The 909,751-nt window shown below is 73.2% G+C and carries 811 protein-coding genes, 20 tRNA genes, 1 other RNA gene, 9 pseudogenes and 2 riboswitches (1 of these 843 cut by a window edge); of the genes and pseudogenes, 491 read left to right on the top strand and 350 right to left on the bottom strand.

The genetic code is table 11. From position 1 onward, the window contains the following. Positions 1-183: 183 nt before the first annotated feature. Together ACIF6L_RS04715 and ACIF6L_RS04710 are read right to left on the bottom strand one after the other, a co-directional pair. Entirely contained in the window at positions 184-567 is a 384-nt protein-coding gene (locus ACIF6L_RS04715) for a VOC family protein (RefSeq protein WP_359839312.1), read from the bottom strand. Between the two features lie 215 nt (positions 568-782). Beyond that, positions 783-1,679 (bottom strand): oxidoreductase, encoded by an 897-nt coding sequence (locus ACIF6L_RS04710; protein WP_396486132.1) that lies wholly within the window; start codon positions 1,677-1,679, stop codon positions 783-785. Between the two features lie 57 nt (positions 1,680-1,736). Here ACIF6L_RS04710 and ACIF6L_RS04705 point away from each other — a divergent pair, with 57 nt between their 5' ends. Beyond that, positions 1,737-2,414, top strand: coding sequence for a helix-turn-helix transcriptional regulator (locus ACIF6L_RS04705; protein ID WP_359808294.1), 678 nt, complete (start codon positions 1,737-1,739; stop codon positions 2,412-2,414). Here the strand turns inward: ACIF6L_RS04705 and ACIF6L_RS04700 are convergent. The 7 genes from ACIF6L_RS04700 to ACIF6L_RS04670 form a co-directional block, all read right to left on the bottom strand. Then, positions 2,392-3,003, bottom strand: a complete 612-nt coding sequence (locus tag ACIF6L_RS04700) for a Uma2 family endonuclease (RefSeq protein ID WP_396486131.1) — start codon at positions 3,001-3,003, stop codon at positions 2,392-2,394. The genes ACIF6L_RS04705 and ACIF6L_RS04700 overlap by 23 nt on opposite strands. 124 nt (positions 3,004-3,127) lie before the next feature. Further along, positions 3,128-4,621 carry a HAMP domain-containing sensor histidine kinase gene (locus ACIF6L_RS04695; protein WP_329488898.1) on the bottom strand — a complete coding sequence of 498 codons (1,494 nt, stop codon included), beginning with the start codon at positions 4,619-4,621 and terminating at the stop codon, positions 3,128-3,130. Between the two features lie 9 nt (positions 4,622-4,630). Then, a complete protein-coding gene (locus ACIF6L_RS04690; protein WP_329488897.1) occupies positions 4,631-5,407 on the bottom strand; it encodes a response regulator transcription factor in 777 nt (258 codons plus the stop codon). 472 nt (positions 5,408-5,879) lie between these two features. Further along, the gene (locus tag ACIF6L_RS04685; protein WP_396486130.1) at positions 5,880-6,542 is read right to left on the bottom strand and encodes a hypothetical protein; all 663 of its coding nucleotides are present in this window, start codon (positions 6,540-6,542) and stop codon (positions 5,880-5,882) included. Positions 6,543-6,559: 17 nt separating this feature from the next. Then, complete coding sequence (locus tag ACIF6L_RS04680) at positions 6,560-7,771, bottom strand: ABC transporter permease (protein WP_329488895.1); 1,212 nt, start codon at positions 7,769-7,771, stop codon at positions 6,560-6,562. Next, positions 7,768-8,586 carry an ABC transporter ATP-binding protein gene (locus tag ACIF6L_RS04675; RefSeq protein WP_396486129.1) on the bottom strand — a complete coding sequence of 273 codons (819 nt, stop codon included), beginning with the start codon at positions 8,584-8,586 and terminating at the stop codon, positions 7,768-7,770. Before ACIF6L_RS04675 ends, ACIF6L_RS04680 begins: the two co-directional genes overlap by 4 nt. Further along, positions 8,586-10,013, bottom strand: a complete 1,428-nt coding sequence (locus ACIF6L_RS04670) for an efflux RND transporter periplasmic adaptor subunit (protein WP_396486128.1) — start codon at positions 10,011-10,013, stop codon at positions 8,586-8,588. The genes ACIF6L_RS04675 and ACIF6L_RS04670 overlap by 1 nt, the downstream gene beginning before the upstream one ends. Before the next feature lie 547 nt (positions 10,014-10,560). Here ACIF6L_RS04670 and ACIF6L_RS04665 point away from each other — a divergent pair. From ACIF6L_RS04665 to ACIF6L_RS04635, 7 genes and pseudogenes are all read left to right on the top strand, one after another. Then, entirely contained in the window at positions 10,561-11,022 is a 462-nt protein-coding gene (locus ACIF6L_RS04665; RefSeq protein WP_396486127.1) for a glycine-rich domain-containing protein, read from the top strand. 156 nt (positions 11,023-11,178) lie between these two features. Continuing rightward, positions 11,179-11,859, top strand: coding sequence for a class I SAM-dependent methyltransferase (locus ACIF6L_RS04660; protein WP_396486126.1), 681 nt, complete (start codon positions 11,179-11,181; stop codon positions 11,857-11,859). Positions 11,860-11,977: 118 nt separating this feature from the next. Further along, positions 11,978-12,376 carry a helix-turn-helix domain-containing protein gene (locus ACIF6L_RS04655; protein WP_396486125.1) on the top strand — a complete coding sequence of 133 codons (399 nt, stop codon included), beginning with the start codon at positions 11,978-11,980 and terminating at the stop codon, positions 12,374-12,376. A 234-nt stretch (positions 12,377-12,610) separates the two neighbouring features. Beyond that, positions 12,611-13,321: a hypothetical protein gene (locus ACIF6L_RS04650; RefSeq protein ID WP_396486124.1), complete on the top strand. Its 711-nt coding sequence runs from the start codon at positions 12,611-12,613 to the stop codon at positions 13,319-13,321. 191 nt (positions 13,322-13,512) lie between these two features. Beyond that, a complete protein-coding gene (locus ACIF6L_RS04645; protein WP_396486123.1) occupies positions 13,513-14,241 on the top strand; it encodes a dienelactone hydrolase family protein in 729 nt (242 codons plus the stop codon). Positions 14,242-14,314: 73 nt separating this feature from the next. After that, positions 14,315-14,896, top strand: a pseudogene (locus tag ACIF6L_RS04640) (transposase); the annotation flags it as partial. A 213-nt stretch (positions 14,897-15,109) separates the two neighbouring features. Continuing rightward, positions 15,110-15,534, top strand: a pseudogene (locus ACIF6L_RS04635) (DUF6879 family protein). Between the two features lie 119 nt (positions 15,535-15,653). Here ACIF6L_RS04635 and ACIF6L_RS04630 read toward each other — a convergent pair. Beyond that, positions 15,654-15,848, bottom strand: coding sequence for a DUF397 domain-containing protein (locus ACIF6L_RS04630; protein ID WP_396486122.1), 195 nt, complete (start codon positions 15,846-15,848; stop codon positions 15,654-15,656). Further along, positions 15,841-16,665 carry a helix-turn-helix domain-containing protein gene (locus ACIF6L_RS04625; RefSeq protein ID WP_396486121.1) on the bottom strand — a complete coding sequence of 275 codons (825 nt, stop codon included), beginning with the start codon at positions 16,663-16,665 and terminating at the stop codon, positions 15,841-15,843. The genes ACIF6L_RS04630 and ACIF6L_RS04625 overlap by 8 nt, the downstream gene beginning before the upstream one ends. Before the next feature lie 344 nt (positions 16,666-17,009). Here ACIF6L_RS04625 and ACIF6L_RS04620 point away from each other — a divergent pair, with 344 nt between their 5' ends. From ACIF6L_RS04620 to ACIF6L_RS04595, 6 genes are all read left to right on the top strand, one after another. Next, positions 17,010-17,384, top strand: coding sequence for an ATP-binding protein (locus tag ACIF6L_RS04620; protein WP_396486120.1), 375 nt, complete (start codon positions 17,010-17,012; stop codon positions 17,382-17,384). Next, on the top strand, positions 17,381-17,641 hold the full coding sequence (locus ACIF6L_RS04615; RefSeq protein ID WP_396486119.1) for a hypothetical protein: 261 nt from the start codon (positions 17,381-17,383) through the stop codon (positions 17,639-17,641). Before ACIF6L_RS04620 ends, ACIF6L_RS04615 begins: the two co-directional genes overlap by 4 nt. Then, positions 17,629-17,868, top strand: coding sequence for a hypothetical protein (locus tag ACIF6L_RS04610; protein ID WP_396486118.1), 240 nt, complete (start codon positions 17,629-17,631; stop codon positions 17,866-17,868). Before ACIF6L_RS04615 ends, ACIF6L_RS04610 begins: the two co-directional genes overlap by 13 nt. Next, the gene (locus tag ACIF6L_RS04605; protein WP_396486191.1) at positions 17,865-18,146 is read left to right on the top strand and encodes a hypothetical protein; all 282 of its coding nucleotides are present in this window, start codon (positions 17,865-17,867) and stop codon (positions 18,144-18,146) included. Before ACIF6L_RS04610 ends, ACIF6L_RS04605 begins: the two co-directional genes overlap by 4 nt. 102 nt (positions 18,147-18,248) lie before the next feature. Then, entirely contained in the window at positions 18,249-19,043 is a 795-nt protein-coding gene (locus ACIF6L_RS04600; protein ID WP_396486117.1) for a DUF2785 domain-containing protein, read from the top strand. A gap of 369 nt (positions 19,044-19,412) precedes the next feature. Continuing rightward, entirely contained in the window at positions 19,413-20,369 is a 957-nt protein-coding gene (locus ACIF6L_RS04595) for a hypothetical protein (protein WP_396486116.1), read from the top strand. An 85-nt stretch (positions 20,370-20,454) separates the two neighbouring features. Here ACIF6L_RS04595 and ACIF6L_RS04590 read toward each other — a convergent pair whose 3' ends face one another. Then, positions 20,455-21,378 carry a helix-turn-helix transcriptional regulator gene (locus ACIF6L_RS04590; RefSeq protein WP_396486115.1) on the bottom strand — a complete coding sequence of 308 codons (924 nt, stop codon included), beginning with the start codon at positions 21,376-21,378 and terminating at the stop codon, positions 20,455-20,457. A 246-nt stretch (positions 21,379-21,624) separates the two neighbouring features. Between ACIF6L_RS04590 and ACIF6L_RS04585 the strand changes: the two genes are divergently transcribed. Then, entirely contained in the window at positions 21,625-23,031 is a 1,407-nt protein-coding gene (locus tag ACIF6L_RS04585) for an MFS transporter (protein ID WP_396486114.1), read from the top strand. 128 nt (positions 23,032-23,159) lie between these two features. On the opposite strand, the gene hisC is transcribed toward ACIF6L_RS04585, so the two are convergent. Beyond that, complete coding sequence (gene hisC / locus ACIF6L_RS04580; protein ID WP_352295028.1) at positions 23,160-24,242, bottom strand: histidinol-phosphate transaminase; 1,083 nt, start codon at positions 24,240-24,242, stop codon at positions 23,160-23,162. Between the two features lie 359 nt (positions 24,243-24,601). On the opposite strand from hisC, the gene ACIF6L_RS04575 reads away from it, so the two are divergent. The 3 genes from ACIF6L_RS04575 to ACIF6L_RS04565 all read left to right on the top strand — a co-directional run bounded on the left by ACIF6L_RS04575 (position 24,602) and on the right by ACIF6L_RS04565 (position 28,418). Beyond that, complete coding sequence (locus ACIF6L_RS04575; RefSeq protein ID WP_078879728.1) at positions 24,602-25,759, top strand: LacI family DNA-binding transcriptional regulator; 1,158 nt, start codon at positions 24,602-24,604, stop codon at positions 25,757-25,759. A 312-nt stretch (positions 25,760-26,071) separates the two neighbouring features. Then, positions 26,072-27,277 carry a metallophosphoesterase gene (locus ACIF6L_RS04570; protein WP_329488875.1) on the top strand — a complete coding sequence of 402 codons (1,206 nt, stop codon included), beginning with the start codon at positions 26,072-26,074 and terminating at the stop codon, positions 27,275-27,277. A 214-nt stretch (positions 27,278-27,491) separates the two neighbouring features. Next, on the top strand, positions 27,492-28,418 hold the full coding sequence (locus ACIF6L_RS04565) for a hypothetical protein (RefSeq protein WP_396486113.1): 927 nt from the start codon (positions 27,492-27,494) through the stop codon (positions 28,416-28,418). A gap of 69 nt (positions 28,419-28,487) precedes the next feature. On the opposite strand, the gene ACIF6L_RS04560 is transcribed toward ACIF6L_RS04565, so the two are convergent. Next, a complete protein-coding gene (locus ACIF6L_RS04560) occupies positions 28,488-29,465 on the bottom strand; it encodes a LysR family transcriptional regulator (RefSeq protein ID WP_396486112.1) in 978 nt (325 codons plus the stop codon). A gap of 123 nt (positions 29,466-29,588) precedes the next feature. On the opposite strand from ACIF6L_RS04560, the gene ACIF6L_RS04555 reads away from it, so the two are divergent. Beyond that, positions 29,589-29,981, top strand: coding sequence for a VOC family protein (locus tag ACIF6L_RS04555; RefSeq protein WP_352295022.1), 393 nt, complete (start codon positions 29,589-29,591; stop codon positions 29,979-29,981). Positions 29,982-30,095: 114 nt separating this feature from the next. Here the strand turns inward: ACIF6L_RS04555 and ACIF6L_RS04550 are convergent, their stop codons facing one another. Both ACIF6L_RS04550 and ACIF6L_RS04545 read right to left on the bottom strand, forming a co-directional pair. After that, positions 30,096-32,474, bottom strand: coding sequence for a PKD domain-containing protein (locus ACIF6L_RS04550; protein WP_396486111.1), 2,379 nt, complete (start codon positions 32,472-32,474; stop codon positions 30,096-30,098). Between the two features lie 178 nt (positions 32,475-32,652). Further along, positions 32,653-32,925: pseudogene (locus ACIF6L_RS04545) on the bottom strand (phosphomethylpyrimidine synthase ThiC); the annotation flags it as partial. A gap of 149 nt (positions 32,926-33,074) precedes the next feature. Here ACIF6L_RS04545 and ACIF6L_RS04540 point away from each other — a divergent pair. Continuing rightward, complete coding sequence (locus ACIF6L_RS04540) at positions 33,075-33,497, top strand: CBS domain-containing protein (RefSeq protein ID WP_396486110.1); 423 nt, start codon at positions 33,075-33,077, stop codon at positions 33,495-33,497. Between the two features lie 87 nt (positions 33,498-33,584). Here ACIF6L_RS04540 and ACIF6L_RS04535 read toward each other — a convergent pair whose 3' ends face one another. Next, on the bottom strand, positions 33,585-34,004 hold the full coding sequence (locus ACIF6L_RS04535) for a hypothetical protein (protein WP_396486109.1): 420 nt from the start codon (positions 34,002-34,004) through the stop codon (positions 33,585-33,587). Positions 34,005-34,540: 536 nt separating this feature from the next. Here ACIF6L_RS04535 and ACIF6L_RS04530 point away from each other — a divergent pair. Continuing rightward, the gene (locus ACIF6L_RS04530) at positions 34,541-36,292 is read left to right on the top strand and encodes an ice-binding family protein (protein ID WP_396486108.1); all 1,752 of its coding nucleotides are present in this window, start codon (positions 34,541-34,543) and stop codon (positions 36,290-36,292) included. A 164-nt stretch (positions 36,293-36,456) separates the two neighbouring features. On the opposite strand, the gene thiC is transcribed toward ACIF6L_RS04530, so the two are convergent. After that, positions 36,457-38,274, bottom strand: coding sequence for a phosphomethylpyrimidine synthase ThiC (gene thiC, locus ACIF6L_RS04525; RefSeq protein WP_396486107.1), 1,818 nt, complete (start codon positions 38,272-38,274; stop codon positions 36,457-36,459). Then, positions 38,270-38,404, bottom strand: a riboswitch (TPP riboswitch). It overlaps the preceding gene by 5 nt. Before the next feature lie 155 nt (positions 38,405-38,559). On the opposite strand from thiC, the gene ACIF6L_RS04520 reads away from it, so the two are divergent. The 7 genes from ACIF6L_RS04520 (at position 38,560) to ACIF6L_RS04490 (ending at position 45,976) form a co-directional block, all read left to right on the top strand. Continuing rightward, positions 38,560-38,766, top strand: coding sequence for a hypothetical protein (locus ACIF6L_RS04520; RefSeq protein ID WP_329488866.1), 207 nt, complete (start codon positions 38,560-38,562; stop codon positions 38,764-38,766). Between the two features lie 103 nt (positions 38,767-38,869). After that, a complete protein-coding gene (locus tag ACIF6L_RS04515; RefSeq protein ID WP_359805816.1) occupies positions 38,870-40,387 on the top strand; it encodes an SPFH domain-containing protein in 1,518 nt (505 codons plus the stop codon). Between the two features lie 89 nt (positions 40,388-40,476). Continuing rightward, positions 40,477-41,490: a 3-oxoacyl-ACP synthase III family protein gene (locus ACIF6L_RS04510; RefSeq protein ID WP_396486106.1), complete on the top strand. Its 1,014-nt coding sequence runs from the start codon at positions 40,477-40,479 to the stop codon at positions 41,488-41,490. Then, positions 41,487-42,236, top strand: coding sequence for a glycosyltransferase family 2 protein (locus ACIF6L_RS04505; RefSeq protein WP_359805822.1), 750 nt, complete (start codon positions 41,487-41,489; stop codon positions 42,234-42,236). Before ACIF6L_RS04510 ends, ACIF6L_RS04505 begins: the two co-directional genes overlap by 4 nt. Positions 42,237-42,351: 115 nt before the next feature. Further along, entirely contained in the window at positions 42,352-43,830 is a 1,479-nt protein-coding gene (locus ACIF6L_RS04500) for a class I adenylate-forming enzyme family protein (protein ID WP_396486105.1), read from the top strand. Further along, positions 43,827-45,053 (top strand): cytochrome P450, encoded by a 1,227-nt coding sequence (locus tag ACIF6L_RS04495; RefSeq protein WP_396486104.1) that lies wholly within the window; start codon positions 43,827-43,829, stop codon positions 45,051-45,053. The genes ACIF6L_RS04500 and ACIF6L_RS04495 overlap by 4 nt, the downstream gene beginning before the upstream one ends. Next, complete coding sequence (locus ACIF6L_RS04490; RefSeq protein ID WP_396486103.1) at positions 45,044-45,976, top strand: NAD-dependent epimerase/dehydratase family protein; 933 nt, start codon at positions 45,044-45,046, stop codon at positions 45,974-45,976. Before ACIF6L_RS04495 ends, ACIF6L_RS04490 begins: the two co-directional genes overlap by 10 nt. 43 nt (positions 45,977-46,019) lie before the next feature. Here ACIF6L_RS04490 and ACIF6L_RS04485 read toward each other — a convergent pair whose 3' ends face one another. From ACIF6L_RS04485 to ACIF6L_RS04475, 3 genes are all read right to left on the bottom strand, one after another. Beyond that, positions 46,020-46,220: a DUF5326 family protein gene (locus ACIF6L_RS04485; RefSeq protein ID WP_329488858.1), complete on the bottom strand. Its 201-nt coding sequence runs from the start codon at positions 46,218-46,220 to the stop codon at positions 46,020-46,022. 237 nt (positions 46,221-46,457) lie between these two features. After that, on the bottom strand, positions 46,458-47,126 hold the full coding sequence (gene tenA / locus ACIF6L_RS04480) for a thiaminase II (RefSeq protein WP_352295008.1): 669 nt from the start codon (positions 47,124-47,126) through the stop codon (positions 46,458-46,460). Between the two features lie 37 nt (positions 47,127-47,163). Continuing rightward, complete coding sequence (locus ACIF6L_RS04475; RefSeq protein WP_329488856.1) at positions 47,164-47,481, bottom strand: cupin domain-containing protein; 318 nt, start codon at positions 47,479-47,481, stop codon at positions 47,164-47,166. Between the two features lie 106 nt (positions 47,482-47,587). Between ACIF6L_RS04475 and ACIF6L_RS04470 the strand changes: the two genes are divergently transcribed. After that, positions 47,588-47,965 (top strand): phage holin family protein, encoded by a 378-nt coding sequence (locus ACIF6L_RS04470; protein ID WP_329488855.1) that lies wholly within the window; start codon positions 47,588-47,590, stop codon positions 47,963-47,965. Between the two features lie 103 nt (positions 47,966-48,068). On the opposite strand, the gene ACIF6L_RS04465 is transcribed toward ACIF6L_RS04470, so the two are convergent. Further along, the gene (locus tag ACIF6L_RS04465) at positions 48,069-48,488 is read right to left on the bottom strand and encodes an SsgA family sporulation/cell division regulator (protein ID WP_396486102.1); all 420 of its coding nucleotides are present in this window, start codon (positions 48,486-48,488) and stop codon (positions 48,069-48,071) included. Positions 48,489-48,780: 292 nt separating this feature from the next. On the opposite strand from ACIF6L_RS04465, the gene ACIF6L_RS04460 reads away from it, so the two are divergent. After that, on the top strand, positions 48,781-49,308 hold the full coding sequence (locus ACIF6L_RS04460; protein WP_329488853.1) for an NUDIX hydrolase: 528 nt from the start codon (positions 48,781-48,783) through the stop codon (positions 49,306-49,308). 56 nt (positions 49,309-49,364) lie between these two features. On the opposite strand, the gene ACIF6L_RS04455 is transcribed toward ACIF6L_RS04460, so the two are convergent. From ACIF6L_RS04455 to pdhA (ACIF6L_RS04440), 4 genes are all read right to left on the bottom strand, one after another. Further along, complete coding sequence (locus ACIF6L_RS04455; RefSeq protein WP_396486101.1) at positions 49,365-51,002, bottom strand: globin domain-containing protein; 1,638 nt, start codon at positions 51,000-51,002, stop codon at positions 49,365-49,367. 223 nt (positions 51,003-51,225) lie between these two features. Continuing rightward, on the bottom strand, positions 51,226-52,566 hold the full coding sequence (locus ACIF6L_RS04450; protein WP_396486187.1) for a dihydrolipoamide acetyltransferase family protein: 1,341 nt from the start codon (positions 52,564-52,566) through the stop codon (positions 51,226-51,228). A gap of 5 nt (positions 52,567-52,571) precedes the next feature. After that, positions 52,572-53,534 (bottom strand): alpha-ketoacid dehydrogenase subunit beta, encoded by a 963-nt coding sequence (locus ACIF6L_RS04445; protein WP_329492182.1) that lies wholly within the window; start codon positions 53,532-53,534, stop codon positions 52,572-52,574. Between the two features lie 83 nt (positions 53,535-53,617). After that, the gene (gene pdhA, locus ACIF6L_RS04440) at positions 53,618-54,760 is read right to left on the bottom strand and encodes a pyruvate dehydrogenase (acetyl-transferring) E1 component subunit alpha (protein WP_359805842.1); all 1,143 of its coding nucleotides are present in this window, start codon (positions 54,758-54,760) and stop codon (positions 53,618-53,620) included. A 148-nt stretch (positions 54,761-54,908) separates the two neighbouring features. Here pdhA (ACIF6L_RS04440) and ACIF6L_RS04435 point away from each other — a divergent pair, with 148 nt between their 5' ends. Continuing rightward, the gene (locus tag ACIF6L_RS04435; RefSeq protein ID WP_329488850.1) at positions 54,909-55,370 is read left to right on the top strand and encodes an Lrp/AsnC family transcriptional regulator; all 462 of its coding nucleotides are present in this window, start codon (positions 54,909-54,911) and stop codon (positions 55,368-55,370) included. Between the two features lie 182 nt (positions 55,371-55,552). On the opposite strand, the gene ACIF6L_RS04430 is transcribed toward ACIF6L_RS04435, so the two are convergent. After that, positions 55,553-56,137: a TetR/AcrR family transcriptional regulator gene (locus ACIF6L_RS04430; protein WP_329488849.1), complete on the bottom strand. Its 585-nt coding sequence runs from the start codon at positions 56,135-56,137 to the stop codon at positions 55,553-55,555. A 126-nt stretch (positions 56,138-56,263) separates the two neighbouring features. On the opposite strand from ACIF6L_RS04430, the gene ACIF6L_RS04425 reads away from it, so the two are divergent. The 3 genes from ACIF6L_RS04425 (at position 56,264) to ACIF6L_RS04415 (ending at position 61,061) form a co-directional block, all read left to right on the top strand. Further along, positions 56,264-57,532: a hypothetical protein gene (locus tag ACIF6L_RS04425; RefSeq protein ID WP_329488848.1), complete on the top strand. Its 1,269-nt coding sequence runs from the start codon at positions 56,264-56,266 to the stop codon at positions 57,530-57,532. A 148-nt stretch (positions 57,533-57,680) separates the two neighbouring features. After that, a complete protein-coding gene (gene paaN, locus ACIF6L_RS04420) occupies positions 57,681-59,381 on the top strand; it encodes a phenylacetic acid degradation protein PaaN (RefSeq protein WP_396486100.1) in 1,701 nt (566 codons plus the stop codon). A 150-nt stretch (positions 59,382-59,531) separates the two neighbouring features. After that, complete coding sequence (locus tag ACIF6L_RS04415) at positions 59,532-61,061, top strand: FAD-dependent monooxygenase (RefSeq protein ID WP_396486099.1); 1,530 nt, start codon at positions 59,532-59,534, stop codon at positions 61,059-61,061. 41 nt (positions 61,062-61,102) lie between these two features. On the opposite strand, the gene ACIF6L_RS04410 is transcribed toward ACIF6L_RS04415, so the two are convergent. Beyond that, on the bottom strand, positions 61,103-61,669 hold the full coding sequence (locus tag ACIF6L_RS04410; protein WP_396486098.1) for a CGNR zinc finger domain-containing protein: 567 nt from the start codon (positions 61,667-61,669) through the stop codon (positions 61,103-61,105). A 262-nt stretch (positions 61,670-61,931) separates the two neighbouring features. Between ACIF6L_RS04410 and ACIF6L_RS04405 the strand changes: the two genes are divergently transcribed. Both ACIF6L_RS04405 and ACIF6L_RS04400 read left to right on the top strand, forming a co-directional pair. Continuing rightward, a complete protein-coding gene (locus ACIF6L_RS04405; RefSeq protein ID WP_359805851.1) occupies positions 61,932-64,091 on the top strand; it encodes a protease pro-enzyme activation domain-containing protein in 2,160 nt (719 codons plus the stop codon). A gap of 243 nt (positions 64,092-64,334) precedes the next feature. Beyond that, a complete protein-coding gene (locus ACIF6L_RS04400; RefSeq protein WP_396486097.1) occupies positions 64,335-65,381 on the top strand; it encodes a hypothetical protein in 1,047 nt (348 codons plus the stop codon). A 49-nt stretch (positions 65,382-65,430) separates the two neighbouring features. On the opposite strand, the gene ACIF6L_RS04395 is transcribed toward ACIF6L_RS04400, so the two are convergent. Together ACIF6L_RS04395 and ACIF6L_RS04390 are read right to left on the bottom strand one after the other, a co-directional pair. Continuing rightward, positions 65,431-65,838: a multidrug efflux SMR transporter gene (locus ACIF6L_RS04395; RefSeq protein WP_329488842.1), complete on the bottom strand. Its 408-nt coding sequence runs from the start codon at positions 65,836-65,838 to the stop codon at positions 65,431-65,433. Further along, positions 65,792-66,322: a TetR/AcrR family transcriptional regulator gene (locus ACIF6L_RS04390; RefSeq protein WP_396486096.1), complete on the bottom strand. Its 531-nt coding sequence runs from the start codon at positions 66,320-66,322 to the stop codon at positions 65,792-65,794. The genes ACIF6L_RS04395 and ACIF6L_RS04390 overlap by 47 nt, the downstream gene beginning before the upstream one ends. A 604-nt stretch (positions 66,323-66,926) precedes the next feature. Between ACIF6L_RS04390 and ACIF6L_RS04385 the strand changes: the two genes are divergently transcribed. The 9 genes from ACIF6L_RS04385 to ACIF6L_RS04345 all read left to right on the top strand — a co-directional run bounded on the left by ACIF6L_RS04385 (position 66,927) and on the right by ACIF6L_RS04345 (position 77,184). After that, positions 66,927-68,165, top strand: coding sequence for an aminotransferase class I/II-fold pyridoxal phosphate-dependent enzyme (locus ACIF6L_RS04385; RefSeq protein ID WP_352294988.1), 1,239 nt, complete (start codon positions 66,927-66,929; stop codon positions 68,163-68,165). Further along, positions 68,162-68,773: a hypothetical protein gene (locus ACIF6L_RS04380; protein ID WP_396486095.1), complete on the top strand. Its 612-nt coding sequence runs from the start codon at positions 68,162-68,164 to the stop codon at positions 68,771-68,773. The genes ACIF6L_RS04385 and ACIF6L_RS04380 overlap by 4 nt, the downstream gene beginning before the upstream one ends. Continuing rightward, positions 68,770-69,708 (top strand): class I SAM-dependent methyltransferase, encoded by a 939-nt coding sequence (locus ACIF6L_RS04375; RefSeq protein WP_359805858.1) that lies wholly within the window; start codon positions 68,770-68,772, stop codon positions 69,706-69,708. The genes ACIF6L_RS04380 and ACIF6L_RS04375 overlap by 4 nt, the downstream gene beginning before the upstream one ends. Beyond that, positions 69,705-72,254: an MMPL family transporter gene (locus ACIF6L_RS04370; protein ID WP_396486094.1), complete on the top strand. Its 2,550-nt coding sequence runs from the start codon at positions 69,705-69,707 to the stop codon at positions 72,252-72,254. The genes ACIF6L_RS04375 and ACIF6L_RS04370 overlap by 4 nt, the downstream gene beginning before the upstream one ends. Further along, positions 72,251-73,000, top strand: a complete 750-nt coding sequence (locus ACIF6L_RS04365; RefSeq protein WP_396486093.1) for a lysostaphin resistance A-like protein — start codon at positions 72,251-72,253, stop codon at positions 72,998-73,000. Before ACIF6L_RS04370 ends, ACIF6L_RS04365 begins: the two co-directional genes overlap by 4 nt. Positions 73,001-73,119: 119 nt before the next feature. Further along, positions 73,120-74,073, top strand: coding sequence for a PfkB family carbohydrate kinase (locus ACIF6L_RS04360; RefSeq protein ID WP_396486092.1), 954 nt, complete (start codon positions 73,120-73,122; stop codon positions 74,071-74,073). A gap of 86 nt (positions 74,074-74,159) precedes the next feature. Continuing rightward, positions 74,160-74,627: a VOC family protein gene (locus tag ACIF6L_RS04355; protein ID WP_329488834.1), complete on the top strand. Its 468-nt coding sequence runs from the start codon at positions 74,160-74,162 to the stop codon at positions 74,625-74,627. Positions 74,628-74,658: 31 nt separating this feature from the next. Further along, on the top strand, positions 74,659-75,582 hold the full coding sequence (locus ACIF6L_RS04350; protein WP_396486091.1) for a pyridoxamine 5'-phosphate oxidase family protein: 924 nt from the start codon (positions 74,659-74,661) through the stop codon (positions 75,580-75,582). A 252-nt stretch (positions 75,583-75,834) separates the two neighbouring features. Further along, positions 75,835-77,184, top strand: coding sequence for a peptidoglycan-binding protein (locus ACIF6L_RS04345; RefSeq protein ID WP_396486090.1), 1,350 nt, complete (start codon positions 75,835-75,837; stop codon positions 77,182-77,184). A 17-nt stretch (positions 77,185-77,201) separates the two neighbouring features. Here the strand turns inward: ACIF6L_RS04345 and ACIF6L_RS04340 are convergent, their stop codons facing one another. From ACIF6L_RS04340 to ACIF6L_RS04320, 5 genes are all read right to left on the bottom strand, one after another. Then, complete coding sequence (locus ACIF6L_RS04340; protein WP_396486089.1) at positions 77,202-77,966, bottom strand: TrmH family RNA methyltransferase; 765 nt, start codon at positions 77,964-77,966, stop codon at positions 77,202-77,204. A 166-nt stretch (positions 77,967-78,132) separates the two neighbouring features. Next, positions 78,133-80,277, bottom strand: coding sequence for an FUSC family protein (locus tag ACIF6L_RS04335; protein ID WP_359837455.1), 2,145 nt, complete (start codon positions 80,275-80,277; stop codon positions 78,133-78,135). A 10-nt stretch (positions 80,278-80,287) separates the two neighbouring features. Beyond that, the gene (locus tag ACIF6L_RS04330; RefSeq protein WP_359805879.1) at positions 80,288-81,565 is read right to left on the bottom strand and encodes an HTTM domain-containing protein; all 1,278 of its coding nucleotides are present in this window, start codon (positions 81,563-81,565) and stop codon (positions 80,288-80,290) included. Then, the gene (locus ACIF6L_RS04325; protein ID WP_396486088.1) at positions 81,562-82,227 is read right to left on the bottom strand and encodes a DUF5819 family protein; all 666 of its coding nucleotides are present in this window, start codon (positions 82,225-82,227) and stop codon (positions 81,562-81,564) included. The genes ACIF6L_RS04330 and ACIF6L_RS04325 overlap by 4 nt, the downstream gene beginning before the upstream one ends. Before the next feature lie 162 nt (positions 82,228-82,389). Continuing rightward, on the bottom strand, positions 82,390-83,553 hold the full coding sequence (locus tag ACIF6L_RS04320; RefSeq protein ID WP_329488827.1) for a rhodanese-like domain-containing protein: 1,164 nt from the start codon (positions 83,551-83,553) through the stop codon (positions 82,390-82,392). A 305-nt stretch (positions 83,554-83,858) separates the two neighbouring features. Here ACIF6L_RS04320 and ACIF6L_RS04315 point away from each other — a divergent pair, with 305 nt between their 5' ends. Continuing rightward, positions 83,859-86,651 carry a SpoIIE family protein phosphatase gene (locus ACIF6L_RS04315; protein WP_396486087.1) on the top strand — a complete coding sequence of 931 codons (2,793 nt, stop codon included), beginning with the start codon at positions 83,859-83,861 and terminating at the stop codon, positions 86,649-86,651. 86 nt (positions 86,652-86,737) lie between these two features. On the opposite strand, the gene ACIF6L_RS04310 is transcribed toward ACIF6L_RS04315, so the two are convergent. Beyond that, entirely contained in the window at positions 86,738-87,514 is a 777-nt protein-coding gene (locus ACIF6L_RS04310; protein ID WP_396486086.1) for a hypothetical protein, read from the bottom strand. 205 nt (positions 87,515-87,719) lie between these two features. Continuing rightward, on the bottom strand, positions 87,720-89,549 hold the full coding sequence (locus ACIF6L_RS04305) for a phosphatidylglycerol lysyltransferase domain-containing protein (RefSeq protein WP_396486085.1): 1,830 nt from the start codon (positions 89,547-89,549) through the stop codon (positions 87,720-87,722). A gap of 253 nt (positions 89,550-89,802) precedes the next feature. On the opposite strand from ACIF6L_RS04305, the gene ACIF6L_RS04300 reads away from it, so the two are divergent. Next, the gene (locus ACIF6L_RS04300) at positions 89,803-90,537 is read left to right on the top strand and encodes a response regulator (RefSeq protein ID WP_380391954.1); all 735 of its coding nucleotides are present in this window, start codon (positions 89,803-89,805) and stop codon (positions 90,535-90,537) included. Continuing rightward, on the top strand, positions 90,534-91,679 hold the full coding sequence (locus ACIF6L_RS04295; RefSeq protein WP_396486084.1) for a sensor histidine kinase: 1,146 nt from the start codon (positions 90,534-90,536) through the stop codon (positions 91,677-91,679). The genes ACIF6L_RS04300 and ACIF6L_RS04295 overlap by 4 nt, the downstream gene beginning before the upstream one ends. A gap of 85 nt (positions 91,680-91,764) precedes the next feature. Here the strand turns inward: ACIF6L_RS04295 and ACIF6L_RS04290 are convergent. Continuing rightward, positions 91,765-91,848 (bottom strand) — tRNA-Leu (locus ACIF6L_RS04290). Between the two features lie 417 nt (positions 91,849-92,265). Here ACIF6L_RS04290 and ACIF6L_RS04285 point away from each other — a divergent pair. From ACIF6L_RS04285 to pknB, 6 genes are all read left to right on the top strand, one after another. Continuing rightward, positions 92,266-93,132 carry a DUF3662 and FHA domain-containing protein gene (locus ACIF6L_RS04285; RefSeq protein ID WP_329488822.1) on the top strand — a complete coding sequence of 289 codons (867 nt, stop codon included), beginning with the start codon at positions 92,266-92,268 and terminating at the stop codon, positions 93,130-93,132. A gap of 46 nt (positions 93,133-93,178) precedes the next feature. After that, entirely contained in the window at positions 93,179-93,730 is a 552-nt protein-coding gene (locus ACIF6L_RS04280) for an FHA domain-containing protein (protein WP_396486083.1), read from the top strand. A gap of 53 nt (positions 93,731-93,783) precedes the next feature. Continuing rightward, positions 93,784-95,424 carry a PP2C family protein-serine/threonine phosphatase gene (locus tag ACIF6L_RS04275; protein ID WP_396486082.1) on the top strand — a complete coding sequence of 547 codons (1,641 nt, stop codon included), beginning with the start codon at positions 93,784-93,786 and terminating at the stop codon, positions 95,422-95,424. 172 nt (positions 95,425-95,596) lie between these two features. Next, positions 95,597-96,973 carry an FtsW/RodA/SpoVE family cell cycle protein gene (locus ACIF6L_RS04270; protein WP_329492179.1) on the top strand — a complete coding sequence of 459 codons (1,377 nt, stop codon included), beginning with the start codon at positions 95,597-95,599 and terminating at the stop codon, positions 96,971-96,973. Next, positions 96,970-98,427, top strand: coding sequence for a penicillin-binding protein 2 (locus ACIF6L_RS04265; protein WP_329488819.1), 1,458 nt, complete (start codon positions 96,970-96,972; stop codon positions 98,425-98,427). Before ACIF6L_RS04270 ends, ACIF6L_RS04265 begins: the two co-directional genes overlap by 4 nt. A 261-nt stretch (positions 98,428-98,688) precedes the next feature. Next, entirely contained in the window at positions 98,689-100,827 is a 2,139-nt protein-coding gene (pknB, locus tag ACIF6L_RS04260; protein ID WP_396486081.1) for a Stk1 family PASTA domain-containing Ser/Thr kinase, read from the top strand. 107 nt (positions 100,828-100,934) lie between these two features. On the opposite strand, the gene ACIF6L_RS04255 is transcribed toward pknB, so the two are convergent. The 5 genes from ACIF6L_RS04255 to ACIF6L_RS04235 all read right to left on the bottom strand — a co-directional run bounded on the left by ACIF6L_RS04255 (position 100,935) and on the right by ACIF6L_RS04235 (position 104,812). Next, entirely contained in the window at positions 100,935-101,759 is an 825-nt protein-coding gene (locus ACIF6L_RS04255) for a class E sortase (RefSeq protein ID WP_396486080.1), read from the bottom strand. Between the two features lie 50 nt (positions 101,760-101,809). After that, on the bottom strand, positions 101,810-102,967 hold the full coding sequence (locus ACIF6L_RS04250) for a class E sortase (protein WP_396486079.1): 1,158 nt from the start codon (positions 102,965-102,967) through the stop codon (positions 101,810-101,812). Positions 102,968-102,972: 5 nt separating this feature from the next. After that, entirely contained in the window at positions 102,973-103,635 is a 663-nt protein-coding gene (locus ACIF6L_RS04245) for an aminodeoxychorismate/anthranilate synthase component II (RefSeq protein WP_329488815.1), read from the bottom strand. Between the two features lie 56 nt (positions 103,636-103,691). Further along, positions 103,692-103,868 carry a hypothetical protein gene (locus ACIF6L_RS04240; protein ID WP_329488814.1) on the bottom strand — a complete coding sequence of 59 codons (177 nt, stop codon included), beginning with the start codon at positions 103,866-103,868 and terminating at the stop codon, positions 103,692-103,694. 182 nt (positions 103,869-104,050) lie between these two features. Continuing rightward, the gene (locus ACIF6L_RS04235) at positions 104,051-104,812 is read right to left on the bottom strand and encodes a DUF881 domain-containing protein (RefSeq protein WP_329488813.1); all 762 of its coding nucleotides are present in this window, start codon (positions 104,810-104,812) and stop codon (positions 104,051-104,053) included. Between the two features lie 172 nt (positions 104,813-104,984). Here ACIF6L_RS04235 and crgA point away from each other — a divergent pair, with 172 nt between their 5' ends. Next, positions 104,985-105,233 carry a cell division protein CrgA gene (gene crgA / locus ACIF6L_RS04230; protein ID WP_329488811.1) on the top strand — a complete coding sequence of 83 codons (249 nt, stop codon included), beginning with the start codon at positions 104,985-104,987 and terminating at the stop codon, positions 105,231-105,233. A gap of 311 nt (positions 105,234-105,544) precedes the next feature. Here the strand turns inward: crgA and ACIF6L_RS04225 are convergent, their stop codons facing one another. Beyond that, entirely contained in the window at positions 105,545-106,450 is a 906-nt protein-coding gene (locus ACIF6L_RS04225) for a rhomboid family intramembrane serine protease (RefSeq protein ID WP_396486078.1), read from the bottom strand. Positions 106,451-106,710: 260 nt separating this feature from the next. Here ACIF6L_RS04225 and ACIF6L_RS04220 point away from each other — a divergent pair, with 260 nt between their 5' ends. Continuing rightward, positions 106,711-107,598 (top strand): DUF5324 family protein, encoded by an 888-nt coding sequence (locus tag ACIF6L_RS04220; RefSeq protein ID WP_396486077.1) that lies wholly within the window; start codon positions 106,711-106,713, stop codon positions 107,596-107,598. A 76-nt stretch (positions 107,599-107,674) separates the two neighbouring features. Here ACIF6L_RS04220 and ACIF6L_RS04215 read toward each other — a convergent pair. The 13 genes from ACIF6L_RS04215 to dnaA all read right to left on the bottom strand — a co-directional run bounded on the left by ACIF6L_RS04215 (position 107,675) and on the right by dnaA (position 123,374). Next, a tRNA-Ala gene (locus tag ACIF6L_RS04215) sits at positions 107,675-107,747 on the bottom strand. Positions 107,748-107,938: 191 nt separating this feature from the next. After that, entirely contained in the window at positions 107,939-108,067 is a 129-nt protein-coding gene (locus tag ACIF6L_RS04210; protein ID WP_014137031.1) for a DLW-39 family protein, read from the bottom strand. Between the two features lie 276 nt (positions 108,068-108,343). Continuing rightward, entirely contained in the window at positions 108,344-108,658 is a 315-nt protein-coding gene (locus ACIF6L_RS04205) for a DUF6191 domain-containing protein (RefSeq protein ID WP_329488808.1), read from the bottom strand. A 121-nt stretch (positions 108,659-108,779) separates the two neighbouring features. Next, positions 108,780-108,856 (bottom strand) — tRNA-Ile (locus ACIF6L_RS04200). Between the two features lie 16 nt (positions 108,857-108,872). Beyond that, positions 108,873-110,258 carry a cyclopropane-fatty-acyl-phospholipid synthase family protein gene (locus tag ACIF6L_RS04195; RefSeq protein WP_329488807.1) on the bottom strand — a complete coding sequence of 462 codons (1,386 nt, stop codon included), beginning with the start codon at positions 110,256-110,258 and terminating at the stop codon, positions 108,873-108,875. A gap of 270 nt (positions 110,259-110,528) precedes the next feature. Beyond that, positions 110,529-111,275 carry a DUF3566 domain-containing protein gene (locus ACIF6L_RS04190; RefSeq protein ID WP_329488806.1) on the bottom strand — a complete coding sequence of 249 codons (747 nt, stop codon included), beginning with the start codon at positions 111,273-111,275 and terminating at the stop codon, positions 110,529-110,531. Positions 111,276-111,425: 150 nt separating this feature from the next. Continuing rightward, positions 111,426-114,032: a DNA gyrase subunit A gene (gyrA, locus tag ACIF6L_RS04185; RefSeq protein WP_380387630.1), complete on the bottom strand. Its 2,607-nt coding sequence runs from the start codon at positions 114,030-114,032 to the stop codon at positions 111,426-111,428. A 56-nt stretch (positions 114,033-114,088) separates the two neighbouring features. Continuing rightward, entirely contained in the window at positions 114,089-116,113 is a 2,025-nt protein-coding gene (gene gyrB, locus ACIF6L_RS04180; protein WP_359805915.1) for a DNA topoisomerase (ATP-hydrolyzing) subunit B, read from the bottom strand. Between the two features lie 256 nt (positions 116,114-116,369). Then, positions 116,370-116,984, bottom strand: a complete 615-nt coding sequence (locus ACIF6L_RS04175) for a DUF721 domain-containing protein (RefSeq protein WP_396486076.1) — start codon at positions 116,982-116,984, stop codon at positions 116,370-116,372. 163 nt (positions 116,985-117,147) lie between these two features. Then, on the bottom strand, positions 117,148-118,281 hold the full coding sequence (recF, locus tag ACIF6L_RS04170; RefSeq protein ID WP_329488803.1) for a DNA replication/repair protein RecF: 1,134 nt from the start codon (positions 118,279-118,281) through the stop codon (positions 117,148-117,150). A 47-nt stretch (positions 118,282-118,328) separates the two neighbouring features. Beyond that, positions 118,329-119,204, bottom strand: coding sequence for a phosphogluconate dehydrogenase (NAD(+)-dependent, decarboxylating) (gnd, locus tag ACIF6L_RS04165; RefSeq protein WP_329488802.1), 876 nt, complete (start codon positions 119,202-119,204; stop codon positions 118,329-118,331). Positions 119,205-119,410: 206 nt separating this feature from the next. Then, positions 119,411-120,541, bottom strand: coding sequence for a DNA polymerase III subunit beta (gene dnaN, locus ACIF6L_RS04160; protein ID WP_329488801.1), 1,131 nt, complete (start codon positions 120,539-120,541; stop codon positions 119,411-119,413). Positions 120,542-121,487: 946 nt separating this feature from the next. Next, complete coding sequence (gene dnaA / locus ACIF6L_RS04155; protein WP_396486075.1) at positions 121,488-123,374, bottom strand: chromosomal replication initiator protein DnaA; 1,887 nt, start codon at positions 123,372-123,374, stop codon at positions 121,488-121,490. Between the two features lie 442 nt (positions 123,375-123,816). On the opposite strand from dnaA, the gene rpmH reads away from it, so the two are divergent. The 9 genes from rpmH to ACIF6L_RS04110 all read left to right on the top strand — a co-directional run bounded on the left by rpmH (position 123,817) and on the right by ACIF6L_RS04110 (position 130,683). Further along, the gene (rpmH, locus tag ACIF6L_RS04150) at positions 123,817-123,954 is read left to right on the top strand and encodes a 50S ribosomal protein L34 (RefSeq protein ID WP_148643823.1); all 138 of its coding nucleotides are present in this window, start codon (positions 123,817-123,819) and stop codon (positions 123,952-123,954) included. Positions 123,955-123,972: 18 nt separating this feature from the next. Further along, a complete protein-coding gene (gene rnpA / locus ACIF6L_RS04145; RefSeq protein WP_329488799.1) occupies positions 123,973-124,401 on the top strand; it encodes a ribonuclease P protein component in 429 nt (142 codons plus the stop codon). Then, positions 124,398-124,769, top strand: coding sequence for a membrane protein insertion efficiency factor YidD (gene yidD, locus ACIF6L_RS04140; protein ID WP_352288573.1), 372 nt, complete (start codon positions 124,398-124,400; stop codon positions 124,767-124,769). The genes rnpA and yidD overlap by 4 nt, the downstream gene beginning before the upstream one ends. Beyond that, complete coding sequence (gene yidC / locus ACIF6L_RS04135; protein ID WP_396486074.1) at positions 124,766-125,923, top strand: membrane protein insertase YidC; 1,158 nt, start codon at positions 124,766-124,768, stop codon at positions 125,921-125,923. The genes yidD and yidC overlap by 4 nt, the downstream gene beginning before the upstream one ends. Positions 125,924-126,007: 84 nt before the next feature. Then, on the top strand, positions 126,008-126,538 hold the full coding sequence (locus tag ACIF6L_RS04130) for a R3H domain-containing nucleic acid-binding protein (RefSeq protein ID WP_329488796.1): 531 nt from the start codon (positions 126,008-126,010) through the stop codon (positions 126,536-126,538). A gap of 178 nt (positions 126,539-126,716) precedes the next feature. After that, positions 126,717-127,550 (top strand): 16S rRNA (guanine(527)-N(7))-methyltransferase RsmG, encoded by an 834-nt coding sequence (rsmG, locus tag ACIF6L_RS04125; protein ID WP_329488795.1) that lies wholly within the window; start codon positions 126,717-126,719, stop codon positions 127,548-127,550. Between the two features lie 309 nt (positions 127,551-127,859). Next, complete coding sequence (locus ACIF6L_RS04120) at positions 127,860-128,852, top strand: ParA family protein (protein WP_329488793.1); 993 nt, start codon at positions 127,860-127,862, stop codon at positions 128,850-128,852. Beyond that, on the top strand, positions 128,849-129,940 hold the full coding sequence (locus ACIF6L_RS04115) for a ParB/RepB/Spo0J family partition protein (protein ID WP_396486073.1): 1,092 nt from the start codon (positions 128,849-128,851) through the stop codon (positions 129,938-129,940). Before ACIF6L_RS04120 ends, ACIF6L_RS04115 begins: the two co-directional genes overlap by 4 nt. A 125-nt stretch (positions 129,941-130,065) precedes the next feature. Then, on the top strand, positions 130,066-130,683 hold the full coding sequence (locus tag ACIF6L_RS04110) for a GNAT family N-acetyltransferase (protein ID WP_396486072.1): 618 nt from the start codon (positions 130,066-130,068) through the stop codon (positions 130,681-130,683). 117 nt (positions 130,684-130,800) lie between these two features. Here ACIF6L_RS04110 and trxA read toward each other — a convergent pair whose 3' ends face one another. The 7 genes from trxA to ACIF6L_RS04075 form a co-directional block, all read right to left on the bottom strand. After that, entirely contained in the window at positions 130,801-131,127 is a 327-nt protein-coding gene (gene trxA, locus ACIF6L_RS04105) for a thioredoxin (RefSeq protein WP_329488790.1), read from the bottom strand. A gap of 133 nt (positions 131,128-131,260) precedes the next feature. Continuing rightward, positions 131,261-132,226, bottom strand: a complete 966-nt coding sequence (gene trxB, locus ACIF6L_RS04100; RefSeq protein WP_352288563.1) for a thioredoxin-disulfide reductase — start codon at positions 132,224-132,226, stop codon at positions 131,261-131,263. 251 nt (positions 132,227-132,477) lie between these two features. After that, positions 132,478-133,488 (bottom strand): zf-HC2 domain-containing protein, encoded by a 1,011-nt coding sequence (locus ACIF6L_RS04095; RefSeq protein WP_396486071.1) that lies wholly within the window; start codon positions 133,486-133,488, stop codon positions 132,478-132,480. Next, positions 133,485-134,285: an RNA polymerase sigma factor SigM gene (gene sigM, locus ACIF6L_RS04090; RefSeq protein ID WP_396486186.1), complete on the bottom strand. Its 801-nt coding sequence runs from the start codon at positions 134,283-134,285 to the stop codon at positions 133,485-133,487. The genes ACIF6L_RS04095 and sigM overlap by 4 nt, the downstream gene beginning before the upstream one ends. 89 nt (positions 134,286-134,374) lie before the next feature. Continuing rightward, positions 134,375-136,279 carry a protein kinase family protein gene (locus tag ACIF6L_RS04085; RefSeq protein ID WP_396486070.1) on the bottom strand — a complete coding sequence of 635 codons (1,905 nt, stop codon included), beginning with the start codon at positions 136,277-136,279 and terminating at the stop codon, positions 134,375-134,377. Between the two features lie 306 nt (positions 136,280-136,585). After that, positions 136,586-139,078 carry a murein biosynthesis integral membrane protein MurJ gene (gene murJ, locus ACIF6L_RS04080; RefSeq protein WP_396486069.1) on the bottom strand — a complete coding sequence of 831 codons (2,493 nt, stop codon included), beginning with the start codon at positions 139,076-139,078 and terminating at the stop codon, positions 136,586-136,588. A 61-nt stretch (positions 139,079-139,139) separates the two neighbouring features. After that, positions 139,140-141,686 carry a DUF6049 family protein gene (locus ACIF6L_RS04075; protein WP_396486068.1) on the bottom strand — a complete coding sequence of 849 codons (2,547 nt, stop codon included), beginning with the start codon at positions 141,684-141,686 and terminating at the stop codon, positions 139,140-139,142. Positions 141,687-142,043: 357 nt separating this feature from the next. Between ACIF6L_RS04075 and ACIF6L_RS04070 the strand changes: the two genes are divergently transcribed. Further along, complete coding sequence (locus tag ACIF6L_RS04070; protein ID WP_396486185.1) at positions 142,044-143,492, top strand: CCA tRNA nucleotidyltransferase; 1,449 nt, start codon at positions 142,044-142,046, stop codon at positions 143,490-143,492. Between the two features lie 74 nt (positions 143,493-143,566). Here the strand turns inward: ACIF6L_RS04070 and ACIF6L_RS04065 are convergent, their stop codons facing one another. The 5 genes from ACIF6L_RS04065 to ACIF6L_RS04045 all read right to left on the bottom strand — a co-directional run bounded on the left by ACIF6L_RS04065 (position 143,567) and on the right by ACIF6L_RS04045 (position 148,817). Continuing rightward, positions 143,567-144,595, bottom strand: coding sequence for a hypothetical protein (locus ACIF6L_RS04065; protein WP_396486067.1), 1,029 nt, complete (start codon positions 144,593-144,595; stop codon positions 143,567-143,569). A 60-nt stretch (positions 144,596-144,655) separates the two neighbouring features. Continuing rightward, the gene (locus tag ACIF6L_RS04060; RefSeq protein WP_396486066.1) at positions 144,656-145,318 is read right to left on the bottom strand and encodes a hypothetical protein; all 663 of its coding nucleotides are present in this window, start codon (positions 145,316-145,318) and stop codon (positions 144,656-144,658) included. A 95-nt stretch (positions 145,319-145,413) separates the two neighbouring features. After that, the gene (locus tag ACIF6L_RS04055; RefSeq protein WP_380387595.1) at positions 145,414-146,751 is read right to left on the bottom strand and encodes an MFS transporter; all 1,338 of its coding nucleotides are present in this window, start codon (positions 146,749-146,751) and stop codon (positions 145,414-145,416) included. A 155-nt stretch (positions 146,752-146,906) separates the two neighbouring features. After that, a complete protein-coding gene (locus ACIF6L_RS04050) occupies positions 146,907-147,989 on the bottom strand; it encodes an inositol-3-phosphate synthase (RefSeq protein ID WP_329488781.1) in 1,083 nt (360 codons plus the stop codon). Between the two features lie 126 nt (positions 147,990-148,115). Next, positions 148,116-148,817, bottom strand: a complete 702-nt coding sequence (locus ACIF6L_RS04045; protein ID WP_329488780.1) for a helix-turn-helix transcriptional regulator — start codon at positions 148,815-148,817, stop codon at positions 148,116-148,118. Between the two features lie 352 nt (positions 148,818-149,169). Between ACIF6L_RS04045 and ACIF6L_RS04040 the strand changes: the two genes are divergently transcribed. Further along, positions 149,170-151,827: a transglycosylase domain-containing protein gene (locus tag ACIF6L_RS04040; protein ID WP_396486065.1), complete on the top strand. Its 2,658-nt coding sequence runs from the start codon at positions 149,170-149,172 to the stop codon at positions 151,825-151,827. A gap of 317 nt (positions 151,828-152,144) precedes the next feature. Next, positions 152,145-153,749 (top strand): glycosyltransferase 87 family protein, encoded by a 1,605-nt coding sequence (locus tag ACIF6L_RS04035; protein WP_359805957.1) that lies wholly within the window; start codon positions 152,145-152,147, stop codon positions 153,747-153,749. Positions 153,750-153,796: 47 nt separating this feature from the next. Here the strand turns inward: ACIF6L_RS04035 and ACIF6L_RS04030 are convergent, their stop codons facing one another. The 3 genes from ACIF6L_RS04030 to ACIF6L_RS04020 form a co-directional block, all read right to left on the bottom strand. Next, entirely contained in the window at positions 153,797-154,831 is a 1,035-nt protein-coding gene (locus ACIF6L_RS04030) for an alanine racemase (protein ID WP_352288536.1), read from the bottom strand. A 43-nt stretch (positions 154,832-154,874) separates the two neighbouring features. Further along, complete coding sequence (locus ACIF6L_RS04025; protein WP_329488776.1) at positions 154,875-155,993, bottom strand: peptidoglycan bridge formation glycyltransferase FemA/FemB family protein; 1,119 nt, start codon at positions 155,991-155,993, stop codon at positions 154,875-154,877. A gap of 258 nt (positions 155,994-156,251) precedes the next feature. After that, complete coding sequence (locus ACIF6L_RS04020; protein ID WP_396486064.1) at positions 156,252-156,551, bottom strand: hypothetical protein; 300 nt, start codon at positions 156,549-156,551, stop codon at positions 156,252-156,254. A gap of 302 nt (positions 156,552-156,853) precedes the next feature. Here ACIF6L_RS04020 and rpsF point away from each other — a divergent pair, with 302 nt between their 5' ends. The 4 genes from rpsF (at position 156,854) to rplI (ending at position 158,631) form a co-directional block, all read left to right on the top strand. Beyond that, positions 156,854-157,144 carry a 30S ribosomal protein S6 gene (rpsF, locus tag ACIF6L_RS04015; protein ID WP_329488774.1) on the top strand — a complete coding sequence of 97 codons (291 nt, stop codon included), beginning with the start codon at positions 156,854-156,856 and terminating at the stop codon, positions 157,142-157,144. A 96-nt stretch (positions 157,145-157,240) separates the two neighbouring features. After that, the gene (locus ACIF6L_RS04010) at positions 157,241-157,852 is read left to right on the top strand and encodes a single-stranded DNA-binding protein (RefSeq protein WP_329488773.1); all 612 of its coding nucleotides are present in this window, start codon (positions 157,241-157,243) and stop codon (positions 157,850-157,852) included. A 78-nt stretch (positions 157,853-157,930) separates the two neighbouring features. Beyond that, entirely contained in the window at positions 157,931-158,167 is a 237-nt protein-coding gene (rpsR, locus tag ACIF6L_RS04005) for a 30S ribosomal protein S18 (protein WP_030304537.1), read from the top strand. 17 nt (positions 158,168-158,184) lie between these two features. Further along, complete coding sequence (gene rplI, locus ACIF6L_RS04000) at positions 158,185-158,631, top strand: 50S ribosomal protein L9 (RefSeq protein ID WP_329488772.1); 447 nt, start codon at positions 158,185-158,187, stop codon at positions 158,629-158,631. A 119-nt stretch (positions 158,632-158,750) separates the two neighbouring features. On the opposite strand, the gene ACIF6L_RS03995 is transcribed toward rplI, so the two are convergent. Further along, positions 158,751-160,079 (bottom strand): MATE family efflux transporter, encoded by a 1,329-nt coding sequence (locus ACIF6L_RS03995; RefSeq protein ID WP_359805962.1) that lies wholly within the window; start codon positions 160,077-160,079, stop codon positions 158,751-158,753. Positions 160,080-160,660: 581 nt separating this feature from the next. On the opposite strand from ACIF6L_RS03995, the gene dnaB reads away from it, so the two are divergent. Beyond that, positions 160,661-163,360, top strand: coding sequence for a replicative DNA helicase (gene dnaB, locus ACIF6L_RS03990; RefSeq protein WP_396486184.1), 2,700 nt, complete (start codon positions 160,661-160,663; stop codon positions 163,358-163,360). A 94-nt stretch (positions 163,361-163,454) separates the two neighbouring features. Here dnaB and manA read toward each other — a convergent pair whose 3' ends face one another. Further along, the gene (gene manA, locus ACIF6L_RS03985) at positions 163,455-164,654 is read right to left on the bottom strand and encodes a mannose-6-phosphate isomerase, class I (RefSeq protein WP_396486063.1); all 1,200 of its coding nucleotides are present in this window, start codon (positions 164,652-164,654) and stop codon (positions 163,455-163,457) included. A 308-nt stretch (positions 164,655-164,962) separates the two neighbouring features. On the opposite strand from manA, the gene ACIF6L_RS03980 reads away from it, so the two are divergent. Further along, positions 164,963-165,727, top strand: coding sequence for a polyprenol monophosphomannose synthase (locus ACIF6L_RS03980; protein WP_329488769.1), 765 nt, complete (start codon positions 164,963-164,965; stop codon positions 165,725-165,727). A gap of 140 nt (positions 165,728-165,867) precedes the next feature. Here ACIF6L_RS03980 and ACIF6L_RS03975 read toward each other — a convergent pair whose 3' ends face one another. Next, the gene (locus ACIF6L_RS03975) at positions 165,868-166,275 is read right to left on the bottom strand and encodes a helix-turn-helix domain-containing protein (RefSeq protein ID WP_329488768.1); all 408 of its coding nucleotides are present in this window, start codon (positions 166,273-166,275) and stop codon (positions 165,868-165,870) included. A 107-nt stretch (positions 166,276-166,382) separates the two neighbouring features. On the opposite strand from ACIF6L_RS03975, the gene ACIF6L_RS03970 reads away from it, so the two are divergent. The 11 genes and pseudogenes from ACIF6L_RS03970 to ACIF6L_RS03920 all read left to right on the top strand — a co-directional run bounded on the left by ACIF6L_RS03970 (position 166,383) and on the right by ACIF6L_RS03920 (position 178,585). Further along, the gene (locus ACIF6L_RS03970; RefSeq protein ID WP_396486062.1) at positions 166,383-167,018 is read left to right on the top strand and encodes an FMN-dependent NADH-azoreductase; all 636 of its coding nucleotides are present in this window, start codon (positions 166,383-166,385) and stop codon (positions 167,016-167,018) included. Positions 167,019-167,138: 120 nt separating this feature from the next. Then, on the top strand, positions 167,139-168,116 hold the full coding sequence (locus ACIF6L_RS03965) for an MBL fold metallo-hydrolase (RefSeq protein ID WP_352288524.1): 978 nt from the start codon (positions 167,139-167,141) through the stop codon (positions 168,114-168,116). Positions 168,117-168,156: 40 nt separating this feature from the next. Further along, positions 168,157-169,138: pseudogene (locus tag ACIF6L_RS03960) on the top strand (NTP transferase domain-containing protein). After that, positions 169,135-170,343, top strand: coding sequence for a molybdopterin molybdotransferase MoeA (locus tag ACIF6L_RS03955; protein ID WP_396486061.1), 1,209 nt, complete (start codon positions 169,135-169,137; stop codon positions 170,341-170,343). The pseudogene ACIF6L_RS03960 and the gene ACIF6L_RS03955 overlap by 4 nt, the downstream one beginning before the upstream one ends. Next, positions 170,340-171,392, top strand: a complete 1,053-nt coding sequence (locus ACIF6L_RS03950; protein WP_329488763.1) for an NAD-binding protein — start codon at positions 170,340-170,342, stop codon at positions 171,390-171,392. The genes ACIF6L_RS03955 and ACIF6L_RS03950 overlap by 4 nt, the downstream gene beginning before the upstream one ends. 25 nt (positions 171,393-171,417) lie before the next feature. Further along, on the top strand, positions 171,418-171,981 hold the full coding sequence (locus tag ACIF6L_RS03945) for a YbaK/EbsC family protein (protein WP_352288518.1): 564 nt from the start codon (positions 171,418-171,420) through the stop codon (positions 171,979-171,981). 112 nt (positions 171,982-172,093) lie between these two features. Continuing rightward, positions 172,094-173,071: an NAD(P)H-quinone oxidoreductase gene (locus ACIF6L_RS03940; RefSeq protein WP_329488761.1), complete on the top strand. Its 978-nt coding sequence runs from the start codon at positions 172,094-172,096 to the stop codon at positions 173,069-173,071. A 162-nt stretch (positions 173,072-173,233) separates the two neighbouring features. Next, entirely contained in the window at positions 173,234-174,157 is a 924-nt protein-coding gene (locus tag ACIF6L_RS03935) for a hypothetical protein (protein WP_396486060.1), read from the top strand. Positions 174,158-174,357: 200 nt separating this feature from the next. Further along, on the top strand, positions 174,358-174,963 hold the full coding sequence (locus tag ACIF6L_RS03930) for a bacterial proteasome activator family protein (RefSeq protein WP_396486059.1): 606 nt from the start codon (positions 174,358-174,360) through the stop codon (positions 174,961-174,963). A 322-nt stretch (positions 174,964-175,285) separates the two neighbouring features. Beyond that, positions 175,286-176,659, top strand: coding sequence for a protein kinase (locus ACIF6L_RS03925; RefSeq protein ID WP_359808976.1), 1,374 nt, complete (start codon positions 175,286-175,288; stop codon positions 176,657-176,659). 111 nt (positions 176,660-176,770) lie between these two features. Beyond that, positions 176,771-178,585, top strand: coding sequence for a protein kinase (locus ACIF6L_RS03920; protein WP_396486058.1), 1,815 nt, complete (start codon positions 176,771-176,773; stop codon positions 178,583-178,585). A gap of 23 nt (positions 178,586-178,608) precedes the next feature. On the opposite strand, the gene ACIF6L_RS03915 is transcribed toward ACIF6L_RS03920, so the two are convergent. Continuing rightward, positions 178,609-179,697, bottom strand: a complete 1,089-nt coding sequence (locus ACIF6L_RS03915) for a phosphotransferase (protein ID WP_396486057.1) — start codon at positions 179,695-179,697, stop codon at positions 178,609-178,611. A 67-nt stretch (positions 179,698-179,764) separates the two neighbouring features. Beyond that, entirely contained in the window at positions 179,765-180,424 is a 660-nt protein-coding gene (locus ACIF6L_RS03910) for a response regulator (protein WP_396486056.1), read from the bottom strand. Positions 180,425-180,803: 379 nt separating this feature from the next. On the opposite strand from ACIF6L_RS03910, the gene pdhA (ACIF6L_RS03905) reads away from it, so the two are divergent. The 3 genes from pdhA (ACIF6L_RS03905) to ACIF6L_RS03895 are packed head-to-tail and all read left to right on the top strand — an operon-like array spanning position 180,804 to position 184,377. Continuing rightward, complete coding sequence (pdhA, locus tag ACIF6L_RS03905) at positions 180,804-181,958, top strand: pyruvate dehydrogenase (acetyl-transferring) E1 component subunit alpha (RefSeq protein ID WP_380388867.1); 1,155 nt, start codon at positions 180,804-180,806, stop codon at positions 181,956-181,958. After that, complete coding sequence (locus ACIF6L_RS03900) at positions 181,958-182,932, top strand: alpha-ketoacid dehydrogenase subunit beta (RefSeq protein ID WP_329488754.1); 975 nt, start codon at positions 181,958-181,960, stop codon at positions 182,930-182,932. The genes pdhA (ACIF6L_RS03905) and ACIF6L_RS03900 overlap by 1 nt, the downstream gene beginning before the upstream one ends. Before the next feature lie 14 nt (positions 182,933-182,946). After that, positions 182,947-184,377: a dihydrolipoamide acetyltransferase family protein gene (locus ACIF6L_RS03895; protein WP_396486055.1), complete on the top strand. Its 1,431-nt coding sequence runs from the start codon at positions 182,947-182,949 to the stop codon at positions 184,375-184,377. Positions 184,378-184,472: 95 nt separating this feature from the next. Here the strand turns inward: ACIF6L_RS03895 and ACIF6L_RS03890 are convergent, their stop codons facing one another. Continuing rightward, the gene (locus tag ACIF6L_RS03890) at positions 184,473-184,862 is read right to left on the bottom strand and encodes a hypothetical protein (protein ID WP_359838600.1); all 390 of its coding nucleotides are present in this window, start codon (positions 184,860-184,862) and stop codon (positions 184,473-184,475) included. Positions 184,863-185,077: 215 nt separating this feature from the next. Between ACIF6L_RS03890 and ACIF6L_RS03885 the strand changes: the two genes are divergently transcribed. The 3 genes from ACIF6L_RS03885 (at position 185,078) to ACIF6L_RS03875 (ending at position 189,357) form a co-directional block, all read left to right on the top strand. Beyond that, positions 185,078-186,310 (top strand): benzoate/H(+) symporter BenE family transporter, encoded by a 1,233-nt coding sequence (locus ACIF6L_RS03885; protein WP_396486054.1) that lies wholly within the window; start codon positions 185,078-185,080, stop codon positions 186,308-186,310. A gap of 337 nt (positions 186,311-186,647) precedes the next feature. Continuing rightward, positions 186,648-187,880, top strand: coding sequence for a M64 family metallopeptidase (locus ACIF6L_RS03880; RefSeq protein ID WP_359808963.1), 1,233 nt, complete (start codon positions 186,648-186,650; stop codon positions 187,878-187,880). Between the two features lie 61 nt (positions 187,881-187,941). After that, positions 187,942-189,357, top strand: coding sequence for a nitrate/nitrite transporter (locus ACIF6L_RS03875; protein ID WP_396486053.1), 1,416 nt, complete (start codon positions 187,942-187,944; stop codon positions 189,355-189,357). A 75-nt stretch (positions 189,358-189,432) separates the two neighbouring features. Here ACIF6L_RS03875 and ACIF6L_RS03870 read toward each other — a convergent pair whose 3' ends face one another. After that, complete coding sequence (locus ACIF6L_RS03870) at positions 189,433-190,254, bottom strand: maleylpyruvate isomerase family mycothiol-dependent enzyme (protein WP_359808961.1); 822 nt, start codon at positions 190,252-190,254, stop codon at positions 189,433-189,435. 172 nt (positions 190,255-190,426) lie between these two features. On the opposite strand from ACIF6L_RS03870, the gene ACIF6L_RS03865 reads away from it, so the two are divergent. The 3 genes from ACIF6L_RS03865 (at position 190,427) to ACIF6L_RS03855 (ending at position 193,239) form a co-directional block, all read left to right on the top strand. Then, complete coding sequence (locus ACIF6L_RS03865) at positions 190,427-191,224, top strand: carbon-nitrogen family hydrolase (RefSeq protein ID WP_329488748.1); 798 nt, start codon at positions 190,427-190,429, stop codon at positions 191,222-191,224. Between the two features lie 158 nt (positions 191,225-191,382). Next, positions 191,383-192,477, top strand: a complete 1,095-nt coding sequence (locus tag ACIF6L_RS03860; RefSeq protein ID WP_359808959.1) for a GntR family transcriptional regulator — start codon at positions 191,383-191,385, stop codon at positions 192,475-192,477. A 114-nt stretch (positions 192,478-192,591) separates the two neighbouring features. Beyond that, the gene (locus ACIF6L_RS03855) at positions 192,592-193,239 is read left to right on the top strand and encodes a hypothetical protein (RefSeq protein ID WP_329488746.1); all 648 of its coding nucleotides are present in this window, start codon (positions 192,592-192,594) and stop codon (positions 193,237-193,239) included. A 129-nt stretch (positions 193,240-193,368) separates the two neighbouring features. Here the strand turns inward: ACIF6L_RS03855 and ACIF6L_RS03850 are convergent, their stop codons facing one another. Beyond that, positions 193,369-194,154: an SLATT domain-containing protein gene (locus tag ACIF6L_RS03850; protein WP_380388881.1), complete on the bottom strand. Its 786-nt coding sequence runs from the start codon at positions 194,152-194,154 to the stop codon at positions 193,369-193,371. A gap of 473 nt (positions 194,155-194,627) precedes the next feature. Between ACIF6L_RS03850 and purD the strand changes: the two genes are divergently transcribed. The 4 genes from purD to ACIF6L_RS03830 all read left to right on the top strand — a co-directional run bounded on the left by purD (position 194,628) and on the right by ACIF6L_RS03830 (position 200,770). Beyond that, a complete protein-coding gene (purD, locus tag ACIF6L_RS03845; RefSeq protein WP_329488745.1) occupies positions 194,628-195,875 on the top strand; it encodes a phosphoribosylamine--glycine ligase in 1,248 nt (415 codons plus the stop codon). Positions 195,876-196,418: 543 nt separating this feature from the next. Then, positions 196,419-198,002 carry a hypothetical protein gene (locus tag ACIF6L_RS03840; RefSeq protein WP_396486052.1) on the top strand — a complete coding sequence of 528 codons (1,584 nt, stop codon included), beginning with the start codon at positions 196,419-196,421 and terminating at the stop codon, positions 198,000-198,002. 220 nt (positions 198,003-198,222) lie between these two features. Continuing rightward, positions 198,223-199,764 carry a N,N-dimethylformamidase beta subunit family domain-containing protein gene (locus tag ACIF6L_RS03835; protein WP_396486051.1) on the top strand — a complete coding sequence of 514 codons (1,542 nt, stop codon included), beginning with the start codon at positions 198,223-198,225 and terminating at the stop codon, positions 199,762-199,764. A 106-nt stretch (positions 199,765-199,870) separates the two neighbouring features. Continuing rightward, positions 199,871-200,770, top strand: coding sequence for a phosphoribosylaminoimidazolesuccinocarboxamide synthase (locus ACIF6L_RS03830; protein ID WP_329488742.1), 900 nt, complete (start codon positions 199,871-199,873; stop codon positions 200,768-200,770). Positions 200,771-200,803: 33 nt separating this feature from the next. Here the strand turns inward: ACIF6L_RS03830 and ACIF6L_RS03825 are convergent, their stop codons facing one another. From ACIF6L_RS03825 to ACIF6L_RS03795, 7 genes are all read right to left on the bottom strand, one after another. Then, positions 200,804-201,424 carry a response regulator transcription factor gene (locus ACIF6L_RS03825; RefSeq protein WP_329488741.1) on the bottom strand — a complete coding sequence of 207 codons (621 nt, stop codon included), beginning with the start codon at positions 201,422-201,424 and terminating at the stop codon, positions 200,804-200,806. Further along, positions 201,421-202,698, bottom strand: coding sequence for a sensor histidine kinase (locus tag ACIF6L_RS03820; protein WP_396486050.1), 1,278 nt, complete (start codon positions 202,696-202,698; stop codon positions 201,421-201,423). Before ACIF6L_RS03820 ends, ACIF6L_RS03825 begins: the two co-directional genes overlap by 4 nt. Positions 202,699-202,781: 83 nt before the next feature. After that, positions 202,782-203,612 carry an ABC transporter permease gene (locus tag ACIF6L_RS03815; protein WP_329488738.1) on the bottom strand — a complete coding sequence of 277 codons (831 nt, stop codon included), beginning with the start codon at positions 203,610-203,612 and terminating at the stop codon, positions 202,782-202,784. Next, the gene (locus ACIF6L_RS03810) at positions 203,609-204,613 is read right to left on the bottom strand and encodes an ABC transporter ATP-binding protein (RefSeq protein WP_396486049.1); all 1,005 of its coding nucleotides are present in this window, start codon (positions 204,611-204,613) and stop codon (positions 203,609-203,611) included. Before ACIF6L_RS03810 ends, ACIF6L_RS03815 begins: the two co-directional genes overlap by 4 nt. A gap of 206 nt (positions 204,614-204,819) precedes the next feature. Further along, positions 204,820-204,895 (bottom strand) — tRNA-Gly (locus tag ACIF6L_RS03805). A 39-nt stretch (positions 204,896-204,934) separates the two neighbouring features. Beyond that, positions 204,935-205,007 (bottom strand) — tRNA-Gly (locus ACIF6L_RS03800). A gap of 130 nt (positions 205,008-205,137) precedes the next feature. Then, positions 205,138-205,455, bottom strand: a complete 318-nt coding sequence (locus tag ACIF6L_RS03795; RefSeq protein ID WP_238860361.1) for an Lsr2 family protein — start codon at positions 205,453-205,455, stop codon at positions 205,138-205,140. A gap of 467 nt (positions 205,456-205,922) precedes the next feature. On the opposite strand from ACIF6L_RS03795, the gene purS reads away from it, so the two are divergent. From purS to ACIF6L_RS03775, 4 genes are all read left to right on the top strand, one after another. Then, positions 205,923-206,177 (top strand): phosphoribosylformylglycinamidine synthase subunit PurS, encoded by a 255-nt coding sequence (gene purS, locus ACIF6L_RS03790; protein WP_033250393.1) that lies wholly within the window; start codon positions 205,923-205,925, stop codon positions 206,175-206,177. After that, complete coding sequence (gene purQ, locus ACIF6L_RS03785) at positions 206,174-206,851, top strand: phosphoribosylformylglycinamidine synthase subunit PurQ (RefSeq protein WP_329488736.1); 678 nt, start codon at positions 206,174-206,176, stop codon at positions 206,849-206,851. The genes purS and purQ overlap by 4 nt, the downstream gene beginning before the upstream one ends. Further along, positions 206,851-209,106, top strand: a complete 2,256-nt coding sequence (gene purL / locus ACIF6L_RS03780) for a phosphoribosylformylglycinamidine synthase subunit PurL (RefSeq protein WP_329488735.1) — start codon at positions 206,851-206,853, stop codon at positions 209,104-209,106. Before purQ ends, purL begins: the two co-directional genes overlap by 1 nt. A 65-nt stretch (positions 209,107-209,171) precedes the next feature. Next, positions 209,172-209,999, top strand: coding sequence for a sterol carrier family protein (locus tag ACIF6L_RS03775; RefSeq protein WP_396486048.1), 828 nt, complete (start codon positions 209,172-209,174; stop codon positions 209,997-209,999). A gap of 26 nt (positions 210,000-210,025) precedes the next feature. Here the strand turns inward: ACIF6L_RS03775 and ACIF6L_RS03770 are convergent, their stop codons facing one another. The 4 genes from ACIF6L_RS03770 to fbaA all read right to left on the bottom strand — a co-directional run bounded on the left by ACIF6L_RS03770 (position 210,026) and on the right by fbaA (position 213,582). Further along, the gene (locus ACIF6L_RS03770; RefSeq protein ID WP_396486047.1) at positions 210,026-210,736 is read right to left on the bottom strand and encodes a hypothetical protein; all 711 of its coding nucleotides are present in this window, start codon (positions 210,734-210,736) and stop codon (positions 210,026-210,028) included. A 135-nt stretch (positions 210,737-210,871) separates the two neighbouring features. Then, positions 210,872-211,822, bottom strand: coding sequence for a DUF3152 domain-containing protein (locus tag ACIF6L_RS03765; protein ID WP_396486046.1), 951 nt, complete (start codon positions 211,820-211,822; stop codon positions 210,872-210,874). Positions 211,823-212,036: 214 nt separating this feature from the next. Continuing rightward, positions 212,037-212,450, bottom strand: a complete 414-nt coding sequence (locus tag ACIF6L_RS03760; protein ID WP_352288463.1) for a DUF3151 domain-containing protein — start codon at positions 212,448-212,450, stop codon at positions 212,037-212,039. 109 nt (positions 212,451-212,559) lie between these two features. Continuing rightward, positions 212,560-213,582 (bottom strand): class II fructose-bisphosphate aldolase, encoded by a 1,023-nt coding sequence (gene fbaA, locus ACIF6L_RS03755; protein WP_329488730.1) that lies wholly within the window; start codon positions 213,580-213,582, stop codon positions 212,560-212,562. A 322-nt stretch (positions 213,583-213,904) separates the two neighbouring features. Between fbaA and ACIF6L_RS03750 the strand changes: the two genes are divergently transcribed. Continuing rightward, positions 213,905-214,624, top strand: a complete 720-nt coding sequence (locus tag ACIF6L_RS03750; RefSeq protein WP_329488729.1) for a VTT domain-containing protein — start codon at positions 213,905-213,907, stop codon at positions 214,622-214,624. Between the two features lie 125 nt (positions 214,625-214,749). Here ACIF6L_RS03750 and pyrE read toward each other — a convergent pair whose 3' ends face one another. From pyrE to ACIF6L_RS03710, 8 genes are all read right to left on the bottom strand, one after another. Then, positions 214,750-215,286, bottom strand: a complete 537-nt coding sequence (gene pyrE / locus ACIF6L_RS03745) for an orotate phosphoribosyltransferase (RefSeq protein ID WP_329488728.1) — start codon at positions 215,284-215,286, stop codon at positions 214,750-214,752. 30 nt (positions 215,287-215,316) lie between these two features. After that, complete coding sequence (locus ACIF6L_RS03740; protein ID WP_396486045.1) at positions 215,317-216,543, bottom strand: hypothetical protein; 1,227 nt, start codon at positions 216,541-216,543, stop codon at positions 215,317-215,319. A gap of 197 nt (positions 216,544-216,740) precedes the next feature. After that, a complete protein-coding gene (locus tag ACIF6L_RS03735) occupies positions 216,741-218,375 on the bottom strand; it encodes a polyamine aminopropyltransferase (protein WP_396486044.1) in 1,635 nt (544 codons plus the stop codon). Positions 218,376-218,517: 142 nt separating this feature from the next. After that, complete coding sequence (locus ACIF6L_RS03730) at positions 218,518-219,045, bottom strand: DUF2617 family protein (protein WP_329488726.1); 528 nt, start codon at positions 219,043-219,045, stop codon at positions 218,518-218,520. Positions 219,046-219,508: 463 nt separating this feature from the next. Further along, the gene (locus tag ACIF6L_RS03725; RefSeq protein ID WP_359804037.1) at positions 219,509-220,669 is read right to left on the bottom strand and encodes a pyridoxal phosphate-dependent aminotransferase; all 1,161 of its coding nucleotides are present in this window, start codon (positions 220,667-220,669) and stop codon (positions 219,509-219,511) included. Positions 220,670-220,787: 118 nt separating this feature from the next. Further along, positions 220,788-221,351: a YbjN domain-containing protein gene (locus ACIF6L_RS03720; RefSeq protein WP_329488724.1), complete on the bottom strand. Its 564-nt coding sequence runs from the start codon at positions 221,349-221,351 to the stop codon at positions 220,788-220,790. 227 nt (positions 221,352-221,578) lie between these two features. Next, positions 221,579-224,185 (bottom strand): ATP-dependent chaperone ClpB, encoded by a 2,607-nt coding sequence (gene clpB, locus ACIF6L_RS03715; RefSeq protein WP_359834184.1) that lies wholly within the window; start codon positions 224,183-224,185, stop codon positions 221,579-221,581. Between the two features lie 106 nt (positions 224,186-224,291). Further along, a complete protein-coding gene (locus ACIF6L_RS03710) occupies positions 224,292-225,284 on the bottom strand; it encodes a LysR family transcriptional regulator (RefSeq protein ID WP_359804038.1) in 993 nt (330 codons plus the stop codon). Positions 225,285-225,354: 70 nt separating this feature from the next. Here ACIF6L_RS03710 and ACIF6L_RS03705 point away from each other — a divergent pair, with 70 nt between their 5' ends. From ACIF6L_RS03705 to ACIF6L_RS03695, 3 genes are all read left to right on the top strand, one after another. Beyond that, positions 225,355-226,455 carry a TDT family transporter gene (locus tag ACIF6L_RS03705; protein ID WP_396486043.1) on the top strand — a complete coding sequence of 367 codons (1,101 nt, stop codon included), beginning with the start codon at positions 225,355-225,357 and terminating at the stop codon, positions 226,453-226,455. Between the two features lie 683 nt (positions 226,456-227,138). Continuing rightward, entirely contained in the window at positions 227,139-228,128 is a 990-nt protein-coding gene (locus ACIF6L_RS03700; RefSeq protein ID WP_396486042.1) for a LuxR C-terminal-related transcriptional regulator, read from the top strand. A gap of 7 nt (positions 228,129-228,135) precedes the next feature. Continuing rightward, entirely contained in the window at positions 228,136-229,137 is a 1,002-nt protein-coding gene (locus ACIF6L_RS03695; protein ID WP_396486041.1) for a LuxR family transcriptional regulator, read from the top strand. A 7-nt stretch (positions 229,138-229,144) separates the two neighbouring features. Here the strand turns inward: ACIF6L_RS03695 and ACIF6L_RS03690 are convergent, their stop codons facing one another. After that, positions 229,145-229,771 carry a hypothetical protein gene (locus ACIF6L_RS03690; RefSeq protein WP_329488718.1) on the bottom strand — a complete coding sequence of 209 codons (627 nt, stop codon included), beginning with the start codon at positions 229,769-229,771 and terminating at the stop codon, positions 229,145-229,147. A 357-nt stretch (positions 229,772-230,128) separates the two neighbouring features. Here ACIF6L_RS03690 and ACIF6L_RS03685 point away from each other — a divergent pair, with 357 nt between their 5' ends. Beyond that, positions 230,129-230,287: a hypothetical protein gene (locus ACIF6L_RS03685; RefSeq protein ID WP_352288445.1), complete on the top strand. Its 159-nt coding sequence runs from the start codon at positions 230,129-230,131 to the stop codon at positions 230,285-230,287. Positions 230,288-230,360: 73 nt separating this feature from the next. Here the strand turns inward: ACIF6L_RS03685 and ACIF6L_RS03680 are convergent, their stop codons facing one another. The 5 genes from ACIF6L_RS03680 to dnaK all read right to left on the bottom strand — a co-directional run bounded on the left by ACIF6L_RS03680 (position 230,361) and on the right by dnaK (position 235,846). Then, a complete protein-coding gene (locus tag ACIF6L_RS03680) occupies positions 230,361-231,350 on the bottom strand; it encodes a helix-turn-helix domain-containing protein (protein WP_359804040.1) in 990 nt (329 codons plus the stop codon). 212 nt (positions 231,351-231,562) lie between these two features. After that, positions 231,563-232,069: a heat shock protein transcriptional repressor HspR gene (locus tag ACIF6L_RS03675; RefSeq protein ID WP_329488715.1), complete on the bottom strand. Its 507-nt coding sequence runs from the start codon at positions 232,067-232,069 to the stop codon at positions 231,563-231,565. 7 nt (positions 232,070-232,076) lie between these two features. Beyond that, positions 232,077-233,225 carry a molecular chaperone DnaJ gene (gene dnaJ, locus ACIF6L_RS03670; protein WP_329488714.1) on the bottom strand — a complete coding sequence of 383 codons (1,149 nt, stop codon included), beginning with the start codon at positions 233,223-233,225 and terminating at the stop codon, positions 232,077-232,079. A 165-nt stretch (positions 233,226-233,390) separates the two neighbouring features. Next, entirely contained in the window at positions 233,391-234,011 is a 621-nt protein-coding gene (gene grpE, locus ACIF6L_RS03665) for a nucleotide exchange factor GrpE (protein ID WP_329488713.1), read from the bottom strand. Beyond that, the gene (dnaK, locus tag ACIF6L_RS03660) at positions 234,008-235,846 is read right to left on the bottom strand and encodes a molecular chaperone DnaK (RefSeq protein WP_329488712.1); all 1,839 of its coding nucleotides are present in this window, start codon (positions 235,844-235,846) and stop codon (positions 234,008-234,010) included. The genes grpE and dnaK overlap by 4 nt, the downstream gene beginning before the upstream one ends. A gap of 292 nt (positions 235,847-236,138) precedes the next feature. Between dnaK and ACIF6L_RS03655 the strand changes: the two genes are divergently transcribed. From ACIF6L_RS03655 to ACIF6L_RS03640, 4 genes and pseudogenes are all read left to right on the top strand, one after another. Continuing rightward, complete coding sequence (locus tag ACIF6L_RS03655; RefSeq protein ID WP_396486040.1) at positions 236,139-238,364, top strand: (Fe-S)-binding protein; 2,226 nt, start codon at positions 236,139-236,141, stop codon at positions 238,362-238,364. Between the two features lie 403 nt (positions 238,365-238,767). Next, positions 238,768-239,841 (top strand): annotated as a pseudogene (locus ACIF6L_RS03650) (sugar phosphate nucleotidyltransferase); the annotation flags it as partial. A 196-nt stretch (positions 239,842-240,037) separates the two neighbouring features. After that, positions 240,038-241,063 carry a YIP1 family protein gene (locus tag ACIF6L_RS03645; RefSeq protein ID WP_396486039.1) on the top strand — a complete coding sequence of 342 codons (1,026 nt, stop codon included), beginning with the start codon at positions 240,038-240,040 and terminating at the stop codon, positions 241,061-241,063. A gap of 278 nt (positions 241,064-241,341) precedes the next feature. Next, positions 241,342-242,232 (top strand): metal-dependent hydrolase, encoded by an 891-nt coding sequence (locus tag ACIF6L_RS03640; protein ID WP_396486038.1) that lies wholly within the window; start codon positions 241,342-241,344, stop codon positions 242,230-242,232. Positions 242,233-242,323: 91 nt separating this feature from the next. On the opposite strand, the gene dcd is transcribed toward ACIF6L_RS03640, so the two are convergent. Continuing rightward, positions 242,324-242,899, bottom strand: coding sequence for a dCTP deaminase (dcd, locus tag ACIF6L_RS03635; RefSeq protein WP_329488708.1), 576 nt, complete (start codon positions 242,897-242,899; stop codon positions 242,324-242,326). 71 nt (positions 242,900-242,970) lie between these two features. After that, the gene (locus tag ACIF6L_RS03630; RefSeq protein WP_329488707.1) at positions 242,971-243,192 is read right to left on the bottom strand and encodes a hypothetical protein; all 222 of its coding nucleotides are present in this window, start codon (positions 243,190-243,192) and stop codon (positions 242,971-242,973) included. A gap of 279 nt (positions 243,193-243,471) precedes the next feature. On the opposite strand from ACIF6L_RS03630, the gene ACIF6L_RS03625 reads away from it, so the two are divergent. Further along, positions 243,472-243,542 (top strand) — tRNA-Gly (locus ACIF6L_RS03625). 193 nt (positions 243,543-243,735) lie between these two features. Further along, positions 243,736-245,781 carry a histidine kinase gene (locus tag ACIF6L_RS03620; RefSeq protein WP_396486037.1) on the top strand — a complete coding sequence of 682 codons (2,046 nt, stop codon included), beginning with the start codon at positions 243,736-243,738 and terminating at the stop codon, positions 245,779-245,781. Positions 245,782-245,850: 69 nt separating this feature from the next. On the opposite strand, the gene ACIF6L_RS03615 is transcribed toward ACIF6L_RS03620, so the two are convergent. After that, complete coding sequence (locus ACIF6L_RS03615) at positions 245,851-246,459, bottom strand: response regulator transcription factor (RefSeq protein ID WP_329488698.1); 609 nt, start codon at positions 246,457-246,459, stop codon at positions 245,851-245,853. An 85-nt stretch (positions 246,460-246,544) separates the two neighbouring features. Between ACIF6L_RS03615 and ACIF6L_RS03610 the strand changes: the two genes are divergently transcribed. Together ACIF6L_RS03610 and ACIF6L_RS03605 are read left to right on the top strand one after the other, a co-directional pair. Continuing rightward, positions 246,545-247,279: an ABC transporter ATP-binding protein gene (locus ACIF6L_RS03610; RefSeq protein WP_396486036.1), complete on the top strand. Its 735-nt coding sequence runs from the start codon at positions 246,545-246,547 to the stop codon at positions 247,277-247,279. Continuing rightward, the gene (locus tag ACIF6L_RS03605; protein ID WP_396486035.1) at positions 247,276-249,786 is read left to right on the top strand and encodes an FtsX-like permease family protein; all 2,511 of its coding nucleotides are present in this window, start codon (positions 247,276-247,278) and stop codon (positions 249,784-249,786) included. The genes ACIF6L_RS03610 and ACIF6L_RS03605 overlap by 4 nt, the downstream gene beginning before the upstream one ends. A 127-nt stretch (positions 249,787-249,913) precedes the next feature. Here ACIF6L_RS03605 and ACIF6L_RS03600 read toward each other — a convergent pair whose 3' ends face one another. The 3 genes from ACIF6L_RS03600 to ACIF6L_RS03590 all read right to left on the bottom strand — a co-directional run bounded on the left by ACIF6L_RS03600 (position 249,914) and on the right by ACIF6L_RS03590 (position 252,938). Next, positions 249,914-251,041, bottom strand: a complete 1,128-nt coding sequence (locus ACIF6L_RS03600) for a nucleotide disphospho-sugar-binding domain-containing protein (protein WP_396486034.1) — start codon at positions 251,039-251,041, stop codon at positions 249,914-249,916. A 213-nt stretch (positions 251,042-251,254) separates the two neighbouring features. After that, positions 251,255-252,142 carry an RNA polymerase sigma factor SigJ gene (gene sigJ, locus ACIF6L_RS03595; RefSeq protein WP_396486033.1) on the bottom strand — a complete coding sequence of 296 codons (888 nt, stop codon included), beginning with the start codon at positions 252,140-252,142 and terminating at the stop codon, positions 251,255-251,257. A gap of 103 nt (positions 252,143-252,245) precedes the next feature. Further along, the gene (locus tag ACIF6L_RS03590) at positions 252,246-252,938 is read right to left on the bottom strand and encodes an NAD(P)-binding oxidoreductase (RefSeq protein ID WP_329488692.1); all 693 of its coding nucleotides are present in this window, start codon (positions 252,936-252,938) and stop codon (positions 252,246-252,248) included. 359 nt (positions 252,939-253,297) lie between these two features. On the opposite strand from ACIF6L_RS03590, the gene ACIF6L_RS03585 reads away from it, so the two are divergent. Continuing rightward, positions 253,298-253,870: a hypothetical protein gene (locus ACIF6L_RS03585; RefSeq protein ID WP_396486032.1), complete on the top strand. Its 573-nt coding sequence runs from the start codon at positions 253,298-253,300 to the stop codon at positions 253,868-253,870. 566 nt (positions 253,871-254,436) lie between these two features. On the opposite strand, the gene ACIF6L_RS03580 is transcribed toward ACIF6L_RS03585, so the two are convergent. Then, positions 254,437-255,081, bottom strand: a complete 645-nt coding sequence (locus ACIF6L_RS03580; protein ID WP_396486031.1) for a response regulator — start codon at positions 255,079-255,081, stop codon at positions 254,437-254,439. Continuing rightward, positions 255,078-256,445, bottom strand: coding sequence for a sensor histidine kinase (locus ACIF6L_RS03575; RefSeq protein ID WP_396486030.1), 1,368 nt, complete (start codon positions 256,443-256,445; stop codon positions 255,078-255,080). Before ACIF6L_RS03575 ends, ACIF6L_RS03580 begins: the two co-directional genes overlap by 4 nt. 291 nt (positions 256,446-256,736) lie before the next feature. Between ACIF6L_RS03575 and ACIF6L_RS03570 the strand changes: the two genes are divergently transcribed. The 7 genes from ACIF6L_RS03570 (at position 256,737) to ACIF6L_RS03540 (ending at position 263,093) form a co-directional block, all read left to right on the top strand. Continuing rightward, positions 256,737-257,297, top strand: coding sequence for a heme-binding protein (locus tag ACIF6L_RS03570; protein ID WP_329488688.1), 561 nt, complete (start codon positions 256,737-256,739; stop codon positions 257,295-257,297). A 220-nt stretch (positions 257,298-257,517) separates the two neighbouring features. After that, positions 257,518-257,934 (top strand): PPOX class F420-dependent oxidoreductase, encoded by a 417-nt coding sequence (locus ACIF6L_RS03565; RefSeq protein ID WP_329492168.1) that lies wholly within the window; start codon positions 257,518-257,520, stop codon positions 257,932-257,934. A 43-nt stretch (positions 257,935-257,977) separates the two neighbouring features. After that, positions 257,978-258,391, top strand: coding sequence for a hypothetical protein (locus ACIF6L_RS03560; RefSeq protein WP_329488687.1), 414 nt, complete (start codon positions 257,978-257,980; stop codon positions 258,389-258,391). A gap of 168 nt (positions 258,392-258,559) precedes the next feature. Continuing rightward, positions 258,560-259,444, top strand: a complete 885-nt coding sequence (locus ACIF6L_RS03555; RefSeq protein ID WP_396486029.1) for an NAD(P)-dependent oxidoreductase — start codon at positions 258,560-258,562, stop codon at positions 259,442-259,444. 69 nt (positions 259,445-259,513) lie between these two features. After that, positions 259,514-260,092, top strand: a complete 579-nt coding sequence (locus ACIF6L_RS03550) for an NAD(P)H-dependent oxidoreductase (protein WP_329488685.1) — start codon at positions 259,514-259,516, stop codon at positions 260,090-260,092. A gap of 386 nt (positions 260,093-260,478) precedes the next feature. Then, a complete protein-coding gene (locus tag ACIF6L_RS03545) occupies positions 260,479-261,687 on the top strand; it encodes an LPXTG cell wall anchor domain-containing protein (RefSeq protein WP_396486028.1) in 1,209 nt (402 codons plus the stop codon). A 185-nt stretch (positions 261,688-261,872) separates the two neighbouring features. Beyond that, positions 261,873-263,093, top strand: a complete 1,221-nt coding sequence (locus ACIF6L_RS03540; RefSeq protein WP_396486027.1) for a hypothetical protein — start codon at positions 261,873-261,875, stop codon at positions 263,091-263,093. A gap of 65 nt (positions 263,094-263,158) precedes the next feature. Here the strand turns inward: ACIF6L_RS03540 and ACIF6L_RS03535 are convergent, their stop codons facing one another. Beyond that, complete coding sequence (locus ACIF6L_RS03535; protein WP_396486026.1) at positions 263,159-263,917, bottom strand: aquaporin; 759 nt, start codon at positions 263,915-263,917, stop codon at positions 263,159-263,161. A gap of 297 nt (positions 263,918-264,214) precedes the next feature. Here ACIF6L_RS03535 and ACIF6L_RS03530 point away from each other — a divergent pair, with 297 nt between their 5' ends. Then, complete coding sequence (locus tag ACIF6L_RS03530; protein WP_352290416.1) at positions 264,215-264,991, top strand: MerR family transcriptional regulator; 777 nt, start codon at positions 264,215-264,217, stop codon at positions 264,989-264,991. Between the two features lie 45 nt (positions 264,992-265,036). On the opposite strand, the gene ACIF6L_RS03525 is transcribed toward ACIF6L_RS03530, so the two are convergent. Further along, the gene (locus tag ACIF6L_RS03525; RefSeq protein ID WP_396486025.1) at positions 265,037-266,074 is read right to left on the bottom strand and encodes a helix-turn-helix domain-containing protein; all 1,038 of its coding nucleotides are present in this window, start codon (positions 266,072-266,074) and stop codon (positions 265,037-265,039) included. Between the two features lie 243 nt (positions 266,075-266,317). On the opposite strand from ACIF6L_RS03525, the gene ACIF6L_RS03520 reads away from it, so the two are divergent. Then, the gene (locus ACIF6L_RS03520) at positions 266,318-267,025 is read left to right on the top strand and encodes an RNA polymerase sigma factor (protein WP_396486024.1); all 708 of its coding nucleotides are present in this window, start codon (positions 266,318-266,320) and stop codon (positions 267,023-267,025) included. Next, positions 267,022-268,473, top strand: coding sequence for a hypothetical protein (locus ACIF6L_RS03515; RefSeq protein WP_396486023.1), 1,452 nt, complete (start codon positions 267,022-267,024; stop codon positions 268,471-268,473). The genes ACIF6L_RS03520 and ACIF6L_RS03515 overlap by 4 nt, the downstream gene beginning before the upstream one ends. A gap of 60 nt (positions 268,474-268,533) precedes the next feature. Here ACIF6L_RS03515 and ACIF6L_RS03510 read toward each other — a convergent pair whose 3' ends face one another. Then, positions 268,534-270,033, bottom strand: coding sequence for an aminopeptidase P family protein (locus ACIF6L_RS03510; protein ID WP_329488678.1), 1,500 nt, complete (start codon positions 270,031-270,033; stop codon positions 268,534-268,536). Between the two features lie 182 nt (positions 270,034-270,215). Then, positions 270,216-271,718 carry a PP2C family protein-serine/threonine phosphatase gene (locus tag ACIF6L_RS03505; RefSeq protein WP_396486022.1) on the bottom strand — a complete coding sequence of 501 codons (1,503 nt, stop codon included), beginning with the start codon at positions 271,716-271,718 and terminating at the stop codon, positions 270,216-270,218. Between the two features lie 590 nt (positions 271,719-272,308). On the opposite strand from ACIF6L_RS03505, the gene ACIF6L_RS03500 reads away from it, so the two are divergent. Beyond that, the gene (locus ACIF6L_RS03500; RefSeq protein ID WP_329488676.1) at positions 272,309-272,947 is read left to right on the top strand and encodes a bifunctional DNA primase/polymerase; all 639 of its coding nucleotides are present in this window, start codon (positions 272,309-272,311) and stop codon (positions 272,945-272,947) included. 314 nt (positions 272,948-273,261) lie between these two features. Here the strand turns inward: ACIF6L_RS03500 and ACIF6L_RS03495 are convergent, their stop codons facing one another. From ACIF6L_RS03495 to ACIF6L_RS03480, 4 genes are all read right to left on the bottom strand, one after another. Then, the gene (locus tag ACIF6L_RS03495) at positions 273,262-274,248 is read right to left on the bottom strand and encodes a DUF5926 family protein (protein WP_329488675.1); all 987 of its coding nucleotides are present in this window, start codon (positions 274,246-274,248) and stop codon (positions 273,262-273,264) included. A 175-nt stretch (positions 274,249-274,423) separates the two neighbouring features. Then, positions 274,424-275,020, bottom strand: a complete 597-nt coding sequence (locus tag ACIF6L_RS03490; protein WP_396486021.1) for an ATP-binding protein — start codon at positions 275,018-275,020, stop codon at positions 274,424-274,426. Between the two features lie 373 nt (positions 275,021-275,393). Further along, entirely contained in the window at positions 275,394-276,218 is an 825-nt protein-coding gene (locus ACIF6L_RS03485; protein ID WP_329488673.1) for a glycerophosphodiester phosphodiesterase family protein, read from the bottom strand. A 132-nt stretch (positions 276,219-276,350) separates the two neighbouring features. Then, the gene (locus ACIF6L_RS03480) at positions 276,351-277,820 is read right to left on the bottom strand and encodes a cytosine permease (RefSeq protein ID WP_329488672.1); all 1,470 of its coding nucleotides are present in this window, start codon (positions 277,818-277,820) and stop codon (positions 276,351-276,353) included. Then, a riboswitch (TPP riboswitch) is annotated at positions 277,813-277,961 on the bottom strand. Its footprint overlaps the gene before it by 8 nt. Before the next feature lie 387 nt (positions 277,962-278,348). Here ACIF6L_RS03480 and ACIF6L_RS03475 point away from each other — a divergent pair. Then, on the top strand, positions 278,349-279,932 hold the full coding sequence (locus ACIF6L_RS03475; protein WP_396486020.1) for a S1C family serine protease: 1,584 nt from the start codon (positions 278,349-278,351) through the stop codon (positions 279,930-279,932). 59 nt (positions 279,933-279,991) lie between these two features. Beyond that, positions 279,992-280,079, top strand: a tRNA-Ser gene (locus tag ACIF6L_RS03470). Positions 280,080-280,217: 138 nt separating this feature from the next. Here the strand turns inward: ACIF6L_RS03470 and ACIF6L_RS03465 are convergent. The 14 genes from ACIF6L_RS03465 to ACIF6L_RS03400 all read right to left on the bottom strand — a co-directional run bounded on the left by ACIF6L_RS03465 (position 280,218) and on the right by ACIF6L_RS03400 (position 294,471). Continuing rightward, a complete protein-coding gene (locus tag ACIF6L_RS03465) occupies positions 280,218-281,597 on the bottom strand; it encodes a tyrosine-type recombinase/integrase (RefSeq protein ID WP_396486019.1) in 1,380 nt (459 codons plus the stop codon). Positions 281,598-281,657: 60 nt separating this feature from the next. After that, a complete protein-coding gene (locus tag ACIF6L_RS03460; protein ID WP_396486018.1) occupies positions 281,658-281,849 on the bottom strand; it encodes a helix-turn-helix transcriptional regulator in 192 nt (63 codons plus the stop codon). A 445-nt stretch (positions 281,850-282,294) separates the two neighbouring features. Beyond that, positions 282,295-283,626 (bottom strand): DUF3987 domain-containing protein, encoded by a 1,332-nt coding sequence (locus tag ACIF6L_RS03455; RefSeq protein WP_396486017.1) that lies wholly within the window; start codon positions 283,624-283,626, stop codon positions 282,295-282,297. Positions 283,627-283,696: 70 nt separating this feature from the next. After that, positions 283,697-284,638, bottom strand: coding sequence for a bifunctional DNA primase/polymerase (locus tag ACIF6L_RS03450; RefSeq protein ID WP_396486016.1), 942 nt, complete (start codon positions 284,636-284,638; stop codon positions 283,697-283,699). A gap of 65 nt (positions 284,639-284,703) precedes the next feature. Beyond that, on the bottom strand, positions 284,704-285,060 hold the full coding sequence (locus ACIF6L_RS03445) for a hypothetical protein (RefSeq protein ID WP_396486015.1): 357 nt from the start codon (positions 285,058-285,060) through the stop codon (positions 284,704-284,706). After that, on the bottom strand, positions 285,057-286,181 hold the full coding sequence (locus tag ACIF6L_RS03440) for a DNA cytosine methyltransferase (protein ID WP_396486014.1): 1,125 nt from the start codon (positions 286,179-286,181) through the stop codon (positions 285,057-285,059). Before ACIF6L_RS03440 ends, ACIF6L_RS03445 begins: the two co-directional genes overlap by 4 nt. A gap of 332 nt (positions 286,182-286,513) precedes the next feature. After that, positions 286,514-288,784, bottom strand: coding sequence for a hypothetical protein (locus ACIF6L_RS03435; RefSeq protein ID WP_396486013.1), 2,271 nt, complete (start codon positions 288,782-288,784; stop codon positions 286,514-286,516). A 5-nt stretch (positions 288,785-288,789) separates the two neighbouring features. Further along, positions 288,790-289,164: a hypothetical protein gene (locus ACIF6L_RS03430; RefSeq protein ID WP_396486012.1), complete on the bottom strand. Its 375-nt coding sequence runs from the start codon at positions 289,162-289,164 to the stop codon at positions 288,790-288,792. A gap of 1 nt (position 289,165) precedes the next feature. Beyond that, a complete protein-coding gene (locus tag ACIF6L_RS03425; RefSeq protein WP_396486011.1) occupies positions 289,166-291,088 on the bottom strand; it encodes a hypothetical protein in 1,923 nt (640 codons plus the stop codon). Positions 291,089-291,377: 289 nt separating this feature from the next. Continuing rightward, positions 291,378-291,932 carry a hypothetical protein gene (locus ACIF6L_RS03420; protein ID WP_396486010.1) on the bottom strand — a complete coding sequence of 185 codons (555 nt, stop codon included), beginning with the start codon at positions 291,930-291,932 and terminating at the stop codon, positions 291,378-291,380. Positions 291,933-291,982: 50 nt separating this feature from the next. After that, positions 291,983-292,222, bottom strand: a complete 240-nt coding sequence (locus ACIF6L_RS03415; RefSeq protein WP_396486009.1) for a hypothetical protein — start codon at positions 292,220-292,222, stop codon at positions 291,983-291,985. Between the two features lie 16 nt (positions 292,223-292,238). Further along, a complete protein-coding gene (locus ACIF6L_RS03410; RefSeq protein ID WP_396486008.1) occupies positions 292,239-293,762 on the bottom strand; it encodes a DUF2637 domain-containing protein in 1,524 nt (507 codons plus the stop codon). Positions 293,763-293,863: 101 nt separating this feature from the next. After that, entirely contained in the window at positions 293,864-294,223 is a 360-nt protein-coding gene (locus tag ACIF6L_RS03405; RefSeq protein WP_396486007.1) for a WhiB family transcriptional regulator, read from the bottom strand. Then, positions 294,223-294,471 (bottom strand): hypothetical protein, encoded by a 249-nt coding sequence (locus tag ACIF6L_RS03400; RefSeq protein WP_396486006.1) that lies wholly within the window; start codon positions 294,469-294,471, stop codon positions 294,223-294,225. Before ACIF6L_RS03400 ends, ACIF6L_RS03405 begins: the two co-directional genes overlap by 1 nt. 561 nt (positions 294,472-295,032) lie before the next feature. Between ACIF6L_RS03400 and ACIF6L_RS03395 the strand changes: the two genes are divergently transcribed. Continuing rightward, a complete protein-coding gene (locus tag ACIF6L_RS03395; RefSeq protein WP_396486005.1) occupies positions 295,033-295,878 on the top strand; it encodes a sigma factor-like helix-turn-helix DNA-binding protein in 846 nt (281 codons plus the stop codon). A gap of 1 nt (position 295,879) precedes the next feature. Beyond that, positions 295,880-296,689: a hypothetical protein gene (locus ACIF6L_RS03390; RefSeq protein ID WP_396486004.1), complete on the top strand. Its 810-nt coding sequence runs from the start codon at positions 295,880-295,882 to the stop codon at positions 296,687-296,689. A gap of 357 nt (positions 296,690-297,046) precedes the next feature. On the opposite strand, the gene ACIF6L_RS03385 is transcribed toward ACIF6L_RS03390, so the two are convergent. Beyond that, positions 297,047-297,925, bottom strand: coding sequence for a TIR domain-containing protein (locus ACIF6L_RS03385; protein ID WP_396486003.1), 879 nt, complete (start codon positions 297,923-297,925; stop codon positions 297,047-297,049). A 388-nt stretch (positions 297,926-298,313) separates the two neighbouring features. On the opposite strand from ACIF6L_RS03385, the gene ACIF6L_RS03380 reads away from it, so the two are divergent. From ACIF6L_RS03380 to ACIF6L_RS03355, 6 genes are all read left to right on the top strand, one after another. Then, the gene (locus ACIF6L_RS03380) at positions 298,314-299,426 is read left to right on the top strand and encodes a peptidoglycan-binding protein (protein WP_359804062.1); all 1,113 of its coding nucleotides are present in this window, start codon (positions 298,314-298,316) and stop codon (positions 299,424-299,426) included. Between the two features lie 110 nt (positions 299,427-299,536). Then, positions 299,537-300,367, top strand: coding sequence for a MerR family transcriptional regulator (locus tag ACIF6L_RS03375; protein WP_352290461.1), 831 nt, complete (start codon positions 299,537-299,539; stop codon positions 300,365-300,367). 120 nt (positions 300,368-300,487) lie between these two features. Continuing rightward, complete coding sequence (locus ACIF6L_RS03370; protein ID WP_396486002.1) at positions 300,488-301,780, top strand: MFS transporter; 1,293 nt, start codon at positions 300,488-300,490, stop codon at positions 301,778-301,780. 225 nt (positions 301,781-302,005) lie between these two features. After that, positions 302,006-303,370 carry an FAD-binding oxidoreductase gene (locus ACIF6L_RS03365; RefSeq protein ID WP_396486001.1) on the top strand — a complete coding sequence of 455 codons (1,365 nt, stop codon included), beginning with the start codon at positions 302,006-302,008 and terminating at the stop codon, positions 303,368-303,370. 449 nt (positions 303,371-303,819) lie between these two features. Then, complete coding sequence (locus ACIF6L_RS03360) at positions 303,820-304,149, top strand: hypothetical protein (protein ID WP_329488666.1); 330 nt, start codon at positions 303,820-303,822, stop codon at positions 304,147-304,149. Positions 304,150-304,657: 508 nt separating this feature from the next. Then, entirely contained in the window at positions 304,658-305,416 is a 759-nt protein-coding gene (locus ACIF6L_RS03355) for a pyridoxal 5'-phosphate synthase (protein ID WP_329488665.1), read from the top strand. 69 nt (positions 305,417-305,485) lie between these two features. Here the strand turns inward: ACIF6L_RS03355 and ACIF6L_RS03350 are convergent, their stop codons facing one another. After that, positions 305,486-306,553: an EamA family transporter gene (locus ACIF6L_RS03350; RefSeq protein ID WP_396486000.1), complete on the bottom strand. Its 1,068-nt coding sequence runs from the start codon at positions 306,551-306,553 to the stop codon at positions 305,486-305,488. A gap of 152 nt (positions 306,554-306,705) precedes the next feature. Between ACIF6L_RS03350 and ACIF6L_RS03345 the strand changes: the two genes are divergently transcribed. After that, positions 306,706-307,584 (top strand): DUF1906 domain-containing protein, encoded by an 879-nt coding sequence (locus ACIF6L_RS03345; RefSeq protein ID WP_396485999.1) that lies wholly within the window; start codon positions 306,706-306,708, stop codon positions 307,582-307,584. 62 nt (positions 307,585-307,646) lie between these two features. After that, positions 307,647-308,894, top strand: coding sequence for a hypothetical protein (locus ACIF6L_RS03340; protein WP_396485998.1), 1,248 nt, complete (start codon positions 307,647-307,649; stop codon positions 308,892-308,894). Positions 308,895-308,992: 98 nt separating this feature from the next. Here the strand turns inward: ACIF6L_RS03340 and ACIF6L_RS03335 are convergent, their stop codons facing one another. Further along, a complete protein-coding gene (locus ACIF6L_RS03335) occupies positions 308,993-309,190 on the bottom strand; it encodes a hypothetical protein (protein ID WP_329488661.1) in 198 nt (65 codons plus the stop codon). 102 nt (positions 309,191-309,292) lie between these two features. On the opposite strand from ACIF6L_RS03335, the gene ACIF6L_RS03330 reads away from it, so the two are divergent. Together ACIF6L_RS03330 and ACIF6L_RS03325 are read left to right on the top strand one after the other, a co-directional pair. After that, positions 309,293-309,682, top strand: coding sequence for a DUF4259 domain-containing protein (locus ACIF6L_RS03330; protein ID WP_396485997.1), 390 nt, complete (start codon positions 309,293-309,295; stop codon positions 309,680-309,682). 228 nt (positions 309,683-309,910) lie between these two features. After that, a complete protein-coding gene (locus ACIF6L_RS03325) occupies positions 309,911-311,572 on the top strand; it encodes a long-chain fatty acid--CoA ligase (RefSeq protein WP_396485996.1) in 1,662 nt (553 codons plus the stop codon). A gap of 65 nt (positions 311,573-311,637) precedes the next feature. Here ACIF6L_RS03325 and ACIF6L_RS03320 read toward each other — a convergent pair whose 3' ends face one another. Then, positions 311,638-315,285 carry a PAS domain-containing protein gene (locus ACIF6L_RS03320; protein WP_396485995.1) on the bottom strand — a complete coding sequence of 1,216 codons (3,648 nt, stop codon included), beginning with the start codon at positions 315,283-315,285 and terminating at the stop codon, positions 311,638-311,640. A 176-nt stretch (positions 315,286-315,461) separates the two neighbouring features. On the opposite strand from ACIF6L_RS03320, the gene ACIF6L_RS03315 reads away from it, so the two are divergent. From ACIF6L_RS03315 to ACIF6L_RS03290, 6 genes are all read left to right on the top strand, one after another. Beyond that, a tRNA-Ser gene (locus tag ACIF6L_RS03315) sits at positions 315,462-315,555 on the top strand. A 217-nt stretch (positions 315,556-315,772) separates the two neighbouring features. After that, positions 315,773-315,848: transfer RNA gene (locus ACIF6L_RS03310), tRNA-Arg, on the top strand. Between the two features lie 33 nt (positions 315,849-315,881). Then, positions 315,882-315,957: transfer RNA gene (locus ACIF6L_RS03305), tRNA-Arg, on the top strand. 630 nt (positions 315,958-316,587) lie between these two features. Continuing rightward, positions 316,588-319,821: an Ig-like domain-containing protein gene (locus tag ACIF6L_RS03300; RefSeq protein ID WP_396485994.1), complete on the top strand. Its 3,234-nt coding sequence runs from the start codon at positions 316,588-316,590 to the stop codon at positions 319,819-319,821. A 184-nt stretch (positions 319,822-320,005) separates the two neighbouring features. After that, positions 320,006-321,262 carry an SPFH domain-containing protein gene (locus tag ACIF6L_RS03295; protein ID WP_396485993.1) on the top strand — a complete coding sequence of 419 codons (1,257 nt, stop codon included), beginning with the start codon at positions 320,006-320,008 and terminating at the stop codon, positions 321,260-321,262. Next, complete coding sequence (locus tag ACIF6L_RS03290; RefSeq protein ID WP_396485992.1) at positions 321,259-322,353, top strand: C40 family peptidase; 1,095 nt, start codon at positions 321,259-321,261, stop codon at positions 322,351-322,353. Before ACIF6L_RS03295 ends, ACIF6L_RS03290 begins: the two co-directional genes overlap by 4 nt. A 64-nt stretch (positions 322,354-322,417) precedes the next feature. Here the strand turns inward: ACIF6L_RS03290 and ACIF6L_RS03285 are convergent, their stop codons facing one another. Continuing rightward, on the bottom strand, positions 322,418-323,383 hold the full coding sequence (locus ACIF6L_RS03285) for an aldo/keto reductase (RefSeq protein ID WP_396485991.1): 966 nt from the start codon (positions 323,381-323,383) through the stop codon (positions 322,418-322,420). Between the two features lie 164 nt (positions 323,384-323,547). Between ACIF6L_RS03285 and ACIF6L_RS03280 the strand changes: the two genes are divergently transcribed. Next, entirely contained in the window at positions 323,548-323,748 is a 201-nt protein-coding gene (locus tag ACIF6L_RS03280; RefSeq protein ID WP_329488653.1) for a hypothetical protein, read from the top strand. A 54-nt stretch (positions 323,749-323,802) separates the two neighbouring features. On the opposite strand, the gene ACIF6L_RS03275 is transcribed toward ACIF6L_RS03280, so the two are convergent. From ACIF6L_RS03275 to ACIF6L_RS03240, 8 genes and pseudogenes are all read right to left on the bottom strand, one after another. Next, complete coding sequence (locus ACIF6L_RS03275) at positions 323,803-324,831, bottom strand: endo alpha-1,4 polygalactosaminidase (RefSeq protein WP_396485990.1); 1,029 nt, start codon at positions 324,829-324,831, stop codon at positions 323,803-323,805. 22 nt (positions 324,832-324,853) lie between these two features. Then, on the bottom strand, positions 324,854-325,549 hold the full coding sequence (locus tag ACIF6L_RS03270) for a spherulation-specific family 4 protein (protein ID WP_396485989.1): 696 nt from the start codon (positions 325,547-325,549) through the stop codon (positions 324,854-324,856). After that, positions 325,546-326,451, bottom strand: coding sequence for an NAD(P)-dependent oxidoreductase (locus ACIF6L_RS03265; protein ID WP_359804075.1), 906 nt, complete (start codon positions 326,449-326,451; stop codon positions 325,546-325,548). The genes ACIF6L_RS03270 and ACIF6L_RS03265 overlap by 4 nt, the downstream gene beginning before the upstream one ends. 134 nt (positions 326,452-326,585) lie before the next feature. After that, positions 326,586-327,293: pseudogene (locus ACIF6L_RS03260) on the bottom strand (NDP-sugar synthase); the annotation flags it as partial. Between the two features lie 73 nt (positions 327,294-327,366). After that, complete coding sequence (locus ACIF6L_RS03255) at positions 327,367-328,359, bottom strand: SDR family NAD(P)-dependent oxidoreductase (protein ID WP_329488650.1); 993 nt, start codon at positions 328,357-328,359, stop codon at positions 327,367-327,369. A 75-nt stretch (positions 328,360-328,434) separates the two neighbouring features. After that, a complete protein-coding gene (locus ACIF6L_RS03250) occupies positions 328,435-329,967 on the bottom strand; it encodes a hypothetical protein (protein WP_396485988.1) in 1,533 nt (510 codons plus the stop codon). Between the two features lie 150 nt (positions 329,968-330,117). Continuing rightward, positions 330,118-331,635: a GT4 family glycosyltransferase PelF gene (pelF, locus tag ACIF6L_RS03245; protein ID WP_329488648.1), complete on the bottom strand. Its 1,518-nt coding sequence runs from the start codon at positions 331,633-331,635 to the stop codon at positions 330,118-330,120. A gap of 106 nt (positions 331,636-331,741) precedes the next feature. Then, a complete protein-coding gene (locus ACIF6L_RS03240; protein WP_396485987.1) occupies positions 331,742-334,099 on the bottom strand; it encodes a hypothetical protein in 2,358 nt (785 codons plus the stop codon). Positions 334,100-334,512: 413 nt separating this feature from the next. Between ACIF6L_RS03240 and ACIF6L_RS03235 the strand changes: the two genes are divergently transcribed. Beyond that, entirely contained in the window at positions 334,513-335,511 is a 999-nt protein-coding gene (locus ACIF6L_RS03235; protein ID WP_396485986.1) for a tyrosine-protein phosphatase, read from the top strand. A gap of 28 nt (positions 335,512-335,539) precedes the next feature. Here the strand turns inward: ACIF6L_RS03235 and ACIF6L_RS03230 are convergent, their stop codons facing one another. The 8 genes from ACIF6L_RS03230 to ACIF6L_RS03195 form a co-directional block, all read right to left on the bottom strand. Beyond that, positions 335,540-336,472 (bottom strand): RNA polymerase sigma factor SigF, encoded by a 933-nt coding sequence (locus tag ACIF6L_RS03230; RefSeq protein ID WP_396485985.1) that lies wholly within the window; start codon positions 336,470-336,472, stop codon positions 335,540-335,542. Positions 336,473-336,662: 190 nt separating this feature from the next. After that, positions 336,663-337,715 carry an RNA polymerase sigma factor SigF gene (locus tag ACIF6L_RS03225; RefSeq protein ID WP_396485984.1) on the bottom strand — a complete coding sequence of 351 codons (1,053 nt, stop codon included), beginning with the start codon at positions 337,713-337,715 and terminating at the stop codon, positions 336,663-336,665. A gap of 271 nt (positions 337,716-337,986) precedes the next feature. After that, positions 337,987-338,280, bottom strand: coding sequence for a Dabb family protein (locus tag ACIF6L_RS03220; RefSeq protein WP_329488644.1), 294 nt, complete (start codon positions 338,278-338,280; stop codon positions 337,987-337,989). An 85-nt stretch (positions 338,281-338,365) separates the two neighbouring features. Further along, positions 338,366-338,530 carry a hypothetical protein gene (locus ACIF6L_RS03215; RefSeq protein ID WP_199926184.1) on the bottom strand — a complete coding sequence of 55 codons (165 nt, stop codon included), beginning with the start codon at positions 338,528-338,530 and terminating at the stop codon, positions 338,366-338,368. 452 nt (positions 338,531-338,982) lie between these two features. Next, positions 338,983-339,072, bottom strand: a tRNA-Ser gene (locus ACIF6L_RS03210). A 69-nt stretch (positions 339,073-339,141) separates the two neighbouring features. Then, entirely contained in the window at positions 339,142-339,657 is a 516-nt protein-coding gene (gene tadA / locus ACIF6L_RS03205; RefSeq protein ID WP_396485983.1) for a tRNA adenosine(34) deaminase TadA, read from the bottom strand. A 40-nt stretch (positions 339,658-339,697) separates the two neighbouring features. After that, complete coding sequence (locus ACIF6L_RS03200; protein WP_396485982.1) at positions 339,698-340,276, bottom strand: tRNA adenosine deaminase-associated protein; 579 nt, start codon at positions 340,274-340,276, stop codon at positions 339,698-339,700. A gap of 232 nt (positions 340,277-340,508) precedes the next feature. Then, entirely contained in the window at positions 340,509-340,745 is a 237-nt protein-coding gene (locus tag ACIF6L_RS03195; protein ID WP_396485981.1) for a hypothetical protein, read from the bottom strand. A 184-nt stretch (positions 340,746-340,929) separates the two neighbouring features. On the opposite strand from ACIF6L_RS03195, the gene upp reads away from it, so the two are divergent. Continuing rightward, positions 340,930-341,565, top strand: coding sequence for a uracil phosphoribosyltransferase (gene upp / locus ACIF6L_RS03190; protein ID WP_396485980.1), 636 nt, complete (start codon positions 340,930-340,932; stop codon positions 341,563-341,565). A gap of 73 nt (positions 341,566-341,638) precedes the next feature. Here upp and ACIF6L_RS03185 read toward each other — a convergent pair whose 3' ends face one another. Together ACIF6L_RS03185 and ACIF6L_RS03180 are read right to left on the bottom strand one after the other, a co-directional pair. Next, positions 341,639-342,301, bottom strand: coding sequence for a LytR C-terminal domain-containing protein (locus ACIF6L_RS03185; RefSeq protein WP_329488639.1), 663 nt, complete (start codon positions 342,299-342,301; stop codon positions 341,639-341,641). 249 nt (positions 342,302-342,550) lie between these two features. Next, positions 342,551-342,847, bottom strand: a complete 297-nt coding sequence (locus tag ACIF6L_RS03180; RefSeq protein ID WP_030061387.1) for a type II toxin-antitoxin system VapB family antitoxin — start codon at positions 342,845-342,847, stop codon at positions 342,551-342,553. A gap of 148 nt (positions 342,848-342,995) precedes the next feature. Here ACIF6L_RS03180 and ACIF6L_RS03175 point away from each other — a divergent pair, with 148 nt between their 5' ends. Further along, positions 342,996-344,648, top strand: a complete 1,653-nt coding sequence (locus ACIF6L_RS03175; RefSeq protein WP_396485979.1) for a helicase HerA-like domain-containing protein — start codon at positions 342,996-342,998, stop codon at positions 344,646-344,648. Between the two features lie 90 nt (positions 344,649-344,738). Here the strand turns inward: ACIF6L_RS03175 and ACIF6L_RS03170 are convergent, their stop codons facing one another. Together ACIF6L_RS03170 and ACIF6L_RS03165 are read right to left on the bottom strand one after the other, a co-directional pair. Then, positions 344,739-345,905: a hypothetical protein gene (locus ACIF6L_RS03170; RefSeq protein ID WP_396485978.1), complete on the bottom strand. Its 1,167-nt coding sequence runs from the start codon at positions 345,903-345,905 to the stop codon at positions 344,739-344,741. Positions 345,906-346,061: 156 nt separating this feature from the next. Then, positions 346,062-346,721 carry a rhomboid family intramembrane serine protease gene (locus tag ACIF6L_RS03165; RefSeq protein WP_329488636.1) on the bottom strand — a complete coding sequence of 220 codons (660 nt, stop codon included), beginning with the start codon at positions 346,719-346,721 and terminating at the stop codon, positions 346,062-346,064. A 105-nt stretch (positions 346,722-346,826) separates the two neighbouring features. Here ACIF6L_RS03165 and ACIF6L_RS03160 point away from each other — a divergent pair, with 105 nt between their 5' ends. Continuing rightward, positions 346,827-347,345 carry a YbhB/YbcL family Raf kinase inhibitor-like protein gene (locus ACIF6L_RS03160; protein WP_329488635.1) on the top strand — a complete coding sequence of 173 codons (519 nt, stop codon included), beginning with the start codon at positions 346,827-346,829 and terminating at the stop codon, positions 347,343-347,345. Positions 347,346-347,357: 12 nt separating this feature from the next. Further along, positions 347,358-348,239, top strand: coding sequence for a hypothetical protein (locus ACIF6L_RS03155; protein ID WP_329488634.1), 882 nt, complete (start codon positions 347,358-347,360; stop codon positions 348,237-348,239). 10 nt (positions 348,240-348,249) lie between these two features. Here ACIF6L_RS03155 and ACIF6L_RS03150 read toward each other — a convergent pair whose 3' ends face one another. After that, positions 348,250-349,287, bottom strand: a complete 1,038-nt coding sequence (locus ACIF6L_RS03150; protein ID WP_359833960.1) for a YafY family protein — start codon at positions 349,285-349,287, stop codon at positions 348,250-348,252. A 93-nt stretch (positions 349,288-349,380) separates the two neighbouring features. Between ACIF6L_RS03150 and ACIF6L_RS03145 the strand changes: the two genes are divergently transcribed. Both ACIF6L_RS03145 and ACIF6L_RS03140 read left to right on the top strand, forming a co-directional pair. Continuing rightward, entirely contained in the window at positions 349,381-350,916 is a 1,536-nt protein-coding gene (locus ACIF6L_RS03145; protein ID WP_396485977.1) for an MFS transporter, read from the top strand. 61 nt (positions 350,917-350,977) lie between these two features. Then, the gene (locus ACIF6L_RS03140; protein ID WP_329488631.1) at positions 350,978-351,190 is read left to right on the top strand and encodes a KTSC domain-containing protein; all 213 of its coding nucleotides are present in this window, start codon (positions 350,978-350,980) and stop codon (positions 351,188-351,190) included. Between the two features lie 26 nt (positions 351,191-351,216). Here the strand turns inward: ACIF6L_RS03140 and ACIF6L_RS03135 are convergent, their stop codons facing one another. Both ACIF6L_RS03135 and ACIF6L_RS03130 read right to left on the bottom strand, forming a co-directional pair. Continuing rightward, positions 351,217-351,495, bottom strand: a complete 279-nt coding sequence (locus ACIF6L_RS03135) for a DUF2087 domain-containing protein (RefSeq protein ID WP_359804088.1) — start codon at positions 351,493-351,495, stop codon at positions 351,217-351,219. 123 nt (positions 351,496-351,618) lie between these two features. Continuing rightward, positions 351,619-352,212: an HhH-GPD-type base excision DNA repair protein gene (locus ACIF6L_RS03130; protein WP_329488629.1), complete on the bottom strand. Its 594-nt coding sequence runs from the start codon at positions 352,210-352,212 to the stop codon at positions 351,619-351,621. Positions 352,213-352,669: 457 nt separating this feature from the next. Here ACIF6L_RS03130 and ACIF6L_RS03125 point away from each other — a divergent pair, with 457 nt between their 5' ends. The 3 genes from ACIF6L_RS03125 to ACIF6L_RS03115 all read left to right on the top strand — a co-directional run bounded on the left by ACIF6L_RS03125 (position 352,670) and on the right by ACIF6L_RS03115 (position 356,704). Beyond that, positions 352,670-355,174 carry a germacradienol/geosmin synthase gene (locus ACIF6L_RS03125; RefSeq protein ID WP_396485976.1) on the top strand — a complete coding sequence of 835 codons (2,505 nt, stop codon included), beginning with the start codon at positions 352,670-352,672 and terminating at the stop codon, positions 355,172-355,174. 226 nt (positions 355,175-355,400) lie between these two features. Then, a complete protein-coding gene (locus ACIF6L_RS03120) occupies positions 355,401-356,198 on the top strand; it encodes a VOC family protein (protein ID WP_396485975.1) in 798 nt (265 codons plus the stop codon). Next, a complete protein-coding gene (locus ACIF6L_RS03115) occupies positions 356,198-356,704 on the top strand; it encodes a DinB family protein (protein WP_396485974.1) in 507 nt (168 codons plus the stop codon). Before ACIF6L_RS03120 ends, ACIF6L_RS03115 begins: the two co-directional genes overlap by 1 nt. A gap of 70 nt (positions 356,705-356,774) precedes the next feature. Here the strand turns inward: ACIF6L_RS03115 and ACIF6L_RS03110 are convergent, their stop codons facing one another. Further along, on the bottom strand, positions 356,775-357,779 hold the full coding sequence (locus ACIF6L_RS03110; protein WP_396486183.1) for a MerR family transcriptional regulator: 1,005 nt from the start codon (positions 357,777-357,779) through the stop codon (positions 356,775-356,777). 98 nt (positions 357,780-357,877) lie between these two features. Between ACIF6L_RS03110 and ACIF6L_RS03105 the strand changes: the two genes are divergently transcribed. Then, positions 357,878-359,446, top strand: coding sequence for an alpha/beta fold hydrolase (locus ACIF6L_RS03105; RefSeq protein WP_396485973.1), 1,569 nt, complete (start codon positions 357,878-357,880; stop codon positions 359,444-359,446). Positions 359,447-359,558: 112 nt separating this feature from the next. Here the strand turns inward: ACIF6L_RS03105 and ACIF6L_RS03100 are convergent, their stop codons facing one another. Further along, positions 359,559-360,098, bottom strand: coding sequence for a carboxymuconolactone decarboxylase family protein (locus ACIF6L_RS03100; protein WP_396485972.1), 540 nt, complete (start codon positions 360,096-360,098; stop codon positions 359,559-359,561). Positions 360,099-360,344: 246 nt separating this feature from the next. Between ACIF6L_RS03100 and ACIF6L_RS03095 the strand changes: the two genes are divergently transcribed. Then, a complete protein-coding gene (locus ACIF6L_RS03095) occupies positions 360,345-361,271 on the top strand; it encodes an NADP-dependent oxidoreductase (RefSeq protein WP_380387525.1) in 927 nt (308 codons plus the stop codon). A 104-nt stretch (positions 361,272-361,375) separates the two neighbouring features. Further along, positions 361,376-362,311: an AraC family transcriptional regulator gene (locus tag ACIF6L_RS03090; RefSeq protein WP_380387522.1), complete on the top strand. Its 936-nt coding sequence runs from the start codon at positions 361,376-361,378 to the stop codon at positions 362,309-362,311. Between the two features lie 72 nt (positions 362,312-362,383). Here ACIF6L_RS03090 and ACIF6L_RS03085 read toward each other — a convergent pair whose 3' ends face one another. From ACIF6L_RS03085 to ACIF6L_RS03060, 6 genes are all read right to left on the bottom strand, one after another. Further along, complete coding sequence (locus tag ACIF6L_RS03085) at positions 362,384-363,511, bottom strand: NADH:flavin oxidoreductase (protein ID WP_359804096.1); 1,128 nt, start codon at positions 363,509-363,511, stop codon at positions 362,384-362,386. Between the two features lie 250 nt (positions 363,512-363,761). Then, the gene (locus ACIF6L_RS03080) at positions 363,762-365,234 is read right to left on the bottom strand and encodes an MFS transporter (RefSeq protein ID WP_396485971.1); all 1,473 of its coding nucleotides are present in this window, start codon (positions 365,232-365,234) and stop codon (positions 363,762-363,764) included. Positions 365,235-365,596: 362 nt separating this feature from the next. Continuing rightward, the gene (locus ACIF6L_RS03075) at positions 365,597-366,439 is read right to left on the bottom strand and encodes a hypothetical protein (RefSeq protein WP_396485970.1); all 843 of its coding nucleotides are present in this window, start codon (positions 366,437-366,439) and stop codon (positions 365,597-365,599) included. A gap of 698 nt (positions 366,440-367,137) precedes the next feature. Further along, a complete protein-coding gene (locus tag ACIF6L_RS03070) occupies positions 367,138-367,494 on the bottom strand; it encodes a hypothetical protein (protein WP_396485969.1) in 357 nt (118 codons plus the stop codon). Next, positions 367,491-367,952, bottom strand: a complete 462-nt coding sequence (locus tag ACIF6L_RS03065) for a prevent-host-death family protein (protein WP_396485968.1) — start codon at positions 367,950-367,952, stop codon at positions 367,491-367,493. The genes ACIF6L_RS03070 and ACIF6L_RS03065 overlap by 4 nt, the downstream gene beginning before the upstream one ends. A 780-nt stretch (positions 367,953-368,732) precedes the next feature. Then, the gene (locus ACIF6L_RS03060) at positions 368,733-369,557 is read right to left on the bottom strand and encodes a hypothetical protein (RefSeq protein ID WP_396485967.1); all 825 of its coding nucleotides are present in this window, start codon (positions 369,555-369,557) and stop codon (positions 368,733-368,735) included. 202 nt (positions 369,558-369,759) lie between these two features. Here ACIF6L_RS03060 and ACIF6L_RS03055 point away from each other — a divergent pair, with 202 nt between their 5' ends. Then, positions 369,760-369,981: a hypothetical protein gene (locus ACIF6L_RS03055; protein ID WP_396485966.1), complete on the top strand. Its 222-nt coding sequence runs from the start codon at positions 369,760-369,762 to the stop codon at positions 369,979-369,981. 348 nt (positions 369,982-370,329) lie between these two features. Here the strand turns inward: ACIF6L_RS03055 and ACIF6L_RS03050 are convergent, their stop codons facing one another. The 6 genes and pseudogenes from ACIF6L_RS03050 to ACIF6L_RS03025 all read right to left on the bottom strand — a co-directional run bounded on the left by ACIF6L_RS03050 (position 370,330) and on the right by ACIF6L_RS03025 (position 375,288). Beyond that, positions 370,330-370,860, bottom strand: a complete 531-nt coding sequence (locus ACIF6L_RS03050; protein WP_396485965.1) for a hypothetical protein — start codon at positions 370,858-370,860, stop codon at positions 370,330-370,332. Between the two features lie 267 nt (positions 370,861-371,127). Continuing rightward, positions 371,128-371,481, bottom strand: coding sequence for a hypothetical protein (locus tag ACIF6L_RS03045; protein ID WP_396485964.1), 354 nt, complete (start codon positions 371,479-371,481; stop codon positions 371,128-371,130). Next, positions 371,478-372,688: pseudogene (locus ACIF6L_RS03040) on the bottom strand (IS256 family transposase). The gene ACIF6L_RS03045 and the pseudogene ACIF6L_RS03040 overlap by 4 nt, the downstream one beginning before the upstream one ends. Before the next feature lie 233 nt (positions 372,689-372,921). Beyond that, the gene (locus ACIF6L_RS03035) at positions 372,922-374,208 is read right to left on the bottom strand and encodes a GNAT family N-acetyltransferase (protein WP_396485963.1); all 1,287 of its coding nucleotides are present in this window, start codon (positions 374,206-374,208) and stop codon (positions 372,922-372,924) included. After that, entirely contained in the window at positions 374,205-375,005 is an 801-nt protein-coding gene (locus ACIF6L_RS03030; protein WP_396485962.1) for an HNH endonuclease, read from the bottom strand. The genes ACIF6L_RS03035 and ACIF6L_RS03030 overlap by 4 nt, the downstream gene beginning before the upstream one ends. A 198-nt stretch (positions 375,006-375,203) precedes the next feature. Next, a tRNA-Ser gene (locus ACIF6L_RS03025) sits at positions 375,204-375,288 on the bottom strand. Between the two features lie 144 nt (positions 375,289-375,432). Here ACIF6L_RS03025 and ffs point away from each other — a divergent pair. The 10 genes from ffs (at position 375,433) to ACIF6L_RS02975 (ending at position 385,915) form a co-directional block, all read left to right on the top strand. Beyond that, an RNA gene (ffs, locus tag ACIF6L_RS03020) (signal recognition particle sRNA small type) lies at positions 375,433-375,523 on the top strand. A 72-nt stretch (positions 375,524-375,595) separates the two neighbouring features. Then, complete coding sequence (locus ACIF6L_RS03015) at positions 375,596-377,794, top strand: DNA polymerase III subunit gamma and tau (protein ID WP_396485961.1); 2,199 nt, start codon at positions 375,596-375,598, stop codon at positions 377,792-377,794. Between the two features lie 217 nt (positions 377,795-378,011). After that, on the top strand, positions 378,012-378,353 hold the full coding sequence (locus ACIF6L_RS03010; RefSeq protein ID WP_329488611.1) for a YbaB/EbfC family nucleoid-associated protein: 342 nt from the start codon (positions 378,012-378,014) through the stop codon (positions 378,351-378,353). A gap of 187 nt (positions 378,354-378,540) precedes the next feature. Continuing rightward, entirely contained in the window at positions 378,541-379,140 is a 600-nt protein-coding gene (recR, locus tag ACIF6L_RS03005; protein ID WP_329488609.1) for a recombination mediator RecR, read from the top strand. Further along, positions 379,133-379,843, top strand: a complete 711-nt coding sequence (locus ACIF6L_RS03000) for a DUF5063 domain-containing protein (protein WP_329488607.1) — start codon at positions 379,133-379,135, stop codon at positions 379,841-379,843. The genes recR and ACIF6L_RS03000 overlap by 8 nt, the downstream gene beginning before the upstream one ends. Before the next feature lie 386 nt (positions 379,844-380,229). After that, entirely contained in the window at positions 380,230-381,510 is a 1,281-nt protein-coding gene (locus tag ACIF6L_RS02995; protein WP_329488605.1) for an aspartate kinase, read from the top strand. Next, positions 381,507-382,559 carry an aspartate-semialdehyde dehydrogenase gene (locus tag ACIF6L_RS02990; protein WP_396485960.1) on the top strand — a complete coding sequence of 351 codons (1,053 nt, stop codon included), beginning with the start codon at positions 381,507-381,509 and terminating at the stop codon, positions 382,557-382,559. Before ACIF6L_RS02995 ends, ACIF6L_RS02990 begins: the two co-directional genes overlap by 4 nt. Positions 382,560-383,043: 484 nt before the next feature. After that, positions 383,044-383,589, top strand: a complete 546-nt coding sequence (locus ACIF6L_RS02985; RefSeq protein ID WP_329492163.1) for a SigE family RNA polymerase sigma factor — start codon at positions 383,044-383,046, stop codon at positions 383,587-383,589. Then, the gene (locus tag ACIF6L_RS02980) at positions 383,582-385,000 is read left to right on the top strand and encodes a hypothetical protein (RefSeq protein WP_396485959.1); all 1,419 of its coding nucleotides are present in this window, start codon (positions 383,582-383,584) and stop codon (positions 384,998-385,000) included. The genes ACIF6L_RS02985 and ACIF6L_RS02980 overlap by 8 nt, the downstream gene beginning before the upstream one ends. Before the next feature lie 123 nt (positions 385,001-385,123). Further along, positions 385,124-385,915: an SURF1 family protein gene (locus ACIF6L_RS02975; RefSeq protein ID WP_359804107.1), complete on the top strand. Its 792-nt coding sequence runs from the start codon at positions 385,124-385,126 to the stop codon at positions 385,913-385,915. Between the two features lie 57 nt (positions 385,916-385,972). On the opposite strand, the gene ACIF6L_RS02970 is transcribed toward ACIF6L_RS02975, so the two are convergent. Continuing rightward, positions 385,973-386,185, bottom strand: a complete 213-nt coding sequence (locus ACIF6L_RS02970; protein WP_396492460.1) for a hypothetical protein — start codon at positions 386,183-386,185, stop codon at positions 385,973-385,975. Between the two features lie 63 nt (positions 386,186-386,248). Here ACIF6L_RS02970 and ACIF6L_RS02965 point away from each other — a divergent pair, with 63 nt between their 5' ends. Continuing rightward, the gene (locus ACIF6L_RS02965; protein ID WP_396485958.1) at positions 386,249-386,587 is read left to right on the top strand and encodes a hypothetical protein; all 339 of its coding nucleotides are present in this window, start codon (positions 386,249-386,251) and stop codon (positions 386,585-386,587) included. 64 nt (positions 386,588-386,651) lie between these two features. Here ACIF6L_RS02965 and ACIF6L_RS02960 read toward each other — a convergent pair whose 3' ends face one another. The 3 genes from ACIF6L_RS02960 to ACIF6L_RS02950 form a co-directional block, all read right to left on the bottom strand. Then, the gene (locus tag ACIF6L_RS02960; RefSeq protein WP_396485957.1) at positions 386,652-388,532 is read right to left on the bottom strand and encodes a S9 family peptidase; all 1,881 of its coding nucleotides are present in this window, start codon (positions 388,530-388,532) and stop codon (positions 386,652-386,654) included. An 82-nt stretch (positions 388,533-388,614) separates the two neighbouring features. After that, positions 388,615-390,087 carry an MFS transporter gene (locus ACIF6L_RS02955; RefSeq protein WP_396485956.1) on the bottom strand — a complete coding sequence of 491 codons (1,473 nt, stop codon included), beginning with the start codon at positions 390,085-390,087 and terminating at the stop codon, positions 388,615-388,617. A 158-nt stretch (positions 390,088-390,245) separates the two neighbouring features. After that, positions 390,246-390,623 carry a nuclear transport factor 2 family protein gene (locus tag ACIF6L_RS02950; RefSeq protein ID WP_396485955.1) on the bottom strand — a complete coding sequence of 126 codons (378 nt, stop codon included), beginning with the start codon at positions 390,621-390,623 and terminating at the stop codon, positions 390,246-390,248. 154 nt (positions 390,624-390,777) lie between these two features. Between ACIF6L_RS02950 and ACIF6L_RS02945 the strand changes: the two genes are divergently transcribed. The 3 genes from ACIF6L_RS02945 to ACIF6L_RS02935 all read left to right on the top strand — a co-directional run bounded on the left by ACIF6L_RS02945 (position 390,778) and on the right by ACIF6L_RS02935 (position 394,348). Then, positions 390,778-393,576: an AAA family ATPase gene (locus ACIF6L_RS02945; RefSeq protein WP_396485954.1), complete on the top strand. Its 2,799-nt coding sequence runs from the start codon at positions 390,778-390,780 to the stop codon at positions 393,574-393,576. A gap of 30 nt (positions 393,577-393,606) precedes the next feature. Further along, entirely contained in the window at positions 393,607-393,747 is a 141-nt protein-coding gene (locus ACIF6L_RS02940) for a hypothetical protein (protein ID WP_359833996.1), read from the top strand. A 235-nt stretch (positions 393,748-393,982) separates the two neighbouring features. Continuing rightward, positions 393,983-394,348 carry a MerR family transcriptional regulator gene (locus ACIF6L_RS02935; protein WP_396485953.1) on the top strand — a complete coding sequence of 122 codons (366 nt, stop codon included), beginning with the start codon at positions 393,983-393,985 and terminating at the stop codon, positions 394,346-394,348. 74 nt (positions 394,349-394,422) lie between these two features. On the opposite strand, the gene ACIF6L_RS02930 is transcribed toward ACIF6L_RS02935, so the two are convergent. The 4 genes from ACIF6L_RS02930 to ACIF6L_RS02915 form a co-directional block, all read right to left on the bottom strand. Then, positions 394,423-395,571: a transposase gene (locus ACIF6L_RS02930; protein ID WP_352290566.1), complete on the bottom strand. Its 1,149-nt coding sequence runs from the start codon at positions 395,569-395,571 to the stop codon at positions 394,423-394,425. 251 nt (positions 395,572-395,822) lie between these two features. Next, positions 395,823-396,695, bottom strand: coding sequence for a TetR family transcriptional regulator (locus ACIF6L_RS02925; protein WP_396485952.1), 873 nt, complete (start codon positions 396,693-396,695; stop codon positions 395,823-395,825). 221 nt (positions 396,696-396,916) lie between these two features. Further along, positions 396,917-397,900 carry an NAD-dependent epimerase/dehydratase family protein gene (locus ACIF6L_RS02920; RefSeq protein ID WP_396485951.1) on the bottom strand — a complete coding sequence of 328 codons (984 nt, stop codon included), beginning with the start codon at positions 397,898-397,900 and terminating at the stop codon, positions 396,917-396,919. Then, positions 397,897-398,523: a ScbR family autoregulator-binding transcription factor gene (locus ACIF6L_RS02915; protein ID WP_329488588.1), complete on the bottom strand. Its 627-nt coding sequence runs from the start codon at positions 398,521-398,523 to the stop codon at positions 397,897-397,899. The genes ACIF6L_RS02920 and ACIF6L_RS02915 overlap by 4 nt, the downstream gene beginning before the upstream one ends. 121 nt (positions 398,524-398,644) lie before the next feature. On the opposite strand from ACIF6L_RS02915, the gene ACIF6L_RS02910 reads away from it, so the two are divergent. Next, positions 398,645-399,592, top strand: coding sequence for a ScbA/BarX family gamma-butyrolactone biosynthesis protein (locus ACIF6L_RS02910; RefSeq protein WP_359834004.1), 948 nt, complete (start codon positions 398,645-398,647; stop codon positions 399,590-399,592). Between the two features lie 254 nt (positions 399,593-399,846). On the opposite strand, the gene ACIF6L_RS02905 is transcribed toward ACIF6L_RS02910, so the two are convergent. The 3 genes from ACIF6L_RS02905 to ACIF6L_RS02895 all read right to left on the bottom strand — a co-directional run bounded on the left by ACIF6L_RS02905 (position 399,847) and on the right by ACIF6L_RS02895 (position 401,727). After that, positions 399,847-399,920, bottom strand: a tRNA-Pro gene (locus tag ACIF6L_RS02905). A 100-nt stretch (positions 399,921-400,020) separates the two neighbouring features. Continuing rightward, positions 400,021-400,962 carry a metallophosphoesterase gene (locus ACIF6L_RS02900; RefSeq protein ID WP_329488537.1) on the bottom strand — a complete coding sequence of 314 codons (942 nt, stop codon included), beginning with the start codon at positions 400,960-400,962 and terminating at the stop codon, positions 400,021-400,023. A 132-nt stretch (positions 400,963-401,094) separates the two neighbouring features. Further along, positions 401,095-401,727: a CGNR zinc finger domain-containing protein gene (locus ACIF6L_RS02895; protein WP_396485950.1), complete on the bottom strand. Its 633-nt coding sequence runs from the start codon at positions 401,725-401,727 to the stop codon at positions 401,095-401,097. A 130-nt stretch (positions 401,728-401,857) separates the two neighbouring features. Between ACIF6L_RS02895 and ACIF6L_RS02890 the strand changes: the two genes are divergently transcribed. Beyond that, positions 401,858-402,313: a GatB/YqeY domain-containing protein gene (locus ACIF6L_RS02890; protein ID WP_396485949.1), complete on the top strand. Its 456-nt coding sequence runs from the start codon at positions 401,858-401,860 to the stop codon at positions 402,311-402,313. A gap of 189 nt (positions 402,314-402,502) precedes the next feature. Here the strand turns inward: ACIF6L_RS02890 and ACIF6L_RS02885 are convergent, their stop codons facing one another. Further along, positions 402,503-404,761: a transglycosylase domain-containing protein gene (locus ACIF6L_RS02885; protein WP_380382436.1), complete on the bottom strand. Its 2,259-nt coding sequence runs from the start codon at positions 404,759-404,761 to the stop codon at positions 402,503-402,505. Positions 404,762-405,283: 522 nt separating this feature from the next. On the opposite strand from ACIF6L_RS02885, the gene ACIF6L_RS02880 reads away from it, so the two are divergent. Next, entirely contained in the window at positions 405,284-405,607 is a 324-nt protein-coding gene (locus tag ACIF6L_RS02880) for a WhiB family transcriptional regulator (protein ID WP_033333275.1), read from the top strand. 238 nt (positions 405,608-405,845) lie between these two features. Here ACIF6L_RS02880 and ACIF6L_RS02875 read toward each other — a convergent pair whose 3' ends face one another. Together ACIF6L_RS02875 and ACIF6L_RS02870 are read right to left on the bottom strand one after the other, a co-directional pair. Then, positions 405,846-406,973 (bottom strand): ArsA family ATPase, encoded by a 1,128-nt coding sequence (locus tag ACIF6L_RS02875; RefSeq protein ID WP_329492159.1) that lies wholly within the window; start codon positions 406,971-406,973, stop codon positions 405,846-405,848. A 155-nt stretch (positions 406,974-407,128) separates the two neighbouring features. Next, a complete protein-coding gene (locus ACIF6L_RS02870; RefSeq protein ID WP_396485948.1) occupies positions 407,129-408,211 on the bottom strand; it encodes an ArsA-related P-loop ATPase in 1,083 nt (360 codons plus the stop codon). A 209-nt stretch (positions 408,212-408,420) separates the two neighbouring features. On the opposite strand from ACIF6L_RS02870, the gene ACIF6L_RS02865 reads away from it, so the two are divergent. The 5 genes from ACIF6L_RS02865 to ACIF6L_RS02845 all read left to right on the top strand — a co-directional run bounded on the left by ACIF6L_RS02865 (position 408,421) and on the right by ACIF6L_RS02845 (position 411,101). Next, positions 408,421-408,579 (top strand): DUF4177 domain-containing protein, encoded by a 159-nt coding sequence (locus ACIF6L_RS02865; RefSeq protein ID WP_094743074.1) that lies wholly within the window; start codon positions 408,421-408,423, stop codon positions 408,577-408,579. Then, positions 408,576-409,040 (top strand): RidA family protein, encoded by a 465-nt coding sequence (locus tag ACIF6L_RS02860; protein ID WP_329488529.1) that lies wholly within the window; start codon positions 408,576-408,578, stop codon positions 409,038-409,040. The genes ACIF6L_RS02865 and ACIF6L_RS02860 overlap by 4 nt, the downstream gene beginning before the upstream one ends. A 63-nt stretch (positions 409,041-409,103) precedes the next feature. Next, on the top strand, positions 409,104-409,970 hold the full coding sequence (locus ACIF6L_RS02855; protein WP_359804120.1) for an NUDIX hydrolase: 867 nt from the start codon (positions 409,104-409,106) through the stop codon (positions 409,968-409,970). Positions 409,971-410,088: 118 nt separating this feature from the next. Then, positions 410,089-410,283 (top strand): hypothetical protein, encoded by a 195-nt coding sequence (locus tag ACIF6L_RS02850; RefSeq protein WP_396485947.1) that lies wholly within the window; start codon positions 410,089-410,091, stop codon positions 410,281-410,283. After that, complete coding sequence (locus tag ACIF6L_RS02845) at positions 410,280-411,101, top strand: MBL fold metallo-hydrolase (RefSeq protein ID WP_329488526.1); 822 nt, start codon at positions 410,280-410,282, stop codon at positions 411,099-411,101. The genes ACIF6L_RS02850 and ACIF6L_RS02845 overlap by 4 nt, the downstream gene beginning before the upstream one ends. A gap of 138 nt (positions 411,102-411,239) precedes the next feature. Here the strand turns inward: ACIF6L_RS02845 and ACIF6L_RS02840 are convergent, their stop codons facing one another. Further along, complete coding sequence (locus tag ACIF6L_RS02840; protein WP_030392646.1) at positions 411,240-411,914, bottom strand: Crp/Fnr family transcriptional regulator; 675 nt, start codon at positions 411,912-411,914, stop codon at positions 411,240-411,242. A 471-nt stretch (positions 411,915-412,385) separates the two neighbouring features. Here ACIF6L_RS02840 and ACIF6L_RS02835 point away from each other — a divergent pair, with 471 nt between their 5' ends. Then, positions 412,386-413,243, top strand: coding sequence for an isocitrate lyase/phosphoenolpyruvate mutase family protein (locus tag ACIF6L_RS02835; RefSeq protein WP_396485946.1), 858 nt, complete (start codon positions 412,386-412,388; stop codon positions 413,241-413,243). A gap of 58 nt (positions 413,244-413,301) precedes the next feature. Here the strand turns inward: ACIF6L_RS02835 and ACIF6L_RS02830 are convergent, their stop codons facing one another. Next, positions 413,302-413,967 carry a TetR/AcrR family transcriptional regulator gene (locus ACIF6L_RS02830; RefSeq protein WP_359804123.1) on the bottom strand — a complete coding sequence of 222 codons (666 nt, stop codon included), beginning with the start codon at positions 413,965-413,967 and terminating at the stop codon, positions 413,302-413,304. An 89-nt stretch (positions 413,968-414,056) separates the two neighbouring features. Between ACIF6L_RS02830 and ACIF6L_RS02825 the strand changes: the two genes are divergently transcribed. From ACIF6L_RS02825 to ACIF6L_RS02800, 6 genes are all read left to right on the top strand, one after another. Beyond that, entirely contained in the window at positions 414,057-414,998 is a 942-nt protein-coding gene (locus ACIF6L_RS02825; RefSeq protein WP_396485945.1) for a beta-ketoacyl-ACP synthase III, read from the top strand. Between the two features lie 76 nt (positions 414,999-415,074). Next, a complete protein-coding gene (locus ACIF6L_RS02820; RefSeq protein WP_396485944.1) occupies positions 415,075-416,349 on the top strand; it encodes an MFS transporter in 1,275 nt (424 codons plus the stop codon). 123 nt (positions 416,350-416,472) lie between these two features. Next, positions 416,473-417,345, top strand: a complete 873-nt coding sequence (nth, locus tag ACIF6L_RS02815) for an endonuclease III (protein WP_329488520.1) — start codon at positions 416,473-416,475, stop codon at positions 417,343-417,345. Further along, positions 417,342-418,112 (top strand): CoA pyrophosphatase, encoded by a 771-nt coding sequence (locus tag ACIF6L_RS02810; protein WP_359804126.1) that lies wholly within the window; start codon positions 417,342-417,344, stop codon positions 418,110-418,112. The genes nth and ACIF6L_RS02810 overlap by 4 nt, the downstream gene beginning before the upstream one ends. A gap of 46 nt (positions 418,113-418,158) precedes the next feature. Further along, positions 418,159-419,343, top strand: a complete 1,185-nt coding sequence (locus ACIF6L_RS02805) for a MarP family serine protease (protein ID WP_329488518.1) — start codon at positions 418,159-418,161, stop codon at positions 419,341-419,343. A 259-nt stretch (positions 419,344-419,602) separates the two neighbouring features. Continuing rightward, positions 419,603-420,304 carry a metal-dependent hydrolase gene (locus ACIF6L_RS02800; protein ID WP_396485943.1) on the top strand — a complete coding sequence of 234 codons (702 nt, stop codon included), beginning with the start codon at positions 419,603-419,605 and terminating at the stop codon, positions 420,302-420,304. 136 nt (positions 420,305-420,440) lie between these two features. On the opposite strand, the gene ACIF6L_RS02795 is transcribed toward ACIF6L_RS02800, so the two are convergent. The 4 genes from ACIF6L_RS02795 to nhaA form a co-directional block, all read right to left on the bottom strand. After that, positions 420,441-420,650, bottom strand: a complete 210-nt coding sequence (locus ACIF6L_RS02795) for a hypothetical protein (RefSeq protein WP_329488515.1) — start codon at positions 420,648-420,650, stop codon at positions 420,441-420,443. Positions 420,651-420,780: 130 nt separating this feature from the next. Beyond that, positions 420,781-421,845 (bottom strand): alpha/beta fold hydrolase, encoded by a 1,065-nt coding sequence (locus ACIF6L_RS02790; RefSeq protein WP_396485942.1) that lies wholly within the window; start codon positions 421,843-421,845, stop codon positions 420,781-420,783. 171 nt (positions 421,846-422,016) lie between these two features. Then, positions 422,017-422,493 (bottom strand): phage holin family protein, encoded by a 477-nt coding sequence (locus ACIF6L_RS02785; RefSeq protein ID WP_329488513.1) that lies wholly within the window; start codon positions 422,491-422,493, stop codon positions 422,017-422,019. Between the two features lie 314 nt (positions 422,494-422,807). Then, positions 422,808-424,208: a Na+/H+ antiporter NhaA gene (gene nhaA, locus ACIF6L_RS02780; RefSeq protein WP_396485941.1), complete on the bottom strand. Its 1,401-nt coding sequence runs from the start codon at positions 424,206-424,208 to the stop codon at positions 422,808-422,810. Positions 424,209-424,595: 387 nt separating this feature from the next. Between nhaA and ACIF6L_RS02775 the strand changes: the two genes are divergently transcribed. After that, the gene (locus ACIF6L_RS02775) at positions 424,596-425,942 is read left to right on the top strand and encodes a serine hydrolase domain-containing protein (protein WP_396485940.1); all 1,347 of its coding nucleotides are present in this window, start codon (positions 424,596-424,598) and stop codon (positions 425,940-425,942) included. Positions 425,943-426,064: 122 nt separating this feature from the next. On the opposite strand, the gene acs is transcribed toward ACIF6L_RS02775, so the two are convergent. From acs to ACIF6L_RS02760, 3 genes are all read right to left on the bottom strand, one after another. Further along, positions 426,065-428,020 (bottom strand): acetate--CoA ligase, encoded by a 1,956-nt coding sequence (gene acs / locus ACIF6L_RS02770; protein WP_396485939.1) that lies wholly within the window; start codon positions 428,018-428,020, stop codon positions 426,065-426,067. A gap of 233 nt (positions 428,021-428,253) precedes the next feature. Then, the gene (locus ACIF6L_RS02765) at positions 428,254-430,659 is read right to left on the bottom strand and encodes a SulP family inorganic anion transporter (protein WP_396485938.1); all 2,406 of its coding nucleotides are present in this window, start codon (positions 430,657-430,659) and stop codon (positions 428,254-428,256) included. A gap of 476 nt (positions 430,660-431,135) precedes the next feature. After that, positions 431,136-432,128 (bottom strand): ATP-binding protein, encoded by a 993-nt coding sequence (locus tag ACIF6L_RS02760; protein ID WP_396485937.1) that lies wholly within the window; start codon positions 432,126-432,128, stop codon positions 431,136-431,138. Positions 432,129-432,395: 267 nt separating this feature from the next. On the opposite strand from ACIF6L_RS02760, the gene ACIF6L_RS02755 reads away from it, so the two are divergent. Further along, a complete protein-coding gene (locus ACIF6L_RS02755) occupies positions 432,396-433,289 on the top strand; it encodes an oxidoreductase (RefSeq protein ID WP_396485936.1) in 894 nt (297 codons plus the stop codon). Positions 433,290-433,826: 537 nt separating this feature from the next. On the opposite strand, the gene ACIF6L_RS02750 is transcribed toward ACIF6L_RS02755, so the two are convergent. Then, the gene (locus tag ACIF6L_RS02750; protein ID WP_396486182.1) at positions 433,827-434,654 is read right to left on the bottom strand and encodes an HAD family hydrolase; all 828 of its coding nucleotides are present in this window, start codon (positions 434,652-434,654) and stop codon (positions 433,827-433,829) included. A gap of 1,089 nt (positions 434,655-435,743) precedes the next feature. Here ACIF6L_RS02750 and ssd point away from each other — a divergent pair. The 7 genes from ssd (at position 435,744) to ACIF6L_RS02715 (ending at position 441,660) form a co-directional block, all read left to right on the top strand. After that, positions 435,744-436,868 (top strand): septum site-determining protein Ssd, encoded by a 1,125-nt coding sequence (gene ssd / locus ACIF6L_RS02745; protein WP_396485935.1) that lies wholly within the window; start codon positions 435,744-435,746, stop codon positions 436,866-436,868. Then, positions 436,868-438,220: a TadA family conjugal transfer-associated ATPase gene (locus ACIF6L_RS02740; protein WP_396485934.1), complete on the top strand. Its 1,353-nt coding sequence runs from the start codon at positions 436,868-436,870 to the stop codon at positions 438,218-438,220. Before ssd ends, ACIF6L_RS02740 begins: the two co-directional genes overlap by 1 nt. Positions 438,221-438,626: 406 nt before the next feature. Next, complete coding sequence (locus ACIF6L_RS02735; protein ID WP_396485933.1) at positions 438,627-439,472, top strand: type II secretion system F family protein; 846 nt, start codon at positions 438,627-438,629, stop codon at positions 439,470-439,472. Positions 439,473-439,738: 266 nt separating this feature from the next. Beyond that, the gene (locus tag ACIF6L_RS02730) at positions 439,739-440,356 is read left to right on the top strand and encodes a type II secretion system F family protein (RefSeq protein ID WP_396485932.1); all 618 of its coding nucleotides are present in this window, start codon (positions 439,739-439,741) and stop codon (positions 440,354-440,356) included. 233 nt (positions 440,357-440,589) lie between these two features. After that, positions 440,590-440,724 carry a DUF4244 domain-containing protein gene (locus tag ACIF6L_RS02725; protein ID WP_396485931.1) on the top strand — a complete coding sequence of 45 codons (135 nt, stop codon included), beginning with the start codon at positions 440,590-440,592 and terminating at the stop codon, positions 440,722-440,724. A 121-nt stretch (positions 440,725-440,845) separates the two neighbouring features. After that, positions 440,846-441,178, top strand: coding sequence for a TadE family type IV pilus minor pilin (locus ACIF6L_RS02720; protein ID WP_396486181.1), 333 nt, complete (start codon positions 440,846-440,848; stop codon positions 441,176-441,178). Beyond that, complete coding sequence (locus ACIF6L_RS02715) at positions 441,166-441,660, top strand: Rv3654c family TadE-like protein (RefSeq protein WP_396485930.1); 495 nt, start codon at positions 441,166-441,168, stop codon at positions 441,658-441,660. The genes ACIF6L_RS02720 and ACIF6L_RS02715 overlap by 13 nt, the downstream gene beginning before the upstream one ends. On the opposite strand, the gene ACIF6L_RS02710 is transcribed toward ACIF6L_RS02715, so the two are convergent. After that, entirely contained in the window at positions 441,655-444,120 is a 2,466-nt protein-coding gene (locus ACIF6L_RS02710; protein ID WP_396485929.1) for a DEAD/DEAH box helicase, read from the bottom strand. The two genes, ACIF6L_RS02715 and ACIF6L_RS02710, sit on opposite strands and share 6 nt — an antisense overlap. 221 nt (positions 444,121-444,341) lie before the next feature. Here ACIF6L_RS02710 and bldG point away from each other — a divergent pair, with 221 nt between their 5' ends. The 19 genes from bldG to ACIF6L_RS02615 all read left to right on the top strand — a co-directional run bounded on the left by bldG (position 444,342) and on the right by ACIF6L_RS02615 (position 478,248). Continuing rightward, positions 444,342-444,683 (top strand): anti-sigma factor antagonist BldG, encoded by a 342-nt coding sequence (gene bldG, locus ACIF6L_RS02705; protein WP_148644090.1) that lies wholly within the window; start codon positions 444,342-444,344, stop codon positions 444,681-444,683. Positions 444,684-444,842: 159 nt separating this feature from the next. Next, entirely contained in the window at positions 444,843-445,259 is a 417-nt protein-coding gene (locus tag ACIF6L_RS02700) for an ATP-binding protein (protein WP_329488498.1), read from the top strand. Between the two features lie 283 nt (positions 445,260-445,542). Next, the gene (locus tag ACIF6L_RS02695) at positions 445,543-445,911 is read left to right on the top strand and encodes a cyclophilin-like fold protein (RefSeq protein WP_352291048.1); all 369 of its coding nucleotides are present in this window, start codon (positions 445,543-445,545) and stop codon (positions 445,909-445,911) included. A gap of 206 nt (positions 445,912-446,117) precedes the next feature. Next, the gene (locus ACIF6L_RS02690) at positions 446,118-446,840 is read left to right on the top strand and encodes a hypothetical protein (RefSeq protein WP_396485928.1); all 723 of its coding nucleotides are present in this window, start codon (positions 446,118-446,120) and stop codon (positions 446,838-446,840) included. Between the two features lie 171 nt (positions 446,841-447,011). Then, positions 447,012-448,544 (top strand): methyltransferase, encoded by a 1,533-nt coding sequence (locus ACIF6L_RS02685; RefSeq protein ID WP_352291047.1) that lies wholly within the window; start codon positions 447,012-447,014, stop codon positions 448,542-448,544. 420 nt (positions 448,545-448,964) lie between these two features. Further along, on the top strand, positions 448,965-449,426 hold the full coding sequence (locus ACIF6L_RS02680; protein ID WP_359804144.1) for a DUF3592 domain-containing protein: 462 nt from the start codon (positions 448,965-448,967) through the stop codon (positions 449,424-449,426). A 334-nt stretch (positions 449,427-449,760) separates the two neighbouring features. Then, entirely contained in the window at positions 449,761-452,622 is a 2,862-nt protein-coding gene (gene topA / locus ACIF6L_RS02675) for a type I DNA topoisomerase (protein ID WP_396485927.1), read from the top strand. Between the two features lie 191 nt (positions 452,623-452,813). Further along, complete coding sequence (gene tmk / locus ACIF6L_RS02670; RefSeq protein ID WP_396485926.1) at positions 452,814-456,254, top strand: dTMP kinase; 3,441 nt, start codon at positions 452,814-452,816, stop codon at positions 456,252-456,254. Between the two features lie 253 nt (positions 456,255-456,507). Continuing rightward, entirely contained in the window at positions 456,508-457,719 is a 1,212-nt protein-coding gene (locus tag ACIF6L_RS02665; RefSeq protein ID WP_329492156.1) for a DNA polymerase III subunit delta', read from the top strand. Between the two features lie 254 nt (positions 457,720-457,973). Continuing rightward, positions 457,974-459,161 (top strand): hypothetical protein, encoded by a 1,188-nt coding sequence (locus ACIF6L_RS02660; protein WP_396485925.1) that lies wholly within the window; start codon positions 457,974-457,976, stop codon positions 459,159-459,161. Between the two features lie 98 nt (positions 459,162-459,259). Then, positions 459,260-460,906: an alpha/beta hydrolase gene (locus ACIF6L_RS02655; RefSeq protein ID WP_396485924.1), complete on the top strand. Its 1,647-nt coding sequence runs from the start codon at positions 459,260-459,262 to the stop codon at positions 460,904-460,906. Positions 460,907-461,006: 100 nt separating this feature from the next. Continuing rightward, positions 461,007-461,666: a leucine efflux protein LeuE gene (leuE, locus tag ACIF6L_RS02650; protein ID WP_396485923.1), complete on the top strand. Its 660-nt coding sequence runs from the start codon at positions 461,007-461,009 to the stop codon at positions 461,664-461,666. A gap of 81 nt (positions 461,667-461,747) precedes the next feature. Then, positions 461,748-461,821: transfer RNA gene (locus ACIF6L_RS02645), tRNA-Thr, on the top strand. A gap of 353 nt (positions 461,822-462,174) precedes the next feature. Next, on the top strand, positions 462,175-462,966 hold the full coding sequence (locus ACIF6L_RS02640) for a thioesterase II family protein (RefSeq protein ID WP_396485922.1): 792 nt from the start codon (positions 462,175-462,177) through the stop codon (positions 462,964-462,966). A 234-nt stretch (positions 462,967-463,200) separates the two neighbouring features. Then, a complete protein-coding gene (locus ACIF6L_RS02635) occupies positions 463,201-464,070 on the top strand; it encodes a sterol desaturase family protein (RefSeq protein ID WP_396485921.1) in 870 nt (289 codons plus the stop codon). A gap of 326 nt (positions 464,071-464,396) precedes the next feature. Beyond that, positions 464,397-474,032, top strand: coding sequence for an amino acid adenylation domain-containing protein (locus ACIF6L_RS02630; protein ID WP_396485920.1), 9,636 nt, complete (start codon positions 464,397-464,399; stop codon positions 474,030-474,032). Between the two features lie 106 nt (positions 474,033-474,138). After that, on the top strand, positions 474,139-475,329 hold the full coding sequence (locus tag ACIF6L_RS02625; RefSeq protein WP_396485919.1) for a cytochrome P450: 1,191 nt from the start codon (positions 474,139-474,141) through the stop codon (positions 475,327-475,329). 154 nt (positions 475,330-475,483) lie between these two features. Continuing rightward, complete coding sequence (locus ACIF6L_RS02620) at positions 475,484-477,193, top strand: NAD(P)/FAD-dependent oxidoreductase (protein WP_329488482.1); 1,710 nt, start codon at positions 475,484-475,486, stop codon at positions 477,191-477,193. After that, on the top strand, positions 477,190-478,248 hold the full coding sequence (locus ACIF6L_RS02615) for an MDR family NADP-dependent oxidoreductase (protein ID WP_380384106.1): 1,059 nt from the start codon (positions 477,190-477,192) through the stop codon (positions 478,246-478,248). Before ACIF6L_RS02620 ends, ACIF6L_RS02615 begins: the two co-directional genes overlap by 4 nt. 79 nt (positions 478,249-478,327) lie before the next feature. On the opposite strand, the gene ACIF6L_RS02610 is transcribed toward ACIF6L_RS02615, so the two are convergent. Together ACIF6L_RS02610 and ACIF6L_RS02605 are read right to left on the bottom strand one after the other, a co-directional pair. After that, entirely contained in the window at positions 478,328-478,903 is a 576-nt protein-coding gene (locus ACIF6L_RS02610; protein ID WP_329488480.1) for a TrmH family RNA methyltransferase, read from the bottom strand. Continuing rightward, the gene (locus ACIF6L_RS02605) at positions 478,900-479,541 is read right to left on the bottom strand and encodes a class I SAM-dependent methyltransferase (RefSeq protein WP_396485918.1); all 642 of its coding nucleotides are present in this window, start codon (positions 479,539-479,541) and stop codon (positions 478,900-478,902) included. The genes ACIF6L_RS02610 and ACIF6L_RS02605 overlap by 4 nt, the downstream gene beginning before the upstream one ends. 269 nt (positions 479,542-479,810) lie before the next feature. Here ACIF6L_RS02605 and ACIF6L_RS02600 point away from each other — a divergent pair, with 269 nt between their 5' ends. Continuing rightward, entirely contained in the window at positions 479,811-480,005 is a 195-nt protein-coding gene (locus ACIF6L_RS02600; protein WP_329488477.1) for a hypothetical protein, read from the top strand. Between the two features lie 104 nt (positions 480,006-480,109). On the opposite strand, the gene ACIF6L_RS02595 is transcribed toward ACIF6L_RS02600, so the two are convergent. Both ACIF6L_RS02595 and ACIF6L_RS02590 read right to left on the bottom strand, forming a co-directional pair. After that, entirely contained in the window at positions 480,110-482,914 is a 2,805-nt protein-coding gene (locus ACIF6L_RS02595) for a lysylphosphatidylglycerol synthase domain-containing protein (RefSeq protein ID WP_396485917.1), read from the bottom strand. A gap of 73 nt (positions 482,915-482,987) precedes the next feature. Continuing rightward, positions 482,988-483,749 (bottom strand): SDR family oxidoreductase, encoded by a 762-nt coding sequence (locus ACIF6L_RS02590; protein ID WP_329488474.1) that lies wholly within the window; start codon positions 483,747-483,749, stop codon positions 482,988-482,990. Between the two features lie 200 nt (positions 483,750-483,949). On the opposite strand from ACIF6L_RS02590, the gene ACIF6L_RS02585 reads away from it, so the two are divergent. The 5 genes from ACIF6L_RS02585 to ACIF6L_RS02565 all read left to right on the top strand — a co-directional run bounded on the left by ACIF6L_RS02585 (position 483,950) and on the right by ACIF6L_RS02565 (position 488,184). Continuing rightward, positions 483,950-484,792, top strand: coding sequence for a helix-turn-helix transcriptional regulator (locus tag ACIF6L_RS02585; protein ID WP_396485916.1), 843 nt, complete (start codon positions 483,950-483,952; stop codon positions 484,790-484,792). Positions 484,793-484,952: 160 nt separating this feature from the next. Beyond that, positions 484,953-485,219: a UBP-type zinc finger domain-containing protein gene (locus ACIF6L_RS02580; RefSeq protein ID WP_329488471.1), complete on the top strand. Its 267-nt coding sequence runs from the start codon at positions 484,953-484,955 to the stop codon at positions 485,217-485,219. A gap of 171 nt (positions 485,220-485,390) precedes the next feature. Then, positions 485,391-485,657 (top strand): hypothetical protein, encoded by a 267-nt coding sequence (locus ACIF6L_RS02575; protein WP_329488470.1) that lies wholly within the window; start codon positions 485,391-485,393, stop codon positions 485,655-485,657. 221 nt (positions 485,658-485,878) lie between these two features. After that, on the top strand, positions 485,879-487,117 hold the full coding sequence (locus ACIF6L_RS02570; protein WP_396485915.1) for a serine hydrolase domain-containing protein: 1,239 nt from the start codon (positions 485,879-485,881) through the stop codon (positions 487,115-487,117). An 83-nt stretch (positions 487,118-487,200) separates the two neighbouring features. Then, positions 487,201-488,184 carry a sigma-70 family RNA polymerase sigma factor gene (locus ACIF6L_RS02565; RefSeq protein WP_396485914.1) on the top strand — a complete coding sequence of 328 codons (984 nt, stop codon included), beginning with the start codon at positions 487,201-487,203 and terminating at the stop codon, positions 488,182-488,184. On the opposite strand, the gene ACIF6L_RS02560 is transcribed toward ACIF6L_RS02565, so the two are convergent. Then, on the bottom strand, positions 488,095-488,424 hold the full coding sequence (locus ACIF6L_RS02560; protein WP_396485913.1) for an STAS domain-containing protein: 330 nt from the start codon (positions 488,422-488,424) through the stop codon (positions 488,095-488,097). The two genes, ACIF6L_RS02565 and ACIF6L_RS02560, sit on opposite strands and share 90 nt — an antisense overlap. A 231-nt stretch (positions 488,425-488,655) precedes the next feature. Here ACIF6L_RS02560 and ACIF6L_RS02555 point away from each other — a divergent pair, with 231 nt between their 5' ends. Next, complete coding sequence (locus ACIF6L_RS02555) at positions 488,656-489,093, top strand: SRPBCC domain-containing protein (RefSeq protein ID WP_329488467.1); 438 nt, start codon at positions 488,656-488,658, stop codon at positions 489,091-489,093. 72 nt (positions 489,094-489,165) lie between these two features. Continuing rightward, positions 489,166-489,657 carry an NUDIX domain-containing protein gene (locus ACIF6L_RS02550; RefSeq protein WP_396492458.1) on the top strand — a complete coding sequence of 164 codons (492 nt, stop codon included), beginning with the start codon at positions 489,166-489,168 and terminating at the stop codon, positions 489,655-489,657. Positions 489,658-489,699: 42 nt separating this feature from the next. Here the strand turns inward: ACIF6L_RS02550 and ACIF6L_RS02545 are convergent, their stop codons facing one another. The 3 genes from ACIF6L_RS02545 to ACIF6L_RS02535 form a co-directional block, all read right to left on the bottom strand. Further along, entirely contained in the window at positions 489,700-490,449 is a 750-nt protein-coding gene (locus ACIF6L_RS02545; protein ID WP_329488464.1) for a Clp protease N-terminal domain-containing protein, read from the bottom strand. Between the two features lie 79 nt (positions 490,450-490,528). Continuing rightward, a complete protein-coding gene (locus ACIF6L_RS02540) occupies positions 490,529-491,236 on the bottom strand; it encodes a class I SAM-dependent methyltransferase (RefSeq protein WP_329488463.1) in 708 nt (235 codons plus the stop codon). 108 nt (positions 491,237-491,344) lie between these two features. Then, the gene (locus ACIF6L_RS02535; RefSeq protein WP_359834061.1) at positions 491,345-491,791 is read right to left on the bottom strand and encodes a GNAT family N-acetyltransferase; all 447 of its coding nucleotides are present in this window, start codon (positions 491,789-491,791) and stop codon (positions 491,345-491,347) included. Positions 491,792-491,838: 47 nt separating this feature from the next. On the opposite strand from ACIF6L_RS02535, the gene ACIF6L_RS02530 reads away from it, so the two are divergent. Beyond that, positions 491,839-492,411, top strand: coding sequence for a GNAT family N-acetyltransferase (locus ACIF6L_RS02530; protein WP_329488461.1), 573 nt, complete (start codon positions 491,839-491,841; stop codon positions 492,409-492,411). A 25-nt stretch (positions 492,412-492,436) separates the two neighbouring features. Here the strand turns inward: ACIF6L_RS02530 and ACIF6L_RS02525 are convergent, their stop codons facing one another. The 3 genes from ACIF6L_RS02525 to ACIF6L_RS02515 form a co-directional block, all read right to left on the bottom strand. Then, positions 492,437-493,192, bottom strand: a complete 756-nt coding sequence (locus tag ACIF6L_RS02525; protein ID WP_359804162.1) for a tyrosine-protein phosphatase — start codon at positions 493,190-493,192, stop codon at positions 492,437-492,439. Positions 493,193-493,378: 186 nt separating this feature from the next. Beyond that, positions 493,379-494,089: a VC0807 family protein gene (locus tag ACIF6L_RS02520; protein ID WP_396485911.1), complete on the bottom strand. Its 711-nt coding sequence runs from the start codon at positions 494,087-494,089 to the stop codon at positions 493,379-493,381. An 80-nt stretch (positions 494,090-494,169) separates the two neighbouring features. Beyond that, positions 494,170-494,802, bottom strand: a complete 633-nt coding sequence (locus ACIF6L_RS02515; protein ID WP_396485910.1) for a hypothetical protein — start codon at positions 494,800-494,802, stop codon at positions 494,170-494,172. 188 nt (positions 494,803-494,990) lie between these two features. Between ACIF6L_RS02515 and ACIF6L_RS02510 the strand changes: the two genes are divergently transcribed. From ACIF6L_RS02510 to ACIF6L_RS02490, 5 genes are all read left to right on the top strand, one after another. Then, positions 494,991-495,788, top strand: a complete 798-nt coding sequence (locus ACIF6L_RS02510; protein ID WP_396485909.1) for an RNA polymerase sigma factor — start codon at positions 494,991-494,993, stop codon at positions 495,786-495,788. Next, on the top strand, positions 495,785-496,828 hold the full coding sequence (locus ACIF6L_RS02505) for a hypothetical protein (protein ID WP_396485908.1): 1,044 nt from the start codon (positions 495,785-495,787) through the stop codon (positions 496,826-496,828). The genes ACIF6L_RS02510 and ACIF6L_RS02505 overlap by 4 nt, the downstream gene beginning before the upstream one ends. A 300-nt stretch (positions 496,829-497,128) precedes the next feature. Then, a complete protein-coding gene (locus ACIF6L_RS02500) occupies positions 497,129-497,497 on the top strand; it encodes a hypothetical protein (protein WP_396492456.1) in 369 nt (122 codons plus the stop codon). A 76-nt stretch (positions 497,498-497,573) separates the two neighbouring features. Next, the gene (locus ACIF6L_RS02495; protein WP_396485907.1) at positions 497,574-499,091 is read left to right on the top strand and encodes a protein kinase; all 1,518 of its coding nucleotides are present in this window, start codon (positions 497,574-497,576) and stop codon (positions 499,089-499,091) included. 129 nt (positions 499,092-499,220) lie between these two features. Then, positions 499,221-500,597 carry an FAD-dependent oxidoreductase gene (locus tag ACIF6L_RS02490; RefSeq protein ID WP_396485906.1) on the top strand — a complete coding sequence of 459 codons (1,377 nt, stop codon included), beginning with the start codon at positions 499,221-499,223 and terminating at the stop codon, positions 500,595-500,597. Here the strand turns inward: ACIF6L_RS02490 and ACIF6L_RS02485 are convergent. The 6 genes from ACIF6L_RS02485 to ACIF6L_RS02460 form a co-directional block, all read right to left on the bottom strand. Beyond that, complete coding sequence (locus ACIF6L_RS02485) at positions 500,480-501,835, bottom strand: methyltransferase domain-containing protein (protein WP_396485905.1); 1,356 nt, start codon at positions 501,833-501,835, stop codon at positions 500,480-500,482. The two genes, ACIF6L_RS02490 and ACIF6L_RS02485, sit on opposite strands and share 118 nt — an antisense overlap. A gap of 3 nt (positions 501,836-501,838) precedes the next feature. Then, on the bottom strand, positions 501,839-502,000 hold the full coding sequence (locus tag ACIF6L_RS02480) for a hypothetical protein (protein WP_329488453.1): 162 nt from the start codon (positions 501,998-502,000) through the stop codon (positions 501,839-501,841). Between the two features lie 211 nt (positions 502,001-502,211). Then, positions 502,212-503,054 carry a helix-turn-helix domain-containing protein gene (locus tag ACIF6L_RS02475; protein ID WP_396485904.1) on the bottom strand — a complete coding sequence of 281 codons (843 nt, stop codon included), beginning with the start codon at positions 503,052-503,054 and terminating at the stop codon, positions 502,212-502,214. Beyond that, entirely contained in the window at positions 503,051-503,734 is a 684-nt protein-coding gene (locus ACIF6L_RS02470; protein WP_396485903.1) for a DUF6879 family protein, read from the bottom strand. Before ACIF6L_RS02470 ends, ACIF6L_RS02475 begins: the two co-directional genes overlap by 4 nt. Before the next feature lie 302 nt (positions 503,735-504,036). After that, on the bottom strand, positions 504,037-504,237 hold the full coding sequence (locus tag ACIF6L_RS02465) for a DUF397 domain-containing protein (RefSeq protein ID WP_396485902.1): 201 nt from the start codon (positions 504,235-504,237) through the stop codon (positions 504,037-504,039). After that, positions 504,230-505,093, bottom strand: a complete 864-nt coding sequence (locus tag ACIF6L_RS02460) for a helix-turn-helix transcriptional regulator (RefSeq protein WP_359804173.1) — start codon at positions 505,091-505,093, stop codon at positions 504,230-504,232. The genes ACIF6L_RS02465 and ACIF6L_RS02460 overlap by 8 nt, the downstream gene beginning before the upstream one ends. A gap of 332 nt (positions 505,094-505,425) precedes the next feature. On the opposite strand from ACIF6L_RS02460, the gene ACIF6L_RS02455 reads away from it, so the two are divergent. The 4 genes from ACIF6L_RS02455 (at position 505,426) to ACIF6L_RS02440 (ending at position 506,853) form a co-directional block, all read left to right on the top strand. Beyond that, positions 505,426-505,800, top strand: coding sequence for an ATP-binding protein (locus tag ACIF6L_RS02455; RefSeq protein WP_396485901.1), 375 nt, complete (start codon positions 505,426-505,428; stop codon positions 505,798-505,800). 58 nt (positions 505,801-505,858) lie between these two features. Next, the gene (locus ACIF6L_RS02450; RefSeq protein ID WP_396485900.1) at positions 505,859-506,098 is read left to right on the top strand and encodes a hypothetical protein; all 240 of its coding nucleotides are present in this window, start codon (positions 505,859-505,861) and stop codon (positions 506,096-506,098) included. Continuing rightward, positions 506,095-506,382: a hypothetical protein gene (locus ACIF6L_RS02445; RefSeq protein ID WP_396486190.1), complete on the top strand. Its 288-nt coding sequence runs from the start codon at positions 506,095-506,097 to the stop codon at positions 506,380-506,382. The genes ACIF6L_RS02450 and ACIF6L_RS02445 overlap by 4 nt, the downstream gene beginning before the upstream one ends. A 102-nt stretch (positions 506,383-506,484) precedes the next feature. Beyond that, positions 506,485-506,853: a VOC family protein gene (locus ACIF6L_RS02440; protein ID WP_396485899.1), complete on the top strand. Its 369-nt coding sequence runs from the start codon at positions 506,485-506,487 to the stop codon at positions 506,851-506,853. Between the two features lie 17 nt (positions 506,854-506,870). Here ACIF6L_RS02440 and ACIF6L_RS02435 read toward each other — a convergent pair whose 3' ends face one another. From ACIF6L_RS02435 to ACIF6L_RS02425, 3 genes are all read right to left on the bottom strand, one after another. Then, positions 506,871-507,485, bottom strand: a complete 615-nt coding sequence (locus ACIF6L_RS02435; RefSeq protein ID WP_359834090.1) for a potassium channel family protein — start codon at positions 507,483-507,485, stop codon at positions 506,871-506,873. Between the two features lie 129 nt (positions 507,486-507,614). Then, on the bottom strand, positions 507,615-507,935 hold the full coding sequence (gene tatA / locus ACIF6L_RS02430) for a Sec-independent protein translocase subunit TatA (protein WP_329488441.1): 321 nt from the start codon (positions 507,933-507,935) through the stop codon (positions 507,615-507,617). Between the two features lie 180 nt (positions 507,936-508,115). Next, positions 508,116-508,541 carry a YidH family protein gene (locus tag ACIF6L_RS02425; protein WP_396485898.1) on the bottom strand — a complete coding sequence of 142 codons (426 nt, stop codon included), beginning with the start codon at positions 508,539-508,541 and terminating at the stop codon, positions 508,116-508,118. Between the two features lie 145 nt (positions 508,542-508,686). On the opposite strand from ACIF6L_RS02425, the gene ACIF6L_RS02420 reads away from it, so the two are divergent. Next, positions 508,687-509,544 (top strand): DUF3626 domain-containing protein, encoded by an 858-nt coding sequence (locus ACIF6L_RS02420; RefSeq protein WP_396485897.1) that lies wholly within the window; start codon positions 508,687-508,689, stop codon positions 509,542-509,544. A 194-nt stretch (positions 509,545-509,738) separates the two neighbouring features. On the opposite strand, the gene ACIF6L_RS02415 is transcribed toward ACIF6L_RS02420, so the two are convergent. Beyond that, a complete protein-coding gene (locus ACIF6L_RS02415) occupies positions 509,739-511,310 on the bottom strand; it encodes an MFS transporter (RefSeq protein WP_396485896.1) in 1,572 nt (523 codons plus the stop codon). A gap of 122 nt (positions 511,311-511,432) precedes the next feature. Between ACIF6L_RS02415 and ACIF6L_RS02410 the strand changes: the two genes are divergently transcribed. Next, entirely contained in the window at positions 511,433-512,023 is a 591-nt protein-coding gene (locus ACIF6L_RS02410; protein WP_396485895.1) for a TetR/AcrR family transcriptional regulator, read from the top strand. A 43-nt stretch (positions 512,024-512,066) separates the two neighbouring features. Here ACIF6L_RS02410 and ACIF6L_RS02405 read toward each other — a convergent pair whose 3' ends face one another. Continuing rightward, on the bottom strand, positions 512,067-512,384 hold the full coding sequence (locus ACIF6L_RS02405) for a cupin (RefSeq protein ID WP_329488429.1): 318 nt from the start codon (positions 512,382-512,384) through the stop codon (positions 512,067-512,069). A gap of 168 nt (positions 512,385-512,552) precedes the next feature. Here ACIF6L_RS02405 and ACIF6L_RS02400 point away from each other — a divergent pair, with 168 nt between their 5' ends. Continuing rightward, positions 512,553-512,831: a hypothetical protein gene (locus tag ACIF6L_RS02400; protein WP_396485894.1), complete on the top strand. Its 279-nt coding sequence runs from the start codon at positions 512,553-512,555 to the stop codon at positions 512,829-512,831. Positions 512,832-513,100: 269 nt separating this feature from the next. Here ACIF6L_RS02400 and ACIF6L_RS02395 read toward each other — a convergent pair whose 3' ends face one another. Next, positions 513,101-514,258, bottom strand: a complete 1,158-nt coding sequence (locus tag ACIF6L_RS02395; RefSeq protein ID WP_329488427.1) for an acyl-CoA dehydrogenase family protein — start codon at positions 514,256-514,258, stop codon at positions 513,101-513,103. Positions 514,259-514,578: 320 nt separating this feature from the next. On the opposite strand from ACIF6L_RS02395, the gene ACIF6L_RS02390 reads away from it, so the two are divergent. Next, a complete protein-coding gene (locus tag ACIF6L_RS02390) occupies positions 514,579-515,751 on the top strand; it encodes a TetR/AcrR family transcriptional regulator (protein ID WP_396485893.1) in 1,173 nt (390 codons plus the stop codon). 152 nt (positions 515,752-515,903) lie between these two features. Here ACIF6L_RS02390 and ACIF6L_RS02385 read toward each other — a convergent pair whose 3' ends face one another. Beyond that, a complete protein-coding gene (locus ACIF6L_RS02385; RefSeq protein ID WP_329488425.1) occupies positions 515,904-516,224 on the bottom strand; it encodes a hypothetical protein in 321 nt (106 codons plus the stop codon). A gap of 451 nt (positions 516,225-516,675) precedes the next feature. On the opposite strand from ACIF6L_RS02385, the gene ACIF6L_RS02380 reads away from it, so the two are divergent. The 6 genes from ACIF6L_RS02380 (at position 516,676) to ACIF6L_RS02355 (ending at position 526,984) form a co-directional block, all read left to right on the top strand. Then, positions 516,676-518,640 carry an ATP-binding protein gene (locus ACIF6L_RS02380; protein WP_396485892.1) on the top strand — a complete coding sequence of 655 codons (1,965 nt, stop codon included), beginning with the start codon at positions 516,676-516,678 and terminating at the stop codon, positions 518,638-518,640. A 257-nt stretch (positions 518,641-518,897) separates the two neighbouring features. Further along, the gene (locus tag ACIF6L_RS02375; RefSeq protein ID WP_396485891.1) at positions 518,898-521,255 is read left to right on the top strand and encodes a hypothetical protein; all 2,358 of its coding nucleotides are present in this window, start codon (positions 518,898-518,900) and stop codon (positions 521,253-521,255) included. Between the two features lie 151 nt (positions 521,256-521,406). Next, positions 521,407-522,060, top strand: coding sequence for a DedA family protein (locus ACIF6L_RS02370; protein ID WP_396485890.1), 654 nt, complete (start codon positions 521,407-521,409; stop codon positions 522,058-522,060). A gap of 127 nt (positions 522,061-522,187) precedes the next feature. Beyond that, a complete protein-coding gene (locus ACIF6L_RS02365) occupies positions 522,188-524,122 on the top strand; it encodes a threonine/serine exporter ThrE family protein (protein WP_396485889.1) in 1,935 nt (644 codons plus the stop codon). Positions 524,123-524,274: 152 nt separating this feature from the next. Continuing rightward, a complete protein-coding gene (locus tag ACIF6L_RS02360; RefSeq protein WP_359805246.1) occupies positions 524,275-525,354 on the top strand; it encodes a hypothetical protein in 1,080 nt (359 codons plus the stop codon). Between the two features lie 412 nt (positions 525,355-525,766). Beyond that, positions 525,767-526,984 carry a C40 family peptidase gene (locus tag ACIF6L_RS02355; RefSeq protein WP_396485888.1) on the top strand — a complete coding sequence of 406 codons (1,218 nt, stop codon included), beginning with the start codon at positions 525,767-525,769 and terminating at the stop codon, positions 526,982-526,984. A gap of 48 nt (positions 526,985-527,032) precedes the next feature. Here the strand turns inward: ACIF6L_RS02355 and ACIF6L_RS02350 are convergent, their stop codons facing one another. After that, positions 527,033-527,329, bottom strand: a complete 297-nt coding sequence (locus tag ACIF6L_RS02350) for a DUF4190 domain-containing protein (RefSeq protein WP_396485887.1) — start codon at positions 527,327-527,329, stop codon at positions 527,033-527,035. A 275-nt stretch (positions 527,330-527,604) separates the two neighbouring features. On the opposite strand from ACIF6L_RS02350, the gene ACIF6L_RS02345 reads away from it, so the two are divergent. From ACIF6L_RS02345 to ACIF6L_RS02335, 3 genes are all read left to right on the top strand, one after another. Continuing rightward, complete coding sequence (locus ACIF6L_RS02345) at positions 527,605-528,942, top strand: sensor histidine kinase (protein WP_396485886.1); 1,338 nt, start codon at positions 527,605-527,607, stop codon at positions 528,940-528,942. Beyond that, positions 528,939-529,724 carry a response regulator transcription factor gene (locus tag ACIF6L_RS02340; RefSeq protein ID WP_359805239.1) on the top strand — a complete coding sequence of 262 codons (786 nt, stop codon included), beginning with the start codon at positions 528,939-528,941 and terminating at the stop codon, positions 529,722-529,724. The genes ACIF6L_RS02345 and ACIF6L_RS02340 overlap by 4 nt, the downstream gene beginning before the upstream one ends. Positions 529,725-529,846: 122 nt before the next feature. Beyond that, entirely contained in the window at positions 529,847-531,151 is a 1,305-nt protein-coding gene (locus ACIF6L_RS02335; RefSeq protein WP_396485885.1) for a GNAT family N-acetyltransferase, read from the top strand. Between the two features lie 113 nt (positions 531,152-531,264). On the opposite strand, the gene ACIF6L_RS02330 is transcribed toward ACIF6L_RS02335, so the two are convergent. Beyond that, complete coding sequence (locus tag ACIF6L_RS02330) at positions 531,265-532,092, bottom strand: TetR family transcriptional regulator (RefSeq protein WP_352286069.1); 828 nt, start codon at positions 532,090-532,092, stop codon at positions 531,265-531,267. Positions 532,093-532,275: 183 nt separating this feature from the next. Here ACIF6L_RS02330 and ACIF6L_RS02325 point away from each other — a divergent pair, with 183 nt between their 5' ends. Continuing rightward, positions 532,276-532,818: a GNAT family N-acetyltransferase gene (locus ACIF6L_RS02325; protein ID WP_396485884.1), complete on the top strand. Its 543-nt coding sequence runs from the start codon at positions 532,276-532,278 to the stop codon at positions 532,816-532,818. 18 nt (positions 532,819-532,836) lie between these two features. Here the strand turns inward: ACIF6L_RS02325 and ACIF6L_RS02320 are convergent, their stop codons facing one another. Together ACIF6L_RS02320 and ACIF6L_RS02315 are read right to left on the bottom strand one after the other, a co-directional pair. Continuing rightward, entirely contained in the window at positions 532,837-533,322 is a 486-nt protein-coding gene (locus tag ACIF6L_RS02320) for an Appr-1-p processing protein (RefSeq protein WP_396485883.1), read from the bottom strand. A gap of 10 nt (positions 533,323-533,332) precedes the next feature. Further along, positions 533,333-534,637: an MFS transporter gene (locus tag ACIF6L_RS02315; RefSeq protein ID WP_396485882.1), complete on the bottom strand. Its 1,305-nt coding sequence runs from the start codon at positions 534,635-534,637 to the stop codon at positions 533,333-533,335. Positions 534,638-534,747: 110 nt separating this feature from the next. Here ACIF6L_RS02315 and ACIF6L_RS02310 point away from each other — a divergent pair, with 110 nt between their 5' ends. Continuing rightward, the gene (locus ACIF6L_RS02310) at positions 534,748-535,713 is read left to right on the top strand and encodes a LysR family transcriptional regulator (RefSeq protein ID WP_396485881.1); all 966 of its coding nucleotides are present in this window, start codon (positions 534,748-534,750) and stop codon (positions 535,711-535,713) included. A gap of 134 nt (positions 535,714-535,847) precedes the next feature. Here ACIF6L_RS02310 and ACIF6L_RS02305 read toward each other — a convergent pair whose 3' ends face one another. Further along, the gene (locus tag ACIF6L_RS02305) at positions 535,848-536,459 is read right to left on the bottom strand and encodes a YceI family protein (RefSeq protein ID WP_396485880.1); all 612 of its coding nucleotides are present in this window, start codon (positions 536,457-536,459) and stop codon (positions 535,848-535,850) included. A gap of 248 nt (positions 536,460-536,707) precedes the next feature. Here ACIF6L_RS02305 and ACIF6L_RS02300 point away from each other — a divergent pair, with 248 nt between their 5' ends. From ACIF6L_RS02300 to ACIF6L_RS02280, 5 genes are all read left to right on the top strand, one after another. Next, complete coding sequence (locus ACIF6L_RS02300; RefSeq protein ID WP_396485879.1) at positions 536,708-537,832, top strand: MerR family transcriptional regulator; 1,125 nt, start codon at positions 536,708-536,710, stop codon at positions 537,830-537,832. Positions 537,833-538,227: 395 nt separating this feature from the next. Further along, on the top strand, positions 538,228-538,419 hold the full coding sequence (locus ACIF6L_RS02295; protein ID WP_396485878.1) for a hypothetical protein: 192 nt from the start codon (positions 538,228-538,230) through the stop codon (positions 538,417-538,419). A 127-nt stretch (positions 538,420-538,546) separates the two neighbouring features. Continuing rightward, positions 538,547-538,963: a helix-turn-helix transcriptional regulator gene (locus tag ACIF6L_RS02290; RefSeq protein ID WP_329488401.1), complete on the top strand. Its 417-nt coding sequence runs from the start codon at positions 538,547-538,549 to the stop codon at positions 538,961-538,963. 17 nt (positions 538,964-538,980) lie between these two features. Continuing rightward, positions 538,981-539,508, top strand: coding sequence for a hypothetical protein (locus ACIF6L_RS02285; RefSeq protein ID WP_396485877.1), 528 nt, complete (start codon positions 538,981-538,983; stop codon positions 539,506-539,508). A 146-nt stretch (positions 539,509-539,654) separates the two neighbouring features. Further along, positions 539,655-540,008 (top strand): DUF2516 family protein, encoded by a 354-nt coding sequence (locus ACIF6L_RS02280; protein ID WP_359805215.1) that lies wholly within the window; start codon positions 539,655-539,657, stop codon positions 540,006-540,008. Positions 540,009-540,146: 138 nt separating this feature from the next. On the opposite strand, the gene ACIF6L_RS02275 is transcribed toward ACIF6L_RS02280, so the two are convergent. Next, entirely contained in the window at positions 540,147-541,631 is a 1,485-nt protein-coding gene (locus ACIF6L_RS02275; protein WP_396485876.1) for a PP2C family protein-serine/threonine phosphatase, read from the bottom strand. 243 nt (positions 541,632-541,874) lie between these two features. Between ACIF6L_RS02275 and ACIF6L_RS02270 the strand changes: the two genes are divergently transcribed. After that, entirely contained in the window at positions 541,875-542,510 is a 636-nt protein-coding gene (locus ACIF6L_RS02270) for an O-acetyl-ADP-ribose deacetylase (RefSeq protein ID WP_396485875.1), read from the top strand. 245 nt (positions 542,511-542,755) lie between these two features. Here ACIF6L_RS02270 and ACIF6L_RS02265 read toward each other — a convergent pair whose 3' ends face one another. Beyond that, positions 542,756-543,586 (bottom strand): class I SAM-dependent methyltransferase, encoded by an 831-nt coding sequence (locus ACIF6L_RS02265; RefSeq protein ID WP_329488396.1) that lies wholly within the window; start codon positions 543,584-543,586, stop codon positions 542,756-542,758. A gap of 455 nt (positions 543,587-544,041) precedes the next feature. Between ACIF6L_RS02265 and mshA the strand changes: the two genes are divergently transcribed. Beyond that, entirely contained in the window at positions 544,042-545,418 is a 1,377-nt protein-coding gene (mshA, locus tag ACIF6L_RS02260; protein WP_396485874.1) for a D-inositol-3-phosphate glycosyltransferase, read from the top strand. A gap of 147 nt (positions 545,419-545,565) precedes the next feature. Further along, complete coding sequence (locus ACIF6L_RS02255; RefSeq protein WP_329488395.1) at positions 545,566-546,081, top strand: YbjN domain-containing protein; 516 nt, start codon at positions 545,566-545,568, stop codon at positions 546,079-546,081. Between the two features lie 35 nt (positions 546,082-546,116). Here ACIF6L_RS02255 and ACIF6L_RS02250 read toward each other — a convergent pair whose 3' ends face one another. Further along, positions 546,117-547,505 carry an MDR family MFS transporter gene (locus ACIF6L_RS02250; RefSeq protein ID WP_396485873.1) on the bottom strand — a complete coding sequence of 463 codons (1,389 nt, stop codon included), beginning with the start codon at positions 547,503-547,505 and terminating at the stop codon, positions 546,117-546,119. A 147-nt stretch (positions 547,506-547,652) separates the two neighbouring features. Between ACIF6L_RS02250 and ACIF6L_RS02245 the strand changes: the two genes are divergently transcribed. Continuing rightward, positions 547,653-548,411 carry a phosphoglyceromutase gene (locus ACIF6L_RS02245; protein ID WP_329488392.1) on the top strand — a complete coding sequence of 253 codons (759 nt, stop codon included), beginning with the start codon at positions 547,653-547,655 and terminating at the stop codon, positions 548,409-548,411. A 263-nt stretch (positions 548,412-548,674) separates the two neighbouring features. Beyond that, positions 548,675-549,262: a lytic polysaccharide monooxygenase gene (locus ACIF6L_RS02240; protein ID WP_396485872.1), complete on the top strand. Its 588-nt coding sequence runs from the start codon at positions 548,675-548,677 to the stop codon at positions 549,260-549,262. 145 nt (positions 549,263-549,407) lie between these two features. Here ACIF6L_RS02240 and ACIF6L_RS02235 read toward each other — a convergent pair whose 3' ends face one another. Together ACIF6L_RS02235 and phoU are read right to left on the bottom strand one after the other, a co-directional pair. Beyond that, a complete protein-coding gene (locus ACIF6L_RS02235) occupies positions 549,408-549,584 on the bottom strand; it encodes a hypothetical protein (protein ID WP_329488390.1) in 177 nt (58 codons plus the stop codon). 355 nt (positions 549,585-549,939) lie between these two features. Further along, entirely contained in the window at positions 549,940-550,617 is a 678-nt protein-coding gene (gene phoU, locus ACIF6L_RS02230; RefSeq protein WP_359805202.1) for a phosphate signaling complex protein PhoU, read from the bottom strand. 307 nt (positions 550,618-550,924) lie between these two features. Here phoU and ACIF6L_RS02225 point away from each other — a divergent pair, with 307 nt between their 5' ends. Together ACIF6L_RS02225 and ACIF6L_RS02220 are read left to right on the top strand one after the other, a co-directional pair. After that, complete coding sequence (locus ACIF6L_RS02225) at positions 550,925-552,211, top strand: ATP-binding protein (protein ID WP_329488388.1); 1,287 nt, start codon at positions 550,925-550,927, stop codon at positions 552,209-552,211. Between the two features lie 2 nt (positions 552,212-552,213). Next, positions 552,214-552,906: a response regulator transcription factor gene (locus tag ACIF6L_RS02220; protein WP_238863613.1), complete on the top strand. Its 693-nt coding sequence runs from the start codon at positions 552,214-552,216 to the stop codon at positions 552,904-552,906. A 219-nt stretch (positions 552,907-553,125) separates the two neighbouring features. Here the strand turns inward: ACIF6L_RS02220 and ACIF6L_RS02215 are convergent, their stop codons facing one another. Continuing rightward, positions 553,126-553,797: a DUF461 domain-containing protein gene (locus ACIF6L_RS02215; RefSeq protein WP_359805199.1), complete on the bottom strand. Its 672-nt coding sequence runs from the start codon at positions 553,795-553,797 to the stop codon at positions 553,126-553,128. Between the two features lie 547 nt (positions 553,798-554,344). On the opposite strand from ACIF6L_RS02215, the gene ACIF6L_RS02210 reads away from it, so the two are divergent. The 7 genes from ACIF6L_RS02210 to ACIF6L_RS02180 all read left to right on the top strand — a co-directional run bounded on the left by ACIF6L_RS02210 (position 554,345) and on the right by ACIF6L_RS02180 (position 561,706). After that, positions 554,345-554,827: a CarD family transcriptional regulator gene (locus ACIF6L_RS02210; protein WP_030244332.1), complete on the top strand. Its 483-nt coding sequence runs from the start codon at positions 554,345-554,347 to the stop codon at positions 554,825-554,827. Between the two features lie 271 nt (positions 554,828-555,098). After that, positions 555,099-555,857 carry a 2-C-methyl-D-erythritol 4-phosphate cytidylyltransferase gene (ispD, locus tag ACIF6L_RS02205; RefSeq protein ID WP_329492152.1) on the top strand — a complete coding sequence of 253 codons (759 nt, stop codon included), beginning with the start codon at positions 555,099-555,101 and terminating at the stop codon, positions 555,855-555,857. Between the two features lie 85 nt (positions 555,858-555,942). Beyond that, on the top strand, positions 555,943-556,419 hold the full coding sequence (gene ispF / locus ACIF6L_RS02200) for a 2-C-methyl-D-erythritol 2,4-cyclodiphosphate synthase (RefSeq protein ID WP_396486180.1): 477 nt from the start codon (positions 555,943-555,945) through the stop codon (positions 556,417-556,419). A 232-nt stretch (positions 556,420-556,651) separates the two neighbouring features. Continuing rightward, positions 556,652-557,047 (top strand): PPOX class F420-dependent oxidoreductase, encoded by a 396-nt coding sequence (locus tag ACIF6L_RS02195; protein WP_329488383.1) that lies wholly within the window; start codon positions 556,652-556,654, stop codon positions 557,045-557,047. A gap of 116 nt (positions 557,048-557,163) precedes the next feature. Continuing rightward, a complete protein-coding gene (gene cysS / locus ACIF6L_RS02190) occupies positions 557,164-558,558 on the top strand; it encodes a cysteine--tRNA ligase (protein WP_359834125.1) in 1,395 nt (464 codons plus the stop codon). A 134-nt stretch (positions 558,559-558,692) separates the two neighbouring features. Continuing rightward, positions 558,693-559,688: a 23S rRNA (guanosine(2251)-2'-O)-methyltransferase RlmB gene (gene rlmB, locus ACIF6L_RS02185; protein WP_352286100.1), complete on the top strand. Its 996-nt coding sequence runs from the start codon at positions 558,693-558,695 to the stop codon at positions 559,686-559,688. A 380-nt stretch (positions 559,689-560,068) separates the two neighbouring features. Beyond that, positions 560,069-561,706 carry a DoxX family membrane protein gene (locus ACIF6L_RS02180; protein ID WP_396485871.1) on the top strand — a complete coding sequence of 546 codons (1,638 nt, stop codon included), beginning with the start codon at positions 560,069-560,071 and terminating at the stop codon, positions 561,704-561,706. Between the two features lie 128 nt (positions 561,707-561,834). Here ACIF6L_RS02180 and ACIF6L_RS02175 read toward each other — a convergent pair whose 3' ends face one another. The 3 genes from ACIF6L_RS02175 to ACIF6L_RS02165 all read right to left on the bottom strand — a co-directional run bounded on the left by ACIF6L_RS02175 (position 561,835) and on the right by ACIF6L_RS02165 (position 564,416). After that, positions 561,835-562,662: an NDP-sugar synthase gene (locus ACIF6L_RS02175; protein WP_396485870.1), complete on the bottom strand. Its 828-nt coding sequence runs from the start codon at positions 562,660-562,662 to the stop codon at positions 561,835-561,837. Between the two features lie 37 nt (positions 562,663-562,699). Then, positions 562,700-563,140, bottom strand: a complete 441-nt coding sequence (locus ACIF6L_RS02170) for a hypothetical protein (protein WP_329488377.1) — start codon at positions 563,138-563,140, stop codon at positions 562,700-562,702. Positions 563,141-563,324: 184 nt separating this feature from the next. Further along, on the bottom strand, positions 563,325-564,416 hold the full coding sequence (locus ACIF6L_RS02165; RefSeq protein WP_329488376.1) for a sn-glycerol-3-phosphate ABC transporter ATP-binding protein UgpC: 1,092 nt from the start codon (positions 564,414-564,416) through the stop codon (positions 563,325-563,327). Between the two features lie 278 nt (positions 564,417-564,694). Here ACIF6L_RS02165 and ACIF6L_RS02160 point away from each other — a divergent pair. Next, positions 564,695-564,768, top strand: a tRNA-Thr gene (locus tag ACIF6L_RS02160). Between the two features lie 75 nt (positions 564,769-564,843). On the opposite strand, the gene ACIF6L_RS02155 is transcribed toward ACIF6L_RS02160, so the two are convergent. The 14 genes from ACIF6L_RS02155 to ACIF6L_RS02090 form a co-directional block, all read right to left on the bottom strand. Then, entirely contained in the window at positions 564,844-566,013 is a 1,170-nt protein-coding gene (locus ACIF6L_RS02155) for a tyrosine-type recombinase/integrase (protein WP_396485869.1), read from the bottom strand. Next, positions 566,013-566,237, bottom strand: coding sequence for an excisionase family DNA-binding protein (locus ACIF6L_RS02150; RefSeq protein ID WP_396485868.1), 225 nt, complete (start codon positions 566,235-566,237; stop codon positions 566,013-566,015). Before ACIF6L_RS02150 ends, ACIF6L_RS02155 begins: the two co-directional genes overlap by 1 nt. After that, on the bottom strand, positions 566,230-567,570 hold the full coding sequence (locus tag ACIF6L_RS02145; RefSeq protein WP_396485867.1) for a replication initiator: 1,341 nt from the start codon (positions 567,568-567,570) through the stop codon (positions 566,230-566,232). The genes ACIF6L_RS02150 and ACIF6L_RS02145 overlap by 8 nt, the downstream gene beginning before the upstream one ends. Beyond that, positions 567,570-568,547, bottom strand: a complete 978-nt coding sequence (locus ACIF6L_RS02140) for a DNA cytosine methyltransferase (protein WP_396485865.1) — start codon at positions 568,545-568,547, stop codon at positions 567,570-567,572. Before ACIF6L_RS02140 ends, ACIF6L_RS02145 begins: the two co-directional genes overlap by 1 nt. Before the next feature lie 138 nt (positions 568,548-568,685). Next, a complete protein-coding gene (locus tag ACIF6L_RS02135) occupies positions 568,686-568,964 on the bottom strand; it encodes a hypothetical protein (protein ID WP_396485863.1) in 279 nt (92 codons plus the stop codon). Between the two features lie 27 nt (positions 568,965-568,991). Next, entirely contained in the window at positions 568,992-569,159 is a 168-nt protein-coding gene (locus ACIF6L_RS02130) for a hypothetical protein (RefSeq protein WP_396485861.1), read from the bottom strand. Between the two features lie 3 nt (positions 569,160-569,162). After that, positions 569,163-569,348 carry a hypothetical protein gene (locus ACIF6L_RS02125; RefSeq protein WP_396485859.1) on the bottom strand — a complete coding sequence of 62 codons (186 nt, stop codon included), beginning with the start codon at positions 569,346-569,348 and terminating at the stop codon, positions 569,163-569,165. A gap of 101 nt (positions 569,349-569,449) precedes the next feature. Continuing rightward, the gene (locus ACIF6L_RS02120) at positions 569,450-569,998 is read right to left on the bottom strand and encodes a GGDEF domain-containing protein (RefSeq protein WP_396485857.1); all 549 of its coding nucleotides are present in this window, start codon (positions 569,996-569,998) and stop codon (positions 569,450-569,452) included. Between the two features lie 85 nt (positions 569,999-570,083). Next, on the bottom strand, positions 570,084-570,617 hold the full coding sequence (locus ACIF6L_RS02115) for a hypothetical protein (RefSeq protein WP_396485855.1): 534 nt from the start codon (positions 570,615-570,617) through the stop codon (positions 570,084-570,086). A gap of 23 nt (positions 570,618-570,640) precedes the next feature. Next, positions 570,641-570,838, bottom strand: a complete 198-nt coding sequence (locus ACIF6L_RS02110; protein WP_396485853.1) for a hypothetical protein — start codon at positions 570,836-570,838, stop codon at positions 570,641-570,643. 12 nt (positions 570,839-570,850) lie between these two features. Continuing rightward, complete coding sequence (locus tag ACIF6L_RS02105; RefSeq protein ID WP_396485851.1) at positions 570,851-571,555, bottom strand: DUF2637 domain-containing protein; 705 nt, start codon at positions 571,553-571,555, stop codon at positions 570,851-570,853. A gap of 265 nt (positions 571,556-571,820) precedes the next feature. Continuing rightward, positions 571,821-572,033: a hypothetical protein gene (locus tag ACIF6L_RS02100; RefSeq protein ID WP_396485849.1), complete on the bottom strand. Its 213-nt coding sequence runs from the start codon at positions 572,031-572,033 to the stop codon at positions 571,821-571,823. Between the two features lie 77 nt (positions 572,034-572,110). Continuing rightward, positions 572,111-573,517: an FtsK/SpoIIIE domain-containing protein gene (locus ACIF6L_RS02095; RefSeq protein WP_396485847.1), complete on the bottom strand. Its 1,407-nt coding sequence runs from the start codon at positions 573,515-573,517 to the stop codon at positions 572,111-572,113. Between the two features lie 5 nt (positions 573,518-573,522). Beyond that, on the bottom strand, positions 573,523-573,879 hold the full coding sequence (locus ACIF6L_RS02090; RefSeq protein WP_396485845.1) for a hypothetical protein: 357 nt from the start codon (positions 573,877-573,879) through the stop codon (positions 573,523-573,525). Between the two features lie 220 nt (positions 573,880-574,099). Between ACIF6L_RS02090 and ACIF6L_RS02085 the strand changes: the two genes are divergently transcribed. Both ACIF6L_RS02085 and ACIF6L_RS02080 read left to right on the top strand, forming a co-directional pair. Continuing rightward, the gene (locus ACIF6L_RS02085; protein WP_396485843.1) at positions 574,100-574,888 is read left to right on the top strand and encodes a GntR family transcriptional regulator; all 789 of its coding nucleotides are present in this window, start codon (positions 574,100-574,102) and stop codon (positions 574,886-574,888) included. 2 nt (positions 574,889-574,890) lie between these two features. Next, complete coding sequence (locus tag ACIF6L_RS02080; RefSeq protein WP_396485842.1) at positions 574,891-575,649, top strand: glycosyltransferase; 759 nt, start codon at positions 574,891-574,893, stop codon at positions 575,647-575,649. Between the two features lie 57 nt (positions 575,650-575,706). On the opposite strand, the gene ACIF6L_RS02075 is transcribed toward ACIF6L_RS02080, so the two are convergent. The 5 genes and pseudogenes from ACIF6L_RS02075 to ACIF6L_RS02055 form a co-directional block, all read right to left on the bottom strand. Then, on the bottom strand, positions 575,707-576,279 hold the full coding sequence (locus ACIF6L_RS02075) for a hypothetical protein (protein ID WP_396485840.1): 573 nt from the start codon (positions 576,277-576,279) through the stop codon (positions 575,707-575,709). A 489-nt stretch (positions 576,280-576,768) separates the two neighbouring features. Next, the gene (locus ACIF6L_RS02070) at positions 576,769-577,920 is read right to left on the bottom strand and encodes a hypothetical protein (protein ID WP_396485838.1); all 1,152 of its coding nucleotides are present in this window, start codon (positions 577,918-577,920) and stop codon (positions 576,769-576,771) included. Beyond that, the gene (locus tag ACIF6L_RS02065; protein WP_396485836.1) at positions 577,913-578,431 is read right to left on the bottom strand and encodes a DUF4365 domain-containing protein; all 519 of its coding nucleotides are present in this window, start codon (positions 578,429-578,431) and stop codon (positions 577,913-577,915) included. Before ACIF6L_RS02065 ends, ACIF6L_RS02070 begins: the two co-directional genes overlap by 8 nt. A gap of 593 nt (positions 578,432-579,024) precedes the next feature. Continuing rightward, positions 579,025-580,177 (bottom strand): annotated as a pseudogene (gene xerC, locus ACIF6L_RS02060) (tyrosine recombinase XerC). A gap of 440 nt (positions 580,178-580,617) precedes the next feature. Then, positions 580,618-581,880 carry a YfjI family protein gene (locus tag ACIF6L_RS02055; RefSeq protein ID WP_396485834.1) on the bottom strand — a complete coding sequence of 421 codons (1,263 nt, stop codon included), beginning with the start codon at positions 581,878-581,880 and terminating at the stop codon, positions 580,618-580,620. Between ACIF6L_RS02055 and ACIF6L_RS02050 the strand changes: the two genes are divergently transcribed. Continuing rightward, positions 581,861-582,640, top strand: coding sequence for a glycosyltransferase (locus ACIF6L_RS02050; RefSeq protein ID WP_396485832.1), 780 nt, complete (start codon positions 581,861-581,863; stop codon positions 582,638-582,640). The genes ACIF6L_RS02055 and ACIF6L_RS02050 overlap by 20 nt on opposite strands. A gap of 71 nt (positions 582,641-582,711) precedes the next feature. On the opposite strand, the gene ACIF6L_RS02045 is transcribed toward ACIF6L_RS02050, so the two are convergent. Continuing rightward, positions 582,712-583,563, bottom strand: coding sequence for a hypothetical protein (locus ACIF6L_RS02045; RefSeq protein WP_396485830.1), 852 nt, complete (start codon positions 583,561-583,563; stop codon positions 582,712-582,714). A gap of 696 nt (positions 583,564-584,259) precedes the next feature. Here ACIF6L_RS02045 and ACIF6L_RS02040 point away from each other — a divergent pair. Then, positions 584,260-584,493 carry a hypothetical protein gene (locus ACIF6L_RS02040; protein ID WP_329488375.1) on the top strand — a complete coding sequence of 78 codons (234 nt, stop codon included), beginning with the start codon at positions 584,260-584,262 and terminating at the stop codon, positions 584,491-584,493. A gap of 137 nt (positions 584,494-584,630) precedes the next feature. Further along, a complete protein-coding gene (locus tag ACIF6L_RS02035) occupies positions 584,631-585,176 on the top strand; it encodes a methylated-DNA--[protein]-cysteine S-methyltransferase (RefSeq protein WP_329488373.1) in 546 nt (181 codons plus the stop codon). Between the two features lie 88 nt (positions 585,177-585,264). Here ACIF6L_RS02035 and ACIF6L_RS02030 read toward each other — a convergent pair whose 3' ends face one another. Continuing rightward, the gene (locus ACIF6L_RS02030; RefSeq protein WP_396485828.1) at positions 585,265-586,329 is read right to left on the bottom strand and encodes an ATP-grasp domain-containing protein; all 1,065 of its coding nucleotides are present in this window, start codon (positions 586,327-586,329) and stop codon (positions 585,265-585,267) included. A gap of 392 nt (positions 586,330-586,721) precedes the next feature. On the opposite strand from ACIF6L_RS02030, the gene ACIF6L_RS02025 reads away from it, so the two are divergent. After that, positions 586,722-588,149, top strand: coding sequence for a family 2B encapsulin nanocompartment shell protein (locus ACIF6L_RS02025; protein ID WP_396485826.1), 1,428 nt, complete (start codon positions 586,722-586,724; stop codon positions 588,147-588,149). A gap of 87 nt (positions 588,150-588,236) precedes the next feature. Beyond that, on the top strand, positions 588,237-589,286 hold the full coding sequence (locus tag ACIF6L_RS02020) for a family 2 encapsulin nanocompartment cargo protein polyprenyl transferase (RefSeq protein ID WP_396485824.1): 1,050 nt from the start codon (positions 588,237-588,239) through the stop codon (positions 589,284-589,286). Positions 589,287-589,501: 215 nt separating this feature from the next. Here ACIF6L_RS02020 and ACIF6L_RS02015 read toward each other — a convergent pair whose 3' ends face one another. Continuing rightward, the gene (locus ACIF6L_RS02015; RefSeq protein ID WP_396485822.1) at positions 589,502-590,569 is read right to left on the bottom strand and encodes an NAD-dependent epimerase/dehydratase family protein; all 1,068 of its coding nucleotides are present in this window, start codon (positions 590,567-590,569) and stop codon (positions 589,502-589,504) included. Between the two features lie 248 nt (positions 590,570-590,817). Between ACIF6L_RS02015 and ACIF6L_RS02010 the strand changes: the two genes are divergently transcribed. The 3 genes from ACIF6L_RS02010 (at position 590,818) to ACIF6L_RS02000 (ending at position 594,395) form a co-directional block, all read left to right on the top strand. Beyond that, entirely contained in the window at positions 590,818-592,179 is a 1,362-nt protein-coding gene (locus ACIF6L_RS02010) for a DUF1254 domain-containing protein (RefSeq protein ID WP_396485820.1), read from the top strand. 171 nt (positions 592,180-592,350) lie between these two features. Beyond that, on the top strand, positions 592,351-593,685 hold the full coding sequence (locus ACIF6L_RS02005; RefSeq protein ID WP_359805182.1) for a DUF1254 domain-containing protein: 1,335 nt from the start codon (positions 592,351-592,353) through the stop codon (positions 593,683-593,685). A 38-nt stretch (positions 593,686-593,723) separates the two neighbouring features. Continuing rightward, positions 593,724-594,395, top strand: coding sequence for a GAP family protein (locus ACIF6L_RS02000; protein ID WP_396485818.1), 672 nt, complete (start codon positions 593,724-593,726; stop codon positions 594,393-594,395). Positions 594,396-594,510: 115 nt separating this feature from the next. On the opposite strand, the gene ACIF6L_RS01995 is transcribed toward ACIF6L_RS02000, so the two are convergent. After that, a complete protein-coding gene (locus tag ACIF6L_RS01995; protein ID WP_396485816.1) occupies positions 594,511-596,589 on the bottom strand; it encodes a sigma-70 family RNA polymerase sigma factor in 2,079 nt (692 codons plus the stop codon). 169 nt (positions 596,590-596,758) lie between these two features. Between ACIF6L_RS01995 and radA the strand changes: the two genes are divergently transcribed. After that, entirely contained in the window at positions 596,759-598,270 is a 1,512-nt protein-coding gene (radA, locus tag ACIF6L_RS01990; protein WP_352286122.1) for a DNA repair protein RadA, read from the top strand. Positions 598,271-598,410: 140 nt separating this feature from the next. Then, positions 598,411-599,517, top strand: coding sequence for a DNA integrity scanning diadenylate cyclase DisA (disA, locus tag ACIF6L_RS01985; RefSeq protein ID WP_329488361.1), 1,107 nt, complete (start codon positions 598,411-598,413; stop codon positions 599,515-599,517). 185 nt (positions 599,518-599,702) lie between these two features. Here the strand turns inward: disA and ACIF6L_RS01980 are convergent, their stop codons facing one another. After that, positions 599,703-600,605 carry a hypothetical protein gene (locus ACIF6L_RS01980; protein WP_396485815.1) on the bottom strand — a complete coding sequence of 301 codons (903 nt, stop codon included), beginning with the start codon at positions 600,603-600,605 and terminating at the stop codon, positions 599,703-599,705. 259 nt (positions 600,606-600,864) lie between these two features. Between ACIF6L_RS01980 and ACIF6L_RS01975 the strand changes: the two genes are divergently transcribed. After that, positions 600,865-601,812, top strand: coding sequence for an A/G-specific adenine glycosylase (locus ACIF6L_RS01975; RefSeq protein ID WP_396485813.1), 948 nt, complete (start codon positions 600,865-600,867; stop codon positions 601,810-601,812). A 114-nt stretch (positions 601,813-601,926) separates the two neighbouring features. Here the strand turns inward: ACIF6L_RS01975 and ACIF6L_RS01970 are convergent, their stop codons facing one another. Beyond that, positions 601,927-603,534 carry an MDR family MFS transporter gene (locus ACIF6L_RS01970; RefSeq protein WP_359805174.1) on the bottom strand — a complete coding sequence of 536 codons (1,608 nt, stop codon included), beginning with the start codon at positions 603,532-603,534 and terminating at the stop codon, positions 601,927-601,929. A 237-nt stretch (positions 603,535-603,771) separates the two neighbouring features. Between ACIF6L_RS01970 and ACIF6L_RS01965 the strand changes: the two genes are divergently transcribed. Further along, positions 603,772-604,398: a helix-turn-helix domain-containing protein gene (locus ACIF6L_RS01965; protein WP_352286128.1), complete on the top strand. Its 627-nt coding sequence runs from the start codon at positions 603,772-603,774 to the stop codon at positions 604,396-604,398. 81 nt (positions 604,399-604,479) lie between these two features. Here ACIF6L_RS01965 and ACIF6L_RS01960 read toward each other — a convergent pair whose 3' ends face one another. After that, positions 604,480-605,424: a M23 family metallopeptidase gene (locus tag ACIF6L_RS01960; protein ID WP_396492453.1), complete on the bottom strand. Its 945-nt coding sequence runs from the start codon at positions 605,422-605,424 to the stop codon at positions 604,480-604,482. A 375-nt stretch (positions 605,425-605,799) separates the two neighbouring features. Between ACIF6L_RS01960 and ACIF6L_RS01955 the strand changes: the two genes are divergently transcribed. After that, the gene (locus tag ACIF6L_RS01955) at positions 605,800-606,963 is read left to right on the top strand and encodes a threonine aldolase family protein (protein ID WP_396485808.1); all 1,164 of its coding nucleotides are present in this window, start codon (positions 605,800-605,802) and stop codon (positions 606,961-606,963) included. A 162-nt stretch (positions 606,964-607,125) separates the two neighbouring features. On the opposite strand, the gene ACIF6L_RS01950 is transcribed toward ACIF6L_RS01955, so the two are convergent. The 19 genes from ACIF6L_RS01950 to ACIF6L_RS01860 all read right to left on the bottom strand — a co-directional run bounded on the left by ACIF6L_RS01950 (position 607,126) and on the right by ACIF6L_RS01860 (position 629,092). Further along, positions 607,126-609,480, bottom strand: coding sequence for an immune inhibitor A domain-containing protein (locus ACIF6L_RS01950; RefSeq protein ID WP_329488354.1), 2,355 nt, complete (start codon positions 609,478-609,480; stop codon positions 607,126-607,128). A 351-nt stretch (positions 609,481-609,831) separates the two neighbouring features. Beyond that, positions 609,832-612,351 carry an ATP-dependent Clp protease ATP-binding subunit gene (locus tag ACIF6L_RS01945; RefSeq protein ID WP_329488353.1) on the bottom strand — a complete coding sequence of 840 codons (2,520 nt, stop codon included), beginning with the start codon at positions 612,349-612,351 and terminating at the stop codon, positions 609,832-609,834. Between the two features lie 709 nt (positions 612,352-613,060). Then, positions 613,061-613,411: an Lsr2 family protein gene (locus ACIF6L_RS01940; RefSeq protein WP_396485807.1), complete on the bottom strand. Its 351-nt coding sequence runs from the start codon at positions 613,409-613,411 to the stop codon at positions 613,061-613,063. A 92-nt stretch (positions 613,412-613,503) separates the two neighbouring features. After that, a complete protein-coding gene (locus tag ACIF6L_RS01935) occupies positions 613,504-614,040 on the bottom strand; it encodes an amino-acid N-acetyltransferase (RefSeq protein ID WP_329488351.1) in 537 nt (178 codons plus the stop codon). A gap of 9 nt (positions 614,041-614,049) precedes the next feature. Then, positions 614,050-614,487 (bottom strand): BlaI/MecI/CopY family transcriptional regulator, encoded by a 438-nt coding sequence (locus ACIF6L_RS01930; protein ID WP_329488350.1) that lies wholly within the window; start codon positions 614,485-614,487, stop codon positions 614,050-614,052. Positions 614,488-614,603: 116 nt separating this feature from the next. After that, positions 614,604-614,726, bottom strand: a complete 123-nt coding sequence (locus tag ACIF6L_RS01925; RefSeq protein ID WP_329488349.1) for a hypothetical protein — start codon at positions 614,724-614,726, stop codon at positions 614,604-614,606. 4 nt (positions 614,727-614,730) lie between these two features. Continuing rightward, entirely contained in the window at positions 614,731-616,293 is a 1,563-nt protein-coding gene (lysX, locus tag ACIF6L_RS01920) for a bifunctional lysylphosphatidylglycerol synthetase/lysine--tRNA ligase LysX (RefSeq protein ID WP_329488347.1), read from the bottom strand. 123 nt (positions 616,294-616,416) lie between these two features. Beyond that, positions 616,417-617,145 (bottom strand): hypothetical protein, encoded by a 729-nt coding sequence (locus ACIF6L_RS01915; protein WP_396485804.1) that lies wholly within the window; start codon positions 617,143-617,145, stop codon positions 616,417-616,419. Positions 617,146-617,244: 99 nt separating this feature from the next. Continuing rightward, entirely contained in the window at positions 617,245-618,480 is a 1,236-nt protein-coding gene (locus ACIF6L_RS01910; RefSeq protein WP_396485802.1) for an ABC transporter permease, read from the bottom strand. Then, positions 618,477-619,172, bottom strand: coding sequence for an ABC transporter ATP-binding protein (locus tag ACIF6L_RS01905; RefSeq protein WP_359805163.1), 696 nt, complete (start codon positions 619,170-619,172; stop codon positions 618,477-618,479). Before ACIF6L_RS01905 ends, ACIF6L_RS01910 begins: the two co-directional genes overlap by 4 nt. Then, entirely contained in the window at positions 619,169-620,746 is a 1,578-nt protein-coding gene (locus tag ACIF6L_RS01900) for a peptidoglycan-binding protein (protein WP_396485800.1), read from the bottom strand. Before ACIF6L_RS01900 ends, ACIF6L_RS01905 begins: the two co-directional genes overlap by 4 nt. A 323-nt stretch (positions 620,747-621,069) precedes the next feature. Next, complete coding sequence (locus tag ACIF6L_RS01895) at positions 621,070-621,855, bottom strand: type III pantothenate kinase (RefSeq protein ID WP_352286146.1); 786 nt, start codon at positions 621,853-621,855, stop codon at positions 621,070-621,072. A gap of 35 nt (positions 621,856-621,890) precedes the next feature. Further along, on the bottom strand, positions 621,891-622,853 hold the full coding sequence (gene nadC / locus ACIF6L_RS01890; RefSeq protein ID WP_329488339.1) for a carboxylating nicotinate-nucleotide diphosphorylase: 963 nt from the start codon (positions 622,851-622,853) through the stop codon (positions 621,891-621,893). Between the two features lie 4 nt (positions 622,854-622,857). Beyond that, entirely contained in the window at positions 622,858-624,531 is a 1,674-nt protein-coding gene (locus tag ACIF6L_RS01885; RefSeq protein WP_396485797.1) for an L-aspartate oxidase, read from the bottom strand. Between the two features lie 17 nt (positions 624,532-624,548). Then, complete coding sequence (gene panD, locus ACIF6L_RS01880; RefSeq protein WP_329488337.1) at positions 624,549-624,998, bottom strand: aspartate 1-decarboxylase; 450 nt, start codon at positions 624,996-624,998, stop codon at positions 624,549-624,551. 100 nt (positions 624,999-625,098) lie between these two features. Then, the gene (panC, locus tag ACIF6L_RS01875) at positions 625,099-626,007 is read right to left on the bottom strand and encodes a pantoate--beta-alanine ligase (RefSeq protein WP_396485795.1); all 909 of its coding nucleotides are present in this window, start codon (positions 626,005-626,007) and stop codon (positions 625,099-625,101) included. Next, positions 626,007-626,951, bottom strand: a complete 945-nt coding sequence (locus tag ACIF6L_RS01870) for a DUF2520 domain-containing protein (protein ID WP_352286152.1) — start codon at positions 626,949-626,951, stop codon at positions 626,007-626,009. The genes panC and ACIF6L_RS01870 overlap by 1 nt, the downstream gene beginning before the upstream one ends. Positions 626,952-627,144: 193 nt before the next feature. Continuing rightward, positions 627,145-627,834: a response regulator transcription factor gene (locus ACIF6L_RS01865; protein ID WP_329488334.1), complete on the bottom strand. Its 690-nt coding sequence runs from the start codon at positions 627,832-627,834 to the stop codon at positions 627,145-627,147. Between the two features lie 31 nt (positions 627,835-627,865). Beyond that, positions 627,866-629,092, bottom strand: a complete 1,227-nt coding sequence (locus ACIF6L_RS01860; protein WP_329488333.1) for a sensor histidine kinase — start codon at positions 629,090-629,092, stop codon at positions 627,866-627,868. A gap of 128 nt (positions 629,093-629,220) precedes the next feature. On the opposite strand from ACIF6L_RS01860, the gene ACIF6L_RS01855 reads away from it, so the two are divergent. Beyond that, on the top strand, positions 629,221-630,240 hold the full coding sequence (locus ACIF6L_RS01855; RefSeq protein ID WP_396485792.1) for an SAM-dependent methyltransferase: 1,020 nt from the start codon (positions 629,221-629,223) through the stop codon (positions 630,238-630,240). Next, on the top strand, positions 630,237-631,406 hold the full coding sequence (locus ACIF6L_RS01850; RefSeq protein WP_329488331.1) for an NADH-quinone oxidoreductase subunit D: 1,170 nt from the start codon (positions 630,237-630,239) through the stop codon (positions 631,404-631,406). The genes ACIF6L_RS01855 and ACIF6L_RS01850 overlap by 4 nt, the downstream gene beginning before the upstream one ends. Before the next feature lie 63 nt (positions 631,407-631,469). On the opposite strand, the gene ACIF6L_RS01845 is transcribed toward ACIF6L_RS01850, so the two are convergent. After that, on the bottom strand, positions 631,470-632,306 hold the full coding sequence (locus tag ACIF6L_RS01845) for a hypothetical protein (RefSeq protein ID WP_396486179.1): 837 nt from the start codon (positions 632,304-632,306) through the stop codon (positions 631,470-631,472). 257 nt (positions 632,307-632,563) lie between these two features. Here ACIF6L_RS01845 and ACIF6L_RS01840 point away from each other — a divergent pair, with 257 nt between their 5' ends. The 9 genes from ACIF6L_RS01840 (at position 632,564) to ACIF6L_RS01800 (ending at position 644,523) form a co-directional block, all read left to right on the top strand. Beyond that, on the top strand, positions 632,564-632,980 hold the full coding sequence (locus ACIF6L_RS01840; RefSeq protein WP_329488330.1) for a hypothetical protein: 417 nt from the start codon (positions 632,564-632,566) through the stop codon (positions 632,978-632,980). A 181-nt stretch (positions 632,981-633,161) separates the two neighbouring features. Next, a complete protein-coding gene (locus tag ACIF6L_RS01835; protein WP_396485790.1) occupies positions 633,162-636,062 on the top strand; it encodes a toxin glutamine deamidase domain-containing protein in 2,901 nt (966 codons plus the stop codon). Positions 636,063-636,224: 162 nt separating this feature from the next. Then, positions 636,225-637,529, top strand: a complete 1,305-nt coding sequence (locus ACIF6L_RS01830) for an SUKH-4 family immunity protein (protein ID WP_396485788.1) — start codon at positions 636,225-636,227, stop codon at positions 637,527-637,529. Between the two features lie 211 nt (positions 637,530-637,740). Beyond that, a complete protein-coding gene (locus ACIF6L_RS01825) occupies positions 637,741-638,601 on the top strand; it encodes a glycerophosphodiester phosphodiesterase (protein WP_396485787.1) in 861 nt (286 codons plus the stop codon). A 108-nt stretch (positions 638,602-638,709) separates the two neighbouring features. Beyond that, positions 638,710-639,672 (top strand): Ppx/GppA phosphatase family protein, encoded by a 963-nt coding sequence (locus ACIF6L_RS01820; protein WP_329488325.1) that lies wholly within the window; start codon positions 638,710-638,712, stop codon positions 639,670-639,672. Between the two features lie 636 nt (positions 639,673-640,308). Next, positions 640,309-641,112 carry a sugar phosphate isomerase/epimerase gene (locus ACIF6L_RS01815; RefSeq protein ID WP_352286385.1) on the top strand — a complete coding sequence of 268 codons (804 nt, stop codon included), beginning with the start codon at positions 640,309-640,311 and terminating at the stop codon, positions 641,110-641,112. A 28-nt stretch (positions 641,113-641,140) separates the two neighbouring features. Further along, positions 641,141-641,920, top strand: a complete 780-nt coding sequence (locus ACIF6L_RS01810) for a class I SAM-dependent methyltransferase (RefSeq protein ID WP_396485785.1) — start codon at positions 641,141-641,143, stop codon at positions 641,918-641,920. 118 nt (positions 641,921-642,038) lie between these two features. Then, a complete protein-coding gene (gene ilvD, locus ACIF6L_RS01805; protein WP_329488323.1) occupies positions 642,039-643,883 on the top strand; it encodes a dihydroxy-acid dehydratase in 1,845 nt (614 codons plus the stop codon). A gap of 106 nt (positions 643,884-643,989) precedes the next feature. Beyond that, positions 643,990-644,523, top strand: coding sequence for a hypothetical protein (locus ACIF6L_RS01800; RefSeq protein WP_329488322.1), 534 nt, complete (start codon positions 643,990-643,992; stop codon positions 644,521-644,523). 4 nt (positions 644,524-644,527) lie between these two features. Here the strand turns inward: ACIF6L_RS01800 and ACIF6L_RS01795 are convergent, their stop codons facing one another. After that, positions 644,528-645,877 (bottom strand): hypothetical protein, encoded by a 1,350-nt coding sequence (locus ACIF6L_RS01795; RefSeq protein WP_396485783.1) that lies wholly within the window; start codon positions 645,875-645,877, stop codon positions 644,528-644,530. A 114-nt stretch (positions 645,878-645,991) separates the two neighbouring features. Continuing rightward, positions 645,992-646,441 (bottom strand): hypothetical protein, encoded by a 450-nt coding sequence (locus ACIF6L_RS01790; RefSeq protein ID WP_359805142.1) that lies wholly within the window; start codon positions 646,439-646,441, stop codon positions 645,992-645,994. A 187-nt stretch (positions 646,442-646,628) separates the two neighbouring features. Here ACIF6L_RS01790 and proC point away from each other — a divergent pair, with 187 nt between their 5' ends. The 3 genes from proC (at position 646,629) to ACIF6L_RS01775 (ending at position 649,438) form a co-directional block, all read left to right on the top strand. Beyond that, positions 646,629-647,456, top strand: coding sequence for a pyrroline-5-carboxylate reductase (gene proC, locus ACIF6L_RS01785; RefSeq protein WP_329488318.1), 828 nt, complete (start codon positions 646,629-646,631; stop codon positions 647,454-647,456). A gap of 22 nt (positions 647,457-647,478) precedes the next feature. Further along, positions 647,479-648,132, top strand: a complete 654-nt coding sequence (locus ACIF6L_RS01780) for an HAD family hydrolase (protein ID WP_329488317.1) — start codon at positions 647,479-647,481, stop codon at positions 648,130-648,132. A gap of 100 nt (positions 648,133-648,232) precedes the next feature. Then, positions 648,233-649,438, top strand: a complete 1,206-nt coding sequence (locus ACIF6L_RS01775) for an MFS transporter (protein ID WP_329488316.1) — start codon at positions 648,233-648,235, stop codon at positions 649,436-649,438. Positions 649,439-649,462: 24 nt separating this feature from the next. Here the strand turns inward: ACIF6L_RS01775 and ACIF6L_RS01770 are convergent, their stop codons facing one another. Beyond that, the gene (locus tag ACIF6L_RS01770) at positions 649,463-649,942 is read right to left on the bottom strand and encodes a MarR family transcriptional regulator (RefSeq protein ID WP_396485780.1); all 480 of its coding nucleotides are present in this window, start codon (positions 649,940-649,942) and stop codon (positions 649,463-649,465) included. 129 nt (positions 649,943-650,071) lie between these two features. Between ACIF6L_RS01770 and ACIF6L_RS01765 the strand changes: the two genes are divergently transcribed. From ACIF6L_RS01765 to ACIF6L_RS01740, 6 genes are all read left to right on the top strand, one after another. Next, positions 650,072-650,449: an HGxxPAAW family protein gene (locus ACIF6L_RS01765; RefSeq protein ID WP_396485778.1), complete on the top strand. Its 378-nt coding sequence runs from the start codon at positions 650,072-650,074 to the stop codon at positions 650,447-650,449. An 87-nt stretch (positions 650,450-650,536) separates the two neighbouring features. Continuing rightward, positions 650,537-651,733 (top strand): acetoin utilization protein AcuC, encoded by a 1,197-nt coding sequence (locus ACIF6L_RS01760; RefSeq protein WP_396485776.1) that lies wholly within the window; start codon positions 650,537-650,539, stop codon positions 651,731-651,733. Between the two features lie 226 nt (positions 651,734-651,959). After that, a complete protein-coding gene (locus tag ACIF6L_RS01755) occupies positions 651,960-652,169 on the top strand; it encodes a helix-turn-helix domain-containing protein (RefSeq protein WP_148644250.1) in 210 nt (69 codons plus the stop codon). A gap of 190 nt (positions 652,170-652,359) precedes the next feature. Continuing rightward, the gene (locus ACIF6L_RS01750; protein WP_003948845.1) at positions 652,360-652,458 is read left to right on the top strand and encodes a 30S ribosomal protein bS22; all 99 of its coding nucleotides are present in this window, start codon (positions 652,360-652,362) and stop codon (positions 652,456-652,458) included. A gap of 147 nt (positions 652,459-652,605) precedes the next feature. Next, entirely contained in the window at positions 652,606-653,700 is a 1,095-nt protein-coding gene (locus ACIF6L_RS01745) for an NAD-dependent epimerase/dehydratase family protein (RefSeq protein WP_396486178.1), read from the top strand. Between the two features lie 7 nt (positions 653,701-653,707). Continuing rightward, positions 653,708-654,718 carry a lysophospholipid acyltransferase family protein gene (locus ACIF6L_RS01740; RefSeq protein ID WP_352286180.1) on the top strand — a complete coding sequence of 337 codons (1,011 nt, stop codon included), beginning with the start codon at positions 653,708-653,710 and terminating at the stop codon, positions 654,716-654,718. A 201-nt stretch (positions 654,719-654,919) separates the two neighbouring features. On the opposite strand, the gene ACIF6L_RS01735 is transcribed toward ACIF6L_RS01740, so the two are convergent. The 3 genes from ACIF6L_RS01735 to ACIF6L_RS01725 all read right to left on the bottom strand — a co-directional run bounded on the left by ACIF6L_RS01735 (position 654,920) and on the right by ACIF6L_RS01725 (position 658,904). Beyond that, positions 654,920-656,218 carry a DUF5667 domain-containing protein gene (locus ACIF6L_RS01735; protein ID WP_396485774.1) on the bottom strand — a complete coding sequence of 433 codons (1,299 nt, stop codon included), beginning with the start codon at positions 656,216-656,218 and terminating at the stop codon, positions 654,920-654,922. Positions 656,219-656,498: 280 nt separating this feature from the next. Next, positions 656,499-657,383, bottom strand: coding sequence for an ECF subfamily RNA polymerase sigma factor, BldN family (locus ACIF6L_RS01730; RefSeq protein WP_396485772.1), 885 nt, complete (start codon positions 657,381-657,383; stop codon positions 656,499-656,501). Between the two features lie 504 nt (positions 657,384-657,887). Then, positions 657,888-658,904, bottom strand: coding sequence for an HAD family hydrolase (locus tag ACIF6L_RS01725; protein WP_396485770.1), 1,017 nt, complete (start codon positions 658,902-658,904; stop codon positions 657,888-657,890). A gap of 152 nt (positions 658,905-659,056) precedes the next feature. Between ACIF6L_RS01725 and ACIF6L_RS01720 the strand changes: the two genes are divergently transcribed. From ACIF6L_RS01720 to hemB, 7 genes are all read left to right on the top strand, one after another. Next, entirely contained in the window at positions 659,057-659,341 is a 285-nt protein-coding gene (locus ACIF6L_RS01720; RefSeq protein WP_329488307.1) for a glutaredoxin family protein, read from the top strand. 180 nt (positions 659,342-659,521) lie between these two features. Then, complete coding sequence (locus ACIF6L_RS01715) at positions 659,522-660,235, top strand: exonuclease domain-containing protein (protein WP_396485768.1); 714 nt, start codon at positions 659,522-659,524, stop codon at positions 660,233-660,235. A 101-nt stretch (positions 660,236-660,336) separates the two neighbouring features. After that, complete coding sequence (locus tag ACIF6L_RS01710; RefSeq protein ID WP_329488305.1) at positions 660,337-661,236, top strand: redox-sensing transcriptional repressor Rex; 900 nt, start codon at positions 660,337-660,339, stop codon at positions 661,234-661,236. 100 nt (positions 661,237-661,336) lie between these two features. After that, entirely contained in the window at positions 661,337-662,671 is a 1,335-nt protein-coding gene (locus ACIF6L_RS01705; protein WP_352286190.1) for a glutamyl-tRNA reductase, read from the top strand. Positions 662,672-662,712: 41 nt separating this feature from the next. Continuing rightward, positions 662,713-663,726 carry a hydroxymethylbilane synthase gene (hemC, locus tag ACIF6L_RS01700; RefSeq protein WP_329488303.1) on the top strand — a complete coding sequence of 338 codons (1,014 nt, stop codon included), beginning with the start codon at positions 662,713-662,715 and terminating at the stop codon, positions 663,724-663,726. Further along, the gene (locus ACIF6L_RS01695; RefSeq protein ID WP_329488302.1) at positions 663,723-665,390 is read left to right on the top strand and encodes a uroporphyrinogen-III synthase; all 1,668 of its coding nucleotides are present in this window, start codon (positions 663,723-663,725) and stop codon (positions 665,388-665,390) included. Before hemC ends, ACIF6L_RS01695 begins: the two co-directional genes overlap by 4 nt. Positions 665,391-665,469: 79 nt before the next feature. Continuing rightward, the gene (gene hemB, locus ACIF6L_RS01690; protein ID WP_396485765.1) at positions 665,470-666,450 is read left to right on the top strand and encodes a porphobilinogen synthase; all 981 of its coding nucleotides are present in this window, start codon (positions 665,470-665,472) and stop codon (positions 666,448-666,450) included. A gap of 68 nt (positions 666,451-666,518) precedes the next feature. Here the strand turns inward: hemB and ACIF6L_RS01685 are convergent, their stop codons facing one another. The 3 genes from ACIF6L_RS01685 to ACIF6L_RS01675 all read right to left on the bottom strand — a co-directional run bounded on the left by ACIF6L_RS01685 (position 666,519) and on the right by ACIF6L_RS01675 (position 667,762). Then, positions 666,519-666,776 (bottom strand): hypothetical protein, encoded by a 258-nt coding sequence (locus ACIF6L_RS01685; RefSeq protein ID WP_329488300.1) that lies wholly within the window; start codon positions 666,774-666,776, stop codon positions 666,519-666,521. Positions 666,777-666,997: 221 nt separating this feature from the next. Continuing rightward, on the bottom strand, positions 666,998-667,342 hold the full coding sequence (locus ACIF6L_RS01680; protein ID WP_329488298.1) for a rodlet layer protein: 345 nt from the start codon (positions 667,340-667,342) through the stop codon (positions 666,998-667,000). A 75-nt stretch (positions 667,343-667,417) separates the two neighbouring features. Continuing rightward, positions 667,418-667,762 (bottom strand): rodlet layer protein, encoded by a 345-nt coding sequence (locus tag ACIF6L_RS01675; RefSeq protein ID WP_313764319.1) that lies wholly within the window; start codon positions 667,760-667,762, stop codon positions 667,418-667,420. A 301-nt stretch (positions 667,763-668,063) separates the two neighbouring features. Here ACIF6L_RS01675 and ACIF6L_RS01670 point away from each other — a divergent pair, with 301 nt between their 5' ends. Continuing rightward, positions 668,064-668,720: a hypothetical protein gene (locus tag ACIF6L_RS01670; RefSeq protein WP_359834881.1), complete on the top strand. Its 657-nt coding sequence runs from the start codon at positions 668,064-668,066 to the stop codon at positions 668,718-668,720. 90 nt (positions 668,721-668,810) lie between these two features. Here ACIF6L_RS01670 and ACIF6L_RS01665 read toward each other — a convergent pair whose 3' ends face one another. The 4 genes from ACIF6L_RS01665 to ACIF6L_RS01650 all read right to left on the bottom strand — a co-directional run bounded on the left by ACIF6L_RS01665 (position 668,811) and on the right by ACIF6L_RS01650 (position 670,502). Further along, the gene (locus ACIF6L_RS01665) at positions 668,811-669,197 is read right to left on the bottom strand and encodes a hypothetical protein (RefSeq protein WP_396485762.1); all 387 of its coding nucleotides are present in this window, start codon (positions 669,195-669,197) and stop codon (positions 668,811-668,813) included. Positions 669,198-669,316: 119 nt separating this feature from the next. Continuing rightward, positions 669,317-669,586: a chaplin gene (locus ACIF6L_RS01660; protein WP_329488294.1), complete on the bottom strand. Its 270-nt coding sequence runs from the start codon at positions 669,584-669,586 to the stop codon at positions 669,317-669,319. Between the two features lie 110 nt (positions 669,587-669,696). Beyond that, the gene (locus ACIF6L_RS01655) at positions 669,697-669,939 is read right to left on the bottom strand and encodes a chaplin (RefSeq protein WP_329488293.1); all 243 of its coding nucleotides are present in this window, start codon (positions 669,937-669,939) and stop codon (positions 669,697-669,699) included. A gap of 311 nt (positions 669,940-670,250) precedes the next feature. Then, on the bottom strand, positions 670,251-670,502 hold the full coding sequence (locus tag ACIF6L_RS01650) for a chaplin (RefSeq protein ID WP_329488292.1): 252 nt from the start codon (positions 670,500-670,502) through the stop codon (positions 670,251-670,253). A 231-nt stretch (positions 670,503-670,733) separates the two neighbouring features. Here ACIF6L_RS01650 and ACIF6L_RS01645 point away from each other — a divergent pair, with 231 nt between their 5' ends. The 5 genes from ACIF6L_RS01645 (at position 670,734) to ACIF6L_RS01625 (ending at position 676,612) form a co-directional block, all read left to right on the top strand. Next, the gene (locus tag ACIF6L_RS01645) at positions 670,734-670,973 is read left to right on the top strand and encodes a chaplin (RefSeq protein WP_329488290.1); all 240 of its coding nucleotides are present in this window, start codon (positions 670,734-670,736) and stop codon (positions 670,971-670,973) included. A 249-nt stretch (positions 670,974-671,222) separates the two neighbouring features. Continuing rightward, the gene (locus ACIF6L_RS01640) at positions 671,223-672,908 is read left to right on the top strand and encodes an RICIN domain-containing protein (RefSeq protein ID WP_396485759.1); all 1,686 of its coding nucleotides are present in this window, start codon (positions 671,223-671,225) and stop codon (positions 672,906-672,908) included. A gap of 215 nt (positions 672,909-673,123) precedes the next feature. Next, positions 673,124-674,395: a hypothetical protein gene (locus ACIF6L_RS01635; protein WP_396485757.1), complete on the top strand. Its 1,272-nt coding sequence runs from the start codon at positions 673,124-673,126 to the stop codon at positions 674,393-674,395. A 117-nt stretch (positions 674,396-674,512) separates the two neighbouring features. Next, positions 674,513-675,001: a MarR family transcriptional regulator gene (locus tag ACIF6L_RS01630; protein ID WP_359834876.1), complete on the top strand. Its 489-nt coding sequence runs from the start codon at positions 674,513-674,515 to the stop codon at positions 674,999-675,001. A gap of 93 nt (positions 675,002-675,094) precedes the next feature. Beyond that, positions 675,095-676,612: a DHA2 family efflux MFS transporter permease subunit gene (locus ACIF6L_RS01625; RefSeq protein ID WP_396485755.1), complete on the top strand. Its 1,518-nt coding sequence runs from the start codon at positions 675,095-675,097 to the stop codon at positions 676,610-676,612. 629 nt (positions 676,613-677,241) lie between these two features. Here ACIF6L_RS01625 and ACIF6L_RS01620 read toward each other — a convergent pair. Both ACIF6L_RS01620 and ACIF6L_RS01615 read right to left on the bottom strand, forming a co-directional pair. After that, the gene (locus ACIF6L_RS01620; protein WP_352286205.1) at positions 677,242-678,486 is read right to left on the bottom strand and encodes a helix-turn-helix domain-containing protein; all 1,245 of its coding nucleotides are present in this window, start codon (positions 678,484-678,486) and stop codon (positions 677,242-677,244) included. Between the two features lie 111 nt (positions 678,487-678,597). Further along, the gene (locus ACIF6L_RS01615; RefSeq protein WP_329488283.1) at positions 678,598-678,771 is read right to left on the bottom strand and encodes a hypothetical protein; all 174 of its coding nucleotides are present in this window, start codon (positions 678,769-678,771) and stop codon (positions 678,598-678,600) included. 193 nt (positions 678,772-678,964) lie between these two features. Between ACIF6L_RS01615 and ACIF6L_RS01610 the strand changes: the two genes are divergently transcribed. From ACIF6L_RS01610 to ACIF6L_RS01595, 4 genes are all read left to right on the top strand, one after another. Continuing rightward, positions 678,965-679,942 (top strand): ParB N-terminal domain-containing protein, encoded by a 978-nt coding sequence (locus tag ACIF6L_RS01610; protein WP_329488282.1) that lies wholly within the window; start codon positions 678,965-678,967, stop codon positions 679,940-679,942. Positions 679,943-680,152: 210 nt separating this feature from the next. Continuing rightward, a complete protein-coding gene (locus tag ACIF6L_RS01605) occupies positions 680,153-681,148 on the top strand; it encodes an NAD(P)/FAD-dependent oxidoreductase (RefSeq protein ID WP_329488281.1) in 996 nt (331 codons plus the stop codon). Positions 681,149-681,209: 61 nt separating this feature from the next. Beyond that, on the top strand, positions 681,210-681,530 hold the full coding sequence (locus ACIF6L_RS01600) for a hypothetical protein (protein WP_329488280.1): 321 nt from the start codon (positions 681,210-681,212) through the stop codon (positions 681,528-681,530). Continuing rightward, positions 681,527-682,963 (top strand): PLP-dependent aminotransferase family protein, encoded by a 1,437-nt coding sequence (locus ACIF6L_RS01595; protein WP_359805105.1) that lies wholly within the window; start codon positions 681,527-681,529, stop codon positions 682,961-682,963. The genes ACIF6L_RS01600 and ACIF6L_RS01595 overlap by 4 nt, the downstream gene beginning before the upstream one ends. A gap of 16 nt (positions 682,964-682,979) precedes the next feature. Here the strand turns inward: ACIF6L_RS01595 and ACIF6L_RS01590 are convergent, their stop codons facing one another. Beyond that, positions 682,980-684,257 carry an MFS transporter gene (locus tag ACIF6L_RS01590; protein WP_359805103.1) on the bottom strand — a complete coding sequence of 426 codons (1,278 nt, stop codon included), beginning with the start codon at positions 684,255-684,257 and terminating at the stop codon, positions 682,980-682,982. 87 nt (positions 684,258-684,344) lie between these two features. On the opposite strand from ACIF6L_RS01590, the gene ACIF6L_RS01585 reads away from it, so the two are divergent. The 9 genes from ACIF6L_RS01585 (at position 684,345) to ACIF6L_RS01545 (ending at position 694,947) form a co-directional block, all read left to right on the top strand. Further along, entirely contained in the window at positions 684,345-685,322 is a 978-nt protein-coding gene (locus tag ACIF6L_RS01585) for an ArsR family transcriptional regulator (RefSeq protein WP_352286215.1), read from the top strand. Between the two features lie 53 nt (positions 685,323-685,375). Beyond that, a complete protein-coding gene (locus tag ACIF6L_RS01580; protein WP_352286217.1) occupies positions 685,376-686,662 on the top strand; it encodes an MFS transporter in 1,287 nt (428 codons plus the stop codon). Positions 686,663-687,019: 357 nt separating this feature from the next. After that, positions 687,020-687,721: a hypothetical protein gene (locus ACIF6L_RS01575; RefSeq protein ID WP_352286218.1), complete on the top strand. Its 702-nt coding sequence runs from the start codon at positions 687,020-687,022 to the stop codon at positions 687,719-687,721. An 89-nt stretch (positions 687,722-687,810) separates the two neighbouring features. After that, the gene (locus ACIF6L_RS01570) at positions 687,811-689,067 is read left to right on the top strand and encodes an ATP-grasp domain-containing protein (protein ID WP_359834866.1); all 1,257 of its coding nucleotides are present in this window, start codon (positions 687,811-687,813) and stop codon (positions 689,065-689,067) included. Then, positions 689,060-690,301, top strand: coding sequence for an acetyl-CoA carboxylase biotin carboxylase subunit family protein (locus ACIF6L_RS01565; RefSeq protein ID WP_396485749.1), 1,242 nt, complete (start codon positions 689,060-689,062; stop codon positions 690,299-690,301). Before ACIF6L_RS01570 ends, ACIF6L_RS01565 begins: the two co-directional genes overlap by 8 nt. After that, positions 690,298-691,038, top strand: coding sequence for a GNAT family N-acetyltransferase (locus ACIF6L_RS01560; RefSeq protein WP_359805098.1), 741 nt, complete (start codon positions 690,298-690,300; stop codon positions 691,036-691,038). Before ACIF6L_RS01565 ends, ACIF6L_RS01560 begins: the two co-directional genes overlap by 4 nt. 143 nt (positions 691,039-691,181) lie before the next feature. Then, complete coding sequence (locus ACIF6L_RS01555) at positions 691,182-692,522, top strand: hypothetical protein (RefSeq protein ID WP_329488269.1); 1,341 nt, start codon at positions 691,182-691,184, stop codon at positions 692,520-692,522. A 66-nt stretch (positions 692,523-692,588) separates the two neighbouring features. Further along, complete coding sequence (locus ACIF6L_RS01550; RefSeq protein ID WP_396485746.1) at positions 692,589-693,809, top strand: acetyl-CoA carboxylase biotin carboxylase subunit family protein; 1,221 nt, start codon at positions 692,589-692,591, stop codon at positions 693,807-693,809. Between the two features lie 190 nt (positions 693,810-693,999). Further along, positions 694,000-694,947, top strand: coding sequence for an EamA family transporter (locus tag ACIF6L_RS01545; protein WP_359805092.1), 948 nt, complete (start codon positions 694,000-694,002; stop codon positions 694,945-694,947). Positions 694,948-695,020: 73 nt separating this feature from the next. Here ACIF6L_RS01545 and ACIF6L_RS01540 read toward each other — a convergent pair whose 3' ends face one another. After that, the gene (locus tag ACIF6L_RS01540; RefSeq protein WP_380383597.1) at positions 695,021-695,650 is read right to left on the bottom strand and encodes a hypothetical protein; all 630 of its coding nucleotides are present in this window, start codon (positions 695,648-695,650) and stop codon (positions 695,021-695,023) included. 291 nt (positions 695,651-695,941) lie between these two features. On the opposite strand from ACIF6L_RS01540, the gene hemL reads away from it, so the two are divergent. From hemL to ACIF6L_RS01505, 7 genes are all read left to right on the top strand, one after another. Next, a complete protein-coding gene (gene hemL, locus ACIF6L_RS01535) occupies positions 695,942-697,273 on the top strand; it encodes a glutamate-1-semialdehyde 2,1-aminomutase (protein ID WP_352286241.1) in 1,332 nt (443 codons plus the stop codon). 62 nt (positions 697,274-697,335) lie between these two features. After that, positions 697,336-697,983, top strand: a complete 648-nt coding sequence (locus tag ACIF6L_RS01530; protein WP_329492147.1) for a histidine phosphatase family protein — start codon at positions 697,336-697,338, stop codon at positions 697,981-697,983. 110 nt (positions 697,984-698,093) lie between these two features. Further along, entirely contained in the window at positions 698,094-698,702 is a 609-nt protein-coding gene (locus ACIF6L_RS01525; protein WP_329488257.1) for a TlpA disulfide reductase family protein, read from the top strand. Beyond that, positions 698,699-699,472 (top strand): cytochrome c biogenesis protein CcdA, encoded by a 774-nt coding sequence (locus ACIF6L_RS01520; protein ID WP_329488256.1) that lies wholly within the window; start codon positions 698,699-698,701, stop codon positions 699,470-699,472. Before ACIF6L_RS01525 ends, ACIF6L_RS01520 begins: the two co-directional genes overlap by 4 nt. Positions 699,473-699,474: 2 nt before the next feature. Next, positions 699,475-701,301 (top strand): cytochrome c biogenesis protein ResB, encoded by a 1,827-nt coding sequence (locus ACIF6L_RS01515; protein ID WP_396485743.1) that lies wholly within the window; start codon positions 699,475-699,477, stop codon positions 701,299-701,301. A 3-nt stretch (positions 701,302-701,304) separates the two neighbouring features. Beyond that, entirely contained in the window at positions 701,305-702,438 is a 1,134-nt protein-coding gene (gene ccsB, locus ACIF6L_RS01510; protein WP_329488254.1) for a c-type cytochrome biogenesis protein CcsB, read from the top strand. Positions 702,439-702,561: 123 nt separating this feature from the next. Next, on the top strand, positions 702,562-702,966 hold the full coding sequence (locus tag ACIF6L_RS01505; RefSeq protein ID WP_329488253.1) for a hypothetical protein: 405 nt from the start codon (positions 702,562-702,564) through the stop codon (positions 702,964-702,966). Positions 702,967-703,021: 55 nt separating this feature from the next. Here the strand turns inward: ACIF6L_RS01505 and ACIF6L_RS01500 are convergent, their stop codons facing one another. After that, entirely contained in the window at positions 703,022-704,074 is a 1,053-nt protein-coding gene (locus tag ACIF6L_RS01500; protein ID WP_359834857.1) for a ScbA/BarX family gamma-butyrolactone biosynthesis protein, read from the bottom strand. Between the two features lie 350 nt (positions 704,075-704,424). On the opposite strand from ACIF6L_RS01500, the gene ACIF6L_RS01495 reads away from it, so the two are divergent. Beyond that, positions 704,425-705,030, top strand: coding sequence for a ScbR family autoregulator-binding transcription factor (locus ACIF6L_RS01495; protein ID WP_396485740.1), 606 nt, complete (start codon positions 704,425-704,427; stop codon positions 705,028-705,030). A gap of 33 nt (positions 705,031-705,063) precedes the next feature. Here ACIF6L_RS01495 and ACIF6L_RS01490 read toward each other — a convergent pair whose 3' ends face one another. The 4 genes from ACIF6L_RS01490 to ACIF6L_RS01475 all read right to left on the bottom strand — a co-directional run bounded on the left by ACIF6L_RS01490 (position 705,064) and on the right by ACIF6L_RS01475 (position 708,636). After that, the gene (locus tag ACIF6L_RS01490; RefSeq protein ID WP_329488249.1) at positions 705,064-705,687 is read right to left on the bottom strand and encodes a ScbR family autoregulator-binding transcription factor; all 624 of its coding nucleotides are present in this window, start codon (positions 705,685-705,687) and stop codon (positions 705,064-705,066) included. 237 nt (positions 705,688-705,924) lie between these two features. Further along, positions 705,925-706,137 carry an acyl-CoA carboxylase epsilon subunit gene (locus tag ACIF6L_RS01485; protein ID WP_329488248.1) on the bottom strand — a complete coding sequence of 71 codons (213 nt, stop codon included), beginning with the start codon at positions 706,135-706,137 and terminating at the stop codon, positions 705,925-705,927. A gap of 60 nt (positions 706,138-706,197) precedes the next feature. Next, positions 706,198-707,799 (bottom strand): acyl-CoA carboxylase subunit beta, encoded by a 1,602-nt coding sequence (locus tag ACIF6L_RS01480; protein ID WP_329488246.1) that lies wholly within the window; start codon positions 707,797-707,799, stop codon positions 706,198-706,200. Between the two features lie 441 nt (positions 707,800-708,240). Continuing rightward, on the bottom strand, positions 708,241-708,636 hold the full coding sequence (locus ACIF6L_RS01475; RefSeq protein ID WP_359803335.1) for a PLD nuclease N-terminal domain-containing protein: 396 nt from the start codon (positions 708,634-708,636) through the stop codon (positions 708,241-708,243). A gap of 113 nt (positions 708,637-708,749) precedes the next feature. Here ACIF6L_RS01475 and ACIF6L_RS01470 point away from each other — a divergent pair, with 113 nt between their 5' ends. Next, a complete protein-coding gene (locus ACIF6L_RS01470; protein ID WP_329488243.1) occupies positions 708,750-710,201 on the top strand; it encodes a menaquinone biosynthesis decarboxylase in 1,452 nt (483 codons plus the stop codon). Next, complete coding sequence (mqnP, locus tag ACIF6L_RS01465; protein WP_329492146.1) at positions 710,198-711,106, top strand: menaquinone biosynthesis prenyltransferase MqnP; 909 nt, start codon at positions 710,198-710,200, stop codon at positions 711,104-711,106. Before ACIF6L_RS01470 ends, mqnP begins: the two co-directional genes overlap by 4 nt. 58 nt (positions 711,107-711,164) lie before the next feature. Here the strand turns inward: mqnP and ACIF6L_RS01460 are convergent, their stop codons facing one another. Further along, complete coding sequence (locus tag ACIF6L_RS01460; protein WP_396485737.1) at positions 711,165-711,377, bottom strand: DUF4287 domain-containing protein; 213 nt, start codon at positions 711,375-711,377, stop codon at positions 711,165-711,167. Between the two features lie 285 nt (positions 711,378-711,662). Here ACIF6L_RS01460 and ACIF6L_RS01455 point away from each other — a divergent pair, with 285 nt between their 5' ends. After that, positions 711,663-712,283, top strand: coding sequence for a DJ-1/PfpI family protein (locus ACIF6L_RS01455; RefSeq protein ID WP_396485735.1), 621 nt, complete (start codon positions 711,663-711,665; stop codon positions 712,281-712,283). A 10-nt stretch (positions 712,284-712,293) separates the two neighbouring features. Here ACIF6L_RS01455 and ACIF6L_RS01450 read toward each other — a convergent pair whose 3' ends face one another. Continuing rightward, on the bottom strand, positions 712,294-712,788 hold the full coding sequence (locus ACIF6L_RS01450) for a GNAT family N-acetyltransferase (protein ID WP_329488239.1): 495 nt from the start codon (positions 712,786-712,788) through the stop codon (positions 712,294-712,296). Between the two features lie 115 nt (positions 712,789-712,903). On the opposite strand from ACIF6L_RS01450, the gene ACIF6L_RS01445 reads away from it, so the two are divergent. After that, positions 712,904-713,791 carry a RimK family alpha-L-glutamate ligase gene (locus ACIF6L_RS01445; protein WP_396485733.1) on the top strand — a complete coding sequence of 296 codons (888 nt, stop codon included), beginning with the start codon at positions 712,904-712,906 and terminating at the stop codon, positions 713,789-713,791. Between the two features lie 130 nt (positions 713,792-713,921). Here the strand turns inward: ACIF6L_RS01445 and gcvH are convergent. Continuing rightward, positions 713,922-714,221, bottom strand: a pseudogene (gene gcvH, locus ACIF6L_RS01440) (glycine cleavage system protein GcvH); the annotation flags it as partial. Positions 714,222-714,411: 190 nt separating this feature from the next. Between gcvH and ACIF6L_RS01435 the strand changes: the two are divergent. Next, positions 714,412-714,804: a VOC family protein gene (locus ACIF6L_RS01435; RefSeq protein WP_396485731.1), complete on the top strand. Its 393-nt coding sequence runs from the start codon at positions 714,412-714,414 to the stop codon at positions 714,802-714,804. 15 nt (positions 714,805-714,819) lie between these two features. On the opposite strand, the gene ACIF6L_RS01430 is transcribed toward ACIF6L_RS01435, so the two are convergent. Both ACIF6L_RS01430 and ACIF6L_RS01425 read right to left on the bottom strand, forming a co-directional pair. Next, the gene (locus tag ACIF6L_RS01430) at positions 714,820-715,530 is read right to left on the bottom strand and encodes an MOSC domain-containing protein (protein ID WP_396485729.1); all 711 of its coding nucleotides are present in this window, start codon (positions 715,528-715,530) and stop codon (positions 714,820-714,822) included. Between the two features lie 57 nt (positions 715,531-715,587). Continuing rightward, positions 715,588-716,331, bottom strand: a complete 744-nt coding sequence (locus ACIF6L_RS01425) for a cyclase family protein (protein WP_352286262.1) — start codon at positions 716,329-716,331, stop codon at positions 715,588-715,590. 67 nt (positions 716,332-716,398) lie between these two features. On the opposite strand from ACIF6L_RS01425, the gene ACIF6L_RS01420 reads away from it, so the two are divergent. The 6 genes from ACIF6L_RS01420 to ACIF6L_RS01395 all read left to right on the top strand — a co-directional run bounded on the left by ACIF6L_RS01420 (position 716,399) and on the right by ACIF6L_RS01395 (position 722,357). Continuing rightward, positions 716,399-717,052: a UbiX family flavin prenyltransferase gene (locus tag ACIF6L_RS01420; protein WP_352286264.1), complete on the top strand. Its 654-nt coding sequence runs from the start codon at positions 716,399-716,401 to the stop codon at positions 717,050-717,052. A 141-nt stretch (positions 717,053-717,193) separates the two neighbouring features. Continuing rightward, positions 717,194-717,655, top strand: coding sequence for an Lrp/AsnC family transcriptional regulator (locus ACIF6L_RS01415; protein WP_329488232.1), 462 nt, complete (start codon positions 717,194-717,196; stop codon positions 717,653-717,655). Positions 717,656-717,659: 4 nt separating this feature from the next. Next, positions 717,660-718,622 (top strand): threonine/serine dehydratase, encoded by a 963-nt coding sequence (locus ACIF6L_RS01410; protein WP_329488231.1) that lies wholly within the window; start codon positions 717,660-717,662, stop codon positions 718,620-718,622. 62 nt (positions 718,623-718,684) lie between these two features. Next, positions 718,685-719,848, top strand: coding sequence for an aminofutalosine synthase MqnE (mqnE, locus tag ACIF6L_RS01405; protein WP_329488230.1), 1,164 nt, complete (start codon positions 718,685-718,687; stop codon positions 719,846-719,848). 125 nt (positions 719,849-719,973) lie between these two features. Further along, positions 719,974-721,281 (top strand): L,D-transpeptidase family protein, encoded by a 1,308-nt coding sequence (locus ACIF6L_RS01400; RefSeq protein ID WP_396485726.1) that lies wholly within the window; start codon positions 719,974-719,976, stop codon positions 721,279-721,281. A gap of 131 nt (positions 721,282-721,412) precedes the next feature. Continuing rightward, complete coding sequence (locus tag ACIF6L_RS01395; protein WP_359803348.1) at positions 721,413-722,357, top strand: beta-ketoacyl-ACP synthase III; 945 nt, start codon at positions 721,413-721,415, stop codon at positions 722,355-722,357. Between the two features lie 320 nt (positions 722,358-722,677). On the opposite strand, the gene ACIF6L_RS01390 is transcribed toward ACIF6L_RS01395, so the two are convergent. Continuing rightward, on the bottom strand, positions 722,678-723,325 hold the full coding sequence (locus ACIF6L_RS01390) for a TetR family transcriptional regulator (protein WP_329488227.1): 648 nt from the start codon (positions 723,323-723,325) through the stop codon (positions 722,678-722,680). A gap of 426 nt (positions 723,326-723,751) precedes the next feature. Here ACIF6L_RS01390 and ACIF6L_RS01385 point away from each other — a divergent pair, with 426 nt between their 5' ends. Next, positions 723,752-726,118 carry a PQQ-binding-like beta-propeller repeat protein gene (locus ACIF6L_RS01385; RefSeq protein ID WP_396485724.1) on the top strand — a complete coding sequence of 789 codons (2,367 nt, stop codon included), beginning with the start codon at positions 723,752-723,754 and terminating at the stop codon, positions 726,116-726,118. Between the two features lie 45 nt (positions 726,119-726,163). Here the strand turns inward: ACIF6L_RS01385 and galE are convergent, their stop codons facing one another. Next, complete coding sequence (galE, locus tag ACIF6L_RS01380; RefSeq protein ID WP_396485722.1) at positions 726,164-727,150, bottom strand: UDP-glucose 4-epimerase GalE; 987 nt, start codon at positions 727,148-727,150, stop codon at positions 726,164-726,166. 173 nt (positions 727,151-727,323) lie between these two features. Here galE and ACIF6L_RS01375 point away from each other — a divergent pair, with 173 nt between their 5' ends. Further along, positions 727,324-728,466: a S1C family serine protease gene (locus ACIF6L_RS01375; protein ID WP_396485720.1), complete on the top strand. Its 1,143-nt coding sequence runs from the start codon at positions 727,324-727,326 to the stop codon at positions 728,464-728,466. A gap of 164 nt (positions 728,467-728,630) precedes the next feature. Here the strand turns inward: ACIF6L_RS01375 and ACIF6L_RS01370 are convergent, their stop codons facing one another. Further along, the gene (locus ACIF6L_RS01370; RefSeq protein WP_396485718.1) at positions 728,631-729,854 is read right to left on the bottom strand and encodes a sensor histidine kinase; all 1,224 of its coding nucleotides are present in this window, start codon (positions 729,852-729,854) and stop codon (positions 728,631-728,633) included. 300 nt (positions 729,855-730,154) lie between these two features. Between ACIF6L_RS01370 and ACIF6L_RS01365 the strand changes: the two genes are divergently transcribed. From ACIF6L_RS01365 to htpX, 11 genes are all read left to right on the top strand, one after another. Then, the gene (locus ACIF6L_RS01365) at positions 730,155-730,571 is read left to right on the top strand and encodes an NADH-quinone oxidoreductase subunit A (RefSeq protein ID WP_329488224.1); all 417 of its coding nucleotides are present in this window, start codon (positions 730,155-730,157) and stop codon (positions 730,569-730,571) included. Next, positions 730,562-731,215 carry an NADH-quinone oxidoreductase subunit B family protein gene (locus tag ACIF6L_RS01360; protein WP_359803354.1) on the top strand — a complete coding sequence of 218 codons (654 nt, stop codon included), beginning with the start codon at positions 730,562-730,564 and terminating at the stop codon, positions 731,213-731,215. Before ACIF6L_RS01365 ends, ACIF6L_RS01360 begins: the two co-directional genes overlap by 10 nt. Further along, on the top strand, positions 731,212-732,381 hold the full coding sequence (locus ACIF6L_RS01355) for an NADH-quinone oxidoreductase subunit C (protein WP_396485715.1): 1,170 nt from the start codon (positions 731,212-731,214) through the stop codon (positions 732,379-732,381). Before ACIF6L_RS01360 ends, ACIF6L_RS01355 begins: the two co-directional genes overlap by 4 nt. Before the next feature lie 2 nt (positions 732,382-732,383). After that, on the top strand, positions 732,384-733,337 hold the full coding sequence (gene nuoH / locus ACIF6L_RS01350) for an NADH-quinone oxidoreductase subunit NuoH (RefSeq protein ID WP_359803663.1): 954 nt from the start codon (positions 732,384-732,386) through the stop codon (positions 733,335-733,337). Positions 733,338-733,410: 73 nt separating this feature from the next. After that, entirely contained in the window at positions 733,411-733,965 is a 555-nt protein-coding gene (locus tag ACIF6L_RS01345) for an NADH-quinone oxidoreductase subunit I (RefSeq protein WP_329488219.1), read from the top strand. Continuing rightward, positions 733,962-734,660, top strand: a complete 699-nt coding sequence (locus ACIF6L_RS01340; protein ID WP_396485713.1) for an NADH-quinone oxidoreductase subunit J — start codon at positions 733,962-733,964, stop codon at positions 734,658-734,660. Before ACIF6L_RS01345 ends, ACIF6L_RS01340 begins: the two co-directional genes overlap by 4 nt. Beyond that, positions 734,660-735,028, top strand: coding sequence for an NADH-quinone oxidoreductase subunit NuoK (nuoK, locus tag ACIF6L_RS01335; RefSeq protein WP_352286278.1), 369 nt, complete (start codon positions 734,660-734,662; stop codon positions 735,026-735,028). Before ACIF6L_RS01340 ends, nuoK begins: the two co-directional genes overlap by 1 nt. Further along, a complete protein-coding gene (locus ACIF6L_RS01330) occupies positions 735,025-737,067 on the top strand; it encodes an NADH-quinone oxidoreductase subunit L (protein WP_396485711.1) in 2,043 nt (680 codons plus the stop codon). Before nuoK ends, ACIF6L_RS01330 begins: the two co-directional genes overlap by 4 nt. A 66-nt stretch (positions 737,068-737,133) precedes the next feature. Continuing rightward, complete coding sequence (locus tag ACIF6L_RS01325; RefSeq protein ID WP_396485709.1) at positions 737,134-738,690, top strand: NuoM family protein; 1,557 nt, start codon at positions 737,134-737,136, stop codon at positions 738,688-738,690. A 1-nt stretch (position 738,691) separates the two neighbouring features. Next, positions 738,692-740,293: an NADH-quinone oxidoreductase subunit N gene (locus ACIF6L_RS01320; RefSeq protein ID WP_396485707.1), complete on the top strand. Its 1,602-nt coding sequence runs from the start codon at positions 738,692-738,694 to the stop codon at positions 740,291-740,293. A 140-nt stretch (positions 740,294-740,433) separates the two neighbouring features. Next, entirely contained in the window at positions 740,434-741,297 is an 864-nt protein-coding gene (htpX, locus tag ACIF6L_RS01315) for a zinc metalloprotease HtpX (RefSeq protein WP_329488213.1), read from the top strand. A 57-nt stretch (positions 741,298-741,354) separates the two neighbouring features. Here htpX and ACIF6L_RS01310 read toward each other — a convergent pair whose 3' ends face one another. Continuing rightward, entirely contained in the window at positions 741,355-742,824 is a 1,470-nt protein-coding gene (locus ACIF6L_RS01310) for a PLP-dependent aminotransferase family protein (protein ID WP_396485705.1), read from the bottom strand. Here ACIF6L_RS01310 and ACIF6L_RS01305 point away from each other — a divergent pair. Beyond that, positions 742,823-743,776: a DMT family transporter gene (locus tag ACIF6L_RS01305; RefSeq protein ID WP_396485703.1), complete on the top strand. Its 954-nt coding sequence runs from the start codon at positions 742,823-742,825 to the stop codon at positions 743,774-743,776. The two genes, ACIF6L_RS01310 and ACIF6L_RS01305, sit on opposite strands and share 2 nt — an antisense overlap. A 59-nt stretch (positions 743,777-743,835) precedes the next feature. Here the strand turns inward: ACIF6L_RS01305 and ACIF6L_RS01300 are convergent, their stop codons facing one another. Beyond that, positions 743,836-744,306 carry a hypothetical protein gene (locus ACIF6L_RS01300; protein ID WP_352286288.1) on the bottom strand — a complete coding sequence of 157 codons (471 nt, stop codon included), beginning with the start codon at positions 744,304-744,306 and terminating at the stop codon, positions 743,836-743,838. Between the two features lie 327 nt (positions 744,307-744,633). On the opposite strand from ACIF6L_RS01300, the gene ctaD reads away from it, so the two are divergent. From ctaD to ACIF6L_RS01280, 4 genes are all read left to right on the top strand, one after another. Then, positions 744,634-746,292 carry a cytochrome c oxidase subunit I gene (ctaD, locus tag ACIF6L_RS01295; protein WP_359803665.1) on the top strand — a complete coding sequence of 553 codons (1,659 nt, stop codon included), beginning with the start codon at positions 744,634-744,636 and terminating at the stop codon, positions 746,290-746,292. A 96-nt stretch (positions 746,293-746,388) separates the two neighbouring features. Then, positions 746,389-746,814 (top strand): BlaI/MecI/CopY family transcriptional regulator, encoded by a 426-nt coding sequence (locus tag ACIF6L_RS01290; protein ID WP_329488209.1) that lies wholly within the window; start codon positions 746,389-746,391, stop codon positions 746,812-746,814. 3 nt (positions 746,815-746,817) lie between these two features. Continuing rightward, a complete protein-coding gene (locus ACIF6L_RS01285) occupies positions 746,818-747,828 on the top strand; it encodes a M56 family metallopeptidase (RefSeq protein ID WP_396485701.1) in 1,011 nt (336 codons plus the stop codon). 185 nt (positions 747,829-748,013) lie between these two features. Beyond that, positions 748,014-748,415, top strand: coding sequence for a YccF domain-containing protein (locus ACIF6L_RS01280; protein WP_329488206.1), 402 nt, complete (start codon positions 748,014-748,016; stop codon positions 748,413-748,415). Positions 748,416-748,463: 48 nt separating this feature from the next. Here the strand turns inward: ACIF6L_RS01280 and mug are convergent, their stop codons facing one another. The 6 genes from mug to ACIF6L_RS01250 all read right to left on the bottom strand — a co-directional run bounded on the left by mug (position 748,464) and on the right by ACIF6L_RS01250 (position 754,980). Further along, positions 748,464-749,018 carry a G/U mismatch-specific DNA glycosylase gene (mug, locus tag ACIF6L_RS01275; RefSeq protein ID WP_396485699.1) on the bottom strand — a complete coding sequence of 185 codons (555 nt, stop codon included), beginning with the start codon at positions 749,016-749,018 and terminating at the stop codon, positions 748,464-748,466. Between the two features lie 74 nt (positions 749,019-749,092). Further along, positions 749,093-750,097 carry a phosphatase PAP2 family protein gene (locus ACIF6L_RS01270; RefSeq protein ID WP_396485697.1) on the bottom strand — a complete coding sequence of 335 codons (1,005 nt, stop codon included), beginning with the start codon at positions 750,095-750,097 and terminating at the stop codon, positions 749,093-749,095. Between the two features lie 196 nt (positions 750,098-750,293). Next, entirely contained in the window at positions 750,294-751,412 is a 1,119-nt protein-coding gene (locus ACIF6L_RS01265) for an aminopeptidase P family protein (protein WP_329488203.1), read from the bottom strand. A gap of 205 nt (positions 751,413-751,617) precedes the next feature. After that, positions 751,618-752,970, bottom strand: coding sequence for a dipeptidase (locus ACIF6L_RS01260; protein WP_359834830.1), 1,353 nt, complete (start codon positions 752,968-752,970; stop codon positions 751,618-751,620). 43 nt (positions 752,971-753,013) lie between these two features. Beyond that, complete coding sequence (locus ACIF6L_RS01255; RefSeq protein WP_396485694.1) at positions 753,014-753,451, bottom strand: hypothetical protein; 438 nt, start codon at positions 753,449-753,451, stop codon at positions 753,014-753,016. Then, complete coding sequence (locus tag ACIF6L_RS01250; RefSeq protein ID WP_380382346.1) at positions 753,448-754,980, bottom strand: APC family permease; 1,533 nt, start codon at positions 754,978-754,980, stop codon at positions 753,448-753,450. The genes ACIF6L_RS01255 and ACIF6L_RS01250 overlap by 4 nt, the downstream gene beginning before the upstream one ends. A 506-nt stretch (positions 754,981-755,486) precedes the next feature. On the opposite strand from ACIF6L_RS01250, the gene ACIF6L_RS01245 reads away from it, so the two are divergent. After that, positions 755,487-755,987, top strand: coding sequence for a hypothetical protein (locus ACIF6L_RS01245; RefSeq protein ID WP_359803380.1), 501 nt, complete (start codon positions 755,487-755,489; stop codon positions 755,985-755,987). 95 nt (positions 755,988-756,082) lie between these two features. Beyond that, the gene (locus ACIF6L_RS01240; protein ID WP_396485693.1) at positions 756,083-756,766 is read left to right on the top strand and encodes a hypothetical protein; all 684 of its coding nucleotides are present in this window, start codon (positions 756,083-756,085) and stop codon (positions 756,764-756,766) included. A gap of 75 nt (positions 756,767-756,841) precedes the next feature. Here the strand turns inward: ACIF6L_RS01240 and ACIF6L_RS01235 are convergent, their stop codons facing one another. Then, on the bottom strand, positions 756,842-757,330 hold the full coding sequence (locus tag ACIF6L_RS01235; RefSeq protein ID WP_329488198.1) for a YajQ family cyclic di-GMP-binding protein: 489 nt from the start codon (positions 757,328-757,330) through the stop codon (positions 756,842-756,844). Between the two features lie 216 nt (positions 757,331-757,546). Here ACIF6L_RS01235 and ACIF6L_RS01230 point away from each other — a divergent pair. Then, positions 757,547-757,627 (top strand) — tRNA-Tyr (locus ACIF6L_RS01230). A gap of 164 nt (positions 757,628-757,791) precedes the next feature. Here ACIF6L_RS01230 and ACIF6L_RS01225 read toward each other — a convergent pair. Together ACIF6L_RS01225 and ACIF6L_RS01220 are read right to left on the bottom strand one after the other, a co-directional pair. Further along, positions 757,792-757,959, bottom strand: coding sequence for a hypothetical protein (locus ACIF6L_RS01225; RefSeq protein WP_396485691.1), 168 nt, complete (start codon positions 757,957-757,959; stop codon positions 757,792-757,794). Positions 757,960-758,008: 49 nt separating this feature from the next. Continuing rightward, positions 758,009-758,683 (bottom strand): HAD family hydrolase, encoded by a 675-nt coding sequence (locus tag ACIF6L_RS01220; protein WP_396485689.1) that lies wholly within the window; start codon positions 758,681-758,683, stop codon positions 758,009-758,011. A 529-nt stretch (positions 758,684-759,212) separates the two neighbouring features. Here ACIF6L_RS01220 and ACIF6L_RS01215 point away from each other — a divergent pair. The 7 genes from ACIF6L_RS01215 (at position 759,213) to ACIF6L_RS01185 (ending at position 769,612) form a co-directional block, all read left to right on the top strand. Next, the gene (locus ACIF6L_RS01215) at positions 759,213-761,291 is read left to right on the top strand and encodes an APC family permease (protein WP_359803425.1); all 2,079 of its coding nucleotides are present in this window, start codon (positions 759,213-759,215) and stop codon (positions 761,289-761,291) included. A 405-nt stretch (positions 761,292-761,696) separates the two neighbouring features. Further along, entirely contained in the window at positions 761,697-761,786 is a 90-nt protein-coding gene (gene kdpF, locus ACIF6L_RS01210) for a K(+)-transporting ATPase subunit F (RefSeq protein ID WP_238863773.1), read from the top strand. Position 761,787: 1 nt separating this feature from the next. Next, entirely contained in the window at positions 761,788-763,449 is a 1,662-nt protein-coding gene (gene kdpA, locus ACIF6L_RS01205) for a potassium-transporting ATPase subunit KdpA (RefSeq protein ID WP_396485687.1), read from the top strand. Then, positions 763,449-765,566, top strand: a complete 2,118-nt coding sequence (kdpB, locus tag ACIF6L_RS01200) for a potassium-transporting ATPase subunit KdpB (protein ID WP_359803429.1) — start codon at positions 763,449-763,451, stop codon at positions 765,564-765,566. Before kdpA ends, kdpB begins: the two co-directional genes overlap by 1 nt. 15 nt (positions 765,567-765,581) lie before the next feature. Then, complete coding sequence (kdpC, locus tag ACIF6L_RS01195; protein ID WP_396485684.1) at positions 765,582-766,211, top strand: potassium-transporting ATPase subunit KdpC; 630 nt, start codon at positions 765,582-765,584, stop codon at positions 766,209-766,211. Positions 766,212-766,391: 180 nt separating this feature from the next. Then, positions 766,392-768,941, top strand: a complete 2,550-nt coding sequence (locus ACIF6L_RS01190) for an ATP-binding protein (protein WP_396485682.1) — start codon at positions 766,392-766,394, stop codon at positions 768,939-768,941. After that, the gene (locus ACIF6L_RS01185) at positions 768,938-769,612 is read left to right on the top strand and encodes a response regulator (RefSeq protein WP_396485680.1); all 675 of its coding nucleotides are present in this window, start codon (positions 768,938-768,940) and stop codon (positions 769,610-769,612) included. Before ACIF6L_RS01190 ends, ACIF6L_RS01185 begins: the two co-directional genes overlap by 4 nt. A 303-nt stretch (positions 769,613-769,915) precedes the next feature. Here the strand turns inward: ACIF6L_RS01185 and ACIF6L_RS01180 are convergent, their stop codons facing one another. Continuing rightward, positions 769,916-771,187: a hydrolase gene (locus tag ACIF6L_RS01180; RefSeq protein ID WP_359803437.1), complete on the bottom strand. Its 1,272-nt coding sequence runs from the start codon at positions 771,185-771,187 to the stop codon at positions 769,916-769,918. 254 nt (positions 771,188-771,441) lie between these two features. Between ACIF6L_RS01180 and ACIF6L_RS01175 the strand changes: the two genes are divergently transcribed. The 6 genes from ACIF6L_RS01175 (at position 771,442) to ACIF6L_RS01150 (ending at position 774,007) form a co-directional block, all read left to right on the top strand. Then, positions 771,442-771,514: transfer RNA gene (locus ACIF6L_RS01175), tRNA-Thr, on the top strand. A 43-nt stretch (positions 771,515-771,557) separates the two neighbouring features. Next, positions 771,558-771,630, top strand: a tRNA-Met gene (locus tag ACIF6L_RS01170). 83 nt (positions 771,631-771,713) lie between these two features. Then, on the top strand, positions 771,714-771,878 hold the full coding sequence (gene rpmG, locus ACIF6L_RS01165; protein ID WP_006604855.1) for a 50S ribosomal protein L33: 165 nt from the start codon (positions 771,714-771,716) through the stop codon (positions 771,876-771,878). 115 nt (positions 771,879-771,993) lie between these two features. Then, positions 771,994-772,452 (top strand): MaoC family dehydratase N-terminal domain-containing protein, encoded by a 459-nt coding sequence (locus ACIF6L_RS01160; protein WP_329488179.1) that lies wholly within the window; start codon positions 771,994-771,996, stop codon positions 772,450-772,452. A 4-nt stretch (positions 772,453-772,456) separates the two neighbouring features. Further along, entirely contained in the window at positions 772,457-772,879 is a 423-nt protein-coding gene (locus tag ACIF6L_RS01155) for a MaoC family dehydratase (protein WP_329488178.1), read from the top strand. A 78-nt stretch (positions 772,880-772,957) separates the two neighbouring features. Continuing rightward, positions 772,958-774,007 carry a UDP-N-acetylmuramate dehydrogenase gene (locus tag ACIF6L_RS01150; protein WP_396485677.1) on the top strand — a complete coding sequence of 350 codons (1,050 nt, stop codon included), beginning with the start codon at positions 772,958-772,960 and terminating at the stop codon, positions 774,005-774,007. Here ACIF6L_RS01150 and ACIF6L_RS01145 read toward each other — a convergent pair. Together ACIF6L_RS01145 and ACIF6L_RS01140 are read right to left on the bottom strand one after the other, a co-directional pair. After that, complete coding sequence (locus tag ACIF6L_RS01145) at positions 774,004-775,101, bottom strand: adenosine deaminase (RefSeq protein WP_396485675.1); 1,098 nt, start codon at positions 775,099-775,101, stop codon at positions 774,004-774,006. The two genes, ACIF6L_RS01150 and ACIF6L_RS01145, sit on opposite strands and share 4 nt — an antisense overlap. Before the next feature lie 106 nt (positions 775,102-775,207). Further along, positions 775,208-776,455 (bottom strand): pyridoxal phosphate-dependent aminotransferase, encoded by a 1,248-nt coding sequence (locus ACIF6L_RS01140; RefSeq protein ID WP_396485674.1) that lies wholly within the window; start codon positions 776,453-776,455, stop codon positions 775,208-775,210. 274 nt (positions 776,456-776,729) lie between these two features. Here ACIF6L_RS01140 and ACIF6L_RS01135 point away from each other — a divergent pair. From ACIF6L_RS01135 to ACIF6L_RS01035, 21 genes are all read left to right on the top strand, one after another. Then, positions 776,730-776,802: transfer RNA gene (locus ACIF6L_RS01135), tRNA-Trp, on the top strand. A 149-nt stretch (positions 776,803-776,951) separates the two neighbouring features. Beyond that, a complete protein-coding gene (gene secE / locus ACIF6L_RS01130) occupies positions 776,952-777,308 on the top strand; it encodes a preprotein translocase subunit SecE (RefSeq protein WP_329488174.1) in 357 nt (118 codons plus the stop codon). A 212-nt stretch (positions 777,309-777,520) separates the two neighbouring features. Next, on the top strand, positions 777,521-778,444 hold the full coding sequence (gene nusG, locus ACIF6L_RS01125; RefSeq protein WP_396485672.1) for a transcription termination/antitermination protein NusG: 924 nt from the start codon (positions 777,521-777,523) through the stop codon (positions 778,442-778,444). A 180-nt stretch (positions 778,445-778,624) separates the two neighbouring features. Next, the gene (rplK, locus tag ACIF6L_RS01120) at positions 778,625-779,059 is read left to right on the top strand and encodes a 50S ribosomal protein L11 (RefSeq protein WP_148644356.1); all 435 of its coding nucleotides are present in this window, start codon (positions 778,625-778,627) and stop codon (positions 779,057-779,059) included. Between the two features lie 76 nt (positions 779,060-779,135). Next, a complete protein-coding gene (gene rplA / locus ACIF6L_RS01115) occupies positions 779,136-779,858 on the top strand; it encodes a 50S ribosomal protein L1 (RefSeq protein WP_359803441.1) in 723 nt (240 codons plus the stop codon). Positions 779,859-780,030: 172 nt separating this feature from the next. Then, entirely contained in the window at positions 780,031-780,855 is an 825-nt protein-coding gene (locus ACIF6L_RS01110) for a hypothetical protein (protein WP_396492449.1), read from the top strand. Between the two features lie 93 nt (positions 780,856-780,948). Next, positions 780,949-781,773, top strand: a complete 825-nt coding sequence (locus ACIF6L_RS01105) for a hypothetical protein (RefSeq protein ID WP_352286324.1) — start codon at positions 780,949-780,951, stop codon at positions 781,771-781,773. 169 nt (positions 781,774-781,942) lie between these two features. Next, positions 781,943-782,803 (top strand): hypothetical protein, encoded by an 861-nt coding sequence (locus tag ACIF6L_RS01100; protein ID WP_329488168.1) that lies wholly within the window; start codon positions 781,943-781,945, stop codon positions 782,801-782,803. A 339-nt stretch (positions 782,804-783,142) separates the two neighbouring features. Next, positions 783,143-783,706 (top strand): 50S ribosomal protein L10, encoded by a 564-nt coding sequence (rplJ, locus tag ACIF6L_RS01095; protein WP_359803449.1) that lies wholly within the window; start codon positions 783,143-783,145, stop codon positions 783,704-783,706. Positions 783,707-783,796: 90 nt separating this feature from the next. Beyond that, on the top strand, positions 783,797-784,177 hold the full coding sequence (rplL, locus tag ACIF6L_RS01090) for a 50S ribosomal protein L7/L12 (RefSeq protein ID WP_329488166.1): 381 nt from the start codon (positions 783,797-783,799) through the stop codon (positions 784,175-784,177). 825 nt (positions 784,178-785,002) lie between these two features. Further along, positions 785,003-788,479 (top strand): DNA-directed RNA polymerase subunit beta, encoded by a 3,477-nt coding sequence (rpoB, locus tag ACIF6L_RS01085; RefSeq protein ID WP_329488165.1) that lies wholly within the window; start codon positions 785,003-785,005, stop codon positions 788,477-788,479. Positions 788,480-788,582: 103 nt separating this feature from the next. Continuing rightward, on the top strand, positions 788,583-792,473 hold the full coding sequence (locus tag ACIF6L_RS01080) for a DNA-directed RNA polymerase subunit beta' (protein WP_329488164.1): 3,891 nt from the start codon (positions 788,583-788,585) through the stop codon (positions 792,471-792,473). 213 nt (positions 792,474-792,686) lie between these two features. Continuing rightward, a tRNA-Met gene (locus ACIF6L_RS01075) sits at positions 792,687-792,760 on the top strand. A 172-nt stretch (positions 792,761-792,932) separates the two neighbouring features. Further along, a complete protein-coding gene (locus tag ACIF6L_RS01070) occupies positions 792,933-793,601 on the top strand; it encodes a DUF4097 family beta strand repeat-containing protein (RefSeq protein ID WP_396485665.1) in 669 nt (222 codons plus the stop codon). Positions 793,602-793,677: 76 nt separating this feature from the next. Continuing rightward, the gene (locus tag ACIF6L_RS01065) at positions 793,678-794,883 is read left to right on the top strand and encodes a sensor histidine kinase (RefSeq protein WP_396485663.1); all 1,206 of its coding nucleotides are present in this window, start codon (positions 793,678-793,680) and stop codon (positions 794,881-794,883) included. Continuing rightward, positions 794,880-795,569, top strand: a complete 690-nt coding sequence (locus tag ACIF6L_RS01060) for a response regulator transcription factor (protein ID WP_329488160.1) — start codon at positions 794,880-794,882, stop codon at positions 795,567-795,569. The genes ACIF6L_RS01065 and ACIF6L_RS01060 overlap by 4 nt, the downstream gene beginning before the upstream one ends. 132 nt (positions 795,570-795,701) lie before the next feature. After that, complete coding sequence (locus ACIF6L_RS01055) at positions 795,702-796,310, top strand: hypothetical protein (RefSeq protein ID WP_396485661.1); 609 nt, start codon at positions 795,702-795,704, stop codon at positions 796,308-796,310. A gap of 97 nt (positions 796,311-796,407) precedes the next feature. After that, a complete protein-coding gene (locus tag ACIF6L_RS01050; protein WP_329488158.1) occupies positions 796,408-797,148 on the top strand; it encodes a Sir2 family NAD-dependent protein deacetylase in 741 nt (246 codons plus the stop codon). A 69-nt stretch (positions 797,149-797,217) separates the two neighbouring features. After that, a complete protein-coding gene (locus ACIF6L_RS01045; RefSeq protein ID WP_329488156.1) occupies positions 797,218-798,432 on the top strand; it encodes a cytochrome P450 in 1,215 nt (404 codons plus the stop codon). A gap of 66 nt (positions 798,433-798,498) precedes the next feature. Next, on the top strand, positions 798,499-799,437 hold the full coding sequence (locus ACIF6L_RS01040; RefSeq protein ID WP_396486177.1) for an ADP-ribosylglycohydrolase family protein: 939 nt from the start codon (positions 798,499-798,501) through the stop codon (positions 799,435-799,437). Between the two features lie 70 nt (positions 799,438-799,507). Next, entirely contained in the window at positions 799,508-800,851 is a 1,344-nt protein-coding gene (locus ACIF6L_RS01035) for a serpin family protein (protein ID WP_396485658.1), read from the top strand. Between the two features lie 48 nt (positions 800,852-800,899). Here the strand turns inward: ACIF6L_RS01035 and ACIF6L_RS01030 are convergent, their stop codons facing one another. The 4 genes from ACIF6L_RS01030 to ACIF6L_RS01015 all read right to left on the bottom strand — a co-directional run bounded on the left by ACIF6L_RS01030 (position 800,900) and on the right by ACIF6L_RS01015 (position 805,987). After that, a complete protein-coding gene (locus tag ACIF6L_RS01030; RefSeq protein WP_359803462.1) occupies positions 800,900-802,006 on the bottom strand; it encodes an ADP-ribosylglycohydrolase family protein in 1,107 nt (368 codons plus the stop codon). A gap of 99 nt (positions 802,007-802,105) precedes the next feature. Then, entirely contained in the window at positions 802,106-803,419 is a 1,314-nt protein-coding gene (locus ACIF6L_RS01025) for a DUF2786 domain-containing protein (protein WP_396485656.1), read from the bottom strand. A gap of 121 nt (positions 803,420-803,540) precedes the next feature. Next, the gene (locus ACIF6L_RS01020; RefSeq protein ID WP_396485654.1) at positions 803,541-805,187 is read right to left on the bottom strand and encodes a transporter; all 1,647 of its coding nucleotides are present in this window, start codon (positions 805,185-805,187) and stop codon (positions 803,541-803,543) included. Continuing rightward, positions 805,184-805,987 (bottom strand): ABC transporter ATP-binding protein, encoded by an 804-nt coding sequence (locus ACIF6L_RS01015; protein ID WP_329488150.1) that lies wholly within the window; start codon positions 805,985-805,987, stop codon positions 805,184-805,186. The genes ACIF6L_RS01020 and ACIF6L_RS01015 overlap by 4 nt, the downstream gene beginning before the upstream one ends. 239 nt (positions 805,988-806,226) lie before the next feature. On the opposite strand from ACIF6L_RS01015, the gene ACIF6L_RS01010 reads away from it, so the two are divergent. The 9 genes from ACIF6L_RS01010 to ACIF6L_RS00970 all read left to right on the top strand — a co-directional run bounded on the left by ACIF6L_RS01010 (position 806,227) and on the right by ACIF6L_RS00970 (position 817,376). Beyond that, on the top strand, positions 806,227-806,823 hold the full coding sequence (locus tag ACIF6L_RS01010) for a DUF1707 and DUF4190 domain-containing protein (RefSeq protein ID WP_396485652.1): 597 nt from the start codon (positions 806,227-806,229) through the stop codon (positions 806,821-806,823). A 521-nt stretch (positions 806,824-807,344) separates the two neighbouring features. Next, on the top strand, positions 807,345-807,716 hold the full coding sequence (gene rpsL, locus ACIF6L_RS01005; protein ID WP_014144289.1) for a 30S ribosomal protein S12: 372 nt from the start codon (positions 807,345-807,347) through the stop codon (positions 807,714-807,716). A 2-nt stretch (positions 807,717-807,718) separates the two neighbouring features. After that, complete coding sequence (rpsG, locus tag ACIF6L_RS01000; RefSeq protein ID WP_148644378.1) at positions 807,719-808,189, top strand: 30S ribosomal protein S7; 471 nt, start codon at positions 807,719-807,721, stop codon at positions 808,187-808,189. A gap of 39 nt (positions 808,190-808,228) precedes the next feature. Continuing rightward, positions 808,229-810,334 carry an elongation factor G gene (gene fusA / locus ACIF6L_RS00995; RefSeq protein ID WP_329488147.1) on the top strand — a complete coding sequence of 702 codons (2,106 nt, stop codon included), beginning with the start codon at positions 808,229-808,231 and terminating at the stop codon, positions 810,332-810,334. Positions 810,335-810,570: 236 nt separating this feature from the next. Next, entirely contained in the window at positions 810,571-811,764 is a 1,194-nt protein-coding gene (gene tuf, locus ACIF6L_RS00990; RefSeq protein WP_329488145.1) for an elongation factor Tu, read from the top strand. A 209-nt stretch (positions 811,765-811,973) separates the two neighbouring features. Next, positions 811,974-813,167: an acyltransferase gene (locus ACIF6L_RS00985; RefSeq protein ID WP_359803471.1), complete on the top strand. Its 1,194-nt coding sequence runs from the start codon at positions 811,974-811,976 to the stop codon at positions 813,165-813,167. 204 nt (positions 813,168-813,371) lie between these two features. Continuing rightward, positions 813,372-814,379 (top strand): glycosyltransferase family 2 protein, encoded by a 1,008-nt coding sequence (locus ACIF6L_RS00980; RefSeq protein ID WP_329488142.1) that lies wholly within the window; start codon positions 813,372-813,374, stop codon positions 814,377-814,379. A gap of 94 nt (positions 814,380-814,473) precedes the next feature. Continuing rightward, positions 814,474-816,879 carry a hypothetical protein gene (locus ACIF6L_RS00975; RefSeq protein ID WP_396485649.1) on the top strand — a complete coding sequence of 802 codons (2,406 nt, stop codon included), beginning with the start codon at positions 814,474-814,476 and terminating at the stop codon, positions 816,877-816,879. Positions 816,880-816,908: 29 nt separating this feature from the next. Next, positions 816,909-817,376 carry a GtrA family protein gene (locus ACIF6L_RS00970; RefSeq protein WP_396485647.1) on the top strand — a complete coding sequence of 156 codons (468 nt, stop codon included), beginning with the start codon at positions 816,909-816,911 and terminating at the stop codon, positions 817,374-817,376. Here the strand turns inward: ACIF6L_RS00970 and ACIF6L_RS00965 are convergent. From ACIF6L_RS00965 to rfbA, 5 genes are all read right to left on the bottom strand, one after another. Further along, on the bottom strand, positions 817,363-818,595 hold the full coding sequence (locus ACIF6L_RS00965) for an acyltransferase family protein (RefSeq protein ID WP_396485645.1): 1,233 nt from the start codon (positions 818,593-818,595) through the stop codon (positions 817,363-817,365). The genes ACIF6L_RS00970 and ACIF6L_RS00965 overlap by 14 nt on opposite strands. 110 nt (positions 818,596-818,705) lie before the next feature. Continuing rightward, the gene (locus tag ACIF6L_RS00960) at positions 818,706-819,662 is read right to left on the bottom strand and encodes an NAD(P)-dependent oxidoreductase (protein ID WP_329488137.1); all 957 of its coding nucleotides are present in this window, start codon (positions 819,660-819,662) and stop codon (positions 818,706-818,708) included. 67 nt (positions 819,663-819,729) lie between these two features. Further along, entirely contained in the window at positions 819,730-820,632 is a 903-nt protein-coding gene (locus ACIF6L_RS00955) for a glycosyltransferase (RefSeq protein ID WP_329488136.1), read from the bottom strand. Between the two features lie 156 nt (positions 820,633-820,788). Continuing rightward, positions 820,789-821,388 carry a dTDP-4-dehydrorhamnose 3,5-epimerase gene (gene rfbC, locus ACIF6L_RS00950; protein WP_329488135.1) on the bottom strand — a complete coding sequence of 200 codons (600 nt, stop codon included), beginning with the start codon at positions 821,386-821,388 and terminating at the stop codon, positions 820,789-820,791. After that, positions 821,385-822,260 (bottom strand): glucose-1-phosphate thymidylyltransferase RfbA, encoded by an 876-nt coding sequence (rfbA, locus tag ACIF6L_RS00945; RefSeq protein ID WP_396485641.1) that lies wholly within the window; start codon positions 822,258-822,260, stop codon positions 821,385-821,387. The genes rfbC and rfbA overlap by 4 nt, the downstream gene beginning before the upstream one ends. Before the next feature lie 81 nt (positions 822,261-822,341). Here rfbA and rfbB point away from each other — a divergent pair, with 81 nt between their 5' ends. From rfbB to glmM, 41 genes are all read left to right on the top strand, one after another. Further along, positions 822,342-823,316, top strand: coding sequence for a dTDP-glucose 4,6-dehydratase (rfbB, locus tag ACIF6L_RS00940; RefSeq protein ID WP_329488132.1), 975 nt, complete (start codon positions 822,342-822,344; stop codon positions 823,314-823,316). Then, positions 823,313-824,629, top strand: coding sequence for a hypothetical protein (locus ACIF6L_RS00935; RefSeq protein WP_329488131.1), 1,317 nt, complete (start codon positions 823,313-823,315; stop codon positions 824,627-824,629). The genes rfbB and ACIF6L_RS00935 overlap by 4 nt, the downstream gene beginning before the upstream one ends. Positions 824,630-824,736: 107 nt before the next feature. Continuing rightward, the gene (locus ACIF6L_RS00930; protein ID WP_329488130.1) at positions 824,737-825,138 is read left to right on the top strand and encodes a DUF2304 domain-containing protein; all 402 of its coding nucleotides are present in this window, start codon (positions 824,737-824,739) and stop codon (positions 825,136-825,138) included. Continuing rightward, positions 825,135-825,914, top strand: a complete 780-nt coding sequence (locus ACIF6L_RS00925; RefSeq protein ID WP_329488129.1) for a glycosyltransferase family 2 protein — start codon at positions 825,135-825,137, stop codon at positions 825,912-825,914. Before ACIF6L_RS00930 ends, ACIF6L_RS00925 begins: the two co-directional genes overlap by 4 nt. 274 nt (positions 825,915-826,188) lie before the next feature. Beyond that, positions 826,189-828,003, top strand: coding sequence for a phospholipid carrier-dependent glycosyltransferase (locus ACIF6L_RS00920; RefSeq protein WP_396485638.1), 1,815 nt, complete (start codon positions 826,189-826,191; stop codon positions 828,001-828,003). A 542-nt stretch (positions 828,004-828,545) separates the two neighbouring features. Continuing rightward, a complete protein-coding gene (gene rpsJ, locus ACIF6L_RS00915) occupies positions 828,546-828,854 on the top strand; it encodes a 30S ribosomal protein S10 (RefSeq protein ID WP_012785157.1) in 309 nt (102 codons plus the stop codon). A gap of 14 nt (positions 828,855-828,868) precedes the next feature. Further along, positions 828,869-829,516, top strand: a complete 648-nt coding sequence (gene rplC / locus ACIF6L_RS00910; protein ID WP_327677876.1) for a 50S ribosomal protein L3 — start codon at positions 828,869-828,871, stop codon at positions 829,514-829,516. 4 nt (positions 829,517-829,520) lie between these two features. Next, a complete protein-coding gene (gene rplD / locus ACIF6L_RS00905; RefSeq protein WP_329488126.1) occupies positions 829,521-830,198 on the top strand; it encodes a 50S ribosomal protein L4 in 678 nt (225 codons plus the stop codon). Further along, on the top strand, positions 830,198-830,518 hold the full coding sequence (gene rplW / locus ACIF6L_RS00900) for a 50S ribosomal protein L23 (protein ID WP_380382396.1): 321 nt from the start codon (positions 830,198-830,200) through the stop codon (positions 830,516-830,518). Before rplD ends, rplW begins: the two co-directional genes overlap by 1 nt. Before the next feature lie 43 nt (positions 830,519-830,561). Continuing rightward, entirely contained in the window at positions 830,562-831,398 is an 837-nt protein-coding gene (gene rplB / locus ACIF6L_RS00895) for a 50S ribosomal protein L2 (protein ID WP_327677872.1), read from the top strand. 11 nt (positions 831,399-831,409) lie between these two features. Continuing rightward, complete coding sequence (gene rpsS / locus ACIF6L_RS00890; protein WP_030055821.1) at positions 831,410-831,691, top strand: 30S ribosomal protein S19; 282 nt, start codon at positions 831,410-831,412, stop codon at positions 831,689-831,691. 50 nt (positions 831,692-831,741) lie between these two features. Continuing rightward, positions 831,742-832,089, top strand: coding sequence for a 50S ribosomal protein L22 (gene rplV / locus ACIF6L_RS00885; protein WP_329488124.1), 348 nt, complete (start codon positions 831,742-831,744; stop codon positions 832,087-832,089). Beyond that, positions 832,089-832,913, top strand: a complete 825-nt coding sequence (rpsC, locus tag ACIF6L_RS00880; RefSeq protein ID WP_327677868.1) for a 30S ribosomal protein S3 — start codon at positions 832,089-832,091, stop codon at positions 832,911-832,913. Before rplV ends, rpsC begins: the two co-directional genes overlap by 1 nt. Before the next feature lie 5 nt (positions 832,914-832,918). Then, positions 832,919-833,338, top strand: coding sequence for a 50S ribosomal protein L16 (gene rplP, locus ACIF6L_RS00875; RefSeq protein WP_030393299.1), 420 nt, complete (start codon positions 832,919-832,921; stop codon positions 833,336-833,338). Beyond that, positions 833,338-833,562 carry a 50S ribosomal protein L29 gene (gene rpmC, locus ACIF6L_RS00870; protein WP_063348970.1) on the top strand — a complete coding sequence of 75 codons (225 nt, stop codon included), beginning with the start codon at positions 833,338-833,340 and terminating at the stop codon, positions 833,560-833,562. Before rplP ends, rpmC begins: the two co-directional genes overlap by 1 nt. Further along, complete coding sequence (rpsQ, locus tag ACIF6L_RS00865) at positions 833,562-833,834, top strand: 30S ribosomal protein S17 (protein ID WP_030055826.1); 273 nt, start codon at positions 833,562-833,564, stop codon at positions 833,832-833,834. Before rpmC ends, rpsQ begins: the two co-directional genes overlap by 1 nt. A gap of 102 nt (positions 833,835-833,936) precedes the next feature. Continuing rightward, a complete protein-coding gene (rplN, locus tag ACIF6L_RS00860) occupies positions 833,937-834,308 on the top strand; it encodes a 50S ribosomal protein L14 (RefSeq protein ID WP_030393301.1) in 372 nt (123 codons plus the stop codon). 15 nt (positions 834,309-834,323) lie between these two features. Continuing rightward, a complete protein-coding gene (gene rplX, locus ACIF6L_RS00855) occupies positions 834,324-834,635 on the top strand; it encodes a 50S ribosomal protein L24 (RefSeq protein WP_030055828.1) in 312 nt (103 codons plus the stop codon). Then, a complete protein-coding gene (gene rplE, locus ACIF6L_RS00850) occupies positions 834,635-835,204 on the top strand; it encodes a 50S ribosomal protein L5 (protein WP_030300393.1) in 570 nt (189 codons plus the stop codon). Before rplX ends, rplE begins: the two co-directional genes overlap by 1 nt. A gap of 4 nt (positions 835,205-835,208) precedes the next feature. After that, positions 835,209-835,394 carry a type Z 30S ribosomal protein S14 gene (locus tag ACIF6L_RS00845; RefSeq protein WP_030393303.1) on the top strand — a complete coding sequence of 62 codons (186 nt, stop codon included), beginning with the start codon at positions 835,209-835,211 and terminating at the stop codon, positions 835,392-835,394. Between the two features lie 274 nt (positions 835,395-835,668). Further along, a complete protein-coding gene (rpsH, locus tag ACIF6L_RS00840) occupies positions 835,669-836,076 on the top strand; it encodes a 30S ribosomal protein S8 (RefSeq protein WP_031063036.1) in 408 nt (135 codons plus the stop codon). Between the two features lie 22 nt (positions 836,077-836,098). After that, a complete protein-coding gene (gene rplF / locus ACIF6L_RS00835) occupies positions 836,099-836,638 on the top strand; it encodes a 50S ribosomal protein L6 (RefSeq protein ID WP_329488120.1) in 540 nt (179 codons plus the stop codon). 3 nt (positions 836,639-836,641) lie between these two features. Further along, a complete protein-coding gene (rplR, locus tag ACIF6L_RS00830) occupies positions 836,642-837,025 on the top strand; it encodes a 50S ribosomal protein L18 (RefSeq protein WP_359803488.1) in 384 nt (127 codons plus the stop codon). A gap of 48 nt (positions 837,026-837,073) precedes the next feature. Continuing rightward, on the top strand, positions 837,074-837,697 hold the full coding sequence (gene rpsE / locus ACIF6L_RS00825) for a 30S ribosomal protein S5 (RefSeq protein WP_030055834.1): 624 nt from the start codon (positions 837,074-837,076) through the stop codon (positions 837,695-837,697). Continuing rightward, on the top strand, positions 837,697-837,879 hold the full coding sequence (gene rpmD, locus ACIF6L_RS00820) for a 50S ribosomal protein L30 (protein WP_030300409.1): 183 nt from the start codon (positions 837,697-837,699) through the stop codon (positions 837,877-837,879). The genes rpsE and rpmD overlap by 1 nt, the downstream gene beginning before the upstream one ends. A 2-nt stretch (positions 837,880-837,881) precedes the next feature. Next, the gene (gene rplO / locus ACIF6L_RS00815; protein ID WP_380382401.1) at positions 837,882-838,334 is read left to right on the top strand and encodes a 50S ribosomal protein L15; all 453 of its coding nucleotides are present in this window, start codon (positions 837,882-837,884) and stop codon (positions 838,332-838,334) included. A gap of 320 nt (positions 838,335-838,654) precedes the next feature. Beyond that, the gene (gene secY, locus ACIF6L_RS00810) at positions 838,655-839,965 is read left to right on the top strand and encodes a preprotein translocase subunit SecY (RefSeq protein WP_329488118.1); all 1,311 of its coding nucleotides are present in this window, start codon (positions 838,655-838,657) and stop codon (positions 839,963-839,965) included. Then, positions 839,965-840,618: an adenylate kinase gene (locus tag ACIF6L_RS00805; RefSeq protein ID WP_329488117.1), complete on the top strand. Its 654-nt coding sequence runs from the start codon at positions 839,965-839,967 to the stop codon at positions 840,616-840,618. The genes secY and ACIF6L_RS00805 overlap by 1 nt, the downstream gene beginning before the upstream one ends. A 131-nt stretch (positions 840,619-840,749) precedes the next feature. Then, positions 840,750-841,589: a type I methionyl aminopeptidase gene (map, locus tag ACIF6L_RS00800; protein ID WP_329488116.1), complete on the top strand. Its 840-nt coding sequence runs from the start codon at positions 840,750-840,752 to the stop codon at positions 841,587-841,589. A gap of 138 nt (positions 841,590-841,727) precedes the next feature. Beyond that, positions 841,728-842,153 (top strand): large conductance mechanosensitive channel protein MscL, encoded by a 426-nt coding sequence (gene mscL / locus ACIF6L_RS00795; RefSeq protein WP_329488115.1) that lies wholly within the window; start codon positions 841,728-841,730, stop codon positions 842,151-842,153. A gap of 196 nt (positions 842,154-842,349) precedes the next feature. Next, positions 842,350-842,571, top strand: coding sequence for a translation initiation factor IF-1 (infA, locus tag ACIF6L_RS00790; protein ID WP_003956442.1), 222 nt, complete (start codon positions 842,350-842,352; stop codon positions 842,569-842,571). 33 nt (positions 842,572-842,604) lie between these two features. Then, positions 842,605-842,718 carry a 50S ribosomal protein L36 gene (gene rpmJ, locus ACIF6L_RS00785; protein WP_003956441.1) on the top strand — a complete coding sequence of 38 codons (114 nt, stop codon included), beginning with the start codon at positions 842,605-842,607 and terminating at the stop codon, positions 842,716-842,718. 179 nt (positions 842,719-842,897) lie between these two features. Beyond that, a complete protein-coding gene (rpsM, locus tag ACIF6L_RS00780) occupies positions 842,898-843,278 on the top strand; it encodes a 30S ribosomal protein S13 (protein ID WP_396485630.1) in 381 nt (126 codons plus the stop codon). Positions 843,279-843,350: 72 nt separating this feature from the next. Next, the gene (gene rpsK / locus ACIF6L_RS00775) at positions 843,351-843,758 is read left to right on the top strand and encodes a 30S ribosomal protein S11 (protein ID WP_030232513.1); all 408 of its coding nucleotides are present in this window, start codon (positions 843,351-843,353) and stop codon (positions 843,756-843,758) included. Between the two features lie 129 nt (positions 843,759-843,887). Beyond that, complete coding sequence (locus ACIF6L_RS00770; protein WP_030232516.1) at positions 843,888-844,910, top strand: DNA-directed RNA polymerase subunit alpha; 1,023 nt, start codon at positions 843,888-843,890, stop codon at positions 844,908-844,910. Positions 844,911-845,036: 126 nt separating this feature from the next. Beyond that, on the top strand, positions 845,037-845,525 hold the full coding sequence (rplQ, locus tag ACIF6L_RS00765) for a 50S ribosomal protein L17 (RefSeq protein WP_329488111.1): 489 nt from the start codon (positions 845,037-845,039) through the stop codon (positions 845,523-845,525). A gap of 77 nt (positions 845,526-845,602) precedes the next feature. Continuing rightward, positions 845,603-846,514 (top strand): tRNA pseudouridine(38-40) synthase TruA, encoded by a 912-nt coding sequence (truA, locus tag ACIF6L_RS00760; RefSeq protein ID WP_329488110.1) that lies wholly within the window; start codon positions 845,603-845,605, stop codon positions 846,512-846,514. 41 nt (positions 846,515-846,555) lie between these two features. Continuing rightward, positions 846,556-848,229: an ABC-F family ATP-binding cassette domain-containing protein gene (locus tag ACIF6L_RS00755; RefSeq protein WP_396485628.1), complete on the top strand. Its 1,674-nt coding sequence runs from the start codon at positions 846,556-846,558 to the stop codon at positions 848,227-848,229. Between the two features lie 287 nt (positions 848,230-848,516). Then, the gene (gene rplM / locus ACIF6L_RS00750) at positions 848,517-848,960 is read left to right on the top strand and encodes a 50S ribosomal protein L13 (protein WP_329488106.1); all 444 of its coding nucleotides are present in this window, start codon (positions 848,517-848,519) and stop codon (positions 848,958-848,960) included. A 46-nt stretch (positions 848,961-849,006) separates the two neighbouring features. Then, entirely contained in the window at positions 849,007-849,510 is a 504-nt protein-coding gene (rpsI, locus tag ACIF6L_RS00745; protein WP_329488104.1) for a 30S ribosomal protein S9, read from the top strand. A gap of 179 nt (positions 849,511-849,689) precedes the next feature. Then, positions 849,690-851,054, top strand: coding sequence for a phosphoglucosamine mutase (gene glmM / locus ACIF6L_RS00740; protein ID WP_396485625.1), 1,365 nt, complete (start codon positions 849,690-849,692; stop codon positions 851,052-851,054). 79 nt (positions 851,055-851,133) lie between these two features. Here the strand turns inward: glmM and coaA are convergent, their stop codons facing one another. Next, positions 851,134-852,129, bottom strand: a complete 996-nt coding sequence (coaA, locus tag ACIF6L_RS00735) for a type I pantothenate kinase (protein WP_352286377.1) — start codon at positions 852,127-852,129, stop codon at positions 851,134-851,136. A gap of 99 nt (positions 852,130-852,228) precedes the next feature. Here coaA and glmS point away from each other — a divergent pair, with 99 nt between their 5' ends. The 6 genes from glmS (at position 852,229) to ACIF6L_RS00705 (ending at position 860,908) form a co-directional block, all read left to right on the top strand. Beyond that, on the top strand, positions 852,229-854,085 hold the full coding sequence (gene glmS, locus ACIF6L_RS00730; protein WP_329488100.1) for a glutamine--fructose-6-phosphate transaminase (isomerizing): 1,857 nt from the start codon (positions 852,229-852,231) through the stop codon (positions 854,083-854,085). Positions 854,086-854,904: 819 nt separating this feature from the next. Continuing rightward, positions 854,905-856,479: an NAD(P)H-hydrate dehydratase gene (locus ACIF6L_RS00725; protein ID WP_396485623.1), complete on the top strand. Its 1,575-nt coding sequence runs from the start codon at positions 854,905-854,907 to the stop codon at positions 856,477-856,479. Positions 856,480-857,200: 721 nt separating this feature from the next. Beyond that, the gene (alr, locus tag ACIF6L_RS00720) at positions 857,201-858,457 is read left to right on the top strand and encodes an alanine racemase (protein ID WP_396485621.1); all 1,257 of its coding nucleotides are present in this window, start codon (positions 857,201-857,203) and stop codon (positions 858,455-858,457) included. Then, a complete protein-coding gene (locus tag ACIF6L_RS00715) occupies positions 858,454-859,938 on the top strand; it encodes an alpha/beta fold hydrolase (RefSeq protein ID WP_396485619.1) in 1,485 nt (494 codons plus the stop codon). Before alr ends, ACIF6L_RS00715 begins: the two co-directional genes overlap by 4 nt. A gap of 103 nt (positions 859,939-860,041) precedes the next feature. Further along, complete coding sequence (gene tsaE, locus ACIF6L_RS00710; protein ID WP_352291294.1) at positions 860,042-860,539, top strand: tRNA (adenosine(37)-N6)-threonylcarbamoyltransferase complex ATPase subunit type 1 TsaE; 498 nt, start codon at positions 860,042-860,044, stop codon at positions 860,537-860,539. Between the two features lie 171 nt (positions 860,540-860,710). Beyond that, positions 860,711-860,908 carry a hypothetical protein gene (locus ACIF6L_RS00705; RefSeq protein ID WP_380382418.1) on the top strand — a complete coding sequence of 66 codons (198 nt, stop codon included), beginning with the start codon at positions 860,711-860,713 and terminating at the stop codon, positions 860,906-860,908. A gap of 94 nt (positions 860,909-861,002) precedes the next feature. Here the strand turns inward: ACIF6L_RS00705 and ACIF6L_RS00700 are convergent, their stop codons facing one another. Then, the gene (locus ACIF6L_RS00700; protein WP_329492136.1) at positions 861,003-861,575 is read right to left on the bottom strand and encodes a hypothetical protein; all 573 of its coding nucleotides are present in this window, start codon (positions 861,573-861,575) and stop codon (positions 861,003-861,005) included. 174 nt (positions 861,576-861,749) lie between these two features. Between ACIF6L_RS00700 and tsaB the strand changes: the two genes are divergently transcribed. From tsaB to ACIF6L_RS00675, 5 genes are read left to right on the top strand one after another with little or no spacing between them, the layout of a single operon-like run. Continuing rightward, entirely contained in the window at positions 861,750-862,406 is a 657-nt protein-coding gene (gene tsaB, locus ACIF6L_RS00695; RefSeq protein WP_329488092.1) for a tRNA (adenosine(37)-N6)-threonylcarbamoyltransferase complex dimerization subunit type 1 TsaB, read from the top strand. Positions 862,407-862,465: 59 nt separating this feature from the next. Continuing rightward, entirely contained in the window at positions 862,466-862,945 is a 480-nt protein-coding gene (gene rimI / locus ACIF6L_RS00690; RefSeq protein ID WP_396486176.1) for a ribosomal protein S18-alanine N-acetyltransferase, read from the top strand. Beyond that, the gene (gene tsaD / locus ACIF6L_RS00685; protein ID WP_329488090.1) at positions 862,938-864,026 is read left to right on the top strand and encodes a tRNA (adenosine(37)-N6)-threonylcarbamoyltransferase complex transferase subunit TsaD; all 1,089 of its coding nucleotides are present in this window, start codon (positions 862,938-862,940) and stop codon (positions 864,024-864,026) included. The genes rimI and tsaD overlap by 8 nt, the downstream gene beginning before the upstream one ends. Then, positions 864,023-864,376, top strand: coding sequence for a hypothetical protein (locus ACIF6L_RS00680; protein WP_396485616.1), 354 nt, complete (start codon positions 864,023-864,025; stop codon positions 864,374-864,376). The genes tsaD and ACIF6L_RS00680 overlap by 4 nt, the downstream gene beginning before the upstream one ends. 60 nt (positions 864,377-864,436) lie before the next feature. Continuing rightward, the gene (locus tag ACIF6L_RS00675) at positions 864,437-865,375 is read left to right on the top strand and encodes a polysaccharide deacetylase family protein (protein WP_396485614.1); all 939 of its coding nucleotides are present in this window, start codon (positions 864,437-864,439) and stop codon (positions 865,373-865,375) included. A gap of 12 nt (positions 865,376-865,387) precedes the next feature. Here the strand turns inward: ACIF6L_RS00675 and ACIF6L_RS00670 are convergent, their stop codons facing one another. Further along, positions 865,388-866,563 (bottom strand): methyltransferase domain-containing protein, encoded by a 1,176-nt coding sequence (locus ACIF6L_RS00670; protein ID WP_396485612.1) that lies wholly within the window; start codon positions 866,561-866,563, stop codon positions 865,388-865,390. 369 nt (positions 866,564-866,932) lie between these two features. On the opposite strand from ACIF6L_RS00670, the gene groES reads away from it, so the two are divergent. The 3 genes from groES (at position 866,933) to ACIF6L_RS00655 (ending at position 870,151) form a co-directional block, all read left to right on the top strand. Continuing rightward, positions 866,933-867,238: a co-chaperone GroES gene (gene groES / locus ACIF6L_RS00665; RefSeq protein WP_014136232.1), complete on the top strand. Its 306-nt coding sequence runs from the start codon at positions 866,933-866,935 to the stop codon at positions 867,236-867,238. 132 nt (positions 867,239-867,370) lie between these two features. Further along, entirely contained in the window at positions 867,371-868,999 is a 1,629-nt protein-coding gene (gene groL, locus ACIF6L_RS00660; protein ID WP_329488086.1) for a chaperonin GroEL, read from the top strand. Between the two features lie 132 nt (positions 869,000-869,131). Beyond that, complete coding sequence (locus ACIF6L_RS00655; RefSeq protein ID WP_359835104.1) at positions 869,132-870,151, top strand: LysR family transcriptional regulator; 1,020 nt, start codon at positions 869,132-869,134, stop codon at positions 870,149-870,151. Positions 870,152-870,230: 79 nt separating this feature from the next. Here ACIF6L_RS00655 and ACIF6L_RS00650 read toward each other — a convergent pair whose 3' ends face one another. Next, the gene (locus ACIF6L_RS00650; RefSeq protein WP_329488083.1) at positions 870,231-870,557 is read right to left on the bottom strand and encodes a WhiB family transcriptional regulator; all 327 of its coding nucleotides are present in this window, start codon (positions 870,555-870,557) and stop codon (positions 870,231-870,233) included. Between the two features lie 559 nt (positions 870,558-871,116). Between ACIF6L_RS00650 and ACIF6L_RS00645 the strand changes: the two genes are divergently transcribed. From ACIF6L_RS00645 to ACIF6L_RS00630, 4 genes are all read left to right on the top strand, one after another. Beyond that, positions 871,117-871,728 (top strand): response regulator transcription factor, encoded by a 612-nt coding sequence (locus ACIF6L_RS00645; RefSeq protein WP_014136228.1) that lies wholly within the window; start codon positions 871,117-871,119, stop codon positions 871,726-871,728. Between the two features lie 488 nt (positions 871,729-872,216). Beyond that, positions 872,217-872,801: an RNA polymerase sigma factor ShbA gene (gene shbA, locus ACIF6L_RS00640; RefSeq protein ID WP_329492134.1), complete on the top strand. Its 585-nt coding sequence runs from the start codon at positions 872,217-872,219 to the stop codon at positions 872,799-872,801. 260 nt (positions 872,802-873,061) lie between these two features. Beyond that, entirely contained in the window at positions 873,062-874,564 is a 1,503-nt protein-coding gene (gene guaB / locus ACIF6L_RS00635) for an IMP dehydrogenase (RefSeq protein ID WP_359803510.1), read from the top strand. Between the two features lie 628 nt (positions 874,565-875,192). Continuing rightward, on the top strand, positions 875,193-876,320 hold the full coding sequence (locus ACIF6L_RS00630) for a GuaB3 family IMP dehydrogenase-related protein (RefSeq protein ID WP_329488079.1): 1,128 nt from the start codon (positions 875,193-875,195) through the stop codon (positions 876,318-876,320). A 58-nt stretch (positions 876,321-876,378) separates the two neighbouring features. Here the strand turns inward: ACIF6L_RS00630 and ACIF6L_RS00625 are convergent, their stop codons facing one another. Next, entirely contained in the window at positions 876,379-876,966 is a 588-nt protein-coding gene (locus tag ACIF6L_RS00625; RefSeq protein ID WP_396485608.1) for a hypothetical protein, read from the bottom strand. Positions 876,967-877,218: 252 nt separating this feature from the next. Here ACIF6L_RS00625 and ACIF6L_RS00620 point away from each other — a divergent pair, with 252 nt between their 5' ends. Next, positions 877,219-879,156, top strand: coding sequence for a serine/threonine-protein kinase (locus tag ACIF6L_RS00620; protein WP_396485606.1), 1,938 nt, complete (start codon positions 877,219-877,221; stop codon positions 879,154-879,156). Positions 879,157-879,201: 45 nt separating this feature from the next. Here the strand turns inward: ACIF6L_RS00620 and ACIF6L_RS00615 are convergent, their stop codons facing one another. After that, a complete protein-coding gene (locus ACIF6L_RS00615) occupies positions 879,202-879,738 on the bottom strand; it encodes an SHOCT domain-containing protein (RefSeq protein WP_396485605.1) in 537 nt (178 codons plus the stop codon). A 111-nt stretch (positions 879,739-879,849) separates the two neighbouring features. Between ACIF6L_RS00615 and ACIF6L_RS00610 the strand changes: the two genes are divergently transcribed. From ACIF6L_RS00610 to ACIF6L_RS00580, 7 genes are all read left to right on the top strand, one after another. Next, positions 879,850-880,950, top strand: coding sequence for a protein kinase (locus ACIF6L_RS00610; protein WP_359803516.1), 1,101 nt, complete (start codon positions 879,850-879,852; stop codon positions 880,948-880,950). A 159-nt stretch (positions 880,951-881,109) separates the two neighbouring features. Beyond that, on the top strand, positions 881,110-882,873 hold the full coding sequence (locus tag ACIF6L_RS00605; RefSeq protein ID WP_396485603.1) for a protein kinase: 1,764 nt from the start codon (positions 881,110-881,112) through the stop codon (positions 882,871-882,873). A 106-nt stretch (positions 882,874-882,979) separates the two neighbouring features. Then, positions 882,980-884,623, top strand: coding sequence for a succinic semialdehyde dehydrogenase (locus ACIF6L_RS00600; RefSeq protein WP_396485601.1), 1,644 nt, complete (start codon positions 882,980-882,982; stop codon positions 884,621-884,623). Between the two features lie 100 nt (positions 884,624-884,723). After that, complete coding sequence (locus tag ACIF6L_RS00595; protein ID WP_396485599.1) at positions 884,724-886,526, top strand: GMC oxidoreductase; 1,803 nt, start codon at positions 884,724-884,726, stop codon at positions 886,524-886,526. A 196-nt stretch (positions 886,527-886,722) separates the two neighbouring features. Continuing rightward, the gene (locus tag ACIF6L_RS00590) at positions 886,723-888,369 is read left to right on the top strand and encodes a hypothetical protein (protein WP_396485597.1); all 1,647 of its coding nucleotides are present in this window, start codon (positions 886,723-886,725) and stop codon (positions 888,367-888,369) included. Between the two features lie 1,167 nt (positions 888,370-889,536). Continuing rightward, positions 889,537-891,132, top strand: coding sequence for a glutamine-hydrolyzing GMP synthase (gene guaA / locus ACIF6L_RS00585; protein ID WP_359835091.1), 1,596 nt, complete (start codon positions 889,537-889,539; stop codon positions 891,130-891,132). 205 nt (positions 891,133-891,337) lie between these two features. Then, complete coding sequence (locus ACIF6L_RS00580) at positions 891,338-892,387, top strand: Rieske 2Fe-2S domain-containing protein (protein ID WP_329488063.1); 1,050 nt, start codon at positions 891,338-891,340, stop codon at positions 892,385-892,387. A gap of 29 nt (positions 892,388-892,416) precedes the next feature. Here ACIF6L_RS00580 and ACIF6L_RS00575 read toward each other — a convergent pair whose 3' ends face one another. Both ACIF6L_RS00575 and ACIF6L_RS00570 read right to left on the bottom strand, forming a co-directional pair. Beyond that, on the bottom strand, positions 892,417-892,638 hold the full coding sequence (locus ACIF6L_RS00575) for a hypothetical protein (RefSeq protein ID WP_329488061.1): 222 nt from the start codon (positions 892,636-892,638) through the stop codon (positions 892,417-892,419). Further along, entirely contained in the window at positions 892,635-894,071 is a 1,437-nt protein-coding gene (locus ACIF6L_RS00570; RefSeq protein WP_396485594.1) for a PspC domain-containing protein, read from the bottom strand. Before ACIF6L_RS00570 ends, ACIF6L_RS00575 begins: the two co-directional genes overlap by 4 nt. Before the next feature lie 262 nt (positions 894,072-894,333). Between ACIF6L_RS00570 and ACIF6L_RS00565 the strand changes: the two genes are divergently transcribed. The 3 genes from ACIF6L_RS00565 to pcrA all read left to right on the top strand — a co-directional run bounded on the left by ACIF6L_RS00565 (position 894,334) and on the right by pcrA (position 899,122). Further along, a complete protein-coding gene (locus ACIF6L_RS00565) occupies positions 894,334-895,680 on the top strand; it encodes a PspC domain-containing protein (RefSeq protein WP_329492133.1) in 1,347 nt (448 codons plus the stop codon). Beyond that, the gene (locus ACIF6L_RS00560) at positions 895,673-896,371 is read left to right on the top strand and encodes a response regulator transcription factor (RefSeq protein WP_329488057.1); all 699 of its coding nucleotides are present in this window, start codon (positions 895,673-895,675) and stop codon (positions 896,369-896,371) included. The genes ACIF6L_RS00565 and ACIF6L_RS00560 overlap by 8 nt, the downstream gene beginning before the upstream one ends. Before the next feature lie 117 nt (positions 896,372-896,488). Next, positions 896,489-899,122 (top strand): DNA helicase PcrA, encoded by a 2,634-nt coding sequence (gene pcrA, locus ACIF6L_RS00555; RefSeq protein ID WP_359803528.1) that lies wholly within the window; start codon positions 896,489-896,491, stop codon positions 899,120-899,122. 109 nt (positions 899,123-899,231) lie between these two features. Here pcrA and ACIF6L_RS00550 read toward each other — a convergent pair whose 3' ends face one another. Continuing rightward, a complete protein-coding gene (locus tag ACIF6L_RS00550) occupies positions 899,232-900,041 on the bottom strand; it encodes a peptidoglycan DD-metalloendopeptidase family protein (RefSeq protein WP_396485591.1) in 810 nt (269 codons plus the stop codon). A gap of 351 nt (positions 900,042-900,392) precedes the next feature. Here ACIF6L_RS00550 and ACIF6L_RS00545 point away from each other — a divergent pair, with 351 nt between their 5' ends. Next, complete coding sequence (locus ACIF6L_RS00545) at positions 900,393-900,800, top strand: cobalamin B12-binding domain-containing protein (RefSeq protein ID WP_329492132.1); 408 nt, start codon at positions 900,393-900,395, stop codon at positions 900,798-900,800. 213 nt (positions 900,801-901,013) lie between these two features. On the opposite strand, the gene ACIF6L_RS00540 is transcribed toward ACIF6L_RS00545, so the two are convergent. Both ACIF6L_RS00540 and ACIF6L_RS00535 read right to left on the bottom strand, forming a co-directional pair. Beyond that, positions 901,014-902,672, bottom strand: coding sequence for a DUF5691 domain-containing protein (locus tag ACIF6L_RS00540; protein ID WP_396485589.1), 1,659 nt, complete (start codon positions 902,670-902,672; stop codon positions 901,014-901,016). 112 nt (positions 902,673-902,784) lie between these two features. Continuing rightward, entirely contained in the window at positions 902,785-904,107 is a 1,323-nt protein-coding gene (locus ACIF6L_RS00535) for an SWIM zinc finger family protein (protein WP_396485587.1), read from the bottom strand. Positions 904,108-904,285: 178 nt separating this feature from the next. Between ACIF6L_RS00535 and ACIF6L_RS00530 the strand changes: the two genes are divergently transcribed. From ACIF6L_RS00530 to sucC, 4 genes are all read left to right on the top strand, one after another. Further along, positions 904,286-905,368, top strand: coding sequence for an AAA family ATPase (locus tag ACIF6L_RS00530; RefSeq protein WP_329488051.1), 1,083 nt, complete (start codon positions 904,286-904,288; stop codon positions 905,366-905,368). A gap of 126 nt (positions 905,369-905,494) precedes the next feature. Continuing rightward, positions 905,495-907,807 carry a DUF5682 family protein gene (locus ACIF6L_RS00525; protein WP_396485585.1) on the top strand — a complete coding sequence of 771 codons (2,313 nt, stop codon included), beginning with the start codon at positions 905,495-905,497 and terminating at the stop codon, positions 907,805-907,807. Positions 907,808-907,908: 101 nt separating this feature from the next. Beyond that, on the top strand, positions 907,909-909,099 hold the full coding sequence (locus tag ACIF6L_RS00520; RefSeq protein WP_359835078.1) for a VWA domain-containing protein: 1,191 nt from the start codon (positions 907,909-907,911) through the stop codon (positions 909,097-909,099). A 337-nt stretch (positions 909,100-909,436) separates the two neighbouring features. After that, positions 909,437-909,751, top strand: the 5' portion of a protein-coding gene (gene sucC / locus ACIF6L_RS00515; protein ID WP_329488047.1) for an ADP-forming succinate--CoA ligase subunit beta. Its footprint extends 858 nt past the window's final position; 315 of the gene's 1,173 nt are visible here — the first part of the coding sequence; it begins with the start codon at positions 909,437-909,439; the stop codon falls past the right edge of the window.

Raw genomic sequence — 909,751 nt, 5'->3', positions numbered from 1 at the left:
GGTGGGATTGACCGGCGATGCCGTGCGCACAGTCTGCGGACCGGCCCTGGCCTGCCACAACGAGCGCCCGGGCGACTCACGGAACGATCTTGGACGATCCGGCGCTTGACATTCGGCCCATCGCCGCGGCACGCGCGACCGTGCCCGGCCGGGTGGTGACCCGGCCGGGCACGGGCCCGGCGCCTAGCGGCTGCCGTAGGGGCGGGTGATGATCTCCATGCCGTGGCCGGCCGGGTCGAAGAAGTACAGCCCCCGGCCGCCGTGGTGGCGGTTGATTTCGCCGGGCAGCTTCAGCTGCGGGTCGGCGTAGTAGGCGATGCCGCCCGCCTCGATCCGGGCGAAGGCGGCGTCGAACTCCTCGTCGGAGACGAGGAAGGCGTAGTGCTGCGGGGCGATCGCCTCCGCCGGGACGGACGCGAAGTCGAGGGTCACCCCGTTGCCCGTGGCGACCGGGACGAACGGACCCCAGGCCGTCCCGACCTCAAGGCCGAGGATGGCCGCCAGGAAGGCGGCGGATTCCCGGTTGTCCCGGGCGTGAACGATGGTGTGATCGAGCTGGACTGTCATGCTTCGAATGCCTCCGTAAGGCACTCACGGGCTACCTCCATGCCTCACCCGGACGGTGACCGACACGCGATGCCGTACCGGGATCCTAGGCCGCGGCGGCACCCGCCGACCAGCCCCCGCCGGACCGGTCGGATCGGTCGGATCGGTCGGACGGGTCGGACGGGTCGGATCGGTCGGATCGGTCCGACCGTCATACCGCTTCGCCCACGCGGGGATCACGGCCGGACCGGCGCCGCCAGTGCCGCCAGTGCCGCCAGCTCCGCCAGGTCCTCGGCGCCCAGCCGCAGCGAGGCGGCCGCGACGTTCTCCTCCAGATGGACCGGCGAGGAGGTGCCCGGGATGGCCAGGATCGAGGGGGAGACCGCCAGCAGCCAGGCCACCATCACCTGTGCCCGGGTGGCGCCGTGCCGCTCGGCCACCCGCTGGAGCGCCGGGTCCTCGGGCACCCCGGAGCCGCCGAGCGGGAAGAACGGCACGAAGGCGATGCCCCGCGCGGTGCAGTCCGCCAGCAGCGCCGCGTCCTCCGCCGAGTGCTCCAGCACGCTGAACCGGTTCTGCACGGCGGTCACCGGTGCGATCGCCTCGGCCTCGGCGAGCTGGGCCGCGTCCACGTTGCTGACCCCGAGGTGCCGGATCAGCCCCTCCTCCCGCAGCTCCGCCAGCGCCGCGAAGGACGTCGCGATCGACCGCAGGCTGGGCATCCGCCGCAGGTAGACCAGGTCGAGCCGGTCCACCCCCAGCTCACGCAGGTTGCGGTGGACGGCCGCGCGCAGCTCCGCCGGACCGGCCGGCTCCAGCCAGCTGCCGTCGGGGTTGCGGCCGGGGCCCACCTTGGTGGCGATCACCAGGCCGTCGCGGTACGGGTGCAGGGCCTCGCGGATCAGGCCGTTCGCCGAGACGTCCTCGTGGAAGTAGAACCAGGCGGTGTCGATGTGGTCGACACCGAGCTCGACCGCCCGGCGCAGCACGGCGAGGCTCCGCACGGGGTCGCAGGCCGGGCCGTCCCAGTCGCGGGCGGGCAGCTTCATCGCGCCGAAGCCCATCCGGGCGATCGGCAGGTCGCCGCCGAGCAGGAGGGAGCCGGCGGCGGAGGCGTGGGAGGTGGTCGTCATGTCGGTAAGCCTCCGCCCGGCTCGCCCGTCGCCCGACCGATCTGGCATGTTGCTGCCATGAGCACCGACCCGATCATCACCCTGCACGGCGAGCGGGAGCTCGTCCAGCGGGCCGGCCACCTCTTCGTCGCCTCGCGTGAGGAGTTCCTGGTCGCCGCCACCGACCTGCTGACCTGGTCGTCGGGCGTCAACGCCGCCTTCGCGGAGGGCAAGCGGCCGCACCTCGTCCCCGGGCTCACCATGCGCAAGCTGTACACCCGGCGCGCCCTGGCCGATCCGGAGTCGCACCGGCGGCTGGTGAGGATCGCCGGCACCGGCATCGAGGTACGGATCAGCGACGGACCGCTCGCGCGCGAGGCGATCATCATCGACCGGCGCACCGCGATCCTGGCCGGCGCCCCCGTGCGCGGCGTGCGGACGTACACCGTGGTGCAGTCGCCGGAGGTCGTCGACGGCGTGCGCTCGCTGTTCCGCGCCGCCTGGGAGACCGCCACCGACCTCGCCGACTGCGCCCGGCCGCCGCACCTCACCGAGCAGGCCCGGCAGATCCTGAGCGCCCTCGCGACCGGCCACACCGACGAGACCGGCGCCCGCCTGCTCGGCCTCTCGCTGCGCACCTACCGCCGCCGGGTCGCCGACCTGATGACGACCCTCGGCGCCACCTCCCGCTTCCAGGCCGGCCTGCTGGCCCGGGAGCTGCTGGAGGACGGCGTCACCCCCGCCGCCCGCCGGTGATCTCCGGCCCGATCACGAACCCCTTCGCCGGCCCCTCCGGCACGAACGCCTCCTCCCCGTACGGCGTCCGGACCGAACGGGCGTAGGCACCGCGCTCGATGTCGGGGCCGGTCAGGACGGTGACGGCGCCGCCGTCGTCGAAGTCGTCGATGATCACGTACACCGGAATGCCGGCGGTCGCGTAGGCGCGGTGCTTGAGGACCACGTCTCGTCGGCGGTTCCTGCTTCCGGGTGACACCGTCTCGACCACCATCGCGAGACCCGAGGCGAGTACGCCCAGCCCTTCAGGGTGCTCGATCTCCTCCAGGTCATCGGGGGCGACGAAGACATCAGGGATCATCACCCTCAAGCCGTGGATGACGTTACCGTCGTTCGCGGGGGCCCAGCCGGTCGCTCGCAACTGGTCGTGCAGCGCCAGCAGCACGCGGCGGTTGATCGTCAGGTGGCGGGTCCCGCCGGTGGGCGACATCTCGATGACTCCCTCGATGATCTCCGCCCTGAAGCCCTCAGGGACGTCCATCTCCTTCCACACCTGCCACAGCGCCTGGTCCAGGTCCACGACGGTCTCCTCGGCTACGAGCGCGGTCATTGAGACACCTCTTCCCGTCCAGTGTGGTCGGCTCGCGCGATCCGCATCAAGCCGCGGCCGTACGGTCGCACACGACCGGAGACCGGGCGGAGAGAACCAGGGCGGTTCACCCGAACGGGCGGTTTCAGCGCTGGTGGGGGATCTCCACGCGGAAGGTGGCGCCGGTGCCGGGGGCGGTGTGGAGGGTGAGGGTGCCGCCGTGGGCGTGGGTGAGCGCGGTGGCGATGGCGAGGCCGAGGCCGGCGCCGCCGCCGTCGTGGCGGCTGCGCGAGGCGTCCACCCGGTAGAAGCGGTGGAACACCCGGACGGCCTGCTCCTCGGTGAGGCCGGGACCGGAGTCGGCGACCTCCAGCAGGCAGAGGCCCTCGGCGGTGCCGACGCCGATCCGCACCGGGGTGCCGGGCGGGGTGTGCTTGACGGCGTTGCCGACCAGGTTGGTGACCACCTGACGCAGCCTCGCCTCGTCGCCGAGCACCGGTGCGGGGCCGGGCGCGCCGGTGCCGGACGGACCGGTGAGGGCGACCGGGCGGGACGGGTCGAGGGCGGTGAGATCGTGCAGGGCGTCCGCGGCGAGGGTGCGCAGGTCCATCGGCGCGAGGTCGAGCGGGCGTTCCTCGTCGAGCCGCGCGAGCACCAGCAGGTCCTCGACCAGGGCGCCCATCCGGACGGCCTCGCTCTCGATCCGGAACATCGTCCGCTTGACGTCCGCCTCGGTGGGCAGCGCCCCCATCCGGTACAGCTCGGCGAAGCCTCGGATGCCGGCCAGCGGGGTCCGCAGCTCGTGCGAGGCGTCGGCGACGAACCGCCGCATCCGTGCCTCGGACTCGGCCCGGGCGGCGAACGCGGCCTCGATCTGGGTGAGCATCGCGTTGAGGGCGGCGGACAGCCGGCCGACCTCGGTGCGGGTGGCGAGCTCGGGCATCCGGTGCGACAGCTCGCCGGAGGCGATCCGCTCGGCGCCCTCCTCGATCCGGCGCAGCGGCCGCATCCCGGCCCGGACGGCGAAGAAGCCGAGGGCCGCGATCAGCACCAGCACCGCGCCGCCGATCGCCAGGAAGGAGGTGCGCAGCCGGGCGACGGTGGCGTCGATGTCCTCCCGGGAGACCGCGACCATCAGGTACGCGGGGGTGGGGGTCGGCACGGCGAAGGCGCTGGGGGGAGCGGGGCCGAGGGCGGGCGGCCGCTGGAGCGGCAGGACGAGCGTGCGCCAGCTGCGCTGGCCGCGCTGGTCGGGCAGGTCGAAGGGGGTGTCCGGGGCGGCGGCCGCCGGGTCGAGACCGGCCAGCTGCGGCGCCGGGTCGTTCTCGGAGACCGGCTGGCGCACCACCTGCTGGACCTTGCCGTCCGCCGAGAGGTACTGGACCAGGTACTGGCTGGGCAGCGCCGCCGCGGGCCGCCTCCCGCCGACCGAGGGCTGCCGGCTCTCCGGCCAGGTCGTCCGGCCGGGGGCGCGGTGCGAGAGCGGTTCGGCGAAGCGCTGCAACTGGTCGTCGAGCCGCTCCACCAGCTGCATCCGGACGGTGCCGAGCACGACGGCGTCACTGACCGCGAGCCCGGTGGTGACCAGGGCGAGGACGAGGACGAGCAGCCGGACGCGCAGCGAGAAGCGGGGGAACACGGGGGGCGGTCAGCTCTGCGGCGGCCGGCGCAGCGCGTAGCCGATACCGCGGACGGTGTGGATCAGCTTGGGGCCGTGCGCGGGGCCGGAGTCGAGCTTGCGGCGCAGGTAGGAGATGTAGGACTCGACGATGGAGAGGTCCCCGCCGAAGTCGTAGGCCCAGACGTGGTCGAGGATCTGCGCCTTGGAGACCACCCGGCCGACGTTGGCCATCAGGTAGTGCAGCAGCTTGAACTCGGTCGGCGAGAGCGCGACCGGGGTGCCGCCGCGGGTGACCTCGTGGGCGATCGGGTCCAGCGTGAGGTCGGCGACGACCAGCCGGCCGTCCTCGGCGGGGCCGCCGGCCCGGCGCAGGATGGCCCGGATCCGGGCGATCAGCTCCTCCAGGCTGAACGGCTTGGTGACGTAGTCGTCCGCGCCGGCGGCCAGGCCCTGGACCTTGTCGCCGACGCCGTCCTTGGCGGTCAGGAAGAGCACCGGCAGGTGGTCGCCGGGGTGGCCGTGGGCGGGCCCGGCTATCTGGCCCCGGGTGGTCTGCTCGCGCAGCCGCTCGACCACGGTGAAGCCGTCCAGGTCGGGCAGCATCACGTCGAGGACGACGAGGTCGGGGCGTTCGACGGCGATCAGTTCGAGCGCCTCGGTACCGCTGGCGGCGGAGGCGACCCGGAAGCCGGAGAAGCGCAGGGAGGCGGAGAGCAGCTCCCGGATGTTGGGTTCGTCGTCGACGACGAGGAGGAACGCCTCGCCCGGGCCGCCCGCCACGGCGGAGCTGCCAGGTGTGGACACAGTGCCTTGCACGGGGGTTCCGCCTCCCGGTCGGACGATGGCGTTCAGCTTGAGGCTAGCCCGGGGAGGCTATGCGCCGTCGATGAATGTTGGATTAACACCTTAGCGGGCGGATATGGGCGAACGAGCCCGCGCGGTCGGGCTGGATGGTGTGCGTACGAGCCGGTGGACAGGGCGGAGGCGCCGCGCGGCCGCGGCGCGGAGCCGCTCCCGGCCGGGGGCCGGGCGGTTCCGGACCGGGGCGGTCGGTTCCCGGCCGGAGGCCGGGCGGTTCCCGGCCGGAGTGAAGACCGCGCGTGACCCAGGGTACGGACACACCTCGCGGTCACGGACACCGCGCGGCCCCTGGCCCGGCACGCCACCCGGTCACGGACAGCGCGCGGCCCGGCCGCCGGAGGAGGTTCGGCCGGGCCGCGCGGGCGCCTGGGGGCTGCGGGGTCAGCCGCCAGGCCCCCTCCCACCCGTGGACGGGCTAGGAGGGAGGCGTCTGGGTCTGGTTCTGGGTCCCCCGGCCACCGGCGCCGCCGCCGAAGCCGCCCGCGCCGAAGCCGGCGGCGCCCTCGACGAGCTGGGTGGCGGCGTACCCGCCGTCGGCGGCCGGGGTGCCGACCACGGTGACGCTCTGACCGGGCTGCAGGTCGGTGACCTTGCCCTCCTTGTTGAGCTGGACCTTGGTGGCGTCGCCGGTGGTCACCTTGACGGTGTTGCCGTTGGCGTCGGTCAGGTAGACGGTGGTGCCGTCGACGGCCTTGACGGTGCCCCGGGTGAAGCCGCCCTGCGCGCCCTGGCCACCGCCCTGACCCGTGCCCTGACCGGCGCCGGCGCCCTGCCCGGTGCCCTGGCCGCCCCGGCGGGTGCCGTTCTGCCCGCCGCCGAAGCCGGAGGCCGCCGCCCGGGGCTGCTGCCCCGCCGCGGCCGACTTGCCGGAGCCGGTGGAGCCGTGGTCCTGCTGGTACCAGACGCCGCCCGCGAAGGCCGCCGTGGCGAGCACGGCGCCGGCCAGGACGAGGGTCGGCCACGGCAGCCGGCGGCGCGGTGGCGCGGCCAGCTCGGCGGTGACGTCCCGGGCGTCCGGCGCGGTGGAGAGCAGGACCACCTGCTCGGCGGGGGTGCGCAGCTCGATCTCGTTGCTCATGGTCTGCGGGTCCTTGGTCACTCGTGGCGGAGGGCGTCGATCGGGCGCAGCGAGGCGGCCCGGTTGGCGGGGTAGCTGCCGAAGAACAGGCCGATGGCGACGGCGATGCCGAACGCGCCGAGCACCGACTCGGGGATCACCACCGGCTTGATGCCGACGACGGAGAAGTGCGATCCGGCGAGACCGGCCAGCACCCCGAGTCCGGCCCCGATCACCGACAGCAGGGTGGACTCGACGAGGAACTGCCCGAGGATCGCCACGCGCGGGGCGCCGAGCGCCTTGCGGATGCCGATCTCCCTGGTCCGCTCGGTGACGGTGACCAGCATGATGTTGGTGATGCCGATCCCGCCGACCAGCAGCGAGATCGCGGCCACCGCGCCGAGCAGCACGGTGAAGGTCTTGGTGGTCGACTCCCGGGCCGTGAGCAGCGAGGCCTGGTTGCCGATCCGGAAGTCCGCCTTGCTCGGGTCGGCGATCGCGTGGGTGCCGAGCAGCACCCGGGTGACCTCGGCCTGGGCGGCCGTGGTGGTCTCGGCGGAGGTGGCCTGCACCAGGATCTGGCTGACCGGGCCGAAGCCGGTGAAGGCGTTCTGCACGGTCGGCAGCGGTGCGATCACCACGTCGTCCGGGTCGGTGAAGCCGGTGCCGCCCTTGGCCTGGAGCACGCCGACCACGGTGAGCGGGGTGCCGCCGACGGTGATCGCCCTGCCGACCGGGTCGGTGGTGGCGAACAGCTGCTTGGCGGTGGTGGCGCCGAGCACCGCGACCTTGCGGGAGCCGAGCACGTCGTCGGCCGTGAAGTACTCGCCCCGGCCGATCTTCAGGTTGGCGGTCTCGAAGTACGCGGGGTAGGTGCCGACGATCGAGCCGGGGCTGTAGGAGATGTCCCCGTACAGCGCGGTGCCGCTGGCGGTGACCACCGGCGCGACGGACTTGATCGAGGTCGCCTCCGGGTCGCTCGCCAGTGCCCTGGCGTCGGCGACCGTGAGCTTCTTGGCGGTGGAGGCGGTGCGCGAGCCGCCGAAGGAGGACCCGGCGGTGACCGTCAGCGAGTTGGTGCCGAGCGAGGTGATCGACTCCTTGACCGCCACCGAGGAGCCGTTGCCGACCGCGAGCAGCAGGATCACCGAGGCCACGCCGATCAGTACGCCCAGCATGGTCAGGGCGGAGCGCACCTTGTTGGCGGCCAGGCCGCCGACGGCGAACCGGAGCATCTGCCAGAGGATCATGCGAGCACCCCCTGGAGGTCGGCCGCGAGCAGGGCGGGCGGCGGGCCCTCCACCGGAGCCTGCCGGACGTCGCTGACGACCGCGCCGTCGACCAGCCGGATCACCCGCTTCGCGTGCCGGGCGACCTCGTCCTCGTGGGTGATCAGCACCACCGTGCGGCCGGTCGCGTTGAGGCCGTCGATCAGGGCCAGCACCTCGTCGGTGGAGCGGCTGTCCAGGTTGCCGGTGGGCTCGTCGGCGAGCAGCATCGCGGGCGCGGTGACCAGCGCCCGGGCCACCGCGACGCGCTGCTGCTGGCCGCCGGAGAGCTCGTTGGGTCGGTGCCCGGAGCGCTCGGCGAGGCCGACCAGGGAGAGCGCGGCCAGCGCCCGGCGCCGGCGCTCGGCGCTGCGCACGCCCGCGTAGGCGAGCGGCAGCTCGACCTGGGCGAGCGCGGTGGTGCGGGGGACGAGGTTGAAGGACTGGAAGATGAAACCGATCTTGCGGTTGCGGACCAGCGAGAGCTGCTGCTCGTCCAGGTGTCCGACGTCGATGCCGTCCAGCAGGTAGCGGCCGGCGGTCGGTACGTCCAGGCAGCCGAGGATGTTCATCAGGGTGGACTTGCCGGAGCCCGAACTGCCCATCACCGCGACGAAGTCGCCCTGCTCGATGTCCAGGTCGACGCCCAGCGGCTCGCCGGTGGCCGGGTCGGACGGGCCGCGCAGCGCGTGCACGGTGGCGTCGCCGTGGCCGTAGGACTTGGTGAGCCGGCGGATCTGGATGACCGGGGGCGCCGCCGCCGTGCTCTGGGGCGCGGGGGCGGTCCTGCGCCCCATCAGCGGTTCCCGCCCCGGCCGGTGCCGCCGCCGGCGGCCGCGCCGACGCCTGCCACGCCGGCCGCGCCGCCGGCTCCCGTGCCGCCGCGGTTGCCCTGACCGCCGGTCAGGCCCGGGAAGGACCCGTTCGGGAAGCCGTTGGTCCCGCTGGTGGTGGCGAGTTCGACCTTGTCGCCCTCCTTCAGCCCGGAGACCACCTGCACGGTGGTGTCGCCCTCGACGCCGACCTCGACAGTGACCCGCTCGCTGGAGCCGTCCGGCTGCACCAGGGTCGCCGTCCGGCTGGTGCCGGTGCCCGCCAGGGCGGCGGTGGGCAGCGAGAGCGCGTTGTCGGCCTCGCCGGTGACCACCGAGACGGTCGCGCTGAGGCCGGTCCGCAGCTTGCTGGTGTCGCCGGTGATCTGCAGCGTCGCCGCGTACTGGACGGCGGCCGCGCCGCCGCTGCCGCCACTGCTCACCGGCAGCGAACTGACGGACAGCACGGTGGCGTTGAGCTTGGTGTCGGACTGCGCGTTCAGCGCGACGGTGGCCGACTCGCCCTTCTTGAGCTTCAGCGAGTCCAGCTCGGAGAAGTTGGCGGTGACCTGCATCCCGGTCGGGTTGGTCAGCACGATGAAGCCGCTCGGGGCGCCGGAGCCGGTGGTGGTCCCGGTGGACTTGGCGGTGCTCCCGGTACCGCCGCTCCCGGTACCGCCGCCCAGCGTGTCGCCGACCTTGTTGGAGACGGACGCGACCGTGCCGTCCACCGAGGCGGTGAGCGTCGTACCGGCCAGCTCCGCCTGGGCGTTGGCCAGGTTGGTCTGCGCGGTGGCGACCTGCTGCCGGGCCTGGGCCACGGCCGCCTCGTCCACCTTGGTGGTGGTGATCGTGGTGGTCTGCGGGACGGGGGTGGTCTGGGGAGCGGGCGCGCTGCTCGCGCCCGCTCCCCGTTCCCCGCCACCGGCGCCGTCACCGGTGGAGTCGTTGGACGAGCCGCCGGAGCCGCTGGCGGACTTGTTCGAGCTGCCGGGGATCTGCTGGGTGGTCGTGGTGGTGACACCGGCCTGCGCCTTGGTCAGGTTGGCGTTGGCCGTGGTCAGCGCCGACTGGGCGGCGTCCACCTGCTGCTGGGCCGCCGTGGTGTCGACGGTGGCCAGCACCTGTCCCTTGGTCACGGTGTCGCCCACCGCGACCTTGACGGCGGTCAGCTTCCCGCCGGTGGTGAAGTCCTGGGCGGCGTCGGTCGGCGAGGCGAGCGTGCCGGTTCCGGACACGGTGGCCAGGACCGTGCCCTTCGCCACGGTCGCGGTTCGGACCTGGGCCTTGCCGGCCGCCTTCTCCGTCCCGCTGTCCAACGTGGTGTACGCCAGGGCCACGGCGCCCACCAGGGCCACGCCCAGTGCGGAGTTCAGGAGGACGGCACCACGCCGTCGCGGAAGCACCTTCATGGCGCACAGCTTCGCCGGACGCTCTTGCGGCACCCTGGGCGCGACCTGGGAGAACCCTGACCGGCCGAATCCGGGCATTCCGCCACGCTCCCCCCGCCCCCAGCCCTCACCTTGCCCACCCCCCGCCCAACCGTTGGCCGAACTCCCAGGAGGTTCCCAGCCATCCCCAGCCATCCGGCAGCACGCCCGGGGCGGCGGCGTAACCCGTCGGATCATCCGATGGCCCGGTTCGCTCCACTGCACAGGCGATCGCCCGACCCCGCTCACGATGGCGGCTGCCAGGACCGGGTTGAGCCGAGCGGACGGAGTGGGAAGTCGGCTGGTCCGACTTCCCACTCCGGAGCCGGTCAAGCTCTCCGACATCCGCGGAACGGGCATCAAGCCGTGCACGCCTGAATTGGCGAACTCGCACACGGCGTGCGGACCCTCGCGCATGCCGTGCGCACCCGTCCGGATTCCTGGAAGCTCTCTTCCTGGGTGGCTAGCGTCACTGGTGCAGGTGCATCGCCACCTACGCACCACTCGACGTCATCGAGAGGAGCACCAAATGACCACCACGTCCATCGAGTCAATCGATCTGGTCGTCCGCGAGCCGCGCAACCCCCGGGACTTCGTCAAGCCCGAGGTGTGGGATCGCGAGGTCGCGCTACTGATGCGCGACCACCCCTACGACGAGGTGATGGCCACCCGCCTGTTCGGCGCGGCCGTCTCCTACCTCATCACGGCGATGGAGAAGTGGGGCCAGGGGCTGGAGATGTGCTGCGGCCGGATCGTGGACATCGCCGTCCACGTCTTCATCCTCGACACCACGAACTACCGGGAGTTCTGTGCTGCGCACTTCGGCGGCCGGTTCCTGGAACACATCCCGGAGATCGCGTTCAAGTACGACGGCTCCGTGGAACGGACGGCCCAGATCATCGCGGACAACGGGTTCGAGGTGGACTGGAAGCTGTGGGAGGCGGACTACGCCAAGTGCGGCCCGTGCAGCCCCGGCTCCAACTGCCACTGACCTGGGGGGCTGAACCCGGGGCCCGGAGGCGATTCACGCCTCCGGGCCCCATCCGACTGAATTGCTTCCTTTCCCCTCTTTCCCGGGAGCACGCGCCGGTAGGTTGTCGCCGGACTCGACACGGCACCGCCCACCTCGTCGCCCCGGAGAGCACCCATGTCCAGCGCGCCCCGAACCGCCCCGGAGTACTGGGACAGGTACCGGCCCCACCGCGGAGACGGAGCTCAGGCCCGTCCCGCGGCGAACCATTTCGACTGGACCGGTGTCCCCGGTCACGGACCCGGCGCGGAGATCCTGCGAAATCCGGGGACAGCACTCGACCTCGGACCCGCCGAGGGCGCGAACGCGGCGTTCCTCGCGAGAGAAGGGGTCGAGGTTGTAGCCGTGGACTTCTCGCTCTTCCAGGTCGAGCGTGCCCGCGCGTTCTGGACCGATCTGTCGGCGCTGGAGTTCGTCCACGCCGAGGCCTGCGCGTTCCTGGACGAGGAGGTGAAGTCGTTCGACGCGATCTACTCGACCTGGGGTGCGGTCTGGTTCACCGATCCCGAGGAATTGCTCCCCCGGATCGCCAAGCGGCTGGCCCCAGGCGGCACCTTCGCGTTCTCCCATCGTGAACCGGCTGCCGGAACATACGGCGCCCAGGTCATGGGAGGGAAGTGGCTGGAGGGCCGCGAGACCGAACTGACGGTCCTGCGCTGGCAGTACACAACCGAACAGTGGACCGATCTGCTCAAGCGCCACGGCTTCACCCACATCAGCGCACTGGTGATTCCGGCCCGGGAGAGCAGCGTCCTGGGGACGCTGCTGCTGACGGCAGAGGCCACGGCTGGGCTCTAGAGGCGATCAATGAATCAGGACAACCGTCGGAAGGACAGGGGGCCTTACCCCGCGGTGCACGCCTTTATGAGCGCCCCCTGACCGTCACTACCGTTCCTGTCGGCCCCGGGGAGGGATCGTGTCTCGCACAGAGACGGTCGTCGACGTACCGGCCATCCTGCGCGCCGCCCGGGCGGTGAAGCGGGTGACCCTTGCGGAAGTAGGCGCGCACGCCGGCTACTCCGCCTCAGCCATGTCCCGGATTCTGCGAGGCCAGATGGCCGTGGCCGACGGCGCCCTGCTCCGCATCGCGGAGTTCCTGGACATCCCGCCGACCCAACTCGGACTCCGCCGCGACCACCCGGCCCGACACACGCGGACTACACCCCCCGGCAGCACGGTTGCTACTAGGGTGACGACAGGCCACCAAAAGTCGGAGGACGAGGTGCGGCGAAGGCGATTCCTCGCGGCGGGAGCCGCAGGCATGGGCGCAGTGGTCATTGGCACCGAGCAGGCCGACGCGGTGACGGCTGCCTGAAAGTCCGGCATCGGCAGGGACCCGCTGGAAGAGGCGCTGTTCGCCCCGGGCCCGGCCACCCCGTTGCCCGGCCTCGCAGTCACCCTCGCCACCGCCCACGCCGACTTCCGCGCAGCACGCTACTCCCGTCTGCGCCACGCCTTGCCCGCATTGATCAGCGGGGCGGAGGCAGCGCGGAACGCTGGTACCGGCCTGGCACGTGAGCGAGCGTGCGCGGCCGTCGCCCGGTCCTACGTGCTTGCGACCGAGCTCGCGGTCAAGGAGAGCGCCGACTACGCCTGGGCCACCGCTGACCGCGCTCTGACCGCAGCCCGCGCCTCCGGCTCACCCGTCGTGGTCGGAGAGGCAGCCCGGGTGCTCGCCATCACCATGCGCCGCTCCGGACGCATCACCTCTGCCGTCCAACTTCTCACCTCGACCGCGACCAACCTGCACGCGCGGGCCGGGCGCGAGGACGACCTACGCGCCGTCCGCACCACACTGCTCCTGACCGCTGCTTATACCGCTGCGACCGGAGGAGACGGCCATACTGCCAACGAACTGATCGACGAGGCGGAGCTGCTGGCCAAGCGGATTCCCTCAGGGCGTACAGGAGAGTTGTTCACTGTCGAGGCGACCCCAGAGCAAGTAACGCTCTACCGGATCGGCATCGCCACAACGCTCAACGACCCGGACTCCGGCGTTTTCCACGCCCGCGCGCTCAACCCTGCCCTCCTTCCGACGCAGGAACGGCGGGCTCGGTTCTACACCGACGCCGCCCGGCTCTGGACCGCTTTGGGGGACGACGGTCGGACCTACGCGGCGTTGCAGGCCATGGAACGCGTGGCGCCCGAAGAACTGCGCCGGCCGTCCGTTCGGGCGATCACGTCCGGCCTCGTGCACTCCTCGGCCCGCCTCCCCGGACTACGCGCCTTCGCCGCCCGAACTGGCGCATTCGACGGCTAGTGCCGTATCAGGCAACGTTCGCCCCGGCGAGGCGCGAGTGATGATGATCTTTGTGATAGTTTCGGCGTCGCCGTGCACCACTGCACATTCGAGGAGGTGAGACCGATCAACACTGTGACAGGTCGGGGCTCCCTCCTTTGCATGGTCTAGGGAGCGCCCGCACAAGGCATCCCGAAAGGCTTGAAACGCTAATGCGCTTCACCTCCCAGACGTCGTCGGACGGCGTCACCGAACAGTTCTTTACCCTTGACGAAATCCCCGGCGTGCTGTGGACGCCGGAAGGCGCCTGCGGTACTCGTCCCCTGATTCTGCTGGGCCACGGCGGCGGGCTGCACAAGACCGCCCCCGGCACCGTGTCCCGTGCGCGTCGCTACGCCGCCGAGGGTTTCGCGGTCGTCGCGATCGACGCGCCCAACCACGGTGGTCGGCCCAAGGACGAGGAGTTCGGTCGGATCGCGGCCGAGATGCGGGCCGGCATGGCCGCCGGTGAGAATCCGGGCGCGCTGGTCGCCAGCATGCACAGCTATCTGGCCCCTCAGGCTGTCGCGGACTGGCAGGCGGTCCTGACTGCGGTCCAGCGCCTCGACCGGGTCGGCGTCGGCCCGGTGGGTTATTGCGGGATGTCGATGGGCTGTGGGCTCGGCATTGCGCTCATCGCCGCGGAGCCCCGGATACGCGCCGCCGTGCTGGGTTTGCTCGGTGTGCACGGGCTGGCCGAGGACGCCGCGCGGATCACCGTGCCGGTCCAGTTTTTGGTCCAGTGGGACGACCAGATGGTTTCGCGGGACCAGAGTCTGGCGTTGTTCGACGCCTTGGCCTCGGCTGAGAAGACACTGCACGCCAACCCCGGCAAGCACGGGGATGTGCCGTCGTTCGAAGTGGACAGCGCGCTGCGGTTCTTCGCGCGGCATCTGAGCTGACACGAGATCGCAGTGCTCGGCGAGCTGGCCGGAACTCGTTTCCGGCCAGCTCGTTCGGTCCAGACTGTTCGGCATGGCCGAGCGGGTGCAGGTGCGCGAGATCGATGACGACGAGGGTGCCCGGCTGTTGCGGATCGTGCGGCGCGGCACCGGGTCGGTGGTGGTCTGGAGGCGTGCGCAGATGGTACTGCTGTCCGCGCAGGGCATGCCCGTGGCGAAGATCGCCGAGGTGACGTCCACCAGTGCGGACCGGGTCCGGGACGTGATCCACAACTTCAACGCCGATGGCTTCGACTTGCTCTACCCGAAGTACAAGGGTGGCAGGCCGAAGACCTTCACCCTCCTGGAACGTCGGGAGATCAAGAAGATCGCCAAGTCGAAGCCAGCCGAACATGGCCTGCCGTTCTCGACCTGGAGCCTGACCAAGCTGGCCGACTTCCTGGTCGCCGAGGGGGTGGTCGACGACATCAGCCACGAGGGCCTGCGCATCCTCCTCCGCGAGGAAGGCGTCTCGTTTCAACGCATAAAGACCTGGAAGACCTCACGCGACCCCGACTACGCGGCCAAGAAAGCCCGAGTCGAGCACCTCTACGCGATCGCCGACGCCGAGGTCATACCCGAGGAAGGCGAGCCCGAAGTCGTCTTATGTCTGGACGCCCCGCCCTCGCCGTGAACAGGCCGTCGAGACTGCTCCGCACCATGCTGGGTGCACCGTATGGGACCCCTTGTGACGGCTTCCTGACCGCGCCGCTCGATTCGTGGCCCCACACGGCAACACCGGCCTGGTCGGAGTGGACAGTTGCTTCCGCCGTCCCTAACTTCGTGCCCGAGGGCAGAATGGCCGGAGCAACCCTTGAGGAGGCTGTCCGTGCTCTTGGATGGTGACCAGTGGCGCCACCACTTCGACGGGACGATCGGCCGGGTCCGGGTGGTGCGAGGGCCGTTGACCGACTACCAGCGGTACCAGTTCGCCTGGGGGATCCCCGGCAACCTCGCGGCCGGGAGGACGTCCGCATCCTCGACGCCACCGAGCAGGACTTCGGGATCCCGGACCAGGACTGGTGGATGCTCGACGAGTCCTCGGTCGTCCACCTCAACATCTGCCCGGACGGGACGCAGATCAACCGCGAACTGGTCGATAAACGAGCCGAATCGTGTCCGGAGTTGAAGCGGCTGGCTCTCGCGAACTCGGTGCCGTTCCTCGAATACTCGGACGGCTACATGTGGCGGCCGATCCCGATCAGCTCGGCTGATCGGGATCGGATCAGGATGCTCAAAACCCTGCCCCTGTGAGCGGGGGGTCGGAGTGGGAAGTCGGAGCCGCCGACTTTTCCCGGGCTGGGACCTGCCGGTGTGAACGAGGTGGATCGGTTGGTGGCGCCCCCTCGCTCGAGCGAGGGGGCGCTGTCGGGTCAGGTCGTGAGGTGGTCGAACTCGCCGGCCTTGATGCCCTGGACGAACTTGGCGAACTTGGGCGGGGTGGTGCGGACGACTATGTCGCCGGCGTCGGACTCGCGGAGTTCGACCGTGCCGTCGACGACGCGGACTTCGACGCACTCGTTCGATGCACCGCTGAAGGTCGACTTCTGCCACTCGGACCTACTCATACCTACCCTTCATTTCATCCCTGATAGATCGAATGAACTTTCGCGAGTCATCATCCGACAGGGCGAGGGAGTCAAGGCGGGTGAACGTTGCGCGGTGGCTGGCCAGGTCTGCTGGGGAGTCGAAGAAGAGGACGCCCTGCGCGGTGTCCATCTGGAGGGTCGCGAGCTCCGGTACCGGTCCCTCGGCAAACATGATGTTCTCGCCCGCGCCAGGAAACGTGTCCATGTCGAACGGCACCACTCGCAACGAGCAGGTTCGCCGCTCTGAGTCCTCGATCAGGCTACCGAGCTGCGCTGCGAGCACGTGAGGGCCGCCGAACTGCATCCGTAGCGCGGCCTCGTGGATGAAGGACACGTACGGCGTGCCACTCGACCGAATGGCGTGCTGGCGCTGGACGCGAAATGCAGTTCTGAGCTCGATGTCGCGAGGTGGTAGCGGCGGTGAGACGCGGGCGAACACCGCAGAGGCGTAAGCCTTGGTCTGCTGTAGGCCAGGCACGTAGGTGGTTGCCCATGTGTAGAGCTTTTGCGCCGTGGACTCCATCTCCGCGACCTCCAGAAAGTCGGTCGACAAGACGCCGCGGTACTCCTCCCACCAGCCCTTTCCGCGCGCTGCGATGAGGTCGGCGAGTGCATCGATCAGAGGCTGGTTGGTGCACTTGCAACCCGCCGCGATCGTCTGGAGACGCTCCGCGCTGACACTGCTCTTCCCGTTCTCCATCTGCGTCACTTGGGCGGCACTGACGCCGAGGACTCGGGAGAGCTGGCTGCCGCCCAAACCCGCTTGCTCGCGCATTCTCCGCAGCTCGGCACCCAAGCGGCGCTGACGAAGAGTTGGGCTCTGGCGACCGGGCATGGCGTCCTCTCTGCGTTTCGTGGCATCAGTCTGCCGCGACGGCAGCCGTCACGGCCATCTGTCCCACGGAAGAGGGAAGCTTTCCAGGATCCACTTAATCTTAAGTGCTTCTGCGCTATGGTCGTCTCACATCGATCCGATGGATCGTCAGTAACGCCTGTTTCCAGGGCAGTAGGCGCCTGCTGCCCGCGCACCGCAGAGCAGCCGTACGCGGCACTCCCAGTCCCGTCCCGGCCTGGCTCACGGCGACGTATCCGCCGGTGACACCACACCCACTCCACTCCGCCTCTCTTCGGAGGTCCCTCATGTGTGCCTTCACCCTGCCCGAACCGCCCGACTGGTCCGCCGCCCGCGAGGAGCTGCGCGAGGCCCTCGACCTCGCCGGCTGGCCCGACGACCTCATCCACGACGCCGAACTCGCCCTCTGCGAGCTCTACATCAACGCCTGGCGCCACGGCGGCAGCTCCGCCCCGCTCGTCGTCGTCCTGCTCCGCGACCACACCCTGCGCGTCTCCGTCGCCGACGACAACCCCCACCTCCCCGAACCCCGCACCCCCGCCGACCCCTACGCCCTCTCCGGCCGGGGCCTGCACCTCGTCCGCTCCCTCACCCACCGCTTCGGCACCGACCCCCGCAAGCACGGCAAACGCGTCTGGTTCGAACTGGACGCCGCCGCGTGAGCGCCGCCCGCCGCACCCCGATCGCGCCCGACGACCCCCGCGTGCGCGACTACACCCACGCCCAGATCACCACCCTCCTCGGCGAACTCCACACCCGAGGCGCCAGGTTCGGCATCCAGTGGGCCTCTGCCACCACCGTGGGCGGCACCGTCGACGGCCGCATCCTCGTCGACTTCGGCAACGCCCCCGTGGCCACCCTCCTCAACCTCCTCCACCTGCTCCGCGACACCGAGAGGAACGAGCCGTGGGAGTCCTGATCCCCCTCGTCACCGAAGCGATCCACACCGAACGCACCACCGTCGCCTACCTCACCGTCGAACACGCCCCCGACGCCACCGTCCAGCTCCGCCTCGCCGTCGACCTCGACATCCACACCGGCCCCGGCGAACACCTCGCCCTCCCCCTCACCCACGACCAGGCCCACGAACTCCTCCACGACCTCGCCGCCCACCTCGGCCACCGCGTCCTGGGAATCCGCCGATGAGAACCGGCACCGCCAACTTCCTCATCGGCGCGGCCCTCCTCACCCTCCTAGCCCTCGCCCTCACCACCGTCACCCTCGGCGTCATCACCGCCCTCAAGGTCAACGGCGACCAGCACACCCTCGCGCCGAAACCCATCACCCGCCACGGGCGCTGGGAACTGCGCCAACTCCCGGACGGCACCACCGAATACGCCTGGATCGCCCGCCAGGCCGGCCACTACGGCCCCGAAATCCGACAGCAACCCCCGACGCCCGGCCGACACCGCATACCCACCTAGCAGCGGCAAAGCGAAGGCCCCCGCCCACCCGGGCAGGGGCCTCGCCGCCACCGCACGGAAATTCCCGGTGTGGCGAGCCGGTTCGGACCTATCCTGCCTGCCGTGACCGACTGGAGCAGGATCGAAGCCGCCGACTGTGCCGTACCCGCCGACCGGCCACTGGAGGAGCTGGTCCGCGAACTCTCCGGCGCCCTGGCGGACCCCGATCCGGACGTCCGGGACGGAGCGCCGTACGCCGTCCTCGCGACCTGGATCGAGCGCGGGGTGATTGACGGGCCCCGGCGGCTGGCGCTGGGGGACGAGATGGCCGCCCGCTTCCTCGACCCGCAGATCCAGGCCCGCACCTTCGCCCCCCTCGTCCTCGACATGCTGGTGGAGAAGGGGGACTTCGAGGCCGGCTGGGTGGACGCGTTCGAGCGGTGGTACCCGGCGGAGACGGACCTGCGCGGCCATGACGAGAAGCTCGGCTGGCTCCACGCCGTCGCGCACGGCGCGGACCTGCTGGACCGGTTCGGCCGCCACCCCGAGGTGGATCCGGTGCGGATGCTTCACCTCGCCGCCGCGCGGCTGACGGCGCCCACCGACCACGTGTTCGACCAGCTGGAGGACGACCGGCTGGCGCGGGCGGTCGCCCGGGTGCTCACCCGGCCCGATCTGAGCGAGTCCGACGCGACCACGTGGCTGGACCCGGTCGCCGCCCGCTTCGGGGCCGACCGCCTCAGTACCCCGGTGCCCGCCCACCTCAGCAACTGCCTGCGCACGCTGCGCCTGCTCTACGTCCTCGCGGACCGCGGCGTGCGGGCACCGAACACCGATGCCGCACCGGAGGCCCTCCCCCACGGGGCGGCGGTCAAGGAACGCCTCGCCGCCGTCCTCGACCGGATCGTCAAGCGGTAGGCGCGGGAGCACACGTCCCGGGCGGTGGCCGGCCCGGCCGCCACGGCCCCGAGATCCGCCATCGAAGCGACCCCACCCCGGCCGGCACCGCGCATCCGCCCGAGCCGGCACGTTGAGGCCCTCGCCCACCGGGCGAGGGCCTCTCCGGTCTTCGACCGCAGTGACCGCCGGTACTCCACGCCCGTCACCGGCCCGCGCGAAGGGTTCCGAAAATAACTCCGACCCCACCTGCAACCACCGGCCGGGATGCGCGTCTATACGGATGAAGGCACGGAGAGCGAGACCGGCGAGGCCGGGGGGCGCTACCGCTGACAGCGGGGCCGGTCGTCTTCACACACCGTCAGCACCATGACCCTGGGGAAACACGTCATGCGCAAGTCCGTTATGCCCTCTTTCGCGAAGAACATCACCGCCACCTCGGGCCGCCGCCGGCTCGCCGCCGTCGCCGCCACCGTCGTCCTCGCCGGCTCCGTCCAGCTGATGACCGCCGAGGCCTCCTGGGCCTGCGGCTCGGGAAACACGGCCGCCGCCGAGGCCAAGCCGGTCACCCCCGCGTCCGCGCACAAGGGCGACCTCACCGCCGGGTTCCACATGACCCCCGATGGCCAGAGCATCACCGCCGGCGGCGCCAAGGCCGAGATCGGCGTGGGAGTCACCAACTTCACCGGTGCCCCGTACGAGAACGTCGGCCCCTCCTTCGCGATCTACAACCCGCAGGGTCCCAACCGGCTGGAGGACTTCACCGTCGAGGCCGCCACCGCCGGCGGCTGGAAGAAGCTCACCCTCCACCACGGCTGCGACCCCGCGATCGTCGCCGACACCAGCTCGCTCAAGGTCAAGCAGCTCACCGACGGCCGCGCCGCCAACTTCGCCTTCCGCGTCTCCGTCTCGGCGAACGCCGCCGCCGACCTGAAGAGCTTCGAGGTCTTCATCGGCGGCAGGGCCGACGGCTACCCCATGGAGCAGGGCGGCAGCCACACCTACACGGTCGTCCGCACCGCCGCCCCGGCCAAGCCGTCGACCACCGCGAAGCCGGCCGCCAAGCCCACGACCACGGCCAAGCCCAGCGCCAAGCCCGCCGCCCCGAAGTCCGCCGCCCCCGTCGCCCCCGTCGAGGACAAGACCCAGACCCCCGCCACCCCCAAGGCCACGCCGACCGCCTCCGCCACCACCGCGCCCGCCACCACCGCCCCGGCGGGCACCCCCGAGCTCGCCCAGACCGGCGCCGGCACCCCCAACGGCTTCCTCGCCGCCGCCTCCGCCGCCTTCGTCGCGCTCGGCGCGGGCGTTCTGATCGCCGTGCGCCGGCTGCGTCCCCAGCGCTGACCGGCCCACGGGCCACCACAGGGGCCCTGCCCCCGCACGGCGGTGCGGAGGCGGGGCCCCTCGTCGTTCCCGGGTGCCGACCGGCTCAGTCCTCGACGGGCTCCCGATCCGCCGACGTCCACCCCGGGGCCCACCCCGAGGCCGCCGCGCTGGCCGCCAGCAGCCGCAGGCCCGCCTCCGACGACGAGCCGGGCACCGCGCTGAAGAGCAGCATCCGGTGCCCGGACGCCTCCGGCAGCGGCAGCGCCTCGAAGTCCAGCGCCAAGTCCCCGACCACCGGGTGGTGGAACTCCTTGGTGCCGAACAGGCAGTCGTGCACCGGGTGGCGCGACCAGAGCGCCGCGAACTCCGCGCTCTTCATCGACAGCTCGCCGATCACCTCGGCCAGCTGCCGGTCCTCCTGGTGCCGCCCGGCGGCCAGCCGTAGGAAGGCGACCTGGGCCCGGGCCTCGGTCTCCCAGCACGGGTAGAGCTCCCGGGTCCGCGCGTCGAGGAAGAGCAGTCGGGAGAGGTTGGGGCGCGCCGACGGCGAGTCCGGCGCCGCCGCGTCCAGGTGCCCGGCCAGCAGTGCATGGCCGAGCGGATTCCAGGCCAGCACCTCGTTGCGCAGGCCGACCACCACCGCCGGGACGTCGGCCATCGCCGCGATCAGCCGGCCCACCGCCGGCCGGACCCGCTCGAAGCGCTCGGCCGGGCGGCCCTTCGCCGGCCGGCCCGGGCGGGCCAGGTTGCGCAGGTGGGCGTGCTCGTCGCCGTCGAGGCGCAGCGCCCGGGCGATGGCGTCCAGCACCTCGTCGGAGACGTTGCGGCTCTGCCCCTGCTCCAGCCGCGTGTAGTAGGTGATGCTGACGCCCGCCAGCTGGGACAGCTCCTCGCGCCGCAGCCCGGGCACCCGGCGCCGGCTGCCGTACGTGGTCAGCCCGACGTCCTCGGGTCGCAGCCGGGCGCGGCGGGTGCGCAGGAACTCGCCCAGCTCGCTGGGCTTCTCCGCCCCCGCCGACGGCGCCAAGGAGGCCGAAGACGCCAAGGAGGCCGACGCCGCCGAGGAGGGGGCCGACGACGGCCTCTCCGCCGACCGGGGCTGCTGCGCTGACGGTGTCTCGGGTGCGGTCATGCCTCCAGTGAACACCGCCGGGCGGCGCCGAGCCTGTCCCTGCCGGTGCCACCCTCCGCGGGGGTCTGGGTACCCCCGGCGCGGCCCAGCAGGCTGCTGCCGTACCCGGAACACCCCGTCGAGTCGAAAGGCAGCGGAGCGATGACCGCCACCCTGTCCGAAGCACCAGCCCTCCCCCGCACACCAGCCGGAATGACCGGCCGGCAGCGACTCGTCCTGGTCGTGCTGCTGGCCGCCCAGTTCATGCTGGCCGTGGACTTCTCGATCCTGAACGTCGCCCTGCCGGTGATCGGCCAGGGCCTCGGCTTCGGGCTCGGCAGCCTGCAGTGGATCGCCACCGCCTTCGCCCTGAGCGCGGCGGGCTTCACCCTGCTGTTCGGACGGGTCGCCGACCTCTTCGGGCGGCGCCGGGTGTTCCTGCTCGGTCTCGCCGTGCTCGGCGTCTCCTCGCTGGTCGGCGGGCTGGCCACCACCCCGGAGCTGCTGCTGGCCGCCCGGGTGGCGCAGGGCCTGGCCACCGCCGCCGTCACGCCGGCCGGGCTGGCGCTGCTCACCACCGCCTTCCCGGAGGGCCCGCTGCGCGAGCGGGCCCTGGGCCTGAACGGCGCGCTGATGTCGGCCGGCTTCACCTCGGGCGCGGTGCTCGGCGGGCTGCTCACCGACCTGCTGAGCTGGCGCTGGGCGTTCTTCGTCAACGTGCCGGTGGCCCTGGCCGTCCTGCTGGTGGCGCCCCGGCTGATCGCGGAGAGCCGGCCGGCCGGGAAGGTCCGGATGGACTTCCCGGGGGCGGTCACCGTCACCGGTGGCCTGCTCGCCCTGGTCCACGGACTGACGGCGGCCGGTGAGCACGGCTGGGGTGACCCGCTCGCGCTCGGCTCGCTGGGACTGGGCGCGGCGTTGCTGGTGGCGTTCTGGTTCGTCGAGCGGACCGCCGCCTCGCCCCTCGTGCCGGTCCGGGTGCTGCGGCGGCGCACGGTGGTCTGGGGCAACGCGGCCGGCCTGCTGGCCTTCGCCACCGAGACCTCGCTGGTCTTCCTGCTGACCCTCTACCTCCAGCGGGTGCTGGGCTTCTCCGCGCTGGCCACCGGCCTGGCCTTCGGGGTCCTGGGTGCCGGCACCGTGCTCGGCGGTGTGGTCGCGCCGCGGCTGATCGGGCGGCTCGGCAGCCGGGGCGCGCTGCTCGCGGGATTCCTGGTGCAGGCCGCCGCGACCGCCGCGCTGCTCCTGCTCGGCGCCGACCGGGCCTGGCTCGGCCTGCTGCTGGCGGCGACCTTCGTCGGCGGGGTCGGCAACATGCTGGCGATCGTCGGCTTCATGGTGACGGCCACCTCGGGCCTGCCGGACGAGGAGCAGGGGCTGGCCACGGGCGTCGCCACCATGACCCAGCAGGTCGGCATCACCCTGGGCACCCCGGTGATGAGCGCGGTCGCCACCGCGGCCGCCGCCGGGACCACCGTGCTGACCGGGGTCACCTGGGCGATCGCCGTGAACACCGCGCTGGTGCTGCTCGCCGCCCTCGCCTCGGCGCTCTTCCTGCGGCGGGGATGAGTGCCCGGACCACGGCGTCACCGGCTCGGGGCAGCACCCGGGCAGGACCGGGGCAGCGCCCGGACAGGACGACGCAGGGGCGCACCGCCGAGCGGTGCGCCCCTGGTGAAGCCGGTGTCCGTACGAGGTCAGCCGTCGATCGTCTTGCGGAACGCCTCGGCCACCGTGAGGAAGATCGAGTTGCCCTCGACCTCGCCGATCGAGATCCGGACGCCCTCCGGGAACGGGCGGACGATCACGCCGGCGTCGGCACAGGCCGCCGCGAACTCCTGGGAGCGCTCGCCGAGCGCCAGCCAGACGAAGTTGGCCTGCGAGTCCGGGATCTCCCAGCCCTGGGCGCGCAGCCCGGCGACCACCCGGGTGCGCTCCTCGACCAGTGCGTCGACCCGGACCATCAGGGCCTCCTCGGCGCGCAGCGAGGCGACGGCCGCGTTCTGCGCGAGCTGGGTGACGCCGAACGGCACCGCCGTCTTGCGCAGCGCGTTCGCCACCGGCTCGTGCGCGATCGCGAAGCCGACCCGCATGCCCGCCAGGCCGTACGCCTTGGAGAAGGTCCGCAGCACGCAGACGTTGGGGCGGTCGCGGTAGAGGTCGATGCCGTTGGGGACGTCGGCGTCGCGGATGAACTCGATGTACGCCTCGTCGACGACCACCAGGATGTCGGCGGGCACCGCGTCCAGGAAGCGCTCCAGCTCGGCGCGGTGGATCACGTTGCCGGTGGGGTTGTTCGGGTTGCAGACGAAGATCAGCCGGGTGCGGTCGGTGACCGCGGCCAGCATCGCGTCCAGGTCGTGGTCGCCGCCCGCGGTGAGCGCCACCGGGACGGGGGTCGCGCCGGCGACCTGGGTGATGATCGGGTAGGCCTCGAAGGAGCGCCAGGCGAAGATCACCTCGTCGCCCGGGCCGGCCGTGGCGAGGATCAGCGACTGGGCGACGCCGACCGAGCCGGTGCCGGTGGCGATGTGCTCGGCCGGGACGTCGAAGCGCCGGGCCAGCTCGGCGGTCAGCTCGGTGACCGCCATGTCCGGGTACCGGTTGAGCGAGCCGGCCGCCGCGACGGCCGCTTCGAGCACGCCGGGCAGCGGCTCGTACGGGTTCTCGTTGGAGGACAGCTTGTAGGCGTCGGCGCCGGCGGGCTTGCCGGGCTTGTAGGTGGGGATGCCGTCCAGGCTCGACCTCAGCCGAGGCCCCTGCGCTGCCGTTCCGCTCACGGTCCTTCTCCTTCTCTCTCCGTCGGGCCCACTGCGTCGGGCCCGCTGGTGCGTCAGCTCCCGCGCCGGACGGGATCGCCGCCGTGCCCCGGGATCTCGCAACGCACCGGACCACCCCGGTCGGGTGCCCTGAACGATACCGACCGCGGCTCACCCGTAGGAGTGAGATGCCCGGTCGGGTTACTGGTGCAGATCAGCCATTCTGCAGGGTTCCTTTGGCACATGTCAGAGGTAAGACGGCTGGTTTCGTGCGGGTATCGAAGGGGCGCACACGGGCTCACTCTTGGAGAAACGTATCTCCAAGGACCCCCGATGCGCCGGTCACAGACCCTTGTCAGGAGCCATACGATCGGTCCGCCATGACAGCAGCAGCCAACCAGAGCGGTCGGCGACCCACCACCTCGCGGCGTCTGGAGCGGGCCGGCATCCGGGATGTGGCAGCAGCCGCAGGAGTGTCGATCACCACCGTCTCCGACGCGCTCAACGGTAAGGGCCGCCTGCCCGACGAGACCAGAAGCCGGGTGCGCGAAGTCGCCGAGCGCCTCGGCTACCGCCCCTCGGCCGCCGCCCGAACCCTGCGCACCGGGCGCTCCGGCCTGATCGGACTGACCGTCACCACCTACGGCGAAGAGCCGTTCACCTTCACCGAGTTCGCCTACTTCGCCGAGATGGCCCGGGCCGCCACCAGCGCCGCGCTCGGCCGCGGCTACGCCCTGGTGGTGCTGCCCGCCTCCTCCCGGCACGACGTCTGGGGCAACATCGCCCTGGACGGCACCGTGGTGATCGACCCGCCCGACCAGGACCCCCTGGTCAGCGAGCTGTACCGGTCCGGCGTCCCGGTGGTCAGCGACGGCAAGCCGGGCAACTGCCCGGTCACCGCCTGGGTCGACAACGACCACGAGGCCGCCGTGCTCGGCATCCTCGACCACCTCTCCGAGGCCGGCGCCCGCCGGATCGGCCTGCTCACCGGCACCAGCACCGACACCTACACCCGGCTCTCCACCGAGGCCTACCTCGGCTGGTGCGCCAAGGTCGGCCAGGAGCCGGTCTACGAGACCTACCCGGCGCACGACCCGGCCGCGGGGGCCGTCGCCGCCGACCGGCTGCTGGCCCGCCCGGACCGGCCCGACGCCGTCTACGGGCTCTTCGACCCGAACGGCACCGACCTGCTCGCCGCCGCCCGGCGGTACGGCCTGCGGGTGCCGGACGACCTGCTGCTGGTCTGCTGCAGCGAGAGCGATGTGTACGCGACCACCGAGCCGCCGATCACCACGCTCTCGCTCAAGCCCCGGCGGATCGGGACGACGGTGGTCAACCTGCTCATCGACGCCATCGAGGGGGTGGACTCCGGGACGGGCGTCGACATCGCCCGGCTCTTCCCGCCCCGCTTCCGCACCGCCGGGACGGGGCCGCCGCCCGGCACGCTGATGCCCACCGAGCTGATCGTCCGCGCGTCCTCCCAACGGCGGAGTCCGCGCACCACCGTCAGCCCGCCGCGCCCGCCGGGTGAGGTGTAGGGGGCCGACGGGCGGTGCGCGGGTCGGCGCTGGCGGTCGGGCAGCCCGTCCGGGCCGGCCGCCCGGCCCGGTGCGTGGGCCGGTGCGTGGGCCGAGCACCGGTGCGGCGACCGGTCCCCGACTTCCAGCTCGGCATGACCCTGTCACGGACCGGCACGCATCGCCACGGACGGCCGCAGGTGATCATCTTGCGGTCTAGACCATACCTAGCCGGGACAAAACGGACCTGACGGACCGCCCGGCTGACGCTCCGGAGGATTGGATACCCACCAGGTGACGACGCCGGGAGAGTGGTCTTCCTATGATGGGCGAATGACACCCGAGGACCGCTTCCCCGGGCCTGAACACCCCGACTCAGGCCCCCGCCACCAGCCGGACCTCGACGTGCTGCCCTTCGGCACCTACTACGAACCCGAGCCGACCGGGTACGCCGAGGCGGCCTACGAGTCGGAGACCTACAGCGGCTACGGCGGCGCCCGCTACCTCGAACAGCACTGGCCGGCCGCCGGGCACCCGCAGAACACCGGTCACCCGCACGACGTCGGGCACCCGCACGCCGCGCAGACCGAGCACGGCGGGTACGAGCCGACCCTGCCGGACCGGCCCTCGCCCGCGCACCAGAACGACGACCCGCCGACCATCGAACTCGGGCCCCCGCTGCCCGAGCCCGGCCTGCCCTACCACCCGTACCCGGCGCCCGCCCCGAACGAGCCGCCCGGCCCGCTCTACGTGGTCGGCGACGTGCACGGCTACCTCGACGAGCTGCTCGCCGAACTGCGCCACCAGGGCCTGATCGACGCCGAGGGCCACTGGGCCGCCGGGCGCTCGCGGATCTGGTTCCTCGGTGACTTCACCGACCGCGGCCCCGACGGCATCGGCGTCATCGACCTGGTCATGCAGCTCGCCGCCGAGGCCGCCGCCGCGGGCGGCTACTGCCGGGCCCTGATGGGCAATCACGAACTGCTCTTCCTGGGCGCCGCCCGGTACGGCGACGAACCCGTCCAGTCCACCGCCGGTACGGCCTCCTTCCTGGCCGCCTGGCGGCTCAACGGCGGCCAGCAGCACGACCTGGACCGCCTGGAGACGCACCACATCAGCTGGCTCTCCCGGCTGCCCGCCATCGCGCTGGAGGAGGGCCACCTGCTGCTGCACTCCGACACCACCGCGTACCTGGAGTACGGCGACTCCATCGCCGAGGTCAACGACGCCGTCCACCACCTGCTCGCGGACGAGGGCGTCGACGAGTGGTGGGACTGCTTCCGCCGGTTCACCAAGCGCTTCGCGTTCCGCGGCGACGGCGGCCCGACGGCCGCCCACGAGCTGCTCGACACCTACGGCGGCGCGCGGATCGTGCACGGCCACAGCCCCATCCCGTACCTGACCGGCGCGGTGCACGCCGACGACGGCGCGCCGCCGCACATCCCGGGCCCGTACGTCTACGCCGACGAGCTCGCCGTCGCCATGGACGGCGGGGTCACCATGGAGGGGCGGCTGCTCGTCGCACGGCTGCCGATCTGACCTCCCGGCCGCCCCACCGACCCCAGGGCGAACACCCGTTCCCGGCGCCCGGGCCGTAGCGCACGCGCGGCCCGGGGCGCGAAATTCCGGAAACTTACTGTCTGCGCGGCCGTGACCACCCCTACCATCGAGGGCACACCACACCCGGCCGCCCGTGTGACGGCCCGTCTCCCTACCCGTCTCCGTGCACCGCGACGGAGCGAACGGGGTTGGCATGAACGGGGTCCCCATGAACAACGCCCCGCACCTGCTCGCCGAGGACCGCCCTGACTACGAGCGCCTCCTCGACGAAGCACTGCGTGACGGCACCGTCCTCACCGCCCTGCGCACGCCCGGCGCACTCACCACCGACCAGTTGCGCATCAAGGCCCTGCGCGCCGCCGACGGCGTCGCGGCCGCGGCGGCCACCGAGTACACGCACTACCTGCGGCTCCGCGACAGCCTGCGGGAGACACCACCGCCCGCCCGGAGCGGCGAGCCCAGCGCGCCCGGCCTGCTCACCCAGCTGCGCTCCGCCAACGGCGGCGCCGGGCTCTTCCCGGTGCTCACCGTGCTCACCCCGATCCTGGCCTGGGCCGCCGCACTCGTCCTGCTGCTGATCGGCTACACGCTGCGGGCCGCCGACCCCGAGCTGCGGCTGGCCCGCTCGCTGCTGACCGCCGGCTGGCTGGCGCTGGCGGCCGGCGTGGTCGCGATGGCGGTGGGCATCGTCGGGCTGATCCTCACCGCCCTGCGGGACGGCGCCGGCACCCCGACGCCCCCCGGCACCGACCCGGACCTCGCCGCCGAGCTCGCCGAGGCCCGGCGCGACTGGCAGCGCGCCCTGCGCGAGCGGGCGTTGCTGCCCTACCTGCACACCGCCCTGCGCGCCGACCCCACCACGGCGCCGGGCATACCGGGACCGGGCGCCGAACCCGACACCGCCCACCCCGACGCCACCCGCCCGGACACCGCCCGCCCGGACTTCAGCAGCCCCGGCTACAGCGGGCCGGGCTACAGCGGGCCTGGCTTCACCAGCCCCGGCGCCGAGGGGCTCACCGACCCGCAGGGCCGGGAGCCGCGCACGGCCTCCTTCAGCACCCCGGACTTCACCGGCCCCGGCTACACCGGGCCGGGCTTCACGGGGCCGGACGAGGTCTGACCCCGAGGGACGGGCGGGTGGGCCGGGGCGGGTGGGCCCGGGTGGGCCGCCGCCCGGACCCACCCGGCGTCAGTTCGCCGCGGCCGCACCCGGATCGGCCACCGAACCCGGATCTGCCCCCGCGACCGGACCTGCCGCCGCGACCGGATCGGCGCCGGGCTCCGGCCCCGCGCCGGCGTCCGTCGCGGCGCGGACGAACGCGCGGACCCGCTCGGTGGTGTTGCTCTCCAACCAGACCAGCCCGCGCTCGATCGGCGGCGCGTCGTGGATCGGCACGTAGGCGACGTCCGGGCGGGGGTAGTACCGCCGGGAGTGCTCGCCCACCGGCAGGACGCCCCGGCCCATCGCCACCAGCGAGAGCATCTCCGAGAAGGTGTTGCCGACCGGCCCCTTGGGCACCGGCCGGCCCGCCGGGGTGCGCTCCGGCGTCCGGTCCCGCTTGAACTCGACCGAGGTGACCGCCGGGTACTGCACCACCGGGTGCTCGGCGAGGACTTCGAGCGAGACCGACTCCGCCCCGGCCAACGGATGCCCGGCGGCCACCGCCAGGACCCGCCGCTCCTCCATCAGCGCCGGCCCGCGGGCCATCCCGTCGAACGGGAAGGCCGCGATGAGGAGGTCGACGGAGCCGTCCAGCAGGCTGGCCCGGGAGTTGAACAGCTGCACCTCCCGGACGTCCACCCGGCAGCCCGGGTGGCGCTCGGTGAACAGCCGCACCGCCCTGAGCAGCACCGGCGCGGTCCACTCGCCGAGGAAGGCGACCCGCAGCTCCCCGGTCACCCCGCGCCCGGCGTCGACGGCGCGGCGCACCGACGCCTCGATCCCGGCGGCCAGCGGCGCCAGGTCCCCGGCCAGCCGCTGCCCGATCGCGGTGAGCCGCACGGTCCGGCTGGTGCGCTCGAACAGCCGGGCGCCGATCCGCCGCTCCAGCTTCCCGATCACCTGGCTGATCCGGCCGGTGCTGACTCCCAGGCGCTCGGCGGTCCGCCCGAAGTGGAGCTCCTCGGCGAGGGTCAGCAGCGCCTCGATCTCGTGGCGCTCCCACACGGCCGGCTCCCATCGTTTACTTCCGGTGAACGATCCTGGACCGATCGAGCGTTGATCCCCCGCCCGGGGCGGTCCGATCATGGAAGCACGTCACCCCGCCCGCACCACCCCCGGGAGTCCCCAGTGAGCGCCGTCCGCGTCAAGGCCTTCGACCACCTCGTCCTCAACGTCCGGGACGTCGAGCGCTCGCTGGACTTCTACGCCGGCCTACTCGGTCTGGCCCCCGTCCGCGTCGACGAGTGGCGGGCCGGCAAGGTCTCGTTCCCCTCCGTGCGGGTCAGCCCGGAGACCATCATCGACCTGACCGCCCGCGAGCGCGGCGGGTCCAACGTCGACCACATCTGCCTCACCGTCGACCCCCTGGACTGGCAGGAGGTCATCGACTCCGGCGTCTTCACCGTCCTCGAAGGCCCCGTCCCCCGCTACGGCGCCCGCGGCAGCGCCACCTCGGTCTACGTGCAGGACCCGGACGGCAACACCGTCGAACTCCGCTGGTACCCCGAGGACGCTTCCTGAGCGCCGGACCCGGCCCACGAACAGGCCGAGGACACGCCGGTACAGGGGTCCGGCGTGCCCTCGGCCGACATCCGGCGGGGATGCCGGGGCCGATGGCGGCCCCGGCCGTACCGCCTACACGTTCGGGTGGACGAAGTCGATGTCGGACTGCCCGGTGTACGCGCGGCTGAGCAGGAAGCGGGCCTCGGACGGCCGGTACACGCCGTAGGTGGTGCGGCCGGTGCCGCTCCAGTCACCCACGATCGGCAGGTCGCCGGGCGCGCCGAAGCCGGCGGTGGAGACGCTGCCGTCGTCGTGCCGCAGCGCGAAGACACCGAGGCCCTTCAGGCCCTCGGCCGGCCGGTAGATCCCCAGCTGGGTGTGGCCGACGCCGTCCCAGTCGCCCACCACGGGCAGGTCGCCGGCGTCGCCGAAGACGGCGCTGCTGAAGCTGCCGTCGTCGTGCCGCACGATGAACGCCCCGGTGCTCGGACGGTAGACGGCCAGCTGCGCGTGCCCGTTGCCGTCCCAGCGGCCCGGCACCGGGACGTCCCCCGGGTCGCCCATCGGCACGGCGGTGACGCTGCCGTCCTGGTGTCGCAGGCCGAAGGTGCTCGAACCCGGCCGGTAGACGCCCGCCTGGTCGTGCCCGGTGCCGTCCCAGTCGCCCGCGACCGGAGTGTCACCGGCCTGGCCGAGGTAGATCCGCTCACCCTGGCCGGTCGGCGCGTTGGTGGTCAGCGGGGTCAGCGCGCCGTTCCGGTAGAACGCCACCCTGGCGGGCTGCCCGGTGGTCCAGCGGCCGGCGATCGGAGTGGCCACCGAGACCGGGTACGTGATCGAGGCCGAGCGGCCGTGGTCGTCCGTCACCGTGTGGGTGACGGTGTACGTGCCGGGCTTCGCGTAGTAGTGGCGCGCGGTGGTGGCGCTCCCCGCCACCGGCGCGGTGCCGTCACCGAAGTCGAAGCTCCGGGTGGCCACCGGCCACGGACTGACCGTCGCGGTGCCGTCGGCCAGCACCTCCTGGCCGCCCGTGTCGTAGGGCGACAGCGCGAGAGCGGGCCGGACCGGGCCGGGAGCGGCGACCGTGACCCGGGTGGACGTGGTCTTCGTCAGGCCCAGGCCGTCGGTCGCCGTCAGCGTGGCGGTGTAGGTCCCCGGGGCGTAGTCGTGCCGCGCCGGGAAGGTGACCGGGCCGACCGGTGCGCTGCCGTCGCCGAAGTCCAGCGTGGCGGTCGCGGGGGACCAGGGCGAATCGACCCGGCCGTTGATCACGGCGGTCAGCGGCTGCCCGGCCGGCGGGGTCGACGAGACGCTCAGCGACACGGCCAGCGGGTCCTGCGCCTCGACCGCGCCCCGGTCGTAGTAGCCGACACCCGTCCCGGTGTTGGCGACCACCGGGTTGTCGGCCCGCGGCCTGCCGCGCCCGTCGGTGGTCAGCGTGCCGGGTGCGGTCGCGTCGGCCGAGTCGACGGCGGGGGAGTCGGGCCGCAACAGGTCCTCACGGGAGGCGGACAGGTCGTGCGCGCCCTGGCCGGAGGCCTGCTGGAACTGCGCGACCGTGGCGTACGTCCGGCCCGCCCAGCTGTACGGCGTCCGCGTCAGCGTGGTGACGAGGTTGTAGTCCGCCGTGGTCCCCGCGGTCGAGCCGACGGACACCGAGAGGTCCTCGTGTCCGGTGGACGCGCAGCCGCCCCAGCTCGGATGGCCGTTCTCGTCCCCGTCCAGCACGTTGTTCTCGACCGTCGCGCCCGTGGACGCCCCGGCCAGCTCGACCAGCGGCCCGCAGGAGGCCTGGACGGTGTTGCCGGTGACCACCGCGTCCGGAGCGTCGGTGATCCGCACCCCGACGCCCGAGTTGGAGCTGAGGTAGTTGGTCGTCAGAACCGCGTGCCGCACTCCGGCGTCGACCTGGACGCCGCCCGCGTGCGAGGCGCTGATGTCGTTGCGGCTCAGTGTGACGTCGCTGCTCGCACCGGTGATCCGCGCGCTCGGGTACCCGGTGTCGACCGTGCTGTCCCAGCCGGAGCTGTAGACGACCAGGTCGTCGATGGTGACCCGGCTGGAGTCGGTGACCAGGACGGCCTCCCGACCGGAGCGCCCGAAGAGGTGCCGGACCACGACGTCGTGGACGCCGGTGAGGGCGACGACGCTGCTGAGGCCCCCGTACTCCCCGAGGACCGTCCCCCGGCCGGCCGGGTCCTCGGTGTAGGGCGTCCCGACGAAGCTGATCGGCGCCGTCGGCGTCCCGGAGCGGGTGAGCGCGATCGGCTCGTTGTAGTCACCGCCCGCGATGTGCACGGTCTGCCCCGGCCGGACGACGTCCGTCGCGGCGGCGATGGTGCAGAAGGGCGTGCCCTGACCCCCCGCGGCGGGCGCGGAGTCGGAGCAGGACGCGGACTTGTTGTCCACGTACAGGTCGGTGGCGTCGGCGCTCGCGGTGGCGACCGAGGTGATCGCCCCGGTGATCGACAGGACCAGAACGACTGCAGCCGGAATACGTGCTCTTCGCACGGTGGTTCCCCCATGATTCACGCGATGGCGCCAGAACGGCGGAGCACACATTCGTGTGATCAACATGCTGCTGTCAAATGCATTCCACCCCCGACGGCGAGCCCGGGCACCGCAATCCCGGCGCGGTCGATCGGACGTGGAAGCGCACCGGTCCGCGACTCCCCCCTTCGGGTCGCGGGAACTCGCGGACCGTCTCCGGGTCGAGGGCCAGGTTGAACTGGTCCTCCCAGCGGAACTCGAAGCGGGCGTCGGAGAGGGCGTCGTCCCAGGCCTGGACGCCGGGGTGGCCCTTGGCCAGGTCGGCGGCACGGACGGCGATCTTGTAGGTGATGACGCCGGTCTTCACGTCGTCCCGGTCGGGCAGGCCCAGGTTGAGTGGCGCCTCCGCCGGTGTGTGGTTCCCCGCGCGGCCGCGCCCCGCGGGTGCGAAGCGTCCTGGACCGTTTCCCGAGACTGCTCCGTACCGCCGGGCCGGGCCCGACCGGAGTAGCCTGGGCTTCATCCAGGGCATTCCGCATCCGGTCCCGTTCCGGCTTCGTTCTGGGTGCAGGACAGCACCGGGCGGCGCAGAACCGCCCGGAGGCGGGTCGGGTCGACGTCATGACCACCCAGTACGCACAGTCCGCGAGCCACGGCCTCACGGTGTCGGACGCGATGGAGCCCTACGAGTACCAGATCGCCGACGACATCACCGTCGACCGGGCCGACGAGATCTTCCGCGGCGCCCACGTCGCCTACCTGCTGGTCCGCGACCACAACGGCCGCTGCGAGGGGCTGGTGACGCGGGCCGGTCTCGCTTCGTTCCTGACCCGCTCCTGGTACGCCGAGCGGACCGCGCTGCGCGACACCGCGCACCAGCGGGGCCCGTTCGCCTGGCCCGGGATGGCCCTCGGCCTGGCGGCGCTGGCGATGAGGATCAAGTCCCTCGCGATCTGGCCGGTCATCGACGACGACGGCTACCTCCTCGGCATCCTCACCGCCGACCGCGTGGCCGGCCTGACGGCCCCCCAGCCCGTCGGCTGACCGTCCGGCCGGGTCAGCGCGGCGCGGTCACCCCGGGCGGGCGAACTCCCCTGCCCCCGCCCCGCCGACCTCCGGGGTGACGGCCGCTCAGAGCCCGAGGATCTCGCGGATGAGGCCGAGCTTGCGCTCCGGGGAGAGGCCCCGGGGGCGGTCGGCGAGCAGACCGTTCAGGACGGTGGGGACGTCGAACCCGTCGGGGGCCTGGATCGCGTCGATGACCTGGCACCGCAGACCGTCGTCCCGCAGAAACACCCACAGCTCGTGCTCCTTGCGCGGTTCGGCGTTCTCCCTCGGCGACAGCCGCCAGGCCGGGAACCAGCCGAGACCCTCCGCCGCGAGGCTCTCGGCCACTTCGTCCAGCACGTACTTGCCGAGTCTGCGGTATCCGAGTTCCTCGCGCAGCTCTCCGAGCGTGACTCGGAGCAGGCCGCCGACGAGACGGCAGCGTTCGGCCACGGTACCGGCGTCGCCCTCGGTCGCCGCGAGCAGCCCGCCCTGCCGATTCATTGGGTCGTTCATATGCAGGCCAACGACTCGATCCCCCGAGCGATACGTCATTTCACCACCATGGACGCGGCCAAGAGGAAAAACGGTACTGCTAAGGCGTGGAAGGCACTCAGGGGAGGATTACGACGGCATTCGGGTCCACCGGTCCCATGCGGGAACGACGTCGGACTCCGTGAGCGTAGCCGGATCCGGAGGAGCTGACCGGAGCTGAGGCCGAGGCTCCGTACGCGGCGTTGAGTACGTAGACAAACGACGCGCCGGGCAGAGGTGAATATACCCCGACCGCGCCATCGCTTCACCCTTTTGCATCTTTATTGTTCTTTCCTTCTCATGTTGTTGTTGCACGGTGTACTGAGTTGGTGACGGTGCATCACCATCCCTGGCGGACTGTCGCTCTGTGGCCCTCCCGGGGTGACGCCCGTGGCGCCCCGGCGCACGTACGAGGGCTTGTGGGCCGACCAGAACTCACCATCAGTGCTCCGAAACACCTCTTTCCGGGTGACGGAGCTCAACAACGACAAGAAGGGTCCCGTTCCATGGCAGTCGATGCCATTCCGCCCGCCCCACCCGACAGCGGGCGCCGACGCTCCCGCCTCACGGGGGCGCTCGTCCTGCTCTCCGGATTCACGTTGCTGGCGACAGCAGGTCTGGTCGCGAGCCCCGCGCACGCCGCCACGGCACCGGTGACGCTGGGGACCGACACCAGCTACGCGATCCTGGCCGCCTCAACCGTCACCAACACCGGCCCCAGCGTGATCAACGGAGACCTGGGCCTCAGCCCGGGCACCAGCGTGACGGGCTTTCCGCCCGGGATCGTGAACGGCGTCCAGCACGTCAACGACGCCCAGGCCGCACAGGCCCAGTCCGACCTGGTCATCGCCTACAACGACGCCGCGGGCCGAGCCCCCACCGCCAGCCTGACCTCTCCGGGCGACATCGGCGGACTGACGCTGACGCCCGGCGTCTACAAGGCCACGTCGTCGCTCAACCTCACCGGGACCGTCACCCTCGACGCCCTGGGCGACCCCAGTGCCGTCTTCATCTTCCAGATCGCCTCCACCCTGATCACGGCACCGTCGAGCGTCGTCAGCCTGGTCAACGGGGCGCAGCCCTGCAACGTGTTCTGGCAGGTGGGCAGCTCCGCCACCATCGACGTCAGCTCCTTCTTCAAGGGCAACATCCTCGCCATGACGTCCATCACCGTGAACCACGCCTCGGTGATCGAAGGCCGTGCCCTGGCCCGCACGGGGGCCGTCACGCTGGACGACAACACCATCACGCGGGCGGCCTGCACCGTCGGCCCGCCCGGACCGAGCGGGCCTGCTGGTCCGAGCGGGCCTGCCGGTCCGAGCGGGCCTGCCGGTCCGAGCGGACCCACCGGTCCGACTGGACCCGCCGGTCCGGCCGGCTCGCCCGGTGCGCCCGGCCCCGACGGCGCTCCCGGCGTACCCGGCGCCCCGGGTGCACCTGGTTCACCCGGCCCCAACGGCGCTCCCGGCGTACCCGGCGCCCCTGGTGCTCCGGGTGCCCCCGGCCCCAACGGCGCCCCAGGAGCCCCCGGTGCACCTGGTTCGCCCGGCCCCAACGGCGCTCCCGGCGTACCCGGCGCCCCTGGTGCTCCGGGTGCCCCCGGCCCCAACGGCGCCCCAGGAGCTCCCGGTGCGCCTGGTGCTCCGGGTGCCAACGGTTCACCCGGTGCCAACGGACTCCCCGGCGCGAACGGCTCACCCGGCGCGAACGGCTCGCCCGGCGCGAACGGCACGCCCGGAGCGAACGGCTCACCCGGCGCGAACGGCACGCCCGGCGCGAACGGCACGCCCGGAGCGAACGGCTCACCCGGAGCCAACGGCTCGCCCGGCGCGAACGGCTCACCCGGAGCCAACGGCTCACCCGGCGCACCCGGCTCGCCCGGCCCCGCAGGACCGGCAGGACCCGCAGGTCCGACAGGCCCGGCAGGCCCGGCAGGACCGGCGGGCCCCGCAGGGCCGTCCCAGTCTCCAAGCGGCCACGGCGGTCACGGCGGGCCGGGGCACGGCGACCAGGGTCACGGTGGTCATGAGCAAGGTCATCACGGGAACGACCACGGCCCTCACGGCAACGCACCGGGCGCTCCCGTGCAGGGCGGTCCCGTGCAGCACCCGGATGAGTCGGGGCCGGCACTCGCCGCCACCGGCTCGGGTGGATCGATCGGCCTCCTGGTCGGCTCGACGGCCGCCCTCACCCTGGGCGGTGCACTCGTCGTCCTGGTGAGGCGAAGCGGACGAGCCGCGGCCCGCCGACGGCACTGACCCCGACGAAACCCGGCAAACCCCGCGGATCTCGCGGCGACGGCGGACGACCCGGCCGGCGCCGATCGTGGCCCCCCGGGACGTCCGACGACATCCGACGACGTGAAAGCGCACCGGCCCGCGACTCCCCCCACGGGACGCGGGCCGGTGCAGTCGGTGGAGAGTCAGTCCGCGATCGGCAGGTAGACCCGGTTGCCGTGCTCGGCGAACTCCTCGGACTTGGCCCGCATGCCCGCCAGGGCCTCGGCGTCGTAGTCCGAGGCGACGGCGGAGGAGCCGTCGCCGTGCTCGGCGCGGATCTGCTGGGAGATCTTCATGGAGCAGAACTTCGGGCCGCACATCGAGCAGAAGTGGGCCGTCTTGGCGGGCTCGGCGGGGAGGGTCTCGTCGTGGAACTCGCGGGCCGTCTCCGGGTCGAGGGCCAGGTTGAACTGGTCCTCCCAGCGGAACTCGAAGCGGGCGTCGGAGAGGGCGTCGTCCCAGGCCTGGGCGCCCGGGTGGCCCTTGGCCAGGTCGGCGGCGTGGGCGGCGATCTTGTAGGTGATGACGCCGGTCTTCACGTCGTCCCGGTTGGGCAGGCCCAGGTGCTCCTTGGGGGTGACGTAGCAGAGCATCGCGGTGCCCCACCAGGCGATCATCGCGGCGCCGATGCCCGAGGTGATGTGGTCGTAACCGGGGGCGACGTCCGTGGTCAGCGGGCCGAGGGTGTAGAACGGCGCCTCGTCGCAGATCTCCTTCTGGAGATCCATGTTCTCCTTGATCTTGTTCATCGGGACGTGGCCCGGGCCCTCGATCATCACCTGGACGTCCCGCTCCCGGGCGATCCGGCCCAGCTCGCCCAGCGTCTGCAGCTCGGCGAACTGCGCCTCGTCGTTGGCGTCGGCGATCGAGCCGGGGCGCAGGCCGTCACCGAGCGAGAAGGTGACGTCGTAGCTCGCGAGGATCTCGCAGAGCTCCTCGAAGTTGGTGTAGAGGAAGTTCTCCCGGTGGTGGGCCAGGCACCAGGCCGCCATGATCGAGCCGCCGCGCGAGACGATGCCGGTCTTGCGACGGGCCGTCAGCGGTACGTACCGCAGCAGCACGCCGGCGTGCACGGTCATGTAGTCGACGCCCTGCTCGCACTGCTCGACGATGGTGTCCCGGTAGACGTCCCAGCTGAGCTCCTCGGCCCGGCCGTCGACCTTCTCCAGCGCCTGGTAGAGCGGCACCGTGCCGATCGGGACGGGGGAGTTGCGCAGGATCCACTCCCGGGTGGTGTGGATGTTGCGGCCGGTGGAGAGGTCCATGACGGTGTCGGCGCCCCAGCGGGTGGCCCAGGTCATCTTCTCCACCTCCTCCTCGATCGAGGAGGTGACGGCGGAGTTGCCGATGTTGGCGTTGATCTTCACCAGGAAGTTGGTGCCGATGATCGACGGCTCCACCTCGGGGTGGTTCACGTTGACCGGGATGACGGCGCGGCCGCGCGCCACCTCGGCGCGGACGTACTCCGGGTCCAGGCCCTCGCGCAGGGCCACGAACTCCATCTCCGGCGTCACCACGCCGCGCCGGGCGTAGGCGAGCTGGGTGACGGAGGCGCCGGACCGGCCGCGCAGCGGGCGGCGCGGGCGGCCGGGGAAGACGGCGTCCAGGTTGCGCAGGTTCCCGCCGCGCGGCGAGGTGTGCTTGATCCCGTCGTCCTCCGGGCGGGCCTCGCGGCCGTCGTACTCCTCGACGTCGCCACGCTGGCGGATCCAGGCGTCCCGCAGCGGCGGCAGGCCGCGCCGCACGTCGGCCTCGTAGGCGGGGTCGGTGTACGAGCCGGAGGTGTCGTAGAGCGGGACGGTCCGGCCGTTGGTCAGGACGACCTCGCGGTACGGGACCCGCAGGTCGGGGCGGGACCCCTGGCGGTAGGCCTTGCGCCAGGCCGGGGTCGGGTAGCCGGTGGCCGCGCTTCCGGCGGCCTGGTTCCGGGCAGACTGCGGCTGTGCGTCGAACGTGGTCATCAGACCCTCTACTCCCTACGCCGGCATTACCCGGTCAGGTTCCTGCGGTCGACGCAGCGGTCGGCACGTCCAGCGACGTTCCGGTCAGCGCCCTCTCAGCCCGGTGCTCCGAGCTCCCGTGTCCGCAGGCGGTGTTGCCTGCGCATGACGTCCAACACCGTAGCGAGCGGATCGCCGCTGGTCCAGAGGGGGTCCCCGGGCGGCGACCCGGACCACGGGGCGCCGCGGCGCTCCGGGGCGGGCAGACTGGCAGTCACGCGGGGCGGGCGGCGAAGGAGGAGCGCAGTGATCGGGAGCACGGGGCGGGTCAGCGGAGCGGTGGGCGCGGGACTGGTCGGCGAGGTGATGGTGCACGTCCCGGAGCGCCGGGGCACGGAGGCGTTCCTCGCCTATCTCGCCGTGCCGGGTGACCGGCTGTCGGTCGGGACGCCCGTGGTGGTGATCGAGTACCACCCGCCCCGGACCGTCTACGTGGCACCGATCCTGCCGTGACAGGGTTGTGACGGACGGTCATGTGCGATCCCTTCTCCTCCGGTTGTCCCGGGCGGACAATCCGAGTCGGCGCATCTCATGCGCCGAAAGGGGGAGTTGAACCATGGTGTTCGTCATCATCGGGACCGCCGCCGGGGTACTGCTGGTGGGTGTCACGCTCTTCAAGCTCATGTGGCGGGTGGCCGAGCCCAACGAGGCCCTGATCATCTCCGGCTCCCGGCACCGGACCGAGGGGGTCGGGGACGGCCTGGGCTTCCGGATCGTCACCGGGCGGGGGACGTTCGTCACGCCGGGGCTGCAGGGCGTCCGCCGGCTCTCGCTGGACCTCAACGAGGCCGAGCTGGACGTCGAATGCGTCACCACGCAGGGCATCCCGGTCCGGGTCAAGGGCGTGGTGATCTTCAAGATCGGCGACGACGACGTCTCCATCGCCAATGCCGCCCGGCGATTCCTGGACCAGCAGAAGCTGATCAGCCAGCGGGTCCACAACGTCTTCGCCGGCCACCTGCGCTCGATCGTCGGCGGGCTCACCGTCGAGGACATGATCCGGGACCGCGAGCGGCTCACCGGGGAGACCAGGGCCGCCTCCGGGCTGGAGATGGAGAAGCTCGGGCTGATCATCGACACCCTGCAGATCCAGGAGATCATCGACCCGACCGGCTACATCAAGAACCTCGCCATCCCGCACGCCGCCGCCGTCCAGCGGGACGCCCGGATCGCCCAGGCCGCGGCCGACCGGATGGCCACCGAGGCGGAGCAGGAGGCCGCCGCCCGCAAGGCCGAGGCGACCCGCAACAGCGCCATCCAGCAGTCCGCCTACCAGGCCGAACGGGACACCGCCAATGCCCGCGCCCAGCAGGCCGGGCCGCTCGCCGAGGCCGCCTCCCGGCAGGAGGTCGTCGTCCAGGAGACGAAGGTCGCCGAACTGGAGTCGCGCCGCAAGGAGCAGCAGCTGCAGATCGAGGTCCGCAAGCCGGCCGACGCCAAGGCGTACGAGACCCGCACCCGGGCGGACGCCGACCGCGACGCGCGGATCTCGGCGGCGCAGGCCCAGGCCCAGGAGACCGAGCTGAAGGCGGCCGCCGAGGCCGGCCAGGTCAGGATCGCGGCCCAGGCCGCGGCGGACGCCACCAGGCTTCGCGCCCTGGCCGAGGCCGAGGCGACGAGGGCCACCGGGCAGGCCGAGGCCGCGGCCACCGAGGCCCGCGGGCTGGCGGACGCGGAGGCCGCCAAGGCGATCGGGCTCGCCAAGGCCGCCGGCATCCAGGCCCGGGCCGCCGCCCTCGCCGAGAACCAGGACGCCGTGGTGGCACAGGAGTTGGCGGAGAAGTGGCCGGACATCGTGCTGGCCGCCGCGCAGTCCTTCGGCAACGTCGAGCACATGGTGCTGCTCAACGGCGCCGACGGGGTGGGCGAGCTGTTCGCCAAGGCGCTCACCATGGGCGGGACCGGCCTCGGCCTGGCCCGCCAACTGCTCACCACCCTGCACGGGCCGGGGCAGCCCGGCCCGGCGCCGGACACCGCGGCGCCGGGCGGAGCCGCCGCACCGGCGGTGGCCGGGACGGCCGCGGGCGGCGCGGCCGTCGTGGTGCCCGTCCAGCAGATCCCGGTCGAGGAGTGACGGCTCCCGGCCCGGTCGAGTAGCCGCCCGCGCCCACCTGAGTACCCGTACTCAGGTGGGCGCGGCGGCGCCGGCCGGAGCATGGGGGCATGCACCCTCCAGCCACCGCGCGGATCGGCATCACCGCCGTCGGAGCCCACCTCCCCGCCCACCGCCTGACCTCCCAGCAGCTCCAGGACGAGGTCACCGCCGGCGGTCGGCTCCGGCTGCCGGAGCGGATGTTCGAGAAGGCGACCGGGATCGTCACCCGGCACTTCGCGGCCGAGGGCGAGTACGCCTCCACGCTGGCGGTCGGCGCCGCCCGGCGCGCCCTGGCGGCCCGCGGACTGGACCCGCTCGACCTCGACCTGCTGCTGTACGCCTCCGCCACCCGGGACGTCTGCGAGCCCGCCACCGCCCACCTCGTCCAGGCCGAACTCGGTTCCCGGGCCCACGCGCTGGACGTCAGCAACGCCTGCAACAGCTTCCTCAACGGCATCGACCTGGCCCGCGCGATGATCCTGGCGGGCCGCGCCCGGCGCGCCCTGGTGGTCACCGGCGAGACGCCGAGCCGGGCGATGCGCCGCGATCCGGCCGGTCAGGAGGACTTCCGGGACGGCTTCGCCGGGTACACCTTCGGCGACGCCGGCGCGGCCGTGGTCGTCGAGGCGGTCGAGCGCGGCGGCATCCTGGACATCGAGACCGAGACGGCCTCCGAGCACTGGGCGGCCGGCGGCATCCCCGGCGGTGGGTCGCGCCACCCGCGCGGCGACGAGTACAGCTACTTCCGGGGCGGCGGAAAGGAGTTGCGCGGGGTCTTCGAGCAGATCGGCGGCGCCATCCTGACCAGGGTCGCGGCCCGTACCGGCCTCGGCTGGGACGACTACGCGCGGGTGCTGGTGCACCAGGTGACCGTCCCCTACCTGGAGCGCTTCGTCGAGCTCACCGGCGTGCCCGCGGAGAAGCTGGTCCTCACCGTGCCGGAGCTGGGCAATGTCGCCAGCGCCGCCCTGGGCATCCAACTCGAACGAATAACCCCGGAGTTGAACCCGGGGGACAAGGTGCTGCTGATCGGCCTCGGTGGCGGCGTCAGCCTGATGACGATGGTCTGGGAGGCGTCATGAGCACCGGGACGGACCTCTGGGTGGTCGTGCCGGCCTACCAGGAGGAGGCCAGGATCGAGCACACCCTGGCCGCCCTGGCCGCGCAGCGCGACCGCGCGTTCACCCTGCTGGTCGCCGACAACGGCTCCAGCGACGCCACCGTGGCGAAGGTCCGGGCCTTCGCCGCCCGGGCGCCGTTCCCGGTCGAGGTGCTGGTCGAGCCGGAGAAGGGCGTCGGCTCGGCGATCGACACCGGCTTCCGGTACGCCATCGCGCACGGCGCCACCCTGTTGGCCCGCACCGATGCCGACTGCCTGCCCGAACCCGGCTGGACGGCGGCCGCCCGGGCCGGGATGCGCGCCTGCGGCGGGCTGGTCTGCGGCCGGGTGACCGCCCGCCGGGACGAGCACGGGCCGGCCGGGCGCGCGGTGTTCCTGGTGCTGGTCGCGCTCGGCGCCCTCTTCGGCCGGATCCGGCCCGCGCACCGCCGCCGGCACGGCTACCTCACGCCCTACCGGATGCATGCCGGCAACAACATGGCGATCACCGCGGAGCTGTACCGGGCCGTCGGCGGGATGCCGCGCCGGCCGTCGCCCACCGACCGGATGTTCATCAACCGGGTGCGCCGCCACACCACCGCGATCGTCCACCGCCGCGACATGGTGGTGCAGAACTCCACCCGGCGGATCCGCGCCTACGGCGTGGTCGGCACCGCCCGCTGGTACCTGGAGCGCGGCGCCGGCCGGCGCTCGGTCGACGTCCGCTGAACCGGCCGCACGCCCGGGGAACCGCGCACCCGCTGACCGCGCACCCCGGAACCGGGCGCCCGGAGAACCGAGCGCCCGGAGAACCGACCACCGCAACCCCGTCGAGGAGGGCCCCGTGCTCGACCGGCTCGCCCACGCCCTGCGCACCGTCCACCCCGACCGGCCCGCCGTCCTGGGCCGCGGCCGCACCGGCGGTACCAGGGTCCTGATCCGCCGCGGCGAACTCGCCGACCTGGCCGACCGCTACGCCGCCGCCCTGCACGCCTGCGGCCTCGGCCCCGGCGCCACCCTCGGCGTCGCCGTCCGCCCCGGCCCCCGGGCGCTCGCCGTCCTGCTCGCCGCCCACCGGCTCGGCCTGCGCGCCGCCGTCCTCGACCCGACCGCCGGGCCGGACGTGCTGGCCGCCCGGCTCGCCCTGGCCCGGCCGGACCTCGTGCTCGCCGACGCCGCCGCCCAGGCGGTGGCGGGCTGGGCCGGACCGCTGGCCCGCCGCGCCGACCTCGCACTGCCCCGGCTGTCGGCGCTCGGCCCGGTCGCCACCCTGGGCCGCCGGCTGCCCGGCTGCGCCCCCCGGCTCGCGGTCACCGGCGGCGCCGCGCCCGTGCCCCGCGACGGCGGCGCGGACACCGACGCGGTGATCGTCTTCACCTCCGGCACCACCGCCCGCCCGCGCGCCGTCGTGCACACCCGCGAGGGCCTGGCGGCCGGTCTGCGCACCGTCACCGACCTGGTCGACCCCCGCCCGGGCAGCACCGTGCTCGGCGGCACCTTCTTCGTCCTGGTGCCCGCGCTGGCGGCCGGCGCCGCCGTCGCCCTGCCGGCCCGGCGCCCGCGGGCGCTGGCCGGCCAACTCGCCCGGCTGGCACCGGCCCAGACCTACCTCACCCCGCCCGCCCTGCGCGCCGCGCTCGGCGCCGGGGCCCGCTTCCACGGCCGGGTCTGGACCGGCTCCGCGCCCGCCGACGCCGCCCTGCTGCGCCGGGTCAAGCAGGCCGGCGCCGACCAGGCCTGGGGCGTGTACGCACTCACCGAGCTGTTCCCGGCCGCCGCCGTCGAAGAGACCGGGAAGAGCGCCCACACCGGGCCCGGGGACCTGGTCGGCGCACCGCTGCCCGGGGTGCGCACCGGCCTCACCCCGGAGGGCGAGCTCCTGCTCACCGGCCCGGGCGCCCGGCACCGCTACCTCGGCGAGGAACCCGACCCCTGGGTCCGCACCGGCGACCGGGCCACCCTCGCCCCGGACGGCCGGATCGTGCTCGCCGGGCGGCTGAAGGACATGGTGCTGCGCCGGGCCGAGAACATCTACCCGGGCCTGTACGAGCCCGCGCTGCACCTGCCGGACGTCGAACTCGCCGTCCTGGTCGGGGTCCCGGCCGCCGGCGCGCCGGGCGACGAACGGCTGGTGGCCCTCGTCCAGCCACGTCCCGGCGCCGATCCGCGGCGGCTGCGCGCCGCCCTGAGGGGCCCGCTCGACCGGATGGGCGGCGCCCGGCCGGACGCCGTGCTGTTCGGGGAGGTCCCGCTGGCCGGGCGCTCCCGCAAGCCCGACCGGGCGGCGGCCGCCGCCCACTGCGCCCGGGAGCTGTCCGCATGACCACCGACCGCGGCACCGGCCGCGCACCCGCCCCCGCGCCCGCCCGCGCACCCACCCCGACGCCCGGCCCCACGCCCACCCACGCACCCGCCGCCCACGCACCCGCCGCCGACCGGGCCGCGCGCCGCCGCGACCGCCGGGTCTACCTGCGCAGCCACCCCGTGCTGTTCGCGCTGCTCTGCCTCACCCGCCGCCGCCCGGTCGTCCGGCTCGGCCGAACCGTCCTGGTCCACGGCACCGAGGCCTACCGCGAGGCGCTCACCCGCGTCCCGCTCGACCGCACCGCGGCCGGTACCACCGGCGGGGCCGCCGCCCGACTCAGCGGCGGGGGGCTGCTGTTCGACCAGGAGGGCGCCCGGCACCGCGCCGCGCGACGGGCGGTGGCGGCCGACCTCGGCACCGGAGCACTCGACCGGATCCGCCCGCACTGGCAGGCCGTGCTCGCCGAACGCGTCCCCGAACTGGCCACCGGGCCACTCGAACTCGTCACCCTGGCAGAGGAGTTGGCCGGAGTGACGGCGGCCGCGCTGACCGGCTCCGGCGCCGACCCGCGCACCCTCGCCCAGGCCTGCGCCGCCGCCGCCGCGGCCACCGCCCGGGACCACCTGCCCGGCCCTCGGCTGCCCGGCCGCCGGAGGGCCGGAGCCACCGCCGCCGCCAGGGCGGCCGACCTCACCGCGCTGCTCCCGGACCCGCTCGACGCGATGCTCACCGTCGCCGCCGTCACCACCTCCGTCGCCGCCCTGCCCCGGGCCGCCGCCTGGTGCGCCGACGCCGGCCTCTGGACCGGGGTGGACGCCGGGACGGCCCCCGGCCTGGCCGCCGAACTCCTCCGGCTGACCGCGCCCTCGCCACTGCTCCCCCGGGTCACCGCCGCCGACGCCACGCTGGCCGGCTGCCCCGTCCGGGCCGGCGACCGCCTGGTCCTGGTCGCCCGGCACGCCGCCGGGGCCCACCGGACCGGACCGGCCCCCGGCCCGGCCGCCACCCAGGCCGTCTTCGGCGCCGGCCCGCACGCCTGCCCGGGCGCCGGCCTCGCCCGGGCCCTGCTCACGGACGTGCTGCTCGCGCTGGCCCCGCACCGCCCGGTGGTCGTCCGGGCCCGGGTCGACCGGCGGTCCGCGCTCCCGGGCTACGCGGAGCTCACCGTCCGGCGCGCACCGGAGCCCGGGGCGGCCCGTCCCACGACACCCGAGCGGCCTGAGGAGTCCCGATGCGGATAGCCGTCACCGGCGCCGGCGGCTTCTGCGGCTCGCACGTCGCCCTCGCCGCCGCCGCGCTGGGCCTCGACGTGCTCTGCTACGGCCGGTCCCCCGGCCCGGTCGGCCGCCACGTCCACTGGGACGCCACCACCGGCGACCCCGACCTGACCGGCGCCGACCTGGTGGTGCACTGCGCCGCGGCCGTCGCCGACCTCCCCCGGGGCTCCGCCGGCGAGGCCGGGCAGTACGCCGTGAACGTCACCGGTACCGCACGGCTGCTGCGCGCCGCCGCCGGCCGTCCGGTGGTCCAGGTGAGCAGCGCCAGCGTCTACGACCCCCGGATCGGCCGCTCCTGGATCATGGAGCACCACCCCACCGAGGGCGGCCACCTCAACGCCTACGGGCGCACCAAGGCGGCCGCCGAACGGCTCGCGCTGGAGGCGGGCGCCGTCGTCCTTCGCCCACGCGCCGTCTACGGGCCGGGCGATCCGCACCTCGCGCCCCAACTGCTGGCACGGGTGCGGCACGGACTGCTGCTGCTCCCCGGCGGCGACGTCCGGATCAGCCTGACCGCCGTGCAGAACCTCGCCGACGCCTGCCTGGCCGCCCTGGGCCTGACCGGCGGCCGCGCCTGGACGCCCGGCGCGTACAACATCGCCGACGACCGGCACTACCGGCGCGACGACGCCGTCCGCCGGGTGCTCGCCGCGCACGGCGTGCGGGCCCGGATCGGCCACGTGCCGGCGCCGCTCGCCCGGCTGGCCGCCCGGACCGGCCGCGTCCCCGGGCTGACCCCGTACGCGGTCGACCAGCTCGCCACCGGCGTCACCCTCGACCTCGGCCGGTCCCGGACCCAGCACTGGCGGCCGCTCTGGGACCTCGACACCGTCCTGCTGCTCGACCGGGCCACCGCCGCCGCCCGGGGCGCGTCCGCCGACGACTGACGCCCGCACCCCCGAGGGGGTACGGGCGTCCGGGACCGGCGGCTCAGCTCCTGGCGGCCTTCTTCACCAGGATCACCACGGCGGCCGCGATGCCCACCACCACCAGCAGCTTGATGACCAGGCTCAGCAGCGCGCCCACCACGCCGAAGACGAATCCGATGATGTTCCAGGCCAGGATCAGCACCAGCACCGGAACGACGATGTTGCGCACCCACGAGGGCAGCGACTTCCAGAACTCAGCCATGTCCGTTCCTTCTCTCCCCTCGGGCCGGCTGCCGTCCGGTGCCGCATCCCGCTTGCTTCGATACTTCGATCGTACGGTGACGCACGGGTCGGAACGAGGGCCGATGGCCCGGAGAGAACCCGGAGATCACCCCTACTCCGGCCCCCGGGGAGACCCGGGGGAGGACGCCCGAAAGGGCACCCGGGAAGGCCCCGGGAAGGCTCGGGGGAACGGCCCGGACGCCGGCCCCGTAGGGTGTCAGACCGGCCAGGTCTCGCCGCGCCAGGCGGCGTCCCAGAACATCCACTCGTACCGCGAGGTGGTGGTGAAGTGCTCCACCACCCGGCGGCGTTCGGCCGGGGAGATCTCCTCGCCGAGCCGGTCGGCCAGCGCGAGGACGCGGCGCACCACGGACTGGAAGGCCTCGTCGCCGTAGGTGGCGATCCACTTGGCGTAGAGCGGGTCGGGGGAGCCCTCGGCCAGCAGCCGGTCGCCGACCCGGGCGTAGATCCAGTAGCAGGGCAGCACGGCGCCGACCGCCTCCGCGAAGGAGCCGCCGTACACCGTGGCCAGCAGGTAGCTGGTGTAGGCCCGGGTGGTGGGCAGCACCGGCTCGGCGGCGGCCTGTTCGGCGTCGGCGCCGAAGGCCGTCATGAACTCCGCGTGCATGCCCTGCTCGGCCGCCAGCGCGCCGACCGCGTCGTCCGCGAAGGCCCGCACGTCCTCCTCGCCGGGCGCCTTGGCGGCGCAGACGGCAAGCGCGCGGGCGTAGTCGCGCAGGTAGTGCGAGTCCTGGACGACGAAGTGGCGGAACGCCTCGCGCGGCAGGGTGCCGTCGGTGAGGCCGCCGATGAAGGGGTGGTCGAGGATCTCGGCGTAGATCGGCTCGATCGCCGCCCAGAGTTCTTCCGTCAGGCTCAGGCTCATGCCCCGACCCTAGCCGGACCGCCGCGGGCCCCGGCCGTCAGTCCTCCGGCGGGGAGAACACCACCAGGACCCGCAACTCCTCGGTGACGTGGTGGAACCGGTGCGGCACTCCCGCCGGGACGTAGACCACGGTGCCGCGGGCCACCGTGGTGGTCTCGTTCCCGACGGTCAACTCGGCCCGGCCGCTGACCACCTGGTAGATCTCGTCCTGGGCGTGCGCGGTCTGCGGGTCGGTGGCGCCGGGGGAGAGCGCGTAGAGCCCGGCGGACATCCGCGGCTCGCGCAGGAAGCGCAGATAGGCACCGTCGTTGGCGGCGCGCTCGGCGTCGAGTTCGTCCAGCCGGAACAGCTTCATCGGGGGTGCCCCCTCCTCGTCCTTGGCCCGGGTCCAGGGGGCATTCAACACCAAACATGCCGGTCGGGCGCTTCCCCCGCCCCGACCGGCCTGGGACGCTGGCCCCATGAAGGGTTTCGTCATCAAGACACTTATCAACGCGGCCGCCATCTGGGTGGCCGCCTGGATCGTCTCCGGGATCACGCTGACCGGCGACGACTGGCAGAGCAAGACCCTGACGGTGATCGCCGTCGCACTGATCTTCGGCGTGGTCAACTGGCTGATCAAGCCCGTGGTCAAGCTGTTCTCGCTGCCGCTGTTCATCCTCACCCTGGGCCTGATCACCTTCGTCATCAACGCCCTGATGCTCTGGCTGACCTCCTGGGCCTCGGACAAGCTCGACCTGGACTTCCACGTCGACGGCTTCTGGGCGGCGCTGTTCGGCGCGCTCATCATCAGCCTGGTCTCCTGGGGCCTCAACCTGGCGCTCGGCGACGACGACTGAGCGACGCGCCGCCGTCCGCGTGCCCGGGCACGCGAAAGGGGCCCGCACCCGGTTCCGCACCGGGGCGGGCCCCTTCGTCCCACCGTCGCCGGCGGGCGACCGGTCACCGCTCGCAGCCTCCGAGGATTTCGGCGAGCTGCGCGTCGATCTCCCCGCCGGTCAGCTCCCGGCCCCTCGGCACCAGCCGGTCGGTCCGCGCGAGGAAGGCGGTCAGCGGCGCCGCGCAGGCGCGCAACCGGGCATGTCCTTCGGGGGAGCGCAGCACGACGCAGACCTCCGAGAGCTCCTCGCCGACCGGGTGGACGTGCACGTCGCCCTCGCCCGTCGGCCGGCCGACCCCGTCGAACAGCAGCTCCCGGGCAAAGACCCAGGTGACCGGGGCGTCGCCGGGCAGGTGGAAGGTGAGGCGGACCGCGAACGGGTCGGCGGGGTCGTACTCCAGCTCGGCCACGAGGCGGAAGGAGAGCTCGGTGGAGACCACGAGGCTCATCACCAGGTGACCCTGGACTGTGCTGTGCTGCATGGCGCCAGTACCTCTCGTTCTGCCCGGCCGGGTGGCTGGTCGCTCATCGCAGCACAGGCCGGGCGCGGCTGCAATCACTCTCCGGCCGTTCGATCGACAAATTCCTTTGGATTGAAGGTAACGGTGGAGATCAGTTCGATATTTTGAAGATCAGGTGAACATTCACCTTGGCTATCCAAGATCCATCGGCGCTGTGAACACGCCCCGAACGGACGCACCCGAGCAGGTCCGAGTTTCGGGCCGGTCGGCGTGCGGGAGACTCCCGCACAACGCTCCAGCCCCGGAGGTGGCCATGCGCACCCCGCCCCGACCCGTCGTCAAACGCACCGCGCGGGCGATCCTGCTGGAGCTGGACCCGGCCGATCCCCATGGACCGGCCTCGATCGTGCTGATCAAACGCACCCGGCCCGGCTCCCCGCACCCGTACTGGATCACCCCCGGCGGCGGGGTCGAGAGCGAGGACCGCACGGTCACCGACGCCCTGCACCGCGAGGTGGACGAGGAGCTCGGCGGCAAGGTCGTGGACCTCGTCCCCGCCTTCGTCGACACCATCAGCCACACCCACCACGACGACGGCACACTGCTCCACCCGCACGGGGTCAAGGTCCAGCACTTCTTCGTCTGCCGGCTCGCCTCGATGGACCTCGACCGCCGGCACGGGCCGGAGGTGGACGAGCCCAACGGCGAGTACGAGGTGGTCCGGGTGCCCTTCACCCGGGAGGGCGTCACCTCGGTCAACGTCGTCCCGCCCAGCCTGCGGGCGTACCTGGCGGCCAACATCGAGGGCGTCCGGGCCCTGCTCGCCCCCGACTTCGACTGACGGGCCCGGGGCCCAGGGCAGGAGCCGGAGCCGGAGCCGGGCGGTCCGGCTCCCGGTCAGCCCGCCGCCAGATCGCCGACCAGGTCGTGCCGGATCCGCTCGGGCGCCACCCCGGCCCGCAGCAGCACCCCGGCGCCGCGCCGCACCATCGCGGCCGGCCCGCCCAGAAAGGCCTCCCGGTCCGCCCACGGTCCGAACCGGCCGACCACCTCGGGCAGTTCACCGGTGAGCATTCCGCCGCCCGGCACCGGACCACCGGCCTGCGGCCCCGGCCCGGACAGCACCGGGTGCACCGACAGCCAGCGGTGGCGCTCGGCCAGCGCGCGCAGCGCCGCCAGCTCGTAGAGTTCGGCGGCCCGCCGGGCCCCGTAGAAGACGTCCACCGCGCGGCCCGCCGCGCCGTACTCGGCCACCTCCTCCACCAGCGCCTTGATCGGGGCGATCCCGGTGCCGCCGCCGAGGCAGAGCAGGTCCGCCCCGGACGTGTGGTCGACGGTCATCGTGCCCGCCGCCGGGCCCAGCCGCAGCACCGAGCCCGGTGCGGCCCGGTGCACCAGCGCGTTGCTCACCCAGCCCGCCTGGACGGCCTTGACGTGGAGGGTCAGCAGACCGTCCGGCCGGGGCGCGGAGGCGAACGAGAAGTACCGCCAGACCCGCGGCCACCAGGGCGTCTCCAGGCTGGTGTACTGCCCGGCCCGGTACGGATAGGCCTGGTCGGGGCGGAGGGTGAGCACCGCGACGTCCGGGGTGCGCAGCTCGTGCCCGACCACCTCGGCCTGCCACCAGGGCGGCGAGGTGCGGGCGTCATCCTCGGCGGCCTCGATCATGATCGAGGAGACCAGCCGGTAGACCCGCCGCCAGGCCAGCTCGGTCTCGGCGTCCCAGCGGCTGCCCGAGTACCGGGCCAGCGCCGCCACCAGGCATTCCCCCACCGGCCCGTAGTGACCCGTCAGGGTGCCGTACCGGCGGTGGCCGCGCCCCAGGGCGCTCAGGTAGCCGCGCAGGCCCTCCGGGTCGCCGGCGCTGCGGGCGGCCATCAGCAGCGCGCGGAAGAGCCGGTCGCGCTGGACGTCCATGGCGGCCGGGAAGAGCGCGCGGACCTCGGGGTGGTGCAGGAAGATCAGCGCGTAGAAGTGCGCGGTGGCCCGGTCGGCGACCGGCTCGACCACGGCCAGGCTGGCCCGGATCAGCTCGATGTCCCGGGCGGTGGGCGGCTGCTGCGCGGCGGCGGACCCGGGGCCGGACACGGCGGGACCGGGGCCGGACACGGCGGCGGGCACCGGCTCGGTTGCGGTCGCCCCGCCGGCCACGGCGGCGACCGGCGGCCGGGCGGGATCGCCGCCCACGGCGGTCCAGTTGAGGCCGGGGGCCCGGGTGAACAGCGGCTCGATCGCGGGCACCGGCGGCCCGGCGGGCGTCGACGGCGCCGGGATCGCGGGCGGCCGGGCCGGCGGCTCGGGGATCGCCACCCGCAGCGCCGCGGCGGGGGCCGGGACGAGCGGAGCCACCGGCACCTGGGCGGCGGAGACCGGCGGGAGGTCCGGCGGGTCCAGCGGCATCGGCGGGACGGCCGCCGCCGCGGTCGGCACGGTGTCCGGGGCCGGCTCCGGGCCGGAGTCCGGCATCCCCGGGACGGCCGCGGCTGCCGCCGAGCCGTGTCCGGTGCGGACCAGGAGAGTTCTGCGTGACTTCACCGCAACGTTTCGAGTACCCAAGAGAATCGTTTCGCCTCCGGCCGGCCTGTGCCACCACCTGGCTTGTTCCTGCTGACGCCTAGGCAGCGTGGCACGCCCGAAGTGCTCATCCGACAAATCGCGCGAAGGCCGGACACCCGCCCCCCGTACGCGCTACTCTCGCTCGATCTGCGGTCGCCCTGGGTGTCCGGGCAGCCACCCAAGGCGACCGCCCGGACGCCGGTCACAACTGCCGCAGCAGCATGCCCGGTTGCTCGACGCAGTCCGCGACGAACCGCAGGAACCCGCCCGCGGTACCGCCGTCGCAGACCCGGTGGTCGAAGGTGAACGACAGCTGGGTCACCTCGCGCACCGCCAACTCTCCCTGGTGAACCCAGGGTTTGGCGACGATCCGGCCCACCCCGAGCATCGCCGCCTCGGGGTGGTTGAGGATCGGGGTGGAGCCGTCCACCCCGAACACCCCGTAGTTGTTCAGGGTGAAGGTCCCACCCGTGAGCTCGGCCGGGGTGAGCGCCCCGGTCCGGGCCGACTCGGTCAACCGCGCCAGTTCGGCGCCGAGTTGCTCGGTGCTCAGCCGCTGGGCGTCGCGCACCACCGGAACGACCAGGCCCCGCTCGCCCTGGGCGGCGAAGCCCAGGTGCGCCGCGGAGTGCCGGAGGATGCCCGAACCGTCCTCGGTGACACTGGAGTTGAGCTCGGGGAAGCGGGCCAGCGCCACCGTGCAGATCCGGGCGAGCAGCGCCAGCACGCTCACCTTCGGCCCGGCGGTGGCATTCAACTGCCTTCGCAGCAACATCAGTTCGGTGGCGTCCGCGTCGACCCAGCAGGTCGCCGCCGGGATCTCCCGGTGGCTGCGGGTGAGCTTCTCGGCCACCGCCCTGCGCAGACCGCGCAGCGGCACCACCTCGGCCCCGGCCGGCGCGCTCGCCCCGTTGGACACCGGCACCGCCGCCGGCGCACCGCCGGGGGCCAGCGCCGCGATCGCCCGTTCGACGTCCGCGCGCATGATCAGACCGTCCGGCCCGCTGCCCGTCAGTGCCGCCAGATCGATCCCGTGCTCCCGGGCCGACCGCCGGACCAGCGGCGAGATCACCGGCACCACCACCGGCGCGACGGCCACGGCCACGGCCGGCGGAGCGGCGGGCGCCACCACGGCCACCGGCGCGGCGACGGCCGTCGGAGCAGCCGCCGGAACAGGCGCCGGAGCGATGGCCGGAGCCCCGACCCGGCGGCGCCGGCCGCCCTTGTCCGGCTCCGCGACCCCGTACCCGACCAGCGGACGCTCCACCTCGGCGGACGGGGACGGCGCGCCCGCGGCGGGCGACACCGCGACCGTCACCAGCGGCGCGCCGACCGCCACCTCCTCGCCCGGCTCGCCGTACCGGGCGGTGACCACCCCGCCGTACGGGCAGGGCACCTCGACCACCGCCTTGGCGGTCTCCACCTCCACCACCGGCTGGTCCACGGCGATCACCTCACCGACCTCGACCATCCAGCGCACCACCTCCGCCCCGGTGAGCCCCTCACCGAGGTCGGGCAGCGTGAACTCGCGTACGACCGGCATCATCCTCAGGCCTCCCACTGCAGCCGGGCGACCGCGTCCAGGATCCGGTCCACCCCGGGGAGGTGGTGGTGCTCCAGCATCGGCGGCGGGTACGGGATGTCGAAGCCGGTGACCCGCAGCACCGGGGCCGCCAGGTGGTGGAAGCAGCGCTCGGTCACCCGGGCGGCGATCTCCGCACCGGTGCCGCCGAAGCCGGTCGCCTCGTGCACCACCACGGCCCGGCCGAGCGAGCGCACCACCCGGCAGACCGTCTCGTCGTCGAACGGGACCAGGGTGCGCAGATCGAGCACCGCGAGGTCCCAGCCCTCGGCCTTGGCCGCCTCGGCCGCCTCCAGGCAGACCGGCAGCGAGGGGCCGTAGGTGATCAGCACCGCCGACGTCCCGGTCCGCCGCAGGACGGCCCGTCCGATCGGCTCGACCGGCGCCGCCGGGTCGAACTCCGCCTTGCCCCAGTAGAGCCGCTTGGGCTCCAGGAAGACCACCGGGTCGTCCGAGGCGATCGAGGCCCGCAGCAGCCCGTAGGCGTCCGCCACCGTCGCCGGGGTGACCACGTGCAGCCCGGGGGTGCTGGTGTAGTAGGCCTCGGAGGCGTCGCTGTGGTGCTCGACCCCGCCGATGCCGCCGCCGTACGGGATGCGCACGGTGATCGGCAGCGGCAGCCGCCCGGCCGTGCGGTTGCGCATCTTGGCGACGTGCGAGAACAGCTGCTCCAGCGCCGGGTACGCGAAGGCGTCGAACTGCATCTCGACCACCGGGCGCAGCCCGTACATCGCCATGCCGATCGCGGTGCCGAGGATGCCGGCCTCGGCCAGCGGGGTGTCCAGGCAGCGGTCGGCGCCGAACTCGGCGGTCAGGCCGTCGGTGATCCGGAAGACGCCGCCGAGCGCGCCGACGTCCTCGCCGAGCACGTGCACGGCCGGGTCCGCGCGCAGGGCGTCCCGCAGCGCGGAGTTGAGCGCCTGCGCCATGGTGGCGGTGCGCGGACCGGCCGGGGCGGGTCGCGCGGCGGGCCGGCCGAGGGTGGCGGCGGGCGATGGTTGGGCGGTGTTGCTCATGGGTGCTGCACCTCGGCCTCGGCGGCCAGCTCGGCGGACAACTGGGCTGCCTGCTCCCGCAGTTGCGGGGTCGGCTCGGCGTACACATGGGCGAACAGCGCCATCGGGTCCAGCTCGGCGTCGGCGTGGAACTCGGCCCGCATCCGGGCCGCCAAGGCCTCCGCCTCGTCCGCCGACTCCTGCACCAGGGCGTCGTCCAGCAGGCCGATCCGGCGCAGGTGCCGCTCCATCAGCAGGACCGGGTCGTGCTCCCGCCAGGCCGCCACCTCGGTGTCGTCCCGGTAGCGGGTGGCGTCGTCGGCGTTGGTGTGCGCCTCGACGCGGTAGGTGAGCGCCTCGACCAGGGTCGGGCCGCCACCGGTCCGGGCCCGCTCGACCGCCTCGGTCAGCACGCTGTGCACGGCGGGCGCGTCGTTGCCGTCCACCAGCCGGCCCGGTATCCCGTAGCCGACCGCCTTGTGGGCGAGCGTCGGCGCGGCGGACTGCGCGGTGAGCGGGACGGAGATCGCGTACCCGTTGTTCTGGACCAGGAAGACCACCGGGGCATTCAGCACCGCGGCGAAGTTCAGCGCCTCGTGGAAGTCGCCCTCGCTGGTGCCGCCGTCGCCGAGCAGCGCCAGCGCGACCACCGGGTCGCCGCCGAGCCGGGCGGCGTGCGCGAGGCCGACGGCGTGCGGGGCCTGGGTGGCCAGCGGGGTGCAGAGCGGCGCCGTCCGGGTGGCCAGCGGGTCGTAGCCGGTGTGGGCGTTGCCGCGCAGCAGGGTCAGCGCCTCCAGCGGGTCGACGCCGCGGGAGACCACCGCGAGGGTGTCGCGGTAGCTCGGGAAGAGCCAGTCCTGCTCGCCGAGCGCCAGCGCGGCGGCGACCTGGCAGGCCTCCTGGCCGGTGGACGCCGGGTAGACGGCCAGCCGGCCCTGCTTGGTGAGGGTGGTGGCCTGCTGGTTGTAGCGGCGGCCGACCACCAGGCGGCGGTACAGCTCGCGCAGCAGCGCGGGGTCGTACTTCTCCAGCTCGGGGGTGCCGAGCACGCGGACCGGTGAGGCGTCCGGAAGCAGCGGGGCCGGGTCGCTGCGCGGGGCGGTCGCCCCGGGCAGCCAACCGGGCACCGCCGTGTGGTGTCTGTGATCGAGAACGGTCATCTCGGGCACCTCCAGGGGTAGCGGGGGCTCCCTACCGATTGTTCGGTCGTCTGTTCATCTTGACCAGAAGCGTGACAAGGTGGTGGACAATCGGCCCGGGTGGCGGTCGACTGGTGGCAGAGCGTCCAATCCGTGGGGGTGGGGGGTCATGTCGGCTGAACAGACGTCCAGACTCGACCGTGTCGACCGGGCGATCCTGCGGCTGCTGCAGCAGGACGGTCGCGCCTCGATCCGCTCGGTGGCCGAGCGGGTGCACGTGTCCCGGGCGAATGCGTACGCCCGGATATCCAGGATGGTCGAGGACGGCGTCATTCGCGGCTTCACCGCCCGCGTGGACCACGAAAAGGCAGGTCAGGGCGCATCCGCCTACGTCACCCTGAAGATCGTGCAGAACTCCTGGCGGACGGTCCGCGAGCAACTGCTGGAGCTGCCCGGCGTCGCGCACATCGCGCTGGTGGGCGGAGACTTCGACGTGCTGCTGCTGGTGCACACCGCCGACAACCACGCGCTGCGCGAACTGGTGCTGGGCAGCATCCAGTCCATCCCCCAGGTGCTCGGCACCCGCACCATGCTGGTCTTCGAGGAGACCGACCAGGTGCCGCCGCTTTGATTGGGCGCCCGCTCGCCTCCGGGGCGCACTGGGGCGGGGCGACCGTTGAGGGCCCGGCGGGCGTCCCCTGGGACCGGGTAGTGCCCGGGCGGGGCGACCGTTGAGGGCCCGAGCCGGGTGCCCTTTCGGGACGGGTGGGTGGCCCTTTGGCGCGGACCTTCCGGCCCCGGCCCCTCCCGGTGCTACCGGGCGCGGAGGCCGTCGAAGGCCAGGTGGACCACCGCGTCCGCGACGCCGTCGGCCGCCTTCACGCCGGGCCGGTACCACTCCACGATCGAGTTGATCATGCCGAAGAGCAGCCGGGTGGCCAGCCGCGGCTCGACGTCCGCCCGCAGCGAGCCGTCCGCGACGGCGGCCCTCAGCAGCTCGGCCACCTGGTGGTCGAAATCCCGGCGGCGCTCCAGCGCCCACTGCTCGGTCACGGTGTTGCCCCGCACCCGCAGCAGCAGGGTGACGTACGGCAGCTCGGTGAGCAGCACCTCCGCGGTGCGCCGCACCACGTGCTCCAGCCGCTCCACCGCGGGGCCCTCGACCGCGCCCGGTTCGGCGAGGATGCCGAAGAGCCCGTCCAGGGCCCGCCCGACGGCCAGCCGGAGCAGCTCCTCCTTGCCGCGGACGTGGTGGTAGATCGAGGACTTGGAGATCCCGGCCGCCCGGGAGAGGTCCTCCATCGAGGTGCCGTCGTAGCCGCGCTCGTTGAAGACGTCGACGGTCACCGCGAGCAGCGACTCCACGGTGTAGGCGGTACGCGTGGTGTGATCGGCCATCCTCCGAGTATCCCCGGCCCCGCTGCGCCCGATGCGCCCGGGTCCATTGGTCCGCACCAGCGGCGCGGCCGACGGCCTAGAATCTGCGGACCAGCGTCCACGGCCAGCAGGGTGGGGTCCAGTCTCATGAGCGCAATACCGGCAGTCGCCTCCGACGTGCCCGAGCAGCGCAGCGAGGAGCCGGGGGACGCGGCGCGGGCCGACTGGCGCGAGCGCGGCCGCGCCCTGGTCCTGCGCTTCGGGCCGGCCGTGTGGTGCTACGCGGTGCTCAAGCTGATCGGCTTCACCGTCTTCATGAAGCTGCTCTCCTTCTCGGGCGACTACGTCAAGAAGCACCCGCGGTTCGGCGGCGGCGCGAACCCCTGGGACGTGCTGGCCAGCTGGGACGGCTGGTGGTACCAGCAGATCGCCCAGTTCGGCTACCACCCCGCGCTGGTCCCCGTCCCGGGCGGCCTCCCCGGCTTCACCGTCGAGCAGAACTCGGCCGCCTTCTTCCCGCTCTACCCGGGGCTGATGCGGCTGGTCTCGGACGGCACCGGGCTCGGCCTGTACGGCGCCGGGATGCTGGTCTCGGTGGTGGCCTCGCTGTTCGCCGCGGCCGGGATCTACGCGGTGGTGGACCAGCTGGCCGGCCCGCGCGCGGGCGTGATCGCGGCCGGGCTCTGGGCGATCGCCCCGGGCTCCGGCGCCGAGTGGGCGCTCTACTCCGACTCGCTGTTCGTCGCGCTGGCGGCCTGGGCCTGCTACTGCGTGATGACCGGGCAGTGGATCGCCGCCGGTGTGATCACGCTGGTCGCCGGCCTCAACCGGCCGACCTCGGCGGCCCTGATCGGCGCCGTCGGCCTGGCCGCGCTGGTCGAGCTGTACCGGCGGGGGAGCGGCGTCGCCCGCCCGGTGGCCGCGATGCTGCTGGCCCCGCTCGGCCTGCTCGGCTACGTCGGCTGGGTGGGCTGGCGGACGGGCGAGTGGGGCGGCTACTTCAAGCTCCAGCACGACGCCTGGCTGCACTACTTCGACTTCGGCCACGGCACCTTCGAGGCGATCCGCGGCGTCCTGCTGGGCCGTTCGGACTACCCGTTCGCCTGGCCGGTGACCGACCTGCTGGCCACCCTGATCGTGCTGACCCTGCCGGTGCTGATCGTGCTGCTGGTCCGGCTGCGTCCGCCGCTGGTGCTGACCGCCTACACGCTGGCCACCATCGTCTCGGTGCTGGGCAGCCTGGGGATCTTCGGCAACACCTCGCGCTACCTGCTCCCGGCCTTCCCGCTGCTGATCGCCCTGGCGGTGGCCATGCGCAAGCTGAGCTGGCCGGTGCTGGCGACGGTGCTCGGCACCGGCGCGATCGCCTCCGGCTGGTACGCCGGGTACGTCATCTTCGAGCTCGGCATCCCGTAGACCGGTACCCCGCTCCGCCCCGGGGGCGCGTCCGCTGCGGACGCGCCCCTGCGCGTTCTCCGGATCCGATCCGCACACCCTCTTGAGCCGACCGATCGTTCGGTTACTCTGTGACGTGTCCCGTCCTCCCCTCTGAGGAGCGCACACCATGTCCGCAGCGGTCATCCACCCCCTCGTCGCCGAGCTGGTCGAACGCCACCAGGCCACCCTGGACGCCGCGCTCGCCGCCGCCGCGTCCCGCGACTACTGGTCGCCCTACCCCGAGTTCCCGAAGGCCTACGGCGAGAGCGGCGCCGCGGACGGCAAGGCCGCCTTCGAGGCGCTGCTGAACCTCCCGTTCGCCCTCGACGGCCACCCGGCCGACGGCGACCTGATCGGCGGCGAGGCGTCCCCGTACGGCGTCGAGATGGGCATCGGCTACCCGCACGCCGACGCGGACACGCTGATCGCCGCGCTGCTCGCGGCCCGGCCCGGCTGGGCCGCCGCGACCCCGCTCGCCCGGGCCGCCGTCTGCCTGGAGATCCTGGCCCGGATCAACGCGCGCTCGCATGAGTTCGCGCACGCGGTGATGCACACCACCGGCCAGGCCTACGGCATGGCCTTCCAGGCCGGCGGCCCGCACGCCCAGGACCGCGGTCTGGAGGCGGTCACCTACGCCTACGCCGAGCAGACCCGGCTGCCCGCCAGCGCCGGCTGGACCAAGCCGCAGGGCAAGCGCGACCCGCTGGTGATGACCAAGGAGTTCACCGTCGTCCCGCGCGGCCTCGCGCTGCTGATCGGCTGCAACACCTTCCCCACCTGGAACGGCTACCCCGGTCTGTTCGCCTCGTTGGCCACCGGCAACCCGGTGCTGGTCAAGCCGCACCCGCGCGCCGTGCTGCCGCTCGCGCTGACCGTGCGGACCGCCCGCGAGGTGCTCGCCGAGGCCGGCTTCGACCCGAACCTGGTCTGCCTGGCCGCCGAGCACGAGGGCGGCACCGTCGCCCAGACGCTCGCCGTCCGCCCCGAGGTCAAGCTGATCGACTACACCGGCTCGACCGCCTTCGGCGACTGGCTGGAGGAGAACGCGCGCCAGGCCGAGGTGTACACCGAGAAGGCCGGCGTGAACACCGTGGTCGTCGACTCCACCGACGACTACCGGGGCATGCTGGGCAACCTGGCCTTCTCGCTCTCGCTCTACAGCGGCCAGATGTGCACCACCCCGCAGAACCTGCTGATCCCGCGCACCGGCATCGACACCGACCAGGGCGCCAAGTCCTACGACGAGGTGGTCACCGACCTCGCCGGCGCGATCGAGGGCCTGCTCTCCGACGACGCCCGCGCCACGGCCGTGCTCGGCGCCGTGGTCAACCCCGGTGTGCTGCAGCGCTCGGTCGCCGCGGCCGGCGGCGAGTACGGCGAACTCGCCCTCGCCCCGCGGGTGGTGACCTCCACGGAGTTCCCCGGCGCGACCGTCCGCACCCCCGCGCTGGTCAAGCTGGACGCCGACAAGCCGGACGACCGCGCGGTCCTGCGCGACGAGTGCTTCGGCCCGGTCTCCTTCGCCGTCGCGGTGGAGTCCACCGCCGCCGCGGTCGAGCTGCTGCGCGACACCGTCCGGACCCAGGGCGCGATGACCGCCTCCGGCTACACCACCTCGCCCGAGGTCGAGGCCGCGCTGGTCGAGGCCGCGCTCGACTCCGGCGTCTCGCTCTCGCTCAACCTCACCGGCGGCGTGTACGCCAACCAGACCGCCGCCTTCTCCGACCTGCACGGCACCGGCGCCAACCCGGCCGCCAACGCCGCCTACTGCGACGGCGCCTTCGTCGCCAACCGGTTCCGCACCGTGGAGATCCGCCGCCACAGCTGAGCCGATCCGGTTGCGGGCCCCGGCGGTGCCACGCCGGGGCCCGGTTCCGTCCCGCGGGAATTCACAGCCCCGCCCGCGCCAGCGATGATGGAGGCCGGGAGGGCGCCCGGACCGGCGTCCAACCTCCGTCCGAGCACCGGGAGCTGACACATGACCGCGAAGCAGACCGTCACCGACGTCCTGATCGTCGGGGCCGGACCGACCGGCCTGCTGCTGGCCGGGGACCTCGCCACCGCCGGGATCCGGGTCACCGTCCTGGAGAAGCGCGACACCGAGTCCAACCTCACCCGGGCCTTCGCGGTGCACGCCCGCAGCCTGGAGCTGCTGGACGCCCGGGGCCTGGCCGACGACCTGATCGCCACCGGCCGCCCGCTCAGCTCGCTGCGGCTCTTCGACCGGCTCCGGGTCGACCTCGCCGCCCTGCCGAGCCGCTTCCCGTTCGTCCTGATCACCCCGCAGTACCACACCGAACGCCTCCTCCAGGAGCGCGCGCTGAAGGCCGGCGCGACCCTCCTGCGCGGCGCCGAGGTGGTCGGGCTGCGGCAGGACGCCGAGGGCGTCACCGTCGAGACCCGCCCCCGCGCCCGCAGCGGGGAGGCGCCCGCGGACGGCACCACCGAGACCCACCGGGCCGCCTACGTGGTCGGCACCGACGGCGTCCACTCCACCGTCCGCGACCTGCTCGGCATCCCCTTCCCCGGCGAGTCGGTGGTCAACTCCGTCGTGCTGGCCGACGTCCGGCTGGACCGCGCGCCCGACGAGTTGCTGACCGTCGGCGCCGGCGAGGGCGGCTTCGCCTTCCTCGCGCCGTTCGGCGACGGCTGGTACCGGGTCATCGCCTGGGACCGCGCCGAGCAGCACGCGGACGGCGCCCCGCCCTCGCTGGAGCGGATCGCCGAGATGACCCGCACCGCCCTCGGCGAGGACTACGGGCTGCACGACGCCCGGTGGAGCTCCACCTTCCACAGCGACGAGCGGCAGGTGCCGAACTACCGCTCCGGCCGGGTCTTCCTGGCCGGCGATGCGGCGCACTGCCACTCCCCGGCCGGCGGCCAGGGCATGAACACCGGCCTCCAGGACGCCGCCAACCTCTCCTGGAAGCTCGTCGCCGCCGTCCGCGGCCACGCCACCGACGCCCTGCTGGACACCTACCAGACCGAGCGGCACCCGGTCGGCAAGTCGGTGCTGCGCACCTCCGGCGCGCTGATCCGGCTCGCCCTCGCCCAGTCCGCTCCCACCCGGGTGCTGCGCGGCGCCCTCACCACGCTGGCCGACCACCTGGACGTGGTCGCCGAGCGCGGCGCCCGGACGGTGTCCGGGATCGGCATCCGCTACGCGGCGCCGAAGGACGCCCACCCGCTGGCCGGCCGGCGCGTGCCGGACCTGCGGCTGACCGCCCTGGAGGAGGCCCGGGAGGACGGGCCGGCCGCGCCCGAGCGGCTCTACGAGGCACTGCGCGCGGGCACGTTCGTGCTGGTCAGCAATGACCAGCTGCCCGCCGCCGAGCCGTGGGCGGGCCGGCTGCAGACCGTCGCGCCGGCCGACCCGCACGGCAAGCTGCGTGACACCGTGCTGCTGGTCCGCCCCGACGGCTACGCCGCCTGGGCCGCCGTCGACCCGGGCCAGGGCGAGGTCCGCGCCGCGCTGGCCCAGTGGCTCGGCGCCCCCGACCAGAGCTGAGGACCGCGTGCGGGGGCGGTTCACCGCCCCCGCCGCCGGCCCTAGGCGCGCGCCTTCTCGTAATGCCGGGCCGCTTTCGCGCGGTTTCCGCACACCGCCATCGAGCACCACCGCCGGCGGCCGTTCTGCGATGTGTCGAAGAAGTGCAGAATGCAGGCCTCGTGGGCACATTTCTTGATCCGGAGGGTGCCCCGGGCGAGCAGGTCGAGGAAGTCCTCGACCGCCAGCCAGGCCGCCAGCCACTGCGGCCCGTCCACCTCGACGTGCGCCGCCGGCCCCGCCGGACCGAGCTCGCGCCGCAGCCGCCCGTGCCGCAGCACCTCGTTCAGACCGGCCGCCGCGGGCGCCGTCACCTCACCCCGGGCGTCCAGGTCCCGGACCGCCGCGGCGAGCGCCTCCCGGGCCTGCCGCAGCGCCACGAGCCCCGCGTCGTCGGCCTCGCAGCGGGCCGCCAGCCCGGCGGAGGAGAGCCAGACCCCGAAGCCGTCCGGCCGGTCCAGCAGGTCGTTCACCGGGCTGCCCGCCCACCGCGTGTTGAGCAGGTCGAGCGCGAGCGGCTCGCCGGTCAGCGGGCGGGGGTCGCGCGGGTCTGCCGTCCGGTCGGTCATCGGATACTCCCTCGGTCTCGCCCGGTACCCGATTCTACGTCGCCCGCGGCCGCCGAATCGGGGCGGTCCGGAGCGTGAATTCCGGCCGTTAACTGTATGAAGACGCCTCCATTCCGTTCTCCACAGTTGACTGTTCTTTAGCAACGAATTGCTTGACCATAAGCCAATTCCCGGAACCGCTCTGTCATGTTCTAGCCAGCGTTTCACCCCAGAGACGCCCTGGCCCCTGCCGGCCCCCACATGCCGGCCAGAGGAGGATTCCGTGCGCCCTCGCTCCCTCGCCCTCGTCGCGGCACTCGCCGTCCTGCCGCTGTCCGCGGTCTCGCTCGGCGTGACCGCCGCGCAGGCCGCCCCGGCCCCCAACGCCGCCGCGCCGCGCGTCTCGCTGCCGAACACCGTCACCCCCGCGGTGGCCCGTTCCGAGAAGAAGGGCGACGTCCCCGCCGAGCAGCAGCTCTCCGTCGCGGTCAGCCTGAAGCTGCGCGACACCGCCGAGCTGGACCGCTTCCTCGCCGCGATCGCCACCCCCGGCGCCCCCGAGTTCGGCACCCACCTGACGCCGCAGCAGTTCACCGACCGGTTCGGCCCGACCCAGGCCGCCGTCGACCAGGTCCGCGGCTACCTGACGGCCCAGGGTCTGACCGTCTCCGCCGTCAGCGACAACCGCCAGGTGGTCGACGCGCACGGCACCGCCGAGCAGATCGCCAAGGCCTTCGGCACCCACGAGAGCGCCTACCTGGACCCGCAGCAGCAGCGCACCTTCTTCGCCAACGACGCGGCGGCCTCCGTGCCGGCCGACCTCGCCGGCGTGGTGCAGGGCATATCCGGCCTGAACAACCACACCGTCCGCACCACCCGCAACGTGAAGCCGTCCACGCCGGCCGCACCGAACGCGGTCACCGCCGCCCCCAGCGGCTTCGGCCCGAGCCAGTACGACGGCGCGTACAACCTGAACAAGACCGGCGCCGACGGCACCGGCGTCAGCGTCGCGCTCTGGGAGTTCGACGGCTACAGCTCCAACAACCTGAAGACCTACGACAGCCAGTACGGGCTCACCGGCCCGGCCGTCTCCACCGTGTCGGTGGACGGCGCCAACTACGACTCCTCCCCCGGCGAGGGCCAGGGCGAGGTCGAGCTGGACAGCGAGATCGTGCGCGGCGTCGCCCCCAAGGCGACCCAGCTGGTCTACGAGGCCCCCAACAGCGACCAGGGCGAGATCGACATGGCCGCCAAGATCGTCGCGGACAACCGGGTCTCGGTCATCTCCATCTCCTGGGGCTCCTGCGAGCCCGACACCACCGCCTCCTCCATGACGGCGGTCGACAACTCCTTCAAGCAGGCCGCCGCCCAGGGCATCTCGATCTTCTCGGCCTCCGGCGACGACGGCTCGCGCGACTGCACCCGCTCCACCAGCGGCTCCTCCGTCAAGGCCGTCGACTTCCCCGCGTCCAGCCCGCACCAGACCGGCGTCGGCGGGACCAACCTCAAGGTCTCCGGCAGCGCCTACTCCTCCGAGAGCGCCTGGAGCACCGCCGGCGGCGGCGTCTCCACCGTCTTCGCCAAGCCGAGCTGGCAGACCGGCACCGGGGTGAGCGGCACCATGCGCACCGTCCCGGACGTCTCCTCCAACGCCGACCCGGCCAGCGGCTTCGCCATCTACACCGCCGGCGGCTGGCAGGTCTACGGCGGCACCAGCGCGGCCGCCCCGCTCTGGTCCGGCTACGCGGCGCAGTTCAACCAGAAGGCCAAGGCGGCCGGGCAGCCCGTCCTCGGTGAGGCCAGCCCGCGGCTGTACGCCGTCGCCAACGGCAGCGGCTACGGCACCACGTTCCACGACGTGACCACCGGCAAGAACCAGGACTTCTCCACCAAGGCCGGCTACGACCAGGTCACCGGCTGGGGCAGCCCGATCGCCGACGCCCTGGACGCGGCGCTGCTCGGCGGCACCACCACGCCGCCCACCGGCGGCTGCACCGCGGCCCAGCTGATCGGCAACGGCGGCTTCGAGACCGGCACCGCCGCGCCGTGGACGGCGTCCACCGGCGTCGTCGACAACGCCTCCGGCGAGGCCGCGCACGCCGGCTCCTGGAAGGCCTGGCTGGACGGCTACGGCAGCGCCCACACCGACACCCTGGCGCAGACCGTGTCGATCCCGGCCGGCTGCAAGGCCACGCTCTCCTTCTGGGTGCACGTCGACACCGCCGAGTCCGGCTCCACCGCGTACGACAAGCTGACCGTCCAGGCCGGCTCGACCACGCTGGCCACCCTGTCCAACGCCAACGCGGCCACCGGCTTCGTCCAGAAGTCCTTCGACCTGTCGGCCTTCGCGGGCCAGACGGTGACGGTCAAGTTCACCGGCACCGAGGACGCCTCGCTCAAGACCAGCTTCGTGATCGACGACGCCGCGCTCAGCGTCTCCTGATCACCTCCGCGACCCCACGCCGTCGGGGCGGTCCGCACCGGGACCGCCCCGACGGCGTGTTTCCGTTCTGTTTCAAGATCGATAACCCTGTGGCCCACCCCTCGTGACCACTGTCATACGCACGACTGATGACGTAGCCTCTCGACCGTGCATAGGGTTCCCCACAGCTCGGTGAAGCCGTTCACGGCGCCCTCCGGCGCCGGACCGACCGCGCCGAACCCGCTTGCTGGGGAAGGTAACCGCATGGGCTCACAACACCCCCAGGACGCCCGGCTCCGGCTGGTCGGACCGCGCCCCGGCGCGCCCGCACCCGCCGCCGTGCCCCCCGCCACGACCGTCACCACCGCCGCGACCGCCACCACACCCGCCGCCGCCCCGGGCACCGGCCGGCCCGCCCCCGCCGGGGGCTTCGCCGACACCCTGCACCTGGCCATCGAGGCCAGCGGCCTGAGCCTCGACCGGATCCGCGCCGCTCTCGCCCAACGCGGGGTCAGGGTCAGCGTGACCACGCTGAGTTACTGGCGGCGCGGCCGCAGCCAGCCCGAGCGGGCCAGTTCGCTGCGCGCCGTCCACCTGCTGGAGGAACTGCTCGGCCTGCCGCACTCCACCCTCTCCGCCCTGCTCGGCCCGCCGCGCCCGCGGGGCCGCTGGGCCGCCGCCGCCAACACCGCGCACCTGCGGCTGGAGGACGTCTGGCCGGGCGAGCAGCAGATCGCCGAGGTCTTCGCCGAGCTGGACGCCCCGCCGGTCGGCGAGCTGGAGCGGCTCTCCATCCACGACTCGTACTACGTCGACGCCGAGCGCCGCGGCAACCTGCTGCGGATGCGCCAGGTGGTCCGCGCCACCGTCGGCGGCGTCGGCCGCTGCCTGGTGGTGCACAAGGCCGACGAGGAGGCCACCGGCTGCCCCGAGATCACCTCGGTCCGGCACGGCCGCCTCGGCCGGGTCCGCCGCAGGCCGAAGGCCGGCCTGGTGGTCGGCGAGCTGATGCTGGACCGCCCGCTCGGCCACGGGGACAGCACGGTCTTCGAGTACGAGGTGGAGATCCCGCCCGGCGGCCCGACCATGGAGTACAGCCGCCGGTTCGCCATCCCGGTGCGCGAGTACGTGCTCCAGGTGCACTTCGACCCGGCGGCCGTGCCCGTCCACTGCGAGCGCTACGACCGCGCTCCGGGCGAGGACGTCGACCGCCGCCGCGAGCAGCTGTGGATCGGTGCCTCGGCCAGCGCCCACGTGCTCGCCCCCGACCAGCAGCCCGGCCACGTCGGCATCCGCTGGGAGTGGGAGTAGCGGGGCGCACCCCGCGGCGGGGCGCCGGGCGGCGCCCCGAATCAGGAGCTCACTCGTGGCTCAGCCCGCCGCCGAGGTACATCACCGCGACCCCGCCGACCACCAGCACGGCCCCGATCAGCGAGGCCGGTTTGACCGGCTCGCCGAACACGACCGCGCCGCCGACCAGCGCCCCGACCGTGCCGAGCCCGGACCAGACGGCGTACACCGGGCCCACGTTCAACGACTTCAGCGCCTGGGCCAGCAGCACGAACGCGGCGACGTAGCCGATCGCGACCACCACGCTGGGCGCGAGCCTGGTCAGTCCGTGCGAGGCCCGCAGGGCCAGTGTCGCCGTCACCTCGGCCGCGATGGCCGCTCCCACCAGCAGGTACGCCGTCATGTCCGTCCCCCGTCTCGTTTCGGATGACCTAGCTTCTGCCGCCGGCGAGGTCGACCAGCAGCTTGCGCAGCTCACGGTGCAGCCCGTCGTGCGGCGGGCTGAGGTCGAGCAGGCGGGCCGACCACCAGCCGTCCACGGCCATCCGCACGAGGGTGGCCACGGCCGGGTCCAGGCCGTCCTCGACGAGCCGCCGCTGCCAGCGCTCGTAGCGGGACCGCAGCACGTCGAGCAGTTCCGGACCGCCGGCCGCGGCGAGCAGCGCCACCGGCACCTGGTCCGCCCCGCTGGTGTCCCCGGCCGGTGACTCCTCCGGGATGCTCACCTCCAACCAGGCGAGCGCGAAGGCGCCGGGAGGCGCCTGCGGCCCGGGCAGTACGGCCTCGAACCGGTCCGCCAGCCGCTCGACGACCCCCTGGACGAGCGCCCGCTTGTTGGGGAAGTGGTGCAGCAGCCCACCCTTGCTGACGCCGGCCTCGACGGCCACCGCGTCCAGCCGCACCGCGTCCAGACCTCCCCGCACCAGCAGCCGCTCGACAGCGTCGAGCAGATGATCACGCACCGTTCCGTCCCTCTCTCCGTGTCACGGACCGTCCAGACGGTCGGCGCCCACCCTAGCAGAACCGATGTGACTCGCCGGTAATTCCAAGTGGCCCGAAAGAGACGGGTGTTGACAGCCCGGAATGGAGCGTGCTTACGTTTCCTCGGCCGAAAACAGGCGAGATCCCGGGGATCGCCGCCCGGCCACCTCAAGATTCATGCGCACGATGATCGAAGAAGCGGCGCCGGGATTTTTCTCCGCGCCAGGGGGAACGCTGTTCGACATCCACGGGGGATCATGCGAGACATACGGATTCGACGATGTCCGCGCAGGCCGGCAGCCCACGAGCGCTAGCTGACAACACGTCAACAAGGCTGAGGCGTCGGCCGTTCGCGCCGCGTCAACACACCGTCGGCTCATCCGCCATGCCCGGTCGTGCTTCGACGACCACGCCCGGGGCCGCTGCGCAACGACGCGCACCGCCCCGGGGCAGGCTTCCGCACGGCCCCGTCCGATGCGGCCGGCCCGGCCATGCCCAAGCGGCGGGTATTCCGTTCAAACCAGGGTCAAAATTCGCGTGAACCGATGCGTCGAATACGCCGATCATCGAATTCGAGGGAATCTGGTGGACATTTTCTCCAAGGTATCCGACTACCGTGCTGCCCGGGACGCCATGGCGGCGGGGATCTATCCCTACTTCCTCCCGCTCACCGGCCACGAAGGCACCACGGTCACCCTGGGTGACCGTGAGCTGGTGATGTGCGGCTCCAACAACTATCTGGGTCTGACCTCCGATCCCCGGGTCAGAAAGGCGGCCGCCGACGCGCTCGACCGGTACGGCCCGTCCTGCACCGGATCCCGCTTCCTCAACGGGAACCTCGACCTGCACGACCAGTTGGAGAGCGAACTAGCCGACTTCTACGGCAAGCCCGCGGCGGCCGTGCTCTCCACGGGCTACCAGGCCAACCTCGGCACGATCAGCGCCCTGGCCGGCCGCGGCGACGTCGTCTTCGCCGACCGCGACGCGCACGCCTCCATCGTCGACGGTTGCCTGCTCAGCGGCGCCAAGCACCGGCGCTTCCGGCACAACGACGCCCGCGCGCTGGACCGCGGCCTGGCCGCCGTCCCGGCCCAGGCCGGCAAGCTGGTCGTGGTCGACGGCGTCTACTCGATGGAGGGCGACCTCTGCGCCCTGCCGGAGATCGTCGAGGTCTGCGAGCGCCACGGGGCCCGGCTGATCGTCGACGACGCGCACGGCCTCGGCGTCCTCGACCAGGGCCGGGGCACCTGCTCCCACTTCGGCCTCACCGACCGGGTCGACCTCATCACGGTCACCTTCAGCAAGTCCCTGGCCTCGCTCGGCGGAGCCGTCGTCGGCGACGACGACGTCATCCACTACATCAAGCACCACGCCCGCAGCCTGATCTTCAGCGCCTCCGCGACCCCGGCCAGCATGGCCGCCGCGCTGACCGCGCTGCGGATCCTGCGCGAGGAGCCCTGGCGCCCCGAGCGGGCCCAGCAGAACGCCGACCACCTGCGGGCCGGCCTGCTCTCCCTCGGCATCAGCCCGGGTGAGAGCAGCACCCCGGTGATCCCGCTGCGCACCCGCGGGGTCGTCGACACCCTGCTGCTCTGGCGCCGGCTCATCGACAAGGGCGTCTACACCAACCCGGTGGTGCCGCCGGCCGCCTCGCCCCGACTGCGGCTCAGCCTGATGGCCACCCACACCACCGAGCACCTGAACCGGGTGCTGGACGCGCTCAGCGACGAGACGGCCATGTTCCTGCGCGACGGCGAGCCGGACGCCACCGACGAGCTGGCCGAGCTCGCGGAGCTCGCCGACTCGTCCGCCGCCCGGCCGTGAACCGGACGCCGGACCCCGCACGGGGCAGCCGGGCGGGCGCACCGGGCGGCCCGCCGGCCGGCCCCGGGGCGCCCCTGGCGCCCGGCCCCCCGACGATCGCCGCGCTGGCCGGCGGCGCGGCCGGTGCCGTCCTCGGCGCCGGCCTGCCCCCGGCCGGCGGCGGCGCGCCCGACTGGCCCTGGTGCGCCGCCGCCGCGATCGGCGCCGCGCTCACCCTGACGGCCGCCCTGCCGCGGCGCCGGACCGCGGCCGCCCTGCTGCCGGGCCCGCCCCACCGGGCCCCGGCGGCCGGGCTGCTGCTGCTCGGCGCCGCCCTGCCCGCCTCGGCCACCACCGCGAGCCCCGTCCTCGCGGCCGTGGTCACCGCCGTCGCCGCACTGACCGTCGCGGTGGCGCTCGGCCCGGACCGCCCCGCCGCCCGGGCGCCCGTGGTGGCCCCTGCGGTGTTCGCCCTGGTCGCGGGCGTCGCCGCCGGGGCCACCGCCCCCTCGGTGTCCGCCGGCGCCCTCGGCACCCTGGCCGGCCTGGCCGGCCTCCTGCTCCTCGCCTGCGCGGCACCCGCCTCGCAGCCCTCGGAATCCGACCACATCAGAAGGAGCCAGCCATGAGTCGCCTCGGACTCGCCGCGCGTGCCCTGCGCCTCACCCTGAGCCGCACCCACGCCGACACCACGCCCGACTACGACGCCGCGAGTTCCAGCTACGACAGCTACTTCAGCCCGGTGATGGGGGTGCACTCGGTCGCCGCGCTGAACGAGGTGGAGATCCGCCCGGGTGATGACGTCATCGAACTCGCCTGTGGCACCGGACACCTGACCCATGAGATCGTCCGCCGGCTGGAGGGCCGCGGCTCGGTGCACGCGGTGGACAAGTCCCCCGGCATGCTGGCCGTGGCGCAGGCCAAGATCCTCCCCGACACCCTGCGCGCGCCGGAGCTCGACGTCTCCCTCCAGGAGGGCGACATGGAGGAGTTCCTGCGCCCCCGCCCGACCGCCTCGGCGGACCTCGTGGTGGTCGGCTGGGCGATCTGCTACAGCAAGCCGGTCAAGCTGCTGGAGCAGATCAGGAGAGTCCTGCGGCCCGGCGGCCGGGTGGTGGTGATCGAGACCCGCGGCGACGCGCTCAAGACCCTGATCACCCAGCTGGAGAAGGTCTTCGCCGCGGACCCGTCGCTGCTCACCGGTCTGGTCCGGGTGAACCTGCCGAAGGACGCCGCCACGGTGGCCCGCTGGTTCACCAAGGCCGGCCTGACCGTCGACGTCCAGCGCGACGGCCACCAGGTACTGCCCGCCGACACCCCGGAGGCGGCCCTGGAGTGGGTCCAGCGCTCCGGCGCGGCGGCCGGCTTCAAGGACGCGGTCGACCACCGCCGCGAGGACCACGCGCTGGAGCTGATCCGCGCCGGCCTGGCCGAACACGTGGCCAGGAACGGCACGCTGGAGCTGCGGCACACCTTCGCGGTGGTCACCGGCACCAGCCCCAGCACCCCCTCGGCCGGCACCGGCCCGGGCGGGCGCCACCGCGAGGGAGTCGGCACCGCATGACCACGACCCTCACCCCCGCACCACCGGAGACCACCCACGGCGCGGTGCAACGCCGCCTGCTGCGCCTCGCCGGGGTGCTCACCGCCCGCCCGAAGACCGTGCTCGCCGTCTGGGCCGTGGTCATCGCGGTCTGCTTCCCGTTCGCCTCGCAGCTGAACGACGTCCTGACCAAACAGGGCGCCTCCAAGGTCGTCCCGGGCACCAGCAGTGCCCGGGCCGACCAGCTCGTCGAGCAGTCCTTCCCCGACCGCTCGCAGCGCGAGTCGATCGTCGCGATCGGCGCCCCGGACGTCAGGGGCGAGCAACTGCGCAAGCTGCTGGCCGAGCTGGACGGCCGGATCGCCGGGAAGGAGCGCACCGGCGAGGTCCGGCAGTCCGTCTCGGCGTACACCCTCTACCGGGACTCCACCACCGAGTACCTGCGCCAACTGCGGACCCAGGTGGACCGCGACCTCACCGCCGCGGGGGCCGGCACCTCCCCGGAGGCCCGCCGGCAGGCGGTGGACGCGGCGGTGGCGGCCGGCCAGGTCCCGGCCGGCCTCGCCGACCTGGCGCAGCGGGGGGTGGCCGCCGACGACGCGGCGCTGCCCGGTCTCGCCGCGGGCTTCGCGGCCGCCACCGACTGGCGCTCCTTCCCGGTGCCGGTGCCCGCCGGCGCCGTGAACCGCCTGCTCGCCGAGGACGGCCGGGCGGCCCTGGTGACGGTCAGCTTCGCCAAACAGGCCGGGCACGATCCGGACGTGGACTGGCTGCGCTCGGCCATCGACGGCTCGCTGCGCGCCGTCGGCGCCGGCCCGGACGTCGACGCCCACGTGACCGGCGAGCTCGCCCTGATCAAGGACACCTACAAGAAGGCCGAGGACGACAACGCCCTGATGGAGACGGTCGCCTACGCGATCATCTTCGTGGTGCTGCTGCTGTTCTTCCGCGCCGTGGTGCCCGCCGTGCTGACCGTGGCCGCGATCGGGCTGGCCATGACGGTCAGCCAGGCGGCGCTGTTCGCGCTCGGCCACGGCGTGACGCTCACCCAGTTCACCATCACGATCATGAACTTCGTGATGCTGGGCGCGGGCGTCGACTACAGCATGCTGCTCTCCTCGCGCTACCGGCAGGAACGGCTGGCCGGCCGCCCGCCGAAGGAGGCGGCGGTGCACGCCACCGCGCACGCGGGCGAGTCCATGCTGCTCGCGGCGGTGGCCGTGGTCCTCGCCTTCGGGGCCACCCTGCTCTCCCCGGTGGACTGGATCCCGCCGCTCGGCTACGGCGGGCTGATCGGCATCCCGATCGTGCTGCTCGCCGCGCTCACCCTGACGCCGGCCCTGCTGGTGCTGCTCGGCGACCGGTTCTTCGCGCTCGGCTGGCGCCCGCTGAGCGATCTGGAGCACGAGAGCGCCCTGGGCCGGCACCTGGCCAGGGCCGCCGACCTGGCGCGTCGCCGCAAGGTGGCGATCGTGCTGGTGTTCGCCGTGATCACGGTGCCGTTCGCGGTGATCACCGCCCAGCACCGCTCGACCGCCGACCCGGTGGCGCTCAGCCCGGCCACCGACTCCAAGGCCGGCTTCGAGCTGGTCGCCGAGAAGTGGGGCGACGCGGCCGTGCTGCCCACCCTGGTGGTCACCCGGCCGGCCGCCGGCGTGGTCGACCCGGCCACCCACCGGCTCACCGCGAGCGGCCTCGGCTCGGTGACGGCGCTCACCGACCGACTGGCCGCCGTCCCCGGCGTCGCCCGGGTCTCCGCGGTGACCAGGCCGTTCGGCAGCCCGCTGCCGGCCGCCCAGGTCGACGCGCTGACCGCGGACGTACGGCGGGACTACCTGGCCGACGACGGCGCGCTGCGGATCGTGGTCGAACTCGCCGACCCGCCCTACTCCGAGGCCGCGGTCGCCACCGTGGACCGGATCCAGGACGTCACCGAGGGCGCGAAGGACGTCGGGGCGCTCCAGGTCGGCGGCGCCACCCAGGTCGACCGCCAGTACGGCAACGCGCTCAACTCCAGCTTCTGGCAGATGATCGGGCTGGTCTCGGTCGGCGTGTTCGTGATGCTGGTGGTGGCCCTGCGCTCGCTGCTGATCCCGGTCCGGCTGATCCTCACGATCATGATGAGCAACGTCTGGGCGATCGGCATCACCGTGCTGATCTTCCACTTCTGGCTCGACCGGGCGATCATCGACGACCTGCCGATCTTCCTCACCGTCCTGATGATGGGGCTCGGCATGGACTACGAGATCTTCCTGGTCACCCGGGTCCGCGACCTGGTGCGCGGCGGGGCCGACCAGGAGAGCGCCACCATCGGCGCGGTGGTCGACACCGGCCGGGTGATCAACGCGGCGGGCCTGGTGATGGCCGGCAGCCTCGGCACGATGGTGCTCTCCTCCACGGTGATGCTCCAGGAGTACGGCGCCGGCCTCGGCCTGGCCGTCCTGCTGGACGCCACCCTGATCCGGATGCTCTTCGTCCCGGCCACGCTGCTGCTGTTCCGCCGCTACAACTGGTGGCTCCCCTCGCTGCGCCGCGCCCCCGCGGTGGCGGAGGTGGGCCCGCGATGACCGCGAACCGTCCGGTGGCGGCGCCCGCGCCCCCCGAGCCCGCCGCCACCGGACGGGCTCGCACCCTGCACCGCCTGCGCGACCGCCACCGCGCCACGCCCGTCGCCTCGGCCGCGCTGCTGTTCGCGGTGCTGGCCTCGGTCCGGATCGCCGGAGCGTTCGCGATCCCGCTGATGGTCCTGTCGGTGGGCCTGAGCGCGCTGGTCCTGACCGTGCTGGACCGGCCGGACCGCGCCGCCGCCGGGCTGCGCCGCTTCCGGTTCGGGCCCGCGGCGGCCGGCACCGCGCTGGTGGTGCTCGCCTACGCCGACACCGTCTTCGCCACCCGCGCCGCCTTCGGGCGGGGCGGGGGCAACTGGACGGCGCTGATCCCGGAGCTGTTCCGGCAGCTGGCACCGGGCGCCCCGGTGGTCGCGGGCCTGGCCATGGTGGTCTGCATGGGCGTCCTGGTGCCGCTGGTCGAGGAGGTCTGCTACCGGGGCGTGCTGTACCACGCGGTGGAGCGCGGCCGGGGTCCGGTGGTGGCGATCGCCGCCACCTCGGCCGCCTGGGCGCTGGTCCACCTCGGCGACTACGGCCTCAACCCGTTCGACACCCGGGTGATCACCGGGGTCCTGCCGTCCGTCTTCACCATGGGCCTCGCACTCGGCGTCTGCCGCGCCTGGACGGGCTCGGCGCTGGCCAGCGCCGTCGCCCAGGGCACCGCCAACCTGCTGCTCCTCGGCTGGGTCCTCTGGGCCCTCTAGGGCTTGCCCGACGAGCGCCGGACCGGCCCGTCCCGCCGCCGTCGCGCACACCCCTCCGCTCCGCTCCGGCCGCTCCGGCCACGTCACTCCGGACCCTCCACGGTGAGGCAGGTACCCCCATGAGAATCGCGGTCACCGGCCCGATCGTCATCGACAACCTGATGACCTTCCCCGGCCGTTTCACCCACCAGTTGCTGCCCGCCCAGCTCAAGCACCTGTCGCTCTCCTTCCTGGTCGACGACCTGGAGGTGCGCTACGGCGGCGTGGCCGCCAACGTCGCCTACGGGCTCGGCCGCCTCGGCCGCCGGCCGCTGCTGCTGGGCGCGGCCGGCCGGGACTTCGGCGACTACCGGGAGCGGCTGACCGAGGCCGGGGTGGACACCTCCCTGGTCCGGGTCTCGACCGAGCTGGCCACCGCCCGCTACACCAGCACCACCGACGCCGACCGCAACCGGATCACCTCCTTCCACCCCGGGGCGCTGGCCGAGGACGTCAGCCCGGGCCCGCCGGGCTGGACGGAGGGCGTCGGGCTGGTCTTCCTCGGCCCCGCCGCGGCGGAGGTGATGGCCGCCCGCGCCGCCGAGTGCCGACGCCTCGGCCTGCCGTACCTGGTGGACGTGGCCGGCCGGACGGAGGAACTGGGCACGGCCGGCGCCGAGGCCGTGCTGGCCGGCGCCGACTGCCTGGTCACCAACCGGCGCGAGCGAGGCCTGCTGCTGGAGCACACCGGGTGGACCGCCGAGGAGGTGCTGCGGCGGGTCGGCAGCTGGGTCACCACCCTCGGCCCGGAGGGCGTCTGGATCGACTACCCGGACGAGCCCTCGCTGGCCGTCCCGGCCGCCCCGGTCTCCCGGCTGCCGGACGGCGCCGGCGCGGGCGGCGCGTTCCGGGCGGGCTTCCTGGCGGGCCGGGCCGACGGCCTGCCGGACGACGCCTCGGCCCGGATCGGCTGCGTGCTGGCGGCGTACGCGCTGGAGTCGGCCGGCAGCCAGGACTACCTGTTCACCGCCGAGGCCTTCCAGGACCGGCTCGCCGAGACCTACCTAACCACTACCGATGCCAGTACTGGTTGACGGGACATCAGGCTAACCACTACCGTCTCTTGTACAGGTTAGGGAGCGGGCGCCTCCGGGCGCCCCGGCCACGGGAGTGATCAGCCATGTCCAGCACCGCCACCAGCACCCTGCAGACCGGCCACATCGGCCTGAACGTCACCGACCTCGACCGCTCGACGGCGTTCTACCGCAGCGTCCTCGGCCTGGAGCTGGTGAAGGAGGGCACCGACCCCGAGCGCCGCTTCGCCTTCCTCGGCCGCGACGGCCGGCTGGTGATCACCCTCTGGCAGCAGAGCGCGGGCGCCTTCGCCACCGCGGCGCCCGGCCTGCACCACCTCTCCTTCCAGGTCGACAGCCTGGACGAGGTCCGCGCGGCCGAGCGGCTGCTGCGCGAGCTGGGCGCCGGGTTCGCCCACGACGGCGTCGTCCCGCACAGCGAGGGCGCGGCCTCCGGCGGGATCTTCTTCACCGACCCGGACGGCATCCGGCTGGAGATCTTCACCCCGCAGGGCGTGGACGCGACCGGCGCCACCGCCCCCACCGGCACGGCCCCCACCTGCGGGTTCTTCTAGGCCCGCCCGACCGGATCGGGAGGCAGCCGCCATGACGGACAGCAGCAGCACGCCGTACCACCCGGGCGAGCGCGCGGTGCAGGCCCGGGCCGGCCGCACCGAGCGGGCCGACCACTCGGGCCGCGCGATCGGCCGCACCATCCCGGCCGTGGCCGCCCGCTTCCTGGCGGAGCGGCGGGTGCTGGTGGTCGGCGCCGCCGACGCCGCCGGCCGGCTCTGGGCGACCCAGCTCACCGGCGGCCCCGGCTTCCTGCGCGCACCCGACGAGCGGACCCTCACGGTGGCGGCCCGGCCCGCCGCCGAGGACCCGCTGGCCGCCGTCCTCGCCGGGCCCGCCGAGGTCGGCACCATCGCCCTGGACCCGGCCGGCCGGCGGCGGATGCGGCTCAACGGCCGCTCCGCGCCGGACGGCCGCGGCGGCCTGGTGATCACCGCCGACCAGGTCTACGCCAACTGCCCCAAGTACATCCAGCGCCGCAGCCCGCTGGAGCAGCCGTCGGCCGGCGTCCCGCACGTGGTGGCCGCCGGCGCGGTGCTCTCCACCGCCCAGCGGCTGGCCGCGGCCACCGCCGACACCTTCTTCATCGCCACCGCCGGTCCGGACGGCCGGGTGGACGCCTCGCACCGGGGCGGCAACCCCGGCTTCCTGCGCGCCGTCGGCCCGGACCGGCTGCGCTGGCCCGAGTACGCCGGCAACAGCATGTTCATGACGCTGGGCAACCTGGAACTCGACCCGCGCGCCGGACTGCTGCTGCCCGACTTCGAGACCGGCGGGGCGCTGCTGATCACCGGTGAGGCCCGGACCGACTGGTCCGACGCGGCGGCGGCCGGTCTGCCGGGGGCCGAGCGGGTGGTCGACCTCACCGTCACCGGTGTCGTCGAACTGGCCGACGCCACCCCGCTGACCTGGACCGGCCCCGAGTACTCCCCGGCCAACCCGCCCGCCGCCGCCTGACCGCCGCCGGGCGGCCCGCACCCGTCCGGCCACCACCGCCGGGAGCTGACCGCCCGTCGGGGCGGCCGCCGTGCCACCGCCAGCCGTTCCCCCGCGCCACGCCTCGACCGCCGACCCTCCGTCACCCGGGCGGCGCACCCCGCCGCGCCGAGCACCCGTCCGGTTTGGGAGTTTGGTCGGACAGCACGCGATACCGGCCTGGGCACGTCCCTCCTGTCGTGCCATCAGGACTGACCGGGAAAGAGGCGGAGAATGACCCCCACCGAGCAATCGGCCCCGTTGCTGGAATTCGACGAGGTCGAACCGGACGAGGACTGCATATGCGGGGGCTGCCGGGCCCGCAGCCGGGCCCGGCGGCACGCCGCGCCGGTGCACGAGGGCGGGCACGCCGCGGCCCGGAGCGTCCGCCGCCGCGCCGCCGTCCTGGTGGCCGCGGTCGGCACCGCCCTGGGCGGCGGGGCGGCCGGGGCCGCGGCGGCCCCCGCGCCGACCCCCGGCGGCGCCAGCGCCGCCCAGCCGCCGACCACCCCGCAGGGCGGGGTGAGCGGCCTCTACGGCGAGGAGCCGGGCGCCCGTTCCCCCGCCGCCCCGCGGGCCACCGCGGAGCCGCTCACCAGGGCCGCGATCGTCGAGCGGGCGCAGAGCTGGCTCGCCCAGAAGGTCCCGTACAGCATGAGCCGCTTCTGGTCCGACGGCTACCGCCAGGACTGCTCCGGCTTCGTCTCGATGGCCTGGGGCCTGGACAGCAGTCAGACCACCTGGACACTGCCCGACTTCGCCGACCGGATCACCAAGGCGGACCTCCAGCCCGGCGACATCCTGATCTACAACAACCCGGCCAACCCCCAGGCCGGCTCGCACGTGACCCTCTTCGGCGGCTGGACGGACTCCTCCCGCACCCGCTACCTGGCGTACGAGCAGACCTCCCCCGGCACCACCCGGCGGGACACCCCGTACGCCTACTGGAGCAACTCCGCCTCGTACCTCCCGTACCGCGCCAAGGCGCTCTCCACCCCCGGCAGCAGCAACGACGGCGCCGCCTCCGCGTCGACCGCCTTCCCGGGCGCCGACAAGTTCGGCCCCGGGGCGAACAACGCCCACGTCACCGAGCTCGGCCGGATGCTGGTCGAGCGCGGTGGCGGCCGGTTCTACACCGAGGGCCCCGGCCCGCGCTGGGGCGAGGCCGACCGGAAGGCCACCGAGGCCTTCCAGCTCGCCCAGGGCTGGCGCGGCAGCGAGGCCGACGGCCTGCCCGGCAAGGACACCTGGAACTACCTGGTCGCCCACAAGGGCCGCGACATCCCCGCCGCCGCCACCCGGCTCCCCCCGCCCCCGGTCGCCCCCGGCGGCGACACCGCGGTGCCCGCCTTCCCGGGCGGCGACCGGTTCGCCCCGGGCGCCGACAACGCGTCCGTGACGCGGCTCGGCGAGCAGCTGGTCCGCAGGGGCTTCGGCCGGTTCTACACCGAGGGCCCCGGCCCGCGCTGGGGCGAGGCCGACCGGCTGGCCGTCCAGGCCTTCCAGCTCGCCCAGGGGTGGAGCGGCGCCGAGGCGGACGGCTACCCCGGGCCGGACACCTGGCACCGGCTGTTCGCGCCGTAGCCCTCTCGGTGCCCGCCCTACCGGGGAAGGCCGGGCGGGCGGCCCGACATCCAGTGGAAGAGACCCATCGCCACGCTGGTCGCCAGGTTGAAGCTGGAGACGCCGGGCTGCATCGGCACCGCGACCAGCCGGTCCGCCCGCGCCTTCAGCTCCGCCGAGACCCCGTGCCGCTCGGTACCGAAGGCCAGCAGCGCGTCGTCCGGCAGGGCCACCGTCCGGATGTCCGAGCCCTCCGGGTCCAGCACGTACAACGGGCCGGCGGGCAGCTCGGGCAGCTCCAGCCGCTCGACGGCGGTGGCGAAGTGCAGGCCGGCGCTGCCCCGCACCACGTTCGGGTGCCAGGGGTCCAGGTCCCCCGTGGTCACCACGCCGGTGGCGCCGAAACCGGCCGCCAGCCGGATCACCGCGCCCACGTTGCCCAGGTTGCGCGGATTCTCCAGCAGCACGACCGGCGCCGTCCGGGGCCGCCGGCCGAGGGCCGCCAGGTTGGCCGCGCTGGTCGGGCGCCCGGCCAGCGCGATCACCCCGGTGGGGTGCGGCCTGGGCACCAGCGCCCGCAGCGCCGCCTCCGGCAGCTCCACGGCCAGGGCGGCCACCGCGGGGGCGACGTCCTCGGCCAGCTCGGCGGCGAGCGCCAGCAGCGCGGCCCGGTCGGCGGTCAGCACCTGCCGGACGTCCCCGCCGAAGCGCAGCGCGTGCTTGAGCGCGTGGAACCCGTCCAACAGCACCGTGTCCGGCGCCGCCGCGCCCGCCCGCCACTCCCGCACCCGCTCGTCGTCCATGACGCCCACTCTGCCACCCCCGCCCCACCGCCCCCGCCGGGGCGGCCGACCGCCGGCCGAGGCCCGCAGGTGCCCGGCCCGCCACGCCGCTCCGACCGGCGGCTCCGCGACGTGCCCGCAGCGTGCCCGCCGGCCCGCCGGACGGCCACCGCCCGACCGCCCGCGGCTACCGCGCCGTGGACTCCTGCGCGCGCTGCGCCGGGGTGGCCGAGGCGCCCCCGCGCAGCGCGCGCTCCAGGTCCTTCAGCGCCTGGAGCAGCAGCCGGCTGCTGGTCCGGACGACATCGCGCTGGACGCTCGCCGGCGCCTGCGCCAGCCGGTCCTCCAGCCCGCGCTGCGCCTCCCGCACGGCGTCGAACTCCACCGGGCGGTCGGTGAGCAGCGCGGCCGCCGCGAGCGCGGTGGCCAGCCGCAGTTCCTCGGCGAACTCGGCGGCGCCCGGCACCGGATCGGCGTCGGCGGTGGGCAGGTGGGCCTCCAGCAGCACGGCGACCCGGCCCAGGTGGCCGACCGCCGCCCGGGCCCGGTCCAGCTGGCGGCGGCTCACCCCGGGCAGCCCGGAGGCGTGCCGGCCGGGCTCGGCGTCGGCCCGCTGCATCGCCTGGAGCAGCTCGGACCGGGCCTCCCGGGAGTCCAGCAGCGCCGAGCGGACCTCCCGCCCGCGCGGGGCGCCCGGGTCCTCGTAGACGGCGAGCACCGCGGCCGCGTAGCGCCCGGCGGCGGCCAGCCACTCGGCCAGCCGCTCGCCGAGCCGGGCGGTCTGCCAGGTGGGGAAGAGCGCGTAGGCGAGCAGCGCGACGGAGCCGCCGAGAAAGGTCAGTCCGACCCGCTCGAAGGCGGTGACCAGCGGGTTCCCCTCCTGGAGGCCGAGCAGGAAGACGACGTACGAGGAGATGCAGACCGTCATCAGCGCGTAGCCGGTGCGAAGTGTGAGGTACGCGCCGCCGATGCAGAGCACCGCGAGCGCGGCCAGCACCCACTCGCCGGGGTGGGCCAGCTGCACCACCAGGGTGGAGACCGCGACGCCGACCATCGTCCCGGCCAGCCGGGCCACGCCCCGGCTGTAGGTCTGCGCGAAGTCGGGCCGCATCACCATGGCGGCGGTCATCGGGGCCCAGTAGCCGTGCTCGAAGCCGAGCAGCCGGGCGAGCAGGTAGGCGAGCACCACGACCGCGGTGATCCGGACGGCGTGCTGGAACACCGCCGAGTGCGGCTGGAGCTGGCGCCGCACCGCTCGCAGGGCGACCGGCAGCATCCGGGAGAGCGGCGGTTTGAGCAGCGCCCCGCCGGCGCCGACCACCGGCGTGCTGATGGTGTCCTCGTCGCCGCGCTCCAGGGCGTCCGCGGCCTTGCGCAGCAGCCCGGCCAGCCGGCGGGCGGCCCGTCGGCTGGCGCCCTGCAGCTCCGGCCCGTCGGCCGGGGCGGCCAGCGTGAGCGCCGGTGCGGAGCGGGGCAGCTGCAGCGGATCACCGGTGCGGACGGCCCGCGCCAGCGCGTCCATCGCCTCGGCGGCGGCGGCCAGCACGGCCCGGGCCCGGTCCCGCTCGGGCCCCTCCTCGGGGGCGCCGACCTTGGGGTCGGCGATCGCGGCCAGGGTCGGGCGGACCCGCTCGGCGATGCCGCGCAGCCCGCGCAGCTCGGGCGGCCGGCGGCGGTCCTGCCAGGGCGTCAGCGCGGCCGCGTGCCGGGCCGTCATGAACGGCGCCGGGTCGACGTGCGCGGTCGGGTCCTGGCGCAGCCGCCGGGCGTAGTCGGCGAGTTCGGCGTAGGTGTCGGCGAGCGCCTCGCGCTGGGCGGTCCAGCTGCCGATCGGCCAGAACGTGATGACGGCCGCCTGGACGACGCCGCCGAGGGCGCAGACCAGCCCGTGGCCGAGCGCGGCGGGCACGCTGACCGGGAGCTGGACCACGACCAGCATGACCGAGAGGGTGTTGGCGGCGACCACCCCGGCGGTCGGCCCGATCGCCCAGGCGAGGCCCGCCCCGAAGGACCAGACCGCGAGCAGCACCGGGAACGCCCCGTACACCCCGGCCGCCAGGTACCCGAGGAAGGTACTGGTGCCGAGACCGATCCCGGCCGCGACGGCGAGCGTGGGCCGGGGGCGGAAGCTGCGCTGGAAGGTGGCCGTCCCGGCGATGAACGCGCCCATCGCGGCCGAGGTGGCGAGCCGGGGCCCGCCCAGGGCCAGGGTCGGGAAGAGCACCAGGGCGACGGCGACGGCCCCGCGGGCCGCGCGTTTGGGGTCGGTGAGCGCCCGGTCCAGGGTCAGTCCGGTCCGCGCGGTGTCTCGGAGTGCGGCAAACCAGGACATAGCGGTCAGCTTAGGGGAGCGGCTCCGTCCGGGAGCGGAGGCTCCCGGCACGCGCCACCAGGCTCCGGGACCGTACCGCCAGGCCGCCGACGCGCGCGGCGGCCCAGCGCAGCACCCCGGTCGGCAGGAAGACCGCGTCCGCCGCGACCATCGCCAGCGAGAACACCGGCAGCCCCAGCAGCACCGCGATCCCCAGGTGTTCGGCCATCATCACCGCCAGCAGCACGTTCTTGATCCGCCGGTCGACCAGCGTGAACGGGAACGCCACCTGGAGCAGCACCGTCCCGTAGGAGACCAGGAAGACCGGCAGCAGGGCCGAGCCGACCAGCCCGGACAGCCCCGGCCAGGGCGTGAAGTAGTCCAGGTGCAAGGGGTAGTAGAGCGCGGTGCCGTCCTGCCAGCGCGAGCCCTGCACCTTGTACCAGCCGGCCGTGGCGTAGATCAGCACCACCTCGGCGGCGATCACCAGCATCGCGCAGTTGTGCACCATGTTCGCCAGCGCGTCCAGCACCGCGCGCGGCTCGCCGTCCGGCCGCAGCCGCCCGAGCAGCCACCAGAGCCCGGCCACCGCCCACAAGCCCCAGAACACCGGCGCCCAGCCGACGTGCGGGAAGGTCGCGGCCGTCCAGGTCAGGCTGTCCCCGGAGAAGTCGCCGAGCTGGCAGACCAGCAGCACCGCCCCCAGCACCGCCCAGAGCAGCACCCCGCTCCGCCCGGGGGCCGGCCGCCGGGCGTCCAGCGACCAGACCCGCGCGCAGCGGGTGAAGACCAGGTAGACGGCCATCAGGTGGACGACGTTGTCGCCGCCGTCGCCGAGGAAGACGTTGCGGTTCTGCAGCGACAGCACGGTGACCAGGAACAGCACGGTGCTCGCCCTGGTCCGCCAGCCCAGCAGGACGGCGAGGGCGGCCAGCACCGCCAGGTGGTAGACCAGCTCGAACCAGAGCCGCCCGCCGAACCACGGCAGCACCGTCAGCGCGCCGTTGTCCGCCAGCAGCCGCTCGGCCAGGTCGAGCGACCACGGCGAGGTGTCGCCGTAGAGCACCCGCCGGTGGGGCCACTCGCGCAGCAGGAAGGCCAGCCAGACCAGGCCGAAGCCGATCCGCACCGCGGCCGCCTGGTGGCGCCCGAGCGCCTGACCGGTGAAGGCCGCGAGGGCCCGCCCGAGGGCGGCGCGGGGGCCCGCACCGGGCCGTCCGGGGGCCGGGAGCGCCGGCGCCTCCGGCCGCGGCTGCCGGGGGATCCCGTCGAGCAGCTCCGGCCCGACCGTCGGGGGCACGTCGCTCACCCGAGCCCCCGGAAGTCCTCGTCGCCCACCGGCCACCACGGCAGCTCGCGGACCTTCGGCGCGGGCGGCGCGGCCTCCCCGCTCCAGTCCGGCGGCGGGACGGTGGCGGCCGTCACCCGGAACTCGATCTGCAGGATCCGCTCGCCGTCGACGCTCCGGCCGATCCGCTGCAGCGCGATCCGCTTCAGGTACTGCTCGGCCAGCTTGCCGCGCGGGTTGGTCAGCGAGTCGTCCTGCGCGCTGTGCGAGCCCTCGTAGAAGTCCCAGGCCCGGCGGAGCAGGTTCTGGTCGGCGTGGCTGGGCGCGGGGTTGCCGCGGATCGCCGCGACGTCCCGGGCGGTCAGCCCGGTCCAGTCGTGGGTCCTGGTCGCACCGCCGTCCGCGACCGTGCGCACCCGGGCGTCCAGACTGACGTTCTGCTGGAGCGGGTTGGGGGCGAACAGCTTCCAGTTCTGCTCGAACTCCGGGTACACCAGGCCGTCGACCTGCTCCCGGTACTCCCGGGAGGCCGAGTTGGCCGGGGCCACGTGCAGGAACACCGCGGCGAGGAAGAGCCCGGTGCCCGCGACCAGCACCGCGCCGGCCACCCCGAGCACGGCCAGGGCCGACCCCGACCAGGGCCGCCCGGCGGGCGGCGCCCCGGTGTCCTCGGTCCCGGCCATGGCATCGTCTCCCCAGCCTCCGGCCGGGAGGGGTCCCACCCTGCCGGACGTACGCCGCCGGTCCCGTCCCGGCTCGGTCGAGCGCCCATCCTGCCCTACCCGGGCGACGGCGGTCCCGGCGGCGGCGGGGGAGGCGGCCGCACCGCGCCCCCGGAGGACGGGCTAGAGGACGAAGGCGTCCCGGCCGTCGCTGCTCACCATCGGCCGCCCGGCCGACTCCCACGCGTACATCCCGCCGTCCACGTTGACCGCGTCCCGGCCGTTCTGCACCAGGTACTGGACGACCTGCGCGGAGCGCCCGCCGACCCGGCAGAGCACGTAGAGCCGCTCGTCCGGCAGCTCGGCGAGACGGGCGATCACCTGGCCCATCGGGATGTGCAGCGCGCCGTCCACGTGGCCGGCGTCCCACTCGTCCTGCTCGCGGACGTCCAGCAGGGCGGCCTCGGCGGGGACGGCGGCGGCTTCGGCGGTGGGGATCTGCGGGAACATCGTCTGACTCTCCTGGGGCTCGGTCCGGTGGGCCCCATTGTCTCCCACCGGCTGTCCGCCGAGCAGCCGTTCCAGCTCGGCCTGCTGGGCCGCGGCCTTGGCCAGCAACTGGTCGGCGAGCTCCTCCAGCAGCCCGTCCGGGTCCTGCGGGGCGAGCGCGAGCAGCTGGCCCATCGCGGTGTTCTCCAGCCTGACCTGCTCGGTGGCGGTCTCGGCGATCTTGGCGGTGAGCCACTCCAGCCGCCGGCGCAGCCAGCCGAGCCGGTCGGGGGCGTCCACCGCGGGCGCCGCCTCGGGGGCGGTGGACCACTCGGCGGCCAGGCCCTCCAGGGCCTCGGTGTCGCCGTACGCGTAGGCCTCGTTGACCCGGGCGATGAAGGCCGCCCGGCGCAGCTGCTCGGCCGGGTCGGTGGTCAGGTCGGGGTGGGCGCGGCGGACGAGTTCGCGGTAGACCCGCTGGGCGTCCCGGCCGGGCCGCACCCGGGCCGGCGCGGCCGGCGGCGCGGTGGCCGCGTCCTGCTCCTGCACGCTGTCGAACAGCGCGTCCAGGTCGGGGAGTTCGTCCACCCGCAGGCGCGCCTCGGCGGCCCGCCGGAGGTCCTCGGGGTGCCCGGTCCGGGTGGCCACCGTCTCGGCGATCAGCGCGTCCAGCTCGTCCAGCCGGGCGTAGAGCGGGCCGAGCAGCTGATGGTGGATCAGCGCGAAGTTGTCGATCTCGACCCGCAGCGTCTGCGTGTCGACGTCCATGGTCAGCCAGGCGAGTTCGGCGGCGGCGACCCGCTCCTCCAGCTCCTGCTGCTCCGGATCCGTCCAACGGGCGGGGCTCTGCGCGGTCACGTCTCGCCTCTGTCTCGTCCTGCCGGCTCGTCCTGCTGCCGTGCCCTCCGCCGTACCGGGAGCGGCACGCCCGCCCCGCGGGGCGGCCCGGCCTGCCACCCTACCTCCGTGCGCGCTGCTCCTCCCGGGTGGACGAGGAGCGCGGCCGGCGGCGCACCCCCGTGCCGCTCAACTGATACTGATGAATCTCCCCGTTTCGCTATCGAGCCCGGCCCGGTCCGTGCTTCGCTGGTACGCACAGCGTGCCTCCTCCAGAGAGACGGCCACCTCCAGGCGTGGCGGCCAGGCGGGAGCAGACCGAATCCATGGTGGACGAGCCCAACTCAACACCGCGTCCGGCGGCCGGCACGGCCGGGTCCGGGGCCTTACCGGGCGACCAGCCCTCAGGGGTGGTCGCGCTGGTCCGGCTCGCCCTCGTCCTGGTCGACCGGACGGGCCGGATCGCGCAGTGGAGCAGGTCCGCCGAGGAGTTGTTCGGGCACCGCGCCGACGTCACCCACGACCGCCCCGCCTCCGGCCTGCTGCCGGCCGTCGAGCCGCGCAGCGTCCCCGGCCCGGCCGCCGCCCCCGCCGTCCGGCACCGACGCGACGCGCTGGACACCCTGGCCGAGCTGACCTCCGGCGGCCGTCCGTGGGCCGGGCAGATGCCGGTCGTCGACCGCGAGGAGCACCTGCGCGACGTGCTCTGGTGGGCCTATCCGCTGGCCGGCCGGACCGGCGGGCTGCTGGCCCTGGCCGCCGACGCCCGCCCGCTGCGCTCCACCGGGCCGCGGCTCGCGCTCGGCGAGCGCCTGCTGCCGTTCGCCGCCACCCCCGCCGCCCGGGGCGGCTTCCACCGGCTCACCGCCGCCCTCACCGCGCCCGGCCGCCCGGTGCCCGAGCCGCTCGCCCGGCTGCTGCCGGCCGGCTCCGGCGACCGCCCGGCCGCACTGCTCGACGCGCTCGCCCGGGCCGGTCTGCCCGCCCTGCGGCTGGACGCCGGCACCGTGCTCCCCGTCCTGCCGGCCGATCCGCAGGCCGGCACCGCGCACGCGGCCGCGGGCATCGGCCGCCGCTACCCGACCGCCCAGCAGCGGGCCGCCCGGCTCGGCCCGCCCCCGCAGCCCGAGCAGCCCGCCCCCGGCCGGCGGCCGGCCGGTCCACTGCCCGTCCAGCGCGAGGCCGCCGACCGGCCCGCCACCCCGGCCGCCCGGCCCGCCGGCGCCGCGGGCGCGGCCTCGGCGGCCGCCCCGGCCGTCCCCGCCCCGCCCCGAGGAGGCGCCACCATCGAGCAGGCCGCCGTCGAGTCGTCCGCCCCCGGGCATCTGGTCCACCGCGGTGACCAGGCCCCGCCCGGCGCCGTCCCCTCCCCCGCCGAGGCACCGTGCGGCACGGGCGCCGCGTCGGGCGCCACCGCGTCGGGCGGCCGGCTCTCCCCGTTCCTGACCAACGGCCAGGCCGGGGAACAACTGGCCCTGCTGGGCGAGGTCGGCGGCAAGGTCGGCACCACCCTGGACCTCGGCTTCACCGCGCGCGAGCTCTGCCAGGTGCTCGTCCCCCGGGTCGCCGACTTCGCCTGCGTCGACCTGGTGGACGGCCTGATCTCCGACTCCGAGCTGCCCGAGGCCCGGCCGGACGACGACACCATGCTGCGCCGGGTCGCCCTGGCCAACAACGACTCGACCGGCCAGTGGGACCACGTCCTCGCCGAGGGCTCGCTGGTCGCGATGCCCCGGCACACCCCGCCCGGGATGGCCCTCCAGCTGAACCAGCCGGTCCTGGTCCCGGTGATCAGCGAGGACGTCGCGGTCGACTACGCCGCCGCGCTGGGCGGTGTCCGGCTCGCCCCGGTGGTCTCCGGCCGCTCGATGCTGGTCGTGCCGCTCTCCGCCCGGGGCACCGTGCTCGGCATCCTCAAGCTGCTCCGGCTGCCCGACCGCGCCCCCTTCGACGAGGGCGACGCCGCCACCCTCAAGGAGCTGGCCGCCCGCGCCGCGCTCTCGCTGGACAACGCCCGGCTGCACCGCGCCGAGTCCAAGGTCGCCACCGTCCTGCAGCGTTCGATGATCCCGACCCGCCCGCCGCAGATCCCCGGCGTGCAGATCGCCCACCGCTACCTGCCGGGCGACTCCAAGGCCGAGGTCGGCGGGGACTGGTTCGACGCGATCCAGCTGCCCGGCAGCCGGGTCGCCCTGGTGGTCGGCGACGTGATGGGCCACGGCCTGCACTCGGCCGCCGCGATGGGCCGCTTCCGCACCGCGATGCAGACCCTCGCCGCCCTGGACCTGCCGCCCGGCCAGCTGCTGCGCCACCTGGACAACCTGGCCCAGAAGCTCGGCGACGACCATCTGGCCACCTGCCTGTACGCGGTCTACGACCCGATCAACCGGACCTGCGAGCTGGCCAGCGCCGGCCACGTCCCGCCGGTGCTGGTGCACCCGGACGGCACCGGCGAGCTGCTGGAGATCCCGGCCGGCGCGCCGATCGGCGTCGGCGGGGTGCCGTTCGTCGCCAAGACCATCGACGTCTCGGACGGCTCGATGCTGGTGCTCTGCACCGACGGCCTGGTCGAGGTCAGGGGCGGCGACATAGGTACCGGGCTGGCCGCGCTCTGCGGCAATCTGATCGACCCGCAGCGCAGCCCCGAGGAGGCCTGCGACGTCGTCCTGGACCGGCTGCACTCGGACGACCGCAAGGACGACGTCGCCCTGCTGGTGGCCCGCTTCGACGGCGTCGCGCCGACCGAGGTGGCCACCTGGGACCTCACCGTGGACCACCGCGAGGTCGGCCGGGCCCGCGCGCTGGTGCGCGAGCAGCTGACCGGCTGGCACCTGGAGGGGCTCCGCGACACCACCGAGCTGCTGGTCAGCGAACTGGTGACGAACGCCGTCCGGGTCGCCCGGGACCGCGTCCAGCTCCAGCTGATCCGGGTGGACAAGCTGCTGGTCGAGGTCAGCGACGACAACCACAACCTGCCGTCGCTGGAGCCCGCCGAACAGCTCGGCGAGACCGGCCGCGGCCTGACGCTGGTCACCAAGCTCGCCGAGCGCTGGGGCACCGCCCGCAAGGCGGTCGGCAAGGTGGTCTGGTTCGAACTGCCGCTACCGCCCACCGGCTGAGCGCCGGGTGCGGGCCCCCGCCCGCGCCCGGCCGACCGGCCCCGCCGGACAGCTCCCTCACGCCCCGCACCGGCCCCCGGCGTCCCCTAGGGGATCGCCGCGCCCGCCGACCGCCGGCGCCGGGCCTCCGTGGCCACCTCGATCGAGGCGGCCGCGGCCACCGAGGCCGCCGCGCCGACCCCGGCCAGCACCCGCGGCCAGAAGTCCCCGAACACCTCCACCGAGACGGCGATCAGCAGCGCGGTGATCACCGCGACGACGTGCTCCAGGCCCGCCAGGTTCGGCAGCACGACCGCCTCACCGACCATCAGCGCGACCACCACACCGGCTGTGAACCAGGCCCGGCAGCGGAACGCGATGCAGATCGCCAGCGCCACCACCGCCGCCGAGGGACCGGTGTCCCGGACGTACGCCACCCACTTCGGGAAGCCGAACATGTGGTCCGGACCGATCGCCACACCGACCCGGGCGAACAGCGTCCCGGCCAGCGTGCAGGCGTAGGCCACCACCAGGGTGAGCCGCCGCCCGAGCACGATCTCGGCGATCCCGAAGACCACGAACACCTGGGCCAGCGCCCCCCAGACCGGCAGGTCCAGCGCCGGCACGTACAGCGAGAGCGGTGTGCGCAGCAGCGAGACGTCCAGCGGCAGCGCCGCCTTCACCACCCCGATCCGGGTGACGAACCGCTCGCCGCCCGGCAGGTGCTGCACGATGCTGAACAGCAGGATCAGCGCGGTCGCCACCGTCGACAGCGGAACGGCGGCGAACTTCTTCGCCACCAGCCGGTCCCGGACCGTCCCGAACAACGTCCCCCACTCGGCGACAGCGGCCGCACCGGCAATAGCCAGCGGCCCCTTTCGCACGCCCCCCGCGTGGGTCCTGTAAATCACAACCGTCTCTCCAAATCCCCGAAGCCGCGAACGCCTTCTCGACCACTCCAACATTAGAAGCCGGTTAATCAATCCACATCGGCATAAAAGTGGAGCGGCCTCATCCTCTGGGGGGAGAGAAACCCCGATGGCTCCCCCCATCCGGACGACCGGCCCCCTCCGCCCCCCGGCGGAGGGGTTACCCCTTCCCGTCCCGCGCGGCCGCCGGCGGGCGGGGCGCCGTGCCGGCGCTCCCCGCGTGCCGGCGACGGAACAGGGCGGGCAGGCTCGGCGCGGTGATGAAGCCCTCGGCGCGCGCGCTGGCGATCCCGATGCGCGGAATCTCGCTGCTCTTCTCGAACAGCAGATAGCGCGGTTCCCAGATCGGCCGGTACTTGGCGTTGGCCCGGTACAGCGATTCGATCTGCCACCAGCGCGAGAAGAAGCCCAGCACCGAGCGCCAGAGCCGGAGCACCGGCCCCGCGCCGAGGCGCGATCCCCGCTCGAAAACGGAACGGAACATTGCGAAGTTCAACGACACCCGGGCCAGCTGGACCTCCTCGGCGCGCTGCAGGAGTTCGATCACCATGAACTCCATCAGGCCGTTCTCGGTGTCCCGGGCCCGGCGCATCAGGTCCAGCGAGAGCCCGTCCGCACCCCACGGCACGAAGCTCAGCAGCGCCTTCAGCTCGCCGTCCCCGTCGTGGCACTCCAGCATCACGCAGCGCCCGTCGCCCGGGTCGCCGAGGCGGCCGAGGGCCATCGAGAAGCCGCGCTCGGTCGCGCCGTCGCGCCACTGGTCGGCCTTGGCCACCAGCTGGGCCATCTCGCACTCGGGGATGGACTCGTGGCGGCGGATCCGCACGGTGTACCCGGCCCGCTTGACCCGGTTGTAGGCCTGGCGGACCACCCGCATCGCCCGGCCGTCCAGCGAGAACTCGTCCAGCTCGACGATCGCCTCGTCACCGAGCTCCAGCGCGTCCAGCCCGTGCCGGGCGTAGATCACCCCGGCCTCCTCGGAGGCGCCCATCACGGCCGGCGCCCAGGCGTGCTCGCGGGCCTCGGCCAGCCAGGCGTCGATCGCGCCGGGCCAGGCCTCCGGGTCCCCGATCGGGTCGCCCGAGGCCAGCGAGACCCCGCCGACCACCCGGTAGGTCACCGCCGCCTTGCCGCTGGGGGAGAAGACCACCGCCTTGTCCCGGCGCAGCGCGAAGTAGCCCAGCGAGTCCCGGTCGCCCTGCTTCTCCAGCAGGCCGCGCAGCCGCTCCTCGTCCTCCGGGGTCAGCAGCTCCTTGTCCTTGGGGCTGCGGAACGCCACGTAGAGCACCAGCAGGAAGAGCACCCCGCCCATCGCGTTGATGACGGCGTTGACCCAGGTGGGCGCGGAGATCACGGAGCGCAGGTGCTCGGAGGGCGTGATGGTGATCATCCGGCCGACCGAGTAGCGGAAGAGGTCCCAGAATCCGGCGCCCTGGGCGCCGTTGTTCGCCCAGACCAGCAGCGCGCCGACCACCCCGCCGAAGGCCAGGCCGCCGACGAAGGTGGCCGCCGCGGTCTTCGGGTTGGAGCTGTCGCCCTTGGAGGTGAACTCCTTCCGCCCGACCAGCAGCGCCAGCACGAACGCACAGGTCAGCACGGTGGAGATGTAGTTGAGCGGGTGCCGGTTGAAGCGCTCGTCGGGCAGCGCCATGGCGGCCAGGTAGAGGAACGCGAACAGCCCCGCCAGCGCGATGTTGAAGATCCACGCGGCCCGCTTGCGCCGACGCATCGCGATCGCCAGGAAGACCGACAGCACCGCGGTGCTCAGCCCGGCCGTCATCAGGTAGGGGGTGAAGTACTCGCCCTCGTTGTGCGTCTCGACCTGGTCCCGGAACGGCACCAGCAGCACCGTCACGAGGTTCAGCAGGGCGATCAGCCGCAGGTACCAGACGGTGGCCGCGGCGGCCCTCGGGCGCCAGCGCTCCAGCAGGCCGGCGGGCCGGGGCCCGGTGGACGCGGCGGACGGCTCCGGCTTCACAGTGGACGACACAGCTCAATTCCAAACGATCAGATGGTGGGGCGCATCCGCACACAGGCCGGCGCCGGGCATCCGTGCGCCCGACGGACTGACCGGCGACCCTGGCCATGACCGGAAACCGGTGAGGGGCAGCCGACTCCATCGTTCCGCACCCCGGGCGAGGATGACGTGAACCCGGTAGCCGATTCCGCCCCCCGCCGAACGGCGGGGGTGCCCACCCAGCGGCGGCGTTCGGCACCCCGCCCCCACTGGCCCTAGTCTCGAAATGCTCAAGCACACCGCAGCGAGCGGACCGGCCGGTCCCGGCCGCCCGAACCGAGGAGGGACCATCACCACCACCCGCGTGCTGATCGTGGACGACGAGATCCTGGTCCGCTCCGGCCTCGGCCTCATCGTCGGCTCCGCCCCCGACCTGGAGGTGGTCGGCGACTGCTCCGGCGGCCGGGCCGAGGACTTCGTCCAGCGCCTGCGCCCGCACGTGGTGCTGCTCGACATCCGGATGCCCGACCTCGACGGCATCTCGGTGCTGCGCCGGCTGCGCGCCCTGCCCGACCCGCCGGCGGTGGCGATGCTCACCACCTTCGACACCGACGAGTACATCGGCACCGCGCTGCGCGCCGGCGCGGCCGGCTTCCTGCTCAAGGACACCGCCCCGGACCAGCTGGTCCACGCCGTCCGGGTGATCGCGGCCGGCGGCAGCATCCTCTCCCCGACCGTCACCCGCACCGTGATCGGCGGCTACGTGGACGGCGGCGGCCCGGACGCCGAGGCCACCTCGCTGGCCCGCACCCTCACCAGCCGCGAGCTCGACGTCCTGGCGCTGCTCGGCGAGGGGCTGTCCAACGCCGAGATCGCCGACCGGCTCTTCCTGGGCACCGGCACGGTGAAGGACCACATCAGCGCGATCCTCGGCAAGCTCGGCGCCGCCAACCGGGTGCAGGCGGCGGTCGTCGCCCACCGGGCCGGCCTGGTCCGGCCGAAACCCGGCGACGGGGCATGACCACGAGCGAGCTGCCCCCCGCCAGACGCCTGCCGGCCTGGCTGACCGCGCCCTGGTTGATGCTGCTGCTGCCGGCCCTCTACTCGCTGATGGACGCCGCCCTGGTGGCCCGCGGCTCGGCCTGGTGGCAGGTGCTGCTCTCGCTGCTCGCCGCCGCGGTGCTGCCCTGGCGCCGGCGCTTCCCGGTCACCGTGCTGCTGCTCACCATGCCGGGCAGCTACCTCGCCGACATCTGGCTCGCCCCGATCACCGCCGTGTACACGGTGGCCGCCGAGCGGCCGGTGCCCCGGGTGGTGGTCCCCTGCGCGACCCTCTTCGCCCTGGTGGAGTTCTTCCACTGGCCGCTCTCCGAGCAGTCCCTCGAACCGAGCCGGGAGACCGCGCTCTACGCCATCCAGTCGGTGATGCTGGCCGCCGGCCCGGCCGCCACCGGTCTGCTCTCGCGCACCCGCCGGGAGCTGGCGGCCCGGCTGGACGAACTGACCCGGGGCCGGGCCCGGGAGAACCGGCTGCTCGCCGAGCGGGTCCTGGTCAGCGAGCGGGCCCGGCTCGCCCGGGAGATGCACGACGTGGTCTCGCACCAGGTCAGCCTGATCAGCATCCAGGCCGGCGCGCTGCAGGTCAGCACCGCGGACCCGGCCGCCGCGGGCACCGCCCGGACGATCCGCGAACTCTCCGTGCGCACCCTGGAGGAGCTGCGGCAGATGGTCGGCGTGCTGCGCGCCGCCGGCTCCCGCCCGGACACCCCGCTCGCCCCGCAGCCGCGGCTGGCCGACCTCCCCCGGCTGATCGAGGAGAGCGGCCTGGCGGCCGTGGCCGAGCTGTCCCCGGGGGACCACCCCTGGCCCGAGGCGGTGGAGCGGGCCGCCTACCGGACGGTCCAGGAGGCGCTCACCAACATCACCAAGTACGCCCCGCAGGCAACCGTCCACGTCTACGTGCGGGCGGCGGGCCGCCGGCTCCGGGTCGAGGTCCGCAACGACGCCCCGCCGGTCCGCCCGGCCGAGACCCTGCCGGGCGGCGGCCACGGCCTGGTCGGGCTGCGGGAGCGGGCCCAGCTGCTCGGCGGCACGCTCACCGCCGGCACCACCCCCGACGGCGGCTTCGCGGTACGGGCCGACCTGCCCGCCGGCCGGGAGTGAACCCGCCCGCGCCGGCTCCGCGGCCCCGGACACGCCCCGAACACGAGAAAGCCCCGCAGATCCGAAGATCTGCGGGGCTTCGCTGTGCGCGAGGGGGGAGTTGAACCCCCACGCCCTTTCGGGCACTGGAACCTGAATCCAGCGCGTCTGCCTATTCCGCCACCCGCGCATGGGTGTTTGTCGTGGTTGCCAGCCGACCAGCCGATCCGCTCGGTACCATGTGGTCTTCGCGGCTCTTCGGTCCGGCTCCCTTGCGGGCGCCCCTTCCGACGTGGAAAACAGTAGCACGACCTGCGGGCCGCCTCCGAATCCGTTTCCCGGGACGGCCGAGCGCATCCGAACGGATGCCCGGACGAACAGCCGAGCGAGGGATGAGGGCACGTTTCGACGGGTAGCCCTGGCATGCTGCCGCCGCCATGCGTCACCCTGTGTGTCCGAGCCCACCCCCGGTCACCACGCGGTCCGGGAACCGTATGGATGGCCCCGGCGTGGATACGATCAGTACGGAAGTACCGCAAGTAGGCGCGACCGGCTCCCCGGGATCCGGTCGCGGGCAGGCGAACGAACCCTGGAAGGGGGTGCCCCAATGGGAGTGCTGAAGAAGTTCGAGCAGCGACTTGAGGGTCTCGTCAACGGCACCTTCGCCAAGGTGTTCAAATCCGAGGTCCAGCCCGTCGAGATCGCCGGTGCGCTGCAGCGCGAGTGCGACAACAACGCGAGCATCTGGAACCGCGACCGGACCGTCGTGCCCAACGACTTCATCGTCGAGCTCAGCCCGCACGACTTCGAGCGGCTCAGCCCCTACTCCGGTCAGCTGGGCACCGAGCTGGCCGGGATGGTCCGCGAGTACGCCGAGGCCCAGCGGTACTCCTTCATGGGCCCGCTCCAGGTGAACCTGGAGAAGGCCGACGACCTGGACACCGGGCTCTACCGGGTGCGCAGCCGCACGCTGGCCGCCGAGGAGCAGCCGCAGCAGCAGGCCCCGGCGCACCCCACCCAGGGGGGCGGCTACGGCCGGCCGCCGGCCGCCCCGGCCCCCGGCGCACCGTGGCAGCAGCAGGGCGCCGCTCCCTACAGCGCGCCCCCGCCGCCGGCCGCACCCCCCGCCATGCCCGCCGGCCCGCCCGCGGGCGGCAACGTCCGCCCGTTCCCCGGTGCCGGCCACGGCACCGCCGTCCGGCGCTGGATCGAGGTCAACGGCTCCCGCCACCAGATCACCGGGAACGCCTGCGTGCTCGGCCGCTCCACCGAGGCCGACGTGCGGATCGACGACCCCGGGGTCTCCCGCAAGCACGCCGAGATCCGGCCCGGCACACCCTCGATGGTGCTCGACCTCGGGTCCACCAACGGCATCGTGGTGGACGGACAGCACACCCAGCGCGCTACGCTCCGCGACGGCTCGCGAATCGTCGTGGGTTCCACCACCATCGTCTACCGACAGGTCGAAGGGTAGTGTCCGATTTGTTCGCTCGCTTCGCTCACTCACGGGCGGGCCGGCCATGTCAGAACTGACCCTGACGGTCATGCGGCTGGGTTTCCTCGCCGTGCTGTGGCTCTTCGTCATCGTCGCGGTCCAGGTGATCCGCAGTGACCTCTTCGGCACGAAGGTGAACCCGCGTTCCTCCCGCCGGGGCGGTGCCGCGACCGCGGCCGCCGCCACGGCGGCCCCCGCCGCGGCCGCGCCCGGGCGGGTCCCGCAGGGCCAGCCCGCCCAGGCCGCCCAGACCCAGGGCGGAGGCGGCGGCCGGCGCCGCGGCGCCCCGACCCAGCTGGTCGTGGTGCAGGGCTCGCTGGCCGGTACGACCGTGGCGCTGCAGGGCCAGACCATCACGCTGGGCCGCGCGCACGACTCGACCATCGTGCTGGACGACGACTACGCGTCCTCCCGGCATGCCAGGATCTATCCGGATCAGACTGGGCAGTGGACGGTCGAGGATCTAGGCTCCACCAACGGCACCTATCTGGACCGGCAGCGCCTGACCGCGCCGACCCCGCTCCAGCCGGGCATGCCGATCCGTATCGGCAGGACCGTCATCGAACTGCGGAAGTAGTAGCGCATGAGGGACAGCATCCCGTCCATGACCCAGAGGGGGGCTCAGGTCGCATGACCCTGGTGCTGCGCTTCGCCGCCGGCTCCCACAAGGGGCTGATCCGGGAGGGGAACGAGGACTCCGGCTATGCCGGGCCGCGGCTGCTCGCCGTGGCCGACGGCATGGGCGGGGCCGCGGCCGGCGAGGTCGCTTCCTCCGAGGTGCTCGGCTCGATCGTCCGGCTGGACGAGGACGTGCCCGGCGCCGACCTGCTGACCCTGCTCGGGGACGCCGTCCAGGGCGCCAACGACCGCCTCCGGCAGATGGTCGAGGAGGACCCGCAGCTGGAAGGCATGGGCTGCACCCTCACCGCGATGCTCTGGACGGGCCAGCGGATGGGTCTGGTGCACGTCGGCGACTCCCGCGCCTACCTGCTGCGTGACGGCGCGCTGGTGCAGATCACCCAGGACCACACCTGGGTGCAGCGCCTGGTCGACGAGGGCCGGATCACGCCCGAGGAGGCCGAGACCCACCCGCAGCGCTCGCTGCTGATGCGGGCGCTGGACGGCCGCGGCCAGGTCGAGCCCGACCTGTCGATCCGCGAGGTCCGGGCCGGCGACCGCTACCTGATCTGCTCCGACGGCCTCTCCGGTCCGGTCAGCCACCAGACCCTCCAGGACACCCTCGGGAGCTTCTACTCCCCCGAGCAGACCGTGCAGGAGCTGATCCAGCTCGCCCTGCGCGGCGGCGGTCCGGACAACATCACCTGCATCGTGGCGGACGTCCTCGATGTCGGTGCCACGGACACCCTGAGCGGTCAGTTCAACGACGTCCCGGTGGTCGTCGGCGCGGTCGCCGAGACCCCGCCGTCCTCGACCGTCGCCGACCAGTCGATCCGGGACACCCCGGCCGGCCGGGCGGCCGGTCTCGGCCGCTCCCCGCAGGGCGCCTTCGGCCCCGCCGAGGGCTACGGCGCCGCCCCGGCCGGCTTCGGCCCGGCCGAGGGCTACGAGGGCTACGCGGCCGGCGAGCCCCCGGTGTACGGCACCGAGGACTTCGACGACGAGGCGCTGCCGAAGCGCAAGGGCAAGGCGCTCAAGCTCTCGCTGGCGGCCCTGGTCGCCCTGGGCGTGCTGGGCGGCGTCGGCTTCTTCGGCTACCAGTGGACCCAGGACCAGTACTACGTCGGCGTCGACGGCGACCACGTCGCGGTCTACCAGGGCGTCAACCAGAGCCTCGCCGGGCTGAGCCTGTCCTCGGTGCACACCACGTACAAGGACATCGAGCTCAAGTACCTGCCGCAGGACCAGCGCACCCACGTCACCAACACCATCTCGGCCAGCAGCCTCGGCGACGCCGACGACAAGGTGAAGAAGCTGGGCGAGCAGGCGACGTTCTGCCACAAGGTCTCCGACGCCCGGGCGGCCGCCGCGGCCAACCCGGCGCTGCCGGGCACCGCGCCGGCCGGTCAGCCGAGCACCACGCCCGCCGTGGCGCACATCGGGTTCCGGACGGCCACCGCGCCCGCGCCGTCGCCCTCCGTGCCCGGCCGGGCGGCTCCGGCCACCCCCACGGCCTCGGCCACCCCGACCCCCACCCCGACCACGGCCGCCCCGAGCCAGAGCGCCGCCGCCCCGGCCACCGGGTCGCAGGGCGACCTGCCCGGTCTGACGGACGAGGAGCGGCAGAAGGCCGACTCCTGCCCGAAGCCGTGACGGCCGCGACCCGACATAGGCCCGCCCCGAGCGGGCCTGCCGGCCGTCAGGGAGCGGTCACCACGTGAGCACCTTCGACCTCAGCAACGGCGCCGACAACCGCTCCGGCGACCGCCGGTCCGGCGGCGTACCGGCCGACCGCGCCTCCTCCCGGCGCCGGGGCAACACCACCATCTCCCCGCAGGGCGCGCCCAACCGACGCAACACCGAGCTGGCCATGCTGGCGTTCGCGGTGCTGCTGCCGGTCCTCGCGTACGCCAACGTGGGCCTCGCGATGGACGACTCGCTACCGGCCGGCATGCTCGGCTACGGCCTCGGCATGGGGGCGCTGGCACTGGTCGCGCACCTGCTGATGCGCCGCTTCGCGCCCTACGCGGACCCGCTGATGCTGCCGATCGCCACCCTGCTCAACGGGCTCGGCGTGGTGATGATCTGGCGGCTCGACAAGGCCGGGAAGCTGCTGCACAACAACTACCCCGCGGCGGCCAACCAGCTGATGTGGTCGGGCCTCGGGGTGGCGTTCTTCATCTTCGTGATGATCTTCCTGAAGGACCACCGGGTCCTCCAGCGCTACACCTACATCTCGATGGCGGCGGCCCTGGTGCTGCTCGCGGCGCCGGCCTTCTTCCCGGCCCGCAAGGAGGACTTCGGCGCCAAGATCTGGATCCGGATGGGCGCCTTCTCGATCCAGCCCGGTGAGTTCGCCAAGATCATCCTGACCGTGTTCTTCGCCGGCTACCTGATGGTCAAGCGGGACGCCCTGGCCCTGGCCAGCCGCCGCTTCATGGGCCTCTACCTGCCGCGCGGCCGCGACCTCGGCCCGATCATCGTGATCTGGCTGCTCAGCCTGTTGATCCTGATCTTCGAGAACGACCTGGGCTCGTCCTTCCTGTACTTCGGCCTCTTCGTGGTGATGCTGTACGTCGCCACCGAGCGCACCAGCTGGATCGTCTTCGGCCTGCTGATGTCCGTCGGCGGCGCCGTCGCGGTCGCCTCCACCGCCAGCCACGTGAAGACCCGGATCGACGCCTGGCTCGACCCGATGGCCGCCTTCACGCCCAAACCGCCCCAGGGCTCGACGGAACAGATCGGCCAGTCGCTGATGGCGCTGGGCTCCGGCGGGGTGACCGGCTCGGGCCTCGGCCAGGGCCGCTCCTGGCTGATCGACTTCGCCGCCAAGAGCGACTTCATCCTCGGCTCGTTCGGCGAGGAACTCGGGCTCACCGGCATCATGGCGATCTTCATGCTCTACGCCCTGCTGGTGCAGCGCGGTCTGCGCACCGCCATCGCGGCCCGGGACCCGTTCGGCAAGCTGTTCGCCGTCGGCCTCTCCTCGGCCATGGCGCTCCAGGTCTTCGTGGTCGCCGGCGGCGTCACCGGCCTGATCCCGCTGACCGGTATGACCATGCCGTTCCTCGCCCAGGGCGGGTCCTCGGTGGTCGCCAACTGGGCCCTGATCGCGATCCTGCTGAAGATCAGCGACAGCGCCCGCCGCCCCGGGGTGGAACCGGCCCCGGCCACCGAGCTCCAGGGGGGAGCAGCCTCGTGAACAAGCCGATCCGCCGGGTCTCGATCTTCTGCCTGGTCCTGATCCTGGCCCTGATGGTGCGCACCAACTGGGTGCAGGGCGTCCAGGCCGAGGCCTGGGCCACCAACAAGAACAACAAGCGGCAGGTGTACGACCGGTACGCCCACCCGCGGGGCAACATCATCGTCGACGGCAAGCCGGTCACCCAGTCCGACTTCGTCAACGGCCTGCGCTACAAGTACAAGCGCTCCTGGGTCGACGGCGCGATGTACGCGCCGGTGACCGGGTACTCCTCGCAGTCCTTCGGCGCCAGCCAGCTGGAGCAGCTGGAGGACGGCATCCTCTCCGGCAGCGACGACCGGCTGTTCTTCCGGAACACCCTGGACATGCTGACCGGGGAGCCGAAGAAGGGCGGGGACGTCGTCACGACGATCAACTCCAAGGCCCAGAAGGCCGCCTTCGACGGCCTCGGTAACAAGAAGGGCGCGGTGGTCGCGCTCGACCCGCGCACCGGCGCGATCCTGGCGCTGGTCTCCACCCCGTCCTACGACCCGGGCGCCTTCGCGGGCAGCGAGTCCGGCGACTCCAAGGCCTGGGTGGACCTCAACGCGGACCCGAACAAGCCGATGCTCAACCGCGCGCTGCGCGAGACGTACCCGCCCGGTTCGACGTTCAAGCTGGTCACCGCGGCGGCGGCGTTCGAGAACGGCGTGTTCCAGAGCGTCGACGACCAGACCCAGACGCCGAAGCCGTACATCCTGCCGGGCACCAAGACCGAGCTGAGGAACGAGAGCGACAACGAGCCCTGCGAGAACGCCACGGTCAAGGTCGCCATGGACTGGTCCTGCAACACCGTCTACGGCAAGATCGGCACCGAGCTCGGCAAGGAGAAGATGCGGGCGCAGGCCGAGAAGTTCGGCTTCAACAGCACCGTGGACACCCCGGTCCGGTCCGAGAAGAGCGTCTTCCCGACCAACTCCACCCCGGACGGCGTGGCGCTGGACTCCATCGGCCAGCACGACACCCGGGCCACCCCGCTCCAGATGGCCATGGTCTCGGCCGCGATCGCCAACAACGGCTCGCTGATGCAGCCGTACCTGGTCGACCAGGAGCGCTCGGCCTCGCTGACCACCATCTCCAAGCACACCGAGAAGCAGTACTCCCAGGCAATGAGCCCGGAGACCGCGCAGAAGCTCCAGGACCTGATGGTCTCGGTGGTCGACAACGGCACCGGCAAGAACGCCAAGATCCCGGGCCTGACGGTCGGCGGCAAGACCGGCACCGCGCAGCACGGCGAGGACAACGCCGGGCTGCCGTTCGCCTGGTTCACCTCCTACGCCAAGACCCCCGACGGCCAGTCCGTCGCGGTCGCGGTGGTGGTCGAGGACGGCTCCAACAACCGTGACGGGATCAGCGGCGGCCGGCTCGCCGCACCCATCGCCAAGGCGGTGATGCAGGCCGCCCTCGGCAAGTAGGGAGCGGCCGTCACGGGTGCGTCGAATGTCACGATCGGCCCCGCCGAACGGATACCGGTCTGGTATCGGCCCACGGCCGACTCCGGTCCGGCGCGGTGCGACCGGTAGCGTATCCGCAGCAGCGGGTGTGCCCGTTGCCGCCCGCGAAGCGTCGAAGGGTCCTGATCGCAGAACCACCCGGGCCCGCGCCGGCGTCACTCGGAGCGTGCGGGGACACCTACGTCACAACCTCACCGGCGGGTGAGGGAGAGGGTCGGAACTATGGAAGAGCCTCGTCGCCTAGGCGGCAGGTACGAGCTCGGCGGCGTCCTCGGACGCGGCGGCATGGCCGAGGTGTACCTCGCCCATGACACCCGGCTCGGCCGTTCCGTCGCTGTGAAGACGCTCCGGGCCGACATGGCCCGTGATCCGTCCTTCCAGGCCCGCTTCCGCCGTGAGGCGCAGTCCGCGGCGTCACTGAACCACCCCGCGATCGTCGCCGTGTACGACACCGGCGAGGACTACATCGACGGCATCTCCATCCCGTACATCGTGATGGAGTACGTCGAGGGGTCCACGCTGCGGGAGCTGCTGCACTCCGGCCGCCGGCTGCTGCCGGAGCGCTCGCTGGAGATGACCATCGGCATCCTCCAGGCCCTGGAGTACTCGCACCGGGCCGGCATCGTGCACCGCGACATCAAGCCCGCCAACGTGATGCTGACGCGGCAGGGCAACGTCAAGGTCATGGACTTCGGCATCGCCCGGGCCATGGGCGACGCCGGGATGACCATGACGCAGACCTCCGCCGTCATCGGGACCGCCCAGTACCTCTCCCCCGAGCAGGCCAAGGGCGAGCAGGTCGACGCCCGCTCGGACCTCTACTCCACCGGCTGCCTGCTGTACGAGCTGCTGACCGTGCGGCCGCCGTTCGTCGGCGACTCGCCGGTCGCGGTGGCCTACCAGCACGTCCGGGAGGAGGCGCAGCCGCCGTCGGTGTTCGATCCCGAGGTGCGCCCCGAGATCGACGCGATCGTGCTGAAGGCGCTCGCCAAGGACCGCGACTACCGGTACCAGAGCGCCGACGAGATGCGCGACGACATCGAGCGCTTCCTCGACGGCCTCCCGGTGGCCGCCGCCCAGCAGGCCGCCGCCTACGGGATGGGCGGCGCGGCCGGGTACGGCTACGACCAGAACGGCTACCCGCAGCAGCACGACCCGTACGGCCAGACCAACGTGCTGCCGCAGCAGCCCGGCGGCGGGCCGACCACGATGCTCCCGCAGGCCGGCTACGGCCAGCAGCCCGGCTACCAGGACGACGGCTACGGGCAGACCTACGCCGGTGCCCCGGGCGGCGGCGGGAACGACGGCTACGACGACGGCTACGGCCGTGGCGGGGGCCGGCGCGGCGAGCAGCCGCCGAAGAAGAGCAACACCTCCTGGATCGTGCTGGCGGTCGCCGCCGTGCTGGTCCTGGTCGGCACCTTCTTCGTCGCCCAGGCGATGTTCGGCAACAAGGGCGGCGACAAGAAGGAGTCCGTCAAGGTCGTCGCGCCGAGCCTGGTGGGCAAGACGCTGGCCGAGGCCAAGACCCTCGCCGCGCAGAGCGGCCCCAAGCTGGTGGTGACCGAGGGCGAGAAGGTGGCCTGCCCGGACACCAACGTCAAGAAGGACCAGGTCTGCACCCAGACCCCGGCGGCCGGCGGCCAGGTCGCGGAGGCCGCCACGATCACGGTGCAGCTCTCCTCCGGTCCGGCCAAGGCGACCGTGCCCAAGGTGATCGGCCTGACGAAGGACCAGGCGGTCAAGGCGCTCAACGACGCCGGCTTCACCAACATCGCGCAGCCCGAGTACAAGGACGACGACACCGCTCCGACGGAGACGGTCATCGCCCAGGACCCGGCGGCCAACGCGGCCGGCGACCCGACCGCGCAGATCAAGCTCACCGTCTCACAGGGCAAGGCCAAGGTCTCCGTCCCCGGTGTGGTCGGCCAGCAGAAGGAGGCCGCGCAGGCCGCCCTGGAGGGCGCGGGCTTCCAGGTCGACGCCTCGAAGACGACGCCGACCAACGACCCGACCAAGGTCAACACCGTCGCGTCGCAGTCGCTCCAGCCGAACACCAAGGCCGCGGCCAACTCGAAGATCGTCCTGACGATCTTCAAGGCGCCGGACAAGGCCACCGTGCCGCCGCTGCAGAACGTCCCGGTCAAGGACGCCATCGCGCAGCTGCAGAAGCAGGGCCTGGGCTACACCCTGCTCGGCTCGCAGGACCCGAACGGCACGGTCATCAACTCGATGCCGGGCGCCGGGACCCAGCTGGACCCGGGACAGTCGGTCACCCTGAACGTGAAGCCGCCCGAGCCGACCAAAGGGGGCGACCCCGCCAACCCGTCACCCTCCAACACCAAAGGGGGCAACCCCTAACCCCTGGTTCCCCTGGCTCTGACGCCGGGAACGCCCGAGGGCCCGTCGCAACGCCTGCGACGGGCCCTCGGGCTTTCCGGTCCGCCCGGCAGGTGGCCGTGCCCGGGTCAGGACCTCAGCTCGGGCGGCGGGGTCCGCGCGGCGTCCATGTCGTCCACCCGCACCAGGCTGCCCCAGACGGCCATCCGGTAGCGCGAGGTGTAGACCGGCGTACAGGTCGTCAGGGTGATGTACCGTCCGGGCGCCTGGTAGCCCGAGCCCTTGGGGACGGGGGCGACGATGCCGGTGTCGTACTTGGAGGTCTCCGCCAGGGTGCTGTCGACCCGGTAGACGTACCACTTGTCCCTGGTCTCGACGACGATCGCGGCGCCCCGGTGGACGGCGTCGAGGTCGTGGAACTTCGCCCCGTGGCCGTCCCGGTGGGCGGCCAGCGCGAAGTTCCCGGTGGCGTCCCAGGGCATCGCGGCCCGGTAGGGCTGCTCGTACACCCCGGCGACGCCCTCGGCCAGGGTGTCGGCGTCGGTGCCCATCCGGATCAGCACCTGGTAGCCCCGGCCCATCGCGGGCACGTGCAGGAAGCCGATCCCGTCGCCCGCCACGAGGGCCGGGCCGGTGCCGGTGCCGGTGCCGGGCGCGGCGGTGGGGCTCGGGGCGCCGGGGGCGGCCGGGGGGGCGTTGGTCGGCCCCGCCGCCCAGGCGCCGCGCAGCCGGTCACCCGCCTGCGCCGCGGCGGCGTCGGCCTCCACGTTGGTCCACCAGAGCGAGTAGGAGACGAAGAGACCGAGCACCAGCCCCAGGGTGATCAGCAGTTCGCCGAGGACGCCGAGTGCGGCCAGCGCCCGGCCCCGTCGCCGACGGGCGGGCGCGGGCGGCGGGCCTGCCTGCGCCGTCTCGTCCTGGGTCACTCGTACTCCCCTTCGCGTGCTGTCCATCCGGTGCGGCGGCCGTCCGCCGCGGCCCGCCGGGGTTTGTCCGGCAGGCCCTAGCCGACCGTGAGGCCGGGCGGCTTGCCCTGGCTCCGCGGCCGCTCCTCGATCATCTTGCCAAAGAGGATCAGACGGGCCTTGGAACTGAACTCCGGCGTGCAGGTGGTCAGGGTGATGTAGCGGCCCGCCTGGGTGTACCCGGAGCCGTTGGGCACCGGCTTGATCACGCTCACGTTGGACGGCGGGGTCTCCGGGATGCCGCCGGTGATCTCGTACGTGTAGTACGCGGTGGCGGTCTCCACCACGATCTTGTCGCCCTTGCCGAGCTGGTTGATGTGCCGGAACGGCTCGCCGTGGGTGTTGCGGTGCGCGGCCAGCGCGAAGTTGCCCGCCTTGTCGGCCGGCATGCCCGTCCCGGCGTAGTGCCCGACCAGGCCCTTGTCGAGCACCGCCGACTTGGACGTGCCCTCGGCGATCGGGAACTTGAGACCCAGCTTGGGCAGGTGGATGATCGCGAAGCCCTTGCCGGGCTCGAAGGTCTCCGGCTTCGCCGGGTCCGGCGCGGGCTGCCCGGCCGCGCCGGGTGCCGGCTGGGCCGCGTCGAACTGCTGCTCCAGCTGGTTGCGGGCACCGTCGGCGGCCGCGTCGGCCTGCACGTTGGTCCACCAGAGCTGGTAGGAGACGAAGAGCAGCATCACCAGGCCGAGCGTGATGCACAGCTCGCCGACGAGGCGGGCGACCACGACGGCGGGCGACTCCTTGGGCCGCGCCCGGCCCGTGGCCGCGCCGTCGGCCGCCCGGCGGCGCCCGCCGCCCGAGCGCACCGAGATCCGGCCCTGCGCGGCACGACGGCGTTCGGCCCGGCCGCCGAGCGGCGGGGGAGTGCCGTCGTCGGCGAGGGCCGGGAGCCGCAGCTGGAGGGTCTGGTCGGCCAGCCAGGGGTACTCGGGCTGCCCCGGGTGGGCCGGGTCGCCCGGAGCGGCCTGCTCGTAGACGCTCCAGCCGTCCTCGGCACCACCGTGCTCCGGGTCGCCCGGTCCGAGCGGCTGCGCACCGTAGGGGTCGTACTGCTGGTACTGGCTCTCCGGCGGGTGCTGGCCCCGGCCGCCGTACTGCGGGGCAGGCTGCCGGTGCCGGCCGCCCGGGCCGGGCGCCCCGGCCCCGTGCGGATCCGCGCCCGCCTGGTATCGCCCCTCCGGACGCACCGCGGTCATGCCGCTCAGCCCCGGCCGATCACCGGGGCGAGCCCGGCCGAACGGCCGACGGCCTGCGGATCGCCGCACTCGGCCAGCCAGTTGGCGAGCATCCGGTGCCCGCCCTCGGTGAGGACCGACTCCGGGTGGAACTGGACGCCCTCGACCAGCAGCTCGCGGTGGCGCAGCCCCATGATCACGCCGCTCTCGGTCCGGGCGGTCACCACCAGCTCGTCCGGCACGGTGGCCGGCTCGACCGCCAGCGAGTGGTAGCGGGTCGCGGTGAGCGGCGAGGGCAGGCCCTCGAAGACGCCGCCGTCCTCGTGCTCCACCAGCGAGGTCTTGCCGTGCAGCAGCTCGGGCGCCCGGCCGACCACCGCGCCGTACGCGACCGCGATCGACTGCAGGCCCAGGCAGACGCCGAAGACCGGCAGCCCGGTCCGCGCGCAGTGGTGGACCATCTCGATACAGACCCCGGCCTCCTCGGGCGCCCCGGGGCCGGGGGAGAGCAGCACCCCGTCGAAGCCCTCCGCGCCCGCGCGGCGCACCGCGTGTTCGACCGTCACCTCGTCGTTGCGCACCACCTCGCAGGTGGCGCCGAGCTGGTAGAGGTACTGGACCAGGTTGAAGACGAAGCTGTCGTAGTTGTCGACGACCAGGATGCGGGGCGAGGTCAGCTGGGGGGTCATTCGCGCGCTATCTCCGTGGGCTGCGGGGACTGGGAGGAGGAGCAGGGCCACCGGGCTCAGCCGGCGGCGCCGCCGTCGCCGTCCACTGTGACGTCGCCGAAGGGGAGCAGCGGTTCCGCCCACGGGAAGACGTAGGTGAACAGGAGGTAGACCACCCCCAGGACGAGGAGCAGCGAGATGAGGGCCCGGACCAGGGGGTGCCCCGGAAGGTGTCGCCAGATCCAGCCGTACATGGTGCTCCCTCGACGCAACAGACTGGGGTCAAGAGTAGACCCGTGATCCGGGCGCGGGAGGCGCCCTTCCCCGGCAGCGCCCGCCCGTTGTGCTCCGGCGGCCCGCCCGGCGGGTCGCGGCGGCGGGCCGGAGCGGCGCCCGGACCGGTGGTCACCGGCCCGGCCGTCACTGTCCCCGGCCGTCACTGTCCCCCGGCCGAACCCAGGTCGACCGTGCCGGAGTAGCCGGGCACGCTGAGCTCGCCGCTCTCCTGCACCTTCCAGCCCAGCCCGTACGCCTGCACGTACTGCAGGTAGTTGCGGATCGTCGGGTCGGCGTCCACCGCGGACCGCAGCGCGTCCGTGCGCCCCACCGCCTTGACCACGTACGGCGGCGAGTAGACCCGGCCCTGGAGCAGCAGGGTGTTGCCCACGCAGCGGACCGCGCTGGTGGCGATCAGCCGCTGGTCCATCACCTGGACGCCCTCGGCGCCGCCCCGCCAGAGCGCGTTGACCACCGCCTGGATGTCCTGCTGGTGGATGACGAGGTCGTTGACGCCGGGCTCGGGCACCCCGGGGATGCGCGCGGTGGCGTTCGGCGGCGCGTCGTTGAGGGTGACGGTCAGTCCGGGCCCCTGCAGCGGTTCCAGGGCGGCGGCCTGCTGGAGGGCGGTCAGCCGGGCGGCGTCCGCGGGGCTGCGCCCCTGCTGGCCGGTGAGCGCCTGGGAACGCGCCTGGAGGTCGGCGAGCTGCTCCTGGGACTGCTGGTTCTGCGAGCTGCGCTGGCGTATCACGTCGCCGAGGCTCAGCAGCGAGTTGTCGGTCCGCAGATCCGTCCCGCGGGCGGTCTGCGCGCTGATGTAGAAGAGCAGGCCGGCGAGCGCGAAGACGGCGCAGGTCAGGGCACGGCCGACAATTCGGATGCCGGCGGCGCGAGAGCGGGCAGGCCGAGGAGGAATCGACAAATTAGGCACCGTACCCTTATCTCCTTCAGACCCGCCGAGCCACTACGCTAACGGACGCCGGTGGCATGTGCGGGACCGGTTCCCCTAACGTTCTCCACAGCCGCCACCCACCAGCCGCCCCACCCGCTGAACCCCTGCGCGGTCTCACAGCGCATCGACAGGAGAGCTCCTCGTGCCGAAGTCTCGACTCCGCAAGAAGTCCGATTACACCCCGCCGACGGTGGCAACGGTGAAAATCAGCTCGGGCCGAAGCTGGGTAGCCCCTCTGATGCTGGCACTGTTCCTGGTCGGTCTGGTCTGGATCGTCACCTATTACGTGACCAGTGGCACCTGGCCGGTCGAGAGCTGGGCCAACTGGAACATCCTGGTGGGCTTCGGCTTCATCGCGGCGGGATTCGGCGTCTCCACCCAGTGGAAGTGACGCCGGGGCCCAGGCCCTGAGCGTCCGCTCCGCCGCCCCGGCAGCGTTGTGCGGGGCGGCGCTGCGGTGTGTCCGGACACCGGACGGCGGTTATCCTGCTTATCGCGCTTATCCACATGGTTATCCACACTGGGGAAAAGTCTCCCCGGCCTGTGGATAACTCGCGTCCGGCGCGCTGTCCACACCCGTGCGCGCGCTCCCCGAATGCCGAATACGCACAGCGGGACACGCGTAGAACAACAGTCCACAGCCCGGCCGGCGCACCGGCTGTGCACAACCCCCCACGCGCTGTGGACAAACGTCCGGGACGGTCACCCGCCGTAGCGGGCCGTCCCGACGAGGACCATCAGCAGCACCAGCCCGGCCACCCCCGCCACCGTCAGTGCCTGGACGACCGTCCGGCGCTCCCGCGGGGCGTACATCAGCCCGATCGCGGTCAGCGTGCCGGCGACCAGCCCGCCGATGTGCGCCCGCCAGTCGATGCCGGACACCGAGAAGGTGACGATCAGGTTGAAGACCAGCAGCGCGATCACCGGTCCCAGCGGCGTCCTGGTCTGCTTGTACATCACCACGGTCGCGCCGAGCAGGCCGAAGATGGCGCCGGACGCCCCCAGCGAGTTCATGAAGCCGCCGGCCAGCAGGAAGGCGAACGCACTGCCGGCCAGGCCGGACAGCAGGTAGACGGCCAGGAAGCGGATCCGGCCGAGCGCCGCCTCCAGCGAGGGACCGATCACCCAGAGCATCACCATGTTGGTGGCGATGTGCCACGGCGCGACGTGCAGGAAGGTCGCGGTCAGCAGCCGGTACCACTGGTCCGGCCCGGCCGCCACGCCGTACGGGAAGCCGGTGATCTGCGGGCCGACGCTGAACAGCGAGAGGTCCTCGGCCAGCCACGGCTCCAGCACGTAGGCGGCCAGCAGGAAGACCGCCAGGTTGAGTCCGAGCAGGACCTTGGTGACCAGCGCGCCGTCGGCGGCCGGCTTGCCGCCGAACCGCGTGGTCGCCTGCCGCACCTGCCGGTTGTCCCCGCTGACGCACTCCGGACAGTGGAAGCCCACCGAGGCGTTCACCATGCATTTCGGGCAGATCGGCCGGCCGCACCGGGAGCAGCCGATACCGGTCTCCTGCTCCGGGTGCCGGTAGCAGCGGGACGCCCCGGACCCGCCGCCCGGCCGCGGGTCCTCGTCCGTCGGCGGCCTGGACTCGTCCGGGAGCATCAGCGGTAACCCCTTCTCGTACGTCGGCGGCGCGGTCCCGCCGGCACCCGCCGTACGGGTGGCACCGGGATCGTCAGCGTACTGCGGCGGGTCGGCGCCGAGCGATCTCCACCGGCCGGATCCGGTCCCCGGACGCCGGGCCGGGCGACCCGCCGCACCCCGCGTACGGCCCACTCCGGAGTGCTCTCAGACAAATCAACATGCATGATCAGCATTGAGGTGGATAAGTGCATATAGGACGCCACCAGGAGGAGAGACTCGTGACCCGTTTGGACTCAGCACGTGAGACGGCCGGCAAGACCCGGGAAACTCTCGCGCCCTACGCCGCCACCGCCAAGGAAACCGCGGTGCACCTCGCGGACGGCGCGAAGCAGCGGCTGGGGCCCGCTGTGGACGCCGTCGGGCCGAAGGCCTCCCAGGCGGCGCACAGCGCCCGTGTCCAGTACGCCAAGCACATCGCCCCGCAGTTCGAGCATGCCTTCGCCAGCCTTCCCCCGGAAGCCCAGAAGAACACCCTCAAGGCCCTCCACCGGGCTCAGGAGACCGCCCTGGCGGCCCGGCTCTCCGCGATCCGCGCCGCCGACCAGGCCCGCTCCACCGTGGTCCCCAAGGTCGCCCACGCGGTCGAGGAGGCCCGCGCCACCGTCACGCCCGTCGCGCTGGAGGCGCAGACCCGCGGCGCCGCCGCGCTGACCGCGCTGCAGGGCCACGTCACCTCGGCCGAGATCAGCGACCTGGCCGCCCGCAACGCCAGGAAGGAGCACCGCAACGGCTGGGCCACCGGCCTCGCCGTGGCGGGCGCCGTCGCCATCGGCAGCGGCATCCTGGTCTGGCAGTGGTGGCGGCACCAGGGCGACCCGGAGTGGCTCGTCGAGCCCACGACCGGGGCTCCCACCCCGGCGCCCGGCCCGGCCGAGGCCGCGGCCGCCCCGCGCCCCGGCGGCTCGCACGCCACGGGCGCCGGCACCGCGGACGGCACCGTCGACGCGGCCACCACCAGCCCGGTGAACGGCTCCACGGCCGAGACCGCGGCCGCGCCGGACGTCCCGACCGGGTCCGGCGCCGCCGAACCAGGCTCGTCCACCCCCGACGGGCCCGACCACGACGAGGACCGGCCCAAGCCGCACGACCCGCGCAAGCCGCACTGACCGGCCCGCACCCCCGCAGAACGCCGATCGGCCGCTGACCCGGATTCAGGTCAGCGGCCGATCGGCTGTTCGTCTGTGGAGCTTAGGAGACTCGAACTCCTGACATCTGCCTTGCAAAGGCAGCGCTCTACCAACTGAGCTAAAGCCCCTCGACGGCACCGCGTGTACCGCCGGGCACTAGCGTACCGGGTCCCGGCGCGAATCCCACGCCCCGTCCCCGCACTGGTGCCCGGCCGGTGCCGGAAGAGCCGGTCGGCCCGGTCGTCCGACCGGACCGACCGACCAGGGAGACGCGCTGCGGCGTCTCCGAAGATCGTCGATCGTCAGATCGTCCGGGCCCTCAGCGACCGGCCGGGACCGGGTCGGTGGCCTCGGTCCACAGGTCCTGCTCGGCGCGGTCCGCCTGGACCTGACGGTAGACAAAGAAGCCGCCGAGGGCGACCAGGGCGACCAGGAGAAGCTTCTTCACCGCGGGACCTCGTCCTTCTTGCGTATCGGACTCAACAGCCGTGCGCCGACCGGATTGGCCGGGCCGACGAGTCCATGGGTTCTTACGAGCACGAACGGGCTGCCGGGTGCCAGACTGCCCTTGCGGCCGATGATACACACCGGTGTCCCAATCGTGACCAGCCACCGCTGCCGCCAACCGACCCGTCCGGCCGGAGGATTGACGCCACACCTCCTGTCGTACGGTCGGCCTGCCGGTGAGCGGCCCCAGGACGCCCTCCGGACCGACCCGGACCGGTCACCGGCGGGGCGGCGTGACCACCACGGCGGTACCGGAGGCGAGGTCCACCCTGGTCCGCGGCGGAGCCCCCTCCCCCTCCTCGTCGCGCAGCATCAGCGTGCTGCGCCGCTCGTCCAGCTCGTGCTGCTTGCCCGCCGCGAACTGGGCGTGCAGCTGCTCGAAGCCGGTCGACGAGATCTGCCCCTCACGGCCCGTCCCCCGCCAGGGGATCCAGCGGGCCCGGCGCGCCCGCAGCGCCAGTTGATCGACGAAGGCCAGCACGACCAGCGCGCAGACCAGTCCGGGAATGCTCATCGCCCAGAACAGCGCCATACCGCCACCATCCCTCCACCCGCCCTCCCCCGGACAACCCCCGGGACGGGCCCGTGGTTCCCCGGTCCGGGCACGAAAACGCCGAAGGGCCCGGAGCGAGATCGCTCCGGGCCCTTCGCGGTGGTGGGCCTAACAGGACTTGAACCTGTGGCCTCTTCCTTATCAGGGAAGCGCTCTAACCGTCTGAGCTATAGGCCCTTGCCGCACTGAAAGATTAGCGGACCGACGGCCGATCTCCCAAATCCTGATCGGCACCGGCCCCGGCGGCAGTCCGCTGGTGGGAAGCGGTGGGGCGGCGGAGCAGCCACTCCTCACGGGTGGCCGGGAGGTGGGCCGCCCCCTCGGGACCGGTGCGCACGGCGAGGATCTGGTTGATCCCGATCCGGTTCTCCTCGAAGGCGAGCGCCGAGGCCGCCATGTACAGCCGCCAGACCCGGGCCCGGCCGCGGCCGACCAGGCGGACCGCCTCCGTCCAGTGCGCCTCCAGGTTGGCCACCCACTCGCGCAGCGTCAGCCCGTAGTGCTCGCGCAGCGACTCCACGTCGCGGACCTCGAAGCCGGCCTCCTCCAGCCGGGCCACGGTGGAACCGACCGGGGAGAGCTCGCCGTCCGGGAAGACGTAGCGGTCGATGAACGGGCTGGGGCGGTGCGGCTCGCCCGGGTGGTCCGGGCGGCGGGCGATCTGGTGGTTGAGCAGCCGGCCACCGGGCACCAGCAGGCCGTACAGGCCGTCGGCGTAGACCCGGTACTGCTCGGAGCCGACGTGCTCGGCCATGCCGACGCTGGAGATGGCGTCGAACGGGCCGTCCGGGATCTCCCGGTAGTCCTGCAGCCGGATCTCGATCCGGTCGGCCAGGCCGGCCTCCTCGACCCGCCGGCGGGCGAGCGCGACCTGCTCCTCGGAGATGGAGACGCCGACCGCGGTGACGCCGTAGTGCCGCGCGGCGTGCAGCACCAGTGAGCCCCAGCCGCAGCCGACGTCCAGCAGGCGCATCCCCGGCCGCAGGCCGAGCTTGCGGCAGATCAGGTCGAGCTTGGCCTCCTGGGCGGCCTCCAGGCTCTTGGCGGCCGGCTCCCAGTAGGCGCAGGAGTACACCATCGAGGAGCCCAGGACGAGCCCGTAGAAGTCGTTGCCGACGTCGTAGTGGTGGCTGATCGCCGCGCGGTCCCGGCTGCGGCTGTGTACCCGGCCCCGGACGGACCCGGCCTCCTCCGGCGGCGGGGCGGGCTGCGGGCCTAGCGCACCCGCCCGGAGCAGCGCCCCCAGCACCCGGCGGCCCCGGGGGCCGACCACGTCGCCGGGGCCCAGCGCCAGCTGCCGGATCTCGGGGCGCTCGGCGAGGTGCGCGACGACCGTCAGCACCTCGTAGAGGTCGGCGCCCGGGGCGAGCTCCAGGTCCCCCGACACGTAGGCCCGGGCCAGGCCCAGCTCACCCGGCTGCCAGAGCAGCCGGCGCAGCGCCCGCCGGTTGCGCAGCACCACCGTGGGCGCCCCCGGCGGCCCGGCGGCACTGCCGTCCCACACCTGCACCCGCAGCGGTACCGGGACCCCCAGCAGCCCTTCCAGGGCCTCGACCAGTTGCCTTGCGAGCTGAGCCATCGCGCGCCTCCGTCCAGCCGTACCTGCACAGCCGTACCCGCCCCGGCCGGTCGGACCGGGGGGCGGGCCTGCGGCACTCGGTGATTCGGCACGAGCGCGCCCAGCTAATCCCACCGCGGCGGACGCCCGACCGGGCGGCACGCCGCGGGGACCGGCTGTCACCCGAAATGCCGACGGGCCCCGAAGGCTGCAACAGCCGTCGGGGCCCGCACATTCCGTCCGCGGACGACGATGTGACCGGGGGTCAGACCCGGTCCGGCGCGGCCGGGGTCAGTCCTCCTCGGCCAGGGTCAGCTCGATGCCACCGGTGAAGCCGGCGGCCGCGTTGTAGATGAACGCCGAGAGCGTGGAGAGCGCGGTCAGCAGCACGACGTCGACCACCGCGATCAGCGAGGTGAAGGTCATCACCTTGCCGAACCCGACGTAGTCCATCAGGTTGATGCCGCTGTTGGGCGCCTCGCCGGCGGTGACCTCCTTGAGGGTCTTGCCGAGCGAGTCGAACACCCCGAGCGAGTCCAGCGTCATCCACAGGACGGCCGCCGCCACGATGATGATGATCCCGACCGCCAGCGACAGCAGGAAGCTCACCTTCATCACCGACCACGGGTCGGCCTTGGTGATCCGCAGCCGGGCCTTGCGGGTCCGGCCGAGGCCGGCGCCCCCGACGGCCGGCGCCGCGCCGGGCCGGCGCGGGGCGCCGCCCGGGACGGGCGTCCCGCCGGGCGGGGTGTTGCCGCCCACCCGGGTGCCCCGGGGCGGCGTCGGCTGCCCCTTGGCGTACGTGGTCGGCTGCGAGAACCCGCTACCGCCCGGCGCCGGCGCTCCCGGCGGCGGAGGGGTCGGCTGCCCGCCGTACGTCGCCCCGCCCTGACCCGCCGCACCGACCGGTGGCATCAGCGAGGTGGACGCGGCGGGGTGCTCGGCCGGCGGCTGCGGCACCCCGTAGCCCCCGCCGCCCTGTGCTGCGCCCGGACGGCCGCCGGTGGCTCCTCCCGCAGCACCCGTGGCTCCACTCACTGGTCCTCCCGCACTTCCCACCAGGGCGGCGGCGCCGCCCTGCGTCGTCACTCGTCATCCAGCGCCCGGCGGGATTGCCCGGAACTGGTCGGCGGCCGGCGCCGCCGCGCCCGTGTTCGGACGCAACGGCACCAGCCTGCGCGGTAGGGGTCAGGCCTGGGCTTCCTCGCCGCCCGCCACCGTCTCCGTACCCTCGGCCACCTCGGTGGACTCGGCGTCGGACGCCTCGTCCTCCAACAGCTCCTCGCCCTCGGCCTCCGCGTTGCGGGCCATGCCCACCACCGCGTCGCGCTTTCCGAGGTTGATCAGTTGGACGCCCATGGTGTCACGTCCGGTTTCACGAACCTCGGAAACCCTCGTGCGGATCACCCCGCCCGACAGGGTGATCGCCATGATCTCGTCGCTGTCGTCCACCACCAGGGCGCCGACCAGCGATCCCCGGCCCTCGACGATCTTCGCCGCCTTGGTGCCGAAACCGCCGCGCCCCTGGACACGGTACTCGTCCACCCCGGTGCGCTTGGCGTAGCCACCGTCGGTGGCGGTGAAGACGTACGTCCCCGGCCGGACCACGTTCATCGACAGCAGTTCGTCGTCCTCGCGGAAGGACATGCCCTTGACGCCGGAGGTGGCGCGGCCGGTGGGCCGCAGCGCGTCGTCGGTCGCGGTGAAGCGGATCGACTGGGCCTTGCGGGAGACCAGCAGCAGGTCGTCCTCGGCGGAGACCAGCTCGGCGCCGATCAGCTCGTCGTCCCGGCCCTCCTCGTCCTGGCGCAGGTTGATCGCGATCAGGCCGCCGGAGCGGGGCGAGTCGTAGTCCTTGAGCGCGGACTTCTTCACCAGACCGGCGCGGGTGGCGAGCACGAGGTACGGCTTGTCCTCGTAGGTGCGCACCGCCATCACCTGGGTGATGTGCTCCTCCGGCTGGAAGGCCAGCAGGTTGGCCACGTGCTGGCCGCGGGCGTCCCGGCCGGCGTCCGGCAGCTCGTAGCCCTTGGCCCGGTAGACCCGGCCCTTGTTGGTGAAGAACAGGATCCAGTTGTGGGTCGTCGTCACGAAGAAGTGGTCGACGATGTCGTCCTGCTTGAGCTGCGCACCGCGCACGCCCTTGCCGCCGCGCTTCTGCGAGCGGTAGAGGTCGGAGCGGGTCCGCTTGACGTAGCCGCCACGGGTGATCGTGACGACGATGTCCTCCTCGGCGATGAGGTCCTCGATGGAGAGGTCGCCGTCGGAGGGGATGAGGGTGGAGCGCCGCTCGTCGCCGTACTTCTCGACGATCGCGGTCAGCTCCTCGGAGATGATCTCGCGCTGACGGCCCGGGGAGGCCAGGATCGCGTTGTACTCGTCGATCTTGCGCTGCAGCTCGTCGTGCTCGTCCATGATCCGCTGGCGCTCCAGGGCGGCCAGGCGGCGCAGCTGCATCTCCAGGATCGCGTTGGCCTGGAGCTCGTCGATGGCGAGCAGCTCCATCAGGCCGCTGCGGGCGGCGTCGGCGCTGGCCGAGGCCCGGATCAGCGCGATGACCTCGTCGATCATGTCCAGGGCGCGCAGCAGGGCGCGCAGGATGTGCGCCCGCTCTTCGGCCTTGCGCAGCCGGAAGGTGGTGCGCCGGACGATGACGTCGACCTGGTGGTTGACCCAGTGCCGGATGAAGGCGTCGAGCGAGAGCGTGCGCGGCACGCCGTCGACCAGCGCCAGCATGTTGGCGCCGAAGTTGGTCTGCAGGTCGGTGTGCTTGTAGAGGTTGTTCAGCACGACCTTGGCGACGGCGTCCCGCTTGAGCACGATGACCAGGCGCTGGCCGGTGCGCGAGGAGGACTCGTCGCGGACGTCGGCGATGCCGGCGACCTTGCCGTCCTTGACCAGGTCGGCGATCTTCAGCGCGAGGTTGTCCGGGTTGACCTGGTAGGGCAGCTCGGTGATCACCAGGCACTGGCGGCCCTGGATCTCCTCGACCTCGACCACCGCGCGCATGGTGATCGAGCCGCGCCCGGTGCGGTACGCCTCCTCGATCCCGCGGCGGCCGACGATCAGCGCGCCGGTCGGGAAGTCCGGGCCCTTGATCCGCTCGATCAGGGCCTCCAGCAGCTCCTCGTTGGAGGCCTCCGGGTGCTCCAGCGCCCAGAGCGCGCCGGAGGCGACCTCGCGCAGGTTGTGCGGCGGGATGTTGGTGGCCATGCCGACCGCGATGCCGGTGGCACCGTTGACCAGCAGGTTGGGGATGCGCGCGGGCAGGACGGTGGGCTCCTGCGAGCGGCCGTCGTAGTTGGCGGCGAAGTCGACGGTCTCCTCGTCGATGTCGCGCATCATCTCCATGGCCAGCGGCATCAGCTTGCACTCGGTGTAGCGCATGGCCGCGGCCGGGTCGTTGCCCGGCGAGCCGAAGTTGCCGTTGCCGTCCACCAGCGGCATCCGCAGCGACCACGGCTGGGCCAGGCGGACCACGGTGTCGTAGATCGAGGTGTCACCGTGCGGGTGGTAGTTGCCCATGACGTCGCCGACGACGCGGGCGCACTTGTAGTAGCCCTTCTCGGGGCGGTACCCGCCGTCGTACATGGCGTAGAGCACGCGCCGGTGCACCGGCTTGAGGCCGTCGCGGACCTCGGGCAGCGCACGGCTGACGATCACGCTCATCGCGTAGTCGAGGTACGAGCGCTGCATCTCGGTCTCGAGCTCGATCGGCTCGACCCGGGACACGAAGGTGTCGGTGGCGGTGCTGGCGTCCGGCTGCTCGCCGTCGGGACGGTTGTCGTCGACCACTGGTGGTCAGTTTCCTTTCACGCGTGACTGGACTGTGCTGGCAGGGGCGGGCCCCGTCACACGTCCAGGAAGCGGACGTCCTTGGCGTTGCGCTGGATGAAGGAGCGGCGGGCCTCGACGTCCTCGCCCATCAGGACGGAGAAGAGGTCGTCGGCGCGGGCCGCGTCCTCCAGGGTGATCTGCTGGAGCAGGCGGTGGGCCTGGTCCATGGTGGTCACCCGCAGTTCCTCGGCGTTCATCTCGCCGAGACCCTTGAAGCGCTGGATCGCGTCGTCCTTGGGCAGCCGGCGACCGGCCGCGACGCCCGCCGCGATGGTGGCGTCGCGCTCGCGGTCGGAGTACACGTAGTCGAAGTCGTCCTTGCTCCACTTGATCTTGTACAGCGGGGGCATGGCGAGGTAGACGTAGCCGGACTCGACCAGCGGCCGCATGAAGCGGAACAGCAGGGTGAGCAGCAGGGTGCGGATGTGCTGCCCGTCGACGTCGGCGTCCGCCATCAGGACGATCTTGTGATAGCGCAGCTTGGACTCGTCGTAGTCCTCCTGGATGCCGCAGCCGAAGGCCGAGATCAGCGCCTGGACCTCGGTGTTCTGCAGCACCTTGTCGATCCGGGCCTTCTCGACGTTCAGGATCTTGCCGCGGATCGGGAGGATCGCCTGGATGCGCGGGTCACGGCCCTGCTTGGCGGAGCCGCCGGCGGAGTCGCCCTCGACGATGAAGATCTCGCACTCGGCCGGGTCCTTGGACTGGCAGTCGCTCAGCTTGCCGGGCAGCGAGGCGGACTCCAGCAGGCCCTTGCGGCGGGTCAGGTCCCGCGCCTTCCGGGCGGCCACGCGCGCGGTGGCGGCCTGGATGGACTTGCGGATGATGTCCGAGGCCTCGTTCGGGTTGCGGTCCAGCCAGTCGTTCAGCTGCTCGTGGACCACCCGCTGGACGAAGGTCTTCGCCTCGGTGTTGCCCAGCTTGTCCTTGGTCTGGCCCTCGAACTGCGGCTCGCCGAGCTTGACCGAGATGATCGCGGTCAGACCCTCGCGGATGTCCTCGCCGGAGAGGTTGTCGTCCTTCTCGCGGAGCAGCTTCTTGTCCCGCGCGTAGCGGTTGACCAGGCCGGTCAGCGCCGCGCGGAAGCCCTCTTCGTGGGTACCGCCGCCGTGGGTGTGGATGGTGTTGGCGAACGAGTAGACCCCCTCGGTGTACGAGGAGTTCCACTGCATCGCGACCTCCACGGAGATCGTCTTCTCCTTGTCCTCCGCCTCGAAGTCGATCACCGAGGGGTGGATCACGTCGCCCTTGCGGGAGTTGAGGTGGGCGACGAAGTCGGCGATGCCGCCGTCGTACCGGTACGTGACGGAGAGCGGGTTGCCCTCCTCGTCCGCGTGCTCCGGCCGCTCGTCGGTCAGCGAGATGGTCAGGCCCTTGTTGAGGAACGCCATCTCCTGGAAGCGCCGGGAGAGCGTCTCGAAGGAGTAGACCGTGGTCTCGAAGATGTCCGGGTCGGCCCAGAACGTGACGGTGGTGCCGGTCCGCTCGGTCGGCTCCCCCTTCACCAGGGCGGCGGTCGGCGCGCCCATCTTGTATTCCTGGGTCCAGAGGTGCCCGTCCCGGTGGATCTCCACCGCGAGGCGGGTGGACAGGGCGTTCACCACCGAGACGCCGACGCCGTGCAGGCCGCCGGAGACGGCGTAGCCGCCGCCGCCGAACTTGCCGCCCGCGTGCAGGACGGTGAGCACGACCTCGACGGCCGGCTTCTCCTGGCCGGGGACGATGTCCACCGGGATGCCTCGGCCGTTGTCGACGACGCGGACCGCGCCGTCGGCGAGGAGCGTGACGTCGATGGTGTCGGCGTACCCGGCCATCGCCTCGTCGACGGAGTTGTCCACGACCTCCTGCACCAGGTGATGCAGGCCACGCTCACCGGTCGAGCCGATGTACATGCCGGGGCGCTTGCGGACGGCGTCGAGGCCCTCCAGCACCTGGATGTTGCTTCCGGTGTAGGTGCTCTCGGCCGCCTGCTCGGTCTGGTCTGGGGTCTGGCTGGGGTTGCCGGAATCGGCCACGAAGCGCCCTCTCTGGCACAGCACGGGCCGCATCCCCGCCCCGTGCGGGCGAGCGTGCGACCACGGCGTTTCGACTCGGTTGCCACTAGCAACAGTGTTTGGCTCTCAGTCTACCGGTAGGACTGACAGAGATGGGCTTTTGGCAGCCCCTGAGGGCAGATACGCCGCCCTGAATCCCCTCTGCACATGTCCCGATACTCGCCCCGGGGGCACAGAGCGCCTGGAAGGGCCGTCAGGGGTTCCGGAAGATTCCGGTCCGCTCGACCGCGGGCGCCTGCGGTCACCCCCAGGTGTCGCCCGGTCCCTTGCTCCCCGGCGCGCGCAGCCGGCCGTAGCCGCGGACCGGCGCGGCCGGCCCCAGCACCTTGATCGTCTTGACCGTGCCGCGGCCCAGCTCGTGATTCAGACGGGCCACCAACTGCCTTGCCAGCCACCGCAGTTGAGTGGCCCAGGCGGTGGAGTCGCACTGCACGGTGAGCACCGCGGCCGCGTCGTCGTAGGAGGTGGGCTCGCAGTGCGCCGAGATGTCGGGGCCGACGATCTGCGCCCAACGGCCCATCACCCCGCCGACCGCCGCCGAGGACTCCCACCCGCGCTCGGTCAGCAGCCGGTTCAGCGCCGCCCCCAGCGGCACCGGGTCACGGCCGTCCGAGCGCGCCCCGCTGCGCAGCCCGTACCGCTTCGCCTCGCGCTTCTCCCGGACCTGCTCGCCCCGCTGGCGGGCCTGCGCCCGGGCCGCCCGCAGCGCCGAGCGGGCCAGGTCGGCGCCGGTCGGTGCCGGGCCGCCCGGCTGCCCGGCCTCCGGCTGGTCGGCGGCCGGTGGGAGGGCGGTGAGCGGGAGGGTGGTCAGTGGGAGGGCACCCGGCTGAGGGGTCTTCCCGGTCGGATCGCTCATGGCGATCTCCTTTCCCCAGCCTGTGGACAACGGTCGCGGCTACGCGCCGGTGAGCCGTCCAGCGTACGGGAGCGGACGGGGACGAAGGCACGCCGGACGGCGGGTCGAAGGGGCGGCAGGTGTGGAGGTGCGGTGGAGGAACGGGGCGCGCGGCCGCCGTCCGTCAGGCGTCGACCCGACGGACCGCGCCGTCGGCCACCGAGTACCGGGCCCCGGCCAGGGCCTTCGGCACGTCCTCCGCGACCGCCGCGGTGACCAGGACCTGCTCGCCGCCGGCGACCAGCTCGGCCAGCCGGTCGCGGCGGGTGGCGTCCAGCTCGGCGAAGACGTCGTCGAGGATCAGCACCGGTTCGCCGCCGTCGGCGCGCAGCAGCTCGTAGGAGGCCAGCCGCAGCGCCAGCGCGAACGACCAGGACTCGCCGTGGCTGGCGTAGCCCTTGGCCGGCAGCGGCCCGAGCCGCAGGCCCAGCTCGTCGCGGTGCGGCCCGACCAGCGTCAGACCGCGCTCGACCTCCTGCTTGCGGGCCGCCCGCAGGGCCTGGAGCAGCTGCTCCTCGGCCTGCTCGCGGCTGGTCGGCAGCTCGCCCTCGAAGGAACTGCGGTACTCCAGCACGGTCTCGCCGCCGGCGGGCGCGAGCTGCCCGTACGCGGCCGTCACCAGCGGTTGCAGGGAGGCGACCAGCTGGATCCGGAAGGCGGTCAGCTCGGCTCCGGCACGTGCCAGGTGGCCGTCCCAGACCTCCAGGGTGGAGAGGTCCGCGCCCTTGCCGCCGCCGGAGCGGCGGGCCATCGCGGCGGTCTTCAGCAGGGCGTTGCGCTGCTTCAGCACCCGCTCGTAGTCCTGCCGGACGCCGGCCAGCCGGGGCGCCCGGGCGGTCAGCAGCTCGTCCAGGAAGCGCCGGCGCTCGCCCGGGTCGCCCTTGACCAGGCTGAGGTCCTCGGGGGCGAACAGCACGGTGCGCAGCAGGCCCAGGACGTCCCTGGGCCGGACGTTGTCGGAGCGGTTGATCCGGGCGCGGTTGGCCTTGCCCGGGGTGATCTCCAGTTCGACCAGGGTGCTGCGGCTCCCGGCCACCACCGAGGTGCGGATCACCGCCCGCTCGGCGCCGAGCCGGATCAGCGGGGCGTCGGTGGCCACCCGGTGACTGCCCAGGGTGGCGATGTAGCCGATCGCCTCGACCAAATTGGTCTTGCCCTGGCCGTTGGGCCCGACGAACGCCGTCACGCCCGGGTCGAGGGGAACCTCGGCCCGGGCGTAGGAACGGAAGTCGGCGAGCGACAGATGCGCGACGTGCATGGCTGTGGACTGCGCTCGCCTTCTGTGGACGTCCCGGGTGGGGCGGACTACTTCGACTCGACCGCGTGGCCGCCGAACTGGTTGCGCAGCGCGGCGATCATCTTCATCTGCGGCGAGTCGTCCTGGCGGGAGGCGAACCGGGCGAAGAGCGAGGCGGTGATCGCGGGCAGCGGCACGGCGTGGTCGATCGCGGCCTCGACCGTCCAGCGGCCCTCGCCGGAGTCGGCGGCCCAGCCCTTGAGCTTGGCCAGGTGCTCGTCGTCGTCCAGCGCGCGAACGGCGAGGTCCAGCAGCCAGGAGCGGATGACCGTGCCCTCCTGCCAGCTGCGGAAGACCTCGCGCACGTCGGTGACCTCGGGGGCCGCCTCCAGCAGCTCCCAGCCCTCGGCGAAGGCCTGCATCATCGCGTACTCGATGCCGTTGTGGACCATCTTGGCGAAGTGGCCGGCGCCGACCGCGCCCGCGTGCACCGAGCCGAAGTCGCCCTCGGGCTTGAGGGCGTCGAAGACCGGCTTCGCCTTGGCGACGTGCTCGGCGTCGCCGCCGTACATCAGCGCGTAGCCGTTCTCCAGGCCCCAGACGCCGCCGGAGACGCCGCAGTCGACGAAGCCGATGCCCTTGGCGGCCAGCGACTCGGCGTGCTTGATGTCGTCCGTCCAGCGGGAGTTCCCGCCGTCCACGACCACGTCGCCGGGGGAGAGCAGCTCGGCGAGCTCGTCCACGGTCGCCTGGGTGGCGGCCCCGGCCGGAACCATGACCCAGACCACGCGCGGGCCCTGGAGCTTGGTCACGAGCTCCTGGAGGCTCTCGACATCGGAGATGTCGGGGTTGCGGTCGTAACCGATGACGGTGTGGCCGGCGCGGCGGATCCGCTCGCGCATGTTGCCGCCCATCTTGCCGAGACCGATGAGGCCGAGCTCCATGACCAAGTCCTTACCTGGGGTGACGTGCCTGCCTGCGGCGCCGTTGCCGCGCTGCCCTGAGCCTACGCGCTGAAGCGCGAGGGCCTCCCCGTGGTCGGGCCGACCGGGGGAGGCCTTCCACAGGCTGGACGCCCGGGCTGTGGACAGCCCGGGCGACGCGCGCTCGTGACACCGGCGGGGCGGCCGGAGCCGCCCCGGGCGGTCGGTCAGCCGGAGAGGCGGACCGGCATGATCAGGTACTGGTAGGCCTCGTCGGCCTCGGTGTCCACCGAGGCCTTGCCGCTGAGCAGCGCCGGCTTGGTCGGCGTGGTGAAGCTCAGCTGGGCGTAGGCGGAGTCGATGGCCTTGAGGCCCTCCTCCAGGTAGCCCGGGTTGAAGGCGATCGAGATGTCGTCGCCCTCCAGGTCCGCGTCGATCCGCTCGGTGGCCTGGGCGTCGTCGCCCGAACCGGCCTCCAGCGTCAGCACGCCCTGCTCGAAGTTGAGCCGGACCGGGGTGTTGCGCTCGGCGACCAGCGAGACGCGCTTGAGCGCCTCCAGGAAGGGCTGGGTCTGGATCGCGGCGACGGCGCTGAACTCCGTCGGGAAGAGGCTGCGAAACTTGGGGAACTCGCCCTCCAGCAGCCGGGTGGTGGTTCGGCGGCCGGCGCCCTCGAAGCCGATCAGGCCCTCGCCCGCGCCGCCCGAGGACAGCGCGATCGAGACGGTGTCGCCGCTGCCCAGGGACTTGGCGATGTCCTGCAGCGTCTTGGCGGGGACCAGCGCGACCGCCGAGATGTCCGGCTGCTCGGGCTTCCACAGCAGCTCGCGGACGGCGAAGCGGTAGCGGTCGGTGGCGGCCAGGGTGATCCGGTCGCCCTCGATCTCGACCCGCACACCGGTGAGCACCGGGAGGGTGTCGTCGCGGCCGGCGGCCACCGCGGCCTGGCTGACCGCCGAGGCGAACACGTCACCGGAGACGGTGCCGGTCGCGGTCGGCATCTGGGGCAGGGCCGGGTACTCGTCCACCGGCAGGGTGGGGAGGGTGAACCGGGAGCTGCCGCAGACCACGCTGACCCGCTGGCCGTCGGTGGAGATCTCCACAGGCCTGTTGGGAAGGTTGCGCGAGATGTCGTTCAGCAGCCGGCCGGAGACCAGCACGGTGCCGGCCTCCTCGACGTCCGCCTCCAGCTCGACCCGGGCCGAGACCTCGTAGTCGAAGCCGGACAGCGCCAGGCTGCCCTCCTGCGCCGTCAGCAGCAGGCCGGCCAGCACCGGCACCGGCGGCCGTGCCGGGAGGCTGCGGGCAGCCCAGGCCACCGCCTCCGCGAGGACGTCACGCTCCACCCGGAACTTCACCGGTAACCGCCTCCTGGATCGAGCGCTCCCGCTCGCAAAGTCTGGTTGGTCTGATCTTGGTCGTCGGTGCGGTGGGCCGCCGAGCTCTGCCACTCCGCATCCAGTCGCAGAGGACAGTCTGACGTACTCCACCGACAGACGGGGCAGACGGGCGGAAGCAGGCCGAACAGATGTCGGGGAGCGGTTGTCCACAGATTTCGGCCCCACCTGCTTTCAAGCCCTTCAACTGGTCTATAGGTGTAGTGGTAGTAGTAGGGCCTGTGGAAACCGTGGATAACCCTGTTCGTGCAGGTCAGGCCCGGTTTTTTGTCCACAGGAGGTGTGGACGGCGGCTGTGGACGAACAGGGCCCGCTGTGGACAGCGGAGCGTTACCCACAGGGCACGTTGGGTATCCACAGGTTATCCCCAGCGCTGTCCCCAGATCCGGGCCCGGTTATCCACGGGGGCCGGTCAACATTTCGTGACGCCTTTCACACCAGGGCATGAACGCAGGCCCACGGTTGTCGAACTGTGGACGCGGCTGTGGACAACCTGGGGATAACCGCCGCCACCCTGGGGACAACCGGTGGACAACTCGAATGGCCCACTGACGGCCCGCCAATTGTCCACAGCCTGTGGATAACTGTTGTGCACAAGTCCACAGGCACCTGACCTGCGCGGAAGAGCGTAGCGGCGCGCGGCCTGTGGAGGAATTCTGGATAACTCGCGGGCCGGTGGCCTGTGGACGGTGGAGAACCGGCTCCGCCTGTGGACAACGGCCCTGCGCGCCCGGGGTGTTCGAATTACCGGTCAGATGTTCGGCGCGGGCGGCGGACTGGCGGAGCGTCCGTCGGGGCATTCCTGCCCAGCCGATCGGCGACGCACACCTCCGGATATGCCGAAAGGGCGTCAGGATCGCTCCTGACGCCCTCGCAGGGGTGTGGACGGCCCGTCCGGCCGGTCCGGCTAGCTCTTGATGCGGTTGGTCAGTTCGGTGACCTGGTTGTAGATCGAGCGCCGCTCGGCCATCAGCGACCGGATCTTGCGGTCGGCGTGCATCACCGTGGTGTGGTCGCGGCCGCCGAACTGCGCGCCGATCTTCGGCAACGAGAGGTCGGTCAGCTCCCGGCAGAGGTACATGGCGATCTGGCGCGCCGTCACCAGCACCCGGCTGCGGGAGGATCCGCAGAGGTCGTCCACGCCCAACCCGAAGTAGGCGGCGGTCTGCTGCATGATGACCTGCGCGGTGATCTCCGGTCCGGCGTCCTCGTCCCCGCCGGGGATGAGGTCCTTGAGGACGATGCCGGCCAACTCCAGGTCCACCGGCGCCCGGTTGAGGTTGGCGAAGGCGGTGACCCGGATCAGGGCGCCCTCCAACTCCCGGATGTTGCGGGTGATCCTGGACGCGATGAACTCCAACACGTCCGCTGGGGCGTTGAGTTGCTCCTGGATCGCCTTCTTGCGCAGGATCGCGATCCGGGTCTCCAGCTCCGGCGGGGTGACGTCGGTGATCAGCCCCCACTCGAAGCGGTTGCGCAGCCGGTCCTCCAGCGTGATCAGCTGTTTGGGCGGCCGGTCGGACGAGAGGACGATCTGCTTGTTCGCGTTGTGCAGGGTGTTGAAGGTGTGGAAGAACTCCTCCTGCGTGGACTCCTTGCTCGCCAGGAACTGCACGTCGTCCACGAGCAGGATGTCCATGTCCCGGTACCGCTTGCGGAACGCGTCCGCCTTGCCGTCCCGGATCGAGTTGATGAACTCGTTGGTGAACTCCTCCGACGACACGTAGCGCACCCGGGTGCCCGGGAAGAGGCTGCGCGAGTAGTGCCCGATGGCGTGCAGCAGGTGGGTCTTGCCCAGCCCGGACTCGCCGTAGATGAAGAGCGGGTTGTACGCCTTGGCCGGGGCCTCGGCGACGGCCACCGCCGCCGCGTGCGCGAAGCGGTTGCTCGCGCCGATGACGAAGGTGTCGAAGAGGTACTTGGGGTTCAGCCGGGCCGCGGGCTCGTCCTTGCGGGAGCCGCCGGCCGGGGGAGCGCCGGGCGGGGCCGGCACGCCGGGGACGGCCGGGCGGTCGGTGGCGCGCTCGGGGCCGGGCTTCTCCGCGGGCCGGCCGGGGGCCGGGCGCCCGCCGGGACCGCGCCGGGCACCGCCGGTCCGCGGGTGCTCGCCGGGGCCGGGGCCGTAGGCGCCGCCGAAGAGGTCGCCCTGGGTGGTCGACGAGGGGCCGTGCGCCGGGCGGGGAGCCGGGCGCTGGGCGGGCGGCTCCTGCTCGGGGTAGCCGGAACCGTGCTCGGGATAGCCCTGGTGGCTCTGGTGACCCTGGTGACCCTGGTGGCTCTGGTGGCTCTCCCAGGGCTGGTTCTGCGGCGGGGCGCCGTAGCCGCCGCCCGGCGGCCGGCCCGAGCCGTACGCCGGGGCCTGGTGCTCCTGGTAGCCGCCGCCGTCGTCGTACCGGTCGTGCTCGTAGCCGGACTCGGAGTCGTAGCGGCGCTCGTAGCCCTGGTGCCCGTAGTCGCCGCCGTCGTCGCGCTGGTACGGCTCGCCGGCCGGCGGCTCGTCCTGCGCGGGCGCGGGGGTGGTGGGGACGGCGTTGGCGTCGACCATCACCGCGATCCGGACCGGGCGGCTGAGTTCGCGGCTGAGCGCCTCGGTCAGCTGGGGCAGCAGTCGCCCCTCCAGCACCTGCTTGGCCCGCTCGTTGGGGGTCGCCAGCAGGGCGGTGTCGTGCATCATCCACATCGGCTGGGTGCGCTGCACCCACTGCTTGTCCATCTCCCCGACGTCCGGGTCGCTGACCAGCCGCTCGACGACTCTCGCCCAGACCGGGACGAGGTCGCTGTTGACATCAGCCACTGGTGCACGCTTTCTCGGTTCCCCGCGGCTCCAGCAGGGGTGGTGGATCAAGAGACTGTGGATCTGTGTCCGTTGACGAAGAACAAAACCAGACAAGTCCTGCAACGGTAGTCAGCGAACAGAGCCGGATCAAGTCGTTGTCCACAGGCTGTGGGCGACGGGGGCCGTGAGCGCGGCCAGGGGCGTCCGTCGTGAAGGGCTGGTTTGACCCTCGCGCCCCGTCCCGCGTACCGTAACCAGGTCGAGTTGTCGATGGCCGCTGCCGCATGTCCGCGGGTCCACCCGCTCCATAAGGCGCGCAGCACGGGCGCCGTGGATTGCCCTGAACCCCAGCCGAACTGGGAGGACGGGTCGGATTTCCGTATCAGGGGAGATCACGCGGACGCACGGTGACGGCCAAGCGACTTCCCGTCATCCTACGATTCACCTCAGGAGCCCCCGAGTGAGCAAGCGCACCTTCCAGCCGAACAACCGTCGCCGCGCGAAGACCCACGGCTTCCGGCTGCGTATGCGTACCCGCGCCGGCCGTGCCATCCTGGCCGCCCGCCGTGGCAAGGGCCGCAGCGCCATCTCCGCCTGATCCGCGCCAGAGTCTGTTGTGCTGCCCTCCGAGAATCGGCTGCGGCGGCGCCAGGACTTCGCGACCGCGGTGAAACGCGGTCGCCGGGCCGGCCGGCCCCTACTGGTCGTCCATCTCAGCAGAGACGGCGACCTCACGGGGCAGGCCGACCGGGCCAGCGACTCCCGCCCGCACGTCGCCGAGGGGACTCCTTCGGCGCGTGCGGGTTTCGTCGTGAGCAAGGCCGTCGGTCCGGCGGTCGTCCGTAACCTGGTCAAGCGCCGACTGCGCCACCTCGTCCGTGATCGTCTCTCCGGGCTGCCCGCCGGTAGCCTGATAGTGGTGCGTGCGCTGCCCCAGGCCGCGTCCGCCTCGTACCAGGACCTGGAACGCGACCTGGACGCGGCGCTCAAGCGGCTGCTGAAGGCGGAGCCCGCCGTGACGGCGCCGACGGGAGCAGGTCGATGAAGTACCTGCTGATGGGTCTGATCAGGGTCTACCAGTGGACCATCAGCCCGCTGCTCGGCCCGGTCTGCCGCTATTACCCCTCCTGCTCGCACTACGGCTTCGAGGCCGTGAAGGTGCACGGGGCGGTCAAGGGCGGCGGCCTGACCGTGTGGCGCATCCTGCGCTGCAATCCGTGGACGCCCGGCGGGGTCGATCATGTTCCGCCGCGCAAGCACCCGGTGTGGCACCGCCGGCTGCGTGACCTGCTGAACCGCGGGTCCGCCGCCGATCAGCCGGTGGCCACGCCCCCCGCCGGTCCGGACCCAGAGGGCCCGGCGACCATTGGTCCCGTGGGGCCGATCCCAATGTCCAAGGAGCCTGACCGGTGACCTTCTCCTTCCTGAACCCCCTGTACACAGCGGTGTCCTGGATCATCGTCCAGTTCCACTCGCTGTACAGCCACGTCTTCGACCCGAACGGTGGCTGGGCCTGGGGTCTTGCCATCGCCTCGATGGTGGTCGTCATCCGGATCTGCCTGATCCCGCTCTTCGTGAAGCAGATCAAGGCGACCCGGGCCATGCAGGCGATCCAGCCGAAGATGAAGGCCATCCAGGAGCGCTACAAGAACGACAAGCAGCGCCAGTCCGAAGAGATGATGAAGCTGTACAAGGAGGCGGGTACCAACCCGTTCTCCAGCTGCCTTCCCATCATCGTGCAGGCGCCGTTCTTCACCGCCCTCTACGGCGTGCTCGCCAAGGTCGCCAAGAGCGAGCCGATCGGCGTCATCCACGGCGACCTGCTGACCAGCGCCGGCCAGGCGCACATCTTCGGCGCCCCGCTGTCGGCGACCTTCCTCGGCAGCAGCGAGGTCAGCGTCAAGATCGTCACCGCGGTGATGATCATCCTGATGTCGCTGTCGCAGTTCATCACGCAGCGCCAGCTGATGACCAAGAACGTCGACCTCACGATCAAGACGCCGTTCATGCAGCAGCAGAAGATGCTGATGTACGTCTTCCCGATCATGTTCGCCGTGATGGGCATCAACTTCCCCGTCGGTGTGCTGGTCTACTGGCTGACCACCAACGTCTGGTCGATGGGCCAGCAGCTGATCGTCATCCGGAACAACCCGACGCCCGGCAGCAAGGCCTGGGACGAGCGCCAGGTCCGGCTGAAGAAGAACGGCCGCCTCAACCCGGACGGCTCGGAGATCAAGGGCGCCCTCTGGGGCATGCTGCCCCCGAAGAAGACGGCCGCGTCCGCCGAGGCCGTCGTCGAGGACGCGGTGCAGGTGCGCCGCCAGCAGCCGCGCAAGCAGACCAAGTCGCAGCGCCAGCACACCGGTGCCACCCCGACGGCCAGCCTCACCAAGGACGCCCCGGCCCCGGCCGAGGAGTCCGAGGCGGCGGTCCCGGCCGAGTCCGCCGGTGCCAAGCCGACCGCGACCAGGCCCTCCGGGGCCAAGTCCGGCCCGGCCCGGCAGGGCGGCCGGCAGCAGCCGAAGCGCGGTGGGCAGGGCGGCCAGCGGCCGAAGAAGAAGTCCTGACCGACCGGCCCCGGACCGTCCCAGCGGCCCTCTGAACCTCGTTCCCGGCCCACTATCCGGGCCCATCCCCGAAGGAGTCCATCAGTGACGGAAGGCACCACCTCCGCCGTCGAGGTCGAGGCCGCTTCCAGCGCCGACGAGAGCCTCGTCTCCCGCCTGGAGCAGGAGGGCGACATCGCGGCGGACTACCTGGAGGGTCTGCTCGACATCGCCGACCTCGATGGGGACATCGACATGGACGTCGAGGGCGACCGCGCCCTGGTGTCCATCGTCGGCGACGGCAATGACCGCGCCCTGCAGCGCCTGGTCGGCCAGGACGGCGAGGTGCTGGAGGCCCTGCAGGAGCTGACCCGGTTGGCTGTCCACCGGGAGACCGGCGAGCGCAGCCGCCTCATGCTGGACATTGCCGGCTTCCGCGCCCGCAAGCGCACCGAGCTGGCCGAGCTCGGGGCCCAGGCCGCGGAGCAGGTCAAGAGCTCGGGGGAGCAGGTCAAGCTGCGGGCCATGACGCCGTTCGAGCGCAAGGTCGTGCACGACGCCGTCGCCGCGGCCGGTCTGCGCAGTGAGTCGGAGGGCGAAGAGCCCCAGCGGTGCGTGGTCGTGTTGCCGGCCTGACACCGGGGAAGTCGATGACCGGCCGCTTCGGCGACCGGTGACCTTCAGAGGACTCGACCCCGTCCGCCTCGTGCGGGCGGGGTCGTCGTCCCTTCGCGGGGCGTGGCCCGGCGAAAGATGTTTCACGTGAAACAGTGCGGAGAGCGGGTCGGTGGATCCGGGGAGCGGAGAGGTCGAGATGGACACGGAGAGCGCGGCAGCCGGGGATCCGGCGGCGGGTGCCGGTAGTTCGGCCGCTGAGGGCCCGGGCGCCGAAGGCGCGGCGGCCGAGGGGCTGGCCGCCGCCCCGGCCGTGGCTCGGGAGGTCTTCGGTGACCGCTACGAGGCGGCGGTCCGCTACACCGAGCTGCTGGCCACCGCGGGAGTCCAGCGCGGGCTGATCGGCCCTCGCGAGGTGCCCCGGCTCTGGGACCGCCACGTGCTGAACTGCGCGGTGCTCGCCGAGCTGCTGCCGCCCGGGTCGACCCTGTGCGACGTCGGCTCCGGGGCCGGGCTGCCCGGCATCCCCGTCGCTCTGGCGCGCCCGGACGTCTCGGTGACGCTGCTGGAGCCGCTGCTGCGCCGCACCACCTTCCTGGAGGAGGTGGTCCGTGAGCTCGGCCTGGAGAACGTCACCGTGCTGCGCGGGCGGGCCGAGGAGATGGTCGGCAAGCTCGCGGTGGACGTGGTGACCGCCCGGGCGGTGGCACCGCTGGACCGGCTCGCCGGCTGGGGCATGCCGCTGCTGCGCCCGCACGGCCAGATGCTGGCGCTCAAGGGGGACAGCGCCGAGCAGGAGCTGGCCGACTCGCGGGCCGGGCTGGCCAAGCTGGGCGCGGTCGAGTGGACGGTCATCTCGGTGGGCGAGGGCACGCTGGAGACCTCGACCCGGGTGATCCAGGTGAAGGCGGGGGAGAGCCCCGGCGGGGTCAAGGCGGCGACCCGGCGGGCCCGGGCGGCCCGGGCCGGGCGCAACGCCGGGGCCCCGCGCACCGGTGAGCGGAGCCGGGGCGGACGGCGCCGCAGCCGCTGAGCGGGCGGGAGCGGGAACGGGCGGGTGGTCTTCGGACCACCCGCCCGTTCGGCGTTCCGGCCGCGCGCGGTCGTCGTCTCCGGCACCCGGGCCCGCGCCGAAGGAGCGGGCGGCGGGCCCGGTGACGCCGGAGCGACCGGCGGGCGGCCGACCGGGTGACTCCCGGCCACCGGAGTGTCGCACCGTCAGAATTCCGACATTGCGGGCATGGTGTTTCACGTGAAACGTCGCTCCCTGCTTTCCGGAATCCTCAGTCGCAGCCGGGCGGCGACTGTTGCCGCTCCGGTTTCACGTGAAACACTGACCCCCATGCAGGACTCGGAGACCATCGACCAGATCGATGACACGCCCATCGCACGGGCTGCCCAGGCTGCGGTACAGGCGATCGGCCGAGCGGGCGAGGGTCTTCCCCGACCTGTCGCGACCCGGGTGATCGTGGTGGCCAACCAGAAGGGCGGGGTGGGCAAGACCACCAGCACCGTCAACATGGCGGCCTCGCTCGCGATGCACGGACTGCGCGTGCTGGTGGTGGACCTCGATCCGCAGGGCAACGCCTCCACGGCGCTCGGCATCGACCACCACGCCGAGGTGCCGTCGATCTACGACGTGCTGGTGGAGGGCAAGCCGCTGGCCGACGTGGTGCAGCCGGTGGTGGACGTCGAGGGGCTCTTCTGCGTCCCCGCCACCATCGACCTGGCCGGCGCGGAGATCGAACTGGTCTCACTGGTCGCCCGGGAGAGCCGGCTGCAGCGCGCCATCGCCGCCTACGAGCAGCCGCTGGACTACATCCTGATCGACTGCCCGCCCTCGCTCGGCCTGCTGACGGTCAACGCGCTGGTGGCCGGCCAGGAGGTGCTGATCCCGATCCAGTGCGAGTACTACGCGCTGGAGGGCCTCGGCCAGCTGCTGCGCAACGTCGAGCTGGTCCGCGCGCACCTCAACCCCACGCTGCACGTCTCCACCATCCTGCTCACCATGTACGACGCCCGGACCAGGTTGGCCGCCCAGGTGGCCGAGGAGGTCCGGACGCACTTCCAGCAGGAGGTGCTGCAGACCGCGATCCCGCGCTCGGTCCGGATCTCCGAGGCGCCCAGTTACGGTCAGACGGTGATCACCTACGACCCGGGTTCGACCGGCGCGCTCTCCTACCTGGAGGCCGCCCGCGAGCTGGCGATGCGGGCGCCGGGCATCGGTACCGGCGGCACGCTGGTCGGTCAGCAGCGGGCGGGTCAGCAGCAGGGCAGCGAGCCGGGGCAGCACGCCCCGATGGCACAGCACGGCACGACGGAGGGCAATCGGTGAGTGGTCGCAGGGGTCTGGGACGAGGGCTCGGAGCGCTGATCGGACCCGCCGCACCGGCGGCCGACGGCGCGGCGACGCAGGCCTCGGCGGCCACGGTGGTGTCCCCCGGGACGGTCTCGCCGGGCGCGGTGCCGCTGCTGCCGACCGGGCGGGGAACGCTGGCGGCCAAGGCGGCCGCCGAGAGCCTGCGGGAGCAGGCCGAGCGGGAGCAGGCGGCCGCCGCACCGGAGCTGGCACAGGTGCCCGGCGCCCGGTTCGCCGAGCTGCCGCTGGACTCGATCACGCCGAACCCGCGTCAGCCGCGCGAGGTCTTCGACGAGGACAAGCTGGCCGAGCTGGTCGCCTCCATCAAGGAGGTGGGCCTGCTCCAGCCGGTGGTGGTGCGCCAGGTCGCGCCCGAGCGCTTCGAGCTCATCATGGGCGAGCGGCGCTGGCGGGCCTCCCGGGAGGCGGGCCTGGAGCAGATCCCGGCGATCGTCCGGGCCACCGAGGACGACAAGCTGCTGCTGGACGCCCTGCTGGAGAACCTCCACCGGGCGGAGCTCAACGCGCTGGAGGAGGCGGCCGCCTACGACCAGCTGCTGCGGGACTTCTCCTGCACGCACGACGAGCTGGCGGACCGGATCGGCCGCTCGCGCTCGCACGTCTCCAACACCCTGCGGCTGCTGAAGCTCTCGCCGGGTGTGCAGCGGCGGGTGGCGGCCGGGACGCTGACCGCCGGGCACGCCCGGGCGGTGCTCGGGGTGCCGGACGCCGAGGGCCAGGAGGAGCTGGCCAAGCGGATCATCGCGGAGGGGCTCTCGGTGCGGACCACCGAGGAGCTCGTCATGCTGATGAGCGGCCAGGAGCCGAAGCCCAAGCGCTCGGTCGGACCGCAGGCGGGCAAGCTGCTCTCGCCGGCCTTCAACGACCTGGCGAGCCGGCTCTCGGACCGCTTCGACACCCGGGTCAAGGTGGAGGTCTCGCAGCGCGGCGGCAAGCTGGGCAAGGGCAAGGTCGTCCTGGAGTTCGGCTCGGTGGAGGACCTCAACCGGATCCTGGACAGCCTGGCGCCGGGTGAGGACGGGCTGCGGCTGTCGCAGGGCTGAGCCGGGGCCGACCACGGATCTCGACGGGTGCATGTTCCACGTGAGCGGCTGTTTCACGTGAAACATGCACCCATCGGCGTTCAGGGGGAATGCTCGACTGTGGAGTGGACGAGGAGGTGCGGGGCATGGGACGCCGGATCGTTCCGCTGACGCTGGACAACCTCAAGGACCTGCCGACGACCTGCCGCTCCTGCGTGTTCTGGGAGCTGGATCCGGTCACCGGCCGGGCGGCCGTCGAATCCGGGAAGTCGGAGGCGGAGAAGGAGGGCTGGATCTCCGCGGTGCTGCTGGAGTGGGGTTCCTGCGGCCGGGTCGTCTACGTGGACGACGACCCCGCCGGTTTCGTGCTCTACGCCCCGCCGGCGTACGTGCCGCGGTCGCAGTCCTTCCCGACCAGTCCCGTCTCGCCGGACGCCGTTCAGCTGATGATCAGCCGCGTGCTCCCGGGCTACCAGCGGCAGGGGCTCGGCCGGGTGCTGGTGCAGACGGTGGCCAAGGACCTGATGGGGCGCGGGGTCCGGGCGATCGAGGCCTTCGGCGCGGTCGGCCGGCAGTCGCCGAGCTGTGTCCTGCCGGCGGATCATCTGCTGGCGGTCGGCTTCAAGACGGTCCGGCCGCACCACCGCTACCCGCGGCTGCGGCTGGAGGCACGCACCACGCTGTCCTGGCGCGGTGATGTCGAGGGCGCGCTGGAGCGGCTGCTGGGCGGAGGCCGGAAGGAGCCCGCGCTGCGACCGTTCTGAGCCGCGCTGTCCGGGGAACCGGGAAGCCGGGAACGACGATGGCGGCGCCCCCGGGGTGGGGGCGCCGCCATCGCGGTGTGTCGGCCGAACCGGGCCCGGGGGCCCTGGGCCGACGGCCTAGAGGAAGTCGGCCAGCTCGCGCAGCAGCGCGGCCTTCGGACGGGCACCGGTGATGGACTTCACCGGCTCGCCGCCCTTGTAGACGATCAGCGTCGGGATCGAGATGACGTTGTACTGGGCAGCCGTCTGCTGGTTGGCATCGACGTCGAGCTTGGCGATGGTCAGCTTGTCGGAGTGCTCAGCCGCGATCTCGTCCAGGATCGGGGCGACCTGGCGGCACGGGCCGCACCAGGTGGCCCAGAAGTCGACCAGGACGGGCTTGTCGCTGTCCAGGACGTCGGCCTTGAACGTCGCATCGGTGACGGTAGTGGTGGCGCCGGCCACGGGAACTCCTCGGGGTGGTGCGGAGGGGGTGCTGCCAGGAGAACAACGGGCGGGCCCGTTCTGTTTCTGCCCGGCGGGGGTGGGGGTGTTTCACGTGGAACACCCCCACCCGGGGTGGGTCGGTGGGGGGTGCTCAGACCGCCACGGTGGCGGCCGCGGCCTCCAGGTCGGCGAGCGAGGCCAGGTAGCGCTCGGCGTCCAGCGCGGCGGAGCAGCCGGTGCCGGAGGCGGTGATGGCCTGGCGGTAGGTGTGGTCGACGACGTCGCCGGCACCGAAGACGCCCGGGATGTTGGTCCGGGTCGAGGGGGCCTCGACCTTCAGGTAGCCCTCGGCGTCCAGCTCCAGCTGACCCTTGAAGAGGTCGGTGCGCGGGTCGTGGCCGATGGCGATGAACAGACCGGTGACGGCCAGCTCGCGGGTCTCGCCGGTGGTGGTGTCCCGCAGGGTGACGCCGCTCAGCTTCGGGTCGCCGTGGATCGCCTCGACCGCGCTGTCCCACTCGAAGCGGATCTTCTCGTCGGCGAAGGCGCGCTCCTGCATCGCCTTGGAGGCGCGCAGGGTGTCCCGGCGGTGGATGATCGTGACGCTGCGGGCGAAGCGGGAGAGGAAGGTGGCCTCCTCCAGGGCGGTGTCACCGCCGCCGACCACGGCGATGTCCTGGTCGCGGAAGAAGAAGCCGTCGCAGGTGGCGCACCACGAGACGCCGCGACCGGAGAGCTTGTCCTCGTTCGGCAGGTCGAGCTTGCGGTGCTGCGAGCCGGTGGTGACGATCACGGCGCGGGCCCGGTGGACGTTGCCCTCGGAGTCCGTCACGGTCTTGATGTCACCCGTGAGGTCGACGGCCACGATGTCGTCCGGGATCAGCTCGGCGCCGAAGCGCTCGGCCTGGGCGCGCATGTTGTCCATCAGCTCGGGGCCCATGATGCCGTCCCGGAAGCCGGGGAAGTTCTCGACCTCGGTGGTGTTCATCAGCGCGCCACCGGCGGTGACGGCGCCCTCGAAGACGAGGGGCTTGAGGGCGGCACGGGCGGTGTAGAGCGCAGCCGTGTAGCCGGCCGGGCCGGAACCGATGATGATCACGTTACGGACGTCGCTCACTGCATCTCCTGGTTCGCATCGCGACCCGCGCTAGGGCGGGGAGGGCGGTCCTGCTCCGCCGCCCGGGACAACGACTGACCAGTCTCTCGCATTCCCAGGCCGATCGGCACCAGGCGCCCGCAGTGTGGGAGTGCCGGGCCGCACCCGGCGTGGATCGCACGGGAACGGTGCGGGCGCGGCGGGCGGCCGGGGCCGGTCTCCCGGCGCGCCTTTTCGGCTGTCCTGCCGCGGGGCGCCGGTCGGCGCGCCGGTCAGGGGGCCGGGACGGCGCGGTGCAGCAGCACCGGGCCGCAGTCCGGCGCGCGGAGGTAGACGTCGACCCGGTCGGCCCTGCCCGCCACCCCGTACACCAGCAGCTCGGCCGGGTCACCGGCGTAGCTGCCGCGCTCGGAGGCCAGCAGCGGTCCGTCGGCGGGGGCCGGGCAGGCCGGGGCGCTGCCGCCCTGGCCGAGGCCCGGTCCGCCGTCGGTGGGTGCCGGCGCGGACGAGGCGGAGGGCTTGCGGGTCGCGCCCGGGCCCAGCCCCGGTCCGCCGTCGGCCGGTGGCGCGGCGGACCCGGACGTCTCGGCCCGGCCGTCGGGGGTCGCGCCGCTACGGGCGAGCAGCTGCTGCACCTGGGCCGCGAGCCGGTCGTCCTGGTACGCGGTGCCGCCGGTCGAGAGCTGCGCCTTGGGGCCGGCCGAGGGAGCCGTCGCGGCGGCCCGGGCGGAGGCGGTGTCCGCCGTCTGCCGCTCGGCCGGCCGCAGCAGCAGCGAGCTGCCGAGGCCGACCGCGAGCAGCGCGGCCGCGGCGCCGAGCAGGATCGCGGCCCGTCGGCGGCGCGGGCGGTGGCGGCCCGGACCGGTGGCGGAGTTCGCCGTGGCCGGCCGTCGGGGTGGCCCGAGGGGGGCTGTGGCAGGGCGCGGGGCGGCGGCCGGGTCCATGGACCGGGAGGGGGCCCCGGTGCCCGTGTGGGGGCCTTCGGGAGCCGTGGCGGGGGGCGTACCGGGGTCGGCCGCGTCGGCGTCGGCCGCCGCGGCCGCGAGGGCCGCGTCCAGCCGCGCCGCGATGTCGGCGGGCATCACCGGGGCCGGTGCCCCGGCCAGCAGGGTGGCGAGCTCGGCGAGCGCCTCGGCGGTCTCGCGGCAGTCGGCGCAGCCGGCCAGGTGCGCCCGCAGCGCCTCGGCGGCCGCGGGCTCGACCAGTTCCTCGGCGAGGTCGGCGAGCTCGTCGACGGAGGGGTGCGCTCCGACGGGGTCGGGGGAGGAGAGGGGGGCCGTCATCGCGTGCTCACGTCTCCTTCCAGAATGGGCCGACCGGTGTCGGGGCCTGTTCCTCTGACGGTCCTGGCCCCGGGCGGGTTCCCCGGGGGCGCGGCGCGGCCGCCCGGGGCGGTTCCCGACGGTCCGGCGCCGTCCGGGGAGGCTGCTCCCGAGGGCCCCGTTTCACGTGAAACATCGGCTGCACGTGAAACACCGGCTGCACGGGAAACCTCGGCGCCGCCGCCCTCGCGCAGGTGCCGCACCAGGGGCAGCAGACGGGCCCGGCCGCGGGCGCAGCGGCTCTTCACCGTGCCGACCGGCACGCCCAGCAGCTCGGCCGCCTCGGCGACCGGGTAGCCCTGCATGTCGACCAGGACCAGCGCGGCCCGCTGCTCGGGCGCCAGCTCGCCGAGCGCCGCCGCCACCTCCCGGTGCAGCTCGGCGCGGACCACCGGGGAGTCGGCCGGTTCGGCAGAGCCGACCATGGCGTCGAGGCGTTGCGGGTCGTCGTCGAGCGGCTTGGTGCGCCGCGCGGCGGTGCGCCGGGCGCGGTCCAGGCAGGCGTTGACGACGATCCGGTGCAGCCAGGTGGTGACGGCCGAGCGGCCCTGGAAGGTGTGGGCGGCGCGGAAGGCGGAGACCAGCGCGTCCTGGAGGGCGTCGGCGGCCTCCTCGCGGTCGCCCAGGGTGCGCAGGGCGACCGCCCAGAGCCGGTCGCGGTGGCGGTCGACCAGCAGGCCGAAGGCGGCCCGGTCGCCGGCGACGTGCCGGGCGAGCAGCGCCGCGTCGTCGTCCGTCCGGTCGGCCCCGTCCGCCACTGCCACCCCTCGCCCGTTCCGTGTCCTGCCGCCCCGCCCCCGTCGGGCGGGGCGCGGCGTCCTGCCGTGCCCGTCCGGTCGGGCTCCGGTCAGCCGGAGACCTTGACCTCGGAGACGTAGGCCTTGTACTTGCCGTCCGTATCCTTCGGCAGGCTGGTCATCCAGAGCAAGAGGTAGCGGGTGGTGACCGGTTTCTCCAGGGCGTAGTCGAGCGTGGTGCCGCTCTGCTTGCCGACCGCCGTGAAGTCGCCCGGCTGTGCCTTGGCCGGGTCGCCGGCCGCCTGCGGGCCGGGGATCCGCAACTCCGCCGTGGTGCTGCCGACGAACTGCGCGCTGACCGAGCTGACGGCCTGCGGGGAACCGAGGTCGAGCAGCAGGCCGATGCCGTCCCGGAGGGCGGGCTTGGGGCCCAGCTGGTCGTTGTACCAGGAGCTGACCCAGGACGTGCCGGGGTCGCCGTCGAAGGCCTTGGCCGGGGAGTACTTGTTCTCGCCCGACGGGCTGAACGCCTGGGCGTCCTTGATCTGGATCGGCACCGGCGGGTGCGGGGCGGTGTGCGCGGTCGGCGACGTCCCGGAGGGCGAGGGGTCGGTGGCGGCCACGGAGGTCCCGGGGTTGCGCAGGTGGTCCACCAGCTGCCAGGAGGCAACGCCGATCGCGCCGAGGGCCACCGTCCAGGCCGTCACCTTGAGCGCCCGGCGCAGCCGGCGGCGGGTGCGCCGGACCGGGGTCTGACGGGCCGGGGCGGGCGCCGGTCCGGCGCCGGGGGCGGCCACCACCCGGGTCGGGTTGGGCGCGGTGGGCAGTGCGTGGGTGGTGTGCCGGGGCGGCGGGGTGAAGGCGGGCAGCTCCGGCTCGGGCGGGCGGATCCGCGGCATCAGCGCGATCGCCCTGGCCAGCTCCTCCGGGGTGGAGATCGGCTCCGCGTGGTGCGGCGGCTGGTCGAACAGGGCGCGCGCGGCCAGCTCGGACAGGCCCTTGTGGACGCCGGCCCGGACCTGGTCCGGCGGGACGTCGCGGAGGTCCTTCGGCAGGCCCTGGAGGTCGTAGCGGTCCTCCGGGAACGGCCAGCGGTGGGTGAGCGCGGCGAACAGCAGGGCGCCGATGGCACGGGTGTCGGTGCGCTCGGCGTCCTCGTCGGCGCCCTCGGCGGGCAGACCGCGCAGGGCGGCGTCGACGGCGATGCCGTTGATCCGGTACTGGCCGCTGTCGGTGCGCAGCACGCAGCGCGGGGTGAGCCGCAGATGCGCCTGGCCGCGCCGGTGGGCGGCGGCCACCGCGTCGGTGACCTGGCGGACCATCTGGTAGGCCTCGTGCGGCTCCATCGGGCCGGTGACGAGCAGCTTGGCGAGGTCGGAGGCGTGCGGCAGCCACTCCCGCACGACGTAGACCAGCTCGCCCTCCTGGACGGCGTCCAGGACCTGGACGAAGCGCGGGTCGCCGAGCAGCGCGGCCGACTTGGCGGCCGCCAGCACCGCCCGGGCGCGCTGGTGACCGGAGGCCATCAGGTGGACGCCGACGGCCCGGCGCAGCTTCTCGTCGACCGCTCGCCAGCTGCTGAAGGTCTCGGTGTGGGAGATGCACTCCTCCAGCCGGTACCGGTGGCCGACCTTGTCGCCGCTGTGCCGCAGCGGGGCGGGCAGAGTCCGCGGGAGGGTGGCGGTGTCACGGGGGTCGTGGGTCGGCTGCGGGTCCTGCGGGGGGCGCCCGGAGGGCCGGCCGGCGGGCGCCGCGGCCGGCTTGGGCCCGGCCTCGCGGGCGGCGAGCTCGGCCCGGATCTCGTCGGCGGAGAGCGGCGCGGTGATCTCCGAGGTCTCCTCGCCGGCGGGGCGCGCGGGCTTCGCCCGGTCCTCGTCGGCGTCCTCGGCGTCCTCGCCGGACGTGGTGGACGGGGCCGTCTCGGCGAGCTCGTCGATCGCCGCGGCCAGTGCGGCTTCGTCCGCCGCCCCGTCAGCTGCTGACGTGTCGACGACCGCCTTGGTGCCATCAGCCACCGTGGTCCTGCCTCCCCTTGTGTCGCCCCGGCCTGAGAGAGTCGCTGGAGCGCTCGGGCCGAGGCCCTGTGCTCCAGGACAATTGTGCCCACTCTTCTCCACCGAGTACGACCGCTGAAAGGTACCCGCGGTTGCGTGCCGGTGGAGAGATGTGGTGCAGATCCGACACTGGGCCGCCGGCTCGGTCCCGGGCGATCCCGGACACCGACGGCGGCCCAGCACCCGCCCGTGGGGGGCGGAGAGTCCGGTCCGTCCGGTTGGCGCCCGGTCAGGGCGCCGTCCGGACGGACCGGTTGGTACGAAGGGTCAGCGACCCAGTCGGCCGCGCACCATGCCCAGCATGGCGTTCAGCTCCTCGATCCGCAGCTTCTTCGCGATCAGCACGAAGACGGCCAGCTGGACGCCGCCGGCCAGGACGATGGTCAGCACACTGCCGGTCCAGCCGTCGATGACCTGCTGGACCGCCAGGCTGACGCCCAGCCCGACCAGGGTGGCCGGCACACAGGCGGTGATCAGCCGGGTGTAGGTCTTGCCGATCCGCTTGGTGTCCAGGCCGCCGATCTTCTTCTTCAGCTTGGGCACCGCCACCGTCACTCCGACGGCGTACGCGAGACCGTACCCGAACGCCATGCCCGTCACGACCCACTCGGACGGCAGGACGATCCAGCAGAGCAGGGAGAACACGGCCTGGCAGGCCGCCACCCAGACGGTGTTGGAGAACGGCGTCCGGGTGTCCTCGTACGCGTAGAAGCCGCGCAGCATCACGTACTGCGCCGAGTACGGGATCAGGCCCAGAGCGAAGGCTGAGAGCATCAGACCGACGTTGGTGGCGTTGTCCAGGGCCACCTCGTTGCCGCCCACGGCGTAGATCGCGCGGCCGATCGCCGGGCCGAGCGAGAGGAACAGGAACGCGGCCGGGACGACCGCCACCGCGGTGCTGCGCAGCCCGTGCGAGAGGTCGTCGCGCACCGCGCCGGCGTCCTCGTCGGCAGCGGCCCGGGAGAGCCGGGGGAGCACTGCGCTCATGATCGAGACGACGATGACGGCCTGCGGCAGCTGCCAGATCAGCAGGGCGTTGGAGAAGGCGACGAGACCCACACCGCCGTGGCCGCCCTTCGCGGCGGAGTCCCCGGCCGAGGTGGCGAGCTGGGTGATGACCAGGTAGCCGGCCTGGTTGGCCAGCACGAAGAAGAAGGTCCACTTGGCCAGCCGGGCGGCCTTGCCCAGGCCGTGGCCGCGCCAGTCGAAGCGCGGCCGGTAGTGGAAGCCGGCCGCCCGCAGGTACGGGACCATCGACAGCGCCTGGACGGCGAGGCCGACCAGGGTGCCGATCCCGAGCAGCCGGACGCCCTCGGGGGAGATCGTCTCCGGGCTGACCTGGGTGGTGCCGGCGCCGCCGTAGACCCAGAGGTAGGCGGAGAAGGTGAAGATCACCACGATGTTGTTCAGGACCGGGGTCCACATCATCGCGCCGAAGCGGCCGCGGGCGTTGAGGATCTGCCCCATCACCACGTGGACGCCCATGAAGAAGATGGTCGGCAGGCAGTAGCGGGCCAGGGCCACCGTGGTGTCGGCGCTGGCGGCGTTGCCCATGAGCGGGTGCGCGATCAGCTGCACCAGCAGCGGAGCGCCCAGCACGGCCACGAAGGTCACCCCGGCCAGGCCCACCATCACCAGGGTGAGCAGCCGGTTCGCGTAGGCCGTGCCGCCGTCCGCGTCGTTCTTCATGCTGCGGACCAGCTGCGGCACGAAGACGGCGTTCAGGGCGCCGCCGCCGATCAGGATGTAGAGCAGGGTGGGCAGGGTGTTCGCCGCGTTGTAGGAGTCACCCATCACGCCCAGGCCGATCGCGGCGGCGATCACCATGGTGCGCAGGAAGCCGGTGCCGCGGGAGACGAGCGTGCCGGCCGCCATGATGGCGCTGGAGTTCAGCAGGCTCGACACCTTGCCGCCGCCGGTGGCGGGGGCCGGTGCGGCGGGCGCCTCGGCGGCCAGCTCCTCCAGCGGCTCCACCGCGGGCGGCAGCTGGACCGCCGCCACCTGCATGGTGGCCTCCTCCTCGGAGAGCGGCGGGTCGAACTCGATCGGCGGCACGAACGGGCGCTGCCCCTCCGGACCGTTGCGGTAGCCCTGCGGACCGGGGTGGCCCGGGTTCCCGTGGTACGCGCCGGCCGGGGGGAACGGCGCGGAGGACGGGAACGGCGCCGGTCCGACCGGCGGCTGGGCCGTCATCGGGGGAGCCGGCGGCTGCTGGGCCGGCGGGCGGGCCGCGGCCTCGGCGGACCGGCCGCCGAACAGGCCGTCCACCCCCACGTACTCGGTGCTCTCGGAGTCCCAGGCCGAATGCGCCGGGCCAGGCTGCCACTGCTGCTGGTGCGGCTGCTCCTGGCCGCCCCACTGGCCGCCGACCGGGGCCGGCTGCTCCCAGTGGGGCGCGCTCTGCTGCCAGGCCGCCACCGGCTGCTCGGCCGCGCCCTGCTGCACCGGGGTGTCCCAGCCGGGCTGCACCGGCGGGACGGGCGGGGCGAACGTCGCCGGGGGGACCGGCGTCGGGTAGCCGCCGTTCTGCGGCGGCAGCTGCGGCGGCACGTCGTACGCGGCGACCGGCGGCTGCGGCTCGGCCGGCCGGGCGGCCCGCAGACCGTACGGGTCCTGGCCGTCCTGGGGACCCTGGTACGCGTCGGCCGCGTACGGGTCCTGGGCGTAGGTGTCGGCCACGTACCAGTCGCCGGACGGCGACTCGGCACCCGGCCGGCCCTCACCGCGGCCCGGCGGCCGCTCCTCGCTGCGCCCGGTCATGTCACCTCTTCGATGTCGTGGGGGAGGCCGCCCCGGAGAAAACGGGCGGGTATCGGCGGTGTCAAGGACCAACCTTCTCATCACTGGTGGTCCGATCCCGGCCATCTGCGGTGCTGCCGCGCGGTGTCTGCGCGGCTCCTCCACGCTCCGGCCCCTGCGGGCCGTCCCCGTCCGCCGCCGCAGGCTCCGCCCGGTCCGCCGCCTCCTCGGGCCGGGCCGGCCGGTCGGCTGCCCCGCCGGCGGCCGCCGGGGCGTCGTCGAGCGGGTGGTCGCCCAGCGGCGCGTCACCGTACGGCTCGTCGCCGTCGTCCTCCGCACGGCGCTTGCGCTGGCGGAAGAACCGCAGGGCCGCCAGCAGGAGCAGCACCAGCCCGCCGCCGAAGACGTACAGCACCCCGTTGGTCACCGAGGTGACCTCCACGGTGAAGACCTGCTCCTTGCCGTACTTCTGCGGGTTCGGCCCGGTGGTCCAGAGCTGGGCGGTCACGGACACCGGCCCGTTGTTCTGGGCCTCGGCCGGGAACCGCAGGGTGACGCTCTGCGAAGCGGGCAGCACCAGCTCCTCGGCGGGCCGGATCTTGAGCCGGTTGGCCTGGCTCGGGAGCAGCACCAGCTTGAGGTTGGTGACCGGCTGGGTGAGGTCGTTGCGCACGCTCACCTGGAGCACCCCGGTGTCACCGGCGAAGGTGATGACGTTCTTCTTCGGGACGTACACCGCCCTGGTCAGCTCGCTGAGGTAGCCCGCCACGCCGGCCCGGTAGACGGAGCCCTCCGGCGCCTGTGCCCGCCACTGGGTCGACATCGAGCGGACCATCGCGGCGCTGAACGGGCCGCGCACCCGCTGGGGCAGGGTGAGCACGCGCATCAGGGTGTCCAGATCGCTCTGGATCCTGATGGTGTCGGTCAGCGCCGAGGACGGCAGCTCCGAGGCCCGGGCCTGCGACGGGTAGTCGGTGGCCGCCGGGACGGCGGTGTTGGCCTTCGGATCGGCCGCGGCCTGGGCGAGCGTGTCCAGCTTGACCGGGTCCACCCACCTGCCGGCCTGCGCCGCCAGCACCGCGGTGGCGAGCGCCTTGGCGGTGCCGGCGGTCAGGTCGCGCGGCGGCATCACCAGCAGACCGCGCGGGTTCTGCGGCTCCTGCCGGGAGATCACGAAGGTCTCGGCGAGGAAGCGCTGGACCGCCAGGGTCTGCTCCTGCGGCGTGTTCAGGTCCCGGTCGAACAGCGCGGAGACGGTCTCGTCGGCCACCACCGCGTTCTGTCCGTTGCCGATCGGGCGCACGGCGGTCGGGGTGTACTTCAACGCGTCCGGCTCCGGCAGGCTCGCGCCGTTCACCAGCACCAGGGAGCTGCCGGTGCGCTGGGCCATCGCCGCGATCTGCTGGTCCAGGTAGCCCTGGTAGGGCCAGGCCACGTCCGAGCGGGTGTCCACCGACAGCCGGCCCTCGACGGTCAGCCGGCCCGCCGTGGCGGCCTTGCCGAGCGCGTCGTCCACCCCCGGGAGCTCGGCGGCGTTGTGCGCGATCGAGGCGAGGTCGGGATCGGCGTACGGCAGCGACACCACCTGGCTGCCCGCCTTCGTCACGGCGGCCCGAAGCTTCTCCAGCCAGGCCGTGGCGGCCGCCGAGCCGCTGCCCGCGACGGTGTTGTCCTCCTTCGCCGCCTTCTTCTCCGTGTCGGGCTTCTGCACCCGGTACTGCTTGGTCATCGCGAACGCGGTGTCCAGCAGGTCCGGGTCGACCACCCAGGTCAGGTTCGGCAGTGTGGCGCCGGTCTCCACCAGCTCGTAGAGCCGGCCGCCCGGCGCGAACTCCGCCGCCAGGCTGTCGTCGCGCAGCACCGGGATGCTCTGGTCGTTGTCGGACATCGTCTGCGCGGCCAGCACCGGGGCGTGGACCAGCGGCCAGACGGTGGTGAGCTTGGAGGGCTGCGCCTCGGCCGTGGACGGGGTGTAGGGCAGGAAGGTGCGGGCGATGCCCAGCGGGCGGTCGTGCTGGTTGTCGCCGGTCGAGCCCCAGACGTCCACGGCGAGCTCGTAGACGCCCTCACCGCCGGACAGCTGGAGGTCGGCCACCGCGACGCTCAGCGTGAACGGCTGGCTCTGGCCCGGGCCCAGCTCGTTCAGCGCGTACTGGGGGCTGTCCAGGTCGACGCCGTCCGCGCCGACCGGGTTGGTCCGCCCGGCGGTCACGGTCAGATCGCTGCGGGTGGTCAGCGGCCGGCCCTGCCAGGGCTTGCGCACCGCGGCGTGGGCCGACTTCAGCACCGATTGACCGGCGTTGGTGACCTGCCCGGTGATCGTCACGGTGCCGTTCTGGACGGCCACCGGCTTGTTCACGCCGTCGATGGTCATCACCACCGGGTACTCGGCGGAGACCGCCGTCCCGGCCGCCGGACGGCCGCCCCCGGCGGGCGACGCCCCGGTCGCTCCGGCCGGCACGGCCGGGAGTAGCGCCAGCGCGGCGCCGAGGACGGCCGCCAGCCGCCGGACGGCACGCGCCGGGCGGCGCCCCGGGCCCCGCCCGTCGGCACCGCCTCCGGTGCGTTCGCAGGCCCGCCCAGGGTGTCCGTCCGCCTCCAGGCCCGAGTGCCGTGCCGGCTCGCCCACGCGCTTCGCCCTCGCCGTTCTCGATTGCTCGCTGCTTGATGCTGTACTGCTGCGGATGTCCCGCCGGCCGGAGAGGACCGGCCGTGGATCGGTGGATCGGTGGATCGGTGGTGAGGAACGCGTCCGCCCGACGGTCCGGTCGGCCGTGCCGGCGCGCGGCACCGCGGCTCCTCGCCGGTGCCCGAGACTCGCTCCACCCGGCATGGTAACGATGCGGCGGGTGGTGCAGTGTTGCGGGCCTTGGGGTGAGCACCGGAAAACGCGCGGGCAGCGGGGCCGCCGGGCCACGTACCCTTGTGAGCCGTGTCCACTGCCAATGAGCCCACCGCCCACGAGTCCGGCGCCCATCATTCCAGCATCGCCACCCAGGCCGTCCCAGGGCTGAGCGAGGCGCAGACCCGGGGGCTGCAGGAACTGCTCCGGGTGTCCCCGGTCGCCGACGAGATCGCCCGCCGCTTCCAGGCCGCCGGGCACCGGCTCGCGCTGGTCGGCGGCTCGGTCCGGGACGCGCTGCTCGGCCGCCTCGGCAACGACCTGGACTTCACCACCGACGCCCGTCCGCACGAGGTCCTGAAGCTGGTGAAGGGCTGGGCGGACGCCGTCTGGGACGTCGGCATCGCCTTCGGCACCGTCGGCGCCCGCAAGGACACCCCGCAGGGCTCCTTCCTGATCGAGATCACCACGTACCGCTCCGAGGCGTACGACCGCACCTCGCGCAAGCCCGAGGTCACCTACGGCGACACCATCGAGCAGGACCTCGTCCGCCGTGACTTCACCGTCAACGCGATGGCCGTCGACCTGCCCGACCGCGGCTTCGTCGACCCGCACCGCGGTCTGGACGACCTGGAGGCCCGGGTGCTGCGTACCCCCGCCACCCCGGAGGAGTCCTTCTCCGACGACCCGCTGCGGATGATGCGGGCCGCCCGCTTCGCCGCCCAGCTGGACTTCGAGCCGGCCCCCGAGGTGGTCGCCGCGATGACCGCGATGGCCGAGCGGATCACCATCGTCTCCGCCGAGCGGGTCCAGGCCGAGCTCAACAAGCTGCTGGTCGCCGCCCACCCGGTGAAGGGCCTGCGGCTGCTCGTCGACACCGGCCTGGCCGACCACGTGCTGCCCGAGCTGCCGGCGCTGAAGCTGGAGCGGGACGAGCACCACCGGCACAAGGACGTCTACGAGCACTCGCTGACCGTCCTGGAGCAGGCCATCGACCTGGAGCAGGACGGCCCCGACCTCACGCTGCGCCTCGCCGCGCTGCTGCACGACATCGGCAAGCCGCGGACCCGGCGCTTCGAGTCCGACGGCCGGGTCTCCTTCCACCACCACGAGGTGGTCGGCGCCAAGATGACCCGCAAGCGGATGCGTGAGCTCAAGTACTCCAAGGAGCTCACCGAGGACGTCTCGCGCCTGGTCGAGCTGCACCTGCGCTTCCACGGCTACGGCGGCGGCGAGTGGACCGACTCGGCGGTGCGCCGCTACGTCACCGACGCAGGGCCGCTGCTGGAGCGCCTGCACAAGCTGACCCGCTCCGACTGCACCACCCGCAACCGGAAGAAGGCGGCGGCGCTCTCCCGGACGTACGACGGGCTGGAGGAGCGGATCACCGAACTGAAGGCCCAGGAGGAGCTGGACGCCGTCCGCCCCGCGCTGGACGGCAACCAGATCATGGAGCTGCTCGACCTCAAGCCGGGTCCGCAGGTCGGCAAGGCGTACAAGCACATGCTCGAACTGCGTCTGGAGCACGGCCCGCTGGAGCACGAGGAGGCGGTCGCCGCCCTCCGTGCCTGGTGGGCGGCCCAGCAGGGCTGAGCAGGGCGCGGCACGCCGGAGGGGTGGCCCGGGGACTCCCCGGACCACCCCTCCCGCGTCCTGGCGGTGGGCCGTCAGCCGTTGATCCCCTGGAGGCAGAGGACGTAGCTCAGCGCCGCGGTGGACGCCTCGCGGGTGTAGCTGCTGTCCGAGTTCGGCACGTTGTCGCACGCCTTGTCGTCGCTGGAGGCGAGGATCTTGCGCAGCACCTTGTACTGGGCCCGCGAGTCGGAGCAGGCGAGCATCGTGATCCGCGGGTTGGGGTCGTGGGTGGCGCCCGTCCCGTTCTCGTTGCGCAGGCAGTCGCCGGCCTTGGCCCGGTCGATGTCGCTGGGCACCGAGGAGGCCCCGGCCGGGGAGGACGGCTTCGCCGCACCCGGCGTGGTGATCTCCGGGATCGGCGGCAGCGAGAAGGTCGGCATCGGGGGCATGGACACCGTGGCCGGCGGCGGCAGCACGATCGGGTGGTACGGCGTGGCGCTGCGGTGGTTCGCCCCGAGCAGCGCGCCGGTGGTGATCAGGATGACGAACGACGTGATCGAGAGGATCGGCAGCAGCAGCATCAGCATGTGCGGCCGCTTGGTCAGCGGGACGCCCGGGTCGAGCTGCGGGCCGTGGGTGCCGGGGGCGGGCGGCGGCAGGTCCTTGATCTTGTTGTGCGCGGCCAGGTTCCGCAGCAGGGTGATCGGCGTGATGATCGAGGACAGGTAGCCCCACCAGCCCTGGACCAGGGTGCGGGCGGACATGTCGCGGACCACCGCGGTGCCGCAGGTGCGGCAGAACGGCCCCGGCTGCTTCAGGAACCGCATGACGATGATGATGCCCTGGTGCCCGCGGACGGTGGTCTCCACCGCGGGGAAGCCGCCGCAGAACCGGCAGACCGGTCCGCCCTGGGGCGCCTGCTGCGCGTACCCGGCCTGCTGCTGCGGGTAGCCGTAGCCGGGCGGTGCGGGCTGTGCGGGCACTCCGTACCCGGGTGCGGCCGGCGGCGGCGCGGCGGGGTAGCCGTAGCCGGGCGGGGCCGCGGGCGGCGGCTGGGCGCCGTACGGATTGCCGGCCGCGTAGGGGTTGGCGTCGGCCGGCGGCGGGGCGCCGTACGGCATCTGGGGAGGTGGAACGGACAAAGGGGTCCCCCGTGGAAGGTGAGCGGTGAGGAGAAGGGGTCAGGACTTCTTGACCGGCGGCACACCGGTGGTCAGCGGACCGAGGCAGAGCACGTAGCGCTTCTTGTTCCAGCGCCGCCCGCTCTTGCCCGAGACGGTGCTGGTCGTTCCGACGGTCTGCCTGCAGCGGCTGGTGTCGGTGCTGTCGAACGTGGCCAGCACCTTGTAATTGGCCTTGCTGTCGGTGCACTTGACGATGTCGACACTGCGCGAGCCACTGGCCTTGACGCAGTCGCCCGCCTTGGCGCTGCTGACGCTCGGGCCGCTGACGAAGTAGCCGACGATCAGCGCGGCGCCGCCGACCACGGCGACGCCGGCCTTCAGCTTGGCCTTGGTCCCGGTCTTGCGCGCCGGCTCGGCGGGCGGTTGCCCGTACGGGGGCTGCTGCCCGTACGGCGGCTGCTGGCCGTACGGGGCCTGGCCGCCGGGCGGCGGACCGTAGGGGGGTTGCCCGTACCCGGGGGCGGCCGGGGCGGGCGGCGGCGCGGCCGGGTAGCCGTAGGCCGGCGGCTGTCCGTAGCCGGCGGGTGCCGGCTGGGGCGGACCGTACTGCGGAGGCGGAGCACCGTACGGCGGTCCGCCCTGGGGCGGAACGCCCGGCCCGGGGGCCTGCGGATAGCCGTACTGGGGCGGCGGTCCGTACGGACCGGGCGGTGTGCTCATCAGGTTCTCCCCCGAGACGGAGTGCTGTCGCTCCGACAGATCTGACGTACCTTAGCGACTCACCCGGACGGGGCAGGTTCCGAGGGTGCGCGGTCTCAGGACACCCGGTCGCCGGGGAGCGGTCCGGTCCGCCGGGCCGCCCGCAGGTAGAACACGGCGGCGAGCGCGTAGACCAGGGAGACTCCCACGACCACCCCGACCGAGCGGCCGGAGAGCGGCAGCACCAGCGCGGTCACCGCGGCGGCGGCCACGAAGGCGACGTTGAACAGCACGTCGTAGATGGCGAAGACGCGGCCGCGGTAGTCGTCCTCGACCGACTCCTGGACGACGGTGTCGGCGCAGATCTTGGTGCCCTGGGTGACCACGCCGAGCAGCAGCGCCGCGATCAGGCACGGCACCAGGGAGAAGCCCAGGCCGAGCGCGGGCACGAAGACCACCGGAGCCGCCAGGCAGAGCGTCATCCAGCCGCCCAGCCCGAGCCGGCGGGTGCACCACGGGCTGATCACCGCGGCGAGGAAGAAGCCGGCGGCGGAGAGGCCGACCGCCTGGCCCAGGGTGACCAGCCCGGCGGCGCTGTCACTCGGGTCGTTGAAGGTGTAGCGCGCGAGCATCACCAGGACGACGATCAGCACGCCGTAGCAGAACCGGGCCGCGGTGACGGCGGCGAGGGCGTGCACCGCGGGCCGGCAGTCCCGGACCAGATGGGTGACGGCCGCGCCCAGGTCGCGGGCGGCCAGCACCAGCGCCCGGCCCAGCGGCGGGCGGTCGGTGCGGTGCTCGGGCCCCAGCAGGTCCCGGTCCATCCGGCGGGCCGCCAGCGCGGCCGACAGGTAGAGCAGCGCGGCGACGGTGACCAGCGCCGCGTCGGCCCTCGGCCCGGGGGTCAGCACCTGGTGCAGCAGGAAGCCCAGGCCTCCGCCGGAGGCCGCGGCGACCGTGCCCAGGGTGGGGGAGAGCGCGTTGGCGGTCACCAGCTGGTCCTGCGGGACGACCCGGGGCAGCGCCGCGGACAGGCCCGCCAGGATGAACCGGTTGAGCGCGGTGACCAGCAGCGCGGAGGCGAAGAACAGCGCGGTCGGGGCCTCGGCCAGGAGTAGGCCGCCGGTGACCAGGCCGAGCCCGAACCGGGCCAGGTTGCCGTAGAACAGCACCTGACGGCGGCGCCAGCGGTCCAGCAGCACGCCGGCGAACGGGCCGATCACGGAGAACGGCAGCAGCATCACGGCCAGCACCGAGGCGATGTCGGCGGGGGAGGACTGCTTCTCCGGGGAGAACACCACGTAGGCGGCGAGCGAGACCTGGAAGACGCCGTCGGAGAGCTGGGAGAGCACCCGGGCGGTCAGCAGTCGGCGGAAATCTCGCCCGCGGAGCAGGCCGAGGAGCGTGGCGCGGTGCGCGGTCTGGTCGGTGCTGCCGTTGTCCGTGATCGCCACCCGCCCAGACTGCCATGGAACCGGTCCGTGTTTCACGTGAAACATTCGCCGGAAAACGGTGAACGGGCCCACGGCGGACCGTGGACCCGTTCAGCGCGTGTCCTGTGCTCAGCGCCCGGAACCCGGACGCCCGACGATCGGGATCGTCATCGAGCTCAGCGCTCGACCTCGCCCTTGATGAACTTCTCGACGTTCTCGCGGGCCTCGTCGTCGAAGTACTGGACCGGCGGGGACTTCATGAAGTACGAGGACGCGGAGAGGATCGGGCCGCCGATGCCGCGGTCCTTGGCGATCTTCGCGGCGCGCACGGCGTCGATGATGACACCGGCGGAGTTCGGGGAGTCCCAGACCTCGAGCTTGTACTCGAGGTTCAGCGGGACGTCGCCGAACGCGCGACCCTCAAGGCGGACGTAGGCCCACTTGCGGTCGTCGAGCCACGCCACGTAGTCGGACGGGCCGATGTGGACGTTGTTGGCGCCCAGCTCACGGTCCCGGATCTGCGAGGTGACGGCCTGCGTCTTCGAGATCTTCTTGGACTCCAGGCGCTCACGCTCGAGCATGTTCTTGAAGTCCATGTTGCCGCCGACGTTCAGCTGCATGGTGCGCTCGAGCACGACACCGCGGTCCTCGAACAGCTTGGCCATCACGCGGTGCGTGATGGTGGCGCCGACCTGGGACTTGATGTCGTCACCGACGATCGGCACGCCGGCCTCGGTGAACTTGTCCGCCCACTCCTTGGTGCCCGCGATGAACACCGGGAGGGCGTTCACGAAGGCGACCTTGGCGTCGATGGCGCACTGGGCGTAGAACTTCGCCGCGTGCTCCGAGCCGACGGGCAGGTAGCAGACGAGAACGTCGACCTGCTGGTCCTTGAGGACCTGGACGACGTCGACCGGGGCCTCGTCGGACTCCTCGATGGTCTCCCGGTAGTACTTACCGAGGCCGTCGAGGGTGTGGCCGCGCTGGACGGTGACACCGGTCGGCGGCACGTCGCAGATCTTGATGGTGTTGTTCTCGCTGCTGCCGATGGCGTCGGCCAGGTCGAAGCCGACCTTCTTGGCGTCGACGTCGAAGGCGGCGACGAACTCCACGTCACGGACGTGGTACTCACCGAACTGGACGTGCATCAGGCCGGGGACCTTGCCGGCCGGGTCGGCGTCCTTGTAGTACTCGACACCCTGCACCAGCGACGCGGCGCAGTTGCCCACGCCCACGATGGCTACGCGAACCGAACCCATTCCGGTTGCTCCCTGTGATCTCATGAGGGCCGCCGGTGCTCGGCGGCGCTCGTCCTGCGTTTTCGATGAATGCCTGACGGGCGCGAGGCGCCCACTCCTACCGCGCGGCACAGGGCGGACGCGGTGTCAGCGCTCCTGGTCGGAGCGCCCCGGGCGGTCGTACGGTGGCCCGGGCGGATCCGGGGATCCGGCCTCCTGGCCACGGCCGTCCGAAGTCTTGTCGGATCCTGCGGTACTCGGCCCGCCGGTGAGCGGTCCGGTCCGGCCACTGCGGTTGGCCCGCTCGGTCTCGATCAGCTCGTTGAGCCACCGGACCTCGCGCTCCACCGACTCCAGGCCGTGCCGCTGCAGCTCGACGGTGTAGTCGTCGAACCGCTCGCGGGCCCGGGCGAGCGAGTTGCGCATCCGTTCGAGGCGCTCCTCCAGCCGGCTGCGGCGACCCTCCAGGACGCGCATCCGCACGGCCCGGTCGGTCTGGCCGAAGAACGCGAAGTGGACGCCGAAGTGCTCGTCCTCCCACGCGTCGGGGCCGGAGTCGGCCAGCAGCTCCTCGAAGCGCTCCTTGCCCTCGGGGGAGAGCCGGTAGACGATCTTGGACCGCTTGCCGTTGAGCGCGGTGGCCGGGACGTACTCGTCGTCCGGGTTGTCCTCGACGAGGAAGCCCTGCGCCACCAGGCTCTTCAGACACGGATAGAGCGTTCCGTAGGAGAACGCGCGCAACGTTCCGAGCAGGACGTTGAGCCGCTTGCGCAGCTCGTACCCGTGCATCGGGGCGTCGTGGAGCAGGCCGAGAACGGCGAACTCCAGCACTCCTGAGCGCCTGCCCAATGCCGTCGTCCTCCTTCCTCCAGGCCGGGTCCTGGCCCGCCGTCTCCGGCGGTATGCCGTGCCGATGTATCGGCTCGATATATCGAGAACAGTAAACCTGGGTCCCCGGTCGAGCAAGGGGGGCACGCGTGAATGTGATCACAAGGCGACGCGCAGGTGTGCTTGGCAACGGGCATGTAATGATCTGCCGCCGTTTTGCGGGCATTGATACCTGATGCCCGATTAGGTGCGGTTCTCGGCTGCGTACGCTGTCGCGTGTGCACGAGGACCACCTCCGGGGTTAGGGCGGTTGCGGGCATCGGACGTGAACCCTGCCTTCAGGCTCGACCGCCTGGCGAGGAGTAGCTGGAACATGAGCGAACGACGGCGGAGGTCTGCCGACGGTGGCGGGCAGCCCCCGGGTGACAACGGCCGCCCGGGCGGCGCGGGACAGGACGGGCCCGGCCCGGACGGTCCCGGCCGCAGGCGTCCGGCGGGTGTCCGGGAGACCGCGCAGCAGCCCCGGATGACCCGGGCCGAGATGCGCAAGGCGGCCCAGAGGGGCGGCAAGCGCACCGGCGGCGCGGCGGCGGCCGGTGCGGATGACCGCGGTGGCAAGCCCGGCAAGCCCGGCAAGAAGCGGTTCATCGACTACCCGCGCTTCGGCAAGCAGGGCGTCCGCCGCTGGCTGCCGTCGTGGAAGCAGTGGCTCACCGGCTTCCTGGTCTTCTTCGCGACCTGCGTGGGCGGGGTCTGGTACGCCTACGCGTCCACCACCGTCCCGCAGATCCACGACCTGGTGAACGACCAGAACAACATCTACTACTGGGCCGACGGCTCGGAGATGGCCCGCAAGGGCGAGACCAACCGGCAGATCGTCGAGCTCGCCGACATCAGCCCCAACGTGCAGAACGCCGTCATCGCCGCGGAGAACGCCACCTTCCGCACCGACAGCGGCATCGACCCCGTGGGCATGATGCGCGCCGTGTACAACATGGCGACCGGCGGCGAGACCCAGGGCGCCTCGACGATCACCCAGCAGTACGTCAAGAACGCCTACCTGAGCCAGGACCAGACGCTCAGCCGCAAGGTGCGCGAGTTCTTCATCACCCTGAAGGTCAATCAGGAGACCGAGAAGAACGACATCCTGCGGGACTACCTGAACGTCAGTTGGTTCGGCCGCGGGGCCACCGGCATCCAGGCGGCCTCCCAGGCGTACTACGGCATCGACGCCAAGGACCTCGACATCTGCCAGAGCGCCATGCTGGCCGGTCTGCTCAAGGGCGCCGCACTGTACGACCCCACCATTGCGGCGAACAAGGACCGCGCCGTGGAGCGCTGGACCTGGATCCTGAACCGGATGGTCACCACCAAGAACGCCACGGCGGAGGAGCGGGCCAAGTGCACCGCGTTCCCCGAGCCGATCCCGCGCAAGCCGCCGACCAACATGAACGGCGAGATCAGCTACCTGGTCGACACCGCGAACAAGTTCATGATGTCCAAGGACCCGACGATCACCCAGCAGTCGATCGACAAGGGCGGCTACAAGATCTACACGACCTTCGAGAAGGACAAGGTCGACGCCCTCAAGAAGGCCGTGGACGACGTCAAGGGCGAGACGCTCAACGTCCAGAAGCGGCCCGAGAAGGACAACTTCGTCCAGTTCGGCGCGGCCAGCGTCCGCCCCGGCGACGGTGCGATCGTCGCCATATACGGCGGCGACGGCGTGGAGAACCAGCACTTCGACAACAACGCGGACGCCAAGGGCGTCCAGGTCGGCTCGACCTTCAAGCCCTTCGTGCTGGCCGCCGCGATGCAGGTCGGGGTGCAGACCGCGAAGGACGACAAGGGCCAGCCGAAGCGGATCAACGCCGACAGCCGCTACCTCTCGGACGACCTGTCCGAGATCCGCAAGCCGGACGGCTCGCTGGTGATCGGTGACGACGGCAAGCCGTACCGGCAGAAGAACGAGGACGCCGGCAAGCGCGGCTACGTCTCGCTGCGGGCGGCCATGCAGAACTCCTTCAACGTCCCGTTCGTCCAGCTCAACCAGGACGTCGGCGGCCAGAACGTGGCCAACATCGCCGAGGCGATGGGCGTGCGCAAGGAGAGCTTCGCCGACCCCAAGACCCCGACCTTCGCGCTCGGCACCTCCACCGTGAGCCCGATCCGGATGGCCGACGCGTACGCGACCCTGGCGGCCAGCGGCAAGCAGGCCGACCCGTACTCGGTGACCAAGGTCGAGGTGAAGGGCACGGCGCGGCCGGGCTTCAGCAAGCCCGAGCTCAAGCAGGCGCTGGAGCCGGCCGTCGCGGACAACGTCACCGACGTGCTGGTGAACGTGGCGAAGAACGGTACCGGCTCCAAGAGCAACGCGCTGGGCCGCCCGGTGGCCGGCAAGACCGGTACCACCGACGAGAACAAGTCGGCCTGGTGGGTCGGCTACACCCCGCAGCTGGCCACCAGCGTCGCGATGTGGCGCGAGGACCCGACCAAGCACGAGCGCCTGTCGCTCAACGGCACCGGCGGCAAGGACTCGGTGCACGGTGGTGACACCCCGACCGACATCTTCACCCGGTACATGAAGGCCGCCTTGGCCAACGAGAAGAAGATGGACTTCCCGACGCCGCAGCCGGTCGGCACCCAGGTGGACTCCTCCGGGGCCCCGAGCACGGCCTCGCCCTCGTCCTCGCCGACGATGACCGAGACCACGGCGCCCACCGCGCCGGACCCGGGCGCGCAGCAGCCGACGCAGCCCACCAACACCCAGCCGGCCTGTGTGCCCGGCGTGGACTGCCCGGGCACGGTGCCGACCCAGGCGCCGACCAAGACCCAGCCGCCGACCGGCGGTGGCGGCAACGGCGGTGGCGGATCCTCGCCCACCTGCCTCATCCCGGGGCTCTGCAACACCCCGCAGCCGACGTCGTCGACCGCGTCGACCGGGCCCGCGCCCAGCAGCACCAAGCCGACCAAGCCGACCATGTCGCCCAGTCCGACGGGTGGTGCCCAGCAGGGCGCGGCGGCGCCCTGACGCCCGGCGCCGAGCGGCGCGAGACGTGCGAACGGCGGTGGCGGACCTCCTCGGAGGTCCGCCACCGCCGTTCCGTCGTTCCCGGCCGGGGGGCGCGGCGCCGCCCTGCCCCGCGCTGGGTGCCCTGCCCCGCGCTGCGCTGCCCTGCCCCGGGCTGCCCTGCCCCGCCCTGCCCCGCCCTGCGCTGCCCCGTCCCGCCGGTCCCCGCCCCGCCGGCACCGGCATTCTCGTCATTTGGCCATGAATCGCCGGATCGGCCCCGGGCCGCTCAGGGGGCCTCCTCGTCCAGCCGGGGGAGGTGCGGCAGGATGTCCGGCATGACGTCGAGCGATCGTGACGAACCCGTCGGCCACATCGGGCCCATCGAGGATTCCGGGCCGGCTCCGGCGGTGCCCGCGAAGGTCGCGCCGCCCGCCACGGTCGCCCCGCCCGCCAACACCGTGGTCGTCCCGGCGGACGAGGACCCGGTGGCCGCGGCCGGCAGCGAGGTGTTCGGCGGCCCGCCCGGCCGCCGCGCGCTGCTGGGCGTCTCCTGGTGGATCCCGGCGCGCTTCCTGGCGCTGGTGGTGATCGTGGTCTCCGTGCTGGGCATGGCGCAGAAGCTGCCCTGCTACGACGCCGCCTGGTTCCAGCCGGGGTCGCCGCAGTACATCCACGCCTGTTACAGCGACATCCCGCACCTGTTCTCCGGGCGCGGCTTCGCGGCCGGCCTGCACCCCTACGTGGACCGGATCCCGGGCACCTCGGGCGATCTGCAGTACCTGGAGTACCCGGTGCTGACCGGGTTCTTCATGCAGATCGCGGCCTGGCTGACGCCCGGCGGCGGCTCGAGCCAGCAGCAGGAGCAGTGGTTCTGGGCGATCAACGCGGGCCTGCTGATGGCCTGCGCGGTGGTCGCCGTGGTCGCGCTCTCCCGCACCCACCGGCGCCGCCCGTGGGACGCGCTGATGTTCGCGCTGGCGCCCTGCCTGCTGCTGAACGCCACCGTCAACTGGGACCTGCTGGCGGTCGCGCTGGCCGCCGTCGCGATGGCCTGGTGGTCCGGTTCGCGGCCGGTCTGGGCCGGTGTCTTCATCGGCCTGGCAACCGCCGCCAAGCTCTACCCGCTGCTGCTGATCGGTCCGCTGCTGCTGCTCTGCTGGCGGGCCGGGCGCTGGCGCGAGTTCCGGGCGATGCTCGGCGGCGCGGTCGGTGCCTGGCTGCTGGTCAACCTGCCGATCATGCTCGCCAACTGGCGGGGCTGGTCGACCTTCTACGTCTTCAGCGAGCACCGCACCGAGGACTACGGCTCGTTCTGGCTGATCCTGATGCAGAGCCGCGGCGTCGGCCTGGCCAACCTCGACCTCTTCATCGGCATCCTGATGGTGCTCGCCTGCCTGGGGATCGCCTGGCTGGCCCTCTCGGCGCCCCGCCGCCCGCGCTTCGCCCAGCTGGCCTTCCTGGTGGTGGCCGCGTTCATCCTGGTCAACAAGGTCTACTCGCCGCAGTACGCGCTCTGGCTGCTGCCGCTGGCGGTGCTGGCCCGGCCGCGCTGGCGGGACTTCCTGATCTGGCAGGCCTGCGAGGTGCTCTACACCCTGGGCATCTGGTCCCACCTGGGCTTCGTCACCGGGCCCAAGCAGCACGGGATCGGCGAGTCCTGGTACCACTTCGCCATCGTGCTGCACCTGCTCGGCACGCTGTACCTGTGCGGCATGGTCATCCGCGACATCCTGCTGCCCGACCGCGACCCGGTGCGCTGGGACGGCACCGACGACCCGTCCGGCGGGGTGCTCGACCACGCCCCGGACGTCTTCGTGGTCGGCACCGCCCGACAGCTGCGGGAGGCGGCGAGCTACGCCGGCTACGCGCCGGCCGGCCCCGAGCTGTGGCTCGACGACGAGCCGCACGCGCCGGAGACCGCCGGCAGCGCCAAGCCGTAGGGCGGGCCGGGAGCCCGTCCGCCCGGACGGGCACCCGGCCGCGTGCTCTAGCGGTCCACCACGCGGTCGAAGTGCGTGGTGGTGTGCCGGACCTGAAGGACGAGTTCGTCGCCGACCACCGGCGGCTTGGTCTCGTTGTCCAGCAGGAGCAGGGAGACCTGCATGTGCGGCGGCTCGGCGAACCAGAGCTGCTTGCCGGCCCAGTTGAACGGCGACTTGGTCTTGTTGACCGTCGCCAGACCGGCCCGGGCGATGCCCTTGGCCCGCGAGGACATGCCCTGGACGTACTTGGGCGCCTCCAGGCCGATGCCGTGCGCGGTGCCGCCGGCGACCACCAGCAGGTGGCCGTCGGCGGGCGCCGGGTGCTGGCGGTAGCCGTAGCGGTCGCCCTTCGCGACCGGGGTGACGTCCAGCACCGTGGCCCGGACCTCCAGCGCGCCGTGGTCGCCGAGCCAGAGCCGGGTGCCGATCCGGGCGCGGAAGACGGTGCCGGGGTAGCGCTGGGCCAGCTTCTCCATGCCGGCCGCGCCGAGGTGGCTGACGAACACGGTGTGCACGGGGATGCCGGCCGCCCGGGCGGTGTCCACCCAGTGGGCGACCTCGTCCACCGGGTCGGAGCCGTCCGGCCGGTCCATCGGCAGGTGCAGCGCCAGGCCCTCGAACGAGACGCCGTCCAGCTCGGCGGCGACCGCCGGCAGGTCGGCCGCGCTCACCCCGTGCCGGCGCATGGTGGTCATGCACTCCACCACCACCCGGGCGCCGTGCAGCGCGCGCAGCCCGTCCAGGCTCGCCACCGTCCGGATCACCCGGGCGTGCGGCAGCGGCAGCACCTCCTCGCCGACCCGGTACGGGGTGAGCACCAGCAGCTCGCCGCCGTACCAGTCGGCCGCGTCGGCCGCCTCGTAGGCGGTGCCGACGGCCATCACGCCGGTGCCGAGCAGGGTCGCCTCCTCGGCGAGCCGGTGGTTGCCCAGGCCGTAGCCGTTGCCCTTCGCCACCGGCACCAGGCCGGGGAACTCGGCCAGGACGGAGCGCTGGTGGGTGCGCCAGCGTTCGGTGTCGAGGTAGAGCGACAGCGTCATCGGGTCATCTCCCAGGGGGTGTTGGGCACGGCGGGCAAGCGGCTCAGCGGCGCGACATGTAGAGGTCGAGCGCCTTGTGCAGCAGCTTGTTGAGCGGGAAGTCCCACTCGCCGAGGTACTCGGCGGCCTGGCCGCCGGTGCCGACCTTGAACTGGATCAGGCCGAACAGGTGGTCGTTCTCGTCCAGCGTGTCGCTGATGCCGCGCAGGTCGTACACCCCGCCGCCGAGCGCGTACGAGTCGCGCATCATCCGCCACTGGATCGCGTTGGACGGCTTGACCTCGCGCTTGTGGTTGGCCGAGGCACCGTAGGAGTACCAGACGTGCTCGCCGACCACGAGCATCGTGGTCGCGGCCAGCGGCTCGCCCTCGTGGTAGGCGATGTAGAGCCGCATGCGGTTCGGGTCCTCGGAGGTGAGGGCCTTCCACATGCGCTGGAAGTAGGCCAGCGGGCGCGGGGTGAAGCGGTCGCGCTCGGCGGTCACCAGGTACAGCTGGTGGAAGATCGGCAGCTCGTCGTAGCCGCCCTGGACCACCTCGACGCCGCTCTTCTCGGCCTTCTTGATGTTGCGGCGCCAGAGCTGGTTGAAGCCCTTCTGGATGTCGTCCAGCGAGCGGTTGGCCAGCGGCACCTGGAAGACGTAGCGCGGCTGGACGTCGCCGAAGCCGGCGCCGCCGTCCTCGCCCTGCAGCCAGCCGGCCTTGCGGAGCCGGTCGGCCACCTCGAAGGCACGCGGCTCGTACCAGTCGGCCTCGATGTCGCGCAGGCGCTTGGCCTGCTTGGCGGCGATGGCCTCCTTGATGGTCGGCGCGTTCCACCGGCGGATCACCACCGGCGGGCCCATCTTCACCGAGAAGGCGCCCTGCGACTTGAGGTGCGCCAGCATCGGGGAGAGCCAGCGCTCGATGTCGCGGTCGAACCAGTCGATCACCGGGCCCTCGGGCAGGTACGCCAGGTAGCGCTTGACCTTCGGCAGCTGGCGGTAGAGCACCAGCCCGGCGCCGACGATCTGGTTGGACTCGTCGATCCAGCCGATCGACTCCGAACGCCACTCCGCCTTCACGTCGCCCCAGGACGGCACCTGCATGTGGCTGGCAGAGGCGCGGCTCCTGATGAAGGCGAGGTGCTCCTCGCGGGTGATCGTCCTCAGGCGCAGGCTCATGCTCGGTGCTCCTCGTCGGTCGGGCTGCGGGCGGCCCCAGGTTCTCGGGCTGACCCTATCGTCCGGGGCACCGGCGCCCACGGCTGCGGGCGTGGCGGCGCCCCCGTCACCTACCTGTCTCACTGATGAGGTACGTGACGGGGGCGCCGAGAGTTCCGGCGGCGCCGGAGGGATCGGGGTGGTCTGGGCCGGTCTGGGCCGGTCCGGGCGGGTCGGGGCAGGTCTGGACGGTCGGGACGGTCGGTGCGGTTCGCGGGCCTAGCCCCAGAGGCCGCCGTGGGCCACGCCCAGGTAGAAGCCGAAGGCCGAGGCGGTGAGGCTGATGACCAGGACGAAGCGCTCGGCCGTGGTGACGGAGACGAACTGCCCCCAGAGGCCGGTGACGATGCCGAGGAGTCCGGTCCACGAGCTCAGCAGATGGAAATTGTGGAAGAACGACGTCGTGAAGGCCAGCACGCCCAACAGCAGGGTGATGCCGACCAGGGTGTTCTCGCGGGGGTGCCGGTTGCCGTCGGTGTTCAGGGTGAGGGCGGGGAACCGGTGGAAGGTCTGGGCCATGTGTCCCACCTCCTGGCGGAGAGACGAACGAGCAGGAAACCCGCTCCGTCCAGATTGCGGTGGTTGGGGCGCGGATCACAACCCCTATGCATTTTGTTCGGCCGTCCGGGTGCGGGTAGGCTGTGCCGTCTGCACTGGTGTAGTTGTGCCCCCTTGCGCCCTCTTCCGGGTGGACGGGGGTCGAGTGTCGGACCGGACCACTACGGTGGGCCGGTGTCGTCACTGACTCCGGTGCCGACGCTGCACAACCCTCCTGCCACGGAGAGACCGTGGCCGCTGAGTCCAAAGGAGGTGGGTTACACATGCGTCACTACGAGCTGATGGTCATCCTCGACCCCTCGGTCGAGGAGCGCGCTGTCTCCCCCCTGATCGAGAACTTCCTCACTGTCGTCCGCAACGGCGGCGGCAAGGTGGAGAAGGTCGACACCTGGGGTCGTCGCCGTCTGGCTTACGAGATCAACAAGCAGTCCGAGGGCATCTACTCGGTCATCGACCTCAAGGCCACGCCTGAGGTCGTCAAGGAGCTCGACCGCCAGCTTGGCCTGAGCGAGTCGGTTCTGCGGACCAAGGTCCTGCGCCCGGACACCCACTGAGCCACCTCTGAGGCCTTCGGGCCTCGGGTAGCTCGCGTCCGCTGTTTCACGTGAAACAGCGGTGAACGGAACTCTTCCGGAGAGGTCATCACCACCATGGCAGGCGAGACCGTCATCACCCTCGTCGGCAATCTCGTCGACGACCCCGAGCTGCGCTTCACCCCGTCGGGTGCGGCGGTCGCGAAGTTCCGCATCGCGTCCACTCCCCGCACCTTCGACCGTCAGACGAACGAGTGGAAGGACGGCGAGAGCCTCTTCCTCACGTGCAACGTCTGGCGGCAGCCGGCGGAGAACGTCGCCGAGTCGCTGCAGCGCGGCATGCGCGTCATCGTGCAGGGCCGACTGCGCCAGCGGTCTTACGAGACCAAGGAAGGCGAGAAGCGGACGGTCTTCGAGGTCGAGGTCGACGAGGTGGGCCCGAGCCTGCGTTCGGCGACCGCGAAGGTCACCCGGGCCAACCGGTCCGGCGCTCCCGGCGGCGGCGGCTTCGGCGGCGGCCAGCAGGGCGGCGGCGGCCAGGGCGGCGGTAACTGGGGCGGCGGTGGCGGCCAGCAGGGCGGCAACTGGGGTGGAAACTCCGGTGGCCAGTCCGGCCCGTCCGACGACCCGTGGGCGTCCAGCGCTCCCTCTGGTGGCAACAGCAACCAGAGTGGCGGCAGCTGGGGCGCTCCGTCCGGTGGCGGCTTCTCGGAAGAGCCCCCGTTCTAAGAGCTGACAGATTTCGTGCGGCCCGGCGTCGGCGTCGTGAGACGCCTGCCGGGCCGTGAACCCCAAATGGAGCACACAATGGCGAAGCCGCCTGCTCGCAAGCCGAAGAAGAAGGTTTGCGTCTTCTGCAAGGACAAGGTCAACTACGTTGACTACAAGGACACGAACCTGCTGCGGAAGTTCATCTCCGACCGCGGCAAGATCCGTGCCCGCCGGGTGACCGGCAACTGCACCCAGCACCAGCGTGACGTCGCCACGGCCGTGAAGAACAGCCGTGAGATGGCGCTGCTGCCCTACACCAGCACCGCGCGCTAAGAGAGGGTGACCAAGTAATGAAGATCATCCTCACGCACGAGGTGCCGGGTCTCGGCTCCGCCGGCGAGGTCGTCGAGGTCAAGGACGGCTACGCCCGCAACTACCTGGTCCCGCGTGGCTTCGCCATCCGCTGGACCAAGGGCGGCCAGAAGGACGTCGACGCCATCCGTCGCGCCCGCAAGATCCACGAGATCCAGACCCTTGAGGCCGCCAACGAGGTCAAGGGCAAGCTCGAAGGCGTCCAGGTCAAGCTGGCCGTTCGCTCGGGCGAGGCCGGCCGTCTGTTCGGTTCGGTGACCCAGGCCGACGTCGTGGAGGCCATCAAGGCCGCCGGCGGCCCGGCCGTGGACAAGCGCGCCGTCGCGATCGCCTCGCCGATCAAGACCGTGGGCACCCACAAGGTCTCGGTCAAGCTGCACTCCGACGTCCAGGCCAACCTCGACGTCGCCGTCGTCGCTGCCTGAGCTCCGTAGCTGTGGCCCGAGGGCCGGTCACCCCTTCCGGGGGGTGGCCGGCCCTCGGTCGTTCCCGGGCCCCGGCGCCGCACCGGGGCCCGGGCTCAGGCCCGCACCGGAGCCCGGGCTCAGGCCCGCACCGCGCCGGTGACCAGCCACTTGCCGCTCAGGGCGCGCCGGGCCAGGAACGCCGCGCGGACCAGCATGAACAGGTTCATCGCCCACCAGAGCCCGGCCAGTCCGGCGCCGAGGGCCGGCACCGCGAGGGCCACCGGGGCGAAGACCGCCAGCGTGGCCAGCATCGCCCAGGCCAGGTACGGGCCGTCGCCGGCGCCCATCAGCACCCCGTCCAGGACGTAGACCAGGCCGGAGACCGGCTGGCAGAGGGCGAGCAGCAGCAGCACGGTGTTCAGCTGGGCCTGCACCGCCGGGTCGGGCGTGAACAGCGGGACGTACAGCGGCCGGGCCGCCACCACCAGCAGGCCGAGCAGCAGTCCGGAGCCGATGCCCCACTCGATCATCCGCCGGGTGGCCGCCCGCGCCCCGGCGACGTCCGCGGCTCCCAGGTGGCGGCCGATGATCGCCTGCCCGGCGATGGCGATGGCGTCCAGGGCGAAGGCGATGAAGAGGAAGACCGTCATGGCGACCTGGTGCGCGGCTATCGCGTCGTCGCCGAGCCCGGCGGCGACCGCGGTGGCGATCATCAGGATGGCGCGCAGGCTCAGCGTGCGGACCATCAGCGGTCCGCCGGCCCGGGCGCAGGCCCGGATACCCGCCGCGTCCGGCCGCAGCGAGGCGCGCTCCCGGCGGGCCCCGCGGACCACCACGACCAGGTAGGCGGCGGCCATCCCGGTCTGGGCCAGCACGGTGCCCCAGGCGGAGCCGGCCACCCCCAGCCCGGCGCCGTACACCAGGCCGACGTTCAGGCCGATGTTGGCGGCGAAGCCCGCGACCGCCACCAGCAGCGGGGTGCGGGTGTCCTGGAGGCCGCGCAGCACGCCCGTGGCGGCCATCACCATCAGCATCGCGGGGATGCCGAGCGCGCTGATCCGCAGATACGTCACGGCGTAGGGCGCGGCGGTGGCCGAGGCGCCCAGCAGGTCGGCCGCCCAGGGCGCCAGCAGCACGGCCAGGGCGACCACGCCGAGCGACAGCGCGAGGGCGAGCCAGATGCCGTCGATGCCCTGCTGGATGGCGGCCCGGCGGTCGCCGGCACCGATCCGGCGGGCGACCGCGGCGGTGGTGGCGTAGGCGAGGAAGACGAAGACCCCGGTGGCGGTGGTGAGCGCGGCCGAGGCGACACCCACACCGGCCAGCTGGGGGGTGCCGAGGTGGCCCACGATGGCCGAGTCGGCCAGCAGGAACAGCGGCTCGGCGACCAGGGCGCCGAAGGCCGGGACGGCCAGGGCGAGGATCTCCCGGTCGTGCCGGCGGCGGTCGGTGGTGGGGGCGGTCATGGGGTCAAGGCTACTCATCCACAGGTAATGACCACCAGCCGGTTTGGAGTATTACTCGAAATCCTGAGCGACGAGTCCGCGGTGCTGTGTGTCCACGGCCACTCGGCTGCGTGTGAAGAATTTCTCATGCACAGCCCTCGAACGAGGTAATCCCAGGTCATCGGGTTGACAGTGGATCGATGGTCCGGTTATCCACAGGGCTTTCCACAGGGGCGTCCACAGGTTTGCGGTACTTCTCCACAGCCTCCGGCCGCTCGTCCACACCCCCTGTGGATAACCGCCTTGGCTGAAGGGCTTCCGGCGCCTTAGCGTGGGCTCTCCGCCCGACACTCCCACCCGCCCCGGCGTCCGATTTGTCAGTGCGGTGGAGGTAGAAAGAGGGGCGCGGCTCCGCTCCACCCAGCCACCGGCAAGGCCCGCTCCAACTCGCACCACTCGCTGATCGGGGAACACGCGTGACCGGCCCCCAGTACGACGACCACGACGCCCCGCCGCCGGAGGAGGACTGGCAGACCGCGGACGACCCGTTCCCGGTCGGTGCCTTCGCCGACGCCCCCTTCCCGGACGGTCCCGGCGACCGGCTGCCGGTCGCGCGCGGGCGCGGCCAGGGCGGCCAGGGTTCGGGCTCCGGTTCCGGCGGCTTCCAGAAGGGCGGCAAGGGCTCGGGCGGCTTCCAGCGCGACGGCGGCAAGCGGCGCCAGGACGACGAGGACGAGCGCTCCGCGGCCGACGGCTTCGAGCGGGTGCCCCCGCAGGACCTCGCCGCCGAGCAGTCCGTCCTCGGCGGCATGCTGCTGTCCAAGGACGCCATCGCCGACGTGGTCGAGGTGCTGAAGCCGGCCGACTACTACCGGCCCGCGCACGAGCTGATCCACGGCGCCATCCTCGACCTCTACGCCCGCGGCGAGCCGGCCGACCCGATCACCGTGGCCGGCGAGCTGACCAAGCGCGGCGAGCTCGTCCGGGTCGGCGGCCCCGGCTACCTGCACACCCTGGTCAACTCCGTCCCGACCGCCGCCAACGCCGAGTACTACGCCGAGATCGTCCACGAGCGGGCGGTGCTGCGCCGGCTGGTCGAGGCCGGCACCCGGATCGCGGGCATGGGCTACGCCGCCGAGGGCGACGTCGACGAGATCGTCAACGCGGCCCAGGCGGAGATCTACGCCGTCACCGAGCAGCGGACCAACGAGGACTACGCGCCGCTCTCCGACATCATGGAGGGCGCCCTCGACGAGATCGAGGCGATCGGCTCCCGCAACGGCCAGATGTCCGGCGTCCCGACCGGCTTCGCCGACTTCGACCAGCTCACCAACGGCCTGCACCCCGGCCAGATGATCGTCATCGCGGCCCGCCCGGCCATGGGTAAGGCTCTGGCGCTGGACACGCCGCTGCCGACCCCGGACGGCTGGACCACCATGGGCGAGGTCCGGACCGGTGACCTCCTCCTCGATGCCGCGGGACTGCCGACGCGGGTGGTGGCCGCCACCGAGGTCATGACCGGCCGCCCGTGCTTCGAAGTGGTGTTCGACGACGGTACTTCCGTGATCGCCGACGCGGACCACCAGTGGCTGACCGAGACCCGGGCCTCGCGCAGGTCGGCACGGGCCGCCGAGGCCCAGGTCAGGACGACCAAGGAGATCGCCGCGACGGTTCGCTGCCTCACGGCGGACCGCCGCGCCAACCACTCCGTCCGCAACACCGCGGCACTGGACCTCCCGGAGCGTGACCTGCCCGTACCGCCGTACACCCTGGGGGCCTGGCTGGGTGACGGCCACAGCGACGCCGCGAGGATCACCTCGGCCGACCCGGAGATCATCCGCCGCATCGAGGAGGAGGGCTTCGAGGCACGGCAGGTGGGCGGCACGTCGCTGACCTACGCGCTGAGGTTCGCGGTGGCGCGGCCGGTCGCCGCCGAGCGGGTCTGCGTCGTCTGCGGCGCCGCCTTCGTGCCCAAGCTCGCCCAGGTGCGTACCTGCGGGAGGTCGTGTGGTGGGCGGGCGCGGCTGGTCTCGGCGCCCGTTCCGGAACCCACCTGCGTGGACTGTGGCCGGTCGTGCGTCTCGGGCGCCGCCGAACCGCGGTGCTCGGGCTGCGCCCGGAGTCACGGCAGCCTGCTCGTGGCGCTGCGGGGCCTCGGGGTCCTGGGTGACAAGCACATCCCCGCGGAGTACCTGCGCGGTTCCATCTCCCAGCGCCGGGCGCTGCTGGCCGGGCTCCTCGACACGGACGGGACGGTCAACCGAACGGGCTCGGTGCAGTTCGCGGTCACCAACCGGGTCCTGGCCGAGAGCTTCCGGGAACTCGTGGTCGGCCTCGGCTACCGCTGCGGGGTGGCCACCAAGCGGGTCAAGGGGCGTTCCGAGGAGTCGTCCACGGCCTACATCGTCACCTTCACGCCGGAGGACGAGGTCTTCGGGCTGGAGAGGAAGCGGATCACGCATTCCGACCGCAGGCGCCCCGGTACGGCGCGGCTGAAGCAGCGCTTCATCGTCGAGGTGCGCGAGACGGACAGCGTCCCCGTCCGGTGCGTCGAGGTCGACAACCCGGACCACCTGTACCTGGCGACCCGGGCCATGGTCCCGACGCACAACTCCACCCTGGCGTTGGATTTCGCGCGGGCCTGCTCGATCCAGCACAAGTTGCCGAGCGTGATCTTCTCGCTCGAAATGGGGCGCAACGAGATCGCCATGCGTCTGCTCTCGGCGGAGGCCCGGGTGGCGCTGCACCACATGCGCTCGGGGAACATGACGGACGACGACTGGACGCGGGTCGCCCGGCGGATGCCGGACGTCAGTGAGGCGCCGCTGTTCATCGACGACTCGCCGAACCTGTCGATGATGGAGATCCGCGCCAAGTGCCGCCGGCTCAAGCAGCGCAACGACATCAAGCTGGTCGTCATCGACTACCTCCAGCTGATGCAGTCCGGCGGCTCCCGCCGGGCCGAGAACCGCCAGCAGGAGGTCTCGGACATGTCGCGAAACCTCAAGCTGCTGGCCAAGGAGCTGGAGGTGCCGGTGATCGCGCTCTCCCAGCTGAACCGTGGTCCCGAACAGCGCACCGACAAGCGGCCGATGGTCTCCGACCTGCGTGAGTCCGGCTCGATCGAGCAGGACGCCGACATGGTCATCCTGCTCCACCGCGAGGACGCCTACGAGAAGGAGTCCCCGCGCGCCGGCGAGGCCGACCTGATCGTCGCCAAGCACCGTAACGGTCCGACCGCCACCATCACGGTGGCCTTCCAGGGCCACTACTCGCGCTTCGTGGACATGACGCGGGACTGACCGCGCCGCTCCGGCCGTGCGAAGGGCCCGTACCCGGTGGGGTACGGGCCCTTCGCGTCGCCGGCTCGCGACGGCGCGCTGGGGTGGTGGGGCGTCAGAGCGTCACGGTGGCGCGGAAGACGGTGGCGTCGTCGCCGTCGAGGCGGGTGGCGGTGCCGGTCGCGGGGAGGAAGACTGACCCGCCGCGGGCGAGGTCCAGCACGGTGCCGTCGGCGGCGGTGAGCCGGGCCCGGCCGGCGGTGCAGAGCAGGATCTGCGGGGCGCGGCCGTCGAGTTCGCGCCCCCGGCCGGTCAGCACGAAGCGGGAGAGCCGGAACTCGTCGATCGGGACGGGGAAGAGCTCCTCCCCGGGGGTGGTGTCGACGGCGGTCGGCAGCAGCAGCTCCGGCGCTCCGGGGGTGAAGTCCACCACCTTCAGCAGCTCCGGCACATCGATGTGCTTGGGCGTCAGCCCGGCCCGCAGGACGTTGTCGGAGTTGGCCTGCAGCTCGACGCAGACGCCGTGCAGATAGGCGTGCGGCACGCCCGCGCCGAGGTAGAGCGCCTGGCCGGGCCGGAGCCGGACGGCGTTGAGCAGCAGGCCGCCGATCAGGCCGCGGTCGCCGGGGAACTCGCGGGTGATCCGGCCGTAGAGCGCGTAGGGGCCGTCGGGGTCGCCGGCGGCGGCCTTGTCCACCGCGTCGGCGGTCTCCCGGACGGTCGCGGCGGCCGTGGCCTCGTCCATGGTGAGGATGGCGGCCAGTGTGGCGCGCAGGGCCTCGGCCTCGTCCTCGGCGCCGAGCAGCGCGATCAGCGGGTCGAGTGCCGGCACCCCCAGCCCGGCCATCAGGGCGGCCGCCCCGGCCGGTGTCCGGAAGCCGCAGAGACCGTCGAACTCGTCGAGCGCGCAGATGAGTTCGGGCTTGTGGTTGGCGTCCCGGTAGCTGCGGTGCGGGGCGTCGAGCGGCACGCCCAGGGCGTTCTCGGCGGCGTACCCGGCGCGGGCCTGGTCCAGGGTGGGGTGCGCCTGGATGGAGAGCGGGATGCCGGCGGCCAGGACCTTGAACAGGAACGGCAGGGCGGGGCCGAACCGGGCCACGGTGGCGGCGCCCAGCTCGCCCTCGGGGTCGGCGGCGATGAGCTCGTCCAGCGGGCGGAGCCCGTCGCCCCGGTCGGCGCGGGAGGGCGCTCCGGGGTGGGCCCCCATCCACAGCTCGGCCTGCGGTTCCCCGGTCGGTTCCTGCCCGAGCAGCTCGGGGAGCGCGGTGTGCGACCCCCAGGCGTACGGGCGGACAGTGTTGACGAGCCTGTCCATGCGCGCGGTCCTGCTCCTCTGCTGCTGTGCCTGGTGTGCCGGATCGCCGGGAGACGGCCCGGCGGGCGTGTGGTCCGGGCAAAGGCTGGGCATCGACCCTAGCCGACCGGTGCCGTCGGAAGGGAAACGGCCGGGGTCGGCCGGGAGTGCCAGAGCCGTACCGGCTGTTCGAGGACGCGGTAGTAGGATGCCAGGACGCAGTAATTTCCACAGTGGTTTCCAGGTCGGCGGGATGCCGACGGGGACTGCGTCTCAGAGTGCGGGCAACGGTGACTGGCACTTCCCGCCACCGGCCGAGAGGTTTGTACGTGACCGTGAACCAGCAGAGTTTTGCTGATCTCGGCAGGGTGCTGGTGATCATCCCGACGTTCAACGAAGCGGAGAACGTCGAGCGGATCGTCGGACGGGTCCGTGCGGCCGTGCCCGAGGCCCATGTCCTGGTCGCCGATGACAACAGCCCTGACGGGACCGGCGAGCTGGCCGACAAGCTGGCCGCCGAGGACCCGAACGTGCAGGTCATGCACCGTCGGGGCAAGGAGGGGCTGGGCGCCGCCTACCTGGCGGGCTTCCGCTGGGGCATCGACAACGGCTACGACGTCCTGGTCGAGATGGACGCGGACGGCTCGCACCAGCCCGAGGAGCTGGACCGGCTGCTGGGCGCGCTGCGCGGCGCCGACCTGGTGCTCGGCTCGCGCTGGGTGCCGGGCGGCCGGGTGGTGAACTGGCCGAAGTCGCGCCTGCTGCTCTCGCGCGGCGGCTCGACGTACTCGCGGCTGATGCTGAACGTGCCGATCCGGGACGTCACCGGCGGCTACCGGGCCTTCCGCAAGGAGACCCTGCTCGGCCTGGGCATGGACGAGGTCGCCTCGGCCGGCTACTGCTTCCAGGTCGACCTGGCCTGGCGCACGGTGAAGGCCGGCTTCAAGGTGGCCGAGGTGCCGATCACCTTCGTGGAGCGCGAGCTGGGTGCCTCCAAGATGAGCCGCCACATCGTGCTGGAGGCGCTCTGGCGCGTCACCTCCTGGGGTGTCGCCGACCGGGTCGCCAAGCTGACCGCCCGCGCGAAGGGCTGACCGGCCGCGCGAAGGGCTGACCGGCGGCCGAAGAGACCGACCGCGCCCGGGTTCGCCTGTGAGAACAGGCGGGCCCGGGCGCTTCGTGCTGTCCGGGGTGGGCCCGTCCGGCGGGGCGGGCGGGGTGCGGCGCGGGCGGGTCAGCAGGAGCCGGGCTGCTTGAGGGCGCTGTCCGGCAGGTAGCGGTCGGCCCAGACGGCCAGCTCGGTCAGGGCCGGGCGCAGCGCGGCGCCCGCCTCGGTGAGCCGGTAGCTGACGCGCAGCGGCGGGCCCTCGTCGACCTGGCGCAGTACGAGCCCGGCCTCGGCCAGTTCGGTGAGGCGGTCGGAGAGCATGCGTTCGCTGATGCCGGGGACGGCCCGGCGCAGTTCGGAGAAGTAGCCGGGCCCGTTGTTGGTGAGCGTGGCCACGATCAGGCCGGTCCAGCGCTTGCCGAGCAGGGTGAACACCCGGGTCAGCGCGATCTCCGTGCCGGTGCAGGCGACCACCGCCGCCCCGTGTTCCCCGGGGGTGGCGTGGACCTGCTCGGTCACCTCTTGCTGGGCCATGGGTACAGCGTACCGGTCTGTCCACTAGTGACTGCAGAAAAGTAAGCTGCTACGGTACTGATAGCTGCGGCGGAAAGAGCAGCTGCTTACTTTGATGGAGGTTCGCCATGCCCACTCTGCTGCACATCGACTCGTCCGCGTTCACCGACGGCTCGGTCTCCCGCGAGGTCTCGGCCGCCTACCGGGCCGCCTGGCAGGCCCAGCACCCCGACGGCACGGTGATCCACCGCGACCTCGCCGCCCTGCCGGTGCCGCACCTGGACGCCCACGGCATCTCCGCGGCCTTCACCCCCGCGGAGGGACGCAGCGCCGAGCAGGCGGCGGCCTTCGCGCTGCGCGAGGAGCTGATCGCGGAGCTGGAGCGGGCCGACGCGATCGTGATCGGCACCCCGATGTACAACTTCACGATCCCGTCCAGCCTCAAGGCCTGGCTGGACCAGGTGATCCTGATGGGCCGCACGGCGGGGGACACCCCCTCGGCGGCCGGGACCCCGGTGACGGTGGTCGCGGCCCGCGGCGGCTCCTACGCGCCCGGCGCCCCGCGCGAGCCCTACGAGTTCGTCACCACCTACCTGGAGAAGGTGCTGACCGGGATGCTCGGGCTGGAGGTCGAGTTCATCGTCCCCGAGTTCACCCTGGCGGCGACGGTGCCGGCGATGGCGGACTTCGTGCAGCACGCCGCCGACTCCAAGGCCCGGGCGCTGGAGGACGCGGCGCGCCTGGCGAAGGCCTCGGCCGCCTGACGGCGCCGTACCCCGCGCGGAAGGCGTGCCCCGCCGGGCGCGCCTTCCGCGCAATCGGCGGGCCGTGCTCCCATGCTGTAGGGCGCAGGGAGTCCGAGCGCCGACCGGAGGGAGCAGCCAGTGACGTCGTCCTCGCCCGAGGGGAGCGCCGCCGCGGAACGCGCGGGCGCCGCGGACGGCGACCGGGCCGGGGCGGACGGGGCGGACGCGGCCGGGACGGCCGGTGTCCGGCCGCTGGAGATCGCCGTGTTCACCGGTCCCGAGTCGGCCTTCTTCGCCACCTCGACCCTGATCCTCGGCGAACGGACCGCGATCCTGGTCGACGCCCAGCTCACCCGCAGCGCCGGCCGCGAGCTGGCCGAGTGGGTGGCCGGCAAGAACCGACGGCTGCTGGCCATCGTGATCACCCACCAGCACCCCGACCACTACTTCGGTGCCGAGGAGGTGCTGAAGCTCTTCCCGGAGGCGCAGCTGCTGGCCGCGCCGCCGGTGGTGGACGGCATCCTGCGCACCGCGGCCGCCAAGGTCGCCCAGTGGAAGCCGGTGTACGGCGACGACATCCCCGACCACCCGCTGGTGCCCGCGCCGCTGCTGCCCCAGCCGCTGATGGTCGACCGCCAGGTGATTCCGGTGCTGCTGTTCGGCCAGGGCGACTGCGAGGGGTCCACGGTGGTCCACGTGCCCAGCATCCGCACCGTGCTCGCCGGTGACTTCGTCTACAACGGCACCCACGTCTGGACGGCCGACACCACCCCGGAACAGCGCACCGCGTGGGTGCGCAACCTCGGCCGGATCGCCGAACTCGGCGCCGACCGCGTGATCGCCGGGCACCGGGCGCCCGAGCAGGACGACGACGCGGGCCGGGTGCTCGCCTTCACCGGTGAGTACCTCCAGGACTTCGACCGGCTGCTGGCCGCACACCCGGACGACGCGGAGGCGCTGGTCGCCGCGGTGGGCGAGCGGTACGGGGAGCTGACCCTGCCGGCCATCCTGGAGCTGAGCGTCGCCGCCAACCTCGCCCGCCCCCGCCCCCGCCCCCTGCCGGACGAGGACGGGATCGTCGACGCCGAACTGGTCGACGAGGACCCCGAGGACTGAGCCGGGGCGGACCGGGCGCCGCGGCGCGGATACTGGCGGCATGACGCCGTACGACGTGATCGTGCCCGCCGGGGGCGCCGCCCGCCGGCTCGGGGGAGCGGACAAACCCGGGCTGACCGTCGGTGGGACGGCCCTGCTCGACCGGGTGCTCGCCGCCGCCGCCGGTGCCCGCACCACCGTGGTGGTCGGCCCGGCCCGGCCCACCGCCCGGACCGGGATCCGCTGGACCCGCGAGCGGCCGCCCGGCGGCGGACCGGTGGCGGCCGTCGCGGCCGGTCTGGCCGAGGTGACGGCCGAGGTGGTGCTGCTGCTCGCCGCCGACCTGCCGTTCCTGGACGCGCGGACCGTCGGCCGGCTGACCGGGGCCCTCGTCGGGGCGGGGCCGGAGACCGGGGCGGTCGTCCTGGTCGACGCCGCCGGCCGCGACCAGCCGCTCGCCGCCGCCTACCGCACCGCCGCCCTGCGCGCCGCGCTGGCCGCCGCCGGGGACCCGGCCGGGCTGCCGCTGCGCCGGCTGACCGGCGGCCTGCGCACCCTGCGGCTGGCCGACACCGACGACGTGAGCCACGACTGCGACACCTGGGAGGAGCTGGAGCTGGCCCGGGAACGGGACCGCTCCCGCTGACGCCCGCCGCCCCCTCTCGTGGGGCCCCGGCCGGCCGGTTCACGGGGGCCGGCGGCCCCCGTGCGGGAGACGACGCGCGGCGCTCATCGGGGAAACATCCCGGGGAAACCGCCGATCAGGCAGCATGGGGCCCATGGAGCGCACGCTGGATGACTGGATGGCCGAGGTCCGGGCCGAGCTGGGGATCGACCTGGACGTCGACGTCCCCGGACTGCTCGACCTCGCCCGGGTGGTCGCGCACGGGGTGGCCCGGCCCGCCGCGCCGCTGACCGCCTTCCTGGTCGGCTACGCGGCCGCGCAGCGCGGCGGCGGCCCGGAGGCCGTCACCGAGGCGTCCCGGCACATCGCCGAACTCGCCGAGCGCTGGACGGCGGCGGCCGGGCCGGAGCACCCGTGAGCACGGTCGAGGAGGCCGCGGTGCCCGGTGGGCGCTCCGCCGCCGGCCCGCTGACCTGGCCGCAGGCCCGGGCGGCCGCCCGCCGGGCCGGTCTGCACCCGCTCCCGCCGCAGCGCCTGGATCTGGCCGAGGCGCTCGGCCGGACCCTGGCCGAGCCGCTCACCGCCCTCACCGACCTGCCGGCCTTCGACACCTCGGCGATGGACGGCTGGGCCGTCGCCGGGCCGGGCCCCTGGCGGGTCGCCGGGCGGATACTGGCCGGGCAGTCGGGCGTGCCGCCGCTGGAGGACGGCGCGGCCGCCGAGATCGCGACCGGCGCCCAGCTGCCGCCCGGTGCCACCGCGGTGCTCCGGCGCGAGCACGGCGAGCGGATCGGCGCCCTGCTGCACGACCGGAGCCCGGGCTCGCTGACCACCGGCCAGGACGTCCGCCCGCGCGGTCAGGAGTGCCGCCGGGGCGAGGCGCTGCTGGCCGCCGGCACCCCGGTCGGCCCGGCCGTGCTGGGCCTCGCGGCGGCCTGCGGCCACGACGGGCTGGCGGTCCGCCGCCGCCCGGTCGTCGAACTCCTCGTCCTCGGTGACGAACTGCTCTGCGCCGGGGTCCCGCGGCCCGGCCTGGTCCGGGACGCGCTCGGCCCGCTGCTGCCGCCCTGGCTCCGGGCGGCCGGTGCCGAGGTGGGTGAGCCGCGGGCCGTCCGGGACGACGTCGGCCTGCTCCGGGACGCCGTCCGGCACTCCACCGCCGACGTGGTGGTCACCACCGGCGGCACGGCCGCCGGTCCGGTCGACTTCCTGCACCGGGCCCTGGCCGAGGCCGGCGCCCGGCTGCTGGTGGACGGCGTCGCCGTCCGCCCCGGCCACCCCATGCTGCTCGCCGAACTCCCGGGCGGTCGCCACCTGGTGGGCCTGCCGGGCAACCCGCTGGCCGCGGTGGCCGGCGCCGTCACCCTCACGCTGCCGCTGCTGCACGCCCGGGGCGGCCGGTCCGCCGGCGAGCCGGCGCTCGCGCTCGCCGCCGTGGACCTCGCCGGCCATCCCGCGGACACCCGGCTGCTGCCGGTGCGCCGCACCGCGCACGGCGTCGTCCCGCTGGCCTTCGACGGCCCGGCGATGCTGCGCGGCCTGGCCCGGGCCGAGGCGCTCGCCGTGGTGCCGCCCGGCGGCGCGGCGCAGGGCGCCACCGTCGAACTCCTGGAGGTCCCGTGAGTGCCCGCCGCCGTGAGTCGCCGCTGCGCCCGGTGACCCCCGGCACCGAGCCGTGGGCGGACGCCGGCATCGTGCTGCCCGCCCGGCGGACCGCGCCCGCCTTCCAGCAGGTCGGTTCACGGCTGCTGGTGGCCCTCGGCGTGCTGGTGGCCACCACCGTGATCGTCTGGCTGGACCGGGCCGGCTACAACGACAACGCCGGCGGCGGGGTGAGCTTCCTCGACGCGGCGTACTACGCCACCGTCACGCTCTCCACCACCGGGTACGGCGACATCACGCCGTTCAGCGACAGCGCCCGGCTCACCAACATCTTCGTGATCACCCCGCTGCGCGTGGTCTTCCTGATCATCCTGGTCGGCACCACGCTCGAAGTGCTCACCGAACGCACCCGTCAGCAGTGGCGGTTGAACCGCTGGAGGTCCACCGTGCGCGAGCACACCGTCGTGATCGGCTACGGCACCAAGGGGCGCAGCGCCGTCGACACCCTGCTCGGCCAGGGGGTGCGCAAGGAGGAGATCGTGGTGGTCGACCCGCAGCGCAAGGTGATCGACCAGGCCGCCCAGCACGGCCTGGTGGGAGTGGTCGGCGACGCCACCCGGACCGACACCCTGCTGCGCGCCGGACTGCCCGCGGCCGCGCGGGTGGTGGTGGCGCCGGAGCGGGACGACACCGCCGTCCTGATCACGCTGACCGCGCGTCAGCTGACCAAGGCGGCCACCGTGGTCGCGGCCGTGCGGGAGGACGAGAACGCCCCGCTGCTGCGGCAGAGCGGCGCCGACGTGGTGGTGACCAGCTCCAGTTCGGCGGGCCGGCTGCTCGGCATGTCGATGCTCAGCCCGCACGCCGGCGCGGTGATGGAGGACCTGCTCACCTACGGCAACGGCCTGGACGTGATCGAGCGCCCGGTGACCCGGGCCGAGGCCGGGCACGGCCCGCGCGAGTGCGAGGACCTCGTGGTGGCGGTGGTCCGCGGCCGCCGGGTGCTCAACTACACCGAGCCGGAGGCCCAGGTGCTCCAGCTCACCGACCGGGTGATCGTCATCAAGTGATCCGCCGGTGACTACAGTTCGTGTCATGAATGATCAACCGCAGCTCCCCTTCGGCACGTTCGAGACGGTCGCGCCGGCCCTGGACGTCCGCGACCTGCTGGCCGGGCCGGTGGCCGACGCCCTCGCGGCCTGGGCGGACCGGGAGGCCGCGCGGTCCGTGCTCTACGTGGACACCGACCCGGAGAAGGCGGACACCGCGGTGTTCTGCGAGACCTACGGGGTGCCGCTGGAGGCCTCGGCGAACTGCGTGGTGGTGGCCGCCAAGCGCGGCGGGGAGACCACGCGGGCCGCCTGCCTGGCGCTCGCCCACACCCGGGTGGACGTCAACCGGGCCGTCCGCAAGCGCCTGGAGGCGCGCAAGGCCTCGTTCGCGCCGATGGACGCGGCGGTCGAGCTGACCGGGATGGAGTACGGCGGCATCACGCCGGTCGGGCTGCCCGCCGACTGGCCGCTGCTGATCGACGAGGCGGTGGCCCGGGCGCCGTACGTCCTGGTGGGCAGCGGGCGGCGGCGGGGCAAGCTGATCCTGCCGGGCCGGGCGCTGGCGGCCCTGCCGGGCGCCGAGGTGCTGGCCGGGCTGGCCGGCTGAACAGGGGCGCTCCCGGCGGGCCGGCCGGGAGCGCGGACCGGGTTCGGTCGGCGCTCCCGCGGACTGCGCGGGGCGCCCCCGCCGCCCCGTCAGGACGCAGTAGCTTCGGGTCATGCATGCGATGACGATTCCCGAACCCGGCGGTCCCGACGCGCTGGTCTGGGCCGAGGTGCCGGACCCGGTGCCCGGTGACGGCGAGGTCCTGGTCGAGGTGGCGGCGACCGCCGTGAACCGGGCCGACCTGCTCCAGCGCCAGGGCTTCTACAACCCGCCCCCCGGCAGCCCGCCCTACCCCGGCCTGGAGTGCTCGGGCCGGATCGTCGCCCTGGGGGCCGGCGTGGCCGGCTGGGCGGTCGGCGACGAGGTCTGCGCGCTGCTGGCGGGCGGCGGCTACGCGCAGCGGGTCGCGGTGCCGGCGGGGCAGCTGCTGCCGGTGCCCAAGGGGCTCGACCTGGAGCAGGCCGCCGCGCTGCCGGAGGTCGCCTCGACGGTGTGGTCCAACGTCTTCCTGGTCGCGCACCTGCGCCCGGGGGAGACGGTGCTGCTGCACGGCGGGGCGAGCGGCATCGGCACGATGGCGATCCAGCTGGCCAAGGCGGTCGGCGCCCGGGTGGCGGTGACGGCGGGCAGCGCGGAGAAGCTGGCCCGGTGCGCCGAGCTCGGCGCCGACATCACGATCAACTACCGCGAGCAGGACTTCGTCGAGGTGCTCAGGGAGGCCACCGGCGGCGCCGGGGCGGACGTGATCCTGGACCTGATGGGCGCCGCGTACCTGCAGCGCAACGTCGACGCGCTGGCGGTCAACGGCCGACTGGTGATCATCGGGCTGCAGGGCGGCGTGCAGGGCGAGATCAACCTGAACACGCTGCTGCGCAAGCGCGGCGCGGTGATCGCGACCAATCTGCGCGGGCGGCCGCTGGCGGAGAAGGCCGCGATCGTGGCGGCGGTGCGCGAGCACGTCTGGCCGCTGGTCGAGCAGGGCCTGGTGCGGCCGGTGATCGACCGGGTGCTGCCGCTGACCGCGGCGGCCGACGGGCACCGGGCGCTGGAGGCCGGCGATCAGGTGGGCAAGGTGGTGCTGCGGGCCTGAGGCGGGGCGGGGCCGACGGGCCCGGGGAGTCGGTGGCCGGGCGGGGCGGTTGGTGCACGGCCGTTCGAAATGCCCGGAATGTCGGATTGTGTGACGCTGGTCCGGAGCTGTCCCGCCGCCGACCCCGCCCGTGCGCGGTCGGCCGTCGGAAGGACCTCGACCGTGGCCGCACCTTCGACCCCCTCGAACGCGCTCCTCGGGCCGCTGCCCGCCGCGCCGCCCCACGGCCGTACCCGCACCCGGGGCCGGGCCGGTACCGGCACCCCCCGTGATCGGGGCGACCACCGGGTGCGGCGGCTGCTGACGATGGCGGTGCTCGGCCTCGCCCTGCCGCTGACCGTCGTGCCCCCGGCGGCGGCCGCCGGTCCGCAGCGGCCGTCCGGCCCGTGGGAGGCGGTCGCCGGGCCCGCCGCGTCGGACCCGCCCACCGTGCCCGCCGAGCCGTCCGAGCCGTCCGAGCCGTCCGAGCCGTCCACCGCCTCCGAGCCCGGCGCTCCGGCGGCGGACGGACCGCAGCCCGGTGGCCCCGGGTGGTCCGGTTCGCCCTCCGCCGACGCCGGCCCGGCATCCCCCGAGGCCTCGCCCCCGCCCTCCGCCGCACCCTCGGCCCAGCCGTCGGCGGCCGCGCCCCCGAGCACGCCGCCGGCCCCGGCCGCCACCCCGCCGCCTCCGGCCGCCCTCTCGGCGGCCGCCGCGCCGCCGTCGCACCAGGGCGGGCACCCGCGGCCCGGCCCGGCGCCCGTCGGCCCCCGGGCCGGTCACCGGCACCGCCCGGCCTCGGCCCCCGAGCGTGCCGAGCGGGTGCCCGACCGGTCGCAGCGGGGGCCGGAGCAGTCCGTCGAGGCCACGCAGGCCGTCCCGGACGCGGACCCCGGCACGCCGGACGGCGTCGCACCGGCCGAGGACGCCGTGCCGGACGGCGCCACGGTGGCGGCCGGAGCGACCCAGCAGGCCGCCGGGGCCGTCCCGGCCGTGCTGCCCGCCCGCTGGCGCGACGCCTCCACGCTCCAGCTGCCGCTGGGCGCCGGCCTCGGCCTGATCGGCTGCGGCCTCGGGCTGATCGGACTGCGCCTGCGCAAGGGCTGAGCCGCCGCCGCCGACGCCGGCGCCGCGCCCCCGCGCGACCTGAGTATCCGTACGGATGCCGGGCCGCCGTGCGGGGGCGTAGCGTCGTCAGCGGAAGCGGGTGCGGTGACCGCGGTGCCGGTGACCGGTGACCGTGGTGCGGGGCGGCGGTGCGGTCGGGGGTTCCACCCGGCCAACCCCAGTGAGGAAGAATGTTGTTCATGACGAATCCGATGAACGAGCGCTCGCCGCAGGATCTGTACCAGGCCATGGGCGGGCAGTCGCAGGACGGCCAGAAGGTGCTGATCGTCGGACCGGACGGGCTGCCCGTGGGCCAGGGGTTCGCCGGCTCGACGCACGACGACGGTGAAGGGCCGCGCGAGCTCCCGGTGACCGAGATGGTGGAGCAGCCGGCCAAGGTCATGCGGATCGGCAGCATGATCAAGCAGCTGCTGGAGGAGGTCCGGGCGGCTCCTCTCGACGAGGCCAGCCGGGTCCGGCTGAAGGACATCCACGCCAGCTCCATCAAGGAGCTGGAGCTCGGCCTGGCGCCCGAGCTGGTCGCGGAGCTGGAGCGGCTCTCGCTGCCGTTCACCGAGGACACCATCCCGACCGAGGCCGAACTGCGGATCGCGCAGGCGCAGCTGGTGGGCTGGCTGGAGGGGCTGTTCCACGGCATCCAGACCGCGCTCTTCGCCCAGCAGATGGCCGCCCGGGCGCAGTTGGAGCAGATGCGGCGGGCGCTGCCGCCGGGTCTGCACGGCGGCGAGCAGGAGGACGACGAGCCCGGCGAGGGCCGCGGCATCCGCTCCGGCCCGTACCTGTAGGCCCCCCACCGGCCCGGCGCAGCCGCCCCGGTCGGCGCCGCGGACCCCGTGGCGACCGCCCGGTATCGGACGTACCGCCACGATCCGGTGCCGAACGCACGACCGACCCACTACCGTCCGGTAGTGGGTCGCGGCTCGGACACAGTGTCGGCCCTGCGCCGATCACTGTCGCCGTGAGCCGATACCCTGAGCCCCTGTCGCAGACCGGGCGAGCGCCGCGACAGGGGTCGGGTGGGCCACCAAACCGGGCCCGACCAGGCACGGACGAGACCGAACGTCACGGTTGCGGCGGCACGACCGCGCCGAGGGGGAGCAGAGGACCATGAGCGAGCACGGCAACGCGGCGGTCGAGGGCCACTCCCTGGGCAACGGCAGGTACGTGCTGCAGCGGGTGCTGGGCGAGGGCGGCATGGCCTCCGTGCACCTCGCCTACGACAACGTGCTCGGCCGCTCGGTCGCGCTGAAGAGCATGCACGCCGAGCTCGGCCGGGACGAGTCCTTCAAGGAGCGGTTCCGGCGCGAGGCGCAGGCCGTGGCCCGGCTGGAACACGCCAATATCGTCACCGTCTACGACAGCGGCGAGGACGTCGCCGCCGACGGCTCCACCACCCCGTACATCGTGATGCAGCTGGTCGACGGCAAGGGCCTGCGCGAGGCGATCAACGACGCGGTCGCGCAGTACGGCGCGATGCCCACCGAGGAGGCGCTGCGGGTCACCGTCGGCGTGCTGAACGCGCTGGAGGCCTCGCACGACCAGGGGCTGGTCCACCGCGACATCAAGCCCGGCAACGTGATGTTCGACCGCAAGGGCAACATCAAGGTGATGGACTTCGGCATCGCCCGCGCGCTGGAGTCCGGGGTCACCTCGATGACCCAGACCGGCATGGTGGTCGGCACCCCGCAGTACCTCTCGCCCGAGCAGGCGCTCGGCAAGCCGGTGGACGCCCGCTCCGACCTCTACTCGGTCGGCGTGATGCTCTTCGAGATGCTCACCGGGCAACTGGTCTTCGACGGCGACTCGGCGTTCTCGATCGCCTACAAGCACGTCCAGGAGGAGCCCTCGGCGCCGTCCACCGTCAACCGGGCGGTCAGCCCGGCGGTGGACGCCTTCGTCGCCCAAGCGCTGCGCAAGGACCCGGCGCACCGCTTCCCGAGCGCGGCGGCGATGCGTGACGAGGCGGAGCGGCTGATCGCGGCGGAGAAGGGCGGCGGCAACGGCAACCAGCTGGCCGCGAGCTCGCCGCTGGTGATCACCGACGGTCCGCGCTCGGTGCACGCCGGGCCGCAGGCCCCGCAGACCCCGCCGCCGTTCCAGCAGCAGTACCGGACGCCGCCGCCGGCCTTCCAGACCCCGCCGCCGCAGCACCCGCAGACGCCGCAGCCCTTCCCGCAGCAGTACCAGACCCCGCCGCCGGCCTTCCAGGCCCCGCAGCACTTCCCGCCGCAGGCGCACACCCCGCCGCCCCAGCCGATGCCGATGCCGACGCAGTTCCAGCCGGCCCCCGCGTCGAACAGCGGCGGCTGCTCCACCGCGCTCGTGATCGTCGGCATCATCATCGGCGTGATCGTCCTCGCGATCATCATCATCGCCATCGTGGTGACCAAGGCGGAGAAGACCAGCACCTCCCGGTCCGTCGAGCGGCCCGCGACCGTTCTGCACCTGGACGACCTGCCCGACCGGAATGGCCTGCTCTGACGCGGTGCGCCCGGATCGGGCGTGCTACGGGGGAAGTCCGGAGGCGGTAGCGTTCGGGGACACGAAGCGACAGGGCACCGCGATCCGAGCGAAGGCCCGGGGCGAGGAGCGATGGCACAGACGCAGCGGCCGGACGACGACGAGGGTGCCCGGGCGGCCGGTTCGACCGGCGGGGCCCGGAGGGTGCCCGAGCCCGGCAGCGACAGCGCCGCCACCTCCGCACTCCCGCCGTACGGCGGCGGCCCGCAGACCCCCGGCCGCGGCACCGCAGCCCCGCTCGGCACGGTGGGTGACGGCCGCTACCGGCTGACCCACCGGCTCGGCCGCGGCGGCATGGCCGAGGTGTTCGCCGCCCAGGACGTCCGGCTCGGCCGGACCGTCGCCGTCAAGCTGCTGCGCCCCGAACTCGCCCAGGACGACATCGCCCGGCTGCGCTTCACCCGCGAGGCGCACGCCGTCGCGGCGCTCAACCACCACTCGATCGTCGCGGTCTACGACACCGGCGAGGAGTACGTCGGCGACGAGTCGACGCCCTACATCGTGATGGAGCTGGTCGAGGGCCGGACCGTCCGCGAGCTGCTGGTGGACGAGGAGGAGCCGCCGGTCGACCAGGCGCTCATCATCATCGCCGGCGTGCTGGAGGCGCTCGCCTACAGCCACCGGCACGGCATCGTGCACCGGGACATCAAGCCCGCCAACGTCATCATCACCACCACCGGCGCGGTCAAGGTGATGGACTTCGGCATCGCCCGCGCGCTGACCGGCACCGCCAGCACCATGACCCAGACCGGCATGGTCATGGGCACCCCGCAGTACCTCTCGCCCGAGCAGGCCCTCGGCAAGCCGGTCGACCACCGCTCCGACCTGTACGCGGCCGGCTGCATGCTCTACGAGCTGCTCACGCTGCGCCCGCCGTTCACCGGCGACACCCCGCTCTCGGTGGTCTACCAGCACGTGCAGGACCCGCCGGTGCCGCCGGCGCAGGTCAACGCGAGGGTCCCGGCGGCGCTCGACCCGCTGGTGCTGCGCTCGCTCGCCAAGAACCCGGACGACCGCTTCCAGGACGCCGACGAGTTCCGCGCCCACCTCCAGCACGCCCTGCGCGAGATGCACGGCGGGGCCTGGGCGACGGGTGCCGCGGCGGCCGGGCTGGCGGCGGCCGGCCAGGGGCACAGCGGTGCCACCCCGATGCCCGGGGCGGACGGCGAGACGGCCGTCACCGCGCCGTTCGGCCTGGGCGGCCCGAGCGATTCGACGACGGTGCTGCCGTACCAGGTGCCCGGCGGCCCGCACACGCCGTCCTCGCCCTACCCCGGGGCCGGCGGCCCGTACGGCGGCGGCTCGTACGACGGTGGCTCGTACGACGGCGGTCACGGCGGCCCGGGCGGCGACGGCGGCGACGGGGACGACGACCGCCGCCGGCGGCGCGGGCCCTGGGCCTGGGTGGCCGGCGCCGCGGCGGTGTTCGTCGCGTCCGGTGTCGGGATCGCGCTCGCGCTCAGCGGTGGCGGTGGCGGCGGGACGAAGGACCCCGGCCAGACGCCCGCCCCGTCCGTCTCGGTGGTCTCCTCCTCCGACGCCGGTACGCCCACCGGTGGGGGGATCTCCCCGACCACGGTGGCGCCCAGCCAGACCAGCCGGAAGCCGAACCAGCCGACCGACACGAACAACAACAACAACCAGAGCCCGCCGGCCACCGTGCCCAAGCACTCGCCGAGCATGACCCCGACGCCCACCGGTACCAAGCCGTCGTCGACGACGACCCCGTCGTCCACCGGCACGCCGACCGGCGGGGGCACCGGGACGCCGACCGGCGGCGCGAGCGGGACGCCGACCAACGGCGCGACGGGCACCCAGCCGCCGCCGACCAAGCCGGCCACCCAGCCGACGGGGGCCCCGACCACCGCGCCCGGGGCCGGCGGCTGACCGGCGGCGCCGACCGGTGACGGTCAGTTGGCGAAGGCGTCCAGGACCTGCTCGTACTCCTGGCACCACCACGCCAGCTGGCCGGCCGAGGCGGGGTAGAGCGGGTCGGCCCGGTGGTCGGCCCGCTGGTAGCGCCACTGGAGCATCCAGAAGTCGTTGAGCCGCTCCCACCAGACCCGGTGGACGGCCGCCGCCAGGTGTTCCGCGGTGGCCGCCCCGGTGGCCCGGTACGCCTGCGAGTAGGTCCGGACCCGGACGAGGTCGAGCGCGCCCGACGTCCGGTCGTTGAAGACCAGGGTGGCCGACCGGACGGCCTCCTCGGCGCGCGGCTGCGGGCCGAGCTTGTCCCAGTCCAGGACGGCCGCGATCCGGTCGCCCGCGTGCAGCAGGTTGAGCCCGTGGAAGTCGCCGTGCGTCCAGCCGGTGGGCGGGGCGGTCTGCGGGACGGGCCGGCGGTGGGCGTACTCGGCGAGCAGGTCGAGCCGTTCGGTGAGGCGCCGCTCGACCAGCGCGTCCAGCGCGCCGTACGGGCGCTGCTCGCGGGCGCTGAGCCGGAGTTCGCGGGCCAGCCGGGCGCTGTCCAGCGGGTCGGCACTGTGGTAGCCGGCGGGTTGGGCGAGGGGGGCGCAGACGTCGTCGAGCGCGCCGTGCAGCCGGCCGAGCAGCGCTCCGAGCGCGCCGCACTGCGTCAGGGAGAGATCGCCCCCGTGCCGGTGCCGGCCATCGACCCAGGGGAAGAGCGCGAACAGCCGGCTGCCGAAGGACGCCACCGTGCCGGAGCGTTCGGCACACGCCAGCGGGGGAGCGACGGGCAGTCCGAGGGTCTCCAGCGCGGCCATCGCGCGGTGGTGCCCGGCGATCGATTCGCGGTGCGCGGTGGCGGCGTCGACGTAGCACTTCAGGAAGTACGTCCCGGCCTCGGTGGTGACCCGGTAGCCCCGGTTCAACAGGCCCTCGGCGACCGGCTCGGCGGTGAGCAGCCGCCCCACCCGGTAGCGGCGCAGGACCTCGGCCAGGACGAGGTGGGGAACGGGCGGGCTGAGGGTCCCTATCGGGGGTGCGGTGAGATCGGGGCGGGCCGGGGCACAGGCGAGGGTCTGGCTGAAAGTCACAGGCTGAGGTTAGGGCCCCCTGGCGGGGGTCCTTGACAAACCGTCAGAACTGTGATTCCCGGTGCTCTCAGTGCTGCTGGTCGGCCTGGTGCCGTGCCACGAAGGCGGCTGCCTGGGTGCGCCGCTCCATGCCCATCTTGGCGAGCAGACTGGAGACGTAGTTCTTGACCGTTTTCTCGGCCAGGTGCAGCTCGTTGCCGATCTGACGGTTGGTCATCCCCTCGCCGATCAGATCGAGGATCCGCCGCTCCTGCTTGGTGAGCTGGGACAGTCGCTCGTCCTCCTTCTCGCCGCCGTCGCGCAGCCGGGCCAGCACCCGGCTGGTGGCCACCGGGTCGAGCAGCGACTTGCCGGCCGCGACGTCCCGGACGGCGGTGATCAGGTCGGTGCCGCGGATCGCCTTCAGGACGTAGCCGGAGGCGCCCGCCATGATCGAGTCGAACAGCGCCTCGTCGTCCGAGAACGAGGTCAGCATCAGGCACTTGATCGCCGGCAGCCGGGAGCGGACCTCCCGGCAGACCTCGACGCCGTTCCCGTCCGGCAGCCGGACGTCGAGGACCGCGACGTCGGGGTGCACGGCGGTGATCCGGGTGATCGCCTCGGCGGCCGTCCCGGCCTCGCCGACCACCTCGATGTCGTCCTCGACCGAGAGGAGATCGTGAACGCCCCGCCGGACCACCTCGTGATCGTCGAGCAGAAATACCCTGATCTGTCCGTTATCAGCCACGTGTAAAGCCTCCCATATCGCCGCAGGAGCGACCTATTGCCCGCACCGCCCCCGGAACGCTATCCGGCCAGATCAGTCGAAAGCGATGCCGGTAACCCCCTTACGAACGGGGCTCCGCCCGGATAACGTGCGCAGGTGTCCTGAAGGCGACCGAATTGAGAGCTGCGCCACACCCGCAGTTGTAGGCCCTGAACAAGTAGGACGTCCTAGCGCAAGCGCGCCAAGGGCTGCCGCTGGGTAACGTTCTCGTGAGGGACGCCGTCGGAACAGGATCACCACCTGCCTTGCAGCCGGTGCGCACACCCACGCGCGCCCCGCGAGGCGGTGACCGGACCGGTCACCGGCGACCCCGGGCGGCCGGACAGACCGAGGAGTGAACGTGACCGTCAAAAGCACGGCGAGGGCCCGCAAGAAGGCGGCCCCCGGCGTCCCTGACACCCTCCGCGCCACGGGTACGGACGCCCAGCCGGAGCTCGTACAGCTGCTCACCCCGGAAGGCGAGCGGATCGAGCACCCGGACTACCCGCTCACCACCACCCCGGACGAGCTGCGCGCCCTCTACCGCGACCTGGTGCTGGTGCGCCGGTTCGACGCCGAGGCCACCGCGCTGCAGCGCCAGGGCGAGCTGGGCCTGTGGGCCTCGCTGCTCGGCCAGGAGGCCGCCCAGGTCGGCTCCGGGCGGGCCATGCGCACCGGTGACTACGCCTTCCCCACCTACCGCGAGCACGGCGTGGCCTGGTGCCGCGACGTGGACCCGCTGAACCTGCTCGGCATGTTCCGCGGCGTGAACCACGGCGGCTGGGACCCGAACGAGAAGAACTTCCACCTGTACACCATCGTGATCGGCGCGCAGACCCTGCACGCCACCGGCTACGCGATGGGCATCACCAAGGACGGCGCGGACGACGCGGTGATCGCCTACTTCGGCGACGGCGCCTCCAGCCAGGGCGACGTCAACGAGGCCTTCACCTTCGCCTCGGTCTACAACGCCCCGGTGGTCTTCTTCTGCCAGAACAACCAGTGGGCGATCTCCGAGCCCACCACCACCCAGACCAAGATCCCGCTGTACCGCCGCGCCTCCGGCTTCGGCTTCCCCGGCGTCCGGGTCGACGGCAACGACGTGCTGGCCTGCCTGGCGGTCACCCGCTGGGCGCTCGACCACGCCCGCAGCGGCAACGGTCCGGTGCTGATCGAGGCGTTCACCTACCGGATGGGCGCGCACACCACCTCCGACGACCCCACCCGCTACCGCCCCTCCGAGGAGACCGAGGCCTGGAAGGCCAAGGACCCGATCACCCGGCTCCGGGCGCTCCTGGAGAAGGAGGGCCTGGCCGAGGAGGAGTTCTTCGCCTCGATCGAGGCCGAGAGCGAGCAGCTGGGGCTGCGGGTGCGCGAGGGCGTGCGCACCATGCCGGACCCGGACCCGACCCTGATCTTCGACCACGTCTACGCCGAGCCGCACACACTGGTCGATGAGGAACGGGCCGAGTACGTCGAGTACGCGGCCTCCTTCGAGGCGGGGGAGAACCTCTGATGGCCGCTCAGCTCAGCATCGCGAAGGCGCTCAACGAGGCGCTGCGCAAGTCGCTGGAGAACGACCCGAAGACGCTCCTGATGGGCGAGGACATCGGCAAGCTCGGTGGCGTCTTCCGGATCACCGACGGCCTGCAGAAGGACTTCGGCGACAGCCGGGTGATCGACTCCCCGCTCGCCGAGTCCGGCATCGTCGGCACCGCGATCGGCCTCGCGCTGCGCGGCTACCGCCCGGTGGTGGAGATCCAGTTCGACGGGTTCGTCTACCCGGCCTTCGACCAGATCGTCTCCCAGCTGGCCAAGATGCACGCCCGCGCGCTCGGGCACGTCAAGATGCCGGTCACCATCCGCATCCCGTACGCGGGCGGCATCGGCGCGGTCGAGCACCACAGCGAGTCGCACGAGGCGTACTTCGCGCACACCGCCGGTCTGCGGGTGGTCTCGCCGTCCAGCGCGCACGACGCGCACTGGATGCTGCGCCAGGCCATCGAGTCGGACGACCCGGTGATCTTCCTGGAGCCCAAGCGCCGCTACTGGGACAAGGGCGAGGTCGGCGACGCCGCCGACCTGGGCCTGTACGACGCCCGGATCGTGCGCCCCGGCACGGACGCGACGCTGATCGCCTACGGCCCGATGGTCAAGGTCTGCCTGGAGGCCGCCGCGGCCGCCGAGGAGGACGGCCGCCGGCTGGAGGTCGTCGACCTGCGCTCGCTCTCCCCGGTGGACTTCGCCGCTCTGGAGGAGTCGGTCAAGCGGACCGGCCGCGGCATCGTGGTGCACGAGGCGCCGGTCTTCCTGGGCATGGGCGCCGAGCTGGCCGCCCGGCTGACGGAGCGGTGCTTCTACCACCTGGAGGCGCCGATCCTGCGGGTCGGCGGCTACCACGCGCCGTACCCGCCGTCCCGGGTCGAGGAAGCCTTCCTGCCGGACCTGGACCGCGTGCTCGACGCCGTCGACCGCGCGCTCGCGTACTGAACCGGGGAGCGAAGATGACCACCGAAGTTCGCTCGCTCCGCGAGTTCAAGATGCCCGACGTGGGCGAGGGCCTCACCGAGGCCGAGATCCTCAGCTGGTCCGTGAAGCCCGGTGACACCGTGACGGACGGCCAGGTCGTCTGCGAGGTGGAGACCGCCAAGGCCGCCGTGGAGCTGCCGATCCCGTTCAACGGGGTGGTGGAGCGGCTGTTCTTCCCCGAGGGCGCGACGGTCGACGTCGGCACCGTGATCATCTCGGTCGCGGTGGCGGGGGAGGCGGGCGCCGCCGCTCCGGCCGCGGCCGCACCGGTCGCCCCGGTGGCCGCTCCCGCCGAGGCCGAGCCGGCCCGGCGCGAGGTGCTGGTCGGCTACGGTCCGCGGACCGGCGGTACCCAGCGCCGGGCCCGCCGGACCACCACGACCACCGTGGTCGCCCCGGCTCCGGCTCCGGCCGCTCCCGCGCCGGCCCCGGTGGCCGCCGCGCCGGTGGCTGCCGCGCCGGTGGTACCGGCCCAGCCCACCGGTGACCGGCCGTTGGCCAAGCCGCCGGTGCGCAAGCTCGCCAAGGACCTCGGCGTCGACCTGCGGGCCGTCACACCGACCGGCCCGGACGGCGTGGTCACCCGCGAGGACGTGCACGCGCACGCCGCCGCGGCGGCCGCCGTCGCGGCGCCCCCGGCCGAGCCGGCCGAGCCGGCCGCGGTGGCACCGGTGGAGCCGGTGGTCGTGGCGACCGCCGGCACCGGGGACGTCCGGGTGCCGATCAAGGGCGTCCGCAAGGCGACCGCGCAGGCGATGGTGGCCTCGGCCTTCACCGCCCCGCACGTCACCGAGTTCGTCCAGGTCGACGTCACCCGCACGATGAAGTTCGTCCGCCGGCTCAAGGAGAGCGGCGAGCTGGGCCGGGACATCCGGGTCAGCCCGCTGCTGCTGGTCGCCAAGGCGCTGCTGACCGCGATCAAGCGGCACCCCGAGATCAACGCCCAGTGGGACGAGGCGGCCCAGGAGATCGTCATCAGGGGCCAGGTGAACCTCGGCATCGCCGCGGCCACCCCGCGCGGCCTGATCGTCCCCAACATCAAGGACGCGGGCGGCCGCACGCTGTCCGGTCTGGCGGCCGCGCTCGGCGAGCTGATCGACACCGCCCGGCTGGGCAAGACCTCGCCGAACGACATGCAGGGCGGCACCGTCACCATCACCAACGTCGGCGTCTTCGGCGTCGACACCGGCACCCCGATCCTCAACCCGGGCGAGGCCGCGATCCTCGCCTTCGGCGCGGTCCGGGAGCTGCCGTGGGTGCACAAGGGCAAGGTGGTGCCGCGCCAGGTCACCACGCTGGCCCTCTCCTTCGACCACCGCCTGGTGGACGGCGAGCTGGGCTCCAGGGTGCTGGCCGACGTCGCCGCGCTGCTGGAGTACCCCAAGCGCCTGATCACCTGGGGCTGACCGGCCGGACCGAGGAGGGCCCTGCTCCGCACGACAGTGCGGAGCAGGGCCCTTCGGCCTTTCCGGACTCCGGACTCCGGACTCCGGACGAGCCCTTAGCGCGTGGCGCGCAGCCGGCGCCCGGCGTACCGGACGCCCAGGCCGAGCACGAGCAGCACGGCGCCGAGACCGGCCGTCAGGATCCCGACGGCGGTGCCGGTCGGGGCCTGCTCCGGCATGCCGGTCGGCCCGCCGGCGGTGGGGCCGAAGGCGGGCGCGCCGACGGCGGCCCCCGGAGCGCCGAGGGTCGCCGCCGGGGCGGGCGGTCCGGACACCTGCCGGACGGCCGACGTGCCGGGGCCGGGCCCGTGGGCCGAGGCGGTGTCGGGGGCGAGCAGGTGCACGGAGCCGGCCAGGACGACGGCGACGGCGACGGTCGCGAGCCGGCGGCGGGTGGAGCGCGGGCGGGCGTTCTTCGCAGAAGTGGAGAAAACAGGCATGCGCACGACGTGACTCCCCGCAGTCATGAAGCCGATGGTGGGTGGAGGTGGCCGGTCCTGCCCCCGTCGGCCGGTAGCGCCCCCCGGCGCTTCCCGGCTCGCTCTCCAGCCCTCCACTTCCAAGGACGCGCGGCCCCGCCGGAGGTTGCGGGTGGATCCGGAAGTCCTCCGGGATTCTTCGAAAGGCCCGCCGCCGGTGCCCGCTCCGCGATACTGCCGCCATGGCAGAGGAGCTGATAACCCGTTCGGCGGACAGTCGGACCGACCCCGAGGAGCGCCGCTCGCTGCGGCGGGACGTCTCCCTCCCCGCCCTCCTGGCCGGGCTGGTGTGCATCGCGGTGTCGTTCTCCGGCCCGCTGGTGGTGGTGCTCGCGGCGGCGTCGGCCGGGCGGCTGGACGAGGCGCACACGGCCTCCTGGATCTGGGCGGTGGCCATCGGCAGCGGGCTGCCCGGTCTGCTGCTCAGCTGGTGGACCAGGACGCCGGTGATCACCGCCTGGTCCACGCCGGGCGCCGCGCTGCTGGTCACCAGCCTCGGCGCGTACCCCTACCGGGAGGCGGTCGGCGCCTTCCTGGTGAGCGGGGTGCTGGTGACCCTGTTCGGTGTCACCGGGCTGTTCGGCCGGCTGATCGCCGCGATCCCGGCCGGGATCGTCAACGCGATGCTGGCGGGCATCCTGTTCTCCTTCGGCGCCGGCATCTTCGGCGCCGTCCACGGCGCGCCCGCCCTGGTGCTCGGCAGCTTCGCGGCCTTCCTGCTGGCGAAGCGGCTGGCGCCGCGGTACGCCGTACCGGTCGCGCTGCTGGCCGGCGGGGTGCTGGCGGCGGTCACCGTCGGGCTGCCGGTGCGCCTCGGGTCCGGCGGGCCGACCGTGCCGGTGTTCACCGTGCCGGCCTTCTCCGGGCCGGCCATGGTGGGGCTGGCGCTGCCGCTCACCATCGTGGCGCTGGCCTCGCAGAACGCCCCCGGGCTGGGCGTGATGCGGGCCTTCGGCTACCAGCCGGACGACCGGCTGCTGATCGGGGCCACCGGCGGGGTCTCCGTCCTGCTGGCGCCGTTCGGCTCGCCCGGGGTGAACCTGGCCGCGATCACCGCGGCGATCTGCGCCGGGCCGGAGAGCCACCCCGATCCGCGGCGCCGCTACGTCGCCGGAATGTCGGCGGGTCTGCTCTACGTGCTGGTGGGCAGTTTCGGTGGGCTGCTGGTGAGCCTGTTCACCGGTCTGCCGAAGGAGCTGATCGCGGTGATCGCCGGGGTCGCCCTGCTGGCCTCGCTCCAGGGGAGCCTGGCCGCGGCCGTCGCCGACGAGGGCGGGCGGGACGCGGCGGTGGTGACCTTCCTGGCCTCGGCCTCCGGGATGAGCCTGCTCGGCATCGGCTCGGCGTTCTGGGGGCTGCTGCTCGGGCTGGGCACCCATCTGGTGCTCCGGGCGGGGCCGAAGCGGCGCGGCTGAGGCGTTGCGCGGCCGGGGCGCCCCAGGCCGGTGGTGTGCTCGGCCGGTGGAGTGCTCGCCCGGTGGAGTGCTCGCCCGGTGGAGTGCTCGGCCGGTGGTGTGCTCGGCCGGGGGCCACGGGGTGGGCCGGCTCCGCCGGAGGCGGCGCTGGTGGGTCACGGGCCATCCGGATCATCCACCTGATCGGACTCATAGGTATGACTGGGGTGATCCGGGTCGTTCGGCCAGGGCGGTGACATTTTCGCCGGACGGTGAGGGTGACACGCCGGTCCGGGTACGTCTTCGCGTCCACCACCCGGGCGACGCCGGGTGACCGGATCCCCGAGGACGCACCCGTATGCCGCCTGGCAACCCTGGCCGGCTCGTCCGGAGTCTGGCCGCGCTCGTGCTGGTGTCCACCGCCGTACTGCCCGCCGCCCTGGAGCTGGCCGGCCCCTCGCCCTTCGGGGTGATCGGGCCGGGTGCCCCCGCCGACCGGGCGGTGCCGCCGCACACCGCCCAGCGGGCCGACCTCCGCGCGGCCGGCGCCGCCCCGACCGTCGACATAAGGCGGACCGGGGACCCGGCGAACCGGATCACGCTGGTGCTGCTCGGCGACGGCTACAGCGCGGACGAGCAGGAGCTCTTCCGCGCCCAGGCCGACCGGGCCTGGCGGGCGCTGATGGAGATCGAGCCGTTCCGCAGCTACCAGGGGTTCTTCAACATAAGGCGGGTCGAGGTCGTCTCGGCGGACTCCGGCATCGCCGAGACCGAGAGCCGGGGCCGAAACCCCGGGACCCCGCTCGGCATGCACTTCTGGTGCGAGGGCACCGCCCGGCTGCTCTGCGCCGACGAGGCCGCCACCGCGCGCTACGCCGGCGAGGGCGACGGCCCGCAGTACCTGATCGCGCTGGCCAACTCCAGCGAGTACGGGGGTGCCGGCGGCACCGGGGTGACCACCCTGGCCGGCGGCAGCCCGGACGCGGGGCGGATCATCCAGCACGAGATAGGGCACACCGTGGGCGACCTCGGTGACGAGTACGACAGCGCGCCGGACGACGCCGACTACCCCAACCTCGCCACCGAGAACGCCGACGACATGCGCCGCAAGCAGACCAAGTGGTGGCGCTGGCTGGGCGCGGAGTCCCCGGACGGCGGCGGCACGATCGGCGCCTACCGCAGCGCCAACGGGATCTACCGGCCCACCCAGGACTCGGTGATGCGCACCCTCGGCGGGGCCTACAACCTGCCCTCGCGGGAGGCGATCATCGAGGAGATCTACCGCCGGATCCGGCCGACCGACACACCCGTGCCCGCCCCGGGCGAGGTGACCGGCCGCCCCCGGCTGGAGGTCCGGCCGCTGCCGCTGGTCGGGACCCGCGCGCTGCAGGTGGACTGGAAGGTGGACGGCGCCGCGGTGGAGCCGCAGGCGCCGGACCGCAGCTGGCTGGACACCGCCGCGCTGAACCTGTCCCCGGGGCAGAGCGCCACCGTCACGGCCACCGTCCGGGACACCACCGACTGGGTCCGGGACGAGGCCTTCCGCGACCGCTACATGACCAGGACGGTCTCCTGGACGGTCACCGGCTGAGCCGGGCCCGCCCCGCCCCGGACCGAGGGTCGAATGATGGGATGACTAATCTGGGGACACTATGTCCGTGGAGCCCGCCAGTTCAGCCCGCCCCCTGTCCGTTCCCGCTCCCCCGGCCGCCGCCGGGCCGACGCCCCCGGCGGCCCCCGTGCCCCCGGCGGCCCTCGTGCCCCCGGCCACCGGGATCCCGGCGCCGCCCGGTGGCCGGGCCGCCTGGCTGGCCTGGTCCATCGGCGTCAGCGTGTACGTCCTCGCGGTGATCCACCGGACCAGTCTCGGGGTGGCCGGGCTGGACGCCGCCGACCGCTTCGCGATCGGCGCCTCCGCGCTCTCCACCTTCTCGATCCTCCAGGTGCTGGTCTACGCGGCGATGCAGATACCGGTCGGCCTGCTGGTCGACCGGTTCGGCCCGCGCCGGGTGCTGCTGCTCGGCGTCCTGCTGCTGAGCGCCGGGCAGCTCGCCTTCGCGTTCTCCTCCTCCTTCGGGCCGGCGCTGGCCTCCCGGGCGGTGCTCGGCTGCGGTGACGCGATGACCTTCATCAGCGTGCTGCGGATCGCCGCGCGCTGGTTCCCGGCCGCGAAGAACCCGTTCGTCGCCCAGCTGACCGGTCTCGCCGGGATGGGCGGGAACCTGGTCACCACCGTCGTCCTCGCCGACGCCCTGCACCGGGAGGGCTGGACCCCGACCTTCACCGCGATCGCGCTGCTCGGAGTGGCGGTGTTCGCGCTGGTCGCGCTCTTCCTGCGGGAGGCTCCGGCGGGCGCGCCGCAGCGGGCCGCGGCCGCCGGGCCGGGGGGCGCGCCGCTCCGGCCGGGCGTGGGCCGGCAGGTCCGGCTGGCGTGGTCGGAGCCCGGCACCAGGCTCGGCCTCTGGGTGCACTTCACCACCCAGTTCCCCGGCAACGCCTTCGGCCTGCTCTGGGGGATGCCCTACCTGGTGGAGGCCCAGGGCATGTCGCGCACCGCGGCGGGCGGGCTGCTGACCCTGCTGGTGCTCGCCAACATGTCCTTCGGCCTCCTCTTCGGCCGGGTGCTCTCGCGCACCGCCCGGGCCCGGATGCCGATCGTGCTCACCGTGATCGCCGCCACCGCGCTCGGCTGGGCGCTGGTGCTGGCCTGGCCGGGCGGGCACCCGCCGCTCTGGCTGCTGGTCGGGATCATCCTGGTGATGGGCAGCAACGGCCCGGCCTCGCTGGTCGGTCTGGACTACGCCCGTGCGCGCAACCCCGTGGAGCGGCTCGGCACCGCCTCCGGGATCGTCAACATGGGCGGCTTCATCGGCACGATGATCACCCTGTTCGGCATCGGCGTCCTCCTGGACGCCCTCACCCCGGCCGGCACCGGCGGCTACTCCGCCGACGCCTTCCGCTGGGCCTTCTGCTGGCTCTACGTGCCGCTCGCGGCGGGCACCCTGATGATCCTGCGGCTGCGGCGCAAGGTCGCCGAGCGGGAGCGGGGCGCGGCGGCGGGCGTCTGACGGCCCGCCTCCGACAGCCGGCCGGCCGTTCGGCACGGCCCGCGCGGCCGGGGCCGTGCGGGCCGCGCCGGGTCGTCAGACCGTGACGGCGAAGTTGGCCAGCACCCGCGAGGCCAGCTCCTGGTCGCCCTCGACGGTGACCGGGCCCGGGCGGCCGCGGCCGCAGGCGAGCCGGGCGTACGTCTCCCAGTCCATCGTGAGCTGTACGTCGGGGGCGAGGCTGATCGACTCGTCGACCGTGCCGCGGCCGGCGGCGTCGACCCGGACGGTGCGCAGGAACTCGACCGGGCCGGTGACGTCCAGCACCAGGGCCGTCCCGGCCGGGGCGCCGGCCCGGTGGGCGACGGCCTTGGGCAGCGACTCCAGCAGCACGTCCCGGGCGAGCAGCGCGGCCGGGGAGGCCAGGTTGCCCGGCACCGCGAGGGCCCGGCGGAGGTCCTGCTCGTGCACCCAGACGTCGAAGGCCCGGTGGCGCAGCAGCTCGTGGTACGGCAGGTCGCGGCTGAGCGGGCCGCCCGGGAAGCGGACCGGCTCGGACGGGGTCTGCCGGGCGTTGCGCAGCGCCCGGGAGCGGCGGATGATCGTGTACTCCAGCTCGCCGGTCATCTCCAGCGCGGTGTGGCAGCGGCGCTTGTCGACCGGCAGCTCGATGTAGCGGGCGAACTCGGTGGTGACGTGGCGCAGGTCGCGGGGGAGCGAGTGGATCGGGCGCGGGTCGCCGAGCAGCTCGGACTCGACGGCGATGACGTGCGAGACGATGTCCCGGACCGACCAGCCGGGGCACTCGGTGGCCCGGTTCCAGGAGCCCTCCGGGAGAGGGGCCACCAGCTCCGATATCGATTCGATGGACTGCGTCCACGCCTCGGTGTAAGCCTGCACGGTCTGGTTGTCCGTCACGGGAATCTCCGGCCCTCCGTCAGCTGCCTTGCCACGCGCGCCCTGTTTTCGGGTCGGACGGGAAAGTCCGGCTTCCGGGCGCACACGCTAACCGCACGTTACGCTGCCGGGTGAGAACAGGGCAGCGCTTTCGAGTGACGATCGTAGGACTCTTGCCGTGGACGGTGGTACTGTGCGCGCTTCATTGATCCAACTCGCGGTCTCCGACGCCGAGCCGCCCGCCGAGCGGCGGGCCCGCGCGGCGGCCCTGGTCCGTGCCCAGCAGGGGGCCGACCTGGTGGTCCTGCCGGAGCTGTGGGCGCTGGGCGGTTTCGCGTACGACCTCTGGTCGGACGGCGCCGAGGCGCTGGACGGGCCCACCTCGGACGCGATGGCCGCCGCCGCGAAGGCGGCCGGGGTCTGGCTGCACGCCGGGTCGATCGTCGAGCGCGACCCGGACGGGCCGATCTACAACACCTCGCTGCTGTTCGCCCCGGACGGCGAGCTGGTGCACACCTACCGCAAGATCCACCGCTTCGGCTTCGACAGCGGCGAGGCGGTGGTGATGGGCGCCGGGCAGGAGATCGTCACCGCCGCCACCGACTTCGCCACGCTCGGCCTGGCGACCTGCTACGACCTGCGGTTCCCCGAGCTGTTCCGGGCGCTGCTGGACGCGGGCGCCCAGCTGATGGTGGTGCCGGCGGCCTGGCCGGCGCGGCGGCGCGAGCACTGGACGCTGCTGAGCCGGGCCCGCGCGGTCGAGGAGCAGGCCTACGTCCTGGCCTGCAACACCGCCGGGACGCACGGCGGGGTCGAGCAGGCCGGCCACAGCATCGTGGTGGACCCGTGGGGCCGGGTGCTGGCCGAGGCGGGCGCCGGCGAGGAGGTGCTGACCGTGGACTTCGACCCCGCGGAGGTGGGCAAGGCCCGCGCCGAGTTCCCGGTCCACCGGGACCGGTTGCTGGGCATCCCGGCCCCCGTCCAGCGGTGACGCCCCCGGCCGGGTGAGCGGGGCTTTCCGGGGCATACGGGAGGCTTGTACGGGGCGGCGGCATTTTTGAGAAGATGAGCCTTCGTCGTGTTACCCGCCGTTCTTCAGCCGGCCTGTCCCGAGGCAGACCGTCGAGCCTGCCCGAGGAGGTCGCGCGCATGTACGGCACCGGCGCAGGCGACACCAGCACCGTGATCCAGCGCAACAGCCTGCGCGAGCAGATCGCCGGCGCGCTGCGCGAGGAGATGATGGCCGGCCGGCTGGCGGCCGGCCGCAACTTCACCGTCAAGGAGATCGCCGAGCTGTACGGCGTCTCCGCGACCCCGGCCCGCGAGGCGCTGGTGGACCTCGGCGCGCAGGGGCTGCTCCGGGCCGAGCACCACCGCGGCTTCACGGTGCCCGAGTTCGGCTGGGCCGACTTCCTGGAGATCTTCGAGTCCCGGGTGCTGCTCACCGACAGCTGCTTCCGCCAGCTCGCGGTCCGCCCGGCGACGCCGGACGCCGCCCGGCTGCCCTCGCTGCGCCGCCGGGCGGACGCGGCGGTCGGTGCGGTCCGGGCGGGCAACCTGGACGTCATGGTGGGCTGCGACCGCCGGTTCTGGCAGGAGGTCGCCGGACTGCTCGGCAACCGCCGGATCGGGGACTACCTGGACTGGCTCCGGGTGCAGTCCTGGATGTTCGCCGCGCCGTACCTGCGGGCGATGCCGACGCTGGGCGGGTTCTGCTGGGACCGCCACGTCGAGCTGGTCGAGGCGATCGAGCGGGAGGACCTCGCGGGCGCGCACCGGATCGTCTGCGAGTACAACCTGTTCACCGTGCGGGCGCTGGCCGGGCTGACCGGGGAGTCGGAGGAGTCGGTGGGGGTGCTGCCGCTGCTGACCGCCGGGCTCGACGCGGCGCCGGTGGCCGCGCCGCCGGCCGCCCGGTCGGGTGGGCCGGGGCCGTCCGGACCCGCTCCCTCACCGGTGCCGGCCGGCAGGTCTTCCGTTCCTTCCGTCCCTTCGGTCCCTTCGCCGGTGTCGGCGGGTCCGGAGGCGGGCCGCAGGCCGGAGCCGCAGCGGGCGGCGGAGGGCGGCCGCGGCCGCGAACGGGAGCTGGGCCGGGAGCTCGGCCGCGAGCTGGGGCTGGGCCTCGGCCTGGTGCCGCAGCCGCGTTCGGTGCCGTACGGGCGCTTCGGCCGCCGGCCGGCCGACCCGTCGGCCGGCCAACTGTCCGAGGGGCGGCCCGGCCCGCACCGCGCGCCGGGCCGGTAGGGTGGGCGGTCGTCGCCCCGGGCGGTCCCCGTACCGACCGTCCGGACCCCGACCCGCCCATCCGTCACCCGCTCGCGCGGGCGACTCCGCCGCCCGGAGAGGAAGAGCCGGCCCATGGCCTGCGACCTCTGGCTCGTCCCGCTCGTGGACGTGCTGAGCCACAGCCCCGACAACCCCTTCCGGGACGATCTCGCGCTGTACAACGCCGTGTTGACCGCGCACGGGCTGCCCGAGGTGCCGGTCTACCAGTTCGTCCCGGGGATAAGCGGGGCGGTCGAGCCGATAGCCGCCTTCGACTACGACTCGCTGCACTTCCTGCGCCGCGCCTACCTGCTGGGCCTGACCGGCCTGGACATCACGCCGGTGGACGCGCTCGGCGGCGACTACGAGCAGCTGCTGGAGATGTTCGAGAGCAGCGCGGAACACTCGCACCTGGTCTGGCACTTCGACCACGCCGGGGCCTACGTGCCGATCGAGTTCGCGGCTCCGCTGGTGGACGACGCGCTGCTCGCCTCCGGCGGTCCGCTGGGCTCCAGCCACGGGCTGCTGCGCGAACTCCAGGCCATCGCCCCGGCGCTGGACATCGACCCGGCCGACCCGCCGGACCCGACCCGGCCGCTCGGCCCGACCGGCCTGGAGCAGCCGTTCGGCCCGCCGCTGGACGACCTGCACCCCTTCGCCCGGGAGCGGCACGCCTGGGCGGGCCTGTACGCGGCGGCCACCCGCAGCCTCACCCAGGGCTCGATGATCGTCTTCGCCTGAGCCGACGGGCCCGCGAGCCACCCGGCTCCGCGGGCCCGTCGGTCTGCGGGCCCGCCGACGTCCGGGCCCGCGAAGAACGTCCGAGTCCGCGAGCGTCCGGGGCTCGGAGGCCTCCGCGCGCCGTCCCCGCTACCGCAGCGGGCCCTCCGGCGGCCGCTGGCGCGGCATGGTGGGCCGGGTGCCCGGCGGGGGCAGGATCCGCACCTGGGCGCCGATTCCCGACTCGCTGCGGCCGCCCCAGCTGCCGGAGGCCTGGGTGGGCAGCTGGGTCATGCCCGCGCGGAACTCCAGCATCCACTCCGAGGTCTCGGTGCGGACCATGTCCGAGACGTCCTCGCAGAACCGCCGCAGCACCCCGAGGCAGCGCTCGGCCGCCTCGCCCGCGGTGCCCTCGGTGGGGCCGAGCACCTCCCGCACGCACTCCGACGCCCAGTCGAACTGGAAGGCCTCCAGGCGGCGTTGCAGCGCCTGCGCGGTGGAGACGTCCCGCATCCAGCCAGAGGTCAGCCCGAACGCCCGGTCGGCGCCGTAGCAGGCCGCGGCGAGCGCCAGGCCGACGTAGCCCCAGCTGGTGGCGTTCGCGACGGTGCCGGTGAGGTCCACCAGCGGCGCGGTGACGCCGCCCACCACGAAGCCGGCCGTGCCGAACCTCAGCAGACGTGCCCAGCGGCGCTTCCAGACCCGGTCCCGGCGGTACCAGTCGATCGCCTCGACCGCCCGCTCCTCGGACCAGCGGTAGAGCTCCTCCAGCCGCTCGGCGGGCTCGCCCCAGTCCCCGAGGGGGAACTGGCGGGCGCTCAGATCGGCCCGGCGACGCGTGTCGGCCCGGGGCGCGACTGCGGCGGGGGGCGGGTCCTCCTCGCCGATCTCCTTGCCCCAGGCACTCTCCTCGGGCTGCATTTCCGGCTGGCTCACCTGTGGGGCTCCCTGTGGCGGGCGGACTGCTGGGTCTGACATCGCGTCCTCCAACGCGTCCTCCTGACAAGTCATCGACCTGATGGGCCGTGAAACGCCGGACGACGGATCGGAACACACGGCGCCCCCGGGCGAGTGTGGGTGCCCCGGGACGGCGTACCGGCCGGTGGCCGGCGGTTGTCCATCAGCACTTCTTACCGCCAAATGGCTGACCGTGGGGGCGCTTCACCAATGATCGTTACCGGATTCGGAGCCCGGATGCCGAGGTGAGGGGGTTGCGGCGGTCGGCGAGATTTCACCCGTCCGAGCGAGCCCCCGGTGACCCGCTGTCCTGACCCGGGCACCCCGGGTGCGCCGGCCACGTCCCGGCTTGGATGATCCTCCGAGGCCGGCGGCGTACGGACGGCTCCGCCTGGAGGTTCCGACGGGACCGGAGGGCGGCGCGAACCGGCCACCGACTACCCTTGCCAACCGTGAAGGTCCTCGTCATCGGCGGCGGCGCCCGCGAACACGCCCTGTGCCGCTCCCTGTCCCAAGATTCCGCCGTCACCGAGCTGCACTGTGCCCCGGGTAACGCCGGGATCGCGCAGGTGGCGACGGTCCACCCCGTCGACCAGCTGGACGGTGCGCAGGTCGCTGCGCTCGCCCGGCGGCTCGACGCCGACCTGGTCGTGGTCGGCCCGGAGGCCCCGCTCGTCGCGGGCGTCGCCGACGCCGTGCGCGCGGCCGGCATCCCGGTCTTCGGTCCGTCCGGCGAGGCCGCCCGGCTGGAGGGCTCCAAGGCGTTCGCCAAGGACGTCATGGCCGCCGCCGGGGTGCCCACCGCCCGCTCCTACCTCTGCACCACCCCCGCCGAGGCCGCCGAGGCACTGGACGCCTTCGGCGCGCCGTACGTGGTCAAGGACGACGGCCTGGCCGCCGGCAAGGGCGTCGTGGTCACCTCCGACCGCGAGGCCGCGCTGGCCCACGCCGCCTCCTGCGAGCGCGTGGTCATCGAGGAGTACCTGGACGGCCCCGAGGTCTCGCTGTTCGCGATCACCGACGGCACCACCGTCCTCCCGCTCCAGCCCGCGCAGGACTTCAAGCGCGCGCTGGACGGCGACGAGGGCCCGAACACCGGCGGCATGGGCGCCTACTCGCCGCTGCCGTGGGCGCCCGAGGGCCTGGTCGAGGAGGTCCTGGAGACCGTCCTGCAGCCCACCGTGGACGAGCTGCGCCGCCGGGGCACCGAGTTCTCCGGCCTGCTCTACGCCGGCCTGGCGCTGACCTCGCGCGGCACCCGGGTGATCGAGTTCAACGCCCGCTTCGGCGACCCGGAGACCCAGGTCGTGCTGGCCCGCCTGCGCACGCCGCTGGCGGCCGTCCTGCACGGCGCGGCCACCGGCGCGCTGGACCAGCTGGAGCCGCTGCGCTGGGACGACGGCGCCGCCGTCACCGTGGTGATCGCCTCCGAGGGCTACCCGGCGGCACCGCGCACCGGCGACGTGATCGAGGGCCTGGCGGAGGCCGAGGCCGCCGACGGCACCGCGTTCGTCCTGCACGCCGGCACCGCGGCGGACGAGGACGGCCGGGTGCTCAGCGCCGGTGGCCGGGTCCTCTCCGTCACCGCCACCGGCGTCGACCTCGCCGAGGCGCGCGGCCGGGCGTACGCGGCGGTCGACCGGATCAGCCTCAAGGGTGGTCAGCACCGCACCGACATCGCGCTCAAGGCCGCCCAGTAGCAGGGCTTTTCGCCGCGTTCCGGGGTGCTGCGTCCGAGGGGAAACAACCCCCATGGACGCAGCGCCCCGCGGCGTTTCCGGGCCGGGTGGCACGGGAGCGGTTCCGGGGCCGCCGCACCGTTCGGCGGCCGGAATCCAGCCCATCGAGTGACAGCGGCCGCATCCGGCTGACGCAACCGGCCGCCCGGCCTTATGGTGCGCTGGTCCGCGGTCCCGGGGGCCGCGTCGTGCGCGGCCGCACCGGGTAGCGGCGGTCGCGCGGGGGGATGCTGGACGGCGTCCGGCCGGACCGGCGCGCCCGGGCCGCATTGCACGGCGCGCGGCGCGGTCGTCCGGAATCCGGGCACCGTCACCGGGACGAGTGGAAACCGGGGCGATCCGGAACACCCACCCGGACAAGGGCGTCAAGAATGTCAGAAGCGCCACGCAGCATGTACTACCGGGATCGGACGCCGCCGATTCCCGGTCGGAACTGATCGTTTCGAGTCGGCTCAGGGCCCCGTCGCCGGGTGCCCGAGGGCTCCGAAGGGGGTGCCGCACCGTATGGCCGCTGTCGACACCGCGCGCGCTCACGCCCAAGCGGTCCTGCGGGTCCGGGGGATCGCCCTGGCCACCGCCGTACTGCCCGCCGCCGCGGCGGTGGTCCTGCTCGCGGGCCGGTTCACCGGCCGGCTCGGTGCGCCAGGCTCCGCCGACGCCGCCGCCTGGGACGCCGTCCGCTGGGTGGTCTGCGCGGTGGCCGCCGCCACCCTGCTGGTCGCGGGCCTGGCCGCCCGCGCCCACCGCAGGGCCGTCCCGCCGCAGACCCCGGTCGTCCCGCTCGACCGGGCCCAGGCCCCCGAGCTGTACCGGCTGATCGACGAGCTGGCCGACCGGCTGGCGGTCCCCGCGCCCTCGGCGATCGCCCTCACCCCGGACTGCGACAGCTGGCTGGAGGACGTCCCGCCGGGCCGTCCGGCCGACACCGGCCGCTCGTCGCGCCACTCGTCGCGCCACGAGCAGGACCCGCCCGCGCCGGTGCTGGTGATCGGCTCGCCGTTCCTCTGGTGGATGCGGGCCGGCGAGCTGCGGGCCCTGCTCGCCCCGGTGGTGGCCGGTACCGGGGCCGCCGCCGACCCGGACATCGCCGCCGCCCGCCGCTTCCTGCGCGGTCTGGACGCCAGCCTGGACGCCGCCCCCGGGCCCGGCGTGGTCGGCGCCCCCGCGCCCGCCGCCCCGCGCGGGCGCCGCGGCCCGGCCGCGCTGACCGACCGGATCACCCGCCGACTGCTCCGCGCCTGCCGGGCGCACTCCGCCGAGCTGGAGCGGGCCGTCGCCGGCTGGGCCTCCGAGCAGGCCCGGGCGGTCGACTACGGCCTGCGGATCGCCGCCCAGGAGCAGGTCGGCCTGGCCTACGCCGGCTGGGACCGGCTGCTCACCCGGGTCGCGCTGCCCGCCTGGCGGCTCGGCCGGCACCCCGCGCACCTCAACGCCGGGGTGGTCGCCGCGCTCACCGAGCTGTCCCGGCGCGACCGGCTGGCCGACGGGTACGGCAGCCGCCTCGGCGACCGCCCCGCCTGCGACCTGCTGGAGGAGCCCGGCACGGTGGACGAGGCGGTCTCGCTGCTCGCCGCCGAGCTGTTCTTCGGCCGCCCCGCCTCCGGCGCCTGGCGCGAGGTCGAGTGGACCGACTACCCGGCCGAGGTGGTGGACGCCGGCTGGCGGGCCCGCGCCACCGCGCTGCAGTCCGCGCTGGACCGGCTGGCCCCGCAGGCCCGCCCCGGCGCCCCGACGGTGACCAGGCTGCTCGGCCGGCTCGCCGAGGGCGGCGGCGAGCAGCTGGCGGCCGCGCTCACCGCCGAGCTGGCCCGGACCACGGCGCCCGCCCCGCTGCTCGAACCCGTCCGCACCGGGCGGGACCTGCTGGTCGACCACGTCACCGCGATGGTCTGCTGCGCCGCCGTCGACACCGCCGGGGCCACCCCGGGCCTGGACTGGCTGGACGGGCCGGTGCTGCTGATCGGCGGGGTGCGCCGCACCGATCTGGCCGGGCCGATCGCCCAGGCCGTCGAGCAGGGCCAGGACGGCCCGCTGCGGGCCTGGCTGGACGCCGCCGACGTCCGGCTGGAGAAGCCGGTCCGACTCTGAGCCCGGAGGGCGCTCGGTACCGGGGCTCGCGCCCCCGGGCCGGTCCCCGGTGGCAGGTCTTCGCAGGCCGGAGCCCCTCCACCGGCGGACCGGAAGATTCCCGGACACCAGTTGCTACCGATGGGTGACGCAGCGCCAGCACTCTGTGGTGTATTTGACCGCACGCACATCCGGGAGGCACATGCCGACCGGCGGAGGGTGCACCTTGTGGGAGGGGCGCGTGGGGACGGAACTCAACCGCCGCTGGGAGTCCGGAACGCACGCGTACAGCGTCTCCGACCCCTTCGGCCAGGGCCCGCTGCCCTGGCTCCGCAGCCCGGACCAGTACCTGGCCGGGGCCGAGGGCGCCGTCCCCTGGTACGTCTCGGTGGACGCACCGGGCCAGCAGCCGCTGGCCGGCGGTGCCAGACCGAAGCCGCCGGTCGGCACCCCGCAGGGGGCCAACGACGTGATGCAGCAGATCAAGGGGTTCGCCTCGGCGGGCGTGGTCCGCCCCGGCGGCTCGGTGGACTTCCGGGTCACCGTCAACCCGCCCCGCGAGTTCACCGTCGACGTCTACCGGATCGGCCACTACAGCGGCGACGGTGCCCACCACATGACGTCCAGCCCGCTGATCGCCGGACTGGCCCAGCCGGCCCCGCTGGTGGCCGGGCGGACGGTCTCCTGCCACCACTGGTGGCACTCCTGGCGGCTGCAGATCCCGACCCACTGGCGCCCCGGCGCCTACGTCGCCGTCCTGACCACCGCGGACATGCTGCACCGCAGCCACATCCCTTTCACCGTGCGGGACTTCGAGGACCAGGCACACGCCGCCGAGCTGCTCCTGGTGATCCCGGACGTGACCTGGCAGGCCTACAACCTCTTCCCCGAGGACGGCCGCAGCGGCGCCAGCCTGTACCACGCCTGGGACGACCGGGGCCGGCTGGTCGGCGAGCGGGACGCGGCCGTCACCGTCTCCTTCGACCGCCCGCACGCCACCGCGGGCCTGCCGCTGCACGTCGGCCACGCCTACGACTTCATCCGCTGGGCCGAGCGCTACGGCTACGACCTCTCCTACGCCACCGCCACCGACCTGCACGCCGGCCTGGTCGACCCGGCCCGGCACCGGGCGCTGGTCTTCCCCGGCCACGACGAGTACTGGTCGGAGCCGATGCGCCGGACGGTCGAGCGGGCCCGCGACGGCGGCACCTCGCTGGTCTTCCTCTCCGCCAACACCATGTACTGGCGGGTCGAGCTGAGCCCCGCGCCGTCCGGCGAGCCCAACCGGCTGCTCAACTGCCGCAAGCGGCAGAAGGTCGAGCCCGGCAGCCCGGCCACCGGGGTGGGCGGCGCCGCCAGCGCGCTCTGGCGGGACGCCGGCGAACCGGAGCAGCACCTGCTCGGTCTGCAGTACTCCGGCCGGGTCGCCTCCCCCGTCCCGCTGGTCGCCCGGCACACCGCGCACTGGCTCTGGGACGGCACCGGCGTCCAGGAGGGCGACGAGCTGCCCGGGCTGGTCGCCGGCGAGGCCGACCGGTACTACCCCAAGGTGGCGCTGCCCCGGCACACCGAGCGGGTGCTGCTCGCGCACTCCCCGTACCGGGACCTCGCCGGCCGCACCCGGTACCAGGAGACCTCGCTGTACCGGGCGCCGAGCGGCGCGTACGTCTTCGCCGCCGGGACGTTCGCGTGGTCGCCCGCGCTGGACCGGCCCGGACTCACCGACGAGCGGATCCAGCGGGCCACCGCCAACCTGCTGGACCGCCTCTGCAAGAACGCCTGAGGGCGCCCGGCCGGGGCCCCGACGGGCGTTCGTGACAGACTCGGGTCCACTGACCTCCCCTTTCGCGCCGCACGCCCGCGAACGACCCCTGAGGACTGAGACAACCTTGAGCGGATTTGTCACCAAGCCCGAGCCGGTCCAGGTGCCCGGCCTGGTCCACCTGCACACCGGCAAGGTGCGCGACCTCTACCGCGCCGAGTCGGGCGACCTCGTGATGGTCGCCAGCGACCGCATGTCGGCGCACGACTGGGTCCTGCCCAACGAGATCCCCGACAAGGGCCGCATCCTCACCCAGCTCTCGCTGTGGTGGTTCGAGCGGATCGCCGACATCGTGCCCAACCACGTGATCTCCACCGAGGTCCCGGCGGGCGCCCCCGCCGACTGGAAGGGCCGCACGCTGGTCTGCCGCAGCCTGGAGATGATCCCGGTCGAGTGCGTGGCCCGCGGCTACCTGGCCGGCTCCGGCCTGACGGAGTACGAGGCCGACCGCACGGTCTGCGGCATCGCGCTGCCCGAGGGCCTGGTGAACAGCTCCGAGCTGCCCGCCCCGATCTACACCCCCGCCCTCAAGGCCGACGTCGGCGAGCACGACGAGAACGTCTCCTACGAGGAGACCGCCCGCCGGATCGGCGCGGAACTCGCCTCCCAGCTGCGCCGCACCACCCTGGACGTCTACGCCCGGGCCCGGGACATCGCCCGGTCGCGCGGCATCATCCTGGCGGACACCAAGTTCGAGTTCGGCCTGGCCGACGGCGAGCTGGTGATCGGCGACGAGGTGCTCACCCCGGACTCCTCCCGCTTCTGGCCCGCCGACGACTGGCAGCCCGGCCGCTCGCAGCCGTCCTTCGACAAGCAGCTCATCCGCGACTGGCTGGTCTCGCCGGCCTCCGGCTGGGACCGCGCCAGTGAGCTGCCGCCGCCGGAGCTCCCGGCCGAGGTCGTCGAGCAGACCAGGGCCAAGTACATCGAGGTCTACGAGCGGCTGACCAGTACCTCCTGGGCCTAGGGGGTACCTGTCCGCGCGGGCACGGCCGGGTCCTCAGATCCAGCCGTGCTCGCGCGCGATCCGCACCGCCGCGTGGCGGTTCTCGGCGCCCAGCTTGCCGGCGGCCGAGGAGAGGTAGTTGCGGACGGTGCCCTGGGAGAGTGCCGCGCGCTCGGCGATCCCGGCGATCGAGGTGCCGTCGGCGGCCAGTTCGAGGACGTCCGTCTCGCGCGGGGTCAGCGGGGTCTCGCCCGCGCTGATCGCGTCCGCCGCCAGCTCCGGGTCCACGTAGCGGCCGCCCGCGCGCACCGTGCGGATGATTCCGGCGAGATCCGCCGCCGAGACGGTCTTCGGCAGGAAGCCGCGCACGCCGACCTCCAGCGCCCGCTTCAGGTAGCCGGGTCGGCCGTGCCCGGTGACGATCATGGAGCGGCAGTCCGGCAGCAGCCGGCGCAGTTCGGTGGCCACCTCGATACCGTCCAGCCCGGGCATCTGGAGGTCCAGCACCGCGATGTCCGGACGGTGCGCCTGCGCCATCGCCACCGCCTCCGGGCCGGAGGCGGCCTGGGCGACCACGGTGATGTCGTCCTCCAGGGAGAGCAGCGCGGCCAGCGCCCCCCGGATCAGGTGCTCGTCGTCCGCGAGCAGCACGCGCACGGGGTCGGTCTCGGTCATCGGGGCCTTCTTCCGGACGGGAGCGGTGCGGTGGCGGACGGGGGCCGGAGCGGGACGCTGGCGAGCACCCGGAACCGGCCCGGCCCGGCCTCCGGGAGGGTCAGCTCGCCGTCGTGGGCGGCGAGGCGCTCGCGCAGCCCGTGCAGGCCCGTCCCGCTGCCCTGGGACGGGATCGGTACGGCCGGCACGCCGTCATTCTCCAGCTCCAGCACCACCCGGCCGCCCTCGCGGCGCAGCCGGATCGAGCAGTGCGCGGCCTCGCTGTGGCGCAGCGTGTTGGTGGTGGCCTCGCGGATCACCCAGCCGAGCACCGACTGCACCGGCAGCGGCAGTTCGTGCGGCTCCTCGCCCAGGTCGATCTCGCAGGCCACGTCGGCGGCGCGCAGCACGGCGCGGGCGCCGATCGCCTCGGCGTGCAGGTCCGCCGTGCGGTAGCCGCGGACGACGTCGCGGACCTCGCGCTGGGACTCCTGGGCGATCCGCTGCACCTCGGCCATCTGGTCGGCGGCCTCCGGCCGGCCGCGGCGGGCCAGTTGGGCGGCGAGTTCGCTCTTCAGCGCGATGGTGGTGAGGTTGCGGCCCATCACGTCGTGCAGGTCCCGGGAGAACCGCAGCCGCTCCTCGGCCACCGCCAGCCTGGACTGGGCCTCGCGGGCGGCGTCCAGCTCCCAGACCACGGACTGCAGCCAGGCGAAGCTGCGGCAGCTGGACCCGATGAAGGTGAACGCGATCAGGTTGCCGACCAGCAGACCGGCCGTGGTCGCGCCGTCGAGCCCGGCGAGCAGGGCCGCGGGGGCGACCAGGAGCTGGGCCGTCACCCCGGTGAGGCAAGCCCAGCGCACCGGCAGGCCGACGCTCACCGGGCAGAAGGCGGCGGCCAGCAGGAGGGAGACGACCACGACGGTGAACGGCGGCGCGCCCGGGCTGTCCGGTCCGCCGTCGGCCGGGCCGAGCAGCAGGACCGCCCAGGAGCCGGCGATCGTCACGACGCCGAGGGTGAGGAGCCGGCGCAGGTGGTCGGTCGGCCGGTTCAGGTAGTGGTCGAGCGAGGTGCGCAGGGCCCGCAGGGTCAGCAGGGTGGTGGCCAGGCCGACGACCACGCAGACCTGGGCGCTGCCGCGGGTGTCCTCCCGGCCGGTGGGGGCGGCGATGGCCAGCACGATCATCGGGAGCAGGATCAGCGGGATGAGGTAGAGCGACCAGCGGAGGTACAGCTCGGTGCGCTGGGGTTTGCTGGACCCCTTCCAGCGCCGTCTCGGCGTCAGGACGCTCATCTCTCCCGCTCCCCCTTCGATCATGATCGTGCTGTGCCCTTCCTATCAGGTGGGGAGCGGGTGCCGGGGCGGGCCGGCTCCAGTCAGCGGCGGGGCTCCCAGCGGAACCAGCGGACGGCGCCCCAGGCGGCCAGGGCGAGCCAGACCATGCCGGTGACCAGGTGCGGGGCGGCGGGGGCCCAGGTGCCGGCGAAGCCGGTGGCGGCGGCGGAGCCGTCGGTGCCGAACCAGCCGAGGCGGATCAGCTGGAAGGCCGGGGTGGTCGGCAGCAGTCGGCAGACGTCGGCCATCCGGTCGGGCATGACCTCCAGCGGGATGAACAGGCCGGAACCGAACTGGGAGACCAGCAGGACCGGCATGGTGGTGATGCCGGCGCTCTCGACCGTCCTGGTGAAGGCGCTGGAGACGGCGGCCAGCGCCATCAGGGTCCCGATCACCAGGACCAGCCCGGCGGCCATCAGCAGCGGGTTGACCGGCGCGCTGAGGTCCAGGGCGACGCCGCCGCCGACGGCGACCACGAGGCACATCAGCAGGGCCAGGGCGACCGAGGGCACCGCGGTGCCGGCCAGGATCTCGACGTCCCGCGCCTCGCCGGTGCGCAGCCGCTTGAGCACCAGCTCGCCGCGGCGGGCCACGTAGGCGCCGGTCAGGTTGTAGTAGACGACGAAGGCGAGCACCATCCCGATCGCTCCGTTGACCAGCAGCGAGTCGACGTCGAGGCCGGGGTGGGTCTCGGCCTGCTGTTCGAGCACGCCCCGCAGGGCGCCGATGAGCATCAGCGGCAGCAGCAGGGCCGTGAACATCGCGGTCCGGTTGCGCAGCAGCAGCGTGGCCTCGGCCCGGCCGAGGGCGAGCAGCCGGCGGACGGCGGTGGTCCGCGGGCCGGCGGCGGGACGGGCGGTGGCGGTGGTCATCGGGAGAGTCCCATCAGGCGGCGGAGGGTGGTGGGGGCGGCCGGGGCGTCGGCCGGGGGCTGGTGCGCGGCCTCGGAGGCGATGGCGAGGAAGGCCTCCTCCAGCGAGGCGCTGCGGGCGTCGAGGGCGCCGAGCGCGATGCCGTGCCGGGCGGCCCAGCCGAGCAGGTCGGTGAGGGTGGCCTGGAGCTGCCCGGTCTGCACGGTGATCCGGCGGCCGTCCGCGACCAGGGTGGCCCCGGTCAGCGGCGGGAGCGAGGCTCCGGTGAACTCCGGGAGCTCGAAGGAGATCCGGGCGGGCCGGCCGGCGATGACCTCGGCGACGGTGCCGGTGGTGACGATCCGGCCGCGGTGCATGATCGCCAGGCGGTCGGCCAGCTCCTCGGCCTCCTCCAGGTAGTGCGTGGTGAGCAGCACGGTGGTGCCCTGGGCGCGCAGGTCGCGGACCAGCCGCCAGACGGCGGCCCGGGCCTCGGGATCGAGGCCGGTGCTCGGCTCGTCCAGGAAGAGCACCTCGGGCCGGCCGAGCAGGGCCATCGCGAGGTCGAGCCGGCGCCGCTCGCCGCCGGAGAGCTGCTTGACCCGCACGCCCCGGCGGTCGGCGAGGCCGACCAGCTCCAGCGCCTCCTCCAGCGGGCGGGCGCCGCTGGTCATCCCGGCCCAGCTGCGGCCGGTCTCGGCGACGGTGAGGTCGCCGGGGAAACCGCCCTCCTGGAGCATGATGCCGATCCGGGGGCGGAGCGCGGCGCGCTCGCGGTAGGGGTCGTGGCCGAGCACCCGGACCGCACCGGCGGTGGGGGCGGCGAGGCCCTCGATCAGCTCCATGGCGGAGGTCTTGCCGGCCCCGTTGGTACCGAGCAGCGCGAAGAGCTCACCGCGGCCGACGGCCAGGGCGACCCCGCGCACCGCGTGGAAGCCGGTGGCGCCGGAGCCGTAGTGGCGGTGGAGGTCGGTGACCTCGATCACAGGGTCGCTCGCGGTGTGCGGCTGGCTCGTTTCCATGGCTCAAGCCTTCCGCCGCCGGGGCGCCCCGGGCAGTGCGGGCTCTCATGAGAAGGCGGTGCGGATCCACGGGTCGGCGGTGACAAATGTCATCGGCGCTCCGGCGGCGGGGCGGGCCGGGAATGCGGGGACGGCTGTTCGGGCGGGGTCCGGCACAACCGCGGGGAATGCCGAAGGGCCCCCTCGATCGAGGGGGCCCTTCGTACTGGAGCGGACGACGAGATTCGAACTCGCGACCCTCACCTTGGCAAGGTGATGCTCTACCAACTGAGCCACGTCCGCAGGTCAAGATATTGAGTTGTGCTGTGCTCGCGCACTGCGAGCGGACGACGAGATTCGAACTCGCGACCCTCACCTTGGCAAGGTGATGCTCTACCAACTGAGCCACGTCCGCACGGTGCCTGGTGGGGCACCGGCCGCCTCTTCGGATCTCTCCGTTGCGGCGACGAGGAATACTCTACCCCATCGGTCGGGGTGGTCGCCCCACCCTTTCGGGGCAGGTGGGACGACCGGGTCCGGCGGGGTCAGTTCGCCTCGGCGAACGCCTCGTACACGTGCTTGGGGATGCGCCCCCGGGCGGGCAGCTCCATGCCGCGCGACTGGGCCCAGGCGCGCACGGCGGCCGGGTCCGGGGTGAGCGCGGTGCGGCGGAAGGACTTACCGGTACGGCTCTGGCGGCGGCCGGCCGCGACGAACGGAGCGAGGGCCTCCCGCAGCTTTTCCGCGTTGTCCAGGGACAGGTCGATCTCGTACGACTTCCCGTCGACGCCGAAGTGGACGGTTTCCGCGGCTGCGCCGCCGTCCAGGTCGTCGGAGAGCGTGACGACTACACGCTGAGCCATGGGTGTCAATCCTCTCGGGCAATTCGGCCGAAGGGCGCGGGGTGCGCTCCCGTGGCCTGATGTGCACCACTCGCGCAAGCGCATACGGGCAGGCCCGATGGCGTGCCGGATACGCAGCACTTGCCGCGACAGGTGGCCCTATTCTGCACCCGAAGCGGGTCGAAATCGAAGAGTCCGGCTTTCTTTTCCGTATATTCACGTGTCTTCGGCGGGTGCCGGATACCCGGTGCACTCGGCTGGCCGATCTGTCCGGAGTGCCGGTATTCGGGTGCTCTTCGGCCGTTCTCGCTCGGGCCGTCGAATCCGGTGAAAAGGGGTGCCCGCCGGGGGGTGTCGGGGAGTCGGAGCCCTTGTGGCGTAAGGGTCGTGGGTCTACGCGCGTCACCCTCCCCGGCCAGCAAAGTCGCCCGAAACCCCCGGTAGTCTGGAGTTCCCCCGCCTTCACGAAGACACCACCGGGAGTGCCAGTGGCACGCGTCGTAGTCGACGTCATGCTCAAGCCGGAGATCCTCGACCCCCAGGGACAGGCGGTGCAACGCGCACTGCCCCGTCTCGGATTCGCCGGGATCGCCGACGTCCGCCAGGGCAAGCGCTTCGAGCTGGAGCTGGAGGGCCCGGTCGACGACGCCGCGCTCGCCCGTATCCGCGAAGCAGCCGAGACCTTTCTCGCCAACACCGTGATCGAGGACTTCACCGTCCGCGTCGAGGAGGAGGGCAAGTGACCACCCGAGTCGGCGTCGTCACTTTCCCTGGTTCCCTCGACGACCGCGACGCCCAGCGCGCGGTCCGCCTGGCCGGCGCGGAGCCGGTCGCCCTCTGGCACCGTGACAAGGATCTCCACCAGGTCGACGCCGTCGTCCTGCCCGGCGGATTCAGTTACGGCGACTATCTGCGCTGCGGCGCCATCTCCCGCTTCTCGCCGGTGATGGACACCATCATCGAGCAGGCGAAGCTGGGAATGCCGGTTCTCGGTATCTGCAACGGCTTCCAGGTGCTGTGCGAATCGCACCTGCTGCCCGGCGCGCTCACCCGCAACGACTCGCTGCACTTCGTCTGCCGCGACCAGAAGCTGCGGATCGAGAACGCCGGCACCGCCTGGACCCGGGATTACTCGGCCGGCCAGGAAATCGTCGTCCCGCTGAAGAACGGCGAGGGCCGGTTCGTCGCCGACGAGCACGTCCTGGACGCGCTGGAGGCCGAGGGCCGGGTGGTCGCCCGCTACGTCGACGTCAACCCGAACGGTTCGTACCGCGACATCGCCGGCATCACCAACGCCGCCGGCAATGTCGTCGGTCTGATGCCGCACCCGGAGCACGCCGTGGAGCCGCTCACCGGTCCGAGCACCGAGGGCCTGGGCTTCTTCACTTCCGTCCTGAAGCAGCTGGTGAACGCCTGATGAGCCTCGACACCGTCAAGAACGCCGAGCAGACCCCGGACTCCGCCCAGCCGTGGTCCGAACTCGGCCTCAAGGAGGACGAGTACGCCCGCATCCGCGAGATCCTCGGCCGCCGCCCGACCGGCGCCGAGCTCGCGATGTACTCGGTCATGTGGTCGGAGCACTGCTCCTACAAGAGCTCCAAGGTGCACCTGAAGCAGTTCGGCGAGAAGGTTCCGCCGAACGACGCGATGCTCGTCGGCATCGGCGAGAACGCCGGTGTGGTCGACGTCGGCCAGGGCTACGCGGTCACCTTCAAGGTCGAGTCGCACAACCACCCCTCGTACATCGAGCCGTACCAGGGCGCGGCCACCGGCATCGGCGGCATCGTGCGCGACATCCTCGCGATGGGCGCCCGCCCGGTCGCCGTGATGGACCCGCTGCGGTTCGGGGCCGCCGACCACCCGGACACCCGGCGCGTGCTGCCCGGGATCGTCGCGGGCATCGGCGGCTACGGCAACTGCCTGGGCCTGCCCAACATCGGCGGCGAGGTCGTCTTCGACTCCTGCTACCAGGGCAACCCGCTGGTCAACGCGCTCTGCGTGGGCGTGATGAAGCACGAGGACATCCACCTCGCGCAGGCCTCCGGCGCCGGCAACAAGGTCATCCTGTACGGAGCCCGCACCGGTGGCGACGGCATCGGCGGCGTCTCGGTGCTCGCCTCGGAGACCTTCGACGCGACCGGGCCCGCCAAGCGCCCGGCCGTCCAGGTCGGCGACCCGTTCCAGGAGAAGCTCCTCATCGAGTGCACCCTGGAGATCTTCTCCGAGAAGCTCGTCAAGGGCATCCAGGACCTCGGCGGCGCCGGTCTCTCCTGCGCCACCTCCGAGCTGGCCTCGGCCGGTTCGGGCGGCATGCGGATCGAGCTCGACACCGTGCCGCTGCGCGACAAGACGCTCTCGCCGGAGGAGATCCTCATGAGCGAGTCGCAGGAGCGCATGTGCGCCATCGTCGAGCCCGGCAAGGTCGACCGCTTCCTGGAGATCTGCGAGAAGTGGGACGTCATCGCCACCGTCATCGGTGAGGTGACGGAGGGCGAGCGGCTGGAGATCTTCTGGCACGGCGAGCTGGTGGTCGACGTGCCGCCGCGCACCGTCGCCCACGAGGGCCCGACCTACCAGCGCCCGTACGCCCGCCCGAGCTGGCAGGACGCGCTGCAGGCCGACGCCCCGAGTGCCGAGCGGCTCGCCCGCCCGACCACCGGCGAGGGTCTGAAGGCCGACCTGCTCAAGGTCGCCGGCAGCCCGAACCAGGCCTCCAAGTCCTGGATCACCGACCAGTACGACCGCTACGTGCTCGGCAACACCGTCCTCTCGGTGCCCGAGGACTCCGGCATGATCCGGATCGACGAGGAGACCAACCTCGGCGTCTCGGTCGCCACCGACGGCAACGGCCGCTACACCAAGCTGGACCCGTACACCGGCGCCCAGCTGGCCCTCGCCGAGGCGTACCGCAACGTCGCCGCCGGCGGTGCCAAGCCGCTCGCGATCTCCGACTGCCTCAACTTCGGCTCCCCCGAGGACCCGGACGTGATGTGGCAGTTCGCCGAGGCCACCCGCGGCCTGGCCGACGCCTGCCTGGCGCTCGGCACCCCGGTCACCGGCGGCAACGTCTCGCTGTACAACCAGACCGGCGAGACCGCCATCCACCCGACCCCCGTGGTCGCGGTGCTCGGCGTGATCGACGACGTCACCCGCCGCACCCCGATCGGCTTCGCCGAGGAGGGCCAGCTGCTCTACCTGCTCGGTGACACCGAGGACGAGCTGGGTGGCTCGGCCTGGACGCAGGTGGTCCACGACCACCTCGGCGGCCTGCCGCCCAAGGTCGACCTGGACCGCGAGAAGCTGCTCGGCGACATCCTGATCGCCGCCTCGCGCGACGGCATGATCGACGCCGCGCACGACCTCTCCGACGGCGGCCTGGGCCAGGCCCTCGTGGAGAGCTGCCTCAAGGGCGGCCACGGCGCCCGGATCATCGTGCCCGAGGGCCAGGACCCGTTCGTGTTCCTGTTCTCCGAGTCGGCCGGCCGCGCGGTCGTCGCGGTGCCGCGCAGCGAGGAGCTCCGGTTCAACGACATGTGCACCGCGCGTGGCCTGCCGGCCACCCGGATCGGTGTGGTCGACGGTGATGTCCTGGACGTCCAAGGCCAGTTCACCGTCTCGCTGGCCGAGCTGAAGGACGCCCACACCGGCGTCATCGAGGCCCTGCTCGCCTGATCCGCGTGCTTCGAGGGGCGGACGGTTCCACGGAACCGTCCGCCCCTCGGCGTATGTTGGGGCGCATGCCCGCCAAGTCCCGTACGTACCAGCCCGCCAAGGTCCAGGCCGCGCTGGTGGAGCAGACCACAGCGCTGCGCGACACCGTCCGGGCGCTCTGCGCCCGCCCGGACGCCGCCGACCTGCTCGCCCGGCCCACCCGGCTGGGCACGTGGACGGTGCGCGAGCTGATCGCCCACCTCGGCGTCCAGGTCGACTGGGTGCCCGCGCACCTGGACGACCCGCTGGAGGGCCGGCCGCCGCTGGACCTGCCGCGGTGGGTGCGGCGGGTCGGCACGCTCGCCCCGCTGCTGGACGAGCAGGCCAGGACGCGGGCGGCGGGGGAGTACGGCGGCGACCCGGCCTCGGTGGCGGAGGCCTTCGGGCGGGCGGCCGACGGGCTGATCGCCGTCCTGGCGGACGCCGGCACGGCCGACCCGGGCCGGCGGTTCGAGATCCGGCTGGGCTCGATGACACTCACCGACATGCTGGTGACCAGGCTGGTGGAGACGGTGGTGCACGCCGACGACCTGGCCGACGCGGTGGGCGCGGCGGCCTTCCCGCACGCCCGGCAGGCGCTGGCCGCCGTCACCCGGCTGCTGGCCGACGCCCTCGCCGACCAGGCGCCCGGCGGCGCGGTCGAGCTGCGGATCCCGCCGTACGCCGTGGTGCAGGCCGTCGAGGGCCCCCGGCACACCCGGGGCACCCCGCCGAACGTGGTCGAGACCGACCCGCTGACCTGGATCCGGCTCGCCACCGGCCGGACGGACTGGGACGCCGCGGTGGAGGCCGGCGCGCTCTCGGCCAGCGGTGAGCGCAGCGACCTGCGGGCCCATCTGCCGGTCCTCGGGTAGGACGCCAAGGACCGGTCGGGCGGGCCCTACGGGCGCAGCTGGGCGGCGAGCCGCTCGGTGGCCTTGCGGAGCGCCTCCCCGGTCAGGGCCTGCTCCGGCCCGGCGTCCGAGGAGCTCTGGGAGAGGGTGAGCGCGATGTCGCCCTTGCCGTTGGCCGCGACCCGGGCGACGCCCACCGACTCCGCGCCCGGGGTCAGCTTGGTCTGGCCGGCCGTCGGCTGCGCTTCGGCGAACCGGGTCAGCTGGTCGATGCCGATGCCTCCGGCCTTCTGGATGTACGGCAGCATCATGTTGATCGCGACCCCGTTCTCCGGGACGGCCAGCAGGTCGATCTGGACCGGGGCCGAGCCGACCGTGTAGGCGCAGGTCACCCAGGCGGTCGGGGGAGTGGCCGGGACCGAGGCCATCGAGGGCGGCGCGGAGAAGCCGGAGGGCCAGGGCTCGGCCGGCCTGCCGTTGCCGAGGTCGGCGGTGACCGCCGGCTCGCCCTTGGCCCCGGGGGTCACCGGGCGGTCGATCCCGGCCTCCTTCAGCGCCGCCGGGAGGTCCAGACCGAACGGGCACGGGCCGGTCCCGGCGAGCCCCTGGGCGGTCGACCGGACGTGGTCGTAGGAGAGGCTGCCGGTGCCGGTGACGCCTCCGGAGGAGGAACAGGCGGCCGTGCCGAGGAGGATCCCGGCGGTGCCGGCCACGCTGAGGAGGCGGCGGCGCCCTGCTGCGGTGCGGTCTGCGGTCATGCGATCAGCCTAGAACGGCCTTGTACCGGTGGGTCGGTGAACGGGTATCGGATCCGTTCCGATGCGGTCGGGCTCCGGTCGGGCTCCGTCGCGCGCGCTCTCCGGGCGCTCGGCCTGCCGCTCAGGACCTGCGGTTCAGAGCACCGACGGGCCGCTGAGGTAGCTGCCGTCGGCCGAGTACGGCCAGGCGTTGGGTTCGCAGCCCTTGAGGCCGTAGATCTGCTGCATCATCGCGGGCGCCGGCTTGCCCTTGCCCGGGCAGGTCTCGTGCCCGTGGCCGATCCGGTGGCCGACCTCGTGGTTGACGATCAGTGCCCGGTACTCGTCGATCGGTCCGCTGAACTGGGGTGAACCGGTGTTCCAGCGCTTGACGTTGACCAGCACCTGGTTGCCGACGTTGCAGTTCACCTCGCCGTGGGTGTCCAGGCCGGCGGCCCCGCAGATCCGGTCCACGGCGGCCGGCGACGCGATCTTCACGGTGAAGTCGTAGGCACCGCTCGACACCAGCTGGAAGCCGTTCCTGCGGTCGTTGGTCCAGCCCCGGGGGTCGGCGAGGATGCTCTGGACCTGGGCGGCGGCCGCGGCCGGGTCGATCCCGATGCCGTCCTCGACCTCGACCCGGTAGCGGCGGACGGTGCCCTTGCCGACCGCCGCGGCCGCGCCCGGGGCGACGGTGAAGGTGCCCGCGCCCTGGGCCGGGCCCGGGTCCGGGGTGCCCGGCGAGGCAGGTCCGGGCGTCGGACCGGGAGCCGGTGGCGGGGTCGGGGTCAGTGTCGGGGTGGGCGCCGGGGCAGCGGGCGCGGCGGCGGGCGGGGTGCTCGCCTCGGGCGGGGCGATCCGGCCCTGCGCGGTCGGCCCGGTGGTCGGTCGCGGGTCGGGGCGGTCGAGCATGAGCAGTGCCCCGCCGAGGACGGCCAGCGCCGCCAGCAGCGCGGTGATCATGCCGGGGCGGATCCGGCGGCGCCTGCGACGGGCACCGGTGGCGCGGGCGCGGGGGCGGCCGGTGCGGGAGCCGCCGGTGCGTTCGCCGGCCGCGCCGGAGCTGCGCGCGGGGGAGCGGCGTCGGTCGGGTCTGGCTGCGGGCACGTCTGGGCTTCCTGTCGGACCTGTGGGGTCGCCAAAGCCGTTCGAACCTCTGTGCGCCCCCCTCGCACGGACCACCCTGACACGGAGACCCGACGGCTGTCCACGCACCGGATACGCGTCCCGGCATGCGGCCGCCCCCGTACGGGCCGGAGGGCGCGTACGGGGGAGGCCGGTCCGGGCGGGTCGGCCCGGGGCGCTACCTGGGGCGGGCGGGTCAGCCCAGCGTGGCGGCGGCGGTCGGCGAGCTGTCCCGGAGGAACTGGGCGCAGCGCTCGGCCTCCTCCTTCTCGTCGATGGCGGCGGCGGCCCGGCCGAGGCCGTGCAGCGCCCGCAGGAAGCCGCGGTTCGGCTCGTGCTCCCACGGCACCGGGCCGTGGCCCTTCCAGCCCGCCCGGCGCAGCGAGTCCAGCCCGCGGTGGTAGCCGGTGCGTGCGTACGCGTAGGACTCGACGGTGCGGCCGGCGGCGAAGGCGTCGTCGGCGAGCTGAGCCCAGGCCAGCGAGGAGGTCGGGTACTTCGCCGCGACCTCGGCCGGGGAGGCGCCGCCGGCCAGCAGCTCCAGTGGAGCGGGCTCGGCGGGGAGGTGCGTCGGGGGCGGACCCCCGAGGAGGTTCTGGTGAATGCTCATGGCCCCCAGTGAACCACTGGGGGCCATGAGCCGGGGACCGGCCCGGGGAAAGCGCCGGGACTCCGGTGGTGCCTCGCGTAGGGCGGGTGCCCTGCTTCGGGCGGGTGCCTTACTTCAGACGGGTGCCGGCCGAGCGCAGCTGCTGGGCGGCCTCCAGCACGCGGGCGGCCATGCCGGCCTCGGCCAGCTTGCCCCAGGTGCGCGGGTCGTAGGTGTTCTTCTTGCCGACCTCGCCGTCGACCTTCAGCACACCGTCGTAGTTGCGGAACATGTGGTCCACGACCGGGCGGGTGAAGGCGTACTGGGTGTCGGTGTCCAGGTTCATCTTCACGACGCCGTTCTCCAGCGCGGTGGCGATCTCCTCGGCGGTGGAGCCCGAGCCGCCGTGGAAGACGAAGTCGAACGGGTCGGTCTTGCCGTACTGCTTGCCGATCGCGTCCTGCAGCTCGCGCAGCAGCTCCGGCTTCAGGACGACGTTGCCCGGCTTGTAGACGCCGTGCACGTTGCCGAACGAGGCGGCCAGCAGGTAGCGGCCCTTCTCGCCCAGGCCCAGCGCCTCGGCGGTGCGGACCGCGTCGTTGACGGTGGTGTACAGCTCGTCGTTGATCTCGTGCGTGACACCGTCCTCCTCGCCGCCGGTCGGGGTGATCTCGACCTCAAGGATGATCTTGGCGGCGACGGCCTGGGCCAGCAGCTCCTCGGCGATGGACAGGTTGTCGTTCAGGGTCTCGGCGGAGCCGTCCCACATGTGCGACTGGAACAGCGGGTTGAGGCCCTTGGCCACGCGCTCGGCGGAGATCGCCAGCAGCGGGCGGACGTAGCCGTCCAGCTTGTCCTTGGGGCAGTGGTCGGTGTGCAGCGCGACGGTGATGTCGTACTTGGCGGCGACCACGTGCGCGAACTCGGCGAGCGCGACGGCGCCGGTCACCATGTCCTTGTTGTGCTGACCCCCCAGGAACTCCGCACCACCGGTCGAGATCTGGATGATGCCGTCGCTCTCGGCCTCGGCGAAGCCGCGCAGCGCGGCGTGCAGGGTCTGGGACGAGGTGACGTTGATGGCCGGGTAGGCGAACTTGCCCGCCTTGGCCCGGTCGAGCATCTCGTTGTAGACCTCGGGAGTTGCGATGGGCATGCGAATCCGCTCCTGTCGGGTTGCGGCGTACGGACGGTGCTGTCCGACGCTGTGTACGCCTGTTACGACTCCGGGGTACCGGGGCCGACGCGCGCCTCTGCGGGGCGGCCACCAGTACCAAGGTTCGAGGCGGCCACCGCGGTACGACAATGAGGGTGTTGCGACCGCGGTCCGGACGCCGGAGCCATCTTCCCATCCCGGGCCCCGGCGCCACCATGTGGCCCGCCTGTCGGGACGGCCGCGCACGTGCGACGAAGGGATGACCACCGTCTCGCCCCCTGGGCGGAAGCCCGCGTCAAGACGGGCCCGCTATCCTGCGCCCGTGGACTACAACCAGCTGGCCGTCAACTTGCTCGACGCCAAATCACTGATCTCGTCCCTCGGCGCCATCGGGCTGATCGCGATCATCTTCGCCGAGACCGGCCTGCTGGTCGGGTTCTTCTTCCCGGGCGACTCACTGCTGATCATCGCCGGGGTCGCCTCCTCGAACGCCGCGTCGTCGGTGCTCGGGGAGGGCACGAAGCTGCCGATCGCGGCCCTGCTGATCGGGGCCCCGCTGGCCGCCGTCGCGGGTGCCCAGCTCGGGCACCTGATCGGGGTGAAGGTCGGACCGAAGATGTTCGACAAGCCGGAGTCGAAGATCTTCCGGCGCGAGTACGTGCTGAAGGCGGAGGAGTACTTCAACAAGTTCGGGCCCGGCAAGGCCGTGGTGCTGGCCCGCTTCATGCCGATCGTCCGGACCTTCCTGAACCCGGTCGCGGGCACCCTGGAGATGCCGGCCCGGACGTTCTTCCTCTGGAACGTGATCGGCGGCGTGCTGTGGACCGAGTCCATGCTGCTGATCGGCTACTTCTTCGGTGACGCGCTCGCCCCGGTGATCGACAAGTACCTGATCCCCGCGGTGCTGCTGATCGTGCTGCTCTCGGTGTCGCCGATCCTCGTCGAGGTGGTGCGCGAGCGCCGGAAGAAGAAGGCCGGCGGTGCCGAGGCCGCCGACGCCGAGACCGCCCAGGCGGGTGCCGGGCGCCACCGCCGCGGCTGAGCGCCCCACGACGAACGGCCGGGGCCGGGTCCTGTTTCACGTGAAACAGGACCCGGCCCCGGCCGTTTCCGCTGTGCTGCCGTTCCGCTGTGCTGCCGTTCCGCCGGGCTACCGGCGCGCGCGGGTCAGAGGCCCAGGTCGGCCAGGTCGTACGCGGTCACGTACGGCAGGCCGGTGGCCTCGACCGCGGCGGCGCCGCCCCGCTCCACGATCACCGCGACGCCGACCACCTCGGCACCCGCCTCGCGCAGCGCCTCGACGGCGGTCAGCACCGACCCGCCGGTGGTGGAGGTGTCCTCGACGGCCAGCACCCGGCGGCCCTTGACCTCGGGGCCCTCGATCCGGCGCTGCAGACCGTGCGCCTTGCCCGCCTTGCGGACCACGAACGCGTCCAGCTCGCGGCCGCGTGCGGCGGCGGCGTGCAGCATCGCGGCGGCCACCGGGTCGGCGCCGAGCGTCAGGCCGCCGACGGCGTCGTACTCCAGGTGCTCGGTCGCGTCCAGCATCACCCGGCCCACCAGCGGGGCGGCCTGGGCGTCCAGCGTGATCCGGCGCAGGTCGACGTAGTAGTCGGCCTCCTTGCCGGAGGAAAGGGTGACCTTGCCGTGCACGACGGCCTTGTCCTTGATCTGTGCCAGCAGGGCGTCGCGGTCGTTGCTCATGAGCGTTCAGTCTAGGGCTTGTCCGGCCTTCTAGCGTCGGCGCAGGGCCCTGGCCAGGACCACGGCGCCGCCGATCAGGGCCACGCCGCCGCCGATCATCCACGGCACCGCGCTGCGGCCGCCCGGTCCCGGCACCACGATGCCGCCGGCCTCGCCGCCCCAGCGGGACGCCGCCCGGGCCCGCGCGCTGCGGGCCGGCAGGGCGGGGGCGTACGGGCCGCGCGGCGGGGCGTGGTCGACCTCCTCGGCGGAGCGGCCGACGATGCTGCGGCGGACCGGGCCGCCGAGCACCGGCTCCTGCTCGTAGCCGAAGGGCAGGTCGGCGGGGAGCTCCGTGCCGGCGCCGTCCCCGGCCTCGGCGGCGGGGCCGTCGACGTCGGCGGCCTCCTCACGGTCGTCCTCCTCGCGGTCGCCGCCGATCGGGAGGCCGAAGCGCTCGGCGTCGGCGTCGGAGAAGGCGATGAGGTCGGAGAGGTCGTCGTCGAGGTCGTCGCCGGGGTTGTCCTGGTGGTCGTCCAGGAAGAGCACGGTGGCGGTGGGCTCCTCGTCGTCCTCCGCCTCGTCCTCGTCCTCGGCCTCGACGTCGGTGTCCGCCTCGTCCTCGTCCTCGGCCTCGACGTCGGTGTCCTCGGCGGTGGCCGCCTCCCCGGCGTCCTCGGCTTCCGCCTCGACGTCCGTCTCGACATCGGCGTCCGCCGCCTCCACGGCGGTTTCCACCTCGGCTTCCGCCTCGACCTCGACGTCCCGCGCCTCGACCTCGACGTCCGCCGCCTCCGCGTCGACGTCAGCCTCCGCCTCCGCCGCCGCCTCCGCGTCGGGGGAGGCGAGGGCGGCGGCGAAGCGGTCGAGCAGGCGGCGGCCGGCGCCGGCGAGGGTCTCGCCGTCGAACTCGGTGAGCCGGCCGGTGGCGCTCAGGTCGCCGACGAAGCGGACCAGCGTGGTCCCGGCCGCGGTGCCGTCGGCGGTGGCGACCCGGAGGGTGGCGGTGGCCTCGCCGCTGCCGCGCACCTCCTCGCCCTCGGCGAACACGGTGAGGACACCCTCGCGGCCCTCGATCAGTGACAGCACGCCCTTGTAGGTGATGGTGGAGGTGCCGATCCGCAGCTTCAGCCGCCCGCCGATCTCCTCGGCGGACCCGCTGCCGACGGCGGCCGGCTCGGTGCTCAGCCCGGGGACGCAACGGGCCAGCAGAGCCGGATCCTGCAGGGCCTGCCGGACCAGCTCGGCCGGCATCGGGACGACAACCTCATGCTCCATGTCACGGAGCCTACCGACCGAACCCGCGGTGGTCCGCGCAGTGGCCCCTACCTGCCGTCGGGACGTCCCCGACCGGCCGCACCCGGCCCTCCGCCGACCGCTCGTGGCCGCCCTCCGCCCGGTTCCGTCCGCTCCGCCCCGCCGATTCCGTCCGCTCCGCCCCGCCCGGTTCCGCCCGCTTCACCCCGGGCGGTCCGTCAGCGCGGCCCCAGCAGGGTCAGCGCGGCCGGCGGGCGGGCCGGGCGGAGGGCGGTCAGGTGGGCGGCGGCGGCCCGCAGGGCGTCCGCGGTGAACGCGCGCGGCGGCGGGGCGTCCGGGGCGAGGGTGAGCGGGGGCTGGGCGGCGGCGGCCAGCAGGAAGGCCTGGCTGTCCGGCGAGCCGGGCCGGCAGCTCGCGGCGGGGCCGCCCCGGACGGCGTACGGGACGGTCCGCAGCCCGGCGGCCCGCAGGCCGGACTCGACCTGCCAGAGGCCGTTCGGCTCGTCGTCCGCCCGGACGGCGAGCCGCCCGCCGGGCGCGAGCAGCCGGGTGGCGAGGCCGTAGAACTCCTGCGAGTGGAACTTCACCGTCCCGCTGTCGGCGGGGCCGGGCAGATCGGCGAGCACCACGTCGAAGGACGCCTCGCCCGGGTGCACGCCGCGCAGCCACTCCAGCGGGTCCGCGGTGGCGGTCCGCACCCGGGGGTCGTCCAGGGAGTGGCCGGAGAGCGCGGCCAGGCCCGGGTCGGTCCTGGCCAGCCGGGCGAGGGCCGGGTCGGCGTCGACCACCAGCACCGAGCGGACGCCGCCGTGCCGCAGCACCTCCCGCGCGGCGAGGCCGTCACCGCCGCCGAGCAGCAGCACCCGGGCGTCCGGCCCGGCCGCCATCGCGGGGTGGACCAGGGCCTCGCTGCCCCGGTACTCGTCCGGCCCGCAGACCGCGAGCCGCCCGTCCAGGTACAGCCGCAGCGGGCCCTCGGCGGGGCCGGTGAGCACGATCTCCTGGTACCGGGTGTGGGCGGCGTACCGGACCTGCCCGCCGTACAGGGCCTGCCGGGCGGCGCGTTCGATCGCGCCGGACCAGACGGCGGCCGCGGCGAGCAGGGCGAGGACGAGGGCGCAGCCGCCCCAGAGCAGCAGCCGGGTGCGGGGCGGGGGCTCCTCGCGGAACAGCCAGAGCACCACCGCGGCCCCGGCGACGGCGTTGACGGCGCCGGTGACCAGGGCGCCGGTGCCGGGGCCGAAGAGCGGCAGGATCAGGAACGGGAAGGCGAGGCCGCCGATCAGCGCGCCCACGTAGTCGGCGGCGAAGAGGTCGGCCGCGGCCCGCCCGGCGTCCTCCCGGCGGATCCGCTGGACGAGCGTCATCAGCAGCGGGATCTCGGCGCCGATCAGGACCCCGATCAGACAGGTCAGGGCGATCATCGCGGCCTGGTACCGGCCGATCCAGGCCCAGCAGGAGTACAGGGCGAGGACGGAGAGCCCGCCGGTGAGCGCGAGCGCGCACTCGACCAGTGCGAAGGCGGTGGCCGGGCGGCGGGTGAACCGTTTGGCGAGCAGCGAGCCCAGCCCCATCGCGAACACCATGACGGAGAGCACGACGGAGGTTTGGGTGACCGAGTCCCCGAGCAGATAGCTGCCGAGCGCGACGAGTTCGAGCTCGTAGACGAGTCCGCAGGCGGCGCAGACGAACGCCGCCAGCAGGACGGTGAGCCGGGAGAGCGCGGGGTGGGCGCGCAGCCGGGCCCTGCGGCGGGCGGGCAGAGGGGTCAGGCTCCGCCCGGGCCGGGGTGGGCTGCCGTTGTCGAGGTCGAGTCCCGGCTGTGCGGGTGGACCGGCCGGATGGTTGATCACGAACAAACGCTAGGCGACGTTCGGTACGGATGGCTGCGTCCATTCGACGGACAGTGCGATACGACAGGTTGACGAATCGTTCCTGCGTACGAATGAAGGCCGATGTGCGGACCTATGACCCCATCGGGATCATCGGCCGTGCTCACCGGGTCGCCACCAGGGAGGACCGCGTACAGACCAGCTGGCCCTCCTGCGGATAGGCGTGCCAGGTGCGCCAGAGCAGCCGGTCCGCGGCGCCCTGGGTGACCAGTGCGGTGAACGCGCTCGGGTCGCCCGGGAAGACGCCGGCCAGGCCGCGGGGGTGGCCCTCGACCAGGGCCAGCAACTCCTGGGCGCGAGCGGCGAAGTCGTGCGGCGGCAGCGCCTCGATCCGGGCCGCGAACTCGTACTCCCAGCCGTCCACCTGTTTGGCCACCCGGGCCGGCAGTGGGGTCCGGCGGCCGGGCAGGCAGGCGACGGTCTCCAGGCATCTGCCGGGCCCGGCGGCGATCACCACCTGGTGCGAGGCGCCCAGCAGCCGCAGCTGGAGGGTGCCGGGCGGCCCGGGGCGCCCGGCGTTGGCGAGTCTCAGGTCGCGGACTGCGAGAGCGGGCAGCGGGTCGCCGCCCAGGCACCAGGCCAGGTCACCGGCGCGGGTGTCCGTGTAGGAGGTCTGCAGTGTGGTGAGCATGCTCGGCTCCGCGTTTCAGCTCCGTGCGCGCCCGCCGTGCAGCAGCGAGTAGGCCTGGGCAAAGGCGAGGCTGTTCGTGGCTGTGCGGTCCAGGGCGCGGCCGACCGTGGAAGGAAGGATTCCGGCTGGAGATTCAGCAGCAGAGAAGCATGAATACGCCGGGTCCGTCGGTGATTTACCCAACTTTGTCAAGCATTCACCGTTTCGAGCACCCCGGCTTCCCCGCTCTGATCGAGCCGGTGTGCGACTTTGCACAGCGCGCGCCCCTTGCCCCGGTTCGCGCGCCGTGCGCGCTGCTCGCACGCCACTCACGACGCGCGCACGCCCCGGTCCCCACCGCGCCCGGCGCACGGGGCACACGAAGGACCGGGGCGGGCCCGGCGAACCTCGGCCGGGGTCAATCTTCGCTCCCGGCGGATCAATTGACTATTCGTCAGGACGTGCGACGCGTCCCATCCGATGGTCAGAGCCGACCGAGTCGACTGACCGCCTCCTCCAGGACCTCGTCCTGCTTGCAGAAGGTGAAGCGGACCAGCGAGCGGCCGGCCTCGGTGTCGTCGTAGAAGACGACGTTGGGGATCGCGACGACGCCGCAGCGCTCGGGCAGGGCACGGCAGAACTCGATGCCGTCCTTCTCGCCCAGCGGGGTGATGTCGGTGGTGATGAAGTAGGTGCCCTCCGGTCGGAACACCCGGAACCCGGCCGCGCTCAGCCCGTCGGCGAGCAGGTCCCGCTTGCGCAGCAGATCGGCGCGGAACCCGTCGAAGTAGTCGTCGGGCAGCCGCAGGGCGTCGGCGACGGCGTACTGGAAGGGACCGGCACTGACGTAGGTCAGGTACTGCTTCGCGGTGCGGACGGCGGCGACCAGGGGCGCCGAGCCGGTGACCCAGCCGACCTTCCAGCCGGTGAAGGAGAAGGTCTTGCCGGCCGAGGAGATCGACACGGTGCGCTCGCGCATGCCCGGGAGCGCGGCGATCGGGTGGTGGGCGCCGCTGAACACCAGGTGCTCGTAGACCTCGTCGGTGACCACCAGCAGGTCGTGCTCGACGGCGAGGGCGGCGATCGCGGCCAGTTCGTCGGTGGAGAGCACCAGGCCGGTGGGGTTGTGCGGGGAGTTGAGCAGCAGCAGCCGGGTGCGCGGGGTGACCAGCGCGCGCAGTCGCTCCAGGTCGGGGCGGAAGTCCGGGGCACGCAGGGTGAGCGGGACGCGGACGGCGCCGGCCATGGCGATGCAGGCGGCGTAGGAGTCGTAGAAGGGTTCGAGGGCGATCACCTCGTCGCCCGGCTCCAGCAGCGCCAGCAGGGCGGCGGCGATCGCCTCGGTGGCCCCGGCGGTGACGAGCACCTCGGTGTCCGGGTCGTAGGCGAGGCCGCGGAAGCGCTGCTGGTGCTCGGCGATCGCGCTCCGCAGCTCGGGGATGCCGGGGCCGGGCGGGTACTGGTTGCCCCGGCCCGCGAGGACGGCGTCGGCGGCGGCCCGGGCGATCTCGGCCGGTCCGTCGGTGTCCGGGAACCCCTGGCCGAGGTTGATGGAGCCGGTGGCGGTGGCGAGGGCGGACATCTCGGCGAAGATCGTCGTGCCCATCCCGGCCAGCCGTCGGTTCAGCAGCGGCCTCGTACCCATTGCGGCTCCTCACGCCTCGTCGTCGGCCCCATCCTGGGGCAGCGGGTGGCCGGGGACAAGAACGGCCCGCCGCCGGGGGTACCGGAGCGGGCCGTGCCGCGAAGCGGTGGCGGGAGGATCAGGCCTCGTTGGTGCCCTCGGGGGCCTCGCCCTCGCCCTCCTCGCCCTCGATCTCCTTCTGCAGGCCGAGGCGCTCGACGATCCACTGCTCGAAGCCGACGGCGGCCTGGGTCCAGTTGGCGGTGGTGGTGACGAAGTAGTCCAGGTTCACGCCGGTGCCGACGATCATCTGGGCCTCGCCGATCAGGCGGACCACGCCGTCCTCGTGCGTGTGGGTGTAGACCTTGGGCCAGAGGGTCTCGCGGTTCCACTCGTCGATGAGGTCGAGGATCTCGGCCTTGTCCTCCAGCGGGTAGGCGCGGTCGTAGAACGCGCGGACCGCGAAGAGCTCCTTCTGCTCGCCGCGGAACATGTAGTAGACGCGGAAGCCCTCCCAGGGGGCGGTGAGGTCGCCCTCCTCGTCCACGACGTGCTTGAGCTGCATCTGGTCCAGCAGCTGGGTCACCAGGGCCTGGTCCGGGACGACGATCGGCGGCGGGCCGGCCGGCCGACCTCCCTGGCCGCCGGGCTGGCCGCCCTGCGGCACGCCGAACGACGGGATGGACGACGGGTCGATGCTCATGGGGGTCCTCTTCCTCAGTGCACGTGGTGGCCGGCGATGAGAGGCCGCCCTTCCACCTCCCATCCTGCCTCATCCCGGGCCTGCCTCACAGGGGCGCCCGGGCGGCGGGCGGGCACCTGTGGATCTTGCCGGGGCCCCCGGTCGGGGCCGTGGCCACCGAGGGTGAGTGCGGCACCGGGCCGCCCCCTCGGGGAGCGGGGGCGGCCCGGTCCGGGGGCTGCGCAGCGCTACTTCTCCAGCGGGCCGCGGGCCCGGACGGCGAGGTGGTCGCCCTCCTCGGCCCGTTCGACCAGGACGGTGTCGCCGTCGTGCACCTGGCCCGACAGGATGGCCCGGGCGAGCTGGTCGCCGATCGCGGACTGCACCAGGCGGCGCAGCGGCCGGGCGCCGTACGCGGGGTCGTAGCCGGTGAGCGCCAGCCAGTCCCGGGCGGCCTCGTCGACGTGGAGGGTGAGCCGGCGCTCGCCCAGCCGGGCGGCCAGCCGGGCGACCTGGAGGTCGACGATCCGGCTCAGCTCGGCGGTGCCCAGCGGCTCGAAGACCACGATGTCGTCGAGGCGGTTGAGGAACTCGGGCTTGAACGCGGCCCGCACCGAGTCCAGCACCAGCCGCTTCTTCATCTCCTCCGGGGTGGCCGGGTCCACGAGGAACTGGCTGCCCAGGTTGGAGGTGAGGATCAGGATCGCGTTGCGGAAGTCGACCGTGCGGCCCTGGCCGTCGGTGAGCCGGCCGTCGTCCAGCACCTGGAGCAGGACGTCGAAGACCTCGGGGTGGGCCTTCTCCACCTCGTCCAGCAGCACCACGCTGTAGGGGCGGCGGCGGACCGCCTCGGTGAGCTGGCCGCCCTCCTCGTAGCCGACGTACCCGGGCGGGGCGCCGACCAGGCGGGAGACGGAGTGCTTCTCGCCGTACTCGCTCATGTCGATCCGGACCATCGCCCGCTCGTCGTCGAAGAGGAAGTCGGCGAGGGCCTTGGCGAGTTCGGTCTTGCCGACGCCGGTGGGGCCGAGGAACAGGAAGGAGCCGGTCGGCCGGTCCGGGTCGGCGATGCCGGAGCGGGTGCGCCGCACCGCGTCCGAGACGGCCTGGACGGCCTCCGCCTGGCCGATCAGGCGTCGGCCCAACTCGTCCTCCATACGCAGGAGTTTGGAGCTCTCGCCCTCCAGCAGCCGGCCGGCCGGGATGCCCGTCCAGGAGGCGACCACATCGGCGATGTCGTCCGGGCCGACCTCCTCCTTGACCATGGAGGAGGTGGCGTCCCGCTCCTCGGCGCCCTCCTGCGCCTCGGTCAACTCCTGCTCGGCGGCCGGGATCTCGGCGTACATCAGCTTGGAGGCGCGCTCGAAGTCGCCGTCCCGCTGGGCCCGGTCGAGGGCGCCGTGCAGGTCGTCGAGCCGCTCCTTCAGCTCGCCGACCCGGTTGAGGCTCTTCTTCTCCTGCTCCCACCGGGCGGTGAGCACGCTCAACTGCTCGTTCTTGTCGGCGAGATCGCGCCGGAGCCGGGTCAGCCGGTCGACCGAGGCCGGGTCGGACTCCTTCTCCAGGGCCAGCTCCTCCATCCGCAGCCGGTCGACGGCGCGCTGGAGCTCGTCGATCTCGACGGGGGAGGAGTCGATCTCCATCCGGAGCCGGGAGGCCGCCTCGTCGACCAGGTCGATCGCCTTGTCGGGCAGGAAGCGCGAGGTGATGTAGCGGTTGGACAGGGTGGCGGCGGCGACCAGGGCGGCGTCCGAGATCTGCACCTTGTGGTGCGCCTCGTACCGGCCCTTGAGGCCGCGCAGGATGGCGATCGAGTCCTCCACGCTGGGCTCGCCGACCAGCACCTGCTGGAACCGGCGCTCCAGGGCCGGGTCCTTCTCGATCCGCTCGCGGTACTCGTCCAGCGTGGTGGCGCCGACCATCCGCAGCTCGCCGCGGGCCAGCATCGGCTTGAGCATGTTGCCCGCGTCCATCGCGGAGTCCCCGCCGGCGCCCGCGCCGACCATGGTGTGCAGCTCGTCGATGAAGGTGACGACCTGGCCGTCGCTCTGCTTGATGTCGTTCAGGACGGCCTTCAGCCGCTCCTCGAACTCGCCGCGGTACTTGGCGCCGGCCACCATCGCGCCGAGGTCCAGCGCGACCAGCCGCTTGCCGCGCAGCGACTCCGGCACGTCACCGGCCACGATGCGCTGGGCCAGGCCCTCGACCACGGCGGTCTTGCCGACACCGGGCTCGCCGATCAGCACCGGGTTGTTCTTGGTGCGCCGGGAGAGCACCTGGACGACCCGGCGGATCTCCTGGTCGCGCCCGATGACCGGGTCGAGCTTGCCGTCCCGGGCGGCCTGGGTGAGGTCGGTGCCGTACTTCTCCAGGGCCTTGTAGGTGCCCTCCGGGTCGGGGGAGGTGACCCGGCCGCTGCCGCGGACGTCCTTGAACGCGGCGAGCAGGGCCTTCGCGGTGGCGCCCCGCTGGGCGAGCAGGTCGGCGACCGCGCCGCCCTCGGCGGCCAGGCCGACCATCAGGTGCTCGGTGGAGACGTACTGGTCGTCCAGGTCCTCGGCGCGCTTGCCGGCCTCGGTGAGCACGGCCAGCGTGTCGCGGGCCAGCTGGGGCGCGGCGACGGTGGAGCCCATCGCGCGGGGCAGTCCGGTCAGCAGCCGGCGGGCCTCGGTGTCGATCCGGGTCGCGTCCGCGCCGACCGCCTTGAGCAGCGGCCCGGCGATGCCCTCGGGCTGCTCCAGCAGGGCGATCAGGATGTGCACCGGCTTGACGTCCGGATTCCCCGCGGCGCCGGCCTGCCGGATCGCGGCGGACAGGGCGTCCTGCGTCTTGGTGGTGAACTTGCTGGCGTCCACTGCTGGGGTGTCCTCCTCGCTGATGGCGAACTGCTTCGTACGGGCGGCGGCCCCCCGGCCACCGGCCCTGCTGAGTACAGCATGCACTAAGTTGAGTCTATTCCGCTCAACCTTCGGATGAACGCTTGGGGTGCCCGGAGACGGTGTACCGGTCGAGCCGCGGCGCGGGCTGCCAGCCGCTGCGGACCGACGGCCCGGTCCGCCGGGTCAGTACCAGCAGCTCCCGGGCCGGCCCGCCCGGCCGGTGGCCGGCCGGCCAGACCGCGCGCAGCGGCCGCCGCAGGTCCAGCCCCTCGGCCAGCGGCACGGCCACCAGCCGCCGGGTCGCCAGCTCCTCCGTCACCGCCAGCTCGCTCAGGCAGACCGGTCCGGCGCCGGTCATCGCCGCCGCCTTCAGCGCGGTCGACGAGGCCAGCTCCAGCCGCGGCTTGGCGGCGCCGCCGAACGGAGCCAGCGCCATCTCCAGGACCTCCCGGGTGCCCGACCCGGGCTCGCGCAGCACCAGCGGGGTGGCGGCCAGCTCGGGGCCGGTCACCGGGGAGCGGCGGCGCGCCCAGGGGTGGCCGGGCGCCACCACGACCACCAGCCGGTCGGCGGCCACCACCGCGCCGGCCAGCCCCGGCGGGGTGGACGGGCCCTCGACGAAGCCGAGGTCGGCCTCGCCGGCCAGCACGTGCCCGGCGACGTCGGAGGAGTTGGCCGTCCGCAGGATCACCGCCGTGCCCGGGCTGCTGTCGTGCAGCGCCAGCAGCCAGCCCGGCATCAGGTACTCGGCGACGGTCAGGCTGGCCACCACCACCAGCCGGGCGTCCCGCCGCTCGCGCAGCGCGTCGATCCCGGCGTCCAGCGCCTGCGCCGCCTCGACCACGTGCCGGGCCCACTCGACCACCAGCAGCCCGGCCTTGGTCGGCCGGGAGCCGCGCGGGGACCGTTCCAGCAGGGGGACGCCGATCTGTCGCTCCATGCCCTTGATCCGGGCGCTCGCCGTCGGCTGGCTCACGCCCAGCTCGGCCGCCGCCCGGCCGACGCTGCCCAGTCGTGCCACCGTGAGGAGCAGTTCCAGGGCGCCGAGCTCGGGGACGTGCGGGGAGAGAGCCATAGACTCAGGCTATGCCCTCATAGGTCGGCGGGCGCTACCGGTGGCCGGAGGCGGACGGCACGGTGGTTCCATGGCCATCCTCACCGGCGTCCGACCGCTCACCCGCACCGCCCGCTTCGACCTCGCCCAGCTCGGCCCCAACTGGTACGCGGTGGTGATGGGCACCGCGATCGTCGGCAACGGCGCGGCCGCGCTGCCCGTCCGGCTGCCGGGGCTGATCGGGTTCGGCGAGCTGATGTGGGCGCTCGGGGCGGTCGCGCTGCTGGTGCTCGTCCCCGCGCGGGTGGTCCACCTCCTCCGGTACCGCGCCGAGGCCCGCGCCCACCTGCTGGACAACCCGGCCACCGCGGTCTTCTACGGGTGCCCGCCGATCGCCATGCTCTCGGTCGGCCTGGGCACCCTCACCCTCGGCTCGCGGGTGATCGGCACCGGCCCGGCCGTCGCGCTGGACGCGGCGCTCTGGGGCATCGGCACGCTCTATGCCCTGGCGGTCGCGGCCGGCGTCCCGTACCTGATGATCACCCGGCACGCCGTCTCCCCGCTGGAGGCCAATCCGACCTGGCTGCTGCCGGTGGTCGCGCCGCTGGTCGCCTCCGCGACCGGCCCCGCCCTCGTCCCGCACCTGCCTGCCGGCACCGCGCAGCAGAGCCTGCTGTACGGCTGCTGCGCGCTGTTCGGGGTCGGGCTGCTGGCCATCCTGGCGCTGCTGCCGGTGGTGCTCACCGGGCTGGTGCACAGCAAGCTGTCCGCCCTGGTGCTCACTCCGTCGCTCTTCCTGGTGCTCGGCCCGCTCGGCCAGTCCACCACGGCCGTCCACCAACTCGCCGATGCCGCACGTCCGGTGGCGCCGCAGCTGGCGCCGGTGGCGCTCGCCCTCGCCGAGCTCTACGGGGTCGCGGTGCTCGGGGTCGCGATGCTCTGGCTGGTCATCGCCACCGCGGCCAACCTGCGGGCCCGCCGGGCCGGGATGCCCTTCGCGATGACCTGGTGGGCCTACACCTTCCCGGTCGGCACCTGCGTCACCGGCGCCTCCGCGCTCGCCCGGCACACCGGTTTCGCCGGGTTCACCGGCCTCGCGGCCGGGCTCTTCGTCCTGCTGGCCGCCGCCTGGGCCGTGGCGGCCGGCGGCACCGCGGCCGGGCTGGCCGGCGGCAGGCTGCTGGCCCGCTAGCAGAGCCGTCACGGTAGCGGCAAGAGCGGTCACGATAAGTGACCGGAGGGCGGAGGGGGATTCTGTGAAGGGATCGTGCAGGATCGGCGAAGGCTGCCCGATCGGGCAGTCCGGATTCGGACCGCCCCGCTCCGCAGCCGACTGAACGGACGGTCGCCGCCCGCCCCGTCATCGCGCTGACCTGGCCTTCCTTCCCCGGCCCCGGTGGGCCGCCCGGGGGCCGCCACGGATTCACGGTGCAGGTTCCTGCAATTGCGAAAACATGCAGTCGGGCGGCACTTGTTCACCGGCCGTCACGCTGTGATGGTGGAGACACGCCAAGCCGTCCGGGCGATCGCAGCCCGATGGTGGTGACTTGCTCTTCGATACTGGATGCGAGAGGTACGTCCGTACCTGCATGTCGGGGGGAAGAGCGCCGGCCGGGACGCCATGTGTGGTGATGGTCCCCGGGACCGGAACCGGCGAGGCGTTGCTGCTCCGCCTCGCCGGGAGCGCCCTGGGATTGGCGTGCTACCGGCGACCCCCGGGAAACCCGTGTGCGACGGCACCCGGTCCCCGGGGGTCCGCCGGTCGGCAGTACCGTGATCGCGTGCGGCGCGCGGTACCGCGACCACGATCGACCCGTGCGGGGGGCACGCGCGGCACAGGCAGATCCGAGACCCATCCGGCAGGGAGCGTTCGAGGTGACGGCGGATCCGACGGCCGCCCCGGGCACCAGCGCGCCGGGCGGTGAGCCCGACGAGGCGGCCCGGCAGCTCTACCTGGCCGTCCTCGCCCGTGGCGGCCGAGTCCCCGCCGCCGACGTCCCCGAGTCCGACCGGGCCGCGCTGCGGCTCCTGCTCGACATCGGCCTGCTGATGCCCAACCCGATGGACGCCTGCTACACCGCCGTCAGCCCGCGCTCGGTCAGCGACCGGCTCGGCGCCGAACTGCGCAGCGAGGCCACCCGGCTGCTGGTCCGCGCCGAGAACCTGCCCGGCGCGCTGGACACCCTCACCCGGGCGTACGACGCGATGCCCCGCCCGCCCGAGCGCTCCGGCGGCGCCGTCTACATCGAGGGCCACGTCCACATCCGCCAGCGCATCTCCCAACTGGTCGCCGACTGCCGGACGGAGGTCCTCACCGCCCAGCCGGGCCACCGCCCGGCCGACGCCCTGAAGATCGCGCTCCTCCAGGACCTCCGGCTGCTGCAGCGCGGCTGCTCGCTGCGCACCGTCTACCAGCCGGTCGCGGTCTCCGACCCGGCCGCGCTCGCCTACGCGGACGAGGTCACCCGGCACGGCTCGCAGATCCGGATCCTGGACGAGCCGTTCCAGCGCCTGTTCGTCTTCGACCGCTCGGTCGCGGTGATCTCCGCCAACGAGGACCACAGCACCGCCGCCTTCATCTCCGACCCGGCCGCGATCGCCTTCCTGGTCGGCGCCTTCGAACGCGACTGGGCCCGGGCCGACCCCACCGACTGGGCCGGCACCCTCGCCCGGGGCGTCGCGCAGGAGGCCCCCGACCGGGTCGGCCGGCTGCTCGCCAAGGGCCTCACCCAGCGCACCGTCGCCACCCGGCTGGGCCTCAGCGAGCGCACCGTGGCCGCGCACATCTCCCGGCTGCGCGAGCGCCACGGCGCGCAGACCCTGTTCCAGCTCGGCTGGCTGATGCGGGGCGGACGCGATGACTGAAACCGCGATGACTGAGGCCGCGATGACCGACGCCGCGATGACCGAGGCCCCGCTGCCGGACGCCGACGCCCGCGAGCTGTACCGGACCATCCTGCGCGAGGGCGGCCGGCTGCCGATCGCCGAGGTGAGCGCCCAGGACGCCCGGTCGGTCCGGCAGCTGACCGACGTCGGGCTGCTCACACCGCGCTACGCGGACGGCGTGTACAGCGTGGTGAACCCGCGTGCCGTCGGCGAGCGGATCGGGGCCGGGCTGCGCGAGGAGGGGGCGCGCCTGCTGGCCCGGGCGGCGCTCGTCCCGGAGCTGATCGACGACCTGACGAAGGCCTACGACGCCGCGCCCGGCCGGGAGGACCGCACCGGCGGCGCCCGGCGGATCACCGGCATGGGGCAGATCCGCCACCTGATCTCACAGCTCGCCGACGAGCACCACCGCGAGGCCTGGGCGGCCCAGCCCGGCGGAGCCCGGCCGGCCGCCCACATGCGGGACGCGCTGGAGCACACCCGCCGCTACCTCGCCCGCGGCGGCACCATGCGCACGATCTACGAGGCGAGCGCCCGCCTCGACGCGCCGACGGTCGAGTACGCGGCGGCGTCGGCCCGGCTCGGCAGCCCGATCCGCACCCTGGCCGCGCCGTTCAGGCGGGTGCTGATCTTCGACCGCAGGGTGGCGCTGATCCCGGCCGCGCCGGACAACACCAGCGCGGCCCTGGTGGAGGACTCCGCGACGGTCGCCTTCCTGGTGGACGTGTTCGAGCAGCAGTGGCGCCAGGCGGAGGGGGTGAACTGGTCGGCGCTGGCCGCCGGCGCCACCGAGCCGGCGGTGCACGACCAGATCGGCCGGCTGCTGTCGCAGGGGCTGACGCAGCGGACGATCGCCGGCCGGCTGGGGCTGAGCGAGCGGACGGTGGCCGGTCACATCTCGCGCCTGCGCGAGCTCTACGACGCGGAGACGCTCTTCCAGCTCGGCTGGCAGATGCGGGGAGCCCGGCCGGGGGAGTCCGATGGGTGAGCCGGGGTCAGCCGGTCGCCGCGCCGGTCGGCCAGTAGCCGGTCGGACCGACCACCGGGGGCTGCTGGCGCGGGATGCTGAACTGGTCGCCGGGGGCGGTCCAGAAACCCTCGCGCAGCGAGAGCGCCATGCCGGCCCAGTCGAGGGCGGTCTCCACGGTGTGGTGGAGGGCCTCCTGCGACCAGGTGTCGTCGAAGACCAGCGGCAGCACCGGGGCGACCTGCTCGATGGTGGCGATCAGCGGGTTGTGCGTGATCGCCTCGTCCACCAGCAGGACGATCGGCTTGCGCAGCGCCGACGCCCAGCCCAGCTCCAGGCTCACACCGGCGGAGAGCGGCGCACCGACGTAGGCGAAGACCAGGTCGGCGGACTGCAGCGCCCGGAAGTCCGACGGCACCCGGGGCTCGGGGGCCCGGCCGGCGATCGTCCAGGCGTCACTGTGGTGGGCGCTGTACACGGCGGCACCGCTGCGCAGGAGCGTGGTGCGAAGTGTCGTCAGCCGCGTCCGGCTGGCCAGGGTCACCACGCTGTCCGCCGGGCCGGTCAACCGCATCAGCGGCGCGGCCAGGAACACACGTGCACGCCGGCCCTCGGGGGCCTGGCTGTCGTGGTGACGCAGGTAGGGCTCGGTCATGTCGACTCCGGGGGAAGGCCGACCGGATTGGGGGACGGTGCCGGCAGGCGTTGAGAGTAGTTGCTGCTTCAGGTGGATCCAGTGCCCTGTGGTGATGAAGAATTGACCGTACAGCAACAGGTTTTTGACCTGGTGCTGGACCATCGGGGGCGAACTGATCGTCTATCAGTGGTCACGCTCGCGTCCAGGTTTCTGCCCTGTCATCTGGCTGCCTGGCAGGGAGATGACGCCGCCGGGGGACAACGGGGAGGTGACACCACAACTCGGCGTGCGGCATCATGTGGACTCCAGTGCTATTAGTTCGGCTAGAGCAACTTTCGGAAAGGGAGTGGGCTGGTGTCCCGTATGTCCAGGCTTGTGCGCAAGGTCGTGCTTCCGATTGCCATCGCGGCCGGAGCTTTGGCCGGTGTCTGCGTCCTGTCAAACGGTACGCAGCCGCAGGTGGACGCAGGTGCCGGGGATTCCCGTGCCAAGGCCGCCGTTTACCTCGTCGCCAATGACATGAACTGGGGCTGACCGCTCCCTGTCATAGCGGACGTTCGAGTGCCGAAAGGCTCCAGGCGCGGGCGCCCGCCGCCGTTCGGGGCCCTCACTCCGGCCGGTGCTGCGCGGCCCGGCCGAGGACGTAGCCCAGCTGGAACAGGGAATCGACGTTGTAGTCCTCCCGCATCTCGGCGATATGTCGCGCCAGTGTGCGCTCGCTGATGCCGAGTCTGCGGGCGATGACCCGATGGTTCGTACCGGAAAGAAGCAGGTCGATGATCGTCTGGCGCAGCCGGGAGACCACCTGCTGCGGGACGGTGGTGTCGCCGTCGAACTCCAGCGCCCGGCCCCAGTTCCGCTCGAATACCTCTTCCACGAGATATTTGATGACCGCCGGATCGTGGATGAAAGCGGCCAGGTCGTCATCGCCCACCGGAATTACCGCGAGCCGCCGGTCGACAATGATGAGGCGGGCATAGGGCTCGTCCAGGGTGCGAAACTGATAACCCTCCTTCGCCAGCCGGGACACGTATTCGCGGGTGGGCTGGTGGTATCGGGTGCTCGCGTTGTAGATCGTGCGCATCGAAGCGCCCTGCTGCAGGCTCTTGAGGTCCCGTTCCATTCCCGCGGCGAGCAGCTCGGGCGGGCGGGGGCCGCCCGGCTGCATGGCGAGGCCCTCGGTCATCCCGGTGGCCATGCATTGCTGGAGGCGCTGATTGATGAGCGCTTTGCCCTGGACGTATTCGATGGGGCCGCCCGACTGGTCGGGGCTGTGAAAGGCGTCGGCCAATTCGCTGAGATCGGCCGGCAGGGCGACCGCGCGGGCCAGCAGGTCGAGGGCCTGGCGCTGCCAGGCGGAGCTCAGGCTGAAGGAGAGCTGGGCCGGGTCGACCGCGATGAGCGAGCCGGGTTCGTCACTGTCCGGAATGAGCAGACCGAGGTCCATGAGCTCGCGGAGCGCGGCGGTCTCGCCCGGGCCGGCGCCGATTGTCAGCCGGCCGTTGCCGTGGACGGTCCTGAGATAGAGCGAGCGGGCGTCGGCAGACAGTATTCGCGATCCGCCACCTGCGGGACCGGGCTGCTCTCGCCCACTCATCTTCGGCTCCCTGTCGTCGACCGGACAAGTAGTCAACGTTCTAAAGTCGGTTGTACCAGGCATCCTAGGTCGCGGTCACGGCCGGTAAGGACTGCCACCGACAGCTCTGCCTGCCAGGGGCACGCTCCGGTCCAGCACTCTCTCACAGACGACCGAGCCGCCGGCACCCCCCGATCAGGAGGGAGCCGGCGGCGGGTGCCGTGGTGGCGGGGTTACCGCTTGGGGCGCCAGACGACCAGTGCGCTGGACTGGCTCGGCGGCTGGTAGGGGACGAGATCCCGCCGGTAGGAGGCGTGGACGGCGGCCTCGCGCTGCTGGAGCGCGGAGGCGGCGCCTTCGAGCGAGTCGACCAGCTCGGTGATCCGCGACTGCAGTGCGGTGACCTGGTTCTCCAGCTCGATGATCCGCTTGATGCCGGCGAGGTTGATGCCCTCGTCCTGGGACAGCCGCTGCACCTCGCGCAGCTGCTGGATGTCGCGGCTGGAGTAGCGGCGGCCGCGGCCCGCGGTGCGGTCGGGACAGACCAGGCCGAGCCGGTCGTACTGGCGCAGGGTCTGCGGGTGCAGGCCGGAGAGCTCGGCGGCGACCGAGATCACGTAGACCGGGGTGTCCTCGGTGAGGACGTAGTGCGGCGGCGGTGCCGCACGGCGGGCACGCGGGGCGCCGCCGGGCAGGCCTTCGCCGATGCCGGGCCCGATCGGGCCGCTGTCGGGGGTCATCTGGTCGTCACGCTCCCTTCGCCGCCTTGAAGAGGGCGGCTCGCGGGTCGTCGGAGGCGGTGGCCTCGCGGTACTGCTCCAGGGCCGTCAGCGCGTCGCCGGTGACGTGCTGTGGCACCACGACCTCCACGGTGACCAGGAGGTCGCCCCGGGTGCCGTCCTTGCGGGTGGCGCCCTTGCCGCGGGCCCGCAGGGTGAGGCCGTTGGCACTGCCCGGGGGCAGCCTGAGCTTCACCGAGGGGCCGTTGAGCGTCGGCACCTCGATGGTGCCGCCCAGAGCGGCTTCGGGGAAGGTCACCGGCACGGTCACCGTCAGGTTGTCGGCCTTGCGCCCGAAGACCGGGTGCGCGTCGACGTGCACGGTGACGTAGAGGTCGCCGGACTGGCCGCCGCGCTCGCCCTGGGCGCCCTTGCCCTTCAGCCGGATGCGCTGGGCGTCCTGGACGCCGGCCGGGATCCGGACCTGCATGGTGCGGGCCGAACTGGCCCGGCCGCTGCCGTGGCAGTCGGCGCACGGGTCGTCGACGATCATGCCGCGGCCGCGGCAGTCCCGGCACGGCTCGGACAGCGCGAAGGCGCCCTGGCCCCGGCTGACGGTGCCGGCGCCGACGCAGGTCGGGCAGACCCGCGGGGTGGTGCCGGCCTTGGCGCCGGTGCCGCTGCAGGTGCGGCAGGCGGCCTGGCTGGTCATCCGCAGCGGGACGGTCGCGCCGTCCACCGCCTCCTCGAAGGAGAGCGTCACCTCGGTCTCGACGTCCGCGCCGCGCCGCGGCTGGGCCTGCCGGCCGCCGCGGTTGAACAGGCCGCCGAAGACGTCGCCGATCCCGCCGCCGCCGGCGCCGCCGCCCTGGCTGCCGCTGAAGAGGTCGCCGAAGTCGAAGCTGTAGCTGCCCCCGCCGGGCCCGCCGGAGCGGAAGCCGCCGTTGGCGAAGAGCGTGCGCGCCTCGTCGTACTCCTTGCGGCGCTTCTCGTCCGACAGGACGTCATAGGCCTCGGAGATGTCCTTGAAGCGCTCTTCGGCCTTGGCGTCGCCCGTGTTCGCATCGGGGTGGAACTCGCGCGCCAGCTTGCGGTACGTCTTCTTGATCTCGGTGGCGGAGGCGTCCTTGGGCAGGCCGAGGACCTTGTAGTAGTCCTTCTCCACTCGTTCGCTCATGGCTGCCGCCACCTCCCGGAGTCAACAGGTAGGGATCCGGCGCGGGTGGGCCCGCCGGCCACGGATCCACCGGACTCCCCGCCGCGGGGAACCGGGTCAACGGATACGGCGCTGCGGAGCCGGCCGCCGTACTGGCCGGCGTACGACTCCGCAGCGCACGGGGTGTCAGCTGTCCGCGCCACCGTCAGCCTTGTCCGACTCCGCGGACTTCGCCGACTCGGCGTCCGGCGCGGAGGTGGTCTGGGTGCCCGGCTGGGGCTCCGCGACCGCCACCATCGCCGGGCGGATGATCCGCTCGCCGATCCGGTAGCCGGGCTGGAGGATCTGGACGCAGGTGTCCTCGGTGACGTCCGAGGAGTAGCTGTGCATCAGCGCCTCGTGCATGGTCGGGTCGAAGGGCTCGCCCTCCTTGCCGAACTGCTGGAGGCCCAGCTTGGCCACGACCGTCTCCAGCGACTCGGCGACGGACTTGAAGCCGCCCGTCACCTCGCCGTGCTCGCGGGCCCGGCCGATGTCGTCCAGCACCGGGATCAGGGACTCCAGGATGTTGGAGACCGCGATCTCGCGGACCGTCAGACGGTCCCGCTCGACCCGCTTGCGGTAGTTCTGGTACTCGGCCTGAAGGCGCTGGAGGTCGGCGGTCCGCTCGGCGAGCTGCTTGGCGGCGGCGTCGCCCGCGGCACCGGTGGTGTCACCGGCTGCCGCGGCCTCCTCGGCGGCCTCGATCACGGCCTCCTCGGCGGCGGAGTCGTCGCCGGGCTCAGCACCCTGCGGCTTCTCCGTCATGCCGCACCGCCCTTGGGCTTCTCGTCGTCCACGATCTCGGCGTCGACGACGTCGTCGTCCTTGGCGCCGGCGGCGTCACCGGCCGGCGCGGCACCGGCGGCGTCGGCGTTGGCGTAGAGCGCCTGGCCGAGCTTCTGGGCGGTGGTGGAGACCTTCTCGGAGGCCTCGCGGATGGCCGCGATGTCCTCGCCCTTCAGGGTCTCCTTGAGCTCGCCGATGGCGGTCTCGACCTCGGTCTTGACGTCGGCCGGGAGCTTCTCCGCGTTGTCCGCGATGAACTTCTCGGTCGAGTAGACGAGCTGCTCGGCCTGGTTGCGGGTCTCGACCGACTCGCGGCGCTTGTGGTCCTCCTCCGCGTACTGCTCGGCCTCGCGCATCATGCGCTCGATGTCGTCCTTCGGCAGCGCGGAGCCGCCGGTGACGGTCATCTTCTGCTCCTTGCCGGTGCCGAGGTCCTTGGCGCCGACGTGCATGATGCCGTTGGCGTCGATGTCGAAGGTGACCTCGATCTGGGGCAGGCCGCGGGGGGCCGGCGGGAGACCGGTCAGCTCGAACATGCCGAGCTTCTTGTTGTACGCGGCGATCTCGCGCTCGCCCTGGTAGACCTGGATCTGCACGGACGGCTGGTTGTCCTCGGCCGTGGTGAAGATCTCCGAGCGCTTGGTCGGGATCGTGGTGTTGCGCTCGATCAGCTTGGTCATGATGCCGCCCTTGGTCTCGATGCCGAGGGACAGCGGGGTGACGTCGAGCAGCAGGACGTCCTTGACCTCGCCCTTGAGGACACCGGCCTGGAGCGCGGCGCCGATCGCGACGACCTCGTCCGGGTTGACGCCCTTGTTGGCGTCCTTGCCGCCGGTCAGCTCGCGGACGAGCTCGGCGACGGCGGGCATCCGGGTCGAGCCGCCGACCAGGACCACGTGGTCGATCTCGGACAGCGCGATGCCGGCGTCCTTGATGACGTTGTGGAACGGGACCTTGCAGCGCTCCAGCAGGTCGGAGGTGAGCTGCTGGAACTGGGCGCGGGTGAGCTTCTCGTCCAGGTGCAGCGGGCCCTCGGCGGAGGCCGTGATGTAGGGCAGGTTGATCGAGGTCTCGGAGGACGAGGACAGCTCGATCTTGGCCTTCTCGGCGGCCTCGCGCAGACGCTGGAGGGCCATCTTGTCCTTGGACAGGTCCACGCCGTGGCCGGCCTGGAAGACCTTGACCAGGTGGTCGACGACCTTCTGGTCCCAGTCGTCACCACCGAGGTGGTTGTCACCGTTGGTGGCCTTCACCTCGACGACCCCGTCGCCGATCTCCAGCAGGGACACGTCGAAGGTGCCGCCGCCGAGGTCGAAGACCAGAATGGTCTGGTCGTCCTTGTCCAGGCCGTAGGCCAGGGCGGCCGCGGTGGGCTCGTTGACGATGCGCAGGACGTTGAGGCCCGCGATCTCACCGGCCTCCTTGGTCGCCTGGCGCTCCGAGTCGGAGAAGTAGGCCGGGACGGTGATGACGGCGTCGGTGACCGTCTCGCCCAGGTAGGCCTCGGCGTCCCGCTTCAGCTTCTGCAGCACGAAGGCGCTGATCTGCTGGGGGTTGAAGTCCTTGCCGTCCAGGTTGATCTTCCACCCGGTGCCCATGTGGCGCTTGACCGAGCGGATGGTCCGGTCGACGTTGGTGACCGCCTGGCGCTTGGCGACCTCGCCGACCAGCACCTCGCCGTTCTTGGCGAAGGCCACGACGGACGGCGTGGTCCGCGCACCCTCGGCGTTCGTGATGACGGTGGGTTCGCCACCCTCAAGGACGCTGACGACCGAGTTCGTCGTACCGAGGTCGATGCCGACCGCGCGTGCCATCGTTGGTACCTCCACGGAAGAGTTGAGCTTTACAGGCTCAAGGATGCACGACTCGGCGGAGGGCGTCAACAGCTATGAGTCCCAACGGCTCAACTTTGCTGAGCCGAAAATCGCGCCGACCCGCCGGAAGGCGTGGTGCGCCGGGCTCGCGTGACTGCCGCCATACCTTGAGCATCTTCTGGAGAAGTGTTGACGGGCGGTAATGTCCGGGCCGTCGGCCCGGCAAGTTACCGACGAGTACACTCGCACGCGTAGAAACTCTCACCAGGAAGCCGCAGGAGACGGAGAGCCGATGCAGCTAGCAGCGATCGTCATCTCGCTGGTCACGTTTGTGATCGGCACCGCGCTCGCCGCCCGTGCGGCGATGTACATCTTCAAGGTGGTGCGGACGGGTCAGTCCGACCCCACCAGATTCGGCGTGCCCGCCCAGCGGGTGAAGACCGTGGCGGTCGAGTTCGTCGGCCACACCAGGATGAACCGCTGGGGCGTCGTCGGCATCGCGCACTGGTTCGTCGCGGTGGGCTTCTTCACCCTCGGCCTCACCCTGCTGACCGCCTTCTTCCAGCTGTTCGACGCCGAGTTCGTGCTGCCGGTGCTCGGCGGCTGGCTGCCGTACGAGCTCTTCACCGAGCTGGTCGGCACGCTGACCACGCTGGGCATCGCGACCCTGATCGTGATCCGGCTGCTCAGCCTGCCGTCGCGGTCCGGCCGCAAGTCCCGGTTCGCCGGCTCGATCGCCTGGCAGGCCTTCTACGTCGAGTACACGATCCTCGGCATCGGCCTCTGCATCATGATCCTGCGCGGCCTGGAGGGCGCGCTGGAGAACGTCGGCTTGTACGAGGCGAAGTACCTGGTCTCCTACCCGCTGGTGCTGGCCTTCAAGGGCCTGGCGCACGGCACGCTGGAGAACCTGATCTACCTCTTCGCGATGCTGAAGATCTGCATCTCCTTCGCGTGGGCGATCACCATCGGCATCAACCCCTCGATGGGCGTGGCCTGGCACCGCTTCCTCGCGTTCTTCAACATCTACTTCAAGCGCGAGGAGGACGGCGGCACCGCGCTCGGCGCCCTGCGGCCGATGACCAGCGGCGGCGCCCCGATCGACTTCGAGGACCCGGCCGACGACGCCGTCTTCGGCGTCTCCCAGGTCGAGCACTTCTCCTGGAAGGGCATCCTCGACTTCTCCACCTGCACCGAGTGCGGCCGCTGCCAGTCGCAGTGCCCCGCCTGGAACACCGGCAAGCCGCTCTCGCCCAAGCTGCTGATCATGAGCCTGCGCGAGCACGCCTTCGCCAAGGCGCCGTACCTGCTCGCCGGCGGCGGCAAGGACATGGAGGGCGAGGAGCGCGCCACCGCCGAGCAGCTGGCCGGTGTGCCCGCCGAGGCGCTCGCCGAGGCCGAGCGCCCGCTGATCGGCACCGCCGAGGAGGGCGGGGTCATCGACCCCGACGTGCTCTGGTCCTGCACCACCTGCGGCGCCTGCGTCGAGCAGTGCCCGGTGGACATCGAGCACATCGACCACATCGTCGACATGCGCCGCTACCAGGTGATGATCGAGAGCTCCTTCCCGACCGAGGCCGGGACGATGCTCAAGAACCTGGAGAACAAGGGCAACCCGTGGGGCATGGCCACCAAGGCCCGCCTGGACTGGGTCAAGGAGCTGAAGAAGGAGACCGGCATCGAGGTGCCGGTGATCGGTGAGGACATCGACCCCGCCGAGGTCGAGTACCTCTACTGGGTCGGCTGCGCCGGCGCCCTGGAGGACCGCGCCAAGAAGACCACCAAGGCCTTCGCGGAGCTGCTGCACACCGCCGGCGTGCAGTTCGCGATCCTCGGCAAGGAGGAGTCCTGCACCGGTGACTCCGCCCGCCGCCTGGGCAACGAGTTCCTCTTCCAGATGCTCGGCGCGCAGAACGTCGAGACCCTGAACGCGGCGCTGGAGGACGCTCCGAAGAAGCGGATCGTCGCCACCTGCCCGCACTGCTTCAACACCATCGCCAACGAGTACCCGCAGCTGGGCGGCCACTTCGAGGTCATCCACCACACCCAGCTGCTGCAGCACCTGATCGACGAGGGCAAGCTCGTCCCGGTGAACCCGGTCGAGGGCCTGATCACCTACCACGACCCCTGCTACCTGGGCCGGCACAACAAGGTCTACAGCCCGCCGCGCGAGATCATGGACAAGGTCCCCGGTCTGCGCCAGCAGGAGATGCACCGCCACAAGGAGCGCGGCTTCTGCTGCGGCGCCGGTGGCGCGCGGATGTGGATGGAGGAGCGCATCGGCAAGCGGATCAACACCGAGCGCGTGGACGAGGCGCTGTCGCTCAACCCCGACATCGTCTCCACCGCCTGCCCGTTCTGCCTGGTGATGCTCTCCGACTCGGTCAACGGGAAGAAGAACGAGGGCGCGGCCAAGGAGCACCTGAAGGTGGTCGACGTCGCCCAGCTGCTGCTCGACTCGGTGAAGGCACTGCCGCCGGCCGAGCCGGCGGAGCCGGCGGAGACCGTCGACGCCTGACCGGTGACGCCTGACCGGTGACGGTCGGCCCGGTGCCTCCGGCCCGAGGGCGGTCGGCCCGGGCCACGACCGCCCGGCTGTTCGACAGTTCTGCTACAACTGCCCGGCCCGGTGGGTGCGACGAGCGCCCGCCGGGTCGGGCTTTTCGCCGGGCTCCGGTGCGGCTCGCACCCGGTCTTCCACCGGACTTGGCGCGGCGTTCTCCGGAGCGCCGCGCGGTGGGCGGGACGCCAACCGCCCGCCCGCCCGACCGGGCCCGGGTCGGAAGGAAATACAGTAGGCGCCGGACCGGCCCTGTGCCGGTCGACCCGTGCCGGCCGTCCGGACGGGTTTCCAGACCACTGACGGAGGTATCGGCCCGCCGGGCCGGGCCGCGGAGACCACAAGGGGAACAGCGCAGACCATGACCGAGGCGATCATGCTGGTCGGTGGTAAGGGCACGCGACTGCGTCCGCTGACCACCCACACCCCCAAGCCCATGCTCCCCGTGGCGGGCGTCCCGTTCATCGCGCACCAGCTGGCCCGCGCGGCCGCGGCCGGGGTGACCCGCGTGGTGCTCGCCACCTCCTACCTGGCCGAGGTCTTCGAGGACCACTTCCAGGACGGGACGCCGTACGGCATCGAGCTGGTCTACCTGACCGAGCGGGAGCCGCTCGGCACCGGTGGCGCGATCCGCAACGCGGCCTCCGGGCTGACCTGCGGCCCCGACGAGCCGGTCCTGATCTTCAACGGGGACATCCTGTCCGGCGTCGACATCGCGGCCCTGCGCGACGGCCACGTGGCCGCCGGGGCCGACGTCACGCTGCACCTCACCCGGGTCGAGGACCCGCGCGCCTTCGGGCTCGTCCCGACCGACGAGGACGGGCGGGTGCTGGAGTTCCTGGAGAAGCCGGAGACGCCCGAGCAGATCGTCACCGACCAGATCAACGCCGGCTGCTACGTCTTCACCCGCTCGGTGATCGACCGGATCCCGGCCGGGCGCGAGGTCTCCGTCGAGCGCGAGACCTTCCCCGAGCTGCTGGCCACCGGCGCGCTGCTGCGCGGTGTGGTCGACACCTCGTACTGGCTGGACCTCGGGACGCCGGCGGCCTTCGTCCGCGGCTCGGCCGACCTGGTCCTCGGCAAGGTCGACTCCCCGGCCGTCCCCGGCCCCACCGGTGACGCCCTGCTGCTGCCCGGTGCCACCGTGCACCCCGGCGCCGTGCTGAGCGGCGGGACCGTGGTCTCCGCGGGCGCGGTGATCGAGGCCGGCGCGATCGTCGAGGGCAGCGTGATCCTGCCCGGCGCGTCCATCGGCCCGGACACCCTGGTCAAGGACTCGATCGTGGGCGCGTACGCGACCGTCGGCGACCGGACGGCGCTGGACGGCGCGGTGATCGGCGACGGCGCGATCGTCGAGTCGGACAACGAGCTGCCGAACGGCATCCGGGTGGCCTGCGGCACGCTGCTGCCGGTCGGCGCCGTCCGCACCTCGGCCGGCCCGGGCGGCTGCCCGGCCGGTGCCTCGGCGGCCGCGGCGGTGCACGCGCCGGCCGTGAGCGCGCAGCGGTAGGACCCGCCCGACACGGCGCCCCGGGCCCCGCCCGGGGCGCCGTCGTCACAGGCTCGCTGCAAACCGGCTCCGGCTCGGTGCCCGACCGACACGGAGTCGGCCGGACGGGTACCTTCGGAGCGTGGCTGGTAATCGATACGACAGCGGTCAGGGCGCCGACCCCCGTGGCGGGTGGTCGGCTCCTCCCCCGTCGGCGGGGGCGCCCGGGGGGTACGGGCAGGCGGACGGTCCGGAGTACTTCACCGCTCCGCACCGGGGAACGGCACCGCGGCCGGGGGCGCCGTCCCCCGGCGGGCACGGCGGTCCCCAGGCCGGCGGGTACGACCCGTACGCGGCCGACCAGCCGGGGCACACCCGGGCCTTCCCGACCGGCGGCGACCCGTACGCGGGCGAGCCGTACCCGCAGCAGGGGTACCCGGCGGAGTACGGGCAGCAGCCGTACCCGCAGGGGTACGAGCAGGGCTACGAGCAGGGTTATGGCCAGGGCTACGACCAAGGGCACGACCAGGGCTACGACCAGGCCTACGGCCACGGCCAGGACGGTCAGCCGGACAACGTCGCGGTGTACCGGGCCGGCGGCCAGGCCGCCCCGCACGCCACCGGCCCGCGCCCGCGCTGGCGCGAGCTGCTGATCGGGATCTTCCGCAACCCGACGGCCACCTTCGACCGCACCCGCGACCACCAGGTCTGGCTGCCCGCGCTCACCGTCTCGCTGCTGTACGGCGCGCTGGCCGTGCTGGGCATCGGCCTGACCCACGACGACGTGGTCAACTCGACCTTCACCAGCGCGCTCACCGCGATGGTCGTCGCCGCGATCGGCTTCACCGTGGCCGGCGCCACGCTCGGCGCGGTCACCTACGCGCTGGCCCGCCAGTTCGGCGGGGACGGCCCGTGGAAGTCGACGGTCGGCCTCGCCGTGCTGATCGGCTGGACGACGGACGCGCCCCGGCTGCTGCTGGCGCTCGTGCTGCCGTCCGACAACCTCGTCGTCCAGGTCGTCGGCTGGGCCACCTGGCTGTTCTGCGCCGTCCTGCTGACCACGATGGTCCGCCGGGTGCACGACCTGCCGTGGGGCAAGGCGGCCGGCGCCGCCGCGCTCCAGCTGCTGGCGCTGCTGGTGCTGATCAAGCTGCCCACCCTGGGCTGATCAGCCTCCTGTCCACCCTGGCTGTCCCCCTGGGCCGGTCGACCTGTCCGCTCCGGGGCTGGCCGGCCTTCCCGTTCCGGGGTCGGTCGGCCGGTCCGTTCCCGGTCGGTCGGTCGGCCTGCCCGTCCCGGGGTCGGTCGGCCGGTCCGTTCCCGGTCGAGGAACCGGCGAAGGCGCGGCGCGGGCCCGGGGGAGAATGGTCGACGGGCCCCGCCTGCGGGGCCCGTTCCGCTTCCACCACCCTCACGTCCACCACCCTCACGCGCACGGAGCCAGGCATGACCCTCCCCACCACCCACGTCAGCTTCCCGGCCGGGGCGGTGACCGGCGAGTCCCCGGTGCTCGCGGTGCACCCGCTGGACGGCGGCCGCCACGCGGTCGTCACCGCGGCGACGCCGTTCCACCCGCTCGACCACACCTGGCCCGACCAGCCGGCCGACCTCGGCACCCTGACCGTGGACGGCACCGAACTGGCCGTCGTCGACTGCCTGACCGGTGCGGTGGGCCCGGACGGCGGCGCGCCGCTGGTCGGCGCCGACATCCCGGTCCGGCGCGGCGACGAGGAGTGGTCCTGGCTGGTCCTGCACGTGGTCGAGGGGGCCCCGGACGGCCTCGTCGGCAAGACCGCGACGCTCGCCGTCGACCCGGGCCGGCGCGCCGCCCTCTGCGCCTCGCACAGCGGCTGCCACCTGCTCGCGCTCGCCCTGAACGCGGCCCTCGCGCCGCGCTGGCGCAAGGACCCGGGCCGCGCCGACGCCTTCGGCAACCCGGACTTCGACAGCCTCGCGATGGCGAGCTCCGTGATGGACACCGAGGCGAGCACCGACACCTACCGGCTCGGCAAGTCGCTGCGCAAGAAGGGCTTCACCGCCGAGGCGACCGACGAGTTCCCGGCCCTCGCCGACGCCCTGCCCGACCTCACCGAGGCGGTCAACCGGCAGCTGGCCGCCTGGGTCGCCGCCGACGCGCCGGTCCGCATCGACGTCCCCGGCCCCGAGCTGACCGCCCGCCGCCAGTGGCACTGCGAGCTGCCCGAGGGCCCCGCGCAGATCTTCTGCGGCGGCACCCACCTGCACCACCTGGGCGAGCTGGCGGCGCTCCGCACCGAGCTGCGGCTCTCCGAGGACGGCAGCGAGCTGGTCGCCGTCACCCGCCCCGAGCGGGTCTGAGCACCACCGGGAACGCCGCGGGCGGCCACCCCTCGACGGAGGGGTGGCCGCCCGCTGTGCGTGCGCTCGGTGTGCTCGGGACCGTCCGGGCTCAGATGTCCGTGCGGTGGAAGTTCAGGTAGGACCGGGACGGCGTCGGGCCGCGCTGGCCCTGGTAGCGCGAGCCGTACCGCGCCGAGCCGTACGGGTGCTCCGACGGCGAGGAGAGGCGGAACAGGCAGAGCTGCCCGATCTTCATCCCCGGGTAGAGCTTGATCGGCAGCGTCGCGACGTTCGACAGCTCCAGCGTGACGTGCCCGCTGAAGCCGGGGTCGATGAAGCCGGCCGTGGAGTGCGTCAGCAGGCCGAGCCGGCCCAGGCTGGACTTGCCCTCCAGCCGCGAGGCCACGTCGTCCGGCAGCGAGATGACCTCGTAGGTCGACGCCAGCACGAACTCGCCGGGGTGCAGGATGAACGCGTCGTCGCCCTCCGGCTCGACCAGCCGGGTCAGGTCCGGCTGCTCCTCGGAGGGGTCGATGTGGGGATACCGGTGGTTCTCGAACACCCGGAAGAAGCGGTCCAGTCGCACATCGATACTGGACGGCTGGATCATCGCGGGGTCGAACGGGTCGATCACGACCCGGCCCTTGTCGATCTCGGCCCGAATGTCCTTGTCAGAGAGCAGCACGCTCCGAGGTTACGTGCACGACGGGGCCCCGGACGAATCGTCCGGGGCCCCGTCCGTCCTGGTACCCGCCCTCAGGCGAGGAACTCCGCGGCCTCCAGCCGCATCGCCCGGGCCAGTTGCGGCGCGGACAGCTCCCGTACGTCGGCCAGCACCGAACTGCGCATCCGCCCGCACTGCGGGCAGCGGATCAGCCGCCCGGGCCCCAGCCGGCCCGGCCCGAGGTTCTGCATCGGGAACGTGGTGGTGCTGAACAGGTGCCCCTCGGCACAACGAACGACGGCGCGCTGCTCCATCGGTCCCCTTCCCATCCTTACCCCGGTACTCACCCGTACTCATCGCACCCCGAACGGCCGAGCCTTCGGGACAGCGTCACATTAGGGGATGTTCCGGACATTCCGCAGGATGGCTCGCCGCCCCGGAACCCACCCGCCGGAGCACTCTCACGCGGCCCACACAGTACGCCTCCACCCCCACCCCGGGCGGCTCCGCCACGACCCCGGGCCACCTGTGCAACGGGCGTCACGGATGGGGTACAGTGGGCGCAGATCGAGCGGTCTCTGACGGCTCATCAGGCGGGCGTAGTTTAATGGTAGAACATGAGCTTCCCAAGCTTATAGCGCGAGTTCGATTCTCGTCGCCCGCTCTTCATGGCGAAACCGCAGGTCTTCGGATCTGCGGTTTCGCTGTTTTTCGGGGCGGATTCGGGGGTGGGGTCCGGGGCGCCGCTTGATCGGGTTCCGCGTAGCATGCGCCGGGTGGCGGGGGTGGATGTGGGGGCGCGGGCGGGGTGGCCGGCGCGGGGGCTGGTGGGGGCGGCGGCTGCCGCGGTGGCTTCGGTGCACCTGTTGAAGGGGCTGGCGCGGGTTCCGGGGGAGCCGGGGGCCGGGGTGGCCGTGGTCGTGGCGTGCGTCGTGCTGGTGGTGGTGCAGCTGCGGCACAGTTCGTCGGCGGTGCGGCGGGTGCTGGGGGTGGTGCCGCCGGGCGTCGGGACGGCGGTGGAGCTGGCCGTCGGGTATGTCGCGGTGCTGGGGTTCGGGGTGTCGGTCGGGTTGCTCTGTCTCCCGGCCGCCTCGTTGCTGCTGGAACGGCGCCGGGTGCTGGTGCCGCTGTTCGGCGCCTCCGCGGCCCTGATCGAGCTGGTGCGGTCGGGCAGTGTGCGGGACGCCGTCGACATGACGCTCATCGTCGCGATCGGCGGCGTGATGCTGTACGCCGTCACCACGCTCGCGCTGTTCGCGGCGCGGGTGCACGCGGCCCGGCTCGCGCTGGCGGCGGCCGCGGTGACCGCCGAGCGGCTGCGGATCGCGACCGGGCTGCGGAGCGGGCTCACCGAGGGGTTGAAGGAGGTCCGCGATCTGGCGCTCCGGGACGATCCGGGCGTCCTGGCGGACCTCATCGGCGCGGCGCGGCGGACCTTGGCGGCGACCCGGGCCACGGCGGCGGAGCTGCGCAGCCTGTCGCTGGCCCCCGAGGCGGCGAGCGCCCGGGCGCTGCTGGCGTCCGCGGGCATCACGGCGGACCTGCGGGTCGGGCACTCGGAGCCGCTCGGGCCGGCCGGGACGGTGCTGGCGGCGGTGCTGCGTGAGGCGGTCACGGCGGTGGTGCGGGTCGGTGACGCGCGGCGGTGCGAGATCGTCACCGGGGAGCGGGCCGGGCAGGTGGTGCTGCGGGTGGTCAGTGACGGCGTGCCGACGGCCGCGCTCGGCGCCGATCTGCTCGACGGCCTCGCCGACCGGGTCCGCGAGGTCGGCGGTCGGCTGACGGCCGGTCTGGAGCCGGACGGGCGCTTCGCCGTCGAGGCGGCGGTCGCGGCCACGCCCGCGCCGGCGGAGGCGGCCGACCCGCCCGAGCTGCGGACCGTGCTCGGCCTGTACCTCCTCGTCCTGGGCACCTTCTTCGTCAAGGCCGTGCTGCTCGTCCCGGTGCCGCTGCTCGCGCTCGGGGCACCCTGCCTGCTGGTCTTCTGCCTGCTCCAGATCCGCTTCGCGACCCGGGACTCGCCGCGCCACGCCCGGACCGTGCTGCTCGCCTCGGCGGTGATCGCCCTCGTTCCGCTGCCCTGGTCCGGGCGGAACTGGATCGGCGCGGTCGGCATCCTCGCGGGTGCGCTGCTGTTCGCCCTCCCGCTCCGGGCCGGCGCGGCTCTCGCCGTCGCGGCGGCGGTGGCGGGCGGTGTGCTCACCGGCGGCGGGCCGGTGCCCGTGCTGCTCGCCGCCGTCGACGCCCTGATCACCTGCGTCGTGGTCTACGGCGTCCTGCGGCTGGCCCGGCTGGTGCGGGAGCTCCAGCGGGCGGGGGCGGGGCTGACCCGCGCCGCGGTGGTGACCGAGCGCCTGCGCGCCGCCCGTGACCTGCACGACCTGCTCGGCCACGGACTGACCGCGATCCTGCTCAAGGCCGAGCTGGCCCGGCGGCTGGCGGCCACGGACCCCGACCGCGGCCGGGCCGAGCTGCGGGACATCGTGCGGCTGGCCGAACGCGGCGAGACCGAACTGCGGACGGTGGTGAGTGACAGCCCCCGGTTGTCCTTCGAGGCCGAACTCGCCTCGGCCGCCGGGGTGCTGGAGGCGGCGGCGATCACGGTGGAGGTCGACGACGTCCCGGTGCCGGCGGGGGCCGGCGCCGTGCTGAGCGTGGTCCTCCGGGAGGCGGTCACCAACATCCTGCGGCACAGCGCCGCCCGCCACGCGCGCATCGCCACCTCGGTGGCCGGGGACGCGGTGCGGCTGGAGGTGGAGAACGACGGGGCGCCGGACGGCGTCAGCGCGCCAGGCTCCGGGATCGGTGGGCTGACCGTCCGCCTCGCCGCGATCGGCGGCACCCTGGCGGCCGGTCCGGACGACGGCTGGTACCTGCTGCGCGCCGAGGTGCCCGCGGGCTGAGGCCGGTGCTGCGTGGGGCGGTCACCGCGGGCTGACGCCCGGAGCGCCGGGGGCGGGCGGGCGCGGCGGCTACAGCCAGCCCGCCTCACGCGCGATGCGTACCGCGTCAGTCCGGTTGCGGGCGTTGAGCTTGCCGACCACCGCGGTCAGCACATTGCGGACCGTCCCCGTCGACAGGTGCAGCCGCGCCGCGATCTCCGGGGGCTCGGCGCCCTCGGCCAGCTCCCGCAGCACGTCGTTCTCCCGCGGTGTCAGCGGGTTGTCCGCGAGGTCCCAGGCCGCGACGGCGAGCCCCCGGTCGAGCACCCGGCCGCCGCCGGCCACCTGCCGGATCGCCGCCACCAGCTCCTCCGGCGGGGCGGTCTTCAGCAGGAAGCCGTCGACCTTGGCGTCCAGGGCGCGGCGGAGCAGTCCGGGGCGGCCGTTCGAAGTGAGCATCAAGGTACGGCAGTTCGGCACCTTCTCCTTCAGTGCCGCGGCTGCCTGGAGACCGTCGGTGCGCCCGGGCATCTCGATGTCGAGCACCGCGACGTCGGGCAGGGCGACGAGGGCGCGCGGCACCACGTCGTCGGCCGAGCCGGCCTGGGCGACGACCTCCAGGTCGGGCTCCAGCTCCAGCAGTGCCACCAGCGCGCCGCGCACCACGTGCTGGTCCTCCGCCAGCAGGAGTCTGATCATGCGACGACCCTACCCGTGACGATGTCACGGGTCGCTCGTGATCCGGTCCCTGGGCCGGGAGTTCGCGGCTCGGCAGGCTGGAGGCATGAGCGAAGCGATCACGTTGGAAGCTGTGAGCAAGGTGTACGGCAAGGGGCGGGGCGCGGTCGCCGCGCTGCGCGAGGTGACGGTGCGGCTGCCCAAGGGCGGCTTCACCGCGGTGATGGGGCCCTCCGGTTCGGGCAAGAGCACCTTCCTGCACTGCGCGGCCGGGCTGGACCGGCCGAGCTCCGGGACGGTCCGGCTGGGGGACACCGACCTGTCGCGGCTCAGCGAGACCAAGCTGACCGAACTGCGCCGGGAGCGCGCGGGGTTCGTGTTCCAGTCGTTCAACCTCGTCCCGTCGCTGACCGTCGAGCAGAACATCACGCTGCCGCTGCGCCTGGCGGGCCGCCGGGCCGACGCCTCCAGGCTGGCCGCGCTGGTCGGGCGGGTGGGGCTGCGGGAGCGGACCGGACACCGCCCGGGCCAGCTCTCCGGCGGCCAGCAGCAGCGCGTCGCCATCGCCCGGGCGCTGATCTCGGACCCCGAGGTGCTCTTCGCCGACGAGCCCACCGGCGCCCTGGACACCATGACCGCCCGCGAAGTCCTGACCCTGCTCCGGCAGACCGTCGAGGAGCTCGGCCAGACCATCGTCATGGTCACCCACGACCCGGTCGCCGCCTCCTACGCCGACGAGGTGCTCTTCCTGGCCGACGGCCGGGTCGCCGACACGATGTCCGCGCCGACCGCCGCCAAGGTCGCCGACCGCATGATCCGCCTGGGAGCGTGGAACCGATGATGTTCAGCTTCGCCGTAGCCACCCTCCGGCACCGCAAGGCCGGATTCGCCGGGGCCTTCGTCGCCCTGTTCTGCGCCGCCGCGCTGGTCTGCGGCTGCGGGACGCTGTTGGCCACCGGGCTGCTCGGCGGCGTCCGGCCGGAGCGCTACGCGGCCGCGCCGATCGTGGTCGCCGGGGACCAGAACGTCCACCAGGTCCAGAACAAGGGCAAGGGGAAGGTCAAGGAGAAGGCCAAGCCGATCGCCGGCCGGGCCTGGGTGCCCGCCGCGCTCGCCGACCGGATCGCGGCGCTGCCCTCGGTGCGGTCCGTCAGCACCGAGGTGACGTTCCCGGTGCTGCTGCCCGGCGGCCCCACGGCGAACTCCTGGGGCCACGGCTGGGAGTCCGCGCCGCTGGCCGGCCTGACCCTGGCCTCGGGGGCCGCGCCGTCGGCCGCCGACGAGGTCGTGCTGGACGCCGGCACGGCCGCCCGGACCCACCTCGCCGTCGGCTCCACCGTGCGGGCCCGCACCGCCGGGGAGACGCTGACCGTGCGGGTCGTCGGCGTCACCGCCCAGGTCTTCGACGCCCAGGCCGGGGTGTTCTTCGCCCCCGAGCGGGCCCGGCAGCTGGCCGGCCACGACGGCCTGTTCAGTGCGATCGGCGTGTTCCCGGCGGCGCCGTCGGCCGCCGCCGACGTCGCGGCCCTGCTCCGGAGCACCCAGGCCGGTAGCACTACCGCCACCGCCGCCACCGGTACGCAGGTCGCCCCGGTCGCCCTCGCCCGGACCGGCGACGACCGCGGACCGGTGGAGTTCCCCGACGCCGCCAACGCCCAGGTCCGACTGGTCAGCATGGGCGGTGTGCTGGGCGGCACCTCCCTGCTGGTCGCCCTGCTGGTCGTGGTCGGCACCTTCGGCCTCTCGATCCAGCAGCGCCAGCGCGAGATCGCGGTGCTGCGCGCCGTCGCCGCGACCGGGCGACAGGTCCGCAAGATGATCGGCGGCGAGGCGCTCGCGGTGGGGCTGGCCGCCGGGGTGCTGGGCGCCGCCGCCGGCCTGCCGCTGGGCAGTTGGCTCCGGGACCGGTTCGTCGCCCTGGACGTGATCCCCGCGAACCTCCCCGTGGTGCTCTCCCCGTTCCCCGCGATCGCCGCCGCCGGCGCCACCCTGCTGGCCGGCTGGGGCGCCGCCCGGATCTCGGCCCGGCGGGCCACCGCGATCAAGCCGGTGGAGGCCCTCGGCGAGGCCGAGATCAAGCCGCCCCGGCCGGGCTGGGCGCGGATCGTCCTCGGCGTCGTCGCGGCCGCGGGCTCCGTCGTGCTCACCGCCGTGCTCACCGTGCTGCACTCGGACCAGGCCTCCACCCCGGCCTGCTTCGTCGCCGTCCTGCTCTGGTGCACGGCGCTGTCCCTGCTCGGCCCGCTGGTGGCCCGGGCCGGGGTCGCGGTGCTGGGCCTGCCGCTGCGGGCGTCCCGGGTCGGCGGCTACCTCGCCGCCCACAACCTGCGGGCCGCCGCGCACCGGCTGGCCTCGGTGGTCACGCCGCTGACCCTGCTGGTCGCGATGGCCTGCACCATCCTGTTCACCCAGACCACCGTGGACGGCGCTGCGGGTGCGCAGCGCGACCGCGGCAGCGTCGCCGACTTCGTGGTCGGGCCGCGCGTCCCCGCCTCCGCAGCCGCCTCGGTCGCCGCCGTCCCCGGCGTGCGGACGGTGACCCGGGTGCTGCACACCCAGGTCCGCGACGGCCTGACCAGGCGCAGCGTGCAGGCGGTCACGCCCGAGCGGCTGACCGACACCCTGGACCTCGCGGTGACCGCGGGCGATCTCGGCGCGCTGGCGGACGGCACGGCGGCGGCCGCGGACGGGCTGGGCTACCGGCTCGGCCAGCGGGTCCGGCTCACCCTCGCCGACGGCACCCCGGCCGAGGTCACCGTCGTCGCCCTGTACGCCCGGGGCCTGGGCTTCGGTGACCTGACGCTGGCGCACGGCCCGGTCGCCGCGCACGTCGACGTCCCGCTCGACGACAACCTGCTGGTCCGGGGCGAGGGGGTCTCCCGGGAGGCGCTGGCCTCGGCGCTGCGGGCCGAGCCCGGCATCGGCGTCCTGGACCGCGCCGCCGCGCAGTCCGCGGGCAACCGGGTGAGCGCCCAGATCGGCTACGTCACGCTCGGCCTGATCATCGCCTTCGTGGCGATCGCCGTCCTCAACACCCTCGCGATGAGCATCACCGACCGCCGCCAGGAGTTCACCGCGCTGCGGCTGATCGGGACCACCCGCCGCCAGGTCCGCCGGATGCTCGGCTGGGAGACCGCGGCCTCCGTCGTGATCGCCACCGTGCTCGGACTCGGGATCGCCTTCGCGGTGCTCACCACCTACGCCCGGGGCATCACCCGGGGGACGGCCGGAGTCGCCGTGCCGGTGGGGCAGCTCGTGATCGTCGTCGCCGGCGCGGCCGCGCTCGCCGCGGTGGGCACCTGGCTCCCGGCCCGGGTCGCGCTGCGGGCCGGGGAACGGGCGGCCTGAGCGGGCGGCTGCGAGTGGTCGGCCCGAGCGGACGCCCGGTACGGCGGGACCTTCGGGGACGCCCGGGGACGCCGCAGCCGCAGGTCACCCGACCTGCGGCTGTGGCGTCCCCGCGGGGTGGGCCGGGTCAGCGCGGGGCGGCGGCGAGGGCCTCGATGTCGGGGACGAGGGCGGCCGGGGTGGGGAGGGCCTCGTTGTCGGCCCGGAGGCGGGCGGCGGCCTCGCGCAGCGCCGGGTCCTCGACGAGGCGGGTGAGCAGGGCGGTGTCGACGTCGGCCGAGGCCGAGCGCAGGGCGGCCCCGGTGGCGGTGAGGATGTCGGCGACGGCGAAGTTGTCGGCGCCCTGGGGGAGGAGCAGCTGGGGCACGCCGGCCTGCAGACCGGTGAGCGTGCTGCCGGAGCCGCCGTGGTGGACCACGGCGTCGCAGACGCGCAGCAGCTCCGCGAGCGGGACCCAGGGCAGCGGGCGGACGTTGGCCGGGAGCGGACCGAGGTGGCTGAGGTCGGCCTCGCCGACGGCGAGCAGGAACTCGGCGTCGACCCCGGCGGCGGCCTCGATCAGCCGGCTGATGGCGTGCACGCCGTCCATCTCGGCGACCACGGTGCCCAGGGTGACGGCGACCCGCGGCCGGGTGCCGCGGCGCAGCAGGTCGCCGGGGACGACACCGCCGCCGTTGTAGGGGAGGTAGCGCATCCGCAGACCGCCCCCGTCGCCGCCGAGCGAGGCCGGGACGATGTCCAGCGGGGTGGTCTCGGCGGGGCCGGCCACGCCGTGCGCCTCGTAGACGTCGGTGAAGTGGGTGGCCAGCCGGCCGGCCAGGTCGAGGCCGGAGGTGAGGCCGAAGTTCTGGAGCGCCGCCGGGATCTTGAGCTTGGCCGCGACCAGCTGGGCGGAGGCCAGGCAGGAGTCGTGGATCAGCAGGTCGGGCTCCCACGCGCCGGCGACGGCGAGCAGGTCGTCCACGGTGGAGCGGGAGGCGTGGGCGAAGGCGGCGGCCGCCATGTCGAAGATCTGGTCCTGGTCCAGGTCCGGCCTGGAGTACCGGGCCTCCTCGCCGGTGGCCTCCTCGAAGGCCTCCCGGAGTGGCCGGCCGTCGCCGATCTCGGCTATCGGGAAGCCGGCCTGCCGGAGCTGGTCCATCGGCTTCGGGCTGGCGAACAGGACCTCGTGTCCGGCTGCGCGCAGGGCCTGCGCGGTCGGCACCATCGGGAAGAGGTGGCTGGGCGCGGCCGGGCCGGTGAAGAGTATGCGCACGATCGTCTCCTGGTCGTTCATTCGCGTCGAACGGGGCTGGCGGTACGAGTGGGCCCGCTCTCTCCGTGAACTGACGACCGATCAGTTCCTGTTCCCGGCAGGATCGATTATCGGACGTTCTGTCACGGGTCTTGCGGGCGAAGGTGAAGTGTGCTGCTGCTTTTCCTGCTGCTTCTCCTGCTCCTGCTCCTGCTCTTCCTCCGGTGGCCCCGCTCAGAGCGGCGGGACGGGGAGGTCGCGAAGGCGGTCGGGGTCGGCGAGCAGGTTGATCTCGGTGATGCGGTCGTTCACGACGGTCAGCGCCAGGACGGAGAAGAGCCGCCCGGCGGGGGCGGTGACCAGGCCGAGCGCGCCGTTGATCAGGGCCGGGCGGGCGAAGGGTGCCAGGCCGCGGAAGAGCAGCGCCTGCCGGGCGACGGCGGGCGCGCCGTGGACGAGGTGCTGGATGCCGGGGAAGCCGCCGGCCCCGGTGGCGCCGACGTCGGCGCGCAGGGTGATGTCCGGGTCGAGCAGGGCGACCAGGGCGTCGAAGTCACCGCTGCGGGAGGCCGCGAGGAAGGCGTCGACGACGACCCGCTGGCGGGTGAGGTCGGTCTCCGGGGCGGCCGCGCCCCGGACCCGGCGGCGGGCCCGGCTGGCGAGCTGGCGGGTGGCGGCCGGGGTGCGGTCGACGATCGGGGCGAGCTCCTCGAACGGCACCGCGAACATGTCGTGCAGGACGAAGGCGAGCCGTTCGGCCGGCGGCAGGGTGTCCAGCACCACCAGCATGGCCAGGCCCACCGAGTCGGCCAGCAGCGCGGCCTGTTCGGGGTCGGCGGTGTCCGCGCGGGTGATCACCGGGTCGGGCACATGGGTGTCCAGCGGGGCCTCGCGCCGGGCGGTGCGGGAGCGGAGCAGGTCCAGGCAGACCCGGCCGACGACGGTGGTCAGCCAGCCGGGCAGGTTGTCGACGCGGGAGGCGTCGGAGCGGCTGAGCCGGAACCAGGTCTCCTGGACGGCGTCCTCGGCCTCGCTCAGGGAGCCGAGCATCCGGTAGGCCACCGACCGCAGATGGGGGCGGTGCTGCTCGAACCGCCGGGCCAGGGAGTCGTTGTCGTTCATCGGGCGCGCCGTCGCAATCCGTCGTGGGCCCCGCCGGCCGGAGCGGTCGGCGGAGTTCGGCCGGGGGTCTGACGATGGGTCGGGAACAGGGGTGGGGTCCCGGTCAGTCGGCGATGCCGACGGTCCGGTGGACCGAATCGGGCCGGTCGACCAGGCCGAGCATGCAGTGGGCGACATCGGCGCGGGCGACCGACAGGCCGCGGCGGAGGTTGCGCCCGTACGCCGTCCGGTAGTCCCGGGTGAGCGGACGGTCGGTGAGCCGGGGCGGGCGGACGATCGTCCAGTCCAGCCCGCCGGCGCGGATCTCGTCCTCCATCCGGGCCAGGTCGGCGTAGTGCGTGCGCAGGGCCGCCCGGGTGAGCGGGGCGGCGAGGTGGCGCATGAAGAAGCCGTCGCCCGGGTCGTGCCGGGGCGGCCGCGGGCGGGCGGGGGAGGGGACGGCGCCGATCGGGGCCGCGCTGACCACGATCAGGCGCCGGGCGCCCACCTCGCGCATCGCGGTGATGACCGCCCGGGTGCCGCGCCAGGCGACACCGGCCTCGGCGCTGGAGCGGGCGCCGAGGCCGGAGAGGACGGCGTCCGAGCCGGCGACCGCGGACTGCAGTTCGGCGGGTTCGGCGACGGCCAGATCGGCGCGGACGACCCGGACGCCGGCCGGGGCGCGGCCGCTCCCGGCCGGGTCGGCCAGCCTGGCCGGGGTGCGGACCACGACGGTGACGTCGTGGCCGGCCGCGACGGCCTGGGTGAGCAGGTGTCGTCCGATGCCGCCGGTGGCGGCGAGGATGGTGAGCTTCATCTGCGGCTGCCTCCTGTCTGTGAGGGGTGGCGTTCGTTCGCGACACCCTCTGAGCGGATCGGACGCCGGGAATGTGACGAGGGCGGCCGTGAATGTGACGCAGGTCACTGCCAGGTCGCGCGGCGGCGAGGAAGGTGCGGACCGTGGGGGGTGAAGGCCTCGGAGTGCTCGAAGACCACGAGGTGTCCGGTGTCGGTTCGGCGCGGCCGGGCGGGGCGGTCGACCGGGCCGGTCCGGCGTGTCGGGCGGGGCGGGGAACTGTGCCGGTTCGGCGCGCCGTCCACGGAGTGACGCAATCCCTTCCCGGGCCGAGCACCGGGAGAAGCGCGGAGGGCCCGGTGCAGTCAGGTGGAACCGAAGTGAACGTCGAGAACCCGGCCGGTCCCCGGTGCCCGGAGCCCGTCGGGCCGTTCGCGCGGCCCGCGCGGACGGTCGTGGACCAGGTGGCCGCCGGCGAACGCTGTGAGTGGCTGCTGCAGCGGACGCTGGACGCCGTCCGGCCGGCGCTGTCCTGGCGGTACGCCGCACCCCGTGCGGGTGCGCGGCTGCCGCCGCCGGGCTCCGGACCGGCCGACGGCGGCGTCCAGTGGTACGTCGGCCGCGGCCGGGACATCGTCACGATCATCTCGGGCGCCCGGCGGGGCGAGTTACCGGCCATGGTGGAGGCGGGGTGGCGGCGGCGCGGCTGGACCATCACCTCGGTGAACGCCTGTCGCGAGCTGCCCGGAGTCGCCGCGGTCACGCCGGACGGCTACCGGCTGGCGCTGGAGTTCGGTGTCCTGGGCGAGGCCCGGCTGACCGCGACCTCGCCGGGGGTGGCCCGTTCGGAGCCGGTGCGGGGTGCGCCCGGCGGTCCCGAAGTCCCTTGCGCGGTAGGCGGATCGGCGGCACTGCCGGAGATCCGCTGTCCGTTCTGGAGCGCCCTGGGCTGACCTGGGCCGGTGGGTGTTGAGAAGGCGCGGAGCGAGTCCCCCCGGACTCGCTCCGCGCCTTCTCCGCACACGGCATCGGCGCGCCGTACCCCCCGACTCTCCGGTCCCCCGCCGCACCCCCCTGGCAGCCACCCTCCGGCGAGGATGGTTCGCACAGACCCCGGCGAGGCCCCACCACCGGAGGCGTCGTTGATCTCCACGCTAACAAACCGAGTGGTTGGTTTGTCAATAGAGAGTTCCACGAAACATCCACATTCCGGCGGGCGTGTTCGGGCGGCCCGAGGGCGGGCCGAGAGCGGCCCGAGGGTGGGACGCAGGCGGGCGGTGCGCCGTCAGCGGCCGGGTGCCGGGGCGTGCCGACTCCGGCGCGGGTGCTCCGGGTGCGTGAGGAAACGGTGTCGGAGGAGGGTGGCCACGGGTCTCCGGCCTCACCCGTCCGGGCGAACGGCGGGCCCGGGGCGGGGCTCCCGGGGGCGCGGAATCCGACACTCGGGGGCGGGGCACCCGGGGGCGCGGAATCCGACACTCCGGGGCGGGACGGGCACGCAGCGGCACCGGACGGGCGCTCAGCGCAGCAGCCGGCGCTCCTTGGCCACGGCCACCGCACCGGCCCTGGTGTCCACGCCCAACTTGTCGTAGATCCGGCCCAGATGGGTCTTCACGGTGGCTTCGCTGATGAACAGCGCCCGGGCGATCTCCCGGTTGCCGAGCCCCTGTCCGAGCTGGGCCAGGATCTCCTGCTCACGTTCGGTCAACTGCGGTACGGGGGACCGCATCTGAGCCATCACCCGGGTGGCGACCGGCGGTGACAGCACGGTCCGGCCGCGCGCGGCCGCGTGCACCGCCGCGAACAGCTCCTCGGGCCGCTCGGCCTTCAGCAGGTAGCCGGTGGCGCCCGCCCCGATCGCCCGGGTGATGTCGGCGTCGGTGTCGTAGGTGGTGAGGACCAGGACGTGCGGCGCGCCCGGTGCGGCGGTGATCCGCCGGGTGGCCTCGACGCCGTCGATGCCCTCGCCGAGCTGGAGGTCCATCAGCACGACCTGCGGCGCCAGCGCACCGGCCAGGGCGACCGCCTCCTCGCCGGTGCTCGCCTCGCCGACCACCTCGATGTCACCGGCGCTGGCCAGCAGCGCCAGCAGGCCGGCCCGGACCACGGCGTGGTCGTCGCAGACCAGCAGCCGCACCGGCGGGGTCGAGGGGGCGGTGCTCATCGGGGCTCCAGGGGGGTTCGTCGGGGCTCCAGCGGGATCGCGGCGGAGACGACGGTGCCCTCGCCGGGGGTGCTCTCGACGGTCAGCGTGCCACCGAGCTGGCGCAGCCGCGCCCGCATCGCGGGCAGACCGTGCCCGCGCCCGCCGCTGCCGGGCTCCGGCGCGCCGGAGCCGCCGCCCGGCCGGGCGGGCCGGAACCCCCGGCCGTCGTCGGCGACGTCCAGGACGGCCTGGTCGCCGAGGAAGGACAGGGTCAGCGCGGCGGCCGAGGCCCCGGCGTGCTCCCGGACGTTGGCCAGCGCGCCCTGGGCGATCCGCAGCAGCGCGGACTGCGCGGCGGCGGGCAGCGGCACCGGGGCGCCGTCCAGGTGGAACCGGACCGGCAGCCCGCTCTCGGCGGACTCCCGCTCGGCGAGCGAGCGCAGCGCCTGGTCGAGGGTGCGCCCGTCGGCGAGTTCGGCGGGCGCGAGGTCGTGGACGAAGCGGCGGGCCTCCGCGAGGTTGCGGGCCGCCACCTCGGCGGCGGTCCGGACATGGGCACGGGCGGTCGCCGGATCGGCCTCCCAGGTGCGGTCGGCGGCCTGCAGCAGCATCTGCTGGCTGGACAGCCCCTGCGCCAGGGTGTCGTGGATCTCCATGGCCAGCCGTTCGCGCTCGGCCAGAGTGCCCTCCCGGCGCTCGGTGGCGGCGAGTTCGCGCCGGGTGCGGACGAGGTCCGCGATCAGCGCCCGCTGCCGCTCGGCCTGCCGTTCCATGTACAGGAAGACGGCGGTGGCGAGCGCTGCCACGGCCGGCGGCAGCAGCACCAGGTTGGCGTCCACCCCGCCCGGCAGCCGGACCTCGCCGATCACCACCAGCAGGGTGAGCGCGCCCACCAGCGGGATCGCCGCCCGGGCGGGCAGCGTGCGCAGGGCGGTGTAGACCAGCGGGACGGCGCACCAGGCGAAGCTCGGCGCGACCAGTACCAGGACGACCCAGAGGGCGACCACCAGGGCCAGCGGCCAGAGCCTGCGACGGCGCCCGGGGGCGGGCGGGCGGCGGTGGGCCAGCCAGGAGCCGACCGGCTGGGCGACGGCCAGGGCGAGGCCGAGGCCGATCACCCAGGGGATCCGGGGGTTGCCGGGGTGGTGGCTGAGGTAGCGGCCGAGCGAGGTGGCGAGCAGCAGCAGGAAGGCGGAGTCGAGCAGGACGGCCAGCCGGCCGTCGTCCGGATTGTCGGCCCCGGGGCCGGAAAGGTCCGCCGGGTCGGATGGGTTCGCCGGTCCGGGCGGGACCGCCGGGTCGGGGGCTGCCGCCGGGCCCGCGGGGGGCGGAGCGGCGGCACCGGTGGCCGGTTCGCCGCCGGCGGGACGGTCTTGCGGCACGAAGCGGCTCCTTCCACTCTGCGGTCGCCCCTCTGCGGGCGGCTCTCTGCGGGCGGCACTCCGGCCCACCGCGCTGACCTGGTCCGATCCCTCGATGGTGACCCGTCCGACCGGGCCGCGCATCAGCCGATCGGTTGACGGGACCGTCCTCCATCCTGCGCGCGAGCGGCCGCCGGACCGTCGATGTGCCCGGGGGCCCGGCGGCCGGAGGATCGGTACCGAAGCCGCCGAGCCCGACCTGGCCCCCAGATCCCGGCCGTGGCACCGACCGATCCGACGAGGAGCCCGACCATGAAGAAGACCTCCCTGCGTACCCGTGTGCTGACCGGTACCGTCGCCGCCGCCGCGCTGGCCGCCGCCACCGTCGGCGCCGTCTCGGCCAGTGCGGACACCACCGAGGCCCCGGCCGCCGCCGCCGCGGTGAAGGCCGACACCCAGAACAAGAACCTCACCCAGACCACCGGCCTGACCATCGAGGCCGCCACCAAGGCCGCCCAGGCCACCCTGGACGCGGCCACCAAGGCCGGCCAGCACGTCACGGTCGCGGTGGTGGACCGCGACGGCATCACCCGGGTGCTGCTCAAGGGTGACGGCGCCGGCCCGCAGTCGCCGGAGTCCGCCGAGCGCAAGGCGTTCACGGCGGTCTCCTGGAACGCGCCGACCTCCGAGCTGGCCAAGCGGCTGGCGCAGGCGCCGAACCTCAAGGACATCCCGGGCACGCTGTTCCTGGCCGGCGGCGCCCCGGTGCAGGCCAAGGGCGCGCCGATCGCGGGCATCGGCGTCGCGGGCGCGCCCAGCGGCGACCTGGACGAGCAGTTCGCCCAGGCGGGCGTCGCGGCGCTCGGCAAGTAGCGCCCGGCGGGCGCGCGGGCGCCCGACGCGACGCGGTGCACCGGAGCGGACCCCCGACCGCTCCGGTGCGCCGGCATGCCCGCGCGCCGCTGCCCGCCGCCCGCCCGCGCCCAGCGCATCCGCCCCGGTCACCCGGGAACCCGGTCACCCGGGAACCCGGTCACCCCGGGAACCCGGTGCGCCGGAGCGCCGCAGCGGCCAGGATGGGCGCATGCCTCACATGACCGAGACCGAGTGGCGCGCCTTCCTCGCCGCCGGCACCCGTACCGCCAAGATCGCCACCACCCGGGCCGACGGCCGCCCGCACGTCGCGCCGGTCTGGTTCCTGCTGGACGGCGACGAGATCGTGTTCAACACCGGCGCCGGCACGGTGAAGGGCCGCACGCTGGCCCGCGACGGCCGGGTGATGCTCTGCGTGGACGACGACCGGCCGCCCTTCTCCTACGCCCTCGTCCAGGGCACCGCCCGGCTGAGCGACGATCTGCCCGAGGTGCGCGACTGGGCCACCCGGATCGCCGCCCGGTACATGGGCGAGGAACTCGCCGAGCAGTACGGCGCCCGTAACGGCGTCCCCGGCGAGCTGCTCGTACGGGTGAAGATCGAGAAGGTCACCGCAGAACACGGGGTGGCCCACTGAAAAGCCTGTGCCGCTGTCAGTGGGGCGTGGCAGGCTTCCCGCTATGACGGCGTGGACCCTCAACGACATCGAACGTGCGATCCGCTCCTCCTGGGGTGTCGACACCTGTGCGCCCGAGGACCTGGCCCACTGGCATCCCGACAATCCCGCCCGCGGCCAGTGCGGGGTCACCGCGATGGTCCTGCACGACCTGCTCGGCGGCGAGCTCATGATGGGCGAGGTGCACGTCGGCGGTGTCCGGACGGACCTGCACTGGTGGAACCGGTTCGCGACCGGCTTCGAGATCGACCTCACCCGCGAGCAGTTCGGCCCCGACGAGCGGGTCGGCCCCGGCCGGCCGGTCGCCCGCCCGCAGCGCCCGGGCCGGCTCCAGGCCCAGTACGAACTGCTGCGCCACCGGGTCGTCGCCGAACTGGAGTCGGGCCGGGCCCGGCTGCCGGAGCACGCGTGCGCCTGAGCACGGCCGGGGCGGCGGGCTGACGTACAGTCGGGGCGGCATGGATCGTGATCCGACGGTTCCGTCGGACCGGCCCGCCCGCTTCGACGTGCCCGGTTCGCCGTACCGGTGGCTCCGGCCCGGCGGTCCGTGGCGCGGTCCGCCGGGCGGCGACGACGGGAGTGGGCGATGGCAGTGACGACGGTCGGCTTCGTGGGGCTCGGCGCGATGGGGCAGGGCATGGCCGCCAGCCTGCTGCGGGCCGGGTACCGGGTGCGGGTCTGGAACCGCTCGCCCGGGCCGGTGGCCGCGCTGGTCGACCGGGGCGCCGAGGCGGCCGACGGGCCGGCCGGTGCGTTCGCCGCCGACGCGGTGGTCTCCATGCTCGCCGACGACGCCGCGTTCGAGCGGCTGCTGCTCGATCCGGCCCTGCTGGCCGGCGCCCGGGCCACCCTGCACGTCAACATGGCCACGGTCTCGGTGGCGCTCGCGGAGCGGGCCGAGGCCCTGCACGCCGAGCACGGCATCGGCTACGTCGCCGCGCCGGTCCTCGGCCGGCCCCCCGTGGCGGCGGCCGGCGAGCTGAACATCCTGGCCGCCGGGGCCCCGGAGGCGCTCGCCCTGGCCGAACCGCTGCTCGCCGCGATGGGGCGGCGGACGTGGCACTTCGGCGAGCACCCGCGCCAGGCCAACACCGCCAAGATCAGCGCCAACTTCCTGCTGGCCTGCGCGATCGAGTCGATGGCCGAGGCGTGCAGCCTGGCCGAGGCCAACGGCGTCCGCCCGACCGATCTGGTCGAGATGCTCACCGCCACGCTCTTCCCCGGGCCGGTCTACTCCGGTTACGGGGCGATGGTCGCCGAGCGCCGGTACGAACCGGCCGGTTTCAAGCTGCCGCTGGGTCTCAAGGACGTCGATCTCGCGCTGACCGCCGGCGCCGCGGCGCACGTGCCGCTGCCCTTCGGCAGCGTGCTGCGGGACGCCTTCCTCGACGCCCTGGCGCACGGTGACGGCGAGAAGGACTGGGCGGCCGTCGCGGCCGTCGCCCGCCGCCGGGCGGGCCTGCCGGAGTAGTCGCCGCCGGGCCCGTCGGAGGGCTGTCGTACGCTCGGGCCTTCTGTCGCCATCCGCACGGGGGTCCTGATGTCCGAGCACACCGCCGGCGCCGCTGCGCCGCGTTCGTTCCTCTTCCTGAACGCCAGTTCGCGCCCGGACGGCAACTCCGAACAGCTGGCCCGGCTGGCCGCGGGGGCGAGTCTGCCGCCGGGTGCCGAGCAGCGATGGCTGCGGCTGAGCGAGCACCCGCTGCCCCCTTTCGAGGACCGCCGGCACAGTGAGGACGGCGGCTTCCCCGAGCCGGCCGGCCACGAACGCACCCTGTTGGACGCCACGCTGGCCGCGACCGACCTGGTCTTCGTCGCCCCGGTGTACTGGTACTCGCTGCCGACCAGCGCCAAGCTCTACCTCGACCACTGGTCCGCCTGGCTGCGGGCGCCCGGGGCGGACTTCCGCGCCCGGCTCTCCGGCGGCACCATCTGGGCCGTCACCGCCCTGGCCACCGAGCCGGACAAGGCGGACCCGCTGATCGCCACCCTGCGGCTCTGCGCCGACTACATGGGCATGCGCTGGGGCGGCGCGCTGCTCGGCAACGGCACCCGGCCGGGCGACGTGCTGAACGACGAGCGGGCGCTGGTCGCCGCCAAGTCCTTCTTCGCGGGCTGACGCCCACCCACCGGCCGGCCCTTTCCGACGAGGGCGGGGAGGCCCGGCCGGCCGGCCCCGGCGGCGGTCCGTGGGAGCATGGCCGCCCGACGGCGGTTTCCCGCCAGTGCGGCGCCGTCGGACGCGGTGTTCCGGACGTGTACCGGTCACCTTGCGGTCATCTGACGGTATGGAACAAAAGCCTTACCGAGTGACGGAGTTGGGCCAATCGGACAGTATCCGGTCAGGGTGGTGCACGAAGGGTGGCACCCGCCTTACGATCTGGCTGGATCTTTCGGTAGTCTCCGTCGGACTTTCAGCTTCGTGGGGGGACCACAGTTCGGACAACCCAGTCCTTCCGCGCTCCCGGGCCACGCCCGGACTCATCCGTGAGGTCTTCCTTGCCCATGTCCATACGTCGCAGCTTCGCCCTCGCCGGCGCCGCCGCCCTCGCCTCTTCGATGGTGCTGGCCGGTGCCCAGGGCGCCGTCGCCGTCGGCACCACCGGCTCCCCGTCCGCCACCGCGGCACCGCAGGCCGACAAGTCCTCGCGCCAGAGCCTGGACCTCTCCGTGCGCGGGGTGCCGGACACCTTCATCGCGGGCGGCGACGCCCGGGAGTTCACCTTCCGGATCGACAACTCGACCCGGCACGACTTCGTGTTCTACCCGCTGCTCAAGTTCAAGAACCGCGCGGGCAGCCTGGAGGCCGGCGACCTCAAGGTCGAGTACCAGCTGCCCGGCGGCGCCTGGCTGCCCGGCTCGGTCGCCCCCGGCGGCGGGGACTCCGAGGACGACGCGGTGCTCATCCTGCTCGGCGGGGCCGACTCCGACGACGCGATGCTCGCGGTGAACCGCGGCAAGGACGTCTCCATCAAGGTCCGCGCCTCGTTCACCAAGGACGCCCCGCTCGGCAAGGCCGGCGTGGTGCCGGTCGTCTTCTCCGAGCAGCTCGACGACCAGTCCCACGAGCCCGTCGGCAACGGCCACTTCAGCTGCGACGGCATCACCGGCGCCGGCTTCACCATCAAGGCCGGGGGCGGCAAGCCGAGCCCGACCGCCAGCCAGACCACCGGCAAGCCGACCGGCAGCCCGTCGCCCAGCCACTCGCCGAGCCAGTCGCCGAGCCACTCGCCCAGCCACTCGCCCTCGGCCACCGCCACCGCGACGCCCACCACGACCGCCACGGCGACGCCCACCACGACCGCCACGGCCACGCCCACGGCGACCGCCACGGCCACGCCCACGGCCACCCCCACCACGACGCCCACCGCCACCACCTCGGCGTCGACCAGCCCGTCGGCGTCGACCAGCCCGTCGTCCTCGGCGAGCGCGCAGCCGACCGGTGCGACCACCTCCGCCCCGTCCACCGGCGGCACCGGCGCCCAGGAGCCGATCGACTTCCCGGTGACCGTGCCGACCGTGACGCCGCCGAAGCTCACCCCGGCCGCCGTCGCCAAGGCCAAGAACGCGGCCGACAACGCCGACAAGGCACTGGCCCAGACCGGTGGCGGTGACGACACCACCGGCATCGCCATCGCCGGTGGCGCCGTCCTCGCGGTCGGCGCCGGCACCCTCGTGCTGCTCCGCCGCCGCAAGGCCGCCCAGCAGGGCTGACGCCGGCCCGGGCCGAGCCCGGGCATCCGGCCCGCCGGGCCCCGGCACCGCCGGGTCCGCCCGGCCCGGCCGACGACCGCGCCCCTCGGGTGTCCTGCCAGGGACACCCGAGGGGCGCGGCCGCTTCCGTCGGGTCACATAGGATGACCGGCCGAAGGGGGGCTCGGCGCGGGAGAGGTACAGGGGTGCGGGGAGCACGGTCGGCACGGTCCACCACCGACTACGAGGCCGCCACCGGGCGGATCGCCGGTCTGCCGGTGCGCAGACACCACGTCCTGCTGGTCGCCTGGACGGTCCTCTGGTTCCTGCTGGTCGAGCCCAGCGGCGGCTTCTCCTGGCACTACCTGCGTCAGGGCGAGGAGCTGCTCTTCAGCGGCCAGACCGACGGCGGGCTCGCGCTCTACGCCCACCACCCCGAACTGCAGATCGGTCCGGTCAGCCTGGCCGTCGCCCGGCTCTTCAGCCCGTTCCCCGCGCACACCGGCCAGCTGGTGGCCGAGGCCGCGATGTCCGGGCTCGGCCTGGTGATGCTCGTCCTGGTCGGCCGCACCGCCGCCTGGTACTACCTGGGCACCGGCACCAACCACCGCCGGCTGCAGCAGCGGCTGCTGGTCGCCGGGCTGGCGTTCATTCCGATGTGGGTGGAGGTCTCGGTCCGCTTCGCGCACCTGGACGACGTGCTGGCGCTCTTCTTCACCACCCTCGCCGCGCACGCGCTCAGCCGGGGCCGGGCCGTCCAGGTCGCCGTCTACCTGGCGCTGGCGGTGGACTCCAAGCCCTGGGCGCTGGCCTTCGCCCCGCTGATCCTGGCGCTGCCCCGGCCGGCCTGGCTGCGCACGGCGCTGTGGTTCGCCGGGCTGGTGGCCGTCGCCTGGCTGCCGTTCTACCTGGGCGACCTGGACACGGTGGCGGCCGCCAAGTTCACCATCCCCAACCAGCCGGCCTCGGCGCTGCGGTGGTTCGGGGTGACCGACCCGACCACGCCGTGGTGGGACCGGCCGCTGCAGTTCGGCCTGGGCCTCGCGCTGGGCAGCATCGCGGTGTGGCGCGGCCGGTGGCCGGCCGTCGTCCTGCTGGGCGCGGACGCCCGGATCCTGTTCGACCCCAGCGTCTACACCTACTACACGGCCTCGATCCTGCTCGGCACCCTGCTCTGGGACGCGGTCGGCCAGCAGCGGCTGGTGCCGTGGTGGAGCTGGATCGCGCTGGCCGCGCTGTACGGCGGCACGCTGCTGATCCCGTCCGACTCGGCGCGCGGCTTCGTCCGGCTGGCCTTCGTGGTGCTGTCGGCCGCGTACGTGCTGCTCTGGCCCACCCGGCGGGGCCGCCGGCCGCGCCCCGGCGGAGACACCGGGGGCAGGGCCGCCCGGCGCCGCGAGCGCGTGCCCGCGGGGGCCGCGGGCTGAACGGCACTGGGCGCGGTGGTGCCGCGGGCTGAACGGCGGTGGGTGCTCGGGCGCCGGCCGGCGGTTCAGCCGGTCGCGGCGGACCGGCCCGCGACGAGCTCCCGCGCGTCGTCCGGCACGGACCGGCTCCGGACCGGTCCGGAGCGGGTGAACAGCACCGCGCCCAGCGCCAGCGCGGCCACCGCCCCGGCCAGTTGGGCGAGCACGAAGCCGGGGACGGAGCCGGGCGCGATCCCGGTGTAGCTGTCGGTCAGCGCCCGCGCCAGGGTCACCGCCGGATTGGCGAACCCGCCGGAGGAGGTGGCCCAGCAGGCCGCCGCGACCCAGAGACCGACCGCCGCCGGCACCAGGCGGCCGCGTCCGCTGCCGGTCAGCCCGGCGACCACCAGCAGCAGCGTCCCGGTGGCCACCGCCTCGCCGAGCCAGAGCGCTCCGCCGTCCCGGCCGTGTCCGGAGGGCTCGACGAACGGCCGCCCGAACATCGCGTTGGCCAGGCCCGTCCCGGCGACCGCGCCGGCCAGCTGCGCGGCGGCGTACCCGCCGAGTTCGGGCAGCGTCGGCCCGCTGCCGTCGCGCCGGCCGGCCCACCACGCGCCGACCGTCACCAGCGGGTTGAAGTGCCCGCCGGAGAGCGGGCCGAACAGCTCGATCAGGACGGCCAGGGCCAGCGCGGAGGCACCGACGTTGGCCAGGAACCGGACCCCGCCGTCCTGGCTCAGCGCGGCGGCCTGGATGCCCGAGCCGACCACGACGGCGGCCAGCGCGGCCGTACCGACCGCCTCCGCGGCCAGCCGTCGTACGAGGGGCGCAGCGGTGGTGGTCATGGCGCCATGCTGGCGGCTGCCGTCCGGCCCGGCAATAGGCGGCTTCGTCGAAGCCGGGGCCCGTCCGGGGCCGTCCGCTCGGAGACTCGCACGGGGCCGACGGCCCCCGGGGCGGACCGGGCCGGGCGGGGCGGGCGTGGCGCGACGTGACCGGACGGGCGTGGCAGGACGGGACGGACCGGGCGGGGCGGGCGTCGCGGCGCGGGCCGCCCCCGCGCCGCCGCGCCGGAAGACTGGGCTTGACCCTCACGCAACGGGAGGCGGGAGAGTCGTGGCCAACGAGAAGGGAGCGCCCGGATGAGCGGCGGCTACTCGGTCGGTGCCGTGGCGAAGATCGCCAAGGTCACCGTCCGCACCCTGCACCACTACGACGAGATCGGACTGCTCGCCCCGCAGGGGCGTACCCCGGCCGGCTACCGCCGGTACCAGGACACCGACCTCGACCGGCTGCAGCAGATCCTGTTCTACCGCGAACTCGGGTTCCCCCTGGAAGAGATCGCGGCCATCCTGGACGACCACTCGGTGAGCCCGAGCGAGCACCTGCGGCGCCAGCACCGACTGCTGACCGACCGCATCAGCCACCTCCAGGACCTGGCCGCGGCCGTCGAACACGCCATGGAGGCACAGAAGATGGGAATCCAGCTGACCCCGGAGGAGAAGTTCGAGGTCTTCGGCGAGTCCTACCGGGAGGAGTGGGAGGCCGAGGCCGAGCAGCGCTGGGGCGACACCGACGCCTGGGCGCAGTCCCAGCGCCGCACCGGTGGTTACGACAAGGGCGACTGGCAGCGGATCAAGGCCGAGACGGACGCGCTCAACGCCCGTCTGGTGGCGGCCTTCACCGCTGGCGAACCGGCCGACGGCGGTCCGGCCATGGACCTCGCCGAGGTCCACCGGCAGCACATCTGCGACAACTTCTACGACTGCACCTTCGAGATCCACCGCGGTATCGCCGGGATGTACGTCGCGGACCCGCGGTTCACCGCCACCTACGAGGAGCTCGCCCCGGGCCTCGCCCAGTGGCTGCACGACGCGATGCTCGCCAACGCGGCCTTCCGCACCGGAGAGCAGGCGTAGGGCCGCCGGGCCCGGGCCGTGTCCTGGCCCGGGCCACGCCCGGCTTCAGGCCACGCCGCGTCCGAAGCCGCGCCGGTAGGCGGTCGGGGAGGTGCGCATCACCCGGCCGAAGTGGTGCCGGAAGGTCGCGGCACTCTCGAAGCCGACGGCGGTGGCGATCTCCTCCACCGACCCGTCCGGCGATTCGAGCAGCGGCAGGCTGGCCGCGACGCGCTGGCTGATCACCCAGCGCATCGGGCTGGTGCCGTTGCGGGCGGTGAAGTGCCGCAGGTACGAGCGGTCGGACATCCGGGCGGCCCGGGCCAGCAGGGAGATCGTCAGCGGGGCGGACAGGTGGTCCAGCGCCCACTGCATGGAACGGGCGATCCCGTCGTCCTCCTCGTCGACCGGCCGGACCGCCGCCTCGATGAACTGGGCCTGCCCGCCGTCCCGGTGCGGCGGCACCACGAAGCGGCGGGCCACGCTGTTGGCCACCTTGGCACCGTGGTCCCGGCGGACCAGGTGGAGGCAGAGGTCGATCCCGGCGGCGCTGCCCGCGCTGGTCAGGACGGAGCCGCTGTCCACGTACAGCACGTCCGGATTGACCCGGACCGACGGGTGGCGGCGCTGGAGCAGTTCGGCGTACCGCCAGTGGGTGGTGGCCTCGCGGCCGTCCAGCAGACCGGCGGCGGCCAGCGCGAAGGCGCCGGAGCAGATCGAGACGATCCGCGCACCGCGCTCGTGCGCCGTGCGCAGCGCGGCGACCAGCCCGGGGGAGACCTCGCCGCTGAAGGCGTTCGGGACTCCGGGGACCACCACGGTGTCGGCGGCGGCGAGGTCGTCCAGGCCGTGATGCGCCGTCAGCGAGAAGCCGCCGACCGACCGCAGCGCGGTGTCCGGCTGGTCGGCGCAGACCTTGAGCCCGTACCAGGGGGCGGCCAGCAGGCCGCTCAGCTCGGGCCGCGCCAGCCCGAACACCTCGACCACCACGCCGAGTTCGAACGGCGTCATGCCGTCGAAGGCGTACACCGCGACATCGTGCACCGGCTCCGGCCGCCGTCCGATCGCGACGGCCACCGGGCCGGTGGTCTGCTGGTCGGCCATGAGGTCCCCTCGGACTGGGCGGCGGTGGCGGGATGCGGGTGAGTGTAGCCGTTCCGGCCAGGTCGAAAACTTCTGCGAAACCACCTGCAACCTCCGCCCTCCTCGCACGTCCATCACCAGTGGGGGGCGGGTTCTGCCGGCGGTCGAGGCGATGGCAGGATTCCCGCCGATCACGATCTTGATCATGTGTCATGACGGTCCGGTCCACGCCGGGAACCGTCCCTGGGGGAAAGCAGAACGCGGATGTCCATGGCCATCGGGCCAATCGTGGGAGGCGGGAGGAGCGGCGGCTTCCTCCGCGCCGGGCTGGTCGGACCGCTCTTCGGCGCGCGGGAGGCGGGCGGGGCGGCGGCTCCCCGGGACGCCTCGTCGGACGGCGCCCCGTCGAGCTCCGAGCAGGAGGCGGTGCGGCGCCGGTCGGGGCTGCGGCTGCTGCGCGGCGGGCGCAAGCAGGAGGCGGAGGAACGCCCCACCCTGACCGGCCTCTACCACGCGCACCGGCTGGGCCTGGTGCGGATGGCCGTCCTGCTGGTCGACCACCAGGACCTCGCCGAGGACGTCGTGCAGGAGGCCTTCACCCAGCTCTACCAGCGCCACGGCGAGCAGCTGGACGACCTGGACAACGCCCTCGGATACCTGCGCACCAGCGTGGTCAACGGCGCCCGCTCGATGCTGCGCCGCCGCAAGACCGCCCGCGAGTACGTCCCCCCGCACGAGGCCGACGCGCCGTCGGCCGAGGAGCACGCGGTGCTCAACGACGAGCACCGGCGCGTCCTGGTCGCCCTGCGGGAGCTGACCTCCCGCCAACGCGAGGTGCTGGTGCTGCGCTACTGGTCGGACATGTCCGAAGCACAGATAGCGGAAACCCTGGGACTCTCCCGGGGCGCAGTGAAGTCCACCGCCAGCCGGGCCTTGGACGCCTTGGAAAAGCATCTGGAGAAGGTTCGATGACCGACAAGCTTCCCCGCCGGACCGGCGGTGACGGTGACGGGCCGGACGACACCCCGATGGAACGGCTGCTCCGCGAGGCGATGAACGCCAGAGCGATGCAGATCACCGCACACGACCTGCGCCCGGCCGCGCCCCCGACCCGGCGGCTGCGCCGGCTCAAGCCCGTCTACCTCGCCGCCGTGCCGCTGTTCGGCCTGGCCGCCGCGATGGCGTTCGGCGTGCTCGGCTTCCGCGGCGACACGGTGGCCGACCGGGGCGATCCCGGCCCGGCGGCCACCGTCACGGCCTCCGCGAGCCCGAGCCCCAGCGCGGTCCCGACCGAGGAGCCGACCCCCGCCGACACTCCGACGGCGGCCGGCACCGAGACCTCCGCCCCGGCGGCCGACCCCACGGGCACCGGCGAGCCGGCCGTCCCGGGCGGCGCCGCCACCCCGCGCAGCACCCAGAGCAGCACCGCCCCACCCACGACGGCCGCGACCCCGTACACGTTCCGGGGCGTGAAGTTCAAGGCGCCGGCGGGTTGGCGGGTCGTGCCGCCGGACCCGGCGGGGACCAGTCTGTGCGTCCTGAGCCCGGGCGCGCCCACGGGTGCCCAGCCGGGTTGGACCCAGGAGGCCTGTGCGCCCTACGGCGTGCTGATCACCGCGTACAACACCGCCGACGAGGCCGAGCACGCGATCTGGCCGACGGCGTTCGACCTGGACTCCTCGTCCGGCTTCAGCCACCAGCCCAGCTGCCCGGTCTGGGGACACCCCTACGTCCCCACCGCGCCCTACACGAAGATCGGCGAGCCGGCCAAGAGCCGTGACATCGTGGCCGGGCGGGCGATCTCGAAGACGCAGTGGCAGGTGACCTGCAAGCCCGGGGAGGACTTCACGGCCCAGATGTGGGGCCTGAAGGACGATCAGGTGTTCATCACGGCGAACGGTCTCAAGCCGGACTACCAGCCGGGTCTGGTGTCGATCCTCGACACCATCGACCTCAGCGGCCGTCAGGCACCCTCGGTGGCGGGCCAGAACGACATCAGCGTCACCGTGGAGGGTCTCACCACGGGTCAGCAGCTCCCGAACGACGGCACTCCGGTGGAGTTCGTCGTGACCTTCAAGAACACCGGCCGGACCAGCTACGCCCAGGTGGTGCCCCAGCTGGTCGCGGAGTCCTACGCCGGGAGCAAGGGCGCCGTGACCGGAACGCTGGAGCGCGCGAACGGCGCGGGATCGTGGAAGGCCCTGACCATCGCCCCGCCGGCGGCGGGCAAGCCGGTCTTCGACGACGCCGGCCCGCTGGCACCGGGGAACGCCTTCACCATCAGGTACCGGATGAAGCTGACGGCCCAGGACGGCGCCGGGGTCATGCCGGTGACCGTCAGCGCGCTGGTGACCCCCGAGCAGGGGCCGCCCACCGTCATCGGGACCCGCACCGTCCCGGTCCGGGTGGTCGCCAAGTAGCGCGCGCGCCGCGGGCCCGGCCCCCACCGGGGAGCCGGGCCCGTGGCGTGCCGGTCGGGCTCAGGCCAGCGAGGCCATCCACGCCTCGACGTCCTCGGCGCGGCGGGGCAGGCCCGCCGAGAGGTTCTCGTTGCCATCGGCGGTGACCAGGATGTCGTCCTCGATCCGGACGCCGATGCCCCGGTACTCCTCGGGCACGGTCAGGTCGTCCTGCTGGAAGTACAGGCCGGGCTCGACGGTGAGCACCATGCCGGGCACCAGCAGCGCGTCGACGTGCTCCTCGGTGCGGGAGTGCGCGCAGTCGTGGACGTCCAGGCCGAGCATGTGGCCGGTGCCGTGCAGGGTCCAGCGGCGCTGCAGGCCCAGCTCCAGCACCTTCTCCAGGTCGTACACCGAGGCGTCCAGCAGGCCCCAGGCGAGCAGGCGCTCGGCCAGCACGCGCTGCGAGGCGTCGTGGAAGTCACGGAACCGGGCGCCGGGCTTCACCGCCGCGATGCCGGCCTCCTGGGCGTCGTACACCGCCTGGTAGATCTTGCGCTGGAGCTCGTTGAACCGGCCGTCGATCGGCAGCGTGCGGGTCACGTCGGCGGTGTAGAGGCTGTGCGTCTCCACGCCGGCGTCCAGCAGCAGCAGCTCGCCCGGGCGGACCTCGCCGTCGTTGCGCACCCAGTGCAGGGTGGTCGCGTGCGGGCCGGCGGCGCAGATGGAGCCGTAGCCGACGTCGTTGCCCTCGACCCGGGCGCGGCGCCAGAAGGTGCCCTCGATCCAGCGCTCGGAGGTGGCGACGGCCTGGCCGAGCTCGCGCACCACGTCGGTGAAGCCGTTGACCGTGGCGGTGCAGGCGGCCCGCAGCTCGCCGATCTCCCACTCGTCCTTGACCAGTCGCAGGCCGCTCAGGAACTCCTTGAGCCCGGCGTCCTTGTCGGCGTCCAGCACCTCGGCGAGCGCGGACTCCAGACCGGCGTCGTAGCCGCGCACGATCCGGGTCGGTACGGCGTCGGCCTTGGCGCGCCCGGCCAGCTCCTCGGCGGCCTTGCGGACGTCGCGGACCGGCAGGCCGAGCAGCTGCTCCTGCTCGGTGAGGCTGTGGCGGCGGCCGACCCACAGCTCGCCGTAGCCGTCCAGCCAGAACTCGCCGTTCTCGCGGTCGGAGCGCGGCAGCAGGTAGAGGCCGAAGTCGTGGCCGGCCGCGCCGGTGGGCTCGGCGACCAGCACCGCGTCCTCGGTCTGGTCACCGGTGAGGTGCACGTACTCGCTGGCGGCGCGGAAGTTGTAGTCGGTGTCGTTGGCCCGGACCCGCAGGGTGCCGGCCGGCACGACCAGGCGCTCGCCGGGGAAGGCGGCGGAGAGCCGGGCGCGGCGCTCGGCGGCGTACGGGGCCTGGGCGACCGGGGTGAGGCCGTGCAGCTCGGTGTCGGCCCAGCCGGACTTCATCGAGGCGGCGAGCTCGTCGGAGACCTCCGAGTACAGGCCGTTCTTGCGGCCCTTGAACTCCTGCGGCTCCTCGCCGCCGGCGGCCTCGGGGTTCTCGGCCACTGCCGGGGTGCGGTCCTCGGTCACGTACGTCGCCTCCTTGCGCGGGTGCCGCCCATGGGGGTCCCCCGGGCGAAGGGCCGGGGGGCGTCGGATCGCGACACACGTGGGCGGCCGTGCGTCCATGGTACGGACGCCCGGCCGCCCGGCCTCCGGCGGCCTCGGCCCGGGAAGCCCCGCCGCGGGGCCGCGGCCACGGGCGCCGCCGGCTACTCGAAGCGCGCGGCCAGCACCATCAGGTCGTCGGTGGCGGGCCCGGCCTCCCGGGCCGCGCAGACGGCCAGCAGGTGGGCGCAGAGCCGGTCCGGGTCGATCCGCACGTCGCGCGGGGCGTCGGCGGCGGCCCGGCGCAGGTTGGCCTGTCCGGCGTGCAGGGTCGGGCCGCAGCGGCGGGCCAGGCCCTCGGTGTAGAGCACCAGGGTGTCGCCGCGCCCGGCGGTCAGCTCGACGCCCGGCGCCTCCCAGCAGGAGAGCATGCCGAGCGGCGCGGAGAGCGAGGTCTCCACGAACTCGGCGCCCTGCCGGGTGACCAGTACCGGCGGGCAGTGCCCGGCCCCGGCCAGGGTGATCCGGCGCTCGTCCGGCTCGATCCAGGCGTAGAGGGCGGTGGCGCTGCGGGCCGGCTCGGTGGTCTTGAGCAGCAGCTCCAGGTCCCCCAGGACGGAGACCGGGTCCTCGCCCTCCAGGACGGCGTACGCCCGCAGCGCGGCCCGGACCCGGCCCATCGCGGCGGCCGCGCCGGGGGCGGAGCAGGGGCCGGCGCCCGGACCGTCGCCGGAGACGCTGCCGACGGTCAGGCCGACGGTGCCGTCCGGCAGCGGGATGGCGTCGTACCAGTCGCTGCCGGCCGAGCGGTCCAGCCCGGCCGGGACGAGCCGGGCGGCCAGCCGCAGGCCGGCGGGCTGCGGGAGGCGGTCCGGGAGCAGGCCGCGGCAGAGCGCCTCGGTGGTGCGCCGGACCCGGTCCGCTTCGAGTTCCTTGGCCAGCAGCGGGGCGGCGACGTCGCAGTACCGGCGGACGAGCTCGCACTGGCGCTCGGTGGGCTCGGCGGGCTCGTCGTAGAACCAGAGGACGGCGGCCAGCGGGCCGTCCTCCGCGGTGACGAGCGGCAGCCCGTGGCAGCCGCCGAGGCGGAGGTGGCCGGCGAGCTCGCGCAGCCGGGCGCCGATCGCGGGGTCGGTGGCGAGGTCGCGCGACTGCAGCCGGTCGGGCCGGTCGTGCTCGCGCAGCAGTCGGGCGAGCGGGCTCTGCTCGGTGGGCACCGTCTCCAGCGCGCCGAGGCTGGCGCGGTCGAGCCCGTACCCGACCGGCTGGCTGGGGCCGCCGCCGGGCAGCGCGGTGACCAGCAGGGCGCGGTCGGCGCCGAGCAGCGCGGCGCCGGAGGCCAGCACGGCCTCCAGGGTGGCCGTCAGGCCGCGGGCGCGGGCCAGCCGCTCGGAGTGCTCGTGGAGGCTGGTGAAATCGGACAGCCGTCCGGCCAAACGGTCCTGCAGCCCGGCCGGGGGTGCCGGGCGGGCCTCCGGGGCGCCGGGCGGTTCGGTACCGCCGGCCGGTTCGGTACGGGCCGGCGGCTCGTCGGCCGCGCAGCCCGGCTGCCCGGCCGGTCCGGCGGGGGGCGTGGGGAAGCCCGGATGGTCGAGCACCGAGAGCCCGCGGGGGCGACGGGGATCGCCCGGCTCGGAGGCTGTCGACGACGGGTGGGACTCAGTCATGCCGCCACTCCTGACGCGGTGGTACGTGTCATGCGGATCCCCCAGGTACGGCCGATGGGAGCGAGCACGGCCAAAGGGCGTGATTCGCCTCGATTCGCTACTACTCGTCATTGATCGACAGCAATGCCACCACTTCTACACAGGCCATTCGGGGCATGTCCAGATCCATGACGCCGCGGGTGGCCGGTTCTCCGTCCCGCCGGGCCCGGCCGGGGCCCGCTCCGTTCGTGCGCGCCCCTGCCGGGCCCGCGGGCATGGAGCGCCGGAGAACGGGCAGAACCGTCAGGACGGCTCTCGCGGCCGTCCGGATCGTATGCTTTCGCCGCCCGTCGGCCGGGTCGGCCGGAAGTCACTCACTCGTACGGTGGAACCAACCGCGCCCGGGCGGCGTCCATCCGGTCGCATACGGGATTCTCGTTCCAAGGGCTGTTCGCATCGCGGCTCTTTCATGTCGTGCTCCACACCGTGCTCCATCCCCGCCACGCCGTTCGCCAAGCCCACCGGCCCGGTACGGGCCCGTGCGGCGTTTCCCCGGCCGCCGGCCGGCGGGGCCGGAGCGACCCGAGCGGTCACGGAAAGGAACGAGCGCCATGCGCGAGAACTCAAGGAGCCGGTCGACAGTCCGTTCCGTCCGGTTGGCCGCGGCCCTGGCCGCCGCGGTCGACCACCGCTGGCCGGTGGTGCCCGGCACGCTGCTGGTCGGCGGCCACTGTTCGTGCGGGGACGCGGACTGCTCCGTCCCCGGAGCCCACCCGCACGACCCGTCGCTGCTGGCGGCCACCACCGACGCCCGGATGGTGCGGTGGTGGTGGGAGCGGCAGAGCCCGGACGCGCCGGTGCTCGCGGCGACCGGTGGGACGGTCTCGGCGGTCAGCCTGCCCGCGGCGGCCGGTGCCCGGGCGCTCGCCTACCTCGCGGCGCTGCGGCTGCCGCTGGGGCCGGTCCTGTCGATGCCCGGCCGCTACGCGATGCTCGTCGCCCCCTACTCGCTGGAGGCGCTCGGCGAGATGCTCGCCCAACTTCCTTGGGTTCCGGGCTCGTTGCGCTACCACGGCTCGGGCGGCTTCCTGGCGCTGCCGCCGGGCGGCGGCTCGGGCGGCGGGGTGCGCTGGGTGCTGCCGCCGCGTCCGGCGGCCGACGGCGGTGTGTGGCTGCCCGAGGTCGGGCCGCTGCTGGGGGAGTTGGTCGAGGCGACGGTCCAGCTGGACAGCGGGCGCTCGGCGTACTGACGGGGCTTCCGCGCCTCGTTCGGCCCCTGTCGTTCGGCCCCCGTGGCCGGTGCGGCGGGGGCCGGTGCGTCGGTCGCGGCCGGGCCGGCGGGCCGATCGGCCGGGGTACTGATCGGGCACGGTCCACCCGTTGGAGCGGGCCGGGGCCGGAAAACAAAGATCCGGCCGCTGGCGACGGGGGATGCACCAGCGACCGGACTCTTTAGACAGTAACAAGGATCCGCGCCCGCGCCAATTTCCAAGAGCCCCTGCCCGCCCGGAAATTGCCGTACCGGCGGCCAATGTGACGCGTATCACCCGGATCCGAGTCCCCTTTAGTTCAAAGTGACCTGACGGTTCACCAGGTTGGCGCGGGCCCGCCGCTCCTCGCCGGTCAGCGGCGCCGGGTCGGCCAGCGTCGCGGCGAGCCGCTCGGCGAACTCCGCGGCCGGCTTCTCGCAGTCGGTGGCGGTCATGGCGAGCGGCAGGTCCCAGACCGGGACGGTCAGGCCGTGCGCGCGGAAGGAGCCGACCAGCCGGGTGTCCGGGCCGAGCGAGGACAGGTCGGCGGCGGTGAGCCGGGCCAGCGCGTCCAGCAGCTCCTCCTCCGGCACGGTCATCACCCAGCGCAGGTGGTTCTTGTCCGGGGTGCCGCACCAGTACGCGGAGTCCACGCCGGTGAGCTTCTCGGTCGGGATCGCCGAGGCGTTGGCGCGCTCCAGGGAGGCGGCCACCTCGCCGGTGGCGGTCTCGGCGTCCTCCAGCCAGAACTCGAAGCCGGTGTGCACGGCGGGCGTGAACTCGGCCGTGGTGTCCAGCAGGTCCTGCAGGCGGCGGCCGCCCGGCACGGTCCGGCGGGCCGGGACGGGCGAGCCGGGCTCGGCCGCCAGCGCCAGCTCCAGGGCGTCCGCCAGGTCACGGCTCAGGTCGCCGGAGGCGGACTGGGTCTGCAGGCCGAGCAGGATCGAACCGTCCTGGCGGCGCAGCGCCGGCCAGGCCAGCGGCAGCACGGTGGCCAGGGTCACGGACGGGACGTCACCGTTGGCGGCCTCGGCCACCCCGGCGGCCAGCGTCAGCGGCACGGTCGCGGCCGGGACCAGCTCGCGCAGCGCCACCCAGTCGGCCTCGCCGGACAGCCCCTCGAACGGGCGGTGCACCAGCTCCTGCACGGCGTGCGAGGCCTCCCGGCCGTGGCAGGCCTTGTACCGGCGGCCCGAACCGCAGGGGCAGTTCTCGCGGGCCCCGACCACGGGGATCTCGCCCGTGACGGCGGTGGTGGACTGGCTGCGCTGCGGCGCCTTCTTGGCGGCCTTCTTGCCCATGGTGCGGCTCTCCCGGTGGCGGTTTCGGTGTGCTCCGGGCAGCCTACTGACGTTCCCCCGGCACGTGGGCACGCGCCGGGGCGGGGAGTACCCCGTGGGGGCGACGCCCGGACCGCGGTGGGCGGCGCCCGGCGGAGGCCCCACCGGGCCCCGCTCCGACGGCCGCGGGCGACGCTCAGGCGCTGCGGGCGTCACCGCCGGTGCGTCGGGCGTGCCGGGCCCGGGCGGGCAGGGCGGCCCAGACCGTGACTTCGCCGGGCGCGTCGCGCACGCCCCAGTCGCTGGACAGCTGGTCGACGATGCTCAGCCCGCGGCCGCCGCGCGAGGTCAGCGACGGACTGGCGGGGGACGGCCGGGTCTGCGCGCCGCCGTCCGTCACCTCCAGGGTGAGGACCCCGTCCGCGTGCAGCTGCCAGCGGACCAGCACCCCGCCGTTGCCCTCGCCCTCGTCCGGGTGGGCCTGTCCCGCGTCCCGGCTCCTGGCGTGGACGGCCGGGCCGCCCGTCGCGGGAGCGCCGGCCGGCCTGGCCGGCTCGGCCGGACCGGAGGGGACGCCGACGAGGATCTGGTCGACGATCTCGGCCCGGGCGCTGCGTCCGAGCACGGGCAGCGGGCCGAGCGGCCGTGCGTAACGACATGCATTGCTCAGCAGTTCGGAAAGGATCAGAACAACATCATCGATGACCGGTTCCGGTATCTCCCGGTCACGTAGATCTCGACGCAGTCGGCGCCGTGCGACCCCGACACTCGATGGGCCGTGCGGCACTGCCATGGTCGATGAAGTCGGCACTTCACGCGCCACCATCAACGCCACCCCCGGACCTCCTTCAGCGTATGCCGAGGGATGGATGCCCCTTGGTAATGGGTCGGAAACGACCGTACGGCGATCCCGCGCGGACATTTCAAGCCGGGCGACGCACGGTGCGCTGCAGGTGATTCCCCGCTCACCCTCTGTCGTGAGAACGCATGATTTCCGTCAGAAAACGGCGGATGAAGGTTTGAGCCCTACCCAAGCGATCGCGGTCCGCCGGGGCGGAAGTGCCGGGTGATTCCGGAGCGGGGCGCGCGGCCACCGGGTCTCGGGGGCCGGAAATAGCCGGAGAAACCCGTGGGGCGCGAGGGACGGCGTTCCGCGGCGGACCGGTTCAGCGACCGAGCTGGGCCAGGACCTCCGCCGGGCGGTTGGTGATGATCCCCGAGACCCCGAGCTCCAGGCAGAGCTCGACGTCGGCCGGCTCGTCCACGGTCCAGACGTGCACCTGGTGGCCGAGCTCCCGCAGCCGGGTCACCAGCCGGGGCCGGGCCCGCACCAGGTCGATGCCCGGGCCGGCGATCCGGGCCCCGCCGGGCAGCGAGGCGCCCGGGCGCAGCCGGCCCTGCAGGGGCAGCGTCCGCTCGAACAGGAAGACCCGCGGGTACTCCGGCGCGGCGGCGGCCACCCTGGTCAGCGCCAGCGAGGAGAAGCTCATGATCCGGGCCTGCGGGCGGTCGCCCTCCGGCGCCCCGCCGATCTTGAACCGGTCGAGCATCCGCAGCAGCTCGGACTCCACCCGGCCCCGGAAACGGACCGGGTGCTTGGTCTCGATCGCCAGGTCCACCGGGCGCCCGCAGTCGGTGACCAGCTCCAGCAGGCTCTCCAGCCGCAGGACGCCGCGCAGGTCCGGGTCCGCGCTCGGCTCCCCCGTCTTCCAGGCGCCGAAGTCGTGCGCCTCCAGCTCGGCCAGCGTCATCGAGGAGACCGTGCCGCGGCCGTCCGAGACCCGGCCGATCCGGCGGTCGTGCACGCAGACCAGATGCCCGTCGGCCGTCACCCGGACGTCGCACTCGACCGCGTCCGCGCCCTCGTCGAGCGCCCGGCGGTAGGCCGCGAGCGTGTGCTCGGGCAGGGCGTGCGAGGAACCGCGGTGGGCGATCACCTGGACGGGCCGCGCGGTGCGCGCCGCCGCCGGGGAGAGGTCAGGGCTGGTCACGCCGTCCACGATAGGCGGCGGAAGTGACACCCGGGCGAAGACGGCCCCAACCTGCGGGGCCGTCTTCGCCCGCGCGCCTCGTCGTCCGCCCTTCCCGGCGGGCGGTCGCGGGCCCGGCCGGGCCCGCGGGCGTCAGGCGGCGGGGGTCCGGCGGGTGAGCGGGGTGAGCGCCCAGGTGACCAGGGCCGGCACCAGGAAGCCGAACAGGGACGCCGAGGTCCACTCCTGGGGTGTGAAGTGCAGGGCCTCCTGCACGGAGGTCCAGAAGTCCGTCCACCAGCCGGCGATCGCGGTCGGCGCGATCAGCTGGTAGACGGCGAAGCCGAGCGCCCAGGGCAGCAGCATCAGCCAGCGGGACGGGGCGTCGGCGGCGAGGTTCCAGCCGCGCCGGCCGGCGCCGAGGAAGTAGTCGACCGCCAGCACCGCGAACATCGGCACGAACACCGAGCCGATCAGACCGAGGAAGGCGTAGTAGGAGTCGGTGAACTCGGTGATCTGCAGCGCCAGCACGGTGATCAGCAGGCCGGTGGCGCCGGTCAGCACCCGGCGGTCCACCTTCGGCAGCAGGTTATGGACCGACATCGCGGTCGAGTACACGTTGGCGAAGGACTGGTCGGTTTCGCGCAGCACCAGCACCAGCAGGAAGAACCAGCCGGCCCAGACGCCGAGGAACGAGTCGAAGATCCGGGAGGCGTCGCCGTCGGCCTGCAGCAGCGCGAACAGGCCGAGCACGTAGCACCAGACCTGGGCGACGGTGTAGCCGGAGAAGCTGCCCCAGAACGCGGAGCGGGCGGTGCGGGAGTGCCGGGTGTAGTCGGCGGCCAGCGGGACGAAGGAGATCGACACCGCGATCATCGCGTCGGTGGCCCGGAGGAAGCCGTGCCAGTTGCCCGCGCCCGGGTCGGACACGCCGCCCCGGCCCAGCTGGACGGTGAAGTAGACCATCGCCACCGCGACCGCCGCGGCGACGAAGCGGCGCAGCACCGCGATCGCGCCGAGCGGCCAGATGGTCAGCGCGGTGGTCACCGCGCCCGCCAGGACGACGAAGAGCCAGCGGTAGCCGTCGGTGTGCGCCACCGTCTGCGCGCCCATCGCGATGACCAGCAGCTCGTACACGCCCCAGCCGATGCACTGGACGATGTTCAGCACCGTCGGCACGTAGGAGAGCTTCGTCCCGAACAGTCCGCGCAGGTTGGCCATCGCCGGCGCGCCGGTCCGGGCCCCGATCAGCGCGGCCACGCCGAGCATCGCGGTGCCGACCACGGTGCCGACCACGATCGCGGTGACCGCGGCGGCCAGCGACAGCTCGCTGCCGGGTGCGCCGAGCACGGTGGCGGCGGTGGTGAAGCCGATCAGGCTGACGCCGAGGTTCATCCAGAGCGCGAAGTGGTCCCGGAAGCGGAGCGTGCGCGGCGGCTCGGTGTCGAGGACGAACGGGGCCTCGACCCGGTCCGCCCGGTCCGGACGGTCCAGGACGGCGGTGCCCGCTCCGGTGGAACCGGCCGCCCCGCCGGTGGCGTCGCAGGGATCGGTCGCGGACGATTCGGGGAAACCCTTGGACGCGGGCGCGCCCGAAGAAGAGGATGGCGAAGCAGGCGGCATGGCCGATACTCCCTACGCCGGCATTACCCGGACAGGTTCCGGCGGTCTGCGCCCCCTCGACGGTCCGTCCACGGAGCTCGTGGCGTACGGTCGACCGGCGCACTCTCAGCCTGGTGGGTCCAAGCTCCCGCGTGTCAGTTTGGAGCGACAGGCTAACCGGCGCGGGAGTGAACGCCAAGGCCAGGCGTCCGGCGGTCCGCATCGCGGGACGCCGCGGGGCGGCCTCGCACGGGGTCCCGGGGGGCCGTCGCGGGGGCCTGCCTGGGGGCCGTTGTCGGGCCGGGCTAAGGATTCTTATGACTTCTTCAGAGGGGTCCTTACGGCAATCGAATCGAGTGTGCGAAAAACTATGGTTGTTGGTCCTGTCAGCTATGGAGGTCGTCCGTGAGCACCGAGCGCGAGGTTGGGCCCACCGGGCCACAGGGGGAGCAGCCCTCCGACGGCCAGGGGGTAGTGGGTCCCGCTCCTGACGGTCGGGCGCAGGTGGCGCCCGGTCCCGTCCAGGCGGCGCCCGAGGCGGACCGGACCGTGACGGACACCGGCGCCGGGGCGCCCGCCGCTCCGGCCGCGCCCGCGTCCGGCGGGTTCACGCCGACGCTGGCGTTCAGCAAGGTCGGCGCCCCGGACCCGGCGCCCGCCGTGCCCGCCGAGCCGGTGGCGGCTCCGGCCGCCGAGGCCGGGTACATCGACGCACCTCCGCCCGTCCTGCCGCCGGCCCCGGCCCCGGCCGCGCCGGCCGCCCCGGTGGCCGCGCCGGTCACCAACCCGTACGCCACACCGGGCGCCCCGGTCGCGGCGGCGTCCCACGACCCGTACGGGGCTCCGGCCGCGCCGGCGACGCACCACCCGTTCGGCGCCGGCCAGCCGCTCGGCGGCTGGGGCGGCCACGAGGCCCCGCCCGGTGGCCCCGCCGCCCCCGGCGGCCCGGGCTACCCCGGCGGGCCCCTCGGCTACCCGGCCGAGTACCCCGGCACCCCCGGGCCCGGCGGCCCGCGCAAGAAGCGCGGCGGCCTGATCGCGCTGATCGCCGCCGTCGCCCTGGTCGCCGGTGTGGCGGGCGGGGCGCTCGGCGTCGCCGTCGCGGACCGCAACGACAACGGCATCAGCGCCGCGGACGACCACCGGAGCACCACCGTCCAGGCCAGCACCCAGAAGAACGAGCCCGCCCCCGGCTCGGTGGCCGGCATCGCGCAGAAGGCGCTGCCCAGCGTCGTCACCATCAAGGCGCAGGGCAACGGCGAGTCCGGCACCGGTACCGGTTTCGTCTTCGACACCGAGGGCCACATCCTCACCAACAACCACGTCGTCGCGCCCGCCTCCAACGGCGGCAAACTGACCGTCAAGTTCGCCGACGGCACCTCCTACAGCGCCTCGGTGCTCGGCCGCGCCGAGGGCTACGACGTCGCCGTGGTGAAGCTCGACAACCCGCCCAAGGACAAGCTGACGCCGCTTCCGCTGGCCGACTCCGACAAGGTCAACGTCGGTGACTCCACGATCGCCATCGGCGCGCCGTACGGCCTGGAGTCCACCGTCACCACCGGCATCATCAGCGCCAAGGACCGCCCGGTCGCCTCCGGCGACGAGACCGGCGCGCAGTCCTCGTACATGAACGCGCTGCAGACCGACGCCTCCATCAACCCCGGCAACTCCGGCGGCCCGCTGCTGGACGCCGGCGGCGCGGTGATGGGCATCAACTCGGCGATCCAGTCCAACGCCTCGGCCAACGGCCGGGCCGGCAGCATCGGCCTGGGCTTCGCCATCCCGATCAACCAGGCCAAGTGGGTCGCCGAGACGCTGATCAAGACCGGCAAGCCGGTCTACGCCAAGCTGGACGTCCTGCGCAACGACGACTACAAGGGCGACGGCGCGCAGATCCAGACCCGCGACATCCAGGGCACCCCGGCCGTCACCCCCGGCGGCGCCGCCGACAAGGCCGGCCTCAAGCCCGGCGACGTCATCACCAAGCTCGGCGGCAGCCCGATCGAGAACGGCCCGGCCCTGGTCAGCAAGATCTGGACGCACAAGCCCGGCGAGACCGTCGACGTCGAGTACACCCGCAACGGCCAGACCAGCACCACCAAGGTCACCCTCGCCGAGCGCGTGGGCGACTGACCCCCACCCCGAAACCGGTGCACCGAACCCCGCCGGACCCGTTAGGCTGACCTCCGCCTGGAGAGCTGCCCGAGCGGCCTAAGGGAACAGTCTTGAAAACTGTCGTGCGGTGACCCCGCACCGTGGGTTCGAATCCCACGCTCTCCGCTGGTGGCGGAAGCCCAGATCAGGGCGGGTATCGGCAACATGCCGATACCCGCCCTTTTCGATTCCTTCCCGGGGTGTCCCACCCGCGTCCCGGGGTCGGTCAGTGTGTGTGGGCCAGTTGTGGGCCAGATTCGCGGCCTACTCCTCCCCGTACTCCTGATCCAGGAACCGCTCGATCATGGCGTTGGATCGGTCCTTCCGGCCGTCGAGCACCTTGGCGTAGAACTTGAAGAGCACCGTGATGCTGTGGCCAGCGCGGTGGGCGACTTCGGCAGGGTCGACGCCAGCCGCCAGCCAGCCGGACACGCAGGTCGCTCGAAGGTCGTACGCCACGTCGGCGAACGGGCTCTTCACCTGTTCGGGGGTGAGCGCCAACTCCCGGGCGCGCTTCCACACATCCGAGGTCTCCTTGGTGCTGAGCAGACCGCCGCCAGAGGCTTGGAACAGGCGACCGTCCAGTCCCAGCCCGAACTCCTCCACGTGCTCCCGCAACTGCCGGACGAACACCGGAGGGATCGGAATGTCCCGAGTCGTCGTTCGAGCGCGGTGCTTCAGGCCTCGCTCTTCGTGGGACTGCCCGTCGTCGGTCCAGCGCGAGCCCACCCGTGGTGAGCTGCCAGGGGCCACGATGAGGCCCCATCCCGACTCCGGGAGAGTGCAGTCCGCGAGGCGCAGGTGCGTGGCCTCGGCCGGACGAGTGGCGGCCCAGTTGATGCAGCCGTAAAACGTCGCGAGGTGTCGCCCCCGAGGGCCGAGCGTCCGGACTGCTTCGATCAGGCCCCGCGCCTGACGCGGCGCAGGGACGAACCGGAAGTCGATCTCATCGTCCGTCTCCGGCGGCGCCCAGTCGACGAACTTCAACGGGTTCGAGGGGAGGAGCTTCCGTTCGACCGCGTACTTGAGTGCGCCACTGAACGTGGAGTACTTGCGGTTGATGGTGTTGTCCGCCGCGCGGTTCCCGTCCAGCTTCAGCGTGATGGCCGTCAGGGCCTGCCGAATGGTGTCGGAGTCCTCCAACTGCGAGACAGGAACGGACTTGCGGGAGATCCAGTCGAGCGCCTCCCTGAACTTCTCCGGAACCTCGCCTCGGTGCTTGGAGAAGTTGAACGCCCAACACGAGAGAGCTTCACGGAGCACTCGCGCCGGCGGGGCACCGCGGTGATCCGTGACAAGCGCCGGGGTGATCGTGGCCAGACCGTCAGCCCGCGTCGCGCGCTCTTTTGCGGACGCGTCCGGCCATTTGATCTCGGCGTGCTTCTTCGCATGGTCGAACCACGTCACCTGCGCCTGCTGCTTGGCGAGCGCCCGCAGCTCCGAGGCCGGCAGACCGGTCTTGACGTCGAACTCCTCGCCCTTCTTCATGGCGGTGCGGAGCTCGGCCAGCCGTCCAACGGCGAGAGTGTTGGTGACGTAGCTCTTCGAGTGGGGCTTCGGTCCGACCTTCCAGCGCAGCTCAAACGGCTTGCGACGGCCGGAGCGTTGACGGATGGCGTACAGCTTCACGTCGTAGGTCAGCACATGGTCTCCAGGATGAGGGGCCCCGGCGCGGCCGGGGCCCCTAGGCGTGATGTCGGCAGGTCAGGCAGCGACGCTCTGCTCCAGCGAGGCCCACCAGGCATCGAGGTCGGCCCGACGAACGCGGATCTGGCCGTTCGGCAGCTTCAGGAGCTTCGGCCCCTTGCCGCGCGCGACCATGCGGTAGAACGCACTGCGGGAAATGTCGATCTCGGTGAGGACGGCGGGGAGCTTCAGGTGTTCATGCTTGGGCATGGCTGCTCCATTGGCGTGAGGCTAGGGGAGGTGTCTGGGGCTTGCCGGTGGAGCACCCGCGCGCCATGAGGTCGAAAGCGGCTTCTCGGGGTGCGCGTGTGTCCGAGGTGCGGATTTCTGCATCCTTGCGTCATCAGCGTCATCCGCCCCATCTGACCTGCGGTTTTGGATGACGCGGTGGCGAGCGTCTGGGGCGTGGTGGCGGACACGTTCGAGCCTCCGGTTCGCGCTCGGGCGAGGGGTGGAAAGGGTGGAAAGGGTGGAAAGCCCGCTGAGCTGGGCTTTTGCCTGGTGGAAAGGTGGGTGGAAAGGGGGTGGAAAGCGCTCGGGCTGCGAACGGCCGGGCGGGACGCGGAGGCTTTCCACCCCCTTTTCACCCCCCTAGCACCCGCCGTTTTTGCAGGTGGGAGGGCTTCCCACCCTTTCCACCCTTTCCACCCCGGGCTCAGTCGGTCGGCGGGGCGTAGAGCAGCACGGTGGCGTGCCGGCCGCTACCGGGGATCTGGGCGCTGCCGTAGCCGTCGATCTGGAGCAGGGCCGCGACGAGACGGCTCCGCTCGTCCTTGGAGTTGCGCTTGAAGAGCTTGTAGACCTCTTCGCCGGTCAGACCCCGGGGGCCGGCGGCACGGACGGCGGCGGCGAGTTTGTCGAGCTTGGGGTCGCCGGTGGTGTCGGCGCCCATGCCGAGGACGTGGGCGGCGGAGGCCCGGGAGTAGTTCACGAGCGCGTGAGCGGCCCTCAGATGGTCTTCCTGGATCTGGCGGTGGTGGTCGAGCAGGGCGTAGACCATGGCGAGGCGGAGCGTGTAGGGGGCGGCGCGGGCGGTGAACTCCGCGAGGGGCCCGTCGCCGTCCTCGTCCCCGCACAGGGCCGGGTAGACGTCCTCGCGCCAGAGCTTGCGGGCGGGCTCGGCGAGGGTGACCTCTCCGGCCTGGCGGGCGTCGGAGAGGGCGGTGCGCCACGTGGCGGCGAGGTTGTCCACAAGCTGTGGATCGGCGCCCCGGGATTCGGCGAGGATCAGGTTCCGGTGGACGAAGATCGGCAGGTACCGGTTGTAGGTGCCACCAGCCATCTCGGAGTCCTGCATCTTGGCCCGCAGTTCGCGGGGGCTGATGTGCCCGATGATCGCGATGTGCGGGGCGGTGACCTTGAGCGCTTCGCGGTTCATCACGCCGAGGTCCTCGCCGTTCCAGGCCTGGCGCAGGACGCCGCCGAGCGAGGATCCCTCCCGGCGGGCGCGGGCCATCGTGATGCCGTACTCGGACTCCACGATCCAGCGGCGCTTGTCGATGTGGCCGGGGTCGTCCTTCTTGGTCGGGTCGCCGTCGCGCACGGCCTCGATCAGGCCCTCGCCGGAGGACAGCCCGGAGAGCAGGTTGTCCTTGGCGAACCCGGGAGCGGCGGCGGCCAGCAGCAGGCGGGCGGTGTTGGTGGCGGCCCCCTTGCGGCCGGCGGCGGTCGCGCCGATCGTCAGGGCCCAGATCAGAGCGGGGTGGCGGTCGTTGCCGATCCGCAGGTGCGGATCCGCCCCCATCTGGGCACCGGCCGCGGACAGCAGGTTGACCAGCACCCCGACCGGGTCCGCCTCCGTGGTCGGGTCCAGTTCCCGAACGGTGCGCCCGACCAGGCCCTGGAACACGGCCGGGTCGGGTACCGGGCCCGGGCGGGTGGGTCGCTCCAGGCCGTTCAGGGCGTCGTAGAAGTCGTTCCGGGGCGCCTGGTGGCCGGGGGCCGGTGCCTGCCGGGGTTCGGCCTCAAAGAGGTCAGGGGCGTTCACTCGGCCTCCCGCCTGTGCCGGTCCCCGCCGGAGAAGCGCTTCTCCTTGGGGGACGAGGGGTGACGGTCGCTCATGCGGCCCGCCCGACGCCGTTGCCACCTCGGGCCAGGCCCTTGGCGATGGTGCGGCGGCATTCGGCCTCTCCGAGGCCGGCCTTCTGGCCGGCTCCGAGCAGGGCGTCGGTGGCGTCCTGCTCGGGGAGGGTGCCGGCGGCGACCAGGCGGCCGAGGGCGGCGGCGGACGCGAACAGCGTGTGGTTCCTGACGCCCTCTCCGGCGCTCTCGACCTTCTCGGCCTCTCCGCGCACGGCGGCCTGCGTGTAGGCGGCGAGGCGTCCGATCCGGGCCCGCACGGCGGCGGTGTCGAGCTTGGCCACCGGTGGGGCCTTCGGGGTGAGCAGGGCGGCGAGCCAGGCCGGTAGCGGCAGGGCGGGCGCGTCCCGCACCACGGTGTAGGGGCGGCCCGCGACGGTGCTGCCGGCGGCGACGACGTAGCCGCCGTGCGCCCGGGTGTCGACCTTCCATCCGAGCCCGGAGCCCTTGTCCCCGGTCGTGTTCCGCAACGTTGTCCCGGCCGAGGCGGCGAAGTACAGGTGGCGTCCGCCGCGGCCGGTGCGGACGGTGAACGTCTCGTACTCGCCCGGGTGGCCGTGTCGCTCGCAGAGGGCGGCGAACACGTCCAGGCCGTCGGTGATGCCCGGCCCGGCCCACCGCGCCGGGGGCAGGTCTCCGGGGTGCTTGGGGGTGTCCAGGTCGACCACCACGAGCCCGGACGGCCCGCAGGCCAGGCCGATGCCGTACGAGCCGTGCTCCCAGGCCCGACGGATCACCTCCGGATCGGTGGTGGCCCGCTGCTCCCAGCCGTGGTGGCCGGTGGCGCAGGGCCCGGTGCGGGGGCAGCGCTCCTCGCTGTGGAGGGCGGGGTACTTCGCGTCGGGCGCGAGGGGGAAGACGTGCCAGCCGCGGGCGGCGGCGGCCTGCGCGGCGTGCGCGAGCGCGGATCGAGCAGTCATGGGGAGTCCTCTCGGTGAGGGCGGCCGGACACCGCCGGCGGGGCGGTGTCCGGCCGGGAGGCACGTCAGAACAGGCAGTCCGGCCCGGCGGCGGGGACCGTGGCCTGCTGGTTCTTGCGGGCGGCGGCGCGGGTGACGTCGTGGCAGCGCTCGCACCAGGCGGCCAGGGCCCGCTTGGGCAGGGCGGCGACGCGGTGCGGGGGCAGCAGCAGGTCGGCCGGGTCGGCGGGGGCGGCGAGCAGGCGCACGCGCCCGCCGCCGTGGTGGCGCTGATAGCCGTCGTGGACGCGCGGGCAGCGGCCGCCGTCCGCGGTGTGGGACTTGCCGCAGGTGCCCCGGCACTGGCAGCGGCCGGCGGCCGCGGCGATGACGGCCTGCCACAGGCCCTGGGTGTCGCCGAGCGGCGGAATCCGGGGCGTCATGCGGCCACCTCCCCCGGCAGGGCGGGGGTGGTGGCGCGGTCCAGGAGCAGGCGCAGGGCGGCGGCGGCCTGGTCGGGCAGGACACCGTTGCCGAGCGCCTTCAGGCGTGCGGTGCGGGACAGGCCGGGGACATCGGTGACGTGCCCGGCGGGCAGGCCCATCATCCACTCGACGAAGAGCGGGTTCAGACGCCCGGCAGCGTCGGTTGGTCCGGGGGCGGGGCGGCCGAGGACCGTTTCCCAGCGGCGGACGGCCGGCCGGTAGACGCCCCAATCCGGGCCGCCGCCGAGGGCAGCATCAGTTCCCCCTTGCTGCCACGCTGGTTCGGCCCGCCCTTGGTCCGGTCCGTCGCCCGCGGGGTCGGCAGCAGCGCACCGCTCAGGGTCGGGTTGCCCCGGGTGAACGTCGCGCTCGTGCGCTCCCCGTCGGCGGCGGTCGGCGTCGGCAGCAGGGAAACCGTGTGGCGCAGGTTCATCCCGCCCCGGCCGGCGTGCCCGGTCCCGGTCGCCTCCGACACGGTCGGGGTGGGGAGCAGCTCCACCACGTTCGGCAGTCCGTCCGGGAAGCCCCGACCACGGGAGTTGCGGTCCGGCGGGGTGGGAAGGCCAGGCGAGGACGAAGACGCGGGTGCGCTGGTGGGCGGCGCCGACGTCGGACGCGCGCACGCTCGTCCATTCCGCATCGAACCCGAGGCCGGCCAGGTCTCCCAGAACGGCGCCGAGAGCGCGAAGAGCGAGGGGCCGGCCGGTCGCGTCGTCCAGATCCTGCGGTCCGGGTCCCACTCCAACAGGTCCGCGGTCGGCCTTCGCCGAGAGGAGGCCTTGGACATTCTCGATCACCACCAGGGAGGGACGGAGTTCACGGACGGCGCGGGCGACCTCGACCCACAGGCCGGAGGCAGCGCCGGGCACGATGCCGGCGCCCTTCCCTGCGAGGCTGACGGACTGACAGGGGAAGCCGGCGGTCAACACGTCCACCGGGGCGGCGGTCGACCAGTCGACGGCGGTGATGTCGCCGAGGTTCGGCACGCGCGGGTGGTGGTGGGCCAGGATGGCGCTCGCGCCGGGGTCGGGGTCGGCGACCCACGCCAACTTCCCGCCGAGCACGCGCCGGACGGCCATGTCCAGGCCGCCGTAGCCGGTGCAGAGCGAGCCGATCACGGGACCGTTCACCGGACACGGCCGAGGAGAGCCGCGACGAGCGGACGGGCGAGGGAGGTGGCGACGGGCTTCGTGGTGGAGCGCGTGTTGAGGCTGAACTGGGGCATGCTGGAGTCCTCTGGTCTCGCGAAGGGACTGGGATGGCCCCGCAGCGACCGGCTTTCTGCCAAGATCCGGCGGTCGTTGCGGGGCTCTGTGCTGGGTGGGAGCGGGTCTGTCCGGTCCCCCGCACCGTCCGGGCCCCGGCCGCGTGGTGCGGCGGGGCCCGGGTGGCACGGTCGGTCGGGCAGGCGTCAGGCTGCCTGGCCGGGCTGCTTGGGGAGGGGAAGGCCGTACTCGCCGGCGGCGTTCGGGTTGCGGACCAGGTCGCCCTTCTTGGTGAGCCGACTGAGGGTGTTCTCGACGGTCTTGGGGTTGACGCCGGTCATGTCGGTGATCTGGTCGCGGTGCAGGTACATGACCTCGGCGCCCATGGGGTCGCGTCGCTCGTCCAGGACGGTGAGGATCTTCTCCTCGGCGGTGGGCTCCTTGGCGGCGGTCTTCGCGGCGGAGGCGGGCATCCACGCGGGGGCTGCGCCGGGGGTGTCGTCGGCGGCGGGGCCGACGGGGGTGGCGGCGATCAGGTCCCGGTCGGCCCAGCCGGGGAAGTCGTGCGGGAGGGCGATGCGGGCGGGGTCGAACATGCCGCCGGCGGATTCGAGGATCCAGGCGCGCATCATCTCGGCGCGCTCGTCGGGGCCGACGACGTAGCCGACGCCGAAGGTGCGGCGGGGGTCGTCCTCGGCGACGTTCGGGTCGTGGATGAGGGTGTCGGTGCCGCTCTTCCAGAACGCGGGGATCTGGGAGGGGTCGATGCCGTCGAAGCTGCGGGGCAGGTCGACGCGGCTCTTCTGCGCGCTGTCGGAGCGCAGGAGCACCAGCGCGCCGCCGTAGAAGACGTTGTCCCTGATCGAGGTGTCGGAGCCCATCTGGTCGAGGTTGAGGATCTGGCCGCACAGCACGAGCGGCATGCCGAGGGAGCGGCCCTGCGCGGCGAGGACGGAGACGATCCAGCCGGCCTCCGCGCGGTGGGGGCTCTTGTCGCCGAGGAGCTGGACCATCTCGTCGAGGATGGTGACGACGTAGGGGCGTTCCGGGCTGGGCGTGAAGTTCTTGGCCCGCAGGTCCCGGGACTCGGCGACCCGGTGGCAGAAGATCGCGAACGCCACGCGCAACGCTCCGATGGCGCCCTCGGGCCCGCAGCCGGCGTAGGCGGCCATGTCCTCGACGTCGGGGTTGGAGCTGCCCTTGGGGTCGCCGTAGATCATGGCGACGCCGTTGACGTGGTAGCTCAGACCGAGGAGTTGGAGGACACCGCCCTTGCCGGAGCCGGTGACACCGGCGATCAGGACGTGGCGGGCGCCGCCCTCGGGGTCGTAGAGCTGGACGCGGGCGGGCTTGCCGGACACCCCGGTGCCGAGCTGCACGAACCCGTTCCCGTTGGCGAGCAGGGTGTCGGGGCCGGGCAGGGGCCAGCCGTCCTCCAGCGGGGAGCGGTCCATCATGCGGAACACGGCCCGGCGGGGGTCGTCGGTGCGCTCGACGGACACCAGCAGGGGCACGGTTCGCAGGGCTCCGGCGATCGTGTAGACGTCGGGCACGGTGAGGGCGTCGGTGTCGTCGTCGGCGACGATCCACGCGGCGACGCCGCCGGTGGCGGGGTCGGGGGTGACCTCTTCGAGGTGGGTGCCGGGCATGCAGCCGCCCTTGCGGGCGACGCGCCGCAGCCACAGGGCCTCCAGCGCGCCGTACCGCGGCTGGTCGTCGGCGGGGGCGACGAGGTGGACCAGGATGTGCCGGGAGCTGGTGTGCGGGCCGTCGGTGATGTGGACCTGCGCGGCGGGGAGGCGGTAGACGCCGGACACGGTGTCCGCGGTGACGGTGACCGGGCGGCCGGGGTCGGCCTCGATGATGCCCTCCCACGCTTCGGGGCCGTGGGCGTGGAGGGTGAGGTGCTGGCCGGGGTGGGTGCCGTACTCGCCGGAGATGTGGGCGTGCCAGCGCTCCAGCACTCGCAGGACCTCCGGCGCCAGCACGGGCTCAGCCCGCTCGGTGGCGGCCGCGGCGGGCTCCGGCCGGCTGCCACCGAGCACACGTCGCAGGGAGAAGGCGACCAGTCCGGTCGTGCCCCACCAGGCGGTGGAGACGAGTCCGGCCAGGGACGGCATGGTCATCCATCCGGCGAGCAGGGCGTCGATGCCGGGCATGCCCTGGAGGGTGGCGGTCGCGGCGGCGGTCGCGGTCGCGATGGTGGATAGGAAGAACGGCCGGCGGTGGGCGCGCAGGATGTCGCCGCCCGGCACGCCGGCCAGCACCTGGTCGGACAGGAGTCCGGCGAAGTTCGCTCCCGCGACCAGGGCGGGGGCGGCGAGGAACGTAGAGACGGTGGTCGCGGCCTGCGGGTCGAGGAACGGCATGACGGCGGCGGTCACCAGCGGGGCAGTGACCTCGGCGACGGCGAACGCCTTCTCCCGCGACGCCTTCGCCACGGTCGGGGTGGTCTGGGTGAGTTCGGGGGTGGTCATCGCTGCTACTCCTGGGTGTACCAGCCGCGGTCGGCCATGGGGACGGTGGAGGAGTCGGCGGCCTGCTGGATGCCGTCGTGGGTGTCTTTGGCCTGGGCGGCGGTGGCGGCGGCGGTACGGCCCGTCTCCTCCGCGGCGCTCTCGTAGGCGATCGCCGCCTCCGACAGGCCCCGCATGATCCGGGAGACCTCGCGGGTCTCGGCGACCGTGGCGGGGTCGACGTGCATGTACGTGATCTGTTCGGCGATCCGGCCGGTGTCCTGGGCCTCGGCGGCCTGCGCGGTGGCCAGTGCCTTGAAGGCCGCGGTGTCGCGGCGTACCTCGTGGGTCAGCTCCCGGACCTGGCGGACGAGTTCCCGGTAGGTCAGTCCTGTGGCCATGTCAGCTCCCCTGCTTGTCCTGGTAGAACTGCCGCTCGGCGGGTGTCGTGAGCGGGCTGTCGACGACGGCCTTGTAGATCCCGCCGTGGCGCACCCGCGCGTTGGCGGCCAGCACCCTGACGGCCTCCGCCCCGCGTTGGGCGGTCTTCTCGGCGGTCTCGGCCTTGATCCGCAGGTCGTGGGCGCGTTCGGCGAGCCGCCGCAGCGTGTTGACCAGCGCGACACCGCCCTTGACGTCCGCCGCGTCCTCGGCAAGTTGCTGGGCGCGAGCGGCGTGCGCGACGGCGTGTTCCCGGGCGGTCTTGCTGTCCTCGATGATCTGCGTCAGCACCGGCACCTTGGCCTCCATGCGCTGCTCGAACTGCCGCAGCGTGCGCACCTCGCCACGGCTCAGGGAGTACTGCCCGGTCCCGGGGCCCGTACCGGTCCTGAACTGGACGCCGTCGCCGTCGACGGCGACGTCCCTCACCGGCACCGCGGCCGGGACAGTGCTCTTGGGCGGGGCCGTGGGCTGCGGCGGGATACCCGGCCGGGCCGGTGGCGCGCCGGGAGCGGTGGGGCCGGTCGGGGTGGCCGGCTTGTTCGCCAGATCGGCGGTCGAGCCGCTCACGGGAGCCATCTGCGGTGCGGCCGGCGGCCCGGGGCGGGTCTTCGGCGGGGTCATCGTCGTCCTCTCTGCCGAGGCTGCGGCTTCGGCGGCGGTCGGCTTCCCGGCATCGGGCGTCTTCGCGGTCGGCGCGGGCTTCCCGGTATCGGGCGCCTTGGTGGTGGGCGGCGTTTTCGCGGCGGCCGCGGGGGTGGGCTCCGCCGGAGTCGCAGGGGTCGGCGGGGCGACCGGTGGGGTCGGGGTGGTCGGGCGGGGTGTGGGCTTCGGGGTGGTGGCGCGCGCCTTGTCCTCGAAGGCCTTCGCGCCGGCGAACTTGCTGTCCAGGCCCTTCGCTCCGGCGGGCTTCACCGGGCTGACCGGTTTCGGTGCGGGCGCCGAGGTGTCCGGCGTCTTCGCCTCGGGTGTTTTGCCGCCCGGACCACCCGGTCCGGTGTTCTCGCGCTTCGGCTTGGTGTCGCCGGCCTTTGGCGACGGGTCCGGCTTCGCGGCACCGGCCTTGGTGGGCGGGCCGCTCGGGTCGGGGGTCTTCGGCGCCTTGGCGCCGCCGGTGCCGGGCTGGGTGTCCGGCTTGGCCGGCGCCGCGCCGGTGGGCTTGGCCTCGGTGTCCTTCGATGCGGACGTCTTCGCGGTCTTCGTGTCGCGGTGGTGCTTGTCGTCGTTGTTGGTGCGGGCCGCGGTGTCGCTCTTGGCGGCCTTGGTGTCGGAGGTCTTGGCGTCCGTACTGCCCCGGGTGTCCTTGCGGGTCTTCGACGCCGAGGACGTATCGGCCTCGACGCTCTTCGCGTCCGCCGTCTTCGCGTCGGTGGCGTCGGCCTTCTTCACGTCGCGGTTCGCCGTCGACTTGGCCTCGGTCGCGTCGGCCTTCTTCAGGTCGCGGTTCGCGGTCGTCTTCGCGTCGGTGGCGTCGGACTTCTTGACGTCCCGCAGGTCCCGGCCCTGGTGCTGGTGCTGGCTGGTCTTGTTGTTCAGGTCGGCGATCTTGGCGTCGCGGTTCGTCCGGTGCTGAGCGCTGCTCTCGTTCTTCGCGAGCCGGTCCGACTTGTTGGCGTTGGTGGTGTTCGTCGAGTTCCCGGAGACTCGGGTCTCCTTGACGTCGTGGCTGCGCTTGACGCTGGTCGTGGTGCCGGTGCGGCGCAGTCGCTCGGCGACGGCCCGCACCAGGCTGGCGAGGGCGCCGTCGCGCTCGCCGTTGCCGCGGGTGTCGCTGCCGGTGCCGGTGCCGTGGCCGCCCGACGGGCTGCCGCTGTCCGTGGCGGCGGCGCTCTGGGCCAGGGCCGTGGTGGTGCCGATCGGCTCGGTGGGGCGGGCCGGCTGCACCGGGGCGAGGATCTGCGCGAGCGCGCTCGGAGGCGCGGCCGCAGTCGCGCCGGGAGTCGGCGAGGCCCCTGTCGGAGAAGCCGGGGTGGGGACCCCGTCCGGGGGCGCGGGCGGGTGCGGCGGGGGGAGCGGGATGCCGGGAGCGGCGGGTGTGGCCATCACAGATTCCTCACTCTGAGCGACCTCCCACCCACCCCCCACCCAGCGCGAAAGCGTCCTCCCGACCCCGTGAGTGGGTGGGAAAGACGCTTCTCCGGATGGGGGGTGGGTGGGGGGAGGTCACTATCCGTTACGGACGGGCGAACCTTCGCTTCATCCAGCCGACGGCCACCGCGCTGCCGGCGACGCCGAGGACGACCAGGCCGACGCCGGAGTTCGAGCCGTCGTCCTTCGCGTCGGCGACCGTCCGGGAGGTGTTGACCATCCCGGACGCGTCCACGGCGGGGTAGGCCTTGCCACAGTCGGCGATGGCGTTGTAGGCGCCGCCGGCCTTGGCCACGCACGCCTGAACGGCCTCGCGACGGGCCTTCTGGACCGGGCTCTCCTGCTCCGCGACCTTGGCCAGATCAGCGGCCTGCCTCTGACGCTCCAGGTCGAGCTTCGAAGCGTCCAGGGCGATCTGGGCCTTGCGCACCTCGGCGTCGGCCTCGGCGGAGGAGTAGGTGGACCAGGCGATCATCCCGGAGGCGGCCAGGACGACGGCTCCGGCCCCGATCCCGGCCTTCATCCGGGGCGAGAGGCGGGCGTTCGGGGCGTAGGCGCCGTGCAGCGGCGGCGACTTCCACGACGGCACCGAAGTGATGTCGTAGGCCGGGTCGTTGTAGACCGAATCACGGTCGGGCATGACGGACTCCTCTTCTTGGGCCCGGTGGGGGCAGTGGGGATTCGGGCAGGTCAGAGCCGGTAGGGCTCCAGCGAGAAGAACAGGACGACCCCGTCGCGGAGCTGGGGGTCGCGCCGCCCCAGCCACTCCCGGACGCTGCCGTAGGCGGCGCCGCGGGCGCTGCCGGGCGGGAACGTCGAGTCGCCGGAACGCGTCACGACGGCGAAGCCGCTCCCGACCGGGACCTGCAACGTGATCAGCCACGTGTGGGTGGGCTCGGGGATCTGGTCGGCGGTGGTGTCGGTCTGCATGGCGGGTCCTTCCAGGTCAGGCGGTGGTGGCGGGCGGGGTGTAGCCGGAGGCGATGAGTTCGGCGGCCTCGGCGCGGCGTCCGGAGGCGGTGGCGATGGACACGCCGAGGGCCTCGGCGATGGCCTGGAGGGTGACGGCCTCGGGGTCGCCGTTGCCGTCGGTGAGGATCATTCGGGCGACCTTGCGGGTGGCGCGGGCGGCGGGGGTCAGCTTCGCCGCGTCATCCGCTTCGACCGCACGCAGCTCGGTTTCAGCGGTGCGTGCGCGGGCTTCAGCGGTGCGTGCGCGGGCTTCAGCGGTGCGCTGGCGGGCGGTCTGGGTGGCCGCTTCGTGGTCTGCCTGGGCGCGGCTGGCGGCGGCCGCGTCGCGGTCGGCTTCAGCCTTGCTCTTGGCCGTTTCAGCGGCGGCCTTCTCCGCTTCAGCCGCGCGCTTGGCCGTTTCAGCGGCCCGCAGCCGGGCGGCCTGGGCGGCCTCCTCCGCCTCGGCGTTGGCCGTCTCCCGGGCGAGCGCCAGGCGCTCCGTTTCAGCCGCGCGGGCCCGGGTTTCAGCGGCGGCCTGCTCGATTTCAGCGGCCGTCTGGTCGACTTCAGCGGCACGCCGGCGGGCGTCGGCGGCCTCCTGTTCGGCGGTGGCGGCGGCCATGACCGTCTCGGCCTGGTCGATGCGTTCGGCGGCCTCGGCCTCCCGGCCGGCGGCGACGGTTCGGGCGTGGGCGTGGGCCTTGGCGGTCGCGGTCTCGGCGCCGATGTCGTACCCGGCGGCCTCGACCTGCCCTTGCGTCCGAAGGCGGGAGATCTGCGTGGCGGCCTTCCTGGCTTCGGCGCGGGCGGCGACGTCGGCGTCGAACGCCTCCTTGCGTTCGGCTCGCAGCCGGGCCCGCTCCTCGGCCCCCACCGGCAGGGCCAATGCCTCCTCCACGCTCAGCCCGAACGGGGCCATGGTGAGGGGGAGCAGCAGGTCGGGTGGCACGTCCTTGAGGTCCTTGCCGTGCTCGCGCTCCAGCATGGTCCGGTAGACGATCCGCTCCTGCTCCAGCTCGACGGCGCGGGCGTAGGAGGGGATGCGGTAGAGGCGCATCTGCCGGTATAGGCGCGGGGTGCGGACCGGGGCGAGGATCCAGCGGTGCAGCGGGACCCCGGCCGACTGGTGGCCGGCCTCGATCTGGGTGATCCGGATGACCAGGCGCCGCCCGGCCTCGACGGAGGCGACGAACATGATCGGGATCACGGCGTGCATCGCTGTGCCGGTCGGATCCTTGAGCAGGGGTCCGGCGGAGGCGGCGTTGAAGTAGATCGTGGCGGCGGTGAAACCGTGGGCCAGCAGCCGCAGCACGGGCCACGGGGTGCCCTTGCGGATCAGGTGCAGGTCCATGGCCAACAGGGCCACGATCCCGGCGTCCACACCGATCGGGAACGCGTAGCTGAAGTCCCCGAAGCTGTGCCTGAAACCCAGGTCCCTCAGCGCGGTGTAGGAGCCGGAGAACCCGATGCCGGCGAGCGTCGCGCCCCCGACGGCGGCCAGAACGGTCAGCCCGAGCATCAGAGCACCGGGCGCGGTGGCCCGTGCGGTTGAAGCGGCCGCGCGTGTGGTCGAAGCGGTGGCGGCCGGGGTTGAAACGCCCGTCGGGGCGGCCACGGTCGTCATCGCTCACCCCCGGCGGCCGCACCGGTCCGGGCGCGGACCGTCCGGCGGAGCAGGCTGCGGCGCTCGGCGGCGGTCAGGCCACCGAAGACGCCGTACGGCTCCCGGCGCTCCAGCGCCAGCCCCAGGCAGAGCGAGCGGACCGGGCAGCCGGCGCAGAACATCTTGGCGCGGCGCTCGGCCCACTCGACAGCGGCCGGGGACAGCTGGTCGGGGTCGGGGAAGAACAGCTCGCTGTCGGCCCCGGCGCAGGCGGCGCCGCGCAGGTCGCTCTCTCCGTCCGGGGTGTACTCGGCGAGAACGGTGACCGCCGGGCGGGCGCTCAGGTGCGGGGTCCGGGTTGCCTTGAGGCGGCGCATCAGGCGGCCACCTTCCAGCTCCGGGCCCGGCTCCGCTCGGCGGTGCGCATCAGCGCGGAGGCGAAGCGCGCGGTCGGCGGGGCGAGGTCCCGCAGGATGTCCTGCGCGGCGTCGAGCCGGGCCAGGCGCTCCAGCGGCGACTCGTCCTCGGGGCCGATGAACAGCTCGGCGTCGATGCCGATGCCGATGGCGAGTTCCGCGAACTCGGCGAGCGTCATGGCCTGCTGGCCTGCGACAATCAGCTTCATGGGTCGTGTCCTTAGCTCGGACGGCCCTGAGCGGCCCCGGTGTTCCAGCACCGGGGCCACAGCCGTGAAGGGGGATCGGTGCTCAACGAGCAGCCGCGGAACCCCGACGTGCCGCCCCGCCTGCATCGGGTGGGGCGGCACGTCGAGAACCGTGAATGCTGGTGGAGCAGCCTCACCGGCCGGTAGAGGCCCGGCGAGGCGACCTATGTCTCTCGCGGATGATCAAGTTCATCGGGCACCTCCTCGGTTCGAGCGATCAGGGGAAACTCACTGCAAGGGGGGCCACGACGCCCCCACTCTCCGGCCGTTGCTCGCGGTCGCCGGGCCACCTCGCCAGTCAGGGCCGGACCTAGCCGAACCCCTATCCCCTGGCCTTTGCGGAGATTGCAGCGTCCTCCGCCTCAGCATTTGTGCAGGTCAAAGAAGCGATAGGCCCATCCCTTGGTTGCTTAGGGGGGCTTTCGCTCTTGCCTGATACCCAAGGTAGGCAGCACCTGTCTGGGCGTCAAGTCCCCCTCGCGGTACTCTTGCTTCGCCCCCCTAGGCAGTGAAGGGATGACCATGCACGAGGAACTGGAACGGGTGGCCAACGTCGCCGTCCCGATCGAGCGCGCCAAGGCGGCAATCGCGCTGATGGCGGACTACCAGAACCGGGTAGTCGAGCTGTCCCGCGTCCGCCGCGAGGCAATCGAAGAGGCCTCCATGTCGGGCATGTCGCAGACGGAGATCGCCGCTCTGCTGGGTGTCAGCCGCGGGCGTGTCGGCCAGCTCGCGTCCGCCGGCCCTGCCCCGGAGCGCGCGTTCTTCGGCTTGGGCCCGATGACGGTGGCGCTCGGCGGTAAGTACGAGGCCGGGAAGTCGCAGGACGAGAACCCCAGTGAGGTCGTGACTAGGGAAGACCTCAGCAACTACGAGCATCTGCGCAAGCTGTTCGCCAGCCTGAAGCTCGACTCCGACTCGGAGGTGATCCCGCCGTCCGGCATTGTGAACCTGAACCGCGACCACCTGGTAGTCATCTGCGGCCCGCGGTTGTCGCCCATCGTGGCCCAGGTGCTCGAAGGGGACGACAACCTGCGTTTCCGCAAGGATCGCGCCTGGCACCTCGTGGACCTGCAGACCCAGACGGAGTACCGCTCGCCGCTCGACGAGGACGGAACGGCCGGCGATGTCGGCTACCTCGCCCGGTTGCCCCGCCTCGACGGCAAGGGCATGTTCCTATACATCGCGGGTATTCACGCGATCGGCGCCAACGGGGTCGTCCACTACCTGGAGAACCATCTGGGCGAGCTGTATCGCGAGGTCAAGTCCAAGCGATTCTCGGCTCTCATCTCCTGTCGCTACGACCCCAAGACCCTTGAGGTTTTGGAGAGCAGCAGGGTGACTCCGATCTACCGACACGAGGCGTGACATGCGCGTTTCCATCGCCACCCTGCCCGGCGGCCTGAGGCCAAACGAGGACTGGGTGGGTGCCACGCCGTCGCTCGCTGTTGTCCTGGACGGCCTCAGCACAGTCGGCCTGGATACCGGGTGTCGACACGGCGTGCCGTGGTATGTCGGCCAACTCGGCGGCCACCTGATTGCTGCGCTGGCTGACCACGGCAGGTCGCTCAGCAGCGGGCTTGCCCAGGCCCTTGAGCAGGTGGCGGCGCTGCACCCTGGCTGTGACCTAGCGAATCCCGGCACCCCGTCGGCGACAGTCTCGATCCTTCGCGCTGGCGGCGGACAGCTCGACTACCTGGTGCTCGCTGACTCGCCAATCGTCTTCGAACGGGACGGCGAGTACCTGGTGAAGACCGACCTGCGGGTCGACACAGTCGTGCCGGAACTTCGGGCGGAGACCGAGCGCTTCGCCACCGGCACGCCGGAGCACACAGAGAGCGTCCGGCGCATGGTCACGGCCCAGCGGCTCACTCGGAACACACCGGGAGGCTATTGGGTCGCAGCGTCCACCGGAGAGGCAGCCGGCCACGCGCTCACGGGTGTGATGCCACAGGACGGCGTCACCGCGGCCGCGGTCATGTCGGACGGCGCAGCTGGGCTCGTCACCGACTACAACGCGGCGTCCTGGCCGGAGGTCTTCGCCAAGCTGAGGGCGGCGGGGGCCGATGGGCTGATCTCCTACGTCCGCGAGGTCGAGGCCACGGACCCGGACGGCGTGCGCTGGCCCCGCTACAAGGCGAGCGACGATGCGGCGGTCGCGTTCTGTCAGATGCCATGAGTTGTGGGCCAGCCTGAGCCAGCACCAGGGCAGGCTGGCCATCGTCGGCCAAGCGTGACCCGACCCGGCGTGAGCTGTCGCCGGGCAGCAGCTCACACAGCCATCGGCCTCCGAAGCCTCATTTCTGGGCTGAGCCAGGCGCAGAGTCGATCCGGGGAGGGCTCCGCCAGTGACCCAAGTGCCGAACCCCACCAGCGCCAGCGGTCCGGATGCGCAGCTAGCCACGCTCGGCGCGGTGGCCTGCATGGAGACCGAAACCAGTGCATCGCAGATGCACACCGGGCCGTAGACACCGAGGTCCGGGGCGCAGACCCCGGACCTCTTAGAAGAGGCGCGAAGCACCGAAGGTGAGCGCACCTATCGAAGGTCGCCGAATTCTCGCCTAAGGGTGGCCAGTACATCACCGAAGGTTTGCCGAATCTGGCCGCTCTCGAATCGAATTTGCTGAACTCCATCCATATTGGAGAAGAGCTCAATGCCTTCCTCGACTACGGCAATAGCGCGGGCGAATCCGAATCTGCCCTGAAATAGCCCAAGCTCGTGTACGACATTCTGACGAGCTCGCATCTCTCCGGAGATCGCCTCGTCCTCCTTTGTGAGGACGAGAAGTGCAAAGGAGCTGGTTTCAAGCATCTCGCCAAGGATGTCGCGGATTGTATGACCGTGTCGGGTTCCGGTCTCATATGCCTGCACGGTGTAACTGTGCTGGTCGGTGAGGTGGTCTTTAAGGTCACGCCATGCAGAGCTTCGCCCGTGACCAATGAATATCGTCGGTCTGTCTGGCGGGGGAGGAGGGGGTCCTGGGATGCGAGAAGCCTCCTCGGCTTGGTCGAATATGGCAAACACCGCTTCAATCTCGCTGCGACTGGACTTTCTGACAGTAACATTGCATGAGTCCGACAGGGCGGAGAAATGAAAGGAACGGTCGGTTGAATGTCGGGAGAGTGAAACGCGAGTGAAGCCGGTGCGATATTCTGCAAAGAACTCCTCGCGAGAGTCGAAAGACCACGAGATGAGGCCTTTTGATATTTCCATGGTCATGCTGATCGGACCGCCCCCAGAATGATCGCCGACCACATCTAGGGCGCGCTCCAGTGTGCTGGCGTCAAACCGAGTCGAGTTGAAAACTTTAGTCTTCTGCACGTTGCCTCGCCGCGTCTGGATCTTGGCGGCATGATACTCGCGATTCGGGAGGTGGGTAGAGAGGTTGGCCGTAGCGATCTCGATCGAGTTCACTTCGACTCTGGCGGTTGCTCTGAGTCGTGGTGCGCGACTCCCGCGCAGGTTGGCTGTGGGCCAGTTGTGGGCCAGAGCGTCAGGGGAGGTCGAAACCCGAGTGCTCGTGCCAAGGTCGGAGGGCATTTCGACCAAAGCATGAATCTGATCTTGAAAACTGTCGTGCGGTGACCCCGCACCGTGGGTTCGAATCCCACGCTCTCCGCTGGTTGGAGAACCACCTGCTCAGGGCGGGTGCCGACGTCGAGTCGGCACCCGCCTTCTGCGTTTCCGGGGTGGAATTCACCTGAACGGGGGGTTTGGGATGGGGGTGTGCTCGTGAGGGGGTGAGGGGTTCGTGTGTCGGGCGTAAGGGGCGGACTGCCCTGGGCCCGGCGAGGAGAGACTGATGGCCTGGTACCCCGGCGCTGAGAAGCTGGAGCTTCAGCCCGAGTCGGACGACCAGCCGGCGATCGTGCCGACGCAGGTGATCTTCCACAGCATCGCGGCGCCGTGGGCGCCGCGCCGAATCTACGAGTACTGGCGGGACTCGACCAATCTGGAGTCGCACTTCGGGGTCGGATACGACGGCAGTGTGGGCCAGTTCATCGGGACGGAGACCCGGGCGGACGCCAACATGGGGGCGAACCGCAGGGCGGACGGCACGGGGGCGGTGAGCGTCGAGTCGGCCAGCAACGACCAGAACACCGATCCGTGGACGGACGCGCAGGTCGCCGCCCTCGTCGCGCTCGGAGTCTGGCTGCACGGGCGGCACGGGATCCCGGTGCGGGCCTGCCGGAGCGCGAACGACCCGGGCTTCGGCTTCCACCGGCTCTTCCCGGAGTGGTCGGACGGCGGTACGTCGTGCCCCGGGGACGCCCGGGTGCGGCAGTTCTACGACGTCGTGCTGCCCGGCATCGCCGCCGCCGCGGGCGGCGGTCCGTTGCCGCCGCCGCCCCGGTCCGACACCGCGCCGGTCCGCCGGCGGGTGACGATCAACGGCCTGGAGTACGGCTACGGCGCGCACGGGCCGCAGGTCCGCGAGGTGGGCGAGGCGCTGGTGGCGGCCGGGCACGGTGCGCACTACACGACCGGTCCGGACGAGGACTGGCGGGACGCCGACACCCTCAACTACCAGGACTACCAGCGCAGTCTGGGGTACTCGGGCAGTGACGCGGACGGCGTCCCGGGCGAGCAGTCGCTGCGCCGGCTGCTCGGCCGGCTGCCCTCGCCGCGCCGCGTCTCGCTGGCCCACGTCGTCGCGGCGGCCCGGACCGACCCGGGCGCCGAGCAGGGCCACCAGACCTACGGCGGCGAGGTCCGGATCGTCGAACAGGCGCTGGTCGACGAGGGGTTCCTGGAGCAGCGCTGGGTGGACGGCTCGCTGGGCAGCACGACGGTGCAGGCGTACGCGGCCTTCCAGCGCAGCCTCGGCTACGCGGGCTCGGACGCCAACGGCATCCCCGGTCAGCGGAGTCTGCGGGAGCTGGGGCAGCGGCGGGGGTTCGACGTGACGGACTGACGGGCGGACGGACTGTCGCGCGGACGGACGGACGGGCCGGGGTGCCCGACCCGGCCGTGGGCGCCGGTGCTTGACCATGACACGGTGTGAGGCTCTGCACTGGAGGCATCATGTTCAACATCGGAGACTTCGCCAAGCACGGCCGGGTGTCGGTCCGGATGCTGCGCCACTACGACGCGATCGGGCTGCTGCACCCGGCCCGGGTCGACCCGGTCAGCGGCTACCGCTCCTACGAGGCCGCCCAGCTCGCCCGGCTCAACCGCGTCATCGCCCTCAAGGACCTCGGCTTCACCCTGCAGCAGGTGCGGGCCGTCCTGGACGAGCGGGTGGACGCGGCCGAGCTGCGCGGGATGCTGCGGCTGCGGCAGGCCGAACTGGCCGCCGCGATGGCGGCGGACGCCCAGCGGCTGGCCCGGGTCGAGGCGAGGCTCCGGACGATCGAGAGCGAGGGAACCATGCCTGCACAGGATGTCGTGGTGAAGCGGGTGCCGTCGGTCCGGGTGGCGGAGCTGACCGCCGTCGCGGCCGGCTACGAGCCGGAGGACATCGGACCGGTGATCGGGCCGCTGTTCCAGGAGCTCTGCCGACGGCTGGCGGAGGCCGGGGTGGCGGAGGCCGGGCCGTCCGTGGCCCGCTACGAGGACATTCCGGAGGGGGACGGCGCGGTGCTGATCCGGGTGGCGGTGCCGGTCGGGGCGACGGTCTCCGGCGCTGCGGAGCACGGCTTCGAGGTGGTCGACCTGCCGGAGATCCCGGAGGCGGCGACCATCGTGCACCGGGGGTCGATGGACGACGCGCTGGGCGCCTTCCAGACGCTGGCCCGGTTCATCGACGAGAACGGCTACCGCTCCACGGGCTACGCGCGGGAGCTGTACCTGGAGTGTCCGGACGCGCCGGCGGACTGGGTGACGGAGTTCCAGGAGCCGGTGGTCCGCCTGTAATCAGGCGAGGAGGGAAGGGGAGGGGAGGGGAGGGGAGGGGGAGCAGGCGCGGGAGCGGGCGCGGCGGGGCCGTCGGCGGCCTTGCCCTTGACCTGGTCGAGGCCCCTACGGTCGGCGGACATGGCCACCGACACCGGCACCAAGCCCGCCGACCCACCCGCGACGGACACCGGCACCAAGCCCGCCGGCCCTCCCGCCCGGGCCGCGCTCCCGGGCCCGTACCTGCTCTGGCTGGCCGGCACCCAGGCCGGTCTGCTCGGCGACGCCGCGCTGTACCTCGCCCTGGGCTGGGCGGCCTCCGCGCACGGCGGGGGCGCGGCAGGCCTGGTGCTGACCGCGATCACGCTGCCCCGCACCGTCCTGGTCCTGCTGGGCGGCGCGGTGGCGGACCGGTTCGGTGCCCGCCGGGTGATGCTCGCCGGGGACGCGGTGATGCTGGTCGCCGCCCTGGCCCTCGCGGCCGCCGCGGCTGTCTGGGGCACGCCGCTCCGGCTGCTGCTCCTGGCGGCTGCCGTGATCGGCACCGTCGACGCGTTCTACCTCCCGGCGAGCGGATCGATGCCCTGCCGTCTGGTGGGCGCGGCGCAGCTGCCGCGGGCCCTCGCGCTGCGGCAGGCCGGCGGGCAGACCGCCGCCCTGCTGGGCGCACCGCTCGGCGGTGTCCTGGTCGCGGCAGGCGGCCTGCCGGGGGCGGCCCTGGTGGACGCGGCGAGTTTCGGGGTGCTCCTCCTGGTGCTGCTGAGGATCCGGCCGGTGGAGCCGGCGGCGGCGCGGCCGACCGACCGGGAGGCGGCGGGGCGCGGACCGTCCGCGCCGGGGATGCTGCGCGAGGCGGCGGCCGGGGTCCGGCTGGCCCTGGCGGATCCGCTGCTGCGCGCCGCGCTGCTGCTCACCGGTGCCGCGGCCGGGGCGCTGCTGCCGGTGGTCCCGCTCCTCGCGCCGCTGCTCGCCCGGGCCCACGGCTGGGGTGCCTGGTCGGCCGGGCTGTCGGCCGGTGGACAGGGGGCCGGGGTGCTCGCGGTGGCGGGGCTGGTCTCCTGGCGGGGCGGCCTGCGCAGGGCAGGAGCCGGGGCGGCGGCCGGGCTCTGCGTGGCCTCGGTGGGGACCGCGGTGCTGGCCTGGGCGTCCGCACCGGCCACGGCGGTGGCGGGCAGCGTGCTGGCCGGGGCGGGGTCGGGGCTGTTCGCCTGCCACCTCGGACCGCTGGTGCTCCGCGGTGCCCCGGTCGGCCATCTCGCCCGGGTCCAGGCCCTGTTGACGCTGGTCCAGAGTGCGGCGCTGGTGCTGTCCACCGGACTGCTCGGACTCCTCGCCGAGGTGGCCGGCGCCAGGTGGCCGACGACGCTCTGCGCGCTCGCCGCCGGCGGGGCGGGGCTGGCGGCCTGGGCGTCCCCCGCACTGCGCCGGGTCTGAGCCGCGGCCCGTGCCGTCGCTTCGTGGACCGAGGGCCGAGAACCGGACAGGGGCGGGCCGGAGCGGCGTACTTGCCGGTCGTGCGGTGGCGGGGCAGAGTGCGGGCAGAGGCGATGGGCGGCGTACGGCTCGATCTCCTACGACTCGGCGGCGTGCGGCGCGACCGCGTACGACCGGCGGCGTGAGGCCGGGGCGGCGTGTGCCGGGCGGCGATCGGAGGCGGCGATGAGTGATCTGACGGACCGACTGGCGACGGGGCTCCCGGGTGGGGCCCTGGTGGTGGACCCGGACGTGATGGCCGCCTACAGCCACGACATGGCGGGCTTCTGCGCGGCCGGCAGCCCCGCCGTGGTGGTCTTCCCGGAGACGGTCGAGCAGGTGCAGCACGTCCTGCGGACCGCCACCGAGCTGCGCGTACCGGTGGTGCCGCAGGGCGCCCGGACCGGGCTCTCCGGCGCGGCCAACGCGGTGGACGGCTGCATCGTGCTGTCGATGGTGAAGATGAACCGCATCCTGGAGGTCGATCCGGTGAACCGGATCGCGGTGGTGGAGCCGGGCGTGGTGAACGCGGAACTGTCCAGGGCGGCCGGAGAGGTGGGGCTGGCCTACCCGCCGGACCCGTCCAGCTGGGAGTCCTGCACCATCGGGGGCAACATCGGCACCGGCGCGGGCGGGCTCTGCTGCGTCAAGTACGGCGTGACCAGTGAGTACGTGCTGGGCCTCGACGTGGTGCTGGCGGACGGGCGGCTGCTGTCCACCGGTCGTCGGACGGCCAAGGGGGTGGCGGGCTACGACCTGACCAGGCTGCTGGTCGGTTCGGAGGGCACGCTGGGCGTGGTGGTGGGCGCCGTGGTGGCGTTGCGGCCCGCTCCGGCACCGCAGTTGGCGCTGGCCGCGGAGTTCCCGAGCGCGGACACGGCGGGCGCGGCGGTCTGCGAGGTGATGGCGCGCGGCCTCACGCCGTCGTTGATGGAGCTGATGGACACGGTCTCCGTGCGGGCGGTCAACGAGCTGGGGCAGATGGGGCTGCCGGAGTCGACCCAGGCCCTGCTGCTGGTGGCCTTCGACGGGCCGGACCCGGCGGCCGAGCTCGCGGTGGTGGGCGCGATCTGCCGGGCGGCGGGCGCGACCGAGGTGGTGCCGGCCGAGGACCAGGCGGAGTCCGAACTGCTGCTGCAGGCACGCCGGCTGGCCCTGCCCGCGATGGACCGGCTGGGGACCACGATGATCGACGACGTGGCGGTGCCGCGCTCGCGGCTGGCCGAGATGCTGAACGGCGTCGCCGCGATCGCCGAGCGGCACGCGCTGACCATCGGGGTGGTCAGCCACGCGGGCGACGGCAACACCCATCCGATCGTCATCTTCGACGCGGACGATCCGGAGGAGTCGGCCCGGGCGCAGCGTTCCTTCGACGAGATCATGGCGCTGGGGCTTGAGTTGGGCGGCACGATCACCGGGGAGCACGGGGTCGGGCTGCTGAAGCGGGAGTGGCTGGCACGCGAGCTGGGGCCGGTGGCGCTGGAACTGCAGCAGCAGCTGAAGGCGGTCTTCGATCCGCTGGGCATTCTCAACCCCGGCAAGGCGGTCTGATAATCAGCCCTGAGCGTCTTTCCAGGGCCTTCGGCCGCCGCATTCCCATGGGCTAAGTGGGATGGTGGGATAGTCGCAGGATGGCTGGATATATCGACAAGGTCGAGTGGCCCTCCGCAAAGGGGGCGCGTTCGCCTATGTCGTGCGCCAGGGTGGTGCGCCTGGTTCTTCGTGTGCTCCCCGCGCGCCGCTCCCAAACGTCGCGCCAGGCGCCACCGTTCGGGCGAAATGCCAGGTGAGTGCCGGTGTGTCGGCGCACTGTCCGCTGGAGCGCTCGTTATTCACTGTCGCCCTGGATATCACGCTAACGGGCGAAAACGGGGGCGCTAGGTGGTGCTTTGTCGATTTGTTGCGGAAGTCTGTCTCTCGGCGTCGCAGCCCGCAGGGGTTCGTCTGGCCGACGAACTCCCGCACACAATGCACGATTTACAGCTTTCTTGGAGGCTCTCATGGTTCGCACTCGCCACCGCCGGCTGGCCGGTCTGCTGGTCGCGGCCCCGCTTGCGGCCGGTCTGCTGCTGGCGGGCGCCGGCGCCGCCGCCGCCGACAACGGCGCGCTGGCCAACGACGGTTCCAACAGTGGGGTGGTGTCCAACGTCGGCACGGGCAACGTCTTCGGCTCCGTCGACGGCAACTACGTGTCCACCCAGCAGACGGCCACCGGGTCCGGTGCCTCGAACCAGGCCAACACCCTCGCGGTGAAGGACAACTCGGGCACCATCCTGGCCGGTCAGTCCAACAAGAACTTCAACATCGTCTTTGCACCGGTCTTCAACTGACGGGAACGGGTGCCACCGCCGGCGGGGGCGCCGGAGGTGGGTGACCGCGAGTGGGTCGAGCGCTCGCGGTGGGGCTCGAAGTGAGACAACTCGATGCAGGGAACCGGGTAGCGGAAAGGGTCACCGCAAACCGGCCTCGTGGGCGGTGCCGTCGATCGGCACCGCCCACGAGTGCGTTCACGCACCCAGCCCGGAAGGCGCGGCCCCGGAGCGCTGTGCCCGGAGCGCTGTGCCCGGAGCGCCGTGCCCGGAGCGCCGTGCCCGGAGCGCCGTGCCCCGGAGCGCCGTGCCCCGGAGCGCCGGACGGAGCGCGGCCGCCACCCACGCGCGCCGGAAGCCGCCTGCGGCCGGCTCGCGCCGGTCCCTACGCCCGCTCCCGACGAGGGCGCGCACCGAGCGGTCACCCGTCGGCGGTACGGTTGCGCTCCGACAGCGCACCTCGCGCCCGGGGCCCCGACGGCCCCGCCGGCGAGGGGCTGCGTCCGCGGCAACCGGAAGGAAGGGCGCGATGGCAGCGGAGGAGGAGGGCCTGAGCGGCCCGGGCGAGGCCAGGCCTGCCCCGGGATCGGAATCGAGGCCCGAGTCGAGGCCCGCGCCCAGGTCCGTACCCGAGCTGTTGCTCGGCCGCCCGCCGATGGCCCGCCCGCTGCCGTCCTTCGACGCCGAGTCGGCACCGGCCGAGCCCGGCCTGCTCTTCGCCGAGTGGCTGGCGACCGCGCTCGCGGCCGGTGTGCTGGACCCGCAGGTGGCCACGCTCTCCACGGTGGACGCCGACGGTCTGCCGGACGCCCGGGTGCTGGTGCTGCGCGATGTCGACGCCTCCGGCACCGGCTGGGTCTTCTCGGCCGCCGCGGACAGCCCCAAGGGCCGCCAGCTCGCCGATCACCCGGCCGCCGCGCTCACCCTCTACTGGCCGCCGCTGGGCCGTCAGGTCCGGGTCCGCGGCACGGTCGAGCGGGCCGCCGACCAGGTCGCGGCGGCCGAGTTCGCCACCCGCTCCCCGGCCGCCCGGGTCGGTGCGCTGGTCGGCCGGCAGAGTGAGCCGCTGGCCTCGCTGGCCGAGTACGACGAGGCGGAGGCGGTCGCCCGCCGCCGGCTGGAGACGACTCCGGACACCGTCGCGGCCGGGCACGCCGTCTACACGCTCTGGGCGCACGAGGTGGAGTACTGGCAGGGCGACGCCAACCGCCGCCACGTCCGGCTGCGCTACACCCGGACGGGCCCGGTCCGCACCCCGGAGTGGTCGCGGACCCTGCTCTGGCCGTAACGGACGCCCGGCGGGGCCCCCTCCGTGCAGGAGGCTGCCCCGTCACTCCGCCCCCGTCACTCCGCCCCGTCATCGCCGCCCGGTGAGCGTGGCCCCCACGCTGGCGGCCACCACGCAGCCGATACCGGCCAGCTGCACCGCGCCGAGCAGCTGGCCGAGCACCACCAGGCCGACCAGCGCGCTGACCGCCGGCTCCAGGCTGACCAGGACGCTGAACACCCGCTGCGGCATCCGTCGCAGCGCGGTCATCTCCAGCGCGTACGGGATCACCGGCAGCAGCAGCGAGACCCCGGCCACCGCGACCAGCAGGGTCAGCGGCGAGGCGCCGGGCGCGGTCAGCCCGTCCCAGGCCTGGCCGAGTCCGAACGGCGCCAGGGTCAGGGCGCCGACCGTCATCGACACCGCCAGCCCCTGGAACCCCTGGAACGCGGCGCCGACCTTGTCCGTGAACAGGATGTACGCCGCGTAGCAGGCGGCCGCGCCGAAGGCGTAGGCCAGGCCGACCGGGTCGAGCGACGATCCGCCGCCGCCCTCGCCGAGCAGCGTCAGCAGGGCCACTCCGCCGGCCGCGAGCAGCGCCCAGACCAGATGGCTGGCCCGGCGGGCGAAGATCAGCGCGACCGCGAGCGGGCCGAGGAACTCGATCGTCGCGGCGGTGCCCATCGGCAGCCGGTCGATCGCTCCGGCGAAGAGCAGCGTCATCCCGGCGGACGCCACCCCGAGCAGACCGGCGGCGGCGAGGTCGCGCGGCCGCCGGCCCCGCAGCCTGGGGCGGGTGACGGCGAGCAGGATCACCGCCGCGAACCCGAGCCGCAGGAAGGTCGTGCCGCTCACCCCGAGCGGGTCGAAGAGCGGCTTGGACAGCGCGATGCCGAGCTGCACCAGGAACATCGCGGCCAGACACAGGAACGGCGCCGGGATTCGCTCCGGGCGCCGCACGAGCTTCGAGTACCGCCGGCCGGACGGCTCGGCGGGTCGCCTGCCCGGTGACAGCCCTTGGCCCGGGGCCCCGCCTCGTCGCCAACCACCGCGCTCGCCGGCGGGCTCGCCCTTGGGGGCGGGCGGCATGGCAAGGGCCTCGGCGACGGCGGCGGCCGGCGTCGGGGAGGTGGTTTGGCCGGTGTGGGACGTGGGCATAGTGGCGAGTTTGCCGTAAGGAGTGACTTGGGGGCAAGCTCGTTACCAAAATGCGGACGGATGCGGACGGGTGCGTCCGAAAGGGTGAGCTTCGCCGGAGCGTGCGGCGCGGTTGCCGTATTCGTCCGATGGCCCGTCAGTATCAAGGCGGGGTGCGCTATCTCCGCCCCGCGGCCCTGGCCGCCGCCTCCCTCGTGCTCCTGCTCGCGATCGACGGGGCAGGCGTGAGCGCCGGGGCGACCGCTCCGGTGGCCGCCGCGGCACCCCGCATCCGGGCCACCGTCCTGCCCGACCGGTCCGGCCCGCCCGCCCAGCGGGTCCGCGACCTCTACAGCGGCGCGGCCTTCGACGCCTGCACCGCACCCCCGCTCGACACCCTCCGGGCCTGGCGCGGCACCTCCCCCTACGGCGCGGTCGGCATCTACACCAGCGGGTCCCAGCGCGGCTGCGCCCAGCCGGGGCTCACCGCCGACTGGGTCGGCCAGGCGCGGGCGATGGGCTGGCGATTCCTCCCCGTCCACGTCGGGCTGCAGGCGCCGTGCAGCGAGCTCAAGGGCAAGCCGCAGCGGATCGACCCGGCCCGCGCGGCCCAGCAGGGGCGGGCCGAAGCGGCCGAGGCGGTCCGCGGCCTCACGGCCGTCGGACTCGGCAAGGGCAGCCCGGTGTTCCTGGACATCGAGTCGTACCCGATGCAGGACCCGGCCTGTGGCCAGGCCGTCGTCGACTTCGCGCTCGGCTGGACCCAGGGGCTGCACGCGGTCGGCTACCGGTCCGGCTTCTACTCCAGCCTCGACTCCGGCGTCGCCGACCTCGCCGCGGCCGCCCGCGCGGGCAGCTCCCCGCTGCCCGACACGCTCTGGTACGCCCGCTGGGACGACCACGCGGACACCGCCGACAGTGGCGCCCTCACCTCCGACCTCTGGGCCGACCGCCAGCGCGTCCACCAGTACCGGGGCAACGTGACGGAGACGTACGGCGGCGCCACGCTCACCGTCGACCGCAACCAGGTGGACGCGCCGCTGGCGGGCTGACGGGCCGGGCACCCGGGCCGGATAGGGTGTCCCGTCGATCGGCCGCACGGAGGGGGACGGGCATGTCGGAGGGTCAGGGGCACTACGCCGGAGCGGGCGGGCAGGGCGCGATCCCACCGCCCGGGCCGTACCCGCAGAGCGGCCCGTACACCGGCCCGAACCCGTACGCCCAGCCGCAGCCGTACCCGCAGCCGCAGCCGTACGGCCCGGCCGCCGGCCCGTACGGGCACCCCCAGTCGTACCCCCAGCCCCAGCCGTACGCCGGGCCGAACCCGTACGCCCGGCCGCTCCCACCGCAACCAGCGCCCGCCGGGCTCGCCGCACCCGCCGCCGCGTCCTTCGACGGCGGCTTCCCCGGCCCCCGGCCGCGCCGCAGCCGGATCGCCGTGCTGCTGCAGTTCACCCTCCAGTGGATCTACGCACCGGCCTGGATCGCCGCCCTGGTCGCCCTGTTCGCAATCCTGCTCTGGACCGGTGCCGGCGGCCCGTCCGGCCCCGAGTCCGACTCCTGGCTGAAGGTCAACCGCACCTTCGTCCCACCGCGCCGCCTCAAGGCCGAGCTCACCGGCCGCCCGGAGGACTGGGAGCGGTACGTCGGCCGGATCCTGGAGCGCCGGATCCGGCTCGCCGAGGCGGGGTACGCCGCCGGTGACGGCGACGTCGAGGCCGACTTCGGCCGCACCGTCGGGGTCAAGCTGGCGGTCCGCCTCTACCGGGGCCTGGGCGCGGCCGGGGTGGTCCGGCTCGCGGAGCGCTACGGCTGGCAGGGCGTGCCCGCCGGCGGCGACCTGGCGCGTGTCCGGCTGACCCGCCGCTACCCCGCCCCGCCCCGGGTGTCCGCACCCGGCCCGCAGGATCCGCCGGCCGCCCCGGGCACGCCGTGGGGCGCCCGACCGGGCCGGTCCGCGTTCCTGCTGCCGTTCATGCTCGTGCTGCAGATCGCCTACGTCCCCGTCTGCGGGGTGCTCAGCCTGCTGGCCTTCTGGGTGAAGCACCCCGAGCCTGACTACTGGGACCGCTGGGGCGCCCGCTGGGCGGTCGGGCCGCGCGCCTTCCGGGCGGAATTCACCGGCAGCGCCGCCGCCTGGGACCGCCACGTCCGCCGCATCGTCGCGCGCGAGGTCCGCCCGGGCAACGGCAAGGGCGCCGAGGCGCCCCGGCGGATCCGGGTCAACCTCGCGACCTATCGCGGCGCGGGCGCCCAGCACGTCCTGCGGGTCGCCGCCGAGCAGGGGTACGTCCTGGACCCGGCCTACCTGCCGGACCCCGGGGTCTGCGTCCGCCTGTACCGCCCCGACCGGCAGGTCTGACCGGTCGCTGCCCTCGCCCGCCCGCGCGGGTACGGCTCACCCGCCGGCCCCGCCCGGCCACCCGGTGCGGTTCCGCGGCTCGGGCCGGCGGGCGCGCCTCAGTCCCGGAGGCCGAGGGAGAGCCAGCCGCGCCCGTCGCAGTCCCGGCAGGTCTCCGGGATGTGCCCGGTACCCGAGCGGTCGGCCCGGACGCCCAGCCGCGCCCGCGTCCGCACCCCGTCGGAACAGCACGGGCACGGCACGCGGAACCCGGCCGGCTCGGGCTGTACCCGGCGATCGTCATGACTGTCGCTCATGCCGCCCAGTATCGCGTGCCGCTGTCGGCGCGACCGGCCGCGGCAGTGTCAGTGCGGCCCGCTACAACAGGGCTGACCGATCGACCCGATCACGGAGGACTCATGGGCACCTGGGGCAGCGGCAACTTCGACAGCGACGCGGCCGCCGATCACCTCGGCGAGTTCACCGCCCGGCTGATCGGCGAGGTCGAGCAGGCGATGGCCGGTGACCGGGTCGAGCTGGAGGCGGACGAGTACTGGGGCACGGCCGTCCCGTGCAACCTCGAACTGCTCCACCTGATCGCCTCCCGCCACTACGTCGGCGCCGGTCTGCCCGCCGCGGCCACGATCGAGGGCTGGAAGGCGGACTTCATGGCGGTCTGGGAGAAGAGCATCGACGGGCTGGAGCCCGCCCCCGGGCACAAGGAGGAGCGGCGGGCCGTCCTGCTGCGGACCTTCGACGACCTGGCGGCCCTGGCCCGCGAGCGCGAGCGGGACGGACTGGCCCCGTAGCGTCACGGGCGGCGGGCACGGCCCGAGGACCCCGCCCACGGCCGACGCGGCCCAAGGACGCCGCCCCCGGCCGACGCGGCGAATCCGTGACCCGTGCAACGGTGCCGGAATGCTGACAGCGGGCAGGTGGAGAGGCACAATCGGGCTCGACTGCCGCTATTACCGCCCAGTAGCCGCCCGGTGACCGTCGCAGTCGTCGCCGCAGTGCCGCCCGGTCAAGGAGGACCCGTGTTCAGCACGATGCAGGACGTCCCGCTCACCGTCGCCAGGATTCTGGAGCACGGGTCGACCATCCACGGGCGGTCGACCGTCACGACCTGGGACGGCACCGGCCCGGTCGTCCGGACGTACGCGGAGGTCGGCGCGCGCGCCGCGCGGCTCGCCCACGCGCTGCGGGACGAGCTCGGGGTGACCGGGGACGACCGGGTGGCCACGCTGATGTGGAACAACGCCGAGCACCTGGAGGCGTACCTCGCGGCGCCGTCCATGGGAGCGGTGCTGCACACGCTCAACCTGCGGCTCCCGCCGGGCCAGCTGTCGTTCATCGTCAACCACGCCGCCGACCGCGTGATCATCGTCAACGGCACCGTGCTCCCGCTGTTGGCGGCCGTCCTGCCGGAACTCGCCCCCACCCTCAAGCACATCGTGGTCAGCGGCCCCGGCGACCGGTCCGTGCTGGCCGGTTTCACCGGCGCCGTGCACGACTACGAGGACCTGATCGCCGGACGGCCCACCACGTTCCCGTGGCGGACCGACATCGACGAGCGCCAGGCCGCCGTGCTCTGCTACACCTCCGGCACCACCGGTGACCCGAAGGGCGTGCTCTACAGCCACCGCTCGGTCTACCTGCACGCCCTCCAGGTCAACACCGGCGACAACTTCGCCTTCACCCCGCGCGACATCGCGCTGCCGGTCGTCCCGATGTTCCACGTCAACGCCTGGGGCATCCCGCACGGCGCCTTCATGTCCGGTGCCGGCATGCTGATGCCGGACCGCTTCCTCCAGCCGAAGCCGCTGGCCGAGATGATCGCCCGGGTGCGGCCCACGGTCAGCGCCGCGGTGCCGACGATCTGGAGCGGTCTGCTCGACGAGCTGGACGCGGGCGACTACGACACCTCCAGCCTGCGCATGGTGGTCATCGGCGGCTCCGCCTGCCCGCCCGCCCTGATGAAGGCCTTCGACGAGCGGCACGGCATCCGGGTCGTGCACGCCTGGGGGATGACCGAGACCTCGCCGCTCGGCGCCTTCGCCCAGGCCCCCGGCGGCCTCACCCCCGAGGAGGAGTGGCCGTACCGGGTCACCCAGGGCGTCTTCCCGGCCTCCGTCGAGGCCCGGCTGACCGGTCCGGGCGGCGAGCGGATGCCGCACGACGGCGTCTCGGCGGGCGAGTTGGAGGTGCACGGGCCGTGGATCGCCGGCGCGTACTACGGCGGCGCCGGCCACGACCCGGAGCGCCCCGACGACAAGTTCTCCGAGGACGGCTGGCTGCGCACCGGCGATGTGGGCACCATCACCCCGGACGGCTACCTGACCCTGACCGACCGCGCCAAGGACGTCATCAAGTCCGGCGGCGAGTGGATCTCCTCGGTGGACCTGGAGAACCACCTGATGGCCCACCCGGAGGTGGCCGAGGCCGCCGTGGTCGCCGTCCCGGACGAGAAGTGGGGCGAGCGCCCGCTGGCCACCGTGGTGCTGCGGCCGGGCGCCACGGCCGGACTGCGGGAGCTGCGCGCGTTCCTGGCCGAGCGGATCGCCTCCTGGCAGCTGCCGGAGCGCTGGGCGATCGTCGACGCGGTGCCGAAGACCTCGGTCGGCAAGTTCGACAAGAAGGTCATCCGGGCCGGCTACGCGGCCGACGAGCTGGACGTCACGGTGCTCGGCAAGGAGTAGCGGACAGCGGCGGGAACAGCCGGGCCCGGGGGCCGGCCACCACGGGTGGCCGGCCCCCGGTCGTGTCAGCCGGCGGCCGCGACGCCCGCCTCGCCCATCGCGCCGATCCGCCCGAGCAGGTCGACGATCCGGGACTGGACGTCGGCGCTGGTGGAGCGCTCGGCGAGGAACAGCACCGTCTCGCCGGTGCGCAGCCGGGGCAGTTCCCGCGGGTCGAGGTCGACCGAGGTGTAGACGACCAGCGGGGTGCGGTGCAGCCGGTCGTTGGTGCGCAGCCAGTCCAGCAGGCCGACCCGGCGGCGGCGGATCTGGAAGAGGTCCATCACCACCAGGTTCGGCTGCACGCTGCTGGCGCGGGCGACGGCGTCGGTCTCGTCCACCGCGTGCTCGACGTGCATGCCGCGCCGCTCCAGGCTGCTGATCATGGCGGCGGCGATGTCCGGATCGCCCTCGACCAGCAGCACCCGGGGGGCGTGGTTCTCGCCGTCGCGGGGGGCGAGGGCGCGCAGCAGCACGGCGGGGTCGGCGCCGTACGCGGCGTCCCGGGTGGCCTGGCCCAGGCCCGCGGTGACCAGGACCGGGACCCTGCTGTTGAGGGCGGCGGTGCGCAGCGACTGCAGGGCGGTCCGGGTGATCGGGCCGGTCAGCGGGTCGACGAAGAGCGCGGCCGGGAAACCGGCGATCTGGGCGTCCACCTCCTCGCGGGAGCGGACGATCACCGGCCGGTAGCCGCGGTCCTGCAGGGCCTGCCGGGTGGCCGGGTCGGGCTCGGGCCAGACCAGCAGCCGGCGCGGGCCGCCGTCCCCGGCCGGGACGGGGCGTGCGGGGTGCTCGACGGGGTCGTCGTGACCGGCGGCGGGCAGTTCGGCCATCGGGCGCGGCGCCGTCCTGGCCTCGGGCGCGGCGGGCAGCTGCGGTGCGGCGGCCGGCGCCGCCGGGGCGGCCTGGAAGGCCTCGGCCGGTCCGGCCGGAACGCCCGTACCGGAGCCGCCCGGAGCACCGGGGGCGCCGAGGGGGCGCGGCGGAGCGAGCTCGGCCAGGCCGGTGCCGACCGGCTGCGGGCCGTCCGGGCCGGTCGTGGCCGGTCCGTCCGAACCGGCGGCGGGCAGCGCGGGCCGGGCGAGCTCCAGGGCGCCGGGAGCGCCCTCGGCCGATCCGTGCGCCGACGGCGGCTGCGCGGCGGCCTCCCGGGCCTCGGTGTCGGGGCCGGGCGGAACGGCCAGCCGGCGGCGCCGGCCGGTGGGCGGGGCGGCGGGCGGCTGGGGCGGGGCCGGCGCGGGACCGGCGGGCAGCGCGTGCTCCAGGCCGGGGTAGACCGGGGCGGACTCGGGCATGCCGGGCAGCGCGAACCCGCCGGACGAGTCCTCGTTGGCCGGCAGCGCGCGGCGCCGCCGGGACGGCTTCGGCTCCTCCGCGCCGTCGCCCTCCGCGCCTGGCCGGCCGAAGGCCTCGGCACCGGCCGGAACGCCCTCGGCCGGGCCGACCGGTACGCCGGTCGCCGGGGTGCCGCCGGCCGGCGTACCGGCGGCGGGGGTGTCGGCCGGAGCCGGTGGGGCGGGGTCGGCGGGTGCGGTGCCGGGCCCGAGCGCGAACGGGCCGCGCGGCGCCGCCGGAGCGGCTGCGGCGGGCTCCTCCGGGAGGCCGTCGACCGGCACCGCGTACGCCGTGCCGGACCGGCCGTCGTCCTTGCCCCACGGGTCGCTCGGCTGGGCGGTGGTGGCGCCCACGCCCTGGCGCCCGTACGCGGGGTCGTTGCCGGTGCCGTTCCACTGCTCGGGGACGGCCCGCTCGACCCGTGCCGGGGCGTTCGGCCAACGGTCGGCGGCGGCCGCCGCGTCGGCCTCGGACACGGCCTCGGGTTCGGCCGCCGGCCGGCCCCGGCGCCCGCGCCGCTCGGCCACCGGCGGCTGCGCCGGCTCCTCGTTCACGGCCTGCTCCGGTCCGGGCGCCGGGTCGGACGCCCCGGCGGGCGCCGGGCCGTCGGCCGGTGCCTTCTCGGTGTCGTCCTCGGGGCGCCGGGCCGCGGGCAGCTGCGGGATGCCCGGCAGGTCGGGCAGCACCGCGCTGTCGCTCTCCTTGGGCCGGTCCGACCGGCCCTCGGCCGAGGCGCGTTCGGCGGCGGCCTTCGCCGCGACCGGGTCCAGCGGCAGCTCGACGACGTACGTGGTGCCGGCCTTGCCGGGCAGCTCGTGCGGCTGGAGCACGCCGCCGTGGCGCTCGACCACCGTGCGGGCTATCGGCAGGTGGACGGGGCTGCCGCCGCGTCCGGGGCCGCGGATCTCCACCCGGGCGACGTCGCCGCGCTGGGCGGCCGCGAGCACCACCATCGGGGCGTCGCCCTCGGCCGGGGCCGGCGCGGCCGTCCCGGCGGGGTTCAGTCCGGGGGAGCCGACGGCGGGCGGGGCGTCGAGCGAGAGCGCCACCCCGCTGACGTCGGCGACCAGGTGGGCCAGCGCCTGGGCGAGCCGCTCCCGGTCGGCGATCACCTCGACGGCGGCGGCGTGCACGGAGAACCGCACCCGACCCGCGCCGACCAGCTCGCCCGCGTGCTCGACGGCCTTGCGGATCACCTTGTCCAGGCCGACCGGCACCCGGTCGGCGGCGGGCTTCGCGCCGTCCTTGTCGTCGGCCGGGCCGCCGGCCGCGTTCTCGGCCTCGGAGCGCTGGTGGGCCAGGACGCCGTCGATCAGCTTGCCGAACCGCCGGCACTCGTCGGCCAGCCGTCGCAGCGTCCAGTTGGCCTCCGGCCAGAGCTGGCCGGCAGGGTCGGCGGCGAGCGCGTCGATCCGCCGGTGCAGCGCGGTCAGGGCGCCGCCCAGCTCGCTCTCCAGGACGGCGGTGAGGTGTTCGTTGCGGGCGACGAGGGCCAGCTCGCGGCTGCGGTCGGTGAAGGTCATCACCGCGCCGACGAGCTGGTCGCCGTCGCGCACCGGGGCGGTGGTGAGGTCGACGGTGACCGGACGGCCGTCCTTGCGCCAGAGCACGGTGCCGCGCACCCGGTGCTTGCGCCCGGAGGTCAGGGTGTCCAGCAGCGCGGACTCCTCCAGCGCCAGCGGGGTGCCGTCGGCCCGGGAGTGCTGGATCAGCGGGTGCAGCTCACGCCCGCCCAGCTCGCTCGCCCGGTACTCCAGGATGTGCGCGGCGGCCGGGTTGACCAGCACGCAGCGGCCTTCGAGGTCCACGCCCAGCACGCCCTCGGCGGCGGCCCGCAGAATCATCTCGGTCTGCTTGTGCTGACGGCGCAGCTCCGCCTCGACGCCGAGCCGGCTGGAGAGGTCGCGGACCAGCAGCAGGAGCAGGTCGCTGCCGGAGGGCCGGGAGCCCTCGCGGTACGGGTCGTATGGGACGAGCGGGGAGAGCGCGTAGCCCCGCCCCTCGCTCGCGCCGTCGTCGGCGAAGTCGTTGCCCGAGACCTCGACCGGGAACGTGCTGCCGTCGGTACGGCGGGCGGTCATCCGGACCGGGCGGTCGAGGGCGTCGTCCTCGCGCGGTTTCGGCCGCATCGAGCCGGGGATCCGGCTCGGGTCGAACTCCGGCAGCAGGTCCAGTACGCCCATGCCGACCAGTGAGGTGCCGGGTGTCTGGAGCGCATGGACCGCTGCGCTGTTGGCATCGACGACCGTGCCGTTGCTGTTCACCAGCAACAACGCGTCGGGCAGGGCGTCGAGTATGGCGGCGAGGCGAGCAGCGCCTCGGATCGGCCTGCTGCTCACGTCGACAGGTCTCCTCGGCTCAGGGCAGCTCCTCCGGAGAAGGCAGTATCTCATTCTTCTTTGCGGCGGGGACGACCCGCCTAGTAACGTTGGCGGTGGTTGGTGCCGGGCCCTCGGGTTGTGGCATCATCACTGGCACACGGAGCGAGTCCGCCACGCGGGCGCGATCCATGTGGGGAGGCTTCGCCTAGTCCGGTCTATGGCGCCGCACTGCTAATGCGGTTTGGGTCTTAAAGCCCATCGAGGGTTCAAATCCCTCAGCCTCCGCCAGCCGGGAGCCCCGTCGACGATCACGTCGGCGGGGCTTCTCGCATGTCCGGGGCCCGGTCGGGGCCGGGCCGGACGCCGAGCGCGCCCGGTCGCGGAGGGCCGGGGCTTCGGGCCGCCGCCCGGTCGTTCCGGGGCCCGGATCAATCGATTTCGCCCCGCGTCGCAGGTCATGTAATGTTGTCCCCGCAACGCCCCGCTGGCACGTTCACCAGGGCGAGCGCTCATAGCTCAACGGATAGAGCACTTGACTACGGATCAAGAGGTTGCAGGTTCGAATCCTGCTGAGCGCACCAAACCTTCGCAAGACCGGGTTCCGCCCGGCACTTGCGCTCATAGCTCAACGGATAGAGCACTTGACTACGGATCAAGAGGTTGCAGGTTCGAATCCTGCTGAGCGCACCAGCGAGAAGCCCCCGGCCACCGGCCGGGGGCTTCTCCGTTTTCCGGGCGCGTGTCGGCCGTCGGTCCCCGCGCGGCCCGGGCGCTCGGCCCGGCTCCGAACCGCCCGGCCGTCCGCCGCGGCCGGACTGCGGGTTCCGGGCTCCGGGTTCCGGCTTCCGGGTTCCGGGCGGCCGGGCGGCCGGGCCGAGGGCGCCACGGCCGGGCTCGGACGGCTGCCGGTGGAGCCCCCCCGGCGAAGCCGGCCCCGTGGTCGAACGGTCGCGAAGTCGCTGGCGGCGTGGATAGGCGCGGGCGTCGGCTCCGCCGAGCGCACCGATCGTTCGCACCGATCGTTCGTGCTGATCTTTCGCACCGGTGATGCGCAACGGGAGCGCTCGACACACGGTCAGGTACCGCTCCGCGGCGCCCGATCGGAATCCCCCGGATTCCCCGCGATTCGCCGCTAATGGATGAAATCCACTCCCTTCGGGTACATCCTTTCCTGTCGGTCGGATGACCGCCGAACGGGTGGGACCCGGCCGATAGCGCAGGTGTCGCAGTATGACCGGCCCAGGATCGTGATTCCGTTTTGTCAGATCTTGTGCCCAGACTGCCCGGCCACCCCGGCAGCCGATACCGAAGGAGAGCCGGATGAGCCGACAGTTCCCCCGCGATGCCGCCCTGTCCGCCCCGGCCCCGGCCCGGCCCGCGTACCGGACGGGAGGAATGCGGCGGCCGCGCCTGGTGGCGGCCGGTGCCTCGGCGGCTCTGGCGGCCGCGCTGCTGATCGGCTGGAACCCGCCCACCTCCGCCGCCCAGCAGTCCCCCGACACCTGGTCGGGGGACCGGAGTGCCGTCCTTCCCTCCGGCCTCACCGTCCACATCGATTTCTCCGCCGCCCCGGGATTCGACGTCGCGGCCGAGCCGGGGGAATTGGCCGAGCGGTTCGGCGGCGGTCGGGCGGCCGCCCTCTATACGGACGGACTGCGGCCCGGAGATCCCGCGCAGACCTTCCGGATCACCGACAACCGTCCGCAGACGGACGGTTCCTGGCGCACGGTCGGAACGCTCGGCATCGCCTTTTCGCGGCCGGTCCGCAATCCCCGCCTGCATGTCAGTGGACTCTCCGCCGTCGCCACCGGAAAGGGCGGGGCCACCAGCACCGTCTCGCGTCTGTCGCTCACCGGTGGCTCACCGGGCGCACCCGCCCTGGTCAACCGGACCGACTGGCCGGGCTGGACGGTCGACGGCAACAGCCTGGCCCCCGCCGGGGCGGGCGGCGCCGCCGACGCCGGATCCGCCGCCGAGGGCAGCCTGGAGCTGGCCGGGACCTTTCGCACCGCCGTCTTCCGGGTCGAGCAGCGCTCCACCGCCCGGGCCGGCTCCACCGCCGCGCCCGCGCCGGCGTCGCTCCTCCAGGCCTACACCGTCACCCTGGACGAGGGCGTCGGCACCGCCCCGCAGGGCTACGACAACGCCTCCCACCTGCTCTCCGACCTCTTCCTCGGAGCGGACGCCGGCGGCGCCGCCCGGCTCGGCCGGCGGGCCGCCACCACCGGCACGACCCCGCTGGTGCCGCCCGCCACCCCGGCCGGGAGCACGGACGCGGCCGGCGAGCCGCTGGTCCAGCTCGACCACGGCGCCGGCCGGCGCAGCGTCTTCTCCAGCCCGGCACCGCCCCGGCTCCAGCCCGGCCGCGGCGAGTACCAGGGCGGCGACCCGGCCGTCGGCTATCCGGCCGAGGCCGCGATCGGCCGGTACTACCGGGTCACCGTCCCGGTCGCGGTGGGTGGCGCCCCCGCCACCCTGGTCGGCTGGGTCGACTTCGACCGCAACGGCCGGTTCGACCCCGCCGAGCGGGTGCAGACCGAGGTCCCGGCCACGGCGGACAGCGCGACCCTGGAGTGGACCGTCCCCGCCAACGCGTCGTCGGGGGAGACCTGGGCCCGGCTGCGGATCGGCCGCGACGCGGCCCAGTTGGTGTCGGCCGGCGGCTTCGCCGACTCTGGCCAGGTCTCGGACCAGCGGATCAGGTTGACGGTCGGCGCCGCCCGGCCGGAGATCGCCACCCCGGTCGACGGCACCGTCGTCGCGGACGCCCGCCCGCAGGTGCGCGGTGAGGGGGCGGTGGCCGGAGCGACGGTCGAGGTGCGCGACGGGGAGGCGGTGGTCTGCAAGACCCGGGTCGAGAAGGGCGGTGACTGGTCCTGCCGGCCGAGCGGGCCGCTGACCGCGGGCGCGCACACCCTCACCCCGGTCGAGACCACCAGTGGCGGGCTGGTGCTGCGCGGCGATCCGGTCCGGGTCACCGTGAAGACCGCCCCGCCCACGGCTCCCGTGCTCACCCTCCCCGAATACACCAACGACCCCGGCCTCCAGCTGACCGGCACGGGGGAGCCGGGCAGCACCGTCTCGGTCACCGACCGGCCGCCCGGGGCACGAGGCGCCGCCGGTGGCGGTGCGGGCGGCGAGCTGTGCAGCACGGCGGTGCGGTCCGACGGCGGGTGGTCCTGCCTGCCGGTGGAGAACCTGCCGGACGGGCGCCACCAGCTGACGCCGAACGCCGTCGACGCCGCCGGGAACCGGACGCCGGGCCAGGTTTTCACGCTGTTCGTCGACACCGTGCCGCCGGACCGGCCGGTGCTGACCACGCCGACGGCGGGCGAGACGGTCCGGGTGGCGCGCCCGAAGCTGGGCGGCCGGGCCGAGCCCGGGGCCCGGGTGATCGTCACCGCCCGGGCCGGCAGCTCGGCCTCGGCGGAGCGGATCGTGGCCTGCGGTGCCACCGCCGCCGTCGACGGCAGCTGGACCTGCGCGGCCAACCGTGACCTGACGGACGGCGAGCAGTGGCTGGTCGTCACGGCGACCGATCTGGCGGGCAACGGGACGGCGGCGGACGCGGTCACCGTCCGGGTCGCGGCGGCCGTCCCGCCCGCGCCGGGGACGCCGTCCCCTTCGCCGTCCCCTTCGGTGGCCTCGCCGTCGCCCTCGGCACCGGCGTCCACCCCTGCGGCGGCGTCGACCGCCCCGGCGTTTCCGGTGCCCGGCGCGCCGTCACCGTCCGCTCCCTCACCATCCGCTCCCTCGCCGTCCGTTCCCTTGGCGTCGGGGCCGGCGGTCGCGGTGCCATCGCCGGTGGTGCCGTCCTCCGCGCCCGCCGTGGTGGCGCCGTCCGCGTCCGCGGCGGCTCCGGCTCCGGCGGCGGCTCCCACACCGCCCGGGCCCGCCGTCTCGCCGTCGGCCGACCGGCCTACGGCGACGGCCCCCGCCGTGCCCGTGCCGACGGTCTCGCCGTCGGTGCCCGCCCCGCCGAGCCCGTCCGTCCCCACTGCCCCGACCGCCCCCGCCGCCGAGGCCGTCCCGGAGCCCGTCCTGCCCGGGTTGCTGCCGATCGTCGTCCCGCCCGCCGCCAAGACGGTGCCCCCGGCCAGTGCGAGTGCGAGCCCGAGCGCCGGACCGGCCCCGAGCCCGAGTGCCGGGGCGTCCGCCTCCGGTGCGACCGGCACGGCCATCCCGGCAGCCCCGGCGACGCCGACCTCACCGGCCGCTTCGGCAACTCCAGCCACGTCGGCCGCCCCGTCGACCGCCCCCACCGCGGCCGTCCCCACAGCCGCCGCCACCGCCACCCCGACCGCCGGGGTCGCGCCGGCGGTGCCCGCCGGGCAGGTCTCGCCCGAGACCTCCCGGGCCCTGGCCGCACCCCCGGCCGAGCAGTCCGCGGAGCCCTCCCCGGAGAGCGGGGCGACGCAGGCGCAACCCGCGTCCGACCACTCCCGGTCGGAGGGCTGGCGCGCTGGGCTCGCAGGTCTCCTGCTGCTGCTCACCGGGGTCGGCCTGATCACCCGCCGGGTCTTCGCCCGAGGCCCCGGCGCCCGACGACGCTGAACCGCTCCGACCATCCGCTCATGTGCCTGCGCGTCAGATCGGCTACGGATGATTCGTCAGTAAATGTCGACACGCTCTATCGCAAATGTCGCATTTGATGACGTATGAACTTAGCCTGACTCTGGCACTGCCCGTCAGATCCGGGCCGCCCGTTGCGCGACACACCGAACCCGAGGATCCGTGCATGGACGTCACCCGCGATTCTTCGCAGCGACCCGACAATCTGCCCAAGGCGTTGCCGCCGACCCTGCGGGAACGTTCCGCCTCCGGCTCCAGCCCGATGGCGAGGGCGCCCAAGACGGGCAAACCCATCGACAACGGGCCGGCGACCACGCCGCTGGCGGTCGTCCCCGGTCCGGCGGTCACGCCGGTCGACCTGCGCGACCCGCTGGAGACGGCGGTCCTGGAGGCGGTGGAGCTGCCGGAGGCCACCCCGCCCGGCGCGGTCACCGCGACCACCTCCCGCCGGCCCCCGCGCGCCGACCAGGCGCTGCGCGAGCACGGAGCCGCGGTGCTGCCCGGCTGGATCGCGCTGCTGGCGCTGCTGGCGGGGGTGACCGCCGTCGTGCTGGTCCTGCTGAACGACGGCGTCATCCCGTCCTGGGAGGCGCTGCCCGATCTGCGCGGTGCCGCCGCCCGCGCCAGCGGCGGGGCGGAGGTGACGGTGCGGTCCGGCGTCGCGGTCAGCGCGGCCGGTCTGCTGATCGTCCTCGCGCTGGCCGGGCTGCTGGCCAACGCGGGCGGTGAGACCCGGGTGCTCAGCCGCTGGGGCCGCTACCGCGGCACCGTCCGGCGCACCGGTCTGGTCTGGGTCAACCCGCTGCTGCGCCGGCGCCGGGTGGACGTGCGGCTGCGGCACTGGCGCAGCGAGCCGGTCAAGGTGGTCGACCGGACCGGTACGCCGATCGTCGTGCGGCTGCTGATCGTCTGGCGGGTCAAGGACACCGCCCGGGCGCTGCTGGCGATCGAGGACCACGAGCACTACCTGCGCGAGCAGGTGCAGGCGGTGCTGACCCGGACGGCGTCCATGCTGCCGTGCGACAGCAACGCGGCCCCCGGCCCGGCGCTGCGCGACGGCCAGTGGTTCGCCGACGAGCTGACCAGGGCGCTGGCCGCCGAGGTCGCCCCGGCCGGGCTGGAGGTCTACTCGGCGCAGCCGCTCGCGCTGGACTACGCGCCCGAGGTCGCCGAGTCGATGCGCCGGCGCCGGCTGGCCGACCTGGACGCGGGCCTGCGCACGGTGCTGGTGGACGACGCGGTCGAGGCGGCGGCGCTCGCCGTCCGCCGGCTGGAGCGCGCGACCGCGCACGAGCTGGACGAGGCCGCCCGCAGCGCTCTGATGGAGCAGTTGCTGGTCGCCTTCGTCGCCCCGGCCGGAGTGGCCGCTTCGGTACCGTCCCCGGCCGCCCGGGCCGGGCGGAAGGAAGGACGACCGGCATGAGGATAGCCATCGGCACGGAGACCGGTTTCGAGACCGACGTCGAGGCCGAGTTCGAAGCCGACTTCGAAGCCGAGTTCGAGGCGGAGTTCGCCGGTGCCGGCGCCGCGCTGATCGGTTTCGAGGAGACGCTCGGCAGCATCCCCGCCGTGGCGGGCTGCGGCTGCCCGAACTGCGCGGCCCGGCCGCGCACCGCCCGCCCGGCGGCCGGGACGTCCGGTGGCGCGCGAATACACCGCGCCGTGCGGACCACCTGCCTGGCCACCACCGTGCTGGCGGGAGCCGGCGTGGTCGGTCTGACGGCCGGTGCCGGGTCCGCGCACGCCGCGCCCGGCAAGCAGGGCTGGGACGGCTCGAAGTACTGGTTCAAGGCCGCGAACGGCACCTGGCGCTGGACCGGCCACTACGACGTCTACGCCGCCCGTACCGGCGCGACCGGCGCGACCGGCGAGCCCGGCGCGTCCGGGGGATCCGGCAAGGGATCCGGCAAGGCGGCCGTCTCCAACGGCGCCGCGTCCACGCCGGCGCCCACCTCGTCGAGCGGGTCGTCGAGCGGGTCGTCCTCGGGTCTGCGGCAGGGCTGGGACGGCTCGAAGTACTGGTTCAAGAACGGCAGCGGCGAGTGGCGGTACACCAGCCACTACGACATCTACCTCAGCCGCACCAGCGGGACCGGCGGCGGGTCGGACCCGGCGCCCGACCGGCCGGCCGCCGGGAGCGGGCCGTCCTCCCGCAGCACGCAGTCGGCGATCGACTACGCACTCGCCCAGCTCGGCAAGCCCTACGTCTGGGGCGGCAACGGCCCGTCGGGCTTCGACTGCTCGGGGCTGGTCCAGCAGGCCTTTCGGCGCAGCGGCATCAGCCTGCCGCGGGTGGCGGACGACCAGTACGCGGCCACCACCCCGATCACCGCCGGACAGCTGCACCGCGGTGACCTGCTGTTCTGGTCGGACAGCGGCCGGGCCTCCGGGATCCACCACGTGGGGATCTACCTCGGCGGCGGGAAGTTCGTCGAGGCGCCCCGGCCGGGGAAGACGGTGCGGGTCTCCACCCTCAGCAGCGGCTTCTACCCGACCCATTTCGGGCGCCCGTAACGGCGCGTCCGGCGCGGCGGCCCCCGAGCGGATCGATTCCGCCGGGGGCCGCCGCGCGCCGGGGTCAGGCGGAGGCGGCGTCCAGCAGGGCGAGCTGCTCCGCAGTGAGGCGCAGCGAGGCGGCGGCCAGCAGCGGCGGCAGCTGCTCGACCCGGCGGGCGCTGGCGATCGGCGCGGCGACCGTCGGGCGGGCGGTCAGCCAGGCCAGGGCCACCGTGGCGATTTCCGCCTCGTGCTCGGCGGCGACGGTGTCCAGCGCCTCCAGCACCTTGGGGCCGCGCGGGTCGGCCAGGTAGCGGGAGGCGCCCTCGGAGCGGGCGCTGGCCACCTCGCCGCCGCCGAGCCGGTACTTGCCGGTCAGGAAGCCGGAGGCGAGGGCGTAGTAGGGCACCGTGGCCAGGTCGTGCGCGGCGACCACGTCGGCGAGCGGGCCCTCGAAGGTGGCGCGGGAGACCAGGTTGTAGTGCGGCTGGACGGCGACGTACGCGGCCAGGCCCTCGCGCTCGGAGAAGGCCAGCGCCTCGGCGAGCCGCTCGGCGCCGATGTTGGAGGCGGCGATCTCGCGGACCTTGCCCTCCTTCACCAGGTCGTCCAGGGCGGTGATGAACTCCTCCACCGGGGTGTCGTCGTCCTGGTGGGTGTAGTAGAGGTCGATGTGCTCGATGCCGAGCCGGCGCAGTGAGCCCTCGACCGAGGACTTGATGGTGGCCGCGCCCAGGCCGCGCGCCTCGGGGTGGAGGCCGACCTTGGTGGCGATCACCAGGTCGTCGCGGTTGCCGCGGCTGCGCAGCCAGTCGCCGACTATGCTCTCGGACTCGCCGCCGGTGTTGCCGGGCACCCAGGAGGAGTAGGTGTCGGCGGTGTCGACGAAGTTGCCGCCGGCGGCGGTGTAGGCGTCCAGGACGGCGAACGACTGCTGTTCGTCGGCCGTCCAGCCGAAGACGTTGCCGCCCAGGGAGAGGGGGTGGACGGCGAGGTCGGAGGTGCCGAGCCGGACCCGGCCGGGGGCGTCACTGTGGATTCCGGTCATGACCCGAGTCAACCGGATCGCCCGGACCGGCATTCCGTGGTCGCGGCAGAGTTCACGTACCTGTCGTACTCGCCCCGCCCCGCCGGGGCCGGCGGGGCGGGGCGGGGCGCCGGAGGAGGGTCCGGGGTGTCGGCGGGGTCGGCGGATTCGTTAGAGTCCGTGCCATGGCTGACAACGACTACGACCCCGCCGGCAACACCCAGATGTTCCGGGCGTTCGTCGACGAGACCCCGGCACCCCAGGCTCCGGGCTCCGTCTCCACCTATGGCAGCAGCAGCGGCGGCAACCGGACCGGTCTGATCGCCGTGATCGCCGTCGTCGCGCTGGTCGTGGTGGGCGCCGTCATCTGGCTGGCTGTCAAGTAATCCGTCCGACGGAGTGCCTGGCGGGCCGGTACGCCCTGCTGCCCCGACGGGGCCTCAGCAGGGCTTCCGCCAGGCGTCCAGCTCCAACTTCTTCTGCATAGAGCTGAGGCCCAGCGACTTGGTCCGGGCACAGAACTTCTCCGTGCCGAGCTTGTACTCGACGTGGAAGACCGCCTTGCCCGCCTGGATGAAGGGCGAGAGCCGGGCGCACTCGTCGAACTGCGCGCACTCCTCGTTCACGGCGAAGTCGAAGTCGGGCAGCAGGGCGGGGATCTGGTCCAGGTCGTTCTTCAGGCCGATCGCCATGCCGCGCTCATGGGCGAGCGAGGCCAGCATGCGGTTGTACCGCAGCTGGTCCTCGGCGGTCAGCGGGAAGCCGCTGTTCTGGTTGTAGGCCTCGATGGTGTCCGGTTCGACGGCGTCGAAGCCCTTGCTCCGGCACATGTCGAATCGGGCCGCCATCAGCGGCTTCAGCTGGTCCAGCTTGCGGATGTCGAACCACTTCTCGCCCTTCCAGCCGTTGCCGGAGCCCTGGAGGGCCTTGGTGAAGGCGGCGGCGTCGGGGCGGAAGTCCTCCCAGGAGCCGGCGTTGATGTAGCAGATCACCTTCCGGCCCTTGGCGTGCAGGGCGGCGACCACGGCGGCGTCGGTCTCGAAGCCGTCCACGTCGTAGACCGGGACGTCCACCGACTGGTCGACCCCGCCGCCGAGTTGCCACTGCCAGGCGAGGCCGGGGGTGGGCTGCCAGCGGGCGCCGGCGGGCTGCGCCGGCGTGCCCGGGGTGCCGGGCACCGAGGGGGTGCCCGGGGCCGGCGGCGTGCCCGGTGTTCCCGGGTCGCTCGGCGTGCCCGGGGTGGTCGCGGGCGCCGGGGTGCCGGGGGCGCTCGGTGTCCCGGGGTCGGTCGTCGCGGGTGCGGACGGGGTGCCCGGGACGGGTGCGGCGGTGGCCGCGGGCGGCTGGGAGCCGGTGGCGTCGGCCGAGGTGTCGTCCTCGTCCTCCTGGCCCGAGCTGCTGCACGAGGTCAGCACCAGGGCGGTGGTCAGGGCGAGGGCGGCCAGCAGGGGCCGGGTGGGACGGGTCACGGTACTCGAACTCCGGGTGGGGTCAGGTCGGTTCGGTGACAGCCAGGGCGTGCGGCAGGGTGCTCCAGGGGTTCTCCCCGGCGCCCGGGACCGCGCAGCCGACGCCGGCCCGGCGGGCGGTGATCAGCGCGGCGGCCTCCCCGGCCTCCTCGGCGGGGACGTCGTACACCAGGTGGCAGAACCGGGCGGCGGCGTGCCGGCCGGTCCAGACCGGCAGGGTCATCGCGCGGTACGCCTCCCAGTCCCCCTCGAAGGTGACGAGCAGGTCGGCGAGTCCGACCTCGGCGTAGCCGGGATCGGGGTGGTCGCCGTGGCCGAACACCACGGTCGCGCAACCGGCGGCGCGGGCCGCGGTGGCGAGCCGCCGGTAGTGCGCCAGCGCACCCGGATGGGTGGCGACCTGGTCGAAGTAGACGCCGGTGATGCCATGCCGCTGACGGTACGTCAGGATGTCGTCTACCACGGCGGCGTGGGGTCGTCGGCCGTAGTCGGTGTCGGCGTAGCCGAGCAGCGGGAGGCCCGCCTTGCGCAGCTCGTCGGCGGCCTCGGCGAAGACGTTGTCGGGGACGGCGCCGGGGCCGTCGGCCAGGTTCAGCACGACGGCGGCGATCCGGCCCGGGTCGGCGGCGGCGACCGCCTGCCAGGCCGCCGGGTCCACCGCGGGGTGGACGTACAGCGGCACCAGCAGGCGGCCGTCGACAGGGCTCGCGCCGGTCATCCGGTGACCAGGGGATCGGTGCTGAGCCAGAGGTCGCGCAGGGTGTCGGCGAGGTCCGTCTCCGGGTGCCAGCCGAGCTCCCGGGCGGCGGCCGAGACCTCGGCCTGCTGCCAGGAGACGGCGGCCGAGCGTTCGGAGCCGGCGCCGCTCTCGTCGATCCGGCCGGTGAACCCGGCCGCGGCGGCCAGGCCGTCCGCGATCGCCCGGACCGGCTTGGCCCGCCCGGAGGCGAGGTTGAGCACCCGGGGCAGCGGGTGCTCGGCGGCGACGGCCAGGCCGACCGCGCGGGCGACGTCCCGGGCGTCGACGAAGTCGCGGTGGGCCGAGAGGTCCCCGACCTCCACCACGCCGTCGGCGCCCTGCGGCGCGGCCCGGCGCAGCTCGGCGGCGAGCCGGCCGGGCAGCGAGCCGGCCGGTGCGCCCGGTCCGACCGGGTTGAACACCCGCAGCACCACGGCGTCCAGCGGCGAGCCGGCCACCGCGAGGGAGCCGGCCAGCTTGGTCGCGCCGTAGACGCCGACCGGGCGGGCGTCGGCGTCCTCGGCGAGGGAGCTGCCGGGCTCGCAGACGCCGTACTCGCCGGCCGAGCCGATGTGCACCAGCCGGGCCTTCGGCGCGCCCTGGGCCAGGGCCTCGCAGAGCACGGCCGGGCCGCGCGCGTTGACCTCGGCGAGCGTGACCGCGCTGCCGGACACCGCGCCGGCGAAGTTCACCACCGCGTCCGGGGCGAGCGCGGCCAGCTCCTCGCCGAGCGGACCGGCCTGCGCGGTGGCGAGGTCCAGGCGCAGGTCGTGGTCGGGCCGCCGCCCGGCGGTCAGCACGGTGGCTCCGGGCAGTGACCGCAGGACGGTGGCGGCGTGCCGGCCGAGGAAGCCGTCCACGCCGAGCAGCAGGATTCTCACGCGGCCCGTCCGTCGTTCTCGGGGCCAGTCGCGGCGGAGGCCGTCGGCTGCCCGTCGGCGGCGTCCGCCGCGGTGCGGGCGGCCGGGACCGCCGCTCCCGGGCCGTTCGGCACGGCGTACAGGCCCTCGGGCTCGCCCGGGAGCAGCACCGAGCGGTTGAGCGCGAACTCGGCGTTGGCCCGGTCGTAGTCGTCCGGGCGGCCGATGTCGAGCCAGTAGCCGCCGAACTCGTAGGCGGCCGGCGGGGTCTGCGCGGCGAGCAGGTCGAGCACCAGCTCGTCGAAGCCCAGCGGCAGGCCCGGGGTGTAGGCGGCGAGCGCCGAGCGCGACACGCCGTAGACACCCATCGAGACCCGGTAGTCGATGGTCGGCTTCTCCTGGAAGCCGGTGATCGAGCCGGACTCGGTGGTCAGCACACCGAAGTCGATCCTGACCTGGCGGGCGTAGGTGGCGATGGTGAGCGGCGCCCCGGAGGACTCGTGGTGCTTGAGCACCCCGGCGAAGTCCAGGTCGGTGAGGATGTCGCCGTTCATCACCAGGAAGTGCTCGGGCAGCCGGTCCTGCATGGTGAGCAGCGGGCCCATGGTGCCGAGCGGGCTGTCCTCGACGGCGTAGCCGACCCGGAGCCCCCACTGGGAGCCGTTGCCGACGTAGGCGCGGATGATGTGGCCGAGGTGGCCGATAGCCAGGGTGACGGAGGTGAAGCCCGCCGCGGCGAGCTGGCGCATCACGATCTCCAGGATCGCGTGCTGGTCGCCGATCGGGACGAGCGGCTTGGGGAGGGCGGTGGTGTAGGGACGAAGGCGAACGCCCTTGCCACCGGCCAGGATCACTGCGTGCATGGTGTTTCCCCCACGGAAGTATGGTGCGACAGGAGCCTTGTGGTTGCCGGTGCTGCCAGTGAGGTGCGGCAGGTCAGACGTTGTAGATGTCGGTCTTGTAGCGCGCCAGGTTGGCGGGGTCACGGAAGAACTCGATGGTCTGCTCAAGGCCCTGCTCCAGGGAGAACTCCGGGGCCCAGCCGGTGGCCGTGCGCAGCCGGGTCGCGTCGGCGACCAGGCGCATCACCTCGGAGTTGGCCGGACGGATGCGCTGCTCGTCCTCCTTCACCGTGAGGTCGGCGCCCATCAGCTTGCCGATCAGGACGACCAGGTCGCCGACCGAGATCTCGCCGCCGGTGCCGGCGTTGAAGGTCCTGCCGACCACGGTCTCGGCCGGGGCGGTGCCGACCGTGCGGAAGGCGTTGGCGGTGTCCTTCACGAAGGTGAAGTCACGGGTCGGGCGCAGGTCGCCCAGGGTGATCTCGCGCTCGCCGGCTGCCACCTGGGCGATCACGGTGGGGATGACGGCGCGCATCGACTGGCGCGGGCCGAAGGTGTTGAACGGGCGCAGCGTGACGACCGGGGTCTCGAAGCTCGCGTAGTAGCTGTCGGCGAGCCGGTCCCCGCCGGCCTTGGAGGCGGCGTACGGGGACTGGGTGTTGATCGGGTGGTCCTCGGTGATCGGCACGGTCTGCGCGGTCCCGTAGGTCTCGCTGGTGGAGGTGTGCACCAGGCGCGGCACGTCGAGGTGGCGCACCGCCTCCAGCACGTTGAGGGTGCCGGTGACGTTGGTGTCGACGTAGGAGTGCGGAGCCCGGTAGGAGTACGGGATCGCGATCAGGGCGGCCAGGTGGTAGACCGCCTCGGTGCCCTTGACCAGGCCGGTGACGGAGCCCGGGTCCCGGACGTCGCCGAGGACGATCTCGACGGAGTCCAGCACCTCCTTGGGGAGGGTCTCCAGCCATCCGAAGGAGGAGAAGGAGTTGTACTGCACCATGGCGCGGACCTGATGGCCGTCCGCGACCAGGGTCTCGACGAGGTGGGAGCCGATGAAGCCCTCGGCTCCGGTAACGGCGACGTTGCTCATCCGGTAGATCGCTTTCTGCTCTGGTACGGGTGGGGACGGCTGGGCGCGGAACGGTGGTGACCCAGCACTGGTGGTTCAGCGGTGCCTGGTGGTGCGGCCGAGCACAGGCCCGGCGATGGCGGTGAGGACCGCGGCCGCGGCCCCGCAGCCGATCAGCTGCAGGACGGTCGGGTCGACACCGGTCAGCAGTCCGGCGCACTCGGCGCCCGCGGCTGCCAGACAGATCAGGGCGGTGCTCCAGCTGAACCCGAAGGCGTTCAGCAGCAGCGCCAGCCAGAGGGAGCCGCCGAGCAGCAGCAGCGCACCGAGCTCCGGGACCCCGAGCGCCGGGGCGCCGGGCCAGAGCACGGTGGCGGCGGCGTCCAGCGCGGCCACGGTGGTGAGGTAGATGAACAGGCAGCCGAGCAGCACGCCGGCGGTGCGGCGGGCGAACGCGGCCGGGGTGTGGCTGGTCCGCAGCCCGGCCACGGCCATCGCCCGGTAGCGGAACAGCAGCCACTCGGCGAGCCCGAGGCTGAGCGTCAGCGCGATCATGGCCGGCCCCGTCGGGCTGGCGGACGCGCCTTCCGCGGCCCCGGTGCGGACCGCCTGGTGGACGGTCGTGCCGAGGCCGGCGATCATGGTGAGGGTGCCGACGGCCAGGCCGAACAGCAGGTGCGGCACCTCCTTGCGGAGCGGGAGCCTGAGCACCGTGGTGTCCTGCTCGCTGCGCAGGCAGCGGACGACCTCCCGGCCGGCCAGGCCCACCGCGAGCGCGAGCGAGGCCAGCAGCACGACCGTCCGGACGAGTTGCGGCACGTCCACGGCCAGCACCACGCCGGCCCCGATCGCCGACGGTGCCAGTGCCACCAGCAGGAACTTCTCCCGCCCGAGCACCAGCAGGACGGTGGCCGCCGCCAGGTAGCCGGACTGCCCGGCGGCGAAGCAGAGCGCACCGAGCGGACCGCCGATCACGTAGCCGGCGACGGCGGAGACCAGTGCGCCCAGCGGTGCGCCGACCGCCAGGCAGACGCCGGCCGCACGCCGCCGGCCGCGGCCCAGCCAGGCGTACGAGCGGTGCGCCAGCGCCTGGTTCCACGACCAGCTGACCAGGGTGGCGACGGAGAGCGCGAGCATCCCCGAGGGGAGGCCGAAGCGCATCCGGGTGGCCGCGAACAGGTTGGCGCCGAGCAGGTAGCCGAGGCCGGGCAGGGCGAACACCAGGCCGCGCACGACGCACCGCCAGGGGTCGGCCCGCCAGGGGTTGGCGAACTCGGAGCTCGGTCCCGGGTAGCGGCGCTCGACCTTCTCGAACAGCTCCTCGGCGACGGTGAACGCGTCGGGGCGGCCGTACAGCAGCCCGGCCTGCTCGTCGGAGAGGCCGTCGGACTCCAGGAAGGCCGCGATCTCGTAGGGGTGGACGGCGTCGGCGCAGACGTCGGCGAGCCGCTCGGCGAGCTCGTCCAGCGGGTCCGGGGAGAGCTCCAGCTGCTCCTCGGGCTCGGGGACGGGCCGCTGCGCGGGCAGTACGGGCCGGCGGCGCCCCCTCGGGAGGGTGCGCAGCTGTACGGTCTGCTCGGCCCAGTCGGGGCCGGCCTCGTCGGGCACCAGGCGGAGCGGGCCGCTCATGCGCCCACCTCGCTTCGCTCGGCAGCCGCTTCGCGGGACGCGCAGCTTGTGATGGTTCGCTCCCTGCGGTCGTTCACGCGCCCACCTCGCTTCGCTCGGCAGCCGCTTCGCGGGACGCGCAGCTTGTGATGGTTCGCTCCCTGCGGTCGTTCACGCGCCCACCTCGCTGCGTTCGGCGGCCGCTTCGAGGGGCACCGGGTCGTCCCAGTCCGCGTCGGACGCGCCGTCGGTGACGGCGACGACGCCGTTCGGCAGCCAGCGGGAGGTGCCCAGCAGCTCGGTGTAGATGCCGCGGAAGCCGTCGATGTTCTGGCGGAGCGTGAACTGCTCGATCACCCGCAGCCGGGCCTGCTCGCCGAGCCGGGCCCGGCGCTCCGGGTCGCGCAGCAGCTCGACGGCGGCGGCCGCCATCGGTTCGGGTTCGCGCGGCGGGACGACCAGACCGGTGTCGCCGACGGCCTCACGCACGCCGCCCACGTCGGTCGAGACCGTGGAGCGGCCGCAGGACATCGCTTCGATCAGGGTGAACGGGAAGCCCTCGCTGATGCTGGAGAGCATCACCACGTTCCCCGCCGCGTACGCGTCGGTGATGTCCGCGACGCGGCCTTCGAAGGCCACCGAGTCGGCGACGCCGAGCTCGGCGGCCAGGGCTATGCAGCGGTCGCGGTAGGCCTCGCCGCCCTTGGGCGTGCCGCCGAACAGCCGCAGCCGCGCGTCGGGTATCTCGTCGCGGACGATGGCGAAGGCGCGGATCAGCGTCTCCAGGTCCTTGATCGGGTCGACCCGGCCGGCCCAGCTGAGGGTGGGCGTCTCGGGCTCCGGCCCGGCGGGCGGGAAGGCCGCCGGGTCCACGCCGTTGTAGACGGTCCGGATGTGCGCGGACGGCGTGCCGCCGCGCTCCTCCCAGCGCCGGTTGTACCGGTTGCCGGGGGTGACCAGCGCGGCCCGCCGGTAGCTCTCCTCGGCGAGCATCCGGTAGAAGCCCAGCAGCAGCGCCTTGACCGGCCAGCGGTAGGGGCCGGTGCGGTAGCCGAGGTAGCGCTCGCGCAGGTAGATGCCGTGCTCGGTGAGGAGAAACGGTACGCCGTACTGCTGCGAGGCGATCAGCCCGGGCAGGGTGGCGAGGCCGCCGCTCGCCGCGTGCGCGACGCCGTCCTGGGGCGGCTCGACCGACAGCGGGCGCAGCGCGTGCTCCAGCAGGTCGGTGGCGTTGAGCGCGTCGTGCAGGGTGGGCCGGGAGACGCCGGTGGAGAGGTAGTCGCGGGTCCAGACGTGCTGGAGGGTGCGCAGGGCGCGCTCGCTGCGCAGCGCCGGGCTGAGCAGCCCGCGCCGGGCGAGGTCGGCGAAGCCGTACAGCTCGGTGCCGAAGTGGGTGGTGTAGACGGGGTCCAGGATGGAGTGCAGGAAGCGCTCGTACGCGTTGAGGAAGCGGCGCATCTCGCGGCCGCGGGGTGCTCTGCCGTCGGCGGCAGGGCCCCAGAGCGGTGCGGTCGTGACGGACCGCACGTTGGCGGGCAGCTCCCAGGCCAGCGGTTCGTGGCCGGTCCCGGTGACGGCGATGACGTCGAAGTCGACGTCCGGCATGCCCTGGACGAGCTGGTCGCACCAGACGCTCACACCGCCGTGCTGGTGCGGGTACGTCCCCTCGGTGAGCAGGGTGACGCGCATTCCTGTCCCCCCTCCTGTCCTTGCGTCAAGCGGCCGGCCTGGACGGCCGGGCCCGGTGGCCGGTGGTGGGGCGGGCCGTCGCCCGTCCCACCACCGGTGTCACCTGTTAGCGGGTGCCGGACTGGCCGGCGGTCTTCTTGGTCGGGTCGGCCTTCCCCCCGGAGGCCTTGCCGGTCTGGGCGCCGCCCTTGGCGTTGCCCTTGGTGCTGCTCTTGCCGGCCGTGACGCCCTTGCCCGGCACCGGGACCCCGCTACCGGGGACCAGCGTCGGGGCGTCGGTCCGGGCGGTGTCGCCCGGGCCGGCCGGGACGGCGTCGGCGGTGCCCTGGGGCACGACCCTCTTGTCGGCCGGCGCCGGAGCGGTCAGCGTCTTGGCGGTGTTCGGCGCGGCGGCCGGAGCCGCCGGGGTGACCGCCGCGGCCAGCTTGAGCTGGACGCTGCTCTGGAGCGCTCCGGGCTTCACCCAGCCGGACAGCGTACCGGCGTAGGCGGTGCCGAACGCACCCGAGCCGATCGCGAGCTTCTGGGTGGTGCCGGTCGGCATGGTGGCCTGCACCTGGACGCCGGCCGGAGCGCTCACCGTGACGGTGTCGCCGACCCGGTAGGCGGTGACCTGGCCGGCGGTGAGCGCCGCGTTCCAGGCCGCGCGGCGCTGGAACTCGGCGCCGAGGTCCTTCTGCGCCAGGTTCACGATCGGCGCGTTGTCGGCGTGCAGCGCGCGGTAGGTGGAGAGGACCTTCTCCAGCACCGGGTAGACGATCCGGTCCTCGGACAGGTTCGACTGGTGGATGAAGTGCGGTCGCGGGTCGTTGCTCAGCACGTGGCCGAGGTCGATCCGGGCCTCCAGCGGCACGATGTACGACTGGTAGCCGGTGTTCACGTCCAGCGGCGTCGGCAGGCAGGTGGAGTTGGCGTTGTTCTCGCAGACCCCGCTGCCGCCGTTGGCCACGCTGGTGTAGATCCAGTTGTACTCGTCCGTCTCCTCCTTCGCCGTGGCGGCGTTGTAGAAGACGTTCATCGGGTACCGCGGCACGGTCAGCACCGACGAGCCGACGGCCCGCTGGCCGGTCTCGCGGGAGGCGTCGCTGGCCGTCCACTTCACGCCGTTGGCGACCAGCGAGGGAGCCAGGTACGGGTTGTCGCTGGTCTCCTGCGGAGCAGTCAGCAGGCCCGAGTGCTCACCGGTGACCAGCTCGGTCTTGTCGATGTGCAGGTTGCGCGCCGCGGCCCAGTCGATGTTGTTCTTGATCTGGGACGTGATGGTGGCCTGGTCGACCCAGACGGTGTTGCCGGCGGTGTCCTTGGTGCACTTCCACGGCACCACCGAGACGTCCTGGAGGCAGCCCAGGTACGGGTGGGTGTAGGTGTGGTTGACCCACCGGTAGCTGGTCTGGTCGGCGACCATCTGGTCCACCACCGGGTCGGTGGTGACGGAGTGGTCGGCCTTCCAGTCCTCGCTGCCGCCGCCGTTGAACACCATGTCCATGGTGAAGTTGTTGGCGGTCTGCCACTGCTTGGCGTACTGCGCGTCGGCGACCGTCATCCGGATCGGGTCGGCCGTCTCCGGGGTGCCGGGCGGGCAGGTGACGTCACCGGGGGTGCACTTCAGCACGGTGTCCCAGCGGTCGTCCGCCAGGAAGACGTCGTCCACGTGGGCCGCGAAGTAGTTGCGGTCGTAGCCGAGGTGGACGCCCTGGGTTATCCAGTCGACTATGCCGCGCGCCAGCAGGCGGTACTGCTGCTGGTACTGGTTGTAGACGAAGGTGACGACCAGCTCCTTGCGGCCGTCGTGGCTGTACTCGCCGACCAGCGAGCCCTTGGTGGTGGTGCCCGGGATGGTCGTCTCGACCAGCGGGGTGAAGCTCGCACCGGCCGGCAGGGTGGTCAGCGGGGTGGCGAGGAAGCCGTAGCTCTCGCCGACCGCCGGGTCGTTGTCCTCGAACGGGACGCTGCCCTTGAGGTAGCCGAACGGACCCGCGAGACCGGCCGTGGAGACCTGGCCCTGGAAGCCGTCGAGGCTGCCCATGTAACCCGGGTCGGCGGCGTAGTTCAGGCCGACCTCCGGCCTGGCGTAGGTGTACGCGTCGACCTGGCGCACGCCGAACGCCGCCTCGTAGGCGGCGATCGCGGCCATCTCGGCGGAGCCGGCCGCGAACGGGTTGTCGTTGGGCAGCACGATGCCCTGGAACTTGCCGCGCGGCTGGCCGTTGAGGCTGTCGCTGAGGAAGGCCGCATTGATCACCGGGCGTCCGGCGTCGTTGAGGTCGACCAACTTGTACGGGGTGCCCTGGCTCTTCAGCTCGGCCGCGATGGCCGCCGAGGCGGGGCCGCCGTCGCTGATCACCAGGACCGTGAGGTCGATCCTGGGTGCTGCGGTGGCACCGTGTGCGAGGGATGACTGCAGGCCGCCGGCCAGCAGGACTGCTGCCGCGCAGGCGGCAACTCTTCGGGTCGCTCGACCCATGTGTGTTCCTCCCCTGGGCAGGGCGCTTTCGCTGCTCGACGCTCGCCTGCCCGGTCGCTGTTCGCGGGCAGCAGGCTGCCCGGCGCCCATCCTGGTGGAGACTCCGCACCGATTGGGACCAAATGGGCAGGAGTGCAGCGAATCTGTTACCAACGTTCATGGCGATGCCATGAAGGCGCTGATTGTGACCGGAAGAGCGCCTGTTGCGCAAATAATGAATTGAGAATTAAAAACGGCGCCGGAGCGTTACCGCTGGTCACCGACCGTGCGGTGATGACATGTATGCCGCGCCCTACACTGGCGGCGTTGCGCATGACACTCTTGCACATCCCCCTGTTCCGTCGGGCAGGTTCATGCAATATCGCGTCGGGTTGTGCCACGGCACCGCTCGAATATCCAATGGAGGCCGCCGCGTGACCGAGCAGCAGACCGAGACCGCCGCAATCGAGGCCCTGCGGAATGCCGTGGGGACGTCGGTGGAGGGCGACCGGGACGGTGCCCGGGAAGAGGTCCCGGAGCCCGCTCCGGAAGCCGCCCAGCAGGCCCGGAGCCTCGGCCTGCGGGGCGCCGTCAACGCCCGCGATCTCGGTGGCTACCGGACGGCCGACGGACGGGTGCTGAAGCACGGCGCCGTGCTGCGCAGCGACGGCCTCAACCGCCTCACCGACGAGGACCTCGACCTGCTCGCGGAGCTCGGCCTGCGCCAGGTCGTCGACCTGCGCAGCCTCGACGAGGTCCGCGAGGCCGGCCCCGACCGGGTCCGCGGCCTGCCGGTGGCCGTGATCGCGGCCGCCGAGCTGTCCGCCGCGCCCATCACCGTCGAGCGCACCGCCCCGGACGGCGTGACCCTGCACCACCTGCCGGTCTTCGCCGCGGATTTCGACATCTACGTCGCGCTGCGCGACGCCCTGGCCGACCGCAGCCCGGAGAAGCAGCGCGCCCTGCTCGGTGACGGCCGGGCCGCCGCGATGATGACCGGCCTCTACCGGTGGTTCGTGACCGACCCGGTGGCCCGCGAGCGGTTCGCCACCGTGCTGCGCCTGCTGGCCGCGCCCGACGGCGCGCCGCTGCTGTTCCACTGTTCGGCCGGCAAGGACCGCACCGGGTGGACGGCGGCCGTCCTGCTCACCGCCCTCGGGGTGGACCGCGAGACGGTCTTCGCCGACTACCTGCTGACCAACGAGCGCTCCGCCGCGATCGTCGACACCATCGTGGACAGCTTCGGCACCCGCGGCCTGATGCAGGAGCCGGAGCTGCTGCTCCCGGTGTTCCGGGCGGAGCGCGACTACCTGGAGGCGGCCTTCGAGGAGGTCGAGGCCGGCTGGCCCGACTTCGCGTCGTTCTGGCGGGACGGCCTGGGCCTGGACGACGCCGTGCTGGCGGGCCTGCGGGCCAACCTGCTCGTACCCTGAGTCGCCCCGGCCCGGCCCGGGCCCCGGCTCACCCCTCGCTGATCAGGCCCTCGCGCAGCTGTGTGAGGGTCCTGGTCAGCAGTCGGGACACGTGCATCTGGGAGATGCCGATCTCCTCGCCGATCTGCGACTGGGTGAGGTTGCCGAAGAACCGCAGCATGATGATCCGGCGCTCGCGCGGCGGGAGCTTGGCCAGCAGCGGCTTCAGCGACTCGCGGTACTCCACGCCCTCCAGCGCGAGGTCCTCGTAGCCGAGCCGCTCGGCCAGCGGGCCGTCGCCGTCCTCCTCGCCGGGGCTGGAGTCCAGGGAGCTGGCGGTGTAGGCGTTGCCCACCGCGAGCCCCTCGACCACGTCCTCCTCGCTGACGCCGAGGCAGACGGCCAGCTCGGCGACGGTGGGGGAGCGGTCCAGCTTCTGGGCCAGGTCGTCACCGGCCTTGGTGAGCGCCAGCCGCAGCTCCTGCAGGCGCCGGGGCACCCGGACCGACCAGCTGGTGTCCCGGAAGAAACGCTTGATCTCGCCGACCACCGTCGGCATCGCGAAGGTGGGGAACTCCACCCCGCGGTTCGGGTCGAACCGGTCGATCGCCTTGATCAGGCCGATCGTGCCGACCTGGACGATGTCCTCCATCGGCTCGTTGCGGCTGCGGAAGCGCGCGGAGGCGTACCGGACCAGCGGCAGGTTGAGCTCGATCAGGGTGTCACGGACGTAGGTGTGCTCGGCGCTGTCGGCCTCCAGGGCGGCGAGCCGCTGGAAGAGCGAGCGCGAGAGCGTCCGGGTGTCCAGCCCGGGGCCCGGCGGCGCCTGCGGCGCGGCGGCGGCCGCCGCGGCCGGCGCGGGGTCGATCTCGGCGACGGACGGTGCGTCCGGGCCCCGCTGGAGCGGGATCCGGTCGACGGCGACCGCGGTGCCATGGGCCTGACCAGCGTGGATCTCCGCAGTGCCCAGGTCTCCGGACATGCACCCACCCCCTTGTGACTGACAGTTGAACGGATTCCGTCGCGCGGTGGTTCCCGAGGACGCCCTCCCCCTGCATACCGGAACACAGTCCCCGGCAAACCCGAAGGTCGCAAGACGTCACGCGGCGGTAACGCGCAGCAATCCCGGGCGGGTCCAGTGGTTCGCGGTGTTCTGTCCGTGATTGTGACGGTCAGTCTTCCCAGGAATTGCCGGTCCGAAGCCTGGTCAGGATCCGCGAGAGCAGGCGGCTGACGTGCATCTGCGACATCCCCAGCTCGGTGCTGATCTGGGACTGCGTCAGGTTGGCGAAGAACCGCAGCATGACGATCCGCCGCTCCCGCTCGGGCAGCTGGACCAGCAGGTGGCGGACCATGTCCCGGTGTTCGACCTCGGCCAGCGCCGAGTCCTCGTAGCCGAGCCGGTCCAGCAGGGCAAGCCCGCCCTCGTGCTCCTGGGCCGCCTCCAGGGAGGCCGCGTTGTAGGCCCGGCCGGCGTCCAGGCAGGCCCGGACGTCCTCCTCCGGGATGCGCAGGCTGGCGGCGATCTCGGGCACCTTGGGGGCCCGTCCGTGCACCACCGTCAGCTCCTCCATCGCGCCGCTGACCTGGACCCAGAGCTCCTGGAGCCGGCGCGGGACGTGCATGGTGCGGACGTTGTCGCGGAAGTAGCGCTTGATCTCGCCCAGGATGGTCGGCAGCGCGTAGGTCGGGAACTGCACGCCGCGGTTCGGGTCGAACCGGTCGATCGCGTTGATCAGGCCGATCGTGCCGACCTGGACGACGTCCTCCATCGGCTCGCTGCGGCTGCGGAAGCGGGTGGCCGCGTAGCGCACCAGCGGGATGTTGACCTCGATCAGCGCCGCCCGGACCCGCTCCCGCTCGGGGGCGTCCGGGGGCAGTTCGGCGAGCCGCTCGAACAGCACCCGGGTGAGCGTCCGGACGTCCACCACCGGGCGGCCGCCGGGGCCGCGCAGGCCGTCCGGGCGGAGCTCGCCGGCCGGGCCGATGACGGTGGCCAGGACCTCGTCCCCGGGCGGGGGCGCCGGGCGACCGGCGTCCGGTGCGGCGGCCGGGGCCGGGGCCGGGGCCTGCGCCTGGGTCGGGGCCTGGGTCTGCGCCGGGGCCTGGGCGGTGGTCGGACCGGCGGTCTGGACGACGGACTGGACGACGGTCTCCGCGGTGATCTGCCCGGCGGCTTGGCCGGTGCCGGTGTCCGGCGCACTCCCTGGTGTCCGCACGGACACGTCACCCCTCCCAAAGTCGACAAACGGTGGGACTTGCGGATCGGGTGTCGCGGCTCGATTCACCACCTCGCCGTGTCCGGCAAAACCGGTCATAGCATCACAAGCCGGGCGCAGGTCGGGCAAGTACCGAGGGGAGGTGTGTTGGTGCGGCGCCGGTGCGCCACCCGGCCCCCCGGGTGGCGCGGCCCCGGGGGCGGTTTCCGGACAGCGCAAGGCGCCCCGCCCGGGACCCGGGCGGGGCGCCTGCGGCCGTCCGGGGGACGGTCCGGGGTCAGACCTCGATGTCGGCGATCACCCAGGTGGCGAACTCCCGCCACTGACCGGCCGCGGCCTGGTGGGCCGGGTGGGTGAGGTAGGCCTGCAGCGCCGCACGGTCCTCGACCAGGCTGTTGATCGCGTAGTCGTGGGCGATGTCGCGCTCGGTGGTGTTCCAGCCGCACTCCCACTCGCGCAGCTCGGGGATGACCGGGCCGAGCGCCTCGAAGGCCTCGGCGCCGGCGAGCGCCCGCTCGTCGTCCTTGCTGACGCCTTCGTTGAGCTTGAACAGGACCAGGTGCCGGATCACGATGCCGCTCCTCGCGGACGGGGGACTGAGGGTCCCGCACACCGTAGCCGGAGCCGCCGGGGCCGGAGGACCGCCCCCTGGTCCGCTACTTCACCAGCCCGGTCATGAAGGTGCCGACCGCTTTGGCGGCGTTCGAGATGCCCTCGAACCCCAGCTGGACCAGCTCGGCCGCGCGGGCGGGCGAGGTGATGATCGTGTAGAGCACGAAGATGAGCAGGAGGACCATGCCGATCTTCTTCGCCTGCGCCATCCGGTGACCTTCCTCCCTGCTGTGGGCCGCCGCCATTCGGTCCCCGAGCGGCCCTCTGCAGAGCGCAGCTTATCCACCGGACGGCCCATCAAGTGTGCGACGCGTTCACCCGGCGGGACGAAGGTCCCCGGGAGTGGGGCCTTTCTCCGGGTGCCCGGGCGCGGACCGTCGCGCAGGATGGGTGGTGTGCCGCGGATCTGGCAGGAATCCCCCGGCACGTGGATCCGGAGCTCCCCGCTGTGGGACCGGTCGCCGCGACTTCCCCCCGACGCGGCGCCGGTTGTGGGAACTCCGCCGGGGGAGCGGTTGATCCCCCGAGCCGCTCCCCCTCCAGACTCCGTACTCGCCGGGCGTTGGTGGTCATCGGCCCCGGGTGCGGAGCCCTTCCGCGCCCGAGGGTGCGCGGGAACGACGAGGGCCCCGACCGTCTCCGGTCGGGGCCCTCGTGCTGCTGGCGGTAGCGGTGGGATTCGAACCCACGGTGAAGTTGCCCCCACACACGCTTTCGAGGCGTGCTCCTTTGGCCGCTCGGACACGCTACCGAGGGGAACTCTACCGGACGGGTGGCGAGGTCACGAAATCCGTATCGGGACGGCGGCCGGCGGCCGCGTTCAGCGGTGGTTCTCGAAGAACGCGCGGAGCTGCTGGCCGCACTCGTCGGCGAGGACGCCCGGGATCACCTCGGGGCGGTGGTTGAGCCGGCGGTCGCGCATCACGTCGAAGAGCGAGCCGGCGGCGCCGGCCTTCTCGTCGAGGGCGCCGTAGACCACCCGGTCGATCCGGGAGAGCACGAGGGCGCCCGCGCACATGGTGCAGGGCTCCAGGGTGACGACGAGGGTGCAGCCGACGAGCCGCCACTCCCCGAGCGCGGCGGCGGCCTCCCGGACGGCGACCACCTCGGCGTGGGCGGTCGGGTCGCCGACCGCCTCGCGCGCGTTGTGGCCGCGTCCGATCACCTCGCCGTCCGGGCCCAGGACGAGCGCCCCGACCGGGACGTCCCCGGTGGCCGGCGCCAGGGCGGCCTCGGCGATGGCGAGGCGCATCGGCGCCGCCCAGCGGTCGCGGACCGGGTCGGGGCGGACGGGGGCGGGGAGCGGGGCTATCTGGCGGGTGGACGCGGACTGCATGGCATCCAGTGTCCGGCATCCGGCGAGGGGCACCGGCCCGTTACCGGACGGCCTCCAGGACCTCGCCGCAGCCGAGGGCCTCGGCGATCTCCTCCAGGGCGTCGCCCGGCACCGCGCCCTCGCCGCTGAGGGCGAGCAGCTCCTCGGACGGCAGCCCGAACTCGGTGAGCAGGTGGGCGTCGCCGAGCGGACCGACCGGGACGCCGCCGGGGGCGTCCGCGTCGCCGTCCTCGTCCTCCTGCCCGGCCGAGGCCTGCGCCTCCTCGTCCTCCAGCTCGGCGACCAGGTTGTCGAGGTCGCCGAACTCGCTCTCGCCGGCCTGGTCGACCAGCTCGTCGGTGAGGACGGAGCCGTAGCTGCTGCGGGCGGCGGCGGCGCCGTCCGACACGAAGATCCGCGGGTCCTCCTCACCGTCGACCCGGACGATGGCGAACCAGACGTCCTCCTGTTCGATGAAGACCAGGACGCTGTCGTCGTCCTGGGCGGCTTCGCGGGCCAGATCGGCCAGGTCCGCCAGGGTTTCGACGTCGTCGAGTTCCGTCTCGCTCACATCCCACCCGTCCTCGGTGCGAGCAAGCACTGCAGCGAAGTACGCCACCAGGGACACTCCCAAGATCATCGGTCTCGGCTCGGCGCTCCGGGCAACGCGGAATCTGGCCGCCCCCGCGCCAGAGGCGGCCCGCTGTTCGGACCGTCCCCTCGGAATCGTGACAGAAAGCCCGGCTTTGCGGGGAGTGTTCGGCAGCGCGTCTTTGCAGGTCGTGTCGGAAGGGCCGGCCCGGAGCCGGTGAACGGGCGCCGGGTGCGCCGGGTGCGCGCCGTCGGATCCCCACGGGCGCGCTGCGGGCCCGTCAGAACCGGAAGGTTCGCATCCGCATCGCTTCGCGCATCCGGCGCTCCTTGGTGCGCCGGGGCTGGACCCGCTCCCGCAGTTCGCGCGCCTCGGCGAGTTCGCGCAGGAACACCGTCCGCCGTTTGCGGCGCTCCGCCTCGGTCTCCGGGTGGTCCGGGGGCAGGCCCGAGCGCCCGCCCGACGGGTCCGTGGACCCGTCCGCCGAGCCGTCCCCGTTCTTCGGGTTGCTCGTCATAGGACCTGACTTTCCCAGATCGGCCGGATTGATACCACAGGAGGACGTTCCGCCCCGACATTCGCGGTGCGTCACGGCGCGTCATCGCTGGGTGACCCCGGTCGGCTCCGCGCCGGGACGCGGCGCCGGCCCGGTGGGCCACCGGGTGGCGTATGGGCGTCCGGGGCCGGGCTAACCTCGACGTATGCGGATCCACGTCGTCGACCACCCCCTGGTCGCCCACAAGCTCTCCACCCTGCGCGACGAGCGCACCGACTCGCCGACCTTCCGTCGCCTGACCGACGAGCTGGTGACCCTCCTCGCGTACGAGGCGACGAGGGACGTCCGCACCGAGGAGGTGGAGATCACCACCCCCGTGGCGGTCACCACCAGCACCCGGCTGAGCTACCCCCGGCCGCTGGTCGTCCCGATCCTGCGGGCCGGCCTGGGCATGCTGGACGGGATGACCCGGCTGCTGCCGACCGCCGAGGTGGGCTTCCTCGGCATGGTGCGCAACGAGGAGACCCTGGAGGCCTCCACCTACGCCACCCGGATGCCGGACGACCTCTCCGGCCGCCAGGTCTACGTGCTCGACCCGATGCTGGCCACCGGCGGCACGCTGGTCGCCGCGATCAGGATGCTGATCGAGCGGGGCGCCACCGACGTCACCGCCGTGGTGCTGCTGGCCGCGCCCGAGGGCGTCGCGGTGATGGAGAAGGAACTGGCCGGGCTGCCCGTCACCGTGGTGACCGCCGCCGTCGACGAGCGGCTGAACGAGAACGGCTACATCGTCCCGGGCCTCGGCGACGCGGGCGACCGCCTGTACGGCACCGCGGGCTGAGCCCGCGCGCCACGAACGGACGAACGGAGCCCCCCGGCGGTGCCGGGGGGCTCCGTTGTGCCCGGGGGCCGGCTCAGCAGCTGCCGGTGGTGCTCGGGGTCGGGGTGGGTTTGGTCGCCAGGGCCAGCGCGGCGGCGGCCTGGGTCTCGTCCAGCAGGGCGTTGTAGCTGTCGCCGATCACGAAGTCGACGGTGGTGTCGGTCCGGGCGTCCGCCGTGGTGAGGGCCCCGGCGATCTGGGAGCCGAGCAGGGTGGACGCCCCGGCGCCGGCCGGGCCGGCGACCACCTGGGCGGTGCCGGGCACCTTCTTGTCCAGCTCAGCGGGCGCGTTGCCGACCTTGCCGATGGTGAAGCCGCGCTTCTTCAGCTCCTCGGCGGTCCGCGCGGCCAGCCCGGACTTGGCGGTGGCGTTGTAGACGTTCACCGTGATCGAGGCCGGCTGCGGGATGGCGTTCGGATCGGTGGGGGCGCCGGAGGGCGGGGCCGAGCCGTCCGGGGTGGGGGCGGCCAGCGGTTTGCCCGAGGGCGACGCGCAGGCCTGGGCGGAGGCGTTCTTGCCCTTGCCGGTGAAGATGTCCCAGAGCTGCACGCCGCCGAGGCCGATCAGGGCCAGGGCGAGCAGTGAGCCGATCAGGGCCAGGACCTTGCGGCTCTTCTTCGGCGGCCGGCCCAGCCGTGGATAGCTGTTGCCGGTGACGCGGTACTGCTTCCCCTTCAGGCCTTGGGGAGTCAACATGCTCACGGTTTGTCTCCCCCTCGTGCCAGGGCGGGGATCGGGTGACGGAAACGGCCTGGGTGGGCGGCGTACGCCACGGACTGCGGCCGTAGTCAGCAGATTAGTGCCGGACGGCTGCGAAGGTACTAAATGATCATCATCTGGAGTACGCCGGCACCCGAACGGGGGTACCGGTGCATGCGCGGACCGCCCTCCGGAGGTGGCCGGAGGGCGGTGTCCACACGGGTCGCGGGGTGCGGGACGGGCCCGTCACTCCATTTCGAGGACGCGGGCGTGCAGCACCTGGCGCTGCTGGAGCGCGGCGCGTACGGCGCGGTGCAGCCCGTCCTCCAGGTAGAGGTCGCCGTGCCACTTCACGACGTGGGCGAAGAGATCGCCGTAGAAGGTGGAGTCCTCCGCGAGGAGGGTCTCCAGGTCGAGTTGGCCCTTGGTGGTCACCAGCTGGTCCAGCCGCACCGGACGCGGGGCGACGTCCGCCCACTGGCGGGTGCTGGTCCGGCCGTGATCCGGGTACGGCCGCCCATTGCCGATGCGCTTGAAGATCACACGGAAAGCCTACCGTTTGGGCGGCGGATGGCGCAGCAGCCGCGACCGCGCCACGCGCACCGGCACGAGCTGCGGGCGGACGATTGCGGCTGTTTCATGGGAAATGTCGTGAACGTCGCCCCTCAGTCGTGCCCTGGAGCGTGCACCGATGTCCACCGCCGAGCCGCCGTCCGCCCCCTCCGGCACCGAGGTCGTCCCGGAAGTCGTCCCGCCCGCGGTGCGGGAGATCGCCGAGGGGTACGCCTTCGCCGGGCCCGCCCTCGACCTCGGGGCGGTGCTGCTGGACGGCACCGCCTACCGGGACGCCCAGGTGCGCATCCCGCTCGGGGTGCTCAACCGGCACGGGCTGGTCGCGGGCGCCACCGGCACCGGCAAGACCAAGACCCTCCAGCTGATCGCCGAACAGCTCTCCGCCCAGGGGGTGCCGGTGTTCCTGGCCGACATCAAGGGCGACGTCTCCGGGATCTCCGCGCCCGGCACACCGGGCGAGCGGACCGCCGCCCGAGCCGCCGAGGTCGGCCAGGACTGGTCGGCGCAGGGCTGCCCGACCGAGTTCTACGCCCTGGGCGGCCTGGGCACGGGCATTCCGATCCGAGCCACCGTCACCAGCTTCGGCCCGCTGCTGCTCGCCAAGGTGCTCGACCTGAACGAGACCCAGGAGTCCTCGCTCGGGCTGGTCTTCCACTACGCCGACCGCAACGGCCTGGAGCTGTACGACCTCAAGGACCTCACCGCCGTCATCACCTTCCTCACCTCGCCCGAGGGCAAGGAGGAGCTGAAGGGCATCGGCGGGCTGTCGGCCGCCACCGCGGGAGTGATCCTGCGCTCGCTCACCATGCTGGAGAACGAGGGCGCCGGGGCGTTCTTCGGAGAGCCGGAGTTCGACACCGCCGAGCTGCTGCGGACCGCCCCGGACGGGCGGGGCCTCGTCTCGGCGCTGGAACTGCCCGCGGTGCAGGACCGGCCGCGGCTCTTCTCCACCTTCCTGATGTGGCTGCTGGCCGACCTCTACCAGGAGCTGCCCGAGGTGGGGGACCTCGACAAGCCCAAGCTGGTGTTCTTCTTCGACGAGGCGCACCTGCTCTTCAGCGGCGCCTCCAAGGCGTTCCGGGAGGCGATCACCCAGACCGTCCGGCTGATCCGCTCCAAGGGCGTCGGGATCTTCTTCGTCACCCAGACGCCGAAGGACGTCCCGGCCGAGGTGCTCGCCCAGCTGGGCAACCGGGTGCAGCACGCGCTGCGCGCCTTCACCCCGGACGACGCCAAGGCGCTCAAGGCGACGGTCTCGACCTTCCCCCGGTCCTCGTACGACCTGAGCGAGGTGCTGACCTCGCTCGGCACCGGCGAGGCGGTGGTCACGGTGCTCTCCGAGCGGGGCGCGCCGACGCCGGTGGCGGCGACCAGGCTGCGGGCGCCGCGGTCGCTGATGGGTCCGGTCGAACCGGCCGCGCTGCGGGCGGCGGTGGACGCGTCGCCGCTGGCGGCCCGCTACCGGGACGCGATCGACCGGGAGTCGGCCTACGAGAAGCTGGCCGCCCGGGCGGCGCGGCCGGAGCCGGCGCCGGTGCCCGAGCCGGTCCCGGAGTCGGTGCCGGCCGGGGAGCCCGCCGCGCCGCGGCCGGCGCCCGAACCGCGTCGGAGGTCCGAGGCGGGGTCGGGGGAAGGGGCCGGGGACGGTGGTGGGCTGCTCGGGTCGCTGCTGAGCAACCCGACGCTCAAGTCCTTCGCCCGCTCGGCCGGGACGCAGCTCGGGCGGGAGATCTCGCGCAGCCTGTTCGGGACGTCCCGGCGGCGGCGGTGAGCCGGGCCGTGGTGCCGGGAGTGTGGTCGGCCGGCCCGGACCGGCTGGGCTCGGCCCGGCCCGGCTCAGCTGGGCTCGGCCCGGCTCCGCTCAGCCGGTGAGCGCGGTGCCGATCCGGTCCAGCGAGGAGAGCCGCATCAGGCCGTAGTGGTAGAACTCGACCTCCGGCACGCCGAGCTCACGGAGCGTGGCGATCTTGGCGGCGAGGTTGGCCGGGCCGTCGCAGTCCGAGGCCATCGGGCGCAGGATCACCGCCATGTCGCGCGGGCGGACGCCGTGCAGGGCGAACGCGGCGATCTTCTCCCGGACGGCCTCCGGGGTCCGCGCGTAGCCGAGCGTCTCGATCTGGTCGGCGACCCCGGCGAGCGCGGGCAGGTCGATGCCGGCGAGCCAGCCCCGGCCCGGGCCGCCGCCGTCCATGAAGCTCAGCCGCATGCCGTGCCGTCGCGCCTCCTCGGCCACCTCGGCGGCGAGTGAGGTCACGGTCGCGGCGGAGGCGTCGACGTAGGCCGCCAGGGCGCCGTCGGCCAGCTCGTCGAGGGCGGCGGGCTCGGCGGCGGCCGTGTCGTCGGCCAGCCGGCGGCGCAGCTCGGCGCGGACGGTCGCCGCCACCTCGTCGGCCGGGACGCCCGCCCGGACGGCGGCGGCGCGGCAGTGGTCGCAGAAGCAGATCCCGAGCAGCGCCTCGGCGACCGGGCCCAGCTCCTCGAAGTAGCGCTCGTGGTGGTAGCCGTGGCGCAGCCCGTGGAAGTGCAGCGACTCGGCGCGGATCGCGTCCACGCCGTACCGGGCCAGCTCGGCGACCAGCGTCACCGCGTACTCGCGGACCTCCGGGGCGGCCGGGCAGAGTTCGGTGAGGTGGCGGTCGCCGAAGGCGTTGGCGGGGGCGCAGTCGGGGTGTTCGAAGCCGAGCCGGTCGTTGTGGCAGAACACCGTCCAGGCGTGCAGCTTCATCCCGCGGCGCCGCGCCTCGGCGGCGGCCTCGGCGAAGGGGTCGCGGTCGCCGATCGCGGTGGAGGGGGTGGGCCGCAGCCGCCGCCCGGCCCAGCGCGCCGGGTCGGGGCGGAAGTAGGCGGCGCCCGGCTCCAGGTAGCGGATCACCCGGCGCGGGTTGTGCGGGAAGACGTCCCGGGCCTCGTGGTAGACCGAGGCGAGGGTGACGCCGCCGACCCCGGCCCGGTCGGCGAGGTTGCCGAAGAAGGTGTCGGTGCCCTCGTCCAGCAGGTCGGTGGCGAAGGCGAGGACGGACGACTCCACGGTGCGGCTCCGGAGCAGGGGGCAGGGGCAGAGGGCAGAGGGCAGGGCTCTCCCACGCTAGTCGCAGGTCCGGGATTGGTCTATACCTGGCCGGCGGCGCGCTCGCGGGGCCCCTCGCCGTGCTCCTGGCGTGCTCCTGGCTTGCTCCTCCGGCGCTCAGAGGCCGAGGTCGTCCAGCTCCTTGTGCAGGGCGGACCGGGGGCCGGCGGCGGGCTCGGACGCCGGGGCGGCGGCCGTCTTCGGTCCGCGGTTGCGGAGCAGCCAGGCGGCGGTGAGCCCGCCGATCAGACCGCCGAGGTGGCCCAGCCAGCTGACCCCCTGGGTCACCGGCAGGACGCCGATCAGGAGGTAGGAGTACACCGCCGCGACGACGACGGCGATCACCGCGTCCAGCAGGTTGCGGTCGAGCACGCCGCGCAGCACCAGGTAGCCGAAGTAGCCGTAGACCAGCCCGCTGGCTCCGGCGGTGACCGTCTCGGGGCGCTCGCACAGCCAGACGGTGAGGCCGCCGACCACGACGATCATCAGGGTCGCCCAGAGGAACCGCTTCATGCCCCGGTAGGCGGAGAGGAAGCCGAAGGCGAACAGCGGCCAGGAGTTGGCCTCGATGTGCTCCCAACTGAAGTGCAGCAGCGGCATGGCGAACACGTCCGGCAGCTCGTCGAGCCGGCGCGGCATCAGGCCGTGTTCGTAGGTGAGGCCGTAGTCGTCCATCCAGTTCACCAACTGCACCAGCCAGATGACGGCGAGCAGGCCGACCATGGTGAGGAGGGCTCGTCGGGAGTCGGCCAGCAGTCGGGCGGGTGTGGAAGCCATGACCCGACTGTAGAGGGGCCCCGTGAACGGTGGCACCCCACTACAGTGAATCGCGTCATTCAGCCTGGTCCGGGCTGTCCTGGCTTGTCGAGAGGTGACCGTTTCATGAGCGTTCGTCCGCCGCTGCCCTACGAGTTCCTGCCGCAGGTGCCGTCCTTCGAGCTGACCAGTGATGACCTCGCCGAAGGCGGCAAGCTGGCCGAGGAGTTCGTCCACGCGGGCGGCAACCTGTCGCCGCAGCTGGCCTGGTCGGGCCTGCCGGAGGGCACCCGGTCCGTCGCCGTCACCTGCTACGACCCGGACGCCCCGACCGGCTCCGGCTGGTGGCACTGGCTCGCCCTCAACCTGCCCGGTGACACCGCCGGCCTGGCGCGCGGCGCCGGTTCGTCCGACGCGGACCTGCCCGGGGCGGCCTCGTTCCACGGCCGCAACGACTTCCCCGGCAACAAGTACGACGGCGCGGCCCCGCCGCCCGGCGCCCCGCACCGGTACGCCTTCGCCGTGCACGCGCTGGACGTGGACGCGCTGGACGTCACCCCGGAGACGCCGGCGGCCCAGATCGGCTTCCACATCACCTTCCACACGCTGGCCCGTGCGGTGATCACCGCCGAGTACGGGGTCTGAGATCCTCGTCGGATGAACGAACCGGTGGAGGTCTGGCGGCTGCCCGAGCACGATGCCGGGGCGGGCCGCCGGGCCTCCGGCTGGACGGTCGGACCGGACGGCGAACTGGTCGTGCTGCTGGTGCCCGGGGAGAAGCCGTCCGGCGCCTCCGGCCGGACGTGCCCCGACCCGCCCCCGGACGCCGAGTTGGTGACGGTGACACCGGAGGGGGAGCGGCGGACGGCGCTGCGCGGGCTCGCCGTCGACCCGGACCACCTGGCGCTGCTGCCCGGTGGCCGGCTGCTGGTGGCGAGCTACCGGGCCGACGAGGAGCCGGGCGGATGGGCGCCCAACGCGGTCGTGTTCGGGCCCGACGGCGAGCCCTCCCACGAGCTGGTGCTCGGCGACGACATCCGGACGCTGGTCGCCGACCGGGACGGCCGGATCTGGATGGCCTTCGGGGACGAAGGCATCTACGGGGACCACCCGATGGCCCACCCCGGTCTGGTCGGGGCGGACCCGGCCGGGCGGATGGTCTGGCGACCGGGGCGGGACGAACTGCCCGGCTACCCGCTGGAGGGCCTGGCCGGGGCGACCGAGGGCCGCGCCGTCTGGCTGGCCTGGTACCCGGGCAGTACGGCGAGCTACCTGACCCGGATCGACCCGGCCGGGGGGTCCGTGAGTCGGCGGTCCCCGGTCCGGCTGCCGCTCGGCTTCGCCGTCGGCGGTCGGCAGGGGATCTTCCTGACGCACGCGGGTGAGCTGGTCCGGTGCCTGCTGGTCGGCAAGGAGTGGAAGGAGACCGGGCGGCGCCGGCTCCGGCTGCCCGGGGAGCTGGACCGGGAGCGGGCCTACGGGCGGGACGGCGTGCTCCGGTTCCGTTCGGGGGACGCCTGGTACCGGGTGGCGGCGTAGCGCGGGCGGCTCAGGGGCGGACCGGACCCCCGCTGTCGGCGGCGGGGTGGACCGGACCCCCACTGTCGGCGGCGTGTACCGGACCCCCGCTGTCCGCGGCCCGGGCGGCGCGGGCGGCGAGGGCGCGCAGGTGGGCGTTCATCTCCGGGGGCTCGTGGACCTCGAACTCGCAGCCCAGCATGAGGAGCCGCATCGCCAGGTACCCCAGCGAGTCGGACCGCGAGCGGAGCCGGCAGCTCCGGTCGTCGACCGGCTCGACCGTGGTGTCGGCGGCGCGGCTGATCCAGCTCTCCACCTCGGAGGCGGGCATGTGCAGCGTCGCCACCAGGGTGTGGGTGGCCGCCGGCCGGCGGAGCTTGCTCGCCACGTACGCGGCCGCGTCCTCGGCGGGGAGTTCGCGCGGGGTGAAGCGGGCGCCGGTCGGGAAGGGCTCGCTGATCCGGTCCACCCGGAAGAGCCGCCAGTCGTCGCGGTCGAGGTCGTAGCCGACCAGGTACCAGCGCCGACCGGTCGAGACCAGGCGGTTGGGCTCGACCTGGCGCCGGGTCTCGGCGCCGTCACCCGCCCGGTAGTGGAAGCGCAGCCGCTCCCGGTTGGTGACGGCGCCCGCGAGCACGGTGAGGTCCTCGGGGTCGACGGTCGGTCCGTCGCCGGTGAGCAGCGGCACGGTGGCCGTGTTCAGCGCGCCGACCCGGTGGCGCAGGCGCCCCGGCAGCACCTGGAGCAGTTTGCCGAGCGCCCGGACGGACGCCTCCTCGATGCCGACCACGGCGTGCCCGGCGGCCGCCCGCAGGCCCACCGCGATGGCCACCGCCTCCTCGTCGTCCAGCAGCAGCGGCGGCATCGCCGTCCCGGCCACCAGCCGGTAGCCGCCGATCGCGCCCATCGTCGCCTCGACCGGGTACCCCAGGGCGCGCAGCCGGTCGATGTCGCGGCGGATCGTCCGGGAGCTGACCTGGAGGCGTTCGGCCAGTTCGCTGCCCGGCCACTCGCGCGGGGTCTGGAGGAGGGAGAGCAGGTTCAGCAGCCGCGCCGGAGTGTCCGTCATGGCACCCAGGATGCCGGACAACGAGGACAAGAGCTGACCTACATCCCCTCTACTGTCGCAGACGTGCCGAAGAGCGAGGTAGAGGAGAAGACGATGACAGCGGATTCCGGGGAGGGCTCCGGAGCGGGCTCCGGTGTGGTGTCCGACCGGCGGAGGTGGATCGCGCTGGCGATCGTGATGACGGCCTCGTTCATGGACCTGGTGGACGTCACCATCGTGAACATCGCCATCCCCAGCATCCAGGAGGACACCGGCGCCTCGTTCAGTGCCGTCCAGTGGGTGACCGGCGGCTACGCCCTGGCCTTCGCGATCGGGCTGATCACCGGCGGTCGACTGGGCGACATCTACGGCCGGAAGCGACTGTTCCTGATCGGAATCGGCGGCTTCACCGTCGCCTCGGCGCTCTGCGGTCTGGCGACCGGCGCCGAGATGCTGGTCGCGACCCGGATCCTCCAGGGCGGGACGGCGGCGCTGATGGTGCCGCAGGTGCTGTCGATCATCCACGCCTCCTTCCCGGCGGAGGAGCGCGGCAAGGTGTTCGGCCTGTTCGGCGCGGTGGTCGGTCTGGGCGCCGTCTCCGGGCCGCTGATCGGCGCGCTGCTGACGGAGTGGGACCTCTTCGGGCTGGCCTGGCGGCCGATCTTCCTGATCAACCTGCCGGTCGGCATCGCCGGGCTGCTGCTGGGCCGGGCGTTCATCGGCGAGTCGCGGGCGGAGAAGGCGCTCAAGCTGGACCTCGTGGGCGTGCTGCTGGCCAGCGTCGGCCTGCTGATGCTGCTCTACCCGCTCACCCACGGCCGGGAGGCCGGCTGGCCGCTCTGGGGCCACCTCTCGATGGCCGGCAGCCTGCCGGTGTTCGCCCTGTTCGTCGCGTACGAGAAGGTGAAGACGCGGCGGGACGGTTCGCCGCTGGTCGAGCTGTCGCTGTTCCGGGTGAAGAGCTTCGCGGCCGGCATCGGCGTCCAGCTGACCTTCGGCGTGGTCACCGGGATCTTCTTCCTGGTCTGGACGCTCTACATGCAGATCGGGCTGGGCTGGAGCCCGCTCAAGGCCGGGACCACGGGCATCCCCTTCTCGATCGCGGTCTCGGCGGCGGCCGGACTCTCGGTCCAGCAGCTGGTGCCGCGCTTCGGACGCAAGGTGCTCCAGGCCGGTGCGCTGGTGATGGCGGTCGGCGCGCTGACCTACATCTGGGAGGCCGACCGGTACGGCACGGCGATCACGTCCTGGCAGATGGCGCTGCCGCTGGTGGTGATGGGCCTGGGAATGGGCCTGATCGTGGCGCCGATCACCGACGCGGTGCTGGCCGAGGTGCCGCGTGAGCACGCCGGTTCGGCGTCGGGCCTGATCAACACGGTGAACCAGCTCGGGACGGCGCTGGGGCTCGGGCTGGTGTCGGTGGCGTTCTTCGGGGCGATGGACGACGTGGTCGCCCCCGAGGCGGTCGGGACGGCGTTCGGCGGGGCCTTCGTCCACGCGATGTGGTGGGTCGTCGCGGTGCTGGCGGCGGTGTTCCTGCTGATGTTCGCGCTGCCGAGGCGGAAGGCGGCGGTCGCCACCGGTACCTCCTCCGCGTCCTCTGCCGACGAGCCCGAGCGGGAGCAGGAGCAGGAGCCCGTCCTCGTCTGACGGTGGGTGGAGGGCCCCGGCCGCGATGCGCGGCCGGGGCCCTCGCGCGCACACTGGGAGCATGGAGCGGCTGGCGGTGGACTCCTCGGCGCTGCGCTCGGTCGGCTACGACGCGGCGCGGCGGGTACTGGAGCTGGAGTTCACCGGCGGGAGCGTCTACCGGTACGACGCGGTCCCCGGGCGGGTGCACCGGGAGCTGATGGCGGCGGAGAGCCACGGACGGTACTTCGCCCGGAGGATCCGCGGGCGGTACGCGTACCGGCGGGTGCGCTGAGGCCCTCGCCTCCCCGGGGGCGGGGTTCAGGCGGCGCGGCGGTAGCTGCTGCCGTCCTGGGGACGCGCCAGGTGGCCGGCCTCGACCAGGAAGCGGCGCAGGGCCGGGTAGTCGTCGTGCACCGCCCGCAGCGTCTCGTTGACCTCGCGCTCGCTGTAGGAGCGGCCCGGTTCGAAGAGGGTGCCGGCGAGGTGGGCGAGCAGCTGCTCGCGGCGGGCCGCCTTGCGGGGGATCGTGGTCAGCCGGCCGTCGCCGGAGAAGAGGGAACGCACGCCGGGGCTGTCCTGGCTGTCGGTGTCGGTCATCCGTCGAGCCTCACCCGGCGGGGCTGGGCGGGCAACCCGTTTTCGGGGCGGGCGCCGGGGCGGGCGCCACGCGCCGCTGCCCGGCACTCCTCGGGAGTGCCGGGCAGCAGGAGTGATCGGTCATCAGACCTTGGCGGTCTTGGCCTCCTTGGCGGCGCGCTTCACCTCCTGCTTGTGGGCGCGCACCTTTTCCAGCGACTCCGGGCCGGTGATGTCCGCGACCGACCGGTAGGCCCCCTCCTCGCCGTACAGGCCCGCCGCCTCGCGCCAGCCCTCGGGCCGCACGCCGTACTGCTTGCCGAGCAGCGCGAGGAAGATCTGCGACTTCTGCTTCCCGAAGCCGGGCAGGGCGTTGAGGCGGCTGAGCAGCTCCCGGCCGGTCGCGACGTCGCGCCAGAGCGCCGCCGCGTCGCCGTCGTACTGCGCCACCACGAACTGGCAGAGCTGCTGCACCCGCTTGGCCATCGCGGCCGGGTAGCGGTGCACGGCCGGCTTCTCGGAGAGCAGGGCGACGAACGCCTCGGGGTTGTGGACGGCGATCTCGTGCGCGTCCAGGTCGTCCCGGCCCAGACGCTGCGCGATGGTGAGCGGGCCGGTGAACGCCCACTCCATGGGCACCTGCTGGTCGAGAAGCATCCCGACGAGCGCGGCGAGCGCGCTGCGCCCGAGCAGGTCGTCGGCCTCGGGCTGCTGCGCGAGCCGGACGGTGACGTTCATGGGCAGGCCCTCCTCGGATCGTGGAGACTCGGATCGTCGCCCAGTCTGGTGGACGGGGGATGAGGGGAGCGGGTCAACACGCCCGTCGGAACGGATTGCTTGAGTTGGCCGCCCTTGGCCCGCCTGGGTAGTTCGTTGGCGTATCGTCGCGCGGTCGGAATCGCCCGGGTAATCCGTCCGGATCGGTGACCCGCCGACAACGTCCTTTTCCGCACGACGGATCGCCCCCGAGGGTGGATGCCGGATTGTTCCGTCCGTACAGGTGAACGAGAAGCGGGCGTTCTATCGGGCGGGTGTTCGGGGGAAGTGGGTTATCTCATACGACTGTTGCGGTTGTCCGGTGGAGATCGTCGGCGAGGGGTAATGCTGAGCCGACCGGGTCGTGGGGCAGCGGACCGACCGGCTCCGCTCCGCCGGGCCGGTCGGCCTCCTCGACGCGTCCAGAAAGGCTCGCCCGGTGACTCAGCCGTTCGAACTGCCCTCCTTCTACGTGCCGCACCCGGCGCGCCTGAACCCCCATCTCGAAGGCGCCCGGGCCCACTCCACCGCGTGGGCCCGGGAGATGGGGATGCTGGAGGGGTCGGGCATCTGGGACCAGGCCGATCTGGAGGCGCACGACTACGGCCTGCTCTGCGCGTACACCCACCCGGACGCCTCCGCCGAGGCGTTGTCGCTGGTCACCGACTGGTACGTGTGGGTCTTCTTCTTCGACGACCACTTCCTGGAGATCTTCAAGCGCAGCAACGACCGCGAGGGCGGCAAGGCCTATCTGGACCGGCTGCCGCTGTTCATGCCGGCCGACCCGTCGACCCCGGTGCCCGAGCCCACCAATCCGGTCGAGGCGGGCCTGGCCGATCTGTGGCGGCGCACGGTGCCCTCGATGGGGGAGGACTGGCGGATCCGGTTCGCCGAGAGCACCCGGAACCTGCTCAACGAGTCGCTCTGGGAACTCGCCAACATCAACGCCGGCCGGATCGCCAACCCGGTCGAGTACATCGAGATGCGCCGCAAGGTCGGCGGCGCGCCCTGGTCGGCCGGTCTGATCGAGTACGCCGCCAACGCCGAAGTGCCGAAGGAGGTTTCGGGTTCGCGACCGCTTCGGGTGCTGATGGACGCCTTCTCGGACGGCGTCCACCTGCGCAACGACATCTTCTCCTACCAGCGGGAGGTCGAGGACGAGGGCGAGCTGAGCAACGGCATCCTCGTGCTGGAGACCTTCCTGGGCTGCACGACGCAGGAGGCCGCGGACGCCGTCAACGACCTGCTCACCTCGCGGCTCCAGCAGTTCGAGAACACCGTGTTCACCGAGCTGCCCTGGCTGTTCACCGAGACCGGGCTGGACCCGGCGGGCGTCGCGCGGGTGATGGCGTACGTCAAGGGCCTGCAGGACTGGCAGTCGGGCGGCCACGAGTGGCACATGCGGTCCAGTCGGTACATGAACGGCGGCGGCGCGTCCGCCGCGCCGGCCCGTTGGTGGGACCAGTACGCGATCGGCGGGATCGGGACGTCGGCGCTGGACCTGCTGCGGGCCGGGGCGGGGCGCGGACTTCCCGGCGGCTTGGGTGAGTTGGGCTCGCTGAGTGGGGTGAACACCCTGAACGGGACGCCCGGCTCGCCCGGTGGCGTCGACCCGGCGGTGCGGCGGGCGCGCTCGCACGGCCATGTGCCGTTCCAGCGGGTCGGGGCCTCCAGGCTGCCGGAGTTCAGGCTCCCGTACACCGTCGAACTCAGCCCGCACCTGGACGCCTCCCGGCTCAACACCGTGGCGTGGGCCGCCCGGATGGGCATGCTGGAGGCGCAGCCGGGCGTACCGGGCTCGGGCATCTGGACGGCCGAGAAGCTCGCCGACTACGACTTCCCGCTCTGCTCGGCCGGCATCCACCCGGACGCCACCCCCGAGCAACTCGACCTCACCTCGGCGTGGTTGACGTGGGGGACCTACGGCGACGACTACTACCCGGTGGTCTACGGGCGGACCCGCGACCTGGTCGGCGCCAAGCTGCTCACCGAGCGCTTCTCGACGTTCATGCCCGTCGACGACAGCCCGGCACCGGTGCCGGTCAACGCCCTGGAGCGGGGCCTGGCCGACCTCTGGGAGCGGACCAGCGCCCCGATGACGCCGGACGCCCGGCGGAAGTTCCGCGCCGCGATCGAGGACATGACCCTGAGCTGGGTCTGGGAGCTCAACAACCAGGCGCAGCACCGGATCCCCGACCCGGTGGACTACATCGAGATGCGCCGGAAGACCTTCGGCTCCGACCTCACCATGAGCCTGTGCCGGCTGGCGCACGGCCAGGCCGTCCCGCCGGAGATCTACGAGAGCGGGCCGATGCGCTCGCTGGAGAGCGCGGCCGCCGACTACGCGTGCATGATGAACGACCTGTTCTCGTACCAGAAGGAGGTCGAGTACGAGGGCGAGGTGCACAACGCCGTCCTGGTGGTGCAGAACTTCTTCAACTGCGACTACCCCTCGGCCGTCGGCATCGTCGACGACCTGATGCACTCGCGGTTGCGGCAGTTCGAGCACGTGGCGCAGAACGAGTTCCCGGTGCTGTACGACGACTTCGGGCTGGAGCCGGAGGCCCGGGAGCTGCTGGACGGGTACGTCAAGGAGCTGGAGAACTGGCTCGCGGGCATCCACGTCTGGCACCGGGACTGCCACCGGTACGGCGAGGCGGACCTTCGGCGGCACTTCGGGCGCGGGTCGGGGGCGGACGGCAGGGCGGCCGAGCTCCCGGCCGGGCCGGCGGCCGATGAGGTGCCGAAGGCGGACGGGGTGCCGGCGGCGGAGGTGCCGGCCGACGGCGTGGGTGCCCCGGCCACGGCCGTGCCGGAGGGCGTCCCGGTCGGTGCCGGGGGTGCGCTCCCGTTCGGCGCGCCCGGACTGGGGACGGCGGCGTCGCGGTTCGCCTTCGCGGCGGCCCTTCCGGTGACCCTCCCGGCGGGTGCGGCCGACGTGTAGCGGTGACCGGTTCTCGCGACGGCCCGCCGGGGTGCTCCGGCGGGCCGTCGCCGTGTCCGGCCGGGGAGGCCGGGGATGCGGGGAAGGGCAGGGGCCGGGGAGGGCGGGTGCGGAGGGCGCGGGCGGCGCGGTGCGGGCGGCGCGGTGCGGGTACTCGGGGCGCGGTCCGACGGGGGACTGGCTACTGTGACGAATCGGGGCAAATCGTTACATGGAGGGCAGGATCATGACCGTGCTACCTGAGGGCACACCCTGTTGGGCCGACGCCATGTTCAAGGATCTGGACGGCGCCAAGGCCTTCTACGGGGCGGTGCTGGGCTGGACCTTCGGCGAGAGCGCGTCGGAGTTCGGCAACTACACGACGGCGTATTCGGACGGCAAGGCGGTGGCCGCCGTCGTCCCGCCGATGCCCGGGGACGACGTGCCGTCGACCTGGTGCCTGTACCTCGCCTCGCCGGACACCGCCGCGACCGTCGAGAAGATCCGCGCCGCGGGCGGTGAGGTGCTGATGGGGCCGATGCAGGTCGGCGACTTCGGTTCGATGGCGATCGCCAAGGACCCGGGCGGCGTCACCTTCGGCGTCTGGCAGGCCGGCAGCCACGAGGGCTTCGAGAAGCAGAACGAGCCGGGTTCGTATACCTGGGCCGAGGTGCTCACGCGTGAGCCGGGCAAGGCCGACGCCTTCTTCCCCGCGGTCTTCCCCTACAGCACCAAGCGGATGGACACCGACCAGGTCGACTACAAGATCTTCCAGGTCGCCGACCGGCCCGCGCTCGGCCGGATGAAGGTCGGACCGGACGACATGCCGCCCGAGGCGCCCTCGTACGTGAGCGTCTACTTCTCGGTGGACGACTGCGACGCCGCCATCGCCAAGGTGACCGAGCACGGCGGACAGCTGTTCTTCGGGCCGATGGACAGCCCGTTCGGCCGGTTCGCCGCCGTCGGTGACCCGCAGGGCGCGGCCTTCGGCCTCATCGACCTGGGCACGACCTCCGGACCCATGCCGACCATGGCGGACGCCTGATGGCTGCCGGCGCACCGGCGGGCGACGAGCGTGCCGACCTGCTCCAGACGCTGGACAAGCACCGCGGCTTCCTCCGGTACACCGTGCGTGACCTCGACGACGAGCAGGCCGCCCGGCGCACCACGGCGAGCGAGCTGTGCCTGGGCGGTCTGATCAAGCACGTCATGGGCGTCGAGGAACGCTGGTCGCGGTTCGCGGTCGGCGGTGCGGAGGCGATGGAACGGGGCTCGATCGACTGGGAGGGCCAGTTCCGGATGACGGACGGCGAGACGCTGGCGGGCCTGCTCGCCGCGTACGAACGGGTGGCGCGCCAGACGGACGAGCTGGTCTCGACGCTGCCCGATCTGGACCTCGTCCACCCGCTGCCGGAGGCGCCGTGGTTCGAGCCGGGCGCCGGCTGGTCGGTGCGCCGGGTGCTGCTGCACATCATCGCGGAGACCGCGCAGCACGCCGGGCACGCGGACATCATCCGGGAGTCGCTGGACGGGGCGAAGACGATGGGCTGAGGGCCTCGGCACTGAGGGCCTCGGCACTGAGGGCTGCGCCGGAAGCGGGGGCTGCGAGGGCGGCGGGCGCTCAGGCGGCTTCGGGGCGTCGGACGTCCGGGGTGAAGGCGCCCGGCGCGGTGGTGCCCGGGATGGTGGTGCCCGGGATGGTGGTGCCCGGCGCGGTGGTGCCCAGCCCGGCGCGGAGCCATTCGTGGGCGGAGCCGGCCGTGACGGCGGGCGGGCCGCCGACCGGGGTGGCGAGCTCCGCGGCGAGCTGCCAGTAGCGGCCGATCACCGGGTCGGCGGTCTGGTCGAGGACGTACCCGAGCCGGCGGCGGAACTCCGGGGTGTCGCGCAGCCCGCGCGAGTCGGCGTGCGCGGCGACGAAGCAGTCCAGCGCCTCGCCGGGCCGCCCCGCCCCGTCCGCCATCTCCGCCGCCGCCAGCTCGTACGCCGTGCCGAGGCCCTGGTAGAGCACCGCCGGCCGGTAGTCCTCGTCGGGCTCGCGGAGGTCGGGCCGGCAGACGTCGATGCTGAGCCGGCCGGGGGCGGTGAGCGCGTGCAGCCGGGCGAAGGTCAGCACCTGGGCCGGGGTCGGATCGTCGGGGAGCTGCGGGACGGCCGCGTCGACGACCGCCGTGAGCAGCGGGGCGGGCAGCCGCGGGGGCAGCACCCGGCGCCAGAAGCGGGCCAGCACGGTGGTGTCGGGCGGACTGGTCACCGCGCCGATCAGACGCAGCCGGTCGGCGCGCTCGGCGGGGGTGCAGTCCTGGAGCAGCTGGAGGGCGGCCTCGCGCCAGCGCAGGGCGGCCAGCTGGGACCCGAGCTCGCGCAACTGCCGGGCGACGGCGCCCTCCAGTGCCGACTCGTCCTCCAGGGCCCGGCCGACCTCCGGGACGGGCAGGTCGAGCGCGCGCAGGGAGCGGATCAGCCGGAGCCGGTCGAGCGCCTCCGGGCCGTACCGGCGGTGCCCGCCGGAGCTGCGGCCGGCTTCGGGCAGCAGGCCGCGGTCCGAGTAGTACCGGACGGTCTTGACCGTGACGCTCGCCTGCTCCGCGAGTTCGCCGATGCTCCACATGACGTCTGACGGCAGCAAGGCTTGAACCTCCCTCAGGGGGAGTTCCTACCGTACCGGTGTGCGCGGGCGGCCGGCGGGCCGCCTGCGGGGACGATCCGCGCAAGGAGACGATCATGACGGCGTTCGTGCTGGTGTCGGGGCCCTTCACCGGTGGAGAGGTGTGGCGGGAGGTGGCCGCCAGGCTGGAGGAGTCCGGGGCCGAGGTGTACCCGGCGACGCTCACCGGGCTGGGGGAGCGCCGCGAGGAGGCCGGTCCGGACACCGGGCTGGAGACGCACATCGAGGACGTGGTGCGGCTGATCGACGGGGTGGAGGCGACGGAGCTGGTGATCGTCGGCCACGACTACGGCATCCACCCCGTGCTGGGCGCGGCCGACCGGCGCCCGGAGCGGATCGCCCGGATCGTCTACCTGGACGCCGGCCTGCCCCAGGACGGTGACGCCGCCGTTCAGCTGGTCCCGGACGAGGAGGTCCGCCGGCGGCTGCTCGACCCGGCGGACCGTGACGGCGGGACCGGGTGGATCGACCCGCCGGCCGCCGACGGGTGGCAGCGCTGGGGCAGCACCGCCGGGCTCTCGGAGGAGGCGCTGGCCCGGCTGAGCGGTCTCGCCTCGCCGCAGCCGAGCGCCACCTTCACCCAGCCGCTCAGGCTCTCGGGGGCCCTCGCCACCGTGCCGACCTCCGGCATCTTCTGCACGGAGAGCGGGATGAGCATCGCCAAGCTGGAGGGCCTGATGACGCTGGGCATGCCGCAGTTCAAGGCCCTCGCCGACTCCCGGGTGAGCTTCTTCGACCTGGACACCGGCCACTGGCCGATGCTCTCCCGTCCGGACGAGCTGGCCGAGCTCCTGCTCGGCGCCGCGGCCGGCGAGGGGCACCGGCTGGCGGCGGCGCCCGCCCAGGAACTGCCGGGCTACCTGCGCCCGTTCGTGCTGGACGTGCCCGAGCAGACCCGTGAGCGGATCGGCCGGGTCGACCTCTACCTGCCGGCGGACCCGGACGGCGCCGGTGCGGCCGGCGCCGACCTGGCCGGTGCGGCCGGTGCGGCCGACACGGCCGCCGCACCGCGTCCGGCGGTGCTGTTCGTCCACGGCGGCCCCGTCCCCGAGACGGTGCGGCCCACCCCACGGGACTGGACGACCTACGTCGGCTACGGCCGGTACGCGGCGAGCCAGGGCGTGATCGGCGCGACCCTGGACCACCGCCTGCACTCGCTCGCCGACTACCCGCTCGCCGCGGCGGACGTCGCCGAGGCCGTCGAACTGCTCCGCGCCGACCCGCGCGTCGACGGCGACCGCATCGCCCTCTGGTTCTTCTCCGGCGGCGGCCCGCTCTCGGCGGACTGGCTCTCCGCGCCCCCGTCCTGGCTGCGCTGCCTCGCCGTGACCTACCCGATCCTCGCGCCGCTGCCCGGCTGGCAGGGCGTGGACAGCCGGTTCCGCCCGGTGGACGCGCTGGCCGGGGCCGGGCGGTTGCCCGTCGTCCTGACCCGGGTGGGCCTGGAGGTCACGGAGATCGCCGCGACGGTCGAGGAGTTCGTGGCCGCCGCCGAGGCACGGGACACGGACCTCCAGGTGATCGACGTCCCGCACGGCCACCACGGGTTCGACACCGTCGACCCGACGGACGAGTCGCGCGCGGCCGTCGAGCAGGCCGTCCGCTCCGTCCTCGGGCACCTCTGAGCCAGGTGCCGCCCGTTCCGCCCGGTCACCGGACCGGGTGCGGCCGAGGGCCCGGCCCCGACGGGGGTGGGGCCGGGCCCTCGGGTCGACGCCAGGTCGCCACGGCGGGCGGTCAGTGCGCCGCCCGCTCGTCGGTACCGGGGACCTTGGCGGTGCTGAGCGCGATCCGGTTCCAGGTGTTGATGGTGAGGACCAGGGCCAGCAGCCGGGCCAGCTCCTCCTCGGTGAACTGCGCGGCGGCCCGGGCGTAGACGTCGTCGGGCAGGCCGGCCTGGCCGATCAGCGTGACGGCCTCGGTCAGCGCGAGGGCGGCCTGCTCCTGCGCGGTGAAGAAGTGCGCGGCGTCCCGCCACACGGCGACCAGGTGCAGCCGCTCCTCGGTCTCGCCGGCCTTGCGGGCGTCCGAGGTGTGCAGGTGCAGGCAGTACGCGCAGCCGTTGAGCTGCGAGGCGCGGATCTGGACCAGCTCGACGAGCGCCGGGTCGAGGCCCTCGCGGGCGGCGGCGTCGAAGCCGATCAGGGCCTTGAAGGCGGCCGGGGCGGCCTTGGCGAAATTGATCCGGGGAGGCCGGGCGGCGGGGGTGTCGGGGGTGTCGGGGACGGCGGCGGGCGTGGTGGTCGGCGCGGCTGCGGCGGCGTTCGTCATGACCATGAATCTAGCGATTCGGAAGACCGGTGGAGCAGTGCATTCCAGGGGCATGATGGTGGGTCAATTGCCGTGGTTTCAGCCGTCGCGGGCTGGTCCGGGCGCCGTGGAGCGTAGCGCCCGCCGCGCGAGACGCTGGGACATCTTCCGAAGACTGAAGGATATTCATCGGCTCGTCGGACCTTCCTAGGGTTGGGGACAACGAGAACCGGTCCGCACGAGGGCCGGGCGAGCCAGGAAGGCAGTCCTCCCATGCGCGCAGTCACCCAGCAGTCCTTCGGCGGCCCCGAGGTCCTGGAGACCGTCGAGATCGACCGCCCCACCCCGCTCGGCGGCGAGGTCCTCGTCCGGGTCCACGCGAGCGGGGTCAACCCGGTCGACGTGGCCGTCCGGTCGGGGGCCTACCCGCTGCTGGGCGAGCCGCCGTTCGGTGTCGGCTGGGACATCTCGGGCGTCGTCGAGGAGGCCGGCCCGGGCGCCCGGTTCAAGGCGGGCGACGAGGTGTACGGCATGCCGTTCTTCCCCCGCGCCGCCACCGGGTACGCCGAGTACATCGCCGTCCCCTCGCGTCAGGTGGCCCGCAAGCCCGCCACGATCGACCACGTGCACGCCGCCGCCCTCCCGCTCGCCGCCCTGACCGCCTGGCAGGGCCTGGTGGACGCGGCCGGGGTGACCGAGGGCCAGCGGGTGCTGATCCACCGCGCGGCCGGCGGCGTCGGCCACTTCGCCGTGCAGATCGCCAAGGCCCGGGGAGCCCATGTGATCGCCCTGGCGAGCGAGGCCAAGCACGCGTTCGTTCGCGGCCTGGGCGCCGACGAGGTGATCGACTACCGGACCACCGACTACACCGAGGCGGTCCGCGACGTCGACGTCGTCTTCGACTCCTCCTCCGAGGGCGACCGCGCCCTGGCCGTCCTGCGCCCCGGCGGCACCCTGGTCAGCATCATGGAGCACTGGAACCAGGAGCTCGCCGCCCGGATCGAGGCCGCCGGCCGGCACTTCGCGGGCATCTCGGTCGAGCCCGACTACGCCTCGCTGGAGGCCATCGCCGCACTCGTCGACGCGGGCCGCGTCCGCCCGCACGTCAGCGAGACCTTTCCGCTCGACGAGGCCGCCAAGGCCCACGAGCTGGTCGGGTCCGGCCGGGTGCAAGGCAAGGTCGTCCTCACCGTCGCCTGAGAGCGGTCCTACAGTGGAGGGCTGGACGTGCCGGATATTCGGGATGGGCCGGATGGGCCGGATGGGCCGGACACGTCGGACGAACGGGGAAGCGGGGGAAGGCGTTGGACATCCTGACCGAGGCGCTGAGCTCGATGCGGACGGGGCAGCCCACGTCCGTACGCACCGAGGGCCGCGCCCCCTGGGGCCTGCGCCTCCCCCCGGTCGCCGGGGCCGGGTTCCACGTGGTGCTGTACGGGACGTGCTGGCTGGTCCCGCTGGAGGACGCGCCCGGCGCGGAGCCGATCGCGCTCAGCCCCGGCGACGTGGTCTTCCTGCGCGACGGCCGCGGCCACATCCTCGCCGACCACCCCGCCACCCCGGCCGAGACCGAGCGGCCGGACCAGTACCGGCCGGGTTCACCGATCGGCATGGTCACCCTGGGCGGCGACGGCCCCCGCACCAGCCTGCTGTGCGGCAACTACCACCTCGACCAGGGGCGTCCGCACCCGCTGGTCCGCCAACTGCCGGCGGTCATCCACCTGCCCACCCGGCACGGCCGCCACCCCGAGCTCAGCGCGGCGGTCCAACTCCTCGGCACCGAGCTGGAGAAGCCGCGGATCGGTTCGGCCGGGATCGTCCCCGCGCTGATCGACTCGCTGCTCCTCTACATCCTGCGCGCCTGGTTCGAGGACCAGCCCCCCGCGGCGGCCGCCGGCTGGGCCGCCGCGCTCGGCGACTCCGCCGTCGCCCCGGCGCTGACCGCCATCCACGAGGCCCCCGCGGCGCCGTGGACCGTCGAGTCGCTGGCCGGCCGGGCCGGACTCTCGCGGGCGGCCTTCGCCCGCCGCTTCAGCACGCTCGTCGGCGAACCGCCGATGGCCTATCTGACCCGCTGGCGCCTGACCACGGCGGCGACCCTGCTGCGCGAGTCCGAGGCCCCGCTGACCACCGTCGCCGCCCGGACCGGCTACGGCTCCGAGTACGCCTTCGCCAAGGCCTTCAAGCGCGAGTACGGGCAGCCGCCCGGCAGTTACCGCCGCACCGCCCGCGCCGCGTGAGGGCGGTGGCCGCCACGGCCGTGCCCGCCGCCCGCTGTGGCGCAGGCGGCGGGCACGGGACATGACTGGACGTCAGCTGAGCGTCGCCAGGGCCGACACGTCGTACGGCTTCAGCTCGTCAAAGCGGCCGGCGAGGACCTTCGCCGCCCACTGCGGGTCCTGGAGCAGCGCCCGGCCGACGGCGACCAGGTCGAACTCGTCGCGCTCCAGCCGGTCGAGGAGGTTGTCGATGCCCTGCACGGTGGCACCCTCCCCCGCGAAGCTGCGGATGACGTCGCCGTCGAGGCCGACCGAGCCGACGGTGATCGCGGGCCGCCCCGTGAGCTTCCTGGTCCAGCCCGCCAGGTTCAGGTCCGAGCCCTCGAACTCCGGCAGCCAGTAGCGGCGGGTGGAGGCATGGAAGACGTCGACGCCGGCCTCGGCGAGCGGGGTCAGGATGTCCGCCAGCTCCTCCGGGCTCTCCGCGAGCCTGGCCTCGTAGGCCTCCTGCTTCCACTGCGAGTAGCGGAAGACCACCGGGAACTCCGGCGAGACCACCTCCCGGACGGCGGCCACGATCTCGGCCGCGAACTTCGTCCGGGCGACCGGGTCGCCGCCGTAGGCGTCCGTCCGCCGGTTCGTCCCCGCCCAGAGGAACTGGTCGAGCAGGTAGCCGTGGGCGCCGTGCAGCTCGATACCGTCGAAGCCGATCCGCTCGGCGGCCGCGGCGGCCTCGGCGAAGGCGCCGATGACATCGTCCAGGTCGCTCCTGGTCATCGCCCTGCCGGTGCCCTCGGTACCGTCGATCCGCAGGCCGGAGGGGCCGACGGCGGGGGCGTCGGCGAACGGCGGCTCGCCCTGCTTGCGCACCATGCCGATGTGCCACAGCTGCGGCATGATCGTGCCGCCCGCCGCGTGCACGGCCGCGGCGACCTCGGCCCACCCCGCCAGCTGCTCCTCCCCGTGGAACCGCGGCACCCGGTCGCTCTGCCCGGCCGACTCGTGGCCGATGTACGTCCCCTCGGTGAGGATCAGCCCCACCCCGGCGGCGGCCCGCCGGGCGTAGTACGCCCGTACGTCCTCGCCGGGCACGCCGCCCGGCGAGAACTGGCGCGTCATCGGCGCCATCACGATGCGGTTGGGGACGGTCAGCCCGTTCAGCTCGACGGGCCGCGCGAGCAGCTCGGCCGCACGGGAGGCGGAGGACGCGGTGCTGGTCATGGGGTTCCCTCGTGGTCGGACGGCGGGTGCGATGTTCAGGTGTCAACCACTTCGCGGGTCCCTCCATTTCGCCCACCCGGCAAGCGGGCCTGTGATCCGGGCCACTGCGGCGCCCGGTACGACCGGAGCGCCGGGCTTGTCGGGCGTGCCGGGCCGGAGGGCGGAAACGCGCGGTGCCGCCCCCGGAAGGGCGGCACCGCGCGAACTCGTACCGGGGCGTCCGTCAGACGTGTCAGAGGTGTCAGACGTGTCAGACGTGCACGACGGGGGCCGGGTCGGTGGCCGTTGCCCCGGTCGCCCCGGTTGCCTTCGGTGCCGTCGCCGGCTTCTCCAACCGCAGCGCCACGAGCGCGGTGAGCGCGATCCCGGCCGCGGCCAGGTACACCGCGGTACGCAGCCCGTCGGCACTGGCGGCGCGCAGTGCGTCGCCCGAAAGTCCCTCGGCGACGGGGGAGTTGGCGACGGCCACCAGGAGCGCGAGGCCGACCGCTCCGCCGACCTGCTGGCTCGTGGAGGCGACACCCGAGGCGATGCCCTGCTCCCGCGCCGGGACCCCGAGCGCGGCGGCGCCGAACATCAGGGTGTACCCGGCACCCTGGCCGAGGCCCAGAACGACCAGCCCGGGGACGAGTGTCCCGTACGAGCCGTCGGTGGACATGGTGGCCCCGACGAGCACGGCACCCCCACCGCCGAGGAGCAGGGCCGCGACGAGGACGGGACGGATGCCGAACCGGGTCGCCAGCCGCCCGGCGGTCTGCGACCCCACGGCGATGGCGGCCATCGGGACGAGGAAGGCGAGGCCGGTGCTCAGCGCGTCGTAGCCGTGCACGGTCTGGAAGTACACGGTGAGGAAGTACAGCAGGGTGCCGAAGGTCGCCATGTAGAGGAAGGTCACCAGGGTGCCGGTCGCGAGGTTCCGGTTGCCGAACAGGCGCAGCGGCAGCAGCGGATCGGCGCTGCGGCGCTCGATCGCGACGAAGGCCGCGAGCAGGGCGGCGCCCACCGCCGTGGCGGTCAGCACGACCGGGGAGGTCCAGCCGGACTCCGGGCCCTGGACGAGCGCGAAGACCAGGGCGGTACTGCCGACGGTCGAGGTGGCCGCACCGGCCAGGTCGAACGAGCGGCCGGCGGCGCGGGGCAGGTCGGGAGCGATCAGCACGAAGGCCAGCAGGGCGGCGGCGCCCGCCAGCGGGACGTTGACGAAGAACACCGAGGCCCAGCCGAACGACTCCGTCAGGACGCCCCCGAGCAGCGACCCGAGGATCATCCCGCTGCCGCCGGCGGTGCCCCAGACGGCGAACGCCCGGTTGCGGTCCCTGCCTTCGGCGAAGCTCGTGGACACCAGGGTGAGCGTGGCGGGGAAGAGGAACGCGCCCCCGGCCCCCTGGACCGCCCGCGCCGCGACGAGCAGGCCGGGCCCGGTCGCGAGCCCGCCGAGCAGGGATGCCCCGGCGTACAGCGCGAGTCCCAGCGCGAACATCCGGCGCGGCCCGAACAGATCGCTCGCCCGCCCGCCGAGCAGCAGGAACCCGCCGAACGCGACGGCGTATCCGCTGACCACCCACTGCAGGCTCTGCGGCGAGAAGCCGAGCGAGGAGCCGATGTCCGGCAGGGCGACGTACACGATGTTGTAGTCGATCGAGATGATCAGCTGGGCGAACGCGAGCAGCGCCAGCGTGAGACCGAGACGCGCGGACGTGGGCGCGGGGCTGGACGAACGCATGGCGAAGCCTGCTTTCGAGTAGGGGGCCGGAAGAACGACAGCACGGCCGCCACCCACACCTCCGGGCGCCTCGTGCTGCTCACACCAACGAATCTAGGACCCCCAGAGACCGCTCATATGGTGCACTCCACCACCTAATTCATGGGTCAATTCCCTGACCGGCCCACCGTTAGACGACGGGAGCTACGGCATGACGAAGGCCCCGACCCGCTGGACGATTGATGCCAAGGGTCGGCCGGCACGCACGACTTGGCGCGCGAGTCCAAGGGTCAGTTGCGGCGTCTGACCCGGACTCCCCGGTGTCAGGCGAGTCGCTGCCACCCGCGGCGGCTCCCGTCGGCGACCCTGGTGGACCACCCTCGTCAGGGGCGTTCGAAGACCTGGAGCGCCCCACCGACGGAGAAGCACAGGGCGCCGGTGAGGGTTCCCCAGTTGGCGATCGTGGCGTTGATCAGGCTTCCGGTGCTCGGTCGAGTGAAGGCGGCCAGTGCCGAGACCATGAAGAGCACGGAACCGAGCTGGTTCACCGCGATGATCCACCATCCCAGGCTCCGTGACCGGACGCAGGGCCGCGTGCGATGACAGATCTCGACGAAGGCCAGGTGCCCGGAGACCAGGAACAGCACGCAACCGACGACATCGGGTGCCCAGATCAGCCCGTTGACCTGCTGAACGGTGAGCCCCTGCAGGAAGGAGTCCAGCAGGTTGACCGCGAACACCAGCGTTCCCGAGAGGAGCACCGCCGTACTGAGCCACCCGACGTTCATCGGCTCGTACCTCCACCAGCTCCACGGGGGTGTGACCAGCGGATCTGGTGCCCCCGAGTGGCGAGGAGCGTTGACGACCTGGAGCAGCGCGGCGTAGCCACCTGTGGTGAAGAAGAGGCCCCCTACGAAGTAGACGCACGCGCTCAGGGTCGGATCGCCGGACCCGAACTGGGCGACGGCGGAGCCGACCGCGAACAGGGCGCCGCCGATGACGAAGGCGACCGAGGCGATGACGTTGAGCCTGCGCAGCCGGCCGATCCCCACGGCGTCGGCGCCCGCCGTCGTGCTCGCCGGCCCCTGGCCGGCGCCTACGGCGAGCACGCCGCGTCTGCGCGCCGGTCGGGATTCCCACACCGTCGTTCTCCCTCCGGGAAGAACCCAGGTACGCCGGGTAACGAACGGTCCGGCGCCTTCCACGTGCTGCTCAACTCTTCGCACGGGACCGAGCGTAATCAACACGTCGCATGTCACTCGGGGGAAACGGAACGTCATTCGGCTGACCCAGGCGTGGGAAGTCCCACCGCGTCGTCTGAGATCGCATCATGGCGCACGCCTCGCCGGCCGGGCCCGGAGGGCTGGTGGAGGCCCAGGTCCGCGGTAGAGACAAGAGGCATGGCCGGTTCTCCGCTCGGATCTCCTCTCGGACGAGGGAGTGGGAGACGTGCGGGGGGCGTGGTGACGACCTCTGGGCCTACGAGATGGGCAGGTCCGGGATGGTGACCGCTACCTGGGGCCTCGGCCTGGTGGTCGACCGCGAGGCCGAGCAGCACGAGCACGAGCACGGGCAGGTGGAGGGAGGTCCAGGAGGCGGTCAGGAAGGTGCTGGTGGGCCGCCTTGAACTTGCGACGAGACGTCAGGAGCGAAGCACCGACGGATTCGCGGGTCGGTTCGCTGCGGGGCACCGGAACACGGACCGTCCCGTAGAGCAGCAGATCTTCCAGGCGTACCAGCGGTGGGGCCGTTTCGGCGCGCGCGGCCGGTCCTGGCCTGCTGCTCCGCGGCCTGGGTCCGAGCAGCCTCGGACGGAGGCGAGCGCAACCAGATGGGCGACCATGTGTCTGCATGGCAGCAATCCGACGTCGGTTCCCCTCGATGGCCTCAGTACCGGCCCGAAGGGCTCGCTCCCGCGTCCTCGTCAGCTGTCGGTGTCCTTGGGGTGCCGGGGCGAGGCGTACACGAGATGGACGGTCCGGCCCGGTTCGTCGACCAGGTACCGAACGCGTCCGCCGGAAGTCACCTCGTACTCCCACTGGGGAAGGGTGTGCCCTCCGAGGCTGCGGGTCGCCAAGCGGCCACGTAGACGATGTTGCCGATCCGGGTCGGTCGGGGACAGTGGGTCGGTGCGGAGCGCTTCGAAGCATCGGCGGGTGTCCCCCGGAGCCTCGGTGCAGAGATCGCCCCACCCCTTGGCTGCTTCGTTGGTGGCGAAGCGCAGCTTCCACTCGTCGCCGATCGGCGGTGGCGGGACATCGTCGCCGCGCTTGGGGCTCACGGCGCGAGCACCTCGCCGCGGTCCTCACCGAGAAGCGGTTCGGTGAGCTGCGAGGCGAGCTCGGGATCCGCCAGGATCCGGGCGGTGGCGCGCCACTCGACGATCACGCGGTGCAGGTTGGCGTGGACGTCCAGTTCCACCACATCGCGAGTGGAGTTCACGAGGTCGATGACGAACTCCCGGACCTCGTCGGCCGACAGATGCCGAGTCCAGGGGAACACCTCGGGGAGCGCGATGAGTACGGCCCGAGCCCCTTCGTCGCTGGTGATCAGCGCGGCGAACAGGCGCGCGGTGACATCTGCGGTTTCTTCCCGCTGCCGGTCGTGCCGCTCGGTGGTGAGGTACAGGTCCTCGCCGTCGCGGCGCGTGACGTGAACACGCTGGGCGTGCTCAACGGTGTCCGCGACGCGCTTGGAGTTCTTCGACAGATCGGAGAACGACACGGTGAGTGTGGACATGCGTCGACGGTACTTCGGAATGTGTTCCGAAGTCAAGCGGGGATGCCTGCGGCGCCGATCGAACGTGCGTCCGATCAAGTGTCCCTGTGGGGGTACAGACCGTGGCGGCATGTGTCCGGAGGATGGGGATGAGGGGTGCCGTTGGCTCTGTATGGAGGCCGGAAGTGTGGAGAGCCGTTGCCGAGTGGAGCGTCCTCGCGGTCTGGGTGGTCACGCTCGCAGGTGTCCTGCTCCGGTGGATGCGGGTAATGCTGGAGCGGGTAGTCGAGGTCGTTCGTGCCTGGCGTGAGCTCGGTCGTGTATTGCGGCCGCCGCACGGGGGCAGGTGAACGACGAAGGCCCGGACCGCTGTGCGGTCCGGGCCTTCTGTCGGCGGAGGATACGAGATTCGAACTCATGAGGGGTTGCCCCCAACACGCTTTCCAAATGTGCGTCCGACTGTCCGGCGATGTCCATAGGCATCCTGACCTGCGGCGGAATGACTCGCTGGCTCGCCTCTGAACGGTGCCGGACGGGGGTGAATGCAACCAAAACTGCAACCAGAGCTAGTGACCGAGATTCGGCGCCAGTTGAGTGCGAGCCGTCCTGGGCCGAGGGTCTCGCTACTCTCGGTCACCGACAGCCAGCAGGGGATACTGCAGTCGTGGGTGCGCCGCCCTTCGACTGCCCAGCGCTGGGTGAGGTCGCGGACTGCCATGAGGACGGTGGATCTTCGACGAGTTCGACGGCCTGGATCTTTGACCGCCCACCGCGGTCGCCGGGCGCCTTCTCGCCATCTCGTCAGTCGTTCCGATCGTCGTACGGCAGCACGCCTTCCGCTCTCGGGATGGGAACGTAGCCGCCATCGGCTCGAATCTTCGCGACGAGCTTCCCGAGTTCGGCCAGGGTGTCCTCGCCGAGCAGCGAAGGGTTCGCCTCGAGCATCAACGTGACGATTTCGCCGATGCGCTGAGGCGTGAGATCGTCCGTCGCCTCCAGCTCCACCGGACCGTCTTCCCCCTCGTCCACGATCCGGGTGCTGCGCAGCAACCGGAGCTGCCTGTCGCTGTATATCCTCGCGAGCAGAGCCGAAGCGAGCCGCTTCCGCGCCTCGGAGCCGCTCATGGTCGTCTGCTGATCGCCGGAAGTGGTGGCGACTTCCTGCGGGTCCTCCGCGGCCCCGGCCCGGCGTTCGCTCTTGCGACTTCGTGCCACGCTGCTCCACTTCTCCTTCATGGACGGGACCGCCTGGTCGTTCCACTTCGCCTTCACCACCGGAAGTGCTTGTTCGTACCACCACTTCTTGAGGTGCGGCGCGGCCTTCTCCGCCACTCTGAGGCCGATCTGGAAGATCACCTCGGCCAGGAACTCCGCGGCCTCCCGACGCTCCCGTTCTCGGGCCTCCGACTCGTACGGGTCGGTGTCGAGCCAATCCTGCGGGTACTTCGTCACTGGATCCGGCTCGGTCTCCTCCTTCAAGAAGATCTCGGCTTGACCCACCTGATTGGTGTCGGGGTCGCGTGTCATTCCGCGATGCGCACCCTCGGTCTTCCTCGACCGCACGAAACGCGAGCCCTTCCGGACTCTGACAATGGCCTCGTACTCCTCGTACTCATTGCTGTCCATGCCCCCACCTTCGACCTGCGGCGCCGCGCCCGCCGCCCGCGCCAGCGCCCAGGGAGCGACGCCCCCGACACTGTACGTCCGGCCGCCGACCCGTCCGGCGGATCGCCAGATGCGGCCCGATGATCCAGGTTCGGAGCAGCTGAGGCAGACGAGGGCGTAATCCGGTGGCCACCTTCTCCGCATCGCCCCTAGGGTCGCTGGAATGACGCACAACACTGTGGACCCGGCGACGATCACACCGGAGATGGCTTCTCAGATCCGCACGTGGCGATGCGATGAGGACTACTCCTGGCGTGCTGTGGCCCAGGCAGTGTCCGACCTTTGGGGCTCCGAATGGGGCAGTAACCAGCTCTACGGCGAAGACCTCTGCGTGGCCGCAGCGAAGGTGCTGGGTGAAGACCCCTACCGGGAACCGTGGAACTGACGCGCCCGCCAGGTGCCTTCCCTCGGACAGGTTGGGAAGTCGGGGGCTCACCCAGGAGATCACTTCGAACCGGATCTCTACACCGATCGGTCCGCGTCCTGGCGAACGGCCCGACGGCCCGGCCCCGAGTAGCTCGTCGGAGCTCTGGTCCGCCGCGGCACGGACAAGCCCGCCGTCGCGGCAGCCTTGGCAGAGGCCCTGGAGCGGGTTTCGAATCGAGCTCAGAACCCGGGCAGGTATGGAGACGCCGAGGACTGGTGACATCGCCGCGGCCGAACCACTGAATGGTTCGGCCACTCGCGTCTCTTCGTGCTGCCTTTCTCAGCTCACTCGGTGACGTCGTAACGGTTAGATCTGCGCGGGGCGGACGGAGCGGAATCGACGATTCTGCTCGTCGACTCCCCACGGCTCCGCATAGTGCATCTCTGCCACGACGGTCCTCAGATCGGTGTGCTCGAAGTGCCCCTTGTCGGCTAGATGGATTACGAGAGCCACCAACTCGCGGTACGTCCGAATACGGCCCACCTCGATTCCGTAGCCGTCCCAGTGCTGCGGAGGCCGGCAGCGATAGTGATGGACCGTCCATTGGGCGCGGGGCGGAATGTCACGCGGGTTGAGGATGCGGGCGCTGAAGTCCTTGGGATTGGCCGCGATCCTCTCCCGACGATCGCGTTCGAACGCCTCGCGTGCTTCTCGAGCACTGTCATGTTCGCTCTGGCTGAGTGACAGCTCACCTTGGCCTGGAGCGATCTCTTGGCCGCACTGCTGGCAGTACGCCAGGATCTCGGCAGAGAGCTGCCGTCGAGCTTCGCTGTACGGCTCACCTGTCTCGGCCATTCTGGTCCGAATTCCCTGCTTGCGAGCGCGATCCTTGGTCATCGGGTGTCCTCACCGACGGAGACCCACACGCACCGTCGCACCGCGGTTGACCATGGCAGAAGGCTTCGTGCGAGTCAGTGACCCTTGTCCTCGTTGCTACCAGCGGTGTGGGCGCAGCTGTAGCTCGGAAGCAGGCGCACACGAGGCGCCGCTGCCAAGCAGTATAGCGATGTCCCGCAGGGCAGGTCGCCTCGCGCGATGGTAGGCACGTCGGACTCAGAGGGCTCTGGTCGGAGCAATAGTCAAGACCTGTGGATCGGCGGAAGCTCAGCGGTAGCGCGGGAGGCCGCCGGAGTCGGGAAGCTCATCCTCGAAGTCGCAGGCGGCAACGGCGTCGTAGCCGCGGTCCCAGGCTGCCATGAGCAGGCGTGACACTGGCTCGACGAGGGAGGGTCCGTCTTCCTCGGCTTCGGCCTCGACCGTGAGCGGCCAGCCGATGAAGTCGTCGGCGAGTCCGGCGTCCGGATTCGGGCGGCTGTCGAAGACCATCCCGCCGGTTCGGACGGTGTAGTGGTCGTCGGCCTGGGCTCCGAGGGTCATCGCGACGAGGTCGGCCAGGAACTGTCGACCGGTGCCGCGGACAAAGGTCTGGCAGCTGCCGTAGTCCTTCGCGGTGCTCACGCGGCCTCCTCTTGGCGTTCGACCAACACGCCGTTCTCGAACTGGGCGCCGGCGCGGACTAAGGGGCGGACTCGACGAGCTTGAACATTATGGCCAGGGCGGCTGCCGGGCTGCCGGCGCCGCGGGTGACCTTGGTGCGGAGCTTGACGGTCGAGAAGGTCGACTCGATCGGGTTCGTCGTCCTTAGGTGGATCCAGTGCTCGGCCGGGAAGTCGTAGAACGCGAGGAGTTCGTCCTGGTCGGCGGTAATCTTCGCGACGGCCTTGGGGAACTTGGCTCCGTAGGTCTTCGCGAATGCCTCGATCGCCTTCTCGGCGTGGCCACGGTCCTCAGCGTTGTAGATGTCTTGCATCGCCTTCGTCGCCCCGGGCTGGGCGGACTTGGGCAGGTAGTTGGTGATGTTGCGGGTCTTGTGAACCCAGCACCTCTGCGGCCTGGCTGCCGGGAACACCTCGGCCAGCGCCCGCCACAGGCCCATGGCACCGTCGCCGACCACCAGCTCCGGGTCGCGCATGCCGCGTCGGCGGCAGTCGCGCAGCAGGTCGGCCCACGACTCAGTGGACTCCCGCAGCCCCTCGGCAAGCGCGATCAGCTCCTTGGTGCCGTCCAGACGGACGCCGAGCAGGACCAGCACGCACGAGTGGGCCTGGCCGAGCCGGACCTTCGGGTGCACGCCGTCGGCCCAGACATAGACGAAGTCCCGGTCGGACAGGTCCCGGGTCTGAAAGGCGGCGTGGTCGTCGCTCCACTGCCTGGTCAGCCGGGTGATCGTGGCGGGCGACAGGCCGGCCGTGCCGCCGAGGAACTGCTCCAGCGCGGGCACGAGGTCCCCGGACGACAGGCCATGCAGGTAGAGCAGCGGCAGGACCTCGGAGATCTTCGGCGACTTGCGGCACCACGGCGCGAGGATCTTCGAGGAGAACCGCTTGCGCTCGCCGGTGGTGTCGTCGACGCGGCGGTCGTTGACCCGCGGTGCCCTGACCTCGACCGGGCCGGCGGCGGTGACCACGGTGCGGGGCTGGTGGTGGCCGTTGCGAACCACTAGGCGGTGCCCGCGCTCGTCGGTCTCGGCAGCCAACTCGGCTATGTACTGGTTGACTTCCGCTTCCAGTGCGCCAGCCAGCATGCGTCGGGCGCCCTCGCGGACGATCTCGTCGACCAGGGAGCCGGTCTCGGTGGAACCATCGGCATTCACTACGCTGAGCAAGGGCGTACCTTCCCGACCTGCGCTGCAACGCGGGTCTACTCGGTGACTTCTCGATCAATCACCCTGGAAGGTACGCCCTTCGCGTGCCCCCAGGGGCTGATCCACAAGTCCTGAGCATTGCTCCACGGCCTCCGGCGCAGGTCCGGTTGGCGCTATCGCAGATCGCGCAGTGCGGTCGCAGCGCGGACTCGCCGCTCACGCCGGAGCCTGTCACTGGGATGCCGCTTGCCGCGTTAGCTGATCCAGATGCCCTCGGGCGAGATCCGGCGTGCGAGGCGCAGGCCGGCGCCGCTGACCGGGGTCGACCAGGACACATCGGTGATCTCGCACCCGGAGTCGTTTGCGAGGGTGTGTACGAGCGTCGCGCCAACGCCCTTTCGGCGATAGGAGTCCGCCACCCAGATCAGGTCGATGCACGGACGCAGGGTGTCGTCCTGATCGCCGTTCTCCGAATCATCGAGCAGGTCCCAGTGGTGGTGCCTTCGGACGTCGTGGGTCGCCAGGTAGCCGATGACGTACCCGTTGGCCTGCAGCAGGTATGCGCGCACCCTGTCCGGGGTCTGCGTAGGCTCACCAAGGTGCGACCACGAGTTGGCGTCGTAGCCGTTCTCTCGCTGCGGCATCCGCCCCACCTGGTAGGTCAGCTTCCGCCAGGCAATCGGCGACTCGGTCGTCACCACGGCCAGGTCGCCCCACCAGTCCAAGTTCTTGGGTACCCGAACGCCGATTGCCCACGTCGCGTGGTGGGCGGCGTGTTCATTTCCGCCGTCCTCAGGAGCTCGCAGCGTCATTCCGCAGGGGCATTTGCTGTCACTCGGCGTCTGTACATGCTGGAACTGGACGGGGGCCGCGTGGTGGCTGAGGTTCTGTCCTCTGCCGCCCACCCATGGCCGGTAAGGCGCATCCTCCGGCTCAACGTATCCGGTCCATCGGTCCACCCAGCCGGGGTGCTGCTCGGGAAACAGCTCCCGCTTGTGCTTCTCGATGAACGGCAGTGTCGGGCGAACCCACACGCTGCCGGCGGTGGCCCGGCCATTGAGACGCACCCCGTGCCGCTTGGCCTTGCCGCGCAGGAAGCGCAGAAAAACGCCGGGTGGTGCGAAAAAGTTGACGCCGCGGACCAGCTCCCGTTCGCCAGGCGCAAGCCAGTCCTCGATGGGGAGCGCCAGCCGGTCAGCGAGGGCATGAAGTCCGCTGTAGTCCTGGTTGAGCTCGGCATCGGACAGCGCTTCCACTGCCGATTCGATCTGGGCAAAGGGAACAGGCAGACCGATCCAGCTTGGTCCACTGCTACATGAGAGGGTGCCCAGATACCCGTCGTACCGGATGTGATCGAAGGACGTGCGCTGCGCGTGGGTGACGCCCTCCATGTAGGCGGTCGGAAGATCTGGGGAGCCTCCCCGCCGGGTCCCATCGCGGTTGAGCTCGACCATGGCGTACCAACGGTGGGGCCGGACAGTAATCCTTCGAGAACTGGGGTCGCGTCGATCGGGGTCGAGGTAGATCGTTCGCTCAGTCATGCGCTCTGCTCCTCGTCAGGAACTCCCGCGCGCGGCTGCTTGCTGGGATAGGGTCTGCCACTCTCGTCCGTGATCGTGGCGTGCGAAGCTGGCTGGACCTCGACGCGGAGCATGGGCCAGGGTGTGCCCTCCTGGCCGGAGCCATCAGTCAAGAGCATGTGGCGTACGAAGGCGCCCACCAGGAAGTAGCGCTCGGCGAGCCTGCTCAGGTAGCTCTGCAACCCCTTCTCGGCGTCGCGGTTCTCGCGCACACTGTGCAGCTCGGCTGCGATGTCGCAGTGGTCCTGGACCACATCCAAGAACTCCAGAATGAGGTCTTCATCCTCCTCGGGGAGACCGTCTGGCAGCGCGTACTCGAAGGTGACGCTGGACTTGATCATGTTCCACAGCGGGTTCCCGCGGGTGATCAGCTTCAGGATCCGAGGCTGCGGGAACTCCGGGTCGGGCACCAACTTCAGCCGGCCTGACGTTGCCTCGCCGAGCGAGCGCGTCCATGCGGCGTGCTGGGCCTTGATCTCGAGCAGTCGATCCACCGTGAAGTGCCCTGGTTGGTCATCGATTTGCTTGTGATGCTTGCTGCACAGCAGGACCAGGTTCGTATGGCTGTCGATGGACGCGTCGTCCAGCCCACCAGCTCTCGGTCCACCCTTCGACCGGGCGACTATGTGAGCCTCCTCGCCGAAGACCGAGGGGTCGTCGCAGTCAGTCCCGGGTGTCACCACCTGCACCCGGCAGATCGCGCACCTGCCGCCTGCTTCACACCAGATGATCTTGCGGGTCTTTTCGGACGCGGCCATGGATTGCACCCTGCCAGAGGAGCAGTGCCCGGCGGGCGCGAATGCGAGGCCCGGCCAGAGAGGCCGTCAGTTGGATGTGGTCGTGTCGCCGCCCCACCCGGTGGATCCCGGCAACTGCAACCAAAACTGCAACCACACAACGACGAGGGCCCCGACCGCTGAGCGGTCGGGGCCCTCGTTTGCCCTGGCGGGCGAGTGCGGAGGATACGAGATTCGAACTCGTGAGGGGTTGCCCCCAACACGCTTTCCAAGCGTGCGCCCTAGGCCTCTAGGCGAATCCTCCGTGGGAGAGCTTAGTACATGTTCGGGGGTGGTTGCGACCACGTATGTCGAGGGTGGTCCGGGGGTGTGGCCTGCGGATCGCGGAGCGGGGGTGGGGAGGGTGGGTGGTGGAGGACGGGGGCCGGGATCCGGTACTGTGGGTGTCAGCCCCTCGTGTGGCGTTATCTCTCTGAACCCCCCCAGGGCCGGAAGGCAGCAAGGGTAGGAGGGCTCTGGCGGGTGCGCGGGGGGTCTTTGCGTTCCCGGGGGCGGGCGGGGGCCGTTGAGGGGCGACGCGTTTGTCGGCTCGTCCCGATATCGTCGGTGGTGTGTCCCTAGCCCTGTACCGCCGCTATCGCCCCGAGACTTTCGCCGAGGTCATCGGGCAGGAGCACGTGACCGCTCCGCTCCAGCAGGCCCTGCGCAACAACAGGGTCAACCACGCCTACCTGTTCAGCGGCCCGCGCGGTTGCGGGAAGACGACGAGCGCGCGCATCCTGGCCCGCTGCCTGAACTGCGCGCAGGGGCCGACGCCGACGCCGTGCGGTGAGTGCCAGTCCTGCCGTGACCTGGCGACGGGCGGGCCCGGTTCGATCGACGTCATCGAGATCGACGCCGCCTCGCACGGTGGTGTGGACGATGCCCGTGAGCTGCGGGAGCGCGCGTTCTTCGCGCCGGTGCACAGCAGGTACAAGATCTTCATCCTGGACGAGGCGCACATGGTGACCTCGGCGGGCTTCAACGCGCTGCTGAAGGTGGTGGAGGAGCCGCCGGAGCACCTCAAGTTCATCTTCGCGACCACGGAGCCGGAGAAGGTGATCGGGACGATCCGCTCCCGGACGCACCACTACCCGTTCCGGCTGGTGCCGCCCGGCACGCTGCGCGACTACCTGGCGGAGGTCTGCGGCCGGGAGCAGATCCAGGTGGAGGACTCCGTCTTCCCGCTGGTGGTCCGGGCCGGGGCCGGGTCGGTGCGTGACTCGATGTCGGTGATGGACCAGCTGCTCGCGGGTGCGACCGAGGGCGGTGTGACCTACCAGATGGCCACCGCGCTGCTCGGGTACACGGACTCCGCGCTGCTGGACGAGGTGGTGGACGCCTTCGCGGGGCAGGACGGCGCGACGGTGTTCCAGGTGATCGACCGGGTGGTCGAGGGCGGGCACGATCCGCGCCGGTTCGTGACCGACCTGCTGGAGCGGCTCCGGGACCTGGTGATCCTGGCCACGGTGCCGGACGCCGGGGAGAAGGGGCTGATCGACGCCCCGGCGGACCGGGTCGCGGTGATGCAGGCGCAGGCGGACGCGTTCGGCGCGGCCGAGCTCAGCCGGGCCGCGGACATCGTCAACACCGGACTGACCGAGATGCGCGGGAACGCGGCGCCCCGGCTGCAGCTGGAGCTGATCTGCGCCCGGGTGATGCTGCCGGGCGCGTACAGCGACGAGCTGTCGTTGCAGGCGCGGCTGGACAAGCTGGAGCGCCGGGCAGCCACCGGGGGCTTCGCGGCCCCGATGCAGGCTCCCGCCGTGCAGGCTCCCGCCACGCAGCCCCCGATGCAGACCCCGGCGCAGACCCCTGTGATGTACGCGCCTGCCCCGCAGGCTCCCGCCGTACAGGCCCCCCAGGCGGAGGCCGTCCCGGTGCAGGCGCCGGCAGCGCCCGCGGCCCCGGCGCAGGAGGCCGCCGCTCCGGCAGCGCCCGCGCCGGGTGCGTGGCCGATCCCGCGCAGCTTCTCCCCGGGCGGGGGTGCGCCCGCCCCGGCGGCGGCGCCGCCCGTGCAGCAGGCTCCCGCGCCCGTCCAGGCCGCCCCGGTGGCCGCGCCCGCCCCCGCTCCGGCCGCCGCGGCCGGCGGCGGGCAGCCGTCGGGCGCCGCCCAGCAGGGGGCCGGGCAGGTCCGGCAGATGTGGCCGCAGATCCTGGAGGCGGTGAAGAACCGCCGCCGCTTCACCTGGATCCTGCTCAGCCAGAACGGCCAGGTGGCCGGGTTCGACGGCAGCGTGCTCCAGGTGTCCTTCATCAACGCGGGCGCGCGGGACAGCTTCGTCAGCAGCAACAGCGACGACGTACTGCGCCAGGCGCTGGCGGACGCGCTCGGTGTGGACTGGCGGATCGAGTGCATCATCGACCCGTCGGGCGGCTCCGGCGGGACCGGCGGCGCCGGGGGCGGGAATCCCGGCGGCAGCGGCTCCGGCAACCCGGGCAGCCCCGGTGGTTCCACCGGCGGCTGGGGCGCCCCCCCGGCGCGTCCGGCGGCGCCCGCGCCTGCGGTTCAGGCCGCCGCCCCGGCGCCCGTACCGGCGCCCGCGCCGATGGCCACGCCCCCCACGATGCCGCCCGCGCCGGTACCTCCGCCGGTGCAGGCCCCGTCGGCTCCGCCGGCCGGGCGCCCGGCGCAGTCGGTCGCGCTGGAGGACGACATCCCGGAGGAGGACGACCCGGAGCTCAAGGAGGAGACGTTCTCCGGCCAGGAGCTGATCATCCGCGAGCTGGGCGCGACGGTGCTGCAGGAGATCCGCCACGGCGGGAACTGACCGGCGGGCGGGCGGCGCGCCGGCAGGGGCGGCCGGCGAGTCCGCGGCCCGAGCGGGACCCGGCCGGTGACCGATCGGACGCCCGGCACCGGTAGCACGTAGGCTCGGTGCGACGACGCGGCGACGTCCGCGCGACGCCGGGCCGGCACGGCCGGCGGCGCGGTCGGCGCAGGCGTGCCAGGACGAAGCGACGGACGCAGAACGCAAGGAGTGAGCCGTGTTCCCCGGTGGTGGCCAGCCCAACATGCAGCAGCTGCTCAAGCAGGCGCAGAAGATGCAGCAGGACCTCGCCCAGGCGCAGCAGGAGCTGGCCGAGACGAAGGTGAACGGTTCGGCGGGCGGTGGCCTGGTCGAGGCCACCGTGACCGGCGCCGGTGAGCTGGTGGCCCTGGCCATCGCGCCGGCCGCCGTCGACCCGGAGGACACCGAGACCCTGGCCGACCTGATCCTCGCGGCCGTCCGGGACGCCAACCAGGCGGCGCAGAAGCTGCAGGCCGAGCGGATGGGCCCGCTGACCCAGGGCCTGGGCGGCGGCGGAATCCCCGGTCTGCCGTTCTGACCTGGTCGGATGGCCGAATCGGGTCGGAAAGACCGAAGTCATGAAGGTCTGAAGTTCGGATAACAGACCTGTGTGATTTATGCGGGAGTAGGGCGTCGGGCGGTGTGCCCGGCGCCCGATTCGTTGGATGATGGCACCGGGACATCGGGCAACCGGTGCACCACAGACCCCTGAGGGAAGGCGCGACGTGTACGAGGGCGTGGTTCAGGACCTGATCGACGAACTGGGCAGGCTGCCCGGCGTCGGGCCCAAGAGCGCGCAGCGGATCGCCTTCCACATCCTGCAGGCAGACCCCACCGACGTCCGCCGGCTGGCGCACTCGTTGCTGGAGGTCAAGGACAAGGTCCGGTTCTGCGCGACCTGCGGCAATGTCGCGGAGGCCGAGCAGTGCCGGGTCTGTCTCGACCCGCGCCGCGACCTCGCGGTGATCTGCGTGGTCGAGGAGCCCAAGGACGTCGTCGCGATCGAGCGCACCCGCGAGTTCCGCGGCCGGTACCACGTACTGGGCGGCGCGATCAGCCCGATCGAGGGCGTCGGCCCGGACGACCTGCGGATCCGCGAGCTGCTGGCGCGCCTCGCGGACGGCACGGTCACCGAGCTGATCCTGGCCACCGACCCCAACCTGGAGGGGGAGGCGACCGCCACCTATCTGGCCCGGCTCTGCAAGCCGATGGGCCTGAAGGTGACCCGGCTGGCGAGCGGTCTGCCCGTCGGCGGGGATCTGGAGTACGCGGACGAAGTGACCCTCGGCCGCGCCTTCGAAGGGAGACGACTGCTCGATGTCTGACCGGACGATCAACCAGCAGCCCCACACGCCCCACCAGGCAGGCCCGCAGCAGGACCGGCCCGCCCCGCACGTCCATGCGCACGGCTCGGAGCCGGACGACTTCGCGGTGCAGATCGCGGACTCGGTGGAGAGCTTCGTGCTCGCCGTCACCGAGGTCGCCAAGGGCGACGAGCCCGGCAGCGCCGTCTCGCTGCTCCTCCTGGAGGTCTCGCAGCTGCTGCTGGCCGGCGGTCGGCTCGGCGCGATCGAGGACGTCGTCCCGGAGGACCGCTTCGAGCCCGACACCGGTCCGGAGCCGGACAGCGAGCAGCTGCGCGAGCGGCTGGCCGTGCTCCTCGCGCCGATCGACGTCTACCACGAGGTCTTCGACCCGTACGGGCCGCCGGAGAAGCCGAACGCCTTCCGGATCTCGGACGACCTGGCCGGCGTGGTCAGCGAGCTCCAGCACGGGCTCACCCACTACCGCGAGGGGCGGGTCAGCGAGGCGCTCTGGTGGTGGCAGTTCTCGTACCTCTCCAACTGGGGCACGACCTGCTCGGCGGTGCTGCGGGCGCTGCAGTCGCTGATCGCCCACGTCCGGCTGGACAGCCCGATCGGGGCGGTGCCGGACGGTGCGGACACCGACGACGACGGGCTCACCGACGAGCAGCTGGAGCAGCAGGCCGGCGACCTGATGGCGGCCGAGCTGGGCCTGGGCCGGTAGCAGACCGGGCAGCCGTACGACGGGCGGCACGAGCAGTGCGGGCAGCACAGGCGGCACGGTGACGGGCAGCCCCGGAGGCGGGGAACGGGCGGGGAACGGGCGGGAACGGACTGTGACGGACGCCTCAGGGATTCCGGTGGAAGGGAAAACCCCGGGGCCGCCGTCCGTTCGTCCGCCGATTCTCCGGAGCCGCACCGGAAAGCCCGCAGACCTGCCGGTCGCCACCCCCGAACCGCCGCCCACCTGCTGAAACGGGCGTCTCATCATATGGAAAGCGGCAGTCGCGGCACCCCCGCTCGGTAGACTGGCGCGGACCGCACAACCCCCGCCACCCGGGGGTGCGGGGGCCCAGCGCCCCCGGAAACGACACAAGTCGAGGAGCGCACGTGGGCCTTGTCGTGCAGAAGTACGGCGGCTCATCCGTTGCGGATGCCGAAGGCATCAAGCGCGTGGCCCGTCGAATCGTTGACGCCAAGAAGGCCGGCCATGAGGTCGTCGTCGTGGTGTCCGCGATGGGCGACACGACGGACGAGCTCATCGAACTCGCGGAGCAGGTGTCACCCCTCCCTGCCGGCCGTGAGTTCGACATGCTGCTGACCGCTGGAGAGCGCATCTCCATGGCGCTGCTGGCCATGGCGATCAAATCCCTGGGTCACGAGGCCCAGTCCTTCACGGGCAGCCAGGCCGGTGTCATCACCGACTCCGTCCACAACAAGGCGCGCATCATCGACGTGACGCCGGGCCGCATCCGCACCGCCCTGGACGAGGGCAACATCGCGATCGTGGCCGGTTTCCAGGGCGTCTCGCAGACCGGCAAGGACATCACCACGCTCGGTCGCGGCGGCTCGGACACCACCGCCGTCGCCCTCGCCGCGGCCCTCCGGGCCGAGGTCTGCGAGATCTACACCGACGTGGACGGCGTGTTCACCGCCGACCCGCGCGTGGTGAAGAAGGCCCGCAAGATCGACTGGATCGCCTACGAGGACATGCTGGAGCTGGCCTCGTCCGGCTCCAAGGTGCTGCTCGACCGCTGCGTGGAGTACGCGCGGCGCTACAACATCCCGATTCACGTACGCTCGTCCTTCTCGGGTCTTCCCGGGACGATCGTCAGCAACGACAACCCGAACCAGCCCGAAGGGGGCGAGATGGAGCAGGCCATCATCTCCGGAGTCGCCCACGACACTTCCGAGGCCAAGGTCACGGTCGTCGGCGTGCCGGACAAGCCGGGCGAGGCGGCGCGCATCTTCCGCGCCATCGCCGACGCCGAGGTCAACATCGACATGGTGGTGCAGAACGTCTCGGCCGCCGCGACCGGGCTGACCGACATCTCCTTCACGCTGCCGAAGACCGAGGGCCAGAAGGCCATCGACGCGCTCGGCCGGGTCAAGGAGGGCATCGGCTACGAGTCGCTGCGCTACGACGACGCGATCGGCAAGATCTCCCTGGTCGGCGCCGGCATGCGCTCCAACCCGGGGGTCACCGCGACCTTCTTCGAGGCGCTCTCCGAGGCCGGCGTCAACATCGAGCTGATCTCCACCTCGGAGATCCGCATCTCGGTCGTCACCCGGGCCGACGACGTCAACGAGGCCGTGCGCGCCGTCCACAGCGCCTTCGGGCTGGACAGCGAGTCGGACGAGGCGGTCGTCTACGGAGGCACCGGGCGATGACCCGCCGGCCGAACCTCGCCGTCGTCGGCGCCACCGGCGCGGTCGGCGAGGTGCTGCTCGGCCTGCTCTCCCTTCGTCAGGACATCTGGGGCGAGGTGCGCCTCGTCGCCTCCCCGCGCTCGGCCGGCCGCAAGCTGACCGTGCGCGGGGAGTCCGTCGAGGTGCTCCCGCTCACCGAGGAGGCCTTCGAGGCGATCGACGTCGCGCTGTTCGACGTGCCCGACGAGGTCTCCGCCCGGTGGGCGCCGATCGCCGCCGCCAAGGGCGTGGTGGTGGTCGACAACTCCGGCGCGTTCCGGATGGACGGGGACGTCCCGCTGGTCGTCCCCGAGGTCAACGCGGCGGCGGCCCGGATGCGGCCGCGCGGCATCGTGGCCGGTCCCAACTGCTCCACATTGGCGATGATCGCCGCGATCGGCGCGCTGCACGCCGAGTACGGGCTCAGCGAACTGGTGGTCGCCTCCTACCAGGCGGCCTCCGGTGAGGGCCGCTCCGGGGTGGACGCGCTGCGCGCCCAGGTCGCGCTGGTGGCGGGCACCGAGGTCGGCGAGCAGACCGGCGACCTGCGTGCCGTGATCGCCGACAACGGCCCGTTCGCCGCCCCGCTGGCGCTCAACGCGGTGCCCTGGGCGGGCGCGCTGATGGACGGCGGCTGGTCGTCCGAGGAGCTGAAGCTCCGCGACGAGTCGCGCAAGATCCTCGGCCTGCCGGCCCTGCGGGTCTCCGCGACCTGCGTCCGCATCCCGGTCGTGCGCACCCACGCGCTGGCCGTGCACGCGGTCTTCGAGCGCGAGGTCACCCAGGAGCACGCCCAGCAGATCCTCCGTGACGCCCCCGGCGTGGTGCTGTACGACGACCCGGCGGCCGGGGAGTTCCCCACCCCGAACGACGTGGTCGGCACCGATCCGGTCTGGGTCGGGCGGGTGCGGCGGGCGCTGGACGACCCGGCGGCGCTGGACCTGTTCCTCTGCGGTGACAACCTGCGCAAGGGCGCGGCGCTCAACGCCCTGCAGATCGCCGAGCTGGTGGCGGGCGAACTCCTCGTCTGACGCGCCGTGGGCCGGGGCGGGGCCGCGAGGCCCCGGACGGCCGGGTGGAGGCGGGTGACGCCGGACGACGCGGGGGCCGGATGAACCGTCGGAACGGAACCGACCGTGAGACCGGTAGGGGCCGGGGACGGGAATGGATCGTGTCCCTCCGCAAGGCTCCAAGGGGCGGAGCGGGACCGGAGCGGGACCGGGGCGGGACCGGACGGGCTCCGAAAGCGGCGAGAACCGTGAGACGTCGTGAGATTCCGTGCGCCTTCTGCGGTCCTTCGGAGGTCACTTGCCCAATCCGCCGGAATCCCCTGGAGCGGGCCGCCGCCCGTACGCGAGAATGTTCCGTGGGCTGGGGCAACCATGACAGGGGATCGAGTGTCCAACGGGCGTGGCGAACGTGATGGTGGGGGCAGGGGCGGGCATCTCGGCAGCGGCCGTGGTGACGTTCTCGCCGCGTGCCCAGCGGCCTGCGGATAGGCCGGAAGACAGCCAGATGACGGCGGTCGCACCCGGCACGGCGGGCTCCGGTGCCGGTACCGGCGCGGGTACCAGCGAGGACCTGCTCACCGAGACGTACCAGGCCCACTACCGCTCCCTGTTGCGGCTGGCGGCGCTGCTCCTCGACGACCTCTCGACCTGCGAGGATGTGGTCCAGGAGGCGTTCATCCGGGTGCATTCGGCACGCCGCCGGGTGCGCGAGCCGGAGAAGACGCTCGCCTACCTGCGGCAGACCGTGGTCAACCTGTCCCGCTCCACGCTGCGACGGCGGATCCTCGGCCTGCGGCTGCTGCCGAAGCCGATGCCTGACATGGCCAGTGCAGAAGAAGGAGCCTACGATGCGCTGGAGCGCGACCAGTTGAAGGCCGCGCTGCGTGGTCTGCAACGTCGTCAGCGGGAGGTTCTGGTGCTCCGTTACTTCGTGGACATGACGGAGGCACAGGTCGCGGATACCTTGGGCATCTCGCTCGGCTCGGTGAAGGCCTACGGCTCGCGAGGGATCGCCGCGCTGCGGGTCCAGATGGAGGCCGGGCATGGCTGACGACCGGGTCGGTACGAGCGGTGGCCCGGACGGGAACGGCCCGACGGCGCAGGGCCCGAGAGCGGACGGTCCTGACATGCGCGGGCCGAAGGCGCCCGGTCCGAAGACGCTCGGCCCGACGCCCGGTCCTGACGCACCCGGTCCGAAGGCGCTGGGCCCCGACGCGCTCGCCCCGAAGCCCGACGGGCCGCCCACCGACGGGCTCGACACCGACGAGCTGCTGGTCCGCGTGCTGCTGCAGCGCGCCGTGGCCGAGGTGCAGCCCGACCCCGCCGGACTGCACCGGATCCGCCGCGCGGTACCCCGGCGGCGGGCCGCCCGGCGCGGCGCCTGGACCGCGGCCGCCGCACTGGCCGTCGCGGTGGCGATCGGCCTGCCGGCCCTGCACGACGACGACCACCTCGGACTCTCCGGCGGCCCCGGCACCCCCGGCGCGTCCGGCGCGACGCCCTCGGCCACCGTCGAGGGTACGGCCGGCACCGACGCCCCGGGCCCGAACGCGCTGCCGCACCCCGAGGCCAGTGGTTCACCGGGCGCCGGCAGCCCGTCCGGCTCGGCGAGCACACCGCCGCGCCCGGGAGCCAGCAGCGCCGACGCCGGAGCGGGCGCGTCAGCCCGGCCCAGCGCCTCCAGCACCGGCGGGGGCGACGACGCGCCCGTACCGCTCTGCCTCCGGGGCGACCTCGGGCAGGGGACGGCCAGGGTCGGCGCGGCCGACGGGGACGGGCGGATCTACGGGTACTTCACGGTGGTCAACACCTCCGCGCACACCTGCCGGCTCGGCGGGCCGGGCTCGGTCGCGGTGACCGGTGCCACCGGGACGGACCAGTCCCGGATCCGGGTGACCGACCACACGGCGGACGATCCGGCGACCGACCTGGCCGCCCCGCGACCGGGCGGCGGCGACGGCCCCGGGCTGCTCCTTGCACCGCAGGCCGCCTACCGGGTGGACTTCGGCTGGGTGCCGGACGGCGGCGGCTGCCGGACCGCGGGCGGCGTCTCGCCCAGTGCGACGGCCGGCCAGAGCGGTCCGGGCAGCTCCGGTTCGGGCGGCGCCCAGGCGTTGCGGTCCGGCGGACCGGGCGGCTCGGCCGCGGGCTCCGGCACGGGCGCCGTCGCCCCGGCGATCGGAGCCTCGGCGGCACCGACCGGGGCGCCCCCGGCATCCGCCACCCCGACGGCGGGCCCGACCACGGCGCCGAGCCCCTCGGCCACCCCGACCTCCGGCCCCACCGCGCCGCCGGCCGGCGTCACCCTCGCGCACACCCCGGCGCCCGGCAGCCCGAGCGCCGCCTCCGTCGTCCTGCCGGGGGCCTGCTCGGGCACGGTCTACCGCACGGTGCCGCAGGCCGTCGTGGCGCCCACCCCGACCGGGACCTCGGCGCCGTCCACCTCGCCGTCCTCCGACTGACCCCGCCGCCGGGTGCCGGCCCGCTCGTGCGGGCCCCGGCCGCGGTGCCCGGCCCCGGTCCGGGCGGGCGTGGCGGGGCCCCTGTGGTCGGGCGGGGTGTGAGGACTGGTTACCGTGGGGGGTGTGTACCGGTTCCTCCTCACTCCGCGCTGGCTGAGCGGCACCGCGCTGGCCGTCGCGGCCGTGGCGGTGTGCGTCTGGCTCGGCTCCTGGCAGCTCGGCCGGTTCGAGGACAAGGTCTCCTCGCATCAGGAGATCAGCAAGGCGGTGGACGACGCCGGCACGGCCGCGCCGCTCGGCGAACTGCTCGGCCCCGACCGGCCGCAGGTCACCACCGACACCGTCGGCCGGGCCGTGACGGTGTCCGGGACCTTCGACCAGGAACACCAGCTGCTCGTGCCCAACCGGGTGCTGGACGGCAAGCAGGGCTACTACGTGCTCACCCCGCTGCGCACCGACGACGGCCGGATCGTCGCGGTGGTTCGCGGCTGGGCGCCGGGCACGCCCGCCGAGGGCGCGGCCGCCACGGCGCTGCCGCCGGCCGGCGAGGTCACGGTGGCCGGGCGGTTGCAGGCCGGCGAGAGCAGCGGCAGCGGCGGCGCCGTGGCCGGCGGGCTCCCGGCCGGACAGCTCGGCACGATCAACAAGGCCTCGCTCGTCAACAAGCTCTCCTACGACGGCTGGTACGACGGCTGGGTGTCCTCGGACACCGTGCCGGCGGGGCTGACCCCGGTGCCGACCGTGCAGCCGCAGGGCGGCGACGGCCTCAGCCTGCGGGCGTTCCAGAACCTCGGGTACACCCTGGAGTGGTTCGTCTTCGGCGGCTTCGTCGTCTTCATGTGGTTCCGCCTGGTGCGACGCGAGGCGGAGGCCGAGCAGGACCGGGCCCTCGGGCTGGACCCGGTCCTGGAGTAGCCCCGGCCGGGGTGCGAGCGGCCGCCCGGGGCGGGTTCGGCGCTCCGGACGCCGGGCTCAGCCCTCCGGACCCAGCTCGCCGGACGCGGGGCTGATCGCTCCGGACGCCGGGCTCAGCGTGAGGGCTTCGCCGGCGGGACGGCCGGCTTGGACGGCAGAACGGGCGCCGTCGGCACGGCCGGCGTCGGGTGCGGAGTCGCCGCGGGCGGGGACCAGGGTGTGCCGGACGGGGTCGAGGACGGCGAGACCGTCGGGGGCGGGTTGCCGCACCGGCCGCTCCCGCTCCCGCTGCCGCTGTCGTCGTCCGAGTCGTAGTGGTCGGTGTGGTGGCGGGTGCTGCGCCCGCTCTTGGAGTTCTTCGACCCCTTGGACCCGGACGACTTCGACCCGGACGACTTGGACGAGGCGAGCACGACCGCCCCGTCACCGGCGTCGGCCCGCGTGACGTCCGTGACGGCCGTGACGTTTGTGACGGCCGCACCTGACGCACCCGACGCACCCGACGTACCCGACGCACCTGACACGGCCACCGCGACGTCGGCCGCGCGGAAGACCGCCCGGACGGCCGGGCCCCCCGCCGCCCCGGCCGCGGCCGTCGTCGCGGTGGCCGTCGCCGTCGGCCGGCTGGACGGCGGCAGCGGCGGCGGGCAGGCCGCGTCGCTGCCGTCCTGACCCGAGCAGCCGGTGAGCGCGAGCGCCCCGGCCACCCCCACCCCCGTGAGCGTCAGCCGACGTCTCACCCCTTGCCCCCGTCGCTCGGCTCGCCCTGATCCGCCCCGGCGCTCCCCGCGCCCAGGTGCCGCCGGACGAAGTCGATCTCCAGCCGCAGCTGCTTGATCCGCTCCTCCACCACCAGCGAGCCGTGCCCGGCGTCGTACCGGTAGACCTCGTGCGGCCGGCCCAGCTGCTCCAGCCGCTCCACGTAGTTCTCGATCTGCCGGATCGGGCAGCGCGGGTCGTTCACCCCGGCGCTGATGTAGACCGGCACCCGGACCCGCTCGACGTAGGTCAGCGGCGAGGAGGCGGTCCAGCGCTCGGGCACCTCGGTCGGTGTGCCGCCGAAGAGCGTGCGGTCCAGGGACTTCAGCGCCTCCATCTCGTCGTCGTACGCCGTCAGGTAGTCGGCGACCGGGACGGCGGCGACGCCGAGGGTCCAGTTCTCCGGCTGCACGCCGAGGCCGAGCAGGGTGAGGTAGCCGCCCCACGAGCCGCCGGTGAGCACGAGCCGCTCCGGGTCGGCGAGCCCGCTCGCGACCGCCCAGGCGCGGACGGCGGCGATGTCCTCCAGCTCGATCAGGCCGACCCGCTCGTGCAGCGCGTCCGTCCAGGCCTGGCCGTAGCCGGTGGAGCCGCGGTAGTTGACCCGGACCACCGCGAAGCCGTGGTCCAGCCAGGCGGCCGGGCCGGCGGCGAAGGAGTCGCTGTCGTGGTGGGTCGGTCCGCCGTGGACGTCGAAGACGGTCGGGAACGGGCCGTCGCCGACCGGGCGCTGGACCAGCGCGTGCACCCGGCCGCCCGGGCCGTCCACCCAGACGTCCTCGACCGGTACCGAGCCCGGCGGCACCGGGCCCGGCGCCCGCAGGACGACCGTGCCGGCGGTGGACCGGACGGCGGACGGCTCGGCGGCGGAGGACCAGAGGAACTCCACCGTGCCGTCCGGGCGGGCGGTCGCGCCGCCGACGGTGCCGCGCGGGGTCTCCAGCCGGGTCAGTACCCCGGTGTCGAGGGCGTACGAGAACAGCTCGCTGCGCGCCTCGTACTCGTGCTCGACCAGCAGCGCGCGGGCGTCGGGGCGCCACTGGGCGGAGACGTCGCCGGGCAGCTCGCGGCCCTGCTCGTCGCGGAGCGCGAGCGCGGTCTCGGCCCCCGTGGCCACGTCCCAGATCATCGGCTCCCAGCGGCCGGTGCGCTGGTGGGCGACCAGCAGCCGGGTGTCGCCGTCGACCGGTGCGAAGCCGAGGCAGGCGATGCCGCGCGGCTCCGGGTGCCCGGTGACCTCGTCCAGCTCGGCGACGGTCGCGCCGTCGGCGAGCCGGACGACCCGCAGCGCCGAGTGCATCGCGTCGCCGTGCTCGGTGTGGTCGATGGCGAGCAGCGCGCTGTCGTAGCTGAGGTCGCCGATGCCGCCGTACTCCTCGTGGCGGTAGATCTCCACCGCCTCGGCCGCGCCCGGGCGGCGCAGGTGGAGGGTGGTGCCGTGCTCGTCGGTGGAGCGGCCTACCACGACCGTGCCGTCCCGGCCGAGGGCGAGGCCCGCGGAGTAGGAGGCGGCCAGGCCGGGCACGGCCTCCTCGTCGGGAGAGCCGGCGCCGTCCTCCGGGCGGCCGGCGAACGGCTGGCGGCGCCAGATCCCGAACTCGTCGCCGTCGTTGTCGTCGAACCACCAGATCCACGCGCCGTCGGGCGACAGCTCGGCGTCGGTGGTGCCGTTCGGCCGGTCGGTGACCTGCCGGTGGGTGTCGGTGGCGCGGTCCCAGGCGTACACCTCGTAGGTACCGGTCGCGTTGGACACGTACAGCGACCGGTCGGGGGCGTCCTCCGCCCAGTCCGGGAGGGAAACCCTGGCTGCCCTGAACCGCTGCTCCCACGCCGGTACGGCGCTCTTCTCCTCGCTCATCCACCCATCCAACCCGATCGGGGGGAGTGAACGGAACGGGCGGGTGGACCGGGACCGGTCCACCCGCCCTGCCGCGCTCCCCTCAGGGCGTCCGGCGGGGCAGCAGCTGCACCAAGCCCACCAGCAGCAACTCCAGCACCGCCAGCGCGGCGACGCTGCGCTCCAGGGCGGTGACCGGGTCGCCGGCGCCGTAGTGGACGATCCCGATCAGCGCGATCCCGAGCGCCCCGGCGACCTGCTGCACGGTGGCCAACAGCCCCGCGGCCGACCCGACCAGCCGGGGCTCGACCGAGGCCAGCACGACGCTGGTCACCGGCGCGATCACCAGCCCCATCCCGAGACCGTCCACGAACAGGCCCGGCGCCAGCCACCAGACGCCGCCGGTCGTCCCACCGGCGTGGACGGCGAGGCCGAGCAGGCCCAGCCCGCCGGCCATCAGCAGCCCGCCCAGCGCGATCGCCTGGCGGCCGAGGCGGGCGGCGACGCGGTGCGCCGTGGTGGAGGTGAGCAGGTAGCCGGCGCCGATCGCGGTGAAGACCAGGCCGGAGCCGAGGGCGTCCAGGCCGCGGCCCTGCTGCAGGTGCAGGGCGAGCACCAGGAAGAACGACGCCTGGCCGAGCCAGAAGGCGAGTTGGGCGAGCAGCCCGGCGGCGAAGGCCCGGCTCCGGAAGAGACCGGTGTCGACCAGCGGCGTCCCGGTGTGCCGGTGCTGGTGGACGGCGAAGCCGGCGAGCAGGGCGAGGGCGGCGCCCAGGCAGAGCCAGGTCCAGAGCGGCCAGCCGGCCTCGCGGCCCTGGATCAGCGGCAGCACCAGGCCGGTCAGCGCGACGGTGACGAGCAGGACGCCCACCGGGTCCAGCCCGGGGCGGTGCGGGGCGCGGGACTCCGGCAAGCAGCGGCGGACCAGGCCCAGCGCGGCCAGGCCGACCGGCAGGTTGAGCAGGAAGCAGCTGCGCCAGTCCAGGCCGAAGAGGTCCGCGCGGATCAGCGCGCCGCCGATCAGCTGGCCGAACACCGCGCCCACGCCCATCGTCAGCCCGTACATCGCGAACGCCCGGGCCTGCGCCGCACCGCTGAACGCGGTGCGCAGGATGGCCAGCACCTGCGGGCCCATCAGCGCCGCCGCCAGCCCCTGCGCGATCCGGGCGCCGACCAGGGTGGCGGCGGTCGGGGCCAGGCCGCAGCCGGCCGAGGCGAGCGTGAACAGGGCCAGGCCGAGGGCGAACACCCGGCGCCGCCCGTAGCGGTCGCCCAGCCGGCCGGCGGTGATCAGCCCGGCGGCCAGCGCCAGGGCGAAACCGGCGATCACCCACTGGACGGCGGCCGGGCCGGCGCCCAGGTCGGCCTGGACGGACGGGACGGCGACGTTCACCACGAAGACGTCGAGGGCGGTCATGAAGGTGGCGGTCAGGACGACCGGCAGCAGGCCCCGGGTGGCGGGCGCCGCGGCCCCGGCCGCAGCCCCGGCCGTGACCGGGCTCGTGGGCAGGGCGGTGCGGGTGGGCGGGGCGGTGCTCGTGGGCAGGCCGGTAGGCGCGGGCGGGGCGGTGCTCATCGCGGGCTCTCCTCGGCGGTTTCGGGAGCGGTTTCGGGAGCGGGGCGGGGGTCGGGCGTGGGTGCGCACGGCGTCGGCCGGGCGAGGGTCGGCCGGGCGCGGGTCGGCCGGGCGCGGGGGCGGGTGCGTCGCCCGCCCCCGTTGCCTCCTCCGGCGGCTCAGGCGCCCGGGACGCGGTCCAGGAAGCCGTACACCGAGGCGATCCGGCCGTCCGGACCGGCGACCAGCACGTCGAACCCGACCACCAGGGCCTCCCCGCCCGCCGGTCCGAGGTTCCAGGTGAACCGGGCGATGCCGTGGTGCGCGTCGACCGGACCGAGGGTGAACTCCAGGCCGGGGAACTGCGCCTGGGCCGCGCCGGTCAGGGCGTCGACGCCGTCCCGGCCGGTGACGGCGGCCAGCGGGTCGGTGTAGCTGCCGTCCTCGGCCCACGCCTCGTCGACCAGCTTGCGGCGGGCGGCCGGGTCGGTCTCGTTCCAGGCGGCGAGGTAGCGCTCGGCGAGCCGGTGGAGGTCGGTCACCTGAATGTCGTTCATCGTCTTCTCCCGTGTCCTGCTGGGTGGTTCGGCGGGTCGTTCCCGCTGCTCATGAAGGTACGGACGACGCCCGGTCGGCGAATCCGTCACGGATAGGTAGGGGAGCGGGCGCACCGCCGGGGCCGTAGGTAGGCCACGCCAGTAGGGTCGGAGGATGGGGATGCTCTACGGGCGGGAACAGGAGCAGGCCGTCGTCGACGCGCTGCTCGACGGCGCGAAGGCGGGCCGCAGCGGGGTGCTGGTGCTGCGCGGCGAGCCGGGGATCGGCAAGACCGCGCTGCTGGAGTACGCGGTGGCGGCGGGCGGCGGCGCGTTCCGGGTGATCCGGGCGACCGGCGTCGAGTACGAGGCCGAACTCCCGTTCGCCGGGCTCAGTCTGCTGCTCGCCTCCGGGCTGGACCGGCTCGCCGCTCTGCCTGGTCCGCAACGGCGTTCCCTGGAGGGCGCGTTCGGACTGGGGGACGCCGCCGTACCGGCGCAGCCGGGCGGCGACCGGCTGCTCACCGGTCTCGCGACGCTCGGCCTGCTCGCCGAACTCGCCTCCGATCAGCCCCTGTTGTGTGTCGTCGACGATGTGCAGTGGCTGGACCGGGCCTCGCTGGACGCCCTGCTGCTCGCCGCCCGCAGGCTCCAGGCGGAGGGCGTCGCCCTCCTGCTCGCCACCCGGGACGCGGGCGCCTCCGGCACCTCCGGCGACGGTCTGCCGCCGACCGGCCTGCCCGAACTCCGGCTGGCCGGGCTCACCGAGCCCGCCGCCGCCCTGCTGCTCGACTCCCGCACCGCGTCGGCGCTGACCGGCGACGTCCGCCGCAGGATGCTCGCCGAGTCCGCGGGCAACCCGCTGGCGCTCACCGAACTGCCCGTCCCGGTCGAGGGATCCGCCCCCGGCCGGGCGGGGGCGGCCTCCGGCGGGCTGGCGCTCACCAGCCGTCTGCAGATCGCCTTCCACGGCCAGGTCACCGGTCTGCCGCCGGCCACCCAGACCCTACTGCTGGTCGCCGCCGCCGAGGAGAACGGTGACCTCGACGTCGTGCTGGCGGCCGCGGCCGCCCTCGGCGTGAGCGCCGACCACCTCGCCCCCGCCGAGGAGGCGGGCCTGGTCGCCCTGGGCGCCGACCGCCGCCTCGCGTTCCGGCACCCGCTGCTGCGCGCCGCGATCCTGCAACGCGCCCCGGTGCAACAGCGTCTGACGGTCCACCGGGCCATCGGCGGAGCCCTGGAGAACGGCGACCGCCGGACCTGGCACCTGGCCCTCGCCGCCACCGCGCCCGACGCCGACCTCGCCGACGCCCTGGAGCGCACCGCCGTCAGCGCGGAGACCAGGGGCGCGCACGGCGGCGCCGCCGCCGCGTACGAGCGCGCCGCCCGGCTCACCCCCGACCGCGACGGCGCCACCCGGCGCCTGGTGCTGGCGGCCGAGGCCGCCACCGAGGAGGGCAAGCTGGCACAGGCCGAGGCGCTCGCCGAGCAGGCCGGAGCCCGGACGGACAGCGTCTTCGCGCACGCTCTGCTGGACCAGGTCCGGGCCACCGCGCACTTCTGGCGCGGCTCCTACCCGGCGGCCTACCGGCTGCTGCTGGACGCGGCCGGTACGGACATCGAGGCGCCGCACGCCGCCCGGATGCTGCTCCAGGCCTTCCACGCGGCCTGGTACGCCGGAGAGGAGCCGGTGGTCGCCGTGCTCGACCGGCTCGCCGCGCTCCCGCTGGCCGAGGGGGATCCGCTCACCCCGCTCGCCCGCCACCTGTCGGCGGCCGTCCTGCCCGCGCTGGGCCGCCCGGCCCCGCCGCTGCCGGCCGCCCGCGACACCGCGGCGGCGGCCCGTCGGGCGGGCGCCGAGACGCCGAGCGACCTGGTCCAGCTCTGCGGGGTGACGCTGGTCCTCGGCCGGGACGCCGAAACGGTGGAACTCGGCGCCGAACTCGTCGCCGAGGCCCGGGCCAAGGGCACCGTCGGGGTGCTGCCCACGCTGCAGTTCTTCCTCGCCGAGGCGGAGCTGTTCCACGGGCGGCACCGCGACGCCGAGGTCACCGCCACCGAGGCCCTGGCCCTGGCCCGGGACACCGGCCAGCACCAGTGGGTCAGCCAACTCAGCGCCCTGCTCGGCTTCCTGGCCGCGCTGCGCGGCGCGGAGCAGGAGTGCGCCGCGCTCACCGCGACCGCGCGGACGGCGACGGCGCTCACCCATACCGACACCGGGGCGGGGCCCGGCGGCGGCGAACCCGCGCCCGCGCCCGGGGAGCCCTGGGCCCAGTGGGCGCTCGCCCTGCTCGACCTCGGCCGGGGCCGCGCCGCCGATGCCGCCGAGCGCCTCCAGGCGCTCACCACCGGCCCCTACCGCCACCACGTGGGCGCCACCCGGGCCGTCCCCGACCTGGTCGAGGCCGCCGTCCGGCTGGGCGCCCCGGAGCGGGCCGCCGAACCGTACGAGCGCTTCGCCCGCTGGGCGGGCGCCACCGCCGTGCCGTGGGCGGAGGCGCTGCGGCTGCGCTGCCAGGCACTGCTCGGGCCGGACGAACTCGCCGAGTCCGCCTACCGCGCGGCCCTCGATCTCCACGACGGCACCCATCGCCCCTTCGAGCAGGCCCGCACCGCGCTGCTCTACGGCGAGTGGCTGCGCCGCGAACGCCGACGCACGGACGCCCGCCCGCACCTGCGCGCCGCCCTGGAGACCTTCGAACTGCTCGCCGCCCACCCGTGGGCCGACCGCGCCCGCACCGAACTCACCGCCACCGGAGCCGGCGCCCCGGCCCCCGCCGACGCCCCGGTGGGGCCCCTGGCCACCCTCACCCCGCAGGAACTGCAGATCGTCCGGCTGGCGGCGCGGGGGCTCACCAACCGCGACATCGCGGCCCAGCTCTTCCTCAGCCCGCGCACGGTCGGCCACCACCTCTACAAGGCCTACCCCAAGCTCGGCGTGACCGCCCGCACCGACCTCCCGGACCTCCTCTGACGCTGCCCCCGCGGACCGGCGACGGCCGACGTGCCGGCAACTCGTCGGCGCCGCCGCTCCCGGCTCGGCAGCGCGGAGCAGGTGGGGATCTTCCGCCCCAGCAGCCGGACCTTCGCGCTGAGCAACGCGTACGCGGGGCAGCCGGATTCGGCGTTCCGGATCCTCGGCTGACGGATCGGCGCAGGCGCGAACGGTGGGCCGGGCGACCGGGACGGAGAGCGGTGCCCGTCCCGGCCACCCGGCTCTCTCCGCTGTCCGGCCGCCGCTTTCCCATGGGCCCGACGGGCCGTCAAATCACGTGTACTGCACCTGAGTCGGTGACTCGCTCCGCACGCGATCGGGTGTGCCCTTCGGCGTTACAATCACCGTCGGTGAGCGATGCGCGGCCGCGCGTTCGGAGGGTCACATGCGGATCGGTGAACTGTCGGCGCAGACCGGGGTCAGCGTCCGCCTGCTGCGGTACTACGAGGAGCAGGGGCTGCTGGAGACCCGCCGGCGCGACGGCGGCCACCGCCGGTACGGCGCCGACGCGCCGGTGGTCGTGCGCCGGATCCGGGCCCTGCTGGGCGCGGGGCTCTCGACCAGTGCCATCCGCGATGTGCTGCCCTGTGTGAGCGGTGAGAACACGGTGGACTCGTGCGTGCTGGAGGTGCTCGAAGACCGGCTGGCGGCGCTCGACCGGCAGTTGCTGGTCCTCGGGGCGAGCCGGGCCGCCCTGGCGGGCATGGTCGCGGCGGCCCGGGAGGCGGAGGCCGCGGCGCTGGTGACGTAGGGCGCTGGCGCTCCCGGGGCCGGCCCGCTGCCGCGCGGGCGGCCGGCCCCGGGTGGGCGGCGGTCGGGCGGGGGTCAGGCGGAGGTGCGGAACACCTCGCGAGCCGGCGTCCCGGTCAGGTCCGGCCGGTCGTGGCCGAGCGCGTACGCGGCCGAGACCATCGTCATGTGGTGGTGCCAGCCGAGGTAGGAACGGCCCGAGAAGTCCAGCAGGCCGAAGTCGGCGCCCAGCCGGTCCACGGCGTCCCGGGTGGTCGCCGCGGTGCCGAGCAGGGCGAGCACGGCGGGAGCGTCCTCGCTGAGGTTGGTCAGCCAGTACCGCCGGTCCCTGCCGCCGCGGGCGTCCTGCACCCAGAGCCGGTGGACGGGCGCGCCCTGGACGCCGGGGGTCAGGACCGGGACACAGCGCAGCGTCGGCTGCGGGGTGCCGGGCGTGCGCGGCCGCTGGCGCGGGAGGAGCGACTCGACCGGCACGGCGTCCTGCTGGATCCGGCCGAACCGCCCGGTGGTGGCCTGCAGGACGGGGCGGACGGCCTGGTGCGGCCGGGCCTCCAGCAGGTACGGGACGCCCCGGCGGGCGAGCGCCGACATCAGCGGCGGCAGGTCGTCGACCACCGTGAGGTCCGCGACCAGCGGGGCGACGGGGAGGTGGGCGGCCAGCCGGTCGACCATGTCGAGCACCGTCCGGTCGGCCGGGCGCGGGGTGACGGAGTCCGGGATCCGGGCGCGGACCCGGCGGTCCCGGTCCTCCGTCCAGTCGGCGTCGAGCAGCAGCGACCAGTCGACCGGTACGGCGTGCCGGTCGGTGGCGATGAACATCCCGGCCGCGGCCTGGCACTTGATGGTGCGGCCGAACTCCGGGACGAAGCGGCGGTGGACGCCGACCGCCTGGTCGCCCCGCTTGGGGATGACCGCCAGGGTGGCCGTCCAGGCCCGTACCGGGCGCGGGCCGGTGGTGGTGAGGCGGGCCAGGGTGCGGCGGGCCGGCCGCCAGTCCCACGGGCTGCCGTTGATGAACTGCTGCAGCGAGAGCGCGGCGGTCCGGCTCGTGGTCAGGCTGGTGGCCATGTTCGACAACGACTTGCGGCCCGGTGCGGCGAGCAGGCCGCGTAGATAGGCGTGGGCCCAGCGGCGTTGGTCTATCCGGGGCAGGTGGGCGAAGACCTGCTCGGCGAACCGGGAGACCGATGCTTCGCCGGCCGGCGGCAGGTGTTGCGCGTCCATGTGAGCTCCCCGGGATCGTGAGGTGCCGTGAGTGCCGTCCCGGGAAGAATAGCGAACGATCGCTTTGTTTTGGGGGTCGAGGTGAGCGCTGGCACGATTCTGACAAGTTCGTATGCCGGGGTGTGTGCGCCCCGGCGCACACCTGCCATCGCAGGGCGCGGAGCATGGGGGTGCGCTGCTCCTGCGCCGGTACCACGCCGGTACCGCGCCGGTGTCCAGCCCGGCCGCGGGGCGCGTACGGAGGGACGGCGTCAGGCCGAGGGACCGGCCAGCGTGCGGTGCCAGAGCCTGCGGAGCCGCTGCCGGAGCTCGTCCCCGGTGGGGGCGGTCGCCCCGCCCACCGGCACGACGCCGCGCCGCAGGGCCTCCGAGCCCACCACGAGGCAGTGCACCAGGATTTCGAGGTCCTGCGCATCGGCGGCCGCCGCCGTCGGGGCCATCCGGTCCCCGGGACCCTGCCCGTGGGGGGTGCGCTGTGCTGCGGTGTGCTGTCCGTCGGGGTCGCACTGTGCTGCGGGGCCCTGGGCTTCGAGGTCGTGCCGGGCCGCAGGGCCCTGCGGCCCGGGGCTGTTCGACCCGCCGGCCCGCGGCCCGGGGACGCCCGGCTGGTGCCGCGTCAGGTGCCCTCGCAGGACGGGGATCCAGCTGGCGTACCAGTTGTCGGCCGAGCCGGGCTGTTCCCAGGCCAGTCTGGCCGCCGCGCTGACGCTGGGCTCGTCCTGGAGCAGCCGGGTGAGCACGTCGGTCAGCCGCGCCACCTCGCCGGTGCCGCAGCCCGACGGGGCGCTGTCGGCCCCGCCGGGGCTGTCGCGGGCCGGAGGCCCGCCGTCCGTTCTCGCGTCACCCGCCGGGGCCCTGTCGCCCGCCGTGGCCCCGTCCTCCGCCGTTCTGCCGCCCTCCGCCGGGCCCCCGAGGGCGGCCCGGGTGAGCTCGACGGCGTCCGCGCGGACGGCGTCCGCCAGGCTGGCCTTGGTGGGGAAGTGGAAGGTCAGCGCGCCCATCGTGACCCCGGCCGCCCGGCTGACCCGGGAGAGCGAGGTGCCGGCGTAGCCGTGCTGGTCGAACTCGCCCGCGGCGGCCCGCAGCAGGGCCCGTCGGGTGTGCTGGGCGCGTTCCTGCTTCATCGCCCACCGCCGTCGGGGAGGGCTGCTCTGGCGCACCGGCCGAGCGTCGGCACCGGCTCCACGGCCTGGAGCGGGGGACTGACGAACCGCATGAGCGGGAGTGGCTCCTTCGAGCAGACGGAGCGGGGCGGGCGGAAGGCCGGGACCCCTGCGTCGGTCCGAGCCGATCCGACGGAGTCCCGACGCTACGCGGAGCGGGCCGCATACGCACCGCTCGGCCGTCATCCGCTTGCAGCTTTGGCAACTCCTTCGGAACTCCGTTCGGTGGCCGTGGCGTCCGTCCGCGCGAGGTGGTCCCGGTACCAGGGCGCGGCCGCGGCGAGCCGGTGCAGCGGTCCCGGCCCGGGATCGGTGCCGGTCGACCGCCAGATCTCCGTGCTGCGGTACCAGTGGTCCTGGGCCAGCAGCGCGAACTGCCGCTCGCTGAACACCCCGGGCGCCCGCCGCAGTTCGGCCAGGCAGCGCTCCCAGGGCCAGTCCTGGCCGGGGGTCGGCGGCAGAACCCCGTGCTCGGCCAGGGCGTCCAACAGGGCGCCGCTGCGGACGGGTTCGGGGTGGCCGGCGTGGTGGACCCCGCTCGGTGGCCGTTCCGGCCCGAGGGCCAGCCCGGCGACGAGCCGGGCCAGGTCCTCCACCGCGACCAGCGAGAGCAGGGCCGCGCCGCCGTCCCACCGGGCCGGCACCCGCCGGGTGAGTTCGGCCAGGCAGGGCACGACCCAGCGGTCCCCGGCACCCAGCACCAGCGGCGCGCGCAGCACCACCGCGCCGGCGTCGAGCGCCGCGCGCTCCCCGATCAGCCTGGTCCGGCTGGCCGCCGAGACGGGCGCCGGCGTCACCCCGTCCACGTCGATGCCCCGGTGCGGGCCGGGGCCGTACACGGCGGTGGTGGAGAGGTGGACGATCCGCCCCACGCCCGCCCGGGCGGCCTCCGCGAGCAGCGCCCGGGTGCCGAGCACGTTGACCGCCGCGCAGGCGTCCTCGTCACCGGAGACGGCGGCGGCGAGGTGGACCAGGACGTCGGCGCCGTCGGCCGCGCCGCGCAGGGTCGCCGGGTCGGTGAGGTCCGCCGCGACCCGGACCGTCCCGGGCGGCGCGGCGGAGCGGGCGACGGCCCGGATCACGCCGGTCTCCGGCCGGGCGCGCAGCGCGGCGAGCACCGCGGAGCCGATGAAGCCGCCGGCCCCGGTCAGCAGGATGCGCGTCACGCCCGGTGCCCGCGCTCCGCGAGGACGCCCCGCAGGGTCTTCACGACCGGCGCGGTCGCGATCCCGGGCAGCAGGTACCACCAGAGCCGGGCGATCCGCTCCGGCAGGTCGGCGCGGTTGCTGCGCAGGTGGGACATGACCTGGGTGCCGGTGTAGGCCCCGACCAGGACCTGGGAGAACTCCGCCGAGTCGACGTCGGGCAGCAGCTCACCGGCCTTGCGGGCCTCCTCCAGCTCGGCGCAGAACTGCTCGGCCCACATCTCGTACGGCCGGACGTCCCGCAGGCCGAGCTGGCCCTGCTCGACGGCGAGCGTGACGCCCGCGCGCAGCAGCACGTTCTCCCGCAGCTCGTCGGCCAGGTACAGGTTGAGGTCGAGGAGCTGACGCAGACCGGCCGGCCGGTCCGGCAGTTCCAGGTCGGCGGCCTGCTCGTCCATCACCGCCTTGGCCAGTTCCTCCTTCGACCGGAAGTGGAAGTACATTGCGCCTTGGGTGGTGCCCGCCTGTGTGATGATCTTGTTGACGCTTGAGCCGCTGAACCCGTACTCGTCGAAGACCTGTGCGGCGGCCCTCAGGATCGTCCCGCGGGTGCGTACGGCTCGGTCCTGCTTCGCTCGCGTCACAGTGACTCCAAACTCCTCGACAAACAAAAAGAACGACCTCTACGTTATTTGCAGCGGGGCCCGGCGTACACAACGGAGGCTCCACCAACCACGCCAGTGGCCATTCTGGGGGAGTGCACACATGTATCGCACAGACCACGGCAGCACCATGACTGCTGCGACCACCGTGCCCAAGGAACTCGTCCACAAGCGCGCGGCCGAAGAAGTGCTGCTGACCGGCTGGGAGACCACCGGTCCGGACGCCTACCGGGTGACCGCCCGCTGGCCCCGCGATCGCGCCGACAGCGGGCTCTACGACCCGATGCTGCTGGTCGAGACGGTCCGGCAGAGCTTCCCGCTGCTCTCCCACGCCGCCTTCGACGTCCCGCTCGGGCACCACCTCGTCTGGGACCGGTTCAGCTTCGCACTGGTCCCTGAGCTGCTCCTGGCCGACCGCCCCGCCGAGCGGGACGGCGACGAGGTCCAGCTGGACGTGGTTTGCCAGGACGTGGTCCGCCGCGGCAACCGGGTCTGCGCCCTCACCCTCTCCTACATGGTGAGCCGGGCCGGCGAGCCGCTCGCCACCGCCCAGACCCGCTTCACCGTCCAGGCCCCGGCCATCTACCGGCGGCTGCGCGGGGACCACGCCGACGCCGCCACGGCGATGGCACGCGCCGTGCCGCCCGGGCCCCCGATACGCACCGCGAGACCCGATGCCACCACCTCGCAGGACGTCGCCCTCTCCGCCACCGACCACGCCCGGCGCTGGCAGTTGCGGGTCGACACCTCCCACCCGGTCTACTTCGACCACCCCGTCGACCACGCGCCCGGCGCCCTGCTCCTCGACGCCTGCCGCCAGGCCGCCCAGGCCCTCTGCTCCCCGGCCCCCGTCCTGGCGGTCGCCATGGAGTGCGTCTTCACCAGCTACGTCGAACTCGACGAGCCCTGCCTGGTCGAGGCCGCCCGCCTGGCCCGCGACCCGGCCGGCCGCGACCGCATCGGCGTGACCCTCCACCAGGGCCCCGACGACGCCACCTCCTGCTCCACCGTCGTCACCGTCGTCCCCCACCCCGACGCCCCCACCCACTGACCCGCGCGGCCGGCGCCGTCGAGCAGATCACCACCGCCACGGAGAACGAACGGACCCACCCGGCCCGTACCCCCGGCGACGATCCACTCGACGGCCCAGGTCCCGGGAGCCCACTCCTGAGGGCGGGTCAGCCACCGCCCACCGGGAGCCGCCCCGGCCGGCGGCCTCTCCCGGATCTCTCCCGAGCCCCCCGGGAAAAGCAGTCAGGGCCGGTGACCCTTACGGGTCACCGGCCCTGAGCTGGTGTTACTGGGTCGGGGTGGCGGGATTTGAACCCACGGCCTCTTCGTCCCGAACGAAGCGCGCTACCAAGCTGCGCCACACCCCGGTCCTGCGGTTTGTTGCTCCGTCTCCTTCGCAACGAGTAGAACTCTACCGGACGCTTGCCGAGAGACGAAATCCGATTCCCCGGGGGGCTCCGCCGCAGGTCAGCGGGAGGGGGTGAGGGTGAGGAGGGTGGCCTCGGGCGGGCAGGCGAAGCGGACGGGGGTGTAGCGGTTGGTGCCGCAGCCGGCCGACACGTGGAGGAAGGCGCGGCGGCCGCCGGCCTGGTGGGTGGAGAGGCCCTTGACCCGCTTGGAGTCGATGTCGCAGTTGGTGACCAGGGCGCCGTAGAAGGGGACGCAGAGCTGGCCGCCGTGGGTGTGGCCGGCCAGGATCAGCGGGTAGCGGTCGGCGGTGAAGGCGTCCAGGACGCGCAGGTAGGGCGCGTGCACGATGCCCAGCGAGAGGTCGGCGTCGGCGGACGGGCCGCCGGTGACCTCGCTGTAGCGGTCGCGGCGGATGTGCGGGTCGTCCAGGCCGGTGAACTCGAGGTCGAGGCCGCCGATGTTCAGCCGGCCGCGGGTGTTGGTGAGGTCGAGCCAGCCGGCCGCGTCGAAGCCGTCGCGCAGCTTCTCCCACGGGTTGTGCACGGCGCCGGTGATGCCGCGCCGCGCGGTGCCGTCGGGGTTGTTCATCCCGTGGGCGCCGCTGCGCATCGCCTGGAGGTAGCGGGCCGGGTTCTTGCGGGCCGGGCCGTAGTAGTCGTTCGAGCCGAAGACGTAGACCCCGGGGAAGTCCATCAGCGGCCCGAGCGCGTCGAGCGTGGCGGGGACGCCGAGCGGGTCGGAGAGGTTGTCGCCGGTGTTGACCACCAGGTCGGGCCGGAGTCCGGCGAGGCTCTGCAGCCAGCGCTGCTTCTTGCCCTGGCCGCTCACCATGTGGATGTCCGAGACCTGCAGCACCCGGAGGGGGCGGGCGCCCTTGGGCAGGACGGGGACCTCGACCCGGCGGAGCCGGAAGGAACGGACCTCGTACCCGGCGGAGTAGGCGAGGCAGGCGGCGCCGGTGGCGGCGATTCCGAGGGGGACGGAGTACAGCGGTCGCATCGCTCCATGCTCTCAGACGGTGGATCAGCCGGTGAACGTCCGGTGGGCCGGGGAGGACACGCCGTTGTGGTCCGAATGCCCGTGCCGCCACCTGTGCCGGACCGTGCCGCCGCCCCGGTCTGCCCCGGCCGGTCAGGCCGACCCGGTGGCGGGGTCCGTCCGCTCGGCCTCGTCGCGTCGGGCCCGGAGGGCGCGGACCTTGTGCAGGTTGCCGCAGTGCTCCATCGAGCACCAGCGCCGCCGTCCGGGCCGCGAGGTGTCGACGAAGATCAGGCGGCAGTTGTGGCCGCCGCACTCCCGGACCCGGTCCGCGTAGGGGCCGGTGAGCAGGGTGATGGCGTCACGGGCGAGGGCGGAGAGGACCTGGTCGCCGTCGGCCGGCAGCGGGGCGGCGGCCGCGCCGTCCGGGCCGATCTGCGGGACGAGCGGCGGGTGGGCGGCGGCGCGGTTGAGTACGGCGTAGTCCGCCCTGGCCCCCGCCTCGCCGTGTGCCCGGGCCGCCGCGAGGCGCCAGAGCGCGTCCCGCAGGGTCCGGGTGGCGGTCAGCTGCCCCACGTCGACGCGGACGCCCTCCTCGGGGAGTTCCAGCCGGGACAGCTCCAGCCACCGAGTGAGGTCCTCAGGATGGTGCAGCACCTCGTACCGGGCGTAGTCGCCGGGGCCGCCGGTGGTGAGGAGCTCCAGGCAGAGCGCGCCGGGGTCGAAGAGGTAGCGCGCACCTCCGGGAGTGTGCAGCACCAGTCCGGGCGCCCGTTCGTCAGTCATGTAACCACCATAAAGAGTTACCAGGCGGGTGCGAGGAGCCTCCCGCGACCGCGGCCCGTGCGCGCTCCACCGCCGATGCTCCGGCGTTAATGGCGGGCAGCCGATCGCCGCAGGTGGGAGACTCTGGGCCATGACCACGCTCAAGGAGCAGTTGCACCAGGACCTCACGGCCGCGATCCGGGACCGGGACGAGCTGCGCTCGGCCACCATCCGGCTGACGCTCTCCGCCATCACCAGCGAGGAGGTGGCCGGCAAGGAGAAGCGGGAGCTCTCGGACGCCGAGGTGCTGAAGGTGCTGGCTCGCGAGGCGAAGAAGCGCCGGGAGGCGGCCGAGGCGTTCGACGCCGCCGACCGGACGGAGCAGGCCGCGCGGGAGCGGGCCGAGGGGGAGTTGCTGGCGGGGTACCTGCCCAAGCAGCTGTCCGACGAGGAGCTGACGGCGATCGTGGCCGCCGCCGTCGCGGAGAGCGGCGCGACCGGCCCGCAGGGCATGGGCGCCGTGATGAAGCTGGTGAAGCCGAAGGTGGACGGCCTGGCCGAGGGCGGCCGCGTCGCCGCCGCGGTCAAGACCGCGCTCACCGGCTGACGGCCTCGACGGCCGCCCGCCCGCCCGACCGACCGACCGGCCGGGCGCCGGCGACACGGCCCCCGCGACGCGCCGCGCGAAGACGCCGCCGCACCACCCCGCACCAACAAGAGGGGCGCCCTCCGAGCAGATCGCTCGGAGGGCGCCCCTCTCGGTGTCCCAGGCTGTCGGCCGGTCAGTGCGGGCCGGTCAGTGCCGGCCGCCGTTCCCATTCCCGTTGCCATTGCCGTTCCCGTTCCCGCCGCCGATGATCCCCGGCGGGAAGGTGAAGCCGCCGCCGATCATCCCGCCGGCGTTGGTGGCGCCGCCGGGGTTGCCGCCCGGCTGGCCGCCGGGGTTCCCGCCCGGGGTGCCGCCACCGGCCGCGGCGGCGTCGCCCGCCGGCGGCGTGGCCGGCGCGGTCGCGTTCGGGTCGGGCTTGGGCGCCGGGTCCGGGATGTTGATGGTCTGGATCTGGTCCTTCGGCGAGCCCTTGAGCGCCTGGTTCATCGCCAGCTGCCAGATCGGGCCGGGGCCGTCGGCGCCGAAGACCTCGGGGAAGTACTTGCCGCCGATGGTGATGTTCTTCATCTTCACGCCGCCGGCCGGGCCGCCGAGCCAGACCGAGGTGGCGAGGGACGGGGTGTAGCCGCTGAACCAGGCGGCCTTCTTCTCGTCGGTGGTACCGGTCTTGCCGGCGATCTGGCGGCCGTCCTCCAGGCCGAGGGCGGCCGCGGTGCCCTTCTCGGTCACGTTGAGCAGGACGGTGTTGAGGGCGTCCGCAGTCTGCTCGGAGAAGGCCTGGCTGCAGGTGGACTGCGGGACCTTGACGTCCTTGCCGTCCACCGTGCTGATCTTGTTGATCGCGATCGGGGTGCAGTACTTGCCGCGCGCGGCGAAGGTCGCGTAGACGTTCGCCATGGTCAGCGGCGAGAGCTCCTGGGTGCCGAGGACCATCGAGGGCACCTCCTGGAACGCGTCGCCCTTCGCGGACTGGGTGATGCCGAGCTTGTTGGCCATCTGCTTCATCGCGCAGAGGCCGACCTGCTGCTCCATCTGCACGAAGTAGGTGTTCACCGACAGTGCCATGGCCTGCTTGAGCTCGTACGGGCCGACCTCAGAGGTGGACTCGTTCTTCACCGTCGCCTTGGGCTTGTCGGTGTTCTTCCAGGTGCCCGCGCAGGTGGACATCGACGGGTAGTCGATCTTGTTCTCGGACGGGAACGGCTGGGTGGGGGACATCCCCGACTCCAGCGCGGCCGCGGCCAGGATCGGCTTGAAGGTCGATCCGGTCTGGAAGCCGTTGCCGCCGCCCATCGCCGCGTCGACGTTGAGGTTGACGACGGTCTGGTTCTTGTTGGGGTCCAGGCCGTAGGGGCGGGTCTGGGCCATCGCCAGGATCTTGCCGCTGCCCGGCTCCATCATGGTCGCGGCGGCCGACACCGAGTCGGTGACCTTGACCTTGGAGGTCACCGCGTTCTGGGCGGCGGCCTGCTTGTCCGGGTCCAGGGTGGTGTAGATGTTCAGTCCGCCCTGGTCCCAGAACTTCTTCCGGTCCGCGACGCTCTTGCCGAACGCCGGGTCCTGCTTGACCACGTGCCGGACGTAGTCGCAGAAGAAGCCCATGCCCGCCTGGGCGGTGATGCAGCCGTTCTGCGGGTCCTTGTACTTCAGACCCAGCGGCGCGGCCTTGGCCTCCTTGGCCTGGTCCGCGGTGATGTGCTTGTTCTCGACCATCTTGTCGAGCACCACGTTCCGGCGCTTCACCGTGTTCTCGGGGTAGCGCACCGGGTCGTACTGCGACGGGTTCTGCACCATGCCGGCCAGCGTGGCGGCCTCGGCGACGGTGAGGTCCTTGTTGTTCTTGCTGAAGTAGCGCTGGGCCGCGGCCTCGACCCCGTAGGCCTGGTGGCCGTAGAAGGTGATGTTGAGGTAGTTGGTGAGGATCTGGTCCTTGGTCAGGTCCTCCTCCAACTTGATCGCGACCTTCAGCTCCTGGACCTTGCGCCCGAGCGTCTTGCGCTGCGCGTCCAGGACGGCGGCCTGGTCGTCGCCGGCCTTCTCCACGTTGACGTTCTTCACGTACTGCTGGGTCAGCGTCGAGGCGCCCTGGGAGGCGGTGCCGCTCTCCGCGTTCTTGCTGACCGCGCGCAGCACGCCCTTGAGGTCGACGGCGCCGTGCTCGTAGAAGCGCGCGTCCTCGATGTCGACCTGCGCCTGGCGCATGTAGGGGGACATCTGGTCCGCCGTGAGCACCGTGCGGTCGCGCTCGTAGACCTTGGCGATCAGCCCGCCCTTGGCGTCGAAGATCTGCGTGGCCTGCGTCAGCGGCGGGGTCTTGAAGTCGTCGGGGATGTCGTCGAAGCTCTCCGCCGTGCTCTTGGCGGTCAGCCCGAGCGCGCCGACGGCGGGCAGGGCCATGCCGGCCAGCAGTACTCCGGAGAGCACGCTGACCCCCAGGAACTTCACTCCGTGTCCCGCGAAGTCGAGCGGTGACCCGCGGCGCCGGCCGCTCGGAGCTCCGGGGTTGCCTGGGGGCTGGGGTGCCTGGGGGCGCTTCGGTGCCATGGGGAGAACCCTACGTCGCCGAATCCCGTACATAGGGGCAGGTGTTCGCCTAGGCTTGTCACAAGCTTGCGACAGCTTCGGTGCGTCAACGTCACTCACTCTTGTGAGTGATGAGGATTGCCCGAATTGCCCCTCTCTGGCCGGTTTTTGAGGCAGCTGTTGGCAGCTGTCCACCCCCTTTTGGTGGCTCTCCGTAACGGCTCGCGTGGCGAGAGTTCCCCCGGGTTTCTTGGCAAGGCTTGCGACCTGCGATCACTCCAACGAGTGAGCTGACCGATACCCATAGTCCGATCGGGTCATTCGAGATTGAGCCCGAAGGGGCTGTTGCAAGCTGTCGTTCTTCCGTAACGTCCTCAACTGGCAACGGTGAATATGCCGTTGCCGCCGTGGGGGAGCCTCGATTCGGGAGAGGACGGCGCCGGCATGGGCTGGGTAGACGACTGGAGTGCGCAGGCCGCCTGCCGCACTAGTGATCCGGACGAACTGTTCGTCCAGGGGGCGGCGCAGAACCGCGCCAAGGCGGTGTGCAGCGGGTGCCCCGTTCGCACGGAGTGCCTGGCGGACGCACTGGACAACCGGGTGGAGTTCGGGGTCTGGGGCGGGATGACGGAGCGCGAGCGGCGGGCGCTGCTGCGCCGGCGGCCGACCGTGATGTCGTGGCGGCGGCTGCTGGAGACGGCCCGCACCGAGTACGAGGAGTCCCTCGCCACCGGTGTGATACTGACGGACTACGCCCAGGCGGGCTGAGCGACCTGGCTGGTGCTGAGCGGCCTGTCTGGTGCTGAGCGGCCCACACGGTGCTGAGCGGCCCACACGGTGCTGAGCGGCCCGCACGGCCGGGTACGGCGCCGGCGCCCCACGGGGGCCGGCAGGTCACGGAGCCGACGGGCGCGACAGCCACCCGACGGCGGTTCACGAGCTGGACGGCAACGGTCCGGGAGCGACGCCACGGGGGAGCGGCGTCGCGGGGGCCGGTGTCGGAGCGCTACACGGCGCCGCTGAGGCGGTCGCCGATCGCGCGCAGCCCGTCCAGGTCGTGCACGTCCCCGGGCAGCGCGGCGACCTCGACGATCGGCACGTCCGGGTAGACCGAGACGAAGCGGTCACGGGTGCGGCGCTCCCGCGACATGATCTGCATCCGCTCGGCGTGCAGCCGCAGCAGTCCGGCCGCGAGCAGCTCCGCCTCGGGTGACGTGTGCTCCGAGCCGTTCTCCTCCAGGGCCTCGGCCGCCGCCAGCGCACGTTCGGCGGTGAGCTGCGGGGCGCCCGTGCGGTGCACCCGGTTGAGGACCAGCCCGGCCAGCGGCATCCGGTCGGCGGCCAGCCGGTCGACGAAGTAGGCCGCCTCGCGCAGCGCGTCCCGCTCCGGCGCGGCCACCACCAGGAACGCCGTCCCCGGCGCCTTGAGCAGCTGGTACGTCCGGTCGGCGCGCTCGCGGAAGCCGCCGAACATCGAGTCCATCGCACTGACGAAGGTCTGTACGTCGGTCAGCAGCTGGGCACCGAAGATCTTGCCCAGGGTGCCGGTGAGCAGGCCCATCCCGACGTTGAGGAACTTCATCGCGCTGCGTCCGCCGACCTTGGCCGGGGCGGTCAGGATCCGGATCACCTTGCCGTCGAGGAAGGACCCGAGCCGGTTCGGCGCGTCCAGGAAGTCCAGCGCGGAGCGGGACGGCGGGGTGTCGACGATGATGAGGTCCCACTCCTCGGCAGCGCGGAGCTGGCCGAGCTTCTCCATCGCCATGTACTCCTGCGTACCCGCGAAGCCGGCCGACAGGGACTGGTAGAACGGGTTCTCCATGATCGCCCGGGCCCGCTCGGGCTCGGCGTGGGCCAGCACGACCTCGTCGAAGGTCCGCTTCATGTCGAGCATCATGGCCTGGAGTTCGCCCTCGCCCGTGACGCCCTTGACGACGCGGGGGGTGTTGTCGAGCTCGGTCAGGCCCATCGACTGGGCCAGCCGGCGGGCCGGGTCGATGGTCAGTACGACGACCTTGCGGCCGCGCTCGGCCGCCCGCAGTCCGAGCGCCGCGGCGGTGGTGGTCTTGCCGACGCCGCCCGAGCCGCAGCAGACGATGATCCTGGTCCCCGGGTCGTCGATCAGCCGGTCCATGTCGAGGTGGCTGCCCCGCTCGGTGCCGGTGTCCTGCCCGCTGCCCGCGCCCTGCTTGTCACCCACGCCCTGCCCGTCCTGCCCACCGTTCCCGCTCGCACCGCCGCTCGCACCGCCGCTCGCACCGCCGTTCGCACCGCCGTTCGCACTCCCGCTCACGCCGCCCCCTGACGCTTCAGTTCGCCCGCCAGCCGGTACAGCCCGGCGAGGTCCACACCCTCGCCCAGCAGCGGGAGTTCGTAGCTCGGGAGCTTCAGCTGCTGCAGGTCGGCGCGCTGCTCGCGCTCCAGCTCCACCCGCTCGGCGTGCTCCCGGGCCTGTTCCAGCAGCGGGTCGAGCAGCGGGTCGACCGCCGCCCGGACGGTGTCCGGCTTGCGCGAGCGCCCGCCGAGGCCCGCCTCGCCGAGGGCCAGCGCGACCTCCTCGCGGTGGTCCCCGTCCACCGCGGCCACGGCCGCCGCGTCCAGCACCGGCGGCCGGACCATGTTCACCATCACCCCGCCGACCGGGAGGCCGGCCTCGCGCAGCTCGGTGAAGCCGTCCACGGTCTCCTGCACCGGCATCTCCTCCAGCAGGGTGACCAGGTGCACCGCGGTCTCCGGCGACTTCAGCACCCGCATCACGGCCTGTGCCTGGGTGTGGATCGGCCCGAACCGGGCCAGCCCCGCGACCTCGGAGTTCACGTTCAGGAAGCGGGTGAGCCGGCCGGTCGGCGGCGCGTCCATCACCACCGCGTCGTACGTGCGGCGCCCGTCCGGTGCCTTGCGTCGGGCCGCCTCGCAGGCCTTGCCGGTGAGCAGCACGTCCCGGACGCCGGGGGCGACGGTGGTGGCGAAGTCGACGAAGCCGACCTTCTGGAGCGCCTTCCCGGCCCGTCCGAGCTTGTAGAACATGTCGAGGTACTCCAGCAGCGCCTGCTCGGTGTCGATGGCCAGCGCGTACACCTCGCCGCTGACGGACCCGGCGCCGCCCCTGCCGGGCAGCCCCAGCTGGGCGCGCGTGACGGACGCGATCCGGCGTTCCTCGTACGGCAGTGCGGCGATCCCGAACAGTTCGGCGATCCCCTGCCGGCCCTCCACTTCGATCAGCAGCGTCCGCCGCCCCTCGGCCGCGAGGGCCAGCGCCAACGCCGCGGCGAGGCTGGTCTTCCCGGTGCCGCCCTTGCCGCTGACCACGTGCAGCCGGACGCCCTCCCAGTCGGGATCACGCCGGGCCGCCTGGCCGGGGGTGCGTGCCACGCTCCGTCTCCGTCCGTCTCCGAGGGCCGAGGGGCCGTTCCGAGGGCCGCCACCGCGCAGGTGCCCTCCCGCGAGGGTAACCAGGGACCGCGCCGGATGCCGGGAGCATCGGGGAGGCCGGGCCTGAATCATGCCCGGATTGTGGGCCACCTCACACGCCGGTCCGCAGGCCGCCCCGTTCGCCCCCGCCGCTCGTCTAGAGTCTGGCCATGACCAAGTGGGAATACATGACGGCGCCCCTGCTCGTGCACGCCACCAAGCAGATCCTGGACAACTTCGGCGAGGACGGCTGGGAGCTCGTCCAGGTCGTGCCCGGCCCGAACCCGGAGCAGCTGGTGGCCTACTTCAAGCGGGAGAAGAACGCATGAGCAAGGTCGAGGAGAAGCTCGCCGAGCTCGGTCTGACCCTGCCGCCGGTGGCCGCGCCGGTCGCCGCCTACGTGCCGGCCCTGCGCTCGGGCGAGTTCGTCTTCACCTCCGGCCAGCTGCCGATGGTGGGCGGCAAGCTGCCGACCACCGGCAAGGTCGGCGCCGAGGTCACCCCGGAGGAGGCCAAGGAGCTCGCGCAGATCTGCGCGCTCAACGCGCTGGCCGCGGTGAAGTCGGTGGTCGGTGACCTGGACCTGATCGAGCGGGTCGTGAAGGTGGTCGGCTTCGTCGCCTCCGCCGCCGACTTCACCGGCCAGCCCGGCGTCATCAACGGCGCCAGCGAGCTGCTCGGCCAGGTGCTCGGCGAGGCCGGTGTGCACGCCCGCAGCGCGGTCGGCGTCACCGTCCTGCCGCTGGACGCCCCGGTCGAGGTCGAGCTGCAGGTCCGGGTCAAGGCCTGAGACCGATCACGAGGGTGGGGTCGGCCCTGTCCAACCCCGCCCTCGTGCGCTTAGCATCCGGGCATGGACCAGCGAGCAACGACGCTCCCGATGCCGCCCGGCTGGCCTGCCCGGATCCGGGCGGTCGAGTCCGGCGAGGTGATCCCGCCGGAGCCCCGGCCCTCCGCCACCGTGGTGCTGCTGAGGGACACGGCGACCGGGCCGGAGGCCTATCTGCTGCGCAGGCGCAGCTCGATGGCGTTCGCGGCGGGCATGTACGCCTATCCGGGTGGCGGGGTGGACCCGCGCGACGCCGAGGCCGAGCTCGGCTGGGCCGGGCCCGGCCCGCAGGAGTGGGCCGAGCGGCTCGGTGTGGACGCCCGGACCGCGCAGGCGGTGGTCTGCGCCGCCGTCCGCGAGACCTTCGAGGAGGCCGGCGTCCTGCTGGCCGGCCCGGACGCCGACAGCACCGCCGAACCCCGGGACTGGAGCGCGGAGCGCGCCGCCCTGGAGGCCCACGAGCTCTCCTTCGCCGACTTCCTCCGGGAGCACGGCCTGCTGCTCCGCAGCGACCTGCTGGCCGGCTGGGCCCGCTGGGTCACCCCGGCGTTCGAGGAGCGCCGGTACGACACCTGGTTCTTCGTCGCGGCCCTGCCGCCCGGTCAGCGGGCCGCGCTGGAGGTCGGCGAGGCCGACCGGGTCGCCTGGCTCTCTCCGGCCGAGGCCGTCCGGGGCCACGAGGACGGCGTGTTCGGGATGCTGCCGCCCACCGTGACCGTGCTGCGGGAGCTGCTGCCGGTGCGCAGCGCCGCGCAGGCGCTGGAGGCCGCGGCGGGGCGTTCGCTGCACCCGATCCTCGGCACCGCCGAGGTCCGGGGGGATCGAATGACGGTTCGATGGTCGGGGTATGAAGAGCTGACCATCGATGGAGACTTTCCCGAAGACCGCTGACGACCCGGACTCGGGGCACCCGGGGCCCGGCCCCCGGATCCCCGGCCTCCCGACCCTCCGAGCCGATGAACCGATACATCCGATGAACCGACACCGCCCGAGGAAGGATCGACGCCCGATGACCCACAACGACGTGGCTCGCCGGACGGCGCGCGAGATGCCCGCCCGCAGCCTGACCCCCCGCCCGCTCGCCTGCGAGGGCGCGCTCGTCGACGACGGCATACCGGGGCTGCGCGCCCTCGTCCGGACACTGCCCGGACGCCTGCTCGACCGGACCTGCGAGGGCGGCCGACTCGGCGGGAGCGGCCGGTGAGCGGAATCCTCCCGGGTGACCCCGCCGCCGGCATCGGCGGCGAGGCCACCCCCCGGGCAGTCTGCGTGCTGGCGCCCAACCCGTCGCCGATGACGCTGGACGGCACCAACACCTGGCTGCTCTCCGAGCCCGGCTCGGACCTCGCGGTGGTCGTCGACCCGGGCCCGCTGCACGAGGGGCACCTGCGCCGGGTGATCGACACCGTCGAGCAGCAGGGCAAGCGCGTCGCGCTCACCCTGCTCACCCACGGCCACGCCGACCACTCCGAGGGCGCCGCGCGGTTCGCCGAGCTGACCGGTACCGACGTCCGCGCCCTGGACCCGGCGTACCGGCTCGGCTCCGAGGGCCTGACGCACGGCCAGCGGCTGGAGATCGGCGGCCTCGACCTGCGGGTGGTCGCCACCCCCGGGCACACCTCGGACTCGCTGACCTTCCACCTGCCGGCCGACGGCGCGGTCCTCACCGGCGACACCGTCCTCGGCCGGGGCACCACGATGGTGGCCCACCCCGACGGCAGGCTCGGCGACTACCTGGACTCGCTGCGCCACCTGCAGAACATGGCGACCGAGCACGGCGTGCGCACGGTGCTGCCCGGCCACGGGCCGGTGCTCGCGGACGCGCTCGGCGCCGTCGAGTACTACCTGGCGCACCGGGCCGGGCGGCTCGCCCAGGTGGAGACCGCGGTCGAGGCCGGCTGCCGGACGGCGGACGAGGTGGTGGCCCGGGTCTACGCGGACGTGGACCGCGCGCTCTGGCCCGCGGCCGAGCTGTCGGTCCGGGCCCAGCTTCAGTACCTGGAGGACCACGGGCTGATCTGACCGCCGGCCGGGCCGACCGCCCGGAGCCGCACCGGACACGCGCGAGGGCCCGTCCACCACATCGGTGGACGGGCCCTCGTCGTCGGTGGGACCGACGGCGCGCCGGGCGGGCCGGAGCGGAGGCTCCGGCCGGCCGGGTCAGCGCGAGCGGCGGGAGAGCCGCTCGACGTCCATCAGGACCACGGCGCGGGCCTCCAGCTTCAGCCAGCCGCGGCCGGCGAAGTCGGCGAGCGCCTTGTTGACCGTCTCGCGGGAGGCGCCGACCAGCTGGGCCAGCTCCTCCTGGGTGAGGTCGTGGGCGACGTGGATGCCCTCGTCGGACTGCACGCCGAAGCGGCGCGAGAGGTCCAGCAGGGCCTTGGCGACGCGCCCGGGCACGTCGGAGAAGACCAGGTCGGACATCACGTCGTTGGTCCGGCGCAGCCGGCGGGCGATGGCGCGCAGGAGTGCGATCGAGACCTCGGGGCGGGCGTGCAGCCAGGGCTGGAGGTCGCCGTGGCCGAGGCCCAGCAGCTTGACCTCGGTCAGCGCGCTCGCGGTGGCGGTGCGCGGGCCCGGGTCGAAGAGCGACAGTTCGCCGATCATCTCGCTGGGGCCGAGGACGGCGAGCATGTTCTCGCGGCCGTCCGGCGAGGCGCGGTGCAGCTTGACCTTGCCCTCGGCGACGACGTACAGCCGGTCGCCCGGGTCGCCCTCGTGGAACAGCGACTCACCGCGGGCGAGGGTCACCTCGGTCATGGAAGCGCGCAGCTCGCCGGCCTGTTCGTCGTCGAGTGCCGCGAAGAGTGCGGCGCGCCGCAGAACGTCGTCCACGTGCTTCCTCCTTCTCGGCCGCCCGGCGATCAAGCCGGTCGGCGCAAGTTCCGTACAGTGCTCTGCATCACCAAGCATGGCGCATGTCGCTCCGATCATATGAGGAGGGGGTGCGCCGAGGTGTGCTGCGCGGGGCCATTCGTACCGCCGGGGCGGCCTGCGGGCGGCTCGTGCGGGCGAGCGGAGCGGCGTGCCGGGCGGTGCCGGCGACGCGTGCGGCCGGTGTCCGGGTCCGGCGCGGTGTTCTCGCGGTGTTCGCAGGTCAGCCGGGACGCGCGCGGTCCGGTGCGCGGGGGCGCCCGGGACGGGGGCGCCGAGGTCCATGAGGGGATCGGGGCGGTCGCGGGCCGCCAGGATTCGGCTCCGGCTTAATCAGTGGAGCGCGGGCGGCCGGGGGCGCAGGATCCGGTCCTGACGAGTCCATGAGTCCACGAGTCCACGAGTCCACGGCCCGAAAGACGGTGACCCCGTATGTCCGCCTCCCAGTCCACCGGCACCCCCACCCCCGAGCTTCGCGAGCGGGCCCTGCGGCTGCGGGCGCTCGTGGCCGACGGGGTGCTCGTCCTGCCGAACGCCTGGGACGCCGGCAGCGCCGCCGTGATCGCCTCCGCCGGGGCCGCGGCGATCGCCACCACCAGCGGCGGCGTCTCCTGGTCGCTCGGTCGCGGCGACGGCCAGCAGCTCGGCCGGGCGGACATGGCCGAGGCCGCCCGCCGGATCGCCTCCGTCGTCGACCTGCCGGTCACGGTCGACGCCGAGGGCGGCTACGGGGCGGCCCCCGCCGAGGTGGCCGAAACGGTGCGGGCGCTGGTCGGGGCCGGCGCGGCCGGGATCAACCTGGAGGACTCGGCGGCGGCCGGCGGCCCGCTCTTCCCGGTGGCCGAGCAGGCCGCGCGGCTGGCCGCCGCCCGGGCGGCGGCCGCGGCGGCGGGCCTGCCCGAGCTGCTGGTCAACGCCCGGACGGACGTCTTCCTGTTCGGGATCGGCCCAGAGGAGGGCCGGCTGGACGAGGTGCTGGTTCGCGCGGCGGCGTACGCGCGGGCGGGTGCGGACGGCCTCTTCGTCCCCGGCCTGCTGGACCTCGACGTGCTGGCCCGGCTCTGCGCCGCGTCCCCGCTGCCGGTGAACGCGATGACGGGGCCGGGCGGGCCGACGGTCGCCGAGCTCGCCGCCACCGGCGTCCGGCGGATCAGCGTCGGCACCGGGCTGGCCGAGGCCGCGTACAGCGCCGCCCACCGCGCCGCCACCGAACTGCTCGGCCCGGGCGCCGTGACCGGGGCGCCCGGCGCGCTGGGCTACGGGGAGCTGGACGCGCTGTACCGGCGCTGACCGGCAGGAGCTCACCGGCACGCACAGGGGAGGTGCCGGTGGCCCGGGCCGGGCGGCCTCAGTGGTCGTCCGGCTCCGGGAGCGGGGCCAGCTCGGGCGGCCCGTCGACCGCGGCGGGCAGCCCGAGCAGGCGCCGCATCGCCCGCCGGGTGCGGGCGGCCGCGGCCGCGTCCCGGTAGAGCCGGCGGGCGTGGTTGAGCGCCAGGACCTGCCCGGTCAGTTCGAAGACCACCTGCTCGGCGTCCGGCTCGGCGGGCAGCTGACCGGCGGCGATCGCCAGCTCGGTCTGCCGGCGCAGCTCGCGCTGCCAGACGGCGTTCCGGGCGGCCACCGCCGACCGGACCGGCCCGCGCTCCCGGTCGTCGAACTCGGAGGTCACGGCGGTGAAGAAGCACCCGCCGGGCAGCAGGTCGCGCTCCAGGTAGGAGACCCAGGCCTCGCACTGGACGAGCAGCCGCGGCAGCCCGGGCTCCGCGCCGGCGGCCGCCGCGCGCTGCACCACCTCGCGGACGAACAGGGCGACGGCCTCGTCGACCACGGCGAGCTGCAGGGTCTCCTTGGTGCCGAAGTGGCCGAGGACGCCGGACTTGCTCATCGACAGGTCGGTGGCGAGCCGGCCGATGGTCAGCCCCTCCAGGCCCTCGACCGAGGCGAGGTCCAGCCCCCGGCGCAGGATCGCGGTGCGGGTCCGGCGGGCGTCGGCGACGGATCTTCTCGGGCTCACCGGGCCAGTGTAGCCAGCCCCGGGCCTTTAGAGTCCGACCGTTCGGACGCTATAGTCCCGGCGTGACACCCCCTCACGGAGGAGCAGACATGTCGGGATCCCGGATCGCGGCCCTGGGCCACCACCAGCCCGCCCGAGTCCTCACCAACGACGACCTCGCCCGGCTGGTCGACACCAGCGACGCATGGATCCGGCAGCGCACCGGCATCGTCACCCGGCGCATCGCCGACACGGAGTCCGTCACCGACCTCGCCGCCGCCGCCGCCGGCAAGGCCCTCGCCTCGGCGGGCCTGGCGCCGGAGGAGATCGACATGGTGGTGGTCGCCACCTGCTCGGCCAGGGACCGCTGCCCGAGCATCGCCACCCAGGTCGCCGGCCGGCTGGGCATCCCCTCGGCCGTCGGCTTCGACGTCAACAACGGCTGCGCGGGCTTCTGCACCGCGCTGGCCACCGCCGACCACGCCGTCCGGGCCGGGGCCGCCCGGCACGCACTGGTGATCGGCGCCGAGCGGATGAGCGACGTCACCGACTGGACGGACCGCTCCAGCTGCGTCCTGCTCGGCGACGGCGCCGGTGCGGCGGTCCTCAGCCACGATCCGACCGGTCGGGGCGTCGGGCCGGTGGTCTGGGGCTCCGACCCGACCCGGGGCCACGCCGTCCGGCTGGACGACGGCTGGCAGCCGAAGTTCCGTCAGGAGGGCCAGACCGTCTACCGCTGGGCCACCACCGCGCTGGCCCCGATCGCCGAGGAGGCCTGCCGGCGGGCCGGGATCACCCCCGCGGACCTCGGCGCGGTGGTCACCCACCAGGCCAACCTGCGCATCATCGAGGCGGTGGTGGACCGGCTCGGCGTGCCCGGCGCGGTGGTCGCCCGCGACGTCGTCGAGTCCGGCAACACCTCGGCCGCCTCCGTCCCGCTCGCGCTGTCCAAGCTGGTCGAGCGCGGCGAGGTGCCCGCGGGCACCCCCACCCTGCTGCTCGGTTTCGGCGGCGGCCTCTCCTGGGCCGGCCAGGTCGTCGGCTGCCCCTGACCGCGATGGTGGCGGCCGTCCGGAGCGGCCGATACGGATCTTACGAACGGGCCGGTTCGGGCCTACGGTCCGTCATATGACCTCGACGGCACCCTCCCGGACCGCGCCCGGCACCCGCCCCCGGCTGGTCACCCGGCCGCTGCTGCTGCGCTTCGTGTCGATCCTCGGCGCTTCGACCGGGTTCAACCTGCTGCTCTCCGTCGTCCCGCTCTACGCCGAGGAGTCCACCGGGGGCGGCAACGCGGCCGGCCTCGCGACCGGCGCGCTGATGCTGACGACAGTCCTGGGCGAACTGGCCACACCCCGGCTGGTGGTCCGCTTCGGCTACCGCTCGGTGCTGGCGGTCGGCCTGTTGCTGCTCGGGGCGCCCGCGCTGGTGCTGACCGCCGTCGACGGCGGCCTCGTCTGGATCACGGCGGTCTGCCTGGTGCGCGGGCTGGGCTTCGCCTTCACCATCGTCGCCGGCGGCGCGCTGACGGCGGCCCTGATCCCGGCCGAGCGGCGCGGTGAGGGGCTGGCGCTGGTCGGCGTGGTCTCCGGCGTGCCCTCGCTGCTGGGCCTGCCGCTGGGCATCTGGCTGGCGGCCCACGTGGGCTACACCCCGGTGGCCGTGACCGCCGGCGCCGTGGCGCTGGCCGCGATCGCCGCCGTCCCCGGGCTGCCGGACCGCGAACCGTCCGCCGAGCCGGCGGTGGGGGTGGTGGCCGGCTTCCGGTCGGCCGGGCTTCGCCGCCCGACCGTGGTCTTCGGCGCCACCGCGCTGGCCGCCGGGATCATCGTGACCTTCCTGCCGCTGGCCGTCCCGGCCGGGTCCGCGGGCCTCGCCGCGGCGGCCCTGTTCGTCCAGCCGGCCTCGGCGACGGCGGCCCGCTGGGCGGCGGGCCGGTACGGCGACCGGCACGGGCCGGAGCGGCTCGTGCTGCCCGCGCTGCTGCTCTGCGCCGCGGGCACCCTGCTGATCGCGCTGACCGGCAGCGCGGTCGCCGTGGTGGCCGGCGCGGCGGTGTTCGGCATCGGCTTCGGCGCGGCCCAGAACGCCACCCTGACCATGATGTACGCGAGGGTCTCCAAGGCCGGCTTCGGCGCCGTCACCGCGTTGTGGAACGTCGCCTTCGACGCGGGGATGGGCGTCGGCGCGGTGGCCTTCGGCGTCCTCGCCGGTCCGCTGGGCTACCCGTCCGCCTTCGCCGTGACGGCCGTGGTGATGCTCGGCGCCCTCGCCCCCGCCCGCCGCGACCGCCGCGCCGCACCGGCCGTGGCGGCCGCACCGGCGGGGCCCGCGGTGCCTCCCGCGCCCACGGCGTCGCCGGCGCCGCGCACGCCGGCGGACCAGCCCTGCGGGCCGTCCTGACCGGGCGCCGCGCAGGAGGCGTCCGAACCGTCCGCGGCCCCGCGTCGATGGCTGATCGTCCGCGGCCCCGCGCCGATGGCTGATCGCCCGCGGGGTCAGGGCTGTTCGGCGTAGCCTTCCTGCATGGCAGAGAGCAAGGTCCGGAAGGCCGCAGCCAAGCCGGCGGTGAAGGTGGCTGTGAAGCCGAGGAAGCCGGAGTCGCAGCTGGCGATGGTGCGGCGGGCCCGGAGGATCAACCGGGAACTGGCGGAGCTGTACCCCTACGCGCACCCCGAGCTGGACTTCGACAACCCGTTCGAGCTGCTGGTGGCCACCGTGCTGTCGGCGCAGACGACGGACCTGCGGGTGAACCAGACGACGCCCGCGCTGTTCGCGAAGTACCCGACGCCGGAGGACATGGCGGCGGCGGTGCCGGAGGAGCTGGAGGAGGTCATCCGGCCGACCGGGTTCTTCCGCAACAAGGCGAAGTCGCTGATCGGGCTCTCGATCGCGCTGCGGGACGAGTTCGGCGGCGAGGTCCCGGGCCGGCTGGCCGACCTGGTCACCCTCCCCGGGGTGGGGCGCAAGACGGCGAACGTGGTGCTCGGCAACGCGTTCGGCGTGCCCGGGATCACCGTGGACACCCACTTCGGGCGGCTGGCCCGGCGGTTCGGGTGGACGGCGGAGGAGGACCCGGTCAAGGTCGAGGCAGCCGTCGCGGAGATCTTCCCGAAGTCGGAGTGGACGATGCTCTCGCACCGGGTGGTCTTCCACGGGCGGCGGATCTGCCACTCCCAGAAGCCGGCCTGCGGGGCCTGCCCGATCGCGCCGCTCTGCCCCTCCTACGGGGAGGGCGAGACGGATCCGGAGAAGGCGAAGAAGCTACTCAAGTACGAGATGGGCGGCCACCCCGGCCAGCGGCTGAGGCCGCCCGCGGACTACCCGGGCGAGGCGGCGGCGCGGGCCGACGCCGTCGCCCACCAGGGCAAGGTCGCGGACCTGGCGGTGGCCGAGTGACGGCGCACGGCCACGACCGGGGGCCCGGGCAGGCCCTGCCGGGACGGATCGAGCGGGACGGCCTGCCGTCCTGGCTGGAGCCGGTCCGGGACGCCGCCGAGCGGGTCCTGCCCGAGCAGCTGAGCCGCTTCCTGCCGCCCGCCGAGGGCGGTCGCGCCGCGGCCGTCCTGATGCTCTTCGGCGAGGGCGGGACCGGCCCCGACGTGCTGCTGATCGAACGGGCCCGGTCGCTGCGCTCGCACGCCGGGCAGCCCTCCTTCCCCGGGGGCGCGCTGGACCCGGAGGACGGCGACCCCGAGGGCTCCGGCCCGGTCGCGGCGGCGCTGCGGGAGGCCTGGGAGGAGACCGGCCTGGACCCGTCCGGGGTGCAGGTCTTCGCCGCCCTGCCCGCCCTCTACATCCCGGTCAGCCGCTTCGTGGTCACCCCCGTGCTCGGCTGGTGGCGCGAGGAGTCACCGGTCCGTCCGGTGGACGCGGGCGAGACCGGCGCGGTGTTCCGGGTGCCGATCGCCGAGCTGACCGACCCGGCCAACCGGGTCCGGCTGCGCCACCCGTCCGGACACCTGGGGCCGGCCTTCGCGGTCGGCGGCCGACTGGTCTGGGGCTTCACCGCCGGGGTGATCGACCGGGTGCTGCACCACAGCGGCCTGGAGCTGCCCTGGGACCAGACCCGGATCGTCGACCTCTCGGACGAGGCGCTGGCGCTGGTGCAGGGTGACCGCGACCGCTCCCGTGCGCTGCTGAGCGGCGACGCCAGGACCACGTGAACGCCCGACTGTGTGGCCCCGGCGCCCGCCGTGGGAGGGTGTCGGAGTGAACGTCCTGGATCTGCTGCTGATCGCCGCCGCCGTGGGATTCGCCGTGTCGGGCTACCGGCAGGGCTTCGTGGTCGGCGTGATGTCGGTCCTCGGCTTCCTCGGCGGCGGCCTGATCGCCGTCCAGCTGCTCCCGCTGCTGCTCGACCACCTCAGCCCCGGCACCACCGCCTCGGTGGTGGCCGTCGTGGTGGTCATCGTGCTCGCGGCGGTCGGCCAGGCGGTCACCACCCACTTCGGCTGGAAGCTGCGCGGCCACATCGACCGCCGGCCGGCGAAGGCGCTGGACGCCGCCGGCGGTGCGGTGGTCAACGTGATCTCGATGCTGCTGGTGGCCTGGCTGATCGGCTCGGCGCTCGCCGGCACCTCCCTGCCCACGGTCTCCAAGCAGGTCCGCACCTCGGCGATCCTCGGCGGCGTCCAGGACACGCTGCCCTCGGACGCGCCGAACTGGTTCTCCGACTTCTCCAAGGTGCTCGCCCGCAACGGCTTCCCGCAGGTCTTCAACCCCTTCGAGCACGAGCCGATCACCCAGGTCGACACCCCCGATCCGGCGCTGGCCGCCAGCCCAGCCGTGGCCAAGGCCAAGCAGAGTCTGGTCAAGGTGGTCGGCACCGCCACCGCCTGCAGCAAGACCCTGGAGGGCAGCGGCTTCGTGTTCGCGCCGCACCGGGTGATGACCAACGCCCACGTGGTCGGCGGGGTCGACGAGCCCACCGTGCAGATCGGCGGCGTCGGCCAGCTCTACGACGCCACCGTCGTCCGCTACGACTGGCAGCGCGACATCGCGATCCTGGACGTGCCGAAGCTGAACGCTCCCGCGCTCTCCTTCGCGGGCGAGGCGAAGACCAACGACAACGCGATCGTGGCCGGCTTCCCCGAGAACGGCGCCTTCAACGTCCAGCCGGCCCGTATCCGCGGCCGGATCCAGGCCAACGGCCCGGACATCTACCACCGCGGCCAGGTCGTCCGCGACGTCTACTCGGTGCGCTCGCTGGTCCGCCAGGGCAACAGCGGCGGCCCGCTGCTCACCCCGGACGGCCAGGTCTTCGGCGTGGTCTTCGCCAAGTCGCTGGACAGCGCGGACACCGGGTACGTGCTGACCGCGGCCGAGGTGCGCGAGGACGCCGAGAAGGGCAGCACCGCGGCGACCCGGGTGGACACCCAGGGCTGCGCGCTCTGACGCGGCCGGCCGTCGCCCTCGTGTCGGCCGGTCAGGACCTGCCCGCTCCGATCCGGCCGCTCCGACCTGGCCGCGCGGACTCGGCTGGCCCGCCCCGCCCGACTTGGTCGACCCGCCCGACCCGACCTGGCTGTGGGCCACCGGTGTGTCCGATGTCCGCCGCGTCGTCGGCCCCGGCTGGTAGCGTCGGCCGCGCTCACCCGTTCGGCTCAACCGGGTGCCGTCCCGGGGTGGGCCGAGCGGAGGTCGGCGGCGTCCGATGATGGGTCACTCGCACGCGGTCAGCGGGGCGATGCTGTACGCGGCCTCGGCACCGTTCCTGCCGCCGCTGCTGCTCGACACCACCCTGCAGCCGGCGGACATCCTGATGGGCACGGTGCTCTGCGCCGGCGCCGCCCTGCTCCCGGACCTCGACCACCACGACGGGACGATCGCCAACTTCCTCGGCCCGGTCTCCCGGCTGCTCTGCCGCCTCGTGGCCTGGATCTCCGGCGGACACCGGCACGCCACCCACTCGCTGCTGTTCGTCGCGCTGATGGGGGGCGGCACCTGGGCCGGCGTCACCTACCTGGGCCGGAACTTCACCCTGGGCATGACGTTCTTCCTCCTGGCGCTCGCGATCCGCGCCCTGCGGCTGCACCCGCCGGGCGACGGCCCGACGGCGTGGATCACCATCATCGGCCTCGCCGCGCTGGGCACCGCCGGGATGAACAGCTGGATGCCGAACGCCCCCGGCTGGCTGCCGTACGCGGTGGCGCTGGGCGCGCTGGCGCACCTGCTGGGCGACTGCCTGACGAAGAAGGGCGCGCCGCTGCTCTGGCCGCACAAGGAGCGCTACGAGGTGGTGCTGATCAAGCGCAGCGGCAACAGCGTCGAGACGAAGGTGCTGGTGCCGATCATGTCGGTGGCGACCTTCGTGCTGCTCTGGTTCACCGCGGTGTCACCGACGTGGGTGAACTGACCCGGGTGGGCCGACCGCCGGTCCGGTCCGGTCGCTGAACCGGACCGGCCGCGGGGTCGCCGGTCGCTCGGACTGTCGGGTCGGGTCGGGCCGCGTCCGGCCCCGGTTCTCGTTCGCGCCGCCCCGGCGCGGAGGCTCAGCTCTCGCGCCGTAGCCGCGCGCCCACCCAGCGGGCGCGGCGGCCGAGGATGCGCGGGATGCCGAGCTGCCGCTGCGCCGTGCTCCGGCGGCGGTCGGTGCCGTCGTGACCCAGGTCGTCCGCCCAGTCGGGGCGGTGGCCGGACCTCTGCGAGCTGTTGTGGCGTCGGCTGCGCGGAGCGCTGCCGTGATCGGGCATCCAGGTCATACCGGAATGGATGCCCCTGGGTCGGCCGGGATAACCGCCCGGGGTGTCGTCAACATGGCCTATGCGTTTGTCATATGAGCGCAATATGAAGGGAGTTGGGCTCCGCTTCTGTGTCCGGATGCGGAGGCTCTCAGTCCTTGTGGCGGCCGATCCAGTCCAGCAGCTCGGCGGTGAACTGCTCCGGCGCCTCCTCGTGCGGGAAGTGCCCGATCCCGGGCAGCAGCCGCCACCGGTACGGAGCGGCCACGTACTCGCCGCCGCCCAGCGCGGTGTGCGACAGCAGCACCGGGTCGGCGGCGCCCTGGACGTGCAGGGTGGGCGCGGTGATCGGCTTCTTCATCCGGCGGGCGAACTGGATGCCGTCCGGGCGGGCCATCGACCGCAGCAGCCAGCGGTACGGCTCGATCGAGCAGTGCGCGGTGCTGGGGATCTGGATCGCCTGCCGGTACGCGGCCACCGCCGTCCGGTCCAGCTGGTTCGGTCCCGTCCAGGCGTCCAGGTAGCGGCCCACCAGCGCGGCGTCGTCGGCGACCAGGCGGCGTTCCGGTATCCACGGCCGCTGGAAGCCCAGCACGTGCTCGAAGGCGGCCATCTGGCGGCGGTCCGTCAGCAGCGCCCGGCGGAGGTCCCGGGGGTGCGCGGCCGAGACCACGGTGAGGCTCTGGATCACCGACGGCCGCATCACCGCCGCCACCCAGGACAGCGTGCCGCCGGAGGCGTGGCCCACCAGGTGCGCCCGGCGCTCGCCGAGCGAGCGGATCACGCCGGTGATGTCCAGCGCGAGGTTGCCCGGGTCGTAGCCGCGGGGGGTGCGGTCGCTGCCGCCGATGCCCCGCAGGTCCAGCGCGACGGCCCGGTAGCCGGCCTCGGCGAGCGCGGTCAGCTGGTGGCGCCAGGCCCACCAGTACTCGGGCCAGCCGTGCACCAGCAGGACCAGCGGGCCCTCGCCCAGCTCGGCGATGTGGAACCGGGCGCCGTTGGCCGCCAGGTCGCGGTGCTTCCACGGACCCGCCTGCCGGACGTCCCAGGGCGCCGCTGGCACGGCCCCGGTGGGGCCGTCCTCGCCCGCCCCTGGCGCCTCGACCGCCTCCTCGGCGGCCTCCTGACCGTGGTCGACGCCGTCCTGACCGGGCGTGCGGTCGGGTCCGGAGCTGGCGGACGGCTGCGCGGGCACGGGCTTCTGGTCGAGCGGCATACCGAGAGCGTGTCACATCGGCGCGCCGGGTACGTGGTCGGCACTCGCTCCCGGGGCGTCCCGACCGCACCGGACGGGACCGGAGCGGACCGCACCGGACGCGCCCCGGCCACCGGGCGCGGGGTGGATGAGCGCGAGGTGGCCGGGGGCGCGGGGCGTTTCGGTCGGCGCCTACGGGATGCGGCCGAGGGCCCGGTCGATCTCCTCCTGGGTGGCCGGGCGGGGGCGGGCGTTCTTGAGCACGTCCGCGGTCTTCTGGGCGCCCTCGATGGTGCGGTGCGGCTTCTCGATCCGCTTGAACGAACGCAGCGCCAGCAGCCCGAGCAGCAGCGCCAGCAGCAGGTACGCGCCGGCCACGATCAGGAACGACCAGCCGAGCGACAGGCCCAGGGCGTGGATCCCGTACGCCGCCGCCGCGCTCAGCATCGGCACCGCGGCCAGCGCCACCACGCCGGCGACCGTCAGCGACACACCCCCGGAGACGCCGCGCTTGACGTCCGCGCGGAGCTCCGCTTTCGCGAGCGCGATCTCGTCGTGGACCAGGGCGGACAGGTCGGTGGTGGCCGCCGCGAACAGCTGCCCCACCGAACGCTCGCCCTCGTAGGGCGCCCGGCCGTTGCTGGACGGGTCTGCGGCTCCTGCGGGCATCAGCGGTTCTCCTCTGCGGCTGTGCGGCACGACGCCGCCGGGCGGTGCGGCTCCCGGTCGTTCCGGGGGCCGTCATCGGGGACCGCTCCGGGGATCGGGGCGGCCGGCGGCGTCTGTGGACTGTCGACAGCTCAGAATCATGCCCCTACCGGTCAGTCGCACACCACTCCGGGGCCCCGCCCGGGGTACGTGTCCCGTTCGGGGGGAGCGCGCCCGGCCGTGGCGGGCGCGTTCCGTCGGGCGGGGCGGGCCGCCGGAGTGATGACGGGGGCCACCGCCTTCGGCCCCCGCCGCCTCGCACCCGTCGGCGGACGTCAGCGGGCGGCCCCGGAGCCGGGCCCCGGCCCGGTGCCGCCGGGGCCGCTCTCGGCCGACCGGCGGGCCGCCTCCGCCACCCGGGCCTGCCAGGCCGGATCGTCCTGCTGGTAGACGTCGGGGATGCCGTCGCCGTCCACGTCGCGGTCCTCCTCCTCACAGAGTTCCCGGTAGTGCCGGTTGCGCAGCTTCAGCAGCACGGTGGCGACCAGCGCGCAGAGCAGCGAGCCCACCAGCACGGCAGCCTTGGAGAGGTCGGCGAGGTCGGCGTCGTCGGGGAAGGCCAACTCGCTGATCAGCAGGGACACGGTGAAGCCGATCCCCGCGAGCACCGAGACCGCGAACATGTCGGCCCACTTGAGCTGCAGATTCAGCTCGGCCCGGGTGAAGCGGGCGGCCAGCCAGGTGCCGCCGAAGATGCCGACGGTCTTGCCGACCAGCAGACCGAGGACGATCCCGAGCGGGGTGGCCTGCGTGAACACGTCGGCGAGGGCCGACCCGGAAATCGCCACCCCTGCCGCGAACAGCGCGAACACGGGGACGGCGAACCCGGCCGAGAGCGGTCGGACGAGGTGCTCGATGTGCTCGCCGGGCGAGTACTTCTCGTCGCCCACCCGGTGGCAGCGCAGGATCAGGCCCATCGCGACGCCCGCCACCGTGGCGTGCACGCCGCTCTCGTGCATCAGCGCCCAGATCACGAAGGCGAGCGGGACGAACAGGTACCAGCCGTGCACACCGCGCCGGTGCAGGAACCAGAACAGGACCAGGCCGGCGAAGGCCAGCCCCAGCGCCCAGAACTTGATGCCGGAGCTGTAGAAGACGGCGATGATCAGGATCGCGATCAGATCGTCCACCACGGCGAGGGTGAGCAGGAAGGCCCGCAGCGCGGAGGGCAGATGGGTGCCGACCACGGCCAGCACGCCGAGTGCGAAGGCGATGTCGGTCGCGGTCGGGATCGCCCAGCCGCCCGGGTGGCCGCCACTGCCGGAGTTGGCGAGGGCGAAGATGATCGCGGGCAGGGCGACGCCGCAGACCGCGGCTATGACCGGCAGCATCGCGGCACTGGGACTGCGCAGCTCGCCCGCCACGAACTCGCGCTTGAGCTCGATGCCGGCGACGAAGAAGAAGATGGTCAGCAGACCGTCCTTGGCCCAGGAACCCAGGCTGAGGTCCAGGTGGAGCGGCGTGGACGGCCCGATCGTGTAGTCGAGGACGCTCTCGTACGCGGCCGGCCAGACGTTGGCCCAGATCAGTGCGACGACGGCAGCGATCAGCAGCAGCACGCCACCGACGGTCTCGGTGCGCAGGGCGTCGGCGATGTAGGTCCGCTCGGGGAGGGGAAGTCTGCCGAGGAACTGGCGTCGCCGGGTCGGCTCGTTGACGGGCTGCTGGTCGGTCACGCGGGGACCTCCTCGGGCGGGGGAACGGTGTACGGATGCACCTGTGGTGCAGTGCCGACCAGACTTCCCGGCGCGCCCTGTGACGCGACCGATTCCCGGAGGAGATCTTGTTGCGTCTTTGACAGTCTAGCCGGAACCGGAGTGGGATATCCGCATTGTCATAATTCAGGACGTAGGCCTTGGTGTCCCGTGCTGCACTCGGCCGCGGCACCCGAATGGAGTCGGCCGCGTGCAGACGGGTGAACGCCTCCCTATCGTCGATCGCAGTGCCACCCGATCGGGTGGCGCGATTCCCCGTTGCCCTCCTGTGGAGACCTGACGATGCCCAGACCGCCCCTCTTACTGGCCCCTGCCGTCCGACCGACCGCTCCGCAGGAGCGCTGACCGGTGAACGGCTCCACGTACGCCCCCGGCGCCGCCGATCCCGTTGTCGCCGCCGTTGCTCCGGCCACCGCCACCGCCACCGCCACCGAGCCCGGCCCCGAACTCGGTCGTCTGCTCCGCCCGTTGTTCCGTGCTACCGCTCCGGGCAGCGGCTCCGCCGTCGTGGTGATCCGCGGCGATGAACGGACCGTCGCCTGCCGCGGCCACTCCGACCGCTCCAGCGAGCGCCCCGTCCGTGCCGACACCCGGTTCGCGCTCGGCTCCGTCACCAAGACCTTCACCGGACTGCTGCTCGCCGAGATGGCCGCCCGCGGCGAGGTCGGCTACGACGACCCGATCGACCGTTACCTCCCTGCCGGCGCCGCGCCCGGGTACCCGCGCGAGCGGCCGATCACCCTGCTCCACCTGGCCACCCACACCTCGGGACTGCCCCGGCTGCCGGTCGGACTGCTGCCGGCGATGGCCCCCCGGTGGTTCACCAGCCCCTACGCCACGTTCGGCCCGGCCCACCTGCTCGGGGCGCTGCCCCGCACCCCGGTCCGCGGTACTCCGGGCGCGCAGGTGCGCTACTCGAACCTCGGCTTCGGGCTGCTCGGACTGCTGCTGGCCAACGCGGCCGGGCAGCGCTACGAGGACCTGCTGGAGGCCAGGGTCTGCGGGCCGCTCGGCCTGGTGGACACCTCCTGCGGCCCGGGCCGCGAGGACGCCGCCGGATACCGGCGCGGCCGGCGCGTCCCCTCCTTCCGGCTGCCCGCGCTGCCCGGCGCCTCGGCGCTGCGCTCCACGGCGGACGACATGCTCCGCTATCTGCAGGCGCATCTGGCGCTGGACGCCGTCCCGCTGCCCGCCCGGGCCGACGCTTCGGTGCTGCGGACGGCGCTGGGCGAGGTCCGGCACCCGCGAGTGGATCGGCGGCGGGGAGGGGCACGGATCTGCCTGGGCTGGAACCACCGCTCGGTCCCGACGGCTCCGAAAGCGGGCCGCCCGGCGGCCGAACCGGTCGGCAGCCCGCTGGGCGACGACCCACGTGGTGGTTCGGGCGACGACCTGCGTGACGGTCTGCGCGGCGTCACGGGTGGTGGCGTCGGTGGTGTCGGTGGTGTCGGCGACGGTATCGGCGCCATGGTGGCTGCTGCCTCGGGTGGCACCGGCCGGGAGTTCGACGACGAGGTGGTCTACCACGCCGGAGTCACCCGGGGGTTCACCACCTTCGTCGGATTCAGCCCGCGTGCGCAGGTGGGACTGGCGGTGATGGCCGGCACGCTGCCGCTGCGCAGCCGGAGCTTCGCCCAGAGCGCGTACGACACCCTGTGCACGCTGGTCACCGAGCGCCGGTCGCAGGGGGAGTGATCCCGCCGAAGCGGATCCGCGCGAAGCGCCGTGAGGTGCGGGAGGTTCCGCGCCGCCGGTAGCGGGCAGCGGTGCCCCGGGTGGTCACGATCGCCCGGGGCACCGCGTCGTTCGACGGGGTGTCAGCCCTCGCTGCCCGCGGGCGGCAGCTGGGACTGGATCAGGCTCATCACCGAGCTGTCGGCCAGCGTGGTGGTGTCGCCGACCTCGCGGCCCTCGGCGATGTCGCGCAGCAGGCGGCGCATGATCTTGCCGGAGCGGGTCTTCGGCAGCTCGCCGACGACCTTGATCTGCTTCGGCTTGGCGATCGGGCCGAGCGTGCGGCCGACGTGCGCGCGCAGTTCCTCGACCAGTTCGGGGCTGTCGGTGGCGGTGCCGCGCAGGATGACGAAGGCGACGATGGCCTGGCCGGTGGTGGCGTCGGCGGCGCCGACCACGGCGGACTCGGCGACGGCCGGGTGGCCGACCAGGGCCGACTCGACCTCGGTGGTCGAGATGTTGTGGCCGGAGACGAGCATGACGTCGTCGACCCGGCCGAGCAGCCAGATGTCGCCGTCCTCGTCCTTCTTGGCGCCGTCACCGGCGAAGTACCGGCCCTGGAAGCGCGACCAGTAGGTGTCGATGTAGCGCTGGTCGTCGCCCCAGATGGTGCGCAGCATGGACGGCCACGGCTCGGTGAGCACCAGGTAGCCGCCGGAGCCGTTGGGGACCTCGTTGGCCTCGTCGTCGACGACGGTGGCGGCGATGCCCGGCAGGGCGCGCTGGGCGGAGCCCGGCTTGGTCTCGGTGACGCCCGGCAGCGGGCTGATCATCATGGCGCCGGTCTCGGTCTGCCACCAGGTGTCCACGATGGGAGCCTTGCCGCCGCCGATGTGCTCGCGGTACCAGACCCAGGCCTCGGGGTTGATCGGCTCGCCGACGCTGCCCAGCACCCGCAGCGAGGAGAGGTCGAACTTCGCGGGGATGTCGTCGCCCCACTTCATGAAGGTCCGGATCGCGGTGGGCGCGGTGTAGAGGATGGTCACGCCGTACTTCTGGACGATCTCCCAGAACCGGCCCTGGTGGGGGGTGTCCGGGGTGCCCTCGTAGATGACCTGGGTGGCGCCGTTGGAGAGCGGGCCGTAGACGATGTAGGAGTGTCCGGTGACCCAGCCGATGTCGGCGGTGCACCAGTAGACGTCGGTCTCCGGCTTGAGGTCGAAGACGGCGTGGTGGGTGTAGCTGGCCTGGGTGAGGTAGCCGCCCGAGGTGTGCAGGATGCCCTTGGGCTTCCCGGTGGTGCCCGAGGTGTAGAGGATGAAGAGCGGGTGCTCGGCGTCGTGCGCCTCGGGGGTGTGCTCGGTGGACTGACGCCCGGTGATCTCGTGCCACCAGACGTCGCGGCCCTCGGTCCAGGAGACCTCCTGGCCGGTGCGGCGGATCACCAGGACGTGCTCGACGCCGTCGGCCTTGGTCAGCGCCTCGTCGATGGCGGGCTTGAGCGCGGACGGCTTGCCGCGGCGGTAGCCGCCGTCGGCGGTGATGACCAGCTTGGCCTGGGCGTCCTGGATCCGGGAGGCGACGGCGTCGGCCGAGAAGCCGCCGAAGACCACGGAGTGGGTGGCGCCGATCCGGGCGCAGGCCAGGATCGCGACGACCGCCTCGGCGATCATCGGCAGGTAGATCGCCACCCGGTCGCCCTTGGCGACGCCGAGCTCCAGCAGCGCGTTGGCGGCCTGCGAGACCTCGTCCTTGAGCTGGGCGTAGGTGATCGAGCGGCTGTCGCCGGGCTCGCCCTCGAAGTGGATCGCGACCCGGTCGCCGTTGCCCGCCTCGACGTGGCGGTCGACGCAGTTGTACGCGACGTTGAGCTTGCCGTCCGCGAACCACTTGGCGAACGGCGGGTTGGACCAGTCGAGCGTCTCGGTGGGCTCCACGGCCCAGGTGAGGCGGCGGGCCTGCTCGGCCCAGAAGCCCAGGCGGTCCTCGGAGGCCTGCGCGTACGCGGCCGCGGTGACGTTGGCGGCTGCGGCGAGCTCTGTCGGCGGGGCGAAGCGCCGCTCCTCCTTGAGCAGGTTGGCCAGGCTCTCGTTGCTCAACGCGCACTCCTCATCGAGTCATGATCGGGGTCAATCCCGTGCGTGGGGATTGTCCCGTGTGTCCCAGCGCACAGCTCACCAGGCGAAGTGGTCGGTTGACAAGAGGCGCCGGGTAATTGGTGTAGACCTTTGACCGAGAGTCGAACGGTAGGCCGAGGGAGGAGAGCGTCGGTGGCGGTGCGGAGAACTGGGCCCGTGCCCCGGTCCGCCCCGGCGGGACACGGGCCCGGCTCTCAGGCGGCCAGCCGGGGGTCGCCCCCGGTGACGGCTGCCGTGGCGAGGTCCGCGCCGGCGGCGGAGACCTCTTCGATTTCACTCATTCGCCCGGGCGTGTCGCAGGGTGCCGGGCCCGCCGTGCCGCCCAGGGCCTCGACCGGACTGAACCGGCCGCTCTCCCGGTCGAGCACGTAGGCCTGGGCGGTGGCGAAGTCGAAGTACATCCCCACCAGCCGCAGGCTCCCCTCGGCGACCCGGCGCTCCACGGCGGGGTTCGCCATCAGCTGGTCCAGCTGCTGGACCACGTTGGTGATGCAGAGCTGCTCCACCACGTCGGCCACCGGGCGGCTGGCGAACTCGGCGGGGACGCGACGCAGTCGGTCGAGCGAGCCGCGGCCGTTGCGCAGCCAGCGGGTGAGCGCGGTCGGCGGCCCAGGGCGGTCGTGGACGCCGTCCAGCAGGGCCTTCATGGCCCCGCAGCCGGAGTGCCCGCAGATCGTGATGGAGCGCACCTCCAGTACCTCGACGGCGTACTGCACCGCGGCGGCCACCGAGTCGTCGGCGGCGCCCGGCTCGAACGGCGCCGGTACGAGGTTGCCCACGTTGCGAACGGTGAACAGGTCGCCGGGCCCACTGTTGGTGATCATGCTGGTGACCAGGCGCGAGTCGGAGCAGGTCAGGAACAGCTGGGAGGGTGTCTGGCCTTCCCGGGCGAGCCGGGCGAGCTCGGGGCGGACCAGCGGAGCGGTGTGCAGCTGGAACACCCGGACGCCGTCCAGGAGCCGGCCGTGCGGATCCTCCTGCTGGTCGATGCAGTGGTGGCCGACCCAGGGCGTCCAGGCGCGGCAGCGGTGCGGGCCGGAGGAACTGCCCGCCCGGACGGTGCCGTCGGGATCGAGGACCTCGTCGTCCTGGCGCCGCGTCACCATGGACACCTGGCCGCCGGCCGCCTGGCGGCCCGTCCGCCAGCTGTGCAGCGTCTCGTACGCGGCGTGGTCCAGGAAGGAGCCGTCGTGGACGACCGCCACGTCGGCGGCGGCGGGGATACCGGCCAGCGCGCGGCTCAGCCGGGGCACGGCGGTGAAGGTGAGCGGCCCGTGCGTCTGGACCGTGAAGGAGCCGTCGGGGCCGGCCAGGACGTCCACATGGGCGCGGGTCAGGCGGTAGAGCGCGAGCAGGACGGCCGTCGCGGCGCCCAGCGCCACCCCGAGCAGGACGCCGAGCAGCACCACGCCGAGCACGGTGGCGAGGTAGACCGGGAACTCGCGGTGCCGATGCACCTTGCGGATGTGCGCGAAGCTGACCATCTGCAGGCCGACCACCAGCACGAGCGCGGCCAGCGCGGCGAGCGGGATCCGGCGGAGCCCGCCGGTGAGCGCCAGCGCGGCCGCGAGCACCCAGACGCCATGCAGGATCGAGGACCACCTGGTCTGTGCGCCGGCCCGGACGTTGGCCGTGCTGCGCACCGCGCCGCCGGCGATCGGCAGCCCGCCGAGCAGGCCGCTGATCATGTTGGCGAGGCCCTGGCCCCGCAGCTCGCGGTCGAGGTCCCCGGTGCGGTGGGCCATCCGGTCGATGGCGACGGCGGAGAGCAGCGACTCGACGCTCGCCACGGCGGTGACGGTCAGCACGGCGGCCAGGATCGCGGCGATCGGCCCGTGCGGCAGGTCGGGGACGAGGTCGTGCGGCTCCCAGGCGGGCAGTTCGACCCGGGCGAGCTGCAGCCCGAGGGCCATCGCGAGCGCGGTGGCGGCGCCGACGGCGACCAGCGGGCCCGGCACCTTGGTCAGCCGGGCACCGAACGCCCCGGCCCTGCCGGGGAGTCGGCCGAGCCTGGGCCAGCCGAGCAGGACGGCGGCGGTGACCGTGCCGACGACCAGCGCGGACGGGTGCGGGCCCGCCAACTGGCTCGGCAGCGCGCGCAGATTGGCCAGTGCGGAGCTCTGCGGGGATCCCCCGAGGACGACGTGCAACTGGGCGATGGCGATGGTGAGGCCGACGCCGGCCAGCATGCCGTGCACGATGGCGGGCGAGACGGCGAGCGCCGTCCGGGCCACCCGGCGGACGCCGAGCAGGAGCTGGAGCAGCCCGGCGGCGAGCGTGATGGCGCAGGTGGCCTGCCAGCCGTACTGGGTGATCAGCCCGGCGGTGATCACGGTCAGCGCGGCGGAGGGGCCGCTGACCTGGAGGGGAGTGCCGCCGAAGAAGCCGACCACGATGCCGCCGACGGCGGCCGCGGCGAGCCCGGCGGTGAGCGGGGCGCCGGTGGCCAGGGCGATGCCGAGGGAGAACGGCACCGCGATCAGGAAGACCACCAGGGAGGCGGAGAGGTCCTGCGCCCAGTGACCGCGAGAGGGGGGTCCGGGCGGGGCGTGGTCGTTGGTGTCGGAGGCGATGGGTGCGCTGGAGATGTCGAGGGTCATTGTCTTCCCGTCTGTCCGGGGGAACGAACGCAGTCAGGTCCGGTGGTGAGTCCGGTTGTGGGGGCTCGGGGAGTCGGATCGGCTGTCGTGGGTCGCGACGGTGTGGCGGGATGGCGTGGGGCGCGGCGGGGATTGCGGGTGTCACCGGCCGGGCCGTGGACCATCAAGGGGCCTCCAAGAAGCCGGGGAGGACCAGGCCGCAGAGAGGACCATCAAGACTCGGTAAACCGAGGGTAATGAAAGCTTTGCACAGCGTCATCTCGGGCGGTAGGTCCAGCGCCCTTGATTCACCCCATTGGGTGGTGTTCGAACGGACGGAAATCTGCTGGTGGCGCCCGTGGCGGCGTCGAACACGCGCAAATGGGCCGTGGCTTCCCCGGGGGCGGGGGAAGCCACGGCCCATGGGCGGCGGCGGGGCGGGCGTGCGACCGGGACGCGCTCCGGCGCGGCGTCCGAGGGTGGGGCGGGATCGGCCGTCAGGCGTGGGCGCCGGCCGGGGCGGGCCGCTGGCCGCCGAGCACGAAGTCGCCGTCCACCTGGGTGGCGAGGTCGATGCCGACCTTGGCGTTGGCCCAGCTCTCCGCGTTGCGGAGGTGGAAGAGGACGGCCTGCTCGGTGTAGCGGAGGGCGTCCCGCCGCTCGTGGGCGGCGTCGGCCTCGGCGCGCAGCTGCTCCAGCACGGAGCGGTTGCCCGGCTCGAGGGCGCGCAGCGGAGGCTCGGCGCCGCGCTCCAGCCGGCGCACCCAGTCGGACTGCCCGAAGGTGGTCAGCAGGTCGTCGCCGACCTCGGCGCGCAGGAACTCCAGGTCCTCGGCGCTCTGCACCTTGTTGCCGACCACGCGCAGCCGGACGCCGAAGTCCCGGGCGTAGTCCTTGTACTGGCGGTACACCGAGACGCCCTTGCGGGTCGGCTCGGCCACCAGGAAGGTCAGGTCGAAGCGGGTGAACAGCCCGGAGGCGAACGAGTCCGAGCCCGCCGTCATATCGGTGACCAGGTACTCGTCCCGGCCGTCCACCAGGTGGTTGAGCAGCAGCTCGACCGCGCCGACCTTGGAGTGGTAGCAGGCCACCCCGAGGTCCTCCTCCGTGAAGGCGCCGGTGGCCAGCAGCCGTACGGACCCCTCGTCGAGCGCGATCGGACGGGCGCAGGCCGCGTACACCGGGTTCTCCTCGACGATCCGCAGCAGGCGCGAACCGCGGCCGGGCGGCGTGGTCTTGATCATCTCCTCGGCGGACCGGATCAGCGGATTGTCGCCGCGCAGGTACTCCTTGATCTCCGGCAGGTGGGCGCCGAGCGACGGCAGCTCCGCCGCCTGAGCGTCCGTCAGGCCGAGGGCGGGGCCGAGGTGCTGGTTGATGTCGGCGTCGACGGCGATGACCGGGCGCCCCGCGGCGGCCAGGTGGCGGATGAACAGCGAGGACAGCGTGGTCTTGCCGCTGCCGCCCTTGCCGACGAAGGCGATCTTCAACTGGGACTCCCGCTCTCGCTCTGGGGCCCGACCTCGGGGCCGCCTGCTCGGGGCCTCTGCCGGGCCGCTCCGCGCGCCCCTTGCGGGTCGCGTCCGCGCTGCGCCGAGGCCGACGATCTCCTGAAGTGGAAATCGTTATCGTCTCCGATAGTGGCCATGCTATCCGTGGTTTCGGGTTCACCGGCGGAGGGAAGTGAGGATTGCCTCGAACGGGTGATGCGGGGTTGCTGTTCCGGGAGGGGGCCCTCGTTCATTACTCTCGGGTAGGTGAGCACAGGAACAGATCCCCTCGCCCCGCTGGCCCAGCTCCCCGGGGTGCCCGACGCGGTGGCCGAGGTGCGCAAGGCCGTCGACCGGCTCTACGGCCACCGGGTGATGCGCCGCCGCGCGGCCGAGGTCACCTCCGAAGCCGCGCTGCGTGGGGCCCGTGCCTCGGCAGCGCTGGCCGGGGCGGACTGGCCGCTGGAGGAGGTCCGGCGCCGCAGCGACTTCAGCGCCGACGAGGAGTCCCGCACCGTCGGCGCCGCGCTGCGGATCGCGGCCGAGGCCGGTCAGCTGCTGAGCATCTGGCGGTACTCGCCGCTCCAGGTGCTGGCCCGGCTGCACCTGCTGGCGGTCGGGGACGCCGACCCTGCGGCGGGTCGGCCGAGGCGGGCCGGGGAGGGTGTGGAAGACCTGTTCCCGCTGGAACTCAAGCCGGTGGAGAGCGTCGAGGTGGAGGCGGCTCCGGCCGGGCCGGCGGTCGAACCGCCACCGGCGCCCGGGGCCGAGGAGGTCGCCGCCCGGCTGGACCAGCTCTCCCGGCTGCTGGTCGCCCGCGCCGAGGGCCAGGGCGTCGGGACGCCGGCCCTGGTGGTGGCCTCGGTGGTGCACGGGGAGCTGTTGGCGCTGCGTCCGTTCGGCTCGTACAACGGTGTGATCGCGCGCGCCGCGCAGCGGATCGTCCTGATCGCCGAGGGGCTCGACCCGAAGTCGATCTGCCCGGCCGAGGTCGGTTTCGCGGAACTCGGCACGGACACCTACCGGCGCGCGCTGGCCGGCTACCTGGCGGGCACGCCGGACGGCCTGGCGGCCTGGATCGGCCACTGCGGCCGGGCGCTGCGGCTGGGCGTGCGGGAGAGCACGGCGGTCTGCGAGGCGATGCAGCGCGGCATGGTCTGACCTGTCCGGGGGCGCGGTCCGGCCGGGCGCGTCCTGGGCCGGGCCCGGCGAGGTCGGCCGGCTTCGGCGACGCGGGCGGTTCGGCGGGCGGTGAGAGCAAGGATGCGGCGGCACCCGATCCTGCCTGGGTGCCGCCGCTGGTACAGGTGCCGGGTGACCATGCATGCACCGGAAGTGCCCATCAGACGGGGATCCTGCCCGTTCGTCTGGTGCGGCGGCCCGACAGCGGGTCGGCTGCATGTGGGTGCTCGACTATCTGTACGTGCGGTCCGTGGGGCCTGAACTGCGTTGTCGGTTTGACCTCTTCGGTCCTGTACCGGGTCTCGCGGGCCGTGCTTCCTTTGTATCGCGTTTCGGGGGAAAGGGGAACCCGAATCGAGAAGTCTTCGGCTTTTGCCCGTTCTATCCGAAGGGCCCGGGTAAGTACCTCTTTGAGGGGAGCTACTTTCGGCAGGCTGGGACGGCGCGCGCGACAGGCGCCCGGCGCACGGGTCGAGTGTCAGCCCACCCGGTGCGCCGGCCGCCGGCCACGCGCCCTCAGGCCGCCGGACGGCGGCGGCGCGCCACGTACCAGATCACACCGGCGGTCAGCGCCGCGGCGCCGACCGCCACCGCCGTCAGCACCGAGCTGCTCGGCGCGGAGAATTCCGGGAGCCGGCGCCGCAGTTCCACCGGACGGTCGAAGACCAGCACCGGCCACTCGCGGGCCACCGCCTCCTTGCGCAGTGCCCGGTCCGGGTTGACGGCGGACGGGTGGCCCACGGCCTCCAACAGCGGCAGGTCCGTCGAGGAGTCGCTGTAGGCGTAGCACTGGGCGAGGTCGTACCCCTCGACCTCGGCCAACTCCCGGATGGCGGCGGCCTTGTTCTCGGCATAGGCGTAGTAGTCGATCTCGCCGGTGTACCGGCCGTCCTCGATCTTCAGCCGGGTGGCGATCACGTGGTCCGCGCCGAGCAGTGCGCCGATCGGCTCGACCACCTCGGAGCCGGAGCTGCTGACGATGACCACGTCGCGCCCGGCGGCATGGTGCTGCTCGATCAGCGAGGCGGCCTCGTCGTAGATGATCGGGTCGATGAGGTTGTGCAGGGTCTCGGCGACGATCTCGCGGACCTGCTGGACGTTCCAGCCCCGGGTGAGCGCGGAGAGGTACTCGCGCATCTTCTCCATCTGGTCGTGGTCCGCGCCGCCGACCAGGAAGACGAACTGGGCGTAAGCACTGCGCAGGACGGCCCGACGGTTGATCAGACCGCCCTGGTAGAAGGGCCGGCTGAAGGCCAGGGCGCTCGACTTGGCGATGATCGTCTTGTCGAGGTCGAAGAAGGCGGCAGTCCTGGGGCCTGCCGGGCGCGTGCGGGTGACCGGCAGGCCGGCCGCCGCGGGAGCGCCGGGCTCCTCGGCCGCGGTGGCGCCGTCCTGCTCGGCCGCCGCGGAATCCGGGCCGGCGCCGGAGTTCCCGCGCTTCCCGTCCGCCGCCTTCCCGTCCGCCGCCTTCCCGTCCGCCGCGGGGTTGTCGCTGTTCTCGACAGCCGCCCCCTTGGTCCCGGTGGCCGCCGAGGACTTCGAGGACGCCGCGGCCCCGGTCGTCCCGGTCGTCCCGGCGGGCTCCGCGGCCTCCGCGGTCTCGATGGTCTCGGCGATCCCGGCAGTCTTGGCAGTCTTGGCAGTCTCGGCGGTGGAGTCCGGGGACTCGTCGGCGTACTCGTCGGCGTTCTCGGTGGTGTCCACGGGAACCGAGGATAGAGGGCGCTGGAAAACAGCCCGCCATTCGGCGTACTCATGGCCGCGCGGGTTTGTGTTTCTGGCCGCTCGGGTACACCATGGAAGTCACGGATCGTTCGCGACCGTGCTAACCCGGTCCGGCTCCTCCCCCCCGAGTCGGGCTGTGGATAGACGACCCCCGCTCTCCCCCCCGGCGGGGGTCGTCGCACGTCCGGGGCCATTTTCAGGGCTTGAACGGCTGCTGCGGAGGATTCCGCGCCCGGCCCGGTGGCGATCTACAAGGGGTGTCGGATCGAGGATGCACCGGTCCGCTTTCATCACTCTCGGTAGCCAGTTGCTCAGGTTGCCGTACGCCGGCCCTCTGCCCACGAAGACGCCCTCGGGATGCTTCGAAGAGCGCGCGAAGAACCCCGGAGCGTGTTCGGGAGGCCTCGGTGGAGGCCGGGTCGATCAGCCTCGGCGTGATGTTCCGACTCTTCTCGGTGAGCCCGTTTCGTCAATTCATTGCTCAATAGCCCCCTGTCCGAGTGAACGAAGTTATCCACAGCCCCGAGTTGTCCACAGGGAATCGGAACGGGGCTGACGGAATCCGGATCACCCCCCACCGTGATGCACGGCAGCGGTTGCCGGTCGGACCCCATGGGGCCGGCCGCGCGGTCGCCCGCCGCGTCCATCCGGATGCGCGCCCGTACCGCTCAGCGCGAGCGGTACGGGCGCCGTACAGGGGAGACCGTCATGTCGACACCACTCACCGACCACGCCGCCGCGGACGGCCCGGCGACCACCGGCCCGCTCGTCGTCACCGAGGACGACGGCCTGGCCGAGCACCTGCTGCGGCTGTGCGCGGCCGCAGGTACCGAGCCGCAGCTGATCCGGGGTGCCCCGCCGACGCGCGGGCTCTGGGAGAGCACACCGCTCGTACTCGTCGGGGACGACCAGGCCGAGCGCTGTGCCGGGCTCCCCCGCCGCACCGGGGTACTGCTGCTCGGGCTCGACCTGGACGACCCGGGCATCTGGGTCAGGGCCGTCCAACTCGGCGCCGAGCACGTGCTGTTCCTGCCGGACGCCGAGGCCTGGCTGCTCGACCGGATCGCGGACGCCACCGAGGGCATCGGCACCTCGGCGCTCACCGTCGCCGTCCTCGGCGGCCGGGGTGGGGCCGGTGCCTCCACCCTGGCCTGCGCGCTCGCGGTCACAGCCGCCCGCACGGGCCGGCGGACCATGCTCGTCGACGGCGATCCGCTGGGCGGCGGCCTCGACATCCTGCTCGGCGGTGAGACGGCCGGCGGCCTGCGCTGGCCCGACCTGGCCGGTTCGCGGGGCCGGGTCAGCGGCGCCGAACTCGCGAAGGCGCTTCCGGTGCTCAAACGGCTGACCTCGCTCTCCTGCCTGTCCTGGGACCGCGGCGACACGCTCGCCGTGCCGCCCGAAGCCATGCGCAGCGTGCTGGCCGCCGCCCGGCGCAGGGGCGGGCTGGTCGTGGTCGACGTGCCGCGCCGGCTCGACCCGGCCGCCGGCCAGGCGCTGGAGCAGTCCGACCTGGCGCTCCTGGTGGTGCCGGCCGAACTGCGCGCGGTCGCGGCCGCCGACCGGGTCGCGGCATCCGTCCGGATGCGGCTCCACGACGTACGGGCCGTGGTGCGCCCGCTGCGGCCCTTCGGGCTCCCGGCCCACCGGATCGCGCAGGGGCTGCGGCTCCACCTGGCGGGGGAGTTGGAGCGGGAGCCCGGGCTGGCCGCCGACGCCGAGCAGGGCGTACCGCCGGGGATCCGTACGGAGGGCCCGCTGGCGCGTTTCTGCGAGACCTTCCTGGACGAGGTGCTGCCGCCGGTGCCGGCGGTGGGCGGGGGTGTGTACTGATGGTTCGTCTCGGAGGTACGGGAAGGGCGAACGCCACCGGGCGCAGCCTCGGTGCGCGGGAGCGCCGGCCGCTGCGCAGCGTGGTGACGGCGGCCGGGCCGGCGGAGACCGGCCGGCAGCCCGAGCCGCCCCCCTACGGGCGGACGGCTCGGGAGGAGCGGACGGCGGCGCTGGTCGACGCGGTGCGGCTCAGGTTGGCCGAGTCGGGCGCCGCGCCGACCGCCGGGTCCGTCGCGGCGGTGCTCCGGGCGACCCGGCCGCCGCTCGGCGGAGACGAAGTCCTCGACACCGTGCGCTCGCTGCGCGCCGAGCTGGTGGGTGCGGGCCCGCTGGACCGGCTGCTGTCGGCGCCCGATGTCACGGACGTACTCGTCAACGGGCCGGACGAGGTCTGGGTCGACCGGGGCGGCGGTCTGCGCAGGGCCACCGGTGTCCGCTTCGCCGACGCCGAAGCGGTCCGTCGGCTGGCCCACCGGCTCGCCACGGCGGCCGGGCGCAGGCTCGACGACGCGCGGCCCTGGGTGGACGCCCGCTTGCCGGACGGCACCCGGTTGCACGCGGTGCTGCCGCCGATCGCGGCCGGGTGCACCCACATCTCGCTGCGGGTCTGCCGGCCCCGCCCGTTCACGCTCGACGAGTTGGTGGCCGGTGGTGCGCTTCCCGCCGCCGGGGCCGAACTGCTGGCAGGCATCCTGCGGGCCCGGCTCTCCCTGCTGATCAGTGGCGGAACCGGCACAGGCAAGACCACGCTGCTGGCGGCGTTGCTCGGGCTGGCCGGGCCCGGCGAGCGCATCGTCGTCGTCGAGGACTCCGCCGAGCTGCGACCGGCCCATCCGCATGTGGTCCGGCTGCAGAGCCGACCGCCCAACCAGGAGGGGCTCGGTGAGCTGACCCTGCGGGATCTGGTCCGCCAGGCGTTGCGGATGCGGCCCGACCGACTGGTGGTGGGGGAGGTGCGCGGAGCCGAAGTCTCCGACCTGCTGGCCGCCTTCAATACCGGACACGAAGGTGGCTGCGGCACTGTGCACGCGAACGCCGCGGCGGACGTCCCGGTCAGGCTGGAGGCGCTCGGCTCGCTCGCGGGGCTGGACCGGGCGGCGCTGCACAGCCAACTCCGGGCCGCGCTGGACGTGGTGGTGCACCTGGTGCGGGAGCCGGCCTCCGGGAGGCGCCGGGTCGCCGAGATCCACACGCTGTCCGGTGACCGCGACGGGCTGGCCGTCACGACTGCGGCGGTGGCGTTCACGGCGGGCGGGGCCACCGTGCCCGGAGCCGGCCGGGACCGGCTTCTGCGGCTGCTCGCGGCCCGCGGGGTGGCGGTGGGCGCGGCGCTCGCGGGAGGACCGTCGTGATCCCGGGGGCGGTCGAGGTGGCGTTCGGTCTGCTGGTCTGCGGGTGCGCGGTGGGTGCGGCCGGGCTGCTGGGGTTGTGGCGCGGCAAGGGTGAACGGCGAAAGGAGTGAGCGGGATGACGAGAGATCAGATCGAGCTGTGCTGGGTGGCGATGCTCTGTGTGGTGGCCACGGTGGGGTGGAGCGCTCTCCAGCGCCAGGTGGTGGGAGTCAGGCGGTCCAGGCTCCTGTTCGTCGGTGGGACGGGTGGGGGAGGGGGTGGGAGCGATGGCGTGCCGATGGCCCGGTGGCGGTGGCCCTGGTCGAGCCCCGAGGCGGTCGGATCCGGTTCGGCCGCGCGGCCGCGACGGCCGGACTGGCTGACGCCGGAGTTGCTCCTCCTGCCCGGCGGGCTGGGAGTCGCCCAGGTGACGGCTTCGCCCGTGCCGGTGCTGGTCGCGGGCTTGGCCTTCCTTCCCTTGCGGCGCCGACGGCTGCGTCGCGCGGTGGAGGCGGAGGCCGGTCGGCGGGCCGCCGCAGTGGTGAACCTCTGCGCGGCACTGGCCGGGGAGTTGCGCAGCGGCGCCACGCCCGAGCAGGCGCTCCACCTGGTGACCACGCGAATCGCCGAGGACGACGAGGCCCTGCACCGGATCGGCCTGGAGCCGGTGGCCCGGCTCGCGGCCGGCCGGTACGGCGGAGATGTGCCCGGTGCCTTCGAGTCGCTGGCGGAGTTGCCGGGTGGCCGCGGGGCGACCGCGATCGCCGCCTGCTGGCGCGTCACGTCCGACGGCGGCGCGGGGCTGGCCGCCGGGCTGGACGGGGTCGCCGAGGCACTGCGGGCCGAACGGGCGCTGGCGGAGGAGATCGCGGCCGAGCTGGCCGCGCCGAGGACGACGATCGCCGTCCTGGCGGCGCTGCCCGTCGCCGGGCTGCTGCTCGGCGCGGCGCTCGGGGCCCGGCCGCTGACCGTCCTGCTGCACACTCCGGCCGGGCTCGCCTGCCTGGCGGGCGGAGCGGCGCTGGAGGGGCTCGGCGCGGCCTGGACGGCCCGGATCGTCCGGGCTGCCTCCCGGGGCGCCCTGGAGGGCCCGCTGGGCGACGGAGGCACGGCCGCCGGGGCCACGGTCGGGTCCGGGGCCGTGGCCGAGCCCGGAGGCGGCGGCGCAGTCGGCGGCCGGCCGGACGGTGGGTGGCGGTGCGGCATCTCCCGTACGCGGGCCCGGCCCGGTCGGCCGAGCGGTTCGTTCCGTGCCGAGGCGGCTTCGGCGTGACGCCCGGTACCGAGCGGCTCGCCCTCCTGGCAGGGCTGGGGGCGGGAGCGCTGTTCCTGCGGCGGTGGTCGAGGGGGCGGACCGGCCGCCGGAGGGCGGTCGCGCTGCTCCGTTCCGGCGGCTGCCGGTCCAGTGCTCGCTCCCGGCCCGGTCGGCCGGGCCGGCCCACGGCGCGGGGGCGTCGGCCGACCTGGGCCGGGCGGCCGGCCAGCGGGGGAGAGGGCCACCTCCGGAGCGCCGGGTCCGCCGCACCGGGCATCGCCGCGATGGTGCGTGCGCGACGGGCCGTGGTGGCGGCCTGCGCCGGGGCGGCCATGGCCGCCGTGCTCGGCGGTGGGCCAGGCCTGGGGTCGGGCGTCCTGCTGGCCGTGGGTCTGCACCGGTGGCTGACCAGGGCGCGGTCCCCGGCGGAGCGGCTGTCCGCGTGGGAGGAGGAACAGCTCGCCCGGCAACTCCCGTTCGCCGCGGAGCTGCTCGCGGCCTGCCTCGGGTCGGCCGCCTCGCCCGCCGCGGCGGTGGCGGCGGTCGGCCGGAGCGTCGCCGCGCCGATGGGGCCACGGTTGGTGACGATCGCGGCCGAACTGGCTCTGGGGGCACCGCCGGAGCTCTGCTGGAGACGATTGGGTGAGGAGCACCCGGCCCTGGCGCCGCTGGCGCGCTGCCTGGTCCGGACGAGTCTGAGCGGAACCCCGGCGGCCGGGCCGCTGGTCGGGCTGGCGCAGGCCCGTCGGACCGCCGCCGCCCGTACGGCGCACGCCAGCGTCCGCCGTGCCGGCGTACTCGCCACGGCGCCGCTGGGGCTCTGCTTCCTCCCCGCGTTCGTACTGATCAGCGTCGTCCCGGTGGTCATGGGGCTCACCGCCGGCTTCGCCCGGTCGATCTGAATCGACGACCTCAAAACCTCCGCTGTCGAACTCGAAGCACCGCCCGGGCCGCGAGTCGGTCCTGAGCGGCAAGGATCCCAAGGAGAGAATCCATGACTGCATTGATCGCGCACCGGCCCGCCGACAACAGCCGACCGTACCGGCGCCTGCTCGGGGTGTGTCGCCGGCGGAGTCGCTGGGCGGCCGTCCGGATCCGACGGGCAACTCGCGCCCGGGGCAGGTCGGACGCCGGAATGACCACCGCCGAATACGCCGTGGGCACGGTCGCCGCGTGCGCGCTGGCCGCCGTGCTGTACAAGGTGGTGACCAGCACGGCCATCGTCGAAGCGCTGACCGAGGTCATCACCCGGGCGCTCCATGCGTCGTGACGGCCGGTGGGCCGGCAGGCCTCCCGGGGCATTCGGGGCAGCCAGGACGTCCGGGGCAGCCGGGGTGACCCGGCTCCGTCGCCGGGACGCGGGCTTCGTCACCGCCGAGACGGCGGTGGCGATGCCGGCCCTGGTCCTGCTCGCCGTGATGCTGATCTGGGGAGTGCTCGCGGCGGCCGCGCAGATCCGCTGCGTCGACGCGGCGCGGGTGGGCGCCCGCGCGGCCGCGCGTGGCGAGGAGGACGCTGCCGCGATCGCCCAGGCGGCGGCCCCGCCCGGGGCGGCTGTGCGGGTGGCCGTCGAGGCGGACACGGTCCGGGTCACGGTGGACGCGCCCTCGGCGGCCCCGGGCCGGCTCGCCGGTCTGCTCTCGGTACGGCTCGGCGCGGCCGCGGTGGCGGCGCGGGAGGACACCCTGACGGGCGGCGGGGGTGCGGGTCCATGGCCCTCCTGATCCCTGGGGCGGCCGTGATGGGCAGGGTGGCCAGGGCCCGGGGCGCCCGTGCGGCGGTCGGGCGCCCGACCGACGGCGGATCCGCGACGGTCTGGCTGGTCGCGTTCGCGGTGCTCGGCTGCACGACGTTCGCCGCGGTCCTCTCGGTCGGCGCGGTGGTGGGCGCCCGCCACCGCGCCGAGTCCGCCGCCGACCTGGCGGCCCTCGCGGCGGCCGACCGGCTGCTGCTGGACCTGGACGGCGGGTGCGCCCGGGCCGCCGGGATCGCACGGGCACAGGCGGCCGCCCTGGTGTCCTGCACGGTGGACCGGGAGGCGGACGCCGTCGAGGTGGTGGCGGAGGTGTCGATCGGCCGGCTTCCGGTGGATCTGCCGATCGGGCCGGCGCGGGCCCGTTCCCGAGCCGGGCCGATCCGTGCCGCGGCTGCTGCTACGACTGCTGCCGCGGACGAGGGCGTCAGTGCGACGGCAGGCGGCTCATGAGTCCCCGGCGGACGGCTCGGCCGCCCCGGCCCCCGCCCCCGGGTCACCGTCGCCCTGAGGCTCGTGAGGCGTTCGGTCCCCGTCCCCGTCCCCGTCTCGGTCCCCGTCCCCGTCTCCGTCCCCGCTCGGGGCCTCGGCCCCGGCGGCCGCCGGTGCTCCGGCGAGCAGGATGTCCAGCAGTCGGACGGCGGCCGCCTTGTCCAGCGGTTCGTTGCCGTTGCCGCACTTGGGCGACTGCACGCAGGACGGGCAGCCGCGTTCGCACTCGCAAGCGGCGATCGCCTCCCGGGTGGCCGTCAGCCACTGGACGGCGCGCTGGAAGCCGCGTTCGGCGAACCCGGCCCCGCCCGCGTGGCCGTCGTAGACGAAGACCGTCGGCAGCTCGGTGTCGGGGTGCAGCGGCACCGAGACACCGCCGATGTCCCAGCGGTCGCAGGTGGCGAAGAGCGGCAGCAGGCCGATGGAGGCGTGTTCGGCGGCGTGGGCGGCCCCGGGCAACTGGTCGAGCGGGATGTCCGCGTCGAGCAGCTGGTCCTCGGTGACGGACCACCAGACCGCCCGGGTCCGCAGGATCCGGGGCGGCAGGTCGAGTTTGGTCTCGCCCATGATCTCCCCGGTGGAGATCCGTTTGCGGAGGTAGCCGACCACCTGGTTGACGACCTCCACCGAACCGAAGCTGAGCCGGCCCTCGCCCCAGGCGTGGGAGGTGTCGGTGGAGAGCACCGAGATGGAGGTGATGTCGCGGGCGGCCGTCGTGTACGGCGGGTCGGCCGGCTCGACCAGGGCGACGGAGCTGTCCAGGTCGAAGTCCCGGACGAGGTAGCTGCGTCCCCGGTGGATGTGGACGGCCCCGGTGTGGACGGTGGTGTGGGCGGCGGAGGCGTCCACGGTGCCCAGCAGCCGGCCGGTCGGGGCCTCGACGATCTGCACCGGGCTGCCACCGCTGCCACGCAGGTCGACGGCGTCGGCGGCGCGTTCGCGGCGGGTCCAGTACCAACCGCCACCGCGGCGGCGGAGCAGCCCGCGCCGCTCCAGGACGGGCAGCAGCGGGCCCGCGGAGGGGCCGAACAGGTCCAGGTCGCTGTCCGTGAGTGGGAGTTCGGCGGCCGCCGCGCACAGGTGCGGGGCGAGGACGTGCGGATTGTCGGGGTCGAGCACGGTGGCTTCGACGGGCGTGGCGAAGAGCGCCTCCGGGTGGTGCACCAGGTAGGTGTCCAGCGGGTCGTCGCGGGCGATCAGGACGGCCAGGGCGCCCTGGGCCTCGCGCCCGGCCCGCCCGGCCTGCTGCCAGAGCGAGGCCCGGGTGCCGGGGTACCCGGCCATCAGGACGGCGTCCAGACCCGAGATGTCGACGCCCAGTTCGAGAGCGGAGGTGGAGGCGACGCCGAGTAGCCGGCCGGACTGCAGATCGCGTTCGAGGGCCCGGCGCTCGTCGGCGAGGTAGCCGCCGCGGTAGGCGGCGACCCGGTCGGCGAGCGGTCGGCCGAGCTGGTCCTGGGCCTGGAGCGCGACGAGTTCGGCCGCCCGGCGGGAGCGGACGAATACGACGGTGCGGGTCTGCCGTTCGACGAGGTCGGTCAGCAGGTGGGCGGCCTCGGCGGTGGCCGTCCTGCGGACCGGGGCCCCGTGCTCGCCGACGTTCTCGGTGAGCGGCGGTTCCCAGAGCCCGAACACCATCGGACCGCGCGGTGAGGCGTCCTCGGTGACGGCTTCGGCGGGCAGCCCGGTGAGCAGCCGGGCGGTGGCGGCCGGGTCGGCGGTGGTGGCCGAGGCCAGCAGGAAGGTCGGGGAGGAGCCGTACCGGGCACAGATCCGGCGCAGTCGGCGCAGCACCTGGGCGACGTGCGAGCCGAACACGCCCCGGTAGCTGTGGCACTCGTCGACCACCACGTAGCGCAGCGTCTTGAGGAAGGAGGACCAGCGCGCGTGCGCGGGCAGGATGCCGCGGTGCAGCATGTCGGGATTGGTGAGCACGTAGGAGGCGTACTGGCGGACCCACTCGCGTTCCTCGGGCGGGGTGTCGCCGTCGTAGAGGGCGGGCCGGACCCTGGGCGGGGCGAGTTCGGCGGCCCGTCGCCGCTGGTCGGCGGCGAGCGCCTTCGTCGGGGCCAGGTAGAGCGCGGTGGCGCCACGGCCGTTGCGGGCCTCGGTCCCGTCCAGGAGGTCGCTGAGCACCGGCGCCAGATAGCCGAGCGACTTGCCCGAGGCGGTTCCTGTGGCGATCACCACAGTATGGCCGCTTTTGGCCAGGTTCATCGCTTCTGCCTGATGGGCCCAAGGACGTTCCACGCCCAGCTCCCGGGCGGAGGCGACGATCTCGGGTCGGATCGAGTCGGGCCACGGTGAATAACGTGCTGGTCGGGCGGGAAGGTGCTCCGTATGGGTGAGCCGGTCCGACCGCCCCCGGGTGGTGGACAGGGTCGTGAGCAGTGCCTCGGGCAGGCTGTGACGGGGCGGCATGAGGACCCAGTGTGTCACCGGCGTGACGGAGAATCGTCGTAAGCCATCGTGCGGTCATGGTCGCAGGTGGTTGAATGTGGCCGTGACGGCCGTACGGCCGGGGGTCGCAGCGCTGAGGCTCGCCACGCGTGATTGGGCGCGTCCGGGGTACGCGACCATGCGGTGACGGCCGTCCGGCCGAAGATCGCAATGACGTAGCAAGGCAAGGTGCTGGAGGTTCCGTGGACCTGTCCCTGTCGACCCGTACAGTCGGCGATCGCACGGTCGTCGAGGTTGGCGGCGAGATCGATGTGTACACCGCCCCGAAGCTGCGTGAGCAGTTGGTCGAGCTCGTCAACGACGGCAATTACCACCTCGTCGTCGACATGGAGGGCGTGGACTTCCTCGACTCGACCGGTCTGGGCGTGCTGGTGGGCGGTCTGAAGCGAGTGCGGGCCCATGAGGGCTCGCTGCGTCTGGTGTGCAACCAGGAGCGCATTCTGAAGATCTTCCGTATCACCGGCCTGACCAAGGTCTTCCCGATCCACACCTCGGTGGACGACGCGGTCAACTCGACCGACTGACCAGGCCGGGCCGGCCTCGTGTCGACCCGTCCGATCCACGTGTCCGGCGTGCCGGGGCCCCGTGTGGCCCCGGCCCGTCCGGGCCCGCCCCGGAGCCGGTGGGACCGGTTCGCAGGGGCCCGCATGCCCGGCCTCGGCCGGGCACCCCGAGGGGGAGAGATGGCAACCGTCGAACTTCGATTCAGCGCGCTTCCCGAGCATGTCCGTACGGCCCGGCTGGTCGCCGCGGCTGTGGCAAGACGAGCCGGGGTCGACGAGTCGGTGCTCGACGAGGTCCGGCTCGCCGTGGGTGAGGCGTGCTCCCGTGCGGTCGGCCTGCACCAGCGCGGTGGCATCACCGGTGCGGTGAGGGTCGCTCTCACGGACCAGGAGAAGCGTTTCCTCATCGAGGTCGAGGACGAGGCGGGCCCCGCCACCGTGCCGGCCCCGGGTGCTGCCGAAGGCGATCCGGACGAGGACACCCTGGGGCTCGCCGTGATCACCGGACTGGTGGAGGAGCTGGAGGTCACCAGCGGAGCGAGCGGTGGCCTGATCCGGATGAGCTGGCCGGTCTCGGTCGACGCGATGGCACTCTGACCGGCGACTGCCGACGGCCGACCGGGCCCTCCCGTCCGGCCGGTTCCTGCTGCCCGCCGACCACGGCGGTGGCCGCTGTCGTGGTCCTCGCGCGCCGTTGCGGCCGCGCCGCCGTCGTGACGGCCGACCGGTTGCCGCACACGTCCCTCGCGCGACGCCACGGCCGCAGCCGGGGAGTCCGCCTGGCGGGAGCGCATTGACAAACTGTTGAATCCGACGGTTCCCTGCTCTCGGCACGACCGGCCCCGATCGGTGATCGGGTCTGTCGTAGAAGAGGGAACCCATGCGGATTCGCATCCTGTGGCCCGCCGGTCAGGCGCTCGCCACGCTCACGGCCACCCCCACCGCCCAGGCGCTCTGGGGTGCGTTGCCGATCAGCTCGTCGGCCAGTACCTGGGGCGAGGAGGTGTACTTCGGGACGCCGGTCAGCGTGCCCCGGGAGGACGACGCCCGGCAGGTCGTCGAGCCGGGCACCGTGGCGTTCTGGACGGACGGTGACAGCCTCGCGCTGCCCTTCGGGCCGACGCCGATCTCCCGGGACGGCGAGTGTCGGCTGGCCAGCCCCTGCAACATCCTCGGCTCCCTGGACGGGGATCCCGAAGTGCTGCGCACCGTCCGCCCGAACGACCCGGTCAGGGTCGAGCGGGCCTGAACCAGGTCGGCCTGAGTCCATATCCCCGGCCCGGTACGCCTCCCGCCGTAAGGGCCCCCCGAGGCCGGGGAAAGCCGCCCGAAGGAGGGGAGCGACCGATCCAGGCCGGGGAGGCCGATCGGGGCCGGTACGGGCGGGAACCGGGGGCCGGGTGGCGGCCGTGTAGGTTCGCAGTTCGACGACCGAAACCGAAAGGGCTTCTCCCGGTGAACAAGCGACTGCTGGCCGTACCCGCGCTCGGCGCGCTGCTGGCGTTCGGCGCCGTCGGCTGCGGCGACGACAACAGCAAGCAGCTGGAGTCCTGGGCGGCGAACGTCTGCGGCGCGGCCAAGGACCCGATCGCCCAGGCGCAGACCGCTCTGGCGGACACCGGCCAGGTGAAGACCGGTGAGGCCCCGGCCGATCTGCAGAAGCGCCTCTCCGCCGACATTGGGCGGCTGGCCAAGACCAACCAGGAGATCGCCGCCGCCATCGACTCCGCCGGTGCGCCCAAGGTCGACGAGGGCGGGAACCTCCAGAAGGACACCGTCTCCGAGCTCAACAAGGCGGCCGACCTGTACCTCGACGTCCAGAAGAAGCTGGACGCGCTGCCCAACGACGAACAGGCGAAGTTCGCCGACGGGCTGCGCAGCGTCGCCGACCAGGTGCAGAAGCTGGCCTCGCTCTCCACCCAGGCACAGGCCAAGCTGCAGCGCGGCGACCTCGGTGCCGCGATGGCCAAGCAGGAGGGCTGCAAGCCGGGCTCGGCCGCCGCGGCGCCGACCGCCGGAGCGAGCGGGACGCCGACGGCCGGCGGCAGCACCGGCACCCCCGCGCCCGGCGCGACCGACGGCGCGAGCCCGGCGGCCAGCCAGGCCGCGACGGACCCGGCCGCGACCTCGGCCCCGCCCGCCCCCGCCGCGTCCAGCCCCGCGCCCTCGGCGAGCTGACCCGACCGGTCCGGAGCCGACCCCGTCCGGAGCCGACCCCGTCCGGAGCCTCGTCCCCGTCCGGAGCCGGTCCCGCCCGGCCGTGCTCGGCGCGGGCGGGTCGGCGGCCCGGCCCCGGCACGGGCGGCCCCGGCGGGGAGCGGGCCCGGCGGCCGGGGGGACAATGGCGGGGTGATCAGTAGCCCCGTTCTCGACCCGACCCGCCTCCCCAAGTTCCGTGAGGCGCTGCTCGCCGCCGCGTACACCGCCGACGGCTGCCTCGACCTGCTCGGGCCCACCGGCTACGCGGCGCTGGCGCGCAGCGAGGCCGTCCCGGCGCTGCGCGCGACCCGTGGCGGCAGCCCGCTGGAGACGCTGGTGCGGCTGTTCCTGCTGCAGCAGCCCGTGCCGTACAAGGCGGCCGCCGCCGCGCTGCCGGTCGAGGACTGTCTGACCGACGGCTGGCTGCGCGCGGACGGGGACCAGGTGCGCGCCACCGTGGACGTCCGCCCGTACGCCAACGAGGTCTCCGGTCTGCCCAGTTCGGACGCCTGGGTGGTCTCCGACCTGGGCTGCGCGGTCGGCGGCGCGGGCGGGATCGGCTCCGGCGAGACCGCGCACGGCGTGGCCCGCAAGGACCTGGTGCTCGGGGTGGGGGGCGCCTCCACGACGCTGGCCAACATCACGGTGCGCCGCCCGGTCCGGGCCGCGCTGGACCTCGGCTCGGGCTCCGGGGTGCAGGCCCTGCACGCCGCCCGGCACGCGCAGCGGGTCACCGCCACCGACCTCAATCCGCGGGCGCTGAGGTTCACCGAGCTGACGCTCGCGCTCTCCGGCTTCGACAACACCGACGCCGCCGCCGGCAGCCTCTTCGAGCCGGTCGGGGAGCGGAAGTTCGACCTGATCGTCTCCAACCCGCCGTTCGTGATCTCGCCCACCGGCCGCTTCACCTACCGCGACGGCGGCATGGCCGGCGACGACCTCTGCCGCAGCCTGGTCCGCTCCGCCGCCGCGCACCTGGAGCCGGGCGGCTACTGCCAGTTGCTCGCCAACTGGCAGCACGTCAAGGGCGAGGACTGGCACGACCGGCTGGCCGGCTGGGTGGCGGGCACCGGCCTGGACGCCTGGGTCGTCCAGCGGGAGGTCCAGGACGTCGCCCAGTACGCCGAGTTGTGGCTGCGCGACGGCGGTGACCACCGCGGCGCCGGCGGTGACTACCAGGCCCGGTACGGCGAGTGGCTGGATGCCTTCGAGGCGGGCCGGGTCGAGGGCATCGGCTTCGGCTGGATCACGCTGCGGGCGAGCGGCGCCGAGCGGCCGACCGTCCGGGTGGAGGAGTGGCCGCACCCGGTCGAGCAGCCGCTTGGCCCGCACATCGAGGAGTGGTTCGACCGGCAGGACTACCTGCGCACGCACGACGACGCGGGGCTGCTCGCGGCCCGGTACGTGCTGGCCGACGAGGTGGTCCAGGAGCAGGTCGGCGCACCCGGGGCGGAGGACCCGGAGCACGTGATCCTGCGCCACAACCGCGGCATGCGGCGGGCCACCAAGGTGGACACGGTGGGAGCCGGGTTCGCCGGGGTCTGCGACGGGACGCTGTCGGCCGGCGAGATCGTGGACGCCATCGCGCAGCTGCTCGGCGAGGACCGGGTGGTCCTGCGGGACCGGGTGCCGGAGTCGTTGCGGCTCCTCACCGAGCAGGGGTTCATCCGACCGGTCGAGTAACGGCCCCGGAGCTGCCCCGCGGCCCCGCGGGCCTGCTGCCCCGCAGGCCGGCCGCCCTGCGGGTCCGCCGCCCCCGGCGCCCGGTCGGCCGCCCACCCGCGGCCGACACCCGGTGTCCGTCCGCCACCCGCCGGTGCCCTCGTTCGTTCGGCTCGCGTCGAAGCCCGAAGGCGGCCCCGCCGCGACCTGCCGTGGCTCGAAACGGCCTGCCGTGACCCGGCACGGCCCGGCGCGGTCCGACGGTCCGCCACGGCTCGGTCCGGCACGACCCGATCCGGTCCGAACGGGCCGGGTCGAGCCCCTGCCGGTTCATCTCCCGGTGTCTCCTGGTTCGCCCGCCGGTCGCCGAACGGCTGTCCCGCGTTGGCCCCGGGCTGTGAAGCTCTGTCCACAGGCTGTGGACAGAGCTGGGGGCAAGGGGTGGACACGACGACGGCCACGGCGGGCGGCGCGGTGCTCGCGCTCTTCGGCGGCGCACTGCTGCTCTGGTGCGCGTCCGAAGTGCGCCTTCGCCACCTGGTGCGACGCCGTGGCGTGCCGACGGTGGCCACGGTGGTCGCCGAGGCCGACGCCCACGGTGAGCTGGACAGCGCACCGCTGCTCTCCTTCTCCGCACCGGCCGTCACCGGCGCCTCCGGCCCGGGGCGATGCGCCGAGCTGGTGATCACCCGCCCGCGCGGCCACACCCCGCTGCGCCGGCCGGCCCGCTTCGCGCCCGGGGCGTCCGTCCGTATCTCCTACGATCCTCGGCGGCCGAGCCGCGCGGTCCTGGCGGCGGCGGAAACCGGCCGGGCGGCGGTGGCCGATCTGCTCTGGACCTCGCTCGGCACCGGCTGCGTGGCCGCGGGGGCGGTACTGATCGCCGCCGGCCTCACGGGCTGAGCCCTGTCCCACCCCCGCTCCGCCCGCCGCGAGGTGTCGATTTTCCGTTGACAGATTTTGAAATCCGTCATTCCATCCTTCGAAACCCGCCGAAGCCCCCCTCCACGGGGCGCGATCCTCCATCATCGGGTTACCGTTCGAGTGGCGTCGGTCGGCCTTGCCGGTGAAAAAGCAGGATCCTTCCGTTTGACAAGGGTGGCCGGGGTACGGTCACACTCCGCTGGTGGGGTCGTCGTGCAGCGGCGCCCCCGGGACGGTGGAGGGGTCGGGCGGAGCGCAGCCTGTGCTGCCGGCGCCGACCAGCTCACGTAACGACCGGGAGAGAAGAGCGAAGGTGTCCCCGAGCAGCGAGACCGCGCACGGACAGCGACTCGTCATTGTCGAGTCGCCGGCCAAGGCGAAGACGATCAAGGGCTACCTTGGCCCCGGCTACATCGTCGAGGCGAGCGTCGGGCACATCCGGGACCTGCCCAGCACAGCGGCCGAGGTCCCGGACAAGTACACCGGCGAGGTGCGCCGCCTCGGCGTCGATGTCGACCACGACTTCGCGCCCATCTACGTGGTGAACGCGGACAAGAAGTCGCAGGTCAGCAAGTTGAAGTCGCTGCTGGCCGAGTCCGACGAACTCTTCCTCGCCACCGATGAGGACCGCGAGGGCGAGGCCATCGCGTGGCACCTCCAGCAGGTCCTGAAGCCCAAGGTGCCGGTGCACCGGATGGTGTTCCACGAGATCACCAAGACCGCGATCCAGGAGGCGGTGGCCAACCCGCGCGAGCTGAACCAGCGCTTGGTCGACGCCCAGGAGACCCGCCGCATCCTCGACCGCCTCTACGGCTTCGAGGTCTCGCCGGTGCTCTGGAAGAAGGTCATGCCGAAGCTGTCGGCGGGCCGCGTCCAGTCCGTCGCGACCCGCCTGGTGGTCGAGCGGGAGCGCGAGCGGATCGCCTTCCGCAGCGCCTCCTACTGGGATCTGGTCGCCACCTTCGGCACCGGCCGCACCCCGGCCGACGCCGCCAACCCGGAGACCTTCGGCGCCCGGCTCTCGGCCGTCGACGGCAAGCGGATCGCCAGCGGCCGCGACTTCGGTTCGGACGGCCGGCTGAAGGCCGGCAGCGTCAACACCCTGCACCTGGACGAGCAGGCCGCCCGCGCGCTGGCCGCTGCCCTGGAGCAGACCTCGTTCGGTGTCCGCAGCGTCGAGTCCAAGCCGTACCGCCGCTCGCCGTACGCGCCGTTCCGCACCACCACGCTCCAGCAGGAGGCCAGCCGCAAGCTGGGCTTCGGTGCCAAGCGGACCATGCAGGTGGCCCAGAAGCTGTACGAGAACGGCTTCATCACCTATATGCGTACCGACTCCACCACGCTGTCGGAGACCGCGATCTCGGCCGCCCGGGCGCAGGTCACCCAGCTCTACGGGGCCGACTACCTGCCGGACGCGCCGCGCACGTACGCCAGCAAGGTCAAGAACGCCCAGGAGGCGCACGAGGCCGTCCGCCCCTCCGGCGACCGCTTCCGCACCCCGGCCGAGACCGGCCTGAGCGGCGACGACTTCCGGCTCTACGAGCTGATCTGGATGCGCACCGTCGCCTCCCAGATGAAGGACGCGGTCGGCAAGTCGGTGACCGTGAAGGTCGGCGGCCGTTCCGCGGACGGCCGGGACGCCGAGTTCTCCGCCTCGGGCAAGATCATCACCTTCCACGGCTTCCTCAAGGCCTACGTCGAGGGCGCCGACGACCCGAACGCCGAGCTGGACGACCGCGAGCGCCGGCTGCCGCAGGTGACCGAGGGCGACCCGCTGTCCGCCGAGCAGCTCACCCCGGAGGGCCACGCCACCAAGCCGCCGGCCCGCTACACCGAGGCCTCGCTGGTCAAGGAGCTGGAGGACCGGGAGATCGGCCGCCCGTCCACCTACGCCTCGATCATCGACACCATCATCGGGCGCCGCTACGTCTTCAAGAAGGGGACGGCGCTGGTGCCGTCGTTCCTCTCCTTCGCCGTGGTGAACCTGCTGGAGAAGCACTTCGGCCGGCTGGTCGACTACGACTTCACCGCGCGGATGGAGGACGACCTCGACCGCATCGCCGCGGGCGAGGCGCAGTCCGTGCCGTGGCTGAAGCGCTTCTACTTCGGTGAGGGCGAGGGCCACGCCACCGGCGGCGCCGCCGAGGCGGGCAACGGCGACGGCGACCACCTGGGCGGTCTGAAGGAACTGGTCACCGACCTCGGCGCGATCGACGCCCGGGAGATCAGCTCGTTCCGGATCAGCGACGACCTCACCCTGCGGGTCGGCCGTTACGGCCCGTACGTCGAGCGCGCCTCCACCGTGGAGGGCGAGCCCGGCCGGCGCGCCGACATCCCGGACGAGCTGCCGCCGGACGAGCTCACCGTCGAGCTGGCCGAGGAGCTGCTGGCCAAGCCCAGCGGCGACTTCGAGCTCGGTCAGGACCCGGTCAGCGGCAACCAGCTGGTCGCCAAGGACGGCCGGTACGGCCCCTACGTGACCGAGATCCTGCCCGAGGGCACGCCGAAGACCGGCAAGAACGCCGTGAAGCCGCGGACCGCGTCGCTGCTCCAGTCGATGTCGCTGGACACCGTCACGCTCGACGACGCGCTGAAGCTGCTGTCCCTGCCTCGCGTGGTCGGTCTCGACCAGGAGGGCGTGGAGATCACCGCGCAGAACGGCCGCTACGGGCCGTACCTCAAGCGCGGCACCGACTCCCGCTCGCTCACCAGCGAGGAGCAGATGTTCACGGTCACCCTGGAGGAGGCCCTGGCCATCTACGCCCAGCCCAAGCAGCGCGGCCGGGCCGCGGCCGCGCCGCCGCTCAAGGAGCTGGGCACCGACCCGGTCAGCGAGCGTCCGGTGGTGGTCAAGGACGGCCGGTTCGGCCCGTACGTCACCGACGGCGAGACCAACGCGACGCTGCGCAAGGATGACGAGGTCGAGACCATCACCCCCGAACGCGGCTACGAGCTGCTGGCGGAGAAGCGGGCCCGCGGGCCGGTGAAGAAGACGGCCAAGAAGGCCCTGGCGAAGAAGGCGGCGGCCAAGAAGACCGCCACCAAGAAGACCACCACCACCAAGACGGCCGCGGCCAAGACCACGGCCAAGAAGACGACGACCAAGGCCGCCGCGAAGAAGACGACGACCAAGAAGGCCGCCGCGAGCAAGACCGCCGCCGTCGACGAGGGCTGACCCTCCACCAGCGGCACCGGGCCCGCGCCCTCTTCGGAGGCGCGGGCCCGAGGTCTCTGGGCGACCGGTGCGCGAGCACCTCCGGCGCGGGGTGGCGAGCGTGTGCGCGGCGCGTCACAACCCTGCAATGACGGGCATCCGGAAGCCCGCACCCCTCTTTTCCCACCGGTGCCGACCGCTACGCTGACCGTATGACGAGCGAGGAGCAGCCCACCCCCGGCACCGGCGGTGCCGCCAGAGCCGGCACGCCCGACCTGCCGGAGGTCGCGCCCGCCGGAACCCCCGGTGAGCGCGCCCGGGCACTGTTGCGGCTGCGCCCCTACCGCCGCCTCTGGACCACCCAGCTGATCGGCGGCACCGCCGACCGGCTCGGGCTGCTGGTGCTGCTCGCGCTGACGGTGATCGCGGCCGCCCTCGGCGGGCAGTTCGGCGACCTGCCGCGCAGCCTCGCCTTCGCCGTCGCCGCGGTCTTCGCGGCCCGGCTGGCCGCCACCCTGCTGGTCGGCGCCGCCCTGCTCGGCCCGGTGCACGGGCTGCTCAGCGGCCGCCTGGACCGGCGCTGGACGCTGCTCGGCGCCGACGCGCTGCGGGCCGTGCTGATCGGCGTCGCGCCCTGGTGGATCGTCTGGCTGGGCTCCGACTCCGGGCCCTCCGCCGCCGCGACTTACGTACTGCTCGCCACCGTCTTCGTGACCGGTGCGGCCGAGCGGGTCTGGGCGATCGCCAAGGGCGCCGCCGTACCAGGCCTGCTGCCGCCGGCCAACCCCTTCGCGCCCCCCGGGGAGCAGCGTCCGTCCGCGGCCAACCTGGAGAGCGTGCGGACGCTGGACCGCCGCACCGGCTGGGCCACCGTGCCGCTCGCGGCAGCCGCGCTGGTCGCGCTCACCCTGGTCAACAACGTCTTCGCGGCCCTCGGCTCGGACTGGCTGCGCGTCCACCAGACCACCTTCGCGGCGCTCGGCGCGGCCGCCCTGTTCACGGTCTCGGCCGTCCGGGCGTACCTCCAGCAGCTGCCCGGCGGTCCGACGGTGGCCCCTCCGCACTCCCCGCTGCGGAGCCTGCGCGCGCCGACCGACGCCACGCCCGGCCCCGCGCTGAGCAAGGGCCGCACCGGCGCCGCCCCCTACTTCACCTTCTCGGTCGCCGCCGCCTTCGCCTCGATGGCGGGCGTCGCGGCGCTCGCGCTGCTGACCGCCGCCGAGCACCGGGCCGGGCCGATCGGCTACGGCCTGCTGGTGCTCGCCGCCGTCGGCACCCCGGCGCTCGGCTCCCGGCTCACCCGGGCCACCCTGCCCGCGCTCTCCCGCCGCCGGCTGCTCGCACTGGCGCTGCTGACCGAGGGCGTCGCGCTGATCCTGGCCGGCCTGGTGCTGGACTTCGTCCTGGTGCTGCTGCTGACCGTGCTGGCCGGCCTGGCCGCCGGGATCGTCGTCTCGGCCGGGCGCTCGCTGCTCGCCCAGGAGGTCGAGGAGGCGCGGCTCCCGAAGGTCGACGAGCACCTGTACGCGGTGCTGCGGGCCGTGGTGGGCGGCGCGCTGATCCTCGTCCCGCTGATCGCCGCGGCCTACGGCGAGGTCGAGTACGGCACGGTCGAGCCCGGCTCGTTCACCTTCATCCACGGCGGCGCGGCCCTCGCGGTGGCCACCGCGGGGCTGCTGACGCTGGTGCTCGCGGCCGTCGTGCTGCTCAAGACCGACGACCGGCGGGGCACCGCCCCGTTCGGCCGCGACCTCGTCGACGCCGTGCGCGGCGCCGCCGGTCCGGCCCCGCACCGCACCACCGGTACCGGCTTCTTCATCGCCCTGGAGGGCGGCGACGGCGCCGGCAAGTCCACCCAGGCCCAGGCGCTCGCCGAGTGGATCCGGGGCAAGGGCCACGAGGTGGTGCTCACCCGTGAGCCCGGCGGCAGCCCGGTCGGGCAGCGGCTGCGCGGCCTCGTCCTGGACGTCGGCAACACCGGTCTGTCGCACCGCGCCGAGGCGCTGATCTACGCCGCCGACCGGGCCGAGCACGTCGAGAACGTCATCCGCCCGGCGCTGGCCCGTGGCGCGGTGGTCATCACCGACCGCTACATGGACTCCTCGATCGCCTACCAGGGCGCCGGGCGCGACCTGGCCGCCACCGAGGTGGCCCGGATCTCGCGCTGGGCGACCGGCGGCCTGGTGCCCGACCTGACCGTCGTCCTCGACGTCGACCCGACCAGGGCCCGGGAGCGGTTCACCGAGGCGCTGGACCGGCTGGAGTCCGAGCCGACCGAGTTCCACCAGCGGGTCCGGTCCGGCTTCCTCTCGCTGGCCGCCGCCGACCCGGCCCGGTACCTGGTCGTGGACGGCAGCCAGCAGCCCGGCTTCGTCACCACCGCGATCCGCCACCGGCTCGACCGCGAGCTGCCGCTCTCCGAGCAGGAGAAGGCCGCCCGGGTCGAGCAGGAGCGGCTGGCCCGAGAGGAGGCCGAGCGCCGCGCCGCCGAGGAGGCCCGCCGGCGCGCGGCCGAGGCGGAGGCCGAGCGCAAGCGGTTGGAGCTGCTGGAGCAGCTCCGCGCCGAACAGGCGGAGAAGGAGCGGCTGGCCAAGGAGGAGGCCGAGCGGGTCGCCGCCGAGGCGGCGCGCAAGGCGGCCGAGGAGGCTCGGCGCAAGGCGGAGGAGGAAGCCCGCCGGCGGGCCGAGGAGGAGGCCAGGCAGCGTGCGGCCGAGGAGGCCCGGCTCGCCGCCGAGGCCGCCGAGCGCCGGCGGCTCGCCGAGGAGGCGGCCGCCCAGGCGGAGCTCCAGCGGCAGCGTGAGCTGCAGCGCGAGGAGCAGCGTCGGCGCGCGGAGGAGGCGCTGCAGCGGGCCGAGGAGGCCCGGCTGGCGCAGGCCGCCGCGCTCGCCGCGGCCGCTGCCGCCGCCGAGAGCGCGGCGGACCGGGCGGACCGGCCCGCTCCGCCGGCCGACGACGTGACCACCGAGCTGCGGATCGTGCCGGAGCCCGAGGACGCGACCCAGGAGATCTCCGAGCGGGACCGCCGGGCGGCCGTCCGGGCGGCCGAGGCGGCCGGCGCCGCGGGAGCCGGTGGCGCTTCCGCGTCCCGGGCTCCGGAGGCCGACGCGACGGCGAAGCTACCGGTCGTCCCCACCGCTCCGGCGGACGAGACGGCGGTGCTGCCCCGAGTCCCTTCGGCGGACCCCGACCGGCCGGGTGCCGGGCGGCGCGACCACGCCGACCGGACGGAGGTGCTGCCGCGGGTGGAGCCGACCCGTCCGGCGGACCGGACGGAGGTGCTGCCGCGGGTCGAGCCGACCCGCCCGGCCCGCCCGGCCGGGCGGGAGACGCCGGTCGACAGCACCCGCGAGCTCCCGGCGGTGGAGGAGCAGCCCGCCGCCGAACCGCGCCCCCGGCCCTCCTGGGCCGAGGAGACGCCGATGGACGACCTGCCGAGCCTCACCGACACCCTGCTGGGCTCGCGCGACGAGTGGGCCCGCTGGGAGCAGGGCGGCCCCGCCGACCCGGCGCCGCAGGACCCGCGCGGTGGCGCGGCCGCTCCTCCGGCCGGCCCCGACGGGCCGGAGAGCCGTGGCAGGACGGACGCCCAGGGCGGGTCGGACGACCGGGGCGACGGCAAGGGCAAGGGCCGGCGCTGGGGGCGCCGGAGCTGACTCGGTCCCGGCCCGCGCGGTCCCACGCGGCCCGCGCGGTCCACATGGCCCACTCGGCCTGGTGGGCCGACTCGGCCGGGGCGGGGCAGGGGCCTGAAGGACGGTGGGCGGTGCGGCCGGGGCGGTGCTCCGGCGGCACCGCCCGCCGTCGTACCGGGCACGTATGCTCGACTCCGGGAAACCGTGCCCGGAGCGCCGTCCGCCGCCCGGGTGACGGGCGCCGGCGCAGTCCGTACCGAGCTTGGGAGCAGCAGTGGCCGTCTGGGACGACCTGGTGGGCCAGGAGCGGGTGGTCGAGCAGCTGAGCGCCGCGGCCCGGGCGGCCTGGGCGACGGCCGCCGCCGGTCGCGGGGCCGCGCCGGAGCCGGGCGGCAACGCCTCGCTGATGACGCACGCCTGGCTGTTCACCGGCCCCCCCGGAGCCGGCCAGATCACCGCGGCCCGCGCCTTCGCCGCCGCCCTCCAGTGCACCAGCCCGGATCTCGCGCTCGGCGGTACGCCCGGCTGCGGGTTCTGCGACGGCTGCCACACCGTGCTCGCGGGCAGCCACGCGGACGTGAAGTACGTGCGCACCGACGGCCTGTCGATCGGCGTCGGCGACATGCGCGCCCTCGTGCTGCGGGCGTCCAGCTACCCGACCGGCGGCCGCTGGTCGGTGATCCTGGTCGACGCCGCCCACCGGCTCACCGAGGCCGCCGCCAACGCCCTGCTCAAGGGGGTGGAGGAGCCCTCCCCGCGCACCGTCTGGCTGCTCTGCGCGCCCTCCGTGCAGGACGTCCTGCCCACCATCCGCTCGCGCTGCCGCCTGCTGGTGCTGCGCCAGCCCGCCGCCGAGGCCGTCGCCGACATGCTGGTGAACCGCGACGGTGTCGACCCCACGACGGCCCGGATGGCCGCGCTCGCCGGCCAGGGGGACATCGAGCGCTCCCGTCGGCTGGCCGTCGACGACCAGGCCCGCACCCGGCGCACGGACGTGCTGCGGATCCCGCTGGAGGTCGGTGACATCGGTGGTTGCCTGGCCGCCGCCCAGCGGCTGGTCGACACCGCGAAGGCCGATGCCGAGGCGCTCGCCGAGACCCAGGACGCCAAGGAGACCGGCGACCTCAGGGCCGCGTACGGCGCGGCCGAGGGCAGCAAGGCTCCGCGGGGCATGGCCGGCGCGGTCAAGGAACTGGAGAAGCGCCAGAAGAGCCGGGCCACCCGGACCCGCCGGGAGACGCTCGGCGTCGCCCTGCTCGACCTGCTGAGCTTCTACCGGGACGTGCTCGCCCTCCAGCTGGGCTCCACCGGCGCGCTCTCCAACGAGGACCAGCGGCAGGCCCTGAACCGGGTCGCCCAGGCCGGCCCGCCGGAGGGCACGTTGCGGCGGATCGAGGCGGTGCTCGCCTGCCGGCAGGCGCTGGACCGCAACGTCGACCCGCTGCTCGCCGTCGAGGCGATGACCGTCGCCCTGCGCGCGGGCTGAGTCGGCGGACGCGGATGGCGGCCGGGCGGGGCCGTCACCGGTAGGACCGCCGGGGGGCGCCGGTAGGGCCTCCCGTGCTACCCGGGTGTCCCACCTTCGAGTGAACGGGCCGTACGCGCCGGGGACACCTGCGTGTGACGGCCGGATCGCCCTGCACGCTGGGGCCGACTGCGCCCCGACGCCGGGGCCGTCGCGTCCCGTCCGGCACCGGCCCCCACCGGTCGTCCGGCCCTCCTCCCGAGGCGGTGCGTCCCATGGTCCGTTCGCTCCTCGTCGTCCCCCTGCTGGCAGCCGCCTCGGGCGGAATCTGGCTCGCCCGAGGCGCCCTGCTGCGCTGGCGCGACCTGCGGTCCGCCGAGACCTACGAGCTGACCGGTGATCAGCGGCCGATGCTGCTGCGCGCGGCCGGCGCGATGGTCTGCGGCATCTGCGTGACGGCACTGACCGTGTTGACGGCCCTGGGCACCTTCGGCACCTTCGGCGGACCGGCCTCGCGGTCCGACTCCGCGGAGCTCACCGCCGACAGCACGGGCCAGGGCGGGAGCCGGCAGGCGGCGCCGCCCGCCGACGAGGCACCCGCTCCGGTCGCCCCGGCTGTCGCGCCCGCGCCCGCTCCTGCTCCCGCCCCCGCTCCTGCTCCCGCCCCCGCTCCTGCTCCCGCCCCCGCGCCGGCACCGGCCGCCAGCCGGTTCGACAGCGTCGGCCACCCGGGCGGTGGCGAGCTGCTGCAGTCCGCCGTCCCCGGCCCGGACGGCCACCCCCGCAACGTCCGGGTCTGGCTGCCCGCCCAGTACACCAAGGACCCGAACGCCCGCTTCCCGGTGGTCGTGATGCACGCGGCCACTCCCCGGATGACCGCCGACACCGAAGTCCCGGACGTCTTCGAGGGCCTCGGCTCCGCCGTCCAGACCGGCAAGGCCCGCCCGTTCATCCTGGTGGCCCCCGAGGCGCCGAACGGCACCGCGCACCCGTGCGAGCTGGTCGCCGCCGCCCCCCAGGCCATCGCCGACGACGCCGCGCTGCGCACCACCATCGCGGCCACCTTCCGCACCCTGCCGCCCGGCCCGGCCTCCTGGGGCACGCTCGGCGTCGAGGCGGGCGCGCCCTGCGCGGTGGCCGCCGGGCTGGCCCGCCCCGACCTGTACGGCGCGGCCGCCGCGGTCTCCGGCCGGTACGACACCGTCGCGCTGACCCGGACGGGGGCCGAGGCCCCCGCCAACGCCGCCCCGAAGCTGCTCCTGGCCGCCGCCAAGGCCGACGCCGCGGGCCTGGACGCGGCCCGCAAGCTGCAGACCGCGCTGCACGGCGGCGCCGGCGCGTCGGCCCGTGCCGACGTCCGGATCTCCGAGAACGTGCAGGACTACACGGCCGACCGGGAGCGGCTGCGGCTGGTCCGCCAGGCGGTCCAGTACCTGGCCGAGACGCTGGCGAAGGCGTCCTGACCAGGGTGTCCGCAGAGGCTACGCTTCGCGGTACCCAGGGCGCCGGCAGCGGCCGCGCCCCAGCACCTGAGAGGGACCGGATGAGGTCGGAGCGGGGCATGCGGGCGCGGGGGGTGGCCGCGGCACTGGCGGTCGCGGGGTTGTTGGTCGGCGGGTGCAGCTCCTCCTCGTCCACCCCCGGGGCGGCCTCCTCGGACACCACCGCGCCCGGCGCCGCCCCGTCCGGGTCCCTCGCCTCCGGGGGGCCGGCGGCGGCCGACGCCCGTCCCGGTGTCACACCGCTGGAGGCGCTCCCGGCCGCCGTTCCCGCCGCGCTGGCGCCGTACTACGGCCAGCGGCCCGCCTGGCAGCCCTGCGACGACGGCTTCGAGTGCACCACCTTCACGGTGCCGCTGGACTACGACCGCCCGGGCGGCGGCGACCTCACCCTCTCGGCGGTCCGGGCCGTCGCCGTCCCGGCGGACCCGGACCAGGGCGGGGCCCCCGGCGCGGCCGGCGGCCGGCTCGGGTCGCTGCTGCTCAACCCCGGCGGCCCCGGCGGCTCGGCGATCGAGTACGTGGAGGCCGTCGCGAAGACCTACGACAGCGCCGTGCGCGCCCGGTACGACCTGGTCGGGCTCGACCCGCGCGGCGTCGGCCGCAGCAGCCCGGTGACCTGTCTGACCGGGGAGCGGATGGACGCGTACACCGCCGCCGACATCACCCCCGACGACCAGGCCGAGATCGACGCCCTGGTGGCCGCGGACCGGGAGTTCGCGGAGGGCTGCCGGCAGCAGGCCGGCGACCGGCTCGGCCACCTCGGCACCGTTGAGGCGGCCCGCGACATGGACGTCCTGCGGGCGCTGCTCGGCGACGAACGGCTCAACTACGTGGGCAAGTCCTACGGCACCTTCCTCGGCGCCACCTACGCCGGTCTCTTCCCCGGCCGGACCGGCCGGATCGTGCTGGACGGCGCGATGGACCCGTCACTCGACTCGATCAGCGGCAACCGCACCCAGGCCGGCGGCTTCGAAACCGCCTGGGCGGCCTTCGCCAAGGACTGCGTCAAGCGCGAGGACTGCCCGCTCGGCCGCACCGAGCAGCAGGCGGGCGAGCAGCTCAGCGCCCTGTTCGCGGCCATCGACGCCAAGCCGCTGACCACCGTCGACGGCGCCCGCCGGCTCACCGAGTCCCAGGCGACGACCGGCGTCATCCAGGCCATGTACGCCGACTTCCTCTGGCCCAAGCTGCGCACCTCGCTCGCCGACGCCAAGGCCGGTGACGGCACCGGCCTGCTCAAGCTGTCGGACTCGTACTACGAACGCGGTCCGGACGGCTCGTACCCGAACCTCATGTTCGCCAACATGGCGGTGAACTGCCTGGACCTGCCCGCGCCGTTCACCGGCCCGGCCGACGTCCAGCGGGCCGTGCCGGACTTCGAGCGGACCTCGCCCCGGTTCGGCCGCGACATGGCCTGGATGGCGCTGACCTGCAGCTACTGGCCGGTCCGGGCCACCGGCGCCGCGCACACCGTCCGAGCCGCCGGCGCCGCTCCGATCGTGGTCATCGGCACCACCCGCGATCCGGCCACCCCGTACGCCTGGGCGCGGTCCCTCGCCGGGCAGCTGGAGTCCGGGCGGCTGCTGACCTTCGACGGCGACGGCCACACCGCGTACGGACGGCACGACGAGTGCGTCGACGGGGCGGTCAACGCGTACCTGCTGGGCGGTCCGGCGCCGGAGCAGGGCAAGCGCTGCGGCGCGTAGAGGGGGAGGGGATCGGCGGGTAATTTCGGCTTCAACCGCCGACCGGTGCGACGTTACGATGAGCGCCCCGCAGCCCCTGCCACCCCCACCGGAGCCCACCGTGCTCGGAGTCAACGACCTGGCGACGTACATCCTCGGCGCCCTCGTGATCATCCTCCTCCCCGGCCCCAACTCCCTGTACGTGCTGTCCGTCGCCGCCCGCAAGGGCGTCCGGACCGGCTACACCGCCGCCGCCGGCGTCTTCGTCGGTGACTTCACCCTGATCAGCCTCACCTCGCTGGGCGCCGCCTCGCTGCTGGAGGCCAACCCCGCGGTCTTCGCCGTGGTGAAGTTCGGCGGCGCCGCCTACCTGCTCTGGATCGGCGTCGGCATGCTCCGCGCCGCCCGCCAGCTCTGGCGCGAGCACCGCGCCGCCGCGGCCGCCCCCGACACCGCCACGGCCGCCGTCCCGGACTCCACCGAGCGCCCGTTCCGCCGCGCCCTGGTGATCAGCCTGCTGAACCCGAAGGCGATCCTCTTCCTGCTCTCCTTCTTCACCCAGTTCGTCGACCCGTCCTACGGACAGCCGGCCCTCTCCTTCGCCCTGCTCGGCGGCATCCTGCAGACCTTCAGCCTGCTCTACCTCTCCATGCTGATCTTCGCGGGCACCACCCTCGCCACCGCCTTCCGCCGCCGCAAGCGCCTCTCCGCCGGCCTCACCAGCGGCGTCGCCGTCCTCTTCGCCGGCTTCGCCGCCAAACTGGCCGTCTCCTCCGCCTGATCCACCGCCGCGGAACCCCGTTACGGATCACCCGCGAACCTGTGTAGACTGGCCCGCGTTGCCACCACGTGCGGCAACGGTGCCGCCTTAGCTCAGTTGGCCAGAGCAACGCACTCGTAATGCGTAGGTCATGGGTTCGAATCCCATAGGCGGCTCTGTAGAAGCCCCAGGACTCACTCGCCGTGACCTGGGGCTTTTGCGTAGGCGGATGCCCTCGCGTCGACGGATGTCCGCGATCGGGTGTGCTGTGGTCCCGGGTCGGAGGTGTCGGCTGGCGCCCGCCGGGCGTGGGTTCGGATGGCCACGGGTGAACGTTGCGGTGGGGCCCGGTCGCTTGGCGCGGCCGGGTCCTTCGCGTTGTCCCGGGGGTGGCGGTAGGGGGTGGGTAGGGGTGGGGTGGGGGTGCGAGAGGGGGGACGGGCATCTGGTCGTGGTGGGGCGGCGGGGCTTGAATGGCAGCCAGGGTGGGCCGTTCGTGGGTGGCCCCGGGGAGGGGGAGGGGATGGGAATGCCACGGTACGCAGCAGCGCCGGAGCGGAGCAGTCTCTGGATCCGGCGGTTCCAGCCGGCGCCCGCCGCGCCGGCGCAGTTGGTCTGCTTTCCGCACGCCGGGGGGTCGGCGGGGTACTTCCTGCCGGTGGCGCGGGCGATGCCCACCTCGGTGGACGTGCTCGCGGTGCAGTACCCGGGGCGGCAGGACCGGGCCGGGGAGGCCTGTGTCGAGGATGTGCACGCGCTCGCGGACCACGTGGTGCGGGAGTTGCTGGTGTGGGCGGACCGGCCGTTCACGCTGTTCGGGCACAGCCTCGGGGCGTCGGTGGCGTTCGAGGTGGCGGTCCGGATGGAGCGGGCCGGGATGGCGTTGCAGGGGGTGGTGGTCTCCGGGCGGCGGGCGCCGTCGCGGCCGCGGGACACGGCGCAGGACGTGCACCGGTCGGACGACCGGGCGCTGATCCGGTCCCTGGAGCGGTTGAGCGGTACGGATCCGTTGATGCTGCGGGACCCGGAGTTCCTGGAGATGGTGCTGCCGTCGGTCCGCAGCGACTACAAGGCCGCCGAGACGTACCGCACCCGGCCCGGCCGGGACCGCATCGGGCAGCCCGTCCTGGTGCTGACCGGGGACGCGGATCCGCAGGTCACCGCGGCGGAGGCGGAGGCGTGGGCCGAGCACACCACGGCGGGCTGCTCGGTGCGGACCTTCTCGGGCGGGCACTTCTTCCTCGACGACCACGCGCTGTCGGTGATCTCGGCGATCAGCGGATTCGCCGCCGGTCGGCACCTTCCGGCCCGGCTCGGTTGACCGGGGTCGTGGGCCACTGATCGTCCGCCCGCCCGTCCCTCTCCGGAGGGGCGGGCGGTTCGCATTTCCGGGATCTTTATGACGAGCGGAAGAATCGTTTGGCCATCTATTATCTGACAAATTGCGGCGCTTGTGATTCTTTCCAAAAATGCCTCGCATCCCCTTCCGTGCACCGTTAGTATCAGAACGAATGCTTTCGGTGATCGTCCGAGCCGGCTCGCGAAGGGGGTAGCCATGGGTGAGCGGTTGCGCTCCGCGCTGCGTCACGTCGCCTACCCGTTCCTGCTGGTCACGCTCGTGTCGATAGCGGTCGCGGCCCTGCGTTGGCGCTGGGACCTCGGGCGGGTGAGCCAGTTCTTCCTGCTCGGCACGATCGGCTATCTGACGGCTCTGGAATGGCTGATCCCCTACGAACCGGAATGGCGGCCGAGCGTCGGCGAGTGGGGCTGGTACGGCGCCTATTTCGTGCTGACGATGATCGGTGGGGCACTGTCGCAGGTGCCGGTGTCGGCCATGGTCGGGTGGGCGGCGCCGCCGCATCCGGTGCTGCCGCTCTGGGTGGAGATCCCGGCGGCGCTGCTGCTCGGCTCGCTGGCCAACTACCTGATGCACCGCTGGAGCCACACCAATCGCTGGCTCTGGCGCCTGCACGGGGTGCACCACGTGCCCGACAAGGTCAATGTCGCCAACAACGGGGTCAACCACATCGTCGACGTGGTGCTCACCCAGGGCGCCGTGCAGCTCTCGCTCGCGTTGGCGGGGTTCTCGGCCGAATCGGTGTTCGTGGTGGGCCTGTTCGTGGTCGCTCAGGGCTATTTCGTGCACGCGAACGTCGATGTCCGGATCGGTGCGCTCAACCACGTCTTCGCCGGCCCGGAGCAACACCGGCTGCACCACAGCGTCGATCTGGCGGAGGCCGGGCACTACGGGTCCGACCTCTCGATCTGGGACCACGCCTTCGGGAGTTTCACCTGGCAACCGGGCCGCCGGCCGGCCGCGGTGGGGCTGCTGCGCCCGTCCGACTTCCCCCGGACGCGCGAGGTGCTCGCCAGTCATCTCCAGCCCTGGCGAAGGCCGGTGCGGGCCGACGACTTCCCGGCCTGACGCTCCGCCGACCCGGCCGGTCCGCCCGCCCGCCCGGCGCCCCCTGTCCGTCCGTTCCGCCTTCTCGCCGACCGCTGCCTCCTCTTGTCCGCTGCGATCCCGAACCCGTTCCGGTGGCGTTGCCCCGCGACCCCGTAGTCCCTTGCTTCGCGTCCACCGTCCGCCGCCCATTCCCCGCTCGCACTCCTCGCCGGCCCTCGGCCTGTCCCCTCGGCCGGTCCGGTCTCCGGCCTGCCTGGAACCGGTCCGCAGCCGCCGTCCCACGCCCGTGCGGTGCTCCCACGCCCGTGCCGCGCGCGCGAACGCAGCGACACAAGGACTCGACCATGACGGATTCATGCCTCGCCGCAGTTCCCGATCCCTCTGATTCCCCGACCGCCTCCGACACCCGCTACGCCACCGCCGCCGCTACCGCCGCCTCCGTGCCCGCCGCCGCTTCGGCCACGACCGCCGTCGTGCCCGCTCCCGCCGGGCCCGCCGACGGACCGGAGCGGATCGACGGACCGGAGCGGATCGCGATCATCGGGATCGGCTGCCGGTTCCCGGGCGGTGCCAGTGACCACCGGTCGTTCTGGCAGAACCTGGTCGACGGCAAGGACTGCATCACGCCGACGCCGCGCAGCCGGTACGACGTGGCCACCCTCGGCAGCCGGGACAAGGCCAAGCCGGGCCGGCTGGTCGGCGGCCGGGGCGGCTACATCGACGGCTTCGACGAGTTCGACCCGGCGTTCTTCGGGATCAGCGGCCGGGAGGCCGACCACATGGACCCGCAGCAGCGGAAGCTGCTGGAGGTGGCCTGGGAGGCGCTGGAGGACGGCGGGCAGAAGCCGGGTGAGCTGGCGGGGCGTGACGTCGGGGTCTACGTCGGCGCGTTCACCCTGGACTACAAGATCGTCCAGTTCTCGGACCTCTCCTTCGAGACCCTGGCCGCGCACACCGCCACCGGCACCATGATGACGATGGTGTCGAACCGGATCTCGCACTGCTTCGACTTCCGGGGGCCCAGCGTCTCGCTGGACACCGCCTGCAGTTCCTCGCTGGTCGCCGTCCACCTCGCCGCCCAGAGCCTGCTGCGCGGCGAGACCGACCTCGCGCTGGCCGGCGGCACCCTGCTGCACATCGCGCCGCAGTACACCATCGCCGAGACCAAGGGCGGCTTCCTCTCGCCGGAGGGCCGCTCGCGCACCTTCGACGCCTCGGCGGACGGCTACGTCCGGGCCGAGGGGGTCGCGGTCGTCGCGCTCAAGCGGCTCTCCGACGCCGTGCGCGACGGCGACCCGATCCACGCCGTGATCATCGGCAGCGGGGTCAACCAGGACGGCCGCACCAACGGGATCACGGTGCCCAACCCGGACGCCCAGGTGAGCCTGATCGAGCGGGTCTGCGCCGAAGCCGGCATCACGCCCGGCAGCCTCCAGTACGTCGAGGCGCACGGCACCTCCACCCCGGTCGGCGACCCGATCGAGGCGAACGCCCTGGCGCGGGCGCTGGCGGTCGGCCGCCGCCCCGGCGACAGGTGCTACGTGGGCTCGGTCAAGACCAACATCGGGCACACCGAGTCCGCCTCGGGCCTGGCCGGGCTGATCAAGTCGGCGCTGGCGCTGAAGCACCGCCTGATCCCGCCGCACATCAACCTGGAGCGGCTCAACCCGGCGATCGACCCTGCCACCCTGCCGTTCGAGATCCCGTCCGAGCCGACCCCCTGGCCGGACCACCGGGGCCCGGCCAGGGCCGGGGTCAACTCCTTCGGCTTCGGCGGCACCAACGCCCACGTCCTGCTGGAGGCCGCTCCCGAGCCGGCACCGGCCGAGGAGCCGTCCGAGCCGCCGGAGGGCCCGGCCGTCCTCCCGCTCACCGTCCTGCCGCTCACCGCCCGCGACGCCGCCGCCCTGCCCGAGCTGGCCGCCGGGATCCAGGGCGAGCTGGCCGGTGCGCGCGGCGGCACCCCCGCCCGACCGGCCGACCTCGGGCACACCCTGGCCCACCGCCGCCAGCACCTCGACTCCCGGCTCTCCGTGGTCTACGACTCGCGCGAATCGCTGGACGAGGCGCTCACCGCGTACCTGCGGGGCGAACCGCACCCCCGGGTGCTGACCGGCCAGCGGCGCGAGGCGCGGCACCGCCGGCTGGCCTGGGTCTTCACCGGCATGGGTCCGCAGTGGTGGGGAATGGGCCGCCGGCTCTTCGCGACCGAGCCGGTCTACCGCGAGGCCGTCGAGCGCTGCGCCGAGCACCTCGCCGAGCTCACCGGCTGGTCGCTGACCGACGAGCTGGCCGCCGACGAGGCGCACTCCCGGATGGCCGAGACCTGGCTCGCCCAGCCCGCCAACTTCGCCGTCCAGATCGGCCTCGCCGCGCTCTGGCGCAGCCGCGGGGTGCGTCCGGACGCCGTGGTCGGCCACAGCACCGGGGAGGTGGCCGCCTTCCACGAGGCCGGGGTCTACGACCTGGCCGACGCGGTCAAGGTGGTGGTGCACCGCAGCCGGCTCCAGCAGCGGCTGGCCGGTACCGGCGGCATGCTGGCGGTCTCCCTCTCCGAGGCCGAGGCGGTCCGCCGGATCCGCCCGTACGGTGACGCGGTGTCGGTGGCCGCGATCAACAGTCCGACCTCGCTCACCCTCGCCGGGGACGAGACGGTGCTCGCCGAGCTGGCCGCCGCGCTCACCGCGGAGCAGGTCTTCGCCCGCCCGCTGACCGTCGAAGTGCCGTACCACAGCGCCCGGATGGAGTTGATCAAGGACGAGCTGCTGGAGTCGCTCGCCGACCTCAAGGCCCGCCCCGCCCAGGTGCCGCTCTACCTCACCGGCCGGGAGGGCACCGCGCACGGCACCGAGCTGGACGCCGGCTACTGGTGGCACAACGTCCGCGACAGTGTCCGCTTCCAGCAGGCCGTGCAGCGGCTCGGGGACGACGGGTACAGCCTCTTCCTGGAGGTCGGACCGCACCCGGTGCTGGGCCGCTCGATCCAGGAGACGCTGGAGGCCCGGCCCGGCGGCGCCGACCGCCCCGACGTCCGGACGCTGCCCTCGATCCGCCGCCAGGAGGACGAGCGGACCACGTTCACCGCCTCGCTGGCCGCCCTGCACAACCTCGGGGTCGAGGTCGACTGGTCGGTGCTGCAGCCGACCGGGCGCCCGGTCCCGCTGCCGCGCTACCCGTTCAAGCGGGACCGGCACTGGGTCGAGCCCCGGGCGGTGGAGCAGGTCCGCCGGGGCCGGCAGGACCACCCGCTGCTCGGCCGCCGCCTCGCGGGGGGCGAGCCCGCCTGGGAGGCCCGGCTGGACGCCGAGGTGCTGCCGTACCTGGAGGACCACCGGATCCAGGGCCGGGTGCTCTTCCCTGCCGCGGGGTACCTGGAGATGGCCGTCCAGGCGGTCCGCGCGCTGACCGGCGGGGCGGACGCGGCGCTGGCCGGGATCGAGCTGCGCAAGGCGCTCTTCCTGCCCGACGAGGAGAGCCGCGCCGTCCAGCTCACCCTCTCCGCCGAGAACGGCTCGTTCACGATCACCACCGGCACGGCCGTCACCACCGGCTCGGCCGGGACGGACGGCGACGCCGACGGCCCCGGCGGGGCCGGGCCGGACCGCACCGTCCACGCCGTCGGCACCGTCCGCCCCGGCCAGCGCCGGCGGCCCGGCCACCGGCTGGACGCCGAGCCGATCCGTGAGCGCGCCGCCCGCCACCTGGCCGGCCCCGACTGCTACCGCGAGCTGGCCGGCCTCGGCTACCACTACGGGCCGGCGTTCCAGGGCATCGACGAGGTCTGGATCGGCCCCGGCGAGGCGCTGGCCGTCGTCCGGCCGACGGCGGCGATCGCAGGGCAGGGCGCCGGTCACCAGGTGCACCCGGTGCTGATGGACGCCTTCTTCCAGACCCTGCTGACCCCCCAGCTCCTGGTGGCGGCCGGCCCTGCCGGCACCGGCATCAAGCTGCCGCTCGCCATCGACGAGGTCCGGCTGGACCCGGTCGGGGAGCAGCCGCTCTGGGTACACGCCACGGTGACCCGGGACGGCGGCGACGAGCTCGTCGGGGACATCGCCGTCTACGACGGGAGCGGCACCCCGCTCGGCGGGATCACCGGGTTCCGGGCCGCCGACGTGGAGAAGGCCTCCACCGCGGTCGGCCTCGCCACCATCGACGGCTGGCTGGTGGAGCCCTCCTGGTCGGAGCTGCCGGGCGCCTCGGACGCCCCCGACCTGCTGGCCGAGCACCCGGACCACTGGCTGCTGTTCGCCGATGCCGGCGGCGTCGCCGAGGAGCTGGCCGACCGGATCACCGGGCGCGGTGGCAGCTGCCACCTCGTCCGCCCGGGCAGCGGCTACCGGACCGCCGCGGACGGGCGGGAGTCCACCGTGGATCCCGGCTCCGCCGCGGACCTCGGCCGGCTGCTGGCCGACCGGCGGGCCGCCGGGGCCGCCGATCCGGCCGCCGTCGTCCACCTGTGGAACCTCGACCGGCCCGCGCTGGCGGGCGCCGACCACGCCACGGTGGCGGGCCACACCGGCACCGGCGCCTACAGCCTGGTCACGCTGGCCGCCCTGCTCTGCGCCGAACTGCCCGACTGCAGAATGCACATCGTCACCCGGGCCGCCCAGGCCACCGCCCCCGACGAGCCGGTCGAGCCGCTCGGCGCGCCCGCCTGGGGGATCGGCCGGGTGCTGCGCCACCAGGAGCTGCCCGGCCACCCCGGCAAGCTGATCGACCTCGGTCCGGCCGGCCCGGCCGGTGCGGAGGCGGCCGCGCTGCTGCGCGAGTTCGCGCTGGCCGACGAGGACGAGATCGCGCTGCGCGGCGGGCGCCGGCTGACCAACCGGCTGCGCCCCGCCGAAGGGCTGACCGGTCCGCTGCCGCCCAGCCTGCGCGCGGACGGCAGCTACCTGGTGACCGGAGCGTTCGGCGCCCTCGGCCGGCTGCTCTGCCGCACCCTGGTCCGTCGTGGCGCCCGCCGGCTGATCCTGGTCGGCCGCAGCCCGCTGCCCCCGCGCGAGCGGTGGCGCGGCCTCGACCCGGAGAGCCGGGCCGGTCGCGGTGTCGCCTTCCTGCGCGAGCTGGAGTCGCTCGGCGCCCAGCCCGTTCCGGTGTCGCTGGACATCACCGACGAACGCGCCCTCGCGGACTGGCTCGCGGAGTACCGGGCGCTGGAGTCGCCGCCCGTCCGGGGCGTCTTCCACCTGGCCGGGCAGGTCCGCGACACCCTGGTGGCGGAGCTGGACCGCGAGGTGTTCGACGCCGTCCACGGCCCCAAGGTGCTGGGCGCCTTCGCCCTGCACCGGCAGCTGGCCGGCGAGCCGCTCGACCACTTCGTGCTGTTCGCCTCGATCGCCTCGTTGCTGACCACCGCCGGCCAGACCAACTACGCGGCCGGGAACGCCTTCCTGGACGCGCTGGCGCACCACCGCCGCGCCCTCGGCCTGCCCGCCCTCAGCCTGGACTGGGGCCCCTGGGCGACCGGCATGATCGAGGAGCTCGGCCTGGTCGAGCACTACCGCAACAGCCGCGGCATGAGCTCCCTCGCGCCCGAGAGCGGGATGGCCGTGCTGGAGCGGGTACTGGGCCAGGACCGCGCCCAGTTGCTGGTCGCCACCGTGATCGACTGGCCGGTCTTCCTGTCCTGGTACCCGGCCCCGCCGCCGCTGGTCGCCGGTCTGGCCGCCGCAGCCCGGGAGAACGCGCCGGCGCCGCGGCGGAGCAGCCTGCTGGAGGTGCTGCGGGCGGCCGGCGAGGAGGAGCGCCGGGGGCTGCTCACCGAGCGCTTCGTCGCGCTCGCCGCCACCGTGCTCCGGGTGCCCGTGGAACAGATCGAGCCCCGTACCGGCCTGAGCGGGCTCGGGCTGGACTCGCTGCTCGCGATGGAGCTGCGGGCCCGGCTCAACACCGAGCTGGGCACCGCCCTCCCGGTGGTGGCGCTGCTCTCCAACGCCCCGGTGGCCGAGCTGGTCGCCCAGCTGTACACCGGTCTGGCCGAGCTGATCGAGGACGACGGCACCGGCGCCGGCGCGGCCGAGGTCGAGCGGTACGAGGACGAGTCGCAGCACCCGCTGACGCAGAACCAGAAGGCGCTCTGGTTCCTCAAGCAGCTCAACCCGGACGGCTTCGCCTACAACATCGGCGGCGCGGTCGAGGTCCGGGTGGAGCTGGAGCCGGAGCTGATGGCCGCCGCCTTCCGGACGATGGTCGGGCGCCACCCCAGCCTGCGGGCCAACTTCGTGCTGGACGGCGGCCACGCCGTGCAGCGGGTCCGCGCCGAGGTCGAGCCGGACTTCGGGGTCTTCGACGTCCAGGGGCTGGAGTGGGCGGAGGTCCACGACCTGATCGTCCGCGAGTACCGCAAGCCGTACGACCTGGAGCGCGATCCGCTGGTGCGGTTCCGGCTGTTCAAGCGCGGGCCGGAGCAGTGGGTGATCATGAAGGCCGTCCACCACATCATCTCGGACGCGATCTCCACCTTCACCTTCATCGAGGAACTGCTCGCCGTCTACGAGGGGCTGCGGCAGGGCCGGGCGCCGGAACTGCCCCCGGTCACCGCCCGCTACCTGGACTTCCTCAACCGGCAGAACGAGTTCCTGGCCGGCCGCGAGGCGCCGCGGATGCTCGACTACTGGCGCTCGCACCTGCCCGCCGAGGTGCCGATCCTCAGCCTGCCCACCGACAAGCCGCGCCCGGCGGTGCAGACGCACAACGGCGCCTCCGAGTTCTTCGTGCTGGACGAGCGGCTCAGCGCCCGGGTGCACGCGCTGGCCCGGGAGCACAACGTCACCGTCTTCATGGTGCTGCTCAGCGCCTACTACCTGCTGCTGCACGCCTATTCGGGCCAGGACGACATCATCGTCGGCAGCCCGGTGACCGGCCGCACCGACGAGGAGTTCGGCTCGGTCTACGGCTACTTCGTCAATCCGCTGCCGTTGCACGTCTCGCTGGCCGGGGCGCCGACCGTGGCGGAGTTGCTGGCCCAGGTGCGCACCACCGTGCTGGGCGGGCTGGACAACCAGGAGTACCCGTTCGTGCTGCTGGTGGAGAAGCTCGGACTGCAGCACGACCCGAGCCGCTCGGCCGTCTTCCAGGCGATGTTCATCCTGCTGCACCACAAGGTGGCCACCGAGAAGTACGGCTACCACCTGGAGTACATCGAACTCCCGGAGGAGGAAGGGCAGTTCGACCTCACGCTGTCCGCCTACGAGGACGAGGCGGAGCGTCGCTTCCACTGCGTCTTCAAGTACAACACCGACCTCTTCCTGCCGGAGACGATGGCCCGCCTCGCCGGGCACTACACCAACCTGCTGGAGGGGCTGACCGGGGCCGGCGCCGAGCAGCCGGCCACCGGGCTGGAGCTGCTCGGTCCGGTGGAGCGGGCCCGGGTGATCCAGCGGTGGAGCGGTGCCGAGCGGCGGGTGGCCCACGAGGAGCCGGTGCACGAGCTGATCCTCCGGGCGGCCGCCGCCGATCCGGACGCCCCGGCGGTGGCCGCTCCGGCGGAGTCCGGCCCGACCGCCCGGCTGAGCTACGGCGAGCTGGCGCGCCGTTCCCGGAGCGCGGCGGCCCGGCTGAGGGCCCTCGGTGCCGGGCCGGGCTCGGTGGTGGCGCTCTGCCTGGACAAGTCGCCGGAGCTGGTCGTCGCCCTGCTGGCCGTGCTCCGCACCGGGGCGGCCTACCTCCCGCTGGATCCGGGTCACCCGGCCGACCGGCTGGCGTACATGATCGAGCACGCCGGCGCCGGGCTGCTGGTCGGTGACCCGGAGCGGCTCGGCGGGCTGCCGGTCCGGATTGTCGCACCGGCGGAGCTGACCGGAGCGGACGAGCCCGGCGGGACCGGCAGCACCGGCGGGTCCGAGGCGTCCGCGGCGTCCGCGGGGTCCGAGGGCTCCGCCGGCGGGTTCACCGACGAGCCGGAGCCGGTGGACCTCGACAGCCCCGCGTACGTCATCTACACCTCCGGCTCCACCGGCCGGCCCAAGGCCGTCCGGGTCTCGCACCGCAACCTCGCCTCGGCCTACCAGGCCTGGCGCGCCGAGTACCGGCTGGACACCGACGCCAGGGTCCACCTCCAGATGGCCGGCCCGTCCTTCGACGTCTTCACCGGCGACTACGTCCGCGCGCTCTGCTCGGGGGCCACCCTGGTGCTGGTCGGCCGGGAGCTGCTGTTCAACACCGCGCGGCTCTACGAGGTGATGCGGACCGAGCGGGTGGACGCCGGGGAGTTCGTGCCCGCGGTGGTCCGGACCGTGATCGGCCACTGCGAGCGGTCCGGCCTGCGGCTGGACTTCATGCGGCTGCTGGTGGTCGGCTCGGACGTCTGGAAGGTCGAGGAGTACGAGCGGCTGCGCGCGCTGTGCGGCCCGCGGACCCGTCTGATCAACTCCTACGGCCTCACCGAGGCCACCATCGACAGCGCCTACTTCGAGGGCCCGGCGGACGGTCTGGAGCCCAGCCGGATGGTCCCGATCGGGCGGCCGTTCCCGAACAGCGCCTTCTACCTGCTGGACGAGCAGGGCCGGCCCGTCCCGCCCGGGGTGCCGGCGGAGCTGTGGATCGGGGGCTCCGGAGTGGCCCTCGGCTACGTCGGCGACGAGGAGCGGACCGCGCGCCGCTTCGCCACCCTGCCGCTCGGCGGGGCGGACGGTACCGAGCCGGTCCGGCTCTACCGCACCGGCGACCTCGCCCGCTGGGACGCCGACGGCGGGGTGCACCTGCTCGGCCGGGCCGACTCGCAGATCAAGGTGCGCGGTCACCGGATCGAGCTGGGCGAGATCGAGGCCCAGCTCGCCGAGTGGCCCGAGCTGGCCCAGGCGGTGGTGACCGTCCGGCCGGACCGCAGCGGCGAGAACGTGCTCTGCGCCTACTGCGTCCCCGCCCCCGGGCGGACGGTCGACCGCCGGGAGCTCCGTCGCCACCTGGCGGGCTACCTGCCGACCTTCATGATCCCGACGTACTTCGCCGAGCTGCCCGCGCTGCCGCTCACCGCCAACGGCAAGGTGGACGTCGCCGCCCTGCCCGCGCCCCGGGCGGAGGCCGAGGACCGGGCCGCCGAACCGCCGGTCACCCTCTACGAGGTCCGGATGGCCGAGCACTGGCGGGCGCTGCTCGGCGTCGAGGGGCTCGGCCTGGAGCACGACTTCTTCGAGTGCGGGGGCAGTTCGATCAAGCTGATCGAGCTGATCCACGGGCTGCAGGGCGAGTTCAACATCAGGATCCCGGTCAGCCAGCTGTTCAAGGTCACCACCCTGCACGGGATGGCCAGGACGCTGGAGCACATCATCACCGGCCGGCTGGAGGGCGCCCAGCCGTACCTCTGGTTCAACCAGGAGCAGCAGCAGACCATCTTCTGCTTCCCGCCGGCCGGTGGCCACGGCCTGGTCTACCGGCAGTTCGCGGCGCACCTGCCGGAGTACCGGATGGTCGCGTTCAACTACGTGGCGGGGGACGACAAGGTCACCCGCTACGCCGATCTGATCGACACCATCCAGCCGGACGGGCCGTGCGCGCTGCTCGGCTACTCGCTCGGCGGGAACCTCGCCTTCGAGGTCGCCAAGGAGCTGGAGCGGCGCGGCCGGGCGGTGCCCAATGTGGTGATCATGGACTCGCACCGGATCCCGGAGTCCTTCACCCTCGGCGACGAGCACGTCCAGGCCTTCGAGCAGGAGCTGGCCGAGCACCTGCAGCGGCACACCGGTTCGGAGATCGTCGCCCAGGAGACCCGCGAACAGGCCAGGGACTACCTGCAGTTCTGCAGCCGTACGCCCAACCTGGGGGTGATCGCCGCACCGGTCAGCGTGATCTCCGACGACGTGAAGGTGGCCCTCTACGCGGCCGGCGAGCACGGTGCCTGGCACGGCAGTTCGGCCACCGGTACGGCGGTGTTCCGCGGCTTCGGCACCCACGCCGAGATGCTCGGCCACGAGTACATCGCGCGCAACGCCGGGCTGGCCCGGGAGATCCTCACCGGGGCCACCGCCGATGCGTCCTGAGCCGTGCACCTCCCCGCGGCCCGGGTCCGGCGACCCGGCCCGCCACCCCGGCAGTCCCAGTAGCCCCCATGGCCATGGAAGTCCCTCACGAGAGGTGGACCACCTCATGCTCAGGCAGCAGCCGCCGTTGTCCTACCCGTTCGCGTCGCTCGGCCTCGACCTCCACCCCCGGTACGCCGAGCTGCGCGAGCAGCCGCTGGCCCGGATCCGGCTGCCCTACGGTGACGGCGCCTGGCTGGTCACCCGCTTCGAGGACGTCCGGACGGTGCTGGCCGACCCGCGCTTCAGCCTCGCCGAGGCGATGGGCCACGACCAGCCCCGGATGCGTCCGGTCGCCCGCAGCGGCGCCGGGCTGTTCTCCACCGAGCCGCCGGAGCACACCCGGCTGCGCTCGCTGGTGGCCAAGGAGTTCAGCGCCCGACGGGTCGAGCGGCTGCGGGTCCGGGCCAGGGAGCTGGCCGACGAGCTGGTCGACGGCCTGCTCGCGGCGGGTGCGCCGGCCGACCTGGTCGAGGACTTCGCGATCCCGATGCCGACCACCATCATCTGCGAGGTGCTCGGCATCCCCGCCGAGGACCACCGGATGCTCTGGCAGTGGGCGGAGACGGTGCTCTCCGCCGTCACCCCCGGCGAGGTGCTCGCCGTCGAGGGCCAGGCGTTCATCGAGTACATGGCCGGCGTGCTGGACCTGCGCGGCCGCGAACCCGGCGAGGACCTGCTGACCGTCCTGGTCCGGGCCTGCCGCGAGCAGGGGCTGATCAGCGAGGACGAGCTGCTCTCGATCGCCTGTGACCTGCTGATCGCCGGCTTCGTCTCCACCACCAACCAGATCGGCAACTTCTTCCACCAACTCCTGGTCAATCCGGAGGAGTTGCGCCGGCTTAGGGCGAAGCCCGAACTGATCCCGAAGGCCGTCGAGGAGCTGATGCGGTACGTGCCGCTGCTCACCGGCTTCAGCCTGCCGCGCTACGCCACGGCCGACGTCGAGCTGGGCGGGGTGACGATCCGGGCCGGTGACGCGGTGATGATCGCCACCGCCGCGGCCAACCGCGATCCGGAGGTCTTCGAGGAGCCGGAGCGCCTCGTGCTGGACCGCCAGGGCAATCCGCACATCGGCTTCGGCCACGGCGTGCACTACTGCATCGGCGCCCATCTGGCCCGGCTGGAGCTCCAGGTGGCGATCGAGACGGTGCTGGACCGCCTGCCCGGCCTGCGGCTGGCCGTCCCCGAGGACGAACTGCGCTGGAAGGCGGACGCGATGGTGAACGGACTGCAGGCGCTCCCGATCGCCTGGTGACACAGCGCCCGGCACGCAGCGCACAGCGCACAGCGAGCAGCGAGCAGCGAACAAGTACACGGCACTCGGCACACGGCACACGGCACACAGCATGACCACGAGGAAGGCCAGGGAATTGGCACGGCACAAGGCGCCAGCGCGCAGACGAGAAACGATGATCATCGTGGGCGGCGGCCTCGGCGGCCTCTCCACCGGGTGCTACGCCCAGATGAACGGGTACCGCACCCAGGTCTTCGAGATGCACGAGATCCCCGGCGGCTCCTGCACCGGCTGGGACCGCAGCGACTTCACCTTCGACTGGTGCATCAGCTGGCTGCTCGGCAACGGCCCGGGCAACGAGATGTACCAGATCTGGCTGGAGCTCGGCGCCCTCCAGGGCAAGGAGATGCGGCACTTCGACGTGTTCAACATCGTCCGCGGCCGGGACGGCCGGGCGGTGCACTTCTACTCCGACCCGGACCGGCTGGAGGCCCATCTGCTGGGCATCTCGCCGGCCGACGCGAAGCCGGTCCGGGAGTTCTGCGACGGCATCCGGACGTTCCGCAAGGCGCTGGCGGTCTACCCGTTCCTCAAGCCGGTCGGGCTGATGGGGCGGATCGAGCGCTGGCGGATGCTGGCCTCCTTCCTCCCGTACTTCAACACCATCCGGAAGTCGATCACCGTCCTGATGACCGACTACTCGCAGCGCTTCCAGGACCCGCTGCTGCGCGAGGCGTTCAACTTCATCCTCTACGAGAAGCACCCGGCCTTCCCGGTGCTGCCCTTCTACTTCCAGCTGGCCTCGCACGCCAACCAGGCCGCCGGGGTGCCGGAGGGCGGTTCGCTCGCGCTGGCCCGCTCGATCGAGCAGCGGTACCGGAAGCTCGGCGGCGAGGTGACGTACAACGCCAAGGTCGAGGAGATCCTGGTCGAGGACGACCGGGCGGTGGGCGTCCGGCTGAGCGACGGGCGGGAGTTCCGCTCCGACATCGTGGTCTCCGCCGCCGACGGCCACACCACGGTGATGAAGCTGCTCAAGGGCCGCTATCTGAACGACACCTACCGCAGGCTCTACACCTCGCTGATCGACGAGCCGGGTCAGTTGTCGCCCGGCTACGTCGCGCTCTTCCTGGGCCTGCGCCGGCCCTTCCCGGAGGGCGACCCGTGCACCACCTACCTGCTGGACGAGCAGCGGGCCGCCGAGCTCACCGGCATCCGCTGCCCGAGCATGAACGTGCAGTTCCGCACCCGGCACTACCCGGAGCTGGCGCCGCGGGAGTCCACCGTGGTGTTCGCCACCTACTTCTCCGACATCGACCCCTGGCGGGCGCTGCACGACGGTCCGGAGCAGTCCTCCCGGGTGCGGCGCGGTGAGGAACTGCACACCCTGCCGGTCAAGCACGGCCGGGAGTACATGGCGGCCAAGCGCAAGGTCCGCAACGGCATCGTGGCCTTCCTGGACGAGCGCTTCCCCGGTTTCAAGAGCGCCGTCGCGGTGGCGGACGTCTCGACCCCGCTCACCCAGGTCCGCTACACCGGGGTCTACGACGGGACGTTCCCGGGCTGGAACCCCTTCGTCGAGGGCAGCGAGACGGTGGAGGAGGAGATCAAGAAGAACGGTCCGGTGCTCCCCGGGCTCTCCGACTTCTACCTCTCCGGCGTCTGGGCCACCATCGGCGGCCTGATCCGGGCGGCCGCCGCCGGCCGGCACGTGATGCAGTTCATCTGCCGGGACGACGGGCGGGAGTTCCGCGCCGAGATCGACCTGAGCGCGCCGCCGCCCACCCATCTGATCCTCCCCGTCGGCCGGCCGCCGAAGCAGCAGACCGGGCCGGTCGAGGAGATCCCGTCCACCAGTACCGTTTCGACAGGGGCCCTGGCATGAAGATCGAGAAGTGGGTGGTCCGCGAGCACCTCGACGGGGTGCCGGACGTCAACCGGATCTACCGGAAGGTGGTCGAGGAGGTCGACGTCAGCCTCCGGCCCGACGAGATGCTCTTCCGGACCAGGTACGTCTCGGTCGACCCGTACCAGAACGGCCTCGCGCTGGAGACGCCGATCGGCCACCACATGGGCGCGGACTCGATCATGGAGGTGCTGGAGGCCGGTCCGGAGGCGGCCTTCCAGGTCGGCGACCTCGTCCAGGGCTTCGGCGGCTGGCGCAGCCATGTCGTCCACAACGGCGCCGAGGAGCTGTGGAAGACCGGCGTCTTCCCGATGCTCTTCCCCGCCTACCGCCGGCTCGACCCGGCCCGGTACGACGAGCGGCTGCCGCTCTCCACGGCGCTCGGCGTCATGGGCGCGCCCGGGATGACGGCCTGGGGCACGCTGACGAAGTTCCTGGAGGTGCGGCCGGGCGACACCGTGGTGATCAGCGGTGCCTCCGGCGCGATCGGCACCCTGGTGGGCCAGTTGGCCAGGCGCGCGGGCGCCGGCCGGGTGGTCGGCACCACCGCCTCGGCGGGCAAGGCCGCGTACCTGAAGGAGCTCGGCTTCGACGACGTGGTGCTCTACGACCAGGCGGACGACGCCGAGAAGGTCCGCGCGGCGCTGCTGCTCGCCGCCCCGGACGGGGTCGACCGCTACTTCGACAACCTCGGCGGCAGCGTCACCGACGCGGTGTTCACCATGCTCAACGTGGACAGCCGGGTGGCGGTCTGCTGGCAGTGGGCGACCACGGTGAACGGTGAGCTGACCGGGCCCCGGCTGCTGCCGTACATCATGTTCCCGCGCACCACCATCCGCGGGATCTTCGCCCAGGAGTGGTTCGACGAGCCGCAGTTGGCGGCGATGCACGCGGACCTCGGCGAGCTGGTCCGGCGCGGCGAGATCCGCTACCACGAGACCGTGCACAAGGGCTTCGACGAGATCCCGAAGGCCTACCGGAGCCTCTACGTCGACCGGGAGGCGAACCGGGGCAAGGTGCTGGTCGAGGTGTGAGGGCCCCGGCCGGGTGAGCCCCGCCGGGTGAGCCCCGCCGGGTGAGCCCCACCGGGCTCACCCGGCGATCACTCCGGGGTCACTCGTCGTCGAGGTCCAGGCCGCCCGGGTCGCTGCCGTCCGGGGTGCCGCTGAGCGCGTACCCCTGGCGGCGCGCCTCGTAGCAGGCCACCGTGGCGGCGGCGGAGACGTTGAGCGAGCCGACGCGGCCGAGCTGCGGGACGAACACCACCTGGTCGCAGAGCGCGAGCGCGTCGGGGGTGATGCCGCGGTCCTCGTGGCCCAGCACGAAGGCCACGGCCGGGGTCAGCTCGGCGGCGAACATCGGCACCGCCTCGTCCGCCAGCTCCAGGCCGACCACCTTGAAGCCGTCCGCCTTGGCGGCGGCGACGGCCTCGGCGACGGTGGGGAAGTGCTCCACCTTGAGGTACTTGTCGGTGCCCATCGCGGCCTTCTGGGCGCCGGAGGAGCGGACCGACGGGGTGTCGCCGGTCAGGTACAGCTTCTCCGCGCCCATCGCGGCACCGGTCCGGACGACCGAGCCGACGTTGAACGGCGACTGGAGGTTCTCCAGGATCAGCGCGAGCCGGAACTCGTTGCTGCGCCGCCACTGGCGGTGCAAGCGCTTCAGTTCGGTCCCGCGGAGCTGCTTCACGACGTCGTACCTCGTCCACTCTCGGGGCCCTCGCCCTCCGGGCGGGGCCGCGCTTCCAGAATCCGGAACCCGTTGACCGACGTCACGCGGGTGGTCGGGTAGCCCTGGTCGTGCAGCCACTTCTGCAGCGAGTCCGAGCCCAGGTGCTTCTGGACCACCAGGAACGCCGAGCCGTCCGGGGTGAGCCGGCCGAGCCACTGGTGCAGCAGCCGGCGCAGTTCGCCCTTGCCGACCCGGATCGGCGGGTTGGAGTAGATCGCCGCGAACCGCTGGTCCTCGGGGACGTCCTCCGGCAGCGCGGCCTGCACGTTGCCCAGGCCGAGCGCCTCCGCGTTGAGCCGGACCAGCTCCAGCGCGCGGGTGTTCACGTCCACCGCCCAGACCGGCAGCCGCTTGCGCCTGGTCGCCCAGGTCAGCGCGATCGGGCCGTAGCCGCAGCCGACGTCCAGGATCGGGCCGCGGACCCGGGGCGGCGGCGCGTGCTCCAGCAGGATCCGGGTGCCCGGGTCGAGCCGGCTGCGGGAGAACACACCGGCGTCGGTGGTCAGTTCCAGGGTGACATCCGGCAGGCTGACCGTGATCGGACGGCGCTCGCTGGCGACCTCGGGTGCACCGGTGAAGTAGTGCGAGCCGGACATGATTTCCCCGTCGTTCGTAAGGGCTTCGGGGCCACCGGGTGGGTGAGGGTAAGCCCTGCTGGTACGGCACTGATCGTACCCCCGGCGGCCGGGCACCCGTTTTGCGCGCCGGTGGCCGGGCAGGCGGGAGGCCGGTCCGCAGGCCGCGGACCGGGACCGGACAACACGCCGAAGGCCCGGTGGCGCATCGCGTCCGGGCGGCCCTCGGCGGATACTTCCAGTACCCCAACGGGCCCCGTGGGAGCCTCCGAGCAGCAAGGACGGACGCCATGCCGCAGAATCACGAGGACTACCTGGACGAGGTCGCCGAGGCGGTCGAGCCGGACGACGAGGCGGACGAGGGCGACGAGTACGACGAGCTGGCCGAGCGGCGGGCGCTCGGCGCCGATCCGGCCACCGAGGTCGCGGACGTCGCCGAGCAGAGCCGGGTCGTCGAGCTCGACGAGGACGAGTACCGGGAGTAGCGGCACCGCGCCCCCGCCGGCGTCACTGCCCCGCCGCCACAGCGCTCCGCCGCTACGGCGCTCCGCCGCTACGGCGCTTACGGCGCTCCCCGCCGCTACGGCGGCTACAGCGCCCCGCGCCGTTGCAGCCAGGCGAAGGCCGCCCAGCCCGGCAGCACCGGCAGCACCAGGGTGAGCAGGCGGTAGAGCGCGACGGCCGCCAGCGCGCCGCCCTCCTCCATCGAGGCGGTGTGCTCCAGCAGTGTCACCAGCGCGCTGTCCACGGCGCCGGCCCCGCCCGGGGTCGGCGCCGCGTTGCCGACCGCGTTGCCGATCAGGAAGACCACCGCGACCGAGGCGAAGGCCGGCTCCCGGCCGACCGCCCGGACGCAGCAGTACAGGCAGGCGACCAGACAGAGCGAGACCAGCAACTGCCCGGTCACGCCGACGGCCAGCCGGCCCGGGCTGCGCAGCAGCTCCAGCAGCCGGGGCAGCACCTCGGAGGTCAGCGGCCGCAGCCGGGCGGCCAGCCAGCGGCGGGCCGGCGGCACGGCGGAGACCCCGCCCAGCAGCACCGCCGCGCCGGCCAGGCCGCTCACCACGGCCGGCAGCGCGTCCAGCTCGGAGCCACCGGGCTCCAGGTCCAGCAGGTAGACGAAGGCACCGAGCTGGAGCAGGTGCAGCACCAGGCCGAAGAGCTGGCCGACGCCGACGCTGGACAGCGCCTGGGCGGTCGGGATGCCGGCCCGCTGGAGGAAGCGGGTGTTCAGGGCGACCCCGCCGACGCCGCCCGGCGAGACCAGCTTGACGAAGGAGCCGGCCAGCTGGGCGAGCACGGCGTTGCGGAAGTCCAGCCGCTCGGGGACGAAGCCGACGAAGCCCATCGCGGCGGTGAAGTGACTGGCGGCCGCGGCCAGGACGGCGAGGGCCAGCCAGAGCGGGTCGGCGTCGCCCAGCGCGGCGATCGGGTTCTGCTCGGAGGCGAAGAGCTGCGGCAGCAGCAGCCAGCCGGCGACCACGCCGCCGCCCACGGCCAGCAGCGTCCGGGGCCGCAGGCGCTCCACCTTCACCGCTCGGACGGGTGCCTGCGGCTGGGTCCGCAGGACTTCGGCGCGGATCGCGTCCAGCAGCTCGCCGGGCGGCGCGGGCGCGGCCGCCCGGCCGGCGGCGGTCGCGCCGGGAGCCCCGGGAGCCCCGGGAGCGCCGGGAGCCCCGGGAGCGCCGGGGGCCCCGGGAGCGCCGGGAGCGCCGGGGGCCGCCGGGGCGAGGGCGGCGCAGTGCGCCCGGGCGGTCTGCTTGAGCGCGGTCCGGGTGGTGCGGGCCAGGGCGATCGGCTGCAGCAGCGGCAGGGCCGCGCCGACGGCGTCCGGCCCGAGCACCGCCACCGCGCTGCGCACCGACCGCTCGGCACCGACCCGCAGGGCGAGCGTGGTGAGCAGCTGGGCGATGTCGCAGCGCAGCACCAGCTCGCTCGCCGCGATGTCGCCGTCCGCGAGGTCCACCAGGTGCACCGCGCCGGCCCGGTCGATCAGGAGCGAGGAGGGGACGAGGGCCCGGTGCGAGATCTCCCGCCGCTGGAGCAGGGCGAGCTGGGACCAGGCGTCGGCGAGCAGCTGGTCGGTCAGCTCGTCGGTGGCGAGCTGGTCCAGGGTGCGGCCGGGCAGGTACTCGTACGCGACCAGGGCGCTGTCCCGGCCGAGCCCGGCGGTGGCGGCGATCCGGCGGGTGCGGACGCCGGCGGCGACGGCGGCGTAGGAGACCAGGGCCTCGTGCTCCAGCCCGGTGCGCAGCGAGCGCAGCGCGCGGGGGTGCGGGGCGGTGCGCAGCCGTAGCCGGCGCCAGGCGCGCTGGACCAGGGCGGCGGTGACGGCCTGCCGGTCGAGCAGCTGGACGTCGAGGTCGGGGCGGCCGGCCTCCTGGCGGACCAGGTAGCGGTCCGGCCCGGCGGGATGGGCGGCGACGGGGCGCAGGCCCGCCTCGCGCAGGCTCTGCAGGAGCTGGGCGGGCCGGGGCCGGGGGTCGGGGGTGCCGACGGCGTAGAGGGTGCCGTGCGCGGCCGTCCAGCCGAGCAGCAGGCCGAGCAGCAGGGCGGTCGGCGTGGCGTACCCGGCGGCCAGTCCGGCGAGGGCGGAGACCGACAGGACGATCCGGGGGACCCGGTGCTCGCGGGCGGCCGAGGCGGTCATGAAGGCGAGGACGGGGGCGAGGTAGCCGTAGACCGGTTCGGTGTGGGCGAGGCCGGCGCCGGGCAGCGGCTGGGTGAGGGCGGCGACCAGCGAGGCGGGGGCGAGCTCGTCGAGCCCGAGGTCCATGGCGACGCAGGCGCCGTAGGCGAGGACGGCGGCCAGCAGTCCGTCCGAGAGGTGCTGGAGGATGCGCCGGCGGTCGGGCACCGCCGAGAGCAGCCGGCGGACCGCCGACCAGACCGGTACCAGCAGCAGGGCGGCGGTGGAGAGCCCGCCCGCCAGCGCGGCCAGCGGGCGGGGCACCAACCGGGCGGCCTGGGCGACGTCGGCGGCGATGCCGCTGGTGGTGGCGCGGGCGTAGTCGGCGAGCAGCAGGGTCAGCGCGATCGTGGCGAGGCCGACGAGCAGCCGGATCAGCGCCACCGGCTGGCGGACCCGGCCGGCGGCGGCGGGGCCGGGCGTACCGGGCCGGGCTGCCGGTATGTCCGGCGGGAACGCGGTACCGGCGGGGCCGGGCGCGGTGGCCTGCCCGGGTGCGCCGGGGCGTTCGGGGGTGCCGGCGTGGCGGGGGGCGTCGGCCGGGCCGGGCGCGGCGGCCTGCTCGGGGAGAGCGGTCGGTCCGGGGACGGCGGGCTCGGTGACCCCGGCCTGCCCCGGGGCACGGTCCGGCCCCGGCGTACCGGTGGGCCCGGGCGGGCCGCCCGCCCGGGCACCACCGGTGTCGCTGTTCGTACTCCCCGCCACGATCGCCACGGTTGGCATGCTCCCACGGCGGCCCGCCGCCCGGTGGGGGAACCCGGGCGGGGCCGCCGACGGCTCAGGCCTGCCGGGTCGGCAGGGCGACCAGGTGGCGGAGGTTGACGTGCCGGGGGCGGGTGACGGTGTAGGCGATCAGGTCGGCGATGTCCTCGGAGGTCATCGCCGGGATCGCGGCGAACATCCCGCCCAGCTGCTCGCGCAGCGCGGGGTTGTCGATGTGCCCGGCCAGCTCGGTGTCGGTCAGCCCGGGCTCGACGGTGCTGACCCGGACATCGCGCGGGCCCAGCTCGGTGCGGAGCGCGGCGGAGAGCTGGGTGACGGCGGCCTTGGTGGCCCCGTACACGGCGTAGTCGGGGAAGACGACGTGCGAGGCGATGGAGGAGACGTTGACGAGGTCGGCGGTGCGGCCCTCGCCGGCGGCCGCGGTGAGGTCCGCGGTGAAGGCGCGCAGGATCCGCAGCACACCGGTGAGGTTGGTGTCGATCATGCGGGTCCACTCGTCGAGCCGGCCGTCGGCGACGGGGTTGGGCAGCATCACGCCCGCGTTGTTGACGACCAGGTCGACCGCGCCGTAGGCGTCGTGGACGGCCTTGACGGCGGCGTCCACCGAGGCCTGGTCGGTGAGGTCGGTGGTGACGGCGAGCGCCTGGCCGCCGGCCGAGGCGATCTCGGCGGCGAGCGCGTCCAGCCGCTCCGTGCGGCGGGCCAGCAGGGCGACCCGGGCGCCGCCCGCGGCGAGCAGGCGGGCGGTGGCCTCACCGATGCCGCTGGCGGCTCCGGTGACGACGGCGGTACGGGTGGCCAGGGCGGCGTAGCTCATGAGGTCCTGCCTTCGTGGTCCTTGCGGTCGGGCTGACGGGACCACTCTGCGCGGGTCCGGGCGGGCCATCCAGGGCCACCGATGTCCTGGGAAAGCGCAGCCCGGGGACAGCCTTTCCCGGGACCACGGTTCCTGGTACCGCCTTTCCTGGGTAAGGCCGTACCACCCTCGCGGCGCGCGGCCGCGGCTACGCTGCGGGCATGGAGAACACCGTCGGGGACTTCCTCCGCTCGCGCCGGGCCCGGATCCAGCCCGAGGAGGTGGGCCTGCCCTCGCACGGCCGCCGCCGGGTGCAGGGCCTGCGCCGCGAGGAGGTCGCGCAGCTCGCCGGGGTCAGCGTCGACTACTACGTCCGGCTGGAGCAGGGCCGGGGCGGCAGCGCCTCCGACGCGGTACTGGCCGCGGTGGCCCGGGTGTTGCGGCTGGACGACGTGGAGGCCGCGCACCTGCGCGCTCTGGCCCGCCCGGCGCGCCCGGCCACGACGGCCGGCGGCGGGCGGGCGGTCCGCGAAGGCACCCGGCTGCTGCTGGACCTGATGGCCGGGGTGCCGGCCTTCGTCCTCGGCCGCCGGATGGACGTGCTCGCCTGGAACGCCCTCGGTGACGCGGTGCAGGGCTACTCGGCCACCCCGCCGGACCGGCGCAACGCCGCCCGGTACGCCTTCCTCGATCCGGCGGCGCGGGAGTTCTACCCGCAGTGGGACGCGGTGGCGGTCGAGACGGTCGCCTATCTGCGGCTGGACGCCGGCCGGCACCCCGAGGACGCCAAGCTGGCCGCACTGGTGGGCGAACTCTCCGTGCGCAGCGAGGAGTTCCGTCGGCTCTGGGCGGACCACCTGGTGAAGCAGAAGACCCACGGCGTCAAGCTGATCCACCATCCGCTGGTCGGCGAACTCGACTTCGGCTACGAGACCTTGAGCGTCAACGGCTCGCCCGACCAGCTGCTGGTCGCCTACACCGCCCCGCCGGGCTCGCCGACCGCGCAGAAGCTCGCGATGCTGGCGAGCTGGACGGCCCCGGGGGCGCGGGTCCCCGCGGAGTGAGCCCGCCGTGTGACGCGGGCCCGCGTCACACGGCGTGGCCGCCGCACGGCCGGGCAGCAGACGACGGGCAGCAGACGGCCGGGCGGGAGACGGCCGGGTGCGGCCCGGCTCGGGCGTGTCTTGGGCGCCCGCCCGGGGCTGCCGTCACTACTCTGCGTGCATGAGCTCCTGCGAAGACCTCGCCACGGCACCCCAGGACATCGCGCCCCTGCCACCGCCCGACGGCTGCGCCGACTGCCTGGCCGCGGGCAACCGGGACTGGGTGCACCTGCGGCTCTGCCTGGACTGCGGGCACATCGGCTGCTGCGACTTCTCACCGGGGAAGCACGCCACCGCGCACTTCCACAACAGCTCCCACCCGGTCATCCGCTCGTACGAGCCGGGGGAGGACTGGCGCTGGTGCTTCGTCCACGAGGTCATGGGCTGAGCCCGACCGCCCCCGCCCCGCCCGTACCGGCACCGCCCCGCCGGCACCGGCTCGCGCGGGCGTCGCCGGCCGTCCGGATGTGTAATCCTGCCCAATCCCGGACATAACGCCCGTGCGGCCCTCCCGGTCGACGCCCCTCGTGGGCCGGTGACCGCCGAAGGGAGGTCGATGATGACCAAGCGAACGCCGAGCGGCACCGACAAGCTCCGCCGGGGCACTCAGGAGCTGCTGGAGCGCCGGGGCATGGCGATGACCCCGAAGCCGCTCCCCCCGAGGCTCGGCACCCGTGCCCCGTCCGCCGCCGGGTCCGGCTCCGACGGGGCCTTCCGGCACGGCGGCCGGGACGTCGGGACGACGGCCATGCACTCCGCCCCCGCGATGCACGCCGAACTCAAGGGCCACCGCCACCGCGGCGCGGAGAAGCACTCCGCGCACTGAGCGGGACGCCTTTCGTCAGGGGGCGGGCGCCGAAAGCGGCGCCCGCCCCCTGACGTGTGCCCGGGAGCGTCCCCGAACCGTCTCGGGGTCGCCTCCGGGGCAGCTGGGGGCCCGTCCCGGATGGCCGGTGCGCCGCGCTCCCGAAGACTCGTTCCCGGGTGGACCGCCACCCGCTGGGAGAGCGTCACCCGCCGGACGAGCCGCACTTGGAGCGCAAGCCGATGAAGACCCCCGTACGCGACCGCCGTTGGAACACCCTCGCCGTCTCCGGCGCGCTGCTGGTGGCCGCCGTCGCGGGCATCGCGACGCCCGCCCTGGCGGCCGACCGTCCGACGGACAGCGCGAGTTCGGCCGCCGCCGTCCGTCTGGCCGGGCCGCCGGACGGCGCGGCACTGGCGCGGACGCTCGCCGACCTGCCGAGCGGGGGCGTCACCGGCGCGCTGGTCCGGGTCGGCGGCCGGGGCGGCCAGTGGTCCGGCACGGCGGGGGCCGGGGTGTCGGCGGACGCCCGCTTCCGGATCGGCAGCATCTCCAAGGTCTTCACCGCCACCGTGGTGCTCCAGCTCGCCGCCGAGCGGCGGATCGACCTGGACGGCACCGTCCAGCATTACCTGCCGGGGCTGCTGCCGGCCTCCTACCCGCCGGTCACCGTGGGCCAGTTGCTCGACCACACCAGCGGGCTGCCGGGCGGCGGCGGTCTGACCTCGGGGGACGGCACGGAGAGCTGGTTCGCCGCGCACAAGGCCGACTCCTGGACGCCCGCCCAGGTGGTCGCGGACGCCGTCGCGCAGCCGATGGGCTTCGCGCCGGGCACCGCGCAGCAGTACAACGGCATCAACACCTTCATCGCCGGGATGCTGGTCGAGAAGGTCACCGGCCGGACCTTCGCCCGCGAGGTGCAGACCAGGATCGCCCGGCCGCTGGGCCTGCGCGACACCGTCGTCCCGGACCGCGACGACCTCGCGCTGCCCGCCCCGCACGCTCCCGCGTGGGTGGACGTCACCGGCCCGGACGGCGTCCGGCAGCGGGTGGACGTGACCGGGCAGAGCCCCTGGCCGTGGGCGGAGGGCGGCATGGTCTCCTCGGCCGCCGACCTGGACCGCTTCATGACGGCGCTGCTGCGCGGCCGGCTCCTGCCGCCCGCCCAGCAGGCCGAGCTGTTCGACGTGCCGGACGTGCCCAACCACCGGAACAAGAACTGCGAGATCGGTCCGACCGCCGGTCACGCCTGCTTCAGCAAGGGCCTGATGAGCGCCACCCTGCCCAACGGCGTCCAGGTCTGGGGCAAGACCGGCTCCCGGCCCGGGTACACCAGCGGGGTGTTCGCCACCAAGGACCTCGGCCGCAAGGTGGTCTACTCGATCAACCCGACCGGTCTGTCCGGTGCGGAGTTCCCGAAGGTCTGGCAGATCGTGACCACCTCCTTCGACTCGGCCCAGGAGTACCCGACGGCGGGGTGACCGGAAGGGGGCGGCCCGGGTTGTCAGTGCCCTGCGGTACGTTCACCGTGATCTCTGGCGAGGCGAGGACACGGGGGCGCGCGATGGCCGACCTGATGACGGACGAGCCGGTCGAGCCGGTCGAGCTCCAGCTGGAGCGGTACCGGACGGAGCTGACCGGCTACTGCTACCGCATGCTCGGCTCGGTCTTCGAGGCCGAGGACGCGGTGCAGGAGACGATGGTCCGCGCCTGGCGCGGCCACCGGGGCTTCGAGGGCCGGTCCGCGCTGCGCTCCTGGCTGTACCGGATCGCCACCAACGTCTGCCTGGACGCGCTGAACGGCCGCAACGGCCGGGCCCGTCCGATGGACCTCACCGGGCCGTCCACCGTGGCCACCGCCACCGAGGCGCAACTGCCCGAGGTGACGTGGATCGGGCCGGCGCCGGACGGCCGGATCCTGCCCGAGACGGGGGACCCGGCCGAGGTGGCCGCCCAGCGCGACTCCGTGCGGCTGGCGTTCGTGTCGGTGCTGCAGCGGCTCGCGCCCCGGCAGCGGGCGGTGCTGATCCTGCGGGAGGTGCTGGGCTGGAAGGCGGCCGAGGTCGCCGAGCTGCTCGGGGTCACCGTCGCCTCGGTCAACAGCGCGCTCCAGCGGGCCCGGGCGGTGCTCGCGGCGGACGCCTCGGCCGCCCGTCCGGCGCCCGTGCTGGACGACGACCACCGCGCGCTGCTGGCCCGCTACGTCAGCGCCTTCGAGGCGTACGACATGGACGGGCTGGCCGCGCTGCTGCACGAGGACGTCACGCTCAACATGCCGCCGTACGAGCTGTGGCTGACCGGGCACGCCGACATCCGCGAGTGGATGCTGGGCCCCGGCCACGGGTGCCGGGGTTCGCGGCTCGTTCCGGTGGAGGCCAACGGCAGTCCGGCGTTCGGCCAGTACCGGCCGAGCCCGGCGGGCGGGCACGAGCCGTGGGCGCTGATCGTGCTGGAGGTGTCAGCGGGCCGGATCACCGGTCTCACCAACTTCCTGGACACCGACACGCTCTTCCCGCTCTTCGGTCTCCCGCCCCGGCTGGACGGGTAGCGCCCCGGCGACCGGCAGGGCGCCGGCCAGGCCGCTGAACGCGAGCAGCTCCCGCAGGGGGCCGCTCGCGTTCAGCAGTACCACCCGCACACCGTGGCGCCCGGCGGCGAGCCGGAGCCGGGCGAGGGCGTCGACCACCGCCAGGTCGGGGGTGGTGAGGGCGCCGACGTCGCAGGTCAGCGTTGGGCGGGTGGGGGGTTCGCGGTGGGTGTGGTGAGGGCTGTTCGGGTGAGTGTCCATGCAGGGCAGACCGTGCGGGCGGTCCCGGCTCATCGGCCTGCGGCGAGGTTCCTGGAGCAGGCGGCGGCGGAGTCTCTCGGAGAAGTTCGGAAAAGTCTCCGGTGGAGCGATGAGTTCCGCGGCCGGCCCCGGTCTACCCCTGTGAAAGCGACGCACCGCGGAAGCCCCGCACCGCGGAAGCCCCGCACCGCATCGCACCACGACCACGACCACGACCACGGAGGACACACCATGAGCGAGAACCTCGGCGAGCTGACCATCACCCGCGAGCTGCCCGCCACCCCGGCGGTCGTCTTCCGGGCGTACACCGAGCCGGAGCGGTTCGTCCGCTTCTGGGGCCCGGTCGGCACCCACGTCCCGCTGGACACCGTGACCATCGAGCCGAAGGTCGGCGGGCGCTACGACAGCACCATGGTCATCGACGCGACCGGGGAGCGCTATCCGCTGCGGGGCGAGATCACCGACATCCGGCCCGGAGAGCTGCTGGCCTTCCAGGAGGAGGGCGTCGGGCTGCGCTCCAGCCTCACCCTCACGGACCTCGGCGACGGCCGGACCGAGGCCGTCCTGCACCAGACCGACGCACCGGACTTCTACTGCGGTCCCGAGGCGCGGGCGGGCCTCAACTCCAGCTTCGACCGCCTGGTCGAGTACCTCCTGGGCCAGGCCTGACCGGCCGGGCGCGGGGAGCGGCAGTGGTGGCAGAGTGGGGCGCAGTGATCCCCGCGCCGTAGGAGGCCCGCTGTGTCGGCTGAGCCCTTGAAGTCCCGCGAAGAGTGGCTGGCGTCGCTGCCGCGGATCTACGCGGCCGCCGGCTGCGTGCTGCGGGACGAGTCCGGCCGGATCCTGATCGTGAAGGCCGGGTACCGGGAGCACTGGCAGTTCCCGGGCGGCACGATCGACCGCGGCGAGGGTCCGGTCGCGTGCGCCGAGCGGGAGCTGACCGAGGAGACCGGGCTGGTCCGCCCGGCCGGTGAGCTCCTCGTCATCTCCTGGACCCACCCCTCGGACGAACTGGACCACCCGGCCGAGCACTTCCTGTTCGACTTCGGCACCGTCCCGGACGGCACCCCCGTGACCGTCCCGGCCGGTGAACTGGACGACCACCGCTGGGCGACCGATCAGGAGGCGCTCGAACTCCTCGGTCCGGCCCGTTCGTTGCGCCTTCGGGCGGCGATGGAGGCGGCTGCCGACGGGCGGGTGCGGATCATCTCCACGCCCATCTCCGGCTTCTGAGCGGTCGGGGGCCCCGGCGGGCCGGAGCCCCCGACGGGCGGGTCACTCCGGCGAGCCGGTGGTCGCCGCGATGAGGGCCGTGACGGCCTCCGAGGTGAAGTTCTCGACCTCGGCCTTGTCCACGCCGAGGTCGGCCAGCGGTCCGGTGCCGTCGGCCTGCTCCAGCAGCGCCAGCAGGATGTGTTCCGTGCCGACGTAGTTGTGGCCCAGCTTGAGCGCCTCCCGGAAGGTCAGCTCCAGCACCTTCTTGCCCTCGGTGTCGTAGGGGATGAGCCCGGGCACCTCCTCGACGGCGGCCGGCAGGGCGGCGGTGGAGGCCTCCCGGACGGCTGCCGGGGTGACGCCCTGGGCGGCCAGCGCCTTGACCGCCAGGCCCTCCGGCTCCACCAGCAGGCCGAGCAGCAGGTGCACGGTGCCGATCTCGGCGTTGCCCGCCGTCCGGGCCTCCTCCTGGGAGGCCATCACGACGTGCCGGGCCCGGGGGGTGAAGCGGCTGAAGCCCTGGCTCGGGTCGAGGTCCGAGGGCGCGCCCGGGTCCTTGGGGACGAACCGCTTCTGGGCGGCCTGCTTGCTGACGCCCATGCTGCGGCCGATGTCGGTCCAGGACGCGCCGGAGCGGCGGGCCTGGTCGACGAAGTGGCCGATGAGGTGGTCGGCCAGCTCGCCGAGGGCGTCGGCGGCGATGACCGCGTCGGAGAGCTGGTCCAGCGCGTCGGAGTGGACCTTCTTGATCGCGTCGATCAGGTCGTCGAGGCGCATCGGTGTGGTCTTGGGAACAACGGGATTCTCCATGCGTCAACCGTAGGTTGTCGACCCGAAGGTCGTCAACCATTGGTTGACGATTAAGCGAGTTGGCCCCGACCGGCCCCGCTCAGCCGGACTTCTCCCAGACGTACGCGGCCGAGACCGGGTGGCTGCGGTACTTCTCCCACTTGGGCTTCAGGGCGATCCACGCGTCGTCGACCACCGCCTCGGCCATCTCGGCCAGCCGCCAGCCGGCCGCCAGTCCGGCGCTCAGGTGGTCGGAGACCAGGTGGACGTGGGTGGTGATGGCGACGTCGGCACCGGCGGCGCTCGTGAAGTGGGTCGGCATGCCGGCCGCCATGATGAAGTACGGGTGCAGACCGACCAGGACGCAGCGCCCGCCCGGCCGGGCCAGCCGGAAGGCCTCCCGGTAGAGCGGGCCGAGGTCGGCCAGGTGCTCGTCGATCAGCGAGGAGATCACCAGGTCGTAGCCGCCGCCGGGCAGTCCGGTGGCGGCGACGTCGGCCTCGGTCAGGGTGTCGTGGACGGCCTTGCCCTTGGCGACCGCCAGCATCTCGGGGGTGAGGTCCACGCCGTCCAGGACCAGGCCGTCGGCGGCCTTCCCGCGCAGCCAGGCGCCGGTGCGCCCGGTGCCGCAGCCGAGGTCGGCCGCGCGGGTCACCTCCGCCCAGTCGGGGGTCGCGAGCCGCTCCAGCACCGCGAGGTCCATGGCGTCCTCGACCGTTCTCTCGTACGTCTCCACCCACTGGGCGTAGCCCGTACGGACGTCCACGGTCGGGTAGTTGCGGGTATCGAAGTCGGAGAAGCGCACCATGGCGCGAGTATCTCCGCCCGGGGCGAACGACCGCGAACGATTTACCGCACCCGGCCGGCGCACCCCGCTCCGCGCACCCCGTACCCGCAGCTCGCCCGCCCCGTGCGTTCAGAGGGACAGCTTGAACCCGTCGTGGCTGCGCGCGAAGCCGAGCGAGGCGTAGAAGCGGTGCGCCTCGGTGCGGCGCTTGTGGCTGGTGAGCTGGACCAGCGTGCAGCCCCGCCCGCGCGCCCGCTCGACGGCCCGGGTCAGCAGGTCCCGCCCGAGGCCGCCGCCCCGGCGGTCCGCGCGCACCCGGACGGCCTCGATCAGGGCGCGCTCCTCGCCGCGTCGGCCGAGACCGGGGATGTAGGTGAGCTGGAGGCAGCCGAGCACCGTCCCGTCGCCCTCGTCGAGCACCAGCAACTCGTTGCGGGCGTCCGTGTCCACCGCGGCGAACGCGCGGGCGTAGGCTTCGTCGACCTGCACGGTGGCGGGGTCGGTCACCCCGTCCTCGTCGGTGAGCAGCGCGATGACGGCGGGCAGGTCCTGGCGGGTCGCGGTTCGGAGGTTCACGCCCGGAGTCTGCCAGAGCGGGCGGCGGCGACGACCCTGGGAGGGGCATGCGCATAGTCACGCTTCCGGAGACCGCCGTGCCGGACGAACTCAAGCTCCAGGTGGCCGGGTTGCAGGAGCAGGCCTGGCCAGGGCCGCCGGCGCCGTCCACCGCTCCGGTGCACGACCCGGCGCTGCGCCCGGTGTCGATGCTGCTGCTGGACGGCGGCCGGGTGGTCGCCGCGCTCGACGTGCTCTCCAAGCGGCTGGAGCACGCCGGGCGGACGTACGCGGCGTGCGGGCTGAGCGCCGTGGTCACCGACCGGGTGGAGCGCGGCCGCGGGTACGGGCGCCGGCTGGTCGCGGCCGCCCGCGCCCTCGTCGAGGAGGGCGGCGCGGACCTCGGGCTCTTCACCTGCGACCGGGTGCTCCGGCACTTCTACGAAGGGGCCGGCTGGGAGCTGCTGCCGGGCGCGGTGCTGGTCGGCGGGACGCCCGAACTGCCGTTCCCCAGCGACCGGGAGGGCTTCGACAAGGTGACCATGGCGGGCTTCTTCACGGAGCGCGCCCGCCGACACCGGGCGGACTTCCCGGGCAGCCGGATCGCCCTCCACCCGGGTGAGATCGACCGGCTCTGGTAGCGGAGCGGACGTAGCGGGCGGAGCGTCAGATCGTGCGGTCGGGGCGGGAGTCCAGCAGGCGGGAGCGGACGGCGGCGAGGTCCGCCGGGTCGACGCCGGCTGCCAGCAGGTAGCCGGCCGGGTCGAAGCCGTCCAGGGTGGCGTGGAGGGCGGCCTCGGCGGTGGTGCCGGCCTCGGCGAGCACCGTGTCGATCCGGCGGTACTGGTCCGGCAGGCCGAGCATGCCGTACAGCGGGCGGACGTTGGCCGCGCTGAGCAGGTAGTCGGCGACGATCTCGGACGGCTCGACGCCCGCGAGGGCGAGCAGCAGCAGGGCGGCGAGGCCGGTGCGGTCACGGCCGGCGCCGCAGTGCACGACCAGCCCGCCGGGCCGGGCGCCCGCCACGGTGGCGACCAGTTCGGCGGCGGCGCGCGGGCAGTGGTCGAGGTAGGGGCGGAGGGCGAGCGGGGTGCCGTCCAGTCGTCCGTACCGCTCCCACCAGGCGGGGCCGGCGAGTTCGTCCAGTGGGACGCGGACCAGCTGGACGTCTTCGGGGAGCGGGAGGAGCGGGCGGTACTCCTCGATGTTGCGCAGGTCGACGACGGTGCGTATGCCGTGGTCGAGCAGGGTGTCCCAGCCCTCGGCGGTGAGGCGGTCGAGGTTGTCGGCCCGGACGATCGCGCGGTGGGCGGTGCGGGTGCCGTCGCCGGTGCGCAGGCCGCCGAGGTCGCGGACGTTGAGGCAACCGTCCCAGTCGAGCGTGCGGTCCTCGGTGGTGGTCAGCGCGTGCGTCCGGCTCATCAGGATCCCCGTTCCTCGCCGGGGGTCCGTTACCCCCTCGTTATATGGACTCCGGAGCCGTCCCGATGGTTCCTCTGCTGTGCGGCAGGCCGTCGGGGGCGGGCGGTGTGGAGCGGGTCGGACGGGTGGTCCGGGTGCGGTGGATCAGGCGGGTCAACGTGCTTGCGGTGCGCGGTGGTTGGTGGTTCAGAGGCCGGTCGGCTCGGCGGCCTCGGTGCGGACCAGCTTCTCCATCGGGTCGGCGGCACGGTGGCCGAGCACCGAGCCGGCCGCGATCGCGCCGATCAGGAAGGCGGTGGACAGCCAGGCCATGGTCGAGACCGGCAGGGTGAAGGCGCCGACCACCCGGGCCACGCACTCGGTCAGCAGGGCGGTGCCCCAGATGCCGGAGAAGAGCCGCTCGTAGCGGCGGAAGGAGCGCGAGCGGGCCGCCCGGCCGTCGGCCAGCCGCTGCCAGGCGGCGGAGCGGGCCCGGTCGCCCTTGGTCAGGAAGGGCATCAGCATCGGCGACATCATCGGCCGGCCGAGGAAGACGGAGACCAGGATCGCCAGCGCGAGGGAGCCGCTGAGCGCGCCGTCCTTGGCGAGCATCAGCCGCGCGTCGCCCGTCACGGTGGTGAGCGCCAGACCGATCACGTTCACGCCGAGCATCATCGAGGCCCACAGGTTGACCTTCCGCTCGCGGACCAGGCCGACGACCGTCCGGACGGCCGGGACGGCGCCGCTCCAGGCGAGGGCGGCGAACTGGCTCATCCCGAACGCGGAGTGCAGCAGGTAGTAGCCGGCCAGCGGGGTCACGACGTCCAGCGCGAGCGGGCGGAGCGTGGCGGCCAGCGGGTTCGGGGCCTTGGCGGCGGCGGTCCCGGCGGTGGCGGTGGTGGTGGCGGTCTGGCTCATGGTGGGCTCTCCCCTGGCTGGTGCTCGGCCTGCGGGCCGGTGCCCGCGTCGTGCCTCCAGTCTCCCGAGCCGACCCTGCGTCAGAGCAGTGCCGTCCGTTGCGGGATCCGCATGACAGTTGTCACGACGCGCACCATGACAGCGCCGTTGACCTGCGCGTTCAGCCGGTGGGCGGGTCGATGTGCCAGAGCGGTCGGCTGAGGGTGTCCAGGCAGCGCACCGCGCGGAAGCGCTCGTCCCCGACGGAGAGGAACCCGTGGGCGACGCCTTGGAGGACGGTCCGCGCCCACCGCGTCCGCCCCGGTCCGCGCGACCGTGTCCGCCCCGGTCCACGCGCCGGTCAGGACGAGCTCCTTGTCGACCAGCTCGGCGCGCTGGATCCGCGCCACCGAGACGGCCGGCAGGACGGCGTTGACCTGCTTCAGCCCGGGCGGTGTCCGGAGACAGGTCTCGCCGGTGCCGGAGCGGTCCCGCTCGGCCCGGCGCCGCAGCTCGGACAGGCCGTAGTGGTCGACGGCGGCGATCGAGTCGTCCAGCGCGACCCGCCGGCGCGGTCCCGGCCGCACCTCCCACCAGACGTCCTCGCCGACCGGCAGCACCTCGCCGATCCGGGCCCGCCAGGTCTCGATGCCGGTCTCCGCCGGGGCGTGCCGGAGGGCAGGGGCGGCGTGGACGGTGGCCCGCGAGCGGGGGGAGCGGGAGCGCGGGAGCACGTCGTGGAGGGCCGGGCGGGTCGGCCGGGCGGCGCGAATGGCGCATGATGTGGCGGGTGCAGAGTGCAGAGCGCCCCGGAGCGGGCACCGACAACCCCGTCGGCCGGTCCGGACCGGCACCGGTGTCCGGCGGCCCCCCGCCTGGCCCCCCGCCCGGCCCGCCGCCCGGCCCGCCGTCCACCGCGTCCGTGGGGCCGCCCGCGGTCCCGCCCGCGGGGCCGGGCACCGCCGTCGACCTGTCCGAGGCCGTGCGGGCGGCGCAGGACGGGGACGAGGAGGCGTTCCGGCTGCTGTTCCGGAGCGTCCAGCCGGGCCTGCTCCGCTACCTCCGGGTGCTCGTCGGCGGCCGGCCCGAGGACGCGCAGGACGCCGAGGACATCGCCTCCGAGGCCTGGCTGCAGATCGCCCGCGACCTGCGGACCTTCTCCGGCGACGGGGACGGGTTCCGCGGCTGGGCCGCCACCATCGCCCGCAACCGCGCGCTGGACCACCTGCGCGCCCGCCGTCGTCGCCCGGTCGCCGACCTGCCCTTCGAGTACCTGGCCGAGCTGGCCGCCGGGGACGACACAGCGGGGGCGGCGCTGGCCGCCGTCGGCACGGCGGACGCGCTGGCCCTGATCTCCCGGCTGCCGCGCGACCAGGCCGAGGCGGTGCTGCTGCGGGTGGTGATGGAGCTGGACGCGGAGAGCGCCGCCCGGGTGCTCGGCAAGAAGTCCGGCAGCGTCCGGATGGCCGCGCACCGGGGGCTGAAGCGGCTGGCCAAGCTGCTGGAGCAGCCCCTCGCGGCGGGTGTGGGAATTCCGGCGCACCGGTCGGCGACCGGGCCGTCCGGGCAGCCGGCCCGGCCAACGGCAGGGCCTGCCGGACCGGCCGGGGCGGGGGGTGCCGGAAGAGGCGTCGGACAGAGCGCGGAGGACGGCAGGAAAAGAGTTCCTCCGCAGGGTGTGACAGAACGCAGGGCCGCGACGCTGAAGGACATGAGATGAGCACCAACCGATCCCGTCGGATCGACCGTGACACGGCCGAGCAGTTGCTCGGCGGTGCCGTGGGCGGACCGTCGGCCGGGCAGGACGCCTCGCTCACCGGACCGGATGCCAGTACCGGGCGTACGGGGGTTGCCCACGTGTTGGCCGCCGCCGCCGCCCCAGCGGTGGCGGATGAGCTGGCCGGTGAGGAGGCCGCCCTGGCCGCGTTCCGGGAGGCCCGTCTCGCGCCCGTCCCCGCTGTTCCCGCTCCATCCGCACCCGTCCGGAGACGATCGATGGCAACCGCCGCGCTGGCCAGGGCCTTCAGCACGAAGGCTGTTGCCGTCGTGCTCGGAGCCACTGCGCTCGGCGGTGTGGCGGTCGCGGCCGGGACGGGCAACCTTCCGTCAGCGCTCGGCGGCGGTTCCGAGGAGCCGAGGCCGTCGCTGCTGGCGCCCGCCACGGCCTCCTCCGCCCCGGTCGCCTCGTCCGCCGCGGGCGGCGGTTCGTCCACGCGCCTGCCCTCCACCGGGCCGTCCACCACCGGACCGTCCGCCGTCGGGCCGTCCGCCGGGGCGTCCACCGCCGGTCCGTCCACCGGTGCGGCGAAGCCGCCGTCGCCGGGCGTCTCGCCCTCGGCCTCCACGGAGACCAGGGGCCAGCAGGCCAGGGCCGCGCTGGTGGCGCTCTGCCAGGGCTACACCGACCGGAAGGGCAAGGGTGGGCACCCACGCCCGCTCGTCACGGATCCGCAGTTCGCCGCGCTGGTCGCGGCGGCTGGCGGTCCGGACAAGGTGGACGAGTACTGCGGGGAGGTCCTGCGGCACAAGGACGACGACGACCGTCAGGCCGTCCCGTCCCCGTCCCGCCCCGGCAGCACCGACGGCGGCGGCCGCGACGGCGGAAAGAAGGACGACGGCAAGACCGCCGACGGGAAGAACGGCTCCGGTGGTGGCGGGAGCGGGCCCGGCCCGCTGCCGACCGCGGTGCCGACGCTCCCCGGCGTCCTGCCGAAGCCCGACCGCTCCGGGCAGTCCGCCGACTCCCCTCCGGGGAGGTAACCCCAGAACTCCGGATGAGCGGCGGGCGAAACCCCCCCGGGCCCGTCGCTCATCCGGACCGCTCCACCGCTCCACCGCAGGACCGCTCCAACCTCACCACCCGCAGACCCCGGGTGGCCGGTCGGCTCCCCCGTGCCAACCGTCCACCCGGCCGGCTCCGCCCGGACCGGACGGCGCACCCCGGACGCGCCGCCGGCCCGGCCAGGGCCGCACCCTACGGCCCGCCCGCCCCGCAGTCGGGCGGGCCGCAGGGCGCATCCAGCGCACCTGCACTCCGCGAGACCAGACCTGGACCCGACCGTGACCGTCACCTTGTACGACCACGAGCCGGCGGCCGGGGAACCGCTGCCCGGTTCCCCGGCCGCCACCCCTTCCCGGCAGGCCGCCGAGACCACCGCCGCCCCGGTGTTCGTGGACTCCTCCGGCCGCCGCCAGCGGCGGGTCCGCCGACTCGGTCTGCTGCTCGCCGTGCCGGCCGCCGGCTACCTGGTGCTGCTCGCCAGCACGGTGCTCGGCGGCGGCGCACGGCGACGCCCCGGGCCACCAGCCTTCCGGGTACCAGGCCTCCGGGTACCAGGCCTCCGGATACCCGGCCCCCGGGTACGACGCCCCCGGGTACGACGCCCCGGGCTACGGGAGCCCGATGCACGCTCCGCCCGGGCACGTTGACGCCGGGGGCTATCGTGCACACGTGCACGAGGCGGTCCGGGGCCCCGGGCAGGGCACGTGAGGGGAGCGGTTCCAGGTGATCGGACGGGCGCTTAACGGACGGTACGAACTCGTCGAGATACTCGGCGTCGGCGGGATGGCCACCGTCTGGCGGGGCGTGGACCACGTGCTGGGCCGTCAGGTGGCCGTCAAGGTCCTCAACGGCGGCCTCGCCGACGACCCGCGCTTCGCCGAGCGGTTCAGCCGCGAGGCGCAGCACGCGGCGATGCTGGTGCACCCGCGGATCGTCATGGTCTTCGACTCCGGCGTGGACCAGGGCTCGCCGTACATCGTCATGGAGCTGGTGCACGGCCTCTCGCTGGCCACCCTGCTCGCCCAGCAGCCCGGGCTCCCGGTGGAACGCGCGGTCGGCATCGCGGCGGCGGTGTGCGAGGCGCTGGAGGTCGCGCACGGCGCGAGCCTGGTGCACCGGGACATCAAGCCCGGCAACATCATGATCACCAACGACGGCGGGGTGAAGGTCGTCGACTTCGGCATCGCCCGGGCCGGGTCGTCCAGCAACCTCACCCAGGCGGCGATGGTGCTCGGCACGGCCGCCTACCTGTCGCCCGAGCAGGCCACCGCCGCCGAGCTGGACGGGCGCACCGACCTGTACGCGGTCGGCTGCGTGCTGACCGAGATGCTCACCGGCGCACCGCCGTTCACCGCCGAGACGCCGGTGGCGATCGCGTTCAAGCACGTCACCGAGCAGCCGCTGCCGCCGTCCGCGCGGCGGGCCGGGGTGCCGTCGGCGCTGGACGCGGCGGTGCTGCGCCTGCTCGCCAAGGACCCGGCCGACCGGCCCGGCACCGGCGCGGCCGCGCGCGCCGAGCTGCTGGCGACGATTCCGGGGCTGGCCTTCTCGGACCCGACCAGTGAGCTGCTCGCCACCGGTGCGGCCGGTCAGGCCACCCAGTTGCTGCCGCCGGTCCCGTTCCGGCCCGCGCCCGCCGCGACCTCGGTGATGGCGCCGGTGCCGGCGATGGCCCCCGTGCCGGACGGCGAGGGGCCCGTCCGGGAGAGCCGCCGCAAGCCGCTGCTGTTCGGCGCGCTGGGCCTGGTGGGGGTGGCGGGCGCCGCGATGCTCGCGATCACCGCCTTCGACGACCCGGCCACGCCCACCGCCGCGCCGCCGCCCAAGCCGACCCGGTCGGTCTCGGCCGCCGCGACGCCCACGCCGACCACGGCCGCGCCCACCACCCCGACGGCGCTCCCGACCCCGTCGGCCACGCCCACCGCCGCCACCACCCCGCCGCGCGGCCAGGCCCCGGCCGTCCAGCTCAACGCCCTTCGCGGGGCGGTGGCGCAGACCCAGATGACCAAGGAGCGCGACCGCCAGCTCGATCTGCTGCACACCCTCGACGACGCCGCCGCGCGCCTCAACCAGGGGAAGGAGGACGACGCCGTGCAGGAGTTGAAGAATGCCCAGAAAACAGTCCGGGACATCGCCAAGAAGCACGCGATCGACGGGCAGACGGCCCAGAACTGGAACTCCCGCCTCAGCACGTTGATCACCTCCCTCAACGCCTCCGCCGACCACGACCAGAGCGACTGACACGGCGGCCGGGGTCGTGCCCGGTTCGTCTCCCCACCTCCTCTCCCCTTCCGCGGCGGGGCACCGGCTCCCGGTCCAAGATCGCCCAGCGGTAGGCTCGCTTCGCAACACGACGCGAAGGGGAGCTCAGTGGCGCGGGTTGCAGTGATCGGTGGAGGCATCAGCGGGCTGGGGGCGGCGCTGATGCTGGGTCGGCGGGGTCACACGGTCACCTTGTACGAACAGGACGCGCGGGAGGCCGGCGCGGACCTGGAGCAGGACTTCTTCGGGTGGGGCAGGCCGCGGGTCCCGCAGGCCGTCCAGCCGCACTCGCTGCTCGCACCGGTGCGCACCGTGCTGCGGGCCGAGGCGCCCGACGTCTACCAGGACCTGTTGGCGCGCGGGGCCCGGGAGTTCCACGATTTCGACTGGTTCGACGAGCACCCGCCGCACCGGGACGGTGACGAGGACCTGGTGACCCTGCGCACCCGCCGCATCGTGCTGGAGGCCGCCCTGACCGCGGCCGTGCGGCGGGAGGCCACCGTGGAGGTGCGGCGGGGGCGCCGGGTGAGCGGCCTCGCCGTCGGGGAGGGGCGGCCCGTCCGGGTCACCGGCGTGCGGGTCGGCGCGGAGACCTTCGGGGCGGACCTCGTCGTCGATGCGGCCGGCCGGCGCTCGCCGGTGCCCGCCTGGCTGGTGGAGGCGGGCTGCCGGCCGCCGGTGGTCGAGAGCCACCGCACCGGGATCGCCTACCTGTGCCGCTGGTACCGCCTGCGGGCGGACGGCCCGCGCGACCCGGGGCGGGGGGTGAGGACCGGCTCGGCCGCGTCGTTCGCGCTGGCCGGGGTCTTCCCCTCCGACAACGACACCTTCGCGGTGAACCTGCTGCTCTCCACGGCGGATCCGACCCGGGGCGCGCTCACCGACCCCGAGGTGTTCGAGGCCGTGGCGCGCCGCTTCCCCGCCTGCGCCGCCTGGCTCGACCTGGACGCCGAGCCGCAGTCGGCCGTGCTGGCGATGGCCGGCCTGGACAACCGCTGGACGGCGCTCGCCGACGCGGAGGGACCGGTCGTCACGGGTCTGGTCAACGCGGGGGACAGCCTCATCCACACCAACCCCACCTCGGGCCACGGGGTGTCCCTGGGCCTGCGTGCCGCCCAGTACCTCGCCGGACACGTCGACGAGGTCGTCGCGGACCCCGCCGGCTACCACGCGTGGACGGTGGAGGCCCTCCGCCCGTGGTTCGACGCGCAGGTGGCGTCCGACCGCGCCAACGAGCAGCGGCTCGCCGAGAGCGCGCCGCCCCCGGAGCGGCGGGCGGCGGCCGTGGCCACCTGCGCCTTCGAGGACCCGGTCGTCATGCGGGCCCGCGCCAAGGTGCGGCACCTGGTCTCGCGACCGGACGAGGCCTACGCCACCGAGGAGGTGGACCGCCACGTCACCGCCTGGCTGGCCGCCCACCCCGACTTCGAGCCGGAACACGACGGCCCGACCCGCGACCAGTGGGACGCGCTCATAGCGGGCTGAGCGCGGGGCCGGGCGCCCCCCGCACGGCTACCGGTCGGCGGTCCCGGACTGAGCGGCACCGTCGGTCCCGGTCTGAGCGGCACCGGGTTGTCCGGCCCGTCCAGCCACACGGTGTGGCCGGACGGGGTCACCGTGAGCCCGAAGCGGTCGAAGCCCGGTCGGCCCTTGTCGCGCCACCACTGCCAGGCCGCTGCCACCTCGTCCCAAAGTCGCCGGGGCCCGGACTGCACGACCTCGTACGCGGCGCGGCCGGGCTCCCAGTCGGCGGTCGCCCACGAGGTGACGGCGGTGTCGTGCAGCCACAGCGTGTACGTGCCGTCGTCGTAGCGCTCGGTCAGCGGGAACACCCCGGGCAGTTGGACGCCGACGGCGAACATCTCCAGCCATCCGCCGACCGTCTCGGGGGACAGGCTGGTGGTGGACGCGGTGCCGTCCGCGGGCCAGGGGCCGGAGAGGTAGGCCAGGCTGTCCGGCCGGGCGCTCCGCTGCCGGCGCAGCCGCATGAAGGCCGACGAGCCGACGAACCGGCCGCTCGCCGTGCCGTCGTCGGCGGCGGTGAGGCGTACGAGCGCCTCACCGCCGTACTCCGGCCCCCACGGCGCGACGATCACCGCGCCGGGCCGGGCCTGTGCCACCCACGCGTACGGCACCCGGCCGACCGAGCAGGTGGCGATCACCCGGTCGTACGGCGCCGCCTCCGGATGGCCCTCGGCGCCGTCACCGACGACGAGGCGCGGGGTGTACCCGGCGCGGGCGAGACGGCGTTCGGCGGCGGCCGCGCTGACCCGGTCCACTTCGACGCTGACGACGTTCCCGGAACCGACCCGGTGGGCCAGCAGGGCGGCGTTCCACCCGGTGCCGGTGCCGATCTCCAGGATCCGGTGGCCGTCCTCGACGTCCAGGGCGGCGAGCATCGAAAAGACCATGGTGGGCATGGAGTTGGACGACGTGGGCATGGTGCCCACGTCGTCCCCGGTGTGCTCACCGTCGTCCCACTGGGTGGTGAGCGGCACGTCCGAGTGGACGGCCTCCCACCAGGCCGCCGGGTCGGTGTCCCGGTGGACGGCCCGGCCCTGGCGGACGCCGTCGGCCCGACCGGGCCAGATCGTGTCCGGGACGAAGAGGTGACGGGGAACGGCGTCGTACGACGCCAGCCAGTCCGTGGTGAGCGACCCGTTCGCGATGAGCGCGGAGGCCAGCCGGGCCCGACCGGCCTCCGCTTCGTGCTTCCCGGTCACCGGCTACTTACCGTCCGCCGGGCCCTTGCCGTCCGAGGAGTTCCCACCCTCGGACGACCCGCCGCCGCCGTGCTTGTTGCCGCTGTTGGAGTCGTCCTGCTGACCGCCGCCCTTGCCGTCACCGGTCCCGCCGCCGTGCTTGCCGTCGAACGTGGGAATGGCCACCTGCTGCCCCTCCGTCGTCACCTCGGGCCGGGGGAGCCCCCGACCCGGCCTGCGTCTTGTCCGCCCCCGCCCCGGTGTGACCGGGACGGGGGCGGACAAGGGGCGTCAATGATCGACGCCAACGACAAGCACGCTAAGGGCACGAAAGCCTCTGGTGGGTGGGTGATTCTCGAATATTCCAGTCACGGTGGCCGAGGTTCGCGCGGATTCCTCAGATGGCTCCGAGGGCCCTGCGGCACCGGGTGATGACCCGGTGGGCGCCCGATTCGTACACGGCTGCGCCAGCCAGGGTCTCCCATACACGCGAGTAGAGAGCTACGTTGTTCGGCTGGTCCAGCCACAGTTCCGCGTGCCAGTCCTCAACGATGACGAGCCGTTCGTCGTAGATCCAGAACCCATTGGCAGGGGGAAGCTTGACCGGAGCTTCGAACGGTATGACACCCAGCGACACCGTATCCAGCCCGATCACACCGCTGAGTCGGTCGAGTTGTGCGGCCATCACGGCTGATGGAGCGACCATGGAGCGCAGCGCGGCCTCCCACATGACGATGCGGAAGTGCTTGCCCGGCCGGTACAGGCTCTCCTGCCGCTGAACCCGGGCCCGTACCGCGTCTTCGACATCACGTGGTGACTGGTGAAGGTCGACGTACGCATTGAACACGTGCCGGGCGTAGTCGGCAGTTTGGAGCATTCCGACGATCATGGAGCTTTCCCAGGCGCGCAAGACCGTCGAGCGCTCGTACTCGACGGTCAGCGTGTCCTGTACCGACCGGTGTCCTGCGGCGAGCTGCCGCCGCCAGGAGCGGGAGTGCGACTCGAAGACCCGTAGTCGAGCGGCCAGCTCCGACGCCACCTGAGGTTGGCCGATGCCTTCGGCCCAGGCCTTGAGGTCGTCGTGGGTGGCCGTCTGTCGACCGGTTTCCAGCTTGCTGACCTTGGACTGCGGCCAGCTCAGGCGGTCGGCCAACTGCCGACCCGTGAGACCGCCCTCGGTCCGCAGCTCACGGAGCCGCAGACCTAGGGCGATTCGAGCCTGTTGAAAGTCGGTGCTCACCCGCCGGACGGTACCCCAGCGCTGAACTCGCGGTGCGGAGTGGCGAAGTGCCAGGCGGCGTCCCGGACCTGACAGGCGCGGGCCACCTGCACCGGGTCGGTGATCAGTTCGACGCCGATGAGGTCGTCATCGGCGTCGAAACGCAGCAGGGCGATCACACGGGAGTCGAACAGCCACGTGTCCTCGTTCGGAAGACTCAGGCGGTCGGCATCGGCCCGCCAGAGGTAGCGGATGTCCTCGCCGGCAGCACCGTTCCGTTGGGCGTTGTCGAGGAGGTACCGCTGCCCGGGCGTGGGAGGGCTGTCCATGATCCTCACTCGCTCGAAACGCTTGGCCAGAGCCACCTGTTCGCGGCGCGAACGGCACCAGGGGTCATCCAGGTCCCAGCCGGGCGCCTGTCCGGCGGCGAAACGCCGGTAGGTCTCGGTCTGCTCGTCCGAGCGGTACCGGCGGCGGGTCTCCAGCCGGAAGGCGGTGTGTTGAAAGCTCTCAAACATGCTGTCGAACTCTTCGAAGCTGATCAGCACGGGTTCGTGGTCCACGTCACGCGGAGAGAAGTCGGCGAGCAGCACGCGCGGCACGATCACGAATCCCTCGCCTGGCTTGACGTTGCGGAGTTGGGCCACTTCGTCGGGGTCGGTCACCGTGTTGCCCTGCACCAACACGTCCCCGGTCTCCACGTCTTCGTAGAGTGTCGGGCATCCGTTGTTCCCTGAGTTGCTCCCGATGTACCGCAGTCGTCGACTCACAACATGCTCCCCTCGGTGTTGATCAGGCTGAACCAGGATGCCTGCGAATCGCCCTGCATGGGGCCTTGATTCTCGAATATTCTCCGGGGCAACTGAGATTCCCCTGTCGGACCTGGTGAGAGGTCCCGTATGGTCGATGCGCAGTGATCAACAGCGATGCCTGCAGAACGTCGATCCGACCGATTTCGAAGGGCGGCGGCCCTCGCTCGGTTGAGCGAGGGCCGCCGATCGGGTCAGGTCGTGGGGTCGGTGAGGTGGTCGAACTCGCCGGCCTTGACGCCCTGGAGGAACTTGGCGAACTTGAGGGGGGTAGTGCGGACGATGATCTCGCCGTCGTCCGACTCGCGCAGCTCGATCAGTCCGTCGACCGCGCGGACCTCGACGCACTCATCGTGTGCACCGCTGTAACTGGATTTCTGCCAGGTATCAGACATACCGACCCTCGATTTCCTTCATGATTGATCGGATGAATTCTCGTGACTCGTCCTCGGGCAGAGCGGCAGAGTCCAAGCGGGCGAAGACCGAGCGATAGCTAGACAGGTGCGCCGGGGAGTCGAAGAACTGGACAGCGTGGGCGACATCCATCTGGACCGTATCCAGCTCTGGAGTCACGCCTTCGGCGTACGTGAGGTTCTCGCTGGACCCCGGAAAGGTGTCGGTGTCGAACGACATGACTCTGATCGTGATGCTCGGAGCCTCGGACGCCTCGATCAGGGTGCCTAGCTGTTCTGCGAGGATTCTTGGGCCGCCGAACTGCATCCGTAGTGCTGCCTCGTGGATGAATGCCTGGTAGGGAACCCTTTGGGTATGGAGGATCTGGTGCCGCTTCATCCGGAACTCGGTTCGCAAGCCGATGTCCTGCTGGGTGGGCAGTGGCGTGGCGCGCGAGAACACGGCTGAGGCATAGGCGCTCGTCTGGAGAAGTCCAGGAATGTAGGTGGTCGTGCAGGTGTAGAGCCCGCTGGCGTGGCCCTCGACCTCTGCCACTTCGAGGAAGTCGGTTGCCAGCTTGCCTCGGTATTCCTCCCACCAGCCCTTCCCTCGTTCGGTAGCCATGTCGGCGAGCGCGTCGACCAGGGGAGCGTTTTTGCAATCGCATGCGGCTGCGACGGTCCGAAGGCGTTCGGCGCTGACGCCGATCTTCCCTGTTTCCATCTGCGTGACCTGCGTGGGGTTCAGCCCGAGCGCGCGGGCGAGCTGGCTGCCGCCGAGACCGGCTTGCTCTCGCATCTTCCGCATCTCGGCACCGAGGCGGCGCTGGCGAAGGGTTGGGTCGCGGCGAAGCGGCATGTCGTCCTCTCAGTGTGGCGTGGGAGCAGTCTGCCGCGTGCGCGATGAGTCGGTCCATCGAGGTTTGAGGGGGATTGGGCCCCACGTTCCCACGTGAGGGGGATCCTTCCGCATCACGCCTTCAATTGAAGACGCTTTGCGCTATGGTCTATCTCACATCGATCCGATGGATCGTCAGTAACGCTTGTTCCCAGGGCAGTAGGCGCCTGCTGCCCGCGCACCGCAGAGCAGCCGTACGCGGCACTCCCAGTCCCGTCCCGGCCTGGCTCACGGCGACGTATCCGCCGGTGACACCACACCCACTCCACTCCGCCTCTCTTCGGAGGTCCCTCATGTGTGCCTTCACCCTGCCCGAACCGCCCGACTGGTCCGCCGCCCGCGAGGAGCTGCGCGAGGCCCTCGACCTCGCCGGCTGGCCCGACGACCTCATCCACGACGCCGAACTCGCCCTCTGCGAGCTCTACATCAACGCCTGGCGCCACGGCGGCAGCCCCGCCCCGCTCGTCGTCGTCCTGCTCCGCGACCACACCCTGCGCGTCTCCGTCGCCGACGACAACCCCCACCTCCCCGAGCCCCGCACCCCCACCGACCCCTACGCCCTCTCCGGCCGGGGCCTCCACCTCGTCCGCTCCCTCACCCACCGCTTCGGCACCGACCCCCGCAAGCACGGCAAACGCGTCTGGTTCGAACTGGACGCCGCCGCGTGACCGCCACCCCCGAACCCGACCCCCCGCACCCCCTCCACGACACCGGAAGGAACGAGCCGTGGGAGTCCTGATCCCCCTCGTCACCGACGCCATCCACACCGAGCGCACCACCGTCGCCTACCTCAGCGTCGAACACGCCTCCGACGCCACCGTCCAGCTCCGCCTCGCCGTCGACCTCGACATCCACACCGGCCCCGGGGAACACCTCGCCCTCCCCCTCACCCACGACCAGGCCCACGAACTCCTCCACGACCTCGCCGCCCACCTCGGCCACCGCGTCCTCGGGATCCGCCGATGAGAACCGGCACCGCCAACTTCCTCGTCGGCGCGGCCCTCCTCACCCTCCTCGCCCTCGCCCTCACCACCGTCGCCCTCGGCGTCCTCACCACCCTCAAAATCAACCACCACCCCCAACCGCCCCCGCCCCCACCCATCACCCCCCACGGCCGCTGGGAACTGCGCACCCGCCCCGACGGCACCACCGAATACGCCTGGATCGCCCGCCAGGCCGGCCACTACGGCCCCGAAACCCACCACCGCACCCCCCAGAAGCAACCCGCACGCCACGCCATACCGCACTGACCGGACGCCCGTACCGGGGTGATGGGCCATCCGCCCGTCGCTCCGGGCGACCCGGGTGGAATTCCCGGTGGCCGGGGCCCGCGACCGGGCAGAATCGGGCCCATGTTGACCATCGGATCCATCGTGTTGGGTGTCGCGGACGTGCGGCGGGCCGTCGACTTCTGGACGGAGGCACTGGGCTACGCGGCCCGTGACGAGGTCGAGGACCACTGGGCCGTCCTGGAACCCGCCGAGGGGCCGGGCGTGCAACTGGCACTCGGCCTCAGCGGATCGCCCCTCCAGGAGCACCCCCGCGTCCACCTCGACCTGTACACGGGGGACGCCGCCGAGCAGGCGGCCGAGATCGAGCGGCTGCTCGCCCTCGGAGCCAGCTCGGTCGACTGGGACAGCTACCCCGAGGACCCGGACTTCGTCGTCCTCGCAGATCCCGACGGCAACCGGTTCTGCGTGATCGACACCACCCACGGCTGACGGCCGGCGGGGCTCCGTCAGTCGCCCCGCTCGTCGTGTTCGTCCTGCTCCTCCGCCCGGTGACGGCGGCGGGGGAGGCCGTGCCGGTGCTCCCCGCCCTGCGCCCGGGGGATCCGGCTCTCCAACCCGGTGCGGAGCCGCTGCGTCAGTGTCCCGGCGGCGGTCGCGAGGAAGACGAAGTTGTAGACGATCTGCAGGATCACCACCAGCCGGGGCCCCTGCCCGGCCGCCGTGATGTCGCCGTAGCCGACGGTGGCCATCGTGACGACGGTGAAGTAGAGCGCGTCGAGCCTCGTGTGCAGGCCGTCGAACTCGCCCACCGAGGCGGCCAGCACGTAGTACGTGCCCGCGAAGACGTTCATCGACAGGCAGATCAGCACGACCAGCCACAGCCCCGGCCGTCGGCCCGTCCCGCGCAGCAGGTCGAGGACCCGGCCCAGCAGCAGGCCGCTCAGCAGGGTCAGGACACCGGCGAACACGAGCCAGCTGAGGACCGGGCGGCGTTCGCCGAAGTAGCGCAGCGGCAGCGTGAAGTACGCGAGCATCAGCACGGCGAACGAGCCGAGCAGCAGGAACCAGGCCCGCACGTCGACGCGGTGCTCCTGGGCGAGGGGGGTCGGGGTCGCGGACATCCCGCTCAGCCTGTCGCAGTGCCACCGGTCCCGCTCGCCGGGCTGCTCCGAACGGACCGGCCGGCCAGGGCGGGGCCCGGACACGACGAAGCCCCCACCGTTGCCGGTGGGGGCTCGGCCGGAGAAACCTCAGGCCGTGGTCGTGGTCCGGGGGGTCTCGGTGGCCTTGGTCACGTTGGTCGGCGCGACCACCTGCGGGGCCACCGGCTGCTGCGGCGCGGTCTGCGCCTGCGGAGCAGCGGTGCTCTGCGCCGTACCCGGCGCGGCGGCGGCAGCGGCGTCCGCGGCCGGAGCCTCGTCCTCGCGCAGCGCCTTGGTCTCCGCCTTCAGGATGCGCATCGACTTGCCGAGGCCACGGGCCATCTCCGGCAGCTTCTTCGATCCGAACAGCAGGATTACGACAGCCAGCACCACCAGGAGGTGCCAGGGCTCAAGACCGTTCCGCAGCATCCCCGGCCACCGGTCCCTTCTTGTCTAGAGTCACGGGTGGGCAAAGCGCCCGACTTGGCCAGTATGCATGGCCGCGGAGGCGAACGTATACACCGGTCGGGAAACGCTGGTCAAAAACCAGGTGTTGACCAGGCGGATGGCGATTAGTCGCAGGCCCCGCGGTGAATTCCGGCCACCGGGTCAATTGCCGTATCCGATGATGAGGCCGCAGAACACCGCCGCCACCAGCGCCACCCCGATCGACAGCACCAGCAGGACCCGGGTGCCCGGCAGCGGCGCCCCGGCGCGGATCGCCGCCTCGACCCGGATCCACCGCCGGTACGCGGTGGCACCGAGCACCGCCCCGCCGAGGGCGCAGATCACGGCCAGGGCGATCCGCAGCGGCGCGGGGGCGACGTCGGGGGTCAGCTGGTCGACGGCGATGCCGCCCGCGAGCAGGCCGAGTGCCGTCCGGATCCAGGCCAGGAAGGTCCGCTCGTTGGCCAGCGAGAACCGGTAGTCCGGCTCGCCACCGCCCGGCGACCGCGCGCCGTCCGCTTCCGGCCCCGGCCCCGGCCCCGGCCCCGGCCCCGGCCCCGGCCCCGGCCCCGGCTCCGCCTCCGGCATCGGCCCTCCCGCCGCTCTCCCGAGTGTTCCCGTCGAACCCCAGGCTGCCCTGGCGCGCCCGGCCCCGCAGCTCAGGACCGGGCGGACCGCCCGGCCGGCGGGAACTCGGGTGCGGAGGGCGGCCGGCCTCGGCCAGACTGCCGCGATGAGCATCGACACGGCCGGCCCCGCGACCCCCAGCCCCGCCCAGGAACGAGCCCTGCGGCACGTCACGGCGCTCGCCACCGGCGGCCCGCTCGCCGCCGGACTGCGCATCACCCTCAACTTCCACCCCGACCGGGCCGACGGCGGCCGGGACATCCTGGAGGCGCTCGCCCAGGACGGCGTCTACCGCTCCCAGTTCGTCACCGGTACCGGCAACGGCGGGCTGACCGCCCACCCTGGCGGTGACCGCTGGCGCTGGGAGAGCCGGATCTTCGGCGGCGCCTACGACGAGGCCCCGGCCGAGGAGCGCCCGGTGTACGGGGCGCTGGACTACCGGCGCAAGCCCGTCGGCGCGGCGCCGCGCTTCGGCTCGGCCCATCTCCGGCTCGCCCCGCACGCCCTCGCCCGGGCCACCTTCTGCTACCCGGACAGCTACCTCGACCCGTCCGACTTCGGCACCGCCGACCGGATGGCCCTGATCGCCCTCGCCGAGGCCGACGACGCGGACGAGCTGGACGACTACATCGAGGCCCAGGTGCACGGGCCGGTCCGGCTCGACAGGGACGTGGAGGCGGTGGTGCTGGACCCGAGCTACCGGGGCACCGCGGTCGAGGAGCGGGCCCGCCGGCTGCCGTGCCCGCTCGCCTGGCACCGCGGCCTGCGGCTGTCGACCGAGGAGCTGAGCCGCCACCCCGACTACCGGGGGGCCGAGTTCGTCGCCCTCGGCCTCGCGATCGCCGAGGACGGGCTGCTCGACCCGCGCGTCATCGGTGACGCCGTCCGCACCGGCCGGCACGATCCGCAGGCCCTCAAGCGGGTCTGGCACTACCTGGCGCGCTTCGGCTCACCCGTCGAGTAGCCGGTCGGCCTGCGCTCCCCGTGACGTCGACCGCGTGACGTCAGCTCCCGGTGACGCGGCCCCGGTGGGGTCGGCGTCCCGACGGGCCGGCAGGTAGCCCCCGCCGGGTGGCCGCTTACGGGCGAGAGCCCCCGCCCGGGGGCGGGGGCTCTTGATGACGCGCGGGGGCGGATTGCTCCGATCAGCTTCTTCGCTCAGACGGTGGCGGGCTCGGCGCCCTTTCGGTCGACACCCTCGGTGTCGTCCGTGGCCGGCCGGGCGGGGAGGTGGGACATCAGGCGGTAGGCGAGGAGGGCGGCGCCGACCGCGAAGACCAGGCCGACCAGGGCGGCCACGTGCAGGCCGTCGGTGAAGGCGGCCCGGGCGGTGTCGAGCAGCTCGGTGCCGAGGCGGCCGGGCAGCCGGGCGGCGACGGTGACCGCGCCACCGAGGGTGTCCTGGGCGGTGCGGGCGGCCTCGCCGTCGATCCCGGCGGGGAGGGCGCCGTCCAGCCGAGACCGGTAGACCGCGGCGCCGGCCGCACCGAGCAGGGCGATGCCGAGCGAGCTGCCGAGCTCGACCGCCGTCTCGGAGGTGGCGGAGGCGGTACCGGCCCGCTCGATCGGTGCGGCGGAGACGACCATCTCGGCGGTGAGCGTCATGGTGCCGACGGTGCCGGCGGCCAGGACCCCCGCCGCGGTGAGGATGAGGGCGAGCGGCGAGTCGGCGCCGACCTGGGTCATCATCGCGAAGCCGGCCGCGCCGATCAGGAAGCCGCCGGCCATCAGCACCGCCGGCCGGACCTTCCCGGCGAGCGCCGCGCCCAGCCCGACCGCCGCACCGACGCCCACGCTGGGGACGAGCGACCAGAGCGAGGCCGTCAGCGGGCTCATGCCCTTGACCAGCTGCAGGTACTGCGAGGTGAAGAGGGTGAAGCCCATCATCGCGAACATCGCGACCATGTTGACGCTGATCGCCCCGGTGAAGGCGCGGATCCTGAACAGGCTCAGGTCGAGCAGCGGGGCGGCGGCGGTGCGCTGGCGGAGGACGAAGAGGGCGGCGAAGACCAGCCCGACCGGGACGGCCGCGGCGGCGAGCGGGCTCCAGCCGTCCACCGCGAGGGTCTTGACGCCGTAGACCAGCGGCAGGATCGAGGCCAGCGAGAGGCCGGCGCCGAGCAGGTCGAAGCCGCCCTGCTGCGGGGAGCGGTACTCGGGCAGCAGGAAGGGGGCCACGACCAGCAGCAGGGCCATCACCGGGACGGCGACCAGGAAGACCGAACCCCACCAGAAGTGGGCCAGCAGGAACCCGCCGACGACCGGGCCGAGCGTGGCCCCGGTGGTGAGGACGCCGCCCCAGGCGCCGAGGGCGATCTGCCGCTGCTTGGGGTCGTGGAACATGTTCCGGATCAGCGCGAGGGTCGAGGGCATCACGGTCGCCCCGGCGGCGCCGAGCACGGCGCGGGCGGCGATCAGCTGGCCCGCGCCGTCGGCGTAGGCGGCCAGGACCGAGGCCCCGATGAAACCGGCGGCGCCGATCATCAGCAGCCGGCGCCGGCCGATCCGGTCGCCCAGCGAGCCCATCGTGATCAGCAGCCCGGCCAGCAGGAACGAGTACATGTCCATGATCCACAGCTGCTGGGTGCCGCTCGGCGCCAGCGTGGTGGAGATGTACGGGACGGCGAAGAAGAGCACGCCCATGTCCATGGTCAGGACGAGCGTGGGGAGCAGGAGGACGGCCAGGCCGATCCATTCGCGACGGCCTGCGCGGCCGGTGGTTGCGGTCATGGGGAAGACGGTACGGGCGTGTCAGACGCCTGTCTAGTACAAGTGTCTAAATCATTTGTCTCAGGCTTCCGTGTGAGACGTACGTGCAAGACATCTGTCCAGACAGGCCGTAGCATCGGGCCATGGGAAATCGTGAGGACCTGCTGGCCGGCGCCAAGCGCTGTCTGTACGAGAAGGGCTACGGGCGCACCACCGCCCGGGACGTCGCCACCGCCTCCGGCGTCAGCCTGGCGGCGATCGGCTACCACTTCGGCTCGAAGGAGGCGCTGCTCAACGCGGCGCTGATCGAGGCGACGGGGGAGTGGGGCGTCGCACTGGGCGCCGTGGTGGCGCACGCGAACGAACTCGCGGACGGGCCGGAGGAACGGTTCGTCGCGGTCTGGGACGGGGTGAAGGAGACCTTCGTCGAGCACCGCGGCCTCTGGGCGGCGCAGTTCGAGGCGATGGTGCAGACCGACCGGGCACCCGAGCTGGCGGCGGCGCTCACCGCGGCGCAGAAGAGCGGGCGGCTCGGGCTCGCGGCCCTGTTCCAGGGCCTCGCCGAGGTGCCGGACACCGAGGACGAACTGGCCCGCGGGATGTTCTACCAGGCGCTGCTGGTCGGCCTGGCCGCCCAGTGGCTGGCCGCGCCCGAGATGGCGCCGACCGGGCGGGACTTCCTGCGCGGCCTCCAGCTGGTCGCCCCCTCCGTGCTGGGCGCGGCCGCGCCGTAGGCCGCCGTGGGCCGCCGTGGGCCGCGTCGCCCGGCGGGGGCGGCTACGCCGTGACCGCCGTCAGCAGCACCACCGAGTCGACGTGGGCCAGCAGCCCGTGCCGGTCCTGCGGGATCGGGTGCAGCTGGCCCGCCGACAGCTCCTGCAGATGCCCGGCGACGGTGAGCGAGACCCGACCCCGCAGCACCTGGATGCTCGCGGCGGCGGGGGCGTTGTGCTCGTCCAGCGACGTCCCGGCGGTCAGCGCGATCACGGTCTGCCGCAGCACGCCGTCGTGCACCACGAGGTGGGCGCTGCGCCCGTGCGGGCTCTCGGTGGCCTTGGCCGCGTGCTCCACGGCGAGCTGTTCGAGATCGACCATGGGTGTCCTCCTGGGCCTGCCTGCCGGGTCCGTCGGCGGGTCCGTCGCCGGGCCTGCCTGCCGGGCCGTTCGCGGCGGCCCTGGGGCCAGCGTCGCGGACGGGCCCGGCTCCCGCACCCCGGAGCGGCTCGGCGTGCGGGGATCGCCGACTGCGCCCATGGTGGACGCATGGCGACCAATGACAGTTTCCTCAGAGGCTTCCAGGTCAACCGTTCGCTGCTGGCCGGCGGAGCGGTTCTCACGGGCATCGGCGCGGTGCTCGGCGCGGCCGGTGCGGCCATGGTGTGCGCGGCGCTGGCCACGGCCGGGCGTACGTGGATCAGGCGGTTGGAGACCCCGCCGACGGCGGTCGCGACGGCCGTCGCGCAGCGGGCGCTGCGCGAGGCGAAGGTGGCCTCGGCGGCCGGCTGGGAGGCCTGGCGCGCCGAGCACAGCTCGCCCAACTGAGCGGCCCGGGCGCGGTCCGCGTGCCGTCCCGCTGCCCGCCGGTCCGCCCCGCCGCCCTCTCCACCGTCCCGCCGCGCCGCCCGGCTTCACCCGGGCGGCGCAACCGTCGTGACCGCGCGGGCGGGGGGAGCGCCGGCGGGCCGCCATGGGGGTGCGGCCCGCCGGCGTTCCCGGCTGTGCCGGCGCGGTGGGTGCGGCCGGCCCGGCTCCCGTTGCGGGGGTCCTCGCCGCCGGGGCCCCGCCGCGGGGGCCCCGCCGCAGGGTCCTCGCTACAGGCCGAGCGACTTCGCGACGATGCTGCGCATGACCTCGCTGGTGCCGCCGTAGATCCGGAACACCCGGTTGTCGGTGTAGAGGCGGGCGATCGGGTACTCCAGGATGTAGCCGTAACCACCGTGCAGCTGGAGGCACTTGTCGATCACGCCGGAGGCCGACTCGGTGCAGAACAGCTTGGTCGCCGCCGCGTCCGCGACCGTCAGCTCGCCGCTCTGGTAGAGCTCCAGCGCACGGTCGACCATCGACTGCTGGGCGACCACCTGGGCCTCGCAGTCGGCCAGCGTGAACTTGGTGTTCTGGAACTCGGCCACCGCCTTGCCGAACACCTTGCGGTCCTTGACGTACTGGACCGCGAACCGCACCGCCGCCGCGGAGGCCGCGTAGGCGCCGACCGCGATCGCCAGCCGCTCCTGGACCAGGTTGTGGGTCAGGTAGGAGAAGGCCTTGCCCTCCTCGCCGAGCAGGTTCTCCACCGGCACCTTGACGTCGCTGAAGGCCAGCTCGGCGGTGTCGGAGGTGCGCAGACCGATCTTCTGCAGCTTGCGGCCCACGGTGTAGCCCGCGGAGGCCGTGTCCACGCAGAGGATGGAGAGGCCGGCCCGGCGGTTCTCCGGGTCGTACGGCGCGGTCCGGCAGATCACCAGGACGAGGTCGGCGAGCACGCCGCCGGTGATGAAGGTCTTGGCGCCGTTGAGGACGTAGTGGGTGCCGTCCTCGGAGAGCCGGGCCGTGGTGGTGATGCCCGCGAGGTCGGAGCCGGCGCCCGGCTCGGTCATCGCGATGGCGGTCATGATGTCGCCGGAGACGAAACCGGGCAGCCAGCGCTGCTTCTGCTCCTCGTCGGCGTACTCCAGCAGGTACGGCAGCACCAGGCCGGTGTGCACGCCCGAGGAGCCGAAGCTGACGCCCGCCCGGGCGGTCTCCTCGGCCACCACGGCCTGGTACTTGAAGCCGCTCTCGCCCGCGCCGCCGTACTCCTCGGGGACCTCGATGCCGAAGACGCCGAGCGCGCCGAGCTGGCGGTAGAAGTCGCGCGGCGGGTGGCCCTCGGCCTCCCAGCCCTCGTAGACGGGCACGACCTCGTTGGCGATGAAGTCCCGGATGGTCTCCCGGAAGGCCTCGTGGTCCTCGGTGAACACGGTGCGGCGCACGACGGCGCTCCCTTCGGTGGTGCCAGGCGGTGCGGGCCGGCACGGGCGGCTGCGGGCCGGTGGACAGCTGATCGCCCCACAAGTTAATCCCGGGTAGCTTCGACTTGTCCAGGGTCGGCGCGGCGGTGTCCGTACCGTGACCGAGCCCGCTGTGACCGGCTCCGGCCCCCCACAAGTGAATCCTTGCTAGCCTACGGTCGGCGGGTGGCGTCCGTAGTCCGCTCCGACCGCGGCGCGGGGCCGCGGCGCCGCAGACCTCGTGGACCGGCATCCGGGCGAGGTGCCCGGCATACGGGCTGGCGAGGGCGAGGAGCGACGTCATGGTGGTTCGACGGCCGCCCGCGCGATCCCGGCAGGCGCAGATCCTCGCCGTGGCCGCCGAGCGCTTCCACCGCAGCGGTTACCACCAGGTCTCCATGACGGAGGTCGCCGCCGGGGTCGGCATCACCGCGCCGGCCCTCTACCGACACTTCCGGGGCAAGCCCGAACTGCTGGACCGCACTCTCCGGTTGGGGCTGGACGAGCTGTCCGGCGGACTGCGCGCGGCATCGACCACGGCTGACGTCGGCGCCGCGCTGGCCGCCGTCGCGGTCGGGCACCGGCCGCTCGGCACGCTGGTGCAGCGGGACGCCCGGTTGCTGCCGCCGGTCCGACGGGCCGGACTGCGCCGCGAGCTGCGCGCGGACGTCGCGCTGATGGCCGGGGTGCTCCGGGCGGAGCGCCCGGAACTCGGGAGCGCCGACGCCGAGTTGCTCTGCTGGTCGGCCCTCTCCGCCGGAGCCGGCCTCTCCTACCAGTCGGCCGTGCCGCAACCGCGCCGGGCCGAGCGGCTGCTGCGCGAGCTGGTGGCGGCGATCCTGGCGGTGCCGCTGGGCGACACCTCGCCCGACCCGCGGGACTACTGCCCGGCGGCCGCGCCGGTGTCCCGGGCGCAGTCCCGCCGGGAGGAACTGCTCGCGGCGGCGGTGCGGTTGTTCCACCAGCGCGGGTTCGACAACGTCAGCACCGACGAACTCGGCGCCGCGGTCGGCATTTCGGGGCCCAGCGTGTACCGGCACTTCGAGAGCAAGGCCCAGCTGCTGGCCGCCTCACTGGTGCGCAGCAGGGAACGGCTCTGGCACGAGGTCGAGGGCGCGATCGCCGTCGCCGACGGGCCCGGGCCGGCCCTGGAGGCCGCGCTGGCCGCCTACGTGGGCTTCGCCCGGCGCAACAGCGACTACCTGGGCGCGATGCTGAGCGAGACCGAGCGGCTGGCCGCGCCGGACCGGCGGGCCGCGGTGGACTTCCGCCGGGACTTCCTGCGGACCTGGGTCGAACTGCTCTGCCAGGTCCGCCCCGAGTACGACGCGGCCCAGGCCAGGATCCGGGTGCACGCGCTGTTCGCCCTGGTCAACGACGGGGTGCGGAACCGCCCGTACTGTGAACGGCCGGACCTCGGGGACTGCCTGCGGCGGCTCGGCCGGGCCGTCCTGGGCCTCCCCGGGCCCGCATAGCGACGGCCGGGTGCCCGCCCCCGAGGATGGTGGGGGCAGCCACCCGGCCCGGCGTCGCGACCCGGTGGATCCGGTCGGGGCCGCGAGCGCACTGGTGCTCGGTCCGGGTCTCGCCGCCGCCGGAGCGGAAGCGGCGGCGAGGAGGGCCGGGACTAGAAGAAGATGTGCGGGTGCACGTCGGCGGCGAGGTTCCCGTTGCCCTGGAGGGCGCCGACGTTGCCGGCGTTGCCGGCGACCGCGAGGCCGTTGTTCTGGTTGCCGGCGCCGGAGCCGGTGGCCGTCTGCTGGGTGCTGACCAGGTTGCCGGTCACGTTGCCGATCACGTTGCCGGAGCCGTTGTTGTTCACGACACTGCTGTTGGAGTGGTCGTTGGCACCGGCGCCGTTGTCGGCGTACGCCGTGGCGGACCCGAGGCCGACCAGGAGGAAGGCCCCGAGGGCGGTGACGGCGGCGGCTGCGCGGATACGGGACACGCTGATCTCCCTGAGAGAGTGCGAAAAAGTGGCGCGTTCCGGGGTGGCCGCCCCGCAGCGCCGGTTCCTGACGTCGCACGACCAGCATTCACCAGCACCTGGGCGAACTCCACCGAATGGGTGGCAATTCGCCCGATGGTGTCATGAAGACGACGAACCGGGAGGGCTGGGAGGAGCCGCGCGCGGTCACGCAGAGAGCGTCAAGTTCCCTCGAAGGAGGGCGGATTGGATCCACCGGACGGCGGCTTCGACGGGACTGCACTGTCAATGCCCGGTTGACCGGTCCTCCGGTGTCAGCCCGGTGTCAGGCCAGTGTCAGGCCGAGTCCCGGTCGACCCTGGGCCGAGCCCCGGTCGATCCCGAACCGAGCCCCGGTCGATCCCGAACCGATTCCGGGCCGGCCTCAGAAAGAAATGGTCGCCGGATAGTCGCACTGGCACACTGAGGACCCATGTCTGATGGTCTCCCGCCCGACCCCGTGCCCACCGAGGATCTGCGTACGACCGAGGTCGATCTCGGCGGACTGGTGAACGTCCTCGCCACCCACCTCTACTCCACCCCGCTGGTGGCCCTGCGCGAACTCGTCCAGAACGCCCACGACTCGCACACCCGGCGGCTCCTGGAGGACCCGGACGGCGGCCACCGCCCGCTGATCCGGGTACGCGCCGACGCCGTCCGGCGCACCGTCGGCATCGAGGACACCGGCGCGGGCCTCACCGAGCCGGAGATCCACGCCTACCTGGCCACCGTCGGCACCGGCTACACCCGGATGCTGCGCGAACTCACCGGCAACCAGGAGCTCATCGGCGCCTTCGGGCTCGGCTTCCTCTCCGCCTTCTCGGTGGCCGACGAGGTCACCGTCACCACCACCTCGCACCGCGAGCCGTTGCTCGGCCACCGCTACCGCAGCTTCGGCGGCGAGCAGTACAGCGTCGAGCGGGTGCCCGCCCGGCCGGCCCCCGGCACCCTGGTCGAGCTCGCGCTGAAGACCGAGCACGCCCACCTCGCCGACGAGAACGCGCTGCGCGAGGTGCTCGGCCGGTACTGCGTCCTGCTGCCGATCCCGGTCTACGTCGGCGACGACGAACAACCCGTCAACGCCGTCCCGGTGCCCTGGCGCCAGGCGGTCGACGGCGACCCGTACGCGGCCCGGATGCGGTTCGCCGGCGCCTTCGGCCGCCGCTTCGAACCGCTCACCGCCTTCCCCGTGCAGCCCGTCGAAGGCGGCAGCGACGCGGTCGGCCTGCTCTGGGTCCAGGACGGCGGCACCTACGGCAGCAGCGACAACCGCGACCTCGCCGTCTACCTGCGCGGCATGCTGCTCGCCGAGGACGCCCGCGACCTGCTGCCCAGCTGGGCCGGGTTCATCGGCGGTGTGGTCGAGTCCAGCCGGCTCACCCCCACCGCCAGCCGCGAGGACCTCCAACGCGACGAGCACTACCGGGCGCTCCAGCAGGCCCTCACCGACGCCGTGGTGGAGGGCCTCTACGAGACCGCCCGGCTGCGCCCCGCCGTCTGGCGCCGCATCCTCGCCCGGCACGGCCAGGACCTGCTCGGCGCCGCGCTCTGCGACGACCGGCTCTTCACCCTGCTCGCCGACGACGTCCCGGTGCCCACCTCGCAGGGCGACCTGACGGCCGGTGCGCTGCGGGCCGCCGGCGGCGGCGCGGTGCACGTCGCGCTCGGCAGCGGCGGCGGCTTCGAGGAGATGCTGTACCGGGCGATGCAGGTGCCGATCGCGCGCGGCGACCGCTACGCGGTGCTGCCGTTCCTGCGCCGCTACGCCGCACTGCGCGACTGCCGGATCGTCGAACTCGGCAGTGAGAACGGGAACCGTGAGCTGTTCCGTGACCCGGAGCGGCCGCTGCCGGCCGAGGAGACCGCCTGGCTGACCGGCGCCCTGGCTGACCCCGGCGAGCAACTCGTCCCGGCCCGGTTCGACCCGCCGGGCCTGCCGCTCGTCCTCGTCCCGGACCGCGAGGCCGAGCTGAAGGCGCGGATCGAGGACGACCAGGCGGACGCCCGGATCCCGTCCGCCGCACTGCGTCTGGCCCGGGCCTTCACCGCGCGGTCCGGCGGCGAGGTGAAGGCCCGGCTCTACCTCAACCTGGCCTGCCCGGCCGTCCAGGACCTGCTCACCGCCTACCGTGGCGGGCACACCGGCAGCGCGACCGCGGCGGGGCTGCTCCGCTCGCTCAAGGTGATCATGGCGGCGGCCTCGGCCGGGTCCGCCGGGTCCGCTGGCTCGGGCTCGGGCGGTGGCGACCTGGGCGGCGCGCTGGCGGGCATCGGGACGGCGGTCTCCGCGCTGACCGCCGCCGTGCCGGCCGGGCTGGGCACGGTGCCGGACAGCCCGGGCGAGCTCGGGGAACCGGGCGGACCCGGTGACCCGGGGGGCCTTCGCGACCGGGGCTGAACGGCGCCCGTCCCCGGCGCCCGCCCGGGGGCCATGCCCCGCACCGGCCGTCCAGGGCCTGGCCGTCCGGGACCTGCCCGTTCGGGTCCGGGCCGTCCGGGTCCGGGCCATCCGGGACCTGCCCGTTCGGGTCCGGGCCGTCCGGAACCTGTTCGTTCGGGACCCGCCCGTCCGGGACCGTCGGACGAATTGTCAGAGGTGGTCAGCACACTGTCCACCAGCACAGCGCACCACCCGCAGGGGGAGACGCAAGCAGTATGAGCACCGACATCTGGGCCTGGGTGCACGACACCCACCAGCAGCTGGCCGAGGCCGGCCACCGGCGGCTGGCCGACGCCATCTACGAACTCCCCGGCCACGCCAACGAGGGGCGCAACGACCAGCTCGACGCCGTCTACCCGGAGGCGGTCGCCGCCGCCCGGGCGCTCGGCCTGCCCTGGGTCGAGGTCTACCTGCGGCACTGGCGGATGCAGAACCTGCTGAACAAGCGCCACCAGGGCGAGCAGGCGCTGCCCGAGGCGGTCGACCTGCTGGAGTTCGCGCACCGCGAGGAGACGGCGGGCTGCCCGCAGTCCGTCTGCGTGGTGCAGGACTTCGCGATCTGCCACGCCCGGGTCGACGGTCCCGGCTACGTGCCCGAGCGGCTCGCCGTGCTGAGCGAGACGCTGGAGCGGATCGAGCCCGCCCGGGCCTGCTTCGACTGCCTCTCCCGGGAGTACTCGGACGCCCTGGAGGACGACGGTCGGCCGGCCGAGGCACTCAGCCACCTCGACACCGCCGCTGCCCGGATGCAGTCCGCCGGCCAGCGGCTCTCGCTGCACTTCCACCACTCCCGGGCCGGCACCCTGCACCTGCTCGGCCGGCACGAGGACGTACTGGCCCTGCTCGACACCGCCGAGCAGGCCGAGCGCGGCCGGGGCCGTGAGATCGACGAGAGCGACCGGCGCTGGGGCGCCGTGCTGCGCGCCCGCGCGCTCGCCTCGCTCGGCCGCACCGACGAGGCGCTGGCCCTGCTGCCGAGCCTGGCGGACGCCGAGCGCCACGCCGACATCCGGGCCGCCTGGACGGCGACGGTCGAGCTGCTGGTCGCCGCCGGCGCCCACGAGAACGACGCCGAGCTCGGCGCCGCGCTGGCCGGCTGGGTCGGGTACCTGGACGGCACCGGTTCGCACCGCCCCTGCGTCGACCTGCTGCTGGCCGCCGGCCGGCTGGCCGTCGCACGCGGCGCCCGGACGATCGCGCTCACCCTGGCGGCCTTCGGCGAACGGAAGCTGACCCGGCTGCGCCGCACCGACGGCGTCGCCGAGCAGGTCGCCCGGCTGCGCGCGGACGCCGAGGCGCTGCCCGTGCCGGAGCTGCCCGTCCCGGCGGCCGAGCTGTCCGCGTACCTCGGGGAGGCGCAGGTGCCCTACGAGGCCGGCGCCGACCTGCTCGCCGCCGCCCTGGACGAGTACCGGGGCGAGCCGGCCGGCGCCACCGGGCTGGCGCTCGACCTGGCCGCGGTGCTGGGCGGCCTCGGCCACTCCCGGGCCGCCGCGGACCTGCTCTGGGACCGGCTGGACGCCGACCCGGCGAGCGAGGGCCTGACCGCGATGCTCGGCAGCGCCCTGATCGACGCCGGGGACGACGAGGGCATCCGTCGGCTCGCCGACCGGATCACCGGGACCAACCCGTCCGGCGGCCACTGGATCCGGGCGCGCTGGGCCGCCGCCGAGAGCCGCTGGGCCGACGTGGTGGAGCAGTGCGAGGCGATCCTGGCCCTGCACCCGGACCGGATCAACACCCGCCGGCTGGCCGCCGCCGCGGCCACCGAGCTGGGCGACCACACGGCCGCGCAGCGGTACTACCAGGAACTGCTGGAGCACGCGCTGCCCGCCGAGGGCACTCCGGACGAGCAGCGGCACCGCACCGTCCAGGAGCCCGACCTCTGGCACCTGATCACCGCGGCCACCGTCAACCGGGACTGGGCGACGGTCCGCTCGACCGGCGCGCTGATAGGCATGGAGTTCGACGAGGCCGAGGGCCCGGTCGACGAGGAGTGGCACATCGTCACCGTCCGGGCCACCCGGACCAACGGCGCGACCGCGGACCTCCCGGCCGTCCGCACCGGCCCGGCCACCGCCCGCATCCTGCCGGTGCTCGGTGACGACCTCACGCTCAACCACGGCGACGTGGTGGTCTTCGCCCCGGCCCTGCTGGAGGAGCCGCCCGGCGAGGATGCCCCGGAGGAGGAGCGGCGCCGCCACCGCCCGGTGTTCGGACTGCTGACGCTGCTCGACCCGGCCGGCTACACCACCTACTGGATCGACGGCGGCTGGCCCGGCGACGAGGCCTGGGCCCGGCTGCGCGAGGAGCTCGGACAGGCCGGGTACGCGGTCTGGGCCTACAGCGGGGAGCAGTACAGCGTCACCGACCCGACCGACGAGGACGAGGTCCTGCCCGGGATCTACGCCGCCGTCGGGGTGCCGCCCACCGAGCGGGCCACCGACGCCGACGCGCTGCTGCGCCGCCTCACCGCGGCCTGGCCGCACCCGCCGGCCTGGCTCGACCTGGCCCGGGCGGCGGGCACGGACACCGCCCGGCACGAGGAGATCATCGAGCGCTACGGGCTGTAGCGGGCCGCTAGTAGCGGGCCCGAGTGTCGACCCCGAGTTTCGACCCCGAGTAGTGCCCCCGGTGCGGGGCAGGGACTCCCGGATCAAGAGGTTCTTGGCAAATGCTTTACTGTTTCATTGCCAAGACTCGACCTCCAGGAGTGCCTGCCCCGTGACCAGCCTCGCCCTCGGCCCGTCCTGGCTCGATCCGACCACCCTGATCTCCACCTTCGGGCCGCTCGGCATCCTCGCCATTGTCTTCGCCGAGTCCGGTCTGCTGATCGGCTTCTTCCTGCCCGGCGACTCCCTGCTCTTCACCACCGGCCTGCTGATCGCCGACGGCACCTACCTGCACCTGCCGCTCTGGCTGATGTGCGTGCTGATCGTGGCCGCGGCCGTGGCCGGGGACCAGGTCGGCTACCTCTTCGGCCGCAAGGTCGGACCGGGCCTCTTCCGGCGGCCCGACTCCCGGGTGTTCAAGCAGGAGAACGTGGAGAAGGCGGCCGCCTTCTTCGACCGGCACGGCCCCAAGGCGATCGTGCTGGCCCGCTTCGTGCCGATCGTGCGGACCTTCACCCCGATCGTCGCCGGGGTGAGCAGGATGAACTACCGCACGTTCGTCGTCTACAACGTCATCGGCGGTGTGCTCTGGGGCGCCGGCGTCACGGTGCTCGGCTACTTCCTCGGCCAGATCCCCTTCGTCCGGGAGCACATCGAGGCGATCCTGGTCGGCATCGTGCTGGTCTCGGTGGTGCCGGTGGCGGTCGAACTGCTGCGGGCCCGCCGGTCCGGCCGGTCCGTCCCCGCCCGCCACCGCGCCGGGTAGGCACCCGCGCGGGCGGCCGCCCGCCGCGACGTACATGTGCGTCCGGCAGTTCGATCAGGCAAGGTGTAACCCGTGATCGAACGGCGCCGGGCCGACCCGGCGCCATCAGGGGCGGCAAGGAGCGGAAGTGCCTAAGCGGGGCCGACCGGGCGGAGGCAAGCGGGCCAGGGGCGGCAGGGGGGCCCGTCAGGCGCGACAGACACGCCCGGGGCCGGAGCCGCGTCCGCTCCACCCCTCCGAGGCCCCGCCCACCGAGGGCCTGCTCGGCCACCCCGCCCCGACCGTCGAACCCGCCACCGTGATCCCGCTGGTCACGCCGGTCCGGGAGACCAAGGGCCTGCTGAACCCGGAGCCGGCCGCCGAGCCCTCGGAGCCGGAGCGCGCGGAGGCGGAGCTCTTGGAGGCGGAGCCCCAGCCGGGGCCGGTCGGTGCGGCGGGTGCGGTCGTCGCCGAGGGCGTCGTCGCCGGTGCCGCCGGTGCCGCTGGTGCCGCTGGGGCCGCCGGGGGGTTGGACACCGACACCGTGCCCGGCAGCCGTCGGCGCTCGGTCGCCGAGGACACCCTCACCCCCGAGGAGTGGCGGGCCGCCGGCTACACCCCGCCCGACGGCATCGCCATCCCCACCCTGACGGCGGGCGCGCCCGGCGAGGCGCCCTGGCCGGACCGGATGCGCACCCTGCTGCGCACCCCGATGTCCGAGCGCCCGGCCTTCGAGCGGACCCCCCGTGAGCTGCACCCCTCCGCCGGCCGGAGCGTCCCACGCATCCTCGACCTGACCCTGCGCATCGGCGAACTGCTGCTCGCCAGCGGCGAGGCCGCCGAGGACGTCGAGGCGGCCATGCTCGGCATCGCCCACGCCTACCGGCTGGACCACTGCGAGCCGCAGGTCACCTTCACCCTGATCGGGATCTCGCACCAGCCCTCGCTGGTCGAACCGCCGGTCACCGCGGACCGGGTGGTGCGCCGCCGCACCTCGGACTACACCCGGCTGAACGCGGTGTACGAGCTGGTCGCCGACATCACCGCCGAGACGGTCTCGGTCAACGACGCGTACCGCCGCCTCGCGCTGATCCGCCGCAACCGGCACCCGTACCCGACCTGGCTGCTCGCGCTGAACACCGGACTGCTGGCCGGCGCGGCGACCTTCCTGGTCGGCGGCCGGATCGACGACAAGGCCTGGCTGGTGTTCGCCAGCGCGTTCATCGCGGCCGTCCTCGGCGACCGGCTGGCCTCACTGATCGCCCGGCGCGGGCTGCCGGAGTTCTACCAGTTCGTGCTGGCCGCGATGCCGGCCGCGGCCTCCGGCATCATCCTCTCGTTCAACACCTTGGGGCTGCGCGGTTCGGTGGTGATCACCGGTGGGCTGTTCGCCCTGCTGCCCGGCCGCGCCCTGGTGGCCGCCGTCCAGGACGGCCTGACCGGTTTCTACATCACCGCCGCCGCCCGGCTGCTCGAAGTGATCTACCTGGTGTCGGGCATCGTCATCGGCGTGATGCTGATCCTCTACCTGGGGGTCGGCTTCGACCCCCAGCTCAAACCGGACGAGAGCCTGGCCGGGGCGAACTACCCACCGGTCCAGATGATCGCCGCCCTGGTGCTCACGCTGGCCTTCGCGATGCTGCTGCAGACCGACCGCCGCTCGCTCGCGCTGGTCACCCTGAACAGCGGCATCGGCTGGGCCAGCTACGGCGTGCTGGTCTACAACGCCGGGGTCTCCCCGATCGCCGCCACCGGAGTGGCGGCGGGCCTGGTCGGCCTCTTCGGCCAGCTGATGGCCCGTTACCGCAACGGCTCGGCGCTGCCCTACGTGACCGCCGCGATCGGCCCGCTGATGCCCGGTTCGGCGCTCTACCTCGGGATGCTCTCGTTCACCCAGGGGCACGCCAGCGCCGGTCTGGTGCAGATCACCCGGGCCGCCGCGATCGCCCTGGCGCTGGCGATCGGGGTGAACCTCGGGGGTGAGATCGCCCGGCTCTTCATGAAGCTCCCGGCCGGCGCCGAGCGGCCGGAACCCTACCTCGCCGCCCCCCGCCGGGCGGCCAAGCGCACCCGCGGCTTCTGACCGCCCGCACCGACGCGTCCCTCCGCCTCCGGGCCCCGGGCCCCGGCCCCCGGCGCCGCGTCGGTGCGGGTGGTGGGCTCGTTGGGCCGGTGTTGGCCCCCGGGTCATGTCGTGGCAGGACGTACGCAGGACCAGGAACGAAGGTAAGACGCATGACCACACTGCTGGACGGCTACCGCGAGCACATCGTCGCCGCGCACAAGCAACCGCTGTTCCTGCTGTTGGTCGGATTCATCACCTCCTTCGTTCTGATCCGGTTCAGCGTCCGGATGATCCGGGCCAAGGTCCGCTGGTGGCCCGGCAATGTGACCCCCGGCGGCCTGCACATCCACCACATGGTCTTCGGTCTCGGCTTCCTGCTGACCGGCGGCATCGGGGTGTTCGCGACCTACGGCGGCCACCCGTGGATCGATGTCTTCGGACTGCTCTTCGGCATCGGCTGCGGCCTGGTGCTGGACGAGTTCGCGCTGATCCTGCACCTGGACGACGTCTACTGGAGCGAGCAGGGCCGCAAGTCGGTGGACGCGGTGATCTTCGGCATCCTCTGCACCTCACTGCTGCTCGTCGGGTACGTGCCGCTCGGCGTGGTACCCAGTCAGGAGACCAGGTGGGGGCTGGTCACGGTGATCTCGGTGAACGCCCTGGTCTCGGTCATCACCCTGCTCAAGGGCAAGATGTGGACCGGACTGCTCGGCATCCTGGTGCCCGGCCTGTCCTGGATCGGTGCCATCCGGCTGGCTCGCCCGAGCAGCCCGTGGGCGCGCTGGCGCTACGCGACCCGTCCGCGGCGCCGGGCCCGCGCGCTCCGGCGCGAGCGACGACTGCACCGGCGTGCGGACATCGCCCGTACCTGGCTTTTCGACCTGATCGCGGGCGCCCCCGACAAGGTGCCGGCCGGCCACCCCGCCGCTCACCGGGTCGCCGAGCGGATGGCCGCCCGGGCCTCCGCCCACCTGGACGCGCACGCCGCCCGCGCGCTGGCCCGGCGTTCCGCCCGGCTGGCCGATCGCCGCTCGGCGGCGACGCCGGGGCCGGGGGGCAGGCAGCGCCCCGGCCCCGGCGGGCCCGCTCCCATCGGGCCCGAGCCCGGCCCCCGGCCGCTCGCGCAGCAACGCCGCCGCACCGTCCGGGCGGGCCGTCACCGCACCTACGCGGTACGTCCGACCGGTCTGGAGCCCCGGCCCGACCGGCACCCCCGACTGAGGCCGCACACCCCTCGGATTCATCGGTAGTTCGTATACCCTGAGCCCCTGGCTGATGGTGATTCCCGGTCAGATCATCTGATGGGTCACCCGGCCGGCGGTGCGGGCTTGGGGTGTGAAGGCCGTCCGGCTTGAGAATATGGCGATGAGTGACCGACTCGTCACGTGATGGGATATTTCGCCAGATTCGCTGGGTGGTCGGGGTGACCAGGTCCGCCTGGGGCTCTCCGAAGGCCCACGTCCGACACCTGAGAAGGGATGTCCCGTGGTGCGCAGGCTCCTGCCGACCCTCCTGTTGTCCCTCACCGCTCTGCTCGGGCTGCTTCCCGCCGCTGCGGCAGTCCCGGCGGACGCGCTCGATGACGCGGCGTCCGGGGCCGCAGCCGGGGCCGCAGCCGGTTCCGGTTCCGGGGCCGGGGCCGGTTCCGAGTCCGGTTCTGCAGTGGGGGCGCCGGCCGACGGGGCCTACCCCTCTGCCGAGGAGGTCGACCGCTCCCGGGTCGAGGCCGACCGCCGGGCCGCCTCGGTCTCCACCATCGAAGCCGGGCTCACCGCGGCGACCGCCGAACTGGACCGGGCCGCCCGCACCGCCGAGCAGGCCGTCGAGGCCTACAACGGCGCGCAGGTCGCACTCGCCCGCGCTCGCACCGAGGAGTCCGCCGCCGTCGGACGGGCCGCCACCGCCGAGGCGGCGCGGACCGAGGCCGCCGAGGACGCCGCCCGGCTGGCCGCCGAAACGTACCGTCAAGGCACCAGCGCCGAGCTCTCCGCCGTCAACGCCCTCATCGGCGCCCATGGGCCGCGCGAGGCCGGAGCCCAGGCGGCGGTGGTCGGCGTCGCCAGCGACCGCACCCGGCAGATCCTGGACGCGGCCACCTCCACGGCAGCCGCCGCGGCCCGCGCCTCGGCCACCGCCCGCACCGCCGCCGAGGCCGCCGAGAAGGCCGCCGCCGAGGTCGGTGCGGCGCGGGGCCGGGCCGAGGCGCGGCTGGCCGCGCAGCAGGCGCAGGTCACGGCGGTCGGCCTGCGCCGCGAACAACTGCTCGCCGATCTCGCCGCCGCCCGCCACACCACCGTCGAACTGGAGCGGCAGCGGCGCGAGGCGCTGGAGGCGATCGCCGCCCGTGAGGCCGAGGCCGCGGCCCGGGCGGCCGCCGAGAAGGCCGCTGCCGAGAAGGCGGCGGCTGAACAGGCGGCAGCGGAGAAGGCCGCGGCGGAGAAGACGGCAGCCGAGGCGGCGGGCACCGCGATGGCGCCGGCTCCGAGCTCGCCCCCGGCTGCCCGCCCGTGGTCGGCCGAGGGCGCGGCCGCCGCCGTGGCCTTCGCCCGTTCCAAGATCGGCCTCCCCTACGTCTGGGGCGGCGAGGGCCCCGGCGGCTACGACTGCTCGGGGCTGACCATGATGGCCTGGCGCCAGGGCGGCAAGCAGCTGAACCACTTCGCCGCCGACCAGTACGCGCAGAGCACCCCGATCGGCTACCGCCAGCTCCGCCCCGGCGACCTGGTCTTCTGGACGGACACCGGCCGGGCCGCCGACATCCACCACGTCGGCCTCTACATCGGCGACGACCAGATGATCGAGGCCCCCCGCCAGGGCATGCCCGTCAAACAGGCCAGCCTCTGGATCATGGGCACCCCGGACTTCTACGCCCGCCCGTAGCGGATACGGCCCCGGGGAGAGGGGCCACTTCATTTCGCGCGGCACTGGTCACCCTCCGGTCAGCTGGTGGTGGACGCATTCCGTGTACTGCCGGAAGCTGTCGGGCTGATAGCACTCCTGGGTGTTGTCGGCGTACCAGACGAAGAAGACGGCCATCAGGGCGGACAGCACGATCGCGACGCACGACGCCACCACACCGGTGACGGCGCCGGCCCGGCCGACTCCGGTGCGCTTGGCCGTCCTCAGCGCGAGGACGCCCAGGACCAGGCCGATGACGCCGAGCGGGCCGCCGATGAGGATGATCGAGGTGACCAGGGCGGTGATGCCCACCACCCAGGCGGCCACCGCGGCGCCGTTGCTCGCCGTCGGAGGCTGCGGTCCCTGACGGGGGGTCGGGCCGTGGAGGCCCGCCCCGGTGCGGGGCGGTGCCGGCCGGCTCGATACTTCCGGCGCCGTCGTCCGTCCTTGAGCATTCATCAGCCGTACTCCCGTCCCGTCGATTGGTCAGGGCATGATTGTGAGTTCTGGGGGGCGGGGTGCACATCGCTGAAAGGCGGGATATATCGATCCCCCGATCGGGGGAGGTCGACGGCGGACGTTGCGGCAATACTGGCTCGATCATGGTTAAGGGACTCCCGCCGCTGTTGCGCGGCTTCACATTTTCGGGCGCGCTGTTCGCGTTCGGCGGCGCGCTGGCAAGCCTTCCGCTGGTTCCTCTCGCGATGCTGCCGGCGGCAGCCTGGCGGACCGCTCCCTACGGGGCACAGGTCGCCATGACGCTGTCGGCCTGGGCGGCAATGATCGCCGCGGTCGGGCTCGCGCGCCCCACGCGGCAGGTGCTGATCTCGTGCGCCCGCCGTCTGCTGCGGGTACCGCTGCCGGATCTCGTGGCCGCCCGCCGCCCCGTCCCCTCCCTTTCGCACGACACTCTTTCCGGAGCGCCGTCCGTCAGCGTGCAGGCCGTGACCGGGTCGGCCGTCAGCGCGCAGTCCGTCACTGGCCCGTCCGGGGCCGACCGTTGGCGGACCCCGGCCTGGCTGCTCCTGCACGCGGCACTGGGGTGGACGGGAGTGCTGGTGAGCGGCGCCCTGTTCATCGCCGGCCTCACCCTGCCAGGGGGCTGGACCGGGGCCGAGGCGGGGCTGAGCCTGTTCGGCCGGTCGATGCGGCCGGGGACGGGCTGGGCGAGCTGGGGGGTGGCGCTGGTCTGCCTGCTGCTGGCAGCGGCCGGCTGCATCGTCGTGACGGGCGCCCTGCGGTGGCTCGCGCCACGGCTGTTGGGCCCGTCGGCGGCCGAGCGCCTCGCGCTGGCGGCCGAGCGTGAGCTGCGGCTGGCCGAACGCAACCGGTTGGCACACGAGTTGCACGACTCGATCGGTCACACGCTGACGTCCGCCACGATCCAGGCGGCGGTGGCGGGCGAGGTGCTCGCCGCCGATCCGGTGGCCGCGCGGGCCGCCCTGCGCAGCATCGAGGAGTCGACCCGGGCCGCGTTGGAGGACTTGGACTACGTGCTGGGCGTGCTGCGCGAGGAGAAGGCGGGAACGGCCCCGACCAGGACCTTGGCCGACCTGCCGGAGCTGCTGGACCGCTTGCGGCATGCGGGCGCGGTGGTGGTGTCGGAGCTGTCGGGCGAGGCGGCACAGGTCCAGGGGACGCTCTCCCGGGCGGCGTACCGGATCCTCCAGGAGGGCCTGACGAACGCGTTGCGTCACGGGGCGGGCGGTCCGATCGAGGTCCGGGTGGCGGCCGCGCCGGACGGACTGTCGCTCAGCGTGGTCAACCCGGTCAGGTCGGCGGCAGCCGGCAAGGGCCCGGGCGCCTTCCCCACGTCCGGCCACGGCCTGCCCGGGCTGGCCGAGCGCGTGCGGCTGCTGCACGGTGAGATCGAGGCCGGCCCACACGGGCCGCAGCACTGGCGGTTGGACGTCCGGCTGCCGGTACGGTTGTCCGCATGATCGGCACGACCGGCTCCGGGCCGGCTGAGGCCGCCGCGACCGGCCCGGACGCGAGCCCGGCGGGCGCGACCGGTGACGACACCGGCGCCGCCACCACGAGCCGGGCCACCGCCGGCCCCACCGGCAACCCCGTCACCCTGCTGATCGCGGACGACGACGAGGTGACGCGCAGCGGTCTGCGCATGTTGCTCGCGGTGCAGCCGGGCATCGTCGTGGTCGGGGAGGCCGCCGACGGCGTCGAGGCGGTCGAGCAGGCGCGGCTGCTGCGGCCGGACGTGGTCCTGATGGACGTGCGGATGCCGCGTCGCAACGGAATCGAGGCGACCAGGCAGCTGCTGGCCGACTCGGCCGATGCGCCGAAGGTCGTGGTCATCACCACCTTCGAGAACGACGGCTACGTCACCGCCGCGCTCAGCGCGGGGGCCAGCGGGTTCGTGCTCAAGCGGCTCCCGGTCCGGCAGATCGCCGAGGCGGTGAGGGTGGTGGCGGCGGGAGAGGCGATCCTCTTCCCGGCGGCCCTGCGCCGGATGGTCGCCGCCCGGCCGCTGGGTTCGGCCGAGGCGTTGCCGAGGGCGGCGCTGACCGGGCGGGAGGAGGAGGTGCTGCGGTTGATGGCCACCGGTCTGTCCAACCCGGAGATCGCGGACTCGCTCACGGTGAGCCAGGAGACGGTCAAGACGCACGTCGGAAACGTGCTGACCAAGCTCGGCGCACAGAACCGGACCCATGCGGTGGTGATCGCGTACGAGTCCGGCCTGGTGGTGCCGGGGTGCGCCGCCTGACGCCACCGGCGCGGAAGGGTGGGCCGACAGCGCGGGGCCGGCCGTGCACCGGCCCGCGCGGCCGATTTCGGGGCGGCCGAAAATGAGGTGCCGTCGCCGGAGGGCGGTCGTACCGTGACGTCATGGGCAACGATGTGGACGGCGGTACCCGCGATCCGGGCAGCGCCCAGCAGACAGAAGGCATCGGCGGAGTCGAGATCCGTGCGATCGCCAAGGACGAGATCGAGGGCTGGGACCGGGCGCTCGCTCTCGGATTCCTCCGTTCACACGTGGACAGCGCGGCGGACTTCCGTCGCCAGCAGTGGGCGCCCGGCCGGGTGCTCGGCGCCCTGGACGCCGGCCGCTACGTCGCCACCTTCCGCAGCTTCGACGTCGAGCTGACCGTCCCCGGCGGAGCGGTCGTCGAGGCGGACGCCATCACCTCTGTCACCGTGACCGCCACCCACCGCCGGCGCGGCCTGCTCCGCCGGATGATGACGGAGGATCTGGCGGCCGCCCGGGAACGCGGTTCGGCCGTCGCCATCCTGGTCGCCGCCGAGTACAACATCTACGGGCGCTACGGCTTCGGCCCGGCCACCCGCGGCCACGGCTGGAACATCGACCTGCTGCGGGCCCGGGGTCTGCGCGAGGGCCTGCCGACCGTGTCCGGTGGGCGGATCGACCTCGTCCGCATGGAGGAGCTGCGCAAGGTCGGCTCCGAGCTGCACGACCGCTGGCGGCGCACCCAGCCCGGTGCGATCGCCCGCAACGAGCTCTGGTGGAGGCGCCAGACCGGGGATGTCCAGGTACCGGGCTTCGAGTGGAAGGAGCCCTTCGCCGCCGTCCACCGCGACGCCGAGGGCACCGCCACCGGCCTGGTCGTCTACCGGGTCGACGACACCTGGGACGGCAGCTACCCGAACTGCACCCTCACCGTCGTCGACTTCCTCGCACTGGACCGGGGCACCGCCGCCGAGCTGTGGCGGTTCGTCCTCTCCGTCGACTGGGTGCGCAAGGTCGTGGTGGAGAACATCGGACCGGACGACCCGCTGCCGCTGCTGCTGGCCGACCCGCGCGCCGCCACGCCCTACGCGGAGAACGCCGACTTCATGTGGCTCCGGGTGCTCGACGTCGAGGCGGCCTTCAACGCCCGGACGTACGGCGCGCCCGGCCGGGTCGTCCTGGAGGTGGAGGACCGGGACGGCTACGCGGCCGGCCGGTGGGCCGTCGAGGTCGCCGCCGACGGCAGCGGCCGCTGCACCCGCACCGACGACGAGGCCGACCTGGCGCTGGGCGTCTCCGCGCTCGGCTCGCTCTACCTGGGTGGCGAGACCGCCCCCCGACTGGCCGCTGCGGGCCTGGTCACCGAACTGCGCCCGGGCGCGGCCGCCGCCGCCGACCTGCTGCTGCGCACGCCCCTGCTCGCCTGGAACCCGGACAACTTCTGAGTCGCGTGGGTGAGCCCACGCATCCGGGTGTTCACGGCCGCGTGTTCACGGCCGGGCGTTCCCGATATCGGGAACGCCCGGCCGTCGCATGTGTTCCAGGGCGGAGGTGGGCCCTATTTGACGGCGTTCTTTCCGATGGTGGGCAGGATGAAGTCCTGAATGAGGCCCTTGGCGTCGCGGACGATCGGCCGGAACACCCGATAGCGCGAGAGGTTGATCACCCGGGCCGCCATGGGGGTCGAGCGCCGGACGAACTCCCGGGTCCGCTCGGTGTCCTCGGTCCGGTCGAAGACCCAGTAGAGGACCACGACCATGAGGTGCAGCCAGAGCACGTCGGGCAGCAGCTCGACCAGCTCGGCGTCCAGCTTCGGCGCCAGGTCGGAGCCCTGCAGCACATCGCGGAACAGCTCCACAGCCGTGGCCCGGGCCGGGTGCGATTCGTCGGAGAACGGGCTCAGCGCGCTGTTCGGGTCCGCCGCCGTCCGGAAGAACTGCGCCGCGAACTCGTGGTACGGCGCGGCCGTGTCGAGCCAGGAGGTCAGCGCGATCTCCAGTCGCTCGGAGAAATCCCGCGTCTTGGCCATGCGATTCCTGGCGTCCGCCGCATGGTCGTACGTCATCCGGTCGTAGAACCCCTGGATCAGGAATTCCTTCGCCGAGAAGTAGTAATACGCGTTGCCGACCGAGACACCGGCCTCGGAGGCGATGGCGCGCATGGTGGTCTTCTCGTAGCCCCGTTCCTGGAAGAGCCGCATCGCGGTCTCCAGGATCAGGGCCCTGGTCGCCTCGCTCTTGTCGGTCTTCGGCTGCGCGCGACTGCCGTGCACCTCGGCGGGTGGTGCCGCCGGGGTCGACGGCGTGCCGGGCGCGACCTCGGGGCCGTCCGTGCCGTTCGTGCCGCTCTTCTTGTTCGTACCGTTCGTCGCTGCCAGGTCGTCCACGGCCCCGAGCCTAGCCGGATCGCCCCTTGACGGCCGGTGTCGGTGCGTGCGGTACCGGATGCCCCCTCCACATCCGGTACCGACGCCCCGCCCCATGCATTTCGAACGCGTTCAAAAGCATGGGGAGACTGTAGGCGCAAAGTCCGATCATGATCAAGTCCGGCCGTGTGGGACGCTCGTCCCATGGACATCACCATCCGCCGCGGCACCGCGGACGACAGCGGGGCCGTCGCCGAGCTGCACGCCCTCAGCTGGCGGACCACCTACACCGGGATCGTCCCGGCGCGGGCGCTGGGCGACGGGCTGACCGCCGAGCGGCACGAGGTGTGGGCCCTGCGGCTGGCCGTCGACTACGGCGAACCGGCCAACACCCCGGAGCTGCTGATCGCCGAGCAGGCCGGGAGCGCCGTCGGGTTCGCCTACGCGGTGCCGCAGCCCGACGGCCGGGTGCTGATCGACAACCTGCACGTCCGCCCCGACCGTACCGGTGGCGGCATCGGCCGCGCGCTGCTCGACGCCGTGCGCCTGCACGTCGCCGAGCGCCACCCCGGAGCCGACCTCTACCTGGAGGTGCTGCGCGACAACACCCGGGCGGTCGCCTTCTACGAGCGCGAGGGCGGTCACCGGACGGCGGAGCAGGAGGGCGTCTTCCCGGGCGGATACGCGCTGCCCGAGTACGAGTACACCTGGCCCGCCGCCACACTGACGGTCGGATCGCGGAGGTAGCGAACCGGTGGTGGTCGGCTAGTCATGGTCGTAGACCGTCACCGGCACCCCCTGATCCACCAGTCGGGCCGTCACCAGCGGCTCGACCAGCTCCCAGCGCCCGCCCGCCAGGCCGCAGCCGATCCGGGGCATGTGGACGGAGGCGCCGAGCGCGAGTGCGTGTCCGGCCAGTGCCGCCAGCGCGGAGTCGATCGCCCCGTACCGCACCGGTGGGCCCGTCGACCGGCCAGTCCGGATGCCGCGCTGGCCGACCATGTTGGCCACCCGGATGTACGGCTCGACCTGGACCATCTGCACCGCGCCCAGGCCGAAGTCGTTCTTCGTGCGCTCCCGGTGCCAGCGGCGGAACGCCGCCTCCGGCTCCGGCCAGCGCCGTGAGAGCGCCAGGACGAAGCCCTTTCCCCAGCCGCCGAGGTCGTTGCAGATATGGGCGATCACCTTCACGCCCTTGCCCTGGGGCGCGGTGGCATCGCCACGGACGTATCGGATGGTCGCCGGTTCCATGTCGAGCACGCTAGTGCGCGGCACTGACAATCCGTCCGGAACCCCGGGGCGCCGGGGGAGCGGCCGGCGTCCGCAGGTGGCGGCGGCCGGCCAGGGCGATCAGCAGGGCGAGCGAGGCGGCGCCGGCCGGCAGCCAGTAGCCGGTGCCGGGGGCGGTGTGCTCGGCGACCGCGCCGGCGAGCGCCGCCCCGGCCGAGATGCCGACCACGATGCCGGACACCGCCACCGCCATGCCCTCGTTCAACTGCCGCTCCGGCAGGAGCTCCTGGACGAGCGTCATACCGGTGACCATGGTCGGGGCGGTGCCCGTCCCGGCCACGAACAGCGCCGCGCCGAGCAGGACGAGCCCGGCCCCGCCGAGCCCGGCGGCCAGCGGCAGGAGCAGCAGCACGGCCATCGCCGTGACGCCGAACAGGAAGCGGACGCCCGCCGCCCGGCGGGGCCGGAGCAGGCCGAAGACCAGTCCGGCCACGCAGGAACCGCCCGCCACCAGTGCCAACAGCCCGCCCGCCAGCGGCTTGTGGCCGAGCGCGTCGGCGTACGCCACGGTGGTGAGCTCCATTGAACCGAAGACCACGCCGGTGGCGAGGAAGGTCAGCAGCAGCACCCGCAGCCCGGGGGTCCGGAGCGGAGAGCCGTGCCGGTGCGCGCGATCGGCGGGGTCCGAGCACTCGGGGCGGGGTCCGGACCGGTCGGCCGTCGAGCCGGGGCGCCGGCCCGCGAGCGGGGGTTCGGTCCGGCGCTGGGCGGCGAACAGCAGGGCGCCGGCGCTGCCGAAGACCCCGGCGGCGAGCAGACCGGCCTCCGGTGCGACGGTGGTGCAGAGCACCATCGCGAGCACCGGACCGGCCATGAAGCAGAGCTCGTCCAACGACTGCTCGAAGGAGTTGGCCAGGTGCCGGGCCGCCGCGTCGTCCCGGTACAGGTGTGCCCAGCGGGCCCGCGCCATGCCGCCCAGGTTCGGTGCCGCCGCGCAGGCCGCCCAGCAGACGAACAGCGTCCAGTCCGGTGCGTCGAACCGGACGCAGAGCAGCAGGCCGACGAGCGGGACGGCGTTGTACAGGGTGGCCGGGACGGTGATGCGGGCCTGCCCGTACCGGTCGACCAGCCGGCCGAGCAGCGGCATGCCGATCGCCCCGGTGGCCAGGCCGACCGCCGCGACGGTGCCCGCCAGCGCGTACGAGCCGCGCCGCTCCGAGAGCAGCACCACCAGGGCGACGCCGGTCATCGACATCGTGAGCCGGCCGAGCAGCCCGGCCAGGGTGAAGGCGGCGGTACCGGGCAGTGCGAACAGCCGGCGGTAGGAGGCGGGCATGGAACTCCTCACGGAGGGGTCGGGGAGGGCTCCAGCCTCGAACAGCCGCCCGCTTCCGGTCCAACACCTGTTTCGCCGTACTCACATCAGGCTGTTGTTAATCTGCCGCCATGCCCCATGACCTGCACCCCCGGCTGCTCCGCGGCTTCGTCGCCACGGCCGAGACGCTGCACTTCGGCCGGGCCGCCCAGCGGCTGCACGTCGCCCAGCAGGCGCTCAGCCGCGACGTCCGCACGCTGGAGAAGCTGCTCGGTGACGCGCTCTTCACCCGCACCACCCGCAGCGTCGACCTCACCCCGGCCGGGCGACGGTTGCTGCCGCAGGCCCGCCGGCTGCTGGCCCTGCACGACGAGATCGTCAACGGTGCCGAGCGGCGCCCACTGCTGCTCGACCTCAACAGCGACGTCTCCGGGCCGGACCTGACCACCGACCGGGTGCTCGAACGGGCCCGGGCCGCCTGGCCGGAGGGCGAGATCCTGGCCCGCTTCCTCGGCGGACTCGCTGCGGCCGCCGAGGAGTTGGCGGCGCACCGGCTGGATGCGGCGTTCGGGCGCTTCGCCGGTCTGCCGGCCGGCCTGCGTGCTCAACTGGCCCAGACGCCGGTCCGGCTGGAGCGGGTCTCGGTGATGATGGCGGTCGGCCACCCGCTCGCCGACCGGCCCGCGCTGCGGCTCGCGGACCTGGCCGGGCACCCGGTGGACGTCTGCGCGGGCAATCCGGCCACCACCGAGTGGGCCGACCTGGGGACCTGGCTGCTGCGCGACCACGGTCTCACGCCCGCCGCGCCGTACGCGCCGCCGGTCGGGGTGGACGAGACCGCCCGCTACCTCACCCGGCACGGCGACCCGATGCTGACCACCGTCGGGGGCCCGCTGATCCCCGGTGTGGTGAACGTGCCACTGGTCGATCCGGTGCCGTTGACGCTGGTGAGTCTGGTGCGCCGGTCGGACCTGCGGCACCCGGGTCTGTCCGCGCTGGAGGCGGCGGCCGCCGAACTCGGGGCGCGCGAGGGCTGGCTGAGCCGCCCGGCCGGCAGCTGGCTGGCGGAGGCGGACGCCGCGCTGCTCGCGGCGTAGGCGTCCGTAGCCGTGGGGCGGGGAGGCTCGGGGCGCGGCCCGGGCGGGCGCGGTTCGCGGCATGAACCCGCCCCTGCCGTTCGGGGGTCGGCAGGGGCGGGTCGAACGCGGGGCCGTGACAGCGGTCGGCCGGGTCAGGCCGCCTTGACGGCGGAGATGTCGAAGTTGAGCTTGACCTTCTCGCCGATCAGCACGCCGCCGGTCTCCAGCGCGGCGTTGTAGCTGAGGCCCCAGTCGGTGCGGTCCAGCACGGCCGTCCCCTCGAAGCCGATCCGCTCGGCGCCGTAGGCGTCGGTGGCGCTGCCCGTGTAGTCGAGGTCCAGGACGATCGACCGGGTGGTGCCCTTGATGGTGAGGTCGCCCGTCATCCGGTATGAGTCGCCGCGCAGGCGCTCGGCGGAGGTGCTGCGGAAGCGGATCTCCGGGTGGGCCTCGGCCGCGAAGAAGTCGCCGGTGCGCAGGTGCTCGTCGCGCTGGGCCTGGTTGGTGTCGATGCTCGCCACCTTGATCACCAGCTCGGCGGTGGAGTTGTGCGGGAGGGCGCCGTCCAGGTGCAGCTTGCCGTCGTACTCGGTGAAGCGGCCCTTGACGTTGGTGACCATGGCGTGGCGCACCGAGAAGCCGACCTCGCTGTGGGTGGTGTCGATCGCCCAGTCACCGGTGAGGTGGGCGAGGTCCGGTCCGGCCGGGGTCTCGACGACGGCGGTGGCGGTGGCGGCGGTCTTGGTGCGGTTGAAAAGGCCCATGGCTCCTCCTCGGGTCGGAAGCCATTTGTTTAGGCTTCAACTTGTTGCCTCCACCATAGGACGGTTTCGTTCAAAGTTCAACCATGAGGTCCGCGCGGCTCGCGGAATCACCCGGACGACGGAGCGGCGAGGGGGTGGCGGGCGCCTGCCGCCCCGGGGGTGGCCGGCGGGCGGCGATCGGTATCGTCACGTCCGGTCCGGCCGTGCGGCTTGACCCTCGACCTGGTCGAGGTCGGAGAGTCCCGGGCATGGAGAGCGACCTGCGCAGCATCGGTGAACTGGCCCGCGACAGCGGCCTCGGCGTCAGCGCGCTGCGCTTCTACGACGGCGCCGACGTGCTCACCCCCGCCTGGGTCGACCCGCAGACCGGCTACCGCTGGTACGCGCCCGCCCAGCTCGCCGACGCCCGGCTGCTCTGCCGCCTCCGCTGGGTGGGCCTGCCGCTGGCCGACATCCGGGCCGTGCTCGGTGCGGAAGCCGGTTCCGGCGCGGCCCACCGGGTGGTCGACGCGCACCTGCGCCGGCTGGAGGCCGGTCTCGCGGACGCGCGCCGGGAGCTCTCCCTGATCCGCACGCTGATCGACCAGAGGGAGAACCCCATGACCGCCACGCCCGCCGCCCGTACCTTCACCGTCCCCGCGCGCGAACTGGCCGAGGCCCTCGGTGCGGTTCGCTTCGCGGTCGGCGCCGACCCCGAACTCCCGGTGCTGTCCGGGGTGTTGTTCGACCTGGAGGGTGGACTGCTGCGGCTGGTCGCCACCGACCGGTACCGGATGGCGCTCGCCGAGGTGCGGCTGCCGGACGCGCCCGACCTGCCGGACGCACCTGGCGAGGGCTGGGCCCCGGTCGCCGCGATCGCTCCGACCGCCCTGGTCGACGGTATCCGCGCGCTGCTGGGCTCCGGGGCCGAGGAGGCCGAACTGACCCTCGGCGCGGGCCTGGTCCGGGCCGAGACCGGCGGTCACCGGATCGAGGGCGCCGCCCTCGACCACGACTTCCCCGACTACCGTTCGCTGACCCGGCTGGGCCCGGTCCACCGGATCGACCTGGCCGCCGCCGAGCTGCGCGACGCCGTCGAGTCCGGTGCCACCCGCAGCCTGCCCTCGGGCCCGAACGGCGGAGTCTGCGAGGTCACCGTGCTCACCGTCGGCCGGGACGGGCGGCTCACCGTCGCCGCCGACGGCGACCCGGCCCCCGGGGACCTCCGGGTGGCCGTCAACCGCGACTTCCTCCTCGACGCCCTGCCGGCCGCCGGCCCCGAGCAGCTCGTCCTCGAACTCGCCGGTCCCATCGCCCCCCTGGCCATCCGCACGGCCGGCCGCGACGGCACCTTCTCCATCCTGATGCCGGTCCGGGTGGCGGACGGCGTCTGATCCGCCGAGGTCGGTCGGGGCGGCGCTGGTCGCGGGCCTCGACCACCACGGGGAAGCACCGGCGGTATCGGCGAATCCTGGACGGCGCGCGCCCCTGCCACGCGGTCCGGAGCCGGCCCCCGCCCCCGGCTCGACGGGCACCGGTCGGCCTGACTTCCGGCCGCCGGTCCGAAGGGCCCGCTGCCGTCGCTCTGGCCGGTCGGGCCCGTCGGCCGGCGTGGAACTTCGAGGAAGCCGGGCCGTCGGCCAGGTGCCGCCGAACGGCGACCCGGTCGGCGGCACCGGTCCGGTCGAACACCTCAGCTGCCCGGCAATCCCGTCGTGCCACGCGTAGAACGTCGCCACTCCGGAAGACTCCATGTCATGGATGGACGAACGACCGCAGGGGTGGGCTCATGATCGTTCTGTTGTTCGGGATCCTGGCGCTCGCCATCGGCGGGTGCGTCTGTGTCGTGTGGGCCGATCGGGGTGGGCCCCGATGGGTCCGCGCGGTGGCGGCGGTGACCCTGGCCGCGGGCGAGCTGCTGCACATCGCGCGGCGGAACCGCCGCCGCAGTATCAAGCGGTCCAGCAGCGGCGACGAGTAGGCGGCCCGCCGGCCTGAGCGGGCCGGACGTGCCCACAGGCGCGCGGGCGGAAGCATCCGGCGCCGACGCGTTTGCTGTTGCTAGCACCGTGCTTGCATTTGCAAGCACGGTGGGGCAGGCTGGGCCCATGGCCTCACTGAACGTCGGCTCGCTGGGCGAGTACATCCGCGAGCAGCGGCGGAACGCGCAGTACTCGCTGAGGCAACTCGCCGAGGCCGCCGGCGTGTCCAACCCCTACCTCAGCCAGATCGAGCGAGGGTTGCGCAAGCCGAGTGCGGAGATCCTGCAGCAGATCGCCAAGGCGCTGCGGATCTCGGCGGAGACGCTGTACGTCCAGGCCGGGATCCTGGAGGAGCGGCGGGGTGAGGGCCTGGAGCTGAGGGCCTCGATCCTGGCCGATCCACTGATCAACGAGCAGCAGAAGCAGGCGCTGCTCGCGGTCTACGACGCCTTCCTCAAGGAGAACGCCGCCCGCAAGGACACGGACGCGGCGCCGCACGACCCCGAGGCCGACGGTCCGACCGCCGTCGGCTCGGCAACCTAGACCACGGGAGGACCGGCATGCCGATCACGGACGAGATCAAGAAGACCCTGAGCGACCCGACCCCGCTCTACGCACTCGCCGGCGCGGGCGACCTCGCCTACGAGAAGCTGCGCGAGGTGCCCGGCAAGGTCGAGGCCCTGGCCGCGGACCGCAAGGGCACGCAGGACAAGGCCGCCGCCAGGCTCCAGGACGCGCAGGCCAGGCTGGTCGAGGCGCAGGCGAAGGTCGCGGGCACCGTGACCACCCTGCCCGCCGACCTCAAGGTGCTCCAGGAGAAGGCGCAGAGCTTCGCCCTCCAGCAGGTCGGCCGCGCGGTCGAGCTGGCGGTGAAGGCCAAGGAGGCCTACGACGAGCTGGCCGAGCGCGGCAAGGGCGTCGTCGAGCGGGGCGGCCCGGCCGACGCGGTCGAGCCGGTCGGGGCGGCGCAGTCCGCCGAGGACCCCGAGCTGGTCGAGGCCGAGCTGGTCGAGGACGACGAGCCGGCCGTCGCCCCCGCCGAGGAGCCCGCACCGAAGAAGGCCCGGGCCAAGAAGGCCGCCGAGTAGCACCGGCACCGCCGCACTCCGGTGGGACCGGGCTGCCCGCAGGGCACATCCGGTGACCTCGGGACGTTGACACCGTGGCGAGCGGTCCGTCGTGCCAGGATGGACGACGGTCGACACGCCGGAGCCGAGACGCAGAGGAGACCGCGATGGGCGGAGTGGCTCAGATCCTGGGCTTGGACTACCTGAACCCGTTCTGGTGGCTGGCCGTCGCCATTCTGGGCTTCAAGTTGTTCGCACTGATCGACGCGGCCACCCGCCCGGAGGACGCCTATCGGGCGACGGACAAGAAGACCAAGGGGTTCTGGCTGGCCGTCCTGGGCATCGCGTTCGGGCTGGACCTGCTGTTCGGGGCGAACTTCCTGACCAGCTTCCTGACCCTGGCGGGTCTCGTCGCCGCGATCGTCTACATGGTCGACGTGCGGCCGGCGATCCGGGAGCTGACCAACCGGGGCGGTGGCCGGGGCGACCAGCGCAACATGGGTCCGTACGGCCCCTGGTAGGACGCCGGGCACTTCAGCGACGAGCCCCGGTGCTCGCGGGACCGATCCGCGCGCACCGGGGCTCGCTGCTGTGCCGGTGCCCCGTGCCACCTCGACGCGGCCGCTGGTAGCAGGGCCGGCCGCCTCGGCCGAGGAGCGTCAGCCGAGGATCAGCTGCACCGGGTTGCGCTCCAGCAGCAGGACGGCCACATCGTCCGTCAGCGCGCCGCCGTTGAGCTCCTCGACCTCGGCGATCGCGCTGTCGATCAGGCGGCCCCTGGTCAGCCCGGCGGCCTGGTGGTCGCCGACGAGGTCGGCCAGCCCGTCCTGGCCGAGACGCCGGGAGCCGGCGCCGACCCGGCCCTCGATGAGCCCGTCGGTGTAGAGCAGCAGCCGCCAGCCGGGGCGGAGTTCGAGCGGGTGCGAGGGCCAGACGGCCAGGCCGTCGTCGCAGGGCAGCAGACCGAGCGCGGGGCCGGCCGGGTCGGACGGCAGCGTCACCGGCTTGTGGTCCGTGCCGAGCAGCAGCGGGGCGGGATGCCCGGCGAGGTACAGCTGCGCGTGCTCGACGGCGCCGAGTGAGCCGAGTTCGCCGGTCGCGTCGTTGGGTTCGATGACCAGCATGCAGAGCGTCGCGAAGATCTCGTCGCTGCGGCGCTCGTGCTCCAGAACGTGCTGGAGGGTGGTCAGCAGGGCCTCGCCGGTGAGGCCGGCGAAGACCAGGGTGCGCCACGCTATCCGGAGGGCGACCCCGAGGGCCGCCTCGTCCGGTCCGTGACCGCAGACATCGCCGATCACCACGTGGACGGTGCCGTCGTCGGTGCGGACGGCGTCGTAGAAGTCGCCGCCGAGCAGGGCGCGGCGGCGGCCGGGGCGGTAGCGCCGGGTGAAGGACAACCCGGCGCCGTCCAGCAGGGGAGTGGGCAGCAGGTGGCGCTGGAGGCGGGCGTTCTCCTGGCCGCGCAGCTCGGCCTCGACCAGACGCCGCTGCGACTCGTCGGCGCGCTTGCGCTCGACGGCGTACCGCAGGGCGCGGGCCAGCAGCGGACCGTCCGTCTCATGCTTGATCAGGAAGTCCTGTGCCCCGGCGGCCACTGCGGCGGCACCGAGTTCGGCGCCCGCGGCGTCGGTGAGCACCACGACGGCGGTGTGCGGGGCCCGCCGGAGCAGCTCGTGCAGACCTTCCAGGCCGTCGGAGGCGTCCGAGGGGTGCGGCAGGTCGGCGGGGGCGGCCAGGTCGAGCAGGACGCAGCTGAAACCGGCGGCGCGCTGCCGTCCACGCCGGCCTCCCGAGGTGCCGGTCGCCAGCAGCTCGGAGGCCTGCTCCAGCCCGCGGGCCCAGTGGATCTCGATCTGGGCGCCGCTGTCGGCCACGGCGTCCTTGAGCAGCTGGGCGTCGGAGGCGTCGTCCTCGATCACCAGCAGCTTGAGCGGGGCGGCCGACGGAACGGCGGAGGAGGCGCCCCGGGAGGGGGCTCCGGCGGTGACCGACCGGGGGTGGGGTATCGGCGGAGTCGCCGTGGCCGGTCCGGCCGACTGCTCGGTGGCGGCGGGCCGAATGCGGGCGCGGTCGGTGAGGGTGCCGTCGAGGGCACCCCACAGGTCCGCGGCACCAGGTGCCCGCCCGTCTCCCGTAGCGGGCATCGACTGCTCCTCCTTTTCCCCGAGTGCGTAACGGTCGGAGCCCGTCCGCAGTGCCCGCCTGGCACTCTGCGCCGGGGAACTTCTCGCGACCATAACGTGACTCCGGGGATTTCTTCGGCCGCCCGGCGCTGTGGTGGCTCCTGCCACGCCGGTGGCGGTGCGGTGGGTACGGGGATGACGGGAACGACAGCGACAGCCGGGGCACGCGCCCGCGAGCTCCGGAACGGACGGTGGAGGTTGGACATGACGGTGACGCGGATCACCCTGGTCGAGGGTGACATCACGGAACAGCAGGTGGACGTGGTGGTGAACGCTGCCAACTCCTCCCTGCTGGGAGGCGGTGGCGTGGACGGTGCGATCCACCGCAAGGGCGGACCGCAGATCCTGGAGGAGTGCCGAAGGCTTCGGGCCTCGCAGTACGGCAAGGGGCTGCCCACCGGGTGCGCGGTGGCGACCGCGGCGGGACGGCTGCCGGCCCGCTGGGTGGTCCACACGGTGGGGCCGGTTCATCTGGCGGAGGAGTACGACAAGAGGGCCGAGCAGCTGGCCTCGTGCTACCGCGAGTCGCTCCGGGTGGCGGTGGAGCTCGGCGCGCGCACGGTGGCCTTTCCGGCGGTGTCGGCCGGGGTGTACGGGTGGCCGCTGGACGATGCGGCCCGGATCGCCCTCGGCACCGTCGCGGCCGCGGCCGCGGCCGAGAGGTCGGTGTCGGTGTCGGGGTCGGTGGGAGAGCTGGAGGAGGTGCGGTTCGTGCTGTTCGGGGCGGAGGCGTACCGGGCGTTCGAGCGGGAGTGGCGGGCGCTGGGGCTCGACGGGGGCCGGTCGCACGGACAAGAGGCCGAGGAGGCCGAGGGGCGGGAGCCGGAGGAGCGGGCATGAGTCGTAGGGGCGTGGCGGAGCGGGAGCGGAGGGGCTGGGAGGAGGCGAAACGCCGGGTCGGAGGGGTGGCACACGAGGTGCCGGCCGAGTGCCCCCATCGTGGCGTGACGAGGCGTCAACACGCCAGAGGTATTCGATAACTCGTTCGAGTGAATCCCCGGGTTCGCTCATCCGCGCACGCCCGAGGCCGGTCCGGCAGGCTGTCCGGTCCGGCAGGCAGGTCCGGCCGTTCCGGCCGCCGCCTGCTACGGGGCGAGCGCCGTCCAGGGGACGGTGACCTCGCCCTGCCGCCACCGCCCGCGCGCGTCCACCAACGGCCAGCTGCCCGCCAGCGCCGTGCACGCGGCCACCCAGCGCTGCCGGGCGCCGAACGCCCCGTACGGCGCGGCGGCCGCCCAGGCGCGGTCGAAGTCGGTGAGGAAGGCGTGCACCGGCCGGCCCGGCACGTTGTGGTGGATCAGCGCCTTGGGCAGCCGCTCGGCCAGGTCGGACGGGAGTCCGAGGCCGCCCAGCCGGGCCGCGAAGGTCACCGTGCGGGGGCCCTCCGGACCGATCGCGACCCAGACGTGCCGGCGCCCGATCTCGTCGCAGGTCCCCTCGACCAGCAGCCCGTCCGGCGCCAGCCGGGCCCGGAGCCGGTCCCACACGCCGGCCACCGCCGACTCGTCGTACTGCCGCAGCACGTTGGCGGCCCGGATCAGCTGGGCGGGCGCGCCGCCGTCCAGCGGCACCTCGAAGCCGCCGCGCCGGAAGGTGAGCAGCGGCGGTTCGGCGTACGGCAGCGCCGCGGCGACCCGCTCCGGCTCGATCTCGATCCCCACCACCCGGACGTCCGGCCGCACCGTCCGCAGCCGCCCGGAGAGCTCCACGGCCGTCCAGGGCGCGGCACCGTACCCGAGGTCGACGGCGACCGGCGGGCGATCGGCGGAGCGCAGTGCCGGTCCCAGCGTGTGGGCGATCCAGCGGTCCATCCGGCGCAGCCGGTTGGTGTTGGTGGTCCCCCGGGTCACCGTCCCGACCGGGCGCCCCGTCCGTCCGCGGGCAGGCGCGGTCGCGGAGTCGAAGAAGGCGGCCATGCCGGAAATCGTACGGCCCACCCGAGGCCGCCCGCGCCGCCCCGGCTCCGGCCGCCGCACGGGCTCGCCCCGCGGCAGATCCGGCCCGGACGGTCCGCGCCGGCCACCCGACACACGCCCGCGCGGCGAGTCACGCGCCCCCGCCGCACCTCCTGAAGCCTTCCGACGACCCCTGCGCTCCGCTCCGCCCCGGCGCGGGCGGCCCGCTCGGCCGCCTCCCCGCACCCCCGCCCGCCGCCCGGGTTCCCGTCCGTGGGCCATCTCATGGGCCGGGACGGGAATGCCGGTCGATGACCACGTGGTTGGCACACTGGTGGTGATGTGCGCCCGGACGGGGCGGCACGCCGCCGCGCCACATCCCGTGACGCGGCGGTACGGCGTGGGCGGCCGCGCACACACCGAACAGCAGGCAAGCAGGCTGCAGAGACGGGCAGCTCAGAGGAGGCTTCAGCCAGGTGATCCAGCACCCCGTCCGTCCGGTACGCCGTGCCCAGCCGACCCCGCCCGTGCGGAGCCGGCTCCAGTCGCTCGTCCCGGGCCGCCAGCGCCGTCCGCGCCGGATCGCCATGCTCAGCGTCCACACCTCCCCGCTGCACCAGCCCGGTACCGGTGACGCGGGCGGGATGAACGTCTACATCGTGGAGCTGGCCAAGCGCCTCGCCGAGCTCGACATCGAGGTGGAGGTCTTCACCCGGGCGATCTGCTCGGACGACGCGCCCACCGTCGAGCTGGCCCCCGGCGTCCTGGTGCGCCACGTCACCGCCGGCCCGTACGAGGGCCTGGTGAAGGAGGACCTGCCGGCCCAGCTCTGCGCCTTCACCCACGGCGTGCTGCGCACCGAGGCCGGCCACCGCCCCGGCCACTACGACCTGGTGCACTCGCATTACTGGCTGTCCGGTCAGGTCGGCTGGCTGGCCGCCCAGCGCTGGGGCGTGCCGCTGGTGCACACCATGCACACCATGGCGAAGGTCAAGAACGCCGCGCTGGCGGAGGGCGACACCCCCGAGCCGGCCGCCCGGGTGATCGGCGAGACGCAGGTGGTGGAGGCCGCCGACCGGCTGATCGCCAACACCACCGAGGAGGCCGCCGAGCTGGCGCTGCACTACGCGGCCCGGCCCGACCAGCTCGCCGTCGTCCACCCGGGCGTCAACCTGGACGTCTTCCGCCCCGGCGCCCCGGACGCGCGGGCCGCCGCGCGGGCCCGGCTGGGCCTGCCGCAGGACGCCGCCGTGCTGCTGTTCGCCGGTCGGATACAGCCGCTGAAGGCGCCGGACGTGCTGCTCCGGGCGGTCGCCGCGCTGCTGGAGGCGCGGCCCGAGCTGCGCGAGCGGCTGGTGGTCCCGGTGGTCGGCGGTCCGTCCGGCACCGGGCTGGCCAAGCCGGAGAGCCTGCACAAGCTCGCCGCCCAACTGGGCATCGGCGACGTCGTCCGGTTCCACCGGCCGGTCGGCCAGGACCTGCTCGCCGAGTGGTACCGCGCGGCCACGGCGCTGGTGATGCCCTCGTACAGCGAGTCCTTCGGGCTGGTCGCGCTGGAGGCGCAGGCCTGTGGGACGCCGGTGGTGGCCGCGGCGGTCGGCGGTCTGCCGGTCGCCGTCCGCGACGGCGTGACGGGGACCCTGGTCCACGGCCACGATCCGCTCGCCTGGGCACAGGCGCTGGAGCCGTACGTCACCGAACCGGCGCTGGTCGCCCGGCGCGGCGAGGCGGCGGCCCGGCACGCCGCCGGGTTCGGCTGGGACACCGCGGCGGCGACCACCGCCGAGGTGTACGCCGGCAGCCTGGCCCGCCCGGCCGGCCGGCTCACCGGGTCCCGGCTGCGACTGGCCTGAGCCGGAGCGGTCGCCGGGGCAGGTCGTCGGAGCTACGGGGTCGGGGCCGAGCGGCTCCGAGCCGCCCCGGCTCCCGGGCCGGGAGTCACGGAGCCGCCGCAGCTGTGCTGCTGCGCGCCACCGGTACCGCCGAGTAACGTCACCCCCATGGCAATCCGCACCAAGGACGAGGCCCTCACCCTCCTGCGTACCGCCCTGGACGACGCCGGGGTCGGCTGGGAGCCGGCCACCACCGACCCGTACACCCTGGTGGCGACCCTCCCGGGCACTCGCAAGCTGAGCACCACCTGCGCCCTGCGGGTCGGCGACCACACGCTCTCGGTGAACGCCTTCGTGATCCGCCGGCCCGACGAGAACCACGAGGCCGTCTACCGCTGGCTGCTGGAGCGCAACACCCGGATGTACGGCGTCGCCTACGCGATCGACGCGCTCGGCGATGTCTACCTGGCCGGCCGGCTGCCGCTGGAGGCGCTCACCGGGGACTCCGTCGACCGGCTGCTCGGGACGGTGCTGGAGAGCGCCGACGAGCCGTTCAACACGCTGCTGGAGCTGGGCTTCGCCTCGGCGATCCGGCGCGAGTGGGAGTGGCGCACCAAGCGCGGGGAGTCCACCCGCAACCTGGCCGCCTTCGCCCACCTGGCCGCGCCGACGGCGCAGCAGTAGCGCCCCGGACCGGCGGGGCTCCGGGACGCTCCGCCTCAGCGGCCGACCGGGGCCTTCGCCGTCGCCGCCTTCGCGGTCGGCACCTTCGTCGACGCCACGTCGGCCGACGGCTCCACCCCCGACAGGTCGACCACAGGCACCTCGACCGCCGGCACCTCGACCGCCGACGCCTCGACCACCGGCGTCCGCTTCGCCGGAGCGGCGGCCGTGGCGGCGACCGGGCGCCGCCCGAGCAGGACGTACCCCGCCGCCGCGACGGTGCCGCAGGCCGCACAGGCGCCCCACACCGCCGTGCTCCCGGCCCGCTCCAGCAGCACTCCGCCGACCGCCGGGCCGAGGAACGAGGCGAGCGACCAGGACAGTGAGTAGACGCCCTGGTAGCGGCCCCGGGCGTGGGTCGGTGACAGCTCGGCGACCAGGCCCATCATGGTCGGCGCGTTCAGGATCTCGCCGATCGTCCAGACCGCCACCGTGAACGCGTAGAACCACGCGGAGGACCCGGCGAGCATGGTCAGCCCGAAGCCCCAGCCGATGAACAGCGCGCTGGCGACCAGGAGCGCCGTCCGGTTGCGCCCCTCCATCCACCGGGTGAGCGGGATCTGCAGCACCACGATCAGCAGGCCGTTGAGGCCGATGACCAGGCCGTACTGGGTCGAGGTGATGCCGTTGCGGCCCATGTCCACGGCGAGCGTGGTGCTGCCCTGCTGGGCGACCAGCGCGAGCAGCAGGTTGAGTCCCACGACCGCCATGAACCGGCTGTCCCGGAAGACCGTGCCGAGGCCGACCGCGGGCTGGTCGACCCGGGCGGCCGGGGTGTCCGGCTTGGTCTCGGGGATCCGGACGAAGATCACCACCGCGCAGACGAGCGTGGAGAGTGCGTCCAGCAGGAAGAGCGTGAGGTAGCCGTGCGTGGCGATCAGGCCGGCGGCGGCCGCGGAGAGGCCGAAGCCGATGTTGATCGCCCAGTAGTTCAGCGAGTAGGCCCGGACCCGGTCCGCCGCCGGCACGATGTCGGCGATGATCGCCGAGGTGGCCGGGCGGGTCGCGTTGTTGCAGAAGCCGACCAGGAAGGCGACCGCGGCGATCGCCACCTGGCCGTCGGTGAAGCCCAGCACCGCCGTGAACAGCGCGGTGCCGAGCTGTGCGGCGACCAGCGTCGGGCGCCGGCCGATCCGGTCGGTCAGCACGCCGGCGACGATCGCGGCGATGGCCGAGCCCAGGCCGAACAGCGAGGCGACCAGACCCGCGTACGCGGCCGAGTACCCTCGGTCGGTCGTCAGGTAGAGCGCCAGGAACGTGACGACGAACGCGCCGAGCTTGTTGATCAGGGTCGACGTCCAGAGCCACCAGAACTGCCGGGGCAGTCCGCCCACCGTTTCGCTCGCGACTCTTCGAATTCGGGCAGGAAGGGGCGAAGCGGGCATCTGAGGGCTCCCGGGCGGCAGGCGTTCCGCTGAGCGGACCGGCATGTCCGCGCTGCGGCGAGGTAAGTGTCACTAGCGCGAAGCACACATTACACATGGGGGCGGGTCCCGACCAGCCGTTTAAACGCCTCCATTAAGCTGGGGGCCATGGCTGACACGACGTACCGACTCATCCTCCTCCGCCACGGCGAGAGCCAGTGGAACCAGAAGAACCTGTTCACCGGTTGGGTCGACGTCGACCTCAACGAGAAGGGCGAGAAGGAGGCCGCGCGTGGCGGCGAGCTCCTCGCCGCCGAGGGCCTGCTCCCCGACGTGCTGCACACCTCGCTGCTGCGCCGCGCGATCCGCACCTCGCAGATCGCCCTGGACAAGGCCGACCGCCACTGGATCCCGGTCAGCCGCAGCTGGCGTCTGAACGAGCGCCACTACGGCGCCCTCCAGGGCAAGGACAAGGCCCAGACCCTGGCCGAGTTCGGCGAGGAGCAGTTCCAGCTGTGGCGCCGCTCGTACGACACCCCGCCGCCGGCGCTGGCCGACGACGCCGAGTACTCGCAGGCCGGTGACGCCCGCTACGCCGACATCCCGAGCGAGCTGCGCCCGAACACGGAGTGCCTCAAGGACGTCGTCGACCGGATGCTCCCGTACTGGTACGACGCCATCGTCCCGGACCTCGCCGCCGGCAAGACCGTCCTGGTCACCGCCCACGGCAACAGCCTGCGCGCGCTGGTGAAGCACCTCGACGGCATCTCCGACGAGGACATCGCCGGCCTCAACATCCCGACCGGCATCCCCCTGGTCTACGAGCTGGACGCCGACTTCAAGCCGGTCGCCAAGGGCGGCCGCTACCTCGACGCGGACGCCGCCGCAGCCGCCATCGAGGCCGTCAAGAACCAGGGCAAGAAGTAACCCTCTTGCCGCTACGGCCCCGCTTCCCGCTCCGGGAGGCGGGGTCGTCGCCGTTTCTGCTGCACGGCCAATCCTCCTGCGCGGCAAGGGGGTTCAGTGTGTGGCGAAGGTGGTTCAGACCATTGACGGTCGCCGTGGGGGCTCCTACCGTGTGAGCACTGTCCTGGCACAGGCATGCCAACGGATCTTCCATGGCCGCCGCACCCCCAGGCGCGCGCGTCTGTGCCCGGCGCACTCTCCATCCACCCCCACGGAGGAGCACCATGCGCACACGTCATCTCGTGGGAGCGGCCGTCGCCGCGCTCGCGGTTCCGCTCACCGTCGCCCTGCCGGCGCAGTCGCACGGCTACATCTCCACCCCGCCCAGCCGGGCCGCGCTCTGCGGGGCGGGTACGGTCACCGACTGCGGTGCGATCCGCTGGGAGCCGCAGAGCGTCGAGGGGTCGAAGGGCTTCCCTGGCGCCGGGCCGGCCGACGGCACCATCTGCGCCGGCGGCAACAGCCGGTTCGCCGAGCTGGACGACCCGCGCGGCGGTGCCTGGCCCACCACCAAGGTGGCGGCGGGGCAGCGGCTCACCTTCACCTGGAAGTTCACCGCCCGGCACGCGACCGCGAACTTCAAGTACTACCTGACCAAGGCCGGCTACAACGCGGGCCAGAAGGTCACCCGGGCCGGTCTGGAGCTGACGCCGTTCCTGACCGTCCCGTACAACGGCACCCAGGTGCCGAGCACGCTCAGCCGCACCGCGACGATCCCGAGCGGCCGGACCGGGCACCAGGTGGTCGTGGCGGTCTGGGAGATCGCCGACACCGGCAACGCCTTCTACTCCTGCACCGACGTCCTGTTCTGATCAGCGCGCGGCACGCTGGACGCCACGCGCCGCACGCCGCGAGCGAGTGGTCGGGCGGCCGGAGGACTCCGACCCGGTGACCGGGGTGCACGACCGTCTCCCACGGCGGCCGTGCACCACGGGGCTTCGCCGGGTGCGGCGGTTCTCAGTGGCCGCAGCAGCCGCCGCTGACCCCGCCGCACTGGCAGGGGGCGCCGGACTGGCAGCCGCAGCCGCAGCCCGGACCACAGCCGCAGCCGGCCGCGAGGACGGGCAGCAGCTTCGGGGCGGGCGGCTCGACGATCTCGTGGGCCGGTGCCGGTCGGGTCGGGTTTGCCTTCATCGCGCTGGAACCCTCCTTGTGACGGGCACACTTCGGTGCCTACGGCATTGAGTGAAACCGCCGATCGGACGGGGCGTCAACGGGCGCGCAGTGGTGGGCGATCCGAGAAGCCGTGCGCCCTCACCACCCCTGTTCGAGGTTTACTCACCCCGCGGAGTGAGCGCCGCCGGCCCGTCGGAGCCCCGGCCCGCCACCGGCGGAGCCGGTCCACCCACCCCGACCAGCGGCGACCCACCCGCCCGGGACAGGGCCGGCCCACCGCCCGGAGCGGAGACCACGGTGCCCGGAGCGGACACGGCGCCGCCCCCGGCGGCGGGACCGACCCTGCCTCCGGGGGCGCCGTGCCGTACCGGGGTCACTCCCCGGCGGCCTCCGAGGAGGCGATGAACTCGCCCACGTGCTCGCCGGTCACCAGGTACACCACGCGCTTGGCCACCGAGACCGCGTGGTCCGCGAAACGCTCGTAGTAGCGGCCGACCAGCGTGACGTCGACCGCGGTCTCGATCCCGTGCTGCCAGCGGTCGTCGATCAGGTGCGCGAACAGGTCGCGGTGCAGCGCGTCGATCGCGTCGTCGTCCTGCTCCAGCTCCAGCGCCTTGTCGACGTCCTTGGTGGCGATCACAAGGCCGGCCTTGGCCACCAGCCGCTGGGCGAGCTGGCCCATCTCCAGGACGGTCGCGTGCAGGTCGCGCGGCACCGCCGACTCGGGGTAGCGCAGCCGCGCGACCTTGGCCACGTGCCGGGCCAGGTCGCCGCAGCGCTCCAGGTCGGCGCTCATCCGCAGCGAGGTGACGACGATGCGCAGGTCGGTGGCGACCGGCTGCTGGCGGGCGAGCAGGTCGATCGCCCGGTTCTCCAGCTCGTGGTGCAGGTTGTTGATCCTCTCGTCGGCGGCGATCACACTCTCCGCCAGCGCCAGGTCCGCGTCGAGGAGCGCGGTGGTGGCCCGGCCCAGGGCCGAGCCGACCAGCCGGGCCATCTCGATCAGGCTGTCGCCGATCGAGTCGAGTTCCTCGTGGTACGCGTCGCGCATGCTCTCTCCTCAGTAGCTGTGTCGGTGGCGGTGCCGACCGGTCATCCCGTACGACCGTCGGTAGGGCGTACGAATGACCGCTGCTGGTGGCGCGCATCGTACGCGCGCACCGGGGACGACGGACAGGCGTTCGATCCACCGTTCCTTCCCACACGGGCTGCGTGACCAACTCTGGGCCGCCCGGGCGACCACGCACGACCCGTGCGGTGAATCGGCAGCTACGTGGAGGTGAATTCTCGGCAACGGGCGGCCGATCCCTTGATCCGACCCTGGAGGAGTGGCCACGTCATGCGCTTAGGCTGGCGGTATGGACGTGAACGTGGCCGCCGCCGCTGCCTGCGCCATAGCCGGGCTCGGCGTCGGCCTCACGGCCTCCATCGCCTTCCGTTGGAGCGAGCGCGAACAGGCCAAGGGCAGATATGGCGGCACCAACGGCAGAACCCGACAGCAGGGGCTCAACAACCCCACCCATGAACCTCCCCTTCCCCCGGGGGTCGACACCGTCCTCTCCGTGCTGCGCTCCTGCGCGATCGTGCTCGGCGAGGGCGACGAGGTGGTCAAGGCCAGCTCCGCGGCGTACGCGATGGGACTGGTGCGCGGCGGCGCGGTCGCCATCGACCAGATGCTCTCGCTGGCCCGGGCCACCCGCCGGGACGGTGAGATCCGCCAGGTCGAGCTGGAGGTGCCCCGCCCCGGCGCGGCGCGGGCCGCCGAGCCGCTCGCGGTGTCGGTCCGGGTCGCCCCGCTGGGCTCCCGGCTGGTCCTGGTCCTGGTCGAGGACCAGACCGACCGCCGCCGGGTCGAGGCGGTCCGCCGCGACTTCGTCGCCAACGTCAGCCACGAACTCAAGACGCCGGTCGGCGCGCTCTCGCTGCTCTCCGAGGCGGTCGCCGACGCGTCCGACGACCCGGAGGCGGTGCAGCGCTTCGCGGGCCGGATGCAGATCGAGGCGACCAGGCTGGCCAGCCTGGTCCAGGAGATCATCGACCTCTCCCGGGTCCAGGACGACCGGCTGATGGTCGACCCGGAGCCGGTCGCGGTGGACGAGCTGATCGCGGAGGCGATCGACCGCTGCCGCCAGCAGGCCGCCGCCAAGCAGATCCTGATCGCGGCCGGCGGCATCGCCGGCCTCTACCTGCACGGCCACCGCGGCCAGCTGGCCGCGGCGCTCGGCAACCTGGTCGAGAACGCCGTGAACTACAGCCCGCCGAGGACCAGGGTCGCGATCGCCACCCGCCGGATCTCCAGCGCCGCCGCCCTCGGCGAGGCCGACGGCGAGCTGATCGAGATCTCGGTGACCGACCAGGGCATCGGCATCTCGGAGAAGGACCGCGAGCGGGTGTTCGAACGGTTCTACCGGGTCGACCCGGCCCGGTCCCGGGCGACCGGCGGCACCGGCCTCGGCCTCTCCATCGTCAAGCACGTGGCCGCCTCGCACGGCGGCACCGTCTCGGTGTGGAGCGTCGAGGGCCAGGGCTCCACCTTCACCGTGCGCCTGCCCGCCGGGCAGGCCCCCGAGGACCACACGCTCCCCGCCGGGGAGTCCGCGCAACCCCTGTCAGACACAACCCCCCAGCTTGCCCCGGAGGCCTGATCGTGACCCGAGTACTGGTGGTCGAGGACGAGGAGTCGTTCAGCGACGCCCTCTCGTACATGCTCCGCAAGGAGGGCTTCGAGGTGGCCATCGCCGCCACCGGCCCCGACGCCCTGGAGCAGTTCGAACGGAACGGCGCCGATCTCGTCCTGCTCGACCTGATGCTGCCGGGCCTGCCCGGCACCGAGGTCTGCCGCCAGCTCCGGGTGCGCTCGAACGTCCCGGTGATCATGGTCACCGCCAAGGACAGCGAGATCGACAAGGTCGTCGGCCTGGAGATAGGTGCGGACGACTACGTGACCAAGCCCTACTCCACCCGTGAGCTGGTGGCCCGGATCCGTGCGGTGCTGCGCCGGCGCGGCGAGGCCGAGGGCCCCGGCGACGGTGGCGGCCCGGGCGCGCTGGAGGCGGGCCCGGTCCGGATGGACGTCGACCGCCACGTGGTGACCGTCGACGGCGCCAAGGTCGACCTCCCGCTCAAGGAGTTCGACCTGCTGGAGATGCTGCTGCGCAACGCGGGCCGGGTGCTCACCCGGATGCAGCTGATCGACCGGGTCTGGGGCGCCGACTACGTCGGTGACACCAAGACGCTCGACGTCCACGTGAAGCGACTGCGGGCGAAGATCGAGCCGGACCCGGGCGCGCCGCGCTACCTGGTCACGGTCCGTGGCCTCGGCTACAAGTTCGAGCCGTAGACCGGACGATTTGGAGCCCCCGTGCCGGGGGCGGGTGAGCGGCTCAGTAGAGCGGCCCGCTCCGCCGGCGCGGACCGGGCGGACCCACGAAGGACCCCTCCGGGCAGCCGCCCGGAGGGGTCCTTCGCGTGCGCGACCGAGCCCGGCCGGCCCTCCGCGTGTCCGCCTCCGCGGTGCCCGGACCCCGCGTTCGCGGGACCGGACGCCGGAGGCGGTGGGTCAGTGGGAGCCGGCGGTCGGCGAGGCGGTGCCGGCCGGAGTGGTCGCACCGGTGCCGGCCGCGGTACCGGAGGGGGTGGCGGTGCCCGAGGGGGTGGCGGCACCGGCCGAGGCGCTGGGCGAGCCGGCGGCCTTGGACGGCACGGCGGCGGGGGAGGCGGTCGGGCCCCAGCCCTTGTACAGACCCTTGTTCGGGCTGACCGCGGCCTCGGTCGCGACCTTCTCGCGGTTCTTGAAGGCGAAGGCGGTGGGCACGAAGCCACCGACGTGGACGCTGGCCGAGGCGACCTTGGCGGAGGGGTTGCCTTCGCCGCCGATCAGCACGGCGCCGCCGGCGGGGACGACGATGCTACCCAGCGGGGCGCCCTTCTCGTCGGCGAAGGCGGCGGCCCCGCCGTCGCCCACGACGATGGACTGGAGCTCGACGGGCTCCGTCCCGGTGTTGCTGATGTTCACCGACACGTTGGCCGGACCGGTGTGCTCGCCGGAGGACTCGTCCCCGGTGACGACAACGATGTTGTTCAGCCGGAGGTCGGTGCCGACCGTCGCGTAGGCGTTGTCGGGCTTGATCTCCAGAGTCTCCGCCTTGTTGCCGGCCGAGCAGGACGACAGCGAGGCGATGGCGAGGGCGGCGATGGCGGCGATGCTGCCGACTCGAATGCTGCGGCTCACGGCGGCGGCTTCTCCTAGGTCACATGTCGGGTGGTCAGGCCTCAGATTATCGACCTCGCTTATGCGCTCCTCACGGGGTGGTCCCCGTGTCGCGCTCCGGGAGTCCGCCCGGCGCCCGGACGGCGGCACCCCGCCACGCCCGGAGACGACCGGCGGGGCGGCGCCGGCGGGGCCCCGCGCCCGGCACCGGCACGGCCCGGGCCCGGACGGCGGTACGGCTCCGACCTCGGCCGCGACCCGGCGCCGTACTCGTGGCAACACACCGGCGTGTCCTGGTCAAGTGCCGACCAAGATCGGATCACGATCGGGAAACGGCCCGATAAACGGTGAAATCTCAAGATCCAATCACGGTTTCAGGAGTGTTGCCGCAGGTTTCGGGAGGTACCGGAACCGCCTCCGACCTGCGGGAAGCCCGCGCCGAAGGCCGCCCGCAGCACGTCATGGGGGTCCTTGTCAAGCCCCGAGACCGGCCCTGACCTGCGAAAACGCCCTTCGGGTGCGCCGAAAAGCGTGTTATTCTGGAAAGCCACGGAAGGGGTCCTGTCACATGACGTTCAAGGTTGGCGACACGGTGGTCTACCCCCATCACGGGGCCGCGCTGATCGAGGCCATCGAAATTCGCCAGATCAAAGGTGTGGACAAGACCTACCTGGTCCTCAAGGTGCAGCAGGGAGACCTGACGCTCCGGGTGCCCGCCGAGAACGCGGAGTTCGTCGGCGTGCGCGATGTAGTCGGCCAGGAGGGTCTGGACCGGGTCTTCGAGGTGCTTCGCGCACCGTACACCGAAGAGCCGACCAACTGGTCCCGTCGCTACAAGGCAAACCTGGAGAAGCTCGCTTCGGGTGACGTTATCAAGGTCGCCGAGGTTGTGCGCGATCTCTGGCGTCGCGAGCGCGAGCGCGGTCTGTCCGCCGGTGAGAAGCGCATGCTCGCCAAGGCGCGCCAGATCCTCGTCAGCGAGCTCGCGCTGGCCGAGAACACCAACGAGGACAAGGCGGAGACGCTGCTCGACGAGGTGCTCGCCTCGTAGCGCAGTCGGGCTCGCGCCCACCGCCCACACGTTCACAGCGCCCGATGCCGGCGCGCCGCTCACCGGACGAACCGTCCTGGAGTGGTGCAGTGGCACTTCGGGCGCTGAGGCGTGTCCGGACGACGCCCCCGCACCCGAGCCGGCCGGCCCCGGGCCCGCATGACCGTTTCTGCGTGTTCTGTGGGCGGGAGACCGTGGAGCTTTTCGGAAGGGGTCCCGCGCGCCCGTCGTGCACGCCATGGCCATACCCACTTCGCCGAAGGAGTGAAACCTGAACGCCACAGGAGCAGTTGCAGCAGCGGTGGTGCCCGCCGCGGGACGCGGTGAGCGACTGGGGCCCGGAGCCCCGAAGGCCCTGCGGGAGCTGGGCGGGGTGCCGCTCCTGGTGCACGCCGTCAGGGCGCTGACCCGCAGCCGGGCGGTCGGGCTGGTCGTGGTCGCGGCGCCGGCCGACGGCGTGGCCGAGGTGGTCGGACTGCTCGACACCCACGGCCTGGACGGCAAGGACATCCGGGTCGTGCCGGGCGGGGCGACCCGCCAGGAGTCGGTCCGGCTGGGCCTCGCCGCGATCCCGGCCGAGGTGGAGATCGTCCTGGTGCACGACGCGGCGCGTCCGCTCGTGCCGGTCGAGGTGGTGGACGCCGTCGCGGCCGCCGTCCGCGGCGGGGCGGAGGCGGTGGTGCCCGCCGTGCCGCTCGCCGACACGGTGAAGCGGGTCGAGCCGCGGCCGGGTGGTCCCGAGCCGGTGCTCGACACGCCCGACCGTTCCACCCTGCGGGCCGTGCAGACTCCACAGGGCTTCCGCCGGGAGACGCTGGCCGAGGTGCACGAGAAGGCGCTCGCCGAGGAGGCCGCCGCGGGGGCCGACGCCCTGCCGGCGGTCACCGACGACGCGGGCCTGGTGGAGCGCTTCGGCGGCCGGGTGGTGGTGGTGCCCGGCCACGAGGAGGCGTTCAAGGTGACCCGTCCGCTGGACCTCGTGCTCGCCGAGGCCGTTCTCGCCCGCCGGAGGGCCGCCGATGCCTACTGATCCCACGGCCTCCGGCCCGCGCGCCGAGGACGCGGCGCCGACCGCCCACGCCCCGGCGCCGCCCGCCGCGGACTCGCGGCCGCCGATGATCCCCCGGGTGGGGATCGGCACCGATGTGCACGCCTTCGAGGCCGGCCGCCCGCTCTGGGTGGCCGGCCTGGAGTGGCCGGGCGCCGAGTACGGCCTGGCCGGGCACTCCGACGCCGACGTGGCCGCGCACGCCTCCTGCGACGCGCTGTTCTCGGCCGCCGGGATCGGGGACCTGGGCGCGCACTTCGGCACCGACCGGCCGGAGTGGTCGGGCGCGTCCGGCGTCCGGCTGCTCGGCGAGGCGGCCCGGCTGGTGCGCGAGGCCGGTTTCGAGATCGGCAACGTCTCCGTCCAGGTGATCGGTGTCCGGCCGAAGATCGGCAAGCGGCGCGCCGAGGCGCAGGCCGCGCTCTCGGCGGCGGTCGGCGCGCCGGTCTCGGTCTCCGGGACGACGACGGACGGCCTCGGCCTCACCGGCCGGGCCGAGGGGCTCGCGGCGATCGCCACCGCGCTGGTGTACGAGCGCCGCTGACCCCGGGGCGCACCAGGAGCGCCGGACAGCGGCAGGGGCGGCCCGGGGGCGGTAGGAGCGGTGGCGGCGGCCGGTAGGCCGTCCGGGTGGTCCGGGCCGGGAATACCCGGCCCGTGACGGGTGTTCAGGAGCCTTGGCCGGTGCCCGAGTCGCTACCGTTCGGAGCGGGCCGAGCGAGGCCCGCCCGCTCACCGCGGGCCGTCCGACGCCGCTTGACGAGAAGAGGTCCCCGATGGCCGCACAGCTCTCCGACCGGGCCAAGGCCCTGATCGACGGCAAGAGCTTCGCCGTGGTCTCCACCATCCAGCCCGACGGCAGCCCCCAGTCCTCGGTGGTCTGGGTCAAGCGGGACGGCGACGACGTCCTCTTCTCCACAGTGGAGGGCCGCCGCAAGCACCTCAACCTGCTGAAGGACCCGCGGATCTCGCTGGTGGTCAACCCGCCGGAGAGTCCCTACTCCTACGTGGAGTTGCGCGGCGAGGCCACCCTCACCCGGGAGGGCGGCAAGGAGCTGATCGACGAGCTGGCACGCAAGTACCGCGGCGAGGAGTCCTACGGCTACGACGGCCCGGAGGACGTCCGGGTGGTGGTCCGGCTCAGCCCGCGCAAGGTGGTCGGCAACCTCTGAGAGAGCCAGGCGGAGCGGGTGACTCCGGTAGGCCATGAAGAAGAAACGGCGTAGCCGCGGTATTGACATTCGAGAATGTCGCGGGGCACCCCCTCATGCCCACTACGCTTGACGCTGTGAGCATTCGCCTGTACGACACCAGCACCCGCCAGGTACGCGACTTCGTCCCGCTTGTACCGGGTTGTGTCTCGATCTACCTGTGCGGCGCTACCGTCCAGTCGGCGCCACACATCGGGCACATCCGGTCCGGGCTCAACTTCGACATCATGCAGCGGTGGTTCGCCTACCGCGGCTACCAGGTGACCTTCGCGCGCAACGTCACCGACATCGACGACAAGGTCATCGCCAAGGAGCGCCAGCTCGGTACGCCGTGGTGGCAGATCGCCTACGCCAACGAGCGGGCCTTCAACGACGGCTACGCGGCGCTCGGCTGCCTCCCGCCGACCGTCGAGCCGCGGGCCACCGGGCACATCCCCGAGATGATCGAGATGATGCGGACGCTCATCGCGAAGGGGCACGCCTACGCGTCGGACGGCAACGTCTACTTCGACGTGAAGTCCTTCCCCGGCTATCTCGAACTCTCCAACCAGAAGCTGGAGAACCTGCGCCAGCCCGAGGGCGAGGGCGAGACCGGCAAGCGCGACCCGCGCGACTTCGCGATGTGGAAGACCGCCAAGGCCGGTGAGCCGAGCTGGGAGACCCCGTGGGGCAGCGGCCGTCCCGGCTGGCACCTGGAGTGCTCCGCGATGGCGCACAAGTACCTGGGCCGGGCCTTCGACGTCCACGGCGGCGGGATCGACCTGATCTTCCCGCACCACGAGAACGAGATCGCCCAGTCCAAGGCGTACGGCGACGACTTCGCGAACTTCTGGGTGCACAACGCCTGGGTCACCATGAGCGGCGAGAAGATGAGCAAGTCGCTCGGCAACTCGGTGCTGGTCTCCGAGATGGTCGAGCGCTGGCGTCCGATCGTGCTCCGGTACTACCTGGCGGCCCCGCACTACCGCTCGATGATCGAGTACAGCGAGGAGTCGCTGCGCGAGGCCGAGGCCGGTTTCGGCCGGATCGAGGGCTTCGTCCAGCGCGTGGTCGAGCGCTGCGGCGCGGTCGACGCGGCGCCCGAGGTGCCGCCGGCCTTCGCCGAGGCGATGGACGACGACCTGGGCGTTCCCCAGGCGCTGGCCATCGTGCACACCGCCGTCCGCCAGGGCAACAGCGCCCTCACCGCGGACGACAAGGAGAACGCGGTGGCGCGTCTGGCCGAGGTCCGTGCGATGCTCGGAGTACTGGGCCTCGACCCGCTGGACCCGCAGTGGACCGGGGCCGAGCACGGTGAGGACCTCCACGGGGTCGTCGACTCGCTGGTCAGGCTGGTCCTGGAGCAGCGGCAGGCGGCCCGGACCCGCAAGGACTTCGCCACCGCGGATGCCATCCGTGACCAGCTCGGCGAGGCCGGGCTGGCGATCGAGGACACCCCGTCCGGCCCGCGCTGGACGATCAACAACCAGTAACTCCATCCGAGCGATGGGGTGAGGGTGGGCCGTACCGAACCGGTGCGGCCCTCCCGCATGACGTAGCGCATGTCGTCGGCCGGCACCGGGTTCACGGTGCGGCCGGGCATGCCGGACAGACAGGAAGTACAGCCATGGCCGGCAACAGTGCACGCAGGAACCGCCGCAACCCCGGGTCGAAGAAGGGCGCGAGTGTCGGTACCGGCGGCCACAGCCGGAAGGCGCTCCAGGGCAAGGGCCCGACGCCCCCCGGCGCGGAGCGCAAGGGGCACCCGAAGCAGCGCGCGGCCAACGCCGCGGTCAAGCGCGAGCGGGACGCCAAGGCCCGGGCCGGCATGCGCCGGGCCGGCGGTGGCGGCAAGGGCGGCCGTGGCGGTGCCGGCGCGGCGGAGCTGGTCTTCGGCCGCAACTCGGTGGTCGAGGCCCTGCAGGGCGGGGTGCCGGCCACCGCGCTCTACGTCCTGCAGTTCATCGACACCGACGACCGGGTGCGCGACGCCTTCCAGGCCGCGAACGACCGGGGCATCCCGCTGATGGAGGCCCCGCGCCCGCAGCTGGACCAGATGACCGGCAACATGAACCACCAGGGCCTGGTGCTGCAGGTCCCGCCGTACGAGTACGCGCACCCCGAGGACCTGCTGGCGCAGGCCGCGGACAACGGCGAGGACGCGCTGATCATGGCGCTCGACGGGGTCACCGACTCGCGCAACCTCGGCGCCGTGGTCCGCTCCGCCGCCGCCTTCGGCGCGCACGGCGTGGTCATCCCCGAGCGCCGGGCGGCGGGCATGACCGCCGGTGCCTGGAAGACCTCCTCCGGTGCCGCGGCGCGGCTGCCCGTCGCCCGGGCCACCAACCTGACCCGGACGCTGGAGGCCTACCAGAAGGCCGGCGTGATGGTGGTCGGCCTGGCCGCCGACGGCGAGGCCGAGATCGGTGACCTGGAGGCGCTGGCCGGTCCGGTCGTGATCGTCGCGGGCAGCGAGGGCAAGGGCCTGTCCCGGCTGGTCTCGGAGACCTGTGACATCCGCGTGCGGATCCCGATGCCGGGTGCCACCGAGTCGCTGAACGCCGGCGTCGCCGCGGGCATCGTGCTGTACGAGGCCGCGCGCCTGCGCAGCAAGGTCGGCTGACCCCTCCCGACGCGCGGCCCGGCCGGGCCGTCGTACCGCGGCGGGCCCGACCGGGCCGGCGGGCGGTACGGCGGTCCGGCCGGGCCGTTTCCGCGCCCGGGTGAGCCGTTTCGCCGCAGCACAGCGGGGTCGGGCGGCGCAGGAGATCTTCCGGATTCTCCGCAGTCCGCCCGCAATTCGGGTGAAAGCGATCGGGCCCGACCGGGCCCGATCGCTTTTCTCATGATCACTTCAAGTGGGCGCCGGACATCCACTCGGGAGAGTGTCCTAACCGGGTGTCACCCGGTTAGACGGGTGTGGACACCAGAACACCTCGGCGCCCCCTCCTGGGCAACGGCAGCACCGGGATAGACGCGGGCCCCGGCCTCAATACCGTCAAGGTGCCGTCCGACCCCGCGCGCCTCAGCGTCACCCAGGCCAGCTTCCGGCTGCGGCTCGGCACCCCGGTGGCGCCGCTGATCGACGCCCCGGCCGGAGCGCTCTCCACCGGGGCCGCGTTCGGCGACCCGTACGCCGGCCAGGGCCTGATCCGCCGTCCGCTGGTCACCCCGCAGGTGGTCGTGCCCGCCTCGGCCGTACCGGCGCTCGCCGGGGCCGGCGGTGCCGGCGCGCCGCGGCGCAAGGGCCGGGTCACCGCCGTCACCTGGAGCGGCCAGGCGCCCCCCGGGGACCAGGCGGCCACCCGGCTGCTGGAGGCCGTCCGGCTGACCGGCGTGCCCGCGCCGGCCGGGGTCGGCGGGCGCGCCCAGGGCGGCTCCACGGCCGACGACGACACCCGGGTGATCCCGTCGTACGCGGGTGCCCGGACGGTCCCGCGCCAGCCGCGCGAGGGCGCCGGTACCGCCACCGAGGCGGGCGTCGGCCCGGTCGGCGCGCCCCAGGGCTGGACGCCCAGCGGCGAGCTGCCCGAGGTCTCCGCCACCGCCGGTGAGGGCAAGCCGCCGTGGTACCCCGGCCGCCGGGTGGACCTCGGCCTGGTGCTGCTGCCGTTGCGCGCGGTGCTGGGCTCGCTCTCGGTCTACGCCGGGTTCAGCAAGCTCTGCGACCCGGTGTACTTCGACGGCGGCGAGCGCGGCTCGATGATGCGCTGGCTCTCCTCGCTGCACCCCTGGAAGGTCGCCGAACCGCTGCTGTCGTTCGCGATGGCGCACCCGGTGGGCTCGGGGCTGGTGGTCTCGTTCACCGAGATCGTGGTGGGCGTGCTGACCATCCTGGGCCTCTGGCAGCGGCTCGCGGCCGGAGCGGCGATGCTGCTCTCCGCCGCCCTGCTGTTCACCGTCAGCTGGCGGGCCGTGCCGGTCTACGACACGCCCGACCTGATCTTCCTGGCGGCCTGGAGCCCGCTGCTGATCGCCGGAGCGCCGTTCGCCTCGTTGGACGGGCGGCTCAACCTGGAGGCGTGGCGGCGCCACGGCTCGGGCGCGCCGGCGGCACTGCGCCGGCGGGTGCTGCGGCGCGGTGCGGTGGTCACCTCGGTCGTGGTCGGCCTGACCCTGCTGCTCGGGTCGATGCTGGGCGCGGCGGTCCGCACCGGCGGCCGTCCGCACCCCGGGCCGTCCCGGCCGGCGACGGACTACGGCACGCCGGTCTGGCCGAGTGGCGGGCCCTCCGCCACCCCCGGTGGGCAGGGGCCGTCCACCTCGCCCGCGCCCGCGCCCGCGCGGCCGGCCTCGCCGGCGGCCGGCTCGTCCGCGCCGTCCTCCTCGGCGCCGGCCCAGGGCGCGGCCTCGCCGAAGGCCGGGACGCCCACGCCGAGCGGCAAGGCGCGGTCCACCAAGCCGGAGAGCGGTCCGAGTTCGGCCCCGGCGGCGCCGCAGACCGCGGCCCCGGCCGCCTCGGCGCCCGCGTCGCGCAGCACCCCGGCGCCGGGCAACGGTTCGGGGGCGGCGCCCAAGCCGAGCCCGAGCAGCAGCTCCGGCTCGGGGCTGCTCGGCGGCGTGCTGGGCAGCGGGCCGCTGGCCGAGCTGTCCGGCGGCGGGGCCCGGAACTCCCGGCCGGGGTCGCCGACGGCGACCTGACGGGCCGTCGGGCCGTCGGGCCCTCGGGGACGACAGGTGGCCGGGTGCTCCGTGGGGGAGCACCCGGCCACCTGTTCGTGGTCCCGGGGCCGGGGGCCCGAGGGCCGTGGGGCCGCCGCCGGGGTGGGTTACCGGGGCGTGTGGCCGGCTCCGGCGGCGAGTTCCTTGGCCGCCTCGGTGAGGTCCTTCGCGGTGTCGATGGCGCGCCAGTAGACGCCCTGCGGTAGCTGGTACCCCGCCAGGCGCTTGCCGCGCGCGAGTTGGGGGAACGTGGTCCGCTCGTGGTCCCCGACGTCCGGCAGCAGCTCGGCGAACTCCGGGCTGAAGACGTACAGGCCGGCGTTGATCAGGAAGGGCGAGGGCGGCGCCTCGATGAAGTCCAGCACGTTGCCGAACTGGTCCGTCTCCACCGCGCCCCACGGGATGCGCGGACGGGCCAGGGCGAGCGTCGCTACGGCGTCCCGCTCGTGGTGGAAGGCGGCCATGTCGCGCAGGCTGAAGCGGGTCCAGATGTCGCCGTTGGTGGCGTACCAGGGCTCGTCCGGCCGGGGCAGCGCCTTGGCGGCATACTTCAGACCGCCGCCGCGGCCCAGCGGTTCGGCCTCGACGACGGTGCGGACCTTCAGCGGCAGGTCGGTCCGGTCGAGCCACTCCTCCAGCACGCCGGCCAGGTGACCGCACGAGATGACCACGTCGGTGACGCCCTCGGAGGCGAGCCAGGAGAGCTGGTGTCCGAGGATCGGCGTCCCCGTGCCGGGGATCTCGACCAGCGGCTTCGGCCGGTCGTCCGTGTAGGGCCGCAGCCGGGAGCCCTGGCCGCCGGCCAGGATGACGGCCTGGGTGACGGCCGTCGTGCCGGGTGGGGCCGCCGACGGCTGTGGTGCCTGAGCCGTCCGCGGAGCCTGCGGTGCCTGGGCGGACGTGAGGTCGGCGGCGGAGCCGGAGTCAGCGGTCATGCCTGCACAATAGGGCGGCCGCCGGGGCGTGGCACCCCTAGGCGGCGACCCCGGAGGCGAACGAGCCGTCACAGACCGGCCGGGCGAAGGACCGGGCGCGCTGGACGTCCCCCTGGTACTTGCGCACGGCCGCCTTGCCGAGCTCACCGGCGAGCGAGGTGCAGTACGGCGTCAGGGCCGGCTGCTCGCGCATCGAGCGCTCCAGCAGGTCCAGCGCGCTGCCCGGGTTGTGCGCGCGCAACTCCTCCAGCAGGGCCACGCGCAGGGCGTCCTGCGGAGCCAGGCCCTCCGGGGCCTTGGCCGCGGGCACCCGGCCGATGCCGGCGCCGTCCTCGCTGGAGGCTGCCACGACCTGCTGGTCCAGCCCGGTCGGCGGAGCCCACGGCACCCTGGTCACGGCGAGGGTGCCGGTGGTCACCAGGACCACGGGCAGGGTCAGGGCGATGGTCTGGCCGATTCGGCGAACTAGCTGCTTCACGCTCAGGAGAGTAGCGCTGGGTGGGGCCCGGATCGCCCTCCGTTACACCATCGAGTGACGTGGTGTCCGGGTTCGTCCCTTCACCGTGTTGACGCGGGCGGTGCGGACGGCCGAACGACGGCGGAGCCCCGCCGGACCACGCGGTCCGGCGGGGCTCCGCCCGGGTCGTTCGCCGCCGCGAGCGTCAGTTGCTCAGGCGGGCACCGCTGCTGGTGGAGAACACGTGGGTCTCGTTGGCGATCGGCACGACGTGGATGGTCTCGCCGCGCTGCGGGATCTGGCGGCCGTGCACGCGCACGACCAGGTCCTTGTCCTCGCCGCCGAGCTTGGTGGTGCCGTAGACGAAGCCGTCCGAGCCGAGCTCCTCGACCACGTTGACGGTCACGGCGACGCCCTCGATGCCGCCGGCCGGGACGATCTCGAAGTGCTCCGGGCGGACGCCGACGGTCACCGACTTGTCGGTGCCGGCGCCGGAGAGGTCCTCGCGGGAGATGTTGACGATCGAGCCGCCGAACTTCACCCCGCCGTCCACCAGCGGCACGTCGATCAGGTTCATCGCGGGCGAGCCGATGAAGCCGGCCACGAAGAGGTTGGCGGGCCGGTCGTACATGTTGCGCGGGGTGTCGACCTGCTGCAGCACGCCGCCCTTGAGCACCGCGACGCGGTCGCCCATGGTGAGCGCCTCGGTCTGGTCGTGGGTGACGTACACGGTGGTGATGCCCAGGCGGCGCTGCAGGCCCGCGATCTGGGTGCGGGTGGAGACGCGGAGCTTGGCGTCGAGGTTCGACAGCGGCTCGTCCATCAGGAAGACCTGCGGCTCGCGGACGATCGCGCGGCCCATCGCGACACGCTGGCGCTGACCGCCGGAGAGCGCCTTCGGCTTGCGGTCCAGGTACTCGGTGAGGTCGAGGATCTTCGCGGCCTCTTCGACCTTGGTGCGGATCTCGGTCTTGTTGACGCCCGCGATCTTGAGCGCGAAGCCCATGTTCTCCGCGACGGTCATGTGCGGGTAGAGCGCGTAGTTCTGGAACACCATGGCGATGTCCCGGTCCTTCGGCGGCAGGTGCGTGACGTCGCGGTCGCCGATGCGGATCGCGCCGGCGTTCACGTCCTCCAGGCCTGCCAGCATCCGGAGGCTGGTGGACTTGCCACAGCCGGAGGGGCCGACCAGGACGAGGAACTCACCGTCCGCGATCTCCAGGTCCAGCGCGTCCACGGAGGGCTTGTCGGACCCGGGGTAGACACGGGTCGCCTTGTCGTACGTCACAGAAGCCATGGCTGTGCTCTCCTTCACCGGCAGGAACGTGCCGGACGATCCGAGTAAAGGTGGATGTCGTGCGCGGGCCCGCTCCTGGTCCGAACCACGGCGCGGGTCAACTCCGGGCGACGCTACCTGCGCCTACGCCGCTTGTCAGCCCCCGGACCCCTGGAATTCGGCATCGGTTCCATCACGCCCGCCCCACCCGCGATCCCCCGGATATGCCACCACCGCCCCACGGCCGCCCGGTAGACTGCCCCCGGTGCCGCCGTGACCTCGTCGCGGACGGTCACCATGCCTCCTTAGCTCAGCTGGCCAGAGCACCGCTCTTGTAAAGCGGGGGTCGTCGGTTCGAACCCGACAGGGGGCTCCGTGGCGGAGACGCCCGAAGGGCCAGCTCACCGGGGTGATCCGGTGGTGCTGGCCCTTCGTCGTTGGTGGAGAGCTACTCCGGCTGTGCCACGGGCGTGCCGGAAGCCGCCGGTGGATCTTCGTCGTCGCCGAGAGCCTTGCGGGCGGCCTCGCCCATCTTGTCGGCGATGGCCCGGTCCCGGTCGCTGGTCATGTGCTGGTAGATCAGCGCGGCCCGGGTGGTGCTGTGGCCCATCCTGGTCATGAGTTCCCGGGTGCTGGCCCCGTTCTGCGCGGCGATGTTGTTGCCCGTGTGTCGGACATCGTGGAAGTGGAGTTCCGGGGAGACTCCGGCCTTCGCCTTGGCCGCCGTCCAGTCGTCCCGGAAGTTGCTCCGGCGGAGCCTGCCGCCCCGGAGGCCGAGGAAGAACAGCCCGTCCTGTCCCTTGGCCGGGTGACGCTCAAGGTGCTGCTTCAGGTCCGGGACGATCAGGTCCGGGAAGGCGACCGGGCGGAAGCCGGCGCGGCTCTTCGGCGCCTTGGTGATCAGCTTGCCGCTGTTCAGCTCGGCCTGATTCCGGCGGACCCAGAGGATTCGGGCGTCCAGGTCGACGTCCCGCCGACGGAGCGCGGCCAACTCGCCGAACCGGAGCGTGGTGAACGCGGTGAGCAGGACGAGCGCCCGCCACTGCGGCTGGATGGCTGCCGCCACGGCGTACACCTCGGGAACGGTCAGGACCGGGCGCTCCGGGACGTCGTAGGTATCGGCGCCCGTGATCCGGCACGGGTTGCGCTTGATCAGCTCATCGTCGACGGCGGTGGTCATGATGCTGCGGAGGAGCTGATACGCCTTGACCACGGTGGGCTCGCCAACTCCGGCTTCCAGGAGTCGAGTTCGCCACGTTCGGACCCGGGCGGCCGTGATCTCGGACAGGAATCGCGCGCCGAACGTCGGCTTGATGTGTAGCCGAAGGACGCCCTCGTACCGCTCCCTGGTGGTGTCCTCCAACTTCCGGTCCTTCAGCCACTCGTCGGCGAAGTCACCGAACTTCACCTTCCCGGCGTCCGGGTCGGTCCACTGGTCGCGCTTGATGTCGGCCTCGATGAGCGTCAGCGCGACCTCGGCGTCCGTCTTGGTGGGGTAGGTCTCCTCACCAGGGCGCATCAGGCCGGTGACCGGGTCGGGGTAGCGGATCTGAAAGCGGCCGGACGGGAGCTTGCGGACCGAGCCGAAGCGACGGCGATTTCCCCTGGAGTTGGCCATCAGGCCACCTTTCGGAGCGGCCGACGACGAGCGGTCACCGGCTGTACGGTCCGCTCGGCGATGAACGCGTCGACGGCCGAGGCCGGGATGCGCACGTGGTGGCCGACCTTCACGAATGCGATGCGCCGCTCGGCGATCAGCCGGCGGGGGAACCGCTCCCCACTGGTCTCCCAGGTGCCGAGCAGTTCGGCGACCTGCGCGGCGGTCAACAGGCGGTCAGTCATGGGTCGGTTCTCCTTCCGTGCCGGGTGCGGGTTGCAGTGCTTGGGTGAGCCAGGCTTCGCCGCGGGTGAGGCCGAGGCCTGCGAAGACCCAGTGGGCGACGACGAGCGTGGTGTCGTCGGTGGCCGGGGCGTCGGAGCCGTGGAGGTGTTCGAGAGTCTGGGCGCGGCGCCAGGCGGTGCGGGCGTCGCGGAGGGCGCCGAGGGTGGTCGAGTACCTGCGGGTCTTGGTCGAGAAGTGGCCCCGGAAGCCGAGCATGTGAGCCCAGGCGCGGAGGCGGAGTTCCGCCAGTTCGGGTCGGGCGCCGAGGTTCCAGCAGGTTCGGATGAGGCGGCGGGCGTGCTCGGGGATCTCGTGCTGGGCGATCTCGGCGAGCAACCGTACGGGCCGGTCGAGCGTGCCGGTGGCGGTCTCAGCGCCCTTGGTCGCGTACTTGGCGATGTAGGCGGCTACGGCCCGTTCGGTGATCTGGACGGGGCCGGTGAAGTCCGCGTTGCGGATCGTACGGATGTCGAGCTGACGGCCGAAGGCGAAGCGGTGCTGCCGTCCGTCGATCAGCGGACCGGGGATGTCGGTCCGGCGGGCGGCGGCGCGGATGGCGTCCGTCAGCAGGTCGGCGGTTGCCCAGGACGGCGGGGGCGTGTCGCTGCCTTCGGGGCCGTCGAGGCGGATCACAGCGTGGAAGTGGATCGCGCCGCGCTTCTGGTACTCGGCGACCTTGCCGAACGAGACCCGGGCGACGTCCTTGAAGGCCCGCTGGGGCAGGCCGGCGAGCTTGGCGATCTCTCGACGCAGGTGGATCGTGAACCGGGCCCAGATCTTGCCCGCGTGGGCGTTCCACAGGACATGGCCCGCGTAGTCGTACGTCTCGGGGGCGAGCGGTGAGCCGAGCAGCGGGTCATCGGCCGGGTGGGCGGTGCCGCAGCGGCAGCTGCCGGAGCCGGGCCGGTTGTGGACGGCGCCGAAGCTGGGCGCGGTGAAGGTGGCGAACACCCTGGGGTGCGAGGCGACGGTCTCCGGGGTGCCCTTGCCGCCGACGAGCCCGGCGGTGATCAGGTGGTAGGTGTCGCGGCGATACGTTTCGGCGCACGACGGGCAGCGGGTGACCCGGCGGTTGCCACAGCGCAGGAGCAGGTTCCCGGCGGGCAAGTCGGCGGACTCCAGGTGATGGAGAACCTGCCCGGTGGCTTCGTTGATCTCGGTGCGCCAGCCGTCGAGGCGAACGGGCGAGGTGCAGCCGGCGAGTCCGGAGAGCTGCCGCATGAGGGCGGGCATGGTGCCGAGCTGGGCGAGGCCGAGGAGATCGACCACGGGCGGAGCGGTGATGGCGGCCATCAGGCAGCCACCGCCAGCCGCAAGTAGGCGGCGGGCTCCAGGACCGAGCGAACGACCACAGCAGCGAGGCCGGGCGGGATGGCGTTGCCGATCTGCTCGAACCGTTTGGTTCGCGAGCCTGTCCACGGGTAGTCGGCGGGGAAGTCCTGCAGGACACCGGCTTCGATGGTGCTCAGTTCGCGCTCCGGGTCGGATTTGGTGGAGAGCTTCCACGACCGAGCGCGGCCGGTCAGAGCCCAGGCAGGGCCGCCGGTGGTGAAGCGGTTGCCGCCGGCGGTGTGTTCGCCGCGGGTGATGACGTTGCCGTCGGCCAAGTTGAGTACATCGGCCATGGTGGTCCAGGCGGCGCGGCCGGGGCCGAAGAGGCTTTCGGGTTCGGGCACCTTGGCGTGGGTGGCTTCGGGCGGGGCGACTTGGCGCGTCGTGGAGGCCAGGAGGAAGGCTCGGCGGCGGGTCTGCGGTATGCCGTGGTCGGCGGCGTTGAGGATGCCGACCCAGGTCGAGTAACCGGTGCCGCGAAATATGCGGGCCATGTGGCCGAAGAGGGGTTCCACAGAGGGGACTTCCTCCAAGGCGACCCAGTCCGGACGGATGTCGAGCGCGTACCTCAGCGGCTCGACGGCCAGAAGCGAGCGCGTATCGACGCAGGCGGTCCGAAGGACGGCGCGGGTGTCTCGGCCGGCGGCGAGGTCGTCAAGAGCCTGATGGCAGAGCGCGATGTCGTCACCCCCGGCGCCGAGTCCGGCCGAGCTGAATGTCTGGCACGGCGCGGAGCCGATCAGGCCGGAGACCTTTCCAACGAGCGGGGTGGTCGGGTAGGTGGCGACGTCGGTGCGGATGGTGCGGTGGCCGGCGGCGGCGCGGGTGGCGCAGGCGGCGGCGTCGATCTCCAGGCCGATGTCCGTGTGGCCAAGGCGGTGCAGTCCCTCGGACCAGCCGCCGGGGCCGGCGAACAGGTCGATGATGTGGCGCTTCAAGGTGGTTCACCTCCAGTTTGGGAAAGGCCCCGGAGCCACGCGTGGGCTCCGGGGCCGGTCGTGTACAGGGCTGACACCACGCTCACGGAAGGCGTGGACGTGCCTCGTGATCGAGCGCGGTGCGCGTCTGAAGGTTGATCACCCGGAGTTGCGGCGGTTCTCGCTGTAGCCCCACCGCTCGTACTCGGCCGCGAGGTGGTCCTCCCTGGCGGCGGTTTCGCGGTATCGGAGCGTGGCGTCGGCGATCTCCCCGGAGTTGCCGTGGTTGGCAGCCGCGGCCGCGTCCCTCCACGCCTCCCGCGTGTCGTTGGAGGCGTCCTTCCATGCCTTGAAGGACTGCGTTGCGCGAAGCTCGGTCGCGTCGCGAACGTAACGCTGTTCCGGGGTCTCGCTCTGGTTGCGCTTGAGCCACTTCATGTCAGGGCGTCCTTTCTCGAAGGGGTGTTACGGCTGGGTGGTGGGCTTCTGGTGGCGGTCGGTCCACTCCTCGGCGCAGACCTTGTGGACGGGCTTGCCGCGGTCGGAGCGGAGGTTGGTGGGCTTGTCGCAGACGCCGCAGGGAGCGAGCTTCGGGGCCCAGTGCTTGGAGTCGCGCCAGTCGAGGAGGGCCATCGGTCAGACCGCCTTCGCGGTGGTGACCAGCGGGCGGGCGACGGTGCCGGCGCCGTGGCAGACCTGGCATGTGACCGGGACGGTGGCGTGGGAGCCGTCGCGGAGGCGGACGCCGGTGGCGATGTGCGCCGTCGCGTGACCCGAGCAGTTCGGGCAGATCCGACTCGGGGCGTGGCTGTGCTGCGGCATGATGGTGCTCTCCTTCGTGGGCTTCGGTTCGGGAAGGGGTTGCGGCCTCGGGGCGGCGGGATGCTTGGCGGCGTGTTGCCGCCCCGGGGCCGGTCTTCGAGTCAGCGGCGGCGGGAGGTGCGGCCGTCGCGCTTGTGCGCGTACATGTCCCGGTCGGCGGAGGCGAGCGCGTCCGTAAGCGAGACAACCGGCAGCTCGGCGACGGGGCAGATGCCCACCGAGGCGGAGGCCGGGAGCAGGAAGCCCGCATAGGCAACCGGTCGGTGGAGGGCCGCGAGCAAGCCAGGCAGGCGGCCGGGGCCATCCAGGACGATGGCGGCGAACTCGTCCCCGCCGAGGCGGGCGGCGATGCCGGAGCGGCCGCACCAGGCGGACAGGCGCTCGGCGGTGGCGGCGAGTACCGCGTCGCCGGCGGCGTGGCCGTGGGTATCGTTGGTCGCCTTGAAGTCGTCCAGGTCGATGAGCAGCACCGAGGCGCGGTCCGGGTGGTGCGCGATCAGCCGGTGGGCGCGGGCGGTGAAGCCGTCGCGGGTGTGGAGCCCGGTGAGCGGGTCGCGGCGGGCGGTGGCCAGGCGACGGTTCAGCCAGGCGCTGTGAGTGGTCCATCCGATCAGCGGTGCACCGGCGGCAAAGATCGTGGGCAGATCCATGAGCGGTCCTTCGTGACGGGTTGTGGAGGGTTGCGATCTCCGGGGCGGCGGGATGCTGGCGGCGTGTTGGCCGTCCCCGGGGAGGTCAGAGGCCGAGAGACAGAGCGCGGGCGGCGGCGCGGTCGAGCAGGTGGTGAATGTCGGCCTGCCGGGTGGCGGGCCGGTCGTTGAACTCGTCCGGGGAGTGCACAGGGCGACCGGTGGCGTGCAGGATCTCCATGAGTTGGACCCGGGCGGTCTGGACGGTGGCCGGGGTGCCGTAGCCGTGGACGAGGACGGCTGTCTGGGCGCCGAGGAGGCAGACCCGTCCGGCGGAGTCCCACATGGCGCCCTGGAGCCAGCCGAAGGCGCCGATGTAGCGCGAGGCGAGCCGCAGATGGTCGGCGGCGGTCACCGGGACCGGACGGGCCGGGCGCCGGGTGAGCCGGTCGAGCAGGGTGGCGTGCGGGAGCGGGTAGCTGGCGTTCCAGGGCTGGACGGTGGAGCCGAGGGGCGAGATGTACGGGATGGGGACGCGGACCGGGGTGGGCAGCGTGGCCAGGTACGCCTCGATCTCGGCGGCCAGTCCGGAGCCGTCAGCCGTCACCAAGGGCGGCAGGCTCAGGAGCTTGGTGTTCATGCTCAACTTTCCTGTCAGGGTGGCTACTTGGTGCCGGACTTGTTGATGACGTTCACGCCGTCACGGGTGGTGTTGTCGATCAGCGGAGCGACCGAGGAGCCGGCGAGATAGAAGCCGAGGAGGACGAGCGCGGCGACGGCCCACCAGCGCAGGCGGAGGTTCCGCACGATGAACCAGGCGATGAGCGCGAGCACGGGCAGGAGGGGCAGCGAGATGTTCATCAGGCCGTTCCTTTAGGCGAGTTCGGCGACGAGGGCCGAGGCGAGCGGGTCTTTGATGCCGAGCCGGGTGCGGAGCGTGGCGGCGTCGATCGGGTTGCCGGTGCGGGTGCGGTGGTCGTCGGCGACCTTGCGTGCGTGGTCGAGGAGGAAGGACGGGACGGCCGGGGCCGCAACAGGAGCCGGTGCCGACGTCGGGTCTGGCGCAGTGGCCGGGGCGATCTCCGGGACGGGCGGCGGCGGGAGAACCGGGGTCGGCTCGGTCACCGGCTCGACGTCCACGGAGTAGAGCGGCGGCAGGTCGTCAGCCTCGGTGTCGTTCTGCTCCGGTTCGGCTGATACAGCGTCCGGCGTCGGCGCGGCGGTCGAATGGGCCAGCAGGGTGCCACCGAGGAACGCGGCGGCGGGCCAGCCTGCGACGAGCACGCGGAGCCAGGCCGGGGCGTCGGCGAGGTCGAGCAGCCCCGCGGTACCGATGTTCGCGCCGAGCGAGGCGGTCAGGGCGATGACGAACCAGCACCAGGCGAGTCGGACGGAGGCCCCGGAGCGCAGTCGGCGCCAGGCAGCGACGAGCAGCAGGTCGACGGACACCGGGTAGGCCCAGGACTTCCAGCCGCTTTGGCCGGCTGCCTCGGCGAGGTCATGCAGGTGGGCGAAGGAGAGTGCGGCGGCGATCACCGCTTGCGCCAGGACTGCGTCCAGCTTGGGGAGTCGGCGCATGTCGGTTCACCTCCAGAGTGGTGGGGCGGATCGGGCGGAGCGGTTGGCCGGCCGCCCGATCCGGCGGGCGGGTGCTACTCGGCGGGTGCGGTCAGCGCGACGCCGGTGCCAAGGCAGTCGAGGCAGGTGGCCTCCTGCTCGGCGATTCGGCGACGGCGCGCACCACGGCCGACGTAGACCGTTTCGGTGGTCTGGCCAGTGCCCTCGCAGGGCTGGCACGGCGCGGGCTTGGGCGCCGTCGGGCGCTTGCGGGCGGCCACCGGAGTCACCGGGCGTTGCGCTGGGCGCGGTCGGCGGCGGCACGAGCGTCGCGGGCGACCTCGGCGGCGTCGCGGTCGCCGGGGTTGGCCTTGGCGATGCGTTCCAACAGGTCGGCCTTCTCGGCGAGCAGCGGACCGGGGTTGGCGCCGCTCTCGGCGTTGGCCCTGAGCCGGCCGATGAAGGCGCTGATCTCGGAGATGGAGGGCTTGCGGGACATGGGCGTTTTCCTTCGGTTCGGGGCATGGCGGGGTAGGGACTTGGCGCGAGGCGGTCACGCCGGCCGTGGGGTGCGGGCTACTCGGCGGCCGGGACCGGCGCGAAGACCGGCGGGGCCGAGGGCATCGGCGGGATATGCACCGGAGCGGCGGGCGGCGCGACCTGCGGACGGAAGGCCGCCAGGCGCGGCAGGTTCGGCACCATGCTGACGAAGTTGGCGCAGCGGTCGGCGACTTCGGAGAGCGAGCGGTACGGCGTGCGGATCTCGGACCAGCGGCCCGAGGTGTCGCCGGACACGGCCACGCCCGGCATGTCGGGGCTGATTCGGGTGGCGGCGAGCATGGCGGTCTCGGAGATGTCGCCGAGGCCCATGCGGGCGGTTTCCACGTCGTTGACCCGGTGGACGGTGCGACCGGTCAGCTGGGAGCGGAGGAGCGTGGCGCCCTTGCCCAGGTCGGAGCCGAAGCGCTGGCCCGAGATCTCCAGGTAAATGCCGGCGGCGCGGGCGAGTTGGGCGAGCCGGATGAGCGCCGTGACGATCTGGTTCCGGCGGTCTTCGTCGGCCTTGCTCGCGACCAGGAAGAGTTCGGCGATCTCGTCCACCAGGACGACGATCGGCACCGGCCGGACCTTGTCGGGCAGACCCCAGATGTCGGCGGTCACGTCCTCGGCGGCCACCGATCCGGGGACGCCTTGATGGGCGCGGACCAGGTCGTACCGGTCGTCCATCTCGACCAGCAGGGCCAGCAGGAGTCCGAGCGCTTCGCCGGGGTCGGTGGCCAAGGCGGACAGCCGCGGGGCGAAGGGACGCTGTTCCACACCGCGCTTGCAGTCGATGCCCACCAGGGCGACCGGCTGAGCTGCGAGGCCGTGGATCAGGTTCCGGGTGAACATCGACTTGCCCGACTGGTTGGCACCGAGGTTCAGCCCGTTGGGCACCTGCCGGAAGTCCCGGTAGTGGATCGTGCCGTCGGCCCGGAGCGCAACCGGGACCCGCAGCAGGCCGGCGGGCTTGGCGACGGCCCGGCGCGGCATGCGAAGGTTGCGCAGCACGTCGAAGCCGACGACCCGCAGGTCCACCACGCCGGGCTTGACCTCGGAGGCGTACACCGCGTGGACGCCCCAGGCGTGGCGCAGACGCTCGGTGGCGTTCAGCATGTCCGCCGTCTCCTGACCGCGGGCGAGCCGAAGACGTATCCGCAGGCCGGTCGAACTGGCGGTGATGCTGCGGACCTTGGGCATCGCGGGCCGCGCCGGCCGATTGGTGGCCGAAGAGGCCATCGCCCGCCAGAACGAGGGCTCGACGGTGAGGCCGCACGCCTCCATGACGTTCTCGTAGTCGCGCCGGATGCGGTGGACCGTCAGCGGCAGGCCGACGGTCGCCCAATAGGTGCGAGGCATCTTGGCCCTCGCGTAGAGGGCGCCGGAGCCGAGGGCCGCAGCGGGGGCACCCAGCTCCAGGAGCGTCGTCGTCAGGGCGTCCATGGCGATCAGGCGCTCGCGCCGGCGAAGGCCGGAGCGGAGGTGACGGTCACGGCGTCGGCCCGGAACGCGATACCCGAGCGCTTCTGACCGTTGAACTCGTTCTCCCACGGCCGGGCGATGAGCCGAGTGAGGCTGACCAGCATGCCGGGCGCCAGCCCGTCCGGGATGCCCGGCTGCGGGATGGTCAGGGACAGGATGTCGGCCTCACCGTTGGCCACGAAGGTGACGTCCAGGGTGACCAGCGGGGCGCCGGTCTCGGCGTCCATGGCCATCTCGCCGGTGCGGCGGTCCTTGAGCTTGGGGCGGGGCGCCTGGGCGACCATCACCAGCGCGGCGGTCGTGTCGACGGGGATGAAGCGCATGAGCTGGGCTCCTTCATCTGGCACCGAGGGGAGTCGTCAGTCCTCGGGGCAGCCTCACCACGGCAGATACCGGGCTTCATCAACATCTCCTGAGATCTTGTCTTCAAGTCCTCATTAGGAGTAGCTGTCTCCATGACTATGACGGCTCATCAGCTAGTCGTCAACACCTCTTTAGGACTTAGGATGAGCGGGAGACCTCGACAGGACGGTGACCAGCACCATGGCGAAGCGGTACGAGCAGATCGCGGCCAAGCTCAAGGCCCAGATCGACGACGGAGGCCTGCCCCCGGGTGAACGGCTCCCCGCGGAGACGGAGCTGGCCGACATCTACGAGGTGAGCGTCCCCACCGTGCGGCAGGCGGTCGGCGTCCTCCAAGCTCAGGGACTGGTGGAGAAGCACCACGGCCGCGGCACGTTCGTCCGCCGGCAGCCGGTACCCGCCACGCGTGATAACCTGCGCCACCAGTGGGAGAAGGACCGCGCACGCGAGCCCGAGACCGAGCGCCGAAGGACCGGTGCCACCGAACACGACACCGGGCTCAAGGTGAACGACCTCGCCTTCGCAGCCAAGTACGAGCAGAAGCCGGCGGACGCCGATCTCGCCGAGGCCTTCGGACTCCCCGAAGGAACCATGTTGCTGGAGCGCACCTATCGCACCCGGGGCAACGGGGAGCGTGCACCGTTCAACGTCGCGCGGTCCTACCTGGTGCTCGATATGGTCGAGGGGAACCCGGACCTGCTCCGCGAGGAGCTGGAGCCCTGGCCGGGTGGGACGCAGAACCAGCTGTTCACGGTCGGAATCGAGCTGGACCGCATCGTGGAGACGTTCCGGGCCCGGCCCCCGACGCCGGAGGAGACGGAGGAACTCGGCCTTCCGGGCGGTGTCTCGGTGGTCGTCCTCCGGAAGACTTGCATCGACACGACGGACCGGGTGGTCGAGGTGGCCGACGTAATACTGCCCGGCGACCGCACCAAGATGGTCTACACGACCAAGCTGAACAGGTGGTGAGCATGACCGGCCTCGTTACCGTCATCACGGCCGTCCACGGCCCGAGCGCCGAGTACCTCGCGGACGCCTACAAGTCACTGCTGGAGCAGGACCTGCCGGACGGCTGGGACTGGCAGTGGGTGATCCAGGAGGACGGCGAGACGGACGACGTGGCGCCGCACGTGCCCGACGACGCTCGGATCAGCTTCGGCCAGGGCCGGCACGGGCGGGCGGGCATGGCGCGCACCATGGGGCTCTCGCGGGCCGCCGGGCAGTTCGTGAAGGTACTCGACGCCGACGACATGCTGCCGCCCGGGACGCTGGCCCGGGACCTTGCCGTCCTCACCCGCCGGCCGGACGTGGCGTGGACGACGTCCCGCGTGCTCGACCTGTTGCCAGACGGCAGCACGGTCGGCTTCGACCAGGATCCGGCGGCCGGGCCGATCGAGCGCGGCGAGGTCCTGGAGCACTGGAAGGCCCACGACTTCCGCGCCCAGGTACACCCGGCGACGCTGTGCGTCCGGCGGGATCTGCTGCTGGCGCTCGGCGGCTGGATGGCGCTCCCGGCGTCCGAAGACACCGGGCTGCTGCTCGCGCTCAACGCGGTCAGCCGCGGGTGGTTCGTCGCGGACACCGGGCTCCTGTACCGGAAGTGGCCCGGGCAGAGCACCCACCAGGCGGCGCACAGCCAGGAGATCGAGCGAGCGGCCCGCATGGGAGTCGTCCAGGCGCGGGCGGAGGCCCTGCTGGCGCTGGAGAGCTGGCGGATCGACGCTGGCTGAGCACGATGCGGCAGGACCGGCCCCGGCGAGTTGCTGGGGCCGTTTTGCTGCCCTGACTCAGATGCGGTCGGGCGACCCGTCGGCGGTCCGAGCGCCGGGCAGGAGAAGCCCGCGGGCGGTGTGCTGATCACCCTCGAAGCGGCCCCGTACACCGAGGTCGGCACGAGCGGCTTCATGGAACCGGTTGATCGCCTTGAACGCCTCGGTGTGCAGGGCCCGCCAGTCGGCCAGGGTGCCCTCGACCATTCCCCGTGCCTGCCAGCCGATCGCGGCCAGGGTCTCCTGGATCGAGTGAGCCGCCTCGATCACGTCGTCGCCGGCGAGCAGCATGACCCGCTCGAAGGCCTTGGCCTGTTCCCCACCTGCTTCGGTGAGCTCCATCGACAGCTCATGCTCTGTGCGAGGCATCCGCCGGATCTCTTCCCGGACCTCGTAGAGGATCACCGCGACATGGATCGTGGTCCGGACCAGCCCGACGTAGTCGGCGTAGGCGTCCAGCTTCTTCTCGTCCCAGCGGAGCCGCAGCCCGTCCTTGCGCCTGCTTCGCTCCATGAGGCTGTTCGTCAGGTACGTCGTGAGCCCACCGAGAACCACGGCCGCGATGGTCACAAGCTGGGTGATCGTATCCATGGCCCCCGCGCAAGATGGTGAAGAACCGTCAGTTTAGAGCTTGCCGATCATAGGCGGCCGGCGGGCCAAGGATCAGGGGGCGGAGGAGGTAAGGAGGGTGGGGTGATGGGTGAGGAGGGGTGCGTAAAACTCTTCTCTACGGGTTCAAGGGCGCGCGTTGCGCGCCGAGGCGCTGGCCTTGCCGCTCGCCTCGCCCCCTGTCTTCGCCCGGGGCGGGCGGCGGCCGGCCGCGCCAGGCGTCGGACGGGAGGGGATGGGTACAGGCCACTACCGGCCGTGGCTGGTGACGGGCGGCTCCACGGTTTTACCCACCTGCCAGGGCCGGGACCCTCGTCGAGCAAGACCGGGGGGCCACTCGGCCAAATTGCGGTCAGGCCCAAAAGCCCTGACCGAGTCGCAACAGCTTACGGCCCCCCGATCATGCTCGACCCCAGACCAGACAGGACACCGGCCAAAACCGCTCCACCGCCCTGTGGCCTCCCATCAACCTCAGTCTGGGATCACGTAAAAGTCGCTGGGGTGCTGCAAGACATATCTGTTCCCGCGCCTAACAAGTGTTCCAGTCACTGACACCGTTGTTCCACGTTCGTGTGCCTGTGTGGCGATCCCATAGCTGTCCTCGGGTAGGTCGAACCAGACCCTACGGAGCTTGTCGTTCAAGTCACCTTCGACGATTCCTGCAATGCTCACTTCACCCGGTCCCATTGAACCTTCTCGATGAAGCCGAACGACTGCCCCAACTACTCTGACATCTTCTTCTGGAGTTTGCGCTCGCAATTCCTGGGCGGCTTCACGCAACACGGCTACATGGTTGGATGTGACCACGATGGGCCGTGTTGGCTCCATTGGGCGGGAAAGTGCCCAGGAGAACTCAATATCGACTGGTTCGGAGTTGCCGGCCGAAAGCCCGGAGAGCGCCTCGCAGAGGTTGGCGTTTACTCCATGCCCGACGCGTTCCGTGAAGGATTCCATCCCGCGCCCCAGCCTAATCACCTCGTCGGCGGCGGCGACCGCTTGAACGGTGGATTCGCGAAGAGACAGGGAAACGCGCCGCTCGAATGGCTGCTCTATCTCCGGAAAGCCGGAAGTTTCGAGAGTCATTTGGCCAATGAGCGGTGGAATTGGGATGTAAACCGTCAGGATGTAGCTGCCTTCAAGGGTCGGCCCAAGCCGCACTGAACGCATGAAGTCCAACGCCTGGGCAGGTTTACGCGATGGCTGCACCAGCCGATGCCTATCGCTGCTTGCCGACACGGCGTTAACTAGGACCCACTGGTGGAGGCTTTCGAATGCCTTGACGCCATCTTCAATCGGGGTTGTTCCAGAGTCCCCGTTGGGGCGCGTTCGAACATACTGAACATCGGCATCTGACCGCGCGATCTCAACGACGATCTGGTTGAGGCTTCGTTCTTCGACTGCCGCTAGCGTCTCTAGCATGTTGTGAATGTATGTCCGATATCCGCGCATGCGAGGACTCTTTGGGACGAACACTTGAAAGTCTTCATTGTGTGAAACCCAAAGCGTCCCGCCCGGCTCGGATGACGGGCTCCAGCCGCGCGAGGTGAGATACAAGGAGATGCGCTGAGGGTCGGATGCCTGGGACGTATGAAAATCCCCGAACCCTGTAATCATTTCATTCACCACCAATCGCTAGAGTCCCGGTGACGAGCCGGGTGAGGGTTTCCACTGTTAGAAGGTTGCTCTTGGGAACGTGGACCGACTTGTGAGCCTGCTTTTCAGGGTCGATTGGATCTTTGTCCATCAGGTCGACCCAGTAAATCGCATGCCGAAACCGGCTGGAATCGGCCGACGATTCCACATATTCGTGCTTCTCGACCGGGGTGTGTGCCAAAAACAGGTAGCGTCGACTCGGCAGATCCTCGCCGACGACTCCGATTAGGTCGTTATAATTCTTGACCGGGATCGGATACGAAAAGCTGTCGTTGACATATGTGGGATTGCTGCAGGACTTAATCTGCGCCTCGATGAGCGGATATCTCTTCGTGCCTGCCTTTCCGGGAAAGCAGATCTGGATGTCGACGCCATCAACATCGAGGACTCGCTTGCCGGGGTTCAAGCCAGCGGCACAGGCGAGTGCCCAGACCAAGCCCTCTGCGAAGTGGCCTTGCCACACCTCGCTGTTGAGAGTCACGTCATCGCCCCCCAGAGCGTCCGCCAACCGAGCCACCAGTTCTGCGGAGAGTCTAGGGCGGAGGCTCCTCCAGGCACACGCCGGGGAGCGGTCAATGGAAGCTGCCTGCATCAATGCATCACCTGCCGAGCCCTGGCTCCGTGGTCCGATACTGCACCACGGAACGGGAGTCTGGTAGCAGGTTGTAGCGCATTCACCCCCTAGAGGGCGCTTGAAGTGCATCTGCCCCATACTTCCCCCCGTGTCCCCATGCCGGTGGCCCGCGGGTCATCTCATCACCCACCACAGACAGTCCGGCGAACTGGCGTCGTTTGCACTTGAGGGGGCCTTGAGAGCGCAGCGTGCCACTGTTGTGCCAGAACGGGCGGTACGTGGCGGTCAGTCGCGGGCGCTGGCGGTGCGGCGGCCCAGATACGGGCAGGGCAGGAGATCCGCAGGTCACGCAGGGTGGCGGACGGCCGCTCTTGTAAAGCGGGGGTCGTCGGTTCGAACCCGACAGGGGGCTCAGCTTCCGGCCCAGGTCAGAGGGTCGAAGAACGCAGAAAGCCCCGGGCCGTGGTCGGCCCGGGGCTTTCTGACATCTCCGGATGACATCAGTCGGTCTTACGGCGCCGCTTCAACAGGCGGTCCATGTGCCTCATCGCCTCCCGCTGCTTCTCCTGCACCACGTGCGTGTAGATCTCCATCGTGACGGCGATCTGGCTGTGCCCGAGGATGGCCATGAGGTCCCGGGGCGCGACGCCGGCGGCGGACAGGAGCGTCGCGCAGCCGTGCCGGGTGTCGTGCAGCCGGATCGGCGGCAGGGCCTCGGCCTTGGCCACCCGCGTGAACGAGCGGGTGAGATTCCGCGGTTCGATCGGCTGACCGGTCGCCGTGGTGAAGACGGAGTCGGAGCCCGGCCAGTCCTTCCCTGCCTCCAGCTGCCGGCGGCGCTGCTCGGCCTGTCGGAGTCGCTGCCAGCGAAGGGGAGCGACGCACATCATCGGCAGCGGGATGACCCGCTGGCGGCGCGACTTCGGGGTGTCCTCGTACAACTCGCCGTCCCGGCGCTGAAGCTGGCGCCGGACGGTCAGGGTGCTGTTGTCCAAGTCGATGTCGGACCAGTGCAGCCCGAGGATCTCCCCCCGCCGCAGGCCGAGCGCCACGGCGAGGACGAACGCGACGTACAGCGGGTCGCGCCGGGATCCCTCCAGGAAGACCAGCGTGTCGTCGAGGCTCCAGGGCTTGGTCACGCGGTACTCCACTCGGGGGGCTTGGACGAGCTTGGCGACGTTGCGGGTGATCAGTTCGTCCCGCACGGCGACGGACAGGGCCGTGCGGAGAACCAGGTGCGATTCCTTGGCGGTGGCCGCCGACACCTTCTTGGTCACGGTGCTGATGAGCCGCCGGACGTCGGCGGTGCCGAGCTTCTCCAGGCTCTTCGAGCCGAGCACCGGCAGGAGGTGGAGCCGGATGTGCATCTCGTACTTGTCGTACGTCGTCCGCTTGCGCTGGGGCTTGATGAAGTGCTCCAACCAGTACGGGAGCCACTCGGCGAGCTTGGCCGACCGGGTGGGCGTCGGAACGCCCTGCCGGTCCCGCAGGACCAGTTCCCTGGCGCTTCTCGTCGCACTCCGTCCAGGTCTTGCCGTAGACGAACTTGCGGGCGCGGGTGCCGTCGGGCTGGGGAACGTAGACGGCGGCCTGGTAGCGGCCGTCCTTCCGGCGGGTCACGGTGCCGGCGCCGTTGGGGTTGCGCTTCGTCATCAGGCGGCCTCCTCCATCTTGGTGCGGACGTAGTCGTGCAGGGCGCTCACGGGGATTCGGCGGGAGCGGCCTTCCTTGAAGCTGGCGAGCCTGTTGCTGCGGCTCATGCGCAGGGCCTCCATGACCTCGGGCACTTCCAGGGCGAGGGGCGGGATCGTGCTCCCTGGGGCGGCTGGGTGGCTGTCTGGGCGCCGCAGAACCTGCAAAACCTCTTCGGATGGGCTTTGAGCTGCGGGTTTGCTGGCGGGGTTCGGTTCCGCAGAACCTCCGGAAACTCCTGCAAAACCTCGGCCCTTCGGGTGGCGGGGCAAGGCGGTGGGGTTTTGCGGGAGTTTCCTGGGGTTCTGCGGGAGCGGCGCGGTTCGGTGTTTGTGCTGGTCGGAGGGCATGGGCGGGGGTTTTGCAGGTTCTGCGGGTTCTGCGGAGGGTTTTGGGCGTGGTCAGTGGGTGGGGTGGGTGACGGTGGGGTGGGTTTGGTAGCCGGGGGGACGGGGGGGGGCGCCGCGTCCGGTGCGGGCGGGGGGTGCGATCTGGCGGATCCAGCCGTGGTCTTCGAGGAGGGCCAGGGCGGGGTCGAGGTCGGCGACGGTGGGGAAGTCGGCGCGGGGCAGGGCGTTGAACAGCTCCCGGCGGCTGATGGACTCGCGGGGGTTGGCGGCGAGCCATGTGAGGGCGGTGCGGGCGCGGCCGAGGGCGGCGTCACTGCCCATGGCGTCGAACACGGCGAGGGCATGGGCGGTGAAGTAGTCGCCGATGCGGCACGCGGCGGTGAGGGTGTCGGCGGCGATGGGGCGGGTCCAGCCGTCCTGGGGGTGGGTGGCGAGGTGGAGTAGGCCGGCGATGCGGCAGACGGCGCCGTCGAGCTTGGACGCCCAGGTGTCGATGTGGGCGAGCGGGCCGCCGGGCCGCAGCCTGGTCTCGGTGCTCTTCTGGTAAGCGAGCAGGGCGGCGTCGGCCTCGGGGGTGAGGGTGAGGACGGCGGGGTCGGTCCAGCCGGCCATGGCCAGGGTGAGGGTGGCGAGGGTCTTGGCGTAGGTGTCGGCGACCTGCTCGGGGATCAGGTCGGGGGTGAGGTTGCGAAAGCCCACCAGGGACTTGGGCATCGCGTAGAGGAAGCGGGCGAGCAGGCCGCGCCCCTCGAAGCCCTTGGCCTTGGCGATGTCGCGGAACACGGACGGCTGGACGGCCAGGCCCATGGTCAGGGCGGGCGCTTCGAGGTACTGGGGGTCGCGGCCCTGCCGGTTGACGCGCAGCAGGTCCCCGGCGTGGCCCTTGAGGAAGACTTCGAGGTTGGGGGTGCCGGAGTAGCGGCCGGCGATGATGTCGAAAATGCCGCCCTCGGCGGAGATGACGGCCATGCGGCCGCCCTGGTCGGCGAGTAGGGAGGCCAGGCCCTCGGGGGTGACGTCGTCGGCGATGAGCTGCGGGACGGCCGGGACGGTGACCGCTTCGGCGGCTTCCACCAGTTCGACGGCCTCTTTGGTGAGCTTGGCGCGTTCGGCGGGGTCGGCGCCGGCGGCGCGGGCGGTGGCCTTGTCGGCGGCGGCCCGGGTGAGCTTGGCGGTCGTCTCGGCCTCGGCGCGGGCGCCGGCGATGTTCTCGATCAGGATCTTCTCGACGGCGAGCATGGGGCGGCTCATCTCGCCGACGATGGCGCTCTTGCGGTTGCCCGGGGGCAGCGCGATGACCGTGAACAGGTTCACCGGCTCCCGCCACCGGCCCCTGACCGCGACGACGGCGGTCCACGGACCGTCCGCGTCCTACCTGCCGGACGCCTACAAGTCGCTGCTGGCCCAGGAGTTGCCCGAAGGCTGGGACTGGCAATGGGTCATCCAGGAGGACGGGGAGACCGACACCGTCGCTCCCCACGTGTCGGACGACCCTCGCATCACCTTCGGGCAGGGGCGGCACGGTCGGGCCGGCGTGGCCCGCACGATGGCTCTTTCGAGGGCTGCCGGGCGGTACGTCAAGGTGCTGGACGCCGACGACATGTTGGTGGAGGGTGTGCTCGCGCAGGACCTCGCAGCACTTCAGCAGCCCGGAATCTGCTGGTCGACGTCGCGGGTGCTTGATCTGCTCCCGGACGGCTCGACGGTGGGATTCGACCAGGACCCGCCGGAGGGGCCGATTGAGCGCGGGGCCGTCCTTGAGCACTGGAAGGCACACGACTTCCGTGCCCAGGTCCACCCGGCGACCCTGTGCGCGCGGCGTGACCTCGTGCTCGCCCTCGGCGGACGGATGGCCCTGCCGGCGAGCGAGGATACCGGGATTCTCATGGCGCTGAACGCAGTCAGCCGCGGTTGGTTCTCGGCCGAGACTGGCCTTCTGTACCGCAAGTGGCCGGGGCAGAGCACGGCATCCAGTGCCCACGTCCATGAGGGCGAGAGGTCCGCGCGAATGGCTGTGATCGAGGCGCGGGCGCGGGCGCTCGCGCCTCTCGACGGCTGGCGTGTCGATACCTGAACCTCGGCAAATATGGCCCGGGCTCTGCAGTGGCATGCCGCCGAGCCCGGGCATATTACTGTTCGGCGCCTCTAGGCTACGGCGTCCGTCCAGGGGGCACACGCCTGCCTGATCAGGCGCAACTTGTGGGAAGTCGTCAGCCAGATCTGAGTATTGGGGTCGGCAGTGCGCGCGCATTGGCGAAGCTCCGCGATGACCCGCTGGTAGGTGTGTGCAGGTAGGAAGGGTGCTCCAAACCTCCGGTAGCCGGTGTTAAGCCTGGTGTCGAGCGCCCTGGCGAAAGTGTCGATTCCTTCAATACATTCAGCTCTTGCTGATTCGGTCTGAGTTGCCTTTGGATCGTCACCGTGGGCCGCGTGCAGCTTTGCGAAGAGCTTGAGCAGACTAGATGCCTGCTTGCTGACTTCTGTGCAGATCTTTCGAGTTCGAGTCATCGACTTATTTACGGCTACCAGTCCAGCCAGAAGCAGTGATACTGAGATCGAGATCCGGGGGCCATCCCCCAGGCTGTGGAGCTGAAGCAGTCCCTGAATCGTCAGCGCTGCTGATACGCAAAGGAGAGCTGCGGAATGCTGGATTGCCTCCCCCGCGATGTGGCGGCGCATCTGCTCAAAGCCCCATGTATCGCGACGGACCCAAAGGGAAGCGGTGCGGATTATGCACAGCGTGGCGAGGGCGCTGAAGGCGGCGATGTAGTCGCCAAACCAGATGCCAGCGACGCAGACTACTGACATTAGAATCCAGGCGATGATTCTGCTGATATGGATGCTCTCCCACACTCCGGGAGACCGCCACGCAGAGATCACCGCGCCTTTATCGATGAACCACATAGAAGCAACCGTCATGCCAATGAGCAGAGTGAGCAGTCCAATCGCGACGAGGAGAACGCGAAGGGTCATTCGAATTTGCTCCAGGTCAAGCATGATCCACCACCTCGTTCCATGAGTGCTTGGATCATAGATACCGTGCTAACCCATGCGAGACGCGCGATTTGAGGATTTCGTGAGCCTTCAACGAATGCCCACCTGGTGCCGCCTGGGAGGCGTAGCCGCTGACGAAGCCCTTCCTGCAGTCGGTGCTGACCTACGCCAGGCCATCATTGGGGCTGACAGCGCCTCCCTGACATCAACGTGGCTGGATGCTGGCGTACCCGTACGTCCCCGTGGCCGCCGCGCCGTTGTGAGCGGCATGCGTTCGGGCCGGTCCCCGGCGACCGCGTTCGATCTTGTAAAGCGGGGGTCGTCGGTTCGAACCCGACAGGGGGCTCGGTGCTCGAAGGGCCGGTCGGGCCGGGGTGATCCCGGGCGGGCCGGCCCTTCGTCGTCGTGGGGTGGGAGGTCCGGCCGCCCCGGCCGTCCGGCGCCCAGCTCCTCCACATGGCCCCGCCGTCCCCGGCCGGGTTGCCTGACGCCTAATCAGCGTGTCTGCGGCGCAATGGCCGTGTCGGCCATGGGGCGGTCGCGGCCGAGGAGGGGCTCCCGAGCCCCTCGCGCGAGGTGGCGGGTACGTCGCGGAGCGTGGCCGGCCGGGCCGGGAGAGGCCCCCGCGGTCGTGCGGCGGGCACGGGCGCCGGAGCGGTCGTACGGTGGAGGGGCGGGGGCGAACGGAGGAGGTTGGCCATGCCCGGTTCTCTCACCATCAGCCACCACGAGGCGGCGGTCGCCCTCGATCACGCGGATGCCAAGCGCCTCGCCACGGTGCTGGAGGAGCTCGCGTACCTGCTGGAGATCCCGGGGCCGAACCGGATCAACGAAGCGCAGCTCGACGCCCTGTGCGAGGGCCGGGCGGCCGACCGGACCGAGCTGTCCCGGTGGTCGCGCGGGATCGCCGCCGAGCTGAAGGGGCGGCTCTAGGGGCGGTCCGGCCACGCCGGGCGGACCCGCCGTACGATGGCGAGCGGGGCGGGTGGTCCTCGCGCGCCCCGCGGGTACCGGCGTGGCCGGTGGCCGGCCCGGCGGAGGAGGGTGGGGGCCCGAGCGTGCCGCAGTCCGTGTCACAGCCCACGGCGATGTCCTGGATGACGGTGGAGACGCCGCTGCCGAGCGGTCCGATGCACATCGCGGTGACGCCGCTGGGAGTTGCGGCCGCGGGCTACCTGGGGCAGCCGGGCGAGCGGCCGCCGTGCACCGACCGGTCGAAGATCGACGCGGTCACCGGGCGGATAGCCGAGTACCTGGCGGGCGGGCGGCGGGAGTTGGGGCTGCCCATCGACTGGAGCCTGAGCACCGGACCGCATCGCGCGGTGCTGCGGACGCTCTGGCACGAGGTGCCGTTCGGGCGGACCATCACCTACGGCGAACTGGCGGCCCGCAGCGGGGTGTTCGAGGGTGTCACGGAGCCGGGCCTGGCGGCCAGGACGGTCGGGCAGATGATGGCGGCCAATCCCGTCGCGCTGCTGGTGCCGTGCCACCGCGTGGTGGCGGCGGACGGCATCGGCGGATTCGGCGGCGGCCGGGTCGGGATCGACGTCAAGCGCTGGCTGCTCACCCTGGAGGGCGTGCTGGAGCCGACGCTGGACTGGGACGGCCCGCTGTAGCGGGTCCGGGCGGAGCACGGGCGGCGACCGGGGCGGTGGCCGCCGGCGGGGTGGCGCCGGCGGCGGTTCGCGGGTGTCGGTACGGGTGTCAGTGCACGAGTTCGACCGCGGCCGGACCGCGGTCGAACGACCCCTGGCGCGGCAGGACCGGCTGGATCCCGGAGACCAGGGTGTAGTCGATCCCGGCCGGATCCCCGGTGGGCACGGTGTCCGGCCGCTCGCCGAGCGCCAACTGCACCGCGTTCCACGGCAGGTTGAGGCCGCACAGGCGCAGCTGGTGCAGACCGCCGGAGGGGCGGGTGTTGACGTCGATGACCACCGGCTCCCCGGCCAGGTGGCGGAACTGCACGTTGGACAGGAAGGACATCCCGACGGACTCGATCAGCCGGCGGGTGGGCTCCAGGTACCGCGGTGCGGTGGTGAAGCTCCGGCGGCGCCGGTGCTTGCTGCGGCCGACCGCGGCGAGCAGGGTGCCGTCGCGGTCGCCGAGGCAGTCGACCGATATCTCGGGACCCTCCAGGTAGGGCATCACCAGCAGGTCGGCCGGCTCGTCGGCGGCCGCCAGCGCGGCGGCCACCTGGTCGACCTGGACCCGGCTGTCCCAGCCGGCCAGCCGGTGCAGGCCGAAGGGCTCGCGGGTGAGCATCCGGAAGCCCTCGCCGCCGGCGCCGGAAGCCGGCTTGAGGCAGGCGGTGAGCCCGGCGGACTCGATCCGGTCGACGGCGGCGAGCAGGTCGTCGGCGTTCCGGACCAGCCACCACGGCGGGGTGGGCAGCCCGGCGGCGGCGATCGCCGCGTAGCCGTCGGCCTTGCTGTCGAAGGCCGCGATGGCGGTGGCGGGCGGGCAGACGAGGGCGGTGCCGATCGCCTCGAACTCCTGGTGGTGCAGCGAGATCGCGAGCTGGTTGAGCCGGGGCAGGAAGACGTCGATCGCGTGGCGGGCGCAGTAGTCGAGCGCGTAGGCGACGTAGGCGTCCGGGGGGAGGTCGCCCGGTTCCAGGGTGGCGTGGTCGGCGGCGGCGAGCACCGGGGAGTCGGCGTCGACGTGGGTCGCGTGGATCCGGACGGGGCGCGGCGCGGCGCGCAACTGTTCGATGAAGAAGACGTTCTCGGCGTAGGTGCGGTTGAGCCAGACACGTACGGGGGCACTCATGAAGGCCTCCCAGGGCAGGGGTGAACGAGGGGGAGGGCATCCGGTGCGGCCACTCGTTCGTCACTGGCCCCGTGGCCCTTGAGGCGCACCTTAGCGGCCCGGCTCGCCGCGGTGGACGGCGGGTGGGTCGGTGGCCGGGGCGGGGTCCGGCCGGGGGTCGGCCGGGGGTCGGCCGGGGGTCGGTCGCGGGTGGCGTCGGGGTGCGGCCGGGGTCCGGAAGGAGGGGTTCGACCGCGTTCGAATAGGGATCGAACTGAAATAGATCAGGTGATCTAGTGGTCCTATTTGTTCGGTTATTCCGACCACTCGAAAGAGTGATTGTGGAAGCCTTCGAATGGGCCCATCATGATTCTTGCAAGGCGACACTTCATCGGGTATGCGAAAGGCTCCCTATGTCGACCGAAACCAACGTCGGTATTCCTGCGCCGGGCGGTACGCCGCAATCCGGTTCGCAGCAGAGCCTCGGTACGGCCGGCGCGAGGAACCTCGCGACGACCACCAAGTCCGCGCCGCAGATGCAGGGCATCAGCCCGCGCTGGCTGCTCAGGATGCTGCCGTGGGTCCAGGTCTCCGGCGGTACCTACCGGGTCAACCGGCGCCTGCGGTACGCGGTCGGCCGCGGCCGGGTGAGTGTCGTCCAGACGGGCTCCGACGTGCGGATCGTCCCACCCACCCTGCGCGAGGTGCCGGTGCTGCGCGGGTTCGAGGACGACGCGGTGCTGGAGGCGCTGGCCGGTCGCTTCGTCCAACGCGATTTCTCCGCCGGTGAGGTCCTGGTCACGGCGGGGACGCCGATCGACGAGGTCCTCATCATCGCGCACGGCAAGCTCGACCGGTGGGGAACGGGCAAGTACGGCGAGGAGGTGGTGCTCGGCTCCCTCGCCGACGGCGACCACCTGGGCGACGAGGTGCTCCAGCGCGAGGACGGCAGCTGGCCGTACGCGGTGAAGGCCGCCACCGCGGGCACGCTGCTGGCGCTCTCCTGGCCGTCGTTCCAGGAGCTCGCGGAGCGTTCCGAGGCACTGCAGCTGCAGATCATGGACTACCTGGCGGGCTTCCAGCAGGCGCAGAACAAGCACGGCGAGGCGGCGATCGAGCTCTCCGCCGGGCACCACGGCGAGTACGAGCTGCCCGGCGCCTTCGTGGACTACGAGCTGAAGCCGCGCGAGTACGAGCTGAGCGTCGCCCAGACGGTGCTGAAGGTGCACAGCCGGGTCGCCGACCTCTACAACCAGCCGATGAACCAGACCGAGCACCAGCTCCGGCTGACCATCGAGGCGCTGCGCGAGCGCCAGGAGGCCGAGCTGATCAACAACCCCGAGTTCGGGCTCCTGCGGAACGCCGCGTACGAGCAGCGGATCCAGACCCACTCCGGCCCGCCCACCCCGGACGACATGGACGAGCTGCTGAGCCGGCGCCGCGGCACCAAGATGTTCCTCGCCCACCCCAAGGCGATCGCCGCCATCGGCCGGGAGTGCAACCGCCGCGGCCTCTACCCGGACACCGTCGAGGTCCAGGGCAAGCCGGTGTTCGCCTGGCGGGGGGTGCCGGTCTTCCCGTGCAACAAGATCCCGGTCGTCGGCGGTCACACCAGCTCGATCCTCGCGCTGCGCACCGGCGAGGACAACCAGGGTGTCATCGGGCTGCACCAGACCGGAATTCCCGATGAATACCAGCCGAGCCTCTCGGTGCGGTTCATGGGGATCAGCGAGAAGGCCGTCATTTCCTATCTCGTCAGCGCCTACTACTCCGCCGCCATTCTGGTGCCCGACGCGGTGGGCGTGCTGGAGAACGTCGACGTCGCGCACCACCACGACTGACCGGGGTCGATCGGCATCGCGCCGTCCGGCCGGTCGCGGGGGTCCCGCGGCCGACCGGACGGCGCCCACCATCAGGGGGAGGAACCCATGGGAAGTTTCACGTTGGAGCGGGAGCACCGGGAGGGCCACGAGGCGGAGGACGTGCTCGCCCGCACCCGTGGTCTGGTCGATCCGGTCCTGCGCGCCGCGGTCGACTCGCTGCCCGGCTCGATGCGCAAGGTGGCCGGCTACCACTTCGGCTGGTGGGAGGCCGACGGCTCACCGGCCGCCGCACCCTCCGGCAAGGCGATCAGGCCGGCCATGGTCCTGGCCGCCACCCAGGCGCTCGGCGGCACCACGGTGACCGCGACCGCGGCGGCGGCGGCCGTCGAGCTCGTCCACAACTTCACCCTGCTCCACGACGACGTCATCGACCGTGACGAGACCAGGCGCCACCGCCCCACCGCCTGGCGGGTGTTCGGCACCACCGAGGCCATCCTGGCGGGCGACGCCATGCACTCGCTGGCGCTGCGCCTCCTCGCGGAGGACACTCACCCGGCCGCGCAGGGCGCGATCCGCCGGCTCGCCGACTGCGTGGTCGAACTCTGCGAGGGCCAGCAGATCGACTGCGCCTTCGAGCAGCGCAGTGACGTTTCGCTCGCCGAGTGCCTGGCGATGGCGGAGGCGAAGACGGGCGCGCTGCTCGGTGCCGCCTGCGCGATGGGCGCCCAGTACGCGGGCGCCTCGGAGGAGGCGGCGCAGGCGATGGACGGCTTCGGCCGGGAGATCGGCCTGGCGTTCCAGCTCATCGACGATCTGATCGGGATCTGGGGGGATCCCGCCGTCACCGGCAAGCCGGTCGGGGCGGACTTGGTGGCACGCAAGAAGTCCCTGCCGGTGGTGGCGGCGCTGGGCTCCGACACGCCCGACGGGCGGGCGCTGGCCGAGCTGTACGCGCTCGCGCGTCCGCTCAGCCCGGAGGAGTTGAGCCGTTGCGCGGCCGCGGTGGAGGGTGCGGGCGGCCGGGGCTGGGCGCAGGGGGAGTCGTGCGAGCGGATGGCCGCCGCGCTCGGCCAGTTGGCGACGGCGGTGCCCGAGCCGTCCGCGGCCGACGAACTGCTGGCGCTCGCCGAGTTGGTCACCCGGCGGACGCACTGACCGGGGGTCCGTCGGCCGCGGCGCACGGTCCGGTCCGTGCCGCTTGGTGTGCGTGCCGGTTCCTGCCGCCCGGGCGTGCGCACTGATCGCGTCGATCCGGTGACCACAGCCCCGGTCTCCTGGCCCACCCGGGCCCGACGGACCCGCCTGGCTCGCCGCCCCGGTAGGGCGGCGAGCCAGACAGCGTCGGTGCGCAGGGCGCGGCCCGCATCGCGCTACGCGAGGGCGGCGAGCAGGCGTTGCTCCTTGGCGGGGACCATGCCGGCCTTCTGAGCGGCACCCTTGCGGCCCTTGAGCCCGTCGGCGTCGGTGTCCTCGGCCGGGCCGCGCGCGCGGAGCCAGGCCCAGGTGTCCCGGGCGGTGTCGGCGAACGGCCGACACCGCAGGCCGGCCGCCTGCGCCCGGGCGGTGTCGGCGAGCCAGACGCCCGCCAGCTCCGGCACGTCGGGTGCCCAGAGCGGGAGTTCGCTCCAGGGCTGGACGCTGTCCGGACCTTCGGCGAGCAGCGGGCCGTCCTCGACCCAGACGAGCTCCGCCGGCGGGTGGGCGGCGCCGTCTCCGTCGACGGTCTCGCCGACCACCTCGACGCAGGTCGCCAGGAACTCCCCGAAGGTGACGTTCCCGGCCGGGGCGGTGGTGAGGTAGCGCCCGGTACGGCCGGCCTCCAGCGCGGTCACGCCGAACACCGCGAAGTCGCGGACGTCGATGACCTGCATCGCCCGGGTCGGGTCACCCGGAGCCAGTACCCGGCCGCCGCGGGCCATCCGCTCCAGCCACCACGGCAGGCGGCCGCCGTTCTCGTGAGGGCCGATCAGCAGGCCGCTGTTGAGGATCAGCGTGCGGTCGGCCCCGAATTCCTCCAGCACCGCGCGTTCGCAGCCGGCCTTGAGAGGGTTGCCGGGGGGCTGGTCGGGCGGGGTGTCGGCGGGGCAGGGGTGCAGGGGCGCGGTCTCGTCCACCGCCCGGGCCGGCCAGTCGGCGAAGGCGTGCACGGAGGAGACGAAGGTGTAGTGGTCCGCGTGCGCGCGCAGCAGCCGGGCGGAGAGCGCGGCCTGGGCGGGCTGCTGCGCCGAGGTGTCGACGACGGCGTCCCACCGCCGTCCCTCGACCAGCCGCGCCAGGTCGTCGGCGGAGTCGCGCTCGCCCCGGACGGTCTCGACGCCGGGCAGGTCGCTGCCGGAGCGGCCGCGGTTGAAGGTGGTCACGTCGTGGCCCCGGTCGAGGGCCTGCGAAGCGTAGGCCCGTCCGAGGAAGGACGAACCGCCGAGCAAGAGGATCTTCATATCGCCAGCCTCTCCCGGTCGGACCCGCCACAGGCTTCCGTTCGCGGTGGGCGGACGCACCCGGAGGTACCCCAGGCGTACTCCGGAAGCATCGCGAACCCACTCCGGACGTACCCCGGGGCCCGGGTGCGCGGGCGGGGCCCCTTCCGGCATCGCCGACATGCTGATCGACTGGGCCGCCCCTAGGATCCGTTTGAACCTGTATGTCCGGATAAGGGGCATGCGCCGAGGCAGGGGAGAGCGACAGCATGGGCAACCCGGCACTCGTGGATCCGGCCACCGTCCGCGCGACCGCCGCCGAGGCATGGATCTGGGGGTTCCCGCTCCTGGAGAACTACCGGACGCTCTACCCGCAGGCCGTCGACGACGCGGACCCGCGCCACATCGGCGGCTTCGGCGTCTTCCGGCACCATACGCAGCCCTCCACCCCGGCGACCACCGACGTCGTCACGCCCGACAACGACACCCGGTACTCCTGGGCCTGGCTCGACCTCCGGGCCGAACCGTGGGTCGTCTCGGTGCCCGCCGAGGACCGCTACTACGTCCTCCCACTGCACGAACTCGACACCTCCTACGCCGGGTTCATCGGCACCCGGGCCACCGGCCGGGAGGCCGGCGACTACCTGGTGGCGGGCCCCGGCTGGCAGGGCGCGGTGCCCGAGGGAACGGCCGGTGTCATCCGCACCGCCACCGAGCTGATCGGCATCGTCGGCCGCACCCACCTCGGCGGTACCTCGCCGGAGGCGGTCGAGGAGCTGAAGGGCCTCCAGCGGCAGTACCGGCTGCGCCCGCTGCACGAGTACGCGGGTACCGCGGCACCGCCGCCCGCACCCAACCCCGTCTGGCCGGTCTGGCGGGAGGAGGTGCTGGGCACCATCGAGTTCTTCGGCTTCCTCGACTTCCTGCTCGGCTTCTGCCCCGTGCTGCCCGCCGACGCCGACCTGCGCGGCCGGCTCACCGATCTGGGCATCGACGGCCGGGGCGAGTTCGAGCCCGCCGCGCTGCCGATCGAGGTCCGCACCGAGATCGGGCGCGGCATCGCCGACGCCCGGGCCGAACTCACCCGCGCCGCCGAACGGGCCGACGCCCGGGCCGGGGATCGGACCGGGGAAGGGGCCGGGGACACGGCCGGCCTCTCCGGCACGAGCGAGCGGCTCGGCACGGACCACCTCCGGCGGGCCGTCGGCGCCTTGCGGGACCTGTACGGGCTGCCCGTCGAGGAGATCTGGTACGGCGCCTGGACGGCCGACAGCGACGGCAACAGCCCGCCGAACACCGGCGAGCACGACTACGTCCTGCGCTTCGGACCGGACGCGCTCCCGCCCGCGCGGTTCTTCTGGTCGGCGACCATGTACGCGCTCCCCGGGCGCCGGCTGGTCGACAACCCGCTGGACCGCTACTCGATCGGCGACCGCACCCCCGGGCTGGCCCACGACCCGGACGGCGGCCTCACCCTCTACCTCCAGCACAAGCGCCCGGCCGACGCCCAGCACTCGGCCAACTGGCTGCCCGCGCCCGACGGCCCGTTCGAGGTGGTCGTCCGGCTCTACGGACCGGACGAGCGGGCCCGCGAAGGCCGTTGGGCGCTCCCACCGCTGACGCCACGTTGAGCCCGGCACCGCCTCCAGCCCCGCGAGCAGCACCACCCACCCACGACCCGACACCCGCCCACGACCCGCCACCCACCCACGACCCGCCACCCACCCACGACCCACCACCCACCCACGACCCACCACCGACACACCCCGACCCCGTCACCCGGACCCCGGGAAGGACTACCGATGACCCAGCCCGAGCTGGAGGCCCTGGCCGCCGACGCCTACGTCTACGGCTACCCGCTGGTCTCCGACCTCACCATGGTCGAGCGCTTCACCGCGGGCGGCCTGGGGACCCTGCCGGCGGCCCCCTTCAACGACTTCAGCCACGCGACCAGACTGGCCGGCCCGGACGACCCCTTCGTCTCCGTCAACAACGACACCGTCTACTCGATCGCCCAGCTCGACCTCTCCGAGGGTCCGCAGGTGCTGCGGGTACCGGACACCGCCGGGGCCTACTACGTCCTGCAGTTCGTCGGCGCGTGGACCGACAACTTCGCCTACCTCGGCCGGCGGGCCACCGGCACCGGCGCGCAGACCTGGCTGGTCGTCCCGCCCGGCTGGCACGGGACCCCGCCGGACCGGGAACGCGTGATCGTCTCGCCGACCACCGTGGCCACCGTCGTCGGCCGCTTCGCCTGCACCGGCCCGGAGGACCTGCCGCGCGTCCGGGCCCTCCAGGAAGGGCTGACGCTCGAACCGCTGGAGCCGGGCGGCCTGGCCGCCGGGCTGCCCGAGCCGGACCCCGCGGTGCCGGAGCGGCTGGCCTTTTTCGAACGGCTGCGGATCTGGATGGCGGCCTTCCCGCCCGCCGGGCCGGACGTCGAGTACCAGCAGCGCTTCGCCCCGCTCGGCCTGCTCGACACCGGACCGTCGCCGTACCGCGCCGCCGAGCCCGAGTGGACCCTCGCCCTGCTCAAGGGCCTGGCCGCGGGCCGGGAACGGGTCGAGGCCGCCACCCGGCCGCCGGAGGACCACCCGGCCGGCGAGTGGCGCTCCGGGCTGCACCTGTTCGACTTCAACGTCGACTTCCTCGGCCCCGGCACCATCGACGACCCGGAGTGGCGCATCCCCGACCGCCGCGCCGCCTACCTCAGCCGCGCCGCCGCCGCCCGCGCCGGACTCTGGGGCAACCACGCGTACGAGGCCACCTACGCGATGACGTACGACGACGCCGACGGGCGGCCGCTGAGCGGCGCCCACAGGTACACGCTGCGCCTGGACCAGCCGCCGCCGGCCGAGGCCTTCTGGTCCGTCACCATGTACGGCCTGCCGGACTACTACCTGGTCGCGAACCCGATCGAGCGCTATTCGATCGGCGACCGGACGCCGGGCCTGGTCTACGCCGAGGACGGCTCGCTGACGCTCCGGCTGCAGCACGACCGCCCCACCGACCCGGCGGAGGAGGCGAACTGGCTGCCGACCCCGGCGGGGGAGTTCCGGCCGATCATCCGGCTCTACCAGCCGAAGCCGGCCGCCCTCGACGGCACCTACCGGGTGCCGCCGATCCGGCGGAGCTGAGCGGGTTGTCCGCACACCGGTGACCGGGAGGAGTCGGGATGGGTGACGCCGTCGGCCAGATGCTGGCCTCGGCCGTCGGCATCGCGCTCAGCCCGATGCCGCTGATCGCCGTGATCCTGGTGCTGGCCACCCCGCAGGGCCGGACCAACGGGCCGGCCTTCACGGGCGGCTGGGTGGCGGCGCTGGGAGCGGTGGTCGCGGTGGTGGTGTCGGCCGGCTCGGGGCTGAGCACCGGCTCCGCCCCGCCGGCCTGGGCGTGGTGGCTGAAGCTGGCGCTGGGCGCGCTGTTCCTGCTGCTGGGGTTCGAGCAGTGGCGGGGCCGCCCGCGCGAGGGCCATGTGCACGCGCCGCCGACGTGGATGCAGGCGATCGACCGCTTCACCCCGGTCCGGGCGGCCGGCCTGGGCGCCGCCCTGGTGGTGGCCAACCCGAAGAACCTGGTGCTGGCGGTGGGCGGTGCGGTCTCGATCGCCACCAGTACGGCCTCCGGCGGCGGCAAGGCGGGCGCGGCCGCGCTGATGGTGGTGATCGGCTCGCTCTGCACGGTGGTGCCGCTGGCGGTGTCCCGGTTCGGCGGCGACCGGTCGACCCGGGTGCTGGGTGAGTGGAAGGCGTGGATGGCCGCGCACAACGCGGCCATCGTGATCGTCCTCCTGGTCGTCCTCGGGGCGAAGTACCTCGGCGACGGCATCGCCGGGCTGACCGGCTGACCGGCTGACCGGCTGACCGGCTGAGCCACGGGGCCGGGGGCGGGTGGCGGGGCCGGGGGCAGGGCGTCCCCACCCCGGCCCGTGCCTCCCGCTCCCCTCCCGCTCCCCTCCCGGTTCAACGCGGCGAAGCGGGCGCCGACGCGCCGCCCCTCGGCGCCGGCGACGCCGACCCGCCCGGCGACGCGGCCCCGCTGGGCGCCCCCGTCCCCGTCCCCGTCCCCGTGCCTGTCCCCGTCCCCGGCCCGGTCGGAGCGCCCGTGGGCGCCCCTGTCGGCGCGCCCGTCGGAGCTCCGGTCGGTGTCGCCGGGGGAGCGGTCGTCGGCGTGCCGCTCGGCGCGGCCGTCGCGGTCGGTCCGGTCGGCGCCGCCGTGGGTCCGGGCCCGGTCGGGGTACCACCGGTCGGCGGGCCCGTCGGCGTACCGCCAGTGGGCGTCGGCCCCGGATCGGTCGGGGCCGAGGTCGGCTCGCCCGGCGCCGAGGTGCTGCCGCCCCGGTGGTGCGGGCCGCCCTCCAGGGTGACCACCGCCTGCGAGGGCGGCAGGGCGATCCGGGCGGTCCAGTGCGCGTCCGGCGCGAGGTCCTCGTCGACGGTGACGATCACCGTGATTCGCTGGCCCGGTGCGAGCGTTCCGGCGTCCCGGCTGAGGCGCAGCCAGGCGGCCCCCACCTCGGCGTGCCAGCGGATCTCGGTGGCGCCGGAGTTGGTCAGCGTGAGGACGGTGCGGTTGCCGTACTCGCCGGCCTCGACGGTCAGCAGCCCGATCGGCGCGGTGGCCGGTGCCCCCGGACCACCGGCGGGGCCTGCGGTGCCCGGCGCGGTGCCCGGGCCGCCGGTGACGGCGGGGGCCGGTGCGGCGACCAGTGTCGGACTGCCGAGCGGGGTGGCGCCCCGGCCGGGGACCGGAATCGCGGGGCCCTGGATCCCCGGGAGCAACGTTTCTGCACCCCTGGCCCCGGCCAGTTCCAGCCCCGCCACCGCCGGGGCGGCGCCCACGGCCCCCACCACCCCGCCGGGCAGCCCGGACTGCCCGGCCACCGCCCCCGGCCCGCCCGGTCGGTGCCCGGCGGACCGCGCGTCGTCCTCGACCCGGACCGAGGAGACGGAGGCCGCCGCCCCGGTGCCGCCGCCACCCCGGTGGCCGGCCCAGAGCGCCACCACCGGCGCGGCCAAGACGGCGGCCAGCACTCCGGTGGTCACCACCCGGCGGCGTACCGCGCGGGCCCGGCCGCTGTCCGGCGCCCGGTGGCGCGGGAACCCGCCCTGGTCGAACCGGAGACCGGGCTCGACCACCGGGGCCGGCCCCGAGGACCTCCGCCGGGCCGCCCCCTCCGCCGCACGCGGCAGGAACACCGCCCCGTCGGTCCCTGCCCCGGTCGCCGCCGGGGCCGCCGGGGCGGACAGGACCGGCAGCCCGGACAGGCCGTCGGCGCCCTGCGTCACCTCGCCGGCCACCCGCTCGGCGGTGCCCCGACAGGTCGGGCAGTCCGCCACGTGCTGCACCAGCTCGCGGCGCAGCGCGGGGCCGAGCACCCAGTCCCGCCAGCTCTCCGCCCCGGCCCCGCCGAGCCGGTCCAGTTCGGGGCAGCTGCCGACACCGAGCACCAGCAGCGCCGCCCTGGTCCGGCCGACCTCGGCCTCGGCCGAGGCGAGCAGTGCGCGGCAGCTCTCGAAGGGGACGCCCAGGACGGCCGCCACCTCGATCGGGCTCAGCCGGTGGCGCACCGACAGCTCCAGCGCCTCGCGCTGCTCGGGGTCGGTGCCGGCCGCCTCGGGCCAGGCCAGCGAGGCCAGCTCCCGGCGCCGACGGCCCGCCTCCGCGGCCGAGGGACCGGCGGCGTCCGACGGGCCCGCACCGCCGGTACCCGCGCCGGTCACCGCGTCGAGCAGGCCGGCGACGGCGGCGGCCCCGGCGGCGGCACCGGGACCGGCAGCGCCACCGCCGCCGAGTCCGCCCCCGTCCTCCAGGCGCCGCAGGCAGCAGTACCGGGCCAGCGAGTACAGCCAGGCCCGGACCATCCCCGGTTCGGTGAGCCGGGCCCCGTGCCGCCGCGCCACCTCGCGCACCTCGCGCAGGGCGGCCGCGGCCGCGTCGTGCTCGCACAGCACCGAGAGGCAGTAGGTGAACAGGCCGTCCACCTGCCGGTCGTACGCCGCGAGCACGGGGTCGCGCGGCCCTTCGATACGCGTTGTCACCCGTCCGACGGTAGAGAGACCCGGGCCCCCGCCCGGGCTCTTCCCTGCTGTTGTACTTCTTTCGGGTAACAACATCGCCCATTCGTGGACCGGAGGTGCCCGCACCGTCCCGTCCCCGCGCCGCGGCCGCCGGACCCGCGTTGTCGTACCCAGGCGCTACGGTGACCGCATGGCTGCCCGCACCAAGACCACCGCCAAGCCGCGCCCGGCGTACCGCTGCACCGAGTGCGGCAACCAGCTGCCCAAATGGGTCGGCCGCTGCCCGGAGTGCAACGCCTGGGGCACGGTCGAGGAGTACGGCGCGGTGCCGATCAGGACGACGGCCGCCGGGCCGGTGAGCGCGCCCGCGCGCCCGATCGCCCAGATCGACGGCCAGGTCGCGACGGCCCGCTCCACCGGTGTGCCCGAGCTGGACCGGGTGCTCGGCGGCGGCCTCGTCCCCGGCGCCGTGGTGCTGCTGGCCGGCGAGCCCGGCGTCGGCAAGTCCACCCTGCTGCTGGACGTCGCGGCCAAGGCGGCCAGTGCCCAGCACCGCACGCTCTACGTCACCGGTGAGGAGTCGGCCGGTCAGGTCCGGCTGCGGGCGGACCGGATCAACGCGCTCTCCGAGCACCTCTACCTCGCGGCCGAGTCCGATCTCGGCGCCGTCCTCGGGCACATCGACGCGGTGAACCCGGGCCTGCTGATCCTGGACTCGGTGCAGACCATCGCCTCCGCCGAGCTGGACGGCGCGCCCGGCGGGCCGGCCCAGGTCCGCGAGGTGGCCGGTGCGCTGATCCGGGCGTCCAAGGACCGCGGCATGGCCACCCTCCTGGTCGGCCACGTCACCAAGGACGGCCAGATCGCCGGGCCCCGCCTGCTGGAGCACCTGGTGGACGTGGTGCTGAGCTTCGAGGGGGACCGCCACGCCCGGCTGCGGATCATCCGCGGGATCAAGAACCGCTACGGCGCCACCGACGAGGTCGGCTGCTTCGAGCTGCACGACGAGGGCATTGTGGGCCTGGCCGATCCCTCCGGCCTCTTCCTGACCAGGCGTGACAAGCCCGTCCCCGGGACCTGCCTGACCGTCACGCTGGAGGGCCGGCGTCCGCTGGTGGCGGAGGTGCAGGCGCTGATGGTGGATTCGCAGATCCCGTCCCCGCGCCGGACGACCTCCGGCCTGGAGTCGCCCCGGATCGCGATGATCCTGGCCGTGGTCGAGCGGCACGGCGGGGTCAAGCTCGGCAAGCAGGACATCTACACCGCGACGGTCGGCGGGGTGAAGCTGAGCGAACCCTCGGCGGACCTCGCGATCGCGCTCGCCGTGGCCAGCTCCTCCTCGGACACCCCGCTCCCGAGCAACCTGGTGGCGATCGGCGAGGTCGGTCTGGCGGGCGAGGTACGGCGGGTGACGGGTGTGCAGCGGCGGCTGGCCGAGGCGCACCGGCTGGGCTTCACGCACGCGCTGGTCCCGCCGGACCCGGGCAAGGTGCCGGCGGGGATGACGGTCGTCGAGGTCGCGGACATCGGTGAGGCGCTGCGGGCCATCCCGGGCCGCCGCCGGGCCGCCGCCAAGCCGCGCGGTGAGGCGCCGTCGGCGCCGCCGACCCCGCGCCGGGCCGCCGCCGCGGCGCCCGTCGCGGCCTACCCGGAGGAGCTCATGGAGGGGTGGGAGCCGGTCGACTCGGACGAACTGCGCTGACCCAAGCCCTGTTAATGCCGCACGCAGTTAGACTTTCCCCTGTCTAATTGGCAATAAGGCAGTAATAAGCGACAGAGCGACAGACCGTAGGCCGGCGCACGGCGCGAGGCGCGCGGCACGGGGTCGACCGGAGGAGTCACGTGGCAGGCAGCGACCGGGTGGACAAGTCCTCCCGCGAGGAGGCCCTGCTGCGGGCCTCCCTCACCGCCATCGCCCCCGGCACGGGGCTGCGTGACGGCCTGGAACGCGTGCTGCGGGCCAACACCGGCGGTCTGATCGTGCTCGGCTTCGACAAGACCGTCGAGTCGATCTGTACCGGCGGGTTCGTCCTGGACGTCGAGTTCACCGCGACCCGGCTCCGCGAGCTGTGCAAGCTCGACGGCGCCGTGGTGCTGGACAAGGACATCACCAAGATCGTCCGGGCCGGGGTGCACCTGATGCCGGACTCCACCATCCCCACCGACGAGACGGGCACCCGCCACCGCACCGCGGAGCGGGTCAACCGGCAGACCGGGTTCCCCGTGGTCGCGGTGTCGCACTCGATGCGGCTGATCGCGATGTACGTGAACGGCACCCGCCGGGTGCTGGAGGACTCCACCACCGTCCTGTCCCGGGCGAACCAGGCGCTGGCCACGCTGGAGCGGTACAAGCTCCGGCTGGACGAGGTGGCCGGCACGCTCTCCGCCCTGGAGATCGAGGACCTGGTGACGGTCCGGGACGTCACCGCCGTCGCCCAGCGGCTGGAGATGGTCCGGCTGATCGCCACCGAGATCGCCGGCTACGTGCTGGAGCTCGGTATCGACGGCCGGCTGCTCTCCCTCCAACTGGACGAGCTGATCGCGGGCGTGGAGCCGGAGCGCGAGCTGGTCGCCCGGGACTACTTCCCGGAGCGGGCCGCGAAGAAGGGCCGGACGGTCGCCGAGGTGCTGGCCGATCTGGAGGCGCTGACCCACGCCGAGCTGCTCGATCTGCAGACGGTGGCCAAGGCGCTCGGCTACTCGGGCTCGCCGGAGTCGCTGGACTCCGCGGTCTCGCCGCGCGGCTACCGCCTGCTGGCCAAGATCCCGCGCCTGCCCAACACCGTGATAGAGCGGCTGGTCGAGCATTTCGGCGGACTGCAGAAGCTGCTCGCGGCCAGCATCGACGATCTGCAGACGGTCGAGGGCGTCGGCGAGACCAGGGCGCGCTCGGTGCGCGAGGGCCTGTCCCGACTTGCTGAATCGTCCATCCTGGAGCGCTACGTCTGACGACGACCAGTACGTGCGGGCGGCCCTCGGGGAACCTTCCCCGGGGGCCGCTCCGTGTCGCGGCGCCGCCCGTCGCGCCGCCCCGGCGAACCCCGTCCGGAGGTGGCCGGAAACGCGCCGAAGCCCCGGCGCGGCGGGCGCCGGGGCTTGGCGGGAGGGCGTCGGGAGCGGGGCGTTCGGGGCGCTCAGCTCTCCAGGCGGATCGAGGAGCGCGCCGACACCTGGCCGCCGGAGAGGCCGGTGAGGTCGGCGACCACCAGGTAGGTGCCGGCGGGCGCGGCCGCCGGATCGGCGGTGGCGCACTGCGGCTTGCTGCGGCCGCGGTCCCAGGTGAAGGTCTCGGTCAGGCCGCTGTTGGCCGGGATCTGCACCCAGTTGCCGCCGCGGTCGGCCGGGCAGTCGCCGGAGGACCAGACGCGGTCGCCGTTGCTGGCCGTCACCGTGATGGCGGAGGCCGTCCGCCCGAGGTCCACTCGGCAGTTGGCGCCGGAGGAGTTGTGGACGGTCAGCGTCAGCTTCGGCTTGTCCTTGGGCTGGTAGGAGTTCTGGGCACTGGCCAGCTCCAGCGTCACCTGGGAGGAGGCGCAGACGGGCAGCGCCATCACCTCGGAGGTGTTCACCGGGGGAGTGCCGCCGCCGCTGCCGCCGGAGCCGCCGGCCGCGCCGCCGCCGGTACCGCCCGCGGCGGACCCGCCGCCGGCCGATCCGCCGGTGGCCGAGCCGCCGCCGGCGGCCGGGTTGGCCGCGCCACCGGAGCCCGTGCCGCCGGTGCTGAGGCTGGCGTCGCCGCCACCGGATCCGGAGACCGCGCCGCCGCCCGGGTTGGTGCCGCCCGTCCCGCCGCTGCCGGGGCGCGAGTTGTTCGCGGGCCCGGTCGACGACGCGCCCGGGGTGATCGTCTGGACCGGGGTCTGGGAGGGAGCGGCCTGCGCGCCCTTGCCCGCCGGTCCGTCACCACCACCACCCTGATCGGACATCAGCCAGACGAGCAGGGCGACGACCGCGGCGGCGGCGACGGCGACGACGAGACGCCGTCGCCAGTAGATCGAGGCCGGCAACGGTCCCACGGGTTGACGCAGAGAAGGCACGCCCAAACTCTACGAGACAGTGTGTGCCCTGTGACTCATCAACACCGCACACTCGTCCCTTCCTTCACATGATCCGCCATATGAGCCGTTCGGGGGAGTCCGGGTGGGGGCCTTCCGAGGCAATCCGGAACCCGCCCGTCCGCTCCGAGGCAGCTCCGAGCCTGATCAGAGGCAGCTCCGAGGCCGCTCCGAGGCCGCTCCCCACCCGGTCCCGCACCCGCTTCGAGCCGCGGCGCGGACATGGGAGGATCGAAGGGCCATGGCTGCCATCACCGTCACCCCCGCCGTCCCCGCCCCCTCGTCCGCGGCGGCCGCCGTACCGGCGCTGCCGCTGCCGCTGCCGGTGCTGCACTCGACCGTCCTCGGCTGGTACGACGCCCACCAGCGCGACCTCCCCTGGCGGACCCCGGAGGCCTCGCCCTGGGCGGTGATGGTCAGCGAGTTCATGCTCCAGCAGACCCCGGTGAAGCGGGTGCTGCCGGCCTACGCGGCATGGCTGGAGCGCTGGCCGACACCGGCCGACCTGGCGGCCGACGCGCCGGGCGAGGCGGTCCGGATGTGGGGCCGGCTGGGCTACCCGCGGCGGGCGCTGCGCCTGCACGGGGCGGCGGTGGCGATCACCGAGAAGCACGGCGGCGTCGTCCCGGACGACCACGCGACGCTGCTCTCGCTGCCCGGCGTCGGGGAGTACACGGCCGCGGCGGTGGCCTCGTTCGCCTTCCGCCAGCGGCACGTGGTGCTCGACACCAACGTCCGGCGGGTGTTCGCCCGCGCGGTGACCGGGGTGGAGTACCCGGCCCAGGCCACCACGGCGGCCGAGCGGCGGACGGCGACGGCGCTGCTGCCCGACGACGCCGACACGGCGGCGACCTGGGCGGTCGGCGTGATGGAGCTGGGGGCCCTGGTCTGCACGGCGCGCGCACCGGAGTGCGGCGGCTGTCCGCTGTTCAACCACTGCGCGTGGCAGCGGGCCGGCCGCCCGCCGTACGAGGGCCCGGCCCGGCGCGGCCAGACCTACGAGGGAACGGACCGGCAGGTGCGCGGGAAGCTCCTCGCGGTGCTGCGGGACGCGCACGGCACGGTCGGGCAGGCACGGCTGGACGCGGTCTGGCCGGACGCGGTGCAGCGGGCCCGGGCGCTGGACGGACTGGTCGCCGACGGCCTGGTCGAACCGGTCGAGCAGGGGGTCTACCGCCTGCCGCAGTAGCACGGGGGCGGCCCGTGGCGGCCCGTGGCGGCCTGCGGGACGGCGGACCGGAACCACCCGCGCCCGGAGACGCGAAAGCCCCCCTCCCAGGGCGGGAGGGGGGCTTTCCGGGCGTCAGATCGCGACGGCCTCGATGTTGGGCTCGGTGCCCTTGGCGTCGTCCTTCGCCGGCGAGCCGGCGCCGCGCAGCGGCACCTCGCGCAGGAACACCGCCGCGGCGATCGAGATCACCGCGGCCGCGGCGCCCCAGAGGAAGACGGTGTGCATGCCGTTGGCCACGGCGTGGTGGTACGCGTCCTGGACCGGGGCGGGCAGCGCCCGCAGCGCGGCCGGGCTCAGGGAGCTCGGGTCACCCTTGCCACCGCCGTTGGCGGCCGCGTCGCCGAGCCGCTCCTTCATGGTCTCGGTCACCCGGTTGTTGAACAGGGCCCCGAACAGCGCCACACCGAAGGAACCGCCGATGGTGCGGAACAGCGTGGCGGTGGAGCTGGCCACGCCCATGTCCTTGAGCTCCACGCTGTTCTGCGCGACCAGCATGGTGATCTGCATCAGGAAGCCCATGCCGGCGCCGAGCACCACCATGTAGCAGGCCGAGGCGAAGCTGCTGGTGTCGGTGGAGAGCATGGACAGCAGCAGCATGCCGCCGGTCATCACGATGGTGCCGATGATCGGGTAGATCCGGTACTTGCCGGTCTTGGTGACCGCCTGGCCGACCACCAGCGAGACGACCAGCATGCCGAACATCATCGGCATCAGCAGCAGGCCGGAGTTGGTCGCCGAGGCGCCCTGCACGGTCTGCTGGTAGAGCGGCAGGAAGACGGTCGAGCCGAACATCACGAAGCCGACGATGAAGCCGATCAGCGAGACCAGGGTGAAGTTCAGGTTCTTGAACAGGTCGAGCGGGAGCATCGGCTCCTCGACCCGCTGCTCGACGTAGCAGAAGGCGATCAGCGTGGCGGCGGCGAGCGCGCCCAGGCCCAGGATCTGCTTGGAGCCCCAGGCGTACTCCTGGCCGCCCCAGGTGGTGATCAGGGTGAGCGCGGTGATGCCGGTGGTGAGCAGGAGCGCGCCGACGTAGTCGATGCGGGCCTTGCTGCGGACCTTCGGCAGCTTCAGGGTGACCACGACGACGGCGAGCGCGATCACGCCGAGCGGCAGGTTGATGTAGAAGGTCCAGTGCCAGCTCAGGTGGTCGGTGATGAAGCCGCCGACCAGCGGGCCGCCGATGGTGGCGAGCGCCATCACCGCGGCGAACATGCCCTGGTACTTGCCGCGGTCACGCGGCGGGACCAGCGCGCCCATGATCGACATCACGCCGACCATCAGACCGCCGGCGCCCAGGCCCTGGAGGGCGCGGAAGCCGATCAGCTCGTTCATGTTCTGCGAGAGGCCGGACAGCGCCGAACCCACGAGGAAGATCACGATCGAGGTGAGGAAGATGCCCTTGCGGCCGTAGAGGTCGCCGAGCTTGCCCCAGATCGGGGTGGAGGCGGCGGTGGCCAGGGTGTAGGCGGTCACCACCCAGGACAGGTGCTCGGCGCCGCCGAGGTCGCCGACGATCGTCGGCATCGCGGTGCCGACGATCAGGTTGTCGAGCATGGCCAGCAGCATGGTGACCACCAGGCCGATCATGACCAGGCGGATCTCCCGGGGGGAGCGCGTCTGCTGCTCCTCGGGCGTCGTCGTTTCCGGTGCCGGGGTGGCGGCCTTGGGTTGTGACATGGGGTGGTGTCTCCCGGACTGGAGGCGGACGACCGATCTGGCCTGCGGAAGGCTTACTTACTTGTCGCCCGGCTAGTTTGTGGACCGTCGGCACGGTAAGTTGTGCACTAGCCGGTCGTCAAGCCAGTTTCCAGGTCGACCACCGGAACGGGGAGAATGAGTTCGGACGGGCAGGCGTCGACCGGCGCCGGCCGAACGCAGCCACAGCAGTCACCGACGCAGTCAACGAGGCAGGCCATGGGTACGACGCACAGCCCCCGCAGCGACACCCGGGCCCGTATCGTCGCGGTCGCACTGGAGCTCTTCTCCGAACAGGGGTACGAGCAGACCTCGCTCCGCGAGATCGCCGACCGCCTGGGCGTCACCAAGGCCGCGCTCTACTACCACTTCAAGACCAAGGACGACATCGTCCACGGCATCGTGCAGAGCATGGCCGCGCCGATCGACGACACCATCGCCTGGGGCCGCGAGCAGGAGTGGACGCCCGCGCTGCGCGACGAGCTGATCCGCCGGTTCGCGGCGGGCATGTCGGAGCGGGCCCCGCTGCTGCGCTTCTTCCACGAGAACCAGCCCGCGCTGCGCGACTCGCCCGCCGGGGTGGAGTTCAAGGACCGCATGATCGCGATGGTCCGGCTGGTGCACGGCCCGGAGGCCACCTTCGAGGACCGGCTGCGCGCCGCGATGTCGCTGTTCACCATCAACTCGGCCCTGTTCCTGATCAAGCAGGACGCCGCCGAGTGCCAGGAGCCCGGGCACGTCCCGGAGCACGCCGTACCGGTGGCCACCGTGGAGGAGGCGATGGCGGCCGCGCAGCGGGTCGCGCTGGAGATCGGCGCCCTGATCAGCCCCCCGGTCCGGGTCTGAGCGGCCCGGCGCCCGCCCACGAACGCCCGAGGGGCGGACCGGTCGCGTGGACCGGTCCGCCCCTCGTCGTGTGCCGCGGCCTCAGAAGCCGGTGACCCCGTGCCCGGAGAGGTAGGCGATCGGGTTGACCACCGCGCCGTAGTGGTTGCTGGAGCGGATCTCGAAGTGCAGGTGGGGCCCGGTCGAGTTGCCGGTGTTCCCGGAGCGGCCGATCTGCTCGGCGGCCGACACCCGGTCGCCCGCCGACACCGAGATCGACGACATGTGCGCGTACTGCGCGTACCGCCCGTCGGCCAGCCGCAGCACGACCTCCTTGCCGTAGGCGCCGTCCCAGCCGGCCGACACGACGGTGGCGTTGCCGACCGCGAGCAGCGCGGTGCCCGGGGACACCGCGAAGTCCACGCCGGTGTGGTAGCCGGCCGCGTACTCGGGGTTGGCCACGCCGTACGGGTTGCTGGTCGGCGCGCCCGGCACCGGCGCGGACCACTCGGGCGCGGGGGCCGGAGCGGGTGCGGGGGCGGGTGCGGGTGCGGGGGCCGGAGCCGGAGCGGGAGCCGGGGCGGGCTCGGCGGCCGGAGCCTGGTCGGCGGACGGCGCGGCCGGGGCGGGCGGCTCCGGGGGCAGCAGGTTGGCGGCGACCGCCACGTACTCCTGCGCCGAGCCGTGCTCGTGCGGCAGCTTGTAGGCGCTCGGGCCGGCGACCTGCACCGGCGTGGGGGCGGGCACCGCGGCGGGCGAGGAGGTGAAGGCGGAGCTGCCGGGGGTGGTGGGTACGACCGTCTGCGCCGAGGCGCTGCCGGGGGCGGCGACCAGCAGGGCGCCGGACAGTATCACCGCGCTCGCGCCGATCGCGGTGCCGGTGCGGTGCCGGTCGGCCCGCAGCGGGCCCCCGGGGAGCACGTGGCGGGGCGCGGTGAGCGTGCGGAGCGGGGCGGCGTGGGTGCGGACGGCCTGGCCGAGCCGGGGCTGCCAGGCGGCCGCCCGGTTCGCCGCGTCGGCGGCGAGGCGGCGCAGGGCCGGCCCCATGGGCGGGACGGAAGACATCGGTAGCTCGACCTCACGGACGTACGGGGGCAGCGCAACGAGCCCGTTCGGGCGTGCTGAGCAGGGACCACTCAGGTGTAACCGTCACCGAGCGGACTCCCAAACGGTGTGACGTACTACGGCGTGTAGTCACCGTCCGGCCGGAGATTCAAGCCGACGGAGTAACGATCATGTGATCCGACAGTAGGGTCACGGCCCCCGTCTCCCGGGGCCCCGCCGCGTCGCGCTACTACCGCCGCTCGTACCGCGGGGGGTGCTTGTGACCAGTGCCACCCGGCGCCGGGCTCCGGCCGGGCCCGCGGCGCCCGTGGTGTCCGCACCGCTGACCCCGCGCCGTCCCTGCGGGACCATCGACGCATGTATCCCAACAGGAGCGAAGAGACCGAAGCCGACCGCGGGCCCGGCGTCCAGGAGCGCCGGTACACCGCGCTGCGCGGCTGCGAGCGGCTGCTCTCCGGCACCCGGCCGCGAAGCCTGCGCGAGCGGCTCGCCGCCCTGGCCGAGGAGGGCGAGGGCGCCTACGACCTGGACCGGCGGCCGGACATGTACGGCGACGGCGTGGTGCGGGCCCTGGAGAACCGGGTCGCCGAGCTGCTCGGCACCGAGGACGCCGCGTTCTTCCCCACCGGCACGATGGCCCAGCAGGTCGCGCTGCGGATCCACGCCGAGGCCGCCGCGCTGCCGACCGTGGCCACCCACCCGCTCGGGCACACCGAACTGCACGAGCGGCACGCGCTGGGGCGGCTCAGCGGTCTGCGCAGCGTCTGGCCCACGGTCGCGCCGCGGCTCCCCACCGTGGCCGAGCTGCGGGCCTTCGACGAGCCGTACGCGGCGATGATCCTGGAGCTGCCGCTGCGCGAGGCCGGGTTCGTCCTGCCGTCCTGGGCGGACCTGCTGGGCGTGGCCGCGGTGGTCCGGGAGGAGCACGGCGCCGCGCTGCACCTGGACGGGGCCCGGATCTGGGAGTCGGTGGTGCACTTCGACCGCCCGCTGCCGGAGATCGCCGCCCAGGCCGACTCGGTCTACGTCTCCTTCTACAAGACGCTCGGCGGGATCAGCGGCGCGGCGCTGGCCGGCCGCGCCCGCTTCGTGCGGACCGCCAAGGCCTGGCGGCACCGCTACGGCGGCCAGCTGTTCCAGCAGTGGCCGGCGGCGCTCGCCGCGCTGGCCGGCCTGGACCGCGAACTGCCGCGCCTGGGGCAGTACGTCGCGCATGCCGGGACGGTCGCGGCGGCGCTCGCCGAGGGGTTCGCGGGCGTTCCGGGCGCCCGGGTCCACCCGGCCCCGCCGCACACCCATCAGTTCCAGCTCTGGCTTCCCTACCCCCCGCAGGAGCTGGATCTCGCGGGACTCCGGCTGGCGGAGGAGTCGGGGACGGCCCTGTTCGGCGGCTGGCGCGAGCAGGGCCTGCCGGGGCTGTCGATGACGGAGGTCACGGTGGCCGCGGACGCGCTGGAGTGGACCGGCAAGGACGTCACCGAGGCGGTGGACGCCTTCCTCGCACTGCTGCCGGACCGGTAGGTCCGACCGGAAGTGCCTCGCGGACCCCGCCGGACGGGCGGACTCCGGCGGCCGCGCGGACCTCTCGCGGACAAGCGTCCGGCCCGCCCCCGCAGCTGCGGGGACGGGCCGGACCGGTGAATCAGTGCCTGGTCAGAGGCTGATCGTCACTGCTCGTTTCGATCAGTTGTCGACCGGGCGGACGCGGATCCAGGTCTCGAGGTAGTTCGAGGACTCGTTCTCGACCTCGATGCTGGTGCCGGTCTTCGGGACGATGACGCTGCTGTACGGGTTGTCCTTCGACCAGTACGACTTGAGGTCGCTGAACTCGTCGACGCCCTTGGCCTTCGGGACGACCGTCTCGACGCCGCTCTTGTGCAGGGTCAGGCTGTCGACCTTGCGCGAGCCGAAGGTCGAGTCGTAGCCCTGGATGCGCGGGCGCATCAGGGTGCCGTCGGTCCACTTGATCGGGGTCGGGTGCGAGTCGACCGGGAGGATCAGGCCGGAACCCGGGTGGTTGGTGACGTTGTTGTCGCTCTGGGAGGTGTCCCACAGCCAGATCAGCAGACCGGCCTGGTAGGGGTAGTGCTCCACCCAGTTCGGCTTGGTGTTGGAGAAGCCGAAGTTGTACGGGCCGGTCTTCAGGGTCCGGTCGTACGAGATGTGCTGGCGGTTCTCGGCGATGTAGTACTGCGCGTAGTCGTTCGAGAACTTGCCGGTGATGCGGGAGAAGCCGTTGGCCGTCCAGCCGTTGTCGCCGTTCTCGGCACCGTCGGTGAAGACGGTGGCGCCGTTGGCGGCGATGGCGATGTCGTCCAGGGCCAGGCCCTTGAGGTGCAGACCGCCGTCGGTGGTGTAGTGGAAGCGGACCTTGACGGCCTTACCCGCGTAGGCGTCGAGCGAGAACGACAGGTCGCCCCACTTGTTGCCCGAGTTGCCGGTCAGGCCGGCCTTGTCGGCGGCGTTCTTCGGGATCGCGACCCCGTTGAAGGTGCCGTTCAGGGCGGTCCAGTTGGCGCCACCGTCGGTGGAGACCTCGGCGTAGCCGTAGTCGAAGTCCTGCTCGATGTCGTACCAGGCCTTGGCCGTCAGCGCGGCGCTGGTCTTGCCGGTCAGGTCGACGTCACGGGCCAGCGACACGTTGAGGTCGTCGGCGCTGCCGCTCCACCACTCGTTGGCACCCGCGAACGGGGTGTTGATCTCGGTGGTGACGGTCTTCTTCGGCAGGTCGACGACCAGGGCCTGCGGCAGGTTCGAGTTGTACTCGACCGGGCCGATGTGGTGGGTCGTCTCGGTGCCGGCCTTGGCCTTGTCGTACTTCAGCCAGCCGAGCTGGAGCTTGCTCCAGGCGTCGAGGTCGTTCGGCATGTCGCCGATCGAGTTCTTGCCCTCGCCGAGCCAGGAGCCGGAGGACATCAGCGACCAGAAGCCGACCGAGTTGTCGATCCCGCTGCCCGAGGTGTCGTACAGGTCCGGCAGGCCGAGGTCGTGGCCGTACTCGTGGGCGAAGACACCGAGGCCGCCGTTCTCCGGCTGCATGGTGTAGTCACCGATCCAGATGCCGGTGGAGCCGACCGGGGTGCCGCCGAGCAGGTTGTTGGCGGGGCCGGTGGAGCCGGCCTGGGTGCCGTAGACGTACGAGCGGTGGGCCCACAGCGCGTTGTCGCCCTGCTTGCCGCCGCCCGCCGACTGGTCCTCACCGGCGTGCACGATCTGGAAGTGGTCGATGTAACCGTCGGGCTCGTTGAAGTTGCCGTCGTGGTCGAAGTCGTACCGGTCCCACTGGTCGTACTGCGCGATGGTGGCCTTGATCTGAGCGTCCGTCTGGCCCTTGGCCTTCTGGTCGGCGACCCAGGCGTTGATGCCGTCGCGGATCAGGTCCTGCGCGTTGTTGCAGACGTGCTGGCCGCAGTAGTCCGAGCCGTAACGGGCCTCGTTCCACGGGACCTTCACCCAGTCGGTGACCTGGCCGTCGACGGAGTAGCGGCCCGAGGACTGCTTCTCGTAGAAGGTCTTCAGCGAGTCCTGGGTCTTGCTGAAGTACATGTCCTGGTAGTGCTGCTGGTTGTAGTCAGCCTGCCAGAGCGTCGAGTTGTTGGTCGCCGCGTCGGGCTTCTCGATCTGGTTGTGCTGCGGACCGGGGTCCCCACCGAACTTGATCTTGCCGTCCGGGGTCTTCGTGGTGTTGTCCACCTGGTCGCTGAAGTCGACCAGGATGGTGAAGATCTTGTCCGTGCGCTCGCGGGCGAGCTCGACGTACTTGTCCTTGCCCAGCTTGATGCTGGAGCTGCCGCCGTGCTCCTCGACCTTCGCGGTGCCGGCGAGCAGCTGCTCGGTGGCGGCCTTCTGCTCGGCCTCGACCTTCTCGGTCAGCGGGCCCGGCAGGTTGTGGTCCGTCTTGACCGACTGAACGGCGTCAGCGGGGTCCTTCGGCGTGGGCGCCGAGCCGGCCGCGAGGGCCGTGCTCGGGAACAGACCCGCGCCCAGAGCGGCTATGACCGCCCCGGCCGTGGCGGCCGCGGCGGCTTTCCTGGTCATCTTCAACGTTGTGACGTCCTCCCCAAACCGGTCCGGCTCTTGGCCTTCCGGTAAACCAATGAAAGACAGGTGGACGACATTTGATCCAAGCGTGGACGGAAAAGATAGACCTTGACCGTTACATGGCCACACCGCTATGCTCCGCGACTCGCTATCAACTGACGATCCGTCAACAACATTGGCATTAAAGATGCCTGCTTACTGGGTCGCACTCGCACCACCGCCCGACCAGGCCTCCCACCTGCGAGCCCGTGGGGTGGATCACAGTTTTCGTAACGGCACGTAAACGGACTGAGCCCCCGGCGCGAACGCCGGGGGCTCAGACGGTGTGCTGTTATCTGTTAACTGTTACTACTTCGTCAGGTCCGGACCGGACGAGGCAACGGCCGCCGGAGTGTCCGCGACCGCGGACTTCTCCTCGCCGCGGAAGGTGAACTTCGCTTCCTTGCCCTCGCCCTCGACACCGACGACCACGATGTGACCGGCTCGCAGCTCGCCGAAGAGGATCTTCTCGGAGAGGTGGTCCTCGATCTCGCGCTGGATGGTGCGGCGCAGCGGACGGGCACCGAGCAGCGGGTCGTAGCCGCGCTTGGCGAGCAGCTTCTTGGCCTCGATGCTGAGCTCCAGGCCCATGTCGCGGTCCCGCAGCCGGCCGTCCACCTTGTCGATCATCAGGTCGACGATCTGGATGATGTCTTCCTCGGACAGCTGGTGGAAGACCACGATGTCGTCGACGCGGTTCAGGAACTCGGGGCGGAAGTGCTGCTTGAGCTCCTCGCCGACCTTCGCCTTCATCCGCTCGTACCCGGTGGTGGAGTCGCCCGTGGCCGCGAAGCCCAGGTTGAACCCCTTGGAGATGTCCCGGGTGCCGAGGTTGGTCGTCATGATGATGACGGTGTTCTTGAAGTCGACCACGCGGCCCTGGGAGTCGGTCAGGCGACCGTCCTCCAGGATCTGCAGCAGCGAGTTGAAGATGTCGGGGTGGGCCTTCTCGACCTCGTCGAAGAGGACGACGGAGAACGGCTTGCGGCGGACCTTCTCGGTCAGCTGGCCGCCCTCCTCGTAGCCCACGTAGCCGGGGGGCGAACCGAAGAGCCGGGAGACGGTGTGCTTCTCCGAGAACTCGGACATGTCGAGCGAGATCAGCGCGTCCTCGTCGCCGAAGAGGAACTCGGCGAGCGTCTTGGACAGCTCGGTCTTACCGACACCGGACGGGCCGGCGAAGATGAACGAGCCGCCGGGGCGCTTCGGGTCCTTGAGGCCCGCACGGGTGCGCCGGATGGCCTGGGAGAGCGCCTTGATGGCGTCCTTCTGGCCGATGACGCGCTTGTGCAGCTCGTCCTCCATGCGCAGCAGCCGGGAGGACTCCTCCTCGGTCAGCTTGAAGACCGGGATGCCGGTGGCGGTGGCCAGGACCTCGGCGATGAGCTCCTCGTCCACCTCCGCGACGACGTCCATGTCGCCGGCCTTCCACTCCTTCTCGCGCTTGGCCTTGGCCTGCAGGAGCTGCTTCTCGTCGTCGCGCAGGGACGCGGCCTTCTCGAAGTCCTGCGCGTCGATCGCGCTCTCCTTCTCGCGGCGCACGTCGGCGATCTTCTCGTCGAACTCGCGCAGGTCCGGCGGCGCGGTCATCCGGCGGATGCGCATCCGGGAGCCGGCCTCGTCGATCAGGTCGATCGCCTTGTCCGGCAGGAAGCGGTCCGAGATGTAGCGGTCGGCCAGGGTGGCGGCGGCGACCAGGGCGGCGTCCGTGATGGAGACCCGGTGGTGGGCCTCGTAGCGGTCGCGCAGGCCCTTGAGGATCTCGATGGTGTGCGGCAGCGACGGCTCGGCGACCTGGATCGGCTGGAAGCGGCGCTCCAGCGCGGCGTCCTTCTCCAGGTGCTTGCGGTACTCGTCGAGCGTGGTGGCACCGATGGTCTGCAGCTCACCACGGGCCAGCATCGGCTTGAGGATGCTGGCGGCGTCGATGGCGCCCTCGGCGGCGCCCGCGCCGACCAGGGTGTGCAGCTCGTCGATGAACAGGATGATGTCGCCGCGGGTGCGGATCTCCTTGAGGACCTTCTTCAGGCGCTCCTCGAAGTCACCGCGGTAGCGCGAGCCGGCCACCAGGGCGCCCAGGTCCAGCGTGTAGAGCTGCTTGTCCTTGAGCGTCTCCGGGACCTCGCCCTTGACGATCGCCTGGGCCAGGCCCTCGACCACGGCCGTCTTGCCGACGCCGGGCTCACCGATCAGCACGGGGTTGTTCTTGGTGCGGCGGGACAGCACCTGCATGACCCGCTCGATCTCCTTCTCGCGCCCGATCACCGGGTCGAGCTTGGCCTCGCGGGCGGCCTGGGTCAGGTTGCGGCCGAACTGGTCGAGGACCAGCGAGGTCGACGGGGTGCCCTCGGCGGGCCCGCCGGCCGTGGCCGACTCCTTGCCGCCGCCGGTCTGGTACCCGGAGAGCAGCTGGATGACCTGCTGGCGCACCCGGTTGAGGTCGGCGCCGAGCTTCACCAGGACCTGGGCGGCGACGCCCTCGCCCTCGCGGATCAGGCCGAGCAGGATGTGCTCGGTGCCGATGTAGTTGTGGCCGAGCTGCAGGGCCTCCCGGAGCGACAGCTCCAGGACCTTCTTCGCCCGGGGGGTGAAGGGAATGTGACCGGACGGGGCCTGCTGGCCCTGGCCGATGATCTCCTCGACCTGCTGGCGAACGGCCTCAAGAGAAATCCCGAGGCTCTCCAGGGCCTTAGCGGCGACACCCTCACCCTCGTGGATCAGACCCAGGAGGATGTGCTCGGTGCCGATGTAGTTGTGGTTGAGCATCCGGGCTTCTTCCTGAGCCAGGACGACAACCCGCCGCGCGCGGTCGGTGAACCTCTCGAACATCGTTTATCGCTCCTCAGAGCGGTCGGGCAGTTCGGGGTCGGTCCCCGCCCTGTCCTTCCGCATGCTAGTCCCGCTCAGCGGCGCGGCCCACGGATTCACTCCCCGGTACGGGAGCGAGATGCTGCGCGACCAGCCGACACCAATCCCAACCTGATGCTGGGAGACGGTGTTCCCACAGGTGGGCCGGATGCACCAGATACCGCTACGCCATCGGCGAACAACACCGGCCCCGGCGGATCCGGAGGGTCTCCGGCGGGTCGCACGTACTGCCCCGGACGGTGCGCGGGGCACCGTCCACCTGCATTCATACCCGGTATCGGGATGGTTCTCGCGCAGTTTCCGCGGTGGCGGTGTTCGCCTGGCGAGAAGTCGGCCGGCGGTGACGGCGGGTCAGCTCCGGCCCTCGGGGTCGGTAGGCCATCCCGGTGGTGTCGGCGTTACCGCTCCGCCCCTACAGCGTTGCACAGCTCGTGATTGTTCCGCCGCCCGATCCGGTGCTGCCCGGGCGGGTGCCCGAAGGGGCGCCCGTGCCCCGGTCCGCCGGCATGCCCGCGGAGCCGGGCGGACGGCCCGGCTCGGCCGGGCGGGCCGGGCGGGCACGCGCCGCAGGGCGCGGAGAAGGTTCCTCCGCGCCCCGCGCATGTGCCAGGTGCGCCTCCGGCGACCACCGGGGCCCCGCATCCGCTCCGGCGGTCCGGCGCTGCCGGGATCAGGCCGCGTTGGCCTTGTCGTAGGCCTCGCGGACGGTGCTCGGCACCCGGCCGCGGTCGTTGACCTCCAGGCCCTGCTCCTTGGCCCACGCGCGGACCTTCGCGGTGTCCGGCGCGCCGCCGGACGGGCGCGGAGCCGCGCCGCGGCCCGGGCGCCGGGCGCCGGCGAGCCGGCCGCTCTGCTTGCGGCCCTTCTCCACGTACGGCGCCAGCAGACCGCGCAGCTTGTCCGCGTTGGCGCTCTTCAGATCGATCTCGTAGGCAACGCCGTCGAGCGCGAACGTCACCGTCTCGTCCGCCGAACCGCCGTCGAGATCGTCTTCAAGAATGACCTGCACCCTCTGTGCCACGGGCTTCCCTTTCCGCTAAACGACCCATTGCCTAAGGAAAGGAAAGCGCCTTTCTCCGGAAAACACAAACCCCTGCCCGGGTCGGGAGCCGCTCACAGGTGCAGCAGCATGCGCGAGTTGCCCAGTGTGTTGGGCTTCACCCGCTCCAGGTCGAGGAACTCGGCGACACCTTCATCGTACGAGCGGAGAAGTTCTTCATAGACATCCGTAGCGATCGCCGCCGGGTCTGTCGTACCATCATCGGTTTCCTGGACCTCGCCGATCTCGACGAAACCGTGTTTCGCGAAGAAGGGCACCTCGAACGTCAAGCAGAAAATCCGACGGACGCCGAGCCACCGCGCGGTCTGCAGCAGCTTCTCCAGCAGCAGGTGGCCGACCCCGTGGCCGCGGCAGGACGGATCGACCGCGAGGGTGCGCACCTCGGCGAGGTCCTCCCACATGACGTGCAGCGCGCCGCAGGCCACGACCGCCCCGGTGTCGTCGCGTTCGGCGACCCAGAACTCCTGCACGGATTCGAACAGGGTGACGGTGGGCTTGTCGAGCAGAATGCCGTCACGGGAGTAGGCGTCGATGAGCCCGCGCACTGCCCGCACGTCCGTGGTCCGCGCCCGGCGGATGGTGACCTCCATGGCGGGACGTTATCGTGCCGGCGCCGGTCCGGTCCCCCCGGTATCCGGCCCGGACTCCGCGGAATCCGGCCCGGCCGGATCGGTCGGGAACAGAGCGGCCACCCGCAACGCGTCGCGCAGCGCCTCCCGTTGCTCGGGCGACATGAGGCCGAAGAAGTGCACCAGGGCGGCCGCGGGATTGTCGCTGGTGGCCCAGGCGTCGTTCATCAGAGCCGCCGTGTAGGCCTCGCGGGACGAGACCGGTTCATATCGATAGGCCCGCCCGGCGCGGTCCCGGCGCAGCCAGCCCTTTCTGTGGAGCTTGTCCAGGACGGTCATCACGGTGGTGTACGCGATTTCCCGTTCCGACCGCAGATCCAGCAGAACCTCGCGAACCGTGACCGGTCGGTTCCACCGCCACACCCGGGTCATGATGGCGTTCTCAAGTTCGCCGAGTTGCCGGACCATAGTGCGGCCAGGATAGGGAGTGAATGGGGCAAATCTTGTGAAGTGCGGCAAACCGGCGCGCCGCCACCCCGGAATCGGGAATGGCGGCGCGCCGGTGCTCGCGGGCGGGGACGGGGTCAGTCGACCGCGTCCTCCTTGGCCTTCTGGGCCCCGCCCTGGCTGCGGATGATGGCCCGCACCAGGAAGCCGAAGCCGATCGCCATGACCAGCGGCGGGACGATCGCGCTGACGTAGTCCATCAGGTCACTCCTCCTCGGTCCTGTCCGCCGCCGCGGTGGCGGCGGACGCCTTGGGCTCCGGCTTCACGAGCGGGAAGAGCACGGTCTCCCGGATGTTCTTGCCGGTGAGCAGCATGATCAGGCGGTCCACCCCGAGGCCGAGGCCGCCGGTGGGCGGCATCGCGTACTCCAGGGCCCGCAGGAAGTCCTCGTCGACCTGCATCGCCTCGACGTCGCCGCCGGCGGCCAGCAGGGACTGCGCGGTCAGCCGGGCGCGCTGCTCGACCGGGTCGACCAGCTCGGAGTAGGCGGTGCCGATCTCGGTGCCGAAGATCACCAGGTCCCACTTCTCGGCCACGCCCGCGACCGAGCGGTGCTGGCGGGTCAGCGGCGAGACCTCGGTCGGGTAGTCCTTGATGAAGGTCGGCGCGACGGCGTTCTCCTCCAGCAGGCGCTCGACCATCTCCAGCACGATCTGGCCGTGGCCCCAGTCCTTCTCGAACGGGATGCCGTGCGCGGCGGCCAGCTCGCGCAGCTCCTCGACGCCGGTCTCCGGGGTCACCTCGGTGCCCAGGTGCGCCGAGATGCCGGGGTACACGCTGACCTCCGCCCACGGCTCGGCCAGGTCGATCTCGTGCTCCACGCCGTGCGGGTCGAGGCCGCGGATCACCGTGGTGCCCAGCGCGTCCCGGGCGGCGTTGATGATCGTCGCCCGGATCAGCTCGGCCTGGGTGTCGTAGTCGCCGTAGGCCTCGTAGGACTCCAGCGAGGTGAACTCCGGGTTGTGGGTGGAGTCCGCGCCCTCGTTGCGGAAGTTGCGGTTGATCTCGAAGACCTTCTCCGCGCCGCCGACCACCAGCCGCTTGAGGTACAGCTCGGGGGCGATGCGCATGAACAGGTCGATGTCGTACGCGTTGATGTGGGTCTTGAACGGACGCGCGTTGGCGCCGCCGTGCACCGGCTGCAGCATCGGGGTCTCGACCTCGATGTAGCCGCGCTCCTCGTAGGTGCGGCGGATCGAGCGGACCACCTTGCTGCGCAGGTGCAGGATCTCGCGGGCCTCGGGGTTGACGATCAGGTCGACGTACCGCTGGCGGACCCGGGCCTCCGGGTCGGTCAGGCCCTTGTGCTTGTCCGGCAGCGGGCGCAGGCACTTGGCGGTGAGCGCCCAGGCGTCCACCATGACCGACAGCTCGCCGCGGCGGGAGGTGATCACCTCGCCCTCGACGCCGACCTGGTCGCCGAGGTCGATGTCGGACTTCCAGGCCGCCAGCCGCTCCTCGCCCAGCTTGTCCAGGGAGAACATCACCTGGAGGTCGCCGCTGCCGTCGCGCAGGGTGGCGAAGCAGAGCTTGCCGCCGGTGCGGGAGAGGATCACCCGGCCGGTGATGCCGACCCGCTCGCCGGTCGCCGTGTCCGGCGCCAGGTCCGGGTGCTTGGCCCGGAGGTCGGCGATGGTGCTGGTCCGGGGGAAGCCGACCGGGTACGGGTCGACGCCGGCCGCCCGGAGCCGGTCCAGCTTCTCGCGCCGGACGCGCATCTGCTCGGGGAGGTCGTCGGTCGCGGGGATGGGGCTCTGATCGCTCACCCCCCCAGGGTAGCCAGCCCCGGACCGCCGCTCCGCCACGGGTTGGCCGTGCCGCTCGCGGCGTCGGCCGCACGCCGGAGGGGGAGACCGCCGGTGCGGTCTCCCCCTCCGGGGGCGGGGCGGTCAGCCGGTGCCGGTGGCCAGCTCCAGCTCCTCGTCGGGAGTGGCGGGCGGGGCGGGCCGGGCCGGCGGCCGGGGGCGACGGCCGAAGAGCTCGGCGGGGGTCGGCATCCGGTGCGGACGGGGCTGGGGGGCGTCGGGCTGCTCTGGGCCGGGCTCGGTGCTGCTCATCGGGATCCGTCCTCCAACAGGGGTGGGGAGACTGCTCGGGGGTGCGGCGGGGCTCGGTACGGCGACGAGGTGGCGCTGGCCGGTGGTGAGGGCGAGCCGCTCGCGGACGGCCGCCTCGGCCAGTGCGTGGCAGCGCCCGGCCAGCCGCGAGCGGCGGGTCCGCTCGGTCTGGCCGCACGGCTGACGGGTCAGCCCGCGCAGCGCGGTGAGGTCCTCGGGCGCGGGGAGGTAGCCGTCGGCCACCGCCTCCTCCAGGCGTTCCAGGTAGCCGGCGGCGCTGCCGGGCAGGGCCGCCCGGTAGCGGCCGAGGTCGGCGAGCAGGAAGGCGCGCAGCCGGCCGCCCTCCTGGACGGCTTCGTCGATCGCCTCGGTCAGGCGCAGGGCGTCCTGGACGTCCTCCGCCCACAGCTCGGCGCCCGAGCCGGCGAACGGCAGCCGGTCGGAGACCTGGAAGTGGACGGGGACGGCGGGGTGCAGGGCTTGGGCGAGGGCGCGGCGCAGCACGCGGACTTCGTCGGCGCTGAAGGCCATGCCGCCGCGCGATCCGTGTGGCGTAGGCATGGGCTGACACTACGTGAGGAATATCCGATTTGTCGGTAACGTCGCGCCGATCCCCCACGTTTGGCCCGGTGAATGTCCGGTGGACGAACGACCGCCCGTTCAGCGCCGCAGGGCCTCGGCGGGCTGGATCCGGGCCGCGCGCCAGGCCGGGTAGGCACCGGCCAGCAGCCCGGTGGCCAGCCCGGCGAGCGGGGCGGCGGCCACCGTCGCCGGGGACACCACCGGGGTCCAGTCCCGGGCCAGCGCCACGCCGAGCACCGTCAGTACCCCCAGCGAGCTGCCGACCAGGCCGCCCAGCAGCCCGAGCGAGCCGGACTCGCAGAGGAACTGGCCGGTGATGTGCCGGCCGCGGGCGCCCAGCGCGCGGCGCAGCCCGATCTCACCGGTCCGCTCCAGCACCGCGACCAGGGTGGTGTTGGCGATCCCGACGGCCCCGATCACCAGGCAGATCCCGGCGAGCAGCAGGAAGAGCCGGTCGAGGTCGGAGGTGACGCCCGAGCGCAGGGTGCGCGGGTCCGGGGGCGGCGTCACGGTGAAGTTCTCCGGGTGGGCCGGGTCCAGCGCCAGCGCGGCCTCGTCGGCGATCTGCCGGGCGGCGCCGATCCTGGTGGCGACGAGCATCTTCGCGCGGTCCCCGGCGGGGCCGCCCCAGAGCCGGGCGGCGGCCCCGCGCGGCACGACCACCGAGAGCAGCAGGTCGGGCCGGCGCCGGACGTCGTCGACGATGCCGATGACGGTGAACGGCCGGCCGGCCAGGAACACCGCGGGCTGGGTGTCGAGCGTGCCGATCCCGAGCCGGGCGGCCAGGGCGGAGCCGAGCACCGCCACCTGCCGCCCGGTGGTGTCGTGCCAGGCGTCGAAGGTCCGGCCCTCGGCCAGGTGCGGCTCGGCCGCCGTGAGGACGCCGGCCGAGGCCGCGACCACGGTCGCCTGCTCGCCGCCGGAGGGCCGGCCCACCGGCGCGGCCCGGACCGACCCGGCGGGCAGCTGGACCGGCCAGTAGACGCCGGCCGCCTCGACCCCGTTCAGCCGCTGGATCCGGGCGTCGGCGTCGGCGGGGAAGGAGAGCGGGGTGAGGTCCGGTCGCGGGCCGCCGGTGTCCTCGACGCTCACCTCGGTCGCGGTGAGCACGCTGAAACGGGAGTCGATCCGGGCCGAGGCGGTGGCCGTCAGCCCGAGCACGGCGACGAAGGCGCCGACCCCGAGGACGGTGCCGAGCGCGGTCAGCGCCGAGCGGGCGGGCCGCTGGAGCACGCCGGCGAGGGCCTCGGCGAGCAGGTCCCGCGGAAGCAGCCGGGTGGGCTCGACGGAGCGGGGGCGGCCGCGCCGCCTCATCCGGCGCCCACCTCCCGCAGCACCCCGTCGCGGATCGCCACCGTCCGCCGGCCGCGGGCGGCCACCTGCGGGTCGTGGGTGATCAGCAGGAGGGTCAGGCCCTGCGCGTGCAGGTCGTCCAGCAGGGTGAGGACGGACCGGGCGGTGGCGGTGTCCAGGTTGCCGGTCGGCTCGTCGCAGAGCAGCAGCGCCGGCCGGCCGACCAGCGCGCGGGCGATCGCGACCCGCTGGCGCTCGCCGCCGGAGAGCCGGGACGGCAGGGCGTCCGCCCGGTGGCCGAGGCCCACCCGGACCAGCGCCTCGCGGGCCCGCTCGCGCCGCTCGGCCGCCGCCCGGCGGCCCCGGGCGGCGGTGTACAGCAGGGCGAGCGCGACGTTCTCCGCCGCGCTGCGGTGCGGGAGCAGGTGGAAGGACTGGAAGACGAAGCCGATCCGGCGCCCGCGCAGGGCGGTGCGGTCGCCGTCGGCGAGCGGGCCGGTGTCGACGCCGTCCAGCAGGTACCGGCCGGTGGTGGGGGCGTCCAGCAGGCCGGCGATGTTGAGGAAGGTGGACTTGCCGGAGCCGGACGGGCCGGTCACCGTGACGTAGTCGCCCGGGTCGACGGCCAGGTCGCAGGGGGCCAGGGCGGTGACCGGCGGCGGTCCGGGGTAGGTCAGGCCGACCCGGCGGAACTCGACCAGCGGGGCGCTCACCGGGTGCCCGCCCGGACCCCGACGATCACCTGGTCGCCTGGCCCGAGCGCGCCCCCGGCCAGCGGGCGGACCTCGGTGCTGCCGCCGCCGACCATGCCCGGGGTCACCTCGACCCGTCGGCGCCCTCCGCCCTCGTACACCGTCACCACCGTCCGGCCGTCCGCCGTCGCGGAGACGGCGGAGAGCGGGACGACCAGCACCGGACCGGCCGAGGAGGCGGCCCGGACGGTGAGGCGGACGTCCTGGCCGGCCAGCCTCGGGTCGAGCGGGGCGTCCGGTTCGACCACCAGCGGGTAGCCGGTCCGGTCCGTGCCGGGCTGCCGGGCGCCGCCGCCGCCGGGCGCGGTGCCGGTGCCGCTGCCGGACGGGGGTCCCTCGCCGGGGGTGTCGGCCACCGCGGTCACCGTCGCGGTCGCGGTGGTGCCGGTCACCTCGGAGAGGATCTCCACCTGCTGGCCCGGGCGGACCAGACCCTTGTCGGGGGCGGTCAGGCTGCCCTTCACGACCAGCGCCCCGGCCGAGACGGTCAGCACGGTGCCGGTGACCTCGCCACCGACCCGGCCGGCGACGCCGTCCACCCGGGCCGGGAAGCCGGTGAGGAAGAGCAGTTCGGCGGCGGGGACCATCGGGCCGACGGTGGCCCGGACGTCGGCGGCCTTCTTCCGGAGCCCGGTGAGGTCCTCGCCGGCCCGGGTCACCTGTTTGCGGGCGGTCTCGACGGCGGTGCGGGCCGCGTCCACCGGGCTCTCGCCTACCGGGGCGCCGGCCGGTTCGCCGGCCGGGGCGCCGGGCGTCGGCGCGGCGGACCGGGCCCGCTCGGCGGCCAGCGCGTCGTCGAGCCGCTTCTGCGCGGCCTTCAACGCGTCCCTGCCGTCCGCCAGGGCCCGCTCGCCGCCCGTCACCGCGTCCTGGGCGGCCGACACCTGGGCGTCGCCGTCCGGCGAGGCCGGCCGCGGGTCGTAGCCGCGGGCGGCGTAGAAGGCCGTCACCGCCGCCCCGGTGGCCGCGCCGTAGCGCCCCGCGGGGTCGCCGTCCGAGCCGAACCCGAGCTCCTTCAGGGCCTGTTGGAGCTGCTCGACGTCCTGCCCGGTGGCGCCCGGCCGGAGGTCCCGGTACACCGGGAGGCCGCCGCGGAGGGCGAACACCGGCCGCCCCGAGACCTCCAGCACCGACTGCCCGGCCGCGACCTGGTCGCCGGTCCGCACCGGGAGCTTGGTGACCACCGGCTTGGCGCCGGCCGGACCGCCGCTCCCGGCCGGGGCCACCTCGACCGTCTGGCCGGCGCCGACCTGGCCGCGGAGCACCACCGAGTCGGTCAGCACGCGCTGCTCCACGGTGGCCGTCAGGACGTCGGGCGGCGGGGGCTCGCTCTCGGCGGCGGCCTGCGCGGGCGACCTGATCACCAGTGAGGCGGCCAGCCCGGCCCCCGAGACGGCCGCGGCGACCAGCGTGACGGCCAGCAGCAGCCGCCCGCGGCGGCGCAGCACCGACCCGCCGGGGCCCGGCGGCGGCGCCCCGGGGCCGGTGGCCGGGCCGTCGTCCTGAGCGGCCCCGGACCCTTCGACGATCGACACGCCCCACCCTCGATCCGGCTTCCGGGCCGCCCGACCGAGTGGCCCCGTACGGTTCGCCCGCCCCGTACGTGACGGGGCGGCAGTGCCTCGGCCTGGGCGGGCGGGCTCGTCGGGCGGGCCGGACGCGCGCCCGCACCCCCCGGTGCCCGCCGGTCCCCCCGGCCGCGGGACGGGCGTGCTGCCCCGTCCCGGGGCGTGAAACTAACACAGCGCGGGGGCCCGCCGGCCGGGTTCGCCCGCAACGGCGGGGCGGCTGCGGGGAACTGCGGGGGAATGTCCCGTTCGGGCCGTGCGGCGCCGGGTGGGTGCGGCGAACTCCCGGCTCAGCTGGGCCGGTTGCGCTCGTACACCAGGCGCAGGCCGATCAGCGTCAGCCAGGGCTCGTGGACGTCGATGGTGCCGGCCTCGCCGAGCACCAGCGGGGCCAGTCCGCCGGTGGCGATGACCTGGACGTCGTCCGGGTCCTTGGCGAGCTCCTTGGCCATCCGGTCGACCAGGCCGTCGACCTGGCCGGCGAAGCCGTAGAGGATGCCGGACTGCATGCCCTCGACGGTGTTCTTGCCGATCACGTTGCGCGGGCGGGCCAGCTCGATCTTGCGCAGCTGGGCGCCGCGCGCGCCGAGCGCCTCGACCGAGATCTCGATGCCGGGGGCGATCGCGCCGCCCACGTAGTCGCCGCGGGCGTTGATCGCGTCGAAGGTGGTGGCGGTGCCGAAGTCGACCACGATGCACGGGCCCCCGTACAGGTGGTTGGCGGCCAGCGCGTTGACGATCCGGTCGGCGCCGACCTCCTTGGGGTGGTCCATCAGGACGTGCACGCCCGTCTTCACCCCCGGCTCCACGATCACCGCGGGGACGTCGCCGTAGTAACGGCGCGTCACCTCGCGGAACTCGTGGAGCACGGAGGGGACGGACGAGCAGATCGCCAGGCCCTCCACCGCGGCCTCGTTGACCGCGGTGTGCGAGCCCATCAGACCCTGCAGGAGCACCGCCAGCTCGTCGGCCGTGCGGCGCGGATCGGTGGAGATCCGCCAGTGCTCGACCACGTCCTCGCCGTCGAACAGGCCGAGCGTGGTCTGGGTGTTGCCGACGTCGATGGTGAGCAGCATGGGGTGCCTTCTGCGTGAGGGGTGATCAGAGGTGATCAGGCGCGCAGGTCCAGGCCGATGTCCAGGATCGGCGAGGAGTGCGTGAGCGCGCCCACGGCCAGGTAGTCGACCCCAGTCTGGGCGACCTCGCGCGCGCTGGCCAGGGTCAGTCCGCCGGACGCCTCCAGCCGGGCGCGCCCGGCCACCAGCTCGACGGCCTCCTTCAGCTGCGGCACCGTGAAGTTGTCCAGCAGGACGAGGTCGGCCCCGGCCTCCAGCACCGGCGGGATCTGCTCCAGGGTGTCCACCTCGACCTCCACCGCCAGGTCGGGGTAGGCGGCCCGGACGGCCCGGAACGCCTCGGCGACGCCGCCGGCCGCGACCACGTGGTTGTCCTTGACCAGGGCGGCGTCGGAGAGCGCCATCCGGTGGTTGGCGCCGCCGCCGCAGCGGACCGCGTACTTCTGCAGCGCCCGCAGGCCCGGGGTGGTCTTGCGGGTGTCGCGGACCACCGCGCCGGTGCCCTCCAGGGCGTCCGCCCAGGCGCGGGTCGCGGTGGCGATGCCGGAGAGGTGGCAGAGCAGGTTGAGCGCGCTGCGCTCGGCGGTCAGCAGGTCGCGGGTGCGGCTGCGGACGGAGAGCAGCACCTGGCCGGCCTCCACCCGGTCGCCGTCCTCGACGTGCCGCTCGACCTCGAACTCCTCCTCGCAGACCAGCGAGACGACCGCCTCGGCGATCCGCAGGCCCGCGACCACGCCGGCCTCGCGGGCGGTGAAGTCGGCGGTGGCGACGGCGTCGGCGGGCACCGTGGCGACCGAGGTGACGTCCTCGCCGCCGGCCAGGTCCTCGGCCAGCGCCAGGGTGGCGATGTCCTCGACCTCGATCGGGTCGAGGCCGGCCTCCTCCAGCAGCTCGGCGAGCCGCGGGTCCAGGCCGGTCTCGTAGCCCTCGCCGTCCCCGCACGCGCAGCCGTCGCCGCAACCGCCGGCCATCGGGAGTTCCTCGTGGGAGTGGGTCATGGTTCTACTGCTCCTCAGGGGTGCTGACAAGGTCGCCGGAGGCGGTCAGGGTGGTGATCAGGTGGCGCTGCCAGCGGGCGTCGTCCCGCTCGGGGAAGTCCTCGCGCCAGTGGCAGCCGCGGGTCTCGGCGCGCCGGGCGGCGGCCGTCACCAGGGCGGTGCCGACCAGCAGCAGGTTGGCGGCCTCCCAGGTCTCCACCCGGGGGTCGGCCGGCTTCTCCTCGGCGACGTGCGCCAGGGCCTGCTCGGCGATCAGGGCGAGTCCGGCGGCCGTGCCGGCCATCGACGAGGCCGAGCGCAGGACGCCCGTGCCGCGCGACATCAGCCGCTGGATCTCGGCCCGCGCCTCGGGGGCGGGCAGCGGCACCGGGCGGGCGGCCCGCGCGGCGGCGACGTCCACCGAGCGCTCGGGCAGTTCGTCCGCGCGGTGCCGGGCGGTCAGGTCGGCGGCGATCCGCTCGGCGAAGACCAGGCCCTCCAGCAGGGAGTTGGAGGCCAGCCGGTTGGCGCCGTGCACCCCGGTGCAGGCCACCTCGCCGCAGGCGTACAGCCCGGGGACGGTGGTGCGGCCGGTCGGGTCGGTGCGGATGCCGCCGGAGGCGTAGTGCGCAGCCGGGGCGATCGGGATCGGCTCGGCGACCGGGTCGATGCCGTGCGCGCGGCAGGTGGCGAGGATGGTCGGGAACCGCTCCTCCCACATCCCGGCGCCGAAGTGCCGCCCGTCCAGGTACATGTGGTCGGTGTCCAGGAGCTGCATCCGCTGGGTGATGGCCTTGGCGACGATGTCGCGCGGGGCCAGTTCGGCCAGCTCGTGCTGCCCGAGCATGAAGCGGGTGCCGTCCCCGTCGACCAGGTGCGCGCCCTCGCCGCGGACCGCCTCGGAGACCAGCGGCTGCTGGCCCTCGGCGTCCGGGCCGAGCCAGAGCACGGTCGGGTGGAACTGCACGAACTCCAGGTCGGTGACCTCGGCGCCGGCCCGCAGCGCGAGCGCCACGCCGTCGCCGGTGGAGACCGCCGGGTTGGTGGTGGCGGAGTAGACCTGGCCCATGCCGCCGGTGGCGAGGACCACCGCGCGGGCCCGGATGGCGCCGACGCCGTCGCGCTGGCCCTCGCCCATCACGTGCAGGGTGAGGCCGGCGGCGTGGCCGTCGGCGTCGGTGAGCAGGTCGAGGACGAGGGCGTGCTCGATCAGCTCCAGGCCCGGGTCGGACCGGACGGCGGTGACCAGGGCGCGCGATATCTCGGCGCCGGTGGCGTCCCCGCCGGCGTGCGCGATCCGGCGGCGGTGGTGGCCGCCCTCGCGGGTGAGCTGGATCTCGCCGTCGTCGCCGCGGTCGAAGGCGGCGCCGGTGGCGATCAGGTGGCGGACGGCCTCCGGGCCCTCGGTGACGAGGGTGCGGACGGCCTCCTCGTCGCAGAGCCCGACACCGGCCACCAGGGTGTCGGCCAGGTGCTGCTCGGGGGTGTCGCCCTCGCCCAGGGCGGCGGCGATGCCGCCCTGGGCCCAGCGGGTCGACCCGTCGTCGAGCATCGCCTTGGTGACCACCATGGCCCGCAGGCCGGCCTTGCGGACGTTGAGGGCGACGGTGAGTCCGGCCACGCCGGAGCCGACCACGACGATGTCGGTGGTGGCCGTCCAGCCGGGGGCGGGGGCGGTGAGGCGGTGCGTGACGGGCATGGCGTTCAGTGGCTCCTTCAGCGCGCGGCGGTCGGGGCCGCGCCGTTGCCGTCACGGTACGCCGCGTCGCCGCGGAGCAGCCCGGTGCCCTCCCCGGCCTCGGCGGGGTCGCCGCCCATGCCGGTGATCCGGTTGTCGGCGTCCACGAAGACCACCTTCGGCAGGTAGCCCTTGGCCTCGGCGGTGTCCATCTGCCCGTAGGCGATGAGTATGACGAGGTCGCCGGGGTGGACCAGGCGGGCGGCGGCGCCGTTGATGCCGATCACGCCGGAGCCGCGCGGGCCGGCGATGGTGTAGGTCTCCAGCCGGGCGCCGTTGTTGATGTCGACGATGTGGACCAGCTCGCCGGGGAGCAGGTCGGCGGCGTCGAGCAGGTCCTCGTCCACCGTGACGGAGCCGACGTAGTGCAGGTCGGCCTGGGTCACGGTGGCCCGGTGGATCTTGGACTTGAGCATGGTGCGGAGCATGGGGTCACGCCTCCAGTGAGTGCATGCCTGAGGGAATGTGCTGCCGGACGGTCCTGCGGGTGGTGCGACCGCGGGGGCCCGCGGGTGGTGCGTCGCCGCGTCAGCGGCAGATGATGCGGACGTTGTCGATCAGGCGGGTGGAGCCCACCTTCGCGGCGACGGCCAGCACCGCCTCGCCCCGGAAGTCGTCCGCCGCTTCGGTGAAGTCGTGCGGGTCGATCAGGGCGAGGTAGTCCAGGGTGACACCTTCGGCGGCGTCGAGGGCGGCCGCGGCGGCCTCGCGCACGGCCTGCGGACCCTGCGCGGCCACGTCGCGGCCGGCGAACAGGGCCCGGGACAGCACGAGCGCGTGCTCGCGGTCCTCGGCGGACAGGAAGCGGTTGCGGGAGGAGAGCGCCAGCCCGTCCTCGTCGCGGACGGTCGGCACGCCGACGATCTCCACGTCGAAGTCCAGGTCGGCGACCATCCGCTGGACGAGCGCCAGCTGCTGGGCGTCCTTCTCGCCGAAGAAGGCGAAGTCCGGGTCGGTGATGTGCAGCAGCTTGGCCACCACGGTCAGCACCCCGTCGAAGTGCCCGGGCCGGGTGGTGCCCTCGAAGCGCTCGCCCATCGGGCCGGCCGCCAGGCGCACCTGCGGCTCGCCGTTCGGGTAGACCTCCTCGACGGACGGCGCGAAGACGACGTCGGCGCCGTTCTCCTCGGCCAGCCGGACGTCCGCCTCCAGGTCGCGCGGGTAGCGTTCGAGGTCCTCGCCGGCGCCGAACTGCAGCGGATTGACGAAGACGGTCACGGCGACCCGGCCCTCCCGGCCGACCTGCTTGCGGGCGGCCCGGATCAGCGCGCCGTGGCCCTCGTGCAGCGCGCCCATCGTCATCACGACCGCGTTGTCCACCGGCTGCTCGTCCGGCCAGAAGGCCGCCTCGAAGTCGGTGACGCTCCGGGTGACGACGGCCCGGTGGACCTTGGGTGCCCGCTGGGCCTTGCCGGCCTGCTTGCCGCGTGCTGCCATCAGTTCTCCTCGTTCAGTACGTCCAGCAGCGCCGCCGCCGACGCTTCGTCGATCGTCCCGTGGGCGAGCGCCCGCTGGGCGGTGGCGCGGGCCATCGCCCGGTAGGCGGCCGGGATGTCCGGGGACACCGTACTGAGCTGCGCCAGGTGGCGCCGAACGGTGCCCGCGTCGCCCCGCGCGACCGGCCCGGTGAGGGCCGCGTCGCCGGAGCGCAGGCTGTTGTCCAGGGCGGCGCCCAGCAGCGGGCCGAGCAGCCGGCCGGGCTCGGCGACCCCGGCCGTGCGCAGCAGCTCCAGCGCCTGGGAGACCAGGGTGACCAGGTGGTTCGCGCCGTGCGCGAGGGCCGTGTGGTAGAGCGGGCGGACGCCCTCCGGCACCCACTCGGGCTCGCCGCCCATCTCGACCACCAGGGCCTCGGCCACCGGGCGCAGCTCCTCGGGGGCGGTCACCCCGAACGGGCAGCCGGCCAGCCGGGCGAGGTCGACCGTGGTGCCGGTGAAGGTCATCGCGGGGTGCAGTGCCAGCGGCAGCGCCCCGGCCCGGGTGGCGGGCTCCAGGACGGCGACGCCGTGCGCGCCCGAGGTGTGCACCACCAGCTGGCCGGGGCGGACCGAGCCGGTCGCGACGAGGCCGGCCACCAGGTCGGCCAGCGCGTCGTCGGGGACGGTGAGCAGCACCAGGTCGGCGGCGGCGAGCACCTGCGGCGGGGTGACGATCCGCACGCCCGGCAGCAGCTGTTCGGCGCGGCGGCGGGAGGCGGCGGACACCCCGGAGGCGGCGACCACCCGGTGCCCGGCGAGCTGCAGGGCGGCGCCCAGCGCGGGGCCGACCCGGCCGGTGCCGACCACCCCGACGGCGAGCCGGGCCGGCCGGTTGCCGGGGTCGGCCGGGTCGCCGAAACCGTCGTCGAGCGGGCCGGGGCCGACGCTGTCGGAGGCGCTCACGCGGCCACCTCCGGGTCGTTCCCGGGCCGGGGGGCACCCCGGCGCTCGGCGGGGGCAATCGCCATGGCGCACCTCTCGACGGTGAGCCCGGTTCGCTCGCTCACAGCTCGGCCCTGGTCCTCACTCTTACCGTTCCGGTCCTCTGCGGGTACCGGACGCACCGGCCCATTCTACGGCCGGGGCGGACGGCGGATTAATCCGCGGCGCCGGCCCGGATCAGGCCCGCCTCGTAGGCGAGGACGACGGCCTGGACCCGGTCGCGCAGGCCGAGCTTGGCCAGGATCCGGCCGACGTGGGTCTTCACGGTGGCCTCGGACAGGACCAGCCGGGCGGCGATCTCACCGTTCGAGAGGCCCTGGGCGACCAGCAGGAACACCTCGCGCTCGCGCTCGGTGAGCGGGCCCAGGGTGTCCGGTCCCGGCGTGCTCGCCGCGGTGGGCAGCACTTCGGCGAAGCGGTCGATCATTCGGCGGGTGGTGGTCGGCGCGACCACCGCGTCGCCGCCGTGCACCGCGCGGATCGCGGCCACCAGCTCGGTCGGCGGCACGTCCTTGAGCAGGAACCCGCTGGCCCCGGCCTTGAGCGCGGCGAAGGCGTACTCGTCCAGGTCGAAGGTGGTGAGGATGAGCACGTGCGGCGCGTTCGGCAGCGGGCTGCCGTCCTCGGCGAGGCAGATCCGGCGGGTGGTCTGCACCCCGTCCAGGCGGGGCATCCGGACGTCCATCAGGATCACGTCCACCTGCGTGTGCCGCAGCCGCTCCAGGGCCTGCGCGCCGTCGCCGGCCTCGGCGACGATCTCGATGTCGCCCTGGGACTGCAGGATCATCCGGAAGCCGGTGCGCAGCAGCTCCTGGTCGTCGACGAGCATCACGCGGATGGTCAAGGTGGCTCCTAGTTCGTGGGCGGCAACGGGGTCAGTGTGCTGCCTTGAGGGGCAGGACGGCGCGGATCCGGAAGCCGCCGCCGGGGCGCGGCCCGACGTCGAGGCTGCCACTGACCATGCCGACCCGCTCGCGCATGCCGATCAGGCCGTGCCCCTGGCCGTCCGTTCCGCCGGCGGCGAGCTGCTCGTCCGTCGAGCCGCGGCCGTCGTCCTCGATCAGGACGGCCAGTTCGCGCTCGCCGAAGTCGACCGCGACCCGGGCGTGCACATCGGGGCCGCCGTGCTTGCGGACGTTGGTCAGTGCTTCCTGGACGATCCGGTAGACGGTCAGCTCGACGCCGCGCGGCAGTTCGCGCGGGTCGCCGGAGGTGGCGAAGTCCACCTGGAGGCCGGCCGTGCGGACCTGGTCCAGCAGCTCGGGCAGCTCCTCGACGCCGGGCTGCGGCACGTACTCCTCGGCGGTGTCCGCGGTGCGCAGCACACCCAGCAGCCGGCGCATCTCGACGAGCGCCTGGCGCCCGGTGGAGGCGATCGTGCCCAGCGCCTCCCTGGCCTGCTGGGGCGAGTTGTCCAGCACGTAGGCGGCGCCGTCGGCCTGGACGATCATGACGGAGACGTTGTGCGCGACCACGTCGTGCAGCTCACGGGCGATCCGGGCGCGCTCGGCGGCGACCGCCACCTTGGCCTGGGCGTCGCGCTCGCGCTCCAGCCGGGCGGCGCGGTCCTCCAGCTCGACCAGGTAGGCGCGGCGCACCCGGGTGAGCCGGCCCCAGGCCCAGCAGAGGATGAACGGGCTGCTCATCGCCGCGGTGAGCAGCAGGAACTCGCCCAGGCTGTACGAGCGCTGCTGGGCGTCGCCGTTCGGGTCGATCACGGTCTTGCTGAGGTGGAGCTGCCAGTACGTCAGCGGTCCGGCCGCCAGCCCGGCGGCCAGGGCCAGCCGGGAGATCCAGGCGGAGCCGAAGGCGGCGCCGGTGTAGGCGAAGACCAGGTACCCGATGCTGGAGCCGGCGGGCAGGATGCCCAGCGTGATCTGACCGATCCCCAGCGCGGTGGCGGCGGCCACGGTGGCGTCGGGGTAGCGGCGCCGGAAGACCATCAGCAGCGGGATGAGCAGGGCGATGACGAACTGGGCGGGGGCCCGCCAGGCGCTGTTGTCGCCGCCGTCCGGCAGGAGCCCCAGGAACAGCACGATCGCCGCCCAGGCGGAGTCGACCACCATGGGGTGACGGCGGAGCCAGGCGTTGAGTCGTTGCACGTCTCAAGCGTAGGCAGTCGCGGAGCGTGGTCAGGTCCGCCGGGAGGGCGATCCGTCCTACTCCCTAGGTCGGAGAAGCCCGGACTCCGGTTGGGAGGGGAACCCGGGCGCCGGTAGCGTCCCGCCGCATGACTTGGATGCGGTGGCGGCCCGCCATGGAAGAGGCCCTCTACGCCCCCGTCGGCGGCTTCTACCGCAGGCCGGAGGGGCCGGCCGGGCACTTCCGCACCTCGGTGCACGCCTCCCCGCTGTTCGCCCGCGCGGTGGCCCGGCTGCTGCTGGACGTGGACGCGGCCCTCGGCCGTCCGGAGGAGCTGGCCTTCGTGGACGTCGGGGCGGGCCGCGGCGAGCTGCTGACCGGGGTGCTGGCCGAGCTGCCGGACGGCGTACTGGCCCGGCTGCGGCCGTACGGGGTGGAGATCGCGGCGGACCGCCCGGCGGGACTGCCGTCCACAGCCCTGTGGACGGACGAGGTGCCGCGCGGCGTCAGCGGGCTGCTGTTCGCCAACGAGTGGCTGGACAACGTGCCGCTGGACCTCGGCGAGGTGGACGAGGACGGGGTGCTGCGCTACGTCGAGGTGGACACCGCGACCGGCGAGGAGCGGCTCGGGTCCGCGGTGGACGCGGCCGACGCCGCCTGGGCCGCGCGCTGGTGGCCGGCCCCCGAGCCGGGTGACGTCGTGGAGTTCGGCGCCCCGCGCGACGCCGTCTGGGCCTCGGCCGTCGCCGGGCTGGAGCGCGGTCTCGCGGTCGCGGCGGACTACGGGCACAGCGCCGCGAGCCGCCCGCCCCTCCCCACCCTGACCGGGTTCCGGGCGGGCCGGGAGGTGCGCCCGGTGCCGGACGGCTCCTGCGACCTCACCGCGCACGTGGCGCTGGACGCGGTGGCCGCGCCCGCCGTCCACAGCCTGTGGACAACGCAGCGCGAGGCGCTGCGGGCGCTCGGCGTGAGCGGTGCCCGACCGCCGCTGGCGCTGGCGTCCACCGACCCGGCGGCCTACCTGCGGGCGCTCGGCGGCGCCGGGGAGGCCGCCGAGCTGACCGACCCGGCGGGCCTGGGCGCGTTCGGCTGGCTCGCCCAGGCCGTCCGCATGCCGGTACCGGAGACCCTCGCCGGCCTCGGGGGATGGCAGACTCTCGGGTCATGAGGGAGACCACGGTCGGCATCGGGGCGGGAGCCGAGAACTTCACCGGCGCGGCGGGCAGCACCGACATGGTGCTCAACATCGGCCCGCAGCACCCGGCGACCCACGGTGTGCTGCGGCTGAAGCTGGTGCTGGACGGCGAGCGGATCGTCACCGCGGAGCCGGTGATCGGCTACATGCACCGCGGCGCGGAGAAGCTCTTCGAGGCCCGTGACTACCGGCAGATCATCATGCTGGCCAACCGGCACGACTGGCTCTCCGCGTTCGCCAACGAGCTGGGCGTGGTGCTCGGCGTCGAGCGGATGCTCGGCATGGAGGTGCCCGAGCGCGCGGTCTGGATCCGCACCCTGCTCGCCGAGCTGAACCGCGTCCTCAACCACCTGATGTTCCTCGGCTCCTACCCGCTGGAGCTGGGCGGGATCACCCCGATCTTCCACGCCTTCACCGGCCGTGAGGACCTCCAGCACGTGCTGGAGGAGGCCTCCGGCGGCCGGATGCACTACATGTTCAACCGGGTCGGCGGCCTCAAGGAGGACCTGCCGGCCGGCTGGCTCGGCCGGGTCCGGGCGGCGATCGCCACCGTCCGCTCGCAGCTGCCGGTCTTCGAGGACCTCGTCCTCGGCAACGAGATCTTCCGGGCCCGCACCGCCGGCGTCGGCGTGCTCAGCCGGGCGCACGCCGAGGCGTACGGGGTCAGCGGCCCGATCGCGCGTGCCAGCGGGCTCGACTTCGACCTGCGCCGTGACGAGCCCTACCTGGCGTACGGCTCGGACGAGCTGCGCGCGGTGCTGACCGTGGTCACCCGTGAGGAGGGCGACTGCCTGGCCCGGTTCGAGTGCCTGCTGGAGCAGACCGTCAACGCGCTGGACCTCGCGGACGCCTGCCTGGACAAGCTCGCCACGCTGGCGCCCGGCCCGGTCAACCTGCGGCTGCCCAAGGTGCTCAAGGCCCCCGAGGGCAGCACCTACGCCTGGACGGAGAACCCGCTCGGCGTCAACGGCTACTACCTGGTCTCGCGCGGCGACAAGACGCCGTGGCGGCTGAAGCTGCGCTCGGCGTCCTTCAACAACATCCAGGCGCTCACCGAACTGCTGCCCGGCACCCTGGTCGCCGACATGGTGGCCATCCTGGGCTCGATGTTCTTCGTCGTCGGCGACATCGACAAGTAGGCGGCATCGACACGTGGCGGTGGGGCGCCGGGCGCCGGGCGGCGGCGAGGGCGTACCGGCGGGCTACTTCCTGCGGCCCGGCTTCCGGCCCGGGTCGGCCGGGTGCGGCGCCACCTTGCGGTCGCCCTTGGTGGCGATCCGCTGCTCGCAGAGGTCGGCCAGCACCTCGTACCCGGCCTTGCCCATCAGCTCGGTGAGCTCGGGGCGGTAGCTGATGTACACCGGGTCCGGGCCGGTGTGCGCGTCCGGGCTGCCGGTGCACCACCAGTGCAGGTCGTGGCCGCCCGGGCCCCAGCCGCGGCGGTCGTACTCGCCGATGGTGACCTGGAGGTAGCGGGTGTCGTCCGGGCGGTCGATCCAGTCGTAGGTGCGCCGCACCGGGAGCTGCCAGCAGACGTCCGGCTTGGTCTCCAGCGGCTCCTTGCCCTCCTTGAGGGCGAGGGTGTGCAGCGCGCAGCCGGCGCCGCCGGCGAAGCCGGGGCTGTTGAGGAAGAGGCAGGCGCCGTTGACCCGGCGGGTCTGCCGGTCGCCGTCCTCGTCGAACATGGTGATGCCGCCGTCGAGCCGGATCCGGCCCTTGGCGTCGGTGCCGTGCGCGTGGTTCTCCCAGATCTCGGGCGTCAGCCGGGCCGCGTGGCCGGCCACGCGCCGCTCGTCGTCCTCGTCCGAGTAGTGCGCGCCGAGCGTGCAGCAGCCGTCCGACTCGCCGCGGCCCTCGCGGATGCCCTGGCAGCCCCGGCCGAAGATGCACGTCCAGCGGGAGGTCAGCCAGGTGAGGTCGCAGCGGAAGACCTGCTCCTCGTCGGCCGGGTCGGCGAATTCGACCCAGGCCCGGGGGAAGTCGAGCGGGACCTCGGGGCGCGGGGCGTCGAGCGGGGCCTCGACGCGCAGGGTCGGCATCGCGAGGTCGACCGGGGTCGCGCCGGCCTTGGTCTTCTTCTTGGAGGTCTCTGCTGCTGCCACCCGGCAAGGGTAGAGCCTTCACGGCGGTGCGAACCGCCTGCGGGCGGGGCATTTGCGGTGGTTTCGCCGAGCGGCGGCCATCGGAGCCGCCGTCGGGCGAGGTGAAGGCGGGGTGAAGAGGTCTCCGGCGCGCTGCGGCCCGGCGCGGCCGCCCCTCTAGGATGGCGGCCGGTCCGCTACGGGGAGGTACGGGGATGGCGAGCGGCAGTGGCAACGGCGATGCCGGAGGCGGCACCTTCGCCCTCAAACCGTGGGAACTGCACGGTGAGGGGCGCGAGTTCGAAAAGATCTCGGAGGACTTCGGGAAGGCCGCCAGCACCTTGGAGCAGTCGCTCGCGGCGCTCGGCAGCCCGTGGGGGCAGGACCGGCCGGGCAGCGGATTCGCCGCCGCCTACAAGGACGCGCGCGGCGGTCTGCTCGGCGGTCTGCGCGGGCTGGCCGGGCAGCTGGGGCAGGTCGGCTCGGGGCTGCACACCATGGCCGAGCGGACCGTCGACGCGGAGACCGCGGCGGCCGCCGGCTTCGGCGGCGCGGCGGGGCAGGGCGGGCCGGTGACGCCCGCGGCAACCCCGGGGGCCCGTACGACCGTCCCCAAGGACAGGTCGGCCTGACGGCCGGGGCCGTCCGCCGGACGCGGACCGCGGGTGACGCGGTCCGTGCGCGGCGGTCGGCACCCCGTGTTCCGTCGCCGCCGTGCTCCGCCACGCCGTGGCCCGCACGTCGTGGCCCGCACACCGAAGTCCGCACGCCGCGGTCCGTACGTCGAAGTCCGTACGTCGAAGGGGGAAGCGCATGTCCCGCAAGCTGCCCGAGGAGCTGGCACCGCTGCTGGCCAGGACCGGCCACCAGTGGCCGCAGGCCGACGAGGACGGGCTGCGCAGGGCGGCCGGCCTCTGGCGCGACTTCGGCGTCGAGGCCGAGCGCCTCGGCAAGCGCGGCGGGGACTCCGCCAAGCGCGTCACCGGGGAGAACTCCGGCCGCGCGGTGGACGCCTTCGGCGAGTACTGGCGGGCGTTCAGCGGCCGCGGCACCGGCCACCTGGACGACGCGCACAGCGCCACGATCCTGGTGGCCGGCGCCTTCGACAAGGCCGCCCGGGCCGTCGACAGCTGCAAGGCCGACCTCGTCGCCACCCTCACCGAGCTGGCCGCCGAGCTGAAGAAGGCCGAGGAGCAGGCGGCCCGGGCCAAGGCGGCCGCGGCCGAGGTCGCCACCGCCACCCGCGGCGACGGAGCGGCGCCCGGCGGGGTCTTCGGCGGGCTGCGGCAGGGCCTCGGCGCGGTGGCGGCCGGGGTGCGCGACGCTGCCACCGAACACGTCGCCGAAGCGGTGGCGGCGGCCGCCGTCGAGTCCGCCGGGCTGAAGATCGGCGGCCTGCTGGACGAGCTCGGCCGGGCGATGAAGGACGGGCTGGACGGCACGCTCAAGGAGCCCGCCGTGGTCGCGCTGCTGCGCCTCGCGCCGGGCGGCGTCCCGGGGGTGCGTCCGGCGTCGTTCACCGGCGGGGCCTTCGACCCGGTCGCCGCCGGGCTGCCCGCCGTGCTCGGCGAGCCGGGCGTGCTGGGCGCGGACGGCGCGGGCCTGGCGGTGGTGCTCGGTCAGGACGGCCGGCCCGTGGTCGGCGTGCCGGGGCTGGCGGTCAAGCTCGACGAGGCCGGCCGACCGGTGCTCGACGAGCACGGAGACCCGGTCATCGTCCGGGCCGACGGCACGACGGTGACGGACCCGAGCGGGCTGCTCGTCGTCCAGGGCCCGGACGGCAAGCCGGTGGTGGGGGTCGAGGACCTCGCCGTGAAGGTGGACGAGCAGGGGCGGCCGGTGCTGGGCCGGGACGGCCTGCCGGTGCTGACCGACAAGGACGGCAAGGAGGTCCGCGGCATACCGCTGACCGACCCCGCGGCGGGCCGCGGGAACGGCCACGGACTGGACGGCAAACCGGGCGGGCCGCTCGCCGACGGGCCGGGCGCGGTGCTGCCGGGCGCACCCGGGGCGCCCGGCGTCCCCGGGGCCGGCACACCCGGGGCGGGGCCGGACGGCGTGGTCGTGATGGACGGCGCCGGCCGCCCCGGCCCGGGCGGTCCGGGGGAGCACCCGGACCGGACCCCGGACGGGGGCGGTACGGGGCCGCTGCGGACCGGTTCGGCCGGCGGCGACCGGACGCCGGACGGCCCGGGCCGTCCGGCCGCCCCGGCACAGTTCGCCAGTGGTGGCGGCGGCGACGGTGGTGGCGGTGGCGGTGGCGGTGGCGGCGCGGTCGGCTACGGCGGCCGGGCCGACGACGACTACCACCTGCCGCCCGCCCACCCGGGGGGTGGCGGCGGCGCGCCCGTGACCGTACGGACCGACTCGGTGCTCGCGCCGCCCGCACCGCAGGCCCCCGCCGCGCCCTCGCACCTCGGCGCGCCGGACGTGCCGTCCGGTGGCGGACCCGCCCAGGGCGGCCCGCACGGCACCTCCTACGGCGCCCAGTTCACCGTTCCGGTGGCCGCCGGGCCGACCGGCCCCGGTCCGCTGGCCGGCCCGTCCGGCGGTTCGTACCCGGGCCCGGTGGCGGCCGGGCACGGTCCGGCGCCGTTCGGCAGCGGGGTCGGCGCCGGACCGCCCGCCGCCGGGGGCGCCCCCGGCGCCGTCCCGGCCGGGCCCGTGGGCGCGGTCGGCCCGGTCGTCGTCCCCGGCCCGGGCACCCCGGCGGCCGGGGCCCCGGGCGCGTCCGGGACGCCCGGCGCCCCCGCCTCCGGACAGCAGGCGCCCGCCGAGGGCCGGCCGGGCGCCGGGGTGGGCGCGGGCGCCCCGCGGGGGGCCACCGGCACCCCGCACCCGGTCACCGCGCCCGGCCCGGTGACCGTCCTGCCGCCGTCGGCCCCGCCGGTCGCCGGCCCCGGCCGCCCCGAGGAACACCCGGAGGACCACCGCCGGCGCCCCGGCGGCTCCCCGGCCGAGGGCGGGGACAGCCTGGCCTGGGCCGCCGTCCCGGTCGCCACCGCGCACGCCCTGGCGCTCCAGCTGGCCCGGCGCGCCCTGCGCGGCGGCGGCGCCGAGGAGGAGTTCCAGGCGCGCCTGCGGACCATCGCCGACAGCCGCCCCTACGGACTGCCCGGCGGCCTGGCCCCGGTCGACCCGGAGCACCAGCGCGAGGTCGAGCGCCGGGCGCCCCGGGACGCGGCCGGTCTGCCCGTCCGCCACCCCGACCCGGCGGCCGGCGGCTGGACGGAGGTGGTCAACGCCGACGGCCCGCACGCCCCGGGCCGGGCGAACAACAGCCTGGAGATCGCGCTGTCCGCCGTCGACACCTTCACCGGCCGCCCGACCTGCGCCGCGCCCCGGATCCCCACCGAGGGCGACGCGGGGGAGCGCGGCGGCCGGGACCGTGCCGAACGCGAACTCGGCGCGCCCTTCCGCGACCTCGGCGACGGCGGCCCGGCCTTCGGCCGTCTCACCGGCGAACTGCGGCGGGCCGGCCACGGCGCCCAGGCCGTGCTGCTCACCCTGGACGGCTTCGGCCGTCCGCACGCCTGGAACGCCGTCAACCACCGGGACACCGTGACCTACCTCGACCACCAGGTCGGCCGCCGGGGGGCCGAGCCGCTGCACGACGCCGCCCACGGCCTCTGGGCGATCGCCCTCGACCCGGACGGGTGCCCGCTCGACCTCGCCGCGCGCCGTCCGGAGCCGGCGACGAGCGGCGCCCGGTGACCGCCGTCCTGAGCCGTCCCGAGCCGGCGGCGACCGCCGGCCGGTGGCCCGCCACCGGGCGCCGCGTCGGGCCGCTGATCGGCGGTGCCCGGTGACCCTCCGTCCACCCCTCTCCGCCCGCGCGCCCCTCCCGGCCCGCGTCCATGCAAGGAGCACCACCCTGTGACCACCCGCGCGCAGGCGGTCGAGGCCGCCCACCGCTGGATCAACGGCGAGCTGCCGAGGGCCTCCGCCGACGGCTCGACCGGGAGCCGGCGGGTGCACTCGCACGAGTTCGACCTCGGCTGGGTGGTCTGGGCGGAGCCCTCGCCGGTGGGGGTCGACCCGCTGACGGGGGAGCGGCGCGCACCCGAGGAGGTGGGGGCGGCCTGTGCGGTGGTGGACCGGATCACCGGGCGGTTCACCGTCTGGCCGTCCGTACCGGTGGACGAGGTGACCGCGCTCTACCGGGACTTCGTGGGCGCCGGCGCCCACGACCCGGCCCTGCCACCGGCCACCGGCCGGGGCACCCGGGCCGAGCTGACCTACCGTGACGACCTCGGCGAGGTCCGCTCGCTGGCGCTGCGCTCGGCGCCCGGGTTGCCGCACCCGGCGCTGCGCGGCTGGTGGTGGCTGCGCGAGCGGGGCGTCCGCCCGGAGGACGTGCTGGCCGTCCGCACCGACCTGCGGCTGAGCGCGCTGCCCGGCGGCTACTGGGCGTACGCGCTGGCCGCCGAGCTGCCGGGCGCCCGGGTGGAGGCCGAGCTGTCCTACGGACCGCGCTTCGACCACCGGGCGGCGGCCGTCCGCGCGCTCCCGGCCGAGCCCGGCGGACCGGTCCGCAACCGGGTGCCCTTCCCGCGCGGCGGCCCGGCCCCGGCCGCCGGAGCGGACGACGGGCTCGCGGCGCTGCTGGTGGAACGCTTCGGCGCCGGCGGCGTCCGGCGCTTCGACCCGGCCGACGTCGCCCGGGCCGACCTGCCGGAGGAAACCGCCCGGGTACTGCTGACGGTCGGCGTGCCCGTCGCGGTCGAGGGCTTCTTCGCGCTGCACCACCCGCGGCCGGACGCCATCGCCGACGGCACCCGGCCCGGTACGGTGCTGCCGCCGCTCGCCGCCCACCTGGCGCAGACCGGCCGCGGCACCCGGGTGGCCGAGCGGGAGCGCCTCGCACTGGCCCCACAACTGCTGCTCGGGACGGACGGCTGGGCGCTGATCGCCCTGGACACCGCCTGCGGCGCCGTCCGGGCCGTCGACCCCGACTACGCCACCGCCCGGCACTGCAACGCCGGGCCGGCGGCCTTCGTCCGCAGCCTGGCCCTGTTCGCCGGGTGGCTGCCCGGTCTGCCCGGGCTGGACCCGCGGACCGCCGGCACCGCCGTCGCCGAGCTGCAGCGCGCGCTGGCGGCGGTCGACCCGACGGTCTTCGACGACCCGGAGAACTGGTGGGCCGTCATCGTCGAGCAGCTGTGGGACGGTCTGCTGTGACGCCGGGGCGGCGCGTCCGGGTGACCCGCGGTGCGCCGCCGCCGGGCCGGAGCGGGCGGCGGGCGCACGCTGGAGGCGACCGCCGGCACGGTCAGGTTGTCGGACCGGTTCGCTGATCCCCCGCCGACGCGTCGACGAAGTCCCGGACGCCCGGCACCCCGCCGGACACCCGCGTCCGCCCGGCGTCCGAACCAGAGCTGGAGCCCGAGCCGTGACCGCCTCGCCCCGCACCGCCCACGCGGCCGTCCTCGCCGCCCTCGCGGTGCTGGCCGGCGGCTGCGCCCCCGCCCCCGAGCTCCGCGCCCGTCCGGTCGCGGCCGAGCGGAGCTGTGACGCCCCGACGGTGATCGGCCACCGGGGCGCCCCGCTCGACGCCCCCGAGAACACCATGGGCTCCTTCGAGACGGCCCTCGACCAGGGCGCCGACTGGCTGGAGACCGACGTCCAGACCACCCGGGACGGCGTGCCGGTCCTGATGCACGACCCCACCGTGGACCGCACCACCGACGGCCACGGCGCCGTCGCGGACCTGACCGCCGCTCAGGTCGCCGGGCTGCGGGTGACGGTCGGCCCCGGCCCGGCCGAGGCCGTGCCGACGCTGGAGCACCTGCTGAAGCGGCTCGCCGGCAGCCCCGTGACGCTGCTGATGGAGATCAAGTGGCAGCGGGCCGAGGACGTCGTCCGGATCGCCCGGATCGCCGCCGGCAGCGGCGCCCGGGTCTACCTGTACTCGTTCTCCGCCGAGCACCTGCGCCAGGCCCACGCCGCCGCCCCCGCCCTGCCGGTCGTCCTCATCCAGGGCGCCTCGCTCGCCGACGACCCCGGCGACCTGCCGCTGCACGGCATCGCCCTGGAGGGGGCGCTGGCCACCGCAGACCGGATCGCCGCCGAGCGCGCGGCCGGCCGCGAGGTCTACGTCTGGACGCTGGACGACGAGGCGTCCTGGCAGCTGATGACCGACCGGGACGCCGACGGCCTGATCACCAACGCCCCCGGCCGGGCCCGCCGCTGGGCCGACGCCGGTTGCCGCACCCTCCACCCGGCCGCGCCGCGGGGCACCCACCGGCCCTGAGCCGGCGCCGCTGGTCCGGACCAAGTCACCGGGCCCGGACCGCCGGACCAGCACGAATACCGACGCGCCAGGTCTGTCCGGAGGCGGGATCGCGTAGCGTGAAGGGCTATGCGACTCGGTGTTCTCGACGTAGGTTCCAACACGGTCCACTTCCTCGTGGTGGACGCGCACCCCGGTGCCGCCCCCGTCCCCGCCTACTCCCACAAGGCGGAGCTGCGGCTCGCCGAACTCCTCGACGACCGGGGCGCGATAAGTGAGCCCGGGGTGGCGAAGCTGGTCGGCATGGTCGCCTCCTCGCTGCGGGTCGCCGAGGACAAGGGCGTGCTCGACATCCTGCCGTTCGCCACCTCCGCCGTCCGGGAGGCCGCCAACGGCGAGGAGGTGCTGCGCCGGGTCGCCGAGGAGACCGGGGTCGAACTGCGGGTGCTCTCCGGGCAGGACGAGGCGCGGCTCACCTTCCTCGCCGTCCGCCGCTGGTTCGGCTGGTCCTCCGGCCGGCTGCTCAACCTGGACATCGGCGGTGGCTCGCTGGAGATCGCCTGCGGGCTGGACGAGCAGCCCGACGTGGCCTGTTCGCTGCCGCTGGGCGCCGGCCGGCTCACCGGCCGCTGGCTGCCCGGGGACGTCGCCGACCCGGAGGGCCTGCGCGAACTCAGACGCCACATCCGGGCCGAGATGGCCACCGTCGTCGGCGAGATCGCCCGGCTGGGCTCCCCCGACCACGCGGTCGCCACCTCCAAGACCTTCAAGCAGCTCGCCCGGATGACCGGCGCGGCCCCCGCCGACGCCGGCCCGTACGCCGACCGCCGGCTGACCCGCAGCAACCTCTCCGCCTGGCTGCCCCGGCTCTCCGCGATGACCGTCGCCGAGCGGGCGCAGATTCCCGGTGTCTCCGAGGGCCGCGCCAAGCAACTGCTGGCCGGCGCCCTGGTCGCCGACGCCGCGATGGACCTCTTCGGCCTGGACGAGCTCGACATCTGCCCATGGGCGCTGCGCGAGGGCATCATCCTGCGCCGCCTGGACACCATGGACGGCGCGGTCGACCGCCGCCGGCCCGCGCTCGCCACCTGAGGGGCGGTCCGGCCGGCCCGCGCCGGGAGGGCCGCTCCCCGTTCCGGGCGCGGTCCGCTTACGCTGTCTCCCGTGGCGCAACCAGCGGACGAGGACGGGACGCGGGAGGGCCGCGCTCCCGGGGACGGGCAGCCGCGGCCGGACACCCCGCGCCGCACGGACCCGCCGCCCGCGGCCGCCGGCGGCGAGCCGGCCGGGACCGGCGGTGTCGGACGGGCCCGCAAGCTGGGCAAGGCCGTGAAGGGTGCGAAGAGCGCGCGGAGTGCCGAGAGCGCGAAGAGCGCCAGGCCGGCCGGGGCTTCCGGGGATTCTGGTACTTCTGGGGCGGCGGCCGCGGCGAAGACCGCCCGGGCGGCCCGGAAGGCCACCGGCGGAGCGGTGAAGAAGGCGGCGAAGAAGGCCGCCAAGAAGGCGACGAAGAGGGCCCCCGGGCAGCCACCCGCGGCGGGGACCGCGACCGGCGGGACCGGCGGGACCGGCGCGGCGCCCCGCGGGACCCGGACCGCCCGGGCGGCCGGCGCCGCCAAGGCCGCCGTCCAGTCGGTGAAGTCCGTCAAGGCCGCCCGGCAGGCCGCGGCCCACCCGGCCCCGCTGCTGCGCACCACCGACCGCCTGGTCCTGCCCCCGCACCCCGGCCTGCGCATCCCCGACACCAAGGTCGCCCTCTCCACCGCCTCGGTCTACCCGGCCAACACCGCCATCGCCTTCGAGCTGGCCGAGCGGCTCGGCTACGACGGCGTCGAGGTGATGGTCTGGAACGACCCGGTCAGCCAGGACATCGAGGCGCTGCGCCGGCTCTCCGACGCCCACCGGATGCCGATCCTGGCCGTGCACGCGCCCTGCCTGCTGATCACCCAGCGGGTCTGGACCAGCGACCCGTGGACCAAGCTCGTCCGGGCCCGCGCGGCGGCCGAGAAGCTCGGCGCGAGCGCCGTCGTCGTCCACCCGCCGTTCCGCTGGCAGCGCCAGTACGCCCGGGACTTCGTCGAGGGCATCAACCGGATGGCGGGCGAGACCGACGTCCGCTTCGCCGTCGAGAACATGTACCCCTGGCGCTACCGCGACCGCGAGATGCTGGCCTACGCACCCGGCTGGGACGTCACGGAGGAGGAGTACCGGCACTTCACCATCGACCTCTCGCACGCCGCGACCTCCCGGATCGACGCGCTCGCCATGGTCGACCGGATGGGCGACCGGCTCGCGCACATCCACCTGGCCGACGGCAGCGGCTCCGGCAAGGACGAGCACCTGATCCCCGGCCGGGGCAAGCAGCCCTGCGCCGAACTGCTGGAGCACCTCGCCCGGACCGGCTTCGACGGCCACGTGGTGCTGGAGGTCAACACCCGGCGCTCCGCGTCCCCCGCCGAACGCGAGGCCGATCTCGCCGAGGCGCTCGCCTTCACCCGTCTGCACCTGGCCACCCCCGCCCGGGTACGCTGACCACGAACTGCCGTACCGAGGGGGACATATGACGGACAGCACGGACTACCGTCGGCTCGCCGGCTCGTTCGGCGCGGTGGCCGCCGAGTACGACCGGGCCCGTCCCTCGTACCCCGACGAGCTCTTCGACGCGCTGGAGCGCCTGGCCGGCCGCACCCTGAAGGGCGCCCGGGTGCTGGACGTCGGCGCCGGTACCGGTATCGCCACCCGGCTGCTGGCCGGCCGCGGCGCGGACGTGATCGCCGTCGAGCCCACCACCGGCATGGGCGCCCAGTTCCTCACCTCCTCGCCGGGCCTGCCGCTGGTCCGGGGCGACGGCGACGACCTGCCCTTCCACGACGGCTCGGCCGACTTCGTCACCTACGCCCAGGCCTTCCACTGGACGCACCCCGAGCGGTCCGTCCCCGAGGCGATCCGGGTGCTGCGCCCCGGCGGCGCGCTCGCGACCTGGTGGAACGTGAAGGACAGCGGCGTCGCCTGGGTGGCGGCGATGGGCGAGCGGCTCGCCAAGGCGCTCACCGGGACGTACCACGGCTACGGCGCGGTCAACGAGATCGTCTCGCACCTCGCCCCCCACGACCTGCGGATCGGCACCGCCACGCTGCGCTGGGAGCGCCGGGTCACCGTCGACCACGTGATCACCGACCTGGTCTCGCGCTCCTACCTGGCCTCCCTCGCCCCCGAGGAGCGGGCGCCGCTGCTGGCCGTCGAGCGCGAGGCGCTGCTGGCGGAGTTCCCGGACGGCTGGGTGGTCGAGCCGTACGTCCTGGACCTCACCGTGGCCCGGACCCCGGACGCCACGGCCTGACCGCATCGCGGACGCGGTGTCCGCCCGCCGGACGTCGGGCGTAGTCTCGAAAGACACAGCGGCCGCGCACCCTCCTCACCGGCGGGGCCGCCAGCAGCCTCCGAAGGAGTGGAGCACAGTGCCCGAGCTGAAGTCCCGTACGGTCACCCACGGTCGCAACATGGCAGGCGCCCGGGCGCTTCTCCGGGCCGCCGGCGTAGCCCGCGAGGACTTCGGCAAGCCGATCATCGCGGTCGCCAACTCCTTCACCGAGTTCGTCCCCGGGCACACCCACCTCCAGCCGGTCGGCCGGATCGTCTCCGAGGCGATCAAGCAGGCGGGCGGCATCCCGCGCGAGTTCAACACCATCGCGGTGGACGACGGCATCGCGATGGGCCACGGCGGCATGCTCTACTCGCTGCCCTCGCGCGACCTGATCGCCGACTCGGTGGAGTACATGGTGAACGCGCACTGCGCGGACGCCCTGATCTGCATCTCCAACTGCGACAAGATCACCCCGGGCATGCTGATGGCCGCCCTGCGCCTCAACATCCCGACCGTCTTCGTCTCCGGCGGCCCGATGGAGGCCGGCAAGGCCACCCTGGTCGACGGCACCGTGCGCAGGCTGGACCTGGTCGACGCGATCTCCCAGGCGGTCAACGAGAACGTCTCCGACGAGGACATCGCGATCATCGAGGAGAACGCCTGCCCGACCTGCGGGTCCTGCTCGGGCATGTTCACCGCCAACTCGATGAACTGCCTGACCGAGGCGATCGGCCTCTCGCTGCCCGGCAACGGCTCGGTGCTCGCCACCCACACCGCCCGCCGGGCGCTGTACGAGAAGGCCGGGCGGACCGTCGTCGAGATCACCAACCGGCACTACCAGCAGGACGACTACAGCGTCCTGCCCCGCTCGATCGCCACCCGGTCCGCGTTCGAGAACGCCATGGCGCTGGACATCGCGATGGGCGGCTCGACCAACACCATCCTGCACCTGCTCGCCGCCGCCCAGGAGGCCGAGCTGGACTTCGACCTGCGGGCCATCGACGCGGTCTCCCGCCGGGTGCCCTGCCTCTCCAAGGTCGCGCCCAACGGCTCGTACTACATGGAGGACGTCCACCGGGCCGGCGGCATCCCCGCCATCCTCGGCGAGCTCTACCGCGGCGGCATGCTCCACGAGGACGTGACCACCGTCCACTCCGACTCGCTCGCCGAGTGGCTGAAGACCTGGGACGTCCGCGGCGGCTCGCCGTCCGCCGAGGCCGTCGAGCTCTGGCACGCCGCCCCCGGCTGCGTCCGCTCCGCCGAGGCCTTCTCCCAGTCCGAGCGCTGGGAGTCGCTGGACACCGACGCCGCCAACGGCTGCATCCGCAGCGTCGAGCACGCCTACTCGGTCGAGGGCGGCCTGGCCGTGCTGTACGGCAACCTCGCCGAGGACGGCTGCATCGTGAAGACCGCCGGTGTCGACGAGTCGATCTGGACCTTCAGCGGCCCCGCGGTCGTCGTCGAGTCCCAGGAGGACGCCGTCGACGCGATCCTCACCAAGCGGATCAAGGAGGGCGACGTCGTCGTCATCCGCTACGAGGGCCCCAAGGGCGGCCCCGGCATGCAGGAGATGCTCTACCCGACCTCGTTCCTCAAGGGCCGGGGGCTCGGCAAGGCCTGCGCCCTGGTCACCGACGGCCGCTTCTCGGGCGGCACCTCGGGCCTGTCGATCGGCCACGCCTCCCCGGAGGCCGCCTCCGGCGGCACCATCGCGCTGGTCGAGGACGGCGACATCGTCGCCATCGACATCCCCGGCCGGACGATCTCGCTGGAGGTCCCCGCCGAGGTGCTGCACGAGCGCCGGCTGAAGCTGGAGGCCGGGGGCGGCTACCGTCCGAAGAACCGCGAGCGCCAGGTCAGCCAGGCGCTGCGGGCCTACGCCGCGATGGCCACCTCCGCCGACAAGGGCGCCGTCCGCGACGTCTCCAAGCTCGGCTGACACCCCCGCGCCACGAGGAGCCGTTCCGCCCCGGGCGGGACGGCTCCTCCCGCGTCGGCCGCCGGATGCTGTCTCGCGGGCGGGGCGCCGGGTGATAATCGGCCGTGTGAACGAGGACCCCACCCCCACCCCCAGGCCCGCCGGCGCCCCCGAGCCGGAACCGATCCGCTGGTTCGGCACCAGCTGGGTCGGCCGTGGCACCGACTACCGGCTGCGCCGGGTCGTGGTGCCGCTCGGCGCCCTGCTCGCGGCGGTGGCCGGGGCGTTCGTCCTGCGCTTCGCCGTCGAGGGCGTCCAGCTGTCCGACAACGGCGGGTTCGTCAACGGCCTGCTGGTCGCCGCCGTGGCGATCTGCTCCTGCCTGGCCGGGCTGCGCAACTGGAAGCTGCTCAGCGAGGGCAGGGACCAGCTGACCGGCTGGATGGCCGAGGACAAGTCGCTCGGCGTGGTCTGGGTCATCGGCGGGGTCGGCGCGCTGTTCGCCTACTTCCTGCGCGGCCTGGTCGAGGCCCCCGGCGAGGCCGTCAAGCGCGCCCGGTACGAGCGCGCCACCGCCCAGTACGGGCGGCGGCAGGCGGGCCGCGGCGGCCGGCCCGGCGCGAAGAAGGCGGCGCCGGGCCGGGGCGGGCGCAAGCGCTGAGCGGTCAGCTGCGGGTGATCGTGCCGCACTCGCCCCGCGCGGTCAGCTCCTTGGAGCGGTCGTACGGGTCGGTGGCCGGTCCGGTCCGCTCCGGGTCCGGCTGGGCGAACTGGGGGAACCGCGGGTGGAGGAAGCCGTCGTAGACCTCGCAGGCGGTGTTGCCGACCTCGGACCGGCGCTTGCCGAAGTTGATCTTCTTCGGGTTGTTCTGGTACTTGCCCGGGTCGTAGAACCGGAAGTCCTCCGTCTTGCGCACGATGGTGCGGGCGGTCCGGGTGTCCCCGGGGACGTCGGCCACCGGGAGCAGCAGGCCGACCGGCTTGACCGCGCCGTCCCCGGGCGCGGGCGGCGCGGGCGGCGCCGACCGCGGGGACTGCGCCGGGGCGCCCGGCGTCGGCCGCTGGGCCGTGGCGCGCTGGGCCGCCTCCGGGCCGGGACGCAGCGCGTAGACGTAGGTGAAGTCGGTGTGCACCACCACTCCCTTCTCGCCGTCGCCCTCGACGCTGATCCGGCCCTGCAGCCTGACCCCGTCGGCCACCTGGACCGCCTCGCGCGGATCGAAGCGGTCGAACGCCGAGGTGGGGTCGTCCTCCTTGCTGGGGCGGGCCAGCGCGATCTCCAGCTTGTCCCGGCTCTCCCGCTCCAGCATCGCCAGCGCGGCGTCCGGCCGGCCGCCCGCGATCACCTTCGGATCCAGGTTGGCCGCCGCCAGGTAGTCCTTCACCAGCTTGACCTGGGCGGCCACCTGCTCGGCGCCGAACACCCCGATGGCGCCGGGGGCCTGCGGCAGGTCGAAGGCGTCCATCGTGGTCGGCCAGTCCTTGGCGGGGGAGCCGGCCCACGGGCGGTCGACGGTGGGCTGCTCCTCGTCGACCGGTGAGGGCGCGCCGGTCGGCCGCGCGGTCTCCGGGGCGACCGGCGCGGCGGACGTGCCGGACCGGTCCGGGGCGGCGCCGAAGGTCGTCGAGAACCAGGAGCGCACGCCGTCGACGTTGAGCGCGCCCAGCAGCACGACCACCGTCAGCAGCACGTACAGCGGTGCCTGCCACCGCGGCCGCGGGCGGGCGTTGCCCCAGGGGTCGACCGGCTTCGGGGCGCGCCCGAAGCGCCCGGCCTTCCTCAGGCCGTCGTTCACCGAGCGCCGGCCGCCCGGGTCGACCGGCGGGGTGTGCTGCCACCGGGCGGAGAGCATCCGGGTGCGGCCCGCGGGCTCCTTGACGGCGGCCCCGCGGACGAACTCCTCGTCCAGGACGAGGTCGGCGAACGGGTCCTTCCCGCCCGCTCCGGACGGGTCCGCCCCGTCCGGGGCCCGGCCCTCGGACGGGCGCGGTTCTGGATCTTCGGCTATCGGCATCGCGCCAGTATGCCGACGGGGTGTGACAGGGAATCGATCGGGGGCACACCGTGTGGTGAACTCGGGTGCGGCGTGCGGGAATCACCCCGTTTTGTCCGGCTCGCGGGCCGTTGCTCAGCCCTTGCCGCGGGCCTGCTTCACCGAGCCGACCACGCCCGCGACGGCCAGCAGGAGACCGGCCGGCAGCAGCGAGAGGAAGAACGCGCCGAACAGGCCCGCGTCCCCGAGGATCGTCTGCGCCAGCATGTTCAGCACCAGCAGCCCGCCCGCGGCCGGCAGCGCCGACTTCCACGGATGCGCGTCCGCCCACCGGCGCAGCCGCCGGTCGGTGGTGTCCTTGCGCAGCTGGCCGCCCACCGTGCCGACCAGGAAGAAGAAGAACAGGGCCCAGCCGGCCGGTCCGGCCAGCATGCTCAGCGACCAGTCGCCGGTGATCGCGTCGATCCCCAGGGCGGTCGCCCCCACCACCGCACCGACTCCCGCGGCCGTCCGCCACGGCCCAAGCGTCGCGGCGGCGACGGCGGCTTGCCGGTTCTCACGTCGGGACATCTCTCCGTGTGCCATGCCTCCACGGTGCGCCCGCGCACGGCCCGAAGCCATAGGGGAGAACCCCGAGTTTCTCCCTAGGGCGGACGCCCCCGGGCCCGGCCCCGGGGCGGACGCCGCCGTGCCCTTCCGCAGGGTGGACGGTCCCGCCGCGGGCGGGGGAGCGGTGCGAGGATGGCGGCAGGAACGGATGCAAGGAGCGGGCATGGGCAGCGGCGCGGCGCACGGGCAGAAGATCGCCTTCCTCGGGACGGGCAAGATCGGGGAGGCCCTGCTCTCCGGTCTGCTGCGGGCCGGCAAGGACCCGGCGGACGTCCTGGTGACCGCCCGCCGGCCGGAGCGGGCCGCCGAGCTGGCCGCGAAGTACGGCGTCGGCGTGGTGGCCAACCACGAGGCCGCCAAGCTCGCCGACACCCTGATCCTCGCGGTGAAGCCGCAGGACATGGGCACCCTGCTGGACGAACTGGCGCCGCACGTCGGCGCGGACCGGCTGGTCATCTCGGCCGCGGCCGGCATCCCCACCGCCTGGTTCGAGGAGCGGCTGGCGCCCGGTACCCCGGTGGTCCGGGTGATGCCCAACACGCCCGTCCTGGTGGACGAGGGCATGAGCGTGATCTCCGGCGGCTCGCACGCGACCGAGGCGCACCTGGAGCGGGCCGAGGAGATCTTCCGCTCGGTCGGCAAGGCGCTGCGGCTGCCGGAGTCCCAGCAGGACGCGGCGACCGCGCTCTCCGGTTCGGGCCCGGCGTACTTCTACTTCCTGGTCGAGGCGATGACGGACGCCGGCATCCTGCTCGGCCTGCCCCGGCACGTGGCGCACGACCTGATCGTGCAGTCCGCGATCGGCGCCTCGGTGATGCTGCGGGACTCCGGCGAGCACCCGGTGAAGCTGCGCGAGGCGGTCACCTCGCCGGCCGGCACCACCATCGCGGCCATCCGCGAGCTGGAGAACCACGGGGTGCGGGCCGCGCTGCTGGGCGCCCTGGAGGCGGCCCGGGACCGCTCCCGGGAGCTGGCCTCCGGCGGCCGGTAGGCCGCCCAGTAGGCTCGGCCGCATGGCCTACGACCTGGTGATCTTCGACAACGACGGCGTGCTGGTGGACAGCGAGCCGCTCTCCAACCGGTTGCTCGCCGAGTACCTCACCGAACTCGGCTACCCGACCACGATCGAGGACTCCTACCGGGACTTCATGGGCACCGCGGCCCACCGGATCCACGACGTGATCGCCGAGCGGCACGACGGCGCGAAGCTGCCGGAGGGCTTCGACGAGCTGTTCCACGGCCGGGTGTTCGCCGCCTTCGACGCCGAACTCACCGCCGTGCGGGGCGCGGAGACGCTGCTGAAGGAACTCGGGCAGCGCTCCGTGCCGTTCTGCCTGGCCTCCTCGGCGCACCACGCGTGGATCCGCACCGCCCTCGACGTCACCGGTCTGCGCGGGTACTTCGCCGAGGAGCGGATCTTCAGCGCGCAGGACGTCGGCGTCGGCAAGCCGGCCCCCGACCTCTTCCTGCACGCCGCCCGCGCCCTCGGCGTCGACCCGGCCCGCTGCCTGGTGCTGGAGGACAGCGTCAACGGCGTGCTGGCCGCCCGGGCGGCCGGGATGGACGTCTACGGCTACACGGCGCTCACCGACCCGGCGCGGCTGACGGCGGCGGGCGCCACCGGGCTGATCGGGGACCTCGCCGAGGCCGCCGCGCTGCTCGGCTGAGCGGCCGGGCCCGGACCGGCGTGCGCACCCCCTCCCCAAAAGCCGCGCCACCCCCTACGCTCTCGCCAACATCGTTGTACCGGCCAGTAGCGAGGTGTGCGTGAAGATCGGGACGGCGCCCGGTGCCGCGGCACCGCCACGGCTGCGGGCGGGCCGGGCCGCGCTCACCGCGAGCTTCCTGCTCCAGGGCGTCACCTTCGCGCTGCTGGTCACCTGCATCCCCGAGATCCAGGACCGGTACGGGCTGAGCGACGCGCTGCTGCCGGTCTTCCTGGCCGCCGTGCCGATCCTGGCCGGCGTCGGGTCGATCGTCTCCGAGCAGCTGGTGCGGCGGGCCGGCGCGCGGGCGGTGCTGCGGGTCGTCCAGCCCGCCGTCTGCCTCAGCCTGGCCGGCGCCGGGTTCGGCCGCACGCTCTGGCAACTCGCGCTCGCGCTCGGCGCGTTCGGCCTGCTGGTCGGCGCGCTGGACGCCAGTATGAACATGCTCGGGGTCGGCCTGCAGCGCCGCTACGGGCGCTCGATCATGCTCGGCTTCCACGCCGCGTTCAGCCTCGGCGGCATCCTCGGCACGGTGGTCACCGGCCTCGGTTCGCACTACCACCTCGGCCTGCCCGTGCTGTTCGGGACGGCCGCCGTGGTGATCGCCCCGCTCGCGGTGCTGGCCGGGACGCGGTTCGCCGGGCCCGCCGAGCTCGGTGACGCCGTCCGGGAGGCCGCCGAGGCCGCGGCCCGGAGCGTCCCGTGGCGGCCGCTGCTGCCGCTCTGCCTGGCGATGGCCTTCGCGTACATCGCCGACGCCTCGGTCTCCAACTACAGCGTCAAGTACCTCACCGACGGCCTGGGCAGCGCCGAGGACGTGGCGAAGCTGTCCTACCTCGGCTACATGGTGGCGATGCTGCTCGGCCGTGCGCTGGGCGACCGCGCGGTGCAGCGCTGGGGCGCCGTCCCGGTGGTCCGCGGCGGCGCCGCGCTGGCCGCGCTGGGCTTCGCGATCGCCGCCGCCGCGCCCGGTGCGGCCGCCGGCATCGCCGGGTTCACCGTGCTCGGCTTCGGGATCTGCGCGATCATCCCGCAGGTCTTCGCGGCCGGCGGGCGGCTCCTCCCGGACGACTCGGACGCCGCCGTGGCCCGGCTCAACCTCTTCAACTACGTGGGCTTCCTGATCGGTTCGCCGCTGGTGGGCGCGATCGCCGACGCCAGTTCGTACCGCTGGGCGCTGCTCGCCCCGATGCTCCTGGTGCTCGCCGTCCTCCCGCTGGCCGACCGCTTCGCCCCCGCCCCGGCGCTCGTCCCGGCGCGGGCCTGACGGCGGCGCCGCGCCGCGTGGCGCTCAGCCTTCGCGGATCTCGTCCAGCGACTCCCGCATCAGGGCCTTGGCGCGGGTGAACCAGTCCGCGAGCACGGCGATCTCGTCCGGGGTGTAGTCGGCGAACAGGCGGCCGAACCGCTCGTACATCGGGCCGTAGACCTGGAGGATGCGGGCCTGCGCGGAGTCCTCCATCACCACCCGTACCCGGCGGCGGTCGGTCGGGTCGGCCTCGCGTCGGGCGTACCCGGACTTCTCCAGCCGGTTGAGCACGCCCGTCACCGCGCCGGTGGTGAGCTGCGCCCGCTCGGCGAGGTCGCCGGCGGCGAGCGGCTCCCCGGCCATGGCCGCCTCGATGACGAAGCCGAGGCAGGTGAGGTCGGTGACGTTCAGCCCGAGCCGGGCGGCGACGTCCTGCTGTCCGAACTGGGCGAGCGCGATCATCCGGTCCATCGCGTACTGCGCCTGCTCGGTCGTCGCCCGCGGGCGCGGCTTGCCCTCCACGGAGCATCTCCTTAGTATCTAAGTTGCTTAGCTCGCGAGATAAAACGTCGGTCGCGGCCCGCTCCCCGGGCGCGCCGACCGTCCGCGAAGCCCATCACAGCGGAACCCCATCACACCAAAGAGGGAGACATGGGCGCACACGACGAGCACGACATGGGCCACACCGTCGCCGGCTGGACGGGTGTCGCGATCGCGATCGCCGGCAGCGCGGTCGCCGGGGTGGCCTTCGCGGCGGGCTCGGCCGCCGCGTTCTGGACCGGCCTCGCCGTCGCCGCGGCCGGCGCGCCCGCCGCCTGGCTGCTGCACCTCGCGGGCTGGGGCAAGGCCACCGGGCCCCGCCCGGCCGGCCGCCGGCACTGGCGCACCCGGGACACCGCCGCCCGGGCCGGCCACGCCGACTGCCTCGGCTGCCGGCTGGCGGGCCGCACCGGCGTCGCCGCCGCGCCCGCACCGGCGCCCGCGCCGGCACCCGCGCCGGGCCCGGCCGCCCGGCTCTCCCGGAGGTAGGCCCGCGCCCGGGCGGGCCGTCCACCGGCCCCCGGGGGGTGTGACCTGGCGGCGGTCGCGGCGCGCGCACGCACTACCGTGGACGCCATGCCCGAAGCCGAGCGTGACACCCCCTGCGGCCTGCACCTCTTCTGGGACGAGGCCGTCACCGCCTACGACTTCGGTCCCGGCCACCCGATGGACCCGGACCGGCTGGCGCTCACCATGCGCCTGGTGGAGTCCCTCGGGCTGAGCGCGGGGCCCGGCGTCACCGTCCGGTCCGCACCGCCCGCCGGCGACTCAACCCTGCGGCTGGTGCACACCCGGGAGTACGTCGCGGCGGTCAAGCACGCGGCCGCCCACCCCGAGGAGGTGGACCTGCGGCACGGGCTCGGCACCGACGACAACTGGGCCTTCCCCGCCGTCCACTCCGCCTCCGCGCTGATCGCCGGGCAGTCGGTCGCCGCCGCCGAGGCGGTCTGGCGCGGCGAGACCCCGCACGCCGTCAACTTCGCGGGCGGACTGCACCACGCGATGCCCGCCCGGGCGTCCGGCTTCTGCATCTACAACGACCCCGCGCTCGCCATCGCCCGGCTGCTCGAACTCGGCGCCGAGCGGGTCGCCTACGTCGACGTGGACGTCCACCACGGGGACGGCGTCCAGCAGGCGTTCTGGGACGACCCCCGGGTGCTCACCGTCTCGCTGCACGAGCACCCCGCCACGCTCTTCCCGCAGACCGGCTGGGCCACCGAGACCGGCGGCCCGGCCGCGCCCGGCTCGGCGGCCAACCTGCCGCTGCCGGCCGGTACCGGTGACTCCGGCTGGCTGCGCGCCTTCCACGCCCTGGTGCCCGAACTGCTGGCCGCCTTCCGCCCGCAGGTGCTGGTCACCCAGCACGGCGCGGACACCCACCTGGAGGACCCGCTCGCCCACCTCGCCGTCACCGTGGACGCCCAGCGGATGATCGCCCAGGAACTGCACGCCCTGGCCCACGAGCACGCCGACGGCCGCTGGATCGCGCTGGGCGGCGGCGGGTACGCCGTCGTGGACGTCGTCCCGCGGACCTGGACCCATCTGGTCGCCACCGCCGCCGGCCGGCCCGTCGACCCGGCCACCGAGACCCCGGAGGCCTGGCGCGCCGAGGTCTACCGGCGCACCCGCCGGCCGGCCCCGCTGCGGATGACCGACGGCGCCCGGCCGGTCTGGCGGGACTTCGACGCGGGATACGATCCGGCCGACCGCCTCGACCAGGCGATCCTGGCCAGCCGCCGCGCCGTGCTGCCGCACCACGGCCTGCTGCCCTGAATCCCGGCCCCCGGTTGTGGAGGCGCCGGGCGGTGCGCACGACCCCTGCGACAGACCGCCGAGTGACTACGTACTGCAACAGGACTATCTCTCACCGTACGAGGACTGGGCTTCTCCCTCTTCCCACTGGTACCACCCATAACTACTCTGGGGATACACGTGTGCCGGTGGAGTCACCGGAGGGGAAGCCGGTGCCTTGCACACGGGTAAGGGTCGGGTGATGGTCATGAGTTCCGGCGAACGCCCCCTGCAGGAAGTCGTCTTCCTGACCGTGGCCGAAGTGGCCGCGGTCATGCGGGTGTCCAAGATGACGGTGTACCGATTGGTGCACAGCGGAGAGCTGCCGGCCATCCGGGTCGGTCGGTCCTTCCGGGTGCCCCAGCAGGCGGTGCACGAGTACCTCAAGGAGTCCTACGTGCGGCTCGAAAGCGCGTAGGACTCGGCTGACGTGGGCGGGGGTCACAGCCGGTGGCCCCCGCGCTCGTTTGCCGCGGATTTCCCGCGAGTTTCCCGGTCCGGGGAGCACGATTACGGCCCTGGCCGCGTGGACGGTAGGCTAGGCCCTCCGTCAGTCGTATGGACTCCGTCTCTCACGGACGGGAGTCTCAGTGAGCGAGGGTTGTTCCGTGGGCTCTGTCATCAAGAAGCGTCGTAAGCGTATGGCCAAGAAGAAGCACCGCAAGCTTCTGAAGCGCACCCGCGTGCAGCGTCGCAACAAGAAGTAAGCGCCCGCCGCGCCCTGCGCGCCCGGTGCTTCCACCGCCCGTCCAGGCCCTCGTGGCCCGGGCGGGCGGTGTCGTCTCACGGCCCGCCACGGCGGCGCGGTACGGTGCACGCAGGCCCGCCGAGGCCGAGGAATGGGGTGCAGCACTGTGGGCATGGTCGTGCTCGTCACCGGCGTGGCGCGCCACCTCGGAGCCCGGTTCGTCGCGGAGCTCCGCCGCCGGCCCGACGTCGACCTGGTGGTCGGCGTGGACGTGCAGCCGCCCCGGCACCCCGTCGAGGAACCGGACGGCCCCGCCGCCCCGTACCGCTTCCACCAGGTGGACCTGCGCCGCCCGGCGGTCGCCCGGGTGATCGCCGAGCACCGGGTCGACACCGTCGTCCACCTCGCCGTCAGCGCCACCGGACTGGGCTCCACGAACCGCTCCTCGGTCAAGGAGTCCAACGTCATCGGCACCATGCAGCTGCTCGGCGCCTGCCAGAAGGCCCCCGGAGTGCGCCGGCTGGTGGTGAAGTCGACCACCGGCGTGTACGGCTCGGCGCCGCGCGACCCGGCCGTGTTCACCGAGCGGACCCAGCCCAAGAACCTGCCGGGCGGCGGCTTCGCCAAGGACGCGGTGGAGGTCGAGGGCTACGTCCGCGGCTTCGCCCGCCGCCGCCCCGACGTCGCGGTGACCGTCCTGCGGTTCGCCAACATCGTCGGCCCCGGCGCGGACACCCCGCTCGTCGAGTACTTCGCGCTGCCGGTCCTGCCCACCGTCCTCGGCTACGACCCCCGGCTGCAGTTCGCCCACGAGGACGACGTCGTCGAGGTGCTCTGCCGGGCGGCGCTGCCGCCGGAGCCGGACACCGTCAACACCGGCACCTTCAACGTGGCGGGGGAGGGCGTCCTGCTGCTCTCCCAGTGCGCCCGCCGGCTCGGCCGGCCGACCCTGCCGTTGTTGCTGCCCGCGATCAGCTGGATGGCGGCGCTGGCCCGGCAGACCAGGATGGTCGACTTCTCGCCGGAGCAGCTGCGGCTGCTCACCCACGGCCGGGTGGTGGACACCGCCCGGCTGCGCGAGACCTTCGGCTACCGGCCGCGGTTCACCACCGCCGAGGCCTTCGCCGACTTCGCCGCCGCCCAGTCCGCCGGCCTGCTGCCGCCCGCGCGGCTCGCCGCCGTCACCGACGGGCTGGCCGCGCTGCTCGGGCCGGAGTACGCGCGGGCCGCCCGTTCCCATGCCAGCCGACCCAGGAGCTGAACCCGCGATGAGTGCCGCTGCCGAGAACGCGCCGGGCCAGGCCAAGGTCATCCCGATCGAGTCCGCGCCGAGCTGGAGCGAGCCCGACCGCCCCGCCGGCCTGGCCGACCAGCTCGCCGACGCCGTCGGCGGGGCGCTGGCCGGCCGGCTCGGCCCGGCCGCCACCCGGCTGTTCGGCAAGGGCTGGGAGGGCCGGGCCGCCGAGCGCCTCGCCTTCCTGCGCCGCCGGGTCACCGGTGACTACGAGGTGGACGAGTTCGGCTTCGACCGCGAGCTCACCGAGGAGGTGCTGCTCTCGCTGCTGCGCCCGCTCGCCGAGAAGTACTTCCGGGTCGAGGTGCGCGGGATCGAGAACATCCCGGCCGAGGGCGGCGCGCTGATCGTCGCCAACCACTCCGGGACGATCCCGTTGGACGCCCTGATGACCCAGGTCGCCATCCACGACCACCACCCGAGCCGGCGGTACCTGCGGATGCTCGCCGCCGACCTGGTCTTCGTGCTGCCCGGCATCAACGAGCTGGCCCGCAAGGCCGGTCACACGCTGGCCTGCAACGAGGACGCCCAGGCGCTGCTGGAGCGCGGCGAGCTGGTCGGGGTCTGGCCGGAGGGCTTCAAGGGCATCGGCAAGCCCTTCTCCGAGCGGTACAAGCTGCAGCGCTTCGGGCGCGGCGGCTTCGTCTCCTCGGCGCTGCGGGCCCGGGTGCCGATCGTCCCCTGCGCGATCGTCGGGGCGGAGGAGACCTATCCGATGATCGGCAACTTCCGGACGCTGGCCCGGCTGCTGGGGCTGCCGTACGTGCCGGTGACGCCGACCTTCCCGTGGCTCGGGCCGCTCGGCGCGGTGCCGCTGCCGACCAAGTGGACGATCCAGTTCGGCGAGCCGATCGCCACCGACGGCCACCCGGTGGAGGCGGCGGACGATCCGATGCTGACCTTCGACCTCGCCGACGAGGTGCGCGAGACCATCCAGCACACCCTCTACAAGCTGCTGGTGCAGCGGCGTTCGGTGTTCTTCTGAGGCCGTCCGCCGGTGCCCGTGAGGCACGGACGCGGGAGGGGCCCGGCGGATACCGCCGGGCCCCTCCCGCGTCGCGGGGCCGGTGGTGCGGGGCGGCTCACGCCGTACGCACCACCGGCCCGTCGACCGTCCGGCGGTTCGGCCGGATCGGCCCGTCCGGCCGGTCGAGCTGATTCAGCCGATGCAGCCGATGCAGCCCGTTCAGCCGCCGAGGATCCGCAGACCGGGCAGCAGCCCGGGGATCAGCGGCGGCACGTCGACACCCTGCGGTGCCGTGCCGGGCGCGGCACTGGGCGAGCCGGACGGCTGCGGGGCCGCCTGGTCCGGTGCCGGGTCCGCGCTCGGTGAGGGCTTCTGACCGGTCAGCCCGCTGGTGAGGTTGTCGACCAGCCCGCCGACCGCGCCCGCCGCGTTGCTCGGTGCGCTGCTGGGCGCACCGGCGCCGCCACCGGGCGTGCTCGCCCCGGCGGACGGTGCCCGCTCGGTGCTGCCGGGCTTGCCACCGTTCGCGCTGCCCGTGCCGCCCTGGGCCGTCCCGGCGCCCGGTGCGGCGTTGCCGCCGACGGCCGGGGCGTCGCCCTGCGAGCCGCCGTCGGCCGGGTGACCCGCGCCGCCGCCCGCCCCGCTGCCGGCCGGTCCACCGCTCTTGGCGGGGGGCTGGGCCAGTCGCAGGGGCGCGACGTCCTCGCTTATGTCGTCGAACAGCTGGTCCACCAGGTGGGCCTGCGAGGTCAGCTGGACGGGCAGCTTGCTCTGCAGCTCCGTCCAGTGGCCGTCCTCGTCCTGGGCGAAACCGGCCAGGGCCCGCATCGGGTCCAGCGAGCCGTTGCTGCGGTAGACCGAGCGCAGCAGGTCGCGGCCCTTGAGGGCGTCGGCGTGCATGTCGTCGAGCGCCCTGCGGACCTGGTCGACGGTGCCCGGGCTGAGCGAGCCGCCCGGGTCCGTCCGGCCGACCAGGCTCTTCGCCTCGCCGAGCCGGGTGGCCGCGTTGTCCAGCAGCAGCTCGCCGCGCTCGCTGTCGGTGTCCGCGAGGTCGAGCCGGAGCCCTTCCAGACCGCGCTTCATGCCGTACAGCGTGTCCCCGGGGAGGGCGTTGGCGCTCGCGGCGGCCGCGCCGGCGAGGCTGCCGACGGCGAGCCCGGCGACCAGGCCGCCGATCGCGAACCGGCGGCTCCAGCGGCCGCGCGGGGCGGTCCGGACCGCCCGGTGGCCGCGCTGGCGGGGCACCGCGGCACCCGGCCCACCGGCGAAGACCTGCTCGAACGCGGCCATCAGCTGAGCGCGTTGGACCGTTCGGACCTCCTGGTCCAGTGCCGGTCCGGGCAGCGCGCCGAGTGCGCCGACCATGCCGACCAGCTCCGCCATCGCGGCCGAACCGGCGCCGGTGGAAGCGGCGTTGGCCGCCGCGGAACCGGCGGCGCCGCGTTCCTCTGCCTGGTGGGCCTCCAGCGCCTCGGCGAAGGCCTTCGCCCGCCGGTGCTCCAGCACGTTTGCCGTCACGGGCCACACCTCCCTTCGTCGTTGTCGACACCCCGGCCTGCCGGACGGTTGCCTCGGCGGGCCAAAGCCACTCCATCGGGTGAGAGGTCGCAATTCGACTTGACCGTACGCCTGGTGGAGGCTTGCACGCTGGCCAACGAGCGGTGCGGGCGGTCGGTTACGCACGGCTGATCATCGGATCGACCGTTCACCCGGACGTGTCGGACCGCCGCCGTCGGTGACGGCCCGCCGGATATCTCGCCGGTGCCGTCCGCGGCGCCGCCCCCGGTCTTCGCGCCGCTCACCGCGCGTCGGGCGGCAGCAGCCGGGCCAGCGTCCGTACCGCGCGGTACTGGAGCGTCTTGATGGCGCCCTCGTTCTTGCCCATGATCCGGGCCGTCTCGGCCACCGAGAGCCCCTGCAGGAAGCGGAGCGTGACGCACTCCTGCTGCTGCGGGTTGAGCCGCCGCACCGCGTCCAGCAGCGCCGCGTTGGAGAGCGACTCCAGTACCGAGTCCTCCGGGCTGCGTTCGCACTCGTTGGAGTCGAGCATCTCCCCGGTGGTGACCTCCAGCCGGAACCGGCTGGACTTGAAGTGGTCGGCCACCAGGTTGCGGGCGATGGTCACCAGCCAGGCGCCGAAGTCGCGGCCCTGCCAGGTGAAGGTGCCGATCCGGCGCAGGGCGCGGAGGAAGGTCTCGCTGGTGAGGTCCTCGGCGGTGGCCCGGCTCCCGACCCGGTAGTAGATGTAGCGGTAGACGGTGTCCGCGTAGTGGTCGTAGAGGCTGCCGAAGGCGTCGCTCTCGCCGGCCTGGGCCCGCTCGACCAGCTCCATGATCGGGTTGTGCTCGGTCTCGTAGCCGGGGGCCGGGGCCGTCCGTGCCCGGCTGCGGCCGCTGCTGCCGCTGGCTCCGGTCCGTCCGCGCGAGCCGGTTCCGGTGGAGCCGGCGGCCGTGGTGCGCAGGGCGAGACCGGCCGGCTGCGGCTGCTGGCCGAACGGGACTCCGGCGGGCACCAGTTGGGGTGAGGTGGCGAGCTGGCTGCGGAGCAGGGTGCGCAACAGTTCCAGGCCGGTGGAGATCTGCCGGGCCGAGGCCGGGCGGCCGCGCAGGCTGGTGCGGGAGCGCAGGGTGGCGGGCGACGGGCGGGAGGGTGCAGGCGCGTCGTTCCGGACGGGTGGGTACACGGGACTCCCAGAGGCAGAACTGTGGACGGATCACCTCCGCCTGCGCGGAGAGCACGCCCGCGCCGCCCGTTCGAGCGGGGCGCGTGGGTGACGTGCATCCAGGAGAGAATAACGCTTTGTGCAATGACAGCTACACCGTGTGGTCGAAGTGGTCGTTTGGGATCCACATGGCGTGCATATTCGGCTGACACTGACCGAACGTGTCATCGTTCATCCGGCTCAACGTGATCGAACATGTGCACCGGGTGACCAATTAGGCGGTCGGACGGCCGGTTTCCCCTTGGTTGGCCTTGGTAACCCCCGACTTTCCCCGTCTGACGAACGATCAGAACCGGTCACCCAGTGACAGCTTCGTTCAGGCTCTTCGGGCTCCCGGCCGGTGGAGGGTAGTTAGCCCGTACGGGGGCCATGTTCGGTGTACGGATTGACGGCCGGTCACCCTCGAAGGGGGGTGGTTCGGCGGTGGCCGCCGGGCGTGGCCCCCGCCCCGGTCCGGTCCGCGGCTCAGGCGCGGTGGCGGCGCTGCAGGGCGATGCCGGCGGCCGTCGCCCCGGCGGCCACCCCGAGCGCGGCGGCGGCCGGGAGCCCGACCAGGGCCGCCTTGCGCCCGGTCCGGAAGTCCCGCACCCGCCAGCCCTGGGCCCGGGCGTGGCGGCGCAGCGCGCCGTCCGGGTTCACCACGTACGGGTGGCCGACCAGCGAGAGCATCGGGATGTCGTTGGCCGAGTCGCTGTACGCGGCGCAGCGCTCCAGGTCGAGCCGCTCGCGCCGGGCCAGCGCGCCGACGGCGGCCGCCTTGGCGGGCCCGTGCAGCAGGTCGCCGACCAGCCGGCCGGTGTACAGGCCGCCCCGGGCCTCGGCGACGGTGCCGAGCGCGCCGGTCATGCCCAGCCGCCGGGCGATCACCCGGGCCACCTCCAGCGGTGCGGCGGTGACCAGCCAGACCCGCTGGCCGGCGTCCAGGTGCATCTGGACCAGGGCCCGGGTGCCGGGCCAGATCTTCTCGGCGATGACCTCCTCGAAGACCTCCTCGCAGATGGCTTCGAGTTCGGCGGTGCGCTTGCCGGCGACGAGGCCGAGCGCGGTGTGCTGGGCGTCGGCCATGTGGTCCGGATCCTCGGTGCCGTGCAGCCGGAACCAGGCCTGCTGCCAGGCGAACCGGGCGATGTCGCGGCGGGTGAGGAAGCCGCGGCGGTAGAGGCCGACGCCGAGGTAGAAGATCGCGGCGCCGCGCAGGATGGTGTTGTCGCAGTCGAAGAAGGCGGCGGCGCGCGGGTCGTCCCGCTCGGGGGTGTGGTTGCCGGCGGGTGCCTTGGGGGCCTTCGCGGGCCGCTCGTCGGAGCCGTCCGGGGCGGTCGCCGCGTGCGCGGTGGTCGGCGTGGCGGGGGCGTCCGGGTCGTGCGGGGCGTCCGTGGCGGCCCGCAGGGCGGCCTCCGCGGCCTCGGCCGCGGCCTCGCCGGCCAGGGCGTTCCGCTCGGTGGTGGAACGCCTTGACTGGGTGAGCCTTCGGAGCACGGCCATGCCGTCGAGCATATCGAGCCGGGCCGGGAGGAGCCGTGACGGCGACGTGCCCACCGGGTGAACAGCGACCGGTCCGGCGCCGGGTCCCGGGCGGGCGGTGCCCGGGCCGGCCGGGCGTCGGGGCCGGTGTGAGGCGGGCGCACAATGGCGGGGTGAGCCCACTGCTGCGACGTGACAAGAACCAGAGCCCCGAGCCGGCCGACCGCACCGTGACCCTGGTCGGCAAGCCGGGCTGCCACCTCTGCGACGACGCCCGGGAGGTGATCGTGCGGGTGACCGGCGAGCTGGGCGCGACCTTCGAGGAGAAGGACATCACCCAGGACGAGGAGCTGTACCGCGCGTACTGGGAGCAGATCCCGGTCACCCTGATCGACGGGCGTCAGCACGACTTCTGGCGGGTCGACGAGCGCCGCCTGCGCGCCGCGCTCGGCGCCTGACGGCGGCGAACCGCCCCCGCCGACCGGCGGGGGCGGTTCGCCGAATCGTTGTGAAGAATCCCGTACCGGGCCTGGGAACGGCGATGTTCGTCGGCTTACGATCGAACTCGTCTGCGCCCATGGGGGGCTGAGCACACGAGGAGTGCCGCCATGCTTCCCGGTCCGACCCCAGGGACGCCCGTGCCCGCAGCCGGCGGGGGCTTCGCGGTGGTGGACGTGGAGACGACCGGCCGCAGCCCGTGGCGGCACCGGGTGGTCGAGGTCGCCGTCGTCCTGCTGGACGAGCGGCTCCGCCCCGAGGGCGAGTTCTGCACCCTGCTGGATCCGGCCGGTCCGGTCGGCCCCACCCATGTGCACCGGATAGCCCAGGCCGACGTGGAGGGCGCCCCCCGGTTCCGCGAGGTCGCGCCGCGGCTGCTGGAGCTGCTGGCCGGCCGGGTGCTGGTCGGCCACCACGTGACCTGCGACCACGCCTTCCTCGATCGCGAGTTCGCCCGGATCGGGGTGGCCCTGCCGCCCGTCCCGCTGCTCTGCACGATGCGGCTGGCCCGCGCCCACCTGTCGGAGGCGGGCGGCTTCGGCCTGGCGGCCTGCACGGAGGCGGCCGGGCTGGGACGGTTCCCCGCGCACACCGCGCTGGGCGACGCCCGGGCCACCGCCGGGCTGCTCCGGCACTGTCTGGACGCGCCCTCCTGCCCGCCCGACGACTGGGCGGCGCCCCTGCGCGAGGCGGCCCGGGTGCCGTGGCCGAGGCTGGGCCGGGCCCGCTCGGGCGCCGCCGGGGCGGTCGTCCCGCAGCTCCGCCGGGAGCCGCCGTGCGGCCTCCGCCCGCCCGGTGCGCAGCCCCCGGCGGCGGTGCCGACGGGGACCGGTGCTATGGACTCGTCGGCGTGATGCGCATCACTGTGCGGGGACAAATCGGACACCATCTTTGTGCACACGTTCACAAACGCATAGCCTGGCTGCCAAAGCCCAGCTTCACCCACAGGAGCACCGTGGCAATCGGCCGATCACCACAGAGCAGTTCGCAGACGCCCGACCAGGGCGCCGCGCGCCGACCCTCGCGTGCCCGGGGCATCCCGGAGGCGACCGTCGCCCGCCTTCCCCTCTACCTGCGGGCACTCACCGCGCTCTCCGAGCGTTCCGTGCCGACCGTCTCCTCGGAGGAGCTGGCGGCCGCCGCCGGCGTGAACTCCGCGAAGCTGCGCAAGGACTTCTCCTACCTGGGCTCGTACGGGACCCGCGGCGTCGGCTACGACGTCGAGTACCTCGTCTACCAGATCTCCCGCGAGCTGGGCCTGACCCAGGACTGGCCCGTCGTCATCGTCGGCATCGGGAACCTCGGCCACGCGCTCGCCAACTACGGCGGCTTCGCGTCCCGCGGGTTCCGGGTGGCGGCCCTGCTGGACGCCGACCCGGCCGTGGTCGGCAGCAGCGCCGCCGGGCTGCCGGTGCGCCACATGGACGAACTGGAGTCCATCGTGGAGAACCAGCACGTCTCGATCGGTGTCATCACCACCCCGCCCGGCGCCGCCCAGCAGGTCTGCGACCGCCTGGTCGAGGCCGGTGTCACCAGCATCCTGAACTTCGCCCCGACGGTGCTCACCGTTCCGGACGGCGTGGACGTGCGCAAGGTGGACCTCTCCATCGAGCTGCAGATCCTGGCCTTCCACGAGCAGCGCAAGGCGGGCGAGGAGCCGGACCGCACCGAGTCGGTGCTGGACCGCGCCCCCGGCCCGGTCCGCGCGGCCGCGGCCAAGCTGCGCCGCGCCGCGGCCGGCTCCGGCAAGGCCCGTCCGGCCGCCGAGCCGGCCAAGGACGACGAGGCGCCGGCCAAGGCCAAGCCCGGCAAGGCCGGCGGCGAGGGCGAGCTCTCCGCGGTGATGCCGGCGTGAGCGAGCGAACCATCGGGAAGGTGCGCGTGGTGCGGAGCGGTCGTCGGTCGCAGCGGGCCGGGCGCGTGCGGTGCGGGATCCGTGGCACCGGGGGGCGGGCATGAGCCTCCTCGTCGTAGGCCTGAGCCACCGCACCGCCCCGGTCGGCGTGCTGGAGCGCGCCGCCCTGACCGGTGACGTCCCGACCCGGCTGCTGCACGACGCGGCGGCCACCGCGACCGTCGCCGAGGCGGCGCTGCTGAACACCTGCAACCGGATCGAGCTGTACGCGGACGTGGACAAGTTCCACGCCGGCGTCGCCGAGCTCTCGCTGCTGCTGGCCCACCACAGCGGAGTGGACCTGGAGGAGCTGACCTCCCACCTCTACGTCCACTACGAGGACCGCGCCGTCCACCACCTCTTCTCGGTGGCCTGCGGCCTGGACTCGATGGTGGTCGGCGAGGGGCAGATCCTCGGCCAGCTGCGCGACGCGCTGGCCAAGGCCCAGGAGCAGCACACCGCCGGGCGCGGCCTGAACGAGCTGTTCCAGCAGGCCCTGCGGGTCGGCAAGCGGGCGCACAGCGAGACCGGCATCGACAAGGCCGGCCAGTCGCTGGTCACCTTCGGCCTGGAGCAGGTCGCGGCCGGCGCGGGCGAGATCGCGGGCAAGCGCGCCCTGGTGGTCGGGGCGGGCTCGATGAGCTCGCTGGCCGCCGCCACGCTGGTCCGCGCCGGCGTCACCGATCTGCTGGTCGCCAACCGGACCCCCGAGCGCGCCGAGCGCCTGGTCGAGATCCTCGGCGCCGACGTGGCGCGGACGGTCGAGCTGGCCAAGGTGCCCGAGGCGCTGGCCGACGTCGACCTGGTGATCTCCTGCACCGGCGCGGCCGGCGTGGTGATCGGGGCCGAGGACGTCGCCGCGGCGGTCGCCGCACGCGCCGGCGGGACCCCGCTCGCCCTGCTCGACCTCGCCATGCCGCGGGACGTCGACCACGCCGTGCACGAGCTGCCCGGCGCGCTCCTGGTCGACCTGGAGAGCCTCTCGCAGGCCCACGCCGCCACCCCCGGCGCGGGCGACGTCGACGCCGTCTCCGGCATCGTCGCCGACGAGGTCGCCGCCTTCGGCGCCGCCCAGCGGGCCGCCCGGATCGCCCCGACCGTGGTGGCGCTGCGGGCGATGGCCTCCGACGTGGTCGCCGCCGAGCTGGGCCGTCTCGACTCGCGGCTGCCCGCCCTGGACGAGCGGTCCCGCGCCGAGATCACCCAGACCGTCCGCCGTGTCGTCGACAAGCTGCTGCACGCCCCCACCGTGCGGGTGAAGCAGCTCGCCGCCGAGCCGGGCGGCGCGTCCTACGCGGACGCGCTGCGCGAGCTGTTCGACCTCGACCCGGCGGCCGTGCACGCGGTCTCGGGCACCCCGATCGGCACCCAGCCTTCGGGCGGGGGCGCCAGATGAACCGTCAGCCATCCCACGAGTACCACCGGGACGATCACCTCATGAATGGTCAACCGCTCACCGACCAGGCCCCGGCCGCCACCGCAGCAGCGCTGCGGCTCGGCACCCGGCGCAGCGCGCTCGCCATGGCCCAGTCGGGCATGGTCGCCCGCGAGGTGACCAGGGTCACCGGGCGCCCCGTCGAGCTGGTGGAGATCACCACCTACGGCGACACCTCCAAGGAGGCGCTGGCGCAGATCGGCGGCACCGGCGTCTTCGTCTCCGCCCTGCGGGACGCGTTGCTGGAGGGCCGGATCGACTTCGCCGTGCACTCGCTGAAGGACCTGCCCACCGCCGAGCCCGAGGGGCTGGCGCTGGCCGCCGTCCCCGCGCGCGAGGACGCTCGCGACGCCCTGGTGGCGCGCGAGGGCCTGGCCCTGGACGAGCTGGTGGAGAAGCTGGCCGGCGCCGGGCGCACCGCCCGGATAGGCACCGGCTCCCCGCGCCGGATGGCCCAGCTCAACGCCTGGGCCCGCGGCCGGGGCGCCCAGATCGAGACGGTGGCGATCCGCGGCAACGTGGACACCCGGATCGGCTTCGTGGCCTCCGGCGAGCTGGACGCGGTGGTGCTGGCCACCGCCGGCCTGAACCGGCTCGGCCGCGCCGCCGAGGTCACCGAGCACCTCGACCCGGAGCTGATGCTCCCGGCACCCGGCCAGGGCGCGCTCGCCATCGAGTGCGCCCGCGCCGACGGTGAGCTGGCCGCCGCGCTCTCGGCCCTCGACCACGCCCCCACCCGGGCCGCGGTCGCCGCCGAGCGCGCCCTGCTGGCCACCCTGGAGGCCGGCTGCTCCGCACCGGTCGCCGCGCTGGCCACCTGGGGCCACGAGTACGAACTGCGGCTGGAGGGCGTGGTCGGCACCGTCGACGGCGCCACCCTGCTGAAGATGTCCGCCAACGGTCCGATCGTCCTCGACGAGACCGCCGAGCGGCAGGCGGCGGCCCTCGGCCGCGCGCTGGCCGCCCGGCTGCTCGACGCGGGCGCGGCCGCCCTGATGGGGGAGCGAGCCCGATGAGCCCCACCGCCGCCACCGAGACGCCGTTCCCGGCCGACAGCCCCTTCCCGGGCGGGACGCCCGCCGCGGGCCGGTGCACCTTCCTGGGCGCGGGCCCCGGGGACCCGGGCCTGCTGACCCTGCGCGCGGTCGAGGTGCTGTCCTCGGCCGACGTCCTGGTCGCCGACCCGCTCACCGCCGCCGCCGTGCGCAGCCACTGTCCGGCCGGTGTGCAGGTGCACACCCCCGGCGCCGAGGGCCCGGAGTTCGACCTGGCCGAGCTGGTCGCCGAGGCGGTCCGTTCGGGCAAGCACGTCGTGCGCACCGTCGACGGCGACCCCGGCCTGGACGGCTGCGCCGCCGAGGAGATGCTCGGCTGCGCGGGCCACGGCATCCACTTCGAGGTGATCCCGGGCGTCGCCCAGTCGGTCGGCGTGCCGGCCTACGCGGGTGTCCCGCTGCGCGGTGTGGGCGGTACCGACGTCCGCTTCGTGGACGGCGCCGCGCTGCTCGCCGGCAGCCCGGTGGACCTGGGCGCGCCGGAGACGACCCTGGTGGTGCGCACCACCCTGGGCCAGCTGCCGGCCACCGCCAACGCGCTGGTCTCCAACGGCCGCAAGCCGGAGTCGGCGCTCAGCGCGACGCTCTCCGGCACCACCACCCGCCAGCGCACCTTCACCGCCACCCTGGCCACCATCGCGGCGGACCTCAAGGTGGCCCGGGTGCTGCCCTCGCCGGTCTCCGCCCCGGTGGACCCGGCGACCTCGGTGATAGCCGTGGTGGGCGAGCAGGTCGCGCACCGCGCCTCGCACTCCTGGTTCGAGACCAAGCCGCTGTTCGGCTGGAACGTCCTGGTGCCGCGCACCAAGGAGCAGGCCACCGGCCTCTCCGAGCAGCTGCGCTCGTACGGCGCGGTGCCGCAGGAGGTGCCGACCATCGCGGTCGAGCCGCCGCGCACCCCGCAGCAGATGGAGCGGGCGATCAAGGGCCTGGTCACCGGCCGCTACGAGTGGATCGCCTTCACCTCGGTGAACGCGGTGCGTGCCGTCCGCGAGAAGTTCGAGGAGTACGGCCTGGACGCCCGGGCGTTCGCCGGGATCAAGGTGGCGGCGGTCGGCGAGACCACCGCGCAGGCCCTGGTGGACTTCGGCGTGAAGCCGGACCTCGTGCCGTCCGGCGAGCAGTCCGCCGCCGGGCTGCTGGAGGACTGGCCGCCGTACGACCCGGTGTTCGACCCGATCGACCGGGTACTGCTGCCGCGCGCCGACATCGCGACCGAGACCCTGGTCGCCGGGCTGGTCGAGCTGGGCTGGGAGGTCGACGACGTGACGGCCTACCGGACGGTGCGCGCCTCGCCGCCGCCGGCCGAGACCCGCGAGGCGATCAAGGGCGGCGGCTTCGACGCGGTGCTGTTCACCTCGTCCTCGACCGTGCGGAACCTGGTCGGCATCGCCGGCAAGCCCCACAACGTCACGGTCATCGCCTGCATCGGCCCGGCCACCGCCAAGACCGCGGAGGAGCACGGCCTGCGGGTCGACGTGATGGCCCCGGCGCCGTCGGCGGCCGCGCTGGCCCAGGCCCTGGCAGACTTCGGGGCCAGGCGTCGCGACACCGCGACCGCGGCGGGCGAGCCGGTCTACCGGCCCAGCGAGCGCCGTCCCGGTTCGCGCCGCAAGGCGCGCTGAGGCCGGCGCCCGACCAACCGAGGCCGGGGGCGGCCGACCGTCGCCCCCGGCGCCGCCCAACCGTTCGGAGAGAGAAGCCGTGTCCGCTGAATTCCCGTACGTTCGCCCGCGCCGGCTGCGCTCGACCCCGGCGATGCGCCGGCTGGTCGCCGAGACCCGGCTGCACCCGGCGGAGCTGATCCTGCCGCTGTTCGTCCGCGAGGGCGTGCGCGAGCCGGTCCCGGTGTCGTCGATGCCGGGCGTGGTCCAGCACACCCGCGACACGCTGCGCAAGGCCGCGGTCGAGGCGGCCGAGGCGGGCCTGGGCGGCCTCATGCTGTTCGGCGTGCCCGCGGTGCAGGACGCGGTCGGCAGCGAGGGCACCAACCCGGACGGCATCCTGCAGCAGGCGATCCGGGACGTGGTCGCCGAGGTCGGCGACTCCCTGGTGGTCATGTCCGACCTCTGCCTGGACGAGTACACCGACCACGGCCACTGCGGCGTGCTGGCCGCCGACGGCAGCGTGGACAACGACGCGACCCTGGAGCGCTACGCCGAGATGGCCCGCGTGCAGGCGGACGCGGGCGTCCACCTGGTCGGCCCGTCCGGGATGATGGACGGTCAGATCGGGGTGATCCGCAAGGCCCTGGACGAGGCCGGGCACCAGGACACCGGCATCCTCGCCTACACCGCCAAGTACGCCTCGGCGTTCTACGGCCCGTTCCGCGAGGCGGTCGGCTCCTCGCTGAAGGGTGACCGCAAGAGCTACCAGCAGGACCCGGCGAACGCCCGGGAGTCGTTGCGCGAGCTGGAGCTGGACGTCGCCGAGGGCGCCGACCTGGTGATGGTCAAGCCCGCGATGGCCTACCTGGACATCCTGCGCCAGGTGGCCGACGCCTCGCCGGTGCCGGTCGTCGCCTACCAGGTCTCCGGCGAGTACGCGATGGTCGAGGCCGCCGCGGCCAACGGCTGGATCGACCGGGAGCGGATGATCCTGGAGATGCTGACCTCGATCCGCCGGGCCGGGGCCGAGCAGATCCTCACCTACTGGGCGCTCGAAACCGCCGCGATGATCAAGTAGTCGGAGCCGTGAGCACGACGGAGGCCGGACCCCGGGCGGGGTCCGGCCTCCGTCGTACCACCCGGGCGTCAGCCGACGTGGGCGAAGCCCTCCAGGCCACCGAGCGCGTCGGTGGAGGTGGCGGCGCCGAACGCATGCGCGCCGGTGTGGATGTGCGAGGTGTGGGCGAGGCCGTACCACTCACCGGCGGCGAACACCGGGTGCGCGGAGGCGACGAACTCGCCGCCACCGGCCAGGCCGACGTGCGCGAACGCCGGGGTGGCGACACCCGCGAGCGCCAGCGCGCCGAAGGCGGTCAGCGCGGCCTTGCCCAGCTTGTTCTTCATTGGATCTGCCCTCTCTTCCGGAGCGCTCGGTCGGAGCGCCCTGCCACTGACACGTGAACACACGCTGCCGTCGGCCGCGGCGCTCCACGCGCCGCCCCGACGGCCTGTCACCCGGACGGCCCGCGCCCGTGGGTACGGGCCGACCGGACAGTCGATCCACCGAAGCCCGGAGGGCCCGGGGACACGTCCCCGGGCCCTCCGTCGCTGTCCTGTGGCGGCAATCAGCCGATCAGGTGCGAGACGCCCGCGTCGCCCGAGGACTGGGTGTTCTGGCCGACGTTGCAGATCTGCTTCGGGGTGCTGTTCAGGACCGGGACCTCGACCGGAACCGCGACGCCGATGACGGCGACCGCGATGTTGTGGACCTCCGGCAGGCAGATGTTCGCGTTGTCCAGGGTGTGGAAGTTCGGCGAGCTGTTGCCGTGGGTGCCGGTCTGGTTGGTGCCGCCGTTGCCCTGGGCGGAGACGGCCGAGCCGTCCGAGTCGGCGATGGCGGAGGCCGAACCGGCGGACATCGCGATGGCGGCGGCGGCCAGGCCGGCGGCGGCGAGGGTCTTCTTGATCATTTCGGGTTTCCTCTCGGGGGATGAATCGGGGAGCGATTCGAAGGGTGGTTCAGGAGGTGGTGCGGGGTCGGCAGGTCAGCCGATGAGGTGGGAGACGCCGGAGTCGCCCTTGCTCTGGGTGCCCTGGCCCTGGGTGCAGTACTGCTTGCCACCGCTGTTGGCGATCGGGACCTCGACCGGGACGGCCACACCGAGCACGCCGACCGCGATGTTGTGGATCTCGGGGAGGCAGACGTTCGCGTTGTCCAGGAAGTGGAAGTTCGGGCTGTTGTCACCGACGGTGCCGGTGAAGTTGGTCCCGCCGTTGCCCTGGAGGGACGCGGCGGAGCCGTCCGAGTCCGCGATGGCCGAGGCCGGCGCCGCAGCGGCGGCCAGCGCGGCGACGGCCAGGCCGGCGGCGGCGAAGGACTTCTGGATCATGGGGAGATCCCTCTCTGGAATGCTTTTGGTTTCCGTGCGTACAACGCGTAGAACGCTCAGGCCCGGTCTGCGGTCACTGACATTCAGATCAAAGAATGACGCCACGGAAGGTTACGGGGATTCTTGAAAAGAGTCCGGGAGGCGCGACTTCCGGGGGATTCCGGTCGGATTATTAGGCCGAACCGGTTAACGGCCGCAATCAGGGCTCCGGGTGTCTCGTTGAGACAGATGGCTTTCGGCTGCGCCCTGCGCGCGGCCGACCCCCAGATCCCCAGTACGGACAGGCAGAACGGTGAAAAGCATGAAGTTCTCCAAGCGGGCCGGCGCGATGCTGCTGGCGGTCGGTGCGGGCGTGCTCGCCTCCCAGGGCGCGGCCTCCGCCGCCGCGGTCAGTCCCGACCAGGTCGGGGCCCTGGAGGACCGGCTGGCCACCCAGCAGGTCCCCCTCGACGTCCCGCTCGCACCTCTCGACAGCCGCATCTCCGGTGGCATCCCCACCTCCCTGGTGATGCCGGCCGTGCCCGGCCGCACCACCGGCAACGAGCTGCTCCCGGAGCGGATCGTGCCCCAGCTCGGCACCGGCAAGGTGGGCCCCTCGGCCAAGGCGGAGCTCCCGCTGCCGCTGGTCGACCAGGGCGCCGACCTCGGCGAGCTGCTGCTGGAGGCCCCGGCCGCCCCGCTGCACGCCGATACCCCCGGGATCGGCCTGGGCAAGCCGCTCGCGCTGGCCCAGGACGGCACCGGGCAGCTGGCCGACGGCACGCTCAAGGTCGGCGAGATCGACCCGCGGCTGGTCACCGGCGCGGTGCAGGCCGTCCCGGGCGCCAAGGCGACGCTCGGCAACGAGGACGAGCGGATCTCCGTCACCGACTCGGTGGGGGACCTCGCCACGACCGCCACGGCGACCACCACCGGTGTCGTGGAGCAGAGCGGTCTGACCGGGCTCGCCCAGCTCTGAGCCGGTCCGGGCCGACCCGGCGCGCACGGGAGCCCGGCGCCCCCTCCCCGCGGAGGGCGCGCCGGGCTCCCGGCCGTGCGGCGCCGGTGCTCAGCCCGGCAGGGCGCCGAGCAGCTGACCGACGACCGGCAGGTCGCGCGGACCGCCGCCGGCGCTCAGCGGACCGGTCAGCGTGCTGGTGCTGACCGGGGCCAGGCCGGTGTCCTCCGGGTGGACGGTCGCGCCGTTGTTCAGCACGTCGGCGGAGGAGTTGGCCCAGGGGTCGATGCGCAGGTCCTTGACCGGCGCGATGCCGTAGCCGAGACCGGTGGTGGTGCCGCCCAGCGCCTGGGCGAGGTCGGTCTTGGCCAGGCTGGCGCCGCCCTCGGCCGGCGCCGCGTGCGCCGTGCCGGCGCCGGCGCCGAGCAGCATCGCGGCGCCCAGGGCGGCGGCCAGGCCGGCCCCGCTCTTCATCGAAACCATGCTCTTCGCAACCATGCTCAGTCACCTTCGGGAGATCGGGTCCCCGGGCGGCCGTACTGCGCCCGGGTATGCCGAACTGCCCCCCGACCGGCTGGACGGGGGGCAGTTCGGCCGGTACGCGTGCCGATCGGGGATCAGCAGTCGTCGGCGGGCTGCGGGTGCGCCTCGACGTTGGCGCAGCTGTTGCCGAACGCCGGGTTCAGGGCGCCGATCACGTTGACGGAGTTGCCGCAGAGGTTCACCGGGATGTGCACCGGGATCTGCAGCTGGTTGCCGGAGAGCACGCCGGGCGAGCCGGCGGCCACGCCCTCGGCACCGGAGCTGGCGGCGGCGGAGCCCGCCGCGCCCAGCACCAGGCCGGCAGCGGCGGCGGAGAGGACGGCGGCCTTCTTCACGTTCTGCATGGGGTTGATCTCCTCGATCACACACGGGTTGAGCGGGCCGCACCCCGCCCGGGGGCGGGATGCGGCACGGACTCGGTGGAACTGCCGTCGCCGGTGCGGCGACCGCCGGTTCAGCCGATGTTGGCGCAGTTGTTGCCGAACGCCGGGTTCAGGATGCTGATGACCCCGATGGAGTTGCCGCAGACGTTGACCGGGATGTGCACCGGGATCTGGATCTGGTTGCCGGAGAGCACACCGGGGGAGCCGGCGGCGACGCCCTCGGCACCGGAGCTGGCGAACGCGCCGCCGGCCGCGCCGACGACCAGGCCGGCGGCGGCGAGGGACAGGGCGGCGGCCTTCTTGAGGTTACGCATGTGGTTCTTCCTCCGTTTTCTGCCCGACCGTAAATGGAATGAGTCGGGAGCCGGGCGAAGGGAAATCATCGCCCGCTGGTTTCTGGGATTGCCGTGATTGTCACTCTGGCGGCCCAAGTGGCGCGTGTCGCCCGTGGCTTGGACGATGGGAGGCCGCCGCTGCACCAGCGCGTCGCGAGGAATTCCCGCACGGCCGGGAACAACTCGCGCAGACGCGCGACCAGGAGCGATTCCGGACGGGCTCGGACCGGCGGCGGATCTCCCGGAGTCGATGGGTCGCCCGGTGGGCCGGGCGGCCGTTCCGCGCCGGCTCAGGCGTTCGCGCAGTGGTTGCCGAAGGCCGGGTTGAGCAGGCCGGCGACATCGACGGAGTTGCCGCACAGGTTCACCGGGACGTGCACCGGGATCTCGAACTGGTTGCCCGAGGCCACCCCGGGCGAGCCGGCCGCGACGCCCTCGGCGGACGCGCCGTGGGCGTGGTGGGCGACGGCGACGCCGGCGCCGGCGGCCAGCAGGGCGGCGGTGGCCGCCGTGCCGAGGGCGCCGTGGGCGAGCTTGCGCATGTGCGGTACTCGATTCGTCTCGTGGGCCTGTGCGGAACGGGTTCCGAGAGGGAGAACGAGGCAGTGGCCGGAGGGAAACGGTCGGGTCCGGTGATCACCCGAATGCCGGGAGGCCCGGGCCCGTTGGGCCAGCCGGGTGACAAAGGGGGCGGTGCAGCAACCGGGCCGGACGGGTGTCGTTCTAGATGTCGCACTCCCCGTGCAGTTCTGTCGATCAGTCAGGAGGCTCCTATGAGCATCAAGAAGACGGCCGCCGTCGGTGCCGCCGTGGTAGGCATCGTGGCGGCCGGTGCCGGCACCGCGATGGCCAGCTCCGGCGCCGAGGGTGTCGCCGCGGGTTCCCCCGGCGTCATCTCCGGCAACCAGGTCCAGGTGCCGGTCCACGTCCCGGTCAACCTCTGCGGCAACACCATCGACATCATCGGTCTGCTGAACCCGGCGTTCGGCAACCACTGCGTCAACGCGGGCTGACCGACGCCCGGTTCGGCCGGCGCGAGCCGCCGTTCCGCGCTTCCCTCCTGGGGCGCGGGGCGGCGGCTCTCCGCGTTCTCCGGCGCCGCCGGCGGACGCGGGCCCGGCCGGGGGCGTCCCGGCCGGTGCTGTCCGGAGCCTTGTTGCGTTACTTGTCAGTACCTAGAATATGAGACCTGCTCACCTTTCTTTGCTCCGAACCGTCCGGCGTCCCCGGCCGGGCGGCCCCCACCCCGCAAGGAGTCACGAGTGATCAGGTCACCCCTGTCAGGCGCGCGCGGATCCCGGTCGGTCGCGCGCCGCTCCCCCTACGGCGCACTGCTCGCGACGGGCGCCCTCGTCGCCGCCCTCGGTCTGGTCGGCGCCCCCACCGCCCTCGCCGACTCCGGTGCCTCCTCCGCGGCCTCCGCCACCGGCCGCCCGGCCGCGGTCGTCGCCCTCGGCGACAGCGCCATCTCCGGGGAGGGCGCCGGCACCGACACCGGTGACGGCTACTTCCCCGAGACCGACTCGCCCACCAACTACTGCCACCGGCACCCCAAGTCGGAGATCTTCGTCACCGGCATCCCCGACGTCACCCCGATCGACCTGGCCTGCTCCGGCGCCCAGACCGGCGACCTGGTCAGCGACCCCGAACTGGCCGCCATCACCGGCCCCGGCAGCGGGGACTTCGGCGAGCCCAAGCAGGACGTCCAACTCGCGGACGTGGCAGGCCGGTACGACGTCAAGATGGTCGTCGTCACGATCGGCGCCAACGACGACTTCGACTTCAGCGGGATCATGATGCACTGCCTCGCGCAGTACTTCCCCCTCCCCAAGGACCAGGGCTGCCGCGACACCATCGGCAGCGCGGAGATCGCCGAGCGGGCCAGGGCGGTCCAGCCCAAGGTGGTCGCGGCGCTGCGCGACATCCGGCAGACCATGCGCCGGGCCGGCTACGCCGACAACGCCTACCAGCTGGTCTACCAGTCCTACTTCAACCCGATCACCCCGGACATCCGCCGCAACGACTACGTCGGCAAGGTCGCCGACGGCTGCCCGGCGTTCCCCGAGGACCTCGCCTGGGGCCACAACTGGGTGGTTCCGCTCTTCAGCGACACCCTGCGCGCCGCGGCCGAACAGGTGCCCGGCGTCCGGTACCTGGACCAGCGCCGGGTCGCCTTCGGCCACGAGGTCTGCGCCGAGTGGACCAGCTCGCCGTACGAGTACACCAACGGCGATGTGATCAACCTCGCCGAGTGGATCCGCAACGGCTGCGACCAGCAGATCGGCATCCCCGGCCTCTGCATGAACATGGTCCGCCAGTCCTACCACCTGCGGGTGGCCGGCTACCGCGGTGAGGGCGTCTGCCTCGGCCAGTTCTACGCCAGGCCGGACCAGCAGCAGGCCTACTGCACCCTCGACCAGCGGAACACCACCTCCATCCAGCCGCTCACCCCGGGGAAGCCGTTCGGCGACGGGCCGGAGGACGGCGCCTGGTACCAGCTCACCTCCGCCGCCGACGGCAAGGCGCTCGACTTCTCCGGCGGCGGCACCTACGGCGACTCCACCAACGGCCGCGGCGCCCTCACCTACACCCCCACCGGCGGGCTCAACCAGTCCTTCGTCCTGGAGGCCGAGCAGGGCGGCGGTTACGAGCTCGACTTCAGCGGCAACCGGAACATGTGCCTGGACGCCGACGCCGGCTCCACCGCCCCCGGTACCCGGCTCCAGCAGTGGGGCTGCAACGGCGGCGGCAACCAGCACTGGGTCTTCGAGCCGGCCGGCGACGGCCTCTACAAGCTGGCCGACTCCCAGGACCGCACCAAGGTCGCCACCGCCGGCGGCAGCCGCGACGCCAAGGGCAACACCCTGGTCGAGCTCGCCACCGACACCGGCGCCGCCGACCAGCTCTGGCGGCTCACCAAGCTCGGCATCGTCTACCTGCACGGCTGACCCGCCCCGCCCACCCCGCCGCCGCCCCCACCCGGGCGGCGGCGGCCCGCTGCCCGGGGCCGCGCCCGGTCCGGGGCGGGCCCGGGGCGGGTCCGCGACCGGCCCGGGGCGGCACCGGAAGGTCGGCCGGAGAGGCCCGATCCCGTGCCGTAGGCTCGCTCGGCGGCGCGATCGTGGCCGCGCCGACCACGAGCGGGGGCGGGAGTCCAGAGCTGATGAGCACGGCATCGAGTACATCGAGCGCGGAGCCGGCGAGCGCCGAGCCGTCCGGCACCGGCGCCCCCTCGGCCGAGGCCGGGCGGCAGGGCCGCCTCGGCGCCGTCGTGGACCGGTTCGCGCCCGCGCTCGGCGCGTACGCGGTGGTGAAGGCCACCGGCCTGGCCGTGCTCCTGCTGCTGCTCTCGCACACCGGTGACTTCCTCCGGAAGGAGCCGGGCCGCGGCGGGGGCGCCCAGCCCTGGGACGTGCTCGGTACCTGGGACGGCGTCTGGTACCAGCGGATCGCCGAGAACGGCTACCACCCGCAGCTGGTCCCGCTGCACGGCTTCCCGCTCGCCACCTACTACGAGAACTCGGCCGCGTTCTTCCCGCTCTACCCGTGGCTGATGCGCCTGGTCGGCGCCGTCACCGGGCTCGGCCCCTACGGGTCGGGCATCGCGGTCTCGGTGGTGGCCTCGTTCGTCGCGGCGGCCGGCGTCTTCGCCGTCGCCGAGCGGCTCGGCGGGTTCCGGGCCGGGGTGATCGCGGCGGTGATCTGGGGCCTCTTCCCGGGGTCGGGCGTCGAGTGGGCGGTCTACTCGGACTCGTTGTTCGTCGCCATCTCCGCCTGGGCCTGCTACTGCGTGATGACCCACCGCTGGCTCGCCGCCGGCCTGCTCGCCTTCGCGGCCGGCCTCAACCGGCCCACCGCCGCCGCGCTGATCGCGGCCGTCTCGATCTCCGCGCTGGTGGCTCTGGTCCGGCGCACCGACGGCGTCGCGCGACCGCTGACCGCGATGCTGATCACGCCGTGGGGCCTGCTCTGGTACGTCGGCTGGGTCGGCTACCGGATGGGCGACTGGGGCGGCTACTTCAAGCTGCAGCGGGGTGCCTGGAACCGCTACTTCGACTGGGGCGCCTCCACCTCGCGCACCTTCCTGGACGTGATCACCGGGCACTGGGACTTCTGGCAGTCCAACCCCGCGCCCGACCTGATCGCGGTGGCCCTGCTGATGCTCCTGCCCGCGCTGCTGGTGCTGCTGCTGCGCATCCGGCCGCCGCTGGTCCTGGTGGTCTACACGCTGCTGACCGTCTTCACCGCGCTGAGCAGCAACCAGATCTTCGGCAACATCTCGCGCTACCTGCTGCCCGCCTTCCCGCTCTTCATCGGGCTGGCGGTCGCGCTGCGCCGGGTGAAGGTGCCCACCCTGCTGGGCCTGTGCGCGATGCCGACGCTCGCGGCGGGCTGGTACGCCGGGTACGCGCTGTTCGAGCTCGGCATTCCGTAGGCCGGGCCGCACCCGCCGCCCTGCCCCGCCCGCCCGCCGGTACTGCGGGCCGCCGCCCCGCGGGATCGTTGTTCACGGGATCATCTGCCGGCAGACGGCCTTGCTACGCTCGGACGTATGACGACGAGCCCGCCGGTGCGCCGGATCCGAGACCTCTCCGGCCTGCTGGACCACGCCAGCCATGTCCTGGCGACCCGGATGGCGGCCGCCTTCACCGAGCTCGGGATCACCCCGCGCGCCTACTGCGTGCTGTTCCACGCGCTGGAGACCGAGCGCACCCAGATCCAGCTGGCCGAGCTGTCGGACCTGGACAAGACCACCATGGTCGTCACCGTGGACGAGCTGGAGAAGGCGGGCCTGGCGGAGCGCCGCCCGTCCGCCACCGACCGCCGGGCCCGGATCATCTCGGTCACCGAGGCGGGCGAGCGCGCCGTCGAAGAGGGCACCGCGATCGCCGACCGGGTGCACCGCGAGGTGCTGGAGTCGCTGCCCGAGCCCGAGCGGACGGTCTTCGTCTCGGCGCTGACCCAGCTGGTGGGCGGGCATCTGGCGGAGCCGGTGGAGAGCGACCGGACGGTCCGCCGGGCCCGTCGCTCCCGGAACTGAGTATCTCGAAAGAGACCTTCCCGAGAAAGATAGTCCCGAACAAAACAATCTGCTAGCGTCATACCCGGTACTCGACGAACCGGGAGACCCGCCATGACCACGCACGCCCCCAGCACGCCCACCCCGGGCGCACCGGCCCGGAGCGCATCCGCCCCGGACGCGCCCGCCCCGACCCGGGCCGCCTCGGCCCGTTCCCGTGCGCTCGCCCTGGCGGTGCTCTGCGCGGGGATGCTGATGATCATCCTGGACGGCTCCATCGTCACGGTGGCGCTGCCGGCCATCCAGGCGGACCTCGGCTTCTCGTCGGCCGATCTGACCTGGACGGTCAACGCCTACCTGATCGCCTTCGCCGGACTGCTGCTGCTGGCCGGCCGGCTCGGCGACCTGATCGGCCGCAAGCGGGTCTTCGTCGCCGGGCTCGCCCTCTTCACCGCTGCCTCGGTGCTCTGCGCGGTGGCCACCGGCCAGGGCATGCTGATCGCGGCCCGCTTCCTCCAGGGCGTCGGCGGGGCGATGGCCTCCGCGGTCAGCCTCGGCATGATCGTCACGCTCTTCCCCGAGCCGGGCGAGCGCGGCCGGGCGATCGGCGCCTTCAGCTTCGTCGGCGCGGCCGGCGCCTCGATCGGCCAGGTCCTCGGCGGCGTCCTCACCCAGGCCCTGAACTGGCACTGGATCTTCCTGATCAACCTGCCGCTCGGCCTCGCCGCCGTACTGCTCGCGGTGCGGGTGCTCGACACCGACCGCGGCCCGGGCCTGCGGGCCGGCGCCGACACCCTCGGCGCCGTGCTGATCACCGCCGCCCTGATGCTCGGCATCTACACCATCGTCGGTACCGGCGAGCACGGTTGGGCCTCCGTCCGCACCCTCGGCCTGGGCGCGCTCGCCGCCCTGCTGCTGGCCGGCTTCCTGCTGCGCCAGGCCCGCGCCGCCCAGCCGCTGCTGCCGCTGCGGATGCTCCGCTCCCGGACCGTCGCCGGGGCGAACGTGGTGCAGGTCCTCGCGATCTCCGGGATGTTCGGCTTCCAGATCCTGCTCGCGCTCTACCTGCAGAACGTGCTCGGCTACGGCGCGGCCGCGACCGGTCTGGCCATGCTCCCGGCAGCGGTGTCCATCGGAGCCGTGTCGCTCTTCCTCTCCGCCCGGCTGAACGCCCGCTTCGGCGAGCGCAACGTCCTGATGGCCGGACTGGCCCTGCTGGTCGCCGCGCTCGGGCTGCTCGTCCGGCTGCCGGCGGACGCCGACTACGCCGTCCACCTGCTGCCGACCATGCTGCTGATCGGCGGCGGCGGGCTGGTGCTCTCCGGCCTGACCGCGCTGGGCATGTCGGGCGCCGGCGCGGCGGACGCGGGCACCGCCTCCGGCCTCTTCAACACCACCCAGCAGGTCGGCGCGGCCCTCGGCGTCGCCGTCCTCACCACCCTCGCCGCCGCCCGGACCGGAACCCTGAGCGGTGTCGGACACCCCGCGGCCGAGGCGCTGACCGGCGGGTTCCGCCTGGCCTTCGCGGTCGCGGCCGGGCTGCTGGCGCTGGCCCTGGTGGTCACGGCCGTCGTCCTGAAGCCCGCCGGGGCCGCGAGCTCCGCCGAACGGCCCGCGGCGGCGGTGCTCTGACCCGCCGAACCGGACGGGCCACCGGGGCATCCGCCCCGGTGGCCCGCAGGGCTGTCGCGGCGTGGACGGGGCGGGCTGTCAAGGATTCGGAAGGGATTCCGGGGCAATTCTCATGTCCCCCGTCGGGACATGTCGGCTATGCCGGTCTTCGTGGGTTCGCGGAACGGTGCTAAGTGGCCGGAGATCTTCCGGATATGGGCATTAGGTGTGATCATCGCCAAATTCAGGACGGAATCCGTGGCGATGGGGAAAGGCACCCGGCCGTCCTCCCGCCCCGGCGTGCGCCGGAGCGCGGCGCTGCGGCCGGGGGAGTCACAGGGAGCGCGGGAGCGCACGAAAGGGCACCGCGAGGCCGTGCGACGGGGCAGTACGCGAGGGCAGCGTGAGGGCGGTGCGGGGGCAGCACGAGACGACCGGCGGCGAGGGACGGCGACGGCGGAGGAGGCGGGGTGCTGCGCGGGTGGCGGCCGGCGGGGTCGGCACGGGGGCCACCGAGGGGGCGCGGTGCGCGAGTGCTGAGCCGGGTTCTCCGGCCGCCGGCACATCGCGTCGCGACGTTCGAGCGGGGTCCGTACTCCACCGGTGGGTCGGATCGTGACCGACGGTGACCGGAAGGCGGACCGGTCGGCTCAGGCGGGGCGTTCGGCCTGGGCCAGCGTGACGGCGAGGGAGCGCCAGACCTCGGAGGCGAGGTCGATGTTGGCCGCTTCCTGGGCCTGTTGGGCGAGTTGTTCGAGTTCCCGGATGGCGGCGTCGCGCTCACCGTTCAGGATGCGCAGCTGGTTGCGCAGCATGAGGTGCCGGACGCGGTCCCGAAAGGACAGGTGCTCGGGGTGGTCGCCGAGCCGTTCGCAGAGCTCCCGGGCGGCCGGGTGGTCGTCCTGGTGGAAGGCCAGGTGGGCCCGGAGGGTGAGGAACTCCTGCTGGTGGACCGGCAGGTTCAGCAGCTCGACGGCCGGGGCGGCCTCGCGGAGCCGGCGTTCGGCCTGGTCGGTGCGGCGCGGGTCCATCCGCAGGTAGAGCGAGGCGGCGGCGAGTCTCAGCCGCATCCAGAGCACGAGTTCCTCGTTGCCGGCGCCCAGCAGGTCCATGGCCTGCTCCAGCAGGGCGGCGGCCTCGGCGTGCCGGCCCTGGCGGATCCGGATGCTGCCGGCCGTCCAGAACGTCTCGGCGCGCAGGGTGACCGGGAGTTCGTCGACGAGCCGGAGCACCTGGTCGGTGTGGTCAAGGGCCTCGACCAGCCGGCCGGTCTCGGCCTCGACGGAGATCAGGACGAGCAGGGTGCGGGTCAGGTCGCTGCGGGAGAGCTGGTGCTCGGTGGCGAGTGCGTAGGCCTCGGTGGCCATCCGGTGGGCGGCGGGGACGTCGCCGGTGGTCCTCTGACATCGGGCGAGCTGGACCCTGGCTCTGACCTGCAGATGCGGGTGTTCGATCTGGTCGCTCAGCTCGGTGAGCGACTGCAGGGTGCGCTGCTGGTCCTGGCGGGCGCCGCTCTTGCGCTGGTTCTCGGCCAGCATCCAGAGGGACTGCCAGCGCAGCGCGGGGTGGGTCGGGACGCCCTGCTGCACGGTGTCCAGCAGCATCCGGGTGGCGTCCTCGGCGTCGCTCCCGGAGACCACCATGGCGAGCGTCTCGGCGGTGCGGTCGGTCGGTTCGGCCTGGAACGACGAGAGCGGCAGGTCCAGCTTGTCGCAGAGGTAGGCCACCGCGCGGTCGGTCGGCGGGCGGCTGCCCGACTCCAGACGGGAGAGGTAGGCGGCGGACATGCCGGGCCCTGTCAGCTGGGCCTGCGAGATGCCTCGGTTCTGCCGGATCGTCCGTAGCCGGATGCCGAAGTAGGGCTGTGGCAGGGTTTGGAGGGACGTCTGGAGCATGGCGACGACACTGCCACAGCGCCACCGTCATTTGTCAAGCCCGCACCGGGGCCCCGGCAATTCTGTCAACCGGGGCCCGCGCGCAGTGGGATCAGGGCTGGTCGGAGCGGCTCACGGCCACTCGATGTCGCCCTCCTTGCCGTCCGGTACGACGATCGTGATGTCCTTCCCGGCCGTGGTGGCGGAGCCCGAGTGGGCCGTCAGGGCATGGATGCTCTGGGCGGCGCCGAATGCGAGGACCACCGCCAGTCCGGTGAGCGCGAGCGTGCGGCGGAGTGTGTTCATCGTGCTTTCCCTAGGGTTGTTCAGCAGTGAATCCTGGCGGCGGTACGGGCCGGCTTCCCCCCGATCACTCCGCAGCGGCAACGTAGCCCACCTGGGGTTATTTGACAAGCATCTGCCAAAGAGATTGACAAACTTGGCAAGCGATCGAAGGGTGCTGTCTTATGAGGCTGTAGCGGAGAAGGGGGTGGTGGCAGTGACGGGGGCTGTCACGTCCGAGGTCAACAGCGTGCCGATCGCGGAGTTGAGGCCGGCCGACTCGCCGCGGCTCGCGGGCGAGGACAGCGGACATGTCGAGACGCTTGCCCAGAGTGGGACGGCCTTCGACCCGATCCTGGTGCACCGGGCCACCCGGCGGGTGGTCGACGGCATGCACCGGTTGCGCGCCGCCGCCATGCGCGGCGAGCGCCAGATCAGGGTGCGGTACCTGGACGGGCCGGAGGAGGAGATCTTCATCCGCTCGGTGGAGGCCAACGTGGCGCACGGCCTCCCGCTGACCCTGGGGGACCGCCGGGCGGCGGCCACCCGGATCCTCGCCTCCCACCCGGGCTGGTCGGACCGGGCGATCGCCCGCACCACCGGGCTGTCGCCGAAGACCGTGGGGGCGATCCGGCGCCGGTCGAGCGAGGAAAATCCTCAGTCGAGCGCCCGGGTCGGCCAGGACGGGCGGATCCGTCCGGTGGATCCGGTCGAGGGGCGCCGGGCCGCGGTCGCGCTGCTGACCGAGCGGCCCGAGGCGACCCTGCGGGAGATCTCGCAGGCCGTCGGCATCTCGTCCAGCACCGCGCACGAGGTGCGCCGGCTGCTGCGGCAGGGCGAGGACCCGCTCCGGCTGGCCGGCCGGGTCCCGCGGCAGGACCGCCGCGCCCTCCCGGCCCGGACCGCCCAGCGGTCCCGGACCCCGGAGCCGGCCGACCGGTCGGGCATCCTGGAGCGGCTCGCCAAGGACCCGTCGCTGCGGTTCACCGAATCCGGCCGGCTGCTGCTGCGCTGGCTGGGCACCCACGACTTCGACGCGCGGACCGGTCAGGAGCTGATCGCCGCCGTGCCGCCGCACTGCGCCGCCGCCGTGGCCGACCTGGCGAGCAGCTTCGCGCGCGAGTGGAGCCGCTTCGCCGAGGAGCTCGCCCAGCGCGCCGACGTTCCGGACGATGGCCGACCCAAGGCTTCTTGACGCTCGATCAGGGGCGTTGCGAGGATCGACGCGCTGCTGCCGTGAGTGCGACGAGAGCCACCGGCGTGGTGGCTCTCCGCGCGTCCGTCCCGCCTTCTCCCGTGCCCGGCGCCCGCAGCGCGCCGGCACCGCCGGCCCCGGATCCCGGGCCGGCGCCCTGGCCGGCCGGACCGCGACCATCCCTGCTTCCGAACACCAAAGGAGACGGCCGTGGCGCCAGCCACCGAGTCCACTGTCGACATCGCCATCGTCGGAGCCGGCCCCGCGGGCCTGTACGGCGCCTACTACGCCGGCTTCCGCGGCCTGACCAGCGCGGTCATCGACGCGCTGGAGCAGCCGGGCGGCCAGGTCGCCGCGCTGTACCCCGAGAAGCGGCTGTACGACGTGGCCGGCCATGTCGCGGTCAAGGGGCGGGAGTTGGTCGACAACCTGCTGGAGCAGGCGGCGACCTTCGACCCCCGCTACCTGCTCGGGCAGACCGCCACCACCCTCACGCCGAACGGCGCCGGGTGGGAGATCACCACCGACGCGGGCAGCCGGGTCCTCGCCGGGGCGGTGGTGATCTCGGCCGGCATCGGCCGCGTGGTGCCCCGCACCCTGCCGTGCTCGCTGCCCTTCGAGGGCCGGGGCGTCGCCTACCACGTGCCCCGGCTGGAGGAGCACCGCGACCGGGACGTGGTGATCGTCGGCGGCGGCGACAGCGCGGTGGACTGGGCGCTGGCACTGGCCCCGATCGCCCGGTCGGTCACCGTCGTCCACCGGCGCGGCAGCTTCCGGGCCCACGAGCACAGCGTGAAGCAGCTGTACGCCGCCCCGGTCCGGGTCGTCACCGACGCCCAGGTCACCGCCTGCCACGGCGCGGACCGGCTGGAGGGCGTCACCGTCCGGGGGGCCGAGGGCGAACTGGAGCTGCCCGCCCAGGCGCTGGTCGCCGCGCTCGGCTTCTCCTCCCAGCTGGGCCCGATCGCCGACTGGGGCCTGAAGCTGGAGAACCGCCAGATCCTGGTCGACCCGGCGATGCGGACCAGCCTGCCGCAGGTCTACGCGGTCGGTGACGGCTGCACCTACGAGGGCCGGGTCCCGCTGATCTCGGTCGGGTTCGGCGAGGCCGCCACCGCCGTGAACCACGCGGCCGTGGCGCTGCGCCCCGGCGCCCAGCTGGCCCCGGAGCACTCCTCCGACTTCCCGCAGTCCGGTCCGGCCTGAGCCGACGACCGCCCCGACGCGCCCCGGCGCGTGCCGCCACACCGATGAGAGGAAGCCAATGATGACGACACCTCAGATTGATTCGGGCCAGTTCAGCGACGTGATCCCCGGAGTGGTCGACGGGACGGTCACGGCCACGCTCGACGCGGAGGGCAACGTCTCCCTCCACGTCCTGGTCGGCCGGCACGGCCGGAACTCCGAGCGGTGCGACCGCATCGAGTTCATCCTCACCGAGGAGAACGCCCGGCAGCTGGGCGAGATGCTGACCAACGCCACCGCCGCCCGGACCGGTCCGGTGCCCTGCTCGGTGGGCGTCCGGCTGAACTCCCCCTTCAGCGGGACCGAAGCGGACCTCGCCTCCGCCGGTCCGTCGGCGCGTTGAGCTACGCGCTGACGGCCTCCCAGGTCGTGCGGATGCTCGGCGAGTGGAGAGCGGCCGGCCCGGCCTACGCGGACCTCGCGGAGGCCTTCCAGGTGCTGATCTCCGACGGCCGGCTGCCGGCCGGTGCCCGGCTCCCGGCCGAGCGGACCTTCGCCGTCCAGTGCGGGCTCAGCCGCAACACCGTCACCGCCGCGTACCGGATCCTGCGTGAGCGGGGCTTCCTGGCGAGCGACCGCGGGGCGGGCTCGTTCGTCCGGCTGCCGGAGCCCGGCCGGCGGACGCGGGCCCCGTACTCGCTGGCGGCCCGCAGCGCCGGGTCGATCGACCTGGCGGTGGCCTCGCTGCCCGCGCCGGAGGCCGTCCTCGGCACCGCGACCCGGCTGGCCGCCGGTGACCTCGGCCGCTACTCCCACCTGCTCGGCTACGACGTGGCAGGGGTGGCCGACCTGCGCCGGACGATCGCCGAGGACTTCACCCGCCGGGGTGCGCCGACCGACCCCGGCCAGATCCTGGTGACGGCCGGCGCCGACCACGCGCTCGGCCTGCTCATCCGCCTGCTGTCGCGCCCGGGCGAGGCGGTGATGACCGACAGCCCGACGTACCCCAACGTGCTCGACCTGACCAGGGCGCTGGGCCGCCGGCTGCTGACCGTGGGCCTCGGCGCCGACGGCTGGAACACCGACGTCTGGAAGTCCGCGCTGCGCCAGGAGGCGCCGCGGCTGGCCTACCTGATGCCGGACTTCCACAACCCGACCGGCCTGGTGATGCCGGACTCCGCGCGGTCCGCGATCGTCGACGCCTCGCGCGGCTCCGGGACGTACCTGGTGGTGGACGAGGCGCTGCGCGAACTCGCGCTCGACGGCGGCGAGCTTCCGCCGCCGATGGCCGCCTGGTCGACGCCCGATCACGTCATCACCATCGGCACCATGAGCAAGACCTGCTGGGCCGGCCTGCGGGTCGGCTGGATCCGCGCCTCCAAGTCGGTGATCGCCCGGCTGATCGGGTTGCGCAACCTCGTCGACACCGGCAACTCGCTGCTCACCCAGCTCATCGCGCTGCGGGTGCTGGAGGCCGGCGCCGGCCTGCTGCGGGAGCGGCGGGAGCTGCTGCTGGAGCGCCGCCGGGTGCTGGTCGACCTGCTGGCGCGGGACTTCCCCGACTGGCGGTTCACGCTGCCGCACGGCGGGCTCTCGCTCTGGGTGGACCTCGGCGCCAGGCTGGGCTCGCCGCTGGCGCAGGCGGCGGGCCGGCGCGGGCTGGAGATCCTCTCCGGCGGCCGGTTCGGCGTGGACGGCACGCTGGAGAGCCATATCCGGATCCCCTTCGTCGCCGACGAGCGGACGCTGGTCGCGGGCTGCGAGCGCCTCGCGGAGGCCTGGCGGGAGGTCCAGCTGACCGGCCGGGGGAGCCGGCGGACGCAGGCGGCGGCCTGATGCCGGCGGGCCGGCGTCACGGGGCCAGCGCCAGCGGCGCCCCGCCCGCCGGCGCGGGTGCGACCGGCAGTTCGCGCATCCGCCGCAGCGGCGAGAGGAGGACCGGCAGGACGGCGAAGAGCTCGCCGATCACGCCGACCCACATCGCCTGGCGGACGCCGATGCTCTGGCCCAGCACCCCGCCGATCAGCGCGCCCAGCGGCATCGCCCCCCAGACCAGGAAGCGCACCGTCGCGGTCATCCGGCCCAGCAGCGGCTTCGGGCAGAGCTGCTGGCGGAACGCCACCCCGGTGATCTTGAAGGTCATGAAGACCACCCAGCCCAGCGCCTGGAGCGCCAGGGCGACCGCGAACCGCCAGTCGGCCTGGTACATCGGCAGCGCCAGCAGCCAGAGCACGGCGCTGGTGATCATCGCCGCGCACATCGCCGGCCCCTGGCCGAACCTGGTCACGATCCGCACCGTGACCAGGCTCCCGATCAGGCCGCCGACGGCCTCCGCGGTGAACACCAGGCCGCACAGGAACGGCGACAGGTGGAGCTCGCCGGCCAGCAGCACCAGCAGCATCGAGGCACCGATGGTGCCGCACATGTTGGAGATCGCCGCGGTCAGCGTGATCGAGCGCAGCAGCCGGTCACCGAAGACGAACCGCAGCCCCTCGCCGATCTCGGCCCGCAGGCTGGCGTCGGGGTGGATCTCGGGCCGCTCCTCGGGCCGCTTGATCCGGCCCACGAAGAGCGCCGAGAGGACGAAGCTCACCGCGTCGACCACGATCGCGACCGGTGCGGTCAGCGCGCCGACCAGCACCCCGCCCGCGCCCGGCCCGCCGACCTGGATGGTGCTGCGGCTGGCCTCGATCTTGACGTTGGCCTCCACCAGCTGGTCGTCCTCCACGAGGTGCGGCAGGTAGCTGCCGTGCGCCGCGTCGAAGAACGCGGTGCAGACCGACATCCCGAAGGCCACCCCGTACAGCTGGAGGAGCGTCAGGCAGTCCAGCCAGGAGGCGATCGGGACGGAGGCGAGCAGGGCGGCCCGGCCGAGGTCGCCGACGACCATCACCCGGCGCCGGCGCACCCGGTCCACCCAGGCGCCGGCCGGCAGGCCGATGAGCAGGAAGGCCAGGTACTCGAAGGTCACCAGCAGGCCCGCCTGGAAGGGCGTGGCCTTCAGCGTGCCGATCGCGACGAGTGGCAGGGCGATGAGCGTGACGGCGGTGCCCGCCTGGCTCACCGAGTCGGCCGCCCAGAACCGACGGAAGTCGGTATGGCGGAGGAGACTGGTGCGAGGCGGCGTCATGGCGGCCAACACCACCACCCTGGAGCCGGAACGGCCATTGTTTTAGTCTGGGCGAAAACCTCGCAGGGGCGGGCGGAGGACGAGGCCATGGGTGAACTGCGGTTCGGCGTGCACGACATCGTCAACATCAGGTTCGCGATCTCGCCGCTCTGGGAGACGGTCGCCAGCCTCCGGGCGGTCGCCGACCCGGGCCGGCACGTGGTCCATCTGCCGTGGATCAGAAGGGCGCTGGCGCTGCGGCAGGACCGCTCGCTGGTCGTTCGCACGGCGGCGCTCTCCGCCTTGCTGCCGAGGCGCGACCACGGGCCGGCCTTCCTGACCCCGTCGCCGCGCTGCCCGCTGGCCGAGATCGAGGAGGAGCTGGCGATCATGCTGGCCACCCCCGCGGAGGAGGTTCGGGCCGGCCTCGACCCGGCCTGCCCGGGCCGGCCCACCCCGCCGTTCGAGCGGCTGCTGGCCGAGGACCCGGAGCGGGCCCTGCCCGAGCTGGCCGAGGCCGTGCACGCCTGGTGGCTGGCGGCCGTGAAGCCGCACTGGCCGCGGATCCGCGCCGTCCTGGAGGCGGACATCGCCCACCGCACCCGCCAGCTCGCCGAGGACGGCATCCAGCAGGTGCTGGGCGGCCTCCACCCGAGCCTGCACTGGGTCGGCGACCGCCTGGTCTCGCCGGACCTCCCGGCCGCCGGGCTCGACCTCGGCGGCGCGGGCATCACCCTCACCCCCAGCGCCTTCGCGGGCCGCTGCCACCTGCTGACCGCCCGTCGGGCCACCCCGCCCGGCGCGGTCTACCCCTCCCGGGCGCTCGGGGTGCTCTGGGAGCGCCGGGAGAGCGCCGGCGACGGTCTGGCCCGGCTGCTCGGCCGCAGCCGGGCCCAGCTGCTGGCCTGCACCGCCTCGCCGGCCACCACCACCCAGCTGGCCGCCCGTACCGGGCTCAGCCTGGGGGCGGTCTCCCAGCACCTCGCGGTGCTGCGCGACGCCGGACTGGTCACCAGCCACCGGTACCGGCGCGAGGTGAATTACACGGTCAGTGACCTGGGGACGGCCCTCTTGCAGCAGGCGTAGTTCCGGGCGGTATCGCGTTGACAGACCGACCGGCCGCGCAGCATGCTCCTCTGGTGTCCCAATCGAGCCCGGCGCCCAAAAAGAGCCTGATTTCCCACCACGATTTCCGGCAACTCTGGGCCGGCCAGTCCATCAGCCAGATCGGCTCGGCGGTCACGCTGCTGGCCCTGCCGTATCTGGCGATCAAAGAGCTGGACGCCACGCCTTTCCAGGTGACACTGCTCACGATGTTCCAGTACCTCGCATTCCTGCTGCTCGGCCTTCCGGCCGGTGCCTGGGTCGACCGAATGCGGCACCGCCGGGTGATGATCGTGGGCGATGTGGGCCGCGCGATTCTGCTCGGCTCCATTCCGGTCGCCCACGCCTTCGACGCGCTCACGCTGACGCAGCTCTACGCCGTCACGTTCGGCACCTCGGTGCTCACCCTCTTCTTCGACGTGGCCTACCAGAGCGTGCTGCCGTCGCTGGTGGCCGACGAGCAGCTGGTCGAGGGGAACGCCAAGCTCGAAGCGACCCGCAAGGTGGCCGAGGTCGGCGGGCCCGGGCTGGCCGGCGCGGTCATCAACGTGCTCAGCGCGCCGCTGGCCATCGCGATCAACTCGGTCAGCTTCCTGGGCTCCGCGTTCTTCCTGACCAGGATCCGCCGGCCCGAGCGGCGCGCCGAGCCCCGCCCGGACAGCAACCTGCGCAAGGAGATGGGCGAGGGCCTGCGCTTCGTGCTCGGCCACCCGATCCTGCGGCCGATCGCCGCCACCGCGACGATCTCCAACCTGTGGGGCACCATCGGCATCTCGCTGCTGGTCGTCCTGCTGGCGGACACCCTGCACCTGTCGGCGCTGCTGGTCGGCCTGGTGTTCAGCGCCGCGGCGGCGGGCGGCATCGCCGGCGCGGTCCTGGCGGAGCGGGTGGTCGCCCGGCTGGGCCAGGGGCCGGCCATCTGGATCTGCATGGTGGCCAGCACGGTCTGCTGGTTCCTCGCCCTCCCGCTGTACCAGGACGACTGGCGGCTCGCCCTCGGCATCGTGCTGCACGGCCTGGGCTGGATCCCGTTCATCATCTACAACGTCACCCAGGTCAGCTTCCGGCAGCGGGTGACGCCCAAGCACCTGATGGCCCGGATGAACGCCACGATCCGCTTCATGGTCTGGGGCGTGGTGCCGATCGGCGCCCTGCTGGCCGGTGTGCTGGCCGAGAAGTACGGAGTCCGGGCGGCGATGTGGGTGGGCGTGGTCGGCGAGCTCTTCGCCGTCCTGCCGGTGGTGGTCTCGCCGCTGCGCTCGATGCGGGAGCTCCCGACGGCGCCGGAGGACGAGCCCGCGGCGGCCCCCGCCACCGTCTGACCTCCGCTTTCCCCGCATTCCCCGGCCGGATGATCTCCGGCCGGGCCGCGGCGGCCCCGCGCCATTCGCGCACGGTTTCTCCGGACGCCGTCCGATTTCTCCTGCGGGTGGTTTCTCCGGACCCCTGGTAATTTCCCGGCCGGTGGCCGGCTCGATCCGTCGAGCCGGCCACCGGCCTTTTCGCGTCCTGGCACCCGGCGGGGCCATGGTGCCAAGCATGGTGAATTGGCACTGTCCGACCACCGCGCCGGTTGCTAGCGTCCTTATCGACGGGGAATGCGCCATTGAGCCGCACATTCGGAGCAGTATGTGGCGTCTCCCTGGCATGGCAGCGCATTGGTACTAGGAGGAAAACAAGTGGCAGCGGAAACCCTGGACCGCGAGAAGCTCGAAAACCTCGCGGCCGAGCTGATCGAGAAGCAGTTCCAGCGCGTCCCCAAGATGCGCGAGCTGCACGCCGGCGAGTGGACGGACCGGGACTTCTACATCCGTCACATCACCGAGACCGTGCTTCGCATCCGGCTGAACAACGAGGTCGACACCTACGCCCTCTTCAAGGTCGGTTCGAAGGACGACACCCTCGCCGCCCACCTCGCCAAGTACCTGGCGGAGGAGTTCGGCCACGAGAGCATGTTCACCCGTGACCTCTTCAAGTTCGGCCTCACCCAGGAGGACATCGACGCCACCGATGTCTTCCCGTCGACCAAGAAGCTGATGGGTTACCTGCGTCTTGAGGCCGACTCGCGCGGCCCGGCGCCCACGACGGTCTGGGACTGGCTGGTCGAGTGGTACTCCGACCGCTACAACCCGATCATCACGAACAAGGCCGCCGAGGACTTCGGCCGCGAGTTCGTCGCGGGCACCGCGACCCACATCGAGTTCGACGAGTCGCACGACCACGACGAGCTGATGTTCCGCACGGTCGCCCGCGCGGTCGAGGTGTTCGGCACCCCGAAGCAGGCGTACCAGGACCTCACGACCTTCGTGGAGCTCATCGGCGACTACTTCGCCGAGCTCTACGAGCTGACCGTGGGCAGCAAGCAGCCCGCCGGGGTCTGAGTGAGAACGGCACGGGCGCGGCCTCCCGCCGCGCCCGTGCCGGCCGCCCCTGATCATGTCGCGCACCCGTCCGTGAGGGTTGAACACTGATGTCTGAACAACTGCCCGCCTCGCGCGGGCGCGTCCTGATCGTCGAGCCGAGTTCGTCAGGGGTCGCCCTGCTCGCGGAGGCGCACGCGCTCGGTTTCGAGACCGTCGTGGCGTCGGCGGACGTCGACGACCGGCGCCTCCCGGACGCGGCCCGCACCCACGTCGACCGCCTGGTCGTGGTGGACACCAACGACGAGCAGGCGCTGGCCGAGGCCGCCGCCGCGCTCCACGCCGAGCGCCCGCTGGCGGGCATCGTGCCGGGCTTCGAGTTCTACGTGGACACCGTGGCGCGGCTGGCGCCGGCCCTTGGCCTGCCCGGCCTGCGGGCCGACACCGCGCGCGGGCTGCGCAACAAGGCCACCATGCGCCGCCTGGTCGAGGCGGCCGGGCTGCGGGTGCCCCGGCACGCCGAGGCCACCGACGAGCGGGAGCTGCTCGCCGCCGCGGCCCACGTCGGCTACCCGGCGGTCCTCAAGCCCACCGAGTCCGCGGGCAGCATCCACGTCAGCCGCGTCGACTCGCCCGAGCAGCTCCTCGCCGCCTTCCGCAGCCTGCGCGCCGACCACCGCACCGACCTCGGCCGGGTGCTGGACGGCCCGGTGCTGCTGGAGGAGTACCTGGACGGACCCGAGGTCAGCGTCGAGGGGTACGTCGAGAACGGCCGCGCCGTCGTCCTGGCGGTCACCACCAAGATGCTCGGCCCGGAGCCCTACTTCGTGGAGCTCGGCCAGATCATGCCGCACCCGGCGGCCCCGGAGGCCCGGGCGGCCATCGACGCGTACGTCGCCGGTGTCTGCGAGGCGCTCGGCGTGACCCGGGGACCGTTCCACTGCGAGCTGCGGCTGCCGGCGGGGGAGCCGGTCCTGATCGAGCTCGGCGCCCGGCTGGCCGGCCACCGCATCCCGAACCTGGTGGAGGCCGTCACCGGGATCTCCCAGGTGCGGATCATGCTCGCCGGCTACACCGGCCTGACCGCCGAGGAGGTCGGCGCCGAGTCGGCGCCGACCGCCAAGTACGTGGGCATCGCCTGCTTCACCGCCTACGGGCTGACGCGGTACCAGCACATCGAGGGGCTGGACGAGTTGCGCGACCACCCGGACACCCTGGAGGTGAAGCTCTACGTCCGGCCGGGGGAGCCGATCCCGCCGGCCGAGGACTTCCGCTGCTTCCTCGGCCATGTGGTCTACAAGGCCGAGTCGTACGAGGACGCCGCGACGCGCTGGCACGCCGTCCGGGACGAGGTGCGCTTTGTCTAGTCGAGACATCCCCCAGTACCTGGTCGTCAACCGGTTCGACGACGAGTTCGGCGAGTACCACCGGTTCGTGGAGCCGGGCAGCTGCCGGCTGGCGTACATCACGCTGCCGTGCGGCCTGCCGATCCTGGACGAGGAGAGCGCCCTCGACCTCGTCGTGGTCGACGACCTGGAGATCGGGACGCTGCTGCCGATCGCCCGCCGCCTCGCCGAGCTGCACGGCGGCTTCGACGCGATCGTGGGCCCCTCGGAGTACGACGTGCTCTCCACCGCGCAGCTGCGGGAGGAGCTCGGAGTCCCGGGCTGGCGGCCGGAGTTCGTGACGGCCTTCCGCGACAAGGCCCGGATGAAGGACCTCGTCGGTGGCGCGGGCCTGCGGGTGCCGCGGTTCTGCCGGCTGGACGCGGGCAGCACCGCCGCCGGGATCGCCGCCGAGGTCGGGCTGCCGCTGATCCTCAAGCCCCGGGCCGGCTGGTCGGCGCGCGGTGTGGTGCTGGTCCGCGACGAGGCCGAGCTGGCCGCGCTGCTGGTCGAGCAGGGCGCGGAGCTCGAAGGCTTCGAGTGCGAGGAGTACGTCGAGGGCGCGATCCTGCACGTGGACGGGATCCGCCGGGACGGCAAGTTCCACTTCGTCAGCGCGTCGGAGTACATCAACACCTGCCTGGACTTCCTGACCGGCACGCCGCTCGGGTCGGTCCTGCTCGACCCCGGCGCCCGGCTGGACCGGGTCACCGAGTTCACCGGCGGCTGCCTGGACGCGCTGGACCTCGTCGACGGCCCCTTCCACCTGGAGCTCTTCGACACGCCCGGCGGCGAGCTGGTCTTCCTGGAGGTCGGTCTGCGCCCGGGCGGCGCGGAGGTGCCCTTCGTGCACCGCGACCTGTTCGGCATCGACCTGTTCGCCGAGGCGTTCCGGGCCACCCTCGGCCTGCCGCCCGCGGTGCCCGCCGAGGCGCTGCCCGACGGGGTGGCCGGCGGCTGGGTCAGCATCCCCGAACCGCGGCCGTACCCCAGCACGGTGGTGTCCCGCAGCTCGCTGCTGGGCACCGTCGACGAGGTGTACGCGGAGGTCGTCCCCGACGTCGGCACCGTCTTCGACGGCAGCGGCGGGTACGAGCACATCGGCGGCCGGTTCCGGCTGCGCGGCACCGACCACGCCGCCGTGCGGCGCGCGGCGCTCGCCGTGATGGACCGCTACCGGCTGGTGGTCGAGCACGAGGGGCCGGACGCCCGATGACCTCTGCTCTCACCAGTCCGGTCGGGATCCTGATCGCCCGGGGCGGGCCGGACATCGACGAGGTGAAGATCCGCCGGGCCGGCCCCGCGCACCTGGCGGCGGTCCGCGAGCTGACCGGGGCGGCGGGCGCCGCCCTGCCGGTCCGGCCGGAGGCGTTCCACGCCGAGCGGATCGAGGAGTTCTGCCTGATCGAGCAGCTCGGCACGGTGATCGCCTGCGTCGGCGTCCACCGCACCGACGAGGGCGCCGAGCTGTACGACCTGGCGGTGGCGCCGGACCGGCGGGGCATCGGCCTCGGCCGGCTCCTGGTCGCGGCCGTGCTGCTGATGCTCAGCGGCGAGCCGGTGGCGGAGGTCCGGGTGGAGCCGGGGGAGGCCCGGGAGTGGTTCACCGGGCTCGGCTTCACCGAGCTGTCGCCGACCGTGCTGCGCCGGGACACCGCCGGCGGCTACGACGCGCTGGAGACCCTGGGCCGGATCGCCGACCTCCAGATCGAGTTCCAGCGCTCGGGCCGGACGCTGCGCTGGGAGCCGTCCTCCACCGCGCTGCTGATGTTCGCGCAGCGCGGCGGGCTGAAGCCCGAGTCGCTCTGCTGGGCCGGGGTCTGCGGGACGTGTGCCGTCCGGATCAAGCGCGGCACCGTCAGCTACAACACCGACCCGGGCGTCGACCCCGAGGACGACGAGGTGCTGCTCTGCATCACCCGGCCGGTCACCGATCTGGTGCTCGACCTCTGAGCGGACCGTGACCGGCACGGGGGCCGGTACGGGGGCGGCCGCGGCCAGGGGCGCCGGCACCGGGGGGGCCGGCGCCCGTGGGCGGCCGTGCGGGACGCGAGTACGGAAGCGAGTACGGAGAACGTGATGACGGAGAACAGACGATGACCAACCGCGTGACCGAGGCGTACAACGCCGCCTGCAAGATCCCGGGCAACGGCCTGGTCGACGTCATGCGGACGCTGGCGGCGAACCCGGCGATCCCGACCTGGAAGCGCCCCTACCCGCCGCGGCCCAACTTCGTCGAGGAGCGCGAGATCCGCGCGTTCGCCGACGACCTGATGGCCCTGCTGGGCATGCTCACCACGCTGCCCGACCGGCTCTTCGACGGCGACCTGGACCGCTTCCTCGACGCCGTCGGCGTACACGGCGCCCGCGCCGAGCTGATGCGCCGCCACGCGCACCAGACCCCGGTGGTCTTCGGCCGCGCCGACGTCTACCACGACGGCGACGCGTTCAAGCTGCTGGAGTTCGGCATCGGCAGCGACCTCGGCGGCTGGGACTGGGCCGGCGAGGTGCCGCGCGGCCTGCTGGAGATCGACGCCTTCGCGGCCTTCGCGAAGGAGCACGGCCTCGGCTACGTGCACACCGGCCGCGAGACGGTGCGCACCATCAAGGAGGCCGCCAAGGCCGTCGCGGGCGACCGCGAGCCGGTCGTCGCGATCATCGAGGGCCCGGGCGGCCTGGACACCTTCGGCGCGGCCACCTGGTACAACGTGCACCGCGTGATGCGCGGCCTCGGCCTGGACCTCCACCTCGGCGAGCTCGACGACCTCCAGGTGAAGGACGGCCGGCTGGTGCTGGACGGCCACGTCATCGACGTGGTGTGGCGCGCCTTCGACACCGACCAGCTGCTGGAGGATCCGGCGTTCGTCGAGCTGGCGGAGCCGGTCTTCCGGGCCCACGAGGCGGGCACGGTGCTGCTCTGGCACACCCTGCAGAGCAACCTCTTCGGCGAGAAGGGCTGCATGGCGCTGCTCTCCGACCCGCACTACGCGAGCGGCTTCACGGCCGCCGAGCGGCAGGTCATCGACCGCGCGCTGCCCTGGACGAGGTCCCTCCAGCGCGCCGAGGACCTGCTGGTCCCCGGCCGGCTGGACGACCTGATGGCCCGCCGCGACACCCTGATCCTCAAGCCCAACAACCTCTTCGGCGGGCACGGCGTCGTCGCCGGCTGGGAGACGGCCGAGGACGCCTGGCGCACGGCCCTCACCGAGGGCGCGGCCGCGGGCTGCGTGGTGCAGGAGCGGGTCGTCCCGCGCACCGAGTCCATGGTCGACCCGGCCACCGGCGAGGAGCGGCCCTGGCAGACCCTCTGGGGCGTCTTCTACCAGCCGGACGGCTACGCCGGTGCCCAGGCCCGGGTCGTCCCGGCCGGTTCCACCGAGGTCATCGGGCACCGCTCCATCGACCAGGTCCACACCGGCTCGGTGCTGACGTACTGAGCCGTCCGCGCCGAACCGCCGTACAGAATCAGGATGGGTGAAGTGAGAACGTCGGAAGACCACGGAATGTCACACGTCATCGTGATGAACCGTTGGAAGGACACCTACGCCGACTACGCGGCCTACCTCGACCACACGCGGTGTGCCGTCACGTACATCACCAGCCCGCTCGGGCGCGGGGCCGTCCCCGAGGGCGCGGCCGAGGTCGTGACCCTGGACGACATCCAGGACCTCGCGCAGCTGCGGGCCGCCGTCCTCGGCCTCGCCGAGCGCCACGGCACGCCGGACCGCCTCATCACGCTGAAGGAGGAGGACCTGGAGAACGCCGCCGTCGTCCGGGCCGAGCTCGGGCTCCCGGGGATGCGGCTCGACGAGGTCCTCGCGTTCCGCGACAAGGTCGTCATGGGCGAGCGGATCGCCGCCGCCGGCCTGCCGATCCCGGCCTTCACCGCGGTCTCCGCGGCCGAGGACATCACCGCCTTCGCCGCCGAGCACGGCTGGGACCTCGTGGTGAAGCCGCGCGACGGCAGCGGCAGCGCCGGCGTCGTGGTGGTCTCCGGCCCGGAGGACCTCGACCGGATCGAGTTCGGCCGCTGGAAGCTCATGGCGCAGGTGCGCAACCCGCACCCGATCTGCCACGTCGACGGCGTGTTCGACGGCGAGCGGCTGCTGGTGTGGCGCGGCTCGCGCTACGTCAACACCTGCCTGGACTTCGCCCAGGGCACCTTCTACGGCTCGATCGAGGAGGCCGATCCGGAGCTGCACCGGATCATCGGCGAGGCCACCGAGCGGTACATGCGCGCCCTCACCGACCGGGCCACCCCGTTCCACCTGGAGCTGTTCCTGGAGGAGACCGGGACCGGGGCCACCTGCTCCTTCCTGGAGACCGGTGCCCGGGTCGGCGGCGCGGAGACGCCGTTCCTCTGGCGCGAGGTGCACGGGTACGACCTGATGAAGGCGGCGTTCCACCTCCAGCTCGGGGTGCCGCTGGAGGAGGGCCCCGACTGGGACACCCAGGACGTCGCCGGCTTCCTGGTGGTGCCGGCGCCCGCGCCCCGGCCGTGCCGCTTCACCCACATCACCTCGATGGTCGGGCGGACGCCGGGTCCGTACGCCGAGTCGCTGGCCAAGGTGGGCGACGTCCTGCCGGTCGCGCACGGCTACGAGCACGTCGGCGGCCGCTTCCGGTTCCGCGGCGCCACCGCCGAGGACGTCCTGGAGTCGATCACCGAGACCTTCAAGGGCTACACCGTCTCGGCGGAGACCGTGGAAGCCGCCGCGATGTGACGCCGGCTCGGGCGCCCGGTGTCCCGGATCTCCGGCCGCCGCGGCCCGTACATCTCGCGACGGCCTGTCAGGAGGCCAGCGACGTGCGTACGGTGGCCGTGGCGGACGGCCGTGGGCCACCCCCCACGGCCGGATCCGAGACCCGAGACCCGAGACCTGCGCCGAGTACCCGCGGAAGGACCACCACCTCATGCCCCCAGCGACCACCACGACGGGCCGTGCTCGGAAGGCACTTCCGGGCACCTACGGCGCCGCCGCCCTCGCCGTCGGCGCGATGATCTGCGTCCAGTCCGGTGCCGCGGTGTCGACCTGGATGTTCCCGACGGCGGGGCCGCTCGGCACCGCCTCGCTGCGGCTCGCCTTCGCGGCCGCGATCATGCTGATCTGGGCCAGGCCCCGGCTGCGCGGGCGCAGCCGGCAGGACCTCCTGCTCGCCGCCGCGCTCGGCGCGGTCAGCGCGCTGATGACGATCTCCTACTTCGTGGCCATCTCCCGGATCCCGCTCGGGGTCTCCAGCGCGCTGGAGTTCCTCGGGCCGCTCGCCGTCGCCGTGGCCGGCCTGCGCCGGCGGATCGACGTGATCTGGCCGCTGCTCGCGGTCTGCGGCGTGCTGGCGCTGACCCAGCCGTGGAACGGCTCGGTCGACCTCGTGGGGCTCGCCTTCGGGGCCCTGTCCGGGGCGGCGCTCGGCGGCTACGTGATCTTCACCCAGCGCGTCGGCGACCGGTTCTCCGGCGTCGACGGGGTGGCCATCTCGCTGTCGGTGGCGGCCCTGTGCGCCGCGCCCTTCGGGCTGGTGCAGGCCGTGCCGGTGCTCACCCCGGGCATCGTGGCCGGGGCGGCCGGGGCCGCGGTGCTGCTGCCGGTCCTGCCGTACGTCCTGGAGATGCTGGCGCTGCGCAAGCTCACCACGGCCGCGTTCGGGACGCTGCTGAGCTTCGAGCCGGGCTTCGCCACGCTGATCGGCTTCGTGCTGCTGCACCAGACCATGAGCCTGCTCCAGCTCGCCGGCGTCGTCTGTGTGGTCGCGGCCAGCCTCGGCGCCGTGCGGCGCGGCGAGCGCACCCCGGAGACGCCCGCCGGCCCCGGATCCGACGCGGCCGTCGTCCCCGCGCCGGAGAAGGCCGCCACCGGCTGACCGGCCGGTAACCCGCCACCGTCCGCCCCGGAGCACCCGCCCCGGGGCGGACGCGCGTGCGGGCGGCGGGAGGCTACGGCCAGACCAGGCAGTACAGCTGGTGCCCGGCGTCGTGGAGGCGGTTGGCGAAGTCCTGCCACTCGTGCAGCATGCTGTAGATCACGAAGGCGTCCCGGGGGCCGCGGCGGTCGGGCACGGTGGACCAGATGAACGCGGCGGCGCCGAGTTCGGTCTCGTCGGCCTTGCGCAGCGGTTCGACGACGTTCTGCGGGAGCTGCACCACCGCGTAGTCGGGGTGCAGCACGACCAGCTCCAGCGGCGGCACCTGGTGCAGCGGCACGCCCTGGATGCCGGTGAGGACCATGGCGCTCATGGTCTCCGGCTTGATCTTGGTGGAGAGGTGCCCGTTGGGCGAGCCGCTGGTCTCCATCAGGTCGCCGAGCCGCCCCAGCGAGCCGAGCTCGCCCGCGTCCAGGCCGAGCCCTCCGGGGCCGAGCGCGGTGGGGACTCTGGCGGCGGTGGCGCGGTCGGGTGCGCCGAAGTACTTGTACGTCACCCCCACGCGTCCCTCACCCCGCCTCTCGCCACCGCGACCGCCACGCCCCGTACCCGCTCCCGTACCCCCGCGTGCGGCCTCGGCGGGGCGGCGGGGGCCACCCGCGGCCTCGTCGTAGCCGTCCTGCGCCTCGGACACTCGGACCATCCTCACCGGAATTCGCCGGAATCGACAGACCCCCGCACGTCCGGCGTCCCACCGGTCGTGCTCCTTACCCGTCATGCGCCGCCGTACCCAGTCATGGCACGCGGCAGTCCTCTTCACACCCCTGAAACACCGGAGCTTGCGCACGCCCGGAGTACACAGTCTGACTGGTCCGTGCAGCCGGGGTCGCCAGGACCCCCGGTTGTACGGATAACCGTACAGACTTCGTCACCCGGATCATCGTTCCAGATGATGAGGTCCGACATGCAGAGGTGAAGGACACGATTTGAGACCATGTCTCCCGTGAGCTACCCCTACGAAGCCCCCCAGTCCCAGTCGCTCTTCGACCGCGCCTCGGTCGTCACGCCCGGCGGCGTGAACTCCCCGGTGCGCGCCTTCCGCGCGGTCGGCGGTACGCCGCGCTTCATGGTGTCCGGCAGCGGCCCCTACCTCACCGACGCGGACGGCCGCGAGTACGTCGACCTGGTGTGCTCGTGGGGCCCGATGATCCTCGGCCACGCGCACCCCGCGGTGATCGACGCCGTGCAGCGGGCCGTCGCGCACGGCACCTCCTTCGGCACGCCCGGCCAGGGCGAGGTCGAGCTGGCGGAGGAGATCGTCGCCCGGATCGCCCCGGTCGAGCAGGTCCGGCTGGTCTCCTCGGGCACCGAGGCGACCATGTCCGCGATCCGGCTGGCCCGCGGCTTCACCGGCCGGGCCAAGATCGTGAAGTTCGCCGGCTGCTACCACGGTCACGTGGACGCGCTGCTGGCCGCCGCCGGGTCCGGCGTCGCGACCTTCGGCCTGCCGGACACCCCGGGCGTCACCGGCGCCCAGGCCGGCGACACCATCGTGCTGCCGTACAACGACCTGGCCGCGGTCGAGCAGGCCTTCCGGGCGCACCCGGGCGAGATCGCCTGCGTGATCACCGAGGCCTCGCCCGGCAACATGGGCGTCGTCCCGCCGCTGCCCGGCTTCAACGGCGGTCTGGCCCGGCTCTGCCGGGAGAACGGCGCGCTGTTCATCTCGGACGAGGTGATGACGGGCTTCCGCGTCTCCAAGGCGGGCTGGTACGGCCTGGAGGCGGCGCACGAGGGCTGGGCGCCGGACCTCCTCACCTTCGGCAAGGTGATGGGCGGCGGCTTCCCGGCGGCGGCCTTCGGCGGCCGCGCGGACGTCATGGGCCACCTGGCCCCGGCCGGTCCGGTCTACCAGGCCGGTACCCTCTCCGGGAACCCGATCGCCACCGCGGCGGGCCTGGCCCAGCTGCGCGGCTGCACCGACGAGGTGTACGCCACGGTGGACCGGGTGGCCGCCGAGCTGTCGGCGATGGTCTCCGGCGCGCTGGCCAAGGAGGGTGTGGCGCACCGGCTGCAGACCGCCGGGAACATGTTCTCGGTGTTCTTCACCGAGGCCGCGGTGACCAACTACGACGAGGCGAGGACCCAGGAGGCGTTCCGCTTCAACGCCTTCTTCCACGCGATGCTCGCCGAGGGCGTCTACCTCCCGCCGTCCGCCTTCGAGTCCTGGTTCGTCTCGGCGTCCCACGACGAGCGGGCGATCGAGCGGATCGCCGCCGCACTGCCGGCCGCCGCCCGCGCGGCCGCCGAGGCCCAGCCCGCGTAGCCGCGGCCGACCACCAGGAGTACTGAGAAGTGAGCACCAACGACACCACCGTCGTCCACCTGATGCGACACGGCGAGGTGCACAACCCGGAGGGCGTCCTGTACGGCCGCCTGCCCGGCTACCGGCTGTCCGAGCTGGGCCGGCAGATGGCCGACCGGGTCGCCGAGGACCTGGCCGGCCGGGACATCACCCACGTGGTGGCGTCCCCGCTGGAGCGGGCGCAGGAGACCGCCGAGCCGATCGCCAAGTCGCACGGCCTGGACCTCGCGGTCGACGAGCGGCTGATCGAGGCCGACAACATCTTCCAGGGCAAGACCTTCGGGGTCGGCGACGGCTCGCTGAAGAACCCGGGCTACTGGAAGTACCTGACCAACCCGTTCAAGCCGTCCTGGGGCGAGCCGTACCTGGAGCAGGCGGTGCGGATGATGGGCGCGCTGGCCGCCGCCCGGGACGCCGCGCGCGGCCACGAGGCGGTCTGCGTCAGCCACCAGCTGCCGATCTGGATCGTGCGTTCCTTCGTGGAGCGCCGCCGGCTCTGGCACGACCCGCGCAACCGCCAGTGCTCGCTGGCCTCGCTGACCAGCTTCACCTACGAGGGCGACCGGATCGTGTCGGTCGGCTACCGCGAGCCGGCCCGCGACCTGCTGCCCGCGCACCTGGTCGGCAAGGGCGGGAAGAGCAAGCCGGTGGGTAAGAGCTTCGGCGCCTGACCGCCGTCGGGTGGTCTGGCCCAGCCGCAGGTCAGAGGGGGTTCGACACGGAATGTCGGACCCCCCCGAACCTGCCCGCAACTCCATGCGAAACTTTTCACATGTCTGGCATGACGCGCCCCCGTCCCCGTGTCGCCGCAGCGGCCGCCGCCACCGCCGCCGCTGCCGCGCTCGCCCTCAGCGGCTGCAGCTCCTCAGGTTCGTCGGCCAGCGGTGACGGCCAGATCGGCTTCGTCTCGGCCAAGGGCAGCAACATCTCCAAGGCCGCGGTGGGGCACCGCCAGGACGCGCCCGACCTCTCCGGCACCACCCTGGAGGGCACCCCGGTCAAGCTCTCGGACTACCGGGGCAAGGTCGTCGTCCTCAACGTCTGGGGCTCCTGGTGCGGGCCCTGCCGGGCCGAGGCGGACGACCTCCAGCGGATCTGGGACAAGTACAAGGACCAGGGCGTCCAGTTCCTCGGCATCAACACCCGGGACCCGGAGATCACCAACGCCGTCCGCTTCGAGCAGGAGCGGGGCGTCACCTACCCGAGCCTCTACGACCCGGCCGGGACGCAGCTGCTGAAGTTCCCCAAGGGCAGCCTCAACCCGCAGTCCGTGCCGACCACCATCGTGGTCGACCGGGAGGGCAGGCTCGCCGTCCGGGCCGTCGGCGGCCAGCTGGACGACGGCCTGGAGTCGATGCTCCAGCCGGTCCTCGCGGAGCAGCAGCAGTGAGTGCCGCGGCCCAACTCGCCGACACCACCGGGACCATCCAGAGCGGGGCGCTGCTGGTGGCCGCGCCGATCGCGCTGGTGGCCGGTCTGGCGTCGTTCTTCTCGCCGTGCGTGCTGCCGCTGGTGCCCGGCTACCTCTCCTACGTCACCGGCTTCTCGGCCGCCGACCTCGCCGACGCGCGCGGGGCCCGGCGCGGCCGGATGCTGCTCGGGGTGCTGCTGTTCATCCTCGGCTTCACCGCCGTCTTCGTCTCCACCGGCGCGCTGTTCGGCTTCTTCGGCTCGACCCTCCAGGAGCACCGGCGGGTCATCTCGATCGTGTTCGGCGCGCTGACCATCGTGATGGGCCTCGCCTTCATGGGCCTGGTGCCCGGGCTGAGCATGCGCGAGGTGCGCTCGCACCGCCGCCCGGCGGTCGGCCTGCTCGGCGCGCCGATGCTGGGCGTGGTCTTCGGCGTCGGCTGGACGCCCTGCCTCGGCCCGACCCTGGCCGCCGTCCAGAACCTGGCGCTCAACGAGGCCGACGCCGGCCGCGCCGCGCTGCTGATGACGGCCTACTGCCTGGGCCTGGGCGTACCGTTCGTCGTGGCCGCGGTGGCCTTCCGCCGGGCCCTGGGCGCCTTCGGCTGGGTCAAGCGGCACTACCCGCTCGTCATGCGGATCGGCGGCGGCATGCTCGTCGCGGTCGGTCTGCTGCTCGTCACCGGGGTCTGGGACTCGATGGTGAACGAACTGCAGTCCTGGACCGCCGACTTCCAGATCGGAATCTGACCGTGAGCAAGACCACGACCGATACCGAGCTGCCCCCCCAGGCGGTCGAGGACGCGGCCGAGCGGCTGACCAGCGCCCCGGTCGAGTCGGACGGCCCCGGCGGGATAGGGGCGTTCGGCTGGCTGCGCTGGATGTGGCGCCAGCTGACCTCGATGCGGGTCGCGCTGATCCTGCTCTTCCTGCTCTCGCTGGCCGCCATCCCGGGCTCGCTGATCCCGCAGAGCGGCCAGAACGAGTTCAAGGTCGAGACCTGGAAGGCCCGGCACACCACGGTCGCGCCGATCTACCAGAAGCTCCAGCTGTTCGACGTCTACAGCTCGGTCTGGTTCTCGGCGATCTACATCCTGCTGTTCGTCTCGCTGGCCGGCTGCATCGTCCCGCGCACCTGGCAGTTCGTCGGCGTGCTGCGTGCCCAGCCGCCGGCCGCGCCGCGCAACCTGACCCGGATGCCGGTCTACGCGGCCTGGCGCACCGAGGCGGACGCCCGGGAGGTGAACGCCGCCGCGCACCGGCTGCTGCGGCGCCGCCGGTTCCGGGCGAACCTGGCCGGCGGCGCGGTGGCCGCCGAGAAGGGCTACCTGCGCGAGGTCGGCAACCTGGTCTTCCACCTGTCGCTGTTCGCGCTGCTCGGCGGCTTCGCCTGGGCGAGCCTGGCCAGCGGCACCGGCGGCAAGCTGATGGTCGCCGGCGAGGGCTACTCCAACACGATCACCCAGCTCGACGACTTCACCGGCTCGCGGTTCTACGGCTCCCAGGACCTCGACCCGTTCTACCTGAAGCTCAACGACTTCACCTCGCGCTTCCAGACCAAGGGCGACCAGATCGGCGCCGCCCGGGAGTTCACCGCGAACGTCGAGTACTACTCCGGCAGCGACGCGTCGAAGCTGAAGCAGGGCTCGATCGAGGTCAACCACCCGCTGGAGATCGGCGGCAGCAAGGTCTACCTGATCGGCCACGGCTACGCCCCGGTGGTCACCGTGCGCAACGCCGCCGGGACGGTGGTCTACACCGGTGCCACGCCGTTCCTGCCGCAGGACCCCAACCTGACCTCCACCGGCGTCATCAAGGTCTCCGACTACGGCGAGAAGGACGGCAAGCGGACCCAGATGGGCTTCTCCGGCTTCTTCCTGCCGACCGCCCCGGTGGCCTTCGACGCCAACACCGGTCCGCGCTCGCTCTTCCCCGGCGACGCCGACCCGGCGCTGGTGCTGAACGCCTTCGCGGGCGACCTCGGCACCGACTCCGGCCTGCCGCAGAACGTCTACCAGCTCAACACCAAGAACCTGACGCAGCTGCAGCAGGACGGCAAGATCGCCAAGGTCCGGCTGAAGCCGGGCCAGGCGTGGGACCTGCCGGACGGCTACGGAAGCGTCACCTTCGAGGGCTACAAGCAGTGGGCCAGCTTCAACGTCTCGCACCGCCCGGGCAACGCGATCGCCCTGACCGGCGGCGTGCTGGCGATCCTCGGCCTGATCGGCTCGCTCTTCGTGCAGCGCCGGCGGATCTGGGTGCGCGCGGTGGCGCTGCCCGGTGGCGGCACCCTGGTCGAGCTGGCCGGGCTGGGCCGCAGCGAGTCGGCGAAGACCGCCGAGGAGCTGGCCGAGCTGGCGGTCGACCTCCAGGACGACGCTCCGGCGGCCGACGAGCCGGACTCCGGCGCGACCGGTCCCCACCGGCCGGATGAACCCGCCGGGGCCGCCGAGGCCGCCGAGCCCGATCAACCCGCCGAGCCCGCCGAGCCCGCCGAGCCCGCCGGGGCCGCAGCGGCCCCCGAGCCCTCGGCACCCGCAGACCCCGCAGTCCCTGCCGACCAGAACTCCAAGGAGTAGACGGTGCATCTCGCCTCGGCGGTCGACCCACAGCTGGCCGACCTGTCCAACAAGCTGATCTACTCGGCCATGGCCGTCTACCTGATCGCCATGTTCGCCTACATGTTCGAGTGGACGTTCGGTTCCAAGGGAGCCGTCGCCGTCCGTTCGTCCGCGCAGGCGGGCCTGGCCGAGACCGTCGCCGAGGCCGCGCCCGCGGCCGGGAGCGGCAAGAAGGTGACCGTCACGGTCGCCTCGGCCGGCGGCGGCACCACCACGCTCACCCGCACCGCGCTGGCGGGCGAGGGCGCGACGGTGGTCACCAGCGGGCGCGGCGACGGCGAGGTCGACGGCCCGGGCGCGGCCGGCACCAGCGAGAAGGCCGACCTGTCGGGCCGGATCGCGATCTCGCTCACGGTGCTCGGCGCCATGCTGCACGCGGGCGGCGTGGTCACCCGCGGCCTCTCGGTCTCACGCTGGCCGTGGGGCAACATGTACGAGTTCTCCTGCGCCTTCGCGCTCGCCATGACGGTGGCCTTCCTCGGCCTGCTGCTGACGAAGAAGCCGGTCCGCTGGCTCGGCCTGCCGGTCACCCTGGCGGTGCTGCTGACCCTCGGCATCGCCGTCTCGGTGTTGTACACCGAGTCCGAGCAGCTCGTCCCGGCGCTCCACTCGTACTGGCTGGCGATCCACGTCTCCACCGCGATCATCTGCGGCGGCGCCCTGTACGCGGCGTTCATCGCGACCCTGCTGTACCTCGGCAAGGACTCCTTCGACAAGCGGATGGCGGCCGGCCTGGCCAAGGGCCCGCTCGGCACCTCGCCGTCGATCTGGCGCCGGCTGCCCGCCGCCTCCACGCTCGACAAGCTGTCCTACCGGATCAACGCCCTGGTCTTCCCGCTCTGGACCTTCACCATCATCGCGGGCGCGATCTGGGCCGAGGCCGCCTGGGGCAAGTACTGGGAGTGGGACCCGAAGGAGACCTGGTCGTTCATCACCTGGGTCGCCTACGCCTGCTACCTGCACGCCCGCGCCACGGCGGGCTGGCGGGGCCGCAAGGCCGCGTACCTCGCGGTGCTGGCCTTCGCCTGCTACCTGTTCAACTACTACGGCGTGAACATCTTCGTCACCGGCAAGCACTCGTACGCGGGGCTCTGACCGGGGCTGCACCACCCACCGGCCCGGCGCTCCGACCAAGGAAGCCGGGCCGTGGTGCGACAGGGGTAGTTCGTGCCGGCCACCCGGTCCGGCACGGGGAGGAACCGAGGAGGAAATCGCGCAATGGAGTGCGACGAGGTCATGCTGACCGTCCGAATCACCGCCGCCGAGCGCACGCTGCTCCGCAGACTCGCCCAGGGGCACCGCAGCGACGTGTCCGAGGTCGTGGCCGACGGCCTGCTGGACATCATTCCGACGCTCAGCTCGCAGGCGGACGCCTACCGGCTGCTGGGCGCCCTGACGGCCCCCGCGCCGTGCGCGCTGACCGTCTGGCTGCCGACGCCGCTGGCCGATCTGCTGGTGCCGGGGGCGGCCCGGATCGCCCAGGTGACGCAGGTGCGGATCGGCTCGGCCAGCGCCATGCTGGGCGCCGCGCTGCGGCTCTGGCTGGCCCAGGACCCGACCAGGCTGGCCGCCAACCTCAGCGTGATGCACGCCGGCCGCCCCGCGGCGCTGGTGGCCGCCTGAGGGTGCGGACGAGGGGCCTGCCGGCCGCCCGCCGGCCCCGGACACCGGTCCGGGGTCAGCTGGCGAGCGGCAGGCCCCTCGCGCGTCCGGAGCCGGCGGGGCGGGTGTCCCGGGCCTCCTGCCGGGCCGGCTCGGTCAGCAGCCGGCACTCGGCCGCCGTCCGGCCGTCCTGGACCAGCTGGACCCGGACCGGTACCCGCCGGCCGTCCGCGCCGCTCTCCCGGACGGCCCGCACCAGGCAGGGCCGGTCCAGCTCGATGAAGCGGTCGAACGAGGACAGCAGCTCGACCGGCACCACCGGCTCGGGGTGCCGCAGCCGCTGGGCGGCCTGCCGGGCGGCCTCCAGCACCAGCATCCCGGGGACGTGGTCTGCCGCCGGGTCGAACAGCACCGGGTGGCCGGGGTCCACCCGCAGCAGCCAGCTGTCCGGCGCGGGGGACGCGCCGAGCACCACGTCGGCGGACCGCTCGCGGCCGACGAGTTCGGGCGCGGTCGGCGCGGACAGCGCCGCGGCCCGCATCGGGGGCGCGCCGGACAGCCGGGGAGGCACCGGCCGGGGCCCCGGACCGCGCAGCCGGGCGTAGGCGGCGGGGGAGTGCACTCGTAGCTCTCCGGAGCCGTGGCCGACCGGACGGCCGTCCCGCTCGACCTCGACGTGCACCCGCAGCGAGGCCGGTCGGCCGTGCCGCATCCGGACGTCCTGGCAGCCGACCTTGAGCATCAGCGAGGCCGGTCCGGCGCCCACGGCGAGCCCGTCCAGCCCGGCCGGGCCGAGCGTGAAGCAGAGTTCGTCCAGCGTGAAGTGGTGGCCGCGCGGCACGCCGAAGCCGACGTGGCCGATCAGCAGACCGGCCTGGCGGACGGTCTCGGCCATCAGCAGCGGGTCGTGGTGCCGGTCGTCCGGCAGCCGGTAGAAGCCGTGCAGCCGCGGCCATTGGGCGCCCAGCAGGAAGTCGTAGGGGCCGGCCGACTGCCAGCCCGTGATGAGGACGTCGGAGACGCAGGAGCGGTGGACCAGGTGCCGGGAGACGGTCCGCTCGTGGAAGTCGTAGCCGGGACCGGGGTGGGCATAGGGGATGCCGGCGTCCGGATCTACGATCAATGGCATGACTGGCCCCACTCCCGGGTCTCGGCCGACCGGCCGCGCAGACGGCCTCGGTAAAACATACAGACCACCCGGTTTGCGCACTACTGGCGGGGTCGTCGTTGCCGAGCACTCCGCGTGATCACGGTACCCGCGGGCTGGACTGCGGGAACGTGCCGAGGGGAAGAAGTCCGCGCCCCGGACGGGCGCCGATCCCCCCTGGATGGCGGCGTCGAGCGAGGGGCTAGATTAGATACCAACCATGCGGTTTGGGATGGCCCGTCCGCATGCGAGGCGTCGCACCATCGACGACGACGCCCTGAGAGCAGCCGGGCGAGCCGCGATCTCGCCGGCGCCGAGGCCGGAGGGGCCGAGTGGTCAAGCAGGAACGCGCGGGTCGGACCAGGCAGGCCGTCCTGCTCGCCGCGGCGGTCACCTTCGCGGACGCGGGGTTCGAGTCCGCCAGCCTGATCGACATCAGCCGCCGGGCGGGCGTCAGCAAGGGCGCGCTCTACTTCCACTTCGTCTCCAAGCAGGCACTCGCCGACGGCGTCCGGGCCGCGGCCGGGCGCGAGATCGGCTCGGCCGCGCTCCGCGCCCTGCGCGGTGGCGCACCGGCCATCCAGGGCCTGATCGACTTCACGCACGAACTGTCCCGGCTGCTCCGCGAGGACGTCGTGGTCCGGGCCGGAGTCCAGCTCGGCCAGGGCGCCCGGGGCGGCTCGGACGCCTGGCACAGCCTGACCGCCGTGGTCCGGCGGCTGCTGGAGCGCGCGGCGGCGGCCGGCGAGCTGCGCCCGGGACTGGACCCGCGCCCGGCCGCCGAACTGCTCACCACCCTGGCGGCGGGGCTGGTGCTGCTCGCCCCCGAGGACGCCGACCGGCTCCGCCCGGAGGCGGTGCGGAGCCTGTGGGGAGCGGCGCTGCCCGCGCTGGTCCCGGGGAACCGCTGCGCCGCCTACCGGACCTGCGCGCCGTAGCGCCGCACCCCGCGATCGGCGGCCGCCGCCGGATCAGCCGCCGCCCGCGCCCCGCTCGGCCACGCTGAGCCGGGCGAGCGCGTGCGGCTGGACCAGGCCCGGCAGCAGCAGCGTCCAGAGGTCGGTCATCCGCTGGAGGAGGTCCCGGCGGCCGGCCAGCACCTGGGAGCTCAGCTGGATCCCGGTCACCGCCCCGGTGATCACCCCGGCCGCCGCCGCGACGTCCAGGCCCGGGTGCAGGTCGCCGGCCTCCCGGGCCTGCTCCAGCAGCGCGCGTGCCGCGTCCGACCAGCCCTGGTAGGCCTCGATCTGCGGCTGGGTGAAGCTGCCGTGCTCGATCGTCAGCCGGATGCTGCCGCGCACCAGCGGATCGTCCAGCAGGGCGTGGGCGAAGGCGTACCCCAGGTCGATCAGGGTCTGCACCGGGCTGTCGGAGGTCGGCCGCCAGGTGGCGAGCCAGTCGGCCTGGCCCTCGATCACGGCCAGCGCCAGCTCCTCCTTGGAGTGGAAGTGGAAGTACAGCGCCCCCTTGGTGACGCCGGCCCGCTCCAGGATGTCCGCCATGGTGGCCGCGGCGTAGCCGCGTTCGTCGAAGACTTCGGCCGCGGCGAGGAGCACCGCCTGGCGGGTCGCCAGTGCCCGGGCCTGCCTGGCCATCGCAGCCTCCCTGGGTAGTTCGCACGCTCCGGCAGCGGCTGATCCTAGGGCCGCGACGGCGCGGAGATCACATACCGTCCAGTAGGTATTCTACCGAGCCGCCCCGGGCTTGACCGGGACCGTCCGGGGCCGGGACGGGTCCGTCCGGGCCGGGACGCCCGGTGAGCGGGGCCCCGGTACGCCGACGGCCGGCCACCCGGGGAGGGTGGCCGGCCGTCGGGCGGGCGTGTCGGGCCGTCAGGCGGCCTGCTGCCAGCTGACCGGCGAGTAGTACGCCGGGCGGCGCTCCAGGCGCTGCCAGCTGGCGATCGGCTCGATCGGGGCGGCGGCGGCCGCGGCCTGCTGAGCGGCCGCGGCGCGGGCCAGCAGGACGGCGGTCAGGGCGGCGAGTTCCTCGTCGTCGAGGGAGCCGCGGACGATACGGACGAGAGGTTCGGCGGAAGCGGTCATGATTCGGTTTCTCCCCCGGCGCAAGTGTGGTGTGTGGTCGGTGGCGTGGTAACCGCGGTGCTACATCGGCGGGTTGCCGTGCTTGCGGGACGGCAGGTCCGCGTGCTTCGTCCGCAGCATGGCCAGCGAGGAGGCCAGGACCTGGCGGGTCTCGGCCGGGTCGATGACGTCGTCCACGAGGCCGCGCTCGGCCGCGTAGTACGGGTGCATCAGTTCGTTCTTGTATTCCTTGATCTTCTGCGCCCGCATCGCCTCGGGGTCCTCGGCGCCGTTGATGTCCCGGCGGAAGATCACGTTGGCGGCGCCCTCGGCGCCCATGACGGCGATCTCGTTGGTCGGCCAGGCGAACGAGAGGTCCGCGCCGATCGAGCGGGAGTCCATCACGATGTACGCGCCGCCGTAGGCCTTGCGCAGGATGAGCTGGATGCGCGGCACGGTGGCGTTGCAGTAGGCGTAGAGGAGCTTGGCGCCGTGCCGGATGATGCCGTCGTGCTCCTGGTCGACGCCGGGCAGGAAGCCGGGCACGTCGAGCATGGTGACCAGCGGGATGTTGAAGGCGTCGCACATCTGGACGAAGCGCGCGGCCTTCTCGCTCGCGTTGATGTCCAGCACGCCGGCCAGCGACTGGGGCTGGTTGGCGATGATGCCGGTGACGTGGCCGTCGATCCGGGCGAGCACGCAGAGCACGTTGGTGGCCCAGCGCTCGTGGACCTCCAGGTACTCGCCGTGGTCGACGATCTCCTCGATCACCTTGCGCATGTCGTACGGGCGGTTGCCGTCGGCCGGCACCAGGTCGAGCAGCACGTCGTTGCGGCGGTCCACCGGGTCGTCGCTGACGACCGTCGGCGGCATCTCGCGGTTGTTCTGCGGCAGCAGCGAGAGGAGGTAGCGGACCTCCTCGATGCAGGACTGCTCGTCGTCGTACGCGAAGTGCGAGACGCCGGAGACCGCGGAGTGGACGTCGGCGCCGCCGAGGCCGTTCTGGGTGATCTTCTCGCCGGTCACCGCCTGGACCACGTCCGGGCCGGTGATGAACATCTGCGAGGTCTCGCGGACCATGAAGATGAAGTCGGTCAGGGCCGGGGAGTACGCGGCGCCGCCGGCGCACGGGCCGAGCATCACCGAGATCTGCGGGATGACCCCGGAGGCCCGGGTGTTGCGCTGGAAGATGCCGCCGTAGCCGGCCAGGGCGGTGACGCCCTCCTGGATGCGGGCGCCGGCGCCGTCGTTCAGCGAGACCAGCGGGGCACCGGCCGCGATGGCCATGTCCATGATCTTGTGGATCTTCTGCGCGTGGGCCTCGCCCAGGGCGCCGCCGAAGATCCGGAAGTCGTGGGCGTAGGTGAAGACGGTCCGCCCGTGCACGGTGCCCCAGCCGACGACCACGCCGTCGGTGTGCGGCTTCTTGGCCTCCAGGCCGAAGCCCTGGGCGCGGTGCCGGCGCAGCGGCTCCACCTCGCGGAACGAGCCCTCGTCGAGCAGCAGCTCGATGCGCTCGCGTGCGGTCAGCTTGCCCTTGGCGTGCTGGGCCTCAGTGGCCTTCTCGCTCGGGCCGCGGCGGACCTGGTCGCGCAGTTCGTGCAGCTCGGCGACCCGCCCGTGGGCGTCGGCCGCGATCTCGGGGATCTCGTCGCCGACCGGCGCCTCATGCACAACCGTCATCTCGAACCACTCCAAGGGTGAGGGAACTGTCCGACAGCCAACGTCTGCTGTGCCCCCGGCTGCGAATCACTTTCTTCACTTATGACTGTACGAGGGGCCGCACGCTGGTTTCGGCGTCGATTCCGTACAAGGTCGGGTCCGTTTAGATGTCAGGGCTGCACAGAAACCGGTCGGTGGGACTGTGTACGGTAGGTGTCCGTTCGATTACCCGAAGCCGTCGTCACGGCTTCCGGAAGATGATCTGAACATGAGGGAACGTGCAGGTCAGGGGCGTGCGCCGAGGGGCCGGGCGGGGCACTCCGCAGAGGGCCGGCGACGGCCGCCGGGCGGTCGCGGCCGGCGCGGCGCAGCGGGTCGGGGCGTCCGCCACTCGTAGGGATGCGCCAAAAACACCGCAGCCCACCCGGAACCGGTCCGGCTGGGCTGTCCGGGGTAGCCGGGTCAGCTCTTCCGGCCGTCCTCCGGCTCGTCCTTGCCGCGCAGCTCCTCCTCGCGGCGGCGCAGATCGGCCTCCCACTGCTTGAGCATGTCCTCGTGCTTCTTGTCGTCCTTCTTCAACGAGGCGAGGAACTCGGGGTCGTCGTCCGGCGCGAGCGGCCGGCCGCCGCGCGGGCGCTCGTACTCCGGGGAGCCGCCGGGGCCGCCGGCCACCGCCGCGCCGCGCCGCTTGCCGGCCACCAGCCAGGCGATCGAGCCGACCAGCGGGAAGAGCAGCACGATGATCACCCAGACCACCTTGGGCAGGTGCTTCACCTCGTCCTCGGGCGTGGTCAGGCAGTCGATGAACGCCCACACCCAGAGGGCGAGCGGGAGTACGAAGGTCAGGATCCTCAGCACGGCGGCGATCTCCCCCGGCGACGGCGGTTTGCGGCGGGCGGCCCGGAAGCGGTGGACGGCTTCACGGGGGCCCTTGACCGAGCCAGGCTATCGGGTGGCGGATACTGGCTGGCATGGCATACGACGATCTCCGCTCGTTTCTGCGGGCCCTCGACCGCGAGGGCGATCTCAAGCGCATCAAGGCCGAGGTGGACCCCCATCTGGAGATCGGCGAGATCGTCGACCGGGTCCAGAAGGCCAAGGGCCCGGCCCTGCTGTTCGAGAACGTCAAGGGCTCGTCGATGCCACTGGCGATGAACGTCTTCGGCACCGAGGCCCGGCTCGCCAAGTCGCTCGGCCTCAAGGGGCCCGAGGACATCGCCGAGAAGATCGCGGGGCTGCTCAAGCCGGAGCTGCCGCAGGGCTTCACCGGCTTCCGGGACGCCTTCGGCAAGCTCGCCTCGATGGCCCACGTGCCGCCGAAGAACGTCAAGGACGCCCCGGTCCAGGAGGTCGTGCTCACCGGCGACGACGTCGACCTGGACGCCCTGCCGGCCCTGTTCACCTGGCCGCTGGACGGCGGCTCCTTCTTCAACCTGGGCCTGACCCACACCAAGGACCCGGACAGCGGCGTGCGCAACCTGGGCCTCTACCGGCTCCAGCGGCACGACCGGCGGACCATCGGCATGCACTGGCAGATCCACAAGGACAGCCGCAATCACTACGCGGTGGCCGCGAAGCGCGGCGAGCGGCTGCCGGTCGCGATCGCCTTCGGCTGCCCGCCGGCCGTCACCTACGCCGCCACCGCGCCGCTGCCCGGTGACATCGACGAGTACCTGTTCGCCGGCTTCGTGGCGGGCGAGCGGGTGCGGATGGTCGACTGCAAGACCGTCCCGCTGCAGGTCCCGGCCGACGCCGAGGTGGTGCTGGAGGGCTGGCTGGAGCCCGGCGAGATGCTGCCCGAGGGTCCGTTCGGCGACCACACCGGCTTCTACACGCCGCAGGAGCCCTTCCCGGCGCTGACGATCGACTGCGTGACGATGCGCCGCCGGCCGATCCTGCAGTCCATCGTGGTCGGCCGGCCGCCGACCGAGGACGGCCCGCTGGGCAAGTTCACCGAGCGGTTCTTCCTGCCGCTGCTGAAGATCATCATCCCGGACATCGTCGACTACGACCTGCCCGAGGCCGGCGGCTTCCACAACTGCGTGATCGTCTCGATCGACAAGAAGTACCCCAAGCACGCCCAGAAGACGATGCACGCCATCTGGGGCGCCCACATGATGTCGCTGACCAAGCTGATCATCGTGGTGGACTCCGACTGCGACGTGCACGACTACCAGGAAGTCGCCTGGCGGGCCTTCGGCAACGTCGACTACAGCCGGGACCTCACCGTCGTGGAGGGCCCGGTCGACCACCTCGACCACGCCTCCTACCAGCAGTTCTGGGGCGGCAAGGCCGGTATCGACGCGACCCGGAAGCTGCCCGAGGAGGGCTACACGCGCGACGGCGGCTGGCCGGAGATGGTCTCCTCCGACCCGGCCACCGCCGCCCTGGTGGACCGCCGCTGGAAGGAGTACGGGCTCTGATGAGTACCGCCGCCGCCCTCCCCGACGTCCCGCCCGGCAAGGTCAAGGCGTTCCTGCGGCTGGTGATGATCGAGCACTCGGTCTTCGCCCTGCCCTTCGCCTACATCGCCGCGCTGACGGCCATGTTCCTCGCCGACGAGCGGGTGCACTGGGCCGAACTGTTCATCGTCACGGTCTGCATGGTCGGTCTGCGGACCTTCGCGATGGCCGCCAACCGGATCATCGACCGCGAGATCGACGCCCGCAACCCGCGCACCGCCGGGCGCGAACTGGTCACCGGCGCGGTGTCGGTGAAGACGGCGTACATCGGCTCGGCGGTCGCGCTGGTGGTCTTCCTCGGCGCCGCCGCGCTGCTCAACCCGCTCTGCCTGGCGCTGGCGCCGGTCGCCGTCGTGCCGATGGTGGTCTACCCGTACGGCAAGCGGTTCACCGACTTCCCGCAGGCGATCCTCGGCCTGGCCCAGGCGATGGGCCCGGTCGGCGCCTGGCTCGCCGTCACCGGCTCCTGGTCCTGGGACGCGGTCGTGCTCGGTGTGGCGGTGGGCATCTGGATCGGCGGCTTCGACCTGATCTACGCCTGCCAGGACGTCGCCTCCGACCGGTCGGGGGGCGTGCGTTCGGTACCGGCGCGCTTCGGCGTCCCGGCGGCGATCCGCGGCGCCCGCGCCTGCCACGTGCTGACCACGCTGCTGCTCGGCTGGTACGCCGTGCTGACCGACGCCGGTCCGGCGTTCTGGGTCGGGCTGCTCGTGGTGGCCGGGGCGTTCGTCTACGAGCACACCATCGTGAAGCCCCACGACCTGTCGAAGCTGAACCGGGCGTTCTTCCAGACCAACGGCTTCGTCGGCATCTCGCTGTTCTTCTTCGCCCTGGTGGACCTGCTCCTGCGCGGTCTGGGGACCTGACCCGGATCCGCTCGTGCCCGGCCGGGACCCGGACGCCCCGGCCGGGCCCCGGCCCGTCCTACCGGCCGGCGTCCTCGTCGAGGGTGTGCTTCACCAGGGCGTTGGCGTGGCCGTGGCCCAGACCGTGCTCGGACTTGAGCCAGCCGACCAGTTCGCTGTGCCTGGTCAGCGGCGAGGAGCGGATCAGCTCCTTCCAGTGTGCGACCGGCCGGCCGTACGTCTTCTCGATCGACGGGAAGTAGCTGGCGGGGCCCTTCACGGACGCGGTCACGGGAGTCTCCTGTCGGGGTGTTCGGTCGCCTTCGCGCGGTGTTTCCGAGAGTTGGACCGGAGCGGACCGCCGAACTCATCGGTCCGCCGGAGTGACCCGCGTCACAGGAGCGCCCGGTACGCGCTCGGCCCGGCGCAGGACGGCCTCCGGGCCGCCATCGGGGCCGGGTTCGACGCGCTGCGCTGACGGCCCCCGGTATTCCCCCGCGGCCGCGCGATCACTCCATCCCGTGAACCCGGCCGCGCGGCCGACCGGCCCGGGCGGGGCCGCCGTTACGCTGCGCCCATGGACATCGTGATCCCGCTCTTCGACCGTTTCGAGCCGCTCGACGCGATCGGGCCGTACGAGATCCTCGGCCATGTCCCGGGCGCCGAGGTGCGCTTCGTCGCGCGCGAGCCGGGGCGGGTCACCGATGCGCTGGGGGCGCTGACGGTCGACGTCCCCACCCGGTACTCGGAGATCGGGTCCTGCGACGTGCTGCTCGTCCCCGGCGGCGCCGGGGCCCGGGCGCTGGTCGCCGACGAGGACTTCCTGGACTGGGTCCGGGCGGTGCACGGGGAGAGCGGGTTCACCACCTCGGTCTGCACCGGCGCGCTGGTGCTCGGCGCGGCCGGGCTGCTCAAGGGCCTCACCGCCACCACCCACTGGGCGGCGGTCGCCGAGCTGGAGGCCCATGGCGCCACCTACACCGCCGAGCGGGTCGTCCGCCACGACCGGATCATCACCTCGGCCGGGGTCTCCGCCGGCATCGACATGGCCCTGCGGCTCGCCGCCCTGCTCACCGACGACCTCACCGCCCAGGCCATCCAGCTCTACACCGAGTACGACCCGCGACCCCCGTTCGACACCGGCTCGGTGGCCAAGGCCCCGGCCGCCGTCCTGGAGCGCACCCGCACGCTCGGCTGAGGAGCCGCCGCTACCGTGGGGCGTCGAGGCCGCGCCGGTAGCGCAGACCGGGGCGGCTGTCGACGACGGTCTCCCCGGTCACGGTGAACCCGGTCCGCCGCAGCACCGCCCTGGACGCCGGGTTGTCGAGCGTGGTGACGGCGGTGAGTCCGGTCAGGCCGTACTCCGCGGCGGCCAGGCGGCACACCTCCTCGACGCCCGCCGTCGCCGCGCCCCGGCCGGCGGCCCGCTCGCCGATCCGGTAGCCGAGTTCGGCGCTCCCGGCCGCCACGTCCACCAGGTTGACCCGGCCGAGCAGCTCGCCGCGCTCGTCGACCAGGAGGTGGAAGTGGCAGGCCCCGGTGTCCTGTTCGGCGAGCAGCGCGCGGTGCCGGTCGGCGAACGCCGCGAAGTAGTCGTCCCCGCGGTCGGGGACGGAGCGGGCGAAGTACTCCCGGTTCTCCCGTTCGAAGGCCAGCAGGGCCGGCGCGTGGTCGGCCCGCAGTCGCTCCAGTCTCGTCGTCATGCCCCGAGAGTAGGGGGCGTCGACCGGGCGTCCGCCCGTAGGCCGGCTCGCGGACCGCCGCCTCGCCGCTCCCTGGACTCGGAAGATCGTCGACCGGTCGGACGGGAGAGCACGCATGGGTACTGCCAGGATCGCGGTCGTCACCGCCACCGCCGCCGCGGAGTACGACGCCGACCTGCCCCTGATCGTGGACGCCTTGCGGGCGGGCGGCCTGGCGGCCGAGGCGGTGCCCTGGGACGCGGCCGCCCCGGGGTGGGGGGAGTTCGACCTGGCGGTGGTCCGGTCGACCTGGGACTACGCGGAACGCCTCGACGAGTTCCTGGCCTGGGCCGACACGACGGCCCGCGTCACCCGGCTGCGCAACCCGGCCCCGGTGGTGCGCTGGAACAGCGACAAGCGCTATCTGTCGGTGCTCGCCGAGCGCGGCGTCCCGGCCGTGCCGACGCGGTTCGTCGTCCCAGGCGCCCGCTGCGACGAGGCGGACTTCGACCTGGCCCCGGGGGTGGTGGTCAAGCCCGCCGTCTCGGCCGGGGCGCAGGACACCGCCCGCTACGAGCCCGGCCGGGCCGCCGACGCGCTCCGTCACGCCCGGATGCTGCTGGAGCGGGGGCGGACGGTGATGGTGCAGCCGTACCTGCCGCTGGTGGAGGAGGGGGAGCGCGCGCTGGTCTTCATCGCGGGAGCCTTCAGCCACGCGATCCGCAAGGGGCCCGTGCTGACCGAGCCCGGGGTGATCGACAACGACCGGATGCCCCACCCCGGCGTCACCCCGTACCTTCCGACCGAGGCGGAACTGCGCACCGCCCGAGCGGCGTTGGCGGCCGTCCCGGCGCCGGACGCCCTGCTGTTCGCGCGGGTGGACCTGGCGCTGAACGACGCCCGCGAGCCGGTGGTGATGGAACTGGAGCTGATCGAGCCGAACCTGTTCCTGCGGAGCGCCCCGCAGGGGCTGGCACGCCTGGTCGACGCGGTGGCCGCCGAGAGCCGGCGGCCGACCGGGTAGCCGCCGCCGTGCCCCGGGGCCGGACGGCGGCTACTCGGCCGTCTCGGACGTGATGTAGTCCTGGTACTCGGCCCGCGGTCAGCAGGCCCTCCGGGCCGCTGCCCGCCGCCGGGGTGACCTCGATGATCCAGCCCTCCTCGTACGGGTCCTCGTTGAGCAGCTCGGGGGAGTCGTTCAGTTCCTCGTTCACGACGCTCACCGTGCCGCCCAGCGCCATGTAGAGCTCGCTCACCGACTTCACGGACTCCACGCTGCCGAACGGCTCGCCGCTCTCGAACACGTCGCCCTGCTTGGGCAGTTCGACGAAGACGATGTCGCCGAGCTGCCTCTGGGCATGGTCCGTGATGCCGATCCGCAGCCGGCCGTTGTCCAGGGATCGCACCCACTCGTGGTCCCTGGAGTACTTCCGGTCGGTCGGGATGTTCGTCATGGGGCTCTCCGAGGGTTCGTCGCCGCTCGGCTGACGGTGCGCCAGCCGCGCGGACGAGCCTGCTACAGACCTCGGGGCCCGGCCGGGACGTTCACTCGCAGGAGTGAGTCCCACCCTCCGGCCCGCGGAGGACACTCCGGCCCGCGGAGGACAATGGCGGCGAACCGCCCGTCCGTCACCAGGGAGCGCCGTGATCGGCACACTGCAGTGCATCGTCCTCGACTGCCCGGAGCCGGCCGTGCTGGCCCGGTTCTACGCGGCCCTGCTCGGCGGCGAGGTGGACCGGCCGGACCCCCGGTGGTCGCTGGACGGCGCGTGGTCGACCCTGCACGTCGGGGGCGGCCCGGTGCTCTGCTTCCAGGGCGTGGCCGACCACCGGCCGCCGCGCTGGCCCGACCTGGCCCACCCGCAGCAGGCGCACCTGGACATCGACGTGCCGGACCTCGACCGGGCCGAGCGGGAGGTCCTCGCCCTCGGTGCCACCCGACTGGGAGACGCCGGCGGTTGGAGGATCTACGCCGATCCCGCCGGCCACCCGTTCTGCCTGCTTCCGGCCGCCTCCGGGAGTGGCCCGCGGGCCTGACGGGAGCGGCCGGACTCAGCCGAGTGACAGTTCGTCACCGACGCTCAGGCGCCCGGGAGCCACCACCTCGGCGAGGGCGTCCAGCCGGCCGTCGTGGGCCTGGACGATGGCCTTGAGGATCTCCGGGGCGTGCGGCAGGCCGGGTTGGGCGACGGTGGTCATGGCGCAGCGCTCGCTGGCCCGGACGAAGGAGAGCCGGGCACCGGTGCCGGCGCCGCCCTCGCGGCCGAACCAGCCGTCCTCGACGAACGGCGGGGTGCCGGGCGGTGTCCGCAGCAGGATGTTGGGCCGGAACCGCCGCACGTCCACGACGACGGAGGGCGCGGCCCCGCAGACCCAGTCCAGGGTCGCGGTGGTGAGCACGCTGACCGGCAGCTGGTCGAAGTGCGAGACGGCGTCCTCGCGGGCGAGTACGACGTCCGGGCGCTGGAGGTAGGCGCGCAGGAAGGCGGTGGGATCGGCGACCGGCCGGCCCAACGGGTCGAACAGCTCGGGGCCGTCGAGCCGGCGGCCGAGCCGGGAGGAGAGCCGCAGCAGGCCGTCCATCCGGCGGAAGCGCCGGGTGTTCTTGCCGGAGCCCAGCTTCCCGGCGCCGTCGCGCACCGCGTAGAGGCGGTCGCCGGCCAGGCCGCGCTCGTCCAGCTCGACGGAGTCGAGCCGCTCGCCGCCGGTGGACTTCACGGGGTAGCGCCAGAGCTGCTCGATCACTCCGATGATCTCTGCCATGGCGCGCAAGCGTAGCGGCGCCCGCCGGGGATGGTCTAGACCAAGTGCCGACGAGCGTCAGCCCAGTCGCGCCACCGCCCGGACGGGCGCGCCGTCGGCGGCCACCAGACGCAGCGGGAACAGCGACACCTCCACCGGCCGGCCGGCCTGCTGGGCGTCCAGCAGCGCCCGCAGATCGGTCAGGTTCTCGGCGATCACGCCCCCGCCGGAGGCCCCGAGCAGCACCCGGTGCGCGGCCAGCGTGGGCTCCGGGGCGGCGGGTTGGTCGTGCTCGTCGGTCAGGTCGGCCAGCAGCGCGGCGACCGCCGGGTCGCCCGGGCCCGGGTCGGGGGTGGGGTCGACGCTGAGCGCGTCCACCCCCACCGTCCGCACCCCGGCGGCGACGATCGCCTCGGCCGCCGCCGCGCTCAGGCTGGGATGGGCCAGGTAGACGTCGGTGCCCCAGTGCCGGGCCCAGCCGGTGGCCAGCAGCAGCACGGTGCCCTCGCCCGCCCGCTCCAGCGCCGGGGCGAGCTGCTCCGGCGTCACCTCGGCCCGCGGCTCCAGCCCCCGCAGGTCGGCGACGACGGCGGGCCCGGTGAACCGCTCCAGCGGGAGCCCGTCCAGGGTGGGCCAGGTGACGTCCACGTGGTACGGCGCGTCCACATGGGTGCCGGACTGCGAGCCGAGGTGCACGGCCAGCACGTTCACCCCGGCGGTGGCGGTGGTGAGCACGGGCGTCAGGACGACGGCCGGATCGCCGGGGTAGACCGGCATCGCGGTGGTCACCTGATGGGTGAGGTCGACGAGGGTCGCTGCCATGGCGCCCATCCTCGCAGGGGTGAACGCGGATGGGCCCGCCCCGGGGGCCGCCGTATAGAAAGGGGCCATGGGAACAGAAACGCGTCAGCCATGGGTGGTCGGGGTCTCGGGCGCCTCCGGTACGCCGTACGCCGCCTCGGTGATCCGGGCGCTGCTCGCCGCCGGGGAGCCGGTGGACCTCGTGGTCAGCCGGGCCGCCCGGCTGACCATCCTGGACGAGACCGGCATCTCCTTCCGGGACGCGCACTGGCGCGCCGACCTCGCGGCCTGGCTGGGCGGCGACGAGGGCCTCGACGACGTCCGGTACTGGTCGTCCGGGGACTTCGCGGCCGGGCCGTCCAGCGGCTCCTACCCGGCCAAGGGCATGCTGGTCGTCCCCGCGACCACCGGCGCGGTGGCCGGGATCGCGCTCGGCCTGAGCAAGGACCTGCTCCAGCGGGCCGCCAGCGTCACCCTCAAGGAGCGCCGGCCGCTGGTGGTCTGCGTCCGGGAGGCGCCGCTCAACGGGGTGACCCTGAAGCACCTGGTCGAGCTGGACGCGCAGGGCGCCGTCGTGCTCCCCGCCTCGCCCGGTTTCTACGCCGGCGGCTCCACCGTCCGCGAACTGGTCGATTTCGTGGCCGGCCGGGTCCTGGACGCCGTCGGCGTCCCGCACACGCTGTACCGGCGCTGGGAGGGCGAGTTGGGCGCGGCCGCCCGCCCGGCAGGCCAGGGCGGGTGAAGGCCGGTCCCGGGGGGAGTGGGCGGCCCCGGGGCAGGAGAGTATGTTCTCTGCGATATCCGGGTTGTTCCGCGCACGGCGCCTTTGAATCCGGATAATGATCTGTGGGTCTGGTGAGGTTCGGAAGGACGCGGACGGTATATGGACACGGTGGACAGACAGCTCATCCAGGCGCTCCGGGAGAACGGCCGCGCGTCCTACGCCGAGCTGGGCCGACTGGTGGGCCTCTCCGGCCCGAGCGTCACGGACCGGATCAACCGTCTGGAGCAGGCGGGGGTCATCACCGGCTACCGCGCGACGGTCAATCCGGCGTCGCTCGGCTTCGGCGTCACGGCCCTGATCGGCCTTCAGCTCACCGACGCGGCCGACCACGAGGACGTCGCGTTCCGGCTGAAGGACCTCGGCGAGGTCGAGGACTGCTGGTTCATCGCCGGTGACGACTCGTACATGCTCAAGGTCCGGGTCTCCGACGTGGAGGGCCTGGAATCGGTGGTCAAGCGGATCTCCGGCACGAAAGGCGTGGCCCGGACCCGTACGACCGTCGTACTCTCCACGAAGTGGGAGAACCGGGTGAGCGAACTCCCGATGGTCGAAGGCGAGTAACACGATGGCACTGGTCGGTCTGGAGGAGCTGCGCGCGGCTCGGCAGCGGATCGCCGGGGTGGCGGTCCGCACCCCGCTGGTCCCCGCTCCCTGGGCGGGCGACGGCGAGCGCCGGCTCTGGCTCAAGCCGGAGAACCTCCAGCCGACCGGCGCCTTCAAGACCCGCGGTGCCTACAACCGCCTCGCCGCGCTCGACGACGAGGAGCGGGCCCGCGGTGTGGTCGCCCAGTCCAGCGGCAACCACGCCCAGGCGGTGGCGTACGCGGCCGGGCTGCTCGGTATCAAGGCCGTGATCGTGATGCCGGACACCTCGCCGGCGGTCAAGGTCGAGGGCACCCGCTCGTTCGGCGCCGAGGTGCTGCTGGTCTCGCCGGAGGAGCGGGACACCGTGCCCGGCGAGCTGGCCGAGCGGCACGGCTACGTCTGGGTGCCGCCCTACGACGACCCGTACATCATCGCGGGCCAGGGCACGGTCGGCCTGGAGATCGCCGAGGACGCCCCGGCCGAGCTGGACACCGTGCTGGTGCCGGTCAGCGGCGGCGGCCTGATCTCCGGCGTCGCGGCCGCCCTCAAGCTCACCCGCCCGGGCATCCGGGTGGTCGGCGTCGAGCCCGAGCTGGCCGCCGACGCCCAGGCCAGCCTGCGGGCCGGCGAGCGGCTGGCCTGGCCGGTCGCCGACACCTACCGGACCATCGCGGACGGGCTGCGCACCCCCTCCGTCGGCGAGCTGCCGTTCCAGCACCTCACCGCGTACGTGGACGACATCGTCACCGTCACCGAGGACGAGATCCGCGCCACGGTGGCCGTGCTGGCCCGGCGCGGCCGGCTGGTCGCGGAGCCCTCCGGCGCGGTCGCCCCGGCGGCGTACTTCCACCGCGCGGGCGAGATCGGTGGCCGCGCGGTGGCCGCCGTGGTCAGCGGTGGGAACATCGATCCGGCGCTGCTCGCGGAGCTGCTCGCGGCGTGACGCCGGCATAGGCGTACGCTCGGTCCGGCAACGATTCGAAGTCGGAGGAGGCGGGGCACCGCATGGACGCAGGGCTCAAGCGCGAGCTGGAGGCGAAGGTCTACGCGGGTGAGCGGCTGACCCGCGAGGACGGGATCGCGCTCTACGAGAGCGACGACCTGGCCTGGCTGGGCGGTCTGGCCCACCACGTGCGGACGCGGAAGAACGGCGACGTCGTCCACTTCAACGTCAACCGCCACCTCAACATGACCAATGTGTGCAACGCGTCCTGCGCGTACTGCTCGTTCCAGCGCAAGCCGGGCGAGAAGGACGCGTACACGATGCGCATCGAGGAGGCCGTCCGCCTCGCCAAGGCGATGGAGGTCGACTCCCTCACCGAGCTGCACATCGTCAACGGGCTGCACCCGACCCTGCCGTGGCGCTACTACCCGCGCTCGCTGCGGGAGCTGAAGGCGGCCCTGCCGAACGTCTCGCTGAAGGCCTTCACCGCCACCGAGATCCACTGGTTCGAGAAGATCAGCGGCCTGCCGGCCGATGAGATCCTGGACGAGCTGATCGACGCCGGCCTGGAGTCGCTGACCGGCGGCGGCGCGGAGATCTTCGACTGGGAGGTCCGCCAGCACATCGTCGACCACGACACCCACTGGGAGGACTGGTCGCGGATCCACCGCCTCGCGCACAGCAAGGGCCTCAAGACGCCCTCCACCATGCTGTACGGCCACATCGAGGAGCCCCGCCACCGGGTCGACCACGTGCTGCGGCTGCGTGAGCTGCAGGACGAGACCGGCGGTTTCCAGGTCTTCATCCCGCTGCGCTACCAGCACGACTTCCACGACTCCAAGGACGGCGTCGTGCGCAACAAGCTGATGGCGCGCACCGAGATGGCCACCGGCGCCGAGGCGCTGAAGACCTTCGCCGTCTCCCGGCTGCTGTTCGACAACGTGCCGCACGTCAAGGTCTTCTGGGTGATGCATGGCGTCACCACCGCGCAGCTGGCGCTCAGCCACGGCGCGGACGACATGGACGGCTCGGTCGTCGAGTACAAGATCACCCACGACGCGGACAACTTCGGCACGCCGAACAAGCTCGGCCGCGACGACCTGCTCGGGCTGATCCGGGACGCCGGGTTCCGCCCGGTGGAGCGCAACACCCGCTACGAGGTCATCCGGGAGTACGACGGCCCGGACCTGACGCGCCGGGAGACCCCGCAGGCGATGCGCCTCTGACCGGTCCCCGACCGGCTTCCACCGCCTCCCGGGCCGCCCGTCGGCCCGGGAGGCGGTGTTCTTCACCGGGTCCGCACAGGCCCCCGGGTTTCCCAACCGGGTCCGGGTTTGGCAGGATCAGCGCCATGTCCGGTTCCCATCGCGCCACCGCGTACCCGTCGTACGAGCCGATGCACGAGCCGGTGTACGAGGTGCCGCAGCAGTCCTACGGGGTCTACGAGCAGCAGTCCCACCAGGGCTGGGACGCTCCCGCGCAGGCCGTGGCCGACCCGAACCAGCCGTTCCACGACGGCTGGAACGGCTACCCGCAGCAGGACCACTGGAACCACCAGGCCCACCAGGCCCACCAGGCCCACCAGAACCACCAGGCCCACCAGAACCACCCGGACCACCAGGCGGTCTACGTCCCGCAGGCCACCGCCGCCGAGGGCTACGACGCCTACGACCGGCCGTTCCAGCCCCAGCCCGTCGAGCCGGTGGCGCCGCTCGCCGCCGCACCGGTCCGGCCCCGGGGCCAGGCACCCGCGGCCGACCCGGCCGCCGCCGCGGCCGGTCCCCGGGCGGCCGCCCGCGGCCACCGCCGCAAGCCCAAGAAGAAGCGCGGGGGCAAGGCCGTGACCGCCGGCACCGCGCTGCTGCTCGCGGCCGCCGCGGGCTGGTACACCGTCGGCCAGGACTCCGGCCACCCGGGCGTGACCGCCGCCGACGGACCCGGTCCGGAGGGCGTCTCCGCCCCGGACCAGCCCTCCCCGGCCGCCGCCGCGCCGGCCGCCCAGGCCGCGAGCGACCGGCACACCGGGGCCCCCGCCGCCGACCGCAGCGAGTCCCGCCCGGACGGCTCGGTGGCCGCGATACCCGGTCTGGGGGCCGCCTTCACCGCGCGGATACCCGCCGAGACCACCCAGGTCGTGCTCGCCTCCGGTCAGGACAAGGACGCCAACCGGACCGCCGTCACGCTCTGGACCCGCACCGCCGAGGGCCGCTGGCTGGCCGGCGAGACCTGGCAGGGGCACAACGCCAACAAGGGCTGGACCACCGACCACAACGAGGGCGACCTGCGCAGCCCGATCGGGGTCTTCTCGCTCACCGACGCGGGCGGCCGCAACGCCGACCCCGGCAGCCGCCTCCCGTACGACAAGGACGCCAACTTCGTGGTCTCCGGGAAGGGCTTCGCGGGCGAGGCGCTGGCCGGCTCCTTCGACTACGTGATCGCGATCAACTACAACCGGGTGCCCGGCAACTCGCCGCTCGACCCGCGACGCCCCAGCGGCTCCTCCAAGGGCGGCGGCATCTGGATCCACGTCGACCACGGCGGCCCGACGCACGGCTGCGTCTCGGTGCCCGAGGACAAGATGGCCCAGCTGATCCGCACCCTCGATCCGGCGGCCCATCCGGTGATCGTGATGGGTGACTCGGCCTCACTGGCCGCCTGAACCGGCCGTCCGGGCCGCCGCCACTCCCCAGGCGCCGCAACGGCCCTTGTCGGCCTCCTACAGCTTCCGGGGGCGGATCCTGTAGCCGGTCGCGCCCCGCTGACCAGCGGGTAACCCGGTTGAGTGGCTGTATGAGCGGTTCGCGCATTGTGGCACTCGGCCACTACCAGCCCCCCAAGGTCCTCACCAACGACGACCTGGCGGTGCTGGTCGACACCGACGACGAGTGGATCCGCAGCCGGGTGGGGATCCGGACCCGCCACATCGCCGAGGGTGAGACCCTGGTCGACCTGGCCACCGAGGCGGCCCAGAAGGCGCTGGCCAACAGCGGCCGCTCGGCCGCCGAGATCGACCTGGTCGTGGTCGCCACCTGTACCGCGGTCGAGCGCAGCCCCAACACGGCCGCCGCCGTCGCCGCCCGCCTCGGCGTGCGCGCGCCCGCCGCCTACGACATCAACACGGTCTGCTCGGGCTTCTCCTACGCGCTGGCCACGGCCGACCACGCGATCCGGGCCGGTGCGGCCACCCGCGCGCTGGTGATCGGCGCCGAGCGGATGTCGGACACCCTGGACTGGACCGACCGGACCACCTGCGTGATCTTCGGGGACGGTGCCGGCGCGGCGGTGGTGGAGGCCCAGGAGGACGGCGCCGAGCCGGGCATCGGCCCGGTGGTCTGGGGCTCTGAGCCGGAGAAGAGCGACGCCGTGGTGATCACCGGCTGGGATCCGGTGATCAGCCAGCAGGGCCAGTCGGTGTTCCGCTGGGCCACCACCCAGATCGCCCCGCTGGCCCGGAAGACCTGCGAGAAGGCCGGCATCGACCCGTCCGAGCTCAAGGGCTTCGTGCCGCACCAGGCGAACCTGCGGATCATCGACGCGATCGCCGCCAAGCTGGGCGCGCCCGACGCGGTGGTCGCCCGGGACGTCGTGGTCTCCGGCAACACCTCGGCCGCGTCCATTCCGCTGGCCTTCTCCAAGATGGTCGAACGCGGCGAGCTGTCGCCCGGCGACCCGGTGCTGCTGTTCGGCTTCGGCGGCGGCCTGGCGTACGCCGGCCAGGTCGTCCGCTGCCCCTAGCGGCCCCCTGGCACCCAGGGCACCCCAGGGCACCCCAGGGCACCCCAGGGCACCCCAGGGCACCCCAGGGCACCCCAGGGCGCCCCAGGGCGCCCGCCACGACCCCTTCCGGCCCCCGGGCGTCCCCGGAGGCCCGGAAGCCCCTCTCACACGCGCATGCCGGTGGGCGGGCACCCTGCACGGGTGCCCGCCCACCGGCATGTCTGGCACGCTGCGGCACGTCGGCGGACCTCCCCCGAGGACACGGCCGCCGTCCGTCGTTCCCCGGACAGGAGGCCGGGGCTGCGTGCGGAGCGGATGGGTGGGTAGGCGGGATCGGTCTACTTGGGCGGCTTCTTGCCGGTGACACCCAGGTACACCAGGGGAGCGAGGTTGGGCTTCAGGTCCTTGACCTTGACGCCCCACGAGGTGAACGCCTTCTGGTGCTCGGCCGCCGAGGCGAGCAACGAGACCAGCGAGCCGGCGACGGCGGCCGGGTCGAGCGACTTGTCGGCCTGGCCCTTCGTCTGGAGCTCCTTGACGGCCTCCGTGAGGGGCTTGGCGACCGCGTTGAGGACCGTCATGCGGATCTTGAAGAACCGCTTGTCCCCTTCGGCGGCACCGAGCGTGACCACTCGGAGAATGGCGTCGTTCTTGCGCCAGAAGGCGAGGAATCCGTCGACCAGTTCTTCCGAAGTGGTCGTGCCGGACTTCCCTGCCCAGGACTTTCCGGCCACCAGCTCTTTGAGGGTGTCGGAGTCCTTGGCCATTTCCTCGGCGATTTCGAGGACTGCGCCCTCGACATCCGGGAAGTACTGGTAGAAGGTCGCGGGGGAGGTACCCGCCATACGGGCGACGTCGATGACCTTGACGTCCCGATAGGGCGACGTGCTGAGCATCTCGCGGAGGCAGTCGAGCAGCTTCTGCCGCGTCTCCTGTCCGCGTCGCCCGGCGACGCGACCGTCGACGGTGCGAACTTGTCCTGTCATGCCGTCAGCTTACCGTGGCACGATCTTGGCGCGATTCGGTGATGCGACTATTACTCCGCACGGGGGGTTGCTATAGGGGGCGTGAACGACTTCGGACGGATATTCATCGGGCTCCAGAGGTGCCTGTTGAAGCCCCCCCGTGTGCTTATGACCCCACAGCGTGACGGACCCTCCGCTGAGGGGTGGTCGAGTGACAGAGCGTGACGACCGCGGCCGGATCCGAGGTGCCCGAAAAAGAGTTGCGGGCACCTCGTGTGCAAGCCGCAGGCGGAGCGGGCGTCAGAATCCGGCCGTTCCGGCGGCACTGACCGGACGGTGAGCCGGAGGGGCCTCCGGGCGGGGGAGGTTGGAGTTGACCGGGGCGGCATTGGAGAATCGGCTGCGGCACCCCGTGGCGGGTGCGGAAGACGGGGAGGTGGCAGCGGAGTGGACCAGCTGACGGCGCACGATCCGAGGCGGATCGGGCCCTTCGAGGTGCTGGGGCGGCTCGGCGCGGGCGGGATGGGCCTGGTCTACCTGGCGCGCTCCGCGTCCGGCCGGCGAGTGGCCATCAAGACCGTCCGGGGGGAGCTGGCCGAGGACGAGCTGTTCCGGGTCCGTTTCGCCCGGGAGATCGCGGCCGCCAAGACGGTGGGCGGGTTCTACACCGCCGCCGTGGTCGACGCCGACGCCGACGCCCGGGTGCCCTGGCTGGCCACCGCGTACGTCCCGGCGCCGTCCCTGGAGGACCTGGTCACCGAGTGCGGGCCGCTGCCCGCGGGGGCGGTGCGCTGGCTGGTGGCGGGCATCGCGGAGGCGCTCCAGTCCATCCACGCGGCCGGGCTGGTCCACCGTGACCTCAAGCCCTCCAACGTGCTGGTGGTCGAGGACGGTCCGCGGGTGATCGACTTCGGCATCGCCGCCGGCGTCTCCAGCACCCGGCTCACCATGACCAACGTCGCGGTCGGCACCCCGGCGTACATGTCGCCGGAGCAGGCCCGGGACAGCCGTGGCGTCACCGGTGCCAGCGACGTCTTCTCGCTCGGGTCGCTGCTGGTCTTCTGCGCCACCGGGCACCCGCCGTACCGGGGCGCCAACCCGGTCGAGACGGTCTTCCAGCTGCTGCGCGACCAGCCCGACCTCTCCGGCCTGCCGGCCGAGCTGGTGGACCTGGTGCGCGCCTGCATGCGGCCCTCCCCGGAGCACCGGCCCTCGCCGGCGCAGATCCAGGCCGAGCTGGCCCCGCACCTGTTCTCCCGTGACGACGCCTCGGGCGAGGCGGGGGACTGGCTGCCGGCCAACGCGCTGGAGCTGATCGAACGCAAGCGCGGCCGCCGCCCGGCCCCGGCGCCCGCCCCCGCTCCGGCGCCCGCGCCGGTGCCGCCGCAGCCGGCCCCGCCGCCCCACCAGCACCAGCCGCTGCCGCCCCAGCGCCCCGCGCAGGACGACCCGCGCACCCGGCACCCCGCCGAGCGGTACGCGCCGCCCGCGCCCGGGCCGGTGCACGCGTTGCCCGGGCCGGACACCGAGGCCGCCACCGAGAAGCTCGCCGCCCCCCGCCGCCACCGGGCCCCGGTCGCCGGGGAGAGCGCCGCCGAGGTCCGGCTGCCCGGGGCCTCGGTCCGGATAGGCCCGGGTCCGCGCGCCGAGCAGGCCGGGCCGGGGGCCGCGCCCGCCGAGACGGACTGGGTCCGCCGGGCCACGCCGCCGCCGGTCCAGGCCGCCCGCTGGCGCCCCTGGCGGTTCCGGATGTCCAACGACGTCTGGGGCACCCCGGTGGTCGCCGACGGCACGCTCTTCGTCTCCAGCTTCGAGGTGCACGCCCTGGACGTCGCCTCCGGCCAGCGCCGCTACAAGACCCGGGACGTCGCCTGGGCGCTCGCGGTGGACGCCGGCCGGGTGCACGCCGCCGACGGCCCGCACCTGTACACGGTGGACGTCGCGGACGGCACCGAGCGCTGGCGCAACTCGCTGGACGGCTGGGTCTACTCGCTGGACGCCGCCGACGGCGTGCTCTGCTGCGGCGTCCGGGGCGGCGGGGTGCAGCTGCGCTCGGCGGCCGGCGGCGCCGAGCTGTGGCGCGCCGACGACGCCCAGCAGGACTACGAGAACCCGCAGTCCGGGCCGGCCCTGGTGGGCGGCGCCGCGTACTACTACGGCGGCGGGCGGCTGCGCTGCGTCGATCCGCGCGGTGCGGGCCTGCGCTGGTCCTTCCCGGTGGGCGAGGACGTGCCGTCGCGCCCCGCCGAGCGGGCCGGCGTGCTGTACGTGACGGCCGGCACCCGGGTGTACGCGCTGGACGCGGCCAGCGGCGCCGAGCGCTGGCGCTTCGAGGCGCCGGTGGTGCTCTTCACCCCGCCGACGCTGGACGCGGACGCGGTCTACGTCGCCGACTACCTCGGCACGGTCTACGCGCTCGACGCGGCGACCGGCCGGGACCGCTGGCGCGCCGCCACCGGCAACCGGCAGGGCGCCGAGCCGGTGGTCGTCGGGGACGGCATGGTGCTGGTCGGCAGCGGGGACGTGCTCTACGCGTTCGAGGCGGCCACCGGCCGGGAGCGCTGGCGCTACACCGCGCGGGGGGAGATCGTCGGCTCGCCGGCGGTCGCCGACGGCCTGGTCCACCTGGGCAGCCGCGACCACTCGCTGCACACCCTGGACCTGGTGAGCGGTCAGCTGCGCTGGGAGCTCGGCACCAAGGGCGAGCTGACCGGCTCGCCGGTGGCGGTCGGCGGGCGGGTCTTCGTCGGCAGCAAGGACCGCTGCGTGTACGCGCTGGACGCCTTCTACGGCACGGCGGTGCCCTCGCACTGAGCCGCCGTCCGGAACGCCCCGCAGGCGGGACCCCGAGGACCGGCCCTACCGCCTGCGGGCCCCCGGGTGCCGGGCGCACCAGCCCTCCCAGGCCGAGGTCACCATCTCCTCGACCCCGTGGCGGGCCGTCCAGCCCAGCTCGCGGTGGATCAGCTCGGCGGAGGCGACCACCCGGGCCGGGTCGCCGGCGCGGCGCGGGGTGACCTCGCCGGTGGTGTCGTAGCCGGTGACCCGGGCGATCACGTCCAGCATCTCCCGGACGCTGACACCCTCGCCGCGGCCGATGTTGAGGACCAGCGAGGTCTCGCCGGGCGGGTCGGCGGCGAGCCGCCGGGCGGCCGCCACATGGGCCGAGGCGATGTCCCGGACGTCGATGAAGTCGCGGACGCAGGTGCCGTCCGGGGTGGGGTAGTCGGCGCCGAAGATCAGTGGGGCGCGCCCGGCGGTGAGCCGTTCGAAGACCATCGGGATCAGGTTGTGGGCGCCCTCGTCGGAGAGCTCGGGCGAGGCGGCGCCGGCCACGTTGAAGTAGCGCAGCGAGACGGTGGAGATGCCGTGCGCCCGGCCGACCGCGGACACCAGCCACTCGCCGGCCAGTTTGGTCTCGCCGTAGGGGTTCATCGGGGCGCAGGGGGCCGTCTCGGTGACCAGCTCGACGTCGGGCATGCCGTAGACGGCGGCGGAGGAGGAGAAGAGGAAGCGCGGCACCCCGGCCTCGGCGACGGCCTCCAGCACGTTCTGCAGGCCGGTGAGGTTCTCCCGGTAGTAGAAGAACGGCCGCTCGACCGACTCGCCGACCCGCTTCTTCGCCGCGAAGTGCAGCACGCCCGCGATGTCCTGGGAGCGCAGGGCGGTGTCCAGCGCGGCGCGGTCCAGGGTGGAGCCCTCGATCAGGGTGACTCCCCGCGGCAGCCGGGCGCGGTCGCCGGTGCTGAGGTCGTCCAGTACCGCCACCCGCTCGCCGGCCTCGACCAGCTGGTGCACCACGTGCCTGCCGATGTACCCGGCACCACCGGTGATCAACCAAGTCATGGCGTGAATCCTAGGGCTTGTCCGCCTTGCCCCAGGTCGTGCCCGGTGACGGGCGCGTCGGGGCAATGATTCGGACATATCGGTGAAATGCTGACAAAGATCTCTGTGATCTCGATGGTTCCGCACGGATCTCGACGGCCCCGGTACGGCCGATGGAATCGGAGGCAGCCCAGGTGAACCGAAAGAAGGAACCCACCCGCCCGCTCCCGGCCGGGCCGCGCCCCACCGGCCCCCGGGCGTTCGGCGGGCGACTGACCGGGCCGGCGGCCGTCGCCGCGCTGACCGCGCTGACGGTGGCCGGGTGCAGCAGCGGACCGTCCTCCTCCTCGTCGACCGCCACCACCCCCGGCGCGTCCTCGTCGTCCTCCGCCCAGCCGGCCGGCGGCAACCAGCTCCAGGACGCCTACCAGAAGGTGATCGCCGACGTGCTGCCCTCGGTGGTGCAGATCACCACCGCGACCGGGCTCGGCTCCGGGATCGTCTACGACAACAAGGGCGACATCGTCACCAACGCCCACGTGGTCGGCACCGCCACCACCTTCACCGTCACGCTGGCCAACAGCACCAAGGCCCTGGACGCCACGCTGGTCGCCTCCTACCCGGACTCCGACCTCGCGGTGATCAAGCTGACCAGCCCGCCGAGCGCCCTCAAGCCGGCCGTCTTCGGGGACTCCGCCAAGGTCGAGCTGGGGCAGATCACCCTGGCGATGGGCAGTCCGCTGGGCCTGTCCAGCAGCGTCACCCAGGGCATCGTCTCGGCCACCGGCCGGACCGTCTCGGAGCCCCAGGGCGGTGGTTCGCCGGGCGCCACCATCGGCAACATGGTGCAGACCTCGGCGGCGATCAACCCGGGCAACAGCGGCGGCGCGCTGGTCAACCTGAACAGTCAGGTGATCGGCATCAACACGCTCGCCGCCACCGAGCCGGAGGCCAACGGGGCCGCCGCGCCCGGTATCGGCTTCGCCATCCCGGCGTCCACCATCACGAGCATCGCCGACCAGCTGATCAAGGACGGCAAGGTCACCAACTCCGGCCGGGCCGCGCTGGGGGTCACCGCCCGGACGTACTTCGACCAGAACTTCCGCCCGGCCGGCGCCGTGGTGGTGGCCGTCAGCGCGGGCGGGCCGGCCGCCTCGGCGGGGCTCCAGCCCGGCGACGTGATCACCAAGGTCGGCGACGCCACCGTCGACTCGCTGAACGGGCTCACCAGCGCGCTCGCCTCGCTCACCCCGGGGACCACGACGACCGTCGGCTACACCCGGGACGGCCAGGCCAAGACCGCCGACGTCACCCTCGGCACGCTGGAAACGCCCTAGGGCCGGGTGGGACAAGCCCTGGCCCCTCGGGTTCCCGGCGGCGGCCGCCCGCGCACCGCGCAAGGGTCGGCGGGCGGCCGCCGCACGGGTACGGGCCGGGCTCCGTCACTGCCTCGACGGAGTCCCGGCCCGTTGTCGTGTCCGGCGGGGGGCCGGAGGAACGGTCAGCGGCGGGCGGCGCGGGTGCGCCAGGGGAGCTCGATGGTGACCGTGGTCGGCCCGCCGTCCGGGCTCTCCACCAGGAACACCCCGTCCACCGCCCGGATCCGTTCGGCCAGCCCGGCCAGGCCGCTGCCCGGGTAGGCGGCCGCGCCGCCCTTGCCGTCGTCCCGGACCAGCAGCATCAGCTGGTCGCCGGCCCGCCAGGCGTCCACCGTGGCGGAGCGGGCGCGGGCGTGCTTCGAGATGTTGGTCAGCAGCTCGCTGACGGTGAAGTAGGCGATGCCCTCGACCGCCGAGTCCGGACGCTCCACCGTGCCGTCGGCGGCGGTCAGCTCGACGTGCACCTTGACCCCGTCCGGCACCGTGCAGCGGGCCGCCACCGCGGAGAGCGCCGCGTCCAGCCCCCGGTCGGTGAGCACCGCCGGGTGGATGCCCCGGGCCAGGTCGCGCAGCTCCTGCAGGGCCAGCTTCACCTCGCCGTGCGCGGCGCCGACCATCCGGGCCGCGGCCGCCACGTCCTCGGGCGTCTCGGTCTCGCTCAGCTTCTCCTTGGCCATGCCGAGGTCCATCGCCAGGGCCACCAGCCGGGCCTGGGCGCCGTCGTGCAGGTCGCGCTCGATCCGGCGCAGGTCGGCGGCGGCGGTGTCGATCACCGTGCCGCGGTCGTCCTCCAGCTCCCGCACCCGCTCGGAGAGCGCGCCCGGGTAGAGCAGGACCTCCACCAGCATCCGGTCGATCGCCGCCTGGAAGCGGACCACCCAGGGCAGCACCGGCCAGCCGACGATGACGCAGATCAGCGTCACCGCGAAGCTCAGCAGGCCCCAGGGCAGCAGCAGCACGTTGTAGAGCGCCGAGCGCCAGCTGAGCGGGTCGGTGAGGTAGGCGATCGCGTAGCCGGTGATCCCCGGCCGGTTCCGGCGCACCGGCTCCGGCTCGCGCACCTCGGAGCCGAGCACCGAGCGGGCCCGGCGGCGGGCGAAGGCGCCCAGGAGTCGGCATCCGGCCAGCCCGGCGGCCAGCAGCGGCAGGCCGATCACGGTGATGGAGAGCGCCAGCCCGACGGAGAGCAGGACGACGGTGAAGACGAACCCGGCGAGGCCGAGCGGCAGATTGAGCATCAGCTGCCCGGCCTGCCGCCACATCCGCGCGCCGTACAGCGGGGCGCGCTCGGGGCCCGCGTCCTGCTCCTTGAGGGCATCCGCGGCGCGGCGGTGCAGTGGCTTCATGTCGGATCTACCGTCCCTTGGAGTCGAGCTGGTGATCCAAGCTTCCCCGGTCGGGGGCGCGCGGGGCCATGGGGGTGATACGTCTTCCCGCCCGGGGGTTATCCCCACCCCCGCCCCGGGGCGGCCGGCGGGCGCGGTCGTCCACCGAATGTCCATCGGCCGTCTTGCGGATCGGGCGGGATGCGGTGCTCCACGGCCGTGCACTTAGACTCACGCATTGGCGATGGTTATGACCGTGTAAAGAAACGTCGTAGAACTGCCGTGAGGGCGGTTTTCCCAGGCGATGTGGAGGCGAGGGGCATGGAGGGGCAGCCGGCAGCTGCCGTCGCGGCCGACCCGGCCGCCGGCAGCGGCTACTTCGACGCGTACGCCGCGATGGGCCTGCTCGCCGTCGTCGGCGTGCTCTTCGTCGCCGTGGCGTTCACCGCCAACCGGCTGCTGCGGCCGGTGGTGTACTCGCCGGAGAAGCTCCTCGCCTACGAGTGCGGCGTGGACCCGGTGGGAGAGGACTGGGCGCACACCCAGATCCGCTACTACGTCTACGCCTTCCTGTACGTGATCTTCGCGGTAGACGCGATCTACCTGTTCCCGTGGGCGACCGTCTTCGCCGCCGCCGGCTACGGCGCCGGGACGCTGATCGAGATGTTCGTCTTCATCGGCTTCCTCGCGGTCGGGCTGCTCTACGCCTGGAAGAAGGGCGTTCTGGAATGGACGTGACCCACAACCACTCGCACGCGCACGGCACCGGGGGCGCCGGGGGCCCGGTACCGCTCGGTCTGCCGGACCCGTCGCGCCCCGGTGCGGCCGTCGGGCGGAGCAGCCTCGGCCCGCTCGCCCGGCTGGCGCCGGACCCGGTCAAGGTCGTCCTGAACTGGGGCCGCCGCTACAGCCTCTGGTGCTTCAACTTCGGCCTCGCCTGCTGCGCGATCGAGTTCATCGCCGCGTCGATGGCCAAGCACGACTTCATCCGGATGGGTGTGATTCCGTTCGCGCCCGGCCCCCGACAGGCCGATCTGATGATCGTTTCGGGGACGGTGACCGACAAGATGGCGCCCGCCGTGAAGCGCCTCTACGAGCAGATGCCCGAGCCGAAGTACGTCATCTCCTTCGGCGCCTGCTCCAACTCCGGCGGCCCCTACTGGGACTCCTACTCCGTCACCAAGGGCGTCGACCAGATCATCCCGGTCGACGTCTACGTGCCCGGCTGCCCGCCCCGGCCGGAGGCCCTGCTCCAGGGCATCCTCAAGCTCCAGGAGAAGATCGCCGCCGAGTCGCTGCCCGGCCGGTACGCCGCGCCCGCGAGCGCGCTGCGCCGCCCGCTGGTGGCCGGCCCCGCGCCGTCCGAAGGAGGCGTCTCGTGAGCACCGCCGAGCAGTACGCGGCGTCGGTCGGCGAGTGGGCCACCGGCGCCGAGGCGTACGGGCTGGTCACCGTCGACGTGCCCGCCGAGCACTGGATCGAGGCGCTCACCGCGGCCCGGGACGTCCTGGGCCTGCGGTTCTTCGACTGGCTGAGCGCCGTCGACGAGCTGGCCGAGGGCTTCTCGGTGGTCGCCCACCTGGCCGCCGCGGACGGCCCCGGGGTGCGCCACCTGGCGCTGCGCACCAAGGTGGCGCGGGCGGGGGCCGCCCTGCCGACCGCCGTCGAGGTGTACGCGGGGGCCGGCTGGCACGAGCGCGAGACGCACGAGATGTTCGGCATCGACTTCCCCGGGCACCCCCACCTGGTCACCCTGCTGCTGCCGGACGGCTTCGAGGGGTTCCCGCTGCGCAAGGAGTTCGTGCTCGCGGCCCGGGTCGCCAAGGCCTGGCCGGGCGCCAAGGAGCCGGGCGAGTCCGACCACGGTGACGGACCGGCGCGGCGCAAGATGCAGCCGCCCGGCGTCCCGGACCCGAACGAGTGGGGCCCGCTCAAGGGCACCCTGCCGCCGGTGGCCGAGCGGCCCGCGCGCGGTGCGCGGGCGGCCGGCGCGGCGGCCCGTACGCCCCGGGCCGGTGCGGCCGCCGCAGGTGCGGCCGCCGCTTCGGCCGAGGGCGGGCCCGCCGTCCGGGCCGACCGGCCGCGCCGGACCAGGTCGGTCGACGCGGGCTCGGTGAGCCAGGCCGCCGAGACCGTCGCCGAGGGAACCACCGCCGAGGGAGCCGCCGCCGAGGCGGCGCCGCCGGTGCGGGCCGACCGGCCACGCCGGACCAGGTCCGTCACGGACGGCTCGGCGAGCCAGGCCCCCGCCGGGGAGCCCGTCGTGGAGAGCGCCGAGCCGAAGCCCGGGCGGCCGGCGCCGGCCCGGACCCAGTCCGCGGACGCGCCCTGGCACGCCCCGGTGCCCGCGCACGGTTCAGAGGCCGAGGCCGCACCTGAGGGCACCGCCGCACCCGAGACCGAGACCGAGACCGCTGCCGCGCCGGAGGCGCCCGAGGCGCCCGGCGAGGCGGCCGGTGCGACCGGACCGGAGGACGGGAAGCGCGCGGAGGACGGGACGAAGGAGACGCCGGCCGACCCGGCCGACCAGGACGGAGACAGCACGTGAACCTGCTCGACACGCTGCTGCGCTGCGTCGCCACCCTCGTCGTCTTCCTCACCTTCCCCCTGGTCATCGGCCAGACCGAGCACAAGGTGATGGCGCACATGCAGGGCCGGCTCGGTCCGATGTACGCCGGCGGCTTCCACGGCTGGGCGCAGCTCGTCGCCGACGGCGTGAAGTTCGCGCAGAAGGAGGACATCGTCCCGGCCGGGGCGGACCGCAGGATCTTCCAGCTGGCGCCCGCCGTCTCCCTGCTGCCCTACCTGTTCGTGCTGCTCGCCATCCCCGTCGGGCCGGACGGCTTCGTCGGCCAGGCGATCGACGCCGGCCTCTTCTTCGTGCTGGCCGTGATGGGCGTCGGCGTGATCGGCAAGCTGATGGCCGGCTGGGCCTCGGCGAACAAGTTCTCGCTGCTCGGCGGTCTGCGGACGGCCGCGCAGCTGATGTCCTACGAGCTGCCGATGGTGCTCGCGGCCGCCTCGGTGGCGATGGCGGCCGGCACGCTCTCGCTCCCGGGGATCCTGGACGCCTGGCAGTGGTACTGGATCCCGTGGCAGCTCATCGGCGCCTTCGTCTTCTTCACGGCCGGCCTGGCCGAGCTCCAGCGCCCGCCGTTCGACATGCCGGTGGCCGACTCGGAGATCATCTTCGGCGCGTACACCGAGTACACCGGGCTGCGCTTCGCGCTCTTCCTGCTCTCCGAGTACGTCGGGATCCTGGTGGTCTCCGGGCTGACCGCGGTGCTCTTCCTGGGCGGCTGGCACGGTCCGCTGCCGGACGAGCTCGGCTGGCTCTGGACGATCCTGAAGACCTTCGCGCTGGCCTTCGTGGTCATCTGGCTGCGGGTCACCTACCCGCGACTGCGGGAGGACCAGCTGATGCGCTTCGCGTGGCTCGTGCTGATCCCGCTGGCCCTCGTCCAGCTCGCCCTCACCGGCATCATCAAGGTGGCGATCTCATGACCGAGCGCAGCGAGCTCGTGGCCGACAGGCACGCAGGGGCCGACGCCCCGGCCCGGCGGAGCGGGGTGGGCGCATGAGCTTCCCCGGCTCCGGACTGGCCAAGGGCCTGGCCGTCACCCTGCGGACGATGACGAAGAAGACCGTCACCGCGCAGTACCCCGACGTGCAGCCCGCGCTGCCGCCGCGCTCGCGCGGCGTGATCGCGCTGCTGGAGGAGAACTGCACGGTCTGCATGCTGTGCGCCCGCGAGTGCCCGGACTGGTGCATCTACATCGACTCCCACAAGGAGACGCTGCCGGCCGCCGACCCGAACGCCCGCGCCCGGACCCGCAACGTGCTGGACCGCTTCGCCATCGACTTCTCGCTCTGCATGTACTGCGGGATCTGCATCGAGGTGTGCCCGTTCGACGCGCTGTTCTGGTCCCCGGAGTTCGAGTACGCGGAGACCGACATCCTGGAGCTGACCCACGAGCGGGACAAGCTCCGCGAGTGGATGTGGACGGTGCCGGCGCCGCCGGCGCTGGACCCGGCGGCCGAGGAGCCCAAGGAGATCGCCACCGCGCGCAAGGCCGCGGACAAGCTGGCCGCCGCCGCCTCGGCGGCGCCGGAGGAGGGTGACCCGCGATGAGTGCCGCCCTGCTGACCGCGGCCGGGTCGCTGGACCCGGCCGCCCGCTCGTTCCTCTCCCCGACCGGGGTCGAGATCGTCTTCCTGCTGGTCGGCGTCGCCGTGCTGGGCTCGGCCGTGACGGCCGTGACCACCAGGCAGCTGGTGCACGCCGCGCTCTGGCTGGTGGTCGCGCTCGGCGGCCTGGCGGTGGAGTTCCTGCTGCTCACCGCCGAGTTCATCGCGTGGGTGCAGGTGCTGATCTACCTCGGCTCGGTGGTCGTCCTGGTGCTGTTCGGGCTGATGCTCACCCGGGCGCCGATCGGGCGCTCGCCGGACGCCGACTCGGGCAACCGCTGGGTCGCCCTGGTGGTGGCGCTGGCCACGGCCGGGACGCTGGTGACGCTGCTCGTCGACGCCTTCCGGACGTCGTGGATCGACCTCGGCGGGGGCGGCGGTTCGGCGCAGGCGACGGGTACCAGCCTGTTCCGGACCTGGGTGTTGCCCTTCGAGGCGCTCTCGGTGCTGCTGCTGGCCGCACTGGTCGGCGCGATCGTGCTGTCCCGCGGGGCCGGCCGGCGGGTGCCGCCGCCCCGGGCCGCCAAGCTGCGCGCGGGCCGGCCGGTGGGCTCCAACGGGACGGTCGCCGCCACCGCGCCGAAGGCCCCGGCCGAGCCCGCGGCTCCCGCCCCGACGACCTCGGCGGAGGAGAGCTGATGCATCTCGCCTACCCCGTCGTGCTCGCCGCGCTGCTGTTCAGCGTCGGCGTGTACGGCGTGCTCGCCCGGCGCAACGTCGTCCTGGTGCTGATGTCCGTGGAGCTGATGCTCAACGCCGTCAACCTCAACCTCGTCGCCTTCGACGCCTGGCTGCGGGACTCCCTGCACGCCGGCCAGGCGCTCACCCTGTTCACCATCACCATCGCCGCCGCCGAGATCGGCCTCGGGCTCGCCATCGTCCTGCTGCTCTTCCGGGCCCGGGGCACCGCGGACATCGACCGGGCCACCGCGCTCGGTGATCCCGCCGAGTCCGCCGAGGAGGCGCCGGCCGGCGCCGGGGCACTGAAGGGCCAGGCCGCCGCATGAACCTCGCCCTGCCCGTCCTCGTCCCCGTCCTGCCCGCGCTCGGATCGGCCGCCACCCTGGCCGTCGGCAGGCGCGCGCCCGGTCTGGCCCGGCCGCTGGCGATCGTGCCGGTCGCCGTCTCGGCCGTGCTCGCCCTGGTGGTCGCCCTCCAGCTGGGCACCGGCCAGGTGCTGGAGGCCGGCACCCGGCTCACCCCGACCGGCGGGCCGGACCTCACGCTCGGCCTCTACCTGGACGGCTACAGCTCGCTGATCTCCGTGCTGGTCGGCCTGGTCGCCACCTGCGTGCAGGTGTACTCGACCGCCTACCTCAAGGACGACCCGCGCTACCCGTCGTACGCGGCGCTGGTCTCACTGTTCACGGCGGCGATGTTCCTGGTCGTCTACTCGGGTGACCTGATCGTGCTGCTGGTCGGCTGGGAGGTCATGGGCATCTGCTCGTACTTCCTGATCGGCCACCACTGGGAGACCGCGGACGCCCGGTCGGCCTCGCTGAAGGCCTTCCTGGTCACCAAGCTCGGTGACGTGCCGTTCCTGTTCGGCATCTTCCTGCTCGGCGCCGACGCCGGCAGCTTCCGGATCTCTGACGTTCTGGCCGCCGCCGCCGAGGGGCGGCTCGGCCACCCGACGCTGACCGCGCTGCTGCTGCTCGCCGGCGTGGCCGGCAAGAGCGCGCAGTTCCCGCTGCACACCTGGCTCCCGGACGCGATGGCCGGTCCGACGCCGGTCTCCGCGCTGATCCACGCCGCCACCATGGTCGCGGCCGGCATCTACCTGGTCGCCCGGCTGCTGCCGGTCTTCCTGCTCTCCGGCGCGGCGCTGGTGGTGCTCGCGGTGATGGCCGCCGTGACGATGATCGGCTCGGCGCTCTGCGCGCTCGCCCAGGACGACCTGAAGCGGGTGCTCGCCTACTCGACGGTCGGGCAGCTCGGCTACATGGCCGGCGCCCTGGCCGCCGGCGACCGCGAGGCCTCCGTCTTCCACCTGGTCAGCCACGGGGCGTTCAAGGCACTGCTGTTCCTCGCGGCCGGTGTGGTGATCCACGCCGCGCACACCAACTCGATCTCCGCGATGTCCCGGATGCCGGGGCTGCGCAAGCGCGTGCCGGACGCCTACTGGACGATGGGCATCGCGCTCGTCGCCCTGATCGGGCTGCCGCCGTTCTCCGGCTTCTTCAGCAAGGAGGCGGTGCTGACCGCCGCCGAGCACGCGGCCAACGGCGAGGCGCTGACCAACGGCCTCGGCCCGGTGTCCGCGGTACCGCAGTCGGCCGGCTGGATCGTGCTGATCTCGGCCGCGCTCACCGCCCTGCTGACCGCGGCGTACGCGGCGCGGCTGTTCCTGGTGGCGTTCCACAGCCCGGCCGCCGCCGGCGCCGCCGCGCCCACCACGCCCGCCTCGCCGGCGGACCACGAGGCCGACGCGCCCTACTCGCCCGAGGTGGACGAGGCCGACCCGGCCACCGCCGAGCCGCCCGCGATGCGCTGGCCGCTCTGGGTGCTGGCCGTCCCGACCATGGCCTTCGGCGTGACGAGCCTGCGCTCGGACTGGCTGCCCGCGCTGCTGGACGGCGGCTCGCTGCGGCCCTCGGCCGTCACCGCCGTGACCGGCACCGGCCTCGCCGTGGTCGGCGCGCTGCTGGCGTACGGGGCCTGGCGCTCCGCCACCGCGCGGCTCGGCGCCGGCCTGCCGCCCGCCGCACCGCTGGGCCGGGTGCCCGAGCAGGCCGGCGCCCCGGCCGCCGAGGTGATCGTCGCCGACCCCGGCCGCACCCTGCTCGGCCCGCTGTTCGGCCCGGCCCGGCACGGCTTCGGCGTCGACCGGCTCTACAGCGCGCTGTTCGTCCGGCCGGTGACCGCCGCGGCCCGGCTGGTCCGCTTCCTCGACCGCGAGGTCGTCGAGACGTACGTGCGCGGCAGCGGGACGGCGGCCGGCCTGCTCGGCCGGGCCGTCCGGCTCGCCCAGACCGGGAACGCGCAGACCTACCTCAGCGCGCTGCTCGCCGGCGTCGTCCTGCTGGCCGTCCTGGTGGCGGTGTAGCCGGATGGACCAGCACAGGCAGCCCCGCCGCCCAGCCCCGCCGACCGCAGCCCGTAGGAGCCCCCGATGAACGCAGTCCTCATCGCCCTCCTGGTGCTGCCGCTGGCCGGGGCCGCGCTGACCCTGGTACCGGCGTTCGGCGCCGACCCGGCCGCCGCCGACCGGCGCGCGCTGCGGCTGAACACCGTGGTCACCGGCGCCGTCCTGGTGCTCGGCATCGTCCTCGCGGCGGGCTTCGACCACGACGGGCCCGGCCGGATGCAGGCGACCACCGACGTGTCCTGGATCCCGGCCATCGGCGTGCGCCTCCACCTCGGCGTGGACGGCGTCTCGCTCCCGCTGATCGTGCTGACCGCGCTGCTCACCTTCCTCTGCGCGCTGTACTCGGAGAAGCGGCTGCCGACCGGGGAGGGCGTCCCCTCGGCCCGGGCCTTCACCGGGCTGTTCCTCCTGCTCGAAGTCGGCATGCTCGCCACCTTCGCGGTGCTGGACCTGCTGCTCTTCTTCCTGGCCTTCGAGATCGTGCTGATCCCGATGTACTTCCTGATCGCCCGCTGGGGCACCGGGGCGAAGGTGCCGGCCGCCAACCGGTTCATCCTGTACACGCTGCTCGGCTCGGCGGTGATGCTGCTCGGCTTCCTGCTGGTCGGCAGCAAGGCGGGCACCTTCGACATGCAGGCGCTGGCCGCCGCGCACGGCAGCGGCCTGAGCCACACCACCCAGGTGGTCGCCGCCCTGGCGATCATGGTCGGGCTGGTGGTCAAGGCCCCCGCCTGGCCGCTGCACAGCTGGCTCCCGGACGCGCACACGGCGGCCCCCACGGTCGGCTCGGTGCTGCTCGCCGGCGTGCTGCTGAAGATGGGGACGTACGGCCTGGTCCGGGTCCTCCTCCCGGTCGTCCCGGACGGTACCGCGACGCTCGCCCCCTACCTGGGCGCGTTCGCCGCCGTCGGCATCGTCTACGGCTCGCTGGCCTGCCTCGCGCTGGCCCGGCCCGGGGCCAAGGGCGACCTCAAGCGCCTGATCGCCTACTCCTCCGTCGGCCACATGGGCTTCGTGCTGCTGGGCATCGCCTCCCTCACCCCGGTGGGCGTCAACGGCGCGCTGTTCGCCAACATCGCCCACGGGCTGATCACCGGCCTGCTGTTCTTCGTGGTCGGGGCCCTGAAGGACCGCTACGGCACGGCGGACCTCGACACCCTGGCCGGCTCCACCGGGGCCGCCCTCTACGGACGGGCCCCGCGGATCGGCGCCCTGCTGGCCTTCGCCGCCGTCGCCAGCCTCGGCCTGCCGGGGCTGGCCGGCTTCTGGGGCGAGCTGCTCGCGATGTTCGGCGCGTTCGACCCGGCCGAGGGCCTCTCGCGCCCCGCGTTCGTCACCTACATGGTGCTGGCCGGCCTGGGCACCCTCCTCACCGCCGGGTACCTGCTGATGGTGGTCAAGCGCGTCTGCATGGGCGACCCGAAGCAGCCGGCCCCGGTGGCCGAGCTCGCCGACCTGCGCCCGTACGAGGCCGTCAGCTGGACCCCGCTGGCCGCCCTCACCCTGCTCGCCGGCCTCTGGCCCGCGCTCCTGCTCGGTCTCTCCGACCCGGCCGTCAAGCACCTCCTCGGGGGTGGCTGACATGCTCGGACCCCAGCTCGCCGCACTCGGACCTCAATCCACGGGGCAGCCCACTGTGACCTCCCTCGCCGTAGCCGACCCGGGCAGCCTGATCCAGTCCGTGGACTGGGTGGCGATCGCGCCCCCGCTGATCGCCGCGCTGGCCGCCCTCGCGGTGCTGGTCACCGACCTCTTCCTGCCCGCGCGCCACCGCAAGCTGCTCGGCGCCCTGGCCGTGGGCGGCCTCGCCCTCGCGCTGCTCGCCCTGCTCCCGCTCACCGGCGGCTCGCCCCGGAGCACCTTCTGCGTGCGGGACACCGGCTGCTCCTACGTCGCGGACCACTTCGCGCTGGTCTTCCAGCTGCTCGCGCTCGGCGGCGCGCTGATCGCCGCGCTGCTCTCCATGCCCACCGTGAACGGCCCGGCATCGGACGACGGCTCCGCCGCGGGGCTGCCCGGCGGCGAGTACTGGTTCCTGCTGCTCTCCAGCGCCACCGGCGCCGCTCTGCTGCCCGCCTCCCGGGACCTCGCCACCCTGGTGGTCGCCCTGGAGGTGGCCTCGCTGCCGGCCTTCGCCCTGGTCGCGCTGCGCCGGGACGGCCGGGGCGCGGAGGCCGCGCTGAAGTTCTTCCTCTCCTCCGTCACCGCGACCGCGGTGATGCTGCTCGGCATCGGCTTCGTCTACGCCGCGAGCGGCAGCCTGCACCTGGGCGCCGTCGCCGAGGGCCTGGCCCACGCCCCCGCCCAGCTCAAGCCGCTGGCCGAGGCCGGCGCGGTGCTCACCCTGGTCGGCTTCGCCTTCAAGGTCGCCGCCGTCCCGTTCCACTTCTGGGTGCCCGACACCTACGTCGGCGCCCCGCTGCCGGTGGCCGGCTACCTCTCGGTGGTCGGAAAGGCGGCCGGCCTCTCCGGCCTGGCGCTGGTCACCACGATCGCCTTCCGGCCGTACGCGCACACCTGGGGCCTGGTGCTCGCGGTGCTGGCCGCCGTCACCATGACGGTCGGCAACGTGGGCGCGCTGCGCCAGCGGTTCGACACCCGGTACAGCGCGGTGCGGCTGCTCGCCTGGTCCTCGGTGGGCCAGGCCGGGTACCTGCTGGTGCCGCTCGCCGCCGCCGGCTACGCACGGACCGGGGCGGACAGCCTGGGCGCCACCGCCGCGTACGCGCTGATCTACGGCGTGGTGAACCTGGGCGCCTTCGCGGTGGTCGCCGCCGTCGGCCGCCGGGCCGGGACGAGCGTGGACGAGTTCCGCGGCCTGTTCGCCCGGCGCCGCTGGACGGCCCTGGCGCTGGCGTTCTTCCTGCTCTGCCTGGCCGGGCTCCCGCCCGGGGTGATCGGCCTGTTCGGCAAGGTGGTGGTGTTCCGCGCCGCCGTCGACGCCGGGCTGGGCTGGCTGGCCGTGGTGATGGCCGTCAATGTGGTCATCGCGCTGTACTACTACCTGCTCTGGACGGCGCGGCTCTTCGCTCCGGCGCCGTCGCAGGACGCGGTCACCGCCGTCGCCGAGCGCCGGCTGCCGGCATCGCTGACGGCCACCCTGGGGCTCACCGCCTCGGTGGCCGTGGTGCTCTCGGTGGCCCCGCAGCTGGTCCTCCAGGTGGTCGGCGGCACGCTGTTCTGAGGCCGTCGGCCGGGGCGGGCGGCTGGGCGGTCCGGGTGTAGCGGTGGTCACAAGGGAACAAGGCCGCCGGGCTCGCCCGTTGAGCGGGCAGAGGGACGAGGCAGCGAGGGCTTCCCCACCGCACCATTGGAGGGCCTGCCGTGCACCGCCGGCACAACGGACTGAGGACCGCCGCACTGCTCGGCGGCCTCTCGGCGCTGATCCTGGTGATCGGCAGCTTCTTCGGCCGCACCGGCTTCGTGATCGCCCTGCTGGTCGCGCTCGGGACCAACGCCTACGCGTACTGGAACAGCGACAAGCTCGCCCTGCGCGCCATGCGGGCCCGCCCGGTGAGCGAGATCGAGGCGCCGCGGCTGTACCGGATCGTCCGTGAGCTCTCCACCTCGGCCCGCCAGCCGATGCCGCGGCTGTACATCTCCCCGACCCCGGCCCCGAACGCCTTCGCCACCGGTCGCAACCCGCGCAACGCGGCGGTCTGCTGCACCGACGGCATCCTCCAGCTGCTGGACGAGCGGGAGCTGCGCGGGGTGCTCGGCCACGAGCTGAGCCACGTCTACAACCGGGACATCCTGATCTCCTCGGTCGCCGGGGCGCTCGCCTCGGTGGTGATGTTCCTGGTGAACTTCGCCTGGCTGGTGCCGTTCGGCCGCAGCGACGACGACGACGGCCCCGGGCTCTTCGGGATGCTCGCGATCATGATCCTGGGGCCGCTCGCCGCCTCGCTGATCCAGCTGGCCGTCAGCCGCTCCCGGGAGTACCAGGCCGACGCCGACGGTGCTCGGATCACCGGCGACCCGCTCGCCCTGGCGAGCGCCCTGCGCAAGCTGGACGTCGGCACCCGGCAGCTGCCGCTGCCGCCGGAGCCGCAGCTCCAGACGGCCAGCCACATGATGATCGCCAGCCCGTTCCGCCCGGGCGAGGCCGGGACGAAGCTCTTCTCGACGCACCCGCCGATGGCGGAGCGGATCGCCCGCCTGGAGCGGATGGCGGGCTACCGGGGCTGACGGGGGCCCGCCTGCCCCGCGCCCCCGCCCGCCCGCCCGCTCGGCGGCCGGCCGCGTTCAGCCGGTGAGACCCTCGTAGGCCCGGCGCAGCCGGTGGACGCCCTCGGCGATCCGGGCCGGGCTGTCGACGGCGGCATAGCTCAGCCGCAGGTGGGGCGCCGGGGGCTCGGCGGCGTAGTAGGGGCTTCCGGGGGCGACCAGCACTCCGGCGTGCAGCGCGGCGGTGGCCAGCGCGGCCTCGTCGGTGCCCTCCGGCAGCCGCAGCCAGAGGTGGTAGCCCCCGGGCCGGTGCGGGCCGAGCAGCCCGGGGAGTTCGCGGCGCAGCGCGGCCACCGTGAGCGTCCGGCGGTCGCGCAGCTCGGCGCCGAGGGTGCGCAGATGGCGCGCCCAGCCCGGGTCGGCGACCAGTTCCAGTGCCGCCTCCTGGAGCGGCCGGGGCACGAAGAAGCTGTCCACCACCTGGGTCGCCCGCAGCCGCCGCAGGGCCGGGCCGCGGGCGGTCAGCGCGCCGACCCGCAGATTGGGCGAGGTGGCCTTGGTCAGCGAGCGCAGGTGGACCACCACGCCGTCCGGGTCGTCGGCGGCGAGCGGGCGCGGCAGTGCGGGGGAGTCGGCGTGGACCAGCCGGCGGGCGAAGTCGTCCTCGACGACGAACGCGCCGGCCGTCCGGGCGATCCGCAGCACCTCGGCGCGCCGCTCGGGGGAGAGCACCGCGCCGGTCGGGTTCTGGAACAGCGGCTGGCAGACGAAGACCCGGGCCCGGGTGGCGTCGAAGGCCGCCGCCAGCAGGTCGGTGCGCACGCCGTCCTCGTCCACCGGGACGGGGACCGGCCGCACGCCCGCCGCGCGGGCGACCGCGAGCGTCCCGGGGTAGGTCGGCGACTCCACCAGCACGGGTGCGCCCGGGGCGGCCAGCGAGCGGATCGCGACGGTCAGCGCGCTCTGCCCGCCCGCCGTGACCAGGACGTCGCCCGCGCCCAGCGGCCCGCCGTTGCCGCCGATGTCCCGGGCGAACCAGGCGCGCAGTTCGGTCAGCCCGTCGACCGGCGGGCGCTCCCAGGCGCCGGGCCGCCGGCCGGCCCGGGCCAGGGCGGCGGCCAGCAGCCGCTCCGGCTGGAGCGAGGCGTGCGGGTAGCCGCCGTTCAGGTCGACCACGTCGGGCGGCGGGACGTTCAGGGTGGCGAACAGCGCGCCCGCGCCCCGGTCGCGCGGGCCCGCGTCGGCGCTCAGCGCGAGTTCCTGCCAGGAGAGGTCGCCGGGCCGGGCGGTCGGCGCGGCGAGCGGCGAACCGCCGCCGGTGGTGCCGCCGCCCGCGAAGGCGGCGGCCCGGAAGACCCCGGCGCCCGGCCGGGAGACCACCAGGCCCTCGGCCGCCAGCACGGCGATCGCCCGGGAGACCGTCACCGGGCTGACCTGGTGACGCTCCATCAGGGCCCGGCTCGACGGCAGCTTGCGTCCCTCCGGGTAGCGCTCGACCTCCCGGCGCAGGCTGTCGGCCAGATCGGTCACGCTGCTACGCTCGTTCATGACGGCACAAGATAGCGCTACCCGCCCGATCGCGATAGCACCGCAGGCACCGATCGGCTCAGTCAGCTCAGCCAGCTCAGCCAGCTCAGCCAGCTCGGGCAGCTCCGGTACGGCCCTGGCGGCCCTCGGCGTCCTCTCCTTCTCCTTCAGCTTCCCCGCGACCGCCTGGGCCCTGTCCGGGTTCGGTCCGTGGACGGCGACCGGCCTGCGCGGCGCCGTGGCCGGGCTGCTCGCCGCGTTCTGCCTGGCGGCCGCCCGGGTCCCGATCCCCGCGCGCCGGCACTGGCCCGGGCTGCTGGTGGTCTCGGCCGGCTGCGTGCTGGGCTTCCCGCTGCTCACCACGCTGGCGCTGCGGGCCTCCTCGACCGCCCACTCGGCTGTGGTCATCGGTGTGCTGCCGCTCGCCACCGCCGCGTTCTCGGCGCTGCGCACCGGCCGGCGCCCGTCCCGGGCCTTCTGGTGCGCGGCGCTGGCCGGTGCGGCGGCGGTGCTGGCCTTCACCCTGCTGCAGAGCCACGGGCGGCCGACCACCGCCGACCTCTACCTGTTCGCCGCGCTGGTGGTCTGCGCGGCCGGGTACGCGGAGGGCGGGCGGATCTCGCGGGAGCTGCCGGGGTGGCAGGTGATCGCCTGGGCGGTGGTCGCGGCGCTGCCGGTCACCGTGGTGACCACGGCGCTGGCGCTGCCGGGCGAGCCGGCGCACCCGGGGGTGAAGGCGCTGGCCGGGCTGGCGTACACGGCGGCGGTGTCGCAGCTCGGCGGGTTCGTGCTCTGGTACCGGGGGATGGCGGCGATCGGGGTGCCGAGGGCCAGTCAGCTCCAGCTCGCCCAGCCGCTGCTGACGCTGGTCTGGGCGGTGCTGCTGCTGGGCGAGGAGCTGCCGGTGGCGGCGCCGGTCACCGCGGTGGTGGTGCTGGTCTGCATCGCGGTCACCCAGCGCGCCCGCAGCTGAGACGGCCCGCGCCCGTACCGGTGGTGCGGTACGGGCGCGGGGCGGGTCGGTGCGGCCGGTCAGTACACGTCGTCCTCCGGCCGGTAGACGCAGAGCGCCCAGATGATGAAGACGTCCAGGGCGATCACCACGATCGACCAGAGCGGGTAGTACGGCAGGGCCAGGAAGTTGTCCAGGGCGCTCAGCGCGGTGAGGAACACACCGGCCCAGCGGGCCCAGGCGGCGCCCTTGAGGACGAAGGCACCGACCACCGCGACCAGGGCGCCGATGACGATGTGCACCCACCCCCACCCGGTGAGGTCGAAGCGGAAGACGTAGCGCGGGGTCGAGACGAAGATGTCGTCGTCGGCGACCGCCATGATGCCCCGCACCGCCTCCATGAAGCCGTTGATGAGCATCAGCACACCCGCGAACATCACCAGGCCGGGGGCCCAGTCACGGAACCGGTCGGCCGATGGCGGCGGGGGCGGCGCCCCGGTGCCGGAGCGCCAGGGCGGGGGCTGGTCGGGGGTGGGCGACGAGGTGCTCATGGACTCCTCCTGGGCCGCGGGCCGGCGTCGTCGGCGGTACCCGGCCGGAGCCGGACCGACGGCGAACAGGCGCACGGAAAGGGGTACGGACCTCGACCGTCCGCCGCGGCCGGGCGCCGGGCAACCGGACCGCGCCTGTTCGGGTGACCGGACCCGCGCGCCCCCGGCGGGGCCGGGCGGCGGCTGGTAGTCGTTGTCCGACTGCTGTCCGGGCCCGGGCCGGCGGGCTCGACCGGGGCCCGGCCCCGAGGACGGAAGGTGCGCCGCGTGACTCTCCTGCCGAAGGACGCCGTGGAGCGGGCTCCGCGCCCGTCGCGCACGCCGCGACTGGACCGCCGGCGGGCGGCCGCGCGCCGACGACGCGGCCGGGCCCTGGTGGGCTGGCTCACCACCACCGACCACAAGCGGATCGGCACCCTCTACATCACCACCGCGTTCCTGTTCTTCCTGGTCGGCGGGCTGATGGCGATGCTGATGCGGATCGAGCTGGCCCGGCCGGGGCTGCAACTGCTCTCCAACGAGGAGTTCAACCAGCTCTTCACCATGCACGGCACGATCATGCTGCTGATGTTCGCGACCCCGCTGTTCGCCGGCTTCGCCAACTGGATCATGCCGTTGCAGATCGGCGCGCCCGACGTGGCCTTCCCCCGGCTGAACGCGCTCGCCTACTGGCTTTACCTGTTCGGCTCGCTGATCGCCCTCTACGGCTTCGCCACCCCGGACGGCGCGGCCGACTTCGGCTGGTTCGCCTACGCGCCGCTGAACAGCGCCGAGCACAGCCCGGGCCTCGGCGCGGACCTGTGGATCATGGGCCTGGCCTTCTCCGGCTTCGGGACCATCCTCGGCTCGGTCAACTTCATCACCACGATCGTCTGCCTCCGGGCCCCCGGGATGACGATGTTCCGGATGCCGATCTTCGTCTGGAACATCCTGCTCACCGCCGTCCTGGTGCTCTTCGCCTTCCCGGTGCTGGCGGCCGCGCTGCTCTGCCTGGAGTCGGACCGCAAGTTCGGCTCGCACGTCTTCGACGCGGCGAACGGCGGGGCGCTGCTCTGGCAGCACCTGTTCTGGTTCTTCGGGCACCCGGAGGTGTACATCATCGCGCTGCCGTTCTTCGGCATCGTCACCGAGATCATCCCGGTCTTCAGCCGCAAGCCGGTCTTCGGCTACTCCGGGCTGATCGCCGCCACCATCGCCATCACCGGCCTGTCGATCACGGTCTGGGCGCACCACATGTTCGTCACCGGCCAGGTGCTGCTGCCGTTCTTCTCGATCATGACGATGCTGATCGCGGTGCCGACGGGGGTGAAGTTCTTCAACTGGATCGGCACCATGTGGAAGGGCTCGCTTAGCTTCGAGGCCCCGATGCTCTGGACGGTCGGCTTCCTGGTCACCTTCCTGTTCGGCGGGCTGACCGGGGTCCTGCTCGCGGCGCCGCCGATCGACTTCCACGTCTCGGACTCGTACTTCGTCGTCGCCCACTTCCACTACGTGGTCTTCGGCACCGTGGTCTTCGCGATGTTCGCCGGCTTCCACTTCTGGTGGCCCAAGTTCACCGGACGGATGCTGGACGAGCGGCTCGGGCGGATCCACTTCTGGACGCTCTTCGTCGGGTTCCACGCCACCTTCCTGGTGCAGCACTGGCTGGGCGCCGAGGGCATGCCGCGCCGCTACGCCGACTACCTGGCCTCGGACGGCTTCACCACGCTGAACACCGTCTCCAGCATCGGCTCCTTCCTGCTCGGCATCTCCACCCTGCCGTTCCTCTACAACGTCTGGCACACCGCGCGGTACGGCCGCAGGGTCACCGAGGACGACCCGTGGGGGTACGGGCGGTCGCTGGAGTGGGCCACCTCCTGCCCGCCGCCGCGGCACAACTTCGTCACCCTGCCCCGGATCCGATCGGAGTCCCCGGCCTTCGACCTGCACCACCCCGGGATCGCCGAGCTGGACCGGCGGCAGAACGCCCGTGAGCCGCTGGTCTGAGCGGGCCGGTGGGCGGCCGGGGGCCGGCGGTCGCTCGTTAGGATGAGAGCGCGTCCCGCCGGCTGCGGGGCGCGGCATCCGGAGGGAGTGGCCGTCATGGCAGAGGAGAGGCACGCCCCGGCGGCCGGGGATCCACGGGCCCGCCGGCGAGGCCAGGGCGAGCTGGAGGCCCAGGTGCTGGCGGTGCTCCAGCGGGCGCCCGGCCCGGCCACCGCGGTCTGGGTGCAGGAGCGGCTGGACGGCGGCCTGGCGTACACCACCGTGATGACCATCCTGTCCCGGCTGCACGCCAAGAAGGCCGTCTCGCGGACCCGTTCGGGCCGCTCCTACCTCTGGCAGGCGTCCTCCGACGCGGCCGGGCTGGCCGCACTGCGGATGCGCCGGATGCTGGACGGCGAGCCGGACCGGGACGCCGTCCTGGCCAGCTTCGTCACCGCCCTGCTGCCGCACGACGAGGAGCTGCTGCGGACGCTGCTGGACAGCGCCGGCGCCGACCCGGCAGTGGCCGACCACGAGAGCTGACCCGTGGGCGTCTTCGTCTTCCTCCCGCTCATCCTGCCGCTGACCGCCGTCCCGATCGCCCGGCTCACCGAACAGCACCTGCATCCGCGCGGGGCGTCCCGGCTGCTGACCGTGATCAGTGCGGTGATGGCGCTGTGCAGCGCCGTCTGCCTCGGCCTGACCGGGGTGGTGGGCACCGCCCAGATCCCGGGCAACCCGCTGCCGGACAGCTGGTCCGACCCGGAGGTGCGGGCGGCGCTGCCGTACCACGAGACGGTCGGCACGGCGGCGATCTGCGTCCTGGCCGTGGTGGCCGGGGCCTGTCTGCGCACGGTGGTGCGACACCTGAGGATCCGGTCCCGGGCCCGCCGGGCGCTCGGCCGCGACCTCGGCGGCACGACCGGGTACGGACTCGCCGGGACCGCCGGGTACGGACTCGGCGGCACGCCCGGCGGGCTCCCGGACGACCTCGCGGTGCTGCCGGACGACCGGCCCTACGCCTACGCGCTGCCCGGCTCGCCGGGGCGGGTGGTGGTCTCCACCGGGATGCTGGCCGGGTTGGCGGCCGACGAGCGCGAGGCGCTGCTCGCGCACGAGCGGGCGCACCTGGAGCACCGGCACCACCGCTATCTGCTGATCACCCAACTCGCGGGCTGCGTCAACCCGTTCCTGCGGCCCCTGCAGCAGGCGGTGGCGTACAGCGCGGAGCGGTGGGCGGACGAGGAGTCGGCCCAGGCGGTCGGCGACCGGCGGATCACGGCCCGGGCGGTGGCCCGGGCGGCGCTGGTCTCGCACCGGGCGCCCGCTCCCGGCTTCGCCGCCTTCGCCGCGCCGGGGGCCGTGCCCGGCCCGGTGCCGCGCCGGGTGGCCGCGCTGCTCGGCCCGGTGCCGTCCTCGCGGAACTGGCCGCCGGCCCACACCCGGGCGGGCCTCGCGGCCATGGTGGCGGCGATCGGAACGGCCGCGTCGGCGCTCTGCGCGGTCAACGCGGCGGTGGCGCTGCTGCTGGTGCTGAAGGCCGTCACCCCGCTGTAGGGGCCGGGCGCTGTAGGGGCCCGGCACCGGCGGACCGCGCGTGGCGGGCCGGTTCGGCGGTGGGTTCGGTCGTCGGTTCTGCGGTCGGTCCGGCGGGCGGGTCGGCGGTCGGCGGCGTAGACACGGCGGACAGCGGGCATGGCACGTCATAGGGGTCGGCCGTCCGTCGTGAGAGGGTGCCCACCATGAAGGTGATCGAGTTCGTCCTGAACGCCATCTGGCTGATCTTCTGCGGGATCTGGATGGCGCTCGGCTACGTCATCGCCGGCATCATCTGCTGCGTCCTCATCGTCACGATCCCGTTCGGCATCGCCTCGTTCCGGATCGCCGGTTTCGTGATCTGGCCGTTCGGCCGGACGACGGTGGAGAGGCCGGAGGCCGGGGCGGCGTCCTGCGTGGGCAATGTGATCTGGCTGGTGTTCGCGGGCTGGTGGCTGGCGCTGGCGCACATCGCGACGAGCATCCCGCTGTTCGTGTCGATCATCGGGATCCCGTTCGGCTGGGCCAACCTCAAGATGATCCCGATCTCGCTGATGCCGCTGGGGCGCGAGGTGGTACCCACCGACGAGCGGTTCGGCGCGCGCTGAACCGCCCCCGCGGGCCGGTTGTCGGCCCTCCGGCGGTCCCGCCCCCGGTCACTCCACGGCCTCGCGCAGCCGCCGGAACTCCCGCGCCAGCGCGTCCAGCGTGTAGTGCGCGTTGAGCCCGCTCGGGTTGGGCAGCACCCAGACCTCGGTCTCCCCGAGGCCCTCCGGCTGCCGGCCGACCGCCGCCGTCCGCCGGCCGAAGGCCGTCCGGTAAGCGCCGATGCCGAGCACGGCCAGCGCCCGCGGGCGCAGCGCCAGGACGCGGGCGGCGAGCGCGGCCCCGCCCTCGCGCAGTTCGTCGGCGGTGAGCTCGTCCGCCTTGGCGGTGGCGCGCGGGGCGACGTTGGTGATGCCGAGGCCGAGGTCGAGCAGCTCGCGCTGCTCGTCCGGGCGGAACTGGCGCGGGGTGAAGCCGGAGCGGTGCAGCGCGGGCCAGAACCGGTTGCCCGGCCGGGCGAAGTGGTGACCGGTGGCGCCCGACCAGAGGCCGGGGTTGATCCCGCAGAACAGCACCCGGAGCCCGGGGCCGACGATGTCCGCGATGGTGCTGCCGCGAGCGGCGAGCAGCTGGTCCTGCGTGGGCTTCCTGGGCGTCTCGGTCACCCGCCCAGTCTGCCGGTGGCGGCCGCCGGCCGGGTACGGGGGTGGTGCGGTCCGCACCCGGCCGGGCGGCGCGGTTACCCCGGTACGGCCACCGCCAGCAGCCGGGCCCGGCGCCGTGCGCGCAGCCACCGCACGCCGTAGACCACCGCCGCCGCGTACGCCCAGCCGGCGAAGATGTCGACGATGAAGTGCTCAGCCCCGTAGACCAGGGTGAACGCCATCGCGAGCGGGTACGCGACCAGCAGCCCGCGGACCCACCGCGCGGCCGTCGGCCAGAAGAAGAACAGCAGCATCGCCGGGTACGCGGAGTGCAGCGAGGGCATCGCGGCGACGTCGTTGGCGAACCGGCTGCCGTTCTCGAAGACCGACCCGGCCCGGGGCAGCCCGCTCTGCGTCAGCACGTCCGACACCACCCGGGTGAGCGTCGGCATGTGGCCCTCCTGCGCGGTGAGCCATGGCGGGTCGGCCGGGAACAGGATGTACGTCGCGAAACCGGCGAAGGTCAGCGCGAGGTAGCAGGTGAGCAGGTGCCGGAACCGGTCGTGGCGACGCCGCCAGAGCACGGCCAGCACCACGAAGATCATGAAGAAGTGCGACATGTAGACGAGGACCGCCGCGTAGTCGTACCAGTGCGGCGAACCGGCGGTGTAGAGCCCGTGCTGCAGCCGGACCGTCCAGGTCTCACCGAAGCCGAGCAGCTCGTCCGCGCGCAGCTGCGGCCGCCAGTGCGGGGCCCACGGGGTGTGCGCGCCGTACCCGCGCAGCAGCGAGTACGCCCAGACGACGGCCATCACCGGCACCCAGTCGCGCAGCACCAGCAGGAAGCCGCGCGTCCCGTGGCCGCTGTGCACGGCGGCGGCCAGCAGCGCGCCGATCAGCCAGCAGAAGACCACGTCGTTGGAGTACGGCAGGCCGTACGTGCGCACGTACCAGAGCAGGGCGACGAGGTAGAGCGGCCACGCCAGGAGCCGCAGCCGCGTCAGTGCGCTGGCGCGCGCACCGGGCAGCGGCCGGGTCACCGGACGCAGCCGCCCGGCGCTCGCGGGTGGGGGCGGCGCCGGGCGGAGCAGTTTGGTCATGCCAGCCGAAGCTAGCAAGGCATTCTTTGAGAACTCTTCACGCGAACGGCCTGTCGTCCAGCAAAGACTCAGAAAGACGCCGGACAGCGGAACGGCCTGGCCCGCCCGCCCGCCCCCGCCCGGCCCCGTGCGGCGCGGTGCGGGCGGACTCCGCCGCAGGTCGCGGGGCCGGTCGGCAGTGGTCAGGAGACGGCGGTCAGGAGACGGTGCCCAGCTCGTGGGGCGTGTTGTTGAACCGCCGGCCGCCCTGGTCGGTCACCGTCACGATGTCCTCGATCCGCACCCCGAAGCGGCCGGGCAGGTAGACACCGGGCTCGATCGAGAAGCACATCCCCGGGACGAGCGGCTGCTCCTCGCCCTCGACCAGGTAGGGCGGCTCGTGCGTGGTGATGCCGATGCCGTGCCCGGTGCGGTGGATGAAGTACTCGCCGTACCCGGCCTCGGTGATCACCCGGCGGGCGATCCGGTCGATCTCCTGGCAGGTCACGCCGGGCCGGACCGCCTCGAACGCGGTCTGCTGCGCCTGCCGGACGACGTCGTGCACCGTCCGCACCTCGGCCGGGACGTCCGTGCCGACGTGCACCGTCCGGGTGGTGTCGGAGCCGTAGCCGTCCTTGAGGCCGCCGAAGTCCAGGACGACGGTGTCCCCGGCCTCGATGACCCGGTCACCCGCCTCGTGGTGCGGGTTGGCGCCGTTGGGGCCGGAGCCGACCACGGTGAAGTCGACCTGGCTGTGCCCGTACTGGATGAGCAGGGCGCTGAGGTCGGCGGCCACGTCGGTCTCCCGCCGGCCGGCGAACCGCACCTCCAGGATGCCGCGGTAGGCGGCGTCCGCGGCCCCGCCGGCCGCGGCCAGCCGCTCCAGCTCGTCGGTGTCCTTGACCGCCCGGAGCATCGGCAGCGCCTCGGTGAGCGAGGTCCAGCCGGCGCCCGGCAGGGCGGCCTGGAGGCCGAGCAGGTGCATCGCCCAGGCGTTGTCCGAGACGCCGTAGCGGCCGGCGGGGTCGAGCAGCGGGACGGCGGTGTCGTAGGGGCTCTCGCCGTCCGTCCAGTCGAGCAGCCGCAGGCCGGGGGCGCCGGTGGCCCGTTCGGCGTCGGGCCGCTCCAACTTGGGGACGATCAAGGCGGGTTCGCGCCCGTCGGTGAGGAGCAGCGCGGTCAGCCGTTCGGTGATCGCGGTCGGCTGGTAGCCGCAGAGGTAGACCAGGTCGGGGCCGGGGGCGACGACCAGGCCGCTGAGTCCGGCGGCGGCCGCGTCGGCGGTGGCCCGGGCCATCCGGGCGGTGTAGTCCTCGGTGGTGAACGGTCGTGGCATGAGGGTTCCTCTCTGCGTCTGTCCCGTACCGGAAGTGCTGCGTCTGCCCCGTACCGGAATTCCGCTTCTGTCCCGTTGGGTCTTCCCCGCTGTCTTTCCCGCTGTCTTCCCCGCTGTCCTTCCCGTTCTGGAACCGGGCCCGGACCGGTGGCCGTCCGGGTCGGGCCGGCCGCCGGGCGCGGGCTGTCGCGCGTACCGAACTCCCTCACGTCCGGGCGGACCCGGCGTAGTGCCGGAGGAACAACGCCTCGACGTGGGCCATGTGTTCGATCTCGCCGGGATCGACGCTCTCGTTGGGCGCGTGGATCAGGCAGCGCGGCTCCTCGACGCCCATCAGGATGATCTCCGCGTCCGGGTAGGTGCGGGCGAACACGTTGCAGAGCGGGATCGAGCCGCCCTGGCCGAGGAAGGAGATCGGCTTGCCGTAGACCTCCCGCATGGCCCGGTCGAGCGCCTGGTACGCCGGCCCGCCGGTGGAGGCCTGGAACGGCGAACCGACGCTCTCCGGCTCGACCGTGACCTGCGCGCCCCACGGCACGGCGGCCTTCAGGTGCGCGGTCAGCGCATCCTGGGCGGCCCGCGCGTCGGTGCCGGGCGGCACCCGCAGGCTGACCCGGGCGCGGGCGGTGGCCGGGACGGCGGCCGCCGAGCCGACCACCGGGGGGCAGTCGATGCCGAGCACGGTGACGGCGGGCCTGGCCCAGAGCCGGTCGGCGACGGTGCCGGAACCGGTCAGCCGGACGCCCTCCCGGACCCCGGCGTCGGTGCGGAACTGCTGCTCGTCGTAGCCGACGCCGCGCCAGGTGCCGGTGGAGTCCAGGCCGTCGATCCGGGTGCCGCCCTCGGCGTCGCGCAGCGAGTCGAGGGCGCGGATCAGCGCGGCCAGGGCGTCCGGGGCGGGCCCGCCGAACATGCCGGAGTGCACGTCGCCGGCGAGGGTCGAGACGCCGACCACCACGTTGGTGACCCCGCGCAGCGAGGTGGTGGCGGTCGGCACGCCGACCGCCGCGTTCCCGGTGTCGCAGACCAGCAGGGCGTCGGCGTGCAACTCGCCCGCGTGCGGCGGCACGTACGCCTCCAGCCCGCCGGTGCCCTGCTCCTCGGAGCCCTCGGCGACGAACTTGATGCCGACCGGGAGGTCGTCGCCGAGCGCCCGCAGGGCGGTGAGGTGCATGACGATGTTGCCCTTGCAGTCGGCGGTGCCGCGTCCGTACCAGCGGCCGTCGCGCTCGGTGAGCTCGAACGGCGGGGAGGTCCAGGCGGCGTCGTCGAGCGGCGGCTGGACGTCGTAGTGGCAGTAGAGCAGGACGGTCGGGGCGCCGGGCGGCGGCGGGCGGTGGCCGATCACGGCGTGGCTGCCGTCCGGCGTCTCCTCCAGGTGGACGTCGCGCAGGCCGGCCCCGGTGAAGGCGGCGGCGACCCACTCGGCGGCCTCGCGGCACTTCTCCGGCGGGTACTGGCGCGGGTCGGCGACGGAGGGGATGGCGACCAGCTCGGCCAGGTCGTCCTTGGCCCGGGGCATCAGGGCGGCGATCCGGCGGGCGAGTTCGTCGGTCATGGGTACGGCTCCTGGGCGATCGGTCGGTTCGGTGGGCTGATCGTCAATTGCGCACGGTGTCACGGAGCTTGAGGTCGTCGATCTTCTGCCGGATGTCGGCGAGCCTGTCCGGGCAGTACACCGAGAGCACGATCGACTCCGCGAACACCACCTCGCGGTCGGAGAGCACCGGCCGCTGCCCGGGACCGCCCGCGCCGTTGGACATCCCGTACTTCCACTGCGCCTGGTTCAGCGCGTCGGCCGGGTTCTCGCAGACCGCGCCGCCGTCCTCGCCCAGGGTGTGCACGATCTGGCTCTGGCTGGGCACCGGGTAGCCGGCCGCCGTCAGCGCGGACGAGAGCTGCTTGGCCTTGTCGTTGGCCTCGTTGGTGCTGTGCAGCTGGGAGTACGTCAGCAGACCGGTGATCAGCATGCCGACCAGCAGGACGATCGCGCCCAGGTAGATCCAGCGGTGGCGGGAGGCCATCACGGTGCCGGTCATGCCGCACCTCCGGTGGTGCCGCGCCGCTCCTCGGCCTCCTGCTCGGCCAGTTCGGCCTGGGCGTCGGCGTTGCGCCAGGAGGGCTTGCGCAGCCTCAGGAACAGGTAGGGGATCACCAGGCCGAGCAGCACCAGGCCGCCGCCGACGATCGCGACGTACGACCAGACGCTGCCGCTGCCGAACTGCGAGGACGGGACGAACCCGATCGCCATCGCGGCCGCCGAGGCGATCAGGCCGGTCACGCAGACCGGGACCAGCGCCGGGGCGCGGTAGCCGCGGGGGTGGTCCGGCTGGGTGCGGCGCAGCCGGATCGCGGCGGCGAACATCAGCAGGTAGACGATCAGGTAGACCTGCGTGGTGATCACCGAGAAGATCCAGTAGGCGCTGGAGACGTTCGGGATCAGGGCGTAGGCGAGGGCGATGACCGTGGTGACCACACCCTGGGTGACCAGCAGGTTCTGCTGGATCCCCTCCTTGTTCAGCCGCTGCAGGAATGGCGGCAGGTAGCCCTCCTGGCGGGAGATCATCAGCAGGCCCTTGGACGGTCCGGCGAGCCAGGTGAGCATGCCGCCGAGGGAGGCGGCGATCAGCGCCACCGCGATCACCGGGGTGAGCCAGCCGATGTGGAAGTACTGGAAGAAGGAGTCGAAGGCCTGCATCACGCCGGCCGTCAGGCTCAGCTGGCTGGACGGCACCACCCAGCTGATCGCCAGCGCGGGCAGGATGAAGATCAGCAGGACCATCCCGGAGGCGGTGAACATCGACCGCGGGAACTCCCGGGCCGGATCGCGGAGCGAGGAGACGTGCACCGCGTTCATCTCCATGCCGGAGTAACTGAGGAAGTTGTTGACGATCAGCACCAGGCTGGCCAGGCCGGTCCACTGCGGGAAGAGGTGCGCGGCGTTCATCGGGGCGGCCGAGGTGTTGCCCTGGCCGAGGAAGACGAGGCCGAGCACCACGAGCAGCGTGCCGGGGATCAGGGTGCCGATCACCAGGCCCCAGGAGGAGAGGCCGGCCACGGCCTTCGTCCCGCGCGAGGAGACCCAGACGCCGGTCCAGTACAGCACCATGATCACGACGGCGGTGTAGGGCCCGTTGCTGGCCAGCGCCGGGTTGACCACGTACGCGATCGTCGAGGCCACGTACGCGAGCAGCGACGGGTAGTAGAAGATCGTCATCGCGAACTGGCACCAGACGGCGAGGAAGCCCAGCGGCTTCGACAGGCCCTCCGACACCCACCGGTAGACGCCGCCCTCCCAGCCGGAGGCCAGCTCGGCGGAGACCAGCGCGGTCGGCAGCAGGAAGACGATCGCGGGGACGAGGTAGAGGAAGACGCAGGCCAGGCCGTAGACCGCCATGGTCGGCGCGGCCCGGAGGCTGGCCACGGAGCTGGTCGTCATCAGCGCCAGCGTCAGCCAGGACATCCGTGGTGCGCCGGCCATCCGGGTGGCGACCGCGCCGCCGCTCCTGCGGGCGGCGCTCGGGCCGGGGCTGCCCCGGCCGGGCGAGGGTGCCTCCATCGAACTCATGCGTCCTCCTCGGGTGCGGCCCGGGGTACGTCCACCGGGGGTCCGCTCCGGCGGTGGGGTTCGCCCCGGGAGAGCCCCGGGGGCGGGCCGTACCCGGCCAGTTCACCCGGTTGCCGGGGGTGTCGCATGCGGCGTGCGCCCGCTCGGGTGAGCGACTGTCAGGGATGCGCGGCGGAGGTTTGGCCCGCGGGAGCCCCGGTGCCCGGTTCGCCGTCCGGTCGGCCGTCCCGGTCGGTCATCCGGTCGGCCGTCCCGGTGCCTCCGGCGGTCAGGACCGCCTGGTCCGTCCGCGCGGGCCGTCCGCACGCCGCACCGCGGTCTCCGGCGGTCCGATGCGCCCGGGCCGTCCGATACGTCCGGGGCCCTGCCCGGGGCCCTGCCCGGGGCCTGCCCGGGGCCTGCCCCGGGCGCCCGAACCCGGAGCCGCGCCGTCCATCCCCTACCCGTCCGGGTACGGAATGGTAAATGCCGGGCGGAGTGTCAGTCCCTTGGTTCAGGATGACTGAATGTCGTACGAACTTCAGGCGCTGATCGGTTCGGCGGAGCTGCTCGCGGTGGCCGCCGCGGAGGTCCCGGCCGCCCGTCTCAGCCCGCTGGCCCAGGGGTTGGCCCTGATACCGGCCACCCCCGCCTTCCTGTCCGCGCTCCAGTTCGGCCGCGGTGAGCCCGGGTTCGGCGGTGAGTCCGGTTTCGACTGGTTCCCGGACGGCCTCGAACGCCGGCTCGCCGCGTGGTCCAAGGCCGGTCCGATCGCCTGCGTGGAGGCCGACTACTTCGGTGGCAGCGGCACCCAGCGCGCCGCCGTCTGGGCCGACGGCCGGCTCGACCTGGGCCCGCTCGTCAGCGGCGAGTTCGAACCCAGCCCGCCCGAGGGCACCCCGATCTCCCGCGCCCTGCGGCGCATCGGTGCCCGCGTCGTGGACGCCCACCACCACGACGAGTTCGAGGCGGTCGGCCTGACCGCCCACCGCCGCACCGACGGCTGGGCCGCTCCCGACGGGGCGTGAACCGTTCGGCGTACCCCGGTGGCTGGGTCAACTGGCTTGCCCCAACGTGTGAATCAGGCATTTCGCCTGATTCACATCGAGAGGAAGCATCACCCATGCGTGCCACTTGGATGGCCGCCGCGCTGACCGCAGCCATCGCGCTGACCCCGGTCGCCACGGCGTCCGCCACCGCCGCCGGCAACGAAGCCGCGGCCCTCACCCCCGCCACCTCGCTCCCGGCGTTCCTCGCGGACGTCCCCCTGCCGGTCGGCGTGCCGCCGGTCGCGGCCCCGCCGGTCTCCGCCCCGGCTCCGGCGCTCCCCGCCGCACCCGACCTCGCCGCGGCGCCGGCCGCCGTGCCCGACCCGGCCGCCGCGCTCGGGGTGCTGGGCGGCCTGGGCGATGTCCTCAAGCTGGTCAGCGGCCTGCTCTCGGCCGCCGTTCCGTCGACCGGCATCCCCGACCTCGGCGTCCTCCAGCAGCTGATCGCCACGCTCGACGCGGCGACGAAGGACCTGCTGGCCCAGCTGCCCGCGGCGCCGGCGGCGGCCCCCGTGCCGGTCCCGGCCCCGCTGGACCAGCAGCCGGCGGCGGATCCCCCGCGCACCACCACCCCCGCGCTCCCGCCGCAGGCCCTGGAGGACCGGCTGGCCTCGCTCGGCGCCAAGGCCAAGGCCCTGGTCGACGCCGCCACGGCCGCCAAGCCGGGCCAGGCCGCCGTCCAGCAGTCCGTCACGGCTCTGGCCCCCGACACCGTGGCGACCACCACCGGCACGGTCACCCGCCTCACCGGCCCCTGACCCACCGCCCGGCACGACGGCCCCCGGACACCACACGGTGTCCGGGGGCCGTCGCCGCTGCGCGTCCCGACGGGACTAGCGGTAGTTCACGTACTGGAGCGCGAAGTCGAGGTCCTTGCCCTTGAGCAGGGCCTGGACGGTCTGCAGGTCGTCGCGGCTCTTCGAGGTCACGCGGAGCTCGTCGCCCTGGACCTGGGCCTTGACGCCCTTCGGGCCCTCGTCACGGATGATCTTCGCGACCTTCTTGGCATCGTCCTGGGAGATGCCCTCCTTCACGTCCGCGAAGATCTTGTACTCCTTGCCGGACAGCTGGGGCTCCTTGGCGTCCAGCGCCTTCAGCGACAGGCCACGCTTGATGAACTTGCTCTGCAGCACGTCCAGAATGGCCTTCACCCGCTCCTCGCCGCTGGCCTTCATCTCGATCGTTTCGCCGGAGCGGCTGATCTCGGCGCCGACGTTCTTGAAGTCGAAGCGGGTGGCGATCTCACGCGAGGTCTGGTTGATCGCGTTGTCGACCTCCTGCCACTCGACCTTCGAGACGATGTCGAAACTGGAGTCGGCCATGGGTGTTGGTCTCCTTGATGCTCTGACTTCACTGACACGGCCCGCCCCACCGGACGCCCGCAGCCCCAGCCTATCCAGCACCACCCCGCCCCCGCCCCCGACAGCCACGCCACATCCTTTGATCATCACGTGACCAACCAGGTGGCGAACCACCCCCCGGCATCAGGTATCGTTTACGGAGTCGAACGGGGCAAGCCCCGGGAGGCGCCAAATCCTGGCTGGTTGCCCGAGCGGCCAAAGGGAGCAGACTGTAAATCTGCCGCGTAAGCTACGCAGGTTCGAACCCTGCACCAGCCACTGGATTACCAGACCGGCCCTGAACAGCGGAAACGTTGTTCAGGGCCGGTTTTGTCGTACCCGGGGGCGAGTCTCGGGCGCGGGCGTCCCGGTTCGGCGGTGCCGGGGGGTCAGAAGAGCGTGGGGGCCGGAGGGTCGGGGGTGACGCCGGGGAGGGCGTCCTGCTAGGCGGTGGCCCGGGAGAGCGGGAGGGGTCGCATGCTCGCCTCGCAGAGGAGGAGGGAGCGGCGGTCCCTCTTGTGGTCGTGGATGACGCCGTAGCCGGCCCGGCGGGTGGGCATCAGGGCGACCGGTCGGCCGCAGGCGGGGCACTGGACTCGTGGTGCGCGCATGGGTGAAGCCTGCCCGAGGGGGCCGACATCGGTGGGCGGCCGGTGCGGCTCAGGGGGCGGTCAGGAGGAGGGCGGCCGCCGTGGGGGTGTCGGGGGCGGTGCGGGTGGGGGTGGGGTGGGCCGAGGGGAGCGGCGGAGGTGGGGTGGGGGTGATCCAGATGGAGCGGATGCCGCAGGCGTGGGCGCCCAGCAGGTCGGTGGCGGGGTTGTTGCCGACCATCCAGGTGTCCGGGGTGAGGGTGCGGCCGAGGCGGGCGGCGGCCAGGCGGAAGATCTCGGGGTCGGGCTTGCGGGCGCCGGCCTCCTGGGAGACGCAGACGGCGTCGACGGCGGGGAGCAGGCCGGTCCGGGCGAGTTTGGCGCGCTGGACGTCGGTGTAGCCGTTGGTGACGACGCCGATGGTCCAGCCGGCTTCGCGCAGGGCGGTGAGGGCGGCGGGGACGCCCGGGATCGGGTGGGTGCGGGCGGCCTCGTGGGCGACGTGTTCCTCCCAGAGGGCCTCGCCGGACTGCCGGAGGCCGTAGCGGGCGGCGATCCCGGCGAAGCCGGCCGGGGAGCGGTCGGCGCGCACCAGCGTGACGATGGTGGGTGCGGTGTCCAGGGGGAGGGCGTGGGCGGTGCAGAACGCGGTGGCCCAGGCGTCGGTGCCGCCGTCGCGTTCGACCAGGGTGTGGTCGAGGTCGATGAGGAGGAGCGGACTCGCCTGCGGAGAGTGGTGATCCATGCGCGGAGCGTAGCCCGCCGGAGGGATCGACATTATTGCGCATTACTTGCAATTGCTTCCTGGGGGCAGCAGAGTGTTCTCCGAGGGGTGGGGCCGGGCCGTTCAGCCTCCCCGCCGAGAAGTTCCGGACGTGCCCAGGCGCGCCGGGAGTCCTCCGTCCGAGCTGATCGTCTTCCCAACCGGCGCCCGCCGGGACATCGGCCCGCCCACCCCGCGCAGGAACCCCCTGCGAGGTGTCAACGAGCGGCGCGGCCCCGGCACACCGACGCGGTGGCCTGCCGGCTGCGGATGCGGATGTAGCGGCCGGGGAGCGGTGCCTCAGGAGCGGCTCGCCAATGGGGGTAATTAAGAGCCTATGCCGTAAATGTCCTATCCGATCGTCATATCTTGACGATGTCTTAACGGCCCCCCTTGATGCCCCCGAAACGCCTCCGAGCCGCTCGGAGCATGCTCCCCATAGCGGTTTCCACCTGCGGGAACACCCCGCCCAAAGGGCGTGTCCGGCGCTCGCGGTACTCCGCTCGGGCCCATGGACGGTCCGTTTTCCGCCCTTACGCTCGCCCATGTGTTCAACCTGCCCCAGGCGCTCAAGCGCCTAGTGATCGGCCGAGCCATGCGCAGCGAGGAGCTGGGCGAGACGCTGCTCCCCAAGCGGCTGGCGCTGCCGATCTTCGCTTCCGACCCGCTCTCCTCGGTCGCCTACGCGACCCAGGAGATCCTGCTGGTGCTCACCGTCGGTGGCACCGCCTTCCTGTACCTGACCCCGTGGGTCGCGGCCGGTGTGGTCGCGCTGATGGCGGTCGTGGTGATGTCCTACCGCCAGGTCGTCCACGCCTACCCGAGCGGCGGCGGCTCGTACGAGGTGGTGTCCCGCAACCTCGGCGCCAACTCGGGCCTGGTGGTGGCGGCTTCGCTGCTGGTCGACTACGTGATGACGGTCGCGGTGTCGGTGGCCTCGGGCGTCGACAACATCATCTCGGCGCTGCCCTCGCTGGCAGACCACCGGGTCGAACTGGCGGTCGCCTTCGTCGTGCTGCTCGCGGCGATGAACCTGCGCGGGGTCCGGGAGTCCGGCAAGGCCTTCGCCGCGCCGACGTACCTGTTCATCGGCGGCATGCTGCTCATGGTGGTCACCGGACTGGTCAAGGCGCTCTTCGGGGACACCCCGGTGGCGGCCAGCGCCTCGTACGGGATCCTGCCGGTGGACGGCAAGGACACCCTGGCCGGCCTCGGTCTGCTGATGCTGGGCCTGCGGGCGTTCGCCTCCGGCTGCACGGCACTGACGGGCGTGGAGGCGATCTCCAACGGCGTACCGGCCTTCCGGGCGCCCAAGTCGAGGAACGCCGCCGCCACGATGGCCGTGATGGGCACCACGGCCGTGGTCATGTTCGTCGGCATCACCGCGCTGGCGCTGATGTCCAAGGTCCACATCGCCGACGACGCCTGCACGTTGACCGGCTTCGCGGGGGACTGCCACACCGCGCCGCAGCAGACCGTGATCGCCCAGCTGGCGGCCGCGATCTTCGGTGGCGACCGGAGCTTCCTCTTCTACTTCATCCAGGCCGTCACCGCGCTGGTGCTGATCCTGGCAGCCAACACCGCCTTCAACGGCTTCCCGCTGCTGGCCTCGATCCTGGCCGAACACCGCTACCTGCCCCGGCAGATGCACACCCGCGGTGACCGCCTGGCCTTCTCCAACGGCATCATCGCCCTCGCGGTGGTGGCCGGCGGGCTGCTCTGGCTGTACGAGGCGGACGTCACCAGCCTGATCCACCTCTACATCCTGGGTGTCTTCACCTCCTTCACGCTCTCCCAGATCGGCATGGTGAAGCACTGGAACCGGGTGCTGCGCACCGAGACCGAGCCGGGCGTGCGCGGCCCGGCCCAGCGCGCCCGGGTGATCAACGCCTTCGGCGCGGTCACCACCGCGCTGGTGCTGGTCATCGTGCTGCTCACCAAGTTCACCCAGGGCGCCTGGCTGGCCGTGGTCGCGGCGGTGGTGCTCTGGGTGATGATGCGGGGCATCCGCCGGCACTACGACCGCGTCGCCGAGGAACTGGCGGTGGACGACCCGGAGGCCGACTCGGTGCGCCCCTCCCAGGTGCACGGGATCGTGCTGGTCTCCAAGCTGCACAAGCCCACCCTGCGGGCGCTCGGCTACGCCGAGGCGTTCCGGCCGGACTCGCTGGAGGCGCTGACCGTGGCGGTGGAGCGGGAGGCGACCGGCGAACTGGAGCGGCAGTGGGGCGAACTGGACGTCCGGGTGCCGCTGAAGGTGCTGGACTCGCCGTACCGGGAGATCACCAAGCCGGTGGTGGCGTACGTGCGCGAGTACCGCCGGACCAGCCCCCGGGACGCGGTGGCCGTCTTCATCCCCGAGTACGTGGTCGGGCGCTGGTGGGAGCACCTGCTGCACAACCAGTCGGCGCTCTGGCTGAAGAGCAGGCTGCTCTTCACCCCGGGCGTGATGGTGATCAGCGTGCCGTGGCAGCTGACCTCCTCCAGCAAGGCGCACCACCCCTCCCGCCGGGCCCCCGGCGCGGTCCGCCGCGGCGAGCCGGCGACGCGGTCGGAGTACGAGCGGCTGCCGGCGCCCGAGAACGCCTGAGGCGTCGCCGCCGAGAGCCCCGGACCACGCCGGAACCCGGAGCACGCCGAGAGCCCCGGACCACGCGGTCCGGGGCTCTCGGCGTATCCGCGCGGCCGTCCCGAGGGACGCCCGGCAGTGCGACGGGCGAGGCGTGAGGGGCGCCGCGTGGAGTCACCGTATGGAGCCCGTCAACAATCGAACGGGCGCCGTATGGAGGGCGTCAAGAACGGCGGTGACGGTCCGTAGGCGCGGTTGGCTGGCGAGGCCGGCCCACCGCCGGTGCCGCGTCGACCGCCCGCAGGGGGCGGGCCGCGGCCACCTCCGAACCACTGTGGTGGAGCCCATGTCCGATCTCATCCACGTCGGTGTCACGGTCGCCGTGTTCGCCGTCATCGCCCTGATCGCGCGGGGGGTGGAGAAGCTGTGAGCGCCGAGAACGTCGCAGGTCTCATCGTGGCCGTCGCCCTCGTCGGCTACCTCGTCGTCGCGCTGATCTACCCGGAGAAGTTCTGACATGGGTTCCGTTCTCGCGGGCTGGTCGCAGGTCGTCGCCCTGGTGGGCGCGCTGGCCCTGTGCTACCGGCCCCTGGGCGACTACGTCGCCCGGATCCTGACCACGTCCAAGCACCTCAGAGCGGAGCGCGGCCTGTACAAGGTCGTCGGCGTGGACGGCGACGCCGACCAGCGCTGGCCGGTCTACCTGCGTTCGGTGCTGGCCTTCTCGGCCGTCTCGGTGCTCTTCCTCTACGGCCTGATCCGGCTCCAGGGACACCTGCTGCTGAGCCTCGGTGTCCCGCAGATGTCGGGGCACCAGGCGTGGAACACCGCGATCTCCTTCACCGCCAACACCAACTGGCAGTCCTACAGCGGCGAGTCCGCGATGGGGCACCTGGCGCAGATGGCGGGCCTGGCGGTGCAGAACTTCGTCTCCGCCGCCGTCGGCATCGCCGTGGTGGCCGCGCTGATCCGGGGCTTCACCCGCAACCGGACGGACCGGGTGGGCAACTTCTGGGTCGACCTGACCCGGATCACGCTGCGGCTGCTGCTGCCGGTCTCGATCGTCTTCGCGCTGGTCCTGGTGGCGAACGGGGTGGTGCAGAACTTCCACGGGTTCCACGAGGTGACCACCCTGGCGGGCGACCCGCAGGCGGTCCCGGGCGGGGCGGTGGCCTCGCAGGAGGTCATCAAGCTGCTGGGCACCAACGGCGGCGGCTTCTACAACGCCAACTCGGCGCACCCGTTCGAAAACCCCACCGGGTTCACCAACCTGCTGCAGGTGTTCCTGATCCTGCTGATCCCGTTCGCGCTGCCGCGCGCCTTCGGGAAGATGGTGGGGGACCACCGGCAGGGCTACGCGATCGTCGCGGTGATGGGCCTGTTCTGGGTCGCCTCGGTCGCGCTGATCACCCTCTCCGAGGCCCGGCACTCCGGTACCGCGATGCAGGCGGCCGGCGGCGCGATGGAGGGCAAGGAGCAGCGGTTCGGCATCGCGGCGTCCAGCCTGTTCGCGGCCTCGACGACGCTCACCTCGACTGGTGCGGTGAACTCCTTCCACGACTCGTACTCGCCGTTCGGCGGCGGGCTGACGATGTTCAACATGATGCTGGGCGAGATCGCGCCCGGCGGCACCGGTTCGGGCCTGTACGGGATGCTGGTGCTGGCGATCGTCGCGGTCTTCGTGGCCGGTCTGATGGTCGGCCGCACCCCGGAGTACCTGGGCAAGAAGCTGGGCGGGCGGGAGATGAAGTTCGCCTCGCTCTACATCCTGACCACGCCGACGCTGGTGCTGGTCGGCACCGGGGTGGCGATGGCGCTGCCCGGTGAGCGGGCCGGGATGCTCAACTCCGGTGCGCACGGCTTCTCCGAGGTGCTGTACGCGTTCACCTCGGGCGCGAACAACAACGGTTCGGCGTTCGCCGGGATCACGGTGAACACCGACTGGTACGACACCGCGATCGGACTGGCGATGGTGTTCGGCCGGTTCCTGCCGATGGTCTTCGTCCTGGCGCTGGCCGGCTCGCTCGCGAGCCAGCAGCCCGTCCCCGCCACCCCGGGCACCCTGCCCACCCACAAGCCGCTGTTCGTGGGCCTGCTGTCGGGCGTCGTCCTGATCGTCGTCGGTCTCACCTACTTCCCGGCCCTGGCTCTCGGGCCGATCGCGGAAGGTCTCTCCTGATGTCCTCCACCCTTACCGACAAGCCGGCCGCGCAGCCGCAGGCGCCCGCGGCGGCGCCGCACAGGGTCTCCGGCGGACTGCTGGACCCGAAGCTGATCGTCGCGTCGCTGCCCGACGCGGTGAAGAAGCTCGATCCCCGGGTGATGGTCAGGAACCCGGTGATGTTCGTGGTCGAGGTCGGCTCGGTCGTGACCACGATCGCCGCGATCGCCGACCCGTCCGTCTTCGCCTGGTCGATCACCGTCTGGCTCTGGCTGACCACCGTCTTCGCCAACCTGGCCGAGGCGGTGGCCGAGGGCCGCGGGAAGGCGCAGGCGGACACCCTGCGCAGGACCAAGACGGACACCATGGCCCGGCGGCTCACCGACTGGCCGGCGAGCCGGGCCGAGGAGGAGGTGCCGGGGACGGCGCTGTGCCTGGGCGACCACGTGGTGGTCGAGGCCGGGCAGATCATCCCCGGCGACGGCGACGTCGTCGAGGGGGTCGCCTCGGTGGACGAGTCGGCGATCACGGGTGAGTCCGCGCCGGTGATCCGCGAGTCGGGCGGTGACCGCAGCGCGGTTACCGGTGGCACCAAGGTGCTCTCCGACCGGATCGTGGTGAAGATCGCCTCCGAGCCCGGCAAGTCGTTCATCGACCGGATGATCGCCCTGGTCGAGGGCGCGGCCCGGCAGAAGACGCCGAACGAGATCGCGCTCAACATCCTGCTGGCCTCGCTGACGATCGTCTTCCTGATCGCGGTCGTCACGCTCCAGCCGATGGCCACCTACGCGGGTGCGCCGCAGTCGATGATCGTGCTGGTCGCCCTGATCGTGGCGCTCATCCCGACCACCATCGGCGCGCTGCTGTCGGCGATCGGCATCGCGGGCATGGACCGGCTGGTCCAGCGCAACGTGCTGGCGATGTCCGGCCGGGCCGTCGAGGCGGCGGGTGACGTCAACACGCTGCTGCTCGACAAGACCGGCACCATCACCCTCGGCAACCGCCAGGCCGCCGAGTTCCAGCCGGCCCAGGGTGTGGGCATCGGGGACCTCGCGGACGCGGCGCAGCTGTCGTCCCTCGCGGACGAGACGCCGGAGGGCCGCTCGATCGTCGTCCTCGCCAAGACGGACTACGGTCTGCGGGCGCGTGCCCAGGGCGAGTTGACGCACGCCACCTGGGTGCCGTTCACCGCGCAGACCCGGATGTCCGGCGTCGACCTGGACGAGGCCGACGGGGTCCACCAGATCCGCAAGGGCGCGGCCGCCGCGGTCACCCTCTGGGTCACCGGCCACGGCGGCACGGTCACCGACGAGGTCTCCGCCCTGGTCGACGGCATCTCGGCGGCCGGCGGCACACCGCTGGTGGTGGCGACGCGTACGGCCTCGGCCCCGGCCCGGGTGCTGGGCGTCATCCACCTCAAGGACGTGGTCAAGGAGGGCATGCGGGAGCGGTTCGACGAGCTGCGCCGGATGGGCATCAAGACCATCATGATCACCGGCGACAACCCGCTGACCGCCAGGGCGATCGCGGAGGAGGCGGGCGTGGACGACTTCCTCGCCGAGGCCACCCCCGAGGACAAGATGGCCCTGATCAAGAAGGAGCAGGCGGGCGGCAAGCTGGTCGCGATGACCGGCGACGGCACCAACGACGCCCCCGCCCTCGCCCAGGCCGATGTCGGCGTCGCGATGAACACCGGGACCATGGCGGCCAAGGAGGCCGGCAACATGGTCGACCTGGACTCCAACCCCACCAAGCTGATCGAGATCGTCGAGATCGGCAAGCAGCTCCTGATCACCCGCGGCGCGCTCACCACCTTCTCGATCGCCAACGACGTCGCGAAGTACTTCGCGATCATCCCGGCGATGTTCGCGGCGGTCTACCCGGGCCTGGACAGGCTCAACATCATGGGCCTGCACAGCCCGCAGTCCGCGATCACCTCGGCGATCGTCTTCAACGCCCTGGTCATCGTCGGCCTGATCCCGCTCGCCCTGCGCGGGGTCAAGTACCGCCCGTCGGAGGCGAGTTCCCTGCTGCGCCGCAACCTCGGGGTCTACGGCTTCGGCGGTCTGGTCGTCCCCTTCGTCGGGATCAAGCTGATCGACCTCGTCGTCCAGTTCGTCCCCGGCCTGAGCTGAGAGAGGAGAACCCAGATGTCCAAGCCCCTGCCCACCACCGTGCGCACGCACCTCACCGCACTGCGGATGCTGCTGGTGATGACGGTGATCCTCGGCCTCGCCTACCCACTGCTGGTCACCGGCATCGGCCAGGTCGCCTTCGCCGACAAGGCCGACGGCTCGATCGTGAGGGCCGACGGCAAGGAGGTCGGCTCCAGTCTGCTGGGCCAGACCTTCGACCTGCCCAAGCGGAACCTCGGCGACGAGAACGAGGCGGCCCGGCCGGACCCGAAGTGGTTCCAGCCCCGGCCCTCCGCCGGCGGGTACGACCCGAAGAGCTCCGGCGCCTCCAACCTGGGCCCGAACAGCGGGGACCTCGCCGAGGCGATCGAGGACCGCCGCGCCGCGGTCGCCGCGTTCGACGGCGTCGACCCGGCGAAGGTGCCGATGGACGCGGTCACCGCCTCCGGCTCGGGCCTCGACCCGCACATCTCGGTCGCCTACGCCGAGGAGCAGGCCGCCCGGGTCGCCGGGGCCCGGAACCTGCCGGTGGAGACGGTGGAGAAGCTGATCGACAGGTACACCGAGGGCCGCTCGCTGGGCTTCCTCGGCCAGCCGGGAGTCAACATCGTCCTTCTCAACACGGCTCTGACACACCAGAAGTGACGACCAGGCGGGCAGCGCCGTGAGACAGGCCGACCCGGGCCGGGGCACCACCCCGCGCCCGGGTCGGCCGCCGTACGCCCCGACCCCCGTACGAAGACGAAAGCACCACGCCCCGACCCCGTACGAAGACGAAAGACGTAACTTCCCGACCCCCCGTACGAAGACGAAAGAGCAGCGCCCATGGCCCGCGACCTCGCCCCCGGCACCGGCCCCCGCCGCGGCCGGCTGAGGGTGTACCTCGGTTCCGCCCCCGGTGTCGGCAAGACCTACCGGATGCTGGACGAGGCCAGGCGCAGACAGGACCGCGGCGCGGAGGTGGTGGTCGGCTACATCGAGTGCCACGGCCGCCGCCACACCGAGGCCATGCTCGACGGCCTGGACGTCGCTCCCCGGGCCCGACGGCTCTACCGGGACGCCGAGTTCGAGGAGATGGACCTCGACGCGCTGCTCGCCCGCCACCCCTCCCTGGTGCTGGTGGACGAGCTCGCGCACACCAACGTCCCGGGCGGCCGGCACGCCAAGCGCTGGCAGGACGTCGAGGAGCTGCTGGCCGCCGGGATCGACGTCATCACCACCGTCAACGTCCAGCACCTGGAATCGCTGAACGACGTCGTCCAGAAGATCACCGGCATCCCCCAGCGCGAGACCGTCCCGGACGAGGTGGTCCGCCGGGCCGACCAGATCGAACTCGTCGACATGGCCCCCCAGGCGCTGCGCCGCCGGATGGCCCACGGCAACGTCTACCGGGCGGAGAAAGTGGACGCCGCGCTCTCGAACTACTTCCGGGTCGGCAATCTCACCGCCCTGCGCGAGCTCGCCCTGCTCTGGGTGGCCGGGCGGGTCGACGAGGGGCTGCGCGACTACCGGGCCAGCCACCGCATCGACCGCGTCTGGGAGACCCGCGAGCGGGTGGTGGTCGCCCTCACCGGCGGCCCCGAGGGCGAGACGCTGATCCGCCGCGCCGCCCGGATCGCCGACCGCACGGCGGGCGGCGACCTGCTCGCCGTGCACGTCACCCGCAGCGACGGCCTGGCCGGGGCGTCCTCGGGGGCGCTCGCCCAGCAGCGGCAGCTGGTGGAGGCGCTGGGCGGCAGCTACCACGTGGTGGTCGGCGACGACATCCCCACCGCGCTGCTGGCCTTCGCCCGCGCCCACGACGCCACCCAGCTCGTCCTCGGCACCAGCCGGCGCGGCCGGATCACCCGGCTCCTCACCGGCCCCGGCATCGGCGAGACCACCGTGGACGCCTCCGAGGACATCGACGTCCACATGGTCACCCACGCGTTCACCGGCCGCGGCCGGCTGCCCCCGCTCGGCCGCCGCCACTCCAGGCGCCGCACCGTCGCCGGCTACGCCGCCGGACTCGTGCTGCCCTGGCTGCTGACGGCCGGCCTCTCGCAGTCCCACGGCACCGTCAACCTGACCACCGACGCGCTGATCTTCCAGCTGGGCGTGGTCGTCGTCGCCCTGCTCGGCGGCGCCACCTCGGCCCTGCTGGCCTCCCTCGTCGCCTCGCTGCTGCTGAACTACTTCTTCATCCCGCCCCTGCACACCCTGACCATCGGCGAGACCAACAATCTCGTCGCCCTGCTGGTGTTCGCCGCCGTCGCGCTCACCGTCTCCACCGTGGTCGACCACGCGGGCCGGCTCACCACCCGGGCCGCCCGGGCCACCGCCGAGGCCGAGACCCTCTCCACCCTGGCCGGCAGCGTGCTGCGCGGCGCCGACGCCCTGCCCGCCCTGCTGGAGAAGTCCCGGACGGCCTTCGGGATGGACTCCGTCGCCCTGCTGGAACGCACCGGCGGCGCGGTGCTGGCCCGCTGCGACGGCGAGGGCGGGCCCGCCGGGCCCGGCGGGACCACCGAGGTCCCGGTCGGCGCCGATGCCCTGCTGGCGCTCACCGGCCGCCGGCTGCCCGCCGCCGACCAGCGCGTCCTCACCGCGTTCGCCGCCCACGTGGCCGCCGCGCTGGAGCGCGACCGGCTCGCCGTGGCGGCCGCCGAGGTCGAACCGATCAGGGCCGCCGACCGGATGCGCACCGCCCTGCTCGCCGCCGTCAGCCACGACCTGCGCACCCCGCTGGCCGCCGCCCTGGCCTCGGTCGGCTCGCTGCGCAGCCCCGACGTCGAGTTCTCCGCCGAGGACCGGGCCGAACTCCTGGCCACCGCCGACGAGTCCCTGGTCAAGCTCACCCGGCTGGTGGACAACCTGCTCGACATGAGCCGCCTCCAGGCCGGGGCCCTCACCCTCCACCTCGCCGAGACCCACCTGGACGAGATCCTGCCCCGGGCCCTGGACACCCTCCCCGACCCGTACGCGCCGGTACGGCCGCTCGACCTCACGTTCGACATCGAGGAGGGCGTCCCGGCCGTCCTGGTCGACCCGCCGCTGCTGGAGCGCGTCCTGGCCAACGTCATCGCCAACGCCCTGCGCCACACCGCCCCCGGCACTCCGGTCCTGGTCGCCGCCAGCCACCTCGGCGACCGGGTCGAGGTCAGGGTGATCGACCGTGGCCCCGGCATCGCCGCCGAGGACCGCGACCGCGTCTTCCTGCCCTTCCAGCGCCTCGGCGACACCGACAACACCACCGGCGTCGGCCTCGGCCTCGCCCTCTCCCGCGGCCTCGCCGAGGCCATGGGCGGCGGCCTGGAGGTCGAGGACACCCCCGGCGGCGGCACCACCATGCTGCTCACCCTGCCCGCCGCCCACCCGGGAGGAGCGCCCGCATGAGCGAGATCCTGATCGTCGACGACGAACCGGCGCTGCTGCGTACCCTGCGGATCAACCTGAGCGCCCGCCGGTACGCCGTCCGGACGGCCGCCAGCGGCGGCGAGGCCCTGGACCGCGCCGCCCGGACCTCGCCCGACGCCGTCCTGCTCGACCTGGGCCTGCCCGACCTGGACGGCCTGGAGGTCATCCGGGGCCTGCGCAGCCGCAGCGCCGTACCGATCATCGTGCTCTCCGGCCGCACCGGCGCGGCCGACAAGGTGGGCGCCCTGGACGCCGGCGCCGACGACTACCTCACCAAGCCGTTCCTGATGGAGGAACTGCTGGCCCGGCTGCGCGCCGTCCTGCGCCGTCCGCCGGGCGGCCCGGCCCCGGCCGCGCGGGTGATCGGCGCCCACACCGTCGACCTCGCCGCCACCACCGTGACCGGCCCGGACGGCCCGGTCCGGCTCACCCCCACCGAGTGGCGGATCCTGGCGCTGCTGCTCGCCGACCCCGGCCGCCTGGTGCCCGGCCGGCGGATCCTGCGCGAGGTCTGGGGCCCGGCGCAGGAGGAGCGCGGCAACTACCTGCGGGTCTACCTGGCGGGGCTGCGCCGCAAGCTGGAACGCGATCCGGCCCGGCCGCGCCACCTGATCACCGAGCCCGGTCTCGGCTACCGGTACGAGCCCTGACGCCGGGACGGCGGCGGCGCCCCGACGGCCGCGCGTCAACGGAGCGTCAAAGGTGGGCCGCCGGGCGACAGGAGGGCGTCAGGACGGGCCGGACGGGGCGGTCGGCGGGCGTAGCGTCGTCGGTGAGCGAGCGGCCCTGCTCCATGTGGGGGATGCCGGGACCGCTCCGCCGCCTCGGCGGCCGACCGGTGGGGGAGGGGCGCGCGACCAACGACGCGCGCCCCTGTCACCCGCTCGGCCCTGCTCGGCTGCCCTGCTCGGCCCTGCTCAGCTGCCCCGGTCGGGCCGCCGCCGGCCCGCCGCTCAGCCCCCGCCCGTGCTCCCCGACTGCCGCGGCAGCGCCAGCGCCACCGTGTCGGCGAACTCCCGCACGGCACTGGTCCGGCTGACGATCCGCCCGCTGTGCACCACCAGCCGGCTGTGCCCGCCCGCGAGCGCCCCCGCCAGGCTGTCCCCGCGCACCGCCAGCAGCTCCGCCGGGAACCCGGCGTCCACCCGGACCGGCGGCAGCCCGAGCGCCGCCCGGGCCTGGTTGGCCACCGCGTCGTACGCCTCCTCCACGTCCAGCACCCCGCTCGCCGCCAGCAGGTAGGCGGCCTCCAGCGGATCGGCCCGGCCCACCGGGTTGGCCGGGTCCCGCAGCGAGCCGCTGCCGGCCGAGAGCGGTACCCGGGCCTGCGCCAGCTCCCGCGGCAGCCCCGGCCGCATCCCGGCCGCCCGGCCCTCCAGACCGCTGCAGCCGCCGTTCTGCGGCAGGCAGACCACCCGGACGCCGCTGCTGGCCAGCACCGCCGGCCCGCCCGGCGCCAGCGCGCCGCACGGGCCGAGCACCACCCGGGGCCGCAGCGGGGCGAGCGCGCTCGCCAGCCGGGCCAGCTGCGCCGCGTCGGCCCCGGTGGTGTGCAGGTCCACCGGGCAGTCCGCCTCCCGGGCGGCCTCCAGCAGCACCTGGACGTACCCGGCCGGGTCAGGGTCCAGCTCCGGACAGCCGCCGGCCGCGGTGGCGCCGAGCTTGAGCGCGTCGCGCAGCTGGGCCCGGCCGTCCGCGCCGGCCAGACCGGTGAGCAGCCGGGGCATCGCGACCGCCTGCAGCTCCGCCAGGCCGCGCAGCGCCTGCCGGGCGGTGAGCACCGCCTCCAGCCGGCGCAGCCCGTGCACGTCGCCGATCCGGACGTGGGTGCGCTGCGCGGTGGCGCCGTAGCCCAGCGAGGTGAGCGCGGCCTCGGTGACCCGGCGGGTCAGGTCGCCGGAGGTCTCCGGCGGCGGTGCGGGCAGCGCGGCCGAGAAGGCGACGTCGTAGTGGGCGTGCGCCTCGGCGGGGGCCGGCAGCAGCAGATAGCCCTTGAGGTCGATCCGGGCCCCGGTGGTCGTGGTGGGGGCACCGGGCAGGGCCGGCAGCGGGCCGAGGCTGCCGGTGGTGCCGACGGCCTGGATCCGGTCGCCGCTGATCCGTACGTCCACCACCCGGCCGTCGGCGAGCCGGGCGTCGGTGAGCAGCAGGACGGGGCCGTGCCCCAGCGGGTTGGCGGCCGGCCCGGACCCGGGGTGGGGCCCGTCGGAGGGTGCGCTGTCCATCGCCCGGTTCCTCCCTCGCGCCGGCCGGTGCGGATCCCCGGCCCGTCCCGATCAATGAGCGACGAGCCTATGGCGCGGGGGCACGGGGTGCGGGGACGCGGGCAATAGTCGTATCGGGTCGGGCCGCGCCCCACCGGGGCCGATCGAACGCCCTGCCTTCGATCGCTCGCCCGTGCACCTCGCCCACCTGCGGTCTTCGCGCCGGGATACGGATTTCACCTCTGGGCGCGGAACGTGTAATCTCTTCCTCGTTCGCCCCTATAGCTCAGTCGGTAGAGCGTCTCCATGGTAAGGAGAAGGTCTGCGGTTCGATTCCGCATGGGGGCTCTGGTGAGAAGGAGTCAGCTTCGGCTGTGCTCCGGATCACTGTGGCGGTGTAGCTCAGTTGGTAGAGCAAGCGGCTCATAATCGCTGTGTCACCGGTTCAAGTCCGGTCACCGCTACCCCGCGTAGTCGGTCGGGAGATCGCACTCCCGGTCGGCTACTCTTGTTGTGTTCTTATTCAATGTCCAAGGAAGGCACTCCCGTGGCTGCCACCGATGTCCGCCCGAAGATCACGCTGGCCTGCGTGGAGTGCAAGGAGCGGAACTACATCACCAAGAAGAACCGGCGTAACGACCCGGACCGTCTTGAGATGAAGAAGCACTGCCCCCGCTGCAACTCGCACACCGCGCACCGCGAGACCCGCTGACCCTGTCGCGTGTCCGCGGGCCTGTGTGATCACAGGTCTACGACTCCGGGCCGTACCCCTCACAGGGTGCGGCCCGGAGTCTTTTCGTCATTCACCGCGCTCTTGAGGAGCTGCCATGGCACTCGACCCCTCCTTCATCGGGCGGACGTACCCGCCCACCGAGCCGTACGAGGTCGGCCGGGAGAAGATCCGCGAGTTCGCCGTCGCCGTGGGCGACGCCAACCCGGCGTACACCGACCCGGAGGCGGCCAAGGCGTTCGGCCACCCGGACGTCATCGCCCCGCCGACCTTCCCGTTCGTGCTCACCTACCGGGCCGCCGGCCAGGTGGTGGAGGACCCGCAGCTGGGCCTGGACTACAGCCGCGTGGTGCACGGTGACCAGAAGTTCGTCTACACCCGCCCGGTGCGGGCCGGCGACCGGCTCTCCGTCGCGGTGACCATCGACAACATCAAGTCGCTCGCGGGCAACGACGTGCTCACGGTGCGCGGCGAGGTGACGGACGCGACCGGCGAGCACGTGGTGACGTCGGTCATGACCCTGGTGGCCCGGGCCGCCGACGAGGCGGGGGAGTAACACCATGGCGATCAGCTACGACGAGGTCGCGGTCGGCACCGAGCTGCCGGCGCGGTCCTTCCCCGTGACGCGCGCCACGCTGGTGCAGTACGCGGGCGCCTCCGGGGACTTCAACCCGATCCACTGGAACGAGAAGTTCGCGCTGGAGGTCGGCCTGCCCGACGTCATCGCGCACGGCATGTTCACCATGGCCGAGGCGGTCCGGGTGGTCACCGACTGGGTCGGCGACCCGGGCGCGGTGGTCGAGTACGGCGTGCGCTTCACCCGGCCGGTGACGGTGCCCAACGACGGCGTCGGCTCCGTGATCGAGGTGACCGGCAAGGTCGCCAAGCTGCTGGACGACCGGAAGGTGCAGGTCGACCTGCTGGCGACCTTCGGCGGCCTGAAGGTGCTGGGCATGTCCCGCGCCGTCGTCCGGCTGGCCTGAGCGCCCGGAGCCTGAGCGCCCGGAGCCCGAGCGCCCGGCGGGGAGGGGCGGACCGGCCCCTCCCCGTACGCTGGGGGCGTGCTGGTAGAACTCGACGCCCCCCTCGCCCCGCTGACCACCCTGCGGCTCGGCGGTCCCGCCCGCCGGCTGGTGACCGCGCAGACCGACGAGGACGTGATCGCCACCGTCCGGGAGGCCGACGCGGCCGGCGAGCCGCTGCTGGTCCTCGGCGGCGGCTCCAACCTGGTGATCGGCGACGCCGGCTTCGCCGGGACGGTGCTGCGGATCGCCACCACCGGCTTCGTGCTGGACGGCACCACCCTGGAGCTCGCGGCCGGTGAGGTGTGGGCCGACGCGGTGACCAGGACCGTGCTGGAGCACGGCCTGGCCGGGATCGAGTTCCTGGCCGGGATCCCCGGCTCGGCCGGTGCCACCCCGGTCCAGAACGTGGGTGCGTACGGCCAGGAGGTCGCCCAGTCGATCACCGAGGTGGTCGCCTACGACCGCCGGAGCGACCGGGTGGTCACCCTCACCAACGCCGAGTGCGGCTTCTCCTACCGGCACAGCCGCTTCAAGGCCGACCCGGACCGCTACGTCGTGCTCCGGGTCCGCTTCGGCCTGGAGGACGGCGGCGGGCTCTCCACCCCGGTCGCCTACGCCGAGACGGCCCGGCACCTGGGCGTGCTGCCGGGTGAGCGGGTCGACCTCACCACCGCCTGGAAGGCCGTGCTGACGCTGCGCGCGGGCAAGGGCATGGTGCTCGACGCGGCCGACCACGACACCTGGTCGGCGGGCTCCTTCTTCACCAACCCGGTGCTGACCGCCGAGCAGTACGCCGCCTTCCTGGCGCTGGCGGCCGCGCGCGAGCTCACCGCCCCCGCCTACCCGGCGCCGGACGGCCGGACCAAGACCTCGGCGGCCTGGCTGATCGACAAGGCCGGCTTCGGCAAGGGGTACGGCAGCGGCCCGGCCACCCTCTCCACCAAGCACACCCTGGCCCTGACCAACCGCGGCGCGGCCACCGCCGAGGACCTGCTGGCGCTGGCCCGCGAGATCCGCGACGGCGTCCGGTCCGCGTTCGGCGTGGAGCTGGTCAACGAGCCGGTGATGGTGGGCGTCGAGCTCTAGCCGGCGGCGCGGCCCGGGTGCTGGGCGGCCGGGAAGCCCCGGGCAGCCGCCACCCCTGGGGTGGTGCCGTCCCCGAGCCAGCCGTCGATGTCCGCCAGCAGCTCCTTGCGGACGCTGTCCGGCGCGCGTGAGCCGCGCACCGACTGGCGGGCCAGCTCGGCGAGTTCGGCGTCGGAGAAGCCGAGCACGTCGCGGGCCAGCTCGTACTGGGCGGCCAGCCGGGTGCCGAACAGCAGCGGGTCGTCGGCGCCCAGCGCCAGCGGGACGCCCGCGTCGAACAGTCGCCGCAGCGGGACGTCCTCGGCCCGCTCGTAGACGCCCAACGAGACGTTGGAGGACGGGCAGACCTCGCAGGTGACCTGCCGTTCGGCCAGCCGCTGCATCAGCCGGGGGTCCTCGGCGGCCCGGACGCCGTGGCCGATCCGGCCGGCGCCCAGGTCGTCCAGGCAGTCCCGGACCGACTCGGGCCCGGCCAGTTCGCCGCCGTGCGGGGCGGCCAGCAGCCCGCCCTTGCGGGCGATGTCGAAGGCCCGGTCGAAGTCCCGGGCGAGGCCGCGCCGTTCGTCGTTGGAGAGGCCGAAGCCGACCACCCCCCGGTCGGTGTAGCGGACGGCCAGCCGGGCCAGCGTCCGGGCGTCCATCGGGGACTTCATCCGGTTGGCCGCGACCAGCACCCGGATCCCGACGCCGGTCGCCCCGGCGGCCTGCTCCACCGCGTCCAGGATCAGTTCGAGGGCGGGGATCAGACCGCCCAGCCGGGGCGCGTACGAGGTCGGGTCGACCTGGATCTCCAGCCAGCGGGAGCCGTCCCGCCGCTCGTCCTCGGCGGTCTCCAGCACCAGGCGGCGGATGTCGGACTCGTCGCGCAGCACCGAGCGGGCGGTGTCGTAGAGGCGCTGGAAGCGGAACCAGCCGCGTTCGTCGGTGGCCCGCAGCCTGGGCGGCTCGGCGGAGCTGAGCGCCTCCGGCAGCCGGACGCCGTGCTTGTCGGCCAGCTCCAGCAGGGTGGCGGGGCGCATCGAGCCGGTGAAGTGCAGGTGCAGGTGGGCCTTGGGGAGGTCCCTGACGTCTCGCGGATTCAGCAGGCGTTCCATTCGCCGATACTGCCGTATCGGGCCCCGATACGGGAACCGCCCCCTTCCCGTCCCCCGAAGGGGTGAAAAGGGGGCGGTCCGCGGTGGAGCGGGACGGTCGGGACCGTCAGGCGGTGGCCTCGGCGAGCAGCTTCTGCATCCGGCCGACGCCCTCGACCAGGTCGGCGTCGCCGAGCGCGTAGGAGAGCCGCAGGTAGCCCGGGGTGCCGAAGGCCTCGCCGGGGACGACCGCGACCTCGACCTCGTCCAGGATCAGCGCGGCCAGCTCGGCGGAGCTCTGCGGACGGGTGCCGCGGATCTCCTTGCCCAGCAGGCCCTTGACCGACGGGTAGACGTAGAACGCGCCCTCGGGCTCGGGGCAGAGGACGCCCTCGATCTCGTTCAGCATCTTCACGATGGTCTTGCGGCGCCGGTCGAAGGCGGTGCGCATCTCGTGCACGGCGGCGAGGTCGCCGCTGACGGCGGCGAGCGCGGCGCGCTGCGCGACGTTGGAGACGTTCGAGGTGGCGTGCGACTGCAGGTTGGTCGCGGCCTTGACGACGTCCTTGGGGGCGATCAGCCAGCCCACCCGCCAGCCGGTCATGGCGTAGGTCTTGGCCACGCCGTTGACCACGATGGTCTTGTCCGCGAGCTCGGGCAGCAGGGCCGGCAGCGAGGTGAACTTCGCGTCGCCGTAGACCAGGTGCTCGTAGATCTCGTCGGTCAGCACCCAGAGGCCGTGCTCCAGGGCCCACTCGCCGATGGCCCGGGCCTCGGCCTCGGTGTAGACCGCGCCGGTCGGGTTGGACGGCGAGACGAAGAGCACCACCTTGGTGTTCTCGGTGCGGGCGGCCTCCAGCTGCTCGACCGAGACCTTGTAGCCGGTGGTCTCGTCGGCCACGACCTCCACCGGCACACCGCCGGCCAGCTGCACCGACTCCGGGTAGGTGGTCCAGTACGGGGCAGGGACGATGACCTCGTCGCCCGGGTCGAGGATCGCGGCGAAGGCCTCGTAGATCGCCTGCTTGCCGCCGTTGGTCACCAGCACCTGGGAGGCGTCCACCTCATAGCCGGAGTCGCGCAGCGTCTTGGCGGCGATCGCGGCCTTCAGCTCCGGCAGGCCGCCGGCCGGGGTGTAGCGGTGGTTCTTCGGGTCGCGGCAGGCCTCGACGGCGGCTTCGACGATGTAGTCCGGGGTGGGGAAGTCCGGCTCGCCGGCGCCGAAGCCGATGACCGGCCGGCCGGCCGCCTTGAGGGCCTTGGCCTTGGCGTCCACGGCGAGGGTCGCGGACTCGGCGATCGCGCCGATCCGGGCGGAGACCCGGCGGTCGGCGGGGCGGACGGAACTGTCGGGCTGCGGGGTGGAAGCGCTCATGCCTGCATGGTCGCAGAACCGGGACGGACCGGGCATGGGGGTTTCACCATATGTACGGGCTCGTCCGGATGGTGGCCCGGAGCGGGGCCGGTCCGTGGTCGTCAGGCGGCCGGTTCGGTGGTCGGACGTGAAAGAAGAGGTTCGACCAAACGCCTCTCGACCACGTACACTCACTCCTCGACGGCCACCGAGAAGCCACGCTTCCACCGCCTGTGCATGCAGCGGCGGGAGATGCGGTAGGTTGGTGGTCGCTACAGGGGCCGAGAGGCACCGTAGGGCAATAGCTCAATTGGTAGAGCACCGGTCTCCAAAACCGGCGGTTGGGGGTTCAAGTCCCTCTTGCCCTGCTGCTTGATCCGTATTCAGCCCGTTCGCTCCACAGAGCGAGCGGGCTTGATGCGGAGAGGGCTCCGAACAGCACCGCTTTAGCCGGCCGCTCGTGCCCTCTCGGGCACGCAGGTGATGCTCGGCAGGACCCGGATTCAGGTGAGGACGAGTGACGGAGACCACGGGCTCCACCGCAACGCCTGAGAGCGGCAACCCCGAGGGTGCCGACGGCGCTGACGAGACCACGCCTGCCGAGGGCGGGGACGAGGGGCAGTCGCGCCGCGACCGCAAGCGGGCAGGCCGCGCGGACAAGAAGTCCGGCAAGCGTGCCAAGAAGGGCGCCTTCGCCCGGCTCGCGCTGTTCTACCGCCAGATCATCGCGGAGCTGCGCAAGGTCGTCTGGCCCTCCCGCAACGAGCTGGTCAACTACACCACCGTGGTGGTCGTGTTCGTCGTGGTCGTGATGGCGTTCGTCGCCGGCCTCGACTACGGCTTCTCGAAGCTCAGCCTCTGGGTCTTCGGCTGACCGAGCGGTCCCACCTTCGAAACAGCTTCCCGACCCGGGCCGATTCTTCGGCCCGGGTCGAGCTGTCGGCGCCGGACGTACGAGGCCGCTACCGTTGACTCGGTACTGTTGAAGTCTCCGAGTCATCTCCTGGCGCCCGTGTGAAGCAGAGCGGCGCCGGAAAGGTCCCGGAGCGCGCCACCTTCACCATCTCCAGGAAAGAAGCAGCCACCGTGTCTGAGTCCCCCCTGTACGACGCCGACGAGACCGTCCGCGAGGCGGATGTCGCCGCCGAGCTGGACGCGGCCGAGCTGGCTGACGAAGCCGAGGCCGCCGAGCAGATCGTGGACGCCGCGGACAGCGACGAGGACGAGGTCGCGGCGGACGACGAGGCCGAGGCCGGCGAGCCCGCCGAGGAGGCCGCGCTGCACGCGGAGTCCGCCGAGGAGCTCGACGCCGAGGCCGCCGAGGACCAGGACGAGGACGAGGCGGCGGACGAGGCCGGCGCCGAGGCGGAGGCCGAGGAGGAAGCCGCCGAGGAGGCCGTCGAGGTCGACCCGGTCGCCAAGTTCCGCGAGGACCTGCGCTTCATGCCCGGCGAGTGGTACGTGATCCACACCTACGCCGGCTACGAGAACCGGGTGAAGCAGAACCTGGAGCAGCGCGCGGTCTCCCTCAACGTCGAGGAGTACATCTTCCAGGCCGAGGTGCCGCAGGAGGAGGTCGTCCAGATCAAGAACGGCGACCGCAAGACCATCCGCCAGAACAAGCTCCCCGGCTACGTGCTGGTGCGCATGGACCTCACCCCGGAGTCCTGGGGCGTCGTGCGCAACACCCCCGGTGTCACCGGCTTCGTCGGCAACGCCTACGACCCGTACCCGCTGACGCTGGACGAGGTCGTCAAGATGCTCGCCCCCGACGTCGAGCGCCAGGCGGCCAGGGACGCCGGCAAGCCGTCGCCGGTCAAGCCCAGCGAGATCCAGGTCCTGGACTTCGAGGTCGGCGACTCGGTCACCGTCACCGACGGCCCCTTCGCCACCCTCCAGGCGACGATCAACGAGATCAACCCGGACTCGAAGAAGGTCAAGGGCCTGGTCGAGATCTTCGGCCGGGAGACCCCGGTCGAGCTCTCCTTCGACCAGATCCAGAAGAACTAGTACGGCCGCGGGGACTCGGACGAGTCCTCGGCTTCGGGGCGGGGCTTCGGCTCCGCCCCGAAGTCGTTTTGGTCCAGCGGCGCATCCGCGTTAGCCTGGTCCGATGTGTGTGCTGGCGGCTGGGTGTCGCCCCGGTTCCGCACGCACCAGCAATCACCTCTCGGAAGGACCCGGAGAGAAATGCCTCCCAAGAAGAAGAAGGTCACGGGGCTTATCAAGCTCCAGATCAACGCCGGTGCGGCCAACCCGGCGCCGCCGGTCGGCCCCGCGCTGGGTCAGCACGGCGTCAACATCATGGAGTTCTGCAAGGCCTACAACGCCGCGACCGAGTCGCAGCGCGGCATGATCGTGCCGGTGGAGATCACGGTCTACGACGACCGTTCCTTCACCTTCATCACGAAGACGCCGCCGGCCGCGCGCCTCATCCTGAAGGCCGCGGGCGTGGACAAGGGCTCGGCCGAGCCGCACAAGACCAAGGTCGCCAAGCTCACGGCCGCCCAGGTCCGCGAGATCGCCACGGTCAAGCTCCCCGACCTGAACGCCAACGACCTGGACGCCGCGTCCAAGATCATCGCCGGCACCGCCCGGTCGATGGGCATCACGGTCGAGGGCTGATCACCCTTCTCGTCCTTGTGGTAGGGCCTGCGCGGCCCGTCCATACCACGACTCCATTCCCCATTCAGGAGCAGCAGTGAAGCGCAGCAAGGCTCTGAAGGCCGCGGACGCACAGGTCGACCGCGAGCGCCTTTACGCCCCCCTCGAGGCCATCCGCCTCGCCAAGGCGACCAGCACCAGCAAGTTCGACGGCACCGTCGAGGTCGCCATGCGTCTGGGCGTCGACCCGCGCAAGGCCGACCAGATGGTCCGCAGCACCGTGATCCTCCCGCACGGCACCGGTAAGACCGCTCGGGTCCTGGTCTTCGCGACCGGCGAGCGTGCCGAGGCCGCGCGTGCTGCGGGCGCCGACATCGTCGGCTCCGACGAGCTCATCGACGAGGTCGCCAAGGGCCGCCTCGACTTCGACGCCGTCGTCGCCACCCCGGACCTCATGGGCAAGGTCGGCCGCCTGGGCCGCGTGCTCGGTCCCCGTGGCCTGATGCCGAACCCGAAGACCGGCACCGTGACCCCGGACGTGGCCAAGGCCGTGAACGAGATCAAGGGCGGCAAGATCGAGTTCCGCGTCGACAAGCACTCGAACCTGCACTTCATCATCGGTAAGGCCTCCTTCACCGACGAGCAGCTGGTCGAGAACTACGCCGCCGCGCTGGACGAGGTGCTCCGCGCCAAGCCGTCCGCCGCCAAGGGTCGCTACATCAAGAAGACCGCGATCAGCACCACGATCGGCCCCGGCATCCTGGTGGACCCGAACCGCACCCGCAACCTCCTGGTCGAGGAGGACCCGGCCTCCGTCTGAGCCCTGAGCTCCGACCGGTAGCCGCGTCCTGGGCGCAGCAGTAGTCCGCACGACGGGCCCGTACCCCTTCACCGGGGGTGCGGGCCCGTCGTCGTGTCCGGATCGAGATCCCGGCGGTGGGGGAACTCCCGGGCGGCTCGTCGTACGCTCGGCCGGTCCGATCATCTGATCGATGCCCGACCGAAGCCGACCGCCGGAGTGTGCCGTGCCGCCCGCCCTTCGCCCCGCCGCCTGGGGGGCGGCCCTCCTGGTGCTCGCCAGCGGCCTGACGGCGTGCAGCCTGCTGGCGGTCTCGGGGGACCGCACGCCGCTGGGCACACCCGCGACGGTCCGCCCGCCCAAGCAGGTGCTGCTCTCGGCCACCCAGACACTGGACGACACCGGCGGCGCGCGGGTGCGGACGGTCGAGGAGGGCCCGGCCGGGCGGCGCACCGCCGCCGGCACCGTGGTCTGGGGCCCCCGGGACGCGGCCGAGCTGACCGTCACCGACGAGCGGGGCACCGGCCGGCTGCGCAGCCAGGACGGCACGGTCGACCTCGGGTACGAGGGGGCGGCGCCGCTGCGGGCCGAGCGGGCCGAGGCCGAGTCGCTCGACCCGCGAGCCGTCCCGGGCGCGGGCGGCTACGCGGGCGGCTGGATGACCGGGCTGATATCCAACCCGGGCGACTCGGCGCACACCATGGCACTGGCCGGCCGGCTCACCTCGCTCGGCGGGGAGGAGCTCGCCGGCACCACCGTGGCGCACTACCAGGGGAGCGCGCCGGTGGCCGAGTACTTCGCCGCGGACCAGGGCCTCACCCCCGAGCGGCTCGCGGTGGTCCTCGGCTACTACCGGGAGCGCGGCGTGACCGCCATCGGGTACGACGTCTGGATCGCGCCCGGCGACCGCCTGCTGCGGCTGCGCGCCACCGCCGTGGGCAGCGCCGGAACCGTGGTCACCACGACGGACGTCTCCGAGCTCGGGACGGGCACCGAGAGCCCGGCCCCCGCGGGCTAGGCGGCGCCACCGCACGCGGTGGGGAAGGCGCCCGGTGATCCATTAGAGTCCGCTGGGTATTTTCTGATGATCAGGTCTTTGGGGGGGCTCCTTATGCGCGTTCTGCGCCATGCGTGCGTCACGGTCGCGGCGACCGTCCTGGCCGCCGGGCTGGCGGCCTGCGGCAGCGACGGTACGACCGGCACCAAGGCGGCCGGTGACGCCGTGGCCGGCGCCGCGGCGGGACTCGACCCGCGGGCGGCGCTGGCCGCCTCGGCCGTGGTGATGCAGCGGGCCGGCAACGGCTCGCTCGCGCTGACCGCGGAGGCCGGCCCGATGGCCGGTACCGCCGAATGGCAGCAGCGGACCGTCGTCGACGTCGCGGCCAAGACCGAGTCGGGCACCAGGGCGAGGATCATCGGTGACGAGGTCTACCTCGGCGGCGGCCTGCAGACCACGGCCGTGCTGGGCGGGAAGCACTGGGCCAGGATCGAGCCGAAGGACCCGGTCGTCGGCTCGATGTCGGTGATGTTCCTGACCGTCGCGCAACTGACGAACCCGGTCCTCCAGTTGTCGGCGGCGGCCCAGGGCGGCAAGCTCACCAAGGTCGGCGCGGAGGCGGTCGGCGGGGTCCAGACCACCCACTACCGCGCCGTCGAGGAGGTGGCCAAGCTGGCCGACAGCCTGAGCGCGCTCGGCGGCGACCAGCGCGCGGCCGTCCGCCAGACGCTCGACACCGGCGGCAGCACGCTGACCGTGGACTTCTGGATCAACGACAAGCAGGAGCTCGTCCAGCTCCGGGAGTACGGCGACAAGGGCGGCGAGTCCTCGGCCGTCACCGTCACCTACTCGGGCCTCGGCGCCGCGCCCAAGATCGAGGCACCGGCCGCGGGCGACGTCGGCAAGGGGGCCGACTTCGCCAAGCTCTTCCGCAGCTGACCCCACCGGGCCCGGCGACACCGCCCGACGGGCCGAGGGGGTCGCCGCAGGTCGGTCCGGTCCCTGGTGGCAAGGTGGCTGGAACAGCACGGCCGGTCCACGGCGGCCGGGGACGGGGCGGCCCGCAGCGGGACCGCCGCAGTGGTGACCGGACGGAAGGAGAGGGGGCATGGCGGTGCGGCAGCGACTGGCGGCCATCACGGCCGCGGTGCTCCTGGCGAGCGGTCTCACCGCGTGCGGCAGCGGCGGGGGCGCCTCGCCGGTGCCGTCCGGCACCCCGTCGCCGAGCACCGTCGCCGCGACCGGGCCGGCCAAACCCACCGACCGGTCGCCGCACGGCGTCCTGCTCTCCGCCCAGCTCACCATGCAGACCGCCCGCCGGGCCAAGGTCAGCTACCGGCTGGGGGCGGACGCCGGCTCCGGCCCGCTGTTCTGGCAGCCGAAGACCGCGCTCCAGGTCAAACGTTCCACTTCGGCCGAGGCCGAGCAGCTGATCGTCGTGGACACCGTCGCGTACCAGGGCGGTGACGCGGCCACCGCGGCCCGGCAGGCCGGCCGGCACTGGGAGCGGTTCTCCGTGGCGCCGACCGCGGACGGCCACCGGGAGATCCCCTACGCCGGGCTGATCGACCTGCTGAACCCGGTCGAGGCGCTGGCCGCCGCGACCGCCGACGGGATCGAGGCGCAGTACCTCGGCGAGGAGAAGTTCGAGGACTCGGCGGTCGAGCACTTCCGGGTCACCACCGACGCCGAGCGCTACGCGGCCGCCCAGGTCCAGCTGGGCCAGGCCCGCCGGGACGGCCTGCGGGCCGCGCTGGCCCCCGGTGGCTCGGTCTCGCTGACCCTGGACCTGTGGCTGAACGACAAGGACCAGCTGGTCCGGCTGCAGCGCACGGGCACCGGGGCGAGCGGCCGGGCGGACGACGCGGTGCTCTACAGCGACTTCGCCGGCACCCTCTCGGTGCAGGCCCCGGCCGAGGCGGACACCGTGGACGTGGGCACCCGAAGCATCTCCCCGCTGGCCCGCTGAGGGCCCCGGGTGGGCGATTTGCCCCGGACGGCCGAGTCCGGCTAGTGTTACCGAAGCCAAAGACCGCTGGTTGTCGCCGTGCACTCGCAAGGGGCGCGGGGACCGAAGGATCTGCGATTCGTCGCAGGCAGCCCGCGCAGGATTGTTTGGAGCTTGGACTTCCGGGACCCGCGTGTTCGCACGTGGACCCGTCGAGGTCGAACTGAGCCCCGTGCGCCTGCGCACCGGGGCTCATCTGCTTTTCCGCAGGAGCTTTCCTTCCGTCCGGTGGTCCGAGGTTCGAATGGTCGACTTTCGCGGTCGGCCTGACTTCGACATCACGGAAGGAGGCGTAAGCCTATGGCTAGGCCCGACAAGGCTGCCGCCGTCGCCGAGATCACGGAGCAGTTCCGTGCCTCGAACGCGGCCGTGCTGACCGAGTACCGCGGTCTGACGGTGAAGCAGGTTAAGACCCTGCGTCGCTCGCTGGGTGACAACGCCCAGTACGCCGTGGTGAAGAACACGCTGACCAAGATTGCGGCCAATGAGGCCGGGATCACGGAGCTCGACGACCTGTTCGCCGGTCCGACGGCTGTCGCCTTCGTCACCGGTGACCCGGTGGAGTCGGCGAAGGCTCTGCGTGACTTCGCCAAGGAGAACCCCGCTCTCATCATCAAGGGCGGTGTCCTTGACGGTAAGGCGCTGACCGCCGATGAGATCAAGAAGCTCGCGGACCTCGAGTCCCGCGAGGTGCTGCTCGCCAAGCTGGCCGGCGCGCTGAAGGGCAAGCAGTCCCAGGCTGCCGCGCTCTTCCAGGCCCTGCCGTCGAAGCTCGTCCGCACTGTGGACGCGCTGCGCGACAAGGTCGAGCAGGGCGGTGCCGGTACGCCGGCTCCCGCCGCCGAGGACGAGGCCGCGGAGTAATTCCGCAGGCTCACGCCTCGCTGCGGGCCCGTACGCCCGCCAACCCGTACATACGGCACCACCTGCCGAATTAGTGGAAGGACGCCAATCATGGCGAAGCTGACCCAGGACGAGCTGCTCGCGCAGTTCGAGGAGCTCACCCTCATCGAGCTCGCCGCCTTCGTGAAGGCGTTCGAGGAGAAGTTCGACGTCACCGCTGCCGCTCCGGTCGCCGTTGCCGCCGCCGGTGGCGCTGCCCCGGTCGAGGCTGTTGAGGAGCAGGACGAGTTCGACGTCATCCTCGACGGTGCCGGCGACAAGAAGATCCAGGTCATCAAGGAGGTGCGCACCCTGACCTCCCTCGGCCTGAAGGAGGCCAAGGACCTCGTTGACACCGCTGGTGCCAAGGTCCTGGAGAAGGTTGCCAAGGACGTTGCCGAGAAGGCCAAGGCTGCCCTCGAGGCCGCTGGCGCCAAGGTCACCGTCAAGTGACTCCTCCCCGGCCCTGAGGGCCGGGAGGCAGCCGCACGCCCTCACTGAGGGCGGAGGATGCCACGGGCCGGGCCGATCACCCTCGCGGGTGGTCGGCCCGGCCTTTTTCGTGTTCCCGGGCCCCGGGAGGGTCCGGACCGGGCGCCGGCGCCGGGGGCCGGGCAGAGGCGTCCGGAGCGGGCCGCGGCGGCCCCGTGGCGGCCCCGCGGCGGCCCCCGCTACCCGGCGGCACCGGAGTGGCCGAGAGCGCACTCGGCACCGTCGGTGCGGGCGGGTAGGGTGATCGCTGTCATCGAGAGTGGCCCTCACCACGGCTTCTGTAACGCCGGGCGGGTCCAGGGCGATGGACGGGTCGAGGTCCGTGCCGGAGGCGGGCCCTTGACGAACCGGGCGCGGCGCGCGATTCTCGTGGCGCGAGTCCGCCCCGGTTGGTTCGCTGGTGGATGCATAACCAGCGGCTCCGGAGGGAAGTGACTCCACGTGAGTCGAGGCGGCCCGGCGGTGTCCGGGCCAGTGCAGTACCCGGCGGGCGTTCGCGCTCGCCGGCTACCGGGAGGAGTCTCCGATTCGGTTTCCGAATCAGAGCTGGACAGCAGTGTGCCGTTTGGCTACACTGTCCCTTTGCGCTGCCTGTTAGCTGCTCCGTGACTCGTCGCCCGGAGTTTGCGTTGCCCTGAAGGGGTCTGGCACCGCCTCCGCAAAACGGCTCTGACCTCGGGTTTCACGACCCGGCAGAGGCCAGTGGCGAGGGAGGTGGGACCAAGCCTTTCCAGGCCCGGCCGGTACGCGCGCAGTGAGCTCCGAGCCCTCGGAAGGACCCCCCTCTTGGCCGCGCCGCGCAACGCCTCGAACAATTCCGCCGCATCCACCGCCCCGCTCCGCGTTTCGTTCGCGAAGATCAAGGAGCCCCTCGAGGTCCCGAACCTCCTGGCCCTGCAGACCGAGAGCTTTGACTGGCTGCTCGGCAACGCGGCCTGGAAGGCCCGGGTCGAGGCGGCCCTGGAGAGTGGTCAGGACGTCCCCACCAAGTCCGGTCTGGAGGAGATCTTCGAAGAGATCTCGCCGATCGAGGACTTCAGTGGGTCGATGTCGCTGACCTTCCGCGACCACCGTTTCGAGCCGCCGAAGAACTCCATTGACGAGTGCAAGGACCGCGACTTCACGTTCGCGGCCCCGCTCTTCGTCACGGCCGAGTTCACCAACAACGAGACCGGTGAGATCAAGTCTCAGACGGTCTTCATGGGCGACTTCCCGCTCATGACCCACAAGGGCACGTTCGTGATCAACGGCACCGAGCGTGTCGTCGTCTCGCAGCTCGTCCGCTCCCCGGGTGTGTACTTCGACTCCACCCTGGACAAGGTGTCCGACAAGGACATCTACTCCTGCAAGGTCATCCCCTCGCGTGGTGCCTGGCTGGAGATGGAGATCGACAAGCGCGACATGGTCGGCGTCCGCATCGACCGCAAGCGCAAGCAGTCCGTCACCGTGCTGCTCAAGGCGCTCGGCTGGACCAACGAGATGATTCTCGAGGAGTTCGGCGAGTACGAGTCGATGCGCGCCACCCTGGAGAAGGACCACACCCAGGGCCAGGACGACGCGCTGCTCGACATCTACCGCAAGCTGCGCCCGGGCGAGCCGCCCACCCGCGAGGCCGCGCAGACGCTTCTGGAGAACCTCTACTTCAACCCGAAGCGCTACGACCTCGCCAAGGTCGGCCGTTACAAGGTCAACCGCAAGCTGGGCAACGCCGAGTCGCTGGACTCCGGCGTGCTCACCGAGCCCGACATCATCGGTGCGATCAAGTACCTGGTGAAGCTGCACGCGGGCGAGACCGAGTGGCGTGACACCGAGGGCCGCGACATCGTGGTCGAGGTCGACGACATCGACCACTTCGGCAACCGTCGTCTGCGCAACGTCGGCGAGCTCATCCAGAACCAGGTCCGTACGGGTCTCGCCCGTATGGAGCGCGTCGTGCGCGAGCGCATGACCACCCAGGACGTCGAGGCGATCACGCCGCAGACCCTGATCAACATCCGGCCGGTCGTCGCCTCCATCAAGGAGTTCTTCGGCACCAGCCAGCTGTCGCAGTTCATGGACCAGACGAACCCGCTGTCGGGCCTGACCCACAAGCGCCGTCTGTCCGCCCTCGGCCCCGGTGGTCTCTCCCGTGAGCGCGCCGGCTTCGAGGTCCGTGACGTGCACCCCTCGCACTACGGGCGCATGTGTCCGATCGAGACCCCGGAAGGCCCGAACATCGGTCTGATCGGGTCGCTGGCCTCGTACGGCCGGGTCAACGCGTTCGGCTTCATCGAGACCCCGTACCGCAAGGTCATCGAGGGTGTCGTCACCGAGCAGGTCGACTACCTCACGGCCGACGAGGAGGACCGCTACGTCATCGCGCAGGCCAACGCCCCGCTGACGGCGGAGCTGACCTTCGCCGAGCCGCGTGTCCTGGTCCGCCGCCGTGGCGGCGAGATCGACTACATCCCGGGCACCGAGATCGACTACATGGACGTCTCGCCGCGCCAGATGGTGTCGGTCGCGACCGCCATGATCCCGTTCCTCGAGCACGACGACGCCAACCGCGCGCTCATGGGCTCGAACATGATGCGCCAGGCGGTGCCGCTGCTGAAGAGCGAGGCTCCGCTGGTCGGCACCGGCATGGAGTACCGCTGCGCCGTCGACGCCGCGGACGTCATCACCGCCGAGAAGGCCGGTGTCGTCCAGGAGGTCTCGGCCGACTACGTCACCGTGGCCAACGACGACGGCACGTACACCACGTACCGCGCCGCCAAGTTCACCCGCTCCAACCAGGGCACCGCCTTCAACCAGAAGGTGCTCGTGGACGAGGGCGCCCGGGTCGAGGTCAACCAGGTGCTGGCCGACGGCCCGTGCACCGACGAGGGCGAGATGGCCCTCGGCAAGAACCTGCTCGTGGCGTTCATGTCGTGGGAGGGTCACAACTACGAGGACGCGATCATCCTGTCGCAGCGCCTCGTGCAGGACGACGTCCTCTCCTCGATCCACATCGAGGAGCACGAGGTCGACGCCCGTGACACCAAGCTCGGCCCCGAGGAGATCACCCGGGACATCCCGAACGTCTCCGAGGAGGTCCTCGCCGACCTCGACGAGCGCGGCATCATCCGGATCGGCGCCGACGTCGTCACCGGTGACATCCTGGTCGGCAAGGTCACGCCCAAGGGTGAGACCGAGCTGACCCCGGAGGAGCGCCTGCTCCGCGCGATCTTCGGCGAGAAGGCCCGTGAGGTCCGCGACACCTCGCTGAAGGTGCCGCACGGTGAGTCCGGCAAGGTCATCGGCGTCCGCGTCTTCGACCGCGAAGAGGGCGACGAGCTGCCCCCGGGCGTCAACCAGCTGGTCCGCGTCTACGTGGCCCAGAAGCGCAAGATCACCAACGGTGACAAGCTCGCCGGCCGTCACGGCAACAAGGGCGTCATCTCGAAGATCCTGCCGGTCGAGGACATGCCGTTCCTGGAGGACGGCACCCCGGTCGACATCATCCTCAACCCGCTGGGTGTCCCGTCCCGAATGAACCCGGGACAGGTCCTGGAGATCCACCTCGGGTGGCTCGCCAAGCAGGGCTGGGACGTCTCCGGCCTTGCCGACGAGTGGGCCCAGCGCCTCCAGGCGATCGGCGCCGACACCGTCCAGGGCGGCACCAACCTCGCCACCCCGGTCTTCGACGGCGCCCGCGAGGACGAGATCACCGGCCTGCTGGACAACACCACCCTCACCCGTGACGGTGAGCGCCTGGTGAACTCCACCGGTAAGGCCCGGCTGTTCGACGGCCGCTCCGGCGAGCCGTTCCCGATGCCGGTCTCGGTCGGCTACATGTACATCCTCAAGCTGCACCACCTGGTCGACGACAAGCTGCACGCCCGTTCGACCGGCCCGTACTCGATGATCACCCAGCAGCCGCTGGGTGGTAAGGCGCAGTTCGGTGGTCAGCGCTTCGGTGAGATGGAGGTGTGGGCCCTTGAGGCGTACGGCGCCGCCTACGCGCTGCAGGAACTCCTCACCATCAAGTCCGACGACGTTCTCGGCCGCGTGAAGGTCTACGAGGCCATCGTCAAGGGCGAGAACATCCCCGAGCCCGGCATTCCCGAGTCCTTCAAGGTGCTCATCAAGGAAATGCAGTCGCTCTGCCTCAACGTGGAGGTGCTGTCCTCGGACGGCCAGTCCATCGAGATGCGGGACTCCGACGAGGACGTGTTCCGCGCCGCCGAGGAGCTCGGCATCGACCTGTCCCGGCGCGAGCCGAGCAGCGTCGAAGAGGTCTGACGGAGGCAGGGCCGGCTCTTCACCACTGGGAGCCGGCCCGCCCCCAGGCCCCCCTCAGACCACATGAACGACTCTCGACTTACGAAAGAGGGCTTGACGACCAGTGCTTGACGTCAACTTCTTCGACGAGCTCCGCATCGGCCTGGCCACCGCCGACGACATCCGCCAGTGGTCGCACGGCGAGGTCAAGAAGCCGGAGACCATCAACTACCGCACCCTGAAGCCCGAAAAGGACGGACTCTTCTGCGAGAAGATCTTCGGTCCGACCCGGGACTGGGAGTGCTACTGCGGTAAGTACAAGCGCGTCCGCTTCAAGGGCATCATCTGTGAGCGCTGCGGCGTCGAGGTGACCCGCGCCAAGGTGCGCCGTGAGCGGATGGGCCACATCGAGCTGGCCGCCCCGGTCACCCACATCTGGTACTTCAAGGGTGTCCCGTCCCGCCTGGGCTACCTGCTCGACCTGGCGCCGAAGGACCTCGAGAAGGTCATCTACTTCGCCGCCTACATGATCACCTGGGTGGACGACGAGCGTCGCCAGCGCGACCTCCCGTCCCTGGAGGCGCACGTCTCGGTCGAGCGCCAGCAGATCGAGAACCGCCGCGACTCCGACCTCGAAGCCCGCGCCAAGAAGGCCGAGACCGACCTGGCCGAGCTGGAGGCCGAGGGCGCCAAGGCCGACGTGCGCCGCAAGGTGCGCGAGGGTGCCGAGCGCGAGATGAAGCAGCTGCGCGACCGCGCGCAGCGCGAGCTCGACCGCCTCGACGAGGTGTGGGCCCGCTTCAAGAACCTCAAGGTCCAGGACCTGGAGGGCGACGAGCTGCTCTACCGCGAGCTGCGCGACCGCTTCGGCACCTACTTCTCCGGCTCGATGGGCGCGGCGGCCCTCAAGGACCGCCTCGAGACCTTCGACCTGGCGGAGGAGTCCGAGCGCCTGCGCGAGATCATCCGCACCGGCAAGGGCCAGAAGAAGACCCGTGCGCTGAAGCGCCTCAAGGTCGTCTCCGCGTTCCTGCAGACCACCAACAAGCCCAACGGCATGGTGCTGGACTGCGTCCCGGTCATCCCGCCGGACCTGCGTCCGATGGTGCAGCTGGACGGTGGCCGCTTCGCGACCTCCGACCTGAACGACCTGTACCGCCGCGTGATCAACCGCAACAACCGCCTGAAGCGCCTTCTCGACCTCGGTGCCCCCGAGATCATCGTGAACAACGAGAAGCGCATGCTCCAGGAGGCCGTCGACGCGCTGTTCGACAACGGCCGTCGTGGTCGCCCGGTCACGGGCCCCGGCAACCGCCCGCTGAAGTCCCTCAGCGACATGCTGAAGGGCAAGCAGGGTCGTTTCCGTCAGAACCTGCTCGGCAAGCGAGTCGACTACTCGGCCCGTTCGGTCATCGTCGTCGGCCCGCAGCTCAAGCTGCACCAGTGCGGTCTGCCCAAGGCCATGGCGCTGGAGCTCTTCAAGCCGTTCGTGATGAAGCGCCTGGTGGACCTGAACCACGCGCAGAACATCAAGTCGGCCAAGCGCATGGTCGAGCGTGCCCGCCCGGTCGTGTGGGACGTCCTCGAAGAGGTCATCGCCGAGCACCCGGTGCTGCTGAACCGCGCGCCCACCCTGCACCGCCTCGGCATCCAGGCCTTCGAGCCCCAGCTGGTCGAGGGCAAGGCCATCCAGATCCACCCGCTCGTCTGCACCGCGTTCAACGCGGACTTCGACGGTGACCAGATGGCCGTCCACCTGCCGCTCTCCGCGGAGGCGCAGGCCGAGGCCCGCATCCTGATGCTGTCCTCGAACAACATCCTGAAGCCGGCCGACGGTCGCCCCGTCACCATGCCGACCCAGGACATGGTGCTGGGTCTGTTCTTCCTGACCTCGGACCGCGACAACGTCAAGGGCGCCGGCCGCTCCTTCTCCTCGACCGCCGAGGCCGTCATGGCCTTCGACGCCAAGGAGCTGGACGTCCAGGCCGTCATCGACATCCGCCTGCCGATCGGCACCGTCCCGCCCCGTGGCTGGACCCCGCCGGTCGACGAGGACGGTCAGTCGAACTGGTTCGAGGGCGAGTCCTTCCGCCTGAAGACCACCCTGGGCCGCGCGCTCTTCAACGAGCTGCTGCCCGAGGACTACCCGTTCGTCGACTACGAGGTGGGCAAGAAGCAGCTCTCCGCGATCGTCAACGACCTGGCGGAGCGCTACCCCAAGGTCGTCGTCGCGGCGACCCTGGACAACCTGAAGGCGGCCGGCTTCCACTGGGCCACCCGCTCGGGTGTCACGGTCTCGATCTCCGACGTCGTCGTCCCGCCGAGCAAGCCCCAGATCCTCGAGGGCTACGAGGCGAAGGCGGAGAAGGTCCAGCGTCAGTACGAGCGCGGCCTGATCACCAACGACGAGCGCAAGCAGGAGCTCATCGGCATCTGGACCCAGGCGACCAACGAGGTCGCCGAGGCCATGAACGCGAACTTCCCGAAGACGAACCCCATCTTCATGATGGTCGACTCGGGTGCTCGTGGAAACATGATGCAGATGCGTCAGATCGCCGGTATGCGTGGTCTGGTGTCCAACGCCAAGAACGAGACGATCCCGCGTCCCATCAAGGCGTCGTTCCGTGAGGGCCTCACCGTTCTCGAGTACTTCATCTCGACCCACGGTGCCCGTAAGGGTCTGGCCGACACCGCGCTGCGTACCGCCGACTCCGGCTACCTCACCCGTCGTCTGGTCGACGTCTCCCAGGACGTCATCATCCGCGAGGAGGACTGCGGCACCGAGCGCGGCCTCAAGCTGGCGATCGGCACGGTCGAGAACGGCGTCCTGCGCAAGACGGACGACGTCGAGACCAGCGTCTACGCCCGCATGCTGGCCGAGGACATCACGGTGGACGGCAAGCTCCTCGCCACCGCCAACACCGACCTCGGTGACGTGCTGATCGACGAGCTGATCCGCCACGGCATCAGCGAGGTCAAGACCCGCTCGATCCTGACCTGTGAGTCGGCCGTCGGCACCTGTGCCTTCTGCTACGGCCGCTCGCTGGCCACCGGCAAGCTGGTCGACATCGGTGAGGCGGTCGGCATCATCGCCGCCCAGTCCATCGGTGAGCCCGGTACCCAGCTGACCATGCGTACCTTCCACACCGGTGGTGTGGCCGGTGACGACATCACGCAGGGTCTGCCCCGTGTCGTCGAGCTCTTCGAGGCCCGTACCCCCAAGGGTGTGGCCCCGATCTCGGAGGCGCAGGGCCGGGTCCGCATCGAGGACACCGAGAAGACCCGCAAGCTGGTCGTCACGCCGGACGACGGCACCGACGAGATCGCCTACCCGGTCTCGAAGCGTGTGAAGCTGCTCGTCAGCGAGGGCGAGGCGGTCGAGGTCGGCCAGAAGCTGACCATGGGTGCCACCAACCCGCACGACGTGCTGCGGATCATGGGCCAGCGTGCCGTCCAGATCCACCTGGTCGCCGAGGTCCAGAAGGTCTACAACTCGCAGGGCGTGTCGATCCACGACAAGCACATCGAGATCATCATCCGGCAGATGCTGCGCCGCGTGACGATCATCGAGTCGGGCGACGCCGAGCTGCTCCCGGGCGAGCTCGTCGAGCGCGGCCGCTTCGAGACCGAGAACCGTCGTGTGGTCTCCGAGGGCGGTCACCCCGCCTCCGGCCGTCCGCAGCTGATGGGTATCACCAAGGCCTCGCTGGCCACCGAGTCCTGGCTGTCGGCCGCCTCCTTCCAGGAGACGACCCGGGTCCTCACCGACGCGGCGATCCACGCCAAGTCGGACCCGCTGCTGGGCCTCAAGGAGAACGTCATCCTCGGTAAGCTCATCCCGGCCGGTACGGGTCTGCCCCGCTACCGCAACATCCGGGTCGAGCCGACCGAGGAGGCCAAGGCCGCGATGTACTCGGCCGTCGGCTACGACGACTACGACCTGTCGCCCTTCGGCGCCGGCTCCGGCCAGGCGGTGCCGCTGGACGACTACGACTACGGCCCCTACACCGGCTGAGTCGACGGTCCCTGAACCGCCGGGCGGTCACCCCTCACGGGGGTGGCCGCCCGGCGGCGTTTCCCGGGGTCTTCCGGGGGCCTTCCCGGGGGCCGGCGGGGTCGGAGAGGACGCGGCGGGGGCTCCGCACCGGCTCCGCGGGGCCGTTGGCGGGGGCGAATATCAAACCGATTAGGTTCCCCGGACGAAGTCGCGTAGAGTCGTGTTTACCGACGCGGGGTGGAGCAGCTCGGTAGCTCGCTGGGCTCATAACCCAGAGGTCGCAGGTTCAAATCCTGTCCCCGCTACACAGTGAAGGGCCCGGAGGCATTCAGCCTCCGGGCCCTTCGGCGTTCCCGGGTCGCCCGCCTCCCTCGCGCGGGGGAGCCGGGGGAACCGCTCGGGAGGGCGAGGCGCCGGCCGGGGGCGGCGGGAGAGGCTGGGCGGCGTCGGAACGACGGACGTGGAGGGGAGCCGGCGATGAAGCGGGTACTGGGTGCGATGGCGGTCACCGGGGCGGTGCTGGCCGGGGTGTCGGGCTGTCTGCGGGCCGACGAGCAGCGGCGGGACGTCGGCTACGGCGTGGACGGGCCGGTGCGGGAGCTGGTGGTCGAGGGGCGCACCGGCGGGGTCACGATCCGCGGCGGCGGGGAGGCGGTGCGGGTCACCGAGCACCAGAACTACCGGGGCGCGGCGCCGACGAGCAGCCACGAGGTCCGGGACGGCACCCTGACGCTGCGCTACGACTGCGACAACTGCGGGGTCGGTTACGAGGTGGACGTGCCGGCCGGCACCCGGGTGCGGGTCGGCACGGAGACCGGCGGGGTGCGGCTGACCGGGCTGGCCGCCGAGGTGGAGGTGAAGGCCGGCACCGGTGGTGTGGAGGCGAGCGGGCTGACCTCGCCGGTGGTGCGGCTGAGCACCGGGACGGGCGGGATCGAGGCCTCCTTCGCGGGGAGCCCGACCACCGTGGAGGCCCGGGCGCGGACGGGCGGGGTCCGGGTCCGGGTGCCGGCGGGGCAGGCGTACGCGGTGGACGCGAGCGCCGGGACGGGCGACGTCTCGGTGGAGGTGCCCCGCGCGGCGGGGGCGGCGCGCAGCATCACGGCGCGGGCCGAGACCGGCGGCGTGACGGTCGGCGGTGCCTGACGGGCCGGTGCCCACGGTGCTGCCGGTAGGGCATGATCTTCTCCGCGGGGGCGGGGTCCCCGGGTACGGGGGGTACGTGGACGAGGACCGGTTCGTGCCGGGGCGGGCCTGGCGGGCGCGGTTCGCCGGGGTGAGCCCCTACGTGCTGGACACCCTGCTGGCCGTCGGATCGGCCGGGGTCTCGTTCTGGGCGGTGTACCACGACGACGTCACCCGGCCCTGGTGGGTCTATCTGCTGGCGCTCGGCACCGCGCTTCCGCTGCCCTGGCGGCGGCGGGCCCCGCTCGCCGTGATGGCCGTCAGCGGCGGGGTGTCGGCGGTGCTCTCGGTGGTGGCGCACCCGGTGATGCCGCAGCTGCCGCTGTACGCGGTGATCACCGTGTACACGGTGGCCGAGCGCGCGCCGGACCGGCAGCGCTGGGCGGTGCTGGCCGTGGTGGTGGCGGCCAACGTGGTGGGGACCCACTCGCTCAACGGCATGCTGTTCTCGCTGCTGACCTCGGTCGGTGCCTTCGTCTTCGGCTCGCTGGTGCGCGAACTGCGCCGGCTGGCGCAGGTGGAGGCGGAGCGGGCCCGGGAGGCCGGCCGGCGGGCGGCCAGCGACGCGGCGCGCGCGGTGGCGCAGGAGCGCGGCCGGATCGCCCGGGAGATGCACGACATCCTGGCGCACGCCGTGTCGCTGATGGTGATCCAGGCGGAGGCCGGCCCGCTGGTGGTGCACAAGGACCCGGAGCGGGCGATCAGGACCTTCGACACCATCGCCGACTCCGGCCGGGACGCCATGGTGCAGCTGCGGCGGGTGCTCGGGGTGCTGAAGGAGGACGGCGCGGCTCCGGAGCTGGCGCCGCAGCCGCGGCTGGCCGAGCTCGCGGGCCTGGTCGAGCGGGTCCGCGGGGCGGGACTGCGGGTGGAGCTGGAGCTGGACCCGGAAGGCTCGCCGGGCCCGCTGCCCGCGGACGTGGAGGCGGCCGCCTACCGGATCGTGCAGGAGGCGCTGACCAACACGGTCAAGCACGCCGGGGCGGACCGGGCGGCCGTGCGGGTGGTCCGCTCGGGCGGGGTGCTGGAGGTCGTGGTGTCCGACAACGGGCGCGGGGTGCGCCGGCCGGCGGACCGTGCGGCGGACTGGTCCGGCGGGCGCGGGCTGGTCGGCATCCGGGAGCGGGCCGCGGCCTGCGGCGGGCGGGCCGAGGCCGGGCCGGGACCGGAGGGGAACGGCTTCCTGGTGAGTGCCAGGCTGCCGCTGGGCGAGGGTGCGTCGAGGGAGAGGGTGGGCCGGTGAAGCCGATCCGGGTGGTCGTCGCGGACGACCAGGAGCTGGTGCGGGCCGGGTTCGGGATGATCCTGGACGCACAGCCGGACATCGAGGTGGTCGCGGAGGCGCGCGACGGCGCCGAGGCGGTCGAGGCGGTACGCGAGCACGGCCCGGACGTCCTGCTGCTGGACGTCCGGATGCCGGTGATGGACGGCCTGGAGGCGGCCCGCCGGGTCTGCGCGGACCACCCGGAGACCAAGGTGATCATGCTGACCACCTTCGACATCGACGACTACGTCTTCGACGCGCTCTACGCCGGGGCGAGCGGGTTCCTGCTCAAGGACGTCCGCCGGGACGACCTGGCGCACGGCGTGCGGATGGTGGCCTCGGGCGAGGCGCTGCTGGCGCCGTCGGTGACCCGCCGGCTGATCGGCGAGTTCGCCGCCCGCCGGCCGGGCGGGGCCAGGCCGCCCGCGCAGGGCGTCCGGGCGCCGTCCCGGCTGCTGGAGCAGCTGACCCTGCGGGAGCGGGAGACGCTGCGGCTGCTGGCCCGGGGGCTCTCCAACGCGGAGATCGCCGCCGAGCTGGTGGTCAGCGAGCACACCGTGAAGACGCACGTCAGCAATGTGCTGAGCAAGCTGGGGCTGCGGGACCGGGTGCACGCGGTGGTGTTCGCGTACGAGGCGGGAGCGGTCGTCGCGGGGGAGGGCTGACGGCGCCCCGGCCCGGGGGAGTCCCCCGCGCGGGGGAGCCGGCGGGATCGCCGGTGCGGGTGATCCGCGACGAGGGGCCCGGCGGCCAGCATCCGGAGTGTCGGAATCGCACTCGCGGAGCGGAGAACACCCATGACCGTCACCAGGCTCGACCGCCTCACCCCGATCGCCGCCGTCGGCGCCCCCGTCCTGATGGCGCTGTACGGCGGTGTCCGGCTGCTGGAGGGCTCACGGGAGCCCGGCCCCGGCTGGACGGTGGGCCACGCCCTGATGCTGGCGGGGCTGCTGCTGTTCGGTCCGCTGCTCGCCGCGCTGCGCGGGCTGCTCGCACCGCGCCGTCCGGCCGGCCGGATCGCCGCGAACGCGGCCACGGCGGTGGCCTTCGCGGGACTGGCGGCCTCGGTGGTCCAGATCGGGATCGACCTGTACGTGGGGGCGGTCGCCGTGGACAAGTCCGACCAGCACCGGCTGTTCGACGGCATCCAGAGCAGGCCGGGCGTGCTGCCGGCCTTCTACTCGGTCGGTCCGCTGCTGTTCTACGTCGGCCTGCTGGCGCTGCTGGTCGCCGCCTCGGCCGGGGCGACCCGGGCGCTGCGGTGGTGGAGCCCGGTGCTGGTGCTGGTCGGGACGGCGCTGACGGCCGCCGACCTGGCGCTGATCCCGCCGGCCGCCGCGCTCTACCTGGCGGCGCTGGCACCGCTGGCGGGGTTCGGCGGGGTGCGCCGCCCGGTCGCGGCCTGAGCGGGCGGGCCGTTCGCACGGGGGTGGGGCGGCCGGCCCGTCGTGCCCGGGGAATTCCGGTGGCGGCGCGCGGCGGCGGGCCCGTAACGTCCCGGGCATGACCGCCAAGCGCCCGCTGATCGCCGTTCTCACCGGCGCCGGCGTCTCCACCGACTCCGGCATCCCCGACTACCGCGGCCCGAACGGCCTCTGGCAGCGCGATCCGCGGGCCCAGGAACTCGTCACCATCGGCCCCTACCTGGCCGATCCGGACGTCCGCCGTCGGGCCTGGCTGCTGCGCCGGGACACCGGCGCACTGGCCGCCGAGCCGAACGCCGGCCACCTCGCGCTGGTCGAGCTGGAGCGCAGCGGTCTGCCGGTGCGGGTGCTCACCCAGAACGTGGACGGCCTGCACCAGCGGGCCGGGCTGCCCGCCCGCAAGGTGCTCGAACTGCACGGCACCGCGCGGGAGGTGGAGTGCGTGCGCTGCCACGTCGTCGGCCCGACGGCCGAGGCGCTGGAACGCGTCGCCGCCGGTGAGCCGGACCCGGCCTGCCGGGCGTGCGGCGGGGTGCTCAAGCCCCGCACGGTGATGTTCGGCGAGGCACTGGACCCGGTGGTGCTCCAGCGGGCCGACGCCGTGGCCCGGGCCTGCGACCTGTTCGTCGCCGTCGGGACCAGCCTCCAGGTGTACCCGGTGGCCGCCCTCCCGCAGATCGCGCTGGAGTCCGGTGCCCGGCTGGTCGTCGTCAACGGCGAGCCCACGCCGTTCGACGAGGCGGCGGACGAGGTGATCCGGGAGCCGATCTCCACCGCGCTCCCCGCCCTGGTCCGCCGGCTGGTGGCCGAGCAGGCCTAGTGGACCGGACCGGCCGCCTGCGTACGATGATCACCCCGGCTCCCCCTCACGGCCAGGAGTGATCGACCGATGACGACGACGGCGAAGTTCGACCCCTGGTCGGCGGCGTTCGTGGCCCACCCCTACGACGCGTACACCGAGCTGCGCGAGCACGCCCCGGTGACGTACTACGAGCCGACCGGACAGTGGCTGGTGTCCCGCCACGAGGACGTCAGCGCGCTGCTGCGGGACCGGCGGCTGGGGCGGACGTACACCCACCGCTTCACCCACGAGGAGTTCGGCCGGCCCGCGCCCGACCCGGCGCACGAGCCGTTCCACACCCTCAACGACCACGGGCTGCTCGACCTGGAGGCGCCGGACCACACCCGGATCCGGCGGCTGGTCTCCAAGGCCTTCACCCCGCGCATGGTCGAGGGGCTGCGCCCGACCGTCCGGCGGCTCGCCGCGGAGCTCGTGGACGGGCTGCTCGCGGCCGGCGGCGGCGACCTGGTCGCCGCCGTCGCCGAGCCGCTGCCGGTCGCGGTGATCGCCGAGATGCTGGGCGTACCGGAGGGCGACCGGCACCTGCTGCGGCCGTGGTCGGCCGACATCACCGGCATGTTCGAGCTCAACCCGACCGAGGAGGCCGCCCGCCGGGCCGTCACCGCGAGCACCGAGTTCTCGGACTACCTGCGCGCCCTGATCCGCGAGCGCCGGACCGAGCCCGGCGGCGACCTGATCAGCGCGCTGATCCAGGCCCAGGAGGGCGCCGACGCGCTCAGCGAGCAGGAGATGGTCTCCACCTGCGTGCTGCTGCTGAACGCCGGCCACGAGGCGACCGTCAACACCACCGGCAACGGCTGGTGGGCGCTGTTCCGCAACCCCGGTGAACTCGCCCGGCTGCGCGGCTCGGTGGACGAGCTGCTCCCCACCGCGGTCGAGGAACTGATGCGCTGGGACACCCCGCTCCAGATGTTCGAACGCTGGGTGCTGGAGGACATCGAGGTCCGCGGCGTCACCGTCCCGCGCGGCTCCGAGGTCGCGCTGCTCTTCGGCTCCGCCAACCGGGACCCGGCCCGGTTCGCCGACCCGGACCGGCTCGACCTCGGCCGTGCCGACAACCCGCACGTCACCTTCGGCGCCGGAATCCACTTCTGTCTCGGCGCCCCGCTCGCCAGACTGGAGCTCACCGAGTCCTACGGCGCACTGCTGCGCCGGGCGCCCGGCCTGCGGCTGGTCCGCGAGCCGCGGTGGCGCCCGGGCTACGTGATCCGGGGGCTGGAGGAACTGCTGGTCGAGATCTGAGGGGGAGCCGTGGACAAGGCGACCGGAACACTGCTGGGCCTGGCGCTCGGCGACGCCCTGGGGCGGATGACCGAATTCCGCACGATCGAGCTGATCGCCGCCCACGACCCCGACTGGCGCCGACTGCCACTGCCGAAGAAGGCCCTGGTCACCGACGACACCCAGATGACGCTCGCCCTGGGACGCGCCCTGCGCACCGCCCTGGAGCTCGGCCCGCTCGGCCCGCCGCGGTTGGAGCGGCCGCTGCGCGAGGAGTTCGTCGACTGGTGGCACTCGCCCGAGAACAACCGCGCGCCGGGGATGACCTGCCTGCGCTCCTGCCAGCGGCTCAGCGACGGCCGCCGCTGGCAGGAGGCGAGCGACCTCGGCTCCAAGGGCTGCGGCGCCAACATGCGGGTCGCGCCGATCGGCCTGGTCAGGGAGCTGACGCCGCGCCAGCTCTCCGGCGCCGCCCAACTGCAGTCCGCGCTGACCCACGGCCACCCGACCGCGCTCGCGGCCAGTGACCTCACCGCCTACGCGGTCCGCAGGCTCGCCGACGGCCTGGCGCCGGCCGCCCTGACCGCCGAGCTGCGCGCGTACGCGCGGGTTGCCCGCACCCGGTACGACGAGTGCTGGCTCGGCGACCTCGCGGCGCACGCCCAGGACCCCTCGCCCGAGCACTTCGCCGCCCGCGGCTGGGACGAGTGCCTCGGCGTCCTCGACCGGCTGGACGCGGCGCTCGCCGAGCCCGACGTCGAGGCGGACCCGTGCCTGGCCACCGGCGAGGGCTGGATCGCCGAGGAGGCGCTCGCCACCGGCCTGCTCTGCTTCCTGCTCCTGCCCGACGACCCGGTGGCCGCCGTGCGCCGGGCCGCCTACTCCTCCGGCGACTCCGACTCCCTCGCCTGCCTGACCGGCGCCTTCGCCGGCGCGCACCTGGGCGCGTCGGCCTGGCCGGCGGACTGGGTCGAGCGGATCGAGCACCGGGACGAGCTGCTCGCGCTCGGCGCGCTCTGGGACTGACCCCGGCCCCGGGGGCGAGGGAGCCGGTCGGGCGGGGGAACCGGTCCGGCGGGCGCCGCGTCGAACCGCCATGACGAGTCGCACGCGCAGCACCCGCAGTCGCACCCGCCGCCGCCCGGCGGCCCCGCTCCTCGCCCCGGTCCTCGTCGCCGCGCTCGCCGCACCGCTGCTCACCGGCTGCGGCAGCACCGGCGTCGCGGACCAGGTCGTCCGGGCCCCCGCACCCACCTCCGCCCCGCCGACCGACCCGGCTCAGGTCGCGGCGACCGCCGCCGCCACCAACGCCTTCGGCCTGGACCTGCTGCACACCCTCACCGCCACGCCCGACGGGACCGGCCGCAACCTCGTGCTCTCGCCGTCCGGCCTGGCCACCGTGCTCGCCATGGTGCTGCCCGGTGCCCGCGGCGCCACCGCCGACGAGCTCGCCAAGGCCCTGCACACCGGGCTCACCCCGCAGCAGTACGCCCTCGCCACCGGCGGCCTGAACCGGACCGGCCCGCCCACCGACGGCCTGACCCTGCGCCAGGCGGACGACCTCTGGGTCCAGCAGGGCTTCCCGCTCGACCAGGGCTACCTGGCCACCCTCGCCGCCGCCTTCGGCACCGGCGTGCACACCGCCGACTTCCGCAAGGATCCGGAGAGCGCCCGCAGGACCGTCAACGCGACGGTGGAGAAGGCGACCGAGGGCCGGATCAAGGACCTCTTCGCCGAGCGGACGATCAACCAGGACACCCGCCTGGCGCTCACCGACGCGCTCTACCTGAAGGCGAGGTGGGCCACCCCGTTCAAGGCCTCGCAGACCTCCGACCGGCCGTTCCACCGGCCGGACGGCTCGACCCCGTCCGTCGCCACGATGGCCCGGACCGGCACCCTGCGCTACGCCGACGGCTCCGGCGGGATCCTCGGCCAGCCTTGGCAGGCCGTCGAACTGCCCTACGCGGACGGCGGGATGGCGATGGACCTGCTGGTGCCCGCCCAGGGCGGGTTCGAGGCCTTCCGCAAGGGCCTGGACCAGGCCCAGCTCACGATGATCCTCGACTCGCTCACCGAGCGCTCGGTCGACCTCACCCTGCCGCGCTTCCACTTCGAGACCGCCAACGAGCTGACGCCGACCCTGCGGGCGCTCGGGGTCGCCGCGGCCTTCGACGCCGCGGACCTCGGCGGCATCCCCGGACCGGGGACGGACGAGCGGCTGAAGGTCGGCACGGTGGTGCAGAAGGCCACCGTGCAGGTGGACGAGGACGGCACGGTGGCCGCCGCCGGAAGCGGCGTCGGGATCGAGGCGGCGGCCGGGGCGGTCCCCAAGAGGGCCGAGGAACTGCACATCGACCGGCCGTTCCTGTTCCTGATCAGGGACACCACGACCGGCCGCCCGCTCTTCCTCGGCCAGGTCACCGACCCGCAGGCCGGGTGACCGGCGCCGCCGGGGCCGTGCGGCGGCCCGCCCCGGCGGCCCGCCCGGTCACCAGGCCGGGTAGCGCCCGTCCAGGGCCGGGTGGGTCGGCTCGCGGCTGCCGAACAGCACCAGCAGGTCGTCCGCCACCCGCAGCAGCGTCTCCGTGCCCTCGACCGCCTCGGTCCAGGCCGTCGGCAGGGCTGCCGCACCGTACGCCGCGCCCACCAGGTTGCCGCAGACCGCGCCGGTGGAGTCGCTGTCCCCGGAGTGGTTCACCGACAGCAGCAGCGCGGTCCTGGCCGGGTCCGGCCCGGACGCGGCGGCCAGCAGGCAGTACACCGCGATCGCCAGGCACTCCTCGGCGATCCAGCCGAGCCCGACCCGCTCCACCGCCTCCGCCGAGGGCTCGGCCTCCTCGGCCACCCGCACCGCCCGGTGCAGCGCCAGGACGGTCTCCTTGGAGCCCGGCCAGTCCCGGGTCTGCTCGACGACCTGCCCGACCGCCGTCCACGGCTCGACCCCGTCCACCAGCCGCTCGACCAGCGACGCGAACGCGCCCGCCGCCAGGTAGCCGGTCGGGTGCCCGTGGGTGAGCTGCGCGCACTGCGCGGCCAGCCCGAAGGACTGCTCGACGCCCAGCCGGGCCAGCCCGAACGGCGCCGAGCGCATCACCGTGCCGCACCCCTTGGAGTGCGCGTTGATCGGCCCCGGCTGCCCGAACGGCGCCGGTGCCCGGAACTCCGGGTGGTACGACACCCCGCTCAGACAGGCGTTGCCCGGCGCCCGCCGCGCGTACAGGAACGGCTGCCGTAGCAGCCAGCCGTCGTACGGGCGGGGGAGCGGGCCCTGGTCCGGAGCGCCCTGCTGCTGCGTCAGCAGCCAGCGCCGGTAGGCGCCGTGGACGGCCTCCGGCACCGATCCGCCGCCGCCCGACCAGCCCCGGACGAAGCCGCGGATCAGCCCCTCGGCGGTGAACAGCGTCATCTGGGTGTCGTCGGTGACCTCGGCGATCCGGCCGCCACCGGGCAGCCCGGTCACCCCGGCCCGGCCGTACTGCTCCCGGATCTGCTGCAGCTGCTGGAACTCCACCGGCCAGCCCAGGGCGTCGCCGACGCCCCCGCCGAGCAGCGCCCCGCGTACCCGGTCGGCATACCCCGACTCCGTCACCGCCACCGTCGCTCCCCCTTGCTCCCGGGGCCCGCCCGGCCGGTCGGGCCGAGGCCGGACCGGCCGGACCGGCCCTGCCGACGTCCGTTCTATCAGGCCCGACCGCTACCGCCGGATCTCCCCGGCCCGGCCGTGCAGGGCGGCCCGGTCGGCCGCCGCCCGGCCCGCCACCCAGCCCTCGCCGTCGCTCACCCGGACCCGCTGCGAGACCAGCTTCGGGAACATCCGCCCGACCTGCTGGTCGACCGCCTCGGTCCGGGCCGCCAGCGCCGGCAGCAGCCGCTCGTCCGGCACCAGCTGCTCCTCGGTGCCGTCCTCGCGCAGGTGCCGGCCGGCCGCCGCGTCGCTGGTGGCCTGCTCGGTCGCGGCGGTCAGCCGCTCACGGATCCGCGCCGCGTACGCGACCAGGAAGGAGTGCCGGAACGCCTTGGTGCGCGAGGCGCCGTCCAGGTGCTGGCGCGAACCGGCCTTGTTCATCGCGTGCGTCGCCTGCACCAGCAGCGAGGTGTAGAGCAGCTCGACGCCGTCCAGGTCGCCGTCGAAGCCGATGATGGTGCAGAAGCCGAACTCCTTCGCCCAGACCACCCGGCACCGGTTCGCCGCCGCCACCGCGTCCAGCAGCATCGTCTTCGGGACCTCGTAGGGGTTGTCCACGCCGATCCGCAGCGCCGCCGGGGCGTCGCGGTCCTCGCCGCCGACCGCCAGCAGCGCGTCGTCGATGCTGTGCTGGGCCATCAGCTGCTGGGCCTTGGCGGTCAGCGCCTCGGCCTCCTCCGGGTACTCGGTGGACTCGGCCTTCGCCAGCAGCGCCCGGATCCGGGACAGCATCCGCGGCTCGCCCGGCACCGGGCCCGCGGCCCGCCGCTCCGTCCGGGGGGCCTGCCCGCCCCGCCCGGGAGCCGGGCCGACCGGGGCGATCGGGGGCAGCCGGCCCCAGCTGCGCAACAGCTCCAGCACGTTGGTGGCCAACGCGAACCGGTCCAGCCGGTGGCGGTCGGCGAAGGCACCCAGGTACGCCTCGTCGCCCGGCCACCACACCGCGGTCTCCAGCTCGCGCAGCTGCTCCTGCCAGCGCCGGTCGGTGGTGGCCGCCGGGTGGCGGCGGTTCTCGGCGGCGATGAGGTCCACCGCGAGGGCCAGGTGCACCGGCTTCAGCTCCCGCCGCACCACCCGGGCCAGGTCGGCCGGCCGCCAGCCCGCCGACCAGCAGCGCCCGACCGCCGTGTCCGCGTACCCGAGCAGTGCCCGGCTCACCGCCGGCCACTGGGCGGGGGAGGCGGCCAGCAGCGAGGCGCCGGTGTCCAGGGCGAGGTCCAGCCCCTCGTCCGGTGCGGTCAGCACCGCTCGCACCGCCTGCTCCAGTAGCGGTCCGGCGCTCCCGTCCGCCCCGGTCCCGCCCTGCTGCCTGCGCTTGCCCACGGTGTCGCCTGCTCTCGTCGTGCCCGTCCCGCGGTCGGGGCGGCCTCCGCCCATGATGCCGGAGCGCCCGGCCCCGACGACGGGGACCGGGCGCTCGCGGGGGTGCCCGACGGGCTGGCCGTCAGCGTTCGACGGCCTTGGCCAGGATCTCCGGGGCACGCTCCAGCAGGCGGCCGGCGGCCAGCCGGATGCCGAGGAAGGCGACCAGCGCGCCGTACAGCGAGCCGAGCGCCAGCACCGGCCAGGCCGGGCCGTCGGAGAGCAGTGCCCAGCCGAGGTAGCCGGAGACCGGCAGGCTGAGCAGCGCGGCGCCGAACATCGAGCCGAAGCTGTTGAGCATCACCAGCCCGCCCTGGCCGGGGGCGGCGTTGCGCATCGGGTTGTTGTCGGACGGCATGGTGTACGGGGCCAGCACGCTGAGCACCGCGCCGATCGCGATGCCGCAGCCGAGCAGGCCGAGCGCCAGGCCGAACGCCGGCGCCAGACCGGCCCAGTCACCGGTGACGGCGGCCAGCAGCAGCGCCAGCACCAGGGTGACCGGCACCGCGTAGGAGAGGATCGCGAACGCCCGCCCGCGCAGCTCCTCGCGGGCGTCGGCGGGGGTCAGCAGGGTCGCGGCGACCATCCAGAACGCCGAGCCGTCCATGCCGAACAGGTTGAGCATCTGCAGACCGAGGAACATCCCGGTGGCGGCCACCAGGTAGACGGTCGACCAGCCCTGGACCACCGAGAGCACGCAGATCACCACCGTCATCCCGATGCTGGTGAAGACGGCGGCCTTGGCGCGCGGCTCCCGCCAGGCGTAGCGCAGGTGGCGCTGCATCACCGCGCCGGTCCGGCCGGCGGGCAGGAAGCCCCAGCCGCGCGAGGCCTGCACGCCGCGCGCCACCTCCAGGGTGGAGGCGTCGGCGGTGACCATCAGTTGCTGCAGGCTGGCCCGCCACCAGCGCAGCAGCAGGGCCAGCACGACGGCCGTGGAGGCCAGCTGGAGCAGCGCCAGCCCGTACCGCCCCTCACCGGCGGTGCGTCCGGCGTCCGCCGCGCCGACCGGCGGCACCCAGCGCAGCACCGAGGCGATCGGTGCCAGCGGGCTGAGGTCGAGGCCGTCCTTCCCCGGCTTGCCGAAGACGCTCTGCGAACCGACGTTGGCGACCTGGATCAGCAGCGCGAAGAGCAGACCGCCGAAGATCGCGAAGTCCTTGCCGCGCCGGCTGGAGAGCAGCCGGGCGTTGCCCGCCGCGACCGCGCGGGAGAGCGCCACCAGGGTGAGCACCGTCAGCGGGACGCCGACCACCGCGGCCGCCGCCGAGGCGGCGCCGTCCGCGCCGGACAGCGCCGCGCCGGTGACCAGCACCAGGGCGACCAGCGGGCCGGGCCCGAGCAGCGCGGCCAGCGCCGAGCCGCGCAGCAGCGGGCCGGGGCGCAGCGGCAGCATGGTGAGCCGGGTCGGGTCGGCGCTCTCGTCGCTGGCGAAGAGGAACAGCGGCAGCGCGGCCCAGCTGATGGTGAGGGCGCCGACCAGCATCACGCCCGCGTCGCCGGCGCCGGCGTGCCCGTTGAGCAGGGCCAGCAGGAACGCGATCAGCGAGGCGAACAGCAGGCCGGCCACCGTGCCGACGACGTAGAGCACGGCGCGTCCGCGGCTGCGCCGCAGGCCGTTGCGGAGCAGTCGCAGCTTGAGCGACACCAGGGTGCGGACGACCACGCGCCCGTCGGGCACGGTCGCGCGGGCGGTGCGGACCCCGGTGTCGGCGCGGGTGGAGCTCACCGCTCGCCCCCGAGCCAGCCGAGGGCCTGGCCGTCGTCCTCGCGGACGCCGATCAGGTCCAGGAACGCCTCGTGCAGGCTGCGGTCGCCGCGCACGGTGTCCAGCGGGCCCTGGGCGATCACCCGGCCGGCGTTGACCACGGCGACCCAGTCGCAGAGCTGCTCGACGAGTTCCATGACATGGCTGGAGAAGATGACGGTGGAGCCGGCCGCGGCGTAGCGCTTGAGCACGCCGCGGATGGTCTGGGCGGAGACCGGGTCGACGCCCTCGAAGGGCTCGTCCAGGAAGAGCACGTCGGGGTTGTGCAGCAGCGCGGCGGCCAGGCCGATCTTCTTGCGCATCCCGGTGGAGTAGTCGGCGACCAGCTTGTCGGCGTCACCGGCGAGGTCCAGGACGGCCAGCAGCTCCTCGGCGCGGCGGTCCACCTCGGCCCCGGGCAGGCCGCGCAGCCGGCCGTTGTACTGCAGCAGTTCGCGGCCGCTGAGCCGTTCGAACATCCGCAGGCCCTCGGGCAGGATGCCGATCCGGGCCTTCGCGGCGACCGGGTCGGCCCAGACGTCGGCGCCGTGCACCAGGACGGTGCCCTGGTCGGGCCGGAGCAGGCCGGTGACCATGGAGAGCGTGGTGGTCTTGCCGGCGCCGTTCGGGCCGACCAGGCCGATGAACGCGCCGGCCGGCAGCTCCAGGCTCAGTCCGGCGACCGCCGCCTGGCTGCCGAAGTGCTTCCACAGCCCCTGGATGCTGACGGCGGCGGGGACCGGGGACGCGGGGACCGGGGACGGCGGTGCTGACGCCTGCATGGCGGCCTTCTCTGCTGGGAAACGGGTGAATGTCCAGGCCAGCCTGCCATCGCCCGGGGCGGGCTGTCGTCCGGATCGATGATCTTGGGCTGGGCTGGGCCGAACGGGTGAGTGTGAGGCGCCCCTCGGGGGCCGCCGAGGCAGGTCGCGGAAAGTGGCAACTACTCAGGCCCCCTGTTCGTCCTGCACTATGAAGGCCAGTGAGCGCGCACGGCGCGCCGGGGTGTCGGAGGTGGCGGATGGCCGTTCAACCGTGGGGCGAGCAGGGCCCCGGGTACGGAGGACGGCCGCCCCAGGTACCGGCCAAGCCGTACGCGCAGCCGCAGCCGCAGCCGTACGCCCAGTCCTACGCGCAGCCGGCGCCGATGCCGCAGTCGGCGATGCGGGCGGCCCACACCGACCGGGACCGCACCGTCGACGTGCTGAAGGCCGCGTACGCCGAGGGCCGGCTCTCCGCCGACGAGTACGGCCAGCGCTTCGACGCGGCGAGCGCCGCGCAGACGTACGGCGAGCTGGCCCGGCTGGTGGCCGATCTGCCCTCCGGCCCGATGGTGACGCCGATGCCGCCGATGACGGCGGTCGGCCAGCCGGTGCCGCAGACCTTCCTGCTGCCGCCCCCGCCGGTGCCGACCCGCCCGACCAACAGCACGGCCGTGGCGTCGATGGTGCTCGGCCTGATGGGGCTCGGGCTGCCGGCCGTGATCACCGGGCACATCGCCAAGGCCCAGATCCGGGAGCGCAACGAGGAGGGCGACACCATGGCCACGGTCGGCCTGGTCTTCGGCTACCTGGCCAGCGCCGTCTACACCCTGCTGATGCTGGCCCTGATCGCCTGATCGCCTGATCGCCTGATCGCCTGATCGCCTGACCGCCTGACCGCCTGACCGCCTGAGTGCCTGAGTGCCTGATCGCCTGACCGGCCGATCGCCCTCGCCCGCCCGGCCCCCCGGCCGGCGCCCGCCCCGGTGGCGGCGCCCGCCGGGGTGTGGTAGAGCGGCAGAAGAGCGGTTCGTCACCGGGAAGTCGTGCCCGCGACACCCCGGCGCCGCCCGGCCACCGCCGCGACCTGCGGCGTTGCATTTGTTTTGACCGAGCCCGATGCGCTAGGTACGCTCTGACCTTGTGCCTGGGGTGTCCCCGGGTCCTTGTGCGTGCATGCACACCGGCCGCCGCGCCGAGCCGGAGCGCCTCCCAGTGCTCCGCGCGTTGAGCGCCGTCGCTGTACATCAGCTCATGGGATTCCGTGTCGGAATAAGCCCAACACACCCGACCGCGTGGGTCGACCACGGGGTCGTGTGCGATGGAGACACCGCAGGTTAGTTTTACCAAGCCTTGGCACACAGAAAACGGAGAAACGGTGCCTACGATCCAGCAGCTGGTCCGAAAGGGCCGGCAGGACAAGGTCGAGAAGAACAAGACTCCCGCGCTGAAGGGCTCGCCCCAGCGTCGCGGCGTCTGCACGCGTGTGTACACGACCACCCCGAAGAAGCCGAACTCGGCGCTTCGTAAGGTCGCCCGTGTGCGCCTCACCAGCGGGATCGAGGTCACCGCTTACATCCCGGGCGAGGGCCACAACCTGCAGGAGCACTCCATCGTGCTGGTGCGCGGTGGTCGTGTGAAGGACCTTCCTGGTGTCCGCTACAAGATCATCCGCGGTTCGCTCGACACCCAGGGTGTCAAGAACCGCAAGCAGGCTCGCAGCCGCTACGGCGCCAAGAAGGAGAAGTAAGAATGCCTCGTAAGGGCCCCGCCCCGAAGCGCCCGGTCATCATCGACCCGGTTTACGGCTCCCCGGTCGTCACCCAGCTGGTCAACAAGATCCTGCTGCACGGCAAGCGCTCCACCGCCGAGCGGATCGTCTACGGCGCCCTTGAGGGCGTCCGCGAGAAGACCGGCTCCGACCCCGTCGTGGCGCTGAAGCGCGCGCTGGAGAACGTCAAGCCGGCTCTTGAGGTCAAGTCCCGCCGTGTCGGTGGCGCGACCTACCAGGTTCCGGTCGAGGTCCGTCCGGGCCGCGCCAGCACCCTGGCGCTGCGCTGGATGGTCGGTTACTCCCGCGCCCGTCGCGAGAAGACCATGACCGAGCGCCTGATGAACGAGATCCTCGACGCCAGCAACGGCCTGGGCGCTTCCGTGAAGCGTCGCGAGGACACCCACAAGATGGCCGAGTCCAACAAGGCCTTCGCGCACTACCGCTGGTAGTCCGAACCCCGTCACTAGACAGAGAGAGAACGAGCCACCATGGCTGCAACCTCCCTTGACCTCGCCAGGGTCCGCAACATCGGGATCATGGCGCACATCGACGCGGGCAAGACCACCACCACCGAGCGGATCCTGTTCTACACCGGTGTCTCGTACAAGATCGGTGAGGTCCACGATGGCGCTGCCACCATGGACTGGATGGAGCAGGAGCAGGAGCGCGGCATCACGATCACGTCGGCCGCGACGACCTGTCACTGGACGCTCGACGGCGTCGACAACACCATCAACATCATCGACACCCCGGGTCACGTCGACTTCACCGTCGAGGTGGAGCGTTCGCTGCGCGTCCTCGACGGTGCCGTCACGGTGTTCGACGGTGTCGCCGGCGTGGAGCCCCAGTCCGAGACCGTGTGGCGGCAGGCTGACCGCTACGGCGTCCCGCGCATCTGCTTCATCAACAAGCTGGACCGCACGGGCGCGAACTTCTTCTTCTGCGTCGACACCATCGTGGAGCGCCTCGGCGCCACCCCGCTGGTGATGCAGCTCCCGATCGGTGCCGAGGCGGACTTCCAGGGCGTTGTCGACCTGGTCCGCATGAAGGCGCTGGTCTGGACGGCCGAGGCCGCCAAGGGCGAGATGTACGACATCGTCGACATCCCGGCCGACCTGGTGGACCAGGCCGAGGAGTACCGCGAGCAGCTGCTGGACACCGTGTCGACCGTCAGCGACGAGGTGATGGAGCTCGCCATGGAGGGCGAGGCCGTCCCCGAGGAGCTCCTGATCGCCGCGATCCGCAAGGGCACGCTGAACTCGGACTTCACGCCGATCTTCTGCGGCACCGCCTTCAAGAACAAGGGCGTTCAGCCCCTGCTCGACGCGGTCGTCAACTACCTGCCGTCGCCGCTGGACATCGAGTCCATCGAGGGCACCAAGCCCGGCGACGACACGGTCAAGATCTCCCGCAAGGCGTCGGACGACGAGCCGCTCGCGGCTCTGGCGTTCAAGATCATGTCCGACCCGCACCTGGGCAAGCTCACCTTCGTCCGGATCTACTCCGGGCGCCTTGAGGCCGGCACCGCCGTCCTCAACGCGGTGAAGGGCCGCAAGGAGCGCATCGGCAAGATCTACCGCATGCACGCGAACAAGCGTGAGGAGATCGAGTCGGTGGGCGCCGGCGACATCGTCGCCGTCATGGGTCTCAAGCAGACCACCACCGGTGAGACCCTGTCCGACGAGAAGCACCCGGTCATCCTGGAGTCCATGGACTTCCCGGCCCCGGTCATCCGCGTCGCGATCGAGCCGAAGTCCAAGGGCGACCAGGAGCGGCTCGGTACCGCCATCCAGCGCCTGGCCGAGGAGGACCCGTCCTTCCAGGTCAACACGGACGAGGAGACCGGCCAGACCATCATCGCGGGTATGGGCGAGCTGCACCTCGAGGTGCTGGTCGACCGTATGAAGCGTGAGTTCAAGGTCGAGGCCAACGTCGGCAAGCCGCAGGTCGCGTACCGCGAGACGATCCGCAAGGCCGTCGAGCGCATCGACTTCACGCACAAGAAGCAGACCGGTGGCTCCGGCCAGTTCGCGAAGATCCAGATCGCGATCGAGCCGATCGAGTCCGGCGAGGGCTACGAGTTCGTCAACAAGGTCACCGGTGGCCGCGTGCCGAAGGAGTACATCCCTTCGGTCGACGCCGGTTGCCAGGAGGCCATGGAGTTCGGCGTGCTCGCCGGCTACCCGCTCCAGGGTGTCCGCGTGACGCTGCTCGACGGTGCCTCGCACGACGTCGACTCCTCCGAGCTCGCGTTCAAGATCGCCGGCTCGATGGCATTCAAGGAGGGCGCCCGCAAGGCCTCTCCGACTCTGCTGGAGCCGATGATGGCCGTCGAGGTCACCACGCCCGAGGACTACATGGGCGATGTGATCGGCGACATCAACTCTCGCCGTGGCCAGATCCGGTCCATGGACGAGCGTTACGGTGCCCGCGTCGTTTCGGCGCTGGTGCCCCTCTCCGAGATGTTCGGCTACGTCGGTGACCTGCGCAGCAAGACCTCTGGTCGCGCAAGCTACTCGATGCAGTTCGACTCGTACGCCGAGGTTCCGCGGAACGTGGCGGACGACATCATCGCCAAGGCCAAGGGCGAGTAAGGACCGGCGCCAGCCGAGTCCTTGCCCGAGCTCGCAGGACATCCCGACATTCGGGACGATTGCGAACCCTTAGGCTATTAGGAGGCGAACCCGGGGGAACCCACTCGGATTCCCCCGGGGGCCTCCGCCCCCACCCGCGGGACGGCATGGGGCGCACTCCAGCGCCGCATACCCAACCCGATCAAAGACCAACTGACGTCAGCACGGCGTACAGAACTGTCCTCAGGAGGACTGCAGTGGCGAAGGCGAAGTTCGAGCGGACGAAGCCCCACGTCAACATCGGCACCATCGGTCACATCGACCACGGTAAGACGACCCTTACCGCGGCCATCACCAAGGTGCTGCACGACGCGTACCCGGAGATCAACCCCTTCACGCCGTTCGACCAGATCGACAAGGCGCCGGAGGAGCGGCAGCGCGGTATCACCATCTCGATCGCGCACGTCGAGTACCAGACCGAGGCGCGTCACTACGCCCACGTCGACTGCCCGGGTCACGCGGACTACATCAAGAACATGATCACCGGTGCGGCCCAGATGGACGGTGCGATCCTCGTCGTCGCCGCCACCGACGGCCCGATGCCGCAGACCAAGGAGCACGTCCTCCTGGCCCGCCAGGTCGGCGTCCCCTACATCGTCGTCGCCCTGAACAAGGCCGACATGGTGGACGACGAGGAGATCCTGGAGCTCGTCGAGCTCGAGGTCCGTGAGCTCCTCTCCGAGTACGAGTTCCCGGGCGACGACCTGCCGGTCGTCCGCGTCTCCGCGCTGAAGGCGCTGGAGGGCGACAAGGAGTGGGGCGAGAAGCTCCTCGGCCTGATGCACGCGGTCGACGAGGCCATCCCGACCCCGGCCCGCGCCGTGGACCAGCCGTTCCTGATGCCGATCGAGGACGTCTTCACGATCACCGGTCGTGGCACCGTCGTCACCGGTCGTATCGAGCGTGGCATCCTCAAGGTCAACGAGACTGTCGACATCATCGGCATCAAGGAGACCAAGACCACCACCACGGTCACCGGTATCGAGATGTTCCGCAAGCTGCTCGACGAGGGCCAGGCCGGTGAGAACGTCGGTCTGCTCCTCCGTGGCATCAAGCGCGAGGATGTCGAGCGCGGCCAGGTCATCATCAAGCCCGGTTCGGTCACCCCGCACACCGAGTTCGAGGCCCAGTCCTACATCCTGTCGAAGGACGAGGGTGGCCGTCACACCCCCTTCTTCAACAACTACCGCCCGCAGTTCTACTTCCGTACCACGGACGTGACCGGCGTCGTGACCCTCCCCGAGGGCACCGAGATGGTCATGCCGGGCGACAACACCGCCATGACGGTCGTGCTGATCCAGCCGATCGCCATGGAGGAGGGCCTGAAGTTCGCCATCCGTGAGGGTGGCCGCACCGTCGGCGCCGGCCAGGTCACCAAGATCCTCAAGTAATCGAGGCTCTGGACCTGCCTGTGTCACACAGGTGAAGCCCGAAGGGCCCCGCACACCTCGGTGTGCGGGGCCCTTCGGCGTGTCGCGCGGAGCGCGCGGGGGTCCTGTGCGTAGGGCGATCGCGCTGCGGATAGACTGAGCCACCCGCAGCCGTCGCCAGGGCGAGGCTGACCGAGGCTCTCCGCCCCACTCGCTGAAAGCGCTCCGGAATGACCTCTGCCCCCCTTCTCACGAAGCCCTCGCTTCTCCGGCGCCGTTCGGCCGCGCGTGCGGGCCAGTCGCCCGACGGTCGCGCCAAGCGCCCCCGGCTGTACGCGCTCGACGGGATGCGTCTCTTCGCGGCCCTGAGCGTGCTCTCCTTCCACTGGACCGCCTACGTCGGCATCTCCGGGGTGTGGCAGGGCGTCACTCCGAAGGACGTACTGCCGACGGTCAACCGGATGGCGGCCTACGGCTGGCTCGGGGTGGAGCTGTTCTTCGTCATCAGCGGCTTCGTGATCTGCATGAGCTGCTGGGGGAAGCGGCCGGGGGAGTTCTTCGTCTCCCGGGTGGTCCGGCTGTACCCCGGCTACTGGGCGGGCATAGCACTCACCAGCCTGGTGGTGCTGAACCTCAAGCAGTTCGCCCGTTCGGGGGCCGGTGACGGGCTCAACGCCGGCACCATCCTCGGCAACCTGACCATGCTTCAGACTCCGCTCGGGATGCGGCACGTCGACGGCGTCTACTGGACGCTCTGGGTGGAGATGCGGTTCTACCTGCTCTTCGCGATCGTCGTGGCGACCGGCCTCACCTACCGCAAGGTGGTGGCGTTCTGCGGGATCTGGACGATCCTCGCGGTGCTCGCCCCGCAGGCGGACCTCCCGCTGCTGACCACCCTCGCCATGCCGAACGAGTCGCCGTTCTTCATCGCCGGCGTCGGCATGTTCCTGATGTACCGCTTCGGTCAGAACCTGCTGCTCTGGGGGATCGTCGGATTCTCCTGGATCCTCGCGCTGACCCGCCTGACCTCCATCCAGGAGGTGTACGTCAACGTTCTCGGCCACCCCCTTTCGTGGAACGTCATGGCCGGTGCGGTGACGGCCGCGTTCGCCCTGGTGCTGGGTGCCGCGCTGGGCGTGTTCGACTGGGTGCAGTGGAAGTGGCTGACGGTCGCCGGTGCGCTGACCTACCCGCTCTACCTGATCCACCAGGAGATCGGCTGGACGCTGATCCACTGGCTGCTCACCAAGGACTTCGGTGTCCGGGCGGCCCTGGGGACGACCCTGCTCGCGGTGATGGTGGCGGCCTGGCTGATCCACCGGTTGGTCGAGCGGCCGGTCTCGAAGATGATGAAGAACGCGTTGGACCGTTCGATGGCGACCCTGCGCCGGGCCTCGGACGAACCCGCTCCGGTGAAGCACTGACAACGCAGGGGGACGCGTGAAATCGGCGTCCCAAGAATCATTCATGCAATCGCAAAATCCTGCTGCTAGCCTGGCCGCCATCACGGGGTGGACCCAGGCCGCGCACCCCTCCTTCGCAACCATCAGCTCGGTCGTCCGGGCCACCCGGCCGCACTCCGGGATCGATCGATCGTTCTCAAAGACATAAGGGACAGGCGACAACTGATGTACAACGCAGCAGTATCGGCAGAGCAGGCCGTCCCGCCGGCGCCGCTGTTGTCGGTCGTGATGCCGATCTACAACGAGCAGGAGGCCCTGCCGTTGACGGTCCAGCGCCTGCGCCCGATCCTGGACGAGCTGGGGATCGACTACGAGGTCGTCGGTATCGACGACGGCAGCACCGACGCCACCCCGGCGATCATGCAGAAGATCCACCAGGACTGGCCGGAGTTCCGGATCGTCCGCTTCGCGCGCAACTCCGGTCACCAGGCGGCGCTGACCGCGGGCATCCACCGCGCCTACGGCGACTACGTGGTGTCCATCGACGCCGACCTGCAGGACCCGCCGGAGAAGATCCCCGAGATGCTCGCGCTCGCCCGCGAGAAGAACCTCGACATCGTCTACGGCGTGCGCGGCGACCGCGGCACCGACACCTTCTTCAAGCGGCGTACGGCCGGCGCCTACTACTGGCTGATGCGCAAGCTGGTCGGCAAGAACATGCCGAACCAGGCCGGTGACTTCCGCCTGCTCAGCCGCGCCGCGGTGGACGCGCTCAAGGCGATGCCCGAGCACCAGCCGGTCTACCGCCTGCTGGTCCCGTGGCTGGGCTTCCCCAGCGGCGAGGTCGTCTACGTCCGCGAGGAGCGGGTCGCGGGCAGCACGCACTACCCGCTGTCCAAGATGGTCCGTCTCGCCATCGACAGCATCACCAACTTCTCCGCCAGCCCGCTGCGGCTCGCCACCTGGCTCGGCCTGCTGAGCTTCGTGCTCTGCTTCTGCCTGGGGATCTACACCACGGTCGAGTACGCGCTCGGCAAGACCGTGCCCGGCTGGTCCTCGCTGTTCGTCGGCATGCTCTTCCTCGGCGCCGTCCAGCTGGTCTGCATCGGTCTGCTGGGCGAGTACGTCGGCCGGATCTACTCGGCGGCGCAGGCCCGCCCGGCCTACTTCGTCGGGTACGACTCGGCCGAGGACCGCGCGAAGGCGGCGAAGGTCTCCGAGTACGCGGTGTGACCCCCCGGTCCGTCCCGCGGCGCCGGCCGCCGCGGGACGGACCGGCCGCCGACCGCCAGGAAGCCGACGCACAGCCCGCAGGAGAAGAAGAGCGATGGGCACTACCGACAGCACCGCGCCCGCCCTGGGCACGCCGACCCCGCCCGCCGGGCGGACCGGCAGTTCCGCGCCGGACGCCGGCGGTGCCCCGCTGAGCCCGCGCGACCGGGTGGTGGCGTTCCTGCCCGCGCTCGCGGCCTACCTCTTCCTGGTCGTCCTGCTGCTGGCCGCCGACACCTCGGTCAGTGACATCGCGCGGTACACCTTCTACGTGCTGTGGGGCGTCATGCTCCCGGGCACGCTGGTCTTCCGCCTGCTGCGGCGCCGTCCGCACACGCTGGTCGAGGACCTGGCCTTCGGCGCCGTGGTCGGCCTGGTGCTGGAGCTGGCCGCCTGGGCCGTCCTGGTCGGGCTCGGCCTGCAGTCGGTGGCCACGGCCTGGCCGCTGGCGGTGGTGATCCCGTTCGCCGCCGTGCCGGGGCTGCGGCGGCACTGGCGGCCGCGCGGCTACCGCCGCCCCTCGCCGGGCTGGTCCTGGTCGGTCGCCGGCACCGTCGCGTTCACCAGTGCCTACATGTACGGGGCGGTGCTCAGCCGGAACCCGGTCGTGCCGGACAGCGAGACCACCCGGCAGTACATCGACCTGCCCTACCTGCTGTCGCTGGCCGGGAACGCCAAGCACAACTTCCCGCTGACCTTCCCGCAAGCCGCCGGGGAGCCGCTGCACTACCACTGGTTCACCTTCGTCCACATGGCGATGACCGACCTGGTCGGGCACATCGACCTGACCGTGGTCCAGATGCGCCTGATGGTCCCGGCGCTCGCCGCCCTGGCCATGGTGATCACCGCCGTGGTGGCGCACCGGCTGACCGGGCGGCCGTGGGCCGGGCCGGTCGCCGCCCTGCTGATCTTCGCGGTCGGCGAGTTCAACGCGATCTACCCCAACAACGTCGGCCACTGGACCTTCGGGGCTCCGGCGGTACCGCTGATGTCCTGGGCGAGCCTCTCGCTGACGTACAGCCAGCCGCTGCTGATGGCCCTGATCGGGGTGGTCGGTGACGCCCTGCGCGGGCGCGGCGGCGAGGCGCGGGCCGAGGAGGACGGGCCCGCCCGGATCCCGGCGCTCGGCCGGGGCGCGTTCGTCCTCACCGCGCTGTTCGCGGTGGCCTCCAGCGCGGCGAAGGCGAGCTCCCTGCCGGTGACGCTGGCCGCGCTGGCCTTCGCCGGTCTGATGGTGCTGATCGGCACGCGGCGCATCCCGTGGACCATCGTCGGCCTCGGCGCGGTCATCGCCGGCGCCCAGGTGTTCGCCACCGCGGTGCTGTTCCGCTTCGAGAGCTACGGCCTCGAAGTGGTGCCCTTCGGCAACATCGAGAAGTACTGGGCCGATCCGCAGCAGACCCGGACGGCGGTGACCCAGAGCGTGGTCGTCGCCGCCACGCTGATCGCGTTCCTGCTCAACCACCAGCTGCGGATGGTCGGCATGATCCCGCTCCTGTGGCGCCGCCGGCTCCGCCTGGAGCAGACCCAGTGGTTCCTGCTCGGCGGGGCCGTCGCCGGCCCGGCCGTCTACCTGGTGGTCAACGGCTTCAACGCCAGCTACTTCACCCTCGCCGGCCTCTCCTTCGGCGTGCTGCTCTCGGCCTGGGGCTACTGCGAGGTCTTCGAGCGGGCCGCGCTGCCCACCCGGGGCAAGTTCGCGCTCGGCGCCGGCACGGTGGCCTTCGTCCTCCTGCTCACCCTCGGCATCTACCACTACGCGGACGACTGGGCGGCCTTCGCGCTCAAGGCGGTCGGCGACGCCGACGGCACCGAGTCCTACACGGCGCTGGTGCCGGCGCTGGCCGCGGCGGCGGCGCTGGCCGGGGCTGCGGCGGTCTGCGGCCTGCTCTGGTGGGCGGCCGGCCGGGCGCTGCCGGCGCTGCGCGGCCGCGGCGCCGTGGTGCTGCTCACCGCGGCGCTGGCGGCCGGCGCCCCCTCGCTGCTGCTCGACGTCCAGCAGTCCCGGCAGGTCCCGTGGGACGGCGCGTGGCCGCTCCCGGCCAGTCAGGTGGAGGCCGCGCGCTGGGTCCGCGCGCACAGCGACCCGACCGACGTCCTGGTGACCAACGGCCACTGCCGGTCGGAGAGCGACTACACCGTCCCCGGGGAGAACTGCTGGAACTCCCTGTCCTTCTACCTGAGCGCCTACTCCGAGCGCTCGGTGCTGGTGGAGGGCTGGGCCTACTCGCCGCGGCTGATGTCGGCGAAGTCCGCGTCCTTCTGGGACCAGGAGCTGCTCAAGCTCAACGAGGACTCCGTCTACCGGCCGACGGCCGCTATCCTCGACCGGCTGAGCGAGCGGCACCACGTCCGCTACGTGGTGGTGAACCGCAAGGTGGCGCCGGAGTCGCCGGACCTGAAGACCCTCGCCAAGCCGGTCTTCGACAACGGCCGGATGGCCGTGTACGAGATTTCCTGAACCGCCGAACCGATCGTATGGGTGCTCACATGGTTTCCACCGACCAGCCGACCGAAGCGGCCGAGGTGCCGCCGGCCGGCCAGGGCCCGCGGCCCTCCGACACCGGGACGGCCAAGCGCCAGGTCCCGTCCTTCCTGGTGATCGGGGTCCTGAGCACCCTCTTCTACCTGCTCCTCTACGTGGTGGCCCGGCGCTTCGTCGACCCCCAGGCGGCCAACCTCATCGCGCTCGCGGTGAGCGCGGTCGCCAACACCGCGGCCAACCGCCGGTTCACCTTCGGGATCACCGGCAAAGAGGGCGCGCTGCGTCACCAGCTCCAGGGCGCGGTGGCCTTCCTGATCGGCCTCGGTCTGAGCTCCGGGGCGCTGGCGCTGCTCGACCTGGCCGCGCCGAACGCCTCGAAGGCGGTCGAGGTGGCCGGGCTGATCGCCGCGAACGGTCTGGCGACGGTGGTCCGGTTCCTGCTGATGAAGATCTGGGTCTTCAGGGAGAAGTGACCCCGGGCGGCTTCGGCGGCGGCTGGGACGGCGTCCGGGGCTGCCGCGGCGGTGCCGGGGGCCGGGGCCCGCGCCCGGCGGCCCGCCGCCGCTGCCCCGGGGTCCAGGACCGCAGCCGCAGCGCGGGCGCCTCGACGAGGTGCCAGGAGAGCGCCGCCAGCAGACCGGTCACGGCCAGCGCGCCGGCCAGGAAGCCGAGCGGACCGAAGCGGGCTGCGCCGGTCAGCGCCAGCGCCTGCTCGACCGGGAAGCCGAAGACGTACACGCCGTACGAGTAGTCGCCGCGCACGCCGATCGCCCGCCAGCGGCGGGGGAGCGCCGACGCGGCCCAGAACAGCAGATAGACCAGCGCGGGAACGCCGAGCACCGCGAAGCCGCCCCAGCGGGCCGAGCCGGTCAGGACGAGCGCGGCGGTCAGCGCCAGGGCGTCGTGGAGCGGGATCCGCTCGGCGTGGAGCCGCAGCACGCCGCCGAGCAGGAAGGCCAGGCCGAGGGTGGCGGCGAGGTGGAAGGTGACCAGGCCCAGCAGCGGGAGCGCCACCCCGGGCCCGCCCGCCGGGGGCACCTCGGCCGGGAGGTCCACGGCGCCGCTCGCGACCAGGAGCCAGAGCGCGAGCGCCGCCGAGGCGACGAACGCCCGCCGGCGCAGTAGCCCCAGGGCGGCCAGCAGCCCCGCCGCCAGGTAGCAGAGCAGCTCGTACTTGAGCGACCAGAGGGCGCCGTTGAGGCTCCGGTCGAAGTTGGTCCCGCTGCGGACGCCCTCGGCGATCACGCCCGAGACGTCCCAGCCGGTGGTGGGCGCGGCACTGCCGAGGCTGGTCAGATAGCTCAGCGGACCGTCCGGGCGGGTCCAGAAGCCGCCCAGGGTGCCGTGCTGCCACCAGTACAGGGCGGGCATCAGGACGGCGGCCGAGAACAGCAGCGAGCCGCCGAGGCCGGGCCCGATGCGCAGGGCCCGGTGCCAGAGGTAGCGGCCGGGCGGGAGCCGCCGGGCGCTCTCGGTGATCACGAATCCGGAGAGTGCGAAGAACCCGAGGACGGCGGCCTTGCCGAGGTCGGTCTGCCGGCCGCTCCAGAGCCAGAGCGGATCGGGGTGTCCCCAGCCGAGCGGGAAGACGTGCGAGACGACGACGGTGGCGGCCAGTAGGAGGCGGAGCGCGCCGAGCCCGTTCGCCCGGTCGTCGAGGATCCGCGCGAGGGTGCCGCGCGGGCGGAGCACTGCTGGTCGGCTGATGGCTCCCCCCGGCGGATCGGCCGGGCGGCGCCCGCGGTCGTCGCGGACGCCGCCCCGTGGTGGCGTGCGGTGCTCGTCGGACGCGGGCCGGGGCCCTACGCCTGCGGAGCGGCGATCTGGGCCTCCCAGAGGTCGCGGACGGCCTCGCGCAGGGTGCGCCGGGGCTCCCAGCCGAGCCGCTCGCGGGCGACGGTGATGTCGAGCTGCTGCCACTCCGTCTCCGGGCCGGTGCCGTCCGGCGCGGGGACCTCGGTGATCTCGGTGGGCACCCCGCTCTCCTCGATCAGCAGCTCGACCAGCAGCCGGGCGGAGGACGCGGCGCCGGTGCCGATGTTGACCACCGGCGGCACGTCCGGGCGGACGGCGGCGAGCAGCACGGCGTCCAGGGTGTCGCCGAGGTCGACGAAGTCGCGCTGGGCGGTGAGCGGCTGCAGCGAGAGCTGAGCGGTCTCGCCGGCCCGGCGGGCGGCGTCCAGCTTGGCGGCCATCACACCGAGCAGGCTGTGACCGGGCTGGCCGGCGCCGACCACGTTGCCGAGCCGCAGCGACACCGCGTCCAGCCGGCCGGCCTCGACGGCGCGGACGACGGCCTCGGTGGCGGTGAGCTTGAGCTTGCCGTACTCCATCACCGGCGCGGCGGGGTCGCTCTCGCGCTGGCTGGTGCCGACCGGCGCCATGCCGTACTCGTGCACGGTGCCGAGGTGGACCAGGCGGGCGGGGGAGGCCATCGCGCAGACGGCCTCGATCAGCCGGTCCACCAGGACCACGTTGGCCTGGTACATCTGCTCGTCGTTCAGGCCCCACATGCCGCCGGCCGCGTTGACGACGGTGTCGATCCGCTCGCGGTCGAGCAGCGCGGTGAGGTCGGCGGCGGCGTCGGAGGAGATGTCGAAGGCGACGAACCGGCCGGGCGCCGGCACGGCCGGGGCCTTGCGGGCGAGGCTGACGACCTCGGCGCCCTGCTCCAGCAGGCGGGCGCCGACCACGCGGCCGATGAAGCCGGTGCCGCCGAGGACGGCGACCCGGGAGGGGGCCGGGTGCGGTGCGGTCATGTGCGGTGACTCCCTGGGGCGGTGATGGGCCCGGGACGGTGACGGGCCCGGGACGGTGGCGGCTGGGTCAGCGGGGGCGGGCGGCGGTGCTGGTGGCGTTGCGCAGCAGGGCCTTCGCCCCGTCCCACTGGCCGGCGCGCATCGCGCCCGGGACCAGGGTGAGGGCGTGGATCCGGGCCGAGAGGTGCATCCGGGAGGCCTTGGCGGCCCGCGGCCAGCCGTGCGCGTCCAGGCGGTCGGCGGCGTCCAGGAAGTACCGGCGGGCCTCGGTGAACCGGGTGCCGCTGTAGGCGGACTTCGAGGAGATGCTGACGGTGTGCCGGCGGTACTGGAACGCCCGGACGTCGTCGACGACCATGTGCTCGCCGGCCTGGAGCAGGTCGATGACGAGCGCGAGGTCCTGGATGATCTCCAGGTTGTCGCGGAAACCGGTGGTCCGCACGGCCTCGGTGCGCCAGCAGATCGACGGGAAGTACAACCAGTTGCCCTTGAGCAGGCTGACCGCGAGCTCCTCGCCGCCCCGCAGGGTGCGGCCCTGCTGCTTGGGCGCGTAGATCCGGCGCTTGGCCTCGTCGGCCAGCGAGCTGGTCGGCTTCCCGTCGCCGTCGATCACCTGGACGCCCGGCTGGATCATCGCGACGCCGGGGTACTGGGCCAGGATCGAGCGGATGGTGGCGACGTAGTTGGGCAGCATGATGTCGTCGGTGCCCATGAACATCATGTACTCGTACTCGGCCATGCCCAGGCACTTGCGGTAGTTGCCGGTGACGCCGAGGTTCTGCTCGTTCCGGAAGTACCGCACCCGCGGGTCGCCGAGCTCGGCGAACCACTCCGGGACGCCGGGCTCCCGGCCGTCGTCGACGACGGTCAGCCGCCAGTCGGGATCGCTCTGCGCCAGCACGCTGCGGACCGCGGCCTGCATCAGTGCGACGTCGCCGTAGTACGGAAGCAGGATTTCCAGAGTGGTCATGGTGGAGGGCACATCCGCTGGTCTGAGTCGGGGCCGGGTGCGGAGCGAGGACCCCGCGGCGGGCCCATCATACTGAGCCGGTCGGCGGCTCCCGCCGGTGCGGACGACGATGCCCGGGCCCGCGCCGGAGGGCGGCGGGCCCGGGCATCGGGCGGTTCAGCGGGTGCGCAGGCTCTCGGTGAAGGCGAGGCACTTCTCGTAGTCCGGCAGCAGGCCGGTGGCGAGCGCCTCGGCCAGCGAGGGCGCGGCGTCGTCCCGGGCGGACAGCTGCGGGGCGTCGGTGGGCCACTCGATCCCGAGGTCCGGGTCCAGCGGGTGCACCGCGTGCTCACCGGTCGGGTTGTAGGTCTCGGAGCAGACGTAGGACAGCGTGGCGTCGTCGGTCAGCGCGCAGAAACCGTGGCCGAGGCCCTCGGGGATGTAGACCGACCTGCGCTCGGCGTCGTCCAGCCGGACGAACTCCCAGCGGCCGAAGGCGGGGGAGCCCACCCGCAGGTCCACGATCACGTCGAGCACGGCGCCGCGCACGCAGCTGACGTACTTGGCCTGGCCGGGCGGGACGTCGGCGAAGTGGATGCCGCGCACGACGTCCTTGGCGGACACCGACAGGTTGCCCTGGGCGAACTTCAGCGGGTGGCCGACCACCTCTTCGAGCCGGTCGAAGCGGTACCACTCCATGAACAGGCCGCGCGGGTCGCCGTGCTGCTGCGGGGTGACCTCGAAGGCGCCGGGGATCGAGAGCTCACGGAACTTCACCGGGCCGCCTCCTCTTCGAGGAGCGCGACCAGGTAGTCGCCGTAGCCGCTCTTGCACAGCGGCTCGGCCAGCTCGCGCAGCTGCGCGTCGTCGATCAGGCCGGCCCGCCAGGCCGCCTCCTCGATGCAGCCGATCTTGAAGCCCTGGCGCTCCTCGATGACCCGGACGAACTCGGAGGCCTGCACCATCGACACGAACGTGCCGGTGTCGAGCCAGGCGGTACCGCGGTCGAGGATGGTGACGTGCAGCTCACCGGTCTTGAGGTACTCCTCGTTGACCGCGGTGATCTCCAGCTCGCCGCGCGCGCTCGGGCGCAGGCCGGCCGCGATCTTGACCACGCGGTTGTCGTAGAAGTACAGGCCGGGCACCGCGTAGCGGGACTTGGGCTGGGTGGGCTTCTCCTCGATGGAGATGACCTGGCCGTTGTCGTCGAACTCCACCACGCCGTACGCGGTCGGGTCGGCGACCGGGTAGGCGAACACCATGCCGCCCTGCGGCGCCGTGCGCTGCGCGAGCCGGGTGCCGAGGCCGCTGCCGTGGAAGATGTTGTCGCCGAGGATCAGCGCGACGGGCTCGTCACCGATGAAGTCGGCGCCGAGCACGAAGGCCTGGGCGATGCCCTCCGGCTTCTCCTGGACGGCGTACTCCAGCTTGAGGCCGAACTGGGAGCCGTCGCCGAGCAGCCGCTGGAACTGCTCCTGGTCCTGCGGGGTGGTAATGATCAGGATCTCGCTGATGCCCGCCATGACCAGGGTCGACAGCGGGTAGTAGATCATCGGCTTGTCGAAGACGGGGAGGAGCTGCTTCGAGACTGCTCGGGTCAGCGGCCACAGTCGTGACCCGGTGCCGCCCGCCAAGAGGATTCCACGCATGCGCGCAGCTTATGTGAGGTTCGGAGCCCGCCGCTGACCCGGGGCGAGGGCCCCGGGGCACACCGGTAGACTGCCCGCACTATGCGCATCCTCGTCACCGGCGGCGCCGGCTTCATCGGTTCAGAGTTCGTCCGCCAGCTGCTCGGCGCCGACGCAACGGATCAGATCACCGTCTTCGACAAGCTCACCTACTCGGGCGTCGAGGCCAACCTGGCGCCCGTCGCCGGTCACAGCGGCTACTCCTTCGTGCGTGGCGACATCTGTGACGCGGAGGCCGTCGACCAGGTCATGCCCGGCCACGACGTGGTCGTCCACTTCGCGGCCGAGTCGCACGTGGACCGCTCCATCGAGGGCGCCGGCCCGTTCGTGGTCACCAACGTCCTGGGCACCCAGGTGCTGCTGGACTCGGCCAAGAAGCACGGCGTCGGCCGCTTCGTCCACGTCTCCACCGACGAGGTCTACGGCTCCATCTCCGAGGGCTCGTGGACCGAGGAGTGGCCGCTGGCGCCCAACTCCCCGTACTCGGCCTCGAAGGCCGGCTCGGACCTGCTGGCGCTCGCCTACCACCGCACCCACGGCATGGACGTGGTGGTCACCCGCTGCTCCAACAACTACGGGCACTACCAGTTCCCGGAGAAGGTCATCCCGCTGTTCACCACCAACCTGCTGGACGGCAGGAAGGTGCCGCTCTACGGCACCGGCGGCAACATCCGGGACTGGCTGCACGTCTCCGACCACTGCCGCGGCATCGAGCTGGCCATGCGCAAGGGCCGCTCCGGCGAGGTCTACAACATCGGCGGCGGCACCGAGATCACCAACAAGGAGCTCACCGAGCTGCTGCTCCAGGCCGCCGGCGCCGACTGGTCGATGGTCGAGCCGGTCGCCGACCGCAAGGGCCACGACCTGCGCTACTCGCTGGACATCACCAAGATCAGCGAGGAGCTCGGCTACGCCCCGCAGGTCCGCTTCGAGGACGGCCTCGCCGCCACCATCGCCTGGTACCGCGAGAACCGCGCCTGGTGGGAGCCGCTGAAGGCCAAGGCCACCCTGCGATGACGAACCCGGTGGCCAAGCTGCTGGGGGCGCTGCCCCCCGGTGTGCGGCTCGTCGCGGGGGGCACCGTGGTCCTCGGTGTCTCCTCGTACATCTTCCTGGCCCTGGCCGGGCACAGCTTGGACACCACCCAGGTCGCCGGCGTCTCGATGCTCTGGACCGTGGTCATGTCCGTCGGGTACGGGCTGTTCTCGCCGGTCGAGCTGGAGCTGACCCGCCTGGTGGCCGCCCGTGACGTGGCGGGACAGGGCCCCGGACCGGCGATCCGGCGGGTCCTGCTGGTCACCGCCGGGGTCCTGGTGGCGGTGCTGGCCGTGATCGCGGCCGCCGCCCGGCCGATCGCGGACCGCTTCTTCTCCGGCGACCTCGGCCTGGTGGCCGGCCTGGGCGGCGCCCTGGTCGGCCTGGCCGTGAGCTCGGTGGCCCGCGGGGCACTGGCCGGCCTGGGCAACTTCGGCGCGTACGGCATGCAGCTCGCCGTCGACGGCGGGCTGCGGATCGGGCTCGCCGCGCTGATCCCGGTGTTCGGCGCGCACTCCGCGTTCGCGTTCGCGCTGATCCTGGTCGCCGCACCGCTCGCCGCCTCGGCGATCGGGATGCGTTCGGTCCTCGCGGACCGGCGCGGCGGTCCGGCCCCGGTCTGGCGCGACGTCGTCACCGGGCTCGGCCTGCTGACCGGTTCGACGCTGCTGGCCCAGCTGATGGTCAACGCGGCCGTGGTCAGCGTCGGCGTGCTCTCGCCGTCCTCCAAGGCGCTGATCGCCGCCCTGCTGAACGCCGTGGTGCTGGCCCGGGTGCCGCTCTTCGCCTACGCGGCGATCCAGGCCTCCCTGGTCTCCTCGCTCTCCGGCGCCGCCGCGGCCGGCAACCACGGGGAGTTCCGCAAGGTCCTGCTGCGCACCGGCGGCATCGTGGTGCTGATGAGCGCCGCGGCCGGCCTGCCGACGGTGATCCTCGGCCCCTGGGCGATCCGGCTGTTCTTCAAGGCGCAGGACGTGCTGGGTTCGGTGGACTTCCTCTGGCTGGCCCTCGGCACGCTCTGCTACATGCTGGCGACCGTCTTCGGCCAGGCCCTGCTCGCGCTCGGGCGCCACCAGCGCCAGCTGCTCTCCTGGCTGGCCGGTTCCGTGGTGCTGGTGGCCGTCACCCTGGTACCCGGGGCGATCGCCACCAGGGTCGAACTCGCCTACCTGGCTGGTGCGGCGGTCAGCGCTGCTGCCATGCTGTGGGCGCTGGCCCGCTCGCTGTCCGCCCCGGCCCGGCCCGTGGCGGAACACCGGGCACCACTGGCGGCACACCAGTCGTCGGAGGTATGACGCCCGTTCGCCGGGCCCACAGCCGGCGGCGGCGGGACGTTCACGCCGCGCCTTTAATATGTGATTACCCTTGGCCACGCCACTGCCGCTGAAAGGCGCCTCCAGTCGTGCATCTCACCGTCATCACTTCGATCACCGGCGTGCTGGTGCTCGTCTACATCCTGGAGTTGCTGCGCCGACAGCAGCTCCGGGAGAAGTACGCGGCTATCTGGCTCGCGATCGGCGTCGTCGTGGCGCCGCTCGGGTTCTTCCCGACGATCCTCGACTCGACAGCCCGCCGGCTCGGCATCGCCTCCGGCGTGAGCCTCGTGCTCTTCGCGGGCTTCGTCCTGGTCCTGATGGTCTCGCTGCACCTGAGCTGGGAGGCCTCCCGGCTGGAGGCGGAGACCCGGACCCTGGCCGAGGACGTCGCCATGATGCGGGCCCACCTGGCCGAGCACCACGGGTACCCGATCGCACGCAGCAGCAACGACGCCGGCAAGGCGACGGACTCCGGGGTGACGGCATGATCGACGGCAAGCGGGTTCTGATCATCCTCCCCGCCTGGAACGAGGCGGAGGGTCTGCCCAAGATCCTCCACGAGATCCAGCAGAAGCTCCCCGGCGTGGACACCCTGGTGGTCGACGACGGCTCCGTGGACAACACCGCCGCCGTGGCCGCCGCGGCCGGCTCCCGGGTCGCGCAGCTGCCGTACAACCTCGGTGTCGGCGGCGCCATGCGGTTCGGCTACCGCTACGCGCACCTGCACGGCTACGACGTCGCCATCCAGTGTGACGCCGACGGCCAGCACGACCCCGCGTACGTGCCGGCGCTGCTGGAGAAGCTCCAGGAGGCCGACCTGGTCATCGGCGCCCGGTTCGCCGGCCAGGGCAGCTACAAGGTGCGCGGCCCGCGCAGCTGGGCGATGAAGCTGCTCTCGGTGGTGCTGTCGAGGGTCACCCGGACCCGCCTCACCGACACCACCTCGGGCTTCAAGGCCTGCAACAAGCCGATGATCGAGTTCTTCTCGCAGTGGTACCCGGTCGAGTACCTGGGCGACACCATCGAGAGCATGGTCGGCGCCGCCCGCTGCGGCTTCGTCATCCGGCAGGTCCCGGTGGCGATGCGCGAGCGGACCACCGGTACGCCCAGCGCCTCCCCGATCAAGGCGACGATCTACCTGGCCCGCGCCGGCCTGGTGCTCCTGCTCGCGATGATCCGCCGGATGCCCAAGCACCTGAAGACCATCGAGCCCGCCACCCGCACGGCGGCGGCGAACCGGCGCGAGCTGGTCGGCAAGGCCTAGCGGTACCGCGATCGACACGACTCCGGCGGTCGGCCCCACGGGCCGGCCGCCGGTGGTCGTCGGGGCACCTCCGCCGCGTGCCGCTAGGCTGAGCGCTGCGCGGAGTGTGCTATGGGTGCCGGGTCCACCGCAGCGGTCCCGGCACGTGCCGCGGGCCGGGCGCCCGGGCACGGGCCCTCCGCGAGTTGTTAGCGTGACCTCCACCATCGAACGGGCCGGGCGGCCTGCCGGATCCACCTCAGAGCCGGGCTACCAGGGGAAGAGTCGGAGTTCAGTGCAGACTTCAGCAGAGACCGTCGACGAGCAGCTGGACGGTGTCCAGGGGACGAGACGGGGCGGCGCCTCGCGCTCGGCGGGTCTGGCGGCCCGGGCGGTGCGGCGGTTCGAGGAGGCCCGCGGGCGGCGCTGGTTCTGGCCGGCCGCGCTGGTGGCCGGGTACGCCGCGGAGGTGCTCTTCCGGCTCGTCCTCGTCCGGCACATGAGCTACCCCTCCGTCCACGCGGACGAGGACGGGTACCTGGTACTGGCCCGCGTGCTGGCCGGCCGGCCGACCACCGAGATGCCGGTCGGCGTGGTGATCCCGGGCGGCTACCCGCTGCTGATCTCCCCGGCGTTCCGGATCGCCGACGACCCGGTCATGGCGTACCACCTGATCATGGGGATCAACGCGCTGCTGAACGCGCTGGTCTTCCCGCTGGCCTACCTGGCGCTGCGCCGGCTCGGTCTGCGCCGGCTGCTGGCGTACGTCTTCGCCGGGGCCACCGCGCTGCTGCCGCCGGTGATCTTCTACTCCGAGTTCGTCATGTCGGACACCGTGCTGCCGGTGCTGATCCTGGCCTGGCTGCTCTGCATGCACGGCTGGCTGAGCGAGGGCCCGGTCAAGCACCGCTACTGGTACGCGGCCGGCACCGGCGCGGCCGCCGCGTACACGATGGCCACCCACGACCGCGGCGGTGTCGTGGTGGCGCTCACCGGAGTGGTCCTCGTCGGCGTCCTGGTGCTGCGCTGGGCCCCGTGGCGCACCACGCTGGTCGGCCTGGGCGCGCTCGGCGTCGGTTCGGTCGGCGCCAAGGCGCTCTCCTGGTGGCTCGACCGCCAGTTCACCGTCGAGCCGAGCAAGGTCGGCAGCTACCTGATCGACGGCCTGAAGAACCCCGACATCCTGCAGCGCACGCTGACCAGGACCACCGGGCAGATCTGGTACTTCATCGTCTCCACCTGGGGGATCGGCGGCCTGGCGGTCGTGGTCTGCCTGTTCGCGCTGTTCAGCGGCCGCTTCCCGCGCCCGCACCGGATCGTCGGCGGCGTGATGGTGGCCCTGCTGGTCGGCACCGCGCTCGCCTCGGCCGCCGCCCTGCCGGACGACGCCCGCATCGACAACTGGGTCTACGCCCGCTACGTGGCCTACCTCGTCCCGGTGGCCTTCGTGGCCGGGGTCGCGGTGCTCGCCCGGTTCAGCCTGCGCAACGTCGTCCTGACGGTGGCGGGCTCGGTGGTGCTCACCCTCGTCCTCGCCAAGCTGGTGATCTGGTCCGCCGGCAAGCTGCTCCACACCCAGGTCTTCATCGGCTGGGGCATGCCGGACGTGACCTTCCTGGCCGCCGACTGGTCCAGGCTGAACATGATGCGCTCGACCGCCGCGGCGTTCATCATCCTCGGCGCCGTCGCCCTGATGCTGGTGGCCGGCGGCCGCCGGGTGCTCTGGGCGGTCGGCCTCTCGCTCGCGCTGTTCGCCGGGTTCGCCACCGCGACCATCACCGAGCAGGTCGCCTACCCGCACTCGGACTGGCGCAAGCCGCTCGCGACGGGCTTCACCAAGGCCGCCGGGATCAAGCCCAAGGACAACCTGGTGCTCGCCTGGGACCTCGACGGCAGCCTGCGGATGGCCCAGGCCTTCGAGGTCTACGACGGCCGGGTCTGGTACCTGGACCCGCGCTGGCAGCCCGTCCCCGCCGCGGCGACCGCGATCGTCACCCCGCTCGCCGAGGAGGGGAAGGCGCCGGAGTCCTACTGGAAGGAACATCCGGACGAGTGGTACGTGGAGCGGACCAACAAGCAGCAGGGCTGGATGATCTGGCGCAAGCGCTGAGCGACCGGACGCACCAGGTGACCGGGTGCACCGGGTGACCGGACGCGCCGGTTGACCGGGACGGACCCCATCGGGGCCGGCGGGGGAGATCCCCGCCGGCCCCGATTGGCTTTGTCGCTGCTCCATGTGGCAGTATGTCCAAGTTGCTCGGTTGAGTGCCGATGCTACGCGCCTCCCGCCGGGAGGACTGGAAGCGAGTCCCATGTACTCGTCGTTCCCGTGATGGCCGTTCATGTGTTCACGTGAGGTATGTGGACGCAGTGGTGTGAAGGCGACACCGCGGCAGCTGCGGGGCGGACGTACGGGAATCTTCCGGGAAGCGTGGGCGGGGCCTCGATCCGGCGCCTGGTGGATGCAAGACCTCACCGATCCGTAGGAAATCCGCAGAGGGAAACCTCTTCGCGGACTTTTTGCAAGCGACAGGGCGACACGCCCGACCGCGTGGGTCGGAGGAAACCATCCACAGGCACCACCGGACACAGTCCACCTGGATGAATCCGGCCGTAGAAGCAGCAGACGACACAAAGGACTACTGAGTAGCCATGGCGGGACAGAAGATCCGCATCCGGCTCAAGGCCTACGACCACGAGGTGATTGACTCCTCGGCGAAGAAGATCGTCGAGACCGTCATTCGCACTGGTGCGCAGGTCGCGGGCCCGGTGCCGCTGCCCACTGAGAAGAACGTGTACTGCGTCATCCGCTCGCCGCACAAGTACAAGGACTCGCGCGAGCACTTCGAGATGCGCACTCACAAGCGTCTGATCGACATCCTCGACCCCACGCCGAAGACGGTTGACTCGCTGATGCGTCTCGACCTGCCGGCTGGTGTCGACATCGAGATCAAGCTCTGAGAGGCACACCGAAGATGGCTAAGCAGATTAAGGGCATCCTGGGCGAGAAGCTCGGCATGACCCAGGTCTGGGACGAGAACAACCGGATCGTTCCGGTGACCGTCGTCAAGGCTGGGCCCAATGTCGTGACCCAGGTCCACACCGCCGACAGCCCGGCCGGCTACGACGCCGTCCAGATCGGCTTCGGCGAGATCGACCCCCGCAAGGTGAACAAGCCCCTCGCGGGTCACTTCGCCAAGGCCGGTGTCACCCCGCGCCGGCACCTGGTCGAGCTGCGTACCACGGACGCGTCCGAGTACACGCTGGGCCAGGAGATCACCGCCGAGCTGTTCGAGGCGGGTGTCAAGGTCGACGTGACCGGCACCTCCAAGGGCAAGGGCTTCGCCGGTGTCATGAAGCGCCACAACTTCCGGGGCCTCGGCGCCGGTCACGGTGTGCAGCGCAAGCACCGCTCGCCCGGCTCGATCGGTGGCTGCGCCACCCCGGGTCGTGTGTTTAAGGGCGTACGGATGGCCGGCCGGATGGGCCACGAGCGCGTGACCACCCAGAACCTGACCATCCATGCCGTTGACGCGGAGAAGGGGCTGCTCCTGATCAAGGGCGCAATCCCGGGCCCGAACGGCGGCCTCGTCCTCGTCCGCACCGCGGCGAAGGGGCTGTGAGGATATGAGCACCATTGACATCCTGTCGCCCTCGGGCGACAAGACCGGCAGCCTTGAGCTGCCGGCCGAGATCTTCGACGCGAAGGTCAGCGTTCCGCTGATGCACCAGGTCGTCGTGGCGCAGCTCGCTGCGGCCCGTCAGGGCACCCACAAGACCAAGACGCGTGGCGAGGTCCGCGGTGGCGGCAAGAAGCCGTACCGCCAGAAGGGCACCGGCCGCGCCCGTCAGGGCTCGACCCGCGCGCCGCAGTTCGCCGGCGGTGGCGTCGTGCACGGTCCCGTGCCGCGCGACTACTCGCAGCGGACCCCGAAGAAGATGATCGCCGCCGCCCTGCGCGGTGCGCTCACCGACCGGGCCCGTCACAACCGCATCCACGTCATCACCGACGTGACCGCGACCGAGGCGCCGTCGACCAAGGCCGCCAAGAGCCTGTTCGGCAAGATCACCGAGCGCAAGAACGTCCTCCTGGTCGTCGAGCGCGCGGACGAGCTGGGCCTCAAGTCCGCTCGTAACCTGCCGCACGTGCACATCCTGGACGCCGGCCAGCTGAACACCTACGACGTGCTCGTCTCCGACGATGTGGTCTTCACCCAGGCCGCCTTCGAGCGTTTCGTGGCGGGTCCCGCCGCGTCCGCCAAGGCCGTGGCTGCTGAGGGCGAGCTCGAAGGGAGCGCCGCCTGATGGCTGCAGAGATCACGAGCAAGACGTTCACGGACCCCCGTGACGTCCTGGTGAAGCCGGTCATCTCGGAGAAGAGCTACTCGCTCCTCGACGAGAACAAGTACACGTTCGTCGTGTCGCCCGGTGCCAACAAGACCCAGATCAAGCAGGCCGTCGAGACGGTCTTCTCGGTCAAGGTCGAGTCCGTCAACACGCTCAACCGTCAGGGCAAGCGCAAGCGCTCCAAGACGGGCTTTGGCAAGCGCAAGGACACCAAGCGCGCCATCGTGACGCTGGCTGAGGGCAACCGCATCGACATCTTCGGTGGTCCGGTCTCCTAACGGAGATCGTGATCGTCGATAAGGACGAGGACGAGAGAGCCAAATGGGCATCCGCAAGTACAAGCCGACTACGCCGGGCCGTCGTGGCTCCAGCGTGGCCGACTTCGTAGAGATCACGCGGTCCACGCCGGAGAAGTCGCTGGTTCGCCCCCTGCACAGCAAGGGCGGCCGTAACAACGCCGGTCGGATCACCGTTCGCCACCAGGGTGGCGGTCACAAGCGCGCCTACCGCGTGATCGACTTCCGTCGTCACGACAAGGACGGCGTGCCGGCCAAGGTCGCGCACATCGAGTACGACCCGAACCGCACCGCGCGCATCGCGCTCCTGCACTACGCGGACGGCGAGAAGCGCTACATCATCGCGCCGCGCGGCATCGCGCAGGGCGACCGGGTCGAGAACGGCCCTGGCGCCGACATCAAGCCCGGCAACAACCTGCCGCTTCGCAACATCCCGGTCGGTACCACCATCCACGCGGTGGAGCTGCGTCCCGGCGGCGGTGCCAAGATGGCCCGCTCCGCCGGTGCCGGCATCCAGCTGCTGGCGCGTGAGGGCAAGATGGCGCACCTGCGCATGCCCTCCGGTGAGATCCGCCTGGTCGACGCGCGCTGCCGCGCGACGGTCGGCGAGGTCGGCAACGCCGAGCAGTCGAACATCAACTGGGGCAAGGCCGGCCGTATGCGCTGGAAGGGCGTTCGCCCGACCGTGCGTGGTGTGGCCATGAACCCGATCGACCACCCGCACGGTGGTGGTGAGGGTAAGACCTCCGGTGGTCGCCACCCGGTCTCGCCGTGGGGCCAGAAGGAGGGTCGTACCCGTCGCCCGAAGAAGGCGTCGGACGCTCTCATCGTGCGCCGCCGCAAGACCAACAAGAAGCGCTAGGAGCAGGTCAGATGCCGCGCAGTCTCAAGAAGGGCCCCTTCATTGACGGCCACCTTCTCAAGAAGGTGGACGCTCAGAACGAGGCGGGTACCCAGAACGTCATCAAGACCTGGTCCCGTCGCTCCGTGATCTTCCCGGCCATGCTCGGCCACACGATCGCGGTGCACGATGGCCGCAAGCACGTCCCGGTGTTCGTCACCGAGTCGATGGTCGGCCACAAGCTCGGCGAGTTCGCGCCGACGCGTACCTTCCGCGGTCACGTCAAGGACGACCGCAAGTCGAAGCGTCGCTAGTCGCCAGCGAGATTACCGACTCAATGACTTACACCAGCAAGGGGACAACCATGGAAGCCAGGGCCCAGGCGCGGTACATCCGCGTCACGCCCATGAAGGCCCGCCGCGTGGTGGACCTCATCCGTGGCCTGAACGCCACGGAGGCCCAGGCGGTCCTGCGTTTCGCTCCGCAGGCCGCTACCGTGCCGGTCAGCAAGGTGCTCAACAGCGCCATTGCCAACGCCGCGCACAACTACAACCACTCCAACGTGGACGACCTCGTCATCAGCGAGGCGTACGTTGACGAGGGCCCGACCCTGAAGCGGTTCCGTCCGCGTGCCCAGGGCCGTGCCTACCGGATCCGCAAGCGGACCAGCCACATCACCGTGGTCGTCAGCAGCAAGGAAGGGACCCGGTAATGGGCCAGAAGGTTAACCCGCACGGGTTCCGCCTCGGCATCAGCACGGACTTCAAGTCCCGCTGGTACGCCGACAAGCTGTACAAGGACTACGTCAAGGAAGACGTCGCCATTCGTCGCATGATGACGAAGGGCATGGAGCGCGCCGGCATCTCGAAGGTTGAGATCGAGCGCACCCGCGACCGCGTCCGCGTCGACATCCACACCGCGCGCCCCGGCATCGTCATCGGTCGCCGTGGCACCGAGGCCGACCGCATCCGCGGCGACCTGGAGAAGCTGACCGGCAAGCAGGTCCAGCTGAACATCCTCGAGGTCAAGAACCCCGAGCTGGACGCCCAGCTCGTGGCTCAGGGCGTCGCGGAGCAGCTGTCCTCCCGCGTCTCCTTCCGCCGTGCCATGCGCAAGTCGATGCAGGGCACCATGAAGTCCGGCGCCAAGGGCATCAAGGTCCAGTGCTCCGGTCGTCTCGGCGGCGCCGAGATGAGCCGTTCGGAGTTCTACCGCGAGGGCCGTGTGCCGCTGCACACCCTGCGCGCGAACGTCGACTACGGCTTCTTCGAGGCCAAGACGACCTTCGGCCGTATCGGCGTGAAGGTCTGGATCTACAAGGGCGACGTCAAGAACATCGCCGAGGTCCGCGCTGAGAACGCCGCTGCCCGCTCGGGCAACCGTCCGGCCCGTCCCGAGGGTGGTCGTCCCGCCCGCGGTGGCGAGCGCCGTGGTGGCGAGCGCGGTGGCCGTGGCCGTCGTCCCGCCGGCACCGAGGCTCAGGCCCCGGTCGCCGCCGAGACCCCGGCTGCCGAGAACACCGGAACGGAGGCCTGACCCAAATGCTGATCCCCCGTCGGGTCAAGCACCGCAAGCAGCACCACCCGAAGCGCCGCGGCGCCTCCAAGGGTGGCACCGAGCTCGCCTTCGGCGAGTACGGCATCCAGGCCGTTACCCCGGCCTACGTGACGAACCGGCAGATCGAGTCCGCTCGTATCGCCGTCACCCGTCACATCAAGCGTGGCGGCAAGGTCTGGATCAACATCTACCCGGACCGTCCGCTCACCAAGAAGCCGGCCGAGACCCGCATGGGTTCCGGTAAGGGTTCGCCCGAGTGGTGGATCGCGAACGTGCACCCGGGTCGGGTCATGTTCGAGCTGTCGTACCCCAACGAGAAGGTGGCTCGTGAGGCGCTGACCCGCGCAGCTCACAAGCTCCCGATGAAGTGCCGGATCATCCGGCGCGAGGCAGGTGAGAGCTGATGTCGGCCGGCACCAAGGCTGCTGACCTCCGCGAGCTGGACAACGAGGGTCTCGTTGCCAAGCTCCGTGAGGCCAAGGAGGAGCTGTTCAACCTCCGCTTCCAGGCGGCGACCGGGCAGCTCGACAACCACGGACGGCTCAAGCTCGTCCGTAAGGACATCGCGCGGATCTACACCCTGATGCGCGAGCGCGAGCTGGGCATCGAGACGGTGGAGAACGCCTGATGACTGAGAACACCAACGAGACGCGCGGTTTCCGCAAGACCCGTGAGGGCCTCGTCGTCAGCGACAAGATGGACAAGACCGTCGTCGTCGCCGTCGAGGACCGCGTCAAGCACGCTCTGTACGGCAAGGTCATCCGCCGTACGAACAAGCTGAAGGCGCACGACGAGGCGAACGCCTGCGGCATCGGCGACCGGGTCCTCCTCGCGGAGACCCGCCCGCTGTCCGCGACGAAGCGCTGGCGCGTCGTCGAGATCCTCGAGAAGGCCAAGTAACGAAGTCGATGTGGTACGGCCGTATGTGCAACGGGTCCCTCGCGGGCGCCGGTGTGAGCAGCGGCCGGCCCGTCAGCTCTCGTTGACGATCAGGAGAAAGCTGTGATCCAGCAGGAGTCGCGACTGCGTGTCGCCGACAACACGGGCGCGAAGGAAATCCTTTGCATCCGCGTTCTCGGTGGTTCCGGTCGCCGCTACGCCGGTATCGGGGACGTCATCGTCGCGACCGTCAAGGACGCGATCCCCGGCGGTTCGGTCAAGAAGGGTGACGTCGTCAAGTGCGTCGTCGTCCGTACCGTGAAGTCGCGCCGCCGTCCCGACGGTTCGTACATCCGGTTCGACGAGAACGCCGCCGTGGTTCTCAAGAACACCGATGGTGACCCCCGCGGTACCCGCATCTTCGGCCCGGTGGGCCGCGAGCTGCGCGACAAGAAGTTCATGAAGATCATCTCGCTGGCGCCGGAGGTGCTCTAACCCATGGCGAACAGCATGAAGATCAAGAAGGGTGACCTGGTCCAGGTCATCACCGGCAAGGACCGCGGCAAGCAGGGCAAGGTCATCCAGGCCATGCCCGCCGAGAACAAGGTCCTGGTCGAGGGTGTCAACCGGGTCAAGAAGCACACCAAGCCGGGCCCGGGTACTCAGGGTGGCATTGTCACCGTCGAGGCCCCGGTGCACGTCTCCAACGTCCAGCTGGTCGTGGAGAAGGACGGCAAGAAGGTCGTCACCCGCGTTGGCTACCGCTTCGACGACGAGGGCAACAAGATCCGCGTTGCCAAGCGAACCGGTGAGGACATCTGATGTCTGAGACGTCTGTTGAGAAGGTGACCCCCCGTCTCAAGGAGCGTTACAACTCCGAGATCAAGGGTCAGCTGCAGGAGCAGTTCTCGTACGAGAACGTCATGCTGACGCCCGGCCTGGTCAAGGTCGTCGTCAACATGGGTGTCGGCGAGGCCGCCCGTGACAGCAAGCTGATCGAGGGCGCGATCCGCGACCTGACCGCGATCACCGGTCAGAAGCCGGCCGTGACCAAGGCTCGTAAGTCCATCGCGCAGTTCAAGCTGCGCGAGGGCCAGCCGATCGGCACCCACGTCACCCTCCGTGGTGACCGCATGTGGGAGTTCCTGGACCGTCTGGTGTCGCTGGCTCTGCCGCGTATCCGTGACTTCCGTGGTCTCTCCCCCAAGCAGTTCGACGGCCGTGGCAACTACACCTTCGGTCTGACCGAGCAGGTTATGTTCCACGAGATCGACCAGGACAAGGTCGACCGTCAGCGCGGTATGGACATCACCGTCGTGACCACCGCTCAGACCGACGACGAGGGCCGGGCGCTCCTGCGCGCTCTGGGCTTCCCGTTCAAGGAGGCGTGAGCCAATGGCGAAGAAGTCCCTCATCGCAAAGGCCGAGCGGAAGCCGAAGTTCGGCGTCCGGGCCTACACCCGGTGCCAGCGCTGCGGTCGCCCGCACTCGGTGTACCGCAAGTTCGGCCTCTGCCGTGTGTGCCTCCGTGAGATGGCGCACCGCGGCGAGCTGCCGGGCGTGACCAAGAGCTCCTGGTAGTCCTCTTCCCTTAGAGGGCAACCGCTCTAGTCGCATCACGCGAAGCAGGGTGCCCGATCCCACACCGCCCGTTTTTGGGCTCCCGTACGGAATCCCGTAAGGTAGTGGGGTCGGGCCCCCTGTCACGGTCGCTCCGTAGCGGCCGCTGACCCTCTTCGAGGGCTCGCACCCAGACTTACTACGTCGCAGGTCCCCTGCGCCTGTGCCCCGTGTTCCTCAGGAACACGGGGGACCTGGTGCGGAGAAACCACGGCGAGAGAGGCCTGAGGCCATCATGACCATGACCGACCCCATCGCAGACATGCTCACGCGTCTGCGTAACGCTAACTCGGCGTACCACGACTCCGTGGCGATGCCGGCCAGCAAGATCAAGGCGCACGTCGCCCAGATCCTGCAGCAGGAGGGGTACATCTCCTCCTACAAGGTTGAGGAGCCCGTCGAGGGCGAGGTCGGCAAGAAGCTGACCATCGAGCTCAAGTTCGGTCCCAACCGTGAGCGCTCGATCGCTGGCATCAAGCGGATCAGCAAGCCGGGCCTGCGGGTCTACGCAAAGTCCACCAACCTGCCGAAGGTGCTCGGCGGCCTGGGCGTGGCGATCATCTCCACGTCCTCCGGTCTCCTCACCGACAAGCAGGCAGCCAAGAAGGGCGTAGGCGGAGAAGTTCTCGCCTACGTCTGGTAATTCGGGAAACGGAGGTACAGCAATGTCGCGCATTGGACGGCTGCCCATCCCGGTTCCCGCCGGCGTGGACGTCACCATCGATGGCCAGGCGGTCTCGGTGAAGGGCCCCAAGGGCTCCCTCACCCACCATGTCGCCGCGCCGATCGAGATCGGCAAGGGCGAGGACGGCACGCTGCTCGTCACCCGCCCCAACGACGAGCGTCTGTCGAAGGCCCTGCACGGCCTTTCCCGCACGCTGGTGGCGAACATGATCACCGGCGTGACCGCGGGCTACCGCAAGTCGCTGGAGATCAGCGGTGTTGGCTATCGAGTCCTGGCGAAGGGCTCCAACATGGAGTTCCAGCTCGGCTACAGTCACCCGATCCTGGTCGAGGCCCCGGAGGGCATCACCTTCGTCGTCGAGTCGGCCACCAAGTTCCACGTGGACGGCATCGACAAGCAGAAGGTCGGCGAGGTCGCCGCGAAGATCCGCAAGCTGCGCAAGCCCGACCCGTACAAGGCCAAGGGCGTCAAGTACGCGGGCGAGGTCATCCGCCGCAAGGTCGGAAAGAGTGGTAAGTAAGCGATGAGCGTCTCTGTCAAGATCGGCAAGGGCAACGCCTACAAGAGCGCCGCTCGCAAGCGCCGCGCGATCCGCGTTCGCAAGCGCGTCGTCGGCAACGAGGTGCGTCCGCGCCTCGTTGTGACGCGCTCGAACCGTCACATGGTCGCCCAGGTCATCGACGACGCCAAGGGTCACACCCTGGCGTCGGCGTCCACCCTCGACGTGTCCATCAAGGGCGTCGAGGGCGACAAGACCGAGCTGGCCAAGAAGGTCGGGAGCCTGGTCGCCGAGCGCGCCAAGGCCGCCGGCATCGAGTCGGTCGTCTTCGACCGCGCGGGCAACCGGTACGCAGGCCGCATCGCCGCTCTGGCCGATGCTGCCCGTGAGGCCGGGCTCGACTTCTAAGCCGCTCGTCGGCTCAGTCGACGGACGTAATCGAGAGAGGTAATTCCAATGGCTGGACCCCAGCGCCGCGGTAGCGGCGCCGGCGGCGGCACCGGCGGTGGCGAGCGGCGTGACCGTAAGCGTGACGACCGGGGCAATGCCCCCGCCGTCGAGAAGACCGCTTACGTCGAGCGCGTCGTTGCGATCAACCGTGTCGCCAAGGTTGTCAAGGGTGGTCGTCGTTTCAGCTTCACCGCGCTGGTCGTGGTGGGCGACGGTGACGGCACCGTAGGTGTGGGTTACGGGAAGGCGAAGGAGGTTCCGGCCGCCATCGCCAAGGGTGTTGAGGAGGCCAAGAAGAACTTCTTCAAGGTCCCCCGTATCCAGGGCACCATCCCTCACCCGATCCAGGGCGAGAAGGCTGCCGGCGTCGTGCTCCTGAAGCCGGCTGCCCCCGGTACCGGTGTTATCGCCGGTGGCCCGGTGCGTGCCGTGCTCGAGTGCGCCGGTATCCACGACATCCTGTCGAAGTCGCTCGGCTCCGACAACGCGATCAACATCGTGCACGCCACGGTGGCCGCTCTGAAGGGCCTCGTGCGCCCCGAGGAGATCGCCGCCCGTCGTGGCCTGCCGCTGGAGGACGTGGCTCCCGCCGCTCTGCTGCGGGCTCGTGCTGCAGGGGTGAGTGCCTGATGGCTCGCCTGAAGATCACGCAGACCAAGTCCTACATCGGCAGCAAGCAGAACCACCGCGAGACGCTGCGCTCGCTGGGTCTGAAGCGCATGCACGATGTGGTCGTCAAGGAGGACCGTCCCGAGATCCGCGGGATGGCCCAGACCGTGCGTCACCTCGTCACGGTCGAGGAGGTGGACTGATTATGGGCGACTCGCCGATCAAGGTTCACAACCTGCGTCCCGCCCCGGGTGCCAAGACCGCCAAGACCCGTGTCGGTCGTGGTGAGGGCTCCAAGGGTAAGACCGCCGGTCGTGGTACCAAGGGCACCAAGGCCCGCTACCAGGTTCCGCAGCGCTTCGAGGGTGGCCAGATGCCGCTCCACATGCGCCTGCCGAAGCTGAAGGGCTTCAAGAACCCGTTCAAGATCACGTTCCAGGTTGTCAACCTCGACAAGCTGGCCGAGCTCTACCCGCAGGGTGGCGAGGTCACTGTCGAGGACCTGATCGCCAAGGGCGCGGTTCGCAAGAACTCCCTCGTCAAGGTGCTCGGCACCGGCGAGATCTCGGTCGCGCTGCAGGTGACGGTCGACGCCGTCTCCGGCTCCGCCGCCGAGAAGATCACCGCCGCCGGCGGTACCGTCACCGAGCTCGTCTGAGCCCGCTGACTCCCCACGAGCCCCGCACCTCCTTCACGGAGGTGCGGGGCTCGTGCGTTGTCCCGGTGGTCCGTAGCCGCACTCAAGCGGGTACGGGCCTCGTTCTTTTGTGTGGCAAACCCGGGCATCCCGTACCCCGTGAGTGGGGGAGGGGCCGTACGCGCTTCTTTCGAGCGGCCGCGCACTGTTAGAGTCCGTGGAGTTCCCTTGTAGGCTGCGCGTAGGCTCGCCTGTGCCGTCTGTACGGGGGCCCGAACCGCAAACTCCCCATTCAGGACCGACCCTCCCGCCGACGACGCGCGGGAGGCGCAGGAGGCACCGTGCTCAGTGCGTTCGCGCGGGCGTTCCAGACGCCCGACCTGCGCAAGAAGCTGCTGTTCACGCTGGGCATCATGGTGCTGTTCCGGCTGGGCTCCCACGTCCCGGTACCCGGGGTCAGCTTCCAAGCTGTCAACGAATGTGTGAAGGACACCAAGAGCAGCGGATTGTTCGGGCTCGTCAACCTGTTCAGTGGTGGCGCGCTCCTCCAGCTCACGATCTTCGCGCTCGGCATCATGCCGTACATCACGGCCAGCATCATCCTCCAGCTCCTCACCGTCGTGATCCCGCGGCTCGAGGCGCTGAAGAAGGAGGGGCAGGCCGGTACCGCGAAGATCACCCAGTACACCCGCTACCTGACCATCGCGCTCGCCGTGCTCCAGGGCACCGGCATCGTGGCGACGGCCTCCAGCGGCGCGCTGTTCTCGGGTTGCGTCTACGCCAACCAGATCGTGCCGGACCAGTCGGTGTTCCGGATCGCCGTCATGGTGATCACGATGACCGCCGGCACCACGTTCATCATGTGGCTGGGTGAGCTGATCACCGACCGCGGCATCGGCAACGGCATGTCGATCCTCATCTTCACCTCGATCGCCTCGGGCTTCCCGGGCTCGATGTGGGCGATCAAGACCTCCGGCACCATCGGCGGCGGCTGGGTCGAGTTCCTCTCCGTGGTCGCGGTCGGCGTCATCGTTGTGATGCTGGTCATCTTCGTGGAGCAGGCGCAGCGCCGGATCCCGGTGCAGTACGCGAAGCGGATGATCGGGCGCCGCGCCTTCGGCGGCACCTCGACCTACATCCCCCTCAAGGTGAACCAGGCCGGTGTCATCCCGGTCATCTTCGCCTCGTCGCTGCTGTACATCCCCGCCCTGGTGGTCCAGCTGACCAGCAGCCAGGCCGGCTGGGCGACGTGGATCAGGACCAACTTCGTCAAGGGTGACCACCCGGTCTACATGGCCACCTACTTCCTGCTGATCGTCTTCTTCGCCTTCTTCTACGTCGCCATCTCCTTCAACCCCGAAGAAGTTGCCGACAATATGAAGAAGTATGGTGGGTTCATCCCGGGCATCCGGGCCGGCCGGCCGACGGCCGAGTACCTGAACTACGTGCTCACCCGCATCACGTGGCCGGGTTCGCTCTACCTGGGCCTGATCGCGTTGATCCCGATGATCGCCCTGGTGGCCTTCGGGCAGCAGACCAACTTCCCGTTCGGCGGCACCAGCGTTCTCATCGTCGTCGGCGTCGGACTCGAAACTGTGAAGCAGATCGAGAGCCAGCTCCAGCAGCGCAATTACGAAGGGTTCCTCCGCTGATGCGTATCGTCCTCGTCGGACCTCCCGGGGCCGGGAAGGGTACTCAGGCGCACCTGCTCGCCAAGACCCTGTCCATTCCCCACATCTCCACCGGCGACCTGTTCCGCGCCAACATCGGTCAGGGCACCCCGCTGGGGCTCGAGGCCAAGAGCTTCATGGACGCGGGTCGCCTGGTACCGGATGAGGTCACCATCGGGATGGCCAAGGACCGCATGCTCCAGCCCGACGCCGGCAACGGCTTCCTGCTCGACGGCTTCCCGCGCAACCTTGGCCAGGCCAAGGCGCTGGACGAGTTCCTGGCCGAGCAGGGCATCGCGCTGGACGGCGTGCTGGACCTGGAGGTTCCCGAGGACGAGGTCGTCCGCCGGATCGCCGGCCGTCGCCTGTGCCGCAACGACGGGGGCCACGTGTTCCACGTGGACTACAACCCGCCGAAGGCCGAGGGCGTCTGCGACGAGTGCGGCGGCGAGCTGTACCAGCGCTCGGACGACACCGAGGAGAAGGTGCGGACGCGGCTGGAGGTCTACCACACCGAGACCGAGCCGATCATCGACTACTACGCCCAGCAGGGCCTGGTGGCGACGATCCCCGCGCTCGGCAAGGTGGACGAGGTGACCCAGCGCGCGATCGAGGCGCTGAAGCAGGACAACTGACATTACCGAGCGACGCCGTACGGCCGCGCCGCCCCTCGCCGGGGCAGCGCGGCCGTACGGCGTCGTACGGTGGAACGAGTGCACGGCCGTCCGGCAAGGACCGGGCGGGAACCCTAGGAAGGCGTGACCAGATGGTGGAGATCAAGACCCCCGAGCAGATCGCGAAGATGCGAGTGGCCGGGCTGGTCGTCGCCGAGGCGCTCAAGGCCTGCCGGGAGGCGGTCGCTCCGGGGGTGACCACCCAGGAGCTCAACGACATCGCGGACAAGGTCATCACCGACCACGGCGCCACCTCGAACTTCCGCGCCGACCACGGCGGGCTCTGGTTCCCCGGGGTGATCTGCGCCTCGGTGAACAACGAGGTCGTGCACGGCATCCCCGGCGACCGGGTGCTCCAGGAGGGCGACGTCATCTCGATCGACTGCGGCGCCATCGTGGACGGCTGGCACGGCGACGCGGCGATCACCGTGGCGGTCGGCGAGGTCCGCCCCGAGGTGGAGATGCTCAGCCGGGTCACCGAGGGCTCGATGTGGGCCGGCATCGCCCAGATGAAGAAGGGCAACCGCCTGGCGGACGTCTCCAAGGCGATCGAGGGCTTCATCCGGCGCCAGCCGCTCCCGCCGAAGGGCAAGTGGGGCATCACCGAGGGCTACGGCGGCCATGGCATCGGCACCGCGATGCACATGGAGCCGCACGTGCTGAACTACGTCGAGCGGGGGCGCGGCAAGGGCCCCAAGCTGATCCCCGGCACCGTGCTGGCGATCGAGCCGATGGTCTCGCTGGGCACTCCGCACACCACCGTGCTGGAGGACGACTGGACCGTCGTGACCACCGACGGCACCTGGGCCTCGCACTGGGAGCACTCGGTGGCCGTCACCGAGCAGGGCCCGCTGGTCCTGACGGCCTTCGACGGCGGCCGCGCCGAACTCGCGAAGCTGGGCATCACCGCAGCTCCGGACCCCCTCGGGTAGTCGCGGAGGCGGTCAACTACCGCGCCCGACAACGGATCAGAGCCCTGGGGGTTTGGACCTCCAGGGCTTTTGTCCTATTTTTATCGGCTGGCAGTGGCTTCACTGGCTTCAGCGGCTTCGATCAAGCAGGAGAGTGCAGTGCTCAAGGGATTCCGCGACTTCATGATGCGCGGCAACGTGGTCGACATGGCCGTCGGTGTCGTCATCGGTGCGGCCTTCACCGGCGTGGTGACCGGCTTCGTGTCGGCCTTCCTCACCCCGCTGGTCGGCGTGGTGGTCGGTGCCGCCGGCGACTTCAGCTCCTACAAGGCCAACCTGGGCGGGGTCATCTTCCCGTGGGGGCAGTTCCTCAACGTGCTGATCGCGTTCCTCATGACCGCCGCGGTGCTGTACTTCTGCGTCGTGCTGCCGGTGACCAAGGCCACCGCCCGCTACCTGCCGAAGAAGCCGAAGTCCCCGAAGCGCCCCTGCCCCGAGTGCCTGACCGAGATACCGCAGGCCGCGCGCCGCTGCAGCGCCTGCACCGCCCACGTCGAGCCGCTGGTGGTCAGCCCCGGCCTGTGACGGCCGGACGGGCGGCGCCGGCCGCGTCCGGCGGCCTCGTTTTGGCCCATCGGGCGCACTGGCGTAGGATGGACCGTCGGCTCACTCGTAGCGTGCTCCAGCACGCCCTCTTCCCTCTCGGGGGACGGGGTGGACCCAGGTTCGCACGAGCGTGCCGCATACGGTAGCCGGTCCCGGAAGGTGGATCTCGCAGTTCATGGCTAAGAAGCAAGGCGCCATTGAGATCGAGGGCACCGTGATCGAGTCTCTTCCGAACGCGATGTTCAAGGTCGAGCTGCAGAACGGTCACAAGGTCCTCGCGCACATCAGCGGCAAGATGCGCATGCACTACATCCGCATCCTGCCGGACGACCGGGTCGTGGTGGAGCTCAGCCCCTACGACCTCACGCGTGGCCGGATCGTCTACCGCTACAAGTAAGAACGTCAGATCTAGACCCGGAGAACCTGAAGCATGAAGGTCAAGCCGAGCGTCAAGAAGATCTGCGACAAGTGCAAGGTGATCCGCCGTCACGGCCGGGTCATGGTGATCTGCGACAACCTGCGCCACAAGCAGCGCCAGGGCTGATCAGTTCTCCCCAGCATTTCTCGTAGTACTTCGCGCGACGCGAAAACGTCATAAGCGGGCTACCCGATCCGCCCTTCGCAGGGCGGACTGCCACCCCCGGTCAGAGGCCGGGGCTCCCACACCGTGAGGTGTCGGAGTAGGTAGCACGCAAGACCTCTGAAGAAACACAGGAGCCTTGAATGGCACGCCTCGCCGGCGTTGATCTCCCCCGTGAGAAGCGGATCGAGATCGCCCTTACCTACGTGTACGGCATCGGTCGTACCCGCGCCCAGCAGACCCTGACCGAGACCGGTGTCAGCCCGGATGTCCGCGTTCGCGACATCTCCGAGGAAGACCTCGTCAAGCTGGGTCAGTACATCGACGCCAACTACACGGTCGAGGGTGACCTCCGCCGTGAGGTGGCCGCCGACATCCGCCGCAAGGTCGAGATCGGCTGCTACGAGGGTCTGCGTCACCGCCGCGGCCTGCCGGTCCGCGGTCAGCGCACCCACACCAACGCGCGTACCCGCAAGGGCCCGCGTCGCGCGATCGCCGGCAAGAAGAAGCCGGGCAAGAAGTAGTCCGTCCCGTCACCGGACATCCCTCCGGCCCGCGGGTCAGCGGACCGACCACCTCAGTAGGAGAACAGACTTATGCCCCCCAAGGGTCGTCAGGCTGCCGGCGCGAAGAAGATCCGCCGCAAGGAAAAGAAGAACGTCGCTCACGGCCACGCGCACATCAAGAGCACGTTCAACAACACCATCGTTTCGATCACCGACCCCGCGGGCAACGTGATCTCCTGGGCCTCCGCCGGCCACGTCGGCTTCAAGGGCTCGCGCAAGTCCACCCCGTTCGCCGCGCAGATGGCCGCCGAGGCCGCTGCCCGTCGCGCGCAGGAGCACGGCATGCGCAAGGTCGACGTCTTCGTCAAGGGTCCGGGCTCCGGCCGTGAGACCGCGATCCGCTCGCTCCAGGCCACCGGCCTGGAGGTGGGCTCGATCCAGGACGTCACCCCCACCCCGCACAACGGCTGCCGTCCGCCGAAGCGCCGCCGCGTCTGACGCAGCGCCTTCGGGCACTGGTGTTCGCTTGACACCGCGTACGGGGTCCCGGTTCGTCCGGGACCCCGTACGCTGGTTCTGTTCGGCATCAAATAGTGGGTGCCGAAGACAACTGGAGGATCTGAAAACATGCTGATCGCTCAGCGCCCCTCGCTGACCGAAGAGGTCGTCGACGAATTCCGCTCGCGGTTCGTGATCGAGCCGCTGGAGCCGGGCTTCGGCTACACCCTCGGCAACTCCCTTCGCCGCACGCTCCTCTCCTCGATCCCCGGTGCCGCTGTCACCAGCATCCGGGTCGACGGCGTCCTGCACGAGTTCACCACCGTGCCGGGCGTCAAGGAGGACGTCACCGACCTCATCCTCAACATCAAGCAGCTGGTCGTCTCCTCGGAGCACGACGAGCCGGTCGTGATGTACCTGCGCAAGCAGGGCCCGGGTGTGGTCACCGCCGCCGACATCGCGCCGCCGGCCGGTGTCGAGGTGCACAACCCCGAGCTGGTCCTCGCCACGCTGAACGGCAAGGGCAAGCTGGAGATGGAGCTGACCGTCGAGCGCGGTCGCGGCTACGTCTCCGCCGTGCAGAACAAGGCTTCCGGCCAGGAGATCGGCCGCATCCCGGTCGACTCGATCTACAGCCCCGTGCTGAAGGTCACCTACAAGGTCGAGGCGACCCGTGTCGAGCAGCGGACCGACTTCGACAAGCTGATCGTCGACGTCGAGACCAAGCCCGCCATGCGCCCGCGTGACGCCATGGCCTCGGCCGGCAAGACCCTGGTGGAGCTGTTCGGTCTCGCCCGCGAGCTGAACATCGACGCCGAGGGCATCGACATGGGCCCGTCCCCCACGGACGCCGCCCTGGCCGCCGACCTGGCGCTGCCGATCGAGGAGCTCGAGCTCACCGTTCGGTCGTACAACTGCCTCAAGCGCGAGGGCATCCACACCGTGGGTGAGCTCGTCGCCCGCTCCGAGGCCGACCTGCTCGACATCCGCAACTTCGGTGCGAAGTCGATCGACGAGGTCAAGGCGAAGCTGGCCGGCATGGGCCTGGCCCTCAAGGACAGCCCGCCCGGGTTCGACCCGACCGCCGCCGCCGACGCCTTCGGCGCCGACGACCTGGACGACGCGGGTTACGCGGAGACCGAGCAGTACTAAGAGTTTGCTGGTGGGGGCGGTTCCCCGGAGCCGCCCCCGTCATCATGAAAGCCGTACGGGCACCGTGTCCGTACGCCCGCTGCGGTACCTGGTACGGCCGCAGTCGGAGATTCAAGGAGTAATTCCATGCCGCGTCCCACCAAGGGTGCCCGCCTCGGCGGCGGCCCCCACCACGAGCCGCTGCTGCTGGCCGGCCTGTGCCGGGAGCTGTTCCAGTACGGCCGCATCACCACGACCGAGGCCAAGGCCCGTCGGATGCGCCCGCTGGCGGAGAAGCTGATCACCAAGGCGAAGAAGGGCGACATCCACAACCGTCGTCTGGTTCGCAAGACGATCACCGACATCTCCGTGCTGCACACCCTCTTCACCGAGATCGCGCCGCGCTACGAGAACCGCCCCGGTGGCTACACCCGTATCACCAAGATCGGTCCCCGTCGTGGCGACAACGCCCCGATGGCCGTGATCGAGCTGGTCGAGGCGCTGACCGTCGCGCAGACCGCCGTCGGCGAGGCCGAGGGTGCCACCAAGCGCGCCGTCAAGGAGGCCGAGGCCAAGGTCGAGGAGACCAAGGTCGAGGACACCAAGGCCGACGAGGCCGAGGCCGAGCAGGCCTGACGCCTTTGGGTGCAGTGCGGGCCCGCTCTCCCATTCCGTGGGGGAGCGGGCCCGTTCCTTCTGTCTGGAGTGAAGCAGTGATCGACGATTGCGCCGAGCGTCCGCCGGTGAAGGACGGCCCGGCCGACGGGTACGTCCGGGTCCGGCTCGACCTCGCCTACCAGGGCGCGGAGTTCTCCGGCTGGGCCCGCCAGCGCGGTGGCCGCCGCACGGTGCAGGAGGAGATCGAGAGCGCGCTGCAGATCGTCACCCGCAGCACCGAGCTGTACCCGCTGACGGTCGCCGGACGGACCGACGCCGGCGTGCACGCGCGCGGCCAGGTCGCGCACGTCGACCTGCCGGCCGAGCTGTGGGCCGCGCACCGCGAGAAGCTGCTGCGCAGGCTGGCCGGGCGGCTGCCCGGGGACGTCCGGATCTACCGGATCGGCGAGGCGCCGGCCGGCTTCGACGCCCGCTTCTCGGCGATCTGGCGCCGCTACGCCTACCGCGTCGCCGACCACCCCGGCGGGGTGGACCCGCTGCTGCGCGGCCATGTGCTCTGGCACGACCGGCCGCTGGACGTCGAGCGGATGAACGCGGCCGCGGCGCTGCTGCTGGGGGAGCACGACTTCGCCGCGTACTGCAAGAAGCGCGAGGGCGCGACGACCATCCGCACGCTGCTGGAACTGCGCTGGGACCGCGTCCCGGTCGACTCCTACGCCTCGCAGGAGGGCTCGCTGGCGGTCGCCACCGTCCGCGCCGACGCCTTCTGCCACAACATGGTGCGGGCCCTGGTCGGCGCGATGCTGCTGGTCGGCGACGGGCACCGGCCGGTGGAGTTCCCCGGCGAGGTGCTGGCCGGCGGGGTGCGCAACTCCGCGGTCAACGTGATCCGGCCGTACGGGCTGACGCTGGAGGAGGTCGGCTACCCGGCCGACGACCAGCTCGCCGAGCGCAGCCGGCTGGCCCGCCGGATCAGGACGCTGCCGGGACAGCCGGTGGTCGGCTAATCCGTTTTGGTCCTGGGCCGCGGCTTGGGAGAATCGTCCGCATGGGACACGTCGAGATTTCGCACCTTGAGTACTACCTGCCGGACGGGCGGGTGCTGTTCGACGACGCGTCCTTCCGGGTCGGCGAGGGCTCCGCGGTCGCCCTGGTGGGCGCCAACGGCGCCGGCAAGACCACCCTGCTGCGCATGATCGCGGGCGACCTCCAGCCGCACGGCGGCTCGGTCACGATCAGCGGCGGCCTCGGCGTGATGCGCCAGTTCGTCGGCACCACCGGGCGCGAGGCGAAGCAGGACGACGAGGACCGGCAGGGCCCGGCCCCGCTGGCCGCCGACGCCTCCGTCCGCGACCTGCTGGTCTCGGTGGCCCCCGAGCGGATCGCCGTCGCCGCCCGCGCGGTCGACGCCGCCGAGCTGGCGATGATCGCCCAGGACGACGAGAAGACGCAGATGGCCTACGCCCAGGCGCTCTCCGACTGGGCCGACGTCGGCGGCTACGACTACGAGACCGACTGGGACGTCTGCACCACGGCGGCCCTCGGGATGCCCTTCGACAAGGCCCAGTGGCGCGGGCTGAACACGCTCTCCGGCGGGGAGCAGAAGCGCCTCGTCCTGGAGGCCCTGCTGCGCGGCCCCGAAGAGGTGCTGCTGCTGGACGAGCCGGACAACTACCTGGACGTCCCCGGCAAGCGCTGGCTGGAGGAGGCGATCAAGGCCACCTCCAAGACCGTGCTCTACATCTCGCACGACCGCGAACTGCTCTCCCGTACCGCCGAGAAGATCATCAGCGTCGAGTCCGGCGCGGCCGGCAGCAGCGTCTGGGTGCACGGCGGCGGCTTCGACTCCTTCCACGAGGCCCGCAAGGACCGCTTCGCCCGCTTCGAGGAACTCGGCCGGCGCTGGGACGAGGAGCACGCCAAGCTCAAGAAGCTGGTGGTCACCCTGCGCCAGGCCGCCTCGGTCAGCCACGCGCTGGCCACCCGCTACGCCGCGGCGCAGACCAGGCTGAAGAAGTTCGAGGAGGCGGGCCGCCCGGAGGAGCCGCCCCGCGAGCAGAACATCACCATGCGGCTCAAGGGCGGCCGGACGGGCGTCCGGGCCTTCACCATGGAGCAGCTGGAGCTCACCGGCCTGATGAAGCCGTTCGACCTGGAGGTCTTCTACGGCGAGCGGATCGGCGTGCTGGGCTCCAACGGCTCGGGCAAGTCGCACTTCCTGCGGCTGCTCGCCGGCGACGAGACGGTCGCCCACACGGGTCAGTGGAAGCTCGGCGCCCGTGTCGTGCCGGGCCACTTCCGGCAGACCCACGCCCACCCGGAGCTCTTCGGCCGCACGGTGCGCTCGATCGTCGAGGAGGAGCACGCGCTCAGCCGCGGCGCCGCGATGGGGGCGCTGCGGCGCTACGAGCTGGACCGCCAGGAGGAGCAGAAGTTCGAGTCGCTGTCCGGCGGCCAACAGGCCCGGCTGATGATCCTCAAGCTCGAACTGGACGGCGTGACAGCGCTGTTGCTGGACGAGCCGACCGACAACCTGGACCTGGAGAGCGCCGAGGCGCTGCAGGCCGGCCTGGAGGCCTTCGACGGCACCGTGTTGTGCGTCACGCACGACCGGTGGTTCGCCAAGACCTTCGACCGCTTCCTGGTCTTCGGCGCGGACGGCCGTGTGTACGAGTCCGCGGACCCGGTCTGGGACGTCACCCGGGTCGAGCGCGAGCGCTGACCGGAGCCCCGCCCGGGCGGTGCGGGAGCACCGATCGGGGGCCGTCCGGGCCGCTTTCCGGCCCGGACGCCGAGGGGGGATTTTGACCGACCCCGGCGCGCCCGGTAGCCTGGGGGCTTGTTGTGCGTATTGGCTCGCTCTATCTCACGTGAGAGGTCGGTACGCCGGAGATATCAGGTCGACGACCCCAGCGGCTCCCCTTGAATTGCGTCCAAGGCGGCCAGGCTGATGCCCTCGACCGGGTGCTCCTGTCAGGACTCACTCACTGAAAAGCAGAGGCTACGACCGTGCGTACGTACAGCCCCAAGCCCGGCGACGTCCAGCGTCAGTGGCACGTCATCGACGCGACCGACGTCGTGCTCGGCCGCCTGGCCTCCCAGGCCGCCAACATCCTCCGGGGTAAGCACAAGGCGATCTACGCGCCGCACGTTGACACCGGTGACTTCGTCATCATCATCAACGCGGACAAGGTGCACCTGTCGGGTAACAAGAAGACCCAGAAGCTGGCGTACCGCCACAGCGGCTTCCCGGGCGGTCTCCGCTCGGTCCGCTACGACGACCTCCTGGCGAACAACCCGGAGAAGGCCGTCGAGAAGGCCATCAAGGGCATGATCCCCAAGAACACCCTGGGTCGCCAGATGCTCTCGAAGCTGAAGGTCTACTCGGGCGACCAGCACCCCCACGCTGCGCAGCAGCCGGTGCCGTTCGAGATCACCCAGGTCGCGCAGTAACTCCGGCCACCTAGCCCCCCAACACTGAAAAGAGCTGAGGAACACCGTGGCCGAGACCACTGAAACCCTTGAGGTCGACTTCGACGAGACCGTCGTCGAGGGCGAGTTCACCTCCGAGGAGAGCTACACCTCCGAGTCGCTGGCCGGCCGCTTCGGCGAGGCCGTCCCCGGCGCCGGCCTTGGCCGCCGCAAGGAGGCGATCGCCCGCGTGCGCATCGTCCCGGGCACCGGCGTCTGGAAGATCAACGGTCGCACCCTGGAGAACTACTTCCCCAACAAGGTGCACCAGCAGACCGTGAACGAGCCCTTCAAGCTGCTGGAGCTGGACGGTCGTTACGACGTCGTCGCCCGCATCTCGGGTGGCGGCACCTCCGGTCAGGCCTACGCGCTGCGCCTCGGCGTGGCCCGCGCCCTGAACGAGGCCGACGTGGACAACAACCGCGCCGCCCTCAAGAAGGCCGGCTTCCTGATGCGTGACGCGCGTGCCGTCGAGCGCAAGAAGGCCGGTCTCAAGAAGGCCCGTAAGGCCCCGCAGTACAGCAAGCGCTAGTCGCGCCCGAGGGGGTGTGTGCCGCCCTGGTGGTGCACACCCCCGGTTGCGCTCTCACGCCCCGGAGTACCCCGTGTACTCCGGGGCGTCGTGCTCCCCGCGCATGGTGCGAAGGCCGGGGATTCGATCGAATGGACTGCCGGGTTTACCTGCCAGCAGCGGTGATGGAGGACGGGACAGTGGGACGACTCTTCGGTACGGACGGCGTACGCGGTGTGGCCAACGTGGGGCTGACGGCGGAGCTGGCGCTCGGGCTGTCCGTCGCGTCGGCGCACGTCCTCGGTGAGGCGGGGGCCTTCGACGGCCACCGGCCGGTCGCGGTGGTCGGCCGCGACCCGCGCGCCTCGGGCGAGTTCCTGGAGGCCGCGGTCATCGCCGGCCTGGCGAGCGCGGGCGTCGACGTACTGCGGGTCGGCGTGCTGCCCACCCCGGCGGTGGCCTACCTCACCGGCGCCCTCGGCGCCGACTTCGGCGTGATGCTCTCCGCCAGCCACAACGCCATGCCGGACAACGGCATCAAGTTCCTCGCCCGGGGCGGCCACAAGCTGGACGACCGGATCGAGGACGCCATCGAGGCGCACTACCACGCCCACGCCGTCGGCGGCGAGGAGTGGAAGCGCCCGACCGGCGAGGCCGTCGGCCGGGTCCGCGAGTACACCGAGGGCTTCGACAAGTACGTCGCCCACCTGATCGGCGTGCTGCCCAACCGCCTGGACGGCATCCGGGTCGTCATCGACGGCGCGCACGGCGCGGCCGCCTACGTCGCCCCCGAGGCGTTCGCCCGGGCCGGCGCCGAGGTCGTCCACACCCTGGGGGCGGAGCCCACCGGTCTCAACATCAACGACGGCGTCGGCTCCACCCACCTGGACCGGCTGCAGGCCGCGATGAAGGAGTACCGGGCCGACCTCGGCATCGCGCTCGACGGCGACGCCGACCGCTGCCTGGCCGCCGACGCGGAGGGCAACGAGGTCGACGGCGACCAGATCATCGCGATCCTGGCCGTCGCCATGAAGGAGGCCGGCACCCTGCGCGGCAACACCGCCGTCGCCACCGTGATGTCCAACCTGGGCTTCAAGCTGGCGATGGAGCGCGAGGGCGTGGAGCTGGTGCAGACCGCGGTCGGCGACCGCTACGTGCTGGAGGCGATGAAGGAGCACGGCTTCGCGCTCGGCGGCGAGCAGTCCGGCCACGTCATCCTGCTGGACCACGCCACCACCGGTGACGGCACCCTGACCGGTCTGATGCTGGGCGCCCGGCTGGCCGCCACCAAGCAGCCGCTGGCCGACCTGGCCGCCGTGATGACCCGGCTTCCGCAGCTGCTGATCAACGTCAAGGGCGTGGACAAGAGCCGGGTGAACTCCTGCGTCGAGCTGTCCGCGGCGGTCGCCGAGGCCGAGGCCGAGTTGGGCTCCACCGGCCGGGTGCTGCTGCGCCCCTCGGGCACCGAGCCGCTGGTCCGGGTGATGGTCGAGGCCGCCGACCAGGTGCAGGCCAAGGCCGTCGCCGAGCGGCTGGCCGAGGCCGTCCGCACGTACCTGGGCTGACGCCCGCTCAGCGTGTGCGCAGGGCCCCCGCCGTGACGAACGGCGGGGGCCCTGCGGCGTTCTGTCGGGGCGGCCCAGGTCAGAGCTTGCGCAGCAGCGCGCGGCGGACCTTGTGGTCCTGGCCCTTCTGCAGGACGAGGGTCGCGCGGCCGCGGGTGGGCAGCACGTTCTCCAGCAGGTTCGGCTTGTTGATGGTGCGCCAGACCTGGCGGCCGTACTCCATCGCCTCCTCCTCCGGCACCTCGGTGAAGCGGCGGAAGTAGGAGTTCGGGTCCTGGAAGGCGGTCTGCCGCAGCTTGCGGAAGCGGTCCAGGTACCAGTTCTCGATGTCGTCGGTGCGGGCGTCGACGTAGATGGAGAAGTCGAAGTAGTCGGTGACCGCGAGCCTGGTCCGGCCGTCCGTTCCGGGCAGGGCCGGCTGGAGCACGTTCAGGCCCTCGACGATGAGGATGTCCGGACGCTCCACGGTCAGCCGCTCGCCGGGCACGATGTCGTACACCAGGTGCGAGTACACCGGCGCGGTGACCAGCTCCTTGCCGGCCTTCACGTCCGCCACGAAGCGCATCAGCGCACGGCGGTCGTAGGACTCCGGGAAGCCCTTGCGGGCCATCAGACCGCGCCTGCGCAGCTCGGCGTTGGGCAGCAGGAACCCGTCGGTGGTGACCAGCTCGACCCGGGGGTGCTCGGGCCAGCGGGCCAGCAGCGCCTGGAGCAGACGGGCGGTGGTGGACTTGCCGACCGCGACGGAGCCGGCCACGCCGATGATGAACGGCGTGCGGGTGCGTTCGGTGTCCGGCGTGTCCAGGAAGGTGCCCAGCGCGCCCCGCAGGTCGTGGGTGGCGTGGATGTAGAGGTTCAGCAGGCGGGACAGCGGCAGGTAGACGTCACGGACCTCGTCCAGGTCGAGGGCGGTGCCGAGACCGCGCAGCCGTTCCACCTCCTCGGCGGTCAGCGGCAGCGGCGTACGCTCGCGCAGCGCGCTCCACTCGGCCCGGCTGAGGTCCACGTAGGGGGACGGCGACGGGCCGGGCGTGGCGGCGCCCCGCGTACAGAGTTCGGTCAGCACATGCTCCATTGTGGGCCGTAGCGGCGTTCACGGTGGCTGTGGTGTCGGTCACGCACGGTGGGGGAAGGGTGCGAATGGGGCGTCCCGGGCGCCCTTATGCTGGCACGCATGTGCGGAATCGTTGGATACGTGGGCTCTCAGCCCGCCCTTGATGTAGTAATCGCAGGCCTGCAGCGACTGGAGTACCGGGGCTACGACTCGGCCGGTGTCGCGGTGCAGGTGCAGGGCTCCGACGGGCAGTGGAGCCTCGCCACCGACAAGCGGGCGGGCAAGCTCGCCAACCTGGAGAAGTCGCTCGCCGAGACCCCTCTTCCCGGCGGCACCACCGGCATCGGCCACACCCGATGGGCCACCCACGGCGGCCCGACGGACGCCAATGCCCACCCCCACCTGGACGACGCCGTCCGGGTGGCCGTGGTCCACAACGGCATCATCGAGAACTTCGCCCAGCTGCGGGCGGAGCTGACCGAGCGCGGCCGCACGCTGCGCTCCGAGACGGACACCGAGGTCGTCGCGCACCTGCTGGCCGAGGTGTACGAGGGCGACCTCGCGGAGGCCATGCGGATCGTCTGCCGCCGGCTGGACGGCGCGTTCACCCTCGTCGCCGTGCACGCCGACGCGCCGGACGTCGTGGTCGGCGCGCGCCGCAACTCGCCGCTGGTGGTCGGGCGCGGCGAGGGCGAGAACTTCCTCGCCTCGGACGTGGCCGCGTTCATCGCCCACACCCGTGAGGCGATCGAGCTCGGTCAGGACCAGGTCGTCGAGCTGCGCCGGGACGGCGTCACGGTGACCGACTTCGACGGCAACCCGGCCGAGGTGCGCGAGTACCACGTCGACTGGGACGCCTCGGCCGCCGAGAAGGGCGGCTACGACTACTTCATGCTCAAGGAGATCGCCGAGCAGCCGAAGGCCGTCGCCGACACCCTCCTCGGCCGGATCGGCACCGACGGCCGGCTCACCCTCGACGAGCTGCGGATCTCCGACGCTGACCTGCGCTCGGTGGACAAGGTCGTCATCGTCGCCTGTGGCACGGCCTTCCACGCCGGCATGATCGCCAAGTACGCGATCGAGCACTGGACCCGCATCCCCTGCGAGGTCGAGGTCGCCTCGGAGTTCCGCTACCGCGACCCGATCATGGGCCCGGGCACGCTGGTCATCGCGATCTCGCAGTCCGGCGAGACCATGGACACCCTGATGGCGCTGCGGCACGCGCGCGAGCAGGGCGCCAAGGTGCTGGCGATCTGCAACACCAACGGCTCGACCATCCCGCGCGAGTCGGACGCGGTGCTCTACACGCACGCCGGCCCGGAGGTGGCGGTCGCCTCCACCAAGGCGTTCCTGACCCAGCTGGTCGCCTGCTACCTGGTCGCGCTCTACCTGGGCCAGGTGCGCGGCACCAAGTGGGGCGACGAGATCTCCGCGGTCATCAAGGAGCTCGGCGACGCGCCCAAGCAGGTCGAGCAGGTGCTCCAGACCATGGAGCCGGTGCGCGAGCTGGCGCGTTCGCTGGCCGACGCCAAGTCCGTGCTGTTCCTCGGCCGGCACGTCGGCTTCCCGGTGGCCCTGGAGGGCGCGCTCAAGCTCAAGGAGCTGGCGTACATGCACGCCGAGGGCTTCGCGGCGGGCGAGCTGAAGCACGGGCCGATCGCGCTGATCGAGGAGGGGCTGCCGGTCGTGGTGGTCGTTCCGTCGCCGCGCGGGCGGTCGATCCTGCACGACAAGATCGTCTCCAACATCCAGGAGATCCGGGCCCGCGGTGCGCGCACCATCGTCATCGCGGAGGAGGGCGACGAGGCGGTCGTCCCGTACGCGGACCACCTGATCCGCATCCCCGTGACGCCGACCCTGCTGCAGCCGCTGGTCTCCACCGTGCCGCTGCAGGTCTTCGCCTGCGAGCTGGCCACGGCCAAGGGCCACGAGGTCGACCAGCCGCGCAACCTGGCGAAGTCGGTCACCGTCGAGTAGCCGATCGCCGTTCTGACTCGGGTGGTGCCCCTGCGGTGGCTGCGTCCTACCGCAGGGGCACCGTGTCGAGCGGCGGGGGGAACGGGGCGGGTCGATCAGCTTCGCTGAACGGGGCCTCGTCGCGGTCGCGGTGGCTGCCGTGGTCGGCCGGTCCTTGACCGGGTCGGGCGACGTCACCTCGAAGACCATTCGGGCGACGTCACCTCGAAGACCATGAGGACGCCGGACGCCGGACGCCGGACGCCTCCGGCCGGGAGCCGGCGCTCGGGCTCGGGAAGTGCCCCGACCGGACTGATGGTGCCGCCGGGGGTGAACCGTCCGATCGGCGCGGTCGGGCCACGCTCGATTGGGCCACACCCCGCGCGGTCGGGCCCCGCTCGATCGGGCCCTGGTGGTGGCCCGGAAGGTCGAACTCGATCGCGGCCTTTCGGATGAACTGCCGGTCGAGCGGTGCGGACGCGGCCTCGTGCGCTCCGTCCGGCGTGGCGTCAGGACGATGTCGCCCCCGATCGGCACGGCCTTGAAGCCGGTGGTGTTCCCGGCCCCAGGAACGCCCGGAGGACTTCCCCGGGCCCCGGCGGGGCGCTCGACCGCCGGCGTGGCGACCCCGGCCCTTCTCCTTACTGCCTCTCCTTGCTTCCGCCGGCCCTCGTGGGCGACACGGTAGGTGTTCGCGAAGCGGGGGAGCACCGTGGTGGGAGGGTCTGCGGGGCAGCCGAACGCGGCGTCGGCTCGTGGCAGGTGTCGCTCGGCCACGACGCGGGCGTAGCGTCGGCGGTAGTCGTTGCCGAGGGTCAGCCGAGGGTTAGGGGCTTGCGCATGCGCCGTGCTCACCGTGTCGAACAGGTCCGGGCCGCCGAGGCCGAACTGATGGCCCGGCTGCCCGAGGGCACCCTGATGCAACGGGCCGCCGCCGGTCTCGCCGCCACCTGCGCCCGGCTGCTGACGCGCCGTCGAGGCCGGGTGTACGGGAGCCGGGTGGTGGTGCTCGCGGGCAGCGGGGACAACGGGGGTGACGCGCTGTACGCCGGCGCGGCACTGGCCCGGCGGGGCGCGCGGGTGACGGCGGTACTGCTCGCGCCCGAGCGCGCGCACGTGGACGGGCTGGCCGCGCTGCGGGCCGCGCGCGGGCGGGTCGTACTGGAGCAGGAAGTCGGCCTGGCCGACTTCTCGCGCGCGGACCTGGTGCTGGACGGCATCGTCGGCATCGGCGGCCGGGGCGGGCTGCGCCCGGAGGCGGAGCCGTACGCACGGGCGGCGCGTCGGGGTGTGGTGGTCGCGGTGGACGTGCCCAGCGGTGTGGACGCCGACACCGGTGAGGTGGCGGGAGCGGCGCTGCGGGCGGACGTCACGGTCTGCTTCGGCACCCACAAGCCCGGGCTGTTGATCGATCCAGGAGCCTCCTACGCCGGTGTGGTGCAACTGGTGGAGATCGGGTTGGAGCTGCCGACGGCCGACGTGGAGGCCCTGCAGCACGCCGAGGTGGCGGCGCTGCTGCCGGTCCCGGGAGCGGAGAGCGACAAGTACCGGCGCGGCGTCGTCGGGGTGGCGGCCGGCTCGGCGACGTATCCGGGGGCCGCACTGCTGGCGGTCGCCGGGGCGCTGCGCGGTGGCGCGGGGGCGGTGCGGTACGTCGGCTCGGCGGCCGAGGAGGTGGTGCGACGGTTCCCCGAAGTGCTGGTCACCGAGGGCGGACCGGCCGGGGCCGGGCGGGTGCAGGCCTGGGTGGTCGGCCCGGGCGGCGGGGACGGAGCCCGGCAGACGCTCGGCGAGGCGCTGGCGAGCGACGTGCCCGTGCTGGTGGACGCGGACGGGCTCACCGAACTGGGCCGACTCGGCCCGCAGGCCCTGACGGGGCGGACGGCGCCCACGCTGCTCACCCCGCACACCGGTGAGGCGGCCCGGCTGCTGGCGGGGGCGGGGGCTGCGGGCACCGCACCGCCGCCGGCCGACGACCTGGCCGCCGCCCGGCTGACCACCGCGCGCCGACTCGCCGCCGCGTACCGGGCGACGGTGCTGCTGAAGGGCTCCACCACGGTGATCGCGGACCCGGGAGGCGCGGTGCGGGTCAACCCGACCGGCACCCCGTGGCTGGCGACGGCCGGGAGCGGCGACGTCCTCGCCGGCCTGGCCGGCTCCCTGCTGGCGGCCGGCCTGACCGCGCTGGACGCGGCATCGGTGGCGGCGTACCTGCACGGCCTGGCCGGCCGCCGCGCAGCGGGGTTGGTGGGGGGTGTTGGCGCAGGTGTGGGCGTGGCGAGCGACGAGGGGGCGCTGGGCGTGCCGGGTGCGCCAGTCACCGCGTTGCAGGTGGCGGGCGCCCTGTCGGCGGTCTGGCGCGATGTGCGGTCGTCCGCGGGGGGCGCTGGGTCCGCGGGGGCTGGCGAGGAATAGGTCGACCGGTCTACCTAGTGGGTGGATTGCGTGCGCTCGCCTCACCCGGAGCGGAGTGGGAAGTCGACCGGGCCGACTTCTCGTGCAGGTGGGGCGGAGAGTGACTGACAACGATGTAGACCGGTCTACATATTTGGTCGGCGGATGCCTGAGCGCCTCTGAAGAGCGGAGGCCGGAGTGGGAAGTCGGACAGGCCGACTTCCCACTCCGGCGTGTTGGTGCGGGGGGCGGGGCTGGCCTTGGAAGGTAGACCGGTCTACATATTTGCCCGTGGTGATGCGCTCGGTAGCGAGCGCGGGGTGGGCGGCGACCGCCGGGGGAGTGGGAAGTCGGCCGGGCCGACTTCCTGTGCGGTGAATTGAGGGACGAGGACTGAAAGGTAGACCGGTCTACATATTCCTGCCCGGGCGGCGGGTCCGGTCGGAGCACGGCGGAGCCCGGAGGGGCCGGGCGGAGAAAGAGCAGGAGCAGGGACTCGACCGGGCCGACTTCCTGCTCCCACGCCTGGCCCAGCCCCGGCCGCCCCGGCGGCGCCCGCTCCCCGGTGCCGAGGGTGCCGAGGGTGCCGCGGGTGCTCCGGCCCCGGCGGGAACCGGTGGTGCTTCGGGGGCGTCGGGGACGAGGTGGCGGGGTGTAGGGGCGGGTCGGCGGGTGGGGGCCGGGCCGCCGCGCCGACGGGCCGTTCGGCGAGGACCATGAGACGTCTGGGAGACTGACCCTGATGACAACTGCGAACACGACCGGCACGGCCACTCTCACCGACGGCGTACGGGCTGAGGCGACCATCGATCTGGCCGCCCTGCGCGGCAACCTCGCCGCGTTGCGCGAGCGCGTCGGCGCCGCCACGGTGATGGCCACGGTCAAGGCGGACGCCTACGGCCACGGCGCGGTCCGCTGTGCCCGCGAGGCGGTCGCCGCAGGCGTCGGCTGGCTCGGCACCGCCCTCCCGCAGGAGGCGCTGGCTCTGCGCGCCGCCGGGATCCGCCCCGACCAGGCCCGCATCCTCTGCTGGCTCTGGACGCCGGGCGGCCCCTGGCGCGAGGCGCTGCTCGCCGACATCGACGTCTCCGTCAGCGCCCAGTGGGCGCTGGACGAGCTGCTCGCCGCCGTCCGCGCGACCGGTGTCCCGGCCCGGGTGCACCTGAAGGCCGACACCGGCCTCGGCCGCAACGGCTGCCAGCCGCACGACTGGCCGGAGCTGGTCGGCGCGGCGCGCCGCGCCGAGGCCGAGGGCCTGCTCACGGTGGTCGGCGTCTGGTCGCACTTCGCGGCGGCGGACGAGCCCGGCCACCCGTCCATCCAGGCCCAGCTGGACGCGTTCCGCGAGGCGCTCGCCTACGCGGAGGCGGCCGGGCTGCGCCCCGCGGTGCGGCACCTCGCCAACTCCCCGGCCACCCTGCTGCTCCCGCAGTCGCACTACGACCTGGTCCGTACCGGCCTGGCGATGTACGGGCTCTCGCCCGTCCCGGAGGTCGGCTCGCCGGCCGACTTCGGGCTGCGCCCGGTGATGGCGCTGACCGCCCGGCTGGCCCTGGTCAAGCACGTGCCCGGCGGGCACGGCGTCAGTTACGGCCACCACTACACCACGCCCGGCCCGACCACCCTGGGTCTGGTGCCGGTGGGCTACAGCGACGGCATCCCCCGGCACGCCAGCGGCACCGGCCCGGTGCAGATCGCGGGCAAGTGGCGCACGGTGGCCGGTCGGGTGGCGATGGACCAGTTCGTCGTCGACCTCGGCGGCGACACCCCCGCGGTCGGCGACGAGGTGCTGCTGTTCGGCAACGGCGAGCAGGGTGAGCCCACCGCCGAGGACTGGGGCCGGGCCTGCGGCACCATCTCCTACGAGATCGTGACCCGGATCGGCGCCCGGGTGCCGCGCCGCTACCTGGGCGCGACCGCCGAGGCCCCGACGGCCGACGCCCCTGCCGCGGAGGGCGTGCCGACGGCGGGCGCGGCGACCGAGGGCGCGAGCGTATGAGCGAGGAGGCCGGCTCCGGTCCGGTCGCGGCGGTGGCCAAGGCGGCCGGTGCGGCCTCCGGGGTGAGCCGGGCCGGTCTGATCGGGATCTCGGTCGGCGTGGTCGCGGCCGGCGCGGCCGCCGGTGTGGCGATCGAGCGGCTGACCGTCGGCCGGGCCACCCGCCGCCGGGCCCGCGCGGAGCTGGACGCCAACGCCCCGTACGGCTCGCTCCGCGGGCGCCCGTGCACGGTGACCGCCGCCGACGGCACCGAGTTGTACGTCGAGCTGGACGGCACCGGCTGGCCCGAGCCTGTCAGCGTCCGGCCCGAGGAGGACGCGGAAGAGCACCCGGAAGAACGCCCGGACGACGAGGCCGTCGCAGCCCCACGCCCAGGCCCAGCCCCCGGTACCAGTGCCGCCGCCCGCCGCGGCTGGTTCGTCCGCCGCCGGACGGACGGCCCCGGCACCGCTACCGGCTCTGGCCCCGGCACCGCTACCGCTACCGGCACCGGCGACGGACCGGTCGACCGGAGCGGGCTGCCCGGTCTGCTGGGCGGCTCCGGCGCGCTGGTGCGGGCCGGCCGGCGCTCGGGCCTCGGCCCCGCCGCCGTCGGGCGGCGCGAACCGCTGACCGTGGTGTTCTGCCACGGCTACTGCCTCAACCAGGACAGCTGGCACTTCCAGCGGGCCGCGCTGCGCGAGGGCATGCGCCTGGTCTTCTGGGACCAGCGCAGCCACGGCCGGTCCGAGCGCTCCCGCTCGTTCCTGGCCGGTGAACTCGCGAGCATCGACCAGCTGGGCGGGGACCTCAAGGCGGTGATCGATGCCGTCGCGCCGACCGGCCCGCTGGTCCTGGTCGGCCACTCGATGGGTGGGATGACGGTGATGGCGCTCGCCGACCAGGAGCCGGAGCTGTTCCGGGAACGGGTCGCCGGGGTCGCGCTGATCGGCACGCTGGCGGGGGACTGGGAGGCCGTGACGCTCGGTCTGCCGGCGGTCGGCGCCAAGCTGTTCAAGAAGGTCGCACCCGGCGTGATGAAGCTGCTCGGCCGCCAGGTCGAGCTGGTCGAGGCGACCCGGCGGCTCGGCGCGGACGTCAGCGCCGTCTTCTACCGGAAGTTCTCCTTCGGGGGGAAGGACGTCGACCCGGGCGTGGTGCGGTTCGCCGAACAGTTGCTCGACGCCACGCCGATCGACGTGGTGGCCGAGTTCTACCCGGTGTTCGGCGCGCACGAGAAGACCGCCGCGCTGGCGGCCCTGCGGGGCATCCCCACCCTGGTGCTCGCCGGCACCAAGGACCTGCTGACCCCGCCCGCGCACAGCGAGGCGATGGCCGAGCAGCTGCCCGGTGCCGAGCTGCTCCTGGTGGAGGACGCCGGGCACCTGGTGATGCTGGAGCGCCCGGACCTCGTCGACCAGCGGCTGGTCGCGCTGCTCAAACAGGCGGTCGACTACCGCGGCGCGGCGCCGTTGCCCTCCTCGGTGGGCGAGACGCCGTAGCGGCCCGGGCCACCGGCGCACGCCCGGCCGGGGATGTGGCACCGTAGCGGAGGCGCCCGGCGGTCGGTGCGCCGAAGTACGGATCGAAGGGCTTGAATCGCGCATGGGCTCGCACGCCACTCTCACCGTCGCCACTCCCGAGCGGATGGGCCGACTCGGCCGGGAGCTGGCCGCGCTGCTGCGGCCGGGGGACCTGGTGCTGCTCTCGGGGGAGCTGGGGGCCGGGAAGACCACGCTCACCCGGGGCCTGGGGGAGGGCCTCCAGGTGCGCGGGGCGGTCACCTCGCCGACCTTCGTGATCGCCCGGGTGCACCCGTCGCTGGTCGGCGGCCCGGCGCTGGTGCACGTGGACGCGTACCGGCTGGGCGGGGACCTGGACGAGATGGAGGACCTCGACCTGGACGTCTCGCTGCCGGAGTCGGTGGTCGTGGTCGAGTGGGGCGAGGGCAAGGTCGAACGGCTCGCCGAGAGCCGGCTGGAGGTCCGGATCGAGCGTGCCATCGGCGCCGAGGCGGACGACGACGATCTGGATCCGCGCCGGGTGCTGCTGAACGGGATCGGGTCGCGCTGGACCGGGGTGGAGCTGGCCGCGCTGGCCTGAGCCGACGAGCGCCGGCGGGCACGGACGGCCGTCGGCCGACACAAGTGAATACCCGCGGGCACGGGCCGATACCGACGGTTGCCGACAGACTGTCGGCAAAGTGTTGCGGGCGGGGTGCCGGGCGTGATGGGATGGGTGTCGCGGTTAGGTCTGCCTAACTAGGGAGGCGCCATGTCGAGCACCACCCCCGCCCCGGAGCGCGCGCCGCGTGGTACCGGGGCCGGAGAGCCCGCCCGCAGCGTCCAGGGCGCGCCGATGCGGGCCCTGCTGGCCGCGTGTGCGGCCGCGGAGGCGGTCTCCACTCCGCCGGAGCGCCGGGAGAGCGCGGCACCGGCCGAACCGGTGGCCGACACGCCCCGCGCGGCCTGACACTCGACACCCGCCCCGAACCGGGGCCGCACCCGAGCCGGATACCGCCTCGGGCCCGCCGCCCGCCCCGGCCCGGCCTGCGGGTCGCGCGTCCTCAGGCGATCACGACGACCTTGGTGCCGCTCGGCGCGAAGTCCCAGAGCAGCTGCCCCTCCGCCCGACCGCTGCGGATCCCGCCGGTCTTGGTCTTCGGGTCGGCGGCGGGGGTGGCACCGTCCACGGCCGCGCTGAAGCCGAACACCACGCCGTTCTGCTGGGCGAAGCGCACCACGTGCTCGATCTGCCGTCCGTCCGTGCCCGTGCTGGTGGCGGCCCGGCTGTACACCGGGTAGCTGCCGGGGGTCGGCTCCACCGATCCCGGGGTGACCGCGAAGGAGGCCACCACCTGCGGGTTCTTCTTGGGGTCGACCAGCCAGACGTAGTGGCTGCCGGCCGAGTAGACGACCCGCAGACCGGCGCCCGAGGTGGTCGGGAGCGCGGGGACGGTCGGGGTGGCCGAGGCGGTCGGGGTGGCCGACGCGGACGGTCCGCCGGACGAGGCGGTGGTGCTCGCGGTCGGCCCGGTGGCGCCTGCGCGGTCCTGTGCGCCGTTGGCCTGGAAGGCCAGCAGGCTCACCACCGCCAGGGCCCCCAGGGTCAGCCCCGTGACCACCACTCCAGGACCCATCTTCGCCACGTGTCGCTCCCACCGCCGTCCCAAAACCCGTCGGCCCCATCGTGCCAGGTCCGCTCGTTCCCGCCCGCACCCCGTAGGACGTGTGTTCCGAACCAGGACACCTTGTCGATCGGGCGGACCAGGACCGGAGGCGGTCCACGGCTCCGACCGGTCTAACCTTGACCCGTGCTGCTGCTCGCGTTCGACACCGCTACCCCTGCCGTCACCGCCGCCGTCCACGACGGCACGGCCGTCCTCGCCGAGACCGACCAGGTCGACGCCAGGCGCCACGGTGAACTGCTCCTCCCCGCCATCGACCGGGTGCTGCGGGAGGCCGGTGTCGACAAGCACCGGCTGACCGGCATCGCGGTGGGCGTCGGCCCCGGCCCCTACACGGGCCTGCGGGTCGGCCTGGTGACCGCCGCCGCGCTCGGCCACGCCCTGGGCGTCCCGGTGCACGGCGTCTGCACCCTGGACGCGATCGCCCACCGGGCGCGCGCCGAGGGCCTCGCCGGGCAGCCGTTCACGGTGGCCACCGATGCGCGCCGCAAGGAGGTCTACTGGGCCTCGTACGACGCGGACGGCCGTCGCGCCGAGGGCCCCGCCGTGGACCGCCCGGCCGAGCTGACACCGCGGCCGCGGGCCGTCGGCGCCGGTGCGCTGCTGTACCCGGAGGCCTTCCCCGGCGCGCACGGGCCCGAGCACGTCTCGGCCGGCGCGCTGGCCGACTTCGCCGCCGCCGAGCTGGCCGCCGGGCGCGAGCTGCTGCCCAACGTGCCGCTGTACCTGCGCCGCCCGGACGCCCAGGTGCCCGCCGGCTACAAGGCGGTGCTCCCGGCGTGACCGGCCCGAACGGCGCGCACGGCCCCGACGGACCGGGCCACGGCACCACGCTGCGCCCGATGCGCTGGTGGGACATCGCGCCGGTGATGGAGCTGGAGCTGGCGCTCTTCCCCGAGGACGCCTGGTCGACCGGTATGTACTGGTCCGAGCTGGCCGAGGCCCATCGCGGCGGCACCCGCCACTACACCGTGGCCGCCACCCCGGACGGCGCGATCGTCGGTTACGCCGGGCTGATGGCGGTGGCCGGCGAGGGCGATGTGCAGACCATCGCCGTCGACACGCGGCACCAGGGCACCGGCCTCGGCGCGCTGCTGCTCACCGACCTGATCCGGGAGGCCGCCCGGCGCGACTGCGCGGAATTGCTGCTGGAGGTGCGGGTGGACAACCCGCGCGCCCAGCGGCTCTACGAGCGCTTCGGCTTCGAACCCGTCGGCATCCGGCGCAACTACTACCAGCCGGCCGGCATCGACGCGCTCGTGATGCGCCTCGACCACCCCAGTACTGACCCGAAGGACCTGAAGGAAGACCGCCATGGCTGACGAACCGCTCGTCCTCGGTATCGAGACCTCCTGCGACGAGACCGGCGTCGGCATCGTGCGCGGCACCACCCTGCTCGCCGACGCGGTGGCCTCCAGCGTCAACGACCACGCCCGGTTCGGCGGTGTGGTGCCCGAGATCGCCAGTCGCGCGCACCTGGAGGCGATGGTCCCCACCATCCAGCGCGCCCTGGACACCGCCGGCATCAAGGCGAGCGACCTCGACGGCATCGCCGTCACCGCGGGCCCCGGCCTGGCGGGTGCGCTGCTCGTCGGCGTGAGCGCCGCCAAGGCCTACGCCTGGGCGCTGGACAAGCCGCTCTACGGGGTCAACCATCTGGCCTCGCACATCTGCGTGGACCAGCTGGAGCACGGCCGCCTGCCCTCGCCGACGATGGCCCTGCTGGTCTCCGGCGGGCACTCCTCGCTGCTGCTCAGCGAGGACATCACCCGTGACGTCCGCCCGCTCGGCGCGACCATCGACGACGCGGCCGGCGAGGCCTTCGACAAGGTCGCCCGGGTGCTCGGCCTCGGCTTCCCCGGCGGTCCGGTGGTCGACCGCACCGCCCGTGAGGGCGACCCCAAGGCGATCGCCTTCCCCCGGGGCCTGAGCGGCCCGAAGGACCCGGCGTACGACTTCTCGTTCTCCGGCCTGAAGACCGCCGTCGCCCGCTGGGTGGAGGCCAAGCGCCGGGCCGGCGAGGAGGTGCCGATCGCGGACGTCGCGGCCTCGTTCCAGGAGGCGGTGACCGATGTGCTGACCCGCAAGGCGGTCAAGGCCTGCAAGGAGAACGGCGTCGACCACCTGATGATCGGCGGTGGCGTGGCGGCCAACTCCCGGCTGCGCGAGATGGCCCAGCAGCGCTGCGACAAGGCGGGCATCCGGCTGCGGGTGCCGCGTCCGGGCCTGTGCACCGACAACGGCGCGATGGTCGCCGCGCTGGGGTCCGAGATGGTCTGGCGCGACCGCGCGCCCTCGTCCTTCGACCTGTCGGCCGACTCCTCGCTGCCCGTCACCGAGGTGCACGTCCCGCACACGGACGTGCACGGCCAGGCGTACCAGGCGCTGGGCGGCGGTCGGTGACCACCACCGCCGCGATGTGGGAGGCGCGGGCCGCCGACGGCCGCGGGGCCGAGCTGTCGGCCTGGGTCCGCGAGGTCGCGCTGCCCGCGCTGCGCGGCGCGGCCGGTCTGGTCCGCGCCGAGCTGTTCGGTGCGCCGGGCGACCGGGTGCTGCTGATCACCTGGTGGACGGCGGAGCCGGTGCCCGTCCCCGAGCCGCCCGCCGCACTGATCGGCCGCCCGGTGCACCGCTGGTCCTTCGCCAGCGAGCACCTGGAGTCCAGCGAGCACGTGGAGTCCAGCGAGCACCCGGAGACCGGGGCGGGCCCGGAGACCTGCGCGAACCCGGCGTCCGGGGCGGACCCGGAGTAGCGAGCTGCCGGGCCTGTCCGGGAACCGAACGGCCGGCCACTACCGTGCATAGCTGAGAGCATGCTGGACGGTAGCTGGGAGCGCGGCGCGGTGGAGCGGTACGGGCGGGGCAGGACGAGGACGTACGCGGTGGGGGCGCTGGCGCTGCTGGCCGCCGCCACCGGCTGTGGCAGCGGCGGCACGGGCGCCGGGCCCGCGGCGACCGCCGCGACGACGCCGGCGGCCGGGCAGCGGCCGTCCGCCGCGGCGAGTCCGACGCCCACGGCGACGCCCGCCGCGGTGCCCGCGGCCGGGGACGCGGCGGCCTGGGCGAAGTGGAACCTCAAGCCGCTGCCGCCCGCCCCGCCGGCGCCGGCCGACAAGCCGGTCAAGCTCGAACGGACCGGCCCCGTACCGGTGTTCAGCGAGGTGAAGACCACCGACAAGGTCGTCTTCGTCACCATCGACGACGGCGCCGAGAAGGACCCGAAGTTCGTCGAGATGCTGACCGACCTCAAGGTGCCGGTCTCGATGTTCCTGACCCGGGACATCGTCAAGGACAACTACGGCTACTTCAAGCCGCTCCAGGCGCTCGGCAACCACATCCACAACCACACCGTCGACCACGCCCAGATGAGCAAGGTCACGCCGGAGAAGCAGAAGTCCGAGATCTGCGACGCCCAGTCCGCGCTGACCCAGCAGTACGGCACCGCGCCGCTGCTGTTCCGCCCGCCGTACGGGGACGGCGCCAACACCCCGGCGCTGAACACCTCGGTGCAGCAGTGCGGGCCGCGCGCGATCGTGCTCTGGCGCGAGTCGATGCAGATCCACGACATGCAGTACCAGGCGGCGGACAAGAAGCTGCGGCCCGGCGACATCGTCCTCGCCCACTTCCGGGGGCCCAAGGACCTCAAGGGCGAGACGATGACGCAGATGTTCGGGGAGCTGCTGGCCCGCATCCAGGAGCAGGGTTTCGCGGTGGCCCGACTGGAGGACTACATCCGGCCGCCCGCCGGCTGACCGGGAGTCCGCCTACGGGAGCGCCACCGGCCGGCCGAGCATCATCAGCGGGCCCTGGTCGGTGCGGCAGAGGATCACGGTGACGCTGTTCGGCCCGCTCGGCTTCAGTTGGCGGCGCAGCTCCTCCGGGGTGATCGCCATCCCCCGCTTCTTGATCACCACGGTGCCGACGGCCCGCTCGCGCAGCAGCGCCTTCAGCTTCTTGATGTGGAACGGCAGCACGTCGGTCAGCTCGAAGGCGTGCGCGTACGGGGTGGCGACCAGCCGGTCCGAGGTGAGGTAGGCGATCTTCGGGTCGATCAGCCGGCCGTGCACCCGCTCGGCCACCTCGGCGACCAGGTGGGCCCGGATCACCGCGCCGTCCGGCTCGTAGAGGTAGCGGCCGACCGGTCCGGCCGGCGGGTCGGGCAGGTCGCCGCCGGTCAGCGAGTCGCCGTGCGGCAGCAGGGTGGCGCGGTGCGGGCGGTCGGCCCCGGTGCCGAACCAGAGCACCGCCTCCTTGACGTCGCCGTGGTCGGAGACCCACTCGGCCTCCGCGTCGCCCGGCACGGCCGTGTGCGGGATGCCGGGGGCCACCTTGAGCGCGCCGATCGGGGTGCGCCGGCCGGCCTCGATCGCCCAGGACAGCGGCGGGGCGTACGCCTCGGGGTCGAACACCCGGCCGCGCGAGGTGCGGCGGGCCGGGTCGGTGAAGACCGCGTCGTAGCCGGTGACGTCGACGTCGGCGACGTCCGCGCAGCGCACCTCGACCAGGTCCGCCAGGCCCAGTGCGGCGGCGTTGGCGGCGGTGGCCGCGCAGGCCGCCGGGTCCCGGTCCACGGCGAGCACCTCGATCCCGGCCCGGGCCAGCGCGAGGACGTCGCCGCCGATCCCGCAGCAGAGGTCGGCCAGCCGCCGCACGCCCAGCTCGGCGAAGCGCCGTGCCCGCCACTCGGCGACGCTGCGCCGGGTGGACTGCTCGACGCCGTTGGGCGTGAAGTACATCAGGTCGGCGTCCGCGCCGAACTTCGCCCGCGCCCGCTGCCGCAGCCGGGCCTGCCCGAACGCGGCCGAGACCAGCTCCGCCGTGTGCTCCCGGCGCAGCCTGGTCGCCAGTGCCAGCTCCTCCTCGGGCGCGAACTCGCGCAGCTCGGCGAGCAGGGACTGCCCCTCGGGGGTCAGCAGGGGCTGCAGGTTCTCGGTCTCCACCCGCTCATTCTCCCCGGTCGGCGCGCCGGGCCGCCCGGGGCCGGCCCGCCCGGGGCGGACGGACCGGACCGGACCGGGGCGGAGGGGCGAGCGCACTGGTGGAGTGGGTCCTGATCGGACGTACACGCGTGCGGATCATCGGCGGCATCGTACGGGAGTGCGGCCCGGCAGCCGCCCGCGAGAACCGTTTCGGGCGCGCCGTTGGCACTCTGGTTGACTGAGTGCTAACCGCAGCCTATGGTCGTCCTTGGCACTCTCCACCAGGAGAGTGCTAACGCGAAGAAGCGTGTCTGACCCCCGCGACGGCAGGCCCGTAGGTTCGCCACTACCCGTTAGACAACCCCGTAATCTCCGAAGGGGAGCTCGGACGTGACCACCAGCAGCAAGGTTGCCATCAAGCCGCTCGAGGACCGCATCGTGGTCCAGCCGCTCGACGCCGAGACCACCACGGCCTCCGGCCTGGTTATCCCGGACACCGCCAAGGAGAAGCCCCAGGAGGGCGTCGTCCTGGCTGTCGGCCCGGGCCGCTTCGAGGACGGCCAGCGTCTGCCGCTCGACGTCGCCGTCGGTGACATCGTCCTGTACTCGAAGTACGGCGGCACCGAGGTGAAGTACCAGGGCGAGGAGTACCTCGTCCTCTCGGCGCGCGACGTTCTCGCCATCATCGAGAAGTAAGCAGCACCGAGAAGTAAGACGTTCCAGCCCGCCCCGGATCCGTGTCCCAGTGACAGGGGCCCGGGGCGTGGTTGTTGGTTCACGTAGTCCGGTGGCCGGCGTGCCGGTCGCAGCCCCGAGGGAATAGGGAACATGGCGAAGATCCTGCAGTTCGACGAGGACGCCCGCCGCTCGCTGGAGCGCGGTGTCAACAAGCTGGCCGACACCGTCAAGGTGACCATCGGCCCCAAGGGCCGCAACGTCGTCATCGACAAGAAGTTCGGTGCGCCGACCATCACCAACGACGGTGTCACCATCGCCCGTGAGGTCGAGCTCGACGACCCGTACGAGAACCTTGGCGCGCAGCTCGTCAAGGAGGTCGCCACCAAGACCAACGACGTCGCGGGCGACGGCACCACCACCGCCACCGTGCTGGCCCAGGCCCTGGTCAACGAGGGTCTGCGCAACGTCGCCGCGGGCGCCGGCCCGGCCGCCCTGAAGAAGGGCATCGACAAGGCCGTCGCCGCGGTCTCCGAGCACCTGCTGTCCATCGCCCGCGAGATCGAGGGCAAGGACGACGTCGCCGCCGTCGCGTCCCTCTCCGCGCAGGACACCCAGGTCGGCGAGCTCATCGCCGAGGCGATCGACAAGGTCGGCAAGGACGGTGTCATCACCGTCGAGGAGTCCAACACCTTCGGCGTGGAGCTGGACTTCACCGAGGGCATGCAGTTCGACAAGGGTTACCTGTCGCCGTACTTCGTCACCGACGCGGAGCGGCAGGAGGCGGTCCTGGAGGACCCGTACATCCTGATCAACCAGGGCAAGATCTCCTCCATCCAGGAGCTGCTCCCGCTGCTGGAGAAGATCCTGCAGGGCGGTGCCTCGAAGCCGCTGCTGATCATCGCCGAGGACGTCGACGGCGAGGCGCTGTCCACCCTCGTGGTGAACAAGATCCGCGGCACCTTCAACGCGGTCGCCGTCAAGGCCCCGGGCTTCGGTGACCGCCGCAAGGCGATCCTGGGCGACCTGGCCACCCTGACCGGTGCCACCGTCATCTCCGAGGAGGTCGGCCTCAAGCTCGACCAGGCCGGTCTGGACGTGCTGGGCACCGCCCGCCGCGTGACCATCACCAAGGACGAGACCACCGTCGTCGACGGCGCCGGTGACAGCGAGGCCGTCGCCGGCCGCGTCGCCCAGATCAAGGGCGAGATCGCCAACACGGACTCCGACTGGGACCGCGAGAAGCTGCAGGAGCGCCTGGCCAAGCTGGCCGGCGGCGTCTGCGTCATCAAGGTCGGCGCCGCCACCGAGGTGGAGCTGAAGGAGCGCAAGCACCGCCTGGAGGACGCCATCTCGGCGACCCGTGCCGCGGTCGAGGAGGGCATCGTCGCCGGCGGTGGCGCCTCCCTCGTCCACGCCGCCAAGGTGCTGGAGGGCGGCCTGGGCCTGTCGGGCGACGAGGCGACCGGTGTCGCGGTCGTCCGCAAGGCGCTCGCCGAGCCGCTGCGCTGGATCGCCCAGAACGCCGGCCTCGAGGGCTACGTCATCACCCACAAGGTCGCCGAGCTCGAGGCCGGTCACGGCTTCAACGCCGCCACCGGTGAGTACGGCGACCTGCTGAAGGCCGGCGTCATCGACCCGGTCAAGGTCACCCGCTCCGCGCTGGAGAACGCCGCGTCGATCGCCTCCCTGCTGCTCACCACCGAGACCCTCGTGGTGGAGAAGAAGGAAGAGGAGGCCGACAACGGCCACTCGCACGGCGGCCACGGCCACTCCCACTGACGCCTGATCAGTGACCGCAGGCCCGGTCCGCGCCCCTCGGGGTACGGGCCGGGCCTGCGGCGTGTGGGGCGTTTGACTCTTCAACTATCAGTTGAATTTTGCATAAAGCAAAGATTGCCTTATAACTGAGGCATGATCGAGGCCCGCCACCTGCGCGTTCTGCGTGCCGTCGCCCGCACCGGCTCCTTCTCCGCCGCCGCCCGTGAGCTGGGCTGTACGCAGCCCGCCATCAGCCAGCAGATGAAGGCCCTGGAGAAGTCCGTCGACACCCCGCTGGTGGTCCGTTCGGGGCGCGGCATGCAGCTGAGCGAGGCCGGGCGGGTGCTCCTCAAGCATGCCACCGGCATCCTGGCCGGGCTCTCCGCCGCCGAGGAGGAGGTCGCGGCGATCGCCGGACTGCGGGCCGGGCGGGTGCGGCTGGTCTCCTTCCCCACCGCGAGTTCCACCCTGGTGCCGCCGGCCGTCGCCCGGCTGCGGGACAGCCATCCGGGGGTGCGCGTGTCGCTGGTCGAGGCCGAACCGCCGGAGTCGCTGGCGATGCTGCGCGGCGGCGAGTGCGAGATCGCGCTGGCCTTCAGGTATCCGCAGGCCCCCGGCGGCGCGCCGACGCCCCTTCCGGCGTCCGCTCCCGGGCACGGCACGCCGCGCGAGGCGCGGGCCGAGGCCAATCTGGAGGCCCAGCAGCTCAGCGCCACCACCGACTGGTCCGATCTGGTGGTCACCCCGCTGCTCGACGACCCGATGGTCGGCCTGCTGCCCGCCGCGCACCCGCTGTCGGGGCGCGGCGACGGGCGCGGGCCGGTGGAACTCGCCGAACTGGCGGGGGAGCAGTGGATCGCGGGCTGCCCGCAGTGCCGGGGGCACCTGGTGGAACTCTGCGCGGGGGCGGGCTTCGAGCCCCGGATCGACTTCGCGACCGACGACTACCCGGCGGTGGTCGGCCTGGTGGCGGCCGGGCTCGGGGTGGCGGTGCTGCCGGGGTTGGCGCTGGAGTCGGTGCGCCCCGACGGCGTGTCGGCGGTGCCGGTGCGGACCGCCTCGGGGGCGCCGGCGGTGCGGCAGGTGGTCGCCCTGACCCTGCCGGACCTCGCCGAGGTGCCGGCGGTGGCGCTGATGCTGGAGCGGCTGGCGGGCGCGGCGGCCGGGCGCTGACCGGGCGTTCGCCCGGGCGCACCGGCGGCTCGAAGCGCCATGAAGAAACGTTTCTTCATGGCGCGGAGCGGATGCGTGCCTAGCGCGGCAGCCCCGTCGGCGCGACCAGCGGTACTTCCACGAGGCGGTTGCGCGAGCGGCCCATCATCTCCTCGCGCTCATCCTCGGTCAGGCCTCCCCAGACGCCGTACGGCTCGCGGACAGCCAGTGCGTGCGCCGCGCATTCGGTGCGTACCGGGCAGCGCATGCAGACCTCCTTGGCGCTCGCCTCACGCGAACTCCGCGCGGCGCCGCGCTCCCCTTCGGGGTGGAAGAAGAGCGAGCTGTCCACGCCGCGGCAGGCCGCGGAGAGCTGCCAGTCCCAGAGATCGGCGTTGGGGCCGGGGAGGCGGGAGAAATCTGCCATGGCTCATTCCCTTCAGAGGCTCGCGGCCGCGGACCGGCCATCGGCGGGCGGGGCTGCACGGCACGGCGAGGCATCGATGCGCTGGTGTGGACACCTGGAAATATGACTTACGGCAACTCCATGGACAAGTCACCCACAGAGTGGCACAACAGTCAATGACCATACAAAAGCTATAAAAGCGGGCAAAGTGGGCATGGAGTTCGGCGGGCGCAGACGTGGCAATCGGGTGGCCGACGGGCGCGCGACGATCCGTACCGGTGTGCGGGTGGTGCGCCCACCGCGCGCGAGCTGCACAAAAGAGCGGCGTGTGCACCGCGAGGTAGCTGATCGGTAACGGGTTGGCCACGTACAGTGGTGGAGATGGCCCTGAAAGCCGTAACTCATTCGAGTGACGGTCGTTGGAAGTGCGGAGGCGGTTAGCGGGCGCCGGACGTCGGGAACGATCGCGGGGAAGTTCAGGCGATCGGCACGGAGTCCGTCGCCAATCGGCCGTGTCGGAGAGATTCGTACCAGCCAGGAGGCTCAACGTGACGCGGATCAGCTGCGGAGGACGACGGTCATGACTTCCGTTCTCGTTTGCGACGATTCCCCGCTCGCCCGCGAGGCGCTTCGCCGCGCGGTCGCGACCGTACCCGGCGTCGACCGGGTCACCACCGCGACGAACGGGGAGGAGGTCCTCCGCCGCTGGGTGGCCGACCGCTCCGATCTCGTTCTGATGGATGTCCGGATGCCCGGCCTCGGCGGGGTCGAGACGGTCCGGCGGCTGCTGTCCGCCGACCCGGGCGCGCGGATCATCATGCTCACCGTCGCCGAGGACCTCGACGGCGTCGCCCTCGCGGTGGCCGCCGGTGCCCGCGGGTACCTGCACAAGGACGCCTCGCGCGCCGAGCTGCGGGCGACCGTCACCCAGGCCCTCGCCGACCCGACCTGGCGGCTCGCCCCGCGCCGGCTGCGCAGCCCCGACATGGGCGCCGCGCCGACGCTGACGGCGCGTGAGATCCAGGTGCTGGAGGGCATGAGCCACGGCCGCAGCAACGCCGAGATCGGCCGCGAGCTCTTCCTCTCCGAGGACACCGTGAAGACCCACGCCCGACGGCTGTTCAAGAAGCTCGGCGCCTCGGACCGCGCGCACGCGGTGGCCCTGGGCTTCCGGTGGGGCCTGGTCCGCTGACCACCGCCGGCTCCGCCGGCTGCGGCGCGCTCGTCGCGGTTCCCCCCGCAGGGGCGTGTGACGTTACGGTCCCGAGGTTGCACCATGGAGGTGTGGAGCACCTCGGGGACCAGCGGACAGGCACTGCGGCGAACCACGGAGCCGCAGCGCATTCGGCGGACGGCGCGACGGACGGGACCACCGACGGCAGCGGGGCGGGGGGTGGCACGGTGCAGGAGGGGCCGGTGGTGCGCGACGGCGCGGTGCCCGGCGTCGCACCGCATAACGTTCCGGTGCACAACTCCGGACGCGGTGCCGCGTTTTCCCGTTCGACCAGGCACCATGGACCGATGCGTGACGACGTTGCCGGTACTCCCGGCGAGGCTGACCCGGTGGAGGCCGAGCCCTCCGGTCCGGGCCGCGGTCCGTCGTACGCGGATCTCGGTGGCGGCGAGCCCGACCAGGGCCCCGAACACGGCCCCGACGACATCGGCCCCGGCCGCCCCCCGGTGCTCGGCACCGGCAGCTCCCCGTTGGTCGGCGAGCTGGTCGCGGCCGCCGTCCGGGGCGAGGGCCCGGCGATCGACGCGCTGCTCGCCTACGTCCACCCGCTGGCACTGCGCTACTGCCGCGGCCGGCTGGTCCGGCTGCCGGGCGGGGCCCGGCACCACGTGGACGACGTCGCCCAGGAGGTCTGCGTCGCGGTGCTCTGCGCACTGCCGCGCTACCGGGACCAGGGCCGCCCGTTCGAGGCCTTCGTCTACGGCATCGCCGCGCACAAGATCGCCGATCTGCAGCGGGCCGCGATGCGCGGCCCCGGCTCGACGGTCGTCCCGCAGGACGACCTGCCGGAGGTGCCGGACGAGGCGCTCGGCCCCGAGGAGCGGGCGCTGCTCAGCAGCGACGCGGCCTGGGCCAAGGAGCTGCTCTCCAACCTGCCGGCCCGTCAGCGTGAGCTGGTGCTGCTGCGGGTGGCCGCCGGGCTGTCGGCGGAGGAGACCGGCGAGATGCTCGGGATGTCGCCCGGCGCGGTCCGGGTCGCCCAGCACCGGGCGCTCAGCCGGCTGCGGGCGCTCGCGGAGGAGTCCTCCTGATCGTCCGCCCTGGTGGGGGGCCGGAATGGCCCATGGGCGGTCGGTGTTGTCAAGGGCACACGAGGACACATTCGCGGTGCCAGTACCATGGGGTATCGGCGCCTGGGCGGGTCGCCAAAGTTCCGTGGGTGCGAGCGGGGTTTCCCTGGAGGTTCCTCCAATGGCACCGAGCTTTCGGCGGCCTGAGCGAGTGAGCGATGGAGTGCGCCCCCACCCTCAGGGCGCGAGCGGATTAGGCCGGCCACGGAAGGTACCCCCAAATGTCCTACAACGCCGCAGGCGTACCCGAGAAGTTCGCGATGCTCGGGCTCACGTACGACGACGTGCTGCTGCTGCCCGGGGCCTCCGAGGTGCTGCCGAACCAGGTCGACACCTCCTCGCGGGTCTCCCGGAACGTGCGCGTCAACATCCCGCTGCTGTCCGCGGCGATGGACAAGGTCACCGAGGCGCGGATGGCGATCGCGATGGCCCGGCAGGGCGGCGTCGGCGTCCTGCACCGCAACCTCTCGGTCGAGGACCAGGCCAACCAGGTCGACCTGGTGAAGCGCTCCGAGTCCGGCATGGTCACCGACCCGATCACGGTCGGCCCGGAGACCACCCTGGCCGAGGCGGACGCGCTCTGTGCCAAGTTCCGGATCAGCGGCGTGCCGATCGCGGACGGGTCGGGCCGGCTCCTCGGCATCGTCACCAACCGTGACATGGCCTTCGAGTCGGACCGCACCCGCCAGGTCCGCGAGATCATGACCCCGATGCCGCTGATCACCGGCAAGGTCGGCATCTCCGGTGAGGACGCGATCGGGCTGCTGCGCCGGCACAAGATCGAGAAGCTCCCGCTGGTCGACGACGAGGGCCGGATCAAGGGCCTGATCACCGTCAAGGACTTCGTCAAGGCCGAGAAGTACCCGAACGCCGCCAAGGACGCCGAGGGCCGGCTGCTCGTCGGTGCCGCCGTCGGCGCCAGCGCCGAGGCGTTCGACCGGGCCCAGGCCCTGGTCGAGGCCGGCGCGGACTTCCTGGTCGTGGACACCTCGCACGGCCACAGCCACAACGCGCTGGCCTGGATCGCCAAGATCAAGGCCGCCGTCGGCATCGACGTGGTCGGCGGCAACGTCGCCACCCGTGACGGCGCCCAGGCGCTGATCGACGCCGGCGTGGACGGCGTCAAGGTCGGCGTCGGCCCCGGCTCCATCTGCACCACCCGCGTGGTCGCCGGCATCGGCGTCCCGCAGGTCACCGCCATCTACGAGGCCGCGGTCGCGTGCCAGGCGGCCGGCGTGCCGGTGATCGGTGACGGCGGCCTGCAGTACTCCGGCGACATCGGTAAGGCGCTCGCCGCCGGTGCCGACACCGTGATGCTGGGCTCGCTGCTGGCCGGCTGCGAGGAGTCCCCGGGCGAGCTGCTGTTCATCAACGGCAAGCAGTTCAAGTCCTACCGCGGCATGGGCTCGCTGGGCGCCATGCAGTCCCGCGGCCAGGGCCGCTCGTACTCCAAGGACCGCTACTTCCAGGCCGAGGTGGCCTCCGACGACAAGCTCGTCCCCGAGGGCATCGAGGGCCAGGTGCCCTACCGCGGGCCGCTGTCCGCGGTGCTGCACCAGCTGGTCGGCGGCCTGCGCCAGACCATGGGCTACGTCGGTGCGGCCACCATCGCCGAGATGGAGAGCAAGGGCCGGTTCGTCCGGATCACCTCGGCGGGCCTCAAGGAGAGCCACCCGCACGACATCCAGATGACCGTCGAGGCGCCGAACTACACCAGCCGCTGACACAGCCCGACACCGAGGGACCCACCGCCACCCGGCGGTGGGTCCCTCGTGCTTGGCCGGGGTGCGGACCGGTGCCGTAGGGGAGGAAGCGAGGACGACCCGACCCGCGGAGCCAGATCGGGGCCCGCGCCGAGCCGAAGGGGCGCGGACCGGTGCTGCCCAACTGAGGCCCGGCCGACCCGGCCCGCGTCGAGCCGAAGGGGCCGGACCGGTGCTGCCTGCCCGAGCCCTCGCGGACCCGACCCCTCCCGAGCCGAAGGGGCGCGGACCAGTGCTGCTTGCCCGAGCCCGGCCGACCCGACCCGCGCCGAGCCGAAGGGGCGCGCCGGTGCCGAAAGGGAGGAGCGAGGACGACCCGGCCCGCCCCGAGCCGAAGGGGCGCGCCGGTGCCGAAAGGGAGGAGCGAGGACGACCGAGGTACGAGGGCGTTGGAGTGACGAGTGTCGGCGCCGGGTCGAGCGCCCCGGAGGCGAGCGGGCGAAGATGCGGGGGGCGTTGGAGTGACGAGTGTCGGCGCCGGGTCGAGCGCCCCGGAGGCGAGCGCGCGACCAACACAGTGTGCGGGATACTGGGGGCGGCCGGGGTGACCCGGCGGGTATGAGCAACAAACCAGAAGGGCTCGAACGAAGTGACTGAGATCGAGATCGGGCGAGGCAAGCGCGGCCGCCGGGCGTACGCATTCGACGACATCGCCGTCGTCCCCAGCCGCCGCACCCGGGACCCGAAGGAGGTCTCGATCGCCTGGCAGATCGATGCCTACCGCTTCGACCTGCCGTTCCTGGCCGCCCCGATGGACAGCGTGGTCTCCCCGCAGCAGGCCATCGCGATCGGCCGCCTCGGCGGTCTGGGCGTGCTCAACCTGGAAGGCCTCTGGACCCGCTACGAGGACCCGCAGCCGCTGCTGGACGAGATCGCCACGTTCACCGACGAGGCCGCCGCCACCCGCCGCCTGCAGGAGATCTACGCCGCGCCGATCCAGGCCGACCTGATCAAGCAGCGGATCCAGGAGGTCCGCGACTCCGGCGTGGTCACCGCCGCCGCGCTCTCCCCGCAGCGCACCGCCGAGTTCTCGAAGGCCGTCGTGGACGCCGGTGTCGACGTCTTCGTCATCCGCGGCACCACCGTCTCCGCGGAGCACGTCTCCAGCGGCGCCGAGCCGCTGAACCTCAAGCAGTTCATCTACGAGCTGGACGTTCCGGTCATCGTCGGCGGCTGCGCCACCTACACGGCCGCGCTGCACCTGATGCGCACCGGTGCGGCCGGCGTGCTGGTCGGCTTCGGCGGCGGCGCCGCCCACACCACCCGTGGCGTCCTCGGCATCCAGGTGCCGATGGCCACCGCCGTCGCCGACGTCGCGGCCGCCCGCCGCGACTACATGGACGAGTCCGGCGGCCGCTACGTGCACGTGATCGCGGACGGTGGGGTCGGCTACAGCGGCGACATTCCCAAGGCCGTCGCCTGCGGCGCCGACGCGGTGATGATCGGCGCGGCGCTGGCCCGCGCCACGGACGCCCCGGGCAAGGGCTTCCACTGGGGCATGGAGGCCGTCCACGAGGAGCTGCCGCGCGGCAAGCGGGTCAACCTCGGCACGGTCGGCACCACCGAGGAGATCCTCACCGGTCCGTCGCACACCCCCGACGGCACCATGAACCTGTTCGGCGCGCTGCGCCGCGCGATGGCCACCACCGGCTACACGGAGCTCAAGGAGTTCCAGCGGGTCGAGGTGACGGTCAACCCGGCGCTCAACCACCGCTGAGCCGCCCCGCTGTGCGGGAGGCCCCCGCCGGACGCGTTCCGGCGGGGGCCTCCCGCGTTCAGTCCCGGGCGGCCGCGCGGCGGGTGAGCAGGAAGCCGCCGATCAGCGCGATGCCGTAGAAGACGGCGTCCAGCGGGTGGCGGTCGGCGCGCCAGTGGGCGAGGGCGTCCCGGAGCAGCGCGTCGTATGCACCGGTCGGCTCGGGCAGCCGGCGGGCCTCGCCGATCAGTTGGCCGAGGAAGAGCGCGCCGGCGGCGAGCAGCGCGCCCAGCGGGGGCAGGGCGTGGCCGCGGCCGCCGAGCCGGCCGAGCGGCAGGGCGACGGCGGCGGCCGGGGCGATGGCCAGCCAGCCGACGGTGCTCGCCGCCCGCGCCGGGGCGAGACCGTAGGCCAGCGCGCCGGCCAGCATCGCGGCGACGGCGAGGGCGATCGCGACGGTGGTGCGGCCGCCCCGGCGGCCCCGGCGCCGCCGGCCCTGGGGGGCCGGCTCGGGCGCGGGGGCGGGGTGGTAACCGGCCACCGGGGCCCCGGGCATGCCCGGGGCGACATAGCCCTCGGGGGTCTCCGGTTCCGGTGCGACGGAGTAATGCGTGGCCGTACGCGGCCGGTCCGACCGGCCGTCAGTGCCCGGTGCGGGTGCGGTCATGGGCGTCGAATCCCCCCGGGAAAGACGGTGAGCTGCCGAACGCTAGCAGCGCCCGGGGGCGGCCGGACAGAGTTTTCGATCACAGATCGGGCACGGAGCGCCGGGGCCGTTCCGGTCCGTCACCAGGCTGGCCGGGGGCCGGGTGGTCGCGGGCCCTCGGGACAGGGGATGATGGAGGCTTGGCGTTCGGGCCCGCGCCGGGCCGACGCGCCGTCACCTCGACCGCCAGCAGCACATGGGGGAACGTTCCGAATGACCCAGGCGCAGGGCTCCACCGGCCGCCTCCTGGCCGGACGCTACCGGCTGGACGCGGTGCTCGGGCGCGGCGGCATGGGCACCGTGTGGCGTGCCGAGGACGAGATGCTGGGCCGGATCGTCGCGGTCAAGGAACTGCGGATGAACGGCAGCGTCGACGAGGACGAGAAGCACCGGCTGATCGTCCGGACGCTGCGCGAGGCCAAGGCCACCGCCCGGATCCGGCACAGCTCGGCCGTCACCGTCTTCGACGTCGTCGAGGAGGACGACCGGCCGTGGATCGTCATGGAGCTGGTGGAGTCCCGCTCGCTGGCGGACGTGATCAAGGAGGACGGCCCGCTGTCGCCCGGTCGGGCCGCCGAGATCGCGCTGGACGTGCTGGGGGTGCTCGTCGCCGCGCACGCGCACGGCATCCTGCACCGTGACGTGAAGCCGTCCAACGTGCTGATCGGCGAGGACGGCCGGGTGGTGCTCACCGACTTCGGCATCGCCAGCGTGGAGGGCGACGCCTCGGTGACCTCGACCGGCATGCTGGTCGGCGCGCCCTCGTACATATCCCCGGAGCGGGCCCGCGGGCAGAAGCCCGGGCCGCCGGCCGACCTCTGGTCGCTGGGCGGCACGCTGTACGCGATGGTCGAGGGCCGGCCGCCGTACGACCGGGGTTCGGCGCTCGCCACCCTGACGGCGGTGATGACGGAGGAGCTCGGCACGCCGTTCAACGCCGGGCCGCTGCGGCCGGTCATCGAGGGGCTGCTGGCGAAGGACCCCGCCGAGCGGCTGGACGCCTCGCAGACCCGCTCGCTGCTCAAGCGGGTGGTGGCCGACGCGACCACCCGGGCGGAGTCGACCACCGAGCACGCGATGCCGGTGAAGCCGGCCGCCGGGGAGCCCGCGGCCGACGAAGCCGGGGGAGGCGACTCCGAGGGCGGCGCCACGGCGAAGCCGACGGGCGGGGAGACCTCCCGGCGCACGATCGGCGGGCTGCTCGGCACCGTCCGGGTGGGCAGCCGGGCCAAGGACGCCGAGCCCGCCGAGGACACCGCGAAGCCCGCCGCCGGGGCCGCCGCCGCGCCCGCGGCGGAGCCGATCCGGCCGGTGACCAGCGAGTGGACCCTCGGGGCGACCCAGGCCGCCGGCGCCGATCCGCGCAAGGGCCGGCGGCGGCTCGCCGTGGTGACCGTCGTGGTGGTGCTGCTGCTGATCGCCGGGGCGGTGGCGATGGTCCGGGCCTTCGGCGACGCCGACGGCGGCGCGGCCAACGGCGCGGGCGCCACCTCCCCGGCCGCCGTGACCGGCTCCTCGGCACCCGACACTCCGGCGGCCGCCACCGCGGGGCCCGGCAGCGCCGCGCCCGGTACCCCGGCGCCGGGGGCACCGGCCGCGACGACCCCGGCCGGGAGCGGGGCGGCTCCGGCCGAGACCACTCCGGCCGCCGTGCCCGCGACCCAGCCCGCCGCCGTGCCGCCCGCCCCGGCGGCTCCCGGCGCGGCGGTACCCGCCGGGTACCACGAGTACAAGGATCCGACCGGCTTCTCGATCGTCCTGCCGGACTGGCTGCAGCCCGCCGGCTCGGAGTCCATCCGCCGGGTCTTCAAGGGCAACGGCAGCACCCTGAAGATCGAGTGGACCACCACCCCGGGCCCGAGCGCGGTCGCCGACTGGCAGGAGTCCGAGCCGGGGCTGCGCGCCCAGGTCAGCAACTACCAGCGGGTGCAGCTGCAGGCCATCACCTACCGGGACTGGGCCAACTCCGCCGACTGGGAGTGGACCAACGGCACGCCCAGGATGCACTCGCTCAACCGGGGCTTCGTGACCGGCACTCCGGCCAAGTACGGGTACTCGATCTACTGGATCACCCCGGACGCGGACTGGGGCACGCCGGCGAGCGTGCAGGCCCGTCAGGTCGCCTTCGACACCTTCCAGCCCGCACCGTAGGCGGCTCCGCCGGCCGGGCCCGGCCTCGGGCCCGGCCGGCGGTGGTCAGCCGATCAGGCGCTGCTTGGCGCGGCTGAACTCCTCGTCGGTGAGCGCCCCCGCGGTGTGCAGGGCGGTCAGCCGCTCCAACTGGTCCAGCAGCTCGGTGCCGGAGGCGGCCGGGGCGCCGGCGGGTGCGGCCGGGGCCTTCGCCGCGGCCTCGCGGACCAGCCGGGCGGTGGCCCGGATCTGCTCGGCGAACACCTCGGCCTTGACCACGTCCTCGAAGCGGTGCGAGCCGGTGAGCGCGACCACCAGCAGCACCTCGCCGTTGAGCCTGCTCCGGCTGACGGTCGCGTCCGTCACCGCGGAGAGCGGAACCGGGACCGGCGGCTTGCCGTCCTTCAGGAAGAGCAGCCGCTGGGTGGTGAGGACCAGTACGCCCTTGCGGAAGTGGTCGGGGTGGCGCCCGGCCGTGGAGGCGACCGGCTTCTCGTCGGGCACGACGTTCGCCTCGACGGTGCGCAGGGCCTCGGCCCGGTTGTCACGGTTGCTGTTGCCGGCCACGTCGAAGGCCGCGTCGATCAGATCGGTCCAGTCCATGGAACGAGCGTAATGCGGTCGTCGACGCGGCCCCGTTGGGCCGGTCGCCGCGCACCCGGCGAGGTTCGGCCGGTCAGGGCCTAGGCTGGGCGGTGAGCGAGAGGAACACCCATGCGAGCGGGTCCGGGTCAGGTACTGGCGGGGCGTTACCGACTGACGGACCGTCCGGAGGCGCTGCGGGCACTCGCGGTGGACGAGCGGACGGGAGCCACCGTCCTGCTGCGCGCGCTGGAGCTTCCCGCGCTGCTGACGAGCGGTCACGACCCGGACGATCCGGACGGCCCGATGCCCGAGCAGAGCGAGCGGCTGGTCCGCCGGGTGGCCGAGGTCGGTTCGGCGGCGCCCGTGCACCCGAGGCTGCTGCAGGGCGTCGGCGCGTTCGTCGACGGTGAGCTGCTCCGGACGGTCGAGGAGTGGCCGGCCGGGGTGCTGCTGGCCGACCTGGCCGCCGCCGGACCGGTCGCGCCGTACCGGGCGGCCGAGTTGGCGGCGGACCTGGCCGGCGCGCTGCGGGCGCTGCACGAGGCCGGGCTCACGCACGGCAACCTGACCGCCGAGTCCGTCCTGGTCTGCGAGGACGGTGCGGCCCTGCTGGGCGGGCTGCTCCCGGGGGTGGCCGAGGAGGCGCTGGCGGAGGAGCTGGGCGGGCCCGGCGGCCGCCGCCGGTACGAGGTCCGGGCCACCCTGGTCGGTGCGGTGGCGGAGCGCTGGCCGCTGGACGGCGGCCCGGCCGGGGACTGCTGGGCGCTCGGCGTGCTGCTGCACCGGCTGGTGACGGGCCGCTCGCCGTACCCCGACCAGGGGGTGCCCGAGTTGGTGACCGCGGTGCGCGACGGCCGGCGGGAGCCGTCGACGGTCTGCGGGCCGCTGGCGCCACTGGTCGAGCGGCTGCTGCAGCCCGATCCGGCGCTGCGGCCGGGGGCGGAGGGGATCCGGCGGGAGCTGGCGGACCTGCTGGCGGGCGCCCCGGAGCCGGTCGACGAGGAGCGCGCGGCCCGGGCGCTCGAACTCCGGCCGGAGGGGCCGCTGGTACCGCTGAACCCGCGTCGGCGCGGCCGCGGCGCCCCGCGCCCGGAGGCGGCGCCCGACGCCGGTCCGCCGCCCGCCCGGAAGCCGTTGCTGCCACCCGCCCTGCTGGGCCCGGTCCTGGTCGGCGGGGTGTTCCTGCTGCTGGTGCTCGGGGTGGCCGCCGTGGTGATGTTCGCAGGCTGACGGTGCCCGCCGGGCCGCCCCCGTCCCTCCTGCGGCCGGGGGAGGTTACCGGGGGCCGGGCGGTGCGCCTAGGGTGTGCCGTGAGAGCTGTTCGAAATGTGGTCTGTACCGGGCCCTCCGTCGCGGTGACGGCAGGTGGAGGAGGGGGAGCGGTCGCCGATGGGCGTGCAGGACCGGCCGGGGACGGCCGAGGGTGAGCGGCTGCTGGCCGGGCGCTACGAGCTGGGTGACCGGCTCGGCCGGGGCGGCATGGGCACGGTCTGGCGGGCCTGGGACCGGATGCTGGACCGCGAGGTCGCGGTCAAGGAGCTGACCGTCAGCCACCTCCCCGAGGAGGAACTGCAGATCCTGAACGCCCGGATGAAGCGCGAGGCCAGCGCCGCCGCCCGGATCAAGCACCCCGGCGTGATCACCGTCCACGACGTGCTGGAGCAGGACGGCAAGCCGTGGATCGTGATGGAGCTGGTCGACGGCCGCTCACTGGCCGATGTGATCAGCCAGGACGGCACCCTCTCGCCGCGCGCCGCCGCCGAGGTCGGCGGCCAGGTGCTGGCCGCGCTGCACCGCGGGCACCAGCTGGGCGTGCTGCACCGGGACGTGAAGCCGGCCAACGTGCTGCTGGAGCGCGGCACCGGGCGGGTGGTGCTGCTGGACTTCGGCATCGCGACCTTCGAGGGCTCGACCGAGCTGACCCGGCCGGGCGACCTGGTCGGCTCGCCGGACTACCTCGCGCCGGAGCGCGCCCAGGGCGAGCGGCCGGGCCCGGCCTCCGACCTGTGGGGCCTCGGGGCGACGCTGTACGCGGCCGTGGAGGGCGACTCGCCGTTTCGCCGGACCTCGCCGCTGACCACGCTGGCCGCGGTGGTCGGCGAGCCGCTGCCGGAGCCGCGGCGGGCCGGGGCGCTGGGGCCGGTGCTGGCCGCGCTGATGGCCAAGGACCCGGCCGAGCGGCCGAGCGCGGACGAGGCGGCCCGGATGCTGGCCGAGGTGAAGGCCGGGCACACCATGGGCTTCAAGCCCGTCGCGCCGGTCAAGACGCCCACCCAGTCGGTGCCGGTGGTCGACCGCACCGACGCGCCGGCCGGGCCGGTCCCGGCCGTCGACTCCGAGGGGCCGACCACGCCGCAGCCGCCGGTACACGCCGCGGGGGACGCCGAGCGGCCGGGTACGGGGCCGCTGGGGCCCGCCGGACCGGCCGTGCTGTCCGGGGCGCACGCCGCCACGCCCATGTCGGGAGCGCACGCCGCCACGCCCACGCCGGGAGCGCACTCCGTTTCGCCCGCGCGTGGCCCGGCCAGGCGCCGGGCCGTGCTGCGGGTCGTCGCGATCGCCCTGACCGTCGCGGTGGCGGCCGCCGGGGCGACCTTCCTCGCGACCCGTGACCGGGGAGCCCCGGAGCCCGGTCCCTCCCCGACCGCCACCGGCTCCGGGACGCCGCAGCCCACCGCGTCCGGCGACACCGATCCCCCGCCCACCGGCTACCGCTGGGTGGACGACCCGGCGGGCTTCCGGTTCCCGCTGCCGGTGGCCACCCCGGCCTGGCAGCGCAGCACCGACACCGCGAACCAGATCTTCTACAGCCCGGACAACAAGACCCACTACCTCCAGTTCGCCGTCACCGTCGGCCAGTCGGTCAAGCCGCTGGAGCACCTGCGGCAGATGGAGACCACGGTCTCGAAGCTGAAGGAGTACCGCCAGCACAAGCTGACCAGCGTCCTGGTGAACGGCCACGACGCGGCGGTCTGGGAGTTCAGCTACGCGGCCAAGGAGGGCGGCCGGCGGCGGGCGATAGAGGCGGAGTTCATCGACCGCGACGGGACGGGCTACGCCATCTACCTCTCCAGCCCGGACACGGACAAGGACTGGCCGGAGGGGGAGCAGCGGTTCAACGCGGTGCTCAAGGACTTCACGCCCACCCGCTGAGCCGTCGCCCCACCGGGTCGGCGGGCTCCCGGCCGCACCTCGGCGCGCCGACATTCTTGTTACCGACGGGTACCGAACCGGCCGCCGAGCGCCTAGGCTGCGCCCCATGACGGACCTCACAGCAGATGCCACGGTCTCCGAGCAGCCCGGCGCCGGCGCCGCGGCCCGCAACCCCGCCGCCCCCGGCGGCGGCCGTACCGTCGCCGCGGCCGTTCCGCCCTCCCTGGTCACCCGCCTCGCCGCCGGGGTCACCGCGGCGGGCGAGCCGGACCTGGTGGAGACCGTCGCCCCGCTGACCGGTGAGCCGCTGGCCGCCCTGCCGCGCTCGACCCCGGCCGACGTCGAGGTCGCCTACGAGCTGGCCCGGCGCGCCCAGCCGGTCTGGGCCGCGCTGCCGGTCCGCCGCCGCGCCGCCGTCCTGCTGCGCTTCCACGACCTGCTGCTCAAGCGCCAGGACGAGGTCCTGGACCTCATCCAGGCGGAGACCGGCAAGGCCCGGCTGCACGCCTTCGAGGAGGTGCTGGCCGTCGCCATGGCGGCCCGGCACTACGGGCGCGCCGCGCACGGGTACCTGCGCGACAAGCGGCACGGCGGGGCGCTGCCGGTGCTCACCCGGGCGGTCGAGGCCCGCCGCGCCAAGGGCGTGATCGGGCACATCTCGCCCTGGAACTACCCGCTGGAGCTGTCCATCGGCGACGCGCTGCCCGCCTTCGTGGCGGGCAACGCGGTGGTCAACAAGCCGGACACGCAGACCGCGCTGACCGCGCTCTGGGCCCGCGAGCTGCTGATCGAGGCCGGGCTGCCGGCCGACCTCTGGCAGATCGTGATCGGTGACGGCCCGGTGGTCGGGCCGGCCGTCGTCGAGCACGCCGACTACGTCTCGTTCACCGGCTCCACCCGTACCGGCCGCGAGGTCGCCCAGCGCGCCGCCGCCCGGCTGGTCGGCGCCTCGCTCGAACTCGGCGGCAAGAACGCCATGCTGGTGCTCGCCGACGCCGACCTCGACCGGGCCGCCGAGGGCGCCGTCCGGGCCTGCTTCTCCTCCGCCGGCCAGCTCTGCATCTCGATCGAGCGGCTGCTGGTGCACCGCTCGGTGGCCGACGCGTTCCTGGCGAAGTTCGCCGCGCGCACCCGTGCGCTGCGGCTGGGCGGCGGCCTCGCCTACGGCGCGGACATGGGGTCGTTGGTCTCGGTGCGACAGCTGGACGCCACCACCCGGCACGTGGAGGAGGCGGTCAAGGCCGGTGCCACGGTGGTGGCCGGCGGCCGCGCCCGGCCGGACCTCGGCCCGTTCTTCCACGAGCCGACCATCCTGGACGGGGTCACCCCGGAGATGGCGGTCTGCTCCGAGGAGACCTTCGGCCCGGTGGTCTCGGTGTACCGCTTCGACACCGAGGACGAGGCGGTGGCCATCGCCAACTCCACGCCGTACGGGCTCAACTCCAGCGTCTGGACGAAGGACGGCCGGCGCGGCCGGGCGATCGCGGCGCGGCTGCGTACCGGCACGGTCAACGTCAACGAGGGCTACGCGGCGGCGTACGGCTCGGTCGGCTCGCCGATGGGCGGGATGGGCGAGTCCGGGCTCGGCCGGCGGCACGGTGCCGAGGGCATCCTGCGGTTCACCGAGGCGCAGACCATCGCCAGCCAGCGGGTGATGCCGCTCGCGCCCGCCTTCGGCCTGGACGACCGGCAGTTCGCCGCGGTGTTCACCGGCGGGCTGCGGGTCCTGAAGGCGCTGCGGTTCAAGTAGTCCCCTCCGGTCCGGCCCGAGGGCCGGACCGACCGGCGGAGCCGCCCGGCCCGGGCGCCCGGCCCCGAAGTCCGTTCGTATCCCGAAGGAGCAGTGGCACATGGTGGCGTCCCGCGACGAGGCGGACTTCGACTACGACGTGGTCGTGATCGGCTCGGGCTTCGGTGGTTCGGTCTCCGCGCTGCGGCTGACCGAGAAGGGCTACCGGGTCGCCGTCCTGGAGGCCGGGCGGCGCTTCGAGCGCGACGAACTGCCCCGGAACTCCTGGGACCTCGCCAAGTACCTGTGGGCGCCCAGGCTCGGCCTGTACGGCATCCAGCGGATCCACCTGCTGGCCAATGTGATGATCCTGGCGGGCGCCGGGGTCGGCGGCGGCTCGCTGAACTACGCGAACACCCTGTACGTGCCGCCGAAGGCGTTCTTCGAGGACCGCCAGTGGCGCCACATCACGGACTGGCAGGAGGAGTTGGCGCCGTTCTACGACCAGGCGCAGCGGATGCTCGGGGTCCGGCTCAACCCGACCGTCACCCCGTCCGACGTCCATCTGAAGGCGGCCGCCGAGAAGATGGGCGTCGGGGACACCTTCCACCTGGCGCCGGTCGGGGTCTTCTTCGGCGACGGGAAGGACTCCGACGGCGCGGTCGGGGCGGCGCCCGGCGAGGAGGTGGCCGATCCGTACTTCGGCGGGGCCGGCCCGGCCCGGCGGGCCTGCGTGGAGTGCGGCGAGTGCATGACCGGGTGCCGGCACGGGGCCAAGAACATGCTCACCGAGAACTACCTGTACCTGGCCGAGCGCGGTGGCGCCGAGATCCACCCGCTCACCACGGTGGCCCGGATCCGCGAGCACGGCGAGGGCTTCGCGGTGGACGTCCGCCGGACCGACGCCCGCTCCACGACCGACCGGGTCAAGGCGGGCGCGCGGACGATCACCGCCGCCCGGGTGGTGGTCGCGGCCGGCACCTACGGCACCCAGTCGCTGCTGCACCGGATGCGCGACGGCGGCCACCTGCCGCGGCTCTCCGCCCGGCTCGGCGAGCTGACCCGGACGAACTCCGAGGCGCTGGTCGGCGCGCAGACGACCGACCGGCGCTACGGCAGCCGGGCGGACTTCACCAAGGGCGTCGCGATCACCTCCTCGATCCACCCGGACGCGAACACCCACATCGAGCCGGTGCGCTACGGCAAGGGCTCCAACGCGATGGGCGCGCTGTCCGTCATGCAGGTCAAGGGCGGCGGGAAGGGCCCCCGCTGGCTGCGCTACCTGGGCACGGCGGCCCGCCACCCGGTGACCTTCGCGCGGTCGATGAACCAGCACCGCTGGTCGGAGAAGACCATCATCGGCCTGGTGATGCAGTCGCTGGACAACTCGATCACCGTCTCGCTGAAGACCAAGGGCCTCGGCAAGGGCCAGCTGACCTCCACCCAGGGCCACGGCGCGCCCAACCCGAGCTGGATCCCGGCGGCCGAGCAGGGCGCCCAGGCGCTGGCCGCCGAGATCAACGGGTTCGCGGGCAGCACCGTCGGCGAGATCTTCGACATCCCGATGACCGCCCACTTCCTCGGCGGCTGCCCGATCGGCGACTCCGCCGAGACCGGCGTGGTCGACCCGTACCACCGGCTCCACGGCCACCCCGGGATCAGCGTGGTGGACGGTTCCGCGGTCTCCGCCAACCTCGGGGTGAACCCCTCGCTGACGATCACCGCGCAGGCCGAGCGGGCCATGTCGATGTGGCCCAACAAGGGCGAGGCGGACGGCCGCCCGGCTCCGGGCGAGGCCTACCGGCGGGTCGCGGCGGTGGCGCCGGTGCGTCCGGCCGTGCCGGCCGAGGCCTTCGGTGCGCTGCGACTGCCGCTGCTCGCCGTTCCGGTGGTGCCCAAGAAGCGCGACCCGGAAGCCTCCTGACGCTCCGCCGGTCCGATTGGCAGCCGTGGCCGGTGCCGGTTGACAGCCGTCCGGGCACGATGGGATAAACGGGCTCCCTGGGGGGACCAGGGAGCAACCGTTCACGGGGGGTTCGGGGTCCATGGCCATCTGCGCATCGTGCGGCGCGGCTTCGGGGGAGGGGGCGCTCGGCTGTGCCTCGTGCGGGCGGCCGCTGATGCCGCCGCCCCCGCCGCCGCCCGCCCCGCCCGCGGCACCGCCCGCCGGGTTCACGCCTCCGCCGCCCGCCGCACCACCGGCCCCGCCCGCCTTCGCGCCGCCGGCGGTTGGCAGTTGGGGCACCGGCCGGCCCTACGACCCGGCCGCCGCGCGCCCGGCCGTCCTGCGGGGGCTGACCGGCGCGGACTGGCGGCCGGCGTTCAAGGTGATGATCGCGCCGACCGCGGTGCTGTTCCTGGCGGCGCTGATCGCGGCGGTCCCGGACGACTACACCTTCTTCTACCTGTTCCGGGCGCCGTCCTTCGGCGAGCGCTTCGGTGGTGCGCTGGCCCTCGCGCTGGCCGCCCTCGGCGCGCCGTTCGAGTTGGGCTTCACCGGCGGGGGCCGGTACGGGGACGGTGGCGGCGAGGCGCTCGTCCGGGCGGTGCCGATGACGGTCACCGCGCTCTGGCTGCTCGCGCTCTGGATCGGTCTGCGGACCGCCGCGCGCCGTCGCCAGGCCGGTACCGGTGAGCAGTGGACCAGCCGGCAGGCGGCCGCCGAGGCGCTGCGGACCGCGGTGGCCGCGGCGGTGGTGATCCTGCTGATCGGCCTGGTCGCCGGCGCCGACTGGCACCCGGGGACCTCCGACGGCCGGTTCGACGTGGACGACTACGCCGGCTCGTTGGGCGGGGTGACGTACTCGGCCGACTCCGGCTGGCTCCAGGCGGTCGGCTGGACGGCGCTGCTGGCCGGGCTGGTGGCGTTCGCCGTCCACGGGACGGACGCGCTGCGCTGGGCGGCCTGGCGCAACCGGGCGGTACGCGGCTGGGCGGTGGCAGCGCTGGCGGCGGGCCGGGCGCTGACGATGACGATCGGCCTCGCCTCGCTGGTCGGCTTCGTGCTGATCGCGGTCCAGGGCGAGGGCGGCGAGGCCGGCGCCTCGCTGGCCGTGCTGCCGAACGTCGGTCTGCTGCTGCTCGGCCTGGGGTCGGCGGCGACGCTGGAGGTGGGCAGCGGCGGGAGCCCCTCCACCGCGGACCCGGACGGGGAGTCCGGCCCGCGTGACAACGGCGAGTTCTCCTTCTTCGACCTGCACGGGGAGAGCGCCGACTGGCGGTGGACCGGCCTGCTCGCGCTGGCCGCGGTGGCCTTCCTCGGGTGGACGGCGTACCGGCGGCGGCTGGACGCGGCCGACCGGCTCCGGCTGGCGGTGGTGTACGCGGCGGGGCTCAGCCTGCTGATGGCGATCGCCGGCGCGGTGGTCTCGACGAGTTCCACCACGACGTACTCCGGGCGGCAGCGGGAGTTCGGCGCCGAGTACGCGGTGGGGCTGGCCTTCGCCACCGTGCTGGCGGTCAATGTGATCTGGGCGGCGGTCGGCGCGCTGGCGGTGCCGCCCCTGCTGGCGGCCACGGGCGGCGGCCGGGCCCAGGCGGTGCCCGGCGCGGCGCCGCAGGACGCGCCGTACCAGGGGGCGCCCGCTCCGGCCCGCGCGCCGCAGGAGGCGGTGATCGCGCCGGAAGCCGATCTGCGGCCGGGGGTGAGCGAGGTGATCGGCTCGCACGAGGAGCCGCCGGCGACGCCGTCCGGCGGGGTGCCGCCCGCGCGGTCGCCGGGCGAGGACGAGCCGGTCGACCCGAGCGTCTGGCGCAAGCAGCAGTAGCGGTCGAGGGGGCGCGTGGCCAGCAGCCGCGCGCCCCTCACGCATCCGTGCGGCTCGGCCGACCGCCGCCGGAACGCGCTCGCGGGCGGGCAACGGTGGCGTGGTCGGCAGCGGCGGCGCGGCCGGAGCGGTGCGCGGGGTGCGGAACCGGGCGCACCGCCCCCGAACAGGGCAAAGGGCCCCGCGGGGGAACGGGGCCCTTTGTCGCTCAGCACTCGGCGTCAGGGCTGCGCCGGTGCTGGGGGTGACGGCGCCGGGGGAGGAGCGCCGTCGCGTCGAATGGCTTCTGGGTGGTGCCGGCGCGGCACCGGCATGAGGTGGGCCGGTCGCGCAGGGCGGGTACGCACGCGGCGGGGCGGGCCGGCGCGCATGCCTGCACCGGACGCTCGCTCACGGAGCGTGAGGTGATAATCGTTGCCATCGCGGGTCTCGGAGGCATCGGGACGGCACTCCGCGGGGGGCCTTCGGCTGCCGGGAGAACCTCTTCCAAGCAGCATCGTGCTGGACGAAGGGCTTGCTCTGCAACCGATTCGGCATGATTCGGCACAGTCCATTTTCGTCCCGGCCGGGGCGCGGCGGCCGTTCGGACCGGCTCGGCGGTCCGCCGGAGGGCACGAGGCGGGCGCTGTCGATGATCACCGTGCGTAGTGGTGGTGCTGCAGCGCACAGGGAAGCGCACGGTGGCGCGGGGACGGTGAACGGTGCGCGCCCGAGGCGCGCCGGGGTGCGGCGGCCGGTACCCGGGCGTCCCCGGGGCCGGCCGCCCCACCTCCTTGGGTGTCCAGTCACGGCCGGGGTCGCTGTCCCCTGCTGGCCGGCCGCTGCACCCGCGCGCGGTCCCACGGCGCAGCGCTCCCGGCAGGGCCGGGACAGCGGCTGCGCCACGCGCGCCGGTGGACTGGGATGAGCTCCACGCGTGGTCCTGCTAGTCCGCACGGCGGCGCCCCTGCCGGGGCGGAGGCGGCGCACCTGGCGGGCGCGGCGCGGTCGTGCGTTCGTCAGATGCAACGAAGCGGCCGCCCGGCCGGTCACGGTCTCCTGGACGTGCAGACGAGTGAAACCGGCCAGCCCGGTAGACTCGTGTCCAGACCCCCGCCCGTCGCCGCCGCCGTCCCTCCGGGGGCGTGCTCCGCGACACCTCTAGATACCGCTGCCGGAAGGCCGTCCGTGTCCTCTGCTATTCCCGACCAGTCCGCGCCTGAGACCGACACCGTCCTGGTCGTCGACTTCGGTGCCCAGTACGCCCAGCTCATCGCCCGTCGGGTGCGTGAGGCCCGGGTCTACAGCGAGATCGTGCCGAGCAGCATGCCGGTCGCGGAGATGCTCGCCAGGAACCCGAAGGCGATCATCCTCTCCGGCGGTCCCTCGTCGGTCTACGAGCAGGGCGCGCCGCAGCTCGACCGCGCGATCTTCGAGGCCGGGGTGCCGGTCTTCGGCATGTGCTACGGCTTCCAGCTGATGGCCAAGACGCTCGGCGGCACCGTCGACAACAGCGGTGCGCGTGAGTACGGCCGCACCCCGCTGACGGTCTCCCGCACCGGCTCGACCCTGTTCGAGGGCGTCCCGGCGCAGCACTCGGTGTGGATGTCGCACGGCGACGCCTGCTCCGCCGCGCCCGAGGGCTTCACCGTCACCGCCTCCACCGGGGTGGTCCCGGTCGCGGCCTTCGAGAACGACGAGGCCCGCCTCTACGGCGTGCAGTACCACCCCGAGGTGCTGCACTCCGACCACGGCCAGCAGATCCTGGAGCACTTCCTCTACCGCGGCGCCGGCATCGCGCCGACCTGGACCACCGGCAACGTGGTCGACGAGCAGGTCGCGCTGATCCGCGCCCAGGTCGGCGACAAGCGCGCCATCTGCGGCCTCTCCGGCGGCGTGGACTCCGCGGTCGCGGCCGCCCTGGTCAACAAGGCCATCGGCACCAAGCTGACCTGCGTCTACGTCGACCACGGCCTGATGCGCAAGGGCGAGACCGAGCAGGTCGAGAAGGACTTCGTCGCGGCCACCGGTGTGCAGCTGAAGGTCGTCGACGCGCAGGAGCGCTTCCTGAACGCGCTGAAGGGCGTCAGCGACCCGGAGGAGAAGCGCAAGATCATCGGCCGGGAGTTCATCCGGGTCTTCGAGCAGGCCCAGGCCGAGATCGTGGCCGAGGCCGGCGAGCACGGCGAGTCCGTGGACTTCCTGGTCCAGGGCACCCTGTACCCGGACGTGGTGGAGTCCGGCGGCGGTACCGGCACCGCCAACATCAAGTCCCACCACAACGTCGGCGGCCTGCCCGAGGACCTGCAGTTCCAGCTGGTCGAGCCGCTGCGCAAGCTCTTCAAGGACGAGGTCCGGATGGTCGGCCAGGAGCTCGGCCTGCCGGAGGAGATCGTTCAGCGCCAGCCGTTCCCGGGCCCCGGCCTGGGCATCCGGATCGTCGGCGAGGTCACCAAGGAGCGCCTGGACCTGCTCCGCGAGGCCGACGCGATCGCCCGCGAGGAGCTGACCGCGGCCGGCCTGGACCGCGAGATCTGGCAGTGCCCGGTGGTGCTGCTCGCGGACGTCCGCAGCGTCGGCGTCCAGGGCGACGGCCGGACGTACGGCCACCCGATCGTGCTGCGCCCGGTCTCCTCCGAGGACGCCATGACGGCGGACTGGTCGCGCCTGCCGTACGACGTGCTGGCGAAGATCTCCACCCGGATCACCAACGAGGTCGCCGATGTGAACCGCGTGGTGCTGGACTGCACCAGCAAGCCGCCGGGCACCATCGAGTGGGAGTAGGCACTCCCCGCCGGCCCTGAACCGGCATTGAACGGCCGCGCCGTCGTTCCCGTACACAAGGGAGCGACGGCGCGGCCGTTCGCGGTGGCGGACCGGGGCACCGGGCGCCCGCCGGGTGGGATCTCCCACCGAAAGCGCTCACGAGCGTGCAGAATGCGGACCGGACCTGTCAGGTGATGGCGGGCCGTGAAGGAAGGTGTGAGGGATGTCGGAGGCCAGCAGCTCCGTGGCGACCAGCAGCTCCACGGCGGCGGGCGACTCCACGGTGACCGGCGCGGTGGCGGCGGGCGGCGGCAGGGCCGGGCGACTGGCCCAGCGCAAGGCGGCCGCCTCCCGGTACGCGCTGCTGCCGCTGCGGATCTTCCTGGGCGTCACCTTCGTCTACGCGGCGCTGGACAAGCTCGCCGACTCGCACTACCTGGCCGGCGCGGGCGACCCGGCGTCGTTCGTCTCGCAGACCCAGGCGGCCAAGGGCTCCAGCCCGATCTCGTTCCTGCTCGGAGCCGCGCTCGACGCGCCGACCCTGTTCGCGCTCGCCGTCGCCTTCGGCGAGCTGGCGGTCGGCCTCGGCACCCTGCTCGGCCTCTGGGGCCGGGTCGCGGCGCTCGGCGGCGCGCTGATCAACCTGAGCCTCTGGCTGACCGTCAGCTGGAACGTCTCGCCGTACTACCTCGGCAACGACCTGGCCTACCTGATGGCCTGGACCCCGCTGGTGCTGGCCGGCACCCCGTACCTCTCGCTGGACGGCTACCTGGCCCGGCGGGCCGCCCGGGACCGCGAGCGCGGGCTGCGCGAGCAGCACGTCCGGCGGCGGGCCCTGATGGACGGTGGGATCGCGGCCGTCGCGATCGGCGGCGCCGGGCTGCTCACCGGCTCGCTGACCGCCACCTTCGGCCGGGACAAGAAGGCCGTCGGCCCCTCGGCCGCGCCGGCGCCCGCCGGACCGCCCGTCTCGGTGGACGCCGCGAGCGTCCCGGTCGGCGGCTCGGCCCAGGTCAAGGACCCGGCCACCGGTGACGCGGTCTACATCGTCCAGCCCAAGGCCGGCCAGTACTGCGGGCTCTCCTCGATCTGCACGCACTCCGGCTGCGCGGTCGACGCGCCGAAGAACGGCCAGTTCTACTGCCCGTGCCACGGCTCCCGGTTCGACGCGGCCACCGGCGCGGTGGTCAACGGCCCGGCCACCAAGCCGCTGCCCCGGTACGGGGTCACCAAGGACGGCGACAAGCTGAACCTCGGGCCGCTGCAGAGCTGAGCTGCGCGGCCCCCGCCGGGGCGCGCCCGTCAGGGCGCGTCCTGGTCCCGCGGCTCCGGACGGCCGCGCCGCACCGCCGCCGCGACCGCCCCGGCCAGCCCGCCGACGCCGAGCACGATGAAGGTCACCGGGATGACGATCCGGCCGTTCACGGAGACGTCGTTGATCGCCGCCACCAGGTAGAGCACCGCGATCACGGTGAACAGGCCTCCCGCGATCAGCGAGAACAGGTCGAGCTGGTGCTTCCTCACGACTGGACCACCTTGATGTCGCCGAGCCCGACCCTCAGCGAGAGGACGAGCGTGCCCTTGGATGCCTGACCGTTCACCGGGTGCAGTTGGAAGCCGCGGGAGCTGTTGCCGCTGACCTCGTCCGACCCGGGCACCTTGACGTTGCCCAGCCCGACCTTGGTGTCCAGGCTCACCGTCACGTCCGGCGGCACCACCACGGTGAGCTGCCCCGCGCCGAGGTCGACGGTGCTGTGCAGGGTGGCACCGGCCGGGTCCAGCCCGCTGAGGTCCAGCCGGCCGTTGCCGAGTCCGAGCGTGTACCGGTCGTCCAGGTCACCCGCCGAGGCGACCGTCCAGTCGCGGTCGCCGACGGCGTTCCGGACCGAGAACGACGAGCCGTGGGTGAACGCCAGCGCCAGGGTGAGCAGCAGGCCCGGGACGACCAGCCGGCGGGCCCGGCCGAACTTGGCGCCCACCAGCAGGGTCAGCCCGACCACCAGCAGCGCGGTGGCCAGTACCGTGCCGGTCACCACCTCGGCGCCGCCGTGGGCGGAGGCCGACCAGACCGCGCTGGCCGCGCCGACCGCCAGGAGCAGCCCGATCAGGCCGAGCGGCGAGCGCTCGTGCCGGCGGTGCACCACCACCGGCCGCGGCGGCGCCGGGGCGGCCGGACCGCCCTTGCGCAGCGGGTCGCCCTCGGGCAGGTCGGGGCGCTGCCACCAGGGCTGCGCGGGGCCGCCGGGAGGAGGCGTGGCGGTTGCGCCGTACGGGTTGCGTTCGGGGTGGCGGGGGTCCCACAGGTAGCCGCTCGGGCCCGCGTGCGGGGTGTCGGCCGGCACCGTGCCGGATGCCCGCTCCCGGGCGTGCCGCTCGCGGGCCCGCTCGCCCTCGTCGGTGCGCGGCCAGGAGTGGTCGGCGGCCGGCTCGGCCTCCGGGAACCACCGGTCGTACGGGCCGTGCCGCCGGTCCCGGCCGCGCCGGCGCCCGCGCGGCCGGCCGTGGCGCCGCTCCGGGTCGTAGCGGACCGCCAGGAAGACCAGGGCCCCGAGCAGCAGCAGCGGGAACATGGTGTCCCCGTCGCCCATCGAGGCGAAGAAGACGCCGGTGCCGATCACGGTCAGCAGCACCGCGCCGATCGACTGGCCGTCCACCCGGCCGGTGAGCACCCGCTGGAGCTCGGTGCGGCCGCCCTTGCTGCCGCCCCGGCCGTCCGGGACCGGCTCGGTCGGGATGATCAGCCAGGCCAGCCCGTACAGGAAGAGCCCGAGGCCGCCGGAGAGGCAGAGCACGACCGTCACCACCCGGAAGACCACCGGGTCGATGTCCAGGTGCCGGCCCAGGCCGCCGCAGACCCCGGCCACCACGCGGTGGTGCTCGGTGCGGTTCAGCGGCGGGCGGTCGGGTGCCGGCGGGGCGCTCGTCCCGGTCTCCTGGATGCGGTGGTCCTCGGTCATGCCCACCATCCTGGTGGCTCCGGCGGCGCCGCCCAACCGGTGCGAGCCCTGTCCGTACCCTGACTTGTCCCTGAGAGGGATGGGGGCTCCACCCTGATGCGCCCGGGCCCGCGTGCGTGGAACCATCGGTGCCGTGGCAGCACCCGGTACCGATCCCCGCCCCCTCGTCCCCGACCCCGCGTCGGCGGCCGTCGCCGACCCGGCCGTGCCCGGCAGCGAGCGCCCGCCGTACCGGCGGCTCTACCGGAGCCCCCAGGGCCGGATGCTCGGCGGCGTCGCGCACGGGCTCGCGGTGCACCTCGGGCTGCCGGTCGCCTGGGTCCGGGTCGCCTTCGTGCTGCTCTTCTTCGCGCAGGGGATCGGCGCACTGCTGTACGCGGCGTTCTGGTTCGTGGTGCCGATCGGCATCGGCGAGCCCGCGCAGCGCGGCGGCGCGCACTGGGTCTACGTCAACGGCGCCTTCGTGCCGGCCGGCTCCTGGCAGGCCTCCGGGGCGTCGGGGGCGGAGCTGAGCAAGGGTCGGCGCGGCTGGATCGGCCGGCTGCGCGAACTGCTGCAGCACGCGCTGCAGGGCGAGCCCGCCACGGCGGTGGCCGAGCCGGGCGGGGAGCCCGCCCCGGGGCGGGCCGGGCGGCGCCAGGGCGGTCTGGGGCAGCTCGCCGCGCTGGTCATGGTGGTGATCGGGCTGATCGCCCTGCTGAACGCGCTCGGCGTGCAGACCGCCCGGCCGTACACCTGGCCGCTGCTGGCGATCGGCGTCGGTGTCGCGCTGGTCTGGCGGCAGGCCGACGACTCCCGCTGGCAGCGCTGGTTCGGCCTGGAGGAGGGCGAGAAGCGGCGCGGGGCCTACACCCGGGTCGGCGGCGGTGTGCTGCTGGTGGTGGCCGGCACCATCGCCTTCCTCGCCATGCAGGGCAGCGGCTCCACGCTCGGCTCGGTGGTGGAGGCCTCGCTGGCGGTGCTGGCCGGCGTCCTGGTGCTGGTGGGCCCGTACGCGCTGCGGATGTGGCAGGACCTCGGCGCCGAGCGGACCGCCCGCATCCGCGCGCAGGAGCGCGCCGAGATCGCGGCCCACGTCCACGACTCGGTGCTGCACACCCTGACCCTGATCCAGCGCCGGGCCGAGGACCCGAAGGAGGTGCTGCGGCTCGCCCGGGCCCAGGAGCGCGAGCTGCGGCTCTGGCTCTACCGCCCGGAGGCGGTCGCCGAGGACGCGCCGGACACCATGGCGGAGAGCCTGCGCGCGGTGGTCGCCGAGGTCGAGGACCGGCACGGCGTCCCGGTCGAGCTGGTCGTGGTCGGCGACTGCCCGATGGACGAGCGGATCGCCGCGCAGATGCAGGCCGCGAGGGAGGCGACGGTCAACGCGGCCAAGTACGGTGGCGGGGGACCGGTCCAGGTCTACGCCGAGGTGGAGGGAGAGACGGTGTCGGTGTTCGTACGCGACCACGGCCCCGGCTTCGACCCCGACACGGTGCCCGAGGACCGGATGGGTGTCCGCGAGTCGATCATCGGCCGGATGAAGCGCAACGGCGGCACCGCACGGGTGCGGCCCGCGCCGGACGGCGGCACCGAGGTCGAGCTGGAGATGGAGAGAACGAATGACTGACGCAGCGCCGACGGGAGGGACCCCGGCCGAGGGCGGGGGGAGGGTCGCGCGGGTCGTACTGGTCGACGACCACCGGATGTTCCGGACGGGGGTGCGGGCCGAGATCGGGCGCACCGAGGTCACCGGCATCGACGTGGTCGGCGAGGCCGACGACGTGGAGTCGGCGGTCCGCGTGGTCGCCGAGACCAGGCCCGACGTGGTGCTGCTCGACGTCCACCTGCCGGGCGGCGGCGGGGTCGAGGTGCTGCGCCGCTCGGCCGGGCTGATGGGCGAGCAGGTGAAGTTCCTGGCGCTGTCCGTCTCGGACGCCGCCGAGGACGTCATCGGCGTGATCCGCGGCGGTGCCCGCGGCTACGTCACCAAGACGATCACCGGCACGGACCTGGTCAACGCCGTCTTCCGGATCGCCGACGGCGACGCGGTGTTCTCGCCGCGGCTGGCCGGCTTCGTGCTGGACGCCTTCGCCGCCACGGACACCCCGCCGGTGGACGAGGACCTCGACCGGCTGACCCAGCGCGAGCGCGAGGTGCTGCGGCTGATCGCGCGCGGCTACGCGTACAAGGAGATCGCGAAGCAGCTGTTCATCTCGGTGAAGACGGTGGAGAGCCACGTCTCGGCCGTGCTGCGCAAGCTCCAGCTGAGCAACCGGCACGAGCTGACCCGGTGGGCCACCGCCCGCCGCCTGGTCTGACGGCCCTCGCGACGCCGCTCGCGCCAGGGCCGACGGCCCTCGCGAGGCCGCCCGCCCGGCCCGGATTCCTCCGGGCCGGGCGGGCTTGTCAGTGCGGGGCCATAGACTCGGAGTGCCATGAGTAGCCTCTTTGACGACCTCCCGCTCCCCGGTTTCGAGGCCCCCGCCGCCGGGTCGAAGCAGCAGCCCGCCGCCGCCCCGACGACGCAGGAGCCGCCGCCGTTCGAGGACGACGTCCCGTACGACGCGTACGAGGAGGCGATCCCCGAGGGGCTGTTCCAGACCGACCACGCGGCCCAGGCCGAGCGGGACGCCTTCTACCGCAACGGCGCCGCCCGCCCGGTGGTGGACCCGGCCCAGCTGCTGGAGGGGATGAACGACCCGCAGCGCGAGGCGGTCCTGCACGCGGGCTCGCCGCTGCTCATCGTGGCCGGCGCCGGCTCCGGCAAGACGCGCGTGCTGACCCACCGGATCGCCCACCTGCTGGGCGCCCGCGGGGTGCAGCCGGGCGAGATCCTGGCGATCACCTTCACCAACAAGGCGGCCGGCGAGATGCGCGAGCGCGTCGAGCAGCTGGTCGGGCCGCGGGCCCGGGCGATGTGGGTGTCCACCTTCCACAGCGCCTGCGTGCGGATCCTGCGCCGGGAGAGCAAGCTCCTCGGCTTCACGTCCTCGTTCTCGATCTACGACTCGGCCGACTCGCAGCGGCTGATGTCCCTGGTCTGCCGGGACCTCGACCTGGACCCGAAGCAGTTCCCGCCGAAGTCCTTCACGGCCAAGGTCAGCAACCTCAAGAACGAGCTGATCGACGAGGAGACGTACGCCGACCAGGCGGCCAACCCGATGGAGAAGAAGCTGGCCGAGGCCTACTTCCTCTACCAGCGGCGGCTGCGCGAGGCCAACGCGCTCGACTTCGACGACATCATCATGACGACGGTGAACCTGCTCCAGGCCTTCCCCGACGTCGCGGAGCACTACCGGCGGCGGTTCCGGCACATCCTGGTCGACGAGTACCAGGACACCAACCACGCCCAGTACATGCTGGTCCGGGAGCTCAGCGGGGGCTCCGCCGCGGCCGCGCCGAAGCGCACCGTGGACGGCGACTACGTGGACCCGGCCGCCGGACGGCTGGCCGAGGTGCCGCCGGCCGAGCTGTGCGTGGTGGGTGACGCGGACCAGTCGATCTACGCCTTCCGCGGTGCGACGATCCGCAACATCCTCCAGTTCGAGGAGGACTACCCGAACGCGACCACGATCCTGCTGGAGCAGAACTACCGCTCCACGCAGACCATCCTGAGCGCCGCCAACGCCGTCATCGAGCGGAACACCAGCCGCCGCGAGAAGAAGCTCTGGACGGCCGGCGACCACGGCGAGAAGGTCGTCGGCTACGTCGCGGACGACGAGCACGGCGAAGCCCAGTTCATCGCCGACGAGATCGACCGGCTGACCGACCGGGGCGAGGCCAAGCCCGGCGACGTCGCGATCTTCTACCGGACCAACGCCCAGTCCCGGGTGTTCGAGGAGGTGTTCATCCGGGTCGGCCTGCCGTACAAGGTGGTCGGCGGGGTGCGCTTCTACGAGCGCAAGGAGGTTCGGGACGTCCTGGCGTACCTGCGGGTGCTCTCCAACCCGGAGGACACCGTGCCGCTGCGCCGGATCCTCAACGTGCCCAAGCGCGGCATCGGCGAGCGGGCCGAGGCGATGATCGACGCGCTCGCCGGGCGCGAGCGGATCTCCTTCGCGCAGGCGCTCCAGCGGGTCGACGAGGCGTACGGCATGGCCGCCCGCTCGGCGAACGCGGTGAAGAAGTTCAACGCCCTGATGGCCGGGTTGCGACAGGTCGTCGAGTCGGGTGCCGGGCCCGCCGCGGTGCTGGAGGCGGTGCTGGAGGAGACGGGCTACCTCGCCGAGCTGCAGTCCTCCACGGACCCGCAGGACGAGACGCGGGTGGAGAACCTCCAGGAGCTGGCCTCCGTCGCCCTGGAGTACGAGCAGGACCCGGGCGAGCGGCCCGACGCGGGGGAGGACGACGCGCCGCCGGTCGGCTCGCTGGCCGACTTCCTGGAGCGGGTCGCGCTCGTCGCGGACTCGGACCAGATCCCGGACGAGGACGAGGAGGGCCGGGGCGTCATTACGATGATGACCCTGCACACCGCCAAGGGGCTGGAGTTCCCGGTGGTCTTCCTGACCGGCATGGAGGACGGCATCTTCCCGCACATGCGGGCGCTCAACCAGGTCAAGGAGCTGGAGGAGGAGCGCCGGCTCGCGTACGTCGGCCTCACCCGGGCGCGGGAGCGGCTCTACCTGACGCGTTCGGTGCTGCGCAGTGCCTGGGGGCAGCCCTCGTACAACCCGGCCTCGCGGTTCCTGGAGGAGATCCCGGACACGCTGGTGGAGTGGAAGCGGACGGGCGCGGCGTCGGTGCCGGCCTCGCGCGGGTACTCCTCGGGGTCGTCCTGGGGCGGGAAGTCCGCCGGTTCGGGCGGCTCCTCCCGGGGCGCGTCGCGCGGTGCGGCGGCGGCCGCCTCACCGAAGGCGGGCTGGGGGCAGTCGGCCCGGCGGGCCGGTACGGCGGTCGAGCGCGAGGTCGTGGCCCTGGCGGTGGGGGACCGCGTCACCCACGACACCTTCGGCCTGGGCACCGTGGTGGCCACCGCCGGTGTCGGCGACAAGGCGCAGGCCACGGTGGACTTCGGGACGGAGGGGCGCAAGCAGCTGCTGCTGCGGTACGCGCCGGTGGAGAAGCTGTAGGGCCCGGCGGCGCGGGCCCGGGGTTCCACCCGGGTCCGCGCCGGGCCGGGGTGCGCGCGACCGGCCCGGCGGGGCGGGGCCGGGGCGGGTGCGGCCCGGCGGGGCGCGGTCAGCGGGGGTCGACGCCCTGGGCGAGGAACCACGGCAGCGGGTCGACGGGGGCGCCGCCGCCGGCCGGGCGGATCTCGAAGTGCAGGTGCGGGCCGGTGCTGTTGCCGCTGCTGCCGACGAAGGCGATGACGTCGCCCGCCTTCACGGTCCCCTTGCGGATCTTGTACGACCGCAGATGGCAGTACCAGGCCTCGGTGCCGTCGGCCATCTTCAGTATCGACATGTAGCCGTACGACGGGTTCCACTGCGTGCGGATGACGCCGTCCGTGACCGCCATGACCTGGGTGCCGCCGTCGACGGGGAAGTCGATGCCGGTGTGGCGGGCCGCCCAGTGCGTGCCGGACGCGCCGAACATCTCGCCGAGCCCGCGCTGGGCGACCGGGAGGATGACCTTCGGGAGCTCGGGCTCCGGCGTCGGGGCCGGAGCGGCGAGCGCCGTCCCGCCCGCCGGGCCGGCGGGCTGGGTGCCGGAGAGCGGAGCGCGGGCGTCGCCGCGGGATGCCTGGTCGGCCTCGCCCGCGGCGAGGACCTGCTGGGCGGCGGCCCTGGCGGGCGCGGTGTCCGGGGCCTCGGCGGCCTGCTCGGGGGCCCGGCCGGCCGCCTGCGCACGCTGCTGGTCGGCCTCGCCCTGGACGGTCGCGGCGGCTGCCCCGGCCACTCCGAGGGCGGCCATCGACGGCAGCGCGACGCGCAGCAGGGCGGTCCGGGTGGCGGCCTTGGCGGCGCCGCGGCGCTGGGCGCGCGACTGCTCGCGGGCGGCCACCCGCAGCTCCGCACGGGTCGGGCGGGCGGCTGCGTCGGGAGCCATCGGGGGCTGCCTCCTCGGTGGACCTCGGGCACATCGTCGGGCGAGGGGAAGGGCGAGGGGAGGGACGGACGGAAAGGCGAGGGGAAAACAGCCGAGACTGTAGCCGTAACGCCGGGATCCGGACAAAAGTCCGTATGTCAAGAGGGGAGTTGGCGGCCTGCGGACGGAGCCGTCGGTGTATACCCGTCGGTAGCAAGGGGTGGGCCTGTGATTTTGCCCTCCTCTTGAGGGGCGGCACGGTCAGTCCGCCCGGGTGACGCTAACCTCCCCTCAGGTTGTTATTGCTGGTTAACCGCGCCCGTGCCCGACGAGGTCCGGTGGGTGGTGGACGACGAAGTCCAGGAGGCAGTGATGGGTGTGTCAGGCCCGATCCGTGTGGTGGTCGCCAAGCCCGGGCTCGACGGTCACGACCGCGGCGCCAAGGTCATCGCGCGTGCCCTGCGTGATGCCGGTATGGAGGTCATCTACACCGGCCTGCACCAGACGCCCGAGCAGATCGTCGACACCGCGATCCAGGAGGACGCGGACGGCATCGGGCTGTCGGTCCTCTCCGGGGCGCACATGACGCTCTGCGCGCGGGTGCTGGAGCTGCTGCGGGAGCGCGAGGCGGAGGACATCAAGGTCTTCTGCGGCGGCATCATCCCGGAAGAGGACATCGTCGAGCTCAAGGCGATGGGCGTCGCGGACATCTTCACCCCGGGGACGCCGACCCGGGACGTGGTGGCCTGGGTCGAGGCGAACCTGCGGGCCGCGAGCTGACCCCTCGGGCGGAGGTGTTCCGCGGGGCGCGCGCCTGCCGGGTACGCGCCCGCCTGCCGTAGCGCGCCCGCTGCGGGCGAGCCCTGCTTCGACCGTGTGCCAGCCGGGTGCGTGCCCGAGGGGTGCGCGCCGGTGGGGTGCGCCTGCCGAGTGCTGGGCCGGGCCGGTACGGGACACCCCCGTACCGGCCCGGCCGCGTTCCGGCGCGGGCGGTCAGGCGCCGAGTTCGGCGAGCATCGCCTCCCGGAAGCGCAGGGTGCCGGCCAGCCGGGAGAAGGTCTCGGCCCAGGCGCCGGCGGGCGCCGCCTCGGCGGCCAACTCCTCGACGGCGGTGGCCGTTGCGGGGGAGAGCGCGCGCTCCGTCATGCCGAGCACCCCGCTGTGGCTCCACGGGTACGCCCCGGAGGCGGCCGCCCGGGCGAGCGCCGCGACGACGGCGGTGGACAGCGGCGGGGTCCACGGAGCCGCGCAGGCCCCGAGCAGTTGGAAGGCCTCGCCGAGGCCGTGCACCTCGATGAACGCGGCCGTCCAGACGGCGCGTTCGGCGGGCGGGAGGACGGCGAGCAGCTTGGCGGGGGCTCCGGTGCTCCGGGGGGCACGGGCGGCGCGGCCGCCGCGGGACCCCGGTGCGGGGGCCGGGGCGGGGCCCAGCAACGCCCGTGCCCAGTCGGCGTCCTGCTGGCGGACGGCGGCCCTGGCCCAGGCCTCGCGCAGGTCGTCGGCCCAGCTGCTGTCGCTCTCGTCGAGGCTGTCGCCCACCCGGAGCCCGAGCAGCCGGCCCGGCGTCAGACCGGTGGACTCCGGCCACAGCGAGAGCGGCGTGGCGGCGATCACCTCGCCGAACCACCAGGCCCGCTCGCCGCGCCCGGTGGGCGACTTGAGTGGTATGCCGTCGCGCTGCATCGCGGTGTCGCACTCGGTGGGCGGGGTGACGAGCAGGTGCGTGCCGCGCTCGGAGAGGCGGACGGCGGCCCGGGCGCGCTCGGCCATCCGGTGGGCGAGCGTGGAGCCGGGGAGGGTGGAGAGCAACTCGGCGGCGGTGGCCCGGACGTTCTTGCTGCGATCGCCCAACGCGGCTTCGAGGAAGGGCTCGTCGGCGAGCGAGAGGCCGTCCTGGAGGGCGTCCAGGAAGAGCAGCCGGTCCTCGGCGCGCTCGGTGGGCCAGGTGCTCACCAGCAGGGCGAGGCCGGCGGCGGGGTCGCTCCGGCGCAGTGCGGTCAGATGGGTGACGCGCTCGGCGAAGAGCCCCTCGTGCCAGAGGTGGTGGTCCCCGGGAGCGGCGGCCGCCGGTCCGCCGGGCGCGGCCGTGCCGGCGGGCGCGTCGGTGGTGGTGCGGAGGACGAAGCGCCAGTCGGCGTTCCGGGCGGCGAGCCAGCGGCCCAGGGGGCCGGCCAGCGCCACGGCGTCGGGGCGCAGCTCGGTCCGGCCGCGGGCGGCGTCCAGCAGGGCCGGTACGGCGGCGGCGGGTGGGCGGAAGCCCCGGGCGCGGGCGGTGGCGAGCCACTGCGGGAGCAGTTCGGTGAGGTTGGCGAGGGTGCCGGGGGATCCGGCGCCCCGGCTGCCGAGCAGGAGGGTGAGCCGGCGGGCCGCGGGGGTGGGCAGTTCGGGCCGGTGGTCCTCGGGGGCGGGGGCGGCGAGCAGGGCGGTGACGGCCTCGCCGGCGGGGGCCGGGCGGGCTCCGGCGCGGCGGCGGACGGTCTCCAGGGCGGCGAGTTCGAGCAGGGCGGTGGCCGGGTCGGTGCGGTCGACGGCCAGGTGGGCGGCGGAGTCACCGGCGGCCGGGGGCGGCAGGGGGCGGCGGTCGGTGCCGAGGAGGGCGGTGGTGTGGAGGGACTCCCAGGGGTCGGTCGGGGTCGGGGCGGTGGGCGGCACGCGGGGCTCCTGCGGGTCGGTGGGTGCTGGTCGGAGGCTCTCGGGCGGGTGGGGCGCCGGGGCCCGCGGCGGGCCCGTGGGACGCGCGCGGGCCGGTCCCCGCTTCGGGGGCCTACCCGGTGGTGAGGTCGATCGGGCGGTGGTCCGCGCCCCAGGCGGTGACCGGGGCGAAACCGTGGTGGCCCTGCTCGCCGAAGACGGTGAGGGGGCGGCCGGTGGAGACGGCCGCGAGGCGCCAGAGGGCCGCTTCGGGGGTGGCACCACGGTGGACCGGGAGCGTGTGCCGGCCGTCGGTGAGCTGCCAGCCGTCGGGGGTGAGGACCGGGACGACGCCGGTCAGGACGGCCGGCCAGGCGTCGAGCCAGGGATCGTCCGCGACGGCGTCGCCGTAGGCGGCGACCGCTTCGGCGGGGGTGAGCCCGGGCGGCGGGGCGGCGGGGCCCTGGCCGGGGGCGTCGTAGCGGGTGCCGAGGGCGGCGCGCAGGGGGCGGGCCCCGGGGTGGAAGGCGAGTTCGGCCTCCAGCAGGTGGCCGGTGGGGAGGGCGAGGTCGGGGGCCCGGCCGGGGCGGCCGAAGGCGAGGAGCAGGGCGGCCCGGCCGGTCTTCGCGCCGCGCAGCCAGAGCCGGCGGGTGGTGAGGCGTTCGTCCGCTGCGCCGTCCAGCGGGGAGGTGCGGCTGCCGAGGACGTACCAGCGGTCGCGGACGGTGGGGCCGGCCAGTACCTCGGCGGCGTCGGTGGTGTAGCCGACCCGGGCCCGGACGGTGGCGGCCAGCGGGGCGGGCAGGTCGTCGATCCGGGTGGCGGCGGTGGCGAGCAGATGGAGCATGGCGTACTCCTCCAGGAGGTCGGGCCCGGTGACGGCGTCGAGTTCGCGGACGCGGGTGGCGAGGCCGGGGGCCTGGGCGTCGACCATCCGGGCGGCGACCTCCTCCCAGGGGCCGGCGGCGGACGGGTCCGCGAGGCCGTGGCGGACCCGGTCGGCCAGCCGCAGACGCAGCTCACCGGCGCCGGCGGCCACCCGGGCGTGGCGCTTCTCGGCCCGGCGGAGGGCGGCGGCCGGGTCGGCCGCGGCGGTGGCGCCGGTCGCCCGCCGCTCGGCGCGGTCGCGGCGCTCGGCCAGCCAGTCGGACGCCCAGTCGGAAGGCTCGCCGGCCGGGACGGCCTCGGGGGTGCCGCTCCAGAGCAGCAGCAGCCCGAGCGCGTGCTTGCAGGGGAACTTCCGGCTCGGGCAGGTGCACGAGTAGGCGGGCGTGGCCAGCTCGACGGCGGTGCGGTAGGGCGTCCGGCCGCTGCCCCTGCACTCGCCCCAGAGCGCGGCGCCGTCGGTGCCCGTGGCCGACCAGGGCGCGGGCGAGGAGAGCTTGCCCGCGGCCTTCTGCGAGCTCGCGTCGGGTGCCAGGGACAGGACGTGTTCGGTGCTCCAGCGTTCCTCCATGCCGACGACGGTAGGCGGAGGGACTGACAGGCCGGGTGGTCGAACTGAGGTCCGGTCAGGATTGTCAGTGGTCCGGTGCAGGGTGGTTCCCACAGGCCGGGACGCCGACCTGGCTCCCCCCGATCACCTCGCCGCCCGCCACCGGTGTGTCCGGCGGCCGACCCGAAGGAGCCCCCTGATGACCGACGTTCTGCGGCAGCACGCGGAGGACGCCTTCGCGGCGGAACTGGCCGCGCTGGCCGCGCAGGACGACCGCCCGCGTCCCGAGCGCTGGAAGCTCTCGCCGTGGGCCGTCGCCACCTATCTGCTCGGTGGCGAGCTGCCGGACGGCACCGTGGTCACCCCCAAGTACATCGGCCCGCGGCGGATCGTCGAGGTCGCCGTGACGACGCTGGCCACGGACCGGGCGCTGCTGCTGCTCGGCGTGCCCGGCACCGCGAAGACCTGGGTGTCGGAGCACCTCGCGGCGGCGATCAGCGGCGATTCGACCCTGCTGGTGCAGGGGACGGCCGGTACGCCGGAGGAGGCCGTCCGGTACGGCTGGAACTACGCCCAGCTGCTGACCAACGGTCCGAGCCGGGCGGCGCTGGTGCCCTCGCCGCTGATGCGGGCGATGGCGGACGGGAAGATCGCCCGGGTCGAGGAGCTGACCCGGATCCCGGCGGACGTCCAGGACAGTCTGATCACCATCCTGTCGGAGAAGACGCTGCCGATACCGGAGTTGGGCGGCGAGACGCAGGCCGTGCGCGGGTTCAACCTGATCGCCACGGCGAACGACCGGGACCGCGGCGTCAACGAGCTGTCGAGCGCCCTGCGCCGACGGTTCAACACCGTGGTGCTGCCGCTCCCCGGCTCGCTGGAGGAGGAGGTGGACATCGTCACCCGGCGGGTCGACCAGCTCGGCCGCTCGCTGGAGCTCGCCCCACTGCCCGGTGGAGCCGAGGAGATCAGGCGGGTGGTGACGGTCTTCCGGGAGCTGCGGGCCGGCCTCACGGTGGACGGCCGGACGAAGGTGAAGACGCCGAGCGGCACGCTGTCGACGGCCGAGGCCATCTCGGTGGTGACCAACGGTCTGGCGCTGGCCACCCACTTCGGGGACGGCGTGCTGCGGGCCGGCGACGTCACGGCCGGCATCCTCGGCGCCGTCGTCCGGGATCCGGTGGCGGACCAGGTGGTCTGGCGCGAGTACGTCGAGGGCGTGCTGCGCGAGCGGGACGGCTGGAAGGACTTCTACCGCGCCGCCCGGGAGAACGCCCGCTGACGCCATGGCAGTTCATGGCATTCGCGGCAGTTCAAGGCGGTCCAAGGCGGTCCAAGGCAGTTCAGAGCAGTGCTGAGCAGTTCGATTCAGTCCGAGTCAGTTCGAGGCACGAGGAGGGAGGGCGCGATGAGCGCGGAGGTGACGCTGCTGGGCGTACGGCACCACGGTCCCGGCTCGGCCCGCGCGGTGGCCGCCGCACTGGAGCAGTTGCGGCCGGACGCGGTGCTGATCGAGGGCCCGCCGGAGGCCGATCCGATCGTCGGGCTGGCGGCCGAGAAGGACATGGTGCCACCGGTCGCCCTGCTCGCCCACGTCGTGGACGACCCGGCCAGGGCCGCGTTCTGGCCCTATGCCGAGTTCTCCCCGGAGTGGGTGGCGATCCGGTACGGACTCGACGCCGGTGTACCGGTCCGCTTCATCGACCTCCCGGCCGCCTACGGCCTCGCCGAGGAGCGGGAGCAGCCGGAGCAGGGGGAGCAGCCGGAGCGGGCGGCGGACCCGATCGGGATGCTCGCCGAGGCCGCCGGCAGCGACGACCCGGAGCGCTGGTGGGAGGACGTGATCGAGCACCGCTCGCCCGGTACCGACGCGCTGGCCCCGTTCGCCGCGGTCGCCGAGGCGATGGCGGCGCTGCGCGAGGAGGTCGCGCCCGGCGGGCCCGTCCGGCGCGACGACCTGCGGGAGGCGTACATGCGCCAGCAGATCCGGGCCGCCAAGCGGGCCGGGCACCGGCGGATCGCCGTGGTCTGCGGGGCGTTCCACGTCCCGGCGCTGGCCGTGCTGCCGACCGTCGCGCACGACCGGGCGGTGCTGGCCGGCCTGCCGAAGAAGGTGCGCACCGACATCACCTGGGTGCCGTGGACGCACCGCCGGCTCTCCCAGCAGAGCGGTTACGGCGCCGGGATCGTCTCGCCGGGCTGGTACCACCACCTGTTCACCACCACGGGTGATCCGGTGCCGCTCTGGTTGACCAGGGCCGCCGACCTGCTGCGGGCCGAGGACCACCCGGTCTCCTCGGCGCACGTGATCGAGGCCGTCCGGCTGGCGCGGACGCTGGCGGTGATGCGCGGCCGCCCGCTCGCCGGCCTGACCGAGACCCTGGACGCCGTCCGCTCGGTGATGTGCGACGGCTCGGACGTCGCACTGGCGCTGGTGCACGACCGCCTGGTCACCGGGGACGTCCTCGGCGGGGTGCCGGACGGCGCTCCGGCGGTGCCGTTGCAGCGGGACCTGACCCGGCTGCAGCGCTCGCTGCGGCTGAAGCCGGCGGTCGAGCCGCGGGAGTTGGACCTGGACCTGCGCAAGGAGAACGACGCGGCCCGCTCCCGGCTGCTGCACCGGCTGCGGCTGCTCGGCATCGACTGGGGCGTGCCGAGCCGCTCCGCCGTCACCTCGACGGGCACCTTCCGAGAGAGCTGGCGGCTCTGCTGGCAGCCCGAGTTCGCCGTCCGGATCGCCGAGGCCGCCCAGTGGGGCACCACCGTCGAGGAGGCGGCGACCGGCCGGGCGGTCGGCGCGGCGCGGGCCGCGGTGGAGCTCGCCGAGCTGACCGCCCTGGTCGAGACCTGCCTGCTGGCCGGGCTGGCCGACGCGCTGCCCGCCGTGATGCGGATCCTCGCCGACTGCGCCGCGCTCGACACCGACGTCGCCCAGCTGGCCGGGGCGCTGCCGGCGCTGGTCCGCGCGCTGCGCTACGGCGACGTCCGCGGCACCGACCACCGTGCGCTCGGTGAGGTCGCGACCGGCCTCGCCGACCGGATCTGCGTCGGGCTGCCGCCCGCCTGCACCGGGCTGGACGCGGCCGGCGCGGAGGCGGTGCGCGGCCGGCTCGACGAGGTGCACGGCGCGATCGGCCTGCTGGAGCCGGGCGGCGGGCTCGTCGACCGGTGGGCCGGGACGCTGCGGGCGCTCGCCCGCCGCGAACCGGTCGGCGGTCCGGCCACGGGCGTGCCCGGCCTGCTGCGGGGGCGCGCCGTCCGGCTGCTGCTGGACGACGGACGGCTCGACTCCGAGGAGGCCGGCCGCCGGATGGGCCTCGTCCTCTCGGCGGCCAACGCCCCGGCGGACGCGGCCGGCTGGGTGGAGGGCTTCCTCAGCGGCGGCGGCGCCCTGCTGCTGCACGATCCCCGGCTGCTCGGCCTGCTCGACGGGTGGCTGACGGCGGTGCCGGCCGAGGTCTTCACCGATGTGCTGCCGCTGCTGCGCCGCACCTTCTCCGCGCTGGAGGCGGGCGTCCGCACCACCGTCGGCAGCAGGGTCGCGGCCGGTCCGCTGGGCACCGAGCCGGTGGCGGCGGCGGGCACGGGCCCCGAGCTGGATCCGGCCCGCGCCGACGCGGCGCTGCCCGTGGTCGCCCTGCTGCTCGGCCTGCCCGGCTGCCCGGTCCACCCCGCGGGGCCGCCGCGGATCCCCCGACAGGCCGAGGGCCGCGACACCTGACCCCGCACCCGACGCGCCCGACGCGCCCGACGTGACGCGCCCGACGCGATGTACCCGCACCCGACGACGCACCTGACCCGATGGACCGGAAGGAGCACCCGATGGCAGAGGCCACCACCCCCGCCGCTCCCGTCACCCTCGCCGCCGAGGAGCGGCTGCGCCGCTGGCGGCTGGTGCTCGGCGGCGAGGCGGACGGCACCGGCAGCGCGCTGCGCGGCCGGGACGCCGCGATGGACGGCGCGCTCGCCGCGCTGTACCGGGGCACGCCGCAGGAGGGCCGGGCCGGGCGGTCCGGCCGGCGCACCGCGGGGCTGGGCGGTTCGGCGCCGCAGGTGGCCCGGTGGCTCGGGGACATCCGCGAGTACTTCCCCACCAGCGTCGTCCAGCTGATGCAGCAGGACGCCATCACCCGCCTCGGCCTGGACCGCCTGCTGCTGGAGCCGGAGATGCTGGAGGCCGTCGAGCCCGACGTCCACCTGGTCGCCACCCTGCTCTCGTTGAAGCACGCGCTGCCCGAGACCACCCGGGAGAGCGCCCGCGCGGTGGTCGGCAAGGTGGTCGCCGAGCTGGAGCGCCGGCTCGCCGACCGCACCCGGGCCACCCTGGGCGGCGCGCTGGACCGCAGCGCCCGGGTGAACCGCCCGCGCCACCGCGACATCGACTGGGACCGCACCATCCGGGCCAACCTGAAGAACTACCTGCCCGAGCACGGCACCGTCGTCCCCGAGCGGCTGGTCGGCTACGCCCGGGCGCAGCGCGCGGTGAAGAAGGACGTCATCCTCTGCATCGACCAGTCCGGCTCGATGGCCCCCTCGGTGGTGCACTCGGCGGTGTTCGGCGCGGTGCTGGCCTCGATGAGGACGCTGGACACCCGGCTGGTGGTCTTCGACACCTCGGTGGTCGACCTCACCGAGCAGCTCGGCGACCCGGTGGACGTCCTGTTCGCGACCCGGCTCGGCGGCGGCACCGACATCAACCGCGCGCTGGCCTACTGCCAGTCGAGGATCACCCGCCCGTCCGAGACCGTCGTGGTGCTGATCAGCGACCTCTACGAGGGCGGCATCCGGAACGAGATGCTCAAGCGGGTGGCGGCGATGAAGGCGGCCGGCGTCCAGTTCGTCGCGCTGCTCGCGCTCTCCGACGAAGGGGCGCCCGCGTACGACCACGCGCACGCGGCCGCCCTGGCCACGCTCGGCGCCCCCGCGTTCGCCTGCACGCCGGACGCGTTCCCGGACGTCATGGCGGCGGCGATCGAGAAGCGGCCGATCCCCGTCCCGCCGCAGGGCGGGTAGCGACCGGGTGCGCGGGTTCACCCGGACGAGCGAACCCGGGCCCGGCCCCACCGCTGATCTGCGCACCTGCTGAGCAGGGCGCGCGGCAGTCGGTCGGGGCCTGGCTGTGACGGTTCTCACCCAAGCCGGGCCGGTCCCGGGCGAAACACGCCTGCCGTCCGGGGATAACCTGCCAGACGGACGTGACGCGCGTGTTGATTGACGTGTGCGCCCGTGGCTGTGTGGGCCGCAAGGCCGTACCTCTGCGTACCCGCACCGCCCCGACGACCCGCAGCGAAGATCCTGCCGTGGCACGCTCGTAGAGACACAATCCGCGACCACGAACAAGGACAAACACGTGGACCTGTTCGAGTACCAGGCGAGGGACCTCTTCGCCAAGCACGGGGTTCCCGTGCTTGACGGTGATGTCATCGAGACCGCCGCAGACGCTGCCGCCATCGCGGAGCGCTTCGGCGGCCGCGCCGTCGTCAAGGCTCAGGTGAAGGTGGGCGGCCGAGGCAAGGCCGGTGGCGTGAAGCTCGCCGCCGACCCGGCGGACGCCGTCGCCAAGGCCGAGGCGATCCTCGGGATGGACATCAAGGGCCACACCGTTCACAAGGTGATGCTGGCCCAGACGGCGGACATCAAGGAGGAGTACTACGTCTCCTTCCTG

Source organism: Kitasatospora sp. NPDC086009 (assembly GCF_044540385.1).
Classification (GTDB): Bacteria; Actinomycetota; Actinomycetes; order Streptomycetales; family Streptomycetaceae; genus Kitasatospora.
Note: the sequence above shows the minus strand (reverse complement) of the source record. Positions and strands in the feature narration are given on the sequence as shown.

Coding starts and splice junctions, on each gene's coding strand:
- ACIF6L_RS02380 (WP_396485892.1), top strand. CDS start 516,676: ATGTCTGATGGTCTCCCGCCCGACCCCGTGCCCACCGAGGATCTGCGT.
- coaA (WP_352286377.1), bottom strand. CDS start 852,129: ATGGAGCATGTGCTGACCGAACTCTGTACGCGGGGCGCCGCCACGCCC.
- ACIF6L_RS01680 (WP_329488298.1), bottom strand. CDS start 667,342: ATGATCAAGAAGACCCTCGCCGCCGCCGGCCTGGCCGCCGCCGCCATC.
- ACIF6L_RS01810 (WP_396485785.1), top strand. CDS start 641,141: ATGACGGACAGCACGGACTACCGTCGGCTCGCCGGCTCGTTCGGCGCG.
- ACIF6L_RS01840 (WP_329488330.1), top strand. CDS start 632,564: ATGGCGAGCGGCAGTGGCAACGGCGATGCCGGAGGCGGCACCTTCGCC.
- ACIF6L_RS01100 (WP_329488168.1), top strand. CDS start 781,943: ATGGCGGTGCGGCAGCGACTGGCGGCCATCACGGCCGCGGTGCTCCTG.
- ACIF6L_RS00550 (WP_396485591.1), bottom strand. CDS start 900,041: ATGGCTCCCGACGCAGCCGCCCGCCCGACCCGTGCGGAGCTGCGGGTG.
- ACIF6L_RS03395 (WP_396486005.1), top strand. CDS start 295,033: ATGCACGAGGAACTGGAACGGGTGGCCAACGTCGCCGTCCCGATCGAG.
- ACIF6L_RS03740 (WP_396486045.1), bottom strand. CDS start 216,543: ATGGAGCATGAGGTTGTCGTCCCGATGCCGGCCGAGCTGGTCCGGCAG.
- ACIF6L_RS02290 (WP_329488401.1), top strand. CDS start 538,547: ATGGCCTCACTGAACGTCGGCTCGCTGGGCGAGTACATCCGCGAGCAG.
- ACIF6L_RS04050 (WP_329488781.1), bottom strand. CDS start 147,989: ATGGGTTCGGTTCGCGTAGCCATCGTGGGCGTGGGCAACTGCGCCGCG.
- ACIF6L_RS03775 (WP_396486048.1), top strand. CDS start 209,172: ATGCCCGCCAAGTCCCGTACGTACCAGCCCGCCAAGGTCCAGGCCGCG.
- sigJ (WP_396486033.1), bottom strand. CDS start 252,142: ATGAACGACAACGACTCCCTGGCCCGGCGGTTCGAGCAGCACCGCCCC.
- ACIF6L_RS01970 (WP_359805174.1), bottom strand. CDS start 603,534: ATGTCACAACCCAAGGCCGCCACCCCGGCACCGGAAACGACGACGCCC.
- ACIF6L_RS02415 (WP_396485896.1), bottom strand. CDS start 511,310: ATGACCGCAACCACCGGCCGCGCAGGCCGTCGCGAATGGATCGGCCTG.
- ACIF6L_RS00590 (WP_396485597.1), top strand. CDS start 886,723: ATGCCGCCGCCCCCGCCGCCGCCCGCCCCGCCCGCGGCACCGCCCGCC.
- ACIF6L_RS04245 (WP_329488815.1), bottom strand. CDS start 103,635: ATGACCCCCCAGCTGACCTCGCCCCGCATCCTGGTCGTCGACAACTAC.
- ACIF6L_RS03500 (WP_329488676.1), top strand. CDS start 272,309: ATGCGCGAGAACTCAAGGAGCCGGTCGACAGTCCGTTCCGTCCGGTTG.
- ACIF6L_RS03925 (WP_359808976.1), top strand. CDS start 175,286: ATGAGCGAGCACGGCAACGCGGCGGTCGAGGGCCACTCCCTGGGCAAC.
- ACIF6L_RS01490 (WP_329488249.1), bottom strand. CDS start 705,687: ATGGCCAGGCAGGCCCGGGCACTGGCGACCCGCCAGGCGGTGCTCCTC.
- ACIF6L_RS01320 (WP_396485707.1), top strand. CDS start 738,692: ATGCTCGGACCCCAGCTCGCCGCACTCGGACCTCAATCCACGGGGCAG.
- ACIF6L_RS03795 (WP_238860361.1), bottom strand. CDS start 205,455: ATGGCTCAGCGTGTAGTCGTCACGCTCTCCGACGACCTGGACGGCGGC.
- ACIF6L_RS00580 (WP_329488063.1), top strand. CDS start 891,338: ATGTCGGAGGCCAGCAGCTCCGTGGCGACCAGCAGCTCCACGGCGGCG.
- ACIF6L_RS01050 (WP_329488158.1), top strand. CDS start 796,408: ATGACCGCCAAGCGCCCGCTGATCGCCGTTCTCACCGGCGCCGGCGTC.
- rfbA (WP_396485641.1), bottom strand. CDS start 822,260: ATGCGTGGAATCCTCTTGGCGGGCGGCACCGGGTCACGACTGTGGCCG.
- pdhA (WP_359805842.1), bottom strand. CDS start 54,760: ATGACCGTTCTCGATCACAGACACCACACGGCGGTGCCCGGTTGGCTG.
- ACIF6L_RS03710 (WP_359804038.1), bottom strand. CDS start 225,284: ATGGCTCTCTCCCCGCACGTCCCCGAGCTCGGCGCCCTGGAACTGCTC.
- ACIF6L_RS03945 (WP_352288518.1), top strand. CDS start 171,418: ATGAATGATCAACCGCAGCTCCCCTTCGGCACGTTCGAGACGGTCGCG.
- fusA (WP_329488147.1), top strand. CDS start 808,229: ATGGCTGCAACCTCCCTTGACCTCGCCAGGGTCCGCAACATCGGGATC.
- ACIF6L_RS02300 (WP_396485879.1), top strand. CDS start 536,708: ATGGAGAGCGACCTGCGCAGCATCGGTGAACTGGCCCGCGACAGCGGC.
- ACIF6L_RS01765 (WP_396485778.1), top strand. CDS start 650,072: ATGGGCGCACACGACGAGCACGACATGGGCCACACCGTCGCCGGCTGG.
- ACIF6L_RS00615 (WP_396485605.1), bottom strand. CDS start 879,738: ATGGACTGGACCGATCTGATCGACGCGGCCTTCGACGTGGCCGGCAAC.
- panD (WP_329488337.1), bottom strand. CDS start 624,998: ATGCTCCGCACCATGCTCAAGTCCAAGATCCACCGGGCCACCGTGACC.
- ACIF6L_RS01670 (WP_359834881.1), top strand. CDS start 668,064: ATGAAGTTCTCCAAGCGGGCCGGCGCGATGCTGCTGGCGGTCGGTGCG.
- ACIF6L_RS01530 (WP_329492147.1), top strand. CDS start 697,336: ATGCGACACGGCGAGGTGCACAACCCGGAGGGCGTCCTGTACGGCCGC.
- ACIF6L_RS02440 (WP_396485899.1), top strand. CDS start 506,485: ATGTTGACCATCGGATCCATCGTGTTGGGTGTCGCGGACGTGCGGCGG.
- ACIF6L_RS04365 (WP_396486093.1), top strand. CDS start 72,251: ATGACCGCGAACCGTCCGGTGGCGGCGCCCGCGCCCCCCGAGCCCGCC.
- ACIF6L_RS03030 (WP_396485962.1), bottom strand. CDS start 375,005: ATGGCCGCGTCCGAAAAGACCCGCAAGATCATCTGGTGTGAAGCAGGC.
- ACIF6L_RS03100 (WP_396485972.1), bottom strand. CDS start 360,098: ATGGTCATGACGAACGCCGCCGCAGCCGCGCCGACCACCACGCCCGCC.
- ACIF6L_RS03300 (WP_396485994.1), top strand. CDS start 316,588: ATGAGCCGACAGTTCCCCCGCGATGCCGCCCTGTCCGCCCCGGCCCCG.
- rplJ (WP_359803449.1), top strand. CDS start 783,143: ATGGCTAGGCCCGACAAGGCTGCCGCCGTCGCCGAGATCACGGAGCAG.
- ACIF6L_RS01625 (WP_396485755.1), top strand. CDS start 675,095: ATGACCACGCACGCCCCCAGCACGCCCACCCCGGGCGCACCGGCCCGG.
- ACIF6L_RS04370 (WP_396486094.1), top strand. CDS start 69,705: ATGACCACGACCCTCACCCCCGCACCACCGGAGACCACCCACGGCGCG.
- ACIF6L_RS04670 (WP_396486128.1), bottom strand. CDS start 10,013: ATGAAGGTGCTTCCGCGACGGCGTGGTGCCGTCCTCCTGAACTCCGCA.
- ACIF6L_RS02580 (WP_329488471.1), top strand. CDS start 484,953: ATGAGCTCCTGCGAAGACCTCGCCACGGCACCCCAGGACATCGCGCCC.
- ACIF6L_RS01695 (WP_329488302.1), top strand. CDS start 663,723: ATGAGCCCCACCGCCGCCACCGAGACGCCGTTCCCGGCCGACAGCCCC.
- ACIF6L_RS04595 (WP_396486116.1), top strand. CDS start 19,413: ATGCGCAAGTCCGTTATGCCCTCTTTCGCGAAGAACATCACCGCCACC.
- ACIF6L_RS00805 (WP_329488117.1), top strand. CDS start 839,965: ATGCGTATCGTCCTCGTCGGACCTCCCGGGGCCGGGAAGGGTACTCAG.
- ACIF6L_RS02250 (WP_396485873.1), bottom strand. CDS start 547,505: ATGCCCGCTTCGCCCCTTCCTGCCCGAATTCGAAGAGTCGCGAGCGAA.
- ACIF6L_RS03820 (WP_396486050.1), bottom strand. CDS start 202,698: ATGAGCGTCCTGACGCCGAGACGGCGCTGGAAGGGGTCCAGCAAACCC.
- pelF (WP_329488648.1), bottom strand. CDS start 331,635: ATGCGCGTCACCCTGCTCACCGAGGGGACGTACCCGCACCAGCACGGC.
- ACIF6L_RS02255 (WP_329488395.1), top strand. CDS start 545,566: ATGGCAATCCGCACCAAGGACGAGGCCCTCACCCTCCTGCGTACCGCC.
- ACIF6L_RS01160 (WP_329488179.1), top strand. CDS start 771,994: ATGGCACTCGACCCCTCCTTCATCGGGCGGACGTACCCGCCCACCGAG.
- ACIF6L_RS04040 (WP_396486065.1), top strand. CDS start 149,170: ATGAGCGAACGACGGCGGAGGTCTGCCGACGGTGGCGGGCAGCCCCCG.
- mqnE (WP_329488230.1), top strand. CDS start 718,685: ATGGACGCAGGGCTCAAGCGCGAGCTGGAGGCGAAGGTCTACGCGGGT.
- ispF (WP_396486180.1), top strand. CDS start 555,943: ATGATCCCCCGGGTGGGGATCGGCACCGATGTGCACGCCTTCGAGGCC.
- pknB (WP_396486081.1), top strand. CDS start 98,689: ATGGAAGAGCCTCGTCGCCTAGGCGGCAGGTACGAGCTCGGCGGCGTC.
- ACIF6L_RS03350 (WP_396486000.1), bottom strand. CDS start 306,553: ATGCCCACGTCCCACACCGGCCAAACCACCTCCCCGACGCCGGCCGCC.
- ACIF6L_RS02765 (WP_396485938.1), bottom strand. CDS start 430,659: ATGACCCTCGACATCTCCAGCGCACCCATCGCCTCCGACACCAACGAC.
- kdpC (WP_396485684.1), top strand. CDS start 765,582: ATGTCCAAGCCCCTGCCCACCACCGTGCGCACGCACCTCACCGCACTG.
- ACIF6L_RS03930 (WP_396486059.1), top strand. CDS start 174,358: ATGACGAATCCGATGAACGAGCGCTCGCCGCAGGATCTGTACCAGGCC.
- ACIF6L_RS04435 (WP_329488850.1), top strand. CDS start 54,909: ATGTCGGCTGAACAGACGTCCAGACTCGACCGTGTCGACCGGGCGATC.
- ACIF6L_RS04605 (WP_396486191.1), top strand. CDS start 17,865: ATGAGAACCGGCACCGCCAACTTCCTCATCGGCGCGGCCCTCCTCACC.
- recF (WP_329488803.1), bottom strand. CDS start 118,281: ATGCACGTCGCGCATCTGTCGCTCGCCGACTTCCGTTCCTACGCCCGG.
- ACIF6L_RS04495 (WP_396486104.1), top strand. CDS start 43,827: ATGACCACCGACCGCGGCACCGGCCGCGCACCCGCCCCCGCGCCCGCC.
- ACIF6L_RS02575 (WP_329488470.1), top strand. CDS start 485,391: ATGACCAAGCGAACGCCGAGCGGCACCGACAAGCTCCGCCGGGGCACT.
- rplK (WP_148644356.1), top strand. CDS start 778,625: ATGCCTCCCAAGAAGAAGAAGGTCACGGGGCTTATCAAGCTCCAGATC.
- groL (WP_329488086.1), top strand. CDS start 867,371: ATGGCGAAGATCCTGCAGTTCGACGAGGACGCCCGCCGCTCGCTGGAG.
- ACIF6L_RS00525 (WP_396485585.1), top strand. CDS start 905,495: ATGAGCGCGGAGGTGACGCTGCTGGGCGTACGGCACCACGGTCCCGGC.
- ACIF6L_RS03855 (WP_329488746.1), top strand. CDS start 192,592: ATGGCCTGCGACCTCTGGCTCGTCCCGCTCGTGGACGTGCTGAGCCAC.
- ACIF6L_RS01600 (WP_329488280.1), top strand. CDS start 681,210: ATGACGACACCTCAGATTGATTCGGGCCAGTTCAGCGACGTGATCCCC.
- rplE (WP_030300393.1), top strand. CDS start 834,635: ATGTCTGAGACGTCTGTTGAGAAGGTGACCCCCCGTCTCAAGGAGCGT.
- ACIF6L_RS02050 (WP_396485832.1), top strand. CDS start 581,861: ATGACCGTGAACAGGTTCACCGGCTCCCGCCACCGGCCCCTGACCGCG.
- ACIF6L_RS01615 (WP_329488283.1), bottom strand. CDS start 678,771: ATGAACACACTCCGCCGCACGCTCGCGCTCACCGGACTGGCGGTGGTC.
- ACIF6L_RS02960 (WP_396485957.1), bottom strand. CDS start 388,532: ATGAGCGAGGAGAAGAGCGCCGTACCGGCGTGGGAGCAGCGGTTCAGG.
- ACIF6L_RS01395 (WP_359803348.1), top strand. CDS start 721,413: ATGAGCGGTTCGCGCATTGTGGCACTCGGCCACTACCAGCCCCCCAAG.
- ACIF6L_RS01655 (WP_329488293.1), bottom strand. CDS start 669,939: ATGCGTAACCTCAAGAAGGCCGCCGCCCTGTCCCTCGCCGCCGCCGGC.
- ACIF6L_RS01955 (WP_396485808.1), top strand. CDS start 605,800: ATGTATCCCAACAGGAGCGAAGAGACCGAAGCCGACCGCGGGCCCGGC.
- ACIF6L_RS02525 (WP_359804162.1), bottom strand. CDS start 493,192: ATGAGCCGGACGCACGCGCTGACCACCACCGAGGACCGCACGCTCGAC.
- ACIF6L_RS03060 (WP_396485967.1), bottom strand. CDS start 369,557: ATGGACAGCAATGAGTACGAGGAGTACGAGGCCATTGTCAGAGTCCGG.
- ACIF6L_RS02460 (WP_359804173.1), bottom strand. CDS start 505,093: ATGCCGCTTCGCCGCGACCCAACCCTTCGCCAGCGCCGCCTCGGTGCC.
- ACIF6L_RS03410 (WP_396486008.1), bottom strand. CDS start 293,762: ATGCTCGGGCTGACCGTTCTGGCCGCCGTCGGGGGCGCGACGCTCGCC.
- ACIF6L_RS01885 (WP_396485797.1), bottom strand. CDS start 624,531: ATGCCCGTCACGCACCGCCTCACCGCCCCCGCCCCCGGCTGGACGGCC.
- ACIF6L_RS04425 (WP_329488848.1), top strand. CDS start 56,264: ATGAGCGCAATACCGGCAGTCGCCTCCGACGTGCCCGAGCAGCGCAGC.
- ACIF6L_RS04025 (WP_329488776.1), bottom strand. CDS start 155,993: ATGAGCCTGCGCCTGAGGACGATCACCCGCGAGGAGCACCTCGCCTTC.
- ACIF6L_RS03505 (WP_396486022.1), bottom strand. CDS start 271,718: ATGACTGAGTCCCACCCGTCGTCGACAGCCTCCGAGCCGGGCGATCCC.
- ACIF6L_RS01310 (WP_396485705.1), bottom strand. CDS start 742,824: ATGAACGAGCGTAGCAGCGTGACCGATCTGGCCGACAGCCTGCGCCGG.
- ACIF6L_RS02085 (WP_396485843.1), top strand. CDS start 574,100: ATGGCGAAGCGGTACGAGCAGATCGCGGCCAAGCTCAAGGCCCAGATC.
- ACIF6L_RS01255 (WP_396485694.1), bottom strand. CDS start 753,451: ATGACCGGCACCGTGATGGCCTCCCGCCACCGCTGGATCTACCTGGGC.
- ACIF6L_RS03450 (WP_396486016.1), bottom strand. CDS start 284,638: ATGACTGCTCGATCCGCGCTCGCGCACGCCGCGCAGGCCGCCGCCGCC.
- ACIF6L_RS02080 (WP_396485842.1), top strand. CDS start 574,891: ATGACCGGCCTCGTTACCGTCATCACGGCCGTCCACGGCCCGAGCGCC.
- ACIF6L_RS04505 (WP_359805822.1), top strand. CDS start 41,487: ATGAGCACCGGGACGGACCTCTGGGTGGTCGTGCCGGCCTACCAGGAG.
- rplQ (WP_329488111.1), top strand. CDS start 845,037: ATGCCGCGTCCCACCAAGGGTGCCCGCCTCGGCGGCGGCCCCCACCAC.
- ACIF6L_RS01040 (WP_396486177.1), top strand. CDS start 798,499: ATGACCGAATTCCGCACGATCGAGCTGATCGCCGCCCACGACCCCGAC.
- ACIF6L_RS01950 (WP_329488354.1), bottom strand. CDS start 609,480: ATGACCAGGAAAGCCGCCGCGGCCGCCACGGCCGGGGCGGTCATAGCC.
- ACIF6L_RS03140 (WP_329488631.1), top strand. CDS start 350,978: ATGGAGCGGCTGGCGGTGGACTCCTCGGCGCTGCGCTCGGTCGGCTAC.
- ACIF6L_RS02635 (WP_396485921.1), top strand. CDS start 463,201: ATGGGTGAGCGGTTGCGCTCCGCGCTGCGTCACGTCGCCTACCCGTTC.
- ACIF6L_RS00530 (WP_329488051.1), top strand. CDS start 904,286: ATGACCGACGTTCTGCGGCAGCACGCGGAGGACGCCTTCGCGGCGGAA.
- rpsE (WP_030055834.1), top strand. CDS start 837,074: ATGGCTGGACCCCAGCGCCGCGGTAGCGGCGCCGGCGGCGGCACCGGC.
- ACIF6L_RS03360 (WP_329488666.1), top strand. CDS start 303,820: ATGGTTCGCACTCGCCACCGCCGGCTGGCCGGTCTGCTGGTCGCGGCC.
- ACIF6L_RS04060 (WP_396486066.1), bottom strand. CDS start 145,318: ATGAGCACACCGCCCGGTCCGTACGGACCGCCGCCCCAGTACGGCTAT.
- ACIF6L_RS01540 (WP_380383597.1), bottom strand. CDS start 695,650: ATGGTCCGAGTGTCCGAGGCGCAGGACGGCTACGACGAGGCCGCGGGT.
- pcrA (WP_359803528.1), top strand. CDS start 896,489: ATGAGTAGCCTCTTTGACGACCTCCCGCTCCCCGGTTTCGAGGCCCCC.
- ACIF6L_RS03880 (WP_359808963.1), top strand. CDS start 186,648: ATGCCGCCTGGCAACCCTGGCCGGCTCGTCCGGAGTCTGGCCGCGCTC.
- ACIF6L_RS04410 (WP_396486098.1), bottom strand. CDS start 61,669: ATGACCGACCGGACGGCAGACCCGCGCGACCCCCGCCCGCTGACCGGC.
- map (WP_329488116.1), top strand. CDS start 840,750: ATGGTGGAGATCAAGACCCCCGAGCAGATCGCGAAGATGCGAGTGGCC.
- ACIF6L_RS01895 (WP_352286146.1), bottom strand. CDS start 621,855: ATGCTGCTCACCATCGACGTCGGCAACACCCAGACCACGCTCGGCCTG.
- ACIF6L_RS02605 (WP_396485918.1), bottom strand. CDS start 479,541: ATGTCCGGCTCGCACTACTTCACCGGTGCACCCGAGGTCGCCAGCGAG.
- ACIF6L_RS01975 (WP_396485813.1), top strand. CDS start 600,865: ATGGCTGCCATCACCGTCACCCCCGCCGTCCCCGCCCCCTCGTCCGCG.
- ACIF6L_RS03840 (WP_396486052.1), top strand. CDS start 196,419: ATGGCCGCTGTCGACACCGCGCGCGCTCACGCCCAAGCGGTCCTGCGG.
- ACIF6L_RS01590 (WP_359805103.1), bottom strand. CDS start 684,257: ATGACGCCGCCTCGCACCAGTCTCCTCCGCCATACCGACTTCCGTCGG.
- ACIF6L_RS01965 (WP_352286128.1), top strand. CDS start 603,772: ATGGGTACGACGCACAGCCCCCGCAGCGACACCCGGGCCCGTATCGTC.
- ACIF6L_RS01620 (WP_352286205.1), bottom strand. CDS start 678,486: ATGCTCCAGACGTCCCTCCAAACCCTGCCACAGCCCTACTTCGGCATC.
- rplL (WP_329488166.1), top strand. CDS start 783,797: ATGGCGAAGCTGACCCAGGACGAGCTGCTCGCGCAGTTCGAGGAGCTC.
- ACIF6L_RS02145 (WP_396485867.1), bottom strand. CDS start 567,570: ATGGCCGCCATCACCGCTCCGCCCGTGGTCGATCTCCTCGGCCTCGCC.
- ACIF6L_RS01265 (WP_329488203.1), bottom strand. CDS start 751,412: ATGCCACGACCGTTCACCACCGAGGACTACACCGCCCGGATGGCCCGG.
- rplO (WP_380382401.1), top strand. CDS start 837,882: ATGGGCGACTCGCCGATCAAGGTTCACAACCTGCGTCCCGCCCCGGGT.
- ACIF6L_RS00755 (WP_396485628.1), top strand. CDS start 846,556: ATGGGACACGTCGAGATTTCGCACCTTGAGTACTACCTGCCGGACGGG.
- fbaA (WP_329488730.1), bottom strand. CDS start 213,582: ATGCCCATCGCAACTCCCGAGGTCTACAACGAGATGCTCGACCGGGCC.
- ACIF6L_RS04225 (WP_396486078.1), bottom strand. CDS start 106,450: ATGCTCCCGGACGAGTCCAGGCCGCCGACGGACGAGGACCCGCGGCCG.
- upp (WP_396485980.1), top strand. CDS start 340,930: ATGCGGATCCACGTCGTCGACCACCCCCTGGTCGCCCACAAGCTCTCC.
- ACIF6L_RS01835 (WP_396485790.1), top strand. CDS start 633,162: ATGTCCCGCAAGCTGCCCGAGGAGCTGGCACCGCTGCTGGCCAGGACC.
- ACIF6L_RS04535 (WP_396486109.1), bottom strand. CDS start 34,004: ATGAATCGGCAGGGCGGGCTGCTCGCGGCGACCGAGGGCGACGCCGGT.
- ACIF6L_RS03165 (WP_329488636.1), bottom strand. CDS start 346,721: ATGGCTTCCACACCCGCCCGACTGCTGGCCGACTCCCGACGAGCCCTC.
- manA (WP_396486063.1), bottom strand. CDS start 164,654: ATGGACAGGCTCGTCAACACTGTCCGCCCGTACGCCTGGGGGTCGCAC.
- ACIF6L_RS01820 (WP_329488325.1), top strand. CDS start 638,710: ATGCGACTCGGTGTTCTCGACGTAGGTTCCAACACGGTCCACTTCCTC.
- phoU (WP_359805202.1), bottom strand. CDS start 550,617: ATGCGCGACGCGTACCACGAGGAACTCGACTCGATCGGCGACAGCCTG.
- tenA (WP_352295008.1), bottom strand. CDS start 47,126: ATGAGCCTGAGCCTGACGGAAGAACTCTGGGCGGCGATCGAGCCGATC.
- ACIF6L_RS02740 (WP_396485934.1), top strand. CDS start 436,868: ATGGTTCGTCTCGGAGGTACGGGAAGGGCGAACGCCACCGGGCGCAGC.
- ACIF6L_RS03195 (WP_396485981.1), bottom strand. CDS start 340,745: ATGACGAGCAACCCGAAGAACGGGGACGGCTCGGCGGACGGGTCCACG.
- ACIF6L_RS02565 (WP_396485914.1), top strand. CDS start 487,201: ATGGCCGACCTGATGACGGACGAGCCGGTCGAGCCGGTCGAGCTCCAG.
- ACIF6L_RS01430 (WP_396485729.1), bottom strand. CDS start 715,530: ATGGCAGAGATCATCGGAGTGATCGAGCAGCTCTGGCGCTACCCCGTG.
- ACIF6L_RS00725 (WP_396485623.1), top strand. CDS start 854,905: ATGCGCCGTGCTCACCGTGTCGAACAGGTCCGGGCCGCCGAGGCCGAA.
- ACIF6L_RS00955 (WP_329488136.1), bottom strand. CDS start 820,632: ATGACCACTCTGGAAATCCTGCTTCCGTACTACGGCGACGTCGCACTG.
- ACIF6L_RS03825 (WP_329488741.1), bottom strand. CDS start 201,424: ATGACCGAGACCGACCCCGTGCGCGTGCTGCTCGCGGACGACGAGCAC.
- rplC (WP_327677876.1), top strand. CDS start 828,869: ATGGCTAAGCAGATTAAGGGCATCCTGGGCGAGAAGCTCGGCATGACC.
- ACIF6L_RS04035 (WP_359805957.1), top strand. CDS start 152,145: ATGACGTCGAGCGATCGTGACGAACCCGTCGGCCACATCGGGCCCATC.
- ACIF6L_RS00535 (WP_396485587.1), bottom strand. CDS start 904,107: ATGGAGGAACGCTGGAGCACCGAACACGTCCTGTCCCTGGCACCCGAC.
- ACIF6L_RS02545 (WP_329488464.1), bottom strand. CDS start 490,449: ATGGAGAATCCCGTTGTTCCCAAGACCACACCGATGCGCCTCGACGAC.
- ACIF6L_RS00560 (WP_329488057.1), top strand. CDS start 895,673: ATGACTGACGCAGCGCCGACGGGAGGGACCCCGGCCGAGGGCGGGGGG.
- rsmG (WP_329488795.1), top strand. CDS start 126,717: ATGGACACGGAGAGCGCGGCAGCCGGGGATCCGGCGGCGGGTGCCGGT.
- ACIF6L_RS03975 (WP_329488768.1), bottom strand. CDS start 166,275: ATGGCCCAGCAAGAGGTGACCGAGCAGGTCCACGCCACCCCCGGGGAA.
- ACIF6L_RS04065 (WP_396486067.1), bottom strand. CDS start 144,595: ATGCCGTACGGCGCCCCGCCGCCGGCCGACGCCAACCCCTACGCGGCC.
- ACIF6L_RS01185 (WP_396485680.1), top strand. CDS start 768,938: ATGAGCGAGATCCTGATCGTCGACGACGAACCGGCGCTGCTGCGTACC.
- rpmC (WP_063348970.1), top strand. CDS start 833,338: ATGTCGGCCGGCACCAAGGCTGCTGACCTCCGCGAGCTGGACAACGAG.
- ACIF6L_RS03525 (WP_396486025.1), bottom strand. CDS start 266,074: ATGGCCGACCAGCAGACCACCGGCCCGGTGGCCGTCGCGATCGGACGG.
- ACIF6L_RS04530 (WP_396486108.1), top strand. CDS start 34,541: ATGGCAGTCGATGCCATTCCGCCCGCCCCACCCGACAGCGGGCGCCGA.
- ACIF6L_RS00565 (WP_329492133.1), top strand. CDS start 894,334: ATGCTCGGCGGCGTCGCGCACGGGCTCGCGGTGCACCTCGGGCTGCCG.
- ACIF6L_RS01485 (WP_329488248.1), bottom strand. CDS start 706,137: ATGACCGCTTCCGCCGAACCTCTCGTCCGTATCGTCCGCGGCTCCCTC.
- ACIF6L_RS02925 (WP_396485952.1), bottom strand. CDS start 396,695: ATGAAGCAGGAACGCGCCCAGCACACCCGACGGGCCCTGCTGCGGGCC.
- galE (WP_396485722.1), bottom strand. CDS start 727,150: ATGACTTGGTTGATCACCGGTGGTGCCGGGTACATCGGCAGGCACGTG.
- ACIF6L_RS00770 (WP_030232516.1), top strand. CDS start 843,888: ATGCTGATCGCTCAGCGCCCCTCGCTGACCGAAGAGGTCGTCGACGAA.
- ACIF6L_RS02235 (WP_329488390.1), bottom strand. CDS start 549,584: ATGAAGGCAAACCCGACCCGACCGGCACCGGCCCACGAGATCGTCGAG.
- kdpB (WP_359803429.1), top strand. CDS start 763,449: ATGTCCTCCACCCTTACCGACAAGCCGGCCGCGCAGCCGCAGGCGCCC.
- ACIF6L_RS04400 (WP_396486097.1), top strand. CDS start 64,335: ATGGGCTCACAACACCCCCAGGACGCCCGGCTCCGGCTGGTCGGACCG.
- ACIF6L_RS01225 (WP_396485691.1), bottom strand. CDS start 757,959: ATGCGCGCACCACGAGTCCAGTGCCCCGCCTGCGGCCGACCGGTCGCC.
- ACIF6L_RS01845 (WP_396486179.1), bottom strand. CDS start 632,306: ATGCCGACCCTGCGCGTCGAGGCCCCGCTCGACGCCCCGCGCCCCGAG.
- ACIF6L_RS03875 (WP_396486053.1), top strand. CDS start 187,942: ATGTCCGTGGAGCCCGCCAGTTCAGCCCGCCCCCTGTCCGTTCCCGCT.
- ACIF6L_RS02335 (WP_396485885.1), top strand. CDS start 529,847: ATGGGCAACGATGTGGACGGCGGTACCCGCGATCCGGGCAGCGCCCAG.
- ACIF6L_RS01925 (WP_329488349.1), bottom strand. CDS start 614,726: ATGGACTACGTCAGCGCGATCGTCCCGCCGCTGGTCATGGCGATCGGC.
- rplD (WP_329488126.1), top strand. CDS start 829,521: ATGAGCACCATTGACATCCTGTCGCCCTCGGGCGACAAGACCGGCAGC.
- ACIF6L_RS03375 (WP_352290461.1), top strand. CDS start 299,537: ATGTTCAACATCGGAGACTTCGCCAAGCACGGCCGGGTGTCGGTCCGG.
- ACIF6L_RS03095 (WP_380387525.1), top strand. CDS start 360,345: ATGCGCGCAGTCACCCAGCAGTCCTTCGGCGGCCCCGAGGTCCTGGAG.
- ACIF6L_RS00650 (WP_329488083.1), bottom strand. CDS start 870,557: ATGGCAGATTTCTCCCGCCTCCCCGGCCCCAACGCCGATCTCTGGGAC.
- ACIF6L_RS03900 (WP_329488754.1), top strand. CDS start 181,958: ATGGCCGCTCAGCTCAGCATCGCGAAGGCGCTCAACGAGGCGCTGCGC.
- ACIF6L_RS03065 (WP_396485968.1), bottom strand. CDS start 367,952: ATGTCCACACTCACCGTGTCGTTCTCCGATCTGTCGAAGAACTCCAAG.
- ACIF6L_RS03115 (WP_396485974.1), top strand. CDS start 356,198: ATGGCTGCCGGCGCACCGGCGGGCGACGAGCGTGCCGACCTGCTCCAG.
- ACIF6L_RS02890 (WP_396485949.1), top strand. CDS start 401,858: ATGACCACGCTCAAGGAGCAGTTGCACCAGGACCTCACGGCCGCGATC.
- ACIF6L_RS02715 (WP_396485930.1), top strand. CDS start 441,166: ATGGCCCTCCTGATCCCTGGGGCGGCCGTGATGGGCAGGGTGGCCAGG.
- ACIF6L_RS02615 (WP_380384106.1), top strand. CDS start 477,190: ATGAAGATCGAGAAGTGGGTGGTCCGCGAGCACCTCGACGGGGTGCCG.
- ACIF6L_RS02265 (WP_329488396.1), bottom strand. CDS start 543,586: ATGGCCGCCTTCTTCGACTCCGCGACCGCGCCTGCCCGCGGACGGACG.
- pyrE (WP_329488728.1), bottom strand. CDS start 215,286: ATGAGCAACGACCGCGACGCCCTGCTGGCACAGATCAAGGACAAGGCC.
- ACIF6L_RS00645 (WP_014136228.1), top strand. CDS start 871,117: ATGACTTCCGTTCTCGTTTGCGACGATTCCCCGCTCGCCCGCGAGGCG.
- rpsJ (WP_012785157.1), top strand. CDS start 828,546: ATGGCGGGACAGAAGATCCGCATCCGGCTCAAGGCCTACGACCACGAG.
- ACIF6L_RS02880 (WP_033333275.1), top strand. CDS start 405,284: ATGGGCTGGGTAGACGACTGGAGTGCGCAGGCCGCCTGCCGCACTAGT.
- rplI (WP_329488772.1), top strand. CDS start 158,185: ATGAAGATCATCCTCACGCACGAGGTGCCGGGTCTCGGCTCCGCCGGC.
- ACIF6L_RS04345 (WP_396486090.1), top strand. CDS start 75,835: ATGACCCCCACCGAGCAATCGGCCCCGTTGCTGGAATTCGACGAGGTC.
- ACIF6L_RS02720 (WP_396486181.1), top strand. CDS start 440,846: ATGCCGGCCCTGGTCCTGCTCGCCGTGATGCTGATCTGGGGAGTGCTC.
- ACIF6L_RS04565 (WP_396486113.1), top strand. CDS start 27,492: ATGAACGGGGTCCCCATGAACAACGCCCCGCACCTGCTCGCCGAGGAC.
- ACIF6L_RS02125 (WP_396485859.1), bottom strand. CDS start 569,348: ATGCCGCAGCACAGCCACGCCCCGAGTCGGATCTGCCCGAACTGCTCG.
- ssd (WP_396485935.1), top strand. CDS start 435,744: ATGTCGACACCACTCACCGACCACGCCGCCGCGGACGGCCCGGCGACC.
- ACIF6L_RS02935 (WP_396485953.1), top strand. CDS start 393,983: ATGCGGATCGGTGAACTGTCGGCGCAGACCGGGGTCAGCGTCCGCCTG.
- ACIF6L_RS03495 (WP_329488675.1), bottom strand. CDS start 274,248: ATGGGCAAGAAGGCCGCCAAGAAGGCGCCGCAGCGCAGCCAGTCCACC.
- ACIF6L_RS01960 (WP_396492453.1), bottom strand. CDS start 605,424: ATGGGGCCGGCCCTGCGCCGCCTCGCCGCCGACGCGGCGAACCGGGCG.
- ACIF6L_RS03530 (WP_352290416.1), top strand. CDS start 264,215: ATGAGCGGCGGCTACTCGGTCGGTGCCGTGGCGAAGATCGCCAAGGTC.
- ACIF6L_RS03560 (WP_329488687.1), top strand. CDS start 257,978: ATGACGGCGTGGACCCTCAACGACATCGAACGTGCGATCCGCTCCTCC.
- ACIF6L_RS01245 (WP_359803380.1), top strand. CDS start 755,487: ATGTCGTACGAACTTCAGGCGCTGATCGGTTCGGCGGAGCTGCTCGCG.
- ACIF6L_RS02275 (WP_396485876.1), bottom strand. CDS start 541,631: ATGCCCGCTACGGGAGACGGGCGGGCACCTGGTGCCGCGGACCTGTGG.
- ACIF6L_RS03050 (WP_396485965.1), bottom strand. CDS start 370,860: ATGACCAAGGATCGCGCTCGCAAGCAGGGAATTCGGACCAGAATGGCC.
- tsaD (WP_329488090.1), top strand. CDS start 862,938: ATGGCTGACGAACCGCTCGTCCTCGGTATCGAGACCTCCTGCGACGAG.
- ACIF6L_RS01110 (WP_396492449.1), top strand. CDS start 780,031: ATGCCCGACCGAAGCCGACCGCCGGAGTGTGCCGTGCCGCCCGCCCTT.
- rpsK (WP_030232513.1), top strand. CDS start 843,351: ATGCCCCCCAAGGGTCGTCAGGCTGCCGGCGCGAAGAAGATCCGCCGC.
- ACIF6L_RS02900 (WP_329488537.1), bottom strand. CDS start 400,962: ATGCGACCGCTGTACTCCGTCCCCCTCGGAATCGCCGCCACCGGCGCC.
- ACIF6L_RS01305 (WP_396485703.1), top strand. CDS start 742,823: ATGACGGCACAAGATAGCGCTACCCGCCCGATCGCGATAGCACCGCAG.
- panC (WP_396485795.1), bottom strand. CDS start 626,007: ATGGCAGCACGCGGCAAGCAGGCCGGCAAGGCCCAGCGGGCACCCAAG.
- ACIF6L_RS01915 (WP_396485804.1), bottom strand. CDS start 617,145: ATGCCTACGCCACACGGATCGCGCGGCGGCATGGCCTTCAGCGCCGAC.
- ACIF6L_RS01365 (WP_329488224.1), top strand. CDS start 730,155: ATGGAGGGGCAGCCGGCAGCTGCCGTCGCGGCCGACCCGGCCGCCGGC.
- ACIF6L_RS00970 (WP_396485647.1), top strand. CDS start 816,909: ATGGTTTCCACCGACCAGCCGACCGAAGCGGCCGAGGTGCCGCCGGCC.
- ACIF6L_RS00600 (WP_396485601.1), top strand. CDS start 882,980: ATGACGGACCTCACAGCAGATGCCACGGTCTCCGAGCAGCCCGGCGCC.
- ACIF6L_RS01410 (WP_329488231.1), top strand. CDS start 717,660: ATGGCACTGGTCGGTCTGGAGGAGCTGCGCGCGGCTCGGCAGCGGATC.
- rpsC (WP_327677868.1), top strand. CDS start 832,089: ATGGGCCAGAAGGTTAACCCGCACGGGTTCCGCCTCGGCATCAGCACG.
- ACIF6L_RS02800 (WP_396485943.1), top strand. CDS start 419,603: ATGATGGGTCACTCGCACGCGGTCAGCGGGGCGATGCTGTACGCGGCC.
- ACIF6L_RS02725 (WP_396485931.1), top strand. CDS start 440,590: ATGACCACCGCCGAATACGCCGTGGGCACGGTCGCCGCGTGCGCGCTG.
- ACIF6L_RS03175 (WP_396485979.1), top strand. CDS start 342,996: ATGTCCACCGCCGAGCCGCCGTCCGCCCCCTCCGGCACCGAGGTCGTC.
- ACIF6L_RS02105 (WP_396485851.1), bottom strand. CDS start 571,555: ATGCGCCGACTCCCCAAGCTGGACGCAGTCCTGGCGCAAGCGGTGATC.
- ACIF6L_RS02420 (WP_396485897.1), top strand. CDS start 508,687: ATGAGCATCGACACGGCCGGCCCCGCGACCCCCAGCCCCGCCCAGGAA.
- ACIF6L_RS02640 (WP_396485922.1), top strand. CDS start 462,175: ATGCCACGGTACGCAGCAGCGCCGGAGCGGAGCAGTCTCTGGATCCGG.
- ACIF6L_RS02410 (WP_396485895.1), top strand. CDS start 511,433: ATGGGAAATCGTGAGGACCTGCTGGCCGGCGCCAAGCGCTGTCTGTAC.
- ACIF6L_RS02695 (WP_352291048.1), top strand. CDS start 445,543: ATGCGGATTCGCATCCTGTGGCCCGCCGGTCAGGCGCTCGCCACGCTC.
- ACIF6L_RS03340 (WP_396485998.1), top strand. CDS start 307,647: ATGTCGGAGGGTCAGGGGCACTACGCCGGAGCGGGCGGGCAGGGCGCG.
- ACIF6L_RS02175 (WP_396485870.1), bottom strand. CDS start 562,662: ATGACCGCTGACTCCGGCTCCGCCGCCGACCTCACGTCCGCCCAGGCA.
- ACIF6L_RS03330 (WP_396485997.1), top strand. CDS start 309,293: ATGGGCACCTGGGGCAGCGGCAACTTCGACAGCGACGCGGCCGCCGAT.
- ACIF6L_RS02590 (WP_329488474.1), bottom strand. CDS start 483,749: ATGAGCTACGCCGCCCTGGCCACCCGTACCGCCGTCGTCACCGGAGCC.
- ACIF6L_RS03120 (WP_396485975.1), top strand. CDS start 355,401: ATGACCGTGCTACCTGAGGGCACACCCTGTTGGGCCGACGCCATGTTC.
- ACIF6L_RS03055 (WP_396485966.1), top strand. CDS start 369,760: ATGACGCACAACACTGTGGACCCGGCGACGATCACACCGGAGATGGCT.
- ACIF6L_RS02435 (WP_359834090.1), bottom strand. CDS start 507,485: ATGTCCGCGACCCCGACCCCCCTCGCCCAGGAGCACCGCGTCGACGTG.
- ACIF6L_RS02465 (WP_396485902.1), bottom strand. CDS start 504,237: ATGTCTGATACCTGGCAGAAATCCAGTTACAGCGGTGCACACGATGAG.
- ACIF6L_RS03400 (WP_396486006.1), bottom strand. CDS start 294,471: ATGAAGCTGATTGTCGCAGGCCAGCAGGCCATGACGCTCGCCGAGTTC.
- ACIF6L_RS01650 (WP_329488292.1), bottom strand. CDS start 670,502: ATGCGCAAGCTCGCCCACGGCGCCCTCGGCACGGCGGCCACCGCCGCC.
- ACIF6L_RS03420 (WP_396486010.1), bottom strand. CDS start 291,932: ATGCCCGACCGTGATTCGGTCTACAACGACCCGGCCTACGACATCACT.
- ACIF6L_RS03810 (WP_396486049.1), bottom strand. CDS start 204,613: ATGGAAACGAGCCAGCCGCACACCGCGAGCGACCCTGTGATCGAGGTC.
- ACIF6L_RS02505 (WP_396485908.1), top strand. CDS start 495,785: ATGAGCACCAACCGATCCCGTCGGATCGACCGTGACACGGCCGAGCAG.
- ACIF6L_RS02985 (WP_329492163.1), top strand. CDS start 383,044: ATGACGGCGGTCGCACCCGGCACGGCGGGCTCCGGTGCCGGTACCGGC.
- ACIF6L_RS02165 (WP_329488376.1), bottom strand. CDS start 564,416: ATGGCTTCTGTGACGTACGACAAGGCGACCCGTGTCTACCCCGGGTCC.
- ACIF6L_RS01190 (WP_396485682.1), top strand. CDS start 766,392: ATGGCCCGCGACCTCGCCCCCGGCACCGGCCCCCGCCGCGGCCGGCTG.
- ACIF6L_RS02850 (WP_396485947.1), top strand. CDS start 410,089: ATGACCCACAACGACGTGGCTCGCCGGACGGCGCGCGAGATGCCCGCC.
- ACIF6L_RS01390 (WP_329488227.1), bottom strand. CDS start 723,325: ATGACAGGACAAGTTCGCACCGTCGACGGTCGCGTCGCCGGGCGACGC.
- ACIF6L_RS00655 (WP_359835104.1), top strand. CDS start 869,132: ATGATCGAGGCCCGCCACCTGCGCGTTCTGCGTGCCGTCGCCCGCACC.
- ACIF6L_RS00610 (WP_359803516.1), top strand. CDS start 879,850: ATGCGAGCGGGTCCGGGTCAGGTACTGGCGGGGCGTTACCGACTGACG.
- ACIF6L_RS04415 (WP_396486099.1), top strand. CDS start 59,532: ATGACCGCGAAGCAGACCGTCACCGACGTCCTGATCGTCGGGGCCGGA.
- ACIF6L_RS01055 (WP_396485661.1), top strand. CDS start 795,702: ATGACCGTCACCAGGCTCGACCGCCTCACCCCGATCGCCGCCGTCGGC.
- proC (WP_329488318.1), top strand. CDS start 646,629: ATGGGCAGCGGCGCGGCGCACGGGCAGAAGATCGCCTTCCTCGGGACG.
- ACIF6L_RS04095 (WP_396486071.1), bottom strand. CDS start 133,488: ATGACGGCCCCCCTCTCCTCCCCCGACCCCGTCGGAGCGCACCCCTCC.
- ACIF6L_RS04465 (WP_396486102.1), bottom strand. CDS start 48,488: ATGCAGCACAGCACAGTCCAGGGTCACCTGGTGATGAGCCTCGTGGTC.
- ACIF6L_RS00975 (WP_396485649.1), top strand. CDS start 814,474: ATGGGCACTACCGACAGCACCGCGCCCGCCCTGGGCACGCCGACCCCG.
- ACIF6L_RS01010 (WP_396485652.1), top strand. CDS start 806,227: ATGGCCGTTCAACCGTGGGGCGAGCAGGGCCCCGGGTACGGAGGACGG.
- ACIF6L_RS01755 (WP_148644250.1), top strand. CDS start 651,960: ATGAGTTCCGGCGAACGCCCCCTGCAGGAAGTCGTCTTCCTGACCGTG.
- ACIF6L_RS02005 (WP_359805182.1), top strand. CDS start 592,351: ATGACCCAGCCCGAGCTGGAGGCCCTGGCCGCCGACGCCTACGTCTAC.
- rplR (WP_359803488.1), top strand. CDS start 836,642: ATGAGCGTCTCTGTCAAGATCGGCAAGGGCAACGCCTACAAGAGCGCC.
- ACIF6L_RS02280 (WP_359805215.1), top strand. CDS start 539,655: ATGGGCGGAGTGGCTCAGATCCTGGGCTTGGACTACCTGAACCCGTTC.
- ACIF6L_RS03000 (WP_329488607.1), top strand. CDS start 379,133: ATGTCTGACCGGACGATCAACCAGCAGCCCCACACGCCCCACCAGGCA.
- ACIF6L_RS02315 (WP_396485882.1), bottom strand. CDS start 534,637: ATGCCCGCCTCCTACCGCCGGCTGTTCGCACTGCCCGGTACCGCCGCC.
- ACIF6L_RS03295 (WP_396485993.1), top strand. CDS start 320,006: ATGGACGTCACCCGCGATTCTTCGCAGCGACCCGACAATCTGCCCAAG.
- ACIF6L_RS02010 (WP_396485820.1), top strand. CDS start 590,818: ATGGGCAACCCGGCACTCGTGGATCCGGCCACCGTCCGCGCGACCGCC.
- ACIF6L_RS03445 (WP_396486015.1), bottom strand. CDS start 285,060: ATGACGCCCCGGATTCCGCCGCTCGGCGACACCCAGGGCCTGTGGCAG.
- ACIF6L_RS03675 (WP_329488715.1), bottom strand. CDS start 232,069: ATGACCCCCGACAGCGGCCCGATCGGGCCCGGCATCGGCGAAGGCCTG.
- ACIF6L_RS03770 (WP_396486047.1), bottom strand. CDS start 210,736: ATGACCGCAGACCGCACCGCAGCAGGGCGCCGCCGCCTCCTCAGCGTG.
- ACIF6L_RS03460 (WP_396486018.1), bottom strand. CDS start 281,849: ATGCCCAAGCATGAACACCTGAAGCTCCCCGCCGTCCTCACCGAGATC.
- ACIF6L_RS04665 (WP_396486127.1), top strand. CDS start 10,561: ATGACCACCACGTCCATCGAGTCAATCGATCTGGTCGTCCGCGAGCCG.
- ACIF6L_RS01145 (WP_396485675.1), bottom strand. CDS start 775,101: ATGGAACGCCTGCTGAATCCGCGAGACGTCAGGGACCTCCCCAAGGCC.
- ACIF6L_RS01400 (WP_396485726.1), top strand. CDS start 719,974: ATGTCCGGTTCCCATCGCGCCACCGCGTACCCGTCGTACGAGCCGATG.
- ACIF6L_RS01270 (WP_396485697.1), bottom strand. CDS start 750,097: ATGACCAAACTGCTCCGCCCGGCGCCGCCCCCACCCGCGAGCGCCGGG.
- ACIF6L_RS02980 (WP_396485959.1), top strand. CDS start 383,582: ATGGCTGACGACCGGGTCGGTACGAGCGGTGGCCCGGACGGGAACGGC.
- tadA (WP_396485983.1), bottom strand. CDS start 339,657: ATGCAGTCCGCGTCCACCCGCCAGATAGCCCCGCTCCCCGCCCCCGTC.
- ACIF6L_RS03895 (WP_396486055.1), top strand. CDS start 182,947: ATGACCACCGAAGTTCGCTCGCTCCGCGAGTTCAAGATGCCCGACGTG.
- ACIF6L_RS03390 (WP_396486004.1), top strand. CDS start 295,880: ATGCGCGTTTCCATCGCCACCCTGCCCGGCGGCCTGAGGCCAAACGAG.
- ACIF6L_RS02110 (WP_396485853.1), bottom strand. CDS start 570,838: ATGAACATCTCGCTGCCCCTCCTGCCCGTGCTCGCGCTCATCGCCTGG.
- ACIF6L_RS02310 (WP_396485881.1), top strand. CDS start 534,748: ATGCCCCATGACCTGCACCCCCGGCTGCTCCGCGGCTTCGTCGCCACG.
- ACIF6L_RS04710 (WP_396486132.1), bottom strand. CDS start 1,679: ATGACGACCACCTCCCACGCCTCCGCCGCCGGCTCCCTCCTGCTCGGC.
- ACIF6L_RS02135 (WP_396485863.1), bottom strand. CDS start 568,964: ATGAAGTGGCTCAAGCGCAACCAGAGCGAGACCCCGGAACAGCGTTAC.
- ACIF6L_RS01630 (WP_359834876.1), top strand. CDS start 674,513: ATGACGACGAGCCCGCCGGTGCGCCGGATCCGAGACCTCTCCGGCCTG.
- ACIF6L_RS01345 (WP_329488219.1), top strand. CDS start 733,411: ATGAGCTTCCCCGGCTCCGGACTGGCCAAGGGCCTGGCCGTCACCCTG.
- ACIF6L_RS01070 (WP_396485665.1), top strand. CDS start 792,933: ATGAAGCGGGTACTGGGTGCGATGGCGGTCACCGGGGCGGTGCTGGCC.
- ACIF6L_RS03105 (WP_396485973.1), top strand. CDS start 357,878: ATGACGGCGTTCGTGCTGGTGTCGGGGCCCTTCACCGGTGGAGAGGTG.
- rplB (WP_327677872.1), top strand. CDS start 830,562: ATGGGCATCCGCAAGTACAAGCCGACTACGCCGGGCCGTCGTGGCTCC.
- ACIF6L_RS02040 (WP_329488375.1), top strand. CDS start 584,260: ATGCCCGGTTCTCTCACCATCAGCCACCACGAGGCGGCGGTCGCCCTC.
- rpsR (WP_030304537.1), top strand. CDS start 157,931: ATGGCGAAGCCGCCTGCTCGCAAGCCGAAGAAGAAGGTTTGCGTCTTC.
- ACIF6L_RS03705 (WP_396486043.1), top strand. CDS start 225,355: ATGGCCATCCTCACCGGCGTCCGACCGCTCACCCGCACCGCCCGCTTC.
- ACIF6L_RS04620 (WP_396486120.1), top strand. CDS start 17,010: ATGTGTGCCTTCACCCTGCCCGAACCGCCCGACTGGTCCGCCGCCCGC.
- ACIF6L_RS02785 (WP_329488513.1), bottom strand. CDS start 422,493: ATGCCCGCAGGAGCCGCAGACCCGTCCAGCAACGGCCGGGCGCCCTAC.
- ACIF6L_RS01795 (WP_396485783.1), bottom strand. CDS start 645,877: ATGCCGATAGCCGAAGATCCAGAACCGCGCCCGTCCGAGGGCCGGGCC.
- ACIF6L_RS02095 (WP_396485847.1), bottom strand. CDS start 573,517: ATGGACGCCCTGACGACGACGCTCCTGGAGCTGGGTGCCCCCGCTGCG.
- ACIF6L_RS03380 (WP_359804062.1), top strand. CDS start 298,314: ATGGCCTGGTACCCCGGCGCTGAGAAGCTGGAGCTTCAGCCCGAGTCG.
- ACIF6L_RS01525 (WP_329488257.1), top strand. CDS start 698,094: ATGACGCGCCCCCGTCCCCGTGTCGCCGCAGCGGCCGCCGCCACCGCC.
- ACIF6L_RS03415 (WP_396486009.1), bottom strand. CDS start 292,222: ATGCAGACCGACACCACCGCCGACCAGATCCCCGAGCCCACCCACACG.
- ACIF6L_RS00570 (WP_396485594.1), bottom strand. CDS start 894,071: ATGACCGAGGACCACCGCATCCAGGAGACCGGGACGAGCGCCCCGCCG.
- ACIF6L_RS02405 (WP_329488429.1), bottom strand. CDS start 512,384: ATGGTCGATCTCGAACAGCTCGCCGTGGAGCACGCGGCCAAGGCCACC.
- ACIF6L_RS01550 (WP_396485746.1), top strand. CDS start 692,589: ATGTCACACGTCATCGTGATGAACCGTTGGAAGGACACCTACGCCGAC.
- ACIF6L_RS01645 (WP_329488290.1), top strand. CDS start 670,734: ATGAGCATCAAGAAGACGGCCGCCGTCGGTGCCGCCGTGGTAGGCATC.
- ACIF6L_RS02000 (WP_396485818.1), top strand. CDS start 593,724: ATGGGTGACGCCGTCGGCCAGATGCTGGCCTCGGCCGTCGGCATCGCG.
- ACIF6L_RS02950 (WP_396485955.1), bottom strand. CDS start 390,623: ATGAACGACATTCAGGTGACCGACCTCCACCGGCTCGCCGAGCGCTAC.
- ACIF6L_RS02130 (WP_396485861.1), bottom strand. CDS start 569,159: ATGGCCCTCCTCGACTGGCGCGACTCCAAGCACTGGGCCCCGAAGCTC.
- ACIF6L_RS04700 (WP_396486131.1), bottom strand. CDS start 3,003: ATGACCGCGCTCGTAGCCGAGGAGACCGTCGTGGACCTGGACCAGGCG.
- ACIF6L_RS01370 (WP_396485718.1), bottom strand. CDS start 729,854: ATGAAGCCACTGCACCGCCGCGCCGCGGATGCCCTCAAGGAGCAGGAC.
- rplP (WP_030393299.1), top strand. CDS start 832,919: ATGCTGATCCCCCGTCGGGTCAAGCACCGCAAGCAGCACCACCCGAAG.
- ACIF6L_RS01250 (WP_380382346.1), bottom strand. CDS start 754,980: ATGAGTTCGATGGAGGCACCCTCGCCCGGCCGGGGCAGCCCCGGCCCG.
- ACIF6L_RS02910 (WP_359834004.1), top strand. CDS start 398,645: ATGTATCGCACAGACCACGGCAGCACCATGACTGCTGCGACCACCGTG.
- purL (WP_329488735.1), top strand. CDS start 206,851: ATGAGCCTCGACACCGTCAAGAACGCCGAGCAGACCCCGGACTCCGCC.
- ACIF6L_RS02195 (WP_329488383.1), top strand. CDS start 556,652: ATGGCCGCACAGCTCTCCGACCGGGCCAAGGCCCTGATCGACGGCAAG.
- ACIF6L_RS04680 (WP_329488895.1), bottom strand. CDS start 7,771: ATGATCCTCTGGCAGATGCTCCGGTTCGCCGTCGGCGGCCTGGCCGCC.
- hemL (WP_352286241.1), top strand. CDS start 695,942: ATGTCTCCCGTGAGCTACCCCTACGAAGCCCCCCAGTCCCAGTCGCTC.
- ACIF6L_RS04350 (WP_396486091.1), top strand. CDS start 74,659: ATGACGGACAGCAGCAGCACGCCGTACCACCCGGGCGAGCGCGCGGTG.
- ACIF6L_RS00675 (WP_396485614.1), top strand. CDS start 864,437: ATGCTGGACGGTAGCTGGGAGCGCGGCGCGGTGGAGCGGTACGGGCGG.
- rplX (WP_030055828.1), top strand. CDS start 834,324: ATGAAGATCAAGAAGGGTGACCTGGTCCAGGTCATCACCGGCAAGGAC.
- ACIF6L_RS01105 (WP_352286324.1), top strand. CDS start 780,949: ATGCGCGTTCTGCGCCATGCGTGCGTCACGGTCGCGGCGACCGTCCTG.
- ACIF6L_RS04660 (WP_396486126.1), top strand. CDS start 11,179: ATGTCCAGCGCGCCCCGAACCGCCCCGGAGTACTGGGACAGGTACCGG.
- ACIF6L_RS02560 (WP_396485913.1), bottom strand. CDS start 488,424: ATGGACACTCACCCGAACAGCCCTCACCACACCCACCGCGAACCCCCC.
- ACIF6L_RS01045 (WP_329488156.1), top strand. CDS start 797,218: ATGACGACGACGGCGAAGTTCGACCCCTGGTCGGCGGCGTTCGTGGCC.
- ACIF6L_RS02990 (WP_396485960.1), top strand. CDS start 381,507: ATGACCCGCCGGCCGAACCTCGCCGTCGTCGGCGCCACCGGCGCGGTC.
- ACIF6L_RS03995 (WP_359805962.1), bottom strand. CDS start 160,079: ATGACCGCCCCCACCACCGACCGCCGCCGGCACGACCGGGAGATCCTC.
- ACIF6L_RS03430 (WP_396486012.1), bottom strand. CDS start 289,164: ATGGCCACAGGACTGACCTACCGGGAACTCGTCCGCCAGGTCCGGGAG.
- ACIF6L_RS03680 (WP_359804040.1), bottom strand. CDS start 231,350: ATGAGTGGGCGAGAGCAGCCCGGTCCCGCAGGTGGCGGATCGCGAATA.
- ACIF6L_RS04675 (WP_396486129.1), bottom strand. CDS start 8,586: ATGGGGCGCAGGACCGCCCCCGCGCCCCAGAGCACGGCGGCGGCGCCC.
- ACIF6L_RS02530 (WP_329488461.1), top strand. CDS start 491,839: ATGCGCATAGTCACGCTTCCGGAGACCGCCGTGCCGGACGAACTCAAG.
- ACIF6L_RS04315 (WP_396486087.1), top strand. CDS start 83,859: ATGGTGGACGAGCCCAACTCAACACCGCGTCCGGCGGCCGGCACGGCC.
- tmk (WP_396485926.1), top strand. CDS start 452,814: ATGACGAGCGAGGAGCAGCCCACCCCCGGCACCGGCGGTGCCGCCAGA.
- ACIF6L_RS03230 (WP_396485985.1), bottom strand. CDS start 336,472: ATGTCCGGAGACCTGGGCACTGCGGAGATCCACGCTGGTCAGGCCCAT.
- ACIF6L_RS02455 (WP_396485901.1), top strand. CDS start 505,426: ATGTGTGCCTTCACCCTGCCCGAACCGCCCGACTGGTCCGCCGCCCGC.
- ACIF6L_RS02700 (WP_329488498.1), top strand. CDS start 444,843: ATGGCAACCGTCGAACTTCGATTCAGCGCGCTTCCCGAGCATGTCCGT.
- ACIF6L_RS00705 (WP_380382418.1), top strand. CDS start 860,711: ATGTCGAGCACCACCCCCGCCCCGGAGCGCGCGCCGCGTGGTACCGGG.
- ACIF6L_RS02015 (WP_396485822.1), bottom strand. CDS start 590,569: ATGAAGATCCTCTTGCTCGGCGGTTCGTCCTTCCTCGGACGGGCCTAC.
- ACIF6L_RS01665 (WP_396485762.1), bottom strand. CDS start 669,197: ATGGTTGCGAAGAGCATGGTTTCGATGAAGAGCGGGGCCGGCCTGGCC.
- ACIF6L_RS02075 (WP_396485840.1), bottom strand. CDS start 576,279: ATGGATACGATCACCCAGCTTGTGACCATCGCGGCCGTGGTTCTCGGT.
- ACIF6L_RS03290 (WP_396485992.1), top strand. CDS start 321,259: ATGAGGATAGCCATCGGCACGGAGACCGGTTTCGAGACCGACGTCGAG.
- ACIF6L_RS03335 (WP_329488661.1), bottom strand. CDS start 309,190: ATGAGCGACAGTCATGACGATCGCCGGGTACAGCCCGAGCCGGCCGGG.
- ACIF6L_RS01240 (WP_396485693.1), top strand. CDS start 756,083: ATGCGTGCCACTTGGATGGCCGCCGCGCTGACCGCAGCCATCGCGCTG.
- ACIF6L_RS03490 (WP_396486021.1), bottom strand. CDS start 275,020: ATGGCAGTGCCGCACGGCCCATCGAGTGTCGGGGTCGCACGGCGCCGA.
- nadC (WP_329488339.1), bottom strand. CDS start 622,853: ATGACCCACTCCCACGAGGAACTCCCGATGGCCGGCGGTTGCGGCGAC.
- rpsM (WP_396485630.1), top strand. CDS start 842,898: ATGGCACGCCTCGCCGGCGTTGATCTCCCCCGTGAGAAGCGGATCGAG.
- ACIF6L_RS02790 (WP_396485942.1), bottom strand. CDS start 421,845: ATGCCGCTCGACCAGAAGCCCGTGCCCGCGCAGCCGTCCGCCAGCTCC.
- ACIF6L_RS03185 (WP_329488639.1), bottom strand. CDS start 342,301: ATGTTGACTCCCCAAGGCCTGAAGGGGAAGCAGTACCGCGTCACCGGC.
- ACIF6L_RS03920 (WP_396486058.1), top strand. CDS start 176,771: ATGGCACAGACGCAGCGGCCGGACGACGACGAGGGTGCCCGGGCGGCC.
- ACIF6L_RS02390 (WP_396485893.1), top strand. CDS start 514,579: ATGGTGGTTCGACGGCCGCCCGCGCGATCCCGGCAGGCGCAGATCCTC.
- ACIF6L_RS03480 (WP_329488672.1), bottom strand. CDS start 277,820: ATGCCGCCTGCTTCGCCATCCTCTTCTTCGGGCGCGCCCGCGTCCAAG.
- ACIF6L_RS04195 (WP_329488807.1), bottom strand. CDS start 110,258: ATGGCTCAGCTCGCAAGGCAACTGGTCGAGGCCCTGGAAGGGCTGCTG.
- ACIF6L_RS01760 (WP_396485776.1), top strand. CDS start 650,537: ATGCCCGAAGCCGAGCGTGACACCCCCTGCGGCCTGCACCTCTTCTGG.
- ACIF6L_RS01560 (WP_359805098.1), top strand. CDS start 690,298: ATGACCTCTGCTCTCACCAGTCCGGTCGGGATCCTGATCGCCCGGGGC.
- ACIF6L_RS00980 (WP_329488142.1), top strand. CDS start 813,372: ATGTACAACGCAGCAGTATCGGCAGAGCAGGCCGTCCCGCCGGCGCCG.
- ACIF6L_RS03550 (WP_329488685.1), top strand. CDS start 259,514: ATGTCCGAGCACACCGCCGGCGCCGCTGCGCCGCGTTCGTTCCTCTTC.
- ACIF6L_RS04485 (WP_329488858.1), bottom strand. CDS start 46,220: ATGGCTGAGTTCTGGAAGTCGCTGCCCTCGTGGGTGCGCAACATCGTC.
- rpmD (WP_030300409.1), top strand. CDS start 837,697: ATGGCTCGCCTGAAGATCACGCAGACCAAGTCCTACATCGGCAGCAAG.
- dnaK (WP_329488712.1), bottom strand. CDS start 235,846: ATGGCACGCGCGGTCGGCATCGACCTCGGTACGACGAACTCGGTCGTC.
- ACIF6L_RS01415 (WP_329488232.1), top strand. CDS start 717,194: ATGGACACGGTGGACAGACAGCTCATCCAGGCGCTCCGGGAGAACGGC.
- ACIF6L_RS02270 (WP_396485875.1), top strand. CDS start 541,875: ATGACGGTGACGCGGATCACCCTGGTCGAGGGTGACATCACGGAACAG.
- ACIF6L_RS01140 (WP_396485674.1), bottom strand. CDS start 776,455: ATGAGCGCTTCCACCCCGCAGCCCGACAGTTCCGTCCGCCCCGCCGAC.
- ACIF6L_RS01555 (WP_329488269.1), top strand. CDS start 691,182: ATGACCAACCGCGTGACCGAGGCGTACAACGCCGCCTGCAAGATCCCG.
- ACIF6L_RS04490 (WP_396486103.1), top strand. CDS start 45,044: ATGCGGATAGCCGTCACCGGCGCCGGCGGCTTCTGCGGCTCGCACGTC.
- ACIF6L_RS04020 (WP_396486064.1), bottom strand. CDS start 156,551: ATGGCCCAGACCTTCCACCGGTTCCCCGCCCTCACCCTGAACACCGAC.
- rplF (WP_329488120.1), top strand. CDS start 836,099: ATGTCGCGCATTGGACGGCTGCCCATCCCGGTTCCCGCCGGCGTGGAC.
- ACIF6L_RS02825 (WP_396485945.1), top strand. CDS start 414,057: ATGTCGGGATCCCGGATCGCGGCCCTGGGCCACCACCAGCCCGCCCGA.
- ACIF6L_RS03255 (WP_329488650.1), bottom strand. CDS start 328,359: ATGAGCAACGTCGCCGTTACCGGAGCCGAGGGCTTCATCGGCTCCCAC.
- ACIF6L_RS03130 (WP_329488629.1), bottom strand. CDS start 352,212: ATGAACGTCACCGTCCGGCTCGCGCAGCAGCCCGAGGCCGACGACCTG.
- ACIF6L_RS04110 (WP_396486072.1), top strand. CDS start 130,066: ATGGGACGCCGGATCGTTCCGCTGACGCTGGACAACCTCAAGGACCTG.
- ACIF6L_RS01935 (WP_329488351.1), bottom strand. CDS start 614,040: ATGGAGGTCACCATCCGCCGGGCGCGGACCACGGACGTGCGGGCAGTG.
- ACIF6L_RS01425 (WP_352286262.1), bottom strand. CDS start 716,331: ATGGCAGCGACCCTCGTCGACCTCACCCATCAGGTGACCACCGCGATG.
- ACIF6L_RS04255 (WP_396486080.1), bottom strand. CDS start 101,759: ATGGACAGCACGCGAAGGGGAGTACGAGTGACCCAGGACGAGACGGCG.
- ACIF6L_RS01470 (WP_329488243.1), top strand. CDS start 708,750: ATGGCATACGACGATCTCCGCTCGTTTCTGCGGGCCCTCGACCGCGAG.
- ACIF6L_RS01505 (WP_329488253.1), top strand. CDS start 702,562: ATGGAGTGCGACGAGGTCATGCTGACCGTCCGAATCACCGCCGCCGAG.
- ACIF6L_RS03270 (WP_396485989.1), bottom strand. CDS start 325,549: ATGACCGGCGCGAGCCCTGTCGACGGCCGCCTGCTGGTGCCGCTGTAC.
- ACIF6L_RS04240 (WP_329488814.1), bottom strand. CDS start 103,868: ATGTACGGCTGGATCTGGCGACACCTTCCGGGGCACCCCCTGGTCCGG.
- nuoK (WP_352286278.1), top strand. CDS start 734,660: ATGCATCTCGCCTACCCCGTCGTGCTCGCCGCGCTGCTGTTCAGCGTC.
- ACIF6L_RS01545 (WP_359805092.1), top strand. CDS start 694,000: ATGCCCCCAGCGACCACCACGACGGGCCGTGCTCGGAAGGCACTTCCG.
- ACIF6L_RS02570 (WP_396485915.1), top strand. CDS start 485,879: ATGAAGACCCCCGTACGCGACCGCCGTTGGAACACCCTCGCCGTCTCC.
- glmS (WP_329488100.1), top strand. CDS start 852,229: ATGTGCGGAATCGTTGGATACGTGGGCTCTCAGCCCGCCCTTGATGTA.
- ACIF6L_RS03135 (WP_359804088.1), bottom strand. CDS start 351,495: ATGACCGACACCGACAGCCAGGACAGCCCCGGCGTGCGTTCCCTCTTC.
- ACIF6L_RS01705 (WP_352286190.1), top strand. CDS start 661,337: ATGAGCCTCCTCGTCGTAGGCCTGAGCCACCGCACCGCCCCGGTCGGC.
- ACIF6L_RS00520 (WP_359835078.1), top strand. CDS start 907,909: ATGGCAGAGGCCACCACCCCCGCCGCTCCCGTCACCCTCGCCGCCGAG.
- ACIF6L_RS02225 (WP_329488388.1), top strand. CDS start 550,925: ATGGACGTGAACGTGGCCGCCGCCGCTGCCTGCGCCATAGCCGGGCTC.
- ACIF6L_RS03215 (WP_199926184.1), bottom strand. CDS start 338,530: ATGGCGCAGGCGAAGAAGATCGGCATGGTCCTCCTGCTCATCTTCGTG.
- ACIF6L_RS01260 (WP_359834830.1), bottom strand. CDS start 752,970: ATGACCGACGAACTCGCCCGCCGGATCGCCGCCCTGATGCCCCGGGCC.
- ACIF6L_RS03405 (WP_396486007.1), bottom strand. CDS start 294,223: ATGCGCCGCCTCAAGGCAACCCGGACCCCGCACCTGAGCGCCCGCCCG.
- ACIF6L_RS01635 (WP_396485757.1), top strand. CDS start 673,124: ATGAGCACGGCATCGAGTACATCGAGCGCGGAGCCGGCGAGCGCCGAG.
- ACIF6L_RS04470 (WP_329488855.1), top strand. CDS start 47,588: ATGAAGGGTTTCGTCATCAAGACACTTATCAACGCGGCCGCCATCTGG.
- ACIF6L_RS02855 (WP_359804120.1), top strand. CDS start 409,104: ATGGACCAGCGAGCAACGACGCTCCCGATGCCGCCCGGCTGGCCTGCC.
- ACIF6L_RS02835 (WP_396485946.1), top strand. CDS start 412,386: ATGTCCGCCTCCCAGTCCACCGGCACCCCCACCCCCGAGCTTCGCGAG.
- ACIF6L_RS01360 (WP_359803354.1), top strand. CDS start 730,562: ATGGACGTGACCCACAACCACTCGCACGCGCACGGCACCGGGGGCGCC.
- rpsQ (WP_030055826.1), top strand. CDS start 833,562: ATGACTGAGAACACCAACGAGACGCGCGGTTTCCGCAAGACCCGTGAG.
- ACIF6L_RS01015 (WP_329488150.1), bottom strand. CDS start 805,987: ATGCAGGCGTCAGCACCGCCGTCCCCGGTCCCCGCGTCCCCGGTCCCC.
- hemC (WP_329488303.1), top strand. CDS start 662,713: ATGAATGGTCAACCGCTCACCGACCAGGCCCCGGCCGCCACCGCAGCA.
- ACIF6L_RS03655 (WP_396486040.1), top strand. CDS start 236,139: ATGCAGCTAGCAGCGATCGTCATCTCGCTGGTCACGTTTGTGATCGGC.
- ACIF6L_RS04275 (WP_396486082.1), top strand. CDS start 93,784: ATGACCCTGGTGCTGCGCTTCGCCGCCGGCTCCCACAAGGGGCTGATC.
- ACIF6L_RS03695 (WP_396486041.1), top strand. CDS start 228,136: ATGACTGAGGCCGCGATGACCGACGCCGCGATGACCGAGGCCCCGCTG.
- yidD (WP_352288573.1), top strand. CDS start 124,398: ATGAAGTACCTGCTGATGGGTCTGATCAGGGTCTACCAGTGGACCATC.
- ACIF6L_RS02930 (WP_352290566.1), bottom strand. CDS start 395,571: ATGGACGCGCAACACCTGCCGCCGGCCGGCGAAGCATCGGTCTCCCGG.
- ACIF6L_RS04450 (WP_396486187.1), bottom strand. CDS start 52,566: ATGCCGGTCGTACGCGAGTTCACGCTGCCCGACCTCGGTGAGGGGCTC.
- ACIF6L_RS02630 (WP_396485920.1), top strand. CDS start 464,397: ATGACGGATTCATGCCTCGCCGCAGTTCCCGATCCCTCTGATTCCCCG.
- ACIF6L_RS01850 (WP_329488331.1), top strand. CDS start 630,237: ATGAGGGAGACCACGGTCGGCATCGGGGCGGGAGCCGAGAACTTCACC.
- ACIF6L_RS01330 (WP_396485711.1), top strand. CDS start 735,025: ATGAACCTCGCCCTGCCCGTCCTCGTCCCCGTCCTGCCCGCGCTCGGA.
- ACIF6L_RS01280 (WP_329488206.1), top strand. CDS start 748,014: ATGAAGGTGATCGAGTTCGTCCTGAACGCCATCTGGCTGATCTTCTGC.
- ACIF6L_RS03760 (WP_352288463.1), bottom strand. CDS start 212,450: ATGAGCATTCACCAGAACCTCCTCGGGGGTCCGCCCCCGACGCACCTC.
- ACIF6L_RS02660 (WP_396485925.1), top strand. CDS start 457,974: ATGGTCCGTTCGCTCCTCGTCGTCCCCCTGCTGGCAGCCGCCTCGGGC.
- ACIF6L_RS03610 (WP_396486036.1), top strand. CDS start 246,545: ATGAGCGAAGCGATCACGTTGGAAGCTGTGAGCAAGGTGTACGGCAAG.
- ACIF6L_RS02020 (WP_396485824.1), top strand. CDS start 588,237: ATGGGAAGTTTCACGTTGGAGCGGGAGCACCGGGAGGGCCACGAGGCG.
- ACIF6L_RS02340 (WP_359805239.1), top strand. CDS start 528,939: ATGATCGGCACGACCGGCTCCGGGCCGGCTGAGGCCGCCGCGACCGGC.
- ACIF6L_RS00985 (WP_359803471.1), top strand. CDS start 811,974: ATGACCTCTGCCCCCCTTCTCACGAAGCCCTCGCTTCTCCGGCGCCGT.
- ACIF6L_RS03435 (WP_396486013.1), bottom strand. CDS start 288,784: ATGACCACCCCCGAACTCACCCAGACCACCCCGACCGTGGCGAAGGCG.
- ACIF6L_RS01290 (WP_329488209.1), top strand. CDS start 746,389: ATGGCAGAGGAGAGGCACGCCCCGGCGGCCGGGGATCCACGGGCCCGC.
- ACIF6L_RS01585 (WP_352286215.1), top strand. CDS start 684,345: ATGGGTGAACTGCGGTTCGGCGTGCACGACATCGTCAACATCAGGTTC.
- ACIF6L_RS02895 (WP_396485950.1), bottom strand. CDS start 401,727: ATGACTGACGAACGGGCGCCCGGACTGGTGCTGCACACTCCCGGAGGT.
- ACIF6L_RS02600 (WP_329488477.1), top strand. CDS start 479,811: ATGCCGCAGAATCACGAGGACTACCTGGACGAGGTCGCCGAGGCGGTC.
- ACIF6L_RS02325 (WP_396485884.1), top strand. CDS start 532,276: ATGGACATCACCATCCGCCGCGGCACCGCGGACGACAGCGGGGCCGTC.
- ACIF6L_RS01480 (WP_329488246.1), bottom strand. CDS start 707,799: ATGACGGTTGTGCATGAGGCGCCGGTCGGCGACGAGATCCCCGAGATC.
- ACIF6L_RS03250 (WP_396485988.1), bottom strand. CDS start 329,967: ATGAGCGGCCCGCTCCGCCTGGTGCCCGACGAGGCCGGCCCCGACTGG.
- gnd (WP_329488802.1), bottom strand. CDS start 119,204: ATGGAGCTCGGCCTCATCGGTCTCGGCAAGATGGGCGGCAACATGCGC.
- tatA (WP_329488441.1), bottom strand. CDS start 507,935: ATGCTGCGGAACGGTCTTGAGCCCTGGCACCTCCTGGTGGTGCTGGCT.
- ACIF6L_RS01780 (WP_329488317.1), top strand. CDS start 647,479: ATGGCCTACGACCTGGTGATCTTCGACAACGACGGCGTGCTGGTGGAC.
- infA (WP_003956442.1), top strand. CDS start 842,350: ATGGCTAAGAAGCAAGGCGCCATTGAGATCGAGGGCACCGTGATCGAG.
- ACIF6L_RS01035 (WP_396485658.1), top strand. CDS start 799,508: ATGACGAGTCGCACGCGCAGCACCCGCAGTCGCACCCGCCGCCGCCCG.
- ACIF6L_RS02360 (WP_359805246.1), top strand. CDS start 524,275: ATGACCACACTGCTGGACGGCTACCGCGAGCACATCGTCGCCGCGCAC.
- ACIF6L_RS01660 (WP_329488294.1), bottom strand. CDS start 669,586: ATGCAGAACGTGAAGAAGGCCGCCGTCCTCTCCGCCGCCGCTGCCGGC.
- ACIF6L_RS03240 (WP_396485987.1), bottom strand. CDS start 334,099: ATGGGTCGAGCGACCCGAAGAGTTGCCGCCTGCGCGGCAGCAGTCCTG.
- ACIF6L_RS00595 (WP_396485599.1), top strand. CDS start 884,724: ATGGTGGCGTCCCGCGACGAGGCGGACTTCGACTACGACGTGGTCGTG.
- dnaJ (WP_329488714.1), bottom strand. CDS start 233,225: ATGAGCGAACGAGTGGAGAAGGACTACTACAAGGTCCTCGGCCTGCCC.
- ACIF6L_RS04575 (WP_078879728.1), top strand. CDS start 24,602: ATGACAGCAGCAGCCAACCAGAGCGGTCGGCGACCCACCACCTCGCGG.
- radA (WP_352286122.1), top strand. CDS start 596,759: ATGGCTGCCCGCACCAAGACCACCGCCAAGCCGCGCCCGGCGTACCGC.
- ACIF6L_RS04355 (WP_329488834.1), top strand. CDS start 74,160: ATGTCCAGCACCGCCACCAGCACCCTGCAGACCGGCCACATCGGCCTG.
- ACIF6L_RS03580 (WP_396486031.1), bottom strand. CDS start 255,081: ATGAGCACCGCCCCCTCGACCCCGCCGGTGCGGCTGCTGGTCTGCGAC.
- ACIF6L_RS04250 (WP_396486079.1), bottom strand. CDS start 102,967: ATGACCGCGGTGCGTCCGGAGGGGCGATACCAGGCGGGCGCGGATCCG.
- nth (WP_329488520.1), top strand. CDS start 416,473: ATGGCAGAGAGCAAGGTCCGGAAGGCCGCAGCCAAGCCGGCGGTGAAG.
- ACIF6L_RS02030 (WP_396485828.1), bottom strand. CDS start 586,329: ATGAGTGCCCCCGTACGTGTCTGGCTCAACCGCACCTACGCCGAGAAC.
- ACIF6L_RS01685 (WP_329488300.1), bottom strand. CDS start 666,776: ATGAAGAACAAGCTGGGCAAGGCCGCGCTGACCGCCTTCGGCGCGCTG.
- ACIF6L_RS02295 (WP_396485878.1), top strand. CDS start 538,228: ATGATCGTTCTGTTGTTCGGGATCCTGGCGCTCGCCATCGGCGGGTGC.
- ACIF6L_RS04340 (WP_396486089.1), bottom strand. CDS start 77,966: ATGGACGACGAGCGGGTGCGGGAGTGGCGGGCGGGCGCGGCGGCGCCG.
- thiC (WP_396486107.1), bottom strand. CDS start 38,274: ATGACCACGTTCGACGCACAGCCGCAGTCTGCCCGGAACCAGGCCGCC.
- ACIF6L_RS02555 (WP_329488467.1), top strand. CDS start 488,656: ATGAGCGAGAACCTCGGCGAGCTGACCATCACCCGCGAGCTGCCCGCC.
- ACIF6L_RS02305 (WP_396485880.1), bottom strand. CDS start 536,459: ATGGGCCTTTTCAACCGCACCAAGACCGCCGCCACCGCCACCGCCGTC.
- ACIF6L_RS03555 (WP_396486029.1), top strand. CDS start 258,560: ATGGCAGTGACGACGGTCGGCTTCGTGGGGCTCGGCGCGATGGGGCAG.
- paaN (WP_396486100.1), top strand. CDS start 57,681: ATGTCCGCAGCGGTCATCCACCCCCTCGTCGCCGAGCTGGTCGAACGC.
- ACIF6L_RS01215 (WP_359803425.1), top strand. CDS start 759,213: ATGGACGGTCCGTTTTCCGCCCTTACGCTCGCCCATGTGTTCAACCTG.
- ACIF6L_RS01155 (WP_329488178.1), top strand. CDS start 772,457: ATGGCGATCAGCTACGACGAGGTCGCGGTCGGCACCGAGCTGCCGGCG.
- ACIF6L_RS01180 (WP_359803437.1), bottom strand. CDS start 771,187: ATGGACAGCGCACCCTCCGACGGGCCCCACCCCGGGTCCGGGCCGGCC.
- ACIF6L_RS00845 (WP_030393303.1), top strand. CDS start 835,209: ATGGCGAAGAAGTCCCTCATCGCAAAGGCCGAGCGGAAGCCGAAGTTC.
- ACIF6L_RS01340 (WP_396485713.1), top strand. CDS start 733,962: ATGAGTGCCGCCCTGCTGACCGCGGCCGGGTCGCTGGACCCGGCCGCC.
- rimI (WP_396486176.1), top strand. CDS start 862,466: ATGCGCTGGTGGGACATCGCGCCGGTGATGGAGCTGGAGCTGGCGCTC.
- ACIF6L_RS01300 (WP_352286288.1), bottom strand. CDS start 744,306: ATGAGCACCTCGTCGCCCACCCCCGACCAGCCCCCGCCCTGGCGCTCC.
- ACIF6L_RS03590 (WP_329488692.1), bottom strand. CDS start 252,938: ATGAAGCTCACCATCCTCGCCGCCACCGGCGGCATCGGACGACACCTG.
- ACIF6L_RS03155 (WP_329488634.1), top strand. CDS start 347,358: ATGAACGAACCGGTGGAGGTCTGGCGGCTGCCCGAGCACGATGCCGGG.
- ACIF6L_RS02710 (WP_396485929.1), bottom strand. CDS start 444,120: ATGCCGCCCCGTCACAGCCTGCCCGAGGCACTGCTCACGACCCTGTCC.
- ACIF6L_RS03570 (WP_329488688.1), top strand. CDS start 256,737: ATGAAGAAGACCTCCCTGCGTACCCGTGTGCTGACCGGTACCGTCGCC.
- guaB (WP_359803510.1), top strand. CDS start 873,062: ATGTCCTACAACGCCGCAGGCGTACCCGAGAAGTTCGCGATGCTCGGG.
- ACIF6L_RS04685 (WP_396486130.1), bottom strand. CDS start 6,542: ATGAGCAACGAGATCGAGCTGCGCACCCCCGCCGAGCAGGTGGTCCTG.
- ACIF6L_RS02730 (WP_396485932.1), top strand. CDS start 439,739: ATGGTGCGTGCGCGACGGGCCGTGGTGGCGGCCTGCGCCGGGGCGGCC.
- ACIF6L_RS03080 (WP_396485971.1), bottom strand. CDS start 365,234: ATGCGTTCGTCCAGCCCCGCGCCCACGTCCGCGCGTCTCGGTCTCACG.
- ACIF6L_RS04285 (WP_329488822.1), top strand. CDS start 92,266: ATGGGAGTGCTGAAGAAGTTCGAGCAGCGACTTGAGGGTCTCGTCAAC.
- ACIF6L_RS03280 (WP_329488653.1), top strand. CDS start 323,548: ATGGCTGACAACGACTACGACCCCGCCGGCAACACCCAGATGTTCCGG.
- ACIF6L_RS03355 (WP_329488665.1), top strand. CDS start 304,658: ATGGCAGCGGAGGAGGAGGGCCTGAGCGGCCCGGGCGAGGCCAGGCCT.
- ACIF6L_RS04570 (WP_329488875.1), top strand. CDS start 26,072: ATGACACCCGAGGACCGCTTCCCCGGGCCTGAACACCCCGACTCAGGC.
- ACIF6L_RS04120 (WP_329488793.1), top strand. CDS start 127,860: ATGCAGGACTCGGAGACCATCGACCAGATCGATGACACGCCCATCGCA.
- ACIF6L_RS01930 (WP_329488350.1), bottom strand. CDS start 614,487: ATGGTCCGGCAACTCGGCGAACTTGAGAACGCCATCATGACCCGGGTG.
- ACIF6L_RS01325 (WP_396485709.1), top strand. CDS start 737,134: ATGAACGCAGTCCTCATCGCCCTCCTGGTGCTGCCGCTGGCCGGGGCC.
- ACIF6L_RS02655 (WP_396485924.1), top strand. CDS start 459,260: ATGCGGGCGCGGGGGGTGGCCGCGGCACTGGCGGTCGCGGGGTTGTTG.
- ACIF6L_RS01235 (WP_329488198.1), bottom strand. CDS start 757,330: ATGGCCGACTCCAGTTTCGACATCGTCTCGAAGGTCGAGTGGCAGGAG.
- ACIF6L_RS03545 (WP_396486028.1), top strand. CDS start 260,479: ATGTCCATACGTCGCAGCTTCGCCCTCGCCGGCGCCGCCGCCCTCGCC.
- ACIF6L_RS04280 (WP_396486083.1), top strand. CDS start 93,179: ATGTCAGAACTGACCCTGACGGTCATGCGGCTGGGTTTCCTCGCCGTG.
- rpsH (WP_031063036.1), top strand. CDS start 835,669: ATGACCATGACCGACCCCATCGCAGACATGCTCACGCGTCTGCGTAAC.
- ACIF6L_RS02025 (WP_396485826.1), top strand. CDS start 586,722: ATGTCGACCGAAACCAACGTCGGTATTCCTGCGCCGGGCGGTACGCCG.
- ACIF6L_RS02345 (WP_396485886.1), top strand. CDS start 527,605: ATGGTTAAGGGACTCCCGCCGCTGTTGCGCGGCTTCACATTTTCGGGC.
- ACIF6L_RS03630 (WP_329488707.1), bottom strand. CDS start 243,192: ATGGAGCAGCGCGCCGTCGTTCGTTGTGCCGAGGGGCACCTGTTCAGC.
- ACIF6L_RS01945 (WP_329488353.1), bottom strand. CDS start 612,351: ATGTTCGAGAGGTTCACCGACCGCGCGCGGCGGGTTGTCGTCCTGGCT.
- rplW (WP_380382396.1), top strand. CDS start 830,198: ATGGCTGCAGAGATCACGAGCAAGACGTTCACGGACCCCCGTGACGTC.
- ACIF6L_RS04010 (WP_329488773.1), top strand. CDS start 157,241: ATGGCAGGCGAGACCGTCATCACCCTCGTCGGCAATCTCGTCGACGAC.
- ACIF6L_RS02585 (WP_396485916.1), top strand. CDS start 483,950: ATGGAGAACACCGTCGGGGACTTCCTCCGCTCGCGCCGGGCCCGGATC.
- ACIF6L_RS04540 (WP_396486110.1), top strand. CDS start 33,075: ATGACCACCCAGTACGCACAGTCCGCGAGCCACGGCCTCACGGTGTCG.
- ACIF6L_RS02820 (WP_396485944.1), top strand. CDS start 415,075: ATGACCTCGACGGCACCCTCCCGGACCGCGCCCGGCACCCGCCCCCGG.
- ACIF6L_RS03365 (WP_396486001.1), top strand. CDS start 302,006: ATGAGTGATCTGACGGACCGACTGGCGACGGGGCTCCCGGGTGGGGCC.
- ACIF6L_RS01740 (WP_352286180.1), top strand. CDS start 653,708: ATGAGTGCCGCTGCCGAGAACGCGCCGGGCCAGGCCAAGGTCATCCCG.
- ACIF6L_RS04300 (WP_380391954.1), top strand. CDS start 89,803: ATGCTCAAGCACACCGCAGCGAGCGGACCGGCCGGTCCCGGCCGCCCG.
- ACIF6L_RS01450 (WP_329488239.1), bottom strand. CDS start 712,788: ATGACGACGAGACTGGAGCGACTGCGGGCCGACCACGCGCCGGCCCTG.
- ACIF6L_RS03815 (WP_329488738.1), bottom strand. CDS start 203,612: ATGACCACCGCCACCGCCCGTCCCGCCGCCGGCCCGCGGACCACCGCC.
- ACIF6L_RS04030 (WP_352288536.1), bottom strand. CDS start 154,831: ATGACGCTGTCGCTCTACCTCGACACCGAACGCTGGCGCACCCACCAG.
- ACIF6L_RS02445 (WP_396486190.1), top strand. CDS start 506,095: ATGAGAACCGGCACCGCCAACTTCCTCGTCGGCGCGGCCCTCCTCACC.
- ACIF6L_RS03370 (WP_396486002.1), top strand. CDS start 300,488: ATGGCCACCGACACCGGCACCAAGCCCGCCGACCCACCCGCGACGGAC.
- ACIF6L_RS02245 (WP_329488392.1), top strand. CDS start 547,653: ATGGCTGACACGACGTACCGACTCATCCTCCTCCGCCACGGCGAGAGC.
- ACIF6L_RS04630 (WP_396486122.1), bottom strand. CDS start 15,848: ATGAGTAGGTCCGAGTGGCAGAAGTCGACCTTCAGCGGTGCATCGAAC.
- ACIF6L_RS03885 (WP_396486054.1), top strand. CDS start 185,078: ATGGCAGAGGAGCTGATAACCCGTTCGGCGGACAGTCGGACCGACCCC.
- kdpA (WP_396485687.1), top strand. CDS start 761,788: ATGGGTTCCGTTCTCGCGGGCTGGTCGCAGGTCGTCGCCCTGGTGGGC.
- ACIF6L_RS00620 (WP_396485606.1), top strand. CDS start 877,219: ATGACCCAGGCGCAGGGCTCCACCGGCCGCCTCCTGGCCGGACGCTAC.
- ACIF6L_RS02045 (WP_396485830.1), bottom strand. CDS start 583,563: ATGCTTGACCTGGAGCAAATTCGAATGACCCTTCGCGTTCTCCTCGTC.
- ACIF6L_RS03200 (WP_396485982.1), bottom strand. CDS start 340,276: ATGATCTTGGGAGTGTCCCTGGTGGCGTACTTCGCTGCAGTGCTTGCT.
- ACIF6L_RS02620 (WP_329488482.1), top strand. CDS start 475,484: ATGATCATCGTGGGCGGCGGCCTCGGCGGCCTCTCCACCGGGTGCTAC.
- ACIF6L_RS01455 (WP_396485735.1), top strand. CDS start 711,663: ATGGACATCGTGATCCCGCTCTTCGACCGTTTCGAGCCGCTCGACGCG.
- ACIF6L_RS02120 (WP_396485857.1), bottom strand. CDS start 569,998: ATGGATCTGCCCACGATCTTTGCCGCCGGTGCACCGCTGATCGGATGG.
- ACIF6L_RS02865 (WP_094743074.1), top strand. CDS start 408,421: ATGACCAAGTGGGAATACATGACGGCGCCCCTGCTCGTGCACGCCACC.
- ACIF6L_RS01725 (WP_396485770.1), bottom strand. CDS start 658,904: ATGGCCGTGCTCCGAAGGCTCACCCAGTCAAGGCGTTCCACCACCGAG.
- ACIF6L_RS04705 (WP_359808294.1), top strand. CDS start 1,737: ATGAGCACCGACCCGATCATCACCCTGCACGGCGAGCGGGAGCTCGTC.
- rlmB (WP_352286100.1), top strand. CDS start 558,693: ATGGCCGGCAACAGTGCACGCAGGAACCGCCGCAACCCCGGGTCGAAG.
- ACIF6L_RS02150 (WP_396485868.1), bottom strand. CDS start 566,237: ATGACTGACCGCCTGTTGACCGCCGCGCAGGTCGCCGAACTGCTCGGC.
- tsaE (WP_352291294.1), top strand. CDS start 860,042: ATGGGCTCGCACGCCACTCTCACCGTCGCCACTCCCGAGCGGATGGGC.
- rpmJ (WP_003956441.1), top strand. CDS start 842,605: ATGAAGGTCAAGCCGAGCGTCAAGAAGATCTGCGACAAGTGCAAGGTG.
- ACIF6L_RS04510 (WP_396486106.1), top strand. CDS start 40,477: ATGCACCCTCCAGCCACCGCGCGGATCGGCATCACCGCCGTCGGAGCC.
- ACIF6L_RS03515 (WP_396486023.1), top strand. CDS start 267,022: ATGACCGACAAGCTTCCCCGCCGGACCGGCGGTGACGGTGACGGGCCG.
- grpE (WP_329488713.1), bottom strand. CDS start 234,011: ATGACGGAGAAGCCGCAGGGTGCTGAGCCCGGCGACGACTCCGCCGCC.
- ACIF6L_RS02115 (WP_396485855.1), bottom strand. CDS start 570,617: ATGAACACCAAGCTCCTGAGCCTGCCGCCCTTGGTGACGGCTGACGGC.
- ACIF6L_RS03535 (WP_396486026.1), bottom strand. CDS start 263,917: ATGACCACCACCGCTGCGCCCCTCGTACGACGGCTGGCCGCGGAGGCG.
- rplV (WP_329488124.1), top strand. CDS start 831,742: ATGGAAGCCAGGGCCCAGGCGCGGTACATCCGCGTCACGCCCATGAAG.
- ACIF6L_RS03520 (WP_396486024.1), top strand. CDS start 266,318: ATGTCCATGGCCATCGGGCCAATCGTGGGAGGCGGGAGGAGCGGCGGC.
- ACIF6L_RS00700 (WP_329492136.1), bottom strand. CDS start 861,575: ATGGGTCCTGGAGTGGTGGTCACGGGGCTGACCCTGGGGGCCCTGGCG.
- ACIF6L_RS03035 (WP_396485963.1), bottom strand. CDS start 374,208: ATGACTGAGCGAACGATCTACCTCGACCCCGATCGACGCGACCCCAGT.
- ACIF6L_RS03085 (WP_359804096.1), bottom strand. CDS start 363,511: ATGACCAGCACCGCGTCCTCCGCCTCCCGTGCGGCCGAGCTGCTCGCG.
- ACIF6L_RS03720 (WP_329488724.1), bottom strand. CDS start 221,351: ATGAGCATCGACCCGTCGTCCATCCCGTCGTTCGGCGTGCCGCAGGGC.
- ACIF6L_RS03725 (WP_359804037.1), bottom strand. CDS start 220,669: ATGGGTACGAGGCCGCTGCTGAACCGACGGCTGGCCGGGATGGGCACG.
- ACIF6L_RS03440 (WP_396486014.1), bottom strand. CDS start 286,181: ATGGCCGTCCGGCGCGTGCTCGGCGGGAAGTTGGCGTGGGTCGCCGAC.
- ACIF6L_RS02320 (WP_396485883.1), bottom strand. CDS start 533,322: ATGGAACCGGCGACCATCCGATACGTCCGTGGCGATGCCACCGCGCCC.
- ACIF6L_RS04430 (WP_329488849.1), bottom strand. CDS start 56,137: ATGGCCGATCACACCACGCGTACCGCCTACACCGTGGAGTCGCTGCTC.
- rfbB (WP_329488132.1), top strand. CDS start 822,342: ATGCGCATCCTCGTCACCGGCGGCGCCGGCTTCATCGGTTCAGAGTTC.
- ACIF6L_RS04325 (WP_396486088.1), bottom strand. CDS start 82,227: ATGGCCGGGACCGAGGACACCGGGGCGCCGCCCGCCGGGCGGCCCTGG.
- ACIF6L_RS04335 (WP_359837455.1), bottom strand. CDS start 80,277: ATGTCCTGGTTTGCCGCACTCCGAGACACCGCGCGGACCGGACTGACC.
- ACIF6L_RS03145 (WP_396485977.1), top strand. CDS start 349,381: ATGACAGCGGATTCCGGGGAGGGCTCCGGAGCGGGCTCCGGTGTGGTG.
- ACIF6L_RS02285 (WP_396485877.1), top strand. CDS start 538,981: ATGCCGATCACGGACGAGATCAAGAAGACCCTGAGCGACCCGACCCCG.
- ACIF6L_RS03940 (WP_329488761.1), top strand. CDS start 172,094: ATGCATGCGATGACGATTCCCGAACCCGGCGGTCCCGACGCGCTGGTC.
- ACIF6L_RS04375 (WP_359805858.1), top strand. CDS start 68,770: ATGAGTCGCCTCGGACTCGCCGCGCGTGCCCTGCGCCTCACCCTGAGC.
- ACIF6L_RS03285 (WP_396485991.1), bottom strand. CDS start 323,383: ATGACCGGAATCCACAGTGACGCCCCCGGCCGGGTCCGGCTCGGCACC.
- ACIF6L_RS00625 (WP_396485608.1), bottom strand. CDS start 876,966: ATGACCGCACCCGCACCGGGCACTGACGGCCGGTCGGACCGGCCGCGT.
- ACIF6L_RS01420 (WP_352286264.1), top strand. CDS start 716,399: ATGGGAACAGAAACGCGTCAGCCATGGGTGGTCGGGGTCTCGGGCGCC.
- ACIF6L_RS04175 (WP_396486076.1), bottom strand. CDS start 116,984: ATGAGCGATCCGACCGGGAAGACCCCTCAGCCGGGTGCCCTCCCACTG.
- ACIF6L_RS02425 (WP_396485898.1), bottom strand. CDS start 508,541: ATGCCGGAGGCGGAGCCGGGGCCGGGGCCGGGGCCGGGGCCGGGGCCG.
- rpsF (WP_329488774.1), top strand. CDS start 156,854: ATGCGTCACTACGAGCTGATGGTCATCCTCGACCCCTCGGTCGAGGAG.
- ACIF6L_RS01675 (WP_313764319.1), bottom strand. CDS start 667,762: ATGATCCAGAAGTCCTTCGCCGCCGCCGGCCTGGCCGTCGCCGCGCTG.
- ACIF6L_RS03615 (WP_329488698.1), bottom strand. CDS start 246,459: ATGATCAGACTCCTGCTGGCGGAGGACCAGCACGTGGTGCGCGGCGCG.
- ACIF6L_RS04360 (WP_396486092.1), top strand. CDS start 73,120: ATGAGAATCGCGGTCACCGGCCCGATCGTCATCGACAACCTGATGACC.
- ACIF6L_RS04295 (WP_396486084.1), top strand. CDS start 90,534: ATGACCACGAGCGAGCTGCCCCCCGCCAGACGCCTGCCGGCCTGGCTG.
- ACIF6L_RS04585 (WP_396486114.1), top strand. CDS start 21,625: ATGACCGCCACCCTGTCCGAAGCACCAGCCCTCCCCCGCACACCAGCC.
- ACIF6L_RS02240 (WP_396485872.1), top strand. CDS start 548,675: ATGCGCACACGTCATCTCGTGGGAGCGGCCGTCGCCGCGCTCGCGGTT.
- ACIF6L_RS03690 (WP_329488718.1), bottom strand. CDS start 229,771: ATGACCGAGCCCTACCTGCGTCACCACGACAGCCAGGCCCCCGAGGGC.
- ACIF6L_RS04460 (WP_329488853.1), top strand. CDS start 48,781: ATGCGCACCCCGCCCCGACCCGTCGTCAAACGCACCGCGCGGGCGATC.
- ACIF6L_RS04445 (WP_329492182.1), bottom strand. CDS start 53,534: ATGGCGCAGGCGCTCAACTCCGCGCTGCGGGACGCCCTGCGCGCGGAC.
- ACIF6L_RS01855 (WP_396485792.1), top strand. CDS start 629,221: ATGACTTGGATGCGGTGGCGGCCCGCCATGGAAGAGGCCCTCTACGCC.
- ACIF6L_RS03160 (WP_329488635.1), top strand. CDS start 346,827: ATGAGCGTTCGTCCGCCGCTGCCCTACGAGTTCCTGCCGCAGGTGCCG.
- ACIF6L_RS03150 (WP_359833960.1), bottom strand. CDS start 349,287: ATGACGGACACTCCGGCGCGGCTGCTGAACCTGCTCTCCCTCCTCCAG.
- ACIF6L_RS00605 (WP_396485603.1), top strand. CDS start 881,110: ATGGGCGTGCAGGACCGGCCGGGGACGGCCGAGGGTGAGCGGCTGCTG.
- ACIF6L_RS02795 (WP_329488515.1), bottom strand. CDS start 420,650: ATGACCTGGATGCCCGATCACGGCAGCGCTCCGCGCAGCCGACGCCAC.
- ACIF6L_RS02400 (WP_396485894.1), top strand. CDS start 512,553: ATGGCGACCAATGACAGTTTCCTCAGAGGCTTCCAGGTCAACCGTTCG.
- ACIF6L_RS03860 (WP_359808959.1), top strand. CDS start 191,383: ATGTACGGCACCGGCGCAGGCGACACCAGCACCGTGATCCAGCGCAAC.
- ACIF6L_RS04515 (WP_359805816.1), top strand. CDS start 38,870: ATGGTGTTCGTCATCATCGGGACCGCCGCCGGGGTACTGCTGGTGGGT.
- ACIF6L_RS03640 (WP_396486038.1), top strand. CDS start 241,342: ATGACCCTCCCCACCACCCACGTCAGCTTCCCGGCCGGGGCGGTGACC.
- ACIF6L_RS01570 (WP_359834866.1), top strand. CDS start 687,811: ATGTCTGAACAACTGCCCGCCTCGCGCGGGCGCGTCCTGATCGTCGAG.
- ACIF6L_RS00715 (WP_396485619.1), top strand. CDS start 858,454: ATGAGCGAGGAGGCCGGCTCCGGTCCGGTCGCGGCGGTGGCCAAGGCG.
- ACIF6L_RS02875 (WP_329492159.1), bottom strand. CDS start 406,973: ATGGACCGGCTGATCGACGACCCGGGGACCAGGATCATCGTCTGCTGC.
- ACIF6L_RS02945 (WP_396485954.1), top strand. CDS start 390,778: ATGGGGATGCTCTACGGGCGGGAACAGGAGCAGGCCGTCGTCGACGCG.
- alr (WP_396485621.1), top strand. CDS start 857,201: ATGACAACTGCGAACACGACCGGCACGGCCACTCTCACCGACGGCGTA.
- rpsG (WP_148644378.1), top strand. CDS start 807,719: ATGCCTCGTAAGGGCCCCGCCCCGAAGCGCCCGGTCATCATCGACCCG.
- ACIF6L_RS01220 (WP_396485689.1), bottom strand. CDS start 758,683: ATGGATCACCACTCTCCGCAGGCGAGTCCGCTCCTCCTCATCGACCTC.
- ACIF6L_RS02210 (WP_030244332.1), top strand. CDS start 554,345: ATGACGTTCAAGGTTGGCGACACGGTGGTCTACCCCCATCACGGGGCC.
- ACIF6L_RS02860 (WP_329488529.1), top strand. CDS start 408,576: ATGAGCAAGGTCGAGGAGAAGCTCGCCGAGCTCGGTCTGACCCTGCCG.
- ACIF6L_RS02540 (WP_329488463.1), bottom strand. CDS start 491,236: ATGGTGCGCTTCTCCGACTTCGATACCCGCAACTACCCGACCGTGGAC.
- ACIF6L_RS02375 (WP_396485891.1), top strand. CDS start 518,898: ATGAGCACCGACATCTGGGCCTGGGTGCACGACACCCACCAGCAGCTG.
- rpsS (WP_030055821.1), top strand. CDS start 831,410: ATGCCGCGCAGTCTCAAGAAGGGCCCCTTCATTGACGGCCACCTTCTC.
- ACIF6L_RS04645 (WP_396486123.1), top strand. CDS start 13,513: ATGCGCTTCACCTCCCAGACGTCGTCGGACGGCGTCACCGAACAGTTC.
- ACIF6L_RS01790 (WP_359805142.1), bottom strand. CDS start 646,441: ATGGCACACGGAGAGATGTCCCGACGTGAGAACCGGCAAGCCGCCGTC.
- ACIF6L_RS02090 (WP_396485845.1), bottom strand. CDS start 573,879: ATGCGCTTCATCCCCGTCGACACGACCGCCGCGCTGGTGATGGTCGCC.
- ACIF6L_RS04715 (WP_359839312.1), bottom strand. CDS start 567: ATGACAGTCCAGCTCGATCACACCATCGTTCACGCCCGGGACAACCGG.
- ACIF6L_RS04205 (WP_329488808.1), bottom strand. CDS start 108,658: ATGGCGCTGTTCTGGGCGATGAGCATTCCCGGACTGGTCTGCGCGCTG.
- ACIF6L_RS02520 (WP_396485911.1), bottom strand. CDS start 494,089: ATGAGCCAGACCGCCACCACCACCGCCACCGCCGGGACCGCCGCCGCC.
- ACIF6L_RS00925 (WP_329488129.1), top strand. CDS start 825,135: ATGATCGACGGCAAGCGGGTTCTGATCATCCTCCCCGCCTGGAACGAG.
- ACIF6L_RS03730 (WP_329488726.1), bottom strand. CDS start 219,045: ATGCTCACCACACTGCAGACCTCCTACACGGACACCCGCGCCGGTGAC.
- ACIF6L_RS03605 (WP_396486035.1), top strand. CDS start 247,276: ATGATGTTCAGCTTCGCCGTAGCCACCCTCCGGCACCGCAAGGCCGGA.
- ACIF6L_RS02155 (WP_396485869.1), bottom strand. CDS start 566,013: ATGGCCAACTCCAGGGGAAATCGCCGTCGCTTCGGCTCGGTCCGCAAG.
- murJ (WP_396486069.1), bottom strand. CDS start 139,078: ATGACCGGGCGCAGCGAGGAGCGGCCGCCGGGCCGCGGTGAGGGCCGG.
- ACIF6L_RS02955 (WP_396485956.1), bottom strand. CDS start 390,087: ATGAGCACCGCCCCGCCCGCGCCTACCGGCCTGCCCACGAGCACCGCC.
- ACIF6L_RS01500 (WP_359834857.1), bottom strand. CDS start 704,074: ATGCCATTGATCGTAGATCCGGACGCCGGCATCCCCTATGCCCACCCC.
- ACIF6L_RS03565 (WP_329492168.1), top strand. CDS start 257,518: ATGACCGAGACCGAGTGGCGCGCCTTCCTCGCCGCCGGCACCCGTACC.
- ACIF6L_RS01445 (WP_396485733.1), top strand. CDS start 712,904: ATGGGTACTGCCAGGATCGCGGTCGTCACCGCCACCGCCGCCGCGGAG.
- ACIF6L_RS02100 (WP_396485849.1), bottom strand. CDS start 572,033: ATGTCCCGCAAGCCCTCCATCTCCGAGATCAGCGCCTTCATCGGCCGG.
- ACIF6L_RS00545 (WP_329492132.1), top strand. CDS start 900,393: ATGGGTGTGTCAGGCCCGATCCGTGTGGTGGTCGCCAAGCCCGGGCTC.
- ACIF6L_RS00960 (WP_329488137.1), bottom strand. CDS start 819,662: ATGACCGCACCGCACCCGGCCCCCTCCCGGGTCGCCGTCCTCGGCGGC.
- ACIF6L_RS04475 (WP_329488856.1), bottom strand. CDS start 47,481: ATGAAGCTGTTCCGGCTGGACGAACTCGACGCCGAGCGCGCCGCCAAC.
- ACIF6L_RS02625 (WP_396485919.1), top strand. CDS start 474,139: ATGCTCAGGCAGCAGCCGCCGTTGTCCTACCCGTTCGCGTCGCTCGGC.
- ACIF6L_RS01910 (WP_396485802.1), bottom strand. CDS start 618,480: ATGAGGCGGCGCGGCCGCCCCCGCTCCGTCGAGCCCACCCGGCTGCTT.
- ACIF6L_RS03970 (WP_396486062.1), top strand. CDS start 166,383: ATGCCCACTCTGCTGCACATCGACTCGTCCGCGTTCACCGACGGCTCG.
- ACIF6L_RS00935 (WP_329488131.1), top strand. CDS start 823,313: ATGACGAACCCGGTGGCCAAGCTGCTGGGGGCGCTGCCCCCCGGTGTG.